The organism is Litorihabitans aurantiacus, from assembly GCF_030161595.1.
GTDB classification, from domain to species: Bacteria; Actinomycetota; Actinomycetes; order Actinomycetales; family Beutenbergiaceae; genus Litorihabitans; species Litorihabitans aurantiacus.
The window spans coordinates 56,761-979,506 of the sequence record NZ_BSUM01000001.1 but is presented as its reverse complement, the minus strand read 5'-3'; the positions used below and the strand labels follow the sequence as shown (position 1 = coordinate 979,506).

General features: G+C 73.7%; 798 protein-coding genes, 14 tRNA genes, 6 rRNA genes, 57 pseudogenes and 3 riboswitches (2 of these 878 cut by a window edge). Of the genes and pseudogenes, 349 read left to right on the top strand and 526 right to left on the bottom strand.

Annotated elements, in window-relative coordinates; genetic code table 11:
• A protein-coding gene (gene lepA, locus QQK22_RS04570; RefSeq protein ID WP_284249739.1) for a translation elongation factor 4 crosses the window boundary here: on the bottom strand, positions 1-1,716 show its 5' portion. 159 nt of this gene lie to the left of the window's left edge; 1,716 of the gene's 1,875 nt are visible here — the first part of the coding sequence; its start codon is at positions 1,714-1,716; the stop codon falls past the left edge of the window.
• Between the two features lie 40 nt (positions 1,717-1,756).
• On the opposite strand from lepA, the gene QQK22_RS04565 reads away from it, so the two are divergent.
• The 3 genes from QQK22_RS04565 to QQK22_RS04555 all read left to right on the top strand — a co-directional run bounded on the left by QQK22_RS04565 (position 1,757) and on the right by QQK22_RS04555 (position 3,652).
• A complete protein-coding gene (locus tag QQK22_RS04565) occupies positions 1,757-2,554 on the top strand; it encodes a maleylpyruvate isomerase family mycothiol-dependent enzyme (RefSeq protein ID WP_284249737.1) in 798 nt (265 codons plus the stop codon).
• Between the two features lie 46 nt (positions 2,555-2,600).
• Entirely contained in the window at positions 2,601-3,059 is a 459-nt protein-coding gene (locus tag QQK22_RS04560) for a hypothetical protein (protein ID WP_284249736.1), read from the top strand.
• A 107-nt stretch (positions 3,060-3,166) separates the two neighbouring features.
• A complete protein-coding gene (locus QQK22_RS04555; protein WP_284249734.1) occupies positions 3,167-3,652 on the top strand; it encodes a septum formation family protein in 486 nt (161 codons plus the stop codon).
• A 15-nt stretch (positions 3,653-3,667) separates the two neighbouring features.
• Here QQK22_RS04555 and QQK22_RS04550 read toward each other — a convergent pair whose 3' ends face one another.
• From QQK22_RS04550 to QQK22_RS04540, 3 genes are read right to left on the bottom strand one after another with little or no spacing between them, the layout of a single operon-like run.
• Entirely contained in the window at positions 3,668-4,525 is an 858-nt protein-coding gene (locus QQK22_RS04550; protein WP_284249732.1) for a transglutaminase family protein, read from the bottom strand.
• Positions 4,522-5,451, bottom strand: a complete 930-nt coding sequence (locus QQK22_RS04545; RefSeq protein ID WP_284249730.1) for an alpha-E domain-containing protein — start codon at positions 5,449-5,451, stop codon at positions 4,522-4,524. The genes QQK22_RS04550 and QQK22_RS04545 overlap by 4 nt, the downstream gene beginning before the upstream one ends.
• Positions 5,445-7,100 (bottom strand): circularly permuted type 2 ATP-grasp protein, encoded by a 1,656-nt coding sequence (locus QQK22_RS04540; protein ID WP_284249728.1) that lies wholly within the window; start codon positions 7,098-7,100, stop codon positions 5,445-5,447. Before QQK22_RS04540 ends, QQK22_RS04545 begins: the two co-directional genes overlap by 7 nt.
• A 113-nt stretch (positions 7,101-7,213) precedes the next feature.
• Here QQK22_RS04540 and QQK22_RS04535 point away from each other — a divergent pair, with 113 nt between their 5' ends.
• Together QQK22_RS04535 and rpsT are read left to right on the top strand one after the other, a co-directional pair.
• Positions 7,214-7,786, top strand: coding sequence for a type II toxin-antitoxin system PemK/MazF family toxin (locus QQK22_RS04535; RefSeq protein WP_284249726.1), 573 nt, complete (start codon positions 7,214-7,216; stop codon positions 7,784-7,786).
• Between the two features lie 150 nt (positions 7,787-7,936).
• Positions 7,937-8,197, top strand: coding sequence for a 30S ribosomal protein S20 (gene rpsT, locus QQK22_RS04530; protein ID WP_284249724.1), 261 nt, complete (start codon positions 7,937-7,939; stop codon positions 8,195-8,197).
• A 271-nt stretch (positions 8,198-8,468) separates the two neighbouring features.
• On the opposite strand, the gene holA is transcribed toward rpsT, so the two are convergent.
• The 4 genes and pseudogenes from holA to QQK22_RS04510 all read right to left on the bottom strand — a co-directional run.
• Entirely contained in the window at positions 8,469-9,443 is a 975-nt protein-coding gene (gene holA, locus QQK22_RS04525; protein WP_284252539.1) for a DNA polymerase III subunit delta, read from the bottom strand.
• A gap of 95 nt (positions 9,444-9,538) precedes the next feature.
• Positions 9,539-12,157 carry a ComEC/Rec2 family competence protein gene (locus QQK22_RS04520; RefSeq protein ID WP_284249722.1) on the bottom strand — a complete coding sequence of 873 codons (2,619 nt, stop codon included), beginning with the start codon at positions 12,155-12,157 and terminating at the stop codon, positions 9,539-9,541.
• Positions 12,154-12,309 carry a ComEA family DNA-binding protein gene (locus QQK22_RS04515; RefSeq protein WP_284252537.1) on the bottom strand — a complete coding sequence of 52 codons (156 nt, stop codon included), beginning with the start codon at positions 12,307-12,309 and terminating at the stop codon, positions 12,154-12,156. Before QQK22_RS04515 ends, QQK22_RS04520 begins: the two co-directional genes overlap by 4 nt.
• Before the next feature lie 209 nt (positions 12,310-12,518).
• A pseudogene (locus tag QQK22_RS04510) lies at positions 12,519-13,061 on the bottom strand (SLBB domain-containing protein); the annotation flags it as partial.
• Positions 13,062-13,290: 229 nt separating this feature from the next.
• Here QQK22_RS04510 and QQK22_RS04505 point away from each other — a divergent pair.
• Complete coding sequence (locus QQK22_RS04505; RefSeq protein WP_284249720.1) at positions 13,291-15,222, top strand: helicase HerA-like domain-containing protein; 1,932 nt, start codon at positions 13,291-13,293, stop codon at positions 15,220-15,222.
• 12 nt (positions 15,223-15,234) lie between these two features.
• Here the strand turns inward: QQK22_RS04505 and QQK22_RS04500 are convergent, their stop codons facing one another.
• A complete protein-coding gene (locus QQK22_RS04500) occupies positions 15,235-15,978 on the bottom strand; it encodes a CPBP family intramembrane glutamic endopeptidase (RefSeq protein ID WP_284249718.1) in 744 nt (247 codons plus the stop codon).
• Between the two features lie 98 nt (positions 15,979-16,076).
• Between QQK22_RS04500 and argG the strand changes: the two are divergent.
• Positions 16,077-17,509, top strand: a pseudogene (gene argG / locus QQK22_RS04495) (argininosuccinate synthase).
• 169 nt (positions 17,510-17,678) lie between these two features.
• On the opposite strand, the gene QQK22_RS04490 reads toward argG, so the two are convergent.
• The 15 genes and pseudogenes from QQK22_RS04490 to QQK22_RS04425 all read right to left on the bottom strand — a co-directional run bounded on the left by QQK22_RS04490 (position 17,679) and on the right by QQK22_RS04425 (position 32,293).
• Positions 17,679-18,347, bottom strand: coding sequence for a VOC family protein (locus tag QQK22_RS04490; RefSeq protein WP_284249716.1), 669 nt, complete (start codon positions 18,345-18,347; stop codon positions 17,679-17,681).
• 65 nt (positions 18,348-18,412) lie between these two features.
• Positions 18,413-19,693, bottom strand: a complete 1,281-nt coding sequence (locus tag QQK22_RS04485; RefSeq protein WP_284249714.1) for a M20 family metallopeptidase — start codon at positions 19,691-19,693, stop codon at positions 18,413-18,415.
• A 73-nt stretch (positions 19,694-19,766) separates the two neighbouring features.
• A complete protein-coding gene (locus QQK22_RS04480) occupies positions 19,767-19,976 on the bottom strand; it encodes a hypothetical protein (protein WP_284249712.1) in 210 nt (69 codons plus the stop codon).
• 5 nt (positions 19,977-19,981) lie between these two features.
• On the bottom strand, positions 19,982-20,548 hold the full coding sequence (locus tag QQK22_RS04475; RefSeq protein WP_284249709.1) for a DUF6928 family protein: 567 nt from the start codon (positions 20,546-20,548) through the stop codon (positions 19,982-19,984).
• Positions 20,549-20,608: 60 nt separating this feature from the next.
• Positions 20,609-21,844, bottom strand: a complete 1,236-nt coding sequence (locus QQK22_RS04470; protein ID WP_284249706.1) for an MFS transporter — start codon at positions 21,842-21,844, stop codon at positions 20,609-20,611.
• A complete protein-coding gene (gene leuS, locus QQK22_RS04465) occupies positions 21,841-24,768 on the bottom strand; it encodes a leucine--tRNA ligase (protein ID WP_284249704.1) in 2,928 nt (975 codons plus the stop codon). The genes QQK22_RS04470 and leuS overlap by 4 nt, the downstream gene beginning before the upstream one ends.
• Before the next feature lie 145 nt (positions 24,769-24,913).
• A complete protein-coding gene (locus tag QQK22_RS04460) occupies positions 24,914-25,465 on the bottom strand; it encodes an NAD(P)H-dependent oxidoreductase (RefSeq protein WP_284249702.1) in 552 nt (183 codons plus the stop codon).
• Complete coding sequence (locus tag QQK22_RS04455; RefSeq protein WP_284249700.1) at positions 25,462-25,953, bottom strand: MarR family winged helix-turn-helix transcriptional regulator; 492 nt, start codon at positions 25,951-25,953, stop codon at positions 25,462-25,464. Before QQK22_RS04455 ends, QQK22_RS04460 begins: the two co-directional genes overlap by 4 nt.
• A pseudogene (locus QQK22_RS19500) lies at positions 25,950-27,109 on the bottom strand (CE1758 family FMN-dependent luciferase-like monooxygenase). The gene QQK22_RS04455 and the pseudogene QQK22_RS19500 overlap by 4 nt, the downstream one beginning before the upstream one ends.
• Positions 27,110-27,202: 93 nt before the next feature.
• Complete coding sequence (locus tag QQK22_RS04445; protein WP_348525629.1) at positions 27,203-28,369, bottom strand: metallophosphoesterase family protein; 1,167 nt, start codon at positions 28,367-28,369, stop codon at positions 27,203-27,205.
• A complete protein-coding gene (locus tag QQK22_RS18570; RefSeq protein ID WP_348525500.1) occupies positions 28,351-28,929 on the bottom strand; it encodes a hypothetical protein in 579 nt (192 codons plus the stop codon). Before QQK22_RS18570 ends, QQK22_RS04445 begins: the two co-directional genes overlap by 19 nt.
• A 182-nt stretch (positions 28,930-29,111) precedes the next feature.
• Positions 29,112-29,648 (bottom strand): hypothetical protein, encoded by a 537-nt coding sequence (locus QQK22_RS04440; RefSeq protein WP_284249696.1) that lies wholly within the window; start codon positions 29,646-29,648, stop codon positions 29,112-29,114.
• Positions 29,645-30,847: a hypothetical protein gene (locus tag QQK22_RS04435; RefSeq protein WP_284249694.1), complete on the bottom strand. Its 1,203-nt coding sequence runs from the start codon at positions 30,845-30,847 to the stop codon at positions 29,645-29,647. Before QQK22_RS04435 ends, QQK22_RS04440 begins: the two co-directional genes overlap by 4 nt.
• Before the next feature lie 4 nt (positions 30,848-30,851).
• Entirely contained in the window at positions 30,852-31,664 is an 813-nt protein-coding gene (locus QQK22_RS04430; RefSeq protein WP_284252535.1) for an HAD-IIB family hydrolase, read from the bottom strand.
• Between the two features lie 29 nt (positions 31,665-31,693).
• Positions 31,694-32,293 (bottom strand): DUF4282 domain-containing protein, encoded by a 600-nt coding sequence (locus tag QQK22_RS04425; RefSeq protein WP_284249692.1) that lies wholly within the window; start codon positions 32,291-32,293, stop codon positions 31,694-31,696.
• Between the two features lie 100 nt (positions 32,294-32,393).
• Here QQK22_RS04425 and QQK22_RS04420 point away from each other — a divergent pair, with 100 nt between their 5' ends.
• Entirely contained in the window at positions 32,394-33,632 is a 1,239-nt protein-coding gene (locus QQK22_RS04420) for a benzoate/H(+) symporter BenE family transporter (RefSeq protein ID WP_284249690.1), read from the top strand.
• Here QQK22_RS04420 and QQK22_RS04415 read toward each other — a convergent pair.
• Positions 33,580-34,563, bottom strand: coding sequence for a DMT family transporter (locus QQK22_RS04415; protein ID WP_284249688.1), 984 nt, complete (start codon positions 34,561-34,563; stop codon positions 33,580-33,582). The genes QQK22_RS04420 and QQK22_RS04415 overlap by 53 nt on opposite strands.
• Before the next feature lie 185 nt (positions 34,564-34,748).
• Between QQK22_RS04415 and QQK22_RS04410 the strand changes: the two genes are divergently transcribed.
• The 3 genes from QQK22_RS04410 to QQK22_RS04400 are packed head-to-tail and all read left to right on the top strand — an operon-like array spanning position 34,749 to position 36,728.
• Positions 34,749-35,360, top strand: a complete 612-nt coding sequence (locus tag QQK22_RS04410; protein ID WP_284249686.1) for a hypothetical protein — start codon at positions 34,749-34,751, stop codon at positions 35,358-35,360.
• Positions 35,361-35,412: 52 nt separating this feature from the next.
• Complete coding sequence (locus tag QQK22_RS04405) at positions 35,413-35,658, top strand: hypothetical protein (protein WP_284249684.1); 246 nt, start codon at positions 35,413-35,415, stop codon at positions 35,656-35,658.
• Positions 35,556-36,728, top strand: a complete 1,173-nt coding sequence (locus QQK22_RS04400) for an alpha/beta fold hydrolase (protein WP_348525628.1) — start codon at positions 35,556-35,558, stop codon at positions 36,726-36,728. The genes QQK22_RS04405 and QQK22_RS04400 overlap by 103 nt, the downstream gene beginning before the upstream one ends.
• A 59-nt stretch (positions 36,729-36,787) precedes the next feature.
• Here QQK22_RS04400 and QQK22_RS04395 read toward each other — a convergent pair whose 3' ends face one another.
• Both QQK22_RS04395 and QQK22_RS04390 read right to left on the bottom strand, forming a co-directional pair.
• Entirely contained in the window at positions 36,788-37,411 is a 624-nt protein-coding gene (locus tag QQK22_RS04395) for a GOLPH3/VPS74 family protein (RefSeq protein ID WP_284249683.1), read from the bottom strand.
• 51 nt (positions 37,412-37,462) lie between these two features.
• A complete protein-coding gene (locus QQK22_RS04390) occupies positions 37,463-38,527 on the bottom strand; it encodes a zinc-dependent alcohol dehydrogenase family protein (protein ID WP_284249680.1) in 1,065 nt (354 codons plus the stop codon).
• 137 nt (positions 38,528-38,664) lie between these two features.
• On the opposite strand from QQK22_RS04390, the gene QQK22_RS04385 reads away from it, so the two are divergent.
• Complete coding sequence (locus QQK22_RS04385; RefSeq protein WP_284249678.1) at positions 38,665-40,629, top strand: penicillin-binding transpeptidase domain-containing protein; 1,965 nt, start codon at positions 38,665-38,667, stop codon at positions 40,627-40,629.
• On the opposite strand, the gene QQK22_RS04380 is transcribed toward QQK22_RS04385, so the two are convergent.
• From QQK22_RS04380 to QQK22_RS04350, 7 genes are all read right to left on the bottom strand, one after another.
• The gene (locus tag QQK22_RS04380) at positions 40,592-41,062 is read right to left on the bottom strand and encodes an MFS transporter (protein ID WP_284249676.1); all 471 of its coding nucleotides are present in this window, start codon (positions 41,060-41,062) and stop codon (positions 40,592-40,594) included. The genes QQK22_RS04385 and QQK22_RS04380 overlap by 38 nt on opposite strands.
• An 85-nt stretch (positions 41,063-41,147) precedes the next feature.
• Positions 41,148-42,032, bottom strand: coding sequence for an MFS transporter (locus tag QQK22_RS04375; RefSeq protein WP_284249674.1), 885 nt, complete (start codon positions 42,030-42,032; stop codon positions 41,148-41,150).
• A complete protein-coding gene (locus QQK22_RS04370; protein WP_284249671.1) occupies positions 42,019-42,480 on the bottom strand; it encodes a LacI family DNA-binding transcriptional regulator in 462 nt (153 codons plus the stop codon). Before QQK22_RS04370 ends, QQK22_RS04375 begins: the two co-directional genes overlap by 14 nt.
• Positions 42,456-43,016 carry a LacI family DNA-binding transcriptional regulator gene (locus QQK22_RS04365; protein ID WP_284249669.1) on the bottom strand — a complete coding sequence of 187 codons (561 nt, stop codon included), beginning with the start codon at positions 43,014-43,016 and terminating at the stop codon, positions 42,456-42,458. The genes QQK22_RS04370 and QQK22_RS04365 overlap by 25 nt, the downstream gene beginning before the upstream one ends.
• Positions 43,013-43,702, bottom strand: a complete 690-nt coding sequence (locus QQK22_RS04360) for a carbohydrate ABC transporter permease (protein WP_284249667.1) — start codon at positions 43,700-43,702, stop codon at positions 43,013-43,015. The genes QQK22_RS04365 and QQK22_RS04360 overlap by 4 nt, the downstream gene beginning before the upstream one ends.
• Before the next feature lie 189 nt (positions 43,703-43,891).
• The gene (locus QQK22_RS04355; RefSeq protein WP_284249665.1) at positions 43,892-44,755 is read right to left on the bottom strand and encodes a carbohydrate ABC transporter permease; all 864 of its coding nucleotides are present in this window, start codon (positions 44,753-44,755) and stop codon (positions 43,892-43,894) included.
• Positions 44,756-44,842: 87 nt separating this feature from the next.
• A complete protein-coding gene (locus tag QQK22_RS04350) occupies positions 44,843-46,186 on the bottom strand; it encodes an ABC transporter substrate-binding protein (RefSeq protein ID WP_284249663.1) in 1,344 nt (447 codons plus the stop codon).
• A gap of 175 nt (positions 46,187-46,361) precedes the next feature.
• Here QQK22_RS04350 and QQK22_RS04345 point away from each other — a divergent pair, with 175 nt between their 5' ends.
• A complete protein-coding gene (locus QQK22_RS04345) occupies positions 46,362-47,381 on the top strand; it encodes an ester cyclase (RefSeq protein ID WP_284249661.1) in 1,020 nt (339 codons plus the stop codon).
• Here the strand turns inward: QQK22_RS04345 and QQK22_RS04340 are convergent.
• The 8 genes from QQK22_RS04340 to QQK22_RS04305 are packed head-to-tail and all read right to left on the bottom strand — an operon-like array spanning position 47,360 to position 54,150.
• Entirely contained in the window at positions 47,360-48,370 is a 1,011-nt protein-coding gene (locus tag QQK22_RS04340) for a VgrG-related protein (RefSeq protein ID WP_284249659.1), read from the bottom strand. The genes QQK22_RS04345 and QQK22_RS04340 overlap by 22 nt on opposite strands.
• Positions 48,367-50,100 (bottom strand): dipeptide ABC transporter ATP-binding protein, encoded by a 1,734-nt coding sequence (locus tag QQK22_RS04335; protein WP_348525499.1) that lies wholly within the window; start codon positions 50,098-50,100, stop codon positions 48,367-48,369. Before QQK22_RS04335 ends, QQK22_RS04340 begins: the two co-directional genes overlap by 4 nt.
• Entirely contained in the window at positions 50,097-50,606 is a 510-nt protein-coding gene (locus tag QQK22_RS04330; protein ID WP_284252531.1) for a cysteine hydrolase family protein, read from the bottom strand. Before QQK22_RS04330 ends, QQK22_RS04335 begins: the two co-directional genes overlap by 4 nt.
• The gene (locus QQK22_RS04325) at positions 50,552-50,722 is read right to left on the bottom strand and encodes a hypothetical protein (RefSeq protein ID WP_284249657.1); all 171 of its coding nucleotides are present in this window, start codon (positions 50,720-50,722) and stop codon (positions 50,552-50,554) included. The genes QQK22_RS04330 and QQK22_RS04325 overlap by 55 nt, the downstream gene beginning before the upstream one ends.
• Positions 50,723-50,767: 45 nt before the next feature.
• On the bottom strand, positions 50,768-52,309 hold the full coding sequence (locus QQK22_RS04320) for an ABC transporter substrate-binding protein (protein ID WP_284249656.1): 1,542 nt from the start codon (positions 52,307-52,309) through the stop codon (positions 50,768-50,770).
• A gap of 19 nt (positions 52,310-52,328) precedes the next feature.
• On the bottom strand, positions 52,329-53,234 hold the full coding sequence (locus QQK22_RS04315; protein WP_284249654.1) for an ABC transporter permease: 906 nt from the start codon (positions 53,232-53,234) through the stop codon (positions 52,329-52,331).
• The gene (locus QQK22_RS04310; RefSeq protein ID WP_284249652.1) at positions 53,231-53,617 is read right to left on the bottom strand and encodes an ABC transporter permease subunit; all 387 of its coding nucleotides are present in this window, start codon (positions 53,615-53,617) and stop codon (positions 53,231-53,233) included. Before QQK22_RS04310 ends, QQK22_RS04315 begins: the two co-directional genes overlap by 4 nt.
• A complete protein-coding gene (locus tag QQK22_RS04305; RefSeq protein ID WP_284249650.1) occupies positions 53,515-54,150 on the bottom strand; it encodes an ABC transporter permease in 636 nt (211 codons plus the stop codon). The genes QQK22_RS04310 and QQK22_RS04305 overlap by 103 nt, the downstream gene beginning before the upstream one ends.
• 186 nt (positions 54,151-54,336) lie before the next feature.
• Here QQK22_RS04305 and QQK22_RS04300 point away from each other — a divergent pair, with 186 nt between their 5' ends.
• From QQK22_RS04300 to QQK22_RS04250, 12 genes and pseudogenes are all read left to right on the top strand, one after another.
• A complete protein-coding gene (locus QQK22_RS04300; RefSeq protein WP_284249648.1) occupies positions 54,337-55,083 on the top strand; it encodes a FadR/GntR family transcriptional regulator in 747 nt (248 codons plus the stop codon).
• Positions 55,080-56,047: pseudogene (locus QQK22_RS04295) on the top strand (AMP-binding protein); the annotation flags it as partial. The gene QQK22_RS04300 and the pseudogene QQK22_RS04295, both read left to right, overlap by 4 nt.
• A 114-nt stretch (positions 56,048-56,161) precedes the next feature.
• A complete protein-coding gene (locus QQK22_RS04290) occupies positions 56,162-56,536 on the top strand; it encodes an AMP-binding enzyme (RefSeq protein ID WP_284252529.1) in 375 nt (124 codons plus the stop codon).
• Positions 56,533-57,441 carry an amidohydrolase family protein gene (locus QQK22_RS04285; protein WP_284249645.1) on the top strand — a complete coding sequence of 303 codons (909 nt, stop codon included), beginning with the start codon at positions 56,533-56,535 and terminating at the stop codon, positions 57,439-57,441. Before QQK22_RS04290 ends, QQK22_RS04285 begins: the two co-directional genes overlap by 4 nt.
• Positions 57,438-58,121 (top strand): cysteine hydrolase family protein, encoded by a 684-nt coding sequence (locus QQK22_RS04280; protein WP_284249643.1) that lies wholly within the window; start codon positions 57,438-57,440, stop codon positions 58,119-58,121. The genes QQK22_RS04285 and QQK22_RS04280 overlap by 4 nt, the downstream gene beginning before the upstream one ends.
• Positions 58,118-59,104 (top strand): polysaccharide deacetylase family protein, encoded by a 987-nt coding sequence (locus QQK22_RS04275; protein WP_284249641.1) that lies wholly within the window; start codon positions 58,118-58,120, stop codon positions 59,102-59,104. Before QQK22_RS04280 ends, QQK22_RS04275 begins: the two co-directional genes overlap by 4 nt.
• 193 nt (positions 59,105-59,297) lie before the next feature.
• A complete protein-coding gene (locus QQK22_RS04270) occupies positions 59,298-60,032 on the top strand; it encodes a polysaccharide deacetylase family protein (protein ID WP_284249639.1) in 735 nt (244 codons plus the stop codon).
• Positions 60,029-61,456, top strand: a complete 1,428-nt coding sequence (locus tag QQK22_RS04265; RefSeq protein WP_284249637.1) for an MFS transporter — start codon at positions 60,029-60,031, stop codon at positions 61,454-61,456. The genes QQK22_RS04270 and QQK22_RS04265 overlap by 4 nt, the downstream gene beginning before the upstream one ends.
• A complete protein-coding gene (locus tag QQK22_RS18565) occupies positions 61,453-61,863 on the top strand; it encodes an oxidoreductase (protein WP_348525497.1) in 411 nt (136 codons plus the stop codon). The genes QQK22_RS04265 and QQK22_RS18565 overlap by 4 nt, the downstream gene beginning before the upstream one ends.
• Before the next feature lie 38 nt (positions 61,864-61,901).
• Positions 61,902-62,561 (top strand): oxidoreductase, encoded by a 660-nt coding sequence (locus tag QQK22_RS18560; protein ID WP_348525496.1) that lies wholly within the window; start codon positions 61,902-61,904, stop codon positions 62,559-62,561.
• Complete coding sequence (locus QQK22_RS04255) at positions 62,558-63,964, top strand: phenylacetate--CoA ligase family protein (protein ID WP_284249636.1); 1,407 nt, start codon at positions 62,558-62,560, stop codon at positions 63,962-63,964. Before QQK22_RS18560 ends, QQK22_RS04255 begins: the two co-directional genes overlap by 4 nt.
• Positions 63,961-64,833: an amidohydrolase family protein gene (locus QQK22_RS04250; RefSeq protein WP_284249635.1), complete on the top strand. Its 873-nt coding sequence runs from the start codon at positions 63,961-63,963 to the stop codon at positions 64,831-64,833. The genes QQK22_RS04255 and QQK22_RS04250 overlap by 4 nt, the downstream gene beginning before the upstream one ends.
• Before the next feature lie 44 nt (positions 64,834-64,877).
• Here the strand turns inward: QQK22_RS04250 and QQK22_RS04245 are convergent, their stop codons facing one another.
• Positions 64,878-65,999 (bottom strand): NADH:flavin oxidoreductase/NADH oxidase, encoded by a 1,122-nt coding sequence (locus QQK22_RS04245; RefSeq protein ID WP_284249634.1) that lies wholly within the window; start codon positions 65,997-65,999, stop codon positions 64,878-64,880.
• 131 nt (positions 66,000-66,130) lie between these two features.
• Here QQK22_RS04245 and QQK22_RS04240 point away from each other — a divergent pair, with 131 nt between their 5' ends.
• The gene (locus tag QQK22_RS04240) at positions 66,131-66,463 is read left to right on the top strand and encodes an ArsR/SmtB family transcription factor (protein ID WP_284249632.1); all 333 of its coding nucleotides are present in this window, start codon (positions 66,131-66,133) and stop codon (positions 66,461-66,463) included.
• Positions 66,464-66,897: 434 nt separating this feature from the next.
• Positions 66,898-67,662, top strand: coding sequence for a hypothetical protein (locus QQK22_RS04235; protein WP_284249630.1), 765 nt, complete (start codon positions 66,898-66,900; stop codon positions 67,660-67,662).
• 61 nt (positions 67,663-67,723) lie between these two features.
• On the opposite strand, the gene QQK22_RS04230 is transcribed toward QQK22_RS04235, so the two are convergent.
• The 8 genes and pseudogenes from QQK22_RS04230 to QQK22_RS04195 all read right to left on the bottom strand — a co-directional run bounded on the left by QQK22_RS04230 (position 67,724) and on the right by QQK22_RS04195 (position 73,537).
• Positions 67,724-67,796, bottom strand: a tRNA-Ala gene (locus QQK22_RS04230).
• A 111-nt stretch (positions 67,797-67,907) separates the two neighbouring features.
• On the bottom strand, positions 67,908-68,519 hold the full coding sequence (locus QQK22_RS04225; protein WP_284249628.1) for a histidine phosphatase family protein: 612 nt from the start codon (positions 68,517-68,519) through the stop codon (positions 67,908-67,910).
• On the bottom strand, positions 68,516-68,908 hold the full coding sequence (gene rsfS, locus QQK22_RS04220; protein WP_284249626.1) for a ribosome silencing factor: 393 nt from the start codon (positions 68,906-68,908) through the stop codon (positions 68,516-68,518). The genes QQK22_RS04225 and rsfS overlap by 4 nt, the downstream gene beginning before the upstream one ends.
• Positions 68,909-68,968: 60 nt before the next feature.
• Positions 68,969-70,207: a hypothetical protein gene (locus tag QQK22_RS04215; RefSeq protein WP_284249625.1), complete on the bottom strand. Its 1,239-nt coding sequence runs from the start codon at positions 70,205-70,207 to the stop codon at positions 68,969-68,971.
• Entirely contained in the window at positions 70,204-70,788 is a 585-nt protein-coding gene (gene nadD / locus QQK22_RS04210) for a nicotinate-nucleotide adenylyltransferase (RefSeq protein WP_431310180.1), read from the bottom strand. Before nadD ends, QQK22_RS04215 begins: the two co-directional genes overlap by 4 nt.
• 58 nt (positions 70,789-70,846) lie before the next feature.
• Positions 70,847-70,996 carry a hypothetical protein gene (locus QQK22_RS04205; protein ID WP_284249621.1) on the bottom strand — a complete coding sequence of 50 codons (150 nt, stop codon included), beginning with the start codon at positions 70,994-70,996 and terminating at the stop codon, positions 70,847-70,849.
• Between the two features lie 81 nt (positions 70,997-71,077).
• Positions 71,078-72,399, bottom strand: a pseudogene (locus QQK22_RS04200) (glutamate-5-semialdehyde dehydrogenase).
• 112 nt (positions 72,400-72,511) lie between these two features.
• The gene (locus QQK22_RS04195; RefSeq protein WP_284249620.1) at positions 72,512-73,537 is read right to left on the bottom strand and encodes a hypothetical protein; all 1,026 of its coding nucleotides are present in this window, start codon (positions 73,535-73,537) and stop codon (positions 72,512-72,514) included.
• Between the two features lie 367 nt (positions 73,538-73,904).
• A riboswitch (SAM riboswitch) is annotated at positions 73,905-74,017 on the bottom strand.
• A 319-nt stretch (positions 74,018-74,336) separates the two neighbouring features.
• On the opposite strand from QQK22_RS04195, the gene QQK22_RS04190 reads away from it, so the two are divergent.
• Positions 74,337-76,184, top strand: coding sequence for a DUF222 domain-containing protein (locus tag QQK22_RS04190; protein ID WP_284249619.1), 1,848 nt, complete (start codon positions 74,337-74,339; stop codon positions 76,182-76,184).
• Between the two features lie 94 nt (positions 76,185-76,278).
• The gene (locus QQK22_RS04185; protein ID WP_284249617.1) at positions 76,279-76,845 is read left to right on the top strand and encodes a flavin reductase family protein; all 567 of its coding nucleotides are present in this window, start codon (positions 76,279-76,281) and stop codon (positions 76,843-76,845) included.
• A gap of 135 nt (positions 76,846-76,980) precedes the next feature.
• Here the strand turns inward: QQK22_RS04185 and proB are convergent, their stop codons facing one another.
• The 4 genes from proB to rplU form a co-directional block, all read right to left on the bottom strand.
• Positions 76,981-78,117: a glutamate 5-kinase gene (gene proB / locus QQK22_RS04180; RefSeq protein ID WP_284249616.1), complete on the bottom strand. Its 1,137-nt coding sequence runs from the start codon at positions 78,115-78,117 to the stop codon at positions 76,981-76,983.
• Positions 78,096-79,610 (bottom strand): GTPase ObgE, encoded by a 1,515-nt coding sequence (obgE, locus tag QQK22_RS04175; protein WP_284249615.1) that lies wholly within the window; start codon positions 79,608-79,610, stop codon positions 78,096-78,098. Before obgE ends, proB begins: the two co-directional genes overlap by 22 nt.
• A 112-nt stretch (positions 79,611-79,722) precedes the next feature.
• Positions 79,723-79,971: a 50S ribosomal protein L27 gene (gene rpmA / locus QQK22_RS04170; RefSeq protein WP_284249614.1), complete on the bottom strand. Its 249-nt coding sequence runs from the start codon at positions 79,969-79,971 to the stop codon at positions 79,723-79,725.
• Positions 79,972-80,004: 33 nt separating this feature from the next.
• Positions 80,005-80,313 carry a 50S ribosomal protein L21 gene (gene rplU, locus QQK22_RS04165; protein ID WP_284249613.1) on the bottom strand — a complete coding sequence of 103 codons (309 nt, stop codon included), beginning with the start codon at positions 80,311-80,313 and terminating at the stop codon, positions 80,005-80,007.
• Between the two features lie 166 nt (positions 80,314-80,479).
• On the opposite strand from rplU, the gene QQK22_RS19165 reads away from it, so the two are divergent.
• Positions 80,480-81,847: a hypothetical protein gene (locus tag QQK22_RS19165; protein ID WP_284249611.1), complete on the top strand. Its 1,368-nt coding sequence runs from the start codon at positions 80,480-80,482 to the stop codon at positions 81,845-81,847.
• 920 nt (positions 81,848-82,767) lie between these two features.
• On the opposite strand, the pseudogene QQK22_RS19160 reads toward QQK22_RS19165, so the two are convergent.
• Positions 82,768-85,617, bottom strand: a pseudogene (locus QQK22_RS19160) (Rne/Rng family ribonuclease); the annotation flags it as partial.
• Between the two features lie 1,548 nt (positions 85,618-87,165).
• Here QQK22_RS19160 and QQK22_RS04150 point away from each other — a divergent pair.
• From QQK22_RS04150 to QQK22_RS19150, 8 genes and pseudogenes are all read left to right on the top strand, one after another.
• Positions 87,166-88,662 (top strand): annotated as a pseudogene (locus QQK22_RS04150) (cytochrome ubiquinol oxidase subunit I); the annotation flags it as partial.
• 83 nt (positions 88,663-88,745) lie between these two features.
• On the top strand, positions 88,746-89,462 hold the full coding sequence (gene cydB / locus QQK22_RS04145) for a cytochrome d ubiquinol oxidase subunit II (protein WP_348525494.1): 717 nt from the start codon (positions 88,746-88,748) through the stop codon (positions 89,460-89,462).
• The gene (locus tag QQK22_RS18550; protein WP_348525493.1) at positions 89,378-89,791 is read left to right on the top strand and encodes a cytochrome d ubiquinol oxidase subunit II; all 414 of its coding nucleotides are present in this window, start codon (positions 89,378-89,380) and stop codon (positions 89,789-89,791) included. The genes cydB and QQK22_RS18550 overlap by 85 nt, the downstream gene beginning before the upstream one ends.
• A pseudogene (locus QQK22_RS04140) lies at positions 89,788-90,915 on the top strand (ABC transporter transmembrane domain-containing protein); the annotation flags it as partial. The gene QQK22_RS18550 and the pseudogene QQK22_RS04140, both read left to right, overlap by 4 nt.
• Before the next feature lie 107 nt (positions 90,916-91,022).
• On the top strand, positions 91,023-91,631 hold the full coding sequence (locus QQK22_RS18545; RefSeq protein ID WP_348525492.1) for an ATP-binding cassette domain-containing protein: 609 nt from the start codon (positions 91,023-91,025) through the stop codon (positions 91,629-91,631).
• The gene (gene cydC / locus QQK22_RS04135) at positions 91,628-93,433 is read left to right on the top strand and encodes a thiol reductant ABC exporter subunit CydC (RefSeq protein WP_284249610.1); all 1,806 of its coding nucleotides are present in this window, start codon (positions 91,628-91,630) and stop codon (positions 93,431-93,433) included. Before QQK22_RS18545 ends, cydC begins: the two co-directional genes overlap by 4 nt.
• A pseudogene (locus tag QQK22_RS19155) lies at positions 93,430-94,428 on the top strand (GAF domain-containing protein); the annotation flags it as partial. The gene cydC and the pseudogene QQK22_RS19155, both read left to right, overlap by 4 nt.
• Before the next feature lie 101 nt (positions 94,429-94,529).
• Positions 94,530-95,180: a sensor histidine kinase gene (locus QQK22_RS19150; RefSeq protein WP_431310179.1), complete on the top strand. Its 651-nt coding sequence runs from the start codon at positions 94,530-94,532 to the stop codon at positions 95,178-95,180.
• Between the two features lie 38 nt (positions 95,181-95,218).
• Here the strand turns inward: QQK22_RS19150 and QQK22_RS04125 are convergent, their stop codons facing one another.
• The 12 genes from QQK22_RS04125 to QQK22_RS18535 form a co-directional block, all read right to left on the bottom strand.
• On the bottom strand, positions 95,219-95,830 hold the full coding sequence (locus tag QQK22_RS04125; RefSeq protein ID WP_284252527.1) for a response regulator: 612 nt from the start codon (positions 95,828-95,830) through the stop codon (positions 95,219-95,221).
• Between the two features lie 30 nt (positions 95,831-95,860).
• A complete protein-coding gene (gene mutM / locus QQK22_RS04120; RefSeq protein ID WP_284249607.1) occupies positions 95,861-96,838 on the bottom strand; it encodes a bifunctional DNA-formamidopyrimidine glycosylase/DNA-(apurinic or apyrimidinic site) lyase in 978 nt (325 codons plus the stop codon).
• A 1-nt stretch (position 96,839) separates the two neighbouring features.
• On the bottom strand, positions 96,840-97,649 hold the full coding sequence (rnc, locus tag QQK22_RS04115) for a ribonuclease III (RefSeq protein ID WP_284249606.1): 810 nt from the start codon (positions 97,647-97,649) through the stop codon (positions 96,840-96,842).
• 59 nt (positions 97,650-97,708) lie between these two features.
• Positions 97,709-97,897, bottom strand: coding sequence for a 50S ribosomal protein L32 (gene rpmF / locus QQK22_RS04110; RefSeq protein ID WP_284249605.1), 189 nt, complete (start codon positions 97,895-97,897; stop codon positions 97,709-97,711).
• 96 nt (positions 97,898-97,993) lie between these two features.
• Positions 97,994-98,566 (bottom strand): YceD family protein, encoded by a 573-nt coding sequence (locus tag QQK22_RS04105; protein WP_284249604.1) that lies wholly within the window; start codon positions 98,564-98,566, stop codon positions 97,994-97,996.
• A 108-nt stretch (positions 98,567-98,674) separates the two neighbouring features.
• Positions 98,675-99,169 (bottom strand): hypothetical protein, encoded by a 495-nt coding sequence (locus tag QQK22_RS04100; RefSeq protein ID WP_284249602.1) that lies wholly within the window; start codon positions 99,167-99,169, stop codon positions 98,675-98,677.
• Positions 99,166-99,669, bottom strand: coding sequence for a pantetheine-phosphate adenylyltransferase (gene coaD / locus QQK22_RS04095; RefSeq protein ID WP_284249600.1), 504 nt, complete (start codon positions 99,667-99,669; stop codon positions 99,166-99,168). The genes QQK22_RS04100 and coaD overlap by 4 nt, the downstream gene beginning before the upstream one ends.
• 9 nt (positions 99,670-99,678) lie before the next feature.
• Positions 99,679-100,266: a 16S rRNA (guanine(966)-N(2))-methyltransferase RsmD gene (gene rsmD, locus QQK22_RS04090; RefSeq protein ID WP_284249599.1), complete on the bottom strand. Its 588-nt coding sequence runs from the start codon at positions 100,264-100,266 to the stop codon at positions 99,679-99,681.
• A gap of 25 nt (positions 100,267-100,291) precedes the next feature.
• Positions 100,292-101,836, bottom strand: a complete 1,545-nt coding sequence (locus QQK22_RS04085) for a DUF6297 family protein (RefSeq protein WP_284249597.1) — start codon at positions 101,834-101,836, stop codon at positions 100,292-100,294.
• Positions 101,833-102,567 (bottom strand): ABC transporter ATP-binding protein, encoded by a 735-nt coding sequence (locus QQK22_RS04080; protein ID WP_284249595.1) that lies wholly within the window; start codon positions 102,565-102,567, stop codon positions 101,833-101,835. Before QQK22_RS04080 ends, QQK22_RS04085 begins: the two co-directional genes overlap by 4 nt.
• A gap of 26 nt (positions 102,568-102,593) precedes the next feature.
• On the bottom strand, positions 102,594-103,619 hold the full coding sequence (locus QQK22_RS18540) for a helicase-related protein (protein ID WP_348525491.1): 1,026 nt from the start codon (positions 103,617-103,619) through the stop codon (positions 102,594-102,596).
• A complete protein-coding gene (locus QQK22_RS18535; RefSeq protein ID WP_348525490.1) occupies positions 103,508-104,917 on the bottom strand; it encodes a DEAD/DEAH box helicase in 1,410 nt (469 codons plus the stop codon). The genes QQK22_RS18540 and QQK22_RS18535 overlap by 112 nt, the downstream gene beginning before the upstream one ends.
• A 237-nt stretch (positions 104,918-105,154) precedes the next feature.
• On the opposite strand from QQK22_RS18535, the gene rpmB reads away from it, so the two are divergent.
• On the top strand, positions 105,155-105,346 hold the full coding sequence (gene rpmB / locus QQK22_RS04070) for a 50S ribosomal protein L28 (protein ID WP_284249594.1): 192 nt from the start codon (positions 105,155-105,157) through the stop codon (positions 105,344-105,346).
• 94 nt (positions 105,347-105,440) lie between these two features.
• Here rpmB and QQK22_RS04065 read toward each other — a convergent pair whose 3' ends face one another.
• The 3 genes and pseudogenes from QQK22_RS04065 to QQK22_RS04055 all read right to left on the bottom strand — a co-directional run bounded on the left by QQK22_RS04065 (position 105,441) and on the right by QQK22_RS04055 (position 107,147).
• Complete coding sequence (locus QQK22_RS04065; RefSeq protein ID WP_284249592.1) at positions 105,441-105,752, bottom strand: hypothetical protein; 312 nt, start codon at positions 105,750-105,752, stop codon at positions 105,441-105,443.
• Positions 105,749-106,123 (bottom strand): hypothetical protein, encoded by a 375-nt coding sequence (locus QQK22_RS04060; protein ID WP_284249590.1) that lies wholly within the window; start codon positions 106,121-106,123, stop codon positions 105,749-105,751. Before QQK22_RS04060 ends, QQK22_RS04065 begins: the two co-directional genes overlap by 4 nt.
• A 29-nt stretch (positions 106,124-106,152) precedes the next feature.
• A pseudogene (locus tag QQK22_RS04055) lies at positions 106,153-107,147 on the bottom strand (thiamine-phosphate kinase).
• Positions 107,148-107,229: 82 nt separating this feature from the next.
• Here QQK22_RS04055 and QQK22_RS04050 point away from each other — a divergent pair.
• Both QQK22_RS04050 and QQK22_RS04045 read left to right on the top strand, forming a co-directional pair.
• Positions 107,230-107,742, top strand: coding sequence for a DUF3515 family protein (locus QQK22_RS04050; protein ID WP_284249588.1), 513 nt, complete (start codon positions 107,230-107,232; stop codon positions 107,740-107,742).
• A gap of 174 nt (positions 107,743-107,916) precedes the next feature.
• Positions 107,917-108,084 (top strand): hypothetical protein, encoded by a 168-nt coding sequence (locus QQK22_RS04045; protein ID WP_284249586.1) that lies wholly within the window; start codon positions 107,917-107,919, stop codon positions 108,082-108,084.
• A gap of 478 nt (positions 108,085-108,562) precedes the next feature.
• Here the strand turns inward: QQK22_RS04045 and QQK22_RS04040 are convergent.
• Positions 108,563-109,683: pseudogene (locus tag QQK22_RS04040) on the bottom strand (D-alanine--D-alanine ligase family protein).
• Between the two features lie 61 nt (positions 109,684-109,744).
• Between QQK22_RS04040 and QQK22_RS04035 the strand changes: the two are divergent.
• Positions 109,745-110,928 (top strand): annotated as a pseudogene (locus tag QQK22_RS04035) (trans-sulfuration enzyme family protein).
• 119 nt (positions 110,929-111,047) lie between these two features.
• Here the strand turns inward: QQK22_RS04035 and QQK22_RS04030 are convergent.
• Positions 111,048-111,686: an NUDIX domain-containing protein gene (locus tag QQK22_RS04030; RefSeq protein WP_284249585.1), complete on the bottom strand. Its 639-nt coding sequence runs from the start codon at positions 111,684-111,686 to the stop codon at positions 111,048-111,050.
• Between the two features lie 194 nt (positions 111,687-111,880).
• On the opposite strand from QQK22_RS04030, the gene QQK22_RS04025 reads away from it, so the two are divergent.
• Both QQK22_RS04025 and QQK22_RS04020 read left to right on the top strand, forming a co-directional pair.
• Positions 111,881-113,782: an alkaline phosphatase gene (locus QQK22_RS04025; RefSeq protein WP_284249584.1), complete on the top strand. Its 1,902-nt coding sequence runs from the start codon at positions 111,881-111,883 to the stop codon at positions 113,780-113,782.
• A gap of 123 nt (positions 113,783-113,905) precedes the next feature.
• On the top strand, positions 113,906-114,979 hold the full coding sequence (locus tag QQK22_RS04020) for a COG1361 family protein (protein ID WP_284249583.1): 1,074 nt from the start codon (positions 113,906-113,908) through the stop codon (positions 114,977-114,979).
• 13 nt (positions 114,980-114,992) lie between these two features.
• Here the strand turns inward: QQK22_RS04020 and QQK22_RS04015 are convergent, their stop codons facing one another.
• From QQK22_RS04015 to QQK22_RS04000, 4 genes are read right to left on the bottom strand one after another with little or no spacing between them, the layout of a single operon-like run.
• Complete coding sequence (locus QQK22_RS04015) at positions 114,993-115,988, bottom strand: NAD(P)H-dependent glycerol-3-phosphate dehydrogenase (RefSeq protein WP_284249582.1); 996 nt, start codon at positions 115,986-115,988, stop codon at positions 114,993-114,995.
• Entirely contained in the window at positions 115,988-116,716 is a 729-nt protein-coding gene (locus tag QQK22_RS04010; protein WP_284249581.1) for a lysophospholipid acyltransferase family protein, read from the bottom strand. Before QQK22_RS04010 ends, QQK22_RS04015 begins: the two co-directional genes overlap by 1 nt.
• A 25-nt stretch (positions 116,717-116,741) precedes the next feature.
• The gene (locus QQK22_RS04005; protein ID WP_284249579.1) at positions 116,742-117,347 is read right to left on the bottom strand and encodes a response regulator transcription factor; all 606 of its coding nucleotides are present in this window, start codon (positions 117,345-117,347) and stop codon (positions 116,742-116,744) included.
• A complete protein-coding gene (locus QQK22_RS04000) occupies positions 117,344-118,681 on the bottom strand; it encodes a sensor histidine kinase (RefSeq protein ID WP_284249577.1) in 1,338 nt (445 codons plus the stop codon). The genes QQK22_RS04005 and QQK22_RS04000 overlap by 4 nt, the downstream gene beginning before the upstream one ends.
• Before the next feature lie 347 nt (positions 118,682-119,028).
• Here QQK22_RS04000 and QQK22_RS03995 point away from each other — a divergent pair, with 347 nt between their 5' ends.
• Both QQK22_RS03995 and QQK22_RS03990 read left to right on the top strand, forming a co-directional pair.
• On the top strand, positions 119,029-119,517 hold the full coding sequence (locus QQK22_RS03995) for a hypothetical protein (protein WP_284249575.1): 489 nt from the start codon (positions 119,029-119,031) through the stop codon (positions 119,515-119,517).
• A gap of 1 nt (position 119,518) precedes the next feature.
• Entirely contained in the window at positions 119,519-119,713 is a 195-nt protein-coding gene (locus QQK22_RS03990; RefSeq protein ID WP_284252525.1) for a helix-turn-helix transcriptional regulator, read from the top strand.
• A gap of 159 nt (positions 119,714-119,872) precedes the next feature.
• On the opposite strand, the gene QQK22_RS03985 is transcribed toward QQK22_RS03990, so the two are convergent.
• From QQK22_RS03985 to QQK22_RS03935, 12 genes and pseudogenes are all read right to left on the bottom strand, one after another.
• On the bottom strand, positions 119,873-120,505 hold the full coding sequence (locus tag QQK22_RS03985; protein ID WP_284249573.1) for an alkylhydroperoxidase domain protein: 633 nt from the start codon (positions 120,503-120,505) through the stop codon (positions 119,873-119,875).
• The gene (locus QQK22_RS03980) at positions 120,502-121,140 is read right to left on the bottom strand and encodes a CMD domain protein (RefSeq protein ID WP_284249571.1); all 639 of its coding nucleotides are present in this window, start codon (positions 121,138-121,140) and stop codon (positions 120,502-120,504) included. Before QQK22_RS03980 ends, QQK22_RS03985 begins: the two co-directional genes overlap by 4 nt.
• Positions 121,137-121,754, bottom strand: a complete 618-nt coding sequence (locus QQK22_RS03975; protein WP_284249569.1) for a hypothetical protein — start codon at positions 121,752-121,754, stop codon at positions 121,137-121,139. Before QQK22_RS03975 ends, QQK22_RS03980 begins: the two co-directional genes overlap by 4 nt.
• Positions 121,751-122,158, bottom strand: coding sequence for an LLM class flavin-dependent oxidoreductase (locus QQK22_RS03970; protein WP_284249566.1), 408 nt, complete (start codon positions 122,156-122,158; stop codon positions 121,751-121,753). Before QQK22_RS03970 ends, QQK22_RS03975 begins: the two co-directional genes overlap by 4 nt.
• A complete protein-coding gene (locus tag QQK22_RS18530) occupies positions 122,155-122,934 on the bottom strand; it encodes an ABC transporter ATP-binding protein (protein WP_348525489.1) in 780 nt (259 codons plus the stop codon). The genes QQK22_RS03970 and QQK22_RS18530 overlap by 4 nt, the downstream gene beginning before the upstream one ends.
• Positions 122,907-123,794, bottom strand: coding sequence for an ABC transporter ATP-binding protein (locus QQK22_RS18525; RefSeq protein WP_348525488.1), 888 nt, complete (start codon positions 123,792-123,794; stop codon positions 122,907-122,909). The genes QQK22_RS18530 and QQK22_RS18525 overlap by 28 nt, the downstream gene beginning before the upstream one ends.
• A 29-nt stretch (positions 123,795-123,823) precedes the next feature.
• The gene (locus tag QQK22_RS03960; protein ID WP_431310125.1) at positions 123,824-124,606 is read right to left on the bottom strand and encodes an ABC transporter permease; all 783 of its coding nucleotides are present in this window, start codon (positions 124,604-124,606) and stop codon (positions 123,824-123,826) included.
• Between the two features lie 131 nt (positions 124,607-124,737).
• Complete coding sequence (locus QQK22_RS03955) at positions 124,738-125,673, bottom strand: ABC transporter permease (protein WP_284249564.1); 936 nt, start codon at positions 125,671-125,673, stop codon at positions 124,738-124,740.
• Positions 125,670-127,220: a TIGR04028 family ABC transporter substrate-binding protein gene (locus QQK22_RS03950; protein WP_431310178.1), complete on the bottom strand. Its 1,551-nt coding sequence runs from the start codon at positions 127,218-127,220 to the stop codon at positions 125,670-125,672. The genes QQK22_RS03955 and QQK22_RS03950 overlap by 4 nt, the downstream gene beginning before the upstream one ends.
• A gap of 220 nt (positions 127,221-127,440) precedes the next feature.
• Positions 127,441-128,334 carry an SDR family oxidoreductase gene (locus QQK22_RS03945; RefSeq protein WP_284249562.1) on the bottom strand — a complete coding sequence of 298 codons (894 nt, stop codon included), beginning with the start codon at positions 128,332-128,334 and terminating at the stop codon, positions 127,441-127,443.
• Between the two features lie 57 nt (positions 128,335-128,391).
• Positions 128,392-128,736 carry an MMPL family transporter gene (locus QQK22_RS03940; RefSeq protein ID WP_284249561.1) on the bottom strand — a complete coding sequence of 115 codons (345 nt, stop codon included), beginning with the start codon at positions 128,734-128,736 and terminating at the stop codon, positions 128,392-128,394.
• Positions 128,737-128,815: 79 nt separating this feature from the next.
• A pseudogene (locus QQK22_RS03935) lies at positions 128,816-130,324 on the bottom strand (MMPL family transporter); the annotation flags it as partial.
• 194 nt (positions 130,325-130,518) lie between these two features.
• Between QQK22_RS03935 and QQK22_RS03930 the strand changes: the two are divergent.
• On the top strand, positions 130,519-130,974 hold the full coding sequence (locus QQK22_RS03930) for a MarR family winged helix-turn-helix transcriptional regulator (protein ID WP_284249559.1): 456 nt from the start codon (positions 130,519-130,521) through the stop codon (positions 130,972-130,974).
• A gap of 45 nt (positions 130,975-131,019) precedes the next feature.
• Here QQK22_RS03930 and QQK22_RS03925 read toward each other — a convergent pair whose 3' ends face one another.
• The 3 genes and pseudogenes from QQK22_RS03925 to leuC form a co-directional block, all read right to left on the bottom strand.
• Positions 131,020-133,158 carry an acyltransferase family protein gene (locus QQK22_RS03925; RefSeq protein WP_284249557.1) on the bottom strand — a complete coding sequence of 713 codons (2,139 nt, stop codon included), beginning with the start codon at positions 133,156-133,158 and terminating at the stop codon, positions 131,020-131,022.
• Positions 133,159-133,229: 71 nt separating this feature from the next.
• Entirely contained in the window at positions 133,230-133,868 is a 639-nt protein-coding gene (gene leuD, locus QQK22_RS03920; protein WP_284249555.1) for a 3-isopropylmalate dehydratase small subunit, read from the bottom strand.
• Between the two features lie 23 nt (positions 133,869-133,891).
• Positions 133,892-135,371 (bottom strand): annotated as a pseudogene (leuC, locus tag QQK22_RS03915) (3-isopropylmalate dehydratase large subunit).
• 132 nt (positions 135,372-135,503) lie between these two features.
• On the opposite strand from leuC, the gene QQK22_RS03910 reads away from it, so the two are divergent.
• Positions 135,504-136,223, top strand: coding sequence for an IclR family transcriptional regulator (locus QQK22_RS03910; RefSeq protein ID WP_284249553.1), 720 nt, complete (start codon positions 135,504-135,506; stop codon positions 136,221-136,223).
• Between the two features lie 560 nt (positions 136,224-136,783).
• Here the strand turns inward: QQK22_RS03910 and QQK22_RS03905 are convergent.
• From QQK22_RS03905 to QQK22_RS03875, 7 genes and pseudogenes are all read right to left on the bottom strand, one after another.
• Positions 136,784-136,856: transfer RNA gene (locus tag QQK22_RS03905), tRNA-Glu, on the bottom strand.
• Positions 136,857-136,938: 82 nt separating this feature from the next.
• Positions 136,939-137,010: transfer RNA gene (locus QQK22_RS03900), tRNA-Gln, on the bottom strand.
• Positions 137,011-137,147: 137 nt separating this feature from the next.
• On the bottom strand, positions 137,148-137,921 hold the full coding sequence (locus QQK22_RS03895; RefSeq protein ID WP_284249552.1) for an HAD family hydrolase: 774 nt from the start codon (positions 137,919-137,921) through the stop codon (positions 137,148-137,150).
• Positions 137,918-139,335, bottom strand: a pseudogene (gltX, locus tag QQK22_RS03890) (glutamate--tRNA ligase). The gene QQK22_RS03895 and the pseudogene gltX overlap by 4 nt, the downstream one beginning before the upstream one ends.
• A gap of 130 nt (positions 139,336-139,465) precedes the next feature.
• Entirely contained in the window at positions 139,466-140,239 is a 774-nt protein-coding gene (locus QQK22_RS03885) for a fumarylacetoacetate hydrolase family protein (protein ID WP_284249551.1), read from the bottom strand.
• A 39-nt stretch (positions 140,240-140,278) separates the two neighbouring features.
• Positions 140,279-140,824, bottom strand: a complete 546-nt coding sequence (locus QQK22_RS03880; protein WP_284249550.1) for a hypothetical protein — start codon at positions 140,822-140,824, stop codon at positions 140,279-140,281.
• 112 nt (positions 140,825-140,936) lie between these two features.
• Positions 140,937-141,734, bottom strand: a complete 798-nt coding sequence (locus QQK22_RS03875; RefSeq protein WP_284249549.1) for a class I SAM-dependent methyltransferase — start codon at positions 141,732-141,734, stop codon at positions 140,937-140,939.
• An 87-nt stretch (positions 141,735-141,821) separates the two neighbouring features.
• Between QQK22_RS03875 and QQK22_RS03870 the strand changes: the two genes are divergently transcribed.
• From QQK22_RS03870 to QQK22_RS03850, 5 genes are all read left to right on the top strand, one after another.
• A complete protein-coding gene (locus QQK22_RS03870) occupies positions 141,822-143,036 on the top strand; it encodes a heparan-alpha-glucosaminide N-acetyltransferase domain-containing protein (RefSeq protein WP_284249548.1) in 1,215 nt (404 codons plus the stop codon).
• A 4-nt stretch (positions 143,037-143,040) separates the two neighbouring features.
• Positions 143,041-143,943 (top strand): 3-methyladenine DNA glycosylase, encoded by a 903-nt coding sequence (locus QQK22_RS03865; protein ID WP_284249547.1) that lies wholly within the window; start codon positions 143,041-143,043, stop codon positions 143,941-143,943.
• A gap of 84 nt (positions 143,944-144,027) precedes the next feature.
• Entirely contained in the window at positions 144,028-144,651 is a 624-nt protein-coding gene (locus QQK22_RS03860) for a hypothetical protein (RefSeq protein WP_284249546.1), read from the top strand.
• On the top strand, positions 144,648-144,899 hold the full coding sequence (locus tag QQK22_RS03855) for a hypothetical protein (RefSeq protein ID WP_284249545.1): 252 nt from the start codon (positions 144,648-144,650) through the stop codon (positions 144,897-144,899). Before QQK22_RS03860 ends, QQK22_RS03855 begins: the two co-directional genes overlap by 4 nt.
• Positions 144,896-145,549 carry an IMPACT family protein gene (locus tag QQK22_RS03850; protein ID WP_284249544.1) on the top strand — a complete coding sequence of 218 codons (654 nt, stop codon included), beginning with the start codon at positions 144,896-144,898 and terminating at the stop codon, positions 145,547-145,549. The genes QQK22_RS03855 and QQK22_RS03850 overlap by 4 nt, the downstream gene beginning before the upstream one ends.
• A gap of 22 nt (positions 145,550-145,571) precedes the next feature.
• Here QQK22_RS03850 and QQK22_RS03845 read toward each other — a convergent pair whose 3' ends face one another.
• Positions 145,572-145,895: a ribosomal protein L7/L12 gene (locus tag QQK22_RS03845; protein ID WP_284249543.1), complete on the bottom strand. Its 324-nt coding sequence runs from the start codon at positions 145,893-145,895 to the stop codon at positions 145,572-145,574.
• Positions 145,896-145,947: 52 nt separating this feature from the next.
• Here QQK22_RS03845 and QQK22_RS03840 point away from each other — a divergent pair, with 52 nt between their 5' ends.
• Positions 145,948-146,946, top strand: a complete 999-nt coding sequence (locus QQK22_RS03840) for an arsenic resistance protein (RefSeq protein ID WP_284249542.1) — start codon at positions 145,948-145,950, stop codon at positions 146,944-146,946.
• A 31-nt stretch (positions 146,947-146,977) separates the two neighbouring features.
• Here QQK22_RS03840 and QQK22_RS03835 read toward each other — a convergent pair whose 3' ends face one another.
• A complete protein-coding gene (locus QQK22_RS03835) occupies positions 146,978-147,559 on the bottom strand; it encodes a TetR/AcrR family transcriptional regulator (RefSeq protein ID WP_284249541.1) in 582 nt (193 codons plus the stop codon).
• Positions 147,560-147,656: 97 nt separating this feature from the next.
• Here QQK22_RS03835 and QQK22_RS03830 point away from each other — a divergent pair, with 97 nt between their 5' ends.
• The 4 genes from QQK22_RS03830 (at position 147,657) to QQK22_RS03815 (ending at position 152,840) form a co-directional block, all read left to right on the top strand.
• The gene (locus QQK22_RS03830) at positions 147,657-149,285 is read left to right on the top strand and encodes an ABC transporter substrate-binding protein (RefSeq protein WP_284249539.1); all 1,629 of its coding nucleotides are present in this window, start codon (positions 147,657-147,659) and stop codon (positions 149,283-149,285) included.
• Positions 149,286-149,533: 248 nt separating this feature from the next.
• Complete coding sequence (locus QQK22_RS03825; protein ID WP_284249538.1) at positions 149,534-150,382, top strand: ABC transporter permease; 849 nt, start codon at positions 149,534-149,536, stop codon at positions 150,380-150,382.
• The gene (locus tag QQK22_RS03820; protein ID WP_284249537.1) at positions 150,379-151,188 is read left to right on the top strand and encodes an ABC transporter permease; all 810 of its coding nucleotides are present in this window, start codon (positions 150,379-150,381) and stop codon (positions 151,186-151,188) included. Before QQK22_RS03825 ends, QQK22_RS03820 begins: the two co-directional genes overlap by 4 nt.
• Complete coding sequence (locus QQK22_RS03815; protein WP_284249536.1) at positions 151,185-152,840, top strand: ATP-binding cassette domain-containing protein; 1,656 nt, start codon at positions 151,185-151,187, stop codon at positions 152,838-152,840. Before QQK22_RS03820 ends, QQK22_RS03815 begins: the two co-directional genes overlap by 4 nt.
• Positions 152,841-152,861: 21 nt before the next feature.
• On the opposite strand, the gene QQK22_RS03810 is transcribed toward QQK22_RS03815, so the two are convergent.
• Positions 152,862-153,968 carry a DUF4349 domain-containing protein gene (locus QQK22_RS03810; protein WP_284249535.1) on the bottom strand — a complete coding sequence of 369 codons (1,107 nt, stop codon included), beginning with the start codon at positions 153,966-153,968 and terminating at the stop codon, positions 152,862-152,864.
• A 482-nt stretch (positions 153,969-154,450) separates the two neighbouring features.
• Between QQK22_RS03810 and QQK22_RS03805 the strand changes: the two genes are divergently transcribed.
• The 9 genes from QQK22_RS03805 (at position 154,451) to QQK22_RS03770 (ending at position 164,300) form a co-directional block, all read left to right on the top strand.
• On the top strand, positions 154,451-155,404 hold the full coding sequence (locus QQK22_RS03805; protein ID WP_348525485.1) for a hypothetical protein: 954 nt from the start codon (positions 154,451-154,453) through the stop codon (positions 155,402-155,404).
• A gap of 47 nt (positions 155,405-155,451) precedes the next feature.
• Positions 155,452-155,832, top strand: coding sequence for a hypothetical protein (locus QQK22_RS18520; protein ID WP_348525484.1), 381 nt, complete (start codon positions 155,452-155,454; stop codon positions 155,830-155,832).
• Between the two features lie 172 nt (positions 155,833-156,004).
• The gene (locus tag QQK22_RS03800) at positions 156,005-156,427 is read left to right on the top strand and encodes a VOC family protein (protein ID WP_284249534.1); all 423 of its coding nucleotides are present in this window, start codon (positions 156,005-156,007) and stop codon (positions 156,425-156,427) included.
• Positions 156,428-156,649: 222 nt separating this feature from the next.
• Positions 156,650-157,801, top strand: a complete 1,152-nt coding sequence (locus QQK22_RS03795) for a methyltransferase domain-containing protein (protein WP_284249533.1) — start codon at positions 156,650-156,652, stop codon at positions 157,799-157,801.
• A gap of 10 nt (positions 157,802-157,811) precedes the next feature.
• Positions 157,812-160,463 (top strand): DEAD/DEAH box helicase, encoded by a 2,652-nt coding sequence (locus QQK22_RS03790; protein WP_431310124.1) that lies wholly within the window; start codon positions 157,812-157,814, stop codon positions 160,461-160,463.
• A gap of 40 nt (positions 160,464-160,503) precedes the next feature.
• On the top strand, positions 160,504-161,667 hold the full coding sequence (locus QQK22_RS03785; RefSeq protein ID WP_284249532.1) for a DUF2510 domain-containing protein: 1,164 nt from the start codon (positions 160,504-160,506) through the stop codon (positions 161,665-161,667).
• A gap of 14 nt (positions 161,668-161,681) precedes the next feature.
• On the top strand, positions 161,682-162,749 hold the full coding sequence (locus QQK22_RS03780) for a DUF2510 domain-containing protein (protein ID WP_284249531.1): 1,068 nt from the start codon (positions 161,682-161,684) through the stop codon (positions 162,747-162,749).
• 94 nt (positions 162,750-162,843) lie between these two features.
• On the top strand, positions 162,844-163,083 hold the full coding sequence (locus QQK22_RS03775) for a helix-turn-helix domain-containing protein (RefSeq protein WP_284249530.1): 240 nt from the start codon (positions 162,844-162,846) through the stop codon (positions 163,081-163,083).
• Positions 163,080-164,300: a type II toxin-antitoxin system HipA family toxin gene (locus QQK22_RS03770; protein WP_284249528.1), complete on the top strand. Its 1,221-nt coding sequence runs from the start codon at positions 163,080-163,082 to the stop codon at positions 164,298-164,300. Before QQK22_RS03775 ends, QQK22_RS03770 begins: the two co-directional genes overlap by 4 nt.
• 25 nt (positions 164,301-164,325) lie before the next feature.
• On the opposite strand, the gene QQK22_RS03765 is transcribed toward QQK22_RS03770, so the two are convergent.
• Both QQK22_RS03765 and lplAB read right to left on the bottom strand, forming a co-directional pair.
• On the bottom strand, positions 164,326-164,898 hold the full coding sequence (locus QQK22_RS03765) for an HhH-GPD-type base excision DNA repair protein (protein WP_284249526.1): 573 nt from the start codon (positions 164,896-164,898) through the stop codon (positions 164,326-164,328).
• Positions 164,895-165,970, bottom strand: a pseudogene (lplAB, locus tag QQK22_RS03760) (lipoate-protein ligase LplAB). The gene QQK22_RS03765 and the pseudogene lplAB overlap by 4 nt, the downstream one beginning before the upstream one ends.
• A 525-nt stretch (positions 165,971-166,495) precedes the next feature.
• Here lplAB and QQK22_RS03755 point away from each other — a divergent pair.
• Positions 166,496-167,305: a hypothetical protein gene (locus tag QQK22_RS03755; protein ID WP_284249525.1), complete on the top strand. Its 810-nt coding sequence runs from the start codon at positions 166,496-166,498 to the stop codon at positions 167,303-167,305.
• Positions 167,306-167,331: 26 nt separating this feature from the next.
• On the opposite strand, the gene cimA is transcribed toward QQK22_RS03755, so the two are convergent.
• The 8 genes and pseudogenes from cimA to QQK22_RS03715 all read right to left on the bottom strand — a co-directional run bounded on the left by cimA (position 167,332) and on the right by QQK22_RS03715 (position 176,760).
• On the bottom strand, positions 167,332-168,942 hold the full coding sequence (gene cimA, locus QQK22_RS03750; RefSeq protein WP_284249524.1) for a citramalate synthase: 1,611 nt from the start codon (positions 168,940-168,942) through the stop codon (positions 167,332-167,334).
• Positions 168,943-169,206: 264 nt separating this feature from the next.
• Positions 169,207-170,303: pseudogene (locus QQK22_RS03745) on the bottom strand (branched-chain amino acid aminotransferase).
• 134 nt (positions 170,304-170,437) lie between these two features.
• Complete coding sequence (locus QQK22_RS03740) at positions 170,438-171,487, bottom strand: 3-isopropylmalate dehydrogenase (protein WP_284249523.1); 1,050 nt, start codon at positions 171,485-171,487, stop codon at positions 170,438-170,440.
• Between the two features lie 329 nt (positions 171,488-171,816).
• Entirely contained in the window at positions 171,817-172,605 is a 789-nt protein-coding gene (locus tag QQK22_RS03735) for a hypothetical protein (protein WP_284249522.1), read from the bottom strand.
• Between the two features lie 9 nt (positions 172,606-172,614).
• Positions 172,615-173,070 carry an ASCH domain-containing protein gene (locus QQK22_RS03730; protein ID WP_284249521.1) on the bottom strand — a complete coding sequence of 152 codons (456 nt, stop codon included), beginning with the start codon at positions 173,068-173,070 and terminating at the stop codon, positions 172,615-172,617.
• A gap of 208 nt (positions 173,071-173,278) precedes the next feature.
• On the bottom strand, positions 173,279-174,307 hold the full coding sequence (gene ilvC, locus QQK22_RS03725) for a ketol-acid reductoisomerase (RefSeq protein WP_284249520.1): 1,029 nt from the start codon (positions 174,305-174,307) through the stop codon (positions 173,279-173,281).
• Between the two features lie 51 nt (positions 174,308-174,358).
• A complete protein-coding gene (ilvN, locus tag QQK22_RS03720; RefSeq protein WP_284249519.1) occupies positions 174,359-174,883 on the bottom strand; it encodes an acetolactate synthase small subunit in 525 nt (174 codons plus the stop codon).
• Positions 174,884-174,888: 5 nt separating this feature from the next.
• Positions 174,889-176,760 (bottom strand): acetolactate synthase large subunit, encoded by a 1,872-nt coding sequence (locus QQK22_RS03715; protein WP_284249518.1) that lies wholly within the window; start codon positions 176,758-176,760, stop codon positions 174,889-174,891.
• Positions 176,761-177,102: 342 nt separating this feature from the next.
• Between QQK22_RS03715 and QQK22_RS03710 the strand changes: the two genes are divergently transcribed.
• Positions 177,103-179,112, top strand: coding sequence for a serine/threonine-protein kinase (locus QQK22_RS03710; RefSeq protein WP_284249517.1), 2,010 nt, complete (start codon positions 177,103-177,105; stop codon positions 179,110-179,112).
• A 23-nt stretch (positions 179,113-179,135) separates the two neighbouring features.
• On the opposite strand, the gene QQK22_RS03705 is transcribed toward QQK22_RS03710, so the two are convergent.
• From QQK22_RS03705 to QQK22_RS03675, 7 genes are all read right to left on the bottom strand, one after another.
• Positions 179,136-181,268, bottom strand: a complete 2,133-nt coding sequence (locus tag QQK22_RS03705; protein ID WP_284249516.1) for a transglutaminase domain-containing protein — start codon at positions 181,266-181,268, stop codon at positions 179,136-179,138.
• 40 nt (positions 181,269-181,308) lie between these two features.
• Positions 181,309-182,592: a DUF58 domain-containing protein gene (locus tag QQK22_RS03700; protein ID WP_284249515.1), complete on the bottom strand. Its 1,284-nt coding sequence runs from the start codon at positions 182,590-182,592 to the stop codon at positions 181,309-181,311.
• 3 nt (positions 182,593-182,595) lie between these two features.
• Positions 182,596-183,579 (bottom strand): AAA family ATPase, encoded by a 984-nt coding sequence (locus QQK22_RS03695; RefSeq protein ID WP_284249514.1) that lies wholly within the window; start codon positions 183,577-183,579, stop codon positions 182,596-182,598.
• Positions 183,576-186,527 (bottom strand): hypothetical protein, encoded by a 2,952-nt coding sequence (locus QQK22_RS03690; RefSeq protein WP_284249513.1) that lies wholly within the window; start codon positions 186,525-186,527, stop codon positions 183,576-183,578. The genes QQK22_RS03695 and QQK22_RS03690 overlap by 4 nt, the downstream gene beginning before the upstream one ends.
• Positions 186,528-186,650: 123 nt before the next feature.
• Positions 186,651-187,877 (bottom strand): hypothetical protein, encoded by a 1,227-nt coding sequence (locus QQK22_RS03685; RefSeq protein ID WP_284249511.1) that lies wholly within the window; start codon positions 187,875-187,877, stop codon positions 186,651-186,653.
• Entirely contained in the window at positions 187,817-191,131 is a 3,315-nt protein-coding gene (locus tag QQK22_RS03680) for a type VII secretion EssC family protein (protein WP_284249509.1), read from the bottom strand. The genes QQK22_RS03685 and QQK22_RS03680 overlap by 61 nt, the downstream gene beginning before the upstream one ends.
• A gap of 194 nt (positions 191,132-191,325) precedes the next feature.
• Positions 191,326-191,595 (bottom strand): hypothetical protein, encoded by a 270-nt coding sequence (locus QQK22_RS03675; RefSeq protein WP_284249506.1) that lies wholly within the window; start codon positions 191,593-191,595, stop codon positions 191,326-191,328.
• Between the two features lie 1,019 nt (positions 191,596-192,614).
• Here QQK22_RS03675 and QQK22_RS03670 point away from each other — a divergent pair.
• Positions 192,615-192,974 (top strand): hypothetical protein, encoded by a 360-nt coding sequence (locus QQK22_RS03670; protein ID WP_284249504.1) that lies wholly within the window; start codon positions 192,615-192,617, stop codon positions 192,972-192,974.
• Between the two features lie 475 nt (positions 192,975-193,449).
• Here QQK22_RS03670 and QQK22_RS03665 read toward each other — a convergent pair whose 3' ends face one another.
• The 17 genes and pseudogenes from QQK22_RS03665 to QQK22_RS03580 all read right to left on the bottom strand — a co-directional run bounded on the left by QQK22_RS03665 (position 193,450) and on the right by QQK22_RS03580 (position 214,450).
• Positions 193,450-193,725 carry a WXG100 family type VII secretion target gene (locus tag QQK22_RS03665; RefSeq protein WP_284249503.1) on the bottom strand — a complete coding sequence of 92 codons (276 nt, stop codon included), beginning with the start codon at positions 193,723-193,725 and terminating at the stop codon, positions 193,450-193,452.
• A 236-nt stretch (positions 193,726-193,961) separates the two neighbouring features.
• A complete protein-coding gene (locus QQK22_RS03660; protein WP_284249500.1) occupies positions 193,962-194,819 on the bottom strand; it encodes a hypothetical protein in 858 nt (285 codons plus the stop codon).
• 716 nt (positions 194,820-195,535) lie between these two features.
• A 5S ribosomal RNA gene (gene rrf / locus QQK22_RS03655) occupies positions 195,536-195,653 on the bottom strand.
• A 123-nt stretch (positions 195,654-195,776) separates the two neighbouring features.
• A 23S ribosomal RNA gene (locus QQK22_RS03650) occupies positions 195,777-198,892 on the bottom strand.
• Positions 198,893-199,365: 473 nt separating this feature from the next.
• Positions 199,366-200,894, bottom strand: a 16S ribosomal RNA gene (locus QQK22_RS03645).
• The 16S, 23S and 5S rRNA genes sit together here, the layout of an rRNA operon.
• Positions 200,895-201,632: 738 nt before the next feature.
• A pseudogene (ilvD, locus tag QQK22_RS03640) lies at positions 201,633-203,340 on the bottom strand (dihydroxy-acid dehydratase).
• A 38-nt stretch (positions 203,341-203,378) separates the two neighbouring features.
• Positions 203,379-205,238 carry a dihydroxy-acid dehydratase gene (gene ilvD / locus QQK22_RS03635; RefSeq protein WP_284249499.1) on the bottom strand — a complete coding sequence of 620 codons (1,860 nt, stop codon included), beginning with the start codon at positions 205,236-205,238 and terminating at the stop codon, positions 203,379-203,381.
• Positions 205,239-205,405: 167 nt separating this feature from the next.
• Positions 205,406-205,840, bottom strand: coding sequence for a DUF1361 domain-containing protein (locus tag QQK22_RS03630; protein ID WP_284252519.1), 435 nt, complete (start codon positions 205,838-205,840; stop codon positions 205,406-205,408).
• A complete protein-coding gene (locus QQK22_RS03625; RefSeq protein WP_284249495.1) occupies positions 205,819-206,190 on the bottom strand; it encodes a DUF1361 domain-containing protein in 372 nt (123 codons plus the stop codon). The genes QQK22_RS03630 and QQK22_RS03625 overlap by 22 nt, the downstream gene beginning before the upstream one ends.
• Positions 206,187-206,936 (bottom strand): metal-dependent transcriptional regulator, encoded by a 750-nt coding sequence (locus tag QQK22_RS03620; protein WP_284249492.1) that lies wholly within the window; start codon positions 206,934-206,936, stop codon positions 206,187-206,189. The genes QQK22_RS03625 and QQK22_RS03620 overlap by 4 nt, the downstream gene beginning before the upstream one ends.
• 28 nt (positions 206,937-206,964) lie before the next feature.
• Positions 206,965-208,476, bottom strand: a complete 1,512-nt coding sequence (gene gatB, locus QQK22_RS03615) for an Asp-tRNA(Asn)/Glu-tRNA(Gln) amidotransferase subunit GatB (protein WP_284249490.1) — start codon at positions 208,474-208,476, stop codon at positions 206,965-206,967.
• Positions 208,473-209,981: an Asp-tRNA(Asn)/Glu-tRNA(Gln) amidotransferase subunit GatA gene (gatA, locus tag QQK22_RS03610; protein WP_284249488.1), complete on the bottom strand. Its 1,509-nt coding sequence runs from the start codon at positions 209,979-209,981 to the stop codon at positions 208,473-208,475. The genes gatB and gatA overlap by 4 nt, the downstream gene beginning before the upstream one ends.
• Positions 209,978-210,277, bottom strand: a complete 300-nt coding sequence (gatC, locus tag QQK22_RS03605) for an Asp-tRNA(Asn)/Glu-tRNA(Gln) amidotransferase subunit GatC (RefSeq protein ID WP_284249484.1) — start codon at positions 210,275-210,277, stop codon at positions 209,978-209,980. The genes gatA and gatC overlap by 4 nt, the downstream gene beginning before the upstream one ends.
• Positions 210,278-210,318: 41 nt before the next feature.
• On the bottom strand, positions 210,319-211,722 hold the full coding sequence (locus QQK22_RS03600; protein ID WP_284249482.1) for an outer membrane protein assembly factor BamB family protein: 1,404 nt from the start codon (positions 211,720-211,722) through the stop codon (positions 210,319-210,321).
• 69 nt (positions 211,723-211,791) lie between these two features.
• Entirely contained in the window at positions 211,792-212,667 is an 876-nt protein-coding gene (locus tag QQK22_RS03595) for a 5-oxoprolinase subunit C family protein (protein ID WP_284249480.1), read from the bottom strand.
• Positions 212,664-214,028 (bottom strand): 5-oxoprolinase subunit PxpA, encoded by a 1,365-nt coding sequence (gene pxpA / locus QQK22_RS18515; RefSeq protein WP_348525480.1) that lies wholly within the window; start codon positions 214,026-214,028, stop codon positions 212,664-212,666. The genes QQK22_RS03595 and pxpA overlap by 4 nt, the downstream gene beginning before the upstream one ends.
• 2 nt (positions 214,029-214,030) lie before the next feature.
• The gene (locus tag QQK22_RS03580; RefSeq protein ID WP_284249478.1) at positions 214,031-214,450 is read right to left on the bottom strand and encodes a hypothetical protein; all 420 of its coding nucleotides are present in this window, start codon (positions 214,448-214,450) and stop codon (positions 214,031-214,033) included.
• 94 nt (positions 214,451-214,544) lie between these two features.
• Between QQK22_RS03580 and QQK22_RS03575 the strand changes: the two genes are divergently transcribed.
• Both QQK22_RS03575 and QQK22_RS03570 read left to right on the top strand, forming a co-directional pair.
• Positions 214,545-214,799, top strand: a complete 255-nt coding sequence (locus QQK22_RS03575; protein WP_284249475.1) for a hypothetical protein — start codon at positions 214,545-214,547, stop codon at positions 214,797-214,799.
• A gap of 197 nt (positions 214,800-214,996) precedes the next feature.
• A complete protein-coding gene (locus QQK22_RS03570) occupies positions 214,997-215,335 on the top strand; it encodes a hypothetical protein (protein ID WP_284249461.1) in 339 nt (112 codons plus the stop codon).
• A 15-nt stretch (positions 215,336-215,350) separates the two neighbouring features.
• Here QQK22_RS03570 and QQK22_RS03565 read toward each other — a convergent pair whose 3' ends face one another.
• Both QQK22_RS03565 and mnmA read right to left on the bottom strand, forming a co-directional pair.
• Positions 215,351-216,460: a uroporphyrinogen decarboxylase/cobalamine-independent methonine synthase family protein gene (locus QQK22_RS03565; protein ID WP_284249459.1), complete on the bottom strand. Its 1,110-nt coding sequence runs from the start codon at positions 216,458-216,460 to the stop codon at positions 215,351-215,353.
• Complete coding sequence (gene mnmA, locus QQK22_RS03560) at positions 216,457-217,632, bottom strand: tRNA 2-thiouridine(34) synthase MnmA (protein ID WP_284249457.1); 1,176 nt, start codon at positions 217,630-217,632, stop codon at positions 216,457-216,459. Before mnmA ends, QQK22_RS03565 begins: the two co-directional genes overlap by 4 nt.
• A 131-nt stretch (positions 217,633-217,763) precedes the next feature.
• On the opposite strand from mnmA, the gene QQK22_RS03555 reads away from it, so the two are divergent.
• Together QQK22_RS03555 and QQK22_RS03550 are read left to right on the top strand one after the other, a co-directional pair.
• Positions 217,764-219,074 carry a DUF4921 family protein gene (locus QQK22_RS03555; protein WP_284249454.1) on the top strand — a complete coding sequence of 437 codons (1,311 nt, stop codon included), beginning with the start codon at positions 217,764-217,766 and terminating at the stop codon, positions 219,072-219,074.
• Between the two features lie 50 nt (positions 219,075-219,124).
• A complete protein-coding gene (locus QQK22_RS03550; protein WP_284249451.1) occupies positions 219,125-220,159 on the top strand; it encodes an NAD-dependent epimerase/dehydratase family protein in 1,035 nt (344 codons plus the stop codon).
• 17 nt (positions 220,160-220,176) lie between these two features.
• Here the strand turns inward: QQK22_RS03550 and QQK22_RS03545 are convergent, their stop codons facing one another.
• A complete protein-coding gene (locus QQK22_RS03545) occupies positions 220,177-221,358 on the bottom strand; it encodes a cysteine desulfurase family protein (RefSeq protein WP_284249449.1) in 1,182 nt (393 codons plus the stop codon).
• Positions 221,359-222,348: 990 nt separating this feature from the next.
• Between QQK22_RS03545 and QQK22_RS03540 the strand changes: the two genes are divergently transcribed.
• The 4 genes from QQK22_RS03540 (at position 222,349) to QQK22_RS03525 (ending at position 224,523) form a co-directional block, all read left to right on the top strand.
• Positions 222,349-222,819: an AMIN-like domain-containing (lipo)protein gene (locus tag QQK22_RS03540; protein WP_284249447.1), complete on the top strand. Its 471-nt coding sequence runs from the start codon at positions 222,349-222,351 to the stop codon at positions 222,817-222,819.
• 87 nt (positions 222,820-222,906) lie between these two features.
• Positions 222,907-223,263 carry an AbiV family abortive infection protein gene (locus QQK22_RS03535; protein ID WP_284249445.1) on the top strand — a complete coding sequence of 119 codons (357 nt, stop codon included), beginning with the start codon at positions 222,907-222,909 and terminating at the stop codon, positions 223,261-223,263.
• Positions 223,260-223,643 (top strand): hypothetical protein, encoded by a 384-nt coding sequence (locus QQK22_RS03530; RefSeq protein ID WP_284249444.1) that lies wholly within the window; start codon positions 223,260-223,262, stop codon positions 223,641-223,643. Before QQK22_RS03535 ends, QQK22_RS03530 begins: the two co-directional genes overlap by 4 nt.
• 118 nt (positions 223,644-223,761) lie before the next feature.
• Positions 223,762-224,523: a hypothetical protein gene (locus tag QQK22_RS03525; RefSeq protein ID WP_284249443.1), complete on the top strand. Its 762-nt coding sequence runs from the start codon at positions 223,762-223,764 to the stop codon at positions 224,521-224,523.
• A 1,870-nt stretch (positions 224,524-226,393) separates the two neighbouring features.
• On the opposite strand, the gene QQK22_RS03520 is transcribed toward QQK22_RS03525, so the two are convergent.
• From QQK22_RS03520 to QQK22_RS03505, 4 genes are all read right to left on the bottom strand, one after another.
• Positions 226,394-226,957 (bottom strand): hypothetical protein, encoded by a 564-nt coding sequence (locus tag QQK22_RS03520; protein WP_284249442.1) that lies wholly within the window; start codon positions 226,955-226,957, stop codon positions 226,394-226,396.
• A gap of 525 nt (positions 226,958-227,482) precedes the next feature.
• A complete protein-coding gene (gene arfB, locus QQK22_RS03515) occupies positions 227,483-227,902 on the bottom strand; it encodes an alternative ribosome rescue aminoacyl-tRNA hydrolase ArfB (protein WP_284249441.1) in 420 nt (139 codons plus the stop codon).
• A gap of 46 nt (positions 227,903-227,948) precedes the next feature.
• The gene (locus tag QQK22_RS03510) at positions 227,949-228,827 is read right to left on the bottom strand and encodes an electron transfer flavoprotein subunit alpha/FixB family protein (protein ID WP_284249439.1); all 879 of its coding nucleotides are present in this window, start codon (positions 228,825-228,827) and stop codon (positions 227,949-227,951) included.
• Positions 228,824-229,657 carry an electron transfer flavoprotein subunit beta/FixA family protein gene (locus QQK22_RS03505; RefSeq protein WP_284249437.1) on the bottom strand — a complete coding sequence of 278 codons (834 nt, stop codon included), beginning with the start codon at positions 229,655-229,657 and terminating at the stop codon, positions 228,824-228,826. The genes QQK22_RS03510 and QQK22_RS03505 overlap by 4 nt, the downstream gene beginning before the upstream one ends.
• A 76-nt stretch (positions 229,658-229,733) precedes the next feature.
• Here QQK22_RS03505 and glgX point away from each other — a divergent pair, with 76 nt between their 5' ends.
• The 3 genes from glgX to QQK22_RS03490 are packed head-to-tail and all read left to right on the top strand — an operon-like array spanning position 229,734 to position 233,195.
• A complete protein-coding gene (glgX, locus tag QQK22_RS03500; RefSeq protein ID WP_284249434.1) occupies positions 229,734-232,058 on the top strand; it encodes a glycogen debranching protein GlgX in 2,325 nt (774 codons plus the stop codon).
• Between the two features lie 7 nt (positions 232,059-232,065).
• Entirely contained in the window at positions 232,066-232,887 is an 822-nt protein-coding gene (locus QQK22_RS03495) for a hypothetical protein (RefSeq protein ID WP_284249433.1), read from the top strand.
• Complete coding sequence (locus QQK22_RS03490; protein WP_284249432.1) at positions 232,821-233,195, top strand: hypothetical protein; 375 nt, start codon at positions 232,821-232,823, stop codon at positions 233,193-233,195. Before QQK22_RS03495 ends, QQK22_RS03490 begins: the two co-directional genes overlap by 67 nt.
• Positions 233,196-233,216: 21 nt before the next feature.
• Here the strand turns inward: QQK22_RS03490 and QQK22_RS03485 are convergent, their stop codons facing one another.
• Positions 233,217-233,831, bottom strand: coding sequence for a GrpB family protein (locus tag QQK22_RS03485; protein WP_284249431.1), 615 nt, complete (start codon positions 233,829-233,831; stop codon positions 233,217-233,219).
• A 76-nt stretch (positions 233,832-233,907) separates the two neighbouring features.
• Here QQK22_RS03485 and QQK22_RS03480 point away from each other — a divergent pair, with 76 nt between their 5' ends.
• From QQK22_RS03480 to glgB, 5 genes are all read left to right on the top strand, one after another.
• Complete coding sequence (locus QQK22_RS03480) at positions 233,908-234,858, top strand: type IV toxin-antitoxin system AbiEi family antitoxin domain-containing protein (protein WP_284249430.1); 951 nt, start codon at positions 233,908-233,910, stop codon at positions 234,856-234,858.
• Positions 234,859-235,294: 436 nt separating this feature from the next.
• Positions 235,295-237,352 (top strand): maltotransferase domain-containing protein, encoded by a 2,058-nt coding sequence (locus QQK22_RS03475; protein ID WP_284249429.1) that lies wholly within the window; start codon positions 235,295-235,297, stop codon positions 237,350-237,352.
• Entirely contained in the window at positions 237,349-239,007 is a 1,659-nt protein-coding gene (gene treS / locus QQK22_RS03470; protein ID WP_431310123.1) for a maltose alpha-D-glucosyltransferase, read from the top strand. The genes QQK22_RS03475 and treS overlap by 4 nt, the downstream gene beginning before the upstream one ends.
• 45 nt (positions 239,008-239,052) lie before the next feature.
• Positions 239,053-239,835, top strand: a complete 783-nt coding sequence (locus QQK22_RS03465) for a maltokinase N-terminal cap-like domain-containing protein (RefSeq protein WP_284249428.1) — start codon at positions 239,053-239,055, stop codon at positions 239,833-239,835.
• 206 nt (positions 239,836-240,041) lie between these two features.
• Entirely contained in the window at positions 240,042-242,861 is a 2,820-nt protein-coding gene (gene glgB, locus QQK22_RS03460) for a 1,4-alpha-glucan branching protein GlgB (RefSeq protein ID WP_284249427.1), read from the top strand.
• Positions 242,862-242,942: 81 nt separating this feature from the next.
• On the opposite strand, the gene QQK22_RS03455 is transcribed toward glgB, so the two are convergent.
• The 3 genes from QQK22_RS03455 to QQK22_RS03445 all read right to left on the bottom strand — a co-directional run bounded on the left by QQK22_RS03455 (position 242,943) and on the right by QQK22_RS03445 (position 246,316).
• Complete coding sequence (locus QQK22_RS03455) at positions 242,943-243,890, bottom strand: tetratricopeptide repeat protein (protein ID WP_284249426.1); 948 nt, start codon at positions 243,888-243,890, stop codon at positions 242,943-242,945.
• A gap of 78 nt (positions 243,891-243,968) precedes the next feature.
• Positions 243,969-244,973 (bottom strand): DUF8094 domain-containing protein, encoded by a 1,005-nt coding sequence (locus QQK22_RS03450; protein WP_284249425.1) that lies wholly within the window; start codon positions 244,971-244,973, stop codon positions 243,969-243,971.
• Positions 244,970-246,316, bottom strand: a complete 1,347-nt coding sequence (locus QQK22_RS03445; protein WP_284249423.1) for a hypothetical protein — start codon at positions 246,314-246,316, stop codon at positions 244,970-244,972. The genes QQK22_RS03450 and QQK22_RS03445 overlap by 4 nt, the downstream gene beginning before the upstream one ends.
• Before the next feature lie 155 nt (positions 246,317-246,471).
• Between QQK22_RS03445 and QQK22_RS03440 the strand changes: the two genes are divergently transcribed.
• Together QQK22_RS03440 and QQK22_RS03435 are read left to right on the top strand one after the other, a co-directional pair.
• Positions 246,472-247,962, top strand: coding sequence for a DivIVA domain-containing protein (locus QQK22_RS03440; RefSeq protein WP_284249421.1), 1,491 nt, complete (start codon positions 246,472-246,474; stop codon positions 247,960-247,962).
• A 10-nt stretch (positions 247,963-247,972) separates the two neighbouring features.
• Positions 247,973-248,374: a hypothetical protein gene (locus tag QQK22_RS03435; protein WP_284249419.1), complete on the top strand. Its 402-nt coding sequence runs from the start codon at positions 247,973-247,975 to the stop codon at positions 248,372-248,374.
• 28 nt (positions 248,375-248,402) lie between these two features.
• On the opposite strand, the gene QQK22_RS03430 is transcribed toward QQK22_RS03435, so the two are convergent.
• The 19 genes from QQK22_RS03430 to QQK22_RS03345 all read right to left on the bottom strand — a co-directional run bounded on the left by QQK22_RS03430 (position 248,403) and on the right by QQK22_RS03345 (position 262,903).
• Complete coding sequence (locus QQK22_RS03430) at positions 248,403-248,765, bottom strand: alpha/beta fold hydrolase (RefSeq protein ID WP_284249418.1); 363 nt, start codon at positions 248,763-248,765, stop codon at positions 248,403-248,405.
• Complete coding sequence (locus QQK22_RS03425; protein ID WP_284249417.1) at positions 248,732-249,193, bottom strand: alpha/beta fold hydrolase; 462 nt, start codon at positions 249,191-249,193, stop codon at positions 248,732-248,734. The genes QQK22_RS03430 and QQK22_RS03425 overlap by 34 nt, the downstream gene beginning before the upstream one ends.
• Positions 249,194-249,195: 2 nt before the next feature.
• Positions 249,196-249,936, bottom strand: a complete 741-nt coding sequence (locus tag QQK22_RS03420; RefSeq protein WP_284249416.1) for an alpha/beta hydrolase — start codon at positions 249,934-249,936, stop codon at positions 249,196-249,198.
• A gap of 34 nt (positions 249,937-249,970) precedes the next feature.
• Complete coding sequence (locus QQK22_RS03415; protein ID WP_284249415.1) at positions 249,971-251,647, bottom strand: ABC-F family ATP-binding cassette domain-containing protein; 1,677 nt, start codon at positions 251,645-251,647, stop codon at positions 249,971-249,973.
• Positions 251,648-251,704: 57 nt separating this feature from the next.
• Complete coding sequence (locus QQK22_RS03410; RefSeq protein ID WP_284249414.1) at positions 251,705-252,010, bottom strand: hypothetical protein; 306 nt, start codon at positions 252,008-252,010, stop codon at positions 251,705-251,707.
• Between the two features lie 258 nt (positions 252,011-252,268).
• Positions 252,269-253,054 (bottom strand): endonuclease NucS, encoded by a 786-nt coding sequence (nucS, locus tag QQK22_RS03405; RefSeq protein ID WP_284249413.1) that lies wholly within the window; start codon positions 253,052-253,054, stop codon positions 252,269-252,271.
• Entirely contained in the window at positions 253,051-253,464 is a 414-nt protein-coding gene (locus QQK22_RS03400; protein WP_284249412.1) for a DUF2550 domain-containing protein, read from the bottom strand. The genes nucS and QQK22_RS03400 overlap by 4 nt, the downstream gene beginning before the upstream one ends.
• Positions 253,465-253,473: 9 nt before the next feature.
• Positions 253,474-253,740 carry a F0F1 ATP synthase subunit epsilon gene (locus tag QQK22_RS03395; RefSeq protein ID WP_284249411.1) on the bottom strand — a complete coding sequence of 89 codons (267 nt, stop codon included), beginning with the start codon at positions 253,738-253,740 and terminating at the stop codon, positions 253,474-253,476.
• Positions 253,740-255,200: a F0F1 ATP synthase subunit beta gene (gene atpD, locus QQK22_RS03390; protein WP_284249410.1), complete on the bottom strand. Its 1,461-nt coding sequence runs from the start codon at positions 255,198-255,200 to the stop codon at positions 253,740-253,742. The genes QQK22_RS03395 and atpD overlap by 1 nt, the downstream gene beginning before the upstream one ends.
• Positions 255,201-255,230: 30 nt before the next feature.
• Positions 255,231-256,121 carry a F0F1 ATP synthase subunit gamma gene (locus tag QQK22_RS03385; RefSeq protein WP_284249409.1) on the bottom strand — a complete coding sequence of 297 codons (891 nt, stop codon included), beginning with the start codon at positions 256,119-256,121 and terminating at the stop codon, positions 255,231-255,233.
• A gap of 3 nt (positions 256,122-256,124) precedes the next feature.
• Positions 256,125-257,756 carry a F0F1 ATP synthase subunit alpha gene (gene atpA, locus QQK22_RS03380; protein WP_284249407.1) on the bottom strand — a complete coding sequence of 544 codons (1,632 nt, stop codon included), beginning with the start codon at positions 257,754-257,756 and terminating at the stop codon, positions 256,125-256,127.
• A 52-nt stretch (positions 257,757-257,808) separates the two neighbouring features.
• Positions 257,809-258,624, bottom strand: a complete 816-nt coding sequence (locus QQK22_RS03375; protein WP_284249405.1) for a F0F1 ATP synthase subunit delta — start codon at positions 258,622-258,624, stop codon at positions 257,809-257,811.
• On the bottom strand, positions 258,624-259,193 hold the full coding sequence (locus QQK22_RS03370; RefSeq protein ID WP_284252514.1) for a F0F1 ATP synthase subunit B: 570 nt from the start codon (positions 259,191-259,193) through the stop codon (positions 258,624-258,626). Before QQK22_RS03370 ends, QQK22_RS03375 begins: the two co-directional genes overlap by 1 nt.
• 8 nt (positions 259,194-259,201) lie before the next feature.
• Complete coding sequence (gene atpE / locus QQK22_RS03365; RefSeq protein WP_284249403.1) at positions 259,202-259,426, bottom strand: ATP synthase F0 subunit C; 225 nt, start codon at positions 259,424-259,426, stop codon at positions 259,202-259,204.
• A gap of 114 nt (positions 259,427-259,540) precedes the next feature.
• On the bottom strand, positions 259,541-259,633 hold the full coding sequence (locus QQK22_RS19495; RefSeq protein ID WP_488803225.1) for a hypothetical protein: 93 nt from the start codon (positions 259,631-259,633) through the stop codon (positions 259,541-259,543).
• Between the two features lie 47 nt (positions 259,634-259,680).
• Positions 259,681-260,205: a F0F1 ATP synthase subunit A gene (locus QQK22_RS03360; protein ID WP_348525627.1), complete on the bottom strand. Its 525-nt coding sequence runs from the start codon at positions 260,203-260,205 to the stop codon at positions 259,681-259,683.
• Between the two features lie 293 nt (positions 260,206-260,498).
• Positions 260,499-260,936, bottom strand: coding sequence for a Cg1360 family ATP-synthase-associated protein (locus tag QQK22_RS03355; protein ID WP_284249400.1), 438 nt, complete (start codon positions 260,934-260,936; stop codon positions 260,499-260,501).
• 66 nt (positions 260,937-261,002) lie between these two features.
• Positions 261,003-262,145: an MraY family glycosyltransferase gene (locus QQK22_RS03350; protein WP_284249399.1), complete on the bottom strand. Its 1,143-nt coding sequence runs from the start codon at positions 262,143-262,145 to the stop codon at positions 261,003-261,005.
• Positions 262,142-262,903, bottom strand: a complete 762-nt coding sequence (locus tag QQK22_RS03345) for an L-threonylcarbamoyladenylate synthase (RefSeq protein WP_284249397.1) — start codon at positions 262,901-262,903, stop codon at positions 262,142-262,144. Before QQK22_RS03345 ends, QQK22_RS03350 begins: the two co-directional genes overlap by 4 nt.
• A gap of 50 nt (positions 262,904-262,953) precedes the next feature.
• Here QQK22_RS03345 and QQK22_RS03340 point away from each other — a divergent pair, with 50 nt between their 5' ends.
• Positions 262,954-263,355, top strand: a complete 402-nt coding sequence (locus QQK22_RS03340) for a VanZ family protein (protein ID WP_284249395.1) — start codon at positions 262,954-262,956, stop codon at positions 263,353-263,355.
• Here QQK22_RS03340 and prmC read toward each other — a convergent pair.
• From prmC to QQK22_RS03295, 9 genes and pseudogenes are all read right to left on the bottom strand, one after another.
• Entirely contained in the window at positions 263,306-264,181 is an 876-nt protein-coding gene (gene prmC / locus QQK22_RS03335) for a peptide chain release factor N(5)-glutamine methyltransferase (protein ID WP_284249393.1), read from the bottom strand. The two genes, QQK22_RS03340 and prmC, sit on opposite strands and share 50 nt — an antisense overlap.
• Positions 264,178-265,263 (bottom strand): peptide chain release factor 1, encoded by a 1,086-nt coding sequence (prfA, locus tag QQK22_RS03330; RefSeq protein WP_284249392.1) that lies wholly within the window; start codon positions 265,261-265,263, stop codon positions 264,178-264,180. Before prfA ends, prmC begins: the two co-directional genes overlap by 4 nt.
• A 105-nt stretch (positions 265,264-265,368) precedes the next feature.
• Positions 265,369-265,584, bottom strand: a complete 216-nt coding sequence (gene rpmE, locus QQK22_RS03325) for a 50S ribosomal protein L31 (protein WP_109230549.1) — start codon at positions 265,582-265,584, stop codon at positions 265,369-265,371.
• Between the two features lie 237 nt (positions 265,585-265,821).
• Positions 265,822-267,908, bottom strand: a pseudogene (gene rho, locus QQK22_RS03320) (transcription termination factor Rho).
• Between the two features lie 274 nt (positions 267,909-268,182).
• Positions 268,183-269,094 carry a homoserine kinase gene (thrB, locus tag QQK22_RS03315; protein WP_284249389.1) on the bottom strand — a complete coding sequence of 304 codons (912 nt, stop codon included), beginning with the start codon at positions 269,092-269,094 and terminating at the stop codon, positions 268,183-268,185.
• Between the two features lie 33 nt (positions 269,095-269,127).
• Complete coding sequence (gene thrC / locus QQK22_RS03310; protein WP_284249387.1) at positions 269,128-270,189, bottom strand: threonine synthase; 1,062 nt, start codon at positions 270,187-270,189, stop codon at positions 269,128-269,130.
• A 63-nt stretch (positions 270,190-270,252) separates the two neighbouring features.
• A complete protein-coding gene (locus QQK22_RS03305) occupies positions 270,253-271,581 on the bottom strand; it encodes a homoserine dehydrogenase (RefSeq protein WP_284249385.1) in 1,329 nt (442 codons plus the stop codon).
• A gap of 92 nt (positions 271,582-271,673) precedes the next feature.
• A pseudogene (gene lysA / locus QQK22_RS03300) lies at positions 271,674-273,008 on the bottom strand (diaminopimelate decarboxylase); the annotation flags it as partial.
• Between the two features lie 18 nt (positions 273,009-273,026).
• Entirely contained in the window at positions 273,027-274,211 is a 1,185-nt protein-coding gene (locus tag QQK22_RS03295; RefSeq protein ID WP_284249383.1) for a hypothetical protein, read from the bottom strand.
• A gap of 146 nt (positions 274,212-274,357) precedes the next feature.
• Between QQK22_RS03295 and QQK22_RS03290 the strand changes: the two genes are divergently transcribed.
• Together QQK22_RS03290 and QQK22_RS03285 are read left to right on the top strand one after the other, a co-directional pair.
• Positions 274,358-274,430 (top strand) — tRNA-Arg (locus QQK22_RS03290).
• Between the two features lie 72 nt (positions 274,431-274,502).
• A complete protein-coding gene (locus QQK22_RS03285) occupies positions 274,503-275,474 on the top strand; it encodes an aldose 1-epimerase family protein (RefSeq protein ID WP_284249381.1) in 972 nt (323 codons plus the stop codon).
• Between the two features lie 83 nt (positions 275,475-275,557).
• On the opposite strand, the gene QQK22_RS03280 is transcribed toward QQK22_RS03285, so the two are convergent.
• Positions 275,558-277,171, bottom strand: a complete 1,614-nt coding sequence (locus QQK22_RS03280; RefSeq protein WP_284249379.1) for a M23 family metallopeptidase — start codon at positions 277,169-277,171, stop codon at positions 275,558-275,560.
• A 295-nt stretch (positions 277,172-277,466) separates the two neighbouring features.
• On the opposite strand from QQK22_RS03280, the gene QQK22_RS03275 reads away from it, so the two are divergent.
• The 4 genes and pseudogenes from QQK22_RS03275 to QQK22_RS03265 all read left to right on the top strand — a co-directional run bounded on the left by QQK22_RS03275 (position 277,467) and on the right by QQK22_RS03265 (position 283,395).
• Entirely contained in the window at positions 277,467-278,237 is a 771-nt protein-coding gene (locus tag QQK22_RS03275) for a response regulator transcription factor (protein WP_284249377.1), read from the top strand.
• Between the two features lie 41 nt (positions 278,238-278,278).
• Positions 278,279-279,052, top strand: coding sequence for a HAMP domain-containing protein (locus tag QQK22_RS03270; protein ID WP_348525476.1), 774 nt, complete (start codon positions 278,279-278,281; stop codon positions 279,050-279,052).
• 2 nt (positions 279,053-279,054) lie between these two features.
• Positions 279,055-279,357 carry an ATP-binding protein gene (locus QQK22_RS18510; RefSeq protein ID WP_348525474.1) on the top strand — a complete coding sequence of 101 codons (303 nt, stop codon included), beginning with the start codon at positions 279,055-279,057 and terminating at the stop codon, positions 279,355-279,357.
• A 220-nt stretch (positions 279,358-279,577) separates the two neighbouring features.
• Positions 279,578-283,395, top strand: a pseudogene (locus tag QQK22_RS03265) (multifunctional oxoglutarate decarboxylase/oxoglutarate dehydrogenase thiamine pyrophosphate-binding subunit/dihydrolipoyllysine-residue succinyltransferase subunit).
• Positions 283,396-283,527: 132 nt separating this feature from the next.
• Here the strand turns inward: QQK22_RS03265 and QQK22_RS03260 are convergent.
• From QQK22_RS03260 to QQK22_RS03245, 4 genes are read right to left on the bottom strand one after another with little or no spacing between them, the layout of a single operon-like run.
• The gene (locus QQK22_RS03260; protein WP_284249375.1) at positions 283,528-285,459 is read right to left on the bottom strand and encodes an ATP-binding protein; all 1,932 of its coding nucleotides are present in this window, start codon (positions 285,457-285,459) and stop codon (positions 283,528-283,530) included.
• Positions 285,456-287,546 carry a hypothetical protein gene (locus QQK22_RS03255; protein WP_284249373.1) on the bottom strand — a complete coding sequence of 697 codons (2,091 nt, stop codon included), beginning with the start codon at positions 287,544-287,546 and terminating at the stop codon, positions 285,456-285,458. The genes QQK22_RS03260 and QQK22_RS03255 overlap by 4 nt, the downstream gene beginning before the upstream one ends.
• Positions 287,543-289,378: an HSP90 family protein gene (locus QQK22_RS03250; RefSeq protein WP_284249370.1), complete on the bottom strand. Its 1,836-nt coding sequence runs from the start codon at positions 289,376-289,378 to the stop codon at positions 287,543-287,545. The genes QQK22_RS03255 and QQK22_RS03250 overlap by 4 nt, the downstream gene beginning before the upstream one ends.
• Positions 289,375-289,863, bottom strand: a complete 489-nt coding sequence (locus QQK22_RS03245; protein WP_284249368.1) for a type III secretion system chaperone family protein — start codon at positions 289,861-289,863, stop codon at positions 289,375-289,377. The genes QQK22_RS03250 and QQK22_RS03245 overlap by 4 nt, the downstream gene beginning before the upstream one ends.
• Before the next feature lie 206 nt (positions 289,864-290,069).
• Between QQK22_RS03245 and QQK22_RS03240 the strand changes: the two genes are divergently transcribed.
• The gene (locus QQK22_RS03240) at positions 290,070-290,681 is read left to right on the top strand and encodes a GDSL-type esterase/lipase family protein (protein ID WP_284249367.1); all 612 of its coding nucleotides are present in this window, start codon (positions 290,070-290,072) and stop codon (positions 290,679-290,681) included.
• A gap of 1 nt (position 290,682) precedes the next feature.
• Here the strand turns inward: QQK22_RS03240 and QQK22_RS03235 are convergent, their stop codons facing one another.
• The 6 genes from QQK22_RS03235 to QQK22_RS03215 form a co-directional block, all read right to left on the bottom strand.
• On the bottom strand, positions 290,683-290,871 hold the full coding sequence (locus tag QQK22_RS03235; RefSeq protein ID WP_284249366.1) for a zinc-binding dehydrogenase: 189 nt from the start codon (positions 290,869-290,871) through the stop codon (positions 290,683-290,685).
• 73 nt (positions 290,872-290,944) lie between these two features.
• Positions 290,945-291,475 carry an MDR/zinc-dependent alcohol dehydrogenase-like family protein gene (locus QQK22_RS03230; RefSeq protein ID WP_284249364.1) on the bottom strand — a complete coding sequence of 177 codons (531 nt, stop codon included), beginning with the start codon at positions 291,473-291,475 and terminating at the stop codon, positions 290,945-290,947.
• Positions 291,427-291,660: a hypothetical protein gene (locus QQK22_RS03225; protein ID WP_284249362.1), complete on the bottom strand. Its 234-nt coding sequence runs from the start codon at positions 291,658-291,660 to the stop codon at positions 291,427-291,429. Before QQK22_RS03225 ends, QQK22_RS03230 begins: the two co-directional genes overlap by 49 nt.
• 89 nt (positions 291,661-291,749) lie before the next feature.
• Positions 291,750-291,824, bottom strand: coding sequence for a 50S ribosomal protein bL37 (locus tag QQK22_RS19145; RefSeq protein WP_109231027.1), 75 nt, complete (start codon positions 291,822-291,824; stop codon positions 291,750-291,752).
• 76 nt (positions 291,825-291,900) lie between these two features.
• On the bottom strand, positions 291,901-292,179 hold the full coding sequence (gene rsrA, locus QQK22_RS03220; protein ID WP_284249360.1) for a mycothiol system anti-sigma-R factor: 279 nt from the start codon (positions 292,177-292,179) through the stop codon (positions 291,901-291,903).
• Positions 292,176-293,018, bottom strand: coding sequence for a sigma-70 family RNA polymerase sigma factor (locus tag QQK22_RS03215; protein WP_284249358.1), 843 nt, complete (start codon positions 293,016-293,018; stop codon positions 292,176-292,178). Before QQK22_RS03215 ends, rsrA begins: the two co-directional genes overlap by 4 nt.
• A 125-nt stretch (positions 293,019-293,143) precedes the next feature.
• Between QQK22_RS03215 and QQK22_RS03210 the strand changes: the two genes are divergently transcribed.
• From QQK22_RS03210 to hisN, 4 genes are all read left to right on the top strand, one after another.
• On the top strand, positions 293,144-293,719 hold the full coding sequence (locus QQK22_RS03210) for a DoxX family protein (RefSeq protein WP_284249356.1): 576 nt from the start codon (positions 293,144-293,146) through the stop codon (positions 293,717-293,719).
• Between the two features lie 62 nt (positions 293,720-293,781).
• Positions 293,782-295,083, top strand: a complete 1,302-nt coding sequence (aroA, locus tag QQK22_RS03205; protein ID WP_284249354.1) for a 3-phosphoshikimate 1-carboxyvinyltransferase — start codon at positions 293,782-293,784, stop codon at positions 295,081-295,083.
• Positions 295,080-296,117: a ribosome small subunit-dependent GTPase A gene (rsgA, locus tag QQK22_RS03200; protein WP_284249352.1), complete on the top strand. Its 1,038-nt coding sequence runs from the start codon at positions 295,080-295,082 to the stop codon at positions 296,115-296,117. The genes aroA and rsgA overlap by 4 nt, the downstream gene beginning before the upstream one ends.
• 9 nt (positions 296,118-296,126) lie before the next feature.
• A complete protein-coding gene (gene hisN, locus QQK22_RS03195; protein WP_284249351.1) occupies positions 296,127-296,936 on the top strand; it encodes a histidinol-phosphatase in 810 nt (269 codons plus the stop codon).
• A gap of 39 nt (positions 296,937-296,975) precedes the next feature.
• On the opposite strand, the gene QQK22_RS03190 is transcribed toward hisN, so the two are convergent.
• From QQK22_RS03190 to QQK22_RS03175, 4 genes are all read right to left on the bottom strand, one after another.
• Complete coding sequence (locus tag QQK22_RS03190; RefSeq protein ID WP_284249349.1) at positions 296,976-297,431, bottom strand: DUF6912 family protein; 456 nt, start codon at positions 297,429-297,431, stop codon at positions 296,976-296,978.
• A gap of 84 nt (positions 297,432-297,515) precedes the next feature.
• Positions 297,516-298,640 carry a CpaE/TadZ family protein gene (locus QQK22_RS03185; protein ID WP_284249347.1) on the bottom strand — a complete coding sequence of 375 codons (1,125 nt, stop codon included), beginning with the start codon at positions 298,638-298,640 and terminating at the stop codon, positions 297,516-297,518.
• Complete coding sequence (locus tag QQK22_RS03180; protein WP_284249344.1) at positions 298,544-298,879, bottom strand: hypothetical protein; 336 nt, start codon at positions 298,877-298,879, stop codon at positions 298,544-298,546. The genes QQK22_RS03185 and QQK22_RS03180 overlap by 97 nt, the downstream gene beginning before the upstream one ends.
• A 2-nt stretch (positions 298,880-298,881) precedes the next feature.
• Entirely contained in the window at positions 298,882-299,538 is a 657-nt protein-coding gene (locus QQK22_RS03175) for a hypothetical protein (protein ID WP_284249343.1), read from the bottom strand.
• A gap of 123 nt (positions 299,539-299,661) precedes the next feature.
• Between QQK22_RS03175 and QQK22_RS03170 the strand changes: the two genes are divergently transcribed.
• A complete protein-coding gene (locus tag QQK22_RS03170; protein WP_284249340.1) occupies positions 299,662-299,874 on the top strand; it encodes a helix-turn-helix domain-containing protein in 213 nt (70 codons plus the stop codon).
• Here QQK22_RS03170 and QQK22_RS03165 read toward each other — a convergent pair.
• Complete coding sequence (locus QQK22_RS03165) at positions 299,860-300,360, bottom strand: DUF2642 domain-containing protein (RefSeq protein ID WP_284249339.1); 501 nt, start codon at positions 300,358-300,360, stop codon at positions 299,860-299,862. The two genes, QQK22_RS03170 and QQK22_RS03165, sit on opposite strands and share 15 nt — an antisense overlap.
• Before the next feature lie 87 nt (positions 300,361-300,447).
• On the opposite strand from QQK22_RS03165, the gene QQK22_RS03160 reads away from it, so the two are divergent.
• Together QQK22_RS03160 and QQK22_RS03155 are read left to right on the top strand one after the other, a co-directional pair.
• Entirely contained in the window at positions 300,448-301,416 is a 969-nt protein-coding gene (locus QQK22_RS03160) for a LysM peptidoglycan-binding domain-containing protein (protein WP_284249337.1), read from the top strand.
• 8 nt (positions 301,417-301,424) lie between these two features.
• Positions 301,425-301,907, top strand: coding sequence for an Rv3235 family protein (locus tag QQK22_RS03155; RefSeq protein WP_284249334.1), 483 nt, complete (start codon positions 301,425-301,427; stop codon positions 301,905-301,907).
• A 102-nt stretch (positions 301,908-302,009) separates the two neighbouring features.
• Here the strand turns inward: QQK22_RS03155 and secA are convergent, their stop codons facing one another.
• From secA to mtrA, 8 genes and pseudogenes are all read right to left on the bottom strand, one after another.
• Positions 302,010-304,850 (bottom strand): preprotein translocase subunit SecA, encoded by a 2,841-nt coding sequence (gene secA, locus QQK22_RS03150; protein WP_284249332.1) that lies wholly within the window; start codon positions 304,848-304,850, stop codon positions 302,010-302,012.
• 104 nt (positions 304,851-304,954) lie between these two features.
• On the bottom strand, positions 304,955-305,614 hold the full coding sequence (gene hpf, locus QQK22_RS03145; protein ID WP_284249330.1) for a ribosome hibernation-promoting factor, HPF/YfiA family: 660 nt from the start codon (positions 305,612-305,614) through the stop codon (positions 304,955-304,957).
• Positions 305,615-305,772: 158 nt separating this feature from the next.
• Positions 305,773-306,135 carry a phosphoribosyltransferase family protein gene (locus tag QQK22_RS03140; RefSeq protein WP_284249328.1) on the bottom strand — a complete coding sequence of 121 codons (363 nt, stop codon included), beginning with the start codon at positions 306,133-306,135 and terminating at the stop codon, positions 305,773-305,775.
• Positions 306,132-306,698, bottom strand: a complete 567-nt coding sequence (locus QQK22_RS03135) for a hypothetical protein (RefSeq protein ID WP_284249326.1) — start codon at positions 306,696-306,698, stop codon at positions 306,132-306,134. The genes QQK22_RS03140 and QQK22_RS03135 overlap by 4 nt, the downstream gene beginning before the upstream one ends.
• Before the next feature lie 93 nt (positions 306,699-306,791).
• Positions 306,792-308,300, bottom strand: a complete 1,509-nt coding sequence (locus QQK22_RS03130) for an LpqB family beta-propeller domain-containing protein (RefSeq protein WP_488803224.1) — start codon at positions 308,298-308,300, stop codon at positions 306,792-306,794.
• Between the two features lie 182 nt (positions 308,301-308,482).
• Positions 308,483-308,710: pseudogene (locus tag QQK22_RS19490) on the bottom strand (LpqB family beta-propeller domain-containing protein); the annotation flags it as partial.
• Positions 308,711-308,859: 149 nt separating this feature from the next.
• Positions 308,860-310,620 carry an MtrAB system histidine kinase MtrB gene (gene mtrB / locus QQK22_RS03125; protein ID WP_284249321.1) on the bottom strand — a complete coding sequence of 587 codons (1,761 nt, stop codon included), beginning with the start codon at positions 310,618-310,620 and terminating at the stop codon, positions 308,860-308,862.
• Positions 310,617-311,300 (bottom strand): MtrAB system response regulator MtrA, encoded by a 684-nt coding sequence (gene mtrA / locus QQK22_RS03120; protein ID WP_284249319.1) that lies wholly within the window; start codon positions 311,298-311,300, stop codon positions 310,617-310,619. The genes mtrB and mtrA overlap by 4 nt, the downstream gene beginning before the upstream one ends.
• A gap of 119 nt (positions 311,301-311,419) precedes the next feature.
• On the opposite strand from mtrA, the gene QQK22_RS03115 reads away from it, so the two are divergent.
• The gene (locus QQK22_RS03115) at positions 311,420-312,373 is read left to right on the top strand and encodes a hypothetical protein (RefSeq protein WP_284249317.1); all 954 of its coding nucleotides are present in this window, start codon (positions 311,420-311,422) and stop codon (positions 312,371-312,373) included.
• Between the two features lie 78 nt (positions 312,374-312,451).
• Here QQK22_RS03115 and ahcY read toward each other — a convergent pair.
• Positions 312,452-314,028, bottom strand: a pseudogene (gene ahcY, locus QQK22_RS03110) (adenosylhomocysteinase).
• A gap of 258 nt (positions 314,029-314,286) precedes the next feature.
• On the opposite strand from ahcY, the gene QQK22_RS03105 reads away from it, so the two are divergent.
• From QQK22_RS03105 to QQK22_RS03090, 4 genes are all read left to right on the top strand, one after another.
• Positions 314,287-315,672 (top strand): quaternary amine ABC transporter ATP-binding protein, encoded by a 1,386-nt coding sequence (locus QQK22_RS03105; RefSeq protein WP_284249315.1) that lies wholly within the window; start codon positions 314,287-314,289, stop codon positions 315,670-315,672.
• Positions 315,669-316,535: an ABC transporter permease gene (locus tag QQK22_RS03100; protein ID WP_284249313.1), complete on the top strand. Its 867-nt coding sequence runs from the start codon at positions 315,669-315,671 to the stop codon at positions 316,533-316,535. The genes QQK22_RS03105 and QQK22_RS03100 overlap by 4 nt, the downstream gene beginning before the upstream one ends.
• Positions 316,536-316,636: 101 nt before the next feature.
• Positions 316,637-317,548 (top strand): glycine betaine ABC transporter substrate-binding protein, encoded by a 912-nt coding sequence (locus tag QQK22_RS03095; RefSeq protein WP_284249311.1) that lies wholly within the window; start codon positions 316,637-316,639, stop codon positions 317,546-317,548.
• A gap of 322 nt (positions 317,549-317,870) precedes the next feature.
• Positions 317,871-318,875: a hypothetical protein gene (locus QQK22_RS03090; RefSeq protein WP_284249309.1), complete on the top strand. Its 1,005-nt coding sequence runs from the start codon at positions 317,871-317,873 to the stop codon at positions 318,873-318,875.
• 283 nt (positions 318,876-319,158) lie between these two features.
• On the opposite strand, the gene QQK22_RS03085 is transcribed toward QQK22_RS03090, so the two are convergent.
• Both QQK22_RS03085 and QQK22_RS03080 read right to left on the bottom strand, forming a co-directional pair.
• The gene (locus tag QQK22_RS03085; protein ID WP_284249307.1) at positions 319,159-319,341 is read right to left on the bottom strand and encodes a Trm112 family protein; all 183 of its coding nucleotides are present in this window, start codon (positions 319,339-319,341) and stop codon (positions 319,159-319,161) included.
• On the bottom strand, positions 319,341-319,736 hold the full coding sequence (locus QQK22_RS03080; protein ID WP_284249304.1) for a DUF3499 domain-containing protein: 396 nt from the start codon (positions 319,734-319,736) through the stop codon (positions 319,341-319,343). Before QQK22_RS03080 ends, QQK22_RS03085 begins: the two co-directional genes overlap by 1 nt.
• Positions 319,737-319,865: 129 nt before the next feature.
• Between QQK22_RS03080 and QQK22_RS03075 the strand changes: the two genes are divergently transcribed.
• Positions 319,866-320,360 (top strand): metallopeptidase family protein, encoded by a 495-nt coding sequence (locus QQK22_RS03075; protein WP_284249302.1) that lies wholly within the window; start codon positions 319,866-319,868, stop codon positions 320,358-320,360.
• 37 nt (positions 320,361-320,397) lie between these two features.
• On the opposite strand, the gene QQK22_RS03070 is transcribed toward QQK22_RS03075, so the two are convergent.
• The 3 genes from QQK22_RS03070 to QQK22_RS03060 all read right to left on the bottom strand — a co-directional run bounded on the left by QQK22_RS03070 (position 320,398) and on the right by QQK22_RS03060 (position 326,253).
• Positions 320,398-322,134 (bottom strand): DUF5719 family protein, encoded by a 1,737-nt coding sequence (locus QQK22_RS03070; RefSeq protein ID WP_284249300.1) that lies wholly within the window; start codon positions 322,132-322,134, stop codon positions 320,398-320,400.
• A 141-nt stretch (positions 322,135-322,275) separates the two neighbouring features.
• Entirely contained in the window at positions 322,276-325,938 is a 3,663-nt protein-coding gene (locus QQK22_RS03065; RefSeq protein ID WP_284249299.1) for a glycosyltransferase, read from the bottom strand.
• Between the two features lie 12 nt (positions 325,939-325,950).
• Positions 325,951-326,253 carry a WhiB family transcriptional regulator gene (locus QQK22_RS03060; protein WP_284249297.1) on the bottom strand — a complete coding sequence of 101 codons (303 nt, stop codon included), beginning with the start codon at positions 326,251-326,253 and terminating at the stop codon, positions 325,951-325,953.
• Between the two features lie 150 nt (positions 326,254-326,403).
• Here QQK22_RS03060 and QQK22_RS19140 point away from each other — a divergent pair.
• From QQK22_RS19140 to QQK22_RS03050, 3 genes and pseudogenes are all read left to right on the top strand, one after another.
• A pseudogene (locus QQK22_RS19140) lies at positions 326,404-326,982 on the top strand (TIGR03089 family protein); the annotation flags it as partial.
• 91 nt (positions 326,983-327,073) lie between these two features.
• The gene (gene rfbA / locus QQK22_RS03055) at positions 327,074-327,937 is read left to right on the top strand and encodes a glucose-1-phosphate thymidylyltransferase RfbA (protein WP_284249295.1); all 864 of its coding nucleotides are present in this window, start codon (positions 327,074-327,076) and stop codon (positions 327,935-327,937) included.
• An 85-nt stretch (positions 327,938-328,022) separates the two neighbouring features.
• Positions 328,023-329,141 carry a CAP domain-containing protein gene (locus QQK22_RS03050; protein WP_284249293.1) on the top strand — a complete coding sequence of 373 codons (1,119 nt, stop codon included), beginning with the start codon at positions 328,023-328,025 and terminating at the stop codon, positions 329,139-329,141.
• Positions 329,142-329,187: 46 nt separating this feature from the next.
• Here QQK22_RS03050 and rfbB read toward each other — a convergent pair whose 3' ends face one another.
• Positions 329,188-330,180, bottom strand: a complete 993-nt coding sequence (rfbB, locus tag QQK22_RS03045; protein WP_284249291.1) for a dTDP-glucose 4,6-dehydratase — start codon at positions 330,178-330,180, stop codon at positions 329,188-329,190.
• Positions 330,181-330,302: 122 nt separating this feature from the next.
• Here rfbB and QQK22_RS03040 point away from each other — a divergent pair, with 122 nt between their 5' ends.
• The 3 genes from QQK22_RS03040 (at position 330,303) to QQK22_RS03030 (ending at position 333,620) form a co-directional block, all read left to right on the top strand.
• On the top strand, positions 330,303-331,610 hold the full coding sequence (locus tag QQK22_RS03040) for a D-alanyl-D-alanine carboxypeptidase family protein (protein ID WP_284249289.1): 1,308 nt from the start codon (positions 330,303-330,305) through the stop codon (positions 331,608-331,610).
• Positions 331,611-331,741: 131 nt separating this feature from the next.
• A complete protein-coding gene (locus QQK22_RS03035; protein WP_284249287.1) occupies positions 331,742-332,605 on the top strand; it encodes an LGFP repeat-containing protein in 864 nt (287 codons plus the stop codon).
• A gap of 127 nt (positions 332,606-332,732) precedes the next feature.
• On the top strand, positions 332,733-333,620 hold the full coding sequence (locus QQK22_RS03030) for an LGFP repeat-containing protein (protein WP_284249285.1): 888 nt from the start codon (positions 332,733-332,735) through the stop codon (positions 333,618-333,620).
• Positions 333,621-333,691: 71 nt separating this feature from the next.
• Here the strand turns inward: QQK22_RS03030 and QQK22_RS03025 are convergent, their stop codons facing one another.
• The 6 genes and pseudogenes from QQK22_RS03025 to QQK22_RS19135 all read right to left on the bottom strand — a co-directional run.
• Positions 333,692-334,711, bottom strand: a complete 1,020-nt coding sequence (locus QQK22_RS03025) for an NAD-dependent epimerase/dehydratase family protein (protein ID WP_284249283.1) — start codon at positions 334,709-334,711, stop codon at positions 333,692-333,694.
• Complete coding sequence (locus tag QQK22_RS03020) at positions 334,701-335,702, bottom strand: glycosyltransferase (protein WP_284249282.1); 1,002 nt, start codon at positions 335,700-335,702, stop codon at positions 334,701-334,703. The genes QQK22_RS03025 and QQK22_RS03020 overlap by 11 nt, the downstream gene beginning before the upstream one ends.
• Before the next feature lie 71 nt (positions 335,703-335,773).
• The gene (locus QQK22_RS03015) at positions 335,774-337,138 is read right to left on the bottom strand and encodes a hypothetical protein (protein WP_284249281.1); all 1,365 of its coding nucleotides are present in this window, start codon (positions 337,136-337,138) and stop codon (positions 335,774-335,776) included.
• 56 nt (positions 337,139-337,194) lie between these two features.
• Positions 337,195-337,824 (bottom strand): hypothetical protein, encoded by a 630-nt coding sequence (locus QQK22_RS03010; RefSeq protein ID WP_284249280.1) that lies wholly within the window; start codon positions 337,822-337,824, stop codon positions 337,195-337,197.
• Positions 337,817-338,098, bottom strand: a complete 282-nt coding sequence (locus tag QQK22_RS03005) for a hypothetical protein (RefSeq protein ID WP_284249279.1) — start codon at positions 338,096-338,098, stop codon at positions 337,817-337,819. Before QQK22_RS03005 ends, QQK22_RS03010 begins: the two co-directional genes overlap by 8 nt.
• Positions 338,099-338,196: 98 nt before the next feature.
• A pseudogene (locus tag QQK22_RS19135) lies at positions 338,197-338,679 on the bottom strand (LGFP repeat-containing protein); the annotation flags it as partial.
• 144 nt (positions 338,680-338,823) lie between these two features.
• On the opposite strand from QQK22_RS19135, the gene QQK22_RS03000 reads away from it, so the two are divergent.
• Complete coding sequence (locus QQK22_RS03000) at positions 338,824-341,619, top strand: GtrA family protein (protein ID WP_284249278.1); 2,796 nt, start codon at positions 338,824-338,826, stop codon at positions 341,617-341,619.
• Positions 341,620-341,707: 88 nt separating this feature from the next.
• Here QQK22_RS03000 and QQK22_RS02995 read toward each other — a convergent pair whose 3' ends face one another.
• The 5 genes and pseudogenes from QQK22_RS02995 to glf all read right to left on the bottom strand — a co-directional run bounded on the left by QQK22_RS02995 (position 341,708) and on the right by glf (position 346,455).
• On the bottom strand, positions 341,708-342,430 hold the full coding sequence (locus QQK22_RS02995; RefSeq protein WP_284249276.1) for an ABC transporter ATP-binding protein: 723 nt from the start codon (positions 342,428-342,430) through the stop codon (positions 341,708-341,710).
• A 1-nt stretch (position 342,431) separates the two neighbouring features.
• Positions 342,432-343,319, bottom strand: a complete 888-nt coding sequence (locus QQK22_RS02990; RefSeq protein ID WP_284249275.1) for an ABC transporter permease — start codon at positions 343,317-343,319, stop codon at positions 342,432-342,434.
• Positions 343,312-345,045, bottom strand: a complete 1,734-nt coding sequence (locus tag QQK22_RS02985; RefSeq protein WP_284249274.1) for a glycosyltransferase — start codon at positions 345,043-345,045, stop codon at positions 343,312-343,314. The genes QQK22_RS02990 and QQK22_RS02985 overlap by 8 nt, the downstream gene beginning before the upstream one ends.
• Positions 345,046-345,086: 41 nt before the next feature.
• A complete protein-coding gene (locus tag QQK22_RS02980) occupies positions 345,087-345,296 on the bottom strand; it encodes a hypothetical protein (RefSeq protein ID WP_284249272.1) in 210 nt (69 codons plus the stop codon).
• Positions 345,293-346,455 (bottom strand): annotated as a pseudogene (gene glf / locus QQK22_RS02975) (UDP-galactopyranose mutase). The gene QQK22_RS02980 and the pseudogene glf overlap by 4 nt, the downstream one beginning before the upstream one ends.
• A gap of 151 nt (positions 346,456-346,606) precedes the next feature.
• Here glf and QQK22_RS02970 point away from each other — a divergent pair.
• Complete coding sequence (locus QQK22_RS02970) at positions 346,607-348,718, top strand: acyltransferase family protein (RefSeq protein WP_284249271.1); 2,112 nt, start codon at positions 346,607-346,609, stop codon at positions 348,716-348,718.
• Between the two features lie 40 nt (positions 348,719-348,758).
• Here the strand turns inward: QQK22_RS02970 and QQK22_RS02965 are convergent, their stop codons facing one another.
• Together QQK22_RS02965 and QQK22_RS02960 are read right to left on the bottom strand one after the other, a co-directional pair.
• Entirely contained in the window at positions 348,759-349,586 is an 828-nt protein-coding gene (locus tag QQK22_RS02965; RefSeq protein ID WP_284249270.1) for a glycosyltransferase, read from the bottom strand.
• Positions 349,579-350,541, bottom strand: a complete 963-nt coding sequence (locus tag QQK22_RS02960; protein WP_284249269.1) for a glycosyltransferase — start codon at positions 350,539-350,541, stop codon at positions 349,579-349,581. The genes QQK22_RS02965 and QQK22_RS02960 overlap by 8 nt, the downstream gene beginning before the upstream one ends.
• A 132-nt stretch (positions 350,542-350,673) precedes the next feature.
• Between QQK22_RS02960 and QQK22_RS02955 the strand changes: the two genes are divergently transcribed.
• The 3 genes from QQK22_RS02955 (at position 350,674) to QQK22_RS02945 (ending at position 353,875) form a co-directional block, all read left to right on the top strand.
• Complete coding sequence (locus QQK22_RS02955) at positions 350,674-351,963, top strand: LCP family protein (RefSeq protein ID WP_284249268.1); 1,290 nt, start codon at positions 350,674-350,676, stop codon at positions 351,961-351,963.
• A 110-nt stretch (positions 351,964-352,073) separates the two neighbouring features.
• The gene (locus QQK22_RS02950; protein ID WP_284249267.1) at positions 352,074-353,462 is read left to right on the top strand and encodes an LCP family protein; all 1,389 of its coding nucleotides are present in this window, start codon (positions 352,074-352,076) and stop codon (positions 353,460-353,462) included.
• On the top strand, positions 353,459-353,875 hold the full coding sequence (locus tag QQK22_RS02945; RefSeq protein WP_284249266.1) for a CoA-binding protein: 417 nt from the start codon (positions 353,459-353,461) through the stop codon (positions 353,873-353,875). The genes QQK22_RS02950 and QQK22_RS02945 overlap by 4 nt, the downstream gene beginning before the upstream one ends.
• Before the next feature lie 13 nt (positions 353,876-353,888).
• Here the strand turns inward: QQK22_RS02945 and manA are convergent, their stop codons facing one another.
• Positions 353,889-355,085 carry a mannose-6-phosphate isomerase, class I gene (gene manA / locus QQK22_RS02940; RefSeq protein ID WP_284249265.1) on the bottom strand — a complete coding sequence of 399 codons (1,197 nt, stop codon included), beginning with the start codon at positions 355,083-355,085 and terminating at the stop codon, positions 353,889-353,891.
• Positions 355,086-355,258: 173 nt separating this feature from the next.
• Between manA and QQK22_RS18505 the strand changes: the two genes are divergently transcribed.
• From QQK22_RS18505 to purE, 3 genes are read left to right on the top strand one after another with little or no spacing between them, the layout of a single operon-like run.
• Positions 355,259-355,876 (top strand): ATP-grasp domain-containing protein, encoded by a 618-nt coding sequence (locus QQK22_RS18505; protein WP_348525466.1) that lies wholly within the window; start codon positions 355,259-355,261, stop codon positions 355,874-355,876.
• On the top strand, positions 355,843-356,340 hold the full coding sequence (locus tag QQK22_RS18500; RefSeq protein ID WP_348525464.1) for an ATP-grasp domain-containing protein: 498 nt from the start codon (positions 355,843-355,845) through the stop codon (positions 356,338-356,340). Before QQK22_RS18505 ends, QQK22_RS18500 begins: the two co-directional genes overlap by 34 nt.
• A complete protein-coding gene (gene purE, locus QQK22_RS02930) occupies positions 356,337-356,870 on the top strand; it encodes a 5-(carboxyamino)imidazole ribonucleotide mutase (protein ID WP_284249264.1) in 534 nt (177 codons plus the stop codon). The genes QQK22_RS18500 and purE overlap by 4 nt, the downstream gene beginning before the upstream one ends.
• A gap of 27 nt (positions 356,871-356,897) precedes the next feature.
• On the opposite strand, the gene QQK22_RS02925 is transcribed toward purE, so the two are convergent.
• The 6 genes from QQK22_RS02925 to QQK22_RS02905 all read right to left on the bottom strand — a co-directional run bounded on the left by QQK22_RS02925 (position 356,898) and on the right by QQK22_RS02905 (position 361,627).
• Positions 356,898-357,452: a GtrA family protein gene (locus tag QQK22_RS02925; protein ID WP_284249262.1), complete on the bottom strand. Its 555-nt coding sequence runs from the start codon at positions 357,450-357,452 to the stop codon at positions 356,898-356,900.
• Positions 357,449-358,093 carry a sensor histidine kinase gene (locus tag QQK22_RS18495; RefSeq protein ID WP_348525463.1) on the bottom strand — a complete coding sequence of 215 codons (645 nt, stop codon included), beginning with the start codon at positions 358,091-358,093 and terminating at the stop codon, positions 357,449-357,451. The genes QQK22_RS02925 and QQK22_RS18495 overlap by 4 nt, the downstream gene beginning before the upstream one ends.
• 11 nt (positions 358,094-358,104) lie before the next feature.
• Complete coding sequence (locus QQK22_RS18490; protein WP_348525461.1) at positions 358,105-358,770, bottom strand: hypothetical protein; 666 nt, start codon at positions 358,768-358,770, stop codon at positions 358,105-358,107.
• Positions 358,771-358,822: 52 nt separating this feature from the next.
• Entirely contained in the window at positions 358,823-359,506 is a 684-nt protein-coding gene (locus QQK22_RS02915) for a response regulator transcription factor (RefSeq protein ID WP_284249260.1), read from the bottom strand.
• Between the two features lie 66 nt (positions 359,507-359,572).
• Positions 359,573-360,613, bottom strand: a complete 1,041-nt coding sequence (locus QQK22_RS02910; protein ID WP_284249258.1) for an adenylate/guanylate cyclase domain-containing protein — start codon at positions 360,611-360,613, stop codon at positions 359,573-359,575.
• 72 nt (positions 360,614-360,685) lie between these two features.
• Positions 360,686-361,627: a biotin--[acetyl-CoA-carboxylase] ligase gene (locus QQK22_RS02905; protein ID WP_284249257.1), complete on the bottom strand. Its 942-nt coding sequence runs from the start codon at positions 361,625-361,627 to the stop codon at positions 360,686-360,688.
• 47 nt (positions 361,628-361,674) lie between these two features.
• On the opposite strand from QQK22_RS02905, the pseudogene QQK22_RS02900 reads away from it, so the two are divergent.
• The 9 genes and pseudogenes from QQK22_RS02900 (at position 361,675) to QQK22_RS02865 (ending at position 371,215) form a co-directional block, all read left to right on the top strand.
• A pseudogene (locus QQK22_RS02900) lies at positions 361,675-363,280 on the top strand (acyl-CoA carboxylase subunit beta).
• Complete coding sequence (locus QQK22_RS02895; RefSeq protein ID WP_284249256.1) at positions 363,277-363,522, top strand: acyl-CoA carboxylase subunit epsilon; 246 nt, start codon at positions 363,277-363,279, stop codon at positions 363,520-363,522. Before QQK22_RS02900 ends, QQK22_RS02895 begins: the two are co-directional and overlap by 4 nt.
• A gap of 250 nt (positions 363,523-363,772) precedes the next feature.
• Positions 363,773-365,443: a DUF885 domain-containing protein gene (locus QQK22_RS02890; RefSeq protein WP_284249255.1), complete on the top strand. Its 1,671-nt coding sequence runs from the start codon at positions 363,773-363,775 to the stop codon at positions 365,441-365,443.
• Between the two features lie 2 nt (positions 365,444-365,445).
• Entirely contained in the window at positions 365,446-365,883 is a 438-nt protein-coding gene (locus QQK22_RS18485) for a Maf family protein (RefSeq protein ID WP_348525459.1), read from the top strand.
• Positions 365,772-366,167, top strand: coding sequence for a Maf family protein (locus QQK22_RS18480; RefSeq protein WP_348525626.1), 396 nt, complete (start codon positions 365,772-365,774; stop codon positions 366,165-366,167). The genes QQK22_RS18485 and QQK22_RS18480 overlap by 112 nt, the downstream gene beginning before the upstream one ends.
• 192 nt (positions 366,168-366,359) lie before the next feature.
• Positions 366,360-368,228 carry an acetyl/propionyl/methylcrotonyl-CoA carboxylase subunit alpha gene (locus QQK22_RS02880; RefSeq protein WP_284249254.1) on the top strand — a complete coding sequence of 623 codons (1,869 nt, stop codon included), beginning with the start codon at positions 366,360-366,362 and terminating at the stop codon, positions 368,226-368,228.
• 5 nt (positions 368,229-368,233) lie between these two features.
• Positions 368,234-369,196: an NUDIX domain-containing protein gene (locus QQK22_RS02875; protein ID WP_284249252.1), complete on the top strand. Its 963-nt coding sequence runs from the start codon at positions 368,234-368,236 to the stop codon at positions 369,194-369,196.
• A 94-nt stretch (positions 369,197-369,290) separates the two neighbouring features.
• Positions 369,291-370,280, top strand: coding sequence for a 2,3,4,5-tetrahydropyridine-2,6-dicarboxylate N-succinyltransferase (dapD, locus tag QQK22_RS02870; protein WP_284249251.1), 990 nt, complete (start codon positions 369,291-369,293; stop codon positions 370,278-370,280).
• A gap of 2 nt (positions 370,281-370,282) precedes the next feature.
• On the top strand, positions 370,283-371,215 hold the full coding sequence (locus tag QQK22_RS02865) for a hypothetical protein (RefSeq protein ID WP_284249250.1): 933 nt from the start codon (positions 370,283-370,285) through the stop codon (positions 371,213-371,215).
• Here the strand turns inward: QQK22_RS02865 and QQK22_RS02860 are convergent.
• The 3 genes from QQK22_RS02860 to fdxA all read right to left on the bottom strand — a co-directional run bounded on the left by QQK22_RS02860 (position 371,196) and on the right by fdxA (position 374,158).
• Positions 371,196-372,491, bottom strand: coding sequence for a citrate synthase (locus QQK22_RS02860; protein ID WP_284249249.1), 1,296 nt, complete (start codon positions 372,489-372,491; stop codon positions 371,196-371,198). The genes QQK22_RS02865 and QQK22_RS02860 overlap by 20 nt on opposite strands.
• Positions 372,492-372,620: 129 nt before the next feature.
• On the bottom strand, positions 372,621-373,832 hold the full coding sequence (gene dapC / locus QQK22_RS02855) for a succinyldiaminopimelate transaminase (RefSeq protein ID WP_284249248.1): 1,212 nt from the start codon (positions 373,830-373,832) through the stop codon (positions 372,621-372,623).
• 5 nt (positions 373,833-373,837) lie between these two features.
• A complete protein-coding gene (fdxA, locus tag QQK22_RS02850) occupies positions 373,838-374,158 on the bottom strand; it encodes a ferredoxin (protein ID WP_284249246.1) in 321 nt (106 codons plus the stop codon).
• Positions 374,159-374,211: 53 nt separating this feature from the next.
• Between fdxA and QQK22_RS02845 the strand changes: the two genes are divergently transcribed.
• Entirely contained in the window at positions 374,212-374,451 is a 240-nt protein-coding gene (locus QQK22_RS02845; protein ID WP_284249244.1) for a putative acetyltransferase, read from the top strand.
• A gap of 104 nt (positions 374,452-374,555) precedes the next feature.
• Here QQK22_RS02845 and QQK22_RS02840 read toward each other — a convergent pair whose 3' ends face one another.
• The 4 genes from QQK22_RS02840 to typA form a co-directional block, all read right to left on the bottom strand.
• Positions 374,556-376,256, bottom strand: a complete 1,701-nt coding sequence (locus QQK22_RS02840; protein ID WP_284249243.1) for a VanW family protein — start codon at positions 376,254-376,256, stop codon at positions 374,556-374,558.
• Positions 376,257-376,518: 262 nt separating this feature from the next.
• Positions 376,519-377,061 carry a flavin reductase family protein gene (locus QQK22_RS02835; RefSeq protein ID WP_284249242.1) on the bottom strand — a complete coding sequence of 181 codons (543 nt, stop codon included), beginning with the start codon at positions 377,059-377,061 and terminating at the stop codon, positions 376,519-376,521.
• Positions 377,054-378,523, bottom strand: a complete 1,470-nt coding sequence (locus QQK22_RS02830) for a PIG-L family deacetylase (RefSeq protein WP_284249241.1) — start codon at positions 378,521-378,523, stop codon at positions 377,054-377,056. The genes QQK22_RS02835 and QQK22_RS02830 overlap by 8 nt, the downstream gene beginning before the upstream one ends.
• 1 nt (position 378,524) lies before the next feature.
• Entirely contained in the window at positions 378,525-380,453 is a 1,929-nt protein-coding gene (typA, locus tag QQK22_RS02825) for a translational GTPase TypA (protein ID WP_284249240.1), read from the bottom strand.
• Between the two features lie 241 nt (positions 380,454-380,694).
• Here typA and QQK22_RS02820 point away from each other — a divergent pair, with 241 nt between their 5' ends.
• Positions 380,695-380,964, top strand: coding sequence for a DUF6458 family protein (locus tag QQK22_RS02820; protein WP_284249239.1), 270 nt, complete (start codon positions 380,695-380,697; stop codon positions 380,962-380,964).
• 8 nt (positions 380,965-380,972) lie between these two features.
• Here the strand turns inward: QQK22_RS02820 and QQK22_RS02815 are convergent, their stop codons facing one another.
• From QQK22_RS02815 to QQK22_RS02775, 10 genes are all read right to left on the bottom strand, one after another.
• Positions 380,973-381,635 carry an ABC transporter ATP-binding protein gene (locus QQK22_RS02815; protein WP_284249238.1) on the bottom strand — a complete coding sequence of 221 codons (663 nt, stop codon included), beginning with the start codon at positions 381,633-381,635 and terminating at the stop codon, positions 380,973-380,975.
• On the bottom strand, positions 381,592-382,620 hold the full coding sequence (locus tag QQK22_RS02810; RefSeq protein ID WP_284249237.1) for an ABC transporter ATP-binding protein: 1,029 nt from the start codon (positions 382,618-382,620) through the stop codon (positions 381,592-381,594). Before QQK22_RS02810 ends, QQK22_RS02815 begins: the two co-directional genes overlap by 44 nt.
• On the bottom strand, positions 382,617-385,439 hold the full coding sequence (locus QQK22_RS02805; protein ID WP_284249235.1) for an FtsX-like permease family protein: 2,823 nt from the start codon (positions 385,437-385,439) through the stop codon (positions 382,617-382,619). The genes QQK22_RS02810 and QQK22_RS02805 overlap by 4 nt, the downstream gene beginning before the upstream one ends.
• The gene (locus QQK22_RS18475) at positions 385,436-385,828 is read right to left on the bottom strand and encodes an FtsX-like permease family protein (RefSeq protein WP_348525625.1); all 393 of its coding nucleotides are present in this window, start codon (positions 385,826-385,828) and stop codon (positions 385,436-385,438) included. The genes QQK22_RS02805 and QQK22_RS18475 overlap by 4 nt, the downstream gene beginning before the upstream one ends.
• Before the next feature lie 68 nt (positions 385,829-385,896).
• Entirely contained in the window at positions 385,897-388,632 is a 2,736-nt protein-coding gene (locus tag QQK22_RS02800) for an FtsX-like permease family protein (RefSeq protein WP_284249234.1), read from the bottom strand.
• Between the two features lie 25 nt (positions 388,633-388,657).
• Entirely contained in the window at positions 388,658-390,415 is a 1,758-nt protein-coding gene (locus tag QQK22_RS02795; protein ID WP_284252512.1) for an ABC transporter ATP-binding protein, read from the bottom strand.
• On the bottom strand, positions 390,415-391,338 hold the full coding sequence (locus QQK22_RS02790; RefSeq protein WP_284249233.1) for an ABC transporter permease: 924 nt from the start codon (positions 391,336-391,338) through the stop codon (positions 390,415-390,417). Before QQK22_RS02790 ends, QQK22_RS02795 begins: the two co-directional genes overlap by 1 nt.
• A gap of 146 nt (positions 391,339-391,484) precedes the next feature.
• Entirely contained in the window at positions 391,485-393,008 is a 1,524-nt protein-coding gene (locus QQK22_RS02785; protein ID WP_284249231.1) for an ABC transporter permease, read from the bottom strand.
• A 200-nt stretch (positions 393,009-393,208) separates the two neighbouring features.
• Entirely contained in the window at positions 393,209-395,065 is a 1,857-nt protein-coding gene (locus QQK22_RS02780; protein ID WP_284249230.1) for an ABC transporter family substrate-binding protein, read from the bottom strand.
• A 408-nt stretch (positions 395,066-395,473) separates the two neighbouring features.
• On the bottom strand, positions 395,474-397,186 hold the full coding sequence (locus tag QQK22_RS02775) for an HNH endonuclease signature motif containing protein (protein ID WP_284249228.1): 1,713 nt from the start codon (positions 397,184-397,186) through the stop codon (positions 395,474-395,476).
• A gap of 189 nt (positions 397,187-397,375) precedes the next feature.
• On the opposite strand from QQK22_RS02775, the gene QQK22_RS02770 reads away from it, so the two are divergent.
• Genes QQK22_RS02770 through QQK22_RS02755 form a run of 4 tightly spaced genes read left to right on the top strand, consistent with a single transcriptional unit; the run spans position 397,376 to position 399,947 of the window.
• A complete protein-coding gene (locus tag QQK22_RS02770; RefSeq protein WP_284249226.1) occupies positions 397,376-398,050 on the top strand; it encodes a cryptochrome/photolyase family protein in 675 nt (224 codons plus the stop codon).
• The gene (locus QQK22_RS02765; RefSeq protein ID WP_284249224.1) at positions 397,954-398,976 is read left to right on the top strand and encodes a cryptochrome/photolyase family protein; all 1,023 of its coding nucleotides are present in this window, start codon (positions 397,954-397,956) and stop codon (positions 398,974-398,976) included. The genes QQK22_RS02770 and QQK22_RS02765 overlap by 97 nt, the downstream gene beginning before the upstream one ends.
• A 48-nt stretch (positions 398,977-399,024) precedes the next feature.
• Positions 399,025-399,663 carry a maleylpyruvate isomerase family mycothiol-dependent enzyme gene (locus QQK22_RS02760; RefSeq protein ID WP_284249223.1) on the top strand — a complete coding sequence of 213 codons (639 nt, stop codon included), beginning with the start codon at positions 399,025-399,027 and terminating at the stop codon, positions 399,661-399,663.
• The gene (locus tag QQK22_RS02755) at positions 399,660-399,947 is read left to right on the top strand and encodes a DUF1905 domain-containing protein (RefSeq protein ID WP_284249221.1); all 288 of its coding nucleotides are present in this window, start codon (positions 399,660-399,662) and stop codon (positions 399,945-399,947) included. Before QQK22_RS02760 ends, QQK22_RS02755 begins: the two co-directional genes overlap by 4 nt.
• On the opposite strand, the gene QQK22_RS02750 is transcribed toward QQK22_RS02755, so the two are convergent.
• Complete coding sequence (locus QQK22_RS02750) at positions 399,931-400,728, bottom strand: CPBP family intramembrane glutamic endopeptidase (protein WP_284249219.1); 798 nt, start codon at positions 400,726-400,728, stop codon at positions 399,931-399,933. The genes QQK22_RS02755 and QQK22_RS02750 overlap by 17 nt on opposite strands.
• 66 nt (positions 400,729-400,794) lie before the next feature.
• Positions 400,795-401,910: a glucose-1-phosphate adenylyltransferase family protein gene (locus tag QQK22_RS02745; protein ID WP_284249217.1), complete on the bottom strand. Its 1,116-nt coding sequence runs from the start codon at positions 401,908-401,910 to the stop codon at positions 400,795-400,797.
• Positions 401,911-401,975: 65 nt separating this feature from the next.
• Between QQK22_RS02745 and QQK22_RS02740 the strand changes: the two genes are divergently transcribed.
• The 6 genes from QQK22_RS02740 to QQK22_RS02715 all read left to right on the top strand — a co-directional run bounded on the left by QQK22_RS02740 (position 401,976) and on the right by QQK22_RS02715 (position 405,196).
• A complete protein-coding gene (locus QQK22_RS02740) occupies positions 401,976-402,683 on the top strand; it encodes a histidine phosphatase family protein (RefSeq protein ID WP_284249215.1) in 708 nt (235 codons plus the stop codon).
• Between the two features lie 32 nt (positions 402,684-402,715).
• Positions 402,716-403,258, top strand: a complete 543-nt coding sequence (locus tag QQK22_RS02735; protein WP_284249213.1) for a DUF3090 family protein — start codon at positions 402,716-402,718, stop codon at positions 403,256-403,258.
• A gap of 10 nt (positions 403,259-403,268) precedes the next feature.
• Positions 403,269-404,036: an SCO1664 family protein gene (locus tag QQK22_RS02730; RefSeq protein WP_284249211.1), complete on the top strand. Its 768-nt coding sequence runs from the start codon at positions 403,269-403,271 to the stop codon at positions 404,034-404,036.
• A 68-nt stretch (positions 404,037-404,104) separates the two neighbouring features.
• On the top strand, positions 404,105-404,359 hold the full coding sequence (locus QQK22_RS02725) for a type II toxin-antitoxin system Phd/YefM family antitoxin (protein ID WP_284249209.1): 255 nt from the start codon (positions 404,105-404,107) through the stop codon (positions 404,357-404,359).
• Complete coding sequence (locus QQK22_RS02720) at positions 404,356-404,631, top strand: type II toxin-antitoxin system VapC family toxin (protein ID WP_284249207.1); 276 nt, start codon at positions 404,356-404,358, stop codon at positions 404,629-404,631. The genes QQK22_RS02725 and QQK22_RS02720 overlap by 4 nt, the downstream gene beginning before the upstream one ends.
• A gap of 1 nt (position 404,632) precedes the next feature.
• A complete protein-coding gene (locus QQK22_RS02715; protein ID WP_284249205.1) occupies positions 404,633-405,196 on the top strand; it encodes a hypothetical protein in 564 nt (187 codons plus the stop codon).
• Between the two features lie 46 nt (positions 405,197-405,242).
• Here QQK22_RS02715 and ychF read toward each other — a convergent pair whose 3' ends face one another.
• Positions 405,243-406,322, bottom strand: a complete 1,080-nt coding sequence (gene ychF, locus QQK22_RS02710; protein ID WP_284249202.1) for a redox-regulated ATPase YchF — start codon at positions 406,320-406,322, stop codon at positions 405,243-405,245.
• Between the two features lie 106 nt (positions 406,323-406,428).
• On the opposite strand from ychF, the gene QQK22_RS02705 reads away from it, so the two are divergent.
• From QQK22_RS02705 to QQK22_RS02680, 6 genes are all read left to right on the top strand, one after another.
• Positions 406,429-408,102 (top strand): DNA recombination protein RmuC, encoded by a 1,674-nt coding sequence (locus tag QQK22_RS02705; protein ID WP_284249200.1) that lies wholly within the window; start codon positions 406,429-406,431, stop codon positions 408,100-408,102.
• Positions 408,103-408,220: 118 nt separating this feature from the next.
• Positions 408,221-409,537: an exodeoxyribonuclease VII large subunit gene (gene xseA, locus QQK22_RS02700; protein ID WP_284249198.1), complete on the top strand. Its 1,317-nt coding sequence runs from the start codon at positions 408,221-408,223 to the stop codon at positions 409,535-409,537.
• Between the two features lie 33 nt (positions 409,538-409,570).
• Positions 409,571-409,807 (top strand): exodeoxyribonuclease VII small subunit, encoded by a 237-nt coding sequence (locus QQK22_RS02695; protein WP_431310122.1) that lies wholly within the window; start codon positions 409,571-409,573, stop codon positions 409,805-409,807.
• Positions 409,807-410,721 (top strand): carbohydrate kinase family protein, encoded by a 915-nt coding sequence (locus tag QQK22_RS02690; protein ID WP_284249194.1) that lies wholly within the window; start codon positions 409,807-409,809, stop codon positions 410,719-410,721. Before QQK22_RS02695 ends, QQK22_RS02690 begins: the two co-directional genes overlap by 1 nt.
• A complete protein-coding gene (locus QQK22_RS02685) occupies positions 410,718-411,404 on the top strand; it encodes a carbonic anhydrase (protein WP_284249191.1) in 687 nt (228 codons plus the stop codon). The genes QQK22_RS02690 and QQK22_RS02685 overlap by 4 nt, the downstream gene beginning before the upstream one ends.
• 378 nt (positions 411,405-411,782) lie before the next feature.
• A complete protein-coding gene (locus QQK22_RS02680; protein ID WP_284249189.1) occupies positions 411,783-413,096 on the top strand; it encodes an NAD(P)/FAD-dependent oxidoreductase in 1,314 nt (437 codons plus the stop codon).
• 166 nt (positions 413,097-413,262) lie between these two features.
• Here QQK22_RS02680 and QQK22_RS02675 read toward each other — a convergent pair whose 3' ends face one another.
• From QQK22_RS02675 to QQK22_RS02650, 6 genes and pseudogenes are all read right to left on the bottom strand, one after another.
• Entirely contained in the window at positions 413,263-414,549 is a 1,287-nt protein-coding gene (locus tag QQK22_RS02675; RefSeq protein ID WP_284249187.1) for an ABC transporter ATP-binding protein, read from the bottom strand.
• A 17-nt stretch (positions 414,550-414,566) separates the two neighbouring features.
• Entirely contained in the window at positions 414,567-415,403 is an 837-nt protein-coding gene (locus tag QQK22_RS02670) for a carbohydrate ABC transporter permease (protein ID WP_284252510.1), read from the bottom strand.
• A 9-nt stretch (positions 415,404-415,412) separates the two neighbouring features.
• A pseudogene (locus QQK22_RS02665) lies at positions 415,413-416,369 on the bottom strand (carbohydrate ABC transporter permease); the annotation flags it as partial.
• A 5-nt stretch (positions 416,370-416,374) separates the two neighbouring features.
• Positions 416,375-417,661, bottom strand: coding sequence for an extracellular solute-binding protein (locus QQK22_RS02660; protein WP_284249186.1), 1,287 nt, complete (start codon positions 417,659-417,661; stop codon positions 416,375-416,377).
• A 448-nt stretch (positions 417,662-418,109) separates the two neighbouring features.
• Positions 418,110-419,356: pseudogene (gene phoH2, locus QQK22_RS02655) on the bottom strand (RNA 5'-3' helicase PhoH2).
• A 414-nt stretch (positions 419,357-419,770) separates the two neighbouring features.
• Positions 419,771-420,541, bottom strand: a complete 771-nt coding sequence (locus QQK22_RS02650; RefSeq protein WP_284249184.1) for an isoprenyl transferase — start codon at positions 420,539-420,541, stop codon at positions 419,771-419,773.
• Between the two features lie 159 nt (positions 420,542-420,700).
• On the opposite strand from QQK22_RS02650, the gene trhA reads away from it, so the two are divergent.
• Both trhA and QQK22_RS02640 read left to right on the top strand, forming a co-directional pair.
• Positions 420,701-421,438: a PAQR family membrane homeostasis protein TrhA gene (trhA, locus tag QQK22_RS02645; RefSeq protein ID WP_284249181.1), complete on the top strand. Its 738-nt coding sequence runs from the start codon at positions 420,701-420,703 to the stop codon at positions 421,436-421,438.
• 67 nt (positions 421,439-421,505) lie between these two features.
• On the top strand, positions 421,506-422,462 hold the full coding sequence (locus tag QQK22_RS02640) for a PPK2 family polyphosphate kinase (protein WP_284249178.1): 957 nt from the start codon (positions 421,506-421,508) through the stop codon (positions 422,460-422,462).
• A 39-nt stretch (positions 422,463-422,501) separates the two neighbouring features.
• Here the strand turns inward: QQK22_RS02640 and QQK22_RS02635 are convergent, their stop codons facing one another.
• Genes QQK22_RS02635 through mca form a run of 3 tightly spaced genes read right to left on the bottom strand, consistent with a single transcriptional unit; the run spans position 422,502 to position 424,554 of the window.
• The gene (locus tag QQK22_RS02635; protein WP_284249176.1) at positions 422,502-423,389 is read right to left on the bottom strand and encodes a nitrilase-related carbon-nitrogen hydrolase; all 888 of its coding nucleotides are present in this window, start codon (positions 423,387-423,389) and stop codon (positions 422,502-422,504) included.
• Entirely contained in the window at positions 423,386-423,715 is a 330-nt protein-coding gene (locus tag QQK22_RS02630) for a hypothetical protein (protein WP_284249174.1), read from the bottom strand. Before QQK22_RS02630 ends, QQK22_RS02635 begins: the two co-directional genes overlap by 4 nt.
• Entirely contained in the window at positions 423,712-424,554 is an 843-nt protein-coding gene (gene mca, locus QQK22_RS02625) for a mycothiol conjugate amidase Mca (RefSeq protein WP_284252508.1), read from the bottom strand. Before mca ends, QQK22_RS02630 begins: the two co-directional genes overlap by 4 nt.
• A 95-nt stretch (positions 424,555-424,649) precedes the next feature.
• Here mca and QQK22_RS02620 point away from each other — a divergent pair, with 95 nt between their 5' ends.
• Positions 424,650-425,138: a DUF4307 domain-containing protein gene (locus QQK22_RS02620; RefSeq protein WP_284249172.1), complete on the top strand. Its 489-nt coding sequence runs from the start codon at positions 424,650-424,652 to the stop codon at positions 425,136-425,138.
• A gap of 114 nt (positions 425,139-425,252) precedes the next feature.
• Here the strand turns inward: QQK22_RS02620 and QQK22_RS02615 are convergent, their stop codons facing one another.
• Complete coding sequence (locus QQK22_RS02615; protein WP_284249170.1) at positions 425,253-427,418, bottom strand: metallophosphoesterase; 2,166 nt, start codon at positions 427,416-427,418, stop codon at positions 425,253-425,255.
• A complete protein-coding gene (locus QQK22_RS02610; RefSeq protein WP_284249168.1) occupies positions 427,376-431,491 on the bottom strand; it encodes a DUF2341 domain-containing protein in 4,116 nt (1,371 codons plus the stop codon). Before QQK22_RS02610 ends, QQK22_RS02615 begins: the two co-directional genes overlap by 43 nt.
• Positions 431,492-431,854: 363 nt before the next feature.
• On the opposite strand from QQK22_RS02610, the pseudogene greA reads away from it, so the two are divergent.
• A pseudogene (gene greA, locus QQK22_RS02605) lies at positions 431,855-432,333 on the top strand (transcription elongation factor GreA).
• Between the two features lie 93 nt (positions 432,334-432,426).
• On the opposite strand, the gene ilvA reads toward greA, so the two are convergent.
• Positions 432,427-433,656: a threonine ammonia-lyase gene (gene ilvA, locus QQK22_RS02600; RefSeq protein ID WP_284249166.1), complete on the bottom strand. Its 1,230-nt coding sequence runs from the start codon at positions 433,654-433,656 to the stop codon at positions 432,427-432,429.
• 84 nt (positions 433,657-433,740) lie between these two features.
• Here ilvA and msrA point away from each other — a divergent pair, with 84 nt between their 5' ends.
• The 3 genes from msrA to QQK22_RS02585 are packed head-to-tail and all read left to right on the top strand — an operon-like array spanning position 433,741 to position 436,205.
• On the top strand, positions 433,741-434,379 hold the full coding sequence (gene msrA / locus QQK22_RS02595) for a peptide-methionine (S)-S-oxide reductase MsrA (protein ID WP_284249165.1): 639 nt from the start codon (positions 433,741-433,743) through the stop codon (positions 434,377-434,379).
• A 44-nt stretch (positions 434,380-434,423) separates the two neighbouring features.
• On the top strand, positions 434,424-435,401 hold the full coding sequence (locus QQK22_RS02590; protein WP_284249163.1) for an alpha/beta fold hydrolase: 978 nt from the start codon (positions 434,424-434,426) through the stop codon (positions 435,399-435,401).
• Positions 435,402-435,404: 3 nt separating this feature from the next.
• On the top strand, positions 435,405-436,205 hold the full coding sequence (locus QQK22_RS02585) for an esterase/lipase family protein (protein WP_284249161.1): 801 nt from the start codon (positions 435,405-435,407) through the stop codon (positions 436,203-436,205).
• 144 nt (positions 436,206-436,349) lie between these two features.
• Here the strand turns inward: QQK22_RS02585 and QQK22_RS02580 are convergent, their stop codons facing one another.
• Entirely contained in the window at positions 436,350-438,809 is a 2,460-nt protein-coding gene (locus tag QQK22_RS02580; RefSeq protein ID WP_284252505.1) for a glycogen/starch/alpha-glucan phosphorylase, read from the bottom strand.
• Positions 438,810-439,097: 288 nt separating this feature from the next.
• Here QQK22_RS02580 and QQK22_RS02575 point away from each other — a divergent pair, with 288 nt between their 5' ends.
• Both QQK22_RS02575 and QQK22_RS02570 read left to right on the top strand, forming a co-directional pair.
• Complete coding sequence (locus QQK22_RS02575; RefSeq protein ID WP_431310121.1) at positions 439,098-439,955, top strand: CPBP family intramembrane glutamic endopeptidase; 858 nt, start codon at positions 439,098-439,100, stop codon at positions 439,953-439,955.
• A 214-nt stretch (positions 439,956-440,169) separates the two neighbouring features.
• Entirely contained in the window at positions 440,170-440,553 is a 384-nt protein-coding gene (locus tag QQK22_RS02570; RefSeq protein ID WP_284249158.1) for a hypothetical protein, read from the top strand.
• A gap of 232 nt (positions 440,554-440,785) precedes the next feature.
• On the opposite strand, the gene QQK22_RS02565 is transcribed toward QQK22_RS02570, so the two are convergent.
• From QQK22_RS02565 to QQK22_RS02545, 5 genes are all read right to left on the bottom strand, one after another.
• Positions 440,786-441,859, bottom strand: a complete 1,074-nt coding sequence (locus tag QQK22_RS02565; protein WP_284249156.1) for a PHP domain-containing protein — start codon at positions 441,857-441,859, stop codon at positions 440,786-440,788.
• Between the two features lie 6 nt (positions 441,860-441,865).
• Complete coding sequence (locus QQK22_RS02560) at positions 441,866-442,267, bottom strand: FKBP-type peptidyl-prolyl cis-trans isomerase (RefSeq protein WP_284249155.1); 402 nt, start codon at positions 442,265-442,267, stop codon at positions 441,866-441,868.
• A gap of 53 nt (positions 442,268-442,320) precedes the next feature.
• Positions 442,321-443,304 carry an acetylxylan esterase gene (locus tag QQK22_RS02555; protein WP_284249154.1) on the bottom strand — a complete coding sequence of 328 codons (984 nt, stop codon included), beginning with the start codon at positions 443,302-443,304 and terminating at the stop codon, positions 442,321-442,323.
• Positions 443,305-443,314: 10 nt separating this feature from the next.
• Entirely contained in the window at positions 443,315-444,073 is a 759-nt protein-coding gene (locus tag QQK22_RS02550) for a YitT family protein (RefSeq protein ID WP_284249153.1), read from the bottom strand.
• Between the two features lie 98 nt (positions 444,074-444,171).
• A complete protein-coding gene (locus QQK22_RS02545) occupies positions 444,172-445,110 on the bottom strand; it encodes a Bax inhibitor-1/YccA family protein (protein WP_284249152.1) in 939 nt (312 codons plus the stop codon).
• A gap of 317 nt (positions 445,111-445,427) precedes the next feature.
• Here QQK22_RS02545 and QQK22_RS02540 point away from each other — a divergent pair.
• The 5 genes and pseudogenes from QQK22_RS02540 to QQK22_RS02520 all read left to right on the top strand — a co-directional run bounded on the left by QQK22_RS02540 (position 445,428) and on the right by QQK22_RS02520 (position 449,985).
• A pseudogene (locus tag QQK22_RS02540) lies at positions 445,428-446,368 on the top strand (ABC transporter ATP-binding protein).
• Positions 446,365-447,237, top strand: a complete 873-nt coding sequence (locus tag QQK22_RS02535) for an ABC-2 transporter permease (protein ID WP_284249151.1) — start codon at positions 446,365-446,367, stop codon at positions 447,235-447,237. The pseudogene QQK22_RS02540 and the gene QQK22_RS02535 overlap by 4 nt, the downstream one beginning before the upstream one ends.
• A gap of 10 nt (positions 447,238-447,247) precedes the next feature.
• Entirely contained in the window at positions 447,248-448,654 is a 1,407-nt protein-coding gene (locus QQK22_RS02530) for a sensor histidine kinase (protein WP_284249150.1), read from the top strand.
• Positions 448,651-449,322 carry a response regulator gene (locus tag QQK22_RS02525; RefSeq protein ID WP_284249149.1) on the top strand — a complete coding sequence of 224 codons (672 nt, stop codon included), beginning with the start codon at positions 448,651-448,653 and terminating at the stop codon, positions 449,320-449,322. Before QQK22_RS02530 ends, QQK22_RS02525 begins: the two co-directional genes overlap by 4 nt.
• Before the next feature lie 9 nt (positions 449,323-449,331).
• Positions 449,332-449,985: a GNAT family N-acetyltransferase gene (locus QQK22_RS02520; RefSeq protein ID WP_284249148.1), complete on the top strand. Its 654-nt coding sequence runs from the start codon at positions 449,332-449,334 to the stop codon at positions 449,983-449,985.
• Here QQK22_RS02520 and QQK22_RS02515 read toward each other — a convergent pair.
• From QQK22_RS02515 to QQK22_RS02495, 5 genes and pseudogenes are all read right to left on the bottom strand, one after another.
• Positions 449,883-451,793 carry a bifunctional 3'-5' exonuclease/DNA polymerase gene (locus tag QQK22_RS02515; RefSeq protein WP_284252501.1) on the bottom strand — a complete coding sequence of 637 codons (1,911 nt, stop codon included), beginning with the start codon at positions 451,791-451,793 and terminating at the stop codon, positions 449,883-449,885. The two genes, QQK22_RS02520 and QQK22_RS02515, sit on opposite strands and share 103 nt — an antisense overlap.
• A gap of 187 nt (positions 451,794-451,980) precedes the next feature.
• Positions 451,981-452,054, bottom strand: a tRNA-Leu gene (locus tag QQK22_RS02510).
• 660 nt (positions 452,055-452,714) lie between these two features.
• Positions 452,715-453,698: pseudogene (locus QQK22_RS02505) on the bottom strand (NAD(P)/FAD-dependent oxidoreductase); the annotation flags it as partial.
• 105 nt (positions 453,699-453,803) lie between these two features.
• Positions 453,804-454,298, bottom strand: coding sequence for an aminoacyl-tRNA deacylase (locus QQK22_RS02500; RefSeq protein WP_284249147.1), 495 nt, complete (start codon positions 454,296-454,298; stop codon positions 453,804-453,806).
• A complete protein-coding gene (locus QQK22_RS02495) occupies positions 454,295-455,257 on the bottom strand; it encodes a Ppx/GppA phosphatase family protein (RefSeq protein WP_284249146.1) in 963 nt (320 codons plus the stop codon). Before QQK22_RS02495 ends, QQK22_RS02500 begins: the two co-directional genes overlap by 4 nt.
• A 75-nt stretch (positions 455,258-455,332) precedes the next feature.
• On the opposite strand from QQK22_RS02495, the gene dinB reads away from it, so the two are divergent.
• Positions 455,333-456,604, top strand: a complete 1,272-nt coding sequence (gene dinB / locus QQK22_RS02490) for a DNA polymerase IV (protein WP_284249144.1) — start codon at positions 455,333-455,335, stop codon at positions 456,602-456,604.
• A gap of 53 nt (positions 456,605-456,657) precedes the next feature.
• On the opposite strand, the gene QQK22_RS02485 is transcribed toward dinB, so the two are convergent.
• The 7 genes and pseudogenes from QQK22_RS02485 to QQK22_RS02455 form a co-directional block, all read right to left on the bottom strand.
• On the bottom strand, positions 456,658-457,122 hold the full coding sequence (locus QQK22_RS02485) for a DUF501 domain-containing protein (RefSeq protein ID WP_284252499.1): 465 nt from the start codon (positions 457,120-457,122) through the stop codon (positions 456,658-456,660).
• A gap of 142 nt (positions 457,123-457,264) precedes the next feature.
• Positions 457,265-457,729, bottom strand: coding sequence for an FtsB family cell division protein (locus QQK22_RS02480; protein WP_284249142.1), 465 nt, complete (start codon positions 457,727-457,729; stop codon positions 457,265-457,267).
• A gap of 451 nt (positions 457,730-458,180) precedes the next feature.
• The gene (gene eno, locus QQK22_RS02475) at positions 458,181-459,458 is read right to left on the bottom strand and encodes a phosphopyruvate hydratase (protein WP_284249140.1); all 1,278 of its coding nucleotides are present in this window, start codon (positions 459,456-459,458) and stop codon (positions 458,181-458,183) included.
• A 155-nt stretch (positions 459,459-459,613) separates the two neighbouring features.
• Positions 459,614-460,021, bottom strand: a complete 408-nt coding sequence (locus QQK22_RS02470) for a hypothetical protein (RefSeq protein ID WP_284252827.1) — start codon at positions 460,019-460,021, stop codon at positions 459,614-459,616.
• Between the two features lie 83 nt (positions 460,022-460,104).
• Positions 460,105-460,269 (bottom strand): annotated as a pseudogene (locus QQK22_RS02465) (nucleoside triphosphate pyrophosphohydrolase); the annotation flags it as partial.
• 98 nt (positions 460,270-460,367) lie between these two features.
• Positions 460,368-461,042, bottom strand: a complete 675-nt coding sequence (locus tag QQK22_RS02460) for a histidine phosphatase family protein (RefSeq protein ID WP_284249138.1) — start codon at positions 461,040-461,042, stop codon at positions 460,368-460,370.
• Positions 461,039-461,587, bottom strand: a complete 549-nt coding sequence (locus tag QQK22_RS02455; RefSeq protein ID WP_284249136.1) for a SurA N-terminal domain-containing protein — start codon at positions 461,585-461,587, stop codon at positions 461,039-461,041. Before QQK22_RS02455 ends, QQK22_RS02460 begins: the two co-directional genes overlap by 4 nt.
• Here QQK22_RS02455 and QQK22_RS02450 point away from each other — a divergent pair.
• Positions 461,546-462,505 (top strand): IclR family transcriptional regulator, encoded by a 960-nt coding sequence (locus QQK22_RS02450; RefSeq protein ID WP_348525454.1) that lies wholly within the window; start codon positions 461,546-461,548, stop codon positions 462,503-462,505. The two genes, QQK22_RS02455 and QQK22_RS02450, sit on opposite strands and share 42 nt — an antisense overlap.
• The gene (locus tag QQK22_RS02445; RefSeq protein ID WP_284249133.1) at positions 462,502-463,122 is read left to right on the top strand and encodes a UbiX family flavin prenyltransferase; all 621 of its coding nucleotides are present in this window, start codon (positions 462,502-462,504) and stop codon (positions 463,120-463,122) included. Before QQK22_RS02450 ends, QQK22_RS02445 begins: the two co-directional genes overlap by 4 nt.
• A 67-nt stretch (positions 463,123-463,189) precedes the next feature.
• On the opposite strand, the gene QQK22_RS02440 is transcribed toward QQK22_RS02445, so the two are convergent.
• The 5 genes from QQK22_RS02440 to QQK22_RS02420 are packed head-to-tail and all read right to left on the bottom strand — an operon-like array spanning position 463,190 to position 468,156.
• Entirely contained in the window at positions 463,190-464,695 is a 1,506-nt protein-coding gene (locus tag QQK22_RS02440) for a zinc-binding metallopeptidase family protein (protein ID WP_284249131.1), read from the bottom strand.
• The gene (locus QQK22_RS02435) at positions 464,692-465,591 is read right to left on the bottom strand and encodes an ABC transporter permease (protein WP_284249130.1); all 900 of its coding nucleotides are present in this window, start codon (positions 465,589-465,591) and stop codon (positions 464,692-464,694) included. Before QQK22_RS02435 ends, QQK22_RS02440 begins: the two co-directional genes overlap by 4 nt.
• Positions 465,588-466,385 carry an ABC transporter ATP-binding protein gene (locus tag QQK22_RS02430; protein ID WP_284249129.1) on the bottom strand — a complete coding sequence of 266 codons (798 nt, stop codon included), beginning with the start codon at positions 466,383-466,385 and terminating at the stop codon, positions 465,588-465,590. Before QQK22_RS02430 ends, QQK22_RS02435 begins: the two co-directional genes overlap by 4 nt.
• Positions 466,382-467,170 carry an ABC transporter permease gene (locus QQK22_RS02425; RefSeq protein ID WP_284249127.1) on the bottom strand — a complete coding sequence of 263 codons (789 nt, stop codon included), beginning with the start codon at positions 467,168-467,170 and terminating at the stop codon, positions 466,382-466,384. Before QQK22_RS02425 ends, QQK22_RS02430 begins: the two co-directional genes overlap by 4 nt.
• Positions 467,167-468,156 carry an ABC transporter substrate-binding protein gene (locus tag QQK22_RS02420; protein WP_284249125.1) on the bottom strand — a complete coding sequence of 330 codons (990 nt, stop codon included), beginning with the start codon at positions 468,154-468,156 and terminating at the stop codon, positions 467,167-467,169. Before QQK22_RS02420 ends, QQK22_RS02425 begins: the two co-directional genes overlap by 4 nt.
• 223 nt (positions 468,157-468,379) lie before the next feature.
• Here QQK22_RS02420 and QQK22_RS02415 point away from each other — a divergent pair, with 223 nt between their 5' ends.
• Positions 468,380-468,838, top strand: coding sequence for a hypothetical protein (locus QQK22_RS02415; RefSeq protein WP_284249124.1), 459 nt, complete (start codon positions 468,380-468,382; stop codon positions 468,836-468,838).
• Positions 468,835-471,402, top strand: coding sequence for an allantoate amidohydrolase (locus QQK22_RS02410; protein ID WP_284249123.1), 2,568 nt, complete (start codon positions 468,835-468,837; stop codon positions 471,400-471,402). Before QQK22_RS02415 ends, QQK22_RS02410 begins: the two co-directional genes overlap by 4 nt.
• A 53-nt stretch (positions 471,403-471,455) precedes the next feature.
• Here QQK22_RS02410 and QQK22_RS02405 read toward each other — a convergent pair whose 3' ends face one another.
• From QQK22_RS02405 to QQK22_RS02390, 4 genes are all read right to left on the bottom strand, one after another.
• Positions 471,456-472,454 (bottom strand): ornithine cyclodeaminase family protein, encoded by a 999-nt coding sequence (locus tag QQK22_RS02405; protein WP_284249122.1) that lies wholly within the window; start codon positions 472,452-472,454, stop codon positions 471,456-471,458.
• A 90-nt stretch (positions 472,455-472,544) separates the two neighbouring features.
• The gene (locus QQK22_RS02400) at positions 472,545-473,306 is read right to left on the bottom strand and encodes an SDR family NAD(P)-dependent oxidoreductase (RefSeq protein ID WP_284249120.1); all 762 of its coding nucleotides are present in this window, start codon (positions 473,304-473,306) and stop codon (positions 472,545-472,547) included.
• Entirely contained in the window at positions 473,303-474,043 is a 741-nt protein-coding gene (locus tag QQK22_RS02395) for a maleate cis-trans isomerase family protein (protein ID WP_284249118.1), read from the bottom strand. Before QQK22_RS02395 ends, QQK22_RS02400 begins: the two co-directional genes overlap by 4 nt.
• Complete coding sequence (locus QQK22_RS02390) at positions 474,043-475,446, bottom strand: UbiD family decarboxylase (RefSeq protein WP_284249116.1); 1,404 nt, start codon at positions 475,444-475,446, stop codon at positions 474,043-474,045. Before QQK22_RS02390 ends, QQK22_RS02395 begins: the two co-directional genes overlap by 1 nt.
• Positions 475,447-475,647: 201 nt before the next feature.
• Here QQK22_RS02390 and QQK22_RS02385 point away from each other — a divergent pair, with 201 nt between their 5' ends.
• Positions 475,648-476,583 (top strand): hypothetical protein, encoded by a 936-nt coding sequence (locus tag QQK22_RS02385; RefSeq protein WP_284249115.1) that lies wholly within the window; start codon positions 475,648-475,650, stop codon positions 476,581-476,583.
• Between the two features lie 7 nt (positions 476,584-476,590).
• Here QQK22_RS02385 and mfd read toward each other — a convergent pair.
• The 3 genes and pseudogenes from mfd to QQK22_RS02370 all read right to left on the bottom strand — a co-directional run bounded on the left by mfd (position 476,591) and on the right by QQK22_RS02370 (position 482,223).
• A pseudogene (mfd, locus tag QQK22_RS02380) lies at positions 476,591-480,291 on the bottom strand (transcription-repair coupling factor).
• A gap of 244 nt (positions 480,292-480,535) precedes the next feature.
• On the bottom strand, positions 480,536-481,063 hold the full coding sequence (locus QQK22_RS02375) for a uracil-DNA glycosylase family protein (RefSeq protein ID WP_284249114.1): 528 nt from the start codon (positions 481,061-481,063) through the stop codon (positions 480,536-480,538).
• Complete coding sequence (locus QQK22_RS02370) at positions 481,060-482,223, bottom strand: TDT family transporter (RefSeq protein ID WP_284249113.1); 1,164 nt, start codon at positions 482,221-482,223, stop codon at positions 481,060-481,062. Before QQK22_RS02370 ends, QQK22_RS02375 begins: the two co-directional genes overlap by 4 nt.
• 69 nt (positions 482,224-482,292) lie before the next feature.
• Here QQK22_RS02370 and QQK22_RS02365 point away from each other — a divergent pair, with 69 nt between their 5' ends.
• On the top strand, positions 482,293-483,198 hold the full coding sequence (locus tag QQK22_RS02365; RefSeq protein WP_284249112.1) for a LysR family transcriptional regulator: 906 nt from the start codon (positions 482,293-482,295) through the stop codon (positions 483,196-483,198).
• A gap of 22 nt (positions 483,199-483,220) precedes the next feature.
• On the opposite strand, the gene pth is transcribed toward QQK22_RS02365, so the two are convergent.
• Both pth and QQK22_RS02355 read right to left on the bottom strand, forming a co-directional pair.
• Positions 483,221-483,820 (bottom strand): aminoacyl-tRNA hydrolase, encoded by a 600-nt coding sequence (gene pth / locus QQK22_RS02360; protein ID WP_284249111.1) that lies wholly within the window; start codon positions 483,818-483,820, stop codon positions 483,221-483,223.
• A gap of 102 nt (positions 483,821-483,922) precedes the next feature.
• Positions 483,923-484,546 carry a 50S ribosomal protein L25/general stress protein Ctc gene (locus tag QQK22_RS02355; RefSeq protein ID WP_284249110.1) on the bottom strand — a complete coding sequence of 208 codons (624 nt, stop codon included), beginning with the start codon at positions 484,544-484,546 and terminating at the stop codon, positions 483,923-483,925.
• A gap of 227 nt (positions 484,547-484,773) precedes the next feature.
• Here QQK22_RS02355 and QQK22_RS02350 point away from each other — a divergent pair, with 227 nt between their 5' ends.
• Positions 484,774-485,427 (top strand): CYTH domain-containing protein, encoded by a 654-nt coding sequence (locus QQK22_RS02350; RefSeq protein WP_284249109.1) that lies wholly within the window; start codon positions 484,774-484,776, stop codon positions 485,425-485,427.
• Positions 485,428-485,517: 90 nt separating this feature from the next.
• On the opposite strand, the gene QQK22_RS02345 is transcribed toward QQK22_RS02350, so the two are convergent.
• The 3 genes from QQK22_RS02345 to QQK22_RS02335 form a co-directional block, all read right to left on the bottom strand.
• Complete coding sequence (locus QQK22_RS02345; protein WP_284249108.1) at positions 485,518-486,498, bottom strand: ribose-phosphate diphosphokinase; 981 nt, start codon at positions 486,496-486,498, stop codon at positions 485,518-485,520.
• Positions 486,499-486,586: 88 nt separating this feature from the next.
• The gene (gene glmU / locus QQK22_RS02340; protein WP_284249107.1) at positions 486,587-488,089 is read right to left on the bottom strand and encodes a bifunctional UDP-N-acetylglucosamine diphosphorylase/glucosamine-1-phosphate N-acetyltransferase GlmU; all 1,503 of its coding nucleotides are present in this window, start codon (positions 488,087-488,089) and stop codon (positions 486,587-486,589) included.
• 96 nt (positions 488,090-488,185) lie between these two features.
• Positions 488,186-488,257 (bottom strand) — tRNA-Gln (locus QQK22_RS02335).
• A 211-nt stretch (positions 488,258-488,468) separates the two neighbouring features.
• Here QQK22_RS02335 and QQK22_RS02330 point away from each other — a divergent pair.
• The 4 genes from QQK22_RS02330 to QQK22_RS02315 all read left to right on the top strand — a co-directional run bounded on the left by QQK22_RS02330 (position 488,469) and on the right by QQK22_RS02315 (position 492,129).
• Positions 488,469-489,065: a TetR/AcrR family transcriptional regulator gene (locus QQK22_RS02330; RefSeq protein WP_284252497.1), complete on the top strand. Its 597-nt coding sequence runs from the start codon at positions 488,469-488,471 to the stop codon at positions 489,063-489,065.
• A 61-nt stretch (positions 489,066-489,126) separates the two neighbouring features.
• Positions 489,127-489,678: a MarR family winged helix-turn-helix transcriptional regulator gene (locus QQK22_RS02325; RefSeq protein ID WP_284249106.1), complete on the top strand. Its 552-nt coding sequence runs from the start codon at positions 489,127-489,129 to the stop codon at positions 489,676-489,678.
• Positions 489,675-490,274, top strand: coding sequence for a gamma carbonic anhydrase family protein (locus tag QQK22_RS02320; protein ID WP_348525452.1), 600 nt, complete (start codon positions 489,675-489,677; stop codon positions 490,272-490,274). Before QQK22_RS02325 ends, QQK22_RS02320 begins: the two co-directional genes overlap by 4 nt.
• Before the next feature lie 28 nt (positions 490,275-490,302).
• On the top strand, positions 490,303-492,129 hold the full coding sequence (locus QQK22_RS02315; RefSeq protein WP_284249105.1) for an ABC-F family ATP-binding cassette domain-containing protein: 1,827 nt from the start codon (positions 490,303-490,305) through the stop codon (positions 492,127-492,129).
• A 7-nt stretch (positions 492,130-492,136) separates the two neighbouring features.
• Here QQK22_RS02315 and QQK22_RS02310 read toward each other — a convergent pair whose 3' ends face one another.
• Entirely contained in the window at positions 492,137-493,462 is a 1,326-nt protein-coding gene (locus tag QQK22_RS02310; RefSeq protein WP_284249104.1) for a bifunctional NAD(P)/FAD-dependent oxidoreductase/class I SAM-dependent methyltransferase, read from the bottom strand.
• Positions 493,435-493,695 carry an FAD-dependent oxidoreductase gene (locus QQK22_RS02305; RefSeq protein ID WP_284249103.1) on the bottom strand — a complete coding sequence of 87 codons (261 nt, stop codon included), beginning with the start codon at positions 493,693-493,695 and terminating at the stop codon, positions 493,435-493,437. The genes QQK22_RS02310 and QQK22_RS02305 overlap by 28 nt, the downstream gene beginning before the upstream one ends.
• 68 nt (positions 493,696-493,763) lie before the next feature.
• On the opposite strand from QQK22_RS02305, the gene QQK22_RS02300 reads away from it, so the two are divergent.
• Complete coding sequence (locus QQK22_RS02300; protein ID WP_348525450.1) at positions 493,764-494,435, top strand: helix-turn-helix domain-containing protein; 672 nt, start codon at positions 493,764-493,766, stop codon at positions 494,433-494,435.
• A gap of 459 nt (positions 494,436-494,894) precedes the next feature.
• Here QQK22_RS02300 and rsmA read toward each other — a convergent pair whose 3' ends face one another.
• The 10 genes and pseudogenes from rsmA to QQK22_RS02250 all read right to left on the bottom strand — a co-directional run bounded on the left by rsmA (position 494,895) and on the right by QQK22_RS02250 (position 505,708).
• On the bottom strand, positions 494,895-495,815 hold the full coding sequence (gene rsmA / locus QQK22_RS02295; RefSeq protein ID WP_431310120.1) for a 16S rRNA (adenine(1518)-N(6)/adenine(1519)-N(6))-dimethyltransferase RsmA: 921 nt from the start codon (positions 495,813-495,815) through the stop codon (positions 494,895-494,897).
• Between the two features lie 88 nt (positions 495,816-495,903).
• Complete coding sequence (locus QQK22_RS02290) at positions 495,904-497,202, bottom strand: resuscitation-promoting factor (protein ID WP_284249102.1); 1,299 nt, start codon at positions 497,200-497,202, stop codon at positions 495,904-495,906.
• 217 nt (positions 497,203-497,419) lie between these two features.
• Positions 497,420-497,641 carry an aggregation-promoting factor C-terminal-like domain-containing protein gene (locus QQK22_RS02285; RefSeq protein WP_284252489.1) on the bottom strand — a complete coding sequence of 74 codons (222 nt, stop codon included), beginning with the start codon at positions 497,639-497,641 and terminating at the stop codon, positions 497,420-497,422.
• A 230-nt stretch (positions 497,642-497,871) separates the two neighbouring features.
• Positions 497,872-498,210: pseudogene (locus tag QQK22_RS02280) on the bottom strand (G5 domain-containing protein); the annotation flags it as partial.
• Between the two features lie 463 nt (positions 498,211-498,673).
• Positions 498,674-499,588: a TatD family hydrolase gene (locus tag QQK22_RS02275; RefSeq protein WP_284249101.1), complete on the bottom strand. Its 915-nt coding sequence runs from the start codon at positions 499,586-499,588 to the stop codon at positions 498,674-498,676.
• Between the two features lie 8 nt (positions 499,589-499,596).
• The gene (gene metG / locus QQK22_RS02270; RefSeq protein ID WP_284249100.1) at positions 499,597-501,429 is read right to left on the bottom strand and encodes a methionine--tRNA ligase; all 1,833 of its coding nucleotides are present in this window, start codon (positions 501,427-501,429) and stop codon (positions 499,597-499,599) included.
• 179 nt (positions 501,430-501,608) lie between these two features.
• Complete coding sequence (locus QQK22_RS02265) at positions 501,609-502,559, bottom strand: ATP-grasp domain-containing protein (protein WP_284249099.1); 951 nt, start codon at positions 502,557-502,559, stop codon at positions 501,609-501,611.
• 74 nt (positions 502,560-502,633) lie between these two features.
• Positions 502,634-503,908, bottom strand: a complete 1,275-nt coding sequence (locus QQK22_RS02260; RefSeq protein WP_284249098.1) for a PQQ-dependent sugar dehydrogenase — start codon at positions 503,906-503,908, stop codon at positions 502,634-502,636.
• 153 nt (positions 503,909-504,061) lie between these two features.
• Positions 504,062-504,424 carry a hypothetical protein gene (locus QQK22_RS02255; RefSeq protein WP_284249097.1) on the bottom strand — a complete coding sequence of 121 codons (363 nt, stop codon included), beginning with the start codon at positions 504,422-504,424 and terminating at the stop codon, positions 504,062-504,064.
• 96 nt (positions 504,425-504,520) lie between these two features.
• Entirely contained in the window at positions 504,521-505,708 is a 1,188-nt protein-coding gene (locus tag QQK22_RS02250; protein WP_284249096.1) for an aminotransferase class I/II-fold pyridoxal phosphate-dependent enzyme, read from the bottom strand.
• Positions 505,709-505,791: 83 nt separating this feature from the next.
• On the opposite strand from QQK22_RS02250, the gene QQK22_RS02245 reads away from it, so the two are divergent.
• Positions 505,792-506,364 (top strand): isochorismatase family protein, encoded by a 573-nt coding sequence (locus QQK22_RS02245; RefSeq protein ID WP_284249095.1) that lies wholly within the window; start codon positions 505,792-505,794, stop codon positions 506,362-506,364.
• A gap of 3 nt (positions 506,365-506,367) precedes the next feature.
• Here QQK22_RS02245 and rsmI read toward each other — a convergent pair.
• Positions 506,368-507,185, bottom strand: a pseudogene (gene rsmI / locus QQK22_RS02240) (16S rRNA (cytidine(1402)-2'-O)-methyltransferase).
• Between the two features lie 498 nt (positions 507,186-507,683).
• Here rsmI and QQK22_RS02235 point away from each other — a divergent pair.
• Together QQK22_RS02235 and QQK22_RS02230 are read left to right on the top strand one after the other, a co-directional pair.
• Positions 507,684-508,007 carry a hypothetical protein gene (locus QQK22_RS02235; RefSeq protein WP_284249094.1) on the top strand — a complete coding sequence of 108 codons (324 nt, stop codon included), beginning with the start codon at positions 507,684-507,686 and terminating at the stop codon, positions 508,005-508,007.
• Positions 508,004-509,542, top strand: a complete 1,539-nt coding sequence (locus tag QQK22_RS02230) for a dolichyl-phosphate-mannose--protein mannosyltransferase (protein ID WP_284249093.1) — start codon at positions 508,004-508,006, stop codon at positions 509,540-509,542. The genes QQK22_RS02235 and QQK22_RS02230 overlap by 4 nt, the downstream gene beginning before the upstream one ends.
• 642 nt (positions 509,543-510,184) lie before the next feature.
• Here QQK22_RS02230 and rrf (QQK22_RS02225) read toward each other — a convergent pair.
• From rrf (QQK22_RS02225) to QQK22_RS02200, 6 genes and pseudogenes are all read right to left on the bottom strand, one after another.
• Positions 510,185-510,302 (bottom strand): 5S ribosomal RNA (gene rrf, locus QQK22_RS02225).
• Between the two features lie 120 nt (positions 510,303-510,422).
• Positions 510,423-513,538 (bottom strand): 23S ribosomal RNA (locus QQK22_RS02220).
• A 472-nt stretch (positions 513,539-514,010) separates the two neighbouring features.
• Positions 514,011-515,539: ribosomal RNA gene (locus tag QQK22_RS02215) — 16S ribosomal RNA — on the bottom strand.
• 989 nt (positions 515,540-516,528) lie between these two features.
• Positions 516,529-516,601: transfer RNA gene (locus QQK22_RS02210), tRNA-Ala, on the bottom strand.
• A 122-nt stretch (positions 516,602-516,723) separates the two neighbouring features.
• On the bottom strand, positions 516,724-517,683 hold the full coding sequence (locus tag QQK22_RS02205) for a hypothetical protein (protein WP_284249092.1): 960 nt from the start codon (positions 517,681-517,683) through the stop codon (positions 516,724-516,726).
• Positions 517,684-517,753: 70 nt separating this feature from the next.
• Positions 517,754-518,343 (bottom strand): annotated as a pseudogene (locus QQK22_RS02200) (GNAT family N-acetyltransferase).
• 81 nt (positions 518,344-518,424) lie between these two features.
• On the opposite strand from QQK22_RS02200, the gene QQK22_RS02195 reads away from it, so the two are divergent.
• The 4 genes from QQK22_RS02195 (at position 518,425) to mscL (ending at position 520,878) form a co-directional block, all read left to right on the top strand.
• Positions 518,425-519,114: a 5-formyltetrahydrofolate cyclo-ligase gene (locus QQK22_RS02195; protein WP_284249090.1), complete on the top strand. Its 690-nt coding sequence runs from the start codon at positions 518,425-518,427 to the stop codon at positions 519,112-519,114.
• Positions 519,115-519,193: 79 nt separating this feature from the next.
• A complete protein-coding gene (locus QQK22_RS02190) occupies positions 519,194-519,562 on the top strand; it encodes an FmdB family zinc ribbon protein (protein ID WP_284249089.1) in 369 nt (122 codons plus the stop codon).
• 179 nt (positions 519,563-519,741) lie between these two features.
• Complete coding sequence (locus tag QQK22_RS02185; RefSeq protein ID WP_284249087.1) at positions 519,742-520,317, top strand: SAF domain-containing protein; 576 nt, start codon at positions 519,742-519,744, stop codon at positions 520,315-520,317.
• A 36-nt stretch (positions 520,318-520,353) separates the two neighbouring features.
• Positions 520,354-520,878 carry a large conductance mechanosensitive channel protein MscL gene (mscL, locus tag QQK22_RS02180; protein ID WP_284249084.1) on the top strand — a complete coding sequence of 175 codons (525 nt, stop codon included), beginning with the start codon at positions 520,354-520,356 and terminating at the stop codon, positions 520,876-520,878.
• Between the two features lie 470 nt (positions 520,879-521,348).
• Here the strand turns inward: mscL and QQK22_RS02175 are convergent, their stop codons facing one another.
• The 3 genes from QQK22_RS02175 to QQK22_RS02165 form a co-directional block, all read right to left on the bottom strand.
• A complete protein-coding gene (locus QQK22_RS02175; protein WP_284249082.1) occupies positions 521,349-525,953 on the bottom strand; it encodes a hypothetical protein in 4,605 nt (1,534 codons plus the stop codon).
• A 65-nt stretch (positions 525,954-526,018) separates the two neighbouring features.
• Entirely contained in the window at positions 526,019-526,198 is a 180-nt protein-coding gene (locus tag QQK22_RS02170) for a hypothetical protein (protein WP_284249080.1), read from the bottom strand.
• A 111-nt stretch (positions 526,199-526,309) separates the two neighbouring features.
• Positions 526,310-527,284: an aldo/keto reductase gene (locus QQK22_RS02165; protein WP_284249078.1), complete on the bottom strand. Its 975-nt coding sequence runs from the start codon at positions 527,282-527,284 to the stop codon at positions 526,310-526,312.
• Positions 527,285-527,647: 363 nt separating this feature from the next.
• On the opposite strand from QQK22_RS02165, the gene QQK22_RS02160 reads away from it, so the two are divergent.
• The 3 genes from QQK22_RS02160 to QQK22_RS02150 all read left to right on the top strand — a co-directional run bounded on the left by QQK22_RS02160 (position 527,648) and on the right by QQK22_RS02150 (position 528,875).
• A tRNA-Arg gene (locus QQK22_RS02160) sits at positions 527,648-527,720 on the top strand.
• Positions 527,721-527,930: 210 nt separating this feature from the next.
• Positions 527,931-528,329, top strand: coding sequence for a hypothetical protein (locus tag QQK22_RS02155; protein ID WP_284249077.1), 399 nt, complete (start codon positions 527,931-527,933; stop codon positions 528,327-528,329).
• A 222-nt stretch (positions 528,330-528,551) separates the two neighbouring features.
• Entirely contained in the window at positions 528,552-528,875 is a 324-nt protein-coding gene (locus QQK22_RS02150; RefSeq protein ID WP_284249076.1) for a hypothetical protein, read from the top strand.
• A 132-nt stretch (positions 528,876-529,007) separates the two neighbouring features.
• Here the strand turns inward: QQK22_RS02150 and QQK22_RS02145 are convergent, their stop codons facing one another.
• From QQK22_RS02145 to QQK22_RS02135, 3 genes are all read right to left on the bottom strand, one after another.
• On the bottom strand, positions 529,008-529,997 hold the full coding sequence (locus tag QQK22_RS02145) for a universal stress protein (RefSeq protein WP_284249075.1): 990 nt from the start codon (positions 529,995-529,997) through the stop codon (positions 529,008-529,010).
• A gap of 224 nt (positions 529,998-530,221) precedes the next feature.
• Positions 530,222-531,013 (bottom strand): C40 family peptidase, encoded by a 792-nt coding sequence (locus QQK22_RS02140; protein ID WP_284249074.1) that lies wholly within the window; start codon positions 531,011-531,013, stop codon positions 530,222-530,224.
• 66 nt (positions 531,014-531,079) lie between these two features.
• Positions 531,080-531,254: riboswitch (cyclic di-AMP (ydaO/yuaA leader) on the bottom strand.
• Between the two features lie 166 nt (positions 531,255-531,420).
• Positions 531,421-532,110, bottom strand: a complete 690-nt coding sequence (locus tag QQK22_RS02135; protein WP_284249073.1) for an iron-dependent transcriptional repressor DtxR — start codon at positions 532,108-532,110, stop codon at positions 531,421-531,423.
• A 144-nt stretch (positions 532,111-532,254) separates the two neighbouring features.
• On the opposite strand from QQK22_RS02135, the gene serC reads away from it, so the two are divergent.
• Complete coding sequence (gene serC / locus QQK22_RS02130) at positions 532,255-533,388, top strand: phosphoserine transaminase (protein ID WP_284249072.1); 1,134 nt, start codon at positions 532,255-532,257, stop codon at positions 533,386-533,388.
• Here serC and QQK22_RS02125 read toward each other — a convergent pair.
• From QQK22_RS02125 to QQK22_RS19130, 4 genes and pseudogenes are all read right to left on the bottom strand, one after another.
• Entirely contained in the window at positions 533,364-534,089 is a 726-nt protein-coding gene (locus tag QQK22_RS02125) for a hypothetical protein (RefSeq protein WP_284249071.1), read from the bottom strand. The two genes, serC and QQK22_RS02125, sit on opposite strands and share 25 nt — an antisense overlap.
• Complete coding sequence (locus QQK22_RS02120) at positions 534,086-534,496, bottom strand: hypothetical protein (protein ID WP_284249069.1); 411 nt, start codon at positions 534,494-534,496, stop codon at positions 534,086-534,088. Before QQK22_RS02120 ends, QQK22_RS02125 begins: the two co-directional genes overlap by 4 nt.
• On the bottom strand, positions 534,493-535,032 hold the full coding sequence (locus QQK22_RS02115) for a sensor histidine kinase (protein ID WP_284249067.1): 540 nt from the start codon (positions 535,030-535,032) through the stop codon (positions 534,493-534,495). The genes QQK22_RS02120 and QQK22_RS02115 overlap by 4 nt, the downstream gene beginning before the upstream one ends.
• Before the next feature lie 30 nt (positions 535,033-535,062).
• Positions 535,063-535,119: pseudogene (locus tag QQK22_RS19130) on the bottom strand (hypothetical protein); the annotation flags it as partial.
• A 1,138-nt stretch (positions 535,120-536,257) separates the two neighbouring features.
• Between QQK22_RS19130 and QQK22_RS02105 the strand changes: the two are divergent.
• A complete protein-coding gene (locus QQK22_RS02105) occupies positions 536,258-537,139 on the top strand; it encodes a response regulator transcription factor (RefSeq protein ID WP_284249064.1) in 882 nt (293 codons plus the stop codon).
• A gap of 19 nt (positions 537,140-537,158) precedes the next feature.
• Positions 537,159-537,887, top strand: a complete 729-nt coding sequence (locus QQK22_RS02100) for a hypothetical protein (protein WP_284249062.1) — start codon at positions 537,159-537,161, stop codon at positions 537,885-537,887.
• A gap of 57 nt (positions 537,888-537,944) precedes the next feature.
• Here the strand turns inward: QQK22_RS02100 and QQK22_RS02095 are convergent, their stop codons facing one another.
• The 7 genes from QQK22_RS02095 to QQK22_RS02065 all read right to left on the bottom strand — a co-directional run bounded on the left by QQK22_RS02095 (position 537,945) and on the right by QQK22_RS02065 (position 543,908).
• Positions 537,945-538,904, bottom strand: a complete 960-nt coding sequence (locus QQK22_RS02095) for a carbohydrate ABC transporter permease (protein WP_284249061.1) — start codon at positions 538,902-538,904, stop codon at positions 537,945-537,947.
• A complete protein-coding gene (locus QQK22_RS02090; protein WP_284249060.1) occupies positions 538,894-539,472 on the bottom strand; it encodes a carbohydrate ABC transporter permease in 579 nt (192 codons plus the stop codon). Before QQK22_RS02090 ends, QQK22_RS02095 begins: the two co-directional genes overlap by 11 nt.
• 23 nt (positions 539,473-539,495) lie before the next feature.
• Complete coding sequence (locus QQK22_RS02085; protein ID WP_284249059.1) at positions 539,496-539,852, bottom strand: carbohydrate ABC transporter permease; 357 nt, start codon at positions 539,850-539,852, stop codon at positions 539,496-539,498.
• The gene (locus tag QQK22_RS02080; RefSeq protein WP_284249058.1) at positions 539,852-541,147 is read right to left on the bottom strand and encodes an ABC transporter substrate-binding protein; all 1,296 of its coding nucleotides are present in this window, start codon (positions 541,145-541,147) and stop codon (positions 539,852-539,854) included. Before QQK22_RS02080 ends, QQK22_RS02085 begins: the two co-directional genes overlap by 1 nt.
• 11 nt (positions 541,148-541,158) lie before the next feature.
• Positions 541,159-542,844 carry an FAD-dependent oxidoreductase gene (locus QQK22_RS02075; RefSeq protein WP_284249057.1) on the bottom strand — a complete coding sequence of 562 codons (1,686 nt, stop codon included), beginning with the start codon at positions 542,842-542,844 and terminating at the stop codon, positions 541,159-541,161.
• Between the two features lie 63 nt (positions 542,845-542,907).
• The gene (locus QQK22_RS02070) at positions 542,908-543,318 is read right to left on the bottom strand and encodes a substrate-binding domain-containing protein (protein WP_284249055.1); all 411 of its coding nucleotides are present in this window, start codon (positions 543,316-543,318) and stop codon (positions 542,908-542,910) included.
• The gene (locus QQK22_RS02065) at positions 543,204-543,908 is read right to left on the bottom strand and encodes a LacI family DNA-binding transcriptional regulator (protein WP_284249054.1); all 705 of its coding nucleotides are present in this window, start codon (positions 543,906-543,908) and stop codon (positions 543,204-543,206) included. Before QQK22_RS02065 ends, QQK22_RS02070 begins: the two co-directional genes overlap by 115 nt.
• Before the next feature lie 213 nt (positions 543,909-544,121).
• Here QQK22_RS02065 and QQK22_RS02060 point away from each other — a divergent pair, with 213 nt between their 5' ends.
• The 7 genes from QQK22_RS02060 to QQK22_RS02030 all read left to right on the top strand — a co-directional run bounded on the left by QQK22_RS02060 (position 544,122) and on the right by QQK22_RS02030 (position 554,778).
• Positions 544,122-546,413, top strand: a complete 2,292-nt coding sequence (locus tag QQK22_RS02060; RefSeq protein ID WP_284249053.1) for a beta-xylosidase family glycoside hydrolase — start codon at positions 544,122-544,124, stop codon at positions 546,411-546,413.
• A gap of 1,045 nt (positions 546,414-547,458) precedes the next feature.
• Positions 547,459-549,909 carry a galactose oxidase early set domain-containing protein gene (locus QQK22_RS02055; protein ID WP_284249052.1) on the top strand — a complete coding sequence of 817 codons (2,451 nt, stop codon included), beginning with the start codon at positions 547,459-547,461 and terminating at the stop codon, positions 549,907-549,909.
• Complete coding sequence (locus QQK22_RS02050) at positions 549,906-550,625, top strand: hypothetical protein (protein WP_284249051.1); 720 nt, start codon at positions 549,906-549,908, stop codon at positions 550,623-550,625. The genes QQK22_RS02055 and QQK22_RS02050 overlap by 4 nt, the downstream gene beginning before the upstream one ends.
• A 40-nt stretch (positions 550,626-550,665) precedes the next feature.
• Positions 550,666-551,934 carry a glycosyltransferase family 2 protein gene (locus QQK22_RS02045; RefSeq protein ID WP_284249050.1) on the top strand — a complete coding sequence of 423 codons (1,269 nt, stop codon included), beginning with the start codon at positions 550,666-550,668 and terminating at the stop codon, positions 551,932-551,934.
• The gene (locus tag QQK22_RS02040) at positions 551,931-553,004 is read left to right on the top strand and encodes a glycosyltransferase family 39 protein (protein ID WP_284249048.1); all 1,074 of its coding nucleotides are present in this window, start codon (positions 551,931-551,933) and stop codon (positions 553,002-553,004) included. Before QQK22_RS02045 ends, QQK22_RS02040 begins: the two co-directional genes overlap by 4 nt.
• Entirely contained in the window at positions 552,932-553,627 is a 696-nt protein-coding gene (locus tag QQK22_RS02035) for a hypothetical protein (RefSeq protein WP_284249047.1), read from the top strand. The genes QQK22_RS02040 and QQK22_RS02035 overlap by 73 nt, the downstream gene beginning before the upstream one ends.
• Positions 553,624-554,778 (top strand): glycosyltransferase, encoded by a 1,155-nt coding sequence (locus QQK22_RS02030; protein WP_284249046.1) that lies wholly within the window; start codon positions 553,624-553,626, stop codon positions 554,776-554,778. The genes QQK22_RS02035 and QQK22_RS02030 overlap by 4 nt, the downstream gene beginning before the upstream one ends.
• A gap of 3 nt (positions 554,779-554,781) precedes the next feature.
• On the opposite strand, the gene QQK22_RS02025 is transcribed toward QQK22_RS02030, so the two are convergent.
• Both QQK22_RS02025 and QQK22_RS02020 read right to left on the bottom strand, forming a co-directional pair.
• Complete coding sequence (locus tag QQK22_RS02025) at positions 554,782-554,904, bottom strand: hypothetical protein (protein WP_284249045.1); 123 nt, start codon at positions 554,902-554,904, stop codon at positions 554,782-554,784.
• Positions 554,905-555,271: 367 nt separating this feature from the next.
• Positions 555,272-555,742 (bottom strand): Lrp/AsnC family transcriptional regulator, encoded by a 471-nt coding sequence (locus tag QQK22_RS02020; protein WP_284249044.1) that lies wholly within the window; start codon positions 555,740-555,742, stop codon positions 555,272-555,274.
• A 161-nt stretch (positions 555,743-555,903) separates the two neighbouring features.
• Between QQK22_RS02020 and QQK22_RS02015 the strand changes: the two genes are divergently transcribed.
• The 8 genes from QQK22_RS02015 to QQK22_RS01980 all read left to right on the top strand — a co-directional run bounded on the left by QQK22_RS02015 (position 555,904) and on the right by QQK22_RS01980 (position 565,632).
• On the top strand, positions 555,904-556,551 hold the full coding sequence (locus QQK22_RS02015) for a LysE family translocator (protein ID WP_284249043.1): 648 nt from the start codon (positions 555,904-555,906) through the stop codon (positions 556,549-556,551).
• 434 nt (positions 556,552-556,985) lie between these two features.
• Positions 556,986-558,215, top strand: a complete 1,230-nt coding sequence (locus tag QQK22_RS02010; RefSeq protein WP_284252487.1) for a PQQ-dependent sugar dehydrogenase — start codon at positions 556,986-556,988, stop codon at positions 558,213-558,215.
• Entirely contained in the window at positions 558,212-562,330 is a 4,119-nt protein-coding gene (locus QQK22_RS02005) for a TIM barrel protein (RefSeq protein ID WP_284249042.1), read from the top strand. The genes QQK22_RS02010 and QQK22_RS02005 overlap by 4 nt, the downstream gene beginning before the upstream one ends.
• 127 nt (positions 562,331-562,457) lie before the next feature.
• Positions 562,458-562,754 (top strand): XRE family transcriptional regulator, encoded by a 297-nt coding sequence (locus tag QQK22_RS02000; protein ID WP_348525444.1) that lies wholly within the window; start codon positions 562,458-562,460, stop codon positions 562,752-562,754.
• Complete coding sequence (locus tag QQK22_RS01995; RefSeq protein WP_284249040.1) at positions 562,751-563,998, top strand: HipA domain-containing protein; 1,248 nt, start codon at positions 562,751-562,753, stop codon at positions 563,996-563,998. The genes QQK22_RS02000 and QQK22_RS01995 overlap by 4 nt, the downstream gene beginning before the upstream one ends.
• A 130-nt stretch (positions 563,999-564,128) precedes the next feature.
• Positions 564,129-564,350 carry a hypothetical protein gene (locus tag QQK22_RS01990; RefSeq protein ID WP_284249039.1) on the top strand — a complete coding sequence of 74 codons (222 nt, stop codon included), beginning with the start codon at positions 564,129-564,131 and terminating at the stop codon, positions 564,348-564,350.
• A gap of 84 nt (positions 564,351-564,434) precedes the next feature.
• Entirely contained in the window at positions 564,435-565,199 is a 765-nt protein-coding gene (locus QQK22_RS01985) for a hypothetical protein (protein ID WP_284249038.1), read from the top strand.
• Positions 565,200-565,320: 121 nt separating this feature from the next.
• The gene (locus QQK22_RS01980; protein ID WP_284249037.1) at positions 565,321-565,632 is read left to right on the top strand and encodes a helix-turn-helix domain-containing protein; all 312 of its coding nucleotides are present in this window, start codon (positions 565,321-565,323) and stop codon (positions 565,630-565,632) included.
• Between the two features lie 284 nt (positions 565,633-565,916).
• Here the strand turns inward: QQK22_RS01980 and QQK22_RS01975 are convergent, their stop codons facing one another.
• The 10 genes from QQK22_RS01975 to QQK22_RS01935 all read right to left on the bottom strand — a co-directional run bounded on the left by QQK22_RS01975 (position 565,917) and on the right by QQK22_RS01935 (position 576,198).
• Positions 565,917-567,197, bottom strand: coding sequence for an MFS transporter (locus QQK22_RS01975; protein ID WP_284249036.1), 1,281 nt, complete (start codon positions 567,195-567,197; stop codon positions 565,917-565,919).
• Positions 567,194-567,628, bottom strand: a complete 435-nt coding sequence (locus QQK22_RS01970; RefSeq protein ID WP_284249035.1) for a MarR family winged helix-turn-helix transcriptional regulator — start codon at positions 567,626-567,628, stop codon at positions 567,194-567,196. Before QQK22_RS01970 ends, QQK22_RS01975 begins: the two co-directional genes overlap by 4 nt.
• A 113-nt stretch (positions 567,629-567,741) precedes the next feature.
• The gene (locus QQK22_RS01965; protein ID WP_284249034.1) at positions 567,742-568,716 is read right to left on the bottom strand and encodes a D-2-hydroxyacid dehydrogenase; all 975 of its coding nucleotides are present in this window, start codon (positions 568,714-568,716) and stop codon (positions 567,742-567,744) included.
• A gap of 243 nt (positions 568,717-568,959) precedes the next feature.
• Positions 568,960-569,808 carry a tetratricopeptide repeat protein gene (locus tag QQK22_RS01960; RefSeq protein ID WP_284249033.1) on the bottom strand — a complete coding sequence of 283 codons (849 nt, stop codon included), beginning with the start codon at positions 569,806-569,808 and terminating at the stop codon, positions 568,960-568,962.
• Positions 569,805-571,295: an ABC transporter substrate-binding protein gene (locus QQK22_RS01955; RefSeq protein ID WP_284252485.1), complete on the bottom strand. Its 1,491-nt coding sequence runs from the start codon at positions 571,293-571,295 to the stop codon at positions 569,805-569,807. Before QQK22_RS01955 ends, QQK22_RS01960 begins: the two co-directional genes overlap by 4 nt.
• A 119-nt stretch (positions 571,296-571,414) precedes the next feature.
• Entirely contained in the window at positions 571,415-572,125 is a 711-nt protein-coding gene (locus tag QQK22_RS19125; RefSeq protein WP_431310177.1) for an ABC transporter substrate-binding protein, read from the bottom strand.
• Positions 572,125-573,036 carry an ABC transporter substrate-binding protein gene (locus QQK22_RS19120; protein ID WP_431310119.1) on the bottom strand — a complete coding sequence of 304 codons (912 nt, stop codon included), beginning with the start codon at positions 573,034-573,036 and terminating at the stop codon, positions 572,125-572,127. The genes QQK22_RS19125 and QQK22_RS19120 overlap by 1 nt, the downstream gene beginning before the upstream one ends.
• Positions 573,037-573,253: 217 nt before the next feature.
• Positions 573,254-574,027 (bottom strand): hypothetical protein, encoded by a 774-nt coding sequence (locus QQK22_RS01945; protein WP_284249032.1) that lies wholly within the window; start codon positions 574,025-574,027, stop codon positions 573,254-573,256.
• Positions 574,028-574,120: 93 nt separating this feature from the next.
• Positions 574,121-575,158, bottom strand: coding sequence for an ABC transporter ATP-binding protein (locus QQK22_RS01940; RefSeq protein ID WP_284249031.1), 1,038 nt, complete (start codon positions 575,156-575,158; stop codon positions 574,121-574,123).
• Positions 575,155-576,198, bottom strand: a complete 1,044-nt coding sequence (locus tag QQK22_RS01935; protein WP_284249030.1) for an ABC transporter ATP-binding protein — start codon at positions 576,196-576,198, stop codon at positions 575,155-575,157. The genes QQK22_RS01940 and QQK22_RS01935 overlap by 4 nt, the downstream gene beginning before the upstream one ends.
• Before the next feature lie 126 nt (positions 576,199-576,324).
• On the opposite strand from QQK22_RS01935, the gene QQK22_RS01930 reads away from it, so the two are divergent.
• The 5 genes and pseudogenes from QQK22_RS01930 to QQK22_RS01905 all read left to right on the top strand — a co-directional run bounded on the left by QQK22_RS01930 (position 576,325) and on the right by QQK22_RS01905 (position 580,078).
• Positions 576,325-576,849 carry an Lrp/AsnC family transcriptional regulator gene (locus tag QQK22_RS01930; protein ID WP_284249029.1) on the top strand — a complete coding sequence of 175 codons (525 nt, stop codon included), beginning with the start codon at positions 576,325-576,327 and terminating at the stop codon, positions 576,847-576,849.
• Complete coding sequence (gene nikB / locus QQK22_RS01925; RefSeq protein ID WP_284249028.1) at positions 576,849-577,796, top strand: nickel ABC transporter permease; 948 nt, start codon at positions 576,849-576,851, stop codon at positions 577,794-577,796. The genes QQK22_RS01930 and nikB overlap by 1 nt, the downstream gene beginning before the upstream one ends.
• Positions 577,786-578,616: an ABC transporter permease gene (locus QQK22_RS01920; RefSeq protein WP_284249027.1), complete on the top strand. Its 831-nt coding sequence runs from the start codon at positions 577,786-577,788 to the stop codon at positions 578,614-578,616. The genes nikB and QQK22_RS01920 overlap by 11 nt, the downstream gene beginning before the upstream one ends.
• Before the next feature lie 90 nt (positions 578,617-578,706).
• Positions 578,707-579,326, top strand: a pseudogene (locus tag QQK22_RS01910) (DUF4166 domain-containing protein).
• A gap of 77 nt (positions 579,327-579,403) precedes the next feature.
• Positions 579,404-580,078 carry a class E sortase gene (locus tag QQK22_RS01905; protein WP_284249025.1) on the top strand — a complete coding sequence of 225 codons (675 nt, stop codon included), beginning with the start codon at positions 579,404-579,406 and terminating at the stop codon, positions 580,076-580,078.
• A 96-nt stretch (positions 580,079-580,174) separates the two neighbouring features.
• Here the strand turns inward: QQK22_RS01905 and QQK22_RS01900 are convergent, their stop codons facing one another.
• The 11 genes from QQK22_RS01900 to QQK22_RS01850 all read right to left on the bottom strand — a co-directional run bounded on the left by QQK22_RS01900 (position 580,175) and on the right by QQK22_RS01850 (position 592,234).
• Positions 580,175-581,359 (bottom strand): O-antigen ligase family protein, encoded by a 1,185-nt coding sequence (locus QQK22_RS01900; RefSeq protein ID WP_284249024.1) that lies wholly within the window; start codon positions 581,357-581,359, stop codon positions 580,175-580,177.
• Between the two features lie 65 nt (positions 581,360-581,424).
• Positions 581,425-582,903, bottom strand: a complete 1,479-nt coding sequence (locus tag QQK22_RS01895; protein ID WP_284249023.1) for a lipopolysaccharide biosynthesis protein — start codon at positions 582,901-582,903, stop codon at positions 581,425-581,427.
• The gene (locus tag QQK22_RS01890; RefSeq protein WP_284249022.1) at positions 582,890-583,423 is read right to left on the bottom strand and encodes a hypothetical protein; all 534 of its coding nucleotides are present in this window, start codon (positions 583,421-583,423) and stop codon (positions 582,890-582,892) included. Before QQK22_RS01890 ends, QQK22_RS01895 begins: the two co-directional genes overlap by 14 nt.
• A 265-nt stretch (positions 583,424-583,688) precedes the next feature.
• Positions 583,689-584,846: a glycosyltransferase family 2 protein gene (locus QQK22_RS01885; protein ID WP_284249021.1), complete on the bottom strand. Its 1,158-nt coding sequence runs from the start codon at positions 584,844-584,846 to the stop codon at positions 583,689-583,691.
• Entirely contained in the window at positions 584,843-585,856 is a 1,014-nt protein-coding gene (locus QQK22_RS01880) for a glycosyltransferase (protein WP_284249020.1), read from the bottom strand. Before QQK22_RS01880 ends, QQK22_RS01885 begins: the two co-directional genes overlap by 4 nt.
• A gap of 11 nt (positions 585,857-585,867) precedes the next feature.
• Complete coding sequence (locus QQK22_RS01875) at positions 585,868-586,962, bottom strand: polysaccharide pyruvyl transferase family protein (protein ID WP_284249019.1); 1,095 nt, start codon at positions 586,960-586,962, stop codon at positions 585,868-585,870.
• A complete protein-coding gene (locus tag QQK22_RS01870; protein WP_284249018.1) occupies positions 586,959-588,062 on the bottom strand; it encodes a glycosyltransferase family 4 protein in 1,104 nt (367 codons plus the stop codon). The genes QQK22_RS01875 and QQK22_RS01870 overlap by 4 nt, the downstream gene beginning before the upstream one ends.
• The gene (locus QQK22_RS01865; RefSeq protein ID WP_284249017.1) at positions 588,059-589,429 is read right to left on the bottom strand and encodes a tyrosine-protein kinase domain-containing protein; all 1,371 of its coding nucleotides are present in this window, start codon (positions 589,427-589,429) and stop codon (positions 588,059-588,061) included. The genes QQK22_RS01870 and QQK22_RS01865 overlap by 4 nt, the downstream gene beginning before the upstream one ends.
• Positions 589,430-589,485: 56 nt before the next feature.
• Entirely contained in the window at positions 589,486-589,845 is a 360-nt protein-coding gene (locus tag QQK22_RS01860) for a hypothetical protein (protein WP_284249016.1), read from the bottom strand.
• Positions 589,846-590,051: 206 nt separating this feature from the next.
• The gene (locus QQK22_RS01855) at positions 590,052-591,146 is read right to left on the bottom strand and encodes a DUF4012 domain-containing protein (RefSeq protein ID WP_284249014.1); all 1,095 of its coding nucleotides are present in this window, start codon (positions 591,144-591,146) and stop codon (positions 590,052-590,054) included.
• Between the two features lie 143 nt (positions 591,147-591,289).
• Complete coding sequence (locus QQK22_RS01850; protein ID WP_284249013.1) at positions 591,290-592,234, bottom strand: WD40/YVTN/BNR-like repeat-containing protein; 945 nt, start codon at positions 592,232-592,234, stop codon at positions 591,290-591,292.
• Positions 592,235-592,287: 53 nt separating this feature from the next.
• On the opposite strand from QQK22_RS01850, the gene QQK22_RS01845 reads away from it, so the two are divergent.
• On the top strand, positions 592,288-592,860 hold the full coding sequence (locus QQK22_RS01845) for an arsenate reductase/protein-tyrosine-phosphatase family protein (RefSeq protein ID WP_284249011.1): 573 nt from the start codon (positions 592,288-592,290) through the stop codon (positions 592,858-592,860).
• Positions 592,861-592,877: 17 nt separating this feature from the next.
• Here QQK22_RS01845 and QQK22_RS01840 read toward each other — a convergent pair whose 3' ends face one another.
• Complete coding sequence (locus QQK22_RS01840) at positions 592,878-593,384, bottom strand: CAP domain-containing protein (protein ID WP_284249009.1); 507 nt, start codon at positions 593,382-593,384, stop codon at positions 592,878-592,880.
• Between the two features lie 26 nt (positions 593,385-593,410).
• A complete protein-coding gene (locus QQK22_RS01835) occupies positions 593,411-594,730 on the bottom strand; it encodes a UDP-glucose dehydrogenase family protein (protein WP_284249007.1) in 1,320 nt (439 codons plus the stop codon).
• Between the two features lie 165 nt (positions 594,731-594,895).
• Here QQK22_RS01835 and QQK22_RS01830 point away from each other — a divergent pair, with 165 nt between their 5' ends.
• From QQK22_RS01830 to QQK22_RS01820, 3 genes are all read left to right on the top strand, one after another.
• Positions 594,896-595,264 (top strand): hypothetical protein, encoded by a 369-nt coding sequence (locus tag QQK22_RS01830; RefSeq protein WP_284249006.1) that lies wholly within the window; start codon positions 594,896-594,898, stop codon positions 595,262-595,264.
• Positions 595,265-595,333: 69 nt separating this feature from the next.
• Positions 595,334-595,897: a hypothetical protein gene (locus QQK22_RS01825; RefSeq protein WP_284249004.1), complete on the top strand. Its 564-nt coding sequence runs from the start codon at positions 595,334-595,336 to the stop codon at positions 595,895-595,897.
• A gap of 239 nt (positions 595,898-596,136) precedes the next feature.
• The gene (locus QQK22_RS01820; protein ID WP_284249002.1) at positions 596,137-596,955 is read left to right on the top strand and encodes a response regulator transcription factor; all 819 of its coding nucleotides are present in this window, start codon (positions 596,137-596,139) and stop codon (positions 596,953-596,955) included.
• A 97-nt stretch (positions 596,956-597,052) separates the two neighbouring features.
• Here the strand turns inward: QQK22_RS01820 and QQK22_RS01815 are convergent, their stop codons facing one another.
• The 5 genes from QQK22_RS01815 to QQK22_RS01795 form a co-directional block, all read right to left on the bottom strand.
• Positions 597,053-598,075: a GGDEF domain-containing protein gene (locus tag QQK22_RS01815; protein ID WP_284249000.1), complete on the bottom strand. Its 1,023-nt coding sequence runs from the start codon at positions 598,073-598,075 to the stop codon at positions 597,053-597,055.
• A gap of 112 nt (positions 598,076-598,187) precedes the next feature.
• Complete coding sequence (locus tag QQK22_RS01810; protein WP_284248998.1) at positions 598,188-599,945, bottom strand: sensor histidine kinase; 1,758 nt, start codon at positions 599,943-599,945, stop codon at positions 598,188-598,190.
• Between the two features lie 26 nt (positions 599,946-599,971).
• On the bottom strand, positions 599,972-601,354 hold the full coding sequence (locus QQK22_RS01805) for a sugar transferase (RefSeq protein ID WP_284248996.1): 1,383 nt from the start codon (positions 601,352-601,354) through the stop codon (positions 599,972-599,974).
• A gap of 354 nt (positions 601,355-601,708) precedes the next feature.
• Positions 601,709-602,515, bottom strand: a complete 807-nt coding sequence (locus QQK22_RS01800; RefSeq protein WP_284248993.1) for a DUF3027 domain-containing protein — start codon at positions 602,513-602,515, stop codon at positions 601,709-601,711.
• A complete protein-coding gene (locus QQK22_RS01795) occupies positions 602,515-602,898 on the bottom strand; it encodes a cold-shock protein (protein ID WP_284248991.1) in 384 nt (127 codons plus the stop codon). Before QQK22_RS01795 ends, QQK22_RS01800 begins: the two co-directional genes overlap by 1 nt.
• Positions 602,899-603,215: 317 nt before the next feature.
• Between QQK22_RS01795 and QQK22_RS01790 the strand changes: the two genes are divergently transcribed.
• The 3 genes from QQK22_RS01790 to QQK22_RS01780 are packed head-to-tail and all read left to right on the top strand — an operon-like array spanning position 603,216 to position 607,232.
• Positions 603,216-605,189: a helicase-associated domain-containing protein gene (locus tag QQK22_RS01790; RefSeq protein ID WP_284248989.1), complete on the top strand. Its 1,974-nt coding sequence runs from the start codon at positions 603,216-603,218 to the stop codon at positions 605,187-605,189.
• Positions 605,156-605,521 carry a hypothetical protein gene (locus QQK22_RS01785; RefSeq protein ID WP_284248987.1) on the top strand — a complete coding sequence of 122 codons (366 nt, stop codon included), beginning with the start codon at positions 605,156-605,158 and terminating at the stop codon, positions 605,519-605,521. Before QQK22_RS01790 ends, QQK22_RS01785 begins: the two co-directional genes overlap by 34 nt.
• Before the next feature lie 43 nt (positions 605,522-605,564).
• On the top strand, positions 605,565-607,232 hold the full coding sequence (locus QQK22_RS01780) for a DNA repair helicase XPB (protein ID WP_284248985.1): 1,668 nt from the start codon (positions 605,565-605,567) through the stop codon (positions 607,230-607,232).
• 498 nt (positions 607,233-607,730) lie between these two features.
• Here the strand turns inward: QQK22_RS01780 and QQK22_RS01775 are convergent, their stop codons facing one another.
• The 3 genes from QQK22_RS01775 to QQK22_RS01765 all read right to left on the bottom strand — a co-directional run bounded on the left by QQK22_RS01775 (position 607,731) and on the right by QQK22_RS01765 (position 610,678).
• On the bottom strand, positions 607,731-608,009 hold the full coding sequence (locus tag QQK22_RS01775; RefSeq protein ID WP_284248983.1) for a PDDEXK family nuclease: 279 nt from the start codon (positions 608,007-608,009) through the stop codon (positions 607,731-607,733).
• Between the two features lie 51 nt (positions 608,010-608,060).
• On the bottom strand, positions 608,061-608,753 hold the full coding sequence (locus QQK22_RS01770) for a type IV toxin-antitoxin system AbiEi family antitoxin domain-containing protein (protein WP_284248981.1): 693 nt from the start codon (positions 608,751-608,753) through the stop codon (positions 608,061-608,063).
• Positions 608,754-609,016: 263 nt separating this feature from the next.
• A complete protein-coding gene (locus QQK22_RS01765; RefSeq protein WP_284248979.1) occupies positions 609,017-610,678 on the bottom strand; it encodes an MDR family MFS transporter in 1,662 nt (553 codons plus the stop codon).
• A gap of 150 nt (positions 610,679-610,828) precedes the next feature.
• Between QQK22_RS01765 and QQK22_RS01760 the strand changes: the two genes are divergently transcribed.
• The 8 genes from QQK22_RS01760 to QQK22_RS01725 all read left to right on the top strand — a co-directional run bounded on the left by QQK22_RS01760 (position 610,829) and on the right by QQK22_RS01725 (position 619,766).
• Positions 610,829-613,108, top strand: a complete 2,280-nt coding sequence (locus tag QQK22_RS01760) for a TPM domain-containing protein (RefSeq protein WP_284248977.1) — start codon at positions 610,829-610,831, stop codon at positions 613,106-613,108.
• Positions 613,109-613,145: 37 nt separating this feature from the next.
• Positions 613,146-613,907, top strand: coding sequence for a PspA/IM30 family protein (locus QQK22_RS01755; protein ID WP_284248975.1), 762 nt, complete (start codon positions 613,146-613,148; stop codon positions 613,905-613,907).
• Positions 613,908-613,993: 86 nt separating this feature from the next.
• Entirely contained in the window at positions 613,994-614,575 is a 582-nt protein-coding gene (locus tag QQK22_RS01750) for an NYN domain-containing protein (RefSeq protein WP_284248973.1), read from the top strand.
• A gap of 84 nt (positions 614,576-614,659) precedes the next feature.
• Positions 614,660-615,397: a response regulator transcription factor gene (locus QQK22_RS01745; protein ID WP_284248971.1), complete on the top strand. Its 738-nt coding sequence runs from the start codon at positions 614,660-614,662 to the stop codon at positions 615,395-615,397.
• Positions 615,394-616,938 (top strand): sensor histidine kinase, encoded by a 1,545-nt coding sequence (locus tag QQK22_RS01740; protein WP_284248969.1) that lies wholly within the window; start codon positions 615,394-615,396, stop codon positions 616,936-616,938. Before QQK22_RS01745 ends, QQK22_RS01740 begins: the two co-directional genes overlap by 4 nt.
• 391 nt (positions 616,939-617,329) lie before the next feature.
• Positions 617,330-618,268, top strand: coding sequence for an HD domain-containing protein (locus QQK22_RS01735; protein ID WP_284248967.1), 939 nt, complete (start codon positions 617,330-617,332; stop codon positions 618,266-618,268).
• 68 nt (positions 618,269-618,336) lie between these two features.
• Positions 618,337-618,630 carry a WXG100 family type VII secretion target gene (locus QQK22_RS01730; RefSeq protein ID WP_284248965.1) on the top strand — a complete coding sequence of 98 codons (294 nt, stop codon included), beginning with the start codon at positions 618,337-618,339 and terminating at the stop codon, positions 618,628-618,630.
• 107 nt (positions 618,631-618,737) lie between these two features.
• A complete protein-coding gene (locus tag QQK22_RS01725) occupies positions 618,738-619,766 on the top strand; it encodes a DUF4031 domain-containing protein (protein WP_284248963.1) in 1,029 nt (342 codons plus the stop codon).
• Between the two features lie 469 nt (positions 619,767-620,235).
• Here QQK22_RS01725 and pulA read toward each other — a convergent pair whose 3' ends face one another.
• The 3 genes from pulA to groL all read right to left on the bottom strand — a co-directional run bounded on the left by pulA (position 620,236) and on the right by groL (position 629,575).
• Complete coding sequence (pulA, locus tag QQK22_RS01720) at positions 620,236-626,547, bottom strand: pullulanase-type alpha-1,6-glucosidase (RefSeq protein WP_284252483.1); 6,312 nt, start codon at positions 626,545-626,547, stop codon at positions 620,236-620,238.
• A 375-nt stretch (positions 626,548-626,922) separates the two neighbouring features.
• The gene (locus QQK22_RS01715; protein WP_284248960.1) at positions 626,923-627,432 is read right to left on the bottom strand and encodes a hypothetical protein; all 510 of its coding nucleotides are present in this window, start codon (positions 627,430-627,432) and stop codon (positions 626,923-626,925) included.
• 514 nt (positions 627,433-627,946) lie between these two features.
• Positions 627,947-629,575 carry a chaperonin GroEL gene (groL, locus tag QQK22_RS01710; protein ID WP_284248956.1) on the bottom strand — a complete coding sequence of 543 codons (1,629 nt, stop codon included), beginning with the start codon at positions 629,573-629,575 and terminating at the stop codon, positions 627,947-627,949.
• A gap of 263 nt (positions 629,576-629,838) precedes the next feature.
• On the opposite strand from groL, the gene QQK22_RS01705 reads away from it, so the two are divergent.
• Both QQK22_RS01705 and QQK22_RS01700 read left to right on the top strand, forming a co-directional pair.
• Positions 629,839-630,372 (top strand): hypothetical protein, encoded by a 534-nt coding sequence (locus QQK22_RS01705; protein ID WP_284248955.1) that lies wholly within the window; start codon positions 629,839-629,841, stop codon positions 630,370-630,372.
• Positions 630,369-631,274, top strand: a complete 906-nt coding sequence (locus tag QQK22_RS01700; protein ID WP_284248952.1) for an HTTM domain-containing protein — start codon at positions 630,369-630,371, stop codon at positions 631,272-631,274. Before QQK22_RS01705 ends, QQK22_RS01700 begins: the two co-directional genes overlap by 4 nt.
• Before the next feature lie 9 nt (positions 631,275-631,283).
• Here the strand turns inward: QQK22_RS01700 and QQK22_RS01695 are convergent, their stop codons facing one another.
• Positions 631,284-632,759: a phytoene desaturase family protein gene (locus QQK22_RS01695; protein WP_284248950.1), complete on the bottom strand. Its 1,476-nt coding sequence runs from the start codon at positions 632,757-632,759 to the stop codon at positions 631,284-631,286.
• A gap of 99 nt (positions 632,760-632,858) precedes the next feature.
• Here QQK22_RS01695 and QQK22_RS01690 point away from each other — a divergent pair, with 99 nt between their 5' ends.
• Complete coding sequence (locus tag QQK22_RS01690) at positions 632,859-634,463, top strand: glycoside hydrolase family 15 protein (protein WP_284248948.1); 1,605 nt, start codon at positions 632,859-632,861, stop codon at positions 634,461-634,463.
• Here QQK22_RS01690 and QQK22_RS01685 read toward each other — a convergent pair.
• The 7 genes from QQK22_RS01685 to QQK22_RS01655 form a co-directional block, all read right to left on the bottom strand.
• The gene (locus QQK22_RS01685; protein ID WP_284248946.1) at positions 634,363-635,241 is read right to left on the bottom strand and encodes a class C sortase; all 879 of its coding nucleotides are present in this window, start codon (positions 635,239-635,241) and stop codon (positions 634,363-634,365) included. The two genes, QQK22_RS01690 and QQK22_RS01685, sit on opposite strands and share 101 nt — an antisense overlap.
• A 157-nt stretch (positions 635,242-635,398) precedes the next feature.
• Positions 635,399-636,925, bottom strand: coding sequence for a SpaH/EbpB family LPXTG-anchored major pilin (locus QQK22_RS01680; protein WP_284248944.1), 1,527 nt, complete (start codon positions 636,923-636,925; stop codon positions 635,399-635,401).
• A 137-nt stretch (positions 636,926-637,062) separates the two neighbouring features.
• Positions 637,063-641,376, bottom strand: coding sequence for a DUF7933 domain-containing protein (locus QQK22_RS01675; protein ID WP_284248941.1), 4,314 nt, complete (start codon positions 641,374-641,376; stop codon positions 637,063-637,065).
• Between the two features lie 273 nt (positions 641,377-641,649).
• Positions 641,650-643,110, bottom strand: coding sequence for a malate dehydrogenase (quinone) (gene mqo / locus QQK22_RS01670; protein ID WP_284248939.1), 1,461 nt, complete (start codon positions 643,108-643,110; stop codon positions 641,650-641,652).
• Between the two features lie 73 nt (positions 643,111-643,183).
• A complete protein-coding gene (locus QQK22_RS01665; RefSeq protein WP_284248937.1) occupies positions 643,184-643,435 on the bottom strand; it encodes a LytR C-terminal domain-containing protein in 252 nt (83 codons plus the stop codon).
• Positions 643,429-643,809, bottom strand: a complete 381-nt coding sequence (locus tag QQK22_RS01660) for a hypothetical protein (protein WP_284248935.1) — start codon at positions 643,807-643,809, stop codon at positions 643,429-643,431. The genes QQK22_RS01665 and QQK22_RS01660 overlap by 7 nt, the downstream gene beginning before the upstream one ends.
• 26 nt (positions 643,810-643,835) lie before the next feature.
• A complete protein-coding gene (locus QQK22_RS01655; protein WP_284248933.1) occupies positions 643,836-644,117 on the bottom strand; it encodes a DUF3263 domain-containing protein in 282 nt (93 codons plus the stop codon).
• 171 nt (positions 644,118-644,288) lie between these two features.
• Here QQK22_RS01655 and QQK22_RS01650 point away from each other — a divergent pair, with 171 nt between their 5' ends.
• Entirely contained in the window at positions 644,289-644,969 is a 681-nt protein-coding gene (locus QQK22_RS01650; protein WP_284248931.1) for a uracil-DNA glycosylase, read from the top strand.
• Between the two features lie 208 nt (positions 644,970-645,177).
• Positions 645,178-646,038 (top strand): SGNH/GDSL hydrolase family protein, encoded by an 861-nt coding sequence (locus QQK22_RS01645; protein ID WP_284248929.1) that lies wholly within the window; start codon positions 645,178-645,180, stop codon positions 646,036-646,038.
• Between the two features lie 15 nt (positions 646,039-646,053).
• On the opposite strand, the gene QQK22_RS01640 is transcribed toward QQK22_RS01645, so the two are convergent.
• Positions 646,054-646,770, bottom strand: a complete 717-nt coding sequence (locus QQK22_RS01640; RefSeq protein WP_284248926.1) for an ANTAR domain-containing protein — start codon at positions 646,768-646,770, stop codon at positions 646,054-646,056.
• 346 nt (positions 646,771-647,116) lie between these two features.
• On the opposite strand from QQK22_RS01640, the gene QQK22_RS01635 reads away from it, so the two are divergent.
• A complete protein-coding gene (locus QQK22_RS01635; RefSeq protein ID WP_284248924.1) occupies positions 647,117-647,641 on the top strand; it encodes a hypothetical protein in 525 nt (174 codons plus the stop codon).
• A gap of 98 nt (positions 647,642-647,739) precedes the next feature.
• Here QQK22_RS01635 and QQK22_RS01630 read toward each other — a convergent pair.
• The 4 genes and pseudogenes from QQK22_RS01630 to QQK22_RS01615 all read right to left on the bottom strand — a co-directional run bounded on the left by QQK22_RS01630 (position 647,740) and on the right by QQK22_RS01615 (position 650,736).
• A tRNA-Thr gene (locus tag QQK22_RS01630) sits at positions 647,740-647,813 on the bottom strand.
• Positions 647,814-647,923: 110 nt separating this feature from the next.
• The gene (locus QQK22_RS01625; RefSeq protein ID WP_284248922.1) at positions 647,924-648,760 is read right to left on the bottom strand and encodes a DsbA family protein; all 837 of its coding nucleotides are present in this window, start codon (positions 648,758-648,760) and stop codon (positions 647,924-647,926) included.
• 47 nt (positions 648,761-648,807) lie between these two features.
• On the bottom strand, positions 648,808-649,284 hold the full coding sequence (locus QQK22_RS01620) for a hypothetical protein (RefSeq protein ID WP_284248920.1): 477 nt from the start codon (positions 649,282-649,284) through the stop codon (positions 648,808-648,810).
• Between the two features lie 19 nt (positions 649,285-649,303).
• A pseudogene (locus tag QQK22_RS01615) lies at positions 649,304-650,736 on the bottom strand (APC family permease).
• 183 nt (positions 650,737-650,919) lie between these two features.
• Between QQK22_RS01615 and QQK22_RS01610 the strand changes: the two are divergent.
• On the top strand, positions 650,920-651,903 hold the full coding sequence (locus QQK22_RS01610; RefSeq protein ID WP_284248918.1) for a hypothetical protein: 984 nt from the start codon (positions 650,920-650,922) through the stop codon (positions 651,901-651,903).
• A 64-nt stretch (positions 651,904-651,967) separates the two neighbouring features.
• Here the strand turns inward: QQK22_RS01610 and araA are convergent, their stop codons facing one another.
• The 6 genes and pseudogenes from araA to QQK22_RS01580 form a co-directional block, all read right to left on the bottom strand.
• The gene (gene araA, locus QQK22_RS01605; RefSeq protein ID WP_284248916.1) at positions 651,968-653,503 is read right to left on the bottom strand and encodes an L-arabinose isomerase; all 1,536 of its coding nucleotides are present in this window, start codon (positions 653,501-653,503) and stop codon (positions 651,968-651,970) included.
• A 41-nt stretch (positions 653,504-653,544) separates the two neighbouring features.
• The gene (locus QQK22_RS01600; RefSeq protein WP_284252481.1) at positions 653,545-654,219 is read right to left on the bottom strand and encodes an L-ribulose-5-phosphate 4-epimerase; all 675 of its coding nucleotides are present in this window, start codon (positions 654,217-654,219) and stop codon (positions 653,545-653,547) included.
• Between the two features lie 63 nt (positions 654,220-654,282).
• Positions 654,283-655,907, bottom strand: a pseudogene (locus QQK22_RS01595) (FGGY-family carbohydrate kinase).
• A gap of 95 nt (positions 655,908-656,002) precedes the next feature.
• Positions 656,003-657,106, bottom strand: coding sequence for a LacI family DNA-binding transcriptional regulator (locus QQK22_RS01590; RefSeq protein ID WP_284248914.1), 1,104 nt, complete (start codon positions 657,104-657,106; stop codon positions 656,003-656,005).
• A complete protein-coding gene (proC, locus tag QQK22_RS01585; protein ID WP_284248912.1) occupies positions 657,103-657,933 on the bottom strand; it encodes a pyrroline-5-carboxylate reductase in 831 nt (276 codons plus the stop codon). Before proC ends, QQK22_RS01590 begins: the two co-directional genes overlap by 4 nt.
• A gap of 1 nt (position 657,934) precedes the next feature.
• Complete coding sequence (locus QQK22_RS01580) at positions 657,935-658,597, bottom strand: hypothetical protein (RefSeq protein ID WP_284248910.1); 663 nt, start codon at positions 658,595-658,597, stop codon at positions 657,935-657,937.
• A 143-nt stretch (positions 658,598-658,740) separates the two neighbouring features.
• On the opposite strand from QQK22_RS01580, the gene radA reads away from it, so the two are divergent.
• On the top strand, positions 658,741-660,150 hold the full coding sequence (gene radA, locus QQK22_RS01575) for a DNA repair protein RadA (protein ID WP_284248908.1): 1,410 nt from the start codon (positions 658,741-658,743) through the stop codon (positions 660,148-660,150).
• A gap of 27 nt (positions 660,151-660,177) precedes the next feature.
• Entirely contained in the window at positions 660,178-661,251 is a 1,074-nt protein-coding gene (gene disA / locus QQK22_RS01570) for a DNA integrity scanning diadenylate cyclase DisA (protein ID WP_284248906.1), read from the top strand.
• A gap of 7 nt (positions 661,252-661,258) precedes the next feature.
• Here the strand turns inward: disA and QQK22_RS01565 are convergent, their stop codons facing one another.
• Positions 661,259-662,719 (bottom strand): glycoside hydrolase family 32 protein, encoded by a 1,461-nt coding sequence (locus QQK22_RS01565; RefSeq protein ID WP_284248904.1) that lies wholly within the window; start codon positions 662,717-662,719, stop codon positions 661,259-661,261.
• Positions 662,720-662,752: 33 nt separating this feature from the next.
• The gene (locus QQK22_RS01560; protein WP_284248901.1) at positions 662,753-663,772 is read right to left on the bottom strand and encodes a LacI family DNA-binding transcriptional regulator; all 1,020 of its coding nucleotides are present in this window, start codon (positions 663,770-663,772) and stop codon (positions 662,753-662,755) included.
• 146 nt (positions 663,773-663,918) lie between these two features.
• Between QQK22_RS01560 and QQK22_RS01555 the strand changes: the two genes are divergently transcribed.
• Genes QQK22_RS01555 through QQK22_RS01545 form a run of 3 tightly spaced genes read left to right on the top strand, consistent with a single transcriptional unit; the run spans position 663,919 to position 667,099 of the window.
• The gene (locus QQK22_RS01555) at positions 663,919-665,301 is read left to right on the top strand and encodes an ABC transporter substrate-binding protein (protein WP_284248898.1); all 1,383 of its coding nucleotides are present in this window, start codon (positions 663,919-663,921) and stop codon (positions 665,299-665,301) included.
• Positions 665,298-666,266: a carbohydrate ABC transporter permease gene (locus QQK22_RS01550; protein WP_284248896.1), complete on the top strand. Its 969-nt coding sequence runs from the start codon at positions 665,298-665,300 to the stop codon at positions 666,264-666,266. Before QQK22_RS01555 ends, QQK22_RS01550 begins: the two co-directional genes overlap by 4 nt.
• The gene (locus tag QQK22_RS01545) at positions 666,263-667,099 is read left to right on the top strand and encodes a carbohydrate ABC transporter permease (protein WP_284248894.1); all 837 of its coding nucleotides are present in this window, start codon (positions 666,263-666,265) and stop codon (positions 667,097-667,099) included. Before QQK22_RS01550 ends, QQK22_RS01545 begins: the two co-directional genes overlap by 4 nt.
• A 24-nt stretch (positions 667,100-667,123) precedes the next feature.
• Here the strand turns inward: QQK22_RS01545 and QQK22_RS01540 are convergent, their stop codons facing one another.
• Entirely contained in the window at positions 667,124-667,432 is a 309-nt protein-coding gene (locus tag QQK22_RS01540; protein WP_284248892.1) for a hypothetical protein, read from the bottom strand.
• Positions 667,429-667,911 (bottom strand): hypothetical protein, encoded by a 483-nt coding sequence (locus tag QQK22_RS01535; RefSeq protein WP_284248890.1) that lies wholly within the window; start codon positions 667,909-667,911, stop codon positions 667,429-667,431. The genes QQK22_RS01540 and QQK22_RS01535 overlap by 4 nt, the downstream gene beginning before the upstream one ends.
• A 98-nt stretch (positions 667,912-668,009) precedes the next feature.
• On the opposite strand from QQK22_RS01535, the gene QQK22_RS01530 reads away from it, so the two are divergent.
• The gene (locus QQK22_RS01530; protein ID WP_284248888.1) at positions 668,010-668,969 is read left to right on the top strand and encodes an HhH-GPD family protein; all 960 of its coding nucleotides are present in this window, start codon (positions 668,010-668,012) and stop codon (positions 668,967-668,969) included.
• Positions 668,970-669,037: 68 nt separating this feature from the next.
• Positions 669,038-669,562 carry a hypothetical protein gene (locus tag QQK22_RS01525; RefSeq protein WP_284248886.1) on the top strand — a complete coding sequence of 175 codons (525 nt, stop codon included), beginning with the start codon at positions 669,038-669,040 and terminating at the stop codon, positions 669,560-669,562.
• 4 nt (positions 669,563-669,566) lie between these two features.
• On the opposite strand, the gene QQK22_RS01520 is transcribed toward QQK22_RS01525, so the two are convergent.
• Together QQK22_RS01520 and QQK22_RS01515 are read right to left on the bottom strand one after the other, a co-directional pair.
• Positions 669,567-670,103: an amino-acid N-acetyltransferase gene (locus QQK22_RS01520; protein ID WP_284248884.1), complete on the bottom strand. Its 537-nt coding sequence runs from the start codon at positions 670,101-670,103 to the stop codon at positions 669,567-669,569.
• On the bottom strand, positions 670,100-671,056 hold the full coding sequence (locus QQK22_RS01515; RefSeq protein WP_284248882.1) for a sugar-binding transcriptional regulator: 957 nt from the start codon (positions 671,054-671,056) through the stop codon (positions 670,100-670,102). The genes QQK22_RS01520 and QQK22_RS01515 overlap by 4 nt, the downstream gene beginning before the upstream one ends.
• A gap of 200 nt (positions 671,057-671,256) precedes the next feature.
• Here QQK22_RS01515 and QQK22_RS01510 point away from each other — a divergent pair, with 200 nt between their 5' ends.
• The 3 genes from QQK22_RS01510 to glpK all read left to right on the top strand — a co-directional run bounded on the left by QQK22_RS01510 (position 671,257) and on the right by glpK (position 675,370).
• Complete coding sequence (locus QQK22_RS01510; RefSeq protein ID WP_284252479.1) at positions 671,257-672,948, top strand: glycerol-3-phosphate dehydrogenase/oxidase; 1,692 nt, start codon at positions 671,257-671,259, stop codon at positions 672,946-672,948.
• An 82-nt stretch (positions 672,949-673,030) separates the two neighbouring features.
• A complete protein-coding gene (locus QQK22_RS01505; protein WP_284248879.1) occupies positions 673,031-673,774 on the top strand; it encodes an MIP/aquaporin family protein in 744 nt (247 codons plus the stop codon).
• A 78-nt stretch (positions 673,775-673,852) separates the two neighbouring features.
• On the top strand, positions 673,853-675,370 hold the full coding sequence (gene glpK / locus QQK22_RS01500) for a glycerol kinase GlpK (RefSeq protein ID WP_284248877.1): 1,518 nt from the start codon (positions 673,853-673,855) through the stop codon (positions 675,368-675,370).
• A 191-nt stretch (positions 675,371-675,561) separates the two neighbouring features.
• On the opposite strand, the gene QQK22_RS01495 is transcribed toward glpK, so the two are convergent.
• A complete protein-coding gene (locus tag QQK22_RS01495) occupies positions 675,562-676,041 on the bottom strand; it encodes a hypothetical protein (RefSeq protein ID WP_284248875.1) in 480 nt (159 codons plus the stop codon).
• Between the two features lie 175 nt (positions 676,042-676,216).
• Here QQK22_RS01495 and QQK22_RS01490 point away from each other — a divergent pair, with 175 nt between their 5' ends.
• From QQK22_RS01490 to QQK22_RS01480, 3 genes are all read left to right on the top strand, one after another.
• Positions 676,217-677,377: an acyl-CoA dehydrogenase family protein gene (locus QQK22_RS01490; protein ID WP_284248873.1), complete on the top strand. Its 1,161-nt coding sequence runs from the start codon at positions 676,217-676,219 to the stop codon at positions 677,375-677,377.
• 292 nt (positions 677,378-677,669) lie between these two features.
• On the top strand, positions 677,670-678,488 hold the full coding sequence (locus tag QQK22_RS01485) for a 3-ketoacyl-ACP reductase (RefSeq protein WP_284248871.1): 819 nt from the start codon (positions 677,670-677,672) through the stop codon (positions 678,486-678,488).
• 16 nt (positions 678,489-678,504) lie between these two features.
• On the top strand, positions 678,505-680,112 hold the full coding sequence (locus tag QQK22_RS01480) for an FAD-dependent oxidoreductase (protein ID WP_284248869.1): 1,608 nt from the start codon (positions 678,505-678,507) through the stop codon (positions 680,110-680,112).
• Between the two features lie 596 nt (positions 680,113-680,708).
• Here the strand turns inward: QQK22_RS01480 and QQK22_RS01475 are convergent.
• The 7 genes and pseudogenes from QQK22_RS01475 to QQK22_RS01445 form a co-directional block, all read right to left on the bottom strand.
• Positions 680,709-681,368: an NADPH-dependent F420 reductase gene (locus QQK22_RS01475; protein WP_284248866.1), complete on the bottom strand. Its 660-nt coding sequence runs from the start codon at positions 681,366-681,368 to the stop codon at positions 680,709-680,711.
• Between the two features lie 80 nt (positions 681,369-681,448).
• Positions 681,449-682,431: pseudogene (locus tag QQK22_RS01470) on the bottom strand (sugar phosphate isomerase/epimerase family protein).
• A 32-nt stretch (positions 682,432-682,463) separates the two neighbouring features.
• Positions 682,464-683,622, bottom strand: a pseudogene (locus QQK22_RS01465) (Gfo/Idh/MocA family protein).
• A gap of 79 nt (positions 683,623-683,701) precedes the next feature.
• Positions 683,702-684,754 carry a LacI family DNA-binding transcriptional regulator gene (locus QQK22_RS01460; protein WP_284248864.1) on the bottom strand — a complete coding sequence of 351 codons (1,053 nt, stop codon included), beginning with the start codon at positions 684,752-684,754 and terminating at the stop codon, positions 683,702-683,704.
• Between the two features lie 90 nt (positions 684,755-684,844).
• A complete protein-coding gene (locus QQK22_RS01455; RefSeq protein ID WP_284248862.1) occupies positions 684,845-689,137 on the bottom strand; it encodes a PQQ-dependent sugar dehydrogenase in 4,293 nt (1,430 codons plus the stop codon).
• A gap of 659 nt (positions 689,138-689,796) precedes the next feature.
• Positions 689,797-690,546, bottom strand: a complete 750-nt coding sequence (locus QQK22_RS01450; protein WP_284248860.1) for a substrate-binding domain-containing protein — start codon at positions 690,544-690,546, stop codon at positions 689,797-689,799.
• Positions 690,459-690,782 (bottom strand): LacI family DNA-binding transcriptional regulator, encoded by a 324-nt coding sequence (locus QQK22_RS01445; RefSeq protein WP_284252477.1) that lies wholly within the window; start codon positions 690,780-690,782, stop codon positions 690,459-690,461. Before QQK22_RS01445 ends, QQK22_RS01450 begins: the two co-directional genes overlap by 88 nt.
• Positions 690,783-691,055: 273 nt before the next feature.
• Here QQK22_RS01445 and QQK22_RS01440 point away from each other — a divergent pair, with 273 nt between their 5' ends.
• From QQK22_RS01440 to QQK22_RS01395, 10 genes and pseudogenes are all read left to right on the top strand, one after another.
• Positions 691,056-692,327 carry an amino acid ABC transporter substrate-binding protein gene (locus QQK22_RS01440; RefSeq protein WP_284248858.1) on the top strand — a complete coding sequence of 424 codons (1,272 nt, stop codon included), beginning with the start codon at positions 691,056-691,058 and terminating at the stop codon, positions 692,325-692,327.
• Between the two features lie 7 nt (positions 692,328-692,334).
• On the top strand, positions 692,335-693,219 hold the full coding sequence (locus tag QQK22_RS01435; RefSeq protein WP_284248856.1) for a branched-chain amino acid ABC transporter permease: 885 nt from the start codon (positions 692,335-692,337) through the stop codon (positions 693,217-693,219).
• Positions 693,220-693,427: 208 nt separating this feature from the next.
• Positions 693,428-694,108, top strand: a pseudogene (locus QQK22_RS01430) (branched-chain amino acid ABC transporter permease); the annotation flags it as partial.
• 295 nt (positions 694,109-694,403) lie between these two features.
• Positions 694,404-694,891: pseudogene (locus QQK22_RS19115) on the top strand (ABC transporter ATP-binding protein); the annotation flags it as partial.
• 21 nt (positions 694,892-694,912) lie between these two features.
• On the top strand, positions 694,913-695,170 hold the full coding sequence (locus tag QQK22_RS19110; protein ID WP_431310176.1) for an ABC transporter ATP-binding protein C-terminal domain-containing protein: 258 nt from the start codon (positions 694,913-694,915) through the stop codon (positions 695,168-695,170).
• On the top strand, positions 695,160-695,960 hold the full coding sequence (locus QQK22_RS01415) for an ABC transporter ATP-binding protein (protein WP_284248854.1): 801 nt from the start codon (positions 695,160-695,162) through the stop codon (positions 695,958-695,960). Before QQK22_RS19110 ends, QQK22_RS01415 begins: the two co-directional genes overlap by 11 nt.
• 255 nt (positions 695,961-696,215) lie before the next feature.
• On the top strand, positions 696,216-697,013 hold the full coding sequence (locus QQK22_RS01410; RefSeq protein WP_284248852.1) for an IclR family transcriptional regulator: 798 nt from the start codon (positions 696,216-696,218) through the stop codon (positions 697,011-697,013).
• 61 nt (positions 697,014-697,074) lie between these two features.
• Positions 697,075-697,710 (top strand): bifunctional 4-hydroxy-2-oxoglutarate aldolase/2-dehydro-3-deoxy-phosphogluconate aldolase, encoded by a 636-nt coding sequence (eda, locus tag QQK22_RS01405; protein WP_284248849.1) that lies wholly within the window; start codon positions 697,075-697,077, stop codon positions 697,708-697,710.
• A gap of 66 nt (positions 697,711-697,776) precedes the next feature.
• Entirely contained in the window at positions 697,777-698,865 is a 1,089-nt protein-coding gene (locus QQK22_RS01400; protein ID WP_284252471.1) for a sugar kinase, read from the top strand.
• A 79-nt stretch (positions 698,866-698,944) separates the two neighbouring features.
• Positions 698,945-699,763 carry a TspO/MBR family protein gene (locus QQK22_RS01395; protein WP_284248847.1) on the top strand — a complete coding sequence of 273 codons (819 nt, stop codon included), beginning with the start codon at positions 698,945-698,947 and terminating at the stop codon, positions 699,761-699,763.
• Positions 699,764-699,821: 58 nt separating this feature from the next.
• On the opposite strand, the gene QQK22_RS01390 is transcribed toward QQK22_RS01395, so the two are convergent.
• Positions 699,822-700,238 carry a hypothetical protein gene (locus QQK22_RS01390; RefSeq protein ID WP_284248845.1) on the bottom strand — a complete coding sequence of 139 codons (417 nt, stop codon included), beginning with the start codon at positions 700,236-700,238 and terminating at the stop codon, positions 699,822-699,824.
• Positions 700,239-700,399: 161 nt separating this feature from the next.
• On the opposite strand from QQK22_RS01390, the gene QQK22_RS01385 reads away from it, so the two are divergent.
• Positions 700,400-701,053, top strand: coding sequence for a uridine kinase family protein (locus QQK22_RS01385; RefSeq protein WP_284248843.1), 654 nt, complete (start codon positions 700,400-700,402; stop codon positions 701,051-701,053).
• 35 nt (positions 701,054-701,088) lie between these two features.
• Here QQK22_RS01385 and QQK22_RS01380 read toward each other — a convergent pair whose 3' ends face one another.
• The 3 genes from QQK22_RS01380 to xylA are packed head-to-tail and all read right to left on the bottom strand — an operon-like array spanning position 701,089 to position 704,478.
• A complete protein-coding gene (locus QQK22_RS01380; RefSeq protein ID WP_284248840.1) occupies positions 701,089-701,769 on the bottom strand; it encodes a DedA family protein in 681 nt (226 codons plus the stop codon).
• A gap of 47 nt (positions 701,770-701,816) precedes the next feature.
• A complete protein-coding gene (gene xylB, locus QQK22_RS01375) occupies positions 701,817-703,286 on the bottom strand; it encodes a xylulokinase (protein ID WP_284248837.1) in 1,470 nt (489 codons plus the stop codon).
• Positions 703,287-703,296: 10 nt separating this feature from the next.
• The gene (gene xylA / locus QQK22_RS01370; protein WP_284248835.1) at positions 703,297-704,478 is read right to left on the bottom strand and encodes a xylose isomerase; all 1,182 of its coding nucleotides are present in this window, start codon (positions 704,476-704,478) and stop codon (positions 703,297-703,299) included.
• 74 nt (positions 704,479-704,552) lie between these two features.
• On the opposite strand from xylA, the gene QQK22_RS01365 reads away from it, so the two are divergent.
• From QQK22_RS01365 to QQK22_RS01355, 3 genes are read left to right on the top strand one after another with little or no spacing between them, the layout of a single operon-like run.
• Positions 704,553-705,719: an ROK family protein gene (locus QQK22_RS01365; RefSeq protein ID WP_284248833.1), complete on the top strand. Its 1,167-nt coding sequence runs from the start codon at positions 704,553-704,555 to the stop codon at positions 705,717-705,719.
• A gap of 9 nt (positions 705,720-705,728) precedes the next feature.
• Complete coding sequence (locus QQK22_RS01360) at positions 705,729-706,181, top strand: hypothetical protein (RefSeq protein ID WP_284248831.1); 453 nt, start codon at positions 705,729-705,731, stop codon at positions 706,179-706,181.
• Positions 706,127-706,615 (top strand): hypothetical protein, encoded by a 489-nt coding sequence (locus QQK22_RS01355; protein WP_284248829.1) that lies wholly within the window; start codon positions 706,127-706,129, stop codon positions 706,613-706,615. The genes QQK22_RS01360 and QQK22_RS01355 overlap by 55 nt, the downstream gene beginning before the upstream one ends.
• A 123-nt stretch (positions 706,616-706,738) precedes the next feature.
• Here QQK22_RS01355 and QQK22_RS01350 read toward each other — a convergent pair whose 3' ends face one another.
• The 3 genes from QQK22_RS01350 to QQK22_RS01340 form a co-directional block, all read right to left on the bottom strand.
• Entirely contained in the window at positions 706,739-707,290 is a 552-nt protein-coding gene (locus QQK22_RS01350) for a GNAT family N-acetyltransferase (RefSeq protein WP_284248826.1), read from the bottom strand.
• A gap of 168 nt (positions 707,291-707,458) precedes the next feature.
• Positions 707,459-707,608 carry a hypothetical protein gene (locus QQK22_RS01345; RefSeq protein ID WP_284248824.1) on the bottom strand — a complete coding sequence of 50 codons (150 nt, stop codon included), beginning with the start codon at positions 707,606-707,608 and terminating at the stop codon, positions 707,459-707,461.
• A gap of 2 nt (positions 707,609-707,610) precedes the next feature.
• Positions 707,611-708,324 (bottom strand): DsbA family oxidoreductase, encoded by a 714-nt coding sequence (locus QQK22_RS01340; RefSeq protein ID WP_284248822.1) that lies wholly within the window; start codon positions 708,322-708,324, stop codon positions 707,611-707,613.
• On the opposite strand from QQK22_RS01340, the gene QQK22_RS01335 reads away from it, so the two are divergent.
• Positions 708,312-709,637: an MFS transporter gene (locus QQK22_RS01335; RefSeq protein ID WP_284248820.1), complete on the top strand. Its 1,326-nt coding sequence runs from the start codon at positions 708,312-708,314 to the stop codon at positions 709,635-709,637. The two genes, QQK22_RS01340 and QQK22_RS01335, sit on opposite strands and share 13 nt — an antisense overlap.
• 24 nt (positions 709,638-709,661) lie before the next feature.
• On the opposite strand, the gene QQK22_RS01330 is transcribed toward QQK22_RS01335, so the two are convergent.
• The 3 genes and pseudogenes from QQK22_RS01330 to QQK22_RS01320 form a co-directional block, all read right to left on the bottom strand.
• On the bottom strand, positions 709,662-710,195 hold the full coding sequence (locus tag QQK22_RS01330) for an acyl-CoA thioesterase (protein WP_284248819.1): 534 nt from the start codon (positions 710,193-710,195) through the stop codon (positions 709,662-709,664).
• A gap of 8 nt (positions 710,196-710,203) precedes the next feature.
• Positions 710,204-710,761: a hypothetical protein gene (locus tag QQK22_RS01325; RefSeq protein WP_284248817.1), complete on the bottom strand. Its 558-nt coding sequence runs from the start codon at positions 710,759-710,761 to the stop codon at positions 710,204-710,206.
• A gap of 653 nt (positions 710,762-711,414) precedes the next feature.
• Positions 711,415-713,960: pseudogene (locus QQK22_RS01320) on the bottom strand (ATP-dependent Clp protease ATP-binding subunit).
• Positions 713,961-714,136: 176 nt separating this feature from the next.
• On the opposite strand from QQK22_RS01320, the gene QQK22_RS18465 reads away from it, so the two are divergent.
• Positions 714,137-714,652 carry a VOC family protein gene (locus QQK22_RS18465; RefSeq protein WP_348525623.1) on the top strand — a complete coding sequence of 172 codons (516 nt, stop codon included), beginning with the start codon at positions 714,137-714,139 and terminating at the stop codon, positions 714,650-714,652.
• Positions 714,653-714,686: 34 nt separating this feature from the next.
• On the opposite strand, the gene dtd is transcribed toward QQK22_RS18465, so the two are convergent.
• The 8 genes from dtd to QQK22_RS01275 all read right to left on the bottom strand — a co-directional run bounded on the left by dtd (position 714,687) and on the right by QQK22_RS01275 (position 719,323).
• Positions 714,687-715,118: a D-aminoacyl-tRNA deacylase gene (gene dtd, locus QQK22_RS01310; protein WP_284248812.1), complete on the bottom strand. Its 432-nt coding sequence runs from the start codon at positions 715,116-715,118 to the stop codon at positions 714,687-714,689.
• A gap of 22 nt (positions 715,119-715,140) precedes the next feature.
• On the bottom strand, positions 715,141-715,491 hold the full coding sequence (locus QQK22_RS01305; RefSeq protein WP_284248810.1) for a DUF2516 family protein: 351 nt from the start codon (positions 715,489-715,491) through the stop codon (positions 715,141-715,143).
• A 39-nt stretch (positions 715,492-715,530) separates the two neighbouring features.
• Positions 715,531-716,613 carry an FUSC family protein gene (locus QQK22_RS01300; RefSeq protein WP_284248808.1) on the bottom strand — a complete coding sequence of 361 codons (1,083 nt, stop codon included), beginning with the start codon at positions 716,611-716,613 and terminating at the stop codon, positions 715,531-715,533.
• A 40-nt stretch (positions 716,614-716,653) separates the two neighbouring features.
• Positions 716,654-717,784, bottom strand: coding sequence for a CAF17-like 4Fe-4S cluster assembly/insertion protein YgfZ (gene ygfZ / locus QQK22_RS01295; RefSeq protein ID WP_284248806.1), 1,131 nt, complete (start codon positions 717,782-717,784; stop codon positions 716,654-716,656).
• A complete protein-coding gene (locus QQK22_RS01290; RefSeq protein WP_284248804.1) occupies positions 717,784-718,074 on the bottom strand; it encodes a heme-binding beta-barrel domain-containing protein in 291 nt (96 codons plus the stop codon). Before QQK22_RS01290 ends, ygfZ begins: the two co-directional genes overlap by 1 nt.
• Positions 718,023-718,376, bottom strand: coding sequence for a heme-binding beta-barrel domain-containing protein (locus QQK22_RS01285; protein WP_284248802.1), 354 nt, complete (start codon positions 718,374-718,376; stop codon positions 718,023-718,025). The genes QQK22_RS01290 and QQK22_RS01285 overlap by 52 nt, the downstream gene beginning before the upstream one ends.
• On the bottom strand, positions 718,376-718,510 hold the full coding sequence (locus QQK22_RS01280) for a hypothetical protein (protein WP_284248800.1): 135 nt from the start codon (positions 718,508-718,510) through the stop codon (positions 718,376-718,378). Before QQK22_RS01280 ends, QQK22_RS01285 begins: the two co-directional genes overlap by 1 nt.
• A 75-nt stretch (positions 718,511-718,585) precedes the next feature.
• Positions 718,586-719,323 carry a hypothetical protein gene (locus QQK22_RS01275; protein WP_284248798.1) on the bottom strand — a complete coding sequence of 246 codons (738 nt, stop codon included), beginning with the start codon at positions 719,321-719,323 and terminating at the stop codon, positions 718,586-718,588.
• Positions 719,324-719,456: 133 nt separating this feature from the next.
• Here QQK22_RS01275 and QQK22_RS01270 point away from each other — a divergent pair, with 133 nt between their 5' ends.
• The 3 genes and pseudogenes from QQK22_RS01270 (at position 719,457) to QQK22_RS01260 (ending at position 721,955) form a co-directional block, all read left to right on the top strand.
• Positions 719,457-720,230, top strand: coding sequence for a winged helix-turn-helix transcriptional regulator (locus QQK22_RS01270; protein ID WP_284248796.1), 774 nt, complete (start codon positions 719,457-719,459; stop codon positions 720,228-720,230).
• Positions 720,231-720,307: 77 nt separating this feature from the next.
• A pseudogene (locus QQK22_RS01265) lies at positions 720,308-720,742 on the top strand (DUF47 domain-containing protein); the annotation flags it as partial.
• Positions 720,743-720,942: 200 nt separating this feature from the next.
• Positions 720,943-721,955, top strand: a pseudogene (locus QQK22_RS01260) (inorganic phosphate transporter).
• Between the two features lie 264 nt (positions 721,956-722,219).
• Here the strand turns inward: QQK22_RS01260 and pstB are convergent.
• The 9 genes and pseudogenes from pstB to QQK22_RS01215 form a co-directional block, all read right to left on the bottom strand.
• Complete coding sequence (gene pstB / locus QQK22_RS01255; RefSeq protein ID WP_284248793.1) at positions 722,220-722,999, bottom strand: phosphate ABC transporter ATP-binding protein PstB; 780 nt, start codon at positions 722,997-722,999, stop codon at positions 722,220-722,222.
• A gap of 14 nt (positions 723,000-723,013) precedes the next feature.
• On the bottom strand, positions 723,014-723,934 hold the full coding sequence (gene pstA / locus QQK22_RS01250; RefSeq protein ID WP_284248792.1) for a phosphate ABC transporter permease PstA: 921 nt from the start codon (positions 723,932-723,934) through the stop codon (positions 723,014-723,016).
• A complete protein-coding gene (pstC, locus tag QQK22_RS01245) occupies positions 723,934-724,938 on the bottom strand; it encodes a phosphate ABC transporter permease subunit PstC (protein WP_284248789.1) in 1,005 nt (334 codons plus the stop codon). Before pstC ends, pstA begins: the two co-directional genes overlap by 1 nt.
• A gap of 102 nt (positions 724,939-725,040) precedes the next feature.
• A complete protein-coding gene (locus tag QQK22_RS01240) occupies positions 725,041-726,180 on the bottom strand; it encodes a phosphate ABC transporter substrate-binding protein PstS (RefSeq protein WP_284248787.1) in 1,140 nt (379 codons plus the stop codon).
• Positions 726,181-726,380: 200 nt separating this feature from the next.
• Positions 726,381-727,499 (bottom strand): NUDIX domain-containing protein, encoded by a 1,119-nt coding sequence (locus QQK22_RS01235; RefSeq protein WP_284248785.1) that lies wholly within the window; start codon positions 727,497-727,499, stop codon positions 726,381-726,383.
• Between the two features lie 4 nt (positions 727,500-727,503).
• Positions 727,504-729,890 (bottom strand): annotated as a pseudogene (locus tag QQK22_RS01230) (RNA degradosome polyphosphate kinase).
• Positions 729,887-730,324: a GNAT family N-acetyltransferase gene (locus tag QQK22_RS01225; protein ID WP_284252469.1), complete on the bottom strand. Its 438-nt coding sequence runs from the start codon at positions 730,322-730,324 to the stop codon at positions 729,887-729,889. The pseudogene QQK22_RS01230 and the gene QQK22_RS01225 overlap by 4 nt, the downstream one beginning before the upstream one ends.
• On the bottom strand, positions 730,321-730,815 hold the full coding sequence (locus tag QQK22_RS01220; RefSeq protein WP_284248783.1) for a hypothetical protein: 495 nt from the start codon (positions 730,813-730,815) through the stop codon (positions 730,321-730,323). Before QQK22_RS01220 ends, QQK22_RS01225 begins: the two co-directional genes overlap by 4 nt.
• Entirely contained in the window at positions 730,812-731,468 is a 657-nt protein-coding gene (locus QQK22_RS01215; protein ID WP_284248781.1) for a hypothetical protein, read from the bottom strand. Before QQK22_RS01215 ends, QQK22_RS01220 begins: the two co-directional genes overlap by 4 nt.
• 99 nt (positions 731,469-731,567) lie before the next feature.
• Between QQK22_RS01215 and QQK22_RS01210 the strand changes: the two genes are divergently transcribed.
• Positions 731,568-732,428, top strand: coding sequence for a transglutaminase-like domain-containing protein (locus QQK22_RS01210; protein ID WP_284248779.1), 861 nt, complete (start codon positions 731,568-731,570; stop codon positions 732,426-732,428).
• A gap of 89 nt (positions 732,429-732,517) precedes the next feature.
• Positions 732,518-734,623 carry an S-layer homology domain-containing protein gene (locus tag QQK22_RS01205; RefSeq protein ID WP_284248777.1) on the top strand — a complete coding sequence of 702 codons (2,106 nt, stop codon included), beginning with the start codon at positions 732,518-732,520 and terminating at the stop codon, positions 734,621-734,623.
• Positions 734,624-734,647: 24 nt separating this feature from the next.
• On the opposite strand, the gene QQK22_RS01200 is transcribed toward QQK22_RS01205, so the two are convergent.
• Complete coding sequence (locus tag QQK22_RS01200) at positions 734,648-735,196, bottom strand: MarR family winged helix-turn-helix transcriptional regulator (protein ID WP_284248775.1); 549 nt, start codon at positions 735,194-735,196, stop codon at positions 734,648-734,650.
• Positions 735,197-735,380: 184 nt separating this feature from the next.
• Between QQK22_RS01200 and QQK22_RS01195 the strand changes: the two genes are divergently transcribed.
• The 4 genes from QQK22_RS01195 (at position 735,381) to mgtE (ending at position 738,386) form a co-directional block, all read left to right on the top strand.
• Positions 735,381-735,453: transfer RNA gene (locus QQK22_RS01195), tRNA-Lys, on the top strand.
• Between the two features lie 124 nt (positions 735,454-735,577).
• A complete protein-coding gene (gene sigK, locus QQK22_RS01190; RefSeq protein WP_284248773.1) occupies positions 735,578-736,150 on the top strand; it encodes an ECF RNA polymerase sigma factor SigK in 573 nt (190 codons plus the stop codon).
• Positions 736,147-736,917: an anti-sigma factor gene (locus QQK22_RS01185; protein WP_284248771.1), complete on the top strand. Its 771-nt coding sequence runs from the start codon at positions 736,147-736,149 to the stop codon at positions 736,915-736,917. The genes sigK and QQK22_RS01185 overlap by 4 nt, the downstream gene beginning before the upstream one ends.
• 86 nt (positions 736,918-737,003) lie before the next feature.
• Positions 737,004-738,386, top strand: coding sequence for a magnesium transporter (mgtE, locus tag QQK22_RS01180; RefSeq protein ID WP_284248769.1), 1,383 nt, complete (start codon positions 737,004-737,006; stop codon positions 738,384-738,386).
• Between the two features lie 18 nt (positions 738,387-738,404).
• Here the strand turns inward: mgtE and QQK22_RS19105 are convergent, their stop codons facing one another.
• The 3 genes and pseudogenes from QQK22_RS19105 to QQK22_RS01165 form a co-directional block, all read right to left on the bottom strand.
• On the bottom strand, positions 738,405-739,130 hold the full coding sequence (locus QQK22_RS19105; RefSeq protein ID WP_431310118.1) for a zinc-binding dehydrogenase: 726 nt from the start codon (positions 739,128-739,130) through the stop codon (positions 738,405-738,407).
• 8 nt (positions 739,131-739,138) lie between these two features.
• Positions 739,139-739,306 (bottom strand): annotated as a pseudogene (locus QQK22_RS19100) (alcohol dehydrogenase catalytic domain-containing protein); the annotation flags it as partial.
• Positions 739,307-739,637: 331 nt separating this feature from the next.
• A complete protein-coding gene (locus QQK22_RS01165; RefSeq protein WP_284248767.1) occupies positions 739,638-739,817 on the bottom strand; it encodes a hypothetical protein in 180 nt (59 codons plus the stop codon).
• A 19-nt stretch (positions 739,818-739,836) separates the two neighbouring features.
• Here QQK22_RS01165 and QQK22_RS18460 point away from each other — a divergent pair, with 19 nt between their 5' ends.
• Both QQK22_RS18460 and QQK22_RS18455 read left to right on the top strand, forming a co-directional pair.
• Positions 739,837-740,529: a pirin family protein gene (locus QQK22_RS18460; RefSeq protein WP_348525432.1), complete on the top strand. Its 693-nt coding sequence runs from the start codon at positions 739,837-739,839 to the stop codon at positions 740,527-740,529.
• Complete coding sequence (locus QQK22_RS18455; RefSeq protein ID WP_348525430.1) at positions 740,526-740,888, top strand: pirin-like C-terminal cupin domain-containing protein; 363 nt, start codon at positions 740,526-740,528, stop codon at positions 740,886-740,888. The genes QQK22_RS18460 and QQK22_RS18455 overlap by 4 nt, the downstream gene beginning before the upstream one ends.
• Before the next feature lie 138 nt (positions 740,889-741,026).
• Here QQK22_RS18455 and QQK22_RS01155 read toward each other — a convergent pair whose 3' ends face one another.
• From QQK22_RS01155 to QQK22_RS01145, 3 genes are all read right to left on the bottom strand, one after another.
• Positions 741,027-741,863 carry an alpha/beta fold hydrolase gene (locus QQK22_RS01155; RefSeq protein ID WP_284248765.1) on the bottom strand — a complete coding sequence of 279 codons (837 nt, stop codon included), beginning with the start codon at positions 741,861-741,863 and terminating at the stop codon, positions 741,027-741,029.
• Between the two features lie 108 nt (positions 741,864-741,971).
• Positions 741,972-742,118 (bottom strand): hypothetical protein, encoded by a 147-nt coding sequence (locus QQK22_RS01150; RefSeq protein WP_284248763.1) that lies wholly within the window; start codon positions 742,116-742,118, stop codon positions 741,972-741,974.
• Positions 742,115-742,891, bottom strand: a complete 777-nt coding sequence (locus QQK22_RS01145; RefSeq protein ID WP_284248761.1) for an AEC family transporter — start codon at positions 742,889-742,891, stop codon at positions 742,115-742,117. The genes QQK22_RS01150 and QQK22_RS01145 overlap by 4 nt, the downstream gene beginning before the upstream one ends.
• A 44-nt stretch (positions 742,892-742,935) precedes the next feature.
• Between QQK22_RS01145 and QQK22_RS01140 the strand changes: the two genes are divergently transcribed.
• Positions 742,936-744,939, top strand: coding sequence for a hypothetical protein (locus QQK22_RS01140; RefSeq protein ID WP_284248759.1), 2,004 nt, complete (start codon positions 742,936-742,938; stop codon positions 744,937-744,939).
• 119 nt (positions 744,940-745,058) lie between these two features.
• A complete protein-coding gene (locus QQK22_RS01135) occupies positions 745,059-745,328 on the top strand; it encodes a GlsB/YeaQ/YmgE family stress response membrane protein (RefSeq protein ID WP_284248757.1) in 270 nt (89 codons plus the stop codon).
• A gap of 78 nt (positions 745,329-745,406) precedes the next feature.
• Here QQK22_RS01135 and msrB read toward each other — a convergent pair whose 3' ends face one another.
• Positions 745,407-745,814: a peptide-methionine (R)-S-oxide reductase MsrB gene (gene msrB, locus QQK22_RS01130; RefSeq protein WP_284248755.1), complete on the bottom strand. Its 408-nt coding sequence runs from the start codon at positions 745,812-745,814 to the stop codon at positions 745,407-745,409.
• A gap of 96 nt (positions 745,815-745,910) precedes the next feature.
• On the opposite strand from msrB, the gene QQK22_RS01125 reads away from it, so the two are divergent.
• On the top strand, positions 745,911-746,852 hold the full coding sequence (locus QQK22_RS01125; RefSeq protein ID WP_284248754.1) for an NAD(P)-dependent oxidoreductase: 942 nt from the start codon (positions 745,911-745,913) through the stop codon (positions 746,850-746,852).
• Between the two features lie 66 nt (positions 746,853-746,918).
• Here QQK22_RS01125 and QQK22_RS01120 read toward each other — a convergent pair whose 3' ends face one another.
• Positions 746,919-747,974, bottom strand: coding sequence for an App1 family protein phosphatidate phosphatase (locus QQK22_RS01120; RefSeq protein WP_284248753.1), 1,056 nt, complete (start codon positions 747,972-747,974; stop codon positions 746,919-746,921).
• Between the two features lie 127 nt (positions 747,975-748,101).
• The gene (locus tag QQK22_RS01115) at positions 748,102-749,814 is read right to left on the bottom strand and encodes a DEAD/DEAH box helicase (protein ID WP_284252463.1); all 1,713 of its coding nucleotides are present in this window, start codon (positions 749,812-749,814) and stop codon (positions 748,102-748,104) included.
• A gap of 443 nt (positions 749,815-750,257) precedes the next feature.
• On the opposite strand from QQK22_RS01115, the gene galE reads away from it, so the two are divergent.
• Entirely contained in the window at positions 750,258-751,217 is a 960-nt protein-coding gene (gene galE, locus QQK22_RS01110; RefSeq protein WP_284248751.1) for a UDP-glucose 4-epimerase GalE, read from the top strand.
• Between the two features lie 121 nt (positions 751,218-751,338).
• On the opposite strand, the pseudogene QQK22_RS01105 reads toward galE, so the two are convergent.
• The 4 genes and pseudogenes from QQK22_RS01105 to QQK22_RS01090 all read right to left on the bottom strand — a co-directional run bounded on the left by QQK22_RS01105 (position 751,339) and on the right by QQK22_RS01090 (position 753,697).
• Positions 751,339-752,257, bottom strand: a pseudogene (locus QQK22_RS01105) (cation diffusion facilitator family transporter).
• Positions 752,254-752,622 carry an ArsR/SmtB family transcription factor gene (locus QQK22_RS01100; RefSeq protein WP_284248749.1) on the bottom strand — a complete coding sequence of 123 codons (369 nt, stop codon included), beginning with the start codon at positions 752,620-752,622 and terminating at the stop codon, positions 752,254-752,256. Before QQK22_RS01100 ends, QQK22_RS01105 begins: the two are co-directional and overlap by 4 nt.
• 32 nt (positions 752,623-752,654) lie before the next feature.
• Positions 752,655-753,002 carry a metallopeptidase family protein gene (locus tag QQK22_RS01095; protein ID WP_284248747.1) on the bottom strand — a complete coding sequence of 116 codons (348 nt, stop codon included), beginning with the start codon at positions 753,000-753,002 and terminating at the stop codon, positions 752,655-752,657.
• A gap of 11 nt (positions 753,003-753,013) precedes the next feature.
• Positions 753,014-753,697, bottom strand: a complete 684-nt coding sequence (locus QQK22_RS01090) for a DinB family protein (protein ID WP_284248745.1) — start codon at positions 753,695-753,697, stop codon at positions 753,014-753,016.
• Between the two features lie 153 nt (positions 753,698-753,850).
• On the opposite strand from QQK22_RS01090, the gene QQK22_RS01085 reads away from it, so the two are divergent.
• From QQK22_RS01085 to QQK22_RS01075, 3 genes are all read left to right on the top strand, one after another.
• Positions 753,851-753,923: transfer RNA gene (locus QQK22_RS01085), tRNA-Glu, on the top strand.
• Between the two features lie 71 nt (positions 753,924-753,994).
• A tRNA-Asp gene (locus tag QQK22_RS01080) sits at positions 753,995-754,068 on the top strand.
• 47 nt (positions 754,069-754,115) lie between these two features.
• Positions 754,116-754,191: transfer RNA gene (locus tag QQK22_RS01075), tRNA-Phe, on the top strand.
• Positions 754,192-754,236: 45 nt separating this feature from the next.
• Here QQK22_RS01075 and QQK22_RS01070 read toward each other — a convergent pair.
• The gene (locus tag QQK22_RS01070) at positions 754,237-756,003 is read right to left on the bottom strand and encodes a lipase family protein (RefSeq protein WP_284248743.1); all 1,767 of its coding nucleotides are present in this window, start codon (positions 756,001-756,003) and stop codon (positions 754,237-754,239) included.
• A gap of 101 nt (positions 756,004-756,104) precedes the next feature.
• Between QQK22_RS01070 and QQK22_RS01065 the strand changes: the two genes are divergently transcribed.
• The gene (locus QQK22_RS01065; protein ID WP_284248741.1) at positions 756,105-757,142 is read left to right on the top strand and encodes an asparaginase; all 1,038 of its coding nucleotides are present in this window, start codon (positions 756,105-756,107) and stop codon (positions 757,140-757,142) included.
• A gap of 149 nt (positions 757,143-757,291) precedes the next feature.
• Here QQK22_RS01065 and fni read toward each other — a convergent pair whose 3' ends face one another.
• The 5 genes from fni to QQK22_RS01040 are packed head-to-tail and all read right to left on the bottom strand — an operon-like array spanning position 757,292 to position 762,569.
• Positions 757,292-758,389: a type 2 isopentenyl-diphosphate Delta-isomerase gene (gene fni / locus QQK22_RS01060; RefSeq protein WP_284248739.1), complete on the bottom strand. Its 1,098-nt coding sequence runs from the start codon at positions 758,387-758,389 to the stop codon at positions 757,292-757,294.
• A 56-nt stretch (positions 758,390-758,445) separates the two neighbouring features.
• Positions 758,446-759,528: a phosphomevalonate kinase gene (locus QQK22_RS01055; protein ID WP_284248737.1), complete on the bottom strand. Its 1,083-nt coding sequence runs from the start codon at positions 759,526-759,528 to the stop codon at positions 758,446-758,448.
• 27 nt (positions 759,529-759,555) lie between these two features.
• Positions 759,556-760,590 carry a diphosphomevalonate decarboxylase gene (gene mvaD / locus QQK22_RS01050; protein WP_284248735.1) on the bottom strand — a complete coding sequence of 345 codons (1,035 nt, stop codon included), beginning with the start codon at positions 760,588-760,590 and terminating at the stop codon, positions 759,556-759,558.
• Positions 760,587-761,576: a mevalonate kinase gene (gene mvk, locus QQK22_RS01045; protein ID WP_284248732.1), complete on the bottom strand. Its 990-nt coding sequence runs from the start codon at positions 761,574-761,576 to the stop codon at positions 760,587-760,589. Before mvk ends, mvaD begins: the two co-directional genes overlap by 4 nt.
• A gap of 9 nt (positions 761,577-761,585) precedes the next feature.
• The gene (locus tag QQK22_RS01040) at positions 761,586-762,569 is read right to left on the bottom strand and encodes a 5'-3' exonuclease (RefSeq protein WP_284248730.1); all 984 of its coding nucleotides are present in this window, start codon (positions 762,567-762,569) and stop codon (positions 761,586-761,588) included.
• Positions 762,570-762,710: 141 nt separating this feature from the next.
• Here QQK22_RS01040 and QQK22_RS01035 point away from each other — a divergent pair, with 141 nt between their 5' ends.
• The 3 genes from QQK22_RS01035 to QQK22_RS01025 all read left to right on the top strand — a co-directional run bounded on the left by QQK22_RS01035 (position 762,711) and on the right by QQK22_RS01025 (position 763,868).
• Entirely contained in the window at positions 762,711-763,109 is a 399-nt protein-coding gene (locus QQK22_RS01035) for a phage holin family protein (protein WP_284248729.1), read from the top strand.
• Between the two features lie 103 nt (positions 763,110-763,212).
• Positions 763,213-763,506, top strand: coding sequence for a DUF3618 domain-containing protein (locus QQK22_RS01030; RefSeq protein ID WP_284248727.1), 294 nt, complete (start codon positions 763,213-763,215; stop codon positions 763,504-763,506).
• A 158-nt stretch (positions 763,507-763,664) separates the two neighbouring features.
• Positions 763,665-763,868, top strand: coding sequence for a DUF3073 domain-containing protein (locus tag QQK22_RS01025; protein ID WP_284248725.1), 204 nt, complete (start codon positions 763,665-763,667; stop codon positions 763,866-763,868).
• 160 nt (positions 763,869-764,028) lie between these two features.
• On the opposite strand, the gene purM is transcribed toward QQK22_RS01025, so the two are convergent.
• On the bottom strand, positions 764,029-765,129 hold the full coding sequence (gene purM / locus QQK22_RS01020; protein WP_284248724.1) for a phosphoribosylformylglycinamidine cyclo-ligase: 1,101 nt from the start codon (positions 765,127-765,129) through the stop codon (positions 764,029-764,031).
• Between the two features lie 106 nt (positions 765,130-765,235).
• Between purM and purF the strand changes: the two genes are divergently transcribed.
• Positions 765,236-766,696, top strand: coding sequence for an amidophosphoribosyltransferase (gene purF / locus QQK22_RS01015; protein WP_284248723.1), 1,461 nt, complete (start codon positions 765,236-765,238; stop codon positions 766,694-766,696).
• A gap of 21 nt (positions 766,697-766,717) precedes the next feature.
• Here the strand turns inward: purF and QQK22_RS01010 are convergent, their stop codons facing one another.
• From QQK22_RS01010 to pfkB, 7 genes are all read right to left on the bottom strand, one after another.
• Entirely contained in the window at positions 766,718-767,830 is a 1,113-nt protein-coding gene (locus tag QQK22_RS01010) for a GNAT family N-acetyltransferase (protein ID WP_284248722.1), read from the bottom strand.
• Between the two features lie 63 nt (positions 767,831-767,893).
• Positions 767,894-769,369: an RNB domain-containing ribonuclease gene (locus QQK22_RS01005; RefSeq protein WP_284248721.1), complete on the bottom strand. Its 1,476-nt coding sequence runs from the start codon at positions 769,367-769,369 to the stop codon at positions 767,894-767,896.
• Positions 769,370-769,461: 92 nt separating this feature from the next.
• On the bottom strand, positions 769,462-769,689 hold the full coding sequence (locus tag QQK22_RS01000; RefSeq protein ID WP_284248720.1) for a hypothetical protein: 228 nt from the start codon (positions 769,687-769,689) through the stop codon (positions 769,462-769,464).
• A gap of 297 nt (positions 769,690-769,986) precedes the next feature.
• Positions 769,987-770,370 carry a sterol carrier family protein gene (locus QQK22_RS00995; RefSeq protein ID WP_284248718.1) on the bottom strand — a complete coding sequence of 128 codons (384 nt, stop codon included), beginning with the start codon at positions 770,368-770,370 and terminating at the stop codon, positions 769,987-769,989.
• Between the two features lie 106 nt (positions 770,371-770,476).
• Positions 770,477-772,162, bottom strand: a complete 1,686-nt coding sequence (gene ptsP, locus QQK22_RS00990; RefSeq protein WP_284248717.1) for a phosphoenolpyruvate--protein phosphotransferase — start codon at positions 772,160-772,162, stop codon at positions 770,477-770,479.
• Between the two features lie 11 nt (positions 772,163-772,173).
• Complete coding sequence (locus tag QQK22_RS00985; protein ID WP_284248716.1) at positions 772,174-772,428, bottom strand: HPr family phosphocarrier protein; 255 nt, start codon at positions 772,426-772,428, stop codon at positions 772,174-772,176.
• Between the two features lie 188 nt (positions 772,429-772,616).
• Positions 772,617-773,591, bottom strand: coding sequence for a 1-phosphofructokinase (pfkB, locus tag QQK22_RS00980; RefSeq protein WP_284248714.1), 975 nt, complete (start codon positions 773,589-773,591; stop codon positions 772,617-772,619).
• A 433-nt stretch (positions 773,592-774,024) separates the two neighbouring features.
• Here pfkB and QQK22_RS00975 point away from each other — a divergent pair, with 433 nt between their 5' ends.
• Positions 774,025-774,933 carry a hypothetical protein gene (locus tag QQK22_RS00975; protein ID WP_284248713.1) on the top strand — a complete coding sequence of 303 codons (909 nt, stop codon included), beginning with the start codon at positions 774,025-774,027 and terminating at the stop codon, positions 774,931-774,933.
• A 294-nt stretch (positions 774,934-775,227) separates the two neighbouring features.
• Here QQK22_RS00975 and QQK22_RS00970 read toward each other — a convergent pair whose 3' ends face one another.
• From QQK22_RS00970 to QQK22_RS00910, 13 genes are all read right to left on the bottom strand, one after another.
• On the bottom strand, positions 775,228-776,616 hold the full coding sequence (locus QQK22_RS00970; protein ID WP_284248712.1) for an NAD-dependent malic enzyme: 1,389 nt from the start codon (positions 776,614-776,616) through the stop codon (positions 775,228-775,230).
• A 64-nt stretch (positions 776,617-776,680) separates the two neighbouring features.
• Entirely contained in the window at positions 776,681-777,694 is a 1,014-nt protein-coding gene (locus QQK22_RS00965; RefSeq protein WP_284248710.1) for a double zinc ribbon and FHA domain-containing protein, read from the bottom strand.
• Positions 777,691-778,983 (bottom strand): vWA domain-containing protein, encoded by a 1,293-nt coding sequence (locus QQK22_RS00960; protein WP_284248709.1) that lies wholly within the window; start codon positions 778,981-778,983, stop codon positions 777,691-777,693. Before QQK22_RS00960 ends, QQK22_RS00965 begins: the two co-directional genes overlap by 4 nt.
• 124 nt (positions 778,984-779,107) lie before the next feature.
• Complete coding sequence (locus QQK22_RS00955) at positions 779,108-779,839, bottom strand: PP2C family protein-serine/threonine phosphatase (RefSeq protein ID WP_284252461.1); 732 nt, start codon at positions 779,837-779,839, stop codon at positions 779,108-779,110.
• Positions 779,722-780,633 (bottom strand): zinc ribbon domain-containing protein, encoded by a 912-nt coding sequence (locus tag QQK22_RS00950; RefSeq protein WP_284248708.1) that lies wholly within the window; start codon positions 780,631-780,633, stop codon positions 779,722-779,724. Before QQK22_RS00950 ends, QQK22_RS00955 begins: the two co-directional genes overlap by 118 nt.
• Positions 780,630-783,008: a serine/threonine-protein kinase gene (locus QQK22_RS00945; protein WP_284248706.1), complete on the bottom strand. Its 2,379-nt coding sequence runs from the start codon at positions 783,006-783,008 to the stop codon at positions 780,630-780,632. The genes QQK22_RS00950 and QQK22_RS00945 overlap by 4 nt, the downstream gene beginning before the upstream one ends.
• Positions 783,005-784,174: a hypothetical protein gene (locus QQK22_RS00940; RefSeq protein ID WP_284248705.1), complete on the bottom strand. Its 1,170-nt coding sequence runs from the start codon at positions 784,172-784,174 to the stop codon at positions 783,005-783,007. Before QQK22_RS00940 ends, QQK22_RS00945 begins: the two co-directional genes overlap by 4 nt.
• The gene (locus QQK22_RS00935) at positions 784,171-785,160 is read right to left on the bottom strand and encodes a glutamate ABC transporter substrate-binding protein (RefSeq protein WP_284248704.1); all 990 of its coding nucleotides are present in this window, start codon (positions 785,158-785,160) and stop codon (positions 784,171-784,173) included. Before QQK22_RS00935 ends, QQK22_RS00940 begins: the two co-directional genes overlap by 4 nt.
• A complete protein-coding gene (locus QQK22_RS00930; RefSeq protein WP_284248703.1) occupies positions 785,157-786,521 on the bottom strand; it encodes a hypothetical protein in 1,365 nt (454 codons plus the stop codon). Before QQK22_RS00930 ends, QQK22_RS00935 begins: the two co-directional genes overlap by 4 nt.
• Positions 786,518-787,492 (bottom strand): AAA family ATPase, encoded by a 975-nt coding sequence (locus QQK22_RS00925; RefSeq protein WP_284248702.1) that lies wholly within the window; start codon positions 787,490-787,492, stop codon positions 786,518-786,520. The genes QQK22_RS00930 and QQK22_RS00925 overlap by 4 nt, the downstream gene beginning before the upstream one ends.
• On the bottom strand, positions 787,387-788,274 hold the full coding sequence (locus QQK22_RS00920) for a hypothetical protein (protein WP_284248701.1): 888 nt from the start codon (positions 788,272-788,274) through the stop codon (positions 787,387-787,389). Before QQK22_RS00920 ends, QQK22_RS00925 begins: the two co-directional genes overlap by 106 nt.
• Positions 788,271-788,864, bottom strand: a complete 594-nt coding sequence (locus QQK22_RS00915) for a hypothetical protein (protein ID WP_284248699.1) — start codon at positions 788,862-788,864, stop codon at positions 788,271-788,273. Before QQK22_RS00915 ends, QQK22_RS00920 begins: the two co-directional genes overlap by 4 nt.
• Positions 788,865-788,875: 11 nt before the next feature.
• Positions 788,876-790,105 carry a toxic anion resistance protein gene (locus tag QQK22_RS00910; protein ID WP_284248697.1) on the bottom strand — a complete coding sequence of 410 codons (1,230 nt, stop codon included), beginning with the start codon at positions 790,103-790,105 and terminating at the stop codon, positions 788,876-788,878.
• A gap of 168 nt (positions 790,106-790,273) precedes the next feature.
• Here QQK22_RS00910 and QQK22_RS00905 point away from each other — a divergent pair, with 168 nt between their 5' ends.
• The 3 genes from QQK22_RS00905 to QQK22_RS00895 all read left to right on the top strand — a co-directional run bounded on the left by QQK22_RS00905 (position 790,274) and on the right by QQK22_RS00895 (position 793,094).
• Positions 790,274-791,116, top strand: coding sequence for an acyltransferase family protein (locus QQK22_RS00905; protein WP_284248695.1), 843 nt, complete (start codon positions 790,274-790,276; stop codon positions 791,114-791,116).
• Between the two features lie 11 nt (positions 791,117-791,127).
• The gene (locus QQK22_RS00900) at positions 791,128-791,499 is read left to right on the top strand and encodes a hypothetical protein (RefSeq protein WP_284248694.1); all 372 of its coding nucleotides are present in this window, start codon (positions 791,128-791,130) and stop codon (positions 791,497-791,499) included.
• A gap of 71 nt (positions 791,500-791,570) precedes the next feature.
• Positions 791,571-793,094, top strand: a complete 1,524-nt coding sequence (locus QQK22_RS00895) for an MFS transporter (RefSeq protein ID WP_284248693.1) — start codon at positions 791,571-791,573, stop codon at positions 793,092-793,094.
• A gap of 39 nt (positions 793,095-793,133) precedes the next feature.
• Here QQK22_RS00895 and QQK22_RS00890 read toward each other — a convergent pair whose 3' ends face one another.
• Positions 793,134-793,931, bottom strand: coding sequence for a sulfite exporter TauE/SafE family protein (locus tag QQK22_RS00890; protein WP_284248691.1), 798 nt, complete (start codon positions 793,929-793,931; stop codon positions 793,134-793,136).
• 51 nt (positions 793,932-793,982) lie between these two features.
• Here QQK22_RS00890 and QQK22_RS00885 point away from each other — a divergent pair, with 51 nt between their 5' ends.
• Together QQK22_RS00885 and QQK22_RS00880 are read left to right on the top strand one after the other, a co-directional pair.
• Positions 793,983-795,308: a hypothetical protein gene (locus QQK22_RS00885; RefSeq protein ID WP_284248690.1), complete on the top strand. Its 1,326-nt coding sequence runs from the start codon at positions 793,983-793,985 to the stop codon at positions 795,306-795,308.
• 26 nt (positions 795,309-795,334) lie between these two features.
• A complete protein-coding gene (locus QQK22_RS00880; protein WP_284248687.1) occupies positions 795,335-796,546 on the top strand; it encodes a hypothetical protein in 1,212 nt (403 codons plus the stop codon).
• Positions 796,547-796,549: 3 nt separating this feature from the next.
• On the opposite strand, the gene purL is transcribed toward QQK22_RS00880, so the two are convergent.
• On the bottom strand, positions 796,550-798,844 hold the full coding sequence (purL, locus tag QQK22_RS00875; RefSeq protein ID WP_284248685.1) for a phosphoribosylformylglycinamidine synthase subunit PurL: 2,295 nt from the start codon (positions 798,842-798,844) through the stop codon (positions 796,550-796,552).
• Positions 798,845-799,095: 251 nt separating this feature from the next.
• Here purL and QQK22_RS00870 point away from each other — a divergent pair, with 251 nt between their 5' ends.
• From QQK22_RS00870 to QQK22_RS00860, 3 genes are all read left to right on the top strand, one after another.
• The gene (locus QQK22_RS00870) at positions 799,096-799,692 is read left to right on the top strand and encodes a hypothetical protein (RefSeq protein WP_284248683.1); all 597 of its coding nucleotides are present in this window, start codon (positions 799,096-799,098) and stop codon (positions 799,690-799,692) included.
• A gap of 89 nt (positions 799,693-799,781) precedes the next feature.
• Positions 799,782-801,596 (top strand): hypothetical protein, encoded by a 1,815-nt coding sequence (locus tag QQK22_RS00865; RefSeq protein ID WP_284248681.1) that lies wholly within the window; start codon positions 799,782-799,784, stop codon positions 801,594-801,596.
• The gene (locus QQK22_RS00860) at positions 801,542-801,925 is read left to right on the top strand and encodes a hypothetical protein (protein WP_284248679.1); all 384 of its coding nucleotides are present in this window, start codon (positions 801,542-801,544) and stop codon (positions 801,923-801,925) included. Before QQK22_RS00865 ends, QQK22_RS00860 begins: the two co-directional genes overlap by 55 nt.
• 86 nt (positions 801,926-802,011) lie before the next feature.
• Here the strand turns inward: QQK22_RS00860 and QQK22_RS00855 are convergent, their stop codons facing one another.
• The 3 genes from QQK22_RS00855 to QQK22_RS00845 form a co-directional block, all read right to left on the bottom strand.
• Positions 802,012-802,863, bottom strand: a complete 852-nt coding sequence (locus QQK22_RS00855) for a siderophore-interacting protein (RefSeq protein ID WP_284248677.1) — start codon at positions 802,861-802,863, stop codon at positions 802,012-802,014.
• A gap of 197 nt (positions 802,864-803,060) precedes the next feature.
• The gene (locus tag QQK22_RS00850; RefSeq protein ID WP_284248675.1) at positions 803,061-805,148 is read right to left on the bottom strand and encodes an acyl-CoA dehydrogenase family protein; all 2,088 of its coding nucleotides are present in this window, start codon (positions 805,146-805,148) and stop codon (positions 803,061-803,063) included.
• Between the two features lie 27 nt (positions 805,149-805,175).
• The gene (locus QQK22_RS00845; RefSeq protein WP_284248673.1) at positions 805,176-805,889 is read right to left on the bottom strand and encodes a TetR/AcrR family transcriptional regulator; all 714 of its coding nucleotides are present in this window, start codon (positions 805,887-805,889) and stop codon (positions 805,176-805,178) included.
• A 77-nt stretch (positions 805,890-805,966) separates the two neighbouring features.
• Between QQK22_RS00845 and QQK22_RS00840 the strand changes: the two genes are divergently transcribed.
• Together QQK22_RS00840 and QQK22_RS00835 are read left to right on the top strand one after the other, a co-directional pair.
• The gene (locus QQK22_RS00840) at positions 805,967-807,082 is read left to right on the top strand and encodes a hydroxymethylglutaryl-CoA reductase (protein WP_284248671.1); all 1,116 of its coding nucleotides are present in this window, start codon (positions 805,967-805,969) and stop codon (positions 807,080-807,082) included.
• Between the two features lie 119 nt (positions 807,083-807,201).
• Positions 807,202-808,395 (top strand): hydroxymethylglutaryl-CoA synthase, encoded by a 1,194-nt coding sequence (locus QQK22_RS00835; RefSeq protein WP_284248669.1) that lies wholly within the window; start codon positions 807,202-807,204, stop codon positions 808,393-808,395.
• A 78-nt stretch (positions 808,396-808,473) separates the two neighbouring features.
• Here QQK22_RS00835 and QQK22_RS00830 read toward each other — a convergent pair whose 3' ends face one another.
• Positions 808,474-810,525, bottom strand: coding sequence for an AAA family ATPase (locus QQK22_RS00830; RefSeq protein WP_284248666.1), 2,052 nt, complete (start codon positions 810,523-810,525; stop codon positions 808,474-808,476).
• A gap of 158 nt (positions 810,526-810,683) precedes the next feature.
• Between QQK22_RS00830 and QQK22_RS00825 the strand changes: the two genes are divergently transcribed.
• The 6 genes from QQK22_RS00825 to QQK22_RS00800 all read left to right on the top strand — a co-directional run bounded on the left by QQK22_RS00825 (position 810,684) and on the right by QQK22_RS00800 (position 815,668).
• A complete protein-coding gene (locus QQK22_RS00825; protein ID WP_284248664.1) occupies positions 810,684-812,048 on the top strand; it encodes an acetyl-CoA C-acetyltransferase in 1,365 nt (454 codons plus the stop codon).
• A gap of 3 nt (positions 812,049-812,051) precedes the next feature.
• Entirely contained in the window at positions 812,052-813,413 is a 1,362-nt protein-coding gene (locus QQK22_RS00820) for a 3-oxoacyl-ACP reductase (RefSeq protein WP_284248662.1), read from the top strand.
• On the top strand, positions 813,410-813,787 hold the full coding sequence (locus tag QQK22_RS00815) for a hypothetical protein (protein WP_284248659.1): 378 nt from the start codon (positions 813,410-813,412) through the stop codon (positions 813,785-813,787). The genes QQK22_RS00820 and QQK22_RS00815 overlap by 4 nt, the downstream gene beginning before the upstream one ends.
• Positions 813,788-813,821: 34 nt before the next feature.
• Entirely contained in the window at positions 813,822-814,445 is a 624-nt protein-coding gene (locus tag QQK22_RS00810) for a MaoC/PaaZ C-terminal domain-containing protein (protein ID WP_284248657.1), read from the top strand.
• Positions 814,446-814,630: 185 nt separating this feature from the next.
• Complete coding sequence (locus tag QQK22_RS00805; protein WP_284248655.1) at positions 814,631-815,119, top strand: hypothetical protein; 489 nt, start codon at positions 814,631-814,633, stop codon at positions 815,117-815,119.
• Positions 815,120-815,146: 27 nt separating this feature from the next.
• Entirely contained in the window at positions 815,147-815,668 is a 522-nt protein-coding gene (locus QQK22_RS00800; protein ID WP_284248653.1) for a DinB family protein, read from the top strand.
• A 13-nt stretch (positions 815,669-815,681) separates the two neighbouring features.
• On the opposite strand, the gene QQK22_RS00795 is transcribed toward QQK22_RS00800, so the two are convergent.
• The 3 genes from QQK22_RS00795 to purS form a co-directional block, all read right to left on the bottom strand.
• Positions 815,682-817,388 carry an AMP-binding protein gene (locus QQK22_RS00795; RefSeq protein WP_284248651.1) on the bottom strand — a complete coding sequence of 569 codons (1,707 nt, stop codon included), beginning with the start codon at positions 817,386-817,388 and terminating at the stop codon, positions 815,682-815,684.
• A gap of 85 nt (positions 817,389-817,473) precedes the next feature.
• A complete protein-coding gene (gene purQ, locus QQK22_RS00790; protein ID WP_284248649.1) occupies positions 817,474-818,193 on the bottom strand; it encodes a phosphoribosylformylglycinamidine synthase subunit PurQ in 720 nt (239 codons plus the stop codon).
• Entirely contained in the window at positions 818,193-818,471 is a 279-nt protein-coding gene (gene purS, locus QQK22_RS00785; protein ID WP_284248647.1) for a phosphoribosylformylglycinamidine synthase subunit PurS, read from the bottom strand. Before purS ends, purQ begins: the two co-directional genes overlap by 1 nt.
• A gap of 128 nt (positions 818,472-818,599) precedes the next feature.
• Here purS and QQK22_RS00780 point away from each other — a divergent pair, with 128 nt between their 5' ends.
• Entirely contained in the window at positions 818,600-820,528 is a 1,929-nt protein-coding gene (locus tag QQK22_RS00780) for a glycohydrolase toxin TNT-related protein (RefSeq protein WP_284248645.1), read from the top strand.
• A 99-nt stretch (positions 820,529-820,627) separates the two neighbouring features.
• On the opposite strand, the pseudogene QQK22_RS00775 reads toward QQK22_RS00780, so the two are convergent.
• Positions 820,628-821,550: pseudogene (locus QQK22_RS00775) on the bottom strand (phosphoribosylaminoimidazolesuccinocarboxamide synthase).
• Between the two features lie 26 nt (positions 821,551-821,576).
• Complete coding sequence (locus tag QQK22_RS00770) at positions 821,577-823,076, bottom strand: MFS transporter (RefSeq protein ID WP_284248643.1); 1,500 nt, start codon at positions 823,074-823,076, stop codon at positions 821,577-821,579.
• 87 nt (positions 823,077-823,163) lie between these two features.
• Between QQK22_RS00770 and gndA the strand changes: the two genes are divergently transcribed.
• Both gndA and QQK22_RS00760 read left to right on the top strand, forming a co-directional pair.
• Positions 823,164-824,612, top strand: a complete 1,449-nt coding sequence (gene gndA, locus QQK22_RS00765) for an NADP-dependent phosphogluconate dehydrogenase (protein ID WP_284248641.1) — start codon at positions 823,164-823,166, stop codon at positions 824,610-824,612.
• Between the two features lie 572 nt (positions 824,613-825,184).
• Entirely contained in the window at positions 825,185-825,907 is a 723-nt protein-coding gene (locus tag QQK22_RS00760) for an aminoglycoside 3'-phosphotransferase (RefSeq protein ID WP_284248639.1), read from the top strand.
• A gap of 152 nt (positions 825,908-826,059) precedes the next feature.
• Here QQK22_RS00760 and QQK22_RS00755 read toward each other — a convergent pair whose 3' ends face one another.
• Positions 826,060-827,931, bottom strand: a complete 1,872-nt coding sequence (locus QQK22_RS00755; protein WP_284248637.1) for a phosphoenolpyruvate carboxykinase (GTP) — start codon at positions 827,929-827,931, stop codon at positions 826,060-826,062.
• An 82-nt stretch (positions 827,932-828,013) separates the two neighbouring features.
• Between QQK22_RS00755 and QQK22_RS00750 the strand changes: the two genes are divergently transcribed.
• Positions 828,014-829,543: a helix-turn-helix domain-containing protein gene (locus QQK22_RS00750; protein WP_284248635.1), complete on the top strand. Its 1,530-nt coding sequence runs from the start codon at positions 828,014-828,016 to the stop codon at positions 829,541-829,543.
• A gap of 32 nt (positions 829,544-829,575) precedes the next feature.
• On the opposite strand, the gene QQK22_RS00745 is transcribed toward QQK22_RS00750, so the two are convergent.
• The 3 genes and pseudogenes from QQK22_RS00745 to QQK22_RS00735 form a co-directional block, all read right to left on the bottom strand.
• The gene (locus tag QQK22_RS00745) at positions 829,576-830,292 is read right to left on the bottom strand and encodes a hypothetical protein (protein ID WP_284248633.1); all 717 of its coding nucleotides are present in this window, start codon (positions 830,290-830,292) and stop codon (positions 829,576-829,578) included.
• Positions 830,293-830,310: 18 nt separating this feature from the next.
• Positions 830,311-831,608: pseudogene (gene purD, locus QQK22_RS00740) on the bottom strand (phosphoribosylamine--glycine ligase).
• 530 nt (positions 831,609-832,138) lie between these two features.
• Positions 832,139-832,774, bottom strand: coding sequence for a winged helix-turn-helix domain-containing protein (locus tag QQK22_RS00735; RefSeq protein ID WP_284248631.1), 636 nt, complete (start codon positions 832,772-832,774; stop codon positions 832,139-832,141).
• A 75-nt stretch (positions 832,775-832,849) separates the two neighbouring features.
• Here QQK22_RS00735 and QQK22_RS00730 point away from each other — a divergent pair, with 75 nt between their 5' ends.
• Positions 832,850-834,175 carry an MFS transporter gene (locus tag QQK22_RS00730; RefSeq protein WP_284248628.1) on the top strand — a complete coding sequence of 442 codons (1,326 nt, stop codon included), beginning with the start codon at positions 832,850-832,852 and terminating at the stop codon, positions 834,173-834,175.
• A 33-nt stretch (positions 834,176-834,208) separates the two neighbouring features.
• Here QQK22_RS00730 and QQK22_RS00725 read toward each other — a convergent pair whose 3' ends face one another.
• The 6 genes and pseudogenes from QQK22_RS00725 to uraD form a co-directional block, all read right to left on the bottom strand.
• Positions 834,209-835,681 carry an NCS2 family permease gene (locus tag QQK22_RS00725; protein WP_284252459.1) on the bottom strand — a complete coding sequence of 491 codons (1,473 nt, stop codon included), beginning with the start codon at positions 835,679-835,681 and terminating at the stop codon, positions 834,209-834,211.
• 289 nt (positions 835,682-835,970) lie between these two features.
• Positions 835,971-836,162 carry a hypothetical protein gene (locus QQK22_RS00720; RefSeq protein WP_284252825.1) on the bottom strand — a complete coding sequence of 64 codons (192 nt, stop codon included), beginning with the start codon at positions 836,160-836,162 and terminating at the stop codon, positions 835,971-835,973.
• Positions 836,163-836,260: 98 nt separating this feature from the next.
• Positions 836,261-836,449 (bottom strand): annotated as a pseudogene (locus tag QQK22_RS00715) (FAD-dependent urate hydroxylase HpxO); the annotation flags it as partial.
• Positions 836,449-837,168 carry an FAD-dependent monooxygenase gene (locus QQK22_RS00710; RefSeq protein ID WP_284248627.1) on the bottom strand — a complete coding sequence of 240 codons (720 nt, stop codon included), beginning with the start codon at positions 837,166-837,168 and terminating at the stop codon, positions 836,449-836,451. The gene QQK22_RS00710 and the pseudogene QQK22_RS00715, both read right to left, overlap by 1 nt.
• Positions 837,169-837,245: 77 nt before the next feature.
• Positions 837,246-837,566, bottom strand: coding sequence for a hydroxyisourate hydrolase (uraH, locus tag QQK22_RS00705; protein WP_284252457.1), 321 nt, complete (start codon positions 837,564-837,566; stop codon positions 837,246-837,248).
• Positions 837,567-837,580: 14 nt separating this feature from the next.
• Entirely contained in the window at positions 837,581-838,084 is a 504-nt protein-coding gene (uraD, locus tag QQK22_RS00700) for a 2-oxo-4-hydroxy-4-carboxy-5-ureidoimidazoline decarboxylase (RefSeq protein WP_284248625.1), read from the bottom strand.
• A gap of 144 nt (positions 838,085-838,228) precedes the next feature.
• On the opposite strand from uraD, the gene allB reads away from it, so the two are divergent.
• The 10 genes and pseudogenes from allB to QQK22_RS00650 all read left to right on the top strand — a co-directional run bounded on the left by allB (position 838,229) and on the right by QQK22_RS00650 (position 849,083).
• Entirely contained in the window at positions 838,229-839,536 is a 1,308-nt protein-coding gene (gene allB, locus QQK22_RS00695; protein ID WP_284248623.1) for an allantoinase AllB, read from the top strand.
• Positions 839,533-840,618 (top strand): acetamidase/formamidase family protein, encoded by a 1,086-nt coding sequence (locus tag QQK22_RS00690; protein WP_284248621.1) that lies wholly within the window; start codon positions 839,533-839,535, stop codon positions 840,616-840,618. The genes allB and QQK22_RS00690 overlap by 4 nt, the downstream gene beginning before the upstream one ends.
• Positions 840,611-842,275 (top strand): AtzH-like domain-containing protein, encoded by a 1,665-nt coding sequence (locus QQK22_RS00685; protein WP_284248619.1) that lies wholly within the window; start codon positions 840,611-840,613, stop codon positions 842,273-842,275. The genes QQK22_RS00690 and QQK22_RS00685 overlap by 8 nt, the downstream gene beginning before the upstream one ends.
• A 72-nt stretch (positions 842,276-842,347) precedes the next feature.
• Positions 842,348-843,616 carry a pyridoxal-phosphate-dependent aminotransferase family protein gene (locus QQK22_RS00680; RefSeq protein WP_431310117.1) on the top strand — a complete coding sequence of 423 codons (1,269 nt, stop codon included), beginning with the start codon at positions 842,348-842,350 and terminating at the stop codon, positions 843,614-843,616.
• Positions 843,613-844,971, top strand: coding sequence for a Zn-dependent hydrolase (locus tag QQK22_RS00675; RefSeq protein WP_284248617.1), 1,359 nt, complete (start codon positions 843,613-843,615; stop codon positions 844,969-844,971). Before QQK22_RS00680 ends, QQK22_RS00675 begins: the two co-directional genes overlap by 4 nt.
• A gap of 354 nt (positions 844,972-845,325) precedes the next feature.
• A complete protein-coding gene (locus tag QQK22_RS00670; protein ID WP_284248615.1) occupies positions 845,326-846,015 on the top strand; it encodes an ABC transporter substrate-binding protein in 690 nt (229 codons plus the stop codon).
• A complete protein-coding gene (locus tag QQK22_RS00665) occupies positions 845,934-846,380 on the top strand; it encodes an ABC transporter substrate-binding protein (protein WP_284248613.1) in 447 nt (148 codons plus the stop codon). The genes QQK22_RS00670 and QQK22_RS00665 overlap by 82 nt, the downstream gene beginning before the upstream one ends.
• A 124-nt stretch (positions 846,381-846,504) precedes the next feature.
• Positions 846,505-847,275, top strand: a complete 771-nt coding sequence (locus QQK22_RS00660; RefSeq protein ID WP_431310175.1) for an ABC transporter ATP-binding protein — start codon at positions 846,505-846,507, stop codon at positions 847,273-847,275.
• Positions 847,265-848,095 (top strand): annotated as a pseudogene (locus tag QQK22_RS18450) (ABC transporter permease); the annotation flags it as partial. The gene QQK22_RS00660 and the pseudogene QQK22_RS18450, both read left to right, overlap by 11 nt.
• 88 nt (positions 848,096-848,183) lie before the next feature.
• Positions 848,184-849,083 carry an ABC transporter permease gene (locus QQK22_RS00650; protein ID WP_284248611.1) on the top strand — a complete coding sequence of 300 codons (900 nt, stop codon included), beginning with the start codon at positions 848,184-848,186 and terminating at the stop codon, positions 849,081-849,083.
• Between the two features lie 507 nt (positions 849,084-849,590).
• Here the strand turns inward: QQK22_RS00650 and QQK22_RS00645 are convergent.
• The 4 genes from QQK22_RS00645 to QQK22_RS00630 are packed head-to-tail and all read right to left on the bottom strand — an operon-like array spanning position 849,591 to position 855,818.
• Positions 849,591-852,506, bottom strand: coding sequence for a molybdopterin-dependent oxidoreductase (locus QQK22_RS00645; protein WP_284248609.1), 2,916 nt, complete (start codon positions 852,504-852,506; stop codon positions 849,591-849,593).
• Entirely contained in the window at positions 852,503-853,405 is a 903-nt protein-coding gene (locus QQK22_RS00640; RefSeq protein ID WP_284248608.1) for an FAD binding domain-containing protein, read from the bottom strand. The genes QQK22_RS00645 and QQK22_RS00640 overlap by 4 nt, the downstream gene beginning before the upstream one ends.
• 2 nt (positions 853,406-853,407) lie before the next feature.
• Positions 853,408-854,802 (bottom strand): 8-oxoguanine deaminase, encoded by a 1,395-nt coding sequence (locus QQK22_RS00635; RefSeq protein WP_284248606.1) that lies wholly within the window; start codon positions 854,800-854,802, stop codon positions 853,408-853,410.
• Positions 854,799-855,818 carry an XdhC family protein gene (locus QQK22_RS00630; RefSeq protein WP_284248604.1) on the bottom strand — a complete coding sequence of 340 codons (1,020 nt, stop codon included), beginning with the start codon at positions 855,816-855,818 and terminating at the stop codon, positions 854,799-854,801. The genes QQK22_RS00635 and QQK22_RS00630 overlap by 4 nt, the downstream gene beginning before the upstream one ends.
• 92 nt (positions 855,819-855,910) lie before the next feature.
• On the opposite strand from QQK22_RS00630, the gene QQK22_RS00625 reads away from it, so the two are divergent.
• Positions 855,911-856,510 (top strand): nucleotidyltransferase family protein, encoded by a 600-nt coding sequence (locus tag QQK22_RS00625; RefSeq protein ID WP_284248602.1) that lies wholly within the window; start codon positions 855,911-855,913, stop codon positions 856,508-856,510.
• A gap of 200 nt (positions 856,511-856,710) precedes the next feature.
• Here QQK22_RS00625 and QQK22_RS00620 read toward each other — a convergent pair whose 3' ends face one another.
• From QQK22_RS00620 to QQK22_RS00560, 14 genes are all read right to left on the bottom strand, one after another.
• Entirely contained in the window at positions 856,711-857,547 is an 837-nt protein-coding gene (locus tag QQK22_RS00620; RefSeq protein WP_284248600.1) for an NAD(P)H-binding protein, read from the bottom strand.
• Positions 857,544-858,083 carry a TetR/AcrR family transcriptional regulator gene (locus QQK22_RS00615; RefSeq protein ID WP_284248598.1) on the bottom strand — a complete coding sequence of 180 codons (540 nt, stop codon included), beginning with the start codon at positions 858,081-858,083 and terminating at the stop codon, positions 857,544-857,546. Before QQK22_RS00615 ends, QQK22_RS00620 begins: the two co-directional genes overlap by 4 nt.
• Positions 858,084-858,113: 30 nt before the next feature.
• Positions 858,114-858,389, bottom strand: a complete 276-nt coding sequence (locus QQK22_RS19095) for a hypothetical protein (RefSeq protein WP_431310116.1) — start codon at positions 858,387-858,389, stop codon at positions 858,114-858,116.
• Positions 858,371-859,612: an MFS transporter gene (locus tag QQK22_RS00610; RefSeq protein WP_431310115.1), complete on the bottom strand. Its 1,242-nt coding sequence runs from the start codon at positions 859,610-859,612 to the stop codon at positions 858,371-858,373. Before QQK22_RS00610 ends, QQK22_RS19095 begins: the two co-directional genes overlap by 19 nt.
• 243 nt (positions 859,613-859,855) lie before the next feature.
• Positions 859,856-860,743, bottom strand: coding sequence for an alpha/beta hydrolase (locus QQK22_RS00605; RefSeq protein WP_284248596.1), 888 nt, complete (start codon positions 860,741-860,743; stop codon positions 859,856-859,858).
• A gap of 195 nt (positions 860,744-860,938) precedes the next feature.
• Positions 860,939-862,225, bottom strand: a complete 1,287-nt coding sequence (locus QQK22_RS00600) for an adenylosuccinate synthase (RefSeq protein ID WP_284248594.1) — start codon at positions 862,223-862,225, stop codon at positions 860,939-860,941.
• A gap of 5 nt (positions 862,226-862,230) precedes the next feature.
• Positions 862,231-862,773, bottom strand: a complete 543-nt coding sequence (locus QQK22_RS00595) for a DUF3151 family protein (protein ID WP_284248592.1) — start codon at positions 862,771-862,773, stop codon at positions 862,231-862,233.
• Positions 862,774-862,857: 84 nt separating this feature from the next.
• Entirely contained in the window at positions 862,858-863,880 is a 1,023-nt protein-coding gene (fbaA, locus tag QQK22_RS00590; RefSeq protein WP_284248590.1) for a class II fructose-bisphosphate aldolase, read from the bottom strand.
• 141 nt (positions 863,881-864,021) lie between these two features.
• Positions 864,022-864,936 carry a hypothetical protein gene (locus QQK22_RS00585; RefSeq protein WP_284248588.1) on the bottom strand — a complete coding sequence of 305 codons (915 nt, stop codon included), beginning with the start codon at positions 864,934-864,936 and terminating at the stop codon, positions 864,022-864,024.
• Positions 864,937-865,080: 144 nt separating this feature from the next.
• Positions 865,081-865,737, bottom strand: a complete 657-nt coding sequence (locus QQK22_RS00580) for a TrmH family RNA methyltransferase (protein WP_284248586.1) — start codon at positions 865,735-865,737, stop codon at positions 865,081-865,083.
• A gap of 11 nt (positions 865,738-865,748) precedes the next feature.
• On the bottom strand, positions 865,749-866,777 hold the full coding sequence (locus tag QQK22_RS00575; RefSeq protein WP_284248584.1) for a DUF368 domain-containing protein: 1,029 nt from the start codon (positions 866,775-866,777) through the stop codon (positions 865,749-865,751).
• A gap of 87 nt (positions 866,778-866,864) precedes the next feature.
• On the bottom strand, positions 866,865-867,446 hold the full coding sequence (pyrE, locus tag QQK22_RS00570; protein WP_284248582.1) for an orotate phosphoribosyltransferase: 582 nt from the start codon (positions 867,444-867,446) through the stop codon (positions 866,865-866,867).
• Between the two features lie 263 nt (positions 867,447-867,709).
• Positions 867,710-868,120 carry a YchJ family protein gene (locus tag QQK22_RS00565; RefSeq protein WP_284248581.1) on the bottom strand — a complete coding sequence of 137 codons (411 nt, stop codon included), beginning with the start codon at positions 868,118-868,120 and terminating at the stop codon, positions 867,710-867,712.
• Positions 868,117-868,896, bottom strand: a complete 780-nt coding sequence (locus tag QQK22_RS00560; RefSeq protein ID WP_284248579.1) for an SDR family NAD(P)-dependent oxidoreductase — start codon at positions 868,894-868,896, stop codon at positions 868,117-868,119. The genes QQK22_RS00565 and QQK22_RS00560 overlap by 4 nt, the downstream gene beginning before the upstream one ends.
• Before the next feature lie 93 nt (positions 868,897-868,989).
• Here QQK22_RS00560 and QQK22_RS00555 point away from each other — a divergent pair, with 93 nt between their 5' ends.
• From QQK22_RS00555 to QQK22_RS00545, 3 genes are read left to right on the top strand one after another with little or no spacing between them, the layout of a single operon-like run.
• Positions 868,990-869,769 carry an exodeoxyribonuclease III gene (locus tag QQK22_RS00555; protein WP_284248577.1) on the top strand — a complete coding sequence of 260 codons (780 nt, stop codon included), beginning with the start codon at positions 868,990-868,992 and terminating at the stop codon, positions 869,767-869,769.
• Positions 869,769-870,773 (top strand): DUF4190 domain-containing protein, encoded by a 1,005-nt coding sequence (locus tag QQK22_RS00550; RefSeq protein WP_284248576.1) that lies wholly within the window; start codon positions 869,769-869,771, stop codon positions 870,771-870,773. The genes QQK22_RS00555 and QQK22_RS00550 overlap by 1 nt, the downstream gene beginning before the upstream one ends.
• 38 nt (positions 870,774-870,811) lie before the next feature.
• A complete protein-coding gene (locus QQK22_RS00545; protein ID WP_284248574.1) occupies positions 870,812-871,861 on the top strand; it encodes a septum formation family protein in 1,050 nt (349 codons plus the stop codon).
• A 101-nt stretch (positions 871,862-871,962) separates the two neighbouring features.
• Here the strand turns inward: QQK22_RS00545 and QQK22_RS00540 are convergent, their stop codons facing one another.
• A complete protein-coding gene (locus tag QQK22_RS00540; RefSeq protein WP_284248572.1) occupies positions 871,963-872,856 on the bottom strand; it encodes an LLM class flavin-dependent oxidoreductase in 894 nt (297 codons plus the stop codon).
• 620 nt (positions 872,857-873,476) lie between these two features.
• Complete coding sequence (clpB, locus tag QQK22_RS00535; RefSeq protein ID WP_284248570.1) at positions 873,477-876,083, bottom strand: ATP-dependent chaperone ClpB; 2,607 nt, start codon at positions 876,081-876,083, stop codon at positions 873,477-873,479.
• Positions 876,084-876,232: 149 nt separating this feature from the next.
• Between clpB and QQK22_RS00530 the strand changes: the two genes are divergently transcribed.
• A complete protein-coding gene (locus tag QQK22_RS00530; protein ID WP_284248569.1) occupies positions 876,233-876,952 on the top strand; it encodes an LppM family (lipo)protein in 720 nt (239 codons plus the stop codon).
• Positions 876,949-877,377: an NUDIX hydrolase gene (locus QQK22_RS00525; RefSeq protein ID WP_284248568.1), complete on the top strand. Its 429-nt coding sequence runs from the start codon at positions 876,949-876,951 to the stop codon at positions 877,375-877,377. The genes QQK22_RS00530 and QQK22_RS00525 overlap by 4 nt, the downstream gene beginning before the upstream one ends.
• Here QQK22_RS00525 and QQK22_RS00520 read toward each other — a convergent pair.
• Positions 877,361-878,323: a Rossmann-fold NAD(P)-binding domain-containing protein gene (locus QQK22_RS00520; protein ID WP_284248567.1), complete on the bottom strand. Its 963-nt coding sequence runs from the start codon at positions 878,321-878,323 to the stop codon at positions 877,361-877,363. The two genes, QQK22_RS00525 and QQK22_RS00520, sit on opposite strands and share 17 nt — an antisense overlap.
• Positions 878,324-878,399: 76 nt before the next feature.
• Here QQK22_RS00520 and QQK22_RS00515 point away from each other — a divergent pair, with 76 nt between their 5' ends.
• Positions 878,400-878,909: a hypothetical protein gene (locus QQK22_RS00515; RefSeq protein ID WP_284248566.1), complete on the top strand. Its 510-nt coding sequence runs from the start codon at positions 878,400-878,402 to the stop codon at positions 878,907-878,909.
• 36 nt (positions 878,910-878,945) lie between these two features.
• Here QQK22_RS00515 and QQK22_RS00510 read toward each other — a convergent pair whose 3' ends face one another.
• Both QQK22_RS00510 and QQK22_RS00505 read right to left on the bottom strand, forming a co-directional pair.
• Complete coding sequence (locus QQK22_RS00510; RefSeq protein ID WP_284248565.1) at positions 878,946-879,707, bottom strand: hypothetical protein; 762 nt, start codon at positions 879,705-879,707, stop codon at positions 878,946-878,948.
• On the bottom strand, positions 879,704-880,276 hold the full coding sequence (locus QQK22_RS00505) for an RNA polymerase sigma factor (RefSeq protein ID WP_284248564.1): 573 nt from the start codon (positions 880,274-880,276) through the stop codon (positions 879,704-879,706). The genes QQK22_RS00510 and QQK22_RS00505 overlap by 4 nt, the downstream gene beginning before the upstream one ends.
• Positions 880,277-880,530: 254 nt before the next feature.
• On the opposite strand from QQK22_RS00505, the gene QQK22_RS00500 reads away from it, so the two are divergent.
• Genes QQK22_RS00500 through QQK22_RS00490 form a run of 3 tightly spaced genes read left to right on the top strand, consistent with a single transcriptional unit; the run spans position 880,531 to position 882,531 of the window.
• Positions 880,531-881,262 carry a CHRD domain-containing protein gene (locus QQK22_RS00500; RefSeq protein ID WP_284248562.1) on the top strand — a complete coding sequence of 244 codons (732 nt, stop codon included), beginning with the start codon at positions 880,531-880,533 and terminating at the stop codon, positions 881,260-881,262.
• The gene (locus tag QQK22_RS00495; protein ID WP_284248560.1) at positions 881,259-882,014 is read left to right on the top strand and encodes a class F sortase; all 756 of its coding nucleotides are present in this window, start codon (positions 881,259-881,261) and stop codon (positions 882,012-882,014) included. The genes QQK22_RS00500 and QQK22_RS00495 overlap by 4 nt, the downstream gene beginning before the upstream one ends.
• 58 nt (positions 882,015-882,072) lie before the next feature.
• Positions 882,073-882,531: a glutaminase gene (locus QQK22_RS00490; RefSeq protein ID WP_284248558.1), complete on the top strand. Its 459-nt coding sequence runs from the start codon at positions 882,073-882,075 to the stop codon at positions 882,529-882,531.
• Positions 882,532-882,624: 93 nt separating this feature from the next.
• Here the strand turns inward: QQK22_RS00490 and QQK22_RS00485 are convergent, their stop codons facing one another.
• The 5 genes and pseudogenes from QQK22_RS00485 to QQK22_RS00465 all read right to left on the bottom strand — a co-directional run bounded on the left by QQK22_RS00485 (position 882,625) and on the right by QQK22_RS00465 (position 887,962).
• Entirely contained in the window at positions 882,625-882,993 is a 369-nt protein-coding gene (locus QQK22_RS00485; protein WP_284248556.1) for a MarR family winged helix-turn-helix transcriptional regulator, read from the bottom strand.
• A complete protein-coding gene (locus QQK22_RS00480; RefSeq protein ID WP_284248554.1) occupies positions 882,990-883,400 on the bottom strand; it encodes a hypothetical protein in 411 nt (136 codons plus the stop codon). Before QQK22_RS00480 ends, QQK22_RS00485 begins: the two co-directional genes overlap by 4 nt.
• 53 nt (positions 883,401-883,453) lie before the next feature.
• Positions 883,454-883,936: a hypothetical protein gene (locus tag QQK22_RS00475; protein WP_284248552.1), complete on the bottom strand. Its 483-nt coding sequence runs from the start codon at positions 883,934-883,936 to the stop codon at positions 883,454-883,456.
• A 130-nt stretch (positions 883,937-884,066) separates the two neighbouring features.
• Positions 884,067-885,523: pseudogene (locus QQK22_RS00470) on the bottom strand (amidase).
• A 42-nt stretch (positions 885,524-885,565) separates the two neighbouring features.
• Positions 885,566-887,962 carry a choice-of-anchor I family protein gene (locus QQK22_RS00465; protein ID WP_284252451.1) on the bottom strand — a complete coding sequence of 799 codons (2,397 nt, stop codon included), beginning with the start codon at positions 887,960-887,962 and terminating at the stop codon, positions 885,566-885,568.
• Positions 887,963-888,121: 159 nt separating this feature from the next.
• On the opposite strand from QQK22_RS00465, the gene QQK22_RS00460 reads away from it, so the two are divergent.
• Positions 888,122-889,093, top strand: coding sequence for a DNA topoisomerase IB (locus QQK22_RS00460; protein WP_284248550.1), 972 nt, complete (start codon positions 888,122-888,124; stop codon positions 889,091-889,093).
• A 34-nt stretch (positions 889,094-889,127) separates the two neighbouring features.
• Here QQK22_RS00460 and QQK22_RS00455 read toward each other — a convergent pair whose 3' ends face one another.
• Positions 889,128-890,087 carry a diacylglycerol/lipid kinase family protein gene (locus QQK22_RS00455; RefSeq protein WP_284248548.1) on the bottom strand — a complete coding sequence of 320 codons (960 nt, stop codon included), beginning with the start codon at positions 890,085-890,087 and terminating at the stop codon, positions 889,128-889,130.
• A gap of 118 nt (positions 890,088-890,205) precedes the next feature.
• Here QQK22_RS00455 and QQK22_RS00450 point away from each other — a divergent pair, with 118 nt between their 5' ends.
• The 12 genes and pseudogenes from QQK22_RS00450 (at position 890,206) to glsA (ending at position 903,307) form a co-directional block, all read left to right on the top strand.
• A complete protein-coding gene (locus tag QQK22_RS00450) occupies positions 890,206-890,946 on the top strand; it encodes an HAD family hydrolase (protein WP_284248546.1) in 741 nt (246 codons plus the stop codon).
• Positions 890,943-893,440, top strand: a pseudogene (locus QQK22_RS00445) (glycoside hydrolase family 65 protein). The gene QQK22_RS00450 and the pseudogene QQK22_RS00445 overlap by 4 nt, the downstream one beginning before the upstream one ends.
• A 250-nt stretch (positions 893,441-893,690) precedes the next feature.
• Complete coding sequence (locus tag QQK22_RS00440) at positions 893,691-895,886, top strand: prolyl oligopeptidase family serine peptidase (protein ID WP_284248544.1); 2,196 nt, start codon at positions 893,691-893,693, stop codon at positions 895,884-895,886.
• 44 nt (positions 895,887-895,930) lie between these two features.
• Positions 895,931-896,788, top strand: coding sequence for an RNA polymerase sigma factor (locus tag QQK22_RS00435; protein ID WP_284248542.1), 858 nt, complete (start codon positions 895,931-895,933; stop codon positions 896,786-896,788).
• A complete protein-coding gene (locus QQK22_RS00430; protein ID WP_284248540.1) occupies positions 896,761-898,338 on the top strand; it encodes a hypothetical protein in 1,578 nt (525 codons plus the stop codon). The genes QQK22_RS00435 and QQK22_RS00430 overlap by 28 nt, the downstream gene beginning before the upstream one ends.
• A gap of 127 nt (positions 898,339-898,465) precedes the next feature.
• Positions 898,466-899,878, top strand: a complete 1,413-nt coding sequence (locus QQK22_RS00425; RefSeq protein WP_284248539.1) for an MFS transporter — start codon at positions 898,466-898,468, stop codon at positions 899,876-899,878.
• A 9-nt stretch (positions 899,879-899,887) separates the two neighbouring features.
• Entirely contained in the window at positions 899,888-900,184 is a 297-nt protein-coding gene (locus QQK22_RS00420; protein WP_284248537.1) for a type II toxin-antitoxin system VapB family antitoxin, read from the top strand.
• Between the two features lie 55 nt (positions 900,185-900,239).
• Positions 900,240-900,587 (top strand): hypothetical protein, encoded by a 348-nt coding sequence (locus tag QQK22_RS00415; RefSeq protein WP_284248536.1) that lies wholly within the window; start codon positions 900,240-900,242, stop codon positions 900,585-900,587.
• Entirely contained in the window at positions 900,575-900,871 is a 297-nt protein-coding gene (locus QQK22_RS00410; RefSeq protein ID WP_284248534.1) for a LytR C-terminal domain-containing protein, read from the top strand. Before QQK22_RS00415 ends, QQK22_RS00410 begins: the two co-directional genes overlap by 13 nt.
• 12 nt (positions 900,872-900,883) lie before the next feature.
• On the top strand, positions 900,884-901,342 hold the full coding sequence (locus QQK22_RS00405; protein ID WP_284248532.1) for a DUF4190 domain-containing protein: 459 nt from the start codon (positions 900,884-900,886) through the stop codon (positions 901,340-901,342).
• A gap of 56 nt (positions 901,343-901,398) precedes the next feature.
• Positions 901,399-902,241 (top strand): SCO4651 family lipoprotein, encoded by an 843-nt coding sequence (locus QQK22_RS00400; protein ID WP_284248530.1) that lies wholly within the window; start codon positions 901,399-901,401, stop codon positions 902,239-902,241.
• Positions 902,242-902,344: 103 nt separating this feature from the next.
• Positions 902,345-903,307, top strand: a complete 963-nt coding sequence (gene glsA / locus QQK22_RS00395) for a glutaminase A (protein WP_284248528.1) — start codon at positions 902,345-902,347, stop codon at positions 903,305-903,307.
• A 74-nt stretch (positions 903,308-903,381) separates the two neighbouring features.
• Here the strand turns inward: glsA and QQK22_RS00390 are convergent.
• Positions 903,382-903,468 (bottom strand) — tRNA-Ser (locus QQK22_RS00390).
• 107 nt (positions 903,469-903,575) lie between these two features.
• Between QQK22_RS00390 and QQK22_RS00385 the strand changes: the two genes are divergently transcribed.
• The 3 genes from QQK22_RS00385 (at position 903,576) to QQK22_RS00375 (ending at position 905,480) form a co-directional block, all read left to right on the top strand.
• Entirely contained in the window at positions 903,576-904,487 is a 912-nt protein-coding gene (locus QQK22_RS00385; RefSeq protein WP_284248527.1) for an NAD-dependent protein deacetylase, read from the top strand.
• A 289-nt stretch (positions 904,488-904,776) separates the two neighbouring features.
• On the top strand, positions 904,777-905,124 hold the full coding sequence (locus tag QQK22_RS00380) for a fluoride efflux transporter FluC (RefSeq protein ID WP_284248526.1): 348 nt from the start codon (positions 904,777-904,779) through the stop codon (positions 905,122-905,124).
• Positions 905,121-905,480, top strand: a complete 360-nt coding sequence (locus tag QQK22_RS00375; protein WP_284248525.1) for a fluoride efflux transporter FluC — start codon at positions 905,121-905,123, stop codon at positions 905,478-905,480. The genes QQK22_RS00380 and QQK22_RS00375 overlap by 4 nt, the downstream gene beginning before the upstream one ends.
• Here the strand turns inward: QQK22_RS00375 and tadA are convergent.
• Complete coding sequence (gene tadA / locus QQK22_RS00370; RefSeq protein WP_284248524.1) at positions 905,464-906,051, bottom strand: tRNA adenosine(34) deaminase TadA; 588 nt, start codon at positions 906,049-906,051, stop codon at positions 905,464-905,466. The two genes, QQK22_RS00375 and tadA, sit on opposite strands and share 17 nt — an antisense overlap.
• Positions 906,033-906,971: a hypothetical protein gene (locus tag QQK22_RS00365; RefSeq protein ID WP_284248523.1), complete on the bottom strand. Its 939-nt coding sequence runs from the start codon at positions 906,969-906,971 to the stop codon at positions 906,033-906,035. The genes tadA and QQK22_RS00365 overlap by 19 nt, the downstream gene beginning before the upstream one ends.
• 322 nt (positions 906,972-907,293) lie before the next feature.
• On the opposite strand from QQK22_RS00365, the gene QQK22_RS00360 reads away from it, so the two are divergent.
• From QQK22_RS00360 to QQK22_RS00350, 3 genes are all read left to right on the top strand, one after another.
• Positions 907,294-907,770 (top strand): P-loop nucleotide/nucleoside kinase family protein, encoded by a 477-nt coding sequence (locus QQK22_RS00360; protein WP_284248521.1) that lies wholly within the window; start codon positions 907,294-907,296, stop codon positions 907,768-907,770.
• A 9-nt stretch (positions 907,771-907,779) separates the two neighbouring features.
• A complete protein-coding gene (gene upp / locus QQK22_RS00355) occupies positions 907,780-908,415 on the top strand; it encodes a uracil phosphoribosyltransferase (RefSeq protein WP_284248519.1) in 636 nt (211 codons plus the stop codon).
• A gap of 71 nt (positions 908,416-908,486) precedes the next feature.
• Complete coding sequence (locus QQK22_RS00350) at positions 908,487-908,975, top strand: pyridoxamine 5'-phosphate oxidase family protein (RefSeq protein WP_284248517.1); 489 nt, start codon at positions 908,487-908,489, stop codon at positions 908,973-908,975.
• A gap of 23 nt (positions 908,976-908,998) precedes the next feature.
• Here the strand turns inward: QQK22_RS00350 and QQK22_RS00345 are convergent, their stop codons facing one another.
• From QQK22_RS00345 to QQK22_RS00335, 3 genes are all read right to left on the bottom strand, one after another.
• Positions 908,999-909,382: a hypothetical protein gene (locus tag QQK22_RS00345; RefSeq protein ID WP_284248515.1), complete on the bottom strand. Its 384-nt coding sequence runs from the start codon at positions 909,380-909,382 to the stop codon at positions 908,999-909,001.
• Positions 909,383-909,493: 111 nt separating this feature from the next.
• Entirely contained in the window at positions 909,494-911,158 is a 1,665-nt protein-coding gene (locus QQK22_RS00340) for an Ig-like domain-containing protein (RefSeq protein WP_284252449.1), read from the bottom strand.
• A gap of 908 nt (positions 911,159-912,066) precedes the next feature.
• A complete protein-coding gene (locus QQK22_RS00335; protein ID WP_284248513.1) occupies positions 912,067-913,878 on the bottom strand; it encodes an alpha/beta hydrolase in 1,812 nt (603 codons plus the stop codon).
• A gap of 190 nt (positions 913,879-914,068) precedes the next feature.
• Here QQK22_RS00335 and QQK22_RS00330 point away from each other — a divergent pair, with 190 nt between their 5' ends.
• From QQK22_RS00330 to QQK22_RS00315, 4 genes are all read left to right on the top strand, one after another.
• Positions 914,069-914,488 carry a YccF domain-containing protein gene (locus tag QQK22_RS00330; RefSeq protein ID WP_431310114.1) on the top strand — a complete coding sequence of 140 codons (420 nt, stop codon included), beginning with the start codon at positions 914,069-914,071 and terminating at the stop codon, positions 914,486-914,488.
• Positions 914,489-914,530: 42 nt separating this feature from the next.
• Positions 914,531-915,511, top strand: coding sequence for a hypothetical protein (locus QQK22_RS00325; RefSeq protein WP_284248511.1), 981 nt, complete (start codon positions 914,531-914,533; stop codon positions 915,509-915,511).
• Positions 915,508-916,473 carry a hypothetical protein gene (locus tag QQK22_RS00320; protein ID WP_284248510.1) on the top strand — a complete coding sequence of 322 codons (966 nt, stop codon included), beginning with the start codon at positions 915,508-915,510 and terminating at the stop codon, positions 916,471-916,473. The genes QQK22_RS00325 and QQK22_RS00320 overlap by 4 nt, the downstream gene beginning before the upstream one ends.
• 89 nt (positions 916,474-916,562) lie before the next feature.
• Complete coding sequence (locus tag QQK22_RS00315; RefSeq protein WP_284248508.1) at positions 916,563-918,713, top strand: HNH endonuclease signature motif containing protein; 2,151 nt, start codon at positions 916,563-916,565, stop codon at positions 918,711-918,713.
• Positions 918,714-918,734: 21 nt separating this feature from the next.
• Here QQK22_RS00315 and QQK22_RS00310 read toward each other — a convergent pair whose 3' ends face one another.
• The 4 genes from QQK22_RS00310 to QQK22_RS00300 form a co-directional block, all read right to left on the bottom strand.
• On the bottom strand, positions 918,735-919,961 hold the full coding sequence (locus QQK22_RS00310; RefSeq protein WP_284248506.1) for an O-succinylhomoserine sulfhydrylase: 1,227 nt from the start codon (positions 919,959-919,961) through the stop codon (positions 918,735-918,737).
• Positions 919,958-920,251: a rhodanese-like domain-containing protein gene (locus QQK22_RS00305; protein WP_348525416.1), complete on the bottom strand. Its 294-nt coding sequence runs from the start codon at positions 920,249-920,251 to the stop codon at positions 919,958-919,960. Before QQK22_RS00305 ends, QQK22_RS00310 begins: the two co-directional genes overlap by 4 nt.
• Positions 920,239-920,406 carry a hypothetical protein gene (locus QQK22_RS18445; protein WP_348525414.1) on the bottom strand — a complete coding sequence of 56 codons (168 nt, stop codon included), beginning with the start codon at positions 920,404-920,406 and terminating at the stop codon, positions 920,239-920,241. Before QQK22_RS18445 ends, QQK22_RS00305 begins: the two co-directional genes overlap by 13 nt.
• 7 nt (positions 920,407-920,413) lie before the next feature.
• A riboswitch (SAM riboswitch) is annotated at positions 920,414-920,504 on the bottom strand.
• A gap of 152 nt (positions 920,505-920,656) precedes the next feature.
• Positions 920,657-922,746, bottom strand: partial view of a hypothetical protein gene (locus QQK22_RS00300; RefSeq protein ID WP_284248504.1) — the 3' portion only. Its footprint extends 52 nt past the window's final position; 2,090 of the gene's 2,142 nt are visible here — the last part of the coding sequence; its start codon lies beyond the right edge, outside the window; the stop codon is at positions 920,657-920,659.

The window sequence follows — 922,746 nt, the reverse complement described above, 5'->3', positions numbered from 1 at the left end:
GCCGTAGCACTTGGCGAGCACGTCCTTGCGGATCGCGCGGATGGTCTCGCGCGCGATGATCCGGCTGCCGACCGCGGCCTGGATGGGCACCTCGAACTGCTGGCGCGGGATCAGCTCGCGGAGCTTCCCGGCCATCATCACGCCGTACGCGTAGGCCTTGTCCTTGTGCTGGATGGAGGAGAACGCATCGACGTTCTCGCCCTGCAGCAGGATGTCGACCTTGACGAGGTCGGCCGCCTGGTCGCCGGTGCGCTCGTAGTCGAGTGACGCGTAGCCGCGCGTGCGGGACTTCAGCGCGTCGAAGAAGTCGAAGACGATCTCCGCCATCGGCAGCGTGTAGCGCATCTCCACGCGGTCCTCGGACAGGTAGTCCATGCCCAGCAGCGTGCCGCGGCGGGTCTGGCACAGCTCCATGATCGTGCCCACGAACTCGCTCGGCGTCAGGATCGTGGACCGGACGACCGGCTCGCGCACCTCGCTGATCTTGCCCGCCGGGTACTCGCTCGGGTTGGTCACCTCGTGCTCGGTGCCGTCCTCCATCGTGACCTCGTAGACCACGTTCGGGGCGGTGGAGATGAGGTCGAGGTTGAACTCGCGCTCGAGCCGCTCGCGCACGATCTCGAGGTGCAGCAGGCCGAGGAAGCCGCAGCGGAAGCCGAAGCCGAGCGCCGCGGAGGTCTCGGGCTCGTAGTTGAGCGCGGCGTCGTTCAGCTTGAGCTTGTCCAGGGCGTCGCGCAGCACCGGGTAGTCGCTGCCGTCGATCGGGTACAGCCCCGAGAACACCATCGGCTTGGGGTCCTGGTAGCCGCCGAGGTCGCTCGCCGCCGGCTTCTGGGCGTTCGTGACCGTGTCGCCGACGCGCGACTGCCGCACGTCCTTCACCCCGGTGATGAGGTAGCCGACCTCGCCGACGCCGAGCCCCTTCGTCGGGGTCGGCTCGGGGGCCGAGACCCCGATCTCGAGGAGCTCGTGCGTCGCCTTCGTCGACATCATCGCGATGCGCTCACGCGGGCTGAGGGACCCGTCGACGACGCGGACGTAGGTGACGACGCCGCGGTAGGTGTCGTAGACGGAGTCGAAGATCATCGCGCGGGCCGGAGCATCGGCGTCGCCCACGGGGGCCGGGATGTCGCGGACGATGCGATCGAGGAGGTCCTCGACGCCGACACCCGTCTTGCCCGAGACGCGCAGGCAGTCCTCCGGGTCGCCGCCGATCAGGCCGGCGAGCTCCTCGGCGTACTTCTCGGGCTGCGCGGCCGGCAGGTCGATCTTGTTCAGCACCGGGATGATCGTGAGGTCGTTCTCGAGCGCGAGGTAGAGGTTCGCGAGGGTCTGCGCCTCGATCCCCTGCGCGGCGTCCACCAGCAGCACGGCGCCCTCGCACGCGGCGAGGGAGCGCGAGACCTCGTAGGTGAAGTCGACGTGGCCGGGGGTGTCGATCATGTTGAGGCCGTAGGCGCTCTCGCCCACCTGCCAGGGCATGCGCACGGCCTGGCTCTTGATCGTGATGCCGCGCTCGCGCTCGATGTCCATCCGGTCGAGGTACTGCGCCCGCATCGCGCGCGCCTCCACCACACCCGTGGACTGCAGCATCCGGTCGGCCAGCGTCGACTTGCCGTGGTCGATGTGGGCGATGATGCAGAAGTTGCGCAGCAGGTGCGGGGCGGTCGACGCCGGCGCGATGGTCGCGGCGAGGGAGGCCGAGGGAATGGGCACGAAGACTCCGGAAGAGCTGACGGGGACGCACCATGGTCCCATGCCGCAGCCACCGGACCCGCGCGGCGCCGCCACCGACCTCGACGTGCTCGCCGCGCTGCAGGCCGCGTTCGCCACCACGGTCGACACCGTCGACCCCGACGTGCCCGTCCCCTCGTGCGGCCGCTGGCGCGTCCGGCACCTCGTGGTGCACCTCGCACGCGTGCACCACTGGGCGGCCGGGCAGGCCTCGCGCACGCGCGAGACGCCGCTCGGGCGCGGCCCGTTCGACCTCCCCGTGCTCTACCGCACCTGCGCCGAGGAGCTGCTCACCACGCTGCGCCGTCTCGATCCCGCCGCGCACGCCTGGACCCTGTCCGACGACGGCGTTCCCCGCGAGCAGCAGACCGGCACGGTCGCGTTCTGGCACCGGAGGCAGAAGCTCGAGACGCTCGTGCACCTGTGGGACCTGCGCGCGGCGGCGGGGCTCGCGACCGACGTCGGGCCGCTCGGGGACGCGACGCAGTGGTGGGACGCCGTGCGCGAGGTCGCCGAGGTGATGCACCCGCGGCAGGTGCGGCTCGGGCGGGTCGCGGCACCGCCGGTGGCGCTGGTGCTGCGGCGGGGCGACGGCGGTCCGGAACCGGTGGACGTCGTGCTCGACGGCGGGTCCGCCGTCGCCCCCGCGCCCGCCTCCCCGCGCGTGGTCGTCACGGGGAGGGCGCAGGACCTGGGACTGATGGTGTGGGGACGCGTGCCGACGGCGTCGTCCGCGCTCGCCGTCGCGGGCGAGGGGATGGCCGACGACGACGCGCACGCCGCCCTCGCCGGGCTGGTGGCCGCGGGGCTCACGCCGTGAGCGAACCCGCCTGGCCCGCCGCCGGGCCCCGTGCGAGGGTGGAGCCATGAGCGGGCAGACACCGGGAGCCGGGATCGACTGGGGCGCCATCGGGCGCGGTGGGTCGCGCGCCGTCGGGAAGCCGACGCTCGTGATCGTGGTGGTGGCCGCCGTCGTGATCGCCGCCCTGCTCGCCGCGACGCTGCCGCTGTCCGGCGTGGGCGCCTGGATCGTGCGCGTCGCCGCACTGGCGCTCGCCGTCCCCGTCGTGATGCTCGCCGTCCGCCGTCACCAGGTGCTGCAGCGGCTGCACCGCATGGAGGAGACCGGTGAGCACCCGGACAACGTGGTGCGCACCGTGACGCCCGACGGTCAGCAGCTCGAGGTCATCGTCGGCGGCGCGGAGCAGACCGTGGTGCCGCGGCTCGGCGTCGGCGGCCTGGCGGCGCTGAGCTTCGCCTCGATCGGGAGCGCCGGGATGTCCTTCGGGCTGCTGCTGATCGTGGGGCTCGCCCAGCTCTTCTGAGCCGACCTCCCCGGGGCGGGGTCGGCCTCGCTACGCTCCCCACCATCGGCGGACTGCCGGCGGACCCGGGCGTCGTCATCCGCTCACCGACCCGGGTGGAGGTTCCCATGACGATGCGCCGCACCCCTCTGCTCGTCGCTCTCCTCACCCTCCCGCTCGTCCTGGCCGCGTGCGGCCAGGGCGAGACGCGGGACGAGTCGGGCGAGATCACGACCGGTGGGGACACGGACGTCTTCACGATCGCCGTCGGGGACTGCTTCGACGACGAGGGCGACCTCAGCGGGACGACCGAGGTCAACTCGCTGCCCACGGTCCCCTGCTCGCAGGCGCACGACAACGAGGTGTACGCCGAGTACGTGTTCCCCGACGGCGACTACCCGGGAACCGACGCCGTCGAGACCACCGCCACGCAGGAGTGCCTCGCGCAGTGGAAGACGTTCGTGGGACTGGACTTCGAGGCCTCGGCGCTGGAGGTCTACCCGATCTACCCGACGCAGGGCAGCTGGGAGCAGGCCGACGACCGCGTCGTGAGCTGCGCCATCTGGGACCCGGCCGGTCCCGTCACGGGCACCCTCGAGGGTGCCGCGTACTGACCCCGGGCCGGGCGCTCACGCCTCGAGCGTGAGCGCCACCTCCACGGACTGCTGCGAGCGACCACCGCCGGCGAACACGCCGCGGAGCGGGGTGACGTCGGCGTACTCGCGACCGCGACCGACCACCACGTGCCGGTCGGCGATCTCGCTGCGGTTGGTCGGGTCGTAGGGGTACCACTCGCCGCACCAGAACTCGATCCAGGCGTGGGACTCCCCCACGAACGTCTCGCCGACGACGGCCTCGTGCCCCAGCGGGTGCAGGTAGCCCGAGACGTAGCGCGCCGGGATGCCGAGGCTGCGCAGCGCGCCGATCGCGAGGTGCGCGATGTCCTGGCAGACGCCGGAGCGCTGCTCCCACGCCTGCGCGGCCCGCGTGTGGACGCCGGTGGCGCCGGGGACGTACTGCACGGCGTCGCGGATCGCGTGGCACACCGCGAGCGCGGCCTCCGACGGCGAGCGACCGGCCCCGACGTCGAGCGCGAGGGCGGCCAGGTCGTCCAGGGGTGCCGTGGCCGGCGTCGCCGCGAGGTACTCCGCGAGGCGGTCGACGATCCCCGGCTCCGAGAGCATCGGCCACTCGACCTGCTCGGCCAGCCCGGTGGCGCCCGGATCGGGCCGCGGCGCGAGATCCACGGTGGACTCCGAGACGACCGTGAGCTCGGAGTGCTTGCGCAGCACCTCGAACGCCAGGACCTGCGTGCCCCAGTAGTCGCGGTACTCGTGGCTGAAGCTGCTCGGGCTCGCCGTCAGGCGCGAGGAGAGCACGATCTGCCCGGGCAGCGTGCTCGGGCGCATGCGCGCCTCGTTGTAGGACGCCGACGCGGCGCGCTCGTAGACGAAGCGCGTCGTGTGGACGATGTGCAGTCGGGTCACAGCCGCTCTCCCACCCAGTCGTCGTGCGCCCCGGTCGGGAAGTAGCGCAGCCGCACGGCGTCGCTCGCCGAGGAGCACGCGCGCTGCACCTCCTCCATCTCCGCGGGCAGGTCATCCAGCAGCTGGCCGACCGGGCGGAACTCCAGGCCCGATCGGACGCGGCCCAGGATCCGGACCGCGCTCTCGGTGCTCGTGCGCGCGCTCCCCTCGCCGAGGGAGACGAGGCACTGCTCTGCCTGCCGCAGCGCGTACACGACCGAGCGCGGGAAGAGCGGGTCGAGCAGCAGGAACTCCGCGGCCAGGGCGTCGCTCGCACTGCCGCGGTAGGCCCGCAGGAACGACTCGTACGCGCCGCACGAGCGCAGCAGCGTGGTCCAGCTCGGACCGCTGGAGCCGGCGATCGCGCGCGTGGCGACCAGGCGCGCGGTCATGTCCGCGCGCTCGATGGACCGGCCCAGCACCAGGAACGTCCAGATCTGGTCGCGGCTCGTGGCCGAGTCGGTGATGCCGGCTGCGACCGCCGCCCGCTCGCGCACCCACGCGAAGTACTCGGGCGTGGTTCGCTCCCGGATGGCGCTCGGGAGGTCGTTGCGGGTGGTGTTGAGGCACTCCCACAGCTCGGTCGAGATCGTCTCGCGGGCGCGGCGCGCGTTCTCGCGCGCGGCGTCCAGCACGCCGGCGATCGACCCTGGGCTGACCCGGTCGTAGCCCAGCGTCTGCATCACGTGCGAGGGCGTGACCTCGGCGTCCGACGGCGGGGGTGGCGCCCCCATGACCGCCAGCAGCGACCGGCACGCGAGGTCCTCCGAGACCCACGGGTCCTCGAGGAGGAGCTGCAGGTGGGTGTCGAGGATGCGGGCCGTGTCGTCCGCCCGCTCGACGTAGCGGCCGACCCAGAACAGGGACTCCGCGATCCGGCTCAGCACGTCGTGCTCCCCTCGGTCCTGCGCTGCTGATGCTGCTGCTGGATCTGCTGCTGCTGCTCCTGCTGCGTGCCCGCCGCGACGGCCCGCGCGCCGTCGGGGTGCGCGTCCACCGCCGGCCCCTGCCGCAGCGGGGGCGCGGGCGCCGGTTCACGCGGCGCCTCCGTCTCGCCGCCCCGGCGGGTGCGGTTCATCACCCACGTGTCCTTCGAGCCACCGCCCTGCGAGGAGTTGACGACCAGCTGCCCCTCCTGGAGCGCGACGCGGGTCAGGCCGCCGGGCAGCACCCACACGTCGTCGCCGTCGTTGACCGCGAACGGCCGCAGGTCCACGTGCCGCGGTCGCAGCCGGTCCCCCGCCAGCGTCGGCACGGTCGAGAGCTGCACCACGGGCTGCGCGATCCAGCCGCGCGGGTCCAGGCGCAGCCGGGTGCGGGCCTCGTCGATCTCCGCGCGCGAGGCGGCCGGGCCGATGATGATGCCCTTGCCGCCCGAACCGTCGACCGGCTTGACCACGAGCTCCTCGAGCCGGTCGAGCACCTCCGAGAGCGCGTCGGGCTCCTCGAGCCGCCAGGTGTCGACGTTCGAGATCAGCGGCTCCTCGCCCAGGTAGTACCGGATGAGGTCGGGCACGTAGGTGTACATCAGCTTGTCGTCGGCCACCCCGTTGCCGACGGCGTTCGCGATCGCGACGTTGCCGAGGCGGGCGACACCCAGCAGCCCGGGGCAGCCGAGGAGGGAGTCCTGCCGGAACGCGACCGGGTCGATGAACTCGTCGTCGACCCGCCGGTAGATCACGTCCACGCGGCGGCGGCCCTCCGTGGTGCGCATGTAGACGCGGCCGCCGCTCACGACGAGGTCGCGGCCCTCCACGAGCTCCACACCCATGAGGCGCGCGAGCAGCGAGTGCTCGAAGTAGGCCGAGTTGTACACGCCCGGGGTGAGGACGACGACGACCGGGTCGTCCACGCCGCTGGGGGCCGCCGCGGTCAGGGCCGCCAGGAGGCGGCGCGGGTAGTCGGCGACCGGCTTCACCCGCATGGAGCTGAACAGCTCGGGGAACGTCTGGGCCATCGCCCGGCGGTTGGACAGCACGTAGCTGACGCCGCTCGGGACGCGCACGTTGTCCTCCAGCACGCGCCACCCGCCCTCGCCGTCGCGGATGACGTCGATGCCCGCGACCTGCACGCGCACGCCGTTCGCGGCGACGATGCCCTTGGCCTGGCGGTGGAAGTGGGCGGAGGAGGTGATGAGCGCCCGCGGGATGACGCCGTCGGTCACGACCTTCTGCCGGCCGTAGATGTCGTCGAGCAGCTTCTCCAGCGCCTTGACCCGCTGGGCGACGCCCGGGGCGAGGGTGTCCCACTCCTCCGCGTCGAGGATGCGCGGAACGGGGTCGAGGGGGAACGGGCGCTCCTCACCACCGATGTCGAACGTCACGCCCTGGGCGAGGTAGGAGCGGGCCAGCGCGTCACCGCGTGCCCGGATCTCCTGGGGGCTGAGGCGCGCCATCGCCGCGCGCAGCTGGCCGTACTGGTCGCGCCACGCCGGTCCGTCCGACGACCCCGACCCCTCGGCGGGCGAGGCCTGCGTGAGGCCGGTCATCTCGTCCCACGCGGCGCCGGCGGGGTACCCCTCGAACAGATCGACCATTGTTCGAACCTAGTGCGCCGGGGTAACGGATGGGTAAAACGCGCCGGTGCGTCCCCGTGATCGATCCGACCCACCCCTGACGCGCGTCGTACCCGCGTGGCAGGGTGGCGCCCGTGAGGATCGACAGCCTGCTCCGCGCCGCCGTCTCCCTGCTCGCGCCGCGGCGCACCTCGGCCGCGCCACGGGATCGTCGGCGCTCCCGTCCCGCCGCACCGTCCCCGTCCGCGGGGCCGAAGCCGTCGGCCCCGTCGCTCGCGCCCTCGGGGGCGACGATCCGGGAGTACGACGTCGAGGGCTGGGGCACGCCGTCGCTCTCCTACTCCCCCGATCCCGACAACGAGGCCGACCCCGGCGAGGTCGTCTGGGGCTGGGTGCCCTACGAGGACGACCCCCGGCAGGGCAAGGACCGCCCCGTGCTCGTCGTCGGCACGCGCGGGCGTGACCTCGTGGGCGTGCAGCTCACCTCGAAGGACCACTCGCGCGACGGCGGGCGCGAGGCCGCCCGCGGCCGCACCTGGGTGGACGTCGGGTCGGGCGCGTGGGACTCGCGGGGGCGCGAGAGCGAGGTCAGGGTGGACCGCGTGCTGCTCGTGCCCCGGGGTGCGGTGCGCCGCGAGGGCGCGACCCTGGCGCGGGTACGGTTCGACGTCGTGGTGGCGGCGCTGCGGGGCCACCACGGGTGGTGACGCACGGGTGGTAGCATCGCTGGTCGAGCATGGCGCCCGTACGGGTCGGCCGGCTCGTTCCGCTGACCGCCACGGGTGCCCCACGCCCGGTCTCAGGCCGGCGGCAAGAACCCTCGCCGACCCATCACTTCAAGCACCAGGACGTAGAACGTGGCAAACATCAAGTCCCAGAAGAAGCGCATCCTCACCAACGAGAAGGCGCGCCTGCGCAACAAGGCCGTCAAGTCGGAGCTGAAGACCTACGTGCGCAAGACGCGCGAGGCCATCGCCGGTGGCGACAAGGAGGCGGCCGCCGCCGCCCTGAGCGTCGCGTCGCGCAAGCTGGACAAGGCCGTCTCCAAGGGCGTGCTGCACAAGAACCAGGCCGCCAACCGCAAGTCGGGTCTGGCGAAGCAGGTTGCCGCTCTCTGAGCCGGCCACCGCGCTGATCGACGGCGCCGCACCCCTCGGGGTGCGGCGCCGTCGGCGTTCCCGGACGGGTGCCGCTCCGCGCACCCCCGCGCCGGCGCGCCCTCCACTCGACCGAGAATGCGCGTCGCTGCTCTATCCGCGCAATACAGCAGCCGTACGCATGCTCGACCCGACAGCGTCGACCGAGCCTCGGTCGAGAATGCGCGTCAGTGCTCTATCGGCGCCTTACAGCAGCCGCACGCATGCTCGCTCGGGTCGACCGGGCCGTGCGTCAGCCGCGGGCGGCGGCGATGCGGCGCACGGCGCGCTCGATCGCGAACTCGGGCGAGCGCGACTCGCCCTTGACCTCGGCGTCCGCGGCCGCCGTCGCGGTCAGCGCCGCCGCGAGCCCCTCGGGCGTCCACCCGGCGAGCTCCTTGCGCGCCCGGTCGACCTGCCACGGCGCGAGCCCCTTGAGCACCTCCGCCCCGTGGTCGCGACCCCGCGAGGCAGCCACCTTCGCCATCGTGCGCAGCTTCAGCGCGAGCGCCGCGACGAGCGGGACCGGCGGGGTACCGCTCGCCATCGCGTGCCGCACGAGGACGAGGGCGGCCGCGACGTCCCCGGCGACGGCGGCGTCCGCGACCTTGAACCCGGTCGCCTCGACCCGGCCGCCGTAGTAGCGGTCGACCTCGGTCTCGGTCACGACACCCGTGGTGTCGCTGATGAGCTGCTGCGACGCGGCGGCGAGCTCGCGCAGGTCGGAGCCGACGGCGTCGACGAGCGCCGCCACGCCGTCGCCCGCGATCTTGCGTCGGGCGCGCGAGAACTCGGCCGTGACGAACGCCGGCTTGTCGCGGTCCGCGACGGGGTCGCACGCCACCTGGCCGACCTTCGCCGCCACGAGCGCGTCGAGCACCTTCTTGCCCCGCACTCCCCCGCCGTGCCGGATGACCAGCGTGACGTCGGGTGCAGGGTCGGCGAGGTAGGCGAGCACGTCGGTGGCGCACGCGTCGGTCATGGCCTCGAAGCCGAGGATCTCGACGTGGCGCGGTTCGGCGAACAGCGACGGCGAGGTGATGACCGACAGCCGGCCGCCCTCGTACTGCGCGGCCTCCAGACTGGTGACCTCGAGCTCGGCCTCGCCCGCGGCAACGGCCGCCTCCCGCGCGAGACGCGCCAGCCGAGCGACGGCACGGTCCGCCAGCAGCCCCTCCGTCCCCCGCACGAGGACGATCGGAGCCAGCTCCGCGCGGTCCCACGGCACCCCGGGTGTGCCGGCGGATCGGGATGATCGGGACGGGGCGCGGCGGGCGGGAGGCACGGGGCAAGCCTGCCACGTCGACCGCGGCGTCCACCGGATCACGAGGGGCCGCCGGCCCGCGCCGCAGCGAACGACCGGGCGTCGATCCCGGCACCGGGACCGGCCCCTGCACCGACACCGGTCCCTGCACCGGGACCGGCCGCCGCGCCCAGATCGGCGCGGCAGCCCGAGACGATCAGGGCGCCGTCGCCGTCGCCCGCCCCGGTCCCCGTACCGTGCGCCCCGGACCCGCGAGAGGCACCCGCCACCGCGACGGCGCCGCACCGGTCCGTGCGCACCACGACGGCTCCCGCGGCGGTCAGGGTGTCCGAGGTCACCGACGCCGGGTGCCCGTAGTCGTTGTCCGCGCCCACGCTGACGAGCGCGAGCCGACCGGCCGCCGCGGTGAGCAGCGCCGGGTCCTGGTCGGCCGACCCGTGGTGGGCGACCACGACGACGTCGGGCGGCCGCTCGAGCAGTCCGGGCCACGTCCGCACCAGCCCCTGCTGGGCCGAGGCGCCGAGGTCGCCGTGCACGAGCACGCTCAGCTCCGGCGCCTGGACCCACAGGGTCAGGCTGAGGTCGTTGGCGTCGTCGGGGTCCGCCAGCTGAACCGCACGGTCGGTCGGCCACAGCACGCGCAGGTCGGCCGCTCCCACCACGTCGTGCGGCGCGGTGGCGCCCCCGTCCGCATCCGTCGCGACGACCGTCTCCTCCACCGCGACACCGGCGTCCGTCAGGGCCCGCACGACCCCGGCGGCGCGCGGGTCGGTGGTGCGCGGGACGAGAGCGCGCTCGACGACGACCGCCCCGAGCACCGCCGCCAGGCCCCCGACGTGGTCGGCGTCGGCGTGCGTCAGCACGAGCCGCTCGAGGCGGGTGATCCCGACGTCGGCGAGGCAGCCCGCGACGTCGCCGTCGGGCGGACCCACGTCGACCATCACCGCGGATCCGCCCCCGCCCCCGGCCGCGGTCGAGATCAGCAGGGCCGAACCCTGGCCGACGTCGCACTGCACCAGGCGCCAGTCGGGCGGCGGGAACGCGGGTTCGACCACCGGGGTGGCGACCCGGACCAGTGCCGGGCGCCACGGTGCGACGAGCGCCGCCGCACACGCGACCGCCGCGACCGCGCCTCCCGCACCGAGGAGCAGGGCGGACCACCGGCCCTCGAGACGGGCCAGCAGCGCGCGACCGGCGCGCGTCCGCGCGAGTGCCACGACCACCACCACGACGCCGAGGAGCAGCGCGGTCCCGACCCACCCCGGCGGCCACGGCAGCCGTGCGAGCGGCAGCTCCGCACCCCGGCGCGCCACCTGGTCGATCCACCAGGTGCCCCCCTGGGCGACCCACAGGAGCCCGTGCGCCCCCGCCGCCCACCACGTCGACGCGGCCGCCGCCAGCAGCGCCAGCACGGTGACCGGGGCGATCACCGGCGCGACCAGAGCGTTGGCGAGGACGCCGTAGGTCGCCACCCCGGGGTCCACCAGCACGAGCACGGGCAGGCACGCGAGCTGCGCGGCGAGCGGCACCGCGATCGCCGGGGCCACCACCGGCGGCACCCGCCGCGCGAGCACCTCCGTCAGCGGTCCGGCGCCCAGGACGAGCCCGGCCGTCGCGCTGACCGAGAGTGCGAAACCGATCTCGCGCGCGATCCACGGGTCCACGAGCACGAGCAGCACGACGGCGGAGCCCAGCGCCGGGAGCGCGCTCGCCCGCCGCCCCAGCACCAGCGCGAGCACGACGACACCGCCCATCGTGACGGCACGCACGACGCTGGGGTCGGGCCCGACCAGTGCCACCAGCGCCACCAGGACGGCGACGCAGCACGCGGCGCGGCCGGTGCGGCCCAGCGACGCCGTCGCCACCAGCACACCGGTGAGCACGATCGCGATGTGGGCGCCGGAGACGGCGAGGAGGTGCCCCAGCGACGTCGCCCGCATGGCGTCGGCGAGATCGGGCGGGACGCGGGAGTCGTCGCCGACCCCGATGCCGGGCAGGAGTGCCGCGTGGGGCGGCAGCCCGTCGGTCGCCGCCAGGAGGCCCGTGCGCACGGCGTGGCTCGCGGCGCGCCACCAGGGCGGGCCCGTCGCGACGGCGGGCGTGTCGGCGAGCACGAGCGCGACCGGCCGCTCCCCCGGCTCCGTGGGGCGGAGGCGGACGCGCGCGTGGACCACCGACCCTGGCACCACCTCGCTCCACGCCGCCGACCCGATGACCAGCACGGGGGCCCTTGCACCGATCTCGTGACCGCGGACCTCGAGTCCCGTCAGGGTCGCCTCGAGGATGACGCGTGCGGCGCCGTCGGGACCGCTCGAGGCGAGCGGCGAGGCCGGCTCGCTCGTGCGCAGGACGACGTCGGCCGATCCTGACCAGGCCAGCGCCTCGGCGACTCCACGCGTGCGCAGCGCGTCCTGGGCCGCGACGCTCGCGACCACGAGCGCCACCAGCAGGGCCGCGAGCGCCAACGTGGGCGTGCCGGTCTGCCAGCGGTCGCGGTGACGCGCCCGCGCCGGTCGGGTGCCGCGCCAGACGGCGAGCGCGCCGAGCGCGGCACCACCGGCGACGAGCGCGAGCCGACCCGGTGTCGACAGGCCCACCGCCAGCGCGGCGGCTCCCCACGCCGTCAGCGCGGGGCCAACGAGGCGCAGGTCCTGGCGCGCGGGCCGGGTGCCGCTCACACCGTGACGCGATCGCGCAGGTCGGACATGAGTGCCGGTCCGACGCCGGAGACCTCGTCCAGCTCGTCGATGCTGCGGAAGCCGCCGTTGCTCTCGCGCCACTCGACGATGCGGCCGGCGATGGCGGGGCCGATGCCCGGGAGCGTGTCCAGCTCCGCCGTCGTGGCGGTGTTGAGGTTGACGAGGGCACCCGCCGTCGGGGCCGCCCCTGATGTCGCGCCCGGCGACGCGTCGGCCGGCGGCCCCGAACCGCTCGCCTGTGGCGCGGCCGGTGCGGTGGGCGGGACCTCCCCGGGAGCGGGACGTGGATCTGCTCGCCGTCCACGAGAGGCCGTGCGAGGTTGATCGCGTCGAGGTCCGCCTCGGGCGCGGCTCCCCCGGCGGCGGCGACGGCGTCGTCCACACGCGACCCCGCCGGCAGCTGGACCACGCCGCTGGTGAGCACCGCGCCGGAGACGTGGACGACGACGACCGTCGGCACAGCCACCGGGGTAGAGGCGGTCGACGGATCGCCCGACCCGGGCGGGGGTGCCACCGCGGGGGTCGGTCCCTCCACGACCCCCGGCGCCGCCGTCCCAGCAGCGGTGTCGTCCGCACCGTCGGCCACCCCTGGCACGGGTGTCTCGCCCGTCGTCGTGGACCCACCGGGTCCGCCACCGCCGGGCGGGATCTCGACCACGGCGGCCGTCGTGACCACGGTGCGCACCACGAGGAACGCGACCGTCAGAGCCAGGGCGACCGCCGCCGCGAGCGCGGCCCTCGGAGCGAGGCGGCGCCGTCGCACCCGAGGTCGCGCGCCGTGCCTGGCCGGTGCGGACGCCGCGGGCGTCACGGCCCGATCCTCCGGGCCGGCGCCGGTGTCGTCCGCGCCGCCGATCAGCTCGTCCTCACCGCCCGCGGGCATCCCTCCCTCGCTGACGGTGTAGGCGGCCCGCGTCAGGGCCATCACGCGGGCGCGCTGATCCAGGCGTCGAGCGGTGGATCGTGGCGTGGGCATGGCGCGACCGTAGGCGGGGCACCGACGCCCGCGAGGGGCGCCACCGCTCGCCGGGGACGGTGCCTCCACCCGCGGTGGTTGGGGACAGCGGTGCGCCGCGACTGTCCTAGGCTCGGCCGCGAGCGGAAGGACACCGATGACCGACCAGCAGCCCCCGGCACCCGACGCCGCCTCGAGCGCGGCTCCGCCCGACCCCGTCTCCCTCGCGCAGCTGCGGGCGGAGGCGGCTCGCGCGGAGGCGGAGGCGGCCGAGCTGCGCGCCGAGGCTGCGCGCGCGGCCCTGGCTGCGGCCGAGGCGGTACACGCGGCGCAGCCGGCCGAGTCCGCGGTCGCCGAGCCAGCGGCAGCCCAGCTCGACGAGCCGGCCGAGATCCCGTCGACGGACGAGGCCGCGCCCACCTCACCCACGCCCGACGCTGAGCAGCTGGAGCGGCCGGAGCGCCCGGACCTCCCCCTCACCGGCCACGCCGCCGACGTCGCCGCGGCCTACTCCTTCCCCGGCGGCGCCCTCCCGCTCGGCGCCCTCGTCGTCGACGGCGCACCCGAGCCCCGCGCGCAGGTCGCCTTCTCGCTCGCGATGCTCAACCGCCACGGCCTCGTCGCCGGCGCGACCGGCACAGGCAAGACGCGCACCCTCCAGGCGATGGCCGAGGGCCTCTCGGACGCCGGCGTCCCCGTCTTCCTCGCCGACGTCAAGGGCGACCTGACCGGGATGCTGACGCCGGGCACGCCGTCGTCGGCCCTGCTCGCACGCACGTCGTCGCTGGGCCAGGACTGGACGCCCGCCACCTACCCCGTCGAACCGTTCTCGCTCGGCGGGGTCGGCGAGGGCGTCCCGATCCGCGCCACCGTGACCGACGTCGGCCCCCTGCTGCTCGCCCGGATGCTCGGGCTGAACGCGACGCAGGAGTCCAGCCTCGCCCTGATCTTCCACTGGGCCGACAGCCAGGGTCTCGCGCTCCTCGACCTGGCCGACCTGCGCTCGACGATCGCGTTCCTCACCTCGGACGAGGGGCGAGACGAGCTGCGCACGGTCGGGGGTGTCTCGCGCGCGACGGCGGGTGTCGTGCTGCGCGAGATCGCCGCGCTCCAGGCCCAGGGCGGCGACGCCTTCTTCGGCGAACCGGCCTTCGACACCTCCGACCTGCTGCGCACGGCGCCCGACGGTCGCGGCGTCGTCTCGGCGCTCCAGCTGCCCGCCGTCGCCGACCGCCCCGGGCTCTACTCCACGTTCCTCATGTGGCTCCTGGCGGACCTGTTCGCCGACCTGCCCGAGGTCGGCGACGTCGAGAAACCCCGCCTGGTCTTCTTCTTCGACGAGGCCCACCTGCTCTTCACCGGGGCCTCGAAGGCGTTCCTCGCGCAGATCGTGCAGACCGTCCGACTCATCCGCTCCAAGGGTGTCGGCGTCGTGTTCGTGACTCAGACGCCGAAGGACGTGCCCGCCGACGTGCTCGCGCAGCTCGGCAACCGGGTCCAGCACGCGCTGCGGGCCTTCACCCCGCAGGATGCGACGGCCCTGCGCGCGGCCGTCCGCACCTACCCGACCTCGCCCTACGACCTCGAGAGGCTGCTGACATCGCTCCGGACCGGCGAGGCCGTGGTCACCGTGATGTCCGAGACCGGGGCACCGACGCCGGTGGCGTGGACGCGGGTGCGCGCGCCGCGCTCGGCGATGGACGTCGCGCCCGACGGCGTGGTGGCGGCCGCCGTCGCCGCCTCACCGCTGCGCGCACGGTACGCCGACGCCGTCGACCGCGATTCCGCGCACGAGGTGCTGGCGCGGCGGGTCGCCGCGCAGGAGGCGGCGGCCGCAGCCGCCGAGCGGCAGGTGGCGGTCGAGAAGGAGACCCGGGAGCGCGAGGACGACCTCGAGCGGATGCGCCGGCGGCTCGAGCGCGACGCCACCTCGCGCCGATCGTCGTCGCCCGGCCGCACGACACGGTCGACCGGTGCGCCGCGGACCGGCCGGTCCTCAACATCCCCGCTCGACGCGTTCCTGCGCTCGGCTGGGTCCCAGCTCGGTCGCGAGATCACGCGCTCGATCTTCGGCACCCGCCGCCGCTGACCGCGGCCCTCGCTACCCCAGGATCGTGGGGATGAGGATCGGCGCGTTGACGAGCAGGTGGGTGAGCATCGCGGCCCAGAGGTTGCACCGCACGAGCACGACCGTCACGATCGCGAGCGATCCGACGAGGTGGATCAGGAGCCAGGACGGTCCGAACACCACGACGTGCGGCACGACGAAGATCGCCAGGCTCACGGCCGCCCCGATCCAGCGCGAGCGCAGCAGCGCACCGAACCGCTCGGCCAGGTAGCCCCGGTAGACGATCTCCTCGGTCACGGCCGCGGTGATCAGGAGGATCAGCACGCCGCCGACGCCCAGCCCGGTGATCGAGTCCTGGCCCTCGTTGGCTCCCTGCGGCCAGATCATGCTCGCCAGCCACGACCAGACGATCGCGACACCGAACGCGTAGACGGCGAACGAGACGTCCTTCCCGGTGGGCCGCACGAGCAGCATCGTGGCGAGCCGGCGTCGCTCGAGCACGAGCACGACCGCGAGCAGCAGTGCCGCCCCCACCCACTTCAGGAGCGTGGTCGAGGCCGGGCCGGTCAGCCCGAGGCTGAGGTCGAGGCCGGGGAAGATGTCGTTGACCCGCGCCTCGTAGACCAGGAGCACGACGGCGAGGCCCGCCAGGAGCGCCACCACGTCCCGTGGTGCGAAGCGGAAGGTGGGGTCGTTGACCCTCGTGTACCAGGGACCGGGAGACTCCTGTGTCGCTCCCGTCGCGCCGTTCGTGCCGCCCTGCGTCGTCGTCGCCATGACGTGACGCTAGCGGGGCCGCGCCGGCCGTGGTGGAACGGATCACACGCACCGTCACCGAGTGCATGAGTATGCAGGAGTCTGTATAGACTGCCACCATGTCCAAGGTCCTCACCTCCCTGCCCGTCGGCGAGCGCGTCGGCATCGCGTTCTCCGGCGGCCTCGACACGTCCGTCGCCGTCGCCTGGATGCGCGAGAAGGGTGCCGTCCCGTGCACCTACACCGCCGACATCGGGCAGTACGACGAGCCCGACATCTCCGGCGTCCCCGGCCGCGCCACGGCCTACGGCGCCGAGATCGCCCGCGCGATCGACTGCAAGCCGCAGCTGGTCGAGGAGGGGCTGAGCGCCATCCAGTGCGGCGCTTTCCACATCCGCAGCGGCGGTCGCTCCTACTTCAACACCACCGCGATCGGCCGCGCCGTCACCGGGACGCTGCTCGTGCGCGCGATGCACTCCGACGGCGTCGACATCTGGGGCGACGGCTCGACCTTCAAGGGCAACGACATCGAGCGGTTCTACCGCTACGGCCTGCTCGCCAACCCCGAGCTGCGGATCTACAAGCCGTGGCTCGACGCCGCGTTCGTCACCGAGCTGGGCGGCCGCGCCGAGATGAGCCAGTGGCTCTCCGAGCGCGACCTCCCCTACCGGGACAGCAAGGAGAAGGCGTACTCCACCGACGCCAACATCTGGGGGGCCACCCACGAGGCGAAGACGCTCGAGCACCTGGACGTCTCGCTCGAGACGGTCGACCCGATCATGGGCGTGAAGTTCTGGGACGCCGGCGTGGCGATCGAGAGCGAGGACGTGACGATCACGTTCGTGCGCGGCCGTCCCGTCGCGATCAACGGCTCGGACTTCGGAGGCGACGCCGTCGCGCTCGTGCACCAGGCCAACACCATCGGCGGCCGTCACGGGCTCGGGATGTCCGACCAGATCGAGAACCGCATCATCGAGGCGAAGTCGCGCGGCATCTACGAGGCGCCCGGGATGGCGCTGCTCTGGATCGCCTACGAGCGGCTCGTGAACGCCGTCCACAACGAGGACACGGTCGCGAACTATCACAACGAGGGTCGCCGCCTCGGCCGTCTCATGTACGAGGGCCGCTGGCTCGACCCGCAGGCGCTGATGTCGCGCGAGGCCATCCAGCGCTGGATCGCCTCGCTGGTGACCGGCCAGGTCACGCTCCGCCTGCGCCGCGGCGAGGACTACACGATCCTCGACACCCGCGGGGAGAACTTCTCTTACCACCCCGACAAGCTCTCGATGGAGCGCACCGAGAACGCCGCGTTCGGGCCGAGCGACCGCATCGGCCAGCTCACGATGCGCAACCTCGACATCGCGGACTCGCGCGGCAAGCTCGAGCTCTACGCGGGTCAGCCGCTGGACCAGGGCCAGGTCCTCGTGGAGCACGGCACGCTGCTCGGCACGCTCCCCCGGGCGGGGTCGAGAAGATCGCGGCCAACCCGCGGCAGAACCCGACCGACGAGAGCGCCGTGGAGTCGGCGTCCTTCGACTTCGGAGCCGACTGACCCGGCTGCCCACTCCTGCCGAGAATGCGCAGGACTGCTCTATCGACGCGGTCGAGCAGTCCTGCGCATTCTCGTTCCGGGGCCCACCCTCGACCATGCATACAAGTGCTCTATCGACGCGATAGAGCAGTCGTGCGCATTCTCGGCCGGGGTGGGAGGTGTGCCTGGGTCAGCGCAGCTCGACCGGGCCGTCGGGGCCCTGGACCGTCGCGACGATCGCGAACGCCTCCGCCCGCACGACCTCCGTGGCGACGCCGAGCACCGCGTACGTCGCCGCCAGCGCCTCGGGATCGGGGTGCTCCACGCGGAGGGCGAGGAGCTCGAGCGTGGGCAGGTCGCCCAGCCCGGGCTGCGGCGTCGTTCCCCAGTCGATGAGGAACGGGACGGTGAGGTCCCGGCGGTCGGGCTCGCCCCGCGTGAGACGCCACTGCAGCAGCTCGCCCGACGGCGTGCGGCGCGACAGCGGGCGGATGCCGCCCAGGTCGACGCCGGCCGCGGCGGCGCGCTCCGCCGTCGCCTCGATGTCGGCCGGGTGGACCGCGAACGTGGCGACGGCGGGCACCGTCCGCTCGCGGATCGCGAACGTCGCGATCTCACTCGCCGGGCGGTCGCCGTCCGGGTCCGGACCGATGACCTCGAGGTAGTGCGGCACCCGCTCGCCGTCCACCGTGAACGCGATCAGGGCGTTCGCCGTCCCGGTCGGGTGCACACCACCGGGCGCGGCGCGCACGCCGGTGAAGCGCTCGACGGCGTCGACCGCCTCGGCGAGGTCGGGTCCGGCGTAGACGACGTGGTCGAGGTCGGCGGGGATGGTGGTCGGCGGCGTGCTGGTGGTCACGGGGGTCTCCTTCGGGCGGGTGCGGCGGGTGCGGCGGGTGGGCGAGGTGGGTCGGTCGGCCTCGGTCAGCCGACCGGCTCGGGGAAGGTCGGCCACGGGGCGAGCGGCACGAGGTCGCCCACGCGCACCGGATCGCCCTGTGCGTGGAAGTCTGCCCACGCCGCCTCTCGCAGCGCGTCGTCGGTCAGCACGTCGAGCGCGGTCGCCGCGACGCCGAACGCGGAGTCGGCGATCGCGCGCTCGCCGTCGGGCGTCAGCGTGGAGTCGGCTCGCTCGCGCGAGTGGCCGGGGATGTCCGGGTCGCCGATCGCGACGAAGGGCTGGATGGTCGGCAGCACGTGGCTGACGTTGCCGATGTCGCTCGAGCCCACCGCCGCCGTATCCTCCCGGCGCGTCGGGACCTCCCGGCGGCCGGCGAGGTTGGCGGCGTAGCGCTCCGCGAGCGGGGCGTTCAGCCGGTGCGGGAGGTAGATGGGCTCGGCGTCCCACACGACGTCGACCCCGACCCCCGCCGTCAGCGCCGCCCCGTGGAAGACGGCCTCGACCCGCTCCGACAGCGCCAGGAGCGAGTCGATCTCCGGGGAGCGGAGGAAGAACTCCAGCACCGCCCGCTCCGGCACGATGTTCGGGCGGGTGCCGGCCTCGAGGAAGACGCCGTGGACCCGGTCGGTCGTGGGGATGTGCTGCCGCAGCTGCGCGATCGCCTGGTACGCGGTCACGGCGCCGTCGAGCGCGTTGCGCCCGAGGTGCGGGTTGGCCGCGGCGTGGGCGGTGCGGCCGCGGAACGTCGCCACCACCTGCCGCTTGGCGGAGAGGGGTCCGGCGGCCACGTCGCGGCCCGAGGGGTGAACCATGACGGCCGCGTCGTAGGCGTCGAACGCCCCGGCCTGGATCAGGAGCTCCTTGCCGCCCCCGCCCTCCTCGGCCGGGGTGCCGACGAGCGTGACCCCGCCCGGGAGCGGGTCCGCGCCGTCGCGCGCCTCGAACAGCGGCGCCAGCGCGAGGAACGCGCCGAGCGAGGAGGCGGCGATGACGTTGTGGCCGCAGCCGTGCCCGACGCCGGGCAGCGCGTCGTACTCCGCCGTGATCGCGACCTGCGGGCCGGAGGCGCGGGTGCCGAGCTGCGCGGTGAACGCCGTCGGGATGCCGCCCGTGCCGCGCTCGATCGCGATGCCCGCCGCCTCGAGCCGCGCGGCGAAGGCCTCGACCGAGCGGAACTCGCGGTAGCCGAGCTCCGGGTGGTCGTAGAGGTCGCGCGAGAACGCGGTCAGGCGGGGCAGGAGGGTCGCGACGGCGTCGCGCAGCGGGGCGTGGTCTCGCTCGGACCGAGCGGCGGGGGACGTCATGGCCCGACGCTAGGCACGATCCGGCTCGGGCGACCCGGGGCGCGGATCGGTCCCAGCATGCGAGAGGGACGTGTCAGCGCCCCCGGCGCTCGTTCCCGCGCCGGTAGTTCCCGGTGACGCGCGCGAGGAGGCGCTGGTCCCGCTCGTCGTCGCGACCCAGCTGGTCGGCCAGGCGGGCGGCGTCGCGGCCGCCGACGGTGACCACGAGCGCGCCGCCGCGGAAGACGCGGACCGCACCGGCCTTCGTGATCTCGTAGTCGAAGGGGTCGTCGTCGAGGCCCATGCGTGTCACCTCGCGTAGCGCTGGAGGTGGACCTCGTCCCACCCGGCGCCGCCGGGGACGGGCGTCGCCGTGTCGCCGGTGAGCCCGAGGACCGCCGCGAGCGTCGCGTTGGCCGCGTCGAGCCAGGTGTCCACGCGGACCTCCGGCACCTCGAAGTCCTGGCGGACCCCGGTGACGTTGCGGACCCCCGCGACGGGGTTGACCGACACGGAGCGGACGAGCTCGCCGTCGCGCCACCGGCCGTAGGCGAACATGTTCGTCGAGGACTGCGACGCGATCAGATGCACGTCCGGCCACGCCTCGAACCGGAGGTAGCGGGCGTGCAGGATCCTCGGGTCGTAGAGGAAGGCGTCCCGCGTCGCGAGGAGCGCACCGCCGTCGAACACCCCGACCCACGGCTCCTGACGAGGCGGGATCCCGGCTCCGCCGAGCGCACCCTCCCCGGCGCGGCGGTACGGCGTGCGCGGGAACAGCGCGCCGATCACCGCATCGGCCGCCTCCGGCAGTGCCGGCCGGGTGAGGTCGAGCGATCCCTCGTCCGTGAGCGCCAGCAGCGCGAAGGTCATGCCCATGCGGCGACCGTACCGGTCAGCGGCCCGTCAGCCGCCCGTCAGCGCCCCGTCAGCCGCCGGTCACCTGGCGACGGCGTCCCGCGGCCGGACCGCCGGTGCGAGCAGACCCGCCACCACCACGAGACTGAGCACCACCACCAGCGCACCGCGCAGCCCGTGCTCCTCGCCGACGAACCCGAGGATCGGCGGACCGATGAGGAACGCGACGTAGCCCAGGGTGGCCACCAGCGCGACCCGCCCGGCAGGGTTCTCGCCCGAGTCCCCCGCGGCCGAGAGCGCGAGCGGGAACCCGAGCGAGGCGCCCAGCCCCCACAGCACGACGGCGGCCGCCGCGACCGGCTGGCTGTCGACGAACACGACGAGGGCGAGACCGATCCCACCGGCGAGCGCGCTCAGCCGGACGACGTTCACGCGCGAGACCCGGTCGAGGACCCAGGACCCGCAGAACCGGCCCACCGTCATCGCGGCCGCGAACAGGGCGTAGACCGCCGACCCCCAGGCCGGGGCGAACCCGTGGCCGTCGACCATCACGAGCGGCAGCCAGTCGTTCGCGGCCCCCTCGGCGAACGCCATGGCGAGCACGATGGCGCCGATGAGGAGGAGCGTGGGGTCGCGCCACACGGGTCGATGCGCGGCGGCGTCGGGGCCCGCGCCCGAGGAGTCCGCGCCCGCTCGCTCCCGCGCGGGGGCCAGCCCCGGTCCGAGGCGGCCGATCACCAGCAGGAACATCGTCAGCGTGAGGACGGAGATGCCCACGAGGTGCCCCACCACCGAGACCTGACCCGCCGTGAGCGCGATCCCGAGGCTGGCGCCCACGACCGTGCCGAGGCTGAAGCAGCCGTGCATCGCCGGCAGGACCGGACGGCCGATGCCGCGCTCGACGTCGGCGCCCTCGACGTTCAGCGCGACCTCGCCGCCGCCCATCCCGAGGCCGAACAGCGCGAGCCCGACGGCGACCACCCCGGCCAACCCGCCGAGCGCGCCGAACCCGATCACGAGCATGCTGACCACGACCGACAGCGACCCGGTGACGATGACGGGCCTCGTGCCGAGACGGGCCACGAGGGGGCCGCTGGCCAGGATGCCGATCATCGAGCCGACCGACAGGCCGAACAGGACCAGGCCCATCTGCGCCGTCGACGCCTCGAGCGCGTCCCGGATCGCCGGCGTCCGCGTGACCCACGAGGAGATCCCGACGCCCGGGACGAAGAAGAGGGCGAAGAGCGCGAAGCGGCGCCGCCGCAGATCGTCCGAGACGCCCGGGACGTCCGGACCGGCGTGCTCCCGCAGCGTCACGGCACGACGTTGACGAGCTTGGGCGCGCGCACGATCACCTTGCGCGGCGCGGCACCCTGCAGGGTGCGCTGCACGCCGTCGGTCGCCAGCGCGAGCTCCTCGAGCGCGGCCGCGTCGATGGACGGGTCGACCTCGAGCCGGTCCCGGACCTTGCCCGCGACCTGCACGATGCACGTGACCGTGTCCTCCACGAGCAGCGCCGGGTCGGCCACGGGGAACGCGTGGTGCACCAGCGAGGTGGTGTGCCCGAGCCGCTGCCACAGCTCCTCCGCGATGTGCGGGGCGACCGGCGCTGTCATCAGCACCAGCGCCTCGGCGGCCTCGCGCGGCACCTCGGGCGCGGCGGTCAGGTGGTTGGTCAGCGTGATCAGCTTGGCGATCGCGGTGTTGGGTCGCATGGCCGCGTACTCGACGCTCACGTCCGCGATCGTCCGGGCGACGGCGCGGCGCGTCTCCTCCGAGCCCGCACCCTCCGTCACGACGACCTCGCCCGTGGTCTCGTCCACGATCGTGCGCCACAGGCGCTGCAGGAACCGCTGGGCGCCGACGACGGCGCGCGTCTCCCACGCCCGCGACTGGTCCAGCGGACCCATCGACATCTCGTACACGCGGAACGTGTCGGCGCCGTAGGAGGCGTACATCTCGTCGGGCGTCACCATGTTCTTCAGCGACTTGCCCATCTTCCCGTACTCGCGCGTGACGGGCTCGCCGTTCCAGGTGAAGGTGGGCTCCGCTCCCCCGGTGCCCGCCACCTCGACGACCTCCTCGGCCGGCACGTAGACGCCGCGCGCGTCGGTGTAGGCGTACGCCTGGATGTAGCCCTGGTTGAACAGCTGGTGGAACGGCTCGCGCGAGGTCACCACGCCCAGGTCGAACAGCACCTTGTGCCAGAACCGCGAGTACAGCAGGTGCAGCACCGCGTGCTCCACGCCGCCGACGTACAGGTCGACGCCGCCGGTCGTGCCGCGCGGGCCGCCCGGCTGCGGCGAGACCCAGTACTCCTCCAGGCGCGGGTCGACGGCGGCGGTCGAGTTGTGCGGGTCGAGGTAGCGCAGGTAGTACCAGCACGAGCCCGCCCAGTTCGGCATCGTGTTGGTGTCACGGCGGTAGGTGCGCAGGCCCTCGCCCAGGTCGAGCTCGACCGTGGCCCACTCGGACGCGCGCGAGAGCGGCGACTCGGGGTCGGAGTCCGCGTCGTCGACGTCGAAGGTGCGGGGCGAGAAGTCCGCGACCTCGGGCAGCGCGACCGGCAGCATCTCCTCGGGAACGGGCACGACCCGGCCGTCCTGCTCGTCGTACACGACCGGGAACGGCTCGCCCCAGTAGCGCTGGCGGCTGAACAGCCAGTCGCGCAGGCGGTAGGTGGTGGTGCCGCGGCCCGCGCCGCGCTCCTCCAGCCACGCGACGATCGCACCCTTGGCCTCGGCCACCGGCAGCCCGTCCAGCGAGATCTCGGCGTTCGCCGAGTTCACGGCCGTGCCGTCGCCGGTCCACGCGGCCTGCGCCACGCCGTCGGGCGCGCCCGAGACGACCTCGCGGATCGGGAGGTCGTAGGCGGTCGCGAACGCGTGGTCGCGCTCGTCGTGGCCGGGGACGGCCATGATCGCGCCGGTGCCGTAGCCCATGAGGACGTAGTCGGCGACGAAGATCGGCAGGCGATCGCCGTCGACAGGGTTGACCGCCCAGCCGCCGGTGAAGACCCCGGTCTTGGCTCCGGCGTCGGCCTGGCGCTCCTCGGGCGTCTTCGCGGCGGCCGCGGCGACGTAGGCGCGCACCGCCTCGGCCGGCGTCGCGGCGCCGCCGGTCCAGGACGGCGCGACGTCGGCGGGCCACGCCGCGGCGGTGTCCGCGGCCAGCAGCTCGGCCACCAGCGGGTGCTCGGGCGCCACGACGGCGTAGGTCGCGCCGAACAGCGTGTCCGGGCGCGTGGTGAAGACGGTCAGGGGCGCGCTCGCGCCGTCGACGGCGAAGTCGACGTGGGCGCCCTCCGACCGACCGATCCAGTGCCGCTGCATCGACTTGACCTTCTCGGGCCAGTTCAGCTCGTCCAGGTCGGCCACCAGCCGGTCGGCGTACGCCGTGATCCGCATGACCCACTGGCGCAGGTTGCGCTTGAACACGGGGAAGTTGCCGCGCTCGGAGCGGCCGTCGGCCGTGACCTCCTCGTTGGCCAGCACGGTGCCCAGCCCGGGGCACCAGTTGACCGGGACGTCCGCGACGAAGGCCAGGCGGAAGCCGGCCAGGACGTCCTCGCGCTCGCGCGGGGTCAGGTCGTCCCACGCCCGCCCCTCGTGCGGCGCGGGCAGCGCGCGCTCGCCCGAGGTGAACGCCGCGACCAGCTCGCTCACGGGGCGCGCGGCACCGGCGGAGCCGTCGGGCGCCGTCGCGCTCGGGTCGAACCAGGAGGAGAAGATCTGCAGGAAGATCCACTGCGTCCAGCGCACGAACTCGGGGTCGGTGGTCGCGAACGTGCGGCGGGGGTCGTGCCCCAGGCCGAGGCGGCGCAGCTGACCGCGCATCACGGCGATGTTCTCGTCCGTGGTGATCGCGGGGTGCTGACCGGTCTGGACGGCGTACTGCTCGGCCGGCAGGCCGAACGCGTCGTAGCCCAGCGCGTGCAGCACGTTCTTGCCGCGCATGCGCTCGAAGCGGCCCGTGACGTCGGTGGCGATGTAGCCCAGCGGGTGACCGACGTGCAGACCCTTGCCGGAGGGGTAGGGGAACATGTCCATCACGACGAAGGACTGCTCGGGGACGGCGGCACCATCGGTGGGCGCGAGGTCGCCGACCGGGTTCGGCGCCTCGTAGGTGCCCTCGGCCTCCCACCGCTCCTGCCACGCGAGCTCGATCGTGTTCGCCAGCTCCGGGGTGTAGCGGAACGGCGGGGTGTCGGTGGCGGCGGTGGGCGCGGTCTGCTCGGTCATCACAGTTCCTTCGTGGTGGCGTCGGGGCAAAAGAAACCTCCCGCGAGGTGGGGAGGTCGGCCGCGCTGCTGCGACGCCCGCTCGCTGCTGGAGCGAGGCGCCCGCTGGGGTCAGCGCGGCTGGGTAAGGAGGAGCGCCCGACGAGTCATGCCCCCATCCTAGCGACGGCGTCGGCGAGCTCGCGCGCGCTGCGCGTGACGCGGGCGGCGAGCTCCGGCACCGGTCGCGAACCGAGGACGAGGTCCTCCGGCGTCGCGACGATCGTGGTGGGCAGGGTGAGGGCGCCGAGGTAGGACAGCAGCGGGCGCATCGCGTGCTCCGTCACGAGCGTGTGGCGCACCGTGCCGGACGTGGCCGCGAGCGCCGTCGGCGTGCCGCGCAGCGACCCGGGTTCGAGGAGGTCGAGCACCGCCTTGAACACCCCGGCGTACGACCCGCGGAACACCGGCGAGGCCACGACGAGCGCGTCGGCACCCTCGAGCGTGCGCAGCGCCGCGTCCAGGTGGGGCTCGCGCAGACCGCCGACGGTCTCGCTCGCCGCGGCGACGGCGAGGTCGCGCACCTCGAGGACCGTCACCTCGACGTCGGCGACGCCGCGGTCACGCAGCAGCGCGGCCGCCGCGTCGAGGACGAGTCGCACCACCGTCGTCGTGCTCGAGGGGATGCCGACACCGCCGGAGAGTCCGACCAGCCTCATCGCGTCCTGCCTTCCGTGGTGCTCGTGCTGCCCGTGGTGCCCGCGGTGCTCGTGCCGTTGGCGGAGCGGACCTTGCGCAGCAGGCGCGCCAGCGTGGCGATCTCGTCGTCGTCGAGGCCGGCCGCCATCGCCGTCGTGATGCTGCGGACGTGGCGGCGGGCGGCGTCGCGCTGGATCGCGCGCCCGGCGTCGGTCAGTCGGACGACGACGCCGCGGCCGTCGTCCGGCGTCGGGCACCGCGACAGCAGCCCCCGGCGCTCGAGCCGGTCGACGATGCGGCTCATGCTGGGCTGCGGGAGCGACGACGAGCTCGCCAGGAACCCGACGCGTGCCTCCTCGCGGTCCGACTCCGCCAGCGAGAGCAGGACGTCGTACTCGCGGGGCGCGAGCTCGCCGAAGTCCCCCGCCTGCTCGAACCGGCGCATGAGCAGCGTCGAGGTGCGCAGGATCTCGCTCCAGGCACGGGTGGCGCCGGCGCGGCTGGTCACGGGGCGACCGCGACGAGGTCGTCAGCGGTCGTCCGGTCGCTGCCTCCCTCGCCGTCCGCGTCCGCTGCCTCGGCCGCCCTCCTCGCCGCCACGCGCTCGGCGTGGGTCGGACCGCCGGGGACGTCGGCGGGGCGCAGCGCGTCCAGCTCGCGGCGCAGGACCGGGATCACGTGCTCCCCCAGCAGGTCGAGCTGCTCGAGCACGGTCGCCAGCGGGAGGCCCGCGTGGTCGATCAGGAACATCTGGCGCTGGTAGTCACCGAACGTCTCGCGGAAGGTCAGCGTCTTGTCGATGACCTCCTGCGGGGACCCGACGGTCAGCGGGGTCGCGTCCGAGACCTCCTCGAGGCTCGGTCCGTGGCCGTAGACCGGTGCGTTGTCGAAGTACGGGCGGAACTCGCGCACCGCGTCCTGCGAGTTCTTCCGCAGGAAGACCTGCCCGCCGAGCCCGACGATCGCCTGGTCGGCGCGGCCGTGGCCGTAGTGCTCGTAGCGCTCGCGGTACAGGCCGATCAGTCGCGCGAAGTGCTCCTTGGGCCAGAAGATGTGGTTGGCGAAGAAGCCGTCGCCGAAGTAGGCGGCCAGCTCCGCGACCTGCGGCGTGCGGATCGAGCCGTGCCACACGAAGGGGCGACGCCGTCGAGCGGGCGTGGCGTGGAGGTGAAGCCGTGCAGCGGGGTGCGGAAGCGGCCCTCCCAGTCGACCGTGTGGTTGTCCCACAGCTGCCGCAGCAGCTGGTAGTTCTCGATCGTGAGCGGGACCGCGTTGCGACCGTCCTGCCCGAACCACGGGTAGACCGGGGCGGTGTTGCCGCGGCCGAGCATGAGGTCGGTGCGGCCGTCGGACAGGTGCTGCAGCATCGCGTAGTCCTCGGCGATCTTCACCGGGTCGTTCGTGGTGATGAGCGTCGTCGAGGTCGACAGGATGAGGCGCGAGGTCTGTGCCGCGACGTAGCCGAGCAGCGTAGTCGGCGAGCTCGGCACGAACGGCTCGTTGTGGTGCTCGCCCGTCGCGAAGACGTCGAGGCCGACGTCCTCGGCGTGCTTCGCGATCGTCGTCATCGCCCTGATGCGCTCCGCCTCGGTCGGGGTGCGCCCGGTCGTCGGGTCGGTCGTGACGTCCCCGACGCTGAAGATCCCGAACTGGATGCCGCTCATGCCGTCCTCCTCACCTCGTCCATGCATCTGCATGGACTGTCGGGGTCAACCGTCGCCCGGCGGGAGGTATTCCCCACGTCGAGGTCCCCGCGGTCAGCGCTGCGAGGCCGCCGGCGAGAGGTCGGCCAGCACCGGGGTGGTCGGCGGCTCCGGGAACGCCTCCCAGGGCGTGAGCCGGACGCTGCGGTCCGGGTCGATCAGCACCTCGCGCAGCGCCGTCGGACGCTTGTTCGCGCGGTCGTAGCGCAGCACACCGATCGTCGCGGTCGCGGGCAGCTCGCCGAGCGTGAGCTGACCGGCGGTCGCACCACCGCTGGAGGACATGCCGAACATGACGCCGAGACCCTCCTGGAACGGGCCCACGCGCCGGTGCAGGTGGCCCGACAGCTCCAGCACCACGCACCCGGACGGCATCACGCGGTTGCCGACGTAGGGGTCGTGGATGGCGAGGATGTCGACGCGCGTGCTCGGGTCGTCGGGGTCGTGGCCGGCGCACGCGGCGTCGACGAGCACCTGGGCCGCCTCGGGCTTCGTGGCGAACTCGCGGTCCCCCAGCGTCACGGAGGTCAGGCGCGGGTCGCGGTCGCCCACGATCCGCAGGCCCTCGACCTCGACCACGCCGCCGTCGAGCACGGTCCAGCCCTGCGCGCGCTCCTGGTCGCCGGTCAGGAGCGAGTCGTGGTTGCCGTCGGCCACCACCACCGGGAAATCGCGCAACTCGCTCGCGAGCGCGTCCACGCACAGCGCCTCCGGTCCCGAACCGCCCATGGTGGTGTCGCCGATGTTCAGCACGACGTCGGCCTCCGCCTGCCGCGCGACCTCGCCCATCACGCGCCCCATCCCGGTGTTGCAGTGGTTGTCCGAGATCAGCACGAGCGTCACCTCGTCGGGCTCCTCCTCCCGTGGGGAGGGTGAGGGCGTCGACGACGGCGAGGCACCGGCCGCGCGCCCGTCGGCGTCCTCGCCGGACGCGTCGCCGGACGCGTCGCCACCGGTCGGCTGCTCGCCGTCGGTCGTCTCGTCGGTCGCGTCCGCGTCGGCCGCCTCCTCGTCGGTGTCGGGCTCGTCGGCCCCCGCGACCGCGAACGGCCGCAGCGGGACCCGCGGTGCGAGCGGTGCGGGGTCGTCCGCGTAGGCCTGCACGACGTTCTCCCGGACCTCGTCGTAGTACGCGTCGTTGCTGCGCAGCGTCGCGATCGCCCGCTCGCCGTAGGTGTCGACGAGGGCTCCGAGCCGGCCCGTCACGCGGGCTCCCGCCATCGGGCCGCCGATCTCGGCGAGCACCTGCGAGGGTCGGCCGCGCTCGGTCGGCGTCGCCAGCACGCCGACCACGGGCACGGCGACGACGGCGAGCGCCACCGCCGCGGCGAGCGGCGCCACCCCCGCCGGTGCAGCTTCGCGCGCAGCTCGGCACGGAGCAGTCCGCCCGCGCCGAGCTGACCGGCGGCGATCGCCACGAGCGCGATCGACCACCACAGCACCGTGCGCGCGACGGCGTCGGTCACCAGGGCCCAGACGGCGGCCGTGATCGCGCTCCCGGGCTGCCCGAAGAACGCCGCGTAGGCCGTGACGTCGCCACCCAGGGCGTCGAGCGGGTTGTCGACCTCGGTCAGGCTCGCGGGGATCTCCCCGACGTCCACCTGCACGCCGATCGGCCAGGGTGCCGGTGAGTCCAGGATGACCGAGCCGAGGGGTCCGAGGTCGAGGGTGACCTCGTGCGTGCCGGTGATCGCCAGCTCGGCCTCGTGCGGGCCGACCGACCCCTGCGCCGTCGCCGTGAACACGCCGACCACCGCGGCCGCGACACCCGTGAGGAGCACGACGACGACCTGGCGGATCGTGCGGCGCTGCCACGGTCGACGCGCGTGCCACCAGCGGCCGAGGGGTGAGGACCCCGGCGGGCCGGAGCGCGTGTGGGCGTCGAGGCGCTGCCGGCGGCGGGGTCGGTGGGCGTGGCGGGAGTGTCGGGCATCGCCCCCATCATCCCTCAGGGGCTCGTCCCTCAGGGTGAGGTGACCACCACGGGTGCGGGCACGAGCGCCTGCAGCTCGGTGATCCCGACCGCGTTGCGCCCCTGCCCCCAGCCCCACCAGCCGCGGCCCTGCGACGGACCCCACGGCAGCGCGGTGCCGGCACCCCACACGTCAGCCGGGGTGACGGCGGCCGGTGCCGCCGGGTCGGCCGGGTCGGCGGGCGCCGTGACCCCGGCGCCGTTGACCTCGAGCACCACGCCGACCTGGACCCGGTCGGCCTCGATACCGCCGACATCGGTCACGCTGCCCGGGTTCGCCATGCGCACCAGCAGCATCTTGGGCGGGAGCGCCGCCTCGTCCGTCAGGGCGGCGAGGTGGTCCACGACGGCGTTCACCTCGTCCGCGGCCACGACCCCGGAGCCGGAACCGGGGACCTCACCCGGCTGCAGCCGCCACGCGGGTTCGAGCGCGACCCCCACCCCCGGGCGGCGCAGCACCTCGTCGTAGAGCGCGACCTGCTCGACCATGCTCTGGCGCCCCGGCTGGAACGTCAGCAGGACGCTCACACCCCCTCCTCCGCGGCGTCGACGAACGAGATGACGTCCTCGAGCGAGCGCTTGCCGGAGTAGGAGCCGTCCGAGCCCGGCGTCGCGGAGGCGACCGTCGTCAGCAGCACCGCGGTCGGGACGGCGGTCCCGGAGGCCCCGGAGGTCGCGGCGAGCTCGTCGAGCCGAGCGATCGTGGCGGGGACGTCCTGGGCACCGAGCGACCCGAGCTCGGGTGCACCCGGAGCTCCGCGCAGCCCGACGTAGATCTTGTCGCCCACCAGCTCCTGCCCACCGCCCGGGAGCTCGACGCCGGAGGCGGCGACGCGCGCACGGTAGGAGAAGTCCTCCGGCGGTCCGACGTCGCCGATCCCGACGACGCGGCGCGGTTCGAGCGCGCCGAGCGCCTCCACGGCCGCGGGGTCCGTGAGCCCGTCGTCGGTCACGACGACGCCGGCACCGGCGGCGCGAGCCGTTCCGACCGCTGCGATCTGACCCGGCCCGCCGTCGGTGACCAGCGCGTCGGTCGTCAGCGGTGCCGCGGGCAGGAACGGCGGCAGCCCGGGGACGTCGGCCAGGTTCTCGCTCTCGCCGTCGGTGGGTTCGACGTCCTGCGACGCCTGCTCGCCCTCGAGGACGAGCAGACGGTCCGACGGCGTGGCCAGCTCCGCGAGCGCGGCGACCTCGCCCCCGGGCGCCACGGCCGTCTCACCGGAGAGGTCGCGCCCGATGACCACCTGGAGGGCGTCGAGCCGGTCGGGCGCCGGCACCGCGCGCAGGAAGGGGCGGTCCTCGGACAGCTCCGGGACCTCCACGCCACCCAGGACGAGGACGGTGTGGGTCTCGAGACGTTCCAGCTCGGCGGCGACCCCGTCCTCGTCGGCCACCAGCACGGGCAGACCGAGGATCGCGGCGATCGAGGCGCCCCGCAGCTGCTGCCCGGCGTCGGCGGGCGTCAGCACCACGATCCCGGCCGAGGCGAAGTACGCCTGGCTGGCCGCGATCGCCAGCTGCCCCGCGGACCCGCCCTCGAGGATGGTCACGCCGTCACCGTCGCCGGTCGTGCTCGCGCCCGCGCTCACCTCCGTCGCGGGATCCGCCTCGAGCACCACCTCACCGGTGCAGGCGCCCAGGAGCGCCAGCGACGCGAGCACGGCCGCGGCGCGGGCCGCGACGCGCGCGCCCGCCCCGCCGCGGCGTCGTACCCGCACCGGTGTCACCGGCTCAGGACCCCGCGTCGCCGTGGCGGGCGTCGAGGTGCGGCAGGAGCCGCCCGCGCAGGAACGCGACCGTGTCCTCCCAGCCGTGCACGGCGTGGCAGCGCACCCCGAGGTCGAGGACGGGGCGGTCGTTCCCGCCCTCGTCGAGCCGGTCACCCACGAACACCATGTCGGTCAGCGGCACGCCGACGAGGTCCACCAGTGCGCGCATCCCCGTGGCCTTGTCGACACCGCGACGCGTGATGTCCACCGACGTCGAACCGCCGGAGCGGACCTCGAGGTCGGGCAGGTCGGCCGCGACGGCGTCGCGCAGGGCACCCTTGCGCTCCCCCGTGGGGTCCCACGCGGCCTTGGCGTCCACCGGCGCCTGCTGGCCGAGGGCGGAGAACGTCACCTGCGAGCCGCGGTCCTCCAGGACCTCACCCCAGGTCTCGCTCTCCCACAGCCCCAGCTCGACGGCGCGCGTGCGCAGCGCGGTCAGGGCGCGGTCCCGCTCGTCCTGCGTCAGCGTGTGGGCGTAGACCTGACCGAAACCCTCGCCGTCCCACCGGTAGTACTGCGTCCCGCACGTGGGCATGAGGTGCAGGCGCGCGGCGAGCTCGGGCGTGAGGTCCAGGCGCGCGAGGAGCTGCTGCGTGAACTGCCCGTACTGACCGCCCGAGATGACGCAGACCGGGACGCGCTGCAGGAGATCTCCGAGCACCTGCGCGACGGCGTCGGGCAGGGGCGACTTCGAGGGCGCCAGCGTGTCGTCCAGGTCGAACGCGACGAGGGCGACCGGCGCCGCGGCGAGGGCCGCGGCGGCGAGGTCGGGCAGCCCGGCGGCGGTGGTCCCGGCGCTCGTGCTCACTCGCCCGAGCCGCTCTTCCCCGCGCGCTCGCGGATCGCGGCGACGTGCACGAGCAGCTCGATGACGGCGCGGCCGATCAGCAGGACCGCGAGGCCGTAGACCACCGACAGGAGCAGGCTCAGGACGCCGATGAGGATACGGCCGGCGTCCGGGTAGTCGAAGTAGAACAGGGCGCTGACCGCCCGCTGCAGCGTGACGCCGCCGGCGACGATCAGGACGAGGACCATCGCGCCCCGCAGGTGAGTCGGGGCGACCAGCTTGGTGACCGAGACGTCGAACAGACGCGCGAGCACACCCGGCTCGGCGGTCTGGCCCGGGGCGGACCACTGCTGCTGCGGCTGACCGCCGCCGGGAGCGCCGTAGCCGGGGATCTGGGACGGGGCGCCGTAGCCCTGGTGGGCGGGCGCTCCCTGGTAGCCCTGGTGGCCCTGCTGGCCCTGCTGCGCATCGCCCTGGCCCTGGGGGAACCCGGGCTGCTGGCCGTACCCGGCGGGCGCCCCCTGCTGCGGGGGCTGCGGGGCGGAGCCCTGCTGGGGAGCCGGCGTGGCCCCCCACGGGTTCGGCTGCTGACCCGAGGGCTCGAACGGCTGCGACATGGTGCTCCTCACGACGTGGTCGGCGCGGTCAGCGCCGGGCACGAGACTACTGCGCGGACCCATGCGGGCGGTGTTCCTGGCGCTCACTACCATCGACGCCGTGCCGACCGCCCCGCCGCCCGCCGATCCCGCGCTCATCAGCCCCGAGCCGTCCTGGCGCGTGCACGTCGCGGGGGTCGTCACGGGGGTCGTCGGCAGCACCTCGTCCTTCGCCGTCGTGCTCGCCGGGCTGACCGCCGCCGGGGCCTCACCCGCGCAGGCCGCCTCCGGACTGACCGTCCTGTTCGTGATGCAGGGTCTCGGGACGATCCTGCTCGCGCAGCGCCACCGGCTCCCGGTCGTGCTGGCGTGGTCGACGCCCGGGGCCGCGCTGCTGGCGGCCGGCACCGTGCCGGCGGGCGGCTGGCCGGCGGCCGTCGGCGCGTTCGCGCTGACCGGTGTGCTGCTCGCGGTGACGGCGGCGGTCCCCGCCCTGGGCGACGCCGTCGCCCGCATCCCCGCACCGCTCGCCCAGGCGATGCTCGCCGGCGTGCTCGTGCCGCTCTGCCTCGCGCCCGTGCGCGCCCTCGTGGCCGAACCACTGCTCCTGACGCCCGTCGTCCTGGCGTGGCTCGTGGTACTGGCGCTGCGACCGCGCCTGGCCCCGCCGGCGTCGATCCTCGTCGCGCTCGCGGTGACGCTCGCCGTCGTGCTGCCGGGCGACGGCGTGGACGGTCCGCTGCTGCCGCACCTGGCGTGGACCACGCCGACGCTGACGTGGGCCGCCGTCGTCGGCGTCGCGCTGCCCCTGTACGTCGTGACGATGGCGGCGCAGAACGTCCCGGGTGCGGCCGTGCTGAGCTCGTTCGGGTATCCCGTGCCGTGGCGCAGCAGCCTCGCGGTCACGGGTGCGACCACGGTGCTGGCGGCTCCGTTCTGCGGGCACGCCCTCAACCTCGCCGCGATCTCGGCGGCGCTGGCGGCGGGTCCCGACGGCGGCCCGGATCCCGCGCGCCGCTGGCTGGCCGCCCGCACCGCGGGGCTGACCTACCTCGTGCTCGCGCTCGCGTCCGCGGCGCTGACCGCGCTCGTGCTGGCGGCACCCGGCGAGGTGCTGCTCGCGGCCGCGGGGCTGGCGCTGGTGGGGACGCTCGGGTCCAGCCTCGGCGCCGCGGTCCGTGCCGAGCGCGGTCGTGAGGCCGCCGTCGTGACGTTCGTGGTCGCGGTCTCCGGGGTCACGATCGCCGGCGTCGGCGCCGCGCTGTGGGCCCTGCTCGCCGGGCTCGCGGTGCACGGCGCGCTGGCGCTCACCCGACGGGGGTCGTCGTCACCGCGGGACGGCGCCGCGCCGGCGCGCTGAGGAGGACGACGGCGAGCACCACCGCACCGACGCCGAGCCACGCCTGGGGTGGGAGCACCTCGTGCAGCACGAGCACGCCGAGCAGGCCGGCGGTCACGGGTTCGGCGAGGGTGAGCGTCGCCGCCGTCGCGGCCGGGAGGTGCCGCAGGCCCGCGGCGAACAGGAGGTAGCCGCACGCGAGCGTCACGACGCCGAGCCAGAGCGCGACCCCGGCGCCCGCGCCGGTCGCGAGCCACGCGACGTCGCCCGCGAGGAGGATCGGGAGCGCCAGGAGGGCACCCGCGCCGAAGACGAGCGGCACCACCCGCAGGACCGGCCACCCCGCTTCGAGCAGCACCTTGGTCGCGACGGCGTAGACGGCGTAGCTCACCCCGGCCCCGAGCGAGGCCAGCAGCCCGAGCGGCCCGGCGCCCGCCCCGGGTGCCAGCGCGAGGAGGGCGACGCCGAGCACGGCCACCGCCGTCGCCACCGCCCACCGCCGCGAGGGGCGACGGCGCAGCACCGCCCACTCGAGCGCGCCGGCCACGAGCGGGCCGCTGCCGAGCGCGACGAGGGTGCCGACGGCGACACCGTTGGCGCGCGTCCCGACGAAGAAGGCGGGCTGGTAGGCGACCATTGCGAGGGCCGCGAGCGCCACGAGCGCCGCCGTCCTCCGCGTCGCCGCCGGACGGCCCGGGCGGCCCGGGTGCGGTGCGACCGGGCGCGGCTCGGCCCGCGCCCGCAGGGCGACGACGCCGCCGACGAGCGCCAACAGCAGCCCGCCGAGCACGAGGCGGGCGGCCCCGACCGAGACGGGGCCGGCGCCGTCGGGCGCGAACGTCTGCGCGGTGCCGGTGGTCCCGAAGCAGACCGCCGCGGCCAGCACGAGCCCGGCCGCGCGCGTGCCGGCGGAGCTGGAGGTGCCGACGGCGGTGGGGGACGGCGCGACCATGCCGCCATCCTCACCCGCACCGCCCGGCACCTCCCGCCCCGCCCGCCCCCTGGACGCGACGCCCTCTGGGCGCAGCCCCTGGCAGCAGACCCTGGACGGAAGCCCCCTTCGCGAGAGCTTTGCTGACGTACCCCGAGAGGATTCCCGACGTACCCCGAGAGGATCGCCGACCGCAGACTGGGGTCATGAGCACCTGGAGATTCGACGGCGCGATCCTGGGCGTCGGGAGCACCTCGGGCGTCCGCGCGGTCGTCGGGATGTGGAGCACGACCCCGTTCGGCCCGTTCGCCGACGCGATGGTGTCCGACGCCGCGGGCCGGCGCACCCTCGTCGCCCCGAGCGAGCGCGTCGCCACCTTCATCGCCGAGACCTACTCCTTCGACGACGTCGTCATCGCCCGCCTGCGCGCCCACAGGGACGCCCACGAGGTCGCGTTCGACGGCGGCGGCCTCCACCTGCGCGCCCGCCTCGGCTCCCGCGACGCCCTCGGACGGGCGCTGACGCTCCTGCCCCGCGGCCTCGCGACCCACCCCGGCTTCTCGCGCGCCGTCTCCCCCGCCGCCCGCGCGGTCGCGGGCGTGCGCACGTACGGCACGGCGGGCCGCGGCCGCACCGAGGCCTACGGCGCGACCGACCGGCGCCGCGTGCTGGCGCTCGCGGCGTCGTGGCACGGCGAGGACCTGGGCGACCTGGCCGACGTCGACCCGCCCGTGCGCTTCGGTTTCAGCTCGACGCCGCGCGCGAGCGGCCTCACCCGCGTCACCACCACGGTCGCGGCGCGGGCGCGCCACGCCTGAGCCCCCTGACGACGTCGGAGGAGCGGCCCGCGCGTGCGGCGATGATGGAGCCATGCCCCTGAGCGCCGGCGGACTGCTGTACCGCGACCACCTCCTGACCGTCCCCGTCGACCGCGAGGACCACGCGCGCTTCGGCACGATCCCGCTGCACGCGCGCGAGGTCGTCGATCCCGAGCGCGACGGCGAGGACCTCCCCTGCTGCTGTTCCTGCAGGGCGGGCCGGGCGGGCGCGCCCCGCGGCCCTCCGGCGCGGGCGGGGGCGCGTGGCTCCCGACGGCGACGCGCACCCACCGCGTGATCCTCCTCGACCAGCGGGGCACCGGCCGGTCGGGCGCGGTGACGCCGGCCACGTTGGACCGCTTCCCCGACGCCGCCACCGCGGCCGACTACCTCGCGTGCTTCCGCGCCGACGCGATCGTCGCCGACGCCGAGGCGGTCCGCGCTCGCGTGTACGGCGGTCGTCGCTGGGCGACGCTCGGGCAGTCCTACGGCGGTTTCGTCACGCTCACCTACCTCTCGCGCCATCCCGAGGCGATCACGACCGCCTACGTCACGGGCGGCCTCCCGGGTATCCACGCCGACGCGCGCGAGGTCTACCGCCGCACGTTCGACCTGCAGGCGGCCCGCAACCGCGAGCTCGCCGCGCGCTACCCCGATGACGTCGCGACACTCGGCGCGCTCGCCGACCGCGTGGAGGCCGCACCCGTGACCCTCCCGACCGGTGAGCGCCTGAGCACGCGCCGGCTGCAGCTGCTCGGGATGGGGCTGGGGATGAGCACTGGCGTGGAGCAGGTGCACTGGGCGCTGGAGGGCTCGAACGACGGCGCTGACGGCGACGGCGACCACCTCGTCACGCCCACGCCGGCGCTCCTGACCCACCTGGCGCAGGAGACGTCGTTCCTGACCAACCCGCTCTACGCCGTCCTGCAGGAGGTCATCTACCACTCCGGCGAGCGCGAGCCGGGCTGGGCGGCCCAGGCCGAGCTGGACCGGCGGCCGGCGTTCGCCGCGGGCGCCCGCCCGCTCCAGCTCACGGGTGAGGCGATCTTCCCGTGGATGTACACCGAGATCCCCGGCCTGCGGCCCTACGAGGCGGTGGCGCACGCCCTGGCCCAGCGCGAGCACTGGCCGGCGCTGTACGACGCCGAGGCGCTGGCCCGCAACGAGGTGCCGCTCGCCGCCGCGCAGTACGTGGACGACCCCTACGTGGACCTGGACCTCGCGCTCGAGACGGCTCGCGCCGTCGGGAACGCGCACGTGTGGGTGACGAACGAGTTCCTGCACGACGGGCTGCGCACGAGCGGCGCGACGATCCTGCCGCGACTGATGGACATCGCCGCCGGCAGGGTGCGCGTCACCGCGCGCTGAGGCTCAGCTCGCCCCGCCGGCGGTGATGGCGACCGTGATGCCGGCCACCACGGCCGCATTCATCGCGGCGATCGAGTCGCGCACGGCCTTGGCGGCCCAGGCCCCCTCGGCGACCACCTTCGCCCGGGCCTTGACCTCGCGCGGGGGACGCCCGGCACCGTCAGCACCTTGTGGGCCTGGTCGGCCGCCGAGAGCAGCGAGATGACCGCGCCGACCCGCGCGTCCGGGGCCGCGCCGTGGCCGAGCACGAGCTCGACGGCGCCGCGCAGCTCCTGCTCGTGGCGCACGTCCTGCGCGGGCCAGCGGGTGGACGGGAAGATGCCCATCACGGTGGTGTCCTCGCGCCGCACGATGCCGCGCTGCGCGAGCCGCTCGGTCACGTGGTCGCGCAGGTTGCGCCCGAGCCGGCCGACGAGGTCCTGCGCGGTGCGGGGCTTCTCGGCCACGACGCCGAGCGCGCCCTGCAGCAGCGGGTCGGCCGGCGCGGGCGTGCCGGGGACGGGATGGACCTTGGCCGCGTGCCAGAAGCCCTGCTTCTCCTCGACCCAGACGTGCTCGGCGAGCGCGAGCTCGAGCAGCACGCCGCCGCCGAGCACCGGCGTGAGGCTGCTGGACCCCGCGATCTGACCGGTGCCGTCGTCCAGCAGGAGCAGCATGACGTCCTCGACGATGAGCATGTTCATCGCTTCAGACTAGCCACGCCGCCCCAGCCGGCGGGGTCTCGGAACGGTTGCTCAGGGCCGCAGCAGCACCTTGGTGGCGCGGCGCTCGTCCATCGCGACGTAGGCGTCGGCGACCTCCGCCAGCGGCAGCTCGAGGTCGAAGACGCGGCCGGGGTCGATGGCGCCGCTGAGCACGTCGGCCAGCAGCTCGGGGATGTAGCCGCGCACGGGCGCCACTCCACCGACGACGCCGACGTTGGTGCCGAACATCGTGCGGATCGGCAGCTCGGGGCCGCCGTTCGGCACCCCGACGAACCCGACGCGCCCGCCGGGGCGGGCCGAGCGCAGCGCCTGGTCCATCGACTCCTTCGTGCCGACGCACTCGAGAACGGCGTCGGCGCCGATGCCGCCGGTCAGGGCCCGGACGGCCTCGACGCCGTCGTCGCCCCGCTCCTGGACCACGTCGGTCGCGCCGAACTCGCGCGCGATCGCCTGGCGCGCCTCGTGCCGCGACATCGCGATGATGCGACCGGCACCGAGGCGCTTCGCGGCGAGCACGCCGCAGAGGCCGACCGCTCCGTCGCCGACGACGGCGACCGTGGATCCCTCGCGCACACCGGCCGAGACCGCGGCGTGGTGGCCCGTGCCCATGACGTCGGCGAGCGTGAGGAGGCTGGGGATCAGCGCGTCGTCGGGCTGGCCGCCGTCCAGGGACGCCGAGACGTTGACGAGCGTGCCGTCCGCGAGCGGGACGCGCACGAGCTCGCCCTGCGCGCCGTCGGCGAACCCGAGGTCGCGCACGTCCGAACCCCACCAGCCGCCGGTGAGGCAGGAGGTGCTGACGCCGTTGCGGCAGTTCGCGCACTCGCCGCAGCACACGTAGAACGGGGCGATCACGAAGTCGCCCGCCTTCAGGGTGGTGACGTCGTCTCCGACCGCCTCGACGACGCCGATGAACTCGTGCCCGATGCGGTGGGCCTTCTTGGTCTCCGTCACGCCCCGGAAGGGCCACAGGTCCGAGCCGCACACGCAGCTCGCGGTCACGCGGACGACGGCGTCGCCCCCGGTGGACAGGACCGGGTCGGGCACGGTCTCGAGACGGATGTCGCCGGCGGCGTGGATGAGGGTGGCTCGCATGGTTCGAGCCTACGACCGGCCGAGCCGGGGATGCGTGGGTGGGTCGGGTAACACCTGAACGTATCGATCGGGTGAAGATCCGCGCAGCGGCGCCCGCTCGGCACGGCGGTGTCGGTGGCGCTCCCTAGGCTGGCGGCATGCCGCACCGCCGCCTCGCGCCCGCCGTCGTCCTCGCGCTGATCGTGCCGCTGGCGGCGTGCACCCCCGAGCCCGATCCGGAGCCCGGGCCCGCGGCGACGGCGCTCGCGGCCGATCTCACGGACGGCGTGTTCGACGGCGCCCCGGTCGACGACCCCGACGTCGCCACCGAGCAGCTCACCACACTCCTGGGCGACCTCGCCGCGTTCCCGCGCGAGGTCGCGGCCACCGTCGTCGAGCCCGCCGACGGCGAGGAGAGCGGCGACGGCCCCGCCACGCGCGACGTCGAGCTCGCCTGGTCCTTCGATCTCGGCGAGGGCGTGGACCCGCTCGAGCTCGCGACCACGACGACCCTCACCCTGACCGACCCCGCCGAGGGCGACGACGACGCGCAGCCCGCCTGGCGCGCGACCTGGAGCCCCGCGCTCCTGCACCCCGAGGCGACGGCGGACTCGGTCGTCACGGTCGAGCGCACGCAGGCCGCCCGCGGCGACGTCGACGGCCGAGGCGGTCAGCCGCTCGTCATCGAGCGGACCGTCTACCGCGTGGGCATCGACAAGGCCAACCTCACCGAGGACCGCTGGCAGCCGGCCGCGGAGGCGCTTGCCGCCGCCCTCGAGCTCGACGACCAGGCCGGCTACGTGCAGCGCGTGCTCGACGCCGGAGCCGCCGCCTTCCCGATCGCCCTCACCATCCGGCAGGCCGACGAGGAGCGCTACAACACGCAGGGGCTGCGCGGCATGGAGGGCGTGCTGCTCCAGGAGGACACGATGCCGCTCGCCCCCACCGCGGGTTTCGCGCGCGCCATCCTCGGCGGCGTGGGTGAGGCCACCGCGGAGATCGTCGAGGAGTCGCAGGGGCAGGTCGAGCCGGGCGACGTCGTCGGCACCTCCGGCCTCCAGCGCACCTACGACGCGCAGCTGCGCGGCACGCCCGCCACGCAGGTCGTGCTGACCAACGGGGCGGCAGGGAACTTCCTGCTCGGCGGGAGGGACGCCGTCGAGGGCGTCGACCTCGTCACCACCCTCGATCCGGCCCTGCAGACCTTCGCCGAGGAGCGGCTGGCGGGCGTGGAGTCCGCGAGCGCCGTCGTCGCGCTCGAGGCCTCGACCGGGTCCGTGCTCGTGGCGGCGAGCGGGCCCGGGAGCGCCGGCCTCAGCACCGCGACGGTCGGGCAGTACGCGCCCGGCTCCACGTTCAAGGTGGTGACCGCGCTCGCGCTGCTGCGTGCGGGCCTCACCCCCGACTCCCCCGTGGAGTGCACGCCCACCACGACGGTCGACGGCCGCGAGTTCCGCAACTTCCCGGGCTATCCGGAGTCCTCGCTCGGCACGATCACGCTGCGCGAGGCGATCGGCCAGTCGTGCAACACGGCCCTCATCTCGCAGGCGCAGACGGTGAGCGCGGCCGACGTCGCGGACGCCGCGGCGAGCCTCGGCGTCACGGCGGCGATGCCCGAGGGGCAGGCGTGGCCGTTCGGCTACTTCTCCGGCTCGGTCCCTACGGAGGCGACGGGAACGACCCACGCCGCCGACCTCATCGGGCAGGGCGACGTGCTCGCCTCGCCGCTCGCGATGGCCGGGGTCGCCGCCTCGGTCGCCGCCGGGCGGACCGTCACGCCGACGCTGGTGCAGATCGAGGGCGCCGCGACGCCGGACGCGCCCGCGACGCCGCTGGGCGAGCAGGAGGCCGCGATGCTCCAGGACCTCATGGGCGCCGTCGTCGCGTCAGGCTCCTCCACGTTCCTGCAGTCCGTCCCGGGCGGCGGCGTGGGCGCGAAGTCCGGCACCGCGCAGTTCGGCACGGACGACCCGCCGCAGACCCACGCGTGGATGATCGCCTACCAGGGTGACCTCGCCGTCGCAGTCCTGGTGGAGGTCGGCGACTACGGCACCGCGACGGCGGGCCCGATCATCGCCGACGTCCTCACCTTCGCCGCGACGAGCGGGTGGAACGCGGGCTGAGCCCGCGCCGCCGGGGCACCGCCACCACGCCCGCGGCCACCAGCAGCACCGCCCCGACCGAGGCGAAGACCCCGCGTGCGGCCGCGACGATCTCCTCGGGCCGGGGCGCGCCGTCGCCGTGCGCGGCCACCGCGAGGGCGAGACCCGCGAGCCCCACGCCGCCCGCCGAGGCCAGCTCGCGCAGCGTGCTGTTGACGCCCGCCCCCGATCGCCCGGTCCGCTCGCGGTGCACGCGCGTGAGCAGCGTCGACAGCGGCGAGGAGCACAGACCTGCACCGGCACCGACGACGACGAGCGCGAGCACGTAGGCCCACGCCGGCCCGGACACGGCCGCGGCGAGCGCGCCGAGCCCGAGCGCGGTGACGAGCAGACCACCCGTCACCACCCGCCCGGTGCCGAACCGTCGCAGCAGCGGCAGGCTGAGCCACGTCACGGCGAGCATCGTCACCGACACCGGTACGAGCGCGAGTCCCGCGACGGCGGCGCTCTCCCCCGCACGGTCTGCACCAGGTGGGCGTTCAGCGAGAACACGGTGAACAGCGCGACGAACGTCGCCACGATCCCCCCGGCGCTCCCACGGACGGCCGGCGAGGCCAGCACCGACTCCTCGAGCAGCGGCTGCTCGACCCGCCGCGAGCGCAGCGACAGGGTGCGCGCCGCGCCGAGCGCCGCCAGGAGCGGGACCGCGAGCAGCCACGCGCGGTCCAGCAGGTGCGGCCCCTGCACCACCGCCACGAGCAGACCCACCGCGACGACGACGACGAGGCCGGCCCCCGGGCGTCGAACCGCACCGCGGGGTCGGGCGGGCGACGCACCCCGGTCACGAGGACCACGCCGAGCAGGCAGACCAGCGCGAGCGGCAGGGTGGCGACGACGGCGGCGCGCCACCCCAGCAGCGAGATGGCGGCGCCGCCCAGGCCGTTGCCGACGACGCCGGCCACGCTCGTGGCGGCCGTCCAGGTCGCGACGACACCGGCGTGCTGCGCCGGCCGCGCGCGGATCAGCAAGATCGACAGTGTCTGCGGGAGCGCGAGCCCGGCCCCGACCCCGGCCACGGCGCGCGAGGCCACCAGGAGCGGCATCGCGTCCGCGACGAGGGCGAGCAGACCGCCCACCGCGACCAGGCCGAGCCCGGCCAGCAGCACCCGTTCCTCCCCGAATCGGTGCCCGAGCATCTCGCCGGGCAGCAGGAGGCACGCGAAGGCGATCACGTAGGCGTTGACGAACCAGGTCAGCTCCACCGCGCGGGGCGCGAGGTCGCTGTTCGCCAGGTCGGGGACGGCGAGGTTCGCGACGGAGACGGTCGCCATGATGAGCACGACCACCGTCCCGAGCAGGATCAGGTCGCGCCGGCGCACCCCCGGCCCGTGCTCGTGCAGGTGGCCGGTCTCATGCGACGACATGCGATCGGCGCACGACGAGCTCGGTGGGCACCACGGTGCGGCGTGCCGGGGCGTCGTGCCCGTCGGCGAGCTCGGCCAGGCGGCGCACGAGCATCGCCGAGGCGGTGCGGGCCATCGTCGACAGGTGGGTGTCCACGGTCGTCAGGGCGAACGTCGACCAGCTCGAGACGGGCGAGTTGTCGAACCCGACCACCGCGGGTGGCGCGACGCCCTGTTCGTGGCACGCGTTCAGCAGACCGACGGCGACGGCGTCGCTCGTGCAGAAGACCGCGGTCGGCCGCTCCCGCAGCGCCATCAGCTGGGCCCAGCCGCGACCGCCGTCGGCGTGCGTGAGGCCGTGACGCACGACCGGCCGGTCGACGGCGTCGAGACCGGCCTCCCGCAGCTCGGCGGTGAAGGCACGCTCGCGTGCCGCAGCGCTGCTCATGTCGGTGGGCCCGGCGAGCATCGCGACGCGGCGGTGCCCCTCCCCCAGGAGCAGCCGGGCTGCGGCCCGCCCCCGCCGGCGTTGTCGGCCACCACGGTGTCGGCCTGCACGCCGCGCGCGACCCGGTTGAGGAAGACGAACGGCACCCCGCGCTCCTGCAGCCGCGCGGGCAACTCCGAGGTGAGCCGGGACGTGGTGAGCACGACGCCGTCGACCGACCCGTCGAACAGCAGCGCGTGGTCGAGCTCGCGGCCCTCCTGGGCCGCCACGAGCAGGGTGCGGTAGCCGTGCTGCTCGAGCTCGTCGTGCATGACCGGCAGCGTGTCCGGATAGGTCAGGTTGCCGAGCTCGGCGACCACCGCGACGTTGCCGGTCGAGCGGCTGCTCAGGCTCCGCCCCAGGTGGCTCGGGACGTACCCGAGGCGCTCGGCGGCCTCGCGCACGCGCCGCACCGTCGCCGGGGTGATCTTCGGGTCGCCGCGCAGCGCGCGCGAGACGGTCGCCTGCGAGACGCCGATCTCGCGCGCGACGTCGTGGCTCGTGATCCGCGGGCTCATCCCTTGACCGCACCGCCCCCGAGGCCGGCGACCAGGTACTTGCGGGCGAACACGGCGATGAGGATGACCGGGATCACCAGCAGCACGCTGGCCGCAGCGAGCGTCTGGTACGTCGAGACGTCGTCGGCCCCGCGCTGCGCAGCGAGGAAGACGGGGATCGTCAGCGCCTGCGTGCGGGTGAGCGTCAGCGCCACGAGGTACTCCTGGAACGCGATGAGGAAGGTGAAGACGCCGGCGGTCACGAGGCCCGGGCCCATGATCGGAAGGATGACACGGGTGAAGGCCCCCAGGCGACTGCAGCCGTCGATCATCGCCGCCTCGTCGAGCTCCACCGGGATGTCTCGGAAGAACCCGATGAGCAGGAGCAGGGTGAACGGCATGTTGAGCGCGACGAGCGCCGCGATGAGGGCGATCCGCGTGTCGAAGATGCCGAGCGCCTGGGAGATCTCGTAGAACGGCAGCACGACGGCGAAGCGCGGGATGGTCCGCATCACGACGGCGATGATGAGGATGATCGGCCCGATCAGCCCGGCGTAGCGCGAGAAGGCGTAGGCGGCCGGGGCCCCGACGGCGAGCGCCACCACGACCGTCACGACCGCGATGACCAGGGTGTTGCCGAGCACGGAGGCGAACAGCGTGCCGCGCCAGAGGTCGGAGACGGCGTCGAGCTGGGGGTGAAGGCCCACACCGGGGGTTGCGGAACGCGTCCCGGAACGGCTTGATCGCCGTCAGGAGCGCCCAGACGAAGGGACTCAGCGCGAGCACGACGATGGCGCCCAGCGTGAGGGCGGCCGAACCGGTGATGGCTCGCTCGCGGCGGTCGCGGCGGCGTCGGGCGAGACGGCGGGCGTCGGACGGGGTGGTGGCGGGGCTGGTCACAGTCCTCGCGACTCCTTCCAGGTGTGGCGCAGGAACGGCACGAGCAGCGCGATCGTCAGCACGATGAACAGGACGTTGACGGCGCTGGCGAGGCCGAGGCGGTAGGACTCCGAGAGCGCAGTCTGGTAGACGAACGTCATGAGCGACTCGGTGCCCAGCGTGCTCGCGGCGGGCGTGATGATCTGGATCGAGTCGAAGATCTTGAGGCTGTCCATGATCGTGATGAGCACGACGAACGAGAACAGGCGGCCGAGAAGCGGCATCACGACGTAGCGCTGGCGCTGCCACCAGTTCGCGCCGTCGAGCTGCGCGGCCTCGAGCGGCTCCTCCGGCAGGGTCTGCAGGCCGGCCAGCAGCACGAGGATGACGAACGGGACCTCGTGCCACAGCGCGTGCAGCCCGAGCAGGACGCGCGCGGGGCCGGTCTCCGACAGCCATCCGACCTCGATGCCGACGACGGCGAGGATCTGGTTGACCACGCCGCCGAAGATGTCGTTGAACAGCCAGGAGAAGTTCAGGGCCCCGACGACGGTGGGCACCACGTAGGAGGCCATCAGGAGCGCGAGCACCACCATCCGACCGCGGCGCAGCCGGTTCAGCATCAGCGCGATCCCGTACCCGACCACGATCTTGACGCTGGTGAGGATCACGGTGAACACGACGGTGAAGGTGGCCGCGCTGCGGAAGCGCGGGTTGCCCAGCACCTCGGCGAAGTTGGCCCCGCCGTTGAAGGTGCCGGCCGATCCGAGCGGCACGTTCTGGAAGCTCCAGACGAGCGTCATGACGAGGGGGACGATGAGCAGCCCGGCCATCAGCAGGACGGCGGGTGCGGAGAAGAGCAGGAACTGCCGACGGCGCACGTCGCGCTCCGTTCTGTCGGTGGTGCGGGTGGGGCGGCGGAATCCGCTCCCGTCCCGACGGCACGCCGCCGGGACGGGAGCTCGCCGTCAGGGGGCGAAGCCGGCCTGGGCGATCGCCTGCTCGGCGGCCGCCTGCAGCTGCACGGCGGCGTCGGCGGGCTCGACGGTGCCCGACAGCACCTCGTTGAGGATCGGGGCGGCGACGGCGAAGACGTCCGACATCCACGGCACCAGCGGCAGGCCGTTGGGCCGCTCGCTCTCGAGCACCTCGCGCGCGGCGGGCTCGAAGGGCAGCTCGGCGGCCTGGGCCTGCGCGGTCCGCGCGGGGATCGTCACCGCCGAGGCCGCCTCGGCGGCCTCGGGGCCCGTGGCCACGGCGATCAGGTCGAACAGCAGGTCCTCGTCCACGGCCGAGTTCGACGCGATCGCCAGGCCGTCGACCGACAGGCTGGTGGCGGGGGTGCCACCCTCGACCACGGCCGGCGGGACGGCGAAGGCGAAGTCGTCGAAGTGCTCGGTCTGACGCTCCTCCAGGAGTGCGGAGACCCGGCCGGCGAAGAGCATCGACATCGCTGCCTGCCCGGTCTGCAGCTGGGTGACGACCTCGGGCGAGGCCCAGGAGATCGACTCGGAGCTCATGTTGCCGTAGGTGTCGCGCAGCGCCTCGAGCGCCGCGACCGACTCGGGCGAGTCCAGCGTCGGGACGGCGGCACCGTCCTCGAACCAGTGACCGCCGAGCGATCCGAGGAGCTGGTTGTAGACGGTCGCGACGCCACCGGCCGTGGCCATGGGCAGCGCGAGCGGGTTCGCCATGTCGGTCTCGGCGCGGATCGTCTCGGCGGCGGCGAACATCTCCTCGAAGGTCGTCGGCACCTCGAGGCCGAGATCGGTGAAGACGTCCTCGCGGTAGACGAGGATGATCGGCCCCCAGAACGTGGGGATCCCGACCTGCTGACCGTTGTAGGAGAGCGACTCGAGCAGCGCGGGGTCGATGTCGTCGAGGCCGAGGTCGTCGCCGCGGTCCGCGATGAGGTCGTCGAGCGGCGCGATCCAGCCGCGCTCCGCGTAGAGCGGGTAGACGGTGCCGTAGACCTCGATGAGGTCGTAGCTCGGGTTCGCGCTCGACATGGACTGCACGGCGCGCTGGTTCTGCCCGGCGAAGTCGGTCTCGGGGGCGTCCACGCGCAGCGTGCCCGTGGTGCAGCCGTTGACGATCGCGTCGGCGAACGGGTCGGTCGCGGGGCTGGTGTAGGACAGCAGGTTCACGACGGTCGTCTCCTGCGGCAGGTCGACGTCGCACTCGACGCCGGCGCCGGCCACGTCGGCGCCGGCACCGCACGCGGCCAGGCCGAGGGTGCCGGCGAGGGCGAGGACGGCGGTCGCCGACACCCTCCTGCGGGACTGACGGGCGATGCGTGCGGGGCGTGACATCGAGGGCTCCTCGTGGTCGACGGGACGCCGTGGCTATCACGGCTGGTTATACGTATACACGCTGTAGTGCTACCGCCGAGGGCTGTTGTGTTGCGCTCGTGTAAAACCCCGCTGCTACCTCAGTGGGCATCTCGGGTATCCGTATACATTGGCTGGACGCCTACCGAGGAGAACCGTGTCCGATCCGCTGTCGCCCGCGTCCTACGCCCCCTACCCGAGCGTCGAGGAGTACATCCTCGACTGGACGGACCGCATCTGGGCCGACGGTGCGATCGGCGACATCGCCGGGATGTACGCGGCGGACCTCCCCGTGCGCACGGCCTCCGGCGTCGGTGTCGGCGTCGAGGGCGTCATCCGCGGCTCGCTCGCGAAGAAGGCGGCCTTCCTGCACCGCATCGGCGTGGGTGAGGACGTCGTGTGGGAGTCGCGCGGACCCTCCAGCTTCGTCTCCCACCACCGGGTGCTGCACACGGGGGCCCAGCACGGTCCGTGGGCCTACGGGCCCACGACCGGGCGGGCCGCCGTCTCGCGCAACCTCCCGGTGTGCCTGGTCGAGGACGCCATGGTCACCGAGGAGTGGGTCGTGCGCGACGAGTGGGCCGTCGTCGAGGGCCTGGGCCACGACCCGTCCGCCGTCGCGATCGCGGCTCCGGTCGACCTGTCGCCGCTCGGCGCGGGCGGCATCTTCGGACGCCCGGCGCCCGCCGACCCGGTGCTCGAGGGCGACAGCGGCCCGCGCCCCGCGACCCACCGCGAGGAGGCGACGTTCGTCGCGTCCCTGTGGTCCGACGTCGTACGCGAACGCCGCTTCGACCGCGTCCCCGACTTCTACTCGCGCGACTGCATCGTGCACACCTCACGCAACCGCACGGTCACGCGGCTCGACGGCGTGCGCGGCGACCTGATGGAGCTGCTCGCGCCGTTCCCCGACGCGGAGGTGAACGTGCGCGACATCGCGGTGCACCGCAGCCCGGACCGCGGCCTGCGCGCCTCGGTGATGTGGCAGCTGCGCGGCACCTACTCCGGACTGCCCGTCTACGGCACGCCGCGCGGCGAGCGCGTGGAGGTGCTGGGCGTGTCCCAGTACGAGCTGGAGGGCGGCCGGGTGCGGCGCGAGTACCGCATCTTCGACGAGATCGCAGTCCTGGCGCAGATCGAGGCGCAGCGGGCGCGTCAGGGCGTGACGCCGAGCTGAGCCAGTGCGTCGGCCTGCTCGTCGCGGAAGCGCGGCGACAGGTTCGGGAACCGGCGGATGCGCTCGGCGTAGACCGCCCGGACGAGGTCGGCGTCGCTCATCGCGCCGACGTCCTGGCCGGCGGTGCCCTCGGCGAAGATCCGACCCGCACCCGTGGGGCCGTGCTGCACCGCGGAGGACCACACGACGTCCGCGATCACAGGGTCACGGCCCTCGAGCGTGAAGCCGGGCAGGCGCTGGGCGATCTTGTCGACGCCGGGGCGGAAGTGGTGCTCCGCGATGAAATCGTGCTGGGCGTGGCCGAAGCCCTCGGCGTCGGCGGCGGCGACCGAGCGCCACGCGTCGGCGAACGCCGGGGTCCCCGGGGTCAGGCCCTGCAGCTCCTCGTGCGCGGCGGGATAGTGCTCGCGCGACCACGCCACGAACTGCTCCGGCGTGCCCCGGTTGGTGGCGAGCTGGTGGGTGCCGTAGGAGATGCCGCCGGGGTCGTTCCTGCCCGTCGAGACGGTGGCGACGTCGCCGCGCGACTCGTAGCGGGCGGAGAGGTCGCCGGTGGGGTGGCCGTAGCGGTCCGTGGTCGGTGACGCGGCGGTCGTGCCCGCTGCCGCGGTGGTGGCGCCCGACGACGAGCCTGACGACGCGCCGACGTCGCCGCCGATCGCCGCCGCGCCGGTCGTGGCCCCACCCGCGCCACCCCCGCCGCCGCTTCCCCCGGCGCCCCCGGCGCTCGAGGCGACGTCCTGGTCCTCCGCCTCGGCCTGAGCCGTCTGCGACGCGCCGCGCAGAGCGCCGACCACGCCGGCGAGGGCCGGGTCGAAGGTGCCGGCCCAGTCCTGCGCGAACCGCTGCTGGTCGCGTCCGCTCCAGGCGAGGGCCGGGACGGCGGCGCCGAGCCGGGCGCGCACGCCGTCGATCTCGTCACCACCGGTGCTCATCGCCCCGGCCAGATCGCGCAGGAGCTGGACGTCGGCGCCGCTGAAGGTCGTCATGGCGCCGATCCTGCGCCGCGACGCACCGCCCGCGCCAGGGGTGCGGGCGCGGAAGGTTCCGGTGCGTCGCGGCGCGGGCCGGACCGCCCTCGCTCAGACGTGGAGGGCCTGGTCCGCCTCGTCCGGCGCGGCCGCCTCGGCGGCGGGCAGCGCAGCCAGCAGCTCACGCGTGTAGGGATCCCGGGGGCGTCGAAGATCTCGGCCGGTGTCCCGCGCTCGACGATGCGGCCGCGCTGCATCACGAGGACCTGGTGGGCCACGAGCCGGACGGCGGCGAGGTCGTGACTGATGAAGAGGTAGCTCAGGCCGAGCTCGCGCTGGAGCCGCACGAGGAGCTCGAGGATCTGCTTCTGCACCACGACGTCGAGCGCCGACACCGCCTCGTCGAGCACCACGAGCTCCGGCTGCAGCGCGAGCGCCCGGGCGATGGCGACGCGCTGCCGCTGCCCGCCCGAGAGCGCGGCCGGTCGGCGCGTCGCGAGCTCGGCCGGGAGCGCCACCATCTCCAGGAGCTCCGTCGCGAGCGCGCGCCGGCTCCGCGGGCTCCCGACCCGATGGATGTCGAGCGGCTCGGTGATGCACGCCATGACGCTCAGGTGCGGGTCGAGAGAGCCGTAGGGGTTCTGGAACACGGGCTGCACCCGGGTGCGCACGTCCATCAGCTCGTGCCGTCGCATCGTCGTCAGGTCTCGGCCGCGCACGAGGATGCGACCGGAGTCGGGACGCTCCAGCCCGAGCATCATCCTCGCCGTCGTCGACTTCCCCGAGCCGGACTCCCCCACGATGGCGACCGTTTCGCCCTGGTGCAGCGCGAACGAGGAGTCCTCCACCGCCACGAAGTCCTCACGGCCGCGACCGCGGCGATAGGTCTTGCGCAGGTGCTGGACCTCGAGCAGCGTGCTGGCGGTGTCGGGGACGGATCCCTCGACGAGAGGGGTGCTGCGCATGGTGGGCGACGCGGCGACCAGGGCGCGGGTGTACGGCTCGCGGGGCGCACGCAGGAGTCGGGTCGACGCCCCCTGCTCGACCACGCGGCCGCGCTGCATGACCACGACCTGCTCCGACCGCTCGGCGGCCAGCTCCAGGTCGTGCGTGATCAGCAGCACCGAGGTGCCGAGCTCGGTGGTCAGCTCGCCGAGGCGGTCGAGGATCGTGCGCTGGACCGTGACGTCGAGGGCGCTCGTGGGCTCGTCGGCGATCAGCAGTCGTGGCCGCGATGCCAGACCGATCGCGATCAGCACCCGCTGCTGCATCCCGCCGGACAGCTCGTGCGGGTACTGCCGGGCACGCCGCTCCGGTTCGGGGATGCCGACCATCGCGAGCAGCTCGACCGCACGATCGCGCAGCACCGTGCGGCGCTTCTCCCCGTGGACCCGCAGCGCCTCGGCGATCTGCGTCCCGATCCGCTGCAGCGGATCGAGGTTGGACATCGGGTCCTGGGGCACGAGACCGATCCCCGCGCCCCGCACCCGCGTCATCTCGCGCTCGTCCAGGGCGAGGAGGTCTCGCCCCTCCAGCTCGATCGACCCGGCCGTGATCGTGCCGTTGGCGGCGAGGAGGCGGTTGACGCAGGCGGCCGTGGTCGACTTGCCCGACCCCGACTCGCCCACGAGCGCCAGCGTCTGCCCCGGCGCGATCTCGAACGAGACGTCCTGCACGCCCGGGATCGGCCCCTGCGCGGTCGTGAACTCGACGGTCAGGCCGCTCACGCGCAGCAGCGGGGCGCTCACGCGGCCACCTCGCCGTCCGGGAGACCCCAGGAGCGCTCGACGTCGGCCACCGAGCACGTCTCGCCGAAGAACCAGTCGACGGCGGCCAGCGCCGCCTCGTGACGCTCCCGGGTGAACTCGGCGACGGCGTCGCGCACCACGTAGGTCCCGTAGTCGCGCTGCCCCGCGTCCCGCGCCGTCGACTCCACGCAGATGTTGCTCGTCACGCCGCAGAGCACGACGTTGCGGACCCCGAGCCCCGAGAGCACCGGCTCGAGCCTCGTCGCGTAGAAGGCGCTCGGCCGCGCCTTGTCGATCACGATCTCGCCGGCCCTGGGTAGCAGCTCACGAACGATCTCGACGCCCGGGTCCTGCGGCGAGAGCGCGCCCGCCGCGAGACGGCGGCCCGCCCGCTCCGAGCGGACCGGCCCGAAGTCGACCATCCCCTCGCTGTAGACGTAGCGCGTGAAGATCACCGGGACGCCTGCGTCGCGGGCCCGGGCGAGAAGTCGCTCGCACCCGGGCAGCGCGGCGCGCAGGGGGTGACGTCGCCGCCGCCTCGCGCTGCTGCCGCGTCGACGTCGAGGAAGGCTCCCTGCATGTCGATCACGAGCAGCGCGGTTCCCTCGCAGGGGATGCTCATCTGTCGTCTCCTCGGTGGTGGGTGACCCGGTGGCGGTTGCGCGGGTCAGTCGATGCTGAACAGGCCGTCCGCGCGCGGGGTCCAGGGTGAGCCCGCGCTGACGCCGTAGGTGTAGACGTCGGTGAAAAGCGAGGAGTAGTAGACCTCGTCGTGCACGAGCCCCAGCAGCTCGCCGAGGACCGCGGCGCGCTCGTCGGGGTCGGTGAGGCCGATCTGCTCCGCCATGAGGGCGTCGACCGTCTCGTCCTCGAAGTACCTCGTGGTGCCCGGGCCCACGAGGAGGGACAGCGGGAGGTCGGCGTCCATGATGGACGGCGCGAACTGCCAGATGTAGATCCCCGGGAACTCCTTGCCGAGCCACGCCGTGCGGAAGTTCGCGGTCTCCTGCTGGTCGAACTGGACGGTCAGGCCGATCTCCTCGAGGTAGCCGCCGACGGCCTGGGCCAGCTGGGTGATCTGCGGCAGCTCCATGGCGGGGTAGCTCAGCACGACCGGGGTGCCGTCGTAGTCGGACTGCGCCAGCAGCTCCGAGGCCGCCTCCGGGTCGTAGGCCGTCGGCTCGATCGCCTCGGAGTACCCGAAGGTGGTGGGCGCGACAAGCTGGCCGCTCGGGGCGGCGTAGCCCTGGTACAGCGTCTCGCTGATCGCCTCCCGGTCGACCGCCATGTCGATCGCGCGCCGGACCTCCGGGTCGCCGAGCGGACCCGCGGTCGTGTTGAACCCGAGGTAGAGCACGCGGTTGCTCTCCTGCTCCAGGACCTCCAGGTCTCCTGAACCCTGCAGCGTGGCGACGCTCGAGGCACCGATCTGGGCCACGTCGAGATCACCGGCCTGGAGCGAGTTCGCCCGGGTGGTCTCGTCGAGCACGAAGCGGAACTCGACCTCGGCCGCGGCGGCCGGTTCGCCGAAGTAGTCCGCGAACCGGGTGACCATGAGCGTGTCCCCCCGCGACCAGCTCTCGACCTCGTACGGACCCGATCCGACCGGCGCGACGGCGAAGCCCTCGGGGTCGGCCTCGTAGGCCGCCTGCGAGATCACCGGGACCAGGGTGACCTGGCGGTCGAAGGGCGCGTAAGGCGCCTTGAGTCGGAAGGTCACCTCGTGCTCACCGGTCGCCTCGACAGCCTCGATGCGGGAGACGTAGGAGCCGGTCGCCGCCTCGGGGTCCGTCATCCCCTGCTGGAAGGTGAAGGCGACGTCGGCAGCGGTCACAGGGGTGCCGTCGTGGAACAGGGCGTCGGGGTCCAGCGTGAAGACCCAGGTCTGCGCCGTCTCGTCGACGTCCCACGACGTCGCCAACGAGGGCTCGACGGCGCCCTCGGCGTCGATCGCGGTGAGGCCGGAGAACACGGAGCGGAAGACGCTCAGCGAGGGCACGGAGATGTCGTAGATCGGGTTCAGGGTGGAGGGCTCGCCGTTCAGAGCGACGCGCAGGCGCTGCGCCTCCTGGGCGTCCGACCCGCCGCTCGTGGCGGCGTCGGAACCCTCGGCCGAGTCGAAGCCTCCGGCGCAGCCGGACAGGGCGAGGGCGAGCGCGGTCAGGAGGGTAGGGACGACGGCGCGGGAGCGGGTACGGGGGTGCGTCATGATGACCTTCTCTGGGTGATCAGCGGTGGGCGCGGTGCGGCCGCTGGGAGAGGAACTGCACGCCGGCGATCAGCATGAAGACGACGGCAGCGGGGACGAGGGTGAGGCCGGGGTGCGTCTGGAGGTAGGGCTGGCCCTCCGCGATCATCAGACCGAGGCTGGGCAGCGGTGGCTGGATCCCGAGTCCGATGTAGCTGAGGGACGACTCGATCGTGATCATGACGCCGACCTGGTACCCGGCTGTCACGAGGAGCTCCGGGACGACCGCGCGCAGGAGGTGCTTGCGCACGACCCAGGTGGGGGTGGCGCCCGCGGCCGTGGCGGCGGCGACGAACTCGCGCTCGCGCAGCGACAGCGCCATCGATCGCACGAGGCGCGCGAAGACCACCCAGTTCATGAGGCCGAGGAGCACGGTCAGGAGGAGGGGCGTGGTGCCGACCGTCGCCGCGACCACGATGAGCAGGAGCATCGTGGGGATGGCCAGGGTGACGTCGCCGACGGCCATGAGGAAGCCGTCCAGGCGACCACCGCGGTATCCGGCCAGGAGGCCGACCACGAGGCCCAGGAGTGCGCTGACGACCACCGATCCCAGCGCCACCCCGAGGGAGACCCGCGTGGCGAAGGCGACCCGGCTGAGCAGGTCGCGCCCGAGCTGGTCGGTACCGAGGAGGTGCGTGATGTCGCCGAACGGGGCGGCGAACGCCGCTCCGAGGTCCTGGTGCGTCACGTCAACGCCCGGCAGCAGCGGGACGACGAGACCGAGCACGACGGTCGTGGCGACGAAGACCAGGGCGACGATGCCCGTCGCCGTCGGGCGAGGACGACCTCGTCGCGCGCCCGGCGGCGGCACGGCGGCGGGTTCGACCGGGACGGCTCCGGCCTCGACGCTCTCGACGGGCGCGGAGGTCGTGGGAGGTGTGGTCATCGGGCGACCCTCACTCTCGGGTCGATGACGGCGTAGAGCATGTCGACGAGGAAGTTGACCAGGACGAACATCAGGGCGATGACGGCGACGCCCGCCTGGACCACGGGATAGTCGCGCTGCTCGACACCCAGCACGATCAGGCGACCCAGCCCCGGCCAGTTGAAGACCGTCTCCAGGACGACGAGGCCGCCGAGGAGCACCCCGAGATTCACCCCGGCCACGGTCACGAGGGGCAGCAGCGCGTTCGGCAGCTGGTGCGCGAGCACCACCCGGCGCCGGCTCACGCCCTTGGCGAGCGCCGTGCGCACGTAGTCCTCGTGGCGGCTGCGGGCGAAGGATCCGTTGATGAGCCGGAGGTAGAGGGCGACCTCGAAGGTGGCCACCGTGAGGACGGGCAGGACGTAGCTGGCGTAGGACGAGCGGCCGATCGCGGGCAGCACCCCCACCAGACGGCGAACACCAGGATGAGCAGGATGCCGAAGAGGTACGGCGGCACGGCCTGGCGCGCCGTCGCGATCCACAGCATGGCGCCGCGAACGGCGGGGCTGCCGGAGAGCTCGCCCCACACGGCGAGACCGACGGCGATCACGAGACCGAGGACGAAGGAGACCAGGGCGAGCTCGAGGGTGAACGGCAGCCGCTCGAGGACCACCCCGAGCGCCGACGTCCCCTGACGCACAGAGGTGCCGAAGTCGCCGCGCGCGGCTCCCAGGAGGAAGTCCAGCAGCTGCTGGAGCACGGGACGGTCCAGTCCGAGCGAGGCGCGTGCGGCCTCGACCTGCTCCGGGGTCGCCTCGGGGGGCAGCAGCAGGCGGACCGGGTCGCCGGACAGCCGGGCGAGGACGAAGGCGGCGACGAGGACAGCGACCAGGGTCGCGACCGCTCGTGCGGCTCGTGAGGCGATGTAACGAGGCATGGTGACCAAACGTCGAACGAAGAACTGATTGGTCTGATGATGCTGGCAGCGATGTGTTGCGACGGCGTTACGGCCCGATATCGCCGAGTAAACGTTGCAACTACGGGCCTCGTTGGCAACTGCGTGCTAATGTCGGACATATGCGCTCGATTCGCACGAGTCGACGCCACCGTCATGGAGCACCCGATGAACACACCCGACCTGACGCCCGACGCCGTCGTCGCCGACACGCTCGCCCTGCGCCGGATCGAACCCGCGTACCAGCAGATCGCCTCGCAGCTGCGCGCGCTGATCCTCGAGGGCCGACTTCCCGCGGGCAGTCGGCTGCCCACGGAGGACAAGCTGTGCGCCACCTTCGGCGTCAGCCGCACCACGGTGCGCGAGGCGCTGCGGATGCTGAGCGCCGACAACCTCGTCATCACCACGCGCGGCGCCACCGGGGGCACGTTCGTCACCACGCCAGACGTGCTCGCGGTGCAGCAGCGCCTCCAGACCAGCCTGCGGCTGCTCAACGGCTCCAACGAGATCAGCCACGACGAGCTGTACGAGGCGCGTGTACTGCTGGAGATCCCGGCCGTCCGGGCCGCGACGCGCCGTCGCACGCCCGAGGGCGTCGCGCGCCTGCGGGCGCTGGCTGCCGACGTCGAGGCGGCACGCACGACGCCCGACCGCACCACCCGCAGCGAGGACTTCCACCAGGCGATCTTCGACATCGCGGGCAACCGCGTCATCGCGCTGATCGCACCGCCGATCTGGGCCGCCCTCTCACTGAGCTGGCGCGAGCGCGGCAGCGCCCACAGCTGGGCCTCGATCGACCACGAGCACGACCAGATCATGGAGCACATCGAGCGGGGCGACGAGGACGGCGCCGCGAGGGCGATGCTGAAGCACCTCCAGGAGCTGCGCGACATCCGCCGCCCGGAGCAGTCGTGATCGCCCCCGTGCTCCTCGTCGAGTGCCTCGAGCTCCACGCCCGGGTCCGCCCCCGCGCGATCGCCGTGCGCGACGACGCCGAGGAGGTCACCTACGCGCAGCTGCGCGAGCGCGTCGCCGCACTCGTCGGCGCGATCGACGCGCTCGAGCTCCCCGATCGGGTCGGCCTGCAGGCCGGCAACACGGTGTGGCACCTCGTCGCTCTGCTCGCCCTCCCCGCGGCGGGGCGGACCGGCGTGGTGCTCGACACGGGGTGGCGCGCGAGGGAGGTCGCGGCGGCGAGCGAGGCGTTCGCGATCACCGCGGTCCTGACCGACGACGTCGCCCGCGCCGGTGCCGCCGAGGCCGGACTTCGGGTGCTCGACCTCCGCACGCTGATCGAATCCGCGGCACCGACCGGGCCCGACATCGAGCTCACCACGCGCGCCCGCCCCGGGGACACTCACCTCATCTCCCCGAGCGGGGGCACCAGCGGTCGCATCAAGGGATCGCGCATCACACACGCCGCGACGGTCGCCCGGATCGTCACGCAGCTGGTGGAGTTCGGCATCCCCGCCGGCGGGACGTTCCTGGCCGCGACCCCGCTCTACCACGGCAGCGCCCGTTCCCTCGGGCTCGGCTACCTGTACTGCGGCGGCACGGTGCGCCTCATGGCCCGGTTCGACCCCGAGCGCTGGCTCGAGGCCGCCACCACCGCCACGGCGAGCTTCTGCGTCCCGACGATGCTGCGACGGCTGCTGGCCGTCGCGAGGACGCCGCTGCCCCCTCGCTGCGGCTGCTCACGGGAGGATCCGCCATCGACGCGTCACTGGCTGACGAGGTGCGCGAGCGTCTCACGCCGCGCTTCTTCGACTACTACGCCTCGGTGGAGACGGGGCCGATCACGGTGCGGCACCCGCACGAGCGCGACCTCCCCGCCGGGTGCGTGGGCCGACCGGCGTTCGGCGTCCGCGTCGAGGTCCGCGATCCCGACGCCCGAGGCGTGGGTCGCGTCGTCGTGTCCGGCGCTGCGATCGCCACCGGGTCCGAGGGCGACACCGACGACGCCCGGGCCAGCGGCCCGGGCGCCGCGATCACCATGGGCGACCTCGGCCGGCTGGACGAGGAGGGCCGCCTGCACCTGCACGGCCGCGCCGACGACGTCATCATCTCCGGTGGCGTGAACGTCGAGCCCGAGGAGGTCGAGGCGGCGCTCGAGTCGCACCCGGCGATCAGGGCCGCGTGCGTGGTGGGGGTACCCGACGCGGAGTGGGGCCAGCGCGTCGTCGCCACGATCGTGCCCGAGGTCGACCCCGCACCCGCGAACGCCCTGCTCGACGAGCACCTGCGCGGTCTGCTCTCACCGCCCAAGCGCCCCAAGGGCCTCCACGTGGTCACCGCCCTCCCCCTGACCAGGATCGGCAAGATCGACCGCCGCGCCGTCGCCACACTCGTGAAGGAGCTCGAACGATGACCGACGCCGTCGACATCTGCGTCGGCCTGCAGACCCCCGAGACCGTCGCGCTGCGACCCGCGTGGGCGAAGGATTTCTTCTCGCGCGCCTTCCGGGCGAGCGGCGACGCCGTCCACGGGTCCGACCTGTCGGACTACGTCGCGGTGATGGACGAGGCCGGGGTGGACGTCTCGATCCTGTTCTCCCCGAAGGCGGGCCCTCGTGGCGAGGTGACGAGCTACCGGCCCGACCGGCGCATCGTGGCCGACGCCGTCGCGCGCCACCCCGACCGCTTCCGCGGCATCGTCGGCATCGACCCGACGCGACCGATGGAGGCGATCGCCGAGATCCGGGACGCGGTCGCGGAGGGTTTCGTCGGGGTGCACCTGTACCCGCACTGGTTCGACCTCGCTCCCGACGACGCCCTGTGGTACCCGATCTACGCCACGTGCGCCGAGCTCGACATCCCGATCCAGCTCCAGGTGGGGCACTGCCTGCGGTACACGGCCGACAAGCCGCTGCGCTCGGTGGGGCGCCCGATCACGCTCGACACCGTCGCCTGCCACTTCCCCGAGCTCGTCCTCGTCGGCATCCACACCGGCTGGCCCTGGACGCAGGAGATGGTGGCGGTCGCCTACAAGCACCCGAACGTCTACATCGGCCTGGACGCGTACGCCCCGGCCTACCTCGACCCGGCCCTCGTCCACTTCATGAACACGTTCGGGCGCGACAAGGTCATGTGGGGCACGGACTACCCCACCCTCGACCCGCGCCGCAGCCTGCGCGAGCTCGGGGAGCTTGGTCTGCGCCCGGAGTCGCTGGCTCAGGTCCGCTCCGGCAACGCCAGACGGGTCTACCGGCTGCCCGAGGCCGTCGTCTCCCCCGCACCCGCACCCGCACCCGCACCCGCACCCGACGAGAGGTGAGCGCCACCGTGACCGCCGAGATCGACTGGAACGCCGAGATGGCGCGGGTGCGCACCGCCCGCGCCGTCCGCACCCGGGTGGGGCCGGGGCGCAACCCCGCCGTCGTCGTCGTGGACTTCCAGGTGGCCTTCACCCGGCACGCGGAGATCGGCCCGGGCACCGCCCGGAGCCTCGCGAGCACCGCGCAGCTCCTCGACGCCGCCCGCGCGGTCGGGATCCCGGTGATCCACCTCGTGATGGTGCTGGACGATCTCGGCGACCGCATGCTCGCCCAGCGCGTGCGCTCCTCGCTCACCGAGGGCTGCCTGCGCGGCGACCCGCGCACGGCGATCGACCCGGCTGTCGGGGCGCAGCCCGGTGACCACGTGGTCGAGAAGACCGTCGCCTCGGGCTTCTTCCGCACGCGGCTGGAGGGCCTGCTGGCCGAGCTCGAGGTGGACGAGATCGTCCTCGCGGGCACGAGCACCAGCGGGTGCGTCCGGGCGACGGCGGTCGACGCCGCCTACCGCAGCCTGCGCGTGAGCCTCGTGGAGGAGTGCTGCGACGACTTCCGCCCGCTGTCGGAGCAGGCCTCGCTGTGGGACGTGCAGGACCGGTTCGGCGACGTGGTCACGCTGACCGAGACGCTGGACCGGTTCGCCGCCGGCGCTCCCGGGCACCGCGCCGGGGCGACGGCGTGACGCACGCCCCCGCGGATCGCGCCGCGGCACCGCTGCGCACGGACGACCGGCTCGTCTACGCGCCCCTGCCCGGCCGCCCCCCGGTGCGCTGGCCCGAGGGTCGCACGCTCGCCGTGTGGCACGCCCCCAACGTCGAGCACTACGACTTCGTGCCCCCGGGCGGCGTCAGCCCCCAGGGTCGTGTGGCCGCACCGGACGTGCAGCACTACATGCACCGTGACTTCGGCAACCGGGTCGGCTTCTGGCGCGTGCTGGAGCTCGCCCGCCGCTACGAGATCCCCTCGACCGTCTCCCTCAGCCTGATGCTGCTCGAGGAGGCGCCCGAGATCCGGGAGGCGATCCTCGCGGCCGGTTGGGAGGTGATGAGCCACGGCATCTCCAACCTTCGCCCGCTCTACGGCTTCGACGAAGCCGCCGAACGCGCGTTCCTCGAGCAGAGCCTCGCGCTCACGCGCCGGTACCTCGGGCGGAACCTGGCCGGGATGCTGGGGCCGAAGATCTCCGGCACCGACCTGACCACCGACCTCATGGCCGAGCACGGGATGATCTACCACGCCGACTGGATCCACGACGAGCAGCCCCGGCCCCTGCGCACCCGCGGCGGCGGTCGCCTGGTCTCGATGCCCTACAGCTACATGCTCAACGACGTCCCGATGCTGCACGCTCGCAGCCACCCCGGCCACGTGCTCGTCGAGCTCGTCCGCGCCCAGGTCAACCGGCAGCTGGCCGACGCCGAGCGCGACGGCCAAGGACGCGTCGCGTGCGTGGCCACCCACCCGTTCCTCATGGGTCAGCCGCACCTCGTGGGCCATCTCGAGGAGATCTTCGAGATCCTGCGCTCCGACGACCGGATCTGGCTCGCGACGGCGCAGGAGATCGCCGAGCACTACCTCGCCCACAGCTACGACGACCAGCTGGCGCACGCCCAGGAGCTCGCGGACCGCCACCGCGCGCGCCTCGCGCCCGCCCGGAGCGCGTCGTGACCGGCCCCGTCCTGCGTGAGGCGCCCGACACCCGTGTCTACGCCCCCGGTCTCGTCCGGGAGCACGACGGCGCTCGGCCGCCCTGGGCGCCGCCGCTTCGCACCCGCCTCGTGGTGTCCGTGCTGCTGCACGCACCGGCCTACGTCGACACCCCGCCCCCGGGGCGCACCGACCGACAGCGATGGCCGGCGGCGTGGGGCGGGAGACCGGTGAACCGCGGCACGGCCAGGTCGCACGCCTGTCGCAGTGGGACTTCGGACTCACCACGGGCGTCTTCCGCCTCCTGGAGGTCGCCGAGCGGCTGGGGGTGCCGGTCGCCGTCGCGCTCGACGGGCACGGCGCGACCGCGATGCCCGGGCTGGCCGAGGAGGTCGGGGCGCGCGCGGGCGAGGTCGTGGCGCGCGGCCGTGCCGCGAACCTCGTGCTACACCCCGCCATGACCGCAAAGGAGGAGCACGCGTACGTGGCTGACGCGCTCGCCGCGGTCGGGACGGCGACGTCGCGCTCGATCAGCGGCTGGTTCTCGCCGGAGCGGGCCACGACGCCGATGACGCCGCACGTCCTCGCGGCGCAGGGCCTGCGGTGGTTCGGCGAGTGGCCGGTCGACGAGCGGCCCGTGCCGGTCGACCTGCCCGGCAGCCCCACCCCGCTCACGGCGCTCCCGTTCGGCCTCGAGACCGAGGACGTCTTCGCGCTGTACACCCGCGCGATGACCGCGCACGACTACGCCGAGGTGCTGGACCGGACGGTCACGGCGCTGCTGGCCGACGCCGATCGCGTCGGCACCCGCTTCCTCGGGCTGAGCTGGTTCGGCTGGGCGCTCGGGCAGGCCTGCTTCGCCGACGTCGCCGAACGCTTCCTGGCGCGCCTGCTCGAGCACGAGGATGTCCACCTCGCGCTGCCGGGCGACGTGGTCGATTCGCGGTGAGCGGTGCGACGGCGGGCCGCGCGGCGCCGAGGGCGCCGGGGCACGCGCTGGCGTGGGCCCTCGGCAGCGGCACGATCCTGCTGGGACTGAACTCCTCGATGATCGCGGTCGCGCTCGTCACGATCGGCGACGACCTCTCGCTCGGTGCGGGCGAGCTCGCCTGGACCGTCTCGTCCCTGTACGTGGCGGCCGCCGTCGGCGCGCCCCTGTGCGGTGCGCTCGCGGACTACTGGGGTCCGCGCCGGGTCTTCCTGCTCGGGCTCGGGGTCGTGGTCGGTGCCTCCGTCATGGGCGGACTCGTCGACTCCGCGCCCGGACTGATCATGAGCCGCGTGCTCCTTGGCCTCGGTGCCGCGGTGCACTACCCCGCCGCGATGGCGGTCATCAGGTCCGTCACCGCGGCCGCGGGGCGGCCGGCGGCACCGCTCATCGGGGTGGTGGCCCTGTGCGGTCAGACGACGGCGGCGCTCGGCCCCCTCGTGGGTGCGGCCCTCACCACGGCGGTGGGCTGGCGCGGCATCTTCTGGGTCAACCTGCCCGTGGCGGCGCTCTCATGCGCCCTGGTGCTCACGCTGGTCCCCGGTGAGCGGCCCGTCCGCGCGCGGGCGACGTCGGGCGCCGCGGGCGGGCGGCGACGTGTCGACCTCGGGGGGATCGCCGCGTTCGTGGCGACCCTGACCGCCGTCATGGTCGCCCTGACGCTCCTGGAGTCGCGGGGCCCCTGGCTGCCGTGGGCGGTCGGGGCCACCGTCGCCGCGGTCGGCCTGGTCCTGTGGGAGAGGCGGCACCCGACGCCGTTCCTCGACGTGCGCGAGCTCGCCCGCAACCGCCGACTCTCGGGAACCCTGGCCCGCGCCGTCGTCACCTACCTCGCCTTCTACACCGTCTTCTACGGGCTCCCGCAGTGGGCCGAGCGCAGCGGTGGTCTCACGACCCTCGGCTCGGGCGCGCTGATGGTGCCCGTTTTCGTGGCGGGCGCCGTCGCCACGGTGATCGCCTCGCGCTGGGGCTCGCGAACGGACCCGTGGCGGCTCCTCGTCGTCGGCTCGGCGCTGCTCGCGGCCGGGGGCGCCGTGCTGGCCGTCGGGTTCACCGACGGAGCGCCGCTCGCCGTCGTGATCGTCGGCGCCGTGCTGCTCGGGGCGCCCAACGGCTTCAACAACGTCGGCAACCAGCTGGTGCTGCAGGGAGCGGTGACAGCCGACCGGGCGGGAGCGGCGACCGGGATGTACCGCACCGCGCAGTATGTCGGGGCCGCACTCTCCGCCGTCGCCGTGACGCTCGTCCTGGCACCCGCCGACGCGGACCCCGCCGGGGCGGCCGGTGCGCGCGGCCTCGGCACCCTCGTCGGCGGGGTCGGTGCGCTGCTCCTCGTCCTCGCCCTGACCACCCTCACCACCACCCGACGCCGGAGGCTGTCGTGACCGACCTGTTCGACCCGCTGACGCTGCGCGGGACGACCGCGCGCAACCGCGCGTGGGTCTCCCCCATGTGCACCTACTCCTGCGAGGCCGGCGACGGCGTCGTGACCGACTGGCACCTGGTGCACTACGGCTCGTTCGCCATGGGCGGCGCGGGGCTCGTGCTCACCGAGGCGACCGCCGTCGCACCGCGGGGTCGCCTCACGCTCCAGGACGCGGGGCTGTGGGACGACGCGCAGGTCCCCGCCTGGCGGCGCGTGGTGGCCGCGGTGCACGACGGCGGCGCCGCGATCTGCGTCCAGCTCGCGCACGCCGGACGCAAGGCGAGCAAGTACCGCGAGCTGCCCGACGCCACGGGGGCCGTGGCCCGATACCGGACGACGACGGCGGGTGGGAGCCCCGCGGCGTGACCGACCGGCCGTTCGGGCGGCTACGGCGACCACGGCCGTTGAGCGATGCCGAGATCGAGCGGGTGATCGCCGACTTCGCCGCCGCCGCGCGCCGGGCCGTGGCCGCCGGCTTCGACGGCGTCGAGCTGCACGCCGGGCACGGGTACCTGCTCCACGAGCTGCTCTCGCCCCTGACGAACACGCGAGGAGGACCGTGGGGCGGGCGAGCCGGTGGTGAGCGCGCGCTGCTCGCGATCGTGGCCGAGGTGCGGGCCGAGCTCGGCGAGGACCGGCCGCTGCTGGTGCGGTTGTCCACGAGCGACGTCGCGCCCGGCGGCACCACGGTCGAGCAGACCGCGGCGTTCGCGGTGCGTCTGCGGTCGGCCGGGGTGGACCTCGTCGACTGCTCGGCCGGCGGCCTCGAGCCCGGCGTCGAGTACGCGCCGGCGCGCGGCTACCAGGTGCCGGGCGCCGCGGCCGTGCGCGCGGCGGGGGTGCCCAGCGGCGCCGTCGGGCTCATCACGGACCCCGCGCACGCCGCCGCGCTCGTGGCCGACGGGAGCGCCGACGTCGTGCTCCTCGGACGCGCGATGCTGCGGAACCCGCACTGGGCCCGGCACGCGGCGCACGCCCTGGGGCGCACCGACGCCCTCGACGTCCCGATCCCCTACCTGCGTGCCTGGCACCCCGGCGCGCTCGAACCCCTGGAGCTGATGTGAGCGCCACCCTCCCCGCGCACGCCCGCGACGACCTGGTCGAGATGACGCAGGCGGCGCTCGACGACGTCCGCCTCGAACGGCTGCGCGCCCAGACCGCGCTGCTGGCGACCGCGAGCCCGTTCTACCGGGAGCGGCTGCGGGCCACCGGCCCACCCACGACCTTCGAGGAGCTGGCGCACGTCGCGCCCACCACGAAGGCGGACTTCCTCGGGGCGCCCGAGGACTTCCGGTTGCGGCTCGGCTCGGACGCGCCGGCGGAGGAGCAGGCGCTGGCCTACCTCATCTACACGACCGGGACGACGAGCGGCCGGCCGGCCCCGCTGTACATCACGGCCGCCGACGACTGGGCATACCAGCTCCACGCCCGGCGATGCGCCCAGATCCTCGGGTTCGGGGCCGAGGAGACGATCGCGAACCTCTTCCCGCTCACACCGTTCCCGATGGGTGCGCGCATCCGCACCGACCGCACGGCGGCGGCTCTCGGCACCGCGCTCGTCCAGGGCCACACGGGCAGCGCCCACCCCGACTGGCCGGTGCACCGACGCCTGGACGAGGCGATCGACCTGGTCCACACGCACCGGGCCACGGTCCTCTGGGGCGTCTCCGGCTTCGTGCGCCGGTTCGTGATCCGCGCAGCGGAACGCGGGGTCGACCTCGGCCACGTGCGCTGGTGCTTCATCACCGGTGAGGCCACGAGTCCGGCGCGGATGGCCGACCTGCGCGCGCGGCTGACGGCAGCCGGTGCCGACGGCGCCCGGGTGGTCGACCGCTACGGCTCCACCGAGGGGTGGAGCATGGTGGCGTGTGACGGTGCGCACGGGTGGCACAACCCCAGCCCCGAGGACATCTACCTCGAGGTCGTCGATCCCGTCACGCACCTGCCGGTGCCCGACGGCGAGGAGGGCGCCCTGCTGCTAACACACCTGCGCGCGCGCGGGACGGCCCTGCTGCGCTACGCCGTCGGAGACGTCGCGCGCCTGACGCGCGGGCGCTGCCCGGGCTGTGGCCGGATCGGTGAGCGACTGCTCGCCCCACCCGTGCGGACCGGCGGTCTGACGAAGGTCAACGGGACGCTCGTGAACACGGGGGCGATCGTGGACGCCCTGGCGAGCGTGTCGGGACTGCGCGAGTGGCGGGTCGCGACGGAGTACGCCACTGCCGGGCAGGAGCTCTCGGGCGACGCGCTCGTGGTCGAGATCGCGCCGGAACCCGGTGTCCTGACCGGTGACCCGTCCGCCCTGGCGGACGTGCAGGCCCGGGTGGCCGATCTCGTGCGCACCCAGGCGCACCTCGCCCCCACCGTCCGCGTGGTCGAGGCCGACGACATCTTCACCCCGACGCGCGAGACCAAGCCGCGCCGGTACATCGAGCGCCGGGTCCCCGGCACAGGAGGAGCAGCATGAGCACGCCCGAGCAGACCGACGCGCCGTGGGCGATCGACGTCGTCGTCAACCCGTTCACGCCCGAGATCGTCGCCTCGCGCCCGGCGTGGACGTCGTCGTTCATCGGCGGGAAGATCGGTGCGGACGCGGCCGTGGCGGGGGTGAGCACGGAGGACTACCTGGCGAAGATGGACCGGGCGGGGATCGAGCGCTCGTTCCTCGTCGCGGCGAAGCTCGGACCGGCGACCGATGCGACCGCGTTCCACCTCGAGGTCGAACGGGTGGCCGCGATCGTCGAGCGTCACCCCGACCGCTTCAGCGGGCTGGTCGGGCTTGACCCGACGGCGGGGATGTCGGAGCTGCGCCACCTCGAGCGCGCGGTGCGCGAGCTCGGCTTCGTCGGCGCGCACTCCTACCCGCACTGGTTCGGCCTGGCCCCCGACGACGCGCGGTACTACCCGATCTACGCGAAGTGCTGCGAGCTCGACGTGCCGATCCAGCTCCAGGTCGGGCACTGCCTGCGCTATGACGACGCCCGACCGCTGCGCAGCGTGGGCCGCCCGATCACCCTCGACACGGTGGCGTGCCACTTCCCCGAGCTCAAGCTCGTCGGCATCCACACGGGATGGCCGTGGACCGAGGAGATGGTCGCGGTCTCCTACAAGCACCCGAACGTCTACATCGGGATCGACGCCTACGCCCCGCGCCATCTGGACGCCTCGCTCGTGCACTTCGCCAACACGTTCGGACGGGGCAAGGTCCTCTTCGGCACGGACTTCCCGGTCATCGACCCGGAGCGCGCGGTGGCGGAGGTCGCCGACCTCGGGCTGCGCGACGCGTCGCACCGGGCGCTCATGCGCGAGGCGGCGGTAGACCTGTACGGGCTGTGACGCCCGCCGGGTGGGCCGCCGCCTCGCACCGCCGTCGTCACGCGTCAGAGCGCGTAGGCGTACTGCTCCACGAACCGCGGCTCGGCACCCAGCGCGACCGCGGCGTGGTTCGCCCACGAGGGGTCGCGCAGCAGCGGACGGCCCACCAGGACCGCGTCGGCCTGCCCGGTCGCGAGGAGCTCCCGCGCCCGCTCCGGCGTGTCCACGCGCCCCACCGCACCCACCAGCACGGGCGCCTCGCGCCGCAGGATCGCGGCGAGGTCGGTCTGGTAGCCCTGCGTGCGCGGGATCGGCACGACGTCGTTGCCGCCCGAGGAGGCGTCCACGAGGTCGACGCCGTGCTGCGACGCCCACGCGGCGAGCTGCACGGTCTGCTCGAGGGTCCACGACTCGCGGTCGTCGGCGTCGTTCTCGGCCACCCAGTCCGTCGTCGAGACCCGCAGGAGTACGGGCTTGCCGCTCGGCCAGACGGCGCGGACGGCGTCGACCACCTCGAGCACCAGGCGCGCCCGGTTCTCGAGGCCGCCGCCGTAGCCGTCGGTCCGGTGGTTGGTCAGCGGCGACAGGAAGGAGTGCAGCAGGTAGCCGTGGGCGGCGTGGATCTCGACGACGTCGAAGCCCGCCTCGTCGGCGCGCCGCGCCGCGTCCGCGAAGGCCGTGACGACGCCGGCGATCTCGTCGGTGCCGAGCTCGCTCGGGTCCTTCAGGCCGGGGAAGGCGACGTCGCCCGGGCCGACCGGGGTCCAACCGTGACCGCCGGTATCGCCGCCGTCGCCGCCTTCGCCAGGACCTGCCACGACGCCGCCACCGGCCCACGGGCGGTCCGTGGAGGCCTTGCGCCCCGCGTGCGCGAGCTGGATGCCCGGGACGGCCCCGCCGTCGCGCAACGCGCTCGCGACGCGCGCGAAGTCGGCGGTGCGGTCGTCGCTCCAGAGACCGAGGTCGAAGGGCGAGATGCGACCCTCGGGCACGACCGCCGTCGCCTCCACGATCGCGAGCCCCACTCCCCCGGCCGCCCGCGCGGCGTAGTGCGCGAGGTGGAAGTCGGTCGGGCGCCCCGCGAGCTCCGGCGCGGGGTCGGCCGAGTAGGTGCACATCGGCGACATCCAGAGGCGGTTCGGGATCTCGACGTCGCGGATCTGGAGGGGGTCGAACGGGGTGGTCACGCGGGCACTCCTCGGGTCGGCACTGGTACGACTTTCGTCGTACAACGACGACGATCGTACGACCGGTAGACTCGGGTGCGTCAAGCGGTGACCGTCAGCAGGTCGCCCCGCCCGGCGGAGGGAGCCGACCCGTGCCCCGTGAGCTCACGCACCCCGAGGCCGACGCGGTCACGCTCGACTCCGTGCTCGCCGCCCTGGCCGACCCCGTCCGCCGCACCATCGTGACGCAGCTGGCCCGCGGCCACTCCGACCAGGCCTGCATCGCGTTCGACCTCCCGGTGAGCAAGTCGACCTCGACCCACCACTTCCGCGTGCTGCGCGAGGCCGGTCTTATCACGCAGCGCTACGAGGGCACGGCGATCCTGAACACGCTGCGGATCGACGACGTCGAGGCGCGGTTTCCCGGCCTTCTCACGTCGGTCATCGCGGCAGCGGGCGCGGGGACGCCGTCGGACGAGGGCTGACGGCCGGACCGCCTCCCTCGGGCGACGGAGACCCGTTCCCCGCGCCGACGAGGCGCCCTCTAGGGTGTTCGGCGTGGGACTTCGAGGTACCGGACGCCCCCGGTGACGCCGCAGCAGGCGGCCGAGCACGCCCGGCAGTGGGAGGCCAGGGCGGCGACGGCGCGGAGCGAGCAGGAGCGCGCGGCGGCGCTGGCGTCGGCCCGGGGGTGGTGGCAGGAGCACCACCGGCTGAGCGCGCGTGCCGGCCGGGCCCCCTGGGCCGCTCCACCACAGCAGGCGTACCACCCGCAGTCGGGCGCACGACCGGCGCCCCACGCGTGGCAGGGGCGTCCGCCCGCGGGGTCGCCCTACCGTGGCCACGCTCACCTCGCCCAGGGCTACCCGGGCTACGCGAGTGGCGCGGTGGCACAGCGCCGCGGGGGTCCGGCTGCGCCGTGGCCGCGATCGTCGTGGCTGCCCTGGCGGTGGTCGCCGTCCTGATCGGGACCTTCCTCGTCCGTGCCGTCGGCACGGATGCGGCCGACCCCACCGAGCCACCTACGGGCCCGACGTCCCCACCGACCGCAGCCCCGACGACGGATCCGCCCCCGGCCACGACAGAGCCGCCGAGCACACCCACCACCACCGAGCCGCCACCTCCGCCTCCGCCGACGGCCGAGGAGGTCTTCCGCAGCGGCGGGTGGGAGCAGCCGCTGCCCGACCCGGTCCCGCTCGGCGCACCGATCCCGGCGTTCGACGACGAGTACCGCAACCCCCAGGACTGGTTGGCGAAGGACGGCGTCACCGGGATCACGGTGATCCCGACGGACGACCCGTCCCTCAACTGCGGACTGAACCACCCGGACGCGGGTACGTGGACGGTCGCCGGCTGCTACAGCACCTCCCACCGCGACGTGATCTTCGTCTGGTGGAACAGCGACAGCGTGCGGTCCGAGCGCGCATTCCTCGTCGCACACGAGTACAGCCACTGGATCCAGTGGAACAACCACTTCGACGTCATGCACGCCGCGAGCCAGCAGGGGTTCAACGAGAACCCGGCGTGGTACGAGGCCACGGAGTCGGACGCGAGCTGCCGCCTGCTGAGCTGGGGCGGCTACGACGAGGCCATCGTGGCGAACTCGTCCTCGCCCTGCACGACCGACGGCTGGTACGAGGGCTGGCTGGAGGACGCCGGACGCTCGCTCGGGATCCAGTTCTAGGGTCCACCCGCCTCCGGAATGCGAGAAGGCCGCCCCGACAGGGACGGCCTTCTCGACGATGTGGAGCATAGGGGATTCGAACCCCTGACCTCTTCCATGCCATGGAAGCGCGCTACCAACTGCGCCAATGCCCCGTGCCGGCGAACCAGCCCGTGCCCCGCAGGGCTCGATCATCTTACGTGGGCCGAGCCGGATCGACCAAATCGGCGTCGTTGCAACGATCCGAGCCTGGCCGCCGCACGCCGTCAGGCCCCGACGTTGTGCGCGCCCAACCGCCACCCCGGCTCGCGCTCCGTGGCGGTCAGCACGGACCAGTGGCAGTTGCCGAGCCCGCTGATGCCGCCCCAGTCGTCGGCGTCGAGCCCGAGCATCGCGGTGATGCCGGCGGCGATGCACGCGCCGTGGGCCACCACGAGCAGCGTGTCGTCGCTCGAGAGCGCGGACGCGGCGTCGGCGACACCGGCGGCGAAGCGCACGCCGACCTCGCCGCGCCGTTCGGCACCGACGCTCTCCGGGTGGCCGCCGCCGCGCCACAGCGCGTAGTCGTCGGGCCAGCGCTCGGCGATGACATCGCCGTGCAGGCCCTCCCACTCGCCGAAGTCGCGCTCGCGCAGACGCGGATCCGTCGTCACGGGCAGCTCCAGCAGATCTGCGACGGCGGCAGCCGTGTCGGCGGCGCGGGAGAGGTCGGAGGCGACGATCGCCGTCGGGCTCAGACCCGCGACGACCGACGCGGCCTCCGCGGCCTGGGCGCGGCCGGTCTCGTTCAGCGGGATGTCGGTCTGCCCCTGCAGCCGCATCGCGACGTTGTAGTCGGTCTGCCCGTGCCGCAGGAGGACGACGGTGCCCGCCGTCACAGGCCCTGGTCCGCCCGACCCGACTCGCGCACCTCGGCCGGCAGCTCGATGACCGGGCAGTCGCGCCACAGCCGCTCGAGCGCGTAGAACTCGCGGTCCTCGGAGTGCTGGACGTGCACGATGATGTCGCCGTAGTCCAGCAGCACCCAGCGGCCCTGGGCGACGCCCTCCTTGCGCACGGCCTTGACGCCGCGCGCGTGCAGCGCCTCCTCGATTCCGTCGACGATGCCGGAGACCTGGCGCTCGCTCGAGCCGGAGGTCACGAGGAACGCGTCGGTGAGCACGAAACGCTCGGAGACGTCGAGCGCGATGATCTCCTCGGCCTTCTTGTCCGCGGCGGCGATCGCAGCGGCGATCGTGAGCTCGACGGCGGTGGGGGTGGCGGGCACGCGGGACTCCTGGGGTAGGAACTGGATCGCTCCCAGTCTACGGGCGCGTGCCCGTGCGACTCAGGAGATGAGGAAGAAGACTCCGACGCCCAGGGCGACCCCGACGAGTGCGAACCCCACGATGGCGGCGAACGTCTGCCAGAGCGGGCGCCGCTCGAGCTCGCGGTCGAGGTCGACGACCTCCTGACCGGCGGTCACGGGGTCGGGCACGACGTCGAAGACGCCCTCGACGTCGGGCACCTGCGCCTCGCCCGGCAGTGGGACGGCGGCGCCACGGCCCTCCCCCGTCACGGACTCCCACGCGTGGGTCCCCGCGGCGGGCTCGACGTCGGCACGGCCGACCGGCGACACCGGGCGGTCCACGTCCGAGCGGCCGGCGCCGAGCACGGAGCGGCGCGCGGGCGCCACGGTGGCCGGCTCCGGTGCGGCCGTGGAGCGGGGCGGGACGACCGGGGGCACGACGGCGTCGTCGCCCTCGGTGCTCGGTGACGACGGCGTGAGCGGCGCCGAGGTCGCGCCGGACCCGGGGCGCGGCTGCTCGGGCGCGGGGCTCGCCGGCACCGGGGCCAGCGACGCGCTCCAGTCGATGGGGCCGGTGACCTCGACCGGGGAGTCCTCGGTCGCGCGCGTGGAGGTGACCCCGCTGAGGGCGCCCGTCTCGTCGACCCGTCGGATGCCCTGCGCGGCCGCGGGCGTGCGCACCACGGGGCGCGACGGCGGCACGCGCTCGCCGCGGCCCGCGGGGCCGGCCGGTCCCTCGGTCCGGCGGTCGCGCATCGAGCGGCGGTTGGGCGCGCTGCCCGACGGCGTGGCGTACGCGTCGTCGTCGGCCGGGGATGTCGCGGGCGCCTCCCGAGCGGGCGGGACCGGCGGGAGGGAGGCCGTGCGATCGGCGCGCGCGACCCGGACCGGCGCCACCCGGGCCGCGGGGGCGCTCGGGGTCGACTCCGGCTCGGCGTCGGGCGCCCCGGGGGTCGGTGCCGGGCCCGGGGCGGCCGGCGTGGGGACGTCGAGCACGGGGGCGTCGGGCACATCGGAGGCGCCGTCGCCCGCCGTCCCTCCCCGCTCGGCCTCCTGCTCGCGGAGGCGACGCTCGCGCTGCTCACGGAGCTGGCGACGCGACAGCACGGGTGCGGCGACGCCGTCGCCCTCCTGCGCCTCGTCCCCCGGGACCGCTTCGAGCGACCCGGTGGTCGCCGCCGCCTCGGCGGCGGCGCGCTGCGCCTCGAGCCGTCGACGGCGACGCTCCCCCACCACGCTGTCGGGGCGTTCCGGCTGCCCGGGCTGATGGGTGCTCACGAGGCGCCTCCCTGGGGGTCGGGCTGGTAGAGACCGTGCTTGCTGATGTACTGCACCACGCCGTCCGGCACGAGGTACCAGACCGGCTGCCCGGAGGCCACGCGCTCGCGGCACGCCGTCGAGGAGATCGCCATCGCCGGCACCTCCAGGAGGGAGACGCGGTCGCCGGGGAGGTCACCGACGTCGAGCACGTGGCCCGGGCGGGTGACGCCGATGAAGTGGGCGAGGTCGAACAACCGGTGCGCCTCCTTCCACGACAGGATCTGCCCCAGCGCGTCCGCGCCCGTGATGAAGAACAGGTCCTCGTCGGGCCGCTGCTGCGTCAGGTCGGTCAGCGTGTCGATCGTGTAGGTCGTCCCCGCACGGTCGATGTCCACCCGCGAGACGGTGAAGTCGGGGTTCGACGCCGTCGCGACCACCGTCATGAGGTAGCGGTGCTCGGCCGGGGCGACGCGGCTGGCCTCCTTGAACGGCTGCGTGCCGGTCGGGACGAAGACGACCTCGTCGAGGTCGAACCGGCTCGCGGCCTCGCTCGCGGCGACGAGGTGGCCGTGGTGGACAGGGTCGAACGTGCCACCCATGATCCCGGTCCGGCGGCGCCGCGCGTCGCCGTCGCCGCGTGGGTGCGGCGTCACCGCCTCAGCGGCGACGCGTGCCGACGCTGCGGAACGCGTAGGTCGCGAGGAGCAGGAGCATCAGGATGGCGAACGCGAGGCCGCCGTAGAGCCACGGGTTGGGGCGGTGGACCTCTTCGGCCACCTGAGCCAGAACCAGCAGTGAGCTCGTCATCAATCTCTTCCTCTCGCGCGGCACCGTGCCAGCGCCCAGTCTCGCACGTCGCCGCGGCCCGTCAGGAGTCCGTCGGGGTCCTCAGGGTCGGACGTGCCCGTCGCCCTGGACGATCCACGTGGTGGTGGTCAGCTCCGCCAGACCCATGGGACCGCGCGCGTGCAGCTTCTGCGTGGAGATGCCGAGCTCGGCGCCGAGACCGAGCTCACCGCCGTCGGTGAAGCGGCTGGAGGCGTTGACCATGACGGCGGCCGAGTCGAGCTCGGTGCTGAAGCGGTGCGCCGCGGTGACGTCGCGCGTGCAGATGACCTCGGTGTGGCCCGAGGAGTACGTGCGGATGTGGTCGAGCGCGGTGTCGAGGTCGTCGACCACGCGCACGGCGATGTCGAGGCTGAGGTACTCCGTGGCCCAGTCCTCGTCGGTCGCGGCGACGACGTCGGCCCCCTCGGGCGCGAGGGCGGCCGCGTCGTCGTCGGCGTGCAGGCGCACCCCGGCCTCGGTCAGCGCCGCGAGCGCGGCCGGCAGGAACTGCTCGGCGGCGCTGCGGTGGACCAGCAGCGTCTCGAGCGCGTTGCAGACCCCGACGCGCTGCGTCTTGCCGTTCAGCAGGATCGCGACGGCCTGCGCGACGTCGGCGCCCTCGTCCACGTAGAGGTGGCAGTTGCCGACGCCCGTCTCGATCACGGGCACGGTCGACTCGCGCACGACCGTCGCGATGAGGTCCGCCCCACCCCGGGGCACGACGACGTCCACCAGCCCACGGGCGCGCATGAGCGCCACTCCCCGGGCCGCCCGTGCTCGTCGATGCTCGCGACGGCGTCGCGCGGCAGCCCCTGCGACTCCAGCGCGTCCTGCAGGACGGCGACGATCGCGGTGTTCGAGGAGGCGGCGGCCGAGCCGCCGCGCAGCACGACGGCGTTGCCGGACTTCAGGGCGAGGCCCACGACGTCGACCGTCACGTTCGGGCGCGCCTCGTAGATCACGCCGACGACGCCGAGCGGCACGCGCGTCTGGCGCACCCGCAGCCCGTTCGGCAGGGTGCTCCCGCGCACGACCTCGCCGACCGGGTCGGGCAGCGCCGCGACGTCGCGCAGCGCCCCGGCGATCGCGGCGATCCGCTCCGGGGTCAGGGTGAGGCGGTCCAGGAGACCGGGGCTCATGCCACGCTCCCGCTCGCGCGCGACGTCGACGGCGTTGGCCGCTACGACCTCGTCGGCGCGGTCCACCAGTGCGTCGGCCATGGCGTGCAGTGCGGCGTCCTTGGTCGCGCGCGTGGCGCGAACCAGAGCGCGGGAGGCGACCTTGGCGGAGCGGGCGACGGCATGGACGGCGTCGGTCACCGACGTCGCGCCCTCGGTGGGGCCCTCCGCGGCGCGGGGGGCGTCGGTCTCGATCACGGACATGCCCCCAGGGTAGGGCGCGCGCGGGTGCGGGCGATCGGTGGTCAGCAGGTGGTCGTCGGGTGGTCTGGCGGCGGGAGGTGGACCGGGCGTGCGGTCCACCTCCCGCGGATCGTCAGCGGGACGCGGGCGACGCCGGACGCGAGGTCGCGGCGGGGGCGGGCTCCGCCGTCGTCGACCCCGCGACGCCGAGGAGGCCGCGCTCGCGCAGCTCCGGCGCGAGCTCGGCCGCGAGGGCGTGGACGTCGGCGGGGAGCGATCCGGGCTGGATCACGAACCCGTCGACGGCACCCTGGGTGAACCAGTCCTCGAAGACGTCGGCGACGCCGCGCGCGGTGCCCGCGACGGTGAGCTGGTCGCGGTCCGACGCGCCGGCGAGGTCGCGGATGAGGTCGGCACGGAAGAGCGCGCTCGGGGCGTCCTGCGCGATGACGGTGACGGCGTCGACCACCACGCGCACGTCGTCGGGGTTGCGGCCCGCCTCGAGCGCGGCCGTGCGGATCGCGTGCCGGCGGCGCGCGGCCTCGACCGGGCTGGAGACCGTGAGGCGCACGACGTCGGAGTGGCGGCCGGCGACGACGGCCGTGGTCGCCTCGGTCGGCGCGGTCACGATCAGGGGTGCGCGGCCGCCGGTGGCCGCACCGGGCGTGCCGTTCCAGACGCGGCGGACCTCGGCGTGCACGCCGCCCGCCGTGACGCTGATCGGGAGCTGCCAGCCGGCACGGCCGCCGCTGCGGGCGTGGATGCCGGCGACGGCGCGGGCCAGGCGCACCGGGTCGAGGAAGCCGGCGGGGAGCGCCGGGACGACGACCGGGCCGTCGGCGAGCGCACCGGCGGCGGCGAGGCGCGAGGCGATGACGGCCGGGTCGAGCCAGGCGTCGGGGCGCGGGGCGTCGTCGAGGCGGAAGGACTCGCCGAAGGTCAGGAGGTCGACGCCGGCGGCGCGAACCAGGTCCACGTACTCGGCGACGGCGGCGACGTCGACGCGGTCACCGGTGGCGGCGCCGGGGCGGGCGAACGTCGAGGCCTTGGCGCCCAGCGACGTGAGGTCGAGGCCGAGGTGGAGGTGACGGCGCGAGGGCTGGTTCGGGTCGGGCTGGCTGGGCTGGGAGGTGTGCTGGTTCGAGCTGTGCTGCGACATGGTTCGAGGTCCTCTCCCCGCGGGGCGGGGTCATGTGTGACGTGTGGACCGTCCGGGGCCGTGGTCGCGCCGCGGGCTCTGTGCACCGGGCTCGCGAGGGGCGAGGCGGGGTGCTGCGGGCGGGCGCGGTGACGCGGGACGGGATCGCTCCGTGGGGCGGAGCCGGGGCACGACGGCAGGATGCTGGCCTGGCCAGCGGTGGAGCTCCGGCGGACGCGTGGTCCGCGGGATCTTCCGGCCGCCGTCAGCGCATACACGGGTGCGCGGTGAGCGCACCACACATGAGGGTGGTGGTGGAGCGTCGCAGGGGAATCATCTGCTGAGCCGTGACCATCGGACTTCTTCCTCGTAGCTTCCGCGAGATGCGGACGAGCGCTTGCCCTGACAGGTAGTCAGGGCCTGGTCGTCACCCGGGGCACCCCACCGCAGGTGGAGGGTTGCCGACCAGCAAGCCGGGGCTGAACGCTGGTACTCAAGACCGTGATGATGACGCTACGGGGGGTTTGGTTGCCGTGTCAACCTCGAGGGTGCATCGGTGGCGGGAGTTATCCCCAGAGTCCGCGGAGACCCACTCGATGTCAGTGCTCGGAGGTATCTTGGCAACAGGTGTTCGACAGGGGGTCGGCACCGGGCTGAGGCGCCGAGGGGGTGGACGATGGTCGGGGTTCTCGAGGTTCGGGCGGAGGCACGGGGCGATGCAGCTCCGGACGCGCCGACGACCGTCGGGGCCACGGAGGCGCGTGTAGGTGGTGGCCGTGTCGCGGGCGTCGCGGATGGCAACGGCGGTGGGCGCGCCGGGGTGCGGACGGCCGCCGATCGACCCTCGTCGCTGGCGCACCACGCCGACGCCCTTCTCACGCATCTCGGCGCCCTCACCTCCGCCGTCGCGGACGAGACACACACCCCTGCGGAGCTGCGGCACGCGCTCGACGCCGTGGACCGCGCGGTCTCGCTCCTCGGGCTCGTGCAGACGCGTCTCGCCGGCGCCGTCAAGGCTGCCGAGATCGCGCGAGACCCTGCGGTCGAGCGCGACTTCGCCCTGCGTCGAGGGCTCGCCACGCGCCGTGGCCGAGGCCAGGCGCTCGCGGAGGACGAGCTCGGGCGCACCCTCGACCTCATGCCCGCACTGTCCCGAGCCGTCGCCGACGGCGGTCTGACCATCGACCACGCCCAGGCGGTCTCGTCCGTCCTGTCCCGCACCGGCGACCGCGCTCGGCGCGAGCTGGGTGCGCACGCGGAGGAGATCGTCGAGGCCGCTCGCGAGCTCGACGTCCCCGCGCTCAGGCGTGTGCTGCAGCGTCGCGCGGCCGAGCTCGAGGCGGACGCCGCCGACCGGTCCTTCGCGGGTGCACGCCACCGTCGGTACCTGCGCCTGGTGGCGCGGGCGGACGGTGTCGAGCTGTCCGGGTTCCTCGACGTCGTGGCGGGCGAGACCGTCCGCACGGCGCTGGAGGCCGTCACACCCGTGCCGGCGGCCGACGACGAGCGCTCCGGTCAGCAGCGCACCGCCGACGCGCTGGTGTCGTTGTGCGATCGCGCGCTCGGAGTCGGGGTCGACCGCGCCGGTGCGCAGCTGCGGCCGCACCTGAGCGTCCTGCTGCGGGAGGAGACGTGGGCGGTCCTGTCCCGGCGCCGCCGCGAAGGGACGACCGGTACGAGCGGAGGTACGCCGTTGGGGGTTCGGGGTGACGCGCCCGGCGCGGCGCCGCCCATCGACGAAGATGCGACGGCGCGAACGCCCGTGGCTGGAGCAGGAGCCCACGGCCGGATGACGGGCGCGGCGATCGAGCGCAGCGGACTCGATGCTCCTCCCCCGCTGGCCCAGCTCATGGATGGCACGTTGCTGCCGTTCGCCGCACTCGAGGTGCTCTCGTGCGACGCGGTGCTGCAGCGCACCGTCCTCGACCCGACCGGTGAGCCGCTCGACCTCGGCCGCGCGGAGCGGACGTTCACGGGCCCGCTCCGGCGCGCCGCGCTCGTCCGCGACCGGCACTGCCAGTGGCCGGGATGCCGGATGCGCGCGTCGTGGTGCGAGGTTCACCACCTGACGTACTGGTCGCACGGCGGCGGAACGGACCTGGGCAACGCCGTCACGCTCTGCTCCGCCCACCACCACCGTGTCCACGAGCAGCGCGCGCGTATCACGTCGGTGCACGGCGGGTTCGAGTTCACCGAGCCGGGAGGTGTCGCGATCGGAACCACGACGCGCCTCCACGACGACCTGCTCGTCCCACGGTCCCGACCGCCGTCCCCGATCACCGCGGTAGGCACGTCCCCGCCGGAGGCCAGACCCCTACCGGTGGGCACGTCCCCGCCGGAGGCCAGACCCCTACCGGAGGCCGCGTCTCCGCCGGAGGCCACGTCCCCGCCGGAGACCAGACCCCTACCGGTGGGCACGTCACCGCCGGAGGCCACGTCCCCGCCGGAGGCCAGATCCCGGCCGGTGGGTGACCTGTCGGGCAGCGCGTCCGGTTCCTCGCCCCCGACCCGACCCCGGCTCGACTTCGGCGACCCACCGTTGCTCATCGACACCGACAGTCCCTCCGTCGGTGATCCGGCGCGACGTCCTGCCACGCCTGCGGGCGAGGGCGAGACCACCCCTGACTCGTCGGTGTTTCCCGCAGGGTGTCCGGCACTCCTGTGGTGATCACACTCGACCTGTCGCACCCGGAACCGGTCCGGATGGTGGACGAGGTGAAGGTCACGGGGTTCGGCCACCGAAGTGGACGTACGGTCGAGGGGTGGCTGCCCACCCTGATGCTCCCGCCGAGCCCGCCGTCGCCCCCGTGACGTCGCCGACACCGCTCGACCCCCGCGCGTTCAAGGACCTGTTCCGACTGCACCCGTCGGGCGTCGCCGTGGTGACGCTCTCCGGACCCGACGGCTCCCCCGTGGGCTTCACGGCGACGTCGGTGATCTCGGTCTCGGCGGCGCCCGCCGTGCTCGCGTTCTCGATCACGTCGATCTCGTCGTCGTGGCCGGCGCTGCGGGAGGCGAGCTCCGCCGTCGTGAGCTTCCTCGCCCACGACCAGGCAGACCTCTCCGTGCGGTTCGCGACGCCCGGGATCGACCGGTTCGCCGACGTCGCGCTCACCACGCTGCCGACGGGTGAACCCCGCCTCGCCGAGGTGACCTCCTGGGCGCGCGTCGAGATCCTCGACCGCGTTCCCGCCGGCGCGAGCTTCCTCATCACGGCGGCCGTCACCGACGTGCACGACGAGGCGACCCCGGCCCAGGCCGACCAGCCCCGCCTGGTCTACGTGGACCGGACCTACCACCGCACCGGCGAGCACTCGCAGGTCGGCTGATCACCTGCCTCCGGCGGGGTTCGCGTCGACGTGTGACCACCTGCTCCGCGTCGGCGTCGGCGGGTCAAAGGGGCGGCGGGTCGAAGGGGCGGCGGGGTCGCACCAACCGTCTGACTCGAGCGGTTGCGGCCGCGCTCAGCGGCGCGCGACCACCACGAGGTCGTCGCGGTGCACGACGGCGCGGTCCCGCCCGTCGAACTCCTCGCGCAGCTGCGCCGAGGTCAGCCCGAACCGCTCGGGCAGCTCCTCGCTCGAGTACGCCACCAACCCCCGGGCCACCACGACCCCGGCCGCCGACGCGAGCTCGACCGGGTCGCCTGCCTCGAACGCTCCCTCGACCCCCACGACCCCGGCCGCGAGCAGCGACCGCTTGCCGTCGGTGATGGCCCGCACGGCACCGTCGTCGAGCACGAGCCGCCCCCGCGTCGCCGCCGCGTGCGCGAGCCACAGCCGCCGCGTGCGCGGGCGCGGGTGCGTCGCGTCGAACCAGGTGCCGACGTCCTCGCCCGTCAGGGCGCGCGAGACGTCCGCGGCGCCGGCCACGAGCGTCGGGATCCCGGCGCCGGTCGCGGTGACGGCGGCGTCGACCTTGGTGGTCATCCCGCCGGTGCCGACCCCGCTCCCCCGGCCCGTCACGACGACGCCCTCGAGATCCGCCGCGGAGGAGACCCGCGAGAGCCGGCGCGACGTGGGCAGGCTCGGGTGGCCGTCGTACAGACCGTCGACATCGGTCAGCAGGACCAGCGCGTCGGCCTGGACCACGTGGGCGACCAGGGCCGCGAGGCGGTCGTTGTCACCGAACCGGATCTCGTCGGTGGCGACGGCGTCGTTCTCGTTGATGACCGGCACGGTCCCGAGCGCGAGCAGCCGCTCGAGCGCGCGCTGCGCGTTCTTGTACTGCCCCCGTCGGATGACGTCCTCCGCGGTCAGGAGCACCTGCGCCACGGTCAGACCGTGCGCGGCGAACGCCCGGGTGTAGTGCGCGACCAGCAGTCCCTGACCCACACCGGCCGCGGCCTGCTGCGTGGCGAGGTCGCGCGGCCGCGAGGCCAGACCGAGCGGCGTGATACCGGCGGCGATGGCACCCGAGGACACCAGGACGACCTGGGTCCCCGCGGTGCGGCAGGCGGCGAGGGCGTCGGCGACGGCGGTGACCGCCGTCGGGTCGAGCGCGCCGGCGTCGTCGGTGAGCGAGGACGAGCCGATCTTCACGACGACGCGGCGCGCCCCCGCGAGCAGCTCGCGCCCGCTCACTCCTCCGAGCTCGTCCACACGCCCTCGTCGCGGTCGCGGCGCAGCTCCTCACGGGCTGCAGTCTTGCCGTCCATCCGCGCCCGGTACTGCTCGAGCCGCTCGGGCGTCGTGCGCCGGCGCGACCCCTCGAGCCGGATGTCCGTCCCGCGCGGGGCCAGCAGCTCGGCGCCCGTCATGGCGGTCGGCTCCCAGTCGAAGATCACCCCGCCGACGAGCTCGCCGATGACGACCGTGCTCCCCGGAACGGCACCGGCCTTGCCCAGCGCCTGCTCGACGCCGATCCGGTTGAGGCGGTCGGCGAGGTAGCCGATCGCCTCGTCGTTGGTGAAGTCCGTCTGGCGCACCCACCGCTCGGGCTTGTCGCCGCGCACCTGGAACGCCTCGCCGTCGGGCGTGGTCACCGGCGTCACCGAGAAGCCGGCGTCGCCGTGCGCGCGCGGGCGCAGCACGACCGGGGCGGGCTCCGGCTCGGGCTCGTTCGCCCGCGCCTCGCTCACCAGGCCACCGAGCGCGAACGTCAGCTCGCGCAGACCCTCGTGGGAGGCGCTGGAGACCTCGAAGACGCGGAACCCGCGCTCCTCGAGCTCCGGTCGCACGAAGTCCGCGAGCTCGCGCGCCTCGGGCACGTCGATCTTGTGCAGCACGACCAGCTGCGGTCGCTCGAGGATCGGTACCCGGCCACCCGCGATCTCCAGGTCGGGCGCGTACGCGGCGAGCTCGGCCAGGATGACGTCGAGGTCGGTGATCGGGTCGCGGCGCTGCTCGAGCGTGGCGCAGTCGAGCACGTGCACCAGCACGGCGCAGCGCTCGATGTGGCGCAGGAACTCCAGACCGAGTCCCTTGCCCTCGCTCGCCCCGGGGATGAGGCCCGGCACGTCGGCCACGGTGTAGCGCTCGTCGCCCGCCTGCACGACGCCGAGATTCGGCACCAGCGTGGTGAAGGGGTAGTCCGCGATCTTCGGACGGGCCGCGCTCATCGCCGCGATCAGCGAGGACTTGCCGGCGCTCGGGAACCCCACGAGCGCGACGTCGGCCACGGACTTCAGCTCGAGGACGACCTCGGCCTCGTCGCCGGGCTCCCCGAGGAGTGCGAAGCCGGGCGCCTTGCGCTTCGGCGAGCTGAGCGCGGCGTTGCCGAGCCCGCCCTGGCCGCCGCGGGCGATCGTGTAGGTGGCGCCGGCACCGATGAGGTCCGCGAGGACCTCCCCGCCCGGGGTGCGCACGACGGTGCCGTCGGGCACGCCGAGGACGACGTCGCCGCCGTTCTTCCCGTGGCGCATGTCGCCCTTGCCCTGACCGCCCGACTCGGCGCTGCGGTGGGGCCGGTGGTGGTAGTCCAGCAGCGTGGTGACCTGCGGGTCGACGGCGAGCACGACGTCGCCGCCGTTGCCGCCGTTGGCGCCGTCGGGACCGCCCAGCGGCTTGAACTTCTCACGGCGCACCGACGCGCAGCCGTGACCGCCGTCGCCGCCGCTCACGTGCAGCACCACCCGGTCGACGAACGAGACCACAGCTACTCCTTGCCAGTCGTGCAGAGACACATCGGTGCAGAAAGCCGCGAGGGGGCGTACCGCCTGCGCGGTACGCCCCCTCGCGGGAAGAACAGGTCAGCCGGAGCTGGACTCAGGCCACGACGTCGATCACGCGACGACCGCGGCGCTGGCCGAACTGCACCGAGCCCGGGGCGAGCGCGAACAGCGTGTCGTCGCCACCACGGCCGACGTTGTCGCCCGGGTGGAAGTGCGTGCCGCGCTGACGGACGATGATCTCGCCGGCCTTGACGACCTGGCCGCCGAAACGCTTCACGCCGAGGCGCTGCGCGTTGGAGTCACGACCGTTGCGGGAGGAGCTTGCGCCCTTCTTGTGTGCCATGACGCACACTCCTTTCTGGGGGAGCCGTGCGGCTCAGGCGATGGAGGTGACCTTGAAGCGGGTCAGGGGCTGACGGTGTCCCTGGCGCTTGCGGTAGCCGGTCTTGTTCTTGAACTTCATGATGGTGATCTTCGGGCCCTTCTCGTCCCGAACGATCTCCGCGGAGACCTTGACCTTGGCCAGCTCGTCGGCGGCCGAGGTCACCTTCTCACCGTCGACGAGGAGGATGGGGGTCAGCTCGAGCGTGTCGCCGACGTTCCCCTCAACTCGGTTGCCGACGACGATGTCACCGACGGCCACCTTCTCCTGACGGCCGCTCATCTTGACGATCGCGTAAACCACGGTGCATCTCTCCTCATCGGACTGCTGCACGTCAACCAGCGAACGGGCAGGCCGTTCGGGGATAGCAGCAGCTGGGCTTCTCGGTACGCACGGGTGAGCGCGCGCCGACGGTCAAGACTACGGACGGGTGGGGCCCGGGTCAAATGAGCCGGGTAGCGTACGCGTGGTGACTGCCGCCGCCCCCTCCGAGGCCGCCCGCCGCTTCGCCGCCCGCGTCGCGCCCGGCCCGCGCTCGGCCTCCACCGCGCCTCGTGGGAGCGAGCCCCGCGTCGTCGTGAACGGCCCCGCCACGCGGCTGCTCGCGATCGACGCCGACCCCCTGGCGGCCGCGACGCAGGCCGTCCGCACCTCCGCGCTCGCGACGAGCGACGCCGTCGACGTGCTCGCGGGTGAGGACACCGATCTGCAGGACGCGTTCGCCTACGCGCGCGAGCAGCTCGACCTCGCGGCGCGCATGATCGCCGAGACCCGGCTTTCCGACCTCCCCGCGTTCGCGGCGAACCCGACCCCCGTGCCGTTCGAGCCGCGCACACCGCTCGGGGCGACCGTGCTCGACACCCCGGTGGCCACCTCCACCGAGGCGATCTACGGGCTGCGGGTGTCCCTGCGCGCGGCGCTGTCGACGCTGACCGCGACCGTGCGCGGGCTCGGGTCGACGCCGCGACGGGGCGTCCCGACGATCGTCGTGCTGCCGTGGCTCGCGGAGGCAGCCCTGGTCGCGGAGCGGATCGAGCGGCTGGCCGACGTCGTCGTCGCGCACGTGCACGCGAGCCGCCACCCGGGCACGCCCGAGCTGCCCGGCGTCGGGGGCGACGTCGAGCTCTACCCCGCGGGGCGCGCGACGCCGGAGCGCAGGTTCGCGCAGCGCGCCCGCGTGCGCTTCACACCGGGGAGGGTCGAGCTCGTCACGAGCGCCGGTCGCGCCTCGGTCGGCCAGGAGAGCCAGATCGGGTCGCTGCTCTGGGTCGCCCCGCCCCCGGTGACGGCGGTGGAGCGGCTCACCGCGCCGGCGGAGTCGGACGTGCCCGGCGTCGAGCACGACGCGCTGGGGACGGTGCACGTCCTGGACACCACCGGCCGGAGCCTCGCGGCGATCGCGGTGGCGGACTGGGCGAGCCAGCCCACGACCGTCGTGGACCAGGCGCTGGTCGACACCACCGCGCCCGACCTCCCCGTCGGTGCCGCGCGCGGGGTGTTCGCGCTGCACTCGATCGGGTTCGCTCGCGGCGCGGCGACCGTCGGGGTGCCGATGCTGCGCGGGGTGGCCCATCCCCCGGCCGCCGCGGGCGGGCTCGGCACCGTCCGACCCGGGCCGGACCGCGAGCCCTACCGCGGCCGCGACCTGCTGCCCACCCGCGTGGCTGCTCGTCGCCGGCTGCGCCACGGCTGGCGGGGTGGCGACCTCGGGCCGGGGTTCCCGTTCTCGGGCTGGATGCGACCGGTGACGCCGTGGCTCCTCGCCGTCGCGCCCCTGCTGATCTGGCCGGGGGCGGCCGCAACCCGGTGCAGGTCGTGGTGCTGGTGGCGGCGTTGATCGCCGTCGCGGAACCGTGGCTGTTCTGGCTCGCCGCGATCGTGCGCGACGCCGTACCACGGCCCGCGCGGCGGGCCACGTACTCCCCCGGCGGGCGCGGCCGGCTGCGCCTGACGCTGACCGACCGCTTCCTCGTGGTGCGGACGGCCTCCGGGCACGAGACGTGGGTCCCGGGGCCGCAGGACGCCGACCTGGGCGTGACCCGGCTCGTCCGGCTGCTGCACGAGGACCGGGCGTGGGGGTTCGCCCTCGCCGACGCCCGCGGTCGCTGGCGGATGGTGCTGCCCGCGGCCGACGTGGCCCCGCGGGAGAGCTACGCGGACCTCGAGACGTTCGCGCGCCGCGCGGGGCTCGAGCTGGCCGACCAGGAGTCGGCGCCGCTGCCGCGCCTCGCGAGCGAGACCGCCGTGCGCACCTCGGTGGCCGCCGGTGGGGCGTCGTTCGGCCCGCGGCCGCGCGCGCTGCTCGTGTGGGCCTTCGCGGCGACGCCGGCGGCGCTCCTCAGCCTGTTCGGGCCCGACCGCTCGAAGGTGCTCGCGCTCGTCACCGTGCTGCTCACCTACGGCGGCGCGGCCGCCGTCACGTTCGCCACGCACCGCCGCCTGGGGCGCACGCGGCCGTGACGCGGCGCTGACGGTCCACGGACCGGCTGCACACGGGACGCGACGCCGCACGTGAGCCGACGCGCTCCCCGGCCGGCACGGCAGGACCCGGACCGGCGCGACACTCGACGGCCACCACGCCGTCCCCGCGCGACACACGCCGGTGGGCGTGGACGACGACGCCCCGGCACCACGGTCAGCCGTGGTGCCGGGGCGTTCGTGACGTCCGGTGTCGCCCTGTTCAGCGGGTGGGCTCGGCGCCCGCGTCGCCGTCGGACTCCGCGCTCGCTCCGCTCTCGGCCGGCTCGACGATCTCGGCGGCCTCGGCGTCGACCTCCCCTCGGACGCGACGTCCAGCGGTGCGTCGGCGGGGACCTCGACGCTGACCTCGGCCGGGTCGTCGGTCGGCGCGGCGTCGTCGGGTGAGAACGCGGCCGGCCCGGCCTCGGTCTGCTCGATCGGAGTCGCCTCGTCACCGGCCACCTCGTTACCGGCGGCGTCACCACCGGCTGCCGCAGCCGAGCTCGTCGGCTCGTCCGCCTGCTCCCCGGCCTGCTCGTCGGCGTGCTCGTGCGCGTGCTGGGCGGCCGCCGCGATCTGCGCCAGCGTCGCCTTCACGGCCTCGCGCGCCGCGGGGTCGACCTCGACGGGCGCGGGCGCCGGCGTCGCCGCGGGCGTCCCGGAACGGCTCGAGCTGGAGCGACCGCGCCGGCGCGAGGAGCGCGAGGACCCGCCGTCGTTCTCCTCCTGCTCGACCTCGTCCGCCGCGACGTGCTCGTGCGGCGTGCTCGCGACCGTGAACCCGCGGCCGTGGCAGTGCTCGCACGGCGTCGAGAACGCCTCGACGAGGCCCTGACCGACACGCTTGCGCGTCATCTGCACGAGCCCGAGCGAGGTGACCTCCGCGACCTGGTGCCGCGTGCGGTCGCGCCCGAGGCACTCGATGAGACGGCGCAGCACGAGGTCGCGGTTGGACTCGAGCACCATGTCGATGAAGTCGACGACGATGATGCCGCCGATGTCGCGCAGCCGGAGCTGGCGCACGATCTCCTCGGCCGCCTCGAGGTTGTTGCGCGTGACGGTCTCCTCGAGCGTGCCGCCGGACCCGGTGAACTTGCCGGTGTTGACGTCGACGACGGTCATCGCCTCGGTCCGGTCGATCACGAGGGACCCGCCCGAGGGCAGCCAGACCTTGCGGTCCATCCCCTTGGCGAGCTGCTCGTCCACGCGGGACGCGGCGAAGACGTCCTCGCCACCGGACCAGTGGTGCAGGCGCTCGGCGAGGTCGGGCGCCACCGAGGTGACGTAGCCCGAGATGGTCTCCCACGCGCCGTCGCCGGCCACGGTGAGGGTGGAGAAGTCCTCGTTGAACACGTCGCGCACCACGCGCAGGGCCAGCTCGGGCTCACCCTTCAGCAGCGCGGGCGCCGTCGGCTTCTTCCCGGTCGAACGCGCCGAGATGTCGGCCCACTCCGAGGTGAGGCGCTCGACGTCGCGGCGCAGCTCCTCCTCGCTCGCACCCTCGGCGGCGGTGCGCACGATGACGCCCTGACCGGCCGGGACGATCTCCTTGAGGAGCTTCTTCAGGCGCGTGCGCTCGTTCTCGGGCAGCTTGCGCGAGATCCCGGTCATCGCGCCGCTCGGCACGAGCACCAGGTAGCGGCCGGCGAGCGTGATCTGGGCCGTCAGGCGGGCGCCCTTGTGCCCGATCGGGTCCTTCGTCACCTGCACGAGCACCTGGTCGCCCGACTTCAGGGCCTGCTCGATGCGACGGGGCTGCCCGTCGAGTCCGGCCGCCTCCCAGTTGACCTCGCCGGCGTACAGGACGGCGTTGCGCCCCTTGCCGAGGTCGACGAACGCGGCCTCCATGCTCGGCAGCACGTTCTGCACGCGGCCGAGGTAGACGTTGCCGACCATCGAGGTCTGCTTCTCCGCGGCGACGTAGTGCTCCACGAGCACGCCGTCCTCGAGCACGGCGATCTGCGTCATCCCACCGCGCTCGCGCACGACCATGTCGCGCTTGACGCTCTCGCGGCGCGCGAGGAACTCCGCCTCGCTGATGATCTGGCGACGGCGTCCCGCGTCCCGGCCCTCGCGGCGGCGCAGGCGCTTGGCCTCGAGCCGCGTGGAGCCCTTGAGCGCGGTGACCTCGTCGCGGGCGCGCGAGGAGCCCGAGCCGGCTGAGCCACCGGCGCCGCCCTGGGCGCTCGACCCGCCGTCGTCCCCACGGCGACCGCGGCGACGGCGACGGCGGCGCGAACCGCCCGACTCGTCGTCGCCGTCGTCCGAGTGGTCGGAGGCGTCGGAGGAGTCCGAGGCGTCGGGGACGTCGGAGCTGTCCGCGTCGTCCGACCCGGCGCCGGAGCGCTCGTCGTCGCCCGCGTTCTCGCCCGAGGGGCGCTTGCGACCACGACCGCCACGGCGGCGACGGCGACGGCCGCCGCCCTCGCCCGCGTCCTCGTTGCCGCTGCCGTCGGTCTCGTCGACCTCGTCCGGCTCGACGCCCTCGGCGAGGTCGCCCTCGGTGTCCGCGCCGTCGGCCTCGCGCGCGCCGTCCGAGCGGCCGCGACCGGAGCCGTCGGCGCCGGTGTCGTCCGTGGCGCCGCCCTGCTCGGCGGTGGGCTCGCCCTGCTGACGGCTGCTGCGGCGCGAACCGCGGCGTCCGCGCGACCGCGGTGCGGCGGCCTCGTCCTCGGCCGGGGCCTCGTCCGCGGGGGCGTCCTCACCGGTCGGCGCGCCCTCGGCGGACCCGGTGGTCTCGTCGTCGGTGCGACGGCGACGGCGGCGCGCGGCGGGCGGCTGGAACAGCAGGGCGGCGGCGGGAAGGCGGGGCGCCTCACCCTCCTCGTCCTGCGTCGGGGCGCCCTCCTGCGACGCGCCGGTCGCGGCGGCGACGTCGGACGCGGCCTCCGTGCGGGACTCGCCCGCGCCGGCGCCGGACCGGGACCGGCGCGAGCCGCCGCGGCGGCCACGCCCCGAGGACGGTGCCTGGTCCGTGTCGGCCGCGTCGGGGGTCGCGGTAGTCACCGCGTCAGCACCCGCGGTGTCGGTGGTCGTGGTGTCGGCAGCCGTGGCGTCGGCCGTCTGGTCCGCGGACGCGCCTCGCGCGGAACCACGACGGCGCGAGGACGCCGGCGCGGGCGTCCCGAGGCCGAAGGCGGCGAGCACGTCGATACGCTGCTCGGGGTCGCGCTCGGGAGCCGGGGTGGACCGTGCCGCCGAGAACGGGCTCAGCGAGGGTGCGAACGACGCGGGCTCGTCGGCGGCGTCCTCCGCCTCCGCGGCGGCCTCGGTGGCGTCGCCCTCGACGATCTCCTCGGCGTCGGTCTGCTCGGCGGCGGTCTTGTCAGCCTCGGTCTCGTCAGCGGCGTCCTCCTCGGGCTGAGGCTCGGGCGCCGGAGCGACGGCCTTCTTCGCGCGCGACCGCCGCGGCTTGGTGGCCGTCGCCTCGGACGCGGCGCCCTTCTCGTCCGCCGCCGGGGTGGTCCCGTCTGCGGACGGGGTCGCGTCGCCGTCGTCGGTGGTCGCCGGAGTCGGCGAGACGTCCTCCGGGGCCACGGCAGCCTTCGCCCGCGACTTGCGGGGCGCGCGGGTACGAGCCGGCGCGGCGGGCGCGATGCCCTCGGCGGCCGCGTCGACGGCGTCACCGGTCACGTCGGCGCCGGCGGCGCGCTCGTCAGCCCCGGCCTCGACGGCGGCTGCCGCGGCAGCGGACGCCTCGGCGGCGCGCGTCCTGGCGGTGCCGGACCTGGAGGCGCGGGCCTTCGCGGTGTCGGACTTCGCGGTGTCGGACTTCGTCGCACCGGCCTTCGTCGTGCCGGACTTCGTCGTGCCGGACTTCGCGCTGCGAGCCTTCGACCCACCCGTCTCCGGGGCGGTGTCCGCCGCACCCGTGTCGGCTGAGGTGGTGTCGGCGGCGGTGGTGTCGGCGGCGGGGGTGTCGGCGGCGGTGTCGCCGGCCGGCTCGGGGGTGACCACCGAGGTCGAGGTCGCCCGGCGCGGCGCACGCTTGCGCGGCGCCTTCGCGGGGGCCGCCGGCTCGGCTGCCGCGGCGGGCGGCGAGGACGCCACGTCCGTGGCGGAGGTGGTCGGCGTCGCGGCGACGGCGTCGGCGCCGGACTCCGCGGGCGCAGCGGCCTCGGTCGGCTCGACGGGCGTGGTCTTGGGCGTCGTGACGACGCCGCGAGTGGCGCGGCGGGGGGCGCGGCGCTTCGGCGTCGACGCCCCGTCCTGGGTCTCGCTGCCGGTGGTGGTCTCGTTATCGAGGGCCATGCGTGGCTCCATGCTCACGGGTCGCGCCTACACCGGTGCATCGACCCGTGCCGTGTCGATCGGTGCGGGAGCGATCCCGCACCGGAAGTCTGTGTCGCCCCAGGCGGGGCCGACGTCGTCTGCACGACACCCTCGTCGCCGCACGACGCCACCGTGGTTCCAGCGGCGGTGCGAGGCGATCCGCGGGGCGGAGCCGTCGTCGGACCGGAGGTCGGTGTAACCCTCGTGGCCGTCGCAAGTATCGCACAGCGGGCCTCGACGGCGGGGGCACCCCACCCCGGCGAGCCGCACCGCCCATGACGCACCCCACGTCGCCGTCGGGACCAAGGTCCCCCGCCCGGACCGGGCCACGCACCTACGTTGGCTGCGGCCCCGATGACGCGAAGTCACCCACCGGCGTCCGCCGGACGTGCGGGGCCGCGTGCACGCACCGGCAGGAGACCCATGGAAGAGCTCGACCTCGCCCGCTGGCAGTTCGGCATCACGACCGTCTACCACTTCGTCTTCGTCCCGCTGACGATCGGCCTGGCCACCCTCGTGGCGATCATGCAGACGATCTGGCACCGGACGAACGACGAGCGCTGGCTGCGGATCACCAAGTTCTTCGGCAAGCTCCTGCTCGTCAACTTCGCCATCGGCGTCGTCACCGGCATCGTGCAGGAGTTCCAGTTCGGGATGAACTGGAGCGAGTACAGCCGGTTCGTCGGGGACGTCTTCGGCGCCCCGCTCGCCATGGAGGCGCTGGCGGCGTTCTTCGTGGAGTCGACGTTCCTCGGCCTGTGGATCTTCGGGTGGGAGAAGCTCTCGCGGCGCGTGCACCTGCTGTGCATCTGGATGGTCGCGCTCTCGACGACGGCGTCGGCGTACTTCATCCTCGCGGCGAACTCGTTCATGCAGCACCCGGTCGGCGCCGAGTGGAACGCGGAGCTCGGCCGCGCCCAGCTCACCGACATCGGCGCCGTCCTGACCAACCCGACGACGATCGCCGCCTTCCCGCACGTCATCACCGCCGCCTGGCTCGTGGGCGGCACGTTCGTCGCCGGCGTCGCGGGCTGGTGGATCGTCCGGTCGGTCCGCGCCGGGGAGGTGGACAAGGCTCGCACGATCTACCGGCCGGCCGCGTACGTCGGCCTGATCGCGATCGTCGTCTCCGGCATCGGCCTCGCGATCACCGGCGACCACCAGGCGAAGATCATGTACGAGCAGCAGCCCGGCAAGATGTCGGCGGCCGAGTCGCTGTGCGTGGGCCAGGAGGCTGCACCGTTCTCGCTGCTCACGCTGGGCGACATCAACGGCACGATCGGCGATCCGGACGCGTGCGACGACCTGATCCACGTCCTCTCGGTGCCCGGGCTGACCTCGTTCCTGGCCACCGGCAGCTTCAGCGGTCCGGAGAGCTTCGTGCCCGGCACGAACGACGTCCAGGAGTCCTTCGCGGCCGAGTTCGCCGGCGAGTACGGCGACGACATGCAGTACATCCCCAACCTGATGATCAGCTACTGGTCCTTCCGCCTGATGATCGGGTTCGCGGTGTTCTCCGGCGCGCTCGCCGTCGTGGCCCTGTGGACGCTGCGCCGCGGCCGGGTGACGCAGAGCCGGTGGTTCTCGCGGCTGTGCCTGCTGTCGCTGCCCATGCCGTTCCTGGCGAACATGTTCGGCTGGATCTTCACCGAGATGGGCCGTCAGCCGTGGGTGGTCGTACCCAACATCGGCGCCGACGGCGACCTCGACATCCGGCTGCGCACCGCCGACGGCGTCTCGACCGTGGTCTCCGCCTCCACCGTGATGCTGTCGCTGGTGGCGTTCACGCTCATCTACGGCGCGCTCGCCGTCGTGTGGTTCCGCCTGCTGCGCAAGGACGTCCTGGCCGGCGTGCCCGACCCCGCCCCGGCGGCCGCGTCCGACGGCGACGGCAACTCGACCGACGGGTCCGACGACGACGGCGACGGCACCCCCGCCGCGGCGCCGGGGACGCGAGCACCGTCCAGCACCTCGACTTCGCCTACTGAGCACGGAGGCATCACGTGGATCTCGCAACGCTCTGGTTCCTGCTCATCGCGATCCTGTGGACGGGTTACCTCGTCCTGGAGGGCTTCGACTTCGGCGTCGGCATGCTCATGCGGCCGCTCGGCCGCGACAACACCGACCGCCGGCTCGCGATCAACACCATCGGCCCGATCTGGGACGGCAACGAGGTGTGGGTCATCACGGCCGTCGGCGCCACGTTCGCCGCGTTCCCGCACTGGTACGCGACGCTGCTGTCGGGCTTCTACGTCCCGCTGCTGGCGATCCTGCTGGCGCTCATCGTGCGCGGGGTCTCGTTCGAGTACCGCCACAAGGTCGACACGCCGCGCTGGCGCGAGACGTGGGACCGCTGCATCGAGATCGGCTCGTGGGTGCCCGCGTTCCTGTGGGGCGTGATCTTCGCGAACCTGGTGCGCGGGGTCGAGATCTCCGACATGCAGTACGTGGGCGGGCTCGCCGCGATCTTCGACCCGTTCGCGCTGCTCGGCGGCCTGGTCACGCTGTCGCTGTTCCTCACGCACGGTGCCGTCTTCCTCGCCCTGAAGACGGCGGGCGACTACCAGCGGCGTGCGATGGCACTCGCCCCGCGCCTGGCGGTGCCGAGCGCGCTGGTCACCGTGGTCTGGGCCGTGTGGGCGCAGGCCGCGCACGCCCGCCAGGGCTGGACGTGGGGGTCGTGGCGATCGTCGTCGTCGCGCTCGCCGGAGTCGTCGTAGCGGCGCGGGCCCGACGCGAGGGGTGGGCCTTCACCGCCAACGCCGTGGCGATCGCCGCCGTCGTGGTGCTGGTGTTCGGCTCGATCTTCCCCGCCGTGATGCCCGCCACCGACCCGGCGGAGTCGCTGACGATCGCGAACGCCAGCGCGGGCGCCTACTCGCTCACGATCATGTCGTGGGTGGCGCTGATCCTCGTCCCGGTCGTGCTGCTGTACCAGGGCTGGACGTTCAAGGTCTTCAGCCGGCGCCTTCGGCGCGAGCAGATCCCGCCGTCGCCGAGCGAGCTCGCGGTGGCGTCCGCGGCGACGAAGGACCAGCCGACCCCGTGAAGCCCCTCGACCCCCGCCTGCTGCGGCACGCGCGATCGGCGCGCACGTTCGTCGTGCTCGCCGCGCTGCTGCAGCTCGGGGCCACCCTGGCGGTCCTGGTGGCGGCGTTCGCGATCGCGCACGCGCTGGCACCGGTGGTCCAGGGCCGCGCCGACCTGGCCGGGGTGGCGCCGGCGATTGGGCTGCTGGCGGCCGCCGTCGCGGTGCGCGCCGGCCTGACGTGGCTCCGCGAGCGCCTGGGGCAGCGCGCCGCCGTGGCGGTCGTCGGCGAGATGCGCACCGCGCTGCTGCGCCACGCGGGTGCGATGCCGCACCGCTGGCGCGCCGCGCGCGGCGAGGAGGTCACGGTGCTCGCGACCCGGGGGCTCGACGACCTCGTGCCCTACGTCGCCGGCTACCTGCCCCAGCTCCTGCTGGCCGCGATCCTCACGCCGGTCGCGCTCGCCGTCGTGCTCTGGCTGGACCCGATCTCGGGTGCGGTCATCGCCGTCACGCTCCCGCTCGTGCCCCTGTTCATGTGGCTGGTGGGCGTCACCACCCGCAACTACGCCGCCGAGCGCCTCGAGGCGCTGACGCGGCAGGGGGCGCAGCTGCTCGACCTGCTCGCCGGCCTGACCACGCTCCGCGCGCTCGGGCGGGAGATCGGTCCGGGGCGCCGCGTGCGGCAGCTCGGGGAGGGCTACCGGCGCACGACGATGCAGACGCTGCGGGTGGCGTTCCTCTCGGGCGCCGTGCTGGAGCTGTTGGCCTCGCTCGCCGTCGCGCTGGTGGCCGTCGAGGTGGGCATGCGCCTGGTGTACGGGCACATCGACCTCACCACCGGCCTCGCCGTGCTGATCCTCGCGCCGGAGATCTACCTGCCGCTGCGCGCCGTCGGGGCGCAGTTCCACGCCTCGACCAACGGCCTCACCGCCGCGCAGCGCACGTTCGCGGTGCTCGAGGAGCCGCTGCCCGCGGGCGGCGACACCGCCGTCCCGGCCTGGCGACGCATCCGCGTGACCGGCGCCGGTGTGCGCGCGGGCGGGCGCGGCTACCTCGCGCCGGGCGACCTCACCGCCACGATCGAACCCGGCCGCGTGACGGCCCTGGCCGGTGCCAGCGGCGCCGGCAAGACCACCGCCGCGATGGCGCTGCTGCGGCTGCAGCCCCTGGACGTCGGCACGATCACGCTCGAGCACGACGGCGGAGCCACCGACCTCGCCGAGGTGCGGACGCAGGGCGAGGGTGGCTGGTGGGCGCAGGCGGCGTGGGTGCCGCAGCGCGGGCACACCACGGGTGGCACGATCGCGAGCCACGTCGCGGGTGGGGACGACGACGGCGACGACGACGTACGGGCGCGCGACGCGGCCGCGGCCGCCACCGGCCTCCTGGCGGTCGTCGCCTCGCTCCCCTCGGGTGGGACACGCCGCTCGCGAGCGGCTCCGGCGGCCTGTCCTCCGGGCTGTCGGTCGGTCAGACGCAGCGGCTCGAGCTCACGCGGGCGCTGCTGCGCGGTTCCCGGCTCGTGGTGCTGGACGAGCCGACGGCACACCTGTCGGCCGACGACGAGCGCGCCGTCGTGGCCGCCGTGCGCGCGCTGGCGGACGCGGGCGCCGCCGTCGTGGTCATCGCCCACCGGCCCGCGATGCTCGCGGCGGCCGACGACGTGGTGTCCGTGCACACGCTCGCTCTCGACCGGCCCACCGAGGACGCCGAGACCGACGCCGTGCACCCCGAGCGCACCCGTGTCGACGGACGACCCGGGTCCGCGGAGCTCGCCGAGCCGACCCGGGGCTCCGCGCCGACACGCGTCCTCGAGGGCGACGAGGCGCGCGCCGGCACGACGGGACGACCCGCATGAGCGCGCTGCGCGAGGACCTCCGCGACGTGCGCGCCGTGCTGCCCCTGCTCGGGCTGCGGCGCGCGCTGGTGGCGCGCGCCGTCGCCCTCGGCTCGCTCACGCTCGGCGCCTCGGTCGCGCTCGCCGGCGTCGCGGCGTGGCTGATCGTGCGCGCCTCGCAGGCCCCGCCGGTGATGTTCCTCAACGTGGCCGCCGTCGGCGTCCGCACCTTCGGGATCGTGCGCGGCCTCTCGCGCTACCTGGACCGGCTCGCGTCGCACGACGTCGCGCTCCGCGGCGTCGTCAACCTCCGCACGGAGGTCTACGAGCGGCTCGCCCGCGGGCGCACCGAGTCGCTGGCCGGGCTGCGGCGGGGCGACGTCGCGGCGCGCACCGGTGCCGACGTCGACGACGTGGGCGACGTCGTCGTGCGCGCCCTCGTACCGGCCGGGGTGGCGCTGGTGGTCTCGCTGGGGTCGGTGCTCGCCGTCGCCCTGTTCCACCCCGCATCGGCGCTCGTGCTGCTGGCGTGCCTGGCCGTGAGCGCGCTGGTGGTGCCGCTGCTCGCCGCGCGCGGGGACGCCGCCGCGGAGAGCGAGCGCGTCGCGGCGCGCAGCGACGTCGCGACGGCGAGCGAGGAGCTCGTCTCACGCGCGGCCGAGCTGGCGCTGTCCGGCGGACGCACGCACGCGAACGCCGCGCTCGCGGCCGCGCACGCGCGCACGGGTGAGGCGGAGCGCGCCGCCGCCCGTCCGCTGGCCGCGTCGGCGGCGCTGGCCGTCGCCGCGACGGGTGCGAGCGTGATCGGCACCCTGCTGGTGGCGGTGCCCGCGCTGCTGCGGGGCGACCTGGCCGCCACCGAGCTCGGCGTCGTGGTGCTGCTGCCGCTGGCGGCGTTCGAGGCGACGGCGGCGCTCCCGGCGGCCGTGACCCAGCTGCACCGGTCGGCTGCCGCGGCGCGCCGGATCACGGCGCTGCTGGCGGACGCGGGGGCGCCGGTCGGTCCGGCAGCGGCCGTCGCGCGCGAGGCGACGCCCGGGGTCGACGAGCGCTCGTCCTCGAACCCGGCCACGCATCGCGACGAGGCAGCGGTGGTCGGCCCCGACGATCACGCCGGCGCGGTCGGCCCCGCCCACCCCGTCGACACCCCCGGCCTGCACGCCCGCGACCTGGTGTGCGCGTGGCCGGGCCGCTCCCCCGTGCTGAACGGCCTCGATCTCGACGTCGCCCCCGGCACGAGCCTCGCGATCGTCGGTCCGAGCGGCGTCGGCAAGACGACCCTGCTGCTCACGCTGGCGGGCATGCTGCCCCCGGCCGCGGGGAGGCTCTCGCTCGACGGCGCGACGCCCCACGAGCTGCGCGGGGCCGAGCGGACCGCGCACGTCGCCCTGACCACCGAGGACGCGCACGTCTTCAGCACCACGGTGCTCGAGAACCTGCGCGCGGCGCGCGGCGACGTGACCGCGCAGCAGGCCCGGGAGGCCCTCGCGCAGGTGGGGTTGCAGGACTGGGTCGCGTCGCTGCCGGACGGCCTCGACACCGCCGTCACACCGGAGACGATCTCCGGCGGTGAGCGGCGCCGGCTCCTCGTGGCCCGCGCCCTCGTCAGCCGCGCGCCGCTGCTCCTCCTGGACGAACCGGGCGAGCACCTCCCCGACGACGTGGCCGACGCGCTCGTGGCCGATCTGCTCGGCCTGACGGCGCTGGGACGTAGCGTCGTCGTCGTGACCCACCACACCGGAGCGCTCGGCCGCGCCGACGCCGTCCTGGACCTGTCGCCCGCGCGCGCCGGGATCGCGACCACCACGGGGACCACGCCGTGAGCACCCCCGTCACCCCCGCGCTGCTCACGCGGCTGCTGCGCCTGGCCGGGCAGCTCGACGCCGAGCAGGTCCTCGCGCAGCTCGTGGCCGACGCCGCCGAGCACACGGGTGCCGCCTACGCCGCGCTCGCGGAGCTCGACTCGCACGGCGAGACCTCGACGTTCGTGCAGCAGGGCATGCCCTCGCCGACCGCGGACCTGCTCGGCCGGCCGCCGCGCGGGACCGGCGTGCTGGGGGCGCTGCCCGACGCCGGCGTCCTGCTCCTCGACGACCTCACCCAGCACCCGAGCTTCGGCGGTTTCCCGCCGGGCCACCCGGTGATGCGGGCGTTCCTCGGGGTCCCGGTCGTCGCCAGCGGCGAGCTGCTCGGGCGGCTCTACCTGGCTGAGAAGGAGGGCGGCTTCACGGCCGAGGACGTCGACGTCGTGCAGCTGCTCGCGGCGGCCGCCGCCGTCGCGATCGGGAACTCGCGCCTCTACCGCCGCGCCCGCGTCCGCGAGCGCTGGCTCGCCGTCTCGCAGGAGATCACGACGCAGCTCCTCCAGGGCGACGACGAGGAGGACGTGCTGCAGCTCGTCGCGCACCGCATCCGTGAGGTCGCGGACGCCGACGCCGCCGCGATCGTGCTGCCGTCGCTCGACGACGCGTGGGTGGTCGAGATCGTCGACGGAACCCACGCCCAGGACCTCATCGGTCAGACCCTGCCCCGCCACGGTCCGGCGGCGCAGACCGTCACGACCGGGCACGGCCAGCTCGTGGACTCGATCGCGCGCGAGGCGCACCGGTTCGTGGAACCGGCGCGCGTCTTCGAGCGGGCGCTCTACGCCCCGCTGCAGCCGGGAGGGGGACGGGGGCGCGTACGTGCCGGCGAGCCCGGGTCGGCCGGGTCGGCCGGGTCTGTCGGGGCCCCGATCCCCGGACCGGAGGCGCACCGGGAGGTGACGGCCGCGAGCGTCGGCGTCCTCATCCTGTTCCGACTGCCCGGACGCCCGGCCTTCACCACCGACGACCTCGCGCTCGCGCACGACTTCGGTGCGCAGGCCGCGCTGGCGCTGCGGCTCGCGGCGGCACGGCACGCCGAGGACGTGGCCTCCTCCTGTCCGAGCGCAACCGCATCGCGCGCGACCTGCACGACCTCGCGATCCAGCAGCTGTTCGCGACCGGGATGCGGCTCGAGCACGCCACGTCGCTGCTCGAGGACGCCCCGCGCGCTGCCGAGATCCGCTCGGAGCTGGAGCAGGCCATCGACGGCGTCGACGAGGGGGTGCGCCAGATCCGCGGCATCGTGCGGTCGCTGCGGGACCGCGACGAGCAGCTGCCCGTCGTCGAGCGGCTCGTGCGCGAGGCGTCGCTCGCGCGCGCCAGCCTGGGGTTCGCCCCCTCGATGCTCCTCACGCTCGACGGCGAGCAGCTGGCGCGCGCCGACGCCGACGGCGAGGAGTCCGACGAGATCGACGCGCGGCTCGGCGTCGAGCTGGGTGACGACGTCGTCGCCGTCGTGCGCGAGGGCCTCTCGAACGTGGCACGGCACGCGCAGGCGACCAGCGCGCGCGTGGAGATCGACGTCGCCGCGCGCTCGGTGCGCGTGCTCGTCACCGACGACGGTCGCGGCCCCGACCCCGCCACCGACCGCCGCAGCGGGCTCGCCAACCTGGCGGCGCGGGCGCAGGACCACGACGGCGTCGCCCGGCTCGCCCCGGCGCCCGGCGGCGGGTCGGAGCTGCTCTGGGAGGGCTGGATCCGCTAGGCGCTCAGCGCCGGGAGTCGCTCAGCGTCGGTGGAGACTCAGCGCCAGGTGGTGCTGTGCTGGCTCGCGACCCAGGCGATGACCTGGGTGCGGCGCGAGAGCCCGAGCTTCGCGAGCATCGAGGTCACGTGGTTCTTGACCGTCTTCTCCGCGAGGCCGAGGCGCTCGGCGATGTCGCGGTTCGTCATCCCCGTGGCCACGAGCTCCAGCACGCGCGTCTCGCTGGCGGTGAGCTGGTCGGTGGGGTCGGGGTGGGCCTGGCGGCGCCGGGTGAGGGTCCGCTCGTCCAGGAGCGTGCGCCCGGCCGCGACGGCGCGCACGACGTCGACGATCTCGGCGCCGCGCACCGTCTTGAGCACGTAGGCGCGGGCGCCGGACTCGACCGCGGCGGCCACGGCGTCGTCGTCGTCGAACGAGGTCAGGACGACCGCGCGCGTCTGCGGCGAGGACGTCGCGAGCGCGCGGATGACCTCGATACCGGTACCGTCCGGCAGCTGGAGGTCCACGAGCGCGACGGCGGGCCGCAGCAGGCCACCCCGGCGGACGGCGTCCGCCACTGTTCCCGCCTCGGCGACGACCTCGAGCCCGTCCGCGGCGGAGACGACGTCGGCGATGCCGCGACGCACGACCTCGTGGTCGTCGACGATCATGACGCTGGTGGGTTCGTGCACGCCCCCAGGTTATCGAGGCGTCGGCGACGGCGCCCGCTGGCACCGCGGGCACACGTGCGAGGAGCGGTTGGCGAACACCAGCCGCGCGATGCGCGCCTCGCAGCGCGGGCACGGGCGGCCCTGCTGGCCGTAGACCGCGAGCGAGCGGTCGAAGTAGCCCGAGGCGCCGTTGACGTTGACGTACAGCGCGTCGAACGACGTACCGCCCTGGACGAGTGCCTGCCGCATCACCTCGGCGGCCCGCTCCAGCACGCGGCGCACCGTGGCGGGCGCCATGCCGGCGAGCGCGCGCTCCGGGTGCACCTTCGCGCGCCACAGCGCCTCGTCGGCGTAGATGTTCCCGACGCCGGAGGCGAGGGTCTGGTCCAGCAGCGCGCGCTTGATCGTGGTGCGGCGCAGCCGGAACCGGCGCACGAGGGCGGCCAGGTCCAGGGTGGGGTCGAGCAGGTCGCGCGCGATGTGGGCGACCTGGGCGGGGACCTCGGGGCCGGCGGTTCCGCTCCCGGCGTCGCCCCCGGGGCCGCCGTCCGCCGTCGGGACGAGCGGGTCGAGCGCGAGGTAGCCGAACGTGCGCTGGTCCACGAAGTCGAGCACGCCGCCGTCGGTGAAGGACAGCCGCGCGGCGAGGTGGCGCGGCTGCGGCAGGTCGACGGCGTCGGGCGCACCGCGCACCAGGAGCTGGCCGCTCATCCCGAGGTGGAACAGGAGGGCGGAGCGGTCGACGTCGGGCGCCGGGTGGGGCGCCGCACCGGTTCCGGTGGCGCCGTCGGTGCCGTCCGCGTCCGCGAGGGTCAGCCACACGAACTTTCCCCGGCGGACCGCGGCCGCGACGTGCGCACCGGCCAGGCCCTCCTCGAGGTGGCGGGCACCGCCGAGGCTGCGGCGGGCCGCCCGGGCCCCGCCGACGCGCGCGGACGCGATCGTGCGGCCCACGACGTGGGCCTCCAGACCCGCGCGGACCGTCTCGACCTCGGGGAGCTCGGGCACGTCAGACCGCGTCGGGCTCCGGCGCCGCGGCGGCGGGCGGGCCGTCGTCCGCGGCGGCCGCACCGGCGGCCGTCGACGCGGGAGCGCCGGGTGCCGGCGTGAGCGGCGGTGCCGTGGGAGGTGCGCCGTCGGGCGTTGGATCGACGAGCGCGAGGAACGCCATCTCGGCCGCGCCCTGCTCGGCGTGCTTCTTCGCCGTGCCGGTGCCGTGCCCGCGCTCGACGCCCGAGAGCGTCACCCGGGCGGTGAAGCTGCGGGCGTGGTCGGGGCCGGTGTGGTCGACGTGGTAGGCCGGGACGCCGAGGCCCAGCTCGGCGGAGCGCTCCTGGAGACTCGTCTTCCAGTCGAGCCCGGCCCCCGCGCTCGCGGCGGAGGACAGCAGCGGTTCGAGGAGCCGGAGCACCATCGTGCGGGTGCGGTCCAGGCCGACGCTCAGGAACGTCGCGCCGATGACGGCCTCGAGCGTGTCGGAGAGGATCGAGTCCTTCTCGGCGCCGCCGGAGGCGGCCTCGCCGCGACCCAGCAGCAGCGCCCGGCCGAGCCCGAGCGGACCGGCCACGCTGGCCAGGGCACGCTGCGACACGCACGCCGCCCGCATCTTCGCGAGCGACCCCTCGGGCACGTCCGGGTGGTGGGTGAAGAGGTGCTCGGTCACCACGACCCCGAGCACGGAGTCGCCGAGGAACTCCAGGCGCTCGTTGGTGGGGATGCCGCCGGCCTCGTGCGCGAACGACCGGTGGGTCAGGGCGAGCACGAGGAGCTCGGGGTCGATCTGCTCACCGAGAGACGCGATCAGCGCCCCAGGCGCCACTCGCGTGGCCTGGGGCGCTGATCGACCCCCGCGGGGGCTGGAAGATCTCGGCACGACGCTCAGGCGTCGGAGCGGATCGCCTCGGCGTAGGTGCGCTCACCGTAGGCGCCGCAGGACGGGCACGCCTGGTGCGAGAGGCGCGGGGCCTTGCACTTCGGGCAGGTGCTGAGCGTCGCCGGGGTCGCCTTCCACTGCGAACGGCGCGCACGGGTGTTGCTGCGCGACATCTTGCGCTTGGGAACAGCCACGGTGTTTCCTCATTCCTTCAAAGGTCAAAGCCGGAGATGATCCTACGGCATGGACGGTGCTGGTCGGCGCGGATCGGCTCGCGTGTGTGCGAGGCCTCAGGCCGGGGAGCCGGGTCGATCGCCCGGCGGGGTGTCGTCGCTCTCGAGCGACTCCTTGAGCGCGGCCCACCGGATGTCGATCTGGTCGTGGTCGTGCGGGTCGGTGTTGAGGTTCTTGCCGCACTGCGCGCACAGTCCCGCGCAGTCCGGCCGGCAGTACGGCTGGAACGGCAGGGCCAGCACGACGGCGTCGCGCACCGTCTGCTCGAGGTCGATCTCGTCGCCCTCGAGCGTCTGGATGTCCTCGGCCTCGTCGTCGTCCGGGTGGACCTCGATGGCGCCCGGGTAGGCGTACAGCTCGGAGAACGTCACGTCGATCTCGTCGCGCACCTCGCCGAGGCAGCGCACGCACTCCCCCACCAGAGGGGCGTGCGCCTCGCCGGTCACGAGGACGCCCTCCATCACGGACTCCAGCCGCAGGGACAGATCGACCCTCGCACCCTCGGGCACGCCGATCACCTCGATCGCGAGGTCGGCGGGGGCCGCCACCTCGAGGTCGAGGGTGCGCTGCGCACCGGGACGGCGCGCCAGGTCACGGGTGGTGACGGCGAACGGTGAGCGCGACTGCACGCGGCGGCTCCTGGAGAGGTGGGGTGGGGCGTCGGTCCGAGGACGGGAGTCCCGTCGCAACGGTCGAACGGGCGTCGGGCCGACGGACGATCCTAGCGCACCGCCGCCTCAGCCCTGCTCGCGGCGCCCGCCCTGGCGTGCGGCGAGGCGCGCACGCCCGGCGAGCACCTGCTGCTTGACCGCGTCGATGTCGACCTCGAACTGCGCGAGCCGCGCGTCGCAGTAGGAGTCCGCACCGGCCTCGAGCTCGACGACCCGCGCCTGCGCGGCCGCCTCGATCTCGGCGGCGCGCGCGTGCGCCCCCTGGGTGATCTCGTGCTCGGAGACGAGCTCCTCGGCCTCGGCGCGCGCCTTCGCGACCAGCTGCGCCGCCTCGTCCTTGGCGCGCGAGAGCACCGCCTCGGCGTCGGTGACGATCTGGTCGGCGGCGGCCACCTGGTCGGGCACGGCGTCGCGCGCCGCGGCCACGAGGTCGAGCACCTCGGCCCGGTTGACCATCACCGAGGCGCTCATCGGCATGGCCCGCGCGCCGCTCACCAGGGTGGCGACGTCGTCGAGCAGCCCCAGGAGCGGGGCGGAGGGATCGGCGCTGTTCGTGCTCATCGGGGCTCTCCTAGCTCCAGGCGTGCCCGCACCAGGTCGGCGGTTCCGGGCGGGACGAGGTCGTCGATCGCTCCCCCGTGGCGCGCGACGTCACGCACCATCGAGCTCGCGATGTGGTTGAGGTGGCCCGCGCCGACGACGAAGACCGTCTCGACGCCGGACAGGTGCCGGTTCATCGCGGCCATGGGCGCCTCGGCGTCGAGGTCTCCCCCGCCGCGCAGGCCCTTGACGATGAAGACGTCGCCGCCGGACGCCGTCGCGACGTCACGGCAGAAGTCCACCAGCAGGCCGGGGATGATCTCGGCGCGCACGCCCGGGAGGTCGGCGACGGCCTCCGCGATCGCGTCCCGTCGCTCGTCGGCGGTCAGGAGCGGGGTCTTGCCCGCGTTGCGCCCGACGGCGACCACCACCTCGTCCGCGAGCGCGCGGGCGCGGGCGACGACGTCGAGATGGCCCAGGGTGACCGGGTCGAAGCTGCCCGGGACGACGGCGGTGCGCACCCGAGCAGCCTATGCCTGCGCGTGGTCGTGGGGGGCCCGCTCGAGCAGGTGGAGCGCGGTCTCGCCGTAACGGCGCGTCTCCCAGAGCTCCAGGCCCTCCGGCAGCGCCGGCTCGGGACTGCGTGTCGAGCGCTCCACCACCACGACGGCGTCCTCGTCCAGGTGCGTCGCGAGCGCATCGAGCGCCCGTGTCAGGTCCGCCTCGCCCAGGTCGTAGGGCGGGTCGACGAACACGAGCCCGAAGCGCTCGCCCGCGACGGGCGCGGCCGCGTCGGAGGCGAGGTAGGCCTCGACCTTGCGCGGCACCACCTCGACGACGTCGCGCAGCCCCAGCGCCCCCACGTTCTCGCGGCAGACCTGGGCGGCCTGGCGCGCCGCCTCGACCAGCACCACGCGGGACGCCCCGCGGCTCGCGGCCTCCAGGCCCAGCGCCCCCGAACCCGCGTACAGGTCGAGGACGCGACGCCCGTCGACGAGGTCGTGGTGGTCCAGGCGGGCGAACAGCGCCTCCCGCACGCGGTCGGTCGTGGGGCGGGTCCCCTTCGCCGGCACCGCGATGGTGCGTCCGCCGTGCGTCCCCGCGATGATCCGTGCCACCGCGCCAGCCTACGGTCGCCGCGACCTAGTCCCGTGGCGGGGCCGCGAAGGCGCCCGACGCGCCCGCCCGCACCTTCCGCCGCCGCGCGTGGGTCGCGACCGCCACGAGGATCGCCGTCACCAGGACCTGCAGGGCCGCGAGGACCGGCCGGGGCCCCACGAACAGCGCGATGATCACGGGCAGGCACGCCACGACCGCGAGGATCGGTCCCGTCGCGAGCGAGGTGACGATCCCGGGCGGGAACGCCCCCATCGGCGACACGACGAGCGGGCGGCTCCAGTCGGGCGGGTTGCGGTAGGCCGCCTTGGTCGCGGCGGCGGCGATCGCCGGGGCGAACAGGACGAGCTGCACCACCCATCCGAGCTCGAGCCCGCGCAGGAGCGCGACGGCCGCGCCCGACCACATCAGGCACACGAGGCTCGGCACGATCAGGCGGATCGCGCGTGCCGCGCGGGCGGAGATGCCGAACGCGCGGTCGAGCGCGGGGGCGTGCTCCGCCTCGCGCGCACCGGCGGTGACGGCGTTGGCGGCGAGGTAGACGCCGACGACGAACGCCAGCGCCGCGAGCACCTGCGAGGCGCCCGCCGTCGTCACGGCGACCGGTAGCCCGAGGCTCGCGACCAGCACCACCAGCTGGCGCGGCGCCCGCAGGAGGAGGAGCGCGTCCGCCGTCGTGATCGCCCCGACGACCCCGCGCACCCAGCCCATCGACAGCGTGCGGCGGCGCTGGTCGCGGCCGGGGTCGGTCAGGACGCGGCCGAGCTCGCGCATGTCGAGGGTGCTGATGGCGAAGGTCGCCATGCCGGTGCGCGCGCCGCGGTCGCGCAGCGCGGCGCCGGGGATCTGCGCCAGTCGGCGCAGGAGCACGACGACGGCGGCCACCCCCGCCGCGAGCGCCACGACCGCGACGACGAGCGCGGGCGCCGACGGCGCCGCGACCCCCGCGAGACCCACCCCGATCCACAGCGCGACGGCGACCATCGCCAGGAGGTCGCCGGCCAGCGCCAGACGCCGGGCCCGGCTGCGGGAGGCGGGGGTCGTCTGGGTGATCGCGACGGCGGCCGCGAGCGCCGCCCCGAGACCGGCGCCGGCGAGCACGGCCCACACGATCGTGGCCGGACCGGCGTGCGTCAGAGCACTGATCGCTCCCCCGGCGATCGCCCCGCCGAGCGCGGTCGAGGCGATCCACGCCGTCGCCGTCGGGCGCAGGAGCGAGAGGCGGTCGGCCGGCGTGGGGAGCCACCACAGCGCACCGGCGCCGCCGACACCGATGGGTCCGAGGCGGGCGAGGACACCGAGCGCGAGGCCCGCGACGGTGAGACCGGCGACGAGCCAGAGCCAGCCGGCGTCGAACGCGGACCCCTGCTCGGTACCGCTGAAGTCGGCGCCGAGCACGTGCGCGCCGCTGATGGCCAGCGCGACCGTGACCACGAGGGTGAGCAGGTAGGTGTAGGCGTCTCCGACGAGCTGCGAGAGCGGGGCGCCGCCGTGGCCCCGACGGGCGGCACGGGTGAGGGCGCGCAGCTGCGAGCCGGTGGGGACGGCGTCGAGCTCCGGACGGGTGGTCACAGCGCCTCGATCGCCGCGACCGCACCCTTCGGCGAGGTGCGCCGCACGGCGTCCTCGGCGATGAGCAGGGCCTCGGTGGCCACGGTCTGCACCAGCGCGGGGTCGTGCGTCGCCATGAGCACGGTCACGCCGTCGGCCCGCTCGGCCACCAGGCGCTGCGCGAGGCGGTCGCGCATGCCGGCGTCGAGGCGCTGCTCGGGCTCGTCGAGCACGAGGAGGCGGCGGGGTCGGACGAACGCGGCGGCCAGCAGCATGCGGCGGCGCTGACCGGAGGAGAGCGCGGTCGGCATCGCGGCGGCGCGATCGGTGAGCCCGAACTCCTCGATCAGCTCGGTGACCAGGGCGCTCGCACGGCTGACGCCGTGCCCGCGCGCGAGCAGCAGCAGGTGCTCGCGGACCGTGAGCGAGGGGAAGCTCGTGTCCTCGTCCATGACGGTGCTGACGGCCGCGCGGAAGGCGGCCTCGCGCTCGTCGACCTCGCGGCCCAGCACCTCGACGCGCCCGCCGAGCGGCGCGAGCAGGCCCACGAACGCGCGCAGCAGCGTGGACTTGCCCGTACCGTTCGCGCCGACGACGGCGAGCGCGCGGCCGGGTGCGACGTCGATCGTCACGGGCGGGCAGACCGCCGAGGCCGCGGTCTCGCCGTAGCCGACGAGCAGCGCGGAGGTCCGCAGCGCGGGGGTCTTCCCGGCGGCGGCGGGCGTGGCGTGATCCTTCGTCGCGGCAGGCACGCCCGTCAGCCTAGGACTCCTCGCGCTCACGTGCGCTCGAGGTACTCCTCCGCCTCGGCGTCGAGCGCGCGGGCGATCGCCTCGGCCAGCGCCGGGTGGTCGGTGAGCTCCGGATCGCGGGCGACGACGTCGCGCGCCGCAACCCTGGCCTCCTCGATGACGTCGGCGTCGTGGACCACGCGCAGCAGGCGCAGCGAGGTGCGCCCCGACTGCGCGGCACCGAGCACGTCGCCCTCGCGGCGCTGCTCGAGGTCCGCCTCGGCGAGCACGAAGCCGTCGCGCGTACCGGCGAACGTCGTCAGGCGCTCCAGCGCCGGCGAGTCCGGCGGCGCGGCCGTGACCGCGAGACAGACGCCGGGCAGGCTGCCGCGGCCGATGCGCCCGCGCAGCTGGTGCAGCTGCGACAGCCCGAACCGGTCGGCGTCGAGGATCACCATCGCGCTCGCCAGCGGGACGTCGACGCCGACCTCGATCACCGTCGTCGCCACGAGCACGCCGATCGCGCCCGAGGCGAGGTCGTCCATCGCCGACTCCTTCTCCTCGCCGCTCATGCGGCCGTGGAGGCTGCCGATCGCGATCCCGGCCAGCGCGGGCTCCTCGCGCAGCTGCGCCACGACGTCCTCGACGGCGGCGAGCTCGCGGGGCGAGCCGCCGTCGCCGTCTCCTCGTCCGCCGTCGCCGTCCTCCTCGGGGCGGGGCGCGCCGTCGTCGGGCTCGACCTGGGTCGCGCTGATGCGCGGGCACACGACGTAGGCGCGCCGCCCCTGGCGCACCTCCTCGGCCACGCGGCTCCAGGTGCGCGCGAGCCAGGCCGCGTTGCCCGCCGGGACGACGTGCGTGACGACGTCGGCGCGCCCCGCGGGCACGTCGCGCAGCGTGGAGACCTCGAGGTCGCCGAAGACGGTCATGGCGACGGTGCGCGGGATCGGCGTCGCCGTCATCACGAGCAGGTGGGGCGCGGTGCGGCCCTTGGCGCGCAGGAGGTCGCGCTGCTCGACGCCGAAGCGGTGCTGCTCGTCGACCACCACGAGTCCGAGGTCGGCGAACTGCACGTGCTCCTGGAGCAGTGCGTGCGTGCCGACGACGATGCCCGCGCTCCCCCGGCCGCCTCCGCGAGCGCACGGCGGCGCTGCGCGGCGCTCTGCGACCCGGTCAGGAGCACGACGCGGGTGGCGTCCTCTCCCCCGCCGAGCATCCCCGCCTCGGCGAGCTCGCCGAGCATCGCGCGGATGGAGCGCTCGTGCTGCGCGGCGAGCACCTCGGTGGGGGCCAGGAGCGCGGCCTGACCGCCGGCGTCGACCACCTGGAGCATCGCGCGCAGCGCCACGACCGTCTTGCCGGAGCCGACCTCGCCCTGCAGGAGGCGCTGCATCGGCGTGGTGCGGGCGAGGTCGGCCCCGATCTGATCGCCGACCTCGCGCTGGCCGTCGGTGAGGGTGAAGGGCAGCCGGGCGTCGAACGCGGCGGCGATCCCGTCCGCACGGGGTTCCCGCGCCGCGGCGGGGACGGCGTCGGCCTGGGCGCGACGGCGGGCCATCGCCGCCTGCAGCACGAACGCCTCCTCGAAGCGCAGAGCGTCCTGCGCGCCGTCGTACTCCGCCATCGTCTCGGGGCCGTGCAGCAGACGGAGCGCGCGGGCGTGCTCGAGCTTCGAGCGCCGGCGCGCACGACGGACCGCCGGCGGAACCGGGTCGGGGAGGTCGGCGTCGGTCAACGTCTCCAGCTGCGCACCGATGACCGCGGCGATCTTGGTGCTGTCCAGCCCGCGGGTCTGGCCGTAGCGCAGCTGCGGGAAGGTCGCCCGGCGCTCGATCTCCTCCTCGCTCAGGTCGCTGTCGACGTCGGCGATGACGGGATGCGTCAGCTGCAGCGCACCGTTCTTGGTGCCGACGACGCCGTCGACCGTCACGCGCTTGCCGACCGGCAGGCGCTGCTCGAGGTAGGCGACGCGACCCGGGTGCGGGGCGAAGTAGACGATCGGGAGGCGGCGCACGCCGTCCGTGACCTCGATCGTCACGACGCTGCCGCGACGCGAGCGCATCGAGCGCGCCGTGAACGACGCGATGTCGACGATGAGGATGACGTGGTCGCCCAGGGTGAGGCTCGCGAGGTCGGTCAGCCTGCCGGGGTCCGCCACGCGCCGCGGGTAGTGCTCGAGCAGGTCGCGCACGGTGCGCAGGCCCAGGCGCTCGAACTTCTTCGCGTCGCCGGTGGTCAGACGCAGGCTGCGGTCGAGGGCGGGGGTGCGCACGACGCCGTCGCCGCCGTCACCGTCCGGGGACCCCTCGCGGAACGCGCGCGGCGTGCGGGCGTACAGCGGGATCGGCGGTGGCGGCTGCTCGTCGGGCACGCCGCGAGCCTACGGTGGGGCGTGCGTGCCGGGGCGAGGGCGGCACGAGGCTGTGGGCGGACCCGGGCTCGGGAGTGAGCCCGTGCCGACTTTGTCGCCCCACCGGGACTGGGGTACGCTTCTTCGGTTGCGTTGTGGCGGGTTGCTCGCTGCACTCCGGTAGGGCCAGCCCCGTGCGCGACGCCAGACAAGTTTCGCCGCCGGTCTTCCCGGCGGCCCACACCGAGGAGAACGACCGTGGCTTCGACCTGCGACGTGTGCGCGAAGCACCCGAGCTTCGGCAAGAGCGTCTCGCACTCGCACGTGCGGACCTCGCGCCGTTGGAACCCGAACATCCAGAAGGTGCGCACCGTCATCAACGGCACGCCCAAGCGCCTGAACGTGTGCACCTCCTGCCTCAAGGCGGGCAAGGTGACGCGCGCTCTCTGAGCCGCCCAGCCTCTGGTCACGAAGGCCGCCACCCCTCGGGGTGGCGGCCTTCGTCGTGCTCGGGGCCGGCGCTTCGGGCGCGCGATCGCGATCGTCAGGCGTCCAGCACGATCACCGGGCTCGACATCGGCTGGCGGTAGCCCTGCGCGACGACGTGCTCGAGGAAGCCCACCGGCAGCCACGTCCCGGTCACGAGCTGGGGGTGGCGGCGGTGGCGCCGCAGGGCCCACGAGGCGAAGATCAGCGCGGCCCACGGCGTGTGCAGGACCCAGCGCACGGGTCCTGACGTCGCCTCGCCGTAGACCTCGACGTGGTCGTCGGCCACGATCGACGCCGACGTGATCGCGCCCCAGCCCCAGAAGTAGACACCCGCGGGGGTCTGCAGGTGGAAGCTCTCCGCGCTCACAGTGATCTGCCCGGCGTCGTCGACGACCCAGCGCTGCTGCGCCGCCGCCTGCGCCGCACGCCGCCGTCCGCGGTTCCCGGCCGCCCGCGCGAGGGCCACCCCGCCGTCGCGGCGATCCCGATCGGCCCCGTGGCGAGGAAGATGCCGCCGCTGCGGGCGTAGCTCCCGTCGCCGAGGGCACGGAACACCAGGAGCTCGAACGGGCCCTGGGCCAGCAGGCGGTCGTGCGGCCCGCCCTGCGGAGCGAAGGTCGTCAGGATCTCGTGGGGCGGGACGGGGGCGCGCCCCTCGACCATCGCCGCGACGTACTCGCAGGTCTGCCACAGGATCGACTCCCGGCCCGTCCACGTCCCCTCGTCCCGCGCGGCCATGGCAGGAACTCTAGGCGAGGCCGATCCGGTCAGCGCCGGAAGTGGTCGAAGCCCTCGGCGGCGGGTGCTGCGCCGTCGACCGTGACGCCCGCGCCCGCGGCGGTTCGCGGCACGACGACGCCGATGCGGCGGAACGACGGCGGCAGCGGCACCGCCGCGGGGAAGGTCGCCAGCAGCGCGTGGTCCTCGCCGCCGGTGAGGACCCAGGCGAGCGGGTCCGCGTCGAGCTCCTCCGCGACCGCGGCGAGCGCCTCGACGTCGGGGGCGAGCAGCGCGGTCGTGAGATCGAGACCGCACCCGCTGGCGGCGGCGATGCGCCCGGCGTCGCGCACGAGGCCGTCGCTGACGTCCAGCATCGCGCTCGCCCCCGCGCGAGCCGCCTCCGGACCCGCGAGGAGCGGCGGGTCCGGGCGCAGATAGGTCGCGACGAGGTCGGTCGCGCCGTCGACCTCGTGGACGGACGCCGCGCCGCCGTCGGGCGCCGTTCGCGCGGTGAGGACCGCGAGCCCGGCGGCGGACCGGCCCAGCGTCCCGGCGACCGCGACGACGTCCCCGGGCGTGCGCCCGAGCGCAGGACGGGCGCGACGCCGTCGAGCTCGCCGAACGCCGTCACGCTGACCGCGATGCGCTCCCCGGCTGACAGGTCGCCGCCGACGACGCCGACGTCGTGCGGCGCACAGGCCTCCGCCAGGCCCCGGGCGAGGTCGACGACCCACGCGACCTCGACGTCGGCAGGGACGGCCAGCGTGACCACGAGGCTCGTGGGGCGCGCGCCCATCGCGGCGACGTCGGCGAGGTTCTGCGCAGCGGCGCGCACCCCGACGTCGGCGCCCGTGCTCCACGCGCGCCGGAAGTGGCGGTCCTCGACGAGGACGTCGGCGGTCACGACCAGCCGGCCGGTCAGGACGGTGACGACGGCGGCGTCGTCACCCGGGCCGAGATCGGTGGCACCGCCGCGGGGCAGCAGGGGGACGAAGCGTGCGAGGAGCTCGGTCTCGGTGAGGTCGGCGACGGTCTCGGGCACGAGGCCAGCCTAGGTCGCGGCGGCCTGGCGACGCGGCGGCACGGCGCGTGGGGCCGCCCTGGCGTGACGTAGGTTGGCGGGCGTGCCCGCACTCCCCCGCCGTCGCCTCCTCCCCGTGCTCCTGACCGCGGCAGCCCTGCTGGTGACGAGCGCGTGCGCGCGCGACGTGCCGCTCGAGCCCGCGCCGTCGGCGTCGGACCCGGTGTGCGCGCAGGTCCTGCAGACCACCCCGGGCGTCCTGGGCGGTGCCGAGCAGCGCCCGACGACGACGCAGTCCTCGCGGGCGTGGGGCGATCCGGCGATCACGCTGCGGTGCGGGGTCGAACCGCTCGCCCCGACGACCGACCGCTGCATCGCCGTCACGGGTGCCGACGGGACGACGATCGACTGGGTCGTCGCGGAGAACGACGACGTCGTCGGCACCGGCCCGGACGCCGACACCGCGCGCGGCCGGTTCATGTTCACGACCTACGGGCGCACACCGGCGATCGAGGTGATCGTCCCGGTCGAGTACGCGGGGACCGAGGCGACGTCGCTGCTCGTCGACCTGAGCTCCGCCGTCGCGCGGACGACGCAGACCAATCCCTGCCTGTAGGTCACCGGGACTCCGTAGAAGCGTCAACGCTCGCCCCGTAGACACCCATGATCGTTGCAATTATGCGGATCGTGAGGCCCAGATCACGTCGTCAGCCCTGGCCACGGCATGTTTCGGCCGCGTAACATCGATGTCGGAAAGCCCACAAGGCGCACCCCGACGAAAGCCGCACCGATGACCACCCTCACCATCTCCGACGTCCACGACGAGGCCCTCGCCCTCGTGCGCGAGGCCGTGACCGCCTATCTCCCCGTCGCCCGTGCGCGCCGGGTCGAGATGGACCCCCAGACCTGGTCGCTCGTGATCAACGAGGTCCGCGACGTCGTCGCGAAGACCGCCTGAGCCGAGCTCGACCGCACGCTTCGGCCGCGACCCGGCCGAGGACCCCGAGACGCGTCGCCGCTCCCCACCCGGGAGCAGCGGCGCGTCTCGTTCACTCACGAGGCCTTCCTGGACCCTCCCCGAGAGCTTCGCAGACGTTCCCCGAGAGGATTGCGGACCCTCCCCGAGAGGATTGGCGACACTCGGCGAGACGTTCGCCCACCCTCCCGAGACGTTGACCGCCCTTCCCGAGTGGACTGCGGACCGCCCGAAAGCTTCCGGGCCCTCGCAAGAGACTTCCGCTCAACGGCAAGGTGGTTCTTCTCCGCAACCACCTTGCCCCGGGTCGGTAATCCTCGAGAGCAGCGTCGCCGATCCTCTCGCCGAGCGTCGCCGATCCTCTCGGGGAGGGCCGGCAATCCTCTCACGGAGGGTCAGAAATGCTCTCGCGGAGGGTCGGAAAAGCTCTCGCGGAACGTCCACCGACCTCTCGGGAAGGTCAGCGGAGGCCGGTGGGGCGCTCCAGCGCCAGCTCGATCAGCTCCGTGATGAGCTCGGGGTAGGCCAGGCCCTCGTTCGCCCACAGGCTGGGGAACATCGAGAACGGCGTGAACCCCGGCATCGTGTTCACCTCGTTGACCACGAGGCCAGCGCCCGTGAAGAAGAGGTCCACGCGCGCGAGCCCTCGCACCCGAGCGCCTCGAACGCCTCGGCCGCGAGCGCGCGCGCCGCGTCCGCCACGTCCTCGGGCAGGCTCGCCGGCACCTCGAGCGACGTCGTCTCCGTGCCCGTGTACTTCGCCTCGAAGTCGTAGAACGCGTGCTCGCCGCCCACGACGATCTCGCCCGGCGCCGTCGTGCGCGGAGCGTCGAGACCGCGCCCGCCCAGCACCGCCACCTCGATCTCGCGCCCCTCGACGGCCGACTCCACGACCACCTTGGGGTCGTGCCGCCGCGCCTCCTCGATGGCCGCCACGAGCGCGTCGTCACCGCCCGGCGCACTGCGTACCACGCGGGTGATCCCCATGCTCGACCCGGCGCGCGCCGGCTTGACGAACACGACGTCGCTCAGCGCCGCCACGGCGTCGAGCGCCGCAGCCCGGTCCCGCTCCCACGCCGTGCGCGTGATCACGGTGTACGGCCCGACCGGCACGCCCGCCCCCGCCAGCAGCACCTTCATCGCGTGCTTGTCCATTCCCGCCGCCGACGCCAGCACCCCGGACCCCACGTAGGGCAGGTCGGTCAGCTCGAGCAGACCCTGGAGCGTCCCGTCCTCCCCGAACGGCCCGTGCAGCAGCGGCAGCACGACGTCGACGCCCTCGAGGACGCGGGCGGCCTGCGACGCGGGCGCGACGAGCACGCGCCCCCGGTCGGCGCCGAACGCCCAAGCGATCGCCGGGTGGTCGGCCGCCGTCACCTCGGGCAGCCGCGTGCCCTCGATCCGCAGCGGCTCCGGGTCGTCCGGGAGCAGCAGCCACGATCCGTCGCGCGCGATCCCGATCGGCACGACGTCGAACCGCGTGCGGTCGACGGCGGAGAGCACCCCCGCCGCCGTCGCGCACGAGATCGCGTGCTCGCTGCTGCGCCCGCCGAAGATGATCGCCACTCGAGTCCTACTCACCCGGCGAGACTACGCGGCGCCGAGTCGGCCGCAGCGGACCGCCGCGCTTAGGGTCGGGGTCATGACGCGACGCCCCCGCCCCGCCACGGTGGTCGTCGAGGCGGGGCGCCCCGAGCGCACGCCCGGCGCGCCCGTGAACTCCCCGATCGTGATGTCCAGCACCTACGTCGGCCACGAGCACCCCGGGCCGGGCGAGAAGGTCTACGCCCGCATCGGCACCGAGTCCTGGGAGCCGCTCGAGGAGGCGCTCGGCGAGCTCGAGAACGCCGGTCGGCCGGGCCTCCTGTTCGCCTCCGGGATGGCCGCGATCAGTGCGGCGCTCGACCTCACCGCGGTCGGCGGCGCCGTCGTCGCACCCCGCCACGCATACCACGAGTCGCTCGTCGCGCTGCGGTACCTGAGCGAGCGATCCGGGGTGGAGCCCCGCCTGGTGGACATCGCCGACACCGACGCGGTCCTCGCCGCGATCCGGGGTGAGAACGGGGTCGACGGCGCTGCACCCCCGTACCCGCCGCCCTCGTCTGGCTCGAGACCCCGACCAACCCGATGCTCGAGATCGCCGACATCGCCGCGATCTCGGCAGCCGCGCACGAGGTGGGCGCGATCGTCGTCGTCGACAACACGTTCGCGACGCCGCTCCTGCAGCGACCCCTCGAGCTCGGCGCCGACGTCGTGGTCCACTCCGTGACGAAGTACCTGGCGGGACACTCCGACGTCGTGCTCGGCGCCGTGCTCGCACGCGACGAGACGCTGCTCGCCCGCGTGCGCCAGCGCCGCACGACCGCCGGCGGCGTTGCCGGCCCGTTCGAGGCCTGGCTCGCGATGCGCGGCCTGCGGACCCTGGCCCTGCGCGTCGAGCGCGCGCAGGACAACGCCGCCGAGCTGGCGCGCCGCCTGCGCGAGCACCCGGCCGTGCACGCCGTCGCCTACCCCGGCCTTCCCGACCACCCGCAGCACGAGCTCGCCACGCGTCAGATGGACGGTTACGGCTCGATCCTCACGCTGCGCGTGCGCGGCGGCGCGGCCGCGGCGGCCCGCCTCACCGGCGCCGTCCGGCGCTGGCTGCCCGCGACGTCGCTCGGCGGGGTGGAGTCGATGATCGAGCGTCGGCGCCGCTGGCCCAACGAGGCGCCGACCGTCCCCGAGGACCTGCTGCGCGTCAGCGTCGGCATCGAGGACGTCGACGACCTGTGGGACGACCTCGCGCAGGCGCTGACGGCGTCGCAGGAGGACGTCCCGTCTTGAGGTGAGGGTGTCCCGTCCTGAGGTGTGACCGGCACGTCCTCGCGGACCGCCCCGCCCTGACCTGCGACGATGCCGCGACCGCTCACCGGGACGAGCCGTCGCACCTCACGACGGGACCGTCACACCTCACGACGGGACGCGACCACGGCCGCCACGGCGCGCGGCAGTCGACGGCGCAGGTCCGGCTGCGCGTCCGGCGGCAGGTCGTCCACCGGCCACCAGGCGACGTCGTCGCTCTCGTCGCTGACCACGATCGCGCTCCCGCGCGGCGCCAGCGCCACGAACCCGACGTCCCAGTGCGCCCGGCAGCTGAAGCGCTCCCCCAGCGTGTGGCGGTCGACGTCCACCGGGACCTCGGAGGCGAGCACGACGTCGGGGAACCCGCTCTCCTCCTCGGCCTCGCGCCGCGCCGCGGCCGCCAGCGTCGCGTCCGCGTCCTCGACGTGCCCGCCGACCTGCAGCCACGCCCCGGCCTTGCGGTGCAGCGTGAGCAGCACGTGGCTCAGGTCCTCGGAGAGCACGAACGTGGAGGCGGTGAGGTGCTCCGGCCCGCCGCCCTTGCGCAGCGCGTCCCCACCGCGATCGAGCACGAGCGCGACGTACTCCTCGCGCAGCGCGCGCTGGGCGTCGTCGGCCGGGTGCATCGCGCGGAGGTCGCGCACGACGGCGGCGCACCGGTCGGCCGGCGACGTCACCGTCGCTGCGGGCGGGAGGTCGACGGCGAGGGCGTCACGGTCGGCGCGTGGGTTCTCGGGCACCGTCCGACGCTAGGGCACCCGCGTCGTCGACGGCGCCGCCGTCCGGAGGACGGCCGTCGTGCGGCAGGGTCGGGGCGATCGACCTTCCACCCCTCGCCACCCGGCGGTCCGCCGGTGTTCACCGTGACGTCACCGCAGCAGGCTGGGCTGGGGTGCGGCGGTCGCGCGACCGCCGTCACCGACAGGAAGAGACCATGAGCTCAGCACGCACGCCTCTGCGCCGCACGTGCGCCGGCCTCGCCACCGCCGGCCTGGCCCTCGCGATCACCGTCCCCGCCGCCGCGGCACCCGGCGCGGGAGCCACCTCCGACGGGCCGAAGAACATCATCGTGATGGTGGGTGACGGCATGGGGTACAACCACGTCGACGCCGCCTCGCTCTACCAGCACGGCACCTCGTTCCACCAGGTCGCGGTCGACCCCGCCGCCGGGACGATCGACCACGTGCCGGGCACCGCCTCGCAGGTCTACCAGTCCTTCGACGTGCAGGTCGGCATGTCCACGTTCGCGGCGAACGGCCGCGGCTACTACGACCCCGAGGAGTCGTGGGGCGACTTCGAGTGGAACAAGCAGGGTCCGACCGACTCCGCGGCCTCGGGCACGGCGCTCGCCACCGGCGTGAAGACGGTCAACGGTCGTCTCGGCGTCGACGCCGAGGGGACGTTCGCGAAGAACGTCGCCGAGCGCGCGAGCGAGACGGGCCGCGCGACCGGTGTCGTCTCCTCCGTGCAGTTCGCCCACGCCACCCCGGCGGCCTGGGGCGCGCACAACGCGAACCGCAACGACAACCACGGCATCGGCGACGAGATGATCGACGGTCCCCTGGACGTCATCATCGGGGCCGGCCACCCGCACTTCGACGACGACGCGCAGCCCCGCCCCGCGAACTACTCGTGGCTCAGCGAGCCCACCTACCAGCGCCTCGTGGACGGCCAGACCCCCCGCACGTTCGTCGAGACCACCGACGGTCTGCGCGCGATCGCCGACGGCACCGACGTCCCCGACTCGCTGTTCGGCCTCGTCCCCGTCGCCACCACCCTCCAGCAGGCACGCTCCGGCGAGTCCGAGGGTCAGCTGCCGTTCGAGGTGCCGGCCAACGACGTCCCCGACCTGCCCGAGCTGAGCCGCGCCGCGCTGAACGTCCTGGAGAAGGACGAGGACGGCCTGTTCCTCATGATCGAGGGCGGCGCGATCGACTGGACGGGCCACGCCAACGAGACGACGCGCAACATCGAGGAGACCCTCGACTTCAACGCGGCCGTCGAGACGGTCGTGGACTGGGTGGAGACCGAGTCCTCGTGGGAGGAGACCCTCGTCGTCGTCACGGCCGACCACGAGACCGGCTACCTCGACGGCGCCGACTCGGACCCGTCGTGGACCCCGCTGACCGGTGAGAAGGGCCAGCTCCCGCGCGAGGCCTGGTTCTCGGGCGACCACACCAACCAGCTCGTCCCGCTCTACGCCCAGGGTGCGGGTGCCGACGTCCTGGCCTCCTACGCCGTCGGCAGCGACCCGGTGCGCGGCGACTACCTCGACAACACCGACGTCGCGAGGGTCGCGTTCGAGCTGTGGGGCGAGCGCGACGCCGCCGGCGAGGGCGAGATCCCGGTCAACGCCCTCGTGCCCGTCCCGGGGGCGCAGGACGGCTCCCTCACCCTCAGCGTCGGCGACTTCGGTGACGGCGTGAACCTGTCGGCGCCCGCGAACGTCGGCGACCGCCTGCGCATGACGGCCGCGCTGCCCACCTTCTCCGTCACCGACTCGCGCTCGCACGCGCAGGCCGGCACCGGCGGCTGGGCCCTGTCGGGGCAGTCCTCCGACCTCGTCTCGGGCGAGCGCGTCCTGCGCGCCGACCACCTCGGCTGGCAGCCCGGCATCCGTGGCGAGCGACCGGGCGTCACGCCCGGGTCGAAGGTCGTCACGGCGGTCGACGGCGGTGAGGGCCTCGCGGTCCCGAGCCTGCTCGCCCGCGCCGGCACCGAGGGCCGCCTCGGCACGACCGACGTCGCGACCGAGCTCTTCCTCGAGCTGCCCGTGACCACGCAGCCCGGCGACTACGCCGGCACGGTCGCGGTCTCGCTCTTCCCGGTCGACTGACCGGCCGACCGTGCGGCCGGCCCTCCGGCCGTCGCACGGTCCTCACCGTCGTGCTCCGGGACCGTCACGGTTCCGGAGCACGACGGCGTCACCCGCACCGCCCGCTCCCCCTCGAGGTCCGCCGTGTCCCACCGCCGCCCGCTCCTGCGTCCCGCCCTCGCGATCGCCGCAGCCCTGCTCACACTCGCACCCGCCGCCTCGGCCGCCTCGGCCGCGCCCCAGAATCCCGACGGCGCAGCCCCCTCCGCGGGCGCCACCACCTGGTCCCTGGGCCCCGCCGGGCAGGACGGCCCGGACTCGCGCACGTCGCTGCGGTTCGAGATCGACCCGGGCGGCAGCGGCGAGGACCGCGTCGCGCTGCGGAACTTCTCCGACCGGGCGGTGACGTTCGACGTGTACCCGAGCGACGGCGTCGTGACCGCCGACGGCGTGTTCGACGTCCTCCCGCCGGGCGCCCCGCCGCAGGCCGCCGGCTCGTGGGTCGCGGTGGGCGACGGCGCCCCGGGCGAGAGCGTGCAGGTCACCGTGGACGCCGTCACCGACGTCGTGCTCCCCGTCCGGCTCGACGTGCCGGCGGACGTGACCCCGGGCGACCACCCGGTCGGCCTGGTGGCGCAGCCCTCGGCCGCGGCGGGCGAGGTGGTCGGCCTCGACACGCGCGTCGGTACGCGGCTCCACCTCCGGGTGGCCGGCGACGTCGTCCCGACCTTCGAGGTCACCGGCGTCACCCCTGTCTGGGCGCCGTCGTGGAACCCGTTCGCGCCCGGCACCCTCGACCTGGACGTCACCCTCGCCAACACCGGCAACGTCCGCCTCGGCGCGAGCACGAGCGCGACGGCGGCCGCCGTGCTCGGCCCGGTGACGGAGGTCGACGCCGTCGGCGTGCGCGAGATCCTGCCCGGTGACACCGCGACCGTGCGGCTGCCCGTGGGCGAGGTGTGGCCGCTGCTGCGGACCGGTGGTCAGGTGCGCGCCACGCCCATGACGGTCGGCGACGACGCCGCGCTCGACCTCACGACCGTCACCTCCTCGTGGAGCGCGTGGCTCGTGCCGTGGCCGCAGCTCGTCGCGCTCGCGGCCCTGGTGGCGGCCGTCGTCGTCGCGCTCCGGCTGCGCCGTCGCCGTCGGTCCGCGGTCCAGCGCCGGATCGACGCCGCGGTCAGCGAGGCGCTCGCGCGCGAGCCCGCCGGGGTCTGAGCCCGGCCGCGCCTCAGTCCTCCGGCCGGGGCGGCCGGTCCACGAGGGAGGCGACAGTCTCGGGCACGGTGCGCCCCTCGTGCACGATCCCCACGACGGCCGAGATGATCGACGTCGTCACCCCGTGCTGCTGCGCGAGGTCCAGGATGGAGCGGCAGGACTTGGCGCCCTCCGCCGTCGACCCGATCTCCTCGATCGCGGCCTCGAGGCTCTCGCCCCGCCCCAGCAGCGAGCCGAGGCGGTGGTTGCGCGAGAGCGGCGAGGAGCAGGTGGCGATGAGGTCGCCCATGCCGGCCAGTCCCGCGAAGGTGGCGGGCTGCGCGCCCACCGCGGCACCGAGCCGCGCCGCCTCGGACAGCCCGCGCGTCATGATCGAGGCCATGGTGTTGTCGCCGTAGCCGAGCCCCTGGGCGATCCCGACGGCGAGCGCGATCACGTTCTTGACCGCTCCCCCGATCTCGACGCCGATCACGTCGGTCGAGGTGAAGGTGCGGAAGTAGGGCGTCGCGCACGCCTGGGCGACGCGCAGCGCGACCGCCTCGTCCTCGCAGGCCACGACCGTCGTGGTCGGCTGGCGCTGGGCGATCTCGCCCGCGAGGTTCGGCCCCGACACGACGGCGACGCGATCGCGCGGCAGGTCCCACACGCCCGCGAGGACCTGGCTCATGCGCTCGTCGGACCCGAGCTCCACGCCCTTCATCAGGCTGACGACGACGGCGCCTCGCGGCACCGCCGCGCGGTACGGCGCGAGCACCTCGCGCACCACCTGCGAGGGCAGGGCGACGACCACCAGCTCGGCACCCTCCAGCACCGCGGTCAGGTCGGTGTCGGCGCGCACGGTGTCGGGCAGTTCCACGCCGGGCAGGTAGGTCGTGTTCACGTGTCGCTGCGTGATCGCCTCGGCGGTGGCGGCCGACTTCGCCCAGATGACGACGTCGTGGCCCGCGTCCGCGAGCACCTGGGCGAAGGTCGTCCCCCAGCTGCCCGAGCCGAGGACGGCGCAGCGCATCACAGGCCCGCCGCCCGGCGGTCGAACGGCGTCACGGGCGGCTCGCCGCCCCGCAGCTGCACGAGCTGCGCGGTGATCGCCCCCATGATCCGCGCGGTCGCCTCGGTCAGCGCCGCGGCGTCGGTCCGGCCGACGAGGTCGCCGAGGTCGACGGGCTCGCCCACCAGCACCTGCATCCGGGTGCGGGGCAGCAGCCGCGGCAGCTTCGCACGTGGCGGGAGCAGCGTGCTCGCACCCCACTGCGCCACCGGCACGACGGGCGCGCCGCTGGTGAGTGCCAGGCGCGCGACGCCGGTGCGCGCGACCATCGGCCAGCCGTCGGGGTCGAGCGTGAGGGTGCCCTCGGGGAAGATCAGCACGCACTCCCCGGCCGCGAGCGCGCGGCGCGCGCCCTCGAGCGAGTCGGCGGCGTTGCGGGTGTTGCGGTGCACCGGGATCTGACCCGACCCGCGCAGCAGCCGGCCGAGAATCGGCACGCGGAAAAGCTCCGCCTTCGCCATGATCCGCGGGGGCGCGCCGTTGTCGTAGAGGGAGTGCGCCGTCGTGACCGGGTCCAGCAACGAGACGTGGTTGGCGGCGACGATGACCCCACCCTCGCGGGGCAGGCGTTCCATGCCGCGCCAGTCCTTGCCCGAGACCAGGGCCAGCAGCGGCTTGACCACCCCCGCGATGCCTCGGTAGGTGAGGGAGTACCGGCGCGGGCTGCGGTTCGCGGGGGTGTCGTTCACGGTCGCCGATCCTAGCCGGGCGGCGTCACAGCCACCCGCGGGCGCGCGCCAGCCGCGCCGCCTCGTGGCGGTTGGCCACGCCGAGCTTGGCGACGGCGGAGGACAGGTAGTTGCGCACCGTCCCGCTCGCGAGGTGGGCGCGGCGGGCGATCTCCTCGACGGGGGCGCCCGCCGCGGCGAGCTCGAGCACGTCGGCCTCGCGCGCGGTCAGCGGCGAGTCGCCCGAGGCGATGGCCTCGGCGGCGAGCTCGGGGTCGACGTAGCGGCCGCCGTCGTGCACCTGCCGGATCGCGGTGGCCAGCACGCTCGCCGACGCCGTCTTCGGCAGGAAGGCCCGCACCCCGCTCGCGAACGCGCGCTTGAGGTAGCCGGGGCGGCCGTGCGAGGTGACGATGACGACGCCGCAGGCGGGGACGGAGGTCGCGAGCGCCTGCGCCACCTCGATCCCGTCCGCGCCGGGCATCTGCAGGTCGAGCACCGCGACGTCGGGCTCCAGCCGCGGGGCGAGGGCGATCGCCTCCGTCCCCGAACCGGCGCGGCCGACGATCTCGAGGTCGTCCTCGAGGTCGAGCAGGGTCGCGACGGCGTCGCGGATCAGCGCCTCGTCGTCGGCGATCATGATGCGGATCACGGTGTCTCCCCTTCCGGGACGGTCGCCGTCAGGGTGGCGACGTCGTCGGTGATGGTGGTGGTCAGGGTGCCGTGCAGGGGCGCGAGACGCTCGGCGAGCCCGCGCAGGCCGTTCCCGCGGCCGACGGCGCGGGGTTCGCCCGCCGCTGGGGCGACGTCCCCGTGCGCACCCGCCGGGACCCGCGCGGAGGCACCGTCGTTGCGGATCGTGAGGCGCCACGCGGCGGAGACGCCGGCGTCGGTCCCGGCGTCGGTCCCGGAGCCGGTGGCGGTCGACGGCGGTGCGAGCTCGAGCGTGCACCACGTCGCGCGCGAGTGGCGCACGACGTTCGTGACGGCCTCGCGCACGACGGCACCGAGCGCGTCCTGGACGGCGGGGGCGGCGGGCCCTGCGCCCTCACCGCTGCCGCCACCTCCGCCGTCGCCCGCCGCTCCCCCGCCCTCGACCGTGACGCGGATGCCCGTGGAGTCGAGCACCGCGCGGGCGCCCGCGAGCTCGGTGCGCAGGTCGGTGGCGCGGTAGCCGCTGACGAGGGCACGGACCTGCTGAAGCGACTCCTGGGCGACCTGGTTGACCTCGACCATCTCCTGCTCGGCGCGCGCGTCCCCGCGACGGGCAAGGGTGGCGGCGAGCTCGCTCTTCACGGCGACGACGGCGAGCGCGCGCCCCACGACGTCGTGGATGTCGCGCGAGATCCGCAGCCGCTCCTCAGCGACGGCGACGGTCGCGTGCGACTCGCGGCTCACCTCGAGCTCGCGCACCACCTCGAGGATCCAGACGGTGATGCGGAAGCTCGCGCCCATCGCGAGCAGGACGAACGTGTAGGCCGGGAGGAGGACGAGAACGCCGTCGTGGGTGCTGCCGACCTGGGCGGCCGTGATGACCGCGAGCACCACCAGCAGCATCAGACCGACGACCCGCATGCCCCAGCGGGCCGACAGCGCCCCGACGGTCGCGAGCCCGATGACGGCGATCGCGGTCGAGCGCGGGATCGAGGCGAGGATCGGCTCGGCGGGTCCGTCGAGCGGGAGGACGACGACGATCGCGACGACGACCGCCGCCGTCGTGATCGCCAGCGGCGTGAGCCCGCGGAAGCCGCGGTGGGGATCGGTGCGGCGCAGCGCGGCGCCCATCGCGTGGATGCAGGCGGCGGTGTGGACGACGACGAGCACCAGGAGGAGGGCGACGCCGAGGCCGTCGAGCTCGGGGGCGCCGGGGGCGAGCGGGGCGAACTCGGTCAGGAGCGAGGCGATGAGGACGGGTTCACCGATCGCCAGCAGGATGAGCGACCACTTCGTGTAGCCCTCGACCCAGCGCACGTTCCTGCCGACCATGCCCCCAGCCTGTCACCCGCGCGCGCGGCGCGCCGCTGACATGTGTCACGGACCCGCGGCCCCAGCGGCGCGCCCGACCCGGTTCACGGATCGACTGTGACGACCCGCACGGATAACCGACCGACTGTTGCGCTCGGCACGGATAGGGCGCGCTATCCGTGCGGGGCGTCACAGTCGATCCGCGGGCTAGGGGCGGACGAGCTCGGGAACGGCCGTCGTCGAGCACCCGGACCTGCGCGGCGCCCGGTGCGTTCCACCGGACGACGGCGCCCCACACCCGGGGTTGCGTCAAGCCTGCTTGACATGGTCCACTGGGAGTCAAGCACGCTTGACACCAAGGGGGAGACATGAGGCAGCAGCGTGAGCACAGCATCTCGACCGACCGACGCACCACGACGCGTACCGGGCATGTCAGGTTCGGGTCCCGGCGAACACCTGCACTCGCCGTCGCGCTCCCGACGGGCCTGGTTCTGGCCGCAGGATTCGGCGTCGTCGCCGCAGCTGCCGGGATCGCGAACGGTCCGTTCTGGGCGGTAGCCGCCTTCTTCGGACTGATCTCCACGTGGGCGTTCGTGGCGCTGGTGTGGATCGCGGTCGTTGATCCGGACAGTCTCCGGGGCCGCGCCCCGCGAACGGAGGAATCGGTCGAGAGCGCGTGGTTCGAGAAGGCTGCCAGCGCGAGCTTCACCGACCTCGTCATCGTGAGCGGCCTGGCGCTCGCCGCGGTCGCGGTCACCGACGTGGAGATCTCCGCGATCCTCGTCCTGACGGGTGTCGTCGTGATCAGCCTCGCGGACCTCTCCGTCCGTTATCTCCTGAACCGGGGTCGTGGCTGACGTGCGCACGTCGCTCACCGACCGTCGCCGCGAGCGCGGGTGGTCCCAGCAGACCCTCGCCGAACACGCAGGCGTCAGCCGACAGACGATCATCTCGATCGAGAAGGGACGATTCGACCCCTCGCTCCCCCTCGCCTTCCGTCTCGCACGGGTGCTCGAGGTGACGATCGAGGAACTCTTCACCCCTGACGACTGACGCCGGCTCGTCCCGCCGCACACTCCGACATCGACCGCTGCGGGGAGCGCGGGTCACGGGTCGACTGCTGCGCTGGACGCGCTTAGCGGGCGCTATCCGCGTCCGGCGCAGCAGTCAATGATCGGTGGCGGGAGCGCCGGCGACGCCGGCCACCCACCCTCAGCCCGCCGGGTTCTCCGGTTCGCCCAGCGACAGCATGAGGCGGTTGGCCCACGAGAAGAAGCCGGCCGAGGCGACGAGGTCGCCGATCGCCTCGTCGCCCACACCCGCGGCGCGCAGCCGCTCGACGTGCGCGGATGCGAACCGGGGTGGCGTCACCGTCAGCGCCGCGGCCGCCTCGACGATCGCGGCCCACCGCTCGTCCAGCCGCTCCACCGCCACCTCGACGCCGTCGACCAGCAGCGCGTCGACGTCCTCGGGCCGCTTCGACAGCGTCGCGGCGAACCGCGCGTGCACGCTCGCGCAGAACACGCAGCCGTTCACCCGCGAGGCGACGGCGGCGGCCAGCTCGCGCTCCGGGCGCGGCAGCCCGTCACCGGTGCGCGAGGCGGTGTGGAAGATGTCGAGGTCGGCGCGGGTGCGCGCCTCGAGCACCGCGGGGTCGAGCGCCAGCAGCCGGAAGTAGGCGTTCCCCGCCCGCTGCGGCTCCACGAGCCCCGCGATCTGCTCGGGGGTCAGCTCCTCCTGCGCCGGCGGCTCGAACCACGGCACCCAGCCGAGATTCGCGCGGGTGAAGTGCTCGGGCCGGTCGAGGTCGGGGTGGTCGAGCAGGTGTTCGCGGATCGCGCTCACGGCTGCGCCTCCTTCAGGACGGACAGTCCCGCCACGATCCGTACCTGGAAGGTGAGGAACGCGACGAGCTGGGACAGGGTGACCACGGCCTCGCGCGTCCAACCCGCGTCCAGCAGCGCCGCGAGCGCCTCGGGGCGCGACTCGCGCGGGCGCAGCACCAGCAGGCTCGCGTGGGTCAGCGCCGCGGCCAGGTGCGGGCCGAGCTGCGCCGCGGCGTCGCCCGGCACCTCCCACCGCTCCCCCGGGTCCGACTCGGCGGCCAGGCCGGGTTCGCGGAAGACGCCGTAGGGGCCGGGTCGGCGGGCGGCCGCGGCCAGCGCCGCCACGACCTCGCGGTGCTCGGCCGCGAGGCCGGCGTCGTAGACCGCCTGCAACGGCGTCTCGCCGTGCAGCGCGACGACGAAGCTCGCCACCGCGGCCCGCTCACCGAGGGAGAAGCCGCCCGCGTCACGCGGGTCGAACAGCGCCCGGAACGCGGCCTGCGTGTGCTCGCGCGCCACCGGGCGGGAGCGGCGCACGACGTCGAGCGCGTCCCCCTCCCGCACGTCCAGCACGACGTCGAGCACGTCCGGTGCCGTGAGTGCCGGCAGCGCGCCGGGCGCGTCCACCGCCGCAGCCCCGGAGGCCCCGCTCATCGCGCGACCTCCAGCGACCCCCGCAGCGCCACGAGGTCGCCCAGCGCGGGCACGACCTCCAGCGCCAGCAGCTCGTGCGAGCGCAGCACTAGCTCGTGCACCGGATCGACCGAGTGGACCTGCACGAGCAGATCGGTCGCCCGCGTCAGGATCGTGTCGCGTCGCAGCTGGTGCACCACCCGCTCGCTCGTGCCGACCACGGTGTCGGAGCGGCGCACCAGCGTCTCGAGCGGGTCCTCGGGGTCGAGGCCCCACAGCCCGCCTCGCGTGGCGACCGTGCGCAGCCCGCGCTCGGCCTCGCGGCGCCATGTGGTCTCGTCGTCGGCCACGAAGACCGAGCGGGAGGCCGCGATCCGCGGCGCGACGCCGTCGGGCAGCGCGGCCAGGTAGCTGTCCACGATCGGCTCCTGGATCTCCCAGATCGTCGCGTCCGCGCCGCCCTCGGGCCGCGGCTGGCTGCGCGAGAGCATGAGGCCGGACCCGGCGGCGCCGATGCGCGCCGCTCCCTCGGCCGAGAACGTGGCCTCCCAGCGGCGCTGACCGAGCGTCGGCGCCGGTGGGTAGAGCTGGTTCTCGGGGTCGGCGAGGTCCTGCCCCGCCCACGCGTCCGTCACGACGCGCAGGTGGTCGGCGTAGATCTGCCGGCGGTCGGCGGCGTCGTGGCCGAAGGCGCGGAACGACGACGGCGTGCCCCCGTCCCGAAGCCGACCTCCACCCGGCCGCCGGAGATCTCATCGAGCACCGCGAGGTCCTCCGCGACCCGCAGCGGGTGCTCGAGCGGGAGGGTGATGACGCCGAAGCCGAGCCGGATGTCGCTCGTGAGCGCGGCGACCGACGCGAGGAACACCGCCGGCGCCGGCAGCCCGCCCTCGAGCGCGTGGAAGTGGTGCTGCGCGACCCACGCCGAGTGGTAGCCGAGCGACTCCGCGGCCACGATCTGGTCGGTCGCGTTGCGGTAGCGCTCCGCGGCGCTGGTCTCGTCGAGCAGGCGTGTGAAGACACCGAGCCGGGCGGTCATGCGTGTGCTCCTCCGGGGATCGCCGCGATGAGGTCGCGGGTGTAGTCGTGCTGGGGACTGTCGAAGATGGCCGCCGTGGCGCCCTGCTCCACCGCGCGGCCCTGCCGCAACACTGTCACGGTGTCCGCGATCTGGCGCACGACGGCGAGATCGTGGCTGATCACGAGATAGGTCATGCCGCGCTCGCGCTGGAGGTCGTCCAGCAGCCGCAGGATCGAAGCCTGGACCGTCACGTCGAGCGCACTGGTGGCCTCGTCGAGGATGAGCAGCTCGGGGTGCAGCACGATCGCGCGGGCGATGGCCACGCGCTGGCGCTGCCCGCCCGAGAGCTCGCGCGGGCGCCGCTGGTGCAGCTCCGCCGGCAGCGAGACACGCGTCAGCGCCGCGGCCGCGTGCTCGCGCCGGGCCGACGGCGAGGCCTCGAGCCCGAAGTTCGTCAGCGGTTCGACCACCGAGTCCAGCACGGTGCGGCGCGGGTCGAGCGAGCCGAACGGGTTCTGGTAGACGAGCTGCACGTTCCGCCGCAGCTCCCGGCGAGCGCCGGCGCCGAGCGTGCGCACATCCCGGCCCAGGAGCGTGATCGAGCCCTCGGCGGCGGCCTGGAACGCGGCGACGGCGCGCGCCGTCGTCGTCTTCCCGGAGCCGGACTCCCCCACGAGCGCGTGCGTGGTGCCCCGCGGGATCTCGAAGCTCACGCCGTCGACCGCGCGGAAGGGCGCACGGCGGTTCAGCAGACCGCCGCCGAACGTCACCGCGAGGTCGCGCACCGCCAGCACGGGGGCTCGGTCAGCTCGGGCGCGACACCCGCGTCCGCCACCTCCGGCGCCCGCGCCACCCGGTGCACCGGCGTCGCGAGCGTGGGCGCGTCGGCGAGCAGCCGCCGCGTGTACTCGGCGGCCGGCGCGGCGAGGACGACGTCGGCGCGCCCCTCCTCCTGCACCCGGCCCCCCTGCAGCACGAGCACGCGGTCGGCGTGGTCGCCGGCCAGGGCCAGGTCGTGCGTGACCAGGAGGACGCCGGTGCCGGACTCGCGGCGCAGGTCGTCGAGCAGCTCCATGATCCGGCGCTGCACCGTGACGTCGAGCGCCGAGGTGGGCTCGTCCGCGATGAGCAGGCCGGGGCCGAGAGCGATGGCGCCGGCGATGAGCACGCGCTGCTTCATCCCGCCCGAGAGCTCGTGCGGGTACTGCTTCGCGCGGCGCGCGGGGTCGTCGAGCCCGACACGCTCGAGCAGCTCCAGCACCCGGCCCGCGAGCACGCGCCGGGGCGCCGCGCGGTGGATGCGGAACGCCTCCGCGATGGAGTCGCCGATCCGCTTGGTGGGGTCGAGCGAACCGGCCGGATCCTGCGGGACCAGGCCGATGCGGCGGCCCCGCAGCGAGCGCCACCGGGAGGCCGGGGCGTCGGTGACGTCCTCGCCCTCGAGGTGCACGGAGCCGGCGAGCACCTGCCCACCCTGCGGCAGGAGGTTCAGGGCGGCCTGCGCCGTCGTGGTCTTGCCCGAACCCGACTCGCCGACCAGGGCGAGCATCTCACCGGGCGCCACGGTCAGGCTGACCTCGTGGGTGACCTGGGTGACGCCGCCGCGGCCGCCGTAGCCGACCGAGAGTCCGCGGACGTCCAGCACCGGGGTCACGCGGGCTGCCTCCGCCCCCGCGCCGCCGCTCACGAGCGCACCGCCCGCGCGGCCGAGATGGCACCCGAGATCCGGTTGGCCGAGAGCACCACGAGCACCACCACGACGCCCGGGAGCGTGGTGAGCCACCACGACGTCGCGAGGTGGCTGCGGCCCTCGGAGATCAGCAGGCCCCACTCGGGCGTGGGCGGCGGCGCACCGTAGCCGAGGAAGCCGAGGGTGGAGATCGCGAGGATGGCCGTGCCGAACTGCAGCGCGGCGAGCGCGAGCACCGGCGTGAGCGAGTTGGGGAGCACGTGCCGCCAGAGCACGCCGACCCAGCGCCCGCCGCTGCCGAACGCAGCCTCGACGTAGTCGGAGCGGCGCACGCGCACGACCTCCGAGCGGGACAGCCGCGCGAACGCCGCCACCGAGGTGACGCCGACGGCGATGGCCGCGTTCGTGGTGCCGAAGCCGAGCAGGATGATGACCGACAGGCTGAGCAGCAGGCCGGGGATGGACAGCAGCACGTCCACGACGCGCATGAGGATCTCGTCGACGATCGTGCCGATCGAGCCGGCCACGACGCCGATCGCCGTCCCTGCTACGAGGCCGACCGCGACGGCGACGAGGCCGCCCGTGAGCGAGTAGCGGGCGCCGTGCACCACGCGGGCGAACAGGTCGCGCCCGGTCGGGTCGGTGCCGAGCCAGTGCGCGCCGCTCGGTCCCTGCAGCGCGTCGGCGGGCACGCCCGCGTACGGGTCGGCACTCGTGAACAGCTGCGGGACGAGGGCCCACGCGAGCACGAGGGTGAGCACCGCGACGGCGAGCACGAGGGTTACGCGCGGGGCGCGGCGACGGCGACGCGAGCGGGGGCGGCGGGGTCCGTGCCGGGCGGGGTGCCGGGTGCGGCACCGGTGGGCAGCAGCGCGGTGCGCTGGAGCTCGAGGGTCATCGCGCCTCCTCAAGCCTGGACCCGGCGCTTGAGGCGCGGGTCGATGAGTGGCGCGACCAGGTCGACCACGAGGTTGACGACGACGAACGCGAACGCCGCGAGCACGACGATCGCCTGGAGCACGGGGATGTCCTGCGCGTCCAGGGCGTCGGCCGTCAGGCGCCCGACGCCGAACCGTGCGAAGACGGTCTCGGTGACCACCGCCCCGCCGATCAGCTCCCCGAGCAGCACACCGGCGATCGTCAGCGCGGGCAGCGCCGCGTTGCGCAGCACCGAGCGCAGCAGGATCCAGACCTCGCCGGCGCCCTTGGACCGCACGACCGTGATGAACGGCTGCGTCTGGACGTCGTCGATCGCCCGCACGAGGACCTGGGCGATCGGCGCGCTGATCGGGATCGCGAGCGTGAGCACCGGCAGGATCAGCGCCTCCAGCGGACCGGGGCGGATCACGGAGATCAGGCCGAGGCGGAAGCTGAAGACCTGGATGAGCACGATGCCGAGCCAGAACACCGGCACGGAGACGAACAGCGAGGGCAGGGACCGCAGCGCGTTCGCCAGCCAGCCCGCCGGGCTGAGCGCCGCGCCGAGGGCGAGCAGACCGGCGAGCACGACGGCGACGGCGAACCCCAGCCCCGCGAGCAGGAGCGTGGAGGGGATCGCCGAGCCCAGCAGGGTGCTGACCGAGGCGCCCGACGCGGCCGAGAACCCGAAGTCCCCGCGCACCGCACCGGACAGCGAGCTCCAGTACTGCGTGAGCACCCCGACGTCGGCGCCGTAGCTCTCGCGCACGCTCGCGATCTGCTCGGGCGTGAGACCCAGCTCGGGGTTCTCGAAGCGGATCATGACGGCGTCGCCCGGCAGCGCCTGCAGCAGCAGGAAGACGATCGTGAACGCCGCCAGGAGCACGCCGGCCGCCGAGGCGAGGCGACCGGCGGCGTACCTCACTGCTCCAGCCAGGTGTCGTAGAAGATCGGGCGGGCCACGGTGTCCCAGCCGAAGCCCTGCACGTACGGCTGGGCGCCGTAGACCTGCGGCTCCTCGAACAGCGGGATCACGTAGGCGTGCTCGACGAGGTAGCGCTGCGCGTCCGCGCTGGCGGCGAGCCGGGCCTCGGGGTCCGCGGTGGAGGCCACCAGGCCGAGCAGGCGGTCCAGCTCGGCGTCGTCGCTGAGGTTGGCGTCGCGGTTGGTCGAGGCGTACTGGCTCTTGATGACGTCGAGGTCGGTGCGCCCGACCATCGAGTGGTAGAGCTGCACCTGGTCGGGGTCGGTGATCGCCTCGGCGTAGGTGCCGGAGTCGGCCGCGAGGATCTGCAGGTCCACGCCGATCTCCTTCAGCTGCTGCGACACGAGCGTGAGGGTGTCGCGCGAGAGCGGCTGCGGCTTGGCCTCGCTCGCGACGAGCGTGAGGCGCTGACCGTCCTTCGAGCGGATGCCGTCGGAGCCCGGGACCCACCCCGCCTCGTCCAGCAGGCGCTCCGCCTCCTGCGGGTCGTACGCGAGCTGGTCGGACAGGTCGACGTACCCGAGCGCGGTGTGGGAGAGGACGCCGGTCGCGACCGGGTAGTTCTCGGTGAAGACGGTGTCCACGACCTCCTGGGCGTCCACGCCGGCCACGATGGCCCTGCGGACCTTCTCGTCGGCCAGGATCTCGTTGGTGAAGCGCAGCGACAGGCTGTTGTTGACACCCTGGGTCTGCGGCGCGAACAGCTGCAGGCCGGCACCCGAGACCTGGTCCTCGTCGTAGGCCTGGACGTAGCGGATGACGTCGGCCTGGCCGGACGTCAGCGCACCGATGCGGACGCTGTCCTCCGGCGTGATGGCGAAGCTGACCGCGTCGAGGTAGGCCCGGCCCTGGTGCTCGGAGGCCTCCGGCGCCCAGTCGTAGTCCTCGCGCGCCTCGAGCAGGAGCTCCGTGCCGACCGTCTCCTCGGTGATCACGAACGGGCCCGACCCGATCACGCCGGTGGCGTTGCCGGGGGCGTAGTCGTCGAGGTCGCCGTCCAGGGTGGCCGAGGAGAGGAGGCCGGCGCCGTTGGCCGACGTCGCCTGGAGGAAGCCCGGCGAGGGCGCCGAGAACCGGAAGGTGACGGTGTCGTCGTCGACGACCTCGCTGCTGACGTAGTTGTTGATCTGCTCGGAGACCGGGAAGCCCGCCTCGGCGTCTCCCAGCCCGTAGGCGTCGAAGTTCTTGGCGACCACCGCGGCGTCGAGCGGGGTGCCGTCGGAGAACGTGACGCCGTCGCGCAGGTTGAAGGTGTACTCCGTCGCGTCCGCGTTCACCGTCCAGTCGGTCGCGATCCAGGGCGAGAACTCGAGGGTCTCGGGGTCCTGGTAGACCAGCTTGTCGGTGATGTTCGCGATGAGCGCGCCGTTGGGGTAGAAGCCCGACTGCGGCGGGTAGAGCGTCGTGTACGGCTGGTACTCCAGGTACAGCAGCTCACCGCCGGTGGCGGGCTCGCCGTCGCCCCCGGCCGAGGCTCCCCGGCCGATCCGCCGCCGCCACCCGAGCCGCAGGCCGCGAGGAGCGCCGTGGTGGTGACGACGGCGGCGAGTCCGGCCGCGCGGCGGCCGGTGGTGGTGCGTGACATCGGGGCTCCCGGAGTCTCGAGCAGGTGGTGCTGGCGAGACTAGGAGCGATCACGACGCCGTTCCCCGGGGAACGATTTCGTCTCGCATGGCGGATGGACCCCGTCAGGGCCTCGAGGGCGGATCAGGGCGTCGGCATCCCGCCGTTGACGTTGAGCGTCTCCCCCAGGACGTAGCTGGACTCGGCCGACGCGAGGAACACGTACGCGGGCGCGAGCTCGGCCGGCTGCCCCATCCGACCCAGCGGCGTGGCCTGCCCGAACTCGGAGATGGCCGACGGCGGCTGCCCGTCCGTCACCTGCAGCGGGGTCCAGATCGGCCCGGGCGCGACGGCGTTGACCCGGATCCCCTTGGGCGCGAGCTGCTGCGCGAGGGCCTTCGTGAACGCGTTGATCGTCGCCTTCGTCGAGGCGTAGTCGACCAGGATGTCCGACGGCGAGTACGCCTGCACCGAGGTCGTGTTGATGATCGTGGCACCGGCCGGCAGGTGTGGCAGCGCGGCCTTCGTGATCCAGAACATCGCGTCCACGTTGACCGTGAAGGTCTGCTCGAACTGCTCGTCCGGCAGCGTCGTGAGGTCGTCGTTGAAGATCTGCTTGCCGGCGTTGTTGACCAGGATGTCCAGCCCGCCGAGCTCCGCCACGGCGCGGTCGGGCAGTCCCTGGGCGTACACCTTGTCGGTGAGGTCGCCGGGCAGGAGCGCGACGGCGACGCCCGCCTCCCGCGCGATCCCCGCCACGCGCTCGGCGTCCACCTGCTCCTGCGGCAGGTAGGCCAGCGCCACGTCGGCGCCCTCGCGCGCGAACGCGATGACGGTCGCGGCGCCGATGCCCGAGTCGGCTCCGGTGACGAGCGCCTTGCGCCCGCTCAGCCGACCGCTGCCCGTGTAGGTGTCCTCCCCCAGGTCGGCGCGGTCGCGGAGCTCGTGGTCCAGACCGGGCTCGGTCTGGTCGTCGGGGTGGGCCTGGATGTCGGCGTAGAGCGAGGTCGGGTCGGTGAAGGTGTACTGCGTGCGCATGGTCGTCCTTCCGAGGGAGAGGTTCCCCTCGAACGTATGCCCGGGCGGCGGGGTAGGTCACGGGTTGCGTGGCGACCGGCGCGGCCACCAGAACCGCTCCCCCAGCACCAGGGCGAGCGAGGGCACGAGCATCGTGCGCACCACGAGCGTGTCCAGCAGCACGCCGATGCAGACGACGACGCCGAGCTGGGCCAGCACCACGAGCGGCAGGACGCCGAGCACCGCGAACACCGCGGCCAGCAGGACGCCCGCGCTCGTGATCACGCCGCCGGTCGCGCCGAGCGCCCGCAGCATCCCCTGCCGCGGACCGTGCGCGAGGCTCTCCTCGCGCGCCCGGGTGACGAGGAAGATGTTGTAGTCGACGCCGAGCGCGACCAGGAAGAGGAACGCCAGCAGCGGCACCCTCGTCGAGCGCCGAGAAGCCCAGCACCCCCGTGAAGATCCACCAGGAGACGCCGAGCGCCGCGCCGAACGTGCCCACGACCGTCGCGACCAGCAGGATCGGTGCGACGACCGCCCGCAGCAGGGCCGCGAGCGCCACCAGCACCAGACCGAGGATCAGCGGGATGATCAGGCCGCGGTCGCGTGCGGCGGCGTCGGTGGCGTCCAGCCGCTGCGCCTCCGGACCGCCGACGTGCGTGTCCGCCAGCGGTGCGAGCGCGTCCCGCATCGCGAGGACGGTCGTGTCCGAGGCCGCGCTCCCCTCGGGGACGTCCAGGACCACCTGGAGCTGCGTGACGCCGTCGCCCGCACCCGCCGGCGCGACCGATGCGACGCCGTCGACCCCCTCGATCGCGGCCGTGACCTCGGCGGCGTCCGCGCGCGTGGTGACGAGCGTCGGGTTCGAGGTGCCGGCGGGGAAGGACTCCGCGATGCGCTCCGCCGCGGCGATCGCCTCCGGCTTCGCCAGGAACTGCTCGGCCGTGTCGAGGCCGAGACGCAGCTGGGCGCTGCCGACGGCGAGCAGGGCGAGCACGACGACGACGCCGGAGCCCACCGCGACCGGGCGGCGCGCCACGCCGTCGCCGACGCGCCGCCACACCGACCGCGTCTCGCTCGCGAGCGGGTCGCCCACGCGTGGTGCGCGCGGCCAGAACACCCATCGCCCGAACAGCACCAGGCAGGCGGGCAGGCAGACGAGCACGAAGAAGGCGGCCACCGCGACGCCGACGGCGCACGCGAGCCCCAGGCCGCGCGTGGTCGGCACGAGGGACAGCAGGAGCGTCAGGAGCCCGACGACGACGGTGCCGGCCGAGCAGAGCACGGGTTCCGCGGTGCGGCGCACCGCGTGCCGCATCGCCGCGAACCGGTCCGGCGTCCGGCGCAGCTCGTCGCGGTAGCGCGAGATGAGCAGCAGCGCGTAGTTGGTGCCGGCGCCGAACACGAGGACCGACAGGATGCCCGTGGTCGACTCGTCCCACGCGACGTCGAACGCCGCCAGCACGCGGGTCGCGACGGCGGCGGCGGTCTGGTCGGCGACGCCCACCACGGCCAGCGGGACCACCCACAGGATCGGGCTGCGGTAGGTGATCACGAGGAGGACGGCGACGACGAGGGCGGTGACCGCGAGCAGCCGCACGTCCGCGCCGTCGAACACCGAGGCGAGGTCGGCCTCGATACCCGCCGGACCCGTCACCTGGGCGGTGACGCCGTCGGGCGCCCCGGCGTCGAGCTCGCCGCGCAGCTCGACGACGGCGTCGGCCACCGCGCTCGCGCTGGTCGCCTCGATCGGGACGATGCCGAGGGCGGCGGTGCCGTCCTGCGACGGGACGAGCACCGGCTCGGCACCCGTGACGTCGGTCAGCAGCGCGCCGATGCCGCCGAGCCGGTCGGGGGTGAGCGTGTCGGCGGTGAAGACCACGACGGCGGTCGACCCCGCCTCGTCGGGGAGGCTCTCGGCGAGCTCGGCGCCGAGAGTCGAGTCGTAGCCCGCCGGGAGCTGGTCGGTCGGGAGCCGGTCGCGCTCGCCGCCGCCGACCACGGTGATCATCAGCACGCCGAGGACGAGGGGGATGAGGGCGAGCAGCCAGATCCTCGCGCGGTGCCTGATCGGTCCTGACATTCGTCGCCTCTCGTCGTCGGGCGTCGCAGCCCGTATGACACTCCGCTAGTTGCTAAGTCGCTTAACTATACGGCGGGCGATAGACTGATGGCTCCACGGATCCGACGAACGAGGTGAGCAGTGTGACCGAGGTCGACCTGACCACCCCCGGTGCCTGGGAGCAGACCGAGTCGCTCACGCTGCTGCGTGAGGTCATGGGGCTCGAGTCCGGCGTCCGCAGCCACCTCGCGGGCGCGGCCGGGCTCTCGGAGACAGAGGTGCACGCGCTGGAGCACCTCGCGCGCGCCCCCATCGGGCCGGCGGAGATCGCCCGCCTCCTCGACGTCTCGACGGCGGCGTCCACCGGCATCGTCGACCGTCTCGAGGCGCGCGGGCACGTCGAGCGCCGCCCGCACGTCAGCGACCGCCGCCGGACCGAGGTGGTGCTGACGGCCTCCGCCCGGCGGGAGGTCGTCTCGCACCTGGGCGAGATGTTCGGGGCGCTCGCGCGCCTGGACGCGTCGCTGAGCGACTCCGAGCGCGCCGTCGTCGTGCGCTACCTGCGCGGTGCGGTCGAGGCCGCGGCGCGCGCCTCCTGACGCGTCCCGCTCACCTCGGCCCGTCTCACCCCGGCCCGTCTCACCTCAGTCCGGCTGGATCGCGTCCCAGAGCAGCGCCGCCACCCCGGCCGTGCCCTCGCCCTCTCGCGGGTGGATCGCGTCGTCGTAGAGCCACTGCGGATGCGCCTGGGCCGTCGCCGACCAGTCGACGACGGCCGTGTTCGGATACTCCGCCGCCACGCGCCGCAGCAGCTCGTTGTTCGGCTCCTCCCACGCGACCGGCGCCTCGACGTCGACCAGGAAGACGCGTCGATCGGTCGTGGCGTCCAGGAGCCGGCGCAGGTCCGCCTCCTGGATCGGGCCGTTGGTGCCGCCGTGCACGAGGACGGTGTCGCCCAGCGTCCCCGCGTCGCGCGCGGCGATCACGAGGTCGACCATGGGGCGGAACTGCCGCGACGTCTCGGCGTCGACGCTCACGCCCAGGGCCTCCAGGTCGGGCGCGACCATCGCGAGGACCGAGTCGCCGACGGCTGTGACGCTCCCCAGGACCTCGGCCGGGGTGGGCGCCGGCGCCGCGCCCGGCTCCGTGGTCGCGGGGCCGGGCCGGGCGGTGGCGTCCGGCGCCGGAGCCAGGGATGTCGCACCCGCCGGAGCGGTGGGTGCCGCGTCCGGCGGTGGTGTCGGCGTCGTCGACCCGGCGGACGGCGCCGTCGGGCCCGGCGCCGGCGCCCCCTGCGCCGAGACCTCGGGCGCGCTGCGCGACTGCGCGCTCTGCCACGCGCGCTCGACGTCGGACGTCCGCCCCGGCACGAACGCGACGGCGAGCGCGAGCGCCGTCACCGCGACGAGCGCGACCGCGGCCACCCGACGCCGCCCGCGCGGACGGGTGGTGGAGCGCAGGGAGGTGACCCAGCGCCGCAGCGCACCCCGGCGCACCGGCTGCTCGACGAAGCGGTAGGACATCTCGGCCACCCCCAGGACGAGAGCGATGCGGAGGACCTGGACGAGCCACTCGGGGCCCGGGACGTCCAGCCCGGGCCGGGCGAGCACGAAGACCGGCCAGTGCCACAGGTAGATGCCGTAGGAGCGCGTGCCGAGCCAGCGCAGCGGCGGCAGCGCGAGCGCGCGGCCCAGGAGCGTGCCCGGGTGGGCGGCCGCGGCCACGAGCACGGCGGCCAGCAGGCTGAAGGACAGGAACCCGCCGCGGTACAGGCCGCTCGACAGCTCCGTCGCCGTCGCCATCACGCCGACCACGGCCACCAGGGCTCCGGCGCCGACGACGTCGGTGAGCGCCCCGGCGCGCCAGCGCGGCGTGACGTCGCTGCCCCGCAGCCAGCTCGTCCCCGTCGACGTTCGCGAGGGTGCCGACGCCGTCGAGATCGACCCCACCGACCCCGCCGGCCAGCTGCGCCAGGGCCGCCACACGCACGCGAGCGCGACCCCCGTCATGATCGGCGCGAGGTGGGTGTCGGTGCCGAAGTACAGGCGCGAGGGATCGAACGGCACGGGCATCTCGGCCACGACCGCCCAGGCCCCCATCAGCGCCGTCGAGGCGAGCGCGAACCCGAGCGCGATCCGACCGAGCACGCGGCGCCCCCACCGCAGCAGCACCCACGCGAGCAGCGGCGCCGCGAGGTAGAACTGCGCCTCGAGCGCGAGCGACCACAGGTGCCTTAGGAGCGGCGGTCGTCCGCCGGAGGAGAAGTAGGAGCTGTCGGTGGCGATCTGCCACCAGTTCGAGGAGTACGTGAGCGCGGCGAGGATCTCCCCGCGCAGCGCGTCCAGCTGCTCGCGCCAGACCAGGCCCGCGACGGCGACGGCGGCGACCACCGTCCACAGCGCCGGCACCAGGCGGGCGATGCGGCGGCGGTAGAAGCTGGCGACGTCGAGGCGCCCCGTCGTCGCGACCTCGTGCCCGATCAGCGCGGTGATGAGGAAGCCGGACAGGACGAAGAAGACGTCGACGCCCAGGAACCCGCCCGGGAGCCACGTGGCCCCCGCGTGGTAGGCGAGGACCGCGACGACGGCGAGCGCGCGGACGCCGTCGAGCCCCCGCAGGTGAGCGAAGGGGCGATGCGCCGGAACCGGCGGCGCGGGGGCGCGCTCCGCCGTCGGGCGCTCGGGGTGCGGACGCGTCTCGCGACGGGTGACCGGGCCCTCGGGCGGGCGATGCGCCGTCGGGGTGCTCGGGGATGCGGGCATCCGTCCGAGCGTGGTCGTCATGGATCGGGCCGTCCTGGGTGGTGCGGGTGGGTGCGGTCCCCGAGCCTAGGACACGCCCGTCCGCCCCGAGGTCAGGCCGACCCGCGTGCCGCCTCGATCTCGACCTTCGGCAGCGTGCGCGCCGGGAGGGTCTTCGGGCGCCAGCTCTCGCGCGTGGCCTCGAACGCGGTGATGTCGGCCTCGTGCTGCAGGGTCAGGCCGATGTCGTCGAGCCCCTCCATGAGGCGCCAGCGCGTGTAGTCGTCGATCTGGAACGGCACGGTGACCTCGCCCGCGCTCGCGGTGCGGTGCTCGAGGTCGACCGTCACCTCGGTGCCGGGGTCGTTCTCGAGGATCTTCCACAGGAGCTCGATGTCCTCCTGCGCCACGATGCCGGCCACGAGGCCCTGCTTGCCCGAGTTGCCGCGGAAGATGTCCGCGAAGCGGGAGGCGAGCACGACCTTGAAGCCGTAGTCCTTCAGCGCCCAGACGGCATGCTCGCGCGAGGAGCCGGTCCCGAAGTCGGGCCCGGCGACCAGCACCGTGCCGGCCTTGTACGCGTCCTGGTTGAGGATGAAGGAGGGGTCGCCGCGCCAGGCCGCGAACAGCGCGTCCTCGAACCCGGTGCGCGTGACGCGCTTGAGGTAGACGGCCGGGATGATCTGGTCGGTGTCGACGTTGCTGCGGCGCAGCGGGACGCCGACGCCGGTGTGGGTCGTGAACTTCTCCATGGTGTGCTCCCTCTCGCTCGCGCTCAGACCTGGACCAGGACCGCGGGGTCCAGGGGTGCCAGGGGCGTGCCGTCGAAGGTGGTCAGGTCGGTGCCGTCCGGCAGGTCGAGGTCGCTGAGCGAGGACAGCGTGCCGCGGATCGCCGTCGCCGCGGCCACGAGCGGCGAGACGAGGTGCGTGCGGCCGCCCTTGCCCTGGCGACCCTCGAAGTTGCGGTTCGACGTCGAGGCGGAGCGCTCGCCGGGGGCGAGCTGGTCCGGGTTCATGCCGAGGCACATGGAGCACCCCGCGTTGCGCCACTCGGCGCCGAAGTCCAGGAAGATCCGGTCCAGACCCTCGGCCTCGGCCTGCAGCCGCACCCGGGCGGAGGCGGGGACGACGAGCACGCGGACGTCGTCGTGCTTGTGGCGCCCCTGGATCACCTTGGCGATCGAGCGCAGGTCCTCGATACGGCCGTTGGTGCACGAACCCATGAAGACCGTGTCGACCTTGATCTCGCGCAGCGGCTGACCGGGGATCAGACCCATGTACTCGATGGCGCGCTCGGCGGCGACGCGCTCGTTCTCGTCCGCGATCTGCTCGGGCACGGGGATCGAGGCGCTGATCGGCAGACCCTGACCGGGGTTGGTGCCCCAGGTGATGAACGGCTCCAGGTCGCTCGCGCGGAGCTCCACCTCGACGTCGAAGGTCGCGTCGTCGTCGGTGCGCAGCGTCCGCCAGTACTCGACGGCGGCGTCCCAGTCCTCGCCCTGCGGGGCGTGCGGGCGACCCTCGACGTAGTCGAAGGTCGTCTGGTCGGGGGCGATCATGCCCGCGCGGGCGCCGGCCTCGATCGACATGTTGCAGATCGTCATGCGGGCCTCCATCGAGAGCTTCTCGATGGCCTCGCCGCGGTACTCCAGCACGTAGCCGGCGCCGCCGCCCGTGCCGATCTTGGCGATGATCGCCAGGATGATGTCCTTGCTCGTGGAGCCGGGGGGCAGGTCGCCGACGACGTTGATCGCCATGGTCTTGAACGGCTGCAGCGGGAGCGTCTGGGTGGCGAGCACGTGCTCGACCTCGCTCGTGCCGATGCCGAACGCGAGACCGCCGAAGGCGCCGTGCGTGGAGGTGTGGGAGTCGCCGCAGACGACCGTCATGCCCGGCATCGTCAGGCCGAGCTGCGGGCCGACCTGGTGCACGATCCCCTGGTCGGCGTCGCCGAGGAGTGAATGCGGACGCCGAACTCCGCCGCGTTGCTGCGCAGGGTGTCGATCTGCGTGCGGCTCGTGAGGTCCGCGATCGGCAGGTCGATGTCGAGCGTGGGGGTGTTGTGGTCCTCGGTCGCCATCGTGAGGTCCGGGCGGCGTACGGGGCGGCCCGCGAGCCGCAGACCCTCGAACGCCTGCGGGCTGGTGACCTCGTGGCACAGGTGGAGGTCGATGTACAGGAGGTCGGGCGCGCCGTCCTCCCCTTGCGCACGATGTGCGCCTCCCACACCTTCTCAGCCAGGGTCTTGCCCATACCGCTCACCTCATCGCGTTGCGCCCGGCGAGCAGATCGTGCAGCCGGGCGGACGAACCGTTGCGGCGATTGTGCTCGAACTCTCCGGCGCGCGAACTTGCGTCTCAGCGAGCGAGACGCCAGTATCAGCGCATGGACACAAGTGGAGTGGGCGTTCTCGACAAGGCGGCGATCGTGCTGGGTGCGCTCGAGGCGGGCCCCTCGACGCTCGCCCAGCTGGTCGCGGCGACGCACCTGGCGCGCCCGACGGCGCACCGCCTCGCCGTCGCCCTGGAGCACCACCGCCTGGTCGCCCGCGACCTGCAGGGGCGCTTCGTTCTCGGCCCGCGGCTGGCCGAGCTGGCTGCCGCCGCCGGCGAGGACCGGCTGCTCGCCGCCGCCGGTCCCGTGCTGACAGCGCTGCGCGACCACACCGGCGAGAGCGCGCAGCTGTTCCGCCGCCAGGGCGACTCGCGCATCTGCGTGGCCGCGGCCGAGCGGCCGATGGGGCTGCGCGACTCGATCCCGGTCGGGGTCCAGCTCGCGATGCAGGCGGGGTCGGCCGCGCAGATCCTGCTCGCGTGGGAGGAGCCGGACCGGCTGCACCGCGGGCTGCACGGCGCCTCCTTCACCGCCACGATCCTCTCGGGTGTGCGACGGCGCGGCTGGGCCCAGTCGGTCGCGGAGCGCGAGGCCGGGGTGGCCTCGGTGTCGGCTCCGGTCCGCGGCCCGTCGGGGCGCGTGGTGGCGGCGGTGTCGATCTCGGGCCCGATCGAGCGCATGACGCGACAGCCGGGTCGGATGCACGCCGCCGCGGTGATGAGTGCCGCGAACCGGCTGTCCGAGGTGCTCAAGCGCTCCGACGAGCACTGAGGGCCGCCCTCCATCGCGAGCATGCGCAGGACTGCCGTATCGACCCGATTTGGCAGTCCTGCGCATGCTCGACCCCTGTGCTTCCGCCACCCCCGCGCCGACCATGCGCACCACTGCCGTATCCACCCGATACGGCAGCCCTGCGCATGCTCGACGCCGTCCAACCCTGCACGCCCGGCCCGCCCACGCCGACCATGCGCACCACTGCCGTATCCACCCGATACGGCAGCCCTGCGCATGCTCGATACGAACAGGGTCGGCCCGGGACTGCCCCGCGCACCCCCACCCCCGTCGCACGGCGCGCCCCACACCACTCGCGAGAACGGCGGGTGCTGCTCGAAGGAGACCGCGCAGCAGCACAGGGCGTTCTCGGCCGCCGCAGGGTTCGTGAGAACGGCGGGTGCTGCTCGAGCCGGATCCCCGAGCAGCACAGGGCGTTCTCGGGAGTGGCGCCGGGACTCGGGCTCCGGCCGGCAGAACGAGATGGTCGCTCGCGTCGACGTCGACCGCGTCCGGGAATGACGAAGGCCCCCGATCCGAAGATCGGGGGCCTTGCGCTGTGACCCCAGCGGGATTCGAACCCGCGTTACCGCCGTGAGAGGGCGACGTACTAGGCCGCTATACGATGGGGCCGTGCTGGTCAGCCACCGGAGTGGCCTCGAAGACTCTAGCCGATCCTCGCCGTGAAGCGAAATCGGCCTGATTCCTCAAACCGCTGGGGTACCAGGACTCGAACCTAGAACAACTGAACCAGAATCAGCCGTGTTGCCAATTACACCATACCCCAAGGGGGTATCCGGATCGGATCTGCACCGGGTAATCCCGCCGCAGCCCTTCCTTCAACCGCCGGTCTACTGTACAAGCAAATCCAGGCCTGGCCAAACCGGCGGGATCACGCCGATCCTCCCCCGAGGCCGTCGACCCTCACTCGCCCAGCAGCCCGCGCAGGCTCGTCACGACGTCGACGCCCGCCTCCCGCGCCACCGCCGGGTCCTCGAGGTGCACGCCACCGCGCCGCACGCCCGGCCGGTCCAGCCACACCCCGCGCAGGCCGGCGCGGCGCGCCCCCACGCCGTCGACGTCGAGCTCGTCCCCGACGTACACGGTCTCGCCCGGCTCGGTCCCGAGCAGCCGGCACGCCTCGCGGAACAGCCGCGGGTCCGGCTTGCCGACCCCGAACGTGTCGAGCGTCACCAGGATCGCCACCCGCTCCCCCAGACCCGTCCGGGCGAACTTGTCCCGCGACAGCGCCAGCGGTGCGTTCGTCAGCGCGCCGAACGGCACCCCGGCGGCGTCCAGCGCGTCCAGGAGGGGGACGACGTCGTCGTGCACGCGCCACCCCGCCGCGAACCCCTCACGGAAGATCGCGTTCCAGTCCTCGAACAGCGCGGCGTCCACGGGCGGTCCGCCGAAGCGCTCGTGGACCTCCGCGGCGCGCAGCCGCCGCTGCTCCACCGCCGAGAGCTCGCCGGCCGTGTGCCGCCGGTAGAAGCCCTGCGCATCCGCCCGCCAGATCTCGAGCGCCTGGGCGACCTCCGCCGTCGTGAGGTGCGGGAGGTAGACCTCGGCGACGGCGTCGATCGCCGTGCCGAACGCGGCGCGCGTGTCGATCAGCGTGTCGTCGATGTCGAGCAGGACGGCGCGTACGCCGTCGAGCACGGGACCGAGGCGCGCGGCCGACGACGCCGCGGCGCTCACAGGCTGGCGCGCAGCGCCCGCAGGCGACCGAGCGAGGACTCGCGCCCCAGGATCTCCATCGACTCGAACAGCGGCGGCGAGATGCGCCGGCCGCTGACGGCCACCCGCAGCGGTCCGAAGGCCAGGCGCGGCTTCACGCCGAGACCGTCCACGATCGCCTCGCGCAGCGCGGCCTGGATCGGCTCGGCCGAGAAGTCCTCGAGCGGCTCGAGCGCGCCGATCGCGGCGTCGAGGACGTCGGCCGCCCCCTCCTTCAGAGTGGCGCGCGCGTCCTCCTCGATCACGACGGCGTCGCCCGCTGTGAACAGGAACGCCAGCATCTCCGGCGCCTCGCCCAGCAGGACCATGCGCTCCTGCACCAGGGCGCGGCAGCGTCGAGGATCTCGCGCTCGCGGTCACTCAGGAGGTCGTAGCTCGGGGCCGACAGCGTCTGCGCGAGGTACGGCACGAGCCGCGCGCGGAAGTCCTCCGGCGCGAGCATCCGCAGGTGGGTGGCGTTGATCGCCTCGGCCTTGGCGAGGTCGAACTGCGCCGGGTTGGGGTTCACGTCGGCGATGTCGAAGGCCTGGACCAGCTCGTCCATCGTGAAGATGTCGCGGTCCGCCGCGATCGCCCACCCGAGCAGCGCGAGGTAGTTCAGCAGCCCTTCGGGGATGAACCCGCGGTCGCGGTGCGTGAACAGGTTCGACTCGGGGTCGCGCTTGGACAGCTTCTTGTTGCCGGTGCCTCGCACGAGCGGCATGTGCGCGAACTGCGGCACCTCGGGGGCGACGCCGATCTCGACCAGCGCGCGGTACAGCGCGATCTGTCGGGGCGTGGAGGACAGCAGGTCCTCGCCGCGCAGCACGTGGGTGATGCCCATGAGGGCGTCGTCGACCGGGTTGACGAGTGTGTACAGCGGCTTGCCGTCCGCGCGTACGACGACGAAGTCCGGCACCGACCCGGCCGCGAACGTCACCTCGCCGCGGATGAGGTCGGTGAACGTGATGTCCTCCTCGGGCATCCGCAGGCGCCACACGGGCTCGCGCCCGGCCGCGAGGAAGGCCGCGACCTCGGCCTCGCTCAGGTCGCGCTCGGCGTTGTCGTAGCCCATCTGGGCCGGGCGACCGGCCGCCGCGTTGCGCGCCTCGATCTCCTCCGGCGTCGAGAACGAGGGGTAGATGTGCCCACCCGCGCGCAGCTGCTCGACGACGCCGGTGTAGATCTCCCCGCGCTGCGACTGGCGGTAGGGCCCGTCGGGGCCACCGACCTCGATGCCCTCGTCCCAGTCGATCCCGAGCCAGCGCAACGACTCGATGATCGCGGCGTAGGACTCCTCGGAGTCGCGCGCGGCGTCGGTGTCCTCGATGCGGAAGACGAACGTGCCGCCGGTGTGCCGGGCCTGCGCCCAGTTGAACAGCGCGGTCCGGATCATCCCGACGTGCGGGGTGCCCGTGGGTGACGGGCAGAAGCGGACCTTGACGGGGCGGGAGGTAGGCGTGCTCACGGTGGACCAGCCTAGGTGAGGGCCGCCGTCGGGCCGGAAGCCTCGGTCCGGCGGCGGATCAGCGGCGCAGGACCGGGTTCGACAGGCGGCCGATGCCGTCGATCTCCACCTCGACGCGCTGGCCGGCCACCATCGGGCCGACGCCGGCCGGCGTGCCCGTGAGGATCACGTCGCCCGGGAGAAGCGTGAAGATCGTCGAGACGTACGCGACGAGCTCGTGCACGCCGCGCACCATCTGCGCCGTCGAACCGTCCTGCACGACCTCACCGTCGAGGTAGGTGCGCACGCCGAGGTCGCCCGGGTCCAGGTCGGTGGCGATGTACGGGCCGAGCGGGCACGAGGAGTCGAACGCCTTCTTCAGCGCCCACGGACCGGTGGCGCCCTGGTCGCGCGCGGTGACGTCGTTCGCGGCGGTGTACCCGAAGATCACGTCGCCCGCACGCGTCACCGGCACGTCCTTGCAGATGCGCGAGATGACGACGGCGAGCTCGCCCTCGTAGTGGACGTCGCTCGAGAACGAGGGCAGCACGATCGGGTCGTCCGGCCCGATGACGGCCGTGTTCGGCTTGAGGAAGACCATCGGCGCCTCGGGGACCTCGTTGCCGAGCTCCGCCGCGTGCTCGGCGTAGTTGCGGCCGATGCCCACCACCTTGGAGCGCGGGATGACCGGCGCGAGCACGCGCACCGCGTCGCCGGGCAGCACCTGGCCGGTCCGCTCCACCCCCGCGTAGAGCGGGTCACCCGCGATCAGCGCGTAGGTGAGGTCCTCGCCCTCCCCCTCGACGACGGCGTAACGGGGGTCGTCGCCGACGGCGACACGAGCGATCAGCATGTCCCCAGCCTAGGCGGCGCGACCGGTCGGGCAGCGACGTCAGGCGGCGTCGTCGCCCTGGCCGTTCACGAGCTCGGGGTCGGGAACCATCGACAGCGCCCCGGCGACCGCGCCCCACGCCAGCGCCGGCAGCGTGTGCGCCAGCCGCGCACCCGCGGCGCGGCGCGCCTCGCCGCGGCGGAAGATCCAGCGCTCGGTCGCCACCGTCCCGACGATCGACGCCGCGAACGTGGCCCCGGCGACGGCGGCCATCACCGCACCCCGCTCGGGTGGGATCCGGCGGATCAGGTCCGCGGTCGTGTGCTCCGGGTGCCCGGGCTGCTCGGGCTGCTCGGGCTGACCAGGGTGCCCGGCGTCACCGACGCCGTCGTGCTCGGGGGCCGCGAGCGCTGCCGCGGCGCGCGACTCGCGCCAGTCCCGGACGGCGATGCCGGTGATGGCGATCATGAGCGCGGTCTTGAGCACGCCCCGCGCCGCGCGCGAGCGGATGACGTCGGGGCTGGCGAAGTAGGCGGTCGTGAGGACCGCGGTACCCAGAGCGGGGCGGACGCGGTCGGCGAGGGCGGCGGTCGGCGTGCTGGTCACGGGGATCTCCGTCGGTCGGGGTCGGGGACGCACCGGTTCGGGTGCGCCGCGGCACCCGCCCACGGTAGGCCGTGCCGGTGGGCGGCGCCCCGGCGCTGGAGCGCCGAGCGTCTCAGCGGCGGGCGACGACCTCGCCGTGCACCATCGCGAACCAGCCGTCGTCGCTCTCGCCCCAGGCTCGCCAGGCCTGCGCCAGGTCCTCGAGCGCTCCGGCGTCCGCGAGCCCGAGCCGGGTCGCCTCCTCCGCGAACCGCGAGTGCCGGACGCGGTCGGCCCACACCCCCGCCCACCAGGGCCGGGTCGTCTCGTCCGCGTAGCACCACGTCGACGCCGTCACCGTCGTGTCGGTGAACCCGGCGGCCCGGACCCAGGAGAGCAGCCGCGGTCCGGCGTCGGGCTCGCCGCCGTGGCTCCGCGCCACCCGCTGGTACACCTCCAGCCAGCGCTCCAGGCCCGGGACGAGCGGGAACCAGCGCATGCCGCCGTAGTCGACGTCGCGCACGGCCAGCACGCCGCCCGGGCGCAGGACTCGCCGCATCTCCACGAGCGCCGAGACCGGGTCGGGCAGGTGCTGCAGCACCTGGTGCGCGTGCACGACGTCGAAGCTCGCGTCGCCGTAGGGCAGCTCGTGGACGTCGGCCTGCTCGAACGAGACCGTCTCGACGTCCCGCGCGACGGCGAGCTCCGACGCCTTCATCAGCACCTCGACCGACGTGTCGATCCCGACCACGCGCCCGGGGGCGACGATCTGGGCGAGGTCGACGGTGATGGTGCCCGGACCGCAGCCGACGTCGAGCAGGTCGAGCCCGGGCCCGAGGTCGTCCAGCAGGTAGGCCGCCGAGTTCCGCGCGGTGCGCCAGGTGTGGGACCGCAGCACGCTCTCGGCGTGGCCGTGGATGTAGCGGGACATGGCAACCTCCTCGTCGCGTGACTCCACCGTAGCGCTCGCCCCGGACCGCGCCCGGCGGCGGGGCGACGTCTCCTAGGCTTGGCCGCGATGAGCGCACCGCAGTTCCCCCCGGGGACTCCCCTGCCCGCGACGGCGTCCGTGCCCGGCGTCGCCCCCGCGCCGACCCCCGGCTCGGCCCCGGGCCCGGCCGGCAGCCCGGCGACGTCGGCGCTTCCCGGTCGCGTCGAACCCCGCCGCCGGCTCGGCGGCGTCGACGTCGCGCGCTCGATCGCCGTCCTCGGCATGCTCGTGGCACACCTCGGCACCGGCCACGACGCCCGCGGCGGCGGCTGGGGCGAGCAGTGGATGTGGATCTTCGACGGCCGCTCCTCCGCCCTGTTCGCGACGCTCGCCGGTGTCAGCCTCGCCCTGCTGTCGCGCTCGACGGCGCGCGAGGACCGCCCGGGCTGGCGCGTGCTGCGGGCCCGGATCGCCGTCCGCAGCCTGCTGCTCCTGGGGCTCGGTCTCGTGCTGCAGCTGCTGGGGACGCCCGTCGTCGTCATCCTCACGATCTACGCCGTGCTGTTCCTGCTCGCCCTGCCGCTCCTGCGCCTGGGGAACGGGTGGCTCCTCGGCCTGGCCGCCCTGGCAATCACGCTGGGCCCCGTGGTCGTGCACGGTCTGCGGCAGTCCTTCACCGGGGGCGTCCAGCCGACCGTGATCTACCTGTGGGAGGGCCCGGTCGTCGGTGAGCTGGTGCTCGGCTACTACCCCGCGATCGTGTGGATGGCCTACGTCCTGGTCGGGATCGTCGTCGGCCGCGGCGCGCTCGCCTCGCGCCGCTACGCCGCCGGGCTCGTCGGCGTCGGCGTGGTCCTCGCCGCGAGCGCCTACGGTCTCGGCGCCGCGCTCGCCAGTGGTGAGCGGTCCGGGCCGTTCGATCCCCTGTTCTGGCCCGACGTGCTGGTCTCGATCGAACCGCACTCCGACTCCGGCCTCGAGGTGACGGGCAACATCGGGGTGGCGCTCGCCGTCATCGGCGTGTGCCTCCTCGCGACGTCGATCCGCGCCGGCGACCTCGCCCTCGCCCCGCTCGCGGCCCTCGGCTCGATGTCGCTGACGATCTACTCGATCCAGCTCGTCGTCATCGCGATCCTGGGCGAGAACGCCGTCTACTACCCGGAGTCCAACGTGCCGCTGGTCGCGCTCGCGGCGGCGTCGATCGCGTTCGCCTGGGCCTGGCGCCTCACCCTCGGCCAGGGTCCGCTGGAGCGGCTGCTCAAGCTCACCTCGGTCGCCGCGACGCGGGGGATGACGAGGTGACGACGTGACGACCGAGGTGGTCGCGCCGCGTGTTCCGGAGCGCGGCGTCGTCCTCGACCCCGCGAGCTGGCAGCGGCTGGAGGACGACCACGTCACGCGCGCCGAGCGCCTCACCGCCCCCTTCCGCGACCGCCGCGCGCGCGGGGCGACGCACGCCGTCGAGGACTTCCTCTTCACCTACTACCCCCTCAAGCCGGGGGCGCTCGCGCGCTGGAGCCCCGGCGTCGGGGTGGGGCTCGCGGGGGCGGGCGAGCACCGGCTCGCGCACGCGCGCTGGTTCGCGGAGCACGACGGCGTCGTGGCGCTCGACGCCGTCGCGTTCCGCCGGGACCGGGGCGGCGCCGTGCGCTTCCACCACCGGCTGCTGGGCGCCGTGACCGACCGCCCGGCGCGGTTCGACTGCTTCGGGCTGCACGAGTGGGCGATGGTCTACGGCGAGGCCGCTGGTGAGCACCGGCACGCGCTGCCGCTCCGCCTCGGCGAGGCGGGCACCGACCGCGTGGTGCGCGAGCACCGGCTGCAGTGCAGCCACATCGACGCGTTTCGGTTCTTCACCGACGACGCCCGGCCGCTCAACTCGCTCGCGCCGACGCGCGAGACGCAGGTCGACCTCGACCAGGGCGGCTGCCTGCACGTCGGCATGGACCTGATGAAGACGGTCGTCCACCTGGGCCCGGCGGTCTCGGGTGACCTCGCGCTCGCGACCTTCGAGCTCGCCGCCGAGATCCGCGAGCTCGACATGCGGGCCTCGCCCTACGACGTCTCCTCGTACGGGCTGACACCCGTGCGCATCGAGGAGCCGGCCGGGAAGGCGGCCTACGTCGCGGCGCAGCGGGACCTCAGCGCCCGGGCGGCACCGATCCGGGCGCGACTGCTGACCGTCTGCGAGGCCGTGCTGGCGGCGTAAACGCTGCCGCACCCCGCCGCCCGGTCGCGACCACCCCCGGGGCGCAGGTGGACGCGGCGCCCTCCCGACCGTCATGCTCAGCCCATGTCCTCCGGCCCCCGCGACGTCGTGGCTGCGCTCTACGAGCTCCCGCCGGAGGAGTTCGTCGCGGCCCGGGCGCGTGAGGTCGCGGCCCTGCGAGCGAGCGGGGACGAGGTCGGTGCGGCACGGCTGCGCAAGGTCGCCAAGCCGACGGTCGCGGCGTGCTGGGTCAACACCCTGCACCGCCACTGGCCCGACGAGCTCGAGCAGCTGCTCGCGCTCGGCGCCGATCTCCGGGCCGCCACCCTCGCCCGCGACCGCGCCGAGCTGATGCGGCTGGACCGCGCCCGTCGCCTGCGCGCGGACGGCCTGGTCTCGCTCCTGTGGCACCACGGGGAGGAGCAGGCCGCGAGCGGGCTGCGACCGCCGTCGAACGAGACCCTCACCCGCGTGCTCGAGACGCTCACCGCGGCGGTCATGGACCCCGAGGTCGCCGACGTCGTGCGCGCCGGGACCTGCGCCCGGACCGTGGTGCACGAGGGGTTCACGCTCGTGACCGCGCTGATGGCGGTCGACGAGCGTCCGGCGGGGCCGACCGTGACCCTCCTGCCGGCGCCCGACGGCGATCCGGACGGCGACAGCGACGACGACACCGCCGAGGACACCTCCCCGCGGGCGCCGTCGTGATCCAGCGCGCCACCGCCGACCTCGTGGACGCCGAGAACGACCTCGCGGCGGCCCGCGAGACCGTGGAGTCCCTCGAGACGATGCTCGAGGCGCTGGAGGGTGAGCTCGCCGCGATGATCCGGGACCGCGACTCCACGCGCAGCAACGTCGCGACCTGGCGCACCACCCTGCGCAGCGCGGAGCGACGCGCCCGGACCGCCCGTTCCCGGCTGGAGGCGCTCACGGGCGACGACCCCGCGCCCCGATGACTGAGCCGCCACCCCGCGACGCGACCACCGAGGGTCCGACGTCCTACACGACGCTGCGGCGCGACGTCGTCGTCGAGCGCGAGATCTCCCGGTCGCGCTTCCTGACCTTCCTCTCCCCCGTCCCCGACGAGCCGGCGGCGCGCGAGCGCATCGCGGACGTGCGAGCGCTGCACCCGCGGGCGCGGCACCACGTCACCGCGATGATCCTGGGTCCGCGGCGCGACCTCGAGCGCAGCAACGACGACGGCGAGCCCTCGGGTACGGGCGGCGCGCCGATGCTGGACGCGCTGCGGGCGGCCGGGGTGAGCGACGTCGTCGCGATCGTGGTGCGGTACTTCGGCGGGGTCCTGCTCGGGACCGGTGGGCTCGCGCGCGCGTACCGCGGCGGGGTCGTCGACGCGCTGGCGCAGGCGAGCCTCCGGCGTCGCACGCTGCTGCGCAGGCACGCCGTCCGGGCCTCCTACGCGCAGGCCGCGGCGATCGAGGCGGAGGCGCGGCGGCGCGGCTGGGTCCTGGAGGCGACCTACGGGGAGGAGGTCGAGCTGCTGATCGACGCCGATCCGGACCGCACCGGCGAGGTGCACCGCGTCGTCGAGCGCGCGAGCGCGGGCGCGGCGGGCGTGCGTGACGTCGGCGAACGCTGGGTGTGACGACGACGTCGGGGCCGGAGGGTCAGTACCGGCCGTCCATCCGGTCGACGGTGTGCTTGGCCTCCTTCAGACCCCACCCGGTCTCCTCGCGCACGCGCTTGATCGCCTCGATCTTGCGGTTCCGCCGCAGCAGGTCGATCACGAGCTCGCTCGGCTCGTAGCCCACCGGGGAGCCCCACGCGGGTGCGCCCCGACGTCCGACGGCCGCCACGGGGGCGTCGGAGACGCCCGGGAAGGCGCCACCCCGTTCGAGTGCCGCGAGGCGGACGGACAGCTCGCGCACCTGGCGCTCGAGCTCGACCACCCGTCGCTCCAGGGCGGGGTCACCGGCGGAGAAGAGTCCCATCGAGCCATCATCCGACGCGGACCACGCCCGAGGGGGACCTAGCATCGACGGCGTGGATCAGGCCGCCCCCGTGACGCCGCCCCTCGTCGCGTGGTGGGACCGCCGCCAGGTCCCCCTGTACCTCGCGGCCATCGGCGCGGGTGCGCTCGTGGGCCTGGCGTGGCCCGGCGTCGCACCCCTGCTCGAGCACGCCGTCGAACCCGTGCTGGGCCTCCTGCTGCTGGCGACGTTCCTCGGGGTCCCGATGGCCGAGGTCGGGCGCGGGCTGCGGGACGCGCGGTTCCTGGGGGTCGTGGTCGCCGCGAACTTCGTCGCCGTGCCCCTGCTGGCGTGGGGGCTGTCGCGGTTCGTGGCCGACGACCGGGCGCTGCTGCTCGGCGTCCTGCTCGTGCTGCTGACCCCGTGCGTCGACTACGTGATCGTCTTCACCGGCCTCGCGGGCGGTGCGCGAGCCAGGCTGCTGGCCGCGGCGCCGCTGCTGATGCTGCTGCAGCTCGCGCTCCTCCCGCTGTTCCTGCGGGTGTTCGCAGGTGGCGACGTCGTCGCCCTGATCGAGGTCGGGCCGTTCGTCCGGGCGTTCATCGTGCTGATCGCCCTGCCGCTCGGGGCCGCCGCCCTGATCCAGGCCCTGGCTCGACGGCGCGGCGCGGCCGGGCGCGTCGGTCGGCGGATCGAGAACGGCGCGGCCACCGGGATGGTCCCGCTGATGATGGCGACGCTCGCGGTGGTCGTCGGGTCGCAGATCGCCGCCGTGGGCGACGAGCTCGCGGCGCTCGTGCGGGTCGTCCCGCTCTACGTCGCCTTCGTGGTCGTCGCGGTCGCCCTGGGGATCGCGGTGGGCCGGCTCGCGCGGCTCGACGTCCCCGCCACGCGCGCCGTCGCGTTCTCGACGGCGACGCGCAACTCCCTGGTCGTCCTCCCGCTCGCCCTGGCGCTGCCGGCGCCGCTCGCGCTGGCGCCGCTCGCCGTCGTCACCCAGACGCTGGTCGAGCTCGTGGCGATGGTCGTGCTCGTGCGGCTCCTGCCGCGCCTCGTGCCGCACCGCGCGTGAAGAGCCGGCCGGGGCGCCACGGGCCCTGGCGTCAGTCGAGCGCGCGCACGCCGTCGAGCGCCTCCTGCAGCACCTCGGGGAGGGCGACGCGACCTGGCCCGCGCAGCGACCACGCCCGCACGGCCGCGAGCAGCGCCCCCGCGAGCGCCGCGCCGAGCGCCTCGGCGGCGAGCGCCGTCGCGCCCCGGCCCCGCAGGTGGGTCGCGACGGCGTCGCGCACGTCCGCGAGGCGGCGCACCGCGGCGAGGCGCAGGTCCTCCCCCAGACCCATCACCGACTCCTGGGCGAACGCGAGCGCGACGTTGTCGGGTCCGAGGTCCGCCGCGAAGACGCGCAGCTCCCGCTCGACGTCGGCGCGCGGCGAGTCGGTCTGCGAGCAGTCGCGCAGGCGTGCGGCGAGCGCGAGCACCTGCTCGTCGAACGCGGTCCACAGCAGGTCGCTCTTGGTGTCGAAGTAGTTGAAGAAGGTCGAGCGGCTCACGCCCGCCCGCATCGTCACCTCGGCCACCGACGTCGCGGCGTACCCCTGCTCGAGGAACAGCTCGCAGGCGGCCTCCTCCAGGAGCGCCCGCGAGGCGACGCGGGGGCGACCGACGCCGCGTGTGGTGGTCATCACGCGATCCTAGATCGGTCGACGCCGAACGAACCACCTATTCTTGGACGGCGACCACGAACGGTCGCGTCCCGACGACTCGGAACCGAGGATCCTCGTGCGCCGCCACGCCCCCGTCATCGCCCTCAGCACCCTCGCCCTCGTCCTGTCCGCCTGCAGCGGCGGAGGGAACGACGAGACCGTCGCCCCCGTCGGAACGGGCGTCGACGGCGGCACGCTCGTCTACGCCACGGGTGACGCCGAACCCACCTGCCTCGACCCGCACGTGGGCGGCAACTACCCCCAGGCGCTGATCTCCACGCAGTACCTCGAGCCACTCGTCGGGCGGGACGCCGACGGCACGATCACGCCGTGGCTCGCGAGCGACTGGTCCGTCAGCGAGGACGGCCTGACCTGGGACTTCACCCTCCCCGCGGACCGCACGTTCACCGACGGCACCCCCGTGGACGCGGCCGCGGTGAAGGCGAACGTCGAGCACCTCCAGGATCCCGACACCGCCTCCTCCACGGGCTTCCTCGCCGTCGCCAAGGTCCGCGAGGTCGAGGTGGTCGACACGACCACGGCGCGCTTCCACCTCACCGCACCGGACTCGGCGCTGCTGGAGTCGATGTCGCAGCAGTGGACGGCGATCCAGTCGCCCGCGGGCATCGCGCGCGGCCAGGAGGCCAACTGCGCGGCCCCGATCGGGACGGGCCCCTTCGTCGTGGAGAACTGGGTGCCGCAACAGCAGGTCGACCTCGTGCGCAACGACGACCACGTGGCCCCCGACGGCGAGCCCGCCCCCGCGATCCTGGACGGCATCACCTGGCGCTTCCTGCCGGACGCCGCCACGCGCTACGCCGCGCTGCAGTCGGGTCAGGTGAACGTCATCGACAACCCGCAGCCCGACGCGATCGTGGCCGCCGAGGGCACCGACATCACCCACGTCGACGCGCCGCGGCCTGGCAGCGTCAACCGCATCGAGCTCAACACCGCCCAGGCGCCGTTCGACGACGCCGCCGTGCGCGAGGCGTTCATCCGCTCCGCGAACCCGGAGCCCGGGATCGAGACGCTCTTCGCGGGGGTGACCGCGCCGTCCTACTCCCCGCTCGCCTCGGTGGAGCCGACCGCCTACTCCGACGAGAGCCTCTTCGGCTACGACCTCCAGGCGGCCGAGGCGCTCCTGGACGGTGCCGGCTGGAGCGAGCGCGACGCCGAGGGCTACCGCGTGCGCGACGGCGAGCGCCTCACCGTCCGCTTCCCCGTGAGCACGAACCAGTCGGTGGCGGCCGAGCAGTCGCTGTTCGAGCAGATCCAGGCGAGCACGGACGAGGCGGGCTTCGAGGTCGTGCTCGAGCCGATGGACCTGTCCGCCTGGTACGGCGCTCTCGCCGCCAACGAGTACGAAGCCGTCAGCGCGCCCTACACGAAGGTCGGCCCGGACGTGCTGCGGATCCTGTACCACTCCGACTCGACGCAGCCCGCGCCGTCGGGCTACTTCGCCAACCACGTCCAGGTGAAGGACCCGGAGCTGGACGCGCTGCTGGACGCCGCCTCCGCCAGCCAGGACGAGGCCGAGCGGACCGACCTGTACGCGCAGGCCCAGGCCATCGTGCTGGAGGGCTACTACATCCTCCCGCTCTACGACCAGCAGAACCACTTCCTCACCCGCGGGGTCACGGGGGTCGAGACGCTGGGGACGGTCTCGACGCCGACGTTCGCGGGCGCCGCACTGACGAGTTCCTGAGCACGCGGAAGACGGAGCAGGTCGGGTGAGAATGGCGTCGTGAGCCTCGCGCGCCCGGTCCTGGGCACCCTCCTGACGGCGCTCGGGCGTGCCGCGCTCGTCGTGTGGGTCACGGCCACGATCGTCTTCCTCGCGCTGCGGGCCGGCGGGCGCGACCCGCTCGAGGCGATCCTCGGGGGCCGGGGTCGCAGGCCGGGCCCGACGCCGTCGCCGCCGCCCGTCTCGAGTACGGGCTCGACCAGCCTTTCGTGCTGCAGTACCTCGACCAGCTCTGGCGCGTGGCGACCCTCGATCTCGGGACCTCGTTCTCGCGCCGCCTGCCCGTGGCCGACCTGCTGCGCGAGGCGTTCCCGAGCACGCTCGTGCTCGCGGCGGCGGCGCTCGTGCTGGCGTGGCTCATCGCGCTCGCGGTGGCGGTGGTCGCGGTGAGCGCACGGGGACCGGTCGGACGCGCCGTCGCGGCGGTGCTGCGCGGCCTCGAGCTCGTGGCCACGGTGACACCGCACTTCTGGCTGGGGGCCGTGCTCATCGCGCTCGTCGCGGCGGGGCTGGGGTGGCTGCCGCCGACCAGCACGCCCGGCGACCTCGCCGGACTCGTGCTGCCGTCACTGACGCTCGCCGTCCCGCTCGCCGGCTTCCTCGGGCAGCTGATGCGCGACGGCCTCGAGGAGGCGCAGACCGCCCCGATGGCGACGACGGCGCGTGCCCGCGGCGCCGGCCCCGTGCGCCTGTTCGCGCGGCACACGCTGCGCCACGCGAGCCTGCCCGTGCTCGCCCTCTCCGGCTGGGCGTTCGGGTCCCTGCTCTCGGGTGCGGTGGTCGTGGAGCTGCTCTTCGGCCGACCGGGGCTCGGGCGACTGCTCGTGGACGCGACGCTCGTGGGAGACGTCCCGCTGGTGATCGGCGCGGTCGTGCTCGTGGCGCTGCTGTACGTGGTGATCGTGACGCTCACCGACCTCGCCGAGCGCGCGCTCGATCCGCGGACGCGGGCCGAGGGTGGCGGGCGGCGGCGGGGTCGTCGCGGTGGGACCGGCGGGCCGACGACGGCGTCGGCGACGTCGTCGGCCGCCCGCGAGCAGCCGGTGGCCCTCTCGTGAGGGCGACGGCCGCCCGGCTGGGCGTCCCGGGCGGGGTCGCGCTCGCCGTCGTGCTCCTCATGGTGACCGCCGTGGTCGCACCCGACGTGATCGCCCCCGGCGACCCCACCGCGATCGACCCCGCCGGCGCCATGCGCGCACCGGGCTGGGGCGTGTGGTTCGGCACGGACGAGTCCGGGCGCGACGTGTGGACGCGCGTGGTGCACGGTGCGTCGGCCTCGCTCGGCGTCGGGCTCGCGGCGACGGCGATCGGCACCGGGCTCGCGCTCGTGCTGGGGTTCGCGGCAGGCCTGGGTCCCCGGTGGCTCGACGCCGGCGTCGCACGCGTCGTCGAGGTGCTCTACGCGCTGCCGACGATGGTGCTGGCGCTGCTGCTGGTGGCGGTGCAGGGTCCCGGGGTCGGGGCGTCGGTGCTCGCCGTCGGGCTCGCGACGGCGCCCGGGTACGCCCGGATCCTGCGCGCGCGGGCGCGCACCGTGGCGGGTTCGGGGTACGTCGCGGCCGCGCGGCTCGAGGGCCGCGGCGGCGCCTGGATCCTGGGTCGGCACGTGCTGCCGAACGCGCTGTGGCCGCTCGTGGCCGTGGTGACGCTCGGCGTCGGGCAGGCCGTGGTGTGGGTGGCGGCGCTGAGCTTCATCGGGCTGGGGGCGCTCCCGCCGTCGCCGGAGTGGGGCGCGATGCTGAACGCCGGCCGGATCTACCTCACCTCGGCGTGGTGGCTGACGGTGTGCCCGGGGCTCGCGATCACGGCCACGGCGGCGGCGCTGACCGTGCTGGGGCGTCGGCTGGGGCGGGTGGCGGGATGAGCGACACGGGTGGCGGCACGAGCGACGCGGGTGGCGGGAGCGACGCAACGCCGTCCTCGCGCGTGCTGACGGTCGAGGACCTGACGGTGGCGTTCGGGCGCGGCCGGCGTGGTCGGGATGCGACACCCGTGCTGCACGGGGTGTCGCTGCACGTGGACGCGGGCGAGTGCGTCGCCGTCGTGGGTGAGTCCGGGGCGGGCAAGTCCGTGCTGTCGCGGGCGCTGCTGGGGCTGGCCGGCGAGGGCGGTTCGCGCGCCCACGTGGCGGCGGCCCGCCTCGAGCTGGCCGGGCAGGACGTGCGCGGGGCCGGGCAGCGACGGTGGCGGCGCCTGCGCGGGCGACGGGTGGGCCTCGTGATGCAGGACGCGCTCGGCTCGCTGGACCCGCTGCGCACGATCGGGGCGGAGGTCGCCGAGACGCTCGACGCGCACGGCGGGCGGACCCTGCCGCGCGCTCGGCGGCGCGAGGCGGTCCTGACCGCGCTCGCCGACGCCGGGCTCGACGACCCGGCGCTGCGCGCGTCCCAGCGCTCCGGTGACCTCTCGGGCGGGATGCGCCAGCGCGCGCTCATCGCCTCGGCGATCGTGGGGTCGCCGGACCTCCTCGTGCTCGACGAGCCGACCACGGCGCTGGACGCGACCGTCGCCTCCGGGGTGCTGGCGCTGCTCGCCCGGCTGCGGGACTCCGGCAGCGCGATGGTGCTCGTGAGCCACGACCTGCGCGCGGTCGCGCGCGTGGCCGACCGGGTGGTGGTGCTGCGGGACGGACTCGTCGTCGAGGAGGGGCCGACGGCGCGGGTGCTCTCCTCGCCGTCGCACCCGTACACGCGGCGGCTGGTGGACGCCGTGCCGCGGGGGCCGAAGTCGCGTTCCGCGGCGCGAGCGACGGCGGAGGCCCCGCCGTCGGGCCCTCCGGCGCTCGAGGCGACCGGGGTGTCACGCACCTACGGCCTTCCCGGCGGTGGCGTCGTCCGCGCGGTGGACGACGTGTCGGTGACGCTGCTCCCGGGACGCGCGCTCGGCGTCGTCGGCGAGTCGGGGTCGGGCAAGTCGACGCTCGCGCGCCTGCTGCTCGCGGCCGAGCGGCCCGACGCCGGCGAGGTGACGCTCGGCGGCGAGCCGTGGAGCGCGCTGACCGAACGGGCACGGCGACCGCTGCGGCGCCGGGTGCGGCTGGTGCCGCAGGACCCGCTGGCGAGCGTCGACCCGCGGCTCGACGTCGCGGCCGTGCTGCGCGACGCCGCTCGCAGCGCCGGGCGGCGTCCCGGTGACGGCGCAGCCCTCCTCGCGCAGGTGCTGCTCGGTCCGGAGATCCTCGCGCGACGCCCCCGGACGCTGTCGGGCGGTCAGCGCCAGCGCGTCGCGATCGCCCGGGCGCTGGCCGCCGACCCCGACGTGCTGGTGTGCGACGAGCCCGTCTCCGCGCTCGACGTCACCGTGCAGGCCGAGATCCTGGCGCTGCTGCTCCGGCTGCAGGCGGAGCGTGGGCTCTCGCTGGTGCTGATCTCGCACGACCTCGCCGTGGTGCGGCAGGTGTGCGACGACGTCGTGGTGATGAAGGACGGCGCGGTCGTCGAGCGGGGTGAGGTGGAGGCGGTGTGGGCGGCGCCCGCGCACCCGTTCACCCGCGCGCTGCTCGAGGCGGGGACGTAGGGGTCCCGTTCGGCGCTCGGCTCAGTCCTTTGCGTCGTGTCCGCCCTCCGGTGCGGGCGCCTCGGGTGCCGGGGTGCTCGAGGTGTCCGTCGCGGTCGCGGCAGGCGATGCCGTCGCCGTCGCCACCGGTGTCGTCGCGCGACCGTGACGGATGCGGCGCACGAGCAGCACCGCGCCCCCGAGCGCAGCGGCCACCACGAGCCACGGCAGGAGCACGCCGAGCACCACGAGCGCACCGGTGACGAAGGTGGTCAGGCTCCCCCAGCCGTCGGACAGGCCGCTGCTGAACCCGCGCGGCTCCACGGCCGGCTCCTCCTCGTCCTCCTCCGCCACCGTCAGCTCGAGCGTGATGGTCGACATCGCCGCCTGGTCGCCGAGCCGGTTGCGCTGCGAATGGAGCTCCTCGAGCTCGGACTGGCGCGCGGTCAGCGCGGACTCGGCCTCGATGAGCTCGGCGTTGGTCGTGGCGTTCGCCAGGAGGTTCTCGAGCCGCTCCACGGAGAGCTCCTTGGCGCGGATGCGCGCGTCGAGGTCCTGCACGGTGCCCGTCACGTCCTCGGCCTCGATCTCGCTGCGGACCGTGTCGCCGACCGTGTCGAGCTCGGTGAGCGTGGCCGTGAGGACCTCGGACGGGATGCGGGTGACGAGCGTCGCCGAGGCCGGCTCGTCCTCGGTCTCGGCGACAATCGAGCGGCTGTCGATCCAGCCCGCGGCGCCCTCCACGATCGTGACGACCTCGCCGGCGGCGGCGACCGGGTCGTCCACCACGACGTCCACCCAGCCGGTGGAGATGACCTGGCGGTCGGCGGCCGCGGCGCCGGTGGTGACGGAGGCGGGGGCGGTCGTCGCTGCCTCGTCACCGGCGGCTGGTCCGCTCGTCGACCCGGACTCGCTCCGGGCCGACTCGGAGCTGCCGCCGGCCCGGTCCGCGCTGTCGCCCGACATCGGCATCGCCGGCACGCCCGACGTGTCACTGGCGCCCCCGCCGGTGCAGCCCGCGAGGAGCACGAGTCCGACGGCGAGGGCGGCGGTGGTCGACGCCGTCGCAATCGGGTTGGCGGCCCGGGTGGTGCGACCGGGACGCGGTGTCCTGGCGGGCGGTGCTGCGGAGGTGCCTCGTGCGCTCATCGTCCGGCCTTCCCTCGTCGGTGGGCGTTCGCCCCGTGACCCCAGGGTGTCCGCGGAACGGCGTGATCTTGCAGGACCGCCTAGATCGTGACGCGTTTGTGATCCGCGGCTCGCCGTCAGCCGCCCGGACGCACTCGACGAGAGCGCTCCGTCCGGACCGTCGGGCGGTTCGCGGGCCCTTCGGGCGGTCTACCAGCCCCCTCGGGCGGTTCGCCGCAGCCGTCGGGCGGTCTGGCGAACCGTCGTCCACAGCCCGCCCACCTCGCCATCCCTCTGACCTGCACCGATGCTCGCAGCGGCTGTCGATCGCCGGACGTCGAACCGCCCGAAGCCGTGGCTGGACCGCCCGACGGCGCGGTCGAACCGCCCGATGGCGCGGCCGGACCGCCCGGCGGGATCGTCCGATCGTCCGACCGCTCGTCCGCGCACCGGCCCCGTCATCCCCGAGCCCGCGCCCAGGCGCCCGACCTACACTCGCCCTCATGGCATCGCTCTTCTGGGGTCGCACGCGCAGGAAGCAGGACGAGCAGGAGCAGGGCGAGCGCGACCGCGAGCTCACGCAGCGCGCGGGCCGCGCTCTCGTCGAGGCGGACGAGCGCCTGCGCCTGACGGCGGACGAGCTGGACTTCGCCGTCGCCGAGCTCGGGGAGGCCGCGACCGCGGACCTGCGCGCCGCCGTCGCGAGCGTCCGCACCCACCTCGGCGAGGCGTTCCGGCTGCACCAGCTCAACACCGACGACATCCCGGACACCCCGCAGGAGCTGCGCGAGCGCAACGCACGCATCGCGCAGCTGGCCGACTGGGCCCAGGACCTGCTGGACGAGAAGACGCGTGAGCTCGAGCGCGCCGTCGCGAAGGTCCGCGAGGCCCCCGCGGTCGTCGAGAACGTCCGTGCCGAGGCCGCGCGCGTGCGCGCCCAGCTGCCCGCGGCGCACGAGACGCTGGAGCGGCTGCAGCAGCGCTACTCCCCCGCCGCTCTGCGGCAGGTCGCCGACAACGCGGGCGAGGTCGAGCAGCTCATCTCCTTCGCCGAGCACAGCCTCGACGTCGCCGCGCGCCGCCGTGACGCCGGCAACGCGGCGGCATCGACGGTCGCGCTCGAGGCGGCCACGGAGGGGTGCGGCGCTCGGCGACACTGCTCGAGGCCGTGGAGACGTACGAGATCGAGGCGCTGCGCGCGGAGTCGACGCTCGCCGCCGTCGTGGCGGACTCGCGCGGGGACCTGGTCGCCCTGCGCGAGGTGCCTGCCACGCCGGAGACCGGCGCGGCCGCTGCCGAGCTCGAGGCCGCGCTCGCCGCGCTCCCGGCGGCGGGGACGCCGTCGGACCCGTTCGGCGACCTCTCGCGCCTGCGCGAGGCGAACACAGCCCTGGACGACGCCGTCGCGAGGGCGCGCGACCGGGCGGCCCGGCCCGCGCCGTCGCGCGAGGCGCTGACGCACGCGATCGACGACGCCGAGCGGCAGCTCGCGGTCGCGCGCGACGTGATCGCTGGTCACCGGGGCTACATCGGGGCCGACGCGCGCACACGCCTCGCGGAGGCCGAGCGCGCGCTGACCGACGTGCACCGCCACGGCACCGACGACGACGCGCGCGAGCAGGCGTTCGGGCTCGCCCGGCGGGCGGCGCAGCTCGCGTCGCAGGCCCTCGACCTCGCGCGGCGCGACATCGACGGCGAGCACGGGGACGAGTGGGGCTGGGACGACGGCCGGGGGCGGCGTCGCGGCGGCGACGGCGGGTTCGGCGGCCTCGGGGCGCTCGGCGGGCTCGGCGGCGGACGGCGCACCAACGACCTCGGCGGGCTGGCCGGTGGGATCCTCGGGGGCATGGTGCTGGGCGGCCTGATGGACGACATCTTCGACTGAATCGCGCCCGGATCCCCGCGAGTTCGGGCTTCCGCGCCGAGTTCGGGGCCGAGAGGCCCGACCTCGGCACTCGGCCCCGAACTCGAGGCGCGGCCACCGATGAGTTCCCGCGGCACGCCGGGTCTACCCTGCGATCCACCACAGAGACGCAGCGCCGACCAGGGAGCCACCCATGACCATCAACGTCAACCCCTACCTGCAGTTCCGCGACACCGCCCGCGCGGCGATGGAGTTCTACGCCGACGTGTTCGGCGGTGAGGCGACCGTCTCGACGTTCGGTGACTTCGGGCTGGCGCAGGACCCGGCCGACGCCGACAAGGTCATGCACAGCCAGCTCGTGATCGACGGGCGCGCGTGGCTGATGGCGTCGGACACGCCGGCGTCGATGTCCCTGCCCGAGGCCTCGTCGGTGGCGGTGTCGCTGTTCGGCGGGAGTGAGGACGCCGAGGTCCTGCGCGCGCAGTGGGCGAAGCTGATCGACGGCGGGCACATCGTCGAGGACCTGGTCGCCGCCCCGTGGGGCGACCACTTCGGGATGGTCACCGACCGCTTCGGCACGTTCTGGATGGTCAACATCGGCGCCGACCCCCAGTAGTTCGCGGCCCGCAGCAGTTCGCGAGAGCTTTGTCGACCCTCCGCGAGAGGATTGCTGACCCTCGCCGAGAGGATCGCCGTCGTGAGCGTCGGCAATCCTCTCCGCGAGAGGATTGCTGACCCTCGCCGAGAGGATCGCCGTCGTGAGCGTCGGCAATCCTCTCCGCGAGGGTCCGCAATCCTCTCGCGGTGGGTGGGGGCGCGGGGTGGGAGGATCGCGGGTGTGCGGTGCGACTACCTCGAGCGGGACCTGTGCCGCTCGTGCACCCTCCTGCACCTCCCGCCCGTCGACCAGCTGGCGACCAAGGTCGCCGGCGTCCGGGACGCCCTCGCCGACCTGAACCTGCCCGACGACGTCTGGCGCGCCCCGGTCATGAGCCCCGAGCAGGGCTTCCGGAACAAGGCGAAGATGGTCGTCGGCGGCACGGCGGCCGCCCCCGTCCTCGGCATCCAGGCGGTCGACGGCCCCCGCGGCGCCGTCAGCGACCTCACCCGCTGCCCGCTCCACGCCCCCGCGATCGAGCGCGCCCTGCCCGCCCTCGCCGCATTCGTCACGACGGCGTCGCTCACCCCCTACGACCTCGTCCACCGCCGCGGCGAGCTCAAGCACCTGCTCGTGACCGCCAACGAGGCGGGCGACCTCATGGTGCGCTTCGTGCTGCGCTCGCGCGAGGCCGAGGTCCGCATCCGCAAGCACCTGCCGGCGTTGCGTCGGGTGCTGCCGCGCCTCGCCGTCGTCAGCCTGAACATCCACCCCGAGCACGCCGCCGTGCTCGAGGGCCCGCACGAGATCGTGCTGCACGGCGAGACGCTGACGATGACCGTCAACGACCTCCCGCTGCACCTGCGGCCGCGCTCGTTCTTCCAGACGAACACCGCGGTCGCCGCCGCGCTCTACCGCAACGCCACCGACTGGCTGACGAGCCTCGAGCCGCGCACGCTCTGGGACCTGTACTGCGGCGTCGGCGGCTTCGCCCTCCACGCCGCCGCGGCCATGCCGACGCTGGAGGTCCTCGGCGTGGAGGTCTCGCGCGACGCCGTCGCGAGCGCCGGACGCACCGCCGCCGACCTCGGCCTGGCGAGGGCGCGCTTCCGCGCCGACGACGCGACCGACGTCGCGCTCGGCGACCCGGCGGCGGCGCCCGACGTCGTCGTCGTCAACCCGCCCCGGCGCGGGATCGGCCCGGGGCTGGCCGCCTGGCTCGAGACCTCGCGCGCCCGTCACGTCCTGTACTCCTCGTGCAACGCCACGACCCTGGCCCGCGACCTGGCCGCGATGCCGTCGCTGCGCGTGAAGCACGCGCAGGTGCTCGACATGTTCCCGCACACCACCCACTCCGAGGTGCTGGTCGGGCTGACCAGGCGCCCCGGGTAGGTTGCAGGACGTGCCCTCCCCCGCCCGCTCCCACGCCGCACCCGCGACCGTCCGCCCGCCGGCGACCGCCGTGACCGCCCCCGAGCACCCCCTCGCCCTGGCGCCCGGCACCTCGCCGGACGACGCCTACGAGGCGTTCGAGGCCTACGCCGCGGGCCGGGGTGTGACCCTCTACCCGCACCAGGAGGAGGCGGCGCTCGCGATCCTCGGGGGTGAGCACGTCGTGCTCGCGACCCCGACGGGCAGCGGCAAGAGCCTCGTGGCGATCGCCGCCCACGCCGCCGCGCTCGCGCGGGGCGCTCGCACGTTCTACACCGCGCCCGTCAAGGCGCTCGTGAGCGAGAAGTTCTTCGACCTCGCGGCCACGTTCGGCGCCGCGAACGTCGGCATGGTCACTGGCGACATCGCGATCAACCCCGGTGCGCCGATCATCTGCTGCACCGCCGAGATCCTCGCGGCGCAGACGCTCCGGGGCCAGCTCGGTGCGACGCCCGCCAACACCGAGAACGACGCCGACCTCGTGGTCGTGGCCGACGAGTTCCACTTCTACGCCGACCCCCAGCGCGGGTCGGCGTGGCAGATCCCGCTGCTCGACCTCCCGGGCGCCCAGTTCGTGCTCCTGTCGGCCACGCTCGGCGACATGAGTGCGATCACCCGCGACCTCACGCGCCGCACGGGCCGCGAGTGCCAGATGATCACGCACGCGCAGCGCCCCGTCCCGCTCACCTTCACCTACTCGCTGCAGCCGCTCACGGAGGTCATCGAGGAGCTCCTGACGACGCAGCGCGCGCCCGTCTACGTCGTGCACTTCACGCAGGCCGCGGCGCTCGAGCGGGCCCAGGCCCTGACCTCGGTCCAGGTCACCTCGCGGCCGCAGCGCGAGGCGATCGCGCAGGCGCTGACCGGCGAGCGCTTCGCGCGCGGGTTCGGCCAGACGCTCTCCCGGCTCCTGCGCCTCGGGATCGGCGTGCACCACGCGGGCATGCTGCCGCGCTACCGCCGGCTCGTGGAGCGCCTCGTGCAGGCGGGGCACCTGCGCGTGGTGTGCGGCACGGACACGCTCGGCGTCGGCGTCAACATGCCGATCCGCACGGTCGTCTTCACGGGTCTGACCAAGTTCGACGGCGTGCGGCAGCGACACCTGAGCGCGCGCGAGTTCCACCAGATCGCCGGGCGCGCCGGTCGCGCCGGCTTCGACACCGTGGGCGACGTCGTCGTGCAGGCACCCGAGCACGTCATCGAGAACGCGAAGGCCCTGGCGAAGGCGGGCGACGACGAGCGCAAGCGCCGCAAGATCGTGCGGAAGAAGGCGCCCGAGGGCCAGGTCAACTGGACGGACAAGACCTTCGAACGCCTGCGCGAGGCGGAGCCCGAGGCGCTGACGTCGCAGTTCCACGTCACGCACGCCATGGTCCTCGGCGTCCTGGCGCGCCCGGGCGACCCCGTCGCGCGGATGTCCGCGCTCATCTCGGGCAGCCACGAGCCCGAGCGTGCCGCCGATCCGCACGTGCGGCGCGCGATCGGCATCTACCGCTCGCTGCGCTCGGCCGGGCTCGTCCAGCACACGCCCCGGCAGTACGTCACGGGCGGCGGACCGACGGTCACGCTCGAGACCGACGTGCCCGACGAGTTCGCGCTCAACTCTCCGCTCGCACCCTTCGCGCTCGCCGCGATGGAGCTCCTGGACCCCGAGGCGGAACCGTTCACGCGCGCCCTCGAGGTGGTCTCCGTGATCGAGGCGACGACGCCGGGTCCCCGCCCCGTCCTGATGGCGCAGCAGCACGCGGCCCGGGGCGAAGCGATCGGCACGATGAAGGCCGACGGACTCGAGTACGACGAGCGCATGGAGCTGCTGGAGGAGGTCACCTACCCGCAGCCGCTGGCCGAGCTGCTCGCCGGCGCGTTCGAGATCTATGCGCGCGCCAACCCGTGGGCGGCCGAGTCCGAGCTCGAGCCCAAGTCCGTGGTGCGCGAGATGATCGAGACCGGCATGACGTTCTCGGAGCTGGTCTCCCGCTACAGCGTCGCCCGCAGCGAGGGCGTGGTCCTGCGCTACCTCACCGACGTGCTGCGCTCGATGCGGCAGATCGTCCCCGCCGAGATGCGCACGGACGAGGTGGAGGACGTGCTCACGTGGCTCGGCGAGCTCGTGCGCCAGGTCGACTCCTCGCTCCTGTCGGAGTGGGAGGCCCTCTCGGGCGCGGCGAGCGACGCCGTCGACGCCGACGGTCTGACCGACGCCGAGCTCGAGGCGGCCGAACGCCGCTTCGGCGACGCCGAGACCCCGCCGCCGTTCACCGCGAACGAGCGCGCGTTCCGCACCGCTGTGCGGGGCGCCGCGTTCCGCCGCGTCGAGCTCCTGGCGCGCGAGCAGTACGCCGCGCTCGGGGCGCTCGACGGCGACGCGGGCTGGGACCCGCAGCGCTGGGCCGACGCCCTCGGGCCCTACTGGACCGAGTACGACGAGATCGGGACCGATGGCGCGGCGCGCTCCGCGTCCCTGCTGCTCGTCGAGCCCGAGGGGCGCACCTGGTACGTCACCCAGATCCTCGCCGATCCCGACGGCGACCGGGACTGGCGCCTCGTGCTCGAGGTCGACCTCGACGCGTGCGACGACCTCGGTGAGGTCGTGGTGCGCCCGGTGTCGCTCGGTCCCCTGTAGATCTAGGCTCGGGTCCGACGACGATCGTGGAGCGGTGAGCATGAGTGCAGGACCTGGCTGGTACCCCGATCCGGGCGACCCGATGCAGCTGCGGTACTACGACGGCGGCGCGTGGACGTCGCACACATCGGCGTCCTCCACCTCGTCGACCGGGGCGCCCTCGTCGACCTCCCCGGGCGGGATCCCGCCGCTGCCCGGCGGCTACGCCTCGTCGTCGTCCTACCCCGGCTACTCCGCCGGGCCCACCGGACACGGCCAGGGTCAGGGGCCGGGACAGTCGCAGCCGACCTACCTCGGTGCGGGTCAGGGCTACGGCCACGCGGCGCCGGGCTACGCGACCGCCCCCGGCTACCCCGTCTCCCCCGACGGCGCCCGCGCCTCCGGAGAGCGGTGGCCGTTCGTCGTCGCGGGAGTCGTGGTGGGTGCCGCGCTGCTCATCGTCGGCGTCGTCGCCTGGGGCGCGTTCTCGCAGGGCTGGTTCGACGGCGGCCCGACGCCGATCGCGTCGCCGACGTCGCAGGCCGACCCGCCCACCATCGTCGACGGCACGTTCGCGGTGGACGGGACCACGATCGTCGACGTCCCGCGCGACACCCTGGTGGAGTCCGTGGTCGACCTCCCGACCGACGGGATCTACCTCATCACGGTCACCTCGACCGACGACTCCGACCCGTTCCTCGCGCTCGAGGCCCCCGACGGCACCTACGCCGAGGCCGACTACGCCCCCGCCCCGGCCGGTTCGCTGGGTCTCGACGGCGACGACGCGGCGCTGGTCGGCTGGTACACGGCCGGACCGCACACGGTCACAGCGTCCGACTACTACGGCGATCCCGCACGGATGGAGGTCACCATCACGAACCTCGGCGAGGGCGACGGCGCGCTCGTCGACGGCGTGACGTCCTCGATCGAGGTGCCGGCGGACGGACTGTGGATCGGCTACCTGGACGTGGCCGACGGCGCGTCCGCCACCCTCGACGCCCGCACCACCAGCGGGGGCGACCTGCGCGCCGCGCTCTCGGCGTGGGACGGTCTCGTCTGGGAGAACGACGACCGTCCGCAGGAGGTGCTCGACGACGTCGGGGGTGACTCGCTCGACCCGTACGTCACGACGGACGTCCTGCTCGAGGAGCGCCTCGTCGTCCTCGTCGGCGACTTCCGCGGCGAGGGCGGGACGGCCGACGTGACCGCCTCCACCCAGCCGTAGGCGAGACTGGGACGGTGGTGACGAAGGAAGCCGGCTGGTACCCCGACCCCCAGGGCCTGTCGCAGGTGCGGTTCTGGGACGGCGACGGCTGGACCGACTACACCCAGCCGTTCGCGCCCGAGGAGGTCGTGCGGCCGGGACCCGCGACCGCGCTCGCGGACTACCCGTACCTCGCGGGTGCCGACCTGCGCTCGGCGAGCGGACCGCGGACGGTCTCGACCTGGACCCCGGCCCCCGTGGCCGCTCCCGCGGGGGTCGCCGCGGGACGGCAGCGGTCGGGGCTGCTGTGGTGGCTCGTGGGCGCCGGCGTCGTCGTGGTGGTCATCATCGCCGTCGCGATCAACGCCCTGATCGACGGCGACCCCGCCACGGGCGGCGGGGGTGGCGCCGACCCCGCACCCTCCTCCACCGCGAGCCTCGAGCCGTTCGCGCCCGGTGACGCGCCGTCCGGCACTGTCCCCGCCGGAGGCTCCTTGACGACCGTGCTCGAGGTCGAGCAGGACGGCGACTACCTCGTGGGGGCGACCGGGTCGAGCGACACCCTCGACGTCGAGATGACGATCACCCCGACCGGCGAGCCCGAGGCCCTGCCGTTCCCCAGCGACCGCGGCTACCAGCTCAGCGATCTGCTGGGCGGTTCGTGGAGCGACCCCGGCTACTGGGTCTGGCTGCCCGCCGGCAGCTACGACCTCGTGCTGACCGAGCGTCGCGGCGAGCAGGTCGACGTCGAGCTGCAGGCCGACGCGGCACCCGAGGTGATCCCCGTGGAGGCGGGCGTGCCCGCGAACGTGAGCATCGGCGCCGACTCCGCGGCGGTGCTCCGGGTCAGCACCGACGCGCCCGTGAGCGCGGTCGTGGACGTGCGGGGCGAGGACGAGGATCTCGACGGCCACCTCAGCTACCTCAGCGGCGACCGGGTGGCGGCCGTCGACGACCGCGGGCCGACCCTCGCCGAGACGGTCGGCGGCACGGAGTACGACCCCTACCTGGAGCTCGACCTCGAGGCCGGCGTGTCCTACCTCGTGCTCGAGGACCTGTACGAACCGACGCCGTCGTTCTCCGTCAGCGTGACCTTCGGCTAGGAGGCGGCAACGCATCATCCTTGACGCATCTCGCAACGGGCATACGATGACTCATTCCTGACGCATACGGCTCCCGACCTGAGATGAATCAGAAATGACGCACTGGTACCGCGCCCGCACCGCGACCGCGCTGGGCAGCGCGCTCGGGCAGATCCGACGGGACTCCGGGCGGGACCAGTCCGAGGCCGCGGCGACGATCTCCTCCTCGCGCGCCACGATCTCGCGCCTGGAACGTGGTGACCCCGTGGCCAGCTCCACCGTGCTCGACCTCCTCGCGGCGTGCGGCTACGAGGCCGTCCTCGTTCCGCGCGGGTCGCGGGTGACGATCGAGTGACCACGCCCCGCGTCCTCCACCTCTGGCTCCAGGGTCGCCACATCGGTGAGATCGAGCGGCTCCGCAGCGGCCGCCCCCGGCTGCGCTTCGACCCCGAGTCCCTGCGCCACTGGGGCGTCGGGGCACGCCCGCTCTCCTACTCGCTACCGCTGACGCCCCGTCGCGTGGAGTCACCGGAGCTGGAGATCTACCTGGACAACCTCCTGCCCGAGGGCGCCTTGCGGACGCAGCTCGAGCGGGAGCACGGGGTCAGGCCGGGGGACGCCCTGGGACTCCTCGCCCACGTCGGTCAGGAGTGCGCCGGCGCCGTCCAGATCACCACGGGCGACGAGCTGCCCGTGCCGCGGCTACGCCCCCTGACGCCCGGCGAGGTCGACCGGATCGTCCTCGACCTCCCGACCCTCACGTCGCCCGACGGCGAGAGCATCACCGCCTCGCTCGGCGGCGTGCAGAGCAAGGTGCTGCTGACCAGGGACGGCGACGGTTGGTCGTGGCCGACGGGGGGCGCGCCGTCGAGCCACCTCCTCAAGCCCGAGCCCGCCGACCCCCGCGCGGCCGTGCCACGGATCATCGAGCTCGAGCACTGGGCGATGCGGGTCGCGGCGCGTGCGGGTCAGGCCGTCGCCCGCACCGAGATCGGCCGTTTCGGCGGACGCCTCACACTCGTGGTGGAACGCTTCGACCGGGAGGACGGCGAACGCTTCCACCAGGAGGATGCGGCCCAGGCTCTCGGGATCCGGCCGGGCGACAAGTACGAGCCCGCCGCGGGCGAGGGTCGGCTGCGACGCCTCGCCACGGGTCCCGGCGCCGAGGCGGAGGATCCCGCGGTGTTCCGCGACGACCTGCTGCGACAGGTGACGTTCCGCCTCCTCGTCGGCGACGGTGACGCCCACGCGAAGAACTACTCCCTGATGAATCGCGACGGCTCGTTCAGCGTCGCACCGGCGTACGACGTCGCCCCGGTCTTCCACGTCGACCCGCGGTTCGGCGACTTCGGGATGAGGGTCGACGGACAGCGCCGTCTGGCACGTCTCGGCCGCGAGCACCTCGTCGCCGAGGCGGAGTCCTGGGGTGTCCCGCGGGGCCGGGCCCGCGACGTCGTGCAGGACGTCGCGGCCTCGGTCCGGTCCGCTCTGGAGTCGACCGCCGACCTCGAGGGGTTCGACCTGGTCGCTCGCGTGCGTGCCCGGGTGGACCAGGTCGCCGACGGGACCTGACGTCCGTCGTCCCTCGCCGGCGGTGTCAGCTCTCGGCCGCGGCCTTCGCCGCCGCCTTCTTGCGCTGCTTGAACTCGCGCACCCGGGCCAGGGAGTCGGCGTCGACCACGTCCGCCACCGAGCGGTACCCCTCGAGGGCGTAGTCGCCGGCGGCCGCCTCCCAGCCCTCGGGTCGGACGCCCAGCTGCTTGGCGAGCAGGGCCACGAAGATCTGGGCCTTCTGCTTCCCGAACCCGGGCAGCTCCTGAACTCGCTTGAGGAGGTCGCGACCGCTCGTGGCCTCGGTCCACAGGCGCGCGACGTCGCCGTCGTACTTCTCCACGACGACGGCGGCGAGCTGCTGGAGCCGCTGGGCCATGGATCCGGGGAACCGGTGGATCGCCGGGGGCTGGCTGCACAGCGCGACGAACTCCTCGGAGTCCGCGGCCGCGATGGCCGCGGGGTCGAGGGTGCCGAACCGGGAGCGCACCTTCCACCCGCCGCGGAACGCGTGCTCCATGCCGTACTGCTGGTCGAGCATCATGCCGATGACGACGGCGAACTCGTCGTCGTCGAGGACGGCGTCGGCCTCGGGCAGGCCCGCGATCTGGAAGGTCATGGGACCCGATTCAACCACTGCGTCGTGGCGAACTTCTGCTGCACCAGGCGCTCCGCCTCGGCCCGCTCGGCGGCCGTGATCCCTCCGGGAGTGGTCTCGTAGCGCGAGGCGAAGTGCGCCAGGAACGCGTCGATGATCTCCTCGCGCGGCAGCCCGGTCTGGCTGCGCAGCGGGTCGACGCGCTTGTTCGCGCTGCGGGTGCCCTTGTCGGACAGCTTCTCCCGGCCGATGCGCAAGACGTCCAGCATGGCGTCGGCGTCGATGTCGTACGCCATCGTCACGTGGTGCAGCACGGCGCCGGAGGCGTAGCGCTTCTGTGCCGCGCCGGCGATCTTGCCCGCGGGCGAGGTGATGTCGTTGAGCGGCACGTAGCTCGCGTGGATCCCGGGTCGCGCAGCGCACCCAGCACCCAGTCGTCGAGGAACGCGTAGCTCTGCTCGAAGCTCAGCCCGTCCACCAGCGAGGCCGGAACCGACAGCGAGTACGTGATCGTGTTGCCCGGCTGGATGAACATCGCGCCACCGCCCGAGACGCGGCGCGTGACCGTCACGCCCTGGCGCTGCGCGCCCTCGGGGTCGATCTCGTTGCGCATCGACTGGAACGAGCCGATCACCACGGTGGTGCGCTCCCACTCCCAGATGCGCAGCGTGGGCCCGCGCGTACCGGCGCCGACGGACTGCGTGAGCACCTCGTCGAGCGCCATGTGCATGAACGGCACCTCGGCCGCGCCGTGGATGACCTCGAAGGTGTGGTCGCCCCAGCTCGTGGAGTGGCCGAGCGCGCGGCGCACGGCGATCGCGACCGCCTCGGGCGAGAAGCCGACCATCGCGACGTCGTCGCCGACCGCGGTCGCCACCGCCGCCGCCATCGTCGCGACGCTCGCGGTGCTCGGGAGACCGACGAGGGCGGCGTTGATCGTGCCGAGCGCCTCGTCGGGCTCGAGGAAGAAGTCGCCGGAGATCGCGACCTCGCTCAGCGTGGCGCCGTCGCCCTCACCGTCCTGCGCCACGTCGGCGACGACGAGCTTGCCGCCGGGGACCTTGTACTCGCCGTGACGGCGCTCCGCGACCATGCCTCCATCCTCGCACCGGGTGGTGGGGTCGGTGGCGGTGGGCCGGGTGGGACAGGGGCGGGCGAGGCGGGTCCGGCCGGATGGGCCGGGTCGGCCGGGGCGTGCGAGGACGGGTCGGGTGAGGCGGAGCGACAGAGTCGGCGGAGCGGCTCAGACGGGCGCGGGCGGAGCGGCTCAGACGGGCGCGGGCGGAGCGGCTCGCCCTCGCTGACGACGGCACAGCCCTCGCCCACGACGGCCGTCCGTATGCTGATCACCCCTCGCTCACAGCGGCTGCGTCTCGCTGGGAGCGGCTGGTGGCGGTGCGCCGGTCCGCCGCAACGCCCTGACCTGCAGCGATGCCAGCGGCTCGGCTCGAGCGGCACCACTGGCCGCTGTCAGCGAGACGCAACCGCTCTCAGCGAGGGGCGCCACGGCTGCCGCACAGCCGTCGTGGGCGAGGGGTGTGCCGTCGTGGGCGAGGGCATCATCGTCGGCGGCGAGAGTGTGTTGCCGCGAGGGGGTGCACCGGGGGACGCTGGGGGCATGGCATGGTTCCGCTGGCGCAAGAACACCCCGAAGGCCGACGAGCAGGAGGCCGACCCGTCGGTCGCGACGCGCGACGACGACGCCGCGCCGTCCGCCGACCACCTCGCAACCACCGGCAGTGATCCGGGAACATCGGCCGAGGCCGCGCCCACCACCCCGGTGGCGCCCGAGCCCGTCGCCCCGACCGAGGTGCCGGAACCGGCGCCCGACGTCGTCCCCGAGCCCGCGCCGTCGACCACGCCGGAGCCGGTACCGGACCGGGCGCCGTTCACCGATCCCTCACCCGAGCCTGGCCCGGCGCCGTTCACCGCGCCAGAGCCCGACCCGTCGACCGAGCCGACGTCAGCGGCGGCGGCGGACCTGAGCACCATCCCGGCGCCCGACCCCGTCACCGACCAGCTCGGCACCGGCGGCACCGTGCAGGTGGCCGAGCCCGCACCCGGCACCGACCAGCCCACGACCAGCGACTCCGGCGGCGTCGAGCAACCCGCCCCGCTGCTGGCCTGGAACCCGAACCTGCGCGGCGTCGTCGTCAAGATCGTGCACACCGCGCCGTCGGCGGCCGGCAGCGCGCAGGACCTGCGCACCGCGCTGGAGACGGGGCTGGCCGCCGCCGTCGGCGAGCACTCCCCCGCGCCGGCCGACGCCGACGCCGAGTACCCGGTCGTCCTCAACGTGACGATCGCCGAGGAGACCGTCGACGCCGAGGTGGCCGACGTGCTCGCCTCCGCGCGCACGCAGCTGGCGCGGAAGGCGACGCGGGTGCGCCTCGTCGTCGACCAGGCACCGCTCGCCGAGATCGCCTGACGCGAACCCGAACGACGCCGGACCCGCTACCGGACCTCGACGCCCCCGGCGACCAGCCCGTACACGATCGCGTCCACCAGCGCCTCGTAGGACGCCTCGAGGATGTTCGCGCCCACACCGACCGTGCTCCACACCTCGGAGCCGTTCGTCGTCTCGATCAGCACCCGCGTGACGGCGTCCGTGCCGTGCGAGGTGTCGAGCAGCCGCACCCGGAAGTCGACGAGCTCGAAACTCTCGATCTCCGGGTAGACGCCCACGAGCGCCTCGCGCAGCGCGTGGTCGAGCGCATTGACCGGACCGTTGCCCTCGCCCGTGCGCACCACCCGCTCGCCCCCGGCGTGCAGCTTGACGGTCGCCTCGCTCTCGCCGTCGCCCCCGACGCGCTCGGAGTAGTTGACCGACGCGCGCCAGGACTCCACCCGGAAGAAGGCGGGCCGTGCGCCGTCGATCTCCTCGCGCAGCATGAGCGCGAAGGACGCGTCGGCGGCGTCGAACGTGTAGCCCTGCGCCTCGGCGTTCTTCACCCGGTCCACCACGCGGGTGAGCAGCTCGGGCTGCCCGGCGAGGTCGAAACCGAGCTCGCGACCCTTGAGCTCGATCGACGCGCGCCCCGCCATATCCGAGACCAGCATCCGCATGTCGTTGCCGACCAGGGTCGGGTCGATGTGCTGGTACATGTCCGGGTCGACCTTGATCGCGCTCGCGTGCAGTCCCGCCTTGTGCGCGAACGCGCTCGCGCCGATATACGGCTGACGGCCGTACGGCGGGATGTTCGTGACCTCGCTGACGGCGTGCGCGATGCGCGTCGACTCCGCCAGCGCGCCGGGCGCGAGGCAGCGTGCGCCGAGCTTGAGCTCGAGGTTGGCGACGACGGCGAGCAGGTCGGCGTTGCCCGTGCGCTCCCCGTAGCCGTTGATCGTGCCCTGGACGTGCCGGGCTCCGGCGACGACGGCGGCGACCGAGTTGGCCACGGCGCAGCCGGAGTCGTTGTGCGCGTGGATCCCGAGGGTGCCACCGGCGCGGGCGGCGACGTCGGACACGATCGCGTGCACCCACTCGGGCAGCATCCCGCCGTTGGTGTCGCAGAGCACGACGTCGGAGGCGCCGGCCGCGAAGGCGGCGTCGACCGCCCCGAGGGCGTAGTCGCGGTCGAAGCGGTAGCCGTCGAAGAAGTGCTCGGCGTCGACGATGACGCGACGGCCCGCCTCGCGCAGGTAGCGCACGGTGTCGGTGATCATCGCGAGGTTCTCCTCGGCCGTCGTGCGCAGCGCGCGCTCCACGTGCCGGACGTCGCTCTTCGCCACGAGCGTGACGATCGGCGCCTCGGAGTCGAGCAGGGCGCGCACCTGGACGTCGTCGTGGACCCGGGCGCCCGCCTTGCGGGTGGCGCCGAACGCCGCGACCTGCGCCCGGGGCAGCTCGAGCTCCTTGCTCACGCGACCGAAGAACTCCGTGTCCTTCGGGATCGCGCCGGGCCAGCCGCCCTCGATGACGGCGACGCCGAGCTCGTCCAGCAGCGGCGCGATCGCCATCTTGTCCGCGACGGTGAGGTTCATGCCCTCCTGCTGCGCGCCGTCGCGCAGGGTGGTGTCGTAGATCTCGACGGTCACGCCGTCGAGCGCGTGGGGCGTCGTCATGATGCTTGCCTGCTTTCACCGCGAGTGTGGGAGTCGGCGTCTCCGGCGTGGGTGGTGCCGGGGGCCCTGCGTCATCCCGTGGATCCCGTCCGCCGTGTCCGGCGAGGCTGACGGGTGGCTCGTCCGGACACGAAAAAGCCTCCCGGGGGTGCGGGAGGCGGCGCGTCCGGGTGGGCCGGACGCGCTAGGTAATGACGAGGGCGGAGTGTGCCACGCAGGCAGTATGCCACAGCGGCCCACCCCGCCCCATGTCCACGGGGGTGCTCAGACGAGACGAGTGAGCCACCCGTGCGCGTCCTCGCGCGTGCCGTACTGGATGCCGGTGAGCTGCGCGTGGACGTCGCGCGTGAGCGAGCCGGCCTCGCCGTCGCCGACCACCAGGTCGAAGTCGGTGCCGGCGAGACGACCGATCGGCGTCACGACGGCGGCCGTCCCGCACGCGAAGATCTCGGCGACGTCACCGGAGCGCACGCCGTCGACCAGCTCGGCCAGCGGGATGTCGCGCTCCGTGACGGTGAGGCCCTGCTCGGCCAGGAGCGTGAGGATCGACGAGCGCGTGACGCCCTCGAGGATCGAGCCCGTCAGGCGCGGCGTGCTCGCCGTACCGTCCCGGTTCACCACGACGACGTTCATGCCGCCGAGCTCCTCGATGTTCTGCTTGGCGCTGTCCAGGAAGAGGATCTGGTCGAAGCCCCGCGCCGCGGCGGTGGCCTGCGGCAGCAGGCTCGCGGCGTAGTTGCCGCCGCACTTGGCGGCGCCGGTCCCCCGGGGGCCGCGCGCGCGTAGTCCTCGCTCACCCAGATGTGCACGGGCGTGATCCCGCGGCTGAAGTACGGCCCGACCGGGGAGGCGATCACGAGGTAGTCGACCTGCGCGGCGGCGCGCACGCCGAGGAACGGCTCCGAGGCGAACATGAACGGCCGCAGGTAGAGGGAGGCGCCGGGGGTGGTCGGCACCCAGTCGACCTCGGTGTGCACGAGCGAGCGGACGGACTCCAGGAAGTCCTCCTCGCTCAGCTGCGGCAGCGCGAGGCGCTCGGCGCTGCGGGCGAAGCGGCGCGCGTTCGCCTCCGGGCGGAAGGCCCAGACCGACCCGTCCTCGTGCGCGTAGGCCTTCAGCCCCTCGAAGACCTCCTGCGCGTAGTGCAGGACGGCGGCGGCCGGGTCGAGCTGGAGCGGGCCGTACGCCTCGATGCGCCGGTCGTGCCAGCCGAGCTCGCTCGTCCACGTGGCGTGGGCCATGTGATCGGTGAACGCGGTGCCGAACTTGAGGTCCGCGAGCACGGCCTCGCGCTCGGTGACGGTGCGGGGGTTCGAGGACGGGCGGATCTCGAACGGTGCGGGTGCAGCGGTGGTGGTCACGAAAGCCTCCTGGATCAGTACGGAGAGAACCTACGCCAAAGGTGGTGGGGGCGACGCCGTCGGGTGCGGGGACGACCGCGCCCCCGGAGCGATCTCCTCGCTCCGGGGGCGCCGGCGTCGTGCTCGGCCGGCGGTCAGCCGGCTACTCGCGCCGCCAGCGCGTCGCCGATCTCGCTCGTGGTGCGCGTCGTGGTGGCACCCGCGCGCTCGGCGATGTCGCCCTCGACGGCGCGCTGGATCCGCGCCGCCTGCTCGGTCAGGCCGAGGTGCTCCAGGAGCAGCGCGACCGACAGGACGGCAGCGGTCGGGTCCGCCTTCTGCTGGCCCGCGATGTCGGGCGCGGAGCCGTGCACGGGCTCGAACATGGACGGGAACTCACCGGTCGGGTTGACGTTCCCGGAGGCGGCGAGCCCGATGCCACCCGTGATGGCGGCGGCGAGGTCGGTGAGGATGTCGCCGAAGAGGTTGTCGGTGACGATGACGTCGAAGCGCGACGGGTCGTTGACCAGGTAGATCGTCGCGGCGTCGACGTGGCAGTAGTCGACCGTGACGTCGGGGAACTCGGTGGCCACGGCCTCGACGGTGCGCCGCCACAGGTGGCCGGCGTGCACGAGCACGTTGTGCTTGTGCACGAGGGTGAGCTTGCGGCGCGGGCGGGCCTGGGCGCGGGCGAACGCGTCGCGCACCACGCGCTCGACGCCGTAGGCCGTGTTGACCGAGACCTCGTTCGCGACCTCGGCGGGGGTGCCGACGCGGATCGCGCCGCCGTTGCCGACGTAGGGCCCCTCGGTCCCCTCGCGCACGACGACGAAGTCGACCTCGCCGGGGTCGGCGAGCGGCGTCGGGACGCCCGGGTAGAGCACGGACGGGCGCAGGTTGACGAAGTGGTCGAACGCGAAGCGGAGCTTGAGCAGCAGCCCGCGCTCGAGGACACCGCTGGGGACGCCGGGGTCGCCGACCGCGCCGAGCAGGATCGCCTCGTGCTTCGCGATCGCGGCCAGGTCCTCGTCCGTGAGGGTCTCCCCCGTCGCGTGCCAGCGCGCCGCGCCCAGCTCGTAGGGCGTGGTGGTGACGTCGACGTCGGAGCCGGCCAGCACGGCGTCGAGGACCTTGAGGCCCTCGGCCACCACCTCGGGGCCGATGCCGTCGCCGGCGATCACTGCGAGATCCAGGGTGCGAGTCATCCCGCGATGCTACCCACGATCCCAGGTGGTGAAACTGCCGTCTCGCTGAGCGGACCACATCGATGGTGGCCGGACGAGGTCCCGACGGCGGGCGGCCCCGTCCGTCGTCATCGGCCGCCCGGTCCCGGCGCGGGAGCCGCTCGGCCCTCGCCCACAGCGGCGGAGCCTCGCTGACAGCGGCTGGTGGCGCACCTGCCTCGCAGCCCCACCTTCTGACCTGCACGAACGCGACCGAGGAGTCCGAGCCGTCACCCCCAGCCGCCGTCAGCGAGGGCCCAGCCGCTGTGAGCGAGGGCCGGCGTCGGACAGAAGCGCGCGACGCCGTCGGGTCAGAGGACACCGGTCAGCGACACCGCGCCGAGCGCGACGGCGAGGACCACGCACCCCACGGCCGTCCAGAGCATCGCCACCAGTCGGGCCCACGTCTCCCCCACCCGCGGCGGTACGAGCCACCGCAGGTGCTCCTGGGCGTCGAGGTGGTCGAGCGCGTCGGCGGGCAGCTGCAGCACGTTCCAGATCGCGCGCAGCCGCGAGAGCAGACGCACCCCGCCTCCACGTTCGGTGACGGCGTGGATGCGGTCCATGATCCCGAGCCCGTCGGTGAGGTGGCTCGTGAACGCCGTCAGCTCCTCCACCACGGCACCGGGCGCGGCGGCCGCGCGCAGCGTCCCGCGGCGGGAGATGCCGAACAGCAGCGCGGGCACGATCGCCCCGAGCGAGGCGACGACGCCGACCAGGCGCGGGACGCCGTCCCACGTCAGCGCGAGCACGAGGAGCGGCAGCGGTGCGACCGCACCGACCACCAGCAGGAGCAGGGAGGGCCACCGCGTCCACCGCAGCGTCCGCGCGAGCGGGGGCACGACCTGCGTGGCGCGCTCGTGGAGCAGCTGCACGCGTTCCGGCGTCACCGCCGGACCCGGCGCCGAACCCACCCCGGCCATGACGGCGTCGAGCACGCGCCCGACGGCGTCGTCCGCCCCGTTCAGCACGGCCGAGACGCCGTCGGCGAAGGCGGGCGACCGGTCCGGCGCCACCTCGGGGGTGTCGCGCCAGGCGGGGACGTCGGACCCGTGGCGCCCGTCGGATCCGTCGACCCCCTCAGGTCCCGGCTGCGACACGTCCGCGCCTCAGCCGACGCGGGGGTCGAGCAGCTCGAACCGCTCGAGCACGACCTCCATACCCGGGTCGAACCCGTCGTCGCCGAGCACCCGGCGCCAGTAGATCTCGTGCTGCTCGCGCCACGAGCCGAGGCTGAGGTCGTCCTCGCCCTCGGCCGCCGCGAACGCCTCGTCGACCTCGTCGAACCGCGCGAGGTCGACGGCGGTCGTCCGCACCAGCGCGCGGGGGCGCCCCTCGCCGTCGAGCAGGATCGAGAGCTCCCCGACCCGCGGGAGGGGCTCGTCGGGCCCGTACTCCGCGCGCGCCGACGACGTCGCGCTCTTGCGCCCGCTCAGCACGTGCCCCAGCAGCTCGTCGGCGATGCGCGGGTCGTCGCCGAAGGACCACGCCGGCGGCGACACCGCGGCGGCGAGGTCGGTCCCCATGTACACCGCGAGCCTGCCGATGCGTGCCTTGGCGCGCACGGCCTCCCAGTACAGCTGGATCGCCTCGGCCTGGTCGAACGCCTCCCCCGGTGCTCGACGGCGGTCCTGGTCTCGTCATCGCGCGGCGCCTGGGTCATGGGCCCATTGAACCAGCGGTGGACGGCGGACGGGCGGCGGACGCACGAACGCCCCGACCCGGTGGGGTCGGGGCGTTCGCGAGCCGTGCTCGGCGTCGCAGCGTGTCAGATCAGCGCGCGACCTGACCGTCGACGTAGTCGCTGTCGGCCGACTTCTGCCACGCGAACATCTTGCGCAGCTCGCGGCCGGTCGTCTCGATCGGGTGCTGCTCACCCTTGGCGCGCAGCGCGGCGAACTCGGGCGCGCCGGCGTCCTGGTCCTCGATGAAGCGCTTGGCGAACGCGCCGGACTGGATGTCGGCGAGCACCGCCTTCATGTTCTCCTTCACCTCCGGGGAGATGACGCGCGGGCCGGAGACGTAGTCCCCGTACTCGGCGGTGTCGGAGATGCTCCAGCGCTGCTTGGCGATGCCGCCCTCCCACATGAGGTCCACGATGAGCTTGAGCTCGTGCAGCACCTCGAAGTAGGCGATCTCCGGCTGGTAGCCGGCCTCGGTCAGCGTCTCGAAGCCGTACTGCACGAGCTGCGAGGTGCCGCCGCAGAGCACGGACTGCTCGCCGAACAGGTCGGTCTCGGTCTCCTCGGTGAACGTGGTCTTGATGACGCCGGCGCGCGTGCCGCCGATCGCCTTCGCGTAGGAGAGCGCGGTCTCCCACGCCGACCCGGTCGCGTCCACCTCGACGGCGACGATGTCCGGGATGCCGCGGCCCGCGACGAACTCACGGCGCACGGTGTGACCGGGCGCCTTCGGCGCGATCAGCACGACGTCGACGCCGTCGGGCGCCGTGATGTAGCCGAAGCGGATGTTGAAGCCGTGCGCGAACGCGAGCGTCTTGCCCGGCGCGAGGTTCGGCGCGACGTGGTCGGCGAAGATCAAGCGCTGGTGCTGGTCGGGCGCGAGGATCATGATGACGTCGGCCCACGCCGTCGCGTCGGCGACGGTCTTGACCTCGAAGCCGTCCTCGGTCGCCTTGGCGGCCGACTTCGAGCCCTCCTTCAGCGCGATGACGACCTCGACGCCGGAGTCGCGCAGGTTCTGCGCGTGGGCGTGCCCCTGCGAGCCGTAGCCGACGACGGCGACCTTCTTCGAGGCGATGACGGACAGGTCGGCGTCGTCGTCGTAGAACAGCTCAGCCACGATGGGATCTCCTTGGTTCGTTCCGGTGGATTCTTGGCAGGTGGTGCTGGATCAGGCGGACCGCGCGACGCGGTCCAGCGCCCGCTCCGTCATCGAGCGGCTGCCACGGCCGATCGCGACGGTACCGGACTGCACGATCTCCCGGACCCCGTAGGGACCGAGCGACGTCAGCAGCGCGGAGAGCTTCTCCGGACCGCCGGTGGCCTCGATCGTGACGGCCTCGGACGAGACGTCGACGACGTGGGCGCGGAACAGGTCGACGACCTGCAGGACGGCCGTGCGGGAGGCGTCGTCGGCCCGGACCTTGACCAGGAGCAGCTCGCGCTGCACCGAGGCCTTCTCCTCGAGCTCGACGATCTTGATGACGTTGATCAGCTTGTTGAGCTGCTTGGTCACCTGCTCCAGCGGCAGCTCCTCGACGTCGACGACGACGGTGATGCGCGAGACGTCCTCGTGCTCCGTCGGGCCGACGGCCAGGGAGTGGATGTTGAACGCGCGGCGCGCGAAGAGCGCCGAGACGCGGGTGAGGACACCCGGCTTGTTCTCGACGAGCACGGACAGCGTGTGGCGGCTCATGGTTCTCAGTCCTCCCGGTCCCAGCTCGGGGTGATGTCCCGCGCGTACTGGATCGCGTCGTTGGAGACGCCGGCGGCCACCATCGGCCACACCATCGCGTCGCGGCTCACGACGAAGTCGACCACGACGGGGACGTCGTCGATCTCGTTCGCCCGCCGGATGGTCTCGTCGACGTCCTTGGGGTTCTCGCAGCGCAGCCCGATGCAGCCGTAGGCCTCCGCGAGCTTGACGAAGTCCGGGATGCGGCGCGAGGAGTGCCCCGTGTTCAGCTCGGTGTTGGAGTAGCGGCCGTCGTAGAACAGCGACTGCCACTGGCGCACCATGCCGAGCGAGGAGTTGTTCACCACGGCGACCTTGATGCCGATGCCCTCGAGCGCGCACGTGGCGAGCTCCTGGTTGGTCATCTGGAAGCAGCCGTCGCCGTCGATCGCCCACACGTCGCGGTCCGGCTCGCCGACCTTGGCGCCCATGGCGGCGGGGATGGCGTAGCCCATGGTGCCGAGGCCGCCGGAGTTGATCCACGAGCGCGGGCGCTCGTAGCGGATGAACTGCGCGGCCCACATCTGGTGCTGGCCGACGCCGGCCACGTAGGTGGCCTCCGGCCCGGTGACCTCGCCGATGCGGGAGATCACGTGCTGGGGGGCGAGCAGCCCGTCGTCGGTCGGCGTCCACCCGAGCGGGTAGGTCTCGCGCAGCTTGTCCAGCTGGGTCCACCACGCCTCGAGGTCGGGCAGGCCGTGGTGGGCGTGCTCGGAGGAGAGCTCGACGGCGAGGTCGGTGATGACCTCGAGCAGGTCGCCGACGATCGGCACGTCGGCGCGGCGGTTCTTCGAGATCTCGGCGGGGTCGATGTCGGCGTGCACGACGGTCGCGCCGGGCGCGAAGCTCGAGAGCTGACCGGTGACGCGGTCGTCGAAGCGGGCGCCGAGCGCCACCACGAGGTCCGCGCGCTGGAGGGCGGCGACGGCGGGGACCGTCCCGTGCATGCCGGGCATCCCCAGGTGCTGCGGGTGGGAGTCCGGGAGCGCACCGAGGGCCATCAGGGTCGTGACGGCGGGCGCGCCCGACAGGTCGGTCAGCTTCCGCAGCGCGTCGCTCGCGCCCGCACGGATGACGCCGCCGCCGACGTACAGGACCGGGCGCCGCGCCGTCGCGAGCAGCCGGGCGGCCTCGCGCACCTGCTTGAGGTGGGGCTTGGTGACGGGGTGGTAGCCAGGGAGGTCGAGCTCGGTGGGCCACCGGAAGGTGGTCTCGGCCTGCTGGGCGCTCTTGGCGATGTCCACGAGGACGGGGCCGGGGCGCCCCGTGCTCGCGATGTGGAAGGCCTCGGCGATGCGCGCCGGGATGTCGTCCGGGTTCGTCACGAGGAAGGAGTGCTTCGTGACCGGCATCGTGATGCCGACGATGTCGGCCTCCTGGAACGCGTCGGTGCCGATCATCGCGGCGCCGACCTGACCCGTGATGGCGACCATCGGCACGGAGTCCATGTTCGCGTCCGCGAGCGGGGTGACGAGGTTCGTGGCTCCGGGGCCCGACGTCGCCATGCACACCCCGACGCGGCCGGTGGCGTGCGCGTAGCCGGAGGCCGCGTGACCGGCGCCCTGCTCGTGCCGCACGAGGATGTGCCGCATCTTCTCCGAGTCGAGCAGCGGGTCGTAGGTCGGCAGGATCGTGCCACCCGGGAGCCCGAAGATGACCTCGGTGCCCGCGGCCTCGAGGGAACGGACGATGCTGGCCGCCCCGGTCATGCGCTCCCCCGGCGAGGCGGGGACGGCGACGGGACCGGGCGTCGGCGCCAGGCGCGGTCGGCCGGGGGCCGGCGTGCGATGGGGGGCGGCGGGGCCGCGGGACGGGACCGAGCCGGAACTCCTGGTCATCGTCACTCCTTCGTCTCGAACACTCGCGGAACACACAAAAGCCCCTCGAGCCTGGCGGCTGCTGAGGGGCGCTGGGATCGTCGGATCGTCTAGTCGCCCTGGGGAGGTACGACGACGAGCACGACGGTCTGCATGCGACCACAGTAGACCCGTGCTCACGAATGTACCAGTCGGTGGAATCACTGTCTCAGATGCTGGAGATGCCCCGTGGTGCGACAGGTGTGAGCACCCCCGATTCCCGACCATTCCGCGCGGGCGGGCCCCCGGACCGTGATACTTGACCCGCGCGGGGCCACCCGGCCACGGGCGCGCAGGGCGACGGACGAGGGAGGTGGGTCGCGCGTGGCGGACGACGACGAGGCCTGGGCACCCCCGCCGCGCGACGACCTCGCCGAGGCGGTCGGCGTCGACCTCGACCCCCGGTCCCTGCGGGCCCACGCGCGCGTCGGTGCCGCCGGTGCCGGTGCGCCCGCCGGACCCGTGGACGGCGCACCCGCCACCGTCCCGTCCGCCGACTCCGACCAGGGGCGGGGCGTCTCCCACACGGGGATCTCCGTTCCCGGGTACGCGGACCTGGTCGAGGTGGCGCGCGGCGGCGACGGCGTCGTGCTCCGCGCCCGCGACCTGGCCGTCGACCGGGAGGTCGCGATCAAGGTCGTCGACCTCGCCGAGCCGGACGTGCGAGCGCGCTTCGAGCGCGAGGTCGCCCTGACCGTGCGGCTCGGGCGGGCGCACCCCCACATCGTCACGGTGCTCGCCACCCCCGAGACCACCGACGGCCGCCCGTGCCTCGTCATGGACTTCCACGACCTCGGGTCCCTGCACGACCGGCTGCGGCACCACGGCCCGCTCCCCGTCGCCGAGGTGGTCGCCGCCGGGACCGCCATCGCCGACGCGCTCGCCTACGCCCACGCCCAGGGCGTGCTGCACCGCGACGTCAAGCCGCAGAACGTCCTGCTGCTGCCGACCTCGTACGTGCTCGCCGACTTCGGCATCGCCCGGACCGTCGACGCCGGGCGCACCGCCTCGCTCGAACGGTTCAGCTACCGCCACGCCTCGCCCCAGGTGCTCGACGGCGCGTCCCCCACCCCGGCCGACGACGTGTGGTCGCTCGGCTCCACCCTCTTCACGCTGCTCGACGGCCGGGCGCCGTTCGCCGCGGACGACCCGGACGAGGACACGGCCCTGGCCTACCTTCGCCGGGTTCGGCTCGGTGGTCGGCGCGCGCTCACGCGCGAGGACGTCCCGCCGGTGCTCGCCGCGCTCATCTCGGCGTGCCTCGCGCCCGACCCGGCCGGCCGTCCGCCCGGCGCGGCCGACGTCCTCGCCGCCCTGCGAACGGTGCCGACCGAGGCGCGCGGGTGGGATCCCGACGCGATCTCGCGCGGCGAGGTGTCGACGGCGTCGTCGGCGTCGCCCTCCGCACCCGCGGAGCCCGCGTCCGACGACGTCACGCGCGAGCGGCCGTCGCTCGTGGCCCCCGGGGCCGAGACTCCCGGGTCGCCCGCCACACTGCCCGCCACCCCCGCCGACGGCCCTCGTCCCGCAGCCGCCGACGCGCCCCTCGCGCGCTCGGCCCTCAGCCACCTCGGCCGCGGCGAGCGGCGTCCCGGTGCCGCACCTGCCGCCACCGACGACGCGACCGGACTCGCTCCCGACGAGGCGACCGGGCGCGGCCCGATCGAGCCCGGCGGGGGTTCCGACCCGGACGAGCTGGTCGGGGTGTCCCGGGCGTCCCGGCGCGGCGGCACGACCGGCGGCGAGCACGACGGGGGCGGCCGTTCCACCGCCTGGCGCCGTGGCGCGGCGTTCCTCGGAGGCGCTCTGCTCGTGGGGGCGGCGATCGGCGTCGGGCCCGTCGTCGTCGACCTGGTGCGCGGCGGTTCCGGCCAGGAGCCGACGCAGCAGACCAGCACGGGCGGCGGCGACACGTCGGGCGGGACCGGCACGGACGGGACGGGCGGCGAGCCCGGGGAGACGCCGGCCGGATCGGGGCAGGTCGCCACGGAGGGGGCGGTGCCGGAGTTCGGCGGCGACCTGCCCGCCGACCTCCAGGAGGCGCAGACCGGCAACCCCGACCTCGCCCCGACCGGTGTCGCGGCGGTCGATCGCGGCACATCGGCCGAGATCACCTGGAACGCGCCGGCCGACGAGGAGGTGCAGGTCATCGTCGTGAGCCAGGTCGAGGGCTCCCCCGCCCTCGCCTACGAGCTCCTTCCCGCCGGTTCCACCAGCTTCCTCGCCGAGGGTCTGGACCCGTCGGTGCGGGTGTGCTTCGCCGTCGTCGGGCTGGGCATGGTCGACGGCGCCCTGGACCGGGGCGCCTCGGCGCAGCGCTGCCTAGAGCGCTGAGACCCGCCCCCGTCACCCCCGGATCAGCGCCGCAGCACCGCCGGCGAGACGCCCCACCACAGCCGCTGGAACCACGGGAGCGTCCGGCGCAGGGCGCGGGACGTGTGGCGCGCGAGGCGCCAGTCCTCGCCGGACGGCGACTGCCCGCCGTCGACGTCGTGGGACGAGGGCGCGAACTCCGCGGCCTCCGCCCGGCGTGCGAGCGCCCGGACCGACGCCGGCGCACCGGCTCCGACCAGCAGCTCGGCGGTCGCGAGCGCGTCCTGCCCCGGTCGCTGCTCGAGGCCCGCGAGCCACGCGGCGTCGGTGACGTGCTGCCAGGCGCCGCGCACCCCCGCGGCGCGCCACCGCCGCCGTCGGACGGCTCGCAGCGCCACCGACGCGAGGGCGAGCGCCGCGAGGGACGCGCCCGCGACCGACGCGACGAGCCCGGCCACCCCGCCGCCCCCGTTCGCGGCGTCGTCACCGCCCTGCGGCGCCGCGTCGTCGCGCAGCGTCTCGGGCTCGCTCGGCACCGGGCTCTCCTCACCGTCGAGACCGGGGTCCCCGGTCGGCGACGGCGACGGCTGGGCCCCGGAGCCGTCACCCGACGAGGCGTCGGGGCTCGGGTCGAACGCGACCCAGCCCGCCTCCGCGAGGTACACCTCGGCCCAGATCGCGGCGTCGGCGCCGCTCACGGTCGCCGCCTCGGCACCCTCCGCGGCTCCCGGCACCTCGAACCCGACCACGAGCCGGGTGGGGAGCCCGAGCGTGCGCCCGAGCACGGCGAAGGCGCCCGCGAACTGCTCCTGCGTCCCCCGCTGCCCACCCTCCTCCTCGGGCAGGAACAGGAACTCCGCCAACCGGCCGTAGGAGGAGCCGCTGGCGGCGGCGTCCTCCAGCGTGCGTCCCGCCCGCACCCCCTCCGCGAGCAGCGTCGCCTGCTCGAGCCGCGACGTCGCGCCCTCCGTGAGGGCGGCGGCCTCGGCTCGCAGGTCGTCGCTGATGCGCGGAACCTCGAGGTAGCGGGCGGCCCTGGCGGCGTCGGGGACCCCGGCGCGCGCCGCCAGGTCGGGCTGCGGGGCGTCGACGGTGACCCGGGCGCGGTAGCTCGGCGGCTCCGCATCGGTCCGGGCGCCCTCCAGCACGAGCGTGCCGGTGTCGACGTCCGCGAGCGGAGCGACACCCGTGATCGTCTCGACGTGGCCGAGGCTCGGCAGCCACGCCGTCCCGAGCTCGCGCACCTGCACGCTCAGCTCCAGGACGTCGCGGCGGGTGCCGGCCGGCAGGTCGGGTTCGTCCACGACGCCAGGGGCACGCAGCCGCGCCGCGAGGCGCCAGGTCGACCCGTCGAAGTCCGGCAGCACCGCGAGCGAGAGCCGCTGCGGGAGCGGGGTGCCGTGGGCCGTGACGTCGAACAGCGTCGTCTCGCCGCCCCGCAGCCAGCCCGTCACGTCGGGCACCGGGTTCACGGCCTCGGCCGGCAGCACCGGCGGGGGCACGTACCGGCGGGCCTCGAACGCCCCGGCGGTCGGCACCGCCAGGGCGACGACGGCGGTGCCCGCGGCCGCGAGGACCAGCGCGCCCGGGAGCACCACGCCGTGGCGCCGTCCGTCCTGCGCGCGGGCGGGGGCCTCCCCCAGCACCCACCCGAGGCCGGCGACGGCGAGCGTGAGGATCGCGACGACGACCGCGGTCGCGTCCTGGCCCGCCACCAGCACGGCCGCGGCGGCCTGCAGCACCACGGAGCCGAGCAGCCCGGCGACACCCGCCCGGCGCGGGGCCAGGCCGCGACGCGGGACGACGGCGAGCGCGACCGCCAGCGCCACGACCCCGACGAGCAGCACCGTCGGTGCGAGCAGCCCGACCCCGGCCGGCGCGGGACGCGGCGCGGTCAGGAGCCGCGGCAGCGCGTCCAGGAGCGGCACCACCGACCGGGCGCCGGCCGGCACCGCCTCGAGACCGCTGCTGGCCATCGTGGAGGTCACGACGGCGAGGAGGCCGACACCGGCGACCGCGACCACCCAGCGCGCCAGTCGCAGCAGCGACCCGAGCACGACCACGCCGACACCGGCGAGCACGACGCCGGCCAGCACCAGCGGCACCGCCCACCACGCGTAGGCGGACGCGAACGGGACGCAGCCGAGCAGCAGGAGCGTCGTGGACCAGACGGGCACCCACCAGGCGCGGGGGTGCCGCGAGCCGTCGTCGACGCCGTCACCGGGCCACCGCCGTCCGCCACCCGTGCACGAGGTCGTCCGCGCGCGGGCCGCGCAGCACCGTCACACCCTGGACGGCCGAGACCAGCGCGCGCGGATCGGGGTCGACGACGGCGATCACCGCGGTCGGTGCGGCGGCGGCCTCGAGCAGCAGCACGCCCAGGTCGGCCTGGGCACCGGTGACGACGACGAGCACGTCGGGCGCGCCGGTGGTGAGGGGCAGGTCGGCGGGGCCACCTGCTGCGTCGTCGGCGTCGCTGTCGCCGTTCCCGACCCCGCGCAGGAGCGCGAGCGCCTCGCGGACGTCCCGGGCGAGCTCGGCGCCGCCGTCGCCGACGCGGGAGACGGGGTTGTCCAGGTCGAGGCCGCCGACGGCGGTCACGAGCCGCCCCGGGCTCTCGCGCTCGGAGGCGGTCGCCAGGAGGCTCGCGGCGACGTCGACCGCCTCCTCGAGATCCGCGGGCGAGGCGTAGCTCGCGAGGCGGTCGTCCAGCAGCACGGTGAGGAAGGGCAGGGCGGGGTCGGCGTCCTGCCGGACCATGAGCTGACCGCGGCGCGCGCTGGTGGCCCAGTGCAGGCGGCGCAGGTCGTCACCCGCGATGTACTCGCGCAGGCCCACGAGGTCGGTCCCGCCGTGCTCGATGCGCTCCTGCGCCCCGGTGTGCCCGCGGCGCAGGCCGGGGGCGAGGGAGAGCGCGTCGAGCACGCGCGGCTCGACGAGCACGCTCGTGGCCTCGCCGTGCCGACTGGTGCGCACCACCAGGCCCGCGACCCCGGACCGGCGCAAGAGGAGCGGCCCGAAGACGACCCGGCCGCGCCGGTCGGTCGGGATGACCTCCCGCCCGGTCCCGCGCTCCCCCGGCGCGAGCCGTGGCAGGGCGACGGGCCGCAGCTCGTCACCGACGCGGTCGAGGCCCTCGAGCCGGAGCGAGGCCCACGAGGAGAGGTTGGTGACCGTGATCTCGGCCGTGCAGTCCGCCAGGCGCGTCACGCGCGTGAGGCTGGTGCGGCGCTCGACGTCGACCGGGACGCGCGCGAGCACGCCGGCGAGCGAGATCGCCAGCAGCACCACGAGACCCGTGCCGAGCGCGACGACGGAGGGGAACCGGGCGAGCAGGCCACCCGCGAGCAGGGCGAGCGCGAGGGCGAGGACGGCGGTGCCGCGGGCCGTGAGGCGCGGCGGTCCCCAGGCGTGGGTGTCGGCGTGGGTGTCGGCGCCCGTGTCGGACCCCGCGCCGGTGGCGGTCCCGTCGGCCGCGCCGGTGGGGTCGAGCGGCGGCACGGCTCAGGCCGCGCCGGGGCGCGGCACCTCGACGCGGTCGAGCACGTCGAGCAGCACCTGCTCCGTGGTCGTCCCGGCGAGCACGGCATCGCGCGTCAGGATGACGCGGTGGCCGAGCACGGGGACCACGAGCCGCTGCACGTCGCTGGGGACGACGTAGTGCCGGCCCTGCGTCGCGGCCCAGACCTGGGCGGCGCCCACGAGCCCGCGCAGCCCGCGTGTCGAGGCGCCGAGCCGCAACCGGGCGTCCTCGCGGGTGGCGGCGCCGACGGCGCGCACGTAGCCGAGGATCGGTTCGGCGACGTGGACGCCGCGGAGGGTGGCGGCGGCCGCGGCGACCTCGTCCGGCGTCGTCACCTGGGGCACGTGCTCCACGGAGCCGGCTCGGCTGCCGGGCCGCAGCACCTCGATCTCGTGCTCGGCGTCGGGGTAGCCGATCTCGACCTTGACGAGGAAGCGGTCGAGCTGCGCCTCGGGCAGGCGGTAGGTGCCGTCGAGGTCGACGGGGTTCTGGGTGGCGATGACCAGGAACGGGTCGGGGACGCGGCGTCCGATCCCGTCGGTCGTCACCGTGCGCTCGGCCATCACCTCCAGCAGCGCCGACTGCGTCTTGGCGGCGGCGCGGTTGATCTCGTCGGCGAGCAGCACGTGCGTGAAGACCGGCCCCTCGCGGAACGTGATCTCACCGGTGCCCGGCTCGAAGACGGACGTGCCGGTGACGTCGGAGGGCAGCAGGTCCGGGGTGAACTGGATGCGGCGCGAGCTCCCGCCGAGCGCGGCCGCGACCGCGCGCGCGAGCGTCGTCTTACCGGTGCCCGGGACGTCCTCCAGCAGCACGTGCCCACCCGCGAGGAGCGAGACGATCGCGAGCTCGACGACGGGCCGCTTGCCCCGCAGCGCCTGCTCGACGGCGTCGACGATCCGGTCGTGCAGCACGCGGACCTCGGCGATCCGGGCGGGGGCGACGTCGGTGGCGGGCGTGGTCATCGGTCCTCCGGGGACGGGGTGCGGGTCGTAGAGGTGGTGGGGGCGGTCGTCGCGGCGGCATCGGACGTATCCGTCGCCTCGGCGAGGGACGTGCGACGACGCTTCAGCCGCATGGCGCCGGCCGTGCCGAGGAGCAGCACGCCGGCCGCGACGGCGGGCGGGTGCGGGATCTGTGGTGCGGTCCACGGAACGGGGACGACCTGGACCTCTGTCGGGGGCAGCGACGCGATCTGGTAGCACGGCCCGCCCGGCTCGCAGTAGGCCTCACCCGGGGCGTCGGCGTAGCCGGAGACGGTGGCCGTGATACCCGCGGCCCACCCGCTGCCGGTGAAGGTCACCTCGCCGCTCGCCCACGCACCGACGTTGCGGGCGCCTCGCTGCTCGGCGATCGTCGTCGGCGTCGCGCAGTCGATCACCTGACCGCCCGTGGTGCACGTGCCGGGCGTCTCGACCCAGCTCGCGATGGGCGCGTAGTCGACCGCCGCCGTCACCGTGTTGGTGCCCGTGGAGTTGCGGCCAGTCAGCACACCGTCGTTGTCGCTCGGCACCGGGAGGGCCGCGAGGCTGCCGCTGCCCGAACCCGCCGCCCCCTCCCCCGCCGCGTTCGTGGCCGTGACCGTCGCGCTGACGGTGCCGCCGTCACGGCACAGCCCCTGGGCGTTGCAGTCGATCGTCACCGCGTGTGTCGTCTGGCCACCGAGCGGGACCTGGGTCGGGGTCACCGACGGGCCGGAGAAGTTCAAGGTGTAGTCGATGATCGGCGAACCGCCATCGGCCGGTGGCGTGATCGCGAACGACAGCGCCACCTGCTGCGGCGAGTTCCGCGTGACGGTGACCCCCACCCCGGGTGCACCTGGGCGCGCAGGGACGGTCACGGAACCGCTGGCGGCGGAGACCGCTGTCTCCGTGCCGACGTGCGAGACCACCTCGTACGCGACGGTGCTGCCGGCCGCCGCCGGCACCGTCGCGCTGGTCGCCGTACCCGCATCGGTCAGCTGCCCACCCCCGGCGGGTCGGACGCTGTACCGATCCGCCCGCGTCGCGGCGTTCCAGGTGACGATGACGGTGCCGTCCGGCCGCGCCGTCGCGGACACGCCCGTCGCCGCCGTGGGGCGGTCCGCCGTTGGGGTCGGAGCCGGGGTCGTCCCGGTCGGGCTCGGCGTCGTCTCCGTCGGACTCGGCGTCGTCTCCGTCGGGCTCGGCGTCGTCTCGGTCGGACTCGGCGTGGTCTCGGTCGGACTCGGCGTGGTCTCGGTGGGGCTCGGCGACGTCGGATCCTCGGTCGGGGGCGTCGAGCCGGGAGCACACTCCGGCGTGTACGTCGTCTCGCGCGTCACGGGCTGCGTCACCGCCGGGACGTGCACCGCCGTCACGCGCACCTCGATCTCGCGGCCGCACACGAGCTCGGTCAGCGTCGACTCGAGCGGCGCGGTGGCCGCCACCTCGGCCCCGGTGCCCACCGACGCGGTCACCTGGTAGCGCACGGCCGGGACCTCCGAGGCCTGCCACGTCACGCGGGCCGTCGCCGGGTCGTTCGCGGCGGTGACACGGATGTTCGTCGGTGCGTACTCCTGCACGGGGCCGGTGCCGGTCCCGGTGTCGGTGGGCCCGCCCGTCGTCGGCGGGACGACCGTGCCGCCGTCGGTGGGGACGTCGGTCGGCAGGTCCGTCGGCACCGGCACGGACGGCAGACCCGGGGGCGGCGTCGTGGGGACCGGCGGCGTCGGCACGCCCGGCACCTCGGGCGGCTGGGCACCCGTCGGGGTGTCGGTCGGCGCCGCGGGCGCGTCCGTCGTCGGTACGGGCGGCTGCGGCGCGGTCGGACCGCCCGCCCCGGGCACCTGGGGCTGCGGCGGGGCCGGTCGCGGCGGGAGGGGGCGATCCACCGGGACGGGCGTGACCGCCGTCGGCTCGGGCTCGACCACGCGCGTGGTGCCACCGCCGTCGACCAGCACGTACCCGCCCGAGCGGTCCTTCGTGTGCACGACCAGGCGACCCTCGTCGATCGTCAGGCGCGGGTCACCGCCGCCCGGGACGATGATGTCGGCGGCGCCGCGGCTGCCGTCGGAGTTGAGCACGACGACCTTGCCGGCGCCGGTGCACGGCACGTAGATCCGCCCCGAGAACGTCTGCGGCTGCGCGGGCCGCTCGCACCCGATCGCGGCGACGTCGACGCTGAGCACGTCGCGCCCGCTCAGCACCACCACGCGCCCGCGCTCGGGGATCGAGGCCGGGACGAGGTCCGACGGCGAGCGCGGCGCGACCTCGAGGGCTCCCTCGAGCTGCGGCACCCCCGCGCTCACGTCGCTGCCGGACCCGATCTGCACGACGGCGCCGCGGTCCGGTGCGAACACCGTCACGCCGCGCGCGTGCGGCACCAGGCGCGAGGCCGGGCCCGCCGCCTCGACGGGGACGTCGGTGCGCACCGCGTGCTCGCGCGCCTCGGTGCGGTACTCGAGCTCCTGGAGCCGGCCGTCCTGCCCGATCACCCAGACGCGCCCGGCGTCGTCGATCGTGGCGTCGGCGAGCGCGTCGGTCCGGTACGGGGTGCCGATGTCGGCGAGGGTGAGGGGGCTGACGGCGCGGACGAGGCCCTCACCCAGCTCGACGAGCGCGACGTGACCACCCCCGACGAGCACGCGGGTGTCGGCCGGGTCGGCCGCGGTCCGCTGCCCGCTGGCGAGCAGCGTGCTGAGGTCGACAGCGGTGATCTCGCCGGTCAGGCGGTCGGTGACGATCAGGCGGCCGTCGCGCTGCGCGAGCTCGAGCTCGGCCTCGCCCGCCGCGATCTGCAGCCGCCGCTCGGGCTCACCGGTGGCGGGGTTGATCTGCACGACCGTCCCCTGGTCGTCCTCGGGCAGCCAGGTGGTGCCGTCGGACATGTCCACGAGGGTGCTCGCGACGCCGTTGCCGACGATCGCACCCACCACGAGGAGGGCTCCGGCCATCGCGACCCCGACCTCGACGGCTCCACGTTCGCCGTTCGGCCTCCGCCACCTGCGCATGCCGACCCCTTCCGTCGGTCGTGCCGTCATGTCGATCGGGCCCCGTCCGGTGCCCGATAGGGCCGCTCAGCCCCGTCCTGCCGCCGATTGTTCCACGGTGATCGACGCCGCGGTGGTCTGCACGAGGTGGAACTTTCCGCCGGCGACGAGGAGCCCGCGGCCGGGTCCGGTGAGCGCCTCGTGGCTCGCCATCGGCACCTGGGCGCCGAGCAGCGTGCCGTCACCCATCTCCGGGCTCAGCAGCACACCGCGCCGCGAGCGCCGCACCACGGAGACCAGACCGGGGATGTGCTGGCGCGTGCGGGCGTCGTCGGCGTCCGTCGCGACCACGAGCGCGGTACCCAGGCCTGCGGCCCGCGGGGCCCACGCCGCGAGCGCCTCGACGGCGCGTCGCTCGGCGCCCGCGGCCTCCCAGGCACGCTCCCACTCGTGCACGTCGTCCGCGAGGACCAGGCGCCACGGCGCGGAGCCCGACGGCGCCGCGAGGGTGTCGCCGTCGGGCGCGCTCGCCCCGGGTCCCTCGAGCCAGGCGAGCACCTCCTCGGGGCTCGCCAGCACCGTCAGCGGCAGCCCGCCGCCGAGCGTCGACGCCGTCGCGGCAGCCCGCGGCCCCGCGAGGACCACCTCCGCCACGGGCTGCTGAGCCCGGGCCGCGAGCTGCGCGAGCGCGAGCAGGTGGGTGCTGCGCCCCGTCCGGGTGCGTCCGGTGACGAGCACGGGCCCGTCCAGCAGGGCGAGCGTCACCGGGGCGACCATGTCCTCCTCGACGCCAACCGTCACCTCGTCGCGCACCGGCTGCGGTGCCGCCTCCTGCGGCAGCCGGCCGGGCATCGCGGGGACGGTGGTGGCGCCGTCGGGATAGCGACCCGCGACCTGCGCCGCGATCGCGGCGAGCCGCTCGGCCTGGAGCGGGGTGCCGGCGCCGCCGATCGTGGCCACCTGGACCTCGTGCTTCCCCAGCAGTGCACGGCCCGCGGGGCTGTCGGCGTCGAGCACCCCCGCGGGCACGCCGAGCATCATGTAGTCGTCCGGGATCGTCATGCGCATCACGAGGCGCTGCCCGAACGCCGCCGCGACCGGGGCCGGCACGCCGGTGCGCTGCGGCGCCGTCGCGCTCACGTGGACCCCCGCGCGGCGCCCCTCCTGGAGGATCGCCACGAGCATGTCGGCGTGCTGGCGGCGCATCGAGCCGCCGCCCTCGAAGGACTCCAGCAGTGCCGGCAGGTTGTCGATCAGCACGTGCACGCGCGGCACGTCGACCCCCGTGGCCGCGAGCGCCGCGAGGTCGGCCACCCCCGCGATGCCATCGCGGCGTTCCGCTCGGTGACGGTGCGGTGCAGCATCCGCACGAGGCGCTGCATCCGCTCGCGCTGCGCCTCGACGACGACGGCGCCCACGGACGGCAGCAGCCCGAGCACCGCCAGGCCGCCCCCGCCGCAGTCGAGCCCGTAGACGAGCGGAGCCGCGGCGTCGCCACCGGCGGTCACGGCGACGGCGAGCGTGCGCAGCAGCTCGGTCTTGCCGGCGCCGGAGGACCCGAGCACGAGCAGGTGCCCGGACCGGGTGAGGTCGAGCACCCACGGCTCCTGCGTCTGCGCCGCGGGGTCGTCGATCATCCCGAGCACGACCTGGCCCCCGCCCGGCTCGACCGTCCGCGCCTGCGACGCGCCCGCGCCGTCGACCAGCGCGGCCTGCGTCGCGTCGGCGCCGACGAGGAGGCGTCCGGGCCCGGCGACGGCGAGCGGCAGCACGTCGGCCAGCTGGGGCAGCCACGGCCTGCTCGGCGGGGCGACTCCGGTGCGCAGGTGCGCCGTCGTGATGGTCTCGACCAACCGCTCGAGGTCGGTGCGGGGGTGGAGGCGGTCGGCGTCGCCCGCCGCGAGCGCCGCGGCCGCGTCCGCGCCGCCGCGCGCGTCGAAGGGGCGCACCTCGACCGGTGCGGCCGCCTCGCGGCGGATCTCGCGCGCACCGACCCAGGAGACCTGGACGAGCTCGCGCGTGCCGTGGCCGGTCCGGCGCAGCCAGGCCCGGCCGGGGTTGCGGCGCGAGAGCTGTGCGGCGTCGGGGGCGTCGATGACGTCGGTGGAGTCGTCCGGGGAGGCCACGCGCAGCGCGATGCGCAGATCGGTGTTGGCCTTGATCTGGGGCGTGACGACGCCGGCGGGGCGCTGGGTCGCGAGCAGCATGTGCATCCCGAGCGAGCGGCCCCGCTGCGCGATCGAGACCATGCCGTCGACGAAGTCGGGGACCTCGGCCAGCAGCGCCGCGAACTCGTCGACGCAGATCAGCATGCTCGGCGGGGCGGCCTCGGGGTGCTTGCGCTCGAGGTCGGGGAGGTCCTTGGCACCGTAGCGCTCCAGGAGGTGCTCACGCGCGGTCAGCTCGGCGTGCAGCGAGACGAGCGCACGCTGGACGAGGGCCGGGGTCAGGTCGGTGATGTAGCCGACGGTGTGCGGGAGCTGCGCGCACTCGCGGAACGCCGCGCCGCCCTTGTAGTCCACGAGCAGGAAGGTGATTCGGCTCGGCGGGTTGTTGACGGCCAGCGAGGAGATGAGGGACTGCAGCAGCTCGCTCTTGCCCGCGCCGGTGGTGCCGGCCACGAGACCGTGCGGGCCGTCCTCGCGCAGGTCGATCGTCACGGCGCCGTCGGTGCCGGCGCCCAGCTGGGCGCGCAGCCCGCGGCTGGTGGACCAGCGCTCGAGCACCTGCTCGACGTCGTCGCTCCCGCAGCCCGTGAGGTCCGGCAGGCGGACCATGGCCGGGAGCAGCGCCTCGGCCGCGCCGACGGCGGCCTCGTCGCGGTAGCCGGCGAGCGAGCGGGCCGTGTGCCACGTGGTGGCGAGGTCGAGCCGCTCGGGCGCGTCGATGCGCTCGACACCGCCGCGGCGGGCGTGCTCGAGCGAGCCGACCCGCAGGTCCACCAGCCGCGCGGTGGCCGCCGGGACCTCTTCCGTCCGCTCGCCGAGCCACAGCAGGTGCAGGCCGGGGCCGCCCTCCTGCGCCGCGCGGGCGGCGTGCTGCGCGACGGCCTCGACGTGGCGGCGCGTCAGACCCGCACCCGCGTCCACGAGGCAGAGCGTGTGGCCGGTGCCGGTCGCCAGGGTGAGCTGCTCGAGCAGCGCCTGCCCCGCGGCAGCGCCGATCGCGACGGGCGCGGGGCCGGCCGAGCTCACGTGCGGCAGCCACCGCAGCCACGTCTCGAGCGCGCCCCGGTCGTGGCCGAGGACGGCGGTGATGGCGAGGTCGGTGGGCGAGTGCGTGACGGCGAGCCGGACGATCGCGGCGCGGACCCAGGCGTCGACGTCGTCGACCGGACCGGTGACCGCGCTGAGCGGGGCGCCGAGGTCGAGCGGCACCGGGAGGTCGGGCAGCGTGCCGCGGGTCGCGAGCGCCCGGGTGGCCTCGGCGCGCAGGCCGCGGTCGCCGCCGCTCGGCTTCTTGGCGGTCACCAGGGCGGGCCGCTCCCCCAGCCCCGAGCGGACGGTGAGGAAGTCGGCGTCGTCCTGCTGCCGCGTCCACAGGCGGTGGTGGCGCGTGCGGGCGCGGACGACGACGGCGTCGAGGTCGGGCTCGTCGTCGAACGCGTTGGCGCGCTGGGTGGCGGCCGAGTCGTCGAGGGTGGCGAGGACCTCGCGCACGTCGCCGCGCCACAGGTCGCGCTCGGCCTCGAACTCCTTGCGGGCCTGCCGGCGCTGCACGAGGTTCGTCATCGCCATCATGAGCGGGAACCCGATCATGAAGATGAGCGACATCGGGCTGCGGCTCATCGCGAGCATGCCCCCGCCGATCAGGACCGGCATCAGCATCATCGGCCACGGGAACGGGGTCTTGCGCACCGACGCCGGCGGGGCCGGCAGGTCGAGCTCCGTCTCGACGACGCCCGTGCCGAACCGCGGCGTCCGCAGCACGCCCTGCTCGCGGTCCGCGGCGCCGTCGCCGGCGCCCGTGACGCCCGACGTCGTGGCGCGGCCGCCGTCGCGCACGTCGCGCAGCGTGAGGCGGGTGCCGCCGAGCTCGATGGTCTCGCCCCACGCCAGCGGCTGCGCCGCCTGGACCTCGCGACCGGCCACGCGCGTCCCGTGCGCGGAGCCGAGGTCGACGACGGACGGGGTCGCCGCGAGCACGAGGCGCGCGTGCGTCCGGCTCACGAGCGGGTCGGTGAGACGGACGTCGACGCCCGCCGCGCGTCCGATCGTCACGACGTCGCCGTGCAGCTCGACCTCGCGGCCCGCCTCGGGGCCGTCGACGACGCGGAGGATCGCGCGGGGGCGCCGGTGCGCCTGCGGACGGGTGAGCCAGTCGCTCGGGACAGAGGCCACGTGCAGCAGGCCGCCGTCGCGCAGCGGCGAGTCGAGCAGCCGCTGCTGCGCGGGCCAGGGCCGCCCGTCGGTGACGGGCGCGAGGAGCACGCGCGACCCGGGGCCGGCGAGGTGGTCACCCAGGCTGGCGGCCAGGTCGGCGACCCGCCCGTGCGGTGCGGCGTCGACCACGACGTCGACGGCCTCCAGCGCGCTCTCGGTGCTCGGCACCACGCTCAGTCGCCACATGCGGCACTCCTTCGGTCCTCGTCCCTGACCACCCCGACGCTAGGGAGGGGCCGCGCGCGCGTCCACGCGGACGGGGGTGGAACCTTCCGGGGCGTCTGCCGGGCGCTTCGGGCGGGACGTGCGACGACGACGACGGTGACCTCCCCGGTCACCGCCGCCGTCGTCGGGCACCCGGGCAGGGCCCGGGCTGGGCGTCAGCTGGAGGCGCGCTCCTGGTCGTCGGCCTGGGCCGCGAGGATCTGCGCGTTCTCCTGCAGCGCCTGGACGACGCTGTTGAGGGCCGGCACGTACTGGCCCTGCCAGTCGCCGCGGAAGCGCTGCGAGTCCGGGCCCTGCCACGGGGTGGCCTCGAGCTGCTGGGTGAGGCGGGCGGTGAGCTGCGTGATCGTGTCGGCGTCGGTCGTCATCACCCGGACGAGATCGCGGGCCGCGTTGATGTCCATGCCGTAGACGGTGGTGCTCATGAGAGTGGTCCTTTCGTCGGTGCCACGAGGGTGGCGGTGAGGTGTGGTCGGCTGCCGGTCGGCGGTCGATCAGGTGGTGCCGGTTCTTCTGATGGTTCGGGTGCTGCTGGGGTGGTGCTGGAGTGGTGCCGGATCGCGTGGGGGTGCCGGTCAGTTCTCGTCGGGTGCGAGCTCCCCCTCGTCGGCCCGGCGGGCGCGGCCGCGCAGCGCCCCGAGGCCGGCGGCCCCGAGCCCGGCGAGGCCCAGCGGTGCGGCCATCGCCGCCGCCGGGAGTCCTCCCCGCTCTCGGCGAGGGAGCCCGTGGAGAGCGTCGCGGTGACGGGCGGGTCGATCGTGGTGCCGAGGGACGACGGCGTCGCGGAGGTCGCCGAGGCGCTGACCGGGGCGGGCGCAGCGTGCGCTGCATCGGCGGCATCGCCCGCGCCGACCGCTGGTGCCGCCCCGGGGGCACCAGCACCGGCCGGCGATCCGCCGCCGGAACCGGTCGAGCCGCCGCCCGTGCCCGCACCCGAGGTACCGCCGGGCGCGGCCGCACCCCCGGAGGATCCTCCCGAGGCTGCCCCGGTCTCACCCGACGTGCTGGCCGGCGCGATCGGGGTCGGCGTGACGGAACCGGACGAACCCGCCGCCCCGCCCAGGTCGAGCCCGCCGCCCGAGCCGGTGCCCGCCGTCGTGCCGGGCAGGCTCGCCCCGCCGGACGAGGAGCCGGGCGCGCAGGCCAGGCCGCCCGAGCCGACGCTGCCGGCACCCGGGGCGATCTGGAACGCCGATCCGACGTCCGCGCCCGAGGCCGGGCCGGAACCGCCGGTGAGACCGGGCAGGCCGACACCCCCACGCTGCCGACGCCGCCGACGGACGTCGACCCGGTGCCGCCGCTGCCGAGGCCGAGCGAGCCCAGGCTGCCGGCGCCGATCGCCGCGCCGCCCGCGCCGAGAGCGGGCAGGCCCGCACCCGAGCCGCCTGCACCCGCGGCGCTCGAGCCGCCGGTCAGCTGCTCGATCCCACCCCGGATCTGATCGATGCCGGCGCCGATCTGGGACACGCCGTCGCCGATGCCGGTGATCCCCTTGCCGATCGCGGAGATCGCGGCGCCCGCCTGCGCGATCGACCCGCCGATGGAGGTGGAGCCGTCGCTCGCCGTCGACGACGTCGCGCCCGCACCACTGACGGACGGCGTCGTCGGGGAGGCGACCCCCGCGCCGCCACCGGCCGAACCTCCGCCCGCGGCGGACCCGGCGCCGATGGCGCCCGGGGTGGAGACGGTCGCCCCGGCCCCCTCGGCGCCGCCGCCCGCCACGGTGATGGTGATGCGGACGTCGGGCGTGGAGAGCTTCGGCGGGTTCGTCGCGGTGCCTGCGGGCAGCTGCACCGGGGTGTAGCCGCCCTTCGGGATGACGACGGTGGGCGAGTCCTCGCTGGTGGACTTCTGGATCTGCGAGACGAGCGACAGCATGCGTGCCGCGTTCTCGAGGTAGCGGCCGGTCGCCTGGACCCACGGGATGACCGTGGCCTCGAGGTAGGCCGCGTACGCCGCGGCCCACCCCGTCCAGGACATCGCCTTGAGCGCGGCGACGACGACCTTGAGGGCGACGACGACCTGCTGCGCGAAGTCGGCCCCCTCCTGGCAGGTGGTGGCGATCTTGTCGAGTGCGCTGACGTCGGCTCCCTGGAAGGACATCTCCCGCCTCCTCTCGTTCGTGTCGTGATGGTTGGTGTGCTGGTGATCGCTGTGCCGGGCGGGCCCGGGTGGTGCTCTCCGCGGCGCCGGCTGGGGAGCCTGCCGCTGGGGTGTGGCGTCGACGCTAGGCCGGCCGGTGCGCCGTCCGCACCCCCGTCGGGGGTGGAACGTTCCGCCTAGCTGCTGGCCTGCTCCTGCATCTCGGCGCGGCGGCGCAGCTCGTGCGCGGACTCTGTCAGCGACTGGGTGACGGCCTGGAGCTCCGGGCGCAGGGCGCCGTTCCAGTCGCCGAGGAAGCGCTTCGCGCCGGCCCCCTCCCAGGTGATGGAGTCGAGCATCGCGGAGATGGAGCCCACGAGGCTGCCGAGGTCCCCGGCGCCCTGCTCCATGCCTCGTGAGGCGTTGCGGGAGTACTCGGGGTCGATCCCGTAGAAGGTGTTCCTGTCGTACATGGCGCTGCCTCTCGACGTCGGTGACTGGTGCTGACGACGCTAGGGACGGGGCGCGCGCGCGACCACCTCGGCGGGGGTGGAAGGTTCCGCCCCGTGGGTGGCTGGGAGGCCGATCCGGGGGCTCGGGGGCGAGGTCAGGGCGTCGTCGCGGAACGTTCGGGCAGCACGACGACGCCCTCCCGTGCGCCGGAGCGCTCGGGAGGGCGTGGGGTGTGGAGTGGGAGGCGGGCGGTGCGTCAGGTGATGGCGGGGTCCTCGGCCGGGCGCAGCCCCGTCCCCCGCGCCTGGGCGCTCAGGACGGCGGCGAGGTCCTTCGCGGTCACGAGCTGCACCTCGGCCGAGCGGCGCCCGACGGCGAAGCGCACGTTCTGCACGCGTCCCTGGCCCTGGGTGAAGGGGTCGTCCGCGATGCCGAACGCCATGCGGGCGACGACGCGGATGGCGTCGTCCACCCGCTGGGCACGCTCGAGGTTCCACGCGTGTCCCCGCCAGGCCAGGATGCGCTCGTAGATTTCGCGGTTGGACGCCGGGCGCGGGTAGTCGTCCTCACCGCTGAGCCACGGCTCCGCCAGGGCGAGGGCCACGTACCACTCGCGGGACCACGGCTCGAGGCGAGGTGCCTCCGTGGTCGGTGCGGACTCCGGATCGGGGAGCGGCACCCACGGGGTCCGGACGTCAGGCGTGCTGACGAGCTCGACGTCGATGGAGACGAGGAGGTCGGTGAACGTACCGTCGGGCTGCTGGCGGCCCTGGAGGAGGAGGAGCTGGTTGTCGCCCTCGTCCAGGAGCGCGACCATCCCGTCCGACAGCGTGACTCGTCGTGCTCCGCCAGGCGCGTCGAAGAGGCTGGAGAGCTGGGCGCCTGTGCTCCCCCGCCAGCGCAGCCGCACGACCTCCTCGCCGACGGCGACCTCGCCCAGGAGCCGCGACACGTGGCCCGCGACACGAGGAAGAGCCAGGGCGGTCGTCCGGAGCTGCTCGGTGGCGTCCCGCTCGGGGAGCGCCTGGTCCGGCGCACGACCGATCAGCAGCGTCTCTCCCGGCCCCAGCACCACCCGGGGTGCACCTGACCCACTCACGGTCACACGCAGCATCGATGCCCTCTCGGTCGGTACCACCCACCCTAGCCAGCAGGCCCCACCCCCGCCCGCCCAACCCTTCGCGAGAGCTTTGTGGACCCTCCGCGAGAGGATTGCCGACCCTCCCCGAGAGGATTGCCGACCCTCCCCGAGAGGATCGCCGACCCTCCCCGAGAGGATCGCGGACACTCGCCGAGAGGATTGCCGACCCTCCCCGAGAGGATTGCCGACCCTCCCCGAGAGGATTGCCGAACCTCGCGGAGAGGATTGGCGACGCGCTCCGGAAGCACTCCCGACGCTCCCCCAGAACACTGCAGATCCTCGCGGAGAGAATTGGCGACGCCTCCGGCGAGGGCGCACGATCAGGTGACCCAAGCGGACCCGATAGAGCAACGCCCGCAGCGATCTCGAGTGCAGATCGGCAATCTTCTCGACAGGTGCCAGCGATCTCCCCGCGGAGGGTCCGGGATACTCTCGCCAAGGGTCCGGGATCCTCTCGGCCAGGGTCCGCGATCCTCTCGGGGAGGGTCGGCAATCCTCTCGGCGAGTGTCCGCGATCCTCTCGGGGAGGGTCGGCAATCCGCTCGGCGAGGGTCCGCGATCCTCTCGCCTGGGGTCGGGGATCGTCTCGGCAAGCGTCGGTGCCCTCTTGGGGTGATCTTGGCGCGCGCTTCTGGGTGTGCGAAAGGCCCCGCACCCGGGTGGGTGTGGGGCCTTTCGGCTTAATGGGTGTTCGGCGGTGTCCTACTCTCCCACCCCGTCTCCAGGGCAGTACCATCGGCGCTGAGGGGCTTAGCTTCCGGGTTCGGAATGGTGCCGGGCGTTTCCCGCCTCGCTATGGCCGCCGTAACTCTATCGAACTGTCAACACTCACTGCCTCGCCCCGGGCCCTTGCGGGTGGGGTGGTGGTGCGTTGGTGGTTCGGGAACCGCACAGTGGACGCGTCGCAACATGTATTGAGTCTTTGTTGTTGTGGTGAAGTGGTCGGCTTATTAGTACCGGTCAGCTCCACGGGTCTTTAGTCCCCGCTTCCACTTCCGGCCTATCACCCAGTGGTCTACTGGGAGCCTCTCCACCCTCAAAGGGGTGATGGAAACCTCATCTTGAAGCAGGCTTCCCGCTTAGATGCTTTCAGCGGTTATCCCTTCCCAACGTAGCTAACCAGCAGTGCTCCTGGCGGAACAACTGGCACACCAGAGGTTAGTCCGTCCCGGTCCTCTCGTACTAAGGACAGCCCTTCTCAAGTTTCCTGCGCGCGCAGCGGATAGGGACCGAACTGTCTCACGACGTTCTAAACCCAGCTCGCGTGCCGCTTTAATGGGCGAACAGCCCAACCCTTGGGACCGACTCCAGCCCCAGGATGCGACGAGCCGACATCGAGGTGCCAAACCATGCCGTCGATATGGACTCTTGGGCAAGATCAGCCTGTTATCCCCGGGGTACCTTTTATCCGATGAGCGACGGCGCTTCCACAAGCCACCGCCGGATCACTAGTCCCGACTTTCGTCCCTGTTCGACCTGTCAGTCTCACAGTCAAGCTCCCTTGTGCACTTACACTCGACACCTGATTGCCAACCAGGCTGAGGGAACCTTTGGGCGCCTCCGTTACATTTTGGGAGGCAACCGCCCCAGTTAAACTACCCACCAGGCACTGTCCCTGGTCCGGATCACGGACCGAAGTTAGATGTCCAAAGCGACCAGAGTGGTATTTCAAGGACGACTCCACCCCTACTGGCGTAAAGGTTTCACAGTCTCCCACCTATCCTACACAAGCCGCTCCGAACACCAATACCAAGCTATAGTAAAGGTCCCGGGGTCTTTCCGTCCTGCTGCGCGTAACGAGCATCTTTACTCGTAGTGCAATTTCGCCGAGTTCGCGGTTGAGACAGCGGAGAAGTCGTTACGCCATTCGTGCAGGTCGGAACTTACCCGACAAGGAATTTCGCTACCTTAGGATGGTTATAGTTACCACCGCCGTTTACTGGGGCTTAAATTCTCAGCTTCGACCCGAGGGTCTAACCGGTCCTCTTAACCTTCCAGCACCGGGCAGGCGTCAGTCCGTATACATCGTCTTGCGACTTCGCACGGACCTGTGTTTTTAGTAAACAGTCGCTTCTCCCTGGTCTCTGCGGCCCTTGCACGCTCACCCACGCAAGGCGGGGTCACGCTCCGGGCCCCCTTCTCCCGAAGTTACGGGGGCATTTTGCCGAGTTCCTTAACCACGATTGTCTCGATCGCCTTAGTATTCTCTACCTGACCACCTGAGTCGGTTTGGGGTACGGGCGGCTAGTCCCTCGCGTCGAGGCTTTTCTTGGCACCATAGGATCACCATATTCCCGCGTTCGCGGTCACCATCACCTCTCGGAACGCTTGCACGACGGATTTGCCTATCGTGCGTCCTACAGGCTTGGAAGGAGTCAACCATCGCTCCAACTGGCTACCTTCATGCGTCACCCCTGTTAACACGCTTACCTACTACCGGTTCAGGTCCCGCGCGCCCCACCCCGGTGCGACCCGAAGGTCACGGTGGGATGGTTTGGGCGGTTAGTATCACCGGGCTCGGTATGGGCGGTACTTCGCCGGTACGGGAATATCAACCCGTTGTCCATCGACTACGCCTGTCGGCCTCGCCTTAGGTCCCGACTTACCCAGGGCGGATTAACCTGGCCCTGGAACCCTTGGTCATTCGGCGGACGGGTTTCTCACCCGTCTTTCGCTACTCATGCCTGCATTCTCACTCGTGTAGGCTCCACCACTGGATCACTCCGCAGCTTCACTGCCCACACGACGCTCCCCTACCCATCCACACGACTGAACCACGAAGGCTTATCATTTGTGTGAATGCCACAGCTTCGGCGGTGTGCTTGAGCCCCGCTACATTGTCGGCGCGGAATCACTTGACCAGTGAGCTATTACGCACTCTTTCAAGGGTGGCTGCTTCTAAGCCAACCTCCTGGTTGTCTGGGCAACTCCACATCCTTTCCCACTTAGCACACGCTTAGGGGCCTTAGCTGGTGATCTGGGCTGTTTCCCTCTCGACTATGAAGCTTATCCCCCACAGTCTCACTGCTGCGCTCTGGCTTACCGGCATTCGGAGTTTGGCTGACGTCAGTAACCTGGTAGGGCCCATCGGCCATCCAGTAGCTCTACCTCCGGCAAGGAACACGCAACGCTGCACCTATATGCATTTCGGGGAGAACCAGCTATCACGAAGTTTGATTGGCCTTTCACCCCTACCCACAGGTCATCCCCCAGGTTTTCAACCCTGGTGGGTTCGGTCCTCCACACGCTCTTACACGCGCTTCAACCTGCCCATGGGTAGATCACTTCGCTTCGGGTCTAGAGCACGCGACTGTATCGCCCTATTCGGACTCGCTTTCGCTACGGCTTCCCCACACGGGTTAACCTCGCCACGTACCACTAACTCGCAGGCTCATTCTTCAAAAGGCACGCCGTCACCCCAACAATGGAGGCTCCGACGGATTGTAAGCAAACGGTTTCAGGTACTATTTCACTCCCCTCCCGGGGTACTTTTCACCTTTCCCTCACGGTACTTGTCCGCTATCGGTCATCAGGTAGTATTTAGGCTTAGCAAGTGGTCTTGCCAGATTCACACGGGATTTCACGGGCCCCGTGCTACTCGGGAGATTCGAACAGGAGACCATGCCATTTCGTCTACGGGGGTCGCACCCTGTATCCCCACCCGTTCAAGAGTGTTCGACTATGACACGATTTTCTTACTCCATCGCACTTGCGGCAGCAGTGCCAGTCGATTCCCACAACCCCGCATACGCAACCCCTGCCGGGTATCACACGCACACGGTTTAGCCTGATCCGCTTTCGCTCGCCACTACTCACGGAATATCTCTTCCTGCCGGTACTGAGATGTTTCACTTCCCGGCGTTCCCTCCACACACCCTATATATTCAGGTGCAGGTCACACGACATGACTCGTGCGGGGTTTCCCCATTCGGACATCCTCGGATCACAGCTCGTTTGCCAACTCCCCGAGGCTTATCGCAGGCCACAACGTCCTTCTTCGGCTCCTGATGCCAAGGCATCCACCGTTTGCTCTTAAACACTTGACCACAAAAGATCAAAGATGCTCGCGTCCACTGTGCAGTTCTCAAACAACCAACCCCACCCACCCCCACAGCATCCACCCAAGAGCGGACACGCGAAGGAAGAGGCAACCAGAGGAACAACCACCACCACCCACCCCCGGCCAGGAGCGCCGAAGCTCTCCCAGCACCAGGACGGGCAACCAGCGTGTTGCCTCAGGACCCAACAGTGTGCCCCCCGAACCCACACCCGGGCCCGCAGCCCCCCATATGACGGGAACCACGAACCTCAAGGTACGAGACGGAGGAATGAACCTGACGTTCCACCCACAGAGCACATCAGCACCCCCACCACCCCAGGCGGGCAGTGTTCGGCTGCCGGCACCCCGCCCCACACACCCCACAGCTCAACCCACCCCCAGCAGCAGGGCCAGGCAGCGGGCGAGCACGAAGGGCACCGCGTGAGGACACGAGGCGGCCGGTGACATGTAACTCCTTAGAAAGGAGGTGATCCAGCCGCACCTTCCGGTACGGCTACCTTGTTACGACTTAGTCCTAATCGCCAATCCCACCTTCGACAGCTCCCCCTACAGGAGGTTGGGCCACTGGCTTCGGGTGTTACCGACTTTCATGACTTGACGGGCGGTGTGTACAAGGCCCGAGAACGTATTCACCGCAGCATTGCTGATCTGCGATTACTAGCGACTCCGACTTCATGGGGTCGAGTTGCAGACCCCAATCCGAACTGAGACCGGCTTTCTGGGATTCGCTCCACCTCACAGTATCGCAACCCTTTGTACCGGCCATTGTAGCATGCGTGAAGCCCAAGACATAAGGGGCATGATGATTTGACGTCATCCCCACCTTCCTCCGAGTTGACCCCGGCAGTCTCCTATGAGTCCCCACCATCACGTGCTGGCAACATAGGACGAGGGTTGCGCTCGTTGCGGGACTTAACCCAACATCTCACGACACGAGCTGACGACAACCATGCACCACCTGTGCACGAGTGTCCAAAGAGACCACCATCTCTGGCGGCTTCCCGTGCATGTCAAGCCTTGGTAAGGTTCTTCGCGTTGCATCGAATTAATCCGCATGCTCCGCCGCTTGTGCGGGCCCCCGTCAATTCCTTTGAGTTTTAGCCTTGCGGCCGTACTCCCCAGGCGGGGCACTTAATGCGTTAGCTACGGCGCGGAATCCGTGGAAACAGACCCCACACCTAGTGCCCAACGTTTACGGCATGGACTACCAGGGTATCTAATCCTGTTCGCTCCCCATGCTTTCGCTCCTCAGCGTCAGTAACGGCCCAGAGACCTGCCTTCGCCATCGGTGTTCCTCCTGATATCTGCGCATTCCACCGCTACACCAGGAATTCCAGTCTCCCCTACCGCACTCTAGTCTGCCCGTACCCACTGCACGCCCCAGGTTGAGCCTGAGGATTTCACAGCAGACGCGACAAACCGCCTACGAGCTCTTTACGCCCAATAATTCCGGACAACGCTTGCGCCCTACGTATTACCGCGGCTGCTGGCACGTAGTTAGCCGGCGCTTCTTCTGCAGGTACCGTCACCCCGAAAGGCTTCTTCCCTACTGAAAGAGGTTTACAACCCGAAGGCCGTCATCCCTCACGCGGCGTCGCTGCATCAGGCTTCCGCCCATTGTGCAATATTCCCCACTGCTGCCTCCCGTAGGAGTCTGGGCCGTGTCTCAGTCCCAGTGTGGCCGGTCACCCTCTCAGGCCGGCTACCCGTCAAAGCCTTGGTAGGCCATCACCCCACCAACAAGCTGATAGGCCGCGAGCCCATCCCCAACCAGAAACCCTTTCCACACCCATCCCATGCAGGAGAATGTCGTATCCAGTATTAGACCCAGTTTCCCAGGCTTATCCCAGAGTCAGGGGCAGGTTACTCACGTGTTACTCACCCGTTCGCCACTAATCCAGGATGCAAGCACCCCTTCATCGTTCGACTTGCATGTGTAAAGCACGCCGCCAGCGTTCGTCCTGAGCCAGGATCAAACTCTCCGTCAAAAACAAACCCCAACCCCAAAAAGGAGCGGGAATCCATACAACGGGAATGACCCCAACAAAACCCCCACACCAACCACACCCCCAACCCAAAAGTCGAAGGCGCAACCAGCACGAGAGCCAAAAACTATCAACATCAACCACACACCCACAGGCATGCGATCAACACATGGCATCAAGTTCACAAACACACTGTTGAGTTCTCAAACAACACACCACACCAGCCAGACCAACCCGAACCGGGCCAGCCCCACCGGGGCAACCTCTCCAACCTACACCCCCCACAGCACACCGTCAAACCGAAGCCCGACCAGCAAACCAAGAAGGATGACCCCACAGCAGTGGCCCCACAACCCACCCAGTGGATCGCGACTCTTCGCCGGGGATTCACGGTCAGCCCGGCCCTCTCGGTCCGGCTCGCTTCCCCGTGTGACAAGAACATTACGTGAGCGTGTGCGTGCTGGCAAAACGTTGCGATCCTGCGGATCCCTCTCGAGCTCCGTCTCTCGCATCAGTCACGACGACCGCCGTTCAGGCGCGAAATTCCGCCGTTCTCGCCCCCTCCCAGCGGCGGACGGTCCTCGCAGCGCGACAGCAACGGCCGCGAGTAACCTTCGTGTGGCCTGCGTCACCGGCACCGTTCGCGAACGCCGCTCCTCTGCGGCCGCGTCCAGACCGAGCCCCTTCGAGAACGGCTGCGGGCGCCGGCGCCGTGGGCACCGGCGCCCGCAGGATCGCCGTCTACTCGAGGATCGCGCCGCGCGACGCGGACTGCACGAGCTTTGCGTACTTCGCCAGCACGCCCCGGGAGTACTTGGGCGCCAGCGGCTCCCACCCGGACCGCCGCGCCTCGAGCTCCTCGTCCGGCACCAGGACGTCGAGGGTCTTGTTCGCAACGTCGAGCCGGATCGGGTCGCCGTCGCGCACGAAGGCGATGGGCCCGCCATCGACCGCCTCGGGCGCCACGTGCCCGACGCACAGGCCCGTCGTCCCCCGGAGAAGCGACCGTCGGTCAGCAGCAGCACCGTCTTGCCCAGCCCCGCACCCTTGATCGCCCCCGTGATCGCGAGCATCTCGCGCATCCCGGGCCCGCCCTTCGGGCCTTCGTAGCGGATGACCACCACGTCGCCGTCGGTGATCGTCCCGTCCTCGAGCGCATCGAGGGCCGCACGCTCGCGCTCGAACACCCGGGCCGTCCCGGTGAACACGTCCTCGTCGAACCCCGCCGACTTCACCACGGCGCCCTCGGGGGCCAGCGACCCGTGCAGGATCGTGATGCCGCCGGTGTGGTGGATGGGGTTGTCGAGCGCGCGGAGGATCTTGCCGTCGGGGTCCGGCGGGTCGATGTCGGCCAGGTTCTCGGCCACGGTCCGGCCCGTCACCGTCAGGGCGTCACCGTGCAGCAGCCCGGCGTCGAGCAGCGCCTTCATCACCACCGGCACGCCACCGATCCGGTCGACGTCGTTCATCACGTACCGCCCGAACGGCTTGAGGTCACCCAGGTGCGGCACCCGGGAGGCGACGCGGTCGAAGTCCGCGAGCGTCAGCTCGACCTCGGCCTCGTGCGCGATCGCGAGCAGGTGCAGCACCGCGTTCGTCGAGCCGCCGAACGCCATCACGACGGCGATCGCGTTCTCGAACGCCTCCTTCGTCATGATCTGACGCGCGGTGATCCCGCGCCGCAGCAGCTCCACCACCGCCTCGCCCGACTTGCGCGCAAACATGTCACGGCGGCGGTCGGCCGACGGCGGAGCGGCCGACCCCGGCAGGGACATCCCCATCGCCTCGGCCACCGAGGCCATCGTGTTCGCGGTGTACATCCCGCCGCAGGCACCCTCGCCCGGGCAGATCGCCCGCTCGATGCGGTCGAGGTCCCCCTTGCTCATCAGCCCTCGCTGACACGCCCCGACCGCCTCGAACGCGTCGATGAGCGTCACGTCCTTCTCGGTGCCGTCCTCGAGCTTCACCCAGCCCGGCATGATCGAGCCGGCGTAGAGGAACACCGAGGACAGTTCGAGCCGCGCGGCGGCCATCAGCATGCCCGGCAGCGACTTGTCGCAGCCCGCGAGCAGCACCGAGCCGTCGAGCCGCTCCGCCGAGATGACGGTCTCCACCGAGTCCGCGATCACATCGCGCGAGACGAGCGAGAAGTGCATCCCCTCGTGACCCATCGAGATGCCGTCGGACACCGAGATGGTGCCGAACTCGAGCGGGTAGCCGCCCCCGGCGTGCACCCCTCCTTGACCGCCTTCGCGAGCCGGTCCAGGGAGAGGTTGCACGGCGTGATCTCGTTCCAGGAGCTGGCGACGCCGATCTGGGGCTTGACCCAGTCGTCGTCGCCCATCCCGACGGCGCGGAGCATGCCGCGCGACGCCGTCGCCTCGATCCCGTCCGTCACCTGCCGCGACCGCGGCTTGATGTCGACGCCTGCGTTCACCGTCTCGCTCATGCCTCCACCTTAGGAACCTTCGGGCGGGTTGAGCTCGATCAGCGCCGGATGAGCGACACGTCGCGCACGGCGCCGCGGTCGGCCGACGTCGCCATCGCCGCGTAGGCCTGCAGCGCGGGCGAGACGTAGCGGTCGCGGTCCACGGGCTGCCACGGGTGCTCCGACGCCTCCATCTTCGCGCGGCGCTCGGCGATCACGGCGTCGGGCACGTTGAGCCGGATCAGACGCGTGTTGACGTCGATCTCGATCTCGTCGCCGTCCTCGATGAGCGCGATGGTGCCGCCCGCGGCCGCCTCGGGCGAGATGTGCCCGATCGAGATGCCGCTGGAACCGCCCGAGAACCGCCCGTCCGTGATGAGCGCGCAGACCTTGCCGAGCCCGCGACCCTTGATGAACGACGTCGGGTACAGCATCTCCTGCATCCCCGGACCGCCCGAGGGGCCCTCGTAGCGCACGACGACGACGTGCCCCGGCTCGACCTGCTTCGTCAGGATCTTCTCCACGGCCTCGTCCTGCGACTCGCACACGAGCGCGCGGCCGACGAAGTGGAACACGTCCGGGTCGACGCCGGCGGTCTTGAACACCGCGCCGTCCTCCGCCAGGTTCCCGCGCAGCACGGCGAGGCCGCCCTCCACGGTGTAGGCGTGCGCGAGGTCCCTGATGCACCCGTCGGCGGCGTCGACGTCGAGCGACTCCCACCGGTTCGAGGTCGAGAACGCGTGCGTCGTGCGCACCCCGCCCGGCGCGGCGTGGAAGAGCTCGACGGCGCGCTCGTTCGCGCTCCCACCCCGCACGTCCCACTCGTCGAGCCACGCCCGCAGGGTGGGCGTGTGGACGGAGGTGACGTCGTGGTCGAGCAGCCCGGCGCGGTCGAGCTCGCCCAGCAGCGCGGGGATGCCACCGGCGCGGTGCACGTCCTCCATGTGGAAGCGCGGGTGGTTGGGGGCGACCTTGGACAGGCACGGCACGGCGCGCGAGATGCGCTCGATGTCGGTGAGGTCGAAGTCGACCTCACCCTCCTGGGCCGCGGCGAGCACGTGCAGCACCGTGTTGGTCGAGCCGCCCATGGCGACGTCGAGCGCCATCGCGTTCGCGAACGCCGCCTTTGTCGCGATGCCGCGGGGCGCGGCGGAGTCGTCCTCGTCGTCGTAGTAGCGGCGCGCGAGGTCGACGATCGTGCGGCCGGCCTCGAGGAACAGCTCCTTGCGCGCGGCGTGCGTCGCGAGCGTCGAACCGTTGCCGGGCAGGGACAGCCCCAGCGCCTCGGTCAGGCAGTTCATCGAGTTGGCCGTGAACATGCCCGAGCACGAGCCGCAGGTGGGGCACGCGTTCTCCTCGACCTGGGCGAGCGCGGCGTCGTCCACGGCGTCGTCGGCCGCGTAGTTGATCGCGTTGACGAGGTTGAGGGGCGTCTTCGCCACGCCGTCGGCGATCACCGCCTTGCCGGCCTCCATCGGCCCGCCCGAGACGAAGATGACCGGGATGTTGAGGCGCATCGCGGCGTTCAGCATGCCGGGCGTGATCTTGTCGCAGTTGGAGATGCAGACGATCGCGTCGGCGCAGTGCGCGTTGACCATGTACTCGACCGAGTCGGCGATGAGGTCGCGGCTGGGCAGCGAGTAGAGCATGCCGCCGTGACCCATCGCGATGCCGTCGTCGACGGCGATGGTGTTGAACTCCTTGGCCACGCCCCCGGCCTCGCGGATCGCGCCGGCGACGAGGTCGCCCATGTCCTTCAGGTGGACGTGGCCCGGCACGAACTGCGTGTAGGAGTTCGCGATCGCGATGATCGGTTTGCCGAAGTCGTCCGATCCCATCCCCGTGGCGCGCCAGAGGGCGCGCGCGCCCGCCATGTTGCGGCCGTGGGTGGAGGTGCGCGAGCGCAGGGGACGGGACATGCGGTGCTCCTCAGGCAGCTCCGACTGGCCGGGATCGGCGGGGCGACGCCGCTGCCGCGCGTCGGACCGCCGTCCAACCTACGCCTGCGTAGGTGGCGCGCCCGACGGCGTCCGCCACGTGGTCCGCCAGGCGGCGGACCGCGCCGCTCATGCGCGAGGGACGCGACTCACCCGACGTCGACGACCTGCCCGGCGGCGACCTCCTGGCTCATCCTGATCTCCGACAGCACCAGCATCGAGACCGGGGCGTAGACCGCGGTGTACAGCAGCGCGAGCAGGACGAAGTGGCTCAGCGTGAACCCGATCAGCTCGCGGACCTTCCCCCGCTGGGCCAGGTGTCGCACCAGCTTCACGGCGAGCCGCCACGGCAGGATCAGGTCCCAGCTGTTCAGGCGGATCATCCGCCCCATCCACACCCCGACGCACGCGAGAAGCAGCGCCGCCGCCGCGACGCCCCACGTCCAGGCGGGCGGCACGACCGGGATCCCGTCGCGCAGGTCGAAACCGAACATCAGGAACGTCTGCACGAGCGCGAGCGACACGATCGCGTTGAGGATGCCCGACATCGTCAGGGTCAGCGTCATGACGATGTCGAACCACATCGGCACGCCGTCCCCTCCTTGCGGTGGGAGAAGTTCAGCTCGGTGATCAGGTAGGCCGAGTTGGGGAAGAACGCCAGGAACATCGCTGCGGCGAGGGCGAACGACGTCGGTCCGATCCACCCGAACCTCGGGTCGCCGAAGAAGGACGCCTGGGCCACGAGCACCACCACGAACCCGGCCACCGCCAGCACGATGGGCACGATCGAGAGCACGATGTTCAGCAGCATCGGCCGGTAGAGCGGGGTGCGGTAGCGCACGGCGCGCAGCACGATCATCGCGGCCGCGTAGAGGTTGACCCCCAGCACGCACAGGGCGCCGATCGCGATGGCGGGCAGGGTGGCCACGATCATCCGGGGACCACCCACACGTGCGCGAGCGCCGGCTGACCGAACGGGACGGGCGCGGCATGCGACGGCGCGGTCCCGCCGTCGCCCTCGCCCTCGCCGCCGTCGTCGTGCGCGCGCGCCGCGACGAACGTGACGGCCGAGGCGCCGTCGCGGTCCGTGACGACCACGTGCTCGCCCGGCACGAGGCGCACCTGCGCGAGGCGCTGCAGGAGCTCGGGATCGGCGTCGGACACGCGGGTGACGACGCCGCACTCCCCCGTGCCGAGATCGCTCAGGTGGCGCGCGGCCGGGATCGAGATGTCACCCTCCGCGCTCGGGATCGGGTCGCCGTGCGGGTCGTGGCTCGGGTGGCCCAGGTGGGCGTCGATCCGCCGCTCGAGCTCGTCGGAGATGGCGTGCTCGAGCACCTCGGCCTCGTCGTGCACCTCGTCCCACGAGTACCCGAAGGTCTGCACGAGCAGGGTCTCCACGAGGCGGTGCCGGCGCACCACCGCGAGGGCGGCGTGCCGTCCCTGGGGCGTCAGCGCGATCTGCCCGTAGCGCGCGTGGTCGATGAGGCCCGCGTCCGCGAGCCGCCGCACCCCCTCCGACACCGTCCCGGCCGTGAGCCCGAGGCGCGCGGCCAGCTCCTTCACGCTGAGGGGGCGGCTCGACCACTCCTGCGCGTTCCACACCGCCTTGAGGTAGTCCTGGGCGACGGCGCTGAGGTCCCCCAGCCGTGACGGCGGGGACGGCTGCGGCGTGGTCATGGTCTCGAGGGTAGGGTGCGACCCCCGATCAGCCCTGGACCCGCTCGAGCACGAGCTCGCGCACGCGCCCGGCGTCGGCCTGGCCGCGCGTCGCCTTCATGACCGCGCCGATGACCGCACCGATCGGGCCGAGGTTGCCGCCCCGGATCTTCTCGGCGATGTCGGGCTGGGCCGAGAGCGCGGCGTCGATCGCCTCGAGCAGCGGGCCGTCGTCGGACACGATCTCGAGGCCGCGTGCGGCCGCGACCTGCTCGGGGTCGCCCTCCCCGGCCAGGACGCCGGTCAGCGCCTGGCGCGCGAGCTTGTCGTTGAGGCGCCCGGAGTCCACGAGCGCCTGGAGCTGCGCCACCTGGGTCGGCGTGATGCTCAGGTCCTCGAGCGCCACCTCGCCCGCGTTCGCGACGCGTGCGAGCTCACCCATCCACCACTTGCGGGCCGCGGCGGGGGTGGCCCCGGCGGTCACGGTCGCCTCGATGAGGTCGAGGGCGCCGGCGTTCACGACGTCGCGCATCTCGGCCTCCGCGAAGCCCCACTCGGCGTCGAGCCGACGACGGCGCGCGGCCGGCAGCTCCGGCAGCGTCGCGCGGATCTCCTCGACCCACTCGCGCGCGGGCGCGACGGGGACGAGGTCCGGCTCGGGGAAGTAGCGGTAGTCCTCCGCGTCGGACTTCACGCGGCCGGGGGAGGTGGTGGCGTCACTCTCGTGGAAGTGGCGCGTCTCCTGCACGACGGCGCCGCCGCCGTCGAGCACCGCGGCCTGCCGCGAGACCTCGTAGCGCACGGCGCGCTCGACGCTGCGGAAGGAGTTGACGTTCTTCGTCTCGGTGCGCGTGCCGAGCGGGCTGTCCGGCGTGGCGCGCAGCGAGAGGTTGACGTCGGCGCGCACGTTGCCGCGCTCCATCCGTGCCTCGGAGACGTCCAGCGCACGGAAGATGTCGCGCAGCGTGCGCACGTAGGCGGCCGCGACCTCGGGGGCGCGCGCGCCCGTGCCCGGGATCGGGCGCGTGACGATCTCCACCAGCGGGATGCCGGCGCGGTTGTAGTCCACGAGCGAGTACTCGGCGCCCTGGAGGCGACCGTCGTGCCCGCCGACGTGGGTGTTCTTGCCCGCGTCCTCCTCCATGTGGGCGCGCTCGATCTCCACGCGCACGACCTCGCCGTCGGCCAGCTCGACGTCCAGCCAGCCGTCGAAGGCGATCGGCTCGTCGTACTGCGACGTCTGGAAGTTCTTCGGCACGTCCGGGTAGAAGTAGTTCTTCCGGGCGAAGCGGCACAGCGGCGCGATCGAGCAGTTCAGCGCGAGGCCGATCTTGATCGCGGACTCCACCGCCTTGCGGTTGACCGCCGGCAGCGCACCGGGCAGGCCGAGCGAGACCGGCGTGACCTGCGTGTTCGGCTCTGCGCCGAAGGTGACGGGCGCGCCGTCGAACATCTTGGTGGTGGTGCCGAGCTCGACGTGCACCTCGATGCCGAGGACGGGGTCGTAGCGGCGCACGGCCTCGTCGAAGTCGACCAGCGCGGTGGTGGTACGGGCGCTCATCGGTGGACCTCCGGGATGCGGGCGAGGAGATCGCCCTGGGACGAGCGGACGTGGTGCTCGATCGCCGCGCCGACGCGGTAGAGCCGGTCATCGGCGCGGGCCGGGGCGAGCACCTGGACGCCGATGGGGAGGCCGGCGTCGTCGAGCCCGTTGGGGACCGAGATGCCGGGCACGCCCGCGAGGTTGGCGGGGATGGTGGCGACGTCGTTGAGGTACATCGCCAGCGGGTCGTCGAGCTTCTCGCCGAGCTTGAACGCCGTGGTGGGGGCGGTCGGCGAGACGAGCACGTCGACCTGCTCGTAGGCGGCGGCGAAGTCGCGCTGGATCAGCGTGCGAACCTTCTGCGCGCTGCCGTAGTAGGCGTCGTAGTAGCCGGCCGAGAGCGCGTAGGTGCCGAGGATGATGCGGCGCTTGACCTCGGCGCCGAAGCCCTGACCGCGTGTGGCGGCCATGACGCGCTCGGCGGTCACGGGGCCCTCGCTCGGCTCGACGCGCAGGCCGAACCGCATGCCGTCGAACTTCGCCAGGTTGCTGGACGCCTCGGCCGGGAGGATCAGGTAGTAGGCGGCGAGCGCCGCCTCGAAGGACGGGCAGGACACCTCGACGACCTCGGCGCCGGCGGCCTCGAGCTCGCGCACGCTGCGCGCGAACGCCTCGCTGACCTCGCGCTGGTAGCCCTCACCCGCGAGCTCCTTCACGACGCCGACGCGCACGCCGGTGAGGTCGCCCGAGGCGCCCAGGCGCGCGGCGTCGGCGTAGCCCGTGGCCGGCTGCGGCAGCGAGGTGGAGTCGCGCGGGTCGTGCCCGCCGATGACCTCGTGCAGCAGGGCGGCGTCGAGCACGGTGCGCGCGCACGGGCCGGCCTGGTCGAGGCTGCTCGCGAGCGCCACGAGGCCGTAGCGCGAGACGGAGCCGTAGGTCGGCTTGACGCCGACCGTGCCGGTGACCGCGGCGGGCTGGCGGATCGAGCCGCCCGTGTCGGTGCCGATCGAGAGCGGGGCCTCGAAGGCCGCGAGCGCCGCGGCACTGCCGCCGCCGGATCCGCCCGGGATGCGGGTGAGGTCCCACGGGTTGCGCGTGGGGCCGTAGCCGGAGTGCTCCGTGCTGGAGCCCATCGCGAACTCGTCCATGTTGGTCTTGCCGAGCATCGGCAGACCGGCGGCGCGGAGCTTCTCCACGAGCGTGGCGTCGTAGGGCGGGATCCAGCCCTCGAGCATGCGGGAGCCGGCGGTCGTGGGCGTGCCGCGCGTGACGACGACGTCCTTGACGGCGATCGGGACGCCGGCCAGCTCGTGCAGGTCGGTGCCGGCGGCGCGGGCGTCGTCGACGGCGCGTGCCTGGGCGAGGGTGTCGGCGGCGTCGACGTGCAGGAAGGCGTGGACGTCGCCGTCGACCTCCGCGATGCGGTCGAGGTGCGCCTGCGCGACCTCGACGGCGGAGACGTCGCCGGTGCTCAGCAGCGCGGCGAGGTCGGCGGCGGTGGTGCGGGTGAGGTTCGCGCTCACGCCTCCTCCCCCAGGATCTGCGGGACGAGGAACTTGCCGTCCTGCGACGCGGGTGCCGAGGCGAGCACCTCGTCGCGGTCCACGACGTCGGACACGACGTCCTCCCGGTAGACGTTCGTCAGCGGGATCGGGTGGCTGGTCGCGGGGACGTCGTCGGTCGCGATCGCGCTGACCTTCTCGACGGCCTGCGCGATGACCTCGAGCTCGCCCGCGAACCGCGTCAGCTCGTCGGGGGTGAGGTCGATCCGCGCGAGCGCCGCGAGGCGCGCGACTTCCTCGGAGTTGAACGTGGGCATGGCCCCGAGTCTAGAGGGGGTGCGGGGCGCTCGGTCGTCGCTCAGTCGTCGCTCAGTCGTCGCTCAGTCGTCGAGGACGGCGTGCAGGCGGCCGTTCTCGATGTCGGCGACGGCGATGCCGCGGCCGCCGAGGCCGACCAGGTCGACGCGACGCTCCCCCGGGTCGCGAGGACCTCCTCGCCCGTGACGACATCAAGGGCCCAGAGGCGACGGTCGTCGGCGACCCTGTCGCCGATCTGCGGTTCGCGCGCCGAGACGGTGAGGAGCTCGCCGCTCGGGTTGGCCGCGAGGTCCGGCGACCACCCGTCCGGCACCGAGAAGTCGCGCGACCACACCGGATCACCCGTGACGGCGTCGACCGCCGTCACCTCCGGTGTGCCCTCGGTGGTGAGAATCGCGCGGTCATAGCGCGCGAGGACGAGGCCCTCCTCCACGAGGGTCTCACCGGTCCCGACGTCAAGCGCCGGCTGGGGTCCGTCCGCGCACGAGACGTCGACCCGCCCCGACCCGACATGGACGAACTCGACCCGATCGGTGCACGGCGCGGTCCGCCAGAGCTCGGCGTCGGCGGCGATGTCGTACGCCACCACCTCGCGCCCGTCATGCACCACCACGGTCGCACCGACGTGGTCGAGACCCGGCTTCTCGTTCGCCTCGCGGCGGAGGACGACCTCCCCGGAGTCGACGTCGAGCACGACCACCGAGCCGCTCCGGTCGCGGAAGTCCGCCGGATCAGGCGTCGAGACGAGCCCGAGCGCGTACTCGGACAGGACGGACGGGACTCGGGTCGTGCCGATGCGGCACTCCCCCGGCCCCAGGGACTCACCCTCGGTGCGCCAGACCTCGGCACCGGTGCGCGCGTCGAGCCCCACCACGACCAGCCACGCGCCAGGCGGCGTGAACCACGCCTCGGAACCCTGGACAGGGGGATGCACGCAACCGGAGAAGGCGACGACGTCGTCGGTCGCCCCCACCGTGGCGACCGACGTCGCGGCAAGTCCGCCGTCCTCGGAGGAGCCGCCGGCCACGATCGACGCGATGTCGCTGCCCAGGAGCTCGACAGTCTCGCGCCCCCCGGCGTCCCACCCCAGGAGCGCCACCTCGTCGGTGTGCACCCCGTCCTCGGCAGGCCGGCTCGCCCCCACCCCCGAGCCGTCCGGGCGCAGCCACAGGACCTCATGCACATCCGGCGAAGCCAGGAGCTCACCCGTGCTGCGGTCGATCACCCGGGTCCCACCGTGCCCGGTCAGCGCCACGGCGTCGCCGGCACGCGCGGCGAACTTCAGCCCGCCGAAACCCTCGAGATCGAGGTCCTCCGCGGTCGCCGTCCACGCGACGTCGCCCGCCACGAGCGCGGTCTGCCGCTGCCACAGCATCACGCCCCCGACCACGACGGCCGCCGCCGTCACCCACCCCGCCCACCGCACCGCCGTCGCCCTCTGCATCCGCCGAGGCTAGGTGGGTCGGCGTACGCGTGGGGAAGTGGATCCGGGCCGCCGACGGGTGCCGCGGCGTCAGGTCGGACGTGGCACGAGGCGGACGCGGGTCCCGGGCCGCAGCTGCGCCAGGCGGTCGAGCGCGTCGCGCGTCAGCACCGCGAGCACCGGGTAGCCGCCCGTGAGCGGGTGGTCCGGTCCCATGACCACGGGGCTGCCCGACGGCGGGACCTGCACCGCACCCGGCACCAGCCCCTCCGACGGCAGCTCGGCAGCCCCCGCACGGTCCGGGGCCGCGCCGAGCAGGCGGACCGCGACGCGGTCGCTCTCCTGACTCACGGTGAACACGTGCTCCGCCAGCGCCTCGAACGCGCCCTGCACGAACATCTCCGGACGCGGGCCCGGCCGCACGTCGAGGGCGACGGCGGCGTCCGTGCCGCCACGGCCCACGGCACCGCCGAGGTCCGTCCCCGGCGGCGGCCGCAGCGGCCCCGCCACCTCCTGTCCCACCGCGAGCACGTCCCCGACCGCGAGCGGCGCCGGACCGAGCCCGGCCAGCGTGTCGCGCGAGCGTGACCCGAGCACGCGCGGGACGTCGAACCCGCCGCGCACCGCGACGTAGCGCCGCAGCCCCTCGCGCGGCGCGCCGATCGTGAGCGCGCGCCCGGGCAGCAGCGTGAACGGTCGCCCGGACGCGACCGCGAGCGCGTCGACCAGCACGTCACCCTCGGCGCCGGTCACCGCCAGCACGCACGCGCGGCGCGCCCGCAGCACCAGCGGCCCCAGCAGCTGCTCGATCGTCGCGGCGCCCGGGGCGTTGCCGAGCACGGCGTTCGCGGCCAGGTGCGCCCCGACGTCAAACGCGCCCGACGGCGTCACACCCCACCGCGCGTACCCCGGCCGCCCCAAGTCGGTCAGGATTCCGAGGCCCGCAATCCGCTCGACGGCGATCACGCGCGCCCCCGCCGCCGGGCCGTGAGGTCGACGAACCGCACGCGGTCGCCCGGCTCGATCAGGGCGGGCGTTTCCCGCTCGAGGTCGAACAGCACCGCGTCGGTCCGGCCCAGCAGGTTCCAGCCGCCGGGGCTCGCGCGCGGGTAGACGGCCGTCATCCCGGCGGCGACCGCGACCGAGCCCGCCGGAACGCGGGTGCGGGGCACGTCCAGCCGCGGCGTCGCGAGGGCGGGGTCGAGCCCCTCGAGGTAGCAGAAGCCCGGGGCGAAGCCGGCGAACGCCGCCGTGTACGTCGCACCGGTCTGCCGCCGGATCACCTCGTCCACCCCCAGGCCCGCGAGGTCCGCGACGCGGGCGAGGTCCTGTCCGTCGTAGACGACCTCGATCACGACCTCGCGTCCCCCGCCCGGCCCGACGTCGGCGGCGGGCTCGTCCTTCTCGGCCAGCTCTGCCGCCAGGTCCAGCGCCTCCGCCGGCTCCGCGCACCGGACCAGCAGCGTACGAGCGGCGGGGACGACGTCGAGCACGCCTTCCCGACCCCGCAGCTGTTCCGCGAGCACGTGCGCGACCGCGGCGGACGCGACGTCGACGAGCACGTCCCGCTCGCCGTAGCAGCGGCTACGCATCGGCGTCGGGCTCGACGAACGCGCGCAGCGCCACCCCGCCGCCGCGAGCCCGTCCCGCGCGGCGCGCGCGAGCGCGAGCGCGTCGGGCGAGTCGCCGTGCACGCAGATCGTCCGCGCCCGCTCCGCGAGCGCCGGCACGCGCGCGGCGATCTCCGCCGGTTCCGTCAGCAGCGCCCCTGGCTCGCCGCGCGGCAGCAGCGTGCCGTCGGCGGCGTACCCGCGATCGGCGAACGCCTCGGCGGCGAACGGCACCCCGCGTTCAGCGGCGAGGCGTGCCAGCACGGACCCCGGCAGCCCGAGCACCGGCAGGGTCTCGGGCAGCGCCCGCTCGGCGACCTCGAGCACGAGGCGAGCCACGCCGTCGTCGACCATCGCGACGTTGTACAGCGCGCCGTGCGCCTTGAGGAAGCGCACGCGCGTCCCGACGGCGCGCGCGTGCGTCTCGAGGTCGCGCACCTGCGCCAGCACCTGGGCGAGCAGGAGGTCGGGGGCGACGTCGAGCCGGCGCCGACCGAAACCCTCGCGGTCGACGTAGGAGGGGTGGGCGCCGACGACGACGCCGCGCGCGTGCGCCAGGCGCACCGCCTCGCGCATGGAGGCGGCGTCGCCGCGGTGACCGCCGCACGCGATCGAGGTGCTCGTGACGACCTCCAGGATCGCGGCGTCGTCGCCCACACCCTCGCCGAGGTCGGCGTTGAGGTCGACGGTGACGGCCGAGGAAGCGCTCGCGGCCACGGTCAGCCTGCCGCGTCCGCCTGCACCAGCAGGGCGAGCAGCGCCTGGGCGTAGGCGTCGACGGGGGTCGCGGCGGAGTAGGCGTCGTCCTCCCCGGTCACGGCGTCGACGACGTGCACGACGTAGGCGGCGTCGTCCCGCGTGAGCGCGATGAAGGTCTGGCCGAGCAGCTCGCGCAGCTGGTCCTCGCGCGGGAGCCACAGCGTGTCCTCGACGGCGACGGAGTCCAGCGCCCACTCGGTGGTGCCGTTGAAGCCGAGCACCTGACCGCTGGGGTAGGTGTGCACCTCGATCGTCAGCTCGGAGACGGCGAAGGACTCCCCCTCGAACGCCTCCCCCGGGATCGTGAAGGTGTCTCCGGAGCGGGGCTGCCAGCGCAGACCGGCACCGGCGAGCTCCTGGGCGAGGGCGATCGCGATCATTTCGCCAGTATGCCTCGGCGGGTCTCGCGGGCCACGGGTGGGGTGGTTCGCCGACACCCGGGCGCGGCGAGTGGCCCGAGACTAGGCTCCGAGCATGTCGCAGCTCGGGTGGCGCTGGGCGAACGACGCCGCACCGGCCCTCGACGCGCTCGGGGACTGCCGGGTCGGTGACCTCGACTGCCCGGTGGCGCCGGAGATACGGCAGGCGCTCCTCGACCCGCTGCTGCTGGCGGCCGGAGCGTTCTCGCTCGCCGTCGGTGCGCTCGTGGACGCTCGTCGCCGGCCCGCTCTCGCATCGCTCATGATCGCGGGGGCGATCGTGCTGGTGACGATGGTCGTGACCGGATGAGCGGGCAGTCGCCCTCCGGGCCGTACGGGCAGCAGCGCGGGCCGGCACCGCGCGCCGCCGGCCCCGGGCCGCGACCGGCGCCGTCGCGGCCGTCACCGGGACCGCCGCGCCCGGCTCAGGCCCGGTCGACGGCGGAGCCCGCCTCTCCCCGCCGACAAGACCTCCGCGTTCCGCCCCAGGGTTCCACTCCGACCGCCGTGGTCCCGGTCTCGGCGGACACGCGTCCGGCACCGTTCGGCCTGCTCGTGGCCCCGGGCGTCTTCCTGATGATGATGAGTGTCGTCGTCCCGTTCCTGCTCGGGGTGCTCACCCTCAAGGCCACCTACCCCGACGCGATCGACCCGGTCTGGTCGTTCGTGGTCCCTGCGGCGACCCTCGTGCTGACGTTCGGCTTCGCCGCACGTGTCATCGCGAACGGTGGGAGCCGACGTCGCCCGGTGCGCGCGCTCGTCCACCTGGTGCTCGGGTGCGGGGTGCTCGCGATGGCGGTGTCGCTGACGGTCGAGGCGACCGGGATCGTGTTCGTGCGGTTCTGAGGAGGCCAGGGGCTCCTACGCCACGAGCTCCGCGAGCGCCAGCGCCGTCCGTGCGGTGTCGCGCAGCGTGTCCGCGGCGGCCGACGGCGTGAGCATCCCCAGTCCGGGCCGCGGGGCGAGGGTGAACGAGAGGTCCGCCGTCGGCAGGCCGATCGCCCGCCACGGGGTCAGCACGGCACGCGCCGCGGCGCCGGGGTCCGGGCGGGCGTCCGACCGGCGGTGCGGCACCGAGGCCGCCCACACGCGCCGCCCGGACTCGACCGCCTCAGCCAGCGCCTCCCAGCCCGCGGGGTCGAGGGCGGTGACGTCGGTGGCCAGGGCGTGCGGGGCCGCGGCCGAGGCGACCGCGATCGCCGCGGCGTCGGGCGGCACGACCAGTACGCAGGGGTGAGGCGCGCACGCCTGGACCAGGCGTCCCAGCTGGGCGCTGACCCAGGACGACTCGGGCGGACGCAACCGTCCTGAGCCGGTGAACGTCGCGATGCGGCCGGACACCACGTCCGCCAGGAGCGGCTCGTGCACCAGGACCGTGTCGGACAGGGCCTCCGGCGAGACTGCCGCGGGCCCGGAATCACCGGAATCGCGCGGGTCCGGCACCGCGTCTGCTCCGGCCAGCGCCCCCGCCGCCGCACGCGAGCCGCTCACGGCGAACGCCACCGCCTCCAGGTGCCGCCCCAGCCCCACACCGAGCGACTCCACGACGTCGGCGGTCGCCCCCGCGTCGTCGACCACGCGCTCCCCCACGCCCAGCCACACCGACGCCGCGAGGGAGAACGGCCCCAGCACGGGCGCCGCGAGCGGTCCGTCGTAGCCGGCGGCGGCGAGAGCGAACGACTCCACGTCCGCCGCGAGCACCCGTTCGGCCCGCACCAGCTCGGCCGACGGCGCCCCCGCCAGCCGCCACCCGTGCGGTTCGAGCGCCGCCGGCATCGCCTCGAGCAGCGCGAGCGTCCGACCGATCGGCGCCGCCCACGGCCCGCGCGCCGGCAGCACCGCCAGGTGCGGGAGCCCGTCGACGCCCGACGGCGCGGCCGCCAGCACCTCGAGGATCGCCTGGTGCGCGGCGAACGCGTCGTGCTCGTCCCGGCCGGGCCACGCGCCCAGCCCCGAGATTGTGAGGGTCACGCCGGGGCGCCAGCGCCGAGCGGTGCTGCGGCACGCCCGTGCTCGAGTGCACGCCGCCCGGTCAGCGCGACCGTCGCCTGCCCGAGCACGCGGTCGCCGTCGTACACCACGACGCTCTGGCCCGGCGCGAGCCCGCGCAGCGGCGCGTGCAGCCGCACCAGCAGCTCGGGCTCCTCGCCGTCGGCGCCGGGCGCGACCCGGATCGTCGCCGCCTGCGGCTCGCCGTGCGCGCGCACCTGCACGGTCACCTCGGTCTCGGTGTCCGCGGGGACGTCCGGCGCCAGCCACACCACGCCGCGCCCGACGACGTCGCGCACCGACAGCAGCTCGTCCGGCCCCACGATCACGCGGTTCGCCTCGGTGTCGACCTCGAGCACGTACCGCGGCCGGCCGTCGGCAGCCGGGCGCGGCAGCTGCAGCCCCTTGCGCTGGCCCACCGTGAACGCGTACGCACCGTCGTGCGCCCCGATGACGTCGCCCGCGTCGTCCACGATCTCGCCCGGACGCGAGCCGAGGTGGGAGCGCAGGAAGCCCTGGGTGTCGCCGTCGGCCACGAAGCAGATGTCGTAGGAGTCGGGCTTGGCGCTGACGCTCAGGCCGCGCGCGGCCGCCTCGGCGCGCACCTGCTCCTTGGAGGCGACGTCGCCGAGCGGGAACAGCGAGCGTGCGAGACGCTCGGCGCCCATCACCGCCAGCACGTACGACTGGTCCTTCAGCGGGTCGAGGCTGCGGTGCAGCGACGGGGCGCCCACGCCGTCACCGCCGCCCGGACCGCCGCGCGAGATGCGCGCGTAGTGCCCGGTCGCGACGGCGTCGAACCCCAGCGCGATCCCCCGGTCCAGGAGCGCCGAGAACTTGATGTGCTCGTTGCAGCGCACGCACGGGTTGGGCGTGCGACCGGCGGCGTACTCGGACACGAAGTCGGCCACGACGGTCTCGGTGAACTCCTCCGACAGGTCCCACACGTAGTACGGGATGCCGAGCACGTCCGCGGCCCGGCGCGCGTCCGAGGCGTCCTCGAGCGAGCAGCAGCCGCGGCTGCCGTTGCGGTGCTGCGCGCGACTGCGCGAGAGCGCCATGTGCACGCCGACGACGTCGTGCCCCGCGTCCACGGCGCGCGCGGCGGCGACGGCGGAGTCGACTCCTCCGGACAGGGCGGCCAGCACTCGCATGGTCGCCAGTCTACGAACGCGCCCGTGCGCGTGGCCCTCGTCACGCGCACCCGCGAATCGTTGTGACCTTGTGACCGCCCCCGGGGCACCGGCGAGCCCTCCCACGCCTCGTGCGCTGGAATCCTTGAGGCATGGCCCACCCCCTCGTCCGGCTCGCCGACGGCACCGTCCGTCAGGTCGGTCCGCTCACCGGGACGCAGGTGTGGACCATCCCCGGTCGCTCGCACCGGCCGCTGCCGGTCCACTCCGGCGACGGCGCCCCGCCCGCCCCCGAGGACCCCGAGCACGCCGACGACCTGTGCGCCTTCTGCCCCGCGCGCTACCTCGAGACCACGCCCGAGAAGTCGCGCCTCGTCCGTCGCGGGCAGGAGGTGCTCGTCTCGGAGCGCCGCTCGGCCCCGCGCCTGTCCGACGACGTCGCCGACGTCCGCCGGTTCGCCAACCTCTTCGAGATCGTCCCCGCCGCCTCCTGGCGCACGAACCACGGGTTCGTCGCGCCCGCCGACGTCGCGGCGTGGGCGCGCGACTACCTGGCCGACCCGGTCGGCCGCGAGCACGTCCTCGCCCTGACGGCCGCCCGCGAGGCCGCCGGCGGGGTGCTGGCGCCCGCGGCCGGCGACGAGGCCGCCCTCGCGCGCGTGACCGAGGACTTCATGGCGGGCTCGCACGACGTCGTCGTCGCCCGCCGCCACCTGCGCGCCGACGCCCGCACGACGGCGGACCTCGCCGCCGCCGGCACGCTCACCCCGCTCGAGCACGCCGACTTCATCGACTTCACGGTCGAGGCGCTGCGCGACACCTACGCCCGCCAGCCCGCGGCCCGCTACGTCTCGGTGTTCCAGAACTGGCTGCGCGCCGCCGGTGCGACGTTCGACCACCTGCACAAGCAGCTCGTCGGCATCGACGCCCACGGCCCGCAGACCCAGCGCGAGATCGCGATGCTGCGCGAGGAGCCCGACCTGTACAACCGGGCGGTCATCGACCTGGTGCGCGCGGACCAGCTGGTGATCGCGAGCAACGACGGCGCGGTCGCCGTCGCCGGGGTCGGCCACCGCCACCCCAGCATCGAGATCTACTCCACCGCCCCGGTCCAGCTGCCGTGGGAGCACGACGCCGCGCAGCGCCGCGCCGTGTCCGACCTCCTGCACGCGATGCACGCCGCGACCGGGCCGCAGGTGGCCACGAACGAGGAGTGGCACCACCGGCCGCCCGACGTCGTCGAGCCGATGCCCTGGCGCATCGTGCTGAAGTGGCGGCTGCAGGTGCCGGCGGGGTTCGAGGGTGGCACCAAGATCTACGTCAACACGATCGACCCCTGGGCGATCAAGCAGCGGATGACGCAGGAGCTGCTCGCGCTGCGCGAGAGTGGCGCGATCGCCCCGCTGCGCATCGGCACCGAGTGCTCGCCCGACGACGCCGACCTTCGCTACGCCCGCGGCTGAGCGGCGACGCCGCAGCCCAACCCGTCCCCGACCCGTGAAAAACTGAGGCCATGCGCATCGTCCTCGTCGGAGCCACCGGCAACATCGGCACCGCCCTCCTGCGCGCGGCCGCCGACCGCAGCAGCGTCACCCACGTCGACGCCGTCTCGCGCCGCGGTGCCGGCCGCCTGACCACGCCGGGCCCGGTCGCCGTCGCCCACCACGCCCTGGACGCGGCCGCCCCGGCCGGCACGGAGGACGCCGAGCGGCTGGCCGAGCTCGCGAGCGGTGCCGATGCCGTCGTGCACCTCGCGTGGTCGAGCGCCCGTTCCGCCTCACGCGCGACGGCGGCGAACGTCGCCCTCAGCCGCGGCGTGCTGCGCGCGGCCCGCGGCGCCCGCCAGCTCGTCGTGGGGTCGTGCGCGAGCGTGTACTCGGCCTCCTACACGCAGGACGCGCGCGACGAGGACTGGGCCACCGACGGCCTCACCGGCGTCGCGCTGTCGCAGGACAAGGTGGGCCACGAGCACCTGGCCGACGAGTTCGAGCGGCGCCACCCCGGCGTCGTGGTGACGCGGGTGCGACCGGCGCTCGTGCTGCAGGAGTCCGCGGGGGCCGAGCTGGCGCGACGCCACCTCGGGCCGCTCGCGCTCGGTCTCGGCCGCGCCGTGCCCACGCTGCTGTGGCCCGAGGGGCTGCGGCTGCAGGTCGCTCACGCCGACGACGTCGCCGCTACCTTCCTCGCCGCGATCGAGCGCCGCGCCCCGGGTGCCTACAACATCGCCTCGCCGCAGGTGCTGCACGCGGGCGACGTCGCCCAGGCGATCGGTGCGCACCGGACCGTGACGATCTCGCCGGCGCTCGCGCAGACCGGGCACGACGTCGCGTGGTGGACCCGCACGGTGCGCGCGCGTCCGGACTGGCTCGACGTGCTGCGCGCCGTGCCGGTCCTGGACTCGAGTCGCGCGCACGATCTACTCGGGGTCAGGCCCCGGTGGGACGGCTCGGACGTGCTGCGGGCGGCCGCGCGCGGTATCGCCGACCGCCGCGAGGGCTGGACGCCCGCGCTGTCGCGCCGGCGCGAGCCGGGTCCGACGCACCTCTGAGGCCGAGCGGCGTCCCGTCAGCGACGGGCCAGCCCCGCCACCGCACGCGCCCGCGCCACCGCCTCGGGCAGCACCACCAGCACGCGCTCGACGTCGGCCGCGGTGCTGGTCCGACCCAGCGTCAGCCGCAGCACCCCGCGGGCAGCCACCTCGTCGTCGCCCGCCGCGAGCAGCACGTGCGAGGGCTGGGTCACCCCGGCGACGCACGCCGCCCCGGCCGAGGCGGCGACCCCGGCGCTGTCGAGCGCGAACAGCAGCGCGTCGACGTCGACCCCAGCGATCGACAGGTGCACGTGCCCGGGCAGCCGCCCGTCCCCCGCCGGACCGTTAAGCCGGGCGCCGTCGAGTCGCGCGAGCGCGCCTTCCGCGAGAGCGTCCCGCAACCCGGTCAGCCGCTCGCGCTCGGCGGCCAGACCCGCGACCGAGTGCTCGACCGCGACGGCGAGCGCGGCCGCGAGCGCCACCGGCACCGTTCCCGAGCGCACGCCCCGTTCCTGGCCACTGCCCAGCACGATCGGCGCCAGCGGCAGGGTGCGCTGCGCGATCAGCGCCCCGATCCCGGCGGGCGCCCCGAGCTTGTGCCCGGAGAGGCTGAGCGCGTCGAGCCCGCTGGCGCCGAAGTCGAGCGGTACGTGCCCCACGGCCTGCACCGCGTCGGAGTGGACCGCGACGGCGTTCCCGCCGTACCGGCGCACGAGCGCCACCACGTCCTCGACCGGCTGGATCGCACCCGTCTCGTTGTTCGCCCACATCACGCTGACCAGGCTCGTGCGCGCGGCGTGCGCCGCGAGGTCGGCCTCGAGCGCGCCGAGGTCGAGCACGCCGTCGCGCTCGACGCCGATCGCTGCGTGCTCCGCGCCCTCCCCCACGAGCGTGTGCGCCGCCTCAAGCACGGCGTGGTGCTCGACGGCGGAGGTCACCACGCGCGTCCGGCCCCAGTTCGCGGCGCGCGCGGCCCGGTGGGCACCGACGACGCCGAGCGTGTCCGCCTCACAGCCGTTACCGGTCAGGATCACCTCGGCGCTCTCGGCGCCGAGCGCGGCGGCGATCCGCTCGCGCGAGGTCTCGAGACTGGCGCGGGCGCGGCGGCCGTCGGCGTGCAGCGAGGACGGGTTGCCGAGGACCTGCGCCTCGCGGGCGAACGCCTCGAGCGCCTCGGGCAGCACCGGGGTGGTCGCCGCGTGGTCGAGGTAGGTCACCGGCCCAGTCTAGGAAGGGGGCACCCGACACACCGAGGCTACGAGCCCCGCCACCCGGCTCAGGCGGATGCATCGACTAGGCCAGCCACCTCACTCAACCCCATCCCCGCGTCCGGTTCGCGGACAAGCGGTCCGCTGACATATCAGACCGCCACCCCAGAAACCGCTAATTAATAGTGCGGTATCTCGATGGCGGTCGTCGGGGCGGATAGCGCTGCGCGGCACGGAACTACCCGCGAGGACGTGGTGCACGCGATGGTGGATCACCTGCCTCTACGTGCCGGAGTTCGACGACCCCCGGGGTCGGTGGTGCGGGTCGCCCCGACCTGTACGTGGGTCCGCCGGTCCAGCGCGGGAGCGCGCTGATCGAAGTGATGACCGAGCGGATTCCCCCGCGAACCGTGGTCAACGCCGGCACACCCTCGGCAGCCCCATCCGCGACCAACGCGGAGCACGCGGACGCGCACTCGCACTACGCGAAACCGCACGAACCGGCGGCGACCTCGCCGCCACCATCAGAGCCGGCCTACGCCCGATCGATCAGCTCCAAGACCCCTCTGGTACACGGCCGAGGAGGACAACACCCCAGGGGGGAACCACATGAAGGACGCACGTACCCGCCGCCGGCTGTTCGGCCGGCGCTTCACCACCGGGCCCGCGACCGGCACCCCCTCCCCCGCTCACACCGGAGTCGATCGAGCCGCCGGCACCGGGCCTGTCGGCGGACGAGCTCACTCCCACGCGCGCGCAGTAAGACTGATGACGAACCGAACCCGCGCGAGAGGCCCTGTCCTGGTCGGGACGCTGATGCTGGCGTTGGCTGCATGCACACCCACCCCTGCCCCCGATCCCACCAGCCCCACCTCGAGCACCGGTACGAAAACACCGGCCCCACCGCCGAAGAGTCCACACCTGCGGAGCCAACCACCACGCCCGCTGAGTCCTCCTCCGTGACTACGGAGGGATGCGTGCCCGGCGTTGGATGACAGCGTGGACGTCGACTTCATCGACCTCAACTTCCCCGACGCCCCAGAGCTACAGCAGCGCCCCGCAGAGTCGCCCTCCATGCTGTTCGAAGCCTTCGACTCCTCCGTCTGTCCGGACGGGTCACATCGAGTCGTCGTCACCCTCGCCCCCCAGGCCGATGATGCTCCCGGTGAGCTGGGCCTGTGGGCCGAACGAACCGACTCCGCAGCGCTGGAAACAGGCGAGACGGTCGATCTTGCCGGCGACTCGATCCTGACCATCTCGCTGAACGGGGTGGCCTGGATTCCCGATGATGATGTGACCCCCGAGACGCCCGAAACACCCATCGACGAAGGAGGCGCCTTCACGGGTGCTCTATGGTCCGGCCCCACCGGCGGCTCAGCCGCCCTCCTACTCGGCTTGGGCGAGGCCAGCCAGTTCCGCGCCTTCACCCTCACCGACCCCTACCGCGTCGTCATCGACGTCCGACCCTGACCTCTGACCGCACACGATCGTTTCCGGCAACCAAAGGTAAACAGCTCGAAGTACTGTTCGGTCGGCTAGTGGATCGAGAATGGCTCCATGGCAGCCTCAGAACCGGAGTACGTCACAGCGACCTTTGCGCGCACGTGGTGGAAGGCGCTTATGGGCAACACCGTAGCGCTGATTGAGGACGCTGCAACGCTCGCGGCACAGGGCAGCAACGGCCGCGCGCACTCGCTGCTTGTTCTCGCGATGGAGGAGCTCGCGAAGGCGCGATGGCTGTACGAGGCCAGCGAGTGGGAGTGGTGCAAACCCCTGGGCCTATACGCTATTCCCCCTAGCCCGGCCGGCGACGTCATGGTGCCCGAGGGGCTGCGCAGCGCTCGCCGACCTCACGCCGAGAAGTTGAGGGTCGCCGAGCAGTTCGCCTCAGGGCTGGGGGCTTCTGGGACATGAGCCGGCGCGCCGAGTACTACGAACCGCCCGACGCCGCCTCGTTCGAAGCAACCGCCAGCCAACGCAACCGCGACAAGCAAGCCGGCTTCTACGTCGACCGGGCAGGTTCATCTATCACTACTCCGCTCGAGATCACCGCTGACGGCGTCCCGGAGAGCCTCGGGTGGATCGCCCAGGTTGTCGAGATGCACCTGATCGAGGACCACACCCGGCAGCAGGACACTCCCGACGCCTCGCTGATCGACTCAGTCCAAGACCTCCACTGGGTGATGCTTCAGTACGCCCACCCTGCGGAGTTCGCCGGGTTCATGGACCAACTGACTGAAGACCCCAACGCGGACAGGGACGGAAACGGGGAGCCAACGTCCCCGACAACGTGAACTGCGCACTCCTGCAGGCCGCACCTCCGCACCCGGCCCGCCCCCGGTGACCCAACCGGACCCGGCAGTCATCGGGCACGGGGCAGACGGGCTCGTCACACGTGCGAGGATCGCGAACGTGAAGTTTTTCCCCAGGCTCCTGGCCCTCAGCGTCCTCCCACTTCCGCTCATGGCGTGCGGCGTCGATGCTGATACGGCTGAACCTTCGATTGACCCCGTGGATCCCGCAGCAACCGCCGAAGGCGGAGACGAAGACACGTTTGCCGATCGACTCGGACGGTCACTCAACGCAGAGCGGACCTTCGAGTTCGAGGTCGAGATGACCTCGCCAGGCACGAACCCTGTGCAGCTGATGAACGGCCGTGTCGACTCCTCCACCGAGCCGGTAGAGCTCGACGTCTCGCTCGATGACTCGGGCGACCCCACCAAACCGACGGTGACCCGGTCTGTCGATGGTGTCGTGTACTTCGGCGTCGGCGACAGCCGCGGCAAGTATTACATCATCGACCCCGCGGAGGGCTCCCCGTGGGGTAGCGCCGACGAACTCCTCGCCGCGGCCGACCCCTTAAACCTCTGGTCCGACGCCCTGACCGCGATCACCAGGGCTCGCTACCTCGGTATCGAGAACGTCGACGGCATGGACCTTGGCCGGTACTCCGCAACCTTCGACCTGAGACAGATACTCCCGGACGAAGATCTGGGCACCCTGCCCGCCTTCTACGAGATCAACGCCGACTTCTGGTTCGACGAGGACAACCATCTACGTATCGTTGAACGGGACCTCTGGGGCGACCTCGAGGTGACGACACTGCACTCTTGGGGTGCAGCCTTCGAAATCGTTCCACCCGGAGCCGACGAGCTACTCCTGGCTCATTGGTAGCCGAAAGATGCGCTCTCACGAGTTAGACGCACCTGCGCGCTAGCCGATCGACCCGTCGACCCGTCGAGCGCCACCGACCTCCACGGTCTCGTCACCGTTGAACTCCTCCATGGAATCGCCGACGAACGGTTCGTGGTCCACCGGTCAAGCCTGCGGGGTCGCTGAACCGCAAGCATCTACCCACGGAACGGTAGAGCCTCACCACCATGGCGGCCGAAAACGGTCGTTTCCGAACGCCTCCAGGTGCTGCGGTCAGCCGGTGCGATGGGGCGATGGGGCGATGGGGCGATGAGGCGATGAGGCGATGAGGCGATGAGGCGATGAGGCGATGAGATGCTCCCGGTGCGGGTGCGGATGCCCCGAGCTCGGTTCGGCTCAACCCAGTTCGACGGTGAGGCCGACGACTGGACCAAAGTCGCCGTGCACGTGATCTACCGGTATGAGCACTACCGCACCGGCAGGGCGTGAGCGTGGCTCGCCCCCGGTCACGCACCGCCAAAGAAGGGCTATAGTTTGGCCATGCGACGCCTAAAACACTGCCTGATCGTTGTCGCGACGCTTGCGGCGGTTGCGGGATGCGGGAGCCTGAGGGGCGAATCTTTGGCAAGGGAAAGCGCTCTGGTCGAGGTTGCATTCAAGCACGAAGGTGCGGTTGAGTGTGTCGACGCGCTCGATTTCGAAGCAACAAGAGGCGGAAATGCTAGCAGTCTCTTCGATCAGTGTTTCGATCTAAGTTTCGCGTCGGGCGTCCCCGAGGGGACTAAGGTGTCGGACGTTTCTTATCCAGACGGGTGGGGATGGGTGACGTCGATAACAAGTTTTAGCGCGTCCTACAAGGCGTCAGTGACTACCACGGGGGTTGGTCATGCGCCAGATATAACAAACTTAAAGGTTGTCGCTGCCTCCTGTTTCTCCATTACTATCACCGACAGCGAACCTCCTGCATTCCGAGACGAAGAGTGCGGACCGCTAGCCGATATTGTCGATGGATTCCCAGATTCGCGGGTCGATCCGTCGATCGCGGAGGTTATCGACGTGATCGAGAGGACTCGGGCGGCCGATTAAGCGCCCGGCCCGCGTGAGCCTAGCGACGAATGGCGGCGCCGGTTTGCACCCCCGCCCGGCCAGTGCGGTAGTGCTCCTCCCGCCGACCTTTCTGACGCGGCCGAGTAGGTCGATTTGTTGCCGTCACCCTCCCGTGAACATACGGGTCGGTGCGACGTGACCACGGCAGTTCGCTATCGGCGGGTTCGGAGGAAGGGGTACACGCTACAAGCGGGAGAGCTAGGGCGGCTACGGCCACTAGAGAGCGTCGTCGCATTCTCAGATAGTGCCATCTACTCATCGGCACCGCGCGCTAGAAGCGGGCTGCGCGCCAACCTCTACTACCGGTGATCTGTTACGGACGTCCGCCGGCGTGTCTCACGGCGCCGAGGGACGTGCGCAAACGGTCGTTTGCGGGCACTTGTCCCGGGCGCTCACGCGCCACGCGCGTTTACCCGCCGCCCGGAGCCCAGGCGGTCATGTACTACGGCCTGCGCGGCGGGGCGCCGCGCCGCTCGCGACGACGCTGCACCACGACGCTTGCTGCCCCGCCCGCTCCTGCAACAGCTTGACCTGCGCCGAAGACGAGCTGAACCCAGTCGGTCCCATCCGGTCCGTCGCCGACGGCCTGTATGACGACCTGTAGCGCGCCTAGAAGCGATAAAACGATCATGACCACGAGGAAGAAGGTCGCTCGCCCGCTCCACGGCCACTCGCGCTGCTCGCTCACCCACACACCCTGCCGCATCCTGCCCTCACCCGCACGGCGAACTGTTCGATAACGACCGTTTGTGTCCACTTGCACTCGGTCGCGGGTCCTTCACCGTCAGGGGGCGCACGGTCGGTCCTGGCCGAGGAGGGTCCCATCCTCGGCTCGGGCCTCGATCTGTGGTCTGCGCCCTGTCCATACAAACGGGACTTCGCCGTGCCACGGGACGATCACCTGACGGCCGCTGATCGACACCGTAGCCACCTCGGCGCTGACCTTTACCGAGGTGAAGTAGACCCACCGCCCGGTAGGCCGAAAAACGCTCCTTACCCCGGTGTCCCGGGCCATACCCGTGTGCGAGGTCGCGATGTGGGAACTCAAGCCCAGCTCGGGCGGCAGGCCTACGTCAAGACGTGCCGGGCGATACTGGAGGCGGTGCTCAGCAGCGTTCGACCCCGTCTCGCCGCAGATCATCGACCACGACCCGTCGCGGCGCGCTAGTACCCATGAATCGATGACAGTGCGGCCCACGCTCCGGCGCGCGAACATCGTGACGGCGTAGTTTCCCGCCACGTCAACAGCCATAGCGAGGTGCCGGCAGCTGCGGCTCAGCGACGCCCGCGGCGCCAGCGTGCCGGTCTCGATCAACCGAAGGCTTTCAGCCAGAGCGTCGTAGGCCATCTGCTCAACTTACGCACGGACAGTCGTCCGACGCCCGTCGTTTTGGTCGGTTCGCTAGCGTTCGAAGTTTCCCTTGCTGGGGCGGCGGGCGAGCTGTCGGACTCGCAGCAGTACGAGTGCCGTCAGTACGCCGGCCACGAGCGGGCCTGAGAACCACCGTTCCCACCCTTCATCCCCAGCGTTGAGGACGGCGAGGTCGTAGACCCCTAGAACGATCAGCACTCCGGGGAAGATCCACGTCCATCGCGGTGGGCCTGGAGAGGTTGCCGGCTCGTTCTCGGGGAGGGGCTGCACCGTCACAGTCTCTCGGACGATCCCCAACTCTGCTCGCTAAGTGTCGTGAGTAGCCAAGTTGGAGGTGCTCTACAGCTGGACGTATTCGGTCGGTTCCGGACGTCCGCTTGCGACAGCCGACACGCCGACGCGCTTTCGTCCACAACTCGTGTGCGGAACTCATCACTCCACAACGCCGAGCGCGACGAGTTCCGGACGCCCAAAGATGGCCATGCCCCCGCCGAGGAGGTGCTACCAGTCGCCGCGGCCGCCCACCCTGCCTCGGTTGCGCTTCACCGCACCGCGCTGCTTCTTGCCGGCCAGGCGCCGCTCCTGCGAGCCGCGCGTGGCCCGGGTCGCCCGACGGCGGGGGCCGGGCGGCCGTGCCGCCTCGGCCAGGATGGCGGTCATCCGCTCGTGGGCGGCCCGCCGGTTGGACAGCTGCGCGCGGTTCTCGCTCGCGGTGACGGTGAGCACGCCGTCGACCAGGCGCGGCGCCAGGCGGGCGAGCAGCCGCTCCCGCAACGGCTCCGGGAGCGCCGTCGTGCGGGCGACGTTGAGGCGCAGCTCGACACGGCTGTCCGTGATGTTGACGCCCTGGCCGCCCGGTCCCGACGAGCGGGAGAACCGCTCCAGCAGCTCACCGCCCGGGATGACGACAGTGGCGGTCACACGCAGGTCGTCGGTCACGGTCGTCGGCGGGGTCGAGGCGGGAGGGTCAGCGCGCCCGGCGCGCGGCCAGCTCGGCGCTCGCCTGGCGCAGCACGTCGGCGGCATCGCCCTGAATCGCGAGGTCGGCGATCTCCATGAGCGGCGCGTCGGCGTCCTGGTTGATCGCGACGACCACCTCCGAGGCCTGCATCCCCAGCCGGTGATGCGGCGCGCCCGAGATGCCGGCACCGATGTAGAGGCGCGGCGAGATCATCGTGCCGGTCTGGCCGACCATCGTCTCGTGGCCGATCCACCCCTCCTCCACGATGTCGCGCGTCGCGCCGACGGCACCGCCCAGCGCGTCCGCGAGCTCCTGCACCGGGGTCAGGTCGCCCTCGAGCCCGCGCCCGGCTGCCACGACCACGGTCGCCTCGGCGAGCGAGGGCCGGCCGTCGCCGTCGTGGTGCGTGCGCCCGAGCACCTCGACGTCGCGCCCGGCGACCGCGGCGGGCGGCAGCACCGTCACCTCGACGTCAGTCTCCGGCGCGGGCGCCGGCTTCGCGATCACGATGGCGGGTCCGGTCACCGCGCACGTCACGTCCCACGTGCCGCCCAGCTCGCGCTTGTGGCCGAGGAGGCGCTCGCCGTCGCGCTCGACCGCGTGCGCGTCAACTACGATCCCGGCGCCGCGCGCGTGCGCCACCAGCGCCGCCAGCTCCTTGGCGGGGTGGGAGGAGGCGAGCACGAGCACCTCGGCCGCGCCGTCGCCATCGGCCTCCAGGTGCGCCACGAGCGCCGCCGCCTGCTGCGCCGAGGTCCACGCGGCGTCGACCGCCACGACCCGCACGTCCTCGCCCGCCCCGGCCGCGAAGGCCGCGAGCGCCGCGACGCGTCCGGCGTCCACGGCACCGTCGGTCACCGTCACGGCCACCGTCACCGCGCTCATGCCGACACCTCCACGAGGCCGCGCTCGGTCAGGAAGTCGACGAGCGCCACGCCCGCCGCGCCGGTGTCCGTGACGATCCGGGCCGGTGGCCGCGCCGGTCGTTCCTGCGCGGTCGCGACGACGGCGCGCGCCCCGGCCGCGCCGACGTCGCCCTCGTCCAGGCCCAGGTCGGCGACGGTCAGGGTTCGCAGCGTCGCGCTTCGCGCGGCGAGCATCGTGGGGAAGCTCGGGACGCGCAGGGCCGCGATGGTGTCGGTGACGCCGACGACGGCGGGCAGCGACGTGCGCAGCTCCTCGCGGCCGTGGTCGGTGGCGCGCGTGACGGTGACGGTGGCGCCGACGCCGTCACCACCCTCCCCCGCCGTCACCTCGACGGTGCCCGCGTAGGAGGCCACCGGCCACCCCAGCTCGGCGGCCACGAGCGCCGGGACGACGGACCCGAGACCGTCGAGCGAGGACATACCCGCGACGACGAGCGCCACGGGGTCGGTCGGGTCCTCGTCGTCGAGGAGACTGATCGCCCGGGCGAGCACGCGCGCGGTGACGACGGCGTCGGAGCCGGCCAGCGCGTCGTCGCACACGTGGACCCCGAGCGCGGCACCCACCTGGAGCGCCTTGCGGGCGGCGGCCGAGGCCTGCTCCGGGCCCATCGTGACGGCGACGACGCGTGCGCCCAGGGCGTCGGCCGCGCGCAGCGCCGTCTCGAGGCCGCCCTCGTCCAGCTCGTTGAGCACCGCCGCCTCGGGGGTGCGCTCGAGGCGACCCTCGGCGTCGAGCCCCCGCTCGGACGTGATGTCTGGCACCTGCTTGACGAGGACGACGACGCGCATGCCCCTACCCTGCCACCTGGGGGCGCGCGCGGGGCGCGGCTCAGGTGTGGGAGCAGGGGTGGAAGCATGGGGCGCGATGACTGAGACTATCGATCACGCCTCCGCCGCCGACCCCGCCGGCCCGGGCGCCCCCGCGCCCGCCCCGCCCGCCGAGCGCGGCGCACGCAGCCTGGCGCGCCTCGGGGTGCACGTGGTGGGCGACGGCGTCGACGTCGTCGTGGCCGCGTCGCAGGCCGACGCCGTCGACCTCGTGCTCCTTCGCGCCACGGAGGGCGAGCCCGACGGCGAGCGCCGCGTCGGTCTGCTCCGCGCACGGCACGGCCTGTGGCACGCGCACGTGCCCGACGTCGCCCCGGGCACCCGCTACGGGCTGCGCGTGCACGGCGCGTGGGATCCGGCGTCGGGCCAGATGCACAACCCGGCCAAGCTGCTGCTGGACCCCTACGCACGCGGCGTCGAGGGCGAGATCGCGTATGTGCCGGAGATCTTCGGCCACGTGGTCGCCGACGCCCGTGAGACGCACACCGGCCTCGAGGTGCGCGACGACCGCGACAGCGCGCCCTTCGTGCCGCACGGCGTCGTCCTGGCCCCGTCCGACCCCGCCGAGACCGCCCGCCGCCAGGCGGCCCGGCCGCGCACGCCCTGGTCGCGGACCGTGGTCTACGAGGCGCACGTGCGCGGGTTCACGCTGCTGCACCCGGATGTGCCCGAGGAGCTGCGCGGCACGTACGCGGGCCTGGCGCACCCCGCCGTCGTGGCGCACCTGCGCGGCCTCGGGGTCACTGCGATCGAGCTGCTGCCGATCCACGCGTTCGTGACCGAGCACGCCATCGCGGCGCGCGGCCTGCCCAACTACTGGGGCTACTCCACGCTGGGCTACCTTGCGCCCGAGCCGAGCTACGCCACGGCCGCCGCACGCGAGGCGGGGGCGGACGCCGTCGTGGCCGAGGTGCGGGCGATGGTCGACGCGCTGCACGAGGCGGGTATCGAGGTGATCCTCGACGTCGTCTACAACCACACGTGCGAGGGCGGCCTCGACGGCCCGCTGCTCAGCCTGCGCGGCCTCGACAACACCGGTTACCACCTGCACGACGGCGGCTCCCCCGCCCGCTACGCCGACGTCACCGGCACGGGCAACTCGCTGGACTTCCGCCGGCAGCGCGTCGTGCAGCTCACACTCGACTCGCTGCGGTACTGGGCCGGGGAGGTCGGCGTCGACGGCTTCCGGTTCGACCTCGCCGTGACCCTCGGGCGCCGCGCGGGCGAGTTCGACCCCGACCACCCCTTCCTCGTGGCGCTCGCGAGCGACCCGGTGCTCGCGGACGTCAAGCTGATCGCCGAGCCGTGGGACGTCGGGCCCTCGGGATGGCGCACCGGGCAGTTCGCGCCGCCGATGCACGAGTGGAACGACCGCTTCCGCGACAGCGTGCGGCGGTTCTGGCTGGCCGACGCGCGCGCCCTCGCGCACGGGCAGTCCGGCACGCCGCACGACATGCGTGACCTCGCGACCCGCCTGGCGGGGTCGGCCGACATGTTCCACCACCTCGACCGCGGGCCCGCCGCGAGCATCAACTACGTCACCGCGCACGACGGCTTCACGCTCGCGGACCTCGTCACCTACGACCACAAGCACAACGAGGCCAACCTCGAGGACAACCGGGACGGCAGCGACAACAACCTGTCCTGGAACCACGGGGTCGAGGGGCGTGTGCCCGCCGGGGCGCCGGGGTCGGAGGTGCGGCCGGTCCGACGCCGCTCGATGCGCAACGTGCTCGGGACGCTCCTGGCCTCCGCCGGCACCCCGATGATCACGGCCGGTGACGAGTTCGCCCGGACCCAGCGCGGCAACAACAACGCCTACTGCCAGGACTCCGACATCTCGTGGGTGGACTGGGACCTCGCGCCCTGGCAGCGCGAGCTGAAGGAGACCACCTCCCACCTGCTCGCCCTGCGGCGCGAGCACCCGGCGCTGCGGCCGGCGCGGTTCGCCTACGGCCGCGGCCGCTCCAGCGACCCGTTCATCGACCTCGCGTGGTTCGCGGCGGACGGCGGGGAGGTCGACGGCGACGCGTGGCACGACCCCTACCGTCGCGTCCTGCAGATGCGCCGCTCGGGCGGTGCCGCGCTGCACCCGCGCTCGGCCGACGGCGTGGCTGCAGCATCGCCGTCGGGCGCCGCGTCCTCGCCCCGCGACCTGCTCGTGGTGATCAACGGGTCGCTGAACGAGGTCGAAGTGGCGCTCGCGCCGTCGCGCACCGACGGGTGGGAGCTGGTGTGGGACTCCGTGTGGGACACGCCGGGCGAGGTCGCCGAGGCGGCGGCCGCCGGTCTCGTCGAGGTCGACGGCGGCGCTCGCGTCCCGCTCGAGGCGCTCTCGATCCGCTACTACCTCTCGCGCTGAGGCCCCGGTGACCGACGCGCCCGTGCCCCACCTGCCGCCGTCGGGCGAGCGCGTCACCCACCTGACGAGGCGGCAGTGCGAGCGGTTCTTCCGCCGCCAGGGGCTGCCGCTGCTCGTGGACTCCCACAGCGTCGCGCGCGACGTCTTCGGACGCTCGGCGCCGTTCCTGGTGGCGGTCGTGCTCCTGGAAACGATCACGCTGGTGGACCGGGAGTGGACCTGGTGGCAGAACCTGCTCGCCGTCGGCGGTGGCCTCGTGGCGGTGCTGGGGCTCTACGCGCTGCTGAACGTGGTGCGCGGGCGGCCGTGGGCGACGGCGCCGCAGTCCGTGCGCTGGCCCGAGCTCGCGTTCGTCGTGCTCGCCCCGCCGGCCGTGGCGCTCGCGCTCGTGGCGGGCTGGCGGACGGCGCTCGCGCTCGCCGTCGTCAACGTGCTCCTGCTGCTCGCCGTCCGCTTCCTCGTGGGGCTCGGGCTGCTGGCGACCCTCGGCTGGGGGCTCTCCCGCGTGACGGACGAGCTGGGGTCGTCCCTGCGGCGGCTGGTGCGGCTGCTGCCGCTCGTGCTGATCTTCTCGATCGTGCTGTTCTTCACCACCGAGGTGTGGCAGGTCTTCGACCGCGTCTCGGGGCAGGCCGACATCGCGCTCGGCGTGCTGTTCGGGGCGGGGATCGTGGCGCTCACCGCGGTGGGGGCGCGGCGCGAGGCCGAGGCGGTGATCCTCGACGCCGCCCCGCACGCCTCCCCGCGGCGACCACCTTCAGCGTGGCGCAGCGCCGCAACATCGTGGCGATGGTGGCGGCCTCGCAGCTGCTGCAGGTGCTCGTCGTGAGCCTCGCGACCGGCGTCTTCTTCGTGCTGCTCGGGGTGCTGACGATCACGCCCGAGACCCGGGAGGCGTGGGCGGTGGCGGGCGGGACGTGGCAGGTGCGCGACCTGCCGTTCCTCGGCGCGTCCCTGATGATCGACCAGACCCTGGTGCGAGTGGCGGTGGCCCTCGCGACCTTCAACGGGCTGTACTACGCGATCAACGTCCAGGTCGACGCCGCCTACCGGACCGAGCTCGTCGAGGACGTCGCGGCGCAGCTGCAGGACGTGATTCGCGTACGCGAGCACTACCTCACGCTGGTGCGGCGATAGGTCGCGCGGGGCGCCGGGGCGTCAGCGCGGGCCGTCGGGCCGGAGGCCGGCCCACACCTCGAACGCGGCCTGCACCTCGTCGAGGTGAGCGGTCTTGGCCCGCGTGTAGTCGTCGTAGTCGGCCTTGCCGATCTCCCGCGCCGCGAGCTCGCGCTTGACCGTCTCGTAGCGCCGCCTCTCGCCGTCGTGCGCGCGCAGCCAGTCGCGGAACGCGACCGTGTACCGGCCCCACGGGGAGTCGGTGCGGCGCACGTGGAGCACGGCCGCCTCCTCCGCGTGGAACCACAGCGACTTCGCCCACACCTTCGCGGGCACCTGCGCGCTGCCCCGGGGCACGTCGTGGTTCACGCCGGGCGAGTCCGGACGCGAGCCCTCGGCCCGGGCCCACCCGAGCGGCACCAGGCGCGCGGCGACGGCGGCGTCGTCGGGCAGGGGCAGGATCCGCACCTGGAGGTCGAGGTACGGCTTCGCGGCCAGGCCGGGCACCGCCGTCGACCCGATGTGGTCGGCGACGATCGCGCCACCGCCCGGGAGGTCCGCGAGCGCCGCGCGGACGACGGCGAGCACGCCCTCGGCGCGCACCGGCCACGTGGGATCGGGCGGACTCAGGGCGGCGGGGTTCGACGGCGTCGTCACCCGCCCACGGTAGGTCCCGTCCACAGGGCGGCGGGGACGGTTGCACGCGAGTGGGGACGCCCGGGACGGTCGTCCCGTGACGCGAGCCCTGACGACCGACCAACGGCGCCACCTGAACGCGCTCGCCGCGTCGCAGGACGGGGTCGTCTCACGAGACCAGCTGATCGGTGCGGGGCTGTCCGACCGCCATGGCCACGACCGCGTGGTGGCCGGGCGGTGGCGCCGGATCCTGGACGGGGTGTACCTCACCCACACCGGGCGGATCGGCTTCCGCGAGCGGTGCTGGGCGACGCTCCTGCACTGCGGCGAGGGCGCGACCCTGTGCCGGTCCACGGCGGCCCGGCTCCTCGGGCTCGAGCATCCTCCGTCGCCGAGAATCCAGGTCGTGGTGCCGCACGCCCGCCGTGTCGCCGCTCCGTCCTGGATGGAGGTGTCACGCCAGCGGCGGCCCCTCTCGTGGGGCGGCAGCCCGGCCCGCACCCCCGCCGAGGTCACGGCGCTCGACCTGTGCGACGAGACCGAGGACGTCGACACGGTCATCGGACTGATCACCTCCGCCGCGAGGCTCCAGCGGGGCACGGGGCACCTGCGACGCGAGCTCGCACGACGGCGGACGGTGCGCCACCGGGCGGTGCTGCAGGATCTGCTCGTCACTCGCGGGATCGAGTCCGTCCTCGAGCACCGCTACGTGCGTGGTGTGGTGCGCGCCCACGGCCTCCCGATCCCGAGGATGCAGCACACGGACGTGGTGGAGGGTCGACGCATCCGCAGCGACGCCGTGTTCGAGGAGTACGGCACGCGGGTCGAGCTGGACGGTCGGCTGCACGAGGCGCTGACCGACGACGACGTGTGGCGTGACGACTGGGTGGCGGTCGACTCCGGGCACCTCACCCTGCGCCTGCGCTACCGGCACGTGGTCGGCCGACCCTGCCGGAGCGCGGCGCTCACGGCGGGCGCCATCCGCCGCGGCGGGTGGGCCGGACGACCGCTTCCCTGCGGCCCGGGGTGCACCGTGAACAGTCGGTGACCGCCGCCGTTCCTCCGCGCCCGATGCCTGCCGCTGGATCCCCTCCCAGCACCCGGAGAGTGCTCGTGGGGAAGTTCCGGACGGCGGGGCCGTCTGGAACTTCCCCACGAGCGCCCCCGGCGGGCGCGGCGGCGAGCGCGACGGTGAACGTCGACGGCGACGCACCTGCTGGCGCCCATCTCGACGCCCGACCACCCCACCTGACGCCACAGGCCGCTCGTGGGGAACTTTCGGATGCCGGAGCCGTCCGGAACTTCCCCACGAGCGCCCTCGGGCCGCCGGGCGGGCTGGGTCGGGCGACGTCGGAGGGCCGGGGGGCAGGTGGTGGCGGTCGGCCGGCGGGCCGGGCCGAGCACGGCCGCCAGGGCGACGCCGCACGGCGCGCCCCGCGACAGGATCAGTGACCCCACTGGCTCTCCCCGGCTAGGTTCGTACCGTGACTTCGACGACTCAGGCGAACTCGACGACCCCGCAGCCCACGCCGTCCGCGCCCATCGGTCGCATCCCGGTGGTCGACGTCGGCCCCACCATCGAGAACGGCCGATGGCCGACCAAGGCCGTCGTGGGCGAGGTCGTCCCGATCCGGGCGACCGTGTTCCGCGAGGGGCACGACGCCGTCGCCGCCACGCTGGTACTCACGCGCCCGGACGGCACCCGCGCGAGCGCCACCACGATGACCAGCGTGAACGCCGGCCTCGACCTGTGGCACGGCACCGTGGTGCCCGACGCCGAGGGTGACTGGACCTTCCACGTCGAGGGCTGGTCGGACCCGTGGGGCACCTGGACGCACGACGCCGACATCAAGGTCCCCGCCGGGATCGACGTCGAGCTCATGCTCACCGAGGGCGCCCTGCTCCTGGACCGCGCCGTCGCGACCCTGACGGCCGCGACGGCGAGCACCACGAGCGACGCCGCGCGCACCCTCGCCTCGGCCGCCGCCGCCCTGCGCGAGACGACCTCGCCGCCGCTGGCGCGCCTCGCCGTCGCCCGCAGCCGCGAGGTCACGGACGCGCTGGCCGCGCGCCCGCTGCGCGACCTCGTCACCACCGGCACCGCCTACCCGCTGCGCGTGCACCGCACCCGCGCGCTGACCGGCGCCTGGTACGAGCTCTTCCCGCGCTCCGAGGGCGCGTGGCAGGACCCCGACACGGGGCAGTGGCGCTCCGGCACCTTCGCGACGGCGGGCGAGCGCCTCCCGCAGATCGCCGAGATGGGCTTCGACGTCGTCTACCTGACTCCGATCCACCCGATCGGCACGACCAACCGCAAGGGGCCCAACAACACCCTCACCACGGTGCCGGGCGACCCGGGCTCCCCGTACGGCATCGGCGCGCCCGAGGGCGGGCACGACGCGATCCACCCCGACCTGGGGACCTTCGACGACTTCGACGCGTTCGTCGCGCGCGCCCGCGAGCTCGACCTCGAGGTGGCCCTCGACATCGCGCTGCAGGCCTCGCCCGATCACCCCTGGGTGGCCGAGCACCCCGAGTGGTTCACCACCCGCGCCGACGGCAGCATCGCCTACGCCGAGAACCCGCCGAAGAAGTACCAGGACATCTACCCCCTGAACTTCGACAACGACCCCGAGGGCATCTACGTCGCGATCCGCGACATGCTGCTGCTCTGGATCGAGCACGGTGTGACGGCGTTCCGCGTCGACAACCCGCACACCAAGCCGCTGGACTTCTGGGAGCGGATCCTCGGCGAGATCCACACCGCGCACCCCGAGGTCGTCTTCCTGTCGGAGGCGTTCACCCGCCCGGCGATGATGCGCACGCTCGCCGCGGTCGGGTTCCACCAGTCCTACACCTACTTCACGTGGCGCAACACGAAGGAGGAGGTCGAGGAGTACCTCGAGGAGGTCTCCGGCGACCTGGGCGCCGTCATGCGCCCCTCGTTCTGGCCCACGACGCACGACATCCTGACGCCCTACATGCAGCAGGGCGGGACCGCGGCGTTCGCCATCCGTGCCGCGCTGGCCGCCCTTGCGAGCCCCACCTACGGCATCTACGCGGGCTACGAGCTGGTGGAGAACGTTCCTCGGCCGGGCGCGCAGGAGCAGATCGACAACGAGAAGTACCAGTACGTCGCGCGCGACTGGGAGGCGGCCGACCGCCTCGGGATCGCGCGGCTGCTCGGCCTCCTCAACGACGTCCGGCGCCGCCACCCCGCGCTGCAGCAGCTGCGCAACCTCACGCTGCACGAGACCTCGGACGAGAACATGGTCGCGTTCTCCAAGCACCTCCCGGCCGAGCACTCCCCCACCGGGAAGGCCGACACCGTCCTCGTGGTGCTGACCCTCGACCCGTTCACCACGCGGGAGGGCGTCGTCACCCTCGACCTGTCCGCCCTGGGCGTCACGCGGGCCGACGCCGGTGCCTCCGTCACCGTGCGGGACGAGCTCTCCGGTGAGCAGTGGCGCTGGGGCAGCGAGAACTACGTCCGGCTCGACCCGCGCGGCGCCGTCGCGCACATCCTGGAGGTCCACGCGTGAGCGCGCCGACGAACGACATCACCCCCACCACCCTGGTCGACGCGCGCAGCGACGACACCGAGTGGTACCGCACCGCGGTCTTCTACGAGGTCGTGCTGCGTGCCTTCGACGACTCTGACGGCACGGGTTCCGGTGACATCAAGGGCCTGATCCGCCGCCTGGACTACCTGCAGTGGCTCGGCGTCGACTGCCTCTGGCTCCCGCCGTTCTTCCCGTCGCCGCTGCGCGACGGCGGCTACGACGTCGCCGACTACACCGCGGTCGCGAGCCAGTACGGCACGATCGAGGACTTCGAGCAGCTCGTGGCCGAGATCCACGCGCGCGGCATGCGCCTCGTGATCGACCTGGTCATGAACCACACCAGCGACGCGCACCCGTGGTTCCAGGCCTCGCGCAGCGACCCGAGCGGTCCGTTCGGCGACTTCTACGTGTGGCGCGACGACAACACCGAGTACGCCGACGCGCGCATCATCTTCATCGACACGGAGACCTCGAACTGGACGTTCGACCCGGTGCGCAAGCAGTACTTCTGGCACCGGTTCTTCTCCCACCAGCCCGACCTGAACTTCGAGAACCCGGCCGTCAAGGACGCGATGTTCGACGTCGTGCGCTTCTGGCTGCGCACCGGCGTCGACGGGTTCCGGCTCGACGCCGTCCCCTACCTCTTCGAGGAGGAGGGCACCGACGGCGAGAATCTGCCCCGCACGCACGAGTTCCTCGCGGACCTGCGCGCGATGGTCGACGCCGAGGCGCCCGGCACGCTGCTCCTGGCCGAGGCGAACCAGTGGCCCCAGGACGTGGTCGCCTACTACGGCACGCCCGAGCGGCCCGAGTGCCACATGTGCTTCCACTTCCCGGTGATGCCGCGCATCTACTACGCGCTGCGCGACCAGCGGGCCACCAACATCCGCGAGATCCTCGCGGAGACGCCCGACATCCCGGTCGGTGCGCAGTGGGGCACGTTCCTGCGCAACCACGACGAGCTGACCCTCGAGATGGTCTCGACGAACGAGCGCGCCGCGATGTACGGCTGGTACGCCGAGGACCCGCGGATGCGCGCCAACGTCGGCATCCGCCGCCGCCTCGCCCCGCTCCTGAACAACAGCCGGGCCGAGATCGAGCTGGCGCACGCGCTGCTGATGTCCCTGCCGGGCAGTCCTTGCCTCTACTACGGCGACGAGATCGGGATGGGCGACAACATCTGGTTGCCCGACCGCGACGGCGTGCGCACCCCGATGCAGTGGACGCCGGACCGCAACGCCGGCTTCTCGAGCGCCGACCCCGGCAAGCTGTACCTGCCGCTGGTGCAGTCGCTCGTCTACCACTACAACTCTGTCAACGTGGAGGCCAACCAGGCGCAGCCGACGTCGCTGCTGCACTGGGTGCGCGGCCTCCTGGCCGTGCGGCGCCAGCACCCGGTGTTCGGCACGGGCGAGTTCGTCCCGCTGCCGTGCGACGAGGAGTCGGTGCTCGCATTCCTGCGCCGCGACCCCGAGCGCGGCGGCGAGACCGTCCTGTGCGTCGCGAACCTCGCCAACACCCCGCGCACGGCGACGATCCAGCTGCCCGACATCCCGAACGCCACGCTGACGGATCTGTTCGGCGGATCGCAGTTCCCCCGGTGGTCCCGACGCCGCAGGGCGGGGGCGGCGTGATGCTGACGTTCGGATCGCGCGACTTCTTCTGGCTGGGGGTCACCCGTGGCTGAGATCCACGACACGACGATGGAACCGAGCCGCCTCGAGCTGCTCGCCGCGTGGATGCCGCGGCAGCGGTGGTTCGCGGGCAAGGGCCGCGCACCGCAGCTGCGCGTGGTCGGCGGATACCGACTCGACGACCCCGCGGGCGAGGTGGGCGTGCACGTGGTGATCGTGGCCGACGACAGCGGTTCCGCACCGGTCGTCTACCAGGTGCCGCTGACGTACCGCGACTCCGAGGCGCCCGGACTGGGTCGCGCCCTGGTCGGGACCACCCAGCACGGCGTGCTCGGCGAGCGGTGGGTGTACGACGGCGCGCACGACCCCGTCTTCGCCGCCACCTTCCTCGACCTGCTGACCGGCCGCACGGCCGCGCAGGACCCGAGCGTCAGCGACACGCCGCAGCCGCGCGTGGCCGGTCACACCCCGGGCGACGCCTCGCACCTGCGCCTCGTGGAGCACACCGTGCTCGCGGGCGAGCAGTCCAACACCTCGCTCATCTGCAGCCTGGTCTCGGAGCCCTCGGGCGTCGTCATGCCCGCGATCATGGTCAAGCTCTTCCGGGTGCTGGCAGCCGGGGACAACCCCGACGTGGTCGTGGCCGGCACGCTGAGCGGCGCCGGGTCGCCCTACGTGCCCGCCGTGTTCGGGCACGTCAGCGGGGTCTGGAGCGATCCTGCCGGCACGAGCAGCGATGACGACGGCGACGGCGGTGCCCCCTCCTCGCCGGCCACCTCGCGTTCGCGCAGGAGTTCCTGGCGGGCGTCGAGGACGCCTGGCGCGTAGCGTCGCGGGCGGCGCTGGCCGGGGAGGACTTCTCGACGCAGGCGCGCGAGCTCGGCGTCGCGACCGCCGGGATCCACACCGCGCTGGCATCCTCGCTCGGCACGTCCCCGACGGGGGCCGCCGAGCGGGACCGCGTCCTCGCGAGCCTGCGCACCCGTGCGGCGACGGCGGTCGCCGAGGTCCCCGAGCTCGCCTCGCGCGGCGCGGTGATCGAGGCCGCGCTGGCGCAGCTGGAGCACCTGGTCAGCTGGCCCGACCTGCAGCGCGTTCACGGCGACTACCACCTCGGCCAGGTGCTGCACGCGGGAGACCGCTGGCTCGCGATCGACTTCGAGGGCGAGCCGATGCGGCCGCTCGCCGAGCGGTCCTTGCCCGACCTCGCGCTGCGCGACGTGGCGGGCATGCTCCGCTCGTTCGACTACGCGGGTGGCAGCGCCGAGCACGCGGGGACGCCGGCCCGGGACTGGGTCTCGGCGGCGAGCGCCGCGTTCCTCGACGGCTACAGCGAGGCTCTGGCCAGCGGCACGGTCGACGGCGGGTCGCTCGCCGACGACCCGCTCCTGCGGGCGCTCGAGCTCGACAAGGCCCTGTACGAGGTCGTCTACGAGAACCGCAACCGTCCCGACTGGCTCCCGATCCCCCTCGCGGCGCTCGACCGACTCCTCCCGGACGTCGAGGTCGACGTCGCCCCTCCCGCCACCACGGAAGGAACCGCAGTGACCACTCCCCACGCGGACCCCACCGGCCCCACCCCCGCCGAGCCGACGACTCCGGCGACCCCGACGACCCCGGCGGCCCCGACCACTCCGACCGCGACCCCGACCGCGACCCCGGACGCCCAGCCCCAGCCCGTCGACCACGCAACGGTGGGCGCGCTCGCGCGCGGGGAGCACCCCCTCCCGCACGACGTGCTGGGCGCCCACGTCACCGACGGCGTCGTCACGTTCCGCACGCGCCGCCCGCTCGCGCAGTCCGTGACCTACCGCGTGCTGCGGCCGACCGGCGACGTCGTCGAGGTCGAGGCCGTGCACGAGGTCGACGGGATCTGGGTGGCCGCGCTCGCGGCCGAGGAGGTCCCCGACTACCGGATCGAGGTCGTCTACGACGGCGCCGCGAGCGTCGTCGACGACCCCTACCGCTTCCTGCCCACGCTGGGCGACGTCGACCGCCACCTCCTGGGCGAGGGCCGGCACGAGCGGCTGTGGGACGTGCTCGGCTCGCACGTGCGCACGTTCGACAGCGCGCTGGGCCAGGTGCACGGCACGTCGTTCGCCGTCTGGGCCCCGAACGCCGGCGCCGTGCGCGTCATCGGCGACTTCAACGGCTGGGACGGTCCGGCGGGTGCCATGCGCTCGCTCGGGTCGACCGGCGTCTGGGAGGTCTTCGTCCCGGACGCGGGCGAGGGGTCGCGCTACAAGTACCAGATCCGCGGCGCCGACGGCGTGTGGCGCGACAAGGCCGACCCGATGGCCCGCGCGACGGAGGTCCCGCCGTCGACCGCCTCGGTCGTGACCGCCAGCAGCTACGCCTGGGGCGACGACGCGTGGATGACGGCGCGCGCCGCCACCGACCCGCACTCCGGCCCGATGTCGGTATACGAGCTTCATCTCGGTTCCTGGAAGAAGGACCTCACCTACCTCGAGGCCGCCGACCAGCTCGTGGAGTACCTGACGTGGACGGGCTTCACCCACGTCGAGCTGATGCCGCTCGCGGAGCACCCCTTCGGCGGGTCCTGGGGCTACCAGGTCACCTCCTACTACGCCCCGACGGCGCGCTTCGGCTCACCGGACGAGCTGCGCCACCTGATCGACCGGCTGCACCAGGCCGGGATCGGCGTGATCATGGACTGGGTCCCCGCCCACTTCCCCAAGGACTCGTGGGCGCTGGCCAGCTTCGACGGCACGCCGCTGTACGAGCACCCCGACCCCCGCCGCGGCGAGCAGAAGGACTGGGGCACCTACGTCTTCAACTTCGGCCGGACCGAGGTGCGCAACTTCCTCGTCGCCAACGCCGCCTACTGGCTGCAGGAGTTCCACGTCGACGGGCTGCGCGTGGACGCCGTCGCCTCCATGCTCTACCTCGACTACTCGCGCGAGGCCGGCCAGTGGGAGCCGAACGTGCACGGCGGCCGCGAGAACCTCGAGGCGATCTCACTGCTGCAGGAGGCGAACGCGGTCGCCTACCGCGTCGCCCCCGGCGCCGTGATGATCGCGGAGGAGTCGACGTCCTTCCCCGGTGTCACCACGCCCACGAGCGCCGGCGGCCTCGGGTTCGGCCTGAAGTGGAACATGGGCTGGATGAACGACACGCTGCGGTACGTCCACGAGGACCCGATCAACCGCCGCTACCACCACGGCGAGCTGACGTTCTCGCTGGTCTACGCGTTCTCGGAGCAGTTCCTGCTCCCGCTGAGCCACGACGAGGTCGTGCACGGCAAGGGCTCGCTCTACGGCAAGATGCCCGGCGACCACCGCGAGAAGCTCGCGGGCGTGCGCGGGCTGCTGGCCTACCAGTGGGCCCACCCGGGCAAGCAGCTCCTGTTCATGGGCCAGGAGTTCGCCCAGAGCGCGGAGTGGAACGAGGAGCGCGGCCTCGACTGGTGGCACATGGACGACCCGGGCCACCGCGGGGTGGCCGAGCTGGTCCGCCGGCTCAACGAGGTGTACCGCGACCATCCCGCGCTGTGGGGACAGGACTTCTCCCCCGCCGGCTTCCGCTGGCTCGACGCGAACGACGGCGATCGCAACGTCCTGGCGTTCCAGCGCACGGCGGGTGACGACGTCGTGATCGTGGTGCAGAGCTTCTCGGGCCAGACGATCGAGGACTACCGCGTCGGCCTGCCGGGAGGTGGCCGGTGGACCGAGGTTCTCAACACCGACGCCGACCTGTACGGCGGCTGGGGCGTCGGCAACCTGGGTTCCGTCGAGGCGGTGGAGCACAGCCACCACGGTGAGGCGCACTCCGCCACGCTGCGCGTGCCCGCGTTCGGCGCCGTGTGGCTGGTGCGGGAGCCGGTCGAGGACTGAGGACCCGGTACCCGAACGGGCCCGATCCGCAGCGGATGCTGCAGATCGGGCCCGTTCTCGTCGGTGGGCGGGCGCCGCGCCTCAGAAGAGCGCGAGCGCCAGGTTGCGGCGGGCCGCCTTGACCTCGTCCGCCTGGGGGTCGACGAGCTCGAAGAGCTCCACGAGGCGCTTGCGGGCGGTCTCCCGCTCGGTCTCCCGGGTGGCGCGCACGACGGCGATGAGCCGGTCGAACGCGGCGGAGACCCGACCGGCGGCCATCTCGATGTCGGCGGCGTGCAGCTGGAGGTCGAGCGCCGCGGGCCCCATGGCCTCGGCCTTCTCGAGCTCGGCGACCGGGTCGGTCACCCCGTGCAGCCGCTTCATCAGCGCGACCTGGCCGAGGCCGGCCTTCGCGTCCCGGTCGCCGGGGTTCTCGTTCAGGTGCTGGGTGTAGGCGGCCGCCGCACCGTCGAAGTCGTCGACCTCGATCGCCTCGTACGCCTTCGCGAACAGCGGCGGGATCTCCGGCTCCGGCTCGGGCTCCGGCTGGGCGTCGGCCTGCTCGGCACCGGCGACGACGCCGGTCACCCCCGCCTGCGAGGCGGCGGCGAGCACCTGCTCGAGCACCTGGTCCACCTGCTCGGGGGCCGGGGCACCCTGGAACAGCGGCAGCGGCTGCCCCTGGATCACGGCGACGGCGCACGGCACACCCTCGACACCGAACGCCTGCGCCACCTGGGGATGGGCGTCGGCGTCGACGCGGGCGAGCACGAAGCGCCCCCCGTACCGCACGGCGGCCGCCTCGAGCAGCGGCGTCATCTTCTCCCCCGCCGCGGTGCGCGAGGCCCCGATGGCGACGACGACCGGCACGCTCGCCGAACCCTCGACGACCTGCTGGAAGGTCTCCGGGGTCATGTCCACGATCACGCCGGCGGGCGCGGCGGCCCTGGTGGCCTCGGCGGCGGCTGCGGCGCGCTCCTGCGCCGGGGTCGGCTTCTGGAGCGAGGACAGGTCGATCGCGCCGCGCGGATCGAAGTGGGGCTGGGTCACTGCGGGTGCCTCTCGGTCGGTGCGGGGCTCGTGGTGGGACCGGCGTGTCGTGGAACCGGCGTGGTGTGGTGCGGGGTCCTACTCGACCCGCTCCACCGACGCGAGCACGCGCTCGGCGCCGAGGACCTGGATCGGGGTGTCGGCGTCGGCCGGCGGGATCGACAGGGTGACCATCTGGCGGTACGTCGCGCGGGCGGCAGCGTCCAGGGGTTCGTCCCCGACGAACGCCGACCACTCGGGCGACAGCGTCACCGTCGCGTCGGGGACCGTCTTGCGCAGGGTGTAGGCCTGCTCGACGACGCCCATGACGAGTGCCCCGCCGTCGGCGGTCGCGATCGCGAACACCGGCTCCCCGGCGACGGCCTCGCTGCCGACCTCGCCCAGCTCGCCGATCGCCTGGCGCAGGCCGTCGGCCTCCGCGTTGATCGCGAGGCGGAACGGGTCCTCGCCGAAGCCGGCGGCGAACTCGCTCCCGGGGTTCGCAATGACGTCCGCCAGCTGCGCCAGCGCGTCGGTGGGGGTGACCCGGAGCTCGGACTGGTCGTCGGCGATCGGTGCCGACCCGATCTCCGCCGTCGCGAAGGTCGGGGTCTGGACGCCGGGCAGCAGTCGCGACCACGCCACGAGGCGGTAGGGGTCGCGGGGCGCGTCCTGGACCAGGCCCAGGTAGAGCCGGACGGGGCTGCCCTCGACCACGTCGGAGACCGCGAGGATCGAACGGGGCCAGGTGTCGGTGGCGGTGACGACGAAGATGTCGGAGTCCGTGGCCAGCGGCACCGGGGTCTGCGCGCCGCCGGTGGCCGTCTGCAGGGCGTACTGCGTCTGGCGGAAGTCGATCGCGGGCGAGGTCACGCGCCCGCGCATCTGCTCGACGTCGCCCGACGTGTCCGCCGCGGCGATCTGCTCCTCGACCTGGGCGAGGATCTCCTGCGCACGCTCCTCCGTCACGGCGGGCGGTGCGAACTCCGGCGGCGGCGGGGTGGTCATCTCGGGCGCCGGTTCGGGCGCGCACGCGGTCAGCGCGGTGGCGGCGGCGAGCAGCGCTCCCCCGAGCGCGAGTCGGCGACGGCGGATCTCGCTCATCGGTCGTCCTCCTGCGTCTCGTTGGTCTGGTCGGCGTCGTCGGGGTCGGGTGGTGTCGCGACGTCTCCCGTGTCGTCGGCCGTGTCGTCGGCCGTGTCGCCGGCGTCGGTCGGGTCCACGGGGGTCTCACCGTCGCTCGGCTCCTCGGGCGTTCCGCCGTCGCTCGGCTCCCCAGCCACGGTCACGGGGATCGAACCGGTGGTGGCGACGCCCCAGCGCTGGCTCCAGGTGGGTCGGACCGGCTGCCCCTCCGGCTCGGCACCGGTCTCGCCGACGGCGGTCCCAGTGCGGTCGCCGTCGACCTCGGACTCCCCGTCGCCGTCGGTCTCGGCCGCCTGCTGCGCCCGGAGCCAGCCGGGGTAGGCGTCCGGGGCGTCGGTCGGCGGCGACTTCTCCTGCGCCGGGGCGATGTCGGAGGCGATGCGCTCGACGTCGACCGCCGCGAGACGCTCCCGCAGACCGTCGTAGGCACCGGGGCCGTCGACCTCGACGCCGGAGTTGCGCAGCTCGCGGCGCTGGCGGCGCGTCAGCACCGCTGTCTCCGCCGTCGGCGGATCGTGGCTGTCACTCTCCGTCGCGATCGCGGCGGGCACCGCACCGAGCACGGTGGTCGGAGCGTCGTCGACCGCGACGCCCTCCGCGCCGTCGGGTGCGACGGGCGCGGTGGCGTCGCCGTCGTCACCGGACTCGGCAGCCGCCGCAGCCGCCTCCGGCTCGCCCGCGGTCTCCGCGGCGGGGCGGCGGCGCTTCACGAACGACCAGGCGATCAGCGCCAGGCCGACGACGACGCCGGCCGCGCCGCCGTACACGAGCGGCTCGTAGTACGGGGTCGTGACCTCGCGCTGCCACGTGAAGGAGACGGTCGGGGCCGGGCCCTCGGCGCCGTCGCGCACGACGAGCATCACCTGACGGTCCTGCGCCACCTCCTGGGAGAAGGCGAGCTCACCGGCGGCCTGCTCGGTGGTGGTCCACATGTCGCTGCCGACGGGCGAGGGGACGTCGGCGCTCTCGCCCTCGACGTCGGTGACGACGAACGTCTCCCAGTCCACGACGTCGGTGAGCCGCTGCTGCGCGAGCCCGTCCAGCCAGGCGTCGACGTCGACGTCGCGCCCGGTGATGAGGGTCACCTGCTGCTCGGGGTCCGCGGCCGTGATGCGCACGTCGACGTCGGGCGCGTTGACCCCGGCCACCCCGGGTTCGACCACGACGAAGGGCACGTCGGCGGACGGCGACGTCGCCGTCACGGTGTCGGAGGTGCGCCACTGCGTCGCCGACAGGACGCCGAGGACGATGGCGGTGATGCCGAGGAGCGCCACCACGATCCCGGTGATGCGACGAACCATGGTGCGTCTCTCCTCTCCCCTCCCGCGCGGCGCACGGGGACCGATCAGACCTGCGCCCGGGCGGGCCGAGCGCGCGATCCAGGGTACCGGTGGTGCCCGGCCGGATAGGCTGGCGAGTACGGATCTGCCTCCTCACCCGCGAAGGACATCCCCTGATGACCGACGAGCACACCGCCTTCCCCGTCGTCCTGCGGGGCTACGACCGCGCGCAGGTGGACCAGCACGTGAACGACCTCGTGCGCGCCCTGAACGAGGCGCGGCGGCAGGTCGAGAGCTCGGACGCGGAGTCGCTGCGCCTGTCCGGCCAGCTGTCGGAGACGCAGCGCGCGCTGAGCGAGACCGAGGCCCCGACCTACGCCGGTCTCGGCTCCCGGATCGAGCAGCTCCTGCGCTCGGCGGAGGAGCAGAGCACCGACGTCGTGACCCAGGCGACAACCAAGGCGGGTGTCATCACCTCGCGCGCCGAGGCCGACGCGACGCAGCTGCTGGACCGTGCCGAGCGCGAGGCGGCCGACCAGCTCGCCGCCGCCCGGTCCGAGGCCGAGCACACCACGACCTCGGCCGCGACCGAGGCCGACAGCGTGCGCAGCAGCGCCGCCCTGACCGCCGGTGAGCTCGTCTCCTCGGCCGAGCGCGAGGCGCGCGGGATCCGCGGTGCGCTCGAGACGGAGGTCGCCGAGCGGCGCGCCACGCTCGAGCGCGACCTCGCGGCGCGCGAGTCACTCGTGCTGCGCGAGACGACCGAGCTGCGCGTGGCCGCCGAGACCGAGGCGCGCGAGATCGTCGCGACGGCGACGGCGGCGGCCCGCACCGCCCGCGCCGACGCCGAGGCGTACGCCACCACGACGCGCGACTCGGCCCGCGCCGAGGCCGACGCGCTGCTCGCCCAGGCGCGCGGCACCGCCGAGCAGACGCTCGCGCAGGCCCAGGAGCAGGCCGACGAGCTGCTCGAGGCGGCCGCCCGCGCCAAGGCGGACGGCGATCTCGACGTCGCGCGCCGCCGCGAGGCCGCCGAGACGGAGAACGGCGAGATCCACGCCGCCGCGAAGGCCGCCGCGGACCAGCTGGTGACCGACGCCGAGGGGCGTGTGGCCGACGCCGAGGAGCGGGTCGTCGACGCGCTCGCGCGCGCCGAGCAGATCACCTCCTCCTCCGAGGCGAGCGCGCGCGACACCCTCGCGAGCGCCCGGGACCGGGCGACGCGCATCGTCGAGGACGCCGTCGACCAGGCGGACCGCACCACGAGCTCCGCGAGCGAGGAGGCCGACCGCCGGCTCGGCTCGGTGCGGGACGAGGTCGCCGACCTCGAGCGTCAGCGCGAGGCGATCTCCACCTACCTCGACGAGCTGCGCGGGCTGCTCGGGTCCAGCAGCGTGCCGGACGCGAGCCTCATCGCCAAGGCTGACGAGGCGGCGGCGGCGCTCGAGAAGTCGACCAGCGAGGGTGACGAGGACGCCGAGGTCTCGGCGCAGGAGACGGGCACGGCCGAGGACGGCGAGCAGGCCGGCGACGCGACCGAGACGCTCCCCGCCGTCGTCGACGAGGGTGACACCGAGGAGTCCGACGCCGAGGAGTCCGACGCCGAGCAGTCCGACACCGACGCCGAGGAGTCCTCCGACCACGCCGACGCCACCGCGTCGCGCTGACTCCCCGTCCGTGCCTGGGAGCTGGGCGGACGGCCGCCGCGAGGCGGCTGCCGAGCAGGAGCGCCTGCTGCAGGAGCGGCGTGCCGCGGAGTCGGCACGGGCGCAGGCGCTGATCGACGCGTTCGTGGCCACCGCCGCGCAGGACGCCGTCGCGCCCGAACCACTCGTCGTCCAGGGCTACCGCGGCGGTCGCGCGCGGACCGGGCTGCAGGGCTGGTACCTCAAGGCCGACCGCTCGGTCGGCCTCGACACGGACGGCCGGTTCTACGTGCTGCGCGCCGACCTCACCCTGCGCGAGCGGCTGCGCGGCCTCACGCCGCGCCCGCTCCCGCCGCCGCTGATCGTCGGTGAGGGCGGGGGCGACGGCGAGACCATCGACATGGCCGCCGCGCTCGAGCGCCACCGGCGCTGAGGGCCGGCCGCGCCCGCCGAGACGGAGGTCAGCGGGTGCAGCGCCGCCAGAACGCGGCGAGCACCTCCGCCGTCGCGCTCGGGTCCTCGGTGGCGGTCATGTGGCCGGCGTTCGGGATCATCACGAGCTCGGCGTCGCCGCCGTTCGCCCGGATCGCGGTGGCCATCGCCTCGGCGTCGTCCTGGCTGGACAGGGCGTCCTCGCCGCCGCGGACGACGAGTCCGGGGACCTCGAGGTCCTCGAGCGCCTCGAACCGGCTCGACCGCGCGGCCATCGCGCGCTGCGCCCACGCGATCCCGGCGGGCGGCGCCGCGGCGAGCCGGCGGCGGTGCTCGTCCACGACGTCGGGCTCGCTGCTCAGCGCCGTCTCGCCGAGGATGCTGGTGAGCATCGGGGCGACGGCGCCCGCGCCGGCCTCCCCTCGGCGGCGTCCGCGACGCGCAGCCGGTTGGCCCGGGCGTCCTCGGAGTCCGCCGACGCCTTGGTGTCCAGCAGTGCGAGCCCGGCCAGGCGCGACGCGTGGCGCGCGGCGAGCGCCAGCGCGATGTAGCCGCCCATCGACAGCCCGGCGACGACGGCGCGATCCACCCCGAGCTCGTCCAGCGTCGCCGCGACCGCGTCGGCGGCCAGCTCGAGGCTGGGCTCGCCGTCGGGCACCTCGGACTGCCCGAAGCCGGGCGCGTCGAGTGCGATGGTGGGCACGCCGTCGTCGACCAGGTCCTCCACGACCTCGTCCCACATGCTCGCGTCGAACGGGAAGCCGTGCAGCAGCACGAGCGGGATCTGCACCCGCGGCTCCTGGGGTGTCTGCTCGGTCACGGTCACTCCTTCGGTGCGGTGGTCACGGGCCCGTCCCATTCGCTCGGCAGCGGCAGCGCCGCGGGGTTGACGACGGCGAGGACCTGCTCGAGCACCCAGCGGACCGCGGTCTCCCCCACCCAGAGGTGCTTCATGCCCTCGCCCGCGATCACGCGCGCCTGCGGGATGCGCGCGAACCGTTCGCGCGCGGCGTCGGGCTGCAGGTAGTCGTCGTGCTCGGGGACCAACACGACCAGCGGCTTGCCGAACGCGGCCCACGCGTCGAGGTCGGCGTCGGTCGCGCGGTGCAGCGGCGGGGACAGCAGGATCGCGCCCTCGATGCTCGGGTCGGCGCCGTGCTTGAGCACCAGCTCGGTCCCGAACGACCAACCCACCAGCCAGCGCCGCGGGAGGTCGTGGAACTCGCCGTACTCCAGCAGCGCGGCGACGTCGAAGCGTTCGGCGTCACCGCCGTCGAACTCGCCCTCGCTCGTGCCGCGCGGGCTCGAGGTGCCGCGCGTGTTGAAGCGCACGACGGCGACGTCCGCCAGCGCTGGCAGCCGCCACGCGGCCTTGCGGTACACATGGCTGTCCATGTAGCCGCCGTGCGTCGGCAGCGGGTGCAGCGTCAGGAGCGTCGCCGCGGGCGTCGCCCCCGCGGGCCGCGCCACCTCCCCCACGAGAGTCAGGCCGTCGGCGGTGTGGAGCTCGATGTCCTCGCGCGCGGCGGGCAGGATGCTCAGCGGTCCGATCGTGGTGCTCATCGGTTCCCAGCCTACGCACGTGGCCCGGCGCCGGTCAGCGCGCGGCGCGGGCGACGTCCCAGACCGGGGCGTCGCTGGCGCTGACGGCACCCGCGCCGTCGAACACGAGGAAGCGGTCAAGGCCACGCGCGAACCAGCGGTCGTGCGTGACGGCGACGACGGTGCCCTCGAACGCGTCGAGCCCCGCCTCGAGGGCCTCGGCGGAGGCGAGGTCGAGGTTGTCGGTCGGCTCGTCGAGCAGGAGCAGCGTGGCGCCCGAGAGCTCGAGCAGGAGGATCTGGAACCGCGCCTGCTGGCCGCCAGAGAGCGAACCGAACGTCTGCTCGGCCGAGCGCGCGAGGCCGTAGCGGTCGAGCGTGCGGGAGGCCTGCTCGCGCGCCATCCCGGCCCGGTGCTCGTCGCCGCGGTGCAGGATCTCCAGCAGCGTGCGCGCCATCAGCTCGGGGTGGGCATGCGTCTGGGCGAACCAGCCCGGACGGACGCGGGATCCCAGTCGCACGACGCCGGTGTGCGCCACGGGTTCGGGCCGCACGTCCCCCACGGGGCGGTGCTCGACGTCGGGGTCGGAGCCGCCCGCAGCCAGCAGCCGTAGGAAGTGACTCTTGCCCGTGCCGTTCGCCCCCAGGATGCCGATGCGCTCGCCGAACCAGAGCTCGGCGTCGAACGCCCCGGCCAGGCCGGTGAGCTCCAGGCCCTCGACGACGACGGCGCGCTTCGCCGTCCGGCCCCCGCGCAGGCGCATGCTCACCTGCTGCACGTCAGGCACCGCCTCGGGCGGGCCCGCCTTCTCGAACCGTGCCAGGCGGGTCTCGGCCGCCTGGAGCTTGGCCGCCATCGTGTCCATGACCGACGCCTTGGTGCGGTACATCAGCACCAGCGCCTTGAGCTTGGCGTGCTCCTCGTCCCAGCGGCGCCGCAGCTCCTCCAGCCGCGCGTTGCGGTCCTCGCGCGCCTGCGCGTACGTGGCGAACGGTCCGGGGTGCACCCAGAGGGTCGCGCCGGCCGCACCCGGCTCGAGGGTGGCGACGCGCGTGGCGACCTGGTCCAGCAGCTCGCGGTCGTGGCTGATGAGCAGGACGGTCTTGCCGCACTCGCGCAGCGCGCGCTCGAGCCACCGCTTGCCCGGCACGTCGAGGTAGTTGTCCGGCTCGTCCAGGAGGAGCACCTCGTCCGGACCGCGCAGGAGCGCCTCGAGCACCAGCCGCTTCTGCTCGCCGCCCGAGAGCGTCGAGACCCGGCGGTGCTCGGCCCGGTCGAACGGCAGCGACATCGCCGCACTGGTGCACATGTCCCAGACGGTCTCCTGCTCGTAGCCGCCCGCGTCCGCCCAGTCCGCGAGCCCCTGGGCGTACGCCATCTGCGCGGGCTCGTCGTCGACCGTGAGCATGCGGTCCTCGGCCGCCAGCAGCGCCTGTCCCGCGACGCGCACGCGCTCCGGGGCCACGCCGATCAGCAGCTCGCGCACGGTGGTCTCGTCGCGGACGGAGCCGATGAACTGACGCATGATGCCGAGACCGCCGGTGCGCACGACGGCGCCGTCGTCCGGGAGCAGGTCGCCCGCGAGGATGCGCGAGAGCGTCGTCTTGCCCGAGCCGTTCGGGCCCACCAGCGCCATCCGGTGGCCCTCCCCCACGCGCAGGTCGACGCCGCCGAGCAGCGGACGGCCGTCGGGGAGGGAGTAGGTGATCTGGCTGAGGTCGATGTGGCCCACCGCTGCACTGTGCCCGACGGCGCGGGGTGCCGTCACCTCGATAAGGCGGCGGGCGCCTCAGCGACGGGTCGGGCGGCGACCGCTGCGCCAGCACGAGGTGTGCCAGTGGCGCCTGTCCTCGAGCCCGGCCTGCGCACCGAGCAGGTGGTCGTCCGGCCACGCGACGGTGTGCGGCGTGCCGGGCGGGATCATCTGGTCGCAGCCCGGGCAGCGGTAGGACTTCTCGCTCCCGCCGGTGCTGCGGACCTTCCAGGCGCGCCCGTCGCCGGTGGTCTCACCGCGGGTCCACCCCTGGGTGAGGCGGTCGACGTCGAGCGGCACGTGCTCGCTGCCGTACGCACGCTTGCTCGACCGGCGACCCATGCCCCGACCCTACGCGCCGCTCCATCTGCCGGCCCACCCGCCGTCCAGCCCACCAACCACCCCGGGCACCCCGATCGCCGGCCCCCGTCGACGAGAACGCCCTGTGCTGCTCGAGATGGCCGTCCGACCAGCGCAGAGCGTTCTCGGTCGACCTCGTTCGAGGCGAGAACGGCGGGTGCGGCTCGAGATCGCGGTCCGAGCCGCACAGGGCGTTCTCGGCACCAGCGTCGGATCGCCCGACCGCCGGCCCGCCCGCGGTCAGAAGAGGCGGGAGTCCGGGTCGTCGACGCCGCGCATCGCGTCGTAGTCCAGCAGCAGGCAGTCGATGCCGCGGTCGGTCGCGAGGGTGCGCGCCTGGGGAGCGATGCTCTGCGCCGCCAGCACACCGCGCACCGGCGCCAGGTGCGGGTCGCGGTTGAGCAGCTCGAGGTAGCGGGTGAGCTGCTCGACGGCGTCGATCGTCGCGCGCCGCTTGATCTCCACGGCGACGTGGCGGTGGCTCGTGGCTGCGGTGTCGACCTCGACCGTCACCTCCACCGCTCCCCCGACGCCGGTCGCCGCGCTCGCACCGCTCGCCGCCCCCGCGCGCCCCGGCACCCGCACCATGAGGTCGACGGGCCCGATCGCCGTCGGGAACTCCCGCCGCACCAGCGTGTGACCCGTGCCCACGAGCTCGACCTGCTCCGCGAGCAGCTTCTGCAGGTGGGCCTCGACGCCGTCCTTCTGCAGACCGGGGTCGACGCCCAGCTCGTGCGCGGAGTCGTGCACGACGTCGTGGAGCGAGACGACCAGCTTGTCGTCGGTCTTGGTGGCGCTCACCGTCCAGACGACGGTCACACCCTGCTCGGCCTGATCCGCCGTGGGCTCGGAGACCTTCAGGGTGCAGGGCGGGCTCATCCAGTTCAGCGGCTTGTACGAGCCGCCGTCGGAGTGGACGAGGACCGATCCGTCAGCCTTCACCATCAGCACGCGCGGGGCGAGCGGCAGGTGGGCGGACAGCCGGCCGGAGTAGTCGACGGCGCACGTGGCCACGACGATCCTCACAGCGACATCTCCCTCGGGGGTTGGGACTCCAGCCACGACGACAGGCCCGAGTACTGCCCCGACCGCATGGCCAGGACGAACTCGCGGCCGTCCACCTCGCACGACACCTCGAAGATGCGCGACGGCGTCACGGCGGCCGAGGGGTCCCGCGCGTCGCGGCTGCGGACGTGGAACCGCGCCCGGGACCACGAGTGGTCCGGGCGCGGGTCCAGCGAGATCAGGCGGTACCAGTGCAGCGAGTCGGCACCGTAGTGGGCGATGCCGGACGCCCAACCCGTGGGCGTGCGCAGCGCGCACTCGAACGAGCCGACGCGGTGACCCAGGGTGCGCAGGCGGAGGAAGAAGACCCCCGCGAGCGCGAGCACCAGGCCCACGACCACGACGAGCGCGATCCAGACGACACCGGGCACCGAGGCGGCTCAGCCCTCGGCGTCGACGACGACGGTCACCGAGTCGTCGTCGAACGAGACGAAGCCCGACTCGACGGCGAACTCCTCCGCCGCGCCACCACCGGTGGCGCGCACGCGGACGGTGCCGGCGCGCAGCAGCGAGAGGACGGACTCGTGCCCGGGGAGCAGACCCATGTCGCCCTCGGCCGCCGGCACACTGACGCCCGCCGCCGTCCCGGACCACAGCACGCGGTCCGGGGCGACGATCTCGACGGTCAGCTCTCCGCGTCCGGCCATCAGCGCAGCTCGGACTGGATGCGGGCCCAGTTGCGCTCGAGGTCCTCGAGGCCGCCGATGTTGAAGAAGGCCTGCTCGGACATGTGGTCGAACTCCCCGTCGGCGATCTTGCCGAACGCCTCGACCGTCTCGGTCAGGGGCACCGTGGAGCCCTCGACGCCGGTGAACTTCTCCGCCATGTAGGTGTTCTGCGAGAGGAACTGCTCGATCCGGCGCGCACGCGCGACCGTGATTTTGTCCTCCTCGGAGAGCTCGTCGACACCGAGGATCGCGATGATGTCCTGCAGCTCCTTGTTCTTCTGCAGGATCGACTTCACGCGGGTCGCGGTGCGGTAGTGGTCCTCACCGACGTACTGCGGGTCGAGGATCCGGCTGGAGGAGGCCAGCGGGTCCACGGCCGGGTAGAGACCGCGCGAGGCGATGTCTCGCGAGAGCTCGGTGGTCGCGTCGAGGTGCGCGAACGTGGTGGCCGGCGCCGGGTCGGTGTAGTCGTCCGCGGGGACGTAGATCGCCTGCAGCGAGGTGATCGAGTGACCGCGCGTGGAGGTGATGCGCTCCTGGAGGAGGCCCATCTCGTCGGCCAGGTTCGGCTGGTAGCCCACGGCGGAGGGCATGCGGCCCAGCAGCGTGGAGACCTCGGAGCCGGCCTGCGTGAAGCGGAAGATGTTGTCGATGAAGAGCAGCACGTCCTGCTTCTGGACGTCGCGGAAGTACTCCGCCATCGTCAGGGCGGACAGGGCCACGCGCAGACGCGTGCCCGGCGGCTCGTCCATCTGGCCGAAGACGAGGGCGGTCTTGTCGAAGACGCCCGCCTCCTCCATCTCGACGATGAGGTCGTTGCCCTCACGCGTGCGCTCACCGACACCGGCGAACACCGACACACCACCGTGGTTCTGGGCGACGCGCTGGATCATCTCCTGGATCAGGACGGTCTTGCCGACGCCGGCGCCACCGAACAGACCGATCTTCCCGCCCTGGACGTAGGGGGTGAGGAGGTCGATGACCTTGATGCCGGTCTCGAACATCTGCGTCTTCGACTCGAGCTGGTCGAACGCCGGCGCCTTGCGGTGGATCGACCAGCGCTCGGTGATCTCGAGGCTGTCGGCCGGGACGTTCAGCGGCTCGCCGATGACGTTGAAGACGTGGCCCTTGGTGACGTCGCCGACCGGCACCGTGATGGGGCCGCCCGAGTCGCGCACCTCGCCGCCGCGGACCAGACCGTCGGTCGGCTTCAGCGCGATCGCGCGCACCAGGTTGTCACCCAGGTGCTGCTCGACCTCGAGCGTCAGTGTGGTCGGACCCTCGGCGTCGCCCACATCGATCGTGGCGGTGAGGGCGTTGTAGATCTCGGGCAGGGTGCCCGAGGGGAACTCGATGTCGACGACGGGGCCGTTCACCCGGGCGATACGCCCCGTACCGGCGCCGACCGTCGTGGGAGCCTCGGCAGCTTCAGCAGTCATGGTTGTCCTTGTCAGTAGCTCGGTCGGCGATCAGCCGGCGAGGGCGTCGGCACCGGAGACGATCTCGCTGATCTCCTGGGTGATGTCCGCCTGCCGGGCCGAGTTGGCCAGTCGGGTGTAGTTGCGAATGATGTCTTCGGCGTTCTCGGTCGCCGTGTGCATGGCGCGCTGCCGCGCCGCCAGCTCCGAGGCCGCGGCCTGGTGCATCGCCGTGAAGATTCGCGCCTGGATGTAGCGCGGCAGGAGCGAGTCGAGCACGACCTCGGCCGACGGCTCGAAGTCGTACAGCGGCACCGGGCCATCACCCGCGGGAGCGACGCCCTCGACGACCTCCAGCGGCAGGATGCGCACGACGCGCGGCTCCTGGCTGACCATGGACGCGAACCGCGTGTAGACGAGGTGGATCTCGCTCACGCCACCGTCCTCCGCCGGGGCGCGGAACGCCTCCAGCAGGGTCTCGGCGATCTCCACGGACCGCTCGAGCGCGGGGGCGTCGGAGTTGCCGAGCCAGGTCTGCACCATCTCGCGACCGCGGAAGGTGAAGTAGCCGACCCCGCGCCGACCCGCGACGTAGAGCTCGGGCTGCTTGCCCTCCTCGGTGAGGCGGGTGAGGAGCTTCTCCGCCTCACGCAGGACGCTGGCGTTGTACGAGCCCGCCATGCCGCGGTCCGCGGTGAGCACGAGCACCGCCACGCGGGAGGTGTCGGCGCGCTCCGAGAGGAGCGGGTGGTCGACGTCGCCGTGCGTGGCGGCCGCCGACAGCGCGCGCGTGATCGCACGCGAGTACGGCGCCGCGGCCTGGGCCTGGGCCCGGGCCTTGCCGATGCGGGAGGCAGCGATGAGCTCCATGGCGCGGAACATCTTCTTCAGGGTCTGGGTCGACCTGATCCGCTGCTTGTAGACGCGCTGCTGACCTGCCACAGCTCAGCCCCGCTTCTGCGTGACGATCTGCTCCTGCTCGACGTCCAGGCCCTCGTCGTCGACCTGCTCGTCGCTGCCGAGGAGGTCGCCGTCGGAGGTCTGGAAGGTCGGCGCGAAGGACTGGATCGAGCTCTTGAGCGCCTCGAGCGAGGCGTCGTCGAGCTTGCCGGTCGTCGCGATCGCCCCCAGGACGTCGGTGGTGCGGCGCACGTGGTCGAGCATCTCGCGCTCGAAGCGCAGCACGTCGGCGACGGGGACGTCGTCCAGGTAGCCGTTGGTACCGGCCCAGATCGCGACGACCTGGTCCTCGACCGGGTACGGCGAGTACTGGGGCTGCTTGAGCAGCTCCGTCAGACGCTCACCGCGGGCCAGCGCCTGGCGCGAGGCCGGGTCGAGGTCCGAGGCGAACATCGCGAAGGCCGCGAGCGAGCGGTACTGGGCGAGCGTGAGCTTCAGCGTTCCCGAGACGTTCTTCATGGCCTTGACCTGCGCGGCACCACCGACGCGGGACACCGAGATGCCGACGTCGACGGCGGGCCGCTGGTTGGCGTTGAACAGGTCCGACTGCAGGAAGATCTGGCCGTCGGTGATCGAGATGACGTTGGTCGGGATGTAGGCCGAGACGTCGTTGGCCTTGGTCTCGATGATCGGCAGGCCGGTCATCGAGCCGGCGCCGAGCTCGTCGGAGAGCTTGGCGCACCTCTCGAGCAGGCGGGAGTGCAGGTAGAAGACGTCGCCCGGGTAGGCCTCGCGGCCCGGCGGGCGGCGCAGCAGGAGCGACACGGCGCGGTAGGCCTCGGCCTGCTTCGACAGGTCGTCGAAGACGACGAGCACGTGCTTGCCCTCGTACATCCACTGCTGGCCGATGGCCGAGCCGGTGTAGGGGGCGAGGTACTTGAACCCGGCCGGGTCGGACGCGGGGGCGGCTACGATCGTCGTGTACTCGAGCGCGCCGGCCTCCTCCAGGGCGCCTCGCACCGCGGCGATGGTCGAACCCTTCTGACCGATGGCGACGTAGATGCAGCGCACCTGCTTCTCGGGGTCGCCCGAGTCCCAGTTGGCCTTCTGGTTGAGGATCGTGTCGAGCGCGATGGCCGTCTTGCCGGTCTTGCGGTCGCCGATGATGAGCTGACGCTGGCCGCGGCCGATCGGGATCATCGAGTCGATCGCCTTGATGCCGGTCTGCAGCGGCTCGTGCACGCTCTTGCGCGCCATGACGCCCGGAGCCTGCAGCTCGAGGGCGCGGCGACCGCTCGTGGCGATCTCGCCGAGGCCGTCGACCGGCGCGCCGAGCGGGTCGACGACGCGGCCGAGGTAGCCGTCACCGACGGGCACCGAGAGCACCTCGCCCGTGCGGCGGACCTCCTGGCCCTCCTGGATGCCGGTGAACTCACCGAGGACCACCACACCGATGTGGCGGACGTCGAGGCTCAGCGCGAGGCCGAGCGTGCCGTCCTCGAACGTGAGCAGCTCGTTGGCCATGGCGCCGGGCAGCCCCTCGACCTCGGCGATGCCGTCAGCCGCGAGCGTGACCCGACCCACCTCCTCGCGAGCGTCGGTCGTGGGGGTGTAGGAGCTGACGAACGTGTCGAGCGCAGCCCTGATCTCCTCGGGCTTGATCGTGAGCTCAGCCATCGGTTCCTTCTCTCGTCTCTCGCGCCGGGCGCGGGGTGTGGGGGTGAGCAGCTCAGCCGGCGATGCGGCGTCGGGCTTCGGCAAGCTTGGACAGCACGGTGGCGTCGACGACCTCGGCGCCCACCTGGATGCGCAACCCGCCCACGATGCTCGGGTCGAGGGCCACGTTCACGTGCACCTCGGTGTCGTAGATGCGCGACAGCGTCGCGGTCAGGCGCTCCACCTGGGCGGAGGTCAGCGGCGTGGCCGCGAGGACGGACGCGACGACGCGCTGCCGACGCGCCGAGGCCAGCTCGGCGATGCGCGCCAGGCGCGTGGTCACCGTCCGCTGGCGCAGCGCGCCGACGGTGCGGCGCACGAGCACCTGCGACTCGGGAGCGATCTGACCCTCGAGCAGGCGGTCGGACAGCGCGACGCGCTGCTCCCGGGTCGCGTCCGTGGAGGCGAGCGCGACGCGCAGGTCGCGCTCCCCCGCCAGGATCCGACCGAGGCGGAACAGGTCCTCCTCGACGCGCAGCAGGTCGCCGCGCGCCTCGGCGGCCACGAGCACCGCCGTCGTGCCGAGCTCCTCGAGCGCCTCGGGCAGGTCGGCGTCCGCGGACCAGCGCGAGCGGGCCAGGCCCGCGACGAGGTCCACGACGTCGTCGTGCACCTTGCCGCGCAGGAGACCCGTGGCCAGCTGGGCCTTGGAGTCACCGCTGCGGGTGGGGTCGGTGAGCGCGCGACGCAGGGAGACCGAGCCGTCGAGCGCGTCGACCACGGAGAAGATCTGCTCCCCGAGCTCTCGGGCACCCTCGCCGGCGGCGTCGAGGATCGGCGTGAACCGCTCGTCCGCCGCGGAGAGCGAGGCCTCACTGGTCGCGCGCATCACTTCTCCGTCTCTGCGACCGACGCGACCGGGGTCGCGCCGTTCGCGCTCGTCTCGTCGAGCTCCGCCAGGAAGCGGTCGATGACGCGGGACTGACGCGCGTCGTCGGCCAGCGACTCCCCGACGATGCGCGAGGCGAGGTCGGTGGCGAGCGAGCCGATGTCGGCGCGCAGCGACGTCACGGCCTGCTGGCGCTCGGCCTCGATCTGGCGGTGCGCGTTCTCGACGATGCGCTGCGCCTCCGCCTGGGCCTTGTTCTTGGCCTCGGCGACGATCTCGTTGCCCTCGCCGTTGGCCTCCTCGCGGATGCGACCGGCCTCCTGGCGGGCGGCGACGAGCTCGGCGTCACGCTCGGAGCGGGCGGCGTCGGCCTCGGCCTGCGCCTGGGCGGCCTTCTCGAGGCCACCCTCGATCTTCTCGGCGCGCTCGTCGAGGATCGCGGTCATCTTCGGCATCAGGTACTTGAAGAAGAAGATCGCGATCGGGATCAGGACGACCGCCGACCACACGACGTCGTACATCGCGGGAAGCAGGATGTTGGTGCTCTCCGCGAGGATCACCTCGTCCATGCCGGAACTCACGTGAAGAGCAGACCGGCGACCAGACCCAGCAGACCGAGCACCTCGACGAGGGCGGCACCGATGATCATGGTCGAGAAGAGGCGGTTGGCGACCTCGGGCTGGCGAGCCATGCCCTCGGCGGTCTTGCCGACCAGGATGCCCAGGCCGATACCCGGGCCCAGGGTCGCCAGGCCGTAGCCGACGGTGGCGATGTTTCCGGTGAGCTCAGCGTAGTTGTCCACAGGGGGTTCCTTCCGGTTGGCGCCGTGTGCGGCGTCTGTAGGTGCAGTCCGATTCCCGGTGCGGGTGGGTCGGCGGTGGAGCGGGTCAGATGGAGCGGGTGGCGCAGGCGGAGGTCAGTGCTCCTCCTCCTGCGACATGTTCAGGTAGATCGCCGCGAGCAGCGTGAAGATGTAGGCCTGCAGGATCGCGATGAAGACCTCGAAGATCGTGATGCCGAAGCCGCCTAGAAGGGCGAGGACACCGGTCAGCTTGATCAGGCCGCCCCCTCGAAGAAGAGGAAGTTCGTGCCGGCGAAGCAGAGCACCAGCATCAGGTGTCCGGCGAGCATGTTCGCCAGGAGTCGCAGCGCGAGCGTCGCGGGCCGCAGGATGAAGACCTGGAGGATCTCGATCGGCGTGACGATCGGGTACATGTACCAGGGCACGCTGCTCGGGAAGAGGCTGGTCTTGAGGTAGCCCACCACCCCGTGCTTGCGCACACCGGTCGCGAGGTACATGACGTAGACCCAGAGCGCGAGCAGCAGCGGGAGCCCGACGACGGACGTGCCACCGATGTTCAGCGCGGGTATCACGCCGGAGATGTTCATCGCGATGATCGTGAAGAAGATCGTGGTCAGCATCGGGGTGAACCGGCGACCGTTGACCTTCCCGAGGATCTGCTCGACGATCTGGACGCGCACGAAGTCGAGGACGAACTCGACGGCGGCCTGAGCGCGGCCCGGCACGAGCTTCGCGCGGCGGGTGGCCAGCCAGAGGATGAGGATCAGGGCCACGGCCATGATCACGCGCACCATCATGATGCGGTTGAACTCGAAGGGGTCCCCTCGAAGAAGATGGCCGGAGGGAAGAACTCCTCCAGACCGGGCGCCTTGAAGCCATCACCCTCGGCGGCGAGGATCTGAGAACTCGTGAACAGGGGGAACTCCCGCGTGCGTCGTCGGTGAACAGGTCAGTGACGGCTCACCGTGATGGTCTCAGGTGATCTCCTTGAACAGCCTACCCGATCGTGGGCCCCTCCCGGCCCGGACCGGGCCGGTGGGAGCACCCTCCGACGGGCCTCCGAGCGACACCCTCAGTCGGTGATGTCGACCTTCGCCTCGGGCACCTCGACGTTCGTCAGCCGCGCCGTCATCACGGCGTGGATGTCGATGACGACGCCCGCGAGGACGACGCTGACGAGCACGCCGGCGAGCACGTAGCGGTCGTAGAAGTCCGCCTCTCGCAGGACCAGCAGGATCGCGATGATCAGCACCATCTTGACGATCCACGAGCCCAGCACGATGAGCAGGAGGATCTGCGGCTCGCGCCCCACAGCGCCCCACAGGCTCAGGCTCGTGGTCCCCACGAGGATGGCCGCCATCACGGCCCCGAGCACCGCGCCCCACAGGCCCGGGGTCTGGGCGGCCAGCACCCCGACGACGGCGCCGATGAGGACGATGACGGCGCTGACGATGCTCTGGCGTCGGACGATCGTGCGCATGAGCGCGGTCAGGGTGGAGGTGGCAACCATGCCCTCAGTCTCCCACGGGGCCGTGACGGCCCGACGGGGAGGGCTCGGGCGCGCGCCGGTGCGCCGTCAGGCGTGCGGCTCCGGCGTCCGCACGTGGCGGTGCCGGTGACGGGTGCGCCGCACGGGCAGGGGCACGGCCGTCAGCACCACTCCGATCGCCACCCCCACCGCCAGGCCGATCAGCACCGTCACGAGGGGCAGGAACGCCAGCGCGACGGCGCCGGCCGCGAAGATCGCCGTCCACCCGTAGAGGATCACCACCGTGCGGCGGTGGGAGTGCCCGCGCTGCATGAGGCGGTGGTGCAGGTGCTGCCCGTCGGCCGCGAACGGGGACTTGCCCGCCGCGATGCGCCGCACGACGGCGAACACCAGGTCCACCAGCGGCACCAGCATCACCGCCACCGGCAGGAGGATCGGCAGGAACGCCGGCAGCCCCACCAGACCCGTGAGCTGCGACGACGCGCCGGGGTCGATGTTGCCCGTCACGACGATGCCGGCCGCGGAGACCGTCAGCCCGAGGAACATGGCCCCGGAGTCGCCCATGAAGATCGAGGCGCGGTAGAAGTTGTGCGGCAGGAACCCCAGGCACGCCCCGACCACCGCCGCGATCACGAGCGTGGCGAGGTTGGCGTAGTCCGCCTCGGTCGAGCGCGTGAGGTAGTAGGTGTAGGCGAAGAAGGCCACACCGCCGATCGCGACCAGCCCGGCGGCGAGACCGTCGAGCCCGTCGACGAAGTTCACGGCGTTGATCGCGACCAGCACCACGAGCAGCGTGATCGCCAGCAGCATCCGCGGCGAGAAGATGGCGATCGAGTCGAACAGCGGCACCGTGACCATCTGGACGCCCTGCCAGACCATGAGCCCCGCGCACAGCACCTGGCCCACGAGCTTCGTCATCCAGTCCAGGTCCCAGATGTCGTCCGCGGCGCCGAGCACGCAGATCAGCCCGGCAGCACCGAGGATCGCCCACGCCTGGTTCGACATCGTGAACACGTCGCCGAGGAACTCGGTGCGCGAGGCCACGAGAAGTGCGACGGCGAATCCCGCCAGCATCGCGATCCCGCCCAGGCGGGGCGTCGGCACGGTGTGGACGTCCCGGTCGCGCAGCGGCGTCACGGCGTTCACGCGGCGGGCCAGGACGCGCACGAGCGGGGTGGCCACGAACGTCACCGCCGCCGCCAGCGCGATGACGAGCAGGTAGATCCTCACCCGGGCTGCCCCGCGTCGCCGTCGCGCGCCTCGTCGGAGGCGGCGGGCTCGTCGGTGGCCTCGCCGTCGACGACGTCGACGACGTCGACCTCCTCGACCTCCTCGACCTGCGCAGCCTCCTCGACCTCCCCCAGGTGGGGCACGACGGCGGCGAGCCGCGCGCGGTCGATCGCGCCGTCGCGCACGATCCGCAAGCGCGGACCCGTCGCGTCGACGATGGTCGAGGGCTGCCCGCCGGGGGCCTCACCGTCGTCCAGGTAGCCCGCGACGCGCGCGCCGAGCTGGTCCTTGGCGCCCTGCGCCGTCGTGGCCGCAGGCGCACCCGTGCGGTTGGCCGAGGAGACGGCGAGCGGACCGGTCGCGCGCAGGAGGTCGAGCGCGACCTCGTGGTCGGGCATGCGGAGGGCGACCGTGCCGGCCGTCTCCCCCAGGTCCCACGTCAGCGTCGGCTGCGCGCGGACGATGATCGTGAGCGCGCCGGGCCAGAACGCCTCGGCCAGCGCGCGGGCGGCGGGCGCGACGTCGACCGCGAGCACGTCGAGCATCGCGGGGGTGGCCACCAGCACGGGCGGCGGCATCTGCCGGCCCCGGCCCTTGGCGGCCAGCAGGGCGGCGACGGCGTCGGCGTCGAACGCGTCGGCCGCGATCCCGTAGACCGTGTCGGTCGGGAGGACGACGAGGCCGCCGGTGGAGAGCACGGTGGTCGCCTGCTCGATGCTGGCGGCGCGCTGCTGCGGGGTGCACGGCAGGATGGTCACGCGAGCGATCCTCCCACGGCTGCCGCCGGCCGACGTGGCAGGCTGCCGGGGTGCCGCCTCGATCCACCCTCGTGCTGCGCCGCCTCCTGCTGGCCGCCGCGCTCGCCGTCAACCTCTGGGCGATGTACGCCCCCGCGGTGCCCGGGCCCGGCGTCGAGCTGCCCCTGGGCCTGCGCCCCGACCTCGTCGGTCACGCCGCCAGCTTCGCCGCGCTGACGTTCACCGGGCTGCTGGCGGGCGTCCGGCCGCGGCTGCTGCTGGCGCTCGTCGCGCTGAACGCCGTGGCGAGCGAGGTGGTCCAGCACCTGTTCCTGCCCGACCGGACGGGCGACCTGGCGGACCTGGCCGCGGACGCCGTCGGGATCGCCGTGGGGTGGCTCGCCTGGCGCGCGGCGCGGCGCCTCAGGGAGCGACGGCGCGCACGCCCCGGTCCCGACCCGTCAGGTCGGTGAAGCTCGTCACGTCGACGAACCCCGCGGCGCTCGTGATCGCGCGCACCGCGGCCGCCTGCACCTCGGCGTGCTCCATCACGAACACTCCCCCGCCGCGCAGCAGGCGGCGGGCGGTGAGCACGACGGCGCGCGGCACCTCCAGCCCGTCGGCGCCGCCCCCGTAGAGCGCGAGATCGGGGTCGTGCTCGCGCACCTCGGGCTCGTTCGGGACGGCGTCGGGCGGGATGTAGGGCGGGTTGGAGACGAGGACGTCGACGGTGCCGTCGAGGTCGGCCAGGAGTGCGGGGTCGCGCACGTCGCCCTGCTCCACGCGCACCCCGGCGCCGTCCTCGGGTGCGTTCGCGGCGTGGTTGCGGCGGGTGAGGGCGACGGCCTCGGGCGAGGCGTCGACGGCGATCACGCGCGCGCCGGGCACCTCGACGGCGAGCGAGACCGCGATCCCGCCGGCGCCGCAGCACAGGTCGACGAGCAGGGGCTCGCGCCCGGCCGCCGCGACGGCGAGCGCGGCGTCGACGCCGTGCTGCGCGACCACCTCGGTCTCCGGCCGCGGGACGAAGACGCCGGGTTCGGCGGCCAGCGTCACGTGCCGGAACGCGGCGTGACCGACGATGTGCTGCAGGGGTTCGCGGCGCCGTCGGCGATCGACGAGGGCGGCGAAGTCGGCACGGAAGTCGTCCGGGAGCTCGGCCGGGGCGTAGGCGAGGTGCGGGACGTCGAGGAGGTGGGTCGCGAGCGCGCGCGCGTCGTGCTCGGGCGAGGGCACGCCCGCCTCGGCCAGGATCCCGGCGGCGCCCCGGACCATCGACCGCAGGTCGGGCTGCGTCACCGCTCCCCCGCGGCCGCCAGCCGTGCCGCCTCGTCCATCTCGATCGCCGAGGCGAGCAGGGGGTCGAGGTCGCCGTCGAGCACCGCGTCGAGGTTGTAGGCCTTGTAGCCCGTGCGGTGGTCGGCGATGCGGTTCTCGGGGAAGTTGTAGGTGCGGATGCGCTCGGAGCGGTCGACGGTGCGGACCTGGCTGCGGCGCGCCTCGCTGGCCGCGGCGTCGGCGGCCTCCTGGCGAGCGGCGAGGATGCGGGCGCGCAGCACGCGCATCCCGGCCTCACGGTTCTGCAGCTGGCTCTTCTCGTTCTGCATCGAGACCACGATGCCGGTGGGCAGGTGGGTGATGCGGACGGCGGAGTCGGTGGTGTTGACGCTCTGGCCGCCCGGTCCCGAGGAGCGGAAGACGTCGATGCGCAGGTCGTTCTGCTCGATCTCGACCTCGCCCTCGTCGTCGGCCTCGGGCAGCACGAGCACGCCGGCCGCGGAGGTGTGGATGCGGCCCTGCGACTCGGTGACGGGCACGCGCTGCACGCGGTGGACGCCGCCCTCGTACTTCAGGGCGGCCCAGACCCCCTCCTCCGGAGCGTTGCCGCGCGACTTCACGGCGAGCTGGACGTCCTTGTAGCCGCCGAGCGCGGAGTCGGTGAACTCGATGACCTGCGTGGACCAGCCGCGGCGCTCGGCGTAGCGCGTGTACATGCGCAGCAGGTCGCCCGCGAACAGCGCGGACTCCTCCCCGCCCTCGCCGGCCTTGATCTCGAGGATGACGTCGCGGCCGTCGTCGGGGTCGCGCGGAACGAGCACGCGGCGCAGGTGGTCCGCAGCGGGCGCGACCTTCGCGAGCAGCTCGGCGTGCTCGGCGGCGAAGTCGGGGTCCTCGTCGGCCAGCTCGGCGGCGGCCTCGGCGTCGGAGACGACGCTGCGCCACGCGCGGTAGGCGCCGACGACGCGGCCCAGCTCGGAGTAGCGCCGGCCGACCTTCTTCGCGCGCCCGGGGCTCGCGTGCAGCTCGGGGTCGGCGAGGTCGCGCTCGAGCTGGGCGTACTCCTCGAGCAGGCCGTGCACGACGGCGAAGTCCTCGCTCACGCGATCTCCTTGCGGGTGGCCGGGGTTCCGGGCGGAAGAGCTCCGGGGCGGAAAAGACGAAGCGAGCGCCGGCACCCGCAGGGGTGCCGGCGCTCGCCGAGGTCGCTAGTTGGCGGCCTTCTTGCCGAAGCGGCGCTCGAACGCCGCGACGCGACCACCCGTGTCGAGGATCTTCTGCTTGCCCGTGTAGAACGGGTGGCAGGCGCTGCACACGTCGGAGCTGATCTTGCCCGACTTCTCGGTGCTGCGGGTGGTGAAGGTGTTGCCGCACGTGCACGTCACCTCGGTGACGACGTACTCGGGGTGGATACCGCTCTTCATGGAGTCCTCCTGTGTGGGGTGCTGCCGGGTCGCCACCTGCGGAGCGAGGGACGTGAACCGGAAGCCGACAAGTATTCTGCCAGACCCGTCAAGTCGACCCTCGCGAGAGGTTTTCCGACCCTCCGCGAGAGGATTGCGGACCCTCGCCGAGAGGTTTCCTGACGCTCGCCGAAGGGCTGCGGACCCTCCCCGCGGTGTCGGAAAACCTCTCGGGGAGGGTCAGAGAACCTCTCGCGGTCAGCCGACGAGCTCGTTGGTCTGGTTCGGGACCGACGGGGTCGTCTTCTGGACGGTCATGAGGAACTCGGCGTTGGTCGGCAGCTCACGGACCTTGCCCAGCAGCAGCTCGAGCGCGGGCTGCTGCTCGAGGCCACCCATGATCCGACGCAGCTTCCAGATGATCTTCAGCTCGTCGGCCGCGACCAGGATCTCCTCGCGGCGCGTGCTCGAGGCGTTGACGTCGATCGCCGGGAAGACGCGCTTGTCGGACAGGTGGCGCGAGAGCCGCAGCTCCATGTTCCCCGTGCCCTTGAACTCCTCGAAGATGACCTCGTCCATCTTGGAGCCGGTCTCCACCAGCGCCGTCGCGAGGATCGTGAGCGAGCCGCCCCGCTCGATGTTGCGCGCCGCACCGAAGAACTTCTTGGGCGGGTAGAGCGCCGAGGCGTCCACACCACCGGACAGGATGCGGCCCGACGCCGGAGCCGCCAGGTTGTAGGCGCGCGAGAGTCGCGTCAGGGAGTCCAGCAGCACGACGACGTCCTGGCCGAGCTCGACCAGACGCTTGGCGCGCTCGATGGCGAGCTCCGCGACGATCGTGTGGTCGGACGGCGGGCGGTCGAACGTCGAGGCGATGACCTCGCCCTTGACCGTGCGCTCCCAGTCGGTGACCTCCTCGGGACGCTCGTCCGCGAGGACGACCATGAGGTGGACCTCGGGGTTGTTCGTCGTGATCGCGTTCGCGATCTGCTGCATCACGATCGTCTTGCCCGCCTTCGGGGGCGCCACGATGAGGCCGCGCTGGCCCTTCCCGATCGGCGAGACCAGGTCGATGATGCGGGCCGTGATGGCCTGCGGCTGGGTCTCCAGGCGCAGACGCTGCTGCGGGTAGAGCGGGGTGAGCTTGCCGAACTCCGGTCGGTTGCGGGCCTTGTCGACCGGCATGCCGTTGACCGTGTCGAGGCGGACCAGCGCGTTGTACTTCTGGCGGTTGCCCTGGCCGCCGCCCTGCTGCTCGCCCTCGCGGGGGCGCGGATGGCGCCGGTGATGGCGTCGCCGCGGCGCAGCGCGTTCTTCTTCACCTGGCCGAGCGGCACGTAGACGTCGTCGGACCCCGGCAGGTAGCCGGACGTGCGCACGAAGCCGTAGTTGTCGGTGATGTCGAGGACGCCGGCGACGGGCACGAGCACGTCGTCGTCCGACAGCTCGACCTCGTCGTAGGTCAGCGGCGCGTCGCCGCGACCGCCGCGTCGCTTGCCGCCGCGGTCGCGATCACGGTCGCGGAAGCGATCACGGCCGCGACGACGGCGCCCGCCGGGCTCGTCGTCGAAGATGTCCTGGGTGCGCTGCCGGCCACCGGAGTTGCCGCCCTGGTTCTGGCCGCCCTGGTTGCTCTGGCCGCCCTGGTTGCCCTGGTTTCCCCGCTGACCCTGGTTGCCGCCCTGGCCACCACGACCCTGCTGACCACCCTGCCCGGGCTGGCCGCCCTGTGCGGTCTGGCCGGCCTCGTCCTCGCTGCGCGGCTCGGGGAGCTTGATGTCGTCCAGCCCCTGGCGGCGCCCGCCCTGGCGCCCGCCGCCGTCGCGCTGACGACGCCCGCCTTGGCGACCTCCGCCGTCGCCGTCGGTCGAGGCACCGTCGGACTGGCGAGCACGCTCGGACCGCTCGCCGCGATCGGCCGCGGCCGCATCCGACGAGGTGGCCTGCTCGGAGGTGCGCTGCTCGGAGGTGCGCTGGTCGGGCGCGCCACCCTCGCGACGCCCACGCCCGCGGCGGGGTTCGCCGTCGGCGGCGCGCTCGGCCCGCGCCGAGTCGGAGGAGGGGGCCGACGACGCCGCGGGCTGCGCCGTCGCCGGTGCGGCAGCCGCGGCGTCGTCGCCGGCAGCGCGCGCGGCGCGGGGCGCGCGCTCGGCGGAGCGCGCGGGCGCGGAGGACGCGCTCCCGCCGGCGCCGCGCGCCGAGCGGATGGCGGTCACGAGGTCGCCCTTGCGCATCTTGGAGGTCCCGGAGATGCCGAGGCCGCTGGCGACCTGCTGCAGCTCGGCGAGACGGAGGGTGCTGAGGGACCCGCCGCGCGAGGCGGCAGCGTCGGTGGTGTCGGTCACGAGTGTCCTTTGCGGTGCGCCCGGGTGGCGCGAAGTCGTGGGGTTCCGGCCGCTGCGTTCGGAGATGCCGGCGGCAGGGGCTCGGAAGCACCTGGCGGTGGATCGCATGCCCGCGGCACCCAGGAGTGGGGCCACAGGTCGTCTCGCCGCTCGTCACCGCGATGGTGTTCACCCGGTGGGAGCCGACGGGGACCACGGCGGAGCGCCGGTGGCCGTTCGGTGGATGCCGCCGTGCGTCGATGAGTCCGATCGATCCGCGCGGTGCACCACCAGACTACACGGCAGCGGCCCCCGCGTGGTCGACCGGCAGGCGCACGGCGCGCCAGCCCCGCGCGACGACGGCCGACTCCAGCCGCTCGGGCACCGTGCCGAGCACCAGGACGGTCGGCCCCGCCCCCGAGATCACGGCCGGGTGGCCGGCGGCGCGCAACGCGTCGACGAGCTCCGAGGAGTCGCTCAGGACGTCGCGGCGGTACGGCTGGTGCAGCCGGTCCTCCGTCGCCGTCATCATCAGGTCGGTGCGGCCCGCCAGCGCGAGCACGAGCAGCGCGGTGCGCGATCCGGTGAATGCCGCGTCGGCGTGCGGCACGACGTCGGGCAGCACCCCGCGCGCGACCTTCGTGGCGAGCTCCGTGGCCGGGATGAAGGCCGTGCAGGTGAGGGCGGCGTCGACGTCGAGCCGCTCGGCCCGCACGGTACGCGCCGTCTCACCCGCAGCCGCACCCGGCGCCCACGCGAGCGTCGCCCCGCCGTAGATCGCGGCGGCGGCGTTGTCCGGGTGCCCCTCCCACGCCGTCGCGAGCTCGAGGACCACGTCGTCGGCGAGCGCCTCGGGCTCGGAGATCAGGCCGCGCGCCGCCACGAGTCCGGCCACGACGGCGGCCGCCGACGAGCCGAGGCCGCGCCCGTGCGGGATGCGGTTGTAGGCGGACAGGTCGAGACCGACCTGCGGTGCGCCCGCGTGCTCGAGCCCCGCCCGGACGGCGCGGACGACGAGGTGGTCCTCGCCGTCGGGCACGGTCTGCGCACCCTCGCCGCGCACCGCGGTGCGGGTCGCGCCCGCGGTCGCGCGCACCTCCACGACGTCGTGGAGGCCGAGCGCGATCCCGAGCACGTCGAACCCCGGGCCGAGGTTGGCACTCGTGGCGGGGACGCGGACCCGGACGGAGTCATTAGCGATCCTCATGCGGCGGTCCTCACTCGGCGGTCCGGCCGATCCTCAGACCAGCCGCAGCGCGTCGGCGACCGCGGCGGTCGTCGGCGGCACCACGACGGGGTCGATCGGCGTCTCCCCCAGCGCGGTCGCCGTGTCCTTGAGGCCGTTGCCCGTCACGGTGCACACGATCGTGGCGCCCGCGGGGACCTCGCCGGCCGCGGCGCGTGCCAGGAGCCCGGCCACCGAGGCCGCCGACGCCGGCTCGACGAACACCCCGACCTCGCGGGCGATCAGCGCCTGCGCGTCGAGGATCTCGGCGTCGGAGACGGCGTCGATCCGACCGCCCGACTCGTCGCGCGCCGCCGTCGCGAGCGACCACGAGGCGGGGTTGCCGATGCGGATCGCCGTCGCGATCGTCTCGGGGTTCTCCACCGGCTCGCCCTTGACGAAGGGTGCGGCGCCGTCGGCCTGGACGCCCCACATCCGCGGGGTGCGCGTGGCGTGCCCCGCGACCGCGTACTCGCGGTAGCCCATCCAGTAGGCCGAGATGTTGCCGGCGTTCCCGACCGGGAGCACGTGGATGTCCGGGGCGTCGCCGAGCGCGTCGACGATCTCGAACGCCGCGGTCTTCTGCCCCTGCAGGCGGTAGGGGTTGACCGAGTTCACGAGCGCGACGTCGGGGCGCTGGCCGAGCTCGCGGACCACGCGCAGCCCGTCGTCGAAGTTGCCCTCGAGCGAGACCAGCGTCGCGCCGTGCACGATCGCCTGCGCGAGCTTGCCCGCGGCGATCTTCCCCGCCGGGAGCACGACGGCGCAGGGCAGGCCCGCGTGCGCGGCGTACGCGGCGGCCGAGGCCGAGGTGTTCCCGGTGGAGGCGCACAGCACGAGCGCTCCCCCGGCGGCGGCGACCTTGGACACGGCCATCGTCATGCCGCGGTCCTTGAAGGAGCCCGTCGGGTTCGCGCCCTCGACCTTGAGGTGCACGCGAGCCCCCGTGCGCTCCGACAGCGCGGCCGAGGCCACGAGCGGCGTCCCGCCCTCGCCGAGCGTGATGACGGGCTCGCCCGGCTCGATCGGCAGGTGCTCGGCGTACTCGGCGATCAGTCCGCGCCACTGGTGGGCCATCGGTGTCTCCTGGGGTGCGTTGGTGAGGGCGGGCTTCGTGCGGGCTGTCGGGGGACGTCGGTGCTACGCGCGCTCGACGCGGTAGGCCGACACGGTCTCGCGCACGCCCTCGGTCGTGCGCAGCGCCTCCACCGTGCGGTGCAGCGCAGCCTCGTCGGCCTCGTGCGTCACGACGGCGAGCACCGCCTCGCCGTCGCCCGCGACCCGCTGGTGCACCGACTCGATCGAGACGCCGTGCTCGGCGACGGCCTGCGCGACGTGGGCGAGGACGCCGGGGCGGTCGTCGACGCGCAGCCGCACCTGGAGGCGGGCGACGACGTCGGCGGGCGTCGCGAGCGGCAGCGCCGCGTGCGCGCTCTCGGCCGGCGCCCGCCCGCCGTGCGCGCGGTGGCGCAGGGCGGCGACGACGTCGCCGAGCACCGCGCTCGCCGTCGGCGCACCCCCGGCACCCTGGCCGTAGAACATGAGTCGGCCCGCGGCCTCGGTCTCGACGACGACGGCGTTGTAGGCGCCGCCGACACCGGCGAGCGGGTGCGCGGCCGGGAGGATCACCGGGTTGACGCGCACGGAGACGGCCTCGGCGCCCTGGTCACCGGAGCTGACGCGCTCGGCGACGGCGAGCAGCTTCACCACACCCCCGGCCTCGCGGGCCGCGGCGATGTCGTCGGCCGTGACGGCCGTGATGCCCTCGCAGGCGACGTCGCCCAGCGCGACGCGGGTGTGGAACGCGAGCGAGGCGAGGATCGCGGCCTTGGCCGCGGCGTCGTGCCCCTCGACGTCGGCGGTCGGGTCCGCCTCCGCGTAGCCGAGCTCCTGCGCCTGCGCGAGCGCGACGTCGAAGTCGAGCCCCCGCGTGGTCATCTCGTCGAGGATGTAGTTGGTCGTACCGTTCACGATGCCCAGCACGCGCTCGACGCGGTCGCCCGCGAGCGACTCGCGCACCCCGCGGACCACGGGAACGGCGCCGGCCACGGCGGCCTCGAAGAGGAGGTCGACGCCGGCCGCGTCGGCCGCGGCGTACAGCTCGGGTCCGGCGGTGGCGAGCAGGGCCTTGTTCGCCGTGACGACCGAGGCACCCGCCCGCAGCGAGGCCAGGACCAGGTCGCGCGCCGTCGTCGTGCCCCCGAGGAGCTCGACGACGAGGTCGGCGTCGGCCACGAGCGCCGCGGCGTCGGTCGTGAGGAGCTCGCGGGGCAAGGAGGGGTCGCGCGGGGCCTCGACGTCGCGCACGAGCACGCCGGTGACGCGCAGCCCGCGGCCGATCCGGGCCCCGAGGTCGCGGGCCTGCTCCGTCAGCAGCCGCACGACCTGGGTGCCGACCGTGCCGCACCCCAGGATCGCGACCCGCAGGTCGGGGCGGGCGTCGGGTGCGCTGGTGGGCGCGTCGGGCACGGCGACTCCTTCGAGCGGGGCGGGTGACGGGCTCACGATACGGCGTGGCTCGCGACGGCGCGGGGCCGTCTCAGCGCCGTCGCCGCGCGACCTCAGCCGAGGTCGAGCGCGAGCAGGTCCTCGACGCTCTCGCGGCGCACGATCGGCGTCGCGACGCCGCCGGAGACCGCCACGACACCGGGGCGCGGCACGAGGTTGTAGGTGCTGGCCATCGAGCGGCCGTAGGCGCCCGTGACGGCGACGGCGAGCAGGTCGCCCGCGGCGACGTCGCCCGGGAGCGCGACGTCGTGGACCACGATGTCGCCGCTCTCGCAGTGCTTGCCGACCACGCGGCACCGCGTCGGCGCGGCGTCCGAGGCGCGAGAGACGATCTCGGCGTGGTAGTCCGCTCCGTACAGGGCGGGCCGGATGTTGTCGCTCATGCCGCCGTCGACCGCGACGTAGGTGCGCACGCTGCCGTCGTCGGTGCGCACGGGCTTGACCGTGCCGACCGTGTAGAGCGTGACGCCCGCCGGGCCGACGATGCTGCGCCCCGGCTCGATCGACAGGCGCGGCAGCGGCTGGTCCAGCTCGCGGCCCGCGTCGGCGAGCGCCGCGACCATCTCCTTCGCGGCGCGCTCGGGGTCGAGCGGCACGTCCCCGGGCAGGTACGCGACGCCGAACCCGCCGCCGAGGTCGAGCTCGGGCACGAGCACCCCGGTGCGTCGGGCGATCTCCGCTCGCAGCGTCATCACGGCGCGCGCGGCGACGCCGAACCCGGCGGGGTCGAGGATCTGCGAGCCGATGTGGGAGTGCAGGCCGAGGAGCTCGAGCTCGGGACGGGCTAGGACCGCGAGGACCGCGGCGGTCGCCGGGCTGTCCTCGCCGTCGGGCGCCGCGAGCGAGAGCCCGAACTTCTGGTCCTCGTGCGCCGTGGAGATGTACTCGTGCCCGCCCGCGTGCACCCCGGTCGTGACGCGGACCATGACCGGGGCCCGCACGCCGAGGGCCGCGGCCGCCTCGGCCACGCGCGCCACCTCGGGCAGCGAGTCGAGGACGATCCGGCCGATGCCGCTCCGCAGCGCGAGGTCGATCTCGGCGTCGGACTTGTTGTTGCCGTGCAGCCCGATGTCGCCGGGCGCGACGCCGGCGCGCAGCGCCGTGGTCAGCTCACCGAGGCTCGCGGTGTCGATCCGCAGCCCCTCCTGCGTCATCCAGCGGGCGACGGCGACGCTCAGGAACGCCTTGCCCGCGTAGTACACGTCGACCTGGGTGCCGGCCTCCGTGCACGCGGCCGTGAACGCGTCGCGGTAGACGCGGGCGCGCGCGCGCACGTCGGCCTCGTCCAGGACGTAGACGGGGGTCGCGTCCTCCGCCAGCGCCGCCAGCGCGACGCCACCGATCTCGACGTCGCCGGCCGGGGTGCGACGGGCGGTCGCGGGCCAGGGGTCGGCATCGCGCCCACGTCAGAACTCGAGACCGTTGTAGAAGCCCAGCGCGTCGGCGGTCTCCTCGGAGACGACCGTGTAGGCGCCCTCCGCGCCGTCGTTCCACACGATCGTGACCAGGCCGTCGGTGTTGAAGATCCAGTAGGTGCCCAGGTCGTCGTCGGGGAAGACGACACCGGTGTCGACCGGGGTGCCGAGCTGGTCGGCCTGCGCCGTCGCGGCCGCGAGCGCCTCTTCGGTGGAGGCGAAGCTCGACGCCGTGAGCGACACGGGCACCTCGCCACCGGTGTACTCCCCGGTCAGCGACTCGGTCGCCCCCTGCGGCGGCACGGGGTTCTCGACGAGGCCGGCCTCGGTCAGGGTGTAGGTGACGCCGGTCGAGCCGTCCTCGGAGTTCACCCCGCCCACGACGGTGGCCGGCAGCAGCGCCGCGAGACCCGTGGCCTCCTCCTGCGCCGTCGTGGTGGTCGGCTGCGGCTCTGGCTCGTCCGAGCTCCCGCCCAGCACGAGCGTGAGCACGACGGCGATCGCCGCCGCGAGCACGACAGCGACGCCGAGCACGATCCAGAGCGTGCGCCGGCCGCCACGACGCCGGGCGGCCGGGTCGTGCCAGCCGGGGGCGATGGACTCCGGCGACGAGGCAGGCGTCGCCGGCGAACCCCAGGGGCCGTTCGCGGCAGAGGCGCCGGCCGCGCCAGCGATCGCGTCGCTCTCCCCCGCGGTCCCGAAGGCCGACGGCGCGGTCGGCGCGGCGGGGGTGGCCGGGACCGGCCAGGTCGAGGCCCAGGCGCCGTCACGGCCCTCCCCGGCCTTCGCGCCGGACTCGCCCGTGGCCTCGTCGTCCCGGACACCGCGAGCGTCGTCGTCGGCGCCGGAGACCTCGGCGACGCCGTCGCCCCCGGGGCCGTCGTCGGCGGCAGCCGCAGCGGCCGCCCGCTCGGCGCGGCGGGCACGCAGCTCCCGCAGCTCGCGCCGGGTCATCCCGACCGTGATCTCGAGCGGGCCGTCGTCGGGCTGCCCCGAGGCCTCGGACGCGGAGGTCGGCGCGGCGCGATCCTCGTCGGGTACCGACAAGGGCCGCTCCCGGGCGACGTCGCTCGGGAGGTACCCGGCGGCGTCGTCGCCCGCCCCGGACAGGTAGCCGTAGGGATCGGACGAGCGGGACTCGTCCTCCTTGTCGTCCCGTCGCGGTCCGTCGCTCACGATCGCCCTCCAGCAGTCATCGCCCTCACCCTAGGCGATCGGCCGCTTCCGGCGTGATTCAGCGATCCGCCGCTTCGCTGGTAGGCTCGTGCGTCGTCATCGAGACTCCACCGCGGGCCCCGCTCCCGCCCCGGATCCGGTGTCGCGCCTCCGTAGCTCAGTGGATAGAGCGTCTGCCTCCGGAGCAGAAGGTCGCTGGTTCGAATCCAGTCGGGGGTACCGAACCGAAGGGCCCCTGGTCAGCCTCGTCGCTGGCCGGGGGCCCTTCGTCGTACCGGCGTGGACGGGCCGGTGCGCGTCGCCCGACCGCCCCTAGGGTGGAGCGATGAACACCCTCCCCCGACCGGGTTCCAGCACGTCCTGCACGACCCCGAGACCGACGCGACCGCCGTCGTCACGCAGGTGGGGGCGTCGCTGCGCTCCTTCACCGTGGCGGGCCGCGACGTCATCTCCTCCTACCCCGAGAGCGACCTCGCACCCGCCGGTCACGGCGCGATCCTCGCACCGTGGCCCAACCGGCTGGCCGACGGCGCCTACACCTTCGACGGCGTCTCCTACCAGCTCCCGATCACCGAGGTGGAGCGCCGCACCGCGCTGCACGGCCTCGTGACGCACCAGCGCTGGGACCTCGCCCACGCGAGCACGACCGAGGTGGTCCTGAGCCTGCAGACCGTCCCGGTGGCGGGCTACCCCTGGTCGCTGCTGCTGACGGTGACGTACACGCTGTCGGGGCCGGGCCTCGCCGTGACGGTGCACGCGAGCAACCTCAGCGACTCCCCCGCCCCCTACGGCGTCGGCTTCCACCCGTGGCTCTCGCCGGGCGAAGGTGGCCTGGAGGACGCCACCTTCAGCCTCGACGCCACCCGGTGGATCCGACCCGACGAGCGGCTGCTGCCCGTCGGCGAGGAGGACCTGCCGCAGCACCTGGACTTCCGCTCGGCGCGCGCCGTGGGCACCACGGACATCGACGACGCGTTCACCGGCATCACGCGCGACGGCGACGGACTCTCCTGGGGCAGGCTCACCGGGACCGACGGTCGCACGGCCGCGATCTGGACGAACGACTCCATGGACACCTGGCAGGTCTGCACCGGGGACCACCTCGACGCGGTGGAGTACCGCCGCCAGGGACTCGCCGTCGAGCCCATGAGCTGCATCGCCGATGCGTTCAACACGGGCGACCGTCTCGTGCGCCTCGCCCCAGCCGGCGGCACCGACGGCGTCGCGCAGCACGTGGTGACCTGGGGCCTCCGGCTCCTCTGAGGACGCCCGCCCGCACGCCGGGACGCCGCGAGGCCCGCACCCTCAGGGATGCGGGCCTCGCGGCTTCGGAGGGAGCGTCGCGCTCAGGCGCAGACGGCCCCGGTGGTGGTCACCGGCGTCGCACCCTTGGCGCGCAGCCACGGGAGCGGGTCGACGGCGCTGCCGTTGGGGTCGGAGACGTTGCCGACGTGGATCTCGAGGTGCAGGTGCGGTCCGGTCGAGTTGCCGTTGTTGCCGACCTCGCCGATGATGTCGCCCACCTCGACGGTGTCGCCCTCCTCGACGAAGACCCCGTCGTCGTACATGTGGTTGTACCAGATCTCGACGGTCTCGCCGTCGATCTCCGAGCGGATGGCGATGAGGTTCGGGCTGCGGCCGGCGAGCCCGCCGCCGCTGTGCACGACCTCGCCACCGGCGACGGCGCGGATCGGCGTGCCCAGCGGGGCGGCGAAGTCGGTGGCGTAGTGGAACGCACCCCAGCGGGGGCCGAAGCCGGAGCTGACGCGGTACACGCCCTCCTGGATCGGCATGCTCATCAGCAGGTTGTCCGTCGACTCGAGTGCGGCCAGCGTGCCGTTGGGCAAGTCGGTGCCCGGGGCACCGCACTGCGGCAGGTCGGAGCGTCCCTCGCTGCGGCTCGCGGCGACGACGCCCCGCACCTCGGCCATCGGGTCGGCGGCCAGCAGCGACGCGGTCTCGTCGACGCTCCCGCCCACCGCGGCACCGGTCTGTGCCGACGCGCCGGCGACGGCGATCCCGGCGGCCGCGCCGTCGGCCGGGACGAGCCCGTCGAGCGCGCTGCTGTCGGCGAGCGGCGCCGGCGCCGCCTCGGGTGCACCGCCCTGGTTGACGGCGAGCACGGGCGTGACGACCGTGGCGACGCCGAGGGCGGAGAGGACGGCGAGGCGCGGGACCCACTGCCGGGGACCGGTCGCACCTGCCGTCGGCGCGGCCACGCGCGTGGAGCCGCCACCGGCGGCGCCCGCGAGGGCGGGGGCCGGGACGGGGACGACGGGCGGCACCAGGGTCGTGAGCACCGCGGGCACGTCGTCGGCGACGGGCTGCGGGGCCTCGTCCCGGGCGGGGGCCTCGGCGACGGCGGGCCCGGCGGACATCGCGACGGTCTCGTTGCTCACCGTAGAGGGCGCCGTCAGCGAGCTGAGCGTGAGCGCGACGGACGCGAAGTCGAACTCGAGGTCGACGGGCTGGTCGGCCGCCTCGGGCTGCTCGACCTGCGCCTGCTGGAAGGCGACGGCGGCAGGCGTGGCCACCGACGTCGTCGCCGACGACCCGGCCCGCTCGGCCCGGCCGGCACCCGAGGCTGCCAGCGCCGCGGCGCGCAGCTCGCGGCGCGTCATCGACGGGCCACCCTGCGTCACGAGGGAGTCGTTCAGCACCTCGCGGGCGGTGAGGATCGGCGCGACCGGTGCGGCGACCGCGCTGCGGCGCCGCAGCTCGCGCCGCGTGGTCGCCGTGGCCGCGGGCGGGTGCACCGTCTGCAGCATGAAGGGCTCGAAGGTGGGGGCGGCGACCGCCGTCGACCCGGAGGCGACCGACACGGTCGCGACGTGGGGTCCGTAGCCGGGGACGCTCTGGTGGGCGTCGGCTGCACCGGCGCTCGAGGCTGCTGCGGCGAGGCGTCGAGATCGACGGGTGTCGCCCGCGGGGGTGGCGACGTCCGTGGACAGCACGCTCACACGACCTCCGGTTGCTCGGGGGAACTGCTCGGGGACCACGCGGCGGGGGACGGCGTGGTGCGCCACTCCTCCGGCGATCGACGGGCGGCGCGGGGACGCGCCCGTGACGGTGCGGGGAACGGCTGGATCACGAAACCATAACGCGGCCCGCGGCGCGAGCCAAACGGGTGCGCGACAGTTCACAGGCGGGCGCGCGTACTCCCCGGTGAGCCTCCCTGAAGCCTTTCCCGAGCCTCCACACCCTCTCCCGCGCGGCCCCCGGGCCCGGTCCGGGCCGGTGTGCCACGCTGGGGTGATGTCGACGTCCCCCGTCCCCCACCCCGCCGGACCGGCCTCGCGCGACGGCGCCGACGAGGCCGCCACGCGCGTCCTCGTCGTCGAGGACTCCCCCGAGATCGCGACGCAGATCTCGCGCCGCTTCACCGCCGAGGGGTGGCAGGTCCGCGTGGCGGTGGACGGCCCCGCCGGCGTCGCCGACGCCCGCGACTTCGCCCCGCACGCCATCGTGCTCGATGTGATGCTCCCCGGGTTCGACGGCCTCGAGGTCTGCCGCCAGATCCAGGCCGACGACCCCCGCGCCGTGCCGATCCTGATGCTGACCGCGCGCGACGACGAGACGGACCTCCTCGTCGGCCTCGGCGTCGGCGCGGACGACTACATGACGAAGCCGTTCTCGATGCGCGAGCTCGTCGCCCGTGTGAAGGCCCTGCTGCGGCGCCACGAGCGCACGGCGCGCGTCGCCGCCGTCGACCCGTCGGCGCCGGCCGGCCCCGCCCCGATCGAGCTCGGCGACCTCGTCGTCGACCGTGCCCAGCGGCGCGTCAGCCGCGGCGGGCAGGAGGCGCACCTGACGCCGACCGAGTTCGACCTCCTGGTCTGCCTGGCCCTGTCGCCGCGGACGGTGCTCACGCGCGAACGCCTCCTCGAGGAGGTCTGGGACTGGGTCGACGCCAGCGGAACGCGCACGGTCGACTCGCACATCAAGGCGCTGCGGCGCAAGCTCGGGCCCGACCTCGTACGCACCGTGCACGGGGTCGGGTACTCGCTCGAGCCGCCGACGCCGTGAGCCCCCGCGCGAACGCGACGGGGGCACGGCACGCACGCGACGTGCCCGCGCTGCGCTACGCCGTCGACTTCCGGCCGCTCGACCCGCTGACGTCGATCCGCACCAAGCTCGGCGTCGTCATCCTCGCCTCGGTGCTCGTCTCGACGATCATCGTGTGGGCCGGGCGGAGCTACGGCGCGCGGTGGTGGATGACGTTCCCGGTCGCGATCGTGATCTCGCTGGTGGTGAGTCAGGTCCTGGCGCGCGGGATGACCTCCCCGCTGCGCGAGATGACCCGGGCCGCGCGGGCGATGTCGGCCGGCGACTACGACATCCGCGTGCGCACCACGAGCCGTGACGAGGTGGGTCAGCTCGGCGTGGCGTTCAACGCCATGGCCGCCGACCTCGCCTCCCTCGCGGCGGCGCAGCGCGAGATCGTCGCCAACGTCTCGCACGAGCTGCGCACCCCCGTCGCCGCGCTGCGCGCGCAGCTCGAGAACATGGTCGACGGCGTCACGACTCCCGACACCGAGTCGCTCACCTCAGCGCTCGACCAGACCGAGCGCCTCACCCGGCTCGTCACCTACCTGCTCGACCTGTCCCGCCTCGAGGCCGGGGCGGCCGGCCTGCACCTGCAGCGCGTGGCGGTCCGCGACGTCGTGGAGGAGGTGGTCGACGCCGCCTCCCACGCGGCGCGGGCGGCGGGTCGCGACGTCGCGTGGGACGTGGACGTCCGTGCCGACCTCGCCTTCACGGTCGACACCGAGCGCCTGCACCAGGTGCTGCTCAACCTGCTCTCGAACGCGTCGCGCCACTCCCCGCCGGCGGCACCGTGAGCGTGCGGGCGAGCACCCGGGGTCGCGACGTCGTCATCGACGTGGTCGACGACGGCCCGGGGATCCCCGCCGCGGAGCGCGCCCGCATCTTCGACCGGTTCGAGCAGGGCACGAACCGGACGACGACGGGCGGTCAGACCGGTGGTGGCACCGGTCTCGGCCTGGCGATCGCCCGGTGGGCGGCGGGTCTGCACGGCGGCACGCTCGACGCCGTCGCCCCCACCCCTCCGAGCACCGGGGCGACGCTGCGGCTCGTGCTCCCGGTCGACGGGCCGCCGCCGGCGCGGTCCGACGGTGCCGCCTGAGCGACGGGCCGACCTGACCCGACCGCCGTCGCTCCCGCCAGGTTGCCCGGCCTTGGCCAACTTTGCCCGCTCGTTGCCGCCGCCATGCCCGCCTGGGCGAAAGTCCAGGTCAGAGGCGGGAACGACGCGTCCCGATCGGCGACGGTGGCACGCGCGGGGAGCTGCGAGGGCCTACCCTGGAAGGCGGCTCGGACGGACGACGGCGATGGAGTGAGCAAGCGTGTCAACGGATTCCCCTACCTCGGCTGCGGCCGACTTCGGCGCGAACGAGTGGCTCATCGACGAGCTGCGCGACGCGTGGAGCGCCGACCCCACCTCGGTGGACGAGAAGTGGCAGGCCTTCTTCGCCGCCGAGGCCGGCGACGCACGCCCGGCCGCGACGCCGGCCGAGAAGGAGTCGTCCCCCGAGAAGGTGGCACCCGCCCCCACGGCGGCACCGACGCCCGCGACGAGGCCGGCACCCGCCGCGACCGCGAAGAAGCCCGCCGCTCCGGCTGCTGAGAAGCCCGTCGAGAAGCCCCACGTGGACCCGCACACCGACCCTCGCGCCCAGCTCGACCCTCAGGACGTGCGCGCCGACCTGCCCCCGCGGTCCCCCAGCCGGCGACCGCGCCGTACGTGCCCGGTGACAACGCGCCGTCCTCCAGCCCGCTGGGCGACGGCGAGACCACCAAGCTGCGCGGCCCCGCCGCGCGCGTGGTCACGAACATGGAGGCCTCCCTCACGGTCCCCACCGCGACCAGCGTCCGCGCCGTGCCGGCCAAGCTGCTCGTCGACAACCGCATCGTCATCAACAACCACCTGGCCCGCACGCGCGGCGGGAAGGTGTCGTTCACGCACCTCATCGGCTTCGCGGTCGTCGAGGCGCTGGCGGCCATGCCCGAGATGAACGCCGGCTACCGCGAGATCGACGGCAAGCCGGGTGTCCACCGCCCCGAGCACGTCAACTTCGGGCTCGCGATCGACCTGCCGAAGCCCGACGGCACGCGCCAGCTCCTCGTGCCCTCGATCAAGGCGGCCGAGGCGAAGGACTTCGCGCAGTTCTGGTCCACCTACGAGCAGCTGGTGAAGAAGGCCCGCGGCGGCAAGCTGACGGTCGAGGACTTCGCGGACACCACCATCTCGCTGACCAACCCCGGCACGATCGGCACGGTGCACTCCGTGCCCCGCCTCGTGCAGGGCCAGGGCACGATCGTCGGCGTCGGCGCGATGGACTACCCGGCGGAGTTCCAGGGGGCGGCGCCCGAGACGCTCGCGAACCTCGGCATCTCCAAGGTCCTCACGCTCACCTCGACGTACGACCACCGCATCATCCAGGGCGCACAGAGCGGCGACTTCCTCCGCATCATCCACACCAAGCTCATCGGTGAGGACGGGTTCTACGACCGCGTCTTCACCGCGCTGCGCGTGCCGTACGAGCCGGTCCGCTGGCTCACGGACATTGTGGAGGACACGGAGTCGGCGCTCGGCAAGCCCGCCCGCATCGCCGAGCTGATCCACGCCTACCGCTCGCGCGGCCACCTCATGGCCGACACCGACCCGCTGGCCTACCGCCAGCGCCGGCACCCGGACCTCGACGTCGCGAACCACTCCCTCACGCTGTGGGACCTGGACCGCACGTTCCCGACCGGCGGCTTCTCCGGCAAGCCGACGGCGACGCTGCGCGACATCCTCGCCCGCCTGCGCGACTCCTACTGCCGCACCATCGGCGCCGAGTACATGCACCTGCACGACCCGGAGCAGCGCCGCTGGCTGCAGCGCCGGCTCGAGGGCGGCTGGCCCAAGCAGTCGCCCGAGGCGATCCGCCGCATCATCCACAAGCTCAACCAGGCCGAGGCCTTCGAGACGTTCCTGCAGACGAAGTTCGTCGGCCAGAAGCGCTTCAGCCTCGAGGGCGGCGAGGCCCTCATCCCGCTGCTGGACACCATCCTCGGGGGCGCGGCCGAGGCCGGGCTCGAGGGTGTCGGCATCGGCATGGCGCACCGTGGCCGACTCAACGTGCTGGCCAACATCGCCGGGAAGTCCTACAGCCAGATCTTCACCGAGTTCGAGGGCAACGCCGACCCCAAGACCGTCCAGGGCTCGGGTGACGTGAAGTACCACCTCGGCACCGTCGGGGAGTACACCTCGGCGACCGGGTCGACCACGGCCGTCTACCTCGCCGCGAACCCGAGCCACCTCGAGGCGGTCGACGGCGTGCTCGAGGGCGTCGTGCGCGCCAAGCAGGACCGCATCGACCTCGGCGGTGACGGCTTCTCCTGGCTGCCGATCCTCATCCACGGTGACGCGGCATTCGCGGGCCAGGGGGTCGTGACCGAGACGCTCAACCTGTCGCAGCTGCGCGGCTACCGCACCGGCGGCACCGTGCACGTGCTCATCAACAACCAGGTCGGCTTCACGACGGGCGCCTCGAGCTCGCGCTCGACGCTCTACCCGACCGACGTCGCCAAGGGTCTGCAGATCCCCGTGTTCCACGTGAACGGGGACGACCCCGAGGCGGTGGCCCGCGTGGCGCAGCTCGCGTTCGAGTACCGCGAGGAGTTCCACAAGGACGTCGTCATCGACATGGTCTGCTACCGCCGCCGCGGGCACAACGAGGGTGACGACCCCTCGATGACCCAGCCGGTGATGTACCACCTGATCGAGGGCAAGGAGAGCGTCCGGACGCTCTACACGCAGTCGCTGATCGGCCGCGGCGAGCTCACGAAGGACGAGGCCGCCCAGGCGCTCGAGGAGTACCAGGGCGAGCTCGAGCGCGCCTTCCGCGAGACGAAGGAGGGCCACCGCCCGAGCTCGGACCCGGATGCAGGCGCCGACTCCCAGCGCGGGCTCGAGCAGCCGGAGTCGCAGCGCGAGGACGCCGGCACGATGGTCGGCTGGTCGACGGCGGTGCCCGAGAGCGTGCTCGCGCGCATCGGCGAGGCGCACCTGTCCCCGCCCGACGGCTTCGTCGTCCACCCGAAGCTGGCGCAGCTGCTGGACAAGCGCGCGAAGGCCTCCACCGAGGGCGGGATCGACTGGGGCTTCGGCGAGCTCATCGCCTTCGGCTCCCTCGTCCTCGAGGGCACCCCGGTCCGCCTGGCCGGTCAGGACTCGCGCCGCGGCACGTTCGTCCAGCGCCACTCCGTGCTGCACGACCACCGCACGGGCGCCGAGTGGACCCCGCTGTCCTACCTCTCGGCCGACCAGGCCAAGTTCATGGTCTACGACTCCTCCCTGTCGGAGTTCGCCGCGCTCGGCTTCGAGTACGGCTACTCGGTCGAGCGCCCGGACGCACTCGTGCTGTGGGAGGCGCAGTTCGGCGACTTCGTCAACGGCGCGCAGACCATCGTCGACGAGTTCATCTCCGCCTCCGAGCAGAAGTGGGGCCAGCGCTCCTCCGTCGTGCTGCTCCTGCCGCACGGCTACGAGCACCAGGGCCCCGACCACTCCTCGGCGCGCATCGAGCGCTTCCTGCAGCTGTGCGCCGAGAACAACATGGTCGTGGCCCAGCCCTCGACGCCGGCGAACTACTTCCACCTGCTGCGCCGCCAGGCCTACGACCGCCCGCGCACGCCGCTCGTGGTCTTCACGCCCAAGCAGCTCCTGCGGCTGCGGGCCGCGACGTCGTCGGTCGAGGACTTCACGACCGGCACGTTCCGCACCTCGATCGGCGACACGATCGACCCGAAGGGCGTCGACCGCGTGCTGCTGTGCTCGGGGCGCGTCTACTACGACCTGCTCGCCGCGCGCACCAAGGGCGAGCACGGCGCCGACGAGCGCACCGCCATCGTCCGTCTCGAGCAGCTCTACCCGCTCGACTCCGACACGCTGCGCGAGGTCATCGCCCCCTACGAGGGCGCCGAGCTCGTGTGGGTGCAGGACGAGCCCGCCAACCAGGGCGTGTGGCCCTACCTCGCCGGGATCACCTCGCGCAAGATGGACGGCGTCCCGGTCCGCCGGGTCTCGCGCCCGTCCTCGGCCGCGCCGTCGACCGGATCGGCCAAGGTCAGCCAGGCCGAGCAGCTGCAGCTCGTGAAGGACGCCTTCGCGCGCTGACCCTCAGCTGGCCCTCGGGCCACGAACGCCCGCGCCCCCGTCGTCCGCGACGGGGACACGGGCGTTCGGCGTCGGGAGGGGACGGCCGACCCTCGGGCGGTCCGCCCTCGAGCGGCTCAGGCCCTCGTGCGGTCAGGGCGCGAGGCGGCGCAGCGTCTCGTCGGCGTCGTCCGTCCGGCCGCACGCCCGCAGGTGCTCGACGAGCTCGGTCAGGGCGAGCGCGTGGGGCGTCGTCGCCCGGCGCAGCGCGAAGGCCTCGACGGCGGACTCGAGGTGCCACGTCGCGTCGTCGGCGCGACCGCGCTCGCGGTGCAGCCGCCCGGCCAGCCAGAACGCGTGCCCGGCCTCCTCGACCCGGCCGAGACCGGCGAGGGCCTCCGCCGCGGACGAGGCGTCGGTCGCCGCGATCGCCAGTGCGCGGGCGCGCCCGCCTCCCTGCGCCGTCGTCGCTACGAGACGCGCCCGCGCATCCCGCAGGCGCGCGAGGGCGAACGTGCTGCCGGCGTCGTGCTCGGCACCACGACCAGCATCGCCCTCGGTCCGCACGGCGAGGTCCACGATCGTCGAGTCGAGGTGCCCCTCGAGCACCGCGAGGTGCGCGCCGAGGTCGGCCGCGGCGACCGACGCGGCCTCGGTGGCCGCCACCAGCACGTCCGCGAGGTGCTCCGCATCGAGTCCGCCCACCGTGAGCATGTCGAGGGCGGCGGTGAACGACGCGTACGCGTCGACCGGGTCCCCGCCGAGCGCCGCCGCCTGGGCGGCCTCCGCCAGGGCGTATCCCGCATCCACGGTCCGCCCCTCTCCGTCCAGCAGCGCCGCGGCTCGGATGTAGGTGGCCACCACCTCCGCCGGGTCTCGACCAGGCGCGGCGGCGAGGCTCTCGGCCTTCGCTAGGACCAGGTCGCCGGACCACCCCGCTCCGTCCCGACCATCGCCGTCGGTGGGGAGCTCGTCGGGCAGCGGTGGCGGCGGCGGCGCGTCCATCGCCGCGAGGGCGCGTTCCCGGGTCGCCGGGCTGCCGGCGCGCTCGCCGAACGCGTCCGCGAGCTCGAGCGCCCTCGCCCGCACCCAGTCGTCGAGCTCCGCGACCGTCGAGGCCGGCACGTCGTGCAGGGCGACCGGGCGGTTCGGATCCGTCCGCCGCATCACACCGGTCGCCGACCCCACCAGCACGAGCACCTGCATCCGCCAGAACGGGGTGATCGCCTCGTGCAGCAGGTGAGCGTCCTCGTGCAGCGCGCGCAGCGCCGCACCGGTGCGTCCGCCGCGACCCAGGAGCGCGATCCGTCGACCGCGGGCACCCTCCATCGCGGTGCTCGCGCGCGGCAGCGCCGCGTGCGCCTGCCGGTGCACGGCCAGCGCCTCCTCGGGCTGCCCCGCCTCGAGGTGGGCGAGCGCGAGCAGCGAGAGCATGTCGGCGGGTTCGGTGGGGCAGCCCTGCTCCGGCAGTCCAGGGGCCCCGAGCACCGCCACGACCTCGGCCCACCGTCCCGTGCGCGCGAGGAAGATCCCGCGGCGCGTCCGGCGGCAGTGCTCGCACACCTCCTCGGGCTCCTCGGCGGCGCGCAGCCACGCGTCGTACCTCGCCTCGACGTCGTCGCGCTCCTGGCGCACCGACCACCGCAGTCGCTCGTAGGCGGGTGCGGCCGGCGCCCGCCCGGCGGTGGCGTAGCGGCGCTCCATGTCCGCCAGCAGCGGGTCGATCGTCGCCGCCGGGACGCGCGGATCGTCCTGCAGCCCGCCGAGCATCCAGGCGTAACCGCCGAGGTGCAGGGCGGCGTCGACGTCGTCGAACAGCTCCGGGCGGGTGTCCGCCAGCCGCGTCAGCCGCGCGAACGGCACGAGGGCGCGCTCCGCCTCGCCACCCCAGAAGAGCGCGTCGACGAGGCCGGCGAGGGCGTACGGGAGGGCGATCTCGGGTCCGGGCGCCTCGGCGCGCCGCACGGCAGCCTCGGCGGCGCTGGTGCGCACCAGACCGTACGGGAGGGCGGCGAGCCGTCCCACGGCCGCCACGACAGCATCGGGCGAGTCGAGCTCGGACGGCTCGGGCCCGCGCTCGCTCACAGGGGCCGGGCGAGGCGTTCGACGAGCCCGTCCGCGTCGGCCTCGCGACCGTGCGCGCGCAGCAGCGCCACCAGCTCCCCGCCCGCGCTCGAGCGCTCGTCCCGCCGTCGCGCTATCTCGAAGCCCTCCACCGCCGACTCCAGGCTCCAGACGGCGTCCTCGACCTCGCCCGCCGCGGCCTGCAGCCTGCCGGCCAGCCAGAACGCGTGCGCCGCGTCCGCCGGCGCGCCCACCCCGGCGTAGGCCTCGGCGGCCCGCACCGCGAGCCCGACAGCGTCCAGCCCCGTGGCCGCCCGGTGCTCGACCGCGAGTGCCTCGTCTCCCGCCAGCAGGCGGGCCGCCGTGTCGTCGAGGTCGGCGAGCAGCCGCCGGCCGTGACCGCGGTCGCGCTCGCGCAGGTCCGCGCTGACGTCGGGGCGCTCGTCGGCGACGGCGGCGGCGACCTCGGCCCGCAGGGTCGCGACGGCGGCCAGCACCTCCGGCGTCGCACCGCGCCGCTGCGCGAGCGGCGCCCAGGCGACGAGCACGCGCGTGCGCAGCTCGGAGTCGGCCCCACCGGCCGCGAGCCTCGCGACCGCCCGCGCGTAGGCGCCGTGCGCGCCGTCGAGGTCGTGCAGGCCCTGCGCGAGGTGGGCGGCCTCCGCCAGCGCCTCGCCGGCCCTCGCGAGGTGACCCTCGCGCTCCCACGCGGCGGCCGCCTCCTGGAAGCGGGCGGCCGCGTCCTCCGGGCGGTCCTGCGCGAGCGCGGACTCCGCCGTCGCCAGGAGCTCGGGCGCACTCGACGATCGCTCGGCGGCGTCGCCCGGGTCCCGGCCGCCGCCGTCGGGCGCCTCAGGGTCGTCGGGGGTCATGGGCGCGCCGGACACCGACACCGGCGTCACCGCGTCGCCGCCCACCACCCCACCCAGCACCGTGAAGTCGAGCGCGTGCGCGGCCCGTCGCGCGGTTCGGGCACGCGCCAGCGCACGCATCCGCCCGTCACCGCCGTTGCGCTCGTCGAACGCGGTCGCGAGCTCGCGGGCGCGGTCGTCCGCCCACGCGAGGAGCTCGCCCACGGTCGCCGTCGGCACGTCCGGGAGGGCAAGCGGGCGGCTGGGGAGGAGCAGCCCGGCGTCGGATCCCTCGTGCGACGAGGCCTCCCCCGCCGTCGTCATCGCCGTCAGCGCCGTGACGACCGCGGTCAGGAAGCGCAGCCGCCCGAGCGGGGAGTCGGCCCCCACCAGCAGGCGGGCGTCCTGCGTCAGGGCCTCCAGCGCGAGCTCGACCGCGCCGCCACGGGCCAGGAGCTCCAGGCGTCTCGCGCGTGCGGCGACCATGTCGGACTCGGCGTCCGCGAGCGCCGCGACGGCGCGACGGTGCGCGCCGACCGCCTCGCGGGGCTGCCCCAGGTCGAGGCGGGCGAGCGCGAGCACGGCCAGCATGTCGGCCGGTTCGGTCGCGCACCAGCGCGTGGTGGGCGGGACGTTCTCGATGAGGTCGACCGCCTCGGCGAACCGACCCCGGTCCGCCAGGTGCACGGCCCGGTCCCCCAGCTCGCACGCCTCGCACTGCGAGTACGGGTCGCGCGGCGTCGTGCTCCACAGCTCGAAGGCCCGCTCGACGTCGGGGTCCTCGCGGTGCTCGGCCCACCGGTAGGCGGCGTAGGCGACGGCGTCCATGCCGTTGCCCGCCACGGCGTAGCGGCGCTCCATGTCCGCGATCGTCGCGGTGATCGCCGATGCCGGGATCTGCGGCAGCTCCACCAGCCCCGTCACCATCCACTTGAACGACCAGAAGAAGTTCTCCCGGTCGGCCTCGTCGAAGAGCTCGGGGCTCTCGTCCCACAGCCGGATCAGCCGCCGGAAGGGGACGTAGGCCTTCTCGACCTCGCCGCCCCACACGTAGGACTCCACCAGGATGAACAGCCCGAAGGCCAGCGCGGCGCGGGGTCCGGACTCCTCGATCCGACGCACCTGCGCCTCAGCGTTCGCGGTCCGGGCGAGCCCGTAGGGCATCGCCCGCAGCTGCGAGAGCGCCCGGGTCGCTCGCGCGACCTCCGCCTCGCCACCGCCACCGCCCGGCGTCGCACCGCCGTCGTCCGTGGTCATGCGTCGTCCTCCGCGCTCGTGCGGCCCCCGGTCAGCCCGGCCCGCAGGAGCGCGCCGAGGGAGTCGTTGAGCTGCTCGACCTCGCGCGGTCGCAGCCCGTCGCCGGCCAGCATCACGGCCGCGAGGTAGAGCGAGCGGACGCCGGCGGCGGAGACGTCCCCCGGCGGCGCGGCGAGAAGGTCGCGCACGAGCGGCGAGGCGTCGTTCAGCACGAGCCGGCGGCTGCGAGCCGGGGTCGCGAACGTCTCCAGCACGGCGCCCCAGACGTCGTCGGCGGCCTCGGCCTCGCGGCGCAGGTCGCGCTGGTGCTCGCCGTCGCGGTCGCGCAGCAGCATCGCGGGCACCTCCGCCGGCGCGTAGGTGCGCACCAGCACCTCGCAGTCGGCGTCCGCGAGCACCTCGCCAGCGGCGGCGACGGCGTCCATCACCTCCAGCTCGCGCACCGGCGCGAGCGGCACGAGCACGGCCTCGAGGTCGCCCGCGGCGAGCTCGCGCACGCGCCAGCCAGGCCGGGCGCCCAGCAGCCTCAGCAGGTCGGCGTCGTAGACGTAGCCGGCGTTCACGACGACGAGGTTCTGCGCGCGGGCGACGGGCGCCACACGCCGGAACGCCTCGGTGGTGCCGGTGAAGAGGACCTCGCCGGTGCGCTCGCGCACCTGCGCGAGGCTCGCCCCGCCGTCGGTCGTCTCGTACGGCAGCACCCCCGCGACCAGCTCCAGCATCTCGGGATCGGTCAGCGCGAGCGCGCGCAGCGCGAGGTGGTGGGTCTCGACGAACCGCCGGGCGAGCGCCCCGCCGCCGGTCAGCGTCGCACTCGCCCAGGCGCGCAGCTGCGCGGCGAGCGCCTCCTGCGTGGCCACGAGGACCTCGTCGGTGTGCAGCTGCTCGCGCGACGCGGTCGGGTGCAGCTCGGTCGCGTCGACGACGGCGCGCACGAAGAAGGCCCACTCCGGCAGCAGGCCCTCGACGCGCGTGCCCACGAGCATGCGCTTGAGGTGCACCCGGTGGCCGGCGGACCCGGGCGCGGCCGCCGGCAGCAGGAACGCGACCCCGGTCAGTCCCGTGAGGGGGACGGCGAGGTCGATGTGGCCGAGCGGCGTGAACCCGAGGGTGCGCTCGCAGTAGGTCGCGAGCGCCTCACGGCGCGCCGCCTCGCTGGGATAGGTGCGCAGCCAGGGCGGCTCGCCGTCGCCGATCCGGCTCCAGAGCAGCTCGCCGCCGACGGGGACGGCGATCGCGACGTCGAGCGGCAGGAGCGATCCGTACTCGCGCGCGAGCGCGGTGACGGTCTCGTGGGAGAACCAGTGCTCGGCGTCCGGGCGCGCCCGCAGCACCACGCGGGTGCCGACCGGCGTCGCGCCGTCGGGATCGGGCGTCTCGCTCACCTCGAACGTCCCGTCGTCGTGCCCGCGCCACGTGACGACGGCGGACCCCTCGCGCGCCGACCGGGTGACGACCTCGATCGTCTCGGCGACCATGAAGGCCGCCAGCATCCCGATGCCGAACTGTCCGATGTACTCGCCACGGCCGAGCCCGAGATCGGCGTCGCGCTTCGAGCTGCGACCGATGGTCGCCAGGAGCTCGCGCGTCTCCTCGGCCGTCAGCCCCACGCCGGTGTCGACCACCTCGAGGGCGGGCCGTGTGCCGCCCTCGCCCGGGTGCACCGTGAGGCGCACCGTGGCCGGTGCGGCGGGGTCGATCAGCTGCCTCGCCGTGACGGCGTCGACCGCGTTCTGGAGCAGCTCGCGCACGTACACGCGCGGTCCGGAGTACAGGTGTCGCGCGAGCAGGTCGACCATGCCCCGCAGGTCGACCTGGAACGTGTGGGTCACTCGCGCTCGAACTCCGCCCTGGCCGCCGCGGCCTCGCTCGGGTAGGACTCGTCCAGCTGGTCGAAGGCCTGGCCCGACGTCGCGATCGCGCACGCCAGGTGGAGGTCGAGCTGCTCGTCGCTCACGCCGTGCTCGTAGTCCACGGTGTGCTCGGCGTAGACGCCGACGAGGTCGTCCTCGGCACGCACGTAGACCTTCGGCCACAGCTTGTCGGCGTTCCAGGTGTTCACCAGCCGCGTGACGGCGTCCAGCTGGTCGATGCCGACGCGCCGGTTCCAGCGACCGCGGACCTGCAGGTACTCGGAGCTCTGGCCCAGGAGGAAGAAGTAGAACAGGTGACCGTCCCAGTAGCCGCCGACGTCGCCGTCGTCGTCCACGCCGTACTGCGACCCGCGCGCGTCCAGCGTCGCCTTGATGCGGTCGGTCGTCAGCGGCGCCAGTCCGCCGGCGGATGCGGCGTCCTGCGGCTTGGTGAAGAATCCCACGTCCGTGCTCCCTCGCTCCTCCTGGGTGCGCGGCGCGCACCGGCCCCCGCGGGCGGGCGACCCGCTCGGCAGGCTAGCAGCGGGCCCCCCGCGGCCGGGGAACTCGTCCACGGCTGGCGTCCGCCTCTCGCCCGACGCCCGACGGCGCGCCCAGCCTCGGTGCGCGCGGCGCGTGCGACCGGGCGGGTGGCGACCCGGGTGGCACGATGGTGGGCGTGGCCGACCTGACCCAGACCGTGCGGCGCCTGTTCGTCGTCGGCGACGAGCTCGTGGCCGGATTCGGCGATCCCCGGGCCCTCGGATGGGTCGGACGGGTCGTGGCCCGGTCCTCGCCGCAGGACCTCCTCGTGCACACGCTCGCGGTGGCCGGCGAGACCACCACGGGGCTGAGCGCCCGGTGGGAGTCCGAGGTGGCGCGGCGTCGCGGCGGCGGCGAGGCCTCGCTCGTCCTGGCGCTCGGCGCCCACGACCTGGTGGCGGGGACCTCGATGGCCCGCAGCCGCCTCAACCTCGCCAACGTGCTCGACAAGGCGGAGGCGATGCACCTGCCGGTGTTCGTCGTCGGGCCGCCCCCGCGCACCGACCTGCCCGACCAGGCGCAGGCGGCGCTCTCGGCGGCCTTCGCGGACGTGTGCCACCGCCGGCGCGTGCCGTACGTCGAGACCTACCAGCCGCTGGCGACGCACGAGCAGTGGTCGGCGGACCTCGCCTCGACCGACGGCGTGCACCCCGCCCAGGCAGGGCACGGCCTGCTGGCGTGGCTCGTGCTGCACCACGACTGGGCCGGCTGGATCGGCACGGCCGTCGACGAGGTCTGACTCAGCCTCGGTCGGACCACCCGGTCACGACGACCTTGCCGCGCACGCGACCGTCGGCGAGGTCGCGCAGCGCGTCGGGCACGCCCGCCGGGTCCACGACGCGGTCCACGAGCGGCCGCACCCCGGTCGTCACCAGCAGGCGCTGCAGCCGCTCGAGCTCGTCACGGGTCCCCATGGTCGAGCCGACCACCCGGAGACCGCGGAAGAACGTCCGCGTGAGGTCGGCGTCGGGCGCTCCCCGGTCGTCGCACCGGCGACGGCGATCACGCCCCCGGGCGCAGCGCGCGCACCGAGTGGGCCCAGGTCGCCTCGCCGACGGTCTCGACGACGGCGTCCACCTGCTCCGGCAGACGCTCGCCCGAGCCGAAGGCGGCGTGGGCCCCGAGGTCGACGGCGGCCGCCCCGCGAGCCTCGTCACGCGCCGTCACCCACACGCGCAGCCCGGCGGCGCGGGCCAGCAGGATGCTCGCCGTCGCCACCCCGCCGCCACTGCCCTGGATCAGCACGGTCTGACCCGGCCGCAGGTCGGCCGCCGTGAACAGCAGCCGGTAGGCGGTCAGGTAGGCCGTGGGCAGGCACGCGGCGTGCACGGGATCGAGATCCGGGTGACGCGGGACCGTGTTGCCCGGCGGCACCCAGACCTCCTGCGCGAGCGTGCCGGGGTGCTTCTCCGACAGCAGGGTGCGGCGGGGGTCGAGCGTCTCGTCACCGCGCCAGAGCGGGTCCGACACGACGCCGTGCACGATCACCGGCGAGTCGTCGTCGAGCAGCCCCGTGGCGTCGGTGCCCAGCACGAGGGGCAGCTGCTCGGCGCGCAGCCCGACCCCCGCAGGGACCAGACGTCGTGGTGGTTCAGCGAGGCGGCCTCGACGCGCACCCGGACCCATCCGTCCGGCGGCCGGGGCGGTTCGACGTCGAGCGCCGCGGCACCCGCGGCCGGGTCGGTGGGGTGGAACTGCTGGACCACGACGGCTCTCATCGAGCCACCGTACCGACCCCGTCTCGCCCCGGACGCACGAACGGCCACCCGAGGGTGGCCGTCCGGTGGTGCTGTGCTGCGTCGCGCTGTCAGGCGTTGGGGCGCTTGCCGTGGTTGGCCGCGCTGCCCTTGCGAGACTTGCGCTTGCGTCCGCGCTTGCTCATGAGAACTCCTCGGGTACGTCGGTGGTGACGGACCATCGTCCCACACCTGGGACGCGCCCCCGCCGCCGCGGGGTGCTCAGCCGATGCGGCGCACCGTGAGCTGGCTGACGATCCGGAGTCGGAGCTCGTCGGGAGCCTTGGACAGGCACGCCCGTCGCACGAGCAGGCGGACGTGCTCCTCGACGTCGGCGGCCTCGAGGCACGGCTCGCACGTCTCGATGTGCGCCCGCACGACCTCGGCGTCGGGCTCCGCCATCGCGTGGTCCAGGAGCTCGGCCAGGTGGTCCAGCGCCTCCCGGCACTGGGCGCTGATCGCCGGGTCTTCAGACGGCCCTCGTCCTGGCTGCCAAGTCACGATCCCACCTTCATCCCGAGGTCGCGCGCGTGGTCGGCGAGCAGCGTGCGCAGCTGACCGCGACCGCGGTGCAGCCGAGACATCACCGTGCCGATGGGGGTGCCCATGATCTCGGCGATCTCCTTGTAGGCGAAGCCCTCGACGTCGGCCAGGTAGACCACGAGGCGGAAGTCGTCCGAGAGCTGGGCCAGGGCGTCGCGCACCACCGAGTCACCGAGGCGGTCCAGCGCCTCGACCTCCGCCGAGCGCAGGCCGGTCCCGGTGTGGGAGGCTGCGCGCGCGATCTCCCAGTCCTCCACGCCGTCGGCGTCCGACTGCAGCGGCTCGCGCTGCTTCTTGCGGTAGGAGTTGATGTAGGTGTTCGTCAGGATGCGGTACAGCCACGCCTTCAGATTCGTGCCGGGGCGGAACTGGTGGAACGAGCCGTACGCCTTCGCGAACGCCTCCTGCACGAGATCCTCGGCGTCGGCGGGGTTGCGCGTCATCCGCATCGCGGCGCTGTAGAGCTGGTCGAGGTGCGGCAGCGCATCCGTCTCGAAACGCAGCGTGCGCTCCGCGTCGGTCTCGCTCTCGCGCACGTCCGGCTCGGCGGCGTCCTCGACGGCGACGTCGGGCACGACCGGCCGCCTCGTGACCTCGGCCGACGGCGCACCGCCGGCGACGGGGCCGTTGGTCGCGGGCTCGTCGGTGTTCGCGGCGGGGACGCTGCCGGGGTCGTGCGAGGAGGCGTTCATCATCCACCAGCCTACGGCGGCGACGTCGAGCGCGCGGCCGTCCGATCCGGCCGGCGCACCGGCACGGGTCGCCGCCGTCGAGGGGGCGTCGGTCGTCTGTCTCACACCCGGGCCAACGCGGCCGCCCCGACGTGCATTCCCCCGACCGCACCCCGGGCGCCCCCGCCGCCGCGTCCCGCCGGGGTGGCAGGACGCTCGCCTTTGACGCCGGTCTGCGGTAGGCATGATCCATGCTGATTCGTCGTGTGGCCCGACCCCTGCTGGCGTCCGTCTTCGTCGCCGACGGCTGGCGCGCGCTGCGCCACCCCGCGCAGGAGATCGAGCACCTCCCCGGGGCGCGCAAGCAGCTGACCGTGCTGGCCGAGCGGGCCCCCGTGCCGCTGAGCGCCGACGTCGTCGTCCGCGCCGCCGGCGCGACGAAGATCGTCGCCGGCGTGCTCCTGGGCCTCGGTGTCGCACCGCGCGCGGCGGCGACCGTCCTGACCGTCCTGCACGTGCCGACCCTCGCCGCGGCGCACCCCTTCTGGGAGACGAAGGGCGAGACGCGGCGCGAGCACGTCGCCGGCCTCGTGCGCGACGGCGCGGTCCTCGGCGGTCTGCTCCTGGCCGCGGCGGACACGGCCGGCAAGCCCTCGCTCGGCTGGCGCCTCGACGCCGCCCGCACGACCACGGCGAAGAAAGCCACGACGCACGCCAGGCACGCGCGCCGCACGGCCAAGGTGGCCAAGGTCGCCGCGAAGCAGGCCGCCGCGCGCGTCCCCGACAAGGCGAAGTTGGCCCTGCACGAGGTCACCGACCGCGTCTGAGTCCCGCGCGGGGCGCCGCCCTGCGCTCCGCCCGTCGACTCCGCTCCACTACCCTGGCAGGCGTGACCGCACCGTCCTGGGCAGCCCCGCACGCCACCACGCCGCTCGACGCGACCGTCGAGGTCCCGGGGTCGAAGTCGCTGACGAACCGCTACCTGCTCCTCGCCGCGATCGCGGCGGAGCCCACGCACCTCGTGGCACCGCTGCACTCACGTGACAGCGCGCTCATGATCGAGGCGATCCGTGCGCTGGGCGCGGGCGTCGCCGTCGAGCCCGGCGGCGACGTCCACGTCACCCCCGCCGCCACGATCACGGGCGGCGGGACGATCGACGTCGGTCTCGCGGGCACCGTCATGCGGTTCGTGCCCCCGCTCGCCGCCCTGGCCGACGGCGACGTCCACCTCGACGGCGACGCGCGTGCCCGCGAGCGCCCCATGGCGGCCGTGACACGCGCGCTCGGCGCCCTCGGCGTCGCCGTGACGCACGACGGCGAGCCCACCGACGCCTTCCCCCTCACCGTGCACGGCACCGGCGGCCTCGAGGGCGGCGAGATCGAGATCGACGCCTCGAGCTCGAGCCAGTTCGTCTCGGCGCTCCTGCTCGTCGCCCCGCGGATGCGGAACGGGCTCACCCTCACGCACGTCGGCGACACGCTGCCCAGCCAGCCGCACATCGACATGACGCTGGCGGTCCTGCGCGAGCGCGGTGTCGAGGCTCGCGAGCTCGGCCACGGGCGCTGGCGCGTCGAACCCGGAATGGTCGCCGGCGGGCGCGTCGTCGTCGAGCCGGACCTGTCCAACGCCGGACCGTTCCTGGCCGCGGCGCTCGCCGCCGGCGGGACGGTGCGCGTCCCGCGGTGGCCCGCCACCACCACGCAGCCGGGTGACGACCTGCGCGACATCCTGACGGCGATGGGCGCGCGCGTCGTCCTCGACGGGGACACCCTCGCCGTCACCGGGACGGGGACGCTGCGCGGCCTCGACCTCGACCTCTCCCGCGCCGGGGAGCTCGCGCCCACGCTGGCCGCGCTCGCCGTCCTGGCCGACTCCCCGACGCGGCTGCGCGGCATCGGTCACCTGCGGGGCCACGAGACCGACCGCCTGGCCGCCCTCGTCACCGAGATCACCCGCCTGGGCGGGTCCGCCCACGAGCTCCCGGACGGCCTCGCCATCGACCCGGCGCCCCTGCACGGCGCCGTCGTCGAGACCTACCACGACCACCGGATGGCGACCTTCGGCGCCGTCGTCGGGCTCGCCGTCGCGGGGGTCGAGGTGCTCGACGTCGCCACCACCGCCAAGACGCTGCCCGACTTCCCCGGCATGTGGCGCCGGATGCTCGCCCCCGGCGGGACGCCGACTGCGTGAGGGCGCGCGACTGGGACGAGTCCGACGTCCGGGTGCGACCCGGCCGCCGCGGGAGCCGTCCGCGCACCAAGCAGCGTCCCTCGCACGCCGACGCGGTTGCGGGTCTCGTGACGGCGGTGACGCGCGGACGCTACGACGTCCTCGTGGGTGACCGGGCGGTCACGGCCGTCGCCGCGCGCGAGCTGGGCCGTGGCGGTGTCGTCGTGGGCGACGAGGTCGCCGTCGTCGGTGACCTGACGGGTCGCGACGGGTCGCTCGCCCGCATCGTGCGGGTGCAGGAGCGGCGCACGCTGCTGCGCCGGTCCTCGGAGGACGTCGGCGGCATCGAGCGGGCGCTCGTCGCGAACGCCGACCAGCTCGTCGTCGTGACCGCGCTGGCCGACCCCGAACCCCGCACGCGCATGGTCGACCGCTGCCTCGTGGCCGCGTTCGAGGCCGGGATGGACGCGCTGCTGTGCCTGACCAAGGCGGACCTCGCCGACCCCGCGCCGTTCCTGGAGCACTACACCCCGCTCGACGTGCCCGCGGTCGTCACCCACCGCGACGCCGTCGACCGCAGCGTGATCCTCGGGGCGCCCGAGGTCGCGGAGCGCCTGCGGGGGCGCACCTCGGTGCTGGTCGGCCACTCCGGCGTCGGGAAGTCGACCCTCGTCAACGCCCTGGTCCCCACCGCCTCGCGCGCCGTCGGCCACGTGAACGCCGTCACCGGCCGCGGCCGGCACACCTCCACCACCGCGGTCGCGCTCGCGCTGCCCGACGGCGGATGGGTCATCGACACCCCCGGCGTGCGCTCGTTCGGCCTCGGGCACGTGGACGACGACGACGTCGTCGCCGCGTTCGCCGACCTCGCCGAGGTCGTCACCGCCTGCCCGCCGCGCTGCACGCACCTCGAGCGCGCCCCCGGGTGCGCGCTCGACGCGTGGCTCGCGCGCCCCGGCTCCGACGCGCGCGAGGCGGCGCGCGTGGAGTCGCTGCGCCGGGTCCTGGCCTCGCGCCGTCCCGACCCCGACGCCTACCCGACCTCGACCCCGTGAGGACCCTCGATGACCAGTGACGCCACGGCCGCAGGCTCCGACCTCGCCGACGACCTCGCGCTCGCGCTCGCGATCGCCGACGCGCTCGACGCCGTCACGCTGCCCCGCTTCGGCGCCCTCGACCTGAAGGTGGACGCCAAGCCCGACACCTCCCCCGTGTCCGACGCCGACCTGGCCGCCGAGCGGACGGCGCGGGCGATCGTCGCGGAGCAGCGGCCGGACGACGCCGTGCTCGGCGAGGAGTTCGGCGGGACCGTCGCGCCGACGGGGCGGCAGTGGATCATCGACCCGATCGACGGCACCAAGAACTTCGTGCGCGGCGTCCCCGTCTGGGCGAGCCTCATCGGGTTGGCCGTGGACGGGGAGATGCGCGTCGGCGTCGTCAGCGCGCCGGCCCTGCAGCGGCGGTGGTACGCGGCGACCGGCGCCGGCGCGCACGTCGTGGTCGCCGGTGCGCCCGCGCGGCGCCTGGCCGTCTCCGGCGTCGCCGACCTCGACGACGCGTCGCTGTCGTACGCGAGCCTGGACGGCTGGGCCCAGCGCGGCGAGCTCGAGCGCTTCACCGGGGTGCTGGCGCGGTGCTGGCGCACGCGCGGGTACGGCGACTTCTGGTCCTACATGATGGTCGCCGAGGGCAGCGTCGACGTCGCGGTCGAACCCGAGCTCGAGGTGTACGACATGGCCGCCCTGGTCCCGATCGTGACCGAGGCGGGCGGGACGTTCACCTCGCGCGCGGGGCGCCCGGGCCCGTGGGACGGCGACGCGCTGGCGACGAACGGGGTGCTGCACCCGCAGCTGCTGTCGGCCCTGGGGCGCTGAGCCGCCGGCTGCCGCGGCGCCCGCGCCGGTCCTCCGCCGTCAGGCGCCGGTGACGAGGTGGGCCCGCTCGCTCGGGTCGAACCAGAGCAGGTCGATCTCACCGAGGGCGTCGAACGCGTCGTCGTCCGCCAGCGCCGCCGCGACGGCGTCCGCCGCCTCGGGCTCGTCCAGGTGCAGGCTGACGACGCAGGCCCACGGCACGGCCGGGACGACGCCGACGACGGCCGCGAGGTCCGCCAGGTCGGCGGGGACCGGCGCGAACGCGACGTCGGAGACCTCGAGAGCGACGACGACCCGACGCCGGGGCTCACCCGGGGCGTCGGCCAGGCGCAGGACGGCCAGGTCGGTCGCCGACAGGAAGGCCGACAGCTCGAGGCCCTCCTCGTCCTCCTCCGGCAGCGCGGCGCGCAGCGCCGGGGTGACGGCGCAGGCCGGACGCGGGCCGAGCTCGGGGCGGGCGAGGTCGCCGAGGGTGGCGGGGACGTAGAGGCGCACGGGACCAGTGTCGCAGCAGGCCTCGCCGACCCGCGTCTCATCACCGGGGCGGTTCGTCACCCGGCCGTTCGCTCACCCGGCCGGTCATGCACCCGGCCGCTCGCCACCCGGAGGCCGTGGCTCCCGGCCGCGACGCCTCCCGGTCGAGCGGCGCGCCGGGCCCCGTGCGGTCACCCTCGCGACCTCGGTCGTCGCCTCGGGCGCTCCCGACTCGCGGAGGTGGTCAGCGAGCGCCGCGTAGGACCGCCGCGCCGCTGAACGCGGCGCGGCCTCGCGCAGGGCCGCCCCCGCCAGGAGCGCGTCGTCGAACGCGTCCTCCTGCGGCACCCCCACCACGGGTGGGACGCCCGCGAATCGTTCGACGGCCCTGGCCACGGCGGCGTCCGCGCCGGCGCGACGCCCGCCACGCACCCGGGTGGTCACCAGGTGGCGGGGTGCCGCGACCTCCTCCGCGTCGAGCTCGGCGAGCGCGCCGACGGCCCGTCGCAGACCCACCGGGTCCGACCCCGCGACCACCACCACGTCGTCGGCCGCGCGCAGGGCCGAGCGCGTGGCCGCCCACCGGTCGGCGCCGCGCTGGGGAGCCGGTTCCAGGCCCGCGGCGACGTCGACCACGACCCAGGCGGCGCTGCGGCGCAGCGCCGGCCAGACCAGGTCGAGGTGGTCGCCGACGAGCTCGCGCCAGCGGTCCGCGCGCGTCAGGCCCGGCAGGAGCAGCACGCCCGAGGGGAGCCGGCGGGCGCGGTCGAGCACCGTCACCGTCTCGAGCACCCCCTGGCCGGCGGCCCGGCACAGCGCCGCGAGCCCCGCCGTCTCCTCCACGACCCCGAGCACCTGCGTCAGGCTCGGCGCCACGGAGTCCGCGTCCACGAGCATCGTGGGTCCGTGCAGCGCCAGCTCGGCGGCGACGTTGACGGCCGTGACGCTCCGTCCGGGAGCCCCGTGGCCGCTCCACACGACGACGAGGCGCCCGTCGGGTGCGAGGAGCGATCCGGGGTCGTCGGGGACCAGGGGCGCGGCGTCGGCCCGCGCACCGCCCGAGGGGCCGTTGCCCCCCGGACCGGCGCGACCAGGACCGTCCGAGCCCGCGCGGCGCGCGAGGAGCGCAGCGATCACGGTGACGAGCCGCTCCCCCAGCCCCTCGCCGTCGGGCACGACGGCGTCCGCACCGATCGCGAGCGCCCGCGGCGCGTCCGCCGCCGGGACCACGAGGACGCTGGCGACGCCGCACCGCCGCACCGCCGCAGCAGCGCGGCGCGTGACGCGTCGACACCGCGCCCGAGGTGGAACACGGCGACCTCGCCCACCCCCGACTCCGCGGCGGCGGTCAGCTCGGCGAGATCGGCACAGCGCCGCAGCACCCGCGCCGGTGACCCGGGCGCGCCGAGCCGGGCCACGACCTCGGGCTCGGTGGGTCCCTCCAGCCACACGAGGGCACCGGGTGCCACGCTCAGCTCCCCGGGCGCTCGACGAGGGTCACCGCGCCGCCGTCCGCCTGCACGGCGAGCACGGCCGGGACGACCGCGGGGTCCACGAGCACGCGGGCGACCCTGCCGCTGCCGCTGCGCAGCAGCCCGGAATCCTCCTCGACGCCCAGGACCTGGGCACCGTCCGCGATCTGCTGCGGCTCGCCCTCACCGGGGCGGGGCAGCGACCACAGGTCGACGAGGACGCCGGGCTCCACCACGACACCGGTCGGGACGGGGACCGTGACCGGACGGCCGTCCACGTCGGCCGCGACACCGAGCGCGGCGGACGGTACGAGCTCGCCCGCGCCCACGAACGAGACGGCGACGCTCCCCGGCACGACGTCGGCCGCCGTCAGGTAGACGCCCTCGTCCCCCTCCCAGGCGACCGCGACGCTCCGCAGGTCCTCGCTGCTGACGGGGTCGCCGGGCGCGAGGTCGTGCCGGGCGACCCACATCTGCTCACCCGACGCGGCGCGGTCCAGCGCCCAGCTGCCCAGCGCGACGGACCCCACCACCAGCAGGATCCCGACGCCGAAGCGCGGGCTTCGCCACGCCGGCGGGCGGCGCGACGTCACGGCGGGCAGCACCTGCTGCGCCCCGACGGACTGTTCTCCGGCACGACCGGATCGACGAGCCACGTGCACCCCCTGCTGCTAGCCCTGTGGCGGACATCGTGCCACGCCCGCCACCGTGCGGGGCAGTTCTCCACAGGTGGTGCGGTCGACGCGCGCCTTCGGGCGTGCGGTGTCAGACTAAGGAGCATGCCCGAACGGATGCTGACCCTGGCCGATGTCGCCGAGATCCTCGACATCACCGTCCCGACCGCGCGCGCCCTGGTCCGTCAGGGCGAGATCCAGGGCTTCCAGGTCGGCGGACGCGGGATGTGGCGCGTCGAGGCGAAGGAGCTCGACGCGTACGTCGACCGCGAGAAGGCGGCCGCAGCCGCGCGCCGGACGGCGCTACAGCGCGACTGAGCTGATCGCCGCGAACGGGATGCTCACGGCGTCACCGTTCTCGACCACGTCGACGTGGTCGGGCCCCACCCGGTCGATCTCACCGACCACCACGCGAGCGGTCGTCACCACGCGCACCACCCGTTCTCGCTCCGCGACACCGCGCAGCACGTGCGCCAGCGTCAGCCGGGCCTCCGCACCCGCCCCCTCGAGGGCCGACCGCCCGGCACCCTGCACCCACCGCACGGCGGCCGCCGGCACGAGCACGTCCCGCTGCGCCGTCGCCACCACGAGGTAGGCGGGCGCCAGGTCCTCGAGCACACCCGTCACGTGCTCGTCGGCCGTCCCCACGGACACGGTCCTCCCGACGACGGCGCGCAGCCGGTCCACGAGCGGGATGCGGCCCTGCTCCGCCTCCAGGAGCTCGGCGCCCTCGAGCTCGCCGTCCGCACGCTCGGCGGCGTCGGCCTGGGACTCCAGGTCCTCGAACAGCTCGTGCCATCGCATGGCCGTACTGTTCCACACCCCTTGACTCGTGTGGCGACGTCCGACATTCTTCTGTGACGTCAAACAGCGTCAAACGCAGGGGTGGACATGACACGCGACGACCGACGATCGACACACGATCACACCGCGGGCAGGAGCACGCCCGGCACCCGCCTGCTGCTGAGTCTCGCCGTGGCCGCGGGTGCCGCAACCGTGGGAGCCCTGCTCGCACTGACGTGGGACGGCGAGCCCGGCACGGTCGAGGAGCTCGTGGTGCAGGGCCTCCGCGTCGTGGGTGTCGCGACGAGCGGCTGGTACCTGGTGGCCGGTCTCCTCGCCGCCGTCACCCTCGGGCTCGAGGGTCTCGGCGGGGGCTGGCGCACGGGTCGGACGCTCGTGCGGCGCTTCGGCCCACGCCTCGTCCAGCGGCTCGTGGGAGCGAGCGCCGTCGCCGGCGTGTCGCTCGCCGCCCTCGTCGGTCCGGCGTCCGCGGTCCCCGACGACCTGACGGTCGGTCCGGTGGTCGCCGCACCGGCGGCCACGGCGCCGGACCCGACGTCGACGGATCCGGTCACCCCCGTCCACGTCCCGCCGGTCGCGGTCGGCGGCGCGACCCCCGAGATCTCGCGACCCACCGCCCCGGTGGACCGGCCGGCCGCAGTCGTCCCCGTCGACGACCCGTCACCCGCACCCTCGCTCAAGGGCCGCGTCCTCGCGGACCCCGGGACACCGGACGACACCACCGCTCCGGCTCCGGCTTCCGCTCCCACTCCGGCGAGCCCCGCGCCCGCACCGGCGCCGCCGCCGGCCGCGGGCGAGGAACCACCGCCGGCCACCGCGATCGACGGGAGCGCGGCCGAGGCGATGTACACGGTCGTCGCGGGCGACTCGCTCTGGCGGATCGCGCAGGACTGGGCCGGGCCGGACGGCCCCACCGGCTGGCAGGACTGGTACGACGCGAACCGCGACGTCGTCGGCCCCGACCCCGACCTCATCCACCCCGGAGCGCAGCTGCGGGCACCGGCGGGGGCCACCCCCGCCGCCACCGCGTCGCCCGAGACCCCGACCCACGACTAGGAGCAGCCATGTCCGCACTTCCGTCGCACCCCGACGTCGCCGGTGAGCAGCTTCCCGCCCCCTCCCCGGTTCCCCTGCACCCGCACCGGGGGCCGGGTCTCACCCCCGTCGTGCCGATCGCCGCCGCACCGGGCCGCGCCCGCGCGAACCACGCCGACAGCGTCACGGATCCCACCCGCTGGTTCGGGTCGTTCGCACTCGCCGTCGTCCAGGTCCTGGCCGGCGGGCGGCCCGCCCAGCAGCTCGTGCGCTGGGTGACGACCGAGATCTACGGGTCCGTCGCACGCCGCGCCGGCCTGCACGTCAGGCTGCACGGCCGCCCCACCCGCCCGGCGCACGGCCGCGTGCTCTCGGCCCGGGCGGACACCACGCGACCCGGGGTCGTCGAGGTCTGCGCCGTCGTCCACGACGGTCGGCGCGTGCGCGCCGTCGCCGGCCGGATGGAGCTCTTCCGGGGGCGCTGGCGCGTCGTCGAGCTCCAGGTGGGATGACCTGGACCGCCCCGGTGGGGCGCGCGGCGATCCGAGGTGTCGACGACGACGCCCCCGACCCGCTGCTCGCGGGTCGGGGGCGTCGTCGTGCGTCGGTGCGGATCAGCGCTTCTTGGCCTGCTTGGCCGCGCGGCGGCGCTCCTCGCGGTTGACCGACGCATCGTCGGTTCCGGTGCCCGTGTCGGTTCCCGGGGCCGGGCGACGGCTCGCGCCGCGGGGCGAACCGGAGACGAACGCCGAACCGTCCTCCGACGGCGCCGAGTACTGCAGGCGCGTGGGCCGCTCCGGGGCCTCGAGCCCGAGCGCGGCGTCGACGTCCTCCGCGGGTGCGGGCGACGGCGCGGCGGGAGCCTCGTCCGTCGCGGCGCCGTCGGCGTCGGCGTCCTCGGCCGCGGCGTCCTGCGCCCCCTCGACCGTGGCGACGGCGGGCTCGGCGGCGGGTTCGGGCGCCTTGACCTCGAGGTGGTAGACGTAGCCGACCGCCTCCTCCTTCACGGCCTCGTTCATCGCGTTGAACATCTGGAAGCCCTCGCGCTGGTACTCCACCAGCGGGTCGCGCTGCGCCATCGCCCGCAGCCCGATGCCCTCCTTGAGGTAGTCCATCTCGTACAGGTGCTCGCGCCACTTGCGGTCCATGACCGACAGCACGACGCGTCGCTCGACCTGGCGCATGACGTCGGAGGTCAGCTGCTCCTCGCGGCGCTCGTAGGCCAGCTGGGCGTCCGAGCGGATCTCGCGCACGAGGGCGTCACGCGTGAGACGGTTCTTGCCGCCCGCCTGCTCCACGACCTCCTCCACCGTGAGCGAGATCGGGTAGAGGGGCTTGAGGAGGTTCCACAGCTCCTCCAGGTCCCACGTCGCCGGGTCGTTGTCCGCCGTGACGGACTCGACGGCGTCGGTCAGGACGTCGTCGACGAAGCCCTGCACCTGGTCGGAGAGGTTCTCCCCCTCGAGCACGCGGCGGCGGGTGCCGTAGATCGCGGCGCGCTGGCGAGAGAGGACGTCGTCGTACTTCAGGACGTTCTTGCGGATCTCGAAGTTGCGGGCCTCGACCTGCCCCTGGGCGCTCTGGATGCCGCGCGAGACGATCTTCGACTCGAGCGGGACGTCCTCGGGGTAGGCCGAGGAGCTCATGAAACGCTCGGCGAGACCCGAGTTGAACAGGCGCATGAGGTCGTCCTGCATCGACAGGTAGAAGCGGGACTCACCGGGGTCGCCCTGACGCCCCGAACGACCGCGCAGCTGGTTGTCGATACGACGCGACTCGTGCCGCTCGGTCCCGAGCACGTAGAGCCCACCGAGGTCCACGACCTCGTCGTGCTCCGCCGCCACGGACTCCTTGGCTGCCTCGAGCGCCTCCGGCCACGCCTCCTCGTACTCTTCCGGCGTCTCCGCCGGGCTGAGCCCGCGGTCGGCGAGCGCCGCGACGGCGATGTGCTCGGCGTTGCCGCCGAGCATGATGTCCGTCCCGCGGCCGGCCATGTTGGTCGCGACCGTGACGGCGCCCTTGCGGCCCGCCATCGCGACGATGGCGGCCTCGCGCGCGTGGTTCTTGGCGTTCAGGACCTCGTGCGGCACACCCTGGCGCTTGAGGCGCACCGCGAGCGCCTCCGACTTCTCCACCGACGTGGTGCCCACGAGCACGGGCTGACCCGCGGCGTGGCGGGCGACGATGTCCTCCACGACCGCCGTCGTCTTGGCGTCCTCGGTGGTGAAGACGAGGTCGGGCTGGTCGATGCGCTGCATGTCCCGGTTGGTCGGGATCGGCACCACGCCCATCGTGTAGGTGTTCTGGAACTCCGCGGCCTCGGTCATCGCGGTACCGGTCATGCCGGAGATCCGGTTGTACAGGCGGAAGTAGTTCTGCAGCGTGATCGTGGCGAGCGTCTGGTTCTCGGCCTTGATCTGGACGCCCTCCTTCGCCTCGATCGCCTGGTGCATGCCGTCGTTGTAGCGGCGGCCCGCGAGCACGCGGCCGGTGTGCTCGTCGACGATGAGCACCTCGCCGCGGATCACGACGTAGTCCTTGTCGCGCTTGAACAGCTCCTTCGCCTTGATGGCGTTGTTGAGGAAGCCGATGAGCGGGGTGTTCAGGGACTCGTAGAGGTTCTCGATGCCGAGGTGGTCCTCGACCTTCTCGATGCCGGGCTCGAGCACGCCGACGGTGCGCTTCTTCTCGTCGACCTCGTAGTCGGTCTCGCGGTCCATGCGCCGCACCACGCGGGCGAACTCGGCGAACCACTTGTTCGTGTCGCCCGAGGAGGGGCCCGAGATGATGAGCGGCGTCCGGGCCTCGTCGATGAGGATCGAGTCGACCTCGTCGACGATGACGAAGTTGTGGCCGCGCTGCACGAGCTCGGCGGTGGTCCACGCCATGTTGTCGCGCAGGTAGTCGAAGCCGAGCTCGTTGTTCGTGCCGTAGGTGATGTCGGCCGCGTAGTGGCCGCGGCGCTCGTCCGGCGTCTGCCCCGCGAGGATCACCGAGGAGCTCATCCCGAGGAAGCGGTAGACGCGGCCCATCAGCTCGCTCTGGTACTTCGCGAGGTAGTCGTTGACCGTGACGACGTGGACGCCCTTGCCCGAGATCGCGTTGAGGTAGGCGGGCAGCGTGCCGGTGATCGTCTTGCCCTCACCGGTCTTCATCTCGGCGATGTTGCCGAGGTGCAGCGCCGCGCCACCCATGAGCTGGACGTCGTAGGGGCGCTGACCCAGCGTGCGCTTCGCGGCCTCGCGCACGACGGCGAAGGCCTCCGGCAGCAGCGCGTCGAGGCTCTCGCCGTCCGCGTGGCGCTGCTTGAAGACGTCCGTCTCCTCGCGGAGGTCCGCGTCGGTCAGGTCCGAGAACGAGTCCTCGAGCGCGTTGACCTGGGCGGCGATCCCGTGCAGCTTCTTGAGGATGCGGCCCTCGCCCATGCGAAGGACCCGGTCGAGGATGGAGACCACGCTTTGCTCCCAGGTTGGTGACGTGCCCGCGGCGCGGGCCTGACGCCCCCGGCACGAGGGACGCCCACCCATCGTAGGCGTCCCCCGCGCATCCTCCGGGTCGATCAGCTGGTGGGTGCCGCCTCGGCGTCGAGGCGGATCACGCCGTAGGTCCAGCCGTGACGGTGGTAGACGACGGCGGGCTGCCGCGTCTCGGCGTCGATGAACAGGTAGAACGGGTGGCCGGCGAGCTCCATCTCGTCGATGGCGTCCTCGACGCTGACGGGTGACGTGCGGTGCACCTTCTGGCGCACGACGACGGGCGAGTCCCCCAGCTGGGCCTCCACCGCGACGTCCGGCTCCGTCGGTGCCGTGTTCACGTCCTGCTCGGGCGCCTCCTGGGGCGCCGGCGCGATCGCCGCGTCGAGCGCCGCGAGCGCCTCCTCGGCCGCGACCGGGGCCTTGCCCTCGCGGCGGGCCGCCTTGCCCTTGCGACGGTCGTGCGAGCGCCGCAGCCGCTCGATGAGCTTCGTCGTCGCGACGTCGAGCGCCGCGTAGCGGTCGGAGGCGCTGGCCTCGGCGCGGACCACCGGTCCCCTGTCCCGGACGGTGAGCTCGATGCGCTCGCTGGAGGCGGCCTGCCTCGGGTTGGGCTCGTGGCTGATCTCGACGTCGACCCGCTGCGCGTACGGCGCGAGCTGGGTGACCTTGGACAGCTTGTCCTCGACGTGCTTGCGGAACCGGGGTGCGACCTCGGTGTGCCGACCGACAACGACGATTTCCATGGGACTACCTCCGTGGATCTCCGGCGCGTGGCGCCGGGTCGTGCGTGCTGGGGCCACCCTCACGGGTGGATGGGGACGGGCATCACCCCCGTCGCGGGCGCTGCTCGCCGTCGTCCGCCTCGGTGCGGTGCGATCGTGGTGCGCTCCATGGATCGACGTTAGTGCACGCGGGAGCGCCGCGGCGCGACCGGTGGCGGACCGACCGCTGCCCGGGACGGCGTCCCGGGCACCCTGATCCGCGCCCCCGCGACGCTCACCGAGCCGGCGGCCGCCAGGACGACCGCACCCACCGGCGCGCCGCCCGCGGCCCGTACGGCCGCGACGCACCGCGACAGCGTGGCGCCCGTGGTCAGGACGTCGTCGACGAGCAGCACCACCCGTCCCGTCAGATCGATCCGCGCGCCGACGCCGGGGCCTCGCCCCGCGCCGCGCCGCGCCGGCGCGGACCGTCGTCCGCCCCGCGCCCTCCGGGAGCCGGCCGCGTGGTGCGGTGCCGCCCCGCGCCGCCGGAGCGCGCTCACGACGCGCGCGGGCGTCCCGGCGTCGGCGACCGCGCGGGCGACGGCGTCCGCGAGCCGCACCACCGGCGGTCGTCCGCGCAGGACCCGACCCCAGCCCGACGGCGCGGGGACCACCCAGACCTCGGGCGCCCCCGCACCGGCCCCCGGGAGACCGACGGCGTCCCCGGCGCCGGAGGCGCCGCACCGTCGAGCAGGCCGTGCGCGAGCGCCACCGCGGTGACTCCTGCGGTCGCCGCGGCCAGCACGCCGTCGACGTCCCGACGACCGCCGAGCTTCCACGCGAGCACGACGTGACGCAGCTCGTCGCGGTAGGTGCCGAGACCCCACACGCGCAGGCCGTCCGGGAGGTCGGGTGCGGCGCCGTCGACCCGCCGGGGATCGGCGAGCAGCGCCGTGCACGGTCCGCAGAGCGTCACGTCGACGCGGCCGCACCCGGCGCACGCCAGCGGGACCGCCAGCCTGGCGACCTCGTACGCCAGCGAGCGCACCACGTCCACCGCGCGGCGCCTCCGCCGCGCGTCGTCGTCGGCGCGGGCGGCGGCGGGCGGGTGTCGCGAGCTCATCGCCCCACCGTGCCCGCCGCGCGGCCGGTCGGCACGACGCGCGGGCCGTCCGTGGACGCACCGCACCCCGGAGCGCCCGGGGGACAGCGCGTCTCAGCCCGGGTAGGCGGGATCGGTGACCCCGGCAGCGAGCTCCTCCCACCGCAGCGACACACGCCCGAGCAGTCGTCCGTCGGCCGTGGACAGGACGAGCTCCCCCAGGCCGTTCCCCCCGGCGATGGCGACGGCCTGCGTCGTCGTGGACACCTGGGACACGGGCCCGGTGACGAGCGCCGACCGCACACCCGGCACGGCGCCCTCCTCGGTGGCGGCCAGCACCGCGACCTCCGACCCGGAGACCCACACCGCGCCGTAGCCGGCCGCGAGGTCGTCCAGGAGGACGGGGCCGTCCACGACCCGCAGCGGGACGCCGTCGCGATCCCGCACGAGGGCGACGACCCGCACGCGCGTCAGTCCCTCGCGCTCGGTCGTGACCGCGGCCCGCGTGCCGTCGCGGGAGAGTCGCACCTGGACGACGTGTCCCACCAGGGGGTCCGCCTCGACCGCCACGGTGGTGCCGTCGGGACGCACCGCCGTCAGCTCGCCCTCGTTGTCGTGCTCGCCGGTGAGGATCCAGCCCCAGCGGTCCTGCGTCGGCGCCAGGAGGTCGCGCCCGGTGGCCAGCACCGAGACGGCGCCGGACGGCGAGACGTGCAGCAGCCGGTCGCCGTCCTGGAGCACCGCGACCCCGTCCTGCTCGCGGTAGGCGGGCGCGGGTCGCGAGAGTCCCGGCGGCAGGGGTGGCGGGGGCGACGCGGTCGCGGGCGGGGTCGGGGTGGCCGTCGCCCCGGACGACGGCGTGGCCGCACCGGCAGCGTCCGCGCCGGACGGGTCGGTCGCGTCGCCCGGATCGGAGGGGTCGGTCGGCACGCCGTCGCCGTCCGCCTCGTCCCCGCTCCCGACGTACGGCTCCACGACCCCGTCGGTGACCACGACCAGCTCGCCGTCGGCGAGCCCCACCAGCCGGTCCGGCACGACGTCGTCGGCACGCGTGGGCCGCGGGAGGTCCGCCCCGGGCTCGAACGGGTTGCCGTCCAGCCACAGCGACACGCCGCTCACCCCCGTGATCGAGCGCAGCGTCGCGTCCACCTGGGCGTACAGCTGCGTCCGGCCGACCTCGTCGAGGTCGCCGGCGCCGGTCAGCCGCACCTCGGCGACCTGGCTCCCGTCCTCGACCGTGACACCGGCACCGGGCTGCTCGAGAGTGATGCCGGACCCCGCCCTGGTCGTGACCGCCGGCGCGAGCCAGTCCGCCGGCCCCGTGAGCAGGCGATCGAGCGCGTAGGAGACGGCGTTGCGCGTGGGGACGAACCGGACGTCCGGCACGAGGGAGCCGCCGTCGGGGGTGAGGAACATGACCGGGGCCGAGCGGAACACGTTGCCGAACGCGACCTCCGACAGGAGCAGCCCGCTCGGCAGCGAGTCGATGCGCCACTGCCCGTCCACGCGCACGAGCTCGTAGGTGAGCTCCGAGGCGGTCGCCGACGTCGTGGCGGTGTAGACGCCCCGCTGGTCGACGTCGGCCACGGCCTCGACCCCGAGGCGCACCTGGACCCGCTCCAGCTCCTCGATCTGAGCGGTCCCGAGCGACTCGCCCGGCCCGGGCTCACCGACGCCCTCGTCCGCACCGCCCCCGGCGCCGTCGGCGGCATCGGTGTCGGTGTCGGATCCCGACCCGTCCGCCCCGCCGGACCCGCCCGTGTCACCCGTGTCCGCCGTCGCGCCCCCTCGGGCAGCGTGACGACGGGGATCTGCGGCGAGTCGTTGGCGGACACCACGACCTGCGCCAGCGGCAGCCAGCTCCGGCCGGCCCCCGCGGTCAGGAACGAGCGCGCCACCTCGAAGTCGTTGTCCCCCGACAGTCCGGCGGCGCCCGCCTGCAGGAACCCGTCGACGATCTCGGTGGGCTCGGCGTCGGCCACCGGCCCGCTCGCCTCGTAGCGGATGACGCCCGACGTCGGCGCCTCCGTCATCCCCGTCTCCACCGGCCCCGAGGTCGGCAGCGAGGTGCACCCGCCGACGCCGAGCGCGAGGGCCAGCGCGACGCCGAGACGGCGGACGCGCGCAGGACGCCGTCGACCCGCGGTCACGGACGCAGACGCGGCGACGCGGGTCGGCCGGCTCATCGGACCTCCTCGATCGTGCGCTCCGCGGCGAGCACGCCGTCGAGCCCCGGGACGCTCGCCGGCGACGGACCCAGCAGCTCGTTGGGTGCCTCGGGCTCCGCCTCGGTCCGCGCGAGGGGACCCGGGGAGTGGGTGATGGTCACACCCGCGCGGCGTGGGAGCGTCAGGCGGAACGTGGCCCCGACGCCCGGGCTGCCCCACGCCTCGAGGTCACCGGCGTGCAGCCGGGCGTCCTCGAGCGAGATCGCGAGTCCGAGCCCCGTCCCGCCCAGCGTGCGGGCGCGCGAGGGGTCCGCACGCCAGAACCGGTCGAAGACCTGCTCGGTCTGCCGCGCCGTCATCCCGACCCCGTGGTCGATCACGCTGATGGACACCGCACGCGGGTCCGCGACCACGACGACCTCGATCCCCCGGCCCTCGGCGTGCTCGATGGCGTTGGCCAGCAGGTTGCGCAGGACGCGCTCGACCCGGCGAGGGTCGATGTCGGCGCGGCACGCCTCGGGCGGCATCTCGACCGCCAGGCTCGTGCCGCTGCGCTCCGCCAGCGGCGCCGCGAGGTCGACGGCGCGGCGCACCACGGTGCGCACGTCGAGGTGCTCGACGTCGAGGATCGCCGCCCCGGCGTCGAACCGCGAGATCTCCAGCAGGTCGGCGAGCAGCGCCTCGAACCGGTCGACCTGGGTGTGCAGCAGCTCGGCCGAACGACGCGTGACGGGATCGAAGTCTCGCCGCGCGTCGTAGAGCATCTCCGAGGCCATCCGGATGGTGGTCAGCGGGGTGCGCAGCTCGTGGCTGACGTCGGACACGAACTGCTGCTGCAGCGCCGAGAGCCCGGCGAGCCGCTCGAACTGCTCCTGGAGGCTGTCGGCCATCTCGTTGAAGCTGCGGCCCAGCAGCGCCAGCTCGTCACGCCCTCGCGTGGTCATGCGCTCGTCGAGGTGCCCGGCGGCCAGCCGCTCGGCCGAGCGCGCCGCGAGCTGCACCGGTCCGAGCACCTGCCGCGTGAGGTAGAGGGCCATCGCCGCCAGCAGTCCGAGCAGCGCGAGCGCCGCCAGGGCGAGCGTCTGCTGGATGAGGACGACGGTGTTCTCCTCGTTCTGCAGGCTGTAGACGAAGTAGAGCTCGTAGGGACCCACGACCGGCGGGGAGACGACGGAGCCGACCACGATCCCGGGCGCCGCGCCGTCGGCCAGATCGAGCTCGACCGCCTGCCAGTGCTGCGTCCCGGTCTCCCCCACGCTCGCGCGCAGCTGGCCGGACAGCTCGACCGCGGTCCCGAACGTGAACGGCAGCAGCGAGGTGCTGCCGGTGTCGCCCGGGCTGCGGCGAAGCATCGTGCCGACGGCGCCCGAGCCGGAGCTCTGGGTGCGTCGGACGATGTCGTTGACGACCGTCTGCACCTGCGCCGGCGTCGAGGCCGTGGAGGCGTCGAACTGCTGCTGCACGAGTCCCGTGCGCGTGGCGGCGTCCGAGAGCGCCTCCTGCACCCGCTGCTCGTACAGCGTGTCCCGGACGCGCTCGGACAGGTAGGCGCTGATCAGGACGAGGGCGAGAATGCCGACGACGGTCGTGACCGCGAGCACGCGCAGCCGCAGGGAGCGACCCCACGCCGCGCGCAGGCGCAACGACCGGCGGCGCACCGCGCTGCGGCGCCACCAGCGGCGCGTGCGGGCCACCGGGCCGGGCGGGCGCGCGGTCGACGCCGGGGTGCTCGCCACCTCCGACGCCGCGGTCCGCGCCTGGCCCGGCGAGGTCACGGCGTCGGGGTCCCCGCCCGGTAGCCGACCCCGCGGACGGTGACGACGACCTCGGGGTGCTCGGGATCGCGCTCGATCTTCGCGCGCAGCCGCTGGACGTGGACGTTGACCAGCCGCGTGTCCGCCTGGTGCCGGTAGCCCCAGACCTGCTCCAGCAGCGCCTCGCGGCTGAAGACCTGCCAGGGCTTGCGCGCGAGCGCGACCACGAGGTCGAACTCGAGCGGCGTGAGCGCGATGGTCGCGCCGGCGCGCGTGACCCGGTGGCCGGCGACGTCGATCGCGAGGTCCCCGATCTGCAGCCGCTCGGTGGCGTCGTGGTCCTGCCGGCGCAGCCGCGCCCGCACCCGGGCGACGAGCTCCTGGGGCTTGAACGGCTTCACCATGTAGTCGTCGGCGCCGGCCTCGAGGCCCCGCACGACGTCGACCGTGTCGGAACGGGCCGTCAGCATCACCACCGGGGTGTCCGCGATGCGTCGGATGTCGCGGCAGACCTCGATGCCGTCCTTGCCGGGGAGCATGAGGTCGAGCAGCACGAGGTCCGGGGTCGAGGAGTTGAACACCTCCACCGCGTGCTCGCCGTCGGGGCAGAACGCGGCCTGGAAGCCCTCCGAGGCCAGCACGATGCCGATCATCTCCGAGATGGCGGGGTCGTCGTCGACCACGAGGATGGTGGAGGTCATACCCCTATCGTGGCACCCATGAGCGCACCACGCGGCTGGGGGAGGCGGCGCGCCCCCGACCGACCGGACCCGACGCGTCCGGAGCGAGCGGTCCCGGCGGTCCGGACGCCCCTGAGGCGGTGGGCGACGGCGACACGAACGCCCCCGTCGCCGCGCCGTCGGCGTCATCCGCTCGACCGTCGGGCGACGCGCCCGGCGCGAGGGGCCTGGGTGAGCTGACCGAACGCGTCGTGGCCCGGATCCGGACGCTCCCCCGCTCGACGTGGGCCGTCGGGGCGGGCGTCGTGATCGTGGCCGGTGCGGTCGAGGTCGCCGCCGCGCGACTGCTGCCGAGCGGCGGCGCCGCCGACGCGCTGCTGTCCGCCGCGGGCGTGGACGCGACGGCGTGGGGCGAGGAGTCGCAGGCCCAGCTGCGGCTGCTGGTCGCCCAGGTCACCGCGTCCGCGCTGGCCACGGTCCTCGGCGCGATCACCACGGTCGTCGTCGTCGGCTGGGCGGCGCGGGCGCTCGCGCTGCAGTCCGCCGGCTGCGCGGCCGGCGCCGGCACCGTCTGGCGCGCGCTGCGGCGGCGCGTGCCCGGGATGCTCGCGCTCGCGGGCGGCACCGCGCTCGCCGTCGCCCTCGCGCTCCTGGTGCCCGCAGGTCTCGGGGCGCTCGCGACCGCGACCGGGTCGGACGCCCTCGTAGCGCTCGCGATCGTGCTGGGCACCGCGCTCGCCGTCGTCGCGCTCGGCCGCTGGCTCCCGGTGGTCGTCATCGCGCTGCCGCAGCACGCCACCACGGACGACGGCGGCGCGCGCGGATCGCTGCGGCGCGCGGCGTCGCTCGTGCACGGCGAGCGGTGGCGGCTCATCGGCATCTGGCTGCTGAGCGTGATCGTGCTCGTCATCACCGCGGGCGTCGTCACCGCGCCGTTCACGGCCCTCGGCGCGATGCTCGGCGGGTCCGCCGCGTGGGGCGCGGCCGGCTCGACGGCCGCCTCGGCGATCACCGGGCCCCTCGGCGCGCTGGTCTGCGCCGTCGTGCACGCCGAGCTGGTGGAGCGACACGGGGACGGCCGGTCCGCCGCCTGAGGCCCTCGCCGATCGAGCCGATCGAGCCGATCGAGCCGGCCTTGCCGGCAGTGCCGGCGGTGCCGGCTGCGGACCCGCCTAGTAGCGGTAGTGCTCGCTCTTGTAGGGACCGGCGACGTCGACGTCGATGTACTCCGCCTGCTCCTTGGTGAGCTCGGTCAGGTCGGCGCCCAGGGCGGCCAGGTGCATCCGTGCGACCTTCTCGTCGAGCTCCTTCGGGAGCCGGTGGACGTCGGGGGTCGCCCCCTCGGCGACGTCGAGGTAGTCGGCCTTCACGTGCAGCTCGATCTGGGCGAGCACCTGGTTGGCGAACGACGCGCTCATCACGAAGCTCGGGTGGCCCGTGGCGTTGCCGAGGTTGAGCAGGCGCCCCTCCGACAGCACGATCACGCTGCGCTCGGGGCGCTCGGTCCCGTCCGGGGCGACGTCGGCCGGCAGCGTCCACTCGTGGACCTGCGGCTTGATCTCCGTCCGTGTCACACCCGGGACCTGCTCGAGGCCCGCCATGTCGATCTCGTTGTCGAAATGGCCGATGTTGCCCAGCACGGCCTTGTCCTTCATCGCCAGGACGTCCTGCGCAGTCACGACGGCGACGTTGCCCGTCGTCGTGATGACGAAGTCGACCTGGCCGATGACGTCCGCCAGGCGCGCGACCTGGTAGCCGTCCATCGCGGCCTGCAGCGCGCAGATCGGGTCGATCTCGGAGACGACGACGCGCGCCCCCTGGCCCCGGAGCGACTCCGCAGCCCCCTTGCCGACGTCGCCGTAGCCGACGACGAACGCGACCTTGCCCCCGATGAGGACGTCCGTGGCGCGGTTGAGGCCGTCGGGCAGGGAGTGGCGGATGCCGTAGCGGTTGTCGAACTTGGACTTGGTGACCGAGTCGTTGACGTTGATCGCCGGGAACAGCAGGTCGCCGGACGCCGCCAGCTGGGCGAGGCGGTGGACGCCGGTCGTCGTCTCCTCGCTCACACCCTCGATCGTCTCCGCCAGGCGCGTGAAGCGGCGCGGATCGGCCGCGATCGAGGCGCGCAGCGTCGCGAGGAAGACGAGCTTCTCGTGGCTGTAGCCGCGGTCGCCCGGGACCGGGTCGCTCTCGACGGCGCCGCGGCGCTCGGCGACCACACCCTCGTGCACGAGCATCGTGGCGTCACCGCCGTCGTCGAGAATCAGGGTGGGACCCACGTCCTGCCCGGTCTCGCCCTCGACCCAGCGCAGGATCTCGTCGGTGCACTCCCAGTACTCGGCGAGGGTCTCGCCCTTCCAGGCGAAGACGGGGACCCCCGCGGGTCCTGCGGCGTCCCGCCGGTCTCCGGTCGTCCGACGACGACGGCGGCCGCGGCCTCGTCCTGCGTGGAGAAGATGTTGCAGCTCGCCCAGCGCACCTGCGCCCCGAGCGCCGTGAGCGTCTCGATGAGCACGGCGGTCTGCACGGTCATGTGGAGCGAGCCCGCGATGCGTGCGCCGCGCAGCGGCTGCGCTGCGCCGTACTCCTCGCGCAGCGCCATCAGACCCGGCATCTCGTGCTCGGCGAGGCGGATCTGGTGGCGGCCGGCCTCGGCCAGGGACAGGTCGCGGACGCGGTGCTGCAGGGGTGAGGTCACGGTCGACGAGCCTACTCGCGGCTCCTCGGGCTCCGCCGGGCGTCTCGCGATAACGAAGGCGTAACGATCGACGGCGGGCATCGCCGCAGGTCAGAAGGCTTCCGCGTGTCGGGCGTCACGCATTTTCGCACGTTGGACGGGGTGGTCGGTTTTGCGCGTTCGTGATCGATCCGTCACGGTGGAGGCAGACCACAGGGACCAGCCCGGCGCACCGCGTCGGGCTCGCTTGGCACGCCCGCTGCCGCGTTCGGACGAATGTGACGGCGACCCGCACCGGGTCAGGGCTGTGTCCGGAAGGACGCACGAGACATGACCGAGAACCACACGGAGATCCGCGCCGACGGCGCCTACAAGGTGTTCGGACGCCGGGGCGGCGAGGCCGTGCGCCGGCTGCGCGCCGGCGCCACCCGCGACGAGGTGAAGCCGCTGGGGACGGCGGCCGTCATCGACGCCTCGTTCGAGGTGAACCGGGGTGAGATCTTCGTCGTCATGGGGCTGTCGGGCTCCGGCAAGTCGACGCTGATCCGCATGCTCAACGGGCTGTGGCGGCCGACCGCCGGCTCGATCCACCTCGGCGACGACGACCTCGCCACCGTCTCCCCCGCCCGGCTGCGCGAGATCCGCCGCAGCAAGGTGTCGATGGTGTTCCAGCACTTCGCGCTGCTGCCGCACCGCACCGTGCTCGACAACGCCGCCTACCCGCTCGAGATCCAGGGCGTCGGCCGCGACGAGCGCAACGAGCGTGCGATGGAGTCGCTGCGCCTGGTCGGCCTGGCCGGGTGGGAGGACTCCGTGCCCGGCGCGCTCTCGGGCGGGATGCGCCAGCGCGTCGGCCTCGCCCGCGCGCTGGCCGCCGACACCGACATCCTGCTGATGGACGAGGCGTTCTCGGCCCTCGACCCGCTGATCCGGCGCGAGATGCAGGAGCAGCTGCTGGAGCTGCAGGGCACGCTGGGCAAGACCATCGTCTTCATCACCCACGACCTCAACGAGGCCATGTTCCTCGGCGATCGCATCGCGATGATGCGGGACGGCCGCATCGTGCAGATCGGCTCCTCCGAGCAGATCCTGTCCGAACCCGCCGACGACTACGTCGCGCAGTTCGTGGCCGACGTCGACCGCACCCGCGTGCTGACCGCCGCGACCGTGATGCGGGCGCCCGCCGTGACCGTGCCGCTGGGCGGCGGTCCGCGGCAGGCGCTGCGGACCATGGAGCAGGCGCAGGCGTCGGCGGCGTTCGTCGTCGACCGCTCGCGCCGGTTCGCCGGTGTCGTCCACGACGACGCCGTGCTCGCCGCGCAGCGCGCCGGCGCGCCGGACCTGACCGGCGTGCTCGAGACCGACGACCGCGCCGTGCGACCCGACGCGCCGCTCGCGGAGATCTTCGCGCCGTCGGCGTCCTCGACCCTGCCCGTGCCGGTCGTGTCGGAGGACGGCCGCCTGGTCGGCGTCGTGCCCCGCGTCCGGCTGCTGGAGGCGATGGTCCCGCCGGACACGACGGAGGCCGCGCCCGACAGCGGCGAGGGCTCCGGGGGTGACGCGGTCGCGGAGACGCGCGACGACGTCGCCCCCGCGACCGCGACGCACGACGCGTTCGTCCGCCCGGACGAGGGCGGCACCACCGACCAGACCGGCACGACCGGGACGACCGAGACGAGCAAGACGACCGAGCGCCAGGGAGGTGCGTCGCTGTGAACGACCCCGTCATCCGCATCCCGCTCGGGGAGTGGGCCGCCGACGCCATCGACTGGCTCACCGCCACCTTCCGGGCCTTCTTCGACCTGCTGAAGACGGCGCTCTCGGGCGTCTTCGACGTCACGGCCGACGCCCTCACCCTCCCGCCGTTCTACGTGATGGCCGCGATCCTCGTGGCGATCGCGTTCCTCGCCAAGGGCTGGAAGCTCGCGCTCGGCTCCGCCGTCGGATTCACGCTCATCTGGTCGATGGACCTGTGGACCAGCGCGATGCGCACGCTCGCGCTGGTGCTCATCGCCTCCGCCATCGCCCTCGCGATCGCGATCCCGCTAGGCATCTGGGCCTCGCGCAACCGCACGGTCTCGCGCATCGTCCGCCCGATTCTCGACCTCATGCAGACCATGCCGGTGTTCGTCTACCTGCTACCCGCGGTGACGATCTTCCTCACCGGTCCGGTGCCCGGGATCATGGCCACCATCGCGTTCGCGCTCGCCCCCGGCGTCCGCTTCACGGAGCTGGGCATCCGCCAGGTCGACCGCGAGGTCGTGGAGGCCGGTGAGGCCTTCGGCTCGAGCCGCGGCCGCATCCTGCGCCAGATCCAGCTCCCGCTCGCCATGCCGACGATCCTCGCCGGCGTCAACCAGGTCATCATGCTCGCCCTGTCGATGGTCGTCATCGCCGGTCTCGTGGGCGCGGGCGGCCTCGGGAACGACGTCGTGGGCGCCACCCAGCGCGTCCAGATCGGCCCGGGCGTCGAGGCGGGACTCGCCGTCGTGATCCTCGCGATCTTCCTCGACCGCGTCACCTCCGCGCTCGGCGAGCGCTCCCCCGTCGCCCGTGCGCGGGCCCGCGCCGCGAGCTGAGCGCGGCCCCGAGGGACCTCAGAACTGCACCACCAGCACGACCTGCACGACCTCCCGAAGCAGGCGCCGCCCGGACCGAGGGCGACGCCAGGAAAGGACACATGCGCCGCACCACCATCCAGACCCTGGCCGCCTCCGCGGCCGCCGCCCTCGTGCTCGCGGGCTGCGGCTCGAACGACTCCGCCGCCTCGGGTGCCACCGTCCCCGAGGGTGACGAGGCGAGCCTCTCGATCGGCGTGCCGACCGGGTGGGACGAGGGCATCGCCGTCTCCTACCTCTGGCAGGAGATCCTCGAGAGCGAGGGCTACGACGTCGAGCTCGAGACCGCCGACATCGGCCTGATCTTCACGTCGCTCTCCGGCGGCGGGTACGACCTGCTGCTCGACGCGTGGCTGCCCGGCACGCACGCCGACTACGTCGCCGACGCCGGCGAGGACATCGTCGACCTGGGTGCCTGGTACGACAACGCCGTGCTCACGATCGCGGTGAACGAGGACTCCCCCGCCCAGTCGCTGGCGGACCTGGCCGACATGGCCGACGAGTACGGCAACCGCCTCGTGGGCATCGAGGCCGGCGCCGGCCTCACCCGCATCACGCAGGACGAGGTCATCCCGACCTACGGCCTGGACGGTATGGAGTACGTCGTCTCCTCGACCCCGGCGATGCTCGCCGAGCTCTCGAGCGCGACCGAGTCGGGCACCAACGTGGCCGTGACGCTGTGGCGCCCGCACTGGGCCTACGACGAGTTCCCCGTGCGCGACCTCGAGGACCCGGAGGGCGCCCTCGGCGGCGCCGAGAGCATCCACTCCTTCGGTGCCAGCGACTTCACCGAGCGCTACCCGACCCTGGCCACCTGGCTCGGCGCGTTCGAGCTGACCGACGAGCAGCTGTTCGAGCTCGAGAACATGATGTTCAACTCGGACGAGTACTCCGACGAGGCCGACGCGGCCGCCGCGTGGCTCGAGGAGAACCCGGACTTCGTGGACGACCTGAAGGCCGCCGCGCAGTCCTGAGCCTCGGCGCGCCCCGCCCGGCGCCGTGCCTGAGCGCCACCCACCGCGAGGCGGTGCCGACCGGACCGGTCGGCACCGCCTCGCGGCGTTCCGGGCCGCGCCCACCGGGCCCCACACCCCACCGGCCCCGCGCCCCACGCCCCGCGCCCCGCGCCCCGCCTCCGCTGAGCAGCGACACCGTCGTCGAACAGCGACACCGCGGCGGCATTCTCGACGACGATGTCGCTGCTCGGCTTCGCCTCGACGGCCGGTGCCGCTCGCCGCAGCCGGAACGAGCTGTCCCCAGGTCGGCGGGGCGGCGTCCAGGTCCACAGTCGAGCGGGTGTCGCAGCTGGAGATCGGCCGCCCCGGCCAGGCTCTGACCATGCTCCTGGACTCCTGGCACGGACTGGCGTCTCCTACCCGTGGGCTGCCCATGGCCCCGCTCGACCTGCCGACCGTCGTGCCCACGCGCAACCTCCCGCGGCGCGACGCCGCACGCCTGCTCGAGAACGGTGACCTCGTCGCCCTCCGTCCTGGAGTGCTGGCCGCGCCTCCCGATGCGGGCGCCAGCAGCGCTCAGAGGCGGAGCCAGCTCGTCCTGCAGCACGTCCGGGCTCACTCGCACATGGCGCGCACCGATCTTCCCTTCTCCCACCAGACCGCCGCCCTCCTCCTGGGGTGCTGGATCCTCGGTGCCGGGCTGCCGGTCCACGTCACGGCGCCGCCACCGTCGACCGGCCACCGGCCGTCCCCGCACCTGCGCGTCCACCACACGCCGCTCGAGGCACGCGACATCCGCCTGCACCAGGACGTCCGTGTCACCTGCATCGAACGAACGGTGGCGGACTGTGCGCGAACGCTCCCGCTCGTGGAGTCCGTCGTGCTGGTCGACTCCGCTCTCCGCATGGGAGCGGACCGGGAGGACGTTCTTCGACGCATCGCAACCGTCACGGGCGCAAGGGGCGTCCGCGCAGCCCGACGCACGATGGAGATCGCCACGGCGCAGGTGCACTCGCCGGGTGAGTCCTTCGTCCGCGCGGTGGCGGTGGCCGACGGCCTACCGCTGCCTCGCACCCTGCACCTGGTGGACACGGAGATCGGCAGGGTGGAGCTCGACATCGCGTGGCCGGAGATGCGAGTGGCCGTGGAGTTCGACGGCGCAGTCAAGCTCGCCCGGCTCCGTGGCGAGGAGCTGACGCGCGAGGTGAACCGGACGTCACGGCGTGAAGCGGCCCTGGCGCGGGCCGGGTGGGTCGTGCTGCACCTCACGTGGAGCGACCTCCGTGATCGAGATGCCCTCGTCGTACGGCTGCGACGCCTCGTGCGTCACCGTGCCACCGGCTGAAACCCCGCCGCGCTCGTGCGACACCGCGGCTGTCCGGCGTCGTCATCGGCATCGGCATCGGCATCGGCATCGGCATCGGCATCGAGATGCGACACGATCGCCGAGATGCACACCTCCACAACGCATCTCGGCGCGGAAGTCGCATCTCACCGTGGCGAGGCCAGCGCGAGAACGAGGACGTAGCTGAGGGCGACGGCGGACGGCACCTCGACGCGGGAAGGCGGCGCGTCAACGCGGGCGGGCGCGTCAGCGGGCGGGTGCGTCAACGCGGGTGGGCGGCGCGTCAGCGCGGGCGGGCCTCGTCGGGCAGCAGGACCGGGACGCCGTCGCGCACCGCGTACGCGAGGGGTCGCTCGGACGAGGTGTTGTGCAGCTCGGGGGCGCCGTCCGGGCCGGTCCCGTCGACCAGCTCGGTCCGCGTGACCGGGCAGCGCAGCGCGTCGCGCACCCACTCCGGGGACGTCATCACTCGCCCCCGTCCAGCACGCGCAGGTGGCCGCGGCGGCGGGCGCCGGCGGACAGCGGCGGCTCCTGCGGGGCGGCGACGGCGTGGCGCCCCTGCGACGGCGGCGTCGCCCGGCGCGGCACGCTGCGGGAGGCCTCGCGCACGGCGTCGGCCAGCGCGGCCAGGTCGTCGGTCGTGGGTGCGGCGGCGGTGAGGTCGACGTCGAGACGGACCACCTCCCAGCCGCGCGGGACCGTGAGGCGCTCGGCGTGGGAGCCGCACAGGTCGTAGGAGTGCGGTTCGGCGTGCGTGGCCAGCGGGCCGAGCACCGCCGTGGAGTCGGCGTAGACGTAGGTCAGCGTGGCGGCTGCGGGCTTCGCGCACGTGGCTCGCGTGCACTGACGGGCGGGACTCACACGGGCCAACCTACCCTCTGACCGCGCGCCCGCTCGCGCGACGCGCCCCGCACGCGGACCCGGGCCCGCTCACCGCGAAGCGGCACCCGCACCCGCACCCGCACCCGCACCCGCGACTACCGTGGGGCCATGCCCTCCCCCGCCGCTCGCCGACCGCACGAGATCGGTGCCGGTACCGGTGTGGACCAGGTGAGCATCCCCTCCCGGCGTGGTGCGCGCCGTCGGGACCGACGCGGTCGCGGCCTGCGCGGCCCGCTGCTGCCGCCCGGGATGCCCGCCTCGCGCAGCCGCGCGGAGAAGTTCGACGACGCCGTGCTCGACCTCGTCGAGGCGCTGGAGAAGCGATGGCAGAGGGAGCTGCGCGGGGTGGAGTACGCCGTGGAGGACGTCCCGCCGTCGGACCCCTCGCCCTGGGAACGGGGCGTGCCCCTCGGACGCTACTTCGCGGCCGACCCCGCCGCGGGGCTCGCGCACCGCGTCGTCCTGTACCGCCGCGCGCTCGAGGAGCGGGCCGAGGACGACGAGCAGCTCCGCGACCTCGTGCGCGAGGTCCTCGTGGAGCAGGTCGCGCGGCTGCTGGGCAAGCGTCCGGACGAGGTCGACCCCGGGTACCAGGCGGACTGACCCGCCGGACCCGCCCGACCCGCCGGGGCGGAGCGCCTCAGGACCCGGAGATCGTCACCGCGGCCGAGCGCTCGACCTGCGGGTCGGCCTGCGCACCGACGACGGCGATCAGCTCGCCGAGGACGTCCGCGAACGTCAGGACGGCGGCGGAGCTCACCGGGACGTCCGACTCCAGCACCACCCCGGACACCCCCGATCCGAGCGACGTGACCTCGAGCGCCGCGCTCCCGGAGCCGGGCACGGTCACCTCCTGCGTCCCGAGGACCTCGCCGCCACCGTTCAGCGCCGTCACCATCACCTCGGCCGTGTCCGCCTCGCCGTTGCCGATCACCAGGACGCCGCGGTCCACGAGCGAACCCACCCCCGGCAGCGCCAGGGCGGCCGAGGTCACGGGCGGCAGGGCCGGCAGCCACGCGCGGTCCATCACCGGCACGTCGGGGTCCTCGGGTGCGGGCTCACCACGACGCACCAGCATCGCCGCGGCCACGACCGGGTCGTCGGCCACCGCCCGGACCGTGAAGGTGCCCGCGGGGGCGCCGGCGAGCGACACGTCGGCGACGGCACCCGCCTCCACCACGAGGCCGGCGTCGTCCGTCAGGGCGGTCGTGCCGTCGGAACCGAGCAGCTCGAGCCGGACGGTCGTCGGCTCGTCGCCCGGGTTGAGGATCCGGACGAGGGAGGGGTCGCTCTCGTCGACGGTCGTGGTGGTCAGCACGACCCCGGGGACGAGCTGCTCCAGCGCGGGCATCGCGGTCGGTGCGACGACGTCGGTCCCGGCGGGCGTCAGGCCCGTCAGCTGCGAGGTCTGCACGGTCGCGCTGACCTGTCCGCCGGTCGCGGTGACGAGGACGGCGAGGCGTTCGGCGTCGGGCACGCTCGCCTCGAGCGCCTGACGCACCTCCTGACCGGGCGGCACGAGGATGCTCGTCCCGCCGACGGCGACCTCGCCGACCGCGTCCCAGGCCCGCAGCGACACGGTCGCGGGGGTCGATCCGACGTTGCGCAGCGCCAGCACGGCCGAGGCACCGAGCTCGGTGGTTCCGCCGACGAGCCACGACGACGTCGCACCGGGCGGGCACGAGGCGGCCGCGAGTCCGCGGAGGTCGCCGGTGTCCGCGCGGGACGCGCCGGCGGCCGCCGCGAAGGCGGCTGCGGACGCCGACGGCTCCGCGCGCAGCACGCTCGAGCCCTCGGGCTGCGCGAGAGTCGCCACGACGGCGTCGCCCGTGCCGGTCAGCGTCTCGCCGCCGCCCTCGGCCAGGGGTCCGAGGACGGCCCGCGGCTCCTCGTCACCGCGCGGCAGCACGAGGGCACGGACGTCCGCGGTCGTGACCGACGCGCCGCCGAGCTCGCTGTCGGTGGCACCGCCGTCGGGCGCCTCGCCCGGCCCGGGGCACGCGAGCGCCACCTGCGTCGGGGGGACGGCGACGACGAGGGGGTCCGACGACGCCGCCCGCGGCCGCTCCAGCAGCCCGCCGCCGACGGCGACGCCGCCCGCGAGCGCGAGCACCAGTGCGCCCGACAGGGTGGCCCCTACCCGGCGCCAGGTCGTCCTGCCGCGCGACGGCGCGGACGTCCGGTTCTCCGGGCCGCGGCCGGCCGCCGTCCCGCGCTCACCAGCAGGCGTGGCCGTCCCGGCCCGGGCTGTGCTGCCGCGACTCCCGGCCCCGCGGTCCTTCTGGCGCTTCCCGGCCTTGTCGCGCTTCTCGGCCTTGTCGCGCTTTCCGGCGGGCGCGGCGGGCGCGGGGGCGTCGTGATCGGAGTCGGTCGCCACGCCCTCGGAACCCGCCGCGACACGGGGGCCGCTGGCACGCCGTCGTCCTGCGCCGCCTCACGATCGGCCGCCTCGTCGGGCGACCCTGCGCCGTCGGACGCCCCGCCCTCGAGCTCGTCCTCCGACCCGCGCGCCTCGCCATCATCCAGCTCCGGCGTCGCCGTCGAGACCTCCGGCTCGGGCACCGGCTCGGGCGCCGTCAACCGGTAGGGCGACGCGAGCGACGGTGCGCCACCGTCGTCCGACGGCGTGACCTGCTCGCGCCCGTCGCCGTCCACCGCGGCATCCTCCCGCCCGTCGCCGTCCACCGCGGCATCCTCCCGCCGTTCGCCGTCGTACCGGTCGTCGGTGCGGTCGTCGTGGCGGCTCATGCGTCCTCCCCGGGTTGCGTCGTCGGGTCGGCAGGGCCAGCAGCCCGGCCAGGCCGAGCACGAGCACCTGCGCGACGATCCAGATGCCTCGCACCGGGTCGGTGTACGTGATCGCGATCCTGCCCTCGCTCCCGGCGGGCAGCGTGAACGCCTGGCGCCAGTCGAGCTCGGCGGTCTCGAGGCGTCGCCCGTCCAGCGTGGCGCGCCAGCCCGGGTGGGCGCGCTCGGCCAGCACGACGAGCCGATCGCCGTCCGCCGCGGAGACCTCGCCCCCGGCGCGCAGGACGCCCGACGTCAGTCCGCCCACCGGCAGGTCGCGCCCGGCGACGGCGACCTGCGCCGACGGTGTCGTGCCGTCGGCCTCGAGCACGCGCGCCCGGGAGACGCCGGCCTCCGCCGTCACGCGCCAGATCGTCCCGGACGCGTTCGTGGTCACGCGCTCGAGTCCGGCCGTGCCGTCGAGGCTCGAGACGAGGGCCGCGCGCGCCGTCGCGTCGACGCCGGCCCGCCACGAGGCGTCCTCCGGCGGGACCACGACGACGGCGACACCGTGCTCCACGAGCGCGGGCACCGCCTCGTCGGCCGCGACCGACAGGCGCGCGACGGCGACCGCGAGCGCCTCGTCGGCGGCGTCCGGCACGGTGACGCCCGGTCGCAGCAGCGATCCGGTGAGCGCGTGCGAGGAGATGCTCGTCTCGAGCAGCTGGGGCCCGTTGCCGCGCCAGAGCTGCAGGTCGTACCCGGTCGTGGTCGGGGCGAGCGAGAGCACGCGGGCCGACGCCGCCGACGCCTGGACCTGGCGACCGAGCGCCGGGACGGGGTCGGCGCCGCGACCGGTGACCGCGAGGACGCCGGGGTCCTGGCGGACCGTCCACGTCCACACGGTGGCCGACAGCAGCGGCGCGACCGCGACGACGACGGCGAGGACCGCCACGAGCGGCTGCCGCCATCCGAAGGTGTTCTCGCCCAGGCTCCCCTGCAGACCCTCGGCGGCCACGACGGCGGCGGCCAGGAGCGCCAGCAGCACGACCGACACGGCGGGCCCGGACCACGCCGTCACGGCGGTCTCGGTGCCGGTGGCCGGGTCGAGCACGATCCCCACGGGGACGAGCGCGACCACGACGGCGGCGGCGAGTCCGGTCGCGACCAGGAGCCAGGCGATGCGGATCGCGCGGGCGCGGCCGCCACCGCGCAGGAGCGCGAGCGCGGCCCCGACCAGGACCGGCCCGGTGAGCAGGTAGGGGCCGACGGCGCCGAGCACGTCGAGCTGGGGCGGGAGCAGGTCGGGGGTGTCGGGCCAGCCCAGCAGCTGCTGCCAGGGGGCGACGGCCCCGGCCCCCTGCGTCGCACCGGGCTCGGACAGCAGCAGCCGGAGCATCTGCTCGACCGAGGAGTCCTGGGCGTCGGCGCCGACGGCGCGCAGCGGCGCCGTCAGCCACGGCCCGAGCAGGGCCAGCGCCGGCAGGAGGACCAGCACGAGCCGGCCGCGGCCGGCCTGGGCGCCGCGGGAGGCCCGCGGGAGCGTCAGCACGAGCACGAGCACGGCGAGCACGCCCACCGGCAGCAGCAGCGGGGCACCGGCGCACGCGACGGCGAAGGCGAGCCCTGCGGCCGCGGCGGCCCCGATCGACCCGCCGGCGCGTGAGGAGCGCGTACCGCTCGCCGTCGGGCGCGCGGTGGACGTCACGCCGTCGCCGGCGGAGGTGGCCTCGCTCGGATCGGTCGCGTGGACGCGGCGCGCCCCGACCATCCCGCCGAGCACGACGTCGCGGCGCTGCACCCCGAGCGCGCGGACGACGCCCAGCGCGACCCACGGCAGGGCGAGGTGCGCCACGACGGCGCCGAGCCGGCCCTGGGCCAGCGAGAGCAGGAGCGTCGGCGCGAACGCCCAGACGGCGGCGGCCCAGCTGCGCGCGGCGAGGCCGCGCGTGGCGGCACCGGCCGCGAACCAGGCGCCGATCGCCGCGAACGGGATCGCGCCGACCATCACGACCGTCACGCTCGCCGAGACGGGGGTCCCCCACCAGCCGCCGAGCAGCGTCGTGAGGGCGGCGAGGACCGCGAGCAGCGGCGCGGGCGGGACGGCGTGACCGTCGCCTGCCGCGAGCCAGGGCGACGTCACCCGCGTCCACAGCTCCGCCACCCCGCCGTCGGTGGGGACGAGCGATCCGCCCAGCAGCGCGCCGGCCGGCGCCCACGCGCCCACCGTCGCGGCCGCGACGCCCCCGGTCACGACGAGCAGGCCGAGCAGCGCGAGCCGGCGGCGCCGGGTCAGCGCGGCGACCTCGGCCTTCTCGAGCTCGCTGCGCGCGCGGCGCGAGCGACGCAGCGAGGCGCGCTGCAGCCGGGTGTCGCGCCAGGCCGCGAGCTGGGCGCCCACGCCCACCTGGAGCGGAGCGAGCACGCGTCGGGGCACGACGGCGGTGCGACGTGCCTGCGCCCGCGCGCGCCGGATCGCGGGCAGGTGCGCCGCCGTCGCGAGCGGTGCCCGCAGCTCGCCACCGATGAGGGCGAACTCCTTGGTCGCGACGCGCGCGAGGGCGCGCACGGGGGCGAGCACGAACATGCCGACGAACAGCAGCACGAGACCGAGCGGCGAGGCGTTGACCAGGCGCGAGTGGAGCACCGCACGGCGGCGCGCTGGCCACGTGCGCACGGGTTCGGGGACGAGGGCGCGGCGGTCCCCGGCGGGGTCACCACCGGCGTCGTCGACCCGGTGGCGCAGGTGGGCGTAGCTCGCGCGCGCGTGGCGCACGACGGCGTCGGGCACCACGACGGCTCGGTGACCGGCGAGCCGGGCGCGCCGGGCGAGGTCGGCGCCGTCGCCGTAGGGACCGAGGGCGGGGTCGGGTCCGCGCAGGTCGTCCCAGAGGTCGCGGCGCACGAGCATCCCGGCGGTCCCGACGGCGAGCACGTCGAGGCGGTCGTCGTACTGCCCCTGGTCGATCTCGCCCTGCTCGAGCGCGGTGAATCGGCGGCCGGAGCGCGTGAGCCCGACGCCGACCGAGATCAGCTCGTCGGGGGCGTTCCACTCGACCTGCTTCGCGCCGGCGACGACGATCGAGGACCCCTGCTCGACGGCGCGCAGCTGGGCCGCGAGGGCGCCGGGCTCGGGGGCGCCGTCGTCGTGCAGGAGCCAGAGCCACTGCCCGGTGACCGGGGGGTGGTCGCGGACGGCGGTGCGGACGGCGGCGCCGAAGGTCGCGGCACCGGCGGCGGCGACGACGTCGGCGTGGGTGAGACCCGCGTCCTGCAGCGCCTCGCGGACGGCGGCGATCGCCGTCGGGTCCCACACCGCGACGAGCACGCGGCCGGGCGGGACCTCCTGCGCGGCGAGCGCCCGCAGGGTCGTGGGGAGCCAGGCGGTGACCCCACGGGTCACCAGGACCGCGAGCACCGCACGGGGCTCACGCAGCGCAGCGGCTGAGGTCACGACTACCCGGGGTCAGACGGCGCGACGCTTGAGCTTGCGTCGCTCGCGCTCGGACAGGCCACCCCAGATGCCGAACCGCTCGTCGTTCTCGAGGGCGTACTCGAGGCACTCGCCGCGGACCTCGCACGACACGCAGACCTTCTTGGCCTCGCGGGTCGAGCCGCCCTTCTCGGGGAAGAACGCCTCGGGGTCGGTCTGCGCGCACAGGGCGCGCTCCTGCCACTCGAGGGCGCCCTCGCCCTGGTAGGGCTCCGAGTTGATCGCGTTCCACGCGTTCGGAGAGGAGAGCGGACCCTCACCCAGGATGTTCCACATCCGCGTCTCCTTAAGATTGAGTTCGTGGCGCGGCCCCTGCGCACCCACCGTTGAATTACACGCGTGTCATCCCCGCCCCGTCAAGCCGGTCGGTGGTATCCATCACGACACGCACGGCGTGTCGCCGCGGGATCGCCGTAGGTTCGACGTATGAGCATCAATCCCCGCGACCTCCACCGCCGCCTCCTGGCCGACGGTCCGCTCCCCCGCCTGTCCTGGACCTCCGCCGACGGCGAGGCGCTCGAGCTGTCCGGCCGCGTGCTCGGCAACTGGACCTCGAAGATCGCGAACCTCCTGGTGGAGGAGGTCGACGCGGGGCCGGGCACGCGTGTGGCGCTCGACCTGCCCGTGCACTGGCGGACGCTCGTGTGGGCGCTGGGGGCCTGGGTGTCGGGGGCGGGTGTGCTCGTCGTCGGCGGGGACGAGGGCGACGGCGGCGCTGTCGCCGGACCGGTCGACGTCGTCGCGACCACGCGCCCCGAGGCCTGGACCAGCCGGGCCGACGTCGTCGTCGCCGTCCCGCTCCCGTCCTTCGCGCTGCGCTGGCCGGGCGAGCTACCCGCCGGCGCACTCGACGGCGGGAGCGACGTCGCCGTGCAGCCGGACGCGCTCGGCCCCGTGGTCGGTATCGACGCGGGGGCGGTGGCGCTCGAAGTCGGCGGCAGCCGCGTCACGTTCGCGCAGCTCGCCGCTGGGGCCGCGAACCCGGGGGCGAGGTCGCGGCGAGCCTCGTGCGCACGGCTGCGGCCCTGGCCGGTGACGGCGTCGTGGCGCTGGCGGGGTGACACGGGCCGCCCGCGATCTGGAACACTGACGGACCATGCGCGGAATCATTCTCGCCGGCGGCTCCGGCACCCGGCTCCACCCGATCACGCAGGGCGTGAGCAAGCAGCTCGTCCCGGTGTACGACAAGCCGATGATCTACTACCCGCTCTCGACCCTCCTGCTGGCGGGGATCAAGGACGTGCTGATCATCACCACCCCGCACGACGCCGACCAGTTCCAGCGGCTGCTGGGTGACGGCTCGCAGTTCGGGATCTCGATCAGCTACACCGTGCAGGCGGAGCCCAACGGGCTCGCCCAGGCCTTTGTCCTCGGGGCCGACTTCATCGGGTCCGAGCCCGCCGCGCTCGTGCTGGGGGACAACATCTTCGCCGGCCACGGACTGGGTACCCAGCTCGAGCGGTTCTCGGACATCGACGGCGCAGCCGTCTTCGCCTACCGGGTGGCGGACCCGACCGCCTACGGCGTCGTGGAGTTCGACGAGCGCAACCGCGCGGTCTCGATCGAGGAGAAGCCGGCGGAACCCCGGAGCAACTACGCGATCCCCGGCCTGTACTTCTACGACAACGACGTCGTCGAGATTGCGCGTGACCTGAAGCCCTCCCCGCGCGGCGAGTACGAGATCACGGACGTCAACCGGGTCTACCTCGAGCAGGACCGCCTCCAGGTCGAGGTCCTCCCCCGCGGGACCGCGTGGCTCGACACCGGCACCTTCGACTCCCTGGCCGACGCGACGGCGTTCATCCGCACGGTCGAGGCCCGGCAGGGACTCAAGATCGGCTGCCCTGAGGAGGTCGCCTGGCGTCAGGGCTTCCTCGACGACGACGACCTGAGGGCCCGCGCCGCAGGGCTGATCAAGTCGGGATACGGCGAGTACCTCCTCGGCCTCCTCGAGCACTGAGGTAAAACGAACCCCCTTCTGCGGTAATCTTTGTTCTCGGGGTGCGGGATCCAGTCCTGCGCCCGCCCGAGCAGGGAGGTCCACCGTGACGTGGAGAACCTGGAGACGTTCACTCGCGGCGCTCGTCGGAACCGCGCTCGTCGCCGTCGCCCTCGTGCCGGCGGCGAGCGCACGTGCGCAGTTCTGGGACGCACCCGGCTGGGGGTGGAGCCCGACGGCGAACGGGACCGAGTACTCGAGCCCGCGGGGCACCTTCACGGTTGCCGGCCCCATCGACTCCGTCCACCGGGCGCACGGCGGTGGGACCGGATCGCTGGGGTACCCGGTCGCGGCCCGGAACTCGCAGACGACCCAGCACGGCTACCAGACGTTCGAGCGGGGAGTGATCTACTCCTCCCCCGCGGGAACGTTCGCGGTCAGGGGCGGCGTCGACGGCGCGCACCGAGCCCGCGGCGGCGGTTCCGGAGCTCTCGGGTACCCGAGGACCGCCGAGGTCCGCGAGGCGGCCTCGCACAGCTACCAGGCGTTCGAGCGGGGCGTGCTGTACTCCGGGCCCAGCGGGACGTGGGCGACGCTTTCCTCGTCGTCGATCACCTCGATGCACCGCGCCGCCGGGGGCGGCCGCGGAACCCACGGCTACCCCATCGGCGACGAGGTCCAGTTCCTGCCCGGCCAGTGGTTGCAGCCGTTCGAGCGCGGGTACGCGTTCGTCGAGACCAACCAGGGGCGCATCCCCGAGACCTGCCCGGCCGAGTGCTACGCCGTGCCGTCGAACGGCTCGTACTGGCTGCCGCGCACGTGGGAGGCGAGCGAGATCGTCCGGCTCACGAACGCGGAGCGCACCGCGAACGGACTCGCGAGCCTCCGGGAGAACCCGGTCAAGTCCGCCCTCGCGACCCGCTGGTCGGGGAAGATGGCGGCGACGGACCTCCTGTGGCACAACCCGCAGTTCGCCGCGTCGGGCGGTGTGATGTCGGAGAACGTGCTCTACACGAGCGTCCGCCGGGGGGCGTCCTACGACGCCGCGGGAGGCGCCGCTTCCGCCGTCAGGTCCTGGATGGGGTCGTCGGGACACCGGGCGAACATCCTGCGCGCCGGGCCGACCGAGATCGGGGTCGGGTGGATCGTGCGCCCCTCACCTCGTATCGGCGGCGGCGACCACCGGACCGACATCGCGTGGGCGACGCAGGTCTTCGGGTACTGAGAGCCACGGCGGACGGGGCGGTCGCGATTCGACCGCCCCGCGGCCGTCACTGGCCCTGGGCCGCGTACTTCGCCTCGACCTCGGCCTTGGCGGCCCGCCACCACGCCTCGTTCTCGCGGTACCAGGCGATCGTCGCGGCGATGCCATCCTCGAAGGACGTGTGCTGCGGCTGCCACCCGAGCTCCTCGCGCAGCCGCGAGGCGTCGATCGCGTACCGCAGGTCGTGACCGGGGCGGTCGGCCACGTGGTCGAAGTCGTCCGCGTCGCGGCCGAAGGCCTGCAGGATCGCACGCACGACGTCGAGGTTGGACCGCTCGCCGTCGGCCCCGATCAGGTAGGTCTCGCCGATTTGCCCCTTCTCGATGATCGACCAGACGGCGCGGTTGTGGTCGTCGACGTGGATCCAGTCGCGCACGTTCGCCCCCGCGCCGTAGAGACGCGGGCGGACGCCGTCGACCAGGTTCGTGATCTGGCGCGGGATGAACTTCTCGATGTGCTGGTACGGCCCGTAGTTGTTCGAGCAGTTGGAGATGGTGGCCTCCAGGCCGAACGAGCGGACCCAGGCCCGCACCAGCAGGTCGCTGCCCGCCTTGGTGGAGGAGTACGGGCTCGACGGGTTGTAGGGGGTCGACGGCGTGAACTTCGCCGGGTCGTCGAGCTCGAGGTCGCCGTAGACCTCGTCCGTGGAGATGTGGTGGAAGCGGGTGCCGTGCCGGCGCGCCGCCTCGAGCAGCGTGAACGTCCCGACGAGGTTCGTCCGGACGAACGGCGAGGGGTCGTTGAGCGAGTTGTCGTTGTGCGACTCGGCAGCGAAGTGGACGACGAGGTCGCTGGCGGCCACCAGGGGGTCCACGACGTCGGCGTCGGCGATGTCCCCCTGGACCAGGGTCACGCCGTCGAGACCGTCCAACGACCGCTCGTCACCCGCATAGGTGAGCGCGTCGAGCACGGTGATCTCCGCCCCGGGTCGCTCCACCGCGCTGAGGCGGACGAAGTTCGAGCCGATGAACCCGGCGCCGCCGGTCACGAGTACCTTCACTGTCTTCCCTTCGACTGACTGAGGTCACCAATCTAGGCGACGGGCGCGCCGTTATACGATCGTGACCCGCCGGTCGCCCGTTCGAGGCCGGCCCCCGACACCCACCGCGTCTGGAGATCGTCGTGACCCCGTCCTCCTTCCGCCGCCGGATCGCGGCGGTGCTCGTGACCGGAGCGCTCGGCGTCGTCGCCGTCTCCACCCCGGCCACCGCCGCCACCGACGCGCCGGGATGGTCGTGGGACGAGGGCCAGGCCGGGGTGACCTACTCGAGCCCGTACGGGACGTGGTTGGTGCCCGCGCCGTTCGTGAGTGCGGAGCACGCGCGCACCGGCGGGGGCCGGGGAGCGATCGGCTACCCGGTCGGACCGCAGGTCTCGGAGTCCCCGCGGTACTGGTACCAGCGCTTCGAGCGCGGGGTCGTCCACGCCGGACCGCGAGGGACGTACACCGTGCACGCGCCCTACGTGGCCGCCGAGCACGCGCGATCCGGCGGTGGCGGGGGCGTGCTCGGATACCCGGTGACGTCCCAGATCCGCCAGGGCGCGCGCCACTGGTACCAGGACTTCGAGCGCGGCGGCATCTACGCGGGACCCTCGGGGACCTACTCGGTCTCCGGCGCGATCGATGCCAAGTACCGCTCGTGGGGCGGCGGGACCGGCGTCCTCGGCTACCCGGCGGGTCCCGCCGCGTCGGACGGTCCCGGGTACAGCTACCAGCGCTTCGAGCGCGGCGTGATCTACTCCGGCCGCCACGGCACGTTCGTGGTCGACGACGACTCGATCCGACGTCTGCACGGCGAGCGCGGCGGCGGCACCGGTGGGCTCGGCTACCCCACGTCGGACACGTACGGCGTCGGTCAGCGCTACCAGCACTTCGAGCGGGGGACGGCGTACGGTGCGGGTCCGCAGCTCGGCGTCACGTCGCTGACGAAGATCCAGGACGTGCTGATCGCCAACAAGTCCTACGCCCTGCCGCAGGACTACGACCCCGGCCCCAGCGGCGTGGCGTGGGGCGCCTTCGAGACGATGCGAGCCGAGGCCGCCCGCTCCGGCCTGACGCTGCGCATCGTCTCGGGCTACCGGTCCTTCAGCTACCAGGCGGGTCTGTACGACCGGTACGTGCGACAGCACGGTCAGGCGGCCGCCGACCGGTTCTCCGCGCGCCCCGGGCACTCGGAGCACCAGACCGGCCTGGCGATGGACGTGAACTCCACGAGCGGCAGCTTCGGCAGCACGCCCGAGGGCCGCTGGGTCCGCGACAACGCACACCGCTTCGGATTCGTGGTCCGCTACCCCGAGGGCAAGGAGCACATCACCGGATACATGTACGAGCCGTGGCACCTGCGCCACCTCGGCGTCGACCTCGCGACCTCGCTCCACACCCGCGGACTGACGCTCGAGGAGCACCTCGGGATCACCTCGCGCTACTGAGTTCCGGGCGGCGCTCCAGGCCGTTCCGAAACGTCACCCGATCGTGACCGCGTCGTGATCCACTCAACGCGCGGCAGCCGCGTCACCATGCCATTCTCCAGTCACCACCCGATTTCGAGAATGGAATGCACGTGACCTTCAGAACCGCCCTCCGCTCCCTCGCCGTGGCAGCGTCCGCCCTGGCGATCGCAGCCACGGGGGCCGTGACCGCCCACGCCGAGCCCAGTGGCGCGTGGACCCTCGACGCCCCCTACTACGGGTGGGAGGTCGTCCCGGACGAGGGCGTCTGGTACTCCAGCCCGCGGGGTACGCACCTGGTCCCCGACGCCGCCTACTTCCGCGGCGTCCACGGCCTCTTCGGCGGCGGACGCGGTTCACTCGGCTACCCGACCGGACCGGTGCGTGCGCAGACGGCTTCGGACGGTTACGACAACGCGTACCAGACCTTCGAGCGCGGGACCATCTACTCCAGCCAGTTCGGGGGCGTCGGCATGCCCGCGTCGAGCAGCATCACCCAGCACTACAACCGTAACGGCGGCGGCGGCGGGGCGTACGGGTACCCGACCTCGCACGAGGTCCGCCAAGCTCCCGGGTGGTGGTACCAGAAGTTCACGTTCTCGACCGTCTATGCGAGCAGGTACGGCACCCACGGGGTCACCGGCGCACTCGGCGTCGAGCACCTCCTGCAGGGAGGCGGCGGCGGGGCCCTGGGATACCCGACGGCACCGCGCCGGTGGGACGCGGCCGGATACTCCTACCAGACCTTCGAGCGTGGGAACGTCTACTGCGTCAGCTCCGCCGACGGCGACCGCTGCTCCACCGTGCGCGGCGGGTTCGTGGACGTCCACCAGCGCAACGGCGGCGGACGAGGGCTTCTGGGCTACCCGATGGGCGACGAGTACTACGACCCCTGGACGAACTCGTGGTGGCAGGCGTTCGAGCACCGCCTCGTCGAGATCTCGCCCACCGGTGTCAGCGTGATGATCTGGCCCTGAACGGCCGACTCGTCGTGGGCGACGCCTCGGCATGAGACGTCGCTCACGACGACGCGGTTCGCCGCGCGGATGTCGGTGGCTCGTGGGAGCCTTCGATCGCTCAATCGCCCTGACCGAGGAGAAGTACGTGAACACCACCACCGTGGCCCGGAACGTCCGGCGCCGCCTGGTGACGGCACTCGCCGCCGTCGCCATCGCCCTGGGGGTCGGCGCCGTCGCCGCCCCCGCCGCCACCGCCGCCCCGTCGGGGTGGTGGACCTGGGATGCCCCCGGGTGGGGCTGGGAGAAGACCCGCTGGGAGGGTGTCTGGTACACCTCGCCCTACGGCCAGCACCTCGTGCCCGACAACTTCCACGAGTTCGACGACGAGCACGCCGCGTACGGGGGTGGAGGCGGTCGACTCGGCTACCCCACGTCCGGCGTGCGTCAGCAGACGTGGGGGCCGATCTCGGCAGGTGGCTACTGGCAGACGTTCGAGCGCGGGACGATCTACGGCAGCTTCGAGGGAACCCACACGCTCCTGAACGGCAGCGGCATCACGCAGCACTTCAACCGCATCGGCGGCGGTTCGAGTGCGGTCGGTTATCCCGCTGCTCCCGAGGTCCAGGAGGCGCCGGGCTGGTGGTATCGCGAGTTCTCGAACGGTTACGTGTTCGCCAGCCGCAACGGTGTGCACGCCGTCGCCGGCCAGCTCGCCACCGAGCACAAGTACCAGGGCGGCGGCAGCGGGCTCGGCTATCCCACCGCTCCCCGCCGTCAGGACGCGCCCGGCTTCGGGTATCAGACCTTCGAGCGCGGAGTCGTCTACTGCACGCCTTACACGCAGAGCCGCGAGAATTGCAAGACCGTCAGGGGAGGATTCCTTCGCCTTCACGCCCAGTACGGCGGGGGCACCGGCCGGCTCGGCTACCCGACGGGCAACCAGTTCTACTACAGCGGGGACGGGTCCTGGAACCAGAGTTTCGAGCGCGGATTCGTCGAGATCTTCAACAACGGACGCGTGCGTATCTCCTGATCGACTCGTCGGTGGTGCTCGCCTCGCCAGTCGGGCACCACCGACAACCGCCCCCGCTCGAGCGGCCTCCGTCAGCGGTCGAGGACGCCGGCGCGGAACTGCGCACCGATGTCCTCGTTCACGCGGTCGATCCCGTTGATGAGGGTGACGAGGGGCTGCTGGTCGATCTCCGGCAGCACGACCGAGCGCAGCCTCAGGTCGCGCGCCTGCTGCCGGGCGTACGGGGACGCCGCCAGCACCACCGGCACGCGCCGCTTGAACAGCCGCCTCATGTCGGCGATGAGCGCGCCGATCGATGCGGCACGGCCCGACGCGATGATTTTCACAACCGCAGCACCCACGACCGCGCCACCCGCGTCCGCGTCACCCTTCGATGCCTCGTCCGCAGCGACCGGCGGCATCGCAGAGGTCCCCGACCGGGGCGACGCAGCGTCCCCCAGGTCGGCGCACAGCCTCGCGGCGTCGTCGACGAAGATGTAGTCGCGCAACGTGTCGAGCGACACGTACACGTTGATCGGCCGAGCGGTGTGGTGCGCCAGGCACAGCTGCGAGATCAGGCCCTGCGGTTTCGCGAGGTCCTGGCCGGGACCGTAGATGTTCGCCAGCCGACCGATCGCCACCCCGATTCCGGCGTCGGCCAGCGACGACACCATCGCCTCCGCCCGCAGCTTCGCGTGACCGTACGGCGCCAGGGGCGCGGGGGTCGTGAGCTCGGTGAACGGCGGCTCCTGCGACCCGGCGAAGACACCACCGGCCGACGAGCTGTAGAACAGCGTCCGCCGTCGTGCCGAGGCCCCGCCCACGATGCGGCGGACGTCGTCGACGAATCGCTCGAGCGTGCGCAGCTCGGCGTCCAGGACGTGCTGGGGCGTGGCGGTCACGCCCGCCCCCGCGCACCACCACACGGCGACGTCGTCGGAGGCGGTCGCGACCAGTCGCTCAAGCGCCCGCGCCAGCTCCTCCCCCGCCGCTTCCTCGTCCGACCAGGGGACGGAAACCGTGGCGACGTCGTCACCGCGCCCGCGCAGCTCGGCGACGAGCGACCGGCCGAGCAGTCCGCGGGAGCCGACGACGAGGGAGCTACGAGTCACGGCGTCGCGCGGCACGGCTCAGCGGTCCCACACCGGGGTCGCTCGTGATGAGGTACAGCGGTTTGCCCATCGCCATGTTGACCGCGACACCGACGTACTCGGCGACGATCCCGAGGAAGAACAGGAGCAGACCGGAGACGACCAGGAGCACGACCATCAGCGACGTCCAGCCCTCGGGCAGCTCGCCCGTGACGATCTGCCGGACCGCGAAGCCGAGCGCCACGAGCACCCCCAGCAGGGCCAGCGCCACACCGGTACCCGTGACGAATCGCAGCCCGCGCGTGCCGCTCGTCAGGACCATCCGCCAGAAGTGCGCCACGAGACGCTTGAGCGAGTACCCCGAGGCACGGTCCTCGGTGCGCAGCGTGGCCGGCGCCGTCGCGACCTCGCCCGCGACCCACCCGAGCGCGACGTCGAGGTAGACCCCGGAGCCCGCGTATGCGGCGACCGAGCGGCCGATCTCCCCGAGGACGAGCCGGAAGCTGTGGTACTGGCGGGCCTCGCGAGATCCGACGAGCAGATCGAGGACGCGCTTCGACCCGCGCGACGCGATGTTGCGCAGCGCGCCGTGCGGCGCCTCGTTCGTGGGCGCCGCGTAGACGACGGTGGCTCGCTGCGCCAGGGCGACGTCGAGGAACCCGGCCATGTCGGCCGGGTCGTACTGCCCGTCCTCGTCCAGGGTCACGATCCAGTCGCCACCCGAGGAGGCCATGCCGGCGAGGGTGGCCGGGTGCTGCCCGAAGTTGCGGGAGAGCCAGACCGGACGAACGTAGGAGTACTGCTCGGACAGCTCGTGGATGACCCTGGCGGAGTCGTCGGGTCCGTGGTCGTGGACGAGGAAGACCTCGGTGACGACGGCCTCGTTGCCCTGCGGCGTCGTGAAGACGGTCGTGTAGGGGTCGAGCTCCGCCAACAGCGTGGGAAGGGTCGTCTCTCCCCGGTACACGGGGACGACCACGGACAGCGCGTGCGGTGCAGGCTTCGGATCCACCCTGGGAGTCTAGGGGCGCGGCCCGGAGCGACGCGTCAGCCGCGCCGCCGTCGACGGACGGGAGCGGACGCCTACCGGAACGTGACGTCCTGGCAGGACAGCAGGACGCCGGGCGCGCCGGCGTCGTCCCCCACGAGGACGCACACCCGACGGGACCCCGCCTGGGCGGTCACATTCGCCGAGAAGCCGACCCGATCGGTGCGGCCGGGCGCGGGACGGTCCGCCACGGTCTCGGTGACACGGTCGTCCACGACGACTCGGACGGTCACGGGTGCCGACGAGTCGGGGTCGAGCGCCCACCCGGACACGGTCGCGCGCCCGCCCTGCTCCACACGGATCGGATCGACCGCACCCACCGGCTGGGCCAGCACGGTCACGTCGCGGCACCCGAGCGGCGCGTTGGCTCCGCCACCCGGGGCGATGGCGACCAGACAGACCCGGCGCAGACCCGGGGGCGCGGAGACGTCGTGCGCCACGGCGTAGCTGCGGCTGGAGCCGTGGCCCTCGGGAGCCCCGGGACGGTCGGCCCGGACGTCGGTGGCGGCGCCGTCGACCAGGACGCGGACGTCGACCGGGTTCGGGGTGCCCCGGTCGAGAGCCCACCCCTGGACGCGCACACGGTTCGGCCCGGACTGCACCACCGAGGTCAGGCTGCCGGCGAGGCCTCCGGCCTGCGGCCCGCCGAACCAGTCGTTGAAGAAGAGGTAGAAGTTGCGGTTGCCGTAGGCCGAGCACGCGTCACCGGTGCCGTAGCCCGCGCGGAGGGCGGCCGCGTTGGGCTGGTACGGCGTGTAGTTGTACAGACCGGCCGTGGCGTCGTTGCGGATGAAGACGCTCGATCCCCCGCACCCGAGGGACGCGTTCGGGTGGTAGCCGATGAAGTTCTCCCGGCCGGCGCGGTAGGAGTAGTTCGTCGGGTGCGCCCGGTAGCGCTGGAACTGCCGGGCCGCGTTGTAGGTCTGGTTCGCGAACCCGAAGTACTGGGTCTGGCACGGTGCCCCGTCCGGGCACCCGAAGCCCAGGGCGATGTCGTAGGTCCGGGCCGACCCCGCCGTCGTGCGCGTGACGAGGGTCTGCTCCTTCTGGAGGGTCACCAGCAGCACCTGGGGGTTGATGCGGCACGAGGCCGCGACCTTCGCGATGATCGTGGCGGCGGACTCGTCGCTCGCCCCGCGGTACCCGCCCGGGCAGTACTGGTCGGCCGTGCGGTCGTTCGTGGTCTGCCGGTAGCTGCGCAGGCAGGCGGTCCCGTCGGCGTTCGGACGGCACGACGCTCCGCGGGCGTCGAGGAACCGCTGGATGTCCGCCGCGGTCATCGTTCCCGGGTTGTAGAAGACCTCGTCGCTGATGATGTAGCCCGGGTCGAACCCGCTGAGGTCGGCCCGTGCGGGCGGGGCCGCGAGCGCGGACACGATCCCGATGATCGCGACGATCATCCACGCACCACTCGCACGCCGTCGGACCCTGGCCGCCGACGATGCCGCGACCGCGGTCACGAGGCCCTGACCTCGAACGTCGGGCTCGTACCGTCGGACGTCGCCGACTCGTAGTGCAGCAGCGCCTGCCACGGACCCGGCCCGGCCTCACCGGCCGGCACGGCGACCTCGCCGCACGACGTCGTGGAGGCGTCGGGCGACGACGCCGAGGACGAGCTGGACGTGGTGCCGTCCGCGGCGGTGAGGTCGAGGACGCACCGGCCACCCTCCTCCAGGATCTGCGCGTACCCGCTCGCACCGGGGTCACCGGCGTCCGTCAGGCCCGACCACGCGACGACGACCGTGACCTGGGCGGTCGACGGCGCTGGAGGATCCGTGGGTGAGGGCGACGGCGGGGTCGGCTCGTCGGTCGGGTCCGGCGCGGGGTCGTCGGACCCCGTGGCCGACGGGTCCGGGGTCGCCGTCGGGGAGGACGAGCCCTCCGGCGCGGTCGGTTCGGAGGTCGGACCGTCGGTGCCGCCGGTCCCGCCGGCGCCGTCGGTCGGGGCGGTGGTGCTCAGCGACGGCGACGCGTCGGTCACGGTCGGCTCGGACGGATCGGCCGGGGCCGGTGACGTGCAGGCGGACACGAGCAGGCCGGTCGCGCAGAGCGCGGTGAGGACCAGCCCCCGTCGACGCTCAGCCACACGAGCCCCCGACCGCGCAGACGGTCGCGCCGTAGCCGTTGACGTAGATCGAGGCGCGCTCGAAGTGCTGGATCCACTCGCGCGGGGACGACCAGGCGACGAGCTCCTCACCGATCGGGTACCCGACCGAGCCGCTCCCACCGCCCGCGCTCGCGTGCGCGGCGACGAAACCCCCGCGGACCTGAGCGCTCGACGCCGTGCCCCCGACCGTGCGCTCGTAGACGATCCCGCGCTCGAAACGCTGGTAGGCGTGCCCCGCCGCCTCGCGGACCATGGGCCCGACGGGATAGCCGAGACCGCCCGTCCCGCCCCCTGGGCCCGGTGGTAGGCGAGCACGTCGGTGCCCGCGCGACCGCTGGCGGGAACGGCGTGGGCGCCACGGGGGCTCGCGTAGACGACGCCCCCGGCGAACCGCTGGTAGAAGAAGGAGCCGTTGTCGGAGGCGACGTCGCCCAGCGGCGCCCCCAGCACGCCCGAGGACCCGCCCATCTGGGTGTGCACCCGGCCTATCGGGTCACCGTTCGTCTTGACGACCGCCACCGTCGTGCCGGTCACGTAGATCACGCCGCGCTCGAACTGCTGGTAGAAGGCAGACGGTGCCGTGCGCACCTCCTCCCCCACCGGGTAGCCGAGCCCACGTCCGCCACCCAGCGCCCGGTGCTTGGTGTCGAAGTAGGGGGCGCGCACCGTGTAGGTGCCCAGCGGGCTCGAGTACTCCGTGCCGGTGTCGACGGTGCGGTAGCGCCACCCCGACGTCTCGGTGATCCACGGCCCCGGCGCCGCGGAGGCGGGGAGCGGGGCGATCAGCAGCACCGCGATCAGGGCGACGACGAGTGCACGCAGGGCCTGGCGCATACGGGTTCCGATCGGTTCGGGGACCGGCGCCGGGTGACGCCCACGACGGTGACCTCACCCCCGCCCCCGGGGTTGGGCCATGCCCTACTGTAGAACGGTTGTCCTGGCGAGAGCGGCGTGCCGCCCCGACATGAATGAGGGTGCATGACCGCTCCACGCAAGGCCCGCGGCGAGGGGATCCGCTTCCTGACCGTGGGGGTGGCGAACACGGCCATCGACATGGGTCTGCTGTGGGTGCTCACGATGCAGGGCGTCGGGCTGATCCCGGCGAACCTCGCGTCCACCACCGCCGGCCTGATCTTCTCCTTCCTGGTCAACCGCCGGTTCACCTTCCGCTACCAGGGCTCGAAGCCCGCGTGGCGTCAGATCACCGAGTTCCTCGCGATCACCCTGGTCGGGCTGTGGGTCATCCAGCCCCCGATCATCCTCCTGGTCAGCGGGGTCGCCGAGGGCTGGGGCATCGAGGGGCAGCTCGCCCTGATGGCCGGCAAGGTGGCGGCCACCGGGGTGACCCTCGTGTGGAACTTCCTGCTCTACCGGTTCGTCGTCTTCCGAGAGAGGCCCGCCGCCGTCGTGACCCCGTCCACCACCCCCTCGCCGACGCCGGAGGGCGCTCCGCCGTCGACCGGTTCCGCCACGGAGCAGGCCCTGGACGCGACGCTGGCGCACGCGCCGGTGACCGCGCCCGCCGAGACCGTCGATCCCCCCGAGCCGGGCGACGGCGTCGCACCGGCCGCCGGACCTCGGGCCGGCCGGTGGGGGTGGCTGCAGGAGTCGTCGATCGCGATCGGCGCCGGCGCCGTGTTCGCGGCGGTCGTGGTGCTCGCCTACCGCCTCGTCAACCCGGACTACTTCCACACGGACGACGCCCTGAACGAGTTCCTCCCGAACTCGGCGGAGACCGCGCGCATGCTCGCCGAGGGCCAGCTGCCCGTCCTGACGGCCCGCGCGATCAGCGGGGGCAACCTGCTGGTCGACTTCGGACGCGGGCCCTTCCACCCCCAGAACCTGCTCCTGAACCTCGCCTGGGTCACGGACAACCCCCACCGGGTCGGTCTGATCTGGGCCTTCGTGCTGCTCCTGGGCATGTTCACGGGGTCGTACCTGCTCGCGCGCGCGGGTGTCCGGCTGAACCGCCGGGGATCGCTGCTCGTCGCCGTCGTGGTCACGAGCTCGCCGATGTTCATCGCGCTGTTCGTCCCCGCGTGGTGGAACAACGGGCTGGGGATCATCGGGTGGGTCTGGGCGACGGCGGCGCTCCTGTGGGCGTGGCACGCGCCACGCCCGGGGCGCCTCCTCCTTCTCGGGGCGACCACCTGGGCCCTGTTCGCGACGGGATGGCCCCCGTCGTACCTCGCGTTCGCGCTGACGGCGGTGCTCGCCGCCGTCGCCTCCTGGCTCGGCGCCTCGGGAACGTTCTGGGCGCGTGCCCGGACGAGCGTGTGGCTCGCCGTCACGGTGGCTCTCGGGGCTCTCGCGGCGCTGCCGCTGGTGTCCGAGTACTTCTACCTGGGCGACTACCTGCTCCGGGCGGACCAGACGCACAACATCGACAACTTCCTCACCCCCTCGCTCTCGCAGCTCCTCGGCCTCGCCAACCCGGTCGGCGGCGACTTCATGCAGACGTTCTGGGGATACGAGTGGCTCGCCATCCCCATCGGCTTCTCCTCGCTCCTCGTGGTGGTCGCCCTGCTGTTCACGCGGCACGACGCGACCCTGTGGCGCACCGACCGCCTGCTGCAGCTCATGGCCGTGAACGCCGGCGTCCTGTACCTGATGACCCAGCTGCCGGCTCAGCTCGGCCCCACCCGGTGGTCTTTCCGCTACCTCCCCTACGCGCTCGTGCTGGTCGCGGCGCTGACCGTGTACTACCTCGCGCGGACCGAGCGGACGTGGAGCCGCGGCCGCTTCGCCGTCCTCGCGGTCGGCGCCACGGTGGTGGCGCTGTGGAGCTCCTGGCGGGTGGAGGAGCCGGAGCTCGACGTCCTGCACTCGTTCCGGCTGCCCCTGACCTTCGCGGTCGGGACGATCGTGATCTTCTGGCTGTACGCCAACCCCGCTCGGCGCCGGACGCTGCACGCCGCGCTGGTGACCTTCGGTCTCGTGCTGCTCTGGTTCCAGATTCCCGCGCGCGGTGCCTTCTTCGCGACGGACGATCGCGTGCCCGACCCCGCGGTGGGCGCCGAGCTGGCGGCCGAGACCGAGGGCGGGTTCCTCCTCGACGCCGTTTCGGCGCTGCACCCGAACGAGTGGGCGCCGGGATACGACTCCTCGCGCTACCTGCTGGCCGGTGTCCAGGTGGTGAACGGCTACGACCCCGTCGGTCAGCTCTCGTTCTCCTCGTTCATGCACCAGAGCACCCACGGTCGGCTCTACCCCGATGTGATCGACATCGTCGGGGAGCCTGCGCCCGCACCCTTCGACGAGTCGTGCTGGCTCGACGCGTACCGCACCACGGGAGTCCTCACCGACGCCGATCCCGACGGCGGCCGGCACGCCGCACTCGAGGCCTGCAGCTTCTCCGAGGTCAGCACGCGCGGCGAGACCACGCTCTTCACGACGGAGCGGGACTTCGACGACCCGCGGTCCACGGTCTCCCTCGCGACACCGGGTGTGGAGATCACCGGCGACCGTCTCGTCACGGACCGCGTCGAGCGCGTCACCGTGGACAACCCCACGAGCGAGGCGGGCGCCGTCGCCTTCGCACGGATGTGGTGGCCGGGCTACACCGCCACCCTCGACGGTGAACGGCTCGCCGTGACGGACGTCGACGGCGTGCTCGTCCAGGTCGAGGTCCCGGCCGGCGCATCGGGTGAGATCGAGCTGTCCTACACGCCCGTGACGTGGTCGATCGCCTGGCCCACCTCGGCCGTGGCGGTGCTCGGGCTGCTCGCGACCGCGTGGTTCGCCCACCGCGGCCGGACCCGCGCCACCGCCTGAGACGAGAGCGCCGCCCCACCCGGCAGGGTGGGGCGGCGCTCTGCTCGAGGCACCAGGCGACCGGAGCACCCGCCCCGGACACCGACTGCTAGGACCGCATCCGAGCGACGACGTCCGCCGGGTCGCCGTCCATCACGAGGTGGCCACCCTCGAGGAGCACACCGCGCGTGCAGAGCTTCGCGACCATGTCGAGGTCGTGGCTCACGATGACCAGCGTGCGTCCCTCGCTCCGGAGCTGCTTGATCCGCGTGAGGCACTTCTTCTGGAACGGCTCGTCGCCGACGGCGAGGATCTCGTCGACGAGGAAGACGTCGGGATCCGTGTGGACGGCCACGGAGAACGCGAGGCGCAGGAACATCCCCGAGGAGTAGAACTTCACCTCGGTGTCGATGAACTGCTCGATCTCCGAGAACGCGACGATCTCGTCGAAGGCCGCCGAGATGCGCGCCTCGCTCATCCCGAGGATCGCGCCGTTGAGGTAGACGTTCTCCCGACCGGTGAGGTCCGGGTGGAAGCCTGCCCCGACCTCGATCAGGCCGGCGACGCGGCCGCGCACCCCGATGACACCCTCGTCGGGCGTCAGCACCCCCGAGATGCACTTCAGGAGCGTGGACTTGCCCGAACCGTTGAAGCCGAGGAGGCCGACCGTCTCGCCCTCGGTCACGCGGAGGTCGACGTCGGACAGCGCGGTGAAGGTGTCCCGCGGGGCGGTCTTCCGCCGCACGGCGCGCGACGCCATCTCCTTCAGGGAGTGGACGTGCTTGAGGCTGAAGTGCTTGCTCACGCCGTCGACGGCGATGACGTCCTGCATGTCAGAGCTCCTGTGCGAAGTTGCGGGAGAGCCGCTTGAAGACGAGGTCGCCGATCACGAGGAGGACGACGCTGAACCCGAGGGCCAGGACGCCACGCACCATCACGTCGTCGACGAGGGCCGAGGTCTGCAGCTCGGGCGTCGTCACCGGCCACCAGAAGGCCCGGTGGAAGAGCTCGACCGCGATCGTCAGGGGGTTGGCCTCGTAGATCGTCATGATCAGGCTGTCCGCCCCGAACACCACCCGGACGCGGTCGAGCGGGTAGAGGACGGGTGAGAACCAGACCGCGACCATCAGGATGAGGTCGACGATGTTCTCGACGTCCCGGTAGGCGACGTTGATCGCGCCGAAGATCAGTCCGAGGCCCAGTGCCAGCGTCAGCACGATGGCCGACCCGAGGAGCGCCGCCGCCACCTCCCACGGTCCCGGTCGCCACCCCACGACACCGGCCCCGACCATCAGGACGATGAGCTGCGGGACGAAGTGGACGAGCGCGACGAGCACCGACGAGGCCGGGAAGAGCTGTCTCGGGAGGTAGATCTTGTTGACCAGCGCGCCGTTCTGGATGACGGCCCGGGTCGCGTTCCCGAGGATCTCGGAGTACAGGTTGATGACGACGATGCCGCTGAAGAGGTAGACGGCGAAGGGCGGGATCGTCCTGGCGAGCTCCAGGAAGTTGCCCATCACGAAGTAGAAGACGACGAACTGGACGCCCGGCTTCACGTAGGACCACGCGAGACCGAGGAACGAGGCCTGGTAGCGGACGCGGAGCTCCTTGCGCACCAGGAGCTTGAGCAGGTAGCCGTGGTTCAGGACGTCGACCATGCCCCGCCCCTGGCCCGGCCGACGCATCCCGGCCGCGAGAGCCGCCGGGGCGCGATCAGTCATCGTCGTCGACGGTGTTGGCCTCGAAGGTCCTCGCCCACTGCTCGGTCGAGACGAAGTCGGGCATCGCGCGGCGGTAGCGCTTCAGGAGCTGCGGCCAGCGCGTGGCGAGCTCCTGGTGCAGCCGGACGCTGCGCGCGAGGTAGCTGCGGAACAGCTCGGGGTCGCGCACGTACATGGAGGCGCCCGTGCCGTCGGCCGAGGTCACGACGGCGGAGTCGACGTGACCCAGACGCCACCACTTCGCCGCCGTGGCCTCCACCAGCGCCTCCGGGACCTCCTTCGTCCTGGCGTCGACGGGCCGGAGCTGCCGCAGGACGCCGGCCGCCGCCGAGGCGACGAACCCGAGACGTCCGCGCGGCGGCTCGGGCTCCCGCCCCTTGCGCGGCAGCCGCACCGGGACGGGGTCCGGGAAGGCGTCGGAGGTGCGCTTGACGAGAGCGTCCGGGTGCTCGGCCCGCATCGAGCGGATCTTCCCCAGCTGGGTGCCGAGCGACTCGTGGAGGTGGTCGGGACCCGAGAGCAGGTCCTCCAGTGCCATTAGCCGCAGCTCGACAGCGGAGTACTGCAGCGAGAGCAGGTGCTTCACGTCGACGTTGAAGCTCTGCCGCAGCAGGGCTCCCCCACGCGGGTACGGCGAGTGCAGCAGGGCGGCGAGCCAGCGGTTGCGCTGGTGGTAGTAGGCCTGCCAGTCGATGCCGTCGTCCTTGTCCGTCCACGGCACGTGCCAGACGGCGGAGCCCGGGAGCGAGACGGTCGGGAAGCCCGCCTTCCGGGCGCGGAGGGCGTACTCGGAGTCGTCCCACTTGATGAAGACGGGCAGGGACAGCCCCACCTCCTTGATGACCTCGACGGGGATGAGGCACATCCACCACCCGTTGTAGTCGACGTCGACCCGTCGGTGCAGCCAGGGCGTCGTCCGCAGGGGGTGGGACCCGAAGTCGTGCGACCCCGTGTGCGGCGCTGCTCCCCACAGGAAGGTGTAGGGCTGCACCCGCTCCCCGAAGGCGTGGAGGAGTGACTTGTCGTACATCGAGAACATGTGGCCGCCCACGATGGTGGGCTTGCGGCAGAAGTCGGCGAACGTCGCCGCGCGGACGATGCCCTCGGGCTCCGACACCACGTCGTCGTCGAGAAGAAGGAGGTAGTCGCTGGTACCCGCCCGGACCGTCTCCAGCATGCTGCGGGAGAAGCCGCCGGAGCCGCCGAGGTTGCCCTGGCGCACCAGGACCAGACGGTCACCCAGTGCCTCCTTGGCGCGGACGTAGTCGTCCTTCTCGCTGACGAGCTGCGTGCCCTGGTCGACGACGTAGACCTTGTCGACGACGCTCGAGAGGAGCTCGTCGTCGGCGAACGACGCGAGCTGGGCCGCGCAGTAGTCGGGCCGGTTGAACGTGGTGATACCGATCGAGGTCCTGCCCTCGCGCCGGGCGTGGCGCTCGTCGACGCTCCAGCTGGCGTACCGCATCCGGGTGACGCTCTTGCCGGCCTGCAGCTCGAACCAGTACCAGCCACCGTCGCCGAACGGTGCGAGCGGGAGGTCGAAGACGTGGTCGCCCGCATCGGCCTCGAGGAACTTGACCCGCTGGGCGACCCCGCGCGCGTTCGACTTGTAGACCGTGATCGTCGCCGCGGCGTCGATCCCGACCGAGAGCCGCACGCTGTCCGCGCTGGTCCACCGCCGCCAGTACGAGGCCGGGAAGGCGTTGAAGTAGGTGGCGAACGACACCCGGCTACCCCGCCGCAGCGAGAGCTCGTGACGACCGCTGATCACGCTCGTGTCGACGTCGCCCGCCGCGGTCTGCAGGAGGACCTGGGGGTCTCGCTGAAGGCCTCGACGTTGCCGCGCGCCAGCGTGAAGTCGACGTAGAGCGGCATGACGTCGGGGTCGGCGTCGAGCGGCAGGACCACGCGGGAGACGACCCGGAAGGTCTGCTGGTCCTTCGGGGCGGTGTCGACCGCCGTCGCCGGGGCGCTCACGCGTCGACCCCCGCGAAGAGGGCGTCGAGCTTGTTGTCGACGGTGCTGAGGGCCGCGCCGATCGCCATGTGCATGTCGAGGTACTGATAGGTGCCCAGGCGGCCACCGAAGAAGACCTCCGGCTCGCCCTCGGTCAGGCCGCGGTAGGTCAGCAGCCGCTCGCGGTCCGCCGCGGTGTTCACCGGATAGTACGGCTCGTCGCTGCGCTCGGCGAAGCGCGAGAACTCGCGCATGATCACCGTCTTGTCGTTCGGGTAGTCGCGCTCGGGGTGGAAGTGGCGGAACTCGTGGATGCGCGTGTACGGCACACCCGCGTCCGGGTAGTTCATGACGGAGGTGCCCTGGAAGTCCCCGACCGGGAGCACCTCCTGCTCGAAGTCGAGTGTGCGCCACGAGAGCTCGCCCTCGGCGTAGTCGAAGTAGCGGTCGACCGGACCGGTGTAGACGACCGGCACCTGGCCGACGACGGCCTGCTTGTTGATCGGCTGCGAGGCGTCGAAGAAGTCCGTGTCGAGCTGCACCGTGATGTTCGGGTGGTCGGCCATCCGCTCGAGCCACGCGGTGTAGCCGTCGACAGGCAGACCCTCGTACGTGTCGTTGAAGTAGCGGTTGTCGTAGGTGTAGCGGACCGGGAGTCGCGAGATGATCGACGCGGGAAGCTCCTTGGGGTCCGTCTGCCACTGCTTCGCGGTGTACTCGCGGATGAACGCCTCGTACAGCGGGCGGCCGATGAGGTTCACACCCTGCTCGTCGAGGTTCTCCGGGGTCTTCCCCCGAGCTCGGCGGCCTGCTCCTTGATGAGGGCACGTGCGGCATCGGGGCCGTGAGCGCTGCGGAAGAACTGGTTGATGGTGCCGAGGTTGATCGGCATCGGGTAGACCTCGCCCTTGTGGGAGGTGTACACCCGGTGGACGTAGGAGGTGAACGCCGTGAACCGGTTGACGTACTCCCAGACACGCTCGTTGGAGGTGTGGAACAGGTGGGCACCGTACTGGTGCACCTCGATCCCCGTCTCGGGCTCGTTCGCGCTGTAGGCGTTGCCCCCGATGTGCGAGCGACGGTCGATCACGAGCACCTTGATGCCGCGCTCCGTCGCCAGACGCTCCGCCACGGTCAGGCCGTAGAAGCCCGAACCCACCACAACCAGATCTGCGTTCACGATGTTCCCTCGCTCGACGTCAACTCCCCGAGGCTACCGGCACCGACGGACCTGGTCGGGCAGGCCACGACCGCCGCGTCGCGCGACGGTCGTGGCGGTGCGGAGCACCGTGGTTGAATCGATCGGCCCCGCACCCCACCCGATTGCCGCCTTGAACACGATCACGACGCCGACCTCGACGCCCGCACCCGGCCGTTCGGCCACCACGAGGTGGCGGACGGACCTCGAGGGACTGCGCGTCGTCGCGATCCTCCTCGTGGCGGGCTACCACGTGTGGGGTGACCGGGTCTCCGGCGGGGTCGACGTCTTCCTGATGCTCTCGGGCTTCCTCGTCGGCGGCGGCCTCTGGCGCGGGTTCGCGCGGGGTGACGGCGTACGGCTGCGCACCTACCTCGTGAAGCACGCCCGCCGCCTGCTGCCCGCCTCGGTCACGGTGCTCCTCGTCACGCTCGCGGCAGTCACCGTGATCCTCCCGGTGACGCGGTGGCGTGCCGGCGCCGAGCAGACGCTCGCCTCGCTGCTGTACGTGGAGAACTGGTGGCTGGCGACGACCGGCCAGGAGTACGGGTCCGCCAACCCCGACCAGAGCCCCTGGCAGCACTTCTGGTCCCTGTCGGTGCAGGGTCAGCTGTTCGTCGCCGTACCGCTGCTGATGCTGCTCACCTGGTGGTGCGTGCGCCGTCTCGCGCCGTCACGCCGGCTCCGCATCCTCGCGCTCGTGGTGGCGCTGACGACCCTGGCGTCGTTCGTGTTCGCCCTCGTCCTCACGGCGATCGACCAGCCGGTCGCCTACGTCCACACCCTGGCCCGCGCGTGGGAGTTCCTCCTCGGCATGGTGCTCGCGATGGCGCTCACACGCTGGAACCCCCGCGGACCCGCGCTGCAGGTTCTCGGCTGGGTCGGTCTCGCCGCACTCCTGCTGACGGGGCTGCTGGTCGACGGCGGGAGCACCTTCCCCGGTCCGGCCACGCTGCTACCGGTGGGCGCCGCCGTCGCCGTCGTCGTCGCGGGGGCGGCCTCACCGCGGTCGGCGCTGCCCCGGATGCTGGGCGTGCGGCCCCTGGCCTACGCGGGGCGCTACGCGTACGCCTTCTACCTCTGGCACTGGCCCGTGCTCGTGCTGACGGTGGCGGTCCGGGAGCGTTCGGTCGGGTGGCTCGCGGGCGCCTGCGTCCTGCTCCTGTCGGCGGTGCTCGCGGTCCTGACGCACCACCTCGTCGAGGAGCCGCTGCGCACGGGGGCCTCGGTCCGCGACTCCGTCCCGGCCCGGTGGCGGCGGCTCCTGGCCGATCGTCGTCCGGGTGGGGCGCGGCGCGCCCTTCCTCCACGGCCCTCCCCCGTGGCGCGCCGTGCGACGGCGATCTCCGCCGCAGTCCTCGTCCTCGCCCTCCCGCTGACCTGGCTCGCGAGGGTCGAGGTGCTGCGCTCCGAGATCGACCTCACCCAGCTCGCCGACGTCGACACCTACCCCGGAGCCCTGTCGGTCACGGAACCCGAGGTCTTCGCGGAGTTCCCGGACGTGCCCTTCATCCCCGCGGTCGAGGCGATCCCCGACACCCAGGTGTTCGCCGACGGATGCGTCACCGGTGAGGGCGACGCGACCCTGCGACAGTGCGCCTACGGCGACCTCACCAGCCCCACGACCGTCGCGCTCGTCGGCGGCTCGCACTCCGAGCAGTGGTTCGCGGCGATGGTGCGGGTCGCGGAGGCTCTCGGGATGCGGCTGGTGCCGTACCTCAAGGTCGGCTGCCCGTTCATGGCGTCGTCGCAGGCGCCGACCTCGGACTGCGCCCGTTGGTTGGACGACCTCACGGACGAGCTCCTGGCGACCGGTCCCGAGTACATCGTCACCACGTCGACCCGTCCCGCAGGTGATGGCGAGGACTACGTCCCCCCGGCCTACCTCGAGGCGTTCGACGCGATCCCGACGTCGTCGCACATCGTCGCGATCCGTGACACCCCGTGGTTCGACTTCTCCATGTCCGACTGCGTCGCGTCCGTCACGGACACGGCCATGTGCGACGTCCTCCTCTACGACCGCATCTCGGTGGAGGATCCGACGCTGGACCTCTACCCCGACGGTGTCGAGTTCGTCGACATGAACGACGTCATCTGCCCGCAGGGCCTGTGCTCCGCGGTGCAGGGGAACCGACTCGTGTTCAGCGACGACAACCACATGACGGCCGTCTACGTCGAGACGCTGTCGTACGAGCTCGAACGACGCTTCTCCGTGGCGATGGCGCTGCGACAGGACGGCGGCTGACACGACTCCGCGTGCGACCCGCGACGGCGGTGCGGCCCGCCTACCGCCCCCCACGCGCGATCAGCGCCCGGTACGCCACCTTCCGCACCCGCTCGGGCACGAACCGGTACACCCCCCGCACCACGACGTTGCGCACGTACTGCACCGGTGTGGTGAACCCCACCCGGCGCATCGCCCGCTGCAGCGCCACCTCGGTGCGCCACTGCGCCCATCCCCCGCGCCGCGCGTAGGCGCCCTCCCCCACGCGATACCGCACGAGAGGTTCGACGACGTTGTCCACGCGCGCGCCCGCCTGCAGCATGCGCACGAACAGCCAGTAGTCCTCCATCAGACCCATCGGCACGTAACCGCCGGCCGAGGCGACCGCCGAGCGCCGGTAGACGACCGTCGGGTGGGAGAACGGGTCGTGGAACCGCGCGTATGACTCGATCGCCGCCTGCCCGGTGCGCGGCACGCGCGTCCCGACGACGACGTCCTCGTCGTCCGCGAACTCCTCCATCCCGGACCCGACGAGGTCGAGGCCCGCCTCCACCAGCGGCACCTGCAGCTCGAAGCGCCGCGGGAGCGAGACGTCGTCGGCGTCGATGCGTGCGACGATCTCGTGACTGCACCGGTCCAGACCGCGGGTGAGCGCCTGCGCGAGACCGACGTTGGTCGGCAGGACCACGCGCACCACCGGCACCGGGCTCGTGGACTCGAGCTCGTCGATCGCGGCCGCGAGCGCCGCACCCACCGGTCCGTCCTGCACCAGCACGACCTCGTCCGGCCGCCGCGTCTGCTCACCGACCGAGGACGCGAACGCCCGCGTCACGTGCGCGGGATCGTCCCCGCGGTACACGGGGATCAGCAGCGAGAACGCCTCAGCCACGCGCCGCCTCCGCCCGGGCCACCAGCGCCGTCGTCTCCCCCAGGTCCTCGAGCACGACGGCGGTGCGCCGCGGCCTCGTCAGCACGCCGTCGCGCAGGCCGCGCAGGAGGCACCGCACCAGGAGCCCCCGGCTGCCGGAGCGCGCCACGGTCCGGACCCAGCGCCGCAACGTCGAGGCGCCGTAGACGAGCTTCTCGCGGGGCGCCAGCGAGCGCGAGCGCGTGAAGAGCCACACCTTGTTGCGCACCTCGTGGAAGAACCGCGCCCCGGGGTCGACGTCGGTCGCGCCCAGGGCCTTCGTCTTGTGCACGACGACGCTGCTCGGCACGTGCACGCCCGTCCCGCCGCGGATGAGCCGGGTCGAGTACTCGAAGTCGTCGTTCCAGATGAAGTAGTCGGCCACCGGCAGCCCGTGGCGGCGCACGACGGCGGTGCGCGCCAGCATCGAGACGAACGAGGTGCTGCGCACGTCGAGACCGCCGGCGGCACGCGCGGCCCGGCGCCGCTCCGCCGTCGCGAACGGGTTCTCGCGCGGGGTGTTCATGGGGTGCTCACGACCGTCGGTCCAGATGACGCGGGATCCGGCGACGTCGGCGCCCGCGGCCTGTGCGACCCGGACGAGCTCCGCGAGCGCGGTCGCGGTCGGCACCGTGTCGTCGTCCATGAGCCAGACCCAGTCCGACTCCCCCGACGCTCCCGCCAGCGCGTGCGCCAGCCCGGCGGCGAACCCGCCGGCCCCGCCCGTGTTGCGCGTCAGCCGCACGAGGTCGACCTCGGGGTAGGACGCGGCGACCTGCGCGGAGTCGTCGTCGGAGGCGTTGTCGACCACGACCACGCGGGTCGGGCGCAGCGTCTGCCCACGCAACGCGTCGAGCACCTCCACCAGGAGGTCGCGGCGGTTCCAGGCGACGACGACGGCGCACACCTGCGCCCCCGGATCGGTCCTGTCACTCACGCCCCTCACCGTACCGGCGAACGCACGCCCGTCCTCGCGACGCCCGGCGGCCGGCGGCGTGCACCAACTCTTCACAGGAACCGCGCCCCGCCCCCGACCGCGCGGCCGCGCGGCCCCCTACGATCGGACGCGATGTCATCGTCACGCCGCCCCGCCGCGCGGGTCCCCCGTCACTCCCGACGCATCCGCCGCCACGGCGCGCTGCGGCTCGTGGCGACCGTCCTCGTCGGCGCCCTCACCTTCGTGGGCGGTGGCGCGTTCGCGGTGTACACCAACTTCGCCTCCAACGTCGGCGGCGGCCTCGACCTCGAGGCGATGCGCACCGAGGCACCGGTCCAGCCCGACCCCGAGGACGGTCCGACGACGGAGGCACCGCCCACCGACCCGCGCGCCGGCCAGGCCATCAACATCGTCCTCATCGGCTCGGACTCGCGCGACGGCGAGAACCTCGCGATCGGCGGCGGCGAGGAGGGCGGGGCGCGCTCCGACACCACCCTGCTGGTCCACGTGGCCGCCGACCGCAGCCGCGTCGAGGCCGTGTCGATCCCTCGTGACCTCCTGACCGCGATCCCCGCCTGCCCGCTGGACCAGGACAACCTCGAACGCACCTCCGGCCGCCAGTCCAGCGCCATGTTCAACTCGGCGTTCAGCACGGGTGCCGCCCAGGGCGACGTCCACCTGGGCGCCTATTGCACGGCCCTGACGGTCGAGGGCCTGACGGGCCTCACGGTGGACGAGTATGCCGTCGTCGACTTCGCCGGTTTCCAGCGCATGGTCGACACCATCGGCGGTGTGCCGATGTGCATCCCCGAGCCGATCGTCGACCCGCGCTCGGACCTCGACCTCGCGGCCGGCCAGCAGACGCTGGACGGGCAGCAGGCCCTGGGCCTCGCCCGCGCCCGCAAGATCGCGGGGAGCGACGGCAGCGACATCCAGCGCATCGACCGTCAGCAGGAGCTCCTGGCCGCGGTCGTGCGCCAGGTGCTGTCGAAGAACGTCGTGACAGACATCAAGCCGCTGCTGGACTTCCTCGACGCGGTCACCGACTCCCTGTCGGTCAGCTCCGGCCTCGCGAACCTGATGAACCTCGCCGGCCTCGCGACGTCGCTCGGTTCGGTCGGCGCCGGCGGCGTCACCTTCGTCACGATGCCGTTCGACTACGCCGGGGCCCGCGTGGTCGAGAACGGGCTGAGCGAGCAGCTGTGGGAGCGCCTGCGCAACGACGAGCCGATCGTGACCCCCGAACCCGAGCCCGAGCCGCCCGTTGTCGCCGACCCCGGTGCGCCGGAGACGCCGGTCGAGGGCGAGGGCGACCCCGGTGCGCAGCCGCCGGTCGAGGAGACGCCCGACCCCGAGCCCACCGAGACTCCGACGCAGGACCCGTGGACGGTCGTGCGCGGGACCGACGAGACGATCTGCTGACCACCGCCCGACGGCGCGGCGCGGCCACGGGCGCTCGAGCCCGCCCCTAACCTGACTGCAGCTCACGACCCGCAGGCACGACCGTGTCCGCGACCACCCGAGGAGACCCGATGACCGACGACGAGACTCCCCCGTCGTTCGAGCCGGGCAGCGGGCGCCGCATCCCGGACCGCCGTCCGGCGCCCTCCCAACCCGCGGCCCCGCCGTCGCCGGGTCCGCAGCGCCGACCGCTGCCGCGCTCCACGGGCCAGACCCCGGGCCGCGCCGGCGCCACCGCCCCCGCGCGACCGTCGCCGGGCCGGTCGACCCGCCCCGCGGCACCTCGCACCACCCCCGGCGCCGCGGCCGCGCGCGGTCCGCAGGCCCAGCCGCTCGAGGTCCGCCCCGGTTCCCGCACGTCCGGCGAGGTCGGCGCCACGCGCGCGATGCCGCTCGCCGGTGCGGCGGGCCTCTCCGCCTCTCCCGCCGGGCGCGGGAACGGGGGCTCCACGCACCCGCCGACCGACGACGGCCCCCGCACCCCCGCGGGCGGCGGACCGCGGCGCCCCTCCCGCGCCACGTTCCGCCGTCGCCGCCTCGTCCTCGTGGCGGTCGCGCTGGTGCTCCTGCTCGTGTGGCCCATCGGCCTCGTGGTCTGGGCGGACGGCCGCGTGCAGCACACCGAGGCGCTCTCGGACGCCGCGGGCACCCCCGGCCGGACCTACCTGCTGGCGGGCTCGGACTCGCGCAGCGACGGTGCGCTCGAGGGCGACACCACCCAGGGGTCCCGGACCGACACGATCATGCTCCTGACCGCCCCGGGTGACGGCACCGCCTCCCTCGTGTCGCTCCCGCGCGACACCCTCGTGGAGATCCCCGGCCACGGCCAGAACAAGCTGAACGCGGCCTACTCCTTCGGTGGCGCACCCCTGCTCGTGCAGACCGTCGAGGGACTCTCGGGACTGAAGGTGGACCACTACGTCGAGATCGGCATGGGCGGCGTCGAGTCGATCGTTGACGCCGTCGGCGGCGTCAACCTGTGCTGGGACTCCGACGTCGACGACGAGCTGTCCGGCATGGTCTGGACCGCCGGCTGCCACGACGTCGACGGGGCCCAGGCGCTCGCCTTCGCCCGCATGCGCTACTCCGACCCGACCGGCGACATCGGGCGCGGTCAGCGGCAGCAGCAGGTCATCCAGGCCGTCACGTCACAGCTGCGCGGCCCCTCGCTGCTCCTGCCGTGGGAGCAGGTGCCGCTGATCACCGCCGGCACCGACGCCCTCACGACGGACCCGGGCACCGGCGTCGTCGGCCTGGGTCGCATGGCCCTGACGTTCCGCAGCGCGACCGGCCCGGACGGCTTCCGCGGAACCCCGCCGATCGCCGATCCGGACCACCGCCCCGGCAACCTGGGCTCCACCGTGCTCCTGGACGAGGCGGCCGGTGCGCTGTTCTGGCAGCAGGTCACTGACGGCACGCTCCCGACGCAGGCCGAGCAGGAGGCGGGGGCTCAGGGGTGAACGACGACGCCGTCATCAGCCGCCTCCTGACGACCCCCGGTCGGTGGGCCGTCGTCGGCCTGTCGACGAATCGCGCCCGCGCCGCGCACGGCGTCGCCCGCACGATCCAGGGCCTGGGGATGACCATCGTCCCGGTGCACCCCGCGGCCGAGACCGTCCACGGCGCCGCGGGCGTCACCACGGTGGCCGAGGCCGCCCAGGGCGGCCCGCTCGACGTCGTCGACGTCTTCGTGAACGCGACGCGCGCGGGCGCGGTGGTCGACGACGCGATCGCCTCCGGCGCCCGCGCCGTGTGGCTGCAGCTCGGCGTGATCGACCACGCAGCGGCGGCCCGAGCCGCGCAGGCGGGCCTCGACGTCGTGATGGACCGCTGCCCGGCCATCGAGGCCGGACGGCTGGGCCTGCTGCGCTAGCGCCCCGCCGGCGTCACGGCACGCCGGCGCGCACCAGCCGACCGTGCCCGCGCACGACCGGGTCCTCGCCGTCGGAGAGAAAGACCGCGGCGCCGCGCACGAGCGGCTCCACCCGGTCCCCGTGGCACAGCTCGAGCTCGCCCTCGATCGCGAGCAGGATCCTCGGGCCGCCGCCGTCGATCGCCACCGGCTCGTCGGCGTCCGCCACCGTGATGACGGCGAGCTCGAAGTCCTCCACGGGCGCGTAGAAGACCTCGACGCCGGTGCGCGCGTGCTCGGGCGCCAGCCGGATCGGCGGCGCCGGACGCACGTCGACGATGTCGAGCAGCGCCCGGGCGTCGACGTGCTTGCGGGTGATGCCGGCGCGCACCACGTTGTCCGAGCTCGCCATCACCTCCACCCCGACGCCGGAGACGTAGGCGTGCACGGCGCCGGCAGGGACGAACATCGCCTCGCCCGGGCGCAGCGTGACGGGGTTCAGCAGCAGCGACGCCAGCACCCCGCGGTCCCCGGGGTGCTCCCGCGCGATCCGCAGCGCGATCTCGTCGGCGTGCAGCGACGGGCTGGTGCGGCTCGCGAGCCGCTCCTCGATCTGGGCGACGACGGCGGCCACGTCCGCGTCGCGGTCGCGCGCCCCGAGCAGCACGTACTCGAACGCCGAGCGCACCGCCTGCGCCGAGTGCCCGTAGCGCAGGCGCTCGATCGTCTTCTCGATGAGCGGGGCCTTCAGCCCGGTGAGGATCTCCACCGCCCGCCGCGGGGTGCGGAACCCGCTGAGCGCCTCGAACGTCTCCAGCGCGTAGAGCATCTCGGGCTTGTGGTTCGTGTCGCGGTAGGTGCGGTTGTCGGCGCCGGCCGCCACGCCGGCACGCTCCTCCCGGACCCACCCCAGCGCCGCCTGCTCGAGCGAGGGGTGCACCTGGAGCGACAGCGGCGAGACCGGGGCCACGAGCTTCAGCAGGAACGGCAGCTCGGGTCCGAAGCGCTCCACGACGTCGCGGCCCAGGAGACCCGCCGGATCGGTCGCCACGACCTGTGCCAGCGTGAGCGTCGGGAAGTCGCGGTGCTCCACGAGGCTGGAGCCCTGCGGGTGCGCCCCGAACCACGCCTCCGCCACGGCCCGACCGTCGGCCTCGCGCCCGATCAGCTCGGGGATCGCGGTCGGCGAGCCCCAGTCGTAGTGGCGCAGCGCAGGGGTGAGTCGGTACACGCGGTTCTCCCGGTGGCAGGGGCGGACGGTGCGAGCCTACGGTCACCTCGGCCCCCGGCGCTCGACGGCGGCTCGACGGTGGACGACGACACGGACCTCCCGCGCCGCTCGGTAGGCTCGAGCACCATGACCTCCCCCGTGTCGCCGTCGTCGGCGGCGGCCAGCTCGCCCGCATGATGGCCCAGGCGGCCGTCGGTCTTCAGGTCCACGTCACGGCGCTCGTGGAGTCAGCGACCTCCTCGACGGCGCAGGTCGTGCCCGATGCGGTCGTCGGCCGCGCCGACGACCCGCAGGCGCTGCGGGCACTGGCCGAGAGCGCCGACGTCCTCACGTTCGAGCACGAGCACGTGCCGAACGCGGTGCTGACCGACCTGCGGGCGGCGGGCCACGCCGTCGAACCGGGCCCGGACGCCCTGGTGCACGCGCAGGACAAGGTCGTGATGCGCCGCCGGCTCGAGGACCTCGGCGTCCCGTGCCCGCGCTGGCGCGAGGCGGCCGGGGTCGAGGACGTCCTGGCGTTCGGCGACGACGTCGGCTGGCCGGTCGTGGTCAAGACTCCGCGCGGCGGCTACGACGGCAAGGGCGTGCGCGTGCTGGAGCGGGCCGAGGCGCAGGCCTGGGACCTCGACTGGTCCTGGCCCGTGCTGTGCGAGGAGAAGGTCCCCTTCACGCGCGAGCTCGCCGTCCTCGTGTCGCGCACCCCGAGCGGCGAGGTCCGCACCTGGCCGGTGCTGCAGACGATCCAGCGCGGCGGCGTGTGCGCCGAGGTCCTCTCCCCGCACCCGACCTGAGCCCGACGGCGGCGCGCCAGGCCGAGGGCGTCGGCCGCCTCGTGGCCGAGGGCCTGGGCGTCACGGGCGTGCTGGCCGTGGAGATGTTCGACGTCGACGGCGAGCTCGTCGTCAACGAGCTCGCGATGCGCCCGCACAACTCGGGCCACGTGACGATCGACGCTCACACGACCTCGCAGTTCGAGCAGCACCTGCGCGCCGTGCTCGACCTCCCGCTCGGGGACACGGCGCAGCGCGCCCCGCACGCCGTCATGGCCAACCTCCTGGGCAGCGGCCTGGACGACCCGACCGACGCCTACCCCGCGCTGATGGCCGAGCTGCCGCACGTGAAGGTCCACCTCTACGGCAAGGAGGTGCGGCCGGGGCGCAAGCTCGGCCACGTCACCGTCGTCGGGGACGATCTCGAGACCTGCCGCCGCGACGCCGCCCGCGCGATCGCCCACCTGAACGGGGAGCTCCGATGACCGACGCGACCGCACCCGCACCGACCGGCGCACCCGTCGTCGGCATCGTCATGGGCTCGGACTCCGACTGGCCCACGATGGAGGCCGCGGCCACCGCGCTGCAGGAGCTCGGTGTCGCCGTCGAGGTCGACGTCGTCTCGGCCCACCGGATGCCGACCGAGATGATCGACTACGGCCGCACGGCCGCCGACCGCGGGCTGCGCGTCATCGTCGCCGGTGCCGGCGGCGCGGCGCACCTTCCCGGCATGCTCGCCGCGGTCACTCCGCTGCCCGTCATCGGCGTCCCGGTGCCGCTGGGGCACCTCGACGGCATGGACTCGCTGCTCTCGATCGTGCAGATGCCCGCGGGCGTCCCGGTCGCGACCGTGTCCATCGGTGGGGCGCGCAACGCCGGTCTGCTCGCGGCGCGCATCCTGGGCGCCGGCACGGACGCCGAGTCGCTCCGGCTGCGGACGGCGATGCTCGCGTTCCAGACCGAGCTCGCCGACGTGGCGCGCGCCAAGGGCGAGAAGCTGCGCGCCTCGCTCTGACGGCGCCGCGTCGGCAGCCCGCAGCCGTCAGGATCGGCGCCGCCGGAAGGTCCACGCGCGGTTCACCAGGAAGTTGAGAGGCACCGTCAGCGCGATCGCGATCAGCTGCGCCCAGTACTCGCGCGAGCGCAGGCCCACGTCCTCGGTGAACCACGCCTGCGACAGGTGGACGGGCGAGGTCGGGTTGGTCAGGGCGATCTTCAGCGCGAGGCCGACGACGGCGGCGGCAGCGCCCACGCACACGAACCGCCACAGGCCCGACCACCACGACTCCGGCGAGACGCCCCGGAACGTCCAGGACCTGTTGAGCTGGTAGTTCACGACGACCGAGACGGCGAACCCCACGATCCAGACGGCCGCCGTGAAGCGCACCGCCAGGTCCGTCCCCGGGATCGCGAGCAGCACCTCCTGCGCGTTCCGCGTCCCCCCGTTGAGGCGGTTCATCGCGATCGCGACCGCCATGTTCACGACGACGCCGATGCCACCGACCACGGCGAACCGGATCAGCTGCACGAGCGGGCGCGCACCGCGCGAGCCCTCGGGCGCGGTGTCGGAGCCGGGCGCGGGGACGGTTCCGGTCACGGGCGACGGCGGCGGCGACCGACCGCCACGAGCGCCCCCGGCGGCAGCACGCGGTCGGGGTCGAGCTGCGTGGGAACGGCGCTGAGGAAGATCTGGAACGTCGCCGGCACGGCCTTCGCGAGCTCGAGCTTCCCGCCGTCGGAGGCCACCAGGTCGCGCGCGAGCGCGAGCCCCAGACCCGTGCTCGACCCGCCCGAGACCGACCGCTCGAAGATGCGCGGCGCCAGGTCCGCGGGCACGCCGTCGCCCTCGTCGGCGACCTCGAGCACCACCGACTGCCGGGCGGACGCGGGCCGCGCGGCGACACGCGTGGTGCCGTCGCCGTACTTCAGCGAGTTCTCCAGGAGGGTCGCGAGGACCTGGGCGAGCGCACCGGGGGTGGCGAGCACCGACGTCGTGCCCGCCGCCTCGAACACGAGCGCCCGGCCCGCCTTGGCGTAGGTCGGACCCCACTCCTTCTCCTGCTGGGCGAAGACGTCGCGCAGCAGGACCACCTCGGTCGTCCCGCCGGCCGACTTGCGCGAGCTCTTCAGCAGGTCGTCGACGACGCCGACCAGCCGCTCGACCTGCTCCAGCGCCACCTTCGCCTCGGTGCGGACCTCCTCCTCGCCCGCCATGAGCTCGATCTCCTCGAGCCGCATCGACAGCGCGGTCAGCGGCGTGCGCAGCTGGTGGGAGGCGTCGGCGCTGAACTGGCGCTCGGCCGCCAGACGCGCGGCGAGCCGGTCCGAGGTGCGGCCCAGCTCGGCGGCGACGAGGTCGATCTCCTCGATGCCCGACTCCTCGGTGCGCGGCCGGACCTGGCCGGACCCGAGCTGCTCCGCGCTCGCGGCGAGGTAGATGAGGGGGCGGCGAGGCGCCTGGCCTGGTAGCGGGCGACGACGACCGCGGCCGCCGTCGCGACGATCGCCGCGAGCGCCACGAAGATGACGACCTGGGCCATCCGGAGCGCCATCGCGTCGCCCGAGATGGCGACGCGGACGTCGGCGCCCGACGCCGTCGGGACGACGCGGACGACCGATCGGGCCGGCATCTCCGGGCCGACCTCGACCACCGATCCGCGCGCGGGAGTCACCTCGATGCTGAGCGTGAGGGCGTCGCCCTCCTCGACCCACGGCAGGAGCTGGTCGGTCGTGATCGGCTCGTTGATCGAGGCGCGGCGCTCGACGGCGCGCGCGATGGCCTGCGCGCGAACCGTGAGGTTCTCCTCGATCGAGTTGCGGACCGTGATGGCGCTGAGGATCGCCACGGGCGCGCCGATGAGGACGACGGCGACCAGGACGGCCGCGATCGTGGCCTGGAGCAGGCGGCGCTGCACGTCTCAGGCCCCCGGGGCGCACGCGCGGCGTGCGGCGTGCGCCGGACCACGGCTACGCCGTCGTCGCCTCGAAGCGGAAGCCCATGCCGCGCACGGTCGCGATGTAGCGCGGCGAGCCGGCGTCGTCACCGAGCTTGCGGCGCAGCCACGACACGTGCATGTCGAGGGTCTTGGTCGAGCCGGTGGGGTCGGAGGCCCAGACCTCGCGCATGAGCGACTCGCGCGAGACGACGGTGCCGGCCTCGCGCACGAGCACGCGCAGCAGGTCGAACTCCTTCGCCGTCAGCTGCAGCTCGCGCTCGCCCTGGAAGGCGCGGTGGGCCGAGACGTCGACGCGTACGTTCTGCGCGAGCAGCTCGTCCGTCTCCTCGCCCTCGACACCGGCGCGGCGCAGGAGCGCCCGCACCCGGGCGAGCAGCTCGGCGAGCCGGAACGGCTTGGTCACGTAGTCGTCCGCGCCGGCGTCGAGGCCGACGACGAGGTCGACCTCGTCGGCGCGCGCCGTGAGGACGAGGATCGGCGTGGTCATGCCCTGGCTGCGGATCCAGCGCGCGACGTCGAGACCGTCCATGTCGGGCAGACCGAGGTCCAGCACGAAGAGGTCGGCCGTGGCGGCGCCGTCGATGGCGCCGCGGCCGGTCCCGTGGACGGAGACCTCGTAGCCCTCGCGCGTCAGCGCGCGGGCCAGGGGCTCGGCGATGGCCGGGTCGTCTTCAGCAAGGAGAACCTTCGTCACACGTGCATGCTAATGCCATCGGCTCACCAAGACTGCACATCGGGCACGCCTGGTCCACGACCGGCATCAGGTCGCCGAACGACTGAGCAGCACCGGCTCGACCGGGCCGATGCCGGACACCTGCGCGGTCGGCAGCGAGAGCGCGACCACCTCGGCGCGGATGGCCGGATCCGTCTCGGCCAGCGCCCACGTGATCTCGTCGGTGAGGATCTGGCCCGCCTCGGCGATGTCGGCCAGGCGCGCCGCGAGGTTGACGGTGGGCCCGAACACGTCGCCCGAGCGCGACAGCACCCGCCCCCAGGTGACGGCGCCGTGGACCTCGAGCGGCACCGGACCCTCCGCGTAGGAGTCCACGAGGCCGAGCGCGACCTCGAGCCCCGTGGGAAGGTCGTCGGCGACGAACAGGACGCCGTCGCCCATCGTCTTGACCACGCGCGCGCCCGCCTCGGTGATGACGTCCCGGGCACGCTCCTCGAAGGTCGCCACGAGCTCGCCGAGACCGGCGGCCCCCAGGCCGGCCGCGCGGGTGGTGTAGGAGACGACGTCGACGAAGCCGGTCGCGCGCTCGAGCGGCAGGGCGTCGCGGTCGTCGGTCGTGCCCGCCCGGCCCACGGACTGCTCGGTGCGTGCCAGCAGCGCCAGGAGGTGCCGCCGCCAGGCGTGGTTGCTCAGGGCCTCCAGCGCGTCGACCGCCTCGCCCACCGTGTCGAGCACCACGAGGCGGGCCGAGACGTCGTCGAGGCCCCAGCGCCGCTCGGCGTCCTCGACCAGGGTCTCGAGCTGCCAGACCGCGATCCGGTCGGCGGAGTGGGCGGCGGCGCGCACGACGGTGCGCAGCGCGGTCTCGGTCATGCCGGTGGTCTCCGCGAGGCTCACGGCCGCGCGCAGCGCCTCGACGTCGGCGTGGGTGAACGTCCTGCGCGAGGCGGGGACGCTCGCGAAGCCGAGGACCCGCCAGAACTCGAGCACGCGCGCGGCCGTCGTGCCGGTGAGTCGGGCGACCTCGTAGGCGTCGAGGTGCGGCGTCTCCCCGAGCAGCAGGCGCGTCTGACGCTCCAGCGTGCCCGGCTGCGACGCCTCCGCGTCACTCGCACCGATGTGGCCCACGTCACGCGATCCTACGCCCCGACCGCCGCCGCGTCCCACGGCGGTGCTGGTCTCGGCTGGTCCGAGTGGACCTCAGCGGCGCCGCGCGCGGGTGACGTCACCGGCGGCGACGGCGTGGGTGGCGCCGTCGGGCGTGCGGACCAGGAGCCGGCCGTCCGGGGCGAGGGCGACGGCGGACCCCGTGAGGGTGGCGCCGCCACCGGCGCCGTCACCGAGGCCGAGGTCGACGGCGACCTCGCGGCCGAGCGTGTCGGTCACCGCCGCGACGCGCGGGTGCAGGGCGGCGAACCCGCCGTCGTCCCACTCCCCCACGAGCGCCACCAGGGCGCGACCGACGGCGAGGGTCACCTCGCGCGCGGTCACGTCCGTCCCGGCGAGCGCCAGCGAGGTCGCCCACGGCACGGCGAGCGACGCGCGATCCTGGGTCACGTTGACCCCGATGCCGAGCACGACGGCGTCGCGGCCGGGGACGGCCTCGGCCAGCAGTCCGGCGAGCTTGCGCGAGTCGCCCCAGCCGGGGACGTCCTCGATCTCGACGCCGCCTGCGGGGCGGAGCACGACGTCGTTGGGCCACTTCAGGGCGGGCACGACGGCGGTGCCGGCGCCTCGACCGGTGTCGACGGCGTCGGCATCGACCCTCAGCAGTTCCGCCACCGCGGTCACGACGGCGAGCCCCGCCACCAGCGCGAGCGTCGGCCACTCCGCGCGCGGGCGCCGCGGGCGCAGCACCACCGAGAACGTCGCGGACGATCCGGGCGGGGTCTCCCAGACGCGGCCGGCACGCCCGCGGCCGGCGTCCTGGTGGTCCGTGCGCAGCGCCGACAGGTGCGGCCAGGCGTGCTCGCCGTCGTCACCCTCCGCCTGCACGGCCGCGACGAGGTCCGAGCTCGTCGAGCCCGTCCGCGCCACCTCCACGAGGCGGGCGAACGGGTGGTCGACGCCTGCGCCGTCGGGCGGGTGGGTCGTGGGCTGCGAGGGGTCGTGCGCGAGGTCGTGCGGGGCCTGTCGAGTCACGCCGTCAGCCTGCCACCGGTAGCCTGCCCTGCGTGAGTGACACCAGCGTGGGCGCGGGCGAGCCGCCCGTCGACCCGATCGACCTGACCACCACCGCCGGGAAGCTGGCGGACCTGCACGCGCGCGTCGCCGCAGGGATCGACGGCCCCGCGGAGGTCGCCGCGACCAAGCAGGGGGCTCGGGGCAAGGGCTCGGCCCGCTCGCGGATCGACGCGCTGCTGGACGAGGGGTCCTTCACCGAGATCGACGCGTTCGCGCGCCACCGCGCCACCGCCTTCGGCCTGGCCGCGCGGCGTCCGTACGGCGACGGCGTCGTCATCGGCCACGGCAGCATCGACGGCCGCCGCGTGTGCGTCTACAGCCAGGACTTCTCGGTCTTCGGCGGTTCGCTCGGTGAGGTCCACGGCGAGAAGATCGCCAAGATCCAGGACTTCGCGCTGCGCACCGGCGTGCCCCTCGTGGGCATCAGCGACGGCGGTGGCGCGCGGATCCAGGAGGGGGTGGCCGCGCTGACGCAGTTCGCGGAGATCTTCCGGCGCAACGTCGCGGCCTCGGGCGTGATCCCGCAGATCTCCTCATCCTCGGCCCGTCCGCGGGCGGCGCGGTGTACTCCCCCGCGCTGACCGACTTCATCGTCATGGCCGACAAGACGTCGAACATGTTCATCACCGGACCGGACGTCATCCGCGCGGTCACGGGCGAGGACGTCGGGTTCGAGGAGCTCGGCGGTGGCCTCACGCACAACGAGCGCTCCGGCGTCGCGCACTACCTCGCCTCCGACGAGGCCGAGGCGTTCGACTACGTCCGCGCGCTGCTGGCCTACCTGCCCTCGAACAACCTGGCCGACCCGCCCACCTACGAGGAGGAGGCGGACCTCGGGCCGAGCGAGTCCGACGTCGCGCTCGACACGCTCGTTCCGGACTCGGACAACCAGCCCTACGACATGCGCGCCGTCGTCGAGGCCGTTCTGGACGAGGGGGTGCTGCTCGAGGTGCAGCCGCTCTTCGCGAAGAACGTGCTGGTCGGGTTCGGGCACGTCGAGGGCCGGTCGGTCGGGATCGTGGCGAACCAGCCGCAGGTCATGGCGGGCACGCTCGACATCAACGCGGCCGAGAAGGCGGCGCGGTTCGTGCGCACGTGCGACGCGTTCAACATCCCCGTGCTGACGTTCGTGGACGTGCCGGGCTTCCTGCCGGGCACGGACCAGGAGTGGAACGGGATCATCCGCCGCGGCGCGAAGCTGATCTACGCCTACGCCGAGGCGACGGTCCCGCTCGTCACGGTGATCACGCGGAAGGCCTACGGCGGTGCGTACATCGTCATGGGCTCCAAGCAGCTCGGGGCCGACGTCAACCTCGCGTGGCCGACGGCGCAGATCGCCGTCATGGGCGCCTCCGGTGCCGTCAACATCCTGCAGCGGGGGCGCTGAAGACGGTCGCGGACGCCGGGGGCGACGTCGAGGCCGAGCGCACGCGGCTCGTGGACGAGTACAACGACGCCATCGTCAACCCGTGGGAGGCGGCCGACCGCGGCTACGTCGACGCGGTGATCGCGCCGTCGCAGACCCGGGCCCAGGTCACGCAGGCCCTGCGCGCCCTGCGGACGAAGCGGGCCGCGCTGCCGGCGAAGAAGCACGGGAACATCCCGCTGTGAGCGCCGACGAGTCGCCGACGGCGGCGCCCGCGCTGGTGCGCGTCGTACGCGGGACGCCGGACGCCGTCGAGCTCGCCGCGCTCATCGCGGGCCTGAGCGCGGCGACGGCGGCCGGCGGCGCCCAGGAGCCGGCCGAGGCGGTGCGCCACCGCTGGCAGGACCGCTCGCACGCCCTGCGCGGCGGCTCGCGCGGGCTGCCCGCCCGGGGCGCGAACGCCTGGCGCTGGTCCCTGCACCCCTGACGAGAGCTTTTCTGACGTACCGCGAGAGCTTTGCGGACGTACCCGGAGAGGTTCGTCGACGTACCCCGGAGAGGTTCGTCGACGTACCCCGGAGAGGTTCGTCGACGTACCCCGAGAGGTTCGTCGACGTACCCCGAGAGGTTCGCCGGACGCCGGCAGGGACAGGCGCCGTCGGCAAACCTCTCGGGGAGGGTCCACAAAGCTCTCGCGAAGGGGTGGGCGGGCGGGGCGTCGGCGGTCGCACGTAGGGTTGTCGCGTGACCGAGACCCCCGCACCCCGACCGAGATCGACGCCGTCGCGGACGCCTACGTCGACACCCTCGCGAGCCTCAGCCCCATCATGCGCACGAGCCTCGGCCTGCCCGGTGACCACACCAGCTTCGACGACGTCTCCCCCGCGGGCCTGGCCACGCTCGACGCCGAGCGCACCGCCGTCCTGGGGAAGCTGTCGAAGCTCACCCCGGCCGACGCCGTCGACGAGGTCACGAAGGCCGCCATGCTCGAGCGGATCGGTCTCGAGAGCGAGCTGTACGACTCCGGCGAGAGCTTCGCGACGCTCAACGTCATCCACTCCCCGCTGCAGACCACGCGCGACATCTTCGACCTCATGCCCACCGACACCGCCGCGGACTGGGACGTGGTCGCCGCCCGCACGGCGAGCGTGCCCGACTCCCTCGCCGGGTACGTCGAGTCGCTGCGCGAGGGCGCGGCGACCGGCGTCGTCGCCGCCCGCCGCCAGGTCGAGGCCGGGGCCGGGCAGGCCGACGAGCTCGCCGGTGACACCTCCTTCTGGAGCGACCTCGCCCGCCGCGGCGCCGAGGCAGGCGGTGACGCCGCCGCCCTCGAGGCCGGTGCGAACGCCGCCCGCGCCGCCTACGCCGACCTCGCCCAGTTCCTGCGCACCGAGCTGATCCACCGCGCGCCCGAGGCGGACGCGGTCGGCCGCGAGCGCTACACGCTCTTCTCCCAGCAGTTCCTGGGTGCCCGCATCGACCTGGACGAGACCTACGACTGGGGCCGCGAGGAGCTCGCGCGCATCGTCGCCGAGCAGGAGGCCACCGCCGTCGAGCTCTACGGCGCGGGGACGTCGCCGCAGGAGGCGATGGAGCGTCTCGACGCCGATCCCGCCCGCCAGCTGCACGGCACCGACGCGCTGCAGCGGTGGATGCAGGAGACGTCCGACGCCGCCGTCCTCGCCCTCGCGGACACGCAGTTCGACATCCCCGAGCCCGTGCGACGCCTCGAGTGCTGCATCGCCCCGACGCAGTCCGGCGGCATCTACTACACCGAGCCGACGGCGGACTTCTCCCGCCCCGGCCGCATGTGGTGGTCGGTGCCCGCCGGTGTGACGGAGTTCGGCACCTGGCGCGAGAAGACGACCGTCTACCACGAGGGCGTCCCCGGTCACCACCTCCAGATCGGCCAGACCACCTACCGCAGCGCGCTGCTGAACTCCTGGCGCCGCCTGGCCTGCTGGGTCAGCGGGCACGGCGAGGGCTGGGCGCTGTACGCCGAGCGCCTGATGGCCGACCTCGGCTTCCTCGACGACCCGGCCGACCGGATGGGAATGCTCGACGGTCAGCGCCTGCGCGCCGCCCGCGTGGTGCTGGACATCGGCGTCCACCTCGGCAAGGACGCCCCGGCCGACCTCGGCGGCGGCACGTGGGACGCCGAGAAGGCCCGCACGTTCCTGTTCGCCAACGCCAACATGGCCCCCGGGTTCCTGAACTTCGAGCTGGACCGCTACCTCGGCTGGCCCGGTCAGGCGCCGTCCTACAAGGTCGGCCAGCGCCTGTGGGAGCAGATCCGGGACGAGCAGGCCGCGCGCGAGGGTGCCGCGTTCGACCTCAAGGCGTTCCACCGCCGCGCGCTCGACGTCGGGTCGGTCGGCCTCGACGTCCTCGCGCAGGCGCTGCGCTGACCGTGGCCGCACCCACGCCCGGCTCCACCCCCGATCGTCGACGCCGCAGCCGCGACCGCACGCACGTGCGGCTGGTCCTGGCCTCGGCCTCGCCGGCCCGCCTCGCACTCCTCACGGCCGCCGGCATCGTGCCGCAGGTCGTCGTCTCCGACGTCGACGAGGAGGCCGTGCTCGCGGCGGAGCGTCGACGCTCGATCACCGACCTCACCGTTCCCGAGCAGGTCGCCGTCCTCGCCCGGGCGAAGGCCGAGGCCGTCGCCCGGGAGCTCCCGCCCACGGACGCGCACGACCTCCCCGGCTGGTGCTCGGCTGCGACTCGCTGCTCGAGATCGACGGCGAGGCGCACGGGAAGCCGCACACGCCCGACCGCGCCACCCGCGCGTGGCGCTCGATGCGCGGCCGCACCGGTGTCCTGCACACCGGCCACCACCTCGTCGTGAGCGGCCCCCCGCTGGCGGGTGACGGGCGCCCGCGCCGTCGCCCCCGCAGCGGCGTGAGCAGCACGGGCGTCCGGTTCGCGGACGTCACGGACGCCGAGATCGCCGCGTACGTCGCGACGGGGGAGCCGCTGCAGGTGGCGGGTGCCTTCACGATCGACGGTCTCGGCGGCGCCTTCGTCGAGCGGATCGACGGCGACCACCACGGCGTCCTCGGCCTCAGCCTGCCGCTCCTGCGGCACCTGCTGGCCGATCTCGGCATCCCCTACCCCGCGCTGTGGACGTGACCCGGCTGGAGACTCTCCACGAGTGACGCGCCGCTACACCCGGCCTCGCGGCCCGCGCGTTGTGGGAACCCTCCAACACCCGGTCACCGCACCTGCCGCCCCCGACAGACTTCCCGGCGCGCGGCCAGGCGCGTTGGGTGCGGCAGCCGCCCGGGACTACCGTGGCCCGGACCGCGAGCAACAGGAGTGTGGATGACGTCCGACGTGAGCGTGCCCGCGGGCACCACGACCAGCACCGCCGACGGCCTCGACCGCGTGCACCGACCCGTCTCGCGCGTGCTGATCGCCAACCGGGGCGAGATCGCGGTCCGCGTGGTGCGCGCCGTGCGCGACGCCGGCCTGGTCTCGATCGCCGTCTACTCCGACACCGACCGCGACGCACCCTTCGTCCGGCTCGCCGACGAGGCCTTCGCCCTGGGCGGCGTCCGCGCGGCCGAGACCTACCTCGACCCCGCGAAGATCCTCGACGTCGCACGCCGCTCGGGCGCCGACGCGGTCCACCCCGGCTACGGCTTCCTGTCCGAGAACGCCGACTTCGCCCGCGCCGTCGGCGACGCGGGCCTGACCTGGATCGGCCCGAGCCCGGCCGCGATCGACGCGCTGGGCGACAAGGTCTCCGCGCGCCACATCGCGCAGGCCGCGGGCGCCCCGCTCGTGGCGGGTACGCCGAACCCCGTGGGCGACGCCGACGAGGTCGTCGCGTTCGCGCGGCAGCACGGCCTCCCGGTGGCCATCAAGGCGGCCTTCGGCGGCGGCGGCCGGGGCCTCAAGGTCGCGACCACGCTGGAGGAGATCCCCCAGCTGTTCGAGTCCGCCACGCGCGAGGCGGTGGCCGCGTTCGGTCGCGGCGAGTGCTTCGTCGAGCGGTTCCTCGACCGCCCCCGCCACGTCGAGACCCAGTGCCTCGCGGACGCCTACGGCGGCGTCGTCGTCGTCTCGACCCGCGACTGCTCGCTGCAGCGCCGCCACCAGAAGCTGGTGGAGGAGGCCCCCGCCCCGTTCCTCACCGACGAGCAGAACGCCGAGCTGGTCCGCGCCTCGCAGGCGATCCTGCGCGAGGCCCGCTACGAGGGCGCCGGCACGTGCGAGTTCCTCATCGGGTCGGACGGCACGCTGTCCTTCCTCGAGGTCAACACCCGCCTGCAGGTCGAGCACTGCGTGACGGAGGAGGTCTCCGGTGTCGACCTCGTGCGCGAGCAGCTCCGGATCGCCGCCGGCGAGCCGCTCGGTTACACCGAGGTCGCCACGCGTGGCCACAGCATCGAGTTCCGCATCAACGGTGAGGACCCGGCCGCGAACTTCCTGCCCGCCCCCGGCACGGCGACCACGGTCACCTGGCCGGGCGGCCCGGGCGTCCGCATCGACGCCGGGATCGCCCCCGGCGCCGTCGTCTCGGGCAACTTCGACTCGATGCTCGCGAAGATCGTCGTGACCGGGGCGACCCGGCAGCAGGCGATCGAGCGCGCCCGCCGCGCGCTCGGCGAGGCGGAGATCGTCGGTCTGCCGACGGTCCTGCCGTTCCACCGCGCGGTCCTGCACGAGCCCGCCTTCGCGGGTGAGCCGGGCGAGGTCCAGACCGACCTCGGCGTGTGGACCACCTGGATCGAGTCCGAGATGGCCCCCCGTCTCGCGGCCCTGACCTCCACCTCCGGCGCGACGCCGTCACCCGAGGCGGGCGACGACGTCGAGGTCGAGCGCGTGGTCGTCGAGGTGGGCGGCAAGCGCCTCGAGGTCGTGCTGCCCGCGAGCCTGGGGAGCCTCGGGGGCGTGCGCGCCCGCGCCGCGCGCCCCGGGCGTCCCCGCGCCGTCGGACGCCCGGGCGGCGCCGCGCCCGCGGCCGGCGGCGCCTCCCTCACCTCCCCGATGCAGGGCACGATCGTCAAGGTCGCCGTCGCCGAGGGCGACACGGTGGCCAGCGGCGACCTCGTCGTCGTGCTCGAGGCGATGAAGATGGAGCAGCCGCTCCTCGCCCACCGCGACGGCGTCGTGACGGGCCTGAAGGCGAGCCCCGGCGCCGGCGTCACGGCCGGCCAGGTGCTCTGCGAGATCGCCGCACCGTAGCTCTCGTGCGCAACGCCTTCGACGCCTGGGTGGAGTGCTCCTGCGGTGCGCGCCACTGGGGCCTCGGCGGCGCCGCGGGCCTCGCGCTCGTCGACGTCGCGTCCCGTGCGGTCGCGCTGCAGCTGCGCTCCGAGCGCAGCCACCACGGCGGCACCTGGGGTCTGCCCGGCGGCGCGATCGGCACCGGTGAGACTCCGCTCGCCGGCGCGCTGCGCGAGGCGGCCGAGGAGGCGGACGTCCGGCCCGCCGACGTCCGGCCCGTCCTGACGCGCGTGCTCGACCACGGCGAGTGGTCGTACACGACCGTCCTGGCCCGCACGCTCCGGTCCGCCACGGGCGGCGGTCGCCCCACCCTCACGGCGCTCGACGGCGAGTCCGCCGACCTGCGGTGGGTGGATCTCGACGCCGTCGCCGACCTCCCGCTGCACCCCTCGTTCGCCGCCGCCTGGCCCCGGCTGCGCGCGCTCGCGCTCCTGGACCCGGTCCTCGTCGTCGACGTCGCGAACGTGCTCGGAGCGCGTCCGGACGGCTGGTGGCGCGACCGCGCCGGCGCCAGCGCCCGGCTGCTCACCGCGCTGGCGGGGGCTCTCGGGACCCCCGGTGGCACCGGTGCCGTCACCCCCGCCGACGACGGCGGCGTGCCGGCCGGGTGGTTCGGCCTCGACGCGCTCGATCCCGAGGTCGCCCGCGCGTGGCCGCGCACCGTCGCGGTCCTCGAGGGAGCGGCGCGCGATGCCGCGCCGCCCGAGCAGCCACCGTCGCCGTCCTCCGTCCCCGCGCCCGCGCTCGAGCTCGTCCGCGCCCCCGGGTCGGGTGACGACGCGGTCGTGGAGGCCGCCGAGGCCGCCTCGGCGACGGGCGCCACCGTCGTCGTCGCGACAGCCGACCGCGGCCTGCGGGCCCGCCTGCCCGCGGGCGTGGCGGTCGTCGGCCCCGGCACGCTGCGCGACCTCGTCGACCGCCGCTGAGGCGCTCCCGACATACTCGGGCGCCCGCGCAGGACCCGCCGCACACCGGCCGGACACCGGGGTGTCCCTGTGTCGCCCCACGTATCCTGGAGGCATGACGCGCACCGCCTGGGGCATCGGCCTGGCCACCACCTCCGAGATCGACCACGCGGTCCTGGAGGCCTGGTACCCCACCCCCGCGCTCGGCGAGCCGGGGACCGCGAGCCCCTGGGACGTGCCCGCCGAGATCGGCGCCCTCGAGGTCGTCGACCCCGTGCGCCGGGTGCGCCGCGACGTCGTGCGGACCGAGATCGACCTCGACGCCGCCCCCGCCTCGGCGGCCGACGCGTACCTGCGCCTCCACCTCCTCTCGCACCGGCTCGTGGCGCCGAACACGATCAACCTCGACGGCATCTTCGGCGCCCTGGCGAACGTCGTGTGGACGAGCGCGGGTCCGTGCTCGCCGGTCGAGTTCGAGCTCACCCGCGCCCGGCTGCAGGCGCGCACGCCCGGTCTGAGCGTCCACGGCGTCGACAAGTTCCCCCGCATGACCGACTACGTCGTGCCGTCCGGCGTCCGCATCGCCGACGCCTCGCGCGTCCGTCTCGGCGCGCACCTCGCCGCGGGCACCACCGTGATGCACGAGGGCTTCGTGAACTTCAACGCCGGCTCGCTCGGCGAGGCCATGATCGAGGGGCGCGTCTCGCAGGGCGTCGTCATCGGTGACGGCACCGACGTCGGCGGCGGCGCCTCGATCATGGGCACGCTCTCGGGCGGCGGGAAGCAGCGGGTGAGCATCGGCCGCCGCAGCCTGCTCGGCGCGAACGCGGGTCTCGGGATCAGCCTGGGCGACGACTGCGTCGTCGAGGCCGGCCTGTACGTCACCGCCGGCACGAAGATCAGCCTGCTGGGCGACGCCTCGTCCTACGACGTCGACCTCACGGACGCCGCGTCCGACGGCGAGGGCCACCCCGTCGTCGCCGCGCACCTGCTGTCGGGCCTCGACGGCCTCCTGCTGCGCCGCCACTCGCTCACCGGCGGGGTGCAGGCGCTGCCCCGCGCCGCGCGCGCGGTCGAGCTCAACGCCGCGCTGCACGCGCAGTAGCGGTGGCCACGAGAAACCGTACGCGTGGATCGCGTGCGGCACGCGCGCTCGCCTGGGTGCTGGTGCTCGCCGTCGTGGCGGGTGCCGGGATCGGCGGCGTCGTCCTCCTGCTGCGCTCCCTCGAGACGGCGCGACCGCTGGCCCAGGGCTGCTTCGCCGGCGGCTACCGCCTGGATCCGGACCAGACGGCCAACGCGGCGCTGATCGTCGGCACCACGGTGCAGCGCGGGCTCCCCGCGCGGGCGGGCACGATCGGGATCGCGACGGCGATGCAGGAGTCGCGCATGCGGCCGATCGACTACGGCGACCGCGACTCGCTCGGGATGTTCCAGCAGCGGCCGTCCCAGGGCTGGGGCACTCCCGAGCAGGTGCAGGACCCGGTGTACGCGACCGAGACGTTCTTCGACCACCTCGTCGAGGTCCCCGGGTACACCGAGATGGAGGTGACGGAGGCCGCGCAGGCGGTGCAGCGCAGCGGGTTCCCGGACGCCTACGCCCAGCACGAGGAGATGGCGCGCGCGTTCGCCTCCGCCCTGACGGGGTGGAGCGAGGCGGAGCTGACGTGCCGGCTCGCGCCCGCGCAGGACACCGCGGGTGTGCCCGAGGCCGTCGTCGAGCGCCTCGGCCGGGACCTCGACGTCACGGCATCGATCCGGCCGGCGGGGGCGGGTGAGCGCGAGGTCGTGGTGACGCTCGCGGCCCAGGCGGGCGACGACGTCGACCGCCTCGCCTGGGCGGTCGCGCACGCGGCGGTGGCGGCCGCCTCGGAGACCGGCGCGGGTCAGGTGACCGTCGGCAGCCGGGTGTGGGACCGGACACTCGCGACGGGGCCGAGCAGCCCGACGGGCACCGACCACCCGACGTGGCGACCGCGGACGGGCGCCGATCCGATGCCCGCCCGCGGTGAGGTCGTGATCAGCGCCGGTCGTCGATAGCCACGAAGTCGCGCTCGGCGGGGCCGGTGTAGACCTGGCGCGGCCGGGCGATCTTCGTGGCGGGGTCGTGCATCATCTCGCGCCACTGCGCGATCCAGCCCGGCATCCGCCCGAGGGCGAACAGCGGCGTGAACATCGACGTCGGGAAGCCCATCGCGCGGTAGATGAGGCCGGTGTAGAAGTCGACGTTCGGGTACAGCTTCCGCTGAACGAAGTAGTCGTCGGAGAGCGCGATCTCCTCGAGGCCCATCGCGAGGTCGAGCAGGTCGTCGCGTTTGCCGAGCGCCTGCAGCGCGCTGTCGGTCGCCTCCTTGACGATGGCGGCGCGCGGGTCGTAGTTCTTGTAGACGCGGTGACCGAAGCCCATGAGGCGGGCACCGCTCGACTTGTCCTTGACCTTCGCGACGAACGAGCCGGCGTCGTCGTCCTCGTCGCGGATCTGCTCGAGCATCGTCAGGACGGCCTCGTTCGCGCCCCCGTGCTTGGGGCCCGAGAGCGCGTTGATCCCGGCCGCGACCGAGAGGAACAGGTTGGTGTCGGCCGAACCGACCGAGCGCACGGTGGCGGTCGAGCAGTTCTGCTCGTGGTCGGCGTGCAGCACGAGGAGCTTGTCCATGGCGGCCACGACCTCGGGGCCGAACTCCTCCTCGCGCGAGGCCCCGAGCGCCAGGCGCAGGAAGTCCTCGATGAAGCCGCGCGAGGGGTCGACCTCGAGCATCTCCTCACCGTTCACGTGGTTCAGCACGTACGCGACGATCGTCGGCATCTTCGCCAGCAGCAGGACGGAGGCGAGCTCCTCGGACTCGGCGTCCGTGACCTCGAAGACCTCGGGGTAGAAGCCCGGGAGCGCAGAGATCGCGCTGGAGACGATCGCCATGGGGTGCGCCGTGCGCGGGAACGCGCGGATCAGCGCGCGGAACTCCTCCCGGACCTGCGTGTGGCGCAGCACGCGCTCCTCGAAGGCGGCGTACTGCTCCGCCGTCGGGAGCTCGCCCTTGGCCAGGAGGTAGGAGACCTCGAGGTAGTTCGAGCGCGCGGCGAGCTGCTCGATCGGGTACCCGCGGTAGCGCAGGATGCCGGCCTCGCCGTCGATGTAGGTGATCTCGGACCGGCACGCGGCGGTGTTCATGAAGCCGGGGTCGTAGGTGACCACGCCCGAGCTGGACAGCATGGACGAGATGGCGACGCCGTCGTTCCCGTCCACGGCCGGGACGCGCTCGAACTCGAGCGTCGTCTCGTCCACCGCGAAGCTTGCTGCCGATGTGCTCACCGTCATCGGGTCTCCGTTCCTACCGGCGCGCGACCGCAGGTCGGACCGCGCTGTTCGTGTGCGTTCGTGGGTCTCACTGTTCACGGACATCGCCGCGTTCCGCCAGGAACGGGCAAAGAACCTCCGGTGATCTTCTCACGTCGCGGGCGTGAGCCGGGACGCGGCGGCGGCGATCCGCTCGTCGCTCGCGGTCAGCGAGAGGCGCACGTGCCCGGCCGCGGCGGCGCCGTAGAACACACCCGGACCCGCGACGACACCGCGCTCGGCGAACCAGCGCATGAGGGCCCAGCACGGCGCCTCGTCGTCGCCGTCGGTGGCGTCGGTGGTGGCTGTGCCCTTGCTGCCCTCGGAAACCGGCGCCGCGCCGTCGCGCTCCCCCGCCCGCACCCACAGGTACAGACCCGCCTCGGAGTGGTCGACCTCGAAGCCCGCGCGCAGCAGCGCGCCCAGGAGCACCTCGCGCCGCGCACGGTAGCGCTCCACCTGGGCCTCGACGTGCGCGTCGTCCCCGAGCGCGGCGACCATCGCCTGCTGGACGGGCCAGGGCAGCATCATCCCGAGGTGGCGGCGCTGCTGGAGCAGCTCGTCCACGAGGGTCGCGTCACCGGCCGCGAACGCCGCGCGGTAGCCGGCGAGGTTGGACTGCTTCGACAGGGAGTGCACGGCGAGCAGGCCGCGCAGGTCGCCGCCGTTGACGCGGGCGTCGAGGATGCTCGGCACGCCCCCGCCCTGCGGCGCCGGGTCGGTCCACGGCGCCACCCACGGCAGCAGGGCGTAGCACTCGTCGCTCGCGACGACGGCGCCCACCTCGCGCGCGGCCCGCACCACGGCGGCCATCCGCTCGGCGCTCATCACCTCGCCCGTCGGGTTCGACGGCGAGTTCAGCCACACCAGCGCGACCTCCTCGCGCCCCGCCCACTGGCCGGGGTCGTCGCTCGCCACGACCTGCGCCCCCGCGAGCCGCGCCCCCACCTCGTAGGTGGGGTAGGCCGCCGTCGGGATCACGACGACGTCGCCCGGGCCGAGTCCCAGCTGGCTCGGCAGCAGCGCCACGAGCTCCTTCGAGCCGATGGTCGGCAGCACGGCCTCCGGCGTCAGTTCGACCGATCCGCGGCGCCGCATAAGGAAGTCGGCGACGGCGGCCCGCAGCTCGCGCGTGCCGGCGACGGTCGGGTAGCCGTGCGCGTCGGACGCGGCGGCGAGCGCGTCGCGCACGACGTCGGGCGTCGGGTCGACCGGCGTCCCGATGGACAGGTCGCACAGACCGCCGGGGTGCTGCGCCGCGCGCTCGCGCAGGGGCACGACGGCGTCCCAGGGGTAGGCGGCCTCCAGCCGGTGGAACCCCACGGGCGCTACTCGCCCTGGGGCGGGAGTGCCGCGACCAGCGCGTGGTCGGAGGGGATCAGCCCCATCTTCGCGGCGCCGCCGGGCGAACCGATCGGGTCGAAGAACTCGGCGTTCGCGAGGGTGAAGGCGGACCACTGACCGGGGACGTCGTCCTCGTAGTAGATGGCCTCGACCGGGCAGACCGGCTCGCACGCCGCGCAGTCCACGCACTCGTCGGGGTGGATGTAGAGCGAGCGTTCACCCTCGTAGATGCAGTCGACGGGGCACTCGTCGATGCACGCCTTGTCCTTGACGTCGACACAGGGCTGTGCGATCACGTAGGTCACGAACGACTCCTCTGGAACAGCTGGTGGTGCGGTGTCCCTCTAGTATCGCCCGGATGAGCGAGGACTCCACGACGGTGCTGCGGGTCGGGACGCGAGTGGTGGTCCGCCACCGGATCACCGACGCCGAGCACGCGCTGACGGACGCGGTGGGCGACGTCGTGGAACGGACGGACGACGCCGTCGTGATCCGCACGCGGCGCGGGGACGTGCGGGTGGAGCTGGCCGACGTCGTGGCCGCGAAGCCCGTCCCGCCGGCACCGGCGCGGCGCGCCCCGCGCCGACCGCCGGCCTGAGGCCGTCGTCACGACGCCGACGAGAACGTCCAGGGCCGTGCGAACGGGCGTCCGGACGCGGCCCCTGACGTTCTCGGCGGAACCTCGGACCTCGGGCTCGGGGCTCAGCCCTCGCCGCCCTCGCCCTCGGGCGGCGGCTCGGGGGACGGTGCAGGAGGCAGCGTGGCCGGGTCCGGGCCGCAGACGACACGGTTCCACGGCACGTAGGTCGTCGAGTAGGTCTTGTCCGCGACGGGGCTGCCGTCCAGACGCGTCACGACGCGCCGGACGTCCACCGAGAACCCGCCCTGTCCGCCACCCTCGGGGGTGCAGTCGCCGCGGGTGTTGTAGACGGTGGACGGGCTGCGCAGGGCGTAGCGGGAGCCGGTCGTGATCTCGGTCGAGAACGTCGGGGTGCCCCACATCCGCGCCCAGGTGCGCCCGCCGTCGACGAACGCCTGAACCAGCACGCCGTGCTCGGTGGTGTTGGTGAACCGCATGTCGATCGAGCCCTCGAAGAGCGTGGCCTCGCGACCCTCCGGGTAGCGCGCGAACCAGCGCGTGTGGGGCTTGTGCTCGACGTCCTCGAGCCCGGCCTCGAAGGCGGCGTTGAACAGCGTGGTCGACAGCTGCGAGAGGCCACCGCCGTACGCGGTCGAGACGTTGCCGTTCTCCACCACGCCCGAGGGGCGGTAGCCGGAGGCGGCGTTGATCGGCCCCACGTTCTCGATGAGGCTGAACGTCTCCCCCGGCTTGAGCAGCACACCGGTGACCTTCTCGGCGCCGGTGCTGATGTTGCCCGTGCGCGGCGCGTCGTTGCCGGGGGGCAGCGGCGTCGAGAACTCCCCGATGACCTCGGTGACCCCGAGCGCCTCGGCGTCGGCGGTCGAGAACTCGGCCTCGGCCCCCACGAGCTCGACGGCGGCGGTGCGCTCCGAGGTCGAGGTCGCCGCGGCCTGCACCGCCGAGCCGAGCTGGGCGGGGTCGATCCCCGTGCCGTTCTCGGACGGGACGATCTGCGGGCGCCCGTCGGCGAAGGTGAAGCTCGCGTCCTTCGGCGCCTGACCGGCCTCGGGCAGCGCGTCGGAGACGGTCTGCGCGAGTGCCTCGGCGTCGAGGGCCAGGGAGAACGCACCGTCCTGCCCGGTCACGGTCGCGGCGGCCGAGATCGTGGCGGGGTCGAGCTCCGTCGTGAGGTCACCCGCCTGGACGGTCACGGGACCCGACAGGAGCGGGTCGACGATCTGGCTCATCGCGGTGTCGACGGCGGACTGGCCGAGCGACGGCGTCAGCACCGTCACGGGCAGGTCGATGGCGCTGCTCGCGGTGAGCCACTGCTCGGAGAGGACGGTCACGGCGCCCGGGACGTCCAGCTCGCTGCCGTCGGCCGGATCGGTGACGACGGCCGCACCGTCGGCGAAACCGATCGTCGCGTCGACCGGCGGGACGGCGACGACGTCGGCGGAGTCCGCGAGCGCGGCGCCCAGCGCCTCCTGGTCCACGAGCGTGACGGCGTCGGCCTGGTCGCTGCCGAGGAGACGGGTGTAGAGGTCGGCGGGGTTCCACGCGGCGCCCGTGAGCCGATCGACGGTCGCGGCGGCGTCGAGCCGCAGTCCGGCGTCGGCGGGTGAGATCGACGCCTCGACGTCGCCCACGGTGATCGGGATCGCCTGGGAGGTGCGGTCGGCGAGCGCCGCCTCGACGGACGCCACCGCCTCGTCGCGGCCCTGCCCGCTCACGTCGACCCCCGCGACGACGGCCTCGCGCGGCAGCCGGTCGGCGGTCGTGAGGACGGCGGCGACGTAGGCACCGCCGAGGACGAGCACGCCGATCCCGCACGCGAGTGCGACGACGCGACCACGGCGGGAGGGCTTCTCCCCTCGAGCTCGTCCAGCGGCGAGCCCTCGGGCTCCGTGGTTTCAGACACGCACGATCTCCTCGTCGCCATGGGTGCGGTTGCGCCCATCCTATTCAGGCGTGCGCACCCGACCGCCCCGTTCCGGCCACGCTGGGGTAACGATTCGGTGGAGGTGCCAGGCGGCGGGTCGATCCCGGCCGGATCCCGGGATCGATCGGCGTCGGTCTCGGTCAGAGCAGGTCGCGCACGCGTCCTAGCCGGTGCACGAGCGCGCCGTCGGCCGCACCCACGCCCGCCCGCTCCACCCGTCCGAGCACGACGGCGTGGTCCCCGGCCTCCAGCACCCGCGTGGTCACGCACTCGACCCAGGCGGCCCCCGCCTCCAGCACGGCGGCGCCGCTCACCTCGCCGCGGTGGTGCGGCACGCCCTGGAGCTGGCCGAGGTCGGGGCGTCCGGGCTCGGCGAGCCACGTCACCAGCGGAGCGCTGCCCGCGCCCATGACGGTAGCGGCCCAACGCCGGCCGACCTCCAGGGTCTCCGCCAACCGGCTCGCCTCGTGCACCGCGACGAGCACGGTGGGCGGTTCCAGCGACAGCGAGACGAGCGAGGTCACGACGGCGACGACGTCGCGCGCCCCCGAGGTTCCCGCCACCACGGCGACCCCGCCCGGGAGGCGGGCCATCGCGAGCCGGTAGCACCGCTCGAGCTCGTCGGCCCCGGCCCCGACGTCCTCGGGGTCGACCTCGGCGTGGACCGCGGGCTCGTCAGCCACGGCGCGCGCCCACGAACCGTTCCGGGAGGAACGCCGCGACGCCGATCGCCAGCACGGAGACGAGCAGCCACACCGTCCCGAGGGTGTCCCCGGGCACGAGCACATCGCCCCCGGTGACGACGAACGCCATCGCCTGGATCACCCCGATCGTCCCGACGGCGAATCCCGCCAGTCCCGGACCGCGCGTCCACGAGCGGGCGGCGAGCGCCCCGACGAGCACGGTCGCGACGGCGAGCACCATCCCCAGCGGGACGTCGCCGACGCGCCAGCGGTGCACGACGGTCGCCGCGACGCCGACGAGGACGCCCAGCAGCAGGCAGGCGATCACGGCGGCGACGCGCCCCGGGGTGGGCCGCGTGAACAGGTCGCGTGACACCGGCGTGGCGGCCGACGACGCGGCCACGGCGGGCGCGCCGTCGGCCGCACCCTGCAGACCTGCGACCGCGGTGAGGAGCGCGCCGACGTCGCCCCGCACCGCGGTCAGACCGACCACCGGCAGGAGCGGGGCCGCGACCCCGTTGCTCAGCGCGTACCACCCGATCGCGGCCTGCGACGGCGCCAGGTCGTGGGTCGCCGTCTCCTCCCCGGCGACCGGCGTCGAGCACCGGGACCGTCGCGCCCTGCACCTGCGAGGCGTAGCAGCGCAGCGCGGCGAGCACGCGGGGGTCACGGACGTCACGTCGAGCTCGACGTCGACGTCCGCGGACGGGCGGACGATCGAGGGCAGCGCGGCGCCGGCCGCCGGCGGCGGCAGGAGCAGCGCGCCGTCGGCACCGATCGGCTGGACCTGCGCGACCTGCACCGCCACGGCGTCGTTGGCGGCGCGCTGCCGGTCGTGGGCGACGGCGACCACCGCGTGCACGGGCGCCACGGCGTCCTCGCCTCCCGCGGGAGCGCCGGGCGCGGCCGCGAGCGCGAGCGCCCGGAGCGCGACGGCGTGCGCGCGCACGTGGTCGGGGTGGCCGTAGGACCCGCCCACCTCGTCGGTGAGCACCAGCGCGGGGCGCACCTGGCGAACGAGGCGCGCGAGCGCGCGGGCGGGGATCTCGACGTCGCCGCGCGCGAACGCGTGCGGTGCGGCGTCGGGCGCCGGACCGGCGATGCCCGGTGCGGTCCAGACCATGCCCGAGTCGATCCAGCGGCCCTGCGGGCCGATCGCCGCGCGGTCGTCGGCGGCGACGAGCTCGTCGAGCCAGTGGTGCTCGGTCACGCCGAGCGCGGCCAGCGCCGCGGCGCGCTCCTGCGCGCGCACCTGGGCGACGGCGTCGGTCCCCTCCAGGTCGGGGCGGCCGATCATCTCGCCGCGCTCACCGCGGGTGGCGGTGACGAGGACGACGCGCCGACCGGCGGCCGCGGCGAGCGCGAGCAGCCCGCCGGCCTGCAGCGTCTCGTCGTCGGGGTGGGCGAAGAACGCGAGCAGCGGGCCGGCCCCGAGGTCGGGGCCGGGCTCCGCCGTCGTCATCTCAGGCCTTCTTGGCGCGCGAGGCCGCGCGCGCCCGGTCGGTCTGGTTCAGCACCACCTTGCGGATGCGCACGATCTCGGGCGTGACCTCGACGCACTCGTCGTCGCGCGCCCACTCCAGCGACTCCTCGAGGGTGAGGAGGCGCGGCGGCGTGAGGCGCTCGAGCTCGTCACCCGTGGCCGAACGGATGTTGTTGAGCTTCTTCTCGCGCGTGATGTTGATGTCCATGTCGTCCGCGCGGCTGTTCTCGCCGACGACCATGCCCTCGTAGGTCTCCTGCGTGGGCTGGACGAAGAACGTGCCGCGGTCCTGCAGGAGCATGAGCGCGTTGGTGGTCACGGCGCCGGAGCGGTCGGAGACCAGCGAGCCGGACAGGCGGAACTCGATGGTGCCGGCCCACGGCTCGAAACCGTGCGCGATCGAGGAGGCGATACCGGTGCCGCGCGTGTCCGTGAGGAACTGCGTGCGGAAGCCGATGAGGCCGCGGGCCGGGACGATGAACTCCATGCGCACCCAGCCGGTGCCGTTGTTGCTCATGGTCTCCATGCGGCCCTTGCGAGCGGCCAGGAGCTGCGTGACGGCGCCGAGGAACTCCTCGGGCACGTCGATCGTCATGTGCTCCATCGGCTCGTGGAGCTTGCCGTCGACCTCCTTGGTCACGACCTGAGGCTTGCCGACCGTGAGTTCGAAGCCCTCACGTCGCATCTGCTCCACGAGGATCGCCAGAGCGAGCTCGCCGCGGCCCTGGACCTCCCAGGCGTCGGGGCGCTCGGTCGGCAGCACGCGGAGCGAGACGTTGCCGATGAGCTCCTTGTCGAGGCGGTCCTTGACCTGGCGCGCCGTGACCTTGTGGCCCTTGCCGCCCTTGCCCGCGAGCGGGGAGGTGTTGATCCCGATCGTCATGGAGATGGCGGGGTCGTCGACCGTGATGAGCGGCAGCGGCTGCGGGTCGTCGACGTCGACGAGCGACTCGCCGATCGTGATCTCCTCGATGCCGGCGACGGCGACGATGTCACCGGGGCCGGCGCTCTCGGCGGGCACGCGCTCGAGCGCCTCGGTGCGCAGCAGCTCCGAGATGCGGACGTTCGCGAGCGTGCCGTCCTTCTTCGCCCACGCGACGGTCTGCCCCTTGCGGATGGTGCCGTTGAAGACGCGCAGCAGCGCGAGGCGGCCGAGGAACGGCGAGGCGTCGAGGTTGGTCACGTGCGCCTGCAGCGGCGCACCCTCGGTGTAGGACGGCGCGGGGATGCGCTCGAGGATCGTGGCGAAGAGCGGCTCGAGGTTCGGGGAGTCCGGGAGCTCGCCGTCGCCGGGCTGCTCGGTGCTCGCGCGGCCGGCCTTGGCCGAGGCGTAGAGCACGGGCAGGTCGAGGATGGCGTCGAGGTCGATGTCGGCGTCGTCACCCATGTCGCTCGCGAGCGCGAGGAGCAGGTCGGTGGCCTCGCCGACGACCTCGGAGATGCGGGAGTCGGGGCGGTCGACCTTGTTGACCACGAGGATCACGGGCAGCTTGGCCGCGAGCGCCTTGCGCAGCACGAACCGCGTCTGCGGGAGCGGGCCCTCGGACGCGTCCACGAGGAGGACGACGCCGTCGACCATCGACAGGCCGCGCTCGACCTCGCCGCCGAAGTCGGCGTGCCCGGGGGTGTCGATCACGTTGATCGTGATGCCCTCGGGGTGACCGGCGGCCTCCGCGGCGGGACCGCGGTAGCTGATCGCCGTGTTCTTCGCGAGGATCGTGATGCCCTTCTCGCGCTCGAGGTCACCGGAGTCCATGGCGCGCTCGTCCACGTGCGCGTGCTCGCCGAAGGCGCCGCCCTGCCAGAGCATGGCGTCGACCAGCGTGGTCTTTCCGTGGTCGACGTGCGCGACGATCGCGACGTTGCGCAGGTCGGAGCGCAGGGCGTTCTGCTGCGTGGCAGCGGGCATGCGGGAACTCATCTCATCGGCGGCGGTGGTGGTGCGCGCGGCTGTCACCGAGGTGCGGGTGGGACAGCTGGTGGAGCGGCCAGACGTGGCGCGGGTCCATGGTACCCGGCGGCGCCGTGCCGTCACCCCGTGCACGACGAGATGCGTGCAAGGTCACCCCGGGCAGGCCTAGCGTGGTTCGTTCAGGGGTGAACCACCCGTGGTCGCCCCGCGCACCGTCCCTTCCAGGAGAGGATCCGCCATGACCAGGACCGCCCGCATCGGAGGACCGATCGCGCTCGCCGTGATCGGCGCCATCCTCTACTTCGCCGTCTCCGACATGATCGAGGCGGTCGACCTGACGATGATCGGCCTCATCCTCATGATCGCCGGGGCGGTCTGGCTCGTCATCGAGCTGATCGTCAACCGCCGCCGCAGCGCGGTCACGAGCGAGCGCACCTCGGTGCGCGACCCGCGCGCGCCCGGTGGGGTGACGCAGAGCGAGCGCGAGGTCCGGCGCGACGAGATCTGACCGCTCCCCTACGCGGGGACCAGCCGCCCCTCGTGCATCTCGAGCACGCGGTCGGCGCGCTCCATGAGCGCCGGGTCGTGCGTGGCGACGACGGCGGCCACCCCGCCCGTGTGCACCAGGTCGGCGATCAGGGCCATCACCTGCTCCGCCGTCGCGCTGTCGAGCTGACCGGTGGGTTCGTCGGCGATGAGGACGGCGGGTCGGGTCACCAGGGCCCGCGCGACGCCGACGCGCTGCTGCTGGCCGCCCGAGAGCTCGTAGGGGCGCTGGCGGGCGTGACGCGCGAGGCCCACCCGCTCGAGCGCGTCCGTCACGCGCTCGGTGCGCTCGCGCGGATCCGTCCCAAGCATCCGCAGCGGGACCTCGACGTTCTCGGCCGCCGACAGCACCGGCAGCAGCCCGAAGGACTGGAACACGTAGCCGACGCTGCGGGCCCGGAGGTCCGCGAGGGCGTCGTCGCCCAGACCGGCGACGGCGCGACCCGCGAGCTCGACCGCGCCCGACGTCGGGGCGTCGATGGTGGCGGCGACGTTCAGGAGAGTCGTCTTGCCCGAGCCCGAGGGCCCGCGCACGACGACGAGCTCCCCCGCCCCGACCTCCAGGTCGAGCCCGCGCAGCACGTGGACGTCACCGGCCGGCGTCGAGAACGTGCGGTGGACGTCGCGCAGCACGACCCGGCGCTCCCGATCCGGCTCGGCCCCGGCGGGTGCGGCCTCGTCGTCGCGACGGTGTCTCATCGCTCCCCTCCTGCGTCTGCTCGCGCGGCACGTCGCGGAACACCTCGACGTGGTCGGTCTCGAGGTCGAGGCGCACCCGGTCGCGCAGGTCCAGCGCCTCGAGGTAGGTCTCCGGCAGCTGCATCCGACCGACCCGGTCGAGCACGGCGAACTCCTCGACCACCCGCCGCTGCGCACCGGCCTCGTCGGTCTCGGTACGGCGCAGCACCTCCCGCGACGTCCGACCGTCGCGGATCTGGATCGTGCGGTCCACGTGCTCGGACACCTCGGGGTCGTGCGTCACGATCACGACCGTCACGCCGAGCTCGGCGTTGACCGCCTCCATCGAGCGCAGCACGTTGACCGACGCGGCCTCGTCGAGCTCGCCCGTGGGCTCGTCGGCGAGCAGGAGGCGGGGGTCGTTCGCGACGGCGACGGCGATCGCCGTCCGCTGCTGCTGACCGCCGGAGAGCTGGGCCGGCACCCGGCCGGCGCAGTCCCCGAGGTCGAGGAGCTCGACGAGCTCGGCGACCCGTGCGGCGTCGGCGCCACGACCGCCCGAGCCACCGCGCGCCCGCCGTCCGGCCAGCGTGAGCGGCAGGGCGATGTTCTCGCGCGCAGTGAGGTAGGGCAGGAGGTTGCGCGAGGTCTGCTGCCACACGAACCCGACCGTCTCGCGCTGGAACTGCACGCGCTGCCTCGCGGACATCGTGGCGAGGTCGAGCCCCGCGACGCGCGCGGTGCCGCCGGTCGGCCGATCGAGACCGGACAGGATGGTCAGGAGCGTCGACTTCCCCGATCCCGAGGCACCGACGATCGCGACGAGCTCGCCGGGCTCGATCCGCAGGTTGAGGCCCTGGAGGGCCTGCACCTCGATCCCGTCGACGGAGAAGATGCGCACCAGGTCCTCGCACTGCACGAACGGTCCGGTGGTGGTCATGAGTCCTCCTCGGCGGTGGTGGCACGGGCGGGTGTCGCGGCGCGCCGCGACGAGAGCAGGGTGGGGAGCAGCGAGCAGCCCACGACGGCGAGCGCGACGCCGCCCAGGACGAGGAGAAGCGAGACCCCGGGCCAGACCGGTAGCGGCTGCTCGCTCCCGGTGAACGAGCGCAGGTCGAGCGTGCGCAGCAGCAGGCGCGAGGTGAGCGCCCCGAGACCGAGCGCGGCGAGCGCCGACAGCGCGACCCAGGGCGTGAGGTCCCACCACGCCAGCGCCCGCAGCCCCCGGCGCCGCAGTCCGAGGAGGCGGAGCGTCGCCAGGGCCCGCGCCCGCCGCGGCGCGGCCGCGACCTGCACCGCCACGAGGGCACCGACCGCGAGCAGCGCAGCGGCCGCCACGCTGCCGGCGAGGCTCCCCTCGAGCAGACGCAGCACCGGTGTCGCGGTGGCCGCGGCGCGCGCCGCGGCAGCGTTCTCGACACCCGCCGGACCGGTGATCTCCTCGACCTGGGTCGCGACGGCGTCGCCGTCCGCGCCGGGGACGAGGCGGACGAGGAGGAGGCGGGCGGGGGTGCTCGCCGCGACCTCGGGAAGCGCGGCGGCGGCGGCCAGGAGCCACGTGTCGGAGGCGCCCGCGACTCCCGGGAGCACGTCCCCCGACGTCAGGACCCGCGCCTCGACGCTCTCGCCCGTGCTCACGCGGACCCCGTCGGTCCCGGGAGCCACGTCCAGGCGCGGCGAGACCAGCAGCGGGAGGGCCGCCGGTGACGCGGCGTCCGACGCGGCGTCCGCGACCGCCGCGCCGTCGGCGAGGTCCGCGACCGGCGCCGCGCCGACCGATCCGGGGACGTCGGCGGTCACCGCGGCGTAGGCGGCCGGGTCCACCAGGTACAGGGTCGTGCGCTGCGAGGCGGTCGGCGTCGTGAGGATCGCCGGGCTGACGGCGGCGACGGTCGCGGCCGCGGCGACGCCGTCGAGCGCGCGCACCGCCTCGAGCTGGTCGGCGTCCACCCGTGGACCCGAGACGCGCAGGTCGGAGCCGGAGGAGACCCAGACGGCGCGCTCGACGCCGTCGCGCACGGTCGCCAGCGTGACGACCGAGAACACCGTGACGCTCACGCCGACCACGACGGCGAGGACCGACGTCAACGTCGCGCCCGGGTCGCGCACCGCGCGGGCCGACCCGAGGAAGGCCGACAGGTGCCGGCCGCCGCGCAGCGCGGCGTGCGCGGCCCGCGCCGCGACCGGGTAGAGACGCAGCACGAGGACCGTCACGGCCAGGGCGGCCAGCAGCGGGGCGGCCACGAGCAGCGGGTCACCCGTGTCGGCGATCGCGCCGGGGGCGACACCGAGCACCTGGGACAGCGCGAGCCCCGCCGCGGCGAGCACGACGACGTCGCGCACCACCCCGCCCACGGCCAGGTCGCGGCGACGAGTGCGCAGCCCGGTGGGCAGCCGCGAGGTGACCGCGACCGCGGCGGGCACCAGGGCGAGAGCGGCGGCGGGCGCCCACTGCAGCGGGCTCCACCGCTCGGGTGGGCCGAGCACCCCACCCAGCACCGCCGTCGCGACGCCCCAGCCCAGGGCCGCGGCGGGCAGCGCGATCGCGAGCGCCTCGAGGCCGAGCACCGTCCGCAGCCGCGACGGCGCCGCGCCGCGGGCGCGCAGCATCGCGAGCGCGGGACGCCGGCGGTCGATGAGGAGCTGGGTCAGGAGCGCGAGCACGGCGACCGCGACGCCGAGCGGGCCGACCGCCACCAGCGCCACGATGTTCGCGGCGGCCGCGTTCTCCCCCGCCACCGCGTCGACCCGCGCGGCGAGCTCGGTCGACAGACGCATCCGCGGGAGCAGGGACGCGGGGAGGTCCGACCCGGGCGGTGCCGGGACCTCGACGATCTGAGCCGTCAGCCCGCGCAGCTGCGACGCCATGACGCGAGGATCGCCCTCGCGGATCGCGTCGACGTCGACCGGGTAGAACAGCGACCACTCCGAGAGCTGGCCGAGCGCCGCGACGGTGGCGAACCAGCCGTCGGGGGCCACGTAGGCGCGCGCGTTCACGGCCGTGCCGAGGTTGAGGTCCTCGAGCACGCTCGGGCCGGCACCCGTCGGCACGTGCGCCCAGGCGGGGTCCTCGGCGTCGCGCACGCGGTAGGTGCCCGCGAGCACGACGGTGACGTCGTAGACGAGGTTGGCCACGCTGACCCGGTCGCCGACCGCGAGCGCGAGCCGCTGCGCCGAGGACTCCTCGAGCATGACCTCGACCTCGAGATCGGGCTGCTGCTCGACCGGGAGCAGCCCGCCGGTGCTCACCGCGGTGTCCGGGTCCCAGCGGACGGGGGCCGGCGCCGCGCCGTCGACGATCTCGACGCGGTCGGCGACGCCGGGGTCGCCCGACAGCGTGAGGCTGGGGCGGCGCACGTCGATCGCCGGGTTGACGGGGATCGACACGGCTTCGAGCTCCGCGGTCACCCCGGGTGCGCCGATCACGTCCCGCAGGGGCGGGGGCACGTCCTCGGTGACGGCCGCCAGGCCCGCGGTGACGGCGTCCCAGCCCGCGAGGTTCTCCTCCGGCGTCACGGGCAGGCCGGAGACCCCGGAGGCGAGGACGTCGAACGCGCCCGGACCGGGTGTCGCGACGAGGTCGCGCAGCTGCGGCGAGACGTCGGACAGCCGGTGGCGCACCTGATCGGCCTGGGACGCGGCCACGAACCGCGGCAGGACGGTCACGGCGAGCGCGAGGACGGTGACCACGACCACCACGAGCGCGACCGCACCGCGCTGGGCGCCCAGCGCCCGGCGCGAGAGCCGCCACCAGCTCATCGGGTCTCCTCCCGGTGCTCGGTGTCGGCGTGCTGCACGCGCACGCGGCGCGCGGAGCCGACCGCGGCGAGCAGCGTGCCGAGCGCGGCCAGCACGAGTCCCGCCGCGAGGGCGGGGGCGTCCAGCCGCAGCGGGGAGGCGTAGTCGGCCAGCCCGACGACGCTGAGGCGCACGAGCGTCGGCATCGTGACCACCGCCACCACGAGGCCGACGGCGAGCCCCACCGGCAGCGCGCCGGCACCGAGCACGAGCGTCTCGAGCAGGCGGCTGCGGGCCTGCGTGCGACCGGGCACCCCGGCGGCCCGCAGCGCGATCACCTCACCTCGTCGCAGGCGCGTCAGCACCGTGACGGCCGCGAGGGTCCCGATCGTGGCGAGCAGCGTCGCCACCGCCGCGACGGCGAGGAAGACCGGTTGCGCGACGGCGGTGCCGGCCGAGGCTCCCGCGCCCGAGACGGTCAGGGTGCCGGAGTCCTCACGGACCTGCTCGCGCAGGGCGGCGACGGCGTCGGAGCGGGTGGCTCCGCCGTCGCCGTCCTGCCCGAACGCGACCCAGATCTCGTCGGGACCGTCGACCGGGACGCGCTGCGAGACCAGCACGCGCTGCAGCGCGGGGAGGTCCGCGAGCACGGCCGGGGCGTCCAGCGCACCGGGCAGGAGGTCGGTGATCGCGGCGACCCGCGCGTCGACCTCGGTGCCGGCGATCGTGAGCGTGAAGGCGTCGCCGTCGTCGACGGCCAGCGAGTCCGCGAGGGCGGTGGTGACCACGAGCGGGAGGGGGTGGGGACCGGCGGTGTGAACCGCGCCGTCGCAGCTCCGCCGGTACCGCCCAGGCCCTCGGCGCGGGCTCCCGACTCGCGCGATTCGCCGGCGAGGTGCGAGAAGTCGCCCGCGACGGGGCCGTCCTCGCCCGTCACGGAGTCGAGGACCACGTCCACGAAGCCCCACCAGCCGCGCAGCGTCCCCTCGGAGACGGCGACGTCCACGCCCAGCAGGCTCCAGTCGCCGGCCGGGACCTCGGCGGTCAGGGCGACGCTCTGGTCGGCGTCGGCGACGTCGGCCGTGGTGAGCTCGAGCCGCGCGACCTCGCCGCCCGCACCGCCGAGCCAGACGAGCCCGCCGAGCGTGCCGGGCAGGGCGCCACGCTCGGCGCGCGAGCCGATCAGGTCGGCGTCGGCGCCCCAGGCGAGCTGCGCCGTCACGGTCAGGGTCCCGGGGGCGACGCGCGCGGGAGCCGCGTCGGCGGCGGCGTCGGCGCTGTCGGCGGCATCAGCATCGACACCGGTCGTGATCGCATCCGCCAGCGCGTCGGCCGAGGCGGTGCCGCCCCGCAGCACCTCCCTCGCCCCGGCACCCGGCAGGGCCAGCACGGTGAGGTCCACCTCTCCGGCGCCGCCCTCCAGCGTGCGGGCGAGCGCTGCCGCGTCGACGCCGTCGACCGCCGCGACGTCCTGCGCGGTGCGGGCGGGGTTGCGCGCGGTCACGACGCTCGCGCCGCCGTAGCCGATGCGGGCGTCGGCGCCGACGCGCGTGTCCTCGACCAGGGCGCGCGCCGTCGTCGTCGACCCGGCGTACCCGGAGGCGACCACGGAGGTCGCGACGGCGACGACCAGCAGGAGCAGGGGGACGCCGAGAACCGTGCGGCGGCGCGCCACCGAGCGGAGCGCGAGCGCGGTGCCCGCGCGTCTGGTTCGTGCGGCCAGCAGCTCCAGCGCGCTCCAGACCGGGACCAGCACGACGAGCCCGACGACGGCGAGCGCGAGCGTGAGGAGGCCGGGGGCTCCGACCGCCACGACCTGGTCGAGCGCCGTGCGACGCTCCGCCGGACCGGCGAACGTCGTGGCGAAGCGCCACACGCTGACGGCGGCCGCGCCCACGAGCAGGAGGGCGACGCCGGAGCGGGCCGCGCGCCGCACGCGGCCCGAGTCGCCGGTGGAGATCCGCCCGCCGGCGCCGCGCAGGGCACCCGCCCCGGGGGCGCCGATGACCAGCGTCCAGCCGATCGCGACGGCGAGGCCGACGCCGATCGCGCCGATGACCGCCGACGCCGGCGGCGCGACGGGGGCGGCGAGGACGGCCGTCGAGGAGTCGCCGCCGTCGGGCAGCACCCGACCGAGCGCGAGGCCGGCGACGGTGCCGATCCCGGTGCCCGCGACCGCGCACACCGCCGCCTCTCCCCACACGAGGCGGTGCAGCTGCGCGGGGGCGGCACCGCGCGCGGCGAGGATGGCGGTCTCACCCGCGCGCGCCTGCGCGAGGAGGCGGGCGACCTGGGAGACGGTGACGGCGCCGATCACGGCGAGCAGCACGAGGGCGACGCCGCAGACCGTGCGGGCCGCCTCGGCTGCGACGCGCAGCTCCTCGACCGTGGTGGCGAGGCCGCCCGAGCTGGTGACGCCCTGGGGCGCGAGCTCGTCGTCGGCGGCGACGGCGTCGGCCAGGCCGGCGAGTCCGAATGCGGCCCGGGTCAGCGCCGCGAGGTCGAGGTCGGCGCCCGAGCCGACGACGCTCCAGCGCACGAAGGGGCGGCCGCCGGCGGCCTCGACGTCGGCGGTCAGGAGCGGCCCGGCCGCGGCGACGCCGCCCGACACCTCCGAGGACGCGAACGCGAACCAGCGCGGGTCCCCGGGGACGCGCGGCGCCCACGTGCCCACGATCTCGGCGGTGGTGTCGGCCTCGCGGCCGAGCAGGAGGAGGTCACCGACCTCGACCTCGAGCTCGGCGGCGGCCACCTCGGGGAGGGTGACGGGGATCGTGTCCCCGGACGCGGTGCCGGACGGGGTGCCGGATGTGGCGCCGGCCCACTCGCCGGTGACGAGGTCGGCGTGCTCCACCACCCACTCCGCCTGCACGAGAGACGTACGCGAGGTGGGGAACGCGCCGTCGGGCGAGGTGAGGGTGAGGGGCTCGCCCACCAGCGTCGTCACGGGGGCGACGACGTCGCCGACCTCGCGCCGCAGCAGCTCCTCGAAGCGTTCGGCCTGGGCGTCGCGGTCGGCCTCCAGCCTGGTCTGGACGACGGTGACGCCCGCGGCGCCGTCCGCCGCCCGCAGCTCCTGGGCCGAGACGGCGGCCGAGGCCTGGGCGACGAACGTGAACGAGGCGAGCAGCGTGGCGCTCACGAGGGCGACGAGCCCCGCGAGGGCGACGACCATGGTCGCCCTCGCGCGGCTGCGCTGCCACGTGAACCTCATCCGCCGCCCGCCCCGTCAGCGCCGCCTAGACGACGTGCAGCTCGTTGGAGGAGTCCCCGAGCTCCTTCATGAGCGCGTACCGGGCCTGGCGCCGCGCGAGCTGCTCGGCGGGGTCCGGGACCGGGGCCGCGGCGAGGAGACGGCGCGTGTACTCCTGCGTCGGGTGCTGGAGCACCTGGGTGCGCTCGCCCTGCTCGACGATCTGCCCGTTCTGCAGCACGACGACGCGGTCGGCGAGCATGTCGATGACCGCCAGGTCGTGGCTCACGAACAGGCACGCGAACTCGAACTCGCGCTGGAGCGTCGTGAACATCTCCAGCACGCTCGCCTGCACCGACACGTCGAGGGCCGAGGTCGGCTCGTCCGCGACCAGGAGCTCGGGGTCGAGCGTGAGGGCGCGGGCGATGCTGACGCGCTGGCGCTGACCGCCCGAGAGCTCGTGCGGGTAGCGGTTGTAGACGTTGCGCGGCAGCTCGACGGCGTCGAGCAGCTCCATGACGCGGTTCTTGCGAGACTTGGCGTCGCCGATCTTGTGGACGTCCAGCGGCTCGCTGATGCAGTCACCGATCGGCAGCCGGGAGTTGAGCGAGCTGGCCGGGTCCTGGAAGACCACACCCATGCGACGGCGCAGGCCCTTGAGCTGCTTGCCGCGCAGCTTCAGCAGGTCCTCGCCGAGGATCTCGATCGTGCCGGACTTCGCCGGGATGAGACCGAGCGCGCAGCGGGCGATCGTGGACTTGCCCGAGCCCGACTCCCCCACGAGGCCGACGATCTCGCCCTTGTTCACCGTGATGGAGACGTCGTCGACGGCCCGGAACGGCGCCTTGCCGGTGCGCTGGTACTCGATGACCAGGTTGTCGACGCGGATGGCGGGTGCCGCGGCGGTGTCGTCGCGAGACGGCTCCGCCACCTCCGCCGCGCGCGCCCCGAGGTGCGGCACGGCGGCGAGCAGCTTCTTGGTGTAGTCGTGCGTCGGCCGCGTGAGCACCTCGCTCGCCGGTCCGGTCTCGACCAGGTCGCCCTTGAGCATGACGGCGACGCGGTCGGCCATGTCCGCCACCACACCCATGTTGTGGGTGATGAGCAGGATGCCGGTGTTGAGCTCGGTCTTCAGCGAGCGCAGCAGGTCCAGGATCTCGGCCTGGACGGTGACGTCGAGGGCCGTGGTCGGCTCGTCGGCGACGATCACCTTGGGGTCGCAGCTGATGGCCATCGCGATCACCACGCGCTGGCGCTGACCGCCGGAGTACTCGTGCGGGTACTGCTTGAGGCGGCGCTCGGCGTCGGGGATCCCGACCATGGTCAGCAGCTCGGCGGCCCGCTTCTCCGCGTCGCGACCGAAGGCGACGCCGTGGAGCTCGAGCGACTCGGTCAGCTGCGTGCCGACGGTGAGCACCGGGTTGAGCGCCGTCATGGGCTCCTGGAACACCATGGCGACGTCGTTGCCCCGCATGCGGCGCAGGCCGGCGGGGCTGAGCTCGCCGACCTTCTTGCCGGCCACCGTGATGTCGCCGGTGATGCTGGCGTTGCGCGGCAGGAGGCCGAGCGCCGTCATCGAGGTGACCGACTTGCCGGAGCCGGACTCCCCGACGAGCGCGAGCACCTCGCCGGGGCGCACCTCGAGGTCGATGCCCTTGACCGCGTGCACGGTGCCGAACTCGGTGCCGAACTTGACGTCCAGGTTGGAGAAGGAGAGCACCGGGGCGGTGACGTCGGTCGTCGTGACCTCGTCCGTACCGGTGGCTGCCCCCACTGCCGCGGGGCGCTTGCCGAAGCGGGCCATCACTCGCCCTTCCTGTTCTGACGGGGGTCGAAGGCATCGCGCAGACCGTCACCGATGAAGCTGACGCACAGCGCGATCGCGAGGATGAACATGCCGGGGAACCAGAAGAGCCAGGGGCGGACCGTGAAGGCGTTCTGGTAGTCGCTGATCAGCAGGCCGAGGGAGACGTCGGGGGCCTGGACGCCGTACCCGAGGAAGCTCAGGGAGCTCTCCAGCAGGATCGCCGCAGAGATCGAGAACGTCGCTGAGACGATGATGACGCCCACCGTATTCGGGAGGATGTGTCGGAACATGATCCGTAGCGGGTGGGTACCGATGGCTCGGGCCGCCGAGACGAACTCGCGCTCGCGAAGCGAGAGCACCTCGCCCCGCACGAGGCGGGCGAGCGAGGTCCAGGTCACGATCGCGAGCACGACGACGAGTCCCCAGATACCGGCGTCGCTCGCGCGGCGAGCGATGACCGCGGCCAGCACGAGCAGCGGAATGATGATGAGCAGGTCGGTCAGCCGCATGAGGATCGACTCGACCCAGCCGCGGAAGTAGCCGGCGAGAGCCCCGATCACGGTGCCGATGATCGTCGAGCCGATGCCGACCGCGAACGCGATGATCAGCGAGATCTGCGTACCGCGCATCGTCGCCGCGAAGAAGTCGCGACCCACGGTGTCCTGGCCGAAGGGGTGCTCGCCGATGGTGAACCAACCGAGGGTGGGCCGACCACCGTCGATCGAGGGGCCGGTGCTCGTGAAGTTCTTGTCCCACCAGCCGGGGATCGGGCCGATGCCGATCGAGGTGAAGGCGAGCAGCGTGATGAAGACCAGCACCGCGAGTGCCACCATCGCGCCGCGGTGACGGAAGAACCGCCGCCGGATGAGCTGCGCCTGGCTGTAGGACTTCTGGGGCCCGTCGGGCAGGAGCCCGACCATGCCACCGGGAACCGGGCTGGGCGCGTCGCGCTCCTCGCCCGGCAGCAGGCTCTCCCCTTGGGGGCCTGCGACTCGTTCTCGCGCTCACTCATCGGTGGCTCCGATCTGCGTTGCGGGGGTGGGGACGAACGTGGTGCTCACGCGCCTCACCTCCGGATCCGCGGGTCGAGGAAGGCGTAGGCGATGTCGGCCAGCATGTTCATCACGATCGCGGCAAGGGCGGTGACGAGGAAGAACGCCATCACGGGGGCGGGATCGACGGCGTCGAGACCGGTGCGGAACAGCTCGCCCATGCCCTTCCAGCCGAAGACGGTCTCGGTGATGACCGCGCCGCCGATGAGGGCCGCGAAGTCGAACGCGACGATCGTCGTGATCGGGATGAGGGCGTTCCTGAACGCGTGCTTCACGATGACCACGCGCTCCGAGAGACCCTTGGAGCGCGCCGTGCGCACGAAGTCCTGGTTCATCGTCTCGAGCATGGACGCGCGCGTGTAGCGCGAGTAGCTCGCGATCGAGATGAGCGTCAGGAGGATCGTGGGCAGCAGGAGCTGGGTGCCGTTGTCGAGGATCGTCTCCCAGTAGTCCCCGCGGAAATTGGGCGTGTTGGAACCGATGGTCGAGATCGGGCGGGACTTGATCCCGAGGAAGCCTGCCCAGGCGTACACGATGCGGTCGACGACGATCAGGAGGCCCATCACGACAGCGGTCACGACCGACAGGCCCATCGCGGCCCGGCGGCTGGAGTACCCGCCCCAGAAGTAGCCCGAGACGAGGCCGACCACGATCGCCACGGCCAGCAGGCCGACGAGAGTCAGGAGCGACGGGGCGGCCAGCAGCGGGCTCACCGCGAAGTAGGCGATGATCCCGACGCCCACCGTGGTGAGGGTGGCGTACAGCACGCGGCGGTTCGCGAGTCCGGCGAAGATCGCGGTGAGTCCGACGGCTGCGGCGATCGAGACGACGGCGACGATGCCGATCCCGAGCGCGGGCGCCCGCCACCAGCCGACGCTGGTGAAGTAGAGGAGGGCCGCGACGACGAAGACGGCGGTCCCCCCGCCGGTCGCCAGCCGTCGCTTCCAGGATCCACCGAGCACGGACTGGAGGATCAGTCCGAGGATCAGTCCCGTCACGATCGCCTGCACCGGTGAGATCTGTGGGTCGGCGATCCAGTTGTTGTAGCGGATGGCGCCGAACTCCTTGAGGAGCACGGCCGCCCAGAAGACCGGGAGCGAGAAGAAGAGGAACGTCAGGAACGTCACGACGTAGTCGAGGCCCGAGTACTGGCGGATCGCGGTCACGATACCGACGACGATGCCGACGACGATCGCGAGGACCGTCGCGATGGTGACGAGGCGGAGGGTCGAGCTCGCGGCGTTCGCCAGCAGCGTGCTGACCTCCGCGCCGTTGATGTTCTGCCCGAGGTCGCACACCCCGGGCCCGACGCAGCCGGCGACGCCCGTCAGCCAGTCCCAGTAGCGCACCGGCCACGGCTCGTCGAGCTGGAGACGCTGGGTGATGGCCGCGATGATCTGGTCGCGGTTCGGGTCGTTCGACTCGTAGTAGTCCTTCAGCGGATCGTCCGCGGTGACCGTCAGGTAGAACATCAGGACGGATCCACCGAGCAGCACGAGGAACGAGATCCCCAGCCGCTTGAGGATGAACTTGATCACGGGGTGGGCCCTTCGACTTGGGGGTCGCACGCTCAGGCGCTGGACCACTCTAGACGCGCCCGGCGCGGGCGCCGACCGGACCGGTCGCTCGAGTGGAGCAGCGCGACGGGGCAGGGCCTCGAAGAGTCCCTGCCCCGTCGCGTGGTGGTGTGCGCTAGCGGATCGCCAGGAGCGGTGCCGGGATCAGCACCGAGGGGCGATCAGTTGGCGCGGACCCACTGCTCGGCGTTCCAGGCCACCGTGCTCTGCGTGGTGGTGTCCCGGACGTTGGAGATGGTGCTGTCGTAGGCCACGACGCCCGGGTGGGCGAAGACCGGGATGCCGTACAGCTCGTCCCAGAGGACCTTCTCGATGATCTTGATCTGCTCGAGCTGCTCGTCCGTGTCGAGCGTCGTGCTCAGGGTGTCCCAGGCGGCGTCGACCTCGGCGTTGGAGAAGCCGCCGTAGTTCTGGCCGCGACCCGTGGCGTAGATGTTCTGGCCCGAGGTGATCTGGCCGGAACCGGCCCACGCGAAGAGCGCGACCTCGTAGTCACCGTTGGGCAGGGTCTGGTCGAAGAAGTCGGGGTTGCCGACGTCGGAGACGTTGAAGCCGGCCTGGTCGCAGCTGTCCTTGATGAGGGCGACCTGCTCGGTGCGGCGGGCGTTCGGGCCCGAGTAGCCGATGCGGACATCGATCGGGCCGGCCACGCCGGACTCGGCGATCTTGGCCTGCGCGCCCTCGATGTCGACCTCGTCGTAGCGGCCGTCGTAGGAGGTCTCGAGGACCTCGTCGTAGGTCTCCTGGAACGGGAACACCTCGCGGGCGTTCATCACGACCGCCTCGGGGTCGATCGGCTTGATCAGGTTGTCGATGATCAGCTGACGCGGCACGCACATGGCGAACGCCTCGCGGAGCTCGAGGCTGGTGGCGAACGGACCCGTGTTGAAGTTGAAGTCCAGGTGCTCCCACGTGAGGCTCGGCCCGGTCAGCAGGGAGACGGAGTCACCGATGGCCTCGATCTGCGAGACCGTGTCGACGGTGGCCTGCGGCTCGATGATGTTGAGGTCGCCGTTGGCGAGCGCCTGGACCTGGGTCTCGGCCGGCGCGAAGCGGTAGACGAGGGTGCTCGTGGCGGGCGGGGTGCCCCACCACTCGGGGTTGGCCTCGAGCGTGATGCTCTGGCCGGCCTGCCAGGACGACAGCATGTACGGGCCGGAGCTCAGCGCGATGCTCTCGTCGGGCAGCGTGCCCGGGTTCGGGGACAGCCAGCCGTCGTTGAAGAACTCGGCGACGGGACGCAGGGCCTCGATGTCCTCGGCCTCGACCGCGGCGATGAAGTCCTCGGACGTGGTCCCGGCCTGCTCGGCGGCGACGTGCAGCGGGAACTGCATCATCGTCGAGATCATGTAGTCCGGGTACGGGTCGTCGTACGTGAGCGTGAAGGTCTTGCCGCCGGGCTCACCCTCGGGCATCGAGGTGCGGTCGCCCAGGTCCGTGCCACCGACGTAGTTGAACAGCGGGACGTCGGAGACCGCCTCGGGGTCCTCCCCGGCGGCCGTCGCCTCGGCGCGAGCGGCCTCCGTGGCGGTCGCGTCGACGAAGGCCTGCGAGGCCCAGGAGAAGAGGGCGTCGTCGTAGGTGATCGGCGTTCCGTCGGACCAGACGGCGTCGTCGTTGATCGTGTACTCCACGACCATGGGGTCCTCGGAGACGAGCTCGACGTTGCCGAGCTCCTCGTTCACGTAGATGGTGCCGTCGGTACCGAAGTAGGTGAAGCCGCTCTGCATGCGGTCGTTCACCACGGAGTTGTACGTGGAGTAGGTCTCCGGCGTGTTGCCGTTGTACCCGAGCCACTCGTCCTCACCGAGGGAGTAGGAGATCGTGTCGTCGACGGTCGTGATGTCGCCGAGGTCCTCCTTGTCGGTGCCCTCGTAGGCCTCGCCCGAGCCGCCGCCGGTGCCGGTGTCGGACGAACCGCCGTCGGTGGGGGTCTCGTCGCCGTCGCCCTGCGGGGTGCTGGTGCAGGCGCTCAGCACGAGTGCGGTCGCCGCGACCACGGCCATACCCGCGGTCATTCTCCGGATTCTCAATGTTCCTCCAGTGGGGATGAGCCCCCGGGCTCCGCGGTCGGAAGGGTTCCGCCAACAGGGTGGTCCCGACCTTGTGGGTCGGGGGTCCGGGGACACGCTTAGGACGGGGTGAGCGTAACCGCGGGCCCGAGGCCGGTCATCCCCCGTTCCCGCGCAACAGCGTTAATCGTTACTCAATAGATACCGGTCGCCCCGGGGCGTCACACGCCCGTAACGCAGCGACGGGCGCCGTCTGGGAAGGCACCGGGGGTGGGTGCACGCAGCCGCACCCGCACATGGAACGGCACCGGGGCGACTGGCCGCACCCGCACCCGCACCCGCACCCGCACCCGGGCAGCTAGCGGCACATGCAACCGCACCCGAGCGACGGGCACCGCGTCCGCGCACGCGGCCTCACGCGCCGAGGGGGTAGGCGTTCCGGGTGTGGTGGGGGCGGGTGGTCCAGGGTGAGGTGATGCGGAAGGGGTGGGGTGAGGGGGTGGTGTCGGGTTGGATGGCCCATCGGCCCTGGTGGACGGCGTGGTGGTGGGCGGGGCACAGCAGAGTGGTGTTGGCGGTGGAGGTGGGTCCGCCGTGGGACCACGGGGTGATGTGGTGGGCCTCGGTCCAGGTGGCTGGGATGGTGCAGCCGGGGAAGATGCAGCCGGAGTCGCGGGCGATGAGGGCGCGGCGCATCGACGCGGGTACGAGACGGTGAGCGCGCCCGACGTCCACCACGTCGCCCGCGGTGCCCAGGACGACCGGGATGAGGTCGGCGTCGCACGCCAGACGTCGCAGCGACCTCACGGCGACGGGTCCCGCGTGCGGCAGGCTCCCCCGACCGGTCCGGGCCGTGCGTGACTCATCTCCAGGATCGGGCACCGGTCGCGGGTGCGTGCGCGGGCCGCGGCTCGTGTCCGTGTCGTCCGGCGGTCGGCCGGGCGGTCCCGGATCGCACTGCCCGATCTGGTCCGACTCGGCCGCCCCGCGTGGCATCGGCGGGGCCACCGCGGCGCCGGTGAGGTCGGCTCGCAACTCCTCCAGACCGATGATCACGAGCACCTGTGGCGGCAGTCCACCGACCCGGGGCAGCGTCCCGGATCGCAGCGCCGCCTGGCAGGCGCTGACCAGGGCGTCCAGCATCCGCAGACCACGATGACGGTCATCCACGACCGGCTCCGCATCAACGCCAGTTGCACGTCGGTCCTCGGCGCTCGCCCTCGCGACGCTCGCCTCGCGCTGGACGGCGGAGTCCTGAACGGCAGAATCCTGAACGGCAGGGCGCTGGCCGTGGGGGCGGGGGTTGGTGCCGGTGTCGAAGACGGTCATGAGGATCTCGGTCTGGACGGGGTCGGCCCAGATGTCCAGGTGGGTCAGCCCGTGCCACCTGGCACCGACCTTGACCCCCTGACGGCTGCGCAGCACCCGATCATCGAGCTCGACCCCGTCAGGGTCCAGCAGGTGCACCAACCGGCGACCCACCCGCCGCAGCGTCTCGGGGTCGAACGTGGCCGCGTGCTCCACCATCGTGACCTCAGCCTCGGCCACCACCTCCGGTGGGGCGACCCGACCCACCTCCTGAAGCGTGCGCAGCACCACCTCTAACGCCTCCGGCCCCGGCGCATCCGCCAACAGACCGGACACACCGCCCCCGTCGCCGTCCCCGTCGCCCTCAGCCCCGTGGCCGGGCGCGATGTCCACCACCCCGAACGCCGGCACCGGCGTGATCCCGATCCCGGCGGCCGCGACCGATGCCAGCGGCGCCAGCACTCCCCCGCTCATGACCGGGCGCGGCAGCACCGCACCCGCCGCACGGATACGCCGCGCAGCCTCCCGACCCGAGATCCGCAACCGGCTGCGCAGCAAGTCACACCCCCGCCGGAACGGCACCTCCGGAGGACCCTCACCCGGCCGCACCGCCGGGGACTCCGCCTCCACCGCACCCGCCGCACGCACCTGCCACCGGTGCACCAGCCTGGCCAGCTGCTCCACCTGCTCAGCCAGCTCCACCGCATCCATCACATCGGCCGCCGCCAGTGCCGCCACCAGCGCGGGTTCGGCCGCCGCGACCGCCTCCCGGGCAGCCCGCAGCGCGGCCTCACCCTGGTCCCGCTGCGTCCCCTGCATGCCCCGATTCTATCGAACGAACGTTCGAGACGACAGGCCTCCAGCCAAACTTGCATCCACAGATTTCGGCGCCACCGCAACGCAAACCCGACCTGGGGACAACCCACAACCGCACCCCGCCGCGGGACCGCGCACCCAACAAGCCCGATCAATCCTCGGCACCCACCCGACCCCGACCTACGGTGGACCATGACCTCCGGCCCCCACCTGCGCCTCGTCCTGCCGCACCAGCTGTTCGAGGCGCACCTCGAGGTCGACCGGGGCACGGTCCTCGTCCTGATCGAGCACGACCTCCTCCTGCGCCAGTACCCGTTCCACTCCCACAAGCTGGTCCTCCACCGCGCATCCACGGCGCGATTCGCGAGCCGGGCACGGGAAGGCGGCCACGACGTCGTCGTCCTCGCCAGCGAGGCCGACCGGAGCTCGAACGACCAGCTCACCGCGCTCGTGCGGGACCGCGCGCCGTCGCGCATCACGTGGTTCGACGTCGTCGACGACTGGCTCGAGCGCGACCTGCGCGCCGCCGTCGCCGCGGGCGGCTACGAGCCGACCGAGGACGACGAGCTCGAGACCCCGAACTTCCTCACCCCGCGCGCCCACGTCGACTCCTGGTTCGGCAACCACGCGGCCCGCATGCACGACTTCTACGTGTGGCAGCGGCGCCGGCTCGAGATCCTCCTGACCGACGACGGCGGCCCCGTGGGCGGGCAGTGGTCCTTCGACGCGGACAATCGCAAGAAGCTGCCGCGGGGGTACGACCCCCGGAGGTGGCGCGGTTCTCCGGCCACCCCGTCGTCCCCGGCGACGACCAGCTGGACCTCGAGGGCACGGGCGGCTTCGCCGTCGACCGCGACGACGCCGTGACCGACGCGATCGCCTGGGTGCGCGAGGAGTTCCCCGACGCCCCCGGTGACCCCGACCTCTTCGCCTGGCCCACGAGCCACGACGAGGCGCGCGAGCACCTGGACGAGTTCGTCCGCGAGCGCCTCGCCGACTTCGGACCCTACGAGGACGCGATCTCCGCGACGCACCCGTTCGTGAACCACGGGCTCCTGACCGGGGCGCTGAACGTGGGTCTCCTCGAACCCGAGGAGATCCTCGAGGCCGTCTTCGCCCGCGCCGACGAGGACGTGCCCATCGTCTCGCTCGAGGGCTTCGTGCGGCAGATCATCGGGTGGCGAGAGTACATGCGCGCGACCTACCGCACGCGCGGGCGGCGGCTGCGGACCTCCAACCACCTGCGGCACACGAACGGGCTCGGCGACGGCTGGTGGGACGCCACCACCGGCCTCGCGCCCCTCGACCTCGTCATCTCCCGGACGCTCGCCACCGGATACGCCCACCACATCGAGCGCCTGATGGTGCTCGGCAACGCGATGTCGCTGCTGCGCATCCACCCCGATGCCGTCTACGAGTGGTTCATGGAGCTGTTCATCGACGCCTACGACTGGGTGATGGTGCCGAACGTCTACGCGATGAGCCAGTTCGCGGCGGGCGACGCCGTCACCACCAAGCCCTACGTCTCGGGCAGCAACTACCTCCGCAAGATGAGCGACCTGCCCCGCGGGGAGTGGTGCGACGACTGGGACGCGCTCTACTGGACGTTCGTGGCCGACCACCGCGAGGTCTTCGAGGGCAACCCGCGCGCCCGCATGGTCGCCACCCTCCTGGACCGCCTCGATCCGGACAAGCGCGAGGCGCACCACGCGCGGGCGCGCGCTCTCCTCGAGCCCGACGGCGGAGCCTCGCCCCTCGTGATGACTGCTCCGCCGCGCGAGTCGTCGGACTGACCCGCCCGAGGGCTTGAGTCCTCTGCCGCGCCGCGCCAGGATCGCGCCGTGGACATCTATGCGGCGATCGCCGACGAACGGCGCACGCTCGCCGCCGATCTCGCCGACCTCAACCCCGAGCAGCGCGCGACGCCGACCCTGTGCGAGGGGTGGAGCGTGCACGTCACGCTCGCGCACCTGGTCGTCCCGCTCGAGGTCGGTCTGCCCAGATTCGCCCTTGCGATGCTGCAGGCGCGCGGGCGTTTCGACGTCGCGAACGACCGGCTGGCACGCCGGCACGCGCGACGACCGTTCGAGGAGCTGCGGTACGTGCTGGACGCGCGGGCCGACCATCGCTTCACCCCGCCAGGTGAGGGCCCGGAGGCACCCCTGACTGACGTGCTGGTCCACGGCCTTGACATCCGGTGGCCGCTCGGACTACCACTCGCCCTCGATCCCGACCGGGCACGCACCGCCCTGACAGCGCTGATGGCGGCACCCTCCGCCGTCGTCCGCCGCGGGTCGATCGAAGGACTGCGGTTCGTCGCGGACGACGTGGGGTGGGCGTCGGGGTCCGGCCCCGACGTCACAGGACCGGCCGACGCGCTCCTGCTCGCCGTCGCCGGTCGCGCCCTCGCCCTGGACCGGCTCGCGGGCGACGGCGTCGCGATGCTGCGCCGTCGACTCGAGCCGGGTGGCGCGCCGTGACGGTCTGGACGTTCGGGGCCGAGATCGTCGAGTGGCGCGGCCCCGCACCCTTCCTTTTCGCCCCGCTGCCCGAGGATCTGTCGGCCGAGGTGAAGGAGGCGGCGCGCGGGATCCAGTACTGGGGTCAGGTGCCCGTCGTCGCGCGCATCGGCGGCACGGAGTTCGCGACGGCGATGTGGCCCCGGCACGGCCGGTTCCTGCTGCCGGTCAAGGTCGCCGTGCAGCGCGCCGAGAACATCGCGCTCGGCGACGAGGTCGTGGCCTCGATCAGGCTCGCGCGGTGAGACGGCGCCTCAGCAGGAGCACCACGAGCACCAGCACCAGGACGACGCCCGCAGCGATCGTCGTGACGCCCGACGGGTTGTCGGGATCGACCGTCGTGCTCATCGCACCGAGGTCGAACACGGCGTGCACCAGCATCGGCACGACGAGCGTCCCGGTCGCGCGCAGCGTGAGGTAGAGCAGGAAGCCGGTCGCGGTCGCGAGCACGGACTGCACGACGGCGTCGCCCACCTGCCCGGTCGACAGCGCGTTGGTCAGGTGGACCGCGCCGAAGGTCACCGAGACCCAGAGCCCGACGGCGACCTCGCCACGACCGCTCGCCCGCAGCGTCCGCACCCCGAGGCCCCGGAACAGCAGCTCCTCCCCGAACCCGATCAGGAGGACGACCACGAGCAGGACGAGGACGAAGGCGACGCCCTCCGCCGCGAGCGCCGGGTAGTTCGTGATGCCGAGCGCGACCAGCACGAGGACGACCGGGATGACGAGGGTCCACCGGGCGAGCCGACGACTCTCGACCATGACGTCGGGCCAGGCGCGCAACGCCGTCGTCACCCCGGCGACGAGAACGGCCGCGAGCCCGATCGGCACGAGGTACTCCCGGAGGAGCACCGGGACGGAGGACGGGCTGTCCGAGGTTTCGGCACCTCCGGTGATCAGGCGCGTGCTGACCTGGATGACGACGACGTAGGCGACCACGAGGACGAGGAACTGCCAGACGCGCAGGTGTCGCCCCGGGCGGGCTCCGTCGTCCGTGACGGTGGTGCCGGATGCGGGCGTGGTCATGGAGCTCCCCCTCTGCTGCGTGCCGGGCGGTACCGCCCGTCGCCTCGACCGTACCCGGCCCCTGTCTCAGCGACCGACGACGGTGACCTCGTCCGATCCGCCGCGGCGGGAGGGGCCCGTCAGCCGCACGCCGTCGTCGACGATGCACCGCCGCACGTGGACACCCGCGCCCACGTGGACGTCGTCGAGCAGGACCGACTCCTCCACCACCGCGCCCGACTCGATGACGACGCCGGGCCCGACGACGCTGCGCCGCACCTCGCCGGCCACGCGCGATCCCGCGGCGAGCAGGGAGTCGACCACGACGGCGCCGGCCTCCACGCGTGCCGGCGGCAGCTGCGGCTGGGCGGTGCGGACGGGACGTCGCGGATCGTCGAGGCGGGCGCCGTCGCCGTCGATCAGCTGCATGTGGGCCCGCCAGTACCGCTCGGGCGTGCCCATGTCCATCCAGTAGCCCTCGAGCCGGTGCTCGACCGTTCGCCCGCGCTCCACGAACCACGGCACGAGGTCCTCGCCGTAGTCCCCCAGTCCCTCGGGTCGCGCGTGCAGCTCCTCGAGGGCGTCGACCAGCAGTGCGGCGTCGAAGCAGAAGACCTCGGCCGCGACCAGATCGCCGTCGGGCTCCTCGGGCTTGTACGTGAAGTCGGTGACACGTCCGCGCGCGTCGACCTGGACCACGCTGGCGGAGGAGGGGTCCTCGTCGGTGCGAGTCGTGACCATCGTGAGCTCGGCGTCGTGCTCGACGTGGGTCGCGAGGACCTCGAGGAGGTCGAGCGTGTAGAGGTGGTCGGCGCTGAGCACGATGATGCAGTCAGCGCCGAACTCCCGCAGCCGCTCGTGGTGGCGCCACAGCGTGTCGCTGTTGCCGTGGGCGAACCCCTCCCCCTCGCCGCCCTCGAACGGGGCGAGCACCTGCAGACCGCCGCGCACCCGGTCGAGGTCCCAGGGGCGGCCGTTGCCGAGGTGCGCGTTGAGCGAGTGCGGCAGGTACTGCTCGGCGATCCACACGTCGTCGATCCGGCTGTGCGCAATGGTGGACAGCGCGACGTCGATGAGGCGGTAGCTGCCCGCCACGCGAAGCGCCGGCTTCACGCGGTGCTCGGTCAGCGCCCCGAGGCGGGAACCCTGCCCACCGGCGAGGATGAGGCAGAGCGTGCGCGGCGGCCGGGCGGGGCGTGTCATGTCCCCACCCTCGCGGGTGGGTGGGCCGCGTGTCACGGGTCGCGACGGCGGCATAGGCTGCCCGGATGGCCACAGTCCTGCTCGTGCGGCACGGCCGCACCACCGCGAACGCCTCCGGGATCCTCGCGGGCCGCACCCCCGGCGTCGCCCTGGACGAGGTGGGACGGGACCAGGCCGCACGCACCGGGGAGCGGCTCGCCGCCGTCCCCCTCGTCGCCGTGGTGACGAGCCCGCTGGAACGCTGCCGGGAGACCACTCAGCTGGTGCTGGACCGCCAGCCGGTCGCTCCCCCGGTCGCCGTCGACGACGCGCTCACCGAGTGCGACTACGGCACCTGGCAGGGGCGGACCCTCGCGGACCTGGCGACCGAGGACCTGTGGCCGCGCGTGCAGACGCACCCCTCCGCCGTCGTCTTCCCCGGGGGCGAGTCCATGACGGGGATGCAGGCGCGCGCGGTCGAGGCCGTGCGCCGTCGCGACGCCGCAATCGAGGCCGAGCACGGCCCCGGGGCCGTGTGGGCGGCAGTGAGCCACGGCGACATCATCAAGGCGGCGCTCGCCGACGCGCTCGGGATGCACCTCGACCTGTTCCAGCGCATCGACGTCGGGCCGGCGTCGGTCTCGATCGTGCGCTACGGCGCGGCGCGGCCCACGGTCCACGCGCTCAACAGCGACGCCGGCGACCTGTCGTGGCTCGCCCGCGGCGCCGGCGGCACAGGAAGCGACGACGCACCGGTCGGCGGCGGCGCCGGTCACGGGGCGCCCCGACCCTGACCGGTGTCAGGCCGCGTGCCTAGGATGAACGCATGGCTCCCCTCGTGCACGAGTTCGACTGGCCGGATCGGGCCGTCGTCGGAACCATCGGCCCGCCCGGGGACCGCACGTTCTACCTGCAGGTCCGCGCGGGCCGGCGGCTCGCGAGCGTCGTGCTGGAGAAGCAGCAGTCCGCCCTCCTCGCGGAGAAGATCGAGGAGATCCTCGACCAGCTGCGCGCCGTCGAGGGCAATCCCGCCAGCGTCCCCGCCAGCACTCCCCCGGAACTCGTGGACAACGACGGGCTCGAGCCCGACCAGGACCTCTTCCGCATCGGGACCATGGGGCTGGGGTGGGACCCGGCCACGGCGCAGATCGTGATCGAGGCGCACCCGGTGATCGACGCCGACGACGAGGACCCGACGCCGGACGACGAGGACACGACCGACGTGCTGCGGGTGAGGATGCCGGTGGGCGCCGCGCGCGCGTTCGCCCGGCGCACCCGCGAGGTCGTCGCCGCCGGCCGCCCCGCGTGCCCGCTGTGCGGCCACCCGGTCGACCCCGACGGGCACGTCTGCCCCGACCCCGAGGACTGATGTCCGGCTGATGGCCGACGCCGACCTCCCCACGGGCGAGCTGACGCTGACCGGCCGCATCCGCTCGGCGTCGAACGCGACGTTCCTCGGCGCCATCGGCGGGACGGCGGTCGTCTACAAGCCGATCGACGGCGAGGCCCCGCTGTGGGACTTCCCCGACGGCGCGCTGGCGCACCGCGAGGTGGCCGCGCACCTCGTCTCGGAGGCGCTCGAATGGGGCGTGGTGCCGCCGACGTGGCTGCGCGAGGGCCCGTTCGGGACCGGCATGGTGCAGGTGTGGCAGGAGCAGGACGCGCAGGTGCGCGCCGTCGACCTCCTCCCGTCCGACGAGGTGCCGGAGGTCGGGTGGCGGCCCGTGCTGCAGGGCCGCGACGCCGGCGGGCGGCTCGTCACCCTCGTGCACGAGGACTCGGCGGCACTGCGGCGGATGGCGGTGTTCGACGTCGTCGTCAACAACGCGGACCGCAAGGGCGACCACGTCCTGGCGATGCCGGACGGGCACCGCCACGGCGTCGACCACGGCCTGACGTTCCACCGCGAGCACAAGCTGCGCACGGTGCTGTGGGGATGGCTCGGCGAGGAGTTGACCCAGGAGGAGCGCGACGGCGTTCGGCGGCTCCTCGAGTCGGTCCAGGGTGGTCTGGGGCGAGAGCTGGCGGAGCTGCTCGAGGCGGAGGAGATCGAGGCGCTCGCGGCGCGGTGCTCGGCGCTGCTGAAAGCTGCGTGCTTCCCTGCCCCGGCCGGGGACGCGTCGGCGGTGCCCTGGCCGCTGTTCTGACGCTCCCTGTCGGCTGCGGTGCGGGAACGACCGCCTCTGTGTGCTGCACCCCGTACTACGTTGATGGCATGGCCACGATCAGCCACCGCGAGCTGCGGAACAACTCGTCCGACGTCCTGCGCCGGGTGCGCGAGGGCGAGGCCTTCGAGGCGACCGACCACGGTGTGGCCGTGGCGCGCCTGGCGCCTCTCGGCGCGCCAGAACTGCCGTTCCCCGTGACGCGCCCTGCCAGGCGCCGCGGCGGCTGGACCGCGCTGCCGACGGTCGATCTGCCGCGGTCGGTGAGCGACGTCGTCGACGACGAGCGCGACGACCGGTGGTGACGTCCGCGCCCGCGGCACCGCTGGTCGACGGGGACACGTCGGCGATGGTGACGTTGCTGATCTCCACCGTGCTCGACGGCGTCAACCCCACGCCGCTCAGCCGGGACCAGTACCGCGAGGCGGGCCACTACCCCGACCCCGGACTGCGCAGTCTCGATGCGCTGCACCTCGCAGGAGCGCTGAGCGTCGAGGCCGACGCGGTGCTCACCTCCGACGTCCGCCTCGCAGCGGCGGCCCAGAGCCACGGCCTGCGGGTCGTCTCACCGGCCTGACGTGCAGCGACCAGCGACGACCCCCGAGAGCGCCGTGCGACCGAAGCCCTACCGCGTGCCCGAGCACTGGATCGAGACCTACCTGGAACCGCGGTACCCCGATCTGGCGACGCCCTTCCGGCGAGCCGCCGACGCGACGGCGACCGCGCTGCGCGACGGTGAGCTCGACGACGACACCTTCGCGGGCCTCGTCCGGCTCCTCGACCACCGCTCGACGGTGCTCCGGGACTCCGTCGGAGACCTGGTCGGCCGGCTCGCCGCAGAGTTCCCCGCGGCGATGGACGTCGTGGTGCACCGCACCCGCAGCCCGCTCGCCCGGACCAGGCGAGAGGCCCTCACCTGGCTGCGCCACTCGCCGCCGTCGCCGACCCACGAGCGCGTTTGTGCGGCCGGCCTGCTCGACCGGAGCGCCGTCGTCCGGGCGCAGGCCGCTGACAACGTCCGCTATCACGGGCTCGAGGCACTCGCTCCCGTGCTGACCGAGGCGGCCGGGCGCGAGGACGACCCCGCGACGAGACGGACGATGGAACGAGCCCTGGCGTCCGTGGTCGTCCCACGCGGGTGACGTCGCGGCCCCAGGCGGAGTGGTTGGCCTCGACGGGCCGCGCCCGTCAGACGTTGAAGCGGAACTCGACGACGTCGCCGTCGACCATCACGTAGTCCTTGCCCTCCATGCGGGCCTTGCCCGCGGCGCGCGCGGCGGCCACCGAGCCGGCCTCCACGAGGTCGTCGAAGGACGTGATCTCGGCCTTGATGAAGCCCTTCTGGAAGTCCGTGTGGATCACGCCGGCGGCCTGGGGCGCCGTCCACCCGCGGCGGATCGTCCAGGCGCGCGCCTCCTTCGGCCCGGCAGTCAGGTAGGTCTGCAGCCCGAGCGTGTGGAAGCCGACGCGCGCGAGCTGGTCCAGGCCCGCCTCGTCCTGACCGGAGTCGGCGAGCATCTCGGCCGCGTCGTCGGCGTCGAGCTCGACGAGCTCGGACTCGAACTTCGCGTCCAGGAAGATGACGTCGGCGGGAGCCAGCTGCGCGCGGACCTGCTCCTGGAAGGCGGTGTCGGCCAGCCCGGCGTCGTCGGTGTTGACGGCGTAGATGAAGGGCTTGGCGCTCATGAGGCCGAACTGCGCGAGCGCGGCCGCGTCGAAGTCACCGCGGTGGGCGGCGACGGTCTCGCCGGTCAGGAGCAGCGCGAGCGCCTGCTGCGCGGTGTCGAGCACGATCTGCTCGGCCTTCTTGCCGCGCACCTCCTTCTCCAGGCGCGGCACGGCCTTCTCTAGCGTCTGCACGTCGGACAGGATCAGCTCGGTGATGATCGTCTCGACGTCGGCGAGCGCGTCCACGCGGCCGTCCACGTGCACGACGTCGGGGTCCGCGAACGCGCGCGTGACCAGGCAGATCGCGTCGGCCTCGCGGATGTTCGCCAGGAACTGGTTACCCAGACCCTCACCCTCGCTCGCACCCTTGACGATCCCGGCGATGTCGACGAAGGAGACGGTCGCGGGCACGATCTTCTCGGAGCCGAAGACCTCCGCGAGCGTGTCCAGACGCGGGTCCGGCAGCGGCACCACACCCACGTTCGGCTCGATCGTGGCGAACGGGTAGTTCGCCGCGAGCACCTGCGCGCGGGTCAGGGCGTTGAACAGGGTGGACTTGCCGACGTTGGGCAGGCCGACGATGCCGATAGTGAGAGCCACGGGACGTCAGTCTAGATGGCGCCGCAGTCCCCGCTCGTGAGGCCGTGCCCGCAGCCCGCGGCCCGTCGCCGACGTCGATGTCGGTGGTCTGTGGTCGACTGACGTCATGGACATCACGAGCCTCCTTCTGGCCCTCGCCGCCCTCGCCGTCGGCGGGGTCGTCGGGTTCCTGCTCGCGCAGGGCCGCGCGGCCTCGAACGCCTCGTCCGCGTCGGCCGAGGTCAGCGCGCTCACCTCGCGTCTCGAGGGCGCGACGGCGCAGCTCGAGCAGGTGCGCGAGGCCGGGGCGCTCGCGCTCGAGGAGGCGCGCGGAACGCACGAGCGCACGGCCGCCCAGGCCCGCGAGGACGCGGCAGCACGCCTCGGGGAGGCCGAGCGGCGCGGGGCGCGTGCGGTCGCGGAGGCAGAGGAGCGGCACGCGGCCGCGCTCGAGTCGCTCGAGCGCCGGCACGCGGAGGCCGAGGCGCAGCGCCGGGCCGACGGCGAGGCCCGCGAGACGAAGCTGCGCGCCGACGCCGAGGCACGGATCGCAGAGCTGCGTGGCGACACCAAGCGCCTCGCCGACGAGTTCGACGCGCTCTCGAAGAAGGCGCTCGCCGCCAACACCGAGGCGTTCCTGGCCCAGGCCGAGGAGCGGCTCAAGCGCACCCACGGCGAGGGCGCCGCCGAGCTCGCCAAGCGCGAGGAGGCCGTCAAGCAGCTCGTCGCACCGCTCGCTCAGACGCTCGGGCAGGTCAAGGAGGAGATGACGACGGCGGAGAAGGCGCGCCTCGAGGCGCACGCCGCGCTGGCGCAGCAGGTCCGCGGGATGCAGGAGTCCTCGGAGCAGCTGCGCACGGAGACGTCGGCGCTCGTCAACGCGCTGCGCGCCCCGCAGGTGCGCGGGCAGTGGGGCGAGATGCAGCTGCGCCGCACCGTCGAGGCGGCGGGCATGGTCGAGCACGTGTCATTCACCGAGCAGGTGCAGCTCGAGGGCGGGAAGCTGCGACCCGACCTCGTGGTCTCGCTCCCGGACGGCAAGCAGGTCGTCGTGGACTCCAAGGTCGCGTTCAACGGCTACCTCGAGGCGATGGAGGCGCGCGACGACGCCACGCGCGCCAAGCGCCTCCTGGCCCACGCCCGGCACATGCGCACCCACATCGACCAGCTGAGCGGCAAGGAGTACTGGTCCCACCTGGAGGCGACTCCGGAGTTCACGGTGATGTTCGTGCCGTCGGAGGTGTTTCTCAACGCGGCGCTCGAGCAGGACCCGTCGCTCCAGGAGTACGCGTTCGAGCGCAACGTCGTCCCCGCCACCCCCGCGACGCTGGTGGCGCTGCTGCGGACCGTGGCCTACACGTGGCGGCAGGAGAAGCTCGCGGCCGAGGCCGGACAGGTCTTCGCCGTGGGGCGCGAGCTCCACAAGCGCCTCGCGATCTTCGGCGGGCACCTCGAGCAGCTGTCCAAGAAGCTCAACGGGACGGTCGACCAGTTCAACAAGATGACGTCCTCGCTCGACTCCCGCGTGGTGCCGCAGGTGCGCAAGTTCAGCGCGCTGCAGGGCCTCGACACCGCGTTCGAGGTGCCGCCGCCGCTCGAGGTCCTCGCGGTCCCCGCGCAGAAGTCCGACCTGCACGTCGTCGAGCTGACCGACGCCGAGATCGCTCGTGACCGTGCCGAGCAGCAGGCGGCGCTCGAAGCCGCCGGGGTGCAGGACGACCTGCTCGGCGAGATCGCCGGCGCCGACGACGGCGACGCGGCCTCCGACCGCGCAGCGCGGCGAGGCCGAGCGTCCGCGTGATCGCAGTGCCTGATCTGCGGGTCGCGCCGGCGGCGCCCGCCCCACGTGGGCGCCGTCGCGCACCTGGGGCGTCCACAGCCGGTCCGACCGCGTCTCGCCGTGCGGCAGGCTGGACGCCGTGACCTCCTCCCCCGCACCGCAGCCGCTGCCCGAGCGCGCCCTCGACACCACCGCCGAGCGTCCGTGGCCGCTGCGCCTGCTCTCGGCGAAGATGGCCGACTACATCGGGAAGATGTCGCCCGTCTGGGTCGAGGGGCAGATCGTCGAGGCCAACCGTCGTGCCGGGATGAGCTTCTTCACCCTGCGCGACAACGCGGCCGACATGTCCCTGCGCCTGACCGCGTTCTCCGAGGTGCTCGACCGCGTCGCGACGCCGCTGGCACCGGGCACGCACGTCGTCGTGCAGGCCAAGCCGTCCTTCTACGCCAAGCGCGGCGACCTCTCGCTCCAGGCGCGCGACATCCGCCCCGTGGGGCTGGGTGAGCTCCTCGCGCGGATCGAGCAGCTCCGCCGGGTCCTCGCCGCCGAGGGCCTGTTCGACGCGCGGCGCAAGCGAGCCCTCCCGTTCCTGCCCGCGTGCGTCGGGCTCGTCTGCGGCCGCGAGGCCAAGGCGATGGACGACGTCCTCGTCAACGCCCGCGACCGCTTCCCCGAGGTGCGGTTCGAGGTGCGCCAGGTCGCGGTGCAGGGGGTCAAGGCCGTCGGCGAGGTCAGCCGCGCCATCACCGAGCTCGACGCGAACCCCGAGGTCGACGTCATCGTCGTGACCCGCGGGGGTGGTTCCGTGGAGGACCTGCTCCCGTTCTCCAACGAGGCGCTCGTCCGTGTCGTGTCCGAGGCGACCACGCCGATCGTCTCCGCCATCGGCCACGAGACCGACGCCCCGCTCCTCGACCTCGTCGCCGACTACCGCGCCTCGACGCCGACGGACGCGGCCAAGCGGGTCGTGCCCGACGTCGTCGCCGAGCGCCACGGCCTCGACACCGCGCGCCGCCGCCTCGAGCACGCCGTCGGCGCGCGGCTGCGCGCCGAGCAGGAGCGCCTCACCGCGCTGCGCACCCGGCCGGTCATGGCCGACCCGTCGGTCATGGTGACGAGCCGCGAGGAGTCCCTCGCGCGCGACGTGGCCGGGATGCGCCGGACGCTCGACGCCCGGCTGGAGCGCGCCGCCGTCGGGATCGGTGCGCTCGCGTCCCAGGTGCGCGCCCTGTCCCCGCAGTCCACCCTCGAGCGCGGCTACGCCGTGCTGCGGACCTCGGAGGGTCATGTCGTGCAGGACGCGACCGAGGTGACCGACGGCCAGCCGCTCGAGGCCTTCGTCGCCTCCGGGCGGCTCGCGCTCGCCGTCACCGGCACGTCGCCCGCGGCGCCGTCCTCCCCGGCGGCTCCGTCCACGAGTCAGACGACCCCGACCACCCCCACCATCTCTGGTTGACTTGAGGACGTGAGTGCACCCGTGACTGCTGACGTGACAACGCTGACGTACGAGCAGGCCCGTGCCGAGCTGGTCGAGGTCGTCCAGCGCCTCGAGCAGGGCTCGGCGTCCCTCGAGGACTCGATGAAGGCCTGGGAGCGCGGCGAGGCGCTCGCCGCCCACTGCCAGACGTGGCTCGACGGCGCCCGGACGCGCCTGCGAGCGGTCGCCGCCGAACGGGACGCGGCCCAGCAGGGTGCCACCGCCGACAACACCCCGAAGGACGCGTGATGCAGGCCCTCGTGATCGGTGAGGCGCTCGTCGACATCGTCGAGCGCCCGGGGACCGACCCCCTCGCCTATCCCGGCGGATCGCCCGCCAACGTCGCCATCGGCCTCGCCCGCCTCGGCCGGGAGGCCCAGCTGCTGACGTGGCTCGGCGAGGACGCGAACGGCGACCTCGTCCGCGAGCACCTCGAGGCCAGCCGGGTCCTCATCGCCTCCGGCTCGCAGCGCGCCGCCCGCACCTCGACCGCGCGGGCGCTCATCGGCCCCGACGGCTCCGCGACCTACGACTTCGACCTCGAGATCGACTACCCCGAGCACCGGGTCGCCGACGACACGGTGGTCGTCCACGTCGGCTCGATCGGTGCGGTCCTCCAGCCCGGCGCCACCAAGGTCGCCGCACTCCTCGGGAGCGCCCGTCGCCGCGCCGTCCTCACCTACGACCCCAACCTGCGACCGAGCATCATGGGTGCGCGGGACGACGTCCGTCCCGACGTGCTCGCCCTGGTCGCCGCGACCGACGTGGTGAAGGTCTCCGACGAGGACCTCGAGTGGCTCGAGCCCGGCACCCCGCCCCAGGACGTCGCCCGCGCCTGGGCGGCCTCCGGGCCCGCCCTGGTCGTCGTGACCCTGGGTGCGGCGGGCTCGTTCGCCGTCACCGCCGCCGGGGTCGAGGTGTCGGTCGCCGCTCCGCGCGTCGACGTCGCCGACACCGTCGGGGCGGGTGACTCGTTCATGGGTGGCCTCGTCGACGGGCTGTGGAGCGCCGGCCTCGTCGGCGGTGGACGCCACGACGCGATCGCCGCGATCGACGTCGAGGCGCTCACCGGACTGCTGGAGCAGGCCGCGCGCATCGCGGCCATCACCGTCTCGCGCCCCGGCGCCAACCCGCCCACCCGTCAGGAGCTGGACCAGTCGTGACCACGCCCGCCACCCCCGCCGCGCACCGCCCCACCACGCCCGCCGAGGCCTGGGCGGCCCTCGTCGAGGGCAACGAGCGCTTCCTGTCCGAGGCCGCCACGCACCCCGCCCAGGACCTGCAGCGCCGCCGTGAGATCGCGGCCGCCCAGCACCCGTTCGCGGTGATCTTCGGGTGCTCGGACTCCCGCCTCGCGGCCGAGATCATCTTCGACCAGGGCCTCGGCGACGCGTTCGTCGTGCGGACCGCCGGTCACGTCATCGACACCACGATCATCGGCTCGATCGAGTACGGCGTCGAGGTGCTCGGTACGCCGCTCGTCGTCGTCCTCGGCCACGACAGCTGCGGCGCCGTCCAGGCGGCGATCGACGCCCTCGAGACCGGCACGATGCCGCCCGGATTCGTGCGGGCGATCGTCGACCGGGTCATCCCGAGCATCGTCTCGCAGCGCACGCTCGCCGCCGCCCTCGGCAGGGGCGACGCCCACCTCCCCGACGCCGACGTCCTGCTGCGCGAGCACGTCGAGACCACCACGCGGACACTGACGGCCTACTCCGCCACGCTCGCGCGACGCATCGAGGAGGGCACCCTCGCCGTCGTCGGCGTCGAGTACGCGCTCGCCGACGGCCGCGCCCGCCTCGTCGCGGTCCAGGGCGACGTCGGCGTGAAGCCCGCCACCGCCTGACCGGAGGGGGCGCCTCCCCGAGTTCGGGCTTCCCGCGCGAGTTCGCGCACGGCGCACGCGAACTCGCGGCGGAAGCCCGAACTCGCGGCAGAGCCTGACCTCCGCGCCGGCAGCACCCCTCCACCGGCGCCGCCGAGATCCTCAAGCTCGGGGCTCCGGCGCGAGAGCGCGCACAGCGCCCGCGAACTCGCGGCGGAGGCCCGAACTCGGTGCAGCGGGCTCCAGCGAACCGCGGAGTCGCCCGGGAGGCACGAACTCGACGCTCCGGGCGGCGGCCGAGGTCCGACCGCCGAGCGGACTCTCGAGTGGCTGCGGGGGTCGCGCACCCCCGGCACGGCCCGCCCTCGCCCGGAGGGCCCTGCGGTGGGACGATCGGTCATGGCCACTCGCCGCTTCCCCCAGCCGCGGACCGCGATCGTCGTCGGCGCCGGCATCGTCGGGCTCTCGACCGCCCACCACCTGCGCCGCGCCGGGCTCGAGGTCACCGTCCTCGAGGCCGAGCACGTCGGCGCCGGCGCCTCCTGGGGCAACGCCGGCTGGCTCACCCCCACGCTCACCATCCCGCTCCCCGACCCCTCGATCCTCGCGGCCGGGCTCCGGGCGCTCGCCTCGCCGTCGTCACCCGTGTACGTCCCCCTCCGCGCCGACCCGAACCTCCTGCGGTTCCTCGCCGGATTCCTGCGGCACTGCACCTGGGACGCGTGGCGGCGCAGCATGGCCGCGCTCGTCCCCCTCAACGCACGGGCGCTGACCGCCTACGACACGCTCGCCGAGCACGGCCTGAGCGTACCCACCCGGGCCGAGGTCCCGTTCGTCGCCGCGTACGCCCGCGAGACCGACCGCGCCACGCTCCTGCACGAGCTGCGCATCATCGCCGAGTCCGGCCAGGAGGCGCCCCACGAGCTCCTCGACGGCGACGGCGTGCGCGCCCTCGTGCCCGCGGCCTCCGACCGCGTCGAGGCCGGCGTCCTGCTCCACGGCACGCGGCACATCGACCCGCCTCGCTTCCTCGAGGCCCTCGCGGACCTCGTGCGGCGCGACGGCGTCCGCATCGTCGAGGGCCTGCGCGTCACGTCCGTGAGCGGCGGCGACCCCCGGCGACCGGCCGGGGTGCGCGTCGTCGACCACACCGGCGTCCCGCCCCGCGGCCGCACCGCCCGCGGGGACCACGACGGCGCGCACCACAGCGCCGACGTCGTCGTCCTCGCGTCCGGTGCTCGCCTCGGCGAGCTGGCGCACACGGTCGGCGTCCGGCGCGTCGTCCAGGCGGGCCGCGGGTACTCCTTCACGGTGCCGGTCGAGCACCTGCCCTCCGGCCCGTTCTACCTCCCGGCCCAGCGCGTCGCCTGCACCCCGCTCCGCGGTCGCCTCCGCGTCGCGGGGATGATGGAGTTCCGCCGGCCCGGCGAACCCCTGGACCGCCGCCGCATCGAGGCAATCCGTCGCGCGGCCGAGCCCATGATCACCGGTGCCGACTTCGACGACCGTCAGCAGGAGTGGGTCGGCTCCCGGCCGTGCACCACCGACGGGCTCCCCCTCGTCGGCCCGACGCGCTCACCACGTGTCCTGCTCGGGGGTGGGCACGGCATGTGGGGCGTGACGCTCGGACCCCTCACCGGCGAGCTGCTGGCCGAGACGGTGGTGACCGGCGTCGTGCCCGAGGTGCTGCGCCCCCTCGACCCGCTGCGCTGACGCCGGACCGCTGACGCCCGACCTCCGTCGCCGGACCGCCGGCGCGACGCAGGTCGGCCTCGCGGCGTCAGCCCGCTGTCGGGACCACGACCGCGGCCCGACGCCCCACCGATCGCTGCGAGTCAGCTCCCCGATCGCCGGGCGTCAATTCGCCGATCGCCGGGCGTCAGCTCGCCGTCGGGACCACCACCGCGCCCGGTGCGCCGTCCTCCTGCGCCGCCTTCTCGCGTGCCCGCTCGATCGCCCGCTTGCGCGCCCTCGCCCCCTGCTCGTCCAGCTTGTCGGCCCGCGCCGGGTCCCGCGTGAGGTTCTCGCCCGTCTCGGGATCGAAGACGTGCGCCGACGACGGCTCGAACCAGAGCGTCACGTCGTCGCCGTCGGACAGGGTGCTCATCGCGTCGAGCGAGACGACGAGCTGCGTGCGCATGCCCTCGCCGTCGAGGTCGCGGTCGAGCTCCTCGAGCTTGGCGGCGACGTCGTCGTGGCTCGTGAACGGGATGTAGGCGTACAGCTCCGACCCGAGCCACTCCGTCACGTCGATCTCAGACTCCACGCGTACGGCACCCTCGGGCACGTCCGTCTCGGCGGCGTCGTGGAACGCATCGGGCCGGATGCCCACGATGACGATGTCGCGCCCGGCCACCTTCTCTCGCAGGTCGCCGGTGAGCGGGAGGTCGCCGAACGGCGTCGAGATCGCGTCCGCCCCCACCGTGCCGGGCAGGAAGTTCATCGGCGGCGAGCCGATGAACCCCGCGACGAACAGGTTGACCGGCTGCTCGTAGAGCGAGCGCGGGCTCGCGACCTGCTGCAGCACGCCCTTGCGCAGGACGGCGACGCGGTCGCCGAGCGTGAGGGCCTCGGTCTGGTCGTGGGTCACGTAGACGGTCGTGGTGCCGAGCGTGCGCTGCATCCGAGCGATCTCGGTGCGCATCTGGCCGCGCAGCTTGGCGTCGAGGTTCGACAGCGGCTCGTCGAACAGGAACGCGCGCGCCTCGCGCACGATCGCGCGCCCCATCGCGACGCGCTGCCGCTGCCCGCCGGAGAGGTTGGCCGGCTTGCGGTCGAGGTGCTCGTCGAGCTCGAGCAGCGAGGAGGCCCGGCGCACGCGCTCGGTGATCTCCTGCTCGCTCAGCTCGCCCTTGGTCAGGCGCAGCGGGAACGCGATGTTCTCGAACACCGTCAGGTGCGGGTAGAGCGCGTAGTTCTGGAACACCATCGCGAGGTCGCGGTCGCGCGGCGCCTTGTCGTTGACGAGGTCGTCGGCGATGAGCAGCTCGCCCGAGGTGATGTCCTCGAGCCCGACGATCATCCGCAGCAGGGTCGACTTCCCGCAGCCCGAGGGGCCGACGAGGATGACGAACTCGCCGTCGGCGATCTCGAGGCTGACGTCGTTGACCGCCGCGTAGCCGTCCCCGTACTTCTTGACGATGTTCTTCAGCGTGATGGCAGACATGGTTTCCTTCCGGGCGCTCAGCCCTTGACGGCGCCCTGGGTGAGACCGGAGACGATCTGACGCTGGAACAGCAGGACCAGCACGACGACGGGGATGGTGACGATGACGGCGGCGGCCGAGATCGCCCCGGTGGGCGCCTCGAACTGCGAGGCGCCGGTGAAGAACGCGAGCGCCGCCGGGACGGGGCGCGCGGCGGACGTGGACGTCAGCGAGATGCCGTACACGAAGTCGTTCCAGGCGATGAAGAAGGCGATCAGCGCCGTCGTGAACACCCCGGGCGCCGCGAGCGGCACGATGGCGCGGCGGAACGCCTGCCAGGCCGTGGCGCCGTCGACCTGGGCCGCCTGCTCGAGCTCCCACGGGATCTGGCGGAAGAACGCCGTCAGGGTCCAGATGGAGATCGGGAGCGTGAGGGACATGTACGGGATGATCAGCCCGAGCCACGTGTCGTAGAGCCCGACGGCGCGCCACAGGTTGAACAGCGGCGTCACGATCGAGATCACCGGGAAGATCGAGACGGCGAGCGACGTCATCAGCACGAGCTTCTTGCCCGGGAAGTCGAGCCGCGCGATCGCGTAGGCGGCCAGCGTCGCGAGGACCGAGGCGAGCACCGTGGCGATCAGCGAGATGCCGATCGAGTTGCGCAGCGCCGTCAAGAACAGCTCCTGCGCGTCACCCACGAGGATCTGCTCGTAGTTCGCGAGCGTGGGGCTGCCCGGCAGGAAGGTACCGGAGGTGAGCTCACCCGCGGGCTTGAAGGACGTCGCGAAGATCGAGACGACCGGGAACAGGGCGTAGACCAGCACGGCGATCGTGCCGAGCGCCCACACCAGGCGTTGACGAGTGCTCAGCACGTCACTTCCTCCCGTCTGACCGGCCAGGTCGACCTTGAAGACCTTGATCGCCACGAAGCAGATGGCGATCACGCACAGGAACAGCAGCACCGAGATCGCCGAGCCCATGCCGATCTGCAGCTGTCCGATCGAGGTGCGGTACGCCAGGAGCGCGAGCACCTCGGTGCCCTGGGCCCCGTTCGTCATGATGAAGACGTTGTCGAAGATGCGGAACGCGTCGAGCGCGCGGAAGAGGACGGCGACCATGATCGCGGCCTTCATGTTCGGCACGATGACGCGCTTGAAGATCTGCCACGGCTTGGCGCCGTCGACCTTGGCGGCCTCCTCGAGGTCGCCCGGGACCTGCGCGAGGCCCGCGAGCAGCAGGAGGGAGATGAACGGCGTCGTCTTCCAGATCTCCGAGGCCATGATCACGAACAGCGCCGTCGGCGTCTGCGCGAACCAGTTGAGGTCGGGATCGATGCCGGGCACCCAGTCGAACCACGCGTTCACGTAGCCGCTCGAGGTGTCGAACGCGTAGAACCAGGCGAACGCGGAGACGACCGTGATGATGCCGTAGGGCACGAGGATCGCGGTGCGCAGCAGGCCGCGCAGGCGCTTCAGCGCCCGGTGCATCACCAGCGCCAGGCCGAACCCGATGACCAGCTCGACCGCGACCGTGACCACCATGATGACCGTGGTGACCAGGAGCGCCTGCCAGAAGACGCCGTCCGTGAGGATCACGAGGTAGTTGTTCAGCCCGACGAACGCGCGGTCGTCCGGCGCCGTGAGCTGGTAGTTGAAGAGCGACTCCCACACGGCCTGCAGGATCGGGTAGAGCGTCACGCCGAGCATGACGACGAACGCGGGGCCCGCCAGCAGCCACCCGAGGCGGGCCTCGGCGCGGCGGCGCGCGCTGCGGCGCGGCTTCCCGGGTGCGGCTCCCGCCGCAGGTGTCGACGACGCACGCGGCGCCGGCTTGGTCACGGTGCTCACAGCAGCCTCTCCCCCGCCAGGATCGAACGCAGCAGCTCGGTCGACGTGGCTGGTGTGCTCTCGGGGTCGACCTGGTCGATCGGGTGCCAGGAGCGCTGCAACCCGATGGAGATCGTCGTGTAGAACGGCGTCAGCGGGCGGGGAGCGCCCGCCTCGAGGCCCTCGCGCAGCTCCTCAGCCATCGGGAACGCCTCCTGCACCGCCGGGTCGTCGAACGCCTCGGCCGCCGAGGGCGGGTTGCCGTTGGTGACGAAGTAGTTCGCCTGCTTCGCGGGCTCCGTGATGCACGCGATCGCGTCGAAGGACTCCTGGGGATGCTCGCTGAACGCGCTGACACCGAGGTTGATCCCCCCGAGCGGCGGTCGCGAGTCCTCCCCCTCGACCACCTGCGGGTACGGCGCCCAGCCGACGTCGTCGAGGACCGACTGCTCGAGCGAACCGTCCTCGACCGCGGCGTTCATCGCCGACCACACGAACGGCCAGTTGACCATGAACGAGCCGCGGTCCCCCTGGAAGTCGGCCAGGTTGGTGTTCTCGGTCGACGTCGGCAGGCCGGCCCCGCCGAGGCCCTCCTGCCCGATCTCGGACAGGATCCTGGCCGCCTCCGCGCCCGCCTCGCTGTCGATGCTGACCTCGACGTCGGCGGCGTCGGACGCCTCGCCCGTGACGATCTCACCGCCGGCCGAGGCCACGAGGGAGTTGATCCAGACCGTCAGCGCCTCCTCGCGGCCGCCCTGCACGCCGAGGACGACGTCCTGCGTCCGGGCGACCTCGATGATCTGGTCCCACGTGACCGGCTGCGACATGTCCAGCCCGGCCGCCTCGGCCACGGACGTGCGGTACCAGAGCAGCTGCGTGTTGGCCCAGAACGGCACGGTCACGAGCTCGTCCTGCCAGGACGCCGTCTCGAGGGCCCCCTGCACCGCCTGGTCGAGCGCGACCTCCTGCAGCTCGGCCGGCACCTCCGCCAGGAACCCGGCACGCGCCATCTCCGGGATGTACGGCGGGTCGATGCTCATGAGGTCGATCGAGGTGTCGTTGGCGGCGAGGCGCCGCGCGAGCTGCTCGCGCTGCGAGCTCGCCTCGCTCGGCAGCAGCGACGTCGCGATCGTGTACGCACCGCCCGCGGCCTCGGTGCACTGCGCCGCGATCTCCGCCTGCCCGCCGTCGTCGGGGTTGATGTACCAGGTCAGCTCGACCCCGTCGTCCCCGCCCGACCCGCAGGCCGCGAGGCCCAGCGTCGCCACCAGCGCAGCCACCGCGGCTGCTCCCGTCCGTCTCATCCCACGCCCCTCGACCGTCACGCGCCGACGTCGTCGCCGGCACGGTCCTCCGTCGTGGAGGATCCTCGCTCTCTACAGAACCCCACCCCGCTCGGAAAGCGCAAGGAAGTCGTCGTCGTGGGCTCAGTGCCGGCGCACCTCCCGCTGCACGCCGCCGCCCCTACCGGGCCCCGCGACCCCGGAGCCCCGCGACCTCGCCACCCCGACCCTGCGCCCCTGGATCACAGCCGAGATGCGACATCGCGGCCGAGAATGACGCGGATGGGGCGCTGCTCGGCGCTGTTGTCGCATCTCGGCGGGTGAAAGGGGCGCGGGGCGCGGGGTGCGTGGCGCGCGGGGTGGGTGGCGCGCGGGGTGGGTGGCGCGCGGGGTGGGTGGCGCGCGGGGTGGGTGGCGCGCGGGGTGGGCGCACCGTCGACCACCGGATCGACCGTGCGCCCACCGCGGCTCAGACGTCGAGGCCCTCCAGCAGCTCCGTCACGAGCGCCGCCACGGGCGAGCGCTCCGAGCGCGTGAGCGTCACGTGCGCGAACAGCGGGTGGCCCTTGAGCGCCTCGATGACCGCGGCGACGCCGTCGTGCCGCCCCACCCGGAGGTTGTCGCGCTGCGCGACGTCGTGCGTGAGGACCACGCGCGAGCTCTGGCCGATCCGCGACAGCATCGTCAGCAGGACGTTGCGCTCGAGCGACTGGGCCTCGTCGACGATGACGAACGCGTCGTGCAGCGAGCGGCCGCGGATGTGGGTCAGCGGGAGGACCTCGAGCATCCCGCGGTCCATGACCTCCTCGACGACCTCGCTGGAGACCATCGCGCCGAGCGTGTCGAACACGGCCTGCGCCCAGGGGTTCATCTTGTCCGACTCGCTCCCGGGCAGGTACCCGAGGTCCTGGCCGCCGACGGCGTACAGGGGCCGGAACACCATGATCTTGCGGTGCTCCCGGCGCTCCATCACGGCCTCGAGCCCGGCGCACAGGGCGAGCGCCGACTTCCCCGTCCCGGCCCGCCCCCGATCGAGACGATGCCGATCTCCCTGTCGAGCAGCAGGTCGATCGCGACGCGCTGCTCCGCGCTGCGGCCGTGCACCCCGAACACGTCGCGGTCGCCGCGCACGAGCTGGATCTGCTTGTCGGCGGTCACCCGGCCGAGCGCGGACCCGCGCGTGGAGTGCAGCACCAGCCCCGTGTGCACGGGTAGGTCGCGGACGCCCGAGGGGTCGCGCAGCTCGGCGATCGAGACGCGGTCCTGGCCCCACAGCGAGGCCAGCTCACCCTCGTCGAGGTCGACGCTCGCCATGCCGGTCCAGCCCACCTCCACGGCCTGCTGCGCGCGGTACTCCTGCGCCGCGAGACCGACCGAGGACGCCTTCACGCGCATCGGCAGGTCCTTGCTCACGACGACGACGTCGCTCCCCTCCGCCGCCAGGTTCGCCGCGACCGACAGGATCCGGGTGTCGTTGTCCCCGAGCCGCAGCCCCGAGGGCAGCACGCCGGGGTCGGAGTGGTTGAGCTCGACGCGCAGGGTCCCCGTGCCCACCGGCACCGCGGCGTCGAGGCGGCCGTGCTGCACGCGCAGGTCGTCCAGCATCCGCAGCGCGCTGCGCGCGAAGTAGCCGAGCTCGGGGTGGTGGCGCTTGCCCTCCAGCTCGGTGACGACGACGACCGGCAGCACGACGTCGTGCTCGGCGAAGCGGAACATCGCACGCGGGTCCGACAGCAGGACGGAGGTGTCGAGCACGTACGTCGTGCGGGCCACCTCCCCCGCGCTCGTGGAGTGCGGCGGCGTCGTTCCCGACGTCTCCTCGGGGTGGATCTCGGTGGCTGCACTCACGTCTGGCTCCCTCCGGCGCGTCGCCGCGCCTGGTGGTCAGTCCGTCCGGGCGCTCGCGCGCCCGTGCGGACCGTGCGAGGTGGGGACGGCAGACCGCTGGGGCCGGCGGCCCCTCCTGACGAAGCAGTGCTCCACAGTGGCCTCCCGGTGACCGACGCGTCGTCGGTCACGAGGGCGACGCTACGAGCCGTCGGGGCACGAAGATGTGCGACACGCCACACCTGCGCGGAACGTCGCGCGATGTTCACACGACGGCAACCTCGACCCGATCTCGCCCCGGCCTCAGCGGCCGAGGCGGCGCTCGCGACGGGAGTAGGCGCGCACCGCGCGCAGGAAGTCGACGCGGCGGAAGTCCGGCCAGTAGGCGTCGGTGAAGTAGAACTCGGTGTGGACGCTCTGCCACAGCAGGAAGCCGCCGATGCGCTGCTCCCCCGAGGTGCGGATCACGAGGTCGGGGTCCGGCTGCCCCTTGGTGTAGAGGTGGGCGGCGATCTGCTCGACCGTCACCTCGCTCGCCACCTCCTCCAGGGTCGCGCCGCGGCCCGCGGCCTCGCGCAGGAGCGAGCCGACGGCGTCGGCGATCTCCTGGCGCCCGCCGTAGCCCACGGCCACGTTCACGACCATGCCGCCGACGTCGCGGGTCGTCTCCTGCGCGGCGCGCAGCCGGTCGGCGGTCGAGGCGGGCAGGAGGTCCAGCGCCCCGAGGGCGTGGATGCGCCAGCGGCGCGACGCCGCCAGGTCAGCCACGGCGTCCTCGATGATCGCGACCAGCTCGGTCAGCTCGCCGGGATCGCGGCGGAGGTTGTCGGTGGAGAGCATCCACAGCGTCACGACCTCGACCCCGATGTCGTCGGCCCACCCGAGCACGTCGACGATCTTGGCCGCGCCCGCGCGGTGCCCGTGAGACGGCGGAGCCGCCACCTGCCGGGCCCACCGACGGTTCCCGTCCATCATGATGCCGATGTGCGCGGGGACGTCCTCGGTGCGCAGCTCGCGCGCCAGCCGACGCTCGTAGAGCCCGTACAGCCCCCGCGTGAGACTCGGTCCCGCCACCGTCACACCACCCTCGCGCTGCTCGACTGATCCGGCTGGTCACGCTACCCCTCGCCCGCGCCCGGGGCCGCCGCCGACGCCCCGTGGGACGCCCGCCCGGCCCGGGGGCGTAACCTACGGAGGAGTAACCTACGGTGACGTAACCACGAGTGAGGATTCATGCGCGCCAGCACCTCCCCCACGCCGGCACCCGCCCGGGGCCGGGGCGACGGTCGGAAGGACCGCCCGACGGTCGAGTCCGCCGTCGAGCAGCTCGCGAGCGCCGTCAAGCCACTGCTGCGCGGCTGGATCCACGCGGGCATGTTCCCGTTCGTCCTCGCGGCGGGCATCGTCCTGGTCGCGCTCTCCCCGACGTCGCAGGCCCGCTGGAGCACCCTCGTGTTCGCGGCCGCGACGTCGCTGCTGTTCGGTGCCAGCGCCGTCTACCACCGCGGCACGTGGGAACCGCGCACGCTCGCGATCCTGCGGCGCATCGACCACTCCAACATCTTCCTCGTCATCGCCGGCACCTACACACCGCTCGCGGCGCTGCTGCTGCCGCCGGGGCAGGCGCGCACGCTGCTCCTCGTGGTCTGGATCGGCGCCGGCGCCGGGATCCTGGCGCGCGTGTTCTGGCTCGGTGCGCCGCGCTGGCTCTACGTGCCCATCTACCTGGCCCTGAGCTGGGTGGCCGTGTGGTTCCTGCCCTCCTTCGGCCGCTCCGGCGGCGGCGCGGTCATGTGGCTCGTCATCGCTGGCGGCATCGGGTACACGCTCGGCGCCGTCGTGTACGCGCTCAAGCGACCCAACCCCTCCCCGCGGTGGTTCGGCTTCCACGAGATCTTCCACGTCGGCACCCTCATCGGCTACACGTGCCACGCGATCGCCATCTTCATCACGGTCGCGTCCCTGCGCTGAGGTGCTGATCGCCCGCTCGCCCACCCGCCGCGTCTAACCTCGACACCAGACGCCGAAGGAGGGCCCCGTGAGCCGCAAGAAGTCGACGAAGCAGAATCCCGACAGGCCGGACGAGAGGCTCGATCCGTTCTCCTCCCTGCTCCACGCCGCCCCCGGCGCGTCGCTGGCGGACGTCGACACCCGGGCCACCCCCGGCTGGCAGGGCGGCCGGAAGGCGGCGAGGAAGCGCACCGCCGAGCTGGGTGAGCACCTCTCCGAGCTCCAGGAGCGCCTCTTCGCCCAGGGCCGCGCCGGCGGTCACCGCTCCGTGCTGCTCGTGCTCCACGGCATGGACACCTCGGGCAAGGGCGGCATCGTGCGCCACGTGCTCGGCATGGTCGACCCGCAGGGCGTGAGCGTCCGCTCGTTCGGCGTCCCGACCGCGAAGGAGCTGTCCCACCACTTCCTGTGGCGCGTGCGCCGGGCGCTGCCGCCCGCGGGCCGCATCGGCGTCTTCGACCGCTCGCACTACGAGGACGTCCTCGTGGCGCGCGTCGACTCCCTGGTGCCCGCCGAGACGATCGAGAGGCGCTACACCGACATCGTGCGGTTCGAGGAGAAGCTGGCCGCGGCCGGCACCACGGTCGTGAAGGTGGCCCTGGTCATCTCGCCGCAGGAGCAGCACGAGCGCCTCGGCAAGCGGCTCGCGCGCCCGGACAAGCACTGGAAGTTCGCCGTCAGCGACCTCGAGACGCGCGCCCGGTGGCCGCAGTACACGGCGGCCTACGACGTCGCGATCGAGCGCACCTCGACCGCGTCGGCGCCCTGGTTCGTCGTCCCGGCCGACCGCAAGTGGTACGCCCGGCTCGCCGTCACCCAGCTCCTCGTCGAGGCGCTCTCCGGCCTGCCGCTGGAGTGGCCCGTCGCCGACTTCGACGTCGCTGCGGCGGAGCGCGCGCTCGCGGCCACGGCGCAGGACCCGACGGCGCTCACCGTCTCCGAGGTCGGCGCGATCGTCCGCGGCGGCGAGGTGCCCGGGAGCTGAGCACCCGGCCGCGCCCGACCGCGCTCGAATCGGGTCGTCTCAGCGCGGCACGACGCGGTAGCGCCGGTGCGCCAGCACCGGGCTGGTCCGGCGCACCCGTGCCAGCGCCGCGAGGTCGAGGTCGGAGACGACGAGGTGCGCGCCGTCGTCGATCGCCTCCGCGACCACCGCGCCGGTCGGGTCGACGACGACGGAACCGCCCACGCGCCCCGGTCCGTTCTGCGAGGCGAGCGCCACCCAGCTCGTCGACTCGATCGCGCGCGCCCGGGCCAGGACGCGCAGCTGCTCGGCCTTGCCCTCGCCCGCCGCCCAGGCGGCCCCGACCGCGACGACGTCTGGCGCGACGACGTCTGGCGCGCCGTCGCCGTCGCCCGCGTCCACGAGCGCGCGGAACGCCTCCGGGAAGCGCAGGTCGTAGCAGGTGACGACGCCGAGGTGCAGCGGGCCCTCGGACGTCGGCACGGTCACGACCAGCGGCGCGCCGTCGCCGACGGGGTCGCCCGCCTCCAGCACGTCGCTCTCGCGCGCCCCGTAGGCGTCGTAGAGGTGGACCTTCGCGTAGCGGCCGAGGTCGCGGCCGTCGGGTCCCACGACGATCGTGACGTTGCGAGCGCGGTCGGGCACCTCGGCGGCGAGCACGGTCCCGACCACCACGGTCACGCCGTGCTCCGCCGCGGCGTCGCGCACCGCCCGGAGGAACTCGCCGTCGGGCTCCTGCACGAGATCGGCGGTGAGCGGGTCGGACCACCCGCTCGCGTACTCCGGCAGGACCACCAGGTCGGCGCCCGCGGCGGCCGCGCGTGCGACGACGTCGACAACGGGGTCGACGACGGCGTCGACGGGGTCGGCAGCGCCGGTCGGGCCGCCACCGTCGCGCACCCCCGCCCGGTCGCGGGCGGCGTCGAGCTGCGCGACGGCGATCCTCACGGTCGCGGCTCGCCCTCCGCGGACCGGGGGTCGGGCGACGGCGTGACCTCGGCGGAGGGCGCGTCGTCGACCACGTCGGCCTCGGCCTCGTCCTCGTCCTCGACCGCGTCCCGGCGCTCGGCGGTCTCGCGGCCCGCGCGCTCGGCCGCGGCCTGGCGCCGGCGCTCGTTCGCACTCACCTTGCGCATGTTGCGGTTGAAGGAGCGGATGAGCAGCAGGAAGACGATCAGCACGCAGAAGGTGGCGATGAAGCCCAGGAGCCCCGGCGTGACCTCGTACTGGTCCGGCACGCCGGACTCCGCCAGCGCGTGCACGAGGCCCGTCACGGCCGCACCCCGGCGAACAGGTCGTCCTCCATCGCCTCCGTGGCCACGGTCGAGGAGACGAGCTCGAACTCCTCCCACGGCCAGACCTGGGCCTCGACGTCGCGCGGCACGGCGAAGAAGAACCCGTCGGGGTCGATCTGGGTGGCGTGCGCGAGCAGCGCCGCGTCCCGCTGCGGGAAGTACGGCGAGCACTCGACGCGGCACGTGACCGTGCGTCCGCCGCGCCCGTCCCAGTCCTTCAGCCAGTCGCCGAACGGGGACTCGGCCCCGCGCTCGAGCAGCGCCTCGTGCACCGCCGACATCCGCGCCCGTGAGAAGGACGCGTGGTAGTAGACCTTGGGCACCTGCCACGCCTCACCGAGCTCGGGGTGCTGCTCCGGGTCCGCCGCCGCCTCGACCGCGGCCATCGAGACCACGTGGGTCATGATGTGGTCGGGGTGGGGGTAGCCGCCGTTCTCGTCGTAGGTGAGCAGCACCTGCGGACGGAACTCGCGGATCTGCGCCACGAGAGCGGGCACGGTCTCGGTCAGCGGGGCGAGCGCGAAGCAGCCCTCGGGCAGCGGCGGCAGCGGGTCGCCCTCGGGCAGCCCCGAGTCGACGAAGCCGAGCCACGTCTGGCGCACCCCGAGCGCGCGCGCCGCGGCGTCCATCTCGAGCCGGCGGCGGGCGGGGAGATCGGTGAGCACCAGCGGGTCGTCCTGCAGTCGCGGGTTGAGCACGTCCCCGCGCTCACCCCCGGTGCACGTGACGACGAGGACGTCGACGCCGTCGGCCGCGTAGCGCGCCATGGTGGCGGCGCCCTTGCTGGACTCGTCGTCGGGGTGTGCGTGCACGGCCATGAGCCGGAGCGGGGCCACGGGCCCTCCTTGCGTACGGGTGTCTGCGGACGGTCGGTCAGCGGGGACCATCCTCCCACCTGGGGCAGACTGGTGCGGTGAGCACGACGCGCCCCGCCGCCACCCCTGGAGGGGCGGACCCCGAGGAGCGGGCGCGGCTCGAGCGCCGCTACGGCACGCGAGGCCGCGGCCGCGGCGCCGACGGCGGGACCTCGCCGTCGTCCGCCTCCTCCGGCCGTGTCGCGGCGATCGCCGCGGGCGTCATCGCCGTCGTCGGGACGGGCATCGCCGCCTGGCTGGTGCTCGGCGGCAGCGGTGCGAGCGCGAGCGTGACCGGGTCGAGCTACCAGGTGCTCTCGGACTCCTCGGTGCGCGTCGCATTCTCCGTCGTGCGCGACGACGCCGACGTCGCGTTCGCCTGCTCGGTGCAGGCGCTCGACGCGAGCCACGCCCAGGTCGGCGTCACCGTCGTGGAGATCCCGGCGGGAGGCGCCCGCACCGTCCCCGTGAGCGTGGACGTCACGACGTTCGCGCGCGCCGAGCAGGCTGACGCGATCGCGAACGGCTGCCTCGCGCTCGAGGACTGAACCGGGCGCACGCGCCGGACACCCACCACGCCCGGCACCGCCCCCGGGACGCTCGTCCCGGGGGCGGTGCCGCGATCGGGCCGGCCGCTCCGGCCGGCGACCGTTAGGCCGGCCTCAGCCCTCCTGCGCACCCCCGTCCGCGTGGCCGGCGGCGACGTAGCGCTGCAGGAACGCCGCCATCGCGTCGCGGTTGATCGGCGCCACCGGCTGGTACTGCGCGGTACCGTCGTTGCCGACCCAGCCCGTCGCGATGCCCTCGTCCACGAGCCACGTGATCTCGTCGTAGAACTGCGTGCTCGGGGTCACGTCGGTGAACGGCGACGTGGCGGGTGCGGTGTGCGACGGCTCGCCGGCCATCCGGTACAGGAAGGCCGCCATCGCGTCCCGCCCGATCGGTGCGAGCGGACGGAACTGCGCCGTGCCGTCCCCGGCGTCCCACCCCGTGGCGATCCCCTCCGCGTGGAGCCAGGCGATCTCGGTGTAGAACTCGTCGTCGACCCCGACGTCGGAGAACGGCGAGGTGGTCGGCGCGACGTAGCCCTCCACCTGACCCGCCACCTCCGCCAGGCGGAACAGGAACGCCGCCATCGCGTCCCGCGCGATCGGGGTCACCGGGCGGAACTCCCGGGTCCCGTCCGCGGCCACCCAGCCGCGGGAGATGCCGTGCTCGAACAGCCACGCGATCTCGGGGAAGAACAGCGAGTCCACCGGGACGTCGACGAACGGTGAGGAGACGTCCGACGGCGCCGTGGTGACGGGCGAGACGGGGCTGCGCGTGACGTGCCCCGCGCCGTCGCGCACCTCGACGTACCAGCCGTAGGAGCGGCCGGGCTCGAGGTCACCGAGCACGGCCTCGACCCGCTCCGCCCCGACGGCGGCCTGCACCGGCCCGACGACGGTGCTCTCCCCCGCCGCGACGGTGAGGGCCGAGGTCGCGAGCGTGCGCTCGTCGTCGACCCCGAGGTCCAGCTCGAGCACGAAGTTCTCGCTGTCGGAGCCGTGGAAGCCGGGGATGGCGCCGGCCGGGATCTCCTGGCGCCACGGGCCGTCGGACGTGCGGGCGTCCAGGTAGGGCGAGTAGGTGCTGGCGTGCAGCAGCCCGTTCTCGGTGTCGAAGGCCAGCGAGCGCAGGAACTGCTGACCGCCGTAGGTGCGGCCCTGGTAGTCGGTGAGGATGCCGTACACCGGTGCCCCGTCCGCTCCCGGGCGGTGGGCGACGCCCGTGCCCGTGATGTGCCCGCCGAGCACGAGCCGGACGTTGCTGTGCGGGTCGATCAGGCGGCTCGTGACGTTCTCGTTCGCCCACCGGTTCGCCCCCGTGTCCACCGACTGGTGGATCGCGAGGATCACGGCGTGCTCGGGGTGGGAGCGGATGACCTCCTCGGCCCAGGCCAGGCCCGGGTCGTCGGGGTTGTCGGCCGAGAAGAAGCCGACCGTCAGGAGCAGGACCTTCGCGCCGTCGAGGTCGGCCGTGTAGAAGTAGTTGTCCTGCAGGGCGTCGACGCCGTGGCTGCCGCCGAACGTCCAGGGCGAACCCTCGAGGCTGTCGGCGAACCGCTGCGCGGGGTAGTACCGCTGCAGCATCACGCGGTTGTTGCGGTCGTTCTCGTAGTCGTGGTTGCCCCACGAGACGAGGTAGGGGATCTCCGCGTCGTCCAGCAGGCCCATCGCGTCCTCCGCGCCCTGCCACTGGTACTCCTGCGACAGGTACTTGCGGTTGACCAGGTCACCGGCGTGCACCACCATCGCCGTCCTCCGCTCCTGCGCCCGCTCGACCACCCACGACATCTGGTCGGTGAACATCTGCGGGGTCGCCTGGGCGTAGAGCTGCGTGTCGGGCACGTGCTCCATGGAGAAGTCGAAGTCCGCAGGATCGGGGTCGGCCTCGTAGCGGTGGTCCTCGCCGAACGGTTCGGACGTCAGCCCGCGCCACACCAGCAGGTGCAGCGTGCCCTCGGGCGAGACGGCGCCCTCCGAGCGCAGCGCCTCGACGTCGAGCGCGACCGTGCCGCCCGCAGCGTCAGCCCCGGAGTCCTTGAGGACCCAGGCCCCGGCGTCGTGGTCCCACACGTGGGCCGACACGCGGCGCTCGTCGCCCGTCCCCTCCCAGGCCAGGTGGAACCGCTCCTGCGCGGCCTGCTCGGGCGTCAGGGTGATCTCGTGGATCTGGAACGGGTTCTCGGCGCGGGCGACCGTGGTCGGCAGCAGCTCCTCGACCACCGTGCCCGAGGTCGGGGTCAGCGCCGCGGGGGTGCGGTCCGTGGTCGATCCCTCGCGCACGACGGCGGTGCTCGCGTCCAGCGTGAGGAGCTCCCCGCGTGGAACGTCACGTCGACGCGCTCGCGGCTGTCGGTGCGCGGGGTCGCGCTCAGCACGACCTGGCCGTCGACCGGGACGTCGCCCTCGGCCGTGTCGGCGACCTCGGGCTGCTGGGGGGCGACGGTGTCGGAGACGACCAGCGGGAGGGCGGCCGTGCCGGACGTGGCGCCCGACGTCGCCACCAGCTCCACGGTCACCTCGCCGGTGGCGTCCACGGGCACCTCGAGCGCGAACGGCCCGGCGTCCACCTCCCGGGTCAGCACCTCCTCGCCCGCGACGACGGCCGTGACGTCGGCGCGCTGCGTCAGCGTGCCGGTCACCTCGACGAGGCCGGCCTCCACCTCCGTGCCGGCGCGCGGGCCGGCGACGGCGACGCTCACGCCCTCACCCTCGCGCGCGGTGCGCTCGCCCACCACGACGGCGTCGCCGAGGTAGTTCGCATACCGGAACGCCTCCAGCTCCGGCGTGAACGCGACGGAGGCGATCTGGACCTCGTCGATCGTGCCGTGGAAGGGCGAGTGGAGCGCGCCGTCGTCGGTGTCGTAGTCGCCGATCGTGGTGCGCACGCGGTGGTCGCCGAACGTCGTGCGGTACTCGAGGAACCGGCTGTGCACCTCCACGCCGTCGACGAAGACGGCGTAGGTCATGCCGTCGTAGACCTGCGTGATCAGCCGGGGCTCGCCGTCGGCGGCCAGGTCGTGGCGCGTGCTGATGTCGGTGTCGTCGAACTCGTAGCTGTTGCCGGCCAGGCGCGCACCGAGCTGGCCCTGGGCCTGCACAACCCCCTGCCAGAACGTGGTGCGGCCGGCACCGGAGGCGCTCTCCTTCGCGATCATCGGGGCGTTGCCCGTCAGGGCCGCGAGGTCGTCCTGCGTCACCCGGACCAGCCCGCTGATGCTGATGCGGTCGAGGTCACCGCCCACGTCGCCCGGGTAGGCGAGGCGGGAGCCGGCGAACGCGGCCTCGCCCGTCCCCCGGTCGGAGACGTCGGTGCGCAGGTCGGCGCCCGTGAGCGTGCCCGTCGCCCGTCCGGTGGAGTCGACGCGCGACTCCCCCGCCGCCATCGGCTGCGCGAAGTGCTCCACGAGCTCGTAGTCGCCCTCCCAGACGTCGGCGGGGTCGGCGTCGGTCTCGGCGCCACCGAGGTAGGCCCACACCGTCGTCGCGGACGACGCCGGCAGCTCGGGTACGCGGACCCACACCGTCGACGTGCCGCCGGGGTTCCAGCTCTCGACCTCGACAGCGAGCGGCGCGCCCGTGGCGTCCACGACGGCGAGCGAGCCGGCCGGCACGTCCGGCGTGTCGGCGAGGCGGACCTGCACGGGGTGGTCGCGGAACGTGCCCGACGTGTCGTTGTGCACCGTGACCGGCTGGCGGTGGGTGGCGTCCGCCTTCGCCCACGCCAGCACGCCGCCGTCGGGCTCGACCACGCCGGTGAGCTCACGCACCCGGGCCTCCGCGGCGCGCAGCGCCGGTCCGCCCGCGAGCGCCGCGCGCTGGGCCGGCCGCAGGCCCGCGACGAGGTCGCTCACCTCGCGCACGGTGTCGGCGTCGCCGGCCGTGAGCTCGGCCGCCGCCGGGAGCGCCGCGATCGCGTCCTCGACCGGCGGCAGGGCGCGGTCGATGCCGAAGCTCTCGAAGATGCGCGGGCTCCCGCTCGCGCCCCGCACGTCGTAGAGGTCCACGCGCAGCTCGTCGTCGGTCACCGTCACCCCGGCGAAGTTGCGGGTGTCGCGCCACTGCGAGTTGGCGGGACCCGTGCGGTCGAACAGCTGCAGGTAGGACTCGAGGTCGAACGCGCTCACGTCCCGCGCGAGCTTCTGGTCCGCCGGGGCGGCGCCCGCGGTCTGCGGCGTGAGGAAGATCGTGCCGTCGGGGTCGACGTCCCACTCGATCCGCTTGCCTCCGACGATCTCGGTGTAGGAGGTGGTGGGCACGGCCGCGGCCTGCTCGACGCCGGCGGGGTCGTGACGCAGGACCTCGGTCCGCGTCATCACGTGGTCCTCGCCCTGGAGCACCAGGTCGATCCCGACCTCCGCGACCACGGGCATGAGGGCGCGGCGCAGCGCGAGGGTCTCCGCGGCGTCGGTGCGCGCACCCGTGGAGTACGCGCCCCGGTGCATCGAGAGGATCAGCCACTGCGCGCCGGCCTCGCGGGCCGCCGCGGCGTCCCGGCGCAGCCACGCGAGCTGCGCGTCGGTCACGAGCTGCCCGCCGTCCGCCGCGGACCGCGGGTCGTCGTTCGTGTTCAGCACCATGACGTGCGCGCCGTTGTAGCCGAAGGAGTAGGCGGAGCCGCGTGCGTCGTCCTGGTCGGCGGGTGTCTCCAGCGTGAAGTGGTCGCGGAAGGCACCGCTCGCGGCCTCGTTCCCGCCGGCGGCCGGTGCGAGGGTCGTGCTGGTGAGGCTCGGGCGCGCCTCGTCCAGGAGCTCGCTCCAGGCCTGCTCGCGGTCCCCGGCGCCGACGAGGTCGCCGCTGTGGACGAGGAACGCCGCGTCGGGGACGGCGGCGAGCGCCGCCGCCATCGTCCCGGCCCCGCGCTCGGCGCCGGCCTGGTCGCCCGCGTCGGTGTCGGTCAGCGCGACGAACGAGAAGTCGCCCTCACCCGGCGCGGTCGTGAACGTGCCGACGTCGCTCCAGACCTCCGCAGTGGCCTCGCCGACCCGGTAGAAGTACTCCCGCCCGGGCTCGAGGTCGGTCGCGACCGCCCGCAGGACGGTCTCGCCGTTCCTGCTGGTGCCGGCGGTCGCGGGGAACTCGCGCGTCGCGGCACCGGCGGGGAACGCGCGGTCCGCGCTCACGTGGACGGTGTGCTCCCCGGGGAGCGAGGAGTACCAGGTGAAGGCGCGGCCGGTCGAGGTGTCGCCGTGGAACGTCGTCGTGATGCGGTTGGGCGACTCACCACCGAACGACGCGGCGGCGGGGACCGGGTGGCCCCGCTCCTCGTCCCAGCGCCAGCGGCCCTCGAGGTCCCAGCCCAGGTCGGAGTACGTCGCGGGGTCGGCGAGCTCCTGCGTCGTGGCGTCGGTGCCGTGCTGGTCGCGCGTGCCCGGACCGGCGACGGGGGCGCCGCCGATCGTGATGTCGGAGGCGGCGAGGTTGCTCGCGGCGCTCCACCCCGCCAGCGCCGTGTAGCCCACGACGCGTCCGGCGAAGCCGTCGACGGTGCCGCCGTAGGTGATCGCGCCGTCGCGCACCACGTTCGCGGTGAAGCGCGAGTCGTTGCCCGGGTTGCCGGGGTAGGACACGACCATCCCGGCGTTGTCGCCGCGCGTGCCGCCGGGGTTGCCCACGGTGAGGTCGGCCGCGACGAGGTTCTCGGTGATGCGGGCGCCGTTCTTCGTGTACGCGGCGACACCGCCCGGCATGCGGCGGGCCGTGACGGTGGCCTCGACCCAGCTGCCCTGCACGAGACCGCCGTCCATCTCGGCCACCAGACCGGCCGCCTTCTCGCCCTGTGGAGCGCCGATCTCGGCGTCGACGACGGCGCTGCCCGTGATGCTCGAGCGTGCGGTCACGAGGGCGAGACCGGCCGCCCAGTCACGGTCCGCGCTGGAGTCGGTGACGGCCGTGACGCCCTCGAGCGTGAGGTCGCGGACCGTGGCGTCGGTCAGCTCGCGGAAGAACGCCAGCGACCGCGAGCGCGCGTGCCCGGCCGTGCTCGGCGCGTAGGTGAGGTCGCTGATCGTGTGACCCGCGCCGTCGAACTCCCCGCGGAACGTGTCGAGACCGACGAAGGCGGCGCCGTCGAGCGCGATGTCGGCGCTCAACCGGTAGGAGGCCGCGGCGTAGTCCTGCGGCGCGGTGTTGACCGCGTCAGCGACGGCGGCGAGGTCCGCCGCCGAGTCGAGGAGGTAGGGCGCGGCCGGCGAGCCGTCGCCGGTCGTGCCGGGGATCGTGGGGGCCGCGGCGGGGGCGGCCTCGGGGGCGGCCGACGCCGTGTCGACCAGCCCGGTGGTGGCGAGGAGCGCTCCGCCCAGCACGAGGCTGAGGGCGCGGGCGGGGCGTCGGGCGGGTGGGGGTGAGGGTGTCATGTCTGCTCTCGCGAGTCCGTCGTCCAGGGGCGCGCGCCGGCGACGGAGGCGGGCGGTGCGCGCCCCCACATCCGACAGGGCGGAGACGAGCACCGGGCCAACACCGGTCGACCTCCCGGTGACACGCACGCGACGGGCCGTCGACCCGGTCGGGCCCCGGTACCCGCACCGACCGTGCTTCCCTCCCGACCACCCGCGAACGACCGATCCGCACTACACTGGTCGTTTCGCCGTTCCCGCTCGGGGGCGGCGATCGTGTCATCACGACACGTCGGTCCGCGTCTCGCACCCGCCGCCCGGCCCCGGACTCCCCGTGGCCACGTCCCGTGCGGGTGCACGACATCACGCACCTAGGAGAACACCGTGCCCGACACCACCTGGCTCACGCAGGAGGCCTACGACCGCCTGAAGGCCGAGCTCGACCACCTCACCGGCCCCGGTCGCACCGAGATCACGGAGCGCATCGAGCAGGCGCGCTCCGAGGGCGACCTCAAGGAGAACGGCGGCTACCACGCCGCGCGCGAGGAGCAGGGCAAGGCCGAGGGCCGGATCCGCCAGCTCACGGAGCTGCTGCGCACGGCCGAGGTCGGCGAGGTCCCGGAGGACGACGGCGTCGTCGAGCCCGGCATGGTCGTCACGGCCGACGTCGGCGGCGAGGACATGACGTTCCTGTTCGGCTCGCGCGAGGTCGGCGGCGACACCGACCTCGACGTCTACTCCCCTCCTCGCTGCTCGGCGCGGCGATCAACGGGAAGAAGGTCGGCGAGAAGACCAGCTACACCACGCCCAAGGACGTCGAGATCACGGTGACGATCAAGGAGGCGAAGCCGTTCCACGGCTGAGCCCCACGTCATCACCGACCGACGGCGGCCGGCCCTGCGGGGTCGGCCGCCGTCGTCGTCCCCGGCCCCGGCCCCGGGGGGATCGACGTCGCCTCAGCGCTCGATCGGCACGTACCCCGCCGCCCGCACGTGCTCCACGACCTCGCGGCTGTGCTGCGACCCCTTGGTGACCACCTCGATGTCGACGGCGGTCTCGTCCACCCCCAGATCGGCGCCCGTGCGGACGTGCCCGATCGTGACGACGTCGGCGTGCACCTGCGCGATCGCCCCCAGCAGCTCCACGAGGCTCCCGGGCCGGTCCGAGAGCCGGCAGCGCAGGTGCAGGTAGCGCCCCGCGGCCGACATGCCGTGACGGAACACCTTGCGCAGCACGATCGGGTCGACGTTGCCGCCCGAGAGCACCGCCACCACCGGGCGCCCGGGGTCCACGACCTCCGCGAGCGCCGCGCCGCGGTGCGCGATGAGCGCCGCGATCCCGGCGGCGCCCGCCGGTTCCACCACCTGCTTCGCACGCTCCGCCAGCGACAGCACGGCCCGCGAGAGGTCGTCCTCGCTGACGGTGAGCACGCGGGTCCCCCGGGCGGCCAGCACCCCGAACGGCACGTCCCCCGGGCGCGCGACGGCGATCCCGTCGGCCATCGTGCGGGTGGTGGCGACGGCGACCGGCTCGCCCCGCGCGATCGAGGTCGCGTACGCCGAGGCGCGCTCGGCCTGCACGGCGACGACGCGGACGTCGTCGGGCACCGCCGCCGCGATCCCGGCCACGAGACCGCCGCCGCCCGTGGGCACGAGGATCGTGCCGACGTCGGGCACCTGCTCCATGATCTCGAGACCCACCGTGCCCTGGCCCGCAACGACGTCGGGGTGGTCGAACGGGTGGATGAAGGTGCGGCCCTCCTGCTGCGCCTCGAGCTTCGCGCGCGCGAGCGCGTCCTCGACGCGGTCGCCCCCGAGCACGACGCGCGCGCCGTAGGAGCGCGTGGCCTCGACCTTGGGGATCGCGGCGTCGGCGGGCATGTGCACGACGGCGTCGATCCCCAGCCGCCGGGCCGCCCACGCCACGCCCTGGGCGTGGTTGCCGGCGCTGGCCGCGACGACGCCCCGCCGTCGCTCGTCCTCGCTCAGGCGCGCCAGGCGCACGAGTGCACCGCGCACCTTGAACGACCCGGTGCGCTGCAGGTGTTCGCACTTCATCCGCACCGGCGCTCCGGCGATGTCCGAGAATGCGTCGCTGCTCTCCACGGGGGTGCGGTGGAGGAGGTCCGCAAGGATCTCGCGGGCCGCGAGGACGTCGTCGCGCTGCACGAGGGGCTGGCCGGTCACGACACCAGCCTGCCACCCGGGGGCCCCTGCGCCGGAACACCTCGCGCGCCGCGGGCGTTGTGCCTGGTGGCGAAAGGAGCTCCCATGTTCTTCAAGCAGGCCCCCGAGATGGTGACGGCGTCGCAGGCGCTGCCCGGACGCACCGAGCCCGCGTTCTCCGTGCCCGGCACGCACCGCGTGCTCGGCACCCCGCTGCGCGGCCCCTGGCCCGAGGGCACGCAGGTGCTCTACGTCGCGATGGGGTGCTTCTGGGGCGAGGAGAAGCACTTCTGGCAGATCCCCGGCGTCGTGACGACCGCGGTGGGCTACATGGGCGGGTTCACCCCGAACCCCACCTACGAGGAGACGTGCACCGGTCGAACCGGCCACACCGAAACCGTGATGGTCGCCTACGACCCGGCCGTGGTCAGCACCGAGCAGCTGCTGCAGGTGTTCTGGACGCAGCACGACCCCACGCAGGTGCACCGCCAGGGCAACGACCGCGGCACGCAGTACCGCTCGGCGTTCTTCTGGACCACGCCGGAGCAGGGCGAGGCCTACGAGCGCTCGCGCGAGGCGTACCAGCCGCGCCTGACGCAGGCGGGCTACGGCGCGATCGCGACCGACGCGCGGCCCGCGAGCGAGGCCGGGGAGTTCTGGTACGCCGAGGGCTACCACCAGCAGTACCTGGTGGCGAACCCGAACGGCTACTGCCCGGTGCACGCCACGGGCGTGACGTTCTGAGGACGCGGGGCCGCGTGCGGCGCGCGCGCCGGTAGCCTGCCGGGGTGCCCCGACTCGACCGCGCCAAGCTCGCCCCGAACGGGCTCGACATCCGGATCCAGCGCCGCCGCGTCCGGGGCGAGTTCCTGCGCGTGTGGCGGATGCGGGTCGACGACGCCGACCAGCGGCCGCCGTCGGGCGGGGCGGTACCGCGGCCGACGTTCGTGCTCCTGCATGGGCTGGGGGTCTCGTCCTCCTACTTCGAGCCGCTGGCCGCCGCCCTCGCGCGCGAGGGAACGGTCCACCTCCTGGACCTGCCAGGGTTCGACGGCGTCCCCCACGGTGGCCACCCCCTCGGTATCGACGGGTTCGCGGAGGTCGTGGCGGCGTGGGTCCGCTCCGAGGGGCTGACGGACCCCGTGCTGGTGGGGCACTCGATGGGTGCCCAGGTCGTCGTCGAGACGCTCGTGCGCCACCCCGACCTGGCCACACGAGCGGTGCTCATCGGGCCCCCGGTCAACGCCTCGGAGCGCAGCCCGATGCGTCAGGTCCTCCGGCTCGCCCAGAGCTCGCTGCACGAGTCCTTCGGCACCCGGCGCGCCGCGATCGCGGGGTACCTGCGGTGCGGGCCGCACTGGGTCCTGCGAGTCCTGCCGGCGCTGCTGAACTACCCGATCGAGGAGAAGGTCCGCTCGCTGCGCGCCCGCACCCTCGTGCTGCGCGGGACGTGGGACCACGTGGCTCCGCAGGACTGGACCACCAGCCTGGCCGCCGCGTGCCCCCGCGGTGCGCACGCGGTGATCGAGGGCGCCTCGCACGCCGTCGTCTACGAGCACTTCGCCGAGGTCGGCGTCCTCGTGCTCGCGCACGCCCGCGGCGACGCGGTCGACGGCGCCCGGCTCGACGGTCGCGGCCCCGCCGCCGAACCGGACGGCCTCGCGGTCGGGACGGTCGAGGACGCGCGCCAGGTGGCGCAGGAGGTCGCTGACGAGGTCGATGACGCGGCCGCCGACGCCCCGGCCTCGGACCCGGCTCACCGCTGAGGCGTGGTGCGCGAGCGCGGCCGGCGTCCCGATCGCCACAGGGACGTCGACGAACCTGACGGCCGTGGCGGATCCGGCGGGCGTCACCGACGTGCGGTCGGACGGGGGCCGGGCCTGCTGCGCCGCGCCGTCGGCTGGCTGGACGACTACCGGCACATCCTGTGGACCCAGGTTCGGGCCCTGGTGCGCCCCGCGCCGCCGCGAGCGTTCGCCGCCGGGTCGCGCACGCCGGTGCTGGTGCTGCCCGGGATCTACGAGTCCTGGCACGCCCTGGGGCGCATCGCGCGTGACCTGAACGAGGCGGGGCACCCGATCGTCGTCGTGCCCGGGCTGGGGGCGAACCTGCGGGCGCTGCGGGTCTCGGCGCGCATCGTGGCGCGTCAGCTGCGCGAGACCGGATCCGGCGAGCTCGTGATCCTCGCCCACTCCAAGGGCGGCCTCATCGGCAAGGCCCTCATGCTGGGACCGCTCGGACCGCGCGTGCGCGGCATGGTCGCGATCGCGACACCGTTCGCGGGCTCCCGACACGCGCGCTGGTTCCCCGGGGCGGGCGTGCGCGGGCTCAGCGACCGCGATCCGCACATCGGCTCGCTCGGGCGGCGCCACGACGTCGACGCCCGTATCACCTCGATCTACGCCGCCTTCGACCCGCACATCCCGGGCGGCAGCGAGCTGCCGGGGGCGCACAACGTGCGGGTCGACGCCGTCGGGCACTTCCGGATCGTCGACCACCCGCGCGTGCGCGCGGAGGTGCGCGACGCCGTCGGCCGCCTCACCACGGGCGGGGCGGCCGTCCCGTCGTGAGGTGTGCGGGTCCCGCCGTGAGGTCCGGCGGGGTGCTCGCACGACGTCGTTGACCGTATCCGCTGGTCAGGGACGCGCGGGTGCGCGGCGGATCCCGCCACACCTCACGACGGGACCGCGACACCTCACGACGGGACGCGTCGGTCAGAACGACGGCGGCGTGGCCCAGATGCGGTCGATGTAGTCGCGCATCGAGCGGTCGGAGGAGAAGAAGCCCGAGCGCGCAACGTTGAGGATCGCCGCGCGCGTCCACCGCTCGGTGTCGGCGTAGGCGGCGTCGACCGCCGCCTGCGCCTCGATGTACGCGGCGTAGTCCGCGAGCACCATGAAGCGGTCCTCGTAGAGCAGGTTGGACACGACCGGCTCGAAGGTGGCGCGGTCGCCGCCCGAGAACGCGCCGGAGGCGATGAGGTCGATCGCACGGCGCAGGTCGGCGTCCGCCTCGTAGAACGAGCTCGGCACGTAGCCGCGGGTCTGCAGATCCTCGACCTCGGGCTCGAGCATGCCGAACAGGAAGAAGTTGTCGTCGCCGACGAGCTGGCGGATCTCGACGTTCGCGCCGTCGTCCGTGCCGATCGTCAGGGCGCCGTTGAGCGCGAACTTCATGTTCCCGGTGCCGGACGCCTCCTTCCCCGCGAGCGAGATCTGCTCCGACAGGTCGGCCGCGGGGATGACCTTCTCCGCGAGCGTCACGTTGTAGTTCGGCGGGAAGATCACCTTGAGCCGGTCCTGCACGCGCGGGTCGTTGTTGACCGTCTCCCCCACCGCGTTGATGAGGTGGATGATCTCCTTCGCCATCTTGTAGCCGGGCGCGGCCTTGGCGCCGAAGATGACGGTGCGCGGGGTGACGTCCGCGACGTCGACCTCGCCGGAGACGATCTTGTCGTAGGTCGTGACGATGTGCAGGAGCTTGAGCGACTGGCGCTTGTACTCGTGCAGGCGCTTGACCATGACGTCGAGCAGGTGGTCGTCGTGCACGCCCACGCCGTCGCGCTCGCGCAGCACCGCGTCGAGGCGGCGCTTGTTGCCGGCCTTGACCGCGCGGAAGCGCGCGCGGAACTCCTCGTCCTCGGCGAACGGCTCGAGCCCGCGCAGCCGCTCGAGGTCGGTCAGCCAACCGACGCCGATGGTGTCGGTGATGAGCTCGGACAGCGACGGGTTGGCCAGCCGCACGAAGCGGCGCGGCGTGATGCCGTTGGTGACGTTCGTGAACTTGCCCGGGTAGAACTCGTGGAAGTCGGGCAGCACCTTGTCCCGCAGCAGCTGGCTGTGCAGCTCGGCGACGCCGTTGACCTTGGCGCCCGCGACCGTGGCGAGGTAGGCCATGCGGACCGAGCGCTCGGGGTGCTCGGCGATGATCGACATCCGGCGGATCCGGAGCTCGTCGTCGCCGAAGCGCTCGCGGACCTCCGCGAGGAACTCCTCGTTGATCCGGTAGATGATCTCGAGGTGGCGCGGCAGCAGCCGGCCGAGCAGGTCGACCGACCAGACCTCGAGCGCCTCGGGCAGCAAGGTGTGGCACGTGTAGGCGAAGCACTTCTTCGTGATCTCCCAGGCCGCGCCCCACTCCAGCCGCTTCTCGTCCACGAGCACGCGCATGAGCTCGGGCACGCCGATGACGGGGTGGGTGTCGTTCAGCTGGAAGATGATGCGCTCGGGCAGCTGCGCGAGGTCGAAGTCCTCGGGCAGCTGCTGGTCGATGAAGTCACCGATCGAGGCGGCGACGAAGAAGTACTGCTGCTGCAGCCGCAGCTCCTTGCCCTGCGGGGTGGAGTCCTCGGGGTAGAGGACCTTGGAGATGTTCTCCGCGAAGGTCTGCGCGCGCACGGCCTCCTCGTAGTCGCCCGAGTTGAAGATCTTGAGGTCGAACGCGTCCGTGGCCTGCGCGCGCCACAGTCGCAGCGTGTTCACGCGGCCGTTGCGGTAACCGGGGACCATGTAGTTGTACGGGAGCGCGTTGACGTCCCAGGCGGGGGTCCAGCGGCGGCGGACGACGCCGTCGTCGTCCGTGTGGTCGGCGACGCTGCCGCCGAAGGAGATGCGACGCGCGTTCTCGGGGTGCGGGAACTCCCACGGCGCGCCGAGCGCGAGCCACGAGTCCGGCTGCTCGACCTGGCGGCCCTCGACGAACGTCTGGCGGAAGATGCCGTACTCGTAGCGGATGCCGTAGCCGATGCACGGCACGCTCATGGTGGCGAGGGAGTCGATGAAGCACGCCGCGAGACGGCCCAGGCCGCCGTTGCCGAGGCCGGGCTCGACCTCCTGGGCGCGCAGGTCGGCCAGCTCGATCCCGCACTGGGACAGACCGTCGGCCACGATCTCGGTGAGGTCCGTGGCCAGGAGGGCGTTGCCGAGCTGGCGCCCGAGCAGGTACTCGGCGGACAGGTAGGCCACACCCTTGGACTGCGTCTCGCGCTGACGGCGCAGCGTCTCCGACCAGCGGGCCATGAGGTAGTGGCGCACGGTGCGCGCGAGCGCGAGGTACTGGTCGTTGACGGTGGACGCCTGCAGCGAGACACCCTGGCCGAAGTTCAGCTCGCGCAGGAACTCGCGCACGAAGCCGTCGACCGACGTCGGCGGCGCCGTGACGGTCGCGAGGGCCAGCGGGTGCGTGGGGGCGGGAGGCGCCGACGGCGTGGCGTCGGGGGCGGTCTCGGACACGGGGGTGCTCGTCTCGGTCACGACAGTCACCGTAGCGACTCGGATGCCGGCCGACAGCCCGATCGGGGTGGTGAGACAGGGTCGTTACCGAAAATTTGCGCAAGGGCTTGCAGGCGCAGGGCGGACGACGCGGCCCACCGACCCACCCGGCCGACCTGCACGACCGACCCGACCGGCCGACCTGCCCGACCGGACGAACCGGACGCGGGACGCGTCCGGCAGACTGGGCGGATGCCGGCCCGCCCCGACAGCTCTGTGATCAGCCCCGACCTCCCCCGCGGACCGGTCACCCCGACCTCGGCGTGGGGTGTCGTGTCGATGGGGCTGGTCAGCGGCAGCGCGGTCGTGCTCCTGGTCCTGCTCGAGCGACCGCTGGGGTACGCGGTCCTGGCGGCGGGGGTGGGGCTCGCCGTCGTGGTCGACCGGGTGCTGGCCCGGACGCTCGCGATCGTGGCCCTGGCGCTCGTTGCGCTCTCGGCGATCTCGCTCGAGGCGGACCTGAGCGACGCGGGGATCGCACGCTTCGCCGTCGTGCTCGGCTTCGCCGCGGTGGTGCCGGCGCTGCTGGCGCGGCGGTTCGTGGCGCCCGACGCGGTGACCTACCCGCTGCGGACGCGGCAGCGGTGGTCGAAGGGCGCGTGGGCGTACCTGGTCGTGGTCGTGGTGGCGGGCTACCTGATCCTGCCCGCCTACTTCCTCGGGTCCGGGGCGTACGAGAACTGGCCGGCGATCTCGACGGCCGACGAGATCGGGCGACTGTTCGTCGGCGTCAACGCCGTGGGCATCTGGGACGAGCTGTTCTTCGTGTGCGTCGTGTTCGCGCTGTACCGGCGGCACGTGCCGCTGTGGCTCGCGAACGTGATGCAGGCCGTGGTGTTCGTCGCGTTCCTGTGGGAGCTCGGGTACCGCTCGTGGGGGCCGCTGCTGACGATCCCGTTCGCGCTCGTGCAGGGGTGGACGTTCGCGCTGACGAAGTCGCTCGCGTACGTGGTGACGGTGCACCTGCTGTTCGACGCCGTCGTGTTCATGGTGCTGGTGCACGCCCACAACCCGCACCTGTTCGACATCTTCATCACCTCGCCGCGGTAGCCGGGCGATGAGGCAGCCGGGTGCCGCGTCGCCGGCGTCCTGTCCGCCCTGACCGGTCGGGTGACCTCGGCCGTGCCCTCGCTGACAGCGGCTGCGTCTCGCTGACAGCGGCTGGTGGTCGTGCCGACACGGCAGACCCGACATCGACGCAGGTCAGAGCCGGAAAGCCGGCGATCACCTCGCCAGCAGCCGCTCCGAGCGAGACGCAGCCGCTGTGAGCGAGGGGGCCGGGCGGTCGGAGCTCGACCTCGAACGCCGCGGCAGGATCCGCCTGCGCCCCTCGCTGACGACGGCGATCCCCTCGCCCACCACGGCGACGCCCTCGCCCACCACGGCGCGGCCCTCGCTGACGACGGCGATCCCCTCGCTGACAACGGCAATGCCCTCGCCCACGACGGCGACGCCCTCGCCTACGACGGCGTTCCGGAACGCTCACGACGGCTCCCGCAGCATCGCCGCAGGTCACAGCGATGAGCCGACCCCGACCGGCCGTCTCGCCGTCGTGGGCGAGGGTGTCGCCGTCGTGGGCGAGGGCCTTGCCGTCGTGGGCGAGGGGCGTGCCGACCGGCTCGACCCGCGCTGTCCGCGTCCTCGCTGACAGCGGCTGCGTCTCGCTCACAGCGGCTGGTGGCGGTGCCGACGCCGCCGGCGCTGCATCACCGCAGGTGAGAGCCGGGGCCCCGTCGGGCGCTCCGCCACCAGCCGCTGTCGGCGAGGGCTCAGCCGCTGTGAGCGAGGGGCCGAGGAGGCTACCGGTCGAGGTGAGCCGTCCGAGGCGGCCGAGGTCGACCGCGGGGGCGCGGACGAGCCCGGCGGCGTCGGCGTCGGCGTCAGCGCTCGCGCGTGCGCGTCCAGCGCAGCAGGTCCTCGACCGGCCACGTCGTGATGATGCGCTCGGCCGGCACCCCGCGCGCCGCCGCCCGCGAGTACCCGAGAGCGAGCCAGTCGAGCTGCCCCGGGGCGTGCGAGTCGGAGTCGATCGAGAAGAGGCAGTCAGCCTCCAGCGCGAGGTCGATGAGGTCCTCGGGCGGGTCGCGCCGCTCGGGCCGGGCGTTGATCTCGACCGCGGTGCCGTACTCGCGGCACGCCTCGAACACGATCTCGGCCTCGAACGTCGACGGCGGTCGCGTCCCCCGCGCACCCTCCACCAGCCGCCCGGTGCAGTGCCCGAGCACGTCGAGGTGCGGGTCAGCGACGGCGCGCACCATCCGCCGCGTCATCGCCGCGGACTCCATGCGCAGCTCCGAGTGCACCGACCCCACCACGACGTCGAGCTCCTCGAGCAGCTCGGGCTCCTGGTCGAGCCCGCCGTCCTCGAGGATGTCGACCTCGATCGCCGTCAGCACCCGGATCCCGACACCCTCGTCCGCGAGCGCCGCGTTCAGCTCCGCCACCTGCTCGATCTGCGCCCGCAGCCGCTCGGGGCTGAGCCCGTTCGCCACCCGCAGGCGGGGCGAGTGGTCGGAGACGGCGACGTACTCGCGCCCCAGCCGCGCCGCCACCCGCACCATCTCGCCCATCGGGCTGCCGCCGTCGGACGCGGTCGTGTGCATGTGCAGGTCTCCGCGGGCGTGGGCGAACAGGGCGGCCCCGGCCTCGTCGTCGGGATCGAGCGTGGGCGTCGCCTCCGAACGCGCCTTCGCGAGCGCCTCGGGAACGGTGCCACCGATGGCGGCGACGATCGCCTTCGCGGTGGACGCACCGACGTCCGGGATCCGCGTCCAGGCCGTCACGGTCGTGCCGAGCTCGGCGACCCGCTCGGGCGGCAGCGCCTCGACGGCGTCGGCGGCCCGCCGGTAGGCCTTGACGCGGTGGGTGTCGACCCGGGCGCGCTCGCGCCAGAACGCGATCTCGCGCAGCGCGTCGATCGCGCCGGCCGCCGAGCGGCCCGGGGCGTCAGCCACGGTTGATCAGCGCGCGCCGAGGATGTCGACGACGAACACCAGCGTGTCCGTGCCGCCGATACCCGCGGCGGGCATGCCGCGCTCGCCGTAGCCCAGGTGCGGCGGGATCGAGACGAGCACGCGGGAGCCGATCTGCTTACCCACGAGCGCGTCGTCCCACCCGGCGATGACGGCTCCGACGCCGATCGGGAACTGGATGGAGGACCCGCGGTCGTAGGAGTTGTCGAACATCCGGCCGTTCCAGACCTGGCCGTAGTAGTTCACGTCGATCGACTGGCCGGCCTGGACCTCCTCGCCCGTGCCCTGCTCCAGGACGGCGACGGCGAGCTCGGCGGGGGCTCCGCCGTCGGGGAACTCGAGGACCGGCTTGTCGCCGAACGAGCCGGAGGCGGAGGGGAGCTGCGACATGGTGTGCCTTTCGAGCGGTGACGATTGCCGCTCCAGCGTAGTTGCGCCCGGCCTCAGCGCAGCGGGTCGGCCAGCAGCTCGGCCAGGAACGCCCGCTGCCGCGGCCAGCGCAGACCCTCCCCGCCCTCGTGCCCGTTGAAGCGGAGCACGTCGATGTCGCTGCCGGCCGGGTGCCCGTAGTGGTGGAACGCCGCGAACACCGTCGACGGCGGGCACGTGAGGTCCATCAGCGCGGCCGAGAACAGCCCGGGCGCCGTCGCGGTCCGCGCGAGGATCGCGGCGTCGACGTAGGACAGCGTGCGCATCGTGCGCGCCTCGGCGTCGCGGTGCGTGCGCAGGTAGTCGGCCACCTCGCGGTAGGGGTAGGAGTCGGTGAGCACGACGGCGCGCGGCAGGTGGCACATGAAGGGCACGTCGGGCATCGCGGCCACGAGTCCGTCCGCGAGCCCGGCGACGGCCAGCGTCACCGCCCCGCCCTGGGAGACCCCGGTGACCGCCACGCGCGCCGGGTCGACGCCGGGGATCGCCCGCACGGCGTCGACCGCCCGCACCCCGTCGGTGTACAGGCGCCGGTAGTAGTGCTCGTGCGGATCCTCGATCCCGCGGGTCATGAACCCGCCGACTCCCTGCCCCGCGGGCGCCGGGTCCGGCGTCGACCCGCCCGTCCCCCACCCGGAGCCCTGCCCGCGCGTGTCCATCACGAGGTGCCCGTACCCGGCCGCCGCCCACGCCAGGCGCTCGTGCGGGAGGCCGCGACCGCCGCCGTAGCCGAGGTACTCCACCACGGCCGGGACGACGGCGTCACCGGCGGGTCGCACGAACCACGCCTTGATCCGGTGGCCGCCGAAGCCCGAGAAGGTGACGTCGTAGACGTCCACCGCGGTCAGGCCCGTCTCCACCCGCACGAGCGAGACGTCGAGGTCGAAGGACCGCGCCTCGTCCAGCGTGCGCGTCCAGAAGTCGTCGAGGTCGTCGGGGACGTCGAGCTCCGGTCGGTAGCGGGCGAGCTGGTCCTGCGGGAGGTCGAAGTGGGCCACGGCCGCCAGCCTAGGTGCCGAGGTACCGCCCCGGCTTGTGGTTGAGGACGAGCACCAGGCTGAGGACGACGGCGCCCGCCGCCGACAGCAGCACCGTCACCGGTGCGACCACCGTGAGGGCGAGGAGGACGACGGCGACGTCGAGCCCCATCTGCACGAGTCCCGCGCTCCACCCGAGCCGCTCCTGGAGCGTGAGGGCCAGGATGTTGAACCCGCCGAGGCTGGCGCGGTGCCGGAACAGGATGAGCAGCCCGACGCCGGCCAGCAGGTTGCCGGTGACGATCGCGTAGACGGGGTCCAGCGCGAGCCCCGCGCCGTCCGCGAGCCGGCCGAACGGGTGCAGCGAGGCCAGCGCGGCCGCGAGCGCCACCGCGGCGGCGCTGCGGAGCGTGAACGCCCAGCCCTTGGCGCGCACGGCGAGGAGGAAGAACGGCAGGTTGACGGCGAAGAAGAGGATCCCGAACGGGACCGGTGTCGCGTAGCTGAGCAGGAGGGCGAGGCCGGCGGTGCCGCCCGTGACGGCGTCGACGGCCTGCAGGAGGCTCAGACCGAGCGAGGCGATGAACGCGCCGGTGAGGAGGCCGAAGACGTCCTCGGTGCGGCTGTGCCGCAGGACGGCGCCGGACTCGGCGTAGGGCGACGCGCTCGAGCGCGGGGTCGGCTGGGTGGGGTCGGTGGCGCCCGCCGGGTCGGTCGGACCGGTCGGTGCGCTCGTGGTGGGGTCGACCGGGCCGGGGGTGGTGGCCGGGTCGGGGTGTGCGGTGGGCATGGCCCAAGGATCCCACCCGGTCCCGGGGACGACGAACGGCCGGCCCCCGCGGGGACCGGCCGTTCAGCTGTGCACCCGGGACGAGCCCGGGCGGGAGATCAGTTGTCGCCGCGCAGGATCGCGAGGAGACGCAGGAACTCGAGGTACATCCAGACCAGCGTGACGGCGAGGCCGAACGCGGCCGACCAGGCGTAGCGCGCCGGGGCGCCGCGCTGGACACCCTTCTGGATGCCGTCGAAGTCGATGACGAGCGTCGCGGCGGCGAGCACCACGGCGGCGACACCGATGAGGACGCCGAGCGGGATACCCATGACCTCGACACCGCGGATGCCCCAGGCGTTCTCCATCACACCGGTCCACATCAGGACCAGGTTCACCAGCGAGAAGATGGCGTACCCGATGAGCGACACCATGACGATGCGCTGGAACTTCGGCGTGTTGCGGACCTTCCCGCTCCTGAAGAGCAGGAGCACGGCCGTGAACGTCGCCACGGTCGCGAGCAGCGCCTGCAGCACGATGCCGGACCACTGGGCCTCGAAGATGAAGCTGATGCCGCCCATGAACAGGCCCTGCAGCGCGGCGTAGGCCAGGATCAGCGCCGGCGCCGGCTCGCGCTTGAACGCGTTGACGAGACCCAGGACGAAACCGCCGATGGCGCCGATGAACAGCAGCGGCATCTGCAGCCCCGGCATCCCGATCGCGGCCGGGCCGAACCAGTTGAACGCTCCGAACAGGATGATCGTGCCGAGCACGGTGGCCGTCTTCATGATGACGTCGTCGTAGGTCATCCGACCGGTCTGCACGGCGGAGGCCGCCGGCATGCGGTAGGCGTGCTCGAGGTTGTCGGAGACCGGGGCGGGCGGCATGGTGGCCGTGCCCGAGGGCGTGCCGTAGGCCTGCTGGCCGTAGGCGCCGCCCTGGTAGCCCTGGCCCTGGGGGGCCTGCGGCACCGACGGGACGCCGAGCGCGGCGCGCTGCTTGCGCGCCTTCTCGCTCTCCCCGAAGTAGGGGTCGTTGCTGAAGTACGGGTTGCTCACGCGAGCGCTCCTCGGAGGTGGGCAGGGATGCGGCGGGTCGAACGGGTCGTTCTGCCACCACGGATGGCGACACCAGGGTCAACGCCCCGGGTGCCCGCCATGTTCCCAGACGCGACCCGACGGCGACACCCGGGCGCCGCCGTCGGGCGGAAGATCCCACCGGGAGACCACCGCCTCATCCCCGAGGGTGAGACGGCGCGCGTGAAGTTCCCCCTCGTGGCGGCGGCGCGGCGCGGCCGCGCGCCGTAGCGTCGGGGCATGAGCACTCCCGCACCCATCGCCGCCCCGGCGGCCCGCACCAGGCAGGAGCCCACCCGATGATCGAGGCGGAGAACCTCAGCAAGCGATACGGCGCGAAGGTCGCCGTCAACGGCGTCTCGTTCCGCGTGGAGCCCGGCACCGTGACCGGCTTCCTCGGCCCGAACGGGGCCGGCAAGTCCACCACCATGCGGATGATCGTGGGGCTCGACTCCCCCACGTCGGGCCGCGTGACCGTCAACGGGAAGCCTTACGGCGAGCACCGCGCCCCCTGCACGAGGTCGGCGCGCTGCTGGAGGCCAAGGCCGTCCACACCGGTCGCAGCGCCCGCAACCACCTGCGCGCCCTCGCCGCCACCCACGGGATGGGGGCGAAGCGGGTCGACGAGGTCATCGAGATGACCGGCCTCGGCGCCGTCGCGAGCAAGCGCGTGGGCGGGTTCTCGCTCGGCATGGGCCAGCGCCTCGGTATCGCCGCCGCGATGCTCGGCGACCCCCGCACCCTGATCCTCGACGAGCCGGTGAACGGCCTCGACCCCGAGGGCGTGAAGTGGGTGCGCACGATGGTGCGCTACCTGGCCGACGACGGCCGCACCGTCTTCCTGTCCTCCCACCTCATGAGCGAGATGGCGATCACGGCCGACCACCTCATCGTGATCGGGCGCGGCACGATCATCACGAGCGGGCCGGTGCAGGACGTCATCGACGCCACGTCCGGCACGTCGGTGACCGTGCGCTCGCCCGGCGCCGCCCAGCTCGCCGAGCTGCTGGTGGGCGACGGCGTGAGCATCACCGCCAGCGAGCCCGGCCTCCTCACCGTCCGCGGCCGCGACGCCGCGGCGATCGGGGAGGCCGCCGCGCGGCACCAGATCGTGCTGCACGAGCTCACCCCCGTGCGCGCGTCGCTCGAGGAGGCCTTCATGACCCTCACCGCCGGTGAGGTCGAGTACCACTCCGGCGCCCCGGCCGGTCAGCAGATCCAGGACGGAGCCGCAGCATGAGCGCCATCGCACCCTCGACCAGCACGGCCGACCGCGTCGGCCGCCCCGCTCCCCGCGCGGCCGGGACCGGCCGCGTCACCTTCGGCCACCTCCTCGCGTCGGAGTGGATCAAGCTCCTGACCCTGCGCTCGACCTGGTGGACGCTCGGTCTGACCGTGCTCGGCATGGTCGGGCTCGCGGCCCTCTCCGGTGCCGGCGCCGGCTTCGCCGCCGACTCCGGTCTGGGTGACGGCTTCGGCCTGTCCGCCATCACGTTCGGCTACTGGATCGGACAGATCTCCGTGGCCGTGCTCGGCGCGCTCATCATCACGGGTGAGTACTCCACCGGGATGATCCGCTCGACGATGGCAGCGGCGCCCCGCCGCGTCGACGCCCTGCTGGCGAAGGCCGGTGTGCTGGTGGGCGTCGTGGCCGCGACGGCGGTGCTCGGCATCGCGCTGTCCTACCTCGTCACACTTCCGCTGCTGGCACCGCACGACCTGGCTGTCGACCTCGGCGCGTCCGACACGTGGCTCGCCATCGGGGGCGCGGTGGCCTACCTCGTGCTCATCAGCCTGCTGGCGTTCGGGCTCGGCGTGATCGTGCGCAGCTCGGCCGGCTCGATCGCCGCCATCCTCGGCATCGTGCTGATGCTCCCGACCGTGCTGAGCATCGTCTCGGTGTGGCAGAGCTGGGCGATGGACGTCATGGCCTACCTGCCGTCCGAGGCGGGCGGGCGGATGATCACGGGTCACGGCGGCATCGGCGACGCGTCCATGCCTCCGGGCGCCACCCTGCTCGACCCGGCGGTCGGCGGGCTGGTCATGCTGAGCTACGTCGTCGTCGTCCTGGCGATCGCGATCACGCTCCTGAAGAAGCGCGACGTCTGAGGCACTCGCCGTGACGTCCGACGCCGAGACCCCGTCCGCACCCCCGGTGCGGGCGGGGTCCGGCGTCGACTCGTCCGTACCGAAGGCCCCGCCCGCGCCCGTGGACCCGACCCCTCCCACGCCGGAGTTCACCGAGCTCACCGCGCGCCGCCTCGGCCCCGTGCGTGCCTACTTCGTGCGCCACCCGGTCGTGATGGACGTCCTGGTGATGGCCTGGTACGGCGTCCCCGCTCTCCTCACCCTCGTGACCTCCGGCGTCGACAACCTCGCCCCCGCACCTACGACGGCGCGCATCACGATCGCGATCGTCTGCATGGTGGCGACTGTCGCCGCCCTGTGGTGGCGCCGCCGCGCGCCGGTGACCGCGCTCGCCGTCGTCACGACCCTGGGGTGCGCGACGGCGATCGCGACTCTCAACCCCAACGGCATCGACATCGCCGTCGCCTTCTGCATCTACGCGGTCGCCGCGGCGGGCGGCCCGCGCCGCGCGTGGCCGGCGTTCGGCGGCGCGACCTTGCTGCTGGTGGCCGCGATCCTGCTGGGGACCGCGACGTCGCCCGTCGTGGGCGTGATCGCGGCCGACGGCGTCGAGACCTCGACGATGGTCTACCAGGTCACGGGCATCTCGGTCGTGGCGTTCTTCAACCTCATGGCGATCGCGATCGGCCTGAGCGTGCACAACCGCCGCGAGCACGTCAGCTCGCTCGTCGAGCGCGGCAACCGGCTCGCACTCGAGCGCGACCAGCGCGAGGAGCTCGCCGTCGTCGCCGAGCGCAGCCGCATCGCGCGCGAGCTGCACGACGTCGTCGCTCACTCCCTCACCGTGATGATCACGCTGTCCGACGGCGCGGCGGGCATCGCCGGGCGCGACCCCGAGCGCGCCCGCACCACGATGCAGGACGTGTCCGAGACCGGCCGCGCGGCCCTGGCCGACATGCGCCGGGTGCTCGGCGTGCTGCGGACCGACGACGTCGGTGGCGGCACCGGCGACGGCTCCGCGACGGCCGAGCCCTCGCCCCTGTCCCCCACCCCGACCCACGGCGTCGAGGACCTGGTGGCGCAGTTCCGGGGCGCCGGGATGCGCGTGGCCCTCGTGCAGCAGGGCGGCGCGCTCCCCTCGGACGCCGGGCTGCGCCTCGCGGTGTACCGGATCGTGCAGGAGGCGCTCACGAACGTGCTGCGCTACGCACCCCTGTCGCCCGAGATCACCGTGACGCTCCAGCGCGAGCCCGGCGCCGTCGTCGTCGCCGTCGTCAACGCGACGGGTCCCGGCAACCGACCCGGCGCGGCGGGCAGCGGACGGGGACTGATCGGCATGCGCGAACGCGTGGCCGTGTTCGGCGGTTCGCTCGAGGCCGGTGCGACGCCGGGCGGCTGGCGCGTGCGCGCCGTCCTGCCCTGGGAGGATGAGGCGTGATCCGCGTGCTGCTCGTCGACGACCAGGCGCTCCTGCGCACCGGTTTCCGCCTCGTGCTCGAGGGGGTCGAGGACGTCGAGGTGGTGGGTGAGGCCGCCGACGGCGTGGCCGCCGAGAGCATGGTGGAGGCGCTGCGGCCCGACGTCGTGCTGATGGACGTGCGGATGCCGCAGCGCAACGGCATCGACGCCACCGCTGCGATCACGCGCTCCCACCCCGAGACCCGCGTGCTCATCCTGACGACCTTCGACCTCGACGAGTACGCGTTCGCGGGCCTGCGCGCCGGCGCCAGCGGCTTCCTCCTGAAGGACACGCGGCCCGCCGAGCTCGTCGACGCGATCCGCGTGGTGGCGAGCGGCGAGGCGGTCGTGTCGCCGCGCATCACGCGCCGGATGCTCGAACTGTTCGGCGAGCGCCTGCCCGAGGGCGGCGACGACGGCGCAGCCCCCGGGGTCCATCCCGCGCTCGCGACCCTCACCCCGCGCGAGCACGAGGTGCTCGAGGCGATCGGGCACGGGCTGTCCAACGCGGAGATCGCGCAGCGCCTCGTCGTGTCCGAGGCGACGGTCAAGACGCACGTGGGCAACGTGCTCGCGAAGACCGGGTCGCGCGACCGCGTGCAGGCCGTGGTGCTCGCGTACTCCACCGGACTGGTCCGTCCCGGGTAACGTGCACGGATGGAGATGCGCACGGACCCCGGGCAGGTGCACATCGGCGTGCGCGAGGTCACGCCCGCGGACGGCGAGTTCCTGGTGGACATGCTGCTCGAGTCGGCGAACTGGGACGCCGAGACCGTCACGCGCCGCGCCGTCCTGACCACGCCGCGGCTCGCCCGGTACGCCAACGGCTGGGGACGCCAGGGGGACCTCGGCCTGATCGCCATCGACCAGGGCGGCCCGAGCGGTCTGCAGATCCCCGTCGGCGCCGCGTGGATCCGCTACTTCCCGAGCACCGAACCGGGGTACGGCTTCGTCGAGCCCGGGGTGCCGGAGCTCGCGATGGCGATCATCCCCGGGCGGCGCCGCCTCGGAATCGGGCGGGCGCTGCTCGCCGCGCTGCTGAACCGGGCTCGCGAGCTCGGGGTGCGTCGCCTGAGCCTGTCGGTCGCGCCCGGCAACCCGGCGCGGCACCTGTACGAGCAGGCGGGGTTCGCGGTGGTCCCCGGCGCCGGCGCCGACGACGACACCTCGCTCACGATGCTCGTCGACCTCGCCGCGGTGGGCGGCAGTCAGGACGGTGCGGACGCCGGTGCGACGCCGTCGACCTCGGCCCCGTCGTCGACGGCCCCGACCGCGTCGGCGACGTCCGGCTCCGCCACCGACCCCGCGTAGCTCGCGGTCTCGAGCACCTCGAGCGGCACGAGCGGCGGACCGGTCGCGGTCGTCAGGTGCGGGAACAGCAGGCGCGAGGCCTGCGCGGCCGCGTGCTCGACGGCGGCCGCCACCTCGTCGGCGTGCTCCTGCGGCGTGTGCACGACGAGCTCGTCGTGGAGGAAGAACGCCAGGTGCGGCGACCGGCCGGGGGCGCGATCGCCGTCGTGCGCGGTGTCTGCGGTGTCTGCGGTGTCTGCGGGGACCATCGCCCGCAGCGCCTGACGCACGCCCGCCATCCACGCCAGCGCCCACTCCGCGGCCGTGCCCTGCACGACGAAGTTGCGCGTGAACCGTCCCCAGTCGCGTGCGCGGCTGCGGGCGCGACGCTCCTCCTCCGCCCCAGCGCCGGCTCCCGAGGCGGCCGCCTGGGCCTCGCGCCACTCCGGGGACGCGGGCGGCGAGCTGCGCCCGAGCCACGTGGTGACGACGCCGCCCCGCTCCCCCGTGCGCGCGGCGTCGTCCACGAGCCCGAGCGCGCGCGGGTAGGCGCGCGCCAGGCGGGGCACCAGCAGGCCGGACGTGCCCGACGTCGCGCCGTAGAGCGCTCCGAGCATCCCGACCTTGGCGTGCTCGCGGGTGTCGACGGCGCCCGCGTCGACCAGCCCCTGGTACAGGTCGCCGCGCGCGCCCGCGGCCAGGAGCGCGCCGTCGCCGGCCATCGCCGCGAGGATGCGCGGCTCGAGCTGGGCGGCGTCGGCCACCACGAAGGTCCACCCCGGATCGGCGACGACGGCGGAGCGGATGATCTTCGGCAGTGACAGCGCACCGCCGCCGCGCGAGGACCAGCGCCCGGTCACGACGCCAGAGGGCACGTAGTCCGACCGGAACCTCCCCGCGCCCACCCACGTGTCCATCCAGTGCCAGCCGTTCGCGGACGCCAGGCGCGCGAGGCCCTTGTACTCCAGCAGGGGCGCCACGACGGGGTGGTCGAGGCCCTGCAGCTCCCACTTGCTGGTCGAGCGGACGTCCAGTCCGTTGCGGCGCAGCTCACGCAGGAGGTGCGGGGCGGAGTCGGGGTTGAGTCGCGGGGCGTCGAGCGCGGCGCGGATCTCGCCCGCCAGGCGCTCGAGGGTGGCAGGCCGGACGCCGGGCCGCGTGCGCGGGCCGAGCAGCCGGGTCAGCGTGGCTCCGTGGAGCTCCGCGTCGAAGGGGAGGCCGTCGTACCGGATCTCGACGGCGGCCAGCGCGCCGGAGGACTCCGCGGCCAGGAGGAGCCGCAGGCGGTGGCGGCGGGCGGGGTCCGCGACGGCGTCGAGCACCTCGCGCTGGCGGTGGTGCTCGGCGAGGGTGTCCCGTGCTGCGGTACCGGTGCTGCCTGCGCCGCCTGTGCTGCCGCTCTGCGCCGTGCCCGCCGCCTCGCCGACGAGGTCGAAGAGCGTGGCCGCGTCACCGCCGTCGAGCGTGGGATCGGTGGCGGCCGCCGTGCCGATGTCTCCGTCCCAGGCGTCCCACGCCGGGTCGTGAGCCGGCCAGGCATCGTGGACGAGGGCGGGCGGCGGCACCGTGGAGGCGCGCAGGATCGCGCGGGTCAGGCGCAGGTCCCAGCACCGAGCGACGCGCACGCCCGCGGCGATCAGGCCCGGGTACCGGCGGAAGGCGGAGTCCCAGACCCAGCGCACGCCGTCGGGCTCCGCCTCGAGCTCGGCGACGGCGCGTGGCAGGCCTGCGGGGGCGACGACCACGAGCGGGGCGGCACCGGCGGGGGCGGCACCGTCGACCAGGTGCACGGACGCGTCCCGCTCGACGAGCAGGATGTCGCGGACCATGCCGTCACCCTCCCACGGACCGCCGACACCATCCCCCCGCCGCCGGCCACCGCCGGCCACGACCGCCGGGGTTCGGTGCGCACGAATCGGGTCTTCGTCCGCGCTGAAGACCCTATTCGTGCGCACCGAAGCGGCGCCGGTGCGGCGCCGAAGCGGCGGCGCGGCGGCGCGCCGGGTGTGAACGGGGTGCCCCCGACGGGACTCGAACCCGCACTGAACCGGGTTTAAGCCAGCTGCCTCTGCCAGTTGGGCTACGGGGGCGCGACCGAGCCTAGTCGGCGGTGCGCAGCGGCCGTGCGCGGATGGCGGGGCTCGCCCAGGGAGGATCGGCGCGGCCTTGGTACGCCGTCGGCGGTGTGTCTGCCCGGCGTGTCGCGTCGTTGCAGTGAGCGGGGCCTCCCTGGGCGAGGGCGGCGCGCCGTCGACCTCCTCAGACGCCGACGGCGGGGCCCACCGAGGAGGTGAGCCCCGCCGTCGCGAGGTGGTGCGGTGGTGCGAGCTGTCAGACGCCGACCTTGGGGGCGTCGGGACGTTGTCGCGGCCGGGCGCGGGGGCCGACGCGGCGAGGAACTCGGCACGCGGCGTCTCGACGCCACCGAGGGCGACCGGCTCGCGGCGGAAGAAGAGCGCCGCGGTCCAGTCCAGGACGATGCGGAACTTCCGGTTCGCCGTCGGCATGGCCCACAGGTGGTAGGTGCGGTGCATGAACCACGCGACGGGGCCGCGCAGCTTGACGCCGAAGATCTGGGCGACGCCCTTGCCGAGGCCCAGCGAGGCGACCGTGCCGAGGTTGGCGTGGACGTACTCGGTGGTGGGCTCGTCGCTGAGGAAGCGGACGATGTTGTCGCCGAGGTGCTTGGACTGACGCACCGCGTGCTGCGCGGTCGGGGCGCAGAACTTGCCGTCGCCCTGGGCCAGGTCCGGGACGGCGGCGCAGTCACCGGCCGCCCAGGCGCCGGGCACGACGGCGCCGTCGGCGTCGACCACGCGCAGGTGCGCGTCGGTGGTGACACGGCCCATCTGGTCCAGGGGCAGGTCGCTCTGCTGGAGGACCGGGTTGGCCTTGACGCCCGCGGTCCACACGATGGTGTCGGAGTCGAACTCCTCGCCGGTGGACAGCACCACGTGGCCGTCCTCGCAGCTGTTGAGGAAGGTGGAGAGCTTCATCTCGATGCCACGGCGGCGCAGCTGCTCGAGCGCGTAGCCGCCCAGCTCCTCCCCGAGCTCCGGCAGGATGCGGGCGGTCGCCTCGACGAGCACGAAGCGCAGGTCGTCGGGAGAGATGGAGTCGAAGTCGCGGCACGCGGCGCGGGCCATGTCCTCGACCTCGCCCAGCGCCTCGATACCGGCGAACCCGCCGCCGACGAACGTGAAGGTGAGCATGCGACGACGCTGCTCGGGGTCCCAGGTGGAGGACGCCTGGTCCATGAGACCCAGGACGCGGTTGCGCAGCGCGTACGCCTCCTCGACCTGCTTGAAGCCCATGCCGACCTCGGCGAGGCCCGGGATCGGGAGGGTGCGCGCGACGGCGCCGAGCGAGATCACGAGGTGGTCGTAGCGGACCCAGTACGGCTCGCCGTTGGCGGGCGTGACCTGGACGGCGCGGTCGCCGTGCTGGATGGCGGTCACGCGGCCGTTGACGGTCGTGGTGCCCTTCAGCTCACGGCGGTGCGGCGCGACGACGTGGCGCGGCTCGATCGAGCCGGCCGCGGCCTCGGGCAGGAACGGCTGGTAGGTCATGTACGAGCGCGGGTCGACGATGACGATCGCCACGTCGCGCCGGCCCATCTGCTTGCGCAGCCGGATCGCCGTGTACAGGCCGACGTACCCACCGCCCAGGATGAGGATTCGCGGGGTCTTGCGGCCGCTCGCGGCGCGCCGGGTACCTGTCGTCGAGGAAGTCACGCCACGACCTTAGTGCGGCCCATGGAACGGTCAAAGATGAGGGGCTTGTGTCAGTGGCCACATCGGATCGTCAGGACTCGCGGCAGGGCTGCTGCGGGGCTTCGGCTAGCTCTCCGGATCGGTGACGTCGGCCCGCTGAGCCCCGAGCGCGGCGACCAGCGCGTCGGCGTCCACCGTGATCCCGACGCCGTGTCCCCCGCCACCGATCGAGATCTCCCCGACCACCCGCTCGTCGGCGACCACCGGCCACGCGGTGGCCGAACCGAGCGGCGTGATCGTGCCGCGTTCGTAGCCGGTGGCGGCGAGCGCCGTCGCCGCGTCGGGCATCGACAGGCGCTTCACGCCGAGCAGGGTGCGCAGCTTGGGCCACGAGATCGTGCGGTCCCCGGGGACGAGGACGAGCAGGAAGTCGCCCTCGCCCCGACGCACCACCATCGTCTTGACCAGGCTGCCGGGGGCGACGCCGCGAGCCGCCGCCGCCTCGGCCAGCGACGAGACGCGGCCGTGGCGGCGGATCTCGTGGGCGAGGCCGAGACGCTGCGCCGCCTCGCGGGCGCGGCGCTCGCCGTCGGGCTCGGGGGCGGTTTCTCCGGTGTTCACGGTGCTACCGCCTCGCGCAGCCCGAGGGCGATGCCGTCGAGGATGTCGTGCTCGCTCGTGACGACCTGCAGCAGCGCTCCCCCGGCCTCCTGCACCTCGGAGAACACGCGCGAGACGACCTCGAACCAGATGAGCGCGCCGGCGCCGATCACGTCGACGCGGCCGGGGTGGAGGTAGGGCATCGCGGCGCGCTCGTGGCGCGTGGCGGCGAGGAGGTCCTGCGCGGCCGCGAGGACGACGCCCGTGGGCTGCACCGCGCCGTCGATGCGCGTGCGGTCGTAGGACGACAGGCCCATCGCGTGCGCCGTCGTCGTGGTGATGGTGCCGGCGACGCCGATGAGGGTGGCGGTGCGGCCGAGCGGGACGACGGCGGCGGCGCGCTCGAGCGCCTCGCGCGCGTCGACCGCGGCGGCCTCGATCTCGGGCTGCGTGGGCGGGTCGGAGTGCAGGTGCCGCTCGTGCAGGCGCACGGAGCCGACGTCGAGCGAGATCGCCGCCTCCGGCTCCGCCTCACCGAGGACGAGCTCGGTCGAGCCGCCGCCGAGGTCGACGACGAGGTAGGGCCCGGGGTGCGCGTCGGCGACGACGCTCACGGCCCCGGCGAACGACAGCCGCGCCTCCTCCTCACCGGTGACGACCTCGGGGTCGACGCCGAGCGCGTCCCGCACCCCGGCGACGAACGCGTCGCGGTTGCGCGCATCGCGCGTGGCCGAGGTCGCCACGAAGCGCACGCGCTCGGCCCCCGTCTCGGCGATGACGACGGCGAACTCCCGCGCCGCCTCGAGGGTCGCCTCGAGCGCGGCCGGGTCGAGCTCGCCGGTGCGGTCCACACCGCGGCCCAGGCGCGTCACGCGGCCGAGGCGCACGACCTCCTGCGTCCGGCCGCTGTCGGCGGAGACGTCGGCGACGAGGAGGCGGATGGTGTTCGTTCCGCAGTCGATGGCAGCTACCCGGGTCACGCCCGACACCCTACGTGGGGCCGCCGACATTCCATCCCCGCGCCCGATGTCGGACCCGTGTGCGAACGTGTGTTCGTGTCCATCCCGTCAGCAGAGCCTCGGGCGAGCATCCTGCACGCCGATCTCGACTCGTTCTACGCCTCCGTGGCGCAGCGCGACGACCCCGCGCTGCGCGGTCGTCCGGTCGCCGTCGGCGGGGGTGGCGTGATCCTCGCCGCCAGCTACGAGGCGAAGCGGGCCGGGATCTCGACGCCGATGCCGGGGCACCGCGCCCGGGCGCTCTGCCCCGGGCTCGTGATCGTGCGGCCCGACTTCCCGACCTACACCGCGGCCAGCCGGGCGGTGTTCGCGATCTTCCGGGAGACGACACCGCTGGTCCAGGGCGTCTCGGTGGACGAGGCCTTCCTCGACGTCGGCGGGCTCGGTCGGATCGACGGTTCCCCGGTGGACATCGCGGCGCGGCTGCGGCGGCGGGTGGCGCACGAGGTCGGGCTGCCGATCACCGTGGGGGTCGCGCGCACCCCGTTCCTGGCCAAGACCGCGAGCCAGGCCGCGAAGCCGGACGGCCTGCTCGAGGTGCCGCCCGACGGCGAGCGCGCCTTCCTGCACCCGCTCCCCCTGCGCCGGCTGTGGGGAGTGGGCGAGGCGACGGCGGGGCGGCTGGGATCCTTCGGCCTCGAGACGGTCGGGGACCTGGCGGCGCTGCCGGAGGACGTCCTCGTCGGACTCCTGGGGCGGGCAGGCGGGCGGCACCTCTACGCCGTCGTGCACGGGCGGACCTCGACGACGCTGAGCCTCGGGCACCGCCGCAGCTCGATCGGGGCGCAGCGCGCGCTCGGCCGCGGGCCGCACCGCCCGGAGCACGTGCACGCGGCGCTCCTCGGGCTGGTCGACCGCGTGACGCGCCGGCTGCGGGAGGCCGAGCAGCTCGCGGGCACCGTCGTGCTGCGGCTGCGGTTCGACGACTACACGGCCGTGACGCGGTCGCACTCGCTCGCCCACCCCACCGCATCGACCGCACGCCTGGCCGACACTGCTGTGTCGCTGCTACGACAGGCGCGGCCCCTGGTCCGGGCGCGCGGGATCACCCTGGTCGGAGTGGCGCTCGGCGGTCTCGTCGCGGACCGGGTGGAGCAGCCGGAGCTGTCGTTCGCGGAGGTTGCTGCAGGCGGCGGTGCTGGGCGCGCTGGGGGTGGTGCGGCGCGGGTGCGCGACACGCGCGAGCTCGACGCCGCCGTCGACGCCCTCGGGCACCGCTATGGCGGCCACGCGCTGACGAGGGCCAGCCTGCTGCGCGATCGCGACGCCCTGGCCGGTCCGTCCCTCGACGAGGCGGTCGAGGGGTGACGGCGGTCACGCTGGTGCTGGTGGGGCTGTTCGTGCCCGTGGCGCTGGTGGCGTCAGCAGGTGCAGCGCATGGGCGACCACGACGGCGCCATCGCCGCGAGCGCCTCGTCGCCGAACGGGTTGACGCCGGGGCCGCGGGCGAGGCTGTGCCCCACGAGGACGTGGAGGCACTTGACGCGGCCGGGCATCCCGCCCGCGGAGATCCCGTCGATCTCCGGGACGTCGCCGAGCTCGGCGCGCTGGGCGAGGTAGTCCTCGTGGGCGCGGCGGTACTGCGCGGCGAGCTCCTCGTCCTCGACCAGGCGCTCGGTCATCCGTGTCATCAGGCCCGAGGCCTCGAGCGTGGAGACGGCGGCGACGGCGCCGGGGTGCGTGAGGTAGTACGACGTCGGGAAGGGCGTGCCGTCCGGGAGGCGGGGCGAGGTGCGGACCACGGTGGGGCGGCCGCAGCGGCAGCGTGCAGCGATCGCGACGACGCCGCGGGGCTCGCGCCCGAGCTGCTCGGCGACGGCCGCCAGGTCGGCCGCCTCGACCGGCGGGAGGTCGACGACGCCGGCGGAGGCACGGGCGTCGAGCCCCGGGGTGTCGCGGTGCGCTCGGGCGGCGGTGGGGTCGTCGGAGGTCACGCCACCATTCTCCCCCGCGTTCGTCGGGGTGCCGTCAGGGCGTGTCGCTCGCGGGTGGGGCGGCGCCGTCGGCCGGGACGTCCTGCGCAGCCTCGGCCTCGGCAGCGGTCTGCTGAGCCGCGCCTGCGACCTCGACCGAGCCCCACACCGTGGAGTACCACGGCAGCGTGGCGGTCACCGCGTACGGCGACCGGGCCGCCTCCTGCGCGGTGAGGTCGCCGATGGGGTCCTCGCCGTCGACGGTCTCCGGGTCGACGACCTTGTACCCGGTCTCACCGGGCGCGACGAGGTTGAACCGCGCGCTGGCCTGCGACTTTACGTACTCGGGGTCCTCCCAGCGCGCGAGCTCCTCCTCGAGCGCGGCCGCCTCTTCCTGCGCCTGGGCGAGAGAGGCGTTGACCTCGCGGAGCTGCTCCTGCTGCGAGACGTAGGCGCGCAGAGTGGGCGCCAGGACGATGAAGGCGACCAGGAGGACCAGGGCGAGCCCCGCCGTCCTCATGGTGATCTGTCGCGGCTCGCGCGGCTCGTCGCGATCACGTCTCCCCGAGGCGCCGGGCCGGCCCGACCCTCGATTACCTGAGCCCCGCCCGCCCGCACCCGCCTGCGAGCCGGCACCCGAACGGCCGGGCGACGCGCCACGCCCCGCGGGGCGGGACGAGCGCGAGCCGCCGGAAGTGCGCGACGGCGTCACGCGGGCAGCGGTGGGTCGGGCTCTCACCCGGCCATGGTGCCCCACACCGTCGCGATCAGGACCGAGCCGCGCCGTCGGGCACCGGCATCGCAGCGGGCGGGCCGCCCGGGCGGCGGGCACGCGTCGGTGATCCTCTCGGGGTAGGTCGGCAAACCTCTCGGGGAGGGTCGGCAATCCTCTCGGGGACGGGTGAGGGCCCCGGGGCCGCCGCGGGTGCGACGAGCCGGGGCCCTCGGGTGGTGCTGGTGGTGCTGCGGGCTCAGCCCAGGCGCGGGAACGCGGAGCGGCCGGCGTAGACGGCGGCGTCGCCCAGCTGGTCCTCGATGCGCAGGAGCTGGTTGTACTTGTTGATGCGCTCACCGCGGGCGGGCGCACCGGTCTTGATCTGGCCGGCGTTCGTGGCGACGGCGAGGTCGGCGATCGTCGTGTCCTCGGTCTCGCCCGAGCGGTGGCTGATCATGGCGGTGAAGCCGCTGCGCTGCGCGAGGGCGACGGCGTCGAGCGTCTCGGTCAGCGTGCCGATCTGGTTGACCTTCACCAGCAGCGACGTGGCCGACTTCTCGGCGATGCCGCGCGCGAGGCGCTCGGGGTTGGTGACGAACAGGTCGTCGCCGACGATCTGCACCTTGGCGTCGACCTGCGCGACGAGCTGGCCCCAGGAGGCCCACTCGTCCTCGCTCAGCGGGTCCTCGATGGAGACCAGGGGGTAGTCGGCGACGAGCGCGGCGTAGTACGCGATCATCTCGTCGGGCGTCTTGGAGCCGCCCTCGAACGCGTACGCGCCCTCGTCGAAGAACTCCGTGGCTGCGACATCCAGCGCGAGGCCGAGGTCCTTGCCGGGCTCGAAGCCGGCCTTGGTGATGGCCTCGAGGATGAGGTCGAGCGCCTCGCGGTTGGAGCCGAGGTTCGGCGCGAAGCCACCCTCGTCACCCAGACCGGTGGCCAGGCCGCGCGACTTCAGCACGGACTTGAGGGAGTGGTAGACCTCGGCGCCCCAGCGCAGGGCCTCCTTGAAGGTCGGGGCGCCGTAGGGGGCGACCATGAACTCCTGGATGTCGACGTTGGAGTCCGCGTGCGAGCCGCCGTTGAGGATGTTCATCATCGGGACGGGCAGCACGTGCGCGTTCGGGCCGCCGACGTAGCGGTACAGCGGGAGGTCGGCGCTGTCGGCCGCGGCGCGGGCGACGGCGAGCGAGACACCGAGGATCGCGTTGGCGCCGACCTTGCCCTTGTTGGGCGTGCCGTCCAGGTCGAGCATGGTCTGGTCGATCGTGCGCTGGTCGGCGGCGTCGAAGCCGAGGACCTCGGGGGCGATGGTGTCGAGCACGGCCTCGACCGCCTCCTGGACACCCTTGCCGAGGTAGCGGCTCTTGTCGCCGTCACGGCGCTCGACGGCCTCGAACGCACCGGTCGAGGCGCCGGAGGGGACACCCGCGCGAGCGGTGGTGCCGTCGTCGAGGCCGACCTCGACCTCGATGGTGGGGTTGCCGCGCGAGTCAAGGATCTCGCGGGCGTAAACAGCCTCGATCGTGGCCATGCATGCTCCTCGGGTCGGTCCATGGTGGGGCCGCCGACGTGTCGCCGGTGGCCCGGAGCTCGCCCGGTGACGGGCGCGCTGCCCGTACCTCAGCCTAGATGATGCGGCCGCGCCCGGGCTCCAGAGGTCGGGTCGCGGAGCTCGCGCTCCGCACGTCAGACGCCGGCGTCGCGGACCTGGGACGCCACGGTCCGCACCTGGGCGCGCAGCGCCGACTCGGCGTCGACCCCGAGCGCGCGCGCCCGCGCCACGACGGCGAGCAGCTCCGCCCCGATCTCGGCACCCGCCGCGGCCTGCGCATCACCCGGGTCGACGTCGAAGTCCGGTCCGACGGCGACGCCCGCCCGCTCCGCACGCCCCAGCATCTTCTGCGCCCGCGCGAGGGCGGGGAGCGAGGTCGGCACGCCGTCGGCCGCGGAGGGGCGACCCGCGCCGCTCGCCGCGCGCTCGGCGGCCTTGACGTCCTCCCACATGGCGCGCACGGCGTCCGCGTCGCGGGCGTCGACGTCGCCGAACACGTGCGGGTGCCGACGGCGGAGCTTCGCCGCGAGAGCGCGCGCCACGTCGGCGACGTCGAACGCCCCCGGCCGTGCTCCTGTCCGATCCGCGCGTGGAACAGCACCTGCAGCAGCAGGTCACCGAGCTCGTCCACCAGCGCCGACGGCGGAGCCTGTCCCGGCCCACCCGCGCGCGTCAGCTCCTCGGCCGCCTCGGCGACCTCGTGCGCCTCCTCGATCGCGTAGCGCGCCAGGGTCGCGTGGGTCTGCTCGGCGTCCCACGGGCAGCCGCCGGGCGAACGGAGCTGGTCCATCACGGCGACGGCGTCGAGCAGTGCGGCCGCGGTGGCGTCCCGGTCGAGCGGTCGGGCGGGCCCCGCCGATCCGGCCGTCGCGTCCGTCGTCGGCCCCGTCACGGCGCGACGTTCCAGTGCACGAGCGAGCGCGCACCGCGGTCGTACCCCAGCACGCAGCGCGCGGCCGTGCCGAGCACGAGCCGCTCGGCCACCTCGGGCGAGAGCCCGAGCCACACCGAGGTCAGGATGCGCAGCAGGTGGCCGTGGGCCACGAGGAGGACGTCGCCGCCGTCCAGCAGCGTGGTCTCCGCCCGGGCGATCACACGGGCCGCGCGGGCGGCGACCTCCTCGATCAGCTCCCCCTCGCCGGGCTCGGGGTTGCGCTCGTCGGGCGCGAGGTCGTCGGTGCCGGAGACGGTCAGGGGCACGCGGACGCCGTCGGTCAGCGCGGCCCAGCCGCGCCCGAGCGCGTCGGCCACCTCGACGCGCGTCAGTCCCTCGACGGGTCCGTAGTCCCACTCGGCCAGGTCGGGCTCGACCTCGGCTCCGCCGTACCCGGCCAGCTCCGCCGTCCGGCGGGCCCGCGTGAGCGGCGAGGTCAGCACCAGCGCGAACTCGCGCCCCGCGAGAGCGCGACCGGTCGCGCGGGCCTGCTCCTCGCCGTCGGGCGTGAGGGGGAGGTCGCTGCGCCCGGTGTGCCGGCCGGCGCGGCTCCAGGCGGTCTCGCCGTGCCGGACCAGGACGAGCTCGCCGGGGGCGGCCGACGCCGCGGTGTCGTCGACCGTGCTCACGAGGCGGACGGGACGAGCCACGGCCACTGGGTGGGGGCGATCTGCCCGTCCTGCCAGGTGCCGAACCGCGGGTTGAGGTCGACGTCGAGCGCGGCCAGGCGTCGGCCGACCTCGAGCGAGGCGGCCTCGTCCGCCTGCAGCGCGGGACTCGCGAGCTGCAGCTGCGCCACCTGACGGATCTCGGCGGAGTAGTCCCACGGCTCGAGACCGCCCTGCGACACCACGCTGTCAAGCAGTGCCACGGCCTCCTGGTCGGAGGCGGTGGCCCCGAACTCGGCCACGACGTCGAGGATCGTGGGCGCCTGCACGAGGGTGGACAGCGCCTGGGCGGGATCGACCGGCGCGCCCGCCTGGGCCGTGGACGCGAGCCGCTCGAGGTCCGCCACGAGCGCGCCGACCTGCCCCTCGGTGATCCGCTCGCCGTCGACGGTCGCGGCCGTTCCCGGGCGGCCGCAGCCGGTCAGGACGAGCGCGGCGGCGAGCGCCGGGACGATCACGACGGCGTGACGCGCGCGGGACGAGCGGCGCGGTCGGGTGGTTCTCATGCGCACGGCGACCTCCGGTGGTGGCGTTGCGGGACCGGTGCGATCCTAGCCGGGCGGGTGACGGGCCCCGCTCTTGCCAGGACTTCCGGTGGATGGAATACTATTCCGAAATCGAGTCGTGGAGGGCACGTGCAGCTGATCGAACGGACCTTGGGCCTGATGGGTGCCGTGAGCGCACCGCCGCAGGGTCGGACGCTGACTGAGCTGGCGACCCAGCTATCGCTCCCGATGCCTACCGCTCACCGGTTGCTGAAGGACCTCCTCGAGACGCGCTGGGTGCGCAAGAACGACCGCGGCGAGTTCTTCCCCGGCCAGCGCCTGCTCCAGCTCGCCTCCGACGTCGCGAGCCAGGCCGAGCTGGTCGACCTCGTCGAGTCCCACCTCGCGGACCTGGGGACCGAGTTCGACGAGACGGCGTTCGTGGCCACCATGGTGAATGACAACGCCGTCTGCGTGGCCGCGTCCCCCAGCTCCCGCGCGCTGCACGTCGCCGTGCCGGTCGGTCGCAGCCTGCCGCTGCACGCCTCCGCCGGCGCGCGGGCCCTGCTCGCCTTCCGGCCGCCGGCGCAGGTGCTCGACCTCCTGGCCGACCACGCGTTCCGCCGCTACACCGACGACACCCCCGGGAGCGTCGAGGAGGTCGTGTCCCACCTCGCCGAGGTGCGCGAGCGCGGGTACGACATCTGCGAGAACGAGCTGGACGTCAACGTGTGGGCCGTCTCGGCACCCGTCACGGCGGGCGACGGCGTCGTCGCCGCCAGCCTGACCGTGGCCGCTCCTCGCGAGCGTCTCCGCAGCGCCTCGGCGCGCCGGTCCGTCATCGCCTCGGTGCTCCGGCACGCGGCCGAGATCGGCGCCACGCTCCCCGTCTCGGCCCCCCGCGTGCCGGCCCCCGCCCTCACCCCGACCGCGGGATGACCACCGCACCCCGGCGCCTGGTCGTCGGCATCAGCGGTGCCTCCGGCGCGACGATGGGCGTGCGGGCGCTGGAGCTGCTCCGGCTCGAGCGCCCCGACGTCGAGACGCACCTCGTGCTCACGCGTGGCGCGCGCGCGACGCTGCGGGACGAGACCGACCTCACCTCGCGGCAGGTCATGGAACTCGCCGACGTCGTCCACTCCGACGACGACCTCGGCGCACCGATCGCGAGCGGCTCCTACCCGGTCACGGGCATGCTCGTCGTGCCGTGCAGCATCAAGACCCTCTCCTCGGTCGCGAACTGCTACTCGGCCAACCTGCTGGCGCGGGCGGCCGACGTCCAACTGAAGGAACGACGCCCCCTGGTGCTCGCCGTGCGCGAGACGCCCCTGCACCGCGGGCACCTCCGGCTGATGGCGGACGCCGCGGACGCCGGAGCCGTGATCTTCCCGCCGGTTCCCGCCTTCTACCATCGTCCGCACAGCGTGCAGGACCTCGTGGACCACTCGGTCCGGCGCATGCTGGAGGCCGTAGGCCTGCCCACGCCCGGGCAGGAGCGCTGGAACGGGCACGGGGTGGCCCCGGAGCACGTGCGGCTGACCACGGCCCGGTCCTGAGGCGACCCCCGACGACGCGTGCCGAGGCACCGGTCGCGACACCTCGGCGCGCGTCGCCGCGGGCCCGTCAGCCCGTGACGGCCGCGACGTCGAGACCCGAACCCGCCAGCAGGTGCGCGGTCACGAACGGCGGCATCCCGACCGCGGCCACCGGGGTCGGCGCACCCGCCGGGATGCGCGGGGCGACGGCGCCGGCGATCGCGACCCGCTCGGCGCGCTCACTCGCCGCCGCGGTGAGGACCGCCGGGTCCTCGAGGAGGTCCAGCGCCGTCAGGGCCATCGCCCGGGCCGCCGTCGCCACCGTCGTGTGGGCCGACCCGCCGCCCGTGAACGCGCTCCGCGCCCAGTTCGGCAGGTGCGGACCGGCGAGGCCGTGGGCCACGTACAGCCGCACGGTGGGAGCGTGCCAGCAGTACTCCGTCACGTCGTCGGCGCCACCGGCAAAGTCGCGACCGGCGCGGTTCGCGGGCGGCGTCAGCTCCTCGTCGAACGGGTCGGCCACCGCGGGGCGACCGACCTCGCGCAGCACGGCGCGGCCGAACTCCTTGTCCTCCCCCGCGAACCGCGGGGCGCCCGCCCGCCGCAGCCCGCGCCAGCCCGCCGCCGCCATCGTGTGGTTCGGTAGCCAGGGCCGAGTGCCGGAGACGCGCTGCTCCGTCACCTCGACGTCGAGCGCGGTCGCAGCTCCGCGCGCGGCGCGCAGCAGGCGGTCGTGGACGACGTCGAGGCCCTCCAGCGTGGTGGCCCGCTCGATGAACCAGGCCTGGGAGCTGCCCGGGACCGACGTGGGGTGGAGTCCTCCGTCGGTCACCACCCGCGACACCGAAGCGCGCAGCGCCGCCGGGATCGTGTCTCGCAGGTAGCGCAGCAGCACGTCGGTCAGGACGAGCGCGTCGAGTGCGCTGGCCCCGTCCCACGGGCGGGCGGAGTAGGCCGTCCGCCCGGCGAAGGTCAGGACGGTTCCGGTCTGGATGCCCGGGCCGTCGTCGAGCTCGACCGTCGTGTAGGCCCGGGGGTGCCAGGCCACGTACGCGTCGGGACCGTCGAGGTGACCGTCGCGCGCGAGGAAGGGCTTGCCGACGCAGAGCTTCTCGGCCGGCGTCCCGAGCACCCGGATCCGACCGGGCAGGCCGTGGCGCTCGAGCGTGCGGGCGAGAGCGACGGCGGCGGCCGCCGAGGCGGTGCCGATGCCGTTGTGCAGGTCGGTGAATCCCGCGCGCCTCCCGGGACGGGCGGCCGGGTGGGGCAGGTGGTCCTGCGTCTCACCCGGCGTCGCGTCGTACTCGCACGAGAACCCGATCTCGGGGCCGGCGCTTCCCCACGTGGCCACGAACGCGCTCGGGAAACCTGCCACACCCGTCTCGACGTCGAACCCGGCCGCCCGCAGGTGGTCGGTGAGCACCCGAGCCGAGGCCACCTCCGTGAGGCCGGGTTCGGCGAGCTCCCAGATCCGCCGCGTCATGCGACGCACCGCGGCGTCCTGCGCCGCAAGGTCCGCCAGCGCCGTCCGGCCCGCCGCCGACACCGACAGCGGGGCGGTCGCCGCCAGCTCGTCCGCGAGGGACGTGCTCACGCCGTGGCCCGGCGGCCGAACAGCACGCGCGAGAGGATCTCCGTGAGCTTGACCGCGCCGAGCGCGAGCGCCGCGATGAGGATCACGACGGCGTAGAGACGGTCCATCGTAAAACCGCTGCCGTAGCGCGAGACGAGGCCGCCGATGCCGACCGCGGCGATGATGACCTCGCCGGTGATCAGACCGTCGACTCCGCGCGAGACGCCCAGGCGCAGCCCGGCGGTGACCTGGGGCAGTGCCATCGGTAGCTGGATGCGCAGCACCATGTCGCGCCGCGGCGCGCCGAACGAGCGCGCCATCTCCACGATGCGGGCGTCGGCGTTGCGCACGCCGGTGGCGGTGTTGGTGATGATCGGGAAGATCGCGAACGCGACGATGATGACTAGCCGGGTCTCGAAGCCCAGCCCGAACAACAGGATGAACAGCGGTACGAAGGCGACCATCGGCGCGGCCATCATGGCGTCGACGTAGACCTCCAGGGCCGTGCGAACGGCCGGCACCATCCCGATCAGGCACCCGATGAGCACACCGCCCGTCACGGCGACGGCGAGACCGACGCCGAGCGCTCCGAGGCTGGCACCGAGCTGGTCGACGATGGTCCCGTCCACGAGCATCTGCACGAGAGCGGTCAGCACCTCGCTCAGCGGCGGGAGGTAGATGAAGTCCCAGACGCGTCCGGCAACCTCCCACGCGAGGGCCAGCGCGACACCGGTGAGGACCTGCCAGCGGCGAATCCGGGTGCGGACCGGGGCACGTGTGCGGGCGGGTCGCGGCGCCGCGGTGCGCGCGCCGCGGCCGGCCTCCGCTCCGCAGGTACCTGCGTCCCCGCCGGCACCGGTGGCGTCCATCGCCTCCGGCGCGACGGCGGCGGTCCCGACGGCCGGTCGGGCGGTCACCGCTTGTCCACGGGCTGACGCACGATCATGGTCCGCAGCTGCTCCCAGATGTAGGAGGACAGCTCGGTGAAGCGGGGGTCGTGCCGCATCTCCTCGGTCCGCGGTCGCGGCAGGTCGACGTCGATGATCTCGTGGATCTCGCCGGGCCGCGGGCTCATGATGACGATGCGGTCCGAGAGGAACACGGCCTCGTCCATGTCGTGGGTGACGAAGACGACCGACTTCTTCCCGGCCTCCCAGATGCTCTCGAGGTCGCTCTGCAGGAGGTGGCGCGTTTGCGCGTCCAGCGCGCCGAAGGGCTCGTCCATCAGGAGGATCTGCGGGTCGACGGCGAGCGCGCGCGCCAAGCCCACGCGTTGCTGCATCCCGCCGGAGAGCTGGTCGGGATAGCGGTCGGCGAAGCCCGTGAGCCCCACCATCTCGAGGTAGCGGTCGGAGACCTCGCGGCGCTGCGCCGCGGGCACCCGCCTGACCTGCAGGCCGAACTCGATGTTCTCGCGCACGGTGCGCCAGGGCAGGAGGGCGAAGGACTGGAACACGAACGCCCGCTCGGGGCCGGGGCCGGCGACCTCGCGATCCTGCACCAGCACGGCGCCGGAGTCGGCGGTGACGAGACCGTCGATGATCTTCAGGAGCGTGGTCTTGCCGCACCCCGACGGGCCGATGAGGCTGACGAACTCGCTCTCGCCGACGGTGAGGGAGACCCGGTCCAGCGCGCGGGTCGTGACGCCGTCGACCGTGTAGTCCTTCACGACGTCGACCAGCTCGATGGCGGGTGCGCGACGGGCGGTCACCGGGCACCCCGGCGCTTGTCGAGACGACGGGTGAGCTGCATGACGAGAACTCCTTCGAGGACGAGCACGAGGACGATGGCCAGCACCGCGCCGGTGTCGAAGCGCCCGCGGTAGTAGCTGATGATGCTGCCGATGCCCGCGGTGACGAGGAACAGCTCGGCGATGACCATGCCGACGACGGCGCGACCGAGGCCGAGGCGCAGTCCGGCCGCGATGTCGGGGCGCGCGGAGGGCAGGACCACGTGGCGGAAGGTGTCCCACCGCGAGGATCCGTAGCTGTGCGCCATTTCCCGCAGCGCACCGGGGACGGAGCGGATGCCCGTCTCCGTGTTGAGCGTGACGAACACCAGCGCGAACAGGACCACCACGACCACCCTAGTGACCAGGCCGAGCCCGAAGATGGCCTGGGCCACCGGGAGCAGCGCGATCAGCGGAACAGCCAGCAGCAGCATGAGGTAGGGCCGGATGACGGCGGCGGCGACGGGGAAGGACCCCATGAGGAGACCGAGCGGCACCCCGACCGCGACGGCGATCAGGTAGCCGAGGACCATCGCGACGTTGCTCTCCAGGAGCGCCCGGGGCAGCTCGCCCGACGAGGTCAGCGCGACCAGCGAGGACCACGTCCGAACCGGGCTCGGGAGCTCGACGCGCGCGGAGTCGTCGCTCAGCAGGGTCCATGCGCACAGCAGCACGACCGCCACGACGAGGCGGAGCGCGACCGTGCGCGCCCCGCTCGCCGCCGAGGCGACCGGGTGACGCGCGCGGCGCGGTGCCACCGTGGTCACTGCGAGGCGTCCACGAACTCGGTGGTGACCAGGTCGGCCGGTCCCTCGATGGTCTCGAACGCGACCGTCCGGCTGTACAGGTCGATGGTCGCCTGCACGTCCTCGTCCGAGACGCCCTCGGCCCCCGGCCACAGGTCGTTCTCGGCCCAGGCGCTGATGACCTCGCGCATGACCGCCTCGTCGACCTCGGGGATGAGCTCCACGGCCTTGTCCTGCGCGGCCGTGGGGTCCTCTTCGACGTCGGCGAGCGTGGCGAGGTAGGCGTCGGTGAACGCCTGGACGGTCTCGGCGTCGCTGTCGAGGTAGGCGTCGGTCGCGAAGAAGTAGGAGGCGACGATGGACGGGTCGCCATAGCCCTCGACGAGGGCGAACCGGCCGGGGTACTCCGCCTCGATCTGCGTCCAGGTCATGAGGTCGAGCGGCGAGGCGTCGATCTGGTCGGCGAGCAGGCCGGCCATGCGGTTCTCCGACCCGGCGACCACGAGCATCTCGGGCTCGGTGCCGGGGCAGACGTCGTCGAGCCAGATCTCGGTCAGGCTGCCGGTGGTGCCTTCGCGGCTGTGGATCGCGAGGCGCTGACCATCGGTCGCCTCGCACGAGTCGATCTCCGGGACGGCGACCATCACGAAGTCAGGACGCGTGATGCCGAGAAATGCGCTCACCGGAGCACCTGCGTCGACCACCGACAGGACGGTCCCGGCGCTGGTGAATCCGAGGTCCACCTCGCCCGCAGCGACGGCCTGGGCGAGCGTCTCGGGCGCGTCGAAGAGCACCTGCTCGACCTCGTACCCGTCCGCCTCCATCGCCTCGATCGTCAGCGCGAGCGGTGCGTAGGACGCGGTCCACGGCCCCTCGATGGCGATGCTGAAGCTCCCTCCCGCGGCCTCATCGTCACCGCCCCCGCCGTCGGAGGACCCGCAGGCGGTCAGGACGAGCGCGGCGGCTGCTGCGGCGGCGAGTGCGGGGACGGCGGGGTGGGATCGCACAGCGAGCTCCTCGGGTTTCGTTAAGCGGAAGGTGATTCCGGGTGGCGGTGCCACGGTGCAAGCGCCGCGGTGCCGCTGTCAAGGCGGGAGCGGGTCCGCCGCGCGTTGTTCACACACCTGCAACACGGCGTCATCGAGCCGTGACGTTAGTTTCGCGGAGCGAAAGCTACTTCCACCTGGCGCGATCCGCGTGTACCGTTCACGGCTTCCGACAGGAGGCCCCATGACCGCTGCACCCTCGCCCGTGCCCGTTCCCTCGCCCACGGACGGACTCCTCACCCTGCTCACGACCCCCGACGGCGAGATCGACGCGGGAGCCGATCCCGCCGCACTCGAACTCCTCGGGACCTTGGTCGCCGACACCCTGCGTGCGCACGCGGTCGGCGTCGTGGTGAGCTGGAACGACCCCGACGACGCGGTCCTCGCCCACGTCGTGGCGCGCGAGCTGGGTGTCCCCTCGCGCCGTGCCAGCCTCGACCTCGGCCGGCTCGAGCTCGACGGGCCGCCCCTCGCGGGCGCGGTGGTCGCCGTCGTGGCCACGTCGTTCACCCCCCGCCCCCGGGCCCTCGAGCCGCTCGCACGCCTGCTCGCCGGGGCCGGCGCCTCGGCCGTGCACGCCGCGCGCTTGCGCCCTTCCCCCAGCACGGAGCTCGACGTCCACGGACGGGGGGCGGACGCGTGACGGCAGCCGCCGACGGCCCGTCGACCCCGGGCACGACCACCGACGGTGGCGCGCTCGAAGCCCGGCCGGTGGAGCTCGAGACCGCGCTGGCCGACTTCGCGCGCCTGACCGACGGGGGTGACGGCGTCACGCGGCTCGCCCACACCCCCACCGAGCGCCGGGCGCACTCGCTGTTCGCGGACCGGATGCGGGGTCTCGGGCTGCGCGCATGGACGGACGCCGTCGGCAACACCATCGCCGAGCTCGATCCCACGCACCCCGGCCCCGCGCCCGCCGTCGGCACCGGCTCCCACCTCGACTCGGTCCCGCTCGGCGGGGCCTACGACGGCACGTACGGCGTGGTGGCCGCCCTCGAGGTGGCACGGCTCGCGGTCACCCACGACCTGCCACGCCGCCGACCGTGGCGGTTCGTGGCGTTCGCGGCCGAGGAGGGGGCGCGCTTCGGGTCGGCCTGCAACGGCAGCAAGGTTGTTGCCGGGGTGGCCGACGCCGCCGACCTGCACCGCTGGCACGACGTCGACGGCACCACCATGGCGCAGGCCATGACCGACGTCGGACTCGCCCCCGACCGCGCGCACGAGGCGAGGTGGGAGCCCGATCGGTGGCACGCCTTCGTGGAGCTCCACATCGAGCAGGGACCGCTCCTGGAGGACCTCGGCGCCACCATCGGCGTCGTCGACCGAATCTCGGGCAGCTCGCGCGCCGCCGTCGTGCTCCACGGCGTCGCCTCGCACACCGGGGCCACCCCGATGCACCTGCGCGTGGACGCGCTCGCCGCCGCCGCCGCGTGCGTCCTCGCCACCGAGGCGGCCGCGAACGACGGCGAGACCCGCGCCACGGTCGGCCGCATGGAGGTCCTGCCCGGATCCATGACGACCATCCCCGGCGAGGTGCGGTTCACCCTCGACGTGCGCGGGGTCGACGCCCGGGCGCAGCGGGCGGTGCTGGACCACCTGCTCGCCGAGTACGAGCGTCTCGGCCGCGAGCGAGGGGTGGCGGTCGAGTACGAGGTGCTGGCCAGCGCCGACCCCGTGCTCCTGCCGCGGGCCGTCACCGACGTCGTCGCGCGCGCCGCGGCGGAGCTCGCCCTCCCCGCCGTGACCATGACCTCCGGCGCGAGCCACGACGCCCAGATGATCTCGCGCGTGACGCCGACGGGGATGATCTTCGTGCCCAGCCGCGGCGGACTCAGCCACGTGCCGCAGGAGTGGACGTCGGGGACCCACCTCGCGGCCGGTACCACCGCGCTGCTGCGCACCATGCAGCTGCTCGACGCGGAGGGCGCGATGACGCCCGCCGACGGCGGCGAGCCGCTGCGCCACCTCCCCGGTGTCCGGGTGCTGGGCTCGCCCGAGGTGGTGGACCTGACGGTGCGCGACGGGGTGCTGGCCGACGTCACGCCCAGCCGCGTCCCGCACGAGCGCGCGAGGGTGCTGCTCCCGGCCCTGGTCGACCTGCACACGCACCTGCGCGAACCGGGCGGCGAGGCGGCCGAGACCATCGCGAGCGGGACGCGCGCGGCGGCCGCCGGCGGTTACTCCGACGTCTTCGCCATGGCGAACACCGTGCCCGTCACCGACACGGTCGCGGCGGTGCGGCGGATGCGCGAGATCGCCGCGGACGGCGTGTGGGCACGCGTGCACCCCGTCGGTGCGCTGACGCACGCGCTCGCGGGCGAGCGCCTCACCGACCTCGCAGCCATGGCGGCGGCGGGGGTCCGGCTGTTCTCCGACGACGGCCGCTGCCTCGAGGACGTCGCGCTGCTCGCCGAGGCCATGACGACCCTGGCCCGCACCGGCGGTGTGCTCGCTCAGCACGCGCAGAGCACCGCGCTGGCCGGCAGCGGGGTCGTGAACGACGCCGTCGCTCACCTCGTCGACGCCCCCGGGTGGCCTCTCGTGGGCGAGGAGGCGATCATCGCGCGCGACGTCGCCGTCGCCCGTGCCACGGGCGCACACCTGCACGTGTGCCACGTCTCCAGCGGGTTCGGCGCCGCGATCCTCGGGCTCGGCCGGGCCCACGGCGCCCGGGTCACCGGCGAGGTGACGCCGCACCACCTGGTGCTGCACGACACCGACGCCGTGGCGGCCGGCCCCGCGCTCAAGGTCAACCCGCCGCTGCGCTCGGGTGACGACGCCGGCAACCTGCGCCACGCGCTGCGCACCGGGCTGCTGGACGTCGTCGCGACCGACCACGCGCCGCACGAGGCGGAGCGCAAGCGGGGCACCTGGCGCACGGCCGCGTTCGGGCTCACGGGCCTGGAGACGGCCCTCGACGTCGTGGCCGAGGTCTTCACCGACCCCACCTCGGGCGAGGTCGACTGGCCCGCGGTCGCGCGCGTGACGTCCGTCGTCCCCGCGCGCATCGGCGGTCTCGCCGACCGCGCGGGGCGGCCGGTCGCGGTGGGTGAACCCGCCACGTGGGCGGTCGTGGGGCCCGGGGACGGCGTCGTGCAGGGGCACGAGCAGCACACGCGCTCGGCCAACACCCCCTTCACGGGCCGCGCCGTGCGCCACCGCGTCGAGCTGACCGTGGTCGACGGCGTCGTCACGCACCGCGCCTAGTCGTCCACCCGGCGCGTCCGGCCCCGCTCCCGGGGCCGGACGCTCCGCGGGCGTCAGCCGTGCAGGTCGACGACGACGCCCGCCCCCTGCGCCAGCGCGGCCCGTGCCACGGTCCGCGCCGCGACCGCGTCCAGGCCGGCGAACCCGACGCTCTTGAAGACGCTCACCCGGCCCGGGACCCGCGCCGGCGCGCTCCCGTCGGCCACCGCGGACAGCTCCACGACGTCGGCGCGAGCGATCGCCCCGGACGCCAGCGGCGCCGCCAGGTCGCCCGCGCCGTCGAGGCCCCCGGCGAAGGTGTCCACGATGCGCACCCCGGCGCGCACCACGGTGGCCGGCTCGATCTCCGCCGACGCCGGGTCGTGGCTGCCGACCCCGCACACGAGCACCTCGGGGGCGAGGGCCTCGTCCGGCACCACCGGCAGGGCGGACGTCGTCGCCGCGACCACCACGTCGGCGCCCCTGACCCCTGCGCCGACGTCGGTGAGCGCCCGCCACGTGCGCTCGTCTGCGTCGGCCGTGGCGGGGACCGCCCACGCCGCGCACTCCGCCACGAGCGCGCGGGCGCGATCCTCGCGGCGCGCGACGATCCTGACCTCGCTCAGCCCGGGCAGCGCGTGCAGGAGCGCCTCGACGGTGGCACGGGCCTGGACGCCGGCACCGATGACGCACAGCACGCGCGCGTGCGCCGGGGCGTGCGACAGTGCGACCAGCGCGGTCATGGCGGCGGTCCTGCGGTCGGTGATGCAGGCGCCGTCCATCAGGACCTCCTGGCCCAGCTCGGGGTCGACCAGGAGGACGCTCGCGCTCGAGGAGGCCGGAGCTCCGTCCCGCCCCTCGAAGCGGTGCCACACCTTGACCGCGAACGCCTCCTGGGCCAGGACCGCCGGCATCACCAGCATCTCCCCGCCCACCTCGTGCGCCCCCAGCGCGGTGCGCGGCGGGGTCGTGTCACGTCCGCTGCGGTGCGCGAGGACGGCCTCGCGCACCCCGGCTAGCGCGGCCGAGGGCGGGTAGAGGCGGTCGACGACGGTGGCGGGCAGGACGATCACGGGGCCTCCGGGGCGGTGGTGCGGTGCGGGCGGGTGCAGGGTCGGTGCGGCGGGTGCGGGCGGGCGGGTGCGGTAGTGCTCGGCGGCGACTCACCACAGGGTCTGCCCGCCGTCGACCATCAGCGACCCGCCGACCACGAACGCGGCCTCCGGCGAGAGCAGGAACAGCACCGCGGCCGCCACCTCGGCGGGCTCGCCGTAGCGCCCCAGCGGGATCCGTGCGAGACGCTCGGTGCGGAACGGCTCCTCGTGGACGTAGTCGGCGTTCAGCCCGGTCGGCACCGTGCCAGGCGCCACGGCGTTCACGCGGACCCCGAGTGGCGCGAGCTCGAGCGCCATGACCCGCGTGAGCATCGCGATGCCGCCCTTCGAGGCGCAGTAGGCCGCCGAACCGGGGTGGGCCTGAACCTGTCGGGTGGAGGAGACGTTGACGATCGCCCCGCGGCCGCGCGCGGCCATGCCGGTCGCGACCCGCTGCCCCACCGTGAAGCAGCCCGTGAGATTGATGCCCACGACGTCCCCGAACTCGGCGGCCGTCGTCTGAAGGAACGGGCTCGTGCTGGTGATCCCGGCGTTGTTGACCAGGCCGGTCAGCGGCCCCAGCACCGCCTCGCTCTCGCGCACCGCGACATCGACGTCCGCGACGTCGCGCACGTCCAGGCGCCGCACCTGCAGCCGGTCCCCCGGGTGGCCGGCACCGAGCCGCGCGCGCACGGCTTCGACGTCGGCGCCGGGGCCGGTCATTGCGGCCACCCGCACGCCCGCCTCCAGGAGGGTCTGCACGACGGCGGTACCGAGCCCGCCGTCGGCCCCCGTCACGAGCACGACGGCGTCGGGTCCCAGCCGGCTCACGCGAGTGCGCCGACGCGCCGACCCTCACGCAGCAGCCCGCCGTAGCCGGGTATCGCCACGGACCTGCCCAACACGTCCAGGCAGCGCCACAGGATCGCCTGGTTGCTCGTAACCACGGGTTTGCCGAGCTCGTCCTCGAGCACCTGGATGGTCTCCATCGTGCGGAAGTTCGTGGCGGAGATCAGTACGCCCTCGCTGTCGGGGACGTCCGCCGCCCGAGCCATGCGGTAGGAGACCCACGACTCCTGGCGGTTGGTGTCGTACCACGTCCGGGGGTCGGCCGAGGCGACCGAGAAGTCGTGGTGGTGGGACGCCGCCGTCGCAATCCCGCGCTCCGCGAGCGAGGACTCCAGGAGCGCGCCGGACGCGGGGGCGTACGGGCTCACGACCGTCACGTGGGAGAGCCCGAGGTGGCGCACGGCGGCCACCATCGCGCCCGTCGCCGTGACGACCGGCGCCGTGCACCCGGCCGCCATCAGCTCCGAGAGCCGCTCGGGCGTGCCGCTGCCGCCGTTGAAGCTCGTCTCGGCGCAGCCGTAGACGACGACGTCGGCGGCCATCTCCTCGATGGCCGCAACGAGGTCGGTCGCCTGCGCCCGCATCGCGACGGGGTCGTCGGTGGTCAGGCGCAGCCCGTGGAAGCTGACGCCCGGGATGCCCAGCGCGTACAGCTCGGGTTCGATGACGGTGTTGTCCGCCGGCAGGACGAGCGCGATCCGGGCGCGCCAGCCGAACATCAGGCGCTCTCCGAACCGAGGTAGCCGGGGCGGGTCCAGCCCGCGGCGGCCAGGTCGGCGTCCAGCGACCAGCGTTCGGCTCCGACGATCCTGGGCGCCTCGTACATCCGCCGCTCCTCGCCGGTCGGCGCCGTCGCGTCGATCCCCATCTTGGCGCTCGTGCGCCCTGCGGGCGCCGAGGGGTCGAGCGTCGGGCTGTAGAGGTCGGGGACGATCACGACGTCGCGATCGGCCTGCATGCGCGTGTTGACCGCCCACTCCACCTTCTCGAGGTCGTGCACGTCGATGTCGTCGTCCACGACCGTGACGAGCTTGGCCCCGAGCGGCGCGGCGAGCAGCGCGAGCATGACGTTGCGGGGTTCGGACGGGTGCCGCTTGCGCATCGACACGACGACGTGGTGGCGCGTGGTCCCGCCGGCGGTCACGTTGACGTCCACGACCTCGGGGCACACGCGACGGGCCTCTCGCAGCGCCATCGCGCTGGCGGCGGGCTGCATCATCCAGTGGTTCTCCGTCATCGGGGTCCCCGTGAGGGTGTTCTGGTAGATCGCGCCGCGGCGGTGCGTGATGGCGGTGACGGTCATCACCGGTGCGGGCTTCGCCGCCGAGTACGTGCCGGGGTACTCCCCGAACGGCCCGTCCGGGACGAGCACCCCGGGTTCGATGCGCCCCTCGATGATCATCTCGGCGGTGGCCGGGACGTCGACGTCGATCGTGCGGCAGCGCACCATCGGCACCGGCGCCCCGCGCATGGCGCCCGCGACGGCGAACTCGTCGACCCCGTACGGGACCCGGGCCTGGGAGGCGATCTGGGTCGCGGGCTCGGCACCGATGACGACGGCGATCTCCGCAGCCTGGCCGCGCTCGTGCCAGCGGTCGATGATCGTGCGCAGGTGCCGGCCCGGGGGCGCGAAGACGGTCAGACCGTCCTCCCCGACGGGCAGCTGCCGATGGATCGAGACGTTGGAGACCCCGGTGTCGGGATCGCGCGCCACCTGCAGCCCGGCAGTGATGTAGCGCCCCGCGTCGAGCTCGTAGTGCCGCAGGATCGGCAGCGTGCCGACGGCGGTGCCCGGCAGCACGACCTCCTGGCACGGTGCCGGGCCCGACCACGGCTCGGGGTCGATTAGGCCGCGCTCGAGCTCGTCGGCGTGGCGCAGGAGCCACGCGTAGTCGCGGCCGAGGGCGAGGCCGACGCGGCGCGAAGCGCCGAAGAGGCCGGAGAGGCAGGAGAAGGGGCTGTCGCGCATGTGCTCGAACAGCAGCGCCGGACCCTCGAGGTCGGAGGAGCGGCGGGTCAGCGCGACCGCCTCGTACTCCCAGTCGACCTCGCGCTCGATGCGCAGCAGGTCGCCGCGGCGCTCGAGGTCGGACAGAAACTCTCGCAGGTCGTTCCAGGCCACGCGGCTCTCCCATCAGTTCCATCTGGCAGAATCCAGTTCCACCGAACGGTCCAACTGTCGCGGGGCCCGGGCGGGGTGTCAAGTGCTGACGGCCCCGGCACGGCGAGGCGGGGCGCCGGGGCGCCGGGGCCTGCAAGGTCCCGCCCCCGATCGACACAGACAGCACGACGGTCGCCCGACCGCGCCGACGAAGGAGCCCCCATGACGATCGCCCACACCCGACGCCGACTCGGCCCGGTCGCGCTCGTCCCGCTCACCGCAGCCCTCGCGCTGGCGGCGGCGTGCGCGGCCCCCGCCGCCGAGCCGCTCACCGCGGCGCCTGCCACACCCGCCAACACCGCGGCCGACATCGTCTACGCCGCTCCCGCGACCTTGATCCAGCAGGGCGACGGCGCTCCGATGGCCTGCTTCGGCTTGGTCCAGCAGTCCTATCCCCCGCAGTGCGGCGGCCCCGAGCTCGTGGGGCTGAGCTGGGAGGACGTGGCCGACGCCGAGACGGCAGCCGGCGTCACCTTCGGCAGCGGGTGGCTCTTGGGCACCTACGACGGCGAACGGTTCACGCTCACCGAGCCCGTCCTCACCGACGCTCCCCCGGGCTTCTCGCCGAGCGCCGAGTCCCTGGCGATCGAGCAGTCGGACCCGCTGTGCGACGACCCCTACCGGGGCGGTCGGGAGAACGCCTACCCCACCGAGACCTTCCCCGAGGGGGAGTCGCTGGGCGTGGAGGGAGGAGCGGCACTGTCCGCCCTCCAGGAGCGCGCCGACGCACTACCCGGGTACGTCGGCACGTTCGTGACCGACGGGTACTCCCAGATGAACCTGGTGCTCGCGGACGGGAGCGACGTCGAGGCCGCGCACACCAGCCTGCGCGAGGTCTGGGCGGGGTGGCTCTGCGTCGCCTCGCGGGACGTTCCGACCCAGGCCGAGGGGGTGGCGGCCTCCGACGCGCTGTCGGAGCGGAGCGACGGCCTGGACCTCATCCACTGGGGACCGGACGCCCTGGAGGGCCGGTTCACGGTCGGCGCCCTGCTGGCCGACGACGCCACGCTCGAGACCGTCCGCTCCGCCCTCGCCCCGTGGTACCCGGCCGACCGCATCGACGTCACACCGGCCCTGCGGCCCTTCGAGGCCCCCTAGCCGCGCCTCACGACGACACGGCCGCGGCCGCCGCCCCCACGTCCGACCCCACGACCCCCTTGAGCACCCCGGTCACCCAGTCGATGAGGGCGCCGTCGCGCTGCACCTCTCCCCCGATGCGCGCCGTCATGGGCGCGGGCACGAGGATCGTGCGGATCGCGGGCTTGAGGATCGCGCGCGGGTGGAGCCGCTTGAGCCGCAGCTGCGCCGAGTCGAGGAGGTCGACCGGGGCGAACCGGATGAACTGGCCCTGGATCGTCACGGCCGTCACCCCGACCGAGCGCGCGAGCGTGCGCAGCTCCGCGACGCGGAAGAGCAGCGCCACGCTCTCGGGGACCGGACCGTAGCGGTCGGTGAGCTCCTCGCGGACCGCCGCGACGTCGTCGGGCCCCGCCGCCGCGGCGATCTTCGTGTACGCCTCGAGCCGGAGCCGCTCGTGCGGCACGTACGAGTGCGGGATGTGCGCGTCGATCGGCAGCTCGATGGTGACGTCGGCGAGCTCCTCGACCTCCTCGCCGCGGTAGCGCATGACCGCCTCGGAGACCATGCGGATGTAGAGGTCGAACCCGACGCCCGCGATGTGGCCGGACTGCTCGCCGCCGAGCAGGTTGCCCGCCCCGCGGATCTCCAGGTCCTTCAGCGCCACGCGCATGCCGGCGCCGAGGTCGGTGTTGGCGGCGAGGGTCGCGAGCCGGTCGTGCGCCGTCTCGGTCAGCGGCTTCTCCGGCGGGTACAGCATGTAGGCGTAGGCCCGCTCTCGGCCGCGGCCCACGCGCCCGCGCAGCTGGTGCAGCTGGCTGAGGCCGAGCACGTCGGCCCGCTCGAGGATGAGCGTGTTGGCGTTGGAGATGTCCAGGCCCGTCTCGACGATCGTGGTGGACACGAGCACGTCGGAGCGCTTCTCCCAGAAGTCGAGGATCACCTGCTCGAGCTGGGCCTCGTTCATCTTCCCGTGCGCGACGGCGATGCGCGCCTCCGGGACCAGCTCCGCCAGGTGCGCCGCGGTCCGCTCGATCGACTCGACGCGGTTGTGCACGTAGAAGACCTGACCCTCGCGCAGCAGCTCGCGCCGGATCGCGGCGGTGATCTGCTTGTCCTCGTACGGCCCCACGAAGGTCAGCACCGGGTGGCGCTCCTCCGGCGGGGTCGCGAGCGTCGACATCTCGCGGATACCGGTGACGGCCATCTCGAGCGTGCGCGGGATCGGCGTGGCGCTCATCGCGAGCACGTCGACGTTCGTGCGCAGCTGCTTGAGCGTCTCCTTGTGCTCGACGCCGAAACGCTGCTCCTCGTCGATGATGACGAGGCCGAGGTCCTTGAAGCGCACCTCGCCGGTGATGAGGCGGTGGGTGCCGATGACGATGTCGACCTTCCCCTCGCTCACGCCCTCGCGCACGGCCTTCGCCTCCGCCGTCGTCTGGAACCGCGAGAGCCCGGCGACGGTCACGGGGAAGCCGGCGTAGCGCTCGGTGAAGGTCTGCAGGTGCTGCTGCACGAGCAGCGTGGTCGGCACGAGAACGGCGACCTGCTTGCCGTCCTGCACGGCCTTGAAGGCTGCCCGCACGGCGACCTCGGTCTTGCCGTAGCCGACGTCGCCGCAGATGAGGCGGTCCATCGGGACCGTCTTCTCCATGTCGGCCTTGACCTCGTCGATCGTGACGAGCTGGTCGGGCGTCTCGATGTAGGCGAACGCGTCCTCCAGCTCGCGCTGCCACGGCGTGTCCGGGCCGAACGCGTGGCCCTGCGTGGCCATGCGCGCCGAGTACAGGCGCACGAGCTCGCCGGCGATCTCCTTGACGGCCTTGCGAGCCCGGGTCTTGGTCGCGGCCCAGTCGCTCCCGCCCATCTTGGACAGCGACGGCGACTCGCCCCCGGTGTACCTCGTCACCTGGTCGAGGGCGTCAGTGGGCACGAAGAGCCGGTCGCCGGGCTGGCCCCGCTTGCTGCTCGCGTACTCGATTACCAGGTACTCGCGCGTGGTGGCGCTCTTCGCCCCGCCCACGGCGCGCTGCACCAGCTCGATGAAGCGCCCGACGCCGTGCTGCTCGTGGACCACGAAGTCGCCCGCGCGCAGCGCCAGCGGGTCGACGACGTTGCGACGGCGCGGCGCCAGCTTGCGCACGTCGCGCGTGCTGGCGCCCGCGCGGCCGGTGAGATCGGACTCGGTGAAGATCGCGAACCGCGCCGGCTCGGCGACGTAGCCGCGACCGATGACGGCGGTGGTGACGTGCACGACGCCGGGCTCGACCTCGCCGTCGACATCCGCCACCAGGCGCGAGGGGACGCCCGCGCCCGCGAGCTGCTCCGACAGCCGGCGCGCCGGCCCGGCGCCCTCGGTGACGAGCACGAGGCGCCAGCCCTGCCGCGTGAGATCGGCCAGGTCGGCGATGGCGCGCTCGACGTCGCCGCGGTAGCCCTCGACGTCGCGCGCGCCCAGGCGCAGCGTGGTGACGTCGTCGTCCGAGGCGCGTGCGCCGTCGCGATCCTCCGCCAGGCCCTCGGGGGCGTCGAGGTCGGAGGCGGCGAGCTCGGCGTCGGCCCCGAAGTGCGTGAGGCTCCACCAGCCGAGGCCGCGGCGCGCGGCGACGTCGCGCGCGTCCTCGATCGAGGCGAAGCTCGCGGCCGAGAGGTCGAGCGGGACCGACCCGCCCGCGGCGGCCGAGGTCCACGCGGCGGCGAGGAACTCCTGCGTCGTGGAGACGAGGTCGTGGGCCCGACGGCGGATGCGCTCGGGGTCGGCCAGCACGAGGAGCGAGTCGGCGTCGACCAGCTCGAGGATCGGCACCATGCGGTCCACGAGCGCGGGGGTGAGGGACTCCATGCCCTCCACGGCGATGCCCTCGGCCATCTTCTCGAGCATGTCGGTGGCACCCGGGAGCGCGTCGCGCAGCTCGAGCGCGCGCTCGCGCACCTGTGGCGTGAGGAGGAGCTCGCGGCACGGCGGCGCCCAGAGCCCGTCGGGCGCGATCTCGAGGCTGCGCTGGTCGGCGACGGCGAACCAGCGGATCTCCTCGATCTCCTCCCCCAGAAGTCGAGGCGGAGCGGGTGGTCCTCGGTGGGCGGGAAGACGTCGAGGATCCCACCGCGCACGGCGAAGTCGCCGCGCTTCTCGACCATGTCCACACGCGTGTATGCCGCGGCCGTCAGCGCCTCGACGAGGTCCTCCATGCCCCGCGTCTCGCCCGCGCGGGCGCTGACGGGCTCGAGGTCGCCGAGGCCCTCCACGACGGGCTGCAGCAGGGCGCGCACCGGGACCACGAGGACGCGGATCGGGCCGGCCTGGGCGCGCGCGGCGCCGGTCAGGTCGTCGGCGGAGGCGCCGTCCGAGGTGGTGGCGGGCGCGTTGCCGACCTCGGGGTGCGCCAGGCGCCGCAGGACCGCGAGGCGGCGGGCGACGGTGTCGCTGCGCGGGCTGAGGCGCTCGTGCGGGAGCGTCTCCCAGGCGGGGAGCACCGCGACGTCGTCGGTCGGGAGGAAGGCGCGCAGGGCGCCGGCGAGCTCGTCGGCGTCCCGGCCGGTCGCCGTCACGACGACGAGTGGGCGCGAGCGACCACCCGCGCGCTCGGCCTCCCGCAGGGTGGCGAGCAGCGGTGCGCGCGCGCCCGCCGGCGCCACGATCTCGAGATCTCCCCCGGCGCCGACGGCGAGCAGCGCGGCGGGGACGGCGGGGTCCTCGGCGAGGATCGGCAGGGTGGCGGTGAGCTTCATCAACACTTCCTCATCGGGGCGTGCGGGCAGCACGACGGGCCCGCGGCACGCGGCCCGAGCGGGGCTCGGACGGGCGACACGGCGACCTGGACGAGTCTACGGACCGCCACCGACATCGCCGCGGTCGGGCGGTCGGTCGGGCTTTCCCGGGCGCTCCTGCCCGACGCGCTCATCCGCCGTCCGGCCCGACCTCCTCGCGCCCGCCGCGGGCCGCGAGCCGGAGCGCGCGCACGGACCTCTCGTGCTACTGCGCGCGGTGGCGTCCGTTCGCGGGAGACGGGTGCGGAGCCGCGACGACGTGGACCAGCCGCGCGTCCGGCGACAGGGTGAGGTGGCGCATGACGCCGTCGAGCGCGACGGTGCCGTAGGTGACCACGGTCTCGAGGGCCGGCAGCACCGCCAGGAGCTCGGCGAGCGCCCACCGCCCCTCCTCGACGTCCTGGCTCCGGGGTGCGCCGGTGATCGCCCACGGGATCAGGTTCCACCGCAGGTAGTCGGAGCGCCGCAACCCCGACTCGGCTCGGGCGGCCCGGAACGCCGCCGCGGTCGGACCCGGGTTGTCCTCGCTGCAGATCGCGTCGTCGCCGACCGCGACGGTCCCGGGGCCGGGTGACTGCATCAGGACGAGCACCCGGCTCGCGGTCCCCCCGGAGCGGGGGTCGACACCGGGGACGAACCGCCGGACCCCGCCCGGCCCGGTCCGCCACCGCTCGACCAGCGCGCCCAGCACCTCCAGGCCGGGGGCGTCCGCCCGGTGCTCGTCGGCGTTCACGCCGGGCGCGGGGGTGCGAGCAGGGTGCCGCGGACCACCGACCCGTGGAAGGTGCGGACGGCGACCGTGGCCCAGGCCGCGATGAGCCCGACGAAGAACACGACGGCCAGACCGGCGACCACCGTGAGCCCCGAGTGCAGCGCGAGCCCGTTGAGCCCGGTGACGCACGTCCCCACGGGAAAGGTGAACGACCACCACGTCAGGCTGAACGGCAGCCCGTCGCGCGCGGTCCGCGCCGTGATCGCGACGGCCAGGGCGGTCCACAGCAGCGCGAAGCCCAGGATCGCGAAGCCGGACACCAGCGCGAGGACCATCAGGGCGCGTGCGGTGCCGGCGTCGACCGCGCCGGGCGCGTTCGCGGCGAGGAGGTTGAGAGCGGTGATCGACTGCCCGAGCGGGCCGAGCACGATCCACAGCGTGGGGACCATGCCCGCGGGACCGATCTTGTGCTGGGTCAGCCGGTTCCAGATCAGGGTGATGACTACGAGCGAGGCCACGAGGCTGAGGCCGACGAGCGCGTAGCAGCCCCACAGCAGCGTCTCCCGCACCTGCCCCTCGGGGGCGTGGGGCAGCAGGAGCGCGCCCGTCGAGGCGGACACCATCGGCGGGACGACCGGCATCAGCCAGCCGCCGAACGCCGACTCCGGAGCGTTCTCGTGCCGCGTGAACGCGAGGTAGGTCACCGCGACGGCGGCGACCAGCCCGCCGATCGTGCCGATCGACCAGAGGACCAGGTCGACGGTCACGGCGGCGGGCAGCCCGATCCAGTCCCTGCCCAGCAGCAGCGCGCCTGCCCCGACCGTGAGGAGCGCCATCGGCGGGGCTCCGTAGAAGTGCGAGATGACCGGGTGCAGGTGGTGGCCGGCCGCCGTGCCGCGGAACAGCGTCCAGTGGAGCGCCGTCGCGACCGTCAGGGTGAGGAGCAGCGCGGCGGCCAGCGCCCAGACGACGGTGGCCGCGGCACGCAGACCCGGCAGCTGCAGGGGCAGCGACGCGGCGGCGACGGCGACGATGCCGGTCCCCATCACGGAGGCGAACCAGTTCGGGGTCAGGTTCGACACGATGTGCGCCGGTCGCTCGAGCTCGCGGAACAGCCGCGGCTGCGGTCGCTGCGCCGGGCCGGTTCGCACGGCGGGCGGGGCGGTCGGGACGGTGGTCATGACTCCATCGTGGGCGCCGCCGACCCCCGGCGCCACGGCTCTTCTCCTGTGGGGGCACAATGGTTGTTTGTGACCTCCCGACGACTCACCGACCGCGTCCTCGACCTCGACACCCTCGAGGTGCTCGACCGCGTCGCGGCGACCGGATCCCTCACCCGGGCGGCGTCGGAGCTGGGGATCACGCAGCAGGCGGTCTCGGCACGCGTCCGCGCCGCCGAGCGCGCGGTGGGGCAGCCGCTGGTGGACCGGTCCGTCACCGGCTCGGTGCCGACCGAGGCCGGACGGCTCGTCCTCGGCCTGGCGGGACCGCTGCTGGAGGCGTCGCGGCGCCTGGACGCCGGTGTGGCGGCGCTGCGCCGGCCCACAGGCTCGCTCGTGGTCGCTGCGTCTCAGACCGTCGCGGAGCTGCTCCTGCCGGGGTGGCTGCTCGAGTTCCGGCGCCGGGAGCCGGGCGTGGGCGTCCGGCTGGTCGCGGGCAACTCGGCCGCCGTCCTCGACCTCGTCCGCTCCGGGTCGGCCGATCTCGGCTTCACCGAGACCACCGACGCGGCGTCGGACCTCTCCTGCGTCGTCGTCGCGGAGGACGAGATGGCGGTCGTGGTCGCGCCCGGACACCCGTGGGCGGAGTCGGCCGGCATCGGTGCCGCCGAGCTGGCCGGGACGCCGCTGCTCGTGCGGGAGGAGGGGTCCGGGACACGCGCCACCGTCGAGGCGTGGCTGGCACGGTCCGGGCGGATCCTGGCCGAGCCTGCGGCCGTCCTCGAGACGACCGGCATCATCCGCGCGAGCGCGGCCGCCGGGATCGCACCGGCGGTGATGAGCATCCGCACGGTCACGTCCGACCTCGCGTCGGGAGCGCTCCTCCGCGTGCCGCTGGGCGGACCGCCGCTCGTGCGCCCGCTGCGGGCGGTCTGGGCGGGGCGCGCGGTTGCCGCGGCCTCGCGGTTCCTTGACGTCGCCCGCGAGCGCCCCTGATCCGCCGCGCCCCCGGCCGCGGTCAGTCCCTGGTGTTCCAGGTGTTCTGCGACGCGAGCAGGCCCTGCGTCACGACGTCGCCCACCGCGTCCGCCGCGAGCTGCAGCGTGACGCCCAGCTCCTCGCGCTGCGCCGTCGCGAAGTCGCTGAGCACGTAGTCGGCGGGGTCCTGGCGCCCCGGCGGGCGCCCGACGCCGACACGGAGCCGAGCGTAGTCGCGCGTGCCGATCGCGGAGCTGATCGAGCGCAGGCCGTTGTGGCCGCCCTCCCCGCCGCCGCGCTTGAGGCGGAGCTGGTGCTCGGGGATGTCGAGCTCGTCGTGCACCACGAGGAGGTTCTCGGGCTCGACGTCGTAGAACTGCATCAGCGCGGCCACCGGCCCGCCGGAGGTGTTCATGTACGTCGCGGGGCGCGCGAGGATGACGCGCGGCCCGGGGACCCCGCCGGGGAGCGTCCCGAGACGGCCGTCCAGCACCGCGGCGCGCGCCTTGTGCTGCGTGAAGGAGCCGCTCATCCGCGAGGCGAGCACGTCGAGCACCATGACTCCGACGTTGTGGCGGTTGCCCTCGTAGGTGCGGCCGGGGTTGCCCAGACCGATCACCAGCCACACGTCGCTGCTCACGGGTTGCTCCTCAGATGGTCGGCGGGGTGGTGGTCGGGCCGGTCAGACGCCGACGGCGCCCGGGCGGGTGCCCGGGCGCCGTCGCGATGTGGAGGGTGAGGCTCAGGCCTCGTCGGAGGACTCGTCGTCGGCCGCGGCCTCGTCGGCCTCGCCCTCGGCGTCCTCGTCGGCCTCGGGGAGCTCCTCCTCCAGGTGTGGCACCGAGACGACGACGACGGGCGTCTCGGGGTCGACCTCGGTGGTGACGCCCTCGGGCAGCGTGAGGTCGGAGACGCGCACGACCGTGCCGTCCTCCAGGCCCTCGACGGAGACGGTGATCTGCTCCGGGATCGCGGTGGCGAGCGCCTCGATCGCGATCGACTGCAGGTCGACGGAGTGGATCGTGCCAGGCGCGGACTCGCCCTCGGTCACGACGGAGACGTCGACGGCGACCTTCTCGCCGCGGCGGACCAGCAGCAGGTCGATGTGCTCGATGTCGTTGGCGACGACGTCCTTCTGCACGTCCTTGACCAGGGCGAGCTCGGAGCCGCCGTCGAAGCTCAGCTCGAGCAGGGCGTTCGAGGTGGTCTTGACGATGAGGAAGACCTCGTGCGACGGCAGCGAGAGGTGCACCGGGTCGGTGCCGTGGCCGTACAGGACGGCGGGGATCAGGCTGGCACGGCGCGCGCGACGGGCGGCGCCCTTGCCGAACTCGGTGCGGAGCTGGGCGTTGATGGCCTCGGCCATGGGGTTCCTCCTGGAGGACGGGTCTGACGGTTGCGGGCCGCCGGCGAGGAGTGTGGCCGCGTCCGAGCGCAGCAGGCCGCGGCTCCCTGAGGGAGCGGGCCGGCCGCGTCGATCACGGACCGAGGTCCCTCGCCGAGGCAACCCGAGGATGTTACCCGATCCACGGACCCGGGTCACGTTCGCGCGTCGCCCCCGTTCGCCGCGCCCGGACGGGCGAGGATGGTGCCGTGGACACCCCCAGCGAGACCGAGGACCTCGAGGCCGCGGCGGACTTCGAGTTCGAGCGCCGCTTCCTGGTCACCGACTTCCCGGCGCACCTGCGCGACGCCCCGACGCTCGTCGTGCAGTCCTACTACCTGGCCGACGCCGGGTACGCGCTGCGGGTGCGTGCGCAGGGGTCCGGCGTCGAGGCCGGGCTCGACGCCGGCTCGTCCCCGCTCGACGTCCTCGAGGCGCACCGGGACGCGCTCACGATGGGGTCGGTGACGGTGAAGGGTCCGTCGGTGGGCGGGACCCGCTACGAGTCGGAGCGACAGGTGGACCCGGGCGTCGCCGTCGAGATGATCCGCCGGGGCGGTGCCGCGATGGTGAAGACGCGCTACTCCGTCTGGGCCGGTGGCGACGGCTGGTCCGTGGACGTGTTCGGCGGCCCGAACGCGCCGCTCGTGGTCGCGGAGTGCGAGCGCTCGGGGCCGGTGACCGACCTCGAGATCCCCGCGTTCTGCGTCACCGAGCTGACCGACGACCTGCGGTTCTCCAACGAGTCGCTGGCCTCGCGCCCCTACGGCGAGTGGACGACCGCCTACCTCGCGGAGCTCGCGGCCACCGGTCCGGCGATGCGCGGGGACTTCGGGACGAACGCGCGGCTGCTGCCGGACTAGCCGGCGGCCGGGCGAGCGAGCGAGCGAGGCTGCGCCGTCGGGAACCTCTCGGGGAGGGTCAGGAAAGCTCTCGCGAAGGGAGGGCTCTCGTCAGGCGTTGCCGTCGAAGAGCGAGGTGACGCTGCCCTCGTCGAACACCTCGCGGATCGCGCGCGCCAGCAGCGGCGCGATCGAGAGCACGGTGAGGTTCTCGAACCGCTTCTCGTGCGGGATCGGCAGCGTGTCGGTGACGACGACCTCCTGCGCCCCGCACTCGGCGAGCCGGCGCGCGGCGGGGTCGGACAGCACGCCGTGCGTCGCCACGATCGTGACGTTGCGCGCGCCGTTCTCCTTGAGCACGCGCACAGCCTCGGCGATCGTGCCGCCGGTGTCGATGAGGTCGTCCACCAGCACGGCGTCGCGACCGGCGACGTCACCGACCACGCGGTTGGCGACGGCCTGGTTGGGCCGCGTGATGTCGCGCGTCTTGTGCACGAACGCGAGCGGGCAGCCGCCGAGCTTCGCGGCCCACTGCTCGGCCACGCGGATCCGGCCGGCGTCGGGCGAGACCACCACGACGTTGGACAGGTCGACGCGGGTGCGCACGTAGTCCACGAGGGTCGGCATCGCGAACAGGTGGTCCACCGGACCGTCGAAGAAGCCCTGCGTCTGCGCGGCGTGCAGGTCGACCGACATCAGGCGGTTCGCGCCGGCGGTGCGGAACAGGTCCGCCATGAGACGGGCCGAGATGGGCTCGCGGCCCTTGTGCTTCTTGTCCTGGCGCGCGTAGGGGTAGAACGGCATCACGGCGGTGATCTGCTTGACCGAGGCGCGCTTGAGCGCGTCGACCATGAGCAGGTGCTCCATGACCCACTGGTTCACGGGTGCCGTGTGGCTCTGCAGCACGAACGCGTCGGCGCCGCGCACGCTCTCGGCGAACCGCACGTAGATCTCGCCGGAGGCGAAGTCGTAGGCGGTGGTGGGGACGAGGTCGACCTCGAGCTCGGCCGCCACGCGCTCGGCGAGCTCGGGGTGCGCACGGCCCGAGATCAGGACGAGTCGTCGCTCGCCGTACGTCGTGATGCCGCTCATGCCCTGGTGCCCTTCGCCGTGCCGGATGGTGCTGATCGAGGTCGATCGGTGCTGCTGCGCGGCGACCCGGCGGGCCACCGCCGTGGTGCTAGTCCTGCTGGTCCTGCGGTTCGTGCTCGTCCGCCTCGCGGCCCTGCGTCGCGAGCGCCGCCTGCGCCGCGAGCGCCGAGCGGGAGCCGGGCCGGCGCCGCGTCACCCACCCGGTCACCGCGCGCAGCTGCCCGCGCTCGACGGCGAGGTCCCCGGGGGCGACGTCGCGCGTCACGGTCGAGCCCGCGGCGACGAACGCGCCGTCGCCGATCTCGACCGGGGCGACCAGCACGCTGTCGCTGCCGACGAACGCGCCCGCGCCCACGCGCGTGCGGCTCTTGGTCTCGCCGTCGTAGTTCGCGACGATGACGCCGGCGCCGACGTTCGCGCCGTCGCCGATCTCGGCGTCGCCGACGTAGGCGAGGTGCGGCACCTTCGCGCCCGCGCCGATGCTCGCGTTCTTGGTCTCGACGAAGCCACCGATCTTGCCACCCGCGCCGAGGTCGGTGCCGGGCCGGAGGTAGGAGTAGGGGCCGACGGTCGCGCCGTCGGCGATCCGCGCGCCGAGCACGTGGCTGCGCACGACGCTGACGTCGGCGCCGACGCTCGCGCCGTCGAGCGTCGTGTCCGGGCCGATGGTGCTGCCGGCGCCGACCGTCGTCGCACCGTGCAGCTGCACGCCGGGCAGGAGCGTGACGTCGCGGTCGAGCTGCACCTCGACGTCGATCCAGGTCGAGGCGGGGTCGACGACGGTGACGCCCTCGCGCATCCACGCGGTCACGGTGCGGCGGTTCAGCTCCGCGCCGAGGGTCGCGAGCTGCACGCGGTCGTTGACACCCTCGACGATGATCGGGTCGTCGGTCTCGATGGCGCGGACGGGACCGCGGGCCCGGGCGATCGCCAGGACGTCGGTGAGGTAGACCTCGCCCTGCGCGTTCGCCGTCGCACCGGCGGCCGGGTCCTGGAGCTGGACCAGCGCGTCGCGCAGCACGGCGACGTCGAAGGCGTAGACCGAGGTGTTGATCTCGTCGATGGCGCGCTCGTCGTCCGAGGCGTCGCGGTCCTCGACGATGCGCAGCACGGAACCGTCGGCGTCGCGCACGATGCGGCCGTAGCCCGCCGGGTCGGGCACGCGGGTGGTCAGGACCGTGACGGCGTTGCCGTCCGCGTCGTGCGCGGCGAGCATCTCGGCCAGCGTCCCCGCGTCGAGCAGCGGCACGTCACCGGCGAGGACGACGACGGCGCCGCTCACCTCCGGCTCGGCCGCGGCGTCCAGGGCCTCCAGGCCGTTCCAGGCAGCACGGCCCGTGCCCTTGATCTCGTCCTGATCCGCGACGACGACGCCCGGGTCGATCTGGAGGGCGTGGGCGCTCACGGCGTCGCGCTCGTGACGGACCACGACGGCGAGGCGCTGCGGCTGCAGCGCGCGGGCGGAGGCGAGCACGTGCCCCAGCAGGCTGCGGCCGCCGATGGCGTGCAGGACCTTGGGGGTGGCCGACCTCATCCGGGTGCCTTCGCCGGCAGCGAGCACGATGACGGCGGCGGGGCTCGGGTGGGTCACGAGCGGAGTCTCCCCTGGAGGACGGCAGGCGGGCGGGCCCACTCTAGCGCCGGGCGCGGGTGGGCGAGGACCACGTCCGGGACCGACGGGCCCCGGCTCCGCCCCCAGGATTCGAACCCGGACTGCACGGCACCAAAGGCCGGCGTGCTGCCGTTACACCAGGGCGGACCACGGCCGGCGCGCGGGCGCGGTCGCACCCTCGATTGTGCCGCATCGGCCCTCGCGCCCCACCGGTCACCCGTCCACGACGCGGAGCGGTGGCGCACGTGCCGTCGGTGGTGCGCGGCATGATGGAGGCGTGGAGATCGCACCCGACCCCGAGCTCGACCCGGCAGCGGCCGGGCTCCGGCCGCGACCCCGACGCGCCGCGCGCTCCCGCATGACGGCGCGCGAGCGGCGCGAGCAGCTGCTCGACGTCGGGCGCGCGCTGTTCGCCGAGCGCGGCTTCCAGGCCACGAGCGTCGAGGAGATCGCGGCGCGGGCGGACGTCTCCAAGCCCGTGGTCTACGAGCACTTCGGCGGCAAGGAGGGCATGTACGCGGTCATCGTCGACCGCGAGGTCGAGCGCCTCACCTCGGTGCTGACCACCGCGCTCGCCCCGACCCGGCACCCCAAGGTGATCGTGGAGTCGGCGGCGCTGGCGCTGCTGGACTACATCGAGTCGAACACCGACGGCTTCCGGATCCTCGTGCGCGACTCCCCCGTGGCGCAGGCGACGGGGACGTTCTCGTCGCTGATCGGCGACGTCGCGACGCAGGTGGAGCACCTGCTGGCCGACCAGTTCGCCTCGCGGGGCCTGTCGACCACGTCGGCGCCGATGTACGCACAGATGCTCGTCGGGATGATCGCGCTGACGGGTCAGTGGTGGCTCGAGGCGCGCTCCCCCGACAAGCGCGAGGTCGCGGCGCACCTGGTGAACCTCGCGTGGAACGGCCTGGGTCAGCTGCAGGCCGGGCCGTCGCTGCGCGACCGCTGAGTCATCGCGGAGATCGCGCCGCCGTCGAGAATCTCGACGTCGAGAAGTTAGGCTCGCCTGCATGAGCTCCCCGGGGCCGGCTCCCCTCACGCCGCAGGACGAGGTCGACCGCATCGTCCGCGCGTGGAGCGAGGAGCTGCCGACCCTCGACGTCGAACCCATGCACGTCTTCTCGCGCCTGCACCGCCTCGCCCGGCACATCCAGGACGTCCGGCGCGACGCGTTCGCCGAGCACGGCCTCGCCGTCTGGCAGTTCGACGTGCTGGCCGCGCTGCGCCGCGCCGGTGACCCCTACGAGCTCACCCCCGGCCGCCTGGTGACCGAGACGCGGGTCTCCTCGGGCACGATGACGAACCGCATCGACCGCCTGGTCGAGCGGGGGCTCGTCGCCCGCCGCGGATCACCGGGCGACCGGCGCATCGTGCTGGTGCGCCTCACGGAGGCGGGGTCGGCCGCCGTCGACGCCGCCGTCACCGACCTCGTCGCGCGCGAGCGCGCGCTGCTGGACGCGCTCGCGACCGGCGGCGCGCACCAGCTGGCCGCGCTCCTGCGCACCATGCTCGAACCGTTCGCCGGCACGCCCGTGCCCGACATCGCCGAGGAGTCCGAGTGACCACACCGCCGACTCCGTCAACCCCGCCGACCCCGTCCCTGCAGCCGCCCCTCGCGACCGCACCCACGCCGTCGCCGGCACTGGTCCTCGCCCTCGACGACGCGTCCCCGTCGCTCGACCCGACCGCGTGGCTCGCGCCCGGTGCCGTCGTCGCCGGGGCCGTCACGCTCGGCCCGGACGCGAGCCTCTGGTACGGCACGGTCCTGCGCGGCGACTGCGCCCCGATCACGGTGGGCGCGCGGACCAACCTGCAGGACGGCGTCGTCGTCCACGTCGACGACGACCATCCCACCGTGGTGGGCGAGGACGTGTCCGTGGGGCACCGCGCGGTGCTGCACGGCTGCGAGATCGGCGACTGCGCGCTGGTCGGGATGAGCGCGACCGTCATGTCCGGGGCGGTCGTGGGTGCGGGCGCGATGATCGCGGCCGGCGCGCTCGTGACGCCCGGAACGGTGATCCCGCCGGGCGTGCTGGCGGCCGGGGTGCCAGCGCGCGTGGTCCGCGACCTGACCGACGCCGAGCGCGCCCACCTCGTGCGCAACGCCGCGCACTACCTCGACCTGGCCGCGCAGCACCGGCGCGCGCTCGGGGACTGATCGGCCCCGCCGATAGGCTGGAGCCCTCATGGCTCACCTCCTCGGCGCCGAACAGCTGCGCCTGAAGTTCCCCAACCGCATCGTGCTCGACGGCGTCTCGCTCGGCCTGGCCGACGGCGACCGCGTCGGCCTCGTCGGCCGCAACGGCGACGGCAAGTCCTCCCTCATGAGGCTGCTCGCCGGCCGGACCGAACCCGACTCCGGGCGCGTCACCGTCCGCCGCGGCGTCACCGTCGGCATGCTCGACCAGACCGACGCCCTGCTCCCGGACGAGACCGTTGGCCACGCGATCGTCGGGGACGCGGAGGAGCACGAGTGGGCGCGCGACCCGCGCATCCGCGACGTCATCTCCGGCCTCGTCACGGACGTGCCCTGGGACTCCCCCATCGCCTCGCTCTCGGGCGGGCAGCGCCGTCGGACCGCGCTCGCCGCCCTCCTCGTGCGCGACCTCGACGTGCTGCTGCTCGACGAACCCACCAACCACCTCGACGTCGAGGGCGTGACGTGGCTCGCCGAGCACCTGCGGGCCCGGTTCGCGGGCGGGCAGGGTGCGTTCGCCGTCGTGACGCACGACCGGTGGTTCCTCGACGAGGTCACGACGACGACGTGGGAGGTGCACGACGGCGTCGTCGAACCGTTCGAGGGCGGGTACGCCGCCTACGTGCTCGCGCGCGTCGAGCGCGACCGGCAGGCCTCCGCGATCGCGGCCAAGCGCGCGAACCTCATGAAGAAGGAGCTGGCGTGGCTGCGGCGCGGCGCCCCGGCCCGCACCTCCAAGCCCAAGTTCCGCATCGACGCGGCCAACGCCCTCATCGCCGACGAGCCGCCCGTGCGCGACACCGTGGCCCTCACGCGGATGGCGACGTCCCGGCTGGGGCGCGACGTCGTCGAGCTGGACGCGGCGGGCGTGGCCTACGACGGCGGTCACGACGTGCTGCGCGACATCACCTGGCACCTCGGCCCGGGCGACCGGGTCGGGATCCTCGGCGGGAACGGGGCCGGGAAGTCCACGCTGCTCGGCCTCGTGACCGGCGACCTGGAGCCGACGTCCGGGCGGGTCAAGCGCGGGAAGACCGTGAAGGCGGCGTGGCTGTCGCAGGACCTGCACGAGCTGACCGACGTCGCGAACCAGCGCATCACCGACGTCATCGCGCCCTACCGGGTGGCGTTCACGTCCGCGTCGGGCGACGAGCTCACCCCGGGGCAGATCCTCGAGCGGCTCGGCTTCACCTCCGCCCACCTGGCCACCCCGGTGAAGGACCTCTCGGGCGGGCAGAAGCGGCGGCTGCAGCTCGTGCTGGTGCTCCTGGGCGAACCGAACGTGCTGGTGCTCGACGAGCCGACCAACGACATGGACACCGACATGCTCGCCGCGATGGAGGACCTCCTCGACGGCTGGCCCGGCACCCTGCTCGTCGTCTCGCACGACCGCTACCTGCTCGAGCGCGTCACCGACGACCAGTACGCGGTGCTTCCCGGGACGGACGGCGGGACGCTGCGCCACCTGCCCGGCGGGGTCGAGGAGTACCTCGCGCTGCGGGCGGCCGGCGTGGGGGCGCCCGCTCCGACGGCGGGGCGGGCGGCGTCCACCTCGGCCGGCTCGACCGGTCCGGCTGCCGCGCCCGCCGCGCCCGCCGCCTCGGGCGCCGAGCGCCACGCGGCCCGCAAGGAGCTCGCCTCGCTCGAGCGCCGGATGGAGAAGCGGTCGGCCGACGCGGCGAAGCTGCACGTCACGATGGCCGAGCACGACCCGTCGGACTACCCCGGCCTGGAGAAGCTCGCGGGCCAGCTCCGCGAGATCGAGGCCGAGGTGACCGAGCTCGAGGAGCGCTGGATGGAGCTCGCCTCCGACTGACCGCCTCTCACCCGAGCCGGCGCGCCACCAGCACGGTGTCGAGGATCTCGGCCTCCTGCCCGTCCGGGCCGGTGACGATGCGCGGGCGCGTCCCGGACTCCTCGACCAACCAGCCGTGGTCGGGCAGTCCGGCCGCCGCGAGCTCGCTCGCGGGCGTCGGCAGGTCATCGTGGGCGTGGCCCCAGTCGGGCACGCTGCCGTGCGCGACCACCACCAGGCGGCCGCCCCGCGCCACCGCGCCGGCCGCGCGCCGCAGCACGTCGTCACGCCCGAAGTCCTCGGTGTCCTGGAGGAACTGCGCGCTGACGAGGTCGTAACGCTCGGGTGCGCGCCAGGTGACGAGATCGGCCTCCACGAAGGTCACCGCGTCGGGGGCGAGGCCGCGCCGCTCCGCCGCGACGCGTGCCCGGGCGAGCGCCGTCGTCGAGACGTCGACGGCGGTGACGCGCCACCCGCGCTCGGCGAACCACAGCGCGTCGCCACCCTCGCCGCACCCGAGGTCCAGCACGGTGCCGGGCTCCCAGTCGGCGGCGACCGCGGCCAGCGAGACGTTCGGGCGGCCGCTCCAGCGCGGCTCCTGGCCCGGACCGTAGATCTCCTCCCAGCGCTCGTGACGCGTCCGGGCCCGTCGGGCGGCGCGTGCGGCCGCGACGTCGACCTGCACCAGGTCGGCGTTGAGCATCGCGGCCGCGGCGACGGCCTCACCCGTCACGATCGGCACCGACGCGCCGACGTTGGTGACGTTCCCGGCGGCGTAGACACCCGGCACGCTGGTGCGGCCCGTCGTGACGGCGGCGACCGGGCCCATCGGCCCGTCGTCCATCTCTACACCGAGCCGACGCAGGAGCTCGTCCTGCGCGCGGAAGGTGGCGCCGGTGAAGAGGAACTCGACCGAGTACGTCACGCCCCCGGCCACCACCCCCGTCACGGCGTCGTCGGTCACCTCCAGGCGCTCGACCGGGTCCGTCACGACGCGGACGCCGCGGGCCACGAAACCGTCCAGCGTCTCGGCGTCGACCTCACCCGCGAGGTGGCTGAAGAACGTGACGTCCTCGCTCCACTGCCGGATCAGCGTGGCGTGGTGCAGACCCCACGGCCCGCTCGCGACGACGCCCAGGGCGCGACCGGCGACCTCGGCACCGTGGCAGTATGGGCATCCGACCGCGTCCCGGCCCCAGCGCTCCGCCAGGCCGGGGACGTCGGGCAGCTCGTCCACCAGGCCGGTGGTGACCAGGACGCTGCGCGCACGCAGGGTCTCGCCCTCCGCCGTCGTGAGGGTGTGGAGGCCGTCGGAGTCACGTGCGGTCAGGTCGGTGACGACGGCGGCGCGCACCACTCCCCGTAGCTCTCGACCTCGGCGCGGCCGCGGCGCAGGAGCTCGAGCGGCGGCAGCCCGTCGTGGCCGAGCACGCCGTGCATGTGCTCGGCGACGGCGTTGCGCGGCCGACCGCCGTCGAGCACGAGGGTGCGGCGCTGCGCCCGCGCGAGGGTCAGCGCCCCGCTCAGGCCCGCGGCACCGCCGCCGATCACGATGACGTCCCAGATGTCTGCACGGTTCTCGCTCATGGCACCCAGCCTGCGTGGCAGACTGGCGCCATGGCAAACGTTCTTGCACTATCGGCAAGGAGGGCCTGATGGCCGACCCGCGCATCGACGAGATCGGACCCCGGCTGCGGTCCGCGCGACGGCGTGCCGGGCTCACGCTCGAGACGCTGGCCGAGCGCGCCGGCGTCTCGCCGAGCACGCTGTCGCGCCTGGAGAGCGGGAAGCGCCAGGCGAACCTCGAGCTCCTGCTGCCGCTCGCGCGCGAGCTGCGGCTGGGTCTGGACGAGCTGGTACCGCCCGCCGTCCCCGACCCGCGGGTGCGCCGCCGGCCGCAGACCCACCGCGGCATCACGATGGTCCCGCTCGCGCCCGAGGGCTCGCCCGTGCAGACGGTGCGCATCACCTACGACCCCGGTGGCGAGCTGCCGCGGCAGCGCACGCACGACGGCTACGAGTGGCTGTACGTCATCAGCGGCCGGCTGCGGCTGCGGCTGGCCGAGCACGACCTGGTGCTCGAGCCCGGCGAGGCGGCCGAGTTCGACACCCGCACCCCGCACGCGCTCAGCTGCCACGGGGACGAGCCGTGCGTCCTGGTCGCGATCTTCAACGCCGACGGCGAGCGCATCCACACCCGCGCGGCGCCGTCGCGGCGTGGGGCGTCGGCCGGAGCGGCGTCGGGCGGAGCGGCGTCGGGTGGTGCGGCGTCGGGCGGAGCGGCGTCGGGTGGTGCGGCGTCGGGCGGAGCGGCGTCGGACGGCTGAGCACGCGCGTGATCCGACGGCAGACCCCTCGCTCACAGCGGCTGACCCCTCGCTGTGAGCGGCTGACCCCTCGCTGTGAGCGGCTGAGTGCGGCCTGGTCGTACCGCACCGCGGCGAGTCCGCGGCGACACGCCGCACGACGGCAACCTCAGCCGCCCTCCGCGAGACCCAGCCGCTCACAGCGAGGGACTTGGGCGCCGCGGCCCTCGACCGGGACGGCACGCCTCGCCCACGACGGCACACCTCTCGCCTACGACGGCACGCCCCTCGCCAGCCACGGCAGAGTCCTCGCCCGCGACGGCGTTGCCCTCGCTCACGACGGCGTTGCCCTCGTCCACGACGTCGAGATGCGGTCGGGACCCGCTGGACGCGGCGTGTCCCCTGAGACACGCCGTCCGAGTCACGGAACGCCGTCGCCAGCGAGGGCTTCGCCGTCACCAGCGAGGGCACCGGCCGCGCTTACCCCCGCCCGGCCGCCGCGATCGCCGCGAAGTCGGTGACCTCGAGCCGCTCCCCGCGCAGCGTCGGGTCGACCCCCGCGGCCCGCAGCACCTCCTCGGCCCGCACGGGCGACCCCGCCCACCCGGCGAGCGCGGCCCGCAGCGTCTTGCGCCGCTGCGCGAACGCCGCGTCGATCACCGCGAACGTCTCCTCGCGCGTCGCCTCCCCCGCCGGCGGGTCGCGCCGCACCAGCCGCACGAGTGCGGAGTCGACGTTCGGCGTCGGCCAGAAGACGTTGCGCCCCACCGACCCCGCACGCGACGCCTGCGCGTACCAGGCCGCCTTGACCGACGGGATCCCGTACGTCTTCGACCCCGACGGCGCCGCGATCCGGTCGGCCACCTCGGCCTGCACCATCACGAGCACCTCGGCGAGGTGGTCGAACCGCTCGAGCATCGTCAGCAGCACGGGCACGGCCACGTTGTAGGGCAGGTTCGCCACCAGACGCGTCGCGGGCCGCCCGCCGGGGGCCGGCAGCTCGGTCACGTCCATCGCGTCGGAGCGCACCACCGTGAGCCGGTCGGCGACCTCGGGCGCGTGCGCGGCCACCGTGCCGGGCAGCTTCTCGGCCAGCGGTGGATCGATCTCGACGGCGACGACGTGCGCCCCCGCCTCAAGCAGCCCCAGGGTCAGCGACCCCAGCCCCGGGCCCACCTCGACCACCACGTCGCCCGGCTGCACACCGGCCACGCGCACGATGCGCCGCACCGTGCCGGGGTCGGTCACGAAGTTCTGCCCCAGCGTCTTGGTGGGTCGCACACCGGTCAGCCCGAGCAGGTCGCGCACGTGCGCCGTCGTCAGGAGCTGGACGGCCGGAGTGGCGGTGGCATCGGCGGTGTCGGTGGTGTCGGGAGCACCGGGGGCGTCGGGAACGGTCACCGCCCGAGCCTAACGAGGAGGGCGGATGCACGACGGCGGGGCCCACCCCCGAGGGTGGGCCCCGCCGTCGTGAGGCGTCGCGGGCGTGTCAGCGCAGACCCAGCTTGCGGGCGCACGCGGGCCACTGGCCCCAGCCCGAGCGAGCCTGGAGCGCCTGGGCGCGTTCGGTCTGCTCGGCCGGCGAAGCGTCGGACGGGAGGCCCGAGCCGCCCACCGACTGCCAGGTCGACACCGTGAACTGATAGAGCCCGTGGTACTTGCCGTTGGAGCTGATGATGCTCGGGTTCCCGCCGGACTCGCACTGCGCGAGCTTGCCCCACACGTCGCCCGACGGCGCGGCGGGCGCCGGCTCGGGCTCAGGGGCCGGGGCCGCCTCGCCGCCGCCGGACGAGGTCGAGCCACCTCCCGAGGAGCCGGAGGACGACGGCGCCGAGCTGCGCGCCGGCGCGGGCGCCGGAACGGGCTTCGGCTTCGGCTTCGTCCCGATCGCCGTGACCTGCTCGACCATCTCGACGGTGACGCCCTCGCTCGTGAGGTCCGCCGCGACCTCGACGCCGTCACGCGTGGTGACGGAGTAGCGCCTCTCGATGTTGCCGTCCACACCCTCGGTCACGACGGCGGTGCGTCCGACCAGCAGAGTGGCGTCGTCCTCCTCGCGCGAGGTGAAGGGCACCGCCTCGTTCTCGACGCGCTCGGACACGACCACGCGCACGATGGTGACGACGGAGGTCCCGTCGGGCTCGCTCGTCACCGTGATCTCGTCGAGGTCGGCCAGGGTGAGGCCGAGGTTCTCGAGCGCCTGGGCGAGGGTGGTGCCGGGCTCGAGCTCGAGCTCCTGCGTGCCGCCGTCGACCGTCAGCGACGTGCGCTCGCTGAGCGGCAGGTCCATCTCGCTGCGGCCGGTGGAGCGCGAGACGGCCATCTGCACGTCGCGCCCCTCGAGCCCGAACGCGGCGAGCGCGGCGCCGGCGTCGTCCGCCGTCGTCCACAGCACGTCGTCCTCACCGTCGACGACGATGTTGACCGGCGCCGCCCGCAGCACCGTCACGTTCTCGCCCTGGCGGAGCGGCGAGTCGAGCGACGGCGAGACCTCGTCGTGCTCGCCCAGCTCGACGCCGTTCTCCTCGAGGAATCCCGCGACGCTGCCGCGGAACGAGCTCGAGGCGACGACGTCGCCGTCGACGTCGAGCTCGACGACCTTGTGCGCGTGGGCCGTGACCGCGCCACCCGCGCCGACGACGGCGACCAGCGCGGCGGCCGCCGCACCGATCAGGAGGCGACGGCGACGTCGGAGAGCCGGGGCGGTGGCCGCCTCACCGGCGGGGGCGGACTGCTCGGGGACGTCGGTGTCGGCGGTCGGGATCTCGGGCACGGCGGGGTCGGACATGGGGCTCCAGAGCTGGCGCGGTCCGGCGTCGCGGCGGTCCGAGGGTGCGGGACGGGAAGGCGACGGCGCGGCTGACGGGGCGACGCGTTCAGCGGCCCGCCGGTCACCGTAATCGAAACGTTATCTCCGGTCGAGCCCGGGTGAGTCGCTTCACAGGCGGTGCGTGCATGCTGGGCCGCACCTCACGGCACCCGAACGGCGCGCACGCGGTGTCGGCTCAGTACCAGTTCTTGCGCTTGGAGTGATCCCACGCGCCGCACGGCGTGCCGTAGCGACCGTCGATGTAGTTCAGGCCCCAGGTGATCTGGGTCGCCGGGTTCGTGCGCCAGTCAGCACCGGCCGACGCCATCTTGCTGCCGGGGAGCGACTGCGGGATGCCGTAGGCGCTGGAGCTGGGGTTCTGCGCCGTGTGGTTCCAGTTGCTCTCCTTCTGCCACAGCTGGTCGAGGCAGGACCACTGGTCCTCCCCCAGCCGCGGGCGAGCACCATGTCCTTCGCGATGGCGCGGCTCGTTCCCGGGTCCACCGGGGTGACGGGCGCGGCGGGTGCCGCCGAACCGCCCGAGCCACCGGTGGTCGACGGGGCCGCGGTGGCGGCCGGGGCCGGCCGTCGCGTGCCCACCTCGACGATCTCGGTGACGACGTCGGAGGTGCGCGCGCTCATCATCGTGGTGCGCGAGACCTCGACGCCGTCGACGAGGCGGACCTGCGCGGTCACGGTCTCGCTGCCGTCGACGCCCTCCTGGACGACACGGGTCTCACCTTCGAGCAGCGAGCTCGTCCGGCGTTCCTCCGTCTCGTGCTCCGTGACGACCTCGTCGGTCACGAACTGCGTCGAGACGCGGCCGACGCGGACCTCGGCACCCGGCTGCGGCGCCGACGCGAGGTCGACCGACACCTCGTCGTCCCAGCCGATCACGACGCCGGCGCCCTCGAGCGCCTCGGCGAGCGTGGCGGCGGCGCTGGTGATCTCGGTGGACTCGCCGTCGACGACGACGGTGAAGGTCACGCCGTCCGCGAGCGCCGTGCGCGCCTGCGAGCGGGAGGCGGGGGCGATGTGCTGCAGCTGGCCGGAGGCGTCCGCCACCAGCGGGGCGTCGGCGCTGAGAGCACCCACGGGCAGGTCGGCCGGGGCGGACTCGGCGACCCCCGCCACCTCGGGGTTCGCGGCGAGCGCGGCCTCCTCAGCCTCGGCGCGCTCCGCCAGCTGGGACACGACCACGGTGCCGGTCCCCGCCACGAGTGCCGCCAGGACGACCGTGTGGAGCCCGATCCGGACTCCGCGTCGTGCTGTGCTCACCACTTGCCTGGCTCCTCCACGTCAGATGTCAGGTCCGTGCGCGGCGCGGGTCACGTCACCCTCCGGCGCACCCCGCGACGATAACGGAACGGTCACGGCCGTGCGAGCCCGAGCGGCGTGGCGTGGACGACACGCCCGCACACCGAACGTTCCGCACGCGTGGGGACAGCGCTCACCAGGGCCCGTACAGCTCCACCGCCGTCGCCGTCGTCACCCGGGCGACCTCCGCCACGTCCTCCCCGCGCACGCGCGCCACCTCGCGCGCGGTGTGCGGGAGCAGGTACGGCCCGTTCGGGCGGCCCCGGAACGGGTGCGGCGTCAGGTACGGCGCGTCGGTCTCGAGCAGCAGGCGCGAGAGCGGGACGGCGCGCACGGCCTCCCGCCCGGCGTCGTTCGCCCGGAACGTGACCGGACCGGCGATCGAGAGGTACCAGCCCTGCTCGGCGCACATGCGGGCCATCGCGGCGTCGCCGGAGAAGCAGTGGAAGACGGTCACCTCGGGGGCGCCGTCGGCCAGCAGGATCTCGATGACCTCGGCGTGGGCCTCGCGGTCGTGGATCTGCAGCGGCAGGCCCAGCTCCTTGGCGAGGGCGACGTGCGCGCGGAACGAGGCGCGCTGCACCTCGCGCGCCCGCTCCCCGCCGCGGAAGAAGTCCAGCCCCGTCTCGCCGACGGCGCGCGTGCGCTCCTGCCGCGCCGCGCGCACGACGGCGTCGATCGCGTCGTCCAGCGACGTCGCGTGGCGGGGTTGCGGATCGGGGTCGAGCCCGTCGGGCGCGATCTCGCGGACCCCCGCGTGGAGCACGGCCTCGTTCGGGTGGATCGCGACGGCAAGCAGCACCTCCGGCTGCGTGCGCGCGAGCTCGAGGCCGGGCTCGATCGCGTCGAGGTCGCACGCGACCTGCACGAGGCGGGTGACGCCCGCGGCGCGTGCCCACGCGATCTCCTGCTCCGCCGTCGGGACCTGCTCGCCCGCGGGGAGGACGTCGATCGCGCTGCCGAGGTGCGTGTGGTTGTCGACCAGCAGGACCCCCTCGCCCAGGGGATCCGGGGCGGGCGGCCAGCCCCTCTCGCGCGTGCGACCCACGGCGCCGCTCAGCCCTGCAGCCGCTCGACCTCGGCCTCGATGGCCTCGTCGGTCAGCTTCGTGAAGACGGGCGCCGGCTTCGGGACGGTGGTCCCGGGGACGACGGCCTCGCTGCGCCAGGCGGCGAGGTCGGTCCCGAGGCGGTAGTCGCCGGTGATGACCGGGTAGTGGCGGCTGTCGTCGTCGAGGTCGGTGACCTCCTCCAGGCGCGGCATGGGCGCGAGGCGACCGGTGCCGCCGAACGCCTCGTGCACGGCCTGCGAGCTGTGCGGCAGGACCGGGGAGAGCAGGACGGAGCAGTCCGCGACGGCCTGGACGCACGTGTGCAGCACGGTCGCGAGGCGGTCGCGGTTCTCCTCACCCTTGAGCGTCCACGGCTGCTGGGCGGACACGTAGCGGTTGACCTCGCCCACCACGCGCATCGCCTCGCCCACACCGGCGCGCAGGCGCTGCGTGCCGAGGAGGTCGCCGACGGCGTCGAAGCCGGCCGCCGTCGTGGCGAGCAGGGCGCGGTCGTCCTCGGTGGGCGCGACCGGGGCCGGGACCTCGCCGAAGTTCTTGTGCACGAGGGTCGCGGTGCGGTTGACCAGGTTGCCCCAGCCGGCCACCAGCTCGTCGTTGGTGCGGCGCTGGAACTCGGGCCAGGTGAACTCGGAGTCGCTCGTCTCCGGGCCGGCGGCCGCGATGAAGTAGCGCAGCGCGTCGGGCTGGAACCGCGCGAGCATGTCGCGCACGAGGATGACGTTGCCGCGGCTGGTGGAGAACTGCGCGCCGCCCACGTTGAGGTACTCGCTCGAGACGACCTCGGTCGGCAGGTTGAGCTCGCCGAAGAAGCCCGGCTCGCCGCCCCGCGCGCCCTTCCCGGCGTAGGCCAGCAGCTCTGCGGGCCAGATCTGGGAGTGGAAGGTGATGTTGTCCTTGCCCATGAAGTAGTACGACCGCGCCTGGGGATCGTTCCACCAGGCGCGCCACGCCTCGGCCCCGGACGCATCCATGCGGCCGTCGCCGCCCGCCGCGAGGTCCTGGCGCCGCGCCCACTCGATGCTCGCGCTGAGGTAGCCGACGACGGCGTCGAACCACACGTACAGGCGCTTGTTCGGGTTGTCGCTCCACCCGTCCAGCGGCACCGGGATGCCCCAGTCGATGTCGCGCGTCATGGCGCGCGGGCGGACGTCCTTGAGCAGGTTCTGGCTGAAGTTCAACACGTTCGGCCGCCAGGCGGTGCGCGTGCCGAGCCAGGACGCGATGGCGTCCGCGAGCGCCGGGAGGTCGAGGAAGAAGTGCTCGGTCTCGACGAACTGCGGCACCTCGCCGTTGATGCGGCTGCGGGGGTTCTTCAGCTCGCTCGCGTCGAGCTGGTTGCCGCAGTTGTCGCACTGGTCGCCGCGCGCGCCGTCGTAGCCGCAGATCGGGCAGGTGCCCTCGATGTAGCGGTCCGGGAGGGTGCGGCCGGTGCTCGGGGAGATCGCGCCGCTCGTGGTCTGCTCGACCATGTAGCCGTTGGCGTGCACCTGGCGGAAGAGCTCCTGCGCCACGCGGTAGTGGTTGCGCGTGGTGGTGCGGGTGAACAGGTCGTAGGTGAGCCCGAGCTGCGTGAGGTCCTCGGCGATGACGCGGTTGTAGCGGTCCGCGAGGTCCTGGGGCGAGACGCCGGTCTGCTCGGCCTGCACGAGGATCGGGGTGCCGTGCTCGTCGGTGCCGGAGACCATCAGCACGTCGTTGCCCGCCATGCGCTGGTAGCGGCTGAACACGTCGGAGGGGACGCCGAATCCGGCGACGTGGCCGATGTGCCGCGGGCCGTTGGCGTAGGGCCAGGCGACGGCGGAGAGGATGTGACTCACGGGGAGCGAGTCTAGTTGGGCGGGTGGGTGGGTCGCGGCGGTGTCCCGTCGTGAGGTGCGGGCGTCCCGTCGTGAGGTCTCATGCAGCTCCTCGGCATCCCCTGTCGGCGAACACCCTGGTCAGAGCCGGGGTGGTCGCGGGCAGTCGTCGCCACACCTCACGACGGGACGGCGACACCTCACGACGGGACGCCCCGCTCCGTACCCATCGCCTGACGCGCCCGCGGGCTCGACCGGTTCAGGCCCTTCCTGGCGAGGGCGCGGAGCTGGTCGACCACCTCCTCCGGAACCGTCGGCAGCGGCTGGTGCGGTCGCTCGCGCAGCGCAGCGACGTGCCCCAGCACCTCGGAAACCACGGCCGCCGGATCGGCGTCCTCGAACGCGAACCGCAGCACCACGAGACCGAGCCGGGCCGCCGCCCGGTCGCGCCGCCGATCGGTGCGGTACTGACGGCGATCGCCGTGGTAGGCGAACCCGTCGATCTCGACGACGACGCACCCCTCGACCAGGAGGTCGACCTCGCCGACGCCCGGCACCCTGGCCCCGGCGACCACGTGCAGCCCCGCCGCGCGCAGCGCGAGCCGGACACGTGTCTCGACGGCGGACCGGCTGGCGAGGTCCACATCGGTCGCGAGGTCCGCCGCGAGACCCGCACGCACCGTCGCCACCCGGACGAGGATCTCCTCGAGGAACACGTGCCCGCGCGGTCTCGCCACCGCCTCGAGGGTCGAGAGCGCCTCCACGTAGCGCAGGCACAGCACCGCCCTGACCAGCGCGTCCGGCAGCGGTTGCACGTGCGCACCACCGTCGTCAGCGACCCGCTCGAAGTGCCGGACCGCACCTGCCCGGGCTCGTCCGCCGTGGTGCGGGGCGACCGCGTAGTGGAGAACCGAGGCGTCACCGGGGACGTCGCACCCGTGGCTGCGGAGCGCGGAGACGCAGGCGAGCCGGCCGCCGAGCGCCACCGCTCGGGTCGCCTGCGGGTCTGCCCCGGGAAGGGCGTACCACCCGCGCGCCGGCGACCTGAGCTCGCCACGGTCGATCAGGGACCGCAGCTGCCGCTTCGTCAGCCCGAGCTCGCTGCCGCGCGCGAGGCCGTGACGTCGACGGAGCGTCGTGAGGTGGCGCATCACCCCAGCGTGGCAGTGCCGGGCGCCGTGCCCGACCGCCTGTGGACAACCGGCGCCCGCCGGCCGACCCCGGATCAGTAGGTCACGCGCAGCAGCCGGTCGTCGTCCGGCCCCGGGTCGCCGCGGCCGTCTGTCGCGTTCGTCAGCACCCACAGCTCGCGCTCCCCCGCGGCCACGACCGCGCGCAGCCGCCCGAGCTCGCCGGTGAGGAAGTCGCGCACCTCAGGCTCGCCCGAGCCACCCGACCCCTCCGAATCCTCCGTGCTCACCAGCCAGAGCCGCTGGCCCCGCAGACCCGCGAGCCACACGCCCGACGGCGTCACGGCCAGCCCGCTCGGGCTCGCCACGTCCGTGGCCCACGTCGCGACCGGAGCCACGACCTCGTCCGGCACCGGACCGCCGCCGGCGACCTCGTCCCCCTCCACCAGGGGCCAGCCGTAGTTCCCGCCCGCCTCGATGCGGTTGAGCTCGTCGAGCGCGTTCTGCCCGAACTCGCTGGCGTACATCGTCCCGTCCGGCGACCACCCGATGCCCTGCACGTTGCGGTGCCCCAGCGAGAACACGCGCGATCCCTTGACCGGGTTGCCCGGTGCGGGCTCCCCCGTCGGCGTCACCCGGAGGATCTTGCCCGCGAGCGAGTCGGCGTCCTGGGCGAGCTCGGTCTGGTCGGCGTCCCCGGTGGCGACGTACAGCATCCCGTCGGGACCGAACCCGACCTGCCCGCCGTTGTGGGTCCGCGCACGCGGGATCCCGTCGACCACCACCGTCAGCGGACCCAGCTCCGTCCCGTCCAGCGTCCCGCGCAGCACGGCGTTGTCCTCGGCACCGGTCCGGTAGATCACGACATCGAGGGCGTCGGCGCCCGACGCCCCCGCCTCCCCCGGCACCGCGGCCACGCCGAGCAGCCCGCCCTCGCCGTCCGGCACGGTCTCGTCGACGAGCTGCTGCGCCCCGTCGCCCGTCACGTCCCGCACCTCACCGGTCGGCGTCACGACGACGACGCGCGCCTCGTCCCGCAGCGTCACCAGCGCGCTCCCGTCGGGGAGGCGGGCGAGCCCCCACGGGGCCGGGAGCCCCGTCGCGAGGGTGCTCGCGACCGCGACCTCGGTGACCGGGTCGATGGTGCCGTCGGACGTGCCGCCGGTGCTGGGCGCCGTCGCGTCGTCCGAGCCCGCAGTGCCCGAGCCCGCACCGGGCGACGACGTCGCGGTCGACGGCGAGGAGGTGCCACCCTCACCCGGTTCGACGGTCTCGTCCGCCCCGCCCGGGCTGCACGCGCCCACCGCCCCGACGGCGACGGCCACCGAGGCGACGAGGACTCTCAGCGAAGCGGCGGGGCGTCTGCTCATCCCCCATGGTCACCCGAGGGGCGCGCGAGCACCAGCAGTCCGAGCACCAGCAGTCCGAGCACCAGCAGTCCGAGCACCAGCAGTCCGAGCACCCGCGGTCCGAGCACCCGCAGCGAAGCCGAGCCCGAGCGACGCGACGCTCGCGCGCCCACCTCAGGTCGTGAACACCTGGATCTCGAGCACGAGACGCCCGTCCTCGGTCCGGGTGGTCACCGACCGGTGCACGCCGTCGTCGTCCGGCACGCCCGCCCAGTCGTCCCCGCTCGCGACCGTCGGGTCCTCGGCGCCCTCGGGCAGCCCCAGGGTCGCCTCGAGGTGCCAGTCCTGGAAGCTCGTGTAGCGGGAGTCGACGACCTCGGTCCCCTCGGGGAGGTCGAGCCCGCTGATGTCCTCGATCTGCTCGAGCGGCAGGTCCGTGCAGCCGTCGCGCTCGCACGTGGCGTCGGTCTCCGTCTCGTCCGGCCCGCCACCGCACGCGGTCGCCCCGCCCACGACCAGGAGGGCCGCGAGCGCCACACCCGCCAGGCTTCGCCGTCGACCTCGCACTCGTACCCTCACCCGGACATCATCGCCGCACGCACCCCGAGACCGCACGTCGAACGTCGCGCGCCCTCACCCCTGCAGCCGCGTCAGCCCCCGCTTGATCGACCGCGTCGCCTGCCCGATCCGGTGCTCGTTCTCGATGAGCGCGAACCGCACGAACTGATCGCCCCCGGCGCCGAACCCCACCCCCGGGGACACCGCGACGTCGCACTCCCGCACCAGGTGCGTCGCGAACTCGATCGACCCCATCTCCGCGTAGGGCTCCGGGATCCGCGCCCACGCGAACATCGTCCCGCGCGGTCGGTGGATCTCCCAGCCCGCCCGCGCGAGCCCGTCCACCAGCGCGTTGCGCCGCGACTCGTAGATGCCCGAGAGCTCGGCCGGGTAGTCGTGCGCCTCGTTCAGCGTCACGGTCGCCGCGATCTGGATCGGCTGGAACGTGCCGTAGTCGAGGTAGCTCTTCAGCTGCGTCAGCGCTGCGATCACGTCGGTGCGGCCGACCATGAACGCCACCCGCCAGCCCGCCATGGAGTAGGACTTCGTCAGCGAGTACAGCTCGACCGCGACCTCCTTGGCCCCCTCGCACTGCATGATCGACGGCGGCTGCCACCCGTCGAAGCACATGTCGGCGTAGGCGAGGTCGTGCACGAGGGCGACGTCGCGCTCGCGCGCCCAGTCCACGAGCCGCTGCAGGTCGGCGAGCTCGACCGTCGTCGTGGTCGGGTTGTGCGGGAAGGACAGCACGACCACGCGGGGCTTCGGCGCCCCCATCTCCCACGCCTCGATGACGCGGTCGACGTACCCGGCGCCGTCGTCGCCGTCGCCCACCGGGACCTGGAGCGTGGACGCGCCCGCGAAGTACGGGCCCCAGATGTGGATCGGGTAGCTGGGCGTCGGCACGATAGCGGTGTCACCGGGCTGCAGCAGCACCCACATCAGGTGGCTGAACCCCTCCTTCGCCCCGATCGTCGAGATGATCTCGCGCTCGGGGTCCAGCGTCACGCCGAACCGGCGCTGGTACAGATCGGCCACGGCCTCGCGCAGCTTCGGGATCCCGCGCGAGGAGGAGTAGCGGTGGTTGCGCGTGTTGTGCGCCGCCTCGGCCAGCTTGTCGACGGCGATCTGGGGGCTCGGGAGGTCCGGGTTGCCGAATCCCAGGTCGACGACGTCGCGCCCGGCTCGCCGCGCCTCGATCTTCAGACCGTCGATGATCGTGAAGACGTACGGGGGCAGCCCCTGGATGCGGCGGAAGTCCATGCGCGCACGGTACTCCCCGCCGGCGGCCGGCAGACCCGCGCAGCCATCTACCGGCCGGCGGGAGCGACCCCTAGCCTGGAGGCATGACCCGAGCTCTCATCGTGGTGGACGTCCAGCCGACCTTCTGCGAGGGCGGTGCACTGCCGGTCGCGGGTGGCAACGACGTCGCCGAGCAGGTCGCGGCGTTCGCCGAGACCCGCCGGGGCGAGTACGCCGTCGTGGCGACGACGCAGGACTGGCACATCGACCCGGGTACGCACTTCAGCGACGCGCCCGACTTCATCGACACCTGGCCGCCCCACGGCGTCGCCGGCACGGACGAGGCCGAGCTGCACCCGGCGCTCGCGGGTCTCCACCCGGACGTGAGCGTGCGCAAGGGTCAGTACGCCGCCGCCTACTCGGGCTTCGAGGGCACGGACGAGGACGGCACGCCGCTCGGCGACCTGCTGCGGCGGGCGGAGGTCGACGCGGTCGACGTCGTGGGGCTGGCCGAGTCGCACTGCGTGCTGCGCACCGCGCTGGACGCGCTCGAGGAGGGCTTCACGGTGCGCGTGCTCACGGACCTCACAGCTCCGGTCTCGCCGGAGCAGGGCGAGGCCGCACGCGAGACGATGGCCGACGCCGGCGTCGTCCTCGTGGCGAGCACCGACGCCTGAGTCTCAGCGGGCGGCCAGCGCCGCCTCGTACACGTCCCGCTTCGGCAGGCCGTGGCGCAGGGCGACGGCGGAGGCCGCGTCCTTGAGCCGCGTCCCCGTCGCGACGGCCTCGAGCACCTGGGCGGCGACGTCGGCCGCGGTCACGTCGCGCGCGTGCGCATCCGCCCCGGCGACGACGACGGTGATCTCGCCCCGCACGCCGTCGGCGGCCCACGCGGCCACCTCGGCGAGGGGCCCGCGCCGCACCTCCTCGTAGGGCTTGGTGAGCTCGCGGCAGACGGCGACCACCCGCTCGCCGCCGAACGCCTCGGCCATGTCGGCGAGCGTGGCCGCGATGCGGTGCGGCGACTCGAAGAAGACCATGGTGCGACGCTCGTCGGCGAGCTCGGCGAACGCGCGCCGTCGCTCCCCTGCTTGCGCGCGACGAAGCCCTCGAAGCAGAACCGGTCGCTCGGCAGGCCCGAGACCGCCAGCGCGGTCAGCACGGCCGACGGACCGGGCAGCGCGGACACCCGCACCCCCGCCGCCTGCGCCGCGGCGGCCACGCGGAAGCCGGGGTCGGAGACCGAGGGCATCCCGGCGTCGGTCACGACGGCGACCGTCGCCCCCTGCGCGGCGCGTTCCACGAGCTGGTCGGCCCGCTCGCGCTCGTTGTGCTCGTGGTAGCTGACGACGGCGCCGCTCGGCTGCACCCCGAGGCGCCGCAGGAGCTGGCGCAGGGTGCGGGTGTCCTCGGCGGCGACGACGTCGGCCTGGGCCAGGAGGTCGCGCAGGTTCTCGGTGGCGTCGCGCGAGCTGCCGATGGGGGTCGCGGCGAGCACGACGCGGCCGAGCCCGCGCCAGCGGGTGGGGTCGGTGTCCGGGGCTGCTCCGGGGTCGAGTTCGGGGTCGGCCGTCGCGTCGGGGGTGACGCCGGAGTCGACGGCGTCGGCCGGGTCGTGTCGGTCGCCGGCCGCCACCTCGTGGTCCGGCCGCTCGTCGGCGGCGTCCGTCGCGGCCCCGGATCGGTCCTTCATCACCCCGCCATTCTCGCCGACGGCCACCGGTGCCCGTCCCGCGCTCGACGCGGGAGTGCGACCTAGACTCGGCCGGGTGACCGACGAGACGCAGCCCGCGCCGACTGCGCCGAGCGACCGGACGCTCGAGGGCCCGCAGGGCCGCACCGGCGCGAACGCCGGCGACGCTGCGGCGACGGCGGGGGGCTGGCGGTGGGGGCACCGGCGCCCGCCGCTGCCGAGGCCATCGCAGATCGCCCCGACGGCGTCGGCGCTCCTGAGGGCGTGCGAGCGCGCATCGAGACGGCACGGCCAGCGCCCGTCGTGTCGACGGACGACCGCGCGTGGGAGCCCGCAGCCGACGGCAGCTCCACGCGGCGGACCTCGGTCCCGGAAGGTGCTGGCGCGACTCGGACCCCGGTCGAGAAGGGTGCTGACGCAGCTCCGACCCCGACGTCGCCGAACGCGGTCGGCGACCCGGGCGCGGTCGCCGAGCGAGACGCGGCCTCGCAGCTCGGCCCCTCCCCGGAGCCGACCCAGCCGACCGAGGCGACCTCCGCCGTCGCCGTCGCTGTCTCTGTCGCGACACCCGAGACCGACAACCGGACGCGCGCGGAGCACCTGGCGACGCTCCTCCCCGGCTCGTGACGACGGTCGAGGGGAGCCGTCTGTGGGGGTGGGTCGCCGCACTGGCCGTGACGGCCGTCGCGGCGGTGCTGCGACTGGTGGCGCTGGACCGGCCGGCACGCATCGTGTTCGACGAGACCTACTACGTGAAGCAGGCGTACTCGCTGCTCACGCTCGGGTACGAGGGCGACTGGGCGGACGACCAGGACGAGGCGTTCGCCGCCGGCGACTACTCGGGCCTGTCGGAGAGTCCCGACTACGTGGTGCACCCACCGCTGGGCAAGTGGCTGATCGCGATCGGGATGCGGCTGCTCGGGACGGAGTCGATGGTCGGCTGGCGCATCTCGGGCGCGATCGCCGGGATCATCGGCGTGCTGCTCGTGGCCCGGATCGGTCGGCGCCTGCTGGGCTCGACGCTGCTCGGCGCGACGGCGGGACTGCTGCTCGCCGTCGACGGCATGCACATCGTGATGAGCCGCACCGGGATCCTGGACATCTTCCTGTCGACCTTCGTGATCGCGGCGTTCGGCACGCTGCTGCTCGACCGGGAGCAGAGCCGGCGACGGCTCGCCGCACGGGTGGCGGGCGATCTCGGGGAGTACGGGCGCCTGCGCGACCCGTGGGGGCCGCGGCTCGGGGTCCGTTGGTGGCTCGTCGCGACCGGTGTGCTGCTCGGCCTCGCGTGCGGCGTGAAGTGGTCGGGGATCTACGCCGTGGCGGTGTTCGGTGTGGTGGCCGTGATCTGGTCGGTGTGCGCCCGCAGAGCGGCCGGCGTGCGCCTGTGGGCGGGGGCGGGCCTGCTGCGCGACGGCGTGCCCAGCTTCCTCGCACTGGTCCCGACGGCGGTGCTCACCTACGTCGCGGGCTGGGCCAGCTGGTTCGCGTCCGACGGCGCCTACCTGCGGCGGTGGGCCCAGGACGTCAACGCCGTCGCGGAGGTGCCGCAGCGCACGTGGATGCCGGACGCGCTGAACTCGTGGTGGCAGTACCACCTGCAGATGTGGGACTTCCACCGGGGGCTCAGCTCCGAGCACACCTACGAGTCGCACCCGGTGGGATGGCTGCTGCAGCTGCGTCCGACGTCGTTCGCGTGGCAGCGGCTGCTGAACGCCGACGGCGAGGAGACCGACACCGTCGAGGTGGTGCTGGCGCTGGGCAACCCCGTGGTCTGGTGGGCCGGTGCTGTCGCACTCCTGGTGGTGCTCTGGTGGGCGATCCGCCGCCGCGACTGGCGGGCCTGGGGAATCCTCGCCGGCTACGCGGCCATGTACCTGCCGTGGTTCACCTACTCCGAGCCATTCTCCGACCGGACGATCTTCACGTTCTACACCGTGGCGTTCGCGCCGTTCGTGGCGCTGGCGCTGGCCTACGCCGTCGGGAGGATGCCCGCGGTGCGGCGCGGTCGCCGCTGGCCGGTCGTCGTGCTGCTCGCCGCCGCCGCCCTGGTGGCGGCCTTCTTCCTGCCGATCTGGGTGGGTCACCCTGTCGCCTACCGGTTCTGGCAGCTCCACATGTGGATCCCGAACATCGACAGCCTCGGCATCGGCTGGGTCTGATCGCACTCGGGTCACCCCCAGGCACGGGAGCCACCTGACGCCCTTCGCGAGAGGATTGCTGACACTCGCCGAGAGGATTCCCGACGCGGAAGCGCGCGAGGGTCGGACGTTCCTCCGACAAGCGTGGTGCGTCCGCTCGCGTCTTCGCGGAGCCCACGCTGCGCACACCTCGGCGAAGATCCGTCGAAGCCCAGCGGGCGGTGCACCGGGCCCGACCCGGCGCCGGGAGTTCTACATAAGGGGACGACGGCGTGCCCGCCACCTCGTGCGGCGCCTGGCCCCTCCGACGTGACACCGGAGATCACCTCAGACACTGGGCCACCACGAGGCGGCGAGCTGCGGGGAGCGCGCGCGGGCGTCTGGAATCGGCTCAGGGCGGATGCCAGGATCCTCTCGCCAAGGGTCAGGGACCCTCTCGGCGAAGGTCCGCGATCCTCTCGCCAAGGGTCAGGGACCCTCTCGGCGAAGGTCAGAGACCCTCTCGCCAAGGGTCAGGGACCCTCTCGGCGAAGGTCAGAGACCCTCTCGGCGAAGGTCAGAGACCCTCTCGGCGAGGGTCAGGGATCTTTTCGCCTGCGCCTGGGTGTGGGTGTGCGAAAGGCCCCGCACCCGGGGGGTGTGGGGCCTTTCGGCTTAATGGGTGTTCGGCGGTGTCCTACTCTCCCACCCCGTCTCCAGGGCAGTACCATCGGCGCTGAGGGGCTTAGCTTCCGGGTTCGGAATGGTGCCGGGCGTTTCCCGCCTCGCTATGGCCGCCGTAACTCTATGGAACTGTCAACACACGCCTCGCCCCGGGCCCTTGCGGGTGGGGTGGTGGTGCGTTGGTGGTTCGGGAACCGCACAGTGGACGCGTCGCAACATGTATTGAGTTTTTGTTGTTGTGGTGAAGTGGTCGGCTTATTAGTACCGGTCAGCTCCACGGGTCTTTAGTCCCCGCTTCCACTTCCGGCCTATCACCCAGTGGTCTACTGGGAGCCTCTCCACCCTCAAAGGGGTGATGGAAACCTCATCTTGAAGCAGGCTTCCCGCTTAGATGCTTTCAGCGGTTATCCCTTCCCAACGTAGCTAACCAGCAGTGCTCCTGGCGGAACAACTGGCACACCAGAGGTTAGTCCGTCCCGGTCCTCTCGTACTAAGGACAGCCCTTCTCAAGTTTCCTGCGCGCGCAGCGGATAGGGACCGAACTGTCTCACGACGTTCTAAACCCAGCTCGCGTGCCGCTTTAATGGGCGAACAGCCCAACCCTTGGGACCGACTCCAGCCCCAGGATGCGACGAGCCGACATCGAGGTGCCAAACCATGCCGTCGATATGGACTCTTGGGCAAGATCAGCCTGTTATCCCCGGGGTACCTTTTATCCGATGAGCGACGGCGCTTCCACAAGCCACCGCCGGATCACTAGTCCCGACTTTCGTCCCTGTTCGACCTGTCAGTCTCACAGTCAAGCTCCCTTGTGCACTTACACTCGACACCTGATTGCCAACCAGGCTGAGGGAACCTTTGGGCGCCTCCGTTACATTTTGGGAGGCAACCGCCCCAGTTAAACTACCCACCAGGCACTGTCCCTGGTCCGGATCACGGACCGAAGTTAGATGTCCAAAGCGACCAGAGTGGTATTTCAAGGACGACTCCACCCCTACTGGCGTAAAGGTTTCACAGTCTCCCACCTATCCTACACAAGCCGCTCCGAACACCAATACCAAGCTATAGTAAAGGTCCCGGGGTCTTTCCGTCCTGCTGCGCGTAACGAGCATCTTTACTCGTAGTGCAATTTCGCCGAGTTCGCGGTTGAGACAGCGGAGAAGTCGTTACGCCATTCGTGCAGGTCGGAACTTACCCGACAAGGAATTTCGCTACCTTAGGATGGTTATAGTTACCACCGCCGTTTACTGGGGCTTAAATTCTCAGCTTCGACCCGAGGGTCTAACCGGTCCTCTTAACCTTCCAGCACCGGGCAGGCGTCAGTCCGTATACATCGTCTTGCGACTTCGCACGGACCTGTGTTTTTAGTAAACAGTCGCTTCTCCCTGGTCTCTGCGGCCCTTGCACGCTCACCCACGCAAGGCGGGGTCACGCTCCGGGCCCCCTTCTCCCGAAGTTACGGGGGCATTTTGCCGAGTTCCTTAACCACGATTGTCTCGATCGCCTTAGTATTCTCTACCTGACCACCTGAGTCGGTTTGGGGTACGGGCGGCTAGTACCTCGCGTCGAGGCTTTTCTTGGCACCATAGGATCACCATATTCCCGCGTTCGCGGTCACCATCACCTCTCGGAACGCTTGCACGACGGATTTGCCTATCGTGCGTCCTACAGGCTTGGAAGGAGTCAACCATCGCTCCAACTGGCTACCTTCATGCGTCACCCCTGTTAACACGCTTACCTACTACCGGTTCAGGTCCCGCGCGCCCCACCCCGGTGCGACCCGAAGGTCACGGTGGGATGGTTTGGGCGGTTAGTATCACCGGGCTCGGTATGGGCGGTACTTCGCCGGTACGGGAATATCAACCCGTTGTCCATCGACTACGCCTGTCGGCCTCGCCTTAGGTCCCGACTTACCCAGGGCGGATTAACCTGGCCCTGGAACCCTTGGTCATTCGGCGGACGGGTTTCTCACCCGTCTTTCGCTACTCATGCCTGCATTCTCACTCGTGTAGGCTCCACCACTGGATCACTCCGCAGCTTCACTGCCCACACGACGCTCCCCTACCCATCCACACGACTGAACCACGAAGGCTTATCATTTGTGTGAATGCCACAGCTTCGGCGGTGTGCTTGAGCCCCGCTACATTGTCGGCGCGGAATCACTTGACCAGTGAGCTATTACGCACTCTTTCAAGGGTGGCTGCTTCTAAGCCAACCTCCTGGTTGTCTGGGCAACTCCACATCCTTTCCCACTTAGCACACGCTTAGGGGCCTTAGCTGGTGATCTGGGCTGTTTCCCTCTCGACTATGAAGCTTATCCCCCACAGTCTCACTGCTGCGCTCTGGCTTACCGGCATTCGGAGTTTGGCTGACGTCAGTAACCTGGTAGGGCCCATCGGCCATCCAGTAGCTCTACCTCCGGCAAGGAACACGCAACGCTGCACCTATATGCATTTCGGGGAGAACCAGCTATCACGAAGTTTGATTGGCCTTTCACCCCTACCCACAGGTCATCCCCCAGGTTTTCAACCCTGGTGGGTTCGGTCCTCCACACGCTCTTACACGCGCTTCAACCTGCCCATGGGTAGATCACTTCGCTTCGGGTCTAGAGCACGCGACTGTAACGCCCTATTCGGACTCGCTTTCGCTACGGCTTCCCCACACGGGTTAACCTCGCCACGTACCACTAACTCGCAGGCTCATTCTTCAAAAGGCACGCCGTCACCCCAACCAAGGAGGCTCCGACGGATTGTAAGCAAACGGTTTCAGGTACTATTTCACTCCCCTCCCGGGGTACTTTTCACCTTTCCCTCACGGTACTTGTCCGCTATCGGTCATCAGGTAGTATTTAGGCTTAGCAAGTGGTCTTGCCAGATTCACACGGGATTTCACGGGCCCCGTGCTACTCGGGAGATTCGAACAGGAGACCATGCCATTTCGTCTACGGGGGTCGCACCCTGTATCCCCACCCGTTCAAGAGTGTTCGACTATGACACGATTTTCTTACTCCATCGCACTTGCGGCAGCAGTGCCAGTCGATTCCCACAACCCCGCATACGCAACCCCTGCCGGGTATCACACGCACACGGTTTAGCCTGATCCGCTTTCGCTCGCCACTACTCACGGAATATCTCTTCCTGCCGGTACTGAGATGTTTCACTTCCCGGCGTTCCCTCCACACACCCTATATATTCAGGTGCAGGTCACACGACATGACTCGTGCGGGGTTTCCCCATTCGGACATCCTCGGATCACAGCTCGTTTGCCAACTCCCCGAGGCTTATCGCAGGCCACAACGTCCTTCTTCGGCTCCTGATGCCAAGGCATCCACCGTTTGCTCTTAAACACTTGACCACAAAAGATCAAAGATGCTCGCGTCCACTGTGCAGTTCTCAAACAACCAACCCCACCCACCCCCACACGCCCACCCAAGAGGTGAACACGCGAAGGAAGAGGCCACCAGAGGAACAACCACCACCACCCACCCCCGGCCAGGAGAAGCCGAAGCTCTCCCAGCACCAGGACGGGCAACCAGCGTGTTGCCTCAGGACCCAACAGTGTGCCCCCCACACCCACACCCGCAGCCCGCAGCCCCCATGACGGGAACCACGAACCCTCAGGCACGAGACGGAGGAATGAACCTGACGTTCCACCCACAGAGCACATCAGCACCCCCACCACCCCAGGCGGGCAGTGTTCGGCTGCCGGCACCCCGCCCCACTCACCCCACAGCTCAACCCACCCCCAGCACCAAGACCGAGAGACGAGCGAGCACGAAGGGCACCGCGTGAGGACACGACGAGGCCGGTGACATGTGACTCCTTAGAAAGGAGGTGATCCAGCCGCACCTTCCGGTACGGCTACCTTGTTACGACTTAGTCCTAATCGCCAATCCCACCTTCGACAGCTCCCCCTACAGGAGGTTGGGCCACTGGCTTCGGGTGTTACCGACTTTCATGACTTGACGGGCGGTGTGTACAAGGCCCGAGAACGTATTCACCGCAGCATTGCTGATCTGCGATTACTAGCGACTCCGACTTCATGGGGTCGAGTTGCAGACCCCAATCCGAACTGAGACCGGCTTTCTGGGATTCGCTCCACCTCACAGTATCGCAACCCTTTGTACCGGCCATTGTAGCATGCGTGAAGCCCAAGACATAAGGGGCATGATGATTTGACGTCATCCCCACCTTCCTCCGAGTTGACCCCGGCAGTCTCCTATGAGTCCCCACCATCACGTGCTGGCAACATAGGACGAGGGTTGCGCTCGTTGCGGGACTTAACCCAACATCTCACGACACGAGCTGACGACAACCATGCACCACCTGTGCACGAGTGTCCAAAGAGACCACCATCTCTGGCGGCTTCCCGTGCATGTCAAGCCTTGGTAAGGTTCTTCGCGTTGCATCGAATTAATCCGCATGCTCCGCCGCTTGTGCGGGCCCCCGTCAATTCCTTTGAGTTTTAGCCTTGCGGCCGTACTCCCCAGGCGGGGCACTTAATGCGTTAGCTACGGCGCGGAATCCGTGGAAACAGACCCCACACCTAGTGCCCAACGTTTACGGCATGGACTACCAGGGTATCTAATCCTGTTCGCTCCCCATGCTTTCGCTCCTCAGCGTCAGTAACGGCCCAGAGACCTGCCTTCGCCATCGGTGTTCCTCCTGATATCTGCGCATTCCACCGCTACACCAGGAATTCCAGTCTCCCCTACCGCACTCTAGTCTGCCCGTACCCACTGCACGCCCCAGGTTGAGCCTGAGGATTTCACAGCAGACGCGACAAACCGCCTACGAGCTCTTTACGCCCAATAATTCCGGACAACGCTTGCGCCCTACGTATTACCGCGGCTGCTGGCACGTAGTTAGCCGGCGCTTCTTCTGCAGGTACCGTCACCCCGAAAGGCTTCTTCCCTACTGAAAGAGGTTTACAACCCGAAGGCCGTCATCCCTCACGCGGCGTCGCTGCATCAGGCTTCCGCCCATTGTGCAATATTCCCCACTGCTGCCTCCCGTAGGAGTCTGGGCCGTGTCTCAGTCCCAGTGTGGCCGGTCACCCTCTCAGGCCGGCTACCCGTCAAAGCCTTGGTAGGCCATCACCCCACCAACAAGCTGATAGGCCGCGAGCCCATCCCCAACCAGAAACCCTTTCCACACCCATCCCATGCAGGAGAATGTCGTATCCAGTATTAGACCCAGTTTCCCAGGCTTATCCCAGAGTCAGGGGCAGGTTACTCACGTATTACTCACCCGTTCGCCACTAATCCAGGATGCAAGCACCCCTTCATCGTTCGACTTGCATGTGTAAAGCACGCCGCCAGCGTTCGTCCTGAGCCAGGATCAAACTCTCCGTCAAAAACACCCCAACCCGAAGGCGGGAATCCATACAACGGGAATGACCCCAACAAAAACCCCCACACCAACCACACCCCCAACCCAAAAGTCGAAGGCGCAACCAGCACGAGAGCCAAAAACTATCAACATCAACCACACACCCACAGGCATGCGATCAACACATGGCATCAAGTTCACAAACACACTGTTGAGTTCTCAAACAACACACCACACCAGCGAGACCAACCCGTACCGGGCCAGCCCCACCGGGGCAACCTCTCCAACCTACACCCCCCACAGCACACCGTCAAACCGAAGCCCGACCGGCAAGCCAGAAAGGATGACCCCACAGCAGTGGCCCCACAACCCACCCAGTGGATCGCGACTCTTCGCCAGGGATTCACGGTCAGCCCGGCCCTCTCGGTCCGGCTCGCTTCCCCGTGTGACAAGAACATTACGCCACACCCACCCACCTGGCAAAACGGCGGAAACACGCCACTCCTGCGGCTGCTCGCCGGCAGCCCCCGCGCGGATCAGCCGCCCGTTTCGCCTGAACTGGCGCGGATCGTGGCGCCTTTGCGCCCCTGTCGAGACGCTGTGCGCCCGCTCGGGTCCTGCCGGGCGACTTCATGTGGCCTGGCTCACCGTCCCGGAGTCGCGGCACTCGGGGCGGCTGACAGGACGAGCTGTTCACGCCGACGTTCGCAACCGCGACGTCGGACGCACCTGTGCAACGCCCGGAACCGTCCCCGTGGACCAGCCGCCGGACAGCAACGGCCCTCACGTGGGGTGAACCGCGACCACCGATCCTGCCGGATCCTCCTCGTGCGTCAGCGCCGGCGCCGTGCAGACCCGTCTCCACACCTCTCGTTGCGATCCCGAGACGCGACGTCAGCGGAGTGCCACAGCTTCGCAGCTGCGCCGCCCTCGCCGAACGCGCGCCCCTCGAACACCCGCGTCGAGAAAGAAGAACAGCCTGCCCGGTCAGTGACCGGACAGGCTGTCTGGGGGTGGAGCATAGGGGATTCGAACCCCTGACCTCTTCGATGCGAACGAAGCGCGCTACCAACTGCGCCAATGCCCCGCGTGCTCCACCGGAGGCCGGTTGAGCGGGATCGAGCCTAGCACCGGGCGGACGTGGAGACTAATCGGCGGACGGCTGCGGATACCGGGCGCACCGTGTCCGCACCGCTCGCCGTCGGACGACTACGCCCCGACGGCCCGGCGGCGCGCCAGCACCGCGCGGAGGTCGATGCCGTCCTCGATGCTGACCTCGAGCGGGTCAGTGGTGAGAGCCTCCGCCGTCGCCGGCTGCTCGTCCTCGAGGTAGGGCGCCGCCTCGCGGCGTACGGCCACGGGCTTGAGCGTGTACGTCGGCACGGGAACGGGGACCGGGGTCCACGACCCCACGACCTCACGCTCCACCGGCTCCACCTCGGGTGCGGCGACGTCGTCGGCGATCTCCTCGACCGCCTCGACCGCGTCCTCGACGACCTCGGCCGGGGCGGACTCGACGGGCACCTCGCCCGTCTGCCAGCGCAGCCCCTCGCCGGCGGCCGGCAGGTGCGAGCGCAGCTGGGTCGGGGTGTAGGTGGGACCGGCGACGTGCTCGCGCCGCGGCGTCGTCAGGCTCACGGGCACCTGCGCCCACTCGGTGCGCTCGGCCCGCGCCGTGCGCACGCCGAACCAGAGGACGGCGGTGAGCACCGCCGTCGGGAACGCGGCGAGTAACGGCGAGAACGGGCCGACGGCGACGGCGGTCCACGCCACCGCCGCGACGGCCGCCAGGGCGAGGGTGAGGACGAGGCGGCGCCGCGCCGCGGCCGCCTGCTCGGCACGCCGAGCGGCCAGCGCGGCCCGGACCGACGCGATGCGCCGGGCCTCCTGCGCGGCGCGACGGTCGGCCATCCCGGTGGGACGGGTCACGGTGGGCTCCTCTCGGGGTCGTGCAATCTGTCGTGAGGCGACGAGGGCACGCGTGCTGGGCAGGGGCTGCTCGACCTTGCGGACGCCGGAACCACCGCGTGCCACGATCCGGAGCTCGTTCGAGAACCGGTCGTCCACCCGGCTGTCCGCGACCGCCTGGCGCCGCCGCACGAGCGACGGCACGAGGTAACCGAGAAACAGCAGTACTGCCGCTGCCACGACGTAACCAGCGGGACTCACGAGGTAGACGGTAGGTGCGCCGTCGCCCGCGACGCCGCACGTCGGCGGGCGTGTCGGGCAGACCGCCCGCTCAGTCCCGCACGAGGCGCCGCGCGCGGACCACGAGCCCCTCGGGCACCTCCTCGCGCGTCAGCGCGAAGGTCCGGTGGTCTGCCCACGCCCCCTGGATGTGGAGGTAGGCGCGCCGCACCCCTCGTCGCGGAACCCGAGCTTCTCGACAACGCGCAGGCTCGCGGCGTTCTCCGGCCGGATGTTGATCTCGACGCGGTGCAGCCCGACCTCGCCGAAGCAGTCGTCCACGGCCATCGCGACGGCGAGCGGCGTGAGCCCGCGTCCGGCCACCTCGCGCGCGATCCAGTACCCGATCGCGGCCGAGCTGAGCGACCCGTGCGTGATGCCCGAGACCGTCACCTGGCCGACGATCAGCCCGTGGTGCTCCATCACCCACGGCCGCGACGTGCCGGCCCGCGCCTGGCGGTCGAGCTCGCGGACGTACTGGCGGTAGGACATGGCCGTCGTCGTCGACCCGGGCGGCAGCGTCGCCTCCCACGGGGCGAGCCAGGCGGCGTTGCCCCCGCGCACCTCGCCCCACTCGCGCGCGTCGCGGCGCCGCAGCCGACGCAGGACGAGATCACCCTGCTGGAGGTGCGCCGGCCACATGAGCGCTCACCCTAGCCGCGAGGGCTCCGGCGACGACGACCCCGCCGCACGCTCCCGGCCCTCGTGTGGGACAGTGGACGGGTGACAGGCAACGACGCCCACCTCCCGGCCCCGCGGCCGACCCCGGACCACCCTCACCCGGACGCCGCGGCCCCCTCCCTCATCGCGATCGAGCAGCTCGAGGACGCCAAGGACGACCTCCGCGCCGCCATCAAGGACCGACGCTCCCAGCTCGACCGCAAGGCTCTCGACTCGAGCGCGCGCGACATCACCCAGCAGGTCCTCGCCCTGACCGCGACCCTCGGCCTCGGCGCGGGCGACACCGTGGCCGCGTACGTCTCGCGCCACGCCGAGCCCGGCACCCTCCCGACTCTCGAGGCCCTGCACGCCGCGGGGCTCGAGGTGCTGGTCCCCGTGCTCGGCCCCGCGCTGGACCGGTGCTGGGGCGTCTTCACCGGTCAGGACGACCTCGCGCAGCTCGCCCCCGGGCGGCCGCTGGAACCGCGCGGGACCTGCGAGGAGGCCACCGCCGTCGGGCGCGCGCGACTCGTGCTGTGCCCCGCGCTCGCGATCGACGACGCCGGGGTTCGCCTCGGTCTCGGGGGCGGTTGGTACGACCGTGCGCTGCTGCACGCGGATCCTGCCGCGCACGTGGTGGGCGTCGTGTACGACGAGGAGGCGAACCACCCGCCGCTGCCCCGCGCCCCGCACGACGTGCCCGTCCACGGCGTGCTGACGCCGACCTCGTGGTGGCAGCTGCCTGCGGCGTGACGTCGTAGCATTGGCACTCGCCACAGGAGAGTGCCAGACGGCCCGAGCGCCGCACCCTGGCCCGAGGTCGAGGAGCACCATGCCGACGTACGCCTACCGCTGCACCGAGTGCGGTCACGCGTTCGACATCTACCAGTCGTTCACCGACGACGCGCTCACGGTCTGCCCGGAGTGCTCCGGCAAGTTGCGCAAGGTGCTCTCGCCCGTCGGCGTCGTGTTCAAGGGTTCGGGCTTCTACCGCAACGACTCCCGCGGCACGACGGCGTCGCGCGAGTCCGCGTCGTCGTCCTCCTCGGGCGAGTCCGGCTCGGGCTCGAAGGCGAAGGACGGCGGGTCGTCGTCCTCGAAGGAGTCCTCCTCGAGCACTGGGTCGGGGTCGTCCTCGAGCGGCGGGTCGTCCTCGTCGTCGGGCACGGGCTCGTCGAGCTCGGGCGGTTCTTCCTCCTGATCGCGTGGCGGCGCGCTGTCCCCAGGGCCGGCTCGGCGTCGCGCGTCCCCACCGGGCCGTCCCCGCACCTCGCGCGTCGGCGTCCGGCCCTAGCGTCGCGGCATGACGACGGCGCACCCCCTCTCCCCGCGCGGCGGCGCTCGCTGCGCTCGCTCCTGTGGCGCTACCGCCCTGCGCTGGTGGCCGTGCTCGTCGCGATCGCGGCCTGGTCAACCATCGGGGCGCTGCGACCTGCGCCCGCGGCGCACACCGCCGTCGTCGTCCCCGCCCGTGACCTGGCGCCCGGTGACCTGCTCACCGAGGGCGATCTCGCGACGCTCGACCTCCCGCCGGGTGCGGTCCCGGCCGCGGCCGTCCGGGCGGTCGACGACGTCGCGGGGCTGCGCGTCGGGCACCCGGTCGCGGCGGGCGTGCCGCTGGTCGGCACCGATCTCGTCGAGCAGGGCGCGTGGTCGGGCGCCGGTCCCGGGGAGCTGGTGGTGCCGGTGCGGCTGGCGGACCCCGCCGTCGCGAGCCTGCTGCCGACGGCGACGCCGCTGCGCCTCGTCTCCGCCACGGGCGCGGGGCCGACGCTGCTGACGTCCGAGGCCGTCCTGGTCAGCAGGGTCGAGGCCGAGAGCGCCGGCGGACTGCTCGGGTCGAGCGAGAGCGGCGCACCGCTGCTCCTCCTGGCGGTTCCGCGCGATGTCGCTACCCTCGTGCTCGACGCCAGTGCCGGCGGCACGTTGACCGTCGCGGTGGAGGCGGGGGCGTGACGCGGCGCTCGCACCCATCGACCCAGGAGGCACCCCATGACCAGTCCCGCCCAGCGCTACTCCCAGGCGTCCGACGCGATCCGCAAGCGCACCGGATTCCTCAACGGGTTCAAGGAGTTCATCTCGCGCGGCAACGCGATCGAGCTCGCGGTCGGCATCGTCATCGGTGCGGCGTTCACGGCTGTGGTGACAGCCATCGTCGACGGTGTGATCAACCCGCTCGTCGGTGGCATCTTCGGACAGCCCAACCTCGACGAGATCGGGGCGTTCACCATCGGGAACGCCGTCTGGACCGACGCCAACGGCGTGGAGCAGGTCGGCGCCACACTCCGACCGGGCACGATCCTGACGGCGCTGTTCAACTTCCTCATCGTCGCCGCGGCGATCTACTTCATCGTCGTGCTGCCACTGAACAAGCTGGCGGCGCGCCGAAACAAGGCCGAAGAGCTGACGCCCGAGGCGCCGTCCGACGACGTCATCCTGCTCGGCGAGATCCGTGACCTGCTGAAGGCTCAGGCGGAGGGACCGGGTCAGGTTCCGGGACAGCAGCCGCGCCCGTAGCGCGCACCACCTCGAGACGCGAACGGCCACCCGGCAGCTGCCGGGTGGCCGTTCGTCGTCCGTGGGTGGGTGGCCATCGACTGCTGCGTCCGACGCGGATAGGGGAAACGAGTGCTGCGCCAGGCGCGGATAGGGAATCGACTGCTGCGCCAGGCGCGGGTAGGCAATCGAGTGCGGCGCCAGGCGCGGATAGGGGATCGACTGCTGCGTTCGACGCGGGTAGGCAATCGAATGCTGCGCCAGGCGCGGATAGTCCTCGCTAACCGCGTGCGGTGCAGCGGTCGACGAACTGGCGACCACAAGGAACGCCCGTCACTCGTCGACTGTCACGTTCTGCACGGATAGCGCGTCGACTGTCACGTCGTGCACGGATAAGCGCGCTTATCCGTGCAGAACGTGACAGTCGACGCCGTCGGGCCCGCTCTGGTCGGTCCGCGTCAGTCCCGGTCGGCGGCGCCGCGGCCGCGAGGTCAGCCCCAGTGGGGCGGGCGCTCGCGCAGGATGCGGTCGGCGTCGTCGTCGGGCGAGCGCTCGCCCCACGCACGATCGTCGTCCTCCCACGCACGGTCCGGGATCACCGGAGCGGGTGCGGGCTCGGCGGCCGGGTCGGAGGCCGACACGATCTGCGCCGCCGTCGCCGGACCGGGACGCGAAGGCCCCTCGTCGAGCTGGTCGTCGTCCTGGGTGTCGTCCTGAGCAGGGTCCCGGGCGTCGTCGGTAACATCCCCGTCCGAGAGCGAACCCTCGTCGACCCGCTCCTCCGCCGCACCGCTCGCGGAGCCGCCCTCAGCCGTCCGGTCGTCGACCGGTCCGCCGTCCACCCCGTCGTCCAGACCGCCGGCCGCGGACGCCCCGGTCTCGTCGACCCGATCGTCGCCAACGGCTCGGTCCTCGTCCCGTGAGCCACCGGAGGCCCGGTCGTCGATCGAACCGCCGTCGACCTCGTCGTCGACGCGGCCGGTCGTGGACGACCCGGTCTCGTCGGCGCGATCCGCGCCGTCGTGGTCGTCGGCCGTACCGGACGCATCGCCGTCGCCGTCGCCCCCGACCTCGACCCCGACCGCGGCGCCCGCGGCGGCATCGGGCGCGACGACGTCGTCGTCGTACCCCTCCTCCTCCACGAGCGACGGCGGCGCGGCCGCGCTCGGTGCGACCACGCGGTCGCCGCCCTGGGCGCGCACGCGCTCGGACACGGCGTGCAGGATGCGCTGCGCGGCGTCGTCGGGGTCGAGGAACACGTCCAGGGAGGCCAGCACGACCACGTCCCAGCCGCGGCGCTCGAGGCGCTCGACCCAGTGCCGGTCACGCACGCGCAGGCTCGGCGTCGTTACGTACTCCTCGGTGTCGGACAGGATCGCGACGCCGAAGGACTCCGCCAGGTGCGGGTGCCCCACCGCCAGCGGGATCCGCACCCCGCCGACCGGTCCGTAGTTCGCCACGACCTGCAGCCCCATGCGCCACAGGCGGTCGGCGAGATCGACGAGCAGCGGGTCGGGCGACCCCTCGCGCTCCCCCGTCTCGACCTCGATGTCGCCGCCCGCCTCGGCGAACGCCAGCAGGTCGGCGAGCATCTTCGACCCGGCCGCGCGCAGGCGCGAGGAGTCGAGCTCCGACGGCGCGATGCAGCTCGTGACCACGAGCCGGCCGCGGCACGCGTCGATCGCGTCGACCAGCAGCGACACCCCGTGCGGCGTGCTCACCGCGCCGAACTGGTGGATGACGCGACCGTGCGGCGACTTGCCGAAGCCGACGCTGAGGATGACGCTGTCGCGCCGCATCCCTGCCGCCTGCTCGATGTCGACCACCGCGAACGGCTCGGGCCGGGCGGTGTCGAAGAAGCTCGCGACCGCGGGCGCCTCGGCCACGGCCTGCGCGACCGCGTCGCGGATCCGCGAGGCGTGGCGCGCGTTCAGCGCCACGACGGCGAGGCTCTCGCTCGGCTGCGACAGCGCGTGCTCGACCACGAGGTCGACCACGCGGTCCACCTCGGCCGGCACCGTCTCGACCACGCCGCCGAGCACCGCGACGCCGCGGCCGTCGACGAGGTCGAGGCGGATGAGCGAGGGGCCGGGCGGTGACGGCACGCGGCGCACGGCGTCGTCGTACCCGTGCGCGGCGAGGAACGAGGTCAGGTGCTCGTCGCGGTCGGTGCGCTCGGTGTCGAGCTGCACGTGCGGCAGGATCTCCGCGAGGTCGGCGACCACACCCGTCCCGCCGCGGCGCACGTCCCCGACCAGCACGACCTGCCGGGCGCGCCCGATCGCGGCGACGACCTGGTCGGTCGTGAGGTTCTGGACGTCGGCGAGCACGAGCAGGTCGGCCCGCTCGTCCTGCTCCAGCACCTGCGGCACGAGCATCGCGGGCACGCTCCAGCAGGGCACGACGGCGGCCGTGACCGGCGCGTAGCGCGCCCGCGTCGTGCGCAGGTCGAGTCCCGCGGTGCCGCGGCGGGCCGCGTCGGCGGCCCGGAACAGGTCGCGCGCGGCGTCCTTGTGGGCGAGTGCGACCTGCCGCAGGTGCTGCGCCGTCGCCAGCCGCACGGGCGGGACGAGGGAGCGCACCTGCTCGACGTCGAGCGCGCGCCACCGGGCGACGTCCTGCCCGAACGTGGTCGCGCCGCGCAGCGCGGGGTCGGAGGCGAGGATCTCCTCCAGGACGCTGGCCCACCAGGCCAGGTCGAGCTCGGCGCCGACGAGGTTCAGCGGCACGCGCCGCGCCGCGAGGTCGGCCAGCAGGTCGGTGAGGCCGAGGTCGTGCAGCCGCGCCATCGACCCGGTGCGCTCCGGCAGCGCGCGCGAGACGCTCTCGTCCTCGGCCAGGCTCAGCAGGTGGTCCGCCAGCGCCTCGAGGTCGACGTGCTCGAGCGGCACGTCGGCGTCGTAGGTCGGGCGGATCGCGGACTCGAGCTCGGCCAGGGCCGTGACGACCTCGTCGGTGACGCCGACGAGCTCGGACATGTCGTCGGGCAGCCGCGGCCAGCCGCCCGCGGGGCAGTGGATGCGCCAGATCTCGCGCTGCTCCTGGACCGCGACGAGCTCGCCGTGCAGGTCGGTCACGTGCCGGCCGGGTCGCAGCAGGTCGCGCGCCTCGCGGCGCAGCCGCCGCCGGACGCCGGCGGGCAGCTCGTCGTGGTCGGAGCGCTCGGAGCGCGGCGCCGTGGCCGCGACGAGGTCGGCGGCGGACCGCTCGAAGATCTGCGGCTGGAAGACGTCGAGCGCGGAGCGCACGCCCTGCAGCATCCGCAGCTGCTCGATCCACACCGCGAGCGTGGTGGCGGGCTCGAGACCGGTCTGCGCGGTCGCGACGGCGATCCGCTGGCGCAGCGCCGGGACGGTGCGCACCGCGAGCCGCTGGACCTGCTCGACGACGCGGCGCGCCTCGTCCGCGTCGCCCAGCTCGACGCCGTACCACGGGCTGTCGCTGCGCCGGATCTGGAACGCGCCGAGCGTCGCGGCGGTGGCGAGCTCGCCGCGCGCGTCGGCGAGACCGCGCGGGGTCAGCCGGTTCAGCACGGCGGCCGACAGGCGGACCTGGTTGCGGGGCGCGGGGCGGGCCGCAGTCAGCTCGGCCAGCGCCTGCATCGCGCCGTGCGCGGTCACACCCCACTCGGGGCGCGGCGCGTGCCAGGCGTGGACGCGCGCGGCGAGCGCGGAGTTCAGGCGGGACAGCTCGCCGCGGGTGCGCATGATGCCGGTGGCGTCCACGGGCGGCAGGTCGGCACCGAGGCGCTGCGTGATCAGCTCGCCGACGTCGGCGCCCTGGCTGGAGCCGGCCGACGCGTCGAGCACGAGACCGGGCAGCCCGAGCTCGTCGAGGCGCGAGCGCAGCGCCTCGCCGGCGCGGCGCGTGCCGGGCACGTGGATCACGGTGCGCCCCGACGCGGCGGCGTCGGCGACGATCGCGGCCACGGTCTCGGTGGTCGGTGCCCCCGGGGGCGCGTCGACGACGACGCTCAGCCCGCTCGCGACGGCGTCGAGCACCCGGTGCTGCGCGGGGTCGAGATCGCCGACGCCGCGCTCCGCCCCGGGGTCGCGGTCGCCGCGGGTCTCGGGCGGGAGCGGGACGTCGAGGGCGGCGAGCGCCTCGTCGTCGCCCGCGAGCGCCGCGACGACGTCGTTCTCGGCGAGCCAGCCGCCGCCGAGGTCGTCGGCCAGGATCTGGCCGGGGTGGGCGAACGAGCCGACCACGATGAGCTCGGTGACGTCCACGTCCTCGAGGACGCCGGTCGCGACGTCGCGGATCGCGTCGAGCGCGACGCGCAGGTCCCCCGAGCCCGAGACGGCGGGCGCGGCGAGCGCCTCGACGTCGACGCCCGCAGCGAGCAGCGCACGCTCGACGACGGGGTTGATCGTGGCGCGGGAGTGCAGCGCGAGGGTCGGCTCGTGGCCGCCGTCGGGCACCTCGAGGCTGACCGGGCGCAGGAAGGCGGGGGCGCGCATCACGACGCGCGCGGTGTCCGAACCGTCAGCGGCGTCGTCACCCACCGGGTCCGACCAGGTCAGGACGCCGAGGGCCGCCGTCGTGGCCGTGACGCCGTAGCGGTGGTGGTGCTCGGCCGCGCGCGTGAGCACGGCGCGGGCCCGACGGCGCGCGTGGGCCAGGGCCGACGGCTCGCGCACCAGCAGGCCGAGCGTGGTGGGGCGGCCGGCGAGGAACTGCGCCATCCCGCCCGGGTGGGCTGCGGACAGGTCGAGCGTGGCGTCGGCGAGCGTCTCGATGTCGCGCAGCGCGGACTCACCGCCCATCGCCGAGAGCGTCTCCTGCCACTCGCGCGTGGCCAGCGCGACCGTGTCGGCGCGGCCCTGCGGGAGCGCGGGCAGGTCGGGCTCGGGCGCGCTCGGCGAGTCGGGACTCGCGACGGGCGGCCGGGTGCGGCCGTCGTAGGAGCGCACGACGGCGTCGCGCAGCGCCGCGATCCGGCGGCGGCCGCGGCGGGTACGGGGGGCGGGGGCGGGCTCGGACTCGAGTTCGGGCTCAGCCTCAGGCTCGGCCTCGGGGTCGGACGTGGTCTGGGCCTCGGCGTCCGACTCGGCGTCGGCCTCGGACGCGGCGTCGGGCTCGGAGGCCTCGGGCACGCGCCCGACAGCGTCCTCCGCCCCGTCGGCGAGATCGTCCTCGCCCTCGACCGGCTCGGGCGGGGTCAGCGGGGGCGGAACGCGCCGTCGCCGTCGCCCTGATCCTCCGACGCGACCGGCGCGTCACGCACCTCGTGCTCGGGGGATGCTGCGCCGTCGGGCCGCTCCTGCGGACCCGACTCCTGCGGGGAGTCGGACATGACGGGGATGACCTCCGTCGCGTCCGTGTTCTCGTGCCGCGTCACACCTACCTCCAGCTTCCCGCCGCGGGTGCGGCCGCGCGCGCCCGGGTGCGGGCGAGGACTCGACGTCCATCGTCGCACCTGCGGGCCGCGCGGCCGCGCCCCGCGCCGGTGTCAGCCGAGTGCGTCGCTCGCGTCGTCGAGCTCGCGGATCTGCTCGGGGCTCAGGTCGAGGGTGAAGCTGGCCACGAGCGCGGGGAGCTGGTCGGTCGAGCGCGCGCTCGCGATCGGCGCACCGACCGTGGGGCGGGTGCGGAGCCAGGCGAGCGCGACCGAGGCGGGCGCGACGTCGTGGGCGCGTGCGACGCCGTCGAGCGCCTCCAGGAGACCGGCCGCACCGGGGCGCTCCAGGTAGGCGCCCGCACCGCCGGCGCGCGGGGAGTCGACGTCGACGCCGTCGCGGTACTTGCCCGTGAGGAAGCCGGAGGCGAGGGCGGAGTAGGGCAGCTGCATGACGCCGAGGTCCGCGAGGACCGGCACGAGGGCGCCCTCGATCGAGCGCTCGACGAGGCTCCAGCGGTCCTGCGCGTAGGCGGCCGGCACGAGGTTCTCGCTGCGGGCGGCCTCGACGACGGCGCGCAGGCGCTCCGGGGAGAAGTTGGACAGGCCGATCGCGCGGACCTTGCCCTCGGTCACGAGCTCGTCGAAGGTGGCGGCGATCTGCTCGGGCGACTGCGACTCGTCGTCGGCGTGCGCGTAGTAGAGGTCGATGACGTCGGTCTGCAGGCGCGTCAGGGACTCTTCGATCGCGGCGCGGACGTTGTCGCGGGCGAGGCCGGGGCGGCCGGGGTGCTTGGAGACCTTGGTGGCGATCTGGACGGCGTCGCGGTGGCCGCTGGTGGCGAGCCACTCGCCGATGATCGTCTCGGACTCGCCGCCGGAGTGGCCGTCGACCCACGCGGAGTAGACGTCGGCGGTGTCGATCTGGCGGCCGCCGGCCTCGACGAACGCGTCGAGGACGGCGAAGCTCGCCTCGCGGTCGGCGGTCCAGCCGAAGACGTTGCCGCCGAGGACGAGGGGGCCGACGTCACCCAGGGGTGCGTGCGAGGAGCCGGCTGCTGCGGTGAGGGTGGGGTCTGAGTCGCTCATGCGTCCAGCGTCACACGGTCGGGGTGGGCTCGGACAGGACCGCGTCCGACGGTCCACATCCCGGCCGCCGCCCTGTCGCGAGAGCTCTGCTGACCGTCCCCGAGAGGATTGCGGACCCTCCCCGAGAGGATTGGCGACCCTCGGCGAGTCCCGCCGTCGCCCGCCTTCCTCGACCAACGGCCGGCTCGCCCCGGGAGGATCGCCTCGGTCGCGACCGGCGCGTCTCGCGGGACACGCCGACGAGGGCGGGCGGGCGCAACGAACGATCCTCTCTTCCGAGTCGATGGCGCCCGCGGGACGCGAGAGCTCCGGCAGACAGCGGCCGGTAGGGTGGTGGCCGCCGCGGCAGCGCCGTCGGACCCCGCCCTCGTAGCTCAGGGGATAGAGCAACCGCCTCCTAAGCGGTAGGTCGCACGTTCGAATCGTGTCGGGGGCACCCCGAACCGCCCTGACCAGCGACGACGGCGGGCCCGCCCGCGGCCCCGCCCGACATCCGGGCGGGCCGTCCCCGGGTACCCCCACGATCACCCACGACCGCGCGTCGACCTCGCCACATCTGGCTCTGGTCGCGTGCCAACGTACATCCCCCTACGATCAGCGAGAGTCCGGTGGTGACTCCGCTCCACGATGCCCGGGAGGGCGAACGATGCCGTTCCGCAGCAAGCAGACCCTCGACCGATGGCTGGCCGAGTTCATCCCCACCCGCCCGGTCGGTGAGGCCGCACGGGTCGTGATCCACGACGGTCCGCCCGGGAGCGACACGGGACTCGTCGTCGTCCCTCTCGGCAACGCCACCACGACCGTCTACATGCAGCCGGCGCCGCCCGGAGACCCCCGTTGGCGCGTGGTCATCGAGCCGCAGCCCGACGAGACCGTCCTGAGCAGCACCGAGCTCCACGAGCTCGCCGCGGAGCTGCAGGTCGCCGCCGAGCTGTGCGCGTTCCTCGAGGAGAAGTCCGCGCGTCACATCGAAGCCCTTCCGGCCCAGCCGTTCGACGCGTCGGACCTCGCCGGGGAGTCCTCGGCGCTCGACTCCATCGCCTGAGGCGGCGCGATCGCCACTCCCGCAAGAGCACGCGATCATGGGCGCGGCGCGGGCACGCGGCTACCGTGACGAGATGCCCCTGTTCCTCACCGGCCGCCCCGCCCGCGCCACGCGCACGGTTGCCGCACCCGTCGGCACCACGTTCGCGGTCCTCACCGACCTCCCCCGGCACGCCGGCGCCTTCCCGTTCACCACGATGACGGCGCCGCCCGGCCCCCGGCCGTGGGTGACACCTTCGAGGCGGTCTCCCTCGGACTCCTCCGGGACGAGATGGTCCTCGAGCGGCTGGCGCAGTCGCCCGACGGCGGTCGGCGCGCCACGTACCGGAAGGTCGGCGGGATGTTCCGCGGGACGGTCGAGATGATCGTGCGGCCCGTCGACGGCGACGGCGGCCGTTCCGAGGTCAGCTGGGGCTACGACGTGTGGTTCGGTCGGGGGCCACGGGCCCTCTCACGGACGGCGGCGACGGTCGGGTGCACCCTCGCCGCCGCCGTCGCTCTCGCCCGACTGGCGAAGCTGGCGGAGGGCGAGGCCGGCGAGCGCTGACGAGGGGCCCGGCGTGAGCCCGGGAAGTCTCTCGCGGACGCCCTGAAGTCTCTCGCCGGTGCCCGCAAGTACCTCGCGACGCCCCACAAGTACCTCGCGGCGCCCCACAGAGCCCTCGCGGAGGCGGCGGGGTCAGCGGGGGTGGCGGCGGACCGGCACCACCAGCACCGGGCACGACGCGTGGTGCAGCACCGACTGGCTCGTCGAGCCCAGCAGCATCCCCGTGAACCCGCCGCGGCCGCGCGATCCGACCACCACGAGGTCCACCGCGGTCGAGAACTCCGAGAGCAGCGCGGCGCCCGAACCGTCGAGCACGTGCAGCTTCACACGGACGTCGCTGCCGGCGACCGCCTCGTGCACCATCACCTCGAGACCTGCCCGCACGTCGGCCAGCACCTGGTCGCGGTCGATCGCCGCCGGCAGCCACCCGAGGACACCGGCGCCGTGCGCCATGGGCACCCCGGCCACCGCGGTCAGCTCCGCACCCCAGCGCGCCGCCTCCTCCACAGCCGCGGTCAGAGCCGCACGCGCGCTCGCCGACCCGTCCACCCCGACCACGATCCGCGCCGGCGACGTCACCGGGGCGCTGGCCGTCCAGCGGTGACCGAGGCTGAGGTCGCCCTCCTCCTCACCGCCCAGCGGCCGGTCGCCGCCGCGCCCGCCGCGCCCGCCGTGCTCGTCCCGCAGCGGCACCACCACCACCGGGCAGCGCGCGTGCGCGGGCAGCGCCGTCGACACCGTGCCGAGCAGCCGGTCGGTGAACCCGCCCCCGCCGCGCGTGCCGACGACGGCGAGCCCCGCCGTCGCGCTCCCCTCGATCAGCGCACCGGCCGCGTCGCCGGTCTCGAGCACCCCCTCGACAGCCACCCCGCGACCCTCGACCTGCGCCAGCGCGCCGTCGAGCGCGCCCTGGGCGGACCGGCGGACCGCGCTGTCGTCGAGCGCGGCGTACCCGCCGTCGAGCGACGCCACGGTGAACGACGGCAGCGAATAGGAGCACAGCACCCGCAGCGTCCACCCGCGCCGGCGCGCCGCGGCGAACGCCCACTCCAGCGCCCACGAGCTCGGGGCCGATCCGTCGACCCCGACCAGCACCGTCCTGCGCTCAGCCGTCCCCGTCACGCTGTCCACCGTCCTCCCGGCTCCGATCGTCTGCGGTCGCCGTCGATCGCGGATCGGTCGTGCCTCGATCGTGCGCCGCGCGCGGCGCGATGTCGACCCCGACTCCCCCGTCGCGCATCGTCGACGATTCTTGAGCCGACCCTAACGGTCGTGAGCGACGCGGGCACGACGAAGGGCCCGGTCCAGCAGGTCCGGGCCCTTCGCGAGATCGCGTGGTGCGGGTGTCAGCCCAGCACGCGGATGTAGGTCGGGTTCTTCATGTAGACCGGTCCGGCCTTGAGCGGCGTGGACGCGTTGCGCGCCGCGATGTGCTGGCCGTCACCGAGGTAGATGCCGATGTGGCCGGGCGAGTAGATCAGGTCGCCGGCGCGGGCCTCGGAGGCCGAGACGCGGTAGCCGGCACCAGCCTGGGCGCCCGAGGTGCGGGGCAGCGAGACGCCGACCTGCGCGAAGACGTACTGGACGAAGCCCGAGCAGTCGAAGCCGGAGGGGCTGGCGCCGCCGGAGACGTAGGGGACGCCCACGTACTTGAACGCCTCGTTCACGACGGCGGACGCGGTGCCGCCGTCGATCGCAGGAGCAGCCGCGGTCTCCTCGACGGGAGCCTCGGCCTCGTCTGCCGCAGGAGCGCCGTCGGTGTCGGTCGCGGCGGTGTCGGCGGCGCGGGTCTCGCGCTGCGTCTCCTGCTCGACGGCGGGCGCCGTGCGGGTGCGCGACGTCACCGTGCGCACGACCGGCGGCGGCGGGGGCGGCGGCGCCTCGGCCGACACGGTCGCCGCGGCGAAACCGATCTCGGCACCGGCGTCGACGACGACGGAGGTCTGCGTCCCGGCGCGCTCGACGGCGGCGACGGACAGCGAGGTGGACTTGAGGCTCGGGGCCTTGATGACGTCGTTGGACGCCGGCTCGGCGGTCGCGGCGGCGGAGGCGCCGAGCACGAGGCCGGAGGTTGCCACGGCGACGACGGCGGAGCGGCCGGCCTTGCCCTGGAACGATGCGGTGATGCTGGTCGACATCACGTCGAGCGGGGTCGAGGGGCGCGTTGCTGCTGCGTGGCGGCCGCGCGTAGTCGCCTGGGTCAAAGAACTTCCTCCGAACGCCTGCGGGGTGAGCTGTCGGGTTCGGGCTGGAGATAGCCCGGCTCTCGCACCGCGAGCGGTGCGGGAGCTACACCCCGAGGATCACGATCGTGACCCGTGGAAACGTGGTTCCCCCGTCCCTACCTGGACCGACTTTCCCGCGCGGCGGTAGGGCTCGACGTACCGCTGGGAGCCCCGGTCGAGCGACCGGAACGCACTGACAGTAGCCCACGAATCGGGCCAGGTCACATTCAGGTCACGGCCTGTTTCGTGACGCCCGTCACACCCCTCAGCGCGGTGTTCGCGCGGGTAAAAACGGGGCCCGGGTGAGGGTCAAGAGGTGGTCAGGAAGCGGCGACGAAGACGTGCTTCGCGAGCTCCGTCGGGAGGTCGAGCACGACGTCGGCGCCCACCGCCCGGAGCGTCAGCGTCGACCCCTCGCGGGTCACCCCGACGGTGACCCCCGGTCGCACCGACGCCTCCTCGAACCGGCGCAGCAGCTCGACGTCGACCTGCAGCGGCTCGCCGATGCGCTTGATCTCGACCTCGCCGCGCCCCGCGGTCACGGCCTGCACGATCGTGCTGACACCCGACAGGAACGGCTCGGTGACCAGGTCGCCCAGCTCGTCGAGGCCGGGGATCGGGTTGCCGTAGGGGTCGTGCGTGGGGTGGTCCAGCAGCTGCAGCAGCCGCGCCTCGACCTGCTCGCTCATGACGTGCTCCCACCGGCACGCCTCCTCGTGGACGTGCGCCCAGTCCAGGCCGATGACGTCGACGAGCAGCCGCTCGGCGAGGCGGTGCTTGCGCATCACGTGCATCGCACGCTCGTGGCCGAGCGGCGTGAGCTCGAGGTGGCGGTCGTCGGTGACCACCACGAGGCCGTCGCGCTCCATGCGCGCCACCGTCTGCGAGACGGTCGGGCCGGAGTGACCGAGCCGCTCGGCGATGCGCGCACGCAGTGGCGTGATGCCCTCCTCGAGGAGCTCGTAGATCGTCTTGAGGTACATCTCGGTCGTGTCGATCAGGTCGCTCACGCGGCTGGCCCTTCATGCGGGGCCGCGGGGAACGCCCCCCGCAGCCCGTCGTCACCGTCGCGCCCAGCCTACGGCCTCGGCACCCGCCCCTGCCCGCCGGCGGAGCCGCAGCCCCATGCCAGGCCGCCTGCCAGAATGGCGCCCATGCCCGACGTCGCGGTCCCGATCCCCGCCCAGCTGCTCCCCGCGGACGGCCGCTTCGGCTCCGGCCCCTCCAAGGTCCGCCGCGCGCAGGTCGACGTGCTGGCCGCCCTCGGCACCTCCGTGCTCGGCACGTCCCACCGCCAGCCTCCCGTGCGGGACCTCGTCGCGCGCGTGCGCCGAGGGATCGCCGAGCTGCTCGGCGCACCCGAGGGTCACGAGGTCGTCCTCGGCAACGGCGGCAGCACGAGCTTCTGGGACGCCGCCACCTTCTCGCTCGTGCGCGAGCGCGCGCACCACGCCGTGCACGGCGAGTTCAGCGCCAAGTTCGCGAGTGCGACGACGCGCGCCCCCTTCCTCAGCCCCAGCCACGTCACGCGCGCCGAGCCGGGCGATCGCGCCCTCGTCACGCCCGACGGCGAGGTCGACGTCTACGCCTGGGCGCACAACGAGACCTCCACCGGCGTCGTGTCCCCCGTGCAGCGCCCGACGGCGGAGGGCACCTCGCGCGACCAGCTCACCCTGGTCGACGCGACCTCGATCGCGGGCGCCGCCGCCGTCGACCTCACCCAGGCCGACGTCTACTACTTCGCCCCGCAGAAGGTGTTCGGGTCCGACGGCGGGCTCTGGTTCGCGGTCTGCTCCCCCGCCGCGCTCGCACGGATCGAGGAGATCGCCGCGAGCGACCGCTGGATCCCGGACTCTCTCGACCTGTCCCAGGCCGTGGCGAACTCGCGCCTCGAGCAGACGCTCAACACCCCCGCGATCGCGACGCTGGCGCTCCTCGCGGAGCAGCTCGACTGGTTCGCCGACAACGGCGGGCTCGCCTGGGCCGCGGGCCGCAGCCGCGAGAGCTCCGACCACGTCTACGCGTGGGCGCAGGCGCGCCCGTGGGCGAGCCCGTTCGTCGCGGTGCCCGAGCACCGCTCGCCCGTCGTCGCCACGATCGACCTCGACCCCGCGATCGACCACACCGCCGTCATCCGCGCGCTGCGCGACAACGGCGTGCTGGACGTCTTCCCCTACCGCAAGCTCGGCCGCAACCAGCTGCGCCTGGGCCTGTTCCCCGCCGTCGAGCCCGACGACGTGCGCGCGCTGACGGCGTGCGTGGACTACGTGGTGGAGCGGCTGGCCTGAGCAGCGTCGGCCTCGGCGGCGGCCTGCGACACGAGCCGCCGCCACGAGGTCGACCCGGTCGCGGGCGTGAGGTCGCAGAGCACCGGCAGCTCCACCTCGCCCTCGCGCACGGAGATCGCCCGCAGGTACTGCTCCAGCATGCCGACAAGCTCGAGCACGGCGGTCTCGTCGGCGCCCGGGGCGACGATCACGATCGTGGCGGGCACGTGGGGGACGGTGCCGGCGAGCACGTCCCTCGGCACACCGGCCACCACCTCCTCGGCCACGCGCTCGAACGCCTCGAGAGCCAGGGGACGGCCGAACCCCGCCGCGATCTCGTCGAGGTCGCGCACGCGCACGAGGACCACCGAGCTGGGAAGGCCGGACTCCGCGGCGCGATCGGTGTCGAGATCGGCACGCCGGGCGAGCCACGCGGGTGTGCGCAGCCCGTGGTAGGGGTCGAACCGCAGCTGACCCGCGCGTTCGTGCACGCCCTCGGGGGCGCGGGCGGCCGTCATGGCGAACGAGCCGACGAGCGCGACGAGGGTGCCGACGATCGTGGCGATCTCCGACCCGAACCACTCCAGGAACAGGGGGCTGTCGAACCCGGCCACGCCGGCGACCGTGATCCGCGTGACCTGGAACAGCCCGAAGACGCCGGCGACGCCGCCGAGCGCGACCATGGCCGGCTGCGCGCGCAGCGGCCCGCGCAGGATCGTCACGGCGGCGGCGAGCGACCACCCCCGATGCCCACGAGGTAGGCGTAGGACCCGGCCCACTCCCCGCTCGCGCCGAAGATCGCGGCCGCGACGGCGACCGCGACAGCGGTGCCGATCGCGAGGCAGAGCCGCGGCCGGTGACCTGCGAACGCCCGCGCACCCGCCCACAGCGCACCGATCGCGAGAACGAAGAACCCGTCACCGATCGCCACCGTGAGGATGGCGACCTCACGCAGGCCGGACAGGAGGTAGGCCAGGGTGGCCATCAGGAGCGCGAGGAACGTGATCGTCCAGCTGCGGTCGACCGCATCCATGCCGCGGCGACGCGAGGAGCTCGTCAGGTACAGGACGCACGACGTGACGACGACCAGCGTGCAGACGATCAGAAGGGTGTTGAGGTCGAGGTTCACGGCGTCTCCGGCTCGGGTGCGGGGTGCTCGCCGGCGTAGGGCATCCGCACGGTGATCTGGGTGCCCTCGCCGAGGTCGCTGTCGACCTCGATGGTGCCGCCGTGCGCGAGCACGATCTCGCGGACGAGGTGCAGGCCGAGGCCCGTGCCGTGGCGCTCGCCGCGCACGGACTCGGAGCGGAAGAAGCGCTCGAAGAGCCGCTCCTGGTCCTCGGGCGAGATCCCGATGCCGTTGTCGGCCACGCGGACGACGACGTCGTCGCCCTCGCGCTCGGCCACCACGACCACGGTGTCCCCGGTGTCCGAGTACTTCACGGCGTTGGAGACGAGGTTGTCCATCACCTGCCCGACGGCGCGCGCGTCCCCGCGGATCACGAGCCCGCTCTCGACGGCGGACTCGATGTCGACGCCGGCGCGGGCGGCGCGCGGGGTCAGCACCTGGACGGAGTCGCGCACGAGGCGCCCGACGGAGACCCTCTCGATCACGGGGTCGGCGAAGGCGTGGCGCGCGCTGGCGTCGGCGAGCAGGTCTTCCACGAGCGCGTCGAGCCGGCGCACGTTGCGCTCGGCGATCTCGAGGCGGGCGCGCGACGGCGCGGGGGTGTCCTCGTCCTCCAGCACCATCTCGAGGTAGCCGAGCACGGAGGTGAGGGGGTGCGCAGCTCGTGCGAGACGGCCCCCATGAAGTCCTCCCGCTCGCGCACCGCGGAGACCTCGGTCGTCAGGTCCTCGAGCACGAGCACGCGGAAGGCCCCACGCGGTCGGGGCGTCTCCACGCGCGCGACGTTGGCGCGCAGCGCGACGCGGTTGCCGTCGGGCAGCGTCCACCACCGCGTCTCGTCCCGGACCGGGTCGTCCCGGAGCGCACGCTCGAGGTAGCCGCGCAGGTCGGCGCCCGACGGCGTCGCGTCATCGCCCTGAACCCGCGGCAGGGTCGCGACGTCGAGCCCGCGCGGCAGCGTGACCGCGCCGAGCCGCGCCATGGTCGAGTTGGCGTGCACGACGCGGCCGGCGCCGTCGATCACGACCACGCCCACGCCGATCGCGCCGATCGCCGCCTGCAGGAGTGCGCGGTCGACGTCGATGCCCTGGAGCGCGACGGAGAGGGACCGGCCCTGCCGGGCGAGGAGCCGCCGCCGCGCCTCCGCTCGCTCCTCGAGCGCGGTGACGACGGCCGCGACGGAGACGAACACGATGCTGATCACGACGATGCGCATCGCGCCCTCGTCGTCGATCCCCGAGGAGGTGAGGATCGCCTCAGCCTGGGACGCGCCGAGCGCCGCCAGGACGCCGGCGACGGCACCGCGCCGGCCGTGGTGGCGCGCGAGGTCGATGATCGGGACGAGCGCGACGATGGAGATGCGCAGCCCGTCGAACGCGAGGGAGCCGACCGAGCCGATGAGCAGCAGCGGGGGCAGCAGCGCCAGCCACGCGGGCACCCGGTGCCAGGGGACGACGAAGGAGATCGTGAGGGACAGCAGCACCAGACCGGACGCCAGCAGGAACGCCGGGCTGCGGGTCAGGTCGGGGAAGATGATCGCGGCAGCCGTCCAGACCAGGACGATGGCGGCGACCCCGGGGAGGTTGCGCAGGAACACGCTTCTGTCGAGCCAACGACCGGGCTCGTCCACAGCGGTCACCGCGCTCGGGCGAGCGGTCACGAGGCACATGTTCCCAGCACGGACGGCCTCCCGCACGCCGGGCGCAAGAAAATGTTCGTGTTCACTGAGCCGTACGGCCAGGTTCCCCTTATGGTGGGTCCGTGGAGTTCGCCGAGAGAGTGGCCCTCGTCATCGAGGACGACCCAGACATCCGTCTGCTGCTGGAGACCGTGCTGGCCCAGGCCGGTTTCACCGTGCACGCCGCGAGCAACGGCGGCAGCGGCGTGAAGCTCGCCTCGCAGGTGGATCCGCTGGTCATCACGCTGGACGTGAACCTGCCCGACATCGACGGTTTCGAGGTCGCGCGGCGGGTCCGGACCAACAGCGACGCCTACATCATCATGCTGACCGCGCGCGGGGACGAGATCGACACCCTCTCGGGCCTCGACGTCGGCGCCGACGACTACATGACCAAGCCCTTCCGTCCCCGCGAGCTCCGTGCCCGCGTCGAGGCGATGCTCCGCCGTCCGCGCAGCGCCGGTCGCACCGGGGCCGACCTCGCCCCGAGCCCCGCGGTCACGCCGACCGTCGCCACGGCCTCGGCCGCTGCACCCGCTCCGACCGGTGACGACGCGCGAGAGACGGGTCGCCACGCGGCCCCGGCCGGCTCCGCGGCGGCGTCGGCCGCCACCGCGACGCCCGCCCACGACGTCATCAACGGCCTGCGCGTGGATCGCGACGCCCGCATCGTGGAGGTCGACGGCGCGGACGTCGCCCTCACGCGCAGCGAGTTCGACATCCTCTCGGCGCTGTGGGTCAACGTCGGCAAGGTCGTGACGAAGCACAACCTCGTGCGCGCGCTCTGGGGCGACGAGTACGACGTCGGCACGCTGGTCACGCCGTCCGACCACCGCAGCGTGGAGGTCCACATGGCCAACCTGCGCCGCAAGATCGGCGAGGACACCTCGAGCCCGCGCTGGATCGACACCGTGCGCGGTGTCGGCTACCGCCTCAACGCACCGCGCGCGACGCCGTCGCGCTAGAGAGCCCGGAGCCACGACCATGCGCCCGCCCCGCACCCGTTCGCTGACCGTCGCCGCGGCGCTCGCCTCGCTCCTGCTGCTGAGCGGGTGCGGCACGCCGCCCTGGGAGATCGAGCAGGACCCGACGGACACCGACACCGCAACGTCCTCGGAGGAGTCCTCCAGCAGCGCGAGCACGTCCCCGTCGGAGTCGGACACCGCGACCGCCTCGCCGAGCGAGGACGCCACGACGACCGGTCCGCCGGAGCCCGGTGAGACGCCGGAGCCGCAGCCGACGCTGACGCAGGTCGTCAACGACCTCCAGAGCGGCAGCACCGAGCGGACCCTGACGGCCGGCGCCGCGACGCTCACGGCGACGTACTGGTCGGACCTCAACATGGCGGACTGGACGCCGGACGCGTCCAAGCCCGTCAGCCTCTCGCTCACGGCCCAGGAGAACGAGGACGCGCCGGCCTACCTGGCACGGCTGCACGTGACCTCGGTCGCCCGGGACGAGTCGGGTGCCCTCGTCTCCCAGCCGCCGGACCTCGTGGACGACGCGACGGTGCAGCCCGGCTACACGATCGAGGACCCCTACAGCTACTCCACGACCGTCCTCGTGCCGCCGCTGCCCGAGGAGGCGCGCTCGGTGGAGCTGACGTTCTCCTACGAGATCCTCATCGCGACGACGCCGCGCGCCCAGGCGTTCAGCAAGCAGACCGCGACGGACAGGATCACCGTCGCGATCGCGCCGCCCGCCGGGAGCTGACGGCCCCGCGGTGACGGCGGCGGCGCCCCGGGTCTCCGGGCCACCGCCGCCGTTGCCTCACCCCTTCAACCCGGTCTGCGCCAGCCCCTCCACGAACTGCTTCTGCGCGATCGAGAAGATGATCAGCACCGGGATCACCGTCATCGTGGCCGCGGCGAGCTGCACGTTCCACAGCTCGCCGCCGTACGCGTCGGAGTAGCGCGTGAGCGCCTGCGGCAGCGTGAACATCTCGGGCGTCTGCAGGAACACGGTCGGCTCGAGGTAGAGGTTCCACACGTGCTGGAAGGTGAAGATCGCGACGGCGGCGAGCGCCGTCCGGGCCAGCGGCACCGCGATGTACCACCACGTGCGCCAGCGTCCGAGCCCGTCGAGGCGCGCGGCCTCCTCCAGCTCGACCGGCAGCGTGATGAAGAACTGCCGCATGATGAACGTCGCCAGCACGCTCGGGGCGCCGAACGTCGTCGCGAGGATGAGCGGCCAGTGGGTGTCGACCATCCCCCAGCCGTTGAACATCTGGAACAGCGGCACGATCGTCACCTCGCTCGGGATGAGCAGGCCGAGCAGCACCACGAGGAACAGCGCGTTCTGACCGCGGAACTTCACGCGGGCGAAGCCGTAGCCGGCCATCGTCGCCACGAGCATCGTGCCGAGCGTGACCAGCACGGCGATGTAGACGCTGTTGAAGTACTGCCGCAGGAACGGCTGCATCGTGAACGCGTCGCGGAACGCCTGCCAGGTGACGTCGGTCGGCCACAGCGTGGGCGGGTAGGCGAAGATCTCGCTGACCGGCTTGAGCGCCGAGGTGAACATCCACCAGGTCGGCAGCACGAACGGGAGCGTCAGCGCGACGAGCGCGGCGTAGAACAGCACGCGACGCCACACGGGGCTGCGGTGGATCTCGCCCTCGCGGCGCCGCTGCGTGCGACGGCGCGCGGCGGCTCCGGAGGCCTCGACGCCGTCGGCCGTGCGCGGGTCGGCCGGCGGCGGCACGGGGGCGAGCGCGGTGTCAGCTCTCATAGTGGACCCATCTCTTCCGCAGCTGCCACTGCGCGATCGTCAGCACGAGCACGATGAGGAACAGGACGATCGCGAGCGTGGAGCCGTAGCCGAACTGGTGGAAGTCGAAGGACTGCTGGACCAGGTAGTACACGAGCACCGTGGTGGAGATGCCGGGCCCGCCCTGAGTCAGCACCGCGACCTGCGCGAAGACCTGCAGCGAGCCGACGATCGTGATGATCGAGGTCAGCATGATCATCGGCGAGATGAGCGGGAGCGTGATCCGGCGGAAGATCGCCGGGTCGCTCGCGCCGTCGATCCGCGCCGCCTCGTGCAGCTCGCGCGGCACGCCCTGGAGCGCCGAGAGGAACAGCACCATGTTGAGCCCGACGTTCTTGAACACCTGCACGACGATGACGGCGAGCATCGCGCCCCACCCCTCGCGCAGCCAGTTCGGGCCGTCGATCCCCACCGTCGCGAGCAGCCCGTTGATGCCGCCGTTGGACTGCAGCAGGAAGCCCCACACGATCGTCCAGGCCACGAGCGAGATGACCACGGGCGAGAAGAAGATCGTCCGGAACACCGTCACGCCGGGCCAGCGTCGGTTGAGCATCACCGCGAGCAGCAGCGCGAGGCTGAGGTTCGCGACGACGAGGCCGAGGAGAAGATCGCCGTCGCCCGCAGCACCGAGACCAGCTGCGGGTCGTTGAAGAGGCGCTCGACGTTCTCCAGGCCGACGAACGTGAACGTGCCCGCGAGCACGTTCCACTCGTGGACCGAGTAGTAGGCGATGAGTCCGAGCGGCACCAGGACGAACAGCACGATCCCGGCGAGCTGGGGCGCGATGAACAGGTAGCCGGTGCGGGCGTCCCGGCGGATGTGGGGCGCGGGGCGCCGCGCCCCACCCCCGGACGCGCGCCCGGGCGGGGTGGTGCCCCGTCCGGGGCGCGCGATCGTGGGCGTCGCCATCAGGGCTCCAGGAGGGAGGAGATCGATCCGCAGGTCTGACCGAGCACGGCGGCGACGTCGGCACCGGGCGTCCACAGGTCGTCCAGCGAGGCGCGGGTCTGCTGCGCGATCTGCGCGGCGTCGGTGTGGCTCGGGCGGACCTGGCCGGTCGCGATCCCGGGGATCACGACGTCCTCGATCTGCTGCGGCGTGAGCAGCGGGTTCGCCGCCGAGAGCACGTCCACGGTGAGCAGCGACTCGCGCGGCGGCGGGAAGTAGGCCGCGAGCTCCGCCGAGTTCTCCGGGTTGGTGAAGAACGCGAGGAACTCGGCGGCGGCCTGCGTGTTGCGCCCCTGGGCGATGACTCCGATGCCGCCCTGACCGGTGACGGCGTACTCGCCGTCGGGCCCCTGCGGCAGCGGCAGGAGGTCCCACGCGAAACCGTCCTCGGGCAGCAGGTTCGCCCGCGAGATCTGCGTGATCGTGAAGGCGGACTCGCCGGCGAAGAAGTCGGCGCTGGTGCCCGGGCCGGGCATCGAACCGCTGGTGAACGCGGCGTCGTGGAGGAACTCGAACGCCTCGACCATCTCGGGGCTGTCGAACGTGCACTGCGTGCCGTCCTCGCTCCAGGGCTCCGCGCCCCAGCCGTTCCACACGGTGCTGAGGTAGTCCCAGTTGAGGTAGTCGAAGTCGCGCACCACGAACCCGGCCGAGCCGGTGGTCTCCTTGACGCTCGCTCCCGCGGCGCTGACGTCCTCCCAGGTCCAGGAGCCGTCCGCCAGCATCTCGGCGCCGCTCGGCAGACCGGCCTCGGCCAGCTTGTCGTCGTTGACGAACGTGACGAACGGGGAGGTGCTGAACGGGTAGCCGATCAGCTCGTCGCCGTCCTTCCACAGCGCCGCGGCGCTGTCGGAGATGTCGTCGTAGTCGTAGCCCTCGGTGGCCTCGAGGGTCTCGGTCAGCGGCATGAGGGCACCGCTGGCGACGAAGTCGGGTGCGGCGTTCTCGAGCACCCAGGCCAGGTCGGGCGCGTTGCCGCCGGCGATCTGGGTGGTGACGGTCGAGGTGTAGTCGTCGAACGGCAGCGGGTCGAACGTGATCGAGGTGACCTCGGGGTTGGCCGCCATGTAGTCCTCGGCGATGCCGTTGAAGAGCGCGAGGTGGTCCTCGTTCGAGGTCCAGATCGTCATGCGCAGCGCGATGTCCTCGCTCTGCTCGTTCGAGCCGGTGCCGCCTCCCCCGCCGCCGCAGGCGGCCAGGGCGAGGGATCCGGTGAGCGCCGCGGCGATCGCGGTCAGCGTCCTTGCTGATCTCATGGGGGTTTCTCCTAGTAGCCGACGACGTCGGGCCAGTGCAGCTCGACGCCGTCGTGGGTGAGGACGGCCTGGTAGTCGGCCAGGTGGGCGGGGCTGGCGTGCACGTGCTGGGGGGTGAGGCCGGTCTCGAGGCAGAACGCGGCGAGCGCTCCGCTCGCCTCGCCGATGTTCCACTCGACGGGGTGGAGCCGGAAGGCGCCGTTGGTGATGTGCGTGGTGCCGACGTTCTTGCCGGCGGGCAGCAGGTTGCGCAGGCGGCGCGGCACGAGGATGCCGAGCGGGATCTCGAACGGGCTGCTCGGGACGTCGAGGTAGTTGTCGCCGCCCGAGGAGGGGTGCAGGTCGATCCGGTACATCCCGACGCCGACGGTGTCGGGCGTGGTGAACGGCCGGCCGTGCCCCTTCACCGCGATGGAGAGGTCGTTCTCCGTGACGGTCCCGACGGTCAGCAGCCGGCGCGACTCGCGGATGTAGGGCGCCATCGCCAGGCCGTCGGGGCCCTGCGTGAGGTCGCCCCGCAGCCGCAGCCCGGGGTAGCCGCGACCGCCGTCGGGCCGCGGCGCCTCGGTCTGCAGCCAGTACAGCATCGACAGCGACTGCCGCCGCGCGGCCGCGAGGTGCTCGCGCGCCTCGTGCGGCTCGACGTCGACGAGCACGCCGTCGACGTGGTCGATCATCGGCCAGTTGACGAGCACCACGTCGCTCCCGAACGCTCCGGGCTCGAAGTTGTCGCGGTCGATGATGCGCCGGAAGGTCCACAGCTCGCGGTCGCCCGGGTCCTTGCCCTGGTCGGCGACGGCGGAGGGCGGCGGCGCGTGCGGCGTGAAGGTCCGCGTGCTCGTCTCGAGCGTGCGCGGGTCGGGGCCGGTCAGCGAGATCATCGGCGCGCCCCAGTAGTCGGGCTGCCGCGTGCGCCAGTGCTCGTAGTCGGCGGGCGGCTCGATCGTGTGGTCCTCGCCGTCGCGGTGGTCGATCACGAAGCACCAGCTGAACGCCTGCTGGTTGGCGGGCTGCGCCGCCTCCGGTGCGCTCGGCTCCCCCGTGTCCGCCCGGGACTCGAAGCCGGTCACGTGCTCGGCCCCGGTCAGCGGGAGCAGGTCGCCCAGCTCGGTCGCGTCGACGACGAAGGCGGCGGTGACGACGACGTCCCGGTCCTCGCGCGTCAGGCGCAGCGTCACGGAGGTCACGACGTCGCCGTCCACCTCGGCGCCGACCGGCACGGCCGGCTGCAGCACGAGCAGGCGCCCGGCCGCGCGGTGCGGGGCGAGCATCGCCTCGAGGACGGCGACGCCGACGGCGGGCTCCGAGCAGATGCGGCTCACGAGTCCGTTGCCCGGGTTGAGGTGGCGGTCGGCGCGGGCGGCGGCCGTGAGCGGGTAGAAGGTGCGGTAGTGCTCGCGGATGCCGTCGCGCAGCCGGCGGTAGCGCGCCGTCGCGCCGAACTGCTCGATCCAGCTGTGCTCGTCGAGCGGGACGGCCTGGCTGGTGAGCTGGCCGCCGAGCCAGGCGTACTCCTCGCTCAGCACCACGCGACGGCCGTGCTCGAGGGCCGCGAGCGCCGCGGCGACGCCGCCGAGGCCGCCGCCGACGACGAGCACGTCCGTCTCGAGCGCGGGTGCGACTCCGGCGTGCGCGGGGGTGCCGACGCCGCCGATGCCGGATCTGTCGGCGCGCGCGTCGGGGGTGGGGGCGGTCATCGGGTCTCCTTGCCGGTGGGGGTGGGGCGAGCGTGGCGCCGGGGACGATCGAGCACGGCAGCGTCAGGCGCAGCTCGTCGGCCGGGACCGTCTCGGCGGGGTCGAGGATGCGGCCGAGCAGCGCGAGCGCCTCCGACCCGAGCCGCGTGCGCGGGGGCTCAGGCGTGTGAGGTCGGGATCGCCGTCGGCGGTGTGGAAGGGGTCGGCGAGCGTGACGATCGAGAGCTGCTCGGGCACGGCCACGCCGTCGCGCACCGCGGCCGCGTGGATCGCGAGCGCGTGGCCCGGCGTCTCCACGAACGCGACGGTCGCGCCGCAGGCGCGCAGCGCGGCCCAGTCCTCCTGCGACGGGTCTCCCGTCAGCGCGCGGTCCAGCGCCACAGCGTCGCCGGCGGGGTCGCGACGGCGCAGCTCGTCGAGGAAGCCGCGGTGGCGGTCGCGCACGGACTCGCCCGTGCTGTCGCGGCGCAGCATCGCGAAGCGCCGGTGCCCGAGGTCCCACGCGCGCCCGACCAGCTCGGCCGTGCCGCCCACGTAGTCGGCGGCGACGTAGGGGACGTCGCGCGCGTCGCGGCGCCCGACCGCCACGAACGGGAAGCCGCTGCTGAGCAGGCGCTCGAGCTCGGCGCCGTCCATCTCGAGCCCGAGCAGGAGGCAGCCGTCGGCGAGCCGGAGGCGGTTGTTGGGGTGGAACAGGCTGCGCCGACCTCCACGACCGGGGCGGAGGTGAACATCAGCAGGTCGAGCCCGAGCTTCTCGGCCTGCGACTCGATGCCGGTCAGGAGCGAGGCGTAGAAGTCGCGGCTGGCCGAGGGGAAGGCGGGCTCGTAGGTGAAGACGCCGACGAGCCGGTTGCCCACGCCGGCGAGGCGGCGCGCGGCGGGGTCGGCGACGTACTCGGCCTCGCGCAGCACCTGCAGCACGCGCTCGCGGGTGTCCGCGGGAATGCGGGTGAGCGCGTCGGCCTTGCCGTTGACCACCAGGGACACGGTGGACTGGCTGACGCCGGCGAGCTCGGCGATGCGGCGCTGGGTGATGCGCGGCTGCGTGCGTGGTGTGGTCATCGTGGCCCTCGTCCGAGGCCGGCAGCGGTGCCGGCCGTGATGAGCAGGTATTACTGGAATCTCCCCGCTCATGCGCATTAGCATCGGGATCGCCGGTTGCTAATGCGCATGAGCAGGATGATCGGCAGTCTACGCAGACGGCACCGCGAGGTGTCAACCGCGGGTGCGGGGACGGCGATGTCCCCCCACCCACCGACCCGAGGAGAACGATCGATGACGATCCACAGCTCACCCGGACGCCGGGCGACGGCGGTGCTCGCCGCCGCCGCGATCGGCCTCGTGGGGCTGGCCGCCACGGCCGCGCCCGCCAGCGCCGACACCCTTCCCCCACCGCCCGGCTGGCCCGAGTTCGGCTACCAGGGGGTGATCACCAGCAAGGGCCCCGAGGCGATCTGGAACCCGACCAACGAGTTCATCTTCCCGAGCGTCTTCCACGCGGGTGAGCACCTCGAGGACCCGCTGGCGGAGTGGTACCTCTACTACGCACCGCACGACGACCCGGGCGGCATCTCGGTGCGCTACTCCGACAGCCTCGAGGGGCCGTGGACGGAGTACGCGGGCAACCCGATCATCGAGGACGTGTGGGAGCCGCACTTCGCCGTGCCGCACGTCTCGAGCGCGGACGCGATCTGGAACGAGGAGGTGGGTCGGATGTTCCTGTACTTCCACGGCACCAACTCCCAGACGCGCTGGGCCGAGTCCGACGACGGCGTGACGTTCGACTACGGCGGCATCGCCGTCGACAACGCGATGGGCGGACCGCAGGTCACCGAGACGAGCTACGCGCGCGTCTTCGAGCACCCCGATCCGGACTCGGGCTACGCCTACGGCATGTTCTACATGGGTAACGAGCGCGACGACGTGCGCCGCATCCGCCTGGCGGAGTCGGTGGACGGGCGCGAGTGGACCGTCGACCCGGACTACGTGGTCGCACCCGGCGTCGAGGAGGGGCAGAACGTCTCGAGCGGCGACCTGTGGGAGTGGGACGGCGAGCTGTACGTGATCTACCACGCCTCCAGCGGCAAGAGCTATGCCCGCACGATCGACGAGACGCTGCGCGAGGTGGGCGAGACGCCGATCGTGCTGCACGAGGCGAGCGGGCTCGGCGACGACGTGGGGCGCGTGGCGGCACCGCAGGTCGTCACGGACGACGGCGAGACCTACCTGTTCTACGAGTCGGGCGACCGCCTGGGCGCCACGATCGCGTGGGCGAAGGACGGCGCCGACGTCGTGATCCCGCCGCCGTTCGGCGGCTTCCCGGAGGACCCGACCAACCCGGTCTTCGAGGTGTGCGCCGCGCCCGGCAGCGACGAGTTCGACGGCGACGCGCTCGCCCCCGGCGCCTGGGACCGGGTGCTGCGCGAGGACGCTGCCCGGCACACCGTGGCCGACGGCGCGCTGACGATCCCCACGTACGAGGGCGGCGTGGCGGCGGCCCCGCTGCTGCAGCAGGAGCTGCCCGACGGCGCGTGGCAGGTGACCACGAAGGTCACGGTCGAGGCGGCGCAGCGGTTCCAGCAGGCCGGCCTGCTGCTGTGGCGCGCGGACGACGACTACGTGAAGCTCGACCTGGGCCAGGCGACCCCCGGGCCGCGGCTCGAGCTGGTGCAGCACGTGCGCGGCAGCAACCGGATGGACAGCGCCGCCCCCGCGATCGCGGGCACGAGCACGATCTGGCTGCGCCTGACGAGCGACGGTGATGCGGTGCGGGCGCACATCTCCTACGACGGCGAGACGTTCGAGCGCTACGGCCGCGACGTCGCGGACGCGGGCACGTTCACCCACGTGGGTCCGTACGCCTTCCGCGGCACGACGGGCGCACCGGAGATCCCGGCGTCGTTCGACTTCTTCCGCCTCTCCCCCGACGCGGCCGCGTACCAGGCGTGCCTCGCCGGGCTCACAGGTGGCTTCTCCGACGTCGAGCGCGACCAGCTCTTCGCGCAGGACATCGCGTGGCTCGCGCAGCACGGGATCTCGCGCGGCTGGGAGCTGCCGGACGGCACGCGGGAGTTCCGGCCGCTGACGCCGATCGCGCGGGACGCGATGGCGGCGTTCCTGCACCGCCAGGCCGGGTCGCCCGACGTCGACCTTCCACCGGCCTCGCCGTTCACCGACGTAGCCCCGGACGACCAGTTCTACGACGAGATCGTCTGGCTGGCGCAGGAGGGCATCTCCACCGGGTGGGCCGACGGCGACGGCACGGCGTCGTTCCGCCCGCTGGAGCCGATCGGGCGCGATGCGATGGCCGCGTTCCTGTACCGGATGGCCGACTCCCCCGAGCACGAGGCACCGCCCGTCTCACCGTTCACCGACATGGGCCCGGCCACGCAGTTCTACCCCGAGGTGACGTGGCTGGTGACCGAGGGCGTCGCCACCGGTTGGCTCGGCAACGACGGGACGGCGATCTACCGCCCGACGACGCCGATCAACCGCGACGCGATGGCCGCCTTCCTGCACCGCTACGACGACGCCGGATTCACCGACGTCGAGGGGTCGTCCGGCTAGGCCCTCGCGTCCGCGCTGCGCGGTCCGCCCACGACGCCGCCCCGGCAGGTTCGAGACCTGCCGGGGCGGTGTCGTGGTTGCCACCCGGTGCGCGTGGCACGGAGCGGTTCAGTCCGACGACGGCGCCGGGGTACCGACCGGCCACGACCGACCGCAGAAGTGGCACACCAGCATCCCGCGACGTTCGCTCGCCGTCAGAGACCGCTCCACCCAGAGGTGGGCGCACCAGGGTCGGCCCGCCCGTTCCCAGCGCGCCCTGATCGCCTGCTCGGTCAATCGATGCATAGGCGAAGACACTAGGTCGATCCCCACGCCCTGAAAAGGAGCCTTAGGGACCTCTGACAATATCTCAAGGTTGCCCGACCGGTCACTGCACCGTCCGGCTTGTTAGCGCTGTCACGGCCAGTCATCCACCATTCGGACGGCAGTCGTCCGCGCGCCGCCGGGCACCGACGCTGAATCTCCCGTCGGCGCCGTCACCACCGCGCCCGATGCGATCCGACACGCCCCGCACCTCTTGCGGCCCGGCGTCAAATCGACCCTTCACCCAGGTCAAGCGACGCGGGTGGTCAGACGCGGCGGCGCTCGTGCCGCGCACCGTCGCGCGCACCGTCCCGCCCCCGTCTCCCGCCGATTCCTGCGCCGATGGTGCGCCTGTCCGAACACTCCTCAGGGGTGGCTCCGTTCCGGCGCAGACCCTCAGGGGTTGACAGCGCGTACACCTGCGCGAGGGAAAGTCTCATCAGGTCCTCCTCAAGATGACCGGATCCGTCCGGGCAGTCGCAGATGCGTCGGTAGCGTGAATACCCGTCAGCGCTCGGCGGATTCACGTCATCGAGGTCGATCATCCGCGCGAGACGCGAGAGAAATTTGTCGCACTCATCGGGGGCACGCATTCCCTGGCTTGTGGCACCGCCACCACAACAATTCAGGGAGCCCCGGTGAGAAGATCTCACGTCGCCGCATTCGTCGCGCTCGGAGGACTGGTGTCGGCCGCGTCCGTCGCCGCCCTCCCGGGGCGGCCGCCGCCCCCGAGGAGCTGGTCGTGAACGGGTCGCTCGAGGAGGGCGAGGCCTGGCCGACCTGCTTCACGACCGCCGGATGGGGCTCCGAGGGCGCGTGGGCGCTCACCGAGGGCCGCGACGGCGGGCGTGCGGTCTCCGTGACGATCGCCGAGCACCAGGGCGGCGACCGCAAGCTCCTGACCTCCGAGACCGACGCGTGCGCCCCCGTGGTGACGCCCGGTCAGACCTACGACCTGTCGGCCTGGTACACCGCCACGGTTCCGGTCTCCCTGACCGTGTTCCGCCAGACCGCGGACGGCTGGACCTACTGGGGCGACCTCGGCCGCCACGCGGCGAGCGCGGAGTGGCGCACCGCCGCGGGCACGACGCCCGCGGTGCCCGCCGGCACGCTGCGCCTGGCGTTCGGCCTGTCCCTGGGCGCCACCGGGACGCTGACCACCGACGACTACTCGCTCACGCCCACCGCCGGCGCTCCCGGAAACGGCCCGGCACCCGAGGTCGATCCGGCACCCGCCCCGGGCGACGACGGCGACGGCGATGACGGCGACACCGCCGCCGTCGGGAACCCGTGGCTGCTGCCGGACGGCCGGGAGTGCCTCGTGCGCGCCGGCTGGGGCGAGGCCACGGTGACGCAGTCCTACTCCGACGACGTGCCCGAGGACGCCCCCGCCGGCGCGCGATCGTTCGCCCTCGGCGTCACCGGACGCGTCACCGGCGACGTCAAGGCCATCCACGCCGAGACGGCCGAGTGCGCCCCGACCGTCCGGGCGGGCGGCCTGTACGAGGCCACCGTGCGCTACCGCTCGACCGGCACCGCCACGAGCATGACCGCCTTCCGCCACGTGCCCGGCCAGGGCTGGTCGTACTGGACCGAGCTCGCGGCGCTGCCCGCCACGACGGGGTGGGAGCGGCGCACGGTCGCGCTGCCCGAGATCCCCGCCGGCGTGGACCGCATCTCCTTCGGCGTCTCCCTCGCCTCCGACGGCGAGCTCCTCACCACCGGCCACGAGCTGACCGAGATCGGTTCGGAGCCCGTGCCCGAGGGCGAGGCGGCCCAGCTCGGTTCCTGGGAGGTGCAGGGCGCCGAGATGCCGGTGCGCGCGATGCACACCACCCTGCTCTCCGACGGCCGCGTGCTGCTGATCGCCGGCTCCGGCAACGACGAGGCGCGGTTCGACGCCGGCTCGTTCACCGCTGCGGTCTGGGACCCGACCGACGACACCTACACGGAGCTGGACGTCCCCTACGACATGTTCTGCTCCGGGCACGTCACGCTCCCCGACGGCAAGGTCCTCATCTCCGGCGGCACCGAGACCTACCCCGGCGAGGACGACGGCCCCACCACCTTCGGCGGCAGCGACGCCAGCTACTACTTCGACCCCACCGACGACGCCTTCCACCCGACCTCGGACATGGCCGGCGCCCACTGGTACCCGACCCTGACCAAGCTCGGCAACGGCGACGTCTGGGCCGCCGGCGGCATCGACGAGAAGGCCGAGGGCACCGTCCTGACCCAGATGTTCGACACCTCCACCATGACCTGGCTTCCGTCGAACCAGGTCCCCCAGACCTGGAGCTACTGGGGCACCTACCCCCACATGTACCTCCTGGAGGACGGCATGCTCTTCTACGCCGGCGCCCACACCTTCGGCAACGGACTACCCGGCACCGGCGCCTCCCTCTACGACTGGCGCACCGCCCAGATCTGGGACGTCCCCGGCCTGCGCGAGAAAGACCTGCGCGACCAGGCCGCCTCCGTCCTCCTGCCCCCCGCCCAGGACCAGCGCGTCCTCATCGTCGGCGGCGGGCACACCGAGCTCAACGCACCCGCCATCAGCCTGGCCGACGTCATCGACCTGTCCGACCCCCAGCCGGCCTACACCCCGGTCGAGGACCTCCCCGGACCCGGCAAGACCTACGTCAACCTCGTCAACCTCCCCGACCGCAGCGTCCTGGCCGCCAACGGCGCCACCCACAACCGCACCGGCGACGTCCGCACCGCCGCCCTCTACGACCCCGAGACCGACGGCTGGACGCCCGTCGTGCCCGACCCGGTCGGGCGCAACTACCACTCCACCGCGGTCGTCCTGGCCGACGGCCGGGTCGCCGTCTTCGGGTCCAACCCCGGTGACAACTCCTACGAGATGCGCGTCTCCGTCTACTCCCCGCCCTACCTCCACGCCGGGGAGCGCCCCACCATCACCGACGCGCCCGAGGCGGTCACCTACGGCGAGACGGTGCAGCTCGAGGTCGACGGCGAGATCGCCTCCGCCTCGCTGATGTCGCCGATGTCCTCCACCCACCAGACCGACACCAACGCCCGCCTCGTCGACGTCCCCGTCGCGGGCGAGGGCACGCTGACCGCGCAGGTCCCGGACGACCCCGACCTCCTGCCTCCCGGCCCGTACATGCTCACCGTGCTCGACACCGACGGCGTACCGTCCATCGCCTCCTGGGTGTGGGTCTCGTGAGCGCGCCCTCGCGTCCGACCGCGCTCGCCGGACGGCGGCGACTCCTGCTCGCCGTCGTGCCCCTGCTCGTGCTGGTCGTGGCCGCCGTCCTCGTCCTCGGCGGGGCGCGCACCGACCGCCCCGCGGCCGACGGCGGGTCCTCCTCGCCCCACGCCGGGCACTCCCCGTCGGCCCCGGTCGACAGCCGGGACGAGGCCGACGGCGACGCCGGACCCACCGCGACCCCCGGCGCTGACGACCCGGCGACCACAGCCACCCCCGGCCCCGCGCCGTCGCCCACCGGCACCCCGGTCCCCGACCCGCCCGCCCCGCCGGACGGGCACGCGATGGCGGCTCCGACGCAGACCGGCCTGCTCGAGGTCGCGAACGCCCCGGCCGCCGAGGTGCGCTCGGGCGCGGACGCCCTGGGCGAGCCGCGGGGCGCGATCGACCCGTCCGAGGTGGTCGAGTCCGCCGCATCGCTCGGCGGTTGCCACCCGGGCTACGGCGCGGCCGGACAGTGCCTGCCGCTCATCCCGCCGAGCATGGCCGCGCACGCCGCAGAGATGGTCGACGCCGGCCTGGAGCTGTCCTCCATGCCCCACCCGTGGACCTGCACCGAGCTCCTGACGTACTTCCCCGACGGCATCGCCGTCCGCGCCGGCTCGGACCCCGCCGAGGCGGACCCGTTCGGCCTCGACCTCGAGGGCGACGGCGTCGCGTGCGTCGCCGCGTGACCCCGCCCTCCGCCCCCGCCCGTCCCGAAGGAGACCGACCGTGATCCTCCAGTCCGTCGTGCTCGTCGTCGTCGCGCTGATCCTGCTCGCGCTGTCGCTGAGCACCCTCGTCGTGGCCACCTACGCCTGGTGGCACCCCGAGTCGCGCGAACGCACGAGGTTCCCCGACACCGACGGCCGCCACGGCCTCAGCTTCTCGATCATCGTGCCGTGCCGGCACGAGAGCGAGCCGGTCGTGCGCGCCACGATCGAGAAGCTCCTGGCGCAGACGCACGACGACGTCGAGGTCGTCATCTCCGTGGGGCACGACGACCCCGGGACCTGGGCGGTGGCCGAGCGGATCGCCGCCGAGCACCCGCTTCAGGTGCGCGTCAGCGTCGACACCCACCCCGTGAAGAACAAGCCCCGCCAGCTCAACACGGCCCTGGCCGAGTGCACGGGCGACGTCGTGGGCGTGTTCGACGCCGAGTCGATCGCCGCGCCCGACCTCCTGAGCAACATCGACAACACCTTCCGCCGCACCCAGAGCGCCGCGGTCCAGGGCGCCGTCCAGCTCGTCAACCACCGCGACTCCTGGTTCGCCCTGCGCAACTGCCTGGAGTACTTCATCTGGTTCTCCTCGCGGCTGCACCTGCAGGAGCGGCTCGGGTTCATCCCGCTCGGCGGCACCACCGTCTTCGTGCGCCGCGAGCTGCTGCTGAGCATGGGCGGCTGGGACGAGGACTGCCTGGCGGAGGACTGCGAGCTGGGCGTGCGGCTCTCCTCGCACGGGCACCGGATCAGCGTCGCCTACAGCCCCGCGCTCGCCACCCGGGAGGAGACGCCGGAGGACGTGCCCGCGTTCGTGAAGCAGCGCACCCGGTGGGCACTGGGCTTCTTCCAGGTGTACGGCAAGCAGGAGTGGCGGCGGCTGCCGACCGCCCGCGAGCGCCTCGCGGCCCGCTGGACACTGACCCAGCAGCACCTCGTGGCCGTCACCGGCGTCGTCGTGCCGATCTCGGTCGCCCTGGCGCTGCTGGGCTCCTTCCCGCTCCCGGTCGCGATGATCACGTTCCTGCCGCTCGTGGTCACCCTCGCGACCGTCGCGCTCGAGGCGTGCATGCTGCGCGAGCTCGGCCGCGACCACGGGCTCGCCGTCGGGGTGCGCGACTACGTCGTCCTGGTGCTGAGCACCATCCCCTTCCAGCTCCTGCTCGCCTTCGCCACGCTCCGCGCCTACGTGCGGCTGCGGCGCGGGGACCTGCGGTGGGAGAAGACCGAGCACGCGGGCCGCCACCTCAGCCCCGAACGAACAGGGATCGCCGCATGAGCACCACCCTCGTCCCCGCGCGCGTCGCCGTCGCCCCCTCCGCCGACCTCACGCCGACGGCGCCCGACGGCGTCGCGCCCAGCACCACCAGCCCGTGGCGCCGCCGCCTGACGAGCGACCGCGCGGTCGGCTCGGCCGTCGCCGTCGGCGCCCTGACGCTCGGGCTGTGGAACGTCGTCGAGGCCACCGCCTTCGCCGACGACGAGGGCATCTACACGGCGCAGGCGCTAGCCGCGGCCGACGGCGCGCTCGGGCCCTACACCTACTGGTACGACCACCCGCCGTTCGGGTGGTTCCAGATCGCGGCCCTGGCGGCGATCCCCCGCGCGCTGGGCGTCGGCGACGGGTCCGGCATCGCGGCCACGCGTGTCGTCGCCGGCGTCCTGTTCGCGCTCACCGCCACGCTCGTCTACCTCCTCGCACGCCGCGTGCGGGCGCCGCAGGTCGTGGCCGTCCTGGCCGCGGCGGCGTTCGCGACGTCGCCGCTCGCCCTGACGGTCGGCCGCCAGGTCTTCCTCGACAACGTGGCCGTGCCGTGGGTGCTGCTCGCGCTCTGGCTGGCGCTGTCGCCGCGCCGCCAGATGTGGGCCCACGTCGGTGCCGGCGCCGCGATGGGTGCCGCGCTGCTGACCAAGCTGACGTTCGCCGTCGCCGGCCCGGCGGTGCTCCTGGCGCTGCTGCTCGGTCAGCGCACCGGCCCGTTCTGGCGCGGGCGGCGGTTCTCGGTCACCGGCTTCGCCGCCGCCGGGGCCCTCGTCTTCTCGTTCTTCCCCCTGCTCGCGCTGCTGCGAGGCGAGCTCCTGGCGGGGCCGGACCGCGTCTCGCTCGAGGGCGGGCTGCGCTTCCAGTTCGAGTCCCGTGCGACGTCGGGCTCGTTCTGGGACCCGACCTCCCCCGCCACGCCCTCGTCTCGGGCTGGCTCGAGCAGGGTGGTGCGCTGGTGGTGGCCGGGGTGGTGGGCGCCGTCGTCTGCGCGTTCGTCCGCCGCACCTGGTGGGTGCCGGTCGCGCTGCTGGGGTGGGCGGCGCCCGCGTTCCTCGGCGAGGGCTACCTGCCGGCCATGTACGTGATCGGGCTCGTCCCCCTCCTCGCGGTCGCGGCGGCCGCCGGGGCGACGCACGCGTGGCGCGCGCTGTCCACCGCGCTCGACGGCGTCCAGCGCCACCGGCCGGAGCTCCTGGGCGCCCGCGCGCGCACCGCCGCGACGGCCGTGCTGGGCGTGGCCGCGGTGGCTGGCACCGCAGTCGTGCTCGCCCCGGAGGTGCGCGAGCGCAGCCTGCCGCTCGCGACGGCGCAGGCGAACCAGGACTGGCGCGACGCCGTGGCCTGGGTCAGGGCGAACGTCCCCGCCAGCGACGACGTCGTCGTGCCCTTCTCGGCCTGGGACGCGGTGCAGGACCAGGGGCGCGGCGGGCCGTGGAACGTCGTCGCGATCGAGAAGGTCGACCTCGACACCGCGTTCCCCGCCGCCCACCCCGGGGGCTGGCAGGACCTCGAGTGGATCCTCGAGGGCCCCTCGGTCGATCCGATGATCGACGACCTCGGCCTGACGCAGATGCGGCAGGCCATGGACAGCTCGCGCGTGGTCGCCTCGTTCGGCGACTGGAACGTGCGCGAGATCGTGCCACCAACCAACTCCTCCGCCACCCCCACCACCTCCGTGACCACCGACCCGCAGGAGCAGCAGCCGTGAGCAGCGCCGCCACCGTCATCGTCCCCACGTTCAACGAGGGCCCGAACGTCGCCGAGCTCGTGCGGCGCCTGGCCGCCTCGGTCCCCGAGGGCTCGGAGATCCTGTTCGTCGACGACTCCACCGACACCACGCCCGAGACCATCCGTGAGGTCGCCGCCGCGAGCGCCGTCGAGGTGCGACTCATCCACCGCACGGAGGCGGTCGGCGGGCTGAGCGGGGCGGTCGTCGAGGGCCTGCGCGCGGCGCAGCACCGCTGGTGCGTGGTGATGGACGGCGACCTGCAGCACCCGCCCGAGCTCGTGCCGGTCCTGCTGGAGACGGGCCGGGAGACCGCGGCCGACGTCGTCGTCGCCTCGCGCCGCGCCCCCGGAGGGAGCAGCGAGGGTCTCGCCGACGCGCGCCGTCGCCTGGTCTCGAGCGCCTCGATCGCGCTCACCCGGGCGATGTTCCCCCGGCGGCTGCGGGACTGCACCGATCCGATGACGGGCTTCTTCGCGCTGGACCGCACCCGGATCGACCTCGCCGGGCTGCGCCCCGAGGGGTTCAAGATCCTGCTGGAGATCCTGGCCCGCCAGAGCCTCGTGGTGGTGGAGGAGCCGTTCGTCTTCGGCGAGCGGTTCGCCGGGGAGTCCAAGGCGACGCTGAGCCAGGGCGTGCGCTTCGTACGGCAGGTCGCGCGCCTGCGCTTCGGCCGGATGCCCGCGTTCGCGCTGATCGGGGCGCTCGGCGCCGTCGCGAACCTCGCGATCATGGCGGGTCTCATCGCGCTCGGGAGCTCGTACGTGGTCGCGGCGATCGCCGCCGCCGTTCTCACGATCGTCGGGAACTTCGTGCTGCAGGAGGCGTTCGTCTTCCGCGACCTCCGGCACGAGGGCCGGTCGGTGGCCCGGCGCTTCGCGACGTCGTTCGCCTTCAACGCGAGCGAGGCGGCGCTGCGGCTCCCGGTGCTCGTGCTACTGGTTGAGGCGGCCCGGATCCCCAGCGTCCTCGCCCAGGCGGCGACGCTCGTGGTCGCGTTCCTGGCCCGGTTCGTCTTCCACTCGCGCGTGGTCTACCGGCCGCGCCGCACGCGGCCCGCGAGCCCGCTGGTCCGGGCCGGCGAGGGCACGACGGCGGAGCTGCCGGTCCCGCGCGAGGCGCGGGCGGGGTAGGGGTCACCCGACGACGGGGCCGCCGTCGGACTCGGCGTCGATCACCACCCGCCCCGACGCAACCATGGCGTCCTTCCAGTCGGGGTCGGCCGGCCAGACCAGCCAGGACTGAGGGGAGACGAGCATGGCCGCCGCCGGAAACGGAGGCGGAGACGGCCGGGAACCCTGCGAACCGCCGCGTTCTCGCGCCCCCTCACCCCGGGAGTGGTCGCACCCGAGACGACCCGGTCGATGCCGACACCGCCGGGCGTCGTTACAACTTCGTGACATAGAAATCGACCGTAACCGGTTGCACCGGCGGCTGGGGAGATTGGCCCCGAACATCGTCCGGGCCCGGGACAGAGCCCCGGCACGCCACGGTACGAGCGGCGTCTCGCCGCACTCCTGCACCCCCTGCCCGAGGGACCTCGAGCGTCAGCCGTCGCGCTCACTCGTCTCCGGGCGTCGGCGAGCCTCGGGTAGGAGTGCTGAGGGAAGCGCACCTGTGAGATGGTCAGGCGGGTCTCTGGTCGCTGGTCTTGATCGTCTTCATCGTGGGGTGGGAGACCATACGACGCACCGCAGGTAGAGGATTCATCCGCGTGGTCAGGAACCGCTCGTAGGCGTCGCTGTCGGCGACGTCCACTCGCATGAGATAGTCCAGCTCCCCGTACACCCGGCGCAGCTCGGTGACCTCGGCATACGACGCGACCGTTCGCTCGAACTCCTGGACGACCTCGTTGCTCCTGACCGCGATCTGGACCGAGACGTACACGCAGAAGGCCCGCCCCACGGCCCGAGGAGCGAGTGTCGCCCGATAGCCGGTGATGACGCCCTCCTCCTCCAGCCGTCGCAACCGTCGCAGGCAGGGAGCAGGCGTCAGCCCCACCTTGCTCGCGAGTTCGACGTTGGTCAGACGGCCGTCGAGCACCAGCTCGGCAATGATTGCGCGGTCAGTCCGGTCTAACGCAATTTCGTTGCTCATCACACCCAGCCTACAGGGCTATAACGCATCCATGTAGCGTCAGTCCTGACATATCGTTTCAGTATGGGTCCGAAACTACGCAGGGCGGTTGCAGCCGCGCCTCCAGGCTGCCCTCCCAACCGTGCGCCCACCCCCGTCCGCGGCGCGCGCCTGGAGGCACGATGAACCATCAGCTCCTGGCGTTCGCAACAGCGTGCCTCGTGGTGGTCGTGGTCCCTGGACCCGACCTGATGCTCGTCCTGCGCAACAACGTTCGCGCCGGTGGGGCCGGTGCGCTGTGGACCGTGGCGGGGATCATGACCGCGCTGGCGGTCTTGGCGACCGCGGCAGCCGTCGGCATCACCGGGCTCCTGGCGACCTTCCCGGCGGTCTTCGATGTCGTCCGGGTGGCAGGAGGTCTCTACCTGGTCTTCCTGGGCGTCCAGGCGTGGCGGTCCTACCGTCACCTACGCCGCCAGCCGGCCGACGGCCAGGCGGTGCACCCGGCGAAGGAGGCGAGCGGATCACAGCCCACGCGATGGACCAGCTTCCGACAGGGCCTCCTGTGCAACCTGCTGAACCCCAAGGTTGCGGCGTTCTACCTGTCGCTGTTTCCCCAGTTCGACTTCTCGCCACTGCCACCCGTCGTGCAGCACATCGTCATGGCCGCCGGGTTCTGGCTGATCTGCCTGCTCTGGTACACGATCGTGCTGACGCTCCTCGGACGCGCAGCAGGACTGCTGCGGTCGCCCGCCTTCGCTCGCCGCACCGAGGCCGTGGCCGGCACCGCCCTGCTCGGCCTCGGTGGCTACGTCCTGCTGCGCACATGATCGAGGGCACCAGGGTAGGCGATCAGAGCACCCATCTGCCCTGTGACGACTATGACGCCTCCGATCGCAGCCATGTCGACTCTCGCGCCGGTTCCGACAACCAGTTTGCGGACTTCTGTTGACAGCCGACTAAACGACGCCCTAACTTCAGCGCATGGTCATCGACGACCCGCCGGCACCGCCGCCGGCTCAGCAGGATCACCCTCGTTTCCGCCCCGGAGCGGCCGCGCCCGCACACGCGCGCGGTCGTCGGTCGATCGAGTGACCTGGGGCGAGGGAGTCCGGTCAGGCTCCCTCGCCCCAGCTCTCTCCCCCGCCCACCCTCGCGGCCTCGGCCGCCCTTCGCCCACGAGGAGGAACGCACGGCTCCACCGGATGCCGGCACCGGCATTCCGCACATCGTTCGACGACGAAAGAAGTGCACCGTGAAGAGAATGAGACTGCGGGCCGGCGTGCTCGCTGTCACGGCGGCAGCGCTGCTGCTGCCGCCCTCGGCCGCCCTGGCACACCCGGGGCACGACCACGAGGCGCCCGGCGCCGTCGTGGCCGACGAGGAGGCCCTGGACTGGGCCAACTACGACCGCGTCACGCTGACCAAGAACGTCGGCGAGCCGATCGGGCTGAAGGTCATGCCCGACCTGACGGTCCTGACCACCGCCCGCGACGGGAGCATCCGTCACACCGACCCCGAGACGGGCGTCGTGAACGTGGTCGCGCGGGTCCCCGTCTACGCGAACTCGGAGGACGGGCTGCAGAACCTCGCGCTCGACCCCGACTTCGAGGACAACGGGTGGGTCTACCTCTACTACGCGCCCGCCGTGATGGACGAGGAGGGCTACCCGACCTCGACGCCCCAGGGCTCGGCCCCCACGACCCTGCCCGCGGGTGAGGACGAGGCCACCTACTGGGACCAGTGGAAGGGCTACAACCAGCTCACGCGCGTGAAGTGGGACTTCGAGGCGCGCACGCTCGACATGGCGAGCGAGCAGGTCATCCTCAAGGTCGGCGTCGAGCGCGGGCAGTGCTGCCACGTCGGCGGCGACATCGACTTCGACCTCGACGGCAACGTCCTGGTCTCCACCGGTGACAACACCCCGGCCAGCACCCCCGGCGCGAACGGCTTCGCGCCGAACAACGACGCCCCCGGCATGAACCCCGGCCTCGACGCGCGCCGCAGCGCCGGCAACAGCAACGACCTGCGCGGATCGATCCTGCGCATCACGGTCGCCGAGGACGGCACCTACACGATCCCCGAGGGCAACCTCTGGGAGCCCGGGACCGAGAACACCCGGCCCGAGATCTTCGCCACCGGTCTGCGCAACCCCTTCCGCATGGCGGTCGACCCCGAGTCGGGCGCCGTGACCTGGGGCGACTACGGGCCGGACTCCGGCGTCGCGAGCGCCGAGCGCGGCCCGATGGGCTACGTCGAGTGGCAGTCCACCACGGAGTCGCTGTTCGGCGGCTGGCCCTACTGCCACGGTCCGAACGCGAACTACAACAACTGGGACTTCGCGACGGCGACGGGCGGTGCGTTCTTCGACTGCGAGGCGGGTGCGATCAACGACTCGCGCTGGAACACCGGTCTCGAGACGCTCCCCCGGCCACCGCGCCGCAGCTCTACTACGGCGACAACCCCGGCGACCAGCCCTTCGACGAGCTCGTGACCTTCTCCCCGAGCGGCGGCCAGGGCCCGATGGGCGGACCGATCTTCCACTACGACGAGACGATCGAGAACCCCGGCCAGCTCCCCGAGTACTGGGACGGCAAGGCGTTCTTCTACGAGTACAGCCAGGACTACGTCGCCGCGATCAGCATGGAGGGCCTCGGCACCCCCGAGGGCAGCAACTGGGACGGCCCCGTGGAGAAGCTCGAGAACTTCATGCCCAACGAGGCGCTCGAGACGGCCCGCCAGCCCCGCTGGTCCGGCCCGATCGACATGGAGATCGGCCCCGACGGCGCGATGTACGTGCTCGACTACGGCAAGGGCTTCTTCCGCCAGAACCCCGAGGCGGGCCTCTACCGCATCGAGTACGCGCCGGGCAACAAGGCTCCCATCGCCCTCGCGACGGCGGACCCGACCTCCTCGGCCACCGCTCCGGCGACCATCACGTTCGACGGGACGGGTTCCTCCGACCCCGAGGGCGGCGAGCTGACCTACGCGTGGGACTTCGACGGCGACACCCAGACCGACGCCACCACCGCCACCGCGCAGCACACGTTCGCGGCGACCGGCCGGTACACCGTCAGCCTCCGGGTCACGGACCCCGAGGGCAAGACCGGGGTCACGAGCATCGTGGTCACGGTCGGCAACGAGGCACCGGTCCTGACCCGGGAGTACCCGGCCGACGGCGGTTTCTTCACGTGGGGCGACGTGCTGCCCTACAAGTTCTCCGCCACGGACGCCGAGGACGGCGACGTGATCGCCTGCAACCGGCTCAACTGGACCTTCGGTCTGGGCCACGACAGCCACGCCCACCCGCTGCAGAGCATCTCGCGCTCCTGCGAGGGCGGCCTCACCACCCCGGCCGACGCCGTCGAGCACGGTGAGACCGAAAAGCTGTACGGCGTCATCGTCGCCCGCTACACGGACGCCGGCTCCCCCAACGCCGCCGCCGCGACGAGCGAGGTCTCCTCGATCGTCAACACGCGCGACCAGCAGGCCGAGCACTCCAACTCCCTCGCGGGTGCGGAGCGCGTGGCCGACAGCGGCGCGCAGGCCTTCCAGAAGGTCGTCTTCGGTGAGGGCGGTCAGCTCACCTACGACACGGTGAACTTCGTCAACATCGACGGCGTCACGGCCCGCGCCCAGGGCACGGGCACGGTCGAGCTGCGCTGGGGTACGGCCGACGCCGCCCCGTTCGCGACGGCGACCGTCGACTCCGCCGCCGGCTGGTCCGACGTCGCCCTCACGGGCGTCGACGGCGAGGCGATCGCCTTCCCGACCGGTACCGGCGCGCTCGTCGTGACCGGATCGGCGGGTCTCCAGCTGGACTCGTGGACCGTCGACGGGGCCGGCGTGACCGCCCTCCCGCCGGTGGAGCCCGAGCCGGTCGACCCCGTCGAGATCCCGGCCGAGCAGGTCTCGATCCAGATGTTCGCGCTGTCGAACTGGGTGAACCAGGACGGACTCTTGCCGGTCATGGACCGCCTGTCCACCATCGGGTTCGAGAACATCGAACCCTTCGGCAACACGATGCGCGGCTTCTCGGCGCAGGACTTCCGGGCCCTCACCGACACCTACGGGCTGAACGTGCCGTCGTCGCACTACAACGTGAACGAGGCGACCTTCGCGGACACGCTCGCGTACGTGAAGACGCTCGGTCAGCGCTACGTGGGCTCGGGCGGCTTCGCATCGCCCGGCATCTCCAGCCTGGAGAACACGCTCGCGACCGCCGAGACGATGAACCGTCTCGGCGCGCTGTCCGTGGCGAACGGGACCGGGAAGTTCTTCGGTCACAACCACGCGACGGAGTTCACCACGATCTACCCGGCCGGCGACCACGCCGACGAGGCCCTGTCGGCCTGGGAGATCCTGGTGCGCAACACCGACCCGGAGCTCGTGACGTTCCAGGTCGACGTGGCCTGGGCCGCGCACGCCGGGGTCGACGTCGTGGCCCTCCTGGAGGAGTACGGCGACCGGATCGACCTGATCCACGTCAAGGACGCGACCAACCTCGGGATCACCCCGACCAACCCGCGCCCGACGTTCGTGAACCTGGGTGAGGGCGACGTCCCGCTCCAGGCCATCCTCGCCAAGGCGCAGGAGGTGGGCGTCGACCTCTACGTGATGGAGTACGACGGCTCGCCGGCGAACGAGGAGTTCGCGCGGGAGGGCTTCGAGTACCTCACCGGTCTCGAGGCCGGCGAGGCGAACCCGACGCCGGTCGCCTACCCGGTGACCGCCGCGGCGGTCACGTTCACCGACGAGCCGGGCACGGCCGCCGACACCTACACCGTCCCGGCCTCGGGCGGCGTGGAGTACCTGGTGAACGACGCCGTCGTCCGCGCCGGCACCTACCCCGGCACCGGGACGGTCACCGTCACGGGCCGGGCGACCAAGGGCTTCGTGCTCGCCGAGGGTTCGACGTCGACCTGGACGTTCACGTTCACCGACGGCGAGCCCGAGCCGGAGATGGTCGAGATCCCTGCCGAGCAGGTCTCGATGCAGATGTTCGCGCTGACGAACTGGGTCAACCAGGACGGTCTCGTGCCGGTCATGGACCGCCTCTCGACGATCGGGTTCGAGAACATCGAGCCCTTCGGCGGGACCGTGCGTGGCTTCTCGGCGCAGGACTTCCGGGCCCTGACCGACACGTACGGGCTGAACGTGCCGTCGTCGCACTACAACGTGGCCGAGGGCACGTTCGCCGAGACGCTGGCGTACGTGAAGACGCTGGGTCAGCGGTACGTGGGTTCGGGCGGCTTCGCGGCCCCCGGCATCACCTCGCTGGAGAACACGCTGGCGACGGCGGACACGATGGACCGCCTGGGTGCGCTGTCCGTGGCGAACGGGACCGGGAAGTTCTTCGGTCACAACCACGCCGGCGAGTTCACCACGATGTACGAGTACGAGGGCGAGATGACGTCGGCCTGGGAGATCCTCGTGGCCGAGACCGACCCCGAGCTCGTGACGTTCGAGGTGGACGTCGCGTGGGCCGCGCACGCGGGTGTGGACGTCGTCGAGCTCCTCGCGGAGCACGGCGACCGGATCGACCTGCTGCACATCAAGGACGCCACGGGTCTGGTGACCCAGCCGCGTCCGACGTTCGTCAACCTCGGCGAGGGTGACGTGCCGCTCCAGGAGATCCTGGCCGAGGCGGTGGAGCAGGACGTCGACCTGTACGTGATGGAGTACGACGGCTCGCCCGCGAACGAGGAGTTCGCGCGGGAGGGCTTCGAGTACCTCACGGGTCTCGAGGCCGGCGCGGCCAACCCGACGCCGGTCGCCTACCCGGTGACCCCCGCCGCCGTCACGGCCACCGACGTGGCCGGGACGACGGGTGACACCTACACCGTCCCGAGCTCGGGCGGCGTGGAGTACCTCGTGGGCGACGCCGTCGTCCGCGCCGGGACCTACCCCGGCACCGGCGAGGTCACCGTCACGGCGCGTGCCACGAAGGGCTTCGTGCTCGCCGAGGGTGCGACGTCCAGCTGGACGTTCACGTTCGACGCCGCGGGAGACTTCCTGGACGTGCCGGAGGGGATGCTCTTCTTCGAGGACATCCAGTGGCTGTTCGAGAACGGCATCTCGACCGGTTGGGAGACGGCTGACGGACGCGAGTACCGCCCGCTGCAGCCCATCGCGCGTGACGCCATGGCGGCGTTCCTCTACCGCCAGTCCAACTCCCCCGCGTTCACGGCGCCGACCACGTCGCCGTTCACGGACGTGAGCACGGACAACCAGTTCTACAAGGAGATCGCCTGGCTGCACGCCGAGGGGATCTCGACCGGATGGGCCAACGGCGACGGGACGTTCTCCTTCCGCCCGCTGGAGCCGATCAACCGTGACGCGATGGCCGCGTTCCTGTACCGGATGGCCGACAGCCCGGAGTTCACCGCTCCGAGCACCTCGCCCTTCACGGACATCACCCCGGCCACGCAGTTCTACACGGAGATCACCTGGCTGGCCTCGGAGGGCATCACGACCGGCTGGATCGGGAACGACGGGACGGCGATCTACCGCCCCGTGAACCCGATCAACCGTGACGCGATGGCGGCGTTCCTGCACCGCTACGACGACGCGGGCTTCAGCAACGTCGGCAGTGACACCGACATCTGACGCCGGCACCACCAGCACCAAGCGCCGCCCCCGCGGGTCCTCGGACCGGCGGGGGCGGCGCCGTCTCTGTCCCCGACCGGGGGTGAGCCCGTCGCAGCCGAGGTCTGCGTACGCTGACACAGGGCCGATGTCGACGTACGCAGACATGGGACTGATGTCGGCGTACGCTGACTTCATGGCGACCGAAGCCCACCGGTACAACGCGCGCTCCCCGATGCGGCTGGGGCGCAGCCTCATCGCGCTGCGCAGATCTCGTGGCCTGACGCAGGCGGACCTGGCCGCGCGGGCGCGAGTCTCGCGCCAGTGGCTGATCACGGCGGAGCGGGGCGAGAACGACCGTCTCGAGGTCGGGCGGCTGATGCAGGTCCTTGATGCGCTCGACGCCACCCTCACCATCGAGGACGCGGGGCAGGTCGAACCATGAGCGCCCGGGCCCTGGCAGTGCTGCTGCACGGTGAGCACGTCGCCGACGTCGAGCGCGTCCGCCGCGGTGAGCTCCGACTCACGTACCTGGCGGATGCCGCGCGTTCCGGCACGACGCCGCTGTCCCTGTCGCTGCCGCCCGAGGTCGGCAGGTTCACCGGCGCCGTCGTCAGCAGGTACCTGTGGGGCCTGCTGCCGGAGAACGGCCAGGCGCTTGCCGCCGTCGCGAGGCAGCACGGCGCCGATCCGCACGACCCGCTCAGCCTGCTGGCCGCCATAGGTCTGGACTGCGCGGGCGCCGTCCAGCTCACCCCCGCCGACGCGATCGAGAGCGTTCGTCAGCGCGACGGAAGTCTGGAACCCGCGCGCGACGTCGAGCACCGGCTCGCGCAGATGCGACTGAGCGACGAGGCGTCCTGGACGATGGCTGAGGACCACTGGTCGCTGGGTGGAACCCAGCAGAAGTTCACGCTCCGGTCGAGCGAGGGTCGCTGGTTCTACCCGCGCGGCAGTCTGCCGAGTACGCACATCGTCAAACCGGGCGTCCGGACGGCGAGGCACCAGGCGCTGCTCGAGCACCTCAGCATGCGAGCCGCGTCGCTGCTCGGCCTGGCCGCCGCGAGCACCGGGTACCTCGACTTCGGGTCGGAGCGGGCGATCGTCGTGGAGCGCTTCGACCGGGTGGCGCACGACGGCGAGATCCGGCGCGTGCACCAGGAGGACCTGTGCCAGGCGCTCGGGGTCGAGGAGAAGTACGAGAGCCTCGGCGGACCGGGTGTCCTCGCCGTCGTCGGCCTCCTCCGCGCGGCGGCAGCCACGGCGCGGCAGGCGGAGGCGAGCGTCGCGGCCTTCCTGGACGGGGTGATCTACAACGTCGTGATCGCGGCCCCCGATGCGCACGCGCGCAACTTCTCGGTCGTCCTGGACGGCGGCGACGTCAGCCTGGCACCGCTGTACGACGTCGCGACCGGGCTCGCGTACGCCCGCAGACCGGGTCACCCGCGCCTCGGATCGATGAGCGTGTCCGGCACCTACGACCTGGACGAGGTCGACGGCGACTCGTGGCGACGGCTCGGGGACACCGTCGCGGTCGACGGCGACCGCCTCGCGCAGCGGGCGGAGTCCCTGCGCGACGGCGCGACGGCGGCGTTCGAGAAGGCTGCCGGAGAGATCGACGACTGGGACGGCGGGGTGCGGGACGTCATGGCGCGGTTGGCGCCACGACTCGTTGGACGAGGTACGTAGCCGCCCCCGCCCCGCGCTCGCCCGTCGGACACCTCACCCGGCTCGGCGCCGACGCTCCACCCGCCCCGTAGCGTCGCTGCCACCCCCGGTTGCGGGGACCAGCACCGCCCTACGACGAAGTGAGGCCGCCATGACCGAACCGTCCGAGAAGCGCGACGTCCCCGACCGCTCCCCCGAGCTGCTGAGCAGCCTCGGTCCCGGGAGCAATGGCACCGGCGGCGTCTCGCCGAGCTTCCGCCTCCCGCCGCGCATCGAGGACGTGGACCGCAAGCCGTCGCGCCTGCACGTCGTCTCTCTGGCGGTCGTCTGCCTGGTGATCGTTGGCGTCGTCGTGTTCCTCGCCGTACGCTGAGGAGCGCCTCGCGCCGGCCGCAGCGTCGCTCCATCGGCGAGGCGGAGCACGACTGTGTGTTATCACATCTGATAACGTGCTGTGATGATCGGAGAACACACCCAGCCTCCCCCGAGCGGAGACGACAGGCCCGAGCAGGTCCGCGTCGGGGACGTGGTCGACGGCGTGTCCCCCGTCCTCCTGGCCGTCCTGGAGTCGGCCGCCGTACTGCAGGGTCGGGTCCCGGACGCCGTGCTCGTCGGAGGGTCGGCCGCTGCGCTCTATGCACGGCACCGCGACTCCTTCGACCACGACCACGTGCTGGCCGACCTGCGTGATCGCTTCGACCTCGTCCTGGAGGCGCTCGAGCGCGAGCCCGACTGGGTGCTCAACCGTGCCGTGCCGCGCAAGATCCTGCTGGGTCAGCTCGGCGACATCGAGGCGGGTGTCCGTCAGCTGCGCCGGACGGTCCCGCTGGAGGTCGTCGAGGTGGCCCTCCCGAGCGGTCGGACGGTGCGCGCACCCACGGCCGACGAGACGTTGCGGATCAAAGGCTTCCTGATCACCACGCGCAACCAGACCCGCGACCACCTCGACGTGGCGGGCCTCGCGGAGCGGTACGGGACCTCGCACGCGGCGCACGTGCTGTCCGAGATCGACCGCTACTACACCGACCCGGCTCACACGGGTACCCCGGTGGCCGATCAGGTGCTGCGTCAGCTCGCGGCGCCCGCTCCGAAGGACTCCCGCACCACGACCAGACTCGCGGGGTACAAGCGTCTGACACCACGGCTGCAGTCGTGGGACCACGTCGTCGCCGTCCTGGCAGACGTCGCCGAGGCCATGCGTACAGAGGGAGGGGGTCGCTGATGGTCGCCTTCCGCAACCTGGGCATCGACTCCTCGGCGCCGATCGAGGAGTGGGGGTCGAGGGGATCGCCACCGCCATCGATCGCGGAGGCCTGGCCGAGTGGCGTCGCATCACGCGTGCGGTGGAGCTCGATCCCCACGGTGAGGTCGCTCGAGATCTCGACGAGGCGCTGACGGTCGCGGAGAGTCCGGGTGTCACCGCGACCCTGCGGCGAACGCTCGAGCGTGCCCGTCTGACGGACAAGGAACGGCTCGGGCAGGACTTCGCGCGCCTCGTGCGGAGCACCGGCCTCACCCGGTCGGCCGTCGCCCGGCATCTCGGGACCTCGCGATCGCGCCTGTCCACCTACGAGACCGGCACCACGACCCCCTCCGCCGTGATCTGGCGCCGGCTCGAGGAGCTGGCACGTCCCCGACCGGTGCACCACCCCTGACCCGACGGCGCGGCGTCTGCTGCCACCAACACTTTCGAGATAGTTCGTGTCCTTCGTTCGCGTCCTCACGATCCGCACCCGCACCCCGCACCCCGCACCCCGTACGCGGCGCCCGCGGTGCCCACCCGCCATCGGTCGCGTCAGGTCGGTAGGACACGAATGAAGGGCACGAACCATCGCGAAACGGTGGAACCCCGGTTGGCGCGTGTGGGTGTGACGCGCGTCCGCCGCGGTGAGCTGCGGCTCATCAACCTCGCCGACGCCGAGGCGCCGGGTACGAAGCGTCAGGCCGCCTCGGCCACCCGGTCGGCGTCGCTCAGCACCATCACCCGACGGCGCGGCCCGCGCACGTAGCGCAGCTCCACGTGCCACGCCTTCCGCGCCCACCACATCGCCGCGAGGGCGATGAGGATCGAGGCGATCGAGCCGATGCCCACCGACCAGCGCGCGCCCCACGCCTCGGCGACCCAGCCGACCAGGGGTGAGCCGAGCGGCGTCGTGCCGAGGAAGACCATGAGGTACAGGCTCATCACGCGGCCGCGCATCTCCGGCGCCGTCGACATCTGCACGTAGGCGTTGGCGGCGGTGAGCATCGTGAGGGTGCAGAAGCCGGTGGGGATCGCGGCGAGCGCGTAGAGCTCGTAGGTGGGCGCCATGGCCATCAACCCGCTGGCGACGCCGAAGCCCAGCGCGGCGAGCAGCACCAGCCGCACGCGGGGCCGGGTCCGGCGCGCGGCCAGGAGCGATCCGGCGAGCGACCCGATCGCGAGGATCGAGCCGAGCAGCCCGTACTCCCCCGAACCCTTGTCGAAGATCGTAGTGGCCATGACGGCGGAGGTGAGCTGGAAGTTCAGGCCGAGCGCGCCGACCACGCCGAGCACCACGAGGATGAGCACGATGTCGGTGCGCCGGCGCACGTAGTCCACACCCTCCCGCAGCTGGCCCTTGCCGCGGGGCGCGTGCGCGAGGGGGTATCGGTCGCGGTCGCGGATGAGCAGGAGCGCGCCGATCGTGAACGCGAAGGTGATCGCGTTGGCGACGAACACCCAGCCGGCGCCGATCGCGGCGATCGCGAAGCCGGCCACCGCCGGGCCGATGAGGCGCGCCGCGTTGAACGAGGCGGAGTTGAGCCCGACGGCGTTGGGCAGCCCGTCGGCCGGCACGAGCTCGGCCACGAACGTCTGGCGCACGGGCGCGTCCATCGCGGAGGCGACGCCGAGCAGGAGGGCGAACACGTACACGTGCCAGAGCTCGACCACGTCGGTGAGGATCATGACGCCGAGCGCCGCCGCGAGCACACCCATCGCGCCCTGCGTGGCCATGAGCATCGCGCGGCGCGGCAGCCGGTCCGCCAGCAGCCCCGCGTACGGGGAGATGAGCAGGGCCGGGAGGAACTGCAGCGCGGTGACGACGCCGACGGCGACGCCGGAGTGGTCTGACAGCTCGGTCAGCACCACCCAGTCCTGGGCGACGCGCTGCATCCAGGTGCCGATGTTGGCGACGAGGGCACCGGCGAACCAGATCCGGTAGGCGGGGTGGCGGAGCGAGGCGAACGTGGTGCTCACTGGGTCGAGATCCTCCTGAGGACGTCGGCGGCGGCGGCGAGCGTGGCCAGCTCGTCGGGGGTGAGGTCGTCGAGGCGCTGCGCGAGCCAGGCGGTGCGGCGGCGACGGGTCTCGGCGATGACCTCGTGCCCGGCCTCGGTGAGGGTCACGAGCACGGCGCGGCCGTCGTCGGGATGGCTGGCCCGGGTGACGAACCCGGCCTCCTCGAGGCAGCGGACCGTGCGCGTCATCGACGGCGCGGCCACGTGCTCGAGGGCCGCGAGGTCCGACGGCGTGGCGGAGCCCGCCTCGAGCAGCCGGGCGAGCACGGAGTACTGCGCGAGGGTCACGTCTCCCCCGCGCTCGGCGCGCAGGCGCCGGGACGTCATCAGGACGGCGCGGCGCAGCTGCGAGGCCACCTCGTCGAGGTGGTCGGGGGTGGTGGTGGGCACGGCACTCAGTCTAGATGGTTACTTAGGCTAAGTAAATGGGTGGGCGGGTGGCCTCCGGCACACGACGACCCCGGGTGGCGGGGCCACCCGGGGTCGTCCGGTCTCACCTGCGGTCAGTACCCGAGCGCGGGCTCCTTCTTCGTCCCGACGAGCGGCTGGTCGTCGAGGTAGAGGTCGAAGTTCTCGCAGAAGTCGGCGCACAGTCGAGACATCATCCCGGTGGTGCGGAACGAGGAGTGCGGGGTGACGATCGTGTTCGCGGTCGTCCACCACGGGCTCTCCGGCGGCAGGGGCTCCTCGACGAAAGCGTCGACCACCGCGCCGGCGATGGTGCCGGCGTTCAGCGCGTCCTGCATGGCAGCCTCGTCCACCAGGGCACCGCGACCGACGTTCACCACCACGGCGTGATCCGGCATCAGCGCGAACCGCTCCGCTCCGAGGAGCCCCTGGGTCTCGGGCGTCAGCGGCATGGCGAGCACGACGTAGTCGGCGTCGGCCAGCTCGGTGTCGAGCTGCGCCGTCGTCACCACGCGTTCGAAGTGCTCCGCGACCGAGCCGCTCCGACTCACGCCGACGACCGACGCGCCGAGCGCGGCGGCGCGCCAGGCGACGGCCGATCCGATCGCGCCGGTCCCCAGCACGAGCACGCGGGACGCGGCGATCTCCCGGCCGGTGGACCGGATCCACTCACGGCGCTCCTGCGCAGCCATCAGCTCGCCCACGCCTCGCGCCGCCATCATGATCGCGGTGATCACGTACTCGGCGATGCCGTCGCTGTAGGACGTTCGCGAACGCGTGATCTGCAACCCCTCTGCGACGCGCCGCTCGAGCTTCGGACCACCCATCCAGTCGAACCCGGCAGCCGAGATCTGCACCCAGCGCAGGTTCTCGGCCCCCTCGAGGATCGCGTCGAACAGCTCGTCGGACATCGCGCTGCGGAACAGCACCTCCGCCTCGAGGTACTCCGGCCTCATCTCCTCGCCGTGCAGCGGCACGTGCACGAAGCGCGCCTCGGGGTACCGCGTGAGCAGGTCCGGCATCTCCGAGGCGAGGTTCTCGCTGATGAGGACGACGGGCCCGCCGCTCACGAGGTGGTCGCGGGTTGCGCGGCGGCTTCGGCCGCAGCGCGCTCGGCGCGGGCCGTGTAGGTGAGACCTCCCTTGGCCCACACGTCGTGCGACACCTCGTAGAGGAGCACGTGGGTGTTCTCCCGGGGGAGCCGTGGCGGACCAGGACGTCGGTCAGCTCGGCGATGATCTCCTCACGGGCTTCCTGCGGACGGGGACTCATCTCAACGCGGACGATGGCCATGACGTTCCTCTCGATCGATTTCAGGCGGGGATGCCGAGGTCGCCGCGACCGGCGATCTCGGACTCGACGGCGATGTAGGCGAAGGCGGCGTCGGCGCCGGTCGCGAGCACGTCCTGGAAGACGGCGTCGGCCGCCTCGACGTCGCCGCTGTAGAGGTACCAGTTGCCGAGGCCGTATCCGAGCGTCGCGGTGAGGATCGCGCTGCCAGTGATCTCGCTACGCAACGCGTCGGCCTCGAGCGTGCCGGCGTACAGGCGCATGCGCTGGTCGTACCCCTCCCCCGCGGCGTCCCACTCGTGCTGGACCGAGGCGAAGGTGTCGAGCAGCGCGGCCGCCTCGCCGTCGCGCCCGAGTCGACGCAGCGCCATGTACTGCCAGTCCAGGCTCGCGACCTTGCCCTCGTAGTGCAGCGAGGCGTCGAACGAGCGCGCGAACGTCCCGGCGGCGGCGGCGAGGTCGCCCGAGACGTACTCGGCGACGCCGAGGTGGTACCAGATCGCGGCGTGCAGGCTCGTCATGTAGTCGGCTGCCGCTGCGTCCTCGACGTCCTCGACCCGCGGGAAGTGCGGGAGGGCGAGCGACCGGCCGAGGACGAGGTTGACGGCGTCCGGCGCCACGCGGTTCTGGTAGAGCTCGAGCTCGTCCGGGACGTCCGGGATCTGAGCTGCCGCCTCGCGCAGGTCGTCGATAGCGCCGTCGAAGTCGCGCAGCGTGATGCGCCGGTGCCCGCGGTAGCGCAGGAGATGGATCTCGCCCGGGTTCTCGGCCAGCGCCTCGCTCAGGATGTCGACGGCGGCTGCGGGCTGCCCGAGGTACCCCTGGAGCCGTGCGGCGATGACGGCCCGGTCGATGCTTGTCGGTTCGGTCACGTGGTGTCCCTTCCTGGACGTGTCGCCCCCGGGTCGGCCGGGCCGACGTCGGGGAGGTGCTGGGTCAGTTCGTAGAAGCTGTCGACCTCGGTCCCGGGTGGCAGCGCGTACCCCCGGCGCGAGGCGAAGAGGTAGTCAGGATTGACGAGCGGCACCATCACGGCCGCCTCGTGCGCGCGCTGCATCGCGAGGTGGAGGTGCGGCAGTGCCGCGGCGTCGTCCTCGGCCGCGCTCGCGGTGGCGAGCGCAGCGTCGAGCTCCGGATCGCTGAAGCCCTGGCGGTTGTAGGAGCCGTCGGTCGCGAAACGACTGATCAGGCCGGCGAGCGGATCAGTACCCGCGCTCCAGCCCACCACGATCCCGTCGAAGGGCCATTCCTCCACCCCGTGGCGATCCATGCGGTGGTACTCCTGCCAGCCGATCGCGACCACATCGACGCCGATGCCGTGCCGCTCCCACTGCCGGCGGATGCTCTCGGTCAGGGCGATTCGGACCGCCTCGGTCTCCAGGCACGCGAGCCGCAACCGCACCTCTGCACCGCCGGTGTGCCAGCGCCCGGCGACCCTGACCCACCCCGCCCGCTCCAGATCGGCCGTGGGTGGGCCGACACCTGGAGGAGGAGCGGGCGGGGTGGACCAGTGACCCGGGGTGGTCGGCCACGGCTGTGGTCGGCCGATCCCGTGGAGCGCCTCCGCCACGAGGGTGTCCCGGTCGATCATGGCGGCGAGCGCCCGGCGCACACCGGCCTCACGCACGAGCGGTCGCGCGAGCGTGAAGGCCAGGGCGCGCCAGACCCTGGTGGGGATGCGGGCGACGTCGACGTCGCGCGCGCCGGCGAGCAGGTGCACGTGCTGGGGCTTGACCTGGGCGAGGTCGACCGCGCCGGCGAGGACGGCGCGCGCACGCTCCCCGTCGTCGGCCACGTGAACCATCTCGACCCTCGTGCAGCGGGCGCGCGGGCCGTGGTGGCCCTCGTGGCGGCGCAGCAGGCGTCGCCCCTGCGAGCTCTCCTCGACCCGGTAGGGCCCGGCGCCGACGAGCAGGTCCTGCATCGCGCCGTCGCGGACCTCCTTGTCGTCCACCAGGTGCCGCGGGACGACGGCGACGCGGGCCAGCAGGTGCGTCAGTCGAGGCTGCGGGGACCCCAGCTGCAGACGCACCTCGCTCCCCCGGAGCTCGACGCCTGCCACGCCGTCGACACGGCCGGGCAGCGTGCCGCGCGTGCTCGGCTCGGCCGCGAGCGTGAGCGAGGCGGCGAGGTCGGCGGCGACGACGGGCGCCCCGTCGTGCCAGGTGGCCCCCGGCCGTGCGGTCATGGTGTGGGTCAGCCCGTCCGGGCTGACGTGGTGGGTGCCGACGAGGTCGGGCTGCACCCGACCGCGGTGGTCGACGCCGTAGGGGCGGGCGTGGATCGCCGAGGTGAGCTCGTTCCAGCTGAGGGTCGGGTCAGCCCGATCGAGCGGGAGGGTCGCCGCGAAGCGCATCATGTCCTGCACGGTCGTCACCTCCGTCGGTCGGTTCGTGGGTCGGTGGTCGATGCGATTGCTCGGTGAGCGGAGGGCCGGGGTGGCGGCTCGGACGGAGCGCCCGTGCCGCCACCCGAACCTCACGAGGCGGGCTCCAGCCAGAGGTACTTGTAGATGTTGAAGTTGGGCGTCTGGTCGCCGCGGTACCCCATGACGTCGGCCCCGACGACGTCGTAGTCGGCGGTGAGGAACGTGAAGGCGGAGGGGCCGCGCGTGGCGAGGATCATCTCGGCCTCCTGATAGAGCTCGGCGCGGGCCTCGGCGTCGGTCTCTCCACGCGCGTCCTCGATGAGCTGGTCGAACTCCGCGTCGCTCCACCCGCCATAGTTCAGTCCGCCGTCGGTGGTGAAGCCGGCCGTGAAGCGCTCGTCGGGGTCGGACCTCATGCCGAACCCACCCTGGTAGAGCTCGAAGTCGCCGTCGGCCACGATCTGGGTGGAGACCGCGGACTCGACCGGGACGATGGTCGCTTCGATACCGATCGCACGCAGCTGCTCCTGCTCGACCTCGGCCTGGCGCACCTGGAAGGCCGAGGTCGCGATCACGGTGATGGTGGTCTCGAAGCCGTCGGGGTAGCCGGCCTCCGCCAGCAGGTCGCGCGCCGTGTCGAGATCGGGCTCGCCGTAGACGGGCTCGGTCAAGGCTCCGAAGCGGTCGTCGGGCAGGTACCCGCCGTTCAGTGGACGTCCCTGCCCCGAGTAGGCGACGTCCAGCAGCTCCTGGCGGTCGAGGGCGTGGAAGACGGCCTGACGGACGAGCACGTCGTCGAACGGGGGCTTGGTCGTGTTCATCACGAGCTGGAGGGGAGCGACCCGGACCCGCCGTACCACTTGACCGCGGAGTCGGACTTGAGGCTGTCGATGAACTCGGGCGCCGGCCGGAACAGCACGTCGACGTCACCGCTGCGGATCGCCGCGGCGCGTGCGTTGTCGTCGGGGTTCCACGTCATGTCGATCCCGTCGACGTGCGGGAGCTCCGGGTTCCAGTAGTCGGCGTTGGCCGTCAGCACGATGTTGCGGCCGACGTTGTGCTCGGCTAGCACGAACGGACCGGTGCCGCCGTCGGGGACGCCGAGACCGCCGGCCTCGACGACCTCCCGGTCCACGACCGAGGCGGAGAGCGAGGCGAGCTGCGCGAGCATGGGCGCGTGGGGGCGTGACAGGTTCAGGACCACCGTGGACTCGTCGGGGGTGTCGACCGACTCGATGACGGCGTAGCTGCTGCCGGACGGCGAGAGCGTCTCTGGATCGGCCACGCGGGCGAGGGAGTAGGCGACGTCCTCGGAGGTCACGGTGCGGCCGCCGTGGAAGGTCGCCCCCTCCCGGAGCGTGAAGGTGTAGGTCGTCCCGTCGTCGGACATCTCCCACTCCTGCGCCAGGGCCGGGACGATCTCGCCGCGGACGTTCTCCACGAGGCCCTCGTAGACGAGTGCACCGACGATCACCCCGGTCGTGTCCGTGGCGACGTGCGGATCCAGCTTGTCCGCATCAAGCCGCAGGAGCATGCGCAGCGTTCCACCGTCGACGGGCTCGCCCGTCTCGTCGTCCTCGAGGCGTACCTCGGCGCCGACCGTCTCGGTGGTGCCGCCCGTCCCACCGTCCGTGGCGGTCGCCGTCCCCTCCCCCGACGGGGGCGCGCCACCCTGGGAGCAGCCGGCCACGGCGACCAGGGCCACCGCGGCCGCGAACGCGGCCTTCCTCACCGTTCTCAACCGCATGCTCCACACCCTTCACCGAATTCCGAGACCAGCTGACAGAATTGATCCTGGGCGGGTCAAAGCATTCCGTCAAGTCGAGAAGCCGCCTTTAACGACGTGGTTACACGAACGCGCTCTCGCTACGAACTTCGGATATTCTTGCGGCCATTATCGGGAAACACCTCGAGCCCCGCGGCGGCGCGGGGCTGGAGGGTCGAAGGGATCAGAGCTCGTCGAGATCGACCTCGGCCGCGATGTAGGCGCTGCTGATGGAGTCCCCGAGGCGGACCACGCGCTCGAGCGCCCGGCGGGACGCCCCGTCGTATCCGGCGACACGGTAGTGGGAGGCGACCCCGTAGCCGAGGGTGGCGATGGCCAGGGGGTCGGCCGTGTCGTTGCGGAGCAGCGCCTCGGGCCCCAGCTCCCCGCGGTACATGCGCAGGCGCTGCTCGTAGCAGGACGCCAGGCGGGCGACCATGCCGGACCACGCAGCACGCCGGGACAGGTCGACGCCGTCGAGCTCGGCCAGCACCGCAGAAGCCGCGGATTCCCGCCCTTCGCGTGTCAACGCGAGGTACTCCCAGTCCAGCGCCGCCATCGCGGCGCCCGACTCGGTCGACTCCTCGCGCGCACGCCGGAAGGCAGCGGCGGCAGCCCCGAAGTCCCTGCCCACGTACCGAGCCACACCGAGGTGGTGCCACGTGGAGACGCCGGTGGTGATCCGCACGTCGTTGCCGCCCCGCAACGGCGTGTCGGCACTGCGACCCAGGAGGTCGTTGACGACCTCGCGGGTGACCTCCTCGCGATAGACCTCGGGCTCGGTGGCCCCTCCGCTGACCGCGGCGGCCTCGAGGTCTGCCCTCGCGCCGTCGTGATCACGGGCGATGAGCCGTTTCACACCGCGCAGACCGAGCAGCAACCCGTCCCCGGGGAATTCGGCGAGCGCGTCGTCAAGAATGTCGACGGCGTCGCGGTGCGCCTCGAGATAGCCCAACATCCTCGCAGCAAGAACGTATCTGTGCCGGCGTTCCACCACTGTCACCTCGCGTCCTTTTCGTCCTGCTGATCACATTCGTCCACCGAGGTCTCGTCATCTCTCGGGGAAGTGGCACGCGACCTCGTGACCAGGGGTGATTGCGACGGGCACCGGCCGTTCGCTCGCGCACACCTCCTGGGCCTTCCAGCACCTGGTGCGGAACCGGCAGCCGGAGGGCGGGTCGAGCGGACTGGGGATGTCGCCGCGCAGCACGATCCGCTCACGACCCGCCTCGACCACGGGGTCCGGTACGGGGACCGCCGACAGGAGCGAGACCGTGTACGGGTGCGCGGGGGCTCGGTAGAGGTCGTCCGCGTCCGCGATCTCCACGATCGCGCCGAGGTACATGACCGCGACCCGGGAGGAGAGCTGGCGGACCACGGCCAGGTCGTGGGCGATGAAGAGACACGTGAGGCCGAGCCGGCGCTGGAGGTCGGCCAGCAGGTTGATCGTCTGCGCCTGCACCGAGACGTCGAGCGCGGAGACCGGTTCGTCGGCGACGACGAGCTGCGGCTCGACCGCGAGTGCCCGCGCGATCCCGATGCGCTGACGCTGACCGCCGGAGAACTCGTGCGGGTAGCGCGCCGCCCACGCCGGATCGAGGCCGACGGTGCGCAGGGACTCGGCGACGCGGTCCCTCCGCTGAGCCGCCGGCACCCCGCGGTGCACGCGGAGGGAGTCCGCGATCGACTCGCCGACCGTCATGCGCGGGTTGAGCGAGGAGTAGGGGTCCTGGAAGACCATCTGCATCCGGGTGCGCATCTCACGCATCTGGGCCGGTCGGAGGGTGGCGATGTCGACGCCGTCGAACCGCACGCGCCCGCCGGAGGCGCGCTCCAGCCGGAGGAGTGCCCGCCCCGTCGTCGACTTCCCGCTGCCCGACTCCCCGACGAGCCCCAGGGTCTCCCCCGCCCGCACCGTGAAGCTGACGCCGTCGACCGCACGCAGCTCGCGCGCCCCGACCCGCCCGCGGCGTCGCAGCCGGAACGTCACCGCCAGGTTCTCAACCTCCAGCAGTGCGGTGCCGTCGTGGCCGACCGGCCCGTCGACCACGCTCGCGTCGTGCGGCGCCACATCGACCGGCGCGCTCACGCGACCTTCCCCGCATCCGCCAGGACAGCCAGCGCCTCGCGGTCGGTGCCGTCCACGCCTCGCAACCACCCGCCGTCGGGGTGCTCCTGAGTGCCCCAGCACCGTGCCAGATGGCCAGGTCGGACGACCTCCAGCGCGGGCGGGCGGGTGCGGCAGATCTCCCGGGCGAACGCGCAGCGGGCCGCGAAGCGACACCCGGGTTGCGGCTGCGACAGGTCGGGCGGGGTCCCCTCGATCGGGACGAGCGGCTGGGACCGGTCGGAGTCCAGGCGGGGCACGGAGGCCAGCAGGCCCCACGTGTACGGCATGCGGGGCGCGGCGAACAGGTCAGCCGTCGTGGCGGTCTCCACGATCTGACCGCCGTACATGACCGTGACCCGCTCGGCCATACGGGCGACGACGCCGAGGTCGTGGGTGATCAGGAGGACGGCGGTGCCGAGCTCGGTGCGCACGCGATCGAGGACCTCGAGAATCTGCGCCTGGATCGTCACGTCGAGGGCGGTCGTGATCTCGTCGGCGAGGATGAGCGCGGGGTCGCAGGACAGACCCATGGCGATCATCACGCGCTGCCTCATTCCCCCCGAGAACTGGTGCGGGTAGGAGCGCAGGCGCGTCGCGGCGTCGGGGATGCCGACGAGCTGCAGCAGCTCGACGGCGCGCGTCCGCGCCTCCTCTCGCGAGAGCGATCGATGCGCGCGCATCGCCTCGGTGAGCTGGCGACCGATCGTCAGCACCGGGTTGAGCGAGCTCATGGGGTCCTGGAAGACCATCGCCACGCGGGAGCCGCGGATGCGGCGGGGGTCCTTGACCGAGAGGAGGTCCTCGCCCTCGAAGCGGATGCTCCCGCCCGTAACGCGCCCGGCCGGCGCCTGCACCAGCCCCATGATCGACAGCGCCGTGACGGACTTGCCGCTGCCCGACTCCCCCACGACCGCGACGGTCTCCCCCTCGGCGACGGTGAACGACACGTCGTCGACGGCGCGCACGGTCCGCGAGCGCGTGCGGAACTCCGTGCTCAGGTTCTCGACCTCGAGAAGCACGATGCCACCTCCGCTAATTCGTACGTAACAAGGGGGAAACAATCCGGATTTCGTACATCTGGATCGTTGCACATCCGATATGCGGTCGTCTAGTGTCGGCGGCAAGCTCATCGGAAAGGGGGCGCCATGTCTGATCGGTCCCGTGAGGTCGATCGCCGCATCGTGGCGGAGCTGCACCGCGACTCGCGCCAGACGAACGTCGCGATCGCACGGAAGGTGGGGCTGACCGAGGGGGCGGTGCGCCGCCGTATCGAGAACCTGGTCGCGGCCGGCGCGGTGCGGTTCACGATCGAGACGTCACCGGACCTGCTCGGGAGGCACACCACGGCGCTCCTGCGCGTGCGGTGCGCCCCGCACCTGGTGGACGAGGTCATCGCCGCCCTCGCCTCGCAACCGGCCCTCGAGCGCGTCTACCACGTCACCGGTCAGTTCGACCTGACCGTTGTGGGCCACTTCGAGTCCACCACGCACCTGCGGGAGTTCACGATCGAGACGATCGGTGCGATCGCAGGTGCCGTGGAGATCCAGTCGGAGATCGTGCTCCAGGCGTTGACCGTGCCGCCCGAGGGCGCCAAGGCGGTACCGGATGACGAGGTCGACGGCGACGGCGGCGTGGCCGACGGCGCGAGCCTGGCCGGGAGCGGCGCCTGATGGGCCGCCTCATCGCCTCTCGAGCCCTCGCCACGATCCCGGTGCTCCTGGGGATCGCGGTCGTCTCGTTCTTCATGATCCGGCTCGTCCCGGGGGACGTGGTCGACTCCATCCTCGGCACGGAGTACGCCGACCCCGTCCTCGAGGCTCAGATGCGCGCCTACTACGGGATCGACCAGCCGGTGCACGTGCAGTTCGTGCAGTGGTTCGGCGGGGTGCTGCGCGGGGACCTCGGGGTGTCCTACCGCACCGGCCGGCCGGTCACCGAGGAGATCCTCACGCGCTTCCCCGCGACGCTCGAGCTGACGCTCGCGGCGCTGGTCGTGTCGGTCGCCATCGCGGTCCCGCTCGGGGTGCTCTCCGCGGTTCGGCGCAACGGCGCGATCGATGTCACGGCGCGGGTGACGTCGCTCATCGGCCTGTCGATCCCGAACTTCTGGCTCGGCATCCTGCTGATCCTGGTGTTCGCGGTGCACCTGCGCTGGCTCCCCTCGGGCGGGTCGACGGAGTTCAGCCTGACGTGGGACCACCTGCGCCACCTGATCCTCCCGGCGGTCACCCTGGGCTCGAGCCTCGCGGCGGTGACGCTGCGGATGACTCGCTCCTCCCTCCTCGAGGTGCTCGGGGAGGACTACGTCCGTACCGCTCGGGCGAAGGGCCTGCGCACGCGCGCGGTCGTCGGGGTGCACGGGCTGCGCAACGCGCTGATCCCGGTGGTCACGGTGGTGGGTATCCAGGCGGGCGCACTGCTGGGCGGCACGGTGGTGGTGGAGCAGGTCTTCTCACTCCCCGGGCTGGGCACCCTGGTGGTCAACGCGATCGGCACCCGCGACTACGCGATCGTCCAGGGCAGCGTGATGTTCCTGGCAGCGTTCTACGTGCTGGTGTCGCTGATCGTCGACATCGTCTACCTCTACCTGGATCCGAGGTTGCGCCATGCTCGTTGAGGAGCTCACGACCGTCGCCGTGCCGACACCGCGCCGGGTCCGCCGTCGCTGGAGCGAGCGGTGGCCGTCGCTGCACGCGCTGACCCGCGACCGGGTGGGGGTGACCGGTGGTCTCCTGGTGCTGGTCATCACGGTCGCGGGCCTGCTGGCACCGTGGATCGCGCCCTACGACCCGCTCGCGATGTCCTCGGGCAACCGTCTCGCGCCGCCCGGGGCCGTCTTCCCCCTCGGTGCGGACGAGGCGGGGCGAGACCTGCTCAGCCGTGCGCTGTACGGCGCCCGCACCTCCTTGACGGTGAGCCTCACGGTCGTCGGGCTCTCGGCCCTGATCGGGGTGACGCTGGGGCTGTTGTCGGGGTACTACCGCGGGATCGTCGACGGCGTGACGATGCGCCTGATGGACGTGCTGTTCGCTTTCCCCACGATCCTGCTGGCGCTGGCGGTGGTGGCGACGCTCGGGCCGGACGTCCGCAATCTGGTGCTCGCCCTCACGGTGGTCTTCATCCCGTCGTTCGCGAGGGTCACCCGGGGGGCGGTGCTCACGGTCAGCACGGAGCCCTACGTCGAGGCGGCCCGGGCGGTGGGCCTGCGGGACGGGCGGATCCTGCTCCGGTACGTGCTGCCGAACGTGGCGGCCCCGGTCGCGGTGCAGTTCTCCACGAGCTTCGCCGCGGCGATCCTGACGGAGGCTTCCCTGGGCTACCTGGGCCTCGGGGTCCCCCGCCCACGCCGTCCTGGGGAGCGATGCTCGCGGGCGGCAAGTCGTTCATGGAGACCTCGATGTGGCCCTCGGTGGTGCCGGGGATGTTCATCCTGCTGACGGTGCTGGGGTTCAACCTGCTGGGTGACGCGCTTCGCGACTCTCTCGACCCGCGACTGCGGGGTAGGGCCTGAGAGCTAGGGTCGGACCGTGCCCGCCGCCCCGCGCTCGCCCTATGCCGCCGCCCTGGGCCCGGAGATCGCGCAGCTTCACCCCACCCTCCGGCGTTACTTCGCGACTATCCCGCCCGGCAACCGCGGCGTGGGAGAGGGCGTCTTCGACGTCGCCGGCACACCCCGCCGCTGGTTGTGGCCGCTGCTCCGGCTCCTGCAGCGCCACGGTGTCGTCCTCGCCGGCTGGGAGCGGGACGTGTCGTTCCGGATCGTCAACCGGACCGTCGGGGGTCGGCCGTGGCCGTGCGCGAGCTCGACCTGCCGGGCGGCACCTGGGTGATGCGCGACGACGTCGTGCGCTCGCCCGCCGGAGGCGTCACCGACCGCCTCGGCTCCCCCGCCATCCTGGCCGCCACGTTCGACGTCGCGGTCGTGGGTGACGCGCTGGAGCTGACCAGCCGCACCCTCGGCCTCGCCCTCGGTCCGCTGCGCCTGCGCGTCCCGCGGGTGGTGAGCCCGACCGTCCGGCTGCAGGAGTCCTTCGACGCCGCGAGCGGCCGCCAGCGCGTCGACCTCACCGTCGTCCACCCCCTGCTCGGTCGCCTGTACGGCTACAACGGTCTGTTCACCTACCGGATCGAGAAGGAGCCCGCGTGACGACGGCGCTCCCGTTGCGCCGCCCCGAGAGGGGCCGGAGGATGGAGCCCGACGGCGGAGCGCGAGGAGGTGCAGCGATGGTGGCACCGCGCTGGGGCACGAGCACCGACCGCCGCCCGCTGCGGGTGGCCGGGATCGCCCTGGCGTGCGCTGCGGCGCTGGCCGCGTGCACCCCGGACGCCCCCGAGGCGACGCCGCCGTCCCCGACGGCCTCCCCGGTCGCGCTGGCTCCGACGGCGCCGGACCCGACCCCGACCGCTCCCCCGCCGCCCCGGCGCGCGCCCGAGCCGCCGCCGGTCCAGGAGCGCCAGGAGATCGGCGCGACCTACGGCACGGTCACGATCGACCGGTTCGGCGAGGAATGGGTGATGCCGCTGCACGAGGGCGTGGACAAGGCGATCATCGACCGCCCCGGGATCGCGCACTACCCGGACTCGGCCACGCCGGGCAGCTTCGGGAACATCGCCCTCACGGGCCACCGCACCACGCACAGCGCCCCGCTGTACGACATCGACCTCCTCGAGGCGGGCGACCGCATCACGGTCACGACGGCGACCGGCGAGTTCACCTACGAGGTCACCACGCACGAGATCGTGAACCCGGACGCGATGCGGGTGATCTCCCCCAACCCGCAGTCACCGGACTCCCCCGCCGAGACGTCGATGCTGACGCTCATCGCGTGCCACCCCAAGGGGTCGGTGGCGCAGCGGTGGGTGACGTACGCCGAGCTGGTCGGGTCGGCGTCGGTCTGACTCGATCCGGCGGTCACGGTCGCGCCGTCACAGAGAACCATGACCGCCAGGTCCGCGAACTGGAGCCTCCGGGTCGACCTCTGGCTGCGGTGTCGTTCACGGTCGTGCCCCCTCTCCCCGGGTTCGGTCCGACGCGGAGCGGCGTTGGGCCTCGAGGTAGGCCACGCCCGCCAGGACCGGCAACCAGTAGTGGGGCTGGTTGTAGAAGGTCGACGTCATGCCGAACACCAGCAGGACCACGACGACGGCGGCCGCCCCGACCAGCTCGCGCGTGGCGGCTGCCCGGACGGCGAAGATGGCCAGGGCCACCACGATCCCGGTGACGGCAACCAGGAGAAAGATGCCGCCCTGCATCCACGCGCGGAGGATCATCATGTGCACGACCAGGTCGCTGGTCACCGTCGACTGTCCCGCGGGGTCCATGCCGGTCCCCACGACCGGGCTCTCCGCGATCCGGTCGAGAGCGAAACCGTACGTGTCGAGACGGACCAGGAAGGAGGCGACCCCCTCGCCGCTCGCTCCCACCACCTCCTCCGCACGGTCCGAGACCCCCGGGAGGACGGCGCGAGGATCGGCGCCGCCCACACCGATGACGGCCACGCCGGTCGCCAGCGCGGCACCCGCCCCGAGCACGAGCTTCCACGGACGGACGATGGCGACGAAGCAGAGAAGACCGACGACGAGGCTGAGCAGGGCGCTGAGGCTGCCGCTGAGGAGGAGCACCCCGATGTTCAGGACGACGACGCCGATCAGGATCGAGCGGCGGCCACGCCCGACCACGGCGAGGCCGAGGCAGACGACGACCGCCACGACCGCCATCAGACCGAGGATGTTGGGGTGGTGCGCGAGCCCGTTGACACGTCCGCCACGGGCCGTGAATCCGAGAACCGACACGCCCACGGACTGCAGGACCCCGGCGAGGGCCGAGAGCGACTGGACGAGGAGGAAGCCCGCCGTCGCGAGCGTCGTGAACCTGTCGCTGCGCCGGACCTGGAAGAGAAGACATCCGGGGACGAGCGCGACGAGGAGCGCAAGCCACGCCGCGACCGTAACGCTCGCGACCACCGTCGTGGAGAACCCGCTGACCAGCCCGCCCGCGAGCGTGAGCAGTCCGAAGGCGACCGTGCCGGGAAGACCCCGGTACTGCGAGAAACGACCCAGACCCGCACAGACGAGGCCCAGCAGCACCGGGAGGTACCTGATCGCCGGCCCCGTCTCGATGTAAACCAGCTGCTGGACGGGGACCGACGCGATCACGGCGATCCACGCCCACCCCAGCACCCCGGGCCCTCGGCCTGCTGCGGGGCCGGCGCGTCGGGTCCCTGGCGGGCGGAGCGCGACCACGGTCACGCGATCGCCGCCGATCCTCGGCGACGGAGTCGGCGCATGTCAGCCACCCCGGTCCGGACCGACGCCCGGACCGCGGGGACGAGCACGCTCCCGGTCGCGAGGCACACGAGGGCGCCCAGGGCGCCGAGGCCCAGCGGGAGCCACGTCCCCGGTACCCACCGAGCGATCGCGGCCGTCGACAGGAGCACGGGCAGGCACCACACCACGAGGTGGACGAGGGCCGGGCGGAGAAGGGCGCGCGAACCGATCTGCAGCGCGCGGCCCGCCCACACCGTTCCGAGCAACCAGGCGACCAGGTAGCCCAGCGCATGTCCCCCGGCGACCCCGACCACGCCGAGGTTCAGCCCGAGCGCCATCAGGACGACAATCAGGGGCTGCGTGACGAGGTAGAGCCGGAGCTGGCTAGTAGTCCGCCCGCTCGACACGAACGACCAGAAGTTCACCTGGGCCAGGGCGCGGAAGACCCCGCCGATGCACAGCGCCCTGAAGATCGGCACGGAGTCGCTCCACTGCGGACCGAGAAGGACGGCCACCACCTGCTCGCCCAGTCCGGCGAGGGCGCAGTAGCCCACCGCCACGACGAGGCCCCCGTACAGCTGACCGCGCACGAGGAATCGCGAGAACCTCTCACGGTCCGGCCAGGCGCGCGCGAGCACCGGGACCGCGACCCGGGTCAGGGGAGCCTGAACCTGCGTCAGAGGCGCCACGGCGAGCTGGTAGGCACGGCTGTAGAGCCCCAGCGGGCGTGCGCCCAGGACGGCGCCGATGAGGATGGTGTCGGCGTTCTTTGCCGCGTACGCGAGCACCTGAGTTCCCATGAGGCCCGCGCCGAACCCGACCAGCTCCCCCATCGGTGCGCGCCGCGGGAGCCCCGGGGCGAAGCCGCCCCACACCGTGCTGAGGCCGGCGGCGACCACCGCCGCCACGACCTGCTGCAGCACCAGCGCCCAGTAGGACCCCGTCCCCGCGGCGACCACCACGGCGACGAGGAGACCGGACGCCGCAGGAAGGAGCTCGATCAGCGCCAGCCGCCCGAAGCGCATCGACCGCGTGATCTCGGCCCTGAACTGGGCGGAGAACCCGGAAAGGACGAAGACGGGGGCCACGGCAGGCAGGACATCCGTCAACCGCTCATCGGAGAACAGGCCGGCCAGCGCCGGCGACACCAGCACCAGGACGACGGCGCACACGACACCGAGGAACCCGTTCATCCAGACGAGATTGACGCGCTGCTGGCGCGACAGGGAGGCGGCCTGCACGGCCGCGAGCGGGAGCCCGAGGTCTCGCACCAGCTCGCCCAGCGCCACCACGCTGAGGACGACGGCGAGCAGGCCGAAATCGGCCGGGCCGAGCAGTCTCGAGAGCACGGCGGTCGACGCCAGGAGGATGAGCAGCTTGCCGCCCTGCGACGCGACGGTGATCCCCGCCCCGCGGGCGGCCACCGTCCCCAGGGCGGCGGTGTCAGGCGCCGCCACCACGACCCCGGACGACGGTGGGCGGTCCGACCTCCGACCGCAGCCCCGCGACCTCGTGCCTCGCCCACGACATCCGCTCCCGCAGCTGCTCTCCGAAGTTCAGCACGTCCTCGCGGGTGAGGGCCGGGAGCCGGTCGCTCGGCGTCCCCTCACCGCGGCCGACGAACGTCAGGTCCACGGCGTCGAAGTGCCGCCGGGACTTCCCTCCGGCGCTGGGGACCCAGGCCAGCGGGATCGCCCCCTCGGTCGCCGCTGTCACGAGTACGTGCAACCGGTCGGAGACGGTGACCAGCGAACGGCCGTAGACGTCCCGCAGACGCTCCTCCTGCTCCGCGTGGTCGGAGTCTCCCGGCCACGTCACCGCAGTCGCACCGAGACGGGCGGCGGCCTCGAGCGCGTAGTCCTGGTCGCGCCGCACCTGGACCACCGTCGTGAGCTCGAGCCCTAGCTCGTCGGCCAGCGCGACGACCCAGGACCACCACGCGTCGTCGGGGAACGGGCGGTCCCCGCGCAGCGACACCGTCAGGAGTGGCCGGTCGCCGCTCCTGGCCCACCGCGTCGGCTCCGTCCCCTCCCCGAAGGCCCAGTCGAGCCCCGTCCGACCGGTGCCCAGAAAGGCCGTGGTGTCGGCGTCGCGCCAGACGGCGAGCGACGACAGTCGGGCCGCGGCCCGGTAGACCGCCGCCAGGGGGCCGGCCCGGCGGCAGGGACGCCCGCCCCCACCCACACGGCCCTGCCCGACCTCGCCCTCGTCAGCGCGATGAGGGGAAGGAGAAGGCCCAGCTTCACCGCTCCGCGCCCAGACACGCGCATCTCACCCGCGTTGATCGCCAGGGTCGAGCGGCCGCACAGCGCCCCCGGAACGCCATCGCGTACCAGGCCCACCACGAACGGACGAGGACGTCCCGCGGGGAGAGGTCGAGGCCGGCCTCGAAGTCCGGGCTCGCCTCGCGCACCCAGACCGCCGCGCCGCGCCCGCCGGACACGGCGCTCACGTATGGACGGCGGAGCAGCGAGTCCCCGATGTTGTCGTCCTGCCCCGTCGCCCACACGAAGGATCGTCGGGTCCGAGGCCGCGTCGACCCGGCCCGTCGTACCAGCTCCGCCCCGGTGGCGAACGAGGGACCCGGGTGGGTGACCACGGTGCTCGCGAGCTGCGTCAGTCCCGGCCCCCACTCGCGGCGCCGGAGGTGCCCCAGGGCCCGCCGCCGCTGTGCAGCTGCCTCGACCTCGCGGGGTGTCGCGACGGTGACGTCGAGACCGAGGTGCTCGACGTAGTGCGCCCTGATCCGTTCCTTGTCCCTCAGCGGCCCGTCCGACGCGGCGCTCGACTTGCCCTGCAGCATCCGGTATTCGAGGGCCGGCAGGTCGTGCTGCTCGACCCCGCCGACGAGGGCGAGGCGGATGGCTAGCTCGTAGTCCTCCGCGTAGCGCGTGGCGATGAGGGGGATGTCGAGGTCCGCGGCGTCGACCGCGCTCCGGCGCCGCACGACGGCGGCTCCGGGTGGCCACGGTCCGTGGCCCCGCTCGAGGAGCGTGGTCGCCGTGATCTCACCGAACCGACGGGCGAGCGGCGTGCGTCTGCCGTCCGGCAGAACGCCGACGACCCGTCCCGCCACGACGCTGAGGCCCGGCTCCGCGGCCAGGCGAGCGACCGACGCGCGTACGCCATCGGGCAGCAGCTCGTCGTCGGCGTCGAGGAAGACGACGAGGTCCGACGTCGTCAGCGACAGGCCGTGACGACGCGCTCCCGACGCTCCGACGTTCGTCTCGAGGGCGACTACCTCGGCACCCGCGGTCCGCGCGGCGGTGACGGTGTCGTCGGAGGAGGCGTCGTCGACCACCAGCACGCGGTGGGCACCGGAGGCGAGGCCGCTGGAGACGGCGGCGGCGATCGTGCGCGTGGCGTTGTAGGCGGGGATGACGACGGTCAGCTCGGTCATGACTCGTCCTTTCCGGTGTAGCAGGAGAGGAGCCTCTCCCTCTGGACGGGTGCGGTGTTCTCCGCGAGGGCCAGCCGCCACTCCCGCACGTTCTCGGCGCGGACGGCCGGCGAGTCGAGGGAGGCGAGCATCGTGAGGAACGCGTCCTCGGTGTCGAAGACCCACCGCTGCGGGCAGTGGTCGAACGGCGCCGCGCGGCGCGCCAGGACGGGGACGCCCGATCGCGCCGCCTCCAGCACCGCCATCGGGAACCCCTCCCACCGCGCGGTATGGACGTAGACGCTCGTCCCGCCGAGCTCGCGCGCCACCTGCGACTGCGGGACCCACCCGGTGATCCGCACACCGGCATCCTCGAGCGCCCTGCAATCCGTCTCACCTCCGCCGACCCAGACGAACGGCAGGTTGCGACCCGGACCGTCCCGGTGGGCCCTCGCCATCGTGGCGAACACGGCGGGGTCCTTCTGCCTGCTGAGTCGACCGACGGCGACCACGGTCTCGACCGGCCCGTCCGGGCGCGTCGGCGGCGAGAGCGGCGCGTCGGCGACGTTGGGCACGTGCACGACACGCACCCGGTGGTTCAGGGACCGCGTGAGTGCGGCCTCACGCGGCGAGCAAGCGGCCACGACGTCGGTCCGCACCGACAGCAGGCGCTCCACGGCCCGGATCGCGGCCCGTGCACCACGGGACAGGTCGGCCCGCTCGAACGCGTAGCAGTGCGGCGTGTAGACCACCCGCGCGCCGTGCGGCCTGACGACGCGAGCGAGGAGACCGCCGTAGCTCGAGTGGGCGTGGATGGCGTCGGGCCTGATCCTCGCGACGGCGTCGCGCACGCCCCGCAGCAGCGCGACCTGACCGCGCCGTGCATCCACCGTGGCGAACCGCCCCAGCTCGCCGTCGTCCACGTAGTCACCGTCGCGGACGGCGATGACGGCGTGGTGCTCCGCGTCCGGGGTCGCTCGCACGTACGAGGCGATCGCCGAGGCGACACCACCACCCCACGCCTCCGTCACGTGGACCACCCTCATCGCGCGACACCCGCACGTGCGGCGGCCAGACCGCCGACCCGCTCGACGAGCTCCCGGTGACGCGCGGCGACGGCCGGGAGCCTCTCGTTCACGCTCGCCCAGTAGGTAGCCGGGTCCTCCGTGATCTCCCGGACACCGGCGAGCACGGTGTCCACGTCCACGTTGCGTGCGTTGTGGACGTGGCGGGCGATGCCGAGATCCTCGAACGCCCCCCACCCCTTCCGCTCGTAGCTGAGGTGTATGGTCGGGCTCCCCGCCAGCAGCGCCGCCATGGACCCGTGCAGCCGGGTCGAGATCACGACTCTCCGTGTCCCGCCGGCCAGCACGTCACGCAAGAGAGGTGGGTCGTCCGTGCCTGCGAGGCGCGCGGTCAGCGGGACGTCGTTGTTGTTGCTCGCGGTCGACTGCACCGCCCACACCGGTCCGAGGGCCCGGCCGAGCCCGTCGAGCAGTCGATGGTAGTTCCTCGGCCCGGGGAGCTCGCGGGCGACCACCACGGGCACGTCGTCGATCGTCCGCGCCTGGAGCGCCCGGTCCATCGTCCCGGCCTCGAGGACGGCGAGGTCCGGGAAGCGCTCCAGGGTCCCCGCGGCCGCGAGCTCGGCACGTGAGCGATCATCCCGGACGCAGACCAGGTCGATGCGTGCCAGGAGACGCTGCACCAGGCGACGCACCGGTGCCGGGTAGGGCCCGATGCTCTGGGGCAGGTAGACCGAGGGTGCCGTCGACCGCGCGACCAGGCGCAGCTGCGAGACGTGGGCCAGGAAGCTCTTCACCCCCTCGCCGACGGTGCTCGCCCGGAGGTAGCCGCCGCCGACCGCTACGATCAGATCGGCGTCCGCGAACGCGGCGCGCAGGGCGCGGTGGGGACCGAGCACGCCGGCCAGGAGCACGGCGCGACGAGGATCGGTGACCTGCGCGGCCGGACTCCACTGCACGACGTCGCTCGTCCCGAACGCCCCGGCGTCGAGCGCGACGCACACGATCTGCGCGTCCGGGACCGCCTGGTGCACGACGTCGCGGGCAAGGTCGACTAGGAGGCCGTCGCCCGTGTTCCTGGGGCTGTAGGCGTGGACGAGCAGGATCTTCATGTCGTCTCCGTCCGGAGTGCCTCGATGATGCGACTGGGGCCGTCGCGACGGGTCGCGGCGGCGAACGCCTCGCCCGAGAGCCGGCGCCGGGTCTCGGGTTCGCGCAGCTCGGCGATCCTCGCCACGAGCTCGGGTCCGTCCGCGAACAGACGCACTCCGCCCTCCTCGGCCAGATCGACGAACGCCGGGATCCTGCTGCCGAGGAGGCCGCGCGAGCGTCGGCGCGCCTCGGCCACGACGACCGGGTTCAGCTCCGCCCGACTCGGCATCAGGATCGCGTCGCACCAGTCGAGAAGGGGAGTGACGTCGGCCAGGGGGCCCTCGAAGGTCACCGTCACGCCGGTGGGCAGCGACGAGAGCGCCACCCTGAGGTCCTGCTCCTCGGGTCCGGTTCCCGCGATGCGCAGGTGGAGGGGACAGTCGAGGTCGGCCAGGAGGCCCGGCAGACGGTCGAGCCCTTTCTGGTCCGTCAGGCGTCCCGCGAAGGCGAGCCGCACCTCGTCGGCGAACCCGTCCCGGGCCGGGACGTCCTCCATCGCGACCGTGGCGACCTCGTTCGCCTCGAAGGTCGCTCGACCTCGGTCGGCGAAGCGGCGCGCCACGATCTCCTCCACCGCTCTGCGCGACGGCGCGGTGACGAGGTCGGCACGGCGGGTGAGGCGGCGGACGAGAACCGACTCGAGCCGGGCACGGACGCGGGCCGCACCCCCGCCTCCGCCCTCGTCCGCGCTGGGGAGCTGATGGAACGAGCACACGACCGACCCGGCGGACCGGCGAACCGCCCGTGCCCGGACCCCGAGGACGACGTGGCTGGCTCGCATCAGCGAATAGATCGCGTCCGCATCCCGGGCGGCCCGGACTGCGCCACGCGCCGCGACGAGGACCCCTAGCACCGACCGGGGCTGATCCAGCTCGGTCACCTTGCTCGCGTGCCGGGCGACGGCGGCGACGTCCGTACTTCCCCGGAAGAGCACGAGGAGCGACACGTCCACCGGATCGAGGCGCGCGAGCAGCGCCTCGAGAGCCTTCTGCGCGCCACCCCCCATGAGCCACGGCACGACCACGAGAACGGACGGGCGGGCGGGTGACGGGGCGTTCATCGACGACCCTTCTGCTTCACCGGCGTGTACTCGTAGTAGGAGTACGAACCGCGCTTCTCGACCGGAACGCGGTTCATGACGATCCCGAGGACCCGTGCCTCGACGGTCTCCAGGGCGGCGACGGCCGTCTGCAGCTGCGGACGGTGCGCGACGTTGGCACCGGCGACGACCAGTGCGCCGTCCGCCTGGCGCGCGAGCACCGCTCCGTCGGTCACGGGGAGCAGCGGTGCCGTGTCCAGGACGACCACGTCGTACCGCTCGACGAGCTCGCCCAGCAGCGTCCTCATCTGCCTGGACCCCAGGAGCTCGCTGGGGTTCGGAGGCGTCTCACCGGAGGCGAGCAGGTCCAGCGTCGAATCGCCGTACGTCTGGACCACGTCCTCGAGCGAAGCCCGGCCGATGAGAACGGTCGTCAGGCCCACCGCCCCCTCGATCGCGAAGAGCTTGGAGATCGTGGGCCGGCGGAGATCGGCGTCGATAAGGAGGACGCGGCTGCCAGCATCAGCCATCGCCAGCGCGAGGTTGGCCGCCGTCGTCGACTTCCCCTCGCCGGGGAGCGACGACGTAACGACGATCGACCGCGGTCGGGCGGAGGCGTCGAGGAACTGCAGGTTGGTGCGCAAGCGTCGGATCGCCTCCGCACGCAGGCTCAGCGGATTCGACGCGATGACCAGCGGGTCCGCTGTTGCGGACGGGTCGTAGGCCACGGCACCCAGGACGGGACGATCGGTGACGGCGCCCACGTCGCCCTCCGAACGGATGCGGGTGTCGAGGGTCGTCCGGAGGACGGCGATCCCGATGCCCAGGAACACCCCGGCGAGCAGACCCACGGCGAGGTTGAGGCGCGCGTTCGGCGAGGCCTGGGACATCGGCTCCACGGCGTTGCGGGTCACCGTGATGCGCACGGGCGACACGGCCGAGTCCAGCGGCCGCTGCAGCTCTGGCAGCACGACGGCCATGCTTCCAGCGACGGCGTTGCTCAGATCGGCCGCCTCGACCGGATCCCCCGCCTCGACGGTGACGTCGATGAGGGATGTCCCCTGCTTGACCACGGCGCTGACACGGCCGGCGAGCGACGCGGCTGCGACGTCGAGCCCACGCTCGTCGATGATCGGGTTCAGCACGAGGGGGCTCGTAGCCAGATCCGCAAATCCCGCCACCTGGCTCTGCGAGAAGGTCGACCCTTGGGCGAGGTTCTGGGTCGAACCGTCCTGCGTCTGCACCGAGACGTAGATCTGACTGGTCGACTCGTACGTCGGGCTGGTGACGAGGGTGAGCAGCCCGCCCGCGAGAGTTCCGGTCAGCATGCACACGAGCACTAGGCTCCAACGCTCCCGCAGGATGGTGATGTAGTCCCGCAGGTCCATGGTGGTCTCACTTCCGTTCTGAGATCGGCGCCCGAAAGCACCGGGGCCGGGCACGCTCACGAGTTGGCGGCGCAACCGACGTCGATGCTGGGCACGAGCTCACGCGATCCGGGGGTCGTGCGTAGGGTGGGCGCGCTCGCGGTCCGCTTGGCCGTCAGGAGCTCGACCGCCAGTTCGGTCGACCGGCCCGGGTCCAAGCTCACCGTGGTCAGGGCGACCGGCACGTTGCCCTGCCTCTGACTGAGCACCGGGAGCTCCCCGTCGGACCCCGAGAACGACACCGAGACGACGGAGCCATCGGCCGGGGCGAAGATCGCGAGATTCGTCCGGACGACCCCCGCAGGAACGAACGCACCGCCGCCCGTCACGTAGGCCGGGAGCTCGGCTGGGTCGGGGACCGTCGAGGTGAGACGCACGGTGACGCGGAGCCTCGAAGACCCGTCGGGCCGACACTCCGAGACGGTCATACCCGCGTCCAGGTCCACGTAGTAGCCCACCTTCGCGCCGGTGCCGTCGTTGAGGTAAAGGCCGACCTCGGGCCGCGTCGGATCAACCCCCGCTGCACCCGCGAGCTGAGTCCCGGAGAGCAACGCCTGTTCGACGGGATCGTTGGACCACAGCATTAGGCGCCCCTGGTCGCTCGACCGCACCAGCGACGTGACCGCCGCCTGAGCATCGCCGCTCCCCCGGACAGCGCCGTGAAGATGCTGGCCGCCGCGTCGGCGAAGAACACGTCCTGCCGTGCCGGGTCCGGCTCGTCCAGGTAGACCTGGTTCAGCAGGTACTGCGCGGCGTCGTCGGCGGTCAGAGTCAGGCCCGCTTCGGTCGTGACCGGTCCGGTCGCGCCGAGCAGGCCCGCGAGGGCGACCGGGTCGAGCGACAGCACCCCCGCGGGGGCCTCTCCGCGCTCGGCGACCCACATGTCGCTCGCGAGCTGGGCGGCACGCGGGAAGTCCGGCGTGCTCGTGACGTTCAGCATGAACCGGCCCAGCTGCGTGCCGAATATGGCACGTTCGCTGTCGGACAGGTCACCCACGGGCTCCTCGAACGAGATCGAGTTGCCGGCGACCTGCTCGACGAGCTCGATCGACCCGCCGTCGGCGCGCAGCACGAGCACCGAACCGACGATCCCGCCCAACGCACGCGGCTCGGCGTTGTTCTGCACGAGCACGAGGTAGTCGCGCGGGCCGTCGATCCCCATCATCGGAGGGATCAGCTGAACGGCGCGCGAGGCGGTCGCGGTCGAGAGCCGCAGGTCGACCAGCTCCCCGGAAAGCTGGTCGACGGCGTCGCTCACCTGGGGCAGCAGGGCGGTGCGGTCGATCGCCACGAGCGAGTCGATCGCTGCGTTCACGCCGTCATCTGCCGCGATGACGACGGGTGCAGCGTCCGCCACGCCCTGCACGTCCACACGTCCGTCCCGCGGGGCGAGCGCCGTGGGGCTCGCGGCCGCCGCGACGGCCGGGAGGCTCGGCAGCGGGCCCTCCGCGAGGTCGGACACGGTCCTGGCGAGCGTCTGGACCGCACGGACGTTCGGCCCCATGCCGGGCAGCCAAGACGTTAGCTTCCAGTGAGGACGGCCCGTGGTCGCCACTGCGCTGGAAGCCGCGTCGCGCAGGGTCTCGACGGAGGTCGTGACGGCCTCGTCGTCGCCGGCGAGCACCTGGTCCTCGAGCTGAGGAACGACGCTCGCCGCCTCGACCAGCTGATCACGCACGCGGAGCGCGTCCACCGCGGTCCACGCACCCGCCACGGCCACGACGGCTACACAACCGAGAAGGACCCAGCCGAGCACGCGTCCAGTGCGGCGACCGCGCGTGCGTCGGACCCTGGTCCGGCGCCGGCGGGTGCCCGTCGATGTCACCACGTCTGACCCCCGTCCCGGGAGATGGCCAGCTCTGAGCCGGACCACACCCACATCAGGTCGCCCGTGACGGACACGGCCACCTCGGCCGCGGAGGCCACCGGGGCACACGAGAAGGGTTCCGCCTGCGCCTGGCCGGCACTGCTCACGTCGTAGATCGAGAGCGCCTCGCACGGGCCCTCGAACGTCGCGACAGCGTACGACGGACCATCCTGCGTCAGTGCTCGAGCGCCCGCGACGGAAACTGTCGTGGTCCAGCTCTGCCCACCGTCGTCGGAGACGGCGATCGACCCGTCCTGGCAGAGCACGGCGCCGCGCTGGGCGTCGACAGCGGCGAGGTCGACGGCCTCCGCCGGGCACGGCACGGGTGCGTCGCCCCTCGGACCGGCCACGAAGGTGCGGTCGGTGGGTGCCAGGAACCACGCGGAGCTGAGAGTCGCGTCGGCCCGGTTCCACGTGTCACCCCCGTCGGTCGTGGCGGCCAGCGCCGTGGCGCAGTCCTGGACCGCGCCGACCACGAAGGCGGATGAGGCGTCCGTCGCGCGGAGCCGGACCACCGAGTCCACATCGAGTTCCGTGGCCTCCCACGACGCCCCGCCGTCGAGCGTGCGCTCGACGATCGCGGCACCCTGCCCGCACGAGGCGAGGGTCGCGCGCCAGGCCGTCTCGTCGTCAACTCCGACGATCTGCCGCACCGCCGTCGTCACCGGGATCGCTGCGGCCTGAGAATTCTCGGTGTCAGGCTCCTCCATCTCCTCGGGCGGGGCCGACGTCACGGGCTCCTGCGGCACTTCGGGCAGAGGTGGAGACGCCACCGTCTCCGGCGGCAAAGCCTCCGCGCCTCCCGGCGTCGATTGACTCAAGAGTGCTGCGACGACCACGGCGTTCGCCACCACGAGCACAGCCATCACCGCGATGCCCCACGTCCGTCCAGCCCTCACAGCACCCACCTCCCGCACCGGCGCGGCCGGTCCACGCTCCGTAGGGTGGACGGGTGACCGACGCCGATCCCACCGCCCAGCCCGTCCGCATCCTGACGATCTGCACCGGCAACATCTGCCGCTCCCCCGCGGCCGAGCGCCTGCTCCGCACGCACCTCGACGGCGTCGAGGTCACGAGTGCCGGCACCGGCGCCCTCGTGGGCGAACCGATCCACCCGCCCATGGCCGCGCTGATGACGCGCGCAGGCATCGACGCCGACGGCTTTACCGCACGCGCCCTCGCCTCCGAGCACGTGCGCGACGCCGACCTCGTGCTCGCGCTGACGGTCAGCCACCGCTCGCAGGCCGTGGTCGCGTGGCCCGGTGCCCTGCGCCGCACCTTCACGCTGCGCGAGCTCGCACGCCTCGCGGAGCACGTCGGTAGCGACGTCCTGGGCGAAGGCACCACCGCCGACCGCCTGCGCGCGCTCGTCCCGCTGGCGATCCGGGCCCGCGGGGTCGTGCGTGTGCCCCCCGAGGACGACGACGTCGTCGACCCCTACCGTCGGCCCGACGCCGTCTACACCCAGGCCTACGCGACGATCGAGGACGCGGTGCGGCGCCTGGCAGCCGTCGTGACGCCCTGAGGAGCGGTGCGCGCGCATCACGGGACCTCCGCGTTCAGGAAGACATGGGAGCAGACCAGCTCCTCGCCGTCGGGGACACAGGTGATCGCCGCGACGGCGTAGTCCGCGCTCAGGAGATTGGCCCGGTGGCCGGGCGAGTCCAGCCACGCCTGCACCACGGCCTCCGGCGCCGCGGCCGACCGCACGAGGTTCTCGGCGGCGCCCGTGGCGGGTGCGCAGTCGGCGATCACACCCTCGAGCGGCGCGTGGGCCAGGCCCTCGAGCCCGACCAGCTTCTCGGCGCGCTCCAGCGCGTGCTCCGCGGCGCAGTCCGACGGCGGCAGCTCCGGCAGCTCCTCGGCCGCGCGGGCGGCGTTCGTGGCGGCGAAGAGGTCGGCCGCGTAGGCCTCCGGGTCGCCCACGTCCACGAGGACAGGGGTCGCGGTGGGCAGGGTCGGCGTCGCCGTCGGAGATGCGGCGGGGTCGACGGCGTCCACCCCGCCGCACCCAACCAGCGCCACGAACGGCAGCGCGACGAGCACCACCACACCGATCCGGCCCCGCGCGTGCACTAGGGCCGGCCCAGCCCGACGTACGTCCAGCCCGCCGCGCGCCACGCGGCGGAATCCAGCACGTTGCGGCCGTCGATGATCGTGCGCTGCGCGACGCGCTCGCCCAGCTCGACCGGGTCGAGGGAGACGAACTCCGGCCACTCGGTCAGCAGCAGCACGGCGTGCGCGCCGTCGATCGCGTCGCCCGCCGAGTCGCGCACGTCGAGGTCCGGGCGGACCTGGCGCAGCACCGGACCCGCGGCGGGGTCGGTGATGCGGACCTTGGCGCCGAGGCCGGACAGGCGGGAGGCGACGTCGAGCGCCGGGGAGTCCCGGATGTCGTCCGAGTGCGGCTTGAACGCGGCACCGAGCACGGCCACCGGCTTGCCCGGCACGCGGCCCTCGAGCGCGTGGACCGTCAAGTTGACCACGTGCTGGCGGCGCCGCAGGTTGATCGAGTCGATCTCGCGCAGGAACGTCAGCGACTGCTCCGCGCCCAGCTCACCGGCGCGCGCCATGAAGGCACGGATGTCCTTCGGCAGGCAGCCACCGCCGAAGCCGACACCGGCCTTGAGGAACTTCTTGCCGATGCGGTCGTCGTGCCCGATGGCCTCGGCGAGGAAGGAGACGTCGGCGCCCGTCGCCTCGCACATCTCCGCCATCGCGTTGATGAACGAGATCTTCGTGGCCAGGAAGGAGTTGGCTGCGACTTTGACCAGCTCGGCGCTCGCCCAGTCCGCCGTGAGGCGCGGGGTGCCACGTTCGAGGATCGAGACGTACACGCCGTCGAGCGCCTCCTGCGCGCGGGCGGCGCGCTCGGGCTCGGGCGGCAGGCCGTAGACGAGCCGGTCCGGCGCCACCGTGTCCTGCACCGCGAAACCCTCGCGCAAGAACTCCGGGTTCCACACGAGTACACCCGCGTCACCGATCGTCTCGGCGAGACGAGCGGCGGTACCCACCGGGACCGTGCTCTTTCCAGCGATCACGGCGGGGCCGTTCGGGCCATCGGTGAGGTGCGGCACGAGCGCGTCCACCGCGGCGTCGACGTAGGTGAGATCGGCCGCGTACGTGCCGAGCTGCTGGGGGGTGCCGACGCCGATGAAGTGGACCTCGGCGCCCGCGACCTCGGCCATGTCGGTGGTGAACCGCAGCCGGCCGGAGGCGAGGGCGCGCTGCAGCACCTCGCCCAGGCCCGGCTCGTGGAAGGGCGGATCCCCGGCGTTGAGCCGGGCGACCTTGGCAGCGTCGACGTCGACGCCGACCACCGTGTGGCCCAGGTCCGCCATGCACGAGGCGTGCACGGCACCGAGGTAGCCACAACCGATGACAGACAGGTTCACACTCGAACTGAACCACACGGGTTAACTCAAAGCGAACCGCATCGGAGAATTTACCTGCGCGACATCCGTCACAGCCCAAACGAACTTGCGCACACTGTTTGGGTTGTGCAAGGTTGGTCTCGCTGGCTCGACAGTCGGGCCGGCATCGCCCCTCCGGAGACCTCGATGCCTCGTACGAACAAGCCGATCGCCCTGGCGACAGGGCTCGTGCTCGCCGGTCTCGCCGTCCCCGTCGCCACGGCCGGGGCCACCGCGCTGCCGTCGTTCGTTCCTGCGTCCCCCGCGGACGTCGTCACCGCCGGAATCGCCGGCGACAGGATCACGGGCGGACTCACGACCGTGGCCCCGTCCGTCGCCGTCGAGGCCGACGTCGTGGCCGCCGAGGCACCGGTCACGATCGGGTCCGGTTCGGCCGTCCTGGCTGCCGCCGGCATCGTCACGGCGGCCGCCGGCTCCACCTACCTGCTCCGCCGCCGCCGCTCCCGCGGCGCCGGTGACCCTGACGCGATCGTCCACGAGCGCGCCGTCGCCTGAGCCCGTCCTCGTGACCGGCCCCGGCCCCCGATCCCCGCACCAGCCACCACCACCCGAAGGACGAGCCCCATGAAGCGATCCCTTGCCGTCGGAGCCGCAGCGTTCGCGCTCGTGGCCCTCCCCGCCGCCGCCCAGGCCTACCCCGCTCCCCCCGCCAACGTGGCCGTGAGCAGCACGGCTCCCGCCGTCGGCGAGGCCGTCACCACCTCGGCCTCCGGCCTCGAGCTCGCCACCGAGGCGACCCTCACGGTCACCTCGGCCGAGGAGAACATCCCGGACAGCGCGATCCAGATCGCCGGCACCGCCTCGCTCACCAAGCCGGTTCCCGGCTCGACGGTCGAGTTCTCCACGACCCACACGGTCGACGGCACCTACACCCACAAGATCACCACCGACTACGGGCACGACATCCCCGCCCAGGTCCTCACCGTCGGCAACCCCGGCGGCGCGGGCGGCGGCACCGGTGGCGGCACGGGCGGCGGCGCCGGTTCGGGTACCGGCGGCTCGACCGGTGGCGGTCTCGCCGAGACCGGCGCCTCGGTCGCCGGCCTGGCGGGCCTCGCGACCGGCCTCGTCGCCGTCGGCGCCGGTGGCACCTACCTCGTGCGTCGCGGAGCCCGCGGCCGCGCCTGAGGCCCGGCGAGCACTGACCCGCAGCCTCGGCTGCACCGATCTCGTCGGCCGCCCCGCGCCCCCTGCGCGGGGCGGCCGGCGTCGTTCGTGAGCCGCGCCACGCCGTCGGGCCGCTGCGGAGCCACCCGCGCAGATTCCGCGCAGAGCGGGCGCAAGGGTGACGCAGGAGATGCGACAACATTCCACAAGACGCCGCTCGCGCCCCGTGAACCCCATCCGAGGTCTGTAGTCTCCCAGCCATGACAAACCCCACCCGTAACGTCGTGGTCGTCGAGGACGACTCCGACGTCAGCCATCTCCTCGAGATGGTGCTCAGACCGGCCGGCTTCGAGACCCACACGGCCGCCAACGGTCTGGAGGGTGTCGAGCTCGCCCGCGAGGTCGACCCCGTCGTGGTGACCCTCGACATCAGCCTGCCGGACATCGACGGCTTCGAGGTCGCCCGCCGCATCCGCACCTTCTCGGACGCGTACATCATCATGCTGACCGCTCGGGTCGACGAGATCGACGCCCTCATGGGCCTCGAGTCCGGCGCCGACGACTACATCACCAAGCCGTTCCGGCCGCGCGAGCTGCGCGCCCGCATCGAGGCCATGCTGCGCCGGCCCCGCACCACCGACCGCTCTGGTGTCGAGGGAGCCGACACCGAGGGCGGCGCCGTCGGCGTCGAGGGCACGGCCGCGCGCCCGGCACCGCTGACACCCCTGTCCGCACCCGACCAGCCGGTGCACGCGCACGACGGGCGCGGCAGCAGCCTGGTCGTCGACCGCCTCGCCCGCACGGTGACGCTGGACGACGACGACGTGCACCTCACCCGCAGCGAGTTCGACATCCTGTCCCACCTCGTGACCGTGCCGGGCCGCGTCTCCTCCAAGGACGACCTCGCCCGCATGCTGCGGCACGGGCGCGAGAGCGCCGACGCCCCGGTCGAGCAGTCGGAGAACCGACGCCTCGACGTCCACATGGTCAACCTGCGCCGCAAGCTCGCCGACGACTCGAGCAACCCGCGCTGGATCGAGACCGTCCGCGGCGTGGGGTACCGCTTCCGCCAGGGCTGAGCCCAGCTCACCCACCGAGACCGTCGGCGGGGCTCCGGTCAGGGCCCCGCCGGCACCCTCCCCGCCGCTGCGCGCCACGGACCGGGCGCGAGCCGGGTCAGCGGCCGCGGGCGACCTCCGCGCCGACATTCACCCTCGCGCGCGCCGCGAGCGCGTCGAGATCGCCGTCGCCCGCCGCGAGACCGGTCGCGACCGTGAGCCGCAGGTCCTCCCCGTCGACCTCCACGCGCGAGGCACGCACCGCGCGCCGCACGTCCCTCGCCCACCGCTCGGCGCGCGCGAGGTCGTGGTCCGGGAGCAGCACCACGAACTGCTGCGACGCCTCCCCACCGAGACCCACCGCCCCGCCGCGCGGGACGAGGTCGAGCAGCACGGCCGCCACGAGCGAGCGCGCGGCCTCGACCGTCCTCGCCCCGAACGCCTCCGCGAGCGTGCGCTGCTCGGTCAGGTCCACCACGGCGACCACGACGTCGTGGCCACGGTCGCGCGCCGACTGCAGCAGCTCGGCTCCCCGCACCGCCAGACCCGCGTGGGTGCGCACGCCCAGGGCCGGGTCGAACACCACGTCGGACGGCCGCATCGCCCCGCTCTCGCCCGAACGCAGCAGGATGCCGCCGATCCCGGCCGCCGCGAGCGCGAGCGCGATCGCGAGCGCGGCCGTCCCGGGCGCCAGGATCCGGCCCGCGACCACGCCCTCGCCGTCCGTCGCGAACGCCAGCACCAGGCGGACCACCAGCCCGACCCCGAGACTGCCGAGCGCGAGCGCGATCACCACCCCGCCGAAGTAGCGCAGCATCGGGCCGCGCAGCACCGCCCAGGCCGCGGCCAGCGCCCACAGGCCCGCGCCGGCGTGCAGCAGCTCGACCCCGGTGACGGTCTCGCGCGAGCGCTCGGCGACGTCCGCCGCGAGCGGCCCCAGCGCCGAGACGGCCGCGCCGGTGACCGCCGGGAGCCACAGCATCGGGGGTCTGCCCGAGTGGGCCCGCACCGCCGACCAGACGGCGCCGACCGCCGCGACGACCGCGCCGTCGGCAGCGACGCCGACCCACGCCGGCTGCGGGCTCTCGACCTCGATGAGATGGCCGAGCGACCCCAGCCCCATGCCGAGGAAGGCGGCCACCCAGCAGCCGTCCGGCGTCGCGAACCCCGGCGCACGACGTCGGCCACGTAGATCGCCGTCACGAGGCTGATGACCAGGTACTTGACCACGAGGACCGTGGCGGGGTCGAGGATCACGCGGCGCGCCCCGCCCCGACGGTCCCCGCCTCGCGTGCGGGCAGCACGATCTCCACCTGCGTCCCCTCGCCGAGCCTGCTGCGCATCGTCACGCGACCACCGTGCTCCATCACGATCTCGCGCGCCACCGGGAGGCCCAGGCCCGTACCGTGCCGCGACCCGCCGCGGACCGCGGGCGAGCGCCAGAACCGTTCGAACACGCGCTCCTGGTCCTCCTCGCTGATCCCGATGCCGTGGTCGGTGACCACGAGGCGCACCTCGCCGTCGCCCTCCCGCAGCGCCACGTCCACGCTCCCGCCGTGGTGGGAGTAGAGGACGGCGTTGGTCACCACGTGGTCCACCGCCAGGCGCAGCCGCTCGGCGTCACCGGCGACCGGCCACGCGCCGTCGCACGCGTGCCCGACGCTCACCCCCGCCACCCGCGCCGCGTAGCAGACACCGGCGACGCTCGCCCGCGCCACCTCACCGAGGTCGACGCCGGCCGAGCCCCCGCCGCCGGACCCGCCACCGGACAGCAGCGGCGCCGCCCGCTCGGTCTTGAGCTCCGAGGCGACCGCGAGGTCCTCCACCATGCCCAGCACGCGCTGCGCGTTGCGGTCGACGACGTCGAGCAGCGCGTCGGTGTCCGCCGCGAACCCGCCCGTGTCCCGTGCCATCTCCAGGTAGCCGATGACGGACGTCAGCGGGGTGCGCAGCTCGTGGGAGACGGCCCGCACGAAGTCCTCCCGCTGCTCGATCGCCCGCTCCTCCTGCGTGAGGTCCTCGAACAGCACCACGCGCAGCGGATCGCGCCCGGCGGCCGCGGACAGCGTGACCGCCGTGCCGCGCACGGCCTTGCGGTCGCCGTCGGCGGCTCGCCACCACTGCGTCTGACCCGTCATGCTCTCCCCCGCCACGGCGCGCTCCGCGAGGGAGGTCTCCTCCCCGGCGCCGTCGGGCGCCTCGGCGGCGCCGGATCCGTCGGCGTCGGCCGCCGCCGCCCGGGCCGCGCGCATGCGCCAGGGGTGCTCCGCCTCGTCGTCGACCGGGCCGTAGAGCCGCTCGACCTGCGCGTTGGCGAGCACCACGCGCTGACCGTCCAGGACCAGCACCCCGGCCGGGAGCGACTCGACGATCCCCTCGAGCAGCGCGCGCTCGTCCGCGAGGTCGTCGAGCGTGCGCTGCAGCGTGCCGTCCCGCCGCGCGAGCAGCCGGCTGCGCGCCTGCCGCGAGCGCTGCATCCGGGAGATCGTGACGGCGATCGTGACCAGCACGATCGGGAGGAGCAGGACGCTCGGGACCTGCGCCGTCGTCAACGGCTCGCGCGACGTGACCATCGGCATCCACGCCACCACCGTCCCGCCGAGCACGCCGAGCACGGCACCGAGCGGGCCGTGGAAGCGTGCCAGCGTCAGGACCGGGAACACCGTCAGCAGCGCCACCGGGAGCCGGTCGGCCGTCAGCACCCCCAGCCCGAGGAGCCCCAGGAGCGGCACGGCCATCGGCGCCGCCTCGGGCAGCCGTGACCACGGCGCCGCGAACGCGAGGGCGCACGAGAGCACCCCGACCGCGATCCCGGCGAACAGGTGGGGACCGGCGAGGCCGTGGTCGGAGAAGATCAGGAAGACGACGATGTAGGCGCCGCCCGCCGTCGGGAGGCTGATGTTGGCCGGCACGACCCACGGGACCGTGCGCGAGCCGACGCTCGTGCGCCGCGCCGCCCCGAGGGCGCCGAGGTGCGGCACACCTCCGACCCCGGAGCGTGCGGGAGCCACCCGTGTCCGTGCTGCCGACGTCACGCTCAGTACGCTCCCTCGCGCCGCAGCACGGTGACCACGGTCCGCGCGATCAGCGCCAGGTCCCCCGTGATCGACCAGTTCTCGACGTAGGCGAGGTCGAGCCGCACGCTCTCCTCCCAGCTCAGGTCGGAGCGGCCGCTCACCTGCCACAGCCCCGTGATGCCCGGCTTGATCAGGAGGCGGCGCGAGACGTCGCCCTCGTAGGCGGCGACCTCGCTCGGCAGCGGGGGCCGGGGTCCGACCACGCTCATCGAACCGCCGAGCACGTTGAGGAACTGCGGCAGCTCGTCCAGCGAGAGCTTGCGCAGCACGCGCCCCACGCGCGTGACGCGCGGGTCGTCCTTCATCTTGAACAGCAGCCCGGCGCCCTCGTCCTGCGCCTGCAGCTCCGCGAGCACCTTCTCGGCGTCCACGCGCATCGAGCGGAACTTCAGCATGGTGAACGGCGCACCGTTCGCGCCGACGCGCACCTGGCGGAAGAACGCGGGGCCGCGGTCCTCGAGCCGGATCGCGAGCGCGATCGCCAGCAGCACCGGGGAGAGGACGACGACGGCGGTCAGGCTCAGCGCGATGTCGAGCAGCCGCTTGAGCACGTACGTCGCGCCCGTGAACTGCGGCAGCGTCACGTGCACGAGCGGCAGCCCCTCCACGGGGCGCAGGTGCAGGCGCGGGCCCGCGATGTCGACGAGGCTCGAGGCGAGCACCAACTCCGTGTGGGTGCCCTCGAGGTCCCAGCCGAGGCGGCGCACGTCGTCCCGACCGCTCGCCATCTCGCCGGCGACCACCACGACGTCGACGGCGGCCGACGCGGCGCCCGCCACCAGACCCTCGCGCGGCACGCGGGGCAGGGGGCGGCCATCGCGGTCGGCGATCGCGTCGGGGCGCTCCTCGCCGTCGAGCACGCAGACCGCGACGGGCATGAGGCCCGCGGCCCGGCTGCGGCCGAGCTCGGCGACCCGGTTGCTGACGTCCGCGTGCGTGCCGAGCACGAGCGCATGGTCGACGTACTGGCGGCGGCGGCGCGCGCGGTCGAGGTACTGCCGCCAGCCCCAGCGGGTGGCCAGGAGGACGACGACGCCGAGCGGCAGCGCGAGGAGGAAGTAGCCGCGCGAGACGGCGACCTGGCCGAGGTAGGCGAGGATCGCCGTCGTGCCGAACGCGAGCAGGGTGGCGTTCAGGACGCGCTGGTACTCCAGGACGCCGACGGCGAGGATGCGCGGCTGCCGCGAGCGGGTGACGGCGAGGAAGAACATCCAGATCAGGCCGACGGCGCAGCCGATGAGCGTGTAGTCGACGTTGATCCAGCCGAGGCGGACCTCGGCGGCGCCGAGCCAGAAGGTCTGCACAATCGCGAGCGACGCGGCGACGGCGAGCGCGTCCGACACCGTCAGGTACAGCTGGATGCGGGCGTGCCACTCGGGCGGCCCGACGGCCCGCCGCCCGTCGCGAGGGCTTTTCGGGGCGTCGCGAGAGACTTCCGGGCGTTCACGAGAGACTTCCGGGGACTCCCCGGGGCTGCGCGAGGACGACGTCGAAGCAGCGGGCACGTGCACCGACCTCTCCCGGTGCGCCGTCCTGACGCACCGTCGCCTGTGCCCCCCGCACGACAACGGTAGGGAGCCCGTGCGACCGCCGTGTCACGTTCCCGTGTCCGGAATGTCAACCAGGTCAGGAAGCACCAAGCCCCGCGCTCACAGTACGTGAGCGCGGGGCTTATCGCGACGGATGTCGCGGACGTCTCAGGCGGTGGTCCCGCGCTCGGGGAGCTCGATGGTGTCGAGGCTGATCTCGTCGATCACGGGCGCCGCGTCCGGCCACGCCGAGGGCACCGCCTCGCGCTGCGCCGGCACGTCCGAGACCTGGTCGAGACGGACGATGCGGCCGTCGTCGGGCGAGAACTCGTTCACGCACACGCCGTAGACCTGCCCCAGCACACCGGTCAGCGGCACCACGAACGCGTTCGGGTCCGTCGCGAACGACCGACCGCGCTCCGGCAGCCGCCCCTCCCAGCGCTCGGCCGCCGCGATGAGCGTCGCGCGGCTCGGCACCTCGGTGCGCCACGCGCCCAGCTCGACGATCGCGCGCGGATCGGTGGCGAGGTCGACGCCGTCGCCCTCCCCGCCGTCGACCGGCGCGTAACCCGGGACCACGCGGTCGTCGGTCGCCCCCTCGGGGAGCACGTCGTTCGGGCCGACGTCGGCCGGCTCGAGCCGCTCGGAGTACGGCACCCACGCCGGGGCGAGCAGCGCCTCGTCGCCCGGCAGCAGCTCGACCTCGCACACCGTCGCGACCTTGGCCCGGGAGACGCGCGCGACCGTGACGGTCCAGTGCCACCCCCGGTACCCCGGCGCCGTGGTGGCGAAGCGGTGGCTGCCGAGGCGCTCGCCGTCGTCCGTGTAGCCGAGGTGCTCGCCGACCTCGCCGAGGCCCGAGGTCTCCTCCGCGGCGGCGCGCGCCTGCTCGACGGCGGCGGCCAGGACCGCGTCCTTGCGCGGCTTCGCGGTGCGGCGGGCGCGGGGCTCCGCCGTCGACGTCGCGGTCGCCATCAGCCGTCGAAGTCGTCGGCGACGACGCGCATCACGGAGGCGAGGCGCGAGGAGAAATCCTTCTCCGGGTAGCGGCCCTTGCGCAGCGCACCGGACGCGCGGTCGAGCAGCTTGATGAGGTCCTCGACCACGACGACCATGTCCTCGGCCGGGCGACGGTCGGTGCGCGCCACGGTCGGGACCGGGTCGAGCAGCGTGACCGAGAGCGCCTGCGGGCCCTTGCGGCCGTCGGCGACGCCGTAGTCCACGCGCGAACCGGGCTTGGGGTTGGTGACCTCCGGCGGGAGTGCCGACGCGTGCAGGAACACCTGCGAACCGTCGTCACCGGCGATGAAGCCGAAACCACGGTCGGTGTCGAAGAACTTGATCTTGCCAGTGGGCACGAGCGGTCCGTTCCTTGCACGGGCGCGCGAGGGCGCGCATGAGTCAGAGCAACTCCAGCGTACCGGCCGCACCCGGAGGGCCGCGCGGGCTCGCGCGCGACTAGCGTGGTGGGGATGCCCTCGACGCCGCCCGCGACTCCCCCGCGCTCGCCCACCTCGACGACGCGCAGCTCGCCGCGCTCCTGCTCGCCCGCCCCGACCTCGCCTCGCCGCTGCCCGGGTCGCTGACGGCGCTCGCCGCCCGCGCCGCGACCACGCGGTCGCTGCAGCTCGCGCTCGGCGGGCTCGACACCCCGCACCTCGCGGTCGCGGACGCCGTGCTCGCGCTGGCGACGCTCGGGGCCTCGGCGGGTGCGGCCGTGGCGGCCGGCGACGTGCTCGCGGCGGCGCCCGCGGGTGCGGCGGCGCTGCGGCCCGTCACGACGGCGCAGGTCGCCGACGCGACAGGCCTCCCCTCCCCCGTGGTCGCCGACCTGCTGGCGACCCTCGCCGCCCAGGCCCTGCTCCGCCCGGCCCCCGCGGGCGAGCCCACCCTACGCAAGGGCTCTGTGGGAGACCGCGAGAGACTTCTGGACACCGGCGAGAGACTCTCGGACGCCGGCGAGAGACTTTCCGGGCCGGACGCCGGGCCCGACGCCGACGCCTGGCTCCCCGCCGTCGGCCTCGCCGCGGCCCGCCCGCGCCCCGCCGCCCTCGCCCTCACCGCCGAGGCGATCGACCCCGGCACGACGGACGCGACCGCCGTCGCCCGCCTCGCCGCGGACCTCCCCGACCCGGCCCGCCGCATCCTCGACGCCCTCACCTGGGGCCCGCCGGTCGGCCGCTTCACCGCGGCGCCCACCACCACATCGGGCGCGCCGGCGGCGCCGCCCGCCCCCACCGCGCAGACGACCCCCACCCCCACCGCGCCCGAGGACGAGAACCTCACCCTCGCCGTCGAGCACCTCCTCGAGCGCCACCTCGTGCGCCGCACCCCGGACGGCGGCGTCGTCCTCCCCGCCGCCGTCGCGCTCGCGCTCCGCGAGGGCCGCACCCACCGCGACCTCACCCCCGTCCCTCCCACGCCGCCCGCGCCGGTGGTGAGCCCCGACGTCGTCGCCGCCGAGTCCGCGCGCGCCGCGCTCGAGCTGCACCGCCTGCTCGCCGCCCTCACCGACCTCTGGGGCGACGCGCCCGCGGGCGCGCTGCGCTCGGGCGGCGTCGGCGTGCGCGAGATCCGCCGCACCACCGCCGCGCTCGGCGCCACCGAGCAGACCACCACGCTCCTGGTCGAGCTCGCCGCCGCGGCCGGCGAGATCGGGCAGGCGCACGACGACGACGGCGCCCTCTGGGCCCCCACCGACGCGCACGACGGCGACGCCCCCACCCACCGCTGGGCCCGCCTCGTGCACGTGTGGCTCCACAGCGAGCGCGCCTTCGCGCTGGTCGGGACGCGGGCCGACGACGGCGCCCTGCGCTCCGCCCTCGAGCCCGGCCTCGAGCGGGGCTGGGCCGCGCGCCTGCGCCGCCGCGTGCTCGACGCGCTCGCGACGTGGCCGACCGGGAGCGCCCCCGACGCCGACGCCGTCCGCGGCGTCCTGACCTGGCAGTCCCCGATCTCCCCGCCGCCCGACTGGGCCGTGACCGCGGTGCTGGCCGAGGCGGACGTGCTCGGCGTCGTCGCGGCCGGCGCGCTCAGCCGCTCCGGCGCCGCGCTCACCGAGGGCGCGGAGGTGACCGACCTCGCGGCGAGCATCGAGGCGGACCTGCCGCCCGCCGTCGGCGAGATCCTGCTGCAGGCGGACCTCACCGCCGTCGTGCCGGGGCGGCCCTCGCCCGAGGTGGCGGCGCTGCTGGAGGCGACGGCCGACGTCGAGTCGCGCGGTTCGGCGCTGACGGCGCGGTTCACGCCGGCGTCGCTGGAGCGCGCGGTGGCCGGCGGGCGCGACGCCGCGGAGATCCTCGCGGCGCTGACCGAGCTCAGCCGGACGCCCGTCCCGCAGGCCCTCGAGTACGCCGTGCGCGACGCCGAGCGCCGCACCGGTGGGCTGCGCGCCGGGCCCGCTGCGGCCTACCTGCGGGGCGAAGACGCCGCCGCGCTCGCCCAGCTCGTCGCCGGCGCCGGGGCGGAGCTCGGGCTGCGCCTCATCGCCCCGACCGTCGCGGTCACGTCGCTGCCCGCCGGGCGGCTCGCGCTCGCGCTGCGCGAGGCCGGGCGAGGGGTGGTCCTGGAGGGCCCGACGGCGTCGTCGTCGATCCGCGCGACGGCGATCGCACCGTGGCCGCACCGCCTCGCCGCCCGCGCGTGGTGACGTCGCGCGCGCCGGAGCTCGCGGATGTGGATGCTGCGGCGGCCGCGGTGGCGCGGATGCGGCGCGCGGAGGCCGACGCGGGGCGGACCGGTGGCGCGCGCGACGGTGGGGTCGAGGCGGACGCGGCCCGCGGCGTCGCGCTGCTCCGCGACGCCGCGCGCGGTCAGACGCCGGTGTGGGTGACGGTCGTGGGGCCCTCGGGCGCGGCGGACCGGCGCCGGCTCGCGCCGCTGCGGGTGCAGGGCGGGCACGTCGTCGCGCGCGACCTCGAGCGCGGCAGCGACCTGACGATCGCGCTGCACCGCATCGCCGCGGTCGACCCGATCGCCTGACCCACCCTCCCGGCCGGGCCCGATCGCCTGAGAGGATGGTCGGATGCCCGACGGCCCTCTGATCGTCCAGTCCGACAAGAGCCTCCTGCTCGAGGTCGACCACCCCGACGCCGGCGCGTGCCGGCGCGCCATCGCCCCCTTCGCGGAGCTGGAGCGCGCGCCCGAGCACGTCCACACCTACCGCCTCACCCCGCTCGGCCTGTGGAACGCGCGCGCCGCGGGCCACGACGCCGAGGGCGTGGTCGACACGCTCGTGCGCTACTCGCGCTACCCCGTGCCGCACGCGCTGCTGATCGACGTCGCCGAGACGATGGACCGCTACGGGCGGCTGCAGATCCTGTCCGACCCCGCGCACGGCCTCGTGCTGCACGCGCTGGACCGCGCCGTGCTGGAGGAGGTGCTGCGCTCGAAGCGGACCCAGGGCCTGGTGGGGACGCGGCTGGACGAGACCTCCGTCGTCGTGCACCCCTCCCAGCGCGGCCATCTCAAGCAGGTGCTGCTGAAGCTCGGCTGGCCCGCGGACGACCTCGCGGGCTACGTGGACGGCGAGGCGCACTCGATCGACCTGGCCGAGGACGGCTGGTCGCTGCGGCCGTACCAGGCCGAGGCGGTGGAGACGTTCTGGCACGGCGGGTCCGGCGTGGTGGTGCTGCCGTGCGGCGCGGGCAAGACGATCGTGGGCGCGGGCGCGATGGCCGCGGCGAAGGCGACGACCCTCATCCTCGTGACCAACACGGTCAGCGCTCGGCAGTGGCGCGACGAGCTCGTGCGGCGCACGACGCTGACCGAGGACGAGATCGGCGAGTACTCGGGCGCGCGCAAGGAGATCCGGCCGGTCACGATCGCGACCTACCAGGTGCTCACGATGAAGCGGAAGGGCGCCTACCCGCACCTCGAGCTGCTGGATGCGCGCGACTGGGGCCTGGTGCTGTACGACGAGGTCCACCTCCTGCCCGCGCCGATCTTCCGGATGACGGCGGACCTGCAGGCGCGCCGTCGGCTCGGCCTGACCGCGACGCTCGTGCGCGAGGACGGCCGCGAGGACGAGGTGTTCTCCCTCATCGGGCCCAAGCGGTACGACGCGCCGTGGAAGGACATCGAGGCGCAGGGCTACATCGCGCCGGCCGACTGCGTGGAGGTGCGGGTCTCGCTGCCCGAGACCATGCGGATGACCTACGCGACGGCGGAGCCCGAGGACCGCTACCGGCTGGCGGCCACGGCCCCGGGCAAGGTGGACGTGGTGCGGTCGCTGCTGGCGCGCCACCCGGAGGAGCAGACGCTGATCATCGGGCAGTACATCGACCAGCTGGAGGAGCTCGCCGCCTCGCTGGACGCGCCGGTGATCACGGGGTCGACGACGGTGACGCAGCGGCAGAAGCTGTACGACGCGTTCCGCTCCGGGGAGATCCGGGTGCTCGTGGTCTCGAAGGTCGCGAACTTCTCGGTCGACCTGCCGGAGGCGGCGGTGGCGATCCAGGTCTCGGGCGCGTTCGGCTCGCGGCAGGAGGAGGCGCAGCGGCTGGGTCGGCTGCTGCGGCCGAAGGGTGACGGGCGGTCGGCGCACTTCTACGCGGTGGTCGTGCGGGACACGGTCGACGCCGACTTCGCCGCCCACCGCCAGCGCTTCCTCGCCGAGCAGGGCTACGCCTACCGGATCGTGGACGCGGAGGACCTGGGGGCGCTGGACGGCGCCGCTGCGGACGGCGAGTGACCGCGGCGCGGCGGAGCCGGTGACGGCGGCGACTGACCGCGGCGCGGGGACAGGCGGAGTCGACTGTTGCGCTCCGCACGGTTAGCAGATCGACTGTGACCCCGTGCACGGATAAGTCCCCCTAACCGTGCACACCGCAACACTCGACCCCCTCCCCTCGGGGGAGGAGAACCGAACTCCAGGATCCGCGGAACATCGACCACCTCCCACCCAGCCCCGGCCCCCACCCCCGGACCACCGGAACGCCTCACTCCGACCCAACCCCCGAACCCTCCCCCTCCCCACCCAGCCACCAACTCCGATCGACTGTTGCGCTCCGCACGGTTAGCAGATCGACTGTGACCCCGTGCACGGATAAGCCCCCGTAACCGTGCACAGCGCAACACTCGACCCCACGTCCGCCGCGACCACCGAAGTCGATGCAGCCGCACCGCCGCGACCACCCGTGTCGCCGCACCCACCCCGCCGCTGCCGCCCGAGTCACCACAGCCGCCCGAGTCACCGCAGCCGCCCGGCCCGCCCCAGCTCCCGTCGGACGATGCCCGGGATCTGTCCTCCGAGGTGCTCCCACCCCAGGTGGTAGACGATGTACCCCAGCGCGACCAAGTCGCGATCCCTCCGGTTGTCGATGCGGACCCGTCCGGCCCGCCGGTGGTGCCCGCCGTCCATCTCGATGATCAGCAGTCGACCGCCGCCGAGCTCCCAGACCATGTCGCAGCGAGCGACGAACCGGCCGTCGGCGTCGTGCACCACGCGTTGGAGGTCGTCGGGCGGCACGCCCGCGTCGACGCAGTCGAGTCGAGCGGCCGCCTCGAGCGGCGACTCCGCTCAGCCGTCGCAGAGACCGAGGCTCTCGCGCAGCGCGAGCACGTTGCGCACGCCCGCGAGCGCGGCCATCAGCGTCGGCAGGTCGCGCCGCAGCAGCTTGCGTCGGTAGAGGGCGCTGTCCACGACGGCGATCGCCCGTCTCCGTTCGAGCGACGGCAGCGTCTGAGCCACCGCCCAGAGCGGACCGGCCACGAGCACGTCGTCGATCGTCAGGGTCTTGGGGTGCCCGACGACGTCCGGTCGCCGGGTGAGGCGTCGCTGCCGACACTCGGGTCGCGCCCTTGCCTGACCGCCCGCGAGCTTCGCGAACTCGGGGACGTACTCGAGGGCCGGCCCCTCGATCCCATGCATCGCAAGTGCCGCGGCGCCGAGAAGCACGGTCCCCGGACCGCCCGCGAGTGCCGCGACCAGTGCGCGCTGCCGCGCCCGCGCCGGCCAGTCGTCGACCTCGACCGCCTCGGCCTGCACCAGCAGCACCCCGCGGGTCACCTCCCGCCAGTCGCCCCGTTCGAGGAGGCGAAACAGCCGGCCGCGAGGCAGACCCGCGAGGCGACACTGCTCGCGGCTGACGAGACCCAGCTGGCGTCGCGAGGTCGCGATCAGCCCCGCAGGAATCGGGATGGCACGACGGCGGAGACGGTCCACCGGCACGGCCGGTGCGGTGAGGACGGCGAGGGGATCGGGCTGCGACATGCGGGGAGTCCACCGCACCCGTGACCGCTCACCGGCGCAGCGACGTCGAACGGGGGACGACGAGAACGCGACGGCTCCCTGGGGACAACCGGCGCGTCAGGCCCCACCCCGATGGGTGGACCGTCCCCGTCGATCGACTGTTGCGCCGGACACGGTGAGCAATTCGACTGTGACACCCCGCACGGATACGTCGCCGTATCCGTGCGGGGTGTCACAGTCGAACCGGATCCCGCGCGTGGGGTGAGGAGAGGTCCCCCGCGGCGTCAGTGGGCGGCGGCCGATGGCGACGGCGAGCCCGAGCCCGCCCCGGAACCCACCGCACCCCGCGGCAGCATCAGCGCGCACAGCGCCGCCACCGCCATCACGCCGGCCCCGACCCAGAACGCCGTGTGCGCCCCGCCCGAGAGCGCCGCGACCTCGGTGGCCCCCGCGGCCTCCGCCGCGGCCTCGCGCACCGTGAGGATCGCGACGAACGCCGCCGTCCCCGCCGCGCCGGCGAGCTGCTGCAGCGTGCCGATCGTCGCGGAACCGTGCGGCACGAGCGGGCCGGTCAGCGACCCGAGCGCCTGCGTGAACATCGGCGTGAACACGAGCGCCATGCCCAGCGACATGACCACGTGCCCCGCGAGGGCGAGCCACGCCGCCGTCGGGCCCGCCGCGAGCAGCACGAGCCCGGCCGACGCCATCGCGAGCCCCGGCACCACGAGCGGCCGCGCGCCGACGCGGTCGTACACGCGCCCGACCACCGGTCCGAGCAGACCCATCGCGAGCGCCCCCGGGAGCATCAGCAGACCGGTCGAGAGCGGCTGCAGCCCCAGCGCACCCTGGAGGTAGAGCGGGAGCAGCAGCATCACGCCGAACATCGCGAACATCGCCAGGCACATCAGCAGCACCGCGAGCGCGAACTGCCGCACGCCGAGCACGCGCACGTCGAGCAGCGCCCGGTTCTCGCGCGCGAGGGACAGCTGCCGCCACCCGAACGCCGCGAGCGCGAGCGCCCCGACCACGATCGGCACCCACACGGGCACCACCGGGTCGGCCTGCGCCGCCTCGCCCAGGCCGGACAGGCCGTACACCAGACCACCGAAGGCCACGACGGCGAGCGGCACCGACGCCGCGTCCAGCGGGATCGTGCCGGGCGTGCGCACCTCGCGCACCCAGCGCGCCCCGCAGATCAGTGCCACGACGGCGATCGGCAGCACCAGCCCGAAGATCCAGTGCCAGGAGAGGTTGAGCAGCACGAACCCCGACGCGCTGGGTCCGAGCGCCGGCGCCGCCGCGATCACGAGCGAGACGTTGCCCATGACGCGCCCGCGCTGGGAGACCGGGACGACGCGCATCACCGTCGTCATCAGCAGCGGCATCATGATCGCGGTGCCGGACGCCTGCACCACGCGGGCCGTCAGCAGCAGCTCGAAGGTCGGTGCGAACGCCGCGAGCGCCGTCCCCGCGGTGAAGGTCGACATCGCGAGCAGGTAGGCCGCGCGCGTCCCGAGCCGCCCGAGCAGCCAGCCCGTCGTCGGGATCACGACGGCCATGGTGAGCAGGAACGCCGTCGTGAGCCACTGCCCGGTCGCGGCGGTGATGCCGAAGTCGGCCATGATCGGCGGCAGCGCCACGCCCATGGTCGTCTCGTTGAGGATGACGACGAACGCCGAGACCAGCAGCAGCGTGATCAGACGCAGGTTCGCTCGCGTGAGTCGCTGCGGTGCGCCGTCGGCGGCGGGTGCGCCGTCGGCTGCGGTCGCGTCCCAGGGAGCGGCGTCCGACGGCGCGGCGTCCGCGGCGAGCGCACCGCCGGCGAGGGCGTCGGTGCGGGGGGCGTCGACGGCGTCGATCACCCGCACGGGGGCGTCGTCGTGGCGCCCCCGAGCATCGGTGTCGGAGGTGGCCGGGCGGGACCCGGGCGGGGTGGTTGACGTCATGCGGTGCCTCGTTCGTGGTGCGTGCTGCGGAGCCGTGCGGGTGGTGCGGGAACCGCCGCGGCGGTCTGTGACGGCGGCGCCGTCGGACGGTCGTCCCATCGGGGTACTCACGATGATGACTCGGGCTGTCCAACGGAATCACCGGTCCGGATGTTCCCCCGCGCGAGCATCGCCTGGCCCCGGGCGGGCATCTCTCCCCCGCCGACGTCGTTGCGCCCCGACCGCTCCGCCCGCCAGGATCGAGGGCATGACTGCCGCCGCCACCGACCACGCCCGGCACGACCCCGCCGGCCCCGCACGCTCCGCTCCCCCAGAGCGCCCAGAGCGCCCAGAGCGCCGCGCCCCCGCGCGCTCGCCGCCCTCGGCGCCACGGCCGCGGTCGCCCTCCTCACCCTCGGCCCGCTGGCCGCCCCGGCCGCCGCCGACGCCCCGCTGCGCCTGGGCTCCCCCGTCACCGACCTCACGAGCGGCAGCGTCGTCGGGAGCATCAGCGGAGCCGAGTCGGCGATCCGGCAGCTCGCGAGCGACGGCGATTACCAGCTCTGGGCCGTCTACGTGGACTCCTTCGACGGCGCGGACGGCGTCGCCTGGGCGGACGAGACCGCCGACCTGTCCGGCCTCGGGGACGACCATCTGCTCCTCGCCGTCGCCGTCGAGGACCGCGAGTTCGGGCTGTCGGCGACCGACACCGTCGGTGACAGCACGTACAACCGGGCCTTCGACGCCGCCGAGGGCGCGCTGCGCGACGCGGCCGACGGCGACGGCGACTGGGCGCAGGCCACGATCGACACCGCCGACGCGCTGCGCGGGTCGAGCGGCGGCATCCGCACCCCGCTGCTCATCGGTGGCGTCATCGCCGTCGGCACCGTCGTCGGGTTCGGCGTCTACCGCTCGACCCGCCGCGACCGGGGCGCCGGCCAGGCGCAGGGCGCCGCGGGCGAGCCGACGAAGGACCTGGTCGCGCGCTGCGGCCCGGCCCTGGTGGAGATCGACGACGACGTGCGCGAGTTCGAGCAGGACCTCGGGTTCGCGCAGGCGCAGTTCGGGGACGAGGCGACCCGCCAGTTCGCCGCCGCCCTCACGCAGGCGAAGGGTGCCGTCGGCCAGGCGTTCGCCCTCCGCAAGCAGCTGGACGACATCCCCGAGGGCGACGACGCCGCGCGCCGCGCGACCGCCACCCAGATCCTCCAGCTGTGCCACGCCGTCCAGACCGACCTCTCCTCGCGCGCCCAGGCCTTCGACGCGCTGCGCCAGGAGCAGGCGAACGCGCCGCAGGCGCTCGAGGACCTCGGCCGCCGCGTGGACGAGCTGCGCGGCCGGGTCGAGCCCGCGCGCGCCACGCTCGCCAACCTCGCGGTGCAGTACCCGCCGACAGCGCTCGCCTCGGTGTCCGCGAACCCCGACCACGCCTCGCAGCTGCTCGAGGGCGCCTACGGCAGCCTGGTCACGGGCCGGCAGCACGTCGAGCAGGGCGAGCTCGCGTCCGCCGTCGCGCAGGCCCACGTCGCCCGCGACGCGCTCACGCAGGCGACGGCGCTGCTCGCCGGAGTCGAGAACGCCCAGCGGGACCTCGCCGAGGCGAGCGCGCGCCTGCAGCAGGCGAGCGCGTCGCTGAGCTCCGACGTCGCCGACGCCGATCGCCTCGCCCCCGGCGACCCGGCCCTCGCCCCCTCACCGCAGCCGCACGCACCGCTCTCGAGCAGGCCCGCACGGCCGCCGAGCCCGGCGGCGACCCGCTCGGCACGCTGGCCCGCCTGGCCGACGCCGAGACCGCGCTCGACGCCGCGCTCGCCCCGCGCCGCGAGCAGGCCGAGGTCGCGCAGCGGGCGCAGGCCCAGGTCGGTGAGCGCTCGGCCCGCCTCGAGAGCGCGATCCGCGCGACGAACGAGTACGTGGACGCGCGGCGCGGCGCCGTCGGGCCCGAGGCGCGCACGCGGCTGGCCGAGGCGATCCGGCTGCTCGGCGTCGCGCGCGAGGAGGCGGCGCGCGACCCGCAGCGCGCCGTCGCCACGCTGCAGCAGGCCGAGGCGATGGCGGGCTCGGCCAGCCAGCTGGCGCAGTCCGACGTCGCGCAGTGGGAGCAGGGTCAGGGCGGCTACGGAGGCGGCTACGGGAGTGGCTACCGCACCGACGGCGGGCTGGACCTGGGCTCGCTCATCCTCGGCGGGATGCTGGGCAACGGCGGCGCGCGACGGCGCTCGTGGAGCAGCGGCTCGTCGTGGGGCTCATCGTGGGGCGGCGGCGGTGGCTCGTCCTGGGGCGGGGGCGGCTCGTCGCGCCGCCGCTCCAGCGGCAGCAGCTCGCGGCGCTCGAGCTCGAGCGGACGACGCTCGAGCGGACGACGCTCGAGCGGACGACGCTCGAGCGGAGGCGGGCGTCGCTCCGGCGGAGGCCGTTCCCGCGGTGGCCGCTTCTAGCCGCGTAGCCTGACCACATCAGCCTCACCACGAAGCGAGAGGAGCCAGCGATGGCGCAGAAGCAGACGATTCTCGGACGGATCAGCCAGCTCGCGAAGGCGAACATCAACGCGCTGATCGACCGCGCCGAGGACCCGCAGAAGATGCTCGACCAGCTCATCCGGGACTACACGAACAACATCGTCGAGGCCGAGAACGCGATCGCGCAGACGATCGGGAACACGCGGCTCGCGCAGGCCGACCTCGAGGAGGACCGCGCCGCCGTGCAGGAGTGGGGCGCGAGGGCGGCGGCCGCCGCGGCCACGGCCCAGCGCAAGGCGAGCGAGGGCAACGCGGCCGATGCCGAGCGGTTCACCCAGCTCGCCCGCGTCGCCCTGGGCAAGCAGCTCGAGTTCGAGCGCGAGGTCTCCTCGAGCGAGCCGATCGTCGCCTCGCAGGTCGAGACCGCCGAGAAGCTCAAGGCCGGCCTGGCCGGGATGAAGGACAAGCTCGGGCAGCTGCAGAGCAAGCGCGACCAGCTCGTGGCCCGCGCGAAGGCGGCCCAGGCGCAGCGCCAGGTGCAGGAGTCGATCGGCTCGATCAACGTGCTCGACCCCACCTCCGAGCTCGGCCGCTGGGAGGACGCGGTGCGCCGCGAGGAGGCACAGGCCGCCGGCCACGCCGAGCTCGCCGCCTCCAGCTTCGAGTCGCAGTTCGAGGCGCTCGAGGCCGAGGGCGACAAGACGGAGATCGAGCTGCGCCTCGAGGCGCTGCGCAACCCGGGCGGTGTCCTGCCGGCCTCGGGCACCGCCGACCAGATCACGCAGGGCTGAGGTCGCGCCGGTCACGAGCATCGCTCACGACGACGGGCCCCGGGGACGACGCGCTCCCCGGGGCCCGTCGTCGTTACTGTGAGCGCATGGAGCCCCTCACGACCGTCGTGCCCCAGCGACGCACGTACCTGCTGATCGACGGCGAGAACATCGACGCCACGCTCGGGATGAGCGTGCTGGGCCACCGCCCGGCGCCCGAGGAGCGCCCGCGCTGGGAGCGCGTCATCCACTACGCGCAGTCGCTCTGGGGACAGCCGATCACCCCGCTGTTCTTCCTCAACGCCTCCTCCGGGCAGATGCCGATGGGCTTCGTGCAGGCGCTGCTCGCGATCGGCTACCACCCGATCCCACTGTCGGGCGCCTCGCACGAGAAGGTCGTCGACATGGGTATCCAGCGCATGCTGGAGGCCGTCGCCGAGAACGGTGGCGACGTGCTGCTCGCGAGCCACGACGGCGACTTCCTCCCCCAGGTGGAGCGCCTCCTCGAGGGGGAGCACCGCGTCGGGCTCCTGGCGTTCCGCGAGTTCGCGAACGCGCGCTTCACCGAGCTGGTCGAGGACGGCCTCACGATCCACGACCTCGAGGACGACCTGGGCGCGTTCAACACGCCGCTGCCGCGCGTCCGGATCATCCCGATCGAGGCGTTCGACCCGCAGCGCTACCTGTAGGACGCCGCCCGTCAGAAAGGTCCTGGAGAAACCCTCCAGGACGTTCCCAGCAAGATCCCAGCGAGCGGGAGCACACTGGGGTCCGTGACCACCACTGCCACGGACGCGCACCAGGCGAGGATCGTCGTCGTCGACGACGAGCCGAGCCTGCGCGATCTCCTCGTCGCCTCGCTGCGCTTCGCCGGGTTCGACGTCGCGACCGCCTCGAGCGGGCACGACGCGCTCGAGGTCATCACGCAGGTCGAACCCGACCTCGTGGTGCTCGACGTGATGCTCGGCGACATCGACGGTTTCGAGGTGACGCGTCGCCTGCGCGAGCGCGGCATCCGCGTGCCGGTGCTGTTCCTCACGGCGCGCGACGACGTCGCCTCCACCGTCGCCGGCCTCACCGTGGGCGGGGACGACTACGTGACCAAGCCGTTCAGCCTCGAGGAGCTCGTCGCCCGCATCCGGGCCGTGCTGCGCCGCACGCAGGAGTCCGGCGGGGACGACGGCTCCGCCGTCGTGCGCTACGCCGACCTCGAGATCGACTCCGACGCGCGCGAGGTGCGCCGCGGCGGGCGCTCGATCGAGCTCTCCCCCACCGAGTTCGAGCTGCTGCGCTACCTGGTGGCCAACGCGGGCCGCGTGCTCTCGCGCGCGCAGATCCTCGACCACGTGTGGGACTACGACTGGCGCGGCGAGCCGACCATCGTGGAGTCCTACATCTCCTACCTCCGCCGCAAGATCGACGCCCCCGATCCCCGCGACCCCGACGCACCGGCGCCGCCGCCCCTGATCCACACCCGGCGCGGCCTCGGGTACGTCCTCAAGACACCGTGACCGCCTGGCGGCACCTCCCGCTGCGCGCCCGGCTGGTCATCCTCTTCTCCGCGCTGCTGACGATCGCGCTCGTCGCCGTCGGGAGCCTGGCCCTCACGCTGCTGCGTACGTCGCTCGTGCGGGAGGTCGACATGCAGCTCGACCGGGCCGCGCAGGGCATGGTCGACCGCGCGTTCGCCGGCGCCCAGGGCCTGCGGAGCCCCGAGGACGGGCCGCTGCCGACGGACTACGCCGTCGTCATCTCCACGCCCGACGGGCAGGAGGTGCAGCGCTGCGTGCGCAACACGTGCGAGTTCCCGACGGCGGCGGGCTCCGGCACGACGACCGGGGCCGACGACGGCGCGACGGGCGGTGGCACGACGGCCGCGGACGACATCGGCGGGCCCCGGGTGGGGACGCTCGACGTCGCGAGCGCCTCCGAGCGCGCGGGCGAACCCTACACGGTCGACGGCGCGGACGGCACCGCGTGGCGCGTCACCGTCGCGCCGCTCAAGAACGCCCAGGGGGTCGTCTCGGGGACGGCCGCCGTCGGGCTGCCGCTGACCGCCGTGAACGCGACGATGGGCATGATGGCCGGCGCGCTGCTCGCGATCGGCGGCGGTGTGCTGGCGCTGACCGCGGTGGCGACCTACGCCGTCGTGCGCTCGAGCATGCGGCCGCTGCGCCGGATCGAGGCGACGGCGGCCGCGATCGCCGCGGGAGACCTCTCGCGGCGCGTGGACGACGCGCCGGCCTCGACCGAGGTGGGGTCGCTCGCGGCGTCGCTGAACACGATGCTCGGCCAGGTGGAGCACTCCTTCACGGCGCAGCGCGCCAGCGAGGCCCGCATGAAGGCGTTCGTGGGCGACGCGAGCCACGAGCTGCGCACACCGCTCGCGACCGTGACGGGGTACACCGAGCTGTACCGGCTCGGCGGCATCCCGCCCGAGGAGCTGCCGGGGGTGATGCAGCGGATCGAGGGCTCGTCGGTGCGGATGACGGCGCTCGTGACGGACCTGCTCTCGCTCGCGCGGCTCGACGAGGGGGCGCCGCTCGACGTCGGGGCGGTGGACGTGCACGTGCCGCTCGAGGACGCCGCGCGCGACCTGCGCGTGCTGGACCCGTCGCGGGACGTGACCGTGGTGGTGGCGGGTGGTGCTTCCGGTGCCGGTGGTGGTGGGGGCGGTGGTTCGGGCGGTGTCCGTCCCGTGGCCGCGGACGACGGTGCGCTGCGCCAGATCCTCACCAACCTCGTGGGCAACGCCTCGGCGTACACGCCGCCGGGGTCGCCGGTCGAGCTGGTCGCGCGCGAGGCCGACGCCGGGGTGCTGCTGTCGGTGGTCGACCACGGGCCCGGTGTGCCGGAGGCGGAGCGGGCGCGGATCTTCGAGCGGTTCGCGCGGCTGGACGCCGGTCGCTCGCGGGACGCGGGCGGGTCCGGGCTGGGTCTCTCGATCGTCGCGGCGCTCGCGACGGCGCTGGGCGGCTGGGTGCGGTGCGTCGAGACGCCCGGTGGTGGCGCGACGATGCAGGTGTGGCTGCCGGCGGCGGCCGCGAGCTGAGTCCGCCCGCGTGGTGTCCGCACCACCTCCCCCGCGTGGACCTATCGACTGCTGCGCTGGCCGCGGATAAGCGGCCCTCTCCGCGACAGATGCAGCACTCGATGCGGTATCCGCGCTCGATGCAGCAGTCGATGGAGGGCCGCGATCGCCACGGCGCTCGCCGCGGCGCCGCGCTCGTCGAGTGTGACGGCGTGCACGGATAGCGGCCCCTATCCGTGCACGCCGTCACACTCGATCCGGTATCCGTGCACGCCGTCACACTCGATCCCCGAGCCGTGCACGCCGTCACGGTCGATGCGCGGCTGACGCCGCCGTCGTCGTCCCCCACCCGGCTCCGACGGGTCTACGATCGATCCCGCTCGAGCCGCGAGACGAGATCAGGAGGGTGGCCGTGCTGGAGGCACCGCAGTGGCTGGTACCGGCGTTCGCGCGCAGTGCCCGCGCGATCGGCGCCGACGCGCCGCCGGATCGCGTCGAGGCCGTCGGCCGGGGGCTGATCGACAGCTGGTCCAGCCCGGACCGCTACCACCACGCCGTCAAGCACCTCGTGGACGTGCTGGCGAGCATCGACCAGCTCGCCGAGGAGACGCACGACCCCGACGTCGTGCGCATCGCCGGCTGGTACCACGGGTGCGAGTTCACCGCGCAGGCGCGGGCGTCGTACGCGCACAAGGGCGGCGAGGACACGATGGCGAGCGCCGAGCGTGCGCGCCGCGAGCTGCCGGAACTGGGAGTTCCGGCGGCGACGGTCGAGCGAGTCGGGGCGATGATCGCCCAGATCCACCGCCACTCGGCCTCGAGCGTGGACGTCGACGCCCAGGCGCTGAGCGACGCCGACCTCGCCGGCCTGGCCTGCGAGCCCCAGAAGTACGCGGCCTACCGCCGCAACGTGCGCGCCGAGTTCGCGCACATCCCCGCCGAGGACTACCTCGAGGCGCGCATCGCGATCCTGCAGAAGTTGACCGCGCGGCCGCAGATCTTCTGCTCGCCGATGGGGCGGGCGTGGGAGGAGCCGGCGCGCGAGAACATCGCGGCCGAGCTGTGTCGGCTGACGGCCGAGCTCGAGAGCGTCGAGGCGGCGGCGCAGGGGCCGGACGCGGTGCACGAGCCCGACGACGCGACGCCGGGCGACGCGGTCGGGCGCGAGTCCGGGGGCTCCGGGCCCGAGGCCGGGCACGACGGCGCGGGCGACGACGGCGCGCAGGGACCTCGCGAGAATGCGGCCACATCGGCGGCACGACGGGTCGATCGGCTGTCCCCAGCCGACGGTGGCGCACGACGGTCCACCTCGACCCTGGGACGCGCTCCGCGACCCGATCCGCGCTCCTAGTCTCGCTCCCGACGGCGCCTTCGCGACCACCCCGGTCGCGGCGACCAGCGCCGGTGCGAGGAGAGACCATGACCAGCTTTCGCGTCGACGCCGAGGCCGTGGCGGGTGCGGCCCGTTCCACCCGGACCTCGGGCGTGACCATCTCCGCCGAGGTGGCCGCGATGATGTCCCACCTGACCGCGCTGGAGTCGACCTGGCAGGGGTCGGCCCAGGCCCAGTTCGCCGCACTCGCCCAGCAGTGGCGGGCCACGCAGGCGCAGGTCGAGTCCAGCCTCGACTCGATCGCGCTGGCGCTCGACAACGCCGCGCGCCAGTACACCGACACCGAGACCAGCACGACGCGCCTGTTCACGGCGGTCTGAGCCGCGGACGACGGGCCGACCCGACGGGCAGGCCGACCCGGCGGCGACGGCGAGCGCCGTCGCCACCGGTGGGGGCCGGGCAGCGGTGCGGCGGCTAGGGTCGTCGGGTGGTCGTGCTGCTGGATCCTCCGCTCTGGCCCGCGCACGGCACGCTGTGGTCGCACCTCGTCTCGGACACCTCGATCGCCGAGCTGCACGCGTTCGCCGTCGCGGCCGGTGTCCCCGCCCGGTCGTTCGACCTCGACCACTACGACGTCCCGGCCTCCCGTCACGCGGAGCTGGTGCGCGCAGGGGCCGTGGCGGTCGACGCGGGCACGCTCGTGCGGCGGTTGCGTGCGTCCGGGCTGCGGCGGACGGAGCGCTCGCGCTCGGATTCGGCCGCACACCTCCGTGCGGTGTGGGCGGACATGAAGCCCGGTGACGCCGACGCCGACCGGTGGTCCGCCGTCGGGTCGGAGCTGCTGGCCCGGTGGGGCGAGAAGGGCCGGTTGCACCACGACCGCACCCACCTGCGCGAGGTGCTCGACGCCGTCGACCTGCTCGTGGCCGACGGTGCGCTCGATGCGGAGGGGGCAGCCGCGAACGACGGCGCGGCCGGGCGCAACGGCGCGGCGAGGGGCGAAGGCCCAGCGTCGGGAGACGGTACCCGGGCGTCTGCACCGCCGGTCGCGGTGCGCGTCGTCGCGGTCGCGGCGTGGTTCCATGACGCGGTGCACACCTCGGGCCGGCGCCGGGACGACCCGCTGCCCGCAGGCGTGACGGACGAGACGGCGTCGGCGTCGCTCGCACGGGACCTGCTCCATGGGCTGCTGCCGGGGGCCGACGTCGCCGAGACCGTCCGACTCGTCCTGCTGACGCAGACGCACCGGCCGGAATCCGGCGACGTCGCGGGTGCCGTGCTGAGCGACGCCGACCTCTCGGTCCTGGGTTCCTCGCCCGCGAGGTACGCCGACTACGCGGCAGCGATCCGCGCCGAGTACGCGCACGTGCCCGAAGATGCGTTCCGCTCCGGTCGCGCCGCCATCCTCGAACCGCTGCTCGACGGCGATCTGTTCCACACGCCGTCGGGCCGCAGACGCTGGGAGACCGCGGCTCGCGCCAACCTCACCGCGGAGCTCGCCCGCCTGCGCGCCTGACTCGCGCGTCCACCTCCGGCCCACCCACGCCCTGACGCGCCCCCAGCCCGCCGCTGCCACCAGCGCTCACCAGCTCCCACCCGAGAACGCCCGGTGCGGCTCGAACCGGCCGCACGAGCAGCACCCGCCGTTCTCGCCACGACCCACACCCACCGAGAACGCCCCACGCTGCTCGAAACTGCCCCACGAGCAGCACCCGCCGTTCTTACCGGCCACGACGCGCCTGTTCCTCGCGGCGGCGTCCGCCCGGGCCCAGGCCGGCCATCCCCACGCGGGTCGAGAATGCGGAACAGAGCTCAATCGGGCCGATAGAGCAGTGACACGCATGCTCGACCGGAGGGGTCCGAACGAGAATGAGCCCCGCTGCCGTATCGGGTGGATACAGCAGCGGGGCTCATTCTCGAGCGGTGCGCGCGGTCAGCGCGCGCGGGCGGCGCGCACGAACAACCGGGCGCGCCCGAGGAGCGCGTCAGCCGCGGTCGCGGAAACCCTGCTCGTCGAAGCGGTACAGGAAGGCCGCCATCGCGTCCCGCGCCACCGGGTTCAGCGGCTGGTAGTAGTCCCGGCCGTCGTTCCCGATCCAGCCCCGGCCGATACCCGTCTCCTTCATCCACGAGATCTCGGTGTAGAACTGCACCCCGGGCGCGACGTCGGAGAACCGCGAGACCGCCGGCGGGTCGAACGCCGGGGAGTCCGCCGCCCGGTACAGGAACGCCGCCATCGCGTCACGCGCGATCGGTGCGAGCGGGCGGAACTCGAACGTCCCGTCGCCCCGTGCCCAACCGGTCGAGATCCCCGACTCCTGCAGCCACGCGATCTCCCGGTAGAACTGGTTCGTCGTCGGCACGTCCACGAACGGCGAGACGTCCGGCTCCACGTAGTCCTCCGGCGCCAGCATCCGGAACAGGAACGCCGCCATCGCGTCGCGCGCCACGGGCTGCAGCGGGCGGTAGGTCCCGTCGGGCCACCCGGTCGTGATGCCCTCGGACGCGAGCCACGTGATCTCGGTGAAGAACTGGTTGTCCTCGCCGACGTCGGTGAACCGCGGCGCCGGCGGCTCGCCGTCGCCCGCCTCCTCCACGAGCACCACGTAGCTGCGCGCCGGCACGGTCAGCGCACCCGAGGCGGCGTCCCACGTCGTCGCCCTCACGACGGCGTCGGCACCCTCGGCCTGCGCCGGCGTCAGCGCGTAGGAGCGTCCGGCCAGCTCGGCCAGCGGGAACGTCACCGTCTCGGGCGAGGCGTTGAAGACCACGAGGGCCGAGTCCAGCGTCTCCGAGACCGAGGCCCCGACCGTGTCGTCCACGAGCATCACCACGGTGCCGGGCGCCGCGTCCGGGCCGGAGCCCGGGAAGGAGACCTTCTCGCGGATCAGCTCACCCGAGCCGAGCCGCAGCAGGTCGACCTCGCCGCGCACCCGCAGCAGCTGGAGCGCCTGCTCCTTCGAGGCCGCGATGTCGGCCGGCGCCGGTCGGAGCGAGGGGTCGGCCAGCAACGACCGCATGTCGTCCCACTTCTCCTCGTTCGCCCACGCCCCGGGGAGCCCGGAACCGAACGTGCTCTCCTGCCCGGTCCAGTCGATCCGGTTGAACCAGTCGCCCGAGTTGTAGGAGTCGCGGTCGAGCGACTTGCTGCGCAGCAGCTCCGTCCCGGCGTGCCAGAACGAGGGCGACTGCGACAGCGCCACCGTGGCCAGCGACAGCGTGTTCATGCGCACGCGGTCGGCCATCGGGGTGTCGGTCGGCAGCTTGAAGACGCCGAGGTCGTACAGCGTCTCGTTGTCGTGCGCGTCGACGTAGTTGACCACCTCGTCCGGCTCGACGGCGTAGCCCGCCGGCGCCCCGCGGTAGTCCACCTCGTCGCCCCGCACGGTCTCGCCCGAGGCGGAGGTCAGCTCGAAGTCGGCCAGGTTCCCGGCCAGCCCCAGCTTGACCAGGTCGGTCAGGCCCCCGAGATCGGACAGCCCGGTCCGCGAGCGCCCGTTCGGGTCGGTGCCGAGACCGGTGCCGAAGCCCTGGTCGAACGTCGAGGTGCCCTCGACCGGCGACCCGCCGTGCACGCCGTCGCGCAGCCGGTCGTTGAACGTGCCGATGCCCGTCCCGCCGAGCTGGCCCTGCGTGGCCTGCTCGAACAGGGCGTTGTCCGCCACCTCGCCGAAGTTCCAGCCCTCGCCGTAGAGGTAGATCGAGGAGCCGTCCACGCCGTCGTCCTCGAGCGTCAGCTCGTCCAGCGCCGCGCGCACGGCCAGCATGTTGGCCTTGCTGTGGTGGCCCATGAGGTCGAACCGGAAGCCGTCGACGCGGTAGTCGCGCGCCCACAGCACCACGGCGTCGACCATGAGCTTCTGCGCCACCTCGTGCTCGGTGGCGATGTTCTCGCAGCAGGTCGACTTCTGCACCGAACCCGCGGCGTCGAGCCGGTGGTAGTAGCCCGGCACCACGCGGTCGAGCACCGAGCGCTCGGCCTGCCCGGAGGCGGCGGTGTGGTTGTACACCTGGTCCAGCACCACCTGCAGGCCGGTGGCGTGCAGCCCGCCGACCATCGAGCGGAACTCGGCCACGCGCGCCCCGCCCTCGGGCTGGGCGGCGTAGCTGCCCTCCGGCGCGAGGAAGTGGTACGGGTCGTAGCCCCAGTTGTAGCCGTCGGTGTCGCGCTGCGCGCCGACGCACTCCTGCTGCGCCGTGCCGGCCGGGTCGGCCGCCGAGAGCGCCACGAGGTCGCAGTCCGGCGTGGTCTGCGCGGCGCGGTCCTCCTCGATGCTCGCGATGTCGAACGTCGGCAGCAGGTGGACGGTGTTGATGCCGGCGTCGGCGAGCTCGGCCAGGTGGGTCATCCCCGCCGAGTCGGTCCGCGTGAACGCCTGATAGGTGCCGCGCTCGGCCTCCGGCACGGTGGTGTCTCCGATGGAGAAGTCGCGCACGTGCAGCTCGTAGATCGCGCGGTCCACGGGGCGCTCGACGATCGGCGCCGCCGTGTCCTCCCACAGCTCCGGCTTCAGGTCGTCCGAGGCGAGGTCGACCACCACCGAGGAGGTGGAGTTCGTCGTCAGCGCGACCGAGTACGGGTCGCTGACGTCGTTGGTCTCGATCGCGCCGGTGGCGGGCACGTAGACGCCCACGCGCCAGGAGTAGCGGTCGCCGACGGCAAGGCTCGCCGCCGTCGTCCACACCCCGGTCGCGTCGTCGCGGGTCGCGGCCACCTCGGTCGGGGCGGTGCCGTCGGCCGCGTCCGCGGGGGTGCGCAGCAGCACGGCGGTGCGCGCCGTCGGCGCCCACAGCGCGGCGGACGCCGAAGCACCCGTGAAGGTGAGGCCGAGATCGACGTCGCTCACGCCGTCGGCGTACAGGTCGTCCAGGACGCCCGGGATCTGCACCCCGGTCGCCGCGGTGAGCGCACCGCCGCTGCTCTGCGTCACCCAGACCTGCTCGGTCAGGATCGAGGCGGCGTCCTCACGGGAGAGGCCCTCGGCCCGCAGCACGGTGTAGCCGGCGAGCGCGGGGAAGCGGGCCGCGACGTCGTCGGGCAGTCCGCCGGGCACCGGGGTCAGGGCGAGCGAGTCGCCCCCGGTGACGGCGCCGTCCGCGACGGCGAGCGACGCGTCCGCGGAGTGCTGCAGCGCCCACGTGGCGCCGGCGGCCGGGGCCCCCAGCGTGGTGGGCCAGGCCAGCAGATCCTGCGCGACCCAGTGCGCCTGGAGCGTGCCGACGCCGGGCAGCGGCGGGTTCTCCACCTCGATCGTGAGGCGGTGCGTGGCGATGTCGTAGCTGAAGCTGGTGATGGAACCCTCCGTGGCCTGGAACGGGATGTTCGCGCCGTCACGGACGCCGTCGGCGCCGTAGTTCTCGGCCCAGCTCAGGCCGTGCGCCACCTTCGTCTCGTACGCCCCCGTCGGGAGCGCGTCCGTGCGATACGTGTACACGCCGTCGCCGTCCGGGTCCGTGAGCCACGCGCACAGCTGGTCCGGGGACCAGTCGGCGGTGCAGCCGAGCTCGCTCTGGAAGCTCCCCGCGAGCGTGATGATCGGACCCTGCGCCGTGTTCGCGAACTGCTTACTGACCGGGTCGAAGTAGAACGTGATGTCGCCGCCGCCGTGCGTGTAGGTGACGTTCGCCCCGTTCGGGACGCCGCCGGCGCCGAAGTTCAGGTCCCAGCTGCCGTTGACCGCGACCTTGTACTCGTACGTCCCGGCCGGCAGGGAGAACGTGCCCGCCCAGACGCCGTCCGGGCGCAGCGTGAGCGCCGCCTGCGTGCAGTCGGGCTGCCAGTCGGACGGGCAGCCCATCTCGGAGTTGTGGCTGCCGGGGACCGACACCGCCTCGAACGTGGGCTGCTCGGGCGCCTCGGGCTCCGTCGTCGTCACGTCCGTGCCGACGGACGCGAAGGTCGAGGCGGCCGAGGTGGCGCCGGAGGCGTCCACGGTCACGGCGCGGTACTCCACGAGCGTCCCGTCGGCGAGGCCGTCGGTGGTGTGGAAGACGCGGGGCGTCGTGTCCTCGGCGGTGCCGAGCGGCGTCCACGCGTCGTCACCGACCACGCGCCAGGCGAAGGAGGTCTCGCGCCAGGAGTCGTCCACGGCGACGGCGACCGGGGCCACGCCGTCGACCGCGGCGCCTGCCGAGGGAGAGGTGAAGGCGACGTCGGAGGCGGCCTCGGGCGCGGAGACCGGGGCGTCCGCGACGAGCACGACGGCGGAGCGCGCCGGCACCGTGACGCTCACGGCGCCCGTGGCGTCCGACGTCGTGGCGGCGGTCTCGCCGAAGAGCGGCGAGAAGGCCGCGTCGTCCGTGAGGGACGGGACCGTCACGGTCCGCGCGACCCCGGCGTTGTTCGTCACCACGAGGTGCTCGATCCGCTCGGTGCGGTCGACGCGCGAGAACGCGTAGACGCCGTTGGTCGTGTCGACGAGGCGCTCGATCTGCGCGCCGTCGGACAGGGCGGGCGTGCTGCTGCGCAGCTGCGCGAGCTCGGCGATCGCGGTGTAGAGCGGCGCGTCCGTGTCGTAGCGGTCGACGCTGCCGGCGACCTCGCCCGTGAGCAGGTTCTGCTCGGCGTACTCCGTCACCTGCGTGGCGAAGAGCGACTGGCGCGCGTCCTTGTCCTTACCGCCGAGGTCGCCGTCGCCGACGAAGCCCTGCTCGTCGCCGTAGTAGACGACCGGCTGGCCGCGCGTGAGGAACATGAGCTCGTGCGCGAGGGCCGTGCGCTCCAGCGGGTCGTCGGTCTGGCGCAGGTAGTACCCGGCGCGGCCCATGTCGTGGTTGCCGAGGAAGGTCGGCAGCGCCGAGGCCGAGGTGGTCGGCGTCGTGTAGTGGTCGTCGCCCGCGAACAGCGCCGCGAGGGTGGCGGGCGTGCTGCCGGACGCGAACGAGATCGCCTGCTGCTGGAAGTAGAAGTCGAGCACCGAGTCCATGTCGGTGTCGCGCACGTAGGGGCTCAGGAGCGTCGGGTCGGCGTCGTAGACCTCGCCGAACATGAAGAAGTCGGGGCGGCCCTGCGCGGTCGCGTGCTCGGAGACGGCCCGGGTGAAGACCTCCCAGAACTCCGTGTTGACGTGCTTGACCGTGTCGATGCGGAAGCCGTCGATGCCGAGATCGACCCACGCGTTGTAGACGTCGACCATGCCGTCCACCACCTGCGGGTGCTCCGTCATGAGGTCGTCGAGGCCGTCGAAGTCGCCGAACGTGACCGACTCCCCCGTCCAGGTCGAGTTACCGCGGTTGTGGTAGAGCGTCGGGTCGTTGAGCCAGGCGGGCGTCTTGGCGTCGGCGTTCGCGCCCGCCAGCACCGGGGTGTAGGGGAACGACGTCGCCGGGTCGAGCTCCGGGAAGTCGTCCGTGCCCGCGTAGTCGGCCGGGTCGAAGACGGTGCCCGCGGCGTCGGTGTAGGGCGAGGTGGCCTGGTCGACGTAGGAGTACCGCCCCTCCGCGTAGTCGATGACGTCGGCGGTGTGGTTGGTGATGATGTCGAAGTAGACCTTGATGCCGCGCTCGTGCGCGTCGTCGATGAGCGCCTCGAGCTCGGCGTTCGTGCCGAGGTGCGGGTCGATCTGCGTGAAGTCGGTGATCCAGTAGCCGTGGTAGCCGGCTGAGGCGTCGGCCCCGGTGCCCTGCACCGGGCGGTTCGTGAACGACGGCGTGAGCCAGATCGCCGTCGTCCCCAGGTCCTCGATGTAGTCGAGGTTCTCGTGCAGCCCGGCGATGTCGCCGCCCTGGTAGAAGCCCTTGTCGGCCGGGTCGAAGCCGTGCGCGAGTCGGTCGCCGGGGATGCCGGCGGTGTCGTTGGAGGTGTCGCCGTTCGCGAAGCGGTCGGTCATGACGAAGTAGAAGATCTCGTCCGAGCCGGGCTGGCGCACGGGGTCGGCCACGAGGGCGTCGTCGGCCTCGGTGTAGTCGCCGGCGAGGGTCAGCGGCGTGAGGCCGATGCGCTTCGTGGTGTCGTCGAACGTGACGCGGAGCGTCGTGGTGCCGGCGAGGGTGAGGGGTGCGTTGTCGGCGCCGCCCTCGCGGCCGTAGGCCTCGTCCCAGGTGCCGTTGACGGCGACCTTGTACTCGTAGGTGCCGGCGGGCAGCTCGATCTCGGCGCTCGCGACGCCCGGGACGTCGGTCGGCGCGAGGATCGTCTCGGCGCAGGCCGGGTCCCAGTCGGCGGCGCAGCCGAGCTCGGACTGGAGGCTGCCGACGAGGGTGAAGGTGCGGTCGGCGGCGGCTGCTGCGTCGGTCGGGGCCGTGCCGTCGTCAGGGGCGGCGGCGGACGGGGCGGCCGACGCCGTCGCGCCGGCCATGCCTGCGACCCCGCTGAGCAGCAGGGTGGCGGCGAGTGCGGCGCCGACGCCGCGGCGCCTGCTCCGGTGGGGGCTCGAGTGCTCGAGCGGGGGCGGGGCGGTCCGGGTGCGGACCTTCGGGGCACTGCTGCGTGCGCGCACGGGGTCACCTGTTCGTCGTCGGGCAGGTTGGGCGGTTGGCGTGGCGTGCGCGTCGGTGCGCACCCCCGAGTGTGCGCCAGGTCGCAACGCGATTGCAAGCGTTGCAAGAAGTTGCAGCCGCGCGGCGATGCGCTCGACGTGGCCAGGCGCGAGAAAGGCCCACCGTCACGGCGCGAGGTGCGCCGATGGGGTGGGCCCTGCTCGACGGGACCTGTCGGTCCCGCGGGTGGATCGCTAGCTCATCATCGCCGTGTTGACGATCGCGCCCAGGATGAGCCCGACGACGGTCGCCGCGATCGACACGATCAGCGCCACCTGCGCCAGCTTCTCCTTGCGGCGCAGCGCGAGCGCGGAGAAGACGATGGCGACACCGCCGAAGACGGGCGGGAGGAACAGGAGCGCGATCGCGGCGAGCGGGAACGCGGTCCACACGCGCCACGACGTCGGCACCGGGCCGCCGCCGGCGGCGGCGTACGGGCCGGGCTGACCCTGCGGGGCGCCGTAGGGGTTCTGCTGCGCCTGGGCGTAGGGCGCGGGCGGGGCGGCAGGCACGCCGTCGGACGGAGCGCCGTAGGTCGGGGCCGAGGGCGCGTCCGAGGGGGCGCCGTACGAGCCGGGCGCACCGGGGGCGTCGAACCCGCCGGGCTGATGCTGGCCGTACTGGCCGGGCGCCGGCGGCACGTCGGGCGTCTGCGGCTGGTCCTGGTTCGGCTGCTGCCACTGCGGCTGGTTGGGGTCGGTCACGATCGTTCCTCCTGGGTGGCAGGGTGTCTGCCGTCAACGGGCGAGGTCGTCGCTGCGCCCATCGTTCAGCGCAGAAACGTTCAGCACCGATCTTCCCAGCGTCGGGGCCGCGGCGGGGCAACTGTCTCGGCGCGCCGCCGGTCCCGCCCGCCCCGCCCGAGTCCCGCACCCCCGCGATCGCGCCCCGCCCAACGTCGTCCCGTTCGGCCTTCCGGCCCGGGCTGCCTGCCCCCTCCCCCGCCGAGGAAGGACCAACGGCCGTGAGGAAGGAGCGGGGAGGTCCTTCCTCGCGACCGTTGCTCCTTCCTCGGCGCGGCGGGCCGGCGCTCCGGTGGGCGCGGTGGGCCGGCGCTCCGGTGGGCGCGGCGGGCGTCGGAGGGGCCGACGGCGTCGACTGCGGGCGACGGTCGGCGCGAGCCGACCAGCACCGGGCCCGGGTACGACGACGGCGGGCGCCCCCGAGGGGACGCCCGCCGTCGCGGGTGCTACCGGTGCAGCGAGGTGTAGCTCGGGCTCAGAAGCCCATGCCACCCATCTCGTCGCCGCCGCCGGCCGGCATCGGCGCGGCCTTCTCCGGCTTGTCGGCCACGACGGCCTCGGTGGTCAGGAACAGACCAGCGATGGACGCGGCGTTCTGCAGCGCGGAGCGGGTGACCTTGACCGGGTCGTTGACACCGGCCGAGAGCAGGTCGACGTACTCGCCAGTCGCGGCGTTGAGGCCGTGGCCCGCGGGGAGGTTGCGGACCTTCTCGGTCACGACGCCACCCTCGAGGCCCGCGTTCTCGGCGATCTGCTTGAGCGGAGCGTCGACGGCGACCTTGACGATGTTGGCGCCGGTGGCCTCGTCACCCTCGAGCGAGAGCGTCTCGAACGCGACCTTGCCGGCCTGGATGAGCGCGACGCCACCACCGGCGACGATGCCCTCCTCGACGGCGGCCTTCGCGTTGCGGACGGCGTCCTCGATGCGGTGCTTGCGCTCCTTGAGCTCGACCTCGGTGGCCGCGCCCGCCTTGATGATGGCGACGCCACCGGCGAGCTTGGCGAGGCGCTCCTGGAGCTTCTCGCGGTCGTAGTCGGAGTCGCTGTTCTCGATCTCGGCGCGGATCTGGTTGACGCGGCCCTCGATGAGGTCGGCCTCGCCGGCACCCTCGACGATCGTGGTCTCGTCCTTGGTGATGACGACCTTGCGCGCCTGGCCGAGCACCGACAAGTCGGCGTTCTCCAGCGTGAGACCGACGGTCTCGGAGATGACCTGACCGCCCGTGAGGATGGCCATGTCCTGCAGCATCGCCTTGCGGCGGTCACCGAAACCGGGCGCCTTGACGGCGACGGAGCGGAAGATGTTGCGGATCTTGTTCACGACGAGCGTCGCGAGCGCCTCGGAGTCGACGTCCTCGGCGATGATGACCAGCGGCTTGCCGGACTGGATGACCTTCTCCAGCAGCGGCAGCAGGTCCTTGACCGTGGAGATCTTGGACTCGACGAGCAGGACGTACGCGTCCTCCAGGACGGCCTCCTGGCGCTCCTGGTCGGTGACGAAGTACGCCGACAGGTAGCCCTTGTCGAAGCGCATGCCCTCGGTGAGCTCGAGCTCGAGACCGAGCGCGTTGGACTCCTCGACGGTGATGACGCCTTCCTTGCCGACCTTGTCGATCGCCTCGGCGATGAGCTCGCCGATCGCCGGGTCGTTGGCGGAGATGGCGGCGGTGGCGGCGATCTCCTCCTTCGTCTCGATCTCCTTGGCCTGCGTGCGCAGGGCCTCGGTGACGGCGTCGACGGCCTTGTCGATGCCCCGCTTGAGGGCGATCGGGTTGGCGCCGGCGGCGACGTTGCGCAGACCCTCGCGCACGAGCGCCTGGGCGAGCACGGTGGCGGTGGTGGTGCCGTCACCCGCGACGTCGTCGGTCTTCTTGGCGACCTCCTTGACGAGCTCGGCGCCGATCTTCTCCATCGGCTCCTCGAGCTCGATCTCCTTGGCGATCGAGACGCCGTCGTTGGTGATCGTGGGGGCGCCCCACTTCTTCTCCAGGACGACGTTGCGGCCCTTCGGGCCGAGGGTCACGCGGACGGCGTCGGCGAGGCGGTTGAGGCCCCGCTCCATGCCGCGGCGGGCTTCCTCATCAAAGGCAATGATCTTGGCCATGGTGGCGTGCGATCCTCCGTGTCGACTGTGGTTGCCGGGCGACGCCCGCGACGGACGACGACGCGTGCGCGGTCTCGTCCCGCACCCCGCGGCGCCTCATCGGAACCGGCAGTTTTGTCACTCTCGATGCGAGAGTGCTAACGCCATTATTGGCACTCTGCCCTGCCGAGTGCAAGCGCCACCGGGCGCCGCGGTCACCTCGTCCGCCGACGGCGGACCCCGGCCCTCCCCTGCTCACCGGCGGCCGCCGGTAGGTTGTCCGCGTGAACGCAGCGACCCCACCTCCGGCCGGGGCGGAGGCGAGCCACGACGCGCGCGAGGTCGACGGCGCGACTCCCCCGCCCGCCGTCGTGCGCCTGCGCCGCCGCTCGATCGCCTGGCGGCTGACCGCCACCGCGCTCGCCCTGGGCGTGCTCGTGGCCGGCCAGGTGAACGACACCGACGACTACTTCCCGCTCGGGTCGCTCTCGCAGTACGGCGCGCCGAAGGACCTCAACGGCTCGGTGCGCTCGGTCTACCTCGAGGGGCTGCTGCCGGGCGAGACCGAGCCGGTGGGGATCGGGCTCAGCCACGCGAGCACCGGCGTCGCGCGCGGCGAGATCGAGGGGCAGCTCGGCCGCTTCGTCGACGACCCCTCCCTCCTGCAGTCCCTCGCCGACGCCTACGCGCAGCTGCGACCCGAGCGCGCCCAGCCCGAGGTGCTCTACCTGCGCCGCTCCGTGACGCAGCTGGAGGACGGGCGCGCCGTCGGCGAACCGGAGATCCTCACGCTCGCGGAGTGGGAGGTGCAGCGATGAGCGCGACGACGACGCCCGCCCCCGGCGACCCCGCCACCCACGTGCACCCCGTGCATCGGGCGCTGCGCGCCGGCACCGCCTGGTTCCTCGCCCCCGTGCCGCTCGCGCGCGTGGCGGCGTTCCGCGTGCTGATCTACGCGTTCGTGGTGCTCGACGTGCTGTGGATCCGCACCAGCGTGATCCCCCACGGGTACGTGCCGGAGCTCTACCGCCCGACGTGGGTGGCGCGCGCCGTCCACCTCCCGCCCCTGACGCCGCTGCAGGGCGAAATCCTCCTGTGGGCGCTGCTCGCGGCGTGCGCGGCGGGCGTCGTCGCGGTCGTGACCGGCCGGCTGCAGCGCACCACCGGAACCCTGGTGGCGCTCGGGTTCTGGGTCTGGATGCTCAACTCGCAGGGGTACGGCTACATCAGCCACGACCACCTCGCGCTCATGGTCGCCGTCACCGTGCTCCCGACGGCGGGGCTCACCCGCCTGCGCGACCACACGCCCTCGCAGGCGGCCGGGTGGGCGATGCGCGTGATCCAGATCGGCGTGGTCGCGACCTACTTCGGCTCGGCCGTCCTGAAGTGGATGCGTGCGGGCAGCCCCGCCGGCTGGGCGAACAGCGCCGTGTTCGTGTGGGCGATCATGCGCCGCGGCTCGCCGCTCGTGCGGTGGACGCTGGAGTACCCGTGGCTGCTGATCGTGGCGCAGTGGGGGCTGTACCTGATCGAGCTGCTCTCCCCCGTGGTGCTGTGGCTGCGCGGGAGGTGGCTCTACGTCGCCGTCTCGACGTTCCTGCTGTTCCACCTCGCGACGTTCCTCGCGCTCGGCATCCACTTCCTGCCGACGGTGGTGTGCTGGGCGGCGTTCCTCCCGCTGGAGCGGCTGCCGTTCCTGCGGACGCGCGCCGCGCGCTGAGCACCACCCTCAGGGCGCGAGCGACGGCACCGACCGCCCGAACCGCGAGCGCAGCAGCCGCCGCGCGGCGAACCAGCCCGACATCCCGTGCACCCCGGGCCCGGGGGGCGTGGAGGCCGAGCAGATCGCGACCCCGGGGATGCCGACGTCGTAGGGGTCCCAGCTCAGCCGCGGCCGCGCCACCATCCGGTACAGCGAGATCGCCCCGGCCGCGATGTCGCCGCCCACGTAGTTGGCGTTGTGCTCGCTCATCCGCGAGGCCGGCACCGACCGCGAGGCCACGACGACGTCGCGGAACCCCGGCGCGAAGCGCTCGATCTGCGCCGTGACCGCCTCGGTCGGGTCGACGTCGGAGCCCGCGGGCACGTGCGCGTACGCCCACAGCGGCCGCCGCCCGCCGACCTCCCGGCCGGGGTCCGCGACGCTCGGGTCGCTGAGCAGCACCATCGGCCGCTCCGCGTGCCGGCCGCGGGAGATCTCGCGCTCCGCCAGGGCCATCTCGGCGCGCGTGCCACCCACGTGCACCGTGCCCGCGAGCCCCACGCCCTCGGCCGCCCACGGCACCGGACCGCTCAGCACGTAGTCGACCTTCGCGGCGGCGTCGCCGTACCCGAACCGCGTCAGCCCGCGCCGCACCGACGGCCGCAGCCGCTCGCCCCAGATCCGCGCCACGCCCCGCGCCGAGGTGTCCATCAGGTAGGCCCGCGCCCGGGGCAGCTGCCGGTAGCTCACCACCGGCACCCCCGTGCGCACCTCGCCGCCGTGCGCCACCAGGTCCGCCACCAGCGCATCGGTGATCGCCTGCGTCCCCCCGACCGGCACCGGCCAGCCGCCCGCGTGCGCGAGCGAGCCCAGCAGCAGCGCCGTCCCCGCCGGCGCCAGCCCGGGCAGCGGCGCGATCCCGTGCGCCGCGACGCCGGTCAGCAGCGCCGGCGCGACCTCGCCGGAGAACCGCGCACCCCACGCCCGCGTGCCCTGGTCCAGCAGCCCGGCCGCGAAACCGATCGCGGCCCGCACGCCCGAGACCGAGAGCAGCTCGGGCGGCAGCGAGCGCTTGTCCCCCATCGCGAGCGCGACGACGGCGTCCGGGTCCGCCACGAGCGGCGCCATCAGCGAGCGCCAGGCCGCGCCGTCGCGCCCCAGACCCTCGACCGTGCGCTCGAGGTCGTGCCACGCGAGGCCCGCGCGCCCGCCGTCGAGCGGCTGGGCGTAGGAGACCTCCGGCACGCGCAGGTCGACGCCGCGGCCGGCGAGGTCGAACGCGCGGAGGAACGGGCTCGCGAGCGCCATCGGGTGGACGGCGGAGCACACGTCGTGCACCACGCCGTCGGCCAGTCCGAGGTCGTGCGTGCGCGCGCCACCGCCGATCGTCGGCTGCCCCTCGAGCACGCGAACCGCCAGCCCGGCGCGCGCCATCGTGACCGCGGCCGCCAGGCCGTTCGGACCGGATCCCACCACGACGACGTCGACCACGTCCCTGCTCATCCCTCCACCCTAGGCGCGGGGCACCCGCGCGGACCGGGACCATCGGGCCGGACGCCCGGCCGGACCCGTCGGGCCGCACGCCTCTGGCAGGATGACCCGATGCCGGGGGTGCGCAGCGTTCGTCGTCGCGCCGCCGCCCGCGCCCCGCTCCCCCGCAGCCATCACCGCACGGCGCCCGTCGTCGGGATCACGCTCGTGGCGGGCCTCGTCCTCGGGTCGGCCCTGCCCGTCGACGGCGACCCGCCCCCGCGCATCCCACTCGCGAGCGAGGGCGCCGCCCACTCCTGGGCGCTCGGCGAGACCGCAGGGAACGCCGGGAACGCGGTGACCACCGGCGGGAGCACGGACGCCGCCGTGGTCGGCCGCGACGTCGCCGTCCCCACCGGCACCTCCCCCACCTTCCTCCCGGGCACCCGCGTGATCGACCCCGGGGCCGGCGCCGACCCGCGCGTGGTGGCCGCCGCGCACGAGGAGGCGCAGCGCCAGCGGGCCTGGGTCGCGGCGGGCCGCATCCCGGGGACTGCCACCGCCACGGCCGCCGCCGCCACGACCACCACCGCCGCCGCCGCCGACACCCCGCACGCCGCCCTCGCGCGCGCCGCGATGCTCGACCTCTACGTCGCCACCCACACGCCCGACGGCGCCGTCCACCCGCCGCTCGCCGCCCCCACCGGCGCGTGGCGGTACGTCTGGCCCCGGGACGCGGCGTTCGTCGCCGTCGCGCTCGCCCGCACCGGCCACGCCGGGGACGCCGTCCAGGTGCTCGAGTTCTTCGGCGACGTCCCCGTCACCCCCACCGGCTACCACGCCCGCTACCGCCCCGACGGCTCCCCGGTCGGGGACGGCCGGTCGGCGCAGCTCGACGGCGCCGGCTGGCTCCTGTGGGCGAGCGGCGAGGTGGTCGCGAGCCTGGACGACGGCGACGACGACGGCGACGGCGACGGCGAGGACGGCCTCACGACGCAGGACGCGCTGACGCGGCTGGCCGACGTCGTCGGCACGAGCGGTGACCTGCTGCTCGCGGCGACCGACCGCCCCGGTCACCTCCCGCCGCCCTCGAGCGACTACTGGGAGCTGCGCGAGACCCGTCTGACGCTCGGCACGGCGACCCCGGTCCTGGCCGGGCTCGCGGCGCTCGGCGACCTGCGCGAGTTCGCGGGGCACGACGGCGACGCCACCGCCGCGCGCGAGCGGCACGCCCGGGTGCGCACCGCCGTCGTGGACGCGTTCGGACCGCGGTGGCCGCGCGAGGTGGGCGGCCGCGAGCGGGACGCGGCGCTCGCATTCGCGCTGCCGCCGTTCCAGGACGAGGCGCTCCCGGGTGCCGAGGCGGCGTGGCGCCTCATCGCGCGCGGTATGGCCCGGCCCGCCGGCGGCCTCGCCCCCGGCGAGGGCTGGCGCGAACCCGGGCACTCCTGGACGCCGCAGACCACGCTCGACGCCCTCGCGGCCGCGGCGACGGGCGACCCACCCCGCGCCGAGCAGCGCCTCGACTGGCTCGCCCGGCACACCACCGCGACCGGGTCGATACCCGAGAAGGTCACGCCCGACGGCGCCGCGGCCCAGGTGGCGCCGCTGGTGTGGTCGAGCGCGCTCGTGGTGCTCACGCTCGACGAGCTCGCGCGTGCGCAGGAGCTCGACGGCGCGCGGCCCGCTCCCGCCGTCGCTCCGCCCGCTCCTGACGCGGCGGACGCCCCGCGATGACGACGTAGGTGACCGAGGCGACGACCACGCCCGTGCCGATCAGCGCCCACCAGGGGAAGCCCGGTCCGGCGGCGCGCTCGCCCGCGGCGTCGAGATCGGCCTGCGGGGTCGGGATCACGCGTTCGCCGGTCACGAGGATGCGGTGGCTGTTGATCCCGAGCGGGGTGCAGGTGACCAGGGTCATGAGGTCCTGACCCGGGCGGATGAACAGGCTCTCGGTGTCCTCCGGCTCGACGACCAGCGTCTCGATCACGCGGTAGGTGAGCACCTCACCGAACACCTCCACGGAGAACGTGTCGTCCACGTCCACGCGGTCCAGCCGCGAGAAGAGCTCGGAGGTCGCCAGGCCGCGGTGCCCGGTGACGACGGCGTGGGTCGACTCGCCGCCGACCGGCAGCGCGGTGCCCTCGAGGTGGCCGATCCCGCGTTCGAGGACGTCCTCGCTCGTGCCGTGGTAGATCGGGAGGTCGGCGTTGATCGCCGGGATCTTGATGCGCGCCATCAGACCCTCGGAGTCGCCGGTCAGGAGCGAGCGGTAGCGCTCGCCGCCGTCGTCGGACTCGGCGATCGGGAGCCGCTCGTTGGCCGCGACCGACGCGCCACCGCTGAGGCCGCGGTTGTACTCGCGCGCGTCCGCGAGGCGCTGCTGCAACGTTGCGGCACCGAGGTCGGTGACGCCCTGCGAGAGGCGGTCGATCTCGTGCGTGTGCGCCACCGCGCTGAACCACGCGGCGGCGCTGGGGTACAGCAGGAGTGCCCCGCCGGCGATGCTCAGCACCGCGACGATCGCCGGGAGGACCGGGAGTCGGCGACGACGACGGCGGGAGGCGGACTCCGCCGTCGTCCCCCTCCCGCAGCACTCCCCCAGCACCTCCGGGGACGCGCGAGGGCGGGGCGCCGGTGCGGCGCCCCGCCCTCGCTGTCACGGCTCTACGCTACGCGGCCGCGGGCGCGGTGACGCCCGCGTGGGAGCGGACGTAGCGGCGGCGCGCGGCGACGATCGCGACGCCGAGGCCCGAGGTCACCAGACCGGCGCCGGCGAGCGTGAACCAGAGACCGCCGTCGCTACCCGTGAGGGGCAGGGCGAAGGAGGGCACCTGGACGTGCGCGAACTCGACGTAGTTCTGCACCGGCGGCGTGGTCGAGGTCGGACCGGCGACGACCTGCGTCTGGACCTGGCTCGGCTGCGGGAGCTGGAACCCGGACGGCGGCGTGATCTCGCGGACGTAGTAGTTGCCCGGCGTGATGATCGGGATGGCCACGAGGCCGTTCGGACCCGTCGTCCAGTTCGAGACCCCGTTGATGAGGATCGGGTTCTGGCCGAGGTTGGCGTCGTTCTGGTTCAGGAAGACCTGGTAGACGGCGCCCGCGAGCGGGTTGCGCGTGGCCGCGCCGGGCTCGCCCTGGTAGGCGAAGACGGTCAGCTGGCCGATCGGGGTGCTGCCGGTGATCGTCTCGGTGCTGCCGTTGATGGTCGCCGTGGCGGTGTTCGTGATGACGCCGCTGGACGGGATCGCCACCGCGCGGCTGAGGACGGTGAGCGTCACGTCGCCGCCCTGCAGCCCGTTCAACCGGGTCAGTCCGGCCGGCGTGAACGTCAGCGTGAGGGCGCGGGTGTCCGCGTTGTAGACGAGCGTGTAGTCCGTGCCGGAGGCGAAGCTCTGCGCGACGCCGGCGGAGTTGGTGACCTGCACGCTCGTGGGCGCGACGCCGGCGGGGCCGGTCGCGAGGTACTCGAGCTCGACCGGGAGGTTGTCCGTCAGGACGACCTGGGAGAGCGTGTCACCGGCGGCGAGCGTCGGGATGTCGGAGTTGATCGCCCACCGGATGAGGTCGGGGTTGCGCGCCTCGACCGAGTTGGCCGGCGCGGGCACGCGCGTCTTCGTCAGGGCGGTGACGGCGTTCTTGGGGTAGACGTGCACGTCGTAGACCCACTGGTTCGCCGGGGCGCCGCTCGGACCCGTCGGGAACGGCAGAGTCACGAGGAACGGCGCGGACGGGTTGGTCGCGCCCGCCGGCAGCACGGTCTCCGTCACGAGGTACAGGCCGAGCGGCATCGTGCCGGCCGTCCCGCTGAAGGTCGCGATGCCGTTGGCGTCGGTCGTGGCGGTGAAGGTGTTCGCCGTCGTGACGCGCGGGGCGGCGGTCGCGGGCGTGAGCGCCGCGACCTGGTCCCACCCGGCGGGGGTCGTCAGGTCGACGCCCTCGACGAGACCGGCCGTGAAGGTCGCGCCGGGCAGCGGCGTGCCCGGCACGCTGACCTGCTGGCCCGTGCCGACGACCTGACCGTTGTTCGGGCCGAGCGCGAGCTTGTGGATCGTCAGGGTGCGCGCGATCTCGGTGTTGATGTTGCCGGGCAGGGTGACGGCCTGGGCCGGGGCGACGGTGGCGAGCGCCGCCGTCGCACCGAGGGCCGTCAGGCCGACGGCGGCAGCGATCCGCCTGAGCAAGCGGTGGGACATGGAGTTTCTCCTGGTGGGGGTGAGGGCCGTCGGGACGAGGGCGGGAGGGAGGTCGGGGTGTGGAGCGGGGATGAGCACCGGTCGTGCTCGACGGGGGTCGCGGGTGGAGCGTGGTGAGGCGCGCGGGGGCCGGGGCGTCATCCTGAGGCGCCTCGCCCTCGCCGACGCCCGTGCCACCAGGACAGGGCGAGTGCCGCGAGCAGCACCGCTCCTCCCGCGATGGCGAAGGTGTCGGCACCCGTGCCGCCCGTGAGCGGCAGCCTGGTCGGGTTCACCGGTGCGTTGACGAACCGGTAGATCGCGCTCTGACCCGCCGCCGGTGCCGTGATCGTCCGTGACGTCACCGGGGTCCAGGTCGAGCCGTCGAGACGCTCGAGGCGCAGCTCGCGGTAGGCGAGGGGTCGCGTGGTGTCCGTGACCGCCTGCGAGAGCGTGTAGCTGTGGCCCGGGCGCACCTCGAAGGCGTTGGCCGGGTTGCCCGTGGCGGTGTACTCCGCACCGGCGCGGATCTCGGTCGGCAGGGTCCCGCCCGTCAGCGCCGCCGGCGTCGCGGTCACGCGCCAGTCCGCGGGGCGGAACCCGTCGCGCGGCTGCAGCACCTGGTTCAGGAGCGTCACCGACGCCGTCGCGTTCGAGACCGTGCAGGTCACGGCAGGTCCCCCGATCGGGACGACGTCGCCGGCCGCCGAGACCTCGACCACCCCGCCGGTGGCGGTGCGGCACTGCCACGCCCCCGTCTGGAGGTAGGTGAGCGGGCCGCCGGACTCCGCGAGGCGGTAGGTGGCGCCGGGCGTGACGTTGACGTTCGTGACCGCCGCGGTGCCCGAGCGCCCCGCGGGCCCGGCCAGGGCGCCGCTCGGGCCCGTGGCGCTCAGCAGCCACTGCGTCGGTGCCGCCGACCCGAAGGTCACCTGCTTCACGAGCGTGAGCGAGACCGTCGGTGAGTTGACGAAGGTGCACGCGACGGCGGCGGCCGGGGCGACGTTGGCCACCTGGGCGCTGACGAGCGTGGCGGTCTGCGTGAAGGTCGTCGCGACGGCCCTGCCGTCGACCGTGCACGCACCGCTGACGAAGGAGAATCCCGGCTGCGGCGTCTCGGAGACCGTGAGGGTGGCGCGCGCGTTCGTGGCCCCGAACAGCACGCTCCACGCCGCCTGGCCCGAGGCGTTCGTCTGCTGCCGCGGCGCCTCGCTCGGCAGGACGGTCGCGGTCCCGGTCGTGGCCACCGCCGTCGTCCCCAGGCTCCAGTCGACGCCGGGGCGCTCGGCGCCGGACGTCTCGCGGATGGTCTTGGTCAGCGTGACCGTCGCGGCGGGCCGGGGCGAGTTGAAGAACGTGCAGGTCACGTTCGCGCTGAGTCGGTTGGGGACGACGACCGACCCGCTCGCCCCCGTCCCGTTGGCGAGGCGCACGCCGTCGGACCAGCACTCCCACACGGTCGTGTAGGTGCCGATCGCCGAGGCCGAGCCGGAGGCCATGGCCTCGCTGATCGCGATGGTGCTGCCGCTGACCGCGGGCAGGGGTCCGATCTGCGCAGCCTGGCGACCGGTGGTGGCGCCGGTGGTGGTCGCCGTCGCGAACGGGACGGCGGGCGTGCCGGTCGCGGCCGTGAGCGTGAACTGGTCGGCGGCGGCGATGCGACCGACCACGTTCTTCTGCACGGTGACGGTCGACGGCGAGGCGCACCCGCCGAGGTCGGTCGAGGCGACCGGGACGCGCGGCGTCCCCGGCACGCGCGCCCACGTGGTGGCGTCGAACTCGTAGGCGCTGTCGGCGTTGCCGAGGTAGATGGTGCCGCGCGGGCTGAACGCCACGCCGTTGAGGTTCGCGAACGCCGCGTCGGTGTTCGTCAGCGCGCGCGTGGTGGAGGACCCGACGGCGAGCGTGCCGCCCGACGCCGACGCGAGGGTCTCGGCGGTGACCGTGTAGATGGTCGCGCTGTTGACGCTGCTGACCACGGCCGCGCCGATGACGTAGAGGTTGCCGCGGCTGTCGAAGGCCATGTCACCGTTGCCGTTCGGCGTGGTGCCGGTGGAGAAGGACCCGACGAACTGGAACCGCGTGGCGGCCGGGTTCGACTCGGTGAAGCTCCAGATGTAGAACTGCCCGCCGACGAACGTGCCGAACAGGTACCGGCCGGTGGTGGGGTCGACCGCGCCGGCCACGAGGCTGCCCGCGATCTGTGTCGTGCCCGCCGTCGGGGTGTAGGCGGTGTTCGGCAGGCGCTCGAAGCCACCGCTCGGCGTCCACTTGAGGATGGCGAGCACCGACGTCGCCGCGGCCGACCTGTCCAGGGCGTAGGCGAGCGAACCGTTCGCGCCGACACCGAGGCCGTTCGTCGCCGTCGTGCCCGTCCACGACCCGACCGTGGTCACGCCACCGGTGACGATGTCCGCCTGCTGCAGGGCGCCGGCGTTCGTGACCGAGTAGAACCGGTTGGCGTCGCAGAACAGCGCGGCCTGCTGGACCGTGTTGGTGAAGGTGCAGACCACCTCGGCGCCCGGCTCGTCCGGGATCGTGAGGCTGCCCGACGCCGACGCGCCCGAGGCGATGACCGTGCCCGCCCGGACGCACTCGTAGCTGGGGGCGTAGGTGAGGCCGGCGCCCGCCGTCGGCGCCTCGTGGATCGTGTAGGTCGCGCCGGGTTCGACGAGGGCGCGGTCGACGCGCGCCGCCTGCACGCCCGTCGCGGTACCGGTGGTGGTCGCCGAGGCCAGCACCGTCGTGCCCTGGCGCAGCGACAGCACGAACTGGTCGCCCGCGGCCTGGCGCGCCGGGAGGTTCTTCAGGATCGTGACCGTGGTGGGCGGGGCGACCTCGAGCGAGGCGTCGGAGGCCACGACGAGGCCCGACGGCGTGACCGCGCCGCTCGCGACCGTGCCCGGCTGCGCCGCCACGATGTCGACCGTGACCGTGCACGACTGGCCGTTCACCACCAGGTCGCCCCCGACGACCCCGATCGAGCCGGAGCCGGCCGCGGCGGTCACGGCGTAGGCGACCCCGGTCGCGTTCGTGCACGTCCCGCCGACGGCGGGGGTCGCGGCCACGCGCAGACCGGCCGGCAGCGCGGCGGTGAAGCCCCAGTCGGTCTTGGCCAGCAGGTCGGAGGTGTTCGTGATCGTGTAGGTGAGCGTCGTGGGCACCCCCGCCACGGCCGTGGGGCCGGCGAAGGCGACGTCGAGCGCGGGCGTCACGTCGAGCACGCGGATGTTGTCGACGGCGACCGCGCCGCCCGCGGTCGTCGTGGTGTTCGTGAGGTTGAAGCGCGTCGCCGCGATCTGGTCCGGGTTCAGCGCCACGGCGCTCGTCCCCAGGTAGGTCTGGGCACGGACCGGGCCGACGAGCGCCGCGTCGCCCGACCCACCCGTCGCGGCCTGCGCCGGGGAGGTGTAGAAGACCGCGCCGGTGCTGGTGCAGGGGACGACCGGGGTCCCGTAGCCGTTGAGGACGATCGTGCTGCCGACGAAGAGCGCGAGCTGCAGCGAGGCGTTCGACGTCCCGCACCGGGCGCCGGCGGCCGCCATCTCGACGGTGTAGTACCGGCGGTCGGGCGCCTCGACACCGAGCGCGCCACCCGCCGTCGACTGCAGCATGATCGTCGTGTTCGTACCGGTCGGAACCGCGGTGTAGGGAGCCGCGACGAGCGCGTGGTTGGTGCGGGTGGCGGCGGTCGAGCCGTTGGCCGGCGTCGTCGCCGTGCTCGAACCCGCCACACCCGCCGCGACCTGGCCCAGCACGTCAGCCATGCGGCGCGTCTCGCGGGCACCCGCCGTGCTCGTGCCCTGGGAGGGGCAGAACTGGGCGTTGGGGTAGGCCGCGTTGCGGTCCAGCAGGACACCCGTGCAGTTCGTGCCGGTCACCCAGCCCGGTGAGGCGGCGTAGCGGCCGCCGGCGTAGCCGGTCAGGGAGCTGGCTCCGCTGGCGAGACCCTGCTCGAACGTCTCGACGTAGACCTCGCGGGGCGCCTCGGGGACTCCCGCGGCGAAGAGGCTGAACGATCCCTGACGTGCGGCAGCGGCCGGGCCGTCGCGTGCGGCCGCGTCCTGGCGCTCCTGCTCCGACGGGCCGTCGCCCTCCGGCATCGTGGGGGCCTCGCCCGGTGCGGGGGCCGGCTCCGGGGTCCCGCCCGAGTCCGCGTCGACGTCGGGGTCGTTGTCCGTCGGGTCCGGGGTGTCCGTGGGGTCGGTGTCGGTCGGGTCCGGGGTGTCCGTGGCGTCGGTCGGGTCCGGGCTGCCAGCCACCGGGGTGTCCGTCACCGGGGAGCCGGGGCCGCCCGGTGACGGGGTCGGAGCCGGCGTCGAGGTGGCTGGGGCTTCGGTGCCGGTGGGCGCGGCGTCGGCGTCAGACGCGGGCGTCGAAGCCGGAGGAGGGGTGGCGGTGGGCGTGGTCGGGGCCGCGACGGCGACACTGCCCGTGACCACCAGGCTCACCGTGACGGCGAGGGCCCGCATCGCTGCGACGGTGCGACGCCGAAGCCGCGTGGCACGCCGGGGGGCGGCGTGTCGCGGTCGGGCCGGACGAGGCGGCGTCATCTTCTGGCGTCTCCGAGTGCTGCGGACAGGAGATCCACAGCCAACCCTGCCCGCGGACTAGGGAAACCTTAACAGCGCTCGAACGTCCGTCAAGGGCAAGTTTGAAGTCCCTGGATGTGCTGTGCGCAACACCCAGATCAGATGGTTCCGACCGGCGCGGCGCCGCTGCCGGCGCCGGTCAGACGGTGCCCGTCAGACGGGGCCGGCGGGCTTGGCGTCGTGCGGGTCGGCGTCGGCCCGCGCGAGGCTCGGCATGATCTCGCGCAGCCGCTCGACCCACTCGGGCCGGTCCGCGCCGAAGCACCGCTCGACGACCTGCGCCATCGCGTAGGCGGCCGTCGAGGCACCCGGGGAGGCGCCGAGCAGACCTGCGACCGACCCGTCCGCCGACGTGATGACCTCGGTGCCGAACTGGAGCGCGCCGGTGCGCTTCGGGTCGGGCTTGATCATCTGCACGCGCTGCCCCGCGGTGATGAGGGTCCAGCCCGCGCGCTCCGCCCCCGGGAAGAACTTCTGCAGCGAGCGGAGCTTGGCGCTCGGCGTCGCCAGCAGCTCCGTGACGAGGTACTTCACGAGACCGAGGTTGTCGCGGGCGACGGCGAGCATCGGCAGGAGGTTCGCCGGGCGGATCGTGCGGAAGGCGTCCAGGGGCGAGCCGAACCGCAGGAACTTCACGCTGAAGCCGGCGAACGGGCCGAACATCAGCGCCGTGCGCCCGTCCACCACGCGGGTGTCGAGGTGCGGCACGGACATCGGGGGCGCGCCGCCGTCGGCCTTGCCGTAGACCTTGGCCCGGTGGCGGGCCACCAGCGCGGGGTCGAACGTGCGCAGGAACTGCCCGGAGATCGGGAAGCCGGCGAAGCCCCGGACCTCGGGGATCCGGGTGGACTGCAGCAGGCGCAGCGCACCGCCGCCGGCACCGACGAACACGAAGCGGGCGCGGGCCCGGCTGCGCTCGCCGAGCGGGTTCCAGCGGCTGTCACGCACCTTGAGGTCCCAGCCGCGCGAGCTGCGGCGCACGGCCGAGACCTCGACGCTGGTGTGGACGACGACGCCGCGCTGCTTCGCGGCCTCGAACATCGCGCGGGTGAGCGAGCCGAAGTCGACGTCGGTGCCCTCCGGCGACCGGGTCGCCGCGACGGGGTCGGCGCCGTCGCGACCCTCCATCAGCAGCGGCGCCCACTCCGCGATCACGGCCGGGTCGGTCGTGTACTCCATGTCGGCGAAGTTGGGGTGCGCGGTCAGTGCCGCGTGACGACGGCGCAGGTAGTCCACGTTCTCCGCACCGATGACGAGGTTCATGTGCGGCACGGGCGAGACGAAGGGGGTGTCGGCCGGGAGGAGCCCGGCGCCCGCGAGGAAGTCCCACAGCTCGCGCGAGGCCTTGAACTGCTCGTTGATCGCGATCGCCTTGGTGATGTCGATGCTGCCGTCGGGGCGCTCGGGGGTGTAGTTCAGCTCGCACAGCGCCGCGTGCCCGGTCCCCGCGTTGCGCCACGGGTCGGAGCTCTCCTGCGCCGGCTCGAGGAGCCGCTCGTAGACGTGGACGCTCGCGTCCGGGTCGAGCTCGGTCAGGAGGATCGCGAGCGTGGCGCTCATGATGCCGCCACCGATCAGGGCGTAGTCGACCGTGGCGTCACTGCGGGAAGGCATGGGTCCTACCGTACGTGCTGCGGGCCGTGCGACGCGAAGCGCCCGAGACGCACGAATCCGCGGGCCGACCGATCTACTCCTGGAAGTCGGGGCGCAGCACGACGGTGATCGTGGGCACGTCGGCGAGCTCCGTGATCGGCTCGATGCCGAGGAGTGCACCGAGGGCCTGCGCCTCGTCCAGCAGGTCCTCGTTGTTGTAGAAGATCGTGGAGACCTGCGGCTGCGGCGACGTGTAGTTGCCCGGGACCACGGTGGTCCAGCCGTCGCCCGAGACGACCTCGCCGACGCGCCCGGCCAGCCCCTGCACCGAGGCGCCGTTCAGCACGCGCACCTCGACGCCCTGGTCGATCGGCGGCGCCTCCGGCTCCGGGGGTGCGGTCTCCTCGGGGGCGCGCTCTCGCCGCCCTCGCCCTCGGTCCCCTCCTCGGGAGGAGCCGACTCGCCGTCGCCTCCCTCCTCGGGAGGTGCGCTCTCGCCGTCGTCCGCCCCGGGGGACGCCGCCGGTGGGGCCTCGGTGTCACCACCGGTCGCGAGCTGGACGAGGCCGAAGGCGACGGCGGGCGCGAGGACCACGACGGCGATCAGCGGCCCCCACACGCGCCACCAGGGGCGCGGTGCCCGGTGCACGGCCGCGGGCGCGCGCTGCGCGCCGAGGGCGTCGAACTCGTCCTCGGGGTAGTCGTAGTCGTCCTGAGCCACGGTGCGAGACTAACGGCCGCGTGCGCTCAGAGCGCGCCGTCGGCGAACCGACGTGCCTGGCGCGAGGCCTGACGGGTCTGGCGCATGCGGCGCAGGCGCTTGACGAGCATCGGGTCCGCGGCGAGCGCGTGCGGGGAGTCGATGAGGACGTTCAGCGTCTGGTAGTAGCGCGTGGCGGTCATGCCGAACAGCTCGGTGATCGCGGACTCCTTGGCGCCGCCGTGGCGCCACCAGCCCCGCTCGAACTCCAGGATGGCGGCCTCGCGCTCGGTCAGGCCCTCGACGTCGTGAGCGACTGCTGCTGCCACGGGGTCCTCCTGCGGGTTCGGGTCCGTCCGCCGGTGGGGCGCAGGACGGCACGAGCGGGTGCCCGCTCGTCGGAGCCGCCAGTCTAGACCGCGAACGACACGGGTGTCATTCGATCCGGCTCGGCGGTCGCGGGCCTGGGCGACGGCGCCCCCGCCTGCCAGGATCGGGGGATGCCGACCCGATCCCTCGCCGAGCTCGTGGCGCCCGACTGGGCGCGCGCGCTCACCGCCGTCGAACCCGACATCCACCGCCTGGGCGACTTCCTGCGCGAGGAGGTCGCCGCCGGCCGGCGCTACCTCCCCGCAGGCGAGCACGTGCTGCGCGCGTTCGAGCGGCCGATGGCCGACGTGCGAGTGCTGGTGGTCGGTCAGGACCCCTACCCCACGCCGGGTCACGCCGTCGGGCTCTCGTTCTCCGTGGCGCGCGACGTGCGGCCCGTGCCGCGCTCGCTGCAGAACGTCTACACCGAGCTCGAGTCCGACCTCGGCCTGCCGCGGCCGGAGCACGGCGACCTGAGCGCGTGGGCGGACGCGGGTGTGCTGCTGCTGAACCGGGTGCTCACGGTGCGCGCGGGCGAGGCCGGCTCGCACCGGCGGCGCGGCTGGGAGGCGGTGACGCAGGCGGCGATCGAGGCGCTGGTCGCGCGGGGTGGTCCGCTGGTGGCGGTGCTGTGGGGGCGGGACGCGCAGCAGCTGTCGCCGATGCTCGGGGAGGTGCCGGTGGTGGCGAGCGCGCACCCGTCGCCGCTGTCGGCGAGGAACGGCTTCTTCGGCTCGCGCCCGTTCAGCCGCGTGAACGAGCTGCTGACCCAGCAGGGGGCGGACCCGGTCGACTGGCGCCTCCCCACCTGACCGCGAGGGGTTTGTGGAGCACCGCGAGGTACTTGTGGGACGTCGCGAGGTACTTGCGGGGCGTCGCGAGGTACTTACAGCGCAGCAAGTACCTCGCCCGTCCCCACAAGTACCTCGCGAGTCCCCAGAAACCCCTCGCCCGTCCCACAAGTACCTCGCGAGTCCCCATAGACCCCTCGCGAACCGATGTGGGTGCACCATGAGGGGCATGGACCGACACGCACCCTGGTCGAGCTACCTCGCCCTCGGGGACTCCTTCACCGAGGGCCTGTGGGACGTCGTCGACGACGACGGCGCCCCCAGCCCCGACCTCTCCGCCTGGGCCACCGCCCACCCGCACGACCCCGGCGTCGCCCACCTGCGCCTGCGCGGGTGGGCCGACGTGCTCGCCGCGCACCTCGCCGACCGACGCCCCGACGGCGAGTCGCTCCACTACGCGAACCTGGCGATCCGCGGCCGCCTGCTGCCCGCCGTCGTGGCCGAGCAGGTGCCCATCGCCCTCGAGATGAAGCCCGACCTCGTGTCGCTCGTGGCGGGCGGCAACGACATCCTGCGCCCCGCCGTCGACATCGACGCGATCGCGCACACCCTCGAGGAGGCAGTCGTCGCACTGCGCGGGGCCGGCACCGACGTCCTGCTCGCCACCGGCGTGAACTCCCACGGAGCCGCGATCATCTCCTCGACCCGCTCGCGCGTCGGTGTCTTCAACTCCCACGTCTGGTCGATCGCGCGCCGACACGGCGCGCACGTCCTCGACGTCTGGGGCATGCGCTCGCTCGCGGACTGGCGCATGTGGAGCGCCGACCGCATCCACCTCGTCGCCGACGGGCACGCTCGCGTGGCGCAGGCCGCCCTCGTGGGACTCGGCCTCGAGCCCGACGACGCCGCGTGGGACGACCCCCTGACCCCGCTCGACCCGCTCCCCGCCCGCGAGCGCCTCGCCGCCGACGGCGCGTGGCTGCGCGAGCACGCCTACCCGTGGGCCACGCGCCGGCTCCGTCGCCGCTCCTCGGGCGACGCGCGCGTGCCGAAGCAGCCCGACCTCGAGCTCGTGACGCGCTCGACCTGACGAGCCCCGGCCGGCTCAGGTCAGGCGCACCCCCATGTGCACGACGGCGTTCGCCACCTCGTGCAGCGAGACGCGCCGCGCCCGCGCGAACCGGCGGATCGACCGGAACGCCTCCTCCACGCTGATCGCGTGCGCCTCGGCGAGCACGCCCTTGGCCTGCTCCAGCAGGACGCGGGTGTCGAGCGCCTGCTGCAGCTGCTCGGCCAGGAGGGTCTGCTTGGCGAGCGACGAGGCGTTGATGATGAACGCCGTCGCCATGTTCGCGAGGGCGAGCGCGGCACTCAGGTCCTGCTCGCTCCACGCGCGCGGCCGGCCGCAGTACAGGTTGAGCGCGCCGATGGGCTGGTCGTTCAGCCGCATCGGGACAGCCGCGACGGCGCGGATGCCCTGGTCGCGCGCGATCCGCAGGTAGGTCGGCCAGCGGTCCTCGGACGCGAGGTCGTCGATCGACTCGATCCTGCCGGTCCGGAACGCCTCGAGGCACGGGCCAGACTGGTCGAGCTCCTGCTGCTTCTCCAGCGGCACGATGAGGTGGGGAACCGCAGTCACGGCCTCGAGCCGGTCACCCCGGGCGAGGCTGACACCGCTGCCGAGGAGGTCGAGGAGCTCGGTCTGGCGTTCGGCCAGCTCCTCGAGGACCTCGTTGACGTCGTAGTCCGTCAGCAGCCGGGCGCTGAAGTCCGACGTCGTGCGGACGAAGTGCTCGAGAAACTTCACGCTGGTCTCACCCATCACACGTCATCGCCGCCCTCGTGGCGACTGTCCGGGCCACCGCGGGCGCCGGGATGGCACCAGGTTACGGCTCGTGCGCGGTCCTGCAACGCCACCGGCGACCCATTGCTGGACGCGGTCGAACACCCGTACCGACAGGTATAGGCTCCAGGACGGACGTCCACGGACGGCTGACCACCCCAGACCCCGGTGGCGATCGAAGAGTCACCCCAGAACCCGGTGACGCGCTTGTTCGCACGACCGGGAGGGTGACCATGACCCCGCGCACCACACGTCCGATCCACGACCTCGCCGTCGGCCCGCGCGCCGACGCCGCGAGTGCGACCCGAACCCCGGCGGGTGGGTCGTGCTGACCACGTCGCACGGCGACCTCGCCGACGCCGGGGGCGACCTCGGGCGCGCCGCCGACGCCGGTCCCGCCTCGCACGCGCTCCCGCCGCAGCGCTTCCAGCAGCTCCCGCCCACGGAGCTCGAGGAGATGCGCGAGGCGCACCACGCCGTCGGGCTCGAGCTGGGCACCCTGCTCGGGATGACGACCGACTGGGCGCGCACCCGGTGGGTCGCCGGGCCGGCGCGCGGCACGGTGCTGCCGCAGTTCTTCGTCCGCGTGCCGGGGGCGCGCCCCGACCGACGCACGGGCGAGCTGCTGACGCGCCGCCTGACGCGGCGCGGCTGGGGCGGCCGTCTCCTCGTGGACGCCGACCGCTTCCGCATCGACGCCCGGCGGCGGGGCCTCACCCTCGCGCTCGAGGCCTACGAGGCGCACGAGCACACGATCTCCCTCCGGGTCGACGGCGGGGTGCTGGCCATCGGCCCGACGCAGAAGCTCCACCTGCTGGCGGGTGCCTACGAGGACGACGACGGCTCCTGAGAGCCCGATCGACCCTGACGCGCTCGTGGGGAGGTTCCGCAGGCCGGAGCCTGCGGAACCTCCCCACGAGATCGCGATCGGGTCCGACGATCGCGTCGAGCCTCCTGTCGGATTCGAACCGACGACCTGCTGTTTACAAGACAGCTGCTCTGGCCAGCTGAGCTAAGGAGGCGGCCACCTCGGGACGCACCCGGGCCGCCGCCATTCTGCCAGAGACGCCGACGGGCCCCCGCGCTGCGCGGGGGCCCGTCGGCGTCCGGAGAAGTTCAGCGCGTCAGCGCCTCACTCCGAGACGCCCTCGCCCACGCCCTCCTCGGCGAGCCAGGTCGCGAGCGCGCCGGGCTGGTTGTAGGCGACCTCGTTGCCGCTGACGGTCTCGCCGTCGAGCTTGACGGTCGGGGTCCCTCGCACGCCCTCACGCTGGGCCTGACGCGTGGCGACGCCGACCCACTCGTTGTAGGTCCCGGCGGAGAAGGAGTCGGCGACCTCCTGCGGCACGCCCACGCCGACGGCGATCTCCGCCATCTGCGCGTCGCTGAGGCCCTCCGACCCCTCGCTCGGCTGGTTGTCGAAGACGCCCTCGACGAACGCGACGAAGTGCTCGGGCGACTCGCTCGCGACCGTCGCGGCGGCGTTCGCCGAGCGGGTCGAGAACTGCGTGCCGTTTGAGGCGCGGTCGAGGTTCGACATGAGGTGGTAGGTCACGTTGAGGTCACCGGCGGCGCGCAGCTCCTCGAGGTCGCCCTTGTTGGCTGCCTCGAAGTCGCCGCAGTAGGGGCACATGAAGTCGATGTAGACCTGGAGCACGGGCGCGCCCTCGGTGGTGGTCCCGGCGGCGCCCTCCGCCCCTGCGACGATGCCGCCCCGGTTGTCGGAGTTCGCGGGCGTCGTGCCCTCGAACGCGTCCAGGAGCGTGCGCTGGGACTGCTGGTAGATCACGAATCCGACGCCGATGACGAGCACGACGATCGCGCCGAGCACACCCAGGAGGATGTTGCGGCTGCGCTTCTCGCGCGCGTCCTGCTGCTTGCGGAGCTTCTCGGCCTGGGCGCGCGCGGCCTCGCGGCGCGCGTCCTTCGTCTGCTTGGCGGCCTGCTTGGGGGAGTTCTGGGTGGACACGGGTACTCCTCGCGTGTGGAGCTGGAAAAGGGGCTGGGGTGGGTCGCTCAGGCGGCGAGCGGCGGTGCCCGCAGCGCCACGACGGCGGTCCGCACCCCGCGTGCGAGCGGCGGGAACGCCGTCGCGAGCGTGACGCCGCGCAGGCACACGACGGCGGGCGCGCGTCCCGGGCGGCGCGCACCCGGGAGCACCCGCTCGAGCAGGCGCGCGACCACGCCGGCGGCGCGCACGGCGAGCGCCGCGACGCCCGCGAGGACACCGATCCCGGCCACGTGGGCCAGCAGGGTGGTGACCGCGACGGCGCCGACGACGGCGAGGAGGCCGTGCTCGTCGAGCGCCACACCGCTGGGGCACTCGGGCGCCGGGCGCAGGAGCATGAGGTGCGCCCCGCCGGCCGTCCCGAACATGCCGGGAACGGTCACGCACGCGCGGACCTGCAGCAGACCGGCCTGCGCGAGACCCCACAGCGGCAGCACGGAGGCGACGGCCGTAGCCGTCACGATCAGCGCGCGCCGAGGGGTCACGCGGGCGAGTCTACGGGGCCTACCCGACAGGCCCCCGGGTGTCGAAGTTCTCGGGGTCCGCGAACCTGGTGGGCCGGATGCCGAGGCGGGCGTTGATCGCATAGGTCACGGCCCACAGCACCAGCCCGATCACGAGGATCACCCCCGCCACCTGGTACTGCAGCGGATCACGACCGGCGAGCGGGGTGACGAGGTACAGGCAGGTGACAGCTCCGAGCACGGGGATGACGGTCGGTGCACGGAACGCCTCGGGGGTGCGGGATCGCGCCGCAGGATCAGCACCGCGACGTTCACCACCGTGAAGACCGCGAGCAGCAGCAGCGCGGTGGTGCCGCCGAGCACGCCGATCACGTTCGACTCGGGGTTGAGCGAGACGGCCGTGATGAGCGCGAGCGCCAGGATCGTGGTGAAGACGATGGCCACCCAGGGCGTCTGCCGGCCGGGGTGCACGCGGCCGAGCACGGGCGGCAGCACCTTCTGGCGTGCCATCCCGTAGATGAGGCGGCTCGCCATCAGCATGTTGATCAGCGCGGAGTTCGCGACGGCGAACATCGAGATGAACGGCAGGATGCGGTCGATGGGCAGCCCGGGCGCGCCGGCGCGCACCACCTCCACCAGCGGCGTCTCGCTCGCCGCGAGGTCACCGACCGGCACGAGGGCGACGGCGACCACCGCCACCGCGACGTAGATGGCCCCGGTGATCCCCATCCCGGTGAGCATGATGCGGGGGAAGACGCGGGCGGGGTTCTTCGTCTCCTCGGCCATGTTGACCGAGTCCTCGAACCCGACCATCGCGAAGAACGCGAGCGACGTCGCCGTCGTGATCGCGAGGAAGACGCTCTTGTCCTCGGGGGTGTCGAACGCGACCACGCGGGAGAAGTCGGCCTGGCCGAGGGCGGTCAGCCCCACCATGATCACCAGCAGGAGGCCGGACAGCTCGACGAGGGTCAGCACCACGTTGGCCTTGACGCTCTCCCCCACGCCGCGGAAGTTCACGATCGCGAGGAGCACCATGAACCCGGCGGCGACCACGAGGATCTGCGGCGGGGTGGCCTCCCACCCGATCCCGACCGCGAAGTTCGAGGCGAACGCGCGCGACGCCGTCGACGCCGAGGTGATGCCGGAGCTCATCACGATGAACGCGACGAGGAACGTCACGATGTGGATGCCGAAGGCCTTGTGCGTGTAGAGCGCGGCCCCGGCGGCCTGCGGGTACTTCGTGACCAGCTCGAGGTAGCTGAACGCGGTCAGCGTCGCCACGGTGAAGGCGATGAGGAACGGCAGCCACGCCGCTCCCCCGACCTCGCCCGCGACCTGACCTGTCAGCGCGTAGACGCCCGTGCCGAGGATGTCCCCGACGATGAAAAGGAGCAGCAGCTTCGGGCCGATCACCCGCTTCAGCTCGGTCTGCTCCTGCGGCTTCTCGTCCCACGCGACGGTGTCTCGTGACATGCCCGACCCCTCGGCCTCGCCCGGCCCCCGCGGCTGGGATGCGCGTCACTGTCCTCCTGACCGGCGGTGTTGTCGAGGGTGTGGTGCGCCCATCCCTCGATCCCCACCGGTGTGACGCACCTCGCTACGGTCGAGAGGTGGCGGGGGCACACGGCGCTCGCCGACGGACGGAAGGAATCCCCCATGTCCTCGACCCGCACCACGACGGCGGCGCGCACCGCCGTCCTGGCCGCGACGGCGGCACTCACCCTGGGCGCGTGCTCCGGCGGCGAGGGCGACGCCACCGCGTCCCCCACCGAGACGCCGACCGAGACCGTCACGGAGACTGAGACCGCCGAGCCGACCGGCACGACCGAACCCGCCGACACGGACGACTCGCCCTCGCCGTCTCCCACCGCGAGCGAGGAGCCGGCGGCCTTCGACCCCGCCGCGGTCGACCTCGCCTCCGCGACGTGGACCGTCGCCTCCGCGGGCTGGACGGACGCGCCGCAGGACGTCACGCTCGCCGGCGGCACGGCGCCGATCACCATGAACGACTGGGAGGGCCAGGTCGAGCTGGTGGGTGAGCCCCTCCTCGTGGACCTGGACGGCGACGGGGCGCAGGACGTCGTCGCGGCCCTGGCCTTCTCGGCCGGCGGCGGCCCCGGGGGCGACGTCCTCGAGGTGGTCACCACGAACTACTACGCGTGGCACAACACGGGTGACGACCTCGTCCAGGTCCCGTTCGCGCTCGAGAGCTCGGGCGAGTGCGCCGACGGCGAGCCGACCTTCACGCCGTCGGCCTCCGGCACCGGGGTCGACATCGACCAGCTGCGACTGCGCAGCGAGTCCGCGTGCGCCGAGGGTCCCACCGTCCCGGTGCAGCGCACCGTGGTGCTGGAGCAGGACGCCGACGGCGTCGCGTGGCCCGTCCAGACGGCGCCGCACAGCGCCTGGGGCGGCGACTGCCCGGCGCTGCGCGGCCCCTCCAGCGAGACCGTCGACGGCGTGGTCGCGCCCGGGATCGACACCCCGGTCGCCCCGGACAACGCCGCCGTCGGGCTGCAGGAGAGCTACCTCGACATCGCCGTCCCCGGCTGGAGGGTCAGCGGGTGGCTCGAGGCGAGCGCGGACCCGATCGAGGCCTACTCCTGCGGCTGGGGCCAGCCCGACGCGTCGGCCGGCTGACCCTCCTGCGTCGCGGGGGCCCGGCGCGAGGAACGCTCGTGCCCGGCCCCCGCCGACCGCGGGCTCAGAAACCCTGCGCGAGACGGAAGTACGCCGCGTTCCAGCGCAGCTCCTTCTTCAGCTCCCGGATGGTCGTACCCGCGTCGATGAGCACCAGCTCGGTGCGCGCGATCTCGGCGAAGTCCTCGAACGCCTCGGCGCCCACCGCCGTCGACATCACGGTGTGGTGCGCCCCGCCGGCCGTCAGCCACGCCTGCGCCGACGTGCGGAAGTCGGGCTGCGGCACCCACACCGCGCGCGCCACCGGGAGGTGGGGCAGCGGGGCGTCGGGCTCGACGACGTCGACCACGTTCGCCACGAGGCGGAACCGCTCGCGCATGTCCGAGAGGGCGACGACGATCGCGGGCCCGGCGTCGGTGTCGAACACCAGGCGCACGGGGTCGGCCTTGCCGCCGATGCCGAGCTCGTGCACCTCGAGGCTCGGGCGCGCGGTGGTCAGCGACGGGCAGACCTCGAGCATGTGCGCGCCGAGGATCTTCTGGCGGCCGTCGGCCATCTCGTAGGTGTAGTCCTCCATGAGCGAGGCGCCGCCGGGCAGGCCGTGGCCCATGACCTTGGCCGCGCGCACGAGGATCGCGGTCTTCCAGTCGCCCTCCGCGCCGAAGCCGTAGCCCTCGGCCATGAGGCGCTGCACGGCGAGGCCCGGGAGCTGCTTGAGGTCGCCGAGGTCCTCGAAGCTCGTGGTGAACGCACCGAAACCGCCCTCGACGAGGAACGAGCGCATGCCGGCCTCGATCGCGGCGCCGTCGCGCAGGCTCTGGTGGCGCTCGCCGCCGGGGAGCAGCTCGGGCGAGACGTCGTACTCCGCGACGTAGGTCTCGACAAGCGCGTCGACCTCGGCGTCGGTCACCTGCGCGACGCGCGCCGCGACCTCGTTCACGCCCCACGTGTTCACCTGCACGCCGAAGACGCGCTCGGCCTCGGTCTTGTCACCCTCGGTCACGCCGACGAAGCGCATGTTGTCGCCGAATCGCGCCAGCTTGAGGCCGCGGACGTGCGCCCACGCCGTCGCCGCCCGCGCCCAGGTGCCGATCTCCTCGCGCACGAACGACTGCGACGCGTGCCCGACCACCGTCTTGCGCGCGACGCCGAGGCGCGAGGCCATGTAGGCGAACTCGCGGTCGCCGTGCGCCGCCTGGTTGGTGTTCATGAAGTCCATGTCGATCTCGCCCCACGGGAGGTCGACGTTCGCCTGCGTGTGCAGGTGCAGGAACGGCTTGCGGAGCGCGTCGAGCCCGGTGATCCACATCTTCGCGGGCGAGAACGTGTGCATCCAGGCGATGACGCCGACGACGGCGGGGTCCGCGTTCGCCTCGTCCGCCACCGCGCGGATCGCCTCGGTGTCGGTGAGGAGCTGCTTGAAGACGACCTTCACGGGGATCTCCGACCCGCCGTCCAGGTGCGCGACGATCTCGCGCGAGTTCGCCTCGACCTCCTGCAGCGTCTCGGGGCCGTAGAGGTGCTGGCTCCCGGTGAGGAACCAGATCTCGCGGCCGGCGAACGGGTCGAGGGTGGTCGGGTTCGTGGGGGGGACGGTCACGGGGGTCTCCTGAGGTCGCGGGGTTCGGGGGCGGGCGGGCGTCAGCGCCCGTAGACGTTCTGGTAGCGGTCGTACAGCGCGTCGACGTCGCCTCGCTCCATGGCCACCGGCTCACCCAGCTGGCGCGCGATGTGCACCGTGCGGGCGACCTCCTCAACCATGACGGCGGCCTTCACGGCGGCCTTCGCGTCCCTGCCGATCGTGAACGGCCCGTGGTTGGCCATGAGCACCGCGGGGCTGCGCGAGGCACGCAGCGTCTCCACGATGCCGCGGCCGATGGAGTCGTCGCCGATGAGCGCGAACGGGCCGATCGGGATCTCGCCGCCGAACTCGTCGGCGATCATCGTCAGCACGCACGGGACGGGCTCGCGGCGCGCGGCCCACGCGGTGGCGTAGGTCGAGTGGGTGTGCACGACGCCGCCGACCTCGCTCATGTGGCGGTAGACGTAGGCGTGCGCCGCGGTGTCGCTCGAGGGCGAGCGGTCGCCGTCGACCAGCGTGCCCTCGAGGTCGCACACGACCATCGCCTCGGGCGTGAGCTCGTCGTAGGTGACGCCGGACGGCTTGATGACCAGCAAATCCTCGCTGCCGTCGGCGGCCGCGCCACGCACGCGCTGGCTGACGTTGCCGGCCGTCCAGACCACGAGGCCCCAGCGGGGCAGCTCGGCGTGCAGGGCGGCGACGGCGGTGCGCGCCTGCGCGACGGCGTCGCGCATCGACTCGGGGATCGTGGCCACGGCGGCCTCCTTCTCGCGGATGAGTGGCGTGGGGCGGGTGGGTCAGACGGCGTCGACGGCGGCGCGCTCGATCGCGAGCCCGGCCTCGTAGCGCTCGAGGTAGGTGGCGTAGCCGGCGACGTCGGCCGGGTCGGGCTCGACGACGACCTGCTCGGCCGCGCCGAAGACGCGGGTGGCGAGGAAGTCGGCGAGCGTGGGGGCTCGCCGTCGGCCTCGATCGTGCGGGCCCGGTAGGAGGCCAGCACGGCGACGCCCCACGGGCCGCCCTGCGCCGCGGTCTCGCCGACGGCCACGGGGGCGCCGACGGCGGCCGCCAGCATCCGCTGGGCGACCCCGGCCGTGCGCAGCAGGCCGCCGTGCGCGACCAGCGTGTCCACCCCGACGCCCTCCGACGCCAGGATGCGCATGCCGAGGCTGAGCGTGCCGAACACGCCGTACACGTGCGCCCGCATCAGGTTGGGCAGCGAGAGGCGGCTGTCGGGCGTGCGCACGACGAGCGGGCGCCCCTCGGGCAGGCCGGTGACGGGTTCGCCCGCGAGGTAGTTGTAGGCGAGCAGACCGCCGCCGTCGGCCTCACCCTCGAGAGCCTGCGCGAGCAGGACGCCGAAGACGTCGTCGCGGTCGGCGTCGTGCCCCAGCGCCGTCGCGAACGCGTGGAACACGCCCGCCCACGCGTCGAGCTCGCTGGCGCCGTTGTTGCAGTGGACCATCGCGACCGGGTCGCCCACGGGCGTGGTCACGACGTCGATCTCGTGGTGCACGTGCGCGAGCGGCTCGGTGAGCACGACCATCGCGAACACGCTGGTGCCGACGCTGACGTTCCCGGTGCGCGGCGCGATGGCGTGCGTGGCGACCATGCCCGTACCGGCGTCGCCCTCGGGCGGGCAGAGCGGGATGCCGGCGGTCAGCGTGCCGGTCGGGTCGAGGAGCGCGGCGCCCTCGGGGGTGAGCGCGCCGGCGTCCTGGCCCGCGCGCAGCGAGACGGGGAACAGCTCGCGCGCGGGCGGCAGCGCCGCGGCGCCGTCGGCCTCGCGACGGCGCGCGATCCGCTCGTCGAGGATCGCCAGCATGGCCTCGTCGTAGTCCGCGGTGGCGGGGTCGACCGGGAAGATGCCCGAGGCGTCGCCGACCCCGACGACGGCGCGTCCCGTCAGGGCGCGGTGCACGTAGCCGGCCAGCGTGGTCACGTGGGCGACGCGATCCAGGTGCTCCTCGCGCTCGAGCACCGCCTGGTACAGGTGCGCCGCGGTCCAGCGCATCGGGACGTTGTGGTCCAGGGCCTGCGTGAGCTCGTGCGCGGCGGTCTCCGTGGTGGTGTTGCGCCAGGTCCGGAACGGCACGAGCAGCTCACCGTCGGCGTCGAGGGCGACGTAGCCGTGCATCATCGCCGAGACCCCGATGGCCGCGAGCGAGGTGGGGCGGACGCCGTGGCGGCGCTCGGCGTCGTCCAGCGCGGCCGTGACGCTCGCGCCGAGGCCCTCGTGCACGGCCTCGAGCGGGTAGGTCCACACACGCTCGGAGAAGGAGTTCTCCCACGCGTGGCTGCCGCTGGCGAGCACCTCGTGGTCGGGTCCGACCAGCACCGTCTTGATCGTGGTCGAGCCGAGCTCGACACCGAGCACGGCCGTCCCCGCCGCCAGGACGTCGGCGGCTCCCTGCTGCGTCATCGTCTGCACTCCCCGGGTCGACGTCGGGGCGACAGTAGCGGATGTGAACGCTCACATCAACCGGTGGCGGGCGGTGCTGCCGAGGATGCCCGGTGTCAGTCCCGCGCCGTCGGCGAGGCCGTGGAGTCACGCACCACGACCTCGGCGGGGATCGGCACGGCGTGCTCGGCCGCCTCGGCGCTCCCGCCCCCGATGGTCGCGACGAGCTGCCCGACGACGGTCTCGGCCAGCGTCCGGAAGTCCTGCCGGACCGTGGTCAGGGGTGGCCGCAGGTAGTCGGTGCCCTCGATGTCGTCGAACCCGGTGACGCTGACGTCCCCCGGGACGTCGAGGCCGCCCTCGCTCAGCGCACGCACCAGCCCGAGCGCCATGAGGTCGTTGCAGGCGACCACCGCCGTCGGACGCTCGGCGAGCGCGAGGATCCGCCGCCCGGTCTCGAAACCCGAGCGCGCCGTCCAGTCACCCTCCCAGACCGGGCCGGGCTCGAGGCCGGCGGCTGCGAGCTCGGCCGCCCAGCCGCGGTGGCGCTCGCGGGCGTCGAACCAGTCCGACGGGCCGGCGAGGTGGGCGATCCGGGTGTGGCCCTGCGCGAGCAGGTGCGCCGTGACGTCCCGCGCCGCACCGGCCTGGTCGACGTTGACGACGCCGTAGCGCGCCGTCGGCTGCACGCCCGCCGCGATCACGAGCAGCGGTGCGCGCGAGGCCATCCGCTCCACGGCCTCCACGGCGCTGACGCGGGGGGCGATGACGATGACGCCCTCGACGGCCTGGGAGTCCATCGCCCGCAGGGTCTCGGCCATCTGCTCGGCCATCGTCGCGGGATCCTGGTCGGGCACGGCCGTCACGGTGGTCGCGAACCCGGCGGCGCGGGCGGCCTCCTCCACCGCGAGCAGCGTCGAGGTGGGGCCGAAGCGCGCGGAGCCGCCGGTCACCACGCCGATGAGGCCGGACCGCGACGTCACGAGCGCGCGCGCCAGGCGGTTGGGGCGGTAGTCCAGCTCCGCCATCGCGCGCAGCACGCGCTCGCGCGTCTCCGGTCGCACGCTGGGGTGGTCGTTCAGCACGCGCGAGACGGTCTGGTGGGACACGCCGGCGAGCCGGGCGACGGTCGTCATACCCGCCGGGCGGGTGCGTGCGTGCGGGGTGGGCCCGCCGGGCGAGCCCTCCGAGGTGCCCCCACCGACCTCGGATCCCGTCACGCGCGCCCCCCGGGCGGGGCGGCGAGCTCGTCTGCCCGCCGCGCCGCCGCCCGCACCGCGGCCCCGTAGGCCGCGCGCACCGCGCGGTCGTCGAGCACCTCCAGCGCCGCGAGCGTCGTCCCCGCCGGGGACGACACGGCCTCCCGCAGCAGCGCGGGGTGCTCGCCCGAGGTCTGCGCGTAGGCGCCCGAACCCGCCACCGTCGCGGCCGCCAGCCGGAGCGCGAGCGCCCGGGGCAGGCCCCCGGCGGTCCCGGCCTCGGCCAGGGCGTCGATCAGGTGGAACACGTAGGCCGGCCCGGATCCGGAGATCGCGGTGACCACCGACTGCTGCTCCTCCGGCACGCGGACCACGAGACCGGTGCCGGCCAGCAGCAGCTCCACGAGGTCGAGGTGGTCACCGCTCGCCGTCGCCCCCGCGCTCACGGCGGCGACGCCCTGCCCGATCGTGGCGGGCGTGTTGGGCATGACGCGGACGACGGCGGTCCCCGCCGGCAGCGCCTGCTCGATCGCGGCGCAGGTCACCCCGGCGGCGATCGAGACCACGATCGCGTCCGGCCCGACGGCGTCCGCGACCTGCGCCAGGAGCGCCGGCACGTGCTGCGGCTTGACCGCCAGGACGACGACGTCGGCCCCGGAGACCGCGGCCACGTTGTCGTCCCCGCCGCTGACCTCGACGGGCGCGCCGCCACGATGACGCTCGGCGACCTCGCGGGCGTGACCCGCGCGCGCGTCCGTGACGGCGACGTGCGTGACGCCGTCGGCCCGCACGAACGAGGACAGCACGGCGCTGCCCATGACACCGGAACCCAGCAGAGCGACCTTCATGTCACATCCCGAAAGCGTCGTAGAAGGAGGCGCCCGCACCCTGCGGCGCCCGGAGCTCGAACGTCGTGGCCCCGTTCGACCACGCGACCCGGTCCTCGCCGGCACCGTCGGAGGCGACCGTGACGAACCCCACGGGGGCGCCACCGACGAGCACCTCCTCGCTGCGGACGGTCTCGCCGGCGGGCGGAACCTGCGCGAGGTGCTCCGCGGCGAGCTCGGCGCTGCGCCACTGGGCGACCACGAGCGTGGCCGACCCCTCGCCGTCGCCGTAGGTGAGGGTGTAGGCCTCGAGCGCGCCCGCGCCACGGAGGTCCTCGGCGGGCACCTGGTCGGTGACCGACCACGCGAGCACGCTGCCCGGGAGCGCGGCCAGCAGCGCGGTCGAGGTGTCGCGCTCGACCGGCGGCGCGGCCGGTGTCGGGACGGGCGCGGTGACGGTCTCGGTGGGGACGGGCGTCGCCGTCGGGTCCGGCTCCCCGCCGCCCGGGCGGGTCAGCAGGAGCACCACGAGCACCACCACGGCGACGCCGAGGACACCCCCGAGGATCTGGAACCGACGGCGGCGGCGGGCCCGGGACTGCTCGCTGGGCGGCCGCACCTCCATCTCCTCGCGCACGGCGCGGCGCGGTGGCGGTGCTTCCGTCGCCGGGGTCTGCTCTGGCACGCGTGTTCTCCTCGAGCCGCTGGGTGGCGCCTGGTCGGCGCTGGGCCGCCGCACAGCCAGCAGCCTAGAACAGAGGTGCGGCCGGCCCGTCGGGGTGCGGCGCGGACGCGGCGGTGTCGGTGCCGCCGGGTAGCGTCCCCGGCATGGCAACCAGGGCGACCCGATCCCCACGCGCGGCGTGGGAGTGCAGCGAGTGCGGCTGGCGCGCCGCGAAGTGGGTGGGCCGGTGCGCCGAGTGCCAGGCGTGGGGCACGGTCGTGGAGGCGGGCGGTCCGGCCGCCACCCGGTCCGCGACCGCGGCGACCCCGCCCCGCTCCCCCGCGCGCCCCATCGACGAGGTGGAGATCGCCCTCGTGGCCACGCGCACCTCCGGCGTCGGCGAGCTCGACCGCGTCCTCGGCGGCGGGCTCGTGCCGGGCGCCGTCATCCTCATGGCCGGCGAGCCCGGGGTTGGGAAGTCGACGCTGCTGCTCGACGTCGCGGGGCGGACCGCGCGGAGCGGGACGCGTGCGCTCTACATCACGGGCGAGGAGTCGGCCGCGCAGGTGCGGCTGCGCGCGCAGCGGATCGGCGCCGTCCACCCCGACCTGATGCTGGCGGCGGAGGCCGACCTCGGCACCGTGCTCGGCCACGTCGAGGCCGTCGACCCCGGGCTGCTGATCCTGGACTCGGTGCAGACGATCGCGTCGGCCGGCGTGGAGGGGGCTGCAGGTGGTGTCGCGCAGGTGCGCGAGGTCGCGGCCGGGGTGATCGCGGCCGCGAAGGAGCGCCACCTGCCGGTCGTCCTCGTCGGGCACGTGACGAAGGACGGCGGGATCGCCGGTCCCCGCGTGCTCGAGCACCTGGTCGACGTCGTGTGCCAGTTCGAGGGCGACCGGCACTCCCGGCTCCGCATGGTGCGGGCGGTCAAGAACCGCTACGGGCCGACCGACGAGGTGGGGTGCTTCGACCTGTCCGACACCGGGATCACCGGGCTGGCCGACCCCAGCGGGCTGTTCCTGTCCGAGCGGGCGACGGGCGAGCCGGGCACGTGCGTGACCATCACGCTCGACGGCGCGCGCCCGATGCCGATCGAGGTGCAGGCGCTCGTGGCCCCCTCGGCGACCCCGCACCCGCGGCGCGCCACCTCCGGGGTGGAGAGCGCCCGCGTGAGCATGACCCTGGCGGTGCTCGAGTCCCGCCTGCGGCTGGGGCTGTCGGCGAGCGACGTCTACGTCTCGACCATCGGCGGGGCTCGCGCCCAGGAACCCTCGAGCGACGTCGCCGTCGCCCTCGCCCTGGCGAGCGCGCACCGGCGGGCACCGCTGCGGCGCGGCCTCGTCGCGGTCGGCGAGGTGAGTCTCACGGGCCAGCTCCGCCCGATCACGGGGCTCGAGCGACGGCTCGGCGAGGCGAACCGGCTCGGCTTCACCCAGGCCGTGGTCCCGGCCTCGGCACGCGGCGGGTTGCGGGCACCGGCGGGGATGACGGTGCACTTCGCGGAGGACCTGCGCACTGCGTGGGAGGCGGCGAGCGAGCCCGTCCAGGAGCTGCGCGGCACCGGCAGCGACTGACGCGAACGCTGACGTAGAGTTCGCAGCATGTCCGACCTCCTCCCCGGCGCCACCGGCCGCAGCATCCTGCGCGCCATCGCACCCGGGACTGCGCTCCGGGACGGGCTCGAGCGCATCCTGCGCGGTCGCACCGGTGCCCTGATCGTCGTCGGCCACGACGAGGTGGTGGAGTCCATCTGCTCCGGCGGGTTCGAGTTCGACGTCGCCTTCTCCTCGACCCGCCTGCGGGAGCTCGCGAAGATGGACGGCGCGATCGTCCTGGACGCGACCGCCTCGCGCATCCTGCGCGCCGCCGTCCAGCTGCTGCCGGACGCGTCGATCGAGACGTCGGAGTCCGGCACCCGCCACCGCACGGCGCAGCGCGCCGCGGTGCAGACCGGCCTCCCGGTCATCTCCGTGAGCCAGTCCATGCGTATCGTCGCGGTCTACTTCGAGGGCGAGCGCTACGTCCTGGAGGACTCCGGCGCCATCCTCTCGCGCGCGAACCAGGCGCTCGCCACGCTCGAGCGGTACAAGGCCCGCCTCGACGAGGTCTCCCGGACGCTCTCGGCCCTCGAGATCGAGGACCTCGTCACGGTGCGCGACGTCGCCGCCGTCATCCAGCGCCTGGAGATGGTGCGGCGCATCGCGCTCGAGATCTCCGGCTACGTCTCCGAGCTCGGCTCCGACGGACGACTGCTGGCACTGCAGCTCGAGGAGCTCGTCGGCAGCGCGTCGCCCGACCGCGACCTCGTGGTCCGCGACTACCTGGACGAGCGTCGCAGCCTCGAGGACGCCCTGGCCGGGTTCGAGGCCATCGACTCGACCTCGCTCATCGACCTCGGGCGCATCGCGCGGATGCTCGGCATCGGCGGGGCCGCCGGTGACGCGCTCGACGCCGCCGTCTCCCCGCGCGGCTACCGCATGGTGGCGCAGGTCCCCCGGCTGCCGCTCCCGATCGTGGAGTCGGCCGTCGCCCACTTCGGCAGCCTGCAGCGCATGCTCGCCGCCACGGTCGAGGACTTCCAGCTCGTCGACGGCATCGGCGCGGTCCGCGCCCGGTCCCTGCGCGAGGGTCTCTCCCGGCTGGCCGAGACCTCCCTCATCGACCGCTTCGTCTGACCCGCCCTCAGTCGGGGACCAGGTCCGACACCGTCACCCGCGCGTGCGCGCGTCCGCCGCGCGCGGCGATCCGCACCTGCGTGCTGTCCGCGCCGGGCAGCACGATCTCGGACAGCGCGACGACGCCCTCCGCCGCCAGCACCTCGACGCTCATCGCGTCGAGCACGACGTCCAGGTCGAGGACCCGCGACTCGGGATCGGGCAGCGCCGCCCGCGTCGGACGGGTGAGCGCCTCGTCCGGGATCTGGCCCGAGCGCGTCCGGTCCAGCTCGAGCACGCCCTCGGCCACGAGCCACCGCAGGACCGTGCGCTCGTGCGCGCCCGCATGCACCGCCAGGTCGACCACCTCGGCGTCACCCGCGGCCAGGGTCGCGCGGATGCGCCGCTGCCGGATCCCCGCCGGTGCCAGGACGACCTCGATGTCGACGTCGATCTCGAGCTCGCCACTCGGCCGCTCTCGCTCGGCCAGCTCGGCCACGACGGCGCTCGCCAGCCTCGGTCCGGACGGCCCGCCGACGAGCGTCAGCTCGCGCGGCACCGACATCGCACCCTGCCAACCCTCGGTCGGGGCGCGGAAGGCCTGCCCCATCCACCCCACGAGCACCCGACGCCCGGGCACGCCGTTCCAGCTCGCGGCCGCGTAGAGGTCCGCGCCGTGGTCGAGCAGGCCGACGGGTACCTCGGGATCGGCGGCGAAGGTCTCGCCGTCGAAATCGCCGATCACCACCGGCTGCGCACCGCCGTCGGGCCCGTTCGTGCTCAGCAGCAGCACCCACCGCACCCGCTCGGGGTCACCGTCCACCGCGAGCGCGAACAGATCGGGGCACTCCCAGATACCCGGCACGCGATCGTCGGTGAACGTCGACGTCGTGCGCCAGTGCACGAGGTCGTCCGAGACGTTGACCACCAGCCGCGACGCGTCGGCGTCGACCGCGACCATCACCCACCACGCCCCCGCGGTGCCGTCGAACCGGAAGACCTTCGGGTCGCGGTAGTCCGTCCGCCCGCGGGCGTGCACAGGATTGCCGGCGTACGGGCTCCAGGTGTCGCCCCCGTCGGTGCTGACCGCGATCGACTGCGCCTGGTCGTCGCCGTGGACGGCGTGCCCGCGGTAGGCGCTCGTGTAGAACGCCAGCAGCGGCCCCTCGCCGCCCGCCCCGAGGCCGGAGTCGTCCGCGGCGTCGTGGACGACACTGCCCGAGAAGATCATCTCGTCCTCGCGGGCGGGGATCGCGACGGCGTGCTCGGTCCACGTCAGCAGGTCGGGCGAGGTCGCGTGCCCCCAGCAGATGTCGCCCCACTCGTCACCGCCCGCGTTGTGCTGGAAGAACAGGTGCCACACGCCGTCGTGGTGGATCAGCCCGTTCGGGTCGTTCATCCAGTGGCGGTGCGGGGTGAAGTGGAAAGCCGGTCGGAACGGCTCGACGACGGTCGCGACGCGGGAGCCCCGGTGGTCTGGCGATGACATGGTGCGAGACGTTACGTCGCCGGCACCCGGGGGTCAATAGGTATTGAGCGGCGGCGGAGACGTCGACTCCCGCACGACGACCTCGCACTCCACGAACTCGGTCACCGGCTCCGGCGGCGGGTCCCCGATGAGGATCTCGGCGGCGCGCGCACCGAGCGCGTCGTGCGGCAGCGCGACGGTGCTCAGCTCGGGCACCAGCTGGTTCGCGAGCGCCTCCTGGTCGTCGTAGCCGGCGATCGAGAGGTCGTGCGGGACGCGCAGGCCGAGGTCGCGGGCGGCCAGGTACGCCCCCAGGGCCATCTGGTCGTTGCCGCACAGCAGCGCCGACGGCCGGTCGTCGCCCTCCAGCACGCGGGCCGCGAGCCGGTACCCCGACCGTGTGCCGTAGTCACCGTCGAACCGGCGGACGGAGTCGAGCGGGAGCCCCGCGAGCCCCAGCGCCTCGTCGAGGCCCCTCTCCCGCTCGCGCCGGGCGTGGTCGCGGGCGGGACCGCCGAGGAACGCGATCGAGCGGTGCCCCAGGCCCAGGACATGCGCGGCGACGGCGCGGCCGCCCCCGCGGTCGTCCGGGAGCAGCAGGGCCTCACCGGGGGCACTCCCGTCGGCCGGCCAGCAGGCGACGAAGGCGGTCCGGACGGCGCCGTCGACATCACCGATCTGGACGGGCCGGGTCCCGGCCGAGGCGTGGACGACGGCACCCACGCCGCGGTCGACTAGCCCGGCCACGGCGTCGGTGACGTCGGCGGCGGTCGCCTCGACGTCGACGTCGATCACCATCACCGCGTGGGAGCGGCGCAGCGCCTCGCGCTGCAACCCGCGCAGGATCGAGCCCGCGAAGGGGTGGGAGGCGACACCGTGGGAGACGACGCCGATCGTCGTCGACCGCCCGATCCGCAGCTCCTGCGCCCGCCGGTCGGTCCGGTAGCGCAGCGTGCTCGCAGCCTCGAGGACGCGCTGCCTCGTGGCGGGCGCGACCGGGATGTCCCTGCGGTCGTTGAGCACGAACGACACGGTCGCCTGCGAGACGCCTGCGGCCCTGGCGACGTCGTTCATCGTCGGACGGCGCGGCGGTGGTTGTGACCTCATCTGACCTCCCCCGCCGAGCGTACCGACCCCGGGCGACCCTCTTGACAAACCCGGCGAGCGGGGCTTCCATCATCTATCAATACGTTTTAACTACGTGACGAAGGAGTTGCGAGGTGCCCCAGACCACCCTGTCCCGACGCACCCTCCTCGGTGCGGGCGCAGGCCTGACGATGCTCTCGGCGCTGTCCGCCGCCGGGTGCGCACCCCGTCAGGACCCGAACACCCTGACCATGTCGATCTTCGGCGACCAGAGCAGTGCGGACGAGCTCCGGGCGCGACTGCTCGAGCCGATCCGCGAGCTCGACCCGGCCGTGAAGCTGCGCGTCGTGGCCACGCCCGGCAAGGACTGGAACGAGTTCTTCGCCAAGCTCCTGACCCAGATCGCCTCCGGCAGTCGGCCCGACATCGTCAGCGTGGCGACCGAGGGTGTGCAGCTGATGGCCGGCCGCGGCCTGGCCACCCCGCTCGACGACCTCGTGACGCGGGACCTGCCCGAGATCCAGGACTACTTCGACGACGTCTCGCCGTCGCTGGTTGAGGCGATGATGCACCAGGGCAGCCTGTTCCTCCTGCCGAACGACTACAACGCCGGGCACATGTTCTACAGCCCTCCCCTGTTCGAGGAGGCCGGCGTGGCGCTGCCCTCCCCGAGCTGGACCGTGGACGACTTCTACGAGGCGGGTCGCGCGATCGCGCGACTGCCCGACGTGAACGCCTACGACTGGGTCGTGCGCCTGTGGGGCAGCTGGACCTCGTTCCTCTACGCCAACGACGGCAACCTGCTCGAGCAGCGCCGCGCGAGCGGCGGCGAGTGGCTCTGGAGCTCCGCGTACGCCGGCGACCCCGACGCCGCCGGGCGCGGTGGCGGCTGGGACTGGGGCGCCCCGACCGCCAACGACACGCCCGCCGTCGAGGCCCTGGAGCTCATGATCGAGCTCAAGAAGGAGGGCATCGCCCCCTCGCCCGACGTCGGCGGTGGTCAGACCTCGCAGGCGCTGTTCGCGGCCGGGCGCGTCGGCATGAGCGTCGGCGGCGGGTTCTGGGCCGGTGGCCTGCACAACGCCGGGATGGCCCCGGGCACGTTCGACGTCACCTACTTCCCGCGCTGGCGCTCGCAGCGCCACCTGTTCGGGACGGCCGGCTACGCCATCCTCGAGAGCTCCCAGAAGCGCGAGCTGGCCTGGGAGGTGCTGAAACGCATGACGCGGCCCGACGCGTTCGACATCCAGTTCCCCGGCAACGTCACCACCCCGGCACGGCGCTCGCTGTCCACCGCGGAGCGCTACGCCACCACCGGACCGGAGGGGTGGCGGGTCTTCTCCCAGACGCTCGTCGACTTCCCCGAGACGGCGCCGATCCCTGCGCCCAGCTACTTCAACGCCCTGTCGACCGCCCTCAACCAGCGCACGACCGAGGCGATCTCCACCGGTGACGCCCGCGCGGCGCTCGACGGCCTGCAGATCGATCTCGAGACCGCGGCGGGGGCGGCACCGTGAGCGCCGGGACGCTCGCGCGCGAGAGCGCGCGGTCGCGCCGCACCCCGGACCGCCTCGCCCCGGAGCGCCGGACGCCGGGCAGCCGCGCCCGGCGCCGCCACGAGAGCGCCTTCGGCTACGGCATGATCGCGATCGCCGCGCTGGCGATCGCCCTGTTCACCCTCGGCCCGATCCTGGTCTCGCTCGGGCTGTCGTTCTTCAGCTGGGACGTCATCTCCCCGCCCGAGTTCGTGGGCCTGGACAACTACGCGCAGATGGCCGGCGACGACCGGGTCGTGCGCTCGTTCGGCACGACGCTGCTGCTGGCGTTCGCGATCGTGGTGCTCCAGGTCGCGATCGGGCTGCTGCTGGCGCTCCTGGTGCAGCAGCGGACGCGGACGTTCACCCGATCGGTCTTCCGGACCGTCTACTACCTGCCGGCGCTGGCCTCGGCCGCCGCGGTCTCGATCTTCATGTCCTACCTGTTCAACGAGCGCTTCGGCGTCGTGAACTACTACCTGCGTCTGCTCGGCGGCAGCAACGTGCCGTGGCTGACGAGCGAGGGCGGCGCGATCGTCACGATCGTGATGGTGGCCGTCTGGCAGTCCATCGGGTTCACCTTCATCCTCTTCGTCGCCGCGCTGACCTCGGTCCCGCGCGACGTCGTGGAGGCCTCCGAGATCGACGGCGCGGGACCGGTGCGCCGGCTGACGAGCATCACCCTCCCGCTCATCAGTCCCACCGTGTTCTTCGCCTGCGTCATCGGCCTCATCAACTCGATGCAGCTGTTCGACCAGCCGTTCATCCTCACCCAGGGTGGCCCGGGCACCGCCACGACGACGGTCACGATGGTCATCTACCAGACGGCGTTCCAGAACCTGCAGTTCGGGTACGGCTCCGCCATCTCCATGGTCCTGTTCGCCGCGCTGCTCCTGCTGACAGGTGTGCAGTTCGTGCTCTCCCGGAAGCTGGTGTTCTACTCGTGACCGCGACCTCCCTCGCCCGCCGCGGCGCGCGCGTCCTCGGCCTCCTCGTCCTCGTCGTGGCCGCGATCGCCTGCTTCGGCCCGCTCCTGTGGACGCTCAGCAGCTCGCTGCGCACCCCGGCCGAGTCGTTCTCCAACCCGCCGCAGTGGATCCCGCTGAACCCGGACTTCTCCAACTACGCGGCCGTGTTCACGGACGTCTCGCTCGGCCGCTTCGTGCTGAACAGCGTGATCGTGACCGGGCTGATCGTGGTGGCCCAGGTCATCACGTGCACCCTGAGCGGGTACGCCTTCGCGATGGTCCGGTTCCCGGGGCGGGGCGCGATCTTCGCGATCTTCCTCGCCACGATGATGGTCCCGATCCAGACCACGATCATCCCGGTCTTCGTGCTGATCGCCCGGATGGGTCTCGCGGACTCCCTGGCCTCGCTCGTCATCCCGGCCATCGGCAGCGCCTTCGGCACGTTCCTCATGCGGCAGTACTTCCTGCAGATGCCGCGCGAGCTCGGCGAGGCCGCCACGGTCGACGGCGCGTCCCGGTTCCAGGTCTTCCGCCGCATCTACGCGCCGATCGCCACACCCGCCATGGCGACGCTCGCGATCCTGGCGTTCACGGGTTTCTGGGCCGAGTTCTACCGGCCGCTGATCTTCCTGCAGTCGCAGGACAACTTCACCCTGCCGCTCGGCCTGGTGACGCTGCAGGGGATCCAGGGCACCGGCAGCATCTCGATCGTCCTGGCCGGTGTGGTGCTGTCGATGATCCCGAGCGTCCTGCTGTTCGCGATCGCGCAGCGCCGGTTCGTGGAGGGCATCACGGCGGGGTCGTTCCGCTGACGGGACGGCGCGGCACCGCGTCGCTCACTGCAGGAGCAGCGTCGCCTCCCCCGTGAGGCGCTGCCCGTCGAGCTCGTGCGTGACGACGATCCGGTACGTGCCCGCGCCGGCGACCTCGCCGCCGTCGCACCGCGTGCCGTTCCACGTCAGCGACTGCGAGTCCTCGGCGTCCTCCCCCAGCAGCAGGCGGCGCGACTCGGGCGCGAACGGGCACTGCGCCGAGGACCAGACCGGGTCCTCGCCGGAGCTGATCTCGACCATCGTCGCCCCCGAGCCGAGGTCCACGAGGCACGGCACGTCGCTGGTGGTCGCCACGTCGACGGCGAGCGTCACGCCCGCGCCCACGCGGGCGCTGCGGGGGCGTCGACACCGATGCTCGCCTGCTCCGGCGTGCACCCCGTCGGCGGGGGCGGCGTCGAGCCCGGCGGGTACTCGGTCGTCTCGGGCTCGCTCGGCTCGGGTGCGGTCGCCCCGGGCGACCCGGGCTCGTCGGTCGGTCCGGGTGTCGTGCCGGAGGTCGGCGTCGTGCCCGGCGCGGCGTCGTCGGCGGACTCGACCCCCAGCGTCGCCACGAGCGCCCACACCCCCGCGGCGATCCCGGCGAGCACCAGCACCACGAGGACCGCCAGGGTCAGACGGCGACGGCGGAAGGTCGCGGGTCCGGGGCGCGGCGGCTGCTGCTTCGACCCCTGCGGCGATCGCTGCGTCGACCTCCCGGATCCCGGATTCGCGCCCAGCCGCCCCGTCGCGGGCAGACGCCGCCGCGACCCCTGCCCGGGTCGCGGCGTCTGCTCGGGCTTGGACGGCGGCACCCGGACACCGTAGGCGGCTCTCGCCCGCGCGGCGGTGAGCCCACGCCGACGTCGCGCCTGTCCCGGCGACCGCCCGACCCGCGGCATGATCGACCGCGATGCCCCCGCGCCCCGCCCCCGCCGAGACCCGCGCCGACACGGCCGGCTCAGCCGGCGCAACCGACGCCCCTCCCGACGTCGCCGCCCTCCACCGCACCCTCCTGGACTGGTACGGGGCGACGGCGCGCGACCTGCCGTGGCGCGCGCCGTCGGCCACGCCCTGGGGCGTGCTGGTCAGCGAGATCATGCTGCAGCAGACGCCCGTCGTCCGGGTCGAGGGCCCCTGGCGGGCCTGGTTGGAGCGCTGGCCGACGCCGGCCGACCTCGCCGCCGCGCCCACGGCGGAGGTGCTGCGCGCGTGGGGACGGCTGGGCTACCCGCGCCGGGCGCTGCGGCTGCAGCAGTGCGCCGCAGCGATCGTCGATCGGCACGACGGAGTGGTCCCCGCGGACGAGTCCGCGCTCCTCGCGCTGCCCGGCATCGGGTCGTACACCGCCGCAGCGGTGGCGGCGTTCGCGCACGGCCGCCGCGCCGTCGTGCTCGACACGAACGTGCGGCGGGTGCTCGGCCGCCTCACCCGCGGCGAGGCCCTGCCGCGGCCGCACCTCACGCGCGGCGAGAACGCGGCGGCCGCGGCGCTGCTGCCGACGGACGCCGCGACGTCGGCGCGCTGGAACGTGGCGGTGATGGAGCTCGGCGCCCTGGTCTGCACGGCGCGCGCGCCCCGGTGCGAGGAGTGCCCGGTCCGGGCGTCCTGCGCCTGGCTCGCCGCGGGCCGGCCGGCGGACGAGCACGCCGACCGCCGTCGCACGCAGGCCTGGAACGGCACCGATCGCCAGGTCCGCGGCCGGGTGATGGCGGCGCTGCGGGCGGCCGACGGCGCCCTGACGCGCGAGGAGCTCGTGGTGGCGGCCGGGTGCGGTGACGAGCAGGCGCTGCGGTGCCTGGCGTCGCTGGTCGACGACGGCCTGATCGGCCCGGTCGGCGAGCAGGACGGGAGCTACGCGCTCGGCGGGTGAGGCGGGATCGGCGCGGACGACCGGTGCGCCACCGGGCCGACGGCCCCCGCCGCGGCTACCGTGGACACGTGAGCGAGACACCCGCGGCGAGCGACCCCGACGTCGTGGCCGGCCTCGCCGTGCGCGCCGTCTCCCGCACGCTCCTGGCGATGGCCGCCTGCGCGGTCGGCATCGGACTGGTCGGCGCCGGCGCGGCGAGCATGGCCCAGGTCGAACGCGGAGGCGGTGGTGCCGAGGTCGTCGTCCCCGGCGTGTCCGTCCTGATGATCGGGCAGCTGGCCGCGCTCGTCGCGACCGGGCTCGCCGCCTGGGCCCTCGTGCAGCTGCTGCGACGCCGCGTCCCCGACCCCGCCCACGGCGTCGCCGGCCTGGGGCGCGCGCTCGGCCTGTGCTCGCGCTTCCTCGTGGTGGGCTGCGCCGCCGGCGTCGTCTACTGGCTCGTGGCGCGGCCGGGGACGGCCATCTCCGCGATCCTCGGCGCCGTCGTCGCCGTCCAGGTCGCGTTCGTCATCGGCCTGGTCCGCTCGCGGATCCTCGTGCTCCGGCCCCGGGCGCGGCGTCCCGCGGCCGGGCCGCCCACCCCGGCGGCCTGACCCCTCAGCCGACCGCTCGCCGCCGATCGGCGAGCGAGGCGATCATCCGGGTGTTGCCGAGGGTGTTCTGCTTGACGTGCGCCAGGTCGAGGAACTCGGCCACGCCGTCGTCGTGGCTGCGCAGGAGCTGCGCGAACACCTCGGGGTCGACGGCGTCGCCCTCGAGCGGCACGAACCCGAGGCGTGCGAAGAAGTCGGTCTCGAACGTCAGGCAGAACACGCGCTCGAGGCCGAGGTCCTCGGCGCGGTCCAGCAGCGCCGACACCAGGGCGCGCCCGACGCCGGCGCGCGCCCGGTCCTCGCGCACGGCCAGCGTGCGCACCTCCCCCAGGTCGCGCCACATGACGTGCAGGGCGCCGCAGCCGACGACGTCGCCGTCGGGCCCGACCGCGACGAGGAACTCCTGCACCGACTCGTAGTACCCGACCAGCTCCTTGGCGAGCAGGATGCGTCGCTCCGCGTAGGGGACCACGAGGTCGCGGATGTGACGGGCGTCGGCCGCGACCGCGGGGCGGATCGTCACGGCGGGTGGGGTGCTCACCCGGGCATCGTGCCACGCACGAGCGCGTTCGCCGTCGGCTCGTCGATCACGAGGTCGGTGGCGGCCCCGGCCCGCAGCGCCGCCCGCAGCGGCACGACCTTCGCCTCCCCCGCCACCACGCAGACGCGGCGGTGGATCGCCTGCAGCTGCCGCGGCGTCGGCCCCGTGGCGCGGTCGTTGATCGCGACGTCCTCCCACGAGCCGTCCTCGCGCAGGAACACGGTGCAGACGTCGCCCACGACGCCGTCGGCCGCGAGCGCCTCACGGTCCTCGGGCTCGAGGTAGCCGGAGGTGTAGACGTGCGAGGGCACGGGCGCCACGAGCGCGCCGACGCCGAAGACGGCCAGGTCGGCGCGCGCCTGGACGCCGAGGACGTGCCGCACGCTGCGCTCGCGCCACATCTGCTCGCGCGTCGCGGCGTAGTCGAAGAACGCGGGCACGGGGAAGTGCTCGGGCACGGCACCGAACGACTGCGCGAACTGGCTCACGAGGTCGGTGCCGTAGGCGAGGCCGGAGGAGAGCGTGTTCGCCGCGCCGTTGAGCTGGACCACGACGGCGTCGCGGATCGGGGTGGGCACGAGGTGGGTGGAGACGGCGGCGACGGTGGTGCCCCACGCGAGGCCGAGCGTCATCCCGTGGCCGAACCAGCCCTGCAGGAGCTGGGCGGCGTAGCGGGCGACGTGGTCGAGGCGTACGTCGTCGGTGAGCGGGCTGCGCACGGGCACGACGTGCGCGCGGACGCCGAACAGCTGCTCCACCCGCCGTGCGACGGCGCCGCCCGCCCCCGGCGCGCGCACCTGGACCTGGACCATCCCCCGCTCGCGGGCCGCCTTCAGCAGGCGGCTGACCCCTGACCGGGACATCCGCAGCTGCCGCCCGATCGTCTCCATCGTGGCGTCCTGCAGGTAGTACATGGTGGCCGCCTCGTGCATCAGCTCGTCACGCCCGCTCACGCCGTCTCCTCCCGTACTGCACGTTCGTGCACCAGTGTTGCGCAGATGTGAACTGCGGGCCAGGGTGGATCCCGGAGCCGCGGCCACCCGCCGCGCCCGACCAGGGAACACGCGCCCCCACGCGTTCCGCCGCACCAGGCACAGGAGGAACTGTGACCACCGCGATCACTCCCGCGACCCGCACCGAGGCCCTGGCGGCCATGAGCGACGACGCGGGCGTCGACGTCCTCGTCATCGGCGGCGGCGTCACCGGCGCCGGCATCGCGCTCGACGCCGCGACCCGCGGCCTGCGCACCGCCGTCATCGAGGCCCAGGACTGGGCCTCGGGCACCTCCAGCCGCTCGAGCAAGCTCGTGCACGGCGGGCTGCGCTACCTCCAGATGCTCGACTTCTCCCTCGTGCACGAGGCGCTCACCGAGCGCGACCTCCTCATCAAGGAGATCGCCCCGCACCTGGTCAAGCCCGTGCCGTTCCTCTACCCCGTGCTCAAGCAGTGGGAGCGGCCCTACATCGGCGCCGGCATCGCGCTGTACGACGTGCTCGCCACGATCGGCAGCCGCAAGGGCCGCGCGATGCCGTTCCACCGCCACCTCTCGAAGAAGGCGCTGCACCGCGCCTTCCCCGACCTCTCCGACGACGCCGCGCTCGGCGCCGTGAAGTACTGGGACGCCTCGGTCGACGACGCGCGCCTCGTGCTCACCCTCGTGCGGACGGCGGCCTCCTACGGTGCGCTCGCCGCCTCGCGCACGCAGCTCGTGGAGCTGACCAAGAGCGGCCTCGGACGGGTGAACGGCGCCGTCGTGCGCGACCTCGAGACGGGCGAGCAGCGCACCGTGAAGGCCACGCACGTCATCAACGCCACCGGCGTGTGGACCGAGGAGACCGAGTCCCTGGCCGGGACCGACGGCGGTCTCAAGGTCCTCGCGTCCAAGGGCATCCACATCGTCGTGCCGCGCGAGCGTATCCGCGGCGACGTCGGGCTGATCCTGCAGACCGAGAAGAGCGTCCTGTTCGTGATCCCGTGGTCGCGGTACTGGGTCATCGGGACCACCGACACCCCCTACGAGCAGGACCCGACGCACCCCGTGGCGACGGCGGCCGACATCGACTACGTCATCGAGCACGCCAACGCGGTGCTCGCCGAGCCGATCGGCCGCGAGGACGTCATCGGCACGTGGGCGGGTCTGCGGCCGCTGCTGCAGCCCGGCACCAAGGAGGGCACCTCCTCGGCCAAGGTCTCGCGCGAGCACACCGTCGCCTCCCCCACCCCGGGCCTCACCGCGATCGCGGGCGGGAAGCTCACGACGTACCGCGTGATGGCCAAGGACGCCGTCGACTTCGCGCTCGGCGACCGCGCGCGCTCCCTGCCCTCCATCACCGAGCGCATCCCGCTCATCGGCGCCGTCGGCCTCCAGGCCGTCAAGCGTCAGACGGGCCGCCTCGAGCGGCGCTTCGGGTGGAGCACCGCGATGGTCGACCACCTCCTGCACCGGTACGGCTCGGCGCTGCGCGACCTGCTCGCCGCCATCGAGGAGCAGCCCGACCTCGCCCGACCGCTCGAGCACGCACCCGCCTACCTGCGCGCCGAGATCCACTTCGCAGCCACGCACGAGCAGGTGCTCCACCTCGAGGACGTGATGCTGCACCGCACCCGTCTGTCCTACGAGATCGCCGACGCCGGCCGCGCCGCGCTGGACGAGATCGCCGCGATCGTCGCCGGCGTGCTCGGGTGGGACGAGGCGAAGGTCGAGGCCGAGAAGGCGTCCTGGATCGAGCGCGTCGAGGCCAGCGAGGCCGCGGCGCTCACCACGACCGACGCCGACGCCGAGGCGGCGCGCCTCGCCGCCGCCGACGTCGCCCCCATGCAGCCGCTGCAGCCCGCAGCGTCCTGAGATCCCCGGGGCGGCGCCGCCGCCCCCACCGTCGTGGCGGTGCACCAGCGCCGCCCTCACAACGAAGTGAAAGAGGTCGTCCGTGAGCAACATCTTCCTCCCCGAGCTCGTCGGGACCGCCCTGCTGATCCTCCTGGGCGGTGGCGTCGTCGCCAACGTCGTGCTCAAGGGCACCAAGGGCAACGCCGGCGGCTGGCTGCTGATCAACTTCGGTTGGGGCCTCGCGGTCTTCACCGGTGTCTACGCCGCGTTCAAGTCCGGCGCCCACCTCAACCCCGCCGTGACGTTCGGCCTGTGGGCGAGCGGCGGTGACCTGTTCGGGGGCAACCCCGACCTCGGCCTCGAGGCGATCCCCGCCACCGCCGGCAACATCCTGCTCTACCTCGTGGCGCAGCTGCTCGGCGCGATCATCGGCGCCGTCCTGGTCTACCTGGCCTACAAGCAGCACTTCGACGCCGAGGAGGACCCGGGCGCCAAGCTCGGCGTGTTCGCCACCGGCCCCGCGATCCGCTCCTACGGCTGGAACTTCGTGACCGAGGTGCTGGCGACGTTCGTCCTCGTCTTCATCGTCGTGATGTTCGGCAACACGCCCTCGGGACTCGGCCCGCTCGCCGTCGCCCTCCTCGTGGTCGGTATCGGCGCCAGCCTCGGTGGCCCCACCGGCTACGCGATCAACCCTGCCCGCGACCTCGGTCCGCGCATCGCGCACGCCCTCCTGCCGATCAAGGGCAAGGGCACCTCCGACTGGGGCTACGCCTGGGTGCCGATCGTCGGCCCGCTGGTGGGCGGCGTCCTCGGCGGCCTCGCCGGCGCGGCGATGGCCTGACCCGCACCCACCACCTCGCACCACCACCGCAGCACCCGTACGACACACCCCCACACGACGAAGTGAAAGGACCCCACCGTGGCTGACTACGTCCTCGCCATCGACCAGGGCACCACGAGCTCCCGCGCGATCATCTTCGACCACTCCGGGTCGATCGTCGCGACCGGCCAGAAGGAGCACGAGCAGATCTTCCCGAAGGCCGGCTGGGTCGAGCACGACCCGGCCGAGATCTGGACCAACGTGCGCGACGTCGTCGGGCAGGCCCTCGGCCGCGCGAGCCTCCAGGCCAAGGACATCGTCTCGATCGGCATCACCAACCAGCGCGAGACCGCGGTGGTCTGGGACAGGAACACCGGCGAGGCGGCCTACAACGCGATCGTCTGGCAGGACACGCGCACGCAGAAGATCTGCGACCGGCTCGCCGAGAACGGCGGTGACGACCGCTACAAGGACAAGGTCGGTCTGCCGCTGGCGACCTACTTCGCCGGCCCGAAGATCGCCTGGATCCTCGAGAACGTCGAGGGTGCGCGCGAGAAGGCCGAGGCGGGCGACCTCATCGCCGGCACGGTCGACTCCTGGGTGCTGTGGAACATGACCGGCGGGCCCGACGGCGGTGTGCACGTCACCGACGTCACGAACGCCTCGCGCACCCTCCTGATGAACCTCGACACGCTCTCGTGGAACGAGGACATCGCGAAGGACATGGGCATCCCGCTGTCGATGCTCCCCGAGATCCGCTCATCCTCCGAGGAGTACGGCAAGGGCCGCGAGGGCGGCCTGCTCGCCGGCGTGCCGATCGCCGGCATCCTCGGCGACCAGCAGGCGGCGACGTTCGGCCAGGCGTGCTTCGAGGTCGGCATGGCCAAGAACACCTACGGCACCGGCAACTTCATGCTCATCAACACGGGCACCGAGATCGTCCCGAGCGAGAACGGCCTGCTGACCACCGTCTGCTACAAGATCGGCGACCAGCCCACGGTCTACGCCCTCGAGGGCTCGATCGCGGTCTCCGGCTCGCTGGTGCAGTGGCTGCGCGACAACCTCAAGGTCATCTCCTCGGCGCCGGAGATCGAGAAGCTCGCCGAGACGGTCGAGGACAACGGCGGTGCGTACTTCGTGCCCGCGTTCTCGGGTCTGTTCGCGCCGCACTGGCGCAGCGACGCCCGCGGCGCGCTCGTCGGGCTGACGCGGTACGTCAACATCGGTCACATCGCGCGCGCCGCCCTCGAGGCGACGGCGTTCCAGACCGCCGAGGTGCTCGAGGCCATGAACGCCGACTCCGGCGTCAACCTCACCGAGCTCAAGGTCGACGGCGGCATGGTCGCCAACGACGTCCTCATGCAGTTCCAGGCCGACGTCCTCGGCGTCGACGTCGTGCGCCCGAAGGTCGCCGAGACCACCGCCCTCGGTGCCGCCTACGCGGCCGGGATCGCCGTCGGCTTCTGGTCGGGCGAGCAGGACGTCATCGACAACTGGTCCGAGGACAAGCGCTGGACCCCGTCGATGGACGAGGCCGAGCGCGGACGCCTGCTACGCAACTGGAAGAAGGCCGTCACGAAGACCCTGGACTGGGTCGACGACGACGTCGAGCAGTAGCCCGAACACCGACGGAGCCCGCCGGGTCGAAGGTCACGATGTGGCCACGATCCGGCGGGCTCCGTCGTCCGCGTGAGCCAGGTCACGGACCCGGGGGTACCGTGGACGCCGTCCTCAACGTCGCGGGCACCCGTGCTGTGGCCGGTCGCAGTCCCCCTGCCGACCGGCCACAGCCTTCGGTACCGGTCGCGTCAGAACACCGATCCGCGACCCAGCAGCCAGGCCGCGACCCCGACGGCGAGCAGCACCGAGCACAGGACGATCGACGGCCGGCGCCGGATCAGGCGGGCGAGCGCCACGATCGTCCCGGCGAGCAGGACCACCGGGATCCCGAACAGCAGGGCGGTCCACCAACCCGGCTCGATCAGCGAGAAGATCCCGATGAAGCCCGCGAAGAATCCCACGAGCACGTTCAGCGGGACCGACAGGCCGAACAGGGTCCAGCCGACGGCGAGCGTCGCCCCGGGACGGTGCCGCGGCGCGTCCCAGGGCTGGGCGGGCGCGTAGACGTGGGGGTACGCCGTGGCCTGGCCGGCACCGGTGCCGGCGTGCGGCGAAGGTGGGTGCGGGGAGGGCGGGAACGCCGAGGGCGGTGGCGGGAGGGGCGGAGGCGGTGCTTCGTGCCCGGAGTCCGCACCCCGGTGGCCTGCGCCGTCGTACGGCTCCGTCATACTGCTCCCTCGGGTGGCGAGCCACCATGATGACCCGTCGCACCATCGGGACGGTGGACCGGTCGTCCGCCGTCGGTCACGAGGCAATCCACGACGCCGTCCGTCATGACAGTGCGCAGCTCGGTGCGACGACCCGCCCTCACGCACGCGGCCGCACCGATGGCACGCTGGCGTCATGGCCCGCACCCTGCGCACCCTCCTCACCGACGACGTGCTGGCGCGCATCCACGACCGCGCCGCCGGGCACGACGCCACCAACACCTTCCCCGACGCCGACCTCGCGGATCTCGTCGACCTCGGGTACCTGCGCGCGTTCGTCCCGGAGCCGCTCGGCGGCGCCGGGCTGAGCCTCGAGGAGGTGGCGCGGGAGCAGATGAGGCTGGCGGCGGCCGCCCCGGCGACGGCGCTCGCCGTCGGGATGCACCTGATCGTCACGGGACTGGCGGCACGCCTGGTGGCGGGCGGCGACGACTCGGTCGCGTTCGTGCTGCGCGACGCCGCGGCCGGCGAGATCTTCGCGTTCGGCAACTCCGAGGCGGGCAACGACCTCGTCATGTTCGACTCGCTCACCCGCGCCGAGCCCGACGGCGCGGGCGGGTTCCGCTTCCACGGCACCAAGATCTTCACCTCGCTCGCGCCGGTGTGGACCCGGCTGGCGACCTTCGGCCGCGACGACTCCGACCCCGACGACCCGCGGCTCGTGCACGGCGTCGTCACGCTGGAGGGGACGCGGACGATCGACGACTGGGACACGCTCGGCATGCGGGCGACGCAGTCGCGCAGCACCGTGCTGGAGGGCGCGCACGCCCCCGCCGACCGCGTCTACCGGTCACTCCCGGTGGGTCCGAGCGCGGATCCGTTCATGTTCGCGCTGTTCGCGACGTTCGAGGTGCTCATCGCGGCGGCCTACACGGGGATCGCCGGGCGCGCCGTGGAGCTCGGGGCCGAGTCGGCGCTCGGCCGTCGCTCCCGCCGGGGTGAGGGTGAGCCGCTCGCGCACGACGCCGACGTGCGCCGCGCCATCGCGGAGGCAGCCACCCGGCACGACGGCGCGCGGCTCCAGGTCCTCGCGCTCGCGCGCGACGTGGACGAGGGCACCGACCACGGCGCGCGCTGGTTCGCGCAGCTCGTGGGACTGAAGGTGCGGGCGGTGGCGGACGCGCGCGCCGTCGTCGAGTCGGTCGTCGCGGTGAGTGGCGGCGCGGCGTACCGGACCGGGAGCGAGGTCGGGCGCCTGTACCGGGACGTGCTCGCCGGGATCTTCCACCCGAGCGACGAGCGCTCGGCGCACCGCACGATCGCCACCTCGATCCTGGGTCCGCTCCCCCAGCCCTGACCCGCGCCCCTGCCCCCGCCCTCACCCCCGCCGAGAACGGCCGGTGCTGCTCGAAACATGCGGTCGAGCCGCACCGAGCGTTCTCGTCCGGCGTGCGGGCCGCCGAGAACGGCAGGTGCGGCTCGACGGGCAGCCCCGAGCAGCACTGGGCGTTCTCGGCGGGCGAGGGGTAGCCGGGGCACGGGGGCACGCGGGCACGCGGGCACGCGGGCAGAGGCGGGCCGCCGGTGGACACGCGGCGGGGGGCATGTTTGGATAGCGCTTACCGTCAATGTCGACAGCGAGGACCCCCATGACCCACGCACCCGCCGCACGCGCCGACCACCCCGTCGCCCTCGTCACCGGCGGCAGCCGCGGCATCGGGCTCGGGATCACGCAGCGCCTGCTCGCCGACGGGTACGCCGTCTCGATCCTCGCCACCCGCGAGGCGCCCGCCGAGGTCCTCGACCCGCTGCGCGAGCTCGCCGGGGACCCCGCACGCGTGCGGTACGTCGCCGGCTCCGTGGCCGACCCCGCCGACCACGCCCGATACGTCGCGGACACCGTCGACGCCTGGGGCCGTCTCGACCTCCTCGTCAACAACGCCGGCGTCGCCCCGAGCGTGCGCGCCGACATCCTGGAGGCGAGCACCGAGAGCTTCGACCGCGTGATCGGTATCAACCTGCGCGGCCCGTACTTCCTCACGCAGCACTTCGCGAACCGCGTGCTCGAGCTGCGCGACGCCGCGGCGCACACCCCCGACGACACCACCCCGCTCGCCACGATCATCAACGTCTCCTCCACCTCGGCCGTCACCGTGAGCGTCAACCGCGGCGACTACTGCCTGAGCAAGGCCGGTGTCGGCATGGCCACCCAGCTGTTCGCCGCCCGCCTCGCCCCCGAGGGGATCGTGGTCTACGAGGTCCGCCCCGGTGTGATCGAGACCGACATGACGGCCGGCGTCAAGGAGAAGTACGACGCGTTCTTCGCCGGCGGGAACGTACCGATCGCCCGCTGGGGGCGACCTGCCGACGTCGCGGGCGCCGTCGCCGTCCTCGCCTCCGGCCAGATGCCCTACTCCACCGGTGAGGTCGTCAACGTCGACGGCGGCTTCCACATCCCGACGCTCTGAGGACGAGGACCCGATCGTGACGATCCAGCGACCCGAGCCCTCCCTCACCCGCATCGACGGCCTCGACGTCCCCGTCCTGACCGCCCGCACCGTCGTGGTCGGCACCGGCTCGGCGGGCTACTGCGCCGCCGACCGGCTGCACGACCTCGGTGCCGACGACGTGGTCGTCGTCGCGGACAAGATCGGGGCCGGCGCGAGCCGCAACGCCGGCAGCGACAAGCAGACGTACTACAAGCTGACCCTCTCGGGCGGCGACGACGACTCCGTGCACGAGATGGCCCAGACCCTGTTCTCGGGCGGTGCGATGGACGGCGACAACGCGCTCGCCGAGGCCGCGCTCTCCGCCCGCGGGTTCCTGCACCTCGTGGACCTCGGCGTCCCGTTCCCGCAGAACCGCTACGGCGAGTTCATCGGCTACAAGACCGACCACGACCCGCGCCGTCGGGCGACCTCGGTCGGCCCGTACACGAGCCGCTCGATGGTGACGCAGCTCGAGAAGAAGGTGCAGCGCGACGGCACGCCCGTGCTCGACGAGTGCCGCGTCGTCGACGTCGTGACGACGACCGCGCCGGACGGGAGCCGCGCCGTCGCCGGTCTGCTCGTGCTGCGCACGGACGTGCCGCACGTGCCCGACGAGGGGGACGACGACGAGCCCCGCTCCCCCTACCTCCTCCTGCGGTGCGCCAACCTCGTCTACGCCACGGGCGGCCCCGCCGGCATGTACCGCACGCGCGTGTTCCCGAACGGCCAGTGGGGTGCCTCGGGCGCCGCCTACCGCGCCGGCGTGCACGGCAAGAACCTCACCGAGTGGCAGTTCGGGCTCGCCTCGACCAAGCCGCGGTGGAACGTCTCGGGCACGTACATGCAGGTGGTGCCGCGGTTCGTCTCCTTCGACGCCGACGGCGGTGACGAGCGCGAGTTCCTCACCGAGGTGATCGACGACTACGGCCACCTCATGAGCCTGGTGTTCCTCAAGGGCTACCAGTGGCCGTTCGACATCCGCAAGGCGCGCGACGGCTCCAGCCTGATCGACCTGCTCGTCTACCGCGAGACGGTGCTCCGCGGGCGTCGGGTGTTCCTGGACTTCACGCGAAACCCGGTCCGCGACGACTTCGACCCCAGCGCGCTGTCACCGGAGGCGTACGCCTACCTCGAGCGTGCGGGCGCCCTCACCGGCACCCCGATCGAGCGCCTGCGCACCATGAACGAGCCGGCCTACCGCTTCTACCTCGAGAAGAACCCGTACGTGGACCTGGAGAAGGAGCTGCTGGAGGTCGACGTCTGTGCGCAGCACAACAACGGCGGCCTCGTGGTCGACGCGTGGTGGCAGTCCAACGTCGCCGGGTTCTTCCCCGTGGGCGAGGCCGGCGGCGCGCACGGCGTCTACCGCCCCGGCGGCGCGGCGCTGAACTCCGGCCAGGTGGGCGCGACGCGCGCGGCGCAGTTCATCGCGGCCCGGCGCGACGCCGATGCGGCCCCGCTCCTGGACGACGCCGCGTTCGCGGCCGCCGCGGCGCCCGTGGTCGCGAACGCCCAGGGCCTGGTGGCGGCGGCGACCTCCGCGCCGCGGCCGGGGACGCCGAGAACACCGGCGACATCCTGCGCGCGGTCCAGGCGCTCATGAGCGAGAAGGCCGGTCCCGTGCGCAGCGCCGCCTCGATCGAGGAGGCCCTGGCGGAGGTGCGCGCCTGGCTCGCGACCTACGCGGGCGACGTCGTCGCCTCCGCCTCCTCGCGGCAGTCGGTCAACCGGGTCTTCCTCGTGCGCGACACGCTGACCGCGGCCTTCGTCTACCTGTCGGCGATGCGCGACTACGTGGCGCACGGCGGTCGCTCGCGCGGATCGGTGCTGTACTCCGACGCCGAGGGCGACCTGCCGCAGCGCAGCTGGGGTCCGTCGGCCGGCGAACCGCTGGCCGACCTGCCCGAGGTGTTCCGGTTCCGGCTCGACGGCGGGGCGCTCGACGACGTCGTGCAGGAGTCCGCCCTGCTCGCGCCCGAGGAGGGGGTCGGGGACTCGCACGTGCCGGACGGCGAGGGCTGGGAGGCGGCACCGTTCGCCGACGCGGGCGACGCGGCCGGCCACGGGGAGGCGGGCTCCCCGCCTTCCGCTGGCGACCGCGCCGACCGGTGCCCGCCGACGACGACTTCTTCGAGAACGTCTGGCGCGACTTCCGCGAGAGCGGCAACGTCTACTGACGCCGACCGACGCGGCGCCGGCTCAGCCCTCGGAGTCCTCGGGCCGCACGCGGAAGCCGCGGGCCAGGTTGTCCCGCAGCTCGGCGGCGTTCTGCCGCACGACGTAGGCGGGCCGGTCGCGCTCGACCCGCCAGGACTCCGCCAGCGAACCGACGGAGACGGTGTCGAACCCGAGGCGGTCGTAGAGCTCGGTCACCAGCGCGATCGCCTCGGGCGAGTCCGACGCGGTCGCGAGCGCCCGGCGGTCCGGCGTGCCGGCGGGCGCCCCGGTGGTGGTGATGCCCGCCGCCTCGATGTGGTTGAACGCCTTGGCGACCACGGACGTCGGCAGGTGCTGCTGCAGCATCCCGCTCACCGTCGCCTCGCCGCGGTCCAGCTCGGCGATGTGACCGTCGCGCTCCCAGTAGTAGTTGTTCGTGTCGAGCACGACCTTGCCGGCCAGCTCCGCCACGGGCACCTCGCGGTAGGCGCGCAGCGGCACCGTCACGACGGCGACGTCCGCCGCCTCCGCGGCCTCGCGCGCCGTCGCGGCCCGTGCGCGGTCGCCCAGCTCCGCGACGAGGTCGACCAGCGTCTCCGGCCCGCGCGAGTTCGCGATGACCACGTCCTCGCCGAGCGCGACGAGCGCGCGCGCCACCTGGGCGCCGATGTTGCCTGCTCCGATGATCCCGTAGGTCGTCATGCACGGCACAACGACGGCGGGACCCCCGCGCATTCCGCAGGAGCCCCGCCGTCGTCCGTCGCGCGTGGCCGGGCCCGGACCTACAGGTGCGGCGCCACGTGCCGCCGGTAGCGCTCGACCATCGTCGCCAGCGTGGCCTCGGCCGGCGCGTCCCAGACCTCGGCGTTGAAGATCTCGACCTCGACGTCACCCCGGTACCGCGTCGCCGCGATCCAGTTCGTGATCGAGGCGAAGTCGACGTACCCGTCACCGACGTGCCCGCGCGAGAGCAGCGGGTCGGCCGCGAGCGGGAGCGTCCAGTCGCACACCTGGTAGGAGGCGATGCGCTTCTCCATCCCGGCCCGGTGGATCTGCGAGCGCAGCCGCGGGTCCCACCACACGTGGTAGGTGTCCACCACCACGCCGACGGCGGAGCTCTCGAACTGCTCCGCCATCGTCAGCGCCTGGCCGAGCGTGGAGATCACGGCGCGGTCCGCCGCGAAGATCGGGTGCAGCGGCTCGAGCACGAGGCGCACCCCGTGCTGCGCCGCGAACGGCACGAGCTCGCCGATCCGGTCGGCCACCCGGGCGCGTGCACCGACGAGGTCGCGGCCGGGATCGACACCGCCGGCACCCGCCGCGGCCCCGGAAGCTCCGGGACCACCGTCGGCCGCCACCGGCGCGTACGGCGCCGCCGGCCCCCGGGCGCCGTCGCCGCGGGCAGCCCGCCCACGACCATGATCAGCTCGGTGGCCCCGATCGTCGCGGCCTCCTCGATCGCCCTGCGGTTGTCCTCGAGCGCGGCGCGGCGGCCCTCGGTGTCGACGGCGGTGAGGAACCCGCCGCGGCACAGCGAGGACGCGCGCAGCCCGTGGTCGGCCAGGATCCGCGCGGCAGCCGGCGCCCCGACCTCCTGCACCCGGTCGCGCCACGGCCCGATCGCGCTCAGCCCCGCGTCGGCCGCCACCTGCGCCGCCTGCGCGAGCGTGAGGTGCTTGACGGTCGCGGTGTTGAGCGAGAGGCGCGCGAGGTCGGCCGGACGGCCCGCGTCGACGTCGACGACCGGCGCCGGGAGTGTCCCCAGCGCGCCGTCGCCCCCGAGGGCCGACTCGGCGCTCACAGCGCGATCTCCGGCACCGGCAGACGCCGGCCCTCGTCGGAGGAGCGCAGCCCGAGCTCCGCCAGCTGGACCCCGCGCGCGGCCGACAGCAGGTCGAAGCGGTGCTCGCGCCCGGCCGCGACGTCGCGCAGGAACTCCTCCCACTGCGCCTTGAACCCGTTGTCGAGCTCGGCGTTGGCGGGCACGTCGGCCCACTGCTCGCGGAACTTCTCGGTGGTCGGGAGGTCGGGGTTCCACACGGGCTTGGGCGTGCTGCCGCGCTGCTGCGCCACGCAGCTGAACAGGCCGGCGACGGCGGAGCCGTGCGTCCCGTCGACCTGGAACTCCACGAGCTCGTCGCGGTGCACGCGCACGGCCCAGGAGGAGTTGATCTGCGCGATCACGGGGTCGCCCTGCGGGGTGCGAAGCTGGAAGACGCCGTAGGCGGCGTCGTCCGCCGTGGCGTCGTAGGCCTCGCCCCGCTCGTCCCAGCGCGTGGGGATGTGCGTGACGGTCTGGCTCGAGACGGTCTCGACCGAGCCGATGATGCCCTCGAGGACGTAGTTCCAGTGGCAGAACATGTCGGTGGTCATGCCACCGCCGTCCTCCTTCCGGTAGTTCCACGACGGGCGCTGCGCCGGCTGGAACTCCCCTCGAACACCCAGTAGCCGAACTCGCCGCGCAGCGACAGGATGCGGCCGAAGAACCCCTCGTCCACGAGCCGGCGCAGCTTCACGAGGCCGGGCAGGTACAGCTTGTCGTGCACGACGCCGGCGCTCACCCCGGTCTCCCGGCGGATCCGCGCGAGGTCGACCGCCTCGGCGAGCGTCTCCGCCGTCGGCTTCTCGGTGTAGATGTGCTTGCCGGCCCGCATGGCGCGGGCGAGGGTCTCGTAGCGCAGCGACGTCATCGAGGCGTCGAACACGATGTCCGTCGCGGGGTCGTCGATCACGGCGTCGAGGTCGGTCGTCCAGTGCTCGACGTCGTGCTGCTTCGCCAGGGCCTCGACCTTCTCGGCGTTGCGGCCCACGAGCACGGGCTCGACCTGGAGCCGCGAGCCGTCGGGGAGCTGCACGCCCCCTGCTCGCGGATCGGGAGGATCGAGCGCAGCAGGTGCTGGCGGTACCCCATCCGGCCGGTGATGCCGTTCATGGCGATGCGAAGGGTGCGGGTCATCGTGGCTCCGTTGCTGTCAGATCCGAGGGAAGCGCTTTCCAACTTACTGGCGACCGTCCCGCCCGTCAACAGGTCGAGGTCAGTCCAGCGGTGGCGTCGAGTCGCGCAGCACGACGTCGCAGCCCACCTGCTCCACGACGTCGCGGGTCGTCGCGGGGTCGCCCAGGGCGAGGCGCACCGCGCGCACCCCGAGCTCCTCCATCGGCACCGCGACGGTGGTGAGGCCGGGCACGACGTCGCGCAGCGTCGAGATCCCGCCGAACCCGGCCAGGGCCAGGTCGCCGGGCACGCTCAGGTCCCGGGCCCGGGCGGCGGCCAGCGCCCCGAGCGCCATCACGTCGTTGGTGGCGACGACGGCGTCGACCTCGGCGAGCACACCCGCGTCCGCGAGCCTGTCGAGGCCCTCGTGGCCACCCTCCCAGGTGAAGGGCGTGCGCTCGCGGGCGACGACGTCGCCACCCCCGGCGCGCGCAGCGGCCTCGAACGCGTCACGCCGGTCGCGGGCGGTGACGCGGTCGGCCGGGCCGTCCAGGAGCGCGAACCGGCGGTAGCCGCGCCCGAGCAGCGCGTCCGCGAGCGCCGCGGCGCCGCCGGCGTTGTCGACGGCGACCGAGGCCACCCCCGGGACCGGCTGGCCGATCGCGGCCACGCCGACGCCCTGACGCGCGAGCGCCGTCAGGGCGTCGGTCAGGGCGGAGGAGGCCGGGTCGGCGCCGTCGCGCTCCGCATCCGCACCGGCCGACCGCCCGCCGGCGATGACGACGGCGCGGGCCCGCTGCCGCCGCACCAGGTCCAGCAGGGCGGCCTCGCGGGCGGGGTCGTTCTGCGTCGTCGCGAGCGAGACCTGCAGCCCCTCGGCCTCGGCCGTGCGGACGACGGCGGAGGCGATCGCCGAGAAGTACGGGTCGGCGATGTCGTGCACGAGGAGGCCGAGCGTGGTGGTCCGGCCGCGGGCCATGGCCTGCGCCGTCGCGTCCGGGCTGTAGTGCAGCGCCTCCGCGGCGGCGCGCACGCGCGCGACGAGCTCGGGCCGGACCGACCGGTCGGCCGAACCGTTGATCGCGCGGGACGCCGTCGCGAGCGAGACGCCCGCCTCCCGGGCCACGTCGCTCAGGGTCGTTCGATCGCGCATGGGGTCACCCTAGGTGGATTCGTGGCTGGTACGGGGACGACGGCGGGGCCCACCTCGAGGGGTGGGCCCCGCCGCCGGGGGTGCGACTCGTCAGTCGTTCACGAGCCGGTACATGAACGCGGCCATCGCATCGCGGTTGACGGGGCTGAGCGGGCGGAAGATCGTCGTCCCGTCGTTGCCCTCCCCGACCCAGCCGGTCGCGACACCCGTCTCGGCGAGCCACGCGATCTCCGTGTAGAACTGGTTGTCCGTGGCGACGTCGTCGAACGGCGAGACGCTCGGCGTCGGGACACCGGAGTCCTGGCCGTCGTCCCAGCGGTACAGGAACGCCGCCATGGCGTCGCGCGCGATCGGCTCGAGCGGGCGGAAGGAGTACGTCCCGTCCCCGTTGGCCCAGCCCGTGGAGATCTCCTCGGCGTGGAGCCAGGCGATCTCCTTGTAGAACTGGTTGTCCGTCGCGACGTCGGTGAACGGCGAGACGTCCGGCGCCTCGAACTCGGGCTCCTCGGCCAGCCGGTACAGGAACGCCGCCATCGCATCGCGCGCCACCGGGGTGACCGGGCGGAACTCCCGCGTACCGTCCGGGAGCTCCCAGCCGCGGGTGACCCCGCGCTGCGCGAGCCAGGAGATCTCCGCGGCGAACTTCGTCTCCGGCGTCACGTCCACGAAGGTGACGGGCGCCGGCGGCTCGGTGGCCGCCGTCGCGCGCACCGTGAGGTCACGCATGCGGCCGACGTTGTCGAACGAGCCGAACCCGACGCGACCCGAGGTGAACGTGTCGTCCGTGGCAGTCAGGAGCGGGCGCTCCAGACCGTCGAGCCAGACGGCGATCTCGCCCGTGTCGGCACAGTGCACGAGGCGCACGTCGTGCCAGTCGTCATCGGTGACGGCGGGCGGGGCGCCCACGGTCCCGTCCCACTGGTCGTCGATGCGCTCGCGGTCGGCGCCGTCCACCTTGAAGATCCCGTTGTGGGGGTAGATGCGGTTGTCCTGGCTCAGGTGCGCGTAGTAGTACTCCGTGTCCGACTGGTACCCGAACACGAGGATGACGTCGCGGTTGTTGACCGAGACGGGCTCGTCGAGCCGCACCTGGGCGGTGAGGTCGACGTCGCCCAGCACCGGGCCCTCGGAGAGGATCGCGTACTCGAACGGGCGGCGGATGCCGTCGTCCGGGTTCGTGCCCGCCTCCACCAGGACGATCTCCTCGCCCGGGAACTGCCACTTCGCCGGCGTGCGCGGGGCCCAGTTCTCCCCGGCCATCACGTCCGTGAGCTCGACGCCCCCGGTCGCGCACTGCGGCACGGTCGGCTCGGGCTGCTCGGTGACGCCGTAGCGCGCGTACTGCGCCGCGACCTGCGCAGGAGTCACGGCCGAGTCCAGGAACATCAGGTCGTCCATGCGGCCGTTGAACGGGTTCTGCTCCCGGGTGTTCTGCGGGAAGCTGCCGCCGATCTTGATGCCGCGCGGGTCGGAGTCGGTCGTGCCGCCCTCGCCCCACGGGTTGGTCGCGCTCGTGTAGAAGCCCTCGAGCGGCTCACCGTTCATGTACAGCGCCATCGAGCCGCCCGCGAAGTCGAACGTCGCGGTCAGGTGCACCCACTCGCCCTTCCGCAGGATCTCCTCCCACGGCAGCTCCGCCGCGTACGTCCAGGAGGACCCGCTGTCGACGCTGCGCGCGAGCCCGACCACGTGCGGCTCGCCGTTCACGTTGATCACCTCGAGCAGCGCTCGCACGGCGTGGCCGTCCGAGGTACCCGAGAGGATGCCCGCGAGCCCGACGGCGTTGAAGCGGTCCGCGGGGTCCTCGGTGTTCGAGTTGAGCGCCGGCATCTCGCCCATGGGCTTGAACCAGCCCATGATGCTCGTGGCGTCGGCGCCGTTGAACCTGCCCAGCGAGGCCACGCCGTCGACGTCGTAGACACCGGCCTTCCAGTCGTCGTTGGACGCGACGCCCTTGCTCAGCTGCTGCGTCTGCAGCGCGTTGCCGGCGCTCGGGTAGGCCGAGTCGCGCACCCGCATCTCGACGCCGCCGTTGACGAGGTCGAGCGCGGTGCCGGAGGCGCCGCGGTCGGTCTCCTTCGTGGCGTCACCCGCGAGCGGGGTGTCGAAGTCGTAGTGCGCCACCAGACTCTCGGCCAGCTCGGGCAGCACCTGCGGTGCGGCCTCGAACGGCGGCTCGACCTCGCCCTCGCGAGCGCCGACGACCTTCCAGATCTTCCCGTCGGCCTTGGAGACCAGGTAGAGCTGGTTCTCGCCGTCCGACCCGAAGCGGAGATCCACGCGGGTGTCCCCCACCAGCTCCTGGAAGGTCGTCTCCTCGCCGTCGACGAACACCTTGAGCTCCGAGATCTCGGCCAGGTCGGCCGGGTCACCTGCGTTGCGGACCATCTCGTCGGCCTCGGTGGACAGCACCCAGCCGCGCACGAGGTCGGTGAACAGGTACTTGCCCTGCAGCGCCTCGATGTCCCCGCGGTAGACGAACCCGCCGTTCACGGCCACGCCGGCGTCACCGGTCTGGCCGGGGTCGCGGTTGTGGTCGTAGGCCGCGACCGGGTAGGTGAAGTCGTTCACCTCGGCGTCGTCGGCCGGGAGCGGGAAGATCTGGCGGTCGCGGGCGACGAAGGAGCCCTCGCGCTCCGACCAGCCGAAGTTGTCACCGGGTTCGACGGCGTAGACCGACTCCACCTGCCACTCGCCGATGTGCGCCATGTACATGGTGTGCTCGCCGCCGAGGTCCCAGCTCATGCGGTGCGGGTCGCGCATGCCGACGGCGTAGATCTCCGGGAGCGCGCCCTCGTCGTCGACGAAGGGGTTGTCGGCCGGGATGCCGTACTCGCCGTTCGTGCTGTCGCTGCCGAGCGGGTCGATGCGGAAGATCTTGCCGTGCGGGGTGGCGAGGTCCTGCGGGTTGGAGTTGTTGACGCCGTTGCCGCCGTCGCCCACGAGGATGTAGAGGTTGCCGTAGTCGGCGTCGCCGGGCTCGACCGTCGGGTTGAAGGCGATCTGCTGCACGGTGTGCACGCGGCCGGCGAACGGGACGCGCATGACCTCGCGGCTCGTGCCCTCGAACCGCTCGGCCGCGGGGTCGGTGGCGGTCCACTCGGTGATGACGCTGTGGAATCCGGTGCCGCCGTAGGCCGGGAAGTCGGGGGTGTCCTCCGTGAGGGCGGAGCCCGCCTCGGTGTGGACGGTGTAGAACTTCCCGTTCTCGGCGAACTCCGGGTGGAACTCGGCGAACCCGAGGCCCGTGCCGAGGCCGGCGTGGTTGTGGAAGTTGTCGATGAAGCGCTCGCGCACGTTCAGGTAGTCGACGTAGTCGCCCGTCTCCTCGTCGACCGTGTAGAGGATGGCGTTCATGTCGGGCACCGCGAGGCGGCCGGAGCCGTCCGGGACCTCGTCGACGTGCTGGACGCGGTTGTGCCGGATCAGGCGCTGGTCCTGGGTCTCGGGCGTCGTGGTGGAGGCGGGGAGCTGGGCCAGCTCCTCGACCTCGATGCCGAGGCTGACCGGGGTCGGGTCCGGCAGCGGGTTCTCGAGCGGCTGCTCCTGGGAGGGCGCCGTCTCGCAGTCACCCGGGTTGCCGGTGGGGAGCGCGAGGTTGGCCGCGCTCGGGTCGATCGCGACGTCGTCGAGCATGATGCGCCCGTTGCTGTTGCCGCCGTTGATCCAGAAGAAGCGGTCCAGCGCGCCGTCGACGGCCTCGCGGAACCCGAACGTCTGCTCGGCGCCGGCCGGCAGACGCGTCTGCTCGTCGTAGATGCCGCCCTGGGTGTAGACGGTGACGCGGTCCGCGGCGTTGTCCGCCACGATCCACACGCACTGCCACACGTCCTCCGACCAGGTGCCGACGTCGGCGAACGCGCCGCCGTCGCGGACCTTGAGGACGTCGCTGTTCTGGTTGTTGACGTAGGCGCGGCTGTGGCTGGTGCTCGAGGGCGCGTCGACGTCGGTGAGGCCGAAGGAGTTGTCCGACGACGCGTCCCGGCGCATGCGGAGGAAGACCGTGCCGGTGGTGCCGTCCTCGATCGGCGTGACGGCGCGGTGCGCGGACCGGTTGCCCCCCGTCAGCTCGAGGGCGCGGTTGTTCTGGTTCACCGGGTCGAGGATCACCTGGCCGGCCGGGTGGGAGGTCCAGCCGTCCTGACCGTCCAGCGGGCCCACCGTGAGGTCCTCGAAGTCGAGGTGCTCGGTGAAGCCCGCGGCGTCGGCGGCCTGTGCGGCCTCGGCAGCCTCGGGTGCGGGTGGGGCGGCTCCGGGAGCGTCAGCCGGTGCGGCCGTGGCGGCGGCCCCGGGAACCGCTGCCAGGGTGACGGCGAGCGCCGTCGAGAGGGAGAGCGCCAGGCCGGCTCTCCAGGGGGTCGTGCGGGGTCGTGCTGACGTCATCGTCCGGCTCCTCATCGTTGGGAAGCGCTTTCACGCTCGGCCACCCTGACACGGGTCAGCGAGCCCCGCAACGGGCTGGCGCTTTCCCCTTCGTTTTCCACCGAACGATCTCGGCAGCGGTTCGGCACCCGGCGCGGGCCGACCGGCGGTGCGATCGAGGGGCGGCGCGGCCCGGACGCTGGGCCCGACGGCGTCGCCGTTCGACGGGCCCTCCCGCAGCTCGGCGGCACGGCAGGCACTGCGGGCGCTGAGGCGCCACCGCTCTGCGGTACGACGGCACAGCGGCAGCGCGGCACGGCGGCACGGCGGCCTCCTCGCTGACCGAGGGCGGGCCCGTGCCCCGTCGCGACCGGCCGACCGCCCACCCACCCCTCGCTCACAGCGGCTGGGTCTCGCCCACAGCGGCTGGGCGCAACGAGCCCCGCACCCTCACCCGCCTGACCTGCGACGACGCCGCGAGCGCCACCGTCGGGACGCACCTGGCCGCTGTCAGCGAGACCCAGCCGCTCACAGCGAGGGCGACGGCGGGCCCGTCCGGCCTCGGGCGCGACCGGACCGCCCCGGGGGTACCGTCGGCGATCCTCTCGCGGAGGGTCGGCAGGGCTCTCGGCAAGGGTCGGCGATCCTCTCGCGGAGGGTCGGCAAAGCTCTCGCGGAGGTCAGGGGGTGGGGCGGGCAGTCAGGGGGTGGGGCGGTCGAGGCGCGGGCCACCAGCTCGTGCTCGACCTCCACGATCCTGGGCGCCTCGGCCGGGGGCTCAGCGCCAGGTGCGCCGCGTGCCGGCCCATGGCGGCCATCGGCAGCCGGACCGTCGTCAGCGCGGGCGCGACGTCCTGCGCCACCTGGACGTCGTCGATCCCGGTCACCGAGACCGCACCGGGGACCGCGATCCCACGCTCGCGGAGCACCGAGAGCGCCCCGATCGCCATCGTGTCGTTCAGCGCGATGATCGCGGTGACGTCGGGGCGCTCCTCGAGCAACCGGGCGGTCGCAGCCCGGCCGCCGTCGCGCGTGAAGCCCGCGTGCTGCCACACGACGTCGGGGATCCCGGCCGTGCGCGCCGCCTCCTCGATCCCGCGCCCCCGGTCCACGACGGTCGTCAGGGTCTCGGGCCCGGACACGACGCCGATCCGGCGGTGGCCGAGCCCGATGAGGTGCTCGGCCGCGGCCCTGGCCGCCCCGGCGTTGTCCGGCAGCACGGCGTCGCAGTCGAGGTCGCGGCGCCCGATCGCCACGAGCCGACCGCCGGCGGCCGCGTAGGCCTCCAGCTCGGCGTTGACGCTGGCGTTCTTCGCCGGGTCGCGGTAGCCCGACCCGGCGATCACCAGCGCCCCCACCCGCTGCGCGCGCAGCAGCCGCACCCCGGCGAGGTCGCTGGCGGCCTCGCGGTCCTGGTGGCTGACCTGCACGCTCCAGCCGCGCCCCCCGCCACCTGGATCACCCCGCCCGCGATCTCCCCGAAGTACGGGTCGTCGATCTCGTAGACCATCAGACCGATCACCGACGTCGCGCCGCCCGCCAGGGAGCGCGCGTGCGGGTTCACGGTGTAGCGCAGCGCGTCCACCGCCTCGAGCACGCGCGTCGTCAGCGCGGGCGAGACCACGCCCGAACCCGACAGGGCGCGCGACGCCGTCGCGATCGACACGTCCGCCAACCGCGCCACGTCCGTCAACCGCGGCGCCGCCGCGCCCCGACCCTCCTGCTGAGCTCGCCACCGGTGCGCCATCGCACGCCCTCCAGGCTCCGACACCATCTCGATGTGATCACGATCGAGCCGTTCGCAACATCGGTGTTGCGTGGATCACATCCGCAGCCTACTGTGCAGTAACCGCTTTCTGAATGCGCTTTCCAAGATCGAGGTCGATCGGGCGCAGCGGGACCAGCACCACCTTCTTACGACGAGGTAGGAGAACCAGCCGTGGCACCACTCACTCGCCGCACCCGCGGCACCAGCACCGTCCGACGCGGCCGCGGCCGCGCCCTCACGGCCGCAGCTGCCGCCGCCGCGCTCGTCGGCCTCTCGGCCTGCGCCACCGCCGGGGGCGGGGGTGGGGGCGGCGGTGACGACACCGACTCCCCCATCACCATCGGCATCTCGCTCCCGCTGACCGGGGACTTCTCCGAGCCCGGCAAGGGCGTGCAGCGCGGGTACGAGGCCTGGGCGCAGATCGTCAACGAGAACGGCGGGCTCCTCGGGCGCCAGGTCGAGCTCAAGATCCTCGACGACCAGTCCAACGCGGACCGCGTCGTCGCCGACTACGAGGTGCTGATCGCCCAGGACGAGGTCGACCTCGTCTTCGGTCCGTTCTCCACGCGCCTCGTGGTGCCGTCCGCCCGCGTGGCGGAGGAGTACGGGATGCTCTTCGTCGAGCCGGCCGGCGCCGCCGCCGAGGTCTTCGAGCAGGGCTTCGAGAACCTCTTCTACGCCGCCCCGGCCATCGCCGAGGACCACTACAACTACCTCGCCGAGCAGATCCTCGCGATGCCCGACGGCGAGCGCCCCACCACCGTGGCGGTCGCCTCCATGGACGACCCGTTCGCCCAGGGCACCGCCTACGGCCTGCGCGACAAGCTGGAGGAGGGTGGCCTGACGATCGTCGCCGACGAGGTCTACCCGCCCAACACGACCGACTTCTCGCCGATCGCCGCCAAGATCGCGGACTCGGGCGCCGACGTCGTCATCGGCGGCACGCAGTACCAGGACGCGGTCAACCTGATCGTCGCGCTGCAGCAGCTCAACTACCAGCCGCAGATCGCCGCGTTCTCGACGGCGCCGACCAACCCGGAGTTCTCCGCGGCCATCGGCTCGCGCACCGAGGGCATCCTCTCCCCGACCGGCTACACGCCGGACGCGAGCTGGCCCTCGAACGTCGACTTCGTCGAGAAGTACACCGAGATCCACGGCAACCCGCCCGGAGAGGACGAGGCGAACGCCTACACCACCGGCCAGGTCGTGGCCGCGGCCGTCGAGGCCGTCGGCTGCGCCGAGCAGGGCGAGTGCCAGCAGCAGCTCATCGACTGGCTGCGCGACAACGAGGTCGAGACCGTTGTCGGTCCGCTGACCTGGGACGAGACGGGCAAGCCGCAGGGCGCCCACCTCATCCAGCAGTACGTCGACGGTCAGATCGAGATCGTCCTCCCGGCCGACGCCGCCGAGGCCGAGCTCATCTTCCCTAAGCCGGCCTGGTGATCGACGCGTGACCGGTTCACTCCTCCTCCAGAGCCTGATCCTGGGCGTGCTGCTGGGAGGGCTCTACGCCCTCCTGGCAGCGGGTCTGACGCTCTACTTCGGCGTCATGCGCGTCGTGATGATCGCGCACGCCTCGTTCCTCGTGCTGGCGGCCTACCTCGCGTGGTACGCCAACACCGAGCTCGGCATCGACCCGCTGCTCACGCTCGTGGTCACCGTGCCCCTGTTCTTCGGCATCGGCGTCTTCATGCAGCGGTTGCTCATCACGCGACTGCGGCCGGCGACCCTCACGATGATGTCCGTGCTGCTGACGTTCGCCGTCGCGCTCACCATCGAGGGCGTCATCGGCTTCGTCTGGGGCGGCACGCAGCGTCGCATCCAGCTGCCGTACTCGAGCGCGAGCCTCGAGATCTTCGGGGCGCGCATCGCCGTCGTGAAGCTCATCGCCTTCGGCCTCGCCGCCCTGTCGCTGCTCGCGCTGTACCTGCTCATGAAGCACACCCGCTTCGGGCAGGCGCTGCGCGCGACGATCCAGCACCCGGAGGCCGCCCAGCTCGTGGGCATCCGGACCGACCGCGTGGCGGGTCTCGGCTTCGGCCTCGGCCTCGCGACGGCCGCGCTCGGCGGCACGGCGCTCTCGCTGGACGCGACGATCTACCCCTCGCTCCACTGGCACTGGATCGGCCCGCTCATGGCGATCATCGTCGTCGGCGGTCTCGGGTCCATCCCGGGGGCGGCCATCGCCGCCCTCGTGCTCGGGGTGGGCCAGAGCCTGCTCCAGGTCCCGCTCGGCACCACCTGGGCGCAGACCATCTTCTACGTCGCCCTGTTCGTGACGCTCATGGTGCGTCCGCAGGGGTTCTTCGGAGGTCGCCTTGCCCAACGCTTCTGACACCCTGGCAGCGCCCGTGCGCGGCGCCGCACCGGCCGGCCCCGCGCCGTCCGGCACGTCCCGGAACCGGAAGATCCTCGCCGGTGCCGCCCTCGCCGTCGGCCTCGTGGTCGTCGCACTCTTCCCCTCGGCCGCCCCGAACGCCTACATCCTCTCGGCCGGCGTGGTCATCCTGTCCTACGCCTGCACGGCCACCTCGTGGAACTTCATGGGCGGGTTCACGGGCTACATCTCGCTGGGCCACGCGGCCTGGTTCGGTCTCGGCGCCTACGGCACCGGCATCCTGATCCGCGACGCCGCACTCCCCTCCTTCGTGGCGTGGGCGCTGGCCGGCGTGATCGTCGCGGTCATCACCGTGCCGGTCGGCATCGCCGCCCTGCGGGTGCGCGGGGCGTCCTTCGTGATCGTCTCGATCGCGTTCGTGCTCATCATGCTGCTGGTCTTCCAGGGCTGGGGCAGCTTCACGGGCGGCTCGAACGGCCTCGTGGTCCCCCGCCCGTTCCCGGACCTGCTGCGGCCCGTGCACCACCAGGTGTTCTTCTACCTTTTCGCCGCGCTGCTGGCGGTGATGCTCCTGCTGTGGTGGGCGATCAACCGCTCGCGCTTCGGCATCGGCCTCAAGGCGATCCGCGAGGACGAGGACAAGGCGGAGGCGCTCGGCATCCCGACCCGCAACTACAAGCTGGTCGCCTACGTCATCTCCGCGACGTTCACCGGCCTCGCCGGCGGCATGTACGCCCTGTGGTTCGGCGACCTGGACCCGATCTTCCAGTTCTCGATCCTGCTCGGCTCCTACATGGTGCTGATGGCGCTGCTCGGCGGCATCCGGAACCTGTGGGGCCCGCTGGTCGGCGCGATCATCGTCGGCATCGGCCTGGAGGTCTTCAAGCTGCAGTTCGGTGACACGCAGTTCCACCTCGTGGCCACCGGACTCCTGCTGGCCCTGGTCGTGCTGTTCATGCCGGACGGGATCATCCCGGCCGTGCAGTCCCTGCTCAAGCGGTTCGGCCCGCAGTCCTCCTCCATCCGCGAGATGACGGCGGCCGAGCTGGCCGAGCGCAACCGCGCGGCCGGCGTCAGCGGCGCCTCGGTGTTCGCGGGCAGGCCCGTCGAGCGCGAGGGCGCGGCGGACGAGGACGCGGCCACGCCACCGACGGCCACCACCACGAACCCCGGGGGAAGCGATGACCGCCACCGCCGCACCGGCGACCACCACCGCCGTCTCGAACCTCAGCACGCGCGGCCTGACGAAGGTCTTCGGAGGCGTCCGCGCCGTCGACGGCGCCGACGTCACCTTCCACGAGGGCAAGATCAACGCCCTCATCGGCCCGAACGGCTCCGGCAAGACGACGTTCTTCAACTGCGTCACCGGCATGATCAAGCCGGACTCGGGCACGGTCACGTTCAAGGACCGCGACATCACGGGCAGGGCCCCGCACGCCATCGCCCACGCGGGGATCGGGCGCAGCTTCCAGCTGTGCCGGATCTTCCCCGGATGACGGTGCTCGACAACGTGCTCGTCGCCGTCCGGCGCACCGGGATCAAGGGCCTGCTCGCGCCGGCCCGCACCGAGGCCGAGGTGGCCAAGGCTCGGCAGCTCCTCGTCCGCGTGGGCATCGACCACCTCGAGAACTCCGAGGCGCGCGACCTGTCCTACGGCCAGCAGAAGCTGCTCGAGCTCGCCGGCGTCCTCATGGGCGACCCGGACACGATCATGCTCGACGAGCCCGCGGGCGGCGTGAACCCCTCGCTCATCGGGCGGATCGGCTCGCTCGTGCAGGAGCTCAACGCCGAGGGCACCACGTTCCTCATCGTCGAGCACAACATGGACCTCGTGATGAGCCTGTCCCACCACGTCGTCGTGTTCGACCGCGGGGCCCCGATCGCCGAGGGCACCCCCGACATCGTCCAGTCCGACCCGCGAGTCCTGGAGGCCTACCTTGGCGTCTGACACCTCGACCCCGAAGCACGCCTCACCCGCCGGAGCCGGGGGTGACGACGGCGACCTGCTCGTCCTGGACGACGTGCAGGCCGGCTACGGCCGGGCCGCCATGGTGCTGCGCGGCCTCACCATCCGCGTGCCGGCCTCGACCGTGGTCTGCCTGGTCGGTCCCAACGGTGCCGGCAAGTCCACCGTCCTGAAGGTCGCGAGCGGCCTGCTCAAGCCCGCCTCGGGGAAGATCCTCGTGGGCGGCAAGGACGTCACCGGTCAGGGACCCCAGCAGATGCTGGGCTCGGGCCTGGCGCACGTGCTCCAGGGCCACAGCGTCTTCCGCGAGATGACGGTCCAGGAGAACGTCATGCTCGGTGCCTACAGCCTGCGCGACAAGGCGCAGATCGCCGAGCGGGTCGCGTTCGTGCAGAACCTGTTCCCGATCGTGGGCGAGCGCTGGAAGCAGCTGGCCGGTCTGCTCTCGGGCGGCCAGCAGAAGCAGGTCGAGTTCGCCCGCTCGCTCATGGTCAGCCCGAAGGTCGTGCTGCTGGACGAGCCCTCGATGGGTCTCGACCCGAAGACCACCACGAAGGTGTTCGAGCAGGTCGTGCGGATGCGCGACGCCGGCGTCGCCGTCCTCCTCGTCGAGCAGAACGCCCGGCGCGCCCTGGAGACGGCGGACATCGGCTGCGTGCTCGACCTCGGCCGGGTGCACATCACCGGCCCGGCGCCCGAGCTGCTCGCGGACCCGCAGCTGTCCGAGCTGTACCTGGGAGGACGACCGGGCGAGGTGAAGGCCGACGCCTGACGGCTTCGGTCCTCGCCCGCCCCGCCCCACCGCGCCCCGCCGCGCCCCGCCGCGGGCCGAGAATGCGCCGGGCTGCCCTATCCCCCGGATACAGCAGCGCACCGCATTCTCGGCCGGTGGCGCCGAGCTCGAGAATGCGCTGGGCTGCCGTATCGCACCGATACAGCAGCCCAGCGCATTCTCGCCGGGAGTGGGGTGAGAGCGGTGGGTAGATGGGCGGGTGAGTCGAGGGGTGGCGTCTGGGACAGTGGGGGCATGACCGAGGCCTCCCCCGTCGAGAGCATCGACCGCGCGCTGCTGGCGCTCACGGAGCTCGCCGCCGCCGGAGCGGACGGGCTGTCGCTCGCCGTGCTCGCCGACCGCGTCGGCGTCCACAAGACCACGCTGCACCGCGCGCTGACGGCCCTGCGGTTTCGCGGCTTCGTCGCGCAGGATCCCGACGGCGGCGCCTACCGCCTCGGCGCCACCGCCCTCACGCTGGGCGACGGCTACCTCGCCGAGCAGAGCCTCGCCTCGGCGCTCCACCCCGCCCTCGTGGCGATCTCGCGCGAGCTCGGCGAGCTCGTCCACCTCGGGACCCTGGTGGGCACGCACGTCGTCTACCTCGACAAGGTCGAGCCCGAGCGCCCGCTGCGGGTGTGGTCCGCGGTCGGCCGCCGGATGCCCGCGGCGACGACGGCGCTCGGCCGGGCCCTCCTGGCCGGCCGCGCCCCGACGCGCGAGTCCCTCGACTCCTACCTCGACCCCGGCGCGGACCCGGACGCGCGGGGGCGGACGTGGGACGCCGTCGCCGCGGCCCGCACGACCGGCTACGCGCAGGAGCGCGAGGAGAACGAGCCCGGGATCGCGTGCGTCGCCGTCGCCCTCCTGCGCGGTGCGAACGCCGTCGCCGCCGTGTCCGTCACGGTCCCGGCCGAGCGTCTCGACGGCGAGCGGCTGCCCGCCGTCGTGGCGACCGTGCGCCGCGTGCTCGGCGAGCTGGCGCCCCCGGCCTCGTGCTCGCGACGACTGACTAGCCGCCGACCGTCCGCCCGCGGGCGCGCAACGCGCTAGACTCACCACTGAGCGCAACGCGCGTTCCGCCTAGCGCAACACCCCACAGTCTGGAGTCACCGTGGACGTCCTCTCCCAGCTCTCCGCCGCCACCCTCGTGCCGGTCGTCGTCCTGCAGGACGCCGCCGACGCCGACGGCCTCGCCGGCGCACTCGTCGCCGGTGGGCTGCCCGTCGCCGAGGTCACCTTCCGCACCGCCGCCGCCCCGGACGCGATCCGAGCGATGGCCGACCGCGGCGACATCCTCGTCGGCGCCGGAACCGTCCTCACCCCCGAGCAGGTCGACGTCGCCGTCAAGGCCGGCGCGCAGTACGTCGTCTCCCCCGGCACGAGCCGCGCCGTGGTCGAGCGCTGCCAGGAGCACGGCGTCGCCGTCCTGCCCGGTGCCGTCACCGCGACCGAGATCCAGGCCGCGCTCGAGCTCGGCCTGCGCACCGTGAAGTTCTTCCCGGCCGGCACGTCCGGCGGCGCCCCCGCCATCAAGGCGCTCGCGGCGCCCTTCGGCGACGTGCGCTTCGTGCCGACCGGCGGCGTCGGCCCCGCCAACCTCGGCGACTACCTCGCGCTGCCGAGCGTCGTCGCCGTCGGCGGGTCCTGGATGGTGCCCGCCGCGACCGTCGCCGCCCACGAGTTCGACGCGATCACCGACCTGACGCGCACCGCCGTCGACCTCGCCCGGTCGCTGCGCCCCGCCTGACCGACACCGCCCGACCGACACCGCCGTCCCCCACCTCCAGGAGCACCCCGTGAGCACCCCCTCGACATCCGCCCCGCGGCCGACTGCCGCTTCGACGCCGTCTCGCTCGGCGAGGTCATGCTGCGCCTCGACCCGGGCGAGGGCCGCATCCGCACCGCCCGCAGCTTCCGCGCCTGGGAGGGCGGCGGCGAGTACAACGTCTCGCGCGGTCTGCGGCGCGCGTTCGGTCTGCGCGGCGCGATCGTCACCGCGCTCGCCGACAACGAGGTCGGTCGCCTCGTGGAGGACCTCATCCTCACCGGCGGCCTCGACACCGAGTTCGTGCAGTGGGTGCCCTACGACGGCATCGGGCGCACCGTGCGCAACGGCCTGAACTTCACCGAGCGCGGCTTCGGCGTGCGCGGCGCCGTCGGCGTCTCCGACCGCGGCATCACCGCGGCCTCGCAGCTGCGGGCCGACGACGTGGACTGGGACCGCCTGTTCGGCGAGTACGGCGTGCGCTGGCTGCACACCGGCGGCATCTTCGCCGCACTGTCGGAGGTCTCCGCCGAGACCGTCATCACCGCCGTCCAGAAGGCGAAGGAGCACGGCACGATCGTCTCCTACGACCTCAACTACCGCCCCTCGCTGTGGAAGTCGATCGGTGGCCAGGCGAAGGCGCAGGAGGTCAACCGCGCGATCGCCCCGTACATCGACGTGATGATCGGTAACGAGGAGGACTTCACCGCCTCGCTCGGGTTCGAGGTCGAGGGCGCGGACGCCGACCTCTCCCACCTCGAGACGGACTCGTTCAAGTCCATGATCACGACGGCGGCCGACGCGTTCCCGAACTTCAAGGTCATCGGCACCACGATGCGCACGGTGCGCTCCGCCACGATCAACGACTGGGGCGCGCTCGCCTGGTCGCGCGAGACCGGCGTCGTCGAGGCGACGCACCGGCCCGGCCTGGAGATCCTCGACCGCGTCGGCGGCGGCGACTCCTTCGCCTCCGGTCTCATCTACGGGCTCCTGGACGGTCAGGACCTGGCCACGGCGGTCGAGTACGGCGCCGCCCACGGCGCCCTGGCGATGACGACGCCGGGCGACACCACGATGGTCACGAAGGCCGAGGTGCTCAAGCTGGCCGGCGGCGGGAACGCGCGCGTCGACCGCTGAGACCCGCTGCAGCCGAGGGGGCGGGGGTCGCGACGACGCAGCCCTCGCCTCCCGTGCGTCCCCGCGCGATGCTGGAGGCATGAGTCACGCAACCGCAGCAGACAGGGTCCGGCAGATCGCGCTCGTCGTCGGGGGTGCCGGTGCGATCGTCGCGGCCGGATGGGGCTCCGGCGCCTTCGGCGGCACCGAGATCCAGAACGCCTCGAGCGGCGCGCTGGCCGCGACGGCGACGCCCCTGGCCCCGGGCACGGGCGCGTTCTCGGTCTGGAGCGTCATCTATCTCGCCCTGATCGCGACGGCGGTGCTGCACGCGCTGCCGTCGCGAGCGGCGTCGCCGCACCACCGGGCACTGGGCTGGTGGGTTCTGGCCAGCATGGTGCTCAACGCCGCGTGGATCTGCGCCGCCCAGGTGGGACTGCTCGGCCTGACGGTGCCGATCATCGCCGCGCTCGTGGCCGTGCTCGCCGTGTGCCTGGTGCGGCTGCGCAGGCTCCCGACGGCGCCGCGCCTCGACGCCGTCGTCCTCGGCGGGACGGTGGGCATCTACCTCGGGTGGGTGTGCGTCGCGACGGTCGCGAACGTCACGGCCGTCCTCAGCTTCTCCGACCTGGACCTCGGCTTCCTGCCGGAGGCGGTGTGGGTCGGCGTCGTGCTCGCCGTCGCGGCGCTCGTCTGCGGCGGGGTGGCGCTGCGCGCCGGACGGCGGACGGTGGGTGTGGGCGCCGCCCTCACGGCGACGTGGGGGCTGGCGTGGATCGCCGTCGGGCGCCTCACCGACGGGCCGGACAACCCGACGGCCGTCGTCGGCGCGCTCGCCGCGGCCGCGGTGGTGGCGGTCGCGGGCGTCGTGGCGCTCGTGCGCGGTGACACCGGTCCGACGGCGGCGCGCACCGCCTGAACCGGCCGCCCCACCCGAACGATGGAGCGGCCGTGGACTGCGTTGCTCGGGCGAGCCGTCAGTCCTGCGAGGGCGGGGTCGGCGGGGTGGTCGGCGGCACGTCCGACGGCGTCACCGGGGTGACGGGCGTGCTCGGCGCCGGCGGCTCGGCCGCTTCCGGGGTCCCCGGCACGGCGTCAGCACCACCGTCACCGGCGCCGTCGAAACGCTCGCGCACGTCAGCCACCGCCTCGCCCGCGCGCTCCTTCGCCACGTCGAACAGCTCGCCGGCCCGCTCGCGCGCGTTCTCGAGCGCCGGCCCCGCCTTCTCCCGCGCCTGCTCCAGCGCCGGACCGGCCTTCTCCTTCGCGTCGGCGAACGCTGCCCCGGCCTTCTCGCGCGCCTGCTCCAGCGCGGGTCCCGCCTTCTCACGCACGTCGTCCGCGACCTGCTCGGCCCTGTCCTTCAGCCTGTCGAAGAAGCCCTGCTCGCTCACGGTCTCGCCCTCTCTCACGGATGGTCGCGGCCGGGGCCGCGCGGTCTGGTGCGGGTGGTGCCGTGGCCACTATGGCCAGGCCCGCAGCGCTGGCGCAAGGATCACGCCGCCGCGACCCCGCCCCGCGCCGGGCGGGTGGCGCTCCCCGGTAAACTCCCCGGGTGCCGCAGGATGCCCCGTCCGACCCGACGCTGTTCGACCTCCCGGACGAGGCCCGCGTCCCGCTGCGACGGGTGGTCGTCCTGGCGGGCGCCTCCGGCAGCGGCAAGAGCTCGATCGCGCACCGCCTCGGCGTCCCCGTCATCCGGCTCGACGACTTCTACCGCGACCACGACCACCCGGGTCTGCCGCGGCGGCACGGGATCGTCGACTGGGACTCCCCCGCGACCTGGGACGCGCCGGCCGCCGTCGCCGCTCTCGTCGAGGCGTGCCGGGGCGACCGCCTCGAGCTGCCGGTCTACGACATCCCCACCTCGCGCCGGACCGGGAGCGAGACGATCGACATCTCGGGGGCCCCCGCCGTCGTCGCCGAGGGCATCTTCGCGGCGGAGATCGCCGGTGCGCTGCGGGCCGAGGGCGTCCTGGCCGGGGCGTTCTACCTCCAGCAGTCCCGGATCACGACGGCGGTGCGGCGGTTCGCGCGCGACGTCGGCGAGGCGCGCAAGCCCCTCCCTGCGCTGGTGCGGCGCGGCGTCGCGCTCACGCTGGCCGAGCCGGCGATGGTGCGCGGCTGGCGCGCGGGCGGGCTGGAGGCGCTCCCCCAGCCGGCCGCGGCGCGGCGGCTGCGCGAGCTGGTCGAGGCCGAGCGCGGCTGAGCACCGAGCGCAGCTGAGCACCGAGAGCAGAGGCCTCAGCCGGCCGCGACCTCGCGCTGCTTGCGGCGGCGCCGCAGCCGCGACACCACGAACCACACGACCAGCAGCGCGATCACCACGAGGACGGCGTTCGACAGGATGCCGCTCCACTCCTCGAGGATCGGCTTGATCGCCGGTCCGAACGCCACGCCGAGCCCGACCCAGATGCCGTTCCAGACCGCGGAGCCGAGGGTCGTGTAGAGCGAGAACGTCCAGAACGGCATCCGCTCGATGCCGGCCGGGATCGAGATGAACGAGCGCACGAGCGGCACGCAGCGACCCACGAGGACCGCCGTCGTGCCCCAGCGCTGGAACACCTTCTCGGCGCGGTCGAAGTCGTCGGTGTCCATCAACGGGATGGCGCCCACGATGCGTCGCGTGCGGTCGCGTCCGAGCGCGCGCCCGATGAGCCACCACAGCCACGCACCGACCAGCGCGCCGAGCGTCGCCGCGACCCACGCCCACCAGCCGTTCATGCGTCCCTCGTAGGCGAGGAACCCCGCCACGGGCAGGACGGCCTCGGACGGGATCGGCGGGATGAACGTCTCGAGCAGCACGGCGATGCCGACGCCGACCTCCCCGAGGGACTCCATCAGGCCGAGGACCCAGCCGATGAAGCCGTCGTACCCCTCGGCGGGGTGCGTCTCGGTCGCGGCGAGGATCGGGGGTACGGGCATCGTGACGGGTTCTCCTGGTGCGCTCGGGACGGTGCGCACACCGTACGTCAGCCGGATGGGGGCCCGTCGCCCGCCGCGCGGTCGAGGTGCAGCGGCACGGCGCGGGCGTACTGCTCACGCACGTGCGGGGCGGCGGGCGCGCTCGCGACCTCGACGGCGCCCGTCTCCCACGCGGGGAGCGCCGTGTCACCGTCACCGCCGTCACGCTGGGCAGCCAGCACCCACGCGGCCTGCCGCGCCGCGCCGTCGGCCACGTACTCCCCCGCCGCGGGCAGCAGGACGTCGCTGCCCAGCACGCTCGGCGCGACCTGGCGCAGCGCGGGCGACTTCGCCGCGCCGCCCAGGAGGCGGATCGAGGCGACGTCGAGCCCGAGGTCGCGCACGGCGTCGATCCCGACGGCGAGCGCGCTGACGATCGCCTCGAACGCGGCGCGCGCCACGTTCTCCCGCGTCCAGTTCTCGAGGGTGAGCCCGTGCAGCGCACCGGTGGCGTCGGGCAGGTTCGGCGTGCGCTCGCCCTGCAGGTAGGGGGCGAGCACCACGCCCTGGGCACCGGCCGGGGCCGCGAGCGCCAGCGCGGCGAGCTCGTCGACGTCGACGCCGAGCACGCGGCGCGCGGCGTCGAGCACCTGCGCGCAGTTGACTGTCACGACCAGGGGCAGGAAGTTGCCGGTCGCGTCGGAGAACCCGGCGACCGTGCCGCTCGGGTCGGCCACCGGCTGCGCGACGACGGCGCTGACGACCCCCGAGGTGCCCAGCGAGATCGCGACGTCACCCGGGCCGAGCCCGAGGGCGAGCGCCGCGGCGGCGTTGTCACCCGCGCCGGGACCGAGGAGCGCACCGCCCTCGACGGCGGCACCGGCCCGCAGCGCCGTCGCCACCCCCACGGCCTCGCGCGGTCCCGCGACGCGCGGCAGCACGACGTCGTCGCGCCCGAACGCGTGCGCCAGCAGGTCGCGCCGGTAGCCGCCCGTGGCACCCGAGTAGTAGCCGGTGCCCGAGGCGTCGGAGGCGTCGGTGACGAGGTCCGCCAGCGACGTCGATCCGGTCAGGCGCCAGGTGAGGTAGTCGTGCGGGAGGCAGACGGCCGCCACCCGCGCGGCGTTCTCGGGCTCGTGCTGGGCGAGCCAGCGCAGCTTGGTCGCCGTGATCGAGGCGACCGGCACCGTGCCGGTCCCCTCCGCCCACGCCTGGGCGCCGAGCTCGGCCACGAGGTCCGCCGAGGCACCGCCGGAACGGCTGTCGTTCCACAGCAGCGCGGGGCGGACGACCTCGCCCGCCTCGTCGAGCGCGACCATGCCGTGCTGCTGGCCGCCGACGCTGATCGCCGAGACGTCCTCGAGCCCGCCCGCCGCCCGCGCGGCGACCTCGAGCGCGTCCCACCACGCCCGGGGGTCGACCTCGGTGCCGCTCGGGTGCGGCGCCGAGCCGTGGCGCACGAGCGCGCCCGTCTCGGCGTCGCGCACGACGACCTTGCAGGACTGGGTGGAGGAGTCGATCCCGGCGACCAGCGTCATGGCGTGCCCCTCAGCCGATGAGGTGGTCGAGCGCGAGCTGGTTCAGCGCGACGTAGTTCGTCTCGCGGGCGCCCGACGCGTCGGCGTCGAAGTCCTCGAACGCGCTGCGGTCGGCGAGGAGGTCCGCGAGGGTCTCGCCCTCGGCGAGCGTCGGCTTCGCGGCCTCGAACAGCCCGGCGGCCTCGAACGCGGCCTGCACGCGCGGGTCGGCGCGGTAGGCCCTCGCCTTCTCGGCAAGCAGCAGGTAGGTGTCGATGTTCGCCTTCGCGGAGGCCCACACGCCGTCGAAGTTCTCGGTGCGCGAGGGCTTGTAGTCGAAGTGGCGCGGGCCGTCGTACGTCGGGCCGCCGTTGGGGAAGCCGTTCTCGATGAGGTCGACCGTGAAGAACGCCGAGAGCAGGTCGCCGTGGCCGAACACCAGGTCCTGGTCGTACTTGATCGAGCGCTGACCGTTGAGGTCGATGTGGAAGAGCTTGCCCGACCACAGCGCCTGGGCGATGCCGTGCGTGTAGTTGAGGCCGGCCATCTGCTCGTGGCCGGTCTCCGGGTTCAGACCGACGATGTCGCCGTGCTCGAGCTCGGCGATGAAGCCGAGCGCGTGGCCGACGGTCGGGAGGAAGATGTCGCCGCGGGGCTCGTTGGGCTTGGGCTCGAGCGCGATGCGCAGGTCGTAGCCCTTCTCCTTGATGTAGCCGGCGACGGTGTCGATGCCCTCGCGGTAGCGGTCGAGCGAGGCGTTGACGTCCTTGGAGCCGTCGTACTCGGCGCCCTCGCGGCCGCCCCACATCACGAAGGTCGAGGCGCCGAGCTCGGCGGCGAGGTCGACGTTGCGGATGACCTTGCGCAGGCCGAAGCGGCGCACCGCGCGGTCGTTGGCGGTGAAGCCGCCGTCCTTGAAGACGGGGTGGCTGAAGGTGTTGGTCGTGACCATCTCGATGGTCAGGCCCGCGGCGTCGGCCGCCTTCTTGAAGTCGCCCAGGATGCGCTCGCGCTCGGCGTCGCTCGCACCGAACGGCACGACGTCGTCGTCGTGGAACGTCACGCCCCACGCTCCCGCCTCCGCCAGCGGGGCGAGGTAGGCGCCCGGGTCGAGGTCGGCGCGCGTCGCGTCGCCGAACTGGTCCTTGCCCGCCCAGGCCACGGTCCACAGGCCGAAGCTGAATTTTTCCTCAGGGGTTGCTGCGCGCACCATCACTGCCTCTTCGCTCGTCGTCGAGATTGGTTTACTCGCTGAACTTAGGCGCGCGGGTGCGCTACCGTCAAGGCGTGATCGTCGACGGCGAGCCCCGACCCCCGCGCCGGGTCGCCCCGGGTGCCGCGCGCCGGGAGGGCGCCGCGCGCCAGGCGGGGCTGCGCAGCCAGAACCTCGCGCTGGTGGTCGCGCAGGTCGCGGCCGCCGGGACGATCTCGCGCGCCGACGTCGCCGCCGCCACGGGCCTGACGCGCGCCACCGTCTCGAGCCTGGTGGAACCCCTGATCGCGGCGCGCCTGCTGGAGTGGGCGCCTGCGCCGTCGTCCTCCGGGAGCGTCGGCCGCCCCGCCTCACCCGTGCGCCTCGCCTCGGCCACGCGCGTCGGCCTGGGCCTCGAGATCGGCGCGAACCACCTGTGCGCCAGCGTCGTCGACCTGCGCGGTGAGCGCCTCGCCTTCCGCGAGGTGCGCGGCGATCTCGCGGCCGGTGCGCCGACGGCGTCCCTGGCCTCCGCCGTCGAGCTCGCCCGCGTGACGCTCGCGGCCGCGCGCGCCGCCCACCCCGGCCTGGCCCTCCTCGGCGTGACGCTCGCCGTCCCCGGCATCGTGCGCCGCGGCGTCGTGCTGGACGCGCCGCGCCTGGGGTGGCTCGACGTCGACGCCGCGGCGGTGCTGCGCGAGGTGGACCCGGACGTGGCGGTGACCATCGGCAACGAGGCGTCGCTGGCGGCGCTCGCGGAGTCGCACGCGCGCCCCGCGAGCACCTTCCTGTACATCTCCGGCGGGGTCGGCGTGGGCGGCGCGCACGTGGTCGACGGCGTGGTCCAGGGCGGGGTGCACGGGTTCGCGAGCGAGCTCGGGCACGTCGTGGTCGACCCCGACGGTCCCGACTGCCGGTGCGGCGCGACGGGGTGCCTCGAGCAGTACGCGGGCGCGCAGGCGGTGGCGCGGCTCGCGCCGCACGAGGTGGGCCGCGCGCTCGGGATCGCGCTGGCGAGCGCGATCAACGTGCTCGACGTCGCCGCCGTGGTGGTCGGCGGGGGTCTCGGCGAGGCGCTGCCCGGCCTGCGGCCGGCGCTGGTGGCCGAGCTGGAGACCCGGGTGCTCGCGCACCCGTGGGCACCCGTCGACGTCAGCGCGGCCGCGGTGCGCGACTATCCCGGGCTGCACGGCGCGGCGCTCGCGCCGGTGCTCGCGGCGCTGGCCGATCCCGAACCGCTGCTGGCCGCGGGCGCCCGCTAGCGTCGGAGGATGAGCGAGCCGACCCCGCTGGTGCACCCGTCCGAGGCCTTCCCGACCCACGTCTTCGACGCGCTCGGGCTGCCGCCGCGCGTGCTGGACGAGCGGATCGGCGGGTCCGTCATGGTGCTCGCGAAGGACCTGCCCTCGGGGACGCGACTGCTCCTGACCGCCGGTGTGGCGCGGCTGCCGGTCGACTCGGGGCTCCCGGTCGAGCTGGCGGTCGAGGTCGTGCCCGGGCAGGAGGGTGCGGCGCTCGTGGCGCTGCGGATCGTGTGCGACGACGTCGCCGGCCGCCGTCGTACTCCCCGGTCGGGGCGCCGTGGCGCAACGACCAGCCGTTCCTGGCCGGCACCGCCATCAGCGCGATCGTCGCGACGCCGTCGCGCTGGGGCGCAGAGCTCGACGACGTGCGCGAGGCAGACGGCACCGTCGTCGGGCACGTCCGCACGCTGCGGCTGCTGACGGACGCCGAGGCGGCGGTCGTGGCCGAGCGCGGCTGGGACGCGCTGGTCGGGGACTCGGGGTCGGAGGAGGCGCTGGTCGACGTGACGCGTGGCGGGGCCGATGGCGGGGCTGGCGGGGCCGGTGCTGCGCCGTCGGGCTCCGACCCGGCCGAGCGCCGCTCGGGTCCGCCGCGCGACCGCTCCGTGGTGATCCGCACGAAGATGCATGCCGAGCACCCGCCGCGCTGGGTGACCCTGGACGACGGGGTGTTCCAGTCGGTGACGGGCTACGAGTCGCCGGAGTACATGCAGGACAACGGCAACCACGAGTTCGTGGCCGTCGAGACGTTCCTGCGGTCGGCGCCGTGGACGGCCGAGTTCGTGCAGGCCGCGCAGGAGGGGCAGACGGCGCTGTTCACCGACGCGAGCGGCGCCTACCGGCTCGAGGACTGAGGCGCGGCGAGCAGCACCCGACCCCGAGAGTCTCTCGTGGGGAAGTTCCGCAGGCCTGAGCCTGCGGACCTTCCCCACGAGGGGGCTGGGGGCGGCTCGGGCTCGTCGCGGCGGAGGACCCGTTCACACCTCGTAGCCGTCGCGGGTGATCTCGCCGGCCGGGAAGGGTGCGTGGCCCAGCGGCAGGTGGAGCGACGGCCCCGTCCAGACCTGGAGGCTCTCGTCGCGCTCGATGGTGCGCGTGAGCTGGGTCGGGGTCCGGAGCCAGCCGCCGCGCGCGTAGAACGCCTCGCGGTCCGGGCCCGTCGTGAGGAAGCCGTGCGGGACGCCGAGACCGCCCAGGACCTGCGCGGCCTCGGCCAGGAGCTGCGCCCCGATCCCCCGGCCCTGGCGGTCGGGGTCGACGGCGACCAGCCCCGTGTCGGCCACCAGCACGTCAGTCTCGCCCACGCGCACGAAGCGGCGCAGGACGGCGAGGTGGGCGACGGGGGTGGCGGTGTCGTCGGGCTCGTCGGAGCCGGCGTCGGTACCGATCAGCCGGAGCTCGGGGCGCTCGGAGCACCAGCTGCGGCCGCACATGTCGGTGTCGGGGAACGCGCGGGCGAGGAGGGCCGCGAGGCCGGTGTGCTCCTCAGTGCTGAGGTCGGTCTCGCGGACGGCGTGCCAGGCGATCATCGTCCGACCCTACGGGCGGGTCGGTGTCCCGTCGTGAGGTGCGGGTGTCCCGTCGTGAGGTGCGGCCTCGGTGGCGACGGCGCGTCCGTGCCGACACGCCGCGCTTCCGACGAGACAGCCCGTTCCGCACCTCACGGCGGAACGGCGACACCTCACGACGGGACGGGCTCAGCCGGGCGGGTCGACCGCGCAGACGCCGTCGACGCAGACACCCGCCTCGAGCGAGTCCTCGACGGGGGTGACGAACGTGAGCGGCCGCGGCGCAGCAGCGGCGTCCGACGGCTCCACCGCGGCGTCGACGTCCTGTCGGGGCGACACCGTCACGCCGTCGCCCCGGGAACCGCGGCGGGCTGCTCGCGCATCGCTCGGGCCTGGGCGAGCGCAGCGACGAACGTCTCGGGGCTCTGCGCTCCGGAGACCCCGAGCGCGCCGTCGATCACGAAGAACGGCACCCCGCGGATGCCGTAGGCGGCGGCCTGGGCGACGTCGGCCTTCACGGCGGGGAGGTGGCGGTGGTCGGTGAGGGCTGCGCGGATCTCGTCTGGATCGAGACCGACGTCGGCGCCCAGCTCGATCAGCTCCTCCACGCGGCCGACGTGCCTCCCCTGCTCGAAGTAGGCGGCCAGAAGCCGCTCCTTCAGCTCGAGCTGGAGGCCGTGCTCGCGCGCGAGGTGCAGCAGCTCGTGCGCCAGCACCGTGTTGGTCTGGTGCACGTGGTCGTAGTCGAACGCGAGCCCCTCGTCGGCCGCGAGGCCGGTCACGTGAGCCATCATCTCGGCCGCCTGCGCCGGTGAGACGCCACGGCGCTCACTCAGGTAGTCCGCCGGGGTGCCCTCGTAGTCGACCGGGGTGTCGGGGGCCAGCTCGAACGAGCGGTAGGTGATCGTCACGTCCTCGCCGGAGGTGGCGAGCGCACGCTCGAACCGGCGCTTGCCGATGTAGCACCACGGGCACTGCACGTCGGACCAGATCTCGACGGTCAGAGGATCGTGCGGCTCGCGGGACTCGCGCGGGGGCGTGGATGGCGTGGTCACGTCCTCGTCAACGGACGGGACGACACCGACTATTCCTCGCCCGGTCGGCCGGTGGTCCACGATGGAGCGGTGACCTCCCCGCCCCCGACGCCTGGAGCCTGCGCCGCCTGTGGCCCGGCGTCTACCTCCCCGCCATCGTGGTCGAGGCGGGGATCGGCGCGATCATCCCGTTCGTGCCCGCGGTGGTGACGGCGCAGGGCGGCAGCCTCGCCGTCGCCGGCGTCCTGGCCGCCATGCTGCCGATCGGGCACATCGTCGCCGACATCCCCGCCGGTGCGCTCGCCGGTCGCATCGGCGACCGCCGCGCGATGCAGCTCGCGTGCCTGCTCGTGGCCGTCGCGACGGCGGGGGCCGCCCTGGCGCCGTCGATCGCCGTGCTCGCCGTGTGCCTGTTCCTCGTGGGGTGCGCCGACGCCGTCTTCGGTCTCGCGCGCCACTCCTACCTCACCGCGGTGGTGCCGCCGCTGCGGCGGGCCCGCGCCCTGTCCACGCTCGGCGGTGTCCATCGGATCGGCCTGTTCATCGGGCCGTTCGCCGGCGCACTCGTGGTGGCGGGCGGGTCACCGGCGCGGGCGTTCGCGCTCGCCGTCGGGACCTCGCTGCTGGCGTGGCTGATCGTGACGCTCTCGCGCGAGCTGCCCGGGGCCGACGACGTGCGCGCCACCGAGGGACACGGCGGCGTCGTCGCGGTGCTGCGCGAGCACCGCGCCGTCCTCGCACGCCTCGGCATCGCGACCGGCGCCATCGGCCTCATCCGCGGCGCGCGTCAGGTGGTCCTGCCGCTGTGGGGCGCGCACCTCGGCCTCGACCCGACGACGACCGCGCTCGTCTTCGGTGTCTCCGGCGCCGTCGACATGCTGCTCTTCTACCCCGCCGGGAAGGTGATGGACGCGCGCGGGCGGTTGTGGATCGCGATCCCGTCGATGCTCACGATGGGTCTCGCGCTTGCGCTCGTCCCGTTCACGACGACGGCGACCACCCTCGGGCTGGTCGCCCTCCTGCTGGGGCTGGGCAACGGGATGGGATCGGGCGTCGTGATGACGCTGGGCGCCGACGTCGCCCCGCCCGCCTCCCGCGCCCCGTTCCTCGGCGCGTGGCGACTGCTGCAGGACCTCGGCAGCGCCGGCGGCCCGCTCGTGCTCTCGGCCGGTGCGGCGCTCGGGTCCCTGGCGGGCGGCGTCGGCGCGGTCGCCGTGCTGTCGCTCGGCGCGGCCGGCGCGCTGTGGCGCTTCGTGCCGCGCTACTCGGTGCACGCGAACCGGACCACCCGGGCCCGGGCCGGGATCGGGGTGAGGCCCGACGGCGATCGGTGACCGCCGCCGTCGGGCGGACGGTGCTCAGTCCCCGCGGTAGGCGACGCCGACGGCGTGGGCCCACTCCGCGACGTCCTCCGGGAGGGTCGGCTGGGCGAGTCCCGGGGCCAGCAGCTCGACGACGTCGGGCGCCGGGACCCGCTCCCCGCTGCCGCGCGTGAGGAACCGACCGGCCACCAGGCCGCGCGCGACGACCTGGCCGCCCCGGACGAACTCCTGGGTGAGGTACGTGATGCGCTCGTCCCACCCGACCATCCGGGTGTGGATCTCGAACCGCTGGCCGAGCGTGAGCGAACGGCGGTAGCGCATGGTGGAGGCCGAGACGACCGGGTACCAGCGCCGGCGGGCGAGCTTGGCGACGCCGTCGATGTCGGCGATGTAGTTGCTGCGCGCGACGTCCATCATCTGCAGGTACGTGCCGTTGTTGACGTGCATGTAGAAGTCGAGGTCGCCCGGGCGCACCCGCATGCGCGTGACCGAGACGGCGAGCGGATCAGCGTCCGGGACCGCCGCGCGCGGGCGGGTGGAGGCGAGCAGGAGGTGGAGCTGGCGTGCCACGGCGGGGGTCAGCCCAGGGCGAAGGGGAGCACGACGGCGAACACGATCAGCGCGAGCGCGACGCCGAGAATGCCCCAGACGAAGCCCATGCCCTTGTGCTTCTGCTTCGTGTGGCCGATGGCGCCGGTCGTGAACTGGTGCGCCGGTGCCGCGTAGAAGACGGGGACGGTCTGGCCGGGCTGGGCGGTGAAGCTCAGCGACGCCTGGCCGTACTTGCGCATCCACTGGCACTCGACGTCGACGCGGACGGGGCCGGCGGGGACCGGCACGTCGCGCTGGCCGTACTTCGGCGTCAGCACGTGACCGTTGACCCAGATGGTCGGGGGCACGAAGCTCCGCATCATGACCGAGCCCTGGACGGTGAGGTCGATGGTGGCCTGCGGGCCCTGCTGCGACGGGCCCGGGACCGGAGCACCGTAGCCGGGCGGGACCGGGCTGCCGCCGCCGTGCGCGGCAGGGGCGCCGTAGCCGGCCGGCGGAGGGGTGCCGTGCTGCTGCGGCTGCTGGGGCTGCTGGGGCGAGTGCTGCTGGGGCTGCTGGCCGTATCCGGGCGAAGGAGTGCTCACGCCTCGACACTGTAGTGAAGCCGCACCCCCGCGCGGGGATCGGCACCCGAACGCGCCTCCCACGACCCCTCGCTGCCGCTCCGCCGACCCGCCGACTGTTCCGCCACGCACGGTTGGGCCGCTGTATCCGCGCCAAGCGCAACACTCGACCCGTAGCCGCCCGGCGGAGGCGGCGACCCGACTTGCCCGGCCGCCAGCCGCCGGCCGCCAGGCCGTGAGGTCACGAAGTCGCGAGGTCGACTGTTGCGCCACGCACGGTTAAGCCGCCGTATCCGTGTTGAGCGCAACACTCGATGGCTTATCGGTGCCGAGCGCAACACTCGTTCCGACCGACGCGGCAGTGCAGCGGACCCGGCCACCCGACGTTCCCCAGCGACACGCGCACGCGCACGCGACACCGACTGCTTCAACAGCCGCGGTTAAGCCCCGCTATCCGCGCTCAACGCAGCACTCGACGTCCTATCCGCGCTCAACGCAGCACTCGATTCGTCGACGCGGGCCACTCGGCACTCGGCACCCGGCACTCGGCACCCCACAAGTCGCTCCCGACCCACTCACGGGGGCGGAGACGCGGCGAGGGCCGCCGCACCCTGCGGTGCGACGGCCCTCGTCAGCGTTCCGGTCCCCGACGGCGCAGCCGCCGGGGCCCGACCTCAGCTCTCCTGCGACGGCGCGTCCTCGACGGCGGTCACGGGGGCGTCGGTCGCGGCACCGACCGTGACGACCTCGGCCTCGAGCCGCGGGTCGTCCTTGTCCACACCGGTGAACAGGAACTCGCCGAGGAGACCCTCGCCGCGCGCGTCGACGATGATCTTCTGACCCGCGCGGAGCTCGCCGAACAGGATCTTCTCGCTGAGCGTGTCCTCGATCTCGCGCTGGATCGCGCGGCGCAGCGGCCGAGCCCCGAGCACGGGGTCGTAGCCGCGGTCGGCCAGCAGGACCTTGGCGGCCTCGGTCAGCTCGATCGTCATGTCCTTGTCCTCGAGGCGCTTGTCGAGACGCGCGATGAGGAGGTCGACGATCTGGAAGATCTCGTCGCGGCTCAGCTGCGGGAACACCACGACGTCGTCGACACGGTTGAGGAACTCGGGCCGGAAGTGCTGCTTGAGCTCCTCGTTGACCTTCGTCTTCATCCGCTCGTAGGACGTCGAGAGGTCACCGCCGGCCTGGAAGCCGGTCTGCAGACCCTTGCTGATGTCCCGCGCACCGAGGTTGGTGGTCATGATGATCACGGTGTTCTTGAAGTCGACCACGCGACCCTGGGAGTCGGTCAGACGCCCGTCCTCGAGGATCTGCAGCAGCGAGTTGAAGATGTCGGCGTGCGCCTTCTCCACCTCGTCGAACAGCACCACGGAGAACGGACGGCGCCGCACCTTCTCGGTCAGCTGGCCGCCCTCCTCGTACCCGACGTAGCCGGGGGCGAGCCGAACAGCCGCGAGACCGTGTGCTTCTCGGAGAACTCGCTCATGTCGAGCTGGATGAGGGAGTCCTCGTCACCGAACAGGAACTCCGCGAGCGCCTTGGCGAGCTCCGTCTTCCCGACGCCGGTGGGCCCGGCGAAGATGAACGAACCACCGGGACGCTTCGGGTCCTTCAGGCCGGCGCGCGTGCGGCGGATCGCCTGCGAGAGCGCCGTGACGGCGGCCTTCTGGCCGACGATGCGCTGGTGCAGCACGTCCTCCATGCGCAGCAGCCGCGAGGACTCCTCCTCGGTCAGCTTGAAGACCGGGATACCGGTCGAGGCGGCCAGCACCTCGGCGATGAGCTCCTCGTCGACGGTCGCCACGACGTCGAGGTCACCCGACTTCCACGCCTTCTCGCGCTCGAGACGGCGCGCGGCGAGGTTCTTCTCGTCGTCGCGCAGGCGCGCGGCGCGCTCGAAGTCCTGGTCGTCGATCGCCGACTCCTTGGCACGCTTCGCCTCGGCGATCTGGTCGTCGAGCTCGCGCAGCTCGGGCGGCGCCGTCATGCGACGGATCCGCAGCCGGGCTCCGGCCTCGTCGATCAGGTCGATCGCCTTGTCCGGCAGGAAGCGGTCGTTGATGTAGCGGTCGGCCAGGGTGGCCGCGGCCACCAGCGCCGGGTCGGTGATCGTGACGCGGTGGTGCGCCTCGTACCGGTCCCGCACACCCTTGAGGATCTCGATGGCGTGCGGCAGCGTCGGCTCGTTGACCGTGATCGGCTGGAAGCGGCGCTCGAGCGCCGGGTCCTTCTCGATGTGCTTGCGGTACTCGTCGAGCGTCGTCGCGCCGATCGTCTGGAGCTCGCCGCGCGCCAGCATCGGCTTGAGGATGCTGGCCGCGTCGATCGCGCCCTCGGCGGCACCCGCACCCACGAGGGTGTGCACCTCGTCGATGAACAGGATGATGTCGCCGCGCGTGCGGATCTCCTTGAGGACCTTCTTCAGGCGCTCCTCGAAGTCGCCGCGGTAGCGCGAACCCGCCACGAGCGCACCGAGGTCGAGCGTGTAGAGCTGCTTGTCCTTCAGCGTCTCGGGCACGGTGCCGCGCACGATGTCCTGCGCGAGGCCCTCGACCACGGCGGTCTTACCCACACCCGGCTCGCCGACGAGGATCGGGTTGTTCTTCGTGCGGCGCGAGAGCACCTGCATGACGCGCTCGGCCTCGGTCTCGCGACCGATGACCGGGTCGAGCTTGCCCTCGCGGGCCAGCTGCGTGAGGTTGCGCCCGAACTGGTCCAGCACGGCCGAGCCCGACGGCGTGCCCTCCTGCGGACCACCGGCGGCCACGGGCTCCTTGCCGGGCTGCCCCTGGAGGAGCTGCAGCACCTGCTGGCGCACGCGACCGAGGTCGGCGCCGAGGTTGCCGAGGACCTGGGCGGCGACGCCCTCGCCCTCGCGGATGAGCCCGAGCAGGATGTGCTCGGTGCCGATGTGGTTGTGCCCCAGCTGCAGCGCCTCGCGCAGCGACAGCTCGAGCACCTTCTTCGCTCGCGGCGTGAACGGGATGTGACCGGTCGGGGCCTGCTGACCCTCGCCGATGATGTCCACGACCTGCTGGCGCACGACGTCGAGGGAGATGCCGAGGGACTCGAGCGCCTTGGCGGCCACGCCCTCGCCCTCGTGGATCAGCCCGAGCAGGATGTGCTCCGTGCCGATGTAGTTGTGGTTGAGCATGCGTGCCTCGTCCTGCGCAAGGACGACGACGCGACGTGCTCGGTCGGTGAATCTCTCGAACATGGCGGCACCTTCTTTCCGGCTGCGTCGGTCGCGAAGCACGACCGTCGGGCGGCGTTCACCCAATCTAACGGGCGGGTCCGACAATCCATGCCGCTGTTCGCCCCAGGCGTGAAAGACGCTCACCCGTGGTTCGTCGCCAGGGCCCCACCGGATCGGTCGCCCACCGATGACTTCCGCTGCGCCGCGCGGTCCACCACGATGTCCCGCACCACCCGCTCCGGCCGCCCCGCCGGCACCACCGAGGAGTCCCCGATGTTCTTCCCCAACCTGCAGGTCGCCGACGTCGCCGCCACGCGCGAGTTCTGGTCCGCCCTCGGCTACGGCTTCAACCCGATGTACACCACCGAGGACGTCCTGTGCCTGGAGCTGATCCCCGGCCAGGTCGCCGTCATGCTGCACGCGCCCTCGTCGTTCGCCCGGTTCCTGCCCGGCACCTCCCCTCCGACCCGGGCACGACGACGCAGGTGCTGCTGTCCTTCGACCTCGAGGGTCGCGACGCCGTCGACGCCCTCCTCGAGCGGGTGCTGGCCGCGGGCGGCACCGAGGCCCGTCCGACCGAGGACATGGGCTTCATGTACGGCCGCAGCTTCCGCGACCTCGACGGTCACGTGTGGGAGCCGTTCTTCATGGACCAGGAGGCGGCCGCGGCCGCGTTCGCGCAGGCGGGCGACGGCGAGCAGACGCCCGCCTGACGTCCCGTGACGCCCGGGTGGACACCGCCGGCGATCAGCCGGCGGTGTCCACCAGGATCGTCGTCGGGCCGTCGTTCGTCAGCTCCACCCGCATGTCCGCGCCGAAGACGCCGGTCTCGACCGGGACGCCGAGGTCCCGCAGCGCGGTCGCGACGTCGTCGACCAGCGGTTGCGCGACGTCACCCGGCGCCGCGGCGTTCCAGGTGGGCCGGCGCCCCTTGCGCACGTCCGCGTACAGCGTGAACTGGCTGACCAGGAGCACCCCGGCGCCGGCGTCGAGCACCGAGCGCTCGCCCCGCAGGATCCGCAGGTGCGCGATCTTGCGCGCCACGTGCGCGACCTGGTCCGCGCCGTCGCCGTGCGTCACGCCGACGAGAGCGAGCAGACCCTCACCCTCGACCGAGCCGACGACGGCGCCGTCGACCAGCACGCGGGCACCGTCGACCCGCTGCAGGAGCGCCCGCACGAGGTGACCCGAGCGACCCGGTCTACCAGCGTCCGCTGGAACCCGAGGGTCCCGGGCGGCGCGGCGAGAACCGGATGACCTCGGGCTTGACGTCGGCGAGGTAGATCGCGCCAGGGAGCACGGCGATCAGACCGAACAGCAGCGGCAGCCCGAACCCGATGACGAACCCGAAGATCGAGACCGGCGGGATCGCGAGGTAGCCGAAGAAGACGCCGGCGGCGATGATCGCCACCCAGAACGGCTTGGTGCGCTTCTCCGCGTTGGTGAACCCCACGGCCGGGCGCCGCACCGCGTCGGCGAACGCCCACACGGACAGCAGGAAGCCCACGAGGAAGAGCAGCGCGAAGACGTACGTCTGGATGGTGAAGGCCACGCCCCGAGCCTACGCGCCGCCGTGTGTCCGCGCGCCTGCCTACGCGCCCGTGCCCGGCGGCTGCCGCAGCGCCCGCGTCGCGGCGGCCTCGTCCTGCCCCGCCGCCCGCAGCAGGTCGAAGGTCGCCGACCGCAGCAGCGACAGCAGCGTGTGGCGCACCGGGTCGCGCTCCCCGGCCGTCCCCAGCCGCGCGGCGATCTCCGCCAGCTCGGCCGCGGCGCCGTCGCCGGTGCGCCCGGACCCGATCAGGCCGCCCAGCCGGCGCGCCACGATGCCCAGCTCCTCCACGAGGCCGGCCACCTCGCCGTCGCTCCACCCCTCCCGGACCGCGACGGCGCTGCGGCGCGCCAGCACGCGCGTGGTGCGGATCGCGCGGTCGGTGTACTCGCACGCGTCGGCGAGGTCGGCGACCGCCGCGACGTGCCGGTGCCACGCGGGCGAGAGCTTCGCCGTCGACCCCGACGCGCTCACCGAGGCCTCCCACGCGACGAGCTTCGCCTGCGTCGAGCGCGCGCGGTCGAGCGCGGTCTGCACCGCGACGCCGTCGCCCGTGTGCAGGCCGCGCCCGAGCCGCGCGAGCACCTCGGCGAGCTCCTCCAGCGTGCCGCGCGCGAGGGTGCGCGGCCGCCGTCGGGGGTCGCGCGGGATGAACAGCGAGAAGACCAGCGCGATCGCGCCGCCGATGAGCGCGTCGGTCCAGCGCCCCACGCCGCCCCCGGAGGAGGACATCAGGGGCAGCCCGAGCACCACGATCGCCTGCACCGCGGACTGCGTGGTGAGCACGGGCGAGGGGTCGAGCGCCTTCGCGATCATCGCGGCCACGAACACCACGACCGCCGTCTGGATCGGCCCCGAGCCGAACTGCAGCGCGATCGCCTCGCCCATCGCGACGCCGAGCGAGATGCCGATGGCGACCTCGCCCACGCGGCGCGGCTGCACGTCCGCCGTGAACCCCAGCGCCGAGAACGCGGCCACGGCCGCGAAGAACGGGTACGGGTGCCCGAGCAGGGCGCCGGCGCCGGCGTAGGCCACGCCCGAGGCGAGGCTCACCCAGGCGATCGGCCCCGCCGCGTCACGCGAGCGCAGCACGCCGGTCCGCGCCCCCTGCAGGCCCTGCTGCACCCGCCGCGCGACGCCCCCGGAACGCGCCGCTCGCGCGCGCTCATCCCTGCGGGCGGCGCAGCCCCGGCGTCACGGGCCCGCGGTCGGCGGGGCGCCCCTGACCGAACCCGTCGGTCCCGACGACGACCTCCTGCGACGCCGCGATGTCGCCGGCCGGTCCCTGGACCCGCAGCTCGACGTCCGCGGGCACCGAGCGCTTGAGGACGGCCAGCGCGACCGGCCCGAGCTCGTGGTGGCGCGCGACGCTCGTGACGCGTCCGACGACGCGATCACCGTGCGCGACGGCAGCACCCGCCTCGGGCAGCAGGTGGTCGGACCCGTCGAGGTGCAGCATGACCAGGCGGCGCGGCGGTCGCCCGAGGTTGAACGTCCGCGCGACACCCTCCTGCCCGCGGTAGCAGCCCTTGTCGAGGTGGACGGCGGTGCGCAGCCAGTCCAGCTCGTGCGGCAGCGACTTCTCGTCCACCTCGGCGGCGAGCCGCGGCCGCCAGCCGGCCACGCGCAGCGCCTCCCACGCGAGCGTGCCCGCCACGGGCGTGCCGTCGGCGAGGAGGCGACCCGCGACGTCGTCGAACGCCTCTCCCGCGACCAGCAGGAGGGCGGTGGGTGCGATCGCACCCGGGTGGTCGGTGACCAGCGCGTAGCGCGTGCCGCCCGGGACGACGCCGGGCCACGGGTCGCGCCAGGTGGCCAGCAAGGCGCCGTCGCCGACGGCGGCCGCAGCCTTCGCGACTGCAGCCTCCCCGGCGGCCTCCCCCGCCGTGACCACGCCGAGCACGGCGACGTGCGCGGGCGCCACGGCGACGTCGAGCATGAACCGCATGCGGTCGAGGTAGGTCGCCAGCGGCTCCGCGTGCGCGGCCTCGGTCACCAGCAGGGTGCGCACGCCGTCGTCCACGAGCGCGGCGGAGTGCTCGACGCGGCCGTGCACGTCGAGCAGCAGCAGCTCCGCGGACTGCCCCGGGGCGAGGTCGCGCACCCGCTGCGAGGACAGCGTGTCGAGCCACCCGAGACGGTCGGACCCGGTGACGGCGACGACGCCGAGATGGCTGAGGTCGACGACGGCGCGACCCGCGGCCAGCAGGCGCTGCTCGCGCATCGGGTCGCCGTAGTGCGCCGCGACCCCGGCGTCCGGACCGGAGGCGACGACGGCGCCCGCGACGTCCAGCATCAGGAACCGGCGGGCGTGTACCGCACCAGCCGCCCGGTGGCGTAGGACTGCAGCTCGTGCCCGAAGGCGGCGAGCTCGATGGAGAAGAACACCTCGCCTCGCACCCAGCCGTACATGCGCCGCTGGCCCACGACCTCGGACGCGGTGGCGGTCCGGGCGACGTGGTGGGAGACGAGGTCGACGCGCGGTCCCTGCGCGGAGCCGACGTGCACCGACACGTGCCCGCTGGCCTCGGCGATCAGGACCTCGAGCCCGCTCGGGGCAGGGGCGTCGGCGGGCGCTCCCTGCACGGGCAGCGCCTCCCCTCGGACGCGGGACGCCAGAAGCCGGACTCGCGCGACCACACGGCGCCTGGCACGAGCTCGGCCGGGTCGAAGCTCTGCTCACGGTCGGGCAGGGCGCTCTCGAGCAGCGAGATCGTGGAGCTGTAGGCGAGGTAGGGGCCGCCGTCGTGGGTGAGCTCGACGTCGACCACGATGCCGCGCTCGTCGATACCCGGGTAGGCCATGACCCCCGCGCCGCGCCAGCGACCGACCAGCCACGCGAGCGGGTAGAGGTCGGGGCTCAGGTCGTCGGGCAGCTCGAACGACATCAGCGGTTCTGCTTCAGCAGCCGGTAGACGACGTACCCGGCGAACCACGTGACGGTGACGGCCACGACGGCGATCAGCAGCGTGAAGACCAGGTGGAGGGTGCTCATGGAGCCGATCAGGGGCAGCGTGCTCATGCGACCCAGCCTACGGCGTCGCCCGTGCGCGCACGCGCCCGCGCGAGAGGCGCCGTCGCACCAGGAGGGGCGGCGTCACACCAGGTAGAAGCGCAGCAGCACGTAGACCGGGATGCCGACGACGGCGACGGGCAGCACCGCCGCGGCGAGGGCCGCGGCCGGCCGGCCGGCCGAGGGGTAGCGCCCGAGCAGCGCGTGGAGCGCGGCGCTCAGCAGACCCGCGCTGAGTCCCAGGAGCCCGGAGACGACGTACCCGACCTCGGGCAGGAAGTACCCGCCCCCGATCCCGACGCCGGTCGCGGCCGCGATCGTCAGGAGCGCGTGCGGCCAGGGCGGGAGGTGGATCGCGGCGCACGCCGAGCCCGCGGCCAGGGCGACGGCCGCCGTCAGGACGACCGTGAGCGACGTCGGGCTCTCGCCCACCGCGACCCAGCCGGCGGCGGAGACCACGACGGCGATGCCGGCGGCGGAGGCGGCGAGCGACTCGATGAGGCGGGGGCGGCCGTCGCGCCGGGCGAACTCGCGCACGAACGCGGCCACGACGCCGAGCGCGGCGACGAGGGTCAGGAGGCGGATGTCACCGGTGAGGGTGACGGCGGCGAAGCTCGCGGCAGCGACGAGGGCGAGCAGCACGCGGGTCCCCGTGAAGGCGGGGAGCGCCAGCAGCTGCGGCCAGCCCCACGCGAAGATCGCGACCAGCAGGGCCAGGACGGCGAGCGCGGCCTCCCAGGCGAGGAGGGCGGCGACGGCGAGGAGCGCCGTGGCGAGCGAGCTGACGACAGCCCGGGTCGATGCGCCGATGAGGGTCCGCACCCACCACTCCCTCGTCCGTCCGTCGATCGGCGGCGACGGGCTGCTCGTGCCCACCGCTCGTGCCCTGCGGGGCCCCACCCACGGTACTGCAATACAGTGGGGCCCGATCCTCCACCCGAGCGAAGGGACGCGCGTGGCCGAGCTGCTGCTGCTGACGTCGGAACCCGGGGGCTCCTCGCAGGTCCTGCCCGCGCTCGGACTCCTCAGCCACCGGGTCCGCGTGCTGCCCGTCGAACCGTCGGCGCTCCTGGACGCCCCGGACTCCGACCTCGTGATCCTCGACGGCCGCCGCGACCTCGCGACCGCTCGCACGACCTGCCGCCTCATCCGCTCGACCGGCCTGACGGTGCCGCTGCTGCTGGTGCTGACCGAGGGTGGCCTGACGGTCGTGAACGCCGACTGGGGCACGGACGACATCGTCCTCGACACCGCCGGACCCGCCGAGCTCTCGGCACGGCTGCGCCTGCTGGCCGACGGACAGCGCCAGCAGCGCGTCACCGACGAGGACGCCGAGATCTCCTCCGGCGAGCTCGCCATCGACCCCAGCGGCTACACCGTGCGGCTGCGCGGGCGCGCGCTCGACCTCACCTACAAGGAGTTCGAGCTGCTGAAGTACCTGGTGCAGCACCCCGGCCGCGTCTTCACCCGGGCGCAGCTGCTCCAGGAGGTCTGGGGCTACGACTACTACGGGGGCACGCGCACCGTCGACGTGCACGTGCGGCGGCTGCGGGCGAAGCTCGGGATCGAGCACGAGACCCTCATCGGCACGGTGCGCAACGTCGGGTACCGGTTCGAGCCGCCGCGCGACCGCCAGGGCGAGGCCGCGGCCGATCCCGACGACGCGGGGCCGACGGCCGGTCTCGGCGAGGCCGACGTCGTCACCCGGGCCCCGCGCTCGCGCGGCTGACCGCGCCCACCACCGGCGGCCTCGACCGCCCGCCCTCGTCCCACCGCTCGACCCGTCCCACCGAACCCGGAGCCCCCGTGCGCCTGCGCCTCAAGCCTCGTGACACCTCGCTGCTCGACCTCCTGGCCGCGCAGGGCGCCCTCCTCCCCGTCGCCGCGCGGGTGCTCGTCGAGCTGGTGGGCAGCGCCCCCGCGTCGCGACAAGAGCTCGCCGAACGTCTCGCCGAGATCGAGCAGCAGGCCGACGACGCCGCGCACGCCGTGCTGCGCCGGGTCGGCGACACCTTCGTGACACCGTTCGACCGCGACGACATCTACCGCCTCGTGCAGCGGCTGGACGACTGCGCGGACGCGCTGGAGGGCGCCGCGGCGCACGTCGTGCTCACCGGCGCCGGCGAGCTGCCGGCCGGTGTGGTCGCCCAGGCCGACGCCCTGCAGCGCTGCGCCGAGCTCACGGCCGACGCGACGGCGCGCCTGACCTCGATCGGAGGGCTGCGCGAGTTCTGGGTCCAGGTCAACAGCGTCGAGAACGAGGCCGGTCGCGTGCACCGCCAGCTCCTGGGCGACCTCTGGGCCGGGCGCTCCCCGCCGGTGGCGACGCCGTCGAGATCCTCCGCCTCAAGGAGGTCACCGACCGGCTCGAGCTCGCCGTCGACGCCTTCGAGGAGGCGGCCGCGGCGGTCGAGGTCATCGCCGTCAAGGAGGCCTGATCGGTGGAGATCGCGCTCGTCGTCGCCGTCGTCGCGCTCGCCCTCACGTTCGACTACACGAACGGCTTCCACGACGCCGCGAACGCCATCGCGACGTCGGTCTCCACGCGCGCGCTCACGCCGCGCGCGGCGCTGATCATGGCCGCGGTGATGAACTTCGTGGGCGCCCTGCTGGGAACCTCGGTGGCCGAGACCATCGCGACCAGCATCGTCACGCTCGACGTCACCGACCCCTCGCACGCCGCCACCGCGCTGGTGGTGGTGCTCGCCGCGCTGGTCGGGGCGATCGGGTGGAACCTCGTGACCTGGTGGTTCGGCATGCCGTCCTCGTCCTCGCACGCACTCATCGGCGGCCTGGTGGGCGCGGGCCTCGCGGGCTCGTTCGTGGTGCAGTGGGGGAGGTGGTCGAGAAGGTCGTGATCCCGATGGTCCTCTCGCCCCTCGTGGGGTTCGGGCTGGCGTTCGCGCTGATGATCGGGCTGCTGTGGGCCTTCCGGAACGCCCGGCCGGGCCCGACGACACGCCGCTTCCGGATGGCGCAGACGGTCTCGGCCGCCGCGATGGCGCTCGGCCACGGCCTGCAGGACGCCCAGAAGACGATGGGCGTGATCTTCCTGGCGCTGCTCACCGTCGGGTGGGCCCAGCCCGACGACGGGATCCCGCTCTGGGTGAAGCTGGCGGCGGCCGCCGCGATCTCGCTCGGGACGTACGCGGGCGGCTGGCGCATCATGCGGACGCTCGGCCGGCGCCTCATCGACCTCGACCCGGCGCGCGGCTTCGTGGCGGAGTCGGTCTCCGCCGTCGTGCTCTACGTGATGGCGATGGGGCTCCACGCCCCGGTCTCCACCACCCAGACGATCACCTCGGCGATCATGGGCGTCGGCGCGACGAAGCGGCTCTCCTCGGTGCGGTGGGGCGTGGCGGGGAACATCGCGGTGGCGTGGGTGCTGACGATCCCCATGGCGGCGGTGATCGCCGCGCTCACGTTCTGGCTCGCGCACCTCGTGCTGCTCTGAGCCCCGACCGGATCGTCGTCGGGCCCCCGCACCCTCGCCCACAGCGGCTGGGCCCTCGCTGACAGCGGCTCGCTGCATGACCGCGCGATTCCGCAGGCCCCTGACCTGCGGTGATGCGGAGCGGGTCGCGACGTCGGCACCACCAGCCGCTCCCAGCGAGACGGCGCCGCTGTGAGCGAGGGCCGACGGGGTGCGACGACGACGAACGGCCGGCCCCGGGCGGGGGCCGGCCGTTCGTCGGTACCGGTCAGTGGGGAGCGGGGCTCACCCGAAGCGGCCCGAGATGTAGTCCTCGGTGGCCTTCTTGGACGGCGAGGAGAACATCGTCGTGGTGTCGTCCATCTCCACGAGCTGGCCGGGCTGACCGGTCGCCTCGAGGTTGAAGAACCCCGTGCGGTCGGAGACGCGGGAGGCCTGCTGCATGTTGTGCGTGACGATCACGATCGTGAAGTCCTCCTTCAGCTGGTGGATGAGGTCCTCGATCGCGAGCGTGGAGATCGGGTCGAGCGCGGAGCACGGCTCGTCCATGAGCAGCACCTGCGGCGAAACCGCGATGGCGCGCGCGATGCACAGGCGCTGCTGCTGGCCGCCCGAGAGGCCCGACCCCGGCTTGTCCAGGCGGTCCTTGACCTCGTTCCAGAGGTTCGCGCCGCGCAGCGACGACTCCACCAGCTCCTCGGCCATCGGCTTCGGCATGCGGCGGTTGTTCAGCTTCACGCCGGCGAGCACGTTCTCGCGGATCGACATCGTGGGGAACGGGTTGGGGCGCTGGAACACCATCCCGATCTGACGGCGGACCTCGACCGGGTCGACGTCCTTGCCGTAGATGTCGACGCCGTCCATGACGGCCTTGCCCTCGACGCGCGCCCCGGGGATGACCTCGTGCATGCGGTTGAGGGTGCGCAGGAAGGTGGACTTGCCGCAGCCGGACGGGCCGATCAGGGCGGTCACCGAGCGGGGCTCGATGGCCATCGTGACGCCCTGCACGGCCTTGAAGTCGCCGTAGTAGATGTCGAGGTCGCTGACGTCGATGCGCTTGGACATGAGGATCTCCTGACTTACTTCTCGGCGATCGAGAACCGGCTCGAGATGAACCGTGCGACGAGGTTGAGGATCATGATGATGAGGATGAGGACGAGGGCCGCGCCCCAGGCGCGGTCCGCGCCGACGCCCTGGCTGTCCTGGCTGTACTGGCTGAAGGCGAACACGGGCAGCGTAGCGACCCGGCCGTCCAGCATGCTGCCGTTCATCTGGGTGACGATGCCGACGGTGAGCAGCAGCGGCGCCGTCTCGCCGATGACGCGCGCGATCGCCAGCACGATCGACGTGACGATCCCGGCGAGGGAGGTGCGCAGCACCACCTTGACGATGGTCAGCCACTTCGGGACGCCGAGCGCGTAGGAGGCCTCGCGCAGCTCGTTCGGCACCAGCTTGAGCATCTCCTCGCACGAGCGCACGACCACCGGGATCATCAGCACCGACAGCGCGACGGCGCCCATCAGCCCCGAGCGGTAGGCCGGACCGATGAGCACGGCGAAGAGGGCGACGGCGAAGAGGCCGGCCACGATCGAGGGGATGCCGGTCATGACGTCGACCAGGAAGGTCAGCACCTTGGCGAGCCGTCCGGTGCCGTACTCCACGAGGTAGATCGCGGCGAGCAGCCCGATCGGGGCGGAGATCAGCGTCGCGAGGCCGGTGATCTGGAGCGTGCCGAAGATGGCGTGCTTGACCCCGCCCTCGGTCGTGTCACCGAAGATCCCGGCCATGTCGGTGCTGAGGAACTGCCAGTTCAGCATCTGGCCGCCGCGCACGACGACCTCGACGACCAGGGAGATCAACGGGACGAGCGCGATGAGGAACGCCAGGGTCACGAGACCGGCCATGACGGCGTTGGTGCGCTTGCGGCGACGGCCCGACGCGCTCGTGGTGAGGGTTCCGGCGTCGAGGTCGGTGACGGGCCGGTCGGTCACGGCGGTCATCAGTTCGCTCCCGAGAAGGCGGCGCGGCGCGCGACGATCGCGCGGGCGGCCATGTTGACGACGAGGGTGATGGCGAACAGCGCGAGGCCGCTCGCGATGAGCACGCTGACGCTCATGCCGTGCGCCTCGCGGATCTGCTGCGCGATGTTCGCGGCGATGGTCTGGTGCTCCGCGCTGGCGAACAGCTTGAAGCTGTAGATCTCGGTGCCCTTGGCGAACGGCGCGAGGATCATCAGCACGGCCATGGTCTCCCCCAGCGCGCGACCGAGCCCGAGCATCGAGGCGGACACGACGCCGGAGCGGCCGAACGGGAGGATCGCCTGGCGCGCCACCTCCCAGCGCGTGGCGCCGAGCGCGAGCGACGCCTCGATGTGCAGGCGCGGCGTCTGCAGGAACACCTCGCGCGAGACGGCGGTGATGATCGGCAGGATCATGACGGCGAGCACGAGGGCCGCCGAGGTGATGTTCTTCGCGGGCGGGGCGTAGTCGGCGAAGATCGGGATGAAGCCGAGGCGCTCCGAGATCCAGTCCATGATCGGACCGATCTTCGGCACCAGCCAGAAGAAGCCCCACAGGCCGTAGACCACCGAGGGGATCGCCGCGAGGAGGTCGATCACGTACGCGACCGGCCCCGAGAGGCGCTTGGGGGCGTAGTGCGCGATGAAGAGCGCGATCCCGATCGAGAGCGGCACCGCCACGACGAGCGCGAGCAGCGCCGCCAGGACCGTGCCGAAGACCAGGGGCGCGATGTACTGGCCGAGGTTGAGCCCGCGGGTGAAGTCGGAGTAGGCCTCCGGTGACGCCGTGATCGCCGGCATCGCCTCACGGACCAGGAAGATCGCGACGGCGGCGAGCGTCACCAGGATGAGGATGCCGGCACCGGTGGACAGCCCGGCGAAGATCCGGTTGCCCAGGCGGCCGGGGTGCCGGCCCCGACGTGCGCCGAGGGGCTTGCCCTCGCCGTCGGGGGCGGACGCCGTCTCCGGCGTGACGTCGGTGCTCACGGGCTCCCTCTCGAGGTGGTGGTGTCTGGCGGCGGACCCACCGCTGCGGCGACACCCCCGGGGGTGCCGCCGCAGCGCTGCGTCATGACGTGCCGAGGTGGATCAGGACGCCGAGATCATCTCGATCGCGGCCTCGACCTGCGTGCGCAGCTCCGAGGAGATCGGGGCGGAACCGGCCGCCTCCGACCCGCGCTCCTGACCGGCCTCGCTCGCGATGTAGCCGAGGTAGGCGGCCACGTTGGCGGCGTCACCGGCGTTGTCGTAGGTGTCGCACGCCGCGAGGTAGGAGATGAGGACCAGCGGGTAGGCGCCGGCCGCGGTCGTGGTGCGGTCGAGAGCGTACGTGATGCGCTTCTCGGTCGCGTCCTCGGTCAGCGGGGAGGCGTCGACGGCGGTCGCCGCGGCCGCGGGGCTGAAGGGCACGTACTCCTCGCCCACCTTCAGCGCCACGGTGCCCAGGTCGCCCGCCTGCGAGGCGTCGGCGTAGCCGATCGCACCCTCGGCCGCGGCGACGGTCGTCACCATGCCGGAGGTGCCGTCACCCGACTGCTGCGAGGCGATCGGCCAGGCGTCGCCCGGCTCCTCGGTCCACGCGCCGTTGCCGGCCTCGGACAGGTACTCGGTGAAGTTCTCCGTGGTGCCGGAGTCGTCCGAGCGGTTGACGACCGTGATGGACGTGGCCGGGAGCGTCGCGTCGGGGTTCTGATCGGCGATCGCGGCGTCGTCCCAGCTCGTGATCTCGCCCGCGAAGATCTTCGCGATCGTCTCGGCGTCGAGCTGGATGTTCTCCACGCCCGTGTCCGGAAGGTTGTAGATCACGGCGATCGGCGAGATGTAGAGGGGGAGCTCGATCAGCTCGCCGCCGAAGCAGCGGTCGGTGGCCGAGGCGATCTCGTCCTCCTTGAAGATCGAGTCGGTGCCGGCGAACAGCGTGCCGCCCGCGAGGAACTGCTCGCGGCCGCCGCCGGAGCCGACGGCGTCGTAGGAGACCGTCACACCGGGCTCGGCGTCGTAGAACCCGGCCATCCAGCCCTCCTGGGCCTTGCCCTGGGCGGAGGCGCCGGCGCCCGCGAGGTTGCCGCTCAGCTCACCGGCCGGTGCGGCCGTGTCGCCGGAGCCGTCACCCGAGCCGGACGGCGACGCGGAGTCACCCGCGGTCACGCCACCGCCGCACGCGGCGAGGACGATGGCCGTGCTGGCGGCCAGGCCGGCGAGCATCCCGCGGCGGATCGACTTCTTCACGAATCTGTCCCTCTCGTCTGTGTGGGCGGCACGCGTCTCACGTCCGCCAGGACGAGAACGTAGGGACCGCGGGTGACCATGGTTCCCGTCGAAGGTGAACGGGAGTTGAACGAGGGTCGACACCTTCCCACCCACGCCCGACGCCTCGCCGGAGTGTTCGCATCGCCTCAGCGTCACCTCGTGATCGCACCAAGTGCAAGTCACGCGGAGGGCCGCCGGAGCTCGACGGCGTGGACCCGCACGCCGCGTCGGTGGCGGGGCAGCACGTGGCTGACGAGCATCTCGGCCGTGCGCAGGTACGGGTTGGTGTCGGGGAACCGCGAGCTCACCCGGCGCGGCGCGCGCGCCGACAGCGCCTCCAGCACCGTGGGCAGGACCGGGCGGTGCGTGCACAGCACGGCTCCGTCGTCGACCTTCTCCCCGGCGTGCGCCAGGTCCGCGTGCGCCAGGTCCGTGTCGGTGTCCCGGCGGGCGCCGTCGCGCTCCGCCTCCTTCCGGCGCGAGCGGAAGGCGGCCAGCAGGCGGTCCACGGTTCGGGCGGCGCCGCTGGGCCGCTTCGCGTTGGCCGCCTCGGTGATCTCGGGCACGGGCACGACGCCGAGCCGCGCCGCCACCGCGTACGGCGCCACGGTCGCGCGGCAGCGCTCCCACGGGCTCGTGAACACGTCGGCGACGCCGTAGGCCGCCAGGGTGCTGATCACGCCCTCGGCGTCCTGCACACCGGTCGCCGTCAGCGGCCGGTCGGTCTCGCCGCCGGGCCACGCGCTGCGCTTGCGCGCCCGCGCGTGCCGCAGCACCACGAACGCCCGCGTGTCCAGCGTGCCGTCCTCCCAGTGGTCCACCAGGGCGTCCAGCGGTGCGCGGTCCGCGTGGCGCGTCAGCATCTCGCGCGCGTGCGACGCGCGGACCCAGCGCGCCTCGTCCACCTCGCGCGGGTCGCAGCGCGGCACCTCGCCCCGGGCCAGCACCGCGGGGTGCGAGGGGGCGACGACGCGCGCCGCCCAGTAGTGGCACTGCTTCACGCGACCGTCCGTGAGCCGGTACCGCACCCCCGGGAGCGGCTGCCCGAGCACGACCTGCTCCCCGGTCTCCTCGGCCACCTCGCGCACCGCGCACGCCGGGAGCGCCTCGCCGGGGTCGAGCTTGCCCTTCGGGATGGACCAGTCGTCGTAGCGGGGCCGGTGCACGAGCAGCACCTCGAGGTGCTTGCCGCTCGCGCGCCAGACCAGCGCGCCCGCGGCGTGCACCGTCGCGGCGCTGCGCCGCTGGGCCCCCGCCCCCGTCACCCTCGCCCCGCGCCCGTCGCCGTCGCCCGCCACGACGTCAGCGCAGGCCGCTGCGGCGGACGCGGGCGCGCTGCCGCGAGCGCGGCATGAGGCTCGCCTGCAGGTCGAGCAGCGGCTCGCCGTCCTCCGACGTCGCCACCCGCACCCACCGCTGCTCCCCCTCCTCGTCGCGCAGGTGCCACGACGCCGTCGTGTCCGCGAGCGAGGCCTCGAAGAGGCGGGCGAGCGTCGCGACGTGGTCGGGGTCGACGAGCCGCACGAGCACCTCCACCCGGCGGTCGAGGTTGCGGTGCATCAGGTCGGCGCTGCCGATGAAGTACTCGGGCTCGCCCCCGTTCCCGAACGCGTACACCCGCGAGTGCTCGAGGAAGCGACCGAGGATCGAGCGCACCCGGATGTTCTCGCTGAGCCCCGGGACGCCGGCGCGGATCGCGCAGATCCCGCGCACCACGACGCCGACCGGCACGCCCGCCTGCGACGCGCGGTAGAGCGCGTCGATCGTGGCCTCGTCGACGATCGAGTTGATCTTCAGGTTGACCCAGGCCTCGCGGCCCGCGCGGTGGTGCTCGATCTCCCGCTCGATCCGCTCGACGAGGCCGGCCCGGATGGAGCGGGGGCGACCAGCAGGCGGTGGAAGCGCGACTTCGGCGCGTAGCCCGAGAGCTGGTTGAACAGGCGCGTGAGGTCCTGGCCGACCTCGCCGTCGCACGTCAGCAGGCCCAGGTCCTCGTAGATGCGCGCCGTCTTCGGGTTGTAGTTGCCCGTGCCGATGTGGCAGTAGCGGCGCAGCCCGTCGGCCTCCTGCCGCACCACGAGCGAGAGCTTGCAGTGGGTCTTGAGACCGACGATCCCGTAGACGACGTGCACGCCGGCCTGCTCGAGCTTGCGCGCCCAGGAGATGTTGGCCTGCTCGTCGAAGCGGGCCTTGATCTCGACGATCGCGAGCACCTGCTTGCCGGCCTCCGCGGCGTCGATGAGCGCATCCACGATCGGGGAGTCGCCGGAGGTCCGGTAGAGCGTCTGCTTGATCGCCAGCACGGTCGGGTCGGCCGCGGCCTGCGCGAGGAACTGCTGCACGCTCGTGGAGAAGGAGTCGTAGGGGTGGTGCAGCAGGATGTCGCGCTCGCGGATCGCGGCGAAGAAGTCGGTCGGGCTCGCGCTCTCGACCTCGGCCAGCGCGCGCGGCGTCCGCCCCACGAACCGCGGGTACTGCAGCTCCGGGCGGTCGACGTCGGCCACGACGTTCAGCCCCGTGAGGTCGAGCGGCGCGGGCAGCTCGTACACCTCGTGCTCGCTCACCCCGAGCTCGCGCACCAGGAGGCGGCGCACCTGCGGCGAGATGTCGGGCGCGAGCTCGAGCCGGACGGCGGGGCCGAACCGGCGGCGCAGCAGCTCCTTCTCGAGCGCCTTGAGCAGGTTCTCGGCGTCGTCCTCCTCGACCTCGAGGTCCTCGTTGCGCGTGACGCGGAAGGAGTGGTGCTCCACGACCTCCATCCCGGGGAAGAGGTAGTGCAGGTGCGCGGCCATCAGCTCCTCGAGCGAGATGAACCGGCGCACGGGCGTCGGGTCGATCTCGCCCTTGGCCACGGCCTCGTCGACGGCGATGAAGCGCGGCAGGGACGGCGGCACCTTGACCCGGGCGAAGTGCTCCTTCTCGGTCGAGGGGTTCTTCACCACGACGGCGAGGTTGAGCGAGAGGCCCGAGATGTAGGGGAAGGGGTGGGCCGGGTCGACGGCGAGCGGCGTCAGCACCGGGAAGATCTGCCGGCGGAAGTACTTGTGCAGGCGGTCCTGCTCCCCCGTGCCCAGCTCGTCCCAGTGCACGAAGGTGATCTGCTCGGCCGCGAGCGCCGGGGTGAGCAGGTCGGCGAAGACCGCCGCGTGGCGGGCCATCAGCTCGTGCGCCCGCACGGAGATCGCCTCGAGCACCTGGCGCGGGGTCAGGCCCGAGGCGGCCGTGACGGCGAGGCCGGTGGCGATCCGGCGCTTGAGGCCGGCGACGCGCACCATGAAGAACTCGTCGAGGTTGGAGGCGAAGATCGCGGCGAACCGGCAGCGCTCGAGCAGCGGCTTCGTCTCGTCCTCGGCGAGCTCGAGCACGCGCTCGTTGAACGCCAGCCAGGAGATCTCGCGGTCGGCGAAGCGGTCGGCGGGCAGCGGGGTCTCGGTGGACGCCTCGCCCTCGGCTCCGTCGACGCCGTCGGCGCCCTCCGGTCCGTCGAGCGGCTCCACCGGTGCCTGCGGCAGCGGGACGGCGGCGCTCACGAGCGCCTCCGCGGCGGCGTCGGCGGACTCGGCCTCGCGCAGGTCCTCGAGGTCCTCCTCGAGCTCGTCGACCGCGGTGTCGACAGCGGTGTCGACCGGACCGGCGGGGGCGCCGGCGTCGTCGGGCGTGGGCGCGGTCTCGGGCGAGGGATCCGTCATGGCCCTATCGTGGCACCCCCGTCGGCGGGTCGCGAGGACGTCGTGTACCGGACGTCGCGCGTTCGCACGGTGAACCCCTCGCGTTCGTACAGCCGTCGCGCCGCGGCGTTGCCGCCGTCCACGTAGAGCTCGACGTCGCGAGCGCCCACCCGCGCGATCTCGCCCAGCGCGTGGCGCAGCACGCGGCCGCCCAGACCCCGGCCGCCGCGGTCCGGGTGCGCGGCGAGCACGTAGATCTCGGCGGCCTCACCCGCCGGCCACTTGACCCACACGCTCGCCGCTGCGGGGCCGTCGGACGCCTCGTCGTCGGACGCCTCGTCGTCGAGCACCCACAGCGTCGAGGCGTCGAACCACGGCTCGGCGAGCCGGGCGTCGAGGTCGGCGCGCGTCCACCGGCCCTGCTCCGGGTGGTCGGCGAACGCGAGCGCGTTCAGGGCGAGCCACGAGGCGAGGTGCGGCTCGCGGGCGGCGGCGCCGTCGCGCTGCGCGAGCGAGTGGATCCGCGGGTCGGCGGGCTGCGCGGCGTCCTGCTCGCCCAGCGCCCGCCCGAGCACGAGCAGCTCGCGCGTCGGTGCGAGCCCGACGGCGGTCGCGAACGCCCGCGCGGGCGGCAGGTCCCCGTGGGCCCAGTAGCCGCCCCCGGCTCGGCCTCCTCGGCGGCGGCGAGCAGCCGCGTGCCGGTCCCGCGCCGTCGCGCACCCGGGTCGACGACGATCTCGACCGAGCCGTCGGCCCGGACCGCCGCGCCGTCGAGCACGCCGTCCGTGCGGTGGACGAGCTGCGGCGCGTCACCGTCGCGCAGCGCGAGGAGGTGGGCCTCCGAGAGCGGGGCGACGCCGTCGACGGCGTGGGCGCGGTCCGCGAGCTCGCGCACCTGCGCGCGGGCGGCCGCGTCGAGCACGGTGGGCGCGACCGGCGCGCTCATCGCAGCGTCCCGGCGCGGGCCCGTCGCGCCGCGAGCTGGAGCTCCTGCGACGTGCGCACGAGGTTGGAGGCGCGGCGCGTGGCCGTCTCCGCCTCGTCCCCGTGGGGCAGCTCGTGCAGGTCGGCGTCGAGCGCCGCCCCGGTGCCCACCACGCGGTAGAACGCGGCGGCGCGGTCGAGCGCGACGTCGAGGTCGGCCGTGACCGCACCGGTCAGCACCGCGTCCGCGAGGGCGGCCACCTCGTCGGGCGACGGCGGGTGCGGGAGCCCGGCGACGACGTCGTCGACCTCCGCACGGCGCGACCCGAGCGCGTACCGGTCCGCGACCTCGCGAGGTGCCCGGCGGATCCACTCGCGCAGCACGTACAGGCGCCACAGCGCACCGGGCAGCGAGTCGCCGGCGCTGTCGGCCCACAGGGCCGCGAGGGTGTCGAGCCCCTCGGTCTCGACGAGCCGGACGAGGCGGCCGACCTCCTCGGGCGTGATGTCGGCCTCGTGCCCGCGCCCCAGCAGGGCGTGCGCCGTGAGGTGCGCGGCCTGGGCGCGCGCGGCCGGGTCGAGTCCGCCCGGGACCTGGGAGGCGCGCACCTGGTCGAGCGACGCGGGACGCCGGAAGGGTCCGGGCCCCGCGGAGGTTCCGTCAGCTCCTGTCATGGCGCCCATCCTCCCCCGCGTGCGGGCAGGGCCGGTCAGGGGCGACGGCGAGGCCCTAGCCTGGTCACCGTCCGACCCGCCCCTCCCCGGAGTCACCCCGTGCGCCGCAGCGTCTCCTCCACCATCGAGCTCACCCTCAGCGAGGGCCCGGCCCAGCTCGCGTTCATGGTGGCTGTCGCGCGCGTGCCCGGGCTGCGCATCGACGAGCGGCTGACGATCCACCTCGGGGACGAGCCCGTGACGGCCACCGAGATCGTGGCCCCGCACCACGGCGTCGTCCACGACCTCACCGTGGACCCCGGTGTCTCCGGCACGCCGCTGGTGCTCAGCTACCACGCCACGGTCGAGGACGTGTGGGACGACCTCGAGGCGTCGGACGACGGCGAGGAGGCGGACCCGATCGTCGGCGAGGCCGGTGGCCCCATCGACCTGCTGATGTACCTGCGCCCGAGCCGCTACGCGGAGTCGGACAAGTTCCTCGGCACCTCGCGCGCGGAGTTCGCCGGGCTGCGCGGGCGCGAGCTGCTGCAGGCCGTCTCGGACTGGGTCAACCAGCACCTGCGCTACACGCCCGGCTGGAGCAGGCCCACGGACGGCGCCGTCGAGACGCTGCTCGCACGCCAGGGCGTGTGCCGCGACTTCGCGCACGTCGCCGTCGCGCTGCTGCGCGCGCTCGACGTGCCCGCCCGGCTGACGGCCGTCTACGCCCCCGGTCTCTTCCCGATGGACTTCCACGCCGTGGCCGAGGCGTGGGTCGAGGACGGCTGGCACGTCGTCGACCCCACCCGGCTGGCGCCGCGCCAGACGCTCGTGCGCGTGGCCACGGGGCGAGACGCGTCGGACACCGCGTTCCTCTCCAGCTACGGCGCGCGGCTCACGCTCGACCGGCTCAAGGTGCTCGCGACGTCGGAGCCCTACCTCCCCACGGACGACCACACCGCGCTGCTGCGGATCCCGTGAGTTAACGGAGAGGTAACCGCCGCGACGCGCGGCGCACCACCCCCGGTGCTCGGATGGGACCCCCGCCGTTCCACTGACACAGGAGACAGATGGTGCGCCACCGCACGCTCGCCCCCGCCCTCGTGGCCAGCCTGGCCCTCACCCTGACCGCGTCCGTCGCGACCGTGGCGAGCGCCGCGCCGCCCGACGACCCGGCCCCCACCCCGACCGTCACCGCCGCCCCGGCTCTCGATCCGGCACCCGCGACGTTCACCGACGTCGACCCGGACACGATGTTCTTCGAGGAGATCACCTGGCTCGCCGGCCAGCGCATCACCACCGGGTGGCCCGACGGCACCTACCGCCCGCTCTCACCGGTCAACCGCGACGCGATGGCCGCCTTCCTGTACCGGATGGAGAACCCGGGCGTGCCCGAACCGGTCTGCACGGAGGCACCGTTCCCCGACGTCGCGATCGACAACCAGTTCTGCGGCGTGATCTCGTGGCTGGCCAACACCGGCATCACCACCGGGTGGCCCGACGGCACCTTCCGCCCGCTCGAGCCGATCAACCGCGACGCGATGGCCGCGTTCCTGTACCGCCTCGCGGACTCGCCGGCGTTCGACGCGCCGTCGACCTCGCCGTTCGGCGACGTGACCCCCGAGGACCAGTTCTTCGACGAGATCGCCTGGGTCGCGGCGACCGGTGTGGCCACCGGATGGCCCGCCGGGAACGACGGCCGCGCCGTCTTCCGCCCGGTCGAGCCGATCGCGCGCGACGCGATGGCGGCGTTCCTGTACCGCCTCGACGACCTCGGCATCATCCCGGTCGCGATCGACGGCGCGATCGCCGCGCCCGGCATCGGCGACCCCTACTACCCCGAGTCCGGCAACGCGGGCTTCGACGTGCTCAGCTACCACGTCGACCTGGTGTGGGACCCGGCGACCAGGCTGCTCGATGCCGTCACGACGCTGACCGCCTCGGTCACCAGCGAGGAGAAGCTGGGCCAGTTCACGCTCGACCTGGAGACCGTCGACTCCCGCGGCAGGGAGACCCTCACCGTCTCCCAGGCCAAGGTGAACGGCCGGACGGCGGGCTTCACGCACGCCGACCGCGGGCTCGACGTCGTGCCGCTCGGTGGTCTCGAGCCCGGCGACGTGTTCGTCGCGCAGATCGCCTACTCGGGGACGCCGGGCTACGTGCCTGACGTCTACGGCGACTCCGGCTGGCACTCCCTGACGGGCGGCGGCAGCCTCGTCATGGGCGAGCCGGCGTCCTCCTCGGCGTGGTTCCCCTCGAACGCCCACCCCAGCGACAAGGCGTTCTTCTCCGTCACGGCCACGGTGCCGTACACGGCCGGCACGGCCGAGTCGGAGCAGTGGCAGGTCTCCTCGAACGGCGAGCCGGTCACGGGCCTGCCCGCGGCGCCCGAGGGCTGGCGGACGTTCGGCTGGTCGGCGCCCGAACCGATGGCGACCTACCTGACGACGCTGTTCATCGACAGGTTCGAGTCCACGACCACGACGACGGACAGCGGCGTCACCATCTACAACACGTTCTCGCCCGGCGTGAGCCAGGCCGTCAAGGACCGGGCGGCGCGCACCGGTGAGATCCAGGACTTCTTCGAGGACTACTTCGGGCCCTACCCGTTCACGACGAACGGGGGCCAGTACACGAACGACCGCCTCGGCTACGCGCTGGAGACCCAGACGCGATCGTCGTACTCGGCGAACGTCGGCCTCGGCACCATCGCGCACGAGGTCGCCCACCAGTGGATCGGGAACGACGTGGGCCTCGCGGCGTGGGGCGACATGTGCCTCAACGAGTGCCTGGCGGAGTACGCGGCGTCGTGGATGTGGGCGGAGCACGACACGGGCGTGGATCTGGCGGCGCGGTACGAGCAGCGCCTGACCTCGCAGCTCGGCTCGACGTCGTACTGGGCCCGCCCGCTCGTGGACATGGGTGCCGGGAACGAGTTCAACGACGTCTACAACCGCGGGTCGCTCGCCGTGCACGCGCTGCGGCTCGAGATCGGGGACGACGCGTTCTTCACCCTGCTCGAGCGGTGGGCCACGGAGAAGTCGGGTCAGCTCGTCACGTTCTCCGACCTCGAGGACATGGTGGACGAGGTCGCGGGTCGCGACGTCTCCGGCTTCATGACCGCGTGGTTCCGCTCCACCGGGGTGCCGGCACCGGAGTACCGCCACCTGGGCTGACCCTGACGGGGTCCGGTGGCGTCGTCAGGATCGGGCGACGCCACCGGATCCGACGGTGACGGGAGCCGCGGCGGGCGCGGCGTCGTCGGCCAGATTGGCCTCCACCACGGTCGAGATCCGGTGCAGGAAGGCGGCGACGGCGTCGAGCTCGTCGCGCGGCATTGTCTCGACGGCGGCGAGAAGTCGCCGGTGCAGCCCGTCGAGCGTCGCCCGGACCTCGTCGTCGGAGTGCTGCGTCGTCTCGACGGCGACCGAGCGGCGGTCGTTCGGGTGCGCGACCCGCCGCACGTAGCCGTCGCGGACGAGACGGTCCACGAGTGTGCTCGCCGAGGCTCCGGTGATCCCGAGAGCCGCGGCCAGCTCCTTCTGCCGGACGACGGCGCCGCGCTGCTTGGCGCGCAGGAGGTAGCGCAGGGCGAGCAGGTCCGTCTCGCCCATGCCCATCGACGCCCGCGTGCGTGTGCGCAGCTGACGGTCGGCCTCGCGGTAGCGCCGCAGGAGGGCGAGGATGTCGACGGGGTCGGCGTCGTCTCCGGTCGCGGGGTCCCACGATCGCTCGATGTCCTCGGTCACGTCACACCTCCCTCGAGGGCCGAGCCCCGGGCGGGGAACTGCGCAAACCCGGGGATTCTCCTAGTCGGCCTAACAGTTAGGCGATCGACCGGCGTTCTCCACTGTACCCACGGACCCGGGCAGGAGGGCCTTTCGCGATGACCCCGGTAGCGTGGTCCCCCGGCGGCGTCCCGAGCGCCGACGCGGGCCTCTAGCTCAACTGGCAGAGCAGCGGACTTTTAATCCGCGGGTTGTGGGTTCGAGTCCCACGGGGCCTACCGCTCAGGTCACGATCAGGTATCGATCGTCACCCATCCACCTCCGCCACCGCTCCGAACCACTTTCGACGAGAACCGTGGATCGCGGAGAGGAGTGGACCGATGTGGGGCAGAATCGTGCTCGATGAGCACCCCCGGGACGACCGACCGCGACGGCGCGCTCCTGACCTCGCTCCTGCGCGATGCCGCAGGAGGGTCTCAGGACGCCTTCGCCCAGTTCTACGACGCCCTGAGCCCGCTGGTGCACGGGGTGTGTCTGCGCGTGCTGAGGGATCCCGACCTGGCGGCCGAGACCACGCAGGACGTGATGCTCGAGGTGTGGCGCACATCCGACGCCTTCGACCCCGAGCGGGGCAGCGTCAAGGCGTGGATCGCGACCATGGCGCACCGCCGCGCGGTCGACCGCGTCCGCTCGATCCAGTCGGCGCGAACCCGCGACGAGCAGGACGCCGTCCGCAGCTACGTGCGGGAGGTGGACGACGTGAGTGACGAGGTTCTCCGGCGCGAGGACGCCGCACGCGTCGCCCACTGCATGCAGGGCCTGACCGATACCCAACGCGAGTCGGTCCAGCTCGCCTACTGGGACGGCCTCACCTACCGCGAGGTCGCCGAACGCCTCGAGTCCGCCCTTCCGACCGTCAAGAGCCGCATCCGCGACGGCCTGACCCGACTCCGTCTGTGCTTGGGGGCACGATGACCACACACCCGACCCCGTATCCCGACGCCCGGGACCTCCTGGCGCCCTGGGCGCTCGACGCCGTGGACGACCACGAACGCTCCGTCGTCGAGCGCGCGATCGCCGCCGACCCCGAGCTCGCGCTCGAGGCTCGCGGCCTGCTGGAGACCGCCGCCGTGCTGGCGGGTTCCCGGGCCGTCACGCCCCCGACCCACCTCCGCGACGCGGTGCTGACGGCGATCGCGGCTGAGGCCGCTGAGCCGTCCCGGGCCGCCTCGACGCCGACCGCTCCCGACGCCCCTCGACGAGCCGAGCGTCGTGACGCCGCACGTCGCCGCTCGACCTCGCCGTGGTCGCGGTTCGCCCTGGCGGCCGCCGTCGCCGGCGCGCTGGCCGTCCCCACGGCGTTCGCGGTCCAGAACGGTCAGCGCGCCTCACAGGCGGAGCAGCAGGTCTCGGCGCTGGAGGCCGCCATGCGTGAGCCCGGCGCCCGACTGGTGCAGGCCGACGTCGACGGCGGAGGGCGCGCCGCCGCCGTCATCACGGACGACGATGCGGTCTTCACCGCGTCCGACCTGCCCGACCTCGACCCCGACCTCGCCTACCAGCTGTGGCGGCAGGACGGCGACCACATGGTCTCCGCCGGGGTCCTGGACCCGAGCGGGGGCGGCGTGACCACGACCGTCGCCGCCGACGTCCCGGTGCAGGTGCTGGCGATCAGCGTCGAGCCCGCGGGTGGCTCCGACGCCCCCACGAGCGACCCCGTGGTCGTGCTCGCCGCGGACTGACGCCGCACCACCCACCCGACCGCCGGCCGCGTCCTCCGGACGCGGCCGGCGGTCTGCCGTGCCGCGATGCGTGAGGATGGATGCCCGTGAGTCCCTCGCCCACCACCTCCCAGCCCCTGGACCTGCGCCGGGCCGTCGCCATCGGCACCCCGAAGGCGATCGACCTCTGGCTCGACGTCGTCGACGATCCCCGCCACCGGTCGGACCAGCTCGCCGAGCTGACGGCCGCGGAGCACGCCCGGCTCGGTGAGCTCATGCCGGTGGCGGTGGCCGCCGAGATGGCCGACACGCTGGCGCTGCACGTCGCCGTCGACACGTTCCGCGCCGTCCCCACCCGCCGGGCGGCCGACGTGCTCGCGGCGCTCGAGTCCGACCGTGCCGCCGAGATCCTGCGGGCGCTCGACCCGGTCGAGCGCGAGCCGCTCCTCGCTGCCGTGCCCGCCGAGCACGCGATCGTCCTGCGCGACCTCCTGACGTGGCCCGCGGCGTCCGCCGCCGCGCACATGGCGCCGGACGTGCTCACGGTGGACCGCTCGGTGACGGCGGCGGGTGCCATCGCCCAGGTGCGCGACCACCGCGCCAAGCTGCGGCAGGACGCCCACATCGGCGCGTACGTCTTCGCGGTCGACGGCGACGGCCGGCTCGAGGGGGTCGTCTCCTTCCGCGACCTCGTCCTGGCCGACGCCGACACCCCCGTGGCCGAGCTCGTCGAGCCCGACGTCATCACCATCGCGCCGCTCACGGACCAGGAGGAGGCGGCGCGCACCGTCGTCGCCCACCGGCTGCTGGCCATGCCGGTGGTCGACGACGACGGACGCCTCCTCGGGATCCTCACCTCGGACGACGCCTCGGACATCGCCGAGGTGGAGGCGACCGAGGACGCGGAGCGCCAAGGCGGGTCGCAGCCGCTGGAGGTGCCCTACCTCCGCGCGTCGCCGCTGCTGCTGTGGCGCAAGCGGATCGTGTGGCTGCTCGTCCTGTTCGTCGCGGCCGCCTACACCGGCACCGTCATGCAGGCCTTCGAGGACGAGCTCGAGGCCGTCGTCGTGCTGGCGTTCTTCATCCCGCTGCTCATCGGGACCGGCGGCAACACCGGTACGCAGATCACCACCACGCTGATCCGGGCGATGTCGACCGACAACGTCCGGATGCGCGACGTCGGGCGCGTGCTGCGCAAGGAGATGGCCACCGGGACGCTCGTCGCCGCCGCGATGGCGGCGGCCGGGCTCGTGCGGGCGTGGACGCTCGGGGTGGGCGGACCCGTGATGCTGACGGTCGCCGTCGCGCTCGTGGCGATCGTGCTGTGGGCGAGCCTGATCTCCTCGGTGATCCCGCTGCTGCTGCGCAAGCTGCGCGTCGACCCCGCCGTCGTGTCCGGGCCGATGATCTCCACGATCGTGGACGGCACGGGGCTCATCATCTACTTCACGACGGCGAAGGTACTGCTGCCGGAGCTCGCCGGGCTCTGACGTTCCGGAGACGGACGCTCAGGGGTGGACGAGGACGACCCCGGCCCGCTCTCCCAGGTGCGCCAGGGCGTGCTGCGCGCCGTCGAGGTCGACGTGACCGCCGATCATCGCGGCCACCTCACCGTGCGGCAGGTCCGCCAGGAGGGCCGGGTACTCGTGCGCGGCGAGGCCGTGGCTGCCGAGGACGTCGAGCTCCTTCGCGATGACCGCGTCCATGGCGACGTGCGCACCGCCCGGCAGCAGCCCGATCTGCACGTGCCTGCCGCGGCGGCGCAGCGCCCGCACCGCGGCGTCCACCAGGGCGGGGTGGCCGGAGCACTCGAGAGAGACGTGGGCATCGTTCGGGGCGGCGTCGGCGCCGTCGGACGTGTGCGTCGCGCCGAGGGTGCGCGCGAGGCGCAGCGCGTCCGGGGAGCGGTCGACGGCGGTCACCTCGGCGCCGGCGCGGGCGGCGATGAGGACGGCGGCGAGGCCGAGTCCGCCGCAGCCGTAGACCGCCACCCGCTCGCCCGCCCGCACCCGCGCCCGTCGGTGCACGGCGCGCCACGCCGTCGCGTACCGGCAGCCGAGCGTGGCCGCGACGTCGAACGAGACCTCGTCGGGCAGCGCCACGAGGTTGGTGCGCGCGTACCGGACGGCGACGCGCTCCGCGAAGGACCCGTCGTGGGTGAACCCGGGCTGCTCCTGGTGCGGGCAGACCTGATTCTCCCCGCGGCGCACGTCCCGCAGGTGCCGCAGGCGCACACGAACGGGACGGTCACGCGGCGGCCGATCCACATGGCGTCGACGTCGGCGCCCACCTCCTCGACCGTGCCCGCCAGCTCGTGCCCGGGGACGAACGGGAGGCGGACGTCGCCGTCGTGCCCCTGCCAGGCGTGCCAGTCGCTGCGGCAGACACCCGTCGCGGCGACGCGGATCACCACGCCGTCGGGCGCCGCGACCGGGTCGGGGACCTCCCGGACCTCGCCGGGGCGGCCGAACTCCTCGATGACCAGTGCGCGCACGTCCCAGGTCTACCAGGCGGGCGCGTCGCCGTCGCCGACACGACGACGGGACCGGCCGGCCGCTCCGTGGTGGCCGGCGCGACCTCCGTGCCGTCGACGACCGCAACGCTATCCGTCGCCACCTCCAACCCGCCGATCGTCACGATCCGTGCCACCGACCGCCGGCCCGGTCGTGGTCGTGAGCGACGCTGTCGTGGAGGCGTCGAGGTAGGTGTGGACCAGCGGTGCACTGACCGCACCCCGGATGTCACCGTCGCTCCTGCCTCACGACCACGGCGTGCGCGGGCGTGAGGCAGGAGCGCACGATGGGCGAGAGGAAGAAGATGGGCGAGAGGTAGAAGACGTCGACGGCGGGCACCGCATCGCCGTCGACCGCCACGACGGACGTCGGGAACAACCCGTCGCCGGTCGTGACTGTCCTCGACATTGCTTCGGAACGTCATGTGGTGCTGACCACGGCCTGCGCCGGGCACCTCGGCCCGGGCACGACCGAGGGAGGATGGTCGCGTGACGAATCTCGAGGCACGACCCCCGAGCAGGACTGCCCCGCCGACGCCGCCCGCACGCCGGTGCTCGAGCGCCACGAGGCGCGCGACGTCCCCCTCGGGGGCCTGCGGGGCGCCGTCGTCTCCCGCACGCTGCCGCAGCGCGACCTCTCGACCGTCGGGGCCTGGTGCTTCCTCGACGCGTTCACGCCGGGTGAGGTTCCGATGAATGTGCTGCCCCATCCGCACATCGGGCTCCAGACCGTCACGTGGCCCCTCGCGGGCCGCATGCTGCACCGCGACTCCCTGGGGTCCGAGCAGGTGCTCGTCCCGGGCGAGCTGAACCTCATGACGAGCGGCGACGGCGTCGCCCACTCGGAGTTCATGGTCGACGGCGCGGGCGCGCGCGGCCTGCAGCTGTGGGTCGCGCTCCCGGACCACGCACGCCGGACCGACGCCGCGTTCGACCACATCGCCGATCTTCCCGTGCTGGAGCGCTCCGGTCATCGCGTCACCGTGATCATCGGCGAGCACGACGGCGCCACCTCGCCCGCGCGCGTGCACTCGCCCCTGCTCGGGCTCCAGGTCGACGTCGACCCCGGCGCAGAGGTCGCCCTCCCCTGCGGCCCGATTTCGAACACGCCGTGCAGGTGATCGACGGCGCCCTCGACGTCGAGGGTGAGGTTCTCGAGCCCGGGCCGCTGCTGTACCTGGGTCAGGGGCGGGACCGGGTGGTCGTCCGTCACGTCGCGGGTCCGGAGGACGACGGCGAGAGCTCCGCGGCGCCGGCGCGTCTCCTCGTCCTGGGCGGCGAACCGCTGCGCGAGGACCTGCTGATGTGGTGGAACTTCGTCGGCCGGACGCACGACGAGGTCGCGGCGGCCCGCGCCGACTGGGAGAACCCGGACCGCCGGGCGGCGCGCTTCGGCGTCGTCCCGGCCCACGGCGAGGACCGCATCCCGGCGCCCCCGCTGCCGAACGTGCGCCTGACGCCGCGCCGTCGCCGACGCTGACGCTGACGCTGACGCTGACGCTGACGCTGACGCTGACGCTGACGGAGCCTGACGCACGGCTGCGGAAGATCGACGGCGCGTGACGCCGCCGATCTTCCGCAGTCCGAGAACGGCGGCGGTCGCCGCCCGGGGACGAGCTCAGTCGCCGAGGAACTCCAGCAGCACGCGGTTGAACTCCTCCGCGTGACTCACGTTGCAGCCGTGCGGCGCGCCGGCGATCACGTGGAGCCGGCTCGCGGGCAGCGCGGCGTGAGTGCGCCGGCCCGACCCCTCGAACGGGACGGTGCCGTCGCCGTCCCCGTGCAGCACGAGGGTCGGCACGGGGATCAACGACTCGAGGTCCCCGCGGAAGTCGGTGGTGCCGAACGCCTCCATGCAGCCAAGAGCCGCACGCTGATCCGACTGGCGGCAGAGGGCGATCGCGTCCTGCCGCTGCTGCTCGGTGACCTTGAGCTCACCGTCGACGGAGAAGAAGTCGGTCGTGAACTGGTCGAAGAAGGCCTCGCGGTCGCTGCGGAGGTCCTGCTCCATCTCGGCCGCGGCCCCCTTCGTCAGCGGGCCCTCCGGGTTGTCACCGGTCTGCAGCATGTAGGGCGGGACGGCCGCGGCGAGCACGACGCTGCGCAAACGCTCGACGCCGTGCCGCGAGGCGTACCGCGCGACCTCGCCGCCGCCCATCGAGAAGCCGACCAGCGTCGCGTCGGTCAGGTCGAGCCCGGTCAGGATGGCTTCGAGGTCGTCGGCCAGCGTGTCGTAGGTGTAGCCGGTCCGCGGCCGGTCGCTGCGGCCGAAACCGCGCCGGTCGTAGGTGACGACCCGGTACCCGGCGTCGGTGAGCGCGGGCACCTGCTCGCTCCACGACTCGCCCGAGAGCGGCCAGCCGTGGATGAGGACGACGGGGCGACCGTCGCCGCCGGTGTCGTCCACGTGCAGCTGCGTGTCCTTGAACAGACCGTGGTGCGCGGTGATCTCCATGGCGGAGCTCCTCGTCGTCGGGGGCAGACCGCGGTGAGCGGCCCGACGACAACGGTAGGCAGGGGAGAACCGGCTTGACCAGGATGTTGCTCGCGCGTGACCGCGAGCTCAGGCCAGCAGCGCCGCCGCCAGCAGCACCACGGGGACCGACACGATCGTCGTGACGAGCACGCTCTCGCGCGCGAGCGCGACCCCGCGGTCGTAGCGCACGGCGTAGGTGAAGACGTTCTGCGCCGTCGGCAGGGCGGCGATCACGACGGCGGCCAGCAGCGCCTCCCCTCCAGCCCGACGGCGGCCCCCACCCCCCACGCGAGCGCCGGCTGAACGACGGACTTGAGCGCGACGACGAGCGCGAGCCGCCCCCGCTCGGGCGACCGGCCGGGCACCGGCGCCCCGCGCAACGAGATGCCGAACGCCAGGAGCATCGCCGGCACCGCCACTCCACCGAGGGTCTCGACCGGTGCCATCACCACGGCGGGCGGCTCCCACCGCGTCGCCGCGCTCACCACCCCGGCGAGCGAGGCGAGCAGGATCGGGTTGCGCAGGGGCGTCAACGCGTTCCGGAGGCGCCGGTCCGGGCTGCGGTTCTCGAGCTGGTCGAGCACGACGAACGCGGCCGGGGCGAGCACGACGAGCTGGAACATCATCGTGGGCGCCGCCGCGGCCGCCCCACCGAGGGCGTACACGGCGATCGGGATCCCGAGGTTGCCCGCGTTGACGTACCCGGCGCTGAGCCCGCCGATGACCGTCTCACCGGCGGGGCGCCGCAGCAGCAGCCGGGCGACGAGCACGTAGATCAGGATCATCGCCAGCGACGTGCCGTAGGAGACGAGCGAGCGGGGCTCCACGATCGTGGCGACGTCGGAGCGGGCCAGCGTGACGTAGAGCAGCGCCGGCGCCCCGACGAAGAACGACAGTCGCGAGAGCACGGTGGCCGCACCCTCGCCGAGCACACCCGTGCGCCCCACGAGGTAGCCGACGGCGACGATCGCCCCGATCAGCGCGAACCCCGCCAGCACACCCGCCACCCCCCGAACGTAGTACGGGGGTGGGCGCGGGCTAGCCTGGCCCGATGCCCAGCGGTCGCGACGACGAGACCTCACCGCGCACGCGCGACATCGCCCGGGCCGTCGCCGTCCTGGCGCGCGAGCGCTCGTCCGCCGGGCGCCGCCGCGCGGCCCGCACCGCCCTCGCGGAGCTGCAGCCGTCCGCGCTCGAGTGGGCCCGGCACCTCGACGCCCTCGTCGCCGTCGCGCACGTCGGCGAGGGTCCCGACCTCGGCCTCGCGCAGCGCGCCGTGCACGCGGTCGACGACGATGCGACCCTCCCCCGCACCGACCACCTCCCGGCGGTGCTGGCCACGAGCGCGGCGCTGCTGCGCCGCCCGGCGAAGGGCACCGCGCGCGCCGCCCTGGTCCGCGCGGCGCTGCTGCTGCGCGGCGACGGCCTGGACGACCGGGCGCGCGGCGAGGTGCTGCGCGCCGTCGCGGCCGGTCTGGGCCACCCCGCCCCCGACGTGGCGCGACGGGCCCGCGCGACGATCACGGAGCACCTGGCGGCCGTCCCCGACGACGTGCGGGCCGACCTCGCCGCGCTCCTCGCCGGACCCGACCCGACCTCCGCCGACCTCGACGCCGCCCCGGCGCCCCGGCGTCACCCGTGGCCGGTGAGCGATGCGAGCCCCGGGGCGGTCCGCGACCTCGTGGAGGGGCGGGCCCGCACCCTCGTGGCGTGGGAGTCGGGCCTGGCGGCGCTCGTCCACCTGCACGCGACCGACCCCGGTGCGCTCCGCGCCGCCGTGGCCGACGTCCGCCTCGGGCGGGAGGCGGGCCGCGGCGAGCGCGACGCCGCCCGGCGCCTCGTGCGCACGATCCGCGACGAGGCCTCGGGCGTGCGCGCGGCGGTGGCCGGCCTCGTCGACGCCGTCGGCGCGCTGGGGCGCTATCTCGGGATGGCCCCGGCGGCCGCTCGTGGTCCCGGCGGCTCCGGCGCCGTCGGGAGCACCGTGCCGCACCTCGCACGACTGGCGGAGGTGGCGGACCTCCTGCGCGAGCGCCCGGTGCCGCGCCTGCTGGCCACGCCGACCCACGACGACGGCAGCATCGACCCCGCGACGCTCCTGGCGCGCATCACCGCCGCGGCCCGCGAGGGCTGGGAACCGTGGCCGGTGGACACCGAGGCGGCGCTGCTGCGGCTGACCGTGCCGCTCGACGTCGCCCCACTCCGCGCGGCCGGGCACGCCCTCGGCACGGGCGCCGGCCACGCGTACGCCGCCTGGCTCGGGCACGACGGCCTGGTCCTGCCTCGCCTCGACGTCGCCCCGGGCCCGCCGCCGCACGCGGTGGTCGTCGGTCCGGCGCCCGCCGGGGCGTCCGGCCCGCTCGCGGCCGCGCTGCTGGCGGTGCCCGACGGCGACTCCCCGGCGGGCGACCTCGTCCGGGCGCGGCGGACGGCGTGGCCCCCGCTGTCCCACGCCGGGCCCGGCCGCACCGGCTGGCTCGACCTGCGCCCGCTCCCCCACCACCCGGAGCTCGCGGCGGCGTGGCTGCTGCCGCACGTCTCCGCGACCGCAGCGTCGGCGGGGGCGGGCGAACCCGATGTCGCCGCGCTGCGGACCGTCGACGGCGACGTGGGCGCCGTCACCGCCGCCGTCCTGGCCCACCTCCTCCTCGGCGAGCGACCGGCCCGGGACGAGGCCGTGGCGCTCGCCCGGCACCTGAGCGGACGCCGGCAGCCGTGGGGCGCGCTCACCGGCGAGGCGCTCGTGGTGCTGGTGCCGGCCCGGCGCACCCTGACCGCGCGCCTGGTCGAACCGCTGCGCGCCGTCGCGGCCGCCGGGGGTGGCCCGGGCACGCTCGTGCTGCTCGTCACGGTGCTGCCCGCACTCCTGACGGAGCGGGCGCACGGGCTCCCGGACCTGCTGGCGCTGACGTCGTCGCTGCTCGAGACGCACGGGGCGCCCGAGCACGCGGGTGCGGCGCTGCGCTCCGCGCTGCGGCTCGTGGCCGACGGCGACTCGATGACCGCGCGCGAGGCCGCCCGGCTGCTGGCGGCGTTGCCATCTCTGCCTGCGTGACCGATCTCACGACAGTTGCGTTGACGAACAGTTTTCTTGACGAACTGTTCGGGACGGGGGACGGTTGATACACGGCCTGCTGATCCAGGCCGTTCGAGAGTGACTGAAGGAGACATGACATGGGCATCATCGGCTGGATCGTCCTGGGACTCATCGCCGGCGCCATCGCCAAGGCGATCCTCAAGGACCGCGCACCGGGTGGCTTCCTCGCCACCCTGATCCTCGGCGTCGTGGGCGCCCTCGTCGGCGGCTTCCTCGGCAACCTGATCTTCGACGCCGGCCTGGAGAACTTCTTCAGCATCCAGACCTGGGCGCTCGCCATCGGCGGGTCGCTCGTCGTGCTTCTCGTCTACGGGGCCCTGACGGGCCGCAAGGGCGCGCGTCGCTGACGCAGCCGCGCACGAACGACGGCGGCCACGCTCCTAGCGGAGCGTGGCCGCCGTCGTTCATCCGGGCGGATCAGGAAGTCAGGCCTCCGCGTCCTCGGCGAACGTGAGCGAGACCGAGTTCATGCAGAACCGGTCGCCCGTCGGGGTCTGCGGCGCGTCGTCGAACACGTGCCCGAGGTGCGAACCGCAGTTCGCACAGCGCACCTCCGTGCGCACCATCCCGTGGCTGCGGTCCTCGATCAGCTCGACGGCGTCGCCCTCCTTCGGCGCGTAGAAGCTCGGCCACCCGCAGTGGCTGTCGAACTTCGTCTCGGCCGTGAACAGCTCGGCCTTGCAGGCTCGACACGAGTAGGTGCCGCGTCGCTTCTCGTCGAGCAGCTCGCCCGTCCACGCCCGCTCGGTGCCGGCCTGCCGCAGGACGGCGTACTCCTGCGGGTCCAGGAGGCTGCGCCACTCCTCGTCGCTCTTCCAGACCTGATAGCTCACGGCCGATCTCCTCTCGCTGGGCTGTCCACCCATCCTCAACCATCGCAGGTGCGCCCGTGTTCCAGGGATGCGGGAGTGAGACGGCAGGATGGAGGGGTGAAGCTGCTGCTGCCCGACTCCTTCCCGCTGAGCCTCGACCTGCCCGACGGCGTCGAGACCGTCACCTACGCCGTCCGCGACCCGCTGCCGCCCGAGCACCACGACGCCGAGGGCATCGTGCTGTGGAGCCTGTCCCCGCGCTGGCTCGCGCGCTCCGCGCAGGAGCTGACCTCCCTGCGCTGGGCGCAGACGCTGACCGCCGGCACCGACCAGATCGAGGCGGCCGGTTTCGCGGACGACGTCGTCCTCACCTCGGGCAACGGGCTGCACGACGGCCCCGTGGCCGAGCACGCGCTCGCCCTCATCCTCGCGGCGGCGCGACGGCTCGACGTCGCCGTCGACGCCCGCCGCGAGCACCGGTGGGCGCGCGAGCTCGGCGTGAACCAGCCGCGCGACAACGCCGAGCGCTTCACCCTCGTCGGTGGCGCCCGCGTCGTGATCTGGGGCTTCGGCGGGATCGGTCAGCGCCTCGCGGGGCACCTGAGCGCGCTCGGCGCCGAGGTCACCGGGGTCGCGCAGCGCGCGGGCGAGCGCGCGGGGTTCCCCGTGGTGACGGCCGACGCCCTGCCCGAGGTCCTCGCGGACGCGGACGTGCTGGTGAACATCCTCCCGGCCACCTCGGCGACGGCGGAGGTCGTCGACGCCGCGACTCTTGCGCTGCTCCCGCGCAAGGCCTGGTTCGTCAACGTCGGCCGCGGCGCCACCGTCGACGAGGCCGCGCTGCGCACCGCCCTGTGGGACGGTGTGATCGCGGGGGCCGCGCTCGACGTCATGGCCACCGAGCCGCTGCCGACGGACGACCCGCTGTGGGACACCCCGAACGTGATCCTCACCCCGCACTCCGCCGGCGGCCGACCCCTCGGCGCCGAGGAGCTGGTGGAGTCCAACGTCGCCGCGCTGCTCGCGGGCGAGGAGCTGCGCAACGTCGTGACCCTCTGAGGGACGTGCGACGGCGTGGCGCCCCGCCCGGGGTGTCGGCGCGCGCCGTCGTCCATCCGCGCGTCGCTAGAGCGAGGCGACCACCAGCGCGTTGCCGTCGCCGCCGCGCAGCTGCCGCACGCCGTCGGGGATCTCCGCCGGGTCACGCCCCTCGAGCCCGACGACCGGCACCCGCCGCGCGAGCTCGTCGGGCGCCAGCGGCGTCCCGGCGGTGAGGAGGTGCTCGGCGGGCGTGAGCGTACGGATCGCGACCGTGTCGACGGCCTGCGGGAACTCGGCGGCGAACTCGGCGTAGATGCCGGGGTCGCGCTGCCCGTCGTCGCCCACGAGGACCCAGCGCAGCTCCGGGAACTCCTCGCGCAGCCGGCGCAGCTGCGTGCGCTTGTGCTCGAGGCCGGAGCGGAACCAGCGCTGGGCCGAGGGTCCCCAGTCGGTGAGGATCAGCGCACCCGCGGGGAACTCGTAGCGGTCCAGGAAGTGGCGGATCACCGGGGCGTAGTTCCACGCGCCGGTCGAGACGTAGACGATGAAGCCCTGGTTCTCGCGGCCGAGGAACGTCGCCATGCCGGGCACGGGGCGCCGCTGCCCCTCCTGCATCACGAAGGTGTTCCAGAAGGCCTGCAGCGGCGAGGGCAGCAGCGTGATCATCGCCGTGTCATCGATGTCGCTGACGACGCCGCGGCCGATGGCCGGGTCGACCACGTCCACGCGACCGCGGCCGGGATCGGCCCCGCCCGGGACCTCCACGTGGACCTCGTGCTGCCCGGCGGGCAGGTTCACCGGCAGCCGGACGTCGAGGTAGCCGCCCGGTTCGGTGCGCACCCGGTGCACCGTGTCGCCGATCCGCACCCGGACCGGGAGGTCCGGCGCCGAGACGGACAGGTAGCGCCGGAAGCCGCGCGAGCGACCCTCGGCGCTGCGCCGCGCCGTCGGCGGCATGACCAGCACGCGGCACAGCAGGCGGATCCAGCCGCCCTCGCCGTCGACGGCGGCGCGGCCGTAGGTGTCGTACACCACCGGGGTGGGGCGCCAGCCGCGGCGGGCCAGCACCGTGGCGGCGCGCCGCTCGAGCGAGGCCTCGATGGAGGCTGCGAGGTTCGGACCGCGGGAGACGTCTGCCATCCCTCCACCCTGCCCGAGATCGGGTCGGATGCGTCGGATCGGCTGCGACGTGGTCGGCGGGGCGAAGAGGTGACGACGACGGCGCCCGACCGAGGTCGGGCGCCGCCGTCGCGATCGCGTCAGGCTGTCAGCGCTGCGTCATCTGGACGAAGCCGCCGCCACCGCCGGTGCTCGTGGAGTACGTGACGGGAGCCGAGCCGCGGCCCTTGCCACGTCCGCCGGCACCACCACCGCTGCGGGCGCCCGACCCGCGGACGCCGCCGCCGCGCGACTCGCCCTTGGGACCCTTGGCCGCCGACCGCTGACCGCGGCGCTGGTGCTGACCACCGGGCGCGCCGGCGGCCTGCCCGCCGCCGCGCGACTCGCCGCCGCGAGCGCCGCCGTCGCCACGACCGCCGGACGGGCGGCCCTCGGACGTGCGGGCGGACGCGCCGACGGGAGCCGCGGCACCGGCTGCGCCGCGCCCGCGGCCACGTCCGCGACGGCGACCACCGCCGGAGCCCTCGCCGCTCGGGGCGGATGCACCGCCGTCGACCGCCGCCCGGGTCTGGCCCTCCTGACCGCCCTGGCGACCCCGACCACCCTGGCCGCCCTGCCCACCCTGGGCCGAGCGACCGGAACCGCCGCCGGCACCCTTGCGGCGCGGCTGCTGCGGCTCGGGCTTGGTCGCGGCGCCCGCGGGCATGGCCCCGGGGGCCACGCGCGGGGCGACCTCGCCGACCAGCGCCGTCACGGCCGCGTCGGTGGCGCGCACGCGCTGCGGCGTCGCGGTGATCTTGGCGGCGCGCGTCAGCTGGCGCACGTCGCCGCGCTGCTCGGGCAGGACGAGGGTGACGACGTCGCCGCCCGCGCCCGCGCGCGCCGTGCGGCCCGAGCGGTGCAGATACGCCTTGTGCTCGGCCGGCGGGTCGACGTGCACGACGAGGTCGACGTCGTCGACGTGGATGCCGCGCGCGGCGATGTCCGTGGCGACCATGACGCGCACGTCCCCGGAGTGGAACGCGGCGAGGTTGCGCTCGCGCGCCCCCTGGGACAGGTTGCCGTGCAGGTCTGTGGCGGGGATGCCGGCCGCGGTGAGGCGGCGCGCCATCTGGCGCGCCTGGTGCTTGGTGCGCATGAAGAGCAGGCGGCGGCCACGGCCCGAGGCGAGCGCCTCGACGATGTCCTTCTTCTCCTCGGCGCCACCGACCTCGAAGAGGTGGTGGGTCAGCGCGGCGACCGGCGAGCTGGCCGGGTCGACCGAGTGCGTGACGGGCTTGTCGAGGAACCGCTTGACGAGCACGTCCACGCCGTTGTCGAGGGTCGCGGAGAACAGCAGGCGCTGCCCGACGGCGGGCGTGGCGCGCATGATGCGCGTGACACCCGGGAGGAAGCCGAGGTCGGCCATGTGGTCGGCCTCGTCCAGCACCGTGATCTCGACGCCGTCGAGCGAGACGAGCTTCTGGCCCATGAGGTCCTCGAGGCGGCCGGGGCACGCGACGAGGATGTCGATGCCGCCGCGGAGGGCGGAGACCTGCTTGCCCTGGCCGACGCCGCCGAAGATCGTCGTGATGCTCAGGCGGGCGGCCTTTGCGAGCGGCGCGAGCGTCTCGGTGATCTGGTTGGCGAGCTCACGGGTGGGGGCCAGCACGAGGGCGCGCGGGCGGCTGGGCTCGGCACGACGACCCGGTGCGAGGCGCGTGACGACCGGGATGGCGAACGCGAGAGTCTTGCCCGAGCCGGTGCGGCCGCGGCCGAGCACGTCGCGGCCGGCGAGGGAGTCGGGGAGCGTGGCGACCTGGATCGGGAACGGCGCGGTGATGCCGCGGTCCGCGAGGGAGGTGATGAGGCTCTCGGGGATGCCGAGGTCGGCGAAGGAGGGGGCGGCGTCGGCGGGTGCGGACGCTGCGGGCGCCGTCGAGGGCGCGGAGGAGGGAGAAGACACGGGGGTCCAGTTCTGCTTCGGCGTGACGTGGCGCCTGCGGCGCCCGCGTCTCGCGGCCTTGGCCGCGGAAGGATGCGATCGCCCGGGTGCGGCTGGCGCTGCGGGCGCGGCGATCGGCAGTGTGCCGGGTGCAGGCCCGCGGGGCGGAAGATCTCGCGGCACGGCGCAAGGGTGCGCCGTCGCGACCATCCTCCCACACGCGGGGTCGCCGACGCGTCCGCCCCGCCCGCACCCGCTACCGTCGGGGCGGGCGACGCCGTCGCCGACCACGTTCGGGAATGTTGGTTCGTGGTAGTTTCTGATCGCTCGGCCGAGGTGGGTCGAGGCGGCCGAGGTGGACTGGGAACGAGGGAGTCGTCATGTCGTGGATGGTCACCGGGGGTGCGGGCTACATCGGGTCGCACGTGGTGCGGGCGTTCGGGGAGGCGGGGATCGACGTCGTCGTGCTCGACGACCTCTCCAGCGGCCACCGCGACTACGTGCCGGACGGTGTGCCGTTCGTCGAGACGAGCCTCCTGGACACCCCCGCCGTCACCGCGGCGCTGCGCGAGCACGGCGTCACCGGAGTCGTTCACCTGGCCGGCTTCAAGTACGCGGGCGTCTCGGTCAGGGAGCCGCTGCACACCTACACGCAGAACGTGACGGGGACCGTCAGCCTGCTCGAGGCGATGGTGGCCGCGGGCGTCGGCAACCTCGTCTTCTCCTCCTCCGCCGCGACCTACGGCACGCCGCGCACGGACCTCGTGACCGAGACGACGGCGACCAGCCCCGAGTCGCCCTACGGCGAGTCCAAGCTCATCGGCGAGTGGCTGATCGCCGACGCCGGGCGCGCCCACGGCATCCGCCACACGTCGCTGCGCTACTTCAACGTGGTCGGGTCGGGCACCACGCAGCTCGCGGACACCTCGCCGCACAACCTCTTCCCGCTCGTGATCAAGGCGCTCAGCGAGGGCCGGACGCCGCGCATCAACGGCGAGGACTACGCCACGCCGGACGGGACGAACGTGCGCGACTACGTGCACGTCGTCGACCTCGCGACCTCGCACGTCTCCGCCGCGCAGGCGCTGGAGGGCGGGCGCGAGCTCGAGCGCGTCTACAACCTCGGCAGCGGCGACGGCCTCTCGGTGCGCCAGATCATGGACGCCTTCGCCGCCGCGACGGGCCAGGACTTCACGCCCGAGATCGGTCCGCGCCGCGCCGGCGACCCCGACCGGATCGTGGCCGACGGCACGCTCGCCGCCCGCGACATCGACTGGGCGATGCGCCACACCGTCACCGACATGGTCGCCTCGGCCTGGGCGGCGCGCCCCCGCGACTGACCCCACCCCCGTTCGCGAGGGCTTGGTGGGAGCCCGCGAGGTACTTCTGGGGCTTCGCGAGAGACTTCAGGACGTCCGCGAGAGACTTTGGGGACGCCGCGAGACTTCTGGGGATCTCGCCCTACGCGTGCGCTGCGCCCTCGGGGTGGTCGCGCACGTGCGAGGCGGGCTCGATCTGCAGCGTCGAGTGCTCGACGTCGAAGTGACCCGCCAGGCACGCCTGCAGCTCGTCCAGCACCGCGCACCGACCGGCCGCGGCGGCGCCGTCGGCCACCACCACGTGCGCGGAGAGCACCGGCACCCCCGACGTGATGGTCCACGCGTGCAGGTCGTGGACCGCCACGACCCCGGGCACCGCCTCCAGGTGCTCGCGCACCCGCTCCACCGACACCTCCGCCGGCGCCCCCTCGAGCAGCACGCGTGCGACGTCCCTGAGCAGCGCGATCGCCCGCGGCACGATGAGCACGCCGATAGTGATGGAGGCGACGGCGTCGGCCCGCTGCCACCCGGTCACCGCGATCACGACGGCGGCTGCGACCACCGCGACCGACCCCAGCAGGTCCCCGAGCACCTCGAGGTAGGCGCCGCGCACGTTCAGGCTCTCGTGTCGCCCCGCCCGCAGCAGCCGCAGCGACACGAGGTTGGCCGCGAGCCCGACGAGCCCCGCGGCCAGCATCAGGGATCCGCCCACCTCCCCCGGCTCGCCGAGCCGCCGCACCCTCCACGATCACGAGGGTCCCGACGACGATGAGCACGACGCCGTTGACCAGCGCCGCGAGCACCTCGGCCCGCTGCCACCCGAAGGTCCACCGGTCGGTCGCCGGACGGGCCGCGAGCCACGTCGCCACCAGGGCGATCGCCAGCCCCGCCGCGTCCGAGAGCATGTGCCCGGCGTCCGCCAGCAGCGCGAGCGAGCCGGTGACCAGCGCGGCGACCACCTCGATCACGAGGACCGTCACCGTGATGGCGAGCGCCGCGACCAGCCGGGGACGGTGCCGCTGACCCGCCGTCGTCGCGCCGTGCGCGTGCCCGTGGCTCACGGCGCACCTCCCTCGTGCGTGTGCACGACGGCGTGCAACCCGTCGTCGAGCAGCTCCTCGGCGCGGTCCACCAGCGCGAGGAGCGCCGACGTCGTGAGTCGGTAGAAGGTGGCGCGGCCCTGGGCCCGCGGCGAGACCAGGCCCGACTCCCGAAGCACGGCGAGGTGCGCCGACGTCGTCGACTGGGCGAGCCCGACGCGGGTGACGAGGTCGGTGACCCGGAGCTCGCCGTCGGCCAGCGCGTGCACGATCGTGAGCCGCGCGGGATCGGCGAGCGCGCGGAAGACCGCGGCGACGGCCGCGTGGTCGTGGCGGTCGTCCGCCGGGGCGCAGGCACCGTCGGCGCCGTCGCGAATCATCGTCATACGTCGATGATAGCGGCCCGGAACGATCAGCGTCAGTCCCAGCCCAGCTCGTGCAGACGCTCGTCGCTGATCCCGAAGTGGTGCGCGATCTCGTGCACCACCGTCACCGCCACCTCCTCGGCCACGTGCTCGGCGTCCTCGCACATCGCCAGCGTCGGCAGCCGGAAGATCGTGATCCGGTCGGGCAGCGAGCCGGCGGCCCACCACCCGTCGCGCTCGGTCAGCGGCGTGCCGTCGTAGAGGCCGAGCAGGTCCTGCGGCTCCTCGCTCGGCGGCAGGTCCTCCACGAGCACGACGACGTTGTCCATCAGGGCCGCGAGCTCGTCCGGAACGAGGTCGAGACCCTCCCCCACGCAGACCTCGAAGTCCTCGAGCGTCATCTCGACCGGCATCAGGCCGCCCCGCCGTCGGACTCGTCAGACCCGTCGAACCCGCCGGAGTCCGGCCCTCCCGGCCACCGCCGCCCGGCCTCCGTGGCCGCGTCGGCCAGCCGCGCCCGGTGCACGGCCCACGCGTCGTCGTCGAGCGGCGCCAGGTTCCCGTCGCCGTGCCCGGCGCGGCCGTCGAGGAGCTCGCGCACGACGTCGGCGTGCCCCGCGTGCCGTGCCACCTCGGCGATCACGTGCACCAGCACCTGGCGCAGCGTCACGTCACCGCGGTCGCCCCACCACGGCACGAGCCCGACGGCGTCCAGCGGCAGCTCCGCGATCGTCGCCTCCGCGATCACGACCGATCGCGCCTGCAGCGCCAGGACGTCGGTCCGTGGCACGTCGGCGGGGACCCACATGTCGGCGTTCGTCTCCTCGCGGTCGTCCATCCACGGCAGCGCGGGCCCGGGCCTGCCGAACACGAGCCCGAAGTACTCGATCTCCACGCTCGCGACGTGCTTCACGAGCCCGAGGAGGTTCGTCCCCGTCCGGACGACCGGCCGCCGGACCTCCTCCTCCGACAGCCCGTCGAGCGTCCCCAGCAGCTCGCGCCTGGCCTTGCGCAGGTAGCGGTTCAGGAGGTCCTTCTCCGGGTCGACGACGTCGTCCGCACCGGTGCCAGAACCGGAACCACTCTCAGCGACCATGCCGCCCACGCTACTTGGCGCGCCGGGGCCGGCCGAGATATGCAACGCCCGAGAGCGCTGCAACGACGCCGATTTGGGCGATCGAAGATCTCTCACGTATGCTTCACGAGGTTCTGGGGCACTTCGGTGTCACGGGCGCTCAACGCAGTACGGGCCCCCATCGTCTAGCGGCCTAGGACTCCGCCCTTTCACGGCGGCAGCACGGGTTCGAATCCCGTTGGGGGTACGGATTCGCTGAGCTGGAAGTGAAGTGGTACGGTCTCGTTCGGCAGTTTCGCAGGTCAAGCTCCACCACGAGGCCCCGTAGCGCAGTTGGTTAGCGCGCCGCCCTGTCACGGCGGAGGTCGCGGGTTCAAGTCCCGTCGGGGTCGCAGATGGATCAGCCGGTCACCCAGGTGGCCGGCTGATCTTTCACCAAGGCTCTGTAGCTCAGTTGGTAGAGCGCACGACTGAAAATCGTGAGGTCACGGGATCGACGCCCGTCGGAGCCACCAGATCGACAGCCCCGCCCGGTGCATCCGGAGCGGGGCTTCGTCGTCCTAGGACTGGCAGCCGCGTGGCACCCCCTCGCGCTCCCCGGCGTCCAGCGCGTCCACCCACGCGAACAGGTCCGGCAGCAGCGGCGAGTCCCCCGCGATCACCCCCATGTGCGTGCGGCCCTCGTACTCGTGCACCTCGACGTCGCGACCAGCCGCGCACAGCTGTCCCGCCAGCGTCCGCTGGATGTCGATCGGGACCACCTCGTCGTCGGCACCCTGGCCGAGGAACAGGGGCGCCGGCACGAGGCCGTCCGCGGCGTTCTCGCGCAGCCGCTCGGCCACGGGGCCACCCTCGAGGTCGAGGTCGTACAGCGCGTCGCGGTCCCCCAGCGCGACCGCCGCCAGCACGGTCACGAGCATGCCGCGCTCGCTCGCGCAGCGGCTCGCTGCCTCCGAGGCGAACACCCGCCCGGCGGGGTGGACCGTGTCGACGAGCCGGATGTCGGGGTACTCCTGGGCGTACGGGACCAGGACGTAGGACGTGATGGCGCGCCCGAGCGGGGAGGCGCCGTCGTCGAGCACCGCGTGGGCGAGCGCGAGGGGGTCGCTCGCGGCCGAGAGCGCCGCCACGCTCGCCACCTCGAGCTCGGGGGCGTAGTCGGCGGCGATGCGACCCGCCCACAGCGTGGCGTGACCGCCCTGCGAGTGGCCCCAGAGCATCACGCGCTCCCCGGCCTGCGCCGCGGGCAGGGCGCGGGCCGCCCGCACCGCGTCGAGGGTCGCGCGACCCTCCCCCTGCCCGATCAGGTACGGGTAGCGGCCGGCCGTGCCCTGACCGGGGTAGTCGGTCGCGACCACCACCCAGCCCCGCCGGACCATCTCCCCCACCCCGGGCACGTTCCGCTCCGTCACCGCCTCGGCCGTGAGGCTGGGCGCGCACCGCTGCGCGACGCCGGTCGTGCCGTGCTGCCACGCGAGCACGGTGCGCGGCGCGGCGCTCTCGCCGTCGGGGACCACGACGACGGCGCTCGCCACCGCCGCGGACCCGTCCTGGCGGGTGGTCGTGTAGAGCACGCGTGTGGCCGACGACGCCGGCGGCACCTCGCCGTCGTACGCCTCGGTCCGCAGCACCGTCCCGGGCTCCGCCGGGATCGCGCCGTCCCAGGCGTAGAAGTCGGGCACGGGGGCGACGTCGGAGCGCAGCCAGCCGAGGCCGGCCGTCGCGAGGAGGACGAGGGTCGACGCCGTCACGAAGCCCGTCGCGACGAGCCAGCGGGGGGCGGTGCGGCGGCCTCGCCGAGGGCGCACCGCCCGGACGAGCTGCCGCACACCCACGACGACCGCGGAGAGGGCCGACGTCGTCGCGAGCAGCAGGAGCGCCAGGTCCGGCCAGGTGAGGACCGGCCAAGCGGCGACGGCGCACGCCACCGCCGCCAGCAGCGTCACCGGGCGCGGCGCACGGCCGGTGCCCCGCACGGCGCGCAGCACGAGGCGAGCGGCCGCGCCGAGCAGGGTGAGCGCGACCAGCCACGGCAGGAGCCCGACGGCGCGGGGGACGTCGAGCAGCGCCCCGACCGCGAGTACCGCGGCGAGCACCCCGGCGGCCCACCACCGCGCGCGGCCGCCGCGCCACGACGGCGTCAGGTCCGACCCGGTCGACGGCGACGCGAGCGCCCGCACCGCCCCCAGCACCACGGCCGGGCCGGCGACGACGGCGAGCACGAGCAGCGTCGCCAGCGGACGCGTCAGCGCCACGGCTCCGGCCGCGACGAGCACGAGCCCGACGACGGCCGACAGCACCCGGCGACGGGACGGTGACGGGGGCATGCCCCGAGCGTAGGTGGCGGCACCGACACCGGCCCGCGACGCCGGAACCGCGCACCCGCTGCCGCGCGGGGGCGCACCGGCGCCCGTGGTGGGATGGTGCGGTGACCGATCGCTCCACGGCCGCCGCGCCGACCACCGCCCCCGCCGCCGCCGCCCTCGAGACCTTCACCGCAGCCGACGCCGTCGAGCTCGCGGTGCTCGAGCGCTCGGGGTTCGTGGAGTCGCGGCACCTGGGCTCCGCCGTCGTGCTGGCTCCCGACGGCGCCGTCGCGCGAGCCCTCGGCGACACGAGCACGCCGATCCTCCCGCGCTCCACGCTCAAGCCGGTCCAGGCGGCCACCGCGATCGCGCTCGGGGCGGACCTCACCGGGCCGCAGCTCGCGCTCGCGACCGCGTCGCACTCCGGGACGGACGCCCACGTCGCCGTCGTGCGGGAGATGCTGACGAGCGGCGGTCTGGGCGAGCAGGACCTGCGCTGCCCGGTCGCCGCGCCGTCGGACTCCGCCACGCGCTCCGCGATGACGCTGCGCGACGAGGCGCCCTCGCGCCTGCGGATGAACTGCTCCGGCAAGCACGCGGCGATGCTGCTCGCCTGCCGCGCGCAGGGCTGGAGCACGCACGACTACCTCGACCCGGCGCACCCGCTGCAGCGCGCGACGCTCGCGCTGCTCGAGCGCGTGGCGGGCGAGCGGGTGGCGGCGACCGCGATCGACGGCTGCGGCGCCCCGGTGCACGCGCTGTCGCTGGTCGCGCTGGCCCGGACGATCCGCTGGGCCACCACCGCGAGCGCCGACGCCGCGGACGGCCGCGACCGCGCCGTCGCTCGCGTGATCGCCGCCGTGCACGCCGATCCTTGGGCGATCGACGGTCCCGGCCGCGAGAACACCGAGGTGATCGAGCGGCTCGGCACGTTCGCCAAGGGCGGTGCCGAGGGCGTGATGGTGATGGCGGCGCCGGACGGTCACGTGGTCGCGCTCAAGGTGCTCGACGGCGGGGCGCGGGCCACGAGCGTCGCCGCGCTCGCGCTGCTGGTCGCACAGGGCGCGCTGGCCGCCGACGCGGTCGCGGCCCTGGCCACGCTGCCGACGGACGTGCGCGGCGGGGACGCCGTCGTCGGCCGCCTGCGCCCCACCCTCTGACCGCGAGAGCTTTTGCCGACCCTCCCCGAGAGGATTACCGACCCTCCCCGAGAGGTTTTCCGACGCTCCCCGAGAGGATCAGCGACCCGGAGGTACCTCGCGAACCCCCACAAGTACCTCGCGGCGCCCCAGAGACCCCTCGTGAAGGATCAGGCGCGCGACCAGGGGCTGCGGCGCGCGTAGGCGGTCAGGTCGACACCGCGCAGCTCCGCGTACTCCCGCAGGGGCCCCGTGACCAGCACGTCCGTCTCCCGCAGCCCGACGACGTCGCGCGCCCCGAGCAGCGCCATCAGGTCGGCGATCTCCGCCAGCCACTCGTGCAACAGCCCGACGAGCGCGTCCACGCCCGCCGTCGTCAGCACGTGCAGGAACTGCCCGGCCACTCCGACGGCGTCGGCCCCGAGCGCGAGCGCGCGCACCACGTCGAGCGGATGCCGCACGCCGCCCGACGCGAGCAGGGCCACTCCGCCGTCACTCCCCACGCGCGCCAACCCGGCCACCTCGAGCAGCGACGCCACCGAGGACTGGCCCCACCCCGCCAGGTACGCCCGGCCGGAGTCCGTCCGGCGCGCCGACTCGATCGCGCTGAAGTCCGTCCCGCCCCGCCCGGCGAGATCCACGCCGGCGACCCCGGCGTCCCGCAGCGCCGCGACCGTGCCGCGCGAGAGCCCGGCCCCGACCTCCTTGGCGATGACCGGGACGCCCACCGCCTCGACGATCGCCGCGATGTTGTCGCGCCAGTGGGAGAAGTCGCGGTCACCCTCGGGCATCGCGGTCTCCTGCGCGGCGTTGACGTGGACCTGCAGCGCGTCGGCGCCCATGATCTCCACGATCCGCGCGGCCTGGGCGCCCGTGACGTTCGCGTTGGTGTTGGCCATCACGAACCCGTCAGGGTTCTCCCGACGCAGCACGGTGAAGCTCTCGGCAACCTCCGGCTGCCGCAGCACGATGCCCATCGAGCCGCACGCCACGGGCAGCCCGGTCTCGCGCGCGACGACGCCGAGCCCACGGTTGATCTCGGCCGCCTGGGCCGTGCCCCCGGTCATCCCGGTCACGTAGAGCGGCACCGGCCAGCCGAGGGCCGGCGAGGCGAGGTCGACGGCGTCGCGGTCACCGCCCGCGAGCGCGTGGTGCACGAAGCGCACGTGGTCGTAGTCGCGCACCGTCTGCGGGGCGTGCTGCGCCATCGCGAGGCGGATGTGGTCGTCCTTGCGCTGCGCCGTCGGGTCGGGGGTCTCGCTGCTCACGTCTCCGATCATCCCCCGGGGAGGGCGTGGTCACCGAGTCCGGTCACCCGGGCCGCTCACCCAGCCCGCTCACCCAGCACGGTCCCGACGGCGAGGCGCGCCCCCAGCGGCACCACCCCCGCGGCGCGCCACGCCTCCTCGAGCCGGGTCCGCTTCTCGGCCCCCGCCACGAGTGCCACGCCGCAGTCGCCGCCACCGGCGCCGGACGGCTTCGCCGCGACGCCCAGTCCGTCCGCGACCTCGGCCAGCGCGGTCAGCACCGGGGTCTCGATCGGCACGCCGACGGCGTCGGCCAGCGCGCGCAGATGCGCACGGTTGGCCCTGACGGCCTCGCTCGCGTCGGTCAGGTCGTCGCGCTCGACGGCGGCGGCCACCTCCCGCGCGCACGTCGCCGCGGCGGCCACGAACCAGCCGGGCAGCCGACCTGCCGCGCGCACCGCCGCCACGAGGGAGACGGTCGAGGCCGGTGCCCCGGTCCACCCGATCGCGACCTCGAACGACGGCGTCGGCAGGGCGCGCGCCTCCAGTCCCGGCCACGGCTGCGCGACCAGGTCGGCGAGCGCCCCCGGGTCGGCGCTGGCACCGTCCCCGACCCGCTCGCGGACCCACGCACGCTCGGGCGAGGAGTACGCGGTCCACCCACCCACGAGGCACGTCGCGACGTCGGCGCCCGAGGCCCGGGGGTTGACCCGCAGCGTCACCAGCAGCGCCGCGCGCAGCAGCTCTTCGCGGGTGAGCCCCAGCCCGTGCCACGCGTCCAGCGCGACGACGCCCGCGGCCGTCACCGCCGCCGAGGATCCGAGACCGTACTTGCGCGGACCCGTGCCGTCGACGTCGGCGTCCTCGAGATCGCTCAGCGTGCGCACCCGGAACGGCGGCCGCGGCCGCCCGTGGGCTCGCGCGAGCGCGTCCATGACGTCCCGGACGGCCGCGACGTAGGACCAGCCGCGCCCCGTCAGGTCCTGGGTCTCGACCGCGGGCCGGACCTTCACCGTCAGCCGGCGGTCCACGGCGACCAGCACAGCGGGCTGACCGGGCTCGACCACGCCGTACTCGCCCGAGACGAAGAGCTTGCCCGGTGCGTGCGCGAGCTGCTCGCCGTCCTCCGGCCCGGCGTCGATCTCGGCGGTGACGCTCACCGGAGCCCCGCGCGACCGGCGGTTCCGTCAGCCACGCGTCACCGCGAGCCCGGGCCCGGGCAGCGCGCGCAGCACGCGCCGCCGCCCGCCGTCGCCCCCGACCTCGAGCGCCGCGACGACGGCGTCCAGATCGACGCGCGCGCACAGCACCTTGACGTTCGGTCCGGCGTCCATGGTGGCCCAGGCGCCGGTGCCGCTCGCGCGCAGGCCGGCGACGGCGTCGAGCACCCCGAGCGAGGCGGGCGCGAGGTAGCGGACGGCCGGGCGGGCGGCCAGCATCGTGGCGTGCATGCGCATCGCGCTCGCCTCCGCGATCTCGCCGAGCTGCGCGAGGTCGCCGGCCGCGATCGCGTCCCGGGCCTGCGCGACGTCGACCTCCGTGTGCTCGACCCACGCGGGGAAGTACGGCGACGTCGCGACGGTCCGCGCCATCGCCTCGCGGCTGCCGATGCTCTTGGGACCGGCGTCCAGCACGACGACGGCCATCGCGACGTCGAGGTCGGCCGCGGCCGGCACGGGCTCGGCGAACGATGTGAGATCGCCCCGGACGGGATCGGCGAGGTCGCCCGCGTGCCAGACGACGAAGCCGCCGTGGACCGAGCGGGACGCCGACCCGGACCCCCGGCGCGCGAGCCGCGACAGGTCGCGGGGCGCGAGATCCAGCCCGTACGCCGCTGCGGTCGCGCCCGCGAGCGCCGCGAACCCCGAGGCGCTGCTGGCCAGCCCGGCCCCGGTGGGCACGGTGTTCACGGAGGTGACGCGCGCACCGCGGCCGGCGAGGTCGCCCTCGACGTCGTCGCGCGTGCGCACGAGGTCGACGAACCGCTGCACCTTCGCCAGCGCCGGGCCCGTCAGGGGCGCGCCGTCGAGGGTCGCGGTCACCTCGCCGGACCCGCCCGCGGGTGCCAGCTCCACCCGCGTCGTGGTGTCGAACGTCGAGAGCGTCAGCGAGAGCGAGGACGTCGCCGGGAGCATGAGGTCGGCGTCGCGCTTGCCCCAGTACTTCACGAGGGCGATGTTCGCGTGGGCCGTCGCGGTCGCGGCAGCCAGGGGTGCGGTCACGTCGTCTCCACCTGGACGTCGTCGGGGCTCGTGCCGGAGGCGACCCCCGCAGCGCCGTCCGGCCCGATCGGGTGGTGCCAGACCGTCACGGCACCGGCCGCGCGCATCGCGGCGTCGACCACGACCGCCCCCGCCTCGTCCCGTACGAGCGCGATGACGCAGCCGCCCTGGCCACCGCCCGTGAGCTTGGCCCCGAGCGCGCCCGCCGCCGTCGCGGCGTCGATCAGCGCGTCGAGCTCCGGGCTGGAGACCCCGAGCTCGCGCAGCATCCCCTGGGCCTGGGACATCTTCGCCCCGACCTGCTCGGCCCGCCCCGCGGCCAGGTCCAGCGCCGCCCCCTGGGCGAGCGCACCGAGGCCGGCGATCAGCGCGGCACCGCGCACCGGGCGCCGCTCGAGGAACGCCGCGACGTCGGCCACCGCGGTGCGTGTGCGCCCCGCCAGGCCCGAGTCGGCCACGACGAGCACCGCCGACGTCCGCGTCGCGAGCCGGCGTGCCACACCAGCCTCGAACCACACCATCGCGTCCGCCGAGGTCGCCCGGGCGTCGAGACCCGACGGCGTGCCGTGGGCCAGCCGCTCCCCGAGGTCGACGAGCGCGAGGTGCTCCGCCTCCGTCAGGGTGACGCCCGCGTAGTCGGCGATCGCCCGGACGAGCGCGCCCGCCACGGCGGCGCTCGACCCGAGTCCGCGCGCGTGCGGGACGTCGCCGACGACCGCGATCTCGAGGTCGCGCAGCGGCAGCCCGACGCGGTCGAGCGCGGCGTGCACGACGGCGCGCGGCGAGCTCATCAGCTCCGGCGCCTGCGCGAGCGGACCGGTGTAGAGGTCGCTGACGACGCTCAGCTCGCCGGGTCGGTGGCGCACCGTCGCACGCACACCCAGAACGTCCAGCGGCATCGCGATGGCGGGCTCCCCGTGCACCACGGCGTGCTCCCCGAACAGGATGACCTTGGCGTGGGCGACGCCACGACCCGTTCTCAGCACGGCTCCACGCTACCCGCGGTCCGCCTTCGCGAGCGCCGCGACCAGGCGCTCGACAGACGATGTCAGCCCCCAGCGCTCCGCCAGCTGCTCGAGCGTCTCGGGGTCGCGCGGACGCGGCGGGAGCAGGCTCTCGTGGGCCGGCAGCTCGGCGTCGCGCAGCACGCGCACGACGGTGGGCGCGACGGCGAGGTAGTCCAGCGCCGCGAGGATCTTGCCCCGGACCGACGGCGACATCCGCCTCTCGGCGGTGTCCTGCGCCGCGGCGACCACGCCGCCGAGCGAGCCGTACGTGCCCAGCAGGCCCGCCGCGGTCTTCTCCCCCACGCCGGCGACACCGGGCAGGCCGTCCGAGGGGTCACCGCGCAGCGCGGCCATGGCCGCGTACCCCTCGCCGTCGGCGACGCCGTACTTCTCCACGAGTCGGGCGGTGTCGACGGTCTCGAGGTTGCGCATGCCGCGACCGGTGTAGAGGACGCGCACGGGCACACCGGACGCGCTGGTCGCGGGTTCGTCGACGAGCTGGAACAGGTCGCGGTCGCCCGTGACGATCTCGACGGCGTCCACACCCGCCGGCGGATCCGCCACCGCGCGCGTCGCGAGCGTCCCGATCACGTCGTCCGCCTCGCACCCCGGGGCGCCGACGCGCGCGATCCCGACGGCAGCGAGCACCTCGGCGATCACCCCCACCTGGGGGACGAGCGCGTCCGGGACCTCCTCGGCCGCGCCGTCGCGACCCGCCGCGGACGCACCACCCGCGACCCGGTGCGCCTTGTACGAGGGGATCGCGGCGACGCGGAACGCCGGCCGCCAGTCGTCGTCCCAGCACGCGACCACGTGCGAGGGCCGGCGGGTGGCGACGAGCGTGGCGACGGCGTCGGTGAACCCGCGCACGGCGCCGACCGGGCTCCCGTCGGGCGCGGTGACGTCCCCCTTCACCCCGTAGAAGGAGCGGAAGTACATGGACGCGGCGTCCAGGAGCAGCAGTGCCGGCATGCCGCTGAGTGTGGCACGGGGCACCGACATCTCAGCCGGTGGCACGCTTTGCGCACGGGAGGCGCAAGAATGGGACACACGAAGCAGGCGGGCCCGCTCCGGCGGCCCGCCACCGACGCGGCAACGTCCCCAGGAGGCACCATGGCGAGCGGATCCCCGCTGCAGCCCACCATCGGCGAGCTGGTCGCCCGGCTCTCGCAGCAGCTCACCGCACTCGTGCGCGGGGAGGTCGACCTGCTCAAGGCGCAGGTCGCCGCCAAGGGCAAGGCGATGGGCCTGGGTGTCGGGCTGTTCGTGGGCGCCGGCCTGTTCGGCTTCCTCGCACTCCTCGTCCTGCTGGCGGCCGCCGTCCTCGGCATCGCGACGGTCCTGCCGGCGTGGGTCGCCGCCCTGATCGTCGCGGGCGCCCTGCTCCTGCTGGCCGGCGTGCTCGCACTCGTGGGCAAGAAGTCGCTCGAGGCGGCCAAGAAGGTCACGCCCGACCCGGTGACGCACCTGAAGCAGGACATCGAGATCGTGAAGGACGGGTTCACCTCATGAGCGAGCAGCACCGCACCGGCGACGTCCACGACGAGGGCTACGCCCCGGCGACGCCCCCGGCCCCCAGATCGAGCTGCCCGAGCAGGAGCCCGCCAAGCGCTCGGTGGCGGAGATCGAGGCAGACAACGCCCGCACGCGGGCCGAGCTGAGCCGCACGGTCGACGAGCTGGCCGACCGGGTGAACCCGAAGGCCCAGGTGGCCGCCGCCAAGGACCGAGCGAGCGAGGCCGCCGCCGAGGTGGCCGAGGCGGCGAAGGCCCGCGCCGCCGTCGCGCAGGATGCCGCGACCACCTTCGTCGGTGACGTGAAGCGCCGCGACCCCAAGGCGCTCGCGATCGCGGGCGGCGTGGTCGTCGCGCTGGTCGTCGTCGTCCTCGTCTCGCTGCGCAAGAAGTAGCGTCTCAGCGGGCGAACGCCCCGTGACCCCTGCCACCCACGCGTCGGTGGTTCGGGGCGATCGTGGCGTGTAATCTGGTGCCCGGCACATACACACTCACCGGTTCTCCTACGTCACGACGGTGGCGGACCGGCACCCGAGCGGAGGGGGTCGAGTCCATGGGACGCGGCCGTCAAAAGGCGAAGCAGACCAAGGTCGCCCGGCAGCTGAAGTACTACAGCCCGGAGACCGACTACCGAGCACTCGAGAAGGAGCTCGGTCACGAACCGGGTGCGTACGGCTCCCCGGGCGGCGCCGTCGATCTCGACGACGACGAGGACGAGCCCGACACCGACGAGTGGCGCCCCGCCCCTCGTAGCTGAGCGCTCGCGGACCCTGCGGTCCCATCGCCTGCACGACCTCCCCGCCGACTCACCCTGGTGACCGGCGGGTTCGTCGTGCCCGCAGCCGCCGGCCGCGCGATGGCCGAGAGCCCGCTCCGCCCTCGCCGTCGCCAGCGAGGGCCGCAGGGAGGTGCCGACCTCAGGCGGTGCGGTAGCTCCCGTGCAGCAGCACGGCGCCGCCGCGCACCCCCTTGGTGCCGCTGACGAGCGCGTGGTGCGTGGCGTCGTCGGGGGTCTCGACGCGGACCGTGCCCAGCTCCCACGCCGCCACGCCCGCGGCCGCGAGCCGAGCCGTCGCCGCCTCGACCTGGGACGCCGGCAGCACCGCCACCATCCCGACCCCGAGGTTCAGCGTCCCCTCGAACCCCTCGAGCTCCGACCCCGCGCCGCGCGCCAGGAGCTGGAACACGGGCGGCACCGTCCACGAGCCGCGCGCCACGTCGGCCACGAGCCCCGCGGGCAGCACCCGCGCGAGGTTCGAGGCGAGGCCGCCGCCGGTGACGTGCGTGAACGCGTGCACCTCGGCGTGCGCGACCAGGTCGAGGCACGCGCGCGTGTAGAGCCGGGTCGGCTCGAGCAGCTCCTCCCCCAGCGTGCGGCCGAGGTCGTCCTCGTGGCGCGCGAGGTCCCAGCCGGTCTCGGCCAGCACGTGGCGCACGAGCGAGTAGCCGTTGGCGTGCAGGCCCGAGGATGCCATCGCGAGGAGGACGTCGCCGTCGCGCACCCGGTCCGGGCCGAGCACCGCGTCGGCCTCGACGACCCCGGTGGCCGCGCCCGCGACGTCGTACTCGTCGGGCTCGAGCAGCCCCGGGTGCTCGGCGGTCTCGCCGCCGACCAGCGCGGTCCCCGTCTCCGAGCACCCGCGCGCGATCCCGGCCACGACGGCGGCGATGCGCTCGGGCACGACGCGGCCGCACGCGATGTAGTCGGTCATGAACAGGGGCTTCGCGCCGGTGACGACGATGTCGTCGACGACCATCCCCACCAGGTCGATCCCGATCGTGTCGTGCTTGTCCAGGCGCTGCGCGAGCGCGACCTTCGTGCCGACGCCGTCGGTCGAGGTCGCCAGGAGCGGCTTGCGGTAGGTCAGGAGGTCTGATGCGTCCCAGAGGCCGGCGAACCCGCCCACGCCCCCGAGCACCTGCGCCCCCTGCGTGCGGGCGACCGCCGCCTTCATCAGCTCGACGGCGCGGTCCCCCGCCTCGACGTCGACTCCGGCCCGGCTGTAGAGATCGCTCACCCGGTCAACCTACCGTCTCGCCCCGCGCCCCATCCCGGCACGACCACCCCGTGCGCGTGGGAGAATCGCACGACACGATCCCCCCACCCCCTGGAGCAGCGCTTCCATGTGCGGCATCGTGGGAGCCGTCTCGAACGAGGCGGCGTCCCAGCTCATCTACGACAGCCTGTCCCTGCTGCAGCACCGCGGCCAGGACTCCACCGGCATCGCGACGGCGGAGGGGAGCGTCTTCCACGTCGTCAAGGCCAAGGGGCAGGTCCGCGAGGCCTACCGCACCCGGGACATGCGCAAGCTGCTCGGCACCATGGGCCTCGGGCACGTGCGGTACGCGACCCAGGGCAAGGCGTCCGCCGAGGAGGAGAGCCAGCCCTTCTACGTCAACGCGCCGTACGGGATCATGCTCGTCCACAACGGCAACCTCACCAACGTGCGCGAGCTGCGCGACGACCTCTTCGACGTCGACCGCCGGCACATGAACACGCACTCGGACACGGAGCTGCTGCTCAACGTGCTCGCCACCGAGCTCCAGCAGGTGATGAGCGGCAACCACCTCGACACCGACCAGATCTTCACCGCGGTCGAGCGCGTGCACGAGCGGATCGAGGGCTCCTACGCCGTCATCGCGATGATCGCGGGCTACGGCATGCTCGCGTTCCGCGACCCGAAGGGCATCCGGCCGCTGACGCTGGGGCGCCGCGAGTCGACGCTGACCGGCGAGGACTGGATCGTCGCGTCCGAGTCCCTGGTGCCGGAGGCCTACGGCTACGAGGTGTTCCGCGAGGTGGCACCGGGTGAGGCCGTGTTCATCACGATGGGCGGCGAGATGACCTCGCGCCAGTGCCACCCGAATCCGAGCCTGGTGCCGTGCTCGTTCGAGTACGTCTACCTCGCCCGTCCGGACTCCACGATGAACGGCATCTCCGTCTACGACGCCCGCCTGCGCCTCGGTGACCGGCTCGCCTCGACGGTGGCGCGCTACACGCCCACCGGCTCGATCGACGTCGTCATGCCCATCCCGGACTCGGCCCGCCCGGCCGCGATGCAGGTGGCGCGCCGGCTCGGCCTGGAGTACCGCGAGGGGTTCTACAAGAATCGGTACGTGGGCCGCACGTTCATCATGCCGGGGCAGGGTGAGCGCAAGAAGTCGGTGCGGCAGAAGCTGAACGCGATGGGGTCGGAGTTCAAGGGGAAGTCGATCCTCATCGTGGACGACTCGATCGTGCGCGGCACCACCTCGCGCCAGATCGTCGACATGGCCCGGGCGGCCGGCGCCGCGCGCGTCACGTTCGCCTCGGCGGCTCCCCCGGTGCGCTACCCGCACGTCTACGGCATCAACATGCCCACGCGCAGCGAGCTCATCGCGCACGGCCGCACGATCCCCGAGGCGAACACGGCGCTCGGCGCCGACTTCCTCGTCTACCAGGAGGTCGAGGACATGAAGTCGGCGATCCTCGAGGGTCAGAGCGAGGTCACCGACCTGGAGATGAGCTGCTTCGACGGCCGCTACATCGCCGGCCGTGTCGACGACGAGTACCTCGAGTGGGTCGAGAAGACCATCAGCTCCTGAGGCGACGACTCACCACCGCGCTCACGCCAGCCGCTTCTGCCACGCCCCCTCGGACACCAGCGGTACGAAACCCATGGCCTCGTTGATGGCGAGCATCGGCCGGTTCTCCTCGGCGTTCCACGTCATCACCCGCGGCGAGGTCGGGGCGACTCCGCGCCAGCGCAGGATCGCCTCGCCCTTCACCAGCGCTCCCAGCCGGTGCCCGCGGTGCTCGCGGAGCACGAGGGTGTCCTCCTGGTGCGTCGCCGTCGTGCGGTCCTGGTTGCCCACGAGCTCGGTGAACGCGCACAGCTCGCCCGTGGCGGTGTGCCGGGCCGCGACGACCTGCAGCGTGCGCCCCGCGGCGGTGTAGCGGGTGTCGTGCTCGGCCACGCGCGCCGCGTCCCAGACCTCCTCGGGCGTCTCCATCGCAGCCGCGGGCACGTCGGTCGCCATCCGCGACTTCAGCCACGCGTATCCCGCCACGTGCTCGGGCGGCGTCGGCGCCTGCCAGGACACGACGTCGTACTCCGCCGCGTGCGTGCGCGCGTCCGCCAGCAGCGCCTCGATCCGCGCGGTGGTGGCGGGGTCGGTCAGGTCCAGGACGCTCGCGCGCTCGACCTGCTCCAGCGCGAATCCGTGCGCGAGCAGGAAGCGGGTGTTGTGCGCGTCGGCGGGGACGCTGCCGAATCCCGTGGGTGGCGCCAGGCGGTCCCCACCGCCGCCCGTCACCTCGTGGTGCTCCGCCCAGCACTGCAGCGTGGTGCGACCGTGCTCGCGCGCGGTCCGCTCGATCAGCGCCATCGCCGCGCCCCCGATCCCGCGCCCCCAGACCTCCGGGTGCAGCTCGATCTGCACGAGCCCGACGGCGCCTCCGCCCTCGTGCGGCAGGTCCAGCCCCAGGCGTCCGACGACGGCGCCGTCCAGCACCGCGATCCAGGTGAGCCGCTTCTCGTGCGCCCCGGGGGCGTAGTACGGGAGCAGCTCGGCCGCCGTGATCGCGTGGTCGTCGTGGCCGGACACCAGGCGGTAGACCTCGTTGCGCACCCGCACCATCTCGGCGAAGTCGCCGGCGTCGGGGGCGTCGATCGCCGTCGGGATCGTGAGCGGGCGCAGCTCGAGGCCGTCAGGAGCGGGGTGGTCGGTGGTGGTCACGGCGCCGAGCCTAGGAACGCCGGCCCGCACGGGCCAGGTGATTTCCGCCGGTACGACGCCGGTTCAGGCGACCTCGAGCGCCACGGTCCGCCGCTCGACGTCGGCACCCACCACCCGCACTCGCACCCGCGTCCCGAGCACGAGGGCGTCAGCGGGCCCGGCGATCCGTGAGCGCACCGCCGGCTCGTCCACCAGCACGGTGGCGCGCGCCTCGCCCTCGCGGCCCTCCTCGCGCGACGGCGTGGACTCCACCACGACGGCGTCCAGCACCTCTCCCTCGCGCCCCGAGAGCAGCACGGCCTCCACCAGGTCGACCGACGCCTTCTCGTAGGCGTTCGCGCGCTGGTTGGCCGCCGCCATCGTCGCGGGGAGGTCGTCCAGCGCCGCCAGCACCCACTCCGGCACCGGGGTGCCGGCGAGGTGCGCGAGCGCGACCTCGCCAGCGTAGCGGTCCACGAGTCGACGGAGCGGTGCGGTGGTGTGCGCGTACTCGGCGGCGATCGCGCTGTGGGCGGCGCCGGTCGGGACACCGGGGTTGGCGCTCGTGCCGAACGCGGTGTACCCGGCACCGCGGAAGAGCCGGGTCGCCTCGGTCGCGAACGCCGCGTGGGCGGGCCGGGAGGCGTCGAGACCGGCGGCGAACATGCCGTAGGAGACCCGGCGCGGCCAGTCCAGCCCCAGGGCCCGCGCCACGTGCCGCAGGCGCACCACGTCGCCGTCGCGCGCCGGGGCGAGAGTCCGCCAGATCCCGGCGCCGGCCTCCCGGTGCAGCCGCGCGGCGGCGATCCCGGTCAGCAGCGACAGCTGGGCGTTGTACTCGTCGCTCGGCAGGCCGGCGCGGTAGGTGAGGGTCCAGGCGCCGGCGTCGGTGCGGGCCACCTCCTGGTCGGGGACGTCCAGCGTCGCGCCACCGCGCTCGATCTGGGCGTCGGCGCGCAGCTGCCCGACGACGGGAAGGAGCTGCAGCATCTCCGGCGCGGTGCTCGCGTCGAGGTCGGCCTGCACCTGGGCGTAGCTCAGCTTCGCGCGGGAGCGCACCCACGAGCGCCGGACGTCGACGTCGGTGAGCGCGCCGTCGCCGTCGAGCGCCAGACGCCAGAGCACCGCAGGACGCTCGACGTCGGGCAGGAGGCTGGCCGCCCCCTCCGACAGCTCCGGCGGGTGGAGCCCGTAGCGGCCGTCGGGGCCGTAGGTGGTCAGACCACGGCGGTGGGTCTCGACGTCGAGCGCACCGCCCGGACGGACGAAGGCGGCGACGTCGGCGATCGCGTAGTGGACCACGTACCCGCTGCCGCTCCGCGCCAGGTGGAAGGCCTGGTCCAGGTCCTGCGACGACGGCGGGTCGAGCGTCACGAGCTCGAGGTCGCTCCGGTCGGCGTAGGCCTTCGGGTCCGCCGGACCGCGTTCGGCGGCCCGCCTGGCCTCCGTGAGCGCCTCGGCCGGGAAGTCCGTCGGGATCTCGAGCTCGGTGCGCAGCCTCTCCAGCCCGACGGCGACGGCGTCGCGCGCCGCCCCCGCGCGCAGCGCGCGCCTAGCCACGACCCGCTCGCGTCCGCACCGGTGCGCTCATACCTCGAACGTACAAGGCGGACGGGCCAGACGCCTGCGCGGATCGCGCCGTCGCTCGGCCGTCAGTCGCGGCGGCGCCGCCACGTGCGCCGCGGCAGGTCCCTCGCCGCGGTCGGGCGACCGGGGGCGCCGTCCATGCGGCGAATGCTGCGGCGGTCGAACCACACGGCGACGGCGTAGCTCGCCAGGGCGAAGAAGCCGCTGAGCCCGATGAGCAGGAGCCAGAACAGCCCCCACGAGTCGAGGGCGCGCGCGGCCAGCTCCTCGGGAGGGATCGTCTGGTCCCGCACGAAGCTGAACAGCCCGGCGACGAAGATCGCCAGGAACAGCCCGACGAAGAGGAAGGCGCCGAACCGGGGGCGCGACGCACGCGGGAGCGGTCGGTGAGGTCGGCGACGGCGGCACGCTCGGCCACGACCTCGCGGGCGGGCGGCATCGGGGTCGCGGCGGGCGCGGCGGGCGCGGCGGCAGAGCCGTCCCGGGGCTCGACGTCGGGCTCCTGGTCCTTCTCCTCGCTCACTCCAGCAACCTACCCCGGCCCGTCCGGACGCCCCCCATCGGGCCCGGGGGCACCGGTGTGCGCTGCCTCACGAGCGGGGCCGCAGGTAGGGCAGGAACTCCGACAGGTCCGAGCGCGTGCCGGAGGCCTGCACGCCGCCGTCGTCGATCGGGCGGTGCAGGACCTCGGACCAGCCGGTGCGACCGGTCACGAGCGCGAGCCAGGTGTGGGGCCGGCACTCCACCACGTTCGGCGGCGTGCCGCGCGTGTGTCGCGGACCGCCGATCGCTTGGACCGCACCGGCGGGGGGCACGCGCACCTCCACCGAGTGGCCCGGGTGGAGCGCCTCGAGCTCCTCCAGGGAGAACCGCACAGCCGTGAGGAGGACGGAACGCGCCGTCGCCTCGCCCTGCCGCGCCCACTCCTCGAGTGCCGCCTGCCCCGCGAGGGGGTCGATCCGCCGTCGTGCCACCCGACCATTCTCCGCCGAGCCGGCGCAGGAGGTGTCGCGGAGGCGGCGGGGACGCGAGCGGCCCGATGACGCGGGGGCGTCACCGGGCCGTTCACGGGCGAACCCCTCAGCCGAGCGCGAGTACCTCGCGCACCTCGGGGTCGCACAGCTCGAGCGCGGCGGCGCGCGAGGCCGCGGCGGTGCGCCCGCCCCGCGCGGCACCGGCGATCGCCTCGCACTGCTCGCGCGTGTGCTTCGACAGCGCGAAGCGGACACCGGGGACGGCGGCCGGGGACATGGACAGCGACGTGATGCCGAGCCCGGTCAGCACGAGCGCCATGAGCGGGTCGGACGCCGACTCGCCGCAGACACCGGCCGGCTTCTCGGCCTCGCCGCCGGCCCAGGAGACCGCCGCGACCAGCTCGAGCACCGCGGGCTGCCACGGGTCGAGCAGGTCCACGAGCCCACCCAGCAGCCGGTCGGCCGCCATCGTGTACTGCGCGAGGTCGTTCGTGCCGAGGGAGACGAAGTCGACGGCGCTGAACACGTCCCGGGCCCGCAGCGCGGCGGCCGGGACCTCGATCATCACGCCGACCTTCGCGAGCCCCGCCTCCCGGGCCAGCCGCGCGAACTCGGTCGCCTCGTCGACGTCGGCGATCATCGGGGCCATCACCCAGGGCTCGACGCCGGTGCGCCGCGAGGCCTCCGCCAGCGCGTGCAGCTGGTCGGCCATGAGCTCCGGTGCCGTGCGTACGAGGCGGTAGCCGCGCACCCCCAGCGCCGGGTTCTCCTCGTCGCTCCGCGTGACGAACGCGAGCGGCTTGTCGGCGCCCGCGTCGAGCGTGCGGACCACGACCTTGCGGCCCCCGAGCGCGCGGAGGGCGCGCTCGTAGGTGTCGGCCTGCTCCTCGCGCGTCGGTGCCGTCGTCCGGCCGAGGAACAGGACCTCGGTGCGGAACAGGCCCACGCCCTCGACGGCGGCGTCGGTGAGCCGCTCGGCGTCCTCGGCCGTGCCGATGTTCGCGAGGAGCTGGACGGGGTGACCGTCCGCCGTCGCGCCGTCGGAGGTGTCGTCCGCGAGGCGCTGCAGGGCGTCACCGCGGGCCTGGGCGCGGGCGCGGACGTCGTCGTCGGGGTCGATCGTGACCGTGCCGGCTGCGGCGTCGACCGCGACGACCTGACCGTCGGCGAGGTCGGCCGCGCCACCCACCCGCACGATGCACGGGATGCCGAGCTGGCCGGCGATGATCGCCGTGTGGCCGGTCGGGCCGCCCTGCTCGATGATGATCGCCAGCACCTTGTCCAGGTCCAGCGCCGCGGTGTCCGCCGGCGCCAGGTCCTGCGCGACGACGACGCTCGGCTCCGCCAGCGCCGGCACGCCCGGTTCGGGCAGGCCCGCCAGCCGCGAGATCACGCGGTCGCGCACCGAGCGCAGATCCGTCACGCGCTCGGCGAGGTAGCCCCCGGCGGCGGTGAACAGGTCGATGTACTCCTTCGTGGCGTGGTCGACGGCGAAGGTCGGCTCCTGCCCCTGCATCACGCGGGTCTTGGCCTCGCCGACGAGCTCGGGGTCGCTCGCCATCGCGGCGGTGGCCTCGAGCACCTCGCCCATCGTGGTGCCCGCGGCCTGCTCCGCACGCGCGGTGAGGGCGTCGGCGACGTCGCGGTAGGCCTGCGCGACGCGCTCGACCGCCTCGGCGCGCCCGGCCTCGCTGTCGGGGCCGGCGGCCTCCGTGGGCGTGGGGGGCGCCGGGTGGGCGCGCGCCACCGGACCGACGACGGCGCCCCGCCCGACGCCGGATCCGGTGAGCACCGACGCCGCTGTCACTGCGCGTCCAGGTCCGTCTCGAGCAGCGTCTGCAGCTCGTCCAGGACGGCCTCGTCCTCGGCGGCGATCGTCACGGTCGCGCCGCTCTTCACCCCGAGCGCCATCACGCGCAGGATGCTGCCGGCGTCGACCGGGTTCCCGCCGTCGACGGCGATCGTGGCGCCCTTGCCTGCGGCGGCCTGCGTGAAGAGCTTGGCGGGACGGGCGTGAAGACCCTGCGCGGATGCGACGACCACGGTGCGCTCTGCCATCTCAAGACTCCTTCGTCACTTCGGTTGTGCCCCGAGGGGCCTGGGTGGTTCGGGGGGCGATCGCCCGGGCGGGCCGGGCGTGTCACGCCCTGTCTACGGTGACCCGTGCGGGTCGGTCAACAGTGGCGCGGTTGGCCCGGCGCCTGACTCGGTCTCGTCGCGGTGGCGGATCGGTGCGGGTGCCCGCATCAGTCCACCAGCGTCGCGAACGAGGCCTCGAGCTCCTCGGACGTGAGGATGCGTGCGGCGGCGAGGTCGACGTCGTCGGGCCCCGGGACCTGCGACCCGGGGAGCTGCACCGCGGCGGCGCCGTAGGCGAGCGCGGTGGTGAGGGCGCGGTCGCGGCCCGCGTCCCGCGCGCCGAGGTAGCCGGCGAGGAAGCAGTCGCCGGCGCCGACCGAGGACCGCACCTCGGCGGCGCGCGAGGTGCCTGCGAGGACCCCCTCGCCGTCGACCAGGACGGCGCCGGCCGCGCCGAGGGAGATCACGACGGTCTCCACGCCGCGCTCGCGCACCTCCTGGGCGGCGGCGACGGCGTCGCCCACCGTCACGACCGGCCGGCCGACGGCCTGGGCCAGCTCCTCCGCGTTGGGCTTGACGAGGTCCGGGGCGGCGGCGAGCGCGGCGGTCAGGGCGGGGCCGGAGGTGTCGACGACGACGCGCATCCCGGCCTCGCGCAGCGTCCCGGTCACGGTGGCGTAGACGTCGTCGGGGACCCCCGGCGGGAGGGACCCGCACAGCACGACCCAGTCGCCGGGGTGGGCGACCTGGAGGAGGCGGGCGACGACGGCGTCCAGCTCGTCCTGGCGCAGCGCCTCGCCCTGGGCGTTGAGCTTGGTGGTGGTGCCGTCAGGTTCGGCGACCGTGATGTTGGAGCGGGTCTCGCCGTGGACCGCGACGGCGTCGTGCGCGACGCCCTCCTCCTCGAGCAGCTCCGCGAGACGGCGACCGTCCGGACCCCCGAGCGGGAGCAGCGCGAGCGAGTCGAACCCGTTGGCGAGCAGCGCCCGGGTGACGTTGACGCCCTTGCCGCCGGGGTGGATGGCGTTGCCCGTGGCGCGCGAGACGCGGCCGCGCTCGAGGCGGGCGATCTCGATGGTGCGGTCGACGGACGGGTTGAGGGTGACCGTGACGATGGTGGTCGGACGCGTCGCTGCGTTCATGGGCCTCATCCTGCGGGAGCGGAACTGACCCTCTTTGTTTACTCCCGTTTCTGTGGATATGTCAAGGTTGACCGGTCCGACTGTGTTGCTTTCGGTGCGCTACGGGCCGCCGGCTGGCTCCCTCGCCACCCACCACCCGGCCCCCCGCCACCCGGCACCCGGCACCCCGCGACCGCACCGCGTGCGCACGTTCTGCTGCTTCACATCCGCCGAAGCAGCAGTACGTGCGCACGCGGCGGGCGCCCCGGGCCGGAGGGGGCCGGACGGGGCCGGAACGGCGGGCCAGGACGGACCGGCCGGCCAGGGCGGACCGGGTGTGCCTGACGAGGGGCCCGACAGGCCTGGCGTGCGGTGCCGTGCGTGCCGGCGCAAGTTGTCCACAGGTTGACGCCGCGGGCCCCGTCCGCCGTCGCCCGCGGGGTAGACCTGGTGCGTGCCCACTCCGCTGACCCTGCTGCCCGAACCGCTCGCGAGCGGACCGTTCAGCACGGCGGCCGCCCGCGACCAGGGAGTCTCGGCGGCGCGACTGCGCCACCGCCGACTCGCGACACCCTTCCACGGCGCACGGGTCCTCGGGCCGGCACCAGCGCCGACCGACATGCAGGCACGCGCGCTCGCACTTGCCTCCGTGCTGGACCGGCGCCACATCTTCGGCGGGACGACGGCTCTGCGCCTGTGCGGCGTCGACGTCCCTGCGCGTCTCCGTCACGAGCAGACCCTGCACCTCGTCGTCGTGAGCCCGGGCGCGCGGGTCCGGCGGGCGGGCGTCACCTGCCGGGTGGTTCCCCGTTACGGGAGGGTACGCACCCTCGCCAGCGGTCTCGTGGTCACCTCTGGGCCCACGACGTTCCTCCACCTCGCGAGGGACCTGACGCTGGAGGAGATGATCGAGGTCGGCGACGCCCTCACACGTCGGCGAAACCCCGTCACGAACCTGGAGCACCTCCGCGCGCACGTCGGCGGGTCCCCGCCCTGTGCCGGGCTGCGGACGGCGCGACAGGCGCTGGAGCTCGTGGTCCCCGGCACCGACTCGATGCCGGAGACGACCCTGCGGCGCATCATCGAACGGGCAGGCCTGCCCCGCCCCGCCGTGAACGCACCCGCCTACGCCGACGGCGCGTACCTCGGACGGCCCGACCTCAGCTACCCGGATCTGAAGATCGCCATCGAGTACCTGGGCGACGTCCACCGCACCGACCGGCGGACCTGGCGGATCGACGTCGAGCGCCACCAGCGGTTCCGCGACGCCGGGTGGACCGTTCACGAGGCGACCGGTGCCACCCTGGTCGATCCGCGGAGCCTGCTGGCACGACTCCGCTCCGCGCACACCCACCTCGGTTAGCCGGCCACTCCGCCCCCGTCCGCACCGACGTCACCGGGAGTCGCGCGCCCGTACCGCACCCCGGGTCCCGCCCGGCATCCCGCATCCCGCCCGACCCTCCGGACGGTGCGCCCGGTGCGCAGATTTTGCTGCTTCAGGTGCGGCGAAGCAGCAAAACGCGCGCAATCGGTGGGCGAGCCAGACAGAAGACGCCGGGGCGGGAGGCGGGAGCCCGGCACCGAGAACGCGGAGCCCGCACCGCGGGCGCGGGCGCAGGCGCGGTCCGGGCCGACCGGCCGGCCGGAGCGGGCGGCGTCAGCGGCCGCGCTCGGCCACCTGCCGGACCGCCGCGGCCACCGTCTCGTGCACGTCCGGGTGGAAGACGCTCGGGATCACGTAGGTCGGGTTCAGCTGGTCCGGCGTCACGACGGCGGCCAGCGCCTTCGCGGCCGCCAGCATCATCTCGTCGGTCACCTCGTTGGAGCGGGCGTCCAGCAGACCGCGGAAGACACCGGGGAACGCGAGCACGTTGTTGATCTGGTTGGCGTAGTCGCTGCGTCCGGACGCGACGACGGCCGCGTGCCGGGACGCGACCGCCGGGTCGATCTCCGCCACCGGGTTCGCCAGCGCGAACACGATCGAGTCGGGCGCCATCTGCTGCACGTCGGCCTCGCTCAGGATGTTCGGCGCGGACACCCCGATGAAGACGTCGGCCCCCACGATGGCGTCGGAGAGCGTCCCGGTGAGCCCCCGCGGGTTGGTCTTGTCCGCGATCTCCTGGAGCGAGGGGTGCATCCCCTCCCGGGAGGGGTGGACGATCCCGTCGATGTCGATCACCGTGACGTCCTGGACCCCGGCCGCCTGCATCATCCGCAGCACGGCGGATCCCGCGGCACCGGCGCCCGACAGCACGACCCGTACGTCCTCGACCCTCTTGCCCACCACCGTCAGCGCGTTCAGCAGCGCGGCCGTCGCCACGATGCCCGTCCCGTGCTGGTCGTCGTGGAACACGGGAATGTCGAGCTCCGCCCGCAGCCGCGCCTCGATCTCGAAGCAGCGCGGCGCGGAGATGTCCTCGAGGTTGATGCCCGCGAAGACCGGCGCGACGTTCTTGACGGTCGCGATGATCTCCTCGACGTCCTGGGTGTCGAGCACCAGCGGGAACGCGTCGATGTCCGCGAACCGCTTGAACAGCGCCGCCTTGCCCTCCATCACCGGCAGCGCACCGAGCGGCCCGATGTTGCCCAGCCCGAGCACCGCCGACCCGTCGGAGACCACCGCGACGGTGTTGCGCTTGATCGTCAGACGGCGCGCGTCCTCCGGGTGGTCCGCCACCTGCTTGCTCACGCGCGCGACACCGGGCGTGTAGACGAGCGAGAGATCGTCGCGGTGGCGGATCGGCACGCGCGACTCGATCGTCAGCTTGCCGCCCAGGTGCGCCAGGAAGACGCGGTCTGAGACGGGCCCGACGGTCACCCCGGGCATGTCGCGCAGCGTCTGCACGATGCGCTCGCGGTCCTGCTCCCCACCCGTGGCGACGGTCAGGTCGACCTGCAGGTGGTCGGCGCCCGACCCGGACACGTCCACCGCGGTGACGACGCCGCCCGCGCCCTCCACCGCCGTCGTGAGGGTGCTCACCGAGGCCGCGTGCGGCGGGACCTCGAGGCGGATGGTGATGGAGTTGCTCACGCTGGGTGTGCTCACGGTGCGTCCTCGCTGGCCGGGAAGGGGGTGCCAGCGAGGCTACTCGCCCCGGCCCGAGGAGGGGTCACACCTCGCCGGGAACACCCCGCCGCACAACGATGCGCGTCCAGCCGCCGACGAAGATGCGCGTGCCCTCCTCGAGCTCCTCGCGGCTCCCCGCCGTGATGGGGCTCGTCGGCAGCGCCTCACCCACCGGGCTGAGGTAGGTGCCGTTCGCGGACTGCAGGTCCTCCACGAACCAGCGCAGCCCGTCGGTCGTGAGCTGGCACTGGCGTCGCGAGACACCGGTGTCGGCGCCGCAGTCGACGTCGGGGTGGATCCCGCGCGAGCGCGAGGGCCGGCCCACGAGCACGCTGCGCGAGCGCAGCGGCACGACGGTCGGCATCCCCACCGACGGGATCGGGTCCTCCGGGCCCTGCTCCGCGTACCAGTCCGGGTCGACCCAGACCTCCGCGACCCACTCGTCCGGGCCGGGAACGGCCGGGGCGGGCAGAGAACGAGACCCCGTGCGCTCGACGGCGTTCGTCGCCGGATCCTGCGACTCGCCGTCGCCGGACCCGCCGTCGGGCTCGCCCGACCCGGCCCCGTCGGCGCCCGGCCCGCTCGCGCGGGGCTCGCCCTCGCCCTCAGCCTCACCCTCGCCAGCGGCCGCGCCGGCCGGCTCCCCGTCGGGGTCCGACGGCGAGCCCTCACCCTCGTGCGGCTCCACCGCCACGGGCGCGGGGGCCGACAGCGGGTCGAGGTCGAGCGAGGACGCCGGCTGCTCCGGCGGCGCGGGCGGGGTGATCGGCGTCGCCCCCGAGTCGGGTGCCGCGAACCGTGCGGACGACGACGGCGCCGTCCCCGTCGTGAAGTCGTAGCCGCAGTTCTCGCAGAACAGCGCACCGGCGGGCGCGGGCGCCTGGCAGTGCGGGCAGGTCGTGGGCTCGGCGGCTTCCGCCGACCCCGCGGCGGCGGCACCGGACCCGGCGGCCGGGCCCGACGGCGCCGACGTCGTCGCCGCCCCGATCGGCGCACCGCAGGTGTCGCAGTAGTCGGTGGAGGCGGACGTGTGCCCCTCGGGGCAGATCACGCTCACTTGCGCACCCGCGTCGTCTTGGTGGAGCCGGTGTCGAGCGCCATCTCGTCGAGCTTGGAGGTGTCGCGCCGCAGCCGGACCGTCCCGCGGTCCGGGTCCTCGATCTCGACCACGCGCCGCAGGCGCGAGGTGGCCTCCTCGTTACCCGTCTGCTGCGCGAGCTGGACGGCACGGCCGAGCTTGACGGTCGCCGTCGCCTCGTCGCCCGCCGACTTGGCGGCGAGACCCTCCTGGATGACAGAGGCCAGCTCCGCCTGGCCGGTGTAGTGCGCCACCTCGGGGCTGATGCGCGCCGTCAGGTTCGCGTCCGAGGACCACTGCGCCTTCACGAGGCCGGAGGCGTGCACCTGCCCGTCGACCGTGAACTGCACGCGCGCCACGAGCTGCTCGGCGCCGACCGGCTTCGAACCGACCCGCACGGCCACGTGGTACTCGCGCTCTTCGTTCCCCCAGGAGCCGGTGGGGAAGCCGCCCGTGAGCGGGTTGACGTCGATCCGCCGCGCCGTGAGGTCCTCGAGCGTCGGGGCGACCTGGCGCACGAACAGCAGCTGGGCCCCCTGCGGGATCCACACGCGCAGCTGCGCGTCCGCGATGCCCTTGCTCACGGAGGCCTTGATCATCTGCTCGAAGTCGGCGGCGATCTGCGAGGGGTCGGCGATGAGGCCGACCGTGCCGAGCAGCGCCGTCGAGATCTCCCGGACCTCCTCGACGATCCAGCGGTCGCCGACGCCGCGCGCGTCCACCTGGAAGTTGCCCTGCACGCGGCGGATGGCGCGCGAGAGGTTGCCCGCGGGCTCGGACTCGTTCTTGCCGTCGGTCAGCAGGATGGCGTGCTTGCGCACCCCGGGCGGCAGCGTCGCGAAGATCTCGTCCGCGAGCAGCAGCCACGAGCTCATCGCGGTCCCGCCCGACGGCGTCACGCGCCCGATCGCGCGCTTCGCCTCGGCGCGGGCACCCGGCTCCATCTGCACGATCTTGACCGGGGCGTTGGGGTAGGGGAAGACACGGTTGGCGACGTGGCTCCCCTGGACGATCGCGAAGTACGTCCCGTCCGGGATCGCGTCGACGGCGACGGCGGCCGCGTGCTTCGCCGACTCGATGTTGCGCCCGGTCATGGAGCCGGAGGAGTCGAAGATGATGATCTCGGCGGCGCCCGCCGTGCTCTCGCCCGCACCGAGTCCGGAGGACGCGTCCACCCCGCTCGCCTGCACCGAGACGATGGCGTGGACGTCGGTGGCTCCCTCCGGCAGGAACTCGTTCGAGAACACCTGGGCAGAGAACGTGGCCACGGGGAACCTCCGGGTCGATCGGTCGATGTGCTGGTCCCAGGCTAGTCACCACGGCGGCGCGGTGAGGATCCTGGTCGGTCGGCGGTGGACGGCGGTCGGGTCGTCGGGACGCGCCGCACCCGTCTCAGTCGTGGTTGGCCGGGTCGATGCGCGCCAGCGCGACCGTGATGTTGTCGCGCCCGCCCTGGTCGTTGGCCCAGCGCACGAGCTCGGCCGCCAGCGTCGTCGGGTCGCTGCCGACCGCCCCGATGCTCGAGGTCACCAGCGCCTGCACGTCCGGGGCGGGTGAGCAGTAGTTCCACAGCCCGTCGGAGCACACGAGCACCCAGCCCGAGCCGTGGGCGACCATCGCGTCGCTGCGGACGGCGACGTCGGGCGCGTCCGCGCCGAGCCACCGCGTGATCGCGTGGGCGTGCGGCGCACGCTCCGCCTCGAACCGCGACATCCCCTGCGCGATGGCCTCCTGCGCCCACGAGTGGTCCACCGACAGCTGGCGCGCCACACCGTCGTCCGGCAGCCAGTAGGCGCGCGAGTCCCCGAGCCACGCCGTCACGACGAGCGGGCCGTCGATCGCGGCGGCCACGAAGGTGCACGACGGTGGGTTCTCCTCCGTCGAGTCCGGGTCGGTCGCGGCGACCACGGCCTCGTTCCCGGCGACGGCGGCGCGCGCCAGCAGCGCCGACAGCTCGCGGATCTGCTCGGCGCTCGGCGCGGTCGCGTTCCGGATCCCGTCGAGGATCACGGTCGACGCCGCCCGCGCCGCCGCGAGCGAGGCGACGTCGGAGTCGGGGGCGGAGGAGACGCCGTCGCACACCACGAGGGCCGCGACGTCGCCCGCCGGGTCGAGGACGCCGATCGACATCGCGTCCTCGTTGCGCGAGTGGACGATCCCGCGGTCGCACGCGCCCCCACCCACGGTGCGGGCGACTCGCGGTAGTGGTCGCGCTCGGACGCGGCGGGCTCGCCGCACATCTCGCAGTAGCCGTCGCGGGCGATCGAGCCGCCGCAGCGCGCGCACGGGCGCTCGACGCCGATCGCCTCGGTCGGTGCCTCGCGGGGCGCCACGGCAGCCGTCGCCGGCGCGTGATCGACGGCGGGGTCGGCCGCCAGGGTCGACGGGTCCGCGACCTCCGTGCCCACCCCGGGCTCGAAGTCCGTGATGAGCACGGCGGGCGCGAGCGCCTCGGGTTCGAGGTCCTCGGGCGGAAGCAGCGGGCTGAACGGGTCGACGTGCGCGCCCCAGCTCGGCAGCTGCGCCGAGGAGGCCGCGGGCGCGGGCGCCCACAGCGGTGCGGGCGACGGCGCAGGGTCCGGCGCGGTCGCGGGCGGCGCGGTCGCGGGCGGCGCCGACGCCGGCGTCGGATCGGGTGTGGGCGACGGCGCTGGCGGGCCCGGGTCGGGTGCGGGGCCCGGGTCCGGCGCGGGGGCCGGATCGGACGCGAGCCCGGCCTCGCCGTCGACCGCCTCGCCGTCGACCTGCTCGCCCGGGGACGCCTCGCCGTCGGGTGCCGCCTCCGCCGAAGCCACGCCGTCGGACGCCTCGCCGTCGGGCACGAGGACCGCGGTGCCGCAGTCCTCGCAGAACCGCGCGCCGGACTCGATCAGGCCGCCGCACACGGGGCAGGCGAGTGTCGTGGTGTCACCGGTCATGTCGTGGTCCTCGGTCGTACGGCGTTGGCGCGGTCGACGAGGTCGATCCGCTCGTCCTCACCGCGGGCCATCCGGGCCCGACGGCGGTAGGCGGCCTCGAGCGCGAGCCGCAGCGGCTGCTCCTTGGCCACCACTCCCCCGACGTTCCCGCTGACGCGCTTGTCGCGCAGCACCTGGGTGAGCGCGGCCGTGTAGACGGCGATCTCGAGGTCGGCGCGCAGCGCGGGCTCGACCGGGACGCCCTTGATGCTGGTCAGCGCGTCGTCGAGACCGCCGAGCGTGCTCGAGGTGTTGACCAGCACGCCCGCCCGGCGCACGCGCGCGACGGGGTAGGAGGCGCGCGTGGGCGCCACGAGGTCGAGCGCGTGCAGCGTGCCCTGAGCGTCGGAGCGCTGCGCGCGGATCCGCGCGAGACCGAAAGCCGACGGCGCGGTGAAGTTCGCGTCCGAGCGCGCGCACACGACGTACATCTGCTCGGCGACGTCCACCTCGCCCGAGAGCTCGCACGTCGTCGCGAGCGCCAGCTTCGGGGCGAGCTCGCCGGGCACCTGGCCGTAGACGGCGTTGAAGCTCGCGCGCGCGGCCACGACGTCGCCCATCGCCATCTCCCGCAGGCCCGCGAGCCACACGGCGCGCCACTCCCACGGGTCGGCGTTCAGCAGCGCGGTGATGCCCTCCTGCGCGAGCTCGAACCGGCCGGCGCCGATCGCCGCGTGGATGCGCGCGAGCCGCACCTCCACGGTGTCCTGCGCGGCGCCCTGGAGGGCGTTGAGCCGTCCCACGGGGTCGTTGATCCCCGCGAGCCAGTTGGCCATCGGGTCGGTCGGGTCGACCTTGAGCACCGGGAGCTCGTCCCACCCGAGCGGCGCACCGGTCGAGTCCGCCATCGGCGCCTCGAAGTGGACCGAGGCGGAGGAGTGCAGCGCCGGGCTGCCCGGGCCGCGGTTGGTCGCGACCACCTCGCGCAGCACGCCGACGACCTGCGTGCGCAGCTCGTCGACGGCGGCGAAGCGGTCCGCGGCATCCGGCGCGCAGGCCTTGGCCACGAGCCGGTAGAAGGAGTCGTACTGCTGGAACACCGGGGTGTCGGCCACGGGCGGGAGCGAGGCGACGTACGTGGACGTGTTGCCCCGGAAGTCCAGCACCATCGTCGCGAGCGTGCGCCCGATCGTGTAGATGTCCGACGCGATCGTGGGCCCGTCGGTGGGGACCTCCGGCGCCTGGTAGCCCACCGTGCCGAAGATCGCGGACGTCTCGTCGTTCGCCCGCCGCACGCCGCCCAGGTCGATGAGCTTGAGCCGCTCACCCTGCTGGATCATGTTGTCGGGCTTGAAGTCGCAGTACAGGAGATTGTGGTCGTGCAGGTAGGAGAACGCCGGCAGGATCTCGAGCACGTAGGCGAGCGCCTGGTCCACCGGCAGGGGGTCCACGACGCCGTTGTTCGCCTCGCGGCGGTCGGTGAGGATCTCCTTGAGCGACTTGCCGCCCACGTACTCCATGACCGTGTAGCCCGCGCCGTCGTGCAGCGCGAAGTTGTAGATCTCCACGATCAGCGGGTGCTCGACCTCGGCGAGGAACTCGCGCTCGGCGATGGCCGCCTCGTAGGCGTCCTTGTCCCCCGCGTTCAGCAGGCCCTTGAGCACCACCCAGCGCCCCGAGACGTTCTGGTCGCGCGCGAGGTAGATCCAGCCGAGCCCGCCGTGCGCGAGCGCTCCGACCACCTCGTACTGCCCGCCGACGAGGTCGCCCGGGCCGAGCGTCGGGTCGAAGTCGTACCGGCTCCCGCACGCGGCGCAGAACCCCTGCGTGCGGCCGACGACGCCGTCGCGCGAGCGCCCGACCGCCGCCCCGCACGAGGGGCAGAACCGCTTGGACTCCGCCAGCTCCGGCGTCGCCATGATCGCCTGCAGCGGATCGGCCACGGGGGTCGGTGGGACGGTGGTGAGCCCGGCGCCGATCCGGTGGCCGCGCAGCCGCGTCGAGGACGTCCCGGTGCGGCGGGCCGTGCGCGACCCGCGCGCCGACCCGATCGCGGCCGTCTCCAGGCGCGAGGAGGAGGTGCGCGTCGAGACGCGGCTCGAGGCGGGAGACAGGTTGGCCGCGCCGGGGCCCGAGGAGGGGGCCGGGGTCGAGGACGCACCGCCCCCGCCCGCACCGCCCCCGCCCGCACCGCCCCCGCCCGCGCCGCCCGCGCCGGGCGCGGGCCGCAGCCCCGTGCCCTGCGCGAACTGGGGCGACCCACCCGCCTGGGCGGGCGCCGTCGCGACCCCCGCGGGCAGCGGCGCCGCCCCGGCGGGCGAGCCGCAGACGTTGCAGTAGCCGTCCTCGATCTGTCCGGTGCACCCCGGCTGGGTGCAGGTCGTCGCGGTGCTCACGCTGGTGCCTCCGTGGTTCCGCTCGCGCCGGCGCGCGAGGGCAGCTGCTGGGTCAGGCGTTCGTACAGGTCCACCAGGTCGACGGCGAGCTCGACGTCGCAGGGGGTGGTCTCGACGGCTTCCCTCGTCTCCCGCTGCGCCGCCGCCACCGTGGGCGAGTCCGCGCGGCCGTTGCGGCGCGCGCGCTCGGTCGCGCTCGTGAGCCGGAACCGCAGCGACGCGCGGGTGCGCAGCGGCGTCGTGTACGCGTCCTCGACGGCGTCCATCGCGCGCGCCACGAGCTCGAGCCGCGTGAGGTAGGCCGCGAGGGCGTCACGCTGGTCGGGCACGTCCCCGAGCCGCGAGACGTCGGGGACGGCGAGGTTGGGCGGGCGCAGCACCTCGCGCCGGCAGCGCGCGGCGAGGTCGGCCAGCACGTCGGCGCGTGCGGCCAGCCGCTCGAGCAGCGACGTGGCGCGGGAGTGGTCCCGGTCCTGCTCGTGGCGCTGCGCGGCCGCGACGATGGTGTCGCGCTCGGCCCGCGCGGCGGCGGCCTCCAGCTCGGCGAGCGGACCGGAGGCGTCAGCGCCCCGAGCCGCATCGGCCTGAACCCGGTCGAGCCGTGTGACGAGGGCGTCGACGTCGGGCACGCCGTCGCCCGCGAGGTCCTCCCGGCGCACGAGGTCGCCGCTGCGCACGAGGCTGGCGCGCACGCTGCGCAGCCTCGCGACCGTGTCGGCCTGGTTCGGGTCGAACGACAGCCGCACGCGCAGCTGCGAGATGAGCGCGTCGCACAGCCGCGTCGACTCCACCAGGGAGACCTGGGCGCTCGGGTCGGCGCCCCCGCCGGGCACCTGGGCGCCGTCGAGCCGGCCCCAGATCACGCGGGACATCCGCTCGCGCGCGACGGCGTCGGCACGCCCGGAGTCCCACAGCTCGCGCAGCTGCTCCGCCCCGGTGCTGACCGACTGCCACATGCTCATCGCCAGCACCACGTCACCCGTGAACGCCTGCGAGTTCGCGGCCTTCTGCGCGGCGGCGTCGAGCCTGCCGAGCTCGGTGCGCCGCTGGGTGAGCCAGTCGGCGAGCTCGGACTGGTAGCTCAGGAGCTGCTCGGCGCCGATCGCCTCGCCGAGCCGACCGGGCGCCCGAGGCGCCGCCGACGCACCCGCCGGGGCCGACGTCACGAGGCCCGCCCGTAGACGGGTGTCGGCGGGGTGGTCTCGGTCCCGAGCACGCTGAGCCAGCGGTCGTAGGACGCCTGCCAGCGGCCGTCGGCGACCCGCTGCGCGAGCACCGTGTTGGCGAGCTGGACCAGGTCGACCGAGGCGGCCGGGAAGCCGAGGCCGTACGGCTCGGCGCTGATCGCCTCGCCCACGACCTTGGCGTAGGGGTCCTGGGCGGCGAAGCCCGCGAGGATCGTGTCGTCGCCGGTGATCGCCTCGACCTGCGAGCGCTGGAACAGCACCAGGCACGCGGTGTGGGTGCGGGCGGGCACCGCCTCGACGTCGTAGTCCTCCAGGCGCTGCAGCGTGGTCGTGCCCTCGGGGGCGCACACGCGCTGCCCGGCCAGGTCCTCGAGGCTCTCGGCATCGGACTCGGCCGAGACGAGCACCTTCTGGCCGGCGCCGTAGTACTCGGCCGAGAACGCGATCGACTCCCAGCGCTGGCAGGTCATCGAGAAGGTGCGGGCCACGACGTCGACCTCGGAGCCCTCGAGCACCCCGACGCGCTCGCCCGAGGTGATGACGCGGAACTGCACGCGGTCGGGCTCGCCGAAGATCGCCGTCGAGAGGTCGCGCAGCACGTCGATGTCGAAGCCCTCGATCTCCCCGGTCAGCGGGTTGCGCGAGCTCATCAGGAGCGTGTCGGCGGAGATGCCCGCCACGAGCGTGCCGCGGTCCTGGATCTGCTGCATCGTGCTGCCGGAGGCGAACGTGCCGGGGTCGGGCAGCTGGGGCAGCGGGTCGTACGACGTCGTCGCGTCGTCGCAGGTGGCGGGGGCCGGCGGGGCGGGCGTGACCGGCGCGTCGGTCGCCTCCGCCGTCGGCGGCGCCTCCCGGCCGAGGTCGTCCAGGCCGGACGGCCCGGTGCAGGCGGCGAGCGTCAGGGCGGCGACCGTGGCGACGGCGGCGATCGCGGCGTTCGGTCCCGGGTGACGGCGGGTCCTCATCGGTACTCCTCCAGACGCTTGTTGATACCTCGCCACGCGAGCACGGCGGAGGCGAGACCGGCGGCCACGAGCACCCAGCTCGCGATGCCCACCCCGGTGCTCGCGGAGCGGAACTCGCTGCGGGCAGTCGCCGAGCTCTGCTCGACGGCGGCGCTCGCGGTCTCGACGAACGTGAGGTAGCGGTCCGTGGGGTCGCCGGAGGCGTCGCTCGTGGCCAGGGCGACGGCGCCGTCCCAGTCGCCGGCGTCGTCGAGCGCGCGGATCTCGTCGTGGCCCTCGACCCAGGCGGCCAGGTCGTCGGTGGCCTCCGTGCCGATGACGGCGCGGCGGTCCAGCTGGTCCTCGGCCTGCATGATCGCGGCGTCGAACGTCTCCTCGGCGGCGGCCCCGGAGCCGCGCTGGATGAGCCCGAACGACTCGGCGGTGCGCGCCTCGCCGGCGTGCGAGAGCGCCTGTGACATCGCCAGGGTGGCGGCGTAGGGGCCCTGCCGGGTCTCGGTCAGCGTGTCGTTGCTGCTCCCGACGGCGAGCGCGCACGCGAGCCACGCCACGAGCGCGAGTCCGGTCCCGACGACCAGGGCGGGGTTGAGCGTGCGCCGGGTGCGGCGCGCGAGCCAGATCTGGATGCCGACCAGCACGAGGACGCCGACGATGACGATCCACAGCAGTCCGGAGATCGCGCTCGCGGAGTTGAGGTCGCTCGCCGTCGCCTCGGCGTTCGCGACGATCGCGGCGTCGAGCGGGGGCAGCACGTCCTGTTCGAGGAGCGCCGCGGACGTGTCGAGGTAGGCGGCGCCCACCGGGAAGCCCTGGCGGTTGTTGGCGCGCGCCTGCTCCACGAGGCCGGCGTAGGTCGTGAGGGCGGCGGCGACGTCGTCCAGCGAGCCGTCCGTGTCCGCATCGCCGCCCGCCAGGGCCGCGACGCCGGCCGTGCCGGCGGCGAGCGCGGCGTCGTAGGCCTCGCGCTGCTCGGTCGGTTCGAGGCCGCCGACGAGGTAGGCGTTGCTCGCCGTTCCGCTGGCGGTGACGAGGTCGGCGCGGGCGGTCTGCAGCTGCAGGATCGCGTCGACCCGGTCCACGACCCGGGCCGACGTGGCCTGCGTGAGCGAACCGACCAGCACACCGGCCAGCGAGACCAGCAGCGACGCGACGACGGCGAGCACGATCGCCAGCCGCAGCCGGCCGGGGGTCCGGCTCATCCGGGCACGCCAACCCGAGCGCACACCCGACTTCGAGCCCTGGCCCTGCGGCGGCGCGCCCTTCCCGCCGCCCTGCGGACCGGCGGGGGCGCCGCGCGTCCGCCCGGGCGGTGGTGGCACGACCGGACCGCTGCGGCGCGGCGCCGTCGGGGTGGAGGTCATCGCTGCGGCTCCTCGTGGTCGACGGCGTCGGCCTGGTCGGTCGCGTCGGGGGTCGCTCCGGCGTCGTCGAGGTCGACGGCATCGGTCGGCTGCTCGTCGTCCGGCGTCCCGACGGCGTCGGTCGGCTCCCCACCCTCCTGCGGCGAGAGCAGCGCGAGCGTGTCGTCGAGGTCCTGACCCGTCGGGTCGAGGAGGTCCTCCGGCAGCAGCTCGCGCAGCTGGTCGATCGTGGGCGCCTCGACGTCGCGCAGGCGCCAGGCGTGGCGGGCGATCGCGGCGTCGAGCAGGTTGCGCACGTAGCGGCCGTTGCCGAAGCCCGAGCTGCGGGGCTGGACGCTCGTGATCTCCTCGACCCGCTCGAGGCACTCCGGCGTCGGGGCGAAGTCCGCGCCCTCGGCCATGAGCGTGAAGATCGCCCGCAGCTCGGCGTCGGTGTAGTCCTCGAACGTGATCGTGGTCGAGAACCGGGACTCCAGGCCCGGGTTGGTGTCGATGAAGTCCTTCATCGGTCCCGGGTAGCCCGCGACGATGACGACGAGGTCGTCGCGGTGGTCCTCCATGTCCTTGACCAGCGTGTTGACCGCCTCGGCGCCGTACGCGTCCGGCCCGTCGCTCCCCTGCGAGAGCGAGTACGCCTCGTCGATGAACAGCACGCCGCCGAGCGCGGAGGCGACGACCTCGGAGGTCTTCGCCGCCGTCTGGCCCAGGTAGCCCGCGACGAGCTCGCTGCGGTCGACCTCCACCAGGTGCCCCTTGCTGAGCAGTCCGAGCGCGCGGTAGATCCCCGAGACGAGGCGGGCGATCGTCGTCTTGCCGGTCCCGGGGTTGCCGACGAACACGAGGTGACGGGTCAGCGTCGGTCGGGTCAGCCCGGCCTCGGTGCGCAGCTTCTCGACGCGGAGCAGCTCGATCTGGCGCTTGACCTGCGACTTCGCCCGGTCCAGCCCGACGAGGTCCTCGAGCTTCGCCATCTGCTCCTCGAGGGAGGGAGCTCCTCGGCCTCGACCTCGACCTGCTCCTCGGTGGCGACGGCGGTCTCGCCGGCCGCCTGCGGTGCGGCAGTGGTGGCGCCGGCGCCGGGCTGCCCCAGGGCCGCCGGCGCCGCGGGCTGCGCACCACCCCGGAGCGCCTCGAGTATCTCGCCGACGGCCGGGAGGCCCTGCAGCCCGCGGTTCAGCGCAGGCTCGGGGAGCAGACCGGGCGGGACCGGCGGTGCCGCGGGCGCGCCGCCGGTCCCACCGAAGGAGGTGAGGTCGACGGCGGAGGGGAGACCCGCCGTCGTCGGCCCGGACGTCCCTCCGGACCCCGGCGGAACGGCGGGCGCCACGGGGGCGCCGCGCTGGGCCGCCGCAACCTCCGAGGCGGCCTGCGCCACGAGCGCCGAGGGCGTGCCGAGCCCGACGGCGGCCGCCGCGGCGACCTCGACCAGCGCGTCCGCGTACGCCGTCGCGCGCTCGCGCTCCGACGGCGAGGCCCCGGACAGCCGCAGCGCGACGAGCGTCTCGGTCGGTGCCGTGCGCCAGCGCCGACCGCCGGCCGCGGCGGCGAAGAACTCCCGCACCGCACCGCGTTCGAACGCCCGGACCCAGTCGGCCGGGGCTCCGGGCCCCGCCTCGGCGACGGCCGCGGCGAGCACGGACGCCTCGTGGCGCACGGCGTCCGCCTCGAGACCCGCCTCCTCGCCCGCGGCGACGAGCCGGTCGACGGCAGCGTGCAGGGCGGCGTCGCGATCGGCGTCGCTGGGCGTGGTCACGGGGCCTCCAGGCGGCCGGGTTCGGTCGGTTGCTGCACGGTCGGTTGCTGGGTGGACGGCTGCGCCGGGACGCCGCGCGTCTCGCTGCCGAGCGCGAGCGAGGAGCTCTCGAACTTCGAGGCGAGGAACTCCCCGTGCGCGATGAGGGCGTTGGCGTCCTGCCGCGAGACGGCGTCGGAGATCCGGCCGAGCGTCATGGCCAGCAGGTCGAGCTGGTCACACAGGAGCATCAGCGACGTCTTGCCGTCGGCGACGACGCGGCGGTCGGCGAAGTCGCGCGGCAGCCGCAGGTACGTGTCCACCGCCTCGGGCAGGTAGCTCGTCGCCGCCTGGACCACCGTGTGCGCCTCGAGGCTGGCGACGCCCATGCGGTCCAGCCGCGGAACCATCTCGGCGATGCGCACCGTGATGCGGTGCACCCGCGAGGACACCGCCGGCCCGACGCGACCGCTCACGCGGTCCTCGACGGACTGCACCGCCGCGAGGATCTCGGCCGAGGTCGGGGGTGCCGGGACGTCGGGTCGCTGCTCCGCCGTGATCTCGTTGGCGCGGCCGGCGAGCCGACCGATGACACCGTCGAACCATCCCATCGAGGTCGTGCCTACAGACGCCCGAGGTCGAGCGAACCGTTCGTGACCCCGATGTTCTCCGGGCTCTCGGCCCGGCGCGCGCGGTCGACGTAGGACTGCGCCTTGGTGGTCTCGACCTGCAGCACGCCGATCGTCTTGCTCATCGAGTCGAGCGCCTGGATCTTGAACGTCGAGATCGAGTCGAGCGTGGCGTAGATGTTCTCGAACGCCGTCTGCAGCTGCTCGATGCCGACCGACGCGCTCGCCGCCTGCTCCTGGATCTGGGCGGAGTTGCTCGCGAGCATCTGCGACGTCGAGGCGATGAGGTTCGAGGTGGTGGTGTTCAGCGCGGTGATCTGGTCGAGCACGAGCTTGTGGTTCGCGAGCGCCTGGGCGACGATGACGGCGGTGCGCAGCGCGGAGACCGTCGTCGTGGTGGCACGGTCGACACCCTTGATGAGCTCCTGGTTGTTCTTCAGGATGATGTCCATCGCCAGGTAGCCCTGGATCGAGACGGCGAGCTGCGTCAGCAGGTCCTGGTGCTTCTGGCGGACGTAGAACAGGACGTCCTCGCGCAGCGCGGTGGCGCGGTCTGGGTCGGTGGCCTCGATCTCGGAGATCGCGGCGGAGACACCGACGTCGAGCTGCTCGGCGACGTAGATGTACTGGTTGAGGCGCGTCATCGTCTCCCAGAGCTGACGCTTCTCGAGGTTGAGCGCCGCGTTGTCCTTGCGCAGCTCGTCCTGACCCGAGTAGAGCGAGCGGATGATCGCGTCGATCTGCTTCTGGGCGCTCTCGTACTGGCGGAAGTAGTCGCCGATCTTGTCGCCGAACGGCAGGATCCCCAGCAGCTTGCGGCCGAAGCTCTTCTCGCTGGGGTCGAGCTCGTCCACCACGCGGCGCAGGTCGAGCAGCGACTTGCTCACCGAGGAGGACTCGGCGATCCCGCCCTCGCGGATCTCCTTGACGGGCGCCTGCAGCAGGCGGTTGGAGACCTCGGCGGCCTTGCGGATCTCGGCGTCGCCCATCGTGCGGATGTCGTCGGCCTTGGCGGAGAACTCGGGTGAGCGCGTGGTGGCGCCCTGGAGCTGCTCGAGGTAGGAGCTGACCTTCGCGTCGAGCGAGGGGATCACCGCGGCGTCGATCTTGGGCGCCATCGCCGGGGCCTGGGTCGTGGTGACCTGCTCGAGGGGACCGGGCGCGCTCAGGGTCAGCGTCTGGCTGGCGGCGGGCGGCTCGAGGGGTGCGGCTTGGGAGGTCATCGCGGTCCTTCGTCGGGTGGCGGCAGGCGGCGCGCCCAATCTACGCCAGCGGGGGCCCGGGCGGGGTTCAGTTCCTCCGCTCCGGGGTGGATCCCCGGGAGAGACCAGGGCGATCCCTGAGGCTTCGGTCGAACCCCACCGACCGCCGCGGTGGGCCACACTGTGCGGGTGACCGTCCTCCCCGCCCTCCCTTCCCAGGCATCGGCGGTCGTCCGTCACCTGCCCGCACTCACGGGCGTCCGATCCTTCGCCGTGATGGCCGTCGTGGTCACCCACGTCCACAACACCCTGCGCGAGCTGATCGGCGACCCGTACAAGCCCTTCGAGTTCCTGAGCTACCACGGCTGGTTGGCCGTCGAGTTCTTCTTCCTCCTCAGCGGGTTCACTCTCGTCCACGCCTACGCCGGTCGGATGGGTGAGGCCGTCGGCCCCCGCGCCTACGCCCTGTTCGTGTGGCGGCGCTTCTCGCGGCTCTGGCCGGTCTTCGCCGTCACCCTCGTCCTCACCACCGTCGTCATGACCGCGGGTGCGGCCCTGCGCCTGCCCATGCCCATGGCGCGGACGGCTCCCGACCCGGGATTCTTCTTCCAGCAGCTCTCACTCACCTGGATGTGGTTCCGCGACGACCGCGCGGTCCCCGCCGCCTGGAACGGCGCCTCCTGGTACGTCAGCGTCGAGTTCCTCGCCTGCGTCCTGTTCCCGCTGCTCCTGCTGGTGGTCCACCGGCTGGGGCGCCTGGTCCGGACCGGGTGGCTCGTGGTGATCCTCGCGCTGACCATCACGCCCTACGCCGTCATCGAGAGCTACTACTCCAACCAGCCGACCCCCTACTCCTCCATGCTGCGCGTCGCGACGTTCTTCACCGCCGGGATGCTGCTGCGCATCCTCGTCGATCGGTTCTCGCGCCAGGGCGACGACGTCGAGGTCGGCCGCGCGTCGAGCGACCGCCGCGACCGGCCCTCAGCGACCCGCAACGCGTGGTGGACCGATCTGCTCGCCCCCTCGGCCTGACGGCTCTCCTGGTGACGATGTGGGTGGACTACCACCTCCTCCCCGACCGCGAGCTCGTCTACCTCGTCACAGCCCCCGCCTTCTGCCTGTTGGCCGCCGGTCTGTTCCTCGGGCGTCGCGGCGTCACCCAGCTGTGCGCGTCCCGCCTGCCGGTGGCGCTCGGGCGCATCTCGTACGGCATCTTCCTCGGCCACGGCTTCCTGCTCATCGCTCGCGAGTACCTGCTCGAGAGCGGCCGCCTGAGCGCCGCGTCGTCCCCCGTCCTGATCGCGGGTGCGATCGCCGCCTACCTCGGCGGCAGCATCGTGATCGGTTGGCTGCTGTGGCGCTACGTCGAGGAGCCGGCCAGCCGGACCATGAACGCGATGGTCCCCGTGCGCTGAGGCGACGAGCATCACGGGGCAGTCCCGGAACGAACCCTGACGCCGTCGGTCGGCGGTGGTAGAGATGACACGTGCCCTCCGCCCGCCGCTCGTCGGTCCCCGCCTCCTCCCCCGCGTCCCCCTCCGGACAGCGACAGCACGACGCACGGTGGCCGGCGTTCGCCGTCTGCCTCGGCGCCGGGTTCATGACGCTGCTCGACGTCACGATCGTCAACGTCGCCCTCCCCTCGATCGAGACGTCGCTGGAGGCCGGGCCGAGCGAGCTCCAGTGGATCCTCGCCGGGTACACGCTCGCGTTCGGTCTCGCGCTGGTGCCGGCCGGGCGGCTCGGCGACGTCTACGGGCGGCGCACCCTCTTCCTCGTGGGGCTCGCCGCGTTCGTGGTGACGTCCGCCGCGTGCGGCCTCGTGGACTCCGGTCCCGCGCTGGCGGGCGTCCGCTTCGCCCAGGGCCTGGCGGCCGGGGTGCTCAACCCGCAGGTCATCGGCTTCATCCAGGACCTCTTCAGCGGCCCCGAACGCGGCCGGGCGTTCGGCTACTTCGGCGCCACGATCGGCGTCTCGACGGCGATCGGCCCCCTCGCGGGAGGCGGGCTCCTGGCGATCTTCGGCGAGGGCGAGGGGTGGCGCGCGGTGTTCCTCGTGAACGTCCCCATCGGCCTCGTCCTCCTCCCGCTGGCGTGGAAGCTGCTGCCCCGGCCCGAGCCACGGCCCGCCGGTGCCTCGCGCGGAGCCAGGCTCGACGTCGTCGGATCGCTCCTGCTCGCCGCGGCCGTGGTCGCGATCATGTGGCCGTTCGTGTCCTCGACGGCGGAGGGCGGGTCCGGCTCGTCCGGCGAGGCGGGCGGCGGTGGGGTCGGCACCGCGTGGTGGGCGGTCGCCGTCGGCGTCGCCCTGGTGGGCGTGCTGGTGTGGTGGGAGCGTCGCGTGTCGGCCCGCGGCGGGCTGCCGCTCATCCCCGGCAACCTGCTGCGGGTGCCGTCGTTCACGTTCGGCGTCGGGGTCTCGACCCTGTACTTCCTCGGGTTCACCGGGATCTGGCTCGCCTCGACGCTGTGGCTGCAGTCCGGGCTCGGGCTCACGCCGCTCCAGGCCGGCCTCGTGCTGACGCCGTTCTCCATCAGCGGTGCGGTGGCCGCCACCCTCGGCGGGCGGTGGATCTCGCGCTTCGGCCGCCCGCTCGTGGTGGGCGGTATCGCCGTGACGGTCCTCGCGCTGGCGGTGCTCGACGTCGTCGTCTCGGTGCTGCCCGCGCCCGCTGTGGCGTGGGTGGCGGCGGGGCTGCTGATGGTGGCGGGCTTCGGCAACGGGTTCGTGATCTCCCCGAACCAGACGCTCACGCTCGCGAAGGTCCCGCCGGGCGACGCGGGTGCGGCCGCGGGTTCCCTGCAGACGATGCAGCGCATCGGGGCGGCGGTCGGCGTGAGCGCGAACTCGGCGGCGTTCTTCGCGGTGCTCGCCGCGACCGACGACTACGGCGACGCGTTCGCGATGTCGCTGCGCGTCGTGGTGGGCGTGATGCTGCTGGGACTCGTGGTCGCGATCGTCGACGCGCGGCGCCGCTCCGCCAAGCACGAGGACGCGACCTCCGGCTGACCGCCCGAACGAATCGGTGGACCGCCCGAACGGTCCGACTCAGGCGCCCTCGCCCCGCGCCTTCCGCCGCGCCTTCAGCGCCTCGAGCACGGTCTTGACCACGAGGAACGCCAGGAAGGCGACGAACAGGACGTTGGCCAGCTGCGGCGGGATGGCGCCCGCGGTCAGCGTGCCGAGCGTGACCGTCACGCACGCGGCCACACCGATCAGGAGTCCGGAACGCACGTCCACGTTGCGACGTCGGGCGTTGCCGATGGTCCCCGAGATCGCCGTCGGGATCATCATCAGCAGCGACGTCCCCTTCGCGATGAGGTCGCTGTAGCCGAACAGCAGGATCATCGCCGGCACCACGATGACGCCGCCGCCGACCCCGAGCAGACCGCTCAGCACCCCGGTCACCAGGCCGACCGCCACGAGACCGAGCGCCAGCGGCCAGGTGAGCACCACGTCCTCGCCGCGCACCGGGACCGTCAGGACGAGCTGCACCGCCACGACGAGCAGGAACACCACGAACGCCCACCGGAGCACCTGCTGCGAGAGCCGGGCCAGGAGCCACGTGCCGATCTGCGCACCGACCACGGTGCCGATGGCGAGGATGCCCGCCGTCGGCCAGTGGACGTTCCCCCCGATCCCGTAGGCCACCACACCGACCGCCGACGTGGGGACGATCGCCAGGAGCGAGGTCCCCGCCGCGAGGCGACGGTCGAACGCCAGGAACGCCACCAGTGCCGGGACGATCACGGTCCCGCCGCCGACGCCGAACAGGCCGGACAGGTATCCCGCGCCGAGGCCGACGAGGAGCAGGGTGAGGAGTCGGGAGCGCGTCACGGGGCCCATCTTCCTCCCCGCCGGTGGCAGGATCGAACCGCGTCCACGAGGAGGTGCCGCATGGGTCACGTTCCGCCGGACGAGTTCGGCGCGCCCACCCCCGATGATGATGCGGCGGACCACGCCGTCGGGAACCCCTTGCCGCCGCGCCACGGGCCCGGCGGCCGGACCGTGGCGGTCGAGCGCGCGGGGTTCGCGGTCCTCGGCGACGACGCGCCCGACCCAGCGGGCGAGGGCGACGCCCCCGGCCCCACCCGGCGCGGGCCCCGCACCCGCTCCCGGCGCCGCACCCGTGTGATCGCGACGGCGGGCGCCCTGGTCGTCCTGGCGGCCGCGACCGGCGGCCTGCTCTGGACGCAGGAGCGGGAGCGGCGCACGCCCGAGGCTGCGGTGGCCGAGTACGTCGGCCTCGTCGAGCGGGGTGAGGTCGAGGCCGCGACCGCTCTGGTCCCGGTGCCGGGCACCCCGCTCGCCGACGCCGACGCCGACGACACCCCCACCCCCACCGGCCCGACCACCGGGAGCACCCCGATCACCGTCACCGTCGACGCGCCCGCACAGGTGCTGGACCCCGCGCTCCTCACCGACGCGGTCTACGCCGCGGGCGGCGGCATCGCGGACGTCGAGGTGGTATCCCTCGAACGCGCCGGGACACCACCTGTGGGAGGTGTGGTCGAGGTCGAGGTCTCCTACCTGGTGTCGGACGTCCCGAGCACGGCGGTGCTGCGCGTGGAGCGCCGTCCCGACTCCTTCCCCGGCCTCCCCTCCTACCGTGTGCTGGACTCGCTCGCGCGCCCCGCCGTCGTCGACATCTTCGACACCGACCTGGGCACGGCGTCGATCGACGGCGTCCCGGTCCTCACGAGCGGCAGCCCGGGCGTCGGCGCGCCCCAGCTCGCCACGATGCTCTACCCCGGGCTCTACGAGGTGGCGTTCGACGGCGGGTCCCACCTCTCCGCGTCGCCGGCGGACCTGCGGGTGGGCTCCGGGCGGACGAGCGAGCGCGACGCCGTCGTGCGCGTCGACCTCCAGGTGACCCCGACGCAGACGGCCCAGGACGCAGCCACCGAGGCGGCGAACGCGTTCCTCGCGGCCTGCGCCGACCGGACGGTGCCACCCTCGCCGTCGTGCCCCGCGCCCTATCTCCAAGCCCCGGGCGAACCAGAACCGATCGGCTTCACCTCGGGGTTCACCGGCATCGCGCTCGCCCTCGCGCTCGAGCCCGACGGCGAGGGCACGGCGCCCGTCGTGCAGGCCTCCCTGCAGGTCACGGTCGTCGTGCGGACGGAGCAGGGCGCGCGGGACGAGTCGTTCTGGCTGACCGTCCTGGTGCCGCTCGACGACTCGCTCGACCCCGTGGTCACGACGCGGACGCCCTACGGTTGACGGACATCGAAGGAGGGGGCACGGCGATGGGGCGACGACCGGACGACGAGTTCAGCGATCCCTCGGCGGTCGACGACGACGTCGCAGCCGCCGGGATGCACCGGTGGCGGGGCGGTCCCCTCGACCACGGGGACGAGGATGCGACCGCCGGCGACGACGCGTGGGACGACAGCGACACCGGGGCCGGCGACGCTGCAGATTCCGTCGAGCCCCGACCTCACCGCAGGCGACGCCCCGTGCTGACGACGCTCACTGCCGTGGCCGTGCTCGCCGTCGTGACCGCCGGTGTCCTCCTCGCTCAGGAGCGCGAACGCCGTACACCCGAGGCGAGCGTCGAGCGGTACGCGCAGCTCGTGGCCGACGGCGAGTACGAGGCCGCGTCGGCGATCGTGCCCGTGCTGGGGAGCTGGGAGGGCCCGGCGGTGTCGTCGGCGCCGCGCGAGGTCGTCCCCGAGCTCGTGTCCGACGAGGCCTCGGCGAACGGCGACTTCACCCTGGTCGAGGTGACGCGCGAGGACGAGACGATCCCGCCCGTCGGGGAGACCGTGGAGGTCACGGTGCGGTCCGAGACGGACGGCCGTCCGACGTCGAGCGTCCTGCGCGTCGAGCGCCGCCCCGACTCCTCCCCCGGGCTGCCGTCGTGGCGCGTCCTGGACTCCCTCGCCGTCCCGCTCGTGGTGCGGGTGCCGAACAAGGGACTGGTAGAGGTCACCGTCGACAGCGTGCCCGTGACAGGAACCGCGCCGGAGGACGGCGACGCCGCGACGATGGTCTACCCGGGCGTCCACACGGTCGCGTTCGACGGCGGCGAGTACCTGCTCGCCCAGGACGTCGAGCGGCGCGTCGCCCCGGCGGGCAGCAGCGTGGACCCGCAGACCTGGTCGGTCATCGCGTCCCTCGACGTGATCCCGGGCGAAGCGGCGGTCGGCGCAGCGCTCGCCGACGCGACGTCCTTCGTCGACGCCTGCATCGCGGGCGAGCCGGCCGACCCGCCCTGTCCCGACCCCGTCGCCGCCGGGACCGCCTGGGCGGACCTGCCCCGCTACGACACCACCTGGACCCAGATCGGGTCGAGCGTGTTCACCGACGGCAGCGCCCCTGTCGTCGTCCTCCAGCTCCTCGGCTCGATCACCTCGCCGGGCGTCACAGGTCCGCCCCCGGCCGTCGTCCAGCTCGGGGCCACCGTCCGCCTCGGCAACGAGCCCCCCACCGTCGAGATCACGCCGATCGAGGACTGACCCTCAGCCGAAGTGGCGCGCCAGCGTCCCCGTGCTGGCTGCGCGCAGCTCCTCGACGCCGAGCTCGATCCCGTCGATCTCGAGCGCACCGTCCTCGGTCGTCTCGCCCAGCACCACCAGCGGCACTCCCCGTGCCGAGCAGAGGTCGGCCAGCGCCACCTCGCTGCCGCGCGGCACGGCGACCACCGCGCGCGCCGTCGACTCCGAGAACAGGGCCGTGGCGAGGTCGACGCCGTCGCGCGTGCGCAGCCCCTCGAGGTCGATGCGGGCGCCGACGCCGAACCGCAGCGTCGCGTCCACGAGCGCCTGGCCGAGGCCACCCTTCGAGAGGTCGTGCGCGGCCAGCACGAGGTCGTCGCGCGAGGCGTTGACGAGCACGGCCGCGAGCGCCTTCTCGGCCGCGAGGTCCAGCCGCGGCGGCAGACCACCGAGGTGACCGTGCACGACGTCGGACCACACGGACCCGTCGAGCTCGGCGCGCGTGGTCCCGAGCAGCACGATCGTCTCGCCGGCCCCGCGCCAGCCCGACGGCGTGGCGTGCGCGACATCGTCGAGAACGCCGAGCACCCCGACGACGGGCGTGGGGTTGATCGAGGAGTCGATCCGCCCCGGCTCGCCGGTGCCGTTGTAGAGGGAGACGTTGCCGCCGGTCACGGGCACGCCGAGCGTCTGGCACGCGTCCGCGAGGCCGGTGATGGCCTCGACGAGCTGCCACATCGAGTCGGGGTCCTCGGGGCTGCCGAAGTTGAGGCAGTCGGTGACGGCGAGGGGCCGCGCGCCCGTCGTCGCCACGTTGCGGTAGGCCTCGGCGAGCGCGTGCTGCGCCCCGAGCCGCGGGTCGAGCTTCGCGAACCGGCCGTTGGCGTCGGTCGCGATCGCGACGCCGAGCCCGCTCGCCTCGTCGACGCGGACCACGCCGGCGTCGTCGGGCATCGCCAGCGCGGTGTTGCCCTGCACGTAGCGGTCGTACTGGTCCGTGATCCACGACGCCGAGGCGAGGTTCGGGCTCGCGACCAGCGCGAGCAGCTGCTCGCGCACCTGCTCGGGCGTGCTCGGCAGCGCGAGGCCGGCCGCGGCGACCGAGTCGGCGTTGAGCGCGTCCTGCCAGGCCGGGCGGGCGTACGGGCGGTCGTAGACCGGACCCTCGTGCGCGACGGTGCGGGGGTCGACGTCGACGATGCGGTGCCCGTGGTGGTCGATCGTGAGGCGGCCGGAGTCGTTGACCTCGCCGATGACGGCGGTCTCCACGTCCCACTTCGCCGTGACGGCGAGGAACGCCTCGAGCTTCTCCGGCGTCACGACCGCCATCATGCGCTCCTGGGACTCCGACATCAGGATCTCGCCCGCGGTCAGCGAGGGGTCGCGCAGCAGCACGGAGTCGAGCTCGACGTGCATTCCGCCGTCACCGTTGGAGGCGAGCTCCGACGTCGCGCACGAGATGCCCGCGGCGCCGAGGTCCTGGATGCCCTCGACGAGGCCGCCGTGGAACAGCTCGAGGCAGCACTCGATGAGCACCTTCTCCATGAAGGGGTCGCCGACCTGGACGCTGGGCCGCTTGGTGGGGACGCCTCCCTCGAACGTCTCGGACGCGAGGATCGAGGCGCCGCCGATGCCGTCGCCGCCCGTGCGGGCGCCGAACAGGACGACCTTGTTGCCGACGCCGGAGGCGTTGGCCAGGTGGATGTCCTCGTGCCGCAGCACGCCGACGCACAGCGCGTTGACGAGCGGGTTGCCCTGGTAGCAGGGGTCGAACTCGGTCTCGCCGCCGATGTTCGGCAGGCCGAGCGAGTTGCCGTAGCCGCCGACGCCGCCGACCACGCCGTGCACCACGCGCGCCGTGTCGGGGTGGTCGATCGCGCCGAAGCGCAGCTGGTCCATCACGGCCACGGGGCGCGCGCCCATCGAGATGATGTCGCGCACGATGCCGCCGACGCCGGTCGCCGCGCCCTGGTAGGGCTCGACGTAGCTGGGGTGGTTGTGCGACTCGACCTTGAACGTCACGGCCCAGCCGCCACCGATGTCGACGACGCCCGCGTTCTCACCGATGCCGACCAGCAGGTGCTCGCGCATCGACTCGGTCGTCTTCTCACCGAACTGGCGCAGGTGCTTCTTGCTCGACTTGTAGGAGCAGTGCTCCGACCACATCACCGAGTACATCGCCAGCTCGGCGGCCGTCGGGCGCCGCCCGAGGATGCCGACGATGTCCGCGTACTCGTTGTCCTTCAGGCCGAGCGAGCGGAAGGGGAGCTCCAGCTCGGGGGTCTCGGCGGCGTGCGCGACGGTGTCGGGGGTGCTCATGAGGTCCTGTCACGTCAGTGGAGTGGCCGGTCACAGGATAGTCGGGCGACGACGACGCCACGTGCCCGTCCGGCGGCACCCGTCCTGCCCCCGGACCCGTCCCCCGCTGCGCCCCCTCGATCGGGCAGGGTGGGTGGGACGAACGGAACGACGCCGGACACGACGACGGGAGCCATCATCACCACCCGAGCCGCACGACGCCTCACGACCCTCTCCGCCCTCACGCTCGGTGGAGCGCTCACGATCACCGCGTGCTCGCCGCCCGGAGGGGAGACGACGCGACGCCGTCGTCCGACGCCACGCCCTCGTCCTCCTCGTCCTCGTCCTCGTCCTCGTCACCGACGTCCTCCTCGCCGTCGTCCTCGACGGCTGACGCGCAGGACCTGGCCGAGTGCGTGCTCGGCGACTGGGCCATGGACACCGCCTCGATCACGGACGGCCTCGCCGCGGACGCGCCGGAGGACGCCGAGTTCACCGCCGAGGGCGACTCGCTCGTGACCTTCGGGCCCGACACGATGGTCGTGACGATGGACTTCACCTCCACGTTCTCGATCCCCGCCCCCGCCGGGGCGACGGGCCCGGACCTGGAGGGGTCCTCGGTGGCGGACGGGAGCTACGAGGCGGAGTACAGCATCGACGGCGACCGCATGGTCTACGGGGACCTCGTGGACGCCTCGGGTGGGATCGTCAACACCACGCAGGGTGGGCAGGCGCAGCCGCAGCAGTTCGAGGACGTCGCGACCGGGCTCGAGGGCCAGGAGTCCGTGCTGACCTGCGACGGCGACGAGCTGACCATCGCGCCCGTCGGCGTCGCCGACGCCCTCACGCAGGTGTTCACCCGCGAGTAGGCGCGTTCCTCGTAGGCTCCGCACGAGCACCAGCTCGCGCGAGACCCCGGTAGTTGCCGCGTCGCGGCAGAGATGGCAGAACAGTGGACATGACTCACGCCAACCCGAGCGTCACCGGCACGATCGCTCCCGACGGCTCCTCCGAGATCGTCGCGGACGGCATCGCCGTCCCGGTCGCACCGGCCGGCACCGACCTCCTCGAGGCCCGCGCGGCGATCACGACCTACCTGGCGCGGCGCGCTGCGGCCACCGGTCCGGTCACGGTCGAGGTCACCGACCCCGAGGTGCGCGTGCAGCTCATGGTCCACCCGGACGGCACGGTCTCCTACCTGTCGGTGGACCAGACCTCCGCGCCCGACGGCGGGGCGTCGCCCTCCGCACCCGCCGCACCTCCCGCCGCGGCCGGGAGCCACGAGGACCCGTTCGCCGCTCCGGCGGCTGGTGGCGGAGCCGTCGAGAACTGGGACGACCGACCGATCGACGAGACCCGCGTCGCTCCCCCGACCCGCGTGCGCCGTCGCGACTACGCGGCGGCGCGCGAGGCCGCCGCCGCGAACGGTCAGGACATCGAGGACGTGACGCTGCCGGCGTCCTCCGGCCTGCCGTCGGGGTTGGCGTTCGCCCCGCCCGCGACGCCGGCGCCCGCAGCGCCCGCAGCGCCGCCGGAGCCCGCGGGCGGACTGGTCGACCGCGCACCGTTCTCGGCGCCGGCCCCGCCCGCCGCCGGGGCGACGTCGTCGGACCTCCCGCCGGTCGAGCTTGAGCAGATCGGTCACGACGAAGCGGCTGCTTCGCCGGCGGAGCAGCACGACGCGGTCGGGGACGATGCGGCGGACGACGCCGCGGTCGTCGCCGAGCCCGCCACCGAGGGCCGGTCCGACGTCGGGGCGGTCGCCCCCGTCGACGCACCTGACGAGCCCACCGGGACGGCGCCGGAGGACGCAACCGGCACAGCCGGGCCCACCACGTGGGAGATGCCGCGGACCACGAGCGCCGCGCCCTGGGCGGCACCGACGCCGGCGCCCGTGCCCCCGGTGCAGGCTCCGGCGCCTTCGGTGCAGGCGCAGCCCGTCGTCCAGCCGAACGCCGAACCCGCCCCGAACGCTCCGGCTCCGGCTACGGACCCGGCGTCGGCCCCCGCACAGCAGTGGGGCCAGCAGCCGCCCTCGGCGTTCGGCCAGCCCCAGCACCCGCAGCCGCAGCCGCAGCCGCCGACCCAGCCGTTCGGCCAGCCGCAGCAGCACGGCGGACCCGACCAGAACGCCCCGACCGGGGCCTACGGCCAGTCCGAGGCCCAGCCGTCCCCCGCGACCCGGCGCGAGGCGCGCTCCTCCTTCCTCCAGGCCGGCGACCACGAGGCCCCGGCGACGCAGGGCCTGCGCGGCGCGCTGCAGCGCATCGGCATCAAGGTCGCCCCCTCCCAGGCCGAGCGCAACCAGCGGTCGGACGAGTCCGCCGTCGCGCAGCACTGGCCGGGCACCCGCACGATCGCCGTCGTCAACGGAAAGGGGGCGCGGGCAAGACCCCGAGCACGGCTATGCTCGCGGCCGTCTTCGCACGTCAGGGCGGTGGCGGCGTGCTCGCGTGGGACAACAACGAGACGCGCGGGACCCTCGGGTGGCGCACCGAGCAGGGGTCGCACGAGTCGACCGTCCGGGACCTGCTGCCCCGCACCGATGACCTGCTCGCCCCCAGCGCCCGCGCTGCGGAGGTCGCCTCGTACGTGCACCACCAGACGCGCGACAAGTACGACGTGCTGCGCTCGGCGCCCCACCTGCTCTCCGCGCACCAGCGCATCAGCGGTGACGACTTCGACGCGGTGCACGACGTCGCCTCGAAGTACTTCCGGATGCTGCTCATCGACTCGGGCAACGACGAGGCGGCCGAGCACTGGCTGCGGATGATCGACCACGCGCACCAGCTCGTCGTGCCGCTGCGCGCCGAGGACGAGCACGCCGAGGCCGCCGCGCTGCTGCTGGAGGAGCTCGCCGCGCGCGACGAGCACTCGGCGCGGCTGGCGAGCGGCGCCGTCGCGATCGTCTCGGAGGCGCGGACAGACGCGAGCGCGAAGGCCCAGACCATCGCGAGCGGCTTCCGCACGATGGTGCGCTCCGCCGTCGTGATCCCCTACGACCCGGCTATGGTCGGTGGCGTGCTGCGGTTCGACGCCCTCAAGGGCGCGACGCAGCGCGCGTGGCTCCGCGCTGCCGCGGAGGTCGCCCGCGGCCTCTGACCCACACCGTCGAGATGCGACATCGGCACCGAGGCACGACCCCGGAGGTCGCATCTCGGTGCCGATGTCGCATCTCGGCGACGGTCTCAGCTGGCGCGGGCCTGCTCCTCGGCCTCGACGGCCTCGTTCCAGGCGCGCTTGCCCTCGCGCCACTGCTCGTCGTTCGCGCCGAGCCGCCAGTAGCCGGAGATCGACAGCCGCTCGCGCGGGATCTGTCGCTCGAAGCGCAGGTGGCTGCGCAGCGCCTTCACCCAGCCGGCCTCGCCGTGCACGAACGCGTGGACGTCGCCGTCGGGCAGCTCCAGCGCCGTCGTCGCGGCCACGATCGCCTCGCCCGGGTCGGTGTCGTTGCACGCCGCGTGGATCCACCGGAGGGACACGTCGGCCTCGCTGGGCAGCGCGATCTCGTCGCCGGAGTTCTCGACGCCGATCACGACGTCGGCGCTCGCCCCGAGCGGCAGCCGCTCCACGGCGGCGGCGATCGCGGGCAGCGCGCTCGCGTCGCCCACGAGAAGGTGGTGGTCCGCCTCGAGGTCGGGCGAGTACGCGCCGCCGGGACCGCGGACCTGGACCTTCGCACCGGGACCGTAGGGCTCGACGTCGCGCGCCCAGGGGCCGGCGACGCCGTCGTCGCCGTGCACGACGAAGTCCATCGCGAGCCGGTCGCGCGCGGCGTCGAACCAGCGGATCGTGTAGGTCCGCAGCACGGGCCACTCGTGCGCGGGGCGCGTCTCGCGGATCTGCTCGACGTCGTAGGGGAAGCCGAGCTCGACGCCGCGCGGCGGCAGCTCGAGCTTCACGTACGCGTCGGCGAACTCGTTCATCGGGAAGGACGCCAGCGAGGCGCCGTCGACACCGCCGAACTCCAGGCGCACCAGGTGCGGCGTCACCCACTCCCGCGCCACGACCTCCAGCTGCGTCACCACTCCGCGTCCCACGCCACTCTCCTCGTCTAGGTGAGGCAACCCTAACTCAGGCACGGGAGCGAGCGCCCTCGCCGTTCCCCGCGCCCCCACCCCGCCGTCCCCGGCCGATCCACGAGGAAGAAGCAACGGTCGCGAGGACGATCCTCAGCGGATCTTCCTCGCGACCGTTGCTTCTTCCTCACCAGGTGGGCAGCCCCCGTGGCGGTGCGTCAGACCGGCTGCGCGACCTTCGGCCCCGTGGACCCGTCGGTCACCGCCGGCAGGTGCTTCTCGCTGATCGGCGCCTCGCCCGTGGCGCGCTGACGCCGCACGTACGCCATCGCCTCGGCCTGACGCTCTGCCTCGACGCCCGTCGCGATCTCGGCGCGCAGGTGCTCCGGTCCGTACCCGAACGCCTCCACGAGCTCGAGCGCGTGCGGGCGCAGCCGCAGCAGCAGCCGCTCGACGTAGGACGTGACCGTCCGCGCGCGCTGGGCCGACAGCCGACCGTTCACGAGGTACCACGCGAGGTTCTTCTCGATGGTCGTGAGAGCGAACAAGTCGCGCAGCCACCGCAGGACCTTGGCGGTGTCGGGGTCGCGGACCTCGGCGAGCGCGGCGGTGAAGGACTCCCACCGCAGCAGCTCGCCGTGCGCCCGGGCCGCCTCGACGAGCTCCGCCTGGTCGGCGTCGAACGCCGCGGCCCGCTCCGCCGCCGTGCCCTTGAGCGAGGGTCGCATCCGCAGCGCGATCTCCTCGACCATCGTCTCCACGCGGTCCTCGAGCAGCTCGCGCTGCACGGCCGGGTCGCGCAGCTCCTCGGCGGAGCGGGCGCGCGAACCCCAGTCGCGGATCGACTGCGACGCGCGGCGCAGCGGCGTGCGGTGCAGCGCCATGTCGCCGGCTCGCTCGGCGACCCACCGGGCCTGCCCGGCGACGTCCATCTTCGCCGTCGAGCGCCCGTAGTCCGTCAGCAGGCGCTTGCCGACGAGCTGCAGCAGCACCGTGTTGTCTCCCTCGAACGTCGCGTAGACGTCCCAGTCGGCGCGCAGCCCCACGAGCCGGTTCTCCGAGAGGAACCCCTGCCCGCCGCACGCCTCGCGCGCGGTCTGCAGCGTCTCCAGCGCGAGCCAGGTCGACAGGGGCTTCGCCGCGGCCGCCAGCGTCTCGAGGTCCTGGCGGTCCTCGTCGGTGTCGTGCTCGCCCGAGAAGATGCCGTGGAACCGCTCGAGCAGGTCGTTGTGCAGGAACTGCGCCGCGTAGGTCCGCGCGAGCAGCGGCAGGAGGCGACGGCGGTGCGTGCCGTAGTCCGCCAGCACGGTCTCGACCTCGGGGTCGGCACCGGTGAACTGGCGCCGCTCCTCGGCGTAGCGCCACGCGATCGCGAGCGCCATCTTCGCGACGCCGGTGCTCGCGCCGTCGAGCGAGACCCGCCCCTGGACGAGGGTCGAGAGCATGGTGAAGAACCGCCGACCGGGTGAGGCGATCGGGGAGCTGTACTCGCCGTCGACCGCGACGCTTCCGTAGCGGTCCAGCATGTTCGTGCGCGGGACGCGCACGTGGTCGAACGCGAGCCGGCCGTTGTCGATGCCGTTGAGCCCGCCCTTGTGACCGTCGTCCTGGCTCGTGACGCCCGGCAGCATCGGGTGGGCGCCGGAGTCGTCGCGCTCGGCGGACGCGTCCCGGATCGGCACGTAGAAGGCGTGCACGCCGTGGTTCACGCCGCGCGTGATCAGCTGCGCGAAGACGACGGCGGCCGTGCCGTGCAGAGCGGCGTTGCCGAGGTAGTCCTTCCACGCCGCCCGGTAGGGCGTGTGGATGACGAACTCCTGCGCGTCCGGGTCGTAGGTCGCGGTGGTGGCGATGGAGGCGACGTCGCTGCCGTGGCCCGTCTCCGTCATCGCGAAGGCGCCCGGGACGGCCAGGCTCATGATGTCGGGCAGGAACTCGGTGTGGTTGTGCTCCGTGCCGAGGTGCAGGACCGCCGCACCGAACAGGCCCCACTGCACGCCCGCCTTGATCTGCAGCGAGGGGTCGGCCACGATCAGCTCCTCGAACCCGGCGATGTTGCCGCCAGGGTCGTCGGCGCCGCCGAGCGCGGCCGGGAACGCGCGCTGGACCTCGCCGAGGTCGGCGAGCTTCTGCAGCGAGGTGAGCACCCGGGCGCGGTGCTCGGGGTAGGGCTGACCGGGCAGGCTGACGAGGTCGAGGTCGGTGCACAGGTCGCGCGTGTGGCGGCGGCGCTGCGCCCAGCGGCCGTCCAGGAGATCGGCGATCGTGGCGACGGCGAGCTGGCGCTCGGTCTTCTCGGCGGACATGCGGGCTCCTTCGACTTCTCGTGCTGATCAGCGGGTGGGGTGTGGTGAGGTGACGGCGGGGGTGCCGACGCAGATCCAGTCGGCGAGGGTGTCGGCCAGCTCGTGCAGCTCGGCTGCGTCGACGTCGTGGGCGCCGGCGGCCGACCCCGCGCCCTCGCGGTCCGCGAGCCAGACCTCGGCGGAACCTCGCACGAACCCGATGACCCCGGCCGACCACATGCGGGCCCGCGCCGGGTCGCCACCCTGGTCGGCGACGACGTCGGCCAGGACCGGGACGAGCAGCGCCGCGGCGTCGTCGGCGAGCGTGCGCAGCGGCCCGCTGCTCGGGGCGGAGTCGCCGCCGCGCGTGACGAACGCGTAGACCGACGGCGAGGTCGAGATCATCTCGAGGTAGACGCCGACCATCGCGCGGATGACGGCGTGCGGCCCGTGCGCGCGGTGCGTCGCGTCCGCGAGCGCCGATCCCATGTCGCGAAGGACGGCCTCGCCGACGGCGGTCTGCAGCCCGCTGCGATCGCTGAAGTAGCGGTAGACGATCGACTTGGAGGTGCCGATCGCCGTCGCGATCTCGTCCATCGAGAGGTCGGGGCCGCCGTGGTGGATGGCGCGGCGGGCGGCGCGGGTGAGCTCGTCGAGCCGGGCGGCGCGGTGGGTGTCCCAGCGGCGCGAGCGGCCGTCGGGCCGGGCGTCGCCCTCGGCGACGTCGGTCCGGGTGGCCACATCCTCGACGACACGACTCATGAAACTCAGAGTATCAGGTACTTCCGGTTCGAGGTGGTCGCGGGGGAGCGCGACCCGCCACGGGGTAGCGTCGTGCGGTGGCCTCCTCCGCTCCCGCCCGCCCGACCGGCACCTCCAGCACCCCCGTCCCCCTGAAGTGGGTCGGCCCGCTGCGGATCAGCAGCCCGGCGCTCGGCGGCACGCAGGAGATCAGCGTCCCGCTCGCGACCTACGAGACCCCGCTGTGGCCGTCGGTGGGGCGCGGCGCACGCGTCTCGACGATGGTCGAGGAGGGGATCCGCGCCGTCGTGGTCGACGAGCGCATGACGCGCTCGATCCTGCTGGAGGCCGACGACGCGGCGACCGCCCTCGCGGCCTGGCGCCGGCTGGAGGACTCGCGCGAGAAGCTGCAGGCCGTCGTCGCCACGAGCAGCCGCTTCGCGCGGCTGATCGACATGCACGTGCAGATCGTCGGCGACCTGCTGTTCCTGCGCCTGGAGCTCACCACCGGCGACGCCTCGGGCCACAACATGGTGACGCTCGCGGGTGAGCGCCTGATGGACCACATCCTCGCGACGATCCCGGGCGTGCGGTACGTCTCGCCGTCGGGCAACTACTGCATCGACAAGAAGGCCTCCGCCGTCAACGGCATCCTGGGCCGCGGCAAGAACGTCGTCACCGAGATCCTGCTGCCCCGCGAGGTCGTCGAGCGGCGCCTGCGCACGAGCGCGGCCGCCGTCGAGAAGCTCAACGTGCGCAAGAACCTCATCGGTTCGATCCTCGCCGGGTCGCTGCGCTCGGCCAACGCGCACTACGCCAACATGCTGCTCGGCTTCTACCTGGCCACCGGCCAGGACGCCGCGAACATCGTCGAGGGCTCGCAGGGTGTCACGCGCGCCGAGGACCGCGACGGCGACCTCTACTTCTCCTGCACGCTCCCCAACGTGATCGTCGGCTCGGTCGGCAACGGCAAGGGCCTGCCGGAGGTCGACGAGGCCCTGCGGCTCCTCGGCTGCCGGGAGGAGCGCGAGCCTGGCGAGAACGGGCGGCGCCTCGCGGTGCTCGCGGCCGCCACGGTGCTGTGCGGCGAGCTCTCCCTGCTTGCGGCGCAGACCAACCAGGGCGAGCTCATGCGCTCGCACGTCGTGCTCGAGCGCGGCGCCGGTCGTGGAGATCGGGTGCAGGCTCCGCCCGCGCAGGACCCGGTGTCGTGATCTGAGGGTCCCCAGGTCCATAATCGAAGGCGGGCGCTCGCGGGCGCCCACCCTCAGGCACCCGGCCCCGGGAGATCCCCGGGGACGCCGCAGGTGCCGATGCGAAGGAGTTCCGCCAGATGGTTCGACACGAGTCGGGCAAGCCGGTCGCGATCGGCATCCACGACCTCGCCCTGGCGACCTCGCAGCACAGCCTGTCCCTGACGGACCTCGCCGACCACTACGGGATCGACCCCGCGAAGTTCAGCGTGGGCATCGGCCAGGACGTCATGAGCGTGCTCGCGGGCGACGAGGACATCGTGACGATGGCGGCCGACGCGACGGCCCGCATCCTCGAGCGCAACGGCACCGACGGGATCCGCACCCTCCTGTTCGCCACGGAGAGCGGCATCGACCAGAGCAAGTCGGCCGGCGTCTACGTGCACAAGCTCGTCGGCCTGCCCGCCACCGTGCGCGTGGTCGAGCTCAAGCAGGCGTGCTACTCGGCGACGGCGGCGCTGCAGTTCGCGGTCGGGCTGATCGCCCGCGACCCGTCGCAGAAGGTCCTGGTCGTGGCGAGCGACGTCGCGCGCTACGACCTCGGCTCCTCGGGCGAGTCGACGCAGGGTGCCGCGGCCGCCGCGATGCTCGTGCAGGCCGACCCCGCGATCCTCGAGGTCGAGAACGCCGCGGGCGTGTTCACCGACGACGTCATGGACTTCTGGCGCCCGAACTACCGCTCGACCGCCCTCGTGGACGGCAAGGGCTCGATCAAGGCCTACCTCAACGCGATCGGCGGCGCGTGGGAGGACTACCGCGCGCAGGGCGGTGCGGCCTTCGAGGACTTCGCCGCGATCTGCTACCACCAGCCGTTCACGAAGATGGCGACCAAGGCGCACCGGCACCTGGCGGTGCTCGCCGGCGGCAACCCCACGCCCGCGGAGGTGGCCGCTGACCTCGACGAGACGATGCGCTACAACCGCCTCATCGGGAACTCCTACACGGCGTCGGTCTACGTGGCCCTCGCCTCGCTCCTCGAGCACCACGACGGCGACCTCACGGGTGCGCGCATCGGTCTCGCGAGCTACGGCTCGGGTTCGGTCGCGGAGTTCTTCGGGGGCGTCGTGCAGCCCGGCTACCGCGAGCGCCTGCGGGGCGCCGAGCACGCGGCGATGATCGAGCGCCGCACGCCGCTGGACCACACCGCCTACGAGGTGCTGCACAAGACGACGCTGCCCGAGGACGGGCGCGAGTACCGCACGGCGCGCGAGACGACGGCCCCGTTCCGGTTCGCCGGGATGCAGGCGCACCAGCGCCTCTACGAGACCGCCTGACCCCCGCCCCCTCCTTCGCGAGAGCTTTCCTGACCCTCCCCGAGAGGTTTACGGACCCTCCCCGAGAGGATCTCCGACCTACAGGTACATCCCCGGCGCACTGACCTCGGCCACCACACCCCGCGCGGGCACGTCCTGCGGCAGCAGCGTGCGGATGTCGCTCGTGCTCGGGTCGGTCATCGCCACGATGCGCACGGCCTGGAGCGCCGTCGCCTCCTCGAAGACGTTCCGCATGAACCGCCCGTTGCCGAAGTTGCGCGGCCGCACGCGCGGGATCAGCGAGCGCACCGCGAGCTCCACCCCCCACGCGAGCGTGTAGCCCGCATGCGTCGCGACGAGCCGGAAGATCGCCCACAGGTCGTCGTCGGCGTAGTCGGCGAAGTCGAGGGTGGTCGGGAAGCGCGAGGCGAGACCCGGGTTGGCGTCGACGAACCGCGCCATCTCCTCGGGGTAGCCGGCCGCCACCACGACGAGGTCCTCACGCATGTCCTCCATCAGCTTCACGAGCGTCGCCACGGCCTCGTGCCCGAAGTCGCGGAAGGAGTCGCGCGGCACGAGCGCGTACGCCTCGTCGATGAACAGCACCCCACCCAGGGCCTTCTCGACGACGGCGCGCACCTTCGGCGCGGTCTGTCCGATGAACTCCCCGATGAGGTCACCGCGGCTGACCTCGACCAGGTGGCCGCGCGAGAGCAGGCCCTGCTGCGCGTAGATCCGCGCGAGGATGCGCGCGACCGTCGTCTTCGCCGTCCCGGGGTTGCCGAGGAACAGCAGGTGCCGCGAGCGTTCGCTGGGCGGCATCCCGGCGCGCACGCGCAGGATCTCGGCCTTCGCCTCCGCCTGAAGCCGCACCACCTGCTCCTTGATCGGCCCGAGCCCGATGAGCTCTCGCAGGTCCTCGAGCGGCTCACCGATCTCGACCTCCTCGACCTCGAGGGCGACGACGTCGCCGCCCTCCCCGTCGCGCAGCCCGAGCGGGCGTCCGTGCTCGTCGCGCGCACCGCCGTCGTCGGCCGTGGGCGCCTGGACCACGTGCGTGGCGAGCTGCGCCAGCAGCGGGTTGACCCCGCGACGCACCGTGAAGAGCTCCTCGAGGTCCTCGGCGTGGTGCAGCGGGTTGATGACGGGCGAGGTCGTCGTCGGCACGCCCGGCAGCGACGGCACGTAGGAGGCCAGCACGCTCCCCATCGCCATGTAGAGGCGGACCAGCTCGAGCTCGCCCGCCTGCATGCCGCGAGCGAGGAACGCCCGGGTCGCCGTGTTGGACAGCTCGGCCTGGAAGCCCGGCCGGCCCGCGTTCCAGCGCTGCTGCACCTCGGCCGCCGCCTCCGCACCGATGGCGGCGGCCAGCATCGGCGGAACGCCGACGCTGCGGCCGAGGCACGCGTCCGCGAGGAAGCCGGTCGTGGGAGCCTTCCGCCCCGTCACCCCCTCCAGCAGCGACGTCAGCGTCTCGAACGCCGGGTAGGCCCAGGCCACGACGTCGAGCGGCCCCGCCAGCTCGGGCAGCACCGAGTAGACCTCGTCCGAGAGGTCGTTGCGCCAGTAGCGGCGGATCTCGTCCATGGAGCCCTGCTCGTGCAGCGCACCGAGCTCGGCGTCGTCGCCGTCGAGGATCGCCGCGAACACCCCCGCGAGCGCCGCGCGCCGCTGCTCCAGCTGGGGGACGCCGGTGAACAGGTCGAGGATCGCGCGCGTGGTCTCGAGCGCGTGGAGCCGGTCCCACCCCTTCGTCGCGGCCCACGAGAGCATGTTGGTCGGCCATTCCGTCCCGGCGCCGGCGTAGCGCCAGGCACTCTGCGGGTCCAGCATCTTCCCCGGCTGCAGGTGCCGCTCGACGAGCTCCCACGGCAGTCGCGAGTGCGGTCCGGCGAAGATCGGCGTCGGCCCCGCGAGCCACGCGGCGGCCTCCCACACGGTCGGCACGGCGCGCGACGTGCCGGCGACGTACGTCGCGCCCCCGGTCACGGGCGACCCGGTCGCCTCGTCACGCGCGAGTCGCTCGATCGCGGAGTGCGTCTCCGCGAGCCAGCCGTCCGGGAGCAGCCAGGGCGCCACCGCGCCGACGACGTCGAGGTGGTCCGCCGTGCCCAGCAGCGGTTCGTACTTCTCAGGCAGGTGCAGGCGCACGGGGCGACGTCCTCGGGGTCGATCGACGGGTCGGTCGCAGGATATCCGGGGCACGCACGCCGCAGCGGGTCGCGTCCGCACCCCACCGACGGCCAGGTATCCGGTACGGTGAGTCCTAGAAACTTTCGGCCCGGTCCCCCGCACACGAGAGGTCAGCGATGACGAGCACACCCGAGACCCCCTCCCCCGCCGTCGACACCGGGTCCGCCGCGCGGCCCTCCGGCACCGCCGTCGTCGTCGGCGGGAACCGGATCCCGTTCGCGAAGGCGGGCGGGCACTACGCCGGCGCGAGCAACCTCGACATGCTGACGGCGGTGCTCGACGGTCTCGTCGCCCGCCTCGGCCTCGCGGGCGAGACGATCGGCGAGGTGCGCGCAGGCGCCGTCCTCAACCACTCCAAGGACTTCAACCTGGCGCGCGAGGCGGTCCTCGGGACCGCCCTCGCGCCGACGACGTCGGCGGTCACGATCCAGCGCGCGTGCGCCACGAGCATCGAGGCCGCCTGGGACCTCGCGAACAAGATCACGCTCGGGCAGATCTCCTCGGGGATCGCCGGCGGCGCCGACTCCACCTCCGACGCGCCCATCGTCGTGTCCGAGCGACTGCGCGGCATCCTGCTCAAGCTCAACCGGGCCCGCTCGGTGCCGGACAGGCTGAAGCTCGTGGGGCAGCTGCGCCCGGCCGACCTCGCTCCCGTCGCGCCGAACGTCAACGAGCCCCGCACCGGGCTCTCGATGGGTGAGCACCAGGCGCTGACCAACCTGCGCTGGCAGGTGACGCGCGAGGCGCAGGACGCCATCGCGCTGGCGTCGCACACCCACCTCGCGCAGGCGTGGGAGGAGGGTCTTTTCGACGACCTCGTCACCCCGTTCCGCGGCCTGACGCGCGATGCCGCGCTGCGCGCCGACACCACCGCCGAGGCGCTCGCGAAGCTGCGCACCGTGTTCGGCAACGATCACCCCGATCCCACGATGACCGCCGGCAACTCCACCCCGCTGTCCGACGGCGCGGCCGCCGTCCTGCTCGCCTCGCCGCAGTGGGCGGCCGAGCACGGTCTGCCGGCGCTGGCGCGCGTGGTCGACGCCGAGGCCGCCGCCGTCGACTTCGTCCACGGCGAGGAGGGGCTGCTCATGGGCGGCGCCTACGCCGTGCCGCGCCTGCTCGCCCGCCAGGGCCTCGCGCTCGAGGACATCGACCTCGTCGAGATCCACGAGGCGTTCGCCGGCGTCGTGGCCGCCACCACGGCCGCGTGGGCCGACGAGACTTTCGCCGCGGAGAAGCTGGGCCTGCCGGCGCTCGGCACCCTCGACCCCGCTCGCCTCAACGTCGCGGGCTCCTCGCTCGCCGCTGGGCACCCCTTCGCCGCCACCGGCGCCCGCATCGTCGCCACGCTCGCGACCCTCCTCGCCGGCCGCAAGGCCGCGCTGGTCGCCGAGGGCGGCAGTCCCGACACCCCCGTGCGGGGCCTCATCTCCGTCTGCGCCGCCGGCGGTCAGGCCGTCGCGATGCTCCTGGAGGCCTGAGCCGTGCCCACCTCGTCGCTGCCCGCCCCGCTGCGCGGGCTCACCAAGCAGCTCAACCGCACCATCACGCAGGCGCTCGGCCTCACCGAGGCCGTCACGCTGCGCCGCACCGACCCCGCCTCGGTCGACCAGCCGCTCACGGCGGGCCCCGTGCTCGTCATCGGCTCCGGGCCTGACGCCGACGCCGTCGCGCACCAGCTGCACGAGTGGCACCTGGACGTGCGCCGCAACCTGGCCGCACCCACGCAGCAGCGGTGGGGCGCCGTCGTCGTGGTCCTCACCGATCTCGAGGCACCCGGTCAGGAGGCCGAGCGCGTCCTCGCGCTCGGCGGGACGCTGCGCGAGCTCGCCCGCAGCGCCCGCGTCGTCACGATCTCCCGCGCGGTCGCCGACGGCGACGCCCCGGCCCTGGCCGCGGCGCGCGGCGGCGTCGCGGGCCTCGTGCGCTCGCTCGGCAAGGAGCTGCGCCAGGGGGCGACGGCGAACGGCATCGAGCTGGGCGCCGACGTCGCCGTGACCGACCCCGCCACGATCGGCACGCTCCGCTTCCTGCTGTCGGCCCGCTCGGCGTTCGTCGACGGCCAGCTGCTCCCGGTCACGGCCGCCGCCCAGGCACCCGCGGACTGGACGCGTCCGCTGACCGGCACGGTCGCCGTCGTGACCGGAGCCGCGCGCGGCATCGGCGCCGAGACGGTCCGCGTGCTGGCACGCGACGGCGCGCACGTGCTCGGCGTCGACGTCCCCGCCGCGGGCGAGTCCCTGGCGGCCGTGATGAACGAGGTCGGCGGCGTGGCGCTCCAGCTCGACATCACCGCGCCCGACGCCGGTGCCCGGATCCTCGAGCGCGTCGCGCGCGGACCGTTCCAGGGCCGCCTCGACGTGCTCGTGCACAACGCGGGCATCCTGCGCGACAAGCTGCTCGCCAACATGAAGCCGGAGCAGTGGGAGTCCGTGATCGCGGTCAACCTCGCGGCGCAGGTCGCGATCACGACGGCGGTCGCGCAGGCCCACCCGGGCCTCGTGCAGATCTCGCTGGCCTCCACGAGCGGCATCGCCGGCAACCGCGGGCAGACGAACTACGGCTTCTCCAAGTCGGGCGTCATCGGCGCGACCCAGGCGTGGGCACCCGTCCTCGCGGCCGGCGGTGGACGGGCCAACGCCGTCGCCCCCGGTTTCATCGAGACGGAGATGACGGCCTCGATCCCGCTCGCGCAGCGCGAGATCAGCCGCCGCGTGTCCTCGCTCGGGCAGGGCGGCAAGCCGGTCGACGTCGCGGAGGCGGTCGCGTTCCTCGCCTCGCCGCAGGCGGGCGGCATCAACGGGGCCGTGCTCCGGGTCTGCGGTCAGAACCTGGTGGGGCGATGAGCCGCGGCGAGCGCCCCGGCGCCTCCGGGCCCGACGGCGCCGACGCGGGCGAGTGGATCGGCGACTGGCTCGAGGGCGACGAGGCTGCGGCCGCCGCCCCGCGCGGCGACGGCGGTGTGCCCGAGCACGTCGAGCAGCTCCCCCGGGTGCCCGAACCGCGCACGATCTACCTCGCCGCGCTCGCTCGCGCCGGCCGCGCCGTCGTCTCGACGACGCGTCTGACGACGTCGCTGCCCGACCTCGCGCTGCGCGCCGACCTCACGCTGGACCGTGCGGCGCTCGACGCGTACGCGCACCTCCTCGGCGAGCGCGCGCTCGACACCGCTCCCCCGCCTTCGTGCACGTCAGCGTGTTCGGGCTCCAGCTCTCGCTGATGGCGCGCGCCGACTTCCCCTCCCGATGCTCGGGATGGTCCACGTCGCGAACCGGATCGAACAGCTCCGGCCCGTAGCAGTCAGGGAGGCGCTGACGGCGACGACGTGGGCGCGCAACCTGGTCTCCCGCCCCGTCGGCGAGCGGATGGGCGCGCAGGTCGACCTGGTCACCGAGGTCCGCAGCGGACCCGAGCTGGTGTGGCAGGGCGTCTCGACCTACCTCGCGCGCAGCACGCAGATCTCGGGTCTGCCGGTGCTGGAGCGCGTCGAGCACGGGGCGTTCGCCGCGCCGTCGCCAACCGGGGGCTGGAGCACGTCGCTCGCCGACTCGAAGGCGTACGCCGCCGTCTCGGGCGATCGCAACCCGATCCACACCTCGCGGCTCGCCGCGCGCGGGTTCGGCTACCGCTCGACGATCGCGCACGGCATGGACACGGCCGCGCGGGCACTCGCCGCCCTCGGCCCGGTGCGCGGTGACGCGTTCACGTGGACGGTGGAATTCGCCTCCCCCGTGCTCGTGCCGGGGCGGGTGGCGCTCGCCGTCGAGCGGCGCGACGACGTCGACACCTCGGGCGGGGTCCGGGGTGGGTACGCGCTGACGGTGTGGGACCCGAAGCGCGGGAAACCGCACCTGACGTCGGTGCTCGCGCACGCCTGAGCCGCGAGCCGCGCGTCAGCGCACGAGGCCGCGCAGCTCGAGGAACGGACGTCCGCGCTCGGCCGGATCGAGATCGAACCGGACCTCGCCGATGCGCTCTTCGACCGTCCGCTCCCCAGCAGGGCGTCGAGCATGAGGAAGGTGACGTTGCCCGAGACGGACCGCTCGACGTCGGCGAACGCCGGGTGCCACACGGCGACGTGAACGGTCGGCCCGTCCGGCTGCGCGAGCACCACGAGGTCGGTGAGCGCGAAGCTGTGACCGTCGTACTCGATACCGACGACGGTCGGGTCCTCGGCGGCCCGCCGCCTGCTGTCGAACTCGAACGCCTCGTCGGCGGGCGGGGCCGCGGCGAGCCAACGGTCGGCGACGGCGGCCGCTTCGGCCGAGCCCTCCGGGGTCAGGACGAGCACGTGCCGAGCGGTACGCCCGGCGCCGGTCTCGAAGCCCAGCCCGACGGCCTGCGCCCGCATCCCCAGCTGCTCCGCGACGCGACGTGTCGCCTCCGGATCCTCGCCGTGCGAGTCGAAGGCTCTCGTCGTCTCGGCTCCTCCGCCCTCACGCCACCACGACCAGAACTCGCTGATCGCGGCGTCCTCGGCTGCGACGGCGGGGTCGGCGGCGGCAGCGCGATTCGCGCGCGAGGTGAAGAAGCCCATGCCTGGCGACCCTAGCGTCCGCCGGTCCGCCATGATGGCGCCGTGAGAGCGATCGAGCCGGACACGAAGGACTGGACCTGGGTGCTGCGCGAGCGGTGCCCGCAGTGCGGGCTGGACTCCTCCGCCGTCACCGTCCTGGAGGTCGGCGACCTCGTGCGGGCGAGCGTCCCGCGCTGGCGCGCCGCCCTCGCCCGCCCGGATGCCCGGACGCGCCCCGACCCCGCCACCTGGTCGGTGCTGGAGTACGGCGCGCACGTGCGCGACGTGTTCCGCATCTTCGACGAGCGGCTCGCGCTGGTGCTCGAGCGAGACGCGCCCACGTTCGCGAACTGGGACCAGGACGCCACGGCGGTCGCGGAGCGCTACGACGAGCAGGATCCGGCCGTCGTCGCGGACGAGCTGGCCGCCGCGGCGCGGGCAATCGCCGACCGGTTCGACGCCGTCCCGGCCGCCGCGCACGGCCGCCGCGGCCTCCGGTCCAACGGCTCGGAGTTCACGGTGACCACGCTCGCGCAGTACTTCTGGCACGACGTCGCGCACCACCTGCACGACGTCCGCGCCTGAGCGCGACCGGTACCTACTCCGGGCGCCGACCCACGAGGTCGTCGCGCACGACGCGGCGCAGCACCTTGCCGATGATCGAGCGCGGCAGCTCCGTCACCACCACGAGCTCGCGCGGCACGGCGTAGGACGCCACGCGCTCGCTCGCCCACGCCCGCAGCTCAGCCAGCGAGATCGTGGGCACCGACCCGTCGAGGACGATCGCGGCCACGACCTTCTCCCCGAGGTCGCCCCCGGGCGTCCCGACGACGGCGACGTCCGCGACCCCCGGCATCTCGCGCAGCAGGTCCTCCACCTGGGACGGGTAGACCTTGAACCCGCCCGTCACGATCATCTCCTTGATGCGGTCGACCAGCGTCACGAAGCCGTCCTCGTCGCGCACGACGACGTCGCCGGTGCGGAGCCAGCCGTCGGGGAGCAGCTGCTCGGCGGACTCCTCGGGGCGGTTCCAGTAGCCGGAGAACACCTGCGGGCCGCGCAGCAGCAGCTCGCCGCGGGCGCCGTCGGGCACGTCCTGAAGCGTCTCGGCGTCGACGACGCGCACCTGCGTGCTCGGGAACGCCAGCCCGAGCGCACCGGGCCGGCGCTCCGGCGAGACCGGGTTGCCGAGCGCGACGGGCGAGGTCTCGGTCATGCCGTACCCCTCGATCGCGTAGCCGCCGGTCGCCTCCTCCCACGCGCGCGCCGTGGAGGCGGGCAGCGCCATCGCGCCGCTGAAGGCGAACCGGAACGAGGTGAGGTCGACGCCGGCCTCGCGCGCCGCCGTCGTGAACCGCTCGATCATGGGCGGGACGGCCGGGAGGAACGTCCCGGGTCGACGGCGCTGCGCCGCCACCATCGCGGCGGGGTCGAACCGGGGGAAGACCACGAGCGTCGCCCCGGTCCGCAGGCCGTAGCCGAGGCAGAGCGTCAGACCGAAGGCGTGGAAGAACGGGAGGGCGCCGTAGAGGGTCTCGCTGGCGCGCACCGTGCGCGTCCAGACCTCGCACTGCACGGCGTTGGCGACGAGGTTGCGGTGGGTCAGGACGGCGCCCTTCGGCGTGCCCGTCGTGCCGCCGGTGTACTGCAGGAGCGCGACGGCGTCGCTCGCCGGGTACGGGTGGGAGGCGGGGAGCTGCGGGCCGCGGCGGCGCACGAGACGCTCCCAGCGCAGGGCGCCGTCGGGGACGGCGTCGCGCAGCGCGGCCCGCGTGGCGCGCGCCGCGCGGACGGGCAGCCGCAGCGCCAGCCGGGACGTCGTCGGCAGGTCGCGCGAGACGTCGACCGCGACCACGGTCTCCAGCGCGGTGCCCTCACGGGCGCCGAGGGCCGCGCGCGCCGCCTTCTCCCACACGATCGCGACGCGCGCGCCGGAGTCGGCGAGCTGGTGGCGCAGCTGCGGCGCGGTGTAGGTGGGGTTGTGCTCGACGACGACGCCGCCGATCCGGAGCACGGCGGAGAAGGCCACGACGTGCGTGGTGCAGTTCGGCAGGGCGATCGCGACCCGGTCGCCCGGCTCGACGCCGAGGTCGAGCAGGGCCTGGGCGGCGCGCGCGACCGCGGCGTCGAGCTCGGCATAGGTGAGCGTCGAGCGGAGGAAGTCGACGGCGACCCGGTCGGGCCACGCCGCGGCCGCGGCGCTCAGGCCGTGCGGCAGGGACTCGTCGGGGACGTCGATCGTGGCGGGGATCGGGGTCGCCTCGTCGGGGGAGTCAGGGGTGGGGCGAGCCACGGCGTCGTTCACTACGCCACCGTAACTTACGGGACCGTAGGTTCCCCGCGAGAGTCTTGTCGACCCTCCCCGAGAGGTTTCCCGACTCCGGGCCCCGCTACGCCGTCGCGAGCAGCGAGGTCAGCGCCGAGGTGAAGAAGCGCAGACCGTCGATGCCGGTGCGCGGACCGGCCGCGCCGTCGGGCCCGAAACCCGCCTCGACCGCGTGCTCGGGGTGCGGCATGAGCCCGACGACGTTGCCGCGCGCGTTCGTGATCCCGGCGATGTCGCGGCGGGATCCGTTCGGATTGCCGCCGACGTAGCGGAACGCGACGCGCCCCTCGCCCTCGAGCTCGTCCAGCGTGCGCTCGTCGGCGACGTACTGGCCGTCCTGGTTCTTCAGCGGGATCGTGATCTCCTCGCCCGCCGTGAACGCGCTGGTCCAGGCGGTCGCGGCGTTCTCGACGCGCAGCACCTGGTCGCGGCAGACGAACGTGAGCCGCTCGTTCTTGATCATCGACCCGGGCAGCAGGTGCGACTCGGTCAGCATCTGGAAGCCGTTGCAGATGCCGAGCACGGGCAGCCCGCCGTTCGCGGCGTCCACGAGAGCGGTCATCACCGGGGCGAAGCGCGCGATGGCGCCCGCGCGCAGGTAGTCGCCGTAGGAGAAACCACCGGGGAGCACGACGGCGTCGACGCCCGACACATCCGCGTCGCCGTGCCACAGCGGCACGGGGGTCGCGCCGGCGAGGCGGACCGCGCGCTGCGCGTCGCGGTCGTCCAAGGTGCCAGGGAAGGTGACGACGCCGATGCGTGCGCCCTGCGCCGACTCGCCCATCAGGCGGTCTCGGTGTCGGTGGCGTCGGCGGTGTCGTCCGCCTCGACCTTGACGACGTCCTCGATCACGGGGTTCGACAGCAGCGTCTCCGCGGCGCTGCGCACCTGGGCGAGGACCTCGTCGGTGACCGGACCGTCCACGGTGATCTCGAACCGCTTGCCCTGGCGGACCTGGGTGATGCCGGTGTACCCGAGGCGAGGAAGGGCGCCGTTGACGGCCTTCCCCTGCGGGTCCAGGATCTCCGGCTTGGGCATGACCTCGACGACGACGCGTCCCATGGCAAGGCTCCGATGGTGGCTGGTGCGGACGGGTGGCGGGGCGGGACTGGTGCACGCTCGTTCACACGGTCGTTCACCGGGGCGGCACGCTCCCCCACGAGTCTAGCCGGGGGTGCGAGGATGGCCGCATGGAGCAGGACCCCCGTCACGACAGCGCGCGCAGCACCCCGGTCGCGGGCGCGATCCCGCCCCCACCGACCCGTCCGGCGTTCCCGGCCGATGCCTCGCCGGACGGCGCCGAGGAGGCCCGGGCCGCCACGCACCCCGCGCCGCTGCCCGCACCCGCCGAGCACGAGCGTGCCGGGGCGGAGCGGGAGGGGGCGCCCCAGGACGAGGCGCCCGACGGCGAGGCGGCACTGCGGGAGTCCGCGGCCGCAGCGGCGCCCGACGGCGCAGCACGGCCGGGCGAACCCGTCACCGCTCCGGAGCCTGAGGGGGCGGCCCCGGTGGAGGGGTCCGCCGTCGCCCCGGCTCCTCCCCCGTGGCCCCAGCCCACGCCGCCGGTCGCGTCCGGTCCCGACGGCGGTGCCCCCGTCCCGCCTGCTGCGTCGGCCCCCGCTCCCGACGGCGGCGCGGCCATCCCGCCTGCCGTGCCGGCCACCGCGCCCGGCACGGCGCCGGTCGCGCCCGACGCCCCGCCGGCTGGGGCAACGCCGGCCCCGATGGCGGCTGCGGCCGCCCCCTCGGCTCCGGTGACACCTCCCGCGACCCCGGCCACCTCGGTCCCGACACCCCCGGGCCCCCCGCCCGCGCCGGAGGTCCGACCGCCCTTCAGCGAGCCGGATCTCGACCAGACGCACGTGCGTCGCCCCGCGCCCGGTGAGCCGCAGCACTCCGCCGGCCCGAGTGCCGCACCGCCGCAGGAGCCCTCGACCGCGCCTCCGGCCCCGCTCTCGCCGGTCGCCACGGCATCGGCCGCCGTGCCTGCACCCACCTATCCCGAGCGCGCCGCCCTCGTGACCACGGTGGCCGACGCGCTGCGCGCGGCGGCCGAGCAGACCGGCACCCCCTGGGCCTCGGCCCACCTCGAGTGGTCGCAGGCCGGCACGCAGCACTCCGGCCGCGCCTACGTCTACGACGCCGCCGGCGCCCTCACGCGCCTGTCGCTGCCCGACCCCGCCGTCAACGCCCTCGCCGAGCTCCGCTCGCGCGACGCGGCCCCCGGCACCGGCACCTGGCTCTCGGCCCACCTCGCGCTCACCCCCGACACGACGGGCGAGCCGCACCTCGTCGTCGAGCACGCGCGCCGCCCCTACTGGAACACCCCGCAGACGCGCATGCTGATCGACGACGGTGCGCCCGTGCCGGACCAGCCGTTCCCGAGCGACGAGCAGTGGGTCGCCGACCTCGCGACCTTCCCGCGCGCACCCGAGCACGTGCCGGACTGGCTGCGCTCCGCGAGTGCCGGCCCCGGGGCCGCGAGCGCCGCGCTGCGCGAGCGTCTGACGCAGGCGCAGTACCCGGGTGACGCCGTCGTGCTCATCGGGGACCCGGCGGGCGCGACCCCGCTCGAGGGCGCGCTCGAGCTGCGCCAGACCGGGCCGCAGCGCTTCGCCGTCGGCGTGCGCGACTACGGCGTGTTCGAGTCGTTCCACAGCGCGGGTAGCGAGCGTGAGGCCGCCGACTGGCTGTGGGACCTCCTCGTGGCGCCGCTGCCCGCGGCCACGCCCGTGGCGGCCCAGGACCTGCAGCACCGCAGCCACGCCTACCAGGGCGCGTACGCGCAGATCTTCGCGCAGCTCCAGGCCGGCGGTGGTGCGCTGCTGACGACGCTGCCGCCCGGCGTCGCGCTCGACCGCCTCGGTTCGATCGACGGGATCTTCCTGTTCCCGTGGGCGACGCCGATCCCGAACCGCTCGCTGCCCGCCTCGGCGAGCGGTCCGAACACCCGGCTGTACCAGTTCGTCACGACGGCGCCGCTGCACGTCGAGGCCGAGATCGTTCCGCCGTGGTTCGGCCAGCCCGGCGGATCGCTGCGGTTCCGCATCGCGGCCGACGGCGTGGGCGTGCGCCAGCTCGTCACCTCGCGCGCACTGCTGGAGGTCCGCGTCGCCTGACACGGCTCACGCCGCCCGGCCTTCGGTGCGCACGAATGGGGTCGTCACGCCGCGTGACGACCCCATTCGTGCGCAGCGAGCGCTCGCGAACGCCCCTGGTCAGCCGAAGGCGCGGCCCGTGAGCCGCTCGAACGCCTCCACGTAGCGCTCGCGCGTGCGCTCGACGACGGCGTCCGGCAGCTCCGGCGGCGGGGCGTCGCCCGAGCGGTCCCACCCCGAGGCGTCCGAGGTGAGCCAGTCGCGCACGAACTGCTTGTCGAAGCTCGGCTGCGCTCCCCGGGCGCCCACAGCGAGCTGTCCCAGAACCGCGAGGAGTCGGGGGTGAGCACCTCGTCCCCCAGCACGATCGAGGACGCGCCGAGCGCGGGGTCGGCGCCGAGCTCGAGCTTGGTGTCGGCCAGCAGGATGCCCCGCTCGCCCGCGATCTCCAGCGCGCGGCGGTACACCGCGAGCGTGGTGCCGCGCAGGGCGGCCGCGACGTCGGGCCCCACCATCTCCGCGACGCGCTCGTAGGTCACGTTCTCGTCGTGGTCGCCGACGGCGGCCTTGGCGGCCGGCGTGAAGATCGGCTCGGGCAGGCGCGAGGCGTCCACGAGACCCTCGGGCAGCGGCACGCCGCACACCGTCCGGCTCACCCGGTACTCCTCGAGCCCGGACCCCGTGAGGTAGCCGCGCGCCACGCACTCGACGGGGTACATCTCCAGGCGCCGGCAGATCATCGCGCGCCCCGCGACCTCCGCCGGGACGTCCAGCGAGACGAGGTGGTGGTCCACGACGTCGGCGAGCTGCTCGAACCACCACGCGCTGAGCGCGGTGAGGATCGCGCCCTTGTCCGGGATCGGCGTCGCCAGGACGTGGTCGTAGGCGCTGATGCGGTCGCTCGCCACCACGAGCACGACGTCGGAGCCCCAGGTCGGGTGCCCCTCCTGCGGCACGTAGAGCTCACGCACCTTGCCGGCGGCGACGAAGCGCCAGCCGGGGATCGTCAGCGGGGCGGGAGCACTGTCAGCCTGGGCGGTCACGACGGCCAGTCTCCCAGAGCGCGGCGTCACGCGTCGGACGACGTCGGAGACGCACCCGGCGTCTCACCCGGGGCCCCGGCCGCCTGCTGCGCCGTCGTCGTCGCGCTGCGCCCCGCCCGAGCCGCGACCAGCACGGAGCACACCGCCGCCGTCAGCGCGACCGCGAAGCCGCCCAGGAACTGGCGGGTGCCGCCCACCCCGGCCAGCGCACCGAGCACGAGCCCGGCGACCGCCGTCGCGGCCGCCCCGCCGATGGCGTCGGAGATGGACAGCGCGGAGGAGTTGGCGCCCTGGTCGGCGCGCGTGGAGCGGGCCAGCACGAGCGTGGTGATGCGCGGGTAGGACGTGCCCATGCCGAGCCCGGCGACGAGCCAGCCGCCGCCCGCGACCCACGGGCCGAGGTCGAACGCCGCCGTCGCGATCTGGATGCCCACCCCCGCGAGCACCATCCCGGCACCGACCTGCAGGATGCGCCCGGGCGGGACGCGCACGAGGCGCGCCTGCAGGTTCGACCCGGTCGCCCAGGCCAGCGCACCGACCGTGAGGATCAGTCCCGCACCCGATGAGCTCAGGCCGTAGGACGTCTGCAGCATGAGCGGCAGGTACACCTCCGTCCCGAAGTACGCCGCCGCGATCGTGCCGCGGATCAGCACCGTCGCCGGCAGCCCCGGCGCGGCCAGGAGCGTGCCGCGGGGCAGCAGGGGTCGCGCCGCGACCAGCACGACCACCACCGCCGCGCCGGCCGGCGCCCAGGTCCACGGCGGCGGGACGAGCTCGGCGGAGGTCCCGAGGATCAGCAGCCCCGCCGTCACCGCCACGGCCAGCGCGACGGCGACGCCCGCGCCCACCCGCCGTCGGCCGGGGGTGGACGGGGCGGCGTCGGCGTCGGCGTCCGCGGGGACGACCGCGTCGGTGTCCCCCTCCACCGCACGGTCCGCGCCGAGCATCGCCCGCAGCGCCGGTACGAGCGCGGCGAGCGCGAGGAGCACGAGGGCCGCCACACCAAGAAACACCCAGTGCCAGCTCAGCGTGTCGGCCACGACGCCCGCGACGAACGGACCGACCATCGACGGCACGATCCACGCGGCGGCGAACGCACCGAACACCCGCGGGTGCAGCGCCGGCGGATACAGGCGCGCGACGACGACGTAGAGGCACACCGTCAGCGCACCGCCCCCGAGCCCCTGGAGGAAGCGCCCGACGACGAAGACCTCCATCGCCTGCGCGAGCCCCGCGACCAGGAGGCCGAGGAGGAAGGTGCCGATCGCCGTCGTGAGCGGGAGCGCGGGACCGTGCCGGTCGGAGGCCCTCCCCGCGAGCACCATGCCGACGATGCTGGCCGCCAGCGTGGCCGAGAACGCGACGGAGTAGAGCGCCTGCCCGTCGAGGTCGCGGCTGACGGCGGGCATGATCGTGGTGACGGCCATGGCCTCGAACGCCGCCAGGAGCACCATCGCGAGCGCCCCGATCGTGGTCCAGCGCAGGCGGGGGTCGACGATCGAGGTGGGGGCCGCCGTCGTCGTCACGCCCCCATCGTGCCCCCACCGCGCCCCGCGGCCGCCCGAGGGGCAGACACGACCTGCGCGGCGCGCGCCCCTTGGCAGAATGGCGCCATGACGAACAACGGCGTGGCAGACATCGGCGTGACCGGCCTGGCGGTCATGGGCAGCAACCTCGCGCGCAACTTCGCGCGCAACGGCTACACGGTGGCGGTGCACAACCGCTCCTACGGCAAGACCCAGGCCCTGATCGACGCGCACGGTGGCGACGGCGAGTTCGTCCCCAGCGAGTCCACCGCCGACTTCGTCGCCTCGCTCAAGGCGCCGCGCACCGTCATCATCATGGTCAAGGCCGGCGGCCCGACCGACGCGGTCATCGAGGACCTCGCGTCGCACATGGAGCCGGGCGACATCATCGTCGACGGCGGCAACGCCCACTTCCCCGACACGATCCGTCGCGAGAAGGCGCTGCGCGAGCGCGGCTTCCACTTCGTGGGCACCGGCGTCTCGGGTGGTGAGGAGGGTGCGCTGAACGGCCCCTCGATCATGCCGGGCGGCACCAAGGAGGCCTACGCCACCCTCGGCCCGATGCTGGAGAAGATCTCCGCCAAGGTCGACGGCGTCCCCTGCAGCACCTACATCGGCCCGGACGGCGCGGGTCACTACGTCAAGATGGTCCACAACGGCATCGAGTACGCCGACATGCAGCTCATCGCGGAGGCCTACGACCTCCTGCGCTCGGCGCTCGGCCTGTCCGCCGCGGAGATCGGCAAGGTCTTCGAGGAGTGGAACACCGGGGACCTCGAGTCCTACCTCATCGAGATCACGGCGGACGTGCTGCAGCACACCGACGCCGAGACCGGGAAGGCGTTCGTCGACGTCGTGCTCGACCAGGCCGAGCAGAAGGGAACCGGCCGCTGGACCGTGCAGTCCGCGCTCGACCTCGGCGTGCCGATCACGGGCATCGCCGAGGCGACGTTCGCCCGCGCGCTGTCCGGCTCCCTGCCGCAGCGTGAGGCGGCGCGCGCCGCCGGGCTCGCCGCCGAGACGGCCGGCTGGTCGGTGGCCGACAAGGACGCGTTCATCGAGGACGTGCGGCGCGCCCTGTACGCCTCCAAGGTCGTGGCCTACAGCCAGGGCTTCGACCAGATCGCCGCGGCGTCGCTCGAGAACGGCTGGAACATCGACCGTGGCGCGTGCGCGCGCATCTGGCGTGGCGGCTGCATCATCCGCGCCCGGTTCCTCAACCGCATCACCGAGGCCTACGAGCGCGACGCCGAGCTGCCGCTCCTCATCTCGGACCCGTACTTCGCCTCGGCGGTGGGCGACGGCGTCGCCTCCTGGCGCCGCGTCGTCGCCGGCGCCGCGCTGAACGGCATCCCGGTGCCGGCCTTCTCCAGCTCGCTGTCCTACTACGACGGCGTGCGGGCCGAGCGCCTGCCGGCGGCGCTGATCCAGGCGCAGCGCGACTTCTTCGGGGCGCACACCTACCACCGCGTGGACAAGGACGGCGTGTTCCACACCGAGTGGAGCGCCGACCGCAGCGAGACCCCGCAGGGCTGAGGTCGCGGGGCCGAGGTCGCGGGGCCGGGCGGCGCGGGGCCGGGCGGCGCGCGGGCCCCGCACCCCGGCCGCCCGCCCCTGCCCCACCCACCGAGAACGCCCGGTGCTGCTCGACCCTCGGGTCCGAGCAGCACCGGGCGTTCTCGCGTGCGGACCACCTCGTCGAGAACGGCGGGTGCTGCCTCGCCGGCCGGTCCGAGCCGCACCGGGCGTTCTCGCGTGCGGACCACCTCGCCGAGAATGCGGTCCGCTGCTCGAAGCCCGCGATAGGGCGCTCTCACGCATGCTCGGCGGGCACGGGCCCTCGATCTCCACGCCGAGCATGCGCCGTACTGCTCTACCGGTGCGATACAGCACCCTCACGCATGCTCGGCGGGCACGGGCCCTCGATCTCCACGCCGAGCATGCGCCGTACTGCTCTACCGGTGCGATACAGCACCCTCACGCATGCTCGGCGGGCACGGGCCCTCGATCTCCACGCCGAGCATGCGCTGGACTGCTCTACCGGTGCGATACAGCGCTCCTGCGCATGCTCGGACAGCCACCTCGCCGCGCCCGGGCAGACTGGGGCGGTGAGCATCCCCGCGGGCGACGTCGAGGTCCCCGCCCTCGTGCGACGGCTCGCCGGGGACGCCGAGCTCGTGCCCGTGTGGCGCAACGGCATCGGTGGGCTCACGTTCCGGGCGGGCGACCACTACGTGAAGTGGGGGCCGCTGAACACGGAGACGACGATGGCCGACGAGGCCGAGCGACTCGCCTGGGCGGCGCCGCACACCCCCGTGCCAGCGGTCGTGGAGCACGGCGCCGACGCCTCGCACGAGTGGCTGGTGACGCGCGCGCTGGCGGGACGCTCCGCCGTCGACCCACGGTGGATCGCCGATCCGGCGACGGCGGTGCGCGCCGTCGGGCGGGGACTGCGGGCGCTGCACGACGCGCTGCCCGTGGCGGAATGCCCGTTCGACTGGGACGTGGCCGCGCGGATCGCGCACGCGCAGCGGCGGGGCCGACAGGTGCCGACCGAGCTGCGCGAGCCGCCGCCGATCGACCGACTCGTGGTGTGCCACGGCGACGCGTGCGTGCCCAACACCCTGCTCGACGACGGCGGAGCCTGGGTCGGGCACGTCGACCTCGGGGCGCTCGGGGTCGCCGACCGGTGGGCGGACCTCGCCGTCGCGGCGATGAGCACGGAGTGGAACTACGGGCCGGGGTGGGCGGACGAGCTCGTGGCGGCCTACGGCGTCGACCCCGATCCGGTGCGGCAGGCCTACTACCGCGACCTGTGGAACGCGACCTGATGGCGGCCCACCCCGTCGCTGCCTCCCACCGCCTTCTCGCCGAGAATGCGGGGGACTGCTGAACCGACACGATTCAGCACTCCCGCGCATTCTCGATGAACGGGTGGGCCCAGGACACGGCGGCCCGAGGTCGGGCGGCCAGGCGTCCCGCGTCAGAGCCGGTCGAGCTGGCCGACCAGCGCGTGGCGCAGGGCCACCGGCGCACCGATCGCCTCCAGGTAGCCCGCCGACCGGGTCAGCTCGCGCCGCCACGCCACCGGGTCGACGTCGACCAGCTCGTCCAGCGTCGCCTCGCTCAGCCCGAGGCCCGCGACGTCGAGGTCGCTCGGAGTCGGGACGTGACCGATCGCCGTCGCACGCCCGCCCGCCGTCCCGGCCACCCGCCCGGCGATCCACGCCAGCACCCGCGCGTTCTCGCCGAACCCGGGCCACAGGAAACGCCCGCTCGCATCGCGCCGGAACCAGTTCACGCCGAACACCTCCGGCGCGCCCTCCCCCAGCGACGCCCCCACGGCGAGCCAGTGCGCCAGGTAGTCGGGCAGCGCGTAGCCGGTGAACGGCAGCATCGCGAACGGGTCCCGGCGCAGCTCGCCGACCGTGCCCTCGGCCGCGGCCGTCCGTTCCGAGGCGACCGTCGCGCCCATGAGCACGCCCTGCGTCCAGCTGTCGGCGTGTGTCACGAGCGGCACGGTGGAGGGGCGGCGGCCGCCGAACGCGATCGCGTCGAGCGCCACGCCGTCGGGGTCCTCCCAGTCGGCCGCCATCGTCGGGCACTGCGCGGCGGACACGGTGAAGCGCGCGTTCGGGTGCGCCGCCGGCCGGCCCGAGTCCGGCGTCCAGTCGCGCCCCTGCCAGTCGAGCAGGTGCGCCGGCGGCTCGTCGGTCATCCCCTCCCACCACACGTCGCCGCCGTCGGTCAGCGCCACGTTGGTGAAGATCGTGTTCGCCGCCATCGTCTCCATCGCGACCGGGTTCGTCGCCCAGCCGGTCCCGGGCGCGACGCCGAAGAAGCCCGCCTCGGGGTTGATCGCCCGCAGGCGCGTGACGCCGTCGTCGCCCGTGCGCGGCGCCATCCACACGATGTCGTCGCCGAGCGTCTCCACGCTCCAGCCCGGGAGCGTCGGCTGCAGCATCGCGAGGTTCGTCTTGCCGCACGCCGAGGGGAACGCCGCCGCCAGGTGCAGGCGCCGACCCTCCGGCGACGTCGCGCGGATCAGCAGCATGTGCTCGGCCAGCCACCCCTCGTCGCGCGCGATCACCGACGCGATCCGCAGCGCGAAGCACTTCTTGCCCAGCAGCGCGTTGCCGCCGTAGCCCGAGCCGTAGCTCCAGATCTCGCGGGACTCCGGGAAGTGGACGATGTACTTCTCGTCGTTGCAGGGCCAGGCGACGTCCGCCTCGTCGGGCCCGAGCGGCGCGCCGACGCTGTGCACGGCGGGGACCCAGGCGGCGCCGCCGTCGATCCGCTCGAGCGCCCCGGCGCCCATCCGCGTCATGATCCGCATGCTCGCGACGACGTAGGGCGAGTCCGTGATCTCGATCCCGAACCGCGCCAGGGGCGAGTCGAGCGGACCCATCGCGAACGGCGCGACGTACATCGTGCGGCCGCGCATCGCGCCGGCGAAGACGCCCTCCAGCGTGGTGCGCATCTCGACCGGGTCGCGCCAGTGGTTCGTCGGTCCGGCCTCGGCCTGCGTGGCTGAGCAGATGAAGGTGCGGCTCTCCACGCGGGCGACGTCGGAGGGTGCCGACCGCGCGAGGTAGGAGCCCGGCCGCAGCTCGGGGTCCAGGGGCAGCAGCGTGCCGGCCCGCACCATGCTCGCCAGCAGGTCGCGGTTCTCCTCCTCCCCGCCGTCGGTCCACACGACGCGGTCGGGCTGCGTGAGGTCGGCGACGCGCTCGACCCAGGCGAGGACGTCCGGGCGGGTCGACGGCGTGCCGTGGACCGGGCGGGTCGCGGAGGCGGCGCCGTCGCGCTCGTCGCCGGGGCGGGTGGGGCTCGGGGGGATGATGGTCGCGGTCATGGGTTCAGCCTGACTCGCCGAAGCGCCGAGTTGCAGACCCAAAACCGCGCAACTTCGGCCAAAGTTGCCCTATCGTCAACTCATGACGCCCGACACCCCGCACCCGGCCTACATCGGCCTCGGTGAGACGCCCGCGGACGAGGCGACGGCGTCGGACGCCTTCACGCTCGGCCGCCGCCTGCGCCACTTCCGCACCGCGGCGGGCCTCACGCTCGCGCAGCTCGCCGAGCGGGCGGGGACGACGACGGCGCAGCTGTCCCACATCGAGAACGGCCGGCGCGAACCGCGGCTCTCGCTCCTGCAGCAGCTCGCCCGCGCGCTGGAGGTCACCGCCGCCGACCTCGTCGCCGACGAACCCCCGCCCGACCGCCGCGCCCAGCTCGAGATCGCACTCGAGCACGCGCAGCGCTCGCCGCTCTACCGCGCGCTCGGCGCTCCGGTGGTCCGCCCCGGGCGCACGACCCCGCTCGCGGTGCTCGAGTCCCTGACCGCCCTGCACGGCGAGATCGCCCGCCGTGCCCGCGAGTCGGTCGCGACCCCCGAGGCCGCGCGCCGCGCCACGACCGACCTCCGCCTGACCATGCAGCGCATCGACAACTATGTGCCCGAGCTCGAGGAGCTCGCGGAGGCGGCCATCCGGCGGGCCGGGTACGAGCAGGGGGCCGTGACCCACCGGACCGTCGCGCGGATGGCCGAGAGCCTGGGCTTCGACATCATCCACGTGCCCGACCTGCCGCACTCCACCCGCACGGTCACCGACCTCGCGAACGGCCGCATCTACCTCCCGCCCGCCTCGATCCCCGGCGGGCACGGGCTGCGCTCGCTCGCGCTGCAGGCGATGGCGCACCGCATCCTCGAGCACCCGCGCCCGGGCTCCTACCCCGAGTTCCTGCGCCAGCGCCTCGAGATCACCTACTTCGCGGCTGCCGCGCTGGTGCCGCGCGGCGCCGCCGTGCCGTTCCTCGAGGCGGCCAAGGCTCGCAGGGACCTCGCGATCGAGGACTTCCGCGACGCGTTCGGGATCACGCACCAGTTCGCGTCGCAGCGCTTCATCAACCTCGCCACGAGCCAGCTCGGCATCCCGGTGCACCTCGTGTGGGTCGACGGCGACGGCACCCTCGTGCGTGGCTGGGAGAACGACGGGTTCGACCTGCCGCAGGACGCGACCGGCGCGATCGAGGGGCAGAGCGTGTGCAGGTTCTGGGCGGCACGGCAGGTGCTGGCCCAGCGCGACCGCACCACCGAGTACCACCAGTACACCGACACCCCGGCCGGCACGTTCTTCGAGGCCAGCCAGACCGGGTCGATCGTGCCGGGGTCGGTCGGCGCCGCGGGTGCGACGTCGCGGTTCTCGATCACCGTGGGCGTCCCGTTCAACCACGCCAAGTGGTTCCGCGGGCGGGACACGAGCGTGCGGACCGCGTCGCGCTGCCCCGACGCGTCGTGCTGCCGCCGCCCCGCGGCCGAGCTCGCCGGGCGGTGGGAGGAGAAGGCGTGGCCGAGCGCGCAGGTGCACGCCCAGGTGCTGCGCCCGCTCCCCTCGGGCACCTTCCCCGGGGTGGACGACGCCGAGGTGTACGCGTTCCTGGAGCGGCACGCGCCGCGGGGGTGAGGTCGGGTGACGCCCGTCGCCGCCACCGCGTGTCAGTCGAGCCGCTCGACCGCCTCCGCCACCCGCTGGGCGAGCCGGATCAGTCCGGTGACCTGCGAGCGCGCGCCGGAACCGGGGACGGCGACGGCGACCCCGTCGCCGTCGACCAGCACCGCCACCCCGCGCGGCACGTCGGAGCGGAACACACCGTCGAGCACCGCCAGGACGTCCGCGCTCACCCCCGCCGGGGTCGCGACGAGCCAGGGCAGCCCCTGCGGGGCGCGCACCGTGGCGAGCTCGCGCCGGCGCACGAGGGCCGGCAGCGCGCCGGTGGTGTCCTGCGCGCCGTGCAGGAGGAGGACCGTGGGGTGCGGGCGCGAGACGCCGTCGGACCGCAGCTCGAGCCGGACCGACGGCGTGCGCCAGTCGATCGTGCGGCCGCCACCCTGCGGGACGCGCTCGCCCGACCGGGTCGCGATGACGGTGCGCCGGCCCTCGAACGCCCCCACGACCACGTGGGTGGCCTGCACCGGCGGCAGCGTCCCGGGCGGCTCGAGCCCGTCGGTGGCCACCGCAACCGGACCGGGCACGTACTGCCAGCCGCGCTCCCGCGCCCACGCGCGGCGCTCGAGCCCGACGTCGGTGTCCAGCGCGATCGAGCGGCGGTCGCCGCCGCCGCGCAGCACGGCCGCGCGCGCCATGCGCAGTCCGCCGACGACGACGGCGAGCAGCACCGCGAGCCCGAGCAGCAGCCCTCCGGGATCCCTCATGCGTGACTCACGCGCGTCTCACGCGGGCGCGCCCGGGAGCGTGACCTCGCCACGCTCGGCCCGCAGCGCGATGTCGGAGCGCACCTGACCGCCCTCGAGCGCGATGCGGCCGACGGCGTCGTAGGCCACCGCGCGCGCCTGCGCGAGGGTCTCCCCGTGCCGACGACCGAGAGCACACGGCCGCCCGCGGCCACGAGGCGACCCTCGCCGTCGCGCGCCGTACCGGCGTGCAGCACCCACGCGCCGTCGACCGCCTCGGCGTCCTCGACGCCCGTGATGACGCCGCCCGTGCGGGCGCTCTCGGGGTAGCCGGGCGTGGCGAGCACGACGGTGACGGCGGCGTCGTCGTGCCAGCGCAGGTCGCCGAGCGCGGCGAGGTCGCCCGTGGCGGCGGCGTGCAGCGCGACGTCGAGCGGCGTGGCGAGGCGGGCGAGCACCACCTGCGTCTCGGGGTCGCCGAACCGCGCGTTGAACTCGATCACGCGCAGGCCGCGGCTCGTGAGCGCGAGGCCGCAGTAGAGCAGCCCGACGAAGGGGGTGCCGCGGCGGGCGAGCTCGGCGATCGTGGGCCGCGCGACGCGCTCGAGCACCTCCGCGGTGAGGTCGTCGGGCGCCCAGGCGAGCGGCGTGTAGGCGCCCATGCCGCCGGTGTTGGGGCCAGCGTCGCCGTCGTGGATGCGCTTGAAGTCCTGCGCGGGCGCGAGCGCGACGACGTCGGTGCCGTCGCTGAGGCAGAACAGCGAGACCTCGGGGCCGTCGAGGAACTCCTCGACGACCACCTGGTTGACCACGCCGGGCCGGCTCGCCTTGTTCAGGCACTCGGCGGCGTGCGCGAGCGCGGCCGCGCGGTCGTCGGTGACGACGACGCCCTTGCCGGCCGCGAGCCCGTCGTCCTTCACCACGTGGGGGGCGCCGAACGCGTCGAGCGCCGCGGCCACCTCCGCGATCGTGGTGCACACGTGGGCCAGCGCCGTGGGGACCTCGGCGGCCGCCATCACGTCCTTGGCGAACGCCTTCGAGCCCTCGAGCTGCGCAGCGGCGGCGTCGGGACCGAAGACGGGGATGCCGGCGGCGCGCACGGCGTCGGCGACACCGGCCACGAGCGGGGCCTCCGGGCCGACGACGACGAGGTCGGCCGCGATCTCGGTGGCGAGGGCGGCGACGGCGGCCGGATCGTTCGCCTCGACGGCGCGGTTCTCGCCGCACGCGGCGGTGCCGGGGTTGCCCGGGGCGATGACCAGATCGGCACCGGCGAGGGCGAGGTGACGGGCGAGGGCGTGCTCACGGGCGCCGGAGCCCACGACGAGGATCTTCACGGGCCACGAGCCTATCGGCCGCGCGAGTGCGCCCTCCCGTGCGGACGGTGGGTGGACGTCGGGCGGGCTCGCCGCGCCGGTCCTCCGCCGGCCGACCCGCCCGCGACGGCAACCCGCTCGACCGCCCTCGCCCACAGCGGCTGGGTCTCGCTGGGAGCGGCTGGTGGCGACGGCGGGTGCCGCAGCGCGGCGTGTCGCGGCCGACACGCCGTCGGCCGCCAGACCCAGCCGCTGTGAGCGAGACGCAGCCGCTGACAGCGAGGGGCGTGGGCGCGAGCCGTCAGCCCGCGCCCACCACGGCGTCTCGTCCGGCCGCCCTCCCCCACGACGGCAGTCCGCCGACCCACCCTCGCCCACGACGGCAGTCCGCAGGCCCCGAGCCGCCGCCGTCGGCGAGTCCCCCGCGACACGCCGTCCAGGCGTCGGGACTGCCGTCGTGGGCGAGGGCACTGCCGTCGTCAGCGAGGGCACTGCCGTCGTCAGCGAGGGCACTGCCGTCGTCAGCGAGGCCGCCATCGAGCGAAGCGACGTCAACCGCGCTCCGGCGCCGGGCGTCCCACCCCCTCGACCCCAGCGGCGCCGCCGGCGAGCGGGAAGGCGTCGAGGTGGAACCGCACCCGTCGCGCGCCCTCGGGCGCGCCGCCGCGGTCGTCGCGATCGAGCACGGGCGCCAGCCGCTCCCGCAGGAGGTCGCGCAGCGCCTGCCCGATCTCGGCGAACTCCGACGCGGTGAGCACCGCGGTCGTCGAGGTGAGCGCGCCGGTCCACGCCTCGTCGTCGAGGTCGAGGGAGGCCGCCCACGAGGTCAGCGCCGCGGTGCGCTCGGCGACGGTCTGGGCGAGGACGACGCGCGCCGACCCGGAGGTCGCCGGGTCGCGCAGCAGGTCCAGGGACTCCATGGAGAACCCGACGGCGCGCCACCACCGCTCCCGCCCCCCGCTGTGACCGGGGTCGTCCTCCACCAGGCCGTGCCGCTCGAGCTGGCGCAGGTGGTAGCTCGTCTGCCCGCTGCTCTCGCCGAGCGCCCGCCCGAGCCCGCTCGCCGTCGCCGGACCCTCGTTCTGCAGGTGCGAGTACATCGCCATCCGCAGCGGGTGGGCGAACGCCTTGAGGGCGCCGGGGCCCATCGTCGGCGGGTCCGCGGGCACGGTCTTGCCATCGTCCATGTGCAGAGTTACCTTTGCATAGGTTTCTTTGCAGAGATCCCTCTGCGACTCCAGACTACGAGAAGGACGCCGGACATGACCGCACCCGCCGCGACGCACCCCGGATCCGCCGACCGCTCGCCGCGGCGTCCGCTCGGTCGCCCCTTCGCCGCCCAGCTCGGGTCCACCTCCCTCGCGAACCTGGGCGACGGCGTCCTGGTCACCCTGGTCCCGCTCGTCGCCCTGGGCCTGACCTCCTCGCCGTTCCAGATCAGCCTGCTCGCCGCCGCGACGTGGCTGCCGTGGCTCCTGCTCGGGATCACCGCCGGCGTCGTGATCGACCGCGTCGACCGCCGGCGGGCGCAGATCGGTGCGCTCCTCGCGCGGGCGGTGCTGCTCGCCGTCGCCGCCCTCGTCGTGGCGACCGGCCACCTCACCGTGCCGGTGCTCGTCGCGCTGGTGCTCGCCCACGGAGTCACGGAGGTGCTCGCCGACCTCGGCGCGAGCGCGATCCTGCCCGACCTCGTGCCCTCGGACCGGCTCGCCGCCGCGAACGGTCGGGTGCTCGGCGCGCAGCAGGTCGCGAACAGCTTCCTCGGGTCACCGCTCGCCGGTGCGCTGCTGGTCGTCGGCGCGGGGGTGGGATTCGGGGTCGCAGCGGCCCTGGCGGCGCTCGCCGCGCTGACGCTCGCGCTGGGTCTGCGCGGGCGCTTCGGTCGGGCGTCGGTTCCCGACGGCGCAGCCACCTCCGCCACGCCCACGACGTCGGCCCTCGCGGAGGTCCGGGAGGGGCTCGCCTTCCTCGTCCGCCACCGCGCGCTCCGGCCGCTCGTCCTCACCGCGGGGGTGCTGAACATGGCGAGCACCGGCTACTTCGCCGTGTTCGTGCTCTGGGTGGTCGGGCCGGGTTCGGCCGTCGGGCTCCGCGAAAGCCACTACCCGCTGCTCCTCGTGACCCTGGCGACCGGGGCCGTGCTCGGATCGCTCCTGGCGGAGCGGGCGGAGCGCCGGTTCGGGGCGGTGCGGACGATGCGCACCACGCTGACCGCGACGGTCGTGCTCATGCTCGTGCCGCTGGTGTGGCCGGCCGGCCCGGCGATCGCCGTCGCCCTGTTCGTGATGGGCCTGCTGACCACCGCGGGCAACGTCATCTCGATGTCGCTGCGGCAGCGGCTGGTCCCCCGGTCGATGCTGGGTCGGGTGGGCGGTGCGGGACGCACGCTGGCGTACGGGCTGATGCCGGTCGGGGCGCTGCTGGGCGGCACGGTCGCCGAGCGGTGGTCGCTCGAGGCGACATTCGTCGGCGCCGTCGTCATCAGCCTCGCGGCGTGCACTTACCTGGCCGCGACGGTCCGCCCGGCCGGGGTGGCGCGCCTGCTCGCGGACGCCGAGCAGCCGGCCGCCGCTCCGGTTCCTCGCTGACGACGGAGCGCGACGACGTCGTCGGCCCCCGCCTCAGCCCACCAGCGCCTGGATCGGTCCGCGCGCGAAGTACGCCACGAACATCACCGCGGCCACCCACATCAGCGGGTGCACCTGGCGGCCCTTGCCGAGCAGCACCTTGATCAGCACGAACATCACGAACCCGGCACCGAGACCCACGGTGATCGAGTAGGTGAACGGCATGAGCGCGATCACCAGGAACGCCGGGATCGCGACCTCGAGGTTCTTCCAGTCGATCCCGGTGATCTGGGTCATCATCAGGAACCCGACCACCACGAGCGCGGGCGCCGCGGCCTCCGCGGGCACCATCAGCACGAGCGGGGACAGGAACGTCGAGAGCAGGAACGCGACACCGGTCACGACCGAGGCGAGCCCGGTGCGGGCGCCGTCGGCCACCCCGGCCGAGGACTCGATGTAGGCGGTGTTCGAGCTGACCGACCCGGCACCCCCGACGATCGCGCCGAACGAGTCGACCACGAGGATCTGCTTGGTGCGTGGCGGGTTGCCCTTCTCGTCGAGCAGGCCGGCGGCGCCGCCGATCGCGACCATCGTGCCCATCGTGTCGAAGAAGTCGGCCAGCAGCAGCGTGAAGACGAGCAGCACCACGGTGATGAACGTGAGCTTCTCGAACGACCCGAAGACCGAGACCTGCCCGAGCAGGGAGAAGTCCGGCGTCGCGACGGGCGAGCCGGGCCAGACCGGAACGTTGCTCGCCCAGCCGGTCGCGTCGTCGCCGTCGCCCTGGACGTGCCCGAAGGTCTCGATGAGGAAGGCGAGCACCGTCGTCGCCACGATCGAGATGAGCAGCGCGCCGCGCGTGCGCCGGATCCACAGCACGATCGAGGTCACGAGCCCGACGACGAAGACCACGAGCGGCCAGCTGGCGATCGACCCCTCGATGCCGAGCTCCACCGGCGTGCCGGCCCCCGTGCGGACGAAGCCGGCGTTGACGACGCCGATGAATGCGATGAACAGCCCGATGCCGACGCTGATGGAGACCTTCAGCTCCGCCGGGACCGCGTTGAAGACCGCCTGCCGCACCCCGGTCAGCACGAGCGCGAGGATGAGCACGCCCTCGAGCAGCACGATGCCCATGGCGTCGGCCCAGGTCATCTCGGGCATCAGCGCGATCCCGTAGGCCACGACGGCGTTCAGCCCGAGTCCCGCGGCCATCGCGATCGGCATCTTCGAGATCGCCCCCATCGCGATGGAGAGCAGCCCGGCGATCAGCGCGGTGGTCGCGGCGATGCGCACCTGTGCCGACGCCGCGTCCCCGCCGCCGAGGAAGGCGCCGGTCGCATCGGTCCCCCCGAGGATGATCGGGTTCAGCACGATGATGTAGCTCATCGCGACGAAGGTCACGATGCCGCCGCGGACCTCGCGAGCGATGGTCGAGCCCCGCTCGGAGATCAGGAAGTAGCGGTCGATCGTCCCGGCGAGGCCGGTGCGGGGCGCGGCTGACGAGGGTGGCGCGGTGGTGGGCATGCGCCCATGGTGGCAGGCGGCGGCGCGCCCCCGCCGCGGGCGGACACCCCGCGGACGCGGGCGATGCCGCCGACGGCGCAGCCACCGCGAGGCGGGCCCCGGCGGTCCGGGCCCCTCGCTCACAGCGGCTGGCCCCTCGCTCACAGCGGCTGACGGTCGGGCGGAGCGTCGGCCGACGGCGTGTCCGGGCCGACACGCCGCGTCGTCACCACGCCAGCCGCTCTCCGCGAGATCCAGCCGCTGTGAGCGAGGGGTGGGCAAGACCGCCGCCCCGCGGCCCGCCGCCGCCTCAGAGCGGCCGGCCCCCGAGGTCCACCGGGCTCCCCGTGATGTTCCCGACGATGCCGCGCAGGATGCCCGCGCCGTCGGTTCCGCGCAGCCCGTCGTACCAGGCCTGGGTGGCCGCGGGGTCGAAGGCGTGAGTCTCCTCGCTGCGCCGCCGCGCCCGCAGCACCAGGTCCCCGGCCCGCTCGCTGCGCACCTGCTGGTAGCGCAGCAGCGTGTCCTCGACACCCCCGTGGTGCTGGCGAACAGGATCCCGAGCGCGAACGCGTCCTCCAGCGCCAGGCACGCCCCCTGACCGATGTCGGGCGAGGTGTTGTGCGCGGCGTCGCCGAGGATCGCCACGCGGCCGCGGACCCAGGTGTGGAACGGGTCGATGTCGAAGATGTCCACCCGGTTCAGGGACCGCTCGGGCTCGATCGCCCCGAGCAGCGCCCGCACGCCCGGCGCCTCCCAGTGCCCGAACGCGGCGTCCAGCTCGGCCATCACCGCAGCCGGGTCGGGTCGCTCCGCACCACCGAGCCCCGGGCCTGCGGCACGTCGAACCAGAAGTAGAACCGCTCACCGGCCACGGGCATGACGGCGCAGCGCTTCCCCTCGCCCACCCAGGTCGTCCACCGCGTCAGCGGCGCGATCGCCGGATCAGCCGTCACGAGACCGTTGACGTTCGTGTACCCGCTCGACACCCGCTCGGGCCGCACCCCGCCCGCTGTGACGTGCTCGCGCACGAGCGAGCGCGCGCCGTCGGCACCGAGCAGGAGATCGCCCGAGTCCACCGATCCGTCCGCGAACGTCACGGTGACGCGCTCGCCGTCGTCCGCGACGGCGACCACCTCGCGCCCCAGGTGCAGGTGCGCAGGCCCGACCCTGTCCATGAGCAGCGCCTGCAGGTCCGCGCGCGCCACGGGGTAGGGGCGCTGCCCGGTCGCGGCCGTGACCGGCGCGAGCGAGAAGTCGCACCAGGTCTCGCCGTCGGACCCGGCCGCGTACGCCATCGTGTCCATGCGCCCGCCGAGCGCCGCGACCTCCGCGCCGAGCCCGAGCCAGTTCAGCACCTTGACGCCGTTGGACCACAGCGAGAGCGCCGCCCCGACGGGCCGGTTCTCGCGCATCCGGTCGTACACCACGACGTCGTGCCCCAGGCGCTGCAGCGCGATCGCCGCGCTCGCCCCGCCGACGCCGGCTCCCACGATGATGATCCTCATGCCCGGGACGGTAGGCCCCGGGTGTCACGCGCTCGTTTCGCGCAGGCGACGCCGCCGGTCCCGCCCTCAGCTCCGCCTCAGCTCCCCCGGTAGGTCGTGTACGAGAACGGGCTCAGCAGCAGCGGCACGTGGTGGTGCCGCGGCGAGCCGTCGGCCTCGTCGGCCAGCGCGAACGTCACCCGCACCCGCGGGTGGAACGCCGCGACCCCGCGCGCGGCGAAGTACGCCCCGGTCGCGAACGCCAGCTCGTACGTGCCCGCCGCGAGCCGCGCCGGACCGAGCCCCGCACGCCCGTCGGCATCGGTCTCGCCCCGCGCGATCTCCGCGCCGCCCTCGTCGGTCAGCACGACGGCGACGCCGGAGGCCGGCCGCCCCGTCGCGGCGTCCAGCACGTGCATGGTCAGGTGGGGTCTCACCGGTCCTCCTCGATCGCGGACGTCAGTCGGAGCAGGGCGATCTCCCGCAGCTGGTCCAGGGCCTCGGCCACCTCGGCTGCGTCGTCGTTGGCCAGGCGCTGCCGCGCCTGCGCCAGGATCTCCTCCGGCGTCCGGCCGGCGGCACGCACGAGGAAGACGCGACCGAAGCGAGCCTCGTACGCGGCGTTGGCCTCCGCGATCGACGCGGCGACGTCGTCGCCCGCCCCGGCCACCGATGCCTGCTCACCCCGCGAGGCCTGCGCGCTCGCCCCCTCGCCGGGGTGCCGGTCCCCGATGCGCGGGTGGTCGGCGAGGGCGACGTCGAGCTCCGCCTCCCCCCACGTCCTCGCCACCGCGTCGGCGCGCGCGAGCAGCGCCGCCCGCGTGCCGTACGGCCTCCCCGCCACGACCTCCTCGACCCACGCCGGGACGGCCGCCCACACGGCCACCACCGCGGCGGCGTCGGACGGCGACTGCGCGTCGAACTCCTCGATCCTCACGGGGACACCGTAGGCGCGCGCACCGACATCGCACGCGCCACGCCGAGGTAACGCCCGGGAAACCCGGGCTGCCTAGGGTCACCGCATGACGCCCCCGGCCACCGCCGCCCCGCGGCCCACCCGCCCCCGCGCTCCGTGGCCGCGATGCGCACCCACCTCGGCGGCGCCGAGCGCCCCGCCACCATCCGCATCGAGGCCGGCGTCATCACCGCGGTCGAGGACTTCGACGCCCGCGCCGACGTCGTGCTCGGCCCCGACCAGGTGCTCCTGCCCGGCCTGGTCGACTCCCACGTGCACCTCAACGACCCCGGCCGCACCGACTGGGAGGGCTTCACCACCGGCACGGCGGCGGCCGCGGCGGGCGGCGTCACGACCGTCGTCGACATGCCGCTCAACAGCCTCCCCGTCACCACCACCCCCGAGGCGCTCGCGGCCAAGCGCGCGGCCGCCGTCGGCAACCTCGCCGTCGACCTCGCGTGCTGGGGCGGCGCCGTGCCGGAGAATCTCGGGCGCCTGCGCGCGCTGCACGAGGCCGGCGTCACCGGCTTCAAGTGCTTCCTCGCCCCCTCCGGGATCGACGAGTTCGGCCACCTCGACGCCGCGCAGCTCGAGGCGGCCCTGGCCGAGATCGCCGCGTTCGACGGCGTGCTCGTCGTCCACGCCGAGGACCCCGTCCACCTGCACCCGCCCGGGCCGCTGGGCCCGCGCTACGCCGACTTCCTCGCCTCGCGACCGGCCGCGAGCGAGGCCGTCGCCGTCGCCGCCGTGATCGAGGCGGCCCGCCGCACCGGCGCCCGCGCGCACGTCGTCCATCTCTCGGACGGTGCGAGCCTGGACGCCGTGCGCACCGCGAAGGCCCAGGGCGTGCGCCTCACGGTCGAGACCTGCCCGCACTACCTCACGCTGCAGGCCGAGGACGTGCCCGACGCCGCTCCCGCCTACAAGTGCTGCCCGCCCGTGCGCGATCGCGCGAACCAGGACCTCCTGTGGGAGGGCGTCGCCGACGGCACCATCGACGCCGTCGTCAGCGACCACTCACCCTCCACGCACGCGCTGAAGGAGCAGGGCGACGGCGACCTCGGCCTCGCGTGGGGCGGCATCTCGGGCCTTCAGACCGGTCTCGCCACGGTCTGGACCCGCGCCCGGCAGCGCGGCCTCGACCTCGCGGACGTCCTGCCCCTCCTCACGACCGGGCCGGCCGGGATCGCGGGCCTGTCCCGCGCGGGCCGCCTCGCCGTCGGCGCCCCCGCGCACCTCGTGGCATTCGAGCCGGATACGGCCTGGACGGTCGACGCCGCGCGGCTGGAGTACCGCACCAAGCTGAGCCCGTGGCACGGGCAGGAGCTGCAGGGTCTCGTGGCCGCGACCTGGGTCAACGGCGAGCAGGTGTGGGACGCCGGCGCCGGCCTCCTGACCCGGGCCGGCCGCGACCTGACGGAGGGACCGCGGTGAGCGTCCTGCAGCCGCACGAGGGCGAGATCCCCGGAGAGCACTACCTCCCCGCCACCCCCGAGCACGTGCTGTGGGGCCGGCTCCCGTGCGGCGCCGACACCCCGGTCCTCCGCGTCCGATCCGGTGCGAGCGTCACGATCGACACCGTCAGCCACGAGGGCCTGCTGCCCGACCAGGGCTCCGACCCCGTCGCGTTCTTCGCGGGGCACGGCGTGGCGCGCGAGGACGTCCTCACCGACGCGATCGCGATCGTGGACCAGGTCTCGCGCGACGGCGATCACGACGGCCCGCACGTCGTCACCGGCCCGATCCTGGTCGAGGGCGCCCAGCCCGGCGACGTCCTGAGCCTCACCGTCGAGCGCCTCCAGCCGCGCGTGCCCTACGGCGTCATCTCCAACCGGCACGGCCGCGGCGCGCTCCCGGGCGAGCTGCCCCGCGGCGGCGCCACGGTGAGCGTGTTCTCGCCGGTGCAGGAGCGGGCGGACGGCGCCGTCGCCACCCTCCCGCTGCACGACGGCGGCGCGCACGTCGTCGCCTACCCCCTCGCCCCGTTCCTGGGCACGATGGGCGTCGCGACGGCGGGCGATCACCGCGCGCACTCCGTCCCGCCCGGGGCGCACGGCGGCAACATCGACGTGAAGCTGCTGGTCGAGGGGACGCAGCTGCACCTCCCGGTCCAGGTGGCGGGGGCGCTCGCCTACGTCGGCGACCCGCACTTCGCGCAGGGCGACGGCGAGGTCGCGCTCACCGCGCTCGAGGCGTCGCTGCGCGCGACGGTGCGCCTCGACGTCGTGCCCGCCGCCGAGGCCCGCGCGCGGTTCGGCGAGCTCGACGGCCCGCTGGTGGAGACGCCCGAGCACCTCGTGCCGACCGGGCTCAGCGCGGACCTCGACGAGGCGGTGCGCCGGTGCGTGCGCGCGTCGCTCCGCCTGATCCAGGCCCGTTGGGGCATGGCGGAGCACCTCGCCTACGCCTACCTCTCGGCCGCCACGGACCTCGACATCTCGCAGGTGGTCGACCTCGTGTGCGGCGTGCACGCGCGGATCCGGAAGGCGGACTTCGCGGAGGTGGAGCGTGGCTGAGCCGATCGAGCCGGAGGCGGTGTACGCGGACGACGGCGAGGCGCTGCCCGCCGACCTGCGCGCGGCGTTCGACGCCTACGAGCGCGCCCTCGCGGTCGACGACCTCGCCGCGCTCGACGCCGCCTTCGCCCCGGGTCCGGGCACGATCCGCGCCGACGGTACCGGCGTCCTGGTCGGCCACGACGCGATCTCCCGCTTCCGTGGCTCGCGCGGGGGCGTCGCGCCGCGCGTGATCGAGCGGCTCGAGGCGCGCCGCCTCGCGCCGCAGACGTGGCTGCTCGTGGCGACGTCGCGCTACGCCGCCGGGGGCACCGGCGTGCAGACCCAGGTGTGGCAGCGCGTCACCACGGGCTCAGCGGACACCGACGCCGGCCGCTGGGTGATCACCGCGGCCCACGTCACCCCGCGCGCGCAGGCGTTCGACCGCTCGATCTGGCGCACCGTCGGCGACCCGCTCTACCAGGGAGCGTGGGAGGGCCCGCTCGCCGGGCTCACCGTCGCGGTCAAGGACCTGTTCGCGATCCGCGGCTACCGCATCGGCGCGGGCAACCCGACCTGGCTGGAGCAGTCGCGCCCGGAGACGACGAGCGCGCCCGCCGTCGCCGACCTCCTGCGCGCCGGGGCGTCGCTTCGTGGCATCGCGCGCACGGACGAGCTCGCCTACTCGGTCGCGGGCGCCAACGCGCACTACGGCACGCCGCCCAACGGCGCCGTCCCCGGCGCGCTGCCGGGCGGCTCCTCGAGCGGCCCGGCCTCCGCCGTCGCGACCGGTCAGGCCGACGTCGCGCTCGCCACCGACACCGCCGGATCGATCCGCGTCCCCGCCTCCTACCAGGGGCTGTGGGGGCTGCGGACGACGCACGGGCTCGTCCCGCGCCAGGGCCTGCTGCCGCTCGCGCAGTCCTTCGACACCGTCGGGTGGCTGACGCGCGACGGCGCGACCCTCGAGCGCGTCGTCGCGGCGGCGCTGGGTGCGGACGGCGATCCCGACCTCGACGGCGGCGCGGGGCCCGACGGCGCGGCCTCGCTCCCGTGGCACCTCGCGATCCCGCGCGAGGTGCTCGCCGTCGCCGAGCCGGGGACCGCCGCGGCCCTGGCCGCGCTCGTGGCGCGGCTGCGCGGCGTCGACGACGCCCCGGCGGTCGAGGAGGTCGACATCGGCGACCTCGCCGCGTACGCCGAACCGTTCCGCGTCGTGCAGGCCGCCGAGGCCTGGCGCAACCACGGCGCGTGGGTCACGGCGAACCCGGGCGCGCTCGGCGCGCCGGTCGCCCACCGCATGCAGCAGGCGAGCACCGTCACGGCGGCGCAGGAGGCCGCTGCTCGCGAGGAGCTGGCGCTGCGGCGCGAGCACCTGCGCGCCGTCGTGACCGATCGCGTGCTGCTGATGCCGACCGTGCCGGGCCCGGCGCCGTCCCGCGCCACGAGCGGCGGTGACGGAGCCGCAGCGGCGGCCGACGACCTGCGCGTGCGGACGCTGCGGACGACCACGCCGGCCTCCGCCGCCGGTCTGCCGTCGATCTCGGTGCCGCTGGTGCGGGTCACCGGGGCCTCGGGAGCACCGGCCCCGGTCGGGCTGTGCCTCACGGCGGCCTCCGGCAGCGACCTCGCCCTGGTCCAGCTCGCCCGACGCCTGGCCGATCTGCTGGGACCCTAGGAGTCGGCGCCCGCGCCCGCCCGATCCCCGCCGCACCCCCGCACCACACGCCCGCACCACCGAAGGATCCCCGTGCCCGAGACCGCCCCGATCACCGTCCCCGGCCCCATCTCGCCGCCGCACCGCCTCCTCATGGGCCCCGGTCCGGTCGACGCCTACCCGAGCGTGCTGTCCGCGATGTCCGCGCGCCTCGTGGGCCAGTACGACCCGTTCATGACGCGGTCGATGGTCGAGACGCAGGAGCTCTACCGCCACGTCTGGGGCACGACGGCGGAGGCGTCCGTCCTCGTGGACGGCACCTCGCGCGCGGGGATCGAGGCGGCCATCACGTCGCTGGTGCGCCCGGGCGAACGCGTCCTGGTGCCGATCTTCGGCCGGTTCGGGCACCTGCTGGCCGAGATCGCCGAGCGCGCGATGGCCGAGGTCCACACGATCGAGGTGCCGTGGGGGCAGGTCGTGACGCCGTCGGCGATCGAGGAGGCGGTCGTGCGGGTGCGCCCGACGCTGCTCGCGCTCGTGCAGGGTGACACCTCCACCACGATGCTGCAGCCGCTGGACGAGATCGGCGACATCTGCGAGCGCCACGGCGTGCTGTTCTACACCGATGCGACCGCCTCGCTCGGCGGGAACCCGTTCGAGTTCGACGCGTGGGGGCTCGACGCCGCGACCGCCGGCCTGCAGAAGTGCCTGGGCGGGCCCTCGGGATCCTCGCCGACCGTGCTGTCGGACCGCGCCGTCGCCGTCGTGCGCAGCCGCGCCCGCATCGAGGCGGGCATCCGCGAGGCGGGCGACCCTGTCGCGGGCGACTTCGTGCGCTCCAACTACTTCGACCTCGGCATGATCCTGGACTACTGGGGTCCGCGCCGGCTCAACCACCACACCGAGGCCACCTCGATGCTGTACGCGGCGCGCGAGTGCGCGCGGCTCATCGCGCTCGAGGGGCGCGCGGCGGTGATCGCGCGCCACGTGCGCGCGGGCGAGGCGATGCTCGCCGGGGTGCGAGCGCTCGGCCTGACGGTGTTCGGCGACGTGGCGCACAAGATGAGCAACGTCGTCGCCGTCAAGATCCCCGACGGCGTGCCCGGCGACGTCGCGCGCGCCGCGATGCTCGAGGACTTCGGCATCGAGATCGGCACGTCCTTCGGCCCCCTGCACGGGCGCGTGTGGCGCATCGGGACGATGGGCTACAACGCGCGGCGCGACGCCGTGCTCGCCACCCTCGCCGCGCTCGAGCAGGTGCTGGCGCGGTTCGGCCACCCGGTGCGCGCGGGCGCGGCGCACGAGGCCGCGGCGGACCACTACCGGGGCTCCGCCGTCGACGGCCGGGAGGCCACGGCGTGACCGAGCGCTCGCTGCTGGGGGCCGCACCCGACGTCGTCGCCCAGGCGGCCCGCCGCACGATGGCGCGCTGCGACGAGCTGGCCGCGGTGACTGCGAGCGCGGGAACGGTCGAGCGCGTGCACCTCTCGCCCGAGCACGCGCGCGCGAACCGCATCGCGGCGCGCTGGATGCGCGAGCTCGGCATGACGACGTGGCAGGACGCGGCCGGGAACCAGGTCGGGCGGCTGGCACCGCGGCCAGCCGGTGCGCTCCCATCCGCGGCGGTGGCCGAGCACGCGCGGCGCGACGACGCCCCCGCGCTCCTGCTCGGCTCGCACCTCGACACCGTGCTGGACGCGGGGCGCTACGACGGCGTGCTCGGCGTCCTCATGGCGCTCGAGGTCGTGCGGCTGCTGCGGGTGGTGGAGGGTGACGGCGACGGCGAACGCGCGTGGTCGCCTTTCCCGTTCGCGCTCGAGGTGATCGCGTTCTCCGACGAGGAGGGGACGCGGTTCGGCAAGGCGCTGCTCGGCTCCAGCGCGGTCGCGGGCACGTGGGACGAGCGGTGGTGGGCGCTGACCGACGCCGAGGGGACGACCCTGCGCGAGGCGGCGCTCGAGTTCGGCCTCGACCCGGGCCGCATCGGCGAGGCCGCGCGGCGGCCCGAGGAGCTGGTCGGTTATCTCGAGGCGCACATCGAGCAGGGGCCCGAGCTGGACCGGCGCGGGGAGTCGCTCGCGATCGTGTCCTCGATCGCGAGCGCCCGGCGCTTCCAGGTCGTGGTCGACGGCGAGGCGCGGCACGCGGGCGGCACGCCCTACGACATGCGGCGCGACGCGCTCCTGGGCGCCAGCGAGGCGGCGCTGGCCGTCGAGCGGCTGTGCCGGGCGGAGCACCACGTCGTCGGGACGGTCGGGCAGTTCGAGGCGTTCCCGGGTGCGGTGAACGTCGTTCCGGGGCAGGTGCGGTTCTCGCTCGACCTGCGCGGCGAGCTGGACGCCGAGCGGGACCGGGTGTGGGACGCCGTCGCGCTCGAGCTCGACGGGATCACGCGCGCGCGGGGGCTGCGCTGGGGCTGGCAGGAGGTGCACGACGCGCCCGCCGTGATGTGCGCGCCGCTGCTGCAGGACGTGGTGGGAGCCGGGATCACGACGACGCTGCGGCGCGGCGCCGACGACCCCGTGCGGCTGTTCAGCCGGGCCGGGCACGACGCGATGGCGATCGGTGCCGTGACCGACGTCGGGATGCTGTTCCTCCGCAATCCCGACGGCGTGAGCCACCACCCGGCGGAGTCCGTCTCGGAGGCCGACGTCGCGCTCGGCATCCGCGCGCTGGCGGAGTCGGTCCTGCGCCTGGCGGCGGAACCCCGCCCCTGACCCCCTCACCCGCGCACCTCACCCCGCCCCCTTCGCGAGAGCTTTCCTGACCCTCCCCGAGAGGATTGCTGACCCTCCCCGAGAGGATTGCCGACCCTCCCCGAGAGGATTGCCGACCCTCCCCGAGAGGATTGCCGACCCTCCCCGAGAGGATTGCCGACCCTCCCCGAGAGGATTGCCGACCCTCCCCGAGAGGATTGGCGACCCTCGCCGTCGCCCGTTACGCCCCGGAAACCGGAGCGCTCCCGTGCCAGAAACGTGGCACCCCTACCGTCGCGGCACGACACCAGACCGCTTCCCGCCCGACCCGGCCACGCCGAGGCGGGGCGGAGCGCCTCCCCGACGGAGCTGACCATGACCCACCCCTCCCGCCGCCGCCTCGCGGCCGCCACGCTCGCCATCGCCGCCCTGACGCTGACCGCCTGCTCCGGCGACTCCGACGGCGACGCCGCCGTCTCCGGCGACGACGAGTCGTTCGGCGACATCAGCGTCCAGCTGAGCTGGATCAAGAACGAGGAGTTCGCCGGCGAGTTCTTCGCCCTCGAGAACGGCTACTACACCGACGCCGGCCTCGGCGAGGTCACGCTGACCGCCGGCCCCTCGACCGGTGCCGCCGAGCTCATCTCCGGCACCACCGACGTCGCCCTGTCCGACGCCGTCTCGATCGGTTCGGTCGTCGCGAGCGAGGGCGCCCCGCTGAAGATCATCGGCACCACGTTCCAGAAGAACCCGTTCACGGTCCTCTCGCTGACCGACGGCGGAGACATCGCCACGCCGGCCGACCTCGTCGGCAAGCGCATCGGCGTCCAGGACTCCAACACCGCGCTCTTCCAGGCGCTTCTCGCGGCGAACGACATCGACCCGGCCGACGTCGAGGTCGTCCCGGTCCAGTACGACCCCGCCCCCTCGTCTCGGGCGAGGTCGACGGGTTCATCGCCTACCTCACCAACGAGGCCATCACCGTGGCGGCCGACGGCACCGCGACGACGAACCTCGCCTTCGCCGACAACGGCCTCCCGTTCGTGGCCGAGACGGTCACGGTGACCGACGAGATGATCGAGTCCGACCGCGAGAAGCTCAAGGCGTTCCTCGTCGCGGAGATCCGCGGCTGGACCGACGCCGTCAACGACCCCGAGGAGGGCGCGCGCCTGGCCTACGAGGTCTACGGCGCCGACCTCGACCTCGACCCCGAGAAGACCGTCGCGGGCGCCATGGCGCAGAACGAGCTCATCGTCTCTCCCGACACCGAGACCAACGGGCTCTTCACGATCTCCCAGGAGCTCCAGGACTCGACCATCGAGAGCCTGGCCGGCGCCGGCATCGACCTCGAGGCGAGCGACCTGTTCGACCTCTCGCTCCTGGCCGAGGTCTACGAGGAGAACCCCGACCTCGTCGACTACGCGGGCTGAGGTGGGCGGCGTGGACACGGGCGGCACCACGACCACCGGCGGCACGACCACGACGGCGGACGCCTTCGACACGTCCGGCTCACCGTCGCAGGGCTCGCGCACGACGGCGAGCCTCGGCACCGGCCTGCGGCTGGAGGGCCTGTCGAAGGTCTTCACGTCGGGCCGTCGGAGCGTCACGGCGCTCCAGGACACCGACCTGTTCACCGACCAGGGCACGTTCCTGTCGCTGCTCGGCCCCTCGGGGTGCGGGAAGTCGACGATCCTGCGGATCCTCGCGGGACTCGAGCAGCCCACGGGCGGCACCGCGCTCGTGGACGGGATGTCGCCGTACGAGCTGCGCAAGGGGAACCACCTGGGGATCGCGTTCCAGGACTCGGCGCTGCTGCCGTGGCGCAGCGTCCTGTCCAACGTCCGCCTCCCGTTCGAGGTCGCCGGGCGCAGCGTGGACCACGCCTACGTGAAGGAGATGATCGACCTCGTCGGTCTCACCGGGTTCGAGAAGGCCAGGCCGGCGCAGCTCTCGGGCGGCATGCGGCAGCGCGTGTCGATCGCGCGCTCGCTGATCCTGCGCCCCGGCGTGCTGCTGTTCGACGAGCCGTTCGGCGCGCTCGACGACATGACGCGGCAGCGCCTCAACCTCGAGCTGCTGCGCATCTGGACCGAGCGCCCGGCCACCACGCTGCTGGTCACGCACGGCATCTCGGAGGCGATCTTCCTGTCCGACCGGGTCGCGGTGATGAGTCCGCGGCCCGGCCGGGTCAAGGAGGTCCTCGACATCGACCTCCCTCGCCCGCGCACGCCCGAGATGATGCGGACGCCCGAGTTCCACGGGTACGTCGACGCCGCCTCGGAGATCCTCTTCGGATCGGGCAGGAGTGGCACCGATGACCACTAGCGCGACGGACTCCACGCCCGCCGCGCCGGCGTTCGGGCCCGGCGGCGCCCCCGCACCCGGGTCCTCGGATCCGGCGGCGGGTGCGGGGTCGGGTTCGGGTTCCGGGCGGACCGGACCCCGTTCCGGGCTCCCGCCGTGGGCGGTCGGCGTGCTCGGCGGCGTCGCCCTGATCGGACTCTGGTGGCTCCTGGCCGCGACCGTCCTGTCGAGCGTGGGCACCGGGAACGTCCAAGCGATCCCGACGCCGCCGCAGGTCCTCGCCGAGTTCGGCGAGGCGGGGTGGGCCTACTTCTGGCGCAACTTCTCGGTGACGCTGGGCGCGGCGGGGATGGGTTACCTCTGGGGGAACCTGCTGGCGCTCGTGCTCTCGGGCCTGGTGCTCGTCATCCCGCAGCTCGAGGCGCTGATCACGCAGCTCGCGATCATCACCTACTGCATCCCGATCGTCGCGGTCGGCCTGCTCGCCGTCGTGCTCATCCAGCCGCCCGGGGCGGGTGACCCCTCGGGGGTGGCCGTCCTGCTGGCAGCCCTGTCGGTCTTCTTCACCACCGTCGTCGCGACCCTCCTGGGCCTGAAGTCCGCCGACGGCTCGGCGCTCGACCTCGTCGCCGTCTACGGCGGCAGCCGGTTCACCCAGCTGATCAAGGTGCGCCTCGTGGCGGCGCTGCCCGCCATCCTCAACGGCCTGCAGATCGCCGTCCCGGCCGCCTTCCTCGGCGCGGTGCTCGGCGAGTTCTTCGGCAAGATCGAGGCGGGCGTCGGCCTGGCGATGACGCTCGCGATGCAGAACTCCGACGCCCCGCGGGTGTGGGCCCTGGCACTGGCGAGCGGGCTCGTCGCGCTGGCGGGCTTCGCGCTCGTCGGTCTTGTCGCCCGGTTCGTCGCACCGTGGTCGAGGGGGCGGAGGAGTGAGCACCGACGTGACGGCCGCCCCGCCCGGATCCACCGACCGGCCCGGTTCCGCGGACGAGCCCGAGGTCGTGACCTCGCGCGTCAGCCGCGAGGCGCGCCGCGCGGTGACCGCCGCGCTGACGCGCTCGGTGTCGACGTTCGCCCTGACGATCGTGGCGGTCGTCGTGCTGTGGTTCGGGGTGCTCGCGGTCTTCGACATCTCGCCGCTGATCGCCAAGAACCCGGTCGACGTGTGGAACTACTTCACCACCGTCCCGGCCGCCGCGGACAACCGGGCGCTCATCGGCGGCAACGTGATGGTGACGCTCGGGCACGCCGGCATCGGTTTCATCTCGGGCCTCGTGGCCGCGACGGTCGGCGCGCTGTCGTTCCAGCTCAGCAAGGGCGTCGAACACTCGATCATGCCCGCGGCCATGCTCCTGCGCTCCGTGCCGCTCATCGCGATGGCGCCCGTGATCATCCTGATCTTCGGTCGCGGGAACGCCACGATCGCCGTCATCGGCGGGATCGTCGTGCTGTTCCCCGCGCTGGTGACGATCTCCTTCGGGCTGCGCTCGGCCGCCACCCAGATGAACGACCTGATCGCCGTCTACGGCGGCGGCACGCTGACGAGGCTGCGGCTGGTCGCCGTCCCGTCCTCGCTCCCGGCGTTCTTCGCGGCCGTGCGGATCTCGGTGCCGGGTGCGATCACCGGCGCCCTGCTGGCCGAGTGGCTGGCGACGGGCGGCGGCGTCGGCGGGTCCATCGGCGGCTTCATCCCGCAGGCGCAGTTCACGGCGCTGTGGGCGTCCGTGGCGGGCATCACGGCCGTCTCGCTGGTGCTCTACAACGTGGTGCAGATCGCGGAGAACGTGGTGCTGGCCCGGATGGGGATGACGCCCCGCAAGGGCGTCTGACCCGGCCCACCCACCCCGTGCGCAGTTTCTGCTGCTTCAGCACCCACGAAGCAGCAGAAACTGCGCACGGCGTGAGTTTCGCGGGTGAGGCGGGCCTGCGGAGCGGCGGACCGCCGACACCGTTCGCTGCGCACGAATCGGTTCATCAGAGCCGCAGAAGACCCCATCTGTGCGCACCCAAGCCCGGGACGCCCGCCCCGATGCCCGCGTGGCCCACGACCGACGCCACCCGGCCCACTCACGCCGTGCGCAGTTTGTGCTGCTTCAGCACCCACGAAGCAGCAAGAATTGCGCACGGCGTGAGCTACGCGGCAGCGCGGGCTCGGCCGGCGGCGCCAGTGACCCCGCTGACACCGGTGGAGCCGGCAACGCCAGCGATGGCGGCGGCCGACGGCTGCGGCGCCGGCGGTGCAAGCCACCGCCGACGCCGTTCGCCCAGGGATTGGCCGGCGCCCGGCGTCAGCACCGCCCGGCGTCAGCACCGCCCGGCGTCACCACCGCCCGGCGTCAGTCCCGCCCGGCCGCCGCCCGCCACACCCGGTCCCGGGAGAACGGCTGCGTGTAGACCCGCGCCCCGGTCGCCCGCGCGATCGCGTTCCCGATCGCCGGCGCCACCGGGTTGTACGGCGACTCGCTCATCGACTTGGCACCGAACGGCCCCAGCTCGTCGCGCGTCTCGGCGAGGTAGACCTCGGTCAGCGGCACGTCGGCCATCTGCGGCACCCGGTAGAACCGGAACACCGGCGACGTCACCGTGCCCGTCTCGTCCACCATCACCTCCTCGAGCAACGCGCTCCCGAGCCCCTGCGCCGCCCCGCCCTCGACCTGCCCGCGCACCTGCGCCGGGTTGATCAGCGTCCCGGCATCGGCCGACTGGATCGACTGCAGCACCTTCACGGCACCCGTCTCGACGTCGACCGCCACCCGCGCCGCGTGCACGTTGAACGCCAGCGACCGCACGTACGCCCGCTCCTCCACGCTCACCCGCAGTCCCTCGGTCACGAGATCCTCGGGGGCGGCCGCCGCGATCAGGTCTGCCCACGCCACGGTCGTCCCGCCGATCACGGCACCCTCCCTCCCGAGCACGACGGCGTCGCCCACCTCCGCGGGCACGTCGCCACCGCCGCCCGCCCCCGCGCCGTCGCCCGCCACCACCTCCCGCGCGACCCGCGCCACGAGCTCCCGCATCCGCAGGCACGCCGCGTGCAGCGCCCGCCCCGCCACGGTGATGCCCGACGACGCGAACGCCCCCGTGTCGTGCCCCACCAGATCCGTGTCGGAGCGCCGGAGCTCGAGCCGGTCGCCCCCCACACCGAGCACGCTCGCCGCGATCTGCCGGTGCGCGGTCGCGCTGCCGTTGCCGAACTCGGCCGATCCGACGTCGCACACCAGCACGCCGTCCGGCCGCAGCGTCACGTTCGCGTCCGAGAAGTGCCCGCGCGGCGCCATCGTGGACAGCATCGACAGCGCCATCCCCTCCCCCACGGCCCATCCGGCCGGCGCCTCGACGCCGTTGCCCCGCGCCAGCGCGGCCTGCGCGAGGTCGAGGCACTGGTCCAGCCCGTAGCTGCCCCAGACGATGTCCTCCTCGTGGTGCTCGTGCGTCACGTGCACCGGATCCCCGTGCGCGACGACGTTGCGCCGCCGCAGCTCGAACGGGTCCATCCCGAGCCGCTGCGCGAGCAGGTCCATCGCCGACTCGACGCCGAGGATCACCTGCCCCAGGCCGTACCCGCGGAACGCGCCCGAGGGGATGTTGTTGGTGTAGACGGCCTCGGCGTCCACCCGCACGACCGGCGACCGGTAGACCGCGATCGACTCCGAGCAGCCGTGGAACATCACGCCGATCGCGTGGTTGCCGTAGGCGCCGGTGTCGCTGAGCACGTCGACCTTCATCGCGGTGAGCACGCCGCTCTCGTCGGCGCCGAGCGTGACCGCCACCCGCATCGGGTGCCGCACGGAGGACCGCACGAACTCGTCGTGCCGCGTGAACTCGTAGGCCACCGGCCGCCCGGTACGCAGCACCGCGAGGGCCACGAGGTCCTCGGTGAAGATCTCCTGCTTGCCGCCGAACCCGCCGCCCACGCGCGCCGCGAACACGCGCACGCTCTCGCGCGGCCGGTCCAGAATGAGCGCCAGCTCGTCGCGCACGAGGAACGGCACCTGCGTGCTGGAGCGGATCACGAGGCGCCCGTCGTCCTCCAGCCAGCCGATCGACCCGTGGGTCTCGAGCTGGGAGTGGCTCACCCGGCTGGTGCGCCACGTCCCACCCACCGTGACGGCGCTGGCCGCGAGCGCCTCGTCGACGTCGCCCCCGTAACCACCGTGCAGCGCGGCGACGACGTTCCGCGAGCTGTCGTGCACGCGGTCGCGCTCGTCGAGGTCGGGGTGGATCAGCGGTGCCCCCGGCCCGCGCGCCGCCTCCGGGTCGAGCACCGCGGGCAGCACCTCGTAGGTCACCTCCACGAGCGCGCACGCCCGCGCGGCCGCCTCGGCGCTCTCGGCCACGACGGCGACCACGCGCTGCCCGACGTGCCGCACGACGTCGTCGAGCATCCGCGTGTCGTCGGGGTCGTCGTCGCGGAACTGGTGCCGGGCCGTGGAGTAGCGGCGCGCCGGGGTGTCCTCGTGGGTGAGGATCGCGACGACGCCGGGGACCGCCCGCGCCGCCGCCGCGTCGATGCCGACCACCCGCGCGTGCGCGTGCGGCGAGCCGACCACGCGCAGCGTCAGCGCCCCGGGCACGACCGTGTCGAACGTGTACGGCTCGAGGCCCTGCACGATCGCTCGTCCGCGCGGCGGCCGGACCGAGACGCCGACCCCCTCTTCCATCGAGTCCGACTCGGGCTCGGCCTCGACCGACGCGCGCGACGGCGCGGCCTCCCCCAGCGCACACCCGCCGCAGCCTCCCGCGACTCCCCCACCCCCGCAGCCCGACGGCGCAGGCTCACCTCCGCCGTCGCCCTCCGTCACCTCGGCGCCGCCCGCCCGCCGCACCCCCGCGCAGATCGACTCGCGGACCGGCCGGTACCCCGTGCACCGGCACAGGTTGCCCTTCATCCGTCGTTCGAGGTCGGGCAGGTCCGACGGCGCCAGCGACGCCGCCGTCACGCTCATCCCGGGCGTGCAGAAGCCGCACTGGAACCCGAACCGCTCGACGAGCTCCTCCTGCACGGGGTGCAGCTCGTCCCCGGGGGCGAGCCCGGCCGCCGTCGTGACGCTGCGCCCCTCGGCCCGCACGGCCGGGATGAGGCAGGAGTGCACGGGCCGGCCGTCGAGCAGCACCGAGCAGGCGCCGCAGTCCCCGGCGTCGCACCCCTTCTTGACCTCGGTGTGACCGCTGGCGCGCAGCAGCGTGCGCAGGCACTGGCCGGGCGCGGGCGGCGGCGTCTCGACCTCGGAGTCGTTGACCGTGAGCCTCATGCCGCGACCCTCGTCCCCGACCCGACAGCCCCGCCCGAACTACCCGGGCCGCCCGCGAGGTCCTCGCGCACCCGCAGGGCGAGCACGGCGCTGACGGCGCGGCGCCAGTCCGCGGGCCCGAGCGGGTCGCTGTAGTAGCCCGGCGCCGCCTCGACGTCGCGCCGCAGCGCGTCCGCCGACGGCAGGGCGTCGTAGCGCAGCAGCACGGGCGTCCGGGTCGCCGCCGTGATGCCGATGACGACGCCGCCCCCGTCGGCCGGCGTCTCGAGCCGTCCGGTCACCACCGCGCCGGAGCGGCCGAGCTCGGCGAGCGCGATCTTGTGCAGGCTCGTGCGGGCGCGCAGCGCGATCGCGGGGATCTCGACGGCGCGCAGCACCTCGCCCGGTCGCAGCGCGTTGCGCGCGTTCCCGGTGATCAGGTCGGCGACCGGGAGACGCCGGTCGGTGCCGTCGGCGGCCCAGCAGTGGGCGACACCGTCGAGCCCCGCCGCGAACGAGACCATCGCGGCCGCCGCGAACGACTGGCACACGTTGCCGCCGACGGTCGCCGTCGCCCAGATCTTGAACGAGGCCAGCAGAGCGTTCGCGGCGCGGGAGGCGAGGTCGAGCGCGCACCAGTCGGCGGGCGCCGGCGGGAGCGCCGCGGTGCGCGGCGTCGCCGCCCCGCGCGCCCACTCCACCAGGGTCTCGATCGTGCACGTCGCACCGATCCGGAGGCCCGCCTCGCTCACCTCGACGTCGGGCCAGCCCATCGTGGTGAGGTCCACGAAGCCGGTGGTGCGCGGCTGCGGCTCGCTCATGAGCCACGTGCCGCCCGCCATCACGGCCTCGCCGGGTGCGAGTGCGAGGTCCTCGCGCGTGCGGGCACGTCGGAAGGACGTGATCGTGACGACGTCCACGCCTAGGCCCGCTCCGCCAGGGCGCGCGAGGCGGCCGCCACCTCGCGCGCGATCACGTCCTGCTCGCCGGTCGCGAGCGCGCCGTCGACCACCACGGGCGCACCGCCCACGAGGCTGAGCGCGATCGGCGGGAGTGCCCCGAGCCCGAGCGCGGCGACCGGGTCGAGGATGCCGGCGTGCTCCACGCCGTCCACGCGCCAGACCACGAGGTCGGCGAGCTTGCCGACCTCGAGCGAGCCCAGGTGGTCGGCGCGGCCGAGCACGCGGGCGCCGCCCGCCGTCGCCATCCGCAGCGCGGCGCGCACGCCGAGCGAGTCGGCGCCGGTGCGCAGGCGGTTCATGAGCACGGACTCGCGGATCTCGACGCCGAGCTGGCCCGACTCGTTGGAGGCCGCGCCGTCGACCCCGAGCCCGACGGCGACGCCCGCCGCCAGCAGGTCGCGCACCGGCGCGATCCCCGCGGCCAGGCGCCCGTTGGAGGACGGGCAGTGCGCGACGCCGGTCCCGGTGGCCGCGTAGCGCTCGATCGCGGGCGCGTCGAGGTGCACGCAGTGCGCCATCCACACGTCCGGCCCGAGCCAGCCGAGGTCCTCGAGGTACTGCGTCGGGGTGCGGCCGAAGTGCTCGGCGCAGTAGGCGTCCTCCTCGATCGTCTCGGAGGCGTGCGTGTGCAGCCGCACCTCGAGGTCGCGCGCGAGGACGGCGGCCTCGCGCAGCAGGTCGGCGGTCACGGAGAACGGCGAGCACGGGGCGATCGCGATCTTGACCATCGCGTCGGGCGCGTCGTCGTGATGCGTGACGACGGCGTCGTGCGAGGCCGCGAGGGCCGCCGCGGTGGTCTCGACGGCGAAGTCCGGCGGCAGTCCACCCTGCGAGGCGCCCAGGTCCATGGACCCGCGCGTGGCGTGCAGGCGGACCCCGACGCGCGCGGCGGCGTGCACGAGGGCGCCCATGATGTCGCCCGACCCGGCCGGGAAGATGTAGTGGTGGTCGCCCACGGTGGTGCAGCCCGAGCGGGCCAGCACCGCCATCGCGCCGGCCGCGCCCGCGCCGGTGAGGTCCGCGTCGATGCGGGACCACAGCGGGTACAGGGCCGTGAGCCAGTCGAACAGGATCGCGTCCTGCGCGTAGCCACGCGTGAGCCACTGGTACAGGTGGTGGTGCGTGTTGATCAGCCCGGGCGTGACGAGGCAGCCGGTGGCGTCGACGACGTGCGCGCCCTCGCGCAGGTGCGCCGGGGCGGGGCCGTCGCCGACGGCGAGGATCCGCCCCGCCTCGAGCACGACGTGGCCGCGCGCGTGCTCGCTGCCCGAGGCGTCGACCGTGGCGACGTAGCCGTTCTCGATCACCGTGCGGGTCGTGCGGGTCGTGCTGGTGCTGCTGGTCGTGCTGGTCATGCGACTGCTCCACTTCGCTGCTGATCGATCCGTGCGTGCCCGCCAGTGCTCCTCGCGCGCACCGGACCGCGGCCCTCGCGCAGGGGGCGCGCCGAGGCGGCGTGCCGCACCGCGGCGAGCTCCGCCACGATCGCGAGCGCGGTGGCGGTCTCGTCCTCGCCTCCGAGGTCGAGCCCGATCGGGGACCGCAGCCGGGCGATCGCGGCGCCGGGGACACCGGCGGCGCGCAGGGCGGTGCGGCGGCGGGCGGCGGTGGCGCGCGACGCCGTCGCACCGACGTAGCCGTCCCGCGCGAGCGCGGTGGTCAGGGCGGTGGCGAGGGCGGGGACGGCGACGCGGTCGTCGTGGGCGAGGACGACGACGGCGTCGGCCGCGCCTTCGTCGGCACCGTCGCGGGTCGCGAGGTGCGCCGCGAGATCGGCAACGACGACGCGGGTCGCGTCCGGGAAGCGGGCGGGGGTCGCCAGGAGCGCGGAGGGGTCGACGACGGTCACGGTGTGCCCCGCGGCGGCGGCGAGGCGGCAGAGCGCGGGGGCGTACCGCCCGGCGCCGAGGATCGTGAGATGCGGGCGACGGCGGTGCTGCAGCACGAGCGGGTCCTCGTCCTCGGCGGCGCAGCGGGGTTCGACGAGGGCGCCCGCGCGCGGTCCGCGCCGCAGCAGCGCGAGCTCGGCGCGCTCGCCACGCGCGGCCCGCTCGAGCGCCTCGATCGCAACGGCGTCGGCGCCCCCTGAGCCACGGACCCGGTGCACGAGGACGTCGATCGTCCCGCCGCAGTCGAGGACGAACGTCGCCCGCCGCGCGGCGCCCGTGGCCAGCACGTCGAGCCCGAGCAGGACGGCGTCCGCCTCCACGCAGCCGCCGGACAGCGCACCGACCACCCGGGCGCCGGCGGTGACGGCCATCCCGTCGCCCACCCGAAGCGGCCCCCGCCCGCGAGCGGCGACGACGGTCACCAGCGCGACGTCGTGCCCCGACCGCAGCAGCGGCGCGAGATCGGGGGCGAGGGCGAACATGCGCCGACGGTACGCAGCGTCTGTAACGCCCGCGCTACGCTCACGTGTCGCTTTCCGCCCGCGGCGCCCGCCCCCGTTCCGGAGGTCCCCCGATGGCCGATGACGGCGGCGCTCCCCTCGTGACCGGCCTGGTGCTGGCGGCCGGGCAGGGGCGCCGGTTCGGCGGCCCCAAGGCCCTCGCCGCGACCGCCGACGGCACCCCCTGGCTGCACCTGGCGGTCGCGGCGCTGCGATCGGGCGGATGCGCGGGCGTCGTCGTCGCCCTGGGTGCCGGTGCCGATGCGGCGCGGGCGTTGGTGCCGGAGGGGGCGGGCGTCGTCGTCGTGCCCGACTTCGCGCGCGGGCTGTCCGCGAGCCTGCGGGCGGGGCTACCGATCGCGCTCGACGGCGACGGCGGAGGGCGGGCCGACGCCGTCGTGGTCGTCACGGTGGACACGCCGAGCCTGCCGCCGTCCGCCGTCCGCCGGGTGCTGGGCTCCGGCATCGACGCCGCCCCCGAGCCGCGTGCCGCGCTCGCCCGTGCGACCTACCACGGCGCCCCGGGCCACCCGGTGCTGATCGGCCGCGACCACGTCCCGGGTGTCCTGGTCGAAGCCGACGGCGACGCCGGCGCGCGCGGCTACCTCACCGCTCACGACACGCTCGCGGTGGAGTGCGGCGACCTGTGGGACGGGGTGGACGTCGACACCTGAGCGGTCGATCAGAGCACGCCGGCGTCGTCGGCCCGAACAGCCTCCCCCGACCCGTCTCCGATCTGACCGCACCCGCACCCGCACCCGCACCCGCACCCGCACCCGCACGAGTCTCGGAGCTCGTCGACGGCCTGGCGACGCTCTATCTCCGCGCGCCACGACAGACGTCGTCGACCATCCGAACGGCTCTGCTCGGGGATCTACCTGCCGTTCCACGCACCGTCGTGGGCGGCGCGGTTCGCGAAGTCGTGGAAGTCGTGCGGGGCGCGGGCGAGGACGTCGTGGACGTGGGTGGTGGTGTTTCCGAGGTCGCCGGTGGCGATGGCGGCGTACAGGTCGACGAGCAGGTCGACGCCCTCCTTGGGCTCGCCCCGCTCCTCCTGCTCCTTCTCGTAGTCCTCGGCGGACACGGCGGTGTAGGTGATGGTTCTGCCGGTGGCCGCGCTCAGCTCGCGCGCGGCGTCCTGGAAGGTCAGGGCGCGGGGGCCGGTGAGCTCGTACTCCCGGCCGGCGTGGCCGTCCTGGGTGAGTGCGGTGGCTGCGACGGCGGCGATGTCGTCGGCGTCGATGAACGCCTCGCCTCCCTCGCCCGCGGGCAGGCGCAGCTCTCCTGAGGTGACGTAGGAGGCCAGGAAGTCCTCCGAGAAGGTCTGCATGAACCAGCGGAACCGCAGGACCGTCAGGTCCAGACCGGAGCTGGCCAGGGCCTGCTCCGCGTCGCGGACGGCCTGGAACGCCTCGCTGCCGTCATCGGGCACCGAGGCCAGCACGGCGCGAGTTGCACCGTGCTGGATGGCGAGCTTCCCGAAGTCGCGCAGCTGGTCCAGGGTGTCGGGGTCGTGCAGCGAGGCGGGGACGACGTAGACGGCCTTCACCCCGTCCAGGGCGCCGGGCCAGGTGTCGGGGTCCCGCCAGTCGAACGGCAGGCTGGTGGAGCGTGAGACTGCGCGCACCTCTTGGCCCTGGGAGCGCAGGAGGTCGGTGATGCGTCCTCCGGTCTTGCCGGTGGCACCGGTGACCAGGATCGTGTCGTTCACGGCGCGCTCCGGTCGGTGTCGCGAATGAGGTCGATGATGCGTTCGGCGGTGTCGTGGCGCTGCTCGGGAGGAATGCGTGTGCTGCCGATGACGTCGTTGACCCAGAGCCCGTCGGCGGCCAGGAGCGCGAGCGTGTAGGAGGGACCGTCGCTCGGCTGCGGGCGGGGTGCCCAGCGTTGCAGCACCTGGTCCCAGACGTCCTGGTTCTCGGTGTGGTGGCTGTCGAGGATCATCTGGACCTCGGCGCGGGTGGCTGGCGTGGCCGCCATGCTGATGTAGGCGATGAGGCGTTCGGTCGCGGTGCTCTGATCAGCGGGCTTGCCGCAGGCCGCTTCGAGCTGGTCCTCCCAGCGGCGGGCCATGTGCTCGTGGATGGCCGCGATCAGCTCCTCACGGGAGGGGAAGTGGTAGATGATCCCGCCGCGGGTGATGCCGGCGGCGGCCGCGACGGAGTCGAAGGTGACGGCGGTGATCCCCTCGGACTCGATCACGCCGGCCGCGGCGTCCAGGATCACGGTCCGTTTGCTCTCTCGCACGGAGCTTCCCTCTCTCGCGGGGACGTCTGGTCAGTGGTTCTCGGCGAACTCCATCGCCTGACTGCGGCGGCCGTAGGCGCGCAGGAGACGGTTGGTGACCACGGCCCCGATCGCCAGCATCGCACCCAGGACGATCATCGTGACCAGGTAGGCGGTGTCGAACGCCGTGGTTGCGGCCGCGATCACGTCGGCGTTCCCGTCGGCGGCGGCCAGCGCATCGGCCAGGCTCTCGCTGGCCACGTCCGGCGAGCCGGTGGGCAGGCGCACGGTGGAGGCGTAGACGAACGTCAGCAGGCTTCCCAGCACGGCGACCGCCGAGAGTGACCCCATCTCGTAGGAGACCTCTTCCACGGACGCAGCCATACCGGCCTTGCGGGGTGGGCGTTGCCCATGATCGCGGCCGAGGCGACCGAGAACGCTCCGCCCAGACCCATGCCGGTCACGATGAATCCGGCCACGAGCAGCATGAAAGTGTCGGTGGCGGCAGCGGTGATCGACAGCACCAGGCCCAGCGCTCCTACTCCCAGGCCACCGGAGATGATGAGCCGGAGGCCGAGCACGTCCAGGAACGCGGCGCCGAGCATGCCCGAGGGCAGCGCGCCGAGAGCGATCGCGGCCACCAGGAGACCTGCCTGCAACGGACTGAACCCCTCCACGAGCTGGAAGCGCTGGGTCGTGATGAGCTGCGCGCCGGCGATGGTGAACATCGCGAACGCCGCCGCCAGCACACCACCGCTGAAAGCCCGGTTGCGGAAGATCGAGAAGTCCAGCAGCGGCTCAGCCATCCGCCGCTGGCGCCGGACGAACGCGGTGAACCCGACGACGGCGGCCACGGCAGCGGCCGCGACCAGGGGCCAGTTCTGCGGGACGTGAGCCAGCTCCTTGATGAACAGCACCGTTCCCACCAGGCCCACCATCGCCTGGATCGAGGACAGCAGGTCCCACTTCTTCGTCGGGTCGGCGTCGTTGCGAGGCGCGATGATCGTGGTTGCGATCAGTGCGACGACCACGACGGGCACGTTGATCAGGAACACCGACCCCCACCAGAACCGCTCCAGCAGCAGTCCGCCCAGGATCGGACCCATGGCGGCCCCGATGACCGAGAGGCTGCCCCAGATCGCGATCGCTATGTTGCGCTCCTTCGCGTCATCGAACGTCAACCGGATCAGCGCCAGCGTCGCCGGCATCATCGAGGCGGCACCCACCGCCAGAAGGGCCCGGGAGGCGATCAGCATCCCCGGGCTCACCGAGAACGCTGCCGCCGCCGACGCCGCACCGAAGATCACCAGGCCCACCACGAACATCCGGCGATGACCGATCCGGTCACCCAACGTCCCGGCGCCCAGCAGCAGACCCGCCATCACCACCGGGTAGGCGTTGATGATCCACAACGCCGCCGACCCCGAGGCGCCCAGCTCCTCGGTCAGCGTGGGCAGTGCGGTGTACAGGATCGAGTTGTCCAGCGTGATCAGCAACAGCCCCGCGCCCACCGTCACCAACAACCACCAGCGCCGCTCGGACGCAGTCACGCTCTCCATCTCCTAGCTCTCTCCTGCCGCTCTCATACTATACAAACGTGTTAGTACAGTAGCATTGGCGGCAGTCGACCTCGGATTCCTGTCAGGTCCCCGTGAGGGGAGCGGGAGATGACCTGGCGCGTGCCGAAGTCACCTGGCACGCACGTCACGTGGACCGCTGCGACGAGAGCTGGGCCGCCCGAGCGGCACCGCCGGCGCCGCTCGCTGAGCCCGCGGCCAGCGCCCGCGCCGGCCTCAGGCTCGGCCGGCCGCTCCGCGAGCGTGATCGGCGATCGCCGGGACGAGCTCGGTCCAGGTCGCGGGCGGTGGTGCTTGGTGGCCGACTCCGTCCAGCACGACGAGACGTGCGTCGAGCGCCTCAGCGAGGGCCTCGCCGTGCGCCGGCGGGAAGAGGGGGTCGGCCGAGCCGTGGACGACGAGCGTGGGGATCCCGCGCAGCGCCGAGAGGTCGAGCGGCGTCGCGCTCTCCGCGACGACGAAGTGGTTCGAGGCCGACGCCATCGAGGCGCTGCGGTCCCACACGCGGCCGGCGAGGTCGCGCAGAGTCTCCTCGTCGAAACCTTCCGGGCCGGCATAGGGCCGCTCGCCGGCGACGAGCCAGTCGACGACGCTTCGCCGATCTCCCCACTGGGGGTCGGGGACGGTCTCCTCGAACGTGGCCAGGATGGTGGGGGTGGGTGGCGGCAGCTCGCGCCCGATGTCCCCCGCGGGGCTGGTTGAGAGCAGCACGAGCGCGTCCACGCGGTCGGGGTGCCGTGCCGCGACGCGCTGCGCCAGCCCGCCACCCATCGAGAGGCCCGCGACGGTGGTCGCGCGGACGCCGAACGCATCGAGCACGGCGATCGCGTCATCGGCGAGGTCGTCGGCCGTATAGTCCGGCTTGCCGGGCGGGCTCGTGGTCGACTCACCCGTGTCGCGCGGGTCGTACCGCATCACATGCACCCCGAGGCCTGCTATCCGGTCGCAGAAGTCGTCGGACCACCAGTCGCGTGACCAGGTGGCCCCGCCGAGAAGGATCAGCGACGGGTCTGCGAGGTCACCCAGACTCTGCGCGGCGATGCGCCCGGAACGCACCTCCACATCGAGATTCGTCCAGACCCGAGGCGTGCTCGCACCGTCCATGAGGCCCACCCTTCCAGGGCTGGCGTCGTGGCGTCCAGATGCAGAGACCCGCGAGCCGGCCGGGCGCTGAGGGGCTCAGGACGCCCGGTCCCGCCGTCGCGCTACCGCTTCGCCCCGAGCGCCCGGCGCTCCCGGAGACGACGGGACCGCCCGACGGCGAGTGACGCCGTCGGACGGTCCCGTGGTGGCCTGGTCTCAGCCCAGCAGGTCGTGGCGGGCGATGGTCGCCTCGCGCTGCGGGCCGACGCCGATCGCCGAGATCCGCGTGCCCGAGATGCGCTCGAGGTGCTCGACGTAGCGCTGCGCGTTGAGCGGCAGGTCCTCGAACGTGCGGGCGCCCGAGATGTCCTCCCACCAGCCGTCGAGGTGCTCGTAGATCGGCGTGGCGTGGTGGAACGCGGTCTGGTCGACCGGCATCTCCTCGTGCCGCACGCCGTCGACGTCGTAGGCCACGCAGACCGGGATCTTTTCGATGCCGGTGAGCACGTCGAGCTTGGTCAGCACGAGGTCGGTCAGCCCGTTGACGCGCGACGCGTAGCGCGCGATCACCGCGTCGTACCAGCCGCAGCGGCGCGAGCGGCCCGTGGTGACGCCGAACTCGCCGCCGGTCTTGCGCAGGTACTCGCCCATGTCGTCGAACAGCTCGGTCGGGAACGGGCCCTCGCCCACGCGCGTGGTGTACGCCTTGATGACGCCGACCACCCGGTCGATCCGCGTCGGACCGATGCCCGAACCGGTGCACGCGCCCGCGGCCGTGGCCGAGGAGGAGGTGACGAACGGGTAGGTGCCGTGGTCGACGTCGAGCATCGTGGCCTGGCCGGCCTCGAACAGGACGATCTCGCCGCGGTCGAGCGCCTCGTTCAGCACGAGCGAGGTGTCGGCCACCATCGGCTTCAGCCGGTCGGACCACGCCAGCAGCGCGTCGACCGTCTCGTCGATCGTCACCGCGCGCCGGTTGTAGACCTTGAGAAGGATCTGGTTCTTGAGCTCGAGGGCGCCCTCGATCTTCTCGCGCAGGATCTTCTCGTCGTACAGGTCCTGCACGCGGATGCCGACGCGGTTCATCTTGTCCGCGTACGTCGGGCCGATGCCGCGCCCGGTGGTGCCGATCTGGCGCTTGCCGAGGAAGCGCTCGGTCACCTTGTCCAGGGTGCGGTTGTACGGCGCGATGACGTGCGCGCTCGAGCTGACCAGCAGCCGCGAGGTGTCGACGCCGCGCGCGTCGAGGTGGTCGATCTCCGAGAACAGCACCTCGATGTCGACCACGACACCGTTGCCGATGACCGGCGTGACGCCGGGGCTGAGGATGCCGGAGGGCAGGAGGTGGAGGGCGTACTTCTCGTCACCGATCACCACGGTGTGCCCCGCGTTGTTCCCGCCGTTGAACTTCACGACGTAGTCCACGCGCGACCCGAGCTGGTCGGTCGCCTTCCCCTTGCCCTCGTCCCCCCACTGGGCTCCGACGACGACGACTGCTGGCATGCGACCTACTCCTGTTCCGTGGCGGCGGGCAGGTCGCCCACCGGGACGCCCTGCGCCAGGACGGCGGGGGCGGTCGGGTCCGAACCGTGCACGAACTCCGTGATGCGCGCGCTCTCCTCGACCTCGCCGATGGCGCGCGCGGCGTCACCGAGCGCGAGCAGCGCGGCGAGGAAGCCGCGGTTGGCGAGGTGGTCGACGGGCACGGGGCCCTGGCCGCGCCACCCGGCGCGGCGCAGCGCGTCGAGCCCGCGGTGGTAGCCGACGCGCGCGTAGGCGTAGGCGGCGACGGCGTGCGCGACGTCGTCCGCGGCCGCGGGTGCGTCGAGCGCCTCCAGCGCGTCGAGCTCGAGCCGGGCCAGCAGCGCCCACGCGAGGCTCGAGTCGGGGTGGGCTGCCGCGGCGGCGCGCAGGGCGCCGACGTCGCTGCCGTCCACGACGCCGTCGCGCGCGCCGAGCTCGGCCATGACGACGAGGTCGGGGTGGCTGTCGGGCAGGCGGGTCGACGGCGGGCCGACGCTGACGCCGAGGCCCAGGTTCTCGTGGCTCACGTGTTCATCCTCTCCGGGGCGCGCGGGCGGGCGGGTGGCCCTGTGACCTCGGGGCCACCCGCCCGCACCGCGCGACGGGCGCGATCAGGAGATCTTGTGCCCGGCGCTGCGCAGCTGCTGCGCGGCCTCGACGATGCGGGCGGCCATGCCGGCCTCGGCCAGCTTGCCCCACGCGCGCGGGTCGTAGGCCTTCTTGTTGCCGACCTCGCCGTCGACCTTCAGCACGCCGTCGTAGTTGCTGAAGATGTGCCCGACGACGGGGCGCGTGAACGCGTACTGCGTGTCCGTGTCGATGTTCATCTTGATGACGCCGTTGTCGACGGCCTCGGAGATCTCCTGGGCCGTCGAACCCGAACCGCCGTGGAAGACCAGGTCGAACGGGTTGGTCTTGCCGAGCTCGGCGCCGACCGCGTCCTGGATCTCCTTGAGGATCGCCGGGCGGAGCTTGACCGCACCCGGCTTGTAGACGCCGTGCACGTTGCCGAACGTCAGGGCGGTCAGGTAGCGGCCCTTCTCGCCCGAGCCGAGCGCGCGGACCGTCGCGAGACCGTCCTCGACCGTGGTGTACAGCTTGTCGTTGATCTCGGCCTCGTGGCCGTCCTCCTCGCCACCCACGACGCCGACCTCGATCTCGAGGATGGTGCGCGCGGCCTGGCTCAGCTCGAGCAGCTCGGCGGCGATGACGAGGTTCTCGTCCAGCGGGATGTCGCTGCCGTCGAACATGTGCGACTGGAACAGCGGGTTCTCGCCGCGCTTGACCTGCTCGGCCTCGTGGGCCAGGAGCGGGCGGACCCAGGAGTCGAGGTTCTTCTTGACGCAGTGGTCGGTGTGCAGCGCGATGGTGACGCCGTAGTTCTTCGCGACCTCGGTCGCGTACGCGGCCAGGGCGAGCGAGCCGGAGACGCGGTCCTTGATCGTCGAGCCGGACGCGTACTCCGCGCCACCGACCGAGACCTGGATGATGCCGTCGCTCTCCGCCTCGGCGAAGCCCTGGATCGCGGCGGTGACGGTCTGCGAGGAGGTGATGTTGACCGCGGGGTAGGCGAACGAGCCGGCCCGGGCGCGGTCGATCATCTCGGCGTAGGACTCGGGGGTTGCGATAGGCATGGGTGCTCCTCGGATTTCTCGTCGACTCCGGTACCGCCCAAGTCTGTCAGATGCCGCCGACACGCCGCCCGCCCCGTCCGGTGCGTGGCGCACGGACGGGGCGGGCCGGGGCGTGGGTGGGTGTGGGTGGGCGTCACCCGGTCACGGGCAGAGGTCGCCCTCCGGCACGCCGCGGGCGCAGATCGAGTAGCTGTCGACCCGCTCGACGGGGTTCCCGGCATCGGTCGGGATGAGCTCCACCACGAGCCGCTCACCCCGCACCGAGTCGTCCGCGTAGTCCCAGACGTCGATCACGAACGTCAGGTCGCTGCTCTTGGGGTCGAACTCGGACGGGATCGCGTAGGCCTCGGGGTCGCGGGAGTTGGCGGTCGCCCAGCTGCTACCGATCGCGGCCAGCGTCTCCGGCGCCGTCGAGGACTCGATGTCTCCCACCTGGTCGGTGACGTCACGCGGCTCGGTGGTCAGAGCGCCGAGGTGCATGCTCGGGACCCAACCCACGCCGTCGCTCAGCGTGACCTCCCACCAGGCCGTGTCGCCCGCGACGACCTCGCGCCCGGTCAGCGCCACGTCGTTGAGCGGGTCGAGGGCGGCGACCTCGGCGGACTCGGTGGACGGCTCGCCGCGCACGACGAGCACCTGGCCGTGGTCGACCCCCACGACGTCGAGCAGCGTTCCCTCACCGCCGAAAACCGGCTGACCCACCGGGGCCGGCAGGGCGTCGTCGGCGAGCGCTGCGGTCCCGCCGACGGCGCCGGTCGCGCTGCCGTCGTCGGCCCGGATGAACGCCGAGGTGGTGTCAGCCCCGTCGGCCGCAGGAGCCTCGCTCGCAGCGGGGTCAGCGGTGCCGGCGTCGTCGGCCGGGGCCGAGGTGGCCGTCTCGGCCGGCTCGACCGACACGGTCTCGGTCACGGTCGGGCTCGCGTCGGACGCCTCGGTCCCGGCGTCGGCCTCGGACGCGGTGCAGGCGCTCAGCACGAGCGCGGCGGCGGCCGCGACGGCGGCGGCGCCGGTGGTGGTCGTGATGTTCCGGACGTGGTTCGGTCGACGGTTCGTCATGGGACCTCTCCTCGTGCAGGCGGCACGGTCATCCTGCGGCCGGTCACCCGGCTTCCCCTTCGATCCCCGCCCACGTGTGGATCGGAGGTGTTCGTGCCCGTCGACCGTAGCGAGGTCGCCGTCCGAACCTCCACCCCCGGCGTCTCAGCGAGCGAGATGCTGGGTGGCCCAGGCGAACATCGCGACGGCCGCGGCGGCTCCGGCATTGATCGACCGGGTCGAGCCGTGCTGCGTGATGTGGCGGATCTCGGCGCACGCCCGCTGCATCTCCTCGCTCAGCCCGGGGCCCTCCGACCCGAACACGAGAACTGTCCGCATGGGAAGACGAAACGTCTCGATGGGGGTGGATCCCGGCACGTTGTCGATGCCGACGACAACCACGCCCTCACTCTCGGCCCAGGCGGCGAAGGCCGCGACGTCGGGGTGGTGGTGGACGTGGAGGTAGCGGTCGGTGACCATCGCGCCGCGCCGGTTCCACCGCCGTCGCCCGACGACGTGCACGCCCGCGACGTTGTAGGCGTTGGCGGTGCGCACGATCGAGCCGATGTTCGCATCGTGCTCGAGGTTCTCGATAGCGACGTGCAGGGGTGCACGTCGGGTGTCGAGGTCGGCGACGATCGCCTCGAGCCGCCAGTAGCGGTAGCCGTCGACGACGTTGCGCCGGTCGCCGTGCTCGAGCAGCTCGGGGTCGTAGCGCTCGTCCTCGGGCCAGGCCTCGCGCCCGCCCGGCCACGGGCCGACCCCGACCTCGCGCTCGGGCGTGGGCCCGCCGTCGTGCTCGCCGTCGATGTCGCCGTCCACTGCGAGCCCGGTCAGGGGGTCACGACAACGGGGCTGTCGTGGCGGTGCTCCCACCACAGCGCGAGGGCGACGACGGCGCCGCCCCCGACCGCGAGGGCGATCGCGACGGCGAGCTCGCCACCGCTCGGAGGCGCGACGACCGCGGTGCCGTCCTGCCACGGCCACAGCGCGCGCAGCGATCCCACCATGAGACCCGTCAGCACGGCCATGGTGGCCTGACGGCGGTGGTGCAGCAGCCAGCGCAGCACCTTCACGAACGAGCCGAGCCCGACGGCGGCCCCCAGCATGAACACCCCGATGAAGGCGAGGTCCCGCGAGGCGAGCGCCTGCTGGATCGGGACGTACAGGCCGAGCGCGAGGAGCACGAACGAGCCCGAGACACCGGGAACCACGAGCGCGTTGATGGCGACGGCGGCGCCCACGAACACCAGCCACAGCGGCGGGCTCTCGAGCTCGAGCGCGGGCAGGCCGGTCAGCGTGAACGCCGCGACGGCGCCAACCGCGGCCAGCGCGTAGTCACGCACGCGGAACCGGTGCGGCGCGAGGCCCAGCGGCACGAGGACCGACACGGCGATCATCCCGAAGAAGACGGCGCTGACCTGCACCGGGTGCGCCTCGAGAAGGGGCGCGACGACGCTGAGCGTCGCCAGCAGCACGACCGCCATCCCGCCCAGGACCGGGGCGAGGAAGCGCCAGTCGATCTCGCCCAGCGCAGAGCGCAGGTCGGCCCCGCTGCGCCGGCGCAGCACGACGCCGACGGCGATGCGCGCCACGTGCACGAGCGCCCCGGCCGCGTCGATCAGCCGGTCGAAGAGCCCCACGACGAGGGCGACCGTGCCGCCCGAGATGCCGGGCACGCCCTCGGCGGCTCCGACGAAGCCGCCCCGCAGGGCCAGGCCGGGCGCGTCGCGCCAGCGGGCGCGGGCGACGGCGGGGGCCTCGTCGACCGCCTCCGTCGCGGTCCCGTGCGGGGGTGTGGGCGACGTGCTGGCCGTGGTGGGGTCGGCGTCGGTGGAGCGGTCGATCGAGGAGGAGGTCACGAGGGCCTTCGGTCGGGGTCGGGCGGGTGGTGCGGTGCGCTCGGGCGGGTGGTGCGGCGCGGTGTCGTCGTGCGGTGGTCGGGCTCGTCAGCGCGTGGCGGGCAGCCCGAGGTCGGCGGTGTCGAGGATCCACAGGTAGGGCAGGCCGGTCTGCGCCACGGCCTCGCGCGCCCCCGTGTCGCGGTCGACGACGACGGCGCACGCCACGACCTCGGCGCCCGCGGCCCGCAGCGCCTCCACGGCCTGGAGCACGCTGCCGCCGGTGGTCGAGGTGTCGTCGAGCGCGACGACCTTCTTCCCCGCGACGTCGGGGCCCTCGACCTGGCGGCCCATGCCGTGCGTCTTGGCGGACTTGCGGACCACGAACGCGTCGAGCTCGAGCCCGCGCGAGGCGGCGGCGTGCAGCATCGCGGCGGCGACGGGGTCGGCGCCCATCGTGAGGCCGCCGACGGCGTCGATCTCCTGGGGCCCGAAGCCCTCCTCCTCGAGACGGTCCAGCAGCAGGTGGCCGATGAGCGGCGCCGCCTCGTGGTGCAGCGTGGCGCGACGCATGTCGACGTAGTAGTCGGCCTCGCGCCCGGAGGCGAGGGTGACCCGGCCGTGCACGACGGCGAGGTCGGCCACGAGGGCGGCGAGTCGGGACTTGGGGGTGTCGGCAGTGGCGCTCACGGAACCCGAGCGTATCGGCCCGCCGCGACCCACCCCTCCCCAGCCCGCCCGTTCTGCTCCCCGCGCCACGTTGCGCACCCTCCCCCTGGTCGAGAACGCTCGGCGCTGCTCGGAGACGCTTCCGAAGCAGCACCGGGCGTTCTCACGAGGCGGCCGGTCCGTCGAGAACGCTCCCTGCTGCTCGCCAGACGCGTCCGAGCAGCACCCGGCGTTCTCGGCGGGGCCTGCCGAGGATCGTGGCGGGCGCGGGGCGACGCGTGCGGTCAGCGGCGGCGGACGTCGCCGTCGACGTACAGCCACGTCCCGCCCGGCCGCACGAAGGTGCTGACCTCCTCCAGCACCCCGCGCTCGGCGCGACCGCGCCAGCTCGCCCGGAAGTGCACGGTGCCCGTCACGTCGTCCGGCCCGCCCCCGGCGGTGTCGACGACCTGCAGCCCGACCCACGCGACGTCGTCGTCCAGGTCGAGCTCGGCCGGCCGCGTGCTCGGGTGCCAGGTGCGCGTCAGGTGCGCGACGTCGCGGCGCGCGTACGCGGCGAAGCGCGAGCGCATGAGCGCCTCGGCGGTCGACGGCGTCGCCTCCCCCGCCAGGTACGGAGCGCAGCACACCGCGAACGAGCGACGGCTGCGGCAGGGGCAGCGCTCGCCGTCGCGATCCTCGCTCGGACCCGTCATCGCCGGTGGCTCCCCAGCCCGCGCACGACGGCGGTGGGCAGGGCCCGCAGGAGCGCCGAGATCGCGCGGTAGCGCAGCGACGGCGTGACCTCCACGCGACCCCGACGCACCGCCTCGAGGGCGTCCGCGACCACGCTGTCCGCCTCGAGCCAGGCCGCGGCCGGGTACGGGCGCTTCGCCATCCCGAGCCGGGCGTGGAACTCGGTCCGGGTGAACCCGGGGTTCACGACGGTCGCCGTCACGCCGGTGCTGCGCAGCTGGTGCGCGAGCCCCTGCGTGAAGGTGTTCAGCCACGCCTTGTGCGCGGCGTAGGTGCCGGACAGCGTGAGCGCCGCGACCGATCCGACGTTGAGGATCGCGCCGTGACCGCGCGGGACCATCGAGTCGACGGCGGCCCGCGTCAGCACGAGCACCGCGCGGACCATGACGTCGAGCGCCGCGATCTCCGAGTCGAGGTCGCTGCGCACGAACGGGCGCGCGACGCCGAAGCCCGCGTTGTTCACGAGGAGGTCGACGGCCCTGTCCTCGCTGCCCTCGCTGCCCTCGCCGCCCTCGCGCAGGCGGGCGGCCACGCGCGCGACGTCGTCGTCCACCGAGAGGTCGGCCGGCAGCACCTCGACCTCGACCCCCGCGCTCGCCCGCAGCTGCGCCGCGAGCGTCTCGAGCCGCGCCTCGTCGCGCGCGACGAGCACGAGGTCCTCGCCGTCCTCCGCGAGCTGCCACGCGAGCTCGCGGCCCAGCCCGGCGCTGGCACCGGTGATCAGAGCGGTTCCCATCGCCCCATCATCGCGCGGCGCACGAGGTGGCGGGCGGGGCGGGTCCGCCGTCGCGCCCGCCGTCAAGTCGGTGCACGCCGGTACGTTGGAGCCATGCTGATCGCCACCTGGAACGTCAACTCCGTCCGCGCCCGCGTCGATCGCGTGACGGCGTTCCTGGAGCGCAGCGGCGTGGACGTGCTGGCGATGCAGGAGACCAAGTGCAAGGACGAGCAGTTCCCCGTGATGCCGTTCGAGGCGATCGGGTACGAGGTCGCGCACCACGGTCTCAGCCAGTGGAACGGCGTCGCGATCGCCTCCCGCGTGGGGCTCGAGGACGTGGCGGCCTCCTTCCCGCAGCAGCCCGGCTGGGGCGAGCCGCTCGCGGCCGAGGCGCGCGCGATCGGGGCGACCTGCGGCGGGGTGCGGGTCTGGAGCCTGTACGTCCCGAACGGCCGCACGATCGAGGACCCGCACTACACCTACAAGCTCGACTGGCTCGGCGCGCTCCGCGACAGTGCGCAGGAGTGGGCGACGTCGTCGACCCCCACCCTGCTCACCGGTGACTGGAACATCGCCCCGCGCGACGAGGACGTGTGGGACCGCGCGTTCTTCGAGGGCTCCACGCACGTGACGGAGCCGGAGCGCGACGCGCTGACCGCGATCGAGGACACCGGTTTCACCGAGCTGACGCGGCAGTTCACGCCCGGCGAGTACACGTACTGGGACTACACGCAGCTGCGGTTCCCGAAGCGCCAGGGCATGCGCATCGACCTCGCCCTCGGCAACGAGAGCGCGACGGCGCGGCTCGCCGGTGCGCGCATCGACCGCGAGGAGCGCAAGGGCAAGGGCGCGAGCGACCACGCCCCCGTGATCGTGGAGCTGGCCGACTGATGGCGCGGCCACCGGGCGGACACGGCTCCTCGGGCGACCCGGGCGCGTCCGGCACGCCGGAGGTGCCCGCCGTCCCGACCATCCCCCAGGCCGGGCCCGGTGCGGGCGGTGGCCCCGCCCCCACGGCGTGGGACCCGGGGTCCTCGCGCAGCCCGTACGCCGCGGCGCCCCCGCCCTCGGCGCCGGGCGCGGCCCCGCCCTCGGCGCCGGGTGCCGTGCCGCCGGCCGGGCCGCAGCAGCCTGCGTGGCCGGCGCCGTCGCCGTACGGGAGCGGTCCGACCGGGGCGGGTGCGCCGCCGTCGTCACCGGGGCAGCCGGCCGGGGCGTTCTCGTCGCCACCGTCGGAGATGGCGGGGCAGTCGGCCGGGGCGGGCCCGTCGTTCGCGATGCCGCAGCTCACGCAGGCGCCGCTCGACGCGGTCTCCGTGGCCGCCGTCGTGACCGGTGTGCTCGCCACGGGCCCGGTGGCGCTCGTGCTGGGACTCGTCGGGCTCCGACGGACCACGCGGTCGTGGCTGCGGAGCCCGCGGATCGCCGTGACCGGAATCGTGCTCGGCGCGGTCGGCAGCATCGCGTGGGTGGTGGTCGCGATCGTGGCTGCCCTCGGTGGGTTCGGCGCGTCCGGGGGTGTGGCGGAGCCGGGCGACGTCGCCGAGCCTCGGGTCGTGCACCCGTCGCTCACGGCGGCGGGCAACTGCGTCGAGGCGCTGCCCGTGCAGCAGGAGGTCGGCGAGCTCACGCTCGTGCCGTGCGCGACCCCGCACGCCGCGCAGGTGCTCACGACCTGGGAGGTCGAGGACGCGACCTACCCCGGCCCGGAGGCGATCCTGGCCGATGCGACCGAGCGCTGCGACGGCGAGCTCGCCGACCGCGGCCTCGACGACGCCGCCCACCTCGCCTGGCCCCTCGTGCCGGCACCGGGCGGCTGGGACGAGGGTCAGCGCACCGCGAGCTGCCTCGTCCGCTCGGCCGGCGCCCCGCTCACGGAGGACCTGCTGGGCTGACCCGGCGCTCGCCGTCGCGATCCGTGTAGTTTCGGGGCATGACCGACCCCTGGGGCCCGCCCGACCCGTCGCGTCCGGGGCCGTCCGCGGCGCAGCCGGGCGGTGAGCCGCACCCCGGGTACGGGCAGCCGGGCGGGTCCGGTCCGGGGTATCCGCAGCAGGGCGCTCCCGCGCAGAGCTACCCCCAGCAGCCCCAGCAGCCCCAGCAGCCCCAGCAGCCCCAGCAGCCCCGAGCACAGCCGTACGGCCAGCCGTCCCACCCGCAGCAGGGGGCGCCCGCGCAGGGGTACCCCCAGCAGCCCCCGGCACAGCCGTACGGCCAGCCGTCCCAGCCGCAGCCGGGTGCGGCCGCGCAGGGCTACGCGTACCAGCAGCCCGCCGCCCAGCAGGGCTACGCGCAGCCGGGCTACTCGCCGCAGGGCGCGCCGCCGCAGGGCCCGCCGCCGCAGCAGCCGCCGCGACCGACGCCGAGCACCGGTGCGGGGATGGGGTGGCTGGGCGCCGGTCTCGGGGTCGTGCTCGGACCGCTCGGCATCGTCCTCGGAGTCATCTCCCTGACCCGCGCCAAGCGGGCCCGCGCCTCGCGCGTGCCGGGAACGGTCGCCGTCGTGGTCGGTTCGGTGTCGATCCTGGCGATCGTCGCGTTCGTCCTGCTGCGCCTGTTCAGCGGCGTCTTCGGACCGCCGGTGCTGAGCGACAACCCGGGCGACGTCGACTCGGAGCGCAGCGTCGAGGCCGCCGACCTCGCCCCGGGCAACTGCCTGGAGGCGTTCGACGACCTGGCGAGCGAGTACACGCAGGTGCCGTGCTCGGAGCCCCACGCGGCCGAGGTCGTCCACACCTACGTGCCCGACGGCGGCGCCTACCCCGGTGAGGACGCGATCATCACCGAGGCGAACGACGTCTGCTACGAGGCGGTCGTCTCCGAGATCCCCGCGGGGACCATCACCGACGACCTGAGCTTCGGTGGCTGGTTCCCCGACATCTCCGACTGGGACGACGGCGACCGGCAGGTCTCCTGCGTCCTGTACGGGGAGGACGTCGAGCTCACCGGGAGCGCGATCGCGGGGGACCTCACGGTCGGCTGAGCACACCTGGGATCCGTGTCCTCGGGCGGGCACGGTCCGGGGTCGGCACGTGACCGACCCAGACCCGTACCGGGCCGACGTCGGCCGGCGAGAGGTCGACCTCAGTCGAGCGCGGCGAGCGTCGGGGCGAGCTCCGCGATCCCTGCGTAGATCGTCTCGTCGAGGGCGAACTGCGTGTCGGGGATCGGGTCGTGGACCACGATCTCGGTGATGCCGAGCGCGGCGTGCGCGTGCGCGAAGTCCTCGAAGGCGTCGACCGAGGCGAACGCGTCCTCGGGCAGGAATCCCGTGAGCAGCACCCGTTCGATGCTCGCGGGATCGCGGTTCTCGGCGGCGCAGGCCGCCTCCAGCCGTTCCATCTGCCGCGCGATCGCCGCACGCGACTGCGCGGCGGTGCCGTCCTCGAAGGTGGCCGGGTCGCCGGTCGTGACCCACGCCTGGCCGTACCGGGCGGCGAGCTTCAGGCCGCGCGGCCCGGTCGCGGCGACGGCGAACGGCACCCGCGGGCGCTGCACGCACCCCGGGATCGTGCGCGCTTCGTGCGCCGAGAAGTACTCGCCGTCGACCGTGACGTCCGGCGTGGTCAGCAGGCGGTCGAGGTGGTCGACCAGCTCGGCGAACCGGTCGGCGCGCTGTCGCGGGGTGAGGGCCGGCAGGCCGAGCGCGGCGGCGTCGAACCCGTCCGTGCCCGCGCCGAGGCCGAGCGTGACGCGTCCGCCCGAGACGTCGTCGAGCGTCATGACGTCCTTGGCGAGGGTGACGGGGTGGCGGAAGTTCGGCGTCGTGACGAGGGTGCCGAGGCGCATCCGCTCGGTCACGGCGGCCGCCTGCGCCAGGGTGAGGAGCGCGTCGTACCAGGGTCCGTCGCGGAAGGTGCGCCAGGAGAGGTGGTCGTAGGTGTAGGCCGTCGCGAACCCGAGGTCCTCGGCCCGGCGCCAGCGGGCGACGGCCTCGGCGCGGGCGTGCACGGGCAGGATGACGGTGCTCAGACGCATCCAGCGAACCTACCGCGAGAGCTTTGCGGACCCTCCCCGAGAGGATTGTCGACGTACCCCGAGAGGATTGCCGACCCTCCCCGAGAAGATTGCCGACGTACCCCGAGTGGATCGCTGACGTATCGCGAGAGGATCGCCGACCTACCGCGAGAGCTCTACTGCCCCTCCGCGAGCGGATTACCGACATACCTCGAGGTAGCCGCCGAGCTGCCCCAGTCCCTCGAGGACGCACCCGGGGAGGGGCGACGAGGCGGTCCGGCCGGGCGCACACCGCGCCCTCGATCTCGCTCGGAGCGGCTGGCCCTCGCCCACAGCGGCTGGCGGCACCTGGTCCGATATGTCCGACCCCCTGACCTGCGGCTATACCTGACGCGAAGCCGCCTGTGCGCCGCTGGCCGCTCACAGCGAGACGCAGCCGCTGTCAGCGAGGGCCGCCGCGGACGTCGCCAGACCTCTCGCGGTAGGTCGCCAATGCTCTCGGGGTACGTCAGCAGTCCTCTCGGGAAGGGTCGGCAATCCTCTCGCGGTACGTCACCAGTCCTCTCGGGGAGGGTCGGCAATCCTCTCGCGGTACGTCAGCAAAGCTCTCGCGAAGGGGTGGGTCCTCGCGGGGGCGCCGCTCAGGCGGGCGTCAGGGTGAGGCCCTCGGCGTCGTCGGGCGCACGGTCCACGCGCACCGCGCCACCGTCGAGCACCTGCCCGCCCAGCAGCATCCGGGCCAGCGGGTCGCCGATCGAGCGCTGCACCAGCCGGCGCAGCGGCCGCGCCCCGTACGCCGGGTCGTAGCCCTCGAGCGCCAGCCACTCGCGCGCCGCGGGCGTGACCTCCAGGCGCAGCCGGCGGTCCGCCAGCCGCGCCCCGAGCCGGTCCAGCTGCAGGTCCACGATCGAGCCGAGCTCCTCCAGCGAGAGTGCGTCGAAGATCACGACGTCGTCCAGCCGGTTGAGGAACTCCGGCCGGAACGCGAGTCGCACCGCGTCCATCACGACGGCGCGCCTCGCCTCCTCCTCCAGCGTCGGGTCCACGAGGGCGTGCGACCCGAGGTTGGACGTCAGCACGAGGATCACGTTGCGGAAGTCGACCGTGCGCCCCTGCCCGTCGGTGAGCCGCCCGTCGTCGAGCACCTGCAGCAGCACGTCGAAGACCTCCGGGTGCGCCTTCTCGACCTCGTCCAGCAGCACGACCGAGTACGGCCGGCGCCGCACGGCCTCGGTGAGCTGCCCGCCCTCCTCGTACCCCACGTACCCCGGAGGCGCCCCGACCAGCCGCGCCACCGAGTGCTTCTCGCCGTACTCCGACATGTCGATCCGCACCATCGCGCGCTCGTCGTCGAACAGGAAGTCCGCGAGCGACTTCGCGAGCTCGGTCTTGCCGACACCCGTCGGCCCGAGGAACAGGAACGACCCGGTCGGCCGGTCGGGATCGGCGATGCCCGCCCGCGAGCGCCGCACGGCGTCGGACACGGCGGCGACGGCGGCGCGCTGGCCGATCAGCCGCTCGCCGAGCACGTCCTCCATCCGCAGGAGCTTCGCGGTCTCGCCCTCGAGCAGCCGGCCGGCCGGGATGCCGGTCCACATCGCCACGACCTCGGCGATCTCGTCCGTGCCGACCTTGTCCGCGATCATCGGCGCGACGGCGGAGGGCACCTCCGCCCCCTCCTCGAGCTCCGCGTCGGCGATCTCCCGCTCGACGGCGGGGATCTCCCCGTTCGCGAGTCGCCCCGCCGCGTCGTAGTCGCCCTCGCGCACCGCCCGGTCGTAGGCCGTGCGCAGCTCGTCGAGCCGCACGCGCAGGTCCCCGACCCGGTTCGTCCCGGCCTTCTCCGCCTCCCAGCGCGCGGTCAGGCCCGCGAGCTCCTCCGAACGGTCCGCGATGTCGCGGCGCAGCTTCTCCAGTCGCTCGAGGGTCGCCTCGTCCCGGGAGTCGCTGTCGCCACCCTCGGACAGGTAGGCCTCCTCCATCCGCAGGCGGTCGACGGCGCGGCGCAGCACGTCGATCTCCACCGGCGAGGAGTCGAGCTCCATCCGCAGGCGCGAGGCGGCCTCGTCCACGAGGTCGATCGCCTTGTCGGGCAGCTGCCGGCCGGTGATGTAGCGGTCGGACAGCGTCGCGGCGGCCACGAGCGCGCCGTCGGAGATCGTGACCTTGTGGTGCGCCTCGTAGCGCGGCGCGATCCCGCGCAGGATCGCCACCGTGTCCTCGACCGAGGGCTCCCCCACGAACACCTGCTGGAAGCGCCGCTCGAGCGCGGGGTCCTTCTCGATGTTCTCGCGGAACTCGTCGAGAGTCGTGGCACCGATCATGCGCAGCTCACCGCGCGCGAGCATCGGCTTGAGCATGTTGGAGGCGTCCATCGCGCCCTCGCTCGCGCCGGCGCCCACGACCGTGTGCAGCTCGTCGATGAACGTGACGACCTCGCCGTCGCTCCCCCGGATCTCCTCGAGCACGGCCTTGAGCCGCTCCTCGAACTCGCCGCGGTACTTCGCGCCGGCGATCATCGAGCCGAGGTCGAGCGAGATCAGGCGCTTGCCGCGCAGGGACTCGGGCACGTCGCCGTCGACGATCCGCTGCGCCAGCCCCTCGACGACCGCCGTCTTGCCGACGCCCGGCTCACCGATGAGCACCGGGTTGTTCTTGGTGCGGCGCGAGAGCACCTGCACCACGCGCCGGATCTCGGAGTCGCGCCCGATCACGGGGTCGATGCGCCCCTCGCGGGCGCGGGCGGTGAGGTCCTGGCCGTACTTGTCGAGCGCCTGGAACGTCCCCTCGGGGTCGGGTGACGTGACGCGCCCCTGACGCACCGACGGCAGCGCGGCGACGAGCGCGTCGCGCGACGTCCCGGCCGAGCGCAGGATCTCGCCCGCGCTGCCGGTGTCGGCGGCCAGCGCGAGCAGCAGGTGCTCGGTCGAGACGTAGTCGTCGCCGAGCGCACGGGCCTCCTCGCCCGCCTGGGAGACGACGGCGAGGAGAGCGCGCGAGGGCTGCGGCTGCGCCGTCGTGGCGCCGCGCGCCCCGGGCAGGGTCGCCGCGACGCCGTCGGCCCGGCGGGCGACCTCCCCCAGATCGGTCCCCTGCGCGGTCAGGAGCGCGACGGCGATCCCGTCGGCCTGCTCCAGCAGCGCGGACAGCAGGTGGACGGGTTCGAGATGGGGGTTGCCCGCCCGCGTGGCACGGCCGAGCGCGGCGGCCACCGCCTCCTGCGACCTGGTCGTCAGCTTGTCGTTCACGGTGTCCTCCCGGCACGGATCGTCTGGTGCTCAGGTCAACCGGGTCGAAGTTGAGTCTATTCCGCTCAACCCTGCTCGACCCCGACGGCAGGCGTCCCAGCCCGCGTGTGGACGTGCCCGGCGTCCCACCGTTGTGTCACGATTCGGTCATGCACAGGCCTCGGATCCGTGGGATCACCGCCGCCCTGGCCGCCGTCGTCGCCCTCGTCGCGCTGACCGGATGCGTCCGCACGGACGCCGATCTGACCGTCTCGCGCGCCAACACCGTGACCGGCGACATCCTGATCCTCGGTCAGCTCGCCGACGAGAGCGAGGCCGCCCAGCAGGCCGTGGTCGGGCAGGTCACGGCCATCGAGACGCGGGCGCTCCCCGGCCTGCGCGACCGCACCGGCGTCACCGCCGCAGCGGTCAGCCCCGAGCCCGGCTGGTACGGCACGTCGCTCGAGCTCGACGCCGTCCCGATCACCGACCTCGCGCTCGGCGGCACCCCGCTCATCACGCGCGACGGCGACGACTTCGTCGTCTCCGGCGTGATCGACGTGAGCACGCAGTCCGACGTCCCGGCCCCCGCCGCCGAGGGCGAGCCGCGACCCGGCGCTCCCGAGTCCACCGTGCGCGTCTCCCTGACGTTCCCCGGCGTGATCGAGGAGGTGCGCGGGAGCGCCGAGCTCGCCGAGGTCGACGGCACGACCGTCACCTGGACCACCACCTACGACACCCCGCTGACGTTGGACGCGACCGCCTCGGCGACCTCCTCGGCGTTCCCCGACTGGATCTGGACCGGCCTGGCGTGGGGCGCCGGGATCCTCGTGGCGCTCGCCGTCGCCGGCCTGATCACGGTCGGGATCCGCAGCCGTCACGACGGGTGAGCACCCCGGCGCGCACGATCGTCGTGGCCGCCGGCGTGCTGCACGACGGCGCCGGCCGCGTCCTGCTCGTGCGTAAGCGCGGCACCACCGCCTACATGCAGCCGGGAGGCAAGCCGGACGACGGCGAGCGCCCGGACCGCGCGCTCGTGCGGGAGGTCGCGGAGGAGCTGGGGCTGACGGTCGACGTCGACCGGTTGGCGCCGCTCGGCTCGTTCACGGCCGACGCCGCGAACGAGCCCGGGCACGGTGTGCTCGCCCACGCGTGGGCGGTCCGCCTGACGCCGCAGGAGGTCGACGCCGTCGCCCCGGCCGCCGAGATCGACGACGCCGTGTGGGTCACGCCCGCGCAGGCCCACGAGCTGCCGCTCGCGCCGCTGACGGCGCTGCACCTGCTCGCGCTGGTGCCCCTCACCCCAGGGCGCTGAGGACCTCCGCCTCCTGCGCCGGAGTCAGCCCGGAGCGTCGGTCGCGATCGATCCCGCGGGCGACCTCGTCCGCGAGGGTGCGCCGCACGGTCTCGCCCAGCGGCCGCAGCCTCCCGCCGGAGGCGCGGAACCTCGCGCCGGACCGCCGGGCGAAGCCGGCGTCCGCGAGCGGCAGCCACAGCGGGAGCGAGCGCGGACCGGCCCAGTACCGCACGTCGTGCGCGAGCAGCGCCTCGTCGTCCGCCTCGACCAGCGCCCCGCGGTGCCCGGTCGCCTCACTCACCACGCGCAGGAGGTCGGCCATCGGGTCGGCGTGCCCGACGGCGTCGACCACCCCCGCCAGGCCTGTGCGCCCGGCGTCGGCGAGCCAGGCGGCGAGGTCGGAGACGTCGATCACCTGGACGTGACGCCCCGACATCCGCGGGACGAGGACGTCGCCGCCGCGGGCCAGGCGCGCCGACCAGTACCCGAACCGGTCGCTCGGATCGCCGGGGCCGACGATCAGGCCGGGACGCGCGACGAGGAGGCGCCCGTCGAGGTGGCGCGCGGTGACGCGCTCGGCGGCGACCTTGGCGTCGGGGTAGGCCGCCAGGTCGGCGGGTTCGACGACGTCCGCCGACTCGTCGGCGCCGACCGTGCCGTGACCCCGGTAGACCGAGACCGAGGAGACGAGGGTCCAGTGCGCGGCCCGCTCGGCGAGCGCCTCGACCGCCGGACCCACGAGATCGGGCTCGTAGGCCAGCTCGACGACCTCGTCCCAGTCGCCGCGCACGTCGTCGTAGGCGCCCGGTGATCGCCGGTCGGCCGCCACGAGCCGGGCACCGTCCGGCACCTCGCCCGACTCACCCCGGGCCAGGCAGACCACGTCGTCACCCCCGGCCACCAGCTGGCGGACGATCGCCCGACCGAGCCATGCCGTTCCACCCAGCACCAGGACCCGTCGCATCCGTCGAGTGAACCAGAGTCCGGCGCGGTGCGTCCCACGTCTCGCGCGCCCGGCCGGAGCCCCCTAGCGTGGGCGGATGAGCGAGGTGATCGCGCGGCAGCAGCCACAGCCCCGGTGGCTGTACGTGATGCTGTTCCTCTACACCGCGATCCTCGCGCGATGGGTCGGTGCCTTCTTCGACCTCCCCTGGTACTGGGCGGCGGCGGTCGCCGCCGTGGTCATGGCCTCCGGCACGTGGCTCGTCCACGCCCGCACCACCACGGCCCTCGTCGTCACCCCCGACGCGATGGTCCTGCGACGTCGCCTCCGCCCGCGCACGATCGACCGCACCGCGATCCTCGCCGTCCGCACCGACGTCCCCGGTCGCCCCACCTGGTCCAGCCAGGTACTCATCGACACGACCGACGGCACGATCGAGCTGCCCCGGTTCGACGAGCCGACCATGGCCGAGATCGTCCAGCGGCTGCAGGACTGGTCCGGCACGGCCGACCCCGAGGAGGCGCCTGAGCCGCCCCGCACCCCGTCCGGGGGCGCGGACGAGCGCGACGGCAGTGGCGGCTTCAGCGGACCGATCTACCTGGGCTGATCCCCTCGGCCGACACAGCCGGCCGGACGCCGCGACTCACCCGCGGTCGTCGACCGCCTCGGGCAGCGCCGCCGCGGTCACCACGCCGCCGTCGGCCTGGCGGATCTCGAGCCGGTCCACCTCGGCCCGCATCACGGCGGCGTTCATCCGGCAGTCGATCGCGACGGCGGATCCGAGGAACGAGCCGGAGTCGTACTCGCGCCCGTCGTCCCCGATGAGGACGACGTCGTAGCCCTCCCCCGGCGGCAGCCCCTCGACCTCGAGCACCGTCTCGGTGCCCCACGTGTGCGCCACGAGCACGGCGTCGATGCTGGCGCCGTCGACGGCGGCGGGACCGCCGTCGAGATCGACGTCCTCGACCGCGCCGAGCGTCCCGGGCGGGCCCTGCGGCGGTGAGGCCTCCGGGGCGGGGGCGCGGAAACCGGCGCCCAGCAGGCCGCCGACGGCGAGCGCGGCACCCGCCGCGACGCAGGCCGCGAGCGCCCACGGGCCGGTGCGGCGCCGCGCCCGCCCGGCCACCGGTCGTGCCGCGACCGCCGTCGCCCCCTCGGCAGGTACCGCACCGACACCCACCACCCGCTCACGAAGGTCGCCCGACGGCGCCTGCTCGCGCCAGGCGGGCACGTCGCGCCCGAGCGCGTCCGCGACACCCCCGAGCGCCTCGAGCTCGGCACCGACCGCGGGGTCGGCCGCCGCGAGTGCCGCCAGGGCCTCCCGCTCGGACTCGTCCAGGTCGCCGGCGAGGGCACCGGCGATCAGCGCGGCGGTCCGCGCGTCGATCTCCCGGTCCTGGCTCATCGCTCATCCTCCCGCTCCTGCTGCTCGTACCGCTCCTGCTCCTCGAGGTGCTTCCGCAGCGCCCGGAGCCCGTAGAACGCCCGGGTCCGCAGTGTCGCCACGGGCACGCCGAGCTCCTGCGACAGGTCGCCGTAGCTCGTGCCCACCACGTGGATGGCGACGACGACGCGGCGGTGCTCCGGCGTCAGCGTCGCCAGTGCCTGGAGCATCGCGAGCTGCTCGACCGGGTCGTGCGGCCCGGGGGCGACGACCTCCGGTACCGCCTCGTCCGCCACCGGGACGGGCACACGCGCGCCACGGCGGTAGCTGTCGGTGATGACGTTGCGCGCGATCGCGAACAACCAGGTCCGCAGGCTGCCCCGGCCGGCGTCGAAGGAGTCCCGGGCGCGCCACGCGCGCAGGAACGTCTCCTGCACGCACTCCTCGGCGGTGCCGCGGTCGCGCACCGCGTTCAGCGTGAACCCGAACAGCTCGGCCCCGTGCCGGTCGTACGCGTCGGCGACGTCGAAGTGGCCGGGTGCCACGCCGTCGGGCAGGGCGGCCTCACGTGGGTCGCTCAGGGGGATCACGCTCCTGGTCGCTGGCACCGGCACCGGTCGCGTCATCGTAAGCATGCTCCACCTCCCCGCTCACCGACGCCGCCCCTCGGCGTCCACCAGGGTCTACGGAGCGCGGCCGCGACCCGTTCATCGCCCGGCCCGGATCGCCGTCGGAAATTTTTCTCGCACTTTTTTCTGAACGGGATGAACACGGCGGGCGTGACCTGCGTAACACCTGGTGTTCCAGGCGCACCGTCGCCCTCCCCGCCACGAGAGGTACGAGCATGACGACGCAGACCCCCACCCCCCGCCGCGCACCCCGCCGCGCCGCGCTCATCGGCATCGCGAGCGCCGGCGCCGTCGGCCTCATGATGGCCGCCGCGCCCGCGAACGCCGACACCGAGGTCGCCGAGCCCGACAGCTTCACCAGCGCCTACACCGTGTGGGCCACGCCCGACGCGGTCATCAACAACGACGGCGTCGCCACTCCGGGCGAGCCCGGCGCGATGGGCGAGTTCACGTTCCGGATCAACTCCGACCTCGAGATCATCTGCTACGACATCACCCTCGAGGGCGTCACGGGCGACTACCAGAGCCCCGCGAAGACGGCCACGCACATCCACGAGGCCGCCGTCGGCCAGGCCGGACCGCCGCGCATCGCGTTCCCCAACCCCGAGCCGGTCGGCGACGGCCCGCGCACGAGCTCCGGCTGCCTGCAGGGACCCTTCACCACAGGCATCACGAACGATGCGGGCGCCGACACCGGCGAGGGCTTCACGCTCGCGCAGATCGAGGCCAACCCCGCCGGCTTCGTCGGCGACTCCCACACCGTCGACTACGCCGCCGGCGTGGTGCGCGGTCAGCTCTCCCAGGTGCCGCTCGGCGGCCTGGAGACCGGCGGCGGCGGCACCGCCGACTCCGGTACGTCGATGGCCCCGCTCGCGGGGGTCGGGGCCATCGCGGCGGTGGGTGCAGCGGGGCTCATCGCCTTCCGCACCCGGCGCAGCCGGGCATGAGAGCGACCCGCCGCGCCGCCCGGGGTGCGGAGGCGCGGCGGGTTCGCGTCCCGCTCCCCGTGCGCGGGGTGCGGACGACGGCGGGCGCCGCGCTCGCCGCCGTCCTCCTGCTCGCGGGGTGCTCCGGGGGCGACGACGCTCCCGCGGACGCCGCGACGCTGTCGGACGCCTCGGCGGCACCGACCGATCCGGCGCACACGAAGGCGCCGGTGTCGAGCGTGCCCGAGCCCGAGGCCCCGCCGTCGGAGGAGGCGCCCGCTCCTGCCCCGGAGCCGGAGCCGGAGCCCGTCGCGAGCCTCGGCGTCGGTGTCGACCCGGTCGCGCTGCGGATCGCGGACATCGAGGTCGACGAGCAGATGATGGAGCTCGGGATCGCCGACGACGGCAAGATGGAGGTGCCCGACGACTGGGACCGCGTCGGCTGGTTCACGGGCGGCGGCAGGCCCGGCGGCCGCGGACCGACGGTGATCGCGGGCCACGTCGACTCCCCCACGGGACCGGCGGTGTTCTTCCGCCTGACCGAGCTGGAGGTCGGCGACCGCGTCGAGGTGGACGACGCCGACGGCACGACCCACGCCTACGAGGTCTACCGGGTGGAGAACTTCCTGAAGGACGACTACCCCACCCGGGAGGTCTTCGGTGCCCTCGCGACCGACGAGCTCCGCCTCGTCACCTGCACCGGCGAGTTCGACACCCGCTCGCAGCGGCACGACCAGAACCGGGTGGTGTTCGCTCGCGCGATCACCGGCTGACGGTGGCCGGCGCGCGGCCTGACGGTCGTCGGCCTGGCCCGCGTGACACGATGCGGGGGTGAGTGACCTCGTGACGGACGCCGTCGCCCGCCTCCGGGCGGGCGGCGTCCCGTCGGAGGTGCTCGGGCTGCGGCGCGTGCCGCGCCGGGTGGCCGGCGTCGGGCGGGCGCCCCGGATCATCGCCGTCGGCGAGGCCTGGCGCATCGGTGCGCTGCTGCTCCTGCCCGACGGCGAGCTCGCCCTCCCGGGCGAGGTCGTGCGGACCGAGGCCGAGACCACACGCGGTTACACGGCCGACTCGGCGCGCCACCGCGCGGATCTGCGCATCGAGGCGCGCCGCGGGGGCATCCCGCCCGGGTGCGTGGTGCACCTGGGCTGGCGCCCCGCCGTCGTCGGCGAGCACCCGCTGGTGCGGCGTGACGGCGAGGTGCTCTTCACGTGGAGCCCGGGCGCGGCGCCGGTGCCGCTGGCCCCGTACGTCGCCGAACGCGTCGACCTGGCCCTCCTCCGCCTCTGACCTCCGCGAGGGGTTTCCGGGACGCCGCGAGGTACTTCTGGGGCACTCGCGAGGTACTTGTGGGGCACCCGCGAGAGACTTTCCGGGCGCCCCTCAGAGCCCGTAGCGCCGCAGCGTGGCGAGCAGGGCGCGGAACTCGCGCACGCCGTCGTCCGTCGCCCTGACCTGGGTGCGGGCGTACCGCCCGTTGCGGTCCTTGCGGACGTCCACGAGGGCGCGGTCGTCGAGGAACCCGACGGCGCGCGAGATGTCGGGCACGCTCAGGCCCGTGAAGTCGGCGATCGAGGCGTAGTCGGACTCCTCGACCTGGGCGAGGAAGCCCAGCACCTTGAACCGCGGGAGCACGAGGAGCTCTCGCTCGCGGTCCACCGCACCCCGAGTCGCCGGGACCTCACCCGTCGCTCCGCCGCCGACCGCGCCGTCGACCGGCGACGCCCCACCCCCGGGAGCCGCGGCGCTCACCGCGCCCACCGCAGGGCGGCGACCGTCCCCAGCGCCACCGCCACGAGCACGAGCGGCGCCAGGACGAGGGCGGCCCCCTCGAGCGCTTCACCCCGCCACAGCCCCCAGGCGAGAACGACGACGACGGCGGCGGCTCCGACCGAGGCGAGAGGCACCCACGTCGCGACACGGGGCTGGTTGCGGCGCCCCCGACGCTGGGCCACGAGCGTGACCATGGCCAGCGCGCCGAAGCATGCGATGACGAATCCCCAGACGCTCCCCGCGCCCGCTCCTAGCCCCCCGACGTACAGCGTCAGCGGCACCCCGGCGACGAGCACGAGATCGTTGCCCGACCAGCGCCACGCGGGCGCGGCAGGGACGTCAGCGGTGATGGCGACCTTCTCTTCCGGCACGTGTGCGTTGTCCATGCGACCACGGTAGGTCGCTACTTGCAGATGTGCAAGTGGTTGCTTGGAGCGGACTAGTTGCCGAGGGCGCGTCGGACGGACGGCGCGGCCGAGAGGACCCCGAGGTACGCGTGCGTCAGCACGAGGTCGGCGAACTCCTCGTCCACGAACTGCAGCTCGAGGTCCTTCGCGCTGTGCACGAGCGCGAGCTCGGCGTCGAGATCGCGCCCGAGCTCGGCCAGGTCGGCGCGCTGCTGGGTCTCACCGCCGTCCTCCTCGGCGATCTCGACGGCGTCGGCGACCTCGGCGAGGAAGTCGAGGAGCGCCTCGTGCACGTCCTCGTCGGTCGCGCGCGTCTCGACGAGGTGCGCCACGTAGGCGGCCACCGGTCCCGTCGCCGGCCACGGCGTCCCCTCGTGGATGACCGAGGTCGCGAGGTGGTCGACGGCGGCCTCACGCGCCGCGGCGTCGTCACCCGTGAGAGCGCGCAGATGGGCGGGTGTGTCGGTCGCGAATCCGTGGGCGTGCAGCAGCCGGTCGGTGGCGGGGATCTCCATGCCGCCATCCTCCCCCGCGGGGTGCCCCAGAAGTCTCTCGCGAACGCCCCGAAGTCTCTCGCGATCGCCCAGAAGTCCCTCGCGGAGCCCCACAGACCCCTCGCGGGCTCCCACAAGTACCTCGCGGAGGTCAGAGGGGCGAGGGCGACGGCGGGGCCGGCCACGGGTCGGCCAGCTCCAGCAGGCGCGCCACGCCCAGCAGCGCGCCGTCGCGGCCCGCGCGGCCGGTGAGCATCGCGCCGAACGGCAGCCGGGCGCCGTCGACCTCCGCCCGGTGCACCGGCAGCGACACCGACGGCAGGCCCGCGATGTTCGCGATCGACGTCCACGGCGTGAACCGCTTCTGGTCCTCGAAGTCGCGCGCGGGGTCGGCGTCGTCCCGGATCGATCCCACCGGCGCGGGCGGCCCCGCCAGCGACGGCGTCACCACCACGTCGAAGCCGCCCCACGCCGTCGCCACCCGGCGCGCGACCCGCTGCGCATCCGCCACGGCCCGTGCGTACGCGGCCCCGTCCACCGAGCGCCCCACCTCGCGCAGCCAGCGCGTCAGCGGCTCGAGCAGCTCCTCGGCCTCGTCCGGCACGGGCAGCGTCAGCGCGCCGACCGACCACAGCGGCATGAACGCGAGCCAGTCCTCCGGCGCGAACGGCACCGGCGCGTCCTCGACGACGGCGCCCGCCGCCTCGAGCGTCCCCGCCGCCCGCTCGGCGGCGCGCACCGCCTCGGGGTGCACGACCGCGTCGCCCGCCACCACCGGCGTCGTCAGCACTCCCACGCGCAGGCCGCGCGCGACGTCGCCCGCCTCGCCTGCACGGGCCGCCGCGAGAAGATCCCCCGGTTCGGCCCGCGGCGAGTCCCCCGGCCACCCGTGGGCCAGCACCCCGAGCGCGAGCGCCGTGTCGAGCACCGTGCGCGAGACCACGCCCTGCGTCGCGAGCCCGTTGCCCTCCACGCCCCACGGCCCGGGGCTGACGAGACCGCGCGACGGCTTGAACCCGACGATCCCGCAGCTCGCGGCCGGGATCCGGATGGACCCCCGCCGTCGGACGCGTGCGCCACCGACACGATCCCGGCCGCGACGGCCGCCGCCGCTCCACCGCTGGACCCGCCGGCGCCCCGCCGCAGGTCCCACGGCGTCCGCGCCGCCACGATCTCCCCGCCCGGGCCCGTGCGCGGCTCCGTGTAGGGCGGGAAGCCGAACTCCGGCGTCGCCGTCTTACCGATCATGCTCGTGCCGGCCTCGCGCAGCCGGGTCACCGTGCCGTCGTCGACCTCGGGGACGAGCGGCTGCGCCGCGAGCACGCGCGAACCCGCGCGCAGCGGGACGCCCGCGACCTGGTTGAGGTCCTTGACCGGGAGCGGGACACCCGCGAGCGGAAGGTTCGCGGCATCGACACCACCGCCGCCACCCGCGACCGCCTCGTCCACCGCCCGCGCCTGCCCGAGTGCCAGCTCCGGCGTCACCTCCGCGAACGCCCCGACCACCGGCCCGACCCGCTCCGCTCGCTCGAGCGCCGCCGTCGTCACCTCGACCGCGCTCACCTCACGGCGACGGACGGCGGCGGCGATCTCGAGCGCGGTCTCCATGCTCCGACCCTAGGCGTCAGCCCTTGCCGTCAGCCCAACCCGTCAGCTCGAGCCGTCAGCCTGCCCGGGCGCCCCGAGCCGCTCGTCGAACCGGAACAGGAACGCGGCCATGGCGTCGCGCGCCACGGGGTTGAGCGGCTGGTAGACGTCCCGCCCGTCGTTGCCGATCCAGCCGGTCGCGATCCCGGTGGCCTGCAGCCACGCGATCTCGTCGGCGAACGCGTCCCCGGGGGCGACGTCGGTGAACGGCGAGCCCGCGGGCACCTCGTCCGACGGCGATCCGGCCGCCCGGAACAGGAAGGCCGCCATAGCGTCGCGGGCGATCGGCTCGAGCGGCCGGAACGTCGCGGTGCCGTCGGCCTCGGTCCACCCCGTCGCGTAGCCCTGCTGCTGCATCCAGACGATCTCCCGGTAGAACTGGTTCGTCGGCGTCACGTCCGCGAACGGCGAGGTCTCCGGCAGCACGACGGCGGGCGAGCCGGCCCAGCGGTACAGGAACGCGGCCATCGCGTCGCGCGCGATCGGGGCGAGCGGCCGGAACTCGCGCGTGCCGTCGGCGCCGACCCAGCCGGTCGAGATGCGCTGCTGCGCCAGCCAGGCGATCTCCGTGGCGAACTGGCTGCCCTCGACGTCGGAGAATCGGATCGGCGCGTCGATCGCGAACAGGGTGGTGGTGCCGGAGACCTCGTTGCCCACCAGGAGCGCCGGGCCTCCCGTGGGCGAGCCCTCGGCCGGGATGAAGGCGAGGCCCTCGGGTCCGAGGTCGCCCGCGGCGGTCAGCACCTGGGCGGGGTCGCCCCGGTCGGCGATCGCGTTCTCCGCCGAGACCGAGAAGTCGCGATTGTTGATGTACGTCACGAAGGTCGCGTCGGCGGGCACGGTGACGTCGAAGACGGCGATGCCGCCCACGCGCTCCAGCCCGACGAAGGCATAGGTGCGGCCGTCCACGACGCCGAGCGCCACACCCTCCGGCTCCGGACCCTTCGCGTCGCTGCGCGACTCCAGGTCGCTCGAGGCGTGATTGCTGTTGAAGAACTCCGGGATCGCCTCGGCGACGATCTCCTCGAGCTGCTGCCCGGAGTCGAAGACGCGCTCGCCGTCGGCGCCGTAGATCGAGAAGGAGCGCGTGCCGAAGGAGTGCAGCTGCTCGTAGCAGGTCCCCTCCGCGTTCAGGCCGGAGGCGATGGTGACCTCGAGGCGACCCAGGTCGGCGTCACCCAGCTGCGAGGCGGCGGGGCTGTCGGCACAGACCGGCGCCACACCGTTCCGGCCGAGCGCCTTGGCCCGCACAGCCTCGACGTAGTCGCCCCACTCGCGAGCGTCACCCTCGTTCGCGGTCACGATGAAGGTCTCGCCGTCGACCTCGTAGGACTCGATGGCGTCGGGCATCGGCAGGCCGTGCACGGGGACGGTGCGGATGTCGACGCGGCCGTCGCGGTCGCTCGGGTCGATGCCCGAGCCCGCGACGGAGTGGTCGACGGTCCCGAGCGGGAGCAGGTCGGTGATCTCGGCGGAGTCGAGGTCGATCACGGCCAGAGCGTTCGCCTCCTGGAGCGAGGCCCAGGCGGTGCGGCCGTCGCCGGCCACGGTGATGTACTCCGGCTCGAGGTTGCGCGAGACCGGCCGGTCCGCGCCGTGCGGCTGCTCGCCGAAGACGCGCACGCCGTCGGGGAGCTCGCGGCTCCCGTCGGCCTCCCACGCGTGGAAGGTCGCGGTGCGCACGTCGGCCGCGGTCGGGGCCGCCACGCCCGCGGGCAGCGCCACGACGCCGATCGAGCCCTCGGGATCGACCGAGTAGTCCTCCGCGGGCTCGCCCTCGTTGGCCACGACGGCGGTGCGCCCGTCCGGCGTCAGCGTCACCATGTCGGGCAGCGCGCCGACCGGGACGGATCCGAGGGCGGTACCTCCGTCGCCGTCGACGGCCGCCGTCGCCGCGTCGAAGAACACGAGCCAGCCGGGCTCGGTCTTCACGGGGTTCTCCACGGCGACCACGACGAGTCCGTCCGCCCGCACCGCGAGGGAGTTGGCGACGGCGCCGTCGGGCACCCCGGGCGCGGACGTCGCGTCGAGGCTGGCCACGCGCGTCAGGTCGCCCGGCGTGGCCGTCGACAGGACGTCGACGACGCCGGCGCGCGCGTTCACGACGAACGCCTGCTGCGTGGGGGCGTGGAAGGCGACGATCTCGGCGGCGCTCTCCTCGAACGCGCCGTCGAGGTGCGTGGCGACCGGGGTGAGGCCGAGCGCGGCCCCGGGTGCCGAGAGCACGATCGGCTCGACGGCGGCCGCGGGCGCCGACTCGGGTGCACCGACGGCTGCGGGCGCGGTGAGGAACGCACCGGCGAGGCCGGCGCAGGCGAGGGCGGCCGCGCCGGCGCGGCGGACCCGCGGGGTGGCGAGCGGGGCGGGTGCGGGGGCGGGCGAACGACGCTGCGGAGTCATCACGGCGCGAGGCTAGGCGCGCCGTGTGACGCCCCGGCGTCCGGCGGGCGACGCCGCGGCGAACACACGGGGCCGACACCACGGGCCACCCGGGGCCGACCCCACCGTCCCTCGCACGCGGTTGCACCGCCACCGCCCACCCCGTCCTACGCTCGACAGATGGTCAGGTTGCGGCGCAGCGTCACGAACGGCCGCGGTCTCACGCGCGTGCGCTCCGGGCGCGGCTGGAGCTTCCGCGACGCGAGCGGCGCCGTCGTGGGCGACACCGAGACGCGCGAGCGCATCCGCACGCTCGCGATCCCGCCCGCGTGGCGCGACGTGTGGATCTGCCCCTACCCGAACGGCCACGTCCAGGCCACGGGGATCGACGACGCCGGCCGCCGCCAGTACCTCTACCACTCCGCCTGGCGCGAGCGCCGCGACCGCGTGAAGTACGAGCGCGCGCTCGAGCTGGCCGCCACGCTGCCGGCCGCCCGGCGCAGCGTCACGCTCGACCTGCGGCGCGACGGCCTCGGGCGCGAGCGCGTGCTCGCCGGCGCGTTCCGCATCCTCGACAGCGCCAACCTGCGGGTGGGCTCCGAGCGGTACGTGAAGAAGCACGGCTCCTTCGGCCTGACGACGCTGCTGGGCGCGCACGCGAGCGTCACCGGCGGTGACACGGTGCTGCTGGAGTTCCCCGCGAAGAGCGGGCAGGAGTGGTCGAGCGAGACCCGCGACCCCGACCTCGCGGCCCTCGTCTCGCGCCTCAAGCGCCGCGGCCCGCGCGCGCGGCTGATCGCGTGGCACGACGACGGCGGGGACTGGCACCCGCTCGCCGCGGAGGAGATCAACGCGGACGTGCGGGACCGCACCGGCGGCGACTTCACCGCCAAGGACTTCCGCACGCTGCACGGGACGGCGGCGGCCGCCGTCGAGCTCGCGCGCCAGGGTGTGCAGCCGACGCAGGTGGCGCGCCGCCGCGCCGTCGCCCGCGCGATGGAGGCCGCGGCCGCCGAGCTCGGCAACACGCCGAGCATCGCGCGCGCGAGCTACGTCGACCCGCGGCTGGTCGACCTGTACGCCGACGGCGTCACGATGGATCCGCGGCGCGCGGACTCGGTCGAGAGCGAGCTGCGGGCGCTGCTGGCGTGAGCGGCGCGCCCGAGAGCGCCCCGCCGGGGCCGGCTCACTCGGGCACGCGCACCAGCAGGGACCCGGGGTCGACCCGCACCCGGAACCCGACCGCCCGACCGAAGGGGTCGCCGTCGAGCTCGACGTCGGCCGGCTCGGTCAGGCGCAGGTCGAGGTCGGTGCCGGTGGAGTAGACGAGCGCGTCGACCTTCGCCCGCGGCGCGCGATCGCCCCGGGGCAGCCGCCGCACGATGCCGTTCTCCCAGATGATCTTCGTCAGCGCCTGCACCCAGCCCAGCGCCGTCTCGGGGCGCAGCACCACGATGTCGAGCACGCCGTCGTCCACCGCCGCGTCGGGGAGCAGCAGGATGTTGGCGGGCAGGGTGCCGCAGTTGCCGACGATGATCGTGTGGGCCTTGACTCGGCGCGGCTCGTTGTCGTCGAGCCGGAAGGAGAACCGCAGCACGTTGGGGTCCTTGACCACGCGCACGATGGCCTGGACGTAGGCGAGCCAGCCGGCGCGCTTCTTGAGGTCGTCGTCGGTCTCCGAGAGCATGCGGGCGTCCAGACCCATGCCGGCCATGACGACGAACGTGTGCTCGCTCGACCCGCCGTCGGCCGCGCGCAGCTCCATCACGGCTGCGTCGATCGCGCGGTCGGTGCCGGTGAGCGCGATGCGCAGGGCGCGCGTGACGTCGGCGAGCCCGAGCCCGAGGTTGCGCGCGAGCAGGTTGCCGGTGCCGGAGGGCAGGAGACCCAGCGACGTTCCGGACCCGCGCAGCGCCTCGGCCACGGCGCGCACGGTGCCGTCACCCCCGGCGGCGATCACGACGTCGACCCCCGCCTCCAGCGCCTCGCGCGCCGGGCCCTGGCCGGGGTCCTCCACCGAGGTCTCGAGCAGGAGGGTCTCGCCGTACCCGAGCTCCGCCTCGAGCGTCTCGAGCGCGCGGCGGACGCGCGGGAGGTCGATCTTCACGGGGTTGTAGACGAGGGCGGCCCGGGGCTGCTGGGTCACGACGCTCCCTTCGCTAGCGCGTCACGTCCACTCTGGCACAGGGGGCACGCCCGTGGTCGGGCGGGCCGCCGCGCCGATAGGCTCGATACGCCCCGATCCGACGCCCTCGAAGGAAACCGTGAGCCGTTTCGATCCGCTTGACGCCGTCCTGTTCGACCTCGACGGCGTGCTGACGCCGACCGCCGAGGTCCACCAGCTCGCCTGGGCCCGCCTCTTCGAGGCCTACCTCGCCCAGCGGGGCGCCGCCCCGTACACCGACCAGGACTACTTCGACCACATCGACGGGAAGCCGCGCTACGACGGCGTCCGATCGCTCCTCGCCTCGCGCGGCATCGTCCTGCCCGAGGGTGACCCGACCGACGCGCCCGAGACCGAGTCCGTGTGCGGTCTCGGCAACCGCAAGAACGCCGTCTTCACCTCGGTCCTCGACGACGACGGCGTGGCCCCCTACCCCGGCTCCGTCGCCTTCCTGGACGCGCTCGCGGCGCGCACGGGGGACGATGCCGTCGCCGTCGCCGTCGTGTCCTCCTCCCGCAACGCCCGCGCGGTGCTGACCGCCGCGGGGCTGATCGACCGGTTCGCGGTGGTCGTCGACGGACAGGTGGCGGCCGAGCGCGGCATCGCCGGGAAGCCCGCGCCCGACACCTATCTCGACGCCGCGGCGCAGCTCGGGGTGAGCGCGGACCGCGCGGTCGTCGTGGAGGACGCGACCTCCGGCGTCGCCGCAGGCCGTGCCGGCGACTTCGGCCTCGTGCTCGGCGTCGACCGCGGCGCGGGGCGGGACGACCTCATCGCGAATGGTGCCGACGCCGTCGTGGACGACCTCGGCGACCTCGTCCAGAGCGGCTCCCTCGCGTGAGGGGTCCGGTCACGGGCGACCCGCTCGACCGCTCGCGGTTCCCGGTCGATCCCTGGGCGCTGCGCGAGCGGCGCTACGAGGCCGCCGACCTCGGCACCACGGAGACGCTGTTCTCGGTGGGCAACGGCTACCTCGGACTGCGCGGGAACGTCGAGGAGGGCCGCGACTCCTACGCGCACGGCACCTTCATCAACGGCTTCCACGAGACCTGGCCGATCCGGCACGCCGAGGAGGCGTTCGGGTTCGCGAAGGTCGGCCAGACCATCGTCAACGCGCCGGACGCGAAGATCATGCGCCTGTACGTCGACGACGAGCCGCTGCTGCTGAGCGTCGCCGACCTCGAGGAGTACGAGCGCTCGCTCGACTTCCGCAGCGGGGTGCTGACGCGCGAGCTGGTCTGGCGCACGCCGTCGGGCAAGCGCGTGCACCTGCGCAGCCGCCGCATGGTGAGCCTCGCCGAGCGCCACCTCGCGGTCATGGACTACGAGATCACGCTGCTCGACGCCGACGCCCCGATCGCCGTCTCCTGCCAGCTCCTCAACCGCCAGGACGGGCAGGACGAGTACCACGTCAAGGACGCCGCCATGGGGTCCGGGTTCGACCCGCGCCGGGCCGCGAACCTCTCGGGTCGCGTGCTGCAGCCCTCGGTGGCGTGGGAGGGCGACGGCCGCACCGTCCTCGGGTACCGCGTCGCGACGTCGGGCATGACGCTCGCCGTCGCCGCCGACCACTCGATCGAGACCACGGACGCCCACGAGGAGCTCACCTCGGTCGAGGACGACCTCGCCAAGCACGTCTTCCGCATCTCCGGGACGCGGGGCACGACGACGCGCATCACCAAGGTCGTCAGCTACCACACCTCGCGCGGCGTTCCCGCGGTCGAGCTCGTGGACCGCTGCCGCCGCACGCTGGACCGCGTGCGCGACACCGGCATCGAGCCGGTCCTGCAGGAGCAGCGCGCGTGGCTCGACGACTTCTGGGCGCGCAGCGACGTCGAGATCGGCGGCGAGGCCAACGCGGCGCTGCAGCAGGCCGTGCGCTGGAACCTGTTCCAGCTCATCCAGGCGTCGGCGCGCGCGGAGGGTGCGGGCATCCCGGCGAAGGGTGTGACGGGCTCGGGCTACGACGGGCACTACTTCTGGGACACCGAGATCTACGTGCTGCCGTTCCTCACGTACACCTCACCGTCCTTCGCCCGCAACGCGCTGCGGTTCCGCCACACGATGCTCGACCACGCGCGCGCCCGCGCGAAGGAGCTGAACCAGCACGGGGCGCTCTACCCGTGGCGCACCATCAACGGCGAGGAGGCCTCGGCCTACTACGCGGCCGGCACGGCGCAGTACCACATCGACGCCGACATCTCCCACGCCCTGACGCAGTACGTCACGGCCACGGGCGACACCGCGTTCCTCGGGCGCGAGGCGATCGACATCCTGGTCGAGACGGCGCGGCTCTGGGCCGACCTCGGGTTCTGGCGCGAGACGGCCGGTGCCGGCGAGGTGTTCCACATCCACGGGGTGACGGGGCCGGACGAGTACACCGCCGTCGTGAACGACAACCTGTTCACGAACGTGATGGCGCGCGCGAACCTGCGCTCCGCCGTCCGGCACCTGCGGGCGCTGCAGGAGCGCGACGGCGAGGCGTACGCCCGCGTACTGACACGCCTCGAGCTGGACGAGGCGGAGATCGACGAGCTGTCGCGCGTGGCCGAGGGCATGCACGTGCCGTTCGACGACAACCTCGGGATCCACCCGCAGGACGACGACTTCCTGTCCAAGGAGATCTGGGACCTCGCGAACACCCCGCCGGACAAGCGGCCGCTGCTGCTGAACTACCACCCGCTGGTGATCTACCGCCACCAGGTGCTGAAGCAGGCCGACGTCGTGCTGGCGCTGTTCCTGCAGGGCGACGAGTTCACGCTGGAGGAGAAGCTCGCGAACTTCGAGTACTACGACCCGCTGACGACCGGCGACTCGACGCTCTCGGCCGTGGTGCAGTCGATCATCGCGGCCGAGGTCGGCTACGGCGAGCTCGCGGAGGGGTACTTCACCTCCGCCGTCTACGTGGACCTCGCAGACCTGCACCGCAACGCCGACGCCGGGGTCCACGTGGCCTCGCTCGGCGGGGTGTGGAACGCGCTGGTCAGCGGTTTCGGCGGGATGCGCGACTACCGCGGGTCGTGGACGTTCGACCCCCGCCTCCCGGCGGACTGGGAGTCGCTGACGTACCGGCTCACGCTCGGGGGAGCCGTGTGAAGGTCACCGTGCTGCCCGAGGAGATGCTCTTCGAGCTGGAGACGGGCGACGCGCCGGAGCTGACGCTCGTGGTGCAGGGCGCGGAGGTCGCCGTCGGGCGCGGAGGTGTGACGCGAGTGCCGGTGACGCGCATCGAGCAGCGCACCGGACGCCCCAGCGTGCGCGACATCGAGGGCTCGCTCCGCGAGGACGGCTCGCTGCTCACCGCGACGGTCCCCTCGCACCCGAACGGCGACTGACCGGGCCGGGGCCGACCCGGCCGCGCCGGCCCCGGCGGCCAGGCCGCCTGCCCCGCAGCACCGGCCGTTCTCACCACCACCGCGCCTCGCCGAGAACGCTCTGTGCTGCTCGTGATGCTGCGAGGAGCAGCAGAGAGCGTTCTCGGCGTCGGGCGCCATGCCCGAGGGCGGCGCGAGCGCGTGGCTCCTGGGCCGGGTGGCGCCAGCGGCTGTTCCGAGGCCGCTCGGGTCGGGTCGTAGGGTCGGGGGCATGACGAGTGACGCCACCGGCACCGCCGCGCAGCCGACCGAGCACGCCACCACCGAGCACCCCACCCCCACCCCCGACGAGTTCCTCTGGCTCGAGGACGTCGAGGGCGAGGAGGCGCTGGCGTGGGTCCGCGAGCGCAACGCGCACGCCGAGGGGGCGCTGACGGGCACCCGCCGGTTCACGCAGACGAAGGCGGCGATCCTCGAGGTCCTCGACTCCACCGACAAGATCCCGGGCGTCGGACGCGCGGGCGACCACCTCTACAACGTGTGGGTCGACGCCGAGCACGAGCGCGGCCTCTGGCGCCGCACCACGCTCGAGAGCTACCGCACCGAGACCCCGGAGTGGGAGCTGCTGCTCGACGTCGACGCGCTCAACGAGGCCGAGGGCGAGGACTGGGTCTGGCACGGCGCGCGCGTGCTGCGCACCGGTCCGCTCGCGTTCACCCGCGCGCTCGTCGACCTCTCGCACGGCGGCAGCGACGCCGACGTCACGCGCGAGTTCGACCTCACCAGCAAGCAGTTCATCGCGCCGCAGGACGGCGGGTTCTTCCGCGCCGAGTCCAAGGGCAGCCTCGGCTGGATCGACGCCGACACCGTGTTCGCCCAGTCCGCGGCCGACGGCGAGCCGACCTCCTCCGGGTATCCGCGCCGCGCGCGCCGCCTGCGCCGCGGGCAGAGCCTGGAGCAGGCCGAGCTGGTCTACGAGGGCGAGGTCACGGACCTCTACATCTCTGCGCACCACGACCGCACGCCCGGTTTCGAGCGCGACTGGGTCTCGCGGGCCACGACCTTCTACACCGACGAGCTGCACCTCGTGCGGCCCGACGGCGAGCTCGAGCTCGTCGACGTCCCCGCCTCGGCCGAGGCGGGGGTCCACCGCGAGTGGCTGATGGTCGAGCTCCGCGACGACTGGGAGGTCGGCGGCGCGGTGCACGCCGCGGGTTCCCTGCTCGCGATCGACTTCGAGGCCTTCCGCGCGGGGGCGCGCGAGTTCACGACGCTGGTGGCCCCCACGCCGTCGACGTCGCTGGCTGGACTGTCCTGGACGCGCCACCACCTGGTCCTCAACGTGCTCGACGACGTGAAGAACCGCCTCGAGGTGCTCACGCCCCCGGCGGACGCGACCGTCCCGGGTGCCGCGTGGCGCCGTCGCCCCTTCACCGCCGCCCCCGCGATCGGCACGGTGGGCGTGGCCGCCGTCGACGGCGACGACGAGGGCGAGCTGGGCGACGCCCTGTGGATGACGGCGACCGGCTACCTCACGCCGACCACCCTGTCGCTCGTGCAGCTCGACGCCGAGGGTGCCGAGGTCTCGGCCGAGGCGCTCAAGGCGGCGCCGGCGTTCTTCGACAGCGAGGGCCTCGTGGCCGAGCAGCACTTCGCGACGTCGCAGGACGGCACGCGAGTGCCGTACTTCCTGGTCCGCCGCGCGGACCTCGCCCTCGACGGGACCGCGCCGACCCTCCTGTACGCCTACGGCGGCTTCGAGATCTCGCTGACGCCGGGCTACTCGGGCGGCCTCGGCCGGGCGTGGCTCGCCCGGGGCGGGGTCTACGTCGTCGCGAACATCCGCGGCGGCGGCGAGTACGGACCGGCCTGGCACCAGGCGGCGCTGAAGGGTGAGCGCCACCGCGCGTACGAGGACCTCGCCGCCGTCGCGCGCGACCTCGTGGCCCGCGGCATCACCTCCCACGAGCGCCTCGGCGTGCAGGGCGGGTCGAACGGCGGTCTGCTGACGGGCAACATGCTGACGCAGTACCCGGAGCTGTTCGGCGCCGTCGTGGTCCAGGTCCCCCTCCTGGACATGGAGCGCTACCACCTGCTGCTCGCGGGGGCGTCCTGGGTCGCGGAGTACGGCGATCCGGAGGTCCCGGAGGAGCTCGCGGCGCTGCGGACGTTCTCGCCGTACCACCTGTTCGACGCCGGACGCACCTACCCGCCGGTGCTGTTCACGACCTCGACGAAGGACGACCGCGTCCACCCCGGCCACGCGCGCAAGCTCGCCGCGCGGATGATCGCCGCGGGCAAGGACGTGACCTCCTACGAGAACATCGAGGGCGGTCACGGTGGCGCGGCGACGAACGCGCAGGCCGCCCACATGCAGGCGCTGGCCTACACGTTCCTGTGGACGCGGTTGAGCGGCGGGTCCACCGCGACCGCCCAGGCCCCTGACGGGGGGCCGACCGCGTCGTAGACTGCGCGCAACCGCACAGGTCCCGCCCAGGAAGTCCGCAGCCCATGTCCACGCCGCCCGCGCCGTCGAGCCCGCCCTCCGGCGCGCCCGCACCCGCGGTCGACCTGGACCGGTACCGCACGCTGCGCCGTCGTGGCACCGCGATCGCGCGGTCGTTCCGGCTGGCGGAGGCGGACGTCGAGGACGTGGTGCAGGACGCGCTGGTGCGCATGCTGCGGGTGCCGACCGACGGCGATGGTGCGCCGCGGCGGTACGAGTCCTACTTCGACTCGACCGTGCGCCACCTGTGCATCGACCTGCTGCGCAAGCGTGGGCGCGAGACCGAGCTGCCCGAGCCGGACGAGATGCCCGGGCAGTCGCGCTCGGAGCGGCACGAGCAGCGCATCCTCGTGCGCCAGGTGCTGGCCGCGATGCCCGCGTCCGCCCGGAGCATCCTGGTCAAGAGCCACATCGAGGGCCGGTCGCTGTCGGAGATCTCGGGCGAGCTCGGGATCAGCTCGAACGCGTGCTCGGCGATGCTCTACCGCGCGCGGCGCGCGTTCCGCGACCGCTACGTCCGCTCGCACGTGCTCCCGACGGACGACGAGCGCTGCGCCGCGGTGCGCGCCCTCATGGTCGACACGGCGCTCTCGACGTCGTCGGAGCACGAGGTGGTGGTGCGCAACCACCGCCGCTCGTGCGAGGACTGCGAGTCGCAGTACGCGTTCCTGCTCACCGCACGGAGCGCGGCGGCCTCGGCGCTCGCGCCCGGCGCCCTCGCGGCACTGACCGCCGGCGGCTTCCTCGCGTTCCTCGGGATCGGGGGCGTGGTGGCGACGGCGCGGCGAAGGGTGGGCTCGTCGCGGGTTCGGCCGCGGTGGCGACCGTCGCGGTCGTGGCCATCACCGCCGCGTTCACCCTGAGCGACCCGGGCGACGGCGACGCGCAGGCGGGTGCGGCGTCGGCGGGCCAGAGCACGGTGGACGACGACGGCGGCGCACCTGTGCCGCCGGCCGCGCCGACACCGGCGCCGACCGACCTCCCCACGGCGGATCCCGCCGATCCGGGCGGCCCCGCGGGGCGGGCCGGACCGGCCGTCGTCGACCCGGGTGGGCGTGCGGCGGCGCGGGCGCCGCTCCCGGTGCCGAGCGCGCCGCTGACGCCGTCGGACCTGCCGACGGCGACGCCCCCGACGGTCGAGCCGCCGGTCGAGCCGGAGCCCGAGCCTGCACCGCCTGCACCGCCTGCACCGACGCAGGAGCCGTCGGCTCCGTCGAGGGAGGACGACCAGGGTGCCGAGGAGGCACCCACCACTCCTCCGGCGGACCCCGGCGGGGACGACACGGACGACGGCGAAACCGCCCCCGTCGAGCCGCCGCCCTTCGCGGACTCGGAGATCGAGCTGCCCGAGACGTTCGTCGCCGGACAGCCGCAGTCCGTCAGGGTGGTGCCGACGGGTACCGACATCGAGGACCTCGACATCGCCCTCACCGGTCCGGCGGAAAACGGTGCCGCTGCCGCGAGCAACCGCGCAACGGCGAGGACAGCGGCCGCCGACGGCCCGACGGCGCCCGCGTCGACCCTGCCGCTGCCCGACGACGCGGTCGATCCTCGCCTCGAGTGCCTCCTCGGGGCGACGCTCCGCGACTGCAAGGTCGCACTGATCCCGGTCGGCACCGCCGGCACCATCAGATTGACCGACCTCGCGCCAGGTGTGTACGAGATGAGCCTGACGGCGGCGAATCGGCTGCCGACGACGCGCACGATCACCGTCATCCCGGCGCCCATCCCCTCGTTCGGCGCCGACGAGATCGTCGTGCCCGCGGAGGGCCGTGCCGGGGACGCCCTGGAGCTCTCGGTGACTGCCCAGGACAGCCAGCTCGACGACCTCGTCGTGACGATCGCGGGGCCGGGACAGGAGGTGACCACCGAGATCCGCCCGGCCGAGGACGGCCGGTGCGAGTTCCCGAGCCTGCCCGGGGCGTGCGGTGCGGCAGCGGTCCCGCTCGGCGAGGGCGTCACCCTCACCCTGCCCGCGAACCTCGTCACGACCGCCGGCACCTACACGGTCACCTCCACCGCAGCGAACCGCCTCCCCGAGACGCGGACGATCGAGGTGGTTCCTGGGTTCCGCGACGTCGCGCTCATCGACGGCGTCCTGACCTTCGGGTTGTCCGGAACCGACGCGACGACCGTGACGTTCCGCGCCGAGTGCATCAGCGGGGCCAGCAGCGATGTCGAGGTCAACCCGGCGGGTTACTGCGACGCACTGGGCGAGTCGCTTCTCGTCACGAACGGCGGTGTCCGTGACCTCGTGGCGGGCTCGGACGGCAGGTTCCGGATCGCCACCGACAGGGCACCGGTGCCGGCCGACCGGAACACCATCCACCGCTTCCGCCTCGAGATCACGAGCGATTTCTGGTCGGGTTCGGCGAAGCGCGACACCGGCATCACCTACACGCCCAGCGGCTGATCGCAGAGGCCCCCGCGGCCCGCCGCACCACCCCCAGCGCGCCCTCACCCGGAGGACTCTCCTGACCACGAGCACCACCCCCTCCACGCCACCCCGCCGCACCACCCCGCTGCGCTACGGCGTCGGCATGTTCGGCACCTCGATCCCGATCAACCTGATCAAGGGCTCGATGCTGTACTTCTACGTCGACCTCCTCGGGATGGACGCCGCGATCTACGCGGCGGTCTACGCCGTCTACGGGATCCTCGACGCGATCGACAACCCGGTCTTCGGCTACCTCTCCGACCGCACCCGCTCGCGCTGGGGCCGCCGCAAGCCGTACCTCGTCGTCGGCTCGCTGGTGCTGCTGGGCGGAACGATCGCCCTGTTCTCCGTGCCCGGTCCGGTCGCCGCGTCCGCCACCGCGCTCGTCATCTGGTTCGCGACCTTCGCGATCCTGAGCGAGATGGCCGACTCGGTGATCAACGCCAACTACGGCGCCCTGCTGCCCGAGCTCTTCCCGGCCGAGCGTGTCCGCGCGAACGCGAACGGGATCCGCCAGGGCGCGCAGCTCGTGGCGATGATCCTCGCGCTCGGCCTCACGCCGATCCTGGCGCAGAACGTGCTGGGCTGCCCCGTCGACTCCGCCACCTGCGACGACCCCACGATCGGCTACTCCCGCCTGGCGGTCATCTTCGCGATCCTCGGCGTCGGCGTCATCCTCTACATGGCGTTCGGGGTGCGCGAGAACCCGCGCATCTCCGGCGAGGAGCGGCCCGCGTTCCTCACCTCGATCAAGCAGATCGTGACGAACCGCTACTTCTGGACGATCGGCGTCGTGAACGCCTGCTACGGCTCGGCGATCGCGATCGTCCTCAACGGCCTCCAGCTGTACGTGCGCTACACCCTCGGGGGCGACGGCGTGGACGCCACGATCCTCCAGGTCGCCGTCGTCGTGGGCGCGATCGGGATGCTGGCCCTGTGGGCCAGGGCCGTGCGCCGGTTCGGCGCCGAGCGGGTGTGGAAGACGGCGCTGCCGATCGCCGCCGTCGCCTTCCTGCCCATCTACCTGGCCGACTCGCTGCTGACGGCCGTGCTCGCGGGCCTGTGCATCGCCGTCGGCTACTCCGGCGTGCTGGCGACGAACGACCTCATCATGGCGCGCGTGCTCGACGACGACGCGCGCCGCCACGGCGTGCACCGCGAGGGCATCTTCCTGTCGGCCTTCGGGGTGCTCGGGCGGCTCAACGGGCTCATCGTCGCGGGCGCCCTCGCCTCCCTCACGGTGGTCTTCGGCTACCGCAGCGGCGCCGACCCGGGCGAGGACCCGGCCACCACCTTCCGCGTCTACCTGTCGATCTACCCCGCGGCCCTGCTGATGATCGGCACGCTGGTCTCGCGCTTCGTGCGCGTGCCCGGGTGGGACCCGACCCGCGACGCCGACGGGGAGGACGGGTCCGACGCCGTCGCCGACGACGCCGCCGGACGTGAGCACCACCTTCGCGAAACCTCCACGTCCCCGCAGGCCCACGGCCCGTCCTCGCCCGACGAGGCTCGGTAGGCTGCCGGGGTGATCTTCAAGGCCGTCGGCGAGAGCAAGCCGTATCCCGACCACGGCCTCGTCAGCACCCGCGACTGGTCCCACCTGCCGCCCCGGCAGCTGCGCCTGGACCAGCTCACGACCGTGCGGACCCAGCTCGACCTGCGCGTCCTGCTCGCGGAGGACTCGACCTTCTACGGCGACCTGTTCGCGCACGTGGTCGGCTGGCGCGGCGAGCTCTACCTCGAGGACGGCCTGCAGCGAGCCCTGCGGTCGGCGCTGCAGCAGCGCACCAGCATCCACGCACGCGTCCTGGAGCTCGGCTGATGACCGCGACGGACGGCGGCGCGGCCCGCACCACCACCTCGACTACGGTGACGTCGTGACCACCACGCCCACCCAGGACCAGGCTCCGGCGCGCACCGGCCGGGCGCTACGGCGACGGCACCTGCTCCAGCGCCAGACCATCGTCTTCGGCACCCTGTCCGTACTCCTGGTCGGCGCCGGACTGGCCGGGCTCGGCGTCCACCTCGGGATCCTGCCCTCGCCCGTGACCTCGGAGTTCACGGACCTCGAGGCGCAGGAGGAGGCGGCCCAGTTCACCCCCTGCCCGGCCGAGGGCGCCCTCCCGGTCACCTACGACCAGATCACCGCCAACGTGTACAACGGCACGGCGCGCGCGGCCTGGCCGGCGCCGTCACACAGTCCATCTCGGGCGTGGGCGTGCTGATCGGCACGACGGCGAACTACGCGGGCGGCACCTACCCCGGGTCGACACTCATCGTCACCGGGAACGGCGGGGTCTCGCAGGCGTACACGCTCGCCGCACTCTTCCCGAACACCGAGATCCTGTTCGACCCCGCCCGCACCGACGCGGTGATCGACCTCGTGCTGGGCGACGGCTACGAGGCCATGAACGACCCGGCGACCTCCACTCTCGATCCCGCCACTCCCCTCGTGGGTCTGGAAGGATGCCGACTCCCGACCGAGAACGACGCCCCCGACGCCGCCTGAGCGAGGTTCCCCGTGAGCAACCCCTACCGCCCGGACCAGGACGGCTCGTACCAGGACGGCTCCTACCGGGGCGGCTCGTCGCACGACGCCCCGCCGTCCGTCCAGGACGCACCCGCGTACGGCTCGCCGTCGGGGCCGCCGCACGCCCCCTCGGCCTCGCCGTACCAGGCGTCGCCCTTCCAGGCCTCGCCCTACGGCCCCTCGCCGTACGCGACCCAGCCCTACCCGGTGCAGAACCAGCTCGCGCTCATCGCGTTCATCTGCTCGTTGGCGGGCCTCGTGACGGGGCTCTCGGCCGTCGCCGGGATCGTGTGCGGGCACATCGCCCTGGGGCAGCTCCGGAGCAACCCGCAGCAGACCGGCCGCGGCTTCGCCGTCGCGGCGCTGTGGATCGGGTACGTCCTCGTGGCGGTCATCGTCGCGTACTTCGTCTTCCTCCTCACGTTCCTCGCGGCGTTCTGGCAGTACTGACGACCGCTGCGTGAATCGTTTCCCCGGCGCCGCGCGCGCTCGGTTACGTTCGGGGTATGAGAACTTCACGCACCCTGTTGACGATCGCCGCCGCATCTGCCCTGAGCCTCGGTCTCGCCGCGTGCGGGTCCGACTCGGACGAGGCCGCGGCCCCCGAGACGACCTCCTCCGAGGCCTCGAGCTCGCCGTCGGAGAGCGCCTCGTCCGACGACACCGCCTCCGACGACGTCTCGCAGGACGCCGGCTCCGAGGCGACCGGTGACCCCTCCGACTTCCTGGACGCCTACGCGCAGGGTCTCGAGGACCTCACGACGGCGTCGTTCTCGATGACGATGGACCTGATGGGTCAGCAGACCACCAGCAACGGCGTCCTCGACTACACCACGACGCCGCCGTCCACCGAGATGACGATGGACATGATGGGCCAGTCGCTGCAGATGCGGATGGTCGACGGCGTCACGTACATGAACATGGGCGAGATGACCCAGAACATGTGGGCCGAGATGGACCCGGCGATGGCCGGCGCCGCTGGTGCCCAGTCCAGCGACCCCGTCGCCCAGATGCGTCTGCTCGCCGACGCCATCACCGGCGCCGACCTGGTGGGCGAGGAGGACGTCAACGGCGCCCCCGCCGACCGCTACTCCGTGACCGTCGACACGACCGCGATGGCCTCGGGCATGGGCACCGACATGGGCACCGCCGGCCTGCCGGACGCGATCACCTACGACATCTGGCTCGACGGCGAGGGCCGCCCGGTCAAGACCCTCATGGAGATGGAGGTCGGTGGTCAGGCCACGAGCACCGAGATCGTGCTGAGCAACTTCGGCGACGACGTCACGATCGAGGCCCCGCCGGCCGACCAGATCACCGAGATGCCCGGGATGGGCAACGTCGGCTGACACCACCTCCTCGACGCCTGTGGGGCGGCCTGCTCGGGCCGCCCCGCGGGCGTTCGTCGTCCCCGGGCGCCGGACGCCCGGTGGGTCCTGGCACAGTGGGTGGGTGCACTCCCCCGACGCCGACGCCGACGCCGCCTCCGACGCCGCCCGCTCGTTCGACCTCGATGCCCTCCGCGAGCGCGTCCTGAGCTCGCGCGACGGCGAGGTGAGCACCAGCATCCCGCAGCTCGCGGAAGCCGATCCCGACCTCACGGCCCTCGCGCTCGCCCTGCCCGGCGGCACGGTGCGCGGGAGCGCGCAGGCCGACGTCGCCGTCAGCATCCAGTCGGCGGTCAAGCCGTTCCTGTTCGCGATCGCGCTCCTGGACACGGACGGCGAGGCGATGGACCTCATCGGGATCGAGCCGACCGGTGAGGCGTTCGACGCGATCAAGCTCGAGAGCGGCACCGGCCGGCCGCCCAACCCCATGGTCAACGCCGGCGCGCTCCTGACGGCGGCGCTCGTGGACGGCGACGACGCCGACGCCCGGTCCGCGCGGATCCTCGCCGGGCTCTCGGCGTTCGCCGGGCGGGAGCTGGAGGTCGACGACGACGTCGCCGCCAGCGAGCACCTGCTCGGCGACCGCAACCACGCCCTCGCCCACCTGATGCGCGCCGAGGGGACGCTGGACGTCGGGGCGGACGACGCCGTCGCCGCCTACGCCCGCGCCTGCGCCGTGCTCGTGGACGCCCGGGCGCTGGCGGTGATGGGCGCGACCCTCGCGTGCGGCGGCGTGAACCCCGTGACCGGTGAGCGCGTGGTGCCTCCGATCGTGGCGCGTGACGTGGTCGCCGTGATGGCCACGTGCGGCGTCTACGACGGGTCCGGGCGCTGGATGCGGCGCGTGGGCGTCCCAGCGAAGTCGAGCGTCTCGGGCGGACTCGTGCTCGCGGCGCCGGGCGAGCTGGGCGCCGCCGTCATCAGTCCGCCGCTGGACGCGCAGGGCACGAGCGTGCGCGGACGCGTGGCGAGCGAGGTCCTCAGCGACGAGCTGGGGCTGCACCTGTTCGGGCGGGCGCGGGGCTGAGGGCGGCGGAAACACGTCGGGCCCCGCCTCTCGGCGGGGCCCGACGTTCTCCGATGTCCTGAGACATCACAGCGCGGTAGCGGTGGGATTTGAACCCACGGTGGACTTTCACCCACACACGCTTTCGAGGCGTGCTCCTTAGGCCGCTCGGACACGCTACCTGGCCGCGCCACTCTACCCATGAGCGTGCCGTGCGCCCAAACCGACGCCCCTCCCGCGGCCGCCGGCGCGGAATGCCGACCCGGACCCGAGCGTTCCCCCAGGTGCGATGACCACTCCCTCGATCCCCACCTCGGCCCCGCGCCCGCTCCACTCGACCTGGGCGCCCGGGTACGCCGACGTGCGCCCGCCGGCCACGACGGCGGAGCTCGACGCCGCCGTCGACCTCCTGCGCGGACACCGCGTCGTGACCCTGACGGGCGCGGGCATCTCGACCGACTCGGGCATCCCGGACTACCGCGGGCCGAACGCCGTCCCCCGCTCACCCATGACCTACCAGCAGTTCGTCGGCGACCCCGGGTTCCGCCGCCACTACTGGGCCCGCAACCACGTCGGCTGGCACCACATGGTCGCCACCTCCCCCAACGACGGCCACCGCGCGCTCGCCGCGCTCGAGCGCGCCGGGGTGGTCAGCGGCGTGATCACCCAGAACGTCGACCGGCTCCACACCGTCGCGGGATCGCATGCGGTCATCGACCTGCACGGCCACTACAACGAGGTCGTCTGCCTCTCGTGCGGGACCGTCATCTCGCGCGCGGAGCTGGACCGTCGCCTCCTCGACCTCAATCCCGGCTTCCTCGAGGAGATCGCCGAGGTCGGCGACGTCGAGATCGCGCCCGACGCCGACGCCGTCATCGAGCGGACCGCGCACTTCCGCACGGCACCGTGCGAGCGGTGCGGCGGCATCCTCAAGCCGAACATCGTCTACTTCGGCGAGAACGTCCCCAAGGATCGTGTGGCCCGCGCCTACGCGATGGTCGACGACGCGGACGCGCTCCTCGCCGTCGGCACCTCGCTGGCCGTGCAGTCGGGACTGCGCCTGGTCAAGCGCGCGGCCCGCGACGGCAAGCCCGTCGTCATCGTCAACCGGGGTGTGACGCGGGGCGACGAGCTCGCCGACCTCCGGCTCAACGCCGGCTCCACCGAGGCCCTCGAGCACCTGCTCGCCCGGCTGTCGTGACGGCCGCGCCGAGGTCGAACGCCGGAGCGCCCCCGGCCGCGGCAGCATTCGTCCTGGTCGGGCTCGGCGGCGTGCTCGGCACCGCGGTGCGGTACGCGGCGGGCCTGCTGGCCCCTCCGGCGTCGGCCACCGGCGCCCCGGCCGCGCCTGCGCTGCTCGTCACGTTCGCCATCAACCTCCTGGGCTCGTTCCTCCTCGGTGCGCTCGTCGGCCGCCTCGGCGCGGTCACACGCACCGGTCGCACCTCCCCGCGCGCGCCGCACGCCTGCGGCTCCTGCTCGGCACCGGCGTGCTCGGCGGCTTCACCACCTACTCCGCCTACGCGCTCGACACCGTCACGACGGCGCGGACGGGGTCGGGTGCGGACGTCGCCCTCGCTGCTGCCTACCTCGTCCTGAGCGTGGTGGGTGGTGTCACGCTGGCCCGGGTGGGGCTGCGGCTCGGCGACGGGCGCGGCAGCGACCCCGACGAGCGCGACGACGACGCCGACACCGGCGCTTCGACTGGCGAGATCCCCGCGCGCGCCGGGAACGGCACCCACGAGACGTCCGAGGTCGCCGGCGCGACCGGACACCGCACGGTCGCCGACCGCGACTCCGCACGCCCCGCTCTCGACACGGAACCGGGGCCGGTGTGATCGCCCTGGTGGCGCTCGCCGGCGGGGTCGGGGCGATGCTGCGCTACGCCCTGGACCGCACCGTCGGGCCGCGCCTGCGCCCGGGGATCGCGCTCGCGTGCATCAACGTGCTCGGGTCCCTCCTCATCGGCGTCATCGCCGGCCTCGCGCTGCGCGGCGTGGTGGCGCCCGAGGTGCGCACGGTGCTGGCGACGGGCGTGCTGGGCGGCTTCACGACGTTCTCGGCGGCGAGCCTCGACGTCGTCGAGGAGAGCGAGCGGCACGGGCGGGTCGTGGCGCTCCGCCGGGCGTTCGCCGTCCCGGTGCTGGCGTGCCTCGCCTGCGCGGCCGGGCTCGTGCTCAGCTCGCTGGGGTGACCGGGGCGGCGGCAGGCGGACGCGCGCGCCGTCGGGCACGGAAGAACGCACGCAGCTCCTCGCCGCACTCCTGGGCTCGCACGCCGCCGACGACGTCGACCGCGTGGTTGAGGCGCGGGTCGCGCACGACGTCGGTGACCGAGCCAGCCGCACCCGCCTTCGGGTCGTACGCGCCGAACACCAGGTGCGGCAGGCGCGCCAGGACCATCGCGCCCGCGCACATCGTGCAGGGCTCCAGCGTCACCACGAGGGTGCAACCCTCGAGCCGCCACTGCCCCAGTGCAGCGGCCGCCTCGCGGATCGCGAGGATCTCGGCGTGGGCCACCGGGTCGCCGTCGGCCTCGCGGCGGTTGCGGCCTCGGCCCACGACGGCGCCGCTCGCGTCGAGCACGACGGCGCCGACCGGCACGTCCTGCGTCGCCAGTGCGGCGCGGGCCTCGGCCAGGGCGAGGCCCATCGCCTCGTCGTGCTCGCGCGTCGGCGCGTCGGGCGCCGCCTCGTCGCGCGCAACCGCGTCGGGCGTCTGCGCGTCGGACGCCGCGCGCTCGCCGCTCAGGCCCGGACCTGCCACCGCTGCTCGATCTCCGCGCGCCACTGCCGCCACCCGCGGAAGTTCCCGGTGCCGGGCTCCTGCGGCGTCGCGACGTGCTCGAACGGCGACATGTGCGGCGCGGTGCCGGGGCTGGGCTCGATGAGCCGCTCGCTGAGCGCCAGGTCGGCCTCGAGCGACGGGCCGGCGCCGACCACGCGGTCGCCCGTGGGGGTGAAGTAGGAGACGCGGGCGCAGCGGGCGGCGGCGACGGCGCGGGCGCCGTCGGGCCCCAGCGTGGCGGCCTCGTCGTCGGTGACGAACGGGGTGTGCCAGGCGCCGTCGGGCGTCTCGCGCGGCGTGGAGGCGGCGAGGGCCTCGCGCATGGCGAGCGCGGCGTCGTAGATGGGGAGGTAGGCGAGCGGCTGACCCTGCTCGTCCGTGGCGAGGCGCTGCTCGAAGAAGTTGTCCCAGTCGGTGCTGGAGACGACCACCGTGTGCATCAGGTAGGGCTCGAGGATGCGGTTGACGTCCTGCTTGTGCAGGCCGAGGGCGATGCCCTCGCGGGCCCGCTCGAGCGCCTGGTCGGCGCTGTCGAGCCACCAGCGCAGCACCTCGTCCCAGCGCTCCGAGCCCGGCTCGACGAACTCGTGCGCGTTCATGCCCGGCTTGTGCAGCGAGAACGCGCGCGGCACGTACGGCGTGGTGGCGACGTAGTCGATCATCCGCTGGATCGGGACGGCGCGGGAGGATGAAGAGTTGCGCGAGAAGACGCGGTGCGTGTTGAGCTCCGCGAGCGCCGAGCGCGGCACCGTCACGACCATCGTGCTGAGCCGCACGCCCGCCGGGGATACCGAGTCGGCCACGAGCTCGGCGGTGATGGCGGAGGGCCCCGCGGTGGCCGGGGCGTCGGCGGCGCCGGCGTCGTCGGTGGTGGCGGACGAGGTGGGCGCGGTGGCCATCGGGTGCTCCCTGCGGTCGGTCGCTGCGGTCGAGCCGTGGACGCGCCCGATCCTACGGCGCGCGCCCGACGGCATCGGCCCCCCGTCCAGGATGGCCTTGAGCGAACCCATCATTGACCCTGTGTTGACCCAAACGTAGGCTCCGTGATTGTTAGGTCGCCCGGTTCCGCGGGGGTGACCGTCGGGGTCGGCTGCGAGAGCACCCGGCTCGGTGACGCCGGGACGCCCTGTGCGGGCGAGCCGGCCCCCGGCGCTCGCCCCCGCTGGGCCGTGGCGTGACCGCCACCTCGCGATCCGACCCCTCCCCGTCCATGATGGCCGGGTGAGCGTGGTGATGATGTGCGGCCCCTCCGGCTCCGGCAAGTCGACCTTCGCCCGCACCCTCGAGCGCGACGGCGCGGTCCGACTCTCCTTCGACGTGGCCCTCCACGAGCGTGGCCTCACGCCCCTCACCACTCCCCCGGACGTCATGGCGGAGGTCGACGCCGACCTGCGCACACGGCTCGCCGACCTCGTGGCAGGGGGACGCGACGTCGTGCTCGACCTCACGTTCAGCACGCGCGCGATGCGCGCGGAGTGGCGCGCGCTGATCCGGACCACCGGCGTCGAGCCCGTGACGGTCTACCTCGAGGTCCCGCGGCCGGAGCTGGAGCGCCGCCTCGCGCGGCGCGGCGGCGCCGGTGCGGACGACGTCGCCCTCACGCCGGAGCAGATCCGCGAGCACCTCGACACCTTCGAGCCGCCGACGGCGGACGAGGGCCCCCTGCGCATCGTCCGGCAGGAGGAGCCGACCCACTAACCTGGCAGTATGCGCGTCCACGTGGCCAACCACCCGCTCGTCGCCCACAAGCTCACCGTGCTGCGGGAGACGGGGACGCCGTCGCCGACCTTCCGTCAGCTCACCGAGGAGCTGGTGACGCTGCTCGCCTACGAGGCCACGCGGGAGATCGCCGTCGAGGAGGTGGAGATCACCACGCCGGTGGCGACCGCCGTCGGCACCCACCTGGCGAGCCCGAACGCGATCGTGGTGCCGATCCTGCGCGCAGGTCTCGGCATGCTCGAGGGCATGACCCGTCTGCTGCCGACGGCGGAGGTCGGCTTCCTCGGTCTGCAGCGCAACGAGGAGACCTTCGAGGCGGTCACGTACGCCAACCGCCTGCCCGACGACCTCGCCGGCCGCCAGTGCTACGTGCTCGACCCGATGCTCGCGACGGGCGGCACTCTCGTCGCCGCCATCGAGTACCTGTTCGAGCGCGGGGCGCGCCACGTCACGTGCATCACGCTGCTGTGCGCTCCCGAGGGCCTCAAGGCCGTCGAGGACGCGATCGGCGACCGCGCCGACGTCACCATCGTCACCGCCTCGATCGACGAGAAGCTGAACGAGAAGGGGTACATCGTCCCGGGCCTCGGCGACGCCGGCGACCGCCTCTACGGCGTGGTCTGAGCCCCGGTCCGAGGGCTGATCCCGACGACGAGATCCTGGCCAAGCGCCGCCCGGAGTGCCTTCAATGGAGCATGAGCACTCACGAGAACGCTGACGCCCGCCGCACCGTCCGGGAGATCGCCCAGGACGTCGACATCACGATGGTCACCACGCACGCCCCCGACGGGTCGCTGCGCTCCCGCCCCCTGTCCCTGCAGGAGGCGACCGAGGACGGCGCCTTCTGGTACGTCGCCGCCGGCGACGCCGACATCGTCGCCGAGATCGAGGCCCACCCCGGCGTGAACGCCTCGTTCGCCGGCAAGGGATCCTGGCTCTCGGTCACCGGGAGCGCCCGCACCTCGCGCGACCGCGCCGACCTCGAGCGGGTCTGGACCCCGTCCGCCGAGGCGTGGTTCCCGCAGGGCATCGACACGCCCGGCCTGGTCGCCGTCGTGATCGAGGGCGAGAGCGCCGAGTACTGGGACTCCCCCGGCAAGGTCGCCACGCTGATCGAGCTGGCCACCAAGCGTCTGCGGGGCCAGCAGCCCGACCCGGGTGACAACGAGACCGTCGAGCTGTAGCCCGGCGCGGCTCCCAGCAGCTCCTACGCGGCGCTCGTCCGGTTCCTCGGGACCCGGACGAGCGCCGTCGTCGTCCCCGCGAGCACGAGGCTGACGAGGGCGACGGCGACCCACGGCCCGAGCGGGTCGCTCAGCAGGTGCGCCGCGACGAAGCAGGCCACCCCGATCGCCAGCACCGCGCCGATCCGCCACGCGGCGGTCCGGCGGCGCTCGCGCAGCACGCACCACACCGCCCCCGCGAGCACGACGGCGGCGCCCGCCCACCGCAGGCCCGTCACCTGGGCGGCGGCGAAGCCGAGCAGGAGCGAGCCGCCGGCGATCGCGCCGGTGGTCAGGGCGGTGGTGGGGGTGCTGCGGGTGGCGGGGCTGCTGGTGGTGGGTGCGGGGGTCGGGCGAGGCGCGGACACCCCGCCATTCTCGCGCCGGGTGACTCCACCCCCACGCGACGACGGCGGGGCCGGGCTCGCGCCCGACCCCGCCGCCGATCACACGTGACTCACGCGTGCGTCACCCACCGGTCACGGCAGCTGGTCGAACCGTGACAGGAACGCCGCCATCGCGTCGCGGTTGACCGGGTTGAGCGGGCGGTACTCGGGCGCCGACCCGTCGTTGCCCCGCCACCCGGTCGCCACGCCGCTCTGCGCGACCCACGCGATCTCGGTGAAGAACTGGTTGCCCACCGCGACGTCGGCGAACGGCGACGCGCTCGGCACGTCGACCTCCGGCGAGTCGGCCAGCCGGTAGAGGAACGCCGCCATCGCGTCGCGCGCGATGTTCTCCAGCGGCCGGAACTCCCGCGTGCCGTCGGCCCGCTCCCAGCCCGTGGAGATGCCCGCCTCCGACAGCCAGGCGATCTCGCGGTAGAACTGGCTCGTCGTGGGCACGTCGACGAACGGCGAGACGTCGGGGGCGACGTAGCCGGCCGGGGCGCGCATCCGGAACAGGAAGGCGGCCATCGCGTCACGCGCGATCGGCGTGACGGGGCGGAACTCCCGCGTGCCGTCGGGCAGCTCCCAACCGGTCGAGATCCCGGCCCGGGCCAGCCACGAGATCTCGTCGTAGAACATCGTGCCCTCGGGCACGTCCACGAACGAGATCGCGGGCGGGGCGTCGTCGGCGACCGCGAGGGTGACCGGCGCCGTGGTCGTGACGTTCCCGGCCGAGTCGGTCACCCTCGCCGTGAGCACGATCTCGGTGCCCTTGTCGGCCTCCTGCGCCGTCCAGGTGAACGTGTACGGCGAGACCTGCGAGGAACCGACCTCCACGCCGTTCGCGAGCAGCGTCACGCTCGCGACGGCGAGGTCGTCCGCCGCGCGCACCACCGGTGTCACCGTCTCGCCGGCCTCGATCACGAGTCCGTCGAGCGGGTCGACGACGCTGCCGCGCGGGGCGGCGTCCGGCGTCGCGCCCACCGTGGTCGGCACGCCCGACGGCGGGGTGGTGACCCGCTGCTGCACGCGAACCGAGGCGGCACCGGCGCCGTCGTTGCCCGAGATCGCCTCGCGACCCTGGGACGGGTTGGCGGGCCCACCGACCACGAGTGCCCCGCGGCCGAGGTAGCTGCTCGAGACGGTGACCGGTGCGCCCTCGCGCACCGCCGCGCCGTCGCCCGCCGCGTTGAAGACCGAGAACCCGTTGCCCTCCAGGACGCTGCCGCGCACGGCGAGCGCACCGGTGCCCGCGTCGCGCAGCAGCACGCCGAAGGAGCGGGCCGGATCGGCCTGGTAGTAGTGCCCGGTGACCCGGCTGTCCTCGACGAAGCCGTCGGCGCCGCCCGTGAAGGCGACCCCGGTCTGGGGGAAGGCGGCGTTGCGGGTGCCGGTCACGACCGTGTCGGAGACGTAGCCGTGGATGCGGATGCCGGAGGTCTGGGCGGTCGTGACGGAGTCGTCCGTGCCCCAGCCGCCGTCGATCAGCACGCCGCCGCTCTGGTAGCCCGTGATCTGGCTGCCGGTCACGGTCAGCTCGGTCTCGACCGTGCCGGGGCCCGCGCCCTGGATGCTGCCGGTGCGCACGACACCCCAGCCGTGCGGGTGGGCGGCGAGCTCCTCGGGGCTGGTGGCGGTGCGCAGCGGACCCACGACGCTCTCGGAGATCCGACCGGCGGCGTTCAGGTAGGCGATGCCCGCCTCGGCGAACACGTCGCCCGAGGTCACCGTCACGCCCGAGATGTCGACGAACATCTCGTTGGTGTCGGTCGACCCGAGCGACTGGCGCGAGATCGTCACGACGTTCCCGCCGCCGTCGCGCAGGTAGGGCGTCTCGCCCGCCAGCGTCGTCAGCGACTGGTCCGGCATGATCGTGACCTTCTCGGCACCCGCACCCTTGATGCGCAGCGGCTTGGTGATCGTCAGACCGTTGAGCGCCCCGGTGGCGACGGGGTTGCCCGCCCCGTTCACCGGCGCTGAGCGCTCCACGTAGGTGCCGTCGCACACCACGATCGTGTCCCAGGGCGAGGCGTGGTCGACGGCCGCCTGGATCGAGGTGAAGGACGCGTTCGGGCACTGCACCCGGTCGTCGTCCACCACCCACGAGACGTTGGAGGCCTCCTGGCCGACGGTGTCCACCAGCGTGACGCTGCCGGGGGTGTTGTCGTAGTCCTCCAGGAACGTGGCCGGGTCCGGACCGGTGGCCGGCGGGCCGTACCCGGCGCCCTGGTCGGGCGCGACGCCGTCGGACAGCACCAGCGGCTCGGAGGTCGCGGCCTCCTGGAAGCGGACGTCCGCGAGCTGGATCGAGCCGGAGGCCGGCGTGCCCTCGGCGCCGAAGCGGAGCTCGACGCTGTCGATGGCGGTGAGGTCGACGCCCTGGGCGGCGAACTCGGCCAGCGGCACGCGCACCTGCTCGAGCACGATGTGCATGCGCGAGGTCTGGGTGCCCGTGGACATGTGCAGCGCGTTGCCCCAGCGCTCGTCACCGGCCAGCACGGTGCCCTCGGTGCCGGCGGTGTCGGTCAGCGCGATGACGAAGTCCTGGCTCGTGGCGGCGGGGTCGTAGGTGACCGGGAGTGGCGTGCCGGAGTCGTCGAAGCGGACCGAGCCGGGGTTGCGCGGGTCGAAGTAGTTGACGTCGGCCGCGAGCGCCAGCGCCTTCAGGCCGCTGACGTCGGCCGAGGCGGCCGGGACGTCGGCCGTGAGGGTGGCGGGCGCCCCCTCCTCCCACGCGAGCGCGAGCTGGCGGCCGTAGGAGTGGTTGACGGGGAGTTCTCGCGCATCCCGTTCTGGCCGCCGAGCTCGGCCTTGCCCGGCAGCGGGCAGGCCTTGGCTGCGGTCGGCTGCGTGCGGAGCCCGAGCTGGCTCGGCGCGAAGTGGTCGGGCTCGGGGTTGCACCAGTCGAAGCCCTGCGCGGTGGCGGCCGGGAGCGTGACGCCGCCGTTGTCGAGGTAGGGGTAGGCGAATCCGGTGCCGGTGAGCGAGCCGCCCAGCGCGTTGAGCGTCAGCGGGTTCTCGATCTCGGGCCGGATCACGTCGACGCGCTCGTCACCCGCCGGGAAGTACGACGTCGAGACGCGCTCGGCGCAGTCGATCCGCGCACCGGACTCGCTCGTGGGGCAGGCCGAGGCCGGGATCTGGAGGTGGTCCTCCGTCGTGGACAGCTCACCCGTCATGTACGGCTCGAACGCGCCCTCACCACCGACGTAGCGTCGGAAGAACGCGGCCATGCTGGCGAGGCCGACCTTCTCCTGGTCGCCCATCCGCGCGGGGTCGCCAGAGATCTTCGTGTTGACCAGCGGGTTGAAGGTGTCGGAGTTGTCGATGAGGTAGGACCAGGGGTCCAGGCTCGCGGCGCCCGAGAGGCGGAGGTTGTTCGGCTGGACGTTGTTGCCGTTCGTGGGGGCGGAGTTGCCGCACGCCGCGTCGGCGACGTTCCCGCCGTCCTGGCCGTCGGCGAACCAGACGGTGTTGTACCAGTTGTGGTTCGCACCGAGCTGCGAGGACTGGATCAGCGGGAAGGGGTCGGTGCCGTTGACGTACTGGCCGCGCTCGAAGAAGCGGGCGCCCTGGAGGTTGGAGACGTCGCCGTCGCACCACGGCAGGATCGACATGTACGGCGTCCCGTAGGGGGCCTTGCGCTCGTAGTCGACCGGCGCGAGCGAGATGACGCCGCGCAGGGGGTAGCGCGGGCCGTCGGTGCGGATGCGGTTGTAGTCGATGAAGCTGGTGACGGCGTCGCCACCGCGCGAGTGGCCCATGAGGCCGATGCGCGTCATGTCGAGGCGGCCCGCGAGCGTGTCACCGATCGTGGTGTTCGCGTCGAGCGGGAGTCCGCCGGGGGCGTTGGCCGCGGTCAGGGCGTCGAGCGTCGCGGCGATGAGGAGGCGGCGCTGGTGCATGCCCTTCCCCTTGGGGTTGTCCTGGCGCATCATCAGCTGGTCCTGCGACACCGAGAAGACGGTGTAGCCCCAGGTCGCGAGGTTCTCGCCGAGGTAGGCGTACCCGGCCTCGTTGCGCTTGAACTCGGCGCAGGTGAGGTCCGCGCTGTTCGTCCCCGTGTCGCACGAGCCGTGGTTGCCGTGCACGAGCACGATCACGGGCGACGGCTGCGTACGGTCCTGCGGGTGGTAGAGCGCGCCGCGGATCTGCATGCGCTCGGGGCTCTGCGCGGTCCGCGGCGTGGGGGCGTTTCCGGCCGAGGCCGGCTCCTGCAGGTCGACGAGGCCGAGCTTCGTCTCCTGGATCGTGGCCGGCGTGAAGGGGCCGCGCTCCGTGGGGTCGGGGAGGGTGGAGTAGTCGGCGGTGACGACCTCGCCCGGGGCCGGCGCCGTCGCCTCCTCACTCGTGGGCGGCGGGGGCGTGTCGGGTGGCGCGCCCTGCGCGGGCAGGGCCGCGAGCGGGACGACGAGGGCGGCGAGCAGGGGGACGACGGCGAGCGCACGGGCGCGTGCGGAACCGGATGCCTTCACGGCAGCTCCAAGGGAGGAAAGGGGCGAGGCGCGGCCGGTCAGGGTGGCCGCGTCGTCAACCTAGGAACGCGCGGTTTCCGCGCGATGACGGCGGGTTTCCAGTTCTGTTCCGGTTCGTGCACGTCCACAGCCGACGAGGGCGACGGCGGCGCCCACCCTCGGTGTCGGACGCACCGGGCAGGATGGACGCATGCGCGCACTCCTGCGGTTCGTCCTCAACGTGATCTGGCTGGTGCTCGCCGGCCTCCCGCTGGCGCTCGCCTACGCCGTCGCCGGCCTGATCTGCTTCGTCCTGGTGATCACGATCCCGTGGGGCATCGCCTCGTTCCGCATCGCCGGGTACGTGCTGTGGCCGTTCGGACGCACCGCGGTGCAGCGCCCGACGGCGGGGACGGCCTCCGCCGTCGGCAACGTGATCTGGATCGTGGTGGCGGGGATCTGGCTCGCGATCGGGCACGTCGTGAGCGCCGTCGCGCTGGCCGTGACGATCATCGGGATCCCGCTCGCGATCGCCGAGCTGAAGATCATCCCCATCACGCTCACGCCGCTCGGGCGGCAGATCGTGCCGAGCGACACCGTGTTCGCGTCCTACGGCAGCCTGCGGGTCTGAGCCCGCGCGGGTCGGGGCGAGGGTGACGGAGGTGGCGGGGTCGTGAGTGTGCAGGTCCTCGGCACCCAGGAGCAGATCCGTGCCGCCGCGCGGGCCGCGGTGACCGCCTCGGCCGCGGGCGGTGGGCTGCCGCGGGACGTCGTGACGCGGCTGGTGACGCTCGAGGGTCGGCGACGGCAGCTCGCCCGGTGGCGGTCGCGCCGGGGCTCGGCCGGGGCGGCGGGCTCAGCGGGCTCGGCGGGCTCGGCGGGCTCGACCGGAGACCCGGCGCTCTCGGGAGCCGCGGCGGGCCCGGGGCAGCTGCACGGTGCCCTGTGGTGGGCCCTGGTGCTGGTGCTCGCGCTCGCGCCGGCCGTTGCGGCGATCGTCGTGCTCGGCGAACGCATCGACACCCGGACCATCGCCGCCGGGACACTCGTCCTGACGGGCTCGATGCTCGGGCTCGCCCTCGCCGCCGGCGCGGAGCTCGCGGTGGAGCGTCGTCGGCGCGGGCCCGGTGCGCACCGCGATCGCCCGGGCCGCACCGCTGCCGGGGTGGTGGTGACGCTCGGCCTGGTGCTCGCCGTCGTGACCGGACTGACCGCCGGGCGGGGCCTCGGCACCGGACCACCGGTGTGGTGGTGGGTGCTGGGCGGTGTCGACGCCCTGCTCGCGGCGGCCCTCGCGCTCGACCTGCTCGCCCCGGGCCCGTCGCGGCACCGGCCGGACGCGCGGACCCGGCACGAGAACGCGAACGCCCACCACCTCGAGCGGATCACCCTGCGCGAGGCGCGGGCGCTCGAGCGACTGCCCCAGGACGGCGAGCGACGGCGCGCCGCGGCTCGCGCCTGGGAGGACGAGCTGCGCGGCATGACCCGCTACCTCCCCGAGGACGTGCACACGCAGGCCTCGGAGATGTCGCCGATGGCGTGGCTCGCCTGGGCGGCGTACGACGGCGGCGCGGGGCTCTCGCCGTCGCTGCTCGCGCCGCTGGGGCGGCGGGTGCGACCGGGGCGACCGGGCGGAAGGACCCGGGGACGATGAACGGGGCGACGCGGTCGGGGGCTGGTTCGGGGGCGGCGGACTCGCCGGACCGACGCGCGGCCTCCTCCACGACGGCGAGCTCGGCGCCCCCGACGCTCGACACCTACCGGGCGCTGCGCGTCGGCCTCGTCGGCGCGGGCCTGCTGCTGCTGACCGGGGTCGGGGTGGAGATCGCACGCGTCGGCGTCATCCCGGGATCGATCAGCGCGACCTTCTACTCCCCCGTCCGGGGCGTGCTGGTGGGCTCGCTGATCGCCGTCGGGCTCGCGCTGCTCGCCATCAAGGGGCGGCCCGGATGGGAGGACGGGCTCCTCGACGTCGCCGGCATGCTCGTCCCGCTGGTCGGGCTCGTGCCGACGCCGGTGGTGCTCGCCTCGATCCCCGGCGGCGAGTGGCTGCCCGTCTCGTGCCCGGACGTGGAGGTGGCGTGCGTCCCGGTCGAGGTGGAGCCCGACGTCGCCAACAACGTCTCCGCCTACCTCCTGGTGGGCCTCGCGACCCTTGTGCTCGTGGGCGTGCGAGCGGTGCGCGCGCGAGCGCGGGGCCGCGCGTGGCGGGCGGGCTCCGAACGTGCCGTCGCGATCGCGGTGGGCCTGTGGGCGATCACGACGGCGTGGTTCCTGCTCGGGCGTGCGTCGTTCCTCGCGTACGCGCACTACGCGAGCGCGATCACGTTCTTCGCGCTGCTCGTGGCGGTCGTGTGGATCAACGCGCGGCGGGCGTCGCCACCGCCGCGGCCCCGGCGGATGGGCGAGCGCGGTTACCGCCGCTCGTACCTCGCGATAGGGGTCGCGATGGGTGCGTCTGTGGTGGCGGGTCTCGTGGTGTGGCTCGCGGTGGGCGACGACGACGCGTTCCCGCTCGTGTTCTGGATCGAGGTCGTGCTGCTCCTGCTCTACACGGCGTTCTGGATCCTGCAGACGGTCGAGCACTGGCGGGACGGGGAGGTCGAGGAGGAGTGACGGTGGCGGCGGTCCGCCGGACGGAACGTCTGTCCACAGATTCTTCCGACCCCCTATATTTTTGCATGTGTAGCCGGTAAACTGGACGCATGTTCGATGGGGGCGTCGCAGCGTGGGATCTCGGCCGGAGGGCCGAGAGTCCCGCTGCCGTGCGCGAGCACCTCGGGCTCGGTGCTCCTGACGATGGTGGCGCGCCGCAGGAGCTCCTCGAACGTCTCGCCCAGCTCACCGAGTACGCGCGGCTGCGTTCGCTCGACTCCGCGGCGCTCGTCGAGACCATCGCCGCCCTCGCGGGCGTCGAGGCGTGGGCGGCCGCCGCCCAGCGCGACGCCGCGGCGGCCCTCGAGGCCCGGCAGCCGGTCGTGGAGCGGGAGCGCCGCCGGTCGGGTCGCGTCGAGATGAGGGGGAGCGCCGCGGACTCGATCGCGATGCGGCTCGGCATCTCCCGGCACCGGGCGGCGCGCCTGGTCGGCGAGGGGCGGTTGTACGAGGACGTCCTGCACCCCGTCGGCACCGCCCTGGCGCAGGGGCGGATCGACGCCGGGAAGGCGAGCGTCTTCGCCGAGGTGCTCGTGGACGCCGAGCCGGAGGTCTCGTTCGCGGTCTGCGAGCAGGTGCTGCCCGACGCGCCCGGGCTCGCGCACCAGGAGCTGCGCGCGCGGGTGCAGGCGGTGGTGGTGCAGGTCGATCCCGGTGCTGCACGTGAGCGCGCCGTGCGGGCGACCGCTCGTCGGCGTCTCGAGTCCGTGCGGCTGCTGCCCGACGGGCAGGCGTCCGTCCGCCTCGTGGCCCCGTTGATGGACGTGGCCTCTGTCCACGCGATGGCCGAGGCGGCCGCGCGAGCGGCACGTGCCGCTGGCGACGCCCGGACGCTGGACCAGCTCCGTGCCGACGCCGTCGTGGCGGTCGCGGCCGACGCGCTCGCGGCGGGGCGGATCGACGTGTGCGGGCGGGCGGGTGGCCAAGGTGACGACGGCGCTGCTCACGTTGGTCAGGCCCCCACGCTCGGGTCGCCGGCGCCCGGGGCACCGGCACTCGGGTCGCCGGCGCTCCGGGCACCGGCACTCGGGGTAACGGCGTCATCCCCCGGCGGCGCGACGGCCGGGGCCTCCGCTGAGCCGCCGCTCGTTCGACCCGCGACGCCGACCGTGCCTCCAACGCCCGACGAAGCCGACCCAGCCCCCGCGTCGTCGTCGCGGTCGGCGTTCGGGTCTGTGCCTGCGTCGGGATCGACCCTGGTGTCTGCACCAGACCCGGCATCGGCACCCGCGTGGGCGTCGACGCCGGAACCAGAACTCTTCACTGTTCCGTCGCAGGCGCTCCCCGCCGTGCGGCGCCTGGCGCGCGACGCCCGGAGGCGTTCGCGTCGACGATCGCGCGACGTGGCGTCGGAGCGCGGCGCTCCCCCGCCGGCGTCCGGGTCACCGACGGCGGCGCAACCACCACCACCTCCGCCGGCCCGCAGCCTCGCCGAGTCGATCCTCGACCCGCGACTCGAGGCACCACCGCCGTTCGTCCCGTTCGGCGGAACCACGTCCCGGCTGACCCTGCAGCTGAGCGACGCCCACCTCGCGACCCCGGACGCGCACCCGTGCGCCGCCGACGCCTACGCGTGGGAGTTCTCCCCGGCGGCGCTCGTCGACGACGCCGCCAACCCCTACGACACCTTCGAGGCACCGACCAGCTGCCGCCTCGGCGTCGACGTGCCGGCGGTCCTCGGACTGGGCCCCCTCGATCCGGTGACGGCGCGGGCGCTTGCCGTGGACCCGCCGTCGCACCTCACCGTGAGCGTCACGCCGGTCGCCGCCGGTCCCGATCACGACGACGGCCGCACCGTCGAGGTGACCGACGGCCGCACCGTCGAGGTGACCGACGGCGGCGGGTCAGCCGCAGGCCGGGCCGGGTACGTCCCCGGTGCGGCCCTCGCGCGGGAGGTGCGCGTGATGCACCCGACGTGCGTCGCGCCGTCGTGCACCGTGCTCGCCTCGGCGTGCGACCTGGACCACGTCACGCCCTGGCCCGCGGGGCACACGACCGCGGCGAACCTCCGGCCGCTGTGCCGCCACCACCACCTGGTGAAGACGCACCTCGGTCACGAGCTGACCCTCGACGCCACGGGTGCCGCGCTGTGGCGCACGCCCGAGGGGCACCGCTACCGGCGCGAGATCGGCGGAGTGAGCACGCTGGTCGAGACACCCGACACGACGCGGCCCGCCACCCGGCCGCGCGGCGCCGCCTGACGCCTGACGTCCACCAACCCCTCAGAACCCGGCGGCGAGCCCCCGCGCGAGGTCGTCGAGCAGGTCGTCCGGGTCCTCGAGCCCGACCGACAACCGGATCGTCGTCTCCGAGAGGCCGACGCGCTGGCGCCCGTCGTAGCCGGTCTTCATGTGCGTCGTCGTCGCGGGGTGCGTGACGAGCGACTTGGCGTCCCCGAGGTTGTTCGAGATGTCGATCATCCGCAGCGCGTCCAGGAACGCGAACGAGCGGTGCTTCCCGCCGTCGGGATCCTGCGGCCCGTCGAGCGTGAACGCGACGACCGTGCCGCCCGCGCTCTGCTGCGCCTTCGCGAGCTCGTGCTGGGGGTGCGAAGGCAGGTAGGGGTAGCGGACCTCGGTCACGGCCGACTGCGTCTCGAGCCACTGCGCGACCCGCAGCGCGCTCTCGCACTGCCGGGCGATGCGCAGGTCCATCGTCTCGAGGCCCTTGAGCAGCGTCCACGCGTTGAACGGGCTCATCGTGGGGCCGGTGTTGCGGATGAAGGTCTGCAGCGGCCCGGTGACGTAGTCGCGCGGACCGAGCACGGCCCCACCCATCACGCGCCCCTGGCCGTCGATGTGCTTCGTGGCGGAGTAGACGACGACGTCGGCGCCGAGCGCGAGCGGCCGCTGGAGCGCCGGCGTCGCGAAGACGTTGTCGACGATCACGACGGCGCCCGCCGCGTGGGCGAGGCGGCTCACCTCGGGCACGTCCACGATGTCCTGCATCGGGTTCGACGGCGTCTCGAAGAACACGACGTCGGTCGGCCTCGCCAGCGCCTCAGCCCACTGCGCGGTGTCGTGCGCGTCGACGTAGACGGTCTCGACGCCCCACCCGGTGAACAGCTCGTCCAGCACGAGGAGCGTGGATCCGAACATCGCGCGCCCGGCCACGATGCGCGAGCCCTGGCGCACGAGGCACGCCATCGATGCGAAGACCGCGGCCATCCCGGTCGCGGTCGCGAAGCACGCCTCCGCCCCCTCGATGAGCCGGAGCCGCTCCTCGAACGCCGAGGTGGTCGGGTTCGAGTAGCGCGTGTACGTGAAGCGGTCGAGCTCGCCGAGGAAGGCGGCCTCGGCGTCGGCCGCACGCGGGTAGGCGTAGCCCTGCGTGAGGAACAGCGGCTCCGAGATCTCCATGAAGCCGGTGCGCTCCTGGCCGCCGCGGACGGCGAGCGTCGCCGGACGGAGTCCCTCGGGCAGGTGCGAGCGCGGCTGCGGGTCGGTCATCGCTCGCCCTCCCACGCGCGCAGCGGCAGGCCCTGACCCGCCCAGCCGGGGCCGGCGTGACCCTCGACGCCCTCGAGCACGTTGTACGCCGGGCCGAACCCGGCCGACGTCGCGAGCTGGGCCGCGGCGATCGAACGACCGCCCGACTTGCACACGAACAGGACGGTCCGGTTGTCGCCGGGGGTGAGACCGGCGCGCGTCAGCGCCTCGAGGAAGTCCGGGTTCGGCCCCTGGAACGTCTGCAGCGGGTCGAGGACGGCGTCACGGTGGAGCGACGTCAGGTCCGGCACCCCGGTGTGCTGCCACTCCTGGGGGTGCGGACGTCGACGAGGACGGCCTCGCCGTCCTGCTCCAGCGCCTCCCACGCCTCGGCGGGCGTGAGATCGCCCGCGTAGCCGTGGGTGCCGCCGTCGTGACGACAGTCGGACGATGCGGAATCGGTCATGCTCACTCCTCCATCGGGCCTGGCGGTAGCACCCGCACCCGTGACGGGGGTTGCTGCAGCGTCGTCGAGCCAGGTCTCTCAGCTGCTCTGGATGGTCCCGCCGATGGTAGCGAAGGTGTCACGAGGGTCCGACATCGGTCCGCATCCCGTCCCGCTCCGGCGCACGACGGCGCCTCCCGGGCGGGCGGCCCGCCCGGGAGACGTCGTGGCGTGCGTCAGCAGGTGCGACGCGTCGGTGGTCGACGCAGCCTCACACCGCCGAGGTCGACCGACGCGAGTACCGCAGCGCAGCCGCCCCCAGGAGGAGCAGGAGCCCTGCGATCCCGGCCGCGAACGGAGTGACGCCCGTGGTCGGGAGGGAGGACTGCTGGCTCGCGACCTGCATGGTCGTGCCGGCACCGGTGGTGCCGGTCGCGGTGATCACGCGGCCGTCGTCACTGATGAAGCCGCCGGGGGTGGTCCCCGGGGTCGTGACGTCGATCGGCGTCACCGGGGTCACCGGCGTCACCGGGGTGACGGGCGTGGTCGGGTCCGTCGGGTCCGTCGGGTCGGTCGGGTCGGTCGGGTCGACCGGGTCCGTCGAGTCGACCGGGTCCGTCGGGTCGACCGGGTCCGTCGGGTCAACCGGGTCCACCGGGTCCGTCGGGTCGACCGGGTCCGTCGGGTCGACCGGGTCCGTCGGATCCGTCGGGTCAACCGGGTCGACCGGGTCGGTCGGGTCCACCGGGTCGGTCGGGTCCACCGGGTCCACCGGGTCCACCGGGTCGACGGCGGCCGTCGTGCACTCGGCCGTGGCGTCACCCAGGAGACCGACCGCGATGCAGCCGACGTCGACAGGGACGGTCACCGGCAGCTCGATCCCGATGTCGCCGATGAGACCGCCACCGCCCGTACCGCCGCCGGGAGCCTCGGCGCCCGGGGTGGTGTCGACCGGCTGCGCGGGCGTCGTGGTGCAGTCAACCGCGGCGTCGCCGAGGACTCCGGCGGCGATGCAGCTCACGTCGACGGGCACCGTGACCGGTGCCAGCACCGAGATGTCACCGATGAGGCCGTCGTCCGAGCCCGAGCCCGACGACGACGGCGCAGCCGCCACCGGATCGGCCGGAGCAGCGGGCGACTCGTTGGACACCACCGCGGCGTCACCCAGGACACCTGCGGCGATGTCGGACACGTCCACGGGCGCCGTCACCGGCGCCACCACCGAGATGTCACCGACGAGGCCGTCGTCCGAGCCCGAGCCCGACGACGACGGCGCAGCCGCCACCGGAGCCGCGGGAGCAGCAGCCGAGGTCTCGTTCGAGACCACCGCAGCGTCACCCAGGACACCTGCGGCGATGTCGGACACGTCCACGGGCGCCGTCACCGGCGCCACCACCGAGATGTCACCGACGAGGCCGTCGTCCGAGCCCGAGCCCGACGACGACGGCGCAGCCGCCACCGGAGCGGCCGGAGCAGCGGGCGACTCGTTGGACACCACCGCGGCGTCACCCAGGACACCAGCAGCGACGTCGGACACCTCCACGGGCACCGTCACCGGCGCCACCACCGAGACATCACCGATCAGACCGTCGTCCGAGTCCGAGTCCGAGCCCGAGCCCGAGCCCAACGGCGCCACTGCCACCGGAGCGGCCGAGGCAGCCGCGGGCGTCTCGTTCGAGACCACCGCAGCGTCACCCAGGACACCTGCTGCGACGTCGGACACCTCCACCGGCACCGTCACCGGCGCCACCACCGAGACGTCACCGACCAGACCGTCGTCCGAGTGCGACGAGTCCTCCGCCACAGCGACAGGAGCCGCCTCGACCGGGGCAGCCGGAGCAGCAGCCGGAGTCTCGTGCGAGACCACCGCGGCATCACCCAGGACACCCGCGGCCACGTCGGACACCTCCACCGGCACCGTCACCGGCGCCACCACCGAGACGTCACCGACCAGACCGTCGTCCGAGTGCGACGACTCCTCCGCCACAGCGGCCGGAGCCGCCTCGGCGGGAGCTGCCGGCGCCGGAGCCGCGGGCTCCTCGTGCGAGACGACCGTCGCGTCCCCGACCGCGATCGACTCGACGTCGACGGGGACGGTCACGGGCGCCTCGACCGAGACGTCCCCGGCGAGCCCGTCGCCCTCGACCGCCGCCTGCGGCGCCTCCACCGGACGCTCGACCTCACCACCGCCGCCGACCGGCGCCTGGGGCGGGGCCTCGGCCGGGGCCGCCGGCGGCGACACCACGGCGGCGTCACCGAGGAGGCCGACGGCGACGTCGCTGACCTCCACCGGAACGGTCACCGGGACGTCGATCCCGACGTCTCCCAGCAACCCGTCGGAGGCGTGAGCCGCCCCCGCAG

Coding starts and splice junctions, on each gene's coding strand:
- QQK22_RS04565 (WP_284249737.1), top strand. CDS start 1,757: ATGCCGCAGCCACCGGACCCGCGCGGCGCCGCCACCGACCTCGACGTG.
- QQK22_RS04560 (WP_284249736.1), top strand. CDS start 2,601: ATGAGCGGGCAGACACCGGGAGCCGGGATCGACTGGGGCGCCATCGGG.
- QQK22_RS04555 (WP_284249734.1), top strand. CDS start 3,167: ATGACGATGCGCCGCACCCCTCTGCTCGTCGCTCTCCTCACCCTCCCG.
- QQK22_RS04540 (WP_284249728.1), bottom strand. CDS start 7,100: ATGGTCGATCTGTTCGAGGGGTACCCCGCCGGCGCCGCGTGGGACGAG.
- QQK22_RS04505 (WP_284249720.1), top strand. CDS start 13,291: ATGACCGACCAGCAGCCCCCGGCACCCGACGCCGCCTCGAGCGCGGCT.
- QQK22_RS04500 (WP_284249718.1), bottom strand. CDS start 15,978: ATGGCGACGACGACGCAGGGCGGCACGAACGGCGCGACGGGAGCGACA.
- QQK22_RS04485 (WP_284249714.1), bottom strand. CDS start 19,693: ATGACGTCCCCCGCCGCTCGGTCCGAGCGAGACCACGCCCCGCTGCGC.
- QQK22_RS04480 (WP_284249712.1), bottom strand. CDS start 19,976: ATGGGCCTCGACGACGACCCCTTCGACTACGAGATCACGAAGGCCGGT.
- QQK22_RS04475 (WP_284249709.1), bottom strand. CDS start 20,548: ATGGGCATGACCTTCGCGCTGCTGGCGCTCACGGACGAGGGATCGCTC.
- leuS (WP_284249704.1), bottom strand. CDS start 24,768: ATGACCGAGCAGACCGCGCCCACCGCCGCCACCGACACCCCGCCGTTC.
- QQK22_RS04460 (WP_284249702.1), bottom strand. CDS start 25,465: ATGAGGCTGGTCGGACTCTCCGGCGGTGTCGGCATCCCCTCGAGCACG.
- QQK22_RS04445 (WP_348525629.1), bottom strand. CDS start 28,369: ATGGCGGGAGCCCGCGTGACGGGCCGGCTCGGAGCCCTCGTCGACACC.
- QQK22_RS04425 (WP_284249692.1), bottom strand. CDS start 32,293: ATGTCGCAGCCGTTCGAGCCCTCGGGTCAGCAGCCGAACCCGTGGGGG.
- QQK22_RS04415 (WP_284249688.1), bottom strand. CDS start 34,563: ATGGTCGCGCCGTCCCCCACCGCCGTCGGCACCTCCAGCTCCGCCGGC.
- QQK22_RS04410 (WP_284249686.1), top strand. CDS start 34,749: ATGAGCACCTGGAGATTCGACGGCGCGATCCTGGGCGTCGGGAGCACC.
- QQK22_RS04405 (WP_284249684.1), top strand. CDS start 35,413: ATGCCCCTGAGCGCCGGCGGACTGCTGTACCGCGACCACCTCCTGACC.
- QQK22_RS04395 (WP_284249683.1), bottom strand. CDS start 37,411: ATGAACATGCTCATCGTCGAGGACGTCATGCTGCTCCTGCTGGACGAC.
- QQK22_RS04390 (WP_284249680.1), bottom strand. CDS start 38,527: ATGCGAGCCACCCTCATCCACGCCGCCGGCGACATCCGTCTCGAGACC.
- QQK22_RS04385 (WP_284249678.1), top strand. CDS start 38,665: ATGCCGCACCGCCGCCTCGCGCCCGCCGTCGTCCTCGCGCTGATCGTG.
- QQK22_RS04375 (WP_284249674.1), bottom strand. CDS start 42,032: ATGTCGTCGCATGAGACCGGCCACCTGCACGAGCACGGGCCGGGGGTG.
- QQK22_RS04370 (WP_284249671.1), bottom strand. CDS start 42,480: ATGCTCGCCGGGCCCACCGACATGAGCAGCGCTGCGGCACGCGAGCGT.
- QQK22_RS04365 (WP_284249669.1), bottom strand. CDS start 43,016: ATGAGCCCGCGGATCACGAGCCACGACGTCGCGCGCGAGATCGGCGTC.
- QQK22_RS04350 (WP_284249663.1), bottom strand. CDS start 46,186: ATGTCACGCCCCGCACGCATCGCCCGTCAGTCCCGCAGGAGGGTGTCG.
- QQK22_RS04340 (WP_284249659.1), bottom strand. CDS start 48,370: ATGACGACCTTCAGCGGCGCCGACGTCCAGCTCCTGCGCGATCTGGCC.
- QQK22_RS04325 (WP_284249657.1), bottom strand. CDS start 50,722: ATGAGCATCCCCTGCGAGGGAACCGCGCTGCTCGTGATCGACATGCAG.
- QQK22_RS04320 (WP_284249656.1), bottom strand. CDS start 52,309: ATGACGCACCCCCGTACCCGCTCCCGCGCCGTCGTCCCTACCCTCCTG.
- QQK22_RS04315 (WP_284249654.1), bottom strand. CDS start 53,234: ATGACCACACCTCCCACGACCTCCGCGCCCGTCGAGAGCGTCGAGGCC.
- QQK22_RS04305 (WP_284249650.1), bottom strand. CDS start 54,150: ATGCCTCGTTACATCGCCTCACGAGCCGCACGAGCGGTCGCGACCCTG.
- QQK22_RS04300 (WP_284249648.1), top strand. CDS start 54,337: ATGAACACACCCGACCTGACGCCCGACGCCGTCGTCGCCGACACGCTC.
- QQK22_RS04290 (WP_284252529.1), top strand. CDS start 56,162: ATGGGCGACCTCGGCCGGCTGGACGAGGAGGGCCGCCTGCACCTGCAC.
- QQK22_RS04285 (WP_284249645.1), top strand. CDS start 56,533: ATGACCGACGCCGTCGACATCTGCGTCGGCCTGCAGACCCCCGAGACC.
- QQK22_RS04250 (WP_284249635.1), top strand. CDS start 63,961: ATGAGCACGCCCGAGCAGACCGACGCGCCGTGGGCGATCGACGTCGTC.
- nadD (WP_431310180.1), bottom strand. CDS start 70,788: ATGGGTGGCACGTTCGACCCTGTCCACCACGGCCACCTCGTCGCCGCG.
- QQK22_RS04205 (WP_284249621.1), bottom strand. CDS start 70,996: ATGACGAGCTCACTGCTGGTTCTGGCTCAGGTGGCCGAAGAGGTCCAC.
- QQK22_RS04195 (WP_284249620.1), bottom strand. CDS start 73,537: ATGTCGCAGCACAGCTCGAACCAGCACACCTCCCAGCCCAGCCAGCCC.
- rpmA (WP_284249614.1), bottom strand. CDS start 79,971: ATGGCACACAAGAAGGGCGCAAGCTCCTCCCGCAACGGTCGTGACTCC.
- cydC (WP_284249610.1), top strand. CDS start 91,628: ATGAGCGCGCTGCGCGAGGACCTCCGCGACGTGCGCGCCGTGCTGCCC.
- QQK22_RS04125 (WP_284252527.1), bottom strand. CDS start 95,830: ATGATCGTCGACGACCACGAGGTCGTGCGTCGCGGCATCGCCGACGTC.
- QQK22_RS04100 (WP_284249602.1), bottom strand. CDS start 99,169: ATGAGCACGAACAGCGCCGATCCCTCCGCCCCGCTCCTGGGGCTGCTC.
- QQK22_RS04060 (WP_284249590.1), bottom strand. CDS start 106,123: ATGGCCGCGCGGGACGAGGGGACGTGGACGGGCCGGGAGTCGATCCTG.
- QQK22_RS04045 (WP_284249586.1), top strand. CDS start 107,917: ATGACCACCCTCACCATCTCCGACGTCCACGACGAGGCCCTCGCCCTC.
- QQK22_RS04025 (WP_284249584.1), top strand. CDS start 111,881: ATGAGCTCAGCACGCACGCCTCTGCGCCGCACGTGCGCCGGCCTCGCC.
- QQK22_RS04015 (WP_284249582.1), bottom strand. CDS start 115,988: ATGCGCTGCGCCGTCCTCGGCTCGGGCAGCTGGGGGACGACCTTCGCC.
- QQK22_RS04000 (WP_284249577.1), bottom strand. CDS start 118,681: ATGGTCGGCAGGAACGTGCGCTGGGTCGAGGGCTACACGAAGTGGTCG.
- QQK22_RS03995 (WP_284249575.1), top strand. CDS start 119,029: ATGAGGCAGCAGCGTGAGCACAGCATCTCGACCGACCGACGCACCACG.
- QQK22_RS03980 (WP_284249571.1), bottom strand. CDS start 121,140: ATGAGCGGGGCCTCCGGGGCTGCGGCGGTGGACGCGCCCGGCGCGCTG.
- QQK22_RS03970 (WP_284249566.1), bottom strand. CDS start 122,158: ATGACCGCCCGGCTCGGTGTCTTCACACGCCTGCTCGACGAGACCAGC.
- QQK22_RS03945 (WP_284249562.1), bottom strand. CDS start 128,334: ATGCGCACGCAGTACACCTTCACCGACCCGACCTCGCTCTACGCCGAC.
- QQK22_RS03925 (WP_284249557.1), bottom strand. CDS start 133,158: ATGACGACCACGCTCGGACGGATGCCCGCATCCCCGAGCACCCCGACG.
- leuD (WP_284249555.1), bottom strand. CDS start 133,868: ATGGAGAAGTTCACGACCCACACCGGCGTCGGCGTCCCGCTGCGCCGC.
- QQK22_RS03910 (WP_284249553.1), top strand. CDS start 135,504: ATGGACACAAGTGGAGTGGGCGTTCTCGACAAGGCGGCGATCGTGCTG.
- QQK22_RS03885 (WP_284249551.1), bottom strand. CDS start 140,239: ATGCTGATCGCTCGTGTCGCCGTCGGCGACGACCCCCGTTACGCCGTC.
- QQK22_RS03875 (WP_284249549.1), bottom strand. CDS start 141,734: ATGTCCCGCTACATCCACGGCCACGCCGAGAGCGTGCTGCGGTCCCAC.
- QQK22_RS03870 (WP_284249548.1), top strand. CDS start 141,822: ATGAGCGCACCGCAGTTCCCCCCGGGGACTCCCCTGCCCGCGACGGCG.
- QQK22_RS03860 (WP_284249546.1), top strand. CDS start 144,028: ATGTCCTCCGGCCCCCGCGACGTCGTGGCTGCGCTCTACGAGCTCCCG.
- QQK22_RS03850 (WP_284249544.1), top strand. CDS start 144,896: ATGACTGAGCCGCCACCCCGCGACGCGACCACCGAGGGTCCGACGTCC.
- QQK22_RS03845 (WP_284249543.1), bottom strand. CDS start 145,895: ATGGGACTCTTCTCCGCCGGTGACCCCGCCCTGGAGCGACGGGTGGTC.
- QQK22_RS03835 (WP_284249541.1), bottom strand. CDS start 147,559: ATGACCACCACACGCGGCGTCGGTCGCCCCCGCGTCGCCTCGCGGGCG.
- QQK22_RS03815 (WP_284249536.1), top strand. CDS start 151,185: ATGAGCGACACGGGTGGCGGCACGAGCGACGCGGGTGGCGGGAGCGAC.
- QQK22_RS03810 (WP_284249535.1), bottom strand. CDS start 153,968: ATGAGCGCACGAGGCACCTCCGCAGCACCGCCCGCCAGGACACCGCGT.
- QQK22_RS03805 (WP_348525485.1), top strand. CDS start 154,451: ATGGCATCGCTCTTCTGGGGTCGCACGCGCAGGAAGCAGGACGAGCAG.
- QQK22_RS03800 (WP_284249534.1), top strand. CDS start 156,005: ATGACCATCAACGTCAACCCCTACCTGCAGTTCCGCGACACCGCCCGC.
- QQK22_RS03785 (WP_284249532.1), top strand. CDS start 160,504: ATGAGTGCAGGACCTGGCTGGTACCCCGATCCGGGCGACCCGATGCAG.
- QQK22_RS03775 (WP_284249530.1), top strand. CDS start 162,844: ATGACGCACTGGTACCGCGCCCGCACCGCGACCGCGCTGGGCAGCGCG.
- QQK22_RS03765 (WP_284249526.1), bottom strand. CDS start 164,898: ATGACCTTCCAGATCGCGGGCCTGCCCGAGGCCGACGCCGTCCTCGAC.
- QQK22_RS03755 (WP_284249525.1), top strand. CDS start 166,496: ATGGCATGGTTCCGCTGGCGCAAGAACACCCCGAAGGCCGACGAGCAG.
- cimA (WP_284249524.1), bottom strand. CDS start 168,942: ATGACGACGCCCCACGCGCTCGACGGCGTGACCGTCGAGATCTACGAC.
- QQK22_RS03740 (WP_284249523.1), bottom strand. CDS start 171,487: ATGACTCGCACCCTGGATCTCGCAGTGATCGCCGGCGACGGCATCGGC.
- ilvN (WP_284249519.1), bottom strand. CDS start 174,883: ATGAGCCGCCACACGCTGTCCGTGCTCGTCGAGAACAAGCCGGGTGTC.
- QQK22_RS03715 (WP_284249518.1), bottom strand. CDS start 176,760: ATGACCAGGAGTTCCGGCTCGGTCCCGTCCCGCGGCCCCGCCGCCCCC.
- QQK22_RS03695 (WP_284249514.1), bottom strand. CDS start 183,579: ATGACCACGCCCGCCACCGACGTCGCCCCCGCCCGGATCGCCGAGGTC.
- QQK22_RS03690 (WP_284249513.1), bottom strand. CDS start 186,527: ATGGCCGGAGCCCTCCTCGTGGTGGGTGCGATCGTCGGCAACGGCGTC.
- QQK22_RS03680 (WP_284249509.1), bottom strand. CDS start 191,131: ATGTGGCGACTGAGCGTGGTGCCGAGCACCGAGAGCGCGCTGGAGGCC.
- QQK22_RS03675 (WP_284249506.1), bottom strand. CDS start 191,595: ATGAGCACCACCGTCTACGGCATGGACATCAACGCGGCCCGCGATCTC.
- QQK22_RS03670 (WP_284249504.1), top strand. CDS start 192,615: ATGCCGGCGCCGATCTGGGACACGCCGTCGCCGATGCCGGTGATCCCC.
- QQK22_RS03665 (WP_284249503.1), bottom strand. CDS start 193,725: ATGTACGACAGGAACACCTTCTACGGGATCGACCCCGAGTACTCCCGC.
- QQK22_RS03660 (WP_284249500.1), bottom strand. CDS start 194,819: ATGCTGCGTGTGACCGTGAGTGGGTCAGGTGCACCCCGGGTGGTGCTG.
- ilvD (WP_284249499.1), bottom strand. CDS start 205,238: ATGTCCCGTCCCCTGCGCTCGCGCACCTCCACCCACGGCCGCAACATG.
- QQK22_RS03630 (WP_284252519.1), bottom strand. CDS start 205,840: ATGTGGTTCGACATCGTCATGACGCTGACCCTGACGATGTCGGGCATC.
- QQK22_RS03625 (WP_284249495.1), bottom strand. CDS start 206,190: ATGATCGTGGCCACCCTGCCCGCCATCGCGATCGGCGCCCTGTGCGTG.
- QQK22_RS03620 (WP_284249492.1), bottom strand. CDS start 206,936: ATGACCACGCCGCAGCCGTCCCCGCCGTCACGGCTGGGGGACCTCAGC.
- gatB (WP_284249490.1), bottom strand. CDS start 208,476: ATGAGCGCCCGTACCACCACCGCGCTGGTCGACTTCGACGAGGCCGTG.
- gatC (WP_284249484.1), bottom strand. CDS start 210,277: ATGCCCACGTTCAACTCCGAGGAAGTCGCGCGCCTCGCGGCGCTCGCG.
- QQK22_RS03600 (WP_284249482.1), bottom strand. CDS start 211,722: ATGCAGAGGGCGACGGCGGTGCGGTGGGCGGGGTGGGTGACGGCGGCG.
- QQK22_RS03580 (WP_284249478.1), bottom strand. CDS start 214,450: ATGATCGCGATCGCCCTCGCCCAGGAGCTCGCCGGTGCCGGTCTGCGC.
- QQK22_RS03575 (WP_284249475.1), top strand. CDS start 214,545: ATGTCGCAGCTCGGGTGGCGCTGGGCGAACGACGCCGCACCGGCCCTC.
- mnmA (WP_284249457.1), bottom strand. CDS start 217,632: ATGCGAGTGCTGGCCGCCCTGTCCGGAGGAGTCGACTCCGCCGTCGCC.
- QQK22_RS03555 (WP_284249454.1), top strand. CDS start 217,764: ATGGCCCACCCCCTCGTCCGGCTCGCCGACGGCACCGTCCGTCAGGTC.
- QQK22_RS03550 (WP_284249451.1), top strand. CDS start 219,125: ATGCGCATCGTCCTCGTCGGAGCCACCGGCAACATCGGCACCGCCCTC.
- QQK22_RS03535 (WP_284249445.1), top strand. CDS start 222,907: ATGGCAGCCTCAGAACCGGAGTACGTCACAGCGACCTTTGCGCGCACG.
- QQK22_RS03530 (WP_284249444.1), top strand. CDS start 223,260: ATGAGCCGGCGCGCCGAGTACTACGAACCGCCCGACGCCGCCTCGTTC.
- QQK22_RS03520 (WP_284249442.1), bottom strand. CDS start 226,957: ATGGCCTACGACGCTCTGGCTGAAAGCCTTCGGTTGATCGAGACCGGC.
- QQK22_RS03510 (WP_284249439.1), bottom strand. CDS start 228,827: ATGAGCGCGGTGACGGTGGCCGTGACGGTGACCGACGGTGCCGTGGAC.
- QQK22_RS03505 (WP_284249437.1), bottom strand. CDS start 229,657: ATGCGCGTCGTCGTCCTCGTCAAGCAGGTGCCAGACATCACGTCCGAG.
- glgX (WP_284249434.1), top strand. CDS start 229,734: ATGACTGAGACTATCGATCACGCCTCCGCCGCCGACCCCGCCGGCCCG.
- QQK22_RS03450 (WP_284249425.1), bottom strand. CDS start 244,973: ATGAGCGAGATCCGCCGTCGCCGACTCGCGCTCGGGGGAGCGCTGCTC.
- QQK22_RS03445 (WP_284249423.1), bottom strand. CDS start 246,316: ATGGTTCGTCGCATCACCGGGATCGTGGTGGCGCTCCTCGGCATCACC.
- QQK22_RS03440 (WP_284249421.1), top strand. CDS start 246,472: ATGACCGACGAGCACACCGCCTTCCCCGTCGTCCTGCGGGGCTACGAC.
- QQK22_RS03430 (WP_284249418.1), bottom strand. CDS start 248,765: ATGCTCACCAGCATCCTCGGCGAGACGGCGCTGAGCAGCGAGCCCGAC.
- QQK22_RS03420 (WP_284249416.1), bottom strand. CDS start 249,936: ATGAGCACCACGATCGGACCGCTGAGCATCCTGCCCGCCGCGCGCGAG.
- QQK22_RS03410 (WP_284249414.1), bottom strand. CDS start 252,010: ATGGGTCGCCGGTCGAGCAAGCGTGCGTACGGCAGCGAGCACGTGCCG.
- QQK22_RS03395 (WP_284249411.1), bottom strand. CDS start 253,740: ATGGCCGGACGCGGAGAGCTGACCGTCGAGATCGTCGCCCCGGACCGC.
- atpD (WP_284249410.1), bottom strand. CDS start 255,200: ATGACTGCTGAAGCTGCCGAGGCTCCCACGACGGTCGGCGCCGGTACG.
- atpA (WP_284249407.1), bottom strand. CDS start 257,756: ATGGCTGAGCTCACGATCAAGCCCGAGGAGATCAGGGCTGCGCTCGAC.
- QQK22_RS03375 (WP_284249405.1), bottom strand. CDS start 258,624: ATGCGCGCGACCAGTGAGGCCTCGCTCTCCGCGGCGGACGAGCGGTTC.
- QQK22_RS03370 (WP_284252514.1), bottom strand. CDS start 259,193: ATGGACGAGGTGATCCTCGCGGAGAGCACCAACATCCTGCTTCCCGCG.
- QQK22_RS03360 (WP_348525627.1), bottom strand. CDS start 260,205: ATGGCCGTGGCCCTGATCCTCATCCTCTGGCTGGCCACCCGCCGCGCG.
- QQK22_RS03355 (WP_284249400.1), bottom strand. CDS start 260,936: ATGGTTGCCACCTCCACCCTGACCGCGCTCATGCGCACGATCGTCCGA.
- rpmE (WP_109230549.1), bottom strand. CDS start 265,584: ATGAAGAGCGGTATCCACCCCGAGTACGTCGTCACCGAGGTGACGTGC.
- thrB (WP_284249389.1), bottom strand. CDS start 269,094: ATGAGGATCGCTAATGACTCCGTCCGGGTCCGCGTCCCCGCCACGAGT.
- thrC (WP_284249387.1), bottom strand. CDS start 270,189: ATGGCCCACCAGTGGCGCGGACTGATCGCCGAGTACGCCGAGCACCTG.
- QQK22_RS03275 (WP_284249377.1), top strand. CDS start 277,467: ATGTCGACGTCCCCCGTCCCCCACCCCGCCGGACCGGCCTCGCGCGAC.
- QQK22_RS03255 (WP_284249373.1), bottom strand. CDS start 287,546: ATGACCACGGACGACGGCGGTGCGACGCCGGGCGGTGGCGGTGGCGAG.
- QQK22_RS03240 (WP_284249367.1), top strand. CDS start 290,070: ATGGTGGGCGTGGCCGACCTGACCCAGACCGTGCGGCGCCTGTTCGTC.
- QQK22_RS03225 (WP_284249362.1), bottom strand. CDS start 291,660: ATGAGAGCCGTCGTGGTCCAGCAGTTCCACCCCACCGACCCGGCCGCG.
- QQK22_RS03210 (WP_284249356.1), top strand. CDS start 293,144: ATGCTGATTCGTCGTGTGGCCCGACCCCTGCTGGCGTCCGTCTTCGTC.
- hisN (WP_284249351.1), top strand. CDS start 296,127: ATGACCAGTGACGCCACGGCCGCAGGCTCCGACCTCGCCGACGACCTC.
- QQK22_RS03170 (WP_284249340.1), top strand. CDS start 299,662: ATGCCCGAACGGATGCTGACCCTGGCCGATGTCGCCGAGATCCTCGAC.
- QQK22_RS03165 (WP_284249339.1), bottom strand. CDS start 300,360: ATGCGATGGCACGAGCTGTTCGAGGACCTGGAGTCCCAGGCCGACGCC.
- QQK22_RS03160 (WP_284249337.1), top strand. CDS start 300,448: ATGACACGCGACGACCGACGATCGACACACGATCACACCGCGGGCAGG.
- QQK22_RS03155 (WP_284249334.1), top strand. CDS start 301,425: ATGTCCGCACTTCCGTCGCACCCCGACGTCGCCGGTGAGCAGCTTCCC.
- hpf (WP_284249330.1), bottom strand. CDS start 305,614: ATGGAAATCGTCGTTGTCGGTCGGCACACCGAGGTCGCACCCCGGTTC.
- QQK22_RS03135 (WP_284249326.1), bottom strand. CDS start 306,698: ATGAGCTCGCGACACCCGCCCGCCGCCGCCCGCGCCGACGACGACGCG.
- mtrA (WP_284249319.1), bottom strand. CDS start 311,300: ATGACCTCCACCATCCTCGTGGTCGACGACGACCCCGCCATCTCGGAG.
- QQK22_RS03105 (WP_284249315.1), top strand. CDS start 314,287: ATGACCGAGAACCACACGGAGATCCGCGCCGACGGCGCCTACAAGGTG.
- QQK22_RS03095 (WP_284249311.1), top strand. CDS start 316,637: ATGCGCCGCACCACCATCCAGACCCTGGCCGCCTCCGCGGCCGCCGCC.
- QQK22_RS03085 (WP_284249307.1), bottom strand. CDS start 319,341: ATGACGTCCCCGGAGTGGGTGCGCGACGCGCTGCGCTGCCCGGTCACG.
- QQK22_RS03075 (WP_284249302.1), top strand. CDS start 319,866: ATGCCCTCCCCCGCCGCTCGCCGACCGCACGAGATCGGTGCCGGTACC.
- QQK22_RS03060 (WP_284249297.1), bottom strand. CDS start 326,253: ATGTGGAACATCCTGGGTGAGGGTCCGCTCTCCTCTCCGAACGCGTGG.
- rfbA (WP_284249295.1), top strand. CDS start 327,074: ATGCGCGGAATCATTCTCGCCGGCGGCTCCGGCACCCGGCTCCACCCG.
- QQK22_RS03015 (WP_284249281.1), bottom strand. CDS start 337,138: ATGATCGTCGCGATCATCGGGATCGTGTCCGCGCTCGCGGCCCCGCCC.
- QQK22_RS03005 (WP_284249279.1), bottom strand. CDS start 338,098: ATGGTCCGCGAGGCGGCGGGGCACGCCTACCAGCGTTTCGAGCGCGGG.
- QQK22_RS03000 (WP_284249278.1), top strand. CDS start 338,824: ATGACCGCTCCACGCAAGGCCCGCGGCGAGGGGATCCGCTTCCTGACC.
- QQK22_RS02995 (WP_284249276.1), bottom strand. CDS start 342,430: ATGCAGGACGTCATCGCCGTCGACGGCGTGAGCAAGCACTTCAGCCTC.
- QQK22_RS02990 (WP_284249275.1), bottom strand. CDS start 343,319: ATGACTGATCGCGCCCCGGCGGCTCTCGCGGCCGGGATGCGTCGGCCG.
- QQK22_RS02955 (WP_284249268.1), top strand. CDS start 350,674: ATGTCATCGTCACGCCGCCCCGCCGCGCGGGTCCCCCGTCACTCCCGA.
- QQK22_RS02950 (WP_284249267.1), top strand. CDS start 352,074: ATGACCGACGACGAGACTCCCCCGTCGTTCGAGCCGGGCAGCGGGCGC.
- QQK22_RS18505 (WP_348525466.1), top strand. CDS start 355,259: ATGATGGCCCAGGCGGCCGTCGGTCTTCAGGTCCACGTCACGGCGCTC.
- purE (WP_284249264.1), top strand. CDS start 356,337: ATGACCGACGCGACCGCACCCGCACCGACCGGCGCACCCGTCGTCGGC.
- QQK22_RS18495 (WP_348525463.1), bottom strand. CDS start 358,093: ATGCGGCTCGAGGAGATCGAGCTCATGGCGGGCGAGGAGGAGGTCCGC.
- QQK22_RS02880 (WP_284249254.1), top strand. CDS start 366,360: ATGACGTCCGACGTGAGCGTGCCCGCGGGCACCACGACCAGCACCGCC.
- dapD (WP_284249251.1), top strand. CDS start 369,291: ATGACGCGCACCGCCTGGGGCATCGGCCTGGCCACCACCTCCGAGATC.
- QQK22_RS02860 (WP_284249249.1), bottom strand. CDS start 372,491: ATGACGGTGAGCACATCGGCAGCAAGCTTCGCGGTGGACGAGACGACG.
- QQK22_RS02845 (WP_284249244.1), top strand. CDS start 374,212: ATGAGCGAGGACTCCACGACGGTGCTGCGGGTCGGGACGCGAGTGGTG.
- QQK22_RS02830 (WP_284249241.1), bottom strand. CDS start 378,523: ATGACGACGGCGGAGCCCGGCCCCGACCTCGGGGCCGGCCCGCTGCTC.
- typA (WP_284249240.1), bottom strand. CDS start 380,453: ATGCCCGCTGCCACGCAGCAGAACGCCCTGCGCTCCGACCTGCGCAAC.
- QQK22_RS02820 (WP_284249239.1), top strand. CDS start 380,695: ATGACCAGGACCGCCCGCATCGGAGGACCGATCGCGCTCGCCGTGATC.
- QQK22_RS02810 (WP_284249237.1), bottom strand. CDS start 382,620: ATGACCACCACCGGACCGTTCGTGCAGTGCGAGGACCTGGTGCGCATC.
- QQK22_RS02805 (WP_284249235.1), bottom strand. CDS start 385,439: ATGAGCTGGTGGCGGCTCTCGCGCCGGGCGCTGGGCGCCCAGCGCGGT.
- QQK22_RS02800 (WP_284249234.1), bottom strand. CDS start 388,632: ATGAGGTTCACGTGGCAGCGCAGCCGCGCGAGGGCGACCATGGTCGTC.
- QQK22_RS02795 (WP_284252512.1), bottom strand. CDS start 390,415: ATGGCCCGCTTCGGCAAGCGCCCCGCGGCAGTGGGGGCAGCCACCGGT.
- QQK22_RS02790 (WP_284249233.1), bottom strand. CDS start 391,338: ATGGTCGGGCTCCTGCCCGACGGGCCCCAGAAGTCCTACAGCCAGGCG.
- QQK22_RS02780 (WP_284249230.1), bottom strand. CDS start 395,065: ATGACCGCGGGTATGGCCGTGGTCGCGGCGACCGCACTCGTGCTGAGC.
- QQK22_RS02775 (WP_284249228.1), bottom strand. CDS start 397,186: ATGCAGGGGACGCAGCGGGACCAGGGTGAGGCCGCGCTGCGGGCTGCC.
- QQK22_RS02770 (WP_284249226.1), top strand. CDS start 397,376: ATGACCTCCGGCCCCCACCTGCGCCTCGTCCTGCCGCACCAGCTGTTC.
- QQK22_RS02750 (WP_284249219.1), bottom strand. CDS start 400,728: ATGACCACGCCCGCATCCGGCACCACCGTCACGGACGACGGAGCCCGC.
- QQK22_RS02745 (WP_284249217.1), bottom strand. CDS start 401,910: ATGACACGCCCCGCCCGGCCGCCGCGCACGCTCTGCCTCATCCTCGCC.
- QQK22_RS02740 (WP_284249215.1), top strand. CDS start 401,976: ATGGCCACAGTCCTGCTCGTGCGGCACGGCCGCACCACCGCGAACGCC.
- QQK22_RS02735 (WP_284249213.1), top strand. CDS start 402,716: ATGGCTCCCCTCGTGCACGAGTTCGACTGGCCGGATCGGGCCGTCGTC.
- QQK22_RS02730 (WP_284249211.1), top strand. CDS start 403,269: ATGGCCGACGCCGACCTCCCCACGGGCGAGCTGACGCTGACCGGCCGC.
- QQK22_RS02725 (WP_284249209.1), top strand. CDS start 404,105: ATGGCCACGATCAGCCACCGCGAGCTGCGGAACAACTCGTCCGACGTC.
- QQK22_RS02705 (WP_284249200.1), top strand. CDS start 406,429: ATGGACATCACGAGCCTCCTTCTGGCCCTCGCCGCCCTCGCCGTCGGC.
- QQK22_RS02690 (WP_284249194.1), top strand. CDS start 409,807: ATGCAGGCCCTCGTGATCGGTGAGGCGCTCGTCGACATCGTCGAGCGC.
- QQK22_RS02680 (WP_284249189.1), top strand. CDS start 411,783: ATGGCCACTCGCCGCTTCCCCCAGCCGCGGACCGCGATCGTCGTCGGC.
- QQK22_RS02675 (WP_284249187.1), bottom strand. CDS start 414,549: ATGTCTGCCATCACGCTGAAGAACATCGTCAAGAAGTACGGGGACGGC.
- QQK22_RS02660 (WP_284249186.1), bottom strand. CDS start 417,661: ATGAGACGGACGGGAGCAGCCGCGGTGGCTGCGCTGGTGGCGACGCTG.
- trhA (WP_284249181.1), top strand. CDS start 420,701: ATGCGCGCCAGCACCTCCCCCACGCCGGCACCCGCCCGGGGCCGGGGC.
- mca (WP_284252508.1), bottom strand. CDS start 424,554: ATGGCCGTGCACGCACACCCCGACGACGAGTCCAGCAAGGGCGCCGCC.
- QQK22_RS02610 (WP_284249168.1), bottom strand. CDS start 431,491: ATGACACCCTCACCCCCACCCGCCCGACGCCCCGCCCGCGCCCTCAGC.
- msrA (WP_284249165.1), top strand. CDS start 433,741: ATGTTCTTCAAGCAGGCCCCCGAGATGGTGACGGCGTCGCAGGCGCTG.
- QQK22_RS02575 (WP_431310121.1), top strand. CDS start 439,098: ATGCCGGCCCGCCCCGACAGCTCTGTGATCAGCCCCGACCTCCCCCGC.
- QQK22_RS02560 (WP_284249155.1), bottom strand. CDS start 442,267: ATGTCGCAGCTCCCCTCCGCCTCCGGCTCGTTCGGCGACAAGCCGGTC.
- QQK22_RS02550 (WP_284249153.1), bottom strand. CDS start 444,073: ATGCCCACCGCACACCCCGACCCGGCCACCACCCCCGGCCCGGTCGAC.
- QQK22_RS02535 (WP_284249151.1), top strand. CDS start 446,365: ATGAGCGCCATCGCACCCTCGACCAGCACGGCCGACCGCGTCGGCCGC.
- QQK22_RS02520 (WP_284249148.1), top strand. CDS start 449,332: ATGGAGATGCGCACGGACCCCGGGCAGGTGCACATCGGCGTGCGCGAG.
- QQK22_RS02515 (WP_284252501.1), bottom strand. CDS start 451,793: ATGGTCCGCGACATCCTGCTCGTCGAGCGGGACGCGTCCGTGCACCTG.
- QQK22_RS02480 (WP_284249142.1), bottom strand. CDS start 457,729: ATGAGGACGGCGGGGCTCGCCCTGGTCCTCCTGGTCGCCTTCATCGTC.
- eno (WP_284249140.1), bottom strand. CDS start 459,458: ATGGCCACGATCGAGGCTGTTTACGCCCGCGAGATCCTTGACTCGCGC.
- QQK22_RS02455 (WP_284249136.1), bottom strand. CDS start 461,587: ATGAGAACCACCCGACCGCGCCGCTCGTCCCGCGCGCGTCACGCCGTC.
- QQK22_RS02445 (WP_284249133.1), top strand. CDS start 462,502: ATGACCACCGCACCCCGGCGCCTGGTCGTCGGCATCAGCGGTGCCTCC.
- QQK22_RS02415 (WP_284249124.1), top strand. CDS start 468,380: ATGACCGCTGCACCCTCGCCCGTGCCCGTTCCCTCGCCCACGGACGGA.
- QQK22_RS02395 (WP_284249118.1), bottom strand. CDS start 474,043: ATGTTCGGCTGGCGCGCCCGGATCGCGCTCGTCCTGCCGGCGGACAAC.
- QQK22_RS02385 (WP_284249115.1), top strand. CDS start 475,648: ATGACGATCGCCCACACCCGACGCCGACTCGGCCCGGTCGCGCTCGTC.
- QQK22_RS02370 (WP_284249113.1), bottom strand. CDS start 482,223: ATGACCACCGTCCCGACCGCCCCGCCCGCCGTGCGAACCGGCCCGGCG.
- QQK22_RS02355 (WP_284249110.1), bottom strand. CDS start 484,546: ATGGCCGAGGCCATCAACGCCCAGCTCCGCACCGAGTTCGGCAAGGGC.
- QQK22_RS02345 (WP_284249108.1), bottom strand. CDS start 486,498: ATGAGCGGCATCACGACGTACGGCGAGCGACGACTCGTCCTGATCTCG.
- QQK22_RS02330 (WP_284252497.1), top strand. CDS start 488,469: ATGACGGCGCGCGAGCGGCGCGAGCAGCTGCTCGACGTCGGGCGCGCG.
- QQK22_RS02325 (WP_284249106.1), top strand. CDS start 489,127: ATGAGCTCCCCGGGGCCGGCTCCCCTCACGCCGCAGGACGAGGTCGAC.
- QQK22_RS02315 (WP_284249105.1), top strand. CDS start 490,303: ATGGCTCACCTCCTCGGCGCCGAACAGCTGCGCCTGAAGTTCCCCAAC.
- QQK22_RS02305 (WP_284249103.1), bottom strand. CDS start 493,695: ATGAGCGAGAACCGTGCAGACATCTGGGACGTCATCGTGATCGGCGGC.
- QQK22_RS02300 (WP_348525450.1), top strand. CDS start 493,764: ATGGCCGACCCGCGCATCGACGAGATCGGACCCCGGCTGCGGTCCGCG.
- QQK22_RS02290 (WP_284249102.1), bottom strand. CDS start 497,202: ATGTCCGACCCCGCCGTGCCCGAGATCCCGACCGCCGACACCGACGTC.
- QQK22_RS02265 (WP_284249099.1), bottom strand. CDS start 502,559: ATGCGCCACCTCACGACGCTCCGTCGACGTCACGGCCTCGCGCGCGGC.
- QQK22_RS02260 (WP_284249098.1), bottom strand. CDS start 503,908: ATGAGCAGACGCCCCGCCGCTTCGCTGAGAGTCCTCGTCGCCTCGGTG.
- QQK22_RS02250 (WP_284249096.1), bottom strand. CDS start 505,708: ATGGACTTCCGCCGCATCCAGGGGCTGCCCCCGTACGTCTTCACGATC.
- QQK22_RS02245 (WP_284249095.1), top strand. CDS start 505,792: ATGACCCGAGCTCTCATCGTGGTGGACGTCCAGCCGACCTTCTGCGAG.
- QQK22_RS02190 (WP_284249089.1), top strand. CDS start 519,194: ATGCCGACGTACGCCTACCGCTGCACCGAGTGCGGTCACGCGTTCGAC.
- mscL (WP_284249084.1), top strand. CDS start 520,354: ATGACCAGTCCCGCCCAGCGCTACTCCCAGGCGTCCGACGCGATCCGC.
- QQK22_RS02165 (WP_284249078.1), bottom strand. CDS start 527,284: ATGAGCGACTCAGACCCCACCCTCACCGCAGCAGCCGGCTCCTCGCAC.
- QQK22_RS02155 (WP_284249077.1), top strand. CDS start 527,931: ATGCCGTTCCGCAGCAAGCAGACCCTCGACCGATGGCTGGCCGAGTTC.
- QQK22_RS02140 (WP_284249074.1), bottom strand. CDS start 531,013: ATGTCGACCAGCATCACCGCATCGTTCCAGGGCAAGGCCGGCCGCTCC.
- serC (WP_284249072.1), top strand. CDS start 532,255: ATGCCCGACGTCGCGGTCCCGATCCCCGCCCAGCTGCTCCCCGCGGAC.
- QQK22_RS02100 (WP_284249062.1), top strand. CDS start 537,159: ATGCGCCCGCCCCGCACCCGTTCGCTGACCGTCGCCGCGGCGCTCGCC.
- QQK22_RS02095 (WP_284249061.1), bottom strand. CDS start 538,904: ATGAGAGCTGACACCGCGCTCGCCCCCGTGCCGCCGCCGGCCGACCCG.
- QQK22_RS02085 (WP_284249059.1), bottom strand. CDS start 539,852: ATGGCGACGCCCACGATCGCGCGCCCCGGACGGGGCACCACCCCGCCC.
- QQK22_RS02080 (WP_284249058.1), bottom strand. CDS start 541,147: ATGAGATCAGCAAGGACGCTGACCGCGATCGCCGCGGCGCTCACCGGA.
- QQK22_RS02075 (WP_284249057.1), bottom strand. CDS start 542,844: ATGACCGCCCCCACCCCCGACGCGCGCGCCGACAGATCCGGCATCGGC.
- QQK22_RS02070 (WP_284249055.1), bottom strand. CDS start 543,318: ATGCTGCGCCGCGACAGCACGGGCGAGTCCGTGCGCGACCGCCACCGC.
- QQK22_RS02065 (WP_284249054.1), bottom strand. CDS start 543,908: ATGACCACACCACGCACGCAGCCGCGCATCACCCAGCGCCGCATCGCC.
- QQK22_RS02060 (WP_284249053.1), top strand. CDS start 544,122: ATGACGATCCACAGCTCACCCGGACGCCGGGCGACGGCGGTGCTCGCC.
- QQK22_RS02040 (WP_284249048.1), top strand. CDS start 551,931: ATGAGCACCACCCTCGTCCCCGCGCGCGTCGCCGTCGCCCCCTCCGCC.
- QQK22_RS02025 (WP_284249045.1), bottom strand. CDS start 554,904: ATGCTCGTCTCCCCTCAGTCCTGGCTGGTCTGGCCGGCCGACCCCGAC.
- QQK22_RS02020 (WP_284249044.1), bottom strand. CDS start 555,742: ATGAGCAACGAAATTGCGTTAGACCGGACTGACCGCGCAATCATTGCC.
- QQK22_RS02015 (WP_284249043.1), top strand. CDS start 555,904: ATGAACCATCAGCTCCTGGCGTTCGCAACAGCGTGCCTCGTGGTGGTC.
- QQK22_RS02010 (WP_284252487.1), top strand. CDS start 556,986: ATGAGACTGCGGGCCGGCGTGCTCGCTGTCACGGCGGCAGCGCTGCTG.
- QQK22_RS02000 (WP_348525444.1), top strand. CDS start 562,458: ATGTCGACGTACGCAGACATGGGACTGATGTCGGCGTACGCTGACTTC.
- QQK22_RS01995 (WP_284249040.1), top strand. CDS start 562,751: ATGAGCGCCCGGGCCCTGGCAGTGCTGCTGCACGGTGAGCACGTCGCC.
- QQK22_RS01990 (WP_284249039.1), top strand. CDS start 564,129: ATGACCGAACCGTCCGAGAAGCGCGACGTCCCCGACCGCTCCCCCGAG.
- QQK22_RS01985 (WP_284249038.1), top strand. CDS start 564,435: ATGATCGGAGAACACACCCAGCCTCCCCCGAGCGGAGACGACAGGCCC.
- QQK22_RS01955 (WP_284252485.1), bottom strand. CDS start 571,295: ATGATGCGCTTCGCGGCGACCCTCCCGCTCGATCGGGCTGACCCGACC.
- QQK22_RS19125 (WP_431310177.1), bottom strand. CDS start 572,125: ATGAACACGACCAAGCCCCCGTTCGACGACGTGCTCGTCCGTCAGGCC.
- QQK22_RS01945 (WP_284249032.1), bottom strand. CDS start 574,027: ATGTTGGGCTATCTCGAGGCGCACCGCGACGCCGTCGACATTCTTGAC.
- QQK22_RS01930 (WP_284249029.1), top strand. CDS start 576,325: ATGTCTGATCGGTCCCGTGAGGTCGATCGCCGCATCGTGGCGGAGCTG.
- nikB (WP_284249028.1), top strand. CDS start 576,849: ATGGGCCGCCTCATCGCCTCTCGAGCCCTCGCCACGATCCCGGTGCTC.
- QQK22_RS01920 (WP_284249027.1), top strand. CDS start 577,786: ATGCTCGTTGAGGAGCTCACGACCGTCGCCGTGCCGACACCGCGCCGG.
- QQK22_RS01905 (WP_284249025.1), top strand. CDS start 579,404: ATGGTGGCACCGCGCTGGGGCACGAGCACCGACCGCCGCCCGCTGCGG.
- QQK22_RS01885 (WP_284249021.1), bottom strand. CDS start 584,846: ATGACCGAGCTGACCGTCGTCATCCCCGCCTACAACGCCACGCGCACG.
- QQK22_RS01875 (WP_284249019.1), bottom strand. CDS start 586,962: ATGAAGATCCTGCTCGTCCACGCCTACAGCCCCAGGAACACGGGCGAC.
- QQK22_RS01870 (WP_284249018.1), bottom strand. CDS start 588,062: ATGAACGCCCCGTCACCCGCCCGCCCGTCCGTTCTCGTGGTCGTGCCG.
- QQK22_RS01865 (WP_284249017.1), bottom strand. CDS start 589,429: ATGGACCTGCGGGACTACATCACCATCCTGCGGGAGCGTTGGAGCCTA.
- QQK22_RS01830 (WP_284249006.1), top strand. CDS start 594,896: ATGCCTCGTACGAACAAGCCGATCGCCCTGGCGACAGGGCTCGTGCTC.
- QQK22_RS01825 (WP_284249004.1), top strand. CDS start 595,334: ATGAAGCGATCCCTTGCCGTCGGAGCCGCAGCGTTCGCGCTCGTGGCC.
- QQK22_RS01820 (WP_284249002.1), top strand. CDS start 596,137: ATGACAAACCCCACCCGTAACGTCGTGGTCGTCGAGGACGACTCCGAC.
- QQK22_RS01800 (WP_284248993.1), bottom strand. CDS start 602,515: ATGGCGACCGCGACGTCGACGGCGGAGCCCCGCGCCCGCCGCACCGCG.
- QQK22_RS01780 (WP_284248985.1), top strand. CDS start 605,565: ATGCCCGACGGCCCTCTGATCGTCCAGTCCGACAAGAGCCTCCTGCTC.
- QQK22_RS01770 (WP_284248981.1), bottom strand. CDS start 608,753: ATGTCGCAGCCCGATCCCCTCGCCGTCCTCACCGCACCGGCCGTGCCG.
- QQK22_RS01765 (WP_284248979.1), bottom strand. CDS start 610,678: ATGACGTCAACCACCCCGCCCGGGTCCCGCCCGGCCACCTCCGACACC.
- QQK22_RS01760 (WP_284248977.1), top strand. CDS start 610,829: ATGTTCCCCCGCGCGAGCATCGCCTGGCCCCGGGCGGGCATCTCTCCC.
- QQK22_RS01755 (WP_284248975.1), top strand. CDS start 613,146: ATGGCGCAGAAGCAGACGATTCTCGGACGGATCAGCCAGCTCGCGAAG.
- QQK22_RS01750 (WP_284248973.1), top strand. CDS start 613,994: ATGGAGCCCCTCACGACCGTCGTGCCCCAGCGACGCACGTACCTGCTG.
- QQK22_RS01730 (WP_284248965.1), top strand. CDS start 618,337: ATGACCAGCTTTCGCGTCGACGCCGAGGCCGTGGCGGGTGCGGCCCGT.
- pulA (WP_284252483.1), bottom strand. CDS start 626,547: ATGGCCGGCGCGACGGCGTCGGCCGCCCCGTCCGCCGCCGCCCCTGAC.
- groL (WP_284248956.1), bottom strand. CDS start 629,575: ATGGCCAAGATCATTGCCTTTGATGAGGAAGCCCGCCGCGGCATGGAG.
- QQK22_RS01700 (WP_284248952.1), top strand. CDS start 630,369: ATGAGCGCGACGACGACGCCCGCCCCCGGCGACCCCGCCACCCACGTG.
- QQK22_RS01695 (WP_284248950.1), bottom strand. CDS start 632,759: ATGAGCAGGGACGTGGTCGACGTCGTCGTGGTGGGATCCGGTCCGAAC.
- QQK22_RS01690 (WP_284248948.1), top strand. CDS start 632,859: ATGCCGGGGGTGCGCAGCGTTCGTCGTCGCGCCGCCGCCCGCGCCCCG.
- QQK22_RS01680 (WP_284248944.1), bottom strand. CDS start 636,925: ATGTCCCACCGCTTGCTCAGGCGGATCGCTGCCGCCGTCGGCCTGACG.
- QQK22_RS01675 (WP_284248941.1), bottom strand. CDS start 641,376: ATGCGGGCCCTCGCCGTCACGGTGAGCCTGGTGGTCACGGGCAGTGTC.
- mqo (WP_284248939.1), bottom strand. CDS start 643,110: ATGCCTTCCCGCAGTGACGCCACGGTCGACTACGCCCTGATCGGTGGC.
- QQK22_RS01650 (WP_284248931.1), top strand. CDS start 644,289: ATGCCGACCCGATCCCTCGCCGAGCTCGTGGCGCCCGACTGGGCGCGC.
- QQK22_RS01645 (WP_284248929.1), top strand. CDS start 645,178: ATGGACCGACACGCACCCTGGTCGAGCTACCTCGCCCTCGGGGACTCC.
- QQK22_RS01640 (WP_284248926.1), bottom strand. CDS start 646,770: ATGGGTGAGACCAGCGTGAAGTTTCTCGAGCACTTCGTCCGCACGACG.
- QQK22_RS01610 (WP_284248918.1), top strand. CDS start 650,920: ATGTCCTCGACCCGCACCACGACGGCGGCGCGCACCGCCGTCCTGGCC.
- QQK22_RS01600 (WP_284252481.1), bottom strand. CDS start 654,219: ATGCGCGACGCCGTCGCGCAGGCGCGCACCGCCGTCGCCGCCCTGCAC.
- proC (WP_284248912.1), bottom strand. CDS start 657,933: ATGAAGGTCGCTCTGCTGGGTTCCGGTGTCATGGGCAGCGCCGTGCTG.
- radA (WP_284248908.1), top strand. CDS start 658,741: ATGGCAACCAGGGCGACCCGATCCCCACGCGCGGCGTGGGAGTGCAGC.
- disA (WP_284248906.1), top strand. CDS start 660,178: ATGTCCGACCTCCTCCCCGGCGCCACCGGCCGCAGCATCCTGCGCGCC.
- QQK22_RS01565 (WP_284248904.1), bottom strand. CDS start 662,719: ATGTCATCGCCAGACCACCGGGGCTCCCGCGTCGCGACCGTCGTCGAG.
- QQK22_RS01560 (WP_284248901.1), bottom strand. CDS start 663,772: ATGAACGACGTCGCCAGGGCCGCAGGCGTCTCGCAGGCGACCGTGTCG.
- QQK22_RS01530 (WP_284248888.1), top strand. CDS start 668,010: ATGCCCCCGCGCCCCGCCCCCGCCGAGACCCGCGCCGACACGGCCGGC.
- QQK22_RS01510 (WP_284252479.1), top strand. CDS start 671,257: ATGAGCGACGACGCGGGCGTCGACGTCCTCGTCATCGGCGGCGGCGTC.
- QQK22_RS01495 (WP_284248875.1), bottom strand. CDS start 676,041: ATGACGGAGCCGTACGACGGCGCAGGCCACCGGGGTGCGGACTCCGGG.
- QQK22_RS01490 (WP_284248873.1), top strand. CDS start 676,217: ATGGCCCGCACCCTGCGCACCCTCCTCACCGACGACGTGCTGGCGCGC.
- QQK22_RS01485 (WP_284248871.1), top strand. CDS start 677,670: ATGACCCACGCACCCGCCGCACGCGCCGACCACCCCGTCGCCCTCGTC.
- QQK22_RS01475 (WP_284248866.1), bottom strand. CDS start 681,368: ATGACGACCTACGGGATCATCGGAGCAGGCAACATCGGCGCCCAGGTG.
- QQK22_RS01460 (WP_284248864.1), bottom strand. CDS start 684,754: ATGCGCGATCGAACGACCCTGAGCGACGTGGCCCGGGAGGCGGGCGTC.
- QQK22_RS01455 (WP_284248862.1), bottom strand. CDS start 689,137: ATGACGTCAGCACGACCCCGCACGACCCCCTGGAGAGCCGGCCTGGCG.
- QQK22_RS19110 (WP_431310176.1), top strand. CDS start 694,913: ATGGGCGACCCGGACACGATCATGCTCGACGAGCCCGCGGGCGGCGTG.
- QQK22_RS01410 (WP_284248852.1), top strand. CDS start 696,216: ATGACCGAGGCCTCCCCCGTCGAGAGCATCGACCGCGCGCTGCTGGCG.
- QQK22_RS01395 (WP_284248847.1), top strand. CDS start 698,945: ATGAGTCACGCAACCGCAGCAGACAGGGTCCGGCAGATCGCGCTCGTC.
- QQK22_RS01380 (WP_284248840.1), bottom strand. CDS start 701,769: ATGCCCGTACCCCCGATCCTCGCCGCGACCGAGACGCACCCCGCCGAG.
- xylB (WP_284248837.1), bottom strand. CDS start 703,286: ATGACGCTGGTCGCCGGGATCGACTCCTCCACCCAGTCCTGCAAGGTC.
- xylA (WP_284248835.1), bottom strand. CDS start 704,478: ATGGTGCGCGCAGCAACCCCTGAGGAAAAATTCAGCTTCGGCCTGTGG.
- QQK22_RS01360 (WP_284248831.1), top strand. CDS start 705,729: ATGAGCGAGCCGACCCCGCTGGTGCACCCGTCCGAGGCCTTCCCGACC.
- QQK22_RS01350 (WP_284248826.1), bottom strand. CDS start 707,290: ATGATCGCCTGGCACGCCGTCCGCGAGACCGACCTCAGCACTGAGGAG.
- QQK22_RS01335 (WP_284248820.1), top strand. CDS start 708,312: ATGGCGTGGTCACGTCCTCGTCAACGGACGGGACGACACCGACTATTC.
- ygfZ (WP_284248806.1), bottom strand. CDS start 717,784: ATGCTGGACGTCGCGGGCGCCGTCGTCGCCTCCGGTCCGGACGCCGGG.
- QQK22_RS01285 (WP_284248802.1), bottom strand. CDS start 718,376: ATGTCGTTCGAGCTGCCCGACGACCTGAGCCCCGACCTCTACCCGCTC.
- QQK22_RS01280 (WP_284248800.1), bottom strand. CDS start 718,510: ATGAGCACGCTGCCCCTGATCGGCTCCATGAGCACCCTCCACCTGGTC.
- pstB (WP_284248793.1), bottom strand. CDS start 722,999: ATGTCCAAGCGCATCGACGTCAGCGACCTCGACATCTACTACGGCGAC.
- pstA (WP_284248792.1), bottom strand. CDS start 723,934: ATGACCGCCGTGACCGACCGGCCCGTCACCGACCTCGACGCCGGAACC.
- QQK22_RS01220 (WP_284248783.1), bottom strand. CDS start 730,815: ATGAGCGCGCCGGTCGCGCCCACCGTGCTCGACGCGGCCGCCCGCGCG.
- QQK22_RS01215 (WP_284248781.1), bottom strand. CDS start 731,468: ATGACAGGAGCTGACGGAACCTCCGCGGGGCCCGGACCCTTCCGGCGT.
- QQK22_RS01205 (WP_284248777.1), top strand. CDS start 732,518: ATGGTGCGCCACCGCACGCTCGCCCCCGCCCTCGTGGCCAGCCTGGCC.
- sigK (WP_284248773.1), top strand. CDS start 735,578: ATGAGCACCCCCGGGACGACCGACCGCGACGGCGCGCTCCTGACCTCG.
- QQK22_RS01185 (WP_284248771.1), top strand. CDS start 736,147: ATGACCACACACCCGACCCCGTATCCCGACGCCCGGGACCTCCTGGCG.
- QQK22_RS01165 (WP_284248767.1), bottom strand. CDS start 739,817: ATGTCGAGGACAGTCACGACCGGCGACGGGTTGTTCCCGACGTCCGTC.
- QQK22_RS01155 (WP_284248765.1), bottom strand. CDS start 741,863: ATGGAGATCACCGCGCACCACGGTCTGTTCAAGGACACGCAGCTGCAC.
- QQK22_RS01140 (WP_284248759.1), top strand. CDS start 742,936: ATGCCCAGCGGTCGCGACGACGAGACCTCACCGCGCACGCGCGACATC.
- QQK22_RS01135 (WP_284248757.1), top strand. CDS start 745,059: ATGGGCATCATCGGCTGGATCGTCCTGGGACTCATCGCCGGCGCCATC.
- QQK22_RS01120 (WP_284248753.1), bottom strand. CDS start 747,974: ATGGCAGACGTCTCCCGCGGTCCGAACCTCGCAGCCTCCATCGAGGCC.
- galE (WP_284248751.1), top strand. CDS start 750,258: ATGTCGTGGATGGTCACCGGGGGTGCGGGCTACATCGGGTCGCACGTG.
- QQK22_RS01100 (WP_284248749.1), bottom strand. CDS start 752,622: ATGACGATGATTCGCGACGGCGCCGACGGTGCCTGCGCCCCGGCGGAC.
- QQK22_RS01095 (WP_284248747.1), bottom strand. CDS start 753,002: ATGACGCTCGAGGACTTCGAGGTCTGCGTGGGGGAGGGTCTCGACCTC.
- QQK22_RS01090 (WP_284248745.1), bottom strand. CDS start 753,697: ATGGTCGCTGAGAGTGGTTCCGGTTCTGGCACCGGTGCGGACGACGTC.
- QQK22_RS01070 (WP_284248743.1), bottom strand. CDS start 756,003: ATGCCCCCGTCACCGTCCCGTCGCCGGGTGCTGTCGGCCGTCGTCGGG.
- QQK22_RS01040 (WP_284248730.1), bottom strand. CDS start 762,569: ATGCCGGCACTGCTGCTCCTGGACGCCGCGTCCATGTACTTCCGCTCC.
- QQK22_RS01035 (WP_284248729.1), top strand. CDS start 762,711: ATGGCGAGCGGATCCCCGCTGCAGCCCACCATCGGCGAGCTGGTCGCC.
- QQK22_RS01025 (WP_284248725.1), top strand. CDS start 763,665: ATGGGACGCGGCCGTCAAAAGGCGAAGCAGACCAAGGTCGCCCGGCAG.
- purF (WP_284248723.1), top strand. CDS start 765,236: ATGTGCGGCATCGTGGGAGCCGTCTCGAACGAGGCGGCGTCCCAGCTC.
- QQK22_RS00985 (WP_284248716.1), bottom strand. CDS start 772,428: ATGGCAGAGCGCACCGTGGTCGTCGCATCCGCGCAGGGTCTTCACGCC.
- pfkB (WP_284248714.1), bottom strand. CDS start 773,591: ATGAACGCAGCGACGCGTCCGACCACCATCGTCACGGTCACCCTCAAC.
- QQK22_RS00950 (WP_284248708.1), bottom strand. CDS start 780,633: ATGACCGGTGACACCACGACACTCGCCTGCCCCGTGTGCGGCGGCCTG.
- QQK22_RS00935 (WP_284248704.1), bottom strand. CDS start 785,160: ATGAGGACCCGCCGTCACCCGGGACCGAACGCCGCGATCGCCGCCGTC.
- QQK22_RS00930 (WP_284248703.1), bottom strand. CDS start 786,521: ATGACCTCCACCCCGACGGCGCCGCGCCGCAGCGGTCCGGTCGTGCCA.
- QQK22_RS00925 (WP_284248702.1), bottom strand. CDS start 787,492: ATGGCGAAGCTCGAGGACCTCGTCGGGCTGGACCGGGCGAAGTCGCAG.
- QQK22_RS00915 (WP_284248699.1), bottom strand. CDS start 788,864: ATGGGATGGTTCGACGGTGTCATCGGTCGGCTCGCCGGCCGCGCCAAC.
- QQK22_RS00910 (WP_284248697.1), bottom strand. CDS start 790,105: ATGACCTCCCAAGCCGCACCCCTCGAGCCGCCCGCCGCCAGCCAGACG.
- QQK22_RS00890 (WP_284248691.1), bottom strand. CDS start 793,931: ATGGGCCCCGTGACGCGCTCCCGACTCCTCACCCTGCTCCTCGTCGGC.
- QQK22_RS00885 (WP_284248690.1), top strand. CDS start 793,983: ATGGGTCACGTTCCGCCGGACGAGTTCGGCGCGCCCACCCCCGATGAT.
- QQK22_RS00880 (WP_284248687.1), top strand. CDS start 795,335: ATGGGGCGACGACCGGACGACGAGTTCAGCGATCCCTCGGCGGTCGAC.
- purL (WP_284248685.1), bottom strand. CDS start 798,844: ATGAGCACCCCCGACACCGTCGCGCACGCCGCCGAGACCCCCGAGCTG.
- QQK22_RS00865 (WP_284248681.1), top strand. CDS start 799,782: ATGACTCACGCCAACCCGAGCGTCACCGGCACGATCGCTCCCGACGGC.
- QQK22_RS00860 (WP_284248679.1), top strand. CDS start 801,542: ATGCTGCTCATCGACTCGGGCAACGACGAGGCGGCCGAGCACTGGCTG.
- QQK22_RS00850 (WP_284248675.1), bottom strand. CDS start 805,148: ATGTCCGCCGAGAAGACCGAGCGCCAGCTCGCCGTCGCCACGATCGCC.
- QQK22_RS00845 (WP_284248673.1), bottom strand. CDS start 805,889: ATGAGTCGTGTCGTCGAGGATGTGGCCACCCGGACCGACGTCGCCGAG.
- QQK22_RS00835 (WP_284248669.1), top strand. CDS start 807,202: ATGGTTCGACACGAGTCGGGCAAGCCGGTCGCGATCGGCATCCACGAC.
- QQK22_RS00825 (WP_284248664.1), top strand. CDS start 810,684: ATGACGAGCACACCCGAGACCCCCTCCCCCGCCGTCGACACCGGGTCC.
- QQK22_RS00815 (WP_284248659.1), top strand. CDS start 813,410: ATGAGCCGCGGCGAGCGCCCCGGCGCCTCCGGGCCCGACGGCGCCGAC.
- QQK22_RS00810 (WP_284248657.1), top strand. CDS start 813,822: ATGGTCCACGTCGCGAACCGGATCGAACAGCTCCGGCCCGTAGCAGTC.
- purQ (WP_284248649.1), bottom strand. CDS start 818,193: ATGGGCGAGTCGGCGCAGGGCGCACGCATCGGCGTCGTCACCTTCCCT.
- purS (WP_284248647.1), bottom strand. CDS start 818,471: ATGGGACGCGTCGTCGTCGAGGTCATGCCCAAGCCGGAGATCCTGGAC.
- QQK22_RS00780 (WP_284248645.1), top strand. CDS start 818,600: ATGGAGCAGGACCCCCGTCACGACAGCGCGCGCAGCACCCCGGTCGCG.
- gndA (WP_284248641.1), top strand. CDS start 823,164: ATGACGAACAACGGCGTGGCAGACATCGGCGTGACCGGCCTGGCGGTC.
- QQK22_RS00755 (WP_284248637.1), bottom strand. CDS start 827,931: ATGACCGCGACCATCATCCCCCCGAGCCCCACCCGCCCCGGCGACGAG.
- QQK22_RS00750 (WP_284248635.1), top strand. CDS start 828,014: ATGACGCCCGACACCCCGCACCCGGCCTACATCGGCCTCGGTGAGACG.
- QQK22_RS00745 (WP_284248633.1), bottom strand. CDS start 830,292: ATGAGGGATCCCGGAGGGCTGCTGCTCGGGCTCGCGGTGCTGCTCGCC.
- QQK22_RS00735 (WP_284248631.1), bottom strand. CDS start 832,774: ATGGACGATGGCAAGACCGTGCCCGCGGACCCGCCGACGATGGGCCCC.
- QQK22_RS00730 (WP_284248628.1), top strand. CDS start 832,850: ATGACCGCACCCGCCGCGACGCACCCCGGATCCGCCGACCGCTCGCCG.
- QQK22_RS00725 (WP_284252459.1), bottom strand. CDS start 835,681: ATGCCCACCACCGCGCCACCCTCGTCAGCCGCGCCCCGCACCGGCCTC.
- QQK22_RS00710 (WP_284248627.1), bottom strand. CDS start 837,168: ATGAGGATCATCATCGTGGGAGCCGGCGTCGGCGGGGCGAGCGCGGCG.
- uraH (WP_284252457.1), bottom strand. CDS start 837,566: ATGCACGTGCTGGACGCCGCGACGGGGCGGCCGGCCTCCGGCGTCGCC.
- allB (WP_284248623.1), top strand. CDS start 838,229: ATGCGCACCCACCTCGGCGGCGCCGAGCGCCCCGCCACCATCCGCATC.
- QQK22_RS00670 (WP_284248615.1), top strand. CDS start 845,326: ATGACCCACCCCTCCCGCCGCCGCCTCGCGGCCGCCACGCTCGCCATC.
- QQK22_RS00645 (WP_284248609.1), bottom strand. CDS start 852,506: ATGAGGCTCACGGTCAACGACTCCGAGGTCGAGACGCCGCCGCCCGCG.
- QQK22_RS00635 (WP_284248606.1), bottom strand. CDS start 854,802: ATGACCAGCACGACCAGCAGCACCAGCACGACCCGCACGACCCGCACG.
- QQK22_RS00630 (WP_284248604.1), bottom strand. CDS start 855,818: ATGTTCGCCCTCGCCCCCGATCTCGCGCCGCTGCTGCGGTCGGGGCAC.
- QQK22_RS00625 (WP_284248602.1), top strand. CDS start 855,911: ATGGCCGATGACGGCGGCGCTCCCCTCGTGACCGGCCTGGTGCTGGCG.
- QQK22_RS00605 (WP_284248596.1), bottom strand. CDS start 860,743: ATGGACGGTGCGAGCACGCCTCGGGTCTGGACGAATCTCGATGTGGAG.
- QQK22_RS00600 (WP_284248594.1), bottom strand. CDS start 862,225: ATGCCAGCAGTCGTCGTCGTCGGAGCCCAGTGGGGGGACGAGGGCAAG.
- fbaA (WP_284248590.1), bottom strand. CDS start 863,880: ATGCCTATCGCAACCCCCGAGTCCTACGCCGAGATGATCGACCGCGCC.
- QQK22_RS00585 (WP_284248588.1), bottom strand. CDS start 864,936: ATGACGAACCGTCGACCGAACCACGTCCGGAACATCACGACCACCACC.
- QQK22_RS00565 (WP_284248581.1), bottom strand. CDS start 868,120: ATGACGGGTCCGAGCGAGGATCGCGACGGCGAGCGCTGCCCCTGCCGC.
- QQK22_RS00560 (WP_284248579.1), bottom strand. CDS start 868,896: ATGGGAACCGCTCTGATCACCGGTGCCAGCGCCGGGCTGGGCCGCGAG.
- QQK22_RS00555 (WP_284248577.1), top strand. CDS start 868,990: ATGCTGATCGCCACCTGGAACGTCAACTCCGTCCGCGCCCGCGTCGAT.
- QQK22_RS00550 (WP_284248576.1), top strand. CDS start 869,769: ATGGCGCGGCCACCGGGCGGACACGGCTCCTCGGGCGACCCGGGCGCG.
- QQK22_RS00545 (WP_284248574.1), top strand. CDS start 870,812: ATGACCGACCCCTGGGGCCCGCCCGACCCGTCGCGTCCGGGGCCGTCC.
- QQK22_RS00540 (WP_284248572.1), bottom strand. CDS start 872,856: ATGCGTCTGAGCACCGTCATCCTGCCCGTGCACGCCCGCGCCGAGGCC.
- QQK22_RS00530 (WP_284248569.1), top strand. CDS start 876,233: ATGCACAGGCCTCGGATCCGTGGGATCACCGCCGCCCTGGCCGCCGTC.
- QQK22_RS00520 (WP_284248567.1), bottom strand. CDS start 878,323: ATGCGACGGGTCCTGGTGCTGGGTGGAACGGCATGGCTCGGTCGGGCG.
- QQK22_RS00515 (WP_284248566.1), top strand. CDS start 878,400: ATGAGCGAGGTGATCGCGCGGCAGCAGCCACAGCCCCGGTGGCTGTAC.
- QQK22_RS00510 (WP_284248565.1), bottom strand. CDS start 879,707: ATGAGCCAGGACCGGGAGATCGACGCGCGGACCGCCGCGCTGATCGCC.
- QQK22_RS00500 (WP_284248562.1), top strand. CDS start 880,531: ATGACGACGCAGACCCCCACCCCCCGCCGCGCACCCCGCCGCGCCGCG.
- QQK22_RS00495 (WP_284248560.1), top strand. CDS start 881,259: ATGAGAGCGACCCGCCGCGCCGCCCGGGGTGCGGAGGCGCGGCGGGTT.
- QQK22_RS00480 (WP_284248554.1), bottom strand. CDS start 883,400: ATGGACAACGCACACGTGCCGGAAGAGAAGGTCGCCATCACCGCTGAC.
- QQK22_RS00475 (WP_284248552.1), bottom strand. CDS start 883,936: ATGGAGATCCCCGCCACCGACCGGCTGCTGCACGCCCACGGATTCGCG.
- QQK22_RS00465 (WP_284252451.1), bottom strand. CDS start 887,962: ATGACTCCGCAGCGTCGTTCGCCCGCCCCCGCACCCGCCCCGCTCGCC.
- QQK22_RS00460 (WP_284248550.1), top strand. CDS start 888,122: ATGGTCAGGTTGCGGCGCAGCGTCACGAACGGCCGCGGTCTCACGCGC.
- QQK22_RS00440 (WP_284248544.1), top strand. CDS start 893,691: ATGACGAGTGACGCCACCGGCACCGCCGCGCAGCCGACCGAGCACGCC.
- QQK22_RS00435 (WP_284248542.1), top strand. CDS start 895,931: ATGTCCACGCCGCCCGCGCCGTCGAGCCCGCCCTCCGGCGCGCCCGCA.
- QQK22_RS00425 (WP_284248539.1), top strand. CDS start 898,466: ATGTTCGGCACCTCGATCCCGATCAACCTGATCAAGGGCTCGATGCTG.
- QQK22_RS00400 (WP_284248530.1), top strand. CDS start 901,399: ATGAGAACTTCACGCACCCTGTTGACGATCGCCGCCGCATCTGCCCTG.
- QQK22_RS00385 (WP_284248527.1), top strand. CDS start 903,576: ATGACCACTCCCTCGATCCCCACCTCGGCCCCGCGCCCGCTCCACTCG.
- QQK22_RS00365 (WP_284248523.1), bottom strand. CDS start 906,971: ATGGCCACCGCGCCCACCTCGTCCGCCACCACCGACGACGCCGGCGCC.
- upp (WP_284248519.1), top strand. CDS start 907,780: ATGCGCGTCCACGTGGCCAACCACCCGCTCGTCGCCCACAAGCTCACC.
- QQK22_RS00350 (WP_284248517.1), top strand. CDS start 908,487: ATGAGCACTCACGAGAACGCTGACGCCCGCCGCACCGTCCGGGAGATC.
- QQK22_RS00340 (WP_284252449.1), bottom strand. CDS start 911,158: ATGTTCGTCGACATCTCGGGCGTGACGGTGACCTCGGGCGACGTGTTC.
- QQK22_RS00330 (WP_431310114.1), top strand. CDS start 914,069: ATGCGCGCACTCCTGCGGTTCGTCCTCAACGTGATCTGGCTGGTGCTC.
- QQK22_RS00320 (WP_284248510.1), top strand. CDS start 915,508: ATGAACGGGGCGACGCGGTCGGGGGCTGGTTCGGGGGCGGCGGACTCG.
- QQK22_RS00315 (WP_284248508.1), top strand. CDS start 916,563: ATGTTCGATGGGGGCGTCGCAGCGTGGGATCTCGGCCGGAGGGCCGAG.
- QQK22_RS00310 (WP_284248506.1), bottom strand. CDS start 919,961: ATGACCGACCCGCAGCCGCGCTCGCACCTGCCCGAGGGACTCCGTCCG.
- QQK22_RS18445 (WP_348525414.1), bottom strand. CDS start 920,406: ATGACCGATTCCGCATCGTCCGACTGTCGTCACGACGGCGGCACCCAC.